The following is an 894,642-nucleotide window of genomic DNA, read 5'->3' as shown; positions in this document are numbered from 1 at the left end:
CTCTGCCCCCAATGTCGCGGTCTTCCCGCAGCCCGGCCTTGCCGCGGTGATGGCCGAGCGCGGCTTTCTGACCCCGCTGGCCGAGGGCACGGGCGACTGGATCAACGAGAATTACGCCGCAGGGCAGAGCTGGGTCGACCTTGGCACCTATGCCGGGCCGGACGGCAGCGATGCGCTCTACGGCTTCTTCTACAAGGTCGATGTGAAGAGCCTCGTCTGGTACATTCCCGAGAACTTCGAGGATGCCGGCTATGAGGTGCCGGAAACGCTGGAGGAGCTGAAGGCGCTCTCGCAGCAGATTGCCGATGATGGCGAGACGCCGTGGTGCATCGGCCTCGGTTCGGGCGGCGCCACCGGCTGGCCCGCGACCGACTGGGTCGAAGACATGATGCTGCGCACCCAGCCTCCCTCGGTCTACGATCAATGGGTGAGCAACGAGATCCCCTTCACCGATCCGGCCGTTGTCGGTGCGATCGAGGCCTTCGGTGAGTTCGCTCTCAATGACGCATGGGTCTCGGGTGGCACCGGCGCGGTGGCGACCACCGACTTCCGCGAAAGCCCCAAGGGCCTCTTCGATGCGCCGCCCGCTTGCTACATGCACAAGCAGGCCAGCTTCATCCCCTCCTTCTTCCCCGAAGGGTCGGAAGTGGGCGAGGATGTGGATTTCTTCTACTTCCCGGCCAGCGGCGAGGGTGACCTCGGCCAGCCGGTGCTCGGCGCGGGCACGGTCTGGGCGATCACCAACGACAGCCCGGCAGCCCATGAGCTGATCGAGTTCCTGAAGACCCCGGAGGCGCATGAGATCTGGATGGCGCGCAAGGGCTTTTTGACCCCGCACAAGGGCGTGAACCTCGATGCCTTCTCCGATCCGACCCTGCGCAAGATGAACGACATCCTGCTGGGCGCCACCACTTTCCGCTTCGACGCCTCGGACCTGATGCCCGGCGCCGTGGGTGCGGGCAGCTTCTGGACCGGCATGGTCGACTATGTGGGCGGCAAGGACGTGGGCACCGTCACCAGCGAGATCCAGCAGAGCTGGGACGCGGCGAAGTAATCCACCACTCGTGAACCGGCGCGCGGCGGGAGATCGCCGCGCGCCAACGGCCAGCGCGACCGCGGGACAGCTCCCGCCCACCGCCTGCCGCAACCGCCGCCAGACCGCCCGCAGGGGCGCCGCAGCGGCCACCCGGGGAGGGGCGCCATCATGCATCCGGCACTACAAGGGGTCATCACCATCATCGTCGGTGTCGGCGGATGCGTGGCCTACTTCTATTTTTCCAACCTCTTCCTAGACAAGGTGCTCTACCCGGCGCGCGGGCCGAATGCGGGCCGCAACATCAACCGCGCCAACCTGATCCGCCCCTGGCTCTTTCTCGCGCCCGCCGTGATCGCGCTTGGCCTCTACCTCGCCTATCCGGTGGTGGAGACGCTGCGGCTCTCGCTGACCAACCGTGTGCCGGGGGGCGGCTATGAATGGGCGGGGCTCGAGAACTACAGCCAGATGGTGGCCGACCCCAAGTTCGGCGAGGCGCTTTTCAACAACATGCTCTGGCTTTTCGTGGTGCCGGCGCTCTCCACCGCCTTCGGCCTGCTGGCCGCCCAGCTGACCGACCGGATCAAATGGGGCGCGGTGGCCAAGTCCATCATCTTCATGCCGATGGCGATCAGCTTCGTCGGCGCGGCGGTGATCTGGAAGCTGGTCTACGATTACCGCGCGGCGGGCGAAGAGCAGATCGGCGTGCTCAACGCCATCGTCGTCAGCCTCGGCGGCGAGCCGACAGCATGGCTCACGGTGCCGTTCTGGAACAACTTCTTCCTCATGGCGGTGCTGATCTGGATTCAAACCGGCTTTGCCATGGTGATCCTGTCGGCCGCCCTGCGCGGCATCCCCGAAGAGACGGTGGAGGCGGCCATCGTCGACGGGGCCAACCCCTTTCAGATCTTCTTCAAGATCAAGGTGCCGCAGATCATGGGCACCATCGTCGTGGTCTGGACCACCATCACCATCGTCGTGCTGAAGATCTTCGACATCGTCTTTGCCATGACCAACGGGCAATGGGAGACGCAGGTTCTGGCCAATTACATGTACGACAAGCTCTTCCGCGCGAATGACTGGGGCGTCGGCTCGGCCTCCGCGATGGTCATCATGCTGCTCGTGACGCCGATCCTTGTCTGGAACGTATACAACGCCCGCAAGGAGATGCGCTGATGGATAACATTGCGGGCACCAAATCGGGCCTCTCCTGGGCCGTTCAGATCTCCACCGTGCTTCTCGTGCTGCTCTGGCTCTTTCCGACCGTGGGGCTGCTGGTCAGCTCGTTCCGCACCGCCGACCAGATCAGCGCGACCGGCTGGTGGAAGGCGCTGTTTCCGACCGAGCAGGTGGTGCAGTACCGCACCGACGACCCCGATGACGCCCGCGTGGCCGATGGCGCCGGGTTCGTGGTGAGCGGCAACCTCTTTGGCGAGGAGGGCGGCTCTGTGAAAGCGTTTGGCGTTTCCTCCCGCGACGTGGGCGCCTTTGCTCCCGGCGACACCGCCGATATGGGCGAGGACGAGAGCATGACCGTCGAGGAAGACGGCAGCTACACATGGCGCGGCAATGATGACCAGATATCGGGGCGCGGGCAGCGCGTGTTCGTCACCACAACCACGCCGCCCGAGTTTACCACCGCCAACTACGAGCGGGTGCTGTTTTCGGGCGACCGGACGGACAGCATGGCCAAGGCCTTCTTCAACACGCTCACGGTGACGATCCCGGCGACGATCATCCCGATCCTGATCTCGGCCTTCGCGGCCTATGCGCTGGCGTGGATGGATTTTCCGGGCCGGGCGCTGCTGATCGCCGCCATCGTGGCGCTCCTGGTGGTGCCGCTGCAACTGGCGCTGATCCCGCTGTTGAAGCTCCACAACGAGGTGGGGATCGGCAAGGGCTATCTGGGGGTCTGGCTGGCGCATACGGGCTTTGGCCTACCGCTCGCCATATACCTGCTCCGAAACTACATGGTCGGCCTGCCGCGTGACATCATCGAGAACGCCAAGGTCGACGGGGCGACGGACTTTCAGATCTTTACCAAGATCGTCCTGCCTCTCAGCTTTCCGGCGCTCGCCAGCTTTGCCATCTTCCAGTTTCTCTGGACATGGAATGACCTGCTGGTGGCGCTGGTCTTTCTCATCGACAGCTCGGGCGACACCACGGTGATGACCCGGCAGATCGTTGAACTCCTCGGCACACGGGGCGGCAACTGGGAGATTCTGGCCACGGCGGCCTTTGTCTCCATCGCGGTGCCGCTCTGCGTGTTTTTCGCAATGCAAAGGTTTCTCGTGCGCGGCCTGCTGGCCGGCTCGGTGAAGTGAGATGACAATGAAAGATATGAACAAGGTTGAAGAGGCGATCGCCCAACGCGCGGCCAACCCCGACTGGTGGCGTGGTGCGGTGATCTATCAGGTCTACCCGCGCAGCTATCAGGACAGCACGGGCGACGGGGTGGGGGACATTGCGGGCATCACCGCGCGGCTGGATCACATTGCCTCGCTCGGGGTGGATGCACTCTGGATCAGCCCCTTCTTCAAGAGCCCGATGAAGGATTTCGGCTACGACGTGAGCGATTACCGCGATGTCGACCCGATGTTCGGCAGCCTTGCGGATTTTGACGCGCTGATCGACAGGGCGCATGACCTCGGGCTGAAGGTGCTGATCGACCTCGTGCTCAGCCATACTTCCGACCAGCACCCGTGGTTCAAGGAGAGCCGGAAGGATCACACCAACCCCAAGGCGGATTGGTATGTTTGGGCCGATGCCAAGCCGACCGGTGCGCCGCCCAACAACTGGCTCTCGATCTTTGGCGGGAGCGCGTGGCAGTGGGATGGCGGGCGGATGCAGTATTACCTGCACAACTTCCTCACCTCGCAGCCTGACCTGAACTTCCATTGCCCGGCGGTGCAGGACGAGCTCTTGCGCGTGGCCGAGTTCTGGCTGGAGCGTGGGGTCGATGGCTTCCGCCTCGATACGATCAACTTCTACGTCCACGACGCCGAGTTGCGCGACAACCCGGCGCTCGACCCGGCCTTGCGCAATGACCAGACGGCCCCGGCGGTGAACCCCTACAATTGGCAGGAGCACCTTTACGACAAATCCCGCCCCGAGAACCTCGCCTTTCTCAAGCGCCTGCGCGCGGTGATGAAGCCCTATGGCGCCGCCGCCGTGGGCGAGGTGGGCGATGCGCAGCTGGGGCTGGAGATCCTCGGGCAATACACAGCGGGCGATGACATGATGAACATGTGCTACGCCTTCGAGCTGCTCGCCAAGGACATGCCCACCGCCGGTTACGTGGCCGACACCATGCACCGCGTCGAGCGGGTGGCCGCGGACGGTTGGGCCTGCTGGGCCTTTTCCAACCATGACGTGCCGCGCCACATCAGCCGCTGGAACCTCTCTGAAGAGGCCGCCCGCGCCTATGTGGTGCTGATGATGTGCCTGCGCGGCTCCGCTTGCCTTTACCAGGGCGAGGAGCTGGGTCTGCCCGAGGCCGATGTGGCCTTCGAAGACCTGCAAGACCCCTATGGCATCGAGTTCTGGCCCGAGTTCAAGGGCCGCGACGGGTGCCGCACGCCGATGGTCTGGGACGCGGGCGTGCATGGCGGGTTCAGCCACGGCAATGAGGCGCGGCCTTGGTTGCCGGTCTCTGCCGACCATCTGCCCAAGGCGGTGGCCGAGCAGGAAGGCGACCCCGAGGCCATGCTGGCCCACTACCGCCGCGCCATCGCGCTGCGCCGCGCCCATGCGGTGCTGGCCAAGGGCGCGCAGGAGATCGAGGCGCAGGGCGACCTGCTGGTGATCCGCCGGAGCGGGCAGGGCGGGGAGGTGCTGGCGCTGTTCAATCTCGGGGATGGCCGCGTGAGCCACGCCGTGGAGGCCGGATGGGCGCCGCTGCCCGAGGCCGCCGGGCTGGGCGCCGCTGCGCCCACGGGCGGCAAGGTTGATCTGGGGTCGTGGGGCTTTGCCCTGCTGGGCCGCTGAGGAAAGAGGGAGGAGACCGCCATGGCGGAGCTGAAACTGACCGATGTGGCCAAGACCTATGGCGGCACCGTCGATGTCTTGAAGAACATCAACCTCGATATCGAGCAGGGCGAGCTGATCGTCTTCGTCGGCCCCTCGGGCTGCGGCAAGTCCACCTTGCTGCGGATGATCGCGGGGCTCGAAAAGATCACCGGCGGCACGCTGGAGATCGACGGGCAGGTGGTGAACGATGTGCCGCCCTCCGAGCGCGGCATCGCGATGGTGTTCCAGAGCTACGCGCTCTACCCGCATATGACGGTGCGGGAGAACATGTCTTTCGCGCTGAAGCTGGCGAAGAAGTCGCAATCAGAGATCGACGCTGCGGTGAATGCCGCCGCGAAGAAACTGCAACTCGAGCCCTATCTCGACCGTCTGCCCAAGGCGCTTTCGGGCGGGCAGCGGCAGCGGGTGGCGATTGGCCGGAGCATCGTGCGTGACCCGAAGGTCTACCTCTTCGACGAGCCGCTCTCCAACCTCGACGCCGCCCTGCGTGTGGCGACCCGGATCGAGATCGCGCAGCTCAAGGAGGCCATGCCCGAGAGCACGATGATCTATGTCACCCACGATCAGGTGGAGGCGATGACGCTGGCCTCCCGGATCGTGGTGCTGGCGAACAAGGGCATCGCGCAGGTCGGCACCCCGCTGGACCTTTACGAGCGGCCGGAGAACGAGTTCGTGGCGCAGTTCATCGGCTCGCCCGCAATGAACCTGCTGCGGGGTGTGGTCGTGGAGACGGGCGAGCGCACCGGCGTGACCGTGGGTGATGGCGGCGGCATGATCTGGTCGGACGTGCCCACAACGGGCGATGACGTGAACCGCGAGGTGAACGTGGGCATCCGCCCCGAGGATATGCTGCCGACCGAGGATGTAAACTACGCCTTCGAGGGCACGGTGGATATCACCGAGGCGCTCGGCGAGGTGACGCAGCTCTACTTCGCCGCACCGAAGATGGATGAAGACACCGACACGGTGATCGCCAAGCTCCCCGGCGTGGTCCGCGACATGCGCGGCAAGACGGTGCGGCTGACGGCGGCGCCGGAGAAGGTGCATCTCTTCGCGGATGGGCGCTCGCTGCTCTACAGGTGAGGGCCGCGCAGGCGGCTGTGCGGCATGCCTGCAAAGAGCCAAGCCAAAGGCGCCGTGCAGCGGCACGCTGGAGGCATGCCTTCAGCATGTCCCGTCCCCCGGGCCGGTGTTGCACGGCTTCGACGCGCTCAACCCCTGCGTGTACTTCCCCCGCGCTTTTGCCATTGTCTTTCAACACCGCACTCCGTTATGGTCGGTCCACGGACCGTCCGAGGCATGTGCCGCGCGGTGGTCCGGAGCGATTTCCCTGGCAGGGACGGGCCTACCGCGAGCCGCAAGCGCCGCCACCGCCCATCCGCCAGAGTTAACCGGCCCCGAGAGCATCTGACTTGAAGGGCCACATGGCCCGGCCCGCCGCGTGCAGGCCAGCCCCCCGAACGGGCGCGACCGCCTCATGGCCGGGACGCGTCGGAGACAAACCGCGATGCAACGCGTGAGAACAGGCGAGGAGGCAAGGGAAGCTGCATCAGCACGCGCCCTGCCGCTCATGTTCCGCGCCCATCCCCAATCCAGACACGGTCATCCAAGCCTCAGCCCGCCAGGGCGTGGGCGAGCTTCGCCGTGCAATGAGTTAATATGGCTAAGAAAATGCTTATCGACGCCACCCACGCCGAGGAGACTCGGGTGGTCGTGGTCGATGGAAACAAGGTCGAGGAATTCGACTTTGAAACAGTCAACAAGCGCCAGCTAGCAGGCAATATCTACCTCGCGAAAGTGACCCGCGTGGAGCCCTCGCTTCAGGCGGCCTTTGTGGATTACGGCGGCAACCGCCACGGCTTTCTCGCCTTCAGCGAGATCCACCCCGATTACTACCAGATCCCGGTAGCCGACCGTCAGGCGCTGCTGGAGGAAGAGCGCGCCTATGCCGAGGCTCAGGCCGCTGAAGAGGAGGCGCCCAAGAAGTCGCGCCGCCGCCGCTCGCGCTCGAAGAAATCCGACACCAAGGATGCCGTCACCACCAAGGAAGTGGATGGCGCCATCGCCGGTATGGATGTGGTCGACCTTGGTGACGAGGAAGAGGCCGATACGCTGGTGAGCGAAGAGGGCGCCGCGCCCGAGGCTGCGGCTGAAGAGACCGCCGCCGAGGCTGGCACCGAGACCGAAGAGACCCCCGAGGCGGCACCTGCCGCAGAGGCGGCCGATGAGGCCACCCCCGAGACGGCGTCGGACGATGACGACGACACGGGCGACGACGAGGACGACGGCGACGAGGGCGACGAGCCCACCGCCGCCGACAAGGACGAAGAGATCGAGTCCGTCGCCGAAGAGGACGTGCAGGAAGAGATCCGCCAGCCGCGCAAGCCGCGCCCCCGCCGCTACAAGATTCAGGAAGTGGTGAAGGTCCGCCAGATCATGCTCGTGCAGGTGGTCAAGGAAGAGCGTGGCAACAAGGGTGCCGCCCTCACCACCTACCTGTCGCTCGCTGGCCGCTACTGCGTGCTGATGCCCAACACCGCCCGTGGCGGCGGCATCTCCCGCAAGATCACCAATGCCGCCGACCGCAAGAAGCTGAAAGAGATCGCCTCCGAGATCGACGTCCCGCAGGGCGCGGGGCTGATCGTGCGGACGGCGGGTGCCAAGCGCACCAAGACCGAGATCAAGCGCGATTACGAATACCTCAAGCGGCTCTGGGAGCAGATCCGCGAGCTGACGCTGAAGAGCGTGGCACCCGCGCCGATCTACGAGGAGGGCAACCTCATCAAGCGGTCGATCCGCGATCTTTACTCCAAAGAGATCGACGAGGTCTGGGTCGAGGGCGAGACGGGCTACCGGACCGCCAAGGACTTCATGAAGATGATCATGCCGTCCCACTCGAAGAACGTGAAGCAGTACAACGAGGGCCTGCCGCTCTTCGCCCGTTACCAGGTCGAGAGCTACCTCGCCGCCATGTTCAACCCGACCGTCCAGCTCAAGTCGGGCGGTTACATCGTGATCGGCGTCACCGAGGCGCTGGTGGCGATCGACGTGAACTCGGGCCGGGCCACTAAGGAAGGCTCGATCGAAGAGACCGCGCTCAAGACCAACCTCGAGGCCGCCGAAGAGGTGGCCCGTCAGCTCCGCCTGCGAGACCTTGCCGGCCTCATCGTGATCGACTTCATCGACATGGAAGAGCGCAAGAACAACGCCGCCGTGGAGAAGCGCTTCAAGGACAAGCTGAAGACCGACCGTGCCCGCATTCAGGTGGGCCGGATCAGTGGCTTCGGCCTGCTGGAAATGTCGCGCCAGCGGCTGCGCCCCGGCATGCTCGAGGCCTCCACCCAGCCGTGCCCCTCGTGCCACGGCACCGGCCTGCTGCGCTCCGATGACAGCATCGGCCTCGCCATCCTGCGCCAGATCGAGGAGGAGGGCACCCGCCGCAAGAGCCGTGAGGTGCTGCTGAAGGCGCCGGTGGGCATCATCAATTTCCTGATGAACCAGAAGCGCGAGCACATCGCCTCCATCGAGGCGCGCTACGGGCTTTCGGTCCGGCTGGAAGCCGATGCGCACATGATCTCTCCCGATTTCGCGCTGGAGAAGTTCAAGACCGCGACCCGCAGCATCGCCGAGGTGACTGCCCCGGTGATCTCGATCGACACCACCGACCTTCCCGACATCGAGGAGGAAGAGGAGGATCTGGCGCAGGCCGAGGCTGCGGAGGCCTCCGAGGCCAGCAGTGACGAAGAGGACAAGCCCAAGCGCAAGCGCCGGCGTCGTCGCCGCCGTCGTGGCAGCGGCAATGGCGAAGAGAATGGCGCGGAGGCCCAGGGCGAGAGCCAGGGTGAGGGCCAGAACGAGGGCCAGAACGAGGGTCAGTCTGACGACAGTGGTGCCGAGGCGGCACAGGCTGAAAGCACTGACGCCGGGGCCGAGGGCGATGCGCCCAAGGAGGCCGCCGAGGGCGGAGAGGCTGCCAGCGAGGAGAAGCCCAAGCGCTCCCGCCGCCGCCGGTCGCGCAAGAAGCCTGCCGAGGCCGAAGAGGGCGCAAGCACCGAGGCCGCCGAGGCACCGGCCGAGGCTTCTGCTGAGGCCGCTGAGGCCGCTCCGGCTGAAGAAGCGCCTGCCGAGGAGCCGGTGGCCGAGGAGAAGCCCAAGCGCCGCCGCACCCGCAAGAAGGCCGCGCCTGAGCCGGTTGCCGAAGAGGCCCCGGCCGAGGCCCCTGCGGAAACGCCGGCAGAAGAGCCTGCCGCCGAGGCTGAGGCCCCGGCTGAAGAGGTTGCCGCCGAAACGCCCGCCGAGCCGGAACCGGTGCTGGAGACGGCCGAGGCCGAAGCCAGCGAGGAGCCGGCCAAGCCAAAGCGCAAGGGCTGGTGGTCGCTCGGGCGCTGAGCCTGCGGCGATACGAAGAGTGATAAGGGGGCGTGCCTTGCCGGGCGCGCCCCTATTTCTTTTGGATCATCCAGACCATGGCCGCACCCGCCTCTTCCTGCGACAGCAGCAGATGGCCCGACTCGGCGCAGTAATGCGGCATGTCGATCAGGGCGGCGGGATCGTCGGTTTCGATCCGCAGCACCTCGCCCGGCGCCAGCGCCTGAAGCCGCTTGGCGGTTTTCAGGACGGGCAAAGGGCAGAGCAGGCCGGTGGCGTCGAGATGGGCGTTGTGGGTCATGGCGCAAGGGGTAGCGGAAGGCCGGGGGATGGGGAAGGGGGCTGAGAGGGCCTGGTTTTCGTGGAGAGCGTGTTTTTCGGTGGCACCGTCATGCAGTGGGGGGCCAGCCCCCCACACCCCCCGGAGATATTTGAACCAAGATGAAGGGCAGGTGGGCGCGGTGATGCGCCACGGGGTTGTGAGGAAGCAGGGGGTTTTCGGCCCCGTGCGGGCGGCTTAAAGGGGAAGGCATGTTTGGCATCGACATCATGGACGCCGCGCTCTTGCCGGCCATTCTCATCGCCATCGTGGGGGGGCTGATCTCTTTCGTCAGCCCCTGCGTGCTGCCGATCGTGCCGCCCTATCTGGCCTATATGGGCGGGATCTCGATGGACGAGATGGAAGGCAGCGGCGCCTCTGCCGGGCGGCGGCGGGTGCTGGTGGCGGCGGGCTTCTTTGTGCTGGGCCTTTCGACCGTGTTCCTGCTGCTCGGCGCGGCGGCTTCGGCGCTTGGCGGCGTGTTCCTGCAGAACCGCGAGTGGTTCACCATGGGGGCGGGGCTAGTGATCATGGTCTTCGGCGCGCATTTTCTCGGCGTTTTCACCCTGCCGTTCCTGAACCGCGAGGCGCGGATCGATGCGGGCGACCGGGGCGGCTCGGCGATGGGGGCCTATGTGCTGGGCCTCGCCTTCGCCTTCGGCTGGACCCCCTGCCTTGGCCCGATCCTCGGCGCGATCCTCTCGATGGCGGCGATGGAGGGCGACGTGGCGCGCGGGGCCTTCCTGCTGGCGCTCTACGCCCTCGGATTGGGCCTGCCGTTCATCGCGGTGGCGGCCTTCTTCCCGCGGCTCAAGGGGCTGATGGGCTGGATGAAGCGGCACATGGGCCAGATCGAGCGGATCATGGGGCTGCTGCTCTGGACGGTCGGGCTGCTGATGCTCACCGGCGCCTTTTCGGATTTCTCCTACTGGTTGCTCGAGATCTTCCCGGCGCTGGCGACCGTGGGGTGACGCTCCCTAGTTTCGCCAAAATCCCTTGCTAAGAGCGCCGGAACGGCAAGGATAGGGGCCATGGCTGAGACGCGGGTTGAGCAGGATGTGGCACGCCGCCGGGTGATCTATATCCCCGGCTACGACCCGTTTCATCCGCGCCGCTATCGCGAGCTCTACCGCAAAGAAAGTGCCGCGCAGGCGGCAATCTCGGGCTATGAGATCAGCCAGCACGTCGCGAAGGGGCAGGGGCCCTTTGCATGGGGCGTGGAGTGCGTGGTTGGCGGCGCGCGGACCGAGGCGCAGATCGAGGTGCTGCTCTGGTCTGATATCGTGAAAGCCTCCATGAATCCTTCGATCCCGGCGACCTACGCCATGCTCCTGCGCACCGCATGTACCTATATCGCCTCTGGCGCGCTCTTTCGGCTGATGCGGCTGCGCAAGGGGCCCGTGATCGCCGCGCTTTACCCCATCGTCTTTCTGCTTGGGCAACTCCTGCTGGCCGTGGCGCTCGGCTATAACGCGGCGCGGCTGGGGGCCTGGGCGCTGCTGCAACTGCCGGTGCCGGTGCATCTGGGCACCACGGGAGTGATGCTCGGGATCATCCTTTTCGTGGCGGTCACCTGGGGCGTGCTCAGCTGGTTTCGCAAGCGGGACAACAAGTTCTTCGCCTATTACCTGATGCATGATTACAGCTACTCCGCCCGCGACAAGGGCGCCAACCCGCCGGAGTTGGAGGCGCGGATCGCTGCGTTTCGCGCGCGGGTGGAGGAGGCGCTGGCGAGCGATGTGGATGAGGTGCTGGTGGTCGGGCACAGTTCGGGCGCGCATATTGGCATCTCGGTGCTGGCGGACCTGATGCGCAGCGGGTGGACTCAGGGCAGCGGGCCGCGCCTTGGCTTTCTCACCCTCGGCCATGTGGTGCCGATGGTGAGCTTTCTGCCCAAGGCCGACCGGCTGCGCGCCGATCTGCACGACCTGTGCCAATGGGACCAGATCACATGGGTCGATGTGACCGCGCCCGGCGATGGCTGCGCCTTTGCGCTCTGCGATCCGGTGGCGGTGACGGGCGTTGCCCCCGAGCAGGGCAAGCGCTGGCCGCTGGTGTTCTCTGCCGCCTTCACCCAAACGCTGTCGCCCGAGACATGGGCCAAGGTGAAGCGGCGGTTCTTCCGGCTGCATTTCCAGTATCTCTGCGCTTTCGACCGGCCCGGCGATTACGACTACTTCCTGATCACCGCAGGCCCGCTCTCGCTCGGCACCCGCTATGCCGAGCGGATGCCCTCGAAATCGCGCATCGAAACCCCTGCCTCGCGCTATACCTCGCGGGCGGCGTGACGCCGCGATGAGCTGCCCGCATCTGCCGCCCAAGCCGCCCTCGCGGCCCGAGAAAACCTCGCTGCTCAACTACGCGCGGCTGTTCCGGGCCGATATCCTCTCGGCCCAGCCTGCCAAGCTCTACCGCGCGTGGATGGCCGAGTTCCGCACGCCGTTCTTCCGCAGCTACCTCATCAATCAGCCCGCGCTGGTGGACCTTGTGCTGAAGGAGCGGCCCGATGACTTTCCCAAGTCGGGGCGGGTGCGCGAGGGGCTGGCGCCGCTCTTGGGCAACTCGGTCTTCGTGACCAACGGCGAAACATGGAAGCGGCAGCGGCGGATCATCGACCCGGCCTTCGAGGGCGGGCGGCTGAAGGAGACCTTTCCGGCGATGCTGGAGGCGGCGCAGGCCTGCGTGGCGCGGATGGAGGCCCGGACTGGTGAGATCGAGGTTGAGGAGGAGACCTCCCACGCGGCGGCGGATGTGATCTTTCGCACGCTGTTCTCGATCCCGATCGAGCATGAGATCGCGGCGCAGGTCTTCTCCGAGTTTCGCGCCTACCAGCGGGCGCAGCCGATCTTGAATATCGCCGCCTTCCTGCCGCTGCCCCGGTGGTTTCCGCGCTTCCACAAGCGCGAGGTGAAGCGCACGGCGGCCTCGATCCGGCGGCTGATCACCGGGCTGACGGCGGACCGGGCGGCAGAGATCGCGGCGGGCAGGGCGCCGGACGATCTGGCGACCAAGATCATGACCACGGCAGACCCGCAGACCGGCGCGCGGTTCGACACCGAGGAGATGGTCGATCAGGTGGCGATTTTCTTTCTGGCCGGGCACGAGACCTCCGCCTCGGCGCTGGCTTGGGCGCTCTACCTGCTCGCAGCCTTCCCCGAGGTGCAGGAACGGGCTGCGGAGGAGGCGGCCGCGCTTCCGGAAAATCCAGGATTTTCAGATATCTCCGGCCTCAAGTTCATCCGCGATGTATTCCGCGAGACCCTCCGGCTCTACCCGCCGGTGCCGATGATGGTGCGGGAGAACGTGAAGCCCGAGACCTTCCGCGACCGGACGGTGAAGCACGGCAGCCAGATCGTTCTCAGCCCGTGGCACCAGCAGCGCAACGAGCGGCTCTGGAGCAATCCCGATGGCTTCGATCCGGGCCGTTGGGCGACCGAGGAGGGGCGGCGCTGCGGGCGGGAGGCCTATATGCCGTTCTCCGCCGGGCCGCGCGTGTGCACCGGGGCCGGGTTTGCGATGGTCGAAGGGCCGCTCATTCTGGCGATGCTGCTGCGGCGTCTGCGGTTCGGGACGGTGGAGGGCAGGGTACCCCGACCGGTGGCCCATCTGACGGTGCGGGCGGCGGAGGGCATTCATCTGAAGGTGTCGCGGCGGTAGGCTCGCGCCTGGGTTCAGCCCTGGCCCATGTGATGCCGCAGCACATAGACCCGGATGGCCGAGGCCAGGCCGCGCTCGATCCCGCGATCTGCATCAATTTCGGCGGCCAAGGCATTGATCGTCATACCTTTATAATCCGCAATGGCGCGGAAGGCGGCCCAGAACTCAGGCTCCAGCGACACGGAGGTGCGATGCCCGGCGAGGGTCAGCGAGTGCTTCTCTGGCCGGGCCATCTGCCTAGCCGCGCGCGCGGTCGCTCAGGCCGGGGCGGACGCGGGGGCCATAGGTTTCCATCTCGTGCTCCAGTTCCGGCAGCACTTCCATGATCTCCGACCAGAGGCTCGCCTCGGAGGCGGTGGGGCGCAGGTTGCCGGGGTGGAAGCTCTCCATCTCCAGCCCTTCGACCACCATCAGCGCGTGGCGCTCCAGCAGGATCTGAACGTAGGTGATGCCATTGCGCGGGATCGATTTGCAGAAGCCGTCGCGCCGGGTGAGAGCGGTGGCCGAGACCAGACGCTCATCTTCCGGGTCGGCGTTGGAGCGCATCAGCAGCCCGGCGTTGGGCGAAATCTCCATGTCCTGCCGCGGATAGGTGCCATCGATGCTGGCCGCCTTGATCCGCACCGGGCAGAGCGCCGGGCTTTGCGACAGTTGCTCGCGGGTGACCCGCGTCAGCCCGACCCATTTGACCTTGAGCGGCCCCAGATCCTTGGTTTCGACCACATCGCCCACGCTCAGTTGCCCGGCAGGCGTGGCGCCCTCGGGGGTGAGGATGCGGGCCTCGGTCGAGACCGCGCTTTCGAGCCATGTGCCCGGCTCGGGCATGCGGGTGAAGCTCTTGAGCGTCGGCTTCAGCGCCCGGCTGATCCGCCGGGCGTTGGGCAGAAGCTGCGCCAGCCCCGGGGCCGCATAGGCCTTGGAAAACATGCCGGTCTCGCTGACCGTATGTGCAGTGAATTCTTCGATGTCGGCTTGAATCTCGGCACGCGTCAGCCGCTGTGCCTGCGCCAGTTCGGTCCCCATTCCCGTCTCCGTCTCGCGGGGTAAACCCGCGCCTGCCTCATTGTTTTTGCCCGGTTTTCCGGGTCTGGGGCGAAGGTCGGGCTGAAATGTGGCGAGAATGTGGCGGGCTGCCGGGCCGATGTGTCATCCGACAGGGCTGTGGCAAATATACCCGGCGTTTTGCCCTGCCGGGCCTCAGCTGGCCTCGCCAGCAAAGAAGGCGCGGATACGCGGGCCGATCCAGCCCCAGAGGGTGGGCGCGCCACGCTCAATCGGCGGGCGGAGCCGGGCCTCGACCTGGCCGTAGCCCACGTTGAACGGGGTCCAGCTTGCGCCGCCGTTGGCGAGGTTCAGCACCGGGGGCTGAAAGCGGTCCAACGCCTTGGCAAAGCGCGCATCGGCGGTCTCTGCCGCCTCGAACTCGTCCCAGAGCGCCCGCAGCGCCGCGCCCTGCGCCTCGGGGAGCATCCCGAAGATGCGGTCGGCGGCGGCGGCCTCGGCGGCCTCGATCTCGGCCTGGTCCAGCCCGGCCTCGAAGATCGGCGCATCGCCTGCGTCGATCTCCACCAGATCGTGGATCAGCGCCATGCGGATCACCCGGTTGATATCGACCCCTTCGGGCGCCTCACCCTCCAGCACCAGCGCGAAGAGCGCGAGATGCCACGAGTGCTCGCCCGAGTTCTCGTGCCGCGAGCCGTCGGCCAGCTTGGAGGCCCGCTCGATGCCGCGCAGCTTGCAGGCCTCGGTCAGAAAGGCGATCTGCCGGTCGAGATCGGGGGTGCGATCGGGGGTAGGGGCGCCGGCGCCGCTAATGGCCATCGTCCATCAGCTTGGGGCCGGTGTCCTTTTCCAAGAAACCCTGCTCGATCTGCTTTTCCAGAAACTGGCGCGCCCGGCGCTCGGCGAGGCGCACGCGGATCGAGGTCATGAAGGTCTCTTCCATCGTCGGGGAGGAGATGCCCAGCTTCTTGGCCACGGCGCGGATCACGTCATCCTCCTCGCCGAGCTTGGCGGCGTGGTCGATCGTGTCTTTCGCCAGTTTGTCGGCGAGGTCTTCCAGAACGCCCATGCCGGCCTCCCTCAGCGCGTGGTTTCGGTCAGGCGGCGGCGCACGTAGGTGTCGACCTCGCCGAGCATCTCGTCCATGTAGGGATCTTCAAAGAAGTGGCCCGCGCCCTCCACCTCGGTGTGGGTGATGGTGATGCCCTTCTGCTCGTGCAGCTTTTCGACCAGCGTGTGGGTGTCCTTCGGCGGCGCGACGCGGTCGGCGGTGCCGTTCAGGATCAGGCCCGAGCTGGGGCAGGGCGCGAGGAAGGAGAAGTCATACATGTTGGCGGGCGGGCTGACCGAGATGAACCCGGTGATCTCGGGCCGCCGCATCAGCAGCTGCATCCCGATCCACGCACCAAAGGAGAAGCCCGCGACCCAGCAATGCTTGGCGTTGGTGTTCATCGACTGGAGGTAATCCAGCGCCGAGGCGGCATCGCTCAGCTCGCCGATGCCCTGGTCATATTCCCCCTGGGAGCGCCCCACGCCGCGGAAGTTGAACCGCAGCACGGTGAAGCCCATTTTGTGGAAGGTGTAATGCAGGTTGTACACGACCCGGTTGTTCATCGTCCCGCCGAACTGCGGATGCGGGTGCAGGATGATGGCGATGGGGGCGTCTTTGACACCCTGCTGCGGGTGATACCTGCCTTCGAGCCGGCCCTCGGGGCCGGGAAAAATCACTTCGGGCATACCTGACCTTTTTTGTCCTCTTTTATGCCCGGGGGCGGTTGACGTGGTCGCGGGGCAAATCTAGAATTATTCTAAATTGGCGCGACCCCACCCGAACGGGTGCGACGGAGGTAATCACCATTGCCTCTGTCGTCAATGCAATTTGGCCCCTCGGGGCTCTCTGCCGTAAGGATCAGGCGATTGAAGCTCTCGACCAAAGGACGCTACGCGATGGTTGCGCTGGCCGACCTCGCCCTGTCGCAGAAGGGTGAGTCCACGGCGCTGGTGTCGCTTTCAGAAATTTCCAAGCGGCAGAGCATCTCTCTGTCGTATCTCGAACAGCTTTTCGTGAAGCTCCGGCAGGCCGGGCTGGTGGAGAGCGTACGCGGGCCGGGGGGCGGCTATCGGCTGGCCCGCTGCCCCGAAGAGATCCGCGTGGCCGAGGTGCTGGAAGCGGTGGATGAGACCGTGAGCGCGCTGCACACCGGGGCAGGCTCCAAGGGTGCCGTCTCGGGCAGCCGGGCGCAGAGCATGGTCAACCGGCTGTGGGAGGGGCTTTCCTCCCATGTTTACGTTTACCTGCATCAGGCCACGCTGGCCTCGGTGATCGAAAAGCCGATGGCGACCTGCCCGGCGGTGCCCAACTTCTTCATGGTGGTGGACGAGGAAGAGGCGGAGGCCGAGGCGTGAGCCGCAGCTACCTCGATTTCAACGCCACGGCGCCGCTGCTGCCGGAGGCGCGGGCGGCGATGCTGCAGGCGATGGAGATCGTCGGCAACCCGTCGTCCGTTCACGCCGAGGGGCGGGCGGCCAAGGCCGCGGTCGAGCGTGCGCGGGCGCAGGTTGCGGCTGCCGTGGGCTGCAAGTCGCAGGAGGTGGTGTTTACCGGCGGGGCGACCGAGGCGGCGCAGGTGCTGTCAGGCGGCGCGGTGGTGGAGCCAACGGCGCATGATGCGCTCTGGGCCCACAACGTGCCCGAAGGCCGGATCTATGCGATGGGGCTGGCGAACAGCGAGACCGGGGTGATCTCGGAGGTGCCCGAGCCGCACCCCTGCGAGCTTTTGCTGCTCGACGTGACGCAGGCCGTTGGCCGCATCCCCTTTGCCTTCGGCTGGTCCGGCGCCGATCTGGCGGTGCTTTCGGCCCACAAGCTGGGCGGCCCCAAGGGGGTGGGTGCGCTGATCGTCCGCGAGGGGCTGGATATCGCCCCGCTGCTCAAGGGCGGCGGGCAGGAGATGGGCCGCCGCTCCGGCACCGAAAACGTGATTGGAATCGCGGGCTTCGGGGCCGCCGTTGAAGCGGCGGAAAAGCGGCTTGCCGCGGGAGACTGGGCGCGCGTGGCCAAGGCCCGCGACACTTTGGAAGCTCTGGTGGCAGAGGCCGCGCCGGAGACCATATTCATAGGGCAAGAGGCGAAACGCCTGCCCAACACCTCCTGCTTCGCCGCGCCCGGTTGGAAGGGCGAGACGCAGGTTATGTCGATGGACCTCGCCGGTTTTGCCATCTCCGCCGGCTCCGCCTGCTCCTCGGGCAAGGTGAAGGAAAGCCGGGTGCTCCGCGCGATGGGGTTCGATGAGGCCATTGCCCGCTCGGCCATCCGGGTCTCGCTGGGGCCCGACACCGTTGAAGAAGATATCGCCCGCTTTGCCGAAAGCTGGGCCGCCGCACACAGAAAACACCAGGCGCGGGTTGCGTGAAGAACGCTCCCCAAGCCGTTGAAAGGAAAGACGATGAACGATCTTGACGTGAAAGAAGGCGTGGACGCCGAAACCGTTGAAGCCGTAAAGGCGATGGGCGCCTACAAATACGGTTGGAACACCGACATCGAGATGGATTTCGCCCCGATGGGGCTGAACGAGGAGATCGTCCGCCTGATCTCCGCTAATAACGGCGAGCCCGAGTGGATGACCGACTGGCGGCTGCAGGCCTTCGAGCGCTGGAAGCAGATGGAAGAGCCTGACTGGGCGATGGTCGACTACCCCGAGATCGACTTCCAGAAGCAGTATTACTACGCCAAGCCTGCCTCGATGAAGGAAAAGCCGAAGTCGCTCGACGAGGTCGATCCGGCGCTTCTGGCCACCTACGAAAAGCTCGGTATCCCGCTGAAAGAACAGATGATTCTGTCGGGCGTCGAGGGCGCCGAGAGCGCCCCGGCCGAGGGCCGTAAGGTCGCCGTCGATGCGGTGTTCGACTCTGTCAGCGTCGGCACCACCTTCAAGGCCGAGCTGGCCAGCAAGGGCGTCATCTTCTGCTCCATCTCCGAGGCGATCAAGGAGCACCCGGAGCTGGTGAAGAAATACCTCGGCTCCGTCGTGCCGCAGGGCGACAACTTCTATGCCTGCCTGAACTCGGCCGTCTTCTCTGATGGCTCCTTCGTCTACGTGCCGCCCGGCGTGCGCTGCCCGATGGAGCTTTCGACCTACTTCCGCATCAACGCCGAGAACACCGGCCAGTTCGAGCGCACGCTGATCATCTGCGACAGCAACGCCTACGTCAGCTACCTCGAAGGCTGCACCGCCCCCCAGCGCGACACCTCGCAGCTGCATGCGGCCGTGGTCGAGATCGTTGTGATGGACGATGCCGAGGTGAAGTATTCCACCGTGCAAAACTGGTTCCCCGGCGACGAGAACGGCAAGGGCGGGATCTACAACTTCGTCACCAAGCGCGCCGACTGCCGCGGCGACCGCGCCAAGGTGATGTGGACGCAGGTCGAGACCGGCTCCTCGGTGACATGGAAATACCCCAGCTGCATCCTGCGCGGCGAGGAAAGCCAGGGCGAGTTCTACTCCATCGCCATCACCAACAACTACCAGCAGGCCGACACCGGCACCAAGATGATCCATCTGGGCAAGAACACCCGCAGCCGGATCGTCTCCAAGGGCATCTCGGCGGGCCGTGCGCAAAACACCTATCGCGGCCTCGTTTCGATGCACCCCAAGGCCAAGAACAGCCGCAACTACACCCAATGCGACAGCCTGCTCATCGGCTCCGACTGCGGGGCGCACACCGTGCCTTACATCGAGGTGAAGAATAACAGCAGCCGGGTGGAGCACGAGGCGACCACCTCCAAGGTGGACGACGACCAGCTCTTCTACTGCCGCCAGCGCGGCATGGACGAAGAGGAGGCCGTGGCGCTGGTGGTCAACGGCTTCTGCAAGGAGGTGCTGCAGGCGCTGCCGATGGAGTTTGCGATGGAAGCCCAGCAGCTTGTGGCAATCTCGCTGGAAGGGTCGGTGGGGTGAGCCATGAAGGCGGCCTTGATCGCGGCATTCACCACCGGGGCGTTTTGCGCCGTCTTCGCCGTGGGCGTAGATCAGGTGGCGGGGATGCTGCCGCTCGGGGCCGTGGTCTTGGTGTCCTTCGTGTCGGGGTTCCTTGGTTCGCTCTTCGCGCGCTTCGTCTGGCGCCAACGGGAGAAGTGAGATGATCGTTACCACCACGCCCTCCGTCGAGGGCAAGAGCATCACCGGCTACAAGGGCATCGTCACCGGCGAGGCCATTCTTGGTGCGAACATCTTCCGCGATCTCTTCGCCGGCATTCGCGACATCGTCGGCGGGCGTTCGGCGGCCTACGAGCAAGAGCTGGGCCGCGCGCGGGAGACCGCGCTGCGCGAAATGCAGGAGAAGGCCGCCGCTTTGGGGGCCAATGCGGTGGTGGGGGTCGATCTCGACTACGAGGTCATCAACAACATGCTGATGGTCAGTGCCTCGGGCACGGCTGTGACTCTGGGCTAGGAGCCACGCATGGCCTTGAACCGCAAGAAACGCGCCGAATGGCTGATCCAGAATCTGAATCTGGAGCGCGAGCTGAACGTGGCCGATATCGGCGCGCGGCTGACCAATGAGAAGCCCGGCTACCGGCTGATCATGGGCGCGGGGGCGGCGCAGCTTCATGCCTTCGAGCCCGAGCCGCTGGCTTTTGCCGAGCTGGAAGAGGCCAAGCCGGAGCGCACCACGCTCTACAACGCCGCCGTCGGCAAGCCGGGCAAGGCGACCTTCTATGCCCACCAGCTCGGCTCGCTCTCTTCGGTCTTCAAGTTCTCCGAGGCCTGCGCGCGCTACCTGAACAAGGGGTTCTGGACCAAGCGCGAGATCACCGAGATCCCGATGACCCTCGTGGCGCTCGACAAGGTGAAGGGTTTTCCCAAGCTCGACCTGCTGAAGATGGATGTGCAGGGCGCTGAGCTGGATGTGATGAAGGGCGGCCCCGAAACGCTCTCCGAGGCGGTCATGGTGATCCCCGAGGTGCGGTTTTACCAGATGTACGAGGATGAGCCGACCTGGGCCGAGCTGGATACAGAGCTGCGGCGGCAGGGCTTTGTGCTGCACAAGTTCCTGCACCAGAAGTCGGTTGTGCTCTCGTCGCGGCGCTGGAAGCAGTTCAAGCGCAAGGCGGGCAGCCAGTTGCTCGATGGCGATGCGGTTTACATCCGCAACATGGAAGCCCCTGAAAAGCTGAGCGATTTCCAGCTGAAGGCTCTCGCGCTGCTGGCCGATGCCGTTGCCGAAAGCTACGACCTCTGCGCCTTCTGCCTGACCCTGCTGCAGGATCGCGGGGCGATCGCCAGCCACGTTGTGGGCCACTACATGGGCCGGGTGCCCGAAGAGGCGTTGAAAGAGCCGGAGGAGGCGCCGCAGCCTGCCGATCCGGTGGGAGCTGCGAAAGTCTAGACGATGCAGGTCGCTGTTTCTCTCTCCTGCGCATCTGCGCCACAGCGCCGCCATGGCCCGGCGGGCGGTTTACCATGCCCGCCTTTCGAGACGCATTTTCCCCAATCCTGCCCCAATCGGTTGATAGTTGGTTCACCAACACGCAAGACCGACGATGAGGCTGAGGGCACCCGTGGCGAGCTTGGATACGTTCAACGACCGGATCTCCCGGATCAACAAGGGCAAGCAATGGGCCCCGGACGGCGTTGTGCATTCCCCGATCCAGCAGCAGCGTCGCAAGGGCAAGAACGGGCCGGTCGCGCGGGTGTTTCACACCGTCTCACTGCCGATGGCCTTTGCCATCGGTCTGCTGGCGATCTCCGTGGCGCGCTACGGGCGGTTGGCGGTGAGCGGCGTGCCCGAGGGCGGGCAGGTGCTGACCAGTACCTTGGCGGTGGATGCGGTGATGGCCGTGATTCTGACCTTCGTGCTCTGCCAGATCGTGCAGATGCGCTCGGTCACGCAGGTCGTTGTCGCCACGGTCGGCACCGGGGCCGGCACGCTCACCATGCATATGTTGGTGCATCGCGCGCCCGAGCTCTTTGCCCAGTTCTTCGGCCCGACATGGGTGAACGCGGTGATCTCTACGACCGATCCCAACACGGTGCTCTACGGGCACCTGTTGCAGCGGTTGCCGGTGTAGGAGGGCAGGGCGTTGGCGCAGCAGGACTTTCAGGCCCGTCTCGCCCGGCTGGATGCGCAGCCGAAAGCCGCGCCCGCCACGGCGGCGGAGCCTTCGGCGCAGGCCCCGGCACGGCCGGGGAGCGACGAGCCGGGCGCAGGGGATGTGGCCCGCGGCCTGATTCTGGGCGCGGTGGCCAGCCTTGGCGCCTCAATGGTGGAGTTTCACCTCTGGCTGGGCGGCGACGCGATGGCCTATCTGGAGGGCACGGGCGCGATGGTGGGCATCATCGCGATCATGGTCATCGCCTATGTGCTCTCGCAAGGCATAAGGGCGCGCGGCTTTCTGGGGCAGGGCGCGCTTGTGGCCGGGGTGGTTGGCGAGATGTCGGCCGAAACCATGCTGCCCGAGTTTGCCCCCGGCCTCTCGGCCGCGCTCTTCAATCAACAGTTCGTTTCGCTGGTGCAGGCGGGCTACAGCTTCTCGATCTTCTGACCGCATTCCACGGTCGGTTTCTCACACCCCCGGCACCCCTCTGGGTCGCCGGGCCATTCGCTTTGCAAAGGTAAGAAAAATGTTGGAAATCAAAAGCCTCCACGTCAAACTTGAAGAAGAGGACAAGCAGATCCTCAAGGGCGTCGATCTCACCGTCGAAACCGGCAAGGTCCATGCGATCATGGGGCCGAACGGCTCGGGCAAATCCACGCTCTCCTACGTGCTTTCGGGCCGCGAGGGCTATGAGGTGACCGAAGGCTCCGCCGTGATGGAAGGCGCCGACCTGCTGGAACTGGAGACCGAGGAGCGCGCCGCCGAGGGGCTGTTTCTGGCGTTCCAGTATCCGGTCGAAATTCCGGGCGTGTCCAACATGACCTTCCTGCGCACCGCCGTGAACGCGCAGCGCAAGGCGCGCGGGCAGGAAGAGATGAGCGCGACCGACTTCCTCAAGGAGGTCCGCGCCAAGGCCAAGAGCCTGAAAATCGATGCCGAGATGCTGAAGCGCCCGGTCAATATGGGCTTCTCCGGCGGTGAGAAAAAGCGCAACGAAATCCTGCAGATGGCGATGCTCGAGCCGAAGATGTGCATCCTCGACGAGACCGACTCAGGGCTCGATGTGGACGCGATGAAGCTGGTGGCCGACGGGGTCAACGCCCTGCGTAGCGAGGGCCGCAGCTTCCTCGTGATCACCCACTACCAGCGCCTGCTCGATCACATCAAACCCGACGTGGTGCACATCATGGCCGATGGCCGCATCGTCAAGACCGGCGGCCCCGAGCTGGCGCTCGAGGTCGAGCACAACGGCTACGCCGACATTCTGGCGGAGATGGCCTGATGGCAGCGCAATCCCGCAAAGAGATCATGGCCGCCGACCGCCGGGCGCTGGCCGAGGCGCGGCTTGCCGCCACGCCCATGCCCGCCGCCTCCGGCTGGTCCGCCACGCCCCGTCAGGAGGCGCTGAGCCGCCTCATCGACCTCGGCCTGCCGCACCGCCGCGACGAATACTGGAAGTTCACCGACCCGACCACGCTGAGCCAGCCCGAGCCGGTGAAGGCCGCCACCTTCGATCCGCAGGAAACGCTGATCTTCGGCGGCGTGGACCGGCTGCACTTGACCTTCGTCGATGGCGTCTTCGATGCCGAGGCCTCCGACAGCCTTGAGGGCGAGGGGCTCGAGATTGCCCGGCTCTCCGAGGCCGAGGCGGCTGATATTCACTGGGCGCAAAGCCTCTACGGCACGCTCGAGGCCCGTGGGCAGCAGCCCGTGGCCCGCCCGCTCGCCGCGCTCAACACCGCGCTGGCCAGTGACGGCATCCTGATCCGGGCGACCGGCAAGGTCTCCAAGCCCGTCCACATCACCTACCTGCACAATGCCGAGGCCTCCGACGCGATCCTGCATCACGTGGTCAAGGTCGAGGCCGGGGCCGAGCTGACCCTGCTGGAGAACGGCCCTGCCGCCGCCCGCTTCAACAAGGTGCTCGAGGTGGACGTGGCCGATACCGGCGCCTTCCACCACATCCGCGCGCAGGGCCGCGACCACGAGCGCCGCGCCGTCAGCCATATCTTCGCCCGTCTGGGGGAGGAGAGCACCTTCAAGAGCTTCACACTCACGGTGAACGGCGTGCTCACCCGCAACGAGGCGGTGATCGAGTTCACCGGCGACGATGCGGTGGCCCATATCGCGGGCGCCTGCCTTGGCGATGGCGACTTTCACCACGATGACACCGTGTTCATCACTCATGACGCGGTGAACTGCGAAAGCCGGCAGGTCTTCAAGAAGGTGCTGCGCAACGGCGCCAAGGGCGTGTTCCAAGGCAAGATCCTCGTGAAGGAAGGCGCTCAAAAGACCGACGGCTACCAGATCAGCCAGTCGCTCCTGCTGGACGATGACAGCCAGTTTCTCGCCAAGCCGGAGCTGGAGATCTACGCCGACGATGTCGCCTGCTCCCACGGCTCCACCACCGGGGCGATCGACGAGGACGCGCTGTTCTACTTCCTGTCGCGCGGCATCCCGCGTAAGGAGGCGCAGAGCCTTCTGGTGCTGGCCTTCGTTGCCGAGGCCATCGAGGAGATCGAGAACAAGGATCTCGCCGGTGAGCTGACCGAGCGGCTTGCCGCATGGCTCCAGCGGCACAGCGGCTGAAGGGCAGGGCATGGCCGTCACCACCAATATGCTGGCCAGCCTGCGGGCGCCGCGCGCCACGCTGCGCCGGATGCTCGCAGGCCCGCCCCGTGAGGAGCGGGCGCTGATGCTGCTCATGGCGGGCTGCCTCGTGATCTTCATCGCGCAATGGCCCCGGTTGGCGCGTGATGCCGAGCTGCAAAAGCTCGGGGCAGAAGCCGAGCAGCCGCTGCAAATGCTGATCGGCGGCACCCTGCTGGCATGGCTCTTCATCATGCCGCTGGTGTTCTACCTCGTGGCGCTGCTCTCGCATCTGGTGTGCAAGGCGCTCGGCGGGCGCGGCACGGCCTATGGCGCCCGTCTGGCCCTGTTCTGGACGGTGCTGGTGATCTCGCCTCTGATGCTGCTCTACGGCCTCACCCGTGGTTTCATCGGTGACGGGGCCGAGGCCACGCTGGTCGGCGCCATCGTCACCATCGCCTTCTTTGCCCATTGGGGCCTCTGCCTTACGGAGGCCGAGTTCGGCCCCTCCGCCGAAGGAGCCAGCGCATGACCAACGCGCCCAGCCTGCTGAAACTGCTCGAGCTCACCGCCCGCCGCCCGCGCGAGGCGATGGCCCGGGTGAAAGACATGCGCCTCGCCGCCTCCACCGCATGGCAGATCTTCGCCCTCGTTCTGGTGATCGAACTGATCTTCGCCCACGTGCTCGGCCTCATGATGGGGCCGGTCGAGATGCCGCAGGACAATGCCCTTGCCCCCGCGCTCGCCCTCAGCCCCATGCTGCTGGGCGCGGTTCAGGGCTGCCTGCTGATCCTCATGGTCTTCGGCATCCACTGGGTCGGCCGCGCCTTTGGCGGCAGCGGGCGGCTGGAGGATGCGATCCTGCTGATGGCGCTGCTGCAATTTGCCCTCATCGTGCTTCAGGCGGTAGAGATCCTGCTGATCCTCATCTTTCCGCCGCTGGCTGCCGGGGTGATGCTGTTCAATGTCTTCGTCTTCTTCTACCTGCTCACCAGCATGACCACCGAGCTCCATGGCTTCACCAAGCCGCCGCTGGTGTTTCTCGGCATCCTGCTTACCGGCCTCGGTGCCATCTTCGCCCTGTCGATCCTGCTCGCCATCATCGGCGTGACCATCCCCGGAACCCCGCCCAATGTATGACGTTTCCGCCATCCGCGCCGACTTTCCGATCCTCGCCCGCGAGGTGAACGGCAAGCCGCTGACCTATCTCGACAACGGCGCCTCAGCGCAAAAGCCTCGCGCAGTGATCGAGGCCGTCACCCGCGCCTACGAGATGGAATATGCCAACGTCCACCGCGGCCTGCACTTCCTCTCCAACCTCGCGACCGACAAATACGAGGCCGTGCGCGGCACCATCGCTCGCTTTCTCGGCGCGAAGGACGAGCACGAGATCGTCTTCACCACCGGCACCACCGAGGGCATCAACCTCGTCAGCTACGGCTGGGCCGCGCCCCGGCTGGAGGCGGGCGACGAGATCGTGCTTTCGGTGATGGAGCACCACGCCAACATCGTCCCCTGGCACTTTCTGCGCGAGCGGCAGGGCGTGGTCCTCAAGTGGGTCGAGCCCGAGCCCGACGGCTCGCTGCCTGCGCAAAAGGTGATCGACGCGATCGGCCCGAAAACAAAGCTTGTCGCCGTCACCCACATGTCCAACGTGCTCGGCACGGTCGTCGACGTGGCCGCCATCTGCAAGGCGGCCCGCGAGAAGGGCGTCGCCACGCTGATCGACGGCAGTCAGGCCGCCGTCCACATGCCGGTGAACGTCGAGGAGATTGGCGCCGATTTCTATGCAATCACCGGCCACAAGCTCTACGGGCCGAGCGGCTCGGGCGCGATCCACATCCGCAAGGACCGCATGGCCGAGATGCGCCCCTTCATGGGTGGCGGCGACATGATCCGCGAAGTGGGGCGCGAGGCCGTCAGCTACACCGACCCGCCGATGAAATTCGAGGCCGGCACGCCCGGCATCGTCGCCACCATCGGCCTCGGCGCGGCGCTGGAGTACATGATGGGGCTCGGCATGGAGCACATCGCCGCCCACGAGGCCCGCATCCGCGACTACGCGCGTGAAAAGCTCTTCGGCCTCAACTGGCTCACCGTGCAGGGCGACGCCGCGGGCAAGGGCGCGATCTTCTCCTTCACCCTCGAGGGGGCAGGCCACGCGCATGACATCTCGACCGTGCTCGACAAACGCGGCGTCGCCGTGCGCGCCGGCCACCACTGCGCCCAACCGCTGATGGAGCACCTGGGCGTCACCGCCACCTGCCGCGCCAGCTTCGGCCTCTACAATACCGAAGACGAGGTCGATCGGCTGGTTTCGGCACTGGAGCTCTGCCACGAGCTTTTCGCCTGAATTTCCCGATTGCGGGAGCAGGGCGGGGCGGCTATACGAGGCGCCACGCGGACCCATAGCTCAGCTGGATAGAGCGCTGCCCTCCGAAGGCAGAGGCCAGAGGTTCGAATCCTCTTGGGTCCGCCAGATTTCTCCGATCTTACAGATGCTTCGGCACGCCAGCACGCCTAGCCGCCGACGAGCCTCGCGTGCAGGATCAGTTCGGGCCGGTATTCGAAGTGCATGCCGTCGAAGTGGTGCCATTTGCCGCCCCAGATGAAGCCGTAGCGTTCCATCTGCCGCACGAGCGCCTCGGGGTATTGGTTGCGGTAGTTGCCCGCGTTGCCCTCGGTGCCGCCCGACCAGCGCCAGTAGCCGCCCAGTGCGGTGTTGAAATCCACTGCGATTCCAAAGCTGTGGGCGCTCAGGCGGGAGGTGCCGGCGATCTTGCGCCAGTTGAAGCTGCCGCCCACCTCGGCAAAGACCTTCTCCACCTCCGGCCCCTCTGCCGCAATGGCATCAAGCGCGGCCTGGAGTTGGGTCGCCACGCATTGCCGGCTGCTGGCCGAGAACCGGGCCGCCGTGGTGCCGCGCCGGAAGTCGGCGCGCTTGAGGCTCGCGGCCACCTCGGCCTCGCTCGCGCCATAGAGCGCCTTGAAGAGCGCGTCACTGCGGGCGCGGCCCGGGTCGAACCAAGGCTGCGCCCTCGCGCCGAGGTCGAAGGCGAGCGGGTAGACCTGCGCGAATGTCTCGGCAATCGACGGGTCGGCCAGCCGCTCTTGCGGTGTGCGGCCCGGATCTTCTCCCAGGGCGAATGTTTGTCCGTTGTAGGTGAGCACGCCCGCCGCCTCATCCACCGCCAGCCCCTCGTAGGCCAGCTCCAGCGCCAGCGCGATGGCAGGGCGTTCGGGGGCCGCCGGCAGTGGCAGCGCCAGAAAGTCCCGCGCCAGGCAGTCTGCCATGCTGGCAGGGGGCATCAGCCCCAGCGCCAGCGAGAGCGCGGCGAGCTTCGATCTCAGCATCCTTGCGCCTTTTCAGTGGCTTGCAGCATCTCGACCTGCTGCTTTTCGGCTGCGGTCAGGCGCGGCGAGCGGGTCGTGCAGCGGCTGGTGTCAAAGTACTGCTTGGCCTTGTCGGACTGGAAGCAGAAGCCCTTCTGATGAAAGATCAGGTTGCGCGCGTACCAGAGGTTGAAGCAGCTGTCTCCGGCCGGCACGGCAAGCTGCGCGGGGGGCGTCGGCGCGCTTGGGGCGAGCAGGGTTGCGAGGCGTTCCTCGGCGGCGGCAAGGTAGATCGGGCAGTCGGGATATTTGCGCAGGAAGGCCTTCAGCGCCTCGGCGCTCTCTGTGGTGGCCAGCACCTGCCAATCGCTCCGCGCCCTGTCGCAAGGGTCGATGGCGCGGGGCGCGGCCTGCAGCTGCGGTTCAGTGGCCTGAAGGGCGGGCGCCGCCATTGAGGCTGCTGCTGGGTTGAAGCTGAAGTCCCCGGAAAGCTGGTCGTAGTACGCCGGAAACTGGTTGTGCTGCACCGTACCGGCCATGTCGCGCACATCGGTCCTGACCGCCCGCACCAGATCGTGGATCGCCATGCCCTGTTGCCGAAGACGCGGCAGCAGGGCGCGGGTGAACACCGAGTTCGGGTCCGGGTCGCCATCCGAGAGCCTGTCCAGCGCGGTCTGCCCGGAGCCGGCAGAGAACAGGATGAAGGAGCCTTCCGGCGGGTCCATCCGCGCCAGCCCGGTCGCGCCGCCCAGCGAGCGTTGCGCATTGGTGGGGAAGGGGTTGTTGCGGCAGGCGTCGAGGATCAGCAGCGTCACCCGCGCGCCCCGCGACCTGAACCCGCTGAGCACCCGGTCGGCGGCGATGCTCTCGCTGACGACGAATTCCTCATCCCCCGGCAGGGCAGAGGGCACATCGGCCGGAAGCAGGTAGTTGCGCCCGTTCACCTCGATCCCATGACCGGCGAAATAGAACACCACCTCGTCGCCCGGCCTGATCTCAGCCGAAAAATGCGAGACCGCGCGGTTGAGGCTGCGCCGGTCGGCATCCAGCACCCGGGTCACCTTGAAGCCGACGCTCGCCAGCGTTTCCGACACGGCGGTGGCGTCGTTGTTCGCCTTCTGGAGCGGGGTGACGTTGTCGTAATTGTCGATGCCAACGACCAGTGCCAGCCGGGAGCCGGCGGAGGCGGGCAGGGCAATCGCGGAGCGGTCCTGCGCGCGCAGCGCGGGCGCGGCGCAGAGGCAGATCAGCAGAAGCAGAAGCGCCCGCAAAACCCGGTCAGGTCGAAGCCCTTGCTGCGCAATGGTCATCTGTTCCCCGCTCATCTGCCCACCACGCACCGGCAACGCGTGCGTGCCCTCGGGCCGTGAAATCGGAGCATGACGGCGGCGATATGTCAAACCCGTGATGCGCCGTGATCTGCGGTAGCATCGCGGGAGAGGGGCGGCCTGCGGGGCGGCGGCGCTAGCCCGCCATCTGTTCCGCGTGCTGCGCCCGGATCGTGTCGTAAAGCTCGCGGTACTCAGGCACCTGCATCAACTCCTGCGCCCGGTTGCGGTGCCATGCTAGCGCCGCCTCGTGCAGGCGCTTCAGCTCAGGGTCCTTCAGGAGCTCGTCCACCGCGTCGCGCAACCCGGGCAGGGCGGTGAAGCTGGTGTCTTCCACGTCGTTCCTGTTGAACCGCCGCCAGTATTTCATGGCATCTTCCATGTTCAGCACCGTCTCGGTCTGGCCCTTCAGCGGATTGGCCGAGCCACGGTCACGCTGAAGCAGGAAGCCTTGGTAGGAGCGGATGGTGTAATGCGCCACTTCGACCAGATCGAAGCCCGTGTGCACCGCCTTCATCCCCTTGAACGGCTCGGCGATGAGCTCACGCGGCAGCGGGGTGCCATTGCCGTTGACCCAGTTGACCCGGTCGAGGTCTTCTTCGGCGATCTGGGGGGAGTTGTTGTTGAACTTGAGCCAAGGAAAGTCGCCGCGGGCGAGGTATTTCACCGGGCTTCTGTGGCGGCTGCTGTCGCCGCGCCGCGTAAAGGTTTCCGTCACCAGCTTGTCGCCCGGCGCAATCTCGTCGACTCCGCCGTTGCCGAAGGTCTGCAACGACATGGTGATGCAATGGGCCTCGGGCAGGGCGGTGAAGAGATCTTCGAGCCGCCCGCCACCGGTGTTCACCCGCACAAACTCGTCGGCATCGAGATTGGTCACCCAGTCGGAGCGGCGCAGGCGGAGCACCTCGTTGATGTAGCGGATCAGGATGATGTGGTGGCGCGGGTTGGTGTGAAGGATTGAGGGGTTCGGCATGTGCCGCACCAGCCCCATCTCGTCGAGCCGTTCGAGGATCTGGTCGGTGCCGTCGGTGCAGTCGTTGGTGAAGACGAGCATGTCGTTCAGGCCGATGGCCCGGTTGTGGGCGACCCACTCCAGAATATACGGCCCCTCGTTCTTCATCGGGGTGATCGACGTCACGCGCATGTCACTCTGCTCCTCATGGCCCCTGCGGGCTCGGTTGCTTGCGCCGAGTCTACCCAATGGCGCGGTGCTTACCAATCGGCTCCGCAGGGCAGGCTTACGGTTGGGTTAATTCGGCGCAGGGGCGCAACAGGCTCAGCCGCCGAGCACCTCGGCGGCGATCCCGAAGCTCTTGAGCCGGGCGGCATGGTCGTGAATCTGCCCGGTGAGGATCAGCTCGTCGGGTGCATAGCGGGCGATCAGACTCTGGAGCTTCGCGGCCACCGTCTCGCGGCTGCCCACGGCGCTCACCTTCAGCGCCTCTTCCACCATCGCCAGTTCGGGCGGGGAGGCCAGCGCGGCGATGTCATCGACCGGAGCGGGCAGGTAGCCCGGCGTGCCGCGCCGCAGGTTGAGAAAGGCCTGCTGCATCGAGGTCCGCAGCCGCGTGCCCTCTGCATCCGTGTCGGCGGCGAAGACATTGACCGCCAACATGAAATGCGGCTCGGGGTGCGCCTCTGAGGGCCGGTAATTGGCGCGGTAGGTGGCGATGGCATCGTCGAGCGCACCGGGGGCGAAATGGGAGGCGAAGGCATAGGGCAGCCCGAGGTGGGCGGCCAGCTGCGCGCCGAAGAGCGAGGAGCCCAGCATCCAGATCGGCACCTGCGTGCCCATGCCCGGCACCGCCCGCACCCTCTGGTCCTCCTCCGGCGCGGCCAAGTAGCCCATCAGCTCCACCACATCCTGCGGAAAGGTATCTTCGCGGCCCAGCCCCCGGCGCAGGGCGCGGGCGGTGGCCATGTCGGTGCCCGGCGCGCGGCCAAGGCCAAGGTCGATCCGGCCGGGGTAGAGCGTGGCCAGCGTGCCGAAGGCCTCGGCCACCATCAGCGGGCTGTGGTTGGGCAGCATGATGCCCCCGGAGCCGACCCGGATGTTCTCGGTTGCGCCCGCCACATGGCCGATCAGCACCGCCGTCGCGGCAGAGGCGATGCCGACCATGTTGTGGTGCTCGGCCAGCCAGTAGCGACAGTAGCCCAAGGCCTCGGCATGGCGGGCCAGCTCAACCGTGTTTCGCAGCGCATCGGCGGTGGTGGCGCCCTGCGGAACGGGGGCGAGATCGAGCACGGAATAGGGGATCATCGGGGGGCCTCTTGCAGTGGTCCCGCGCATCTAGCGCCTTGCCCGCGCCGGGCAAGCGAAGCGCGCGTGTCGCGGCGGGCGCGCGGGCATGTTGCCTCACACCCGATGACGCCACCCCCAACAAAAAACGCCCGAGGCAAACCCGGGCGCGTTTCAGCAGGCCGGTGAGGGCAGGGGGCTTAGCCGCCCCAGCTGCGGACCACGCCGCAATCCATATGCACGAAGTTGGAGCCGTGGTAGCGGCCCACGCCGCCAGCGCGGCAGGCCTCGGCGGCCCGGGCTACCTGATTCACCGAGCGGGACTTCAGCCGCAGGTCGGCGGCCTGGCCCTTGAGGTGCAGCGAGTTCTTGGCCACGCCGCTGGAGCGCGAGCGCAGCATGGCGTTGGTCGCCGGGCTGCGGTAGCCCGAGAGCAGCATGTAGGGTTCGCGCACATCCAGCAGGTTGTGGGCGGCGGCGATGATGTCGATGGTGCGAATGTCGATCGCCTTCACCTCGTCGCGCCGCCAGTCGCGCATGAAGTAGTTCACTTCCTTGATGCTGTCCTTGATGTAATCGCCTTCGATCCAGTAGATCGCGTCCATGCTTTCGCCGGTCCGGCCATTGTACATGCGGATGCGGCGGATATCGCCAGCACCGCGGAGGAAGCCTGCTGCCTTGGTGTAGGTGGGTGCGGCCACGAGGGCCGTAGCGGCGAACGCTCCGAGCAACCCGCGCCGCGAGATTTTGGAAGAGCCTGTCTCGATTGTCATGCCTGTCCCCGTGCCCGTCTCTTGCACTTGGCCGCCTTTTCGGCTGACCGCGTTGTCATCCCATCCCCAGATGCACGTTTTCTATGCCACAAAGCGATTCTCCGGCCAAGGCGCAATTCTGCAACGCCCCTGTTTCGGGGGTAAATAAGCAGGAATTTGCTTAAGATCGCGTTGATCTGGAACAATTTTCAGCAGTGCCGTGGCGCGGCTTTGGCGCAACAGCGCAAGCCCTTAGGTTTGCCGCGCAATGCTCTGATTAGAAACAGTTAATTGCCAATTCGGCACAGTTTGCCCCCCTCCGCTCCGCACAAACCGACTCAAATGTGAATCGACAATCATGGAAGCTTCGGGAAACCTTGGGTAATCCTGATTGAAGCGAACACTTAGTCCCGAGGACCATATGCCCCTTTCGATGACGTTCCGCCCCGCCCGTGTTGGGCGCGCAGGCCTTGCCGCCTTCTTTCTGGGCTGTGCGGCCATAAGCCTTCCGGCCACGGCGCAAGACGTCAGCTCGCAGTTCCAGATCTCTGCCTTCAAGCAGGCGGTGGCCGAGTTCGCCTCGGAGAACGAGAGCATCGGGGCCTTCTACCGCAACCGCGATTACCAGCCGCTCTTCACCGGCGAAGCCGATGTGGAGCGCCGCGCGGCGCTGCTGCGGGCGCTGGCCTCGGCCGATGATCACGGGCTGCCCTCCGTCCGCTACGACCCCGCCGAGTTGAAGGCCGCCTTCGCGCAGGCCCGCTCCACCCGCGAGCGGGGCCGGGTCGAGGTGCTGGCGGCGCAGATGCTGGTGCAATTCGCCCGCGATCTGCAGTCGGGCGCCACCGAGCCGCGCAGGATCGACAGTGGCATCGTCCGCGAGATCCCGCGCCGCGCGCCAGAGGCGCTGCTCACCGAGTTCACCCGCAAGGAGCCGGCGCAGTTCTTCCGCGGCCTCATGCCCCGCACGCCCGAATATGTGCGGCTGATGCGCGGCAAGCTGGAGCTTGAGAAAACGGTCGCCCGTGGCGGCTGGGGCCCCACGGTGCAGGCCAAGGCGCTGGAGCCGGGGCAGGAGGGGCCTGCCGTAGTCGCTCTGCGTAACCGCTTGATCGCAATGGGCTATCTCGCCCGCTCGGCCTCGCAAAGCTACGACGCCGCGATTGAACGCGCGGTGCAGACCTTCCAGATCGATCACGGCCTCTCCGCCGATGGGGTCGCCGGGCCGGGCACCATCGCCGCGCTCAACGTCTCGCCGGTCACCCGGCTGGAGTCGGTCATCGTCGCCATGGAGCGCGAGCGCTGGCTGAACCGCCCGCGCGGCGAGCGCCACGTGCTGGTGAACATCCCCAACTTCAAGGCCCAGATCATCGACAACGGCAAGGTCACCTTCGAGACCCGTTCGGTGGTGGGCAAGAACGTCCCCGACCAGCGCACGCCCGAGTTCTCCGACACCATGGAGCACATGGTGATCAACCCCACCTGGAACGTGCCGCGCTCGATCGCCACCAAGGAATATCTGCCGCTGCTGCAGCGCAACCCCAACGCCGTCAGCCACCTGCGGGTAATCGACCGGCGGGGCCGGGTGGTGCCGCGCGGCGCGGTGAACTTCCGCGCCTACAACGCCCGCAACTTCCCCTTCGCCATCAAGCAGCCGCCCTCGCGCGGCAATGCGCTCGGGCTGGTGAAGTTCATGTTCCCGAACAAGTACAACATCTACCTGCACGACACGCCCTCCAAGAGCCTGTTCAACCGCGATGTCCGCGCCTTCTCGCACGGCTGCATCCGTCTGGCCGACCCGTTCGACTTTGCCTATGCCCTGCTGGCCCGGCAGACCGACGATCCTGTTGGCGCCTTCCAGTCGCGCCTGCGCACCGGGTCTGAAACGCGGGTCGATCTCGACGAGCAGGTGCCGGTCCACCTGATCTACCGCACCGCCTTCACCCAGGCCCGCGGCCAAATGAACTACCGCGACGATATCTATGGCCGCGACGCCCGCATCTGGAATGCGCTGGCCGAGATGGGGGTAAAGCTCCGCGGAGTCGAAAGCTGACACCGTGATACCCCTGAAGATAGAAGACATCGCCATCGCCCTCGGAGCCCGCTTCGAGGGCGATGGTGCGTTTGAGGTGACCCACGCCGCCGAACCGGCCCGCGCGGGTGCCGACGCGCTCGCGCTGGCGATGGACCCGAAATTTGCCGCCGGGCTGTCGGAAGGGGCGGCCAAGGCGGCGATGGTCTGGGAAGGAGCCGACTGGCAGGCGATGAACCTGACCGCGGTCATCTTCGCGCCCCGCCCGCGCTACGCCATGGCCGGGCTGACCGCGATGCTCGACGCTGGCCCGCGCATCGCCCCCGGCATCCACCCCTCCGCCGTGGTGGATGACACCGCGATCATCGGCGAGGGCGCCGCCATCGGCCCGCTGGCGGTCATCGGGGCAGGAGCCGTCATCGGCCCGAACGCCCGCATCGCCGCCCATGTGAGCGTGGCCAGCGGCGCACAGATCGGGGCCGACTGCCTGCTGCGCGAGGGCGTGCGCATCGGCCATTCCGTCACCATCGGCGAGCGTTTCATCGCCCAGCCCGGCGCGGTGATCGGCGGCGACGGCTTCTCTTTCGTCACCCCCGAGGCGGGCGCAGTCGAGGCTGTGCGGGCAACTTTGGGCGAACGCGGCGAGGCGGTGCAGCAGGCCTATGCCCGCATCCACTCCCTCGGCGGCGTGGTCATCGGCGACGACGTCGAGGTGGGCGCCAATTCCTGCATCGACCAAGGCACCATCCACCCCACCGAGATCGGCTCGGGCACCAAGATCGACAACCTCGTGCAGGTCGGCCACAACGTCCGTACCGGGCGCGATTGCCTGCTCTGCGGGCAGGTCGGCATCGCCGGTTCCACCCGGCTGGGCGACCGCGTGGTGCTAGGCGGGCAGGCGGGCGTCACCGACCATCTCGACATCGGCGATGACGTGATCGCAGGCGCCGGCACCCTGCTGCGCACCAACCAGCCCAAGGGTCGGGTGATGCTGGGAAATCCGGCGATGGAGATGAAGGCCAGCATCGAAGCCTACAAGGGCCTGCGCCGTCTGCCGCGCCTTCATGCAGACGTTACAGAGTTGCGAAAGAAGCTTTCCAAACCCGGCCCCAGCACATAAATGGGCACAAGGGCGTAACAGACAGGTGGGCGGTATGTCGGACGCAGTCAAAACCAAGGTCATCCAGATCATCGCCGAGCAGGCCGTGCTCGAACCATCGGACGTGAAGATGGACAGCACGCTCGAAAGCCTCGGCATCGACAGCCTCGGGCTGGTCGAGAGCATCTTTGCCATCGAAGAGGCCTTCGACATTCAGGTGCCCTTCAACGCCAACGAACCCTCCGAGAGCGATTTCGATATCTCCTCGGTGGCGGCCATCGTCGAGGCCGTCGAAGGGCTGGTGAAAGAACAGGCCTGACGGCCGCAGCAAGACCCCGAAAGGCAAGCCCGATGCCCCGAGCCATGAACCGCGTCGTGATCACCGGCATGGGCACGATCAATGCGCTCGGCAAGAGCGTGCCCGAGACCTTCACCGCCATGGCCGAAGGCCGCTGCGGGATCGATACCATCAACGTCCGCGACGTGGAGCGCCTCTCGGTGCAGATCGGCGGGCAGGTGCGCGGCTTCGATCCCGAAGAGTTCTTCAACCGCCAGCAGATCGCGCTCTACGACCGCTTCACCCAGTTCACCATGCTCGCCGCCAAGGAGGCGCTGGCCCAATCGGGGCTGGAGTTTCACGGGCTGCTGGCCGATGAGGCAGGCGCGATCTTCGGCACCGCCGGGGGCGGGGTGAACACCTGGGATGAGAACTACCGCACGGTCTATGAGGAGGGGAAGAACCGGGTCCACCCCTTCGTCGTGCCCAAGCTGATGAACAACGCCGCCGCCTCCCACGTCAGCATGGAGTACAACCTCAAGGGCCCGAGCTACTCGGTCTCCACAGCCTGCGCCTCCTCCAACCACGCGATGGGGCAGGCCTTCCACATGGTCCGCTCCGGCGCCAGCCGCGCGATGGTCACCGGCGGGGCCGAGGCCATGCTCAGCTTCGGCGGGGTGAAGGCCTGGGAGGGGCTGCGGGTGATGAGCAAGGACGCTTGCCGTCCGTTCTCCGCCAACCGCAACGGGATGGTGCAGGGCGAGGGTGCGGCGGTCTTCGTCTTCGAAGAGATGGGCCACGCCCGCGCGCGCGGCGCCGATATCCTCGCCGAGGTGGTGGGCTTCGCCATGTCGTCGGACGCTGCCGATATCGTCATGCCTTCCAAGCAGGGCGCTGCACGTGCGGTGCGCGGCGCGCTCCGCGACGGTGGCATCACCCCCGCCGAGGTCGGCTACATCAACGCCCACGGCACCGGCACCGCAGCCAACGACAAGACCGAATGTGCCGTGGTGGCCGATGTCTTCGGCTCCCACGCCGACAAGCTGATGATCTCATCCACCAAGTCGATGCACGGCCACCTGATCGGCGGCACCGGCGCGGTGGAGCTTCTGGCCTGCATCATGGCCCTGCGCGACGGGGTGATCGCCCCCACCATCGGCTACGAGGAGCCTGACCCGGAATGCGCGCTCGACGTGGTGCCCAACGAGGCCCGCGACGCCAAGGTCGATGTTGTCCTCTCCAACGCCTTCGCCTTCGGCGGGCTGAACGCGGTGCTGGCACTGAAGAAGGTCTGAAACAGCTGCCGCCCGTTCCGGCTCACCCGGCCGAACCAGCAGAGGGCTGGCCCCAGCGGCAAGCACACCTGTTCGGAACATTTGAATCAAATGCGCCCCTGATAAACCGCGCCCCTGATCTTCATCTTGGTTCAAATATCTCCGGGGGGTGTGGGGGGCTGGCCCCCCACTGAAAGCCGTGGTGTGGGGGGCTGGCCCCCCACTCCGACGCTTGCAAACTGCGATACGCCCGCCAAACTCGCCCAATGCACCCTGCCCAACACCCACCCACGCCCAAAGCCCTCGCCGCCGTCCTCCGTGGCCCCGCCACCGCCCGCGAGCTGCTGATCTTTCGCCACCCGCTCACCGGTGACCAGCTGCCCAAGGGCACCATCGAGCCGGGGGAAGACCCGGCCGAGGCGGCCATCCGCGAGCTGCAGGAAGAATCCGGCCTCATCCTCTCCAACCCAACCGGCATCGGCACATGGCACCGCCCGTGGGAGGAAGGCTATTCCGCGCCCCAGCTCTGGCACCTCTTCGCCTTCGAGGCGCCCGCAGGCCTGCCCGAGTGCTGGGATCACGTGGCCGAGGGCAGCCCGGCCGAGGCAGGGCTGATCTTTGCCTACCGCTGGGCCGCGCTCACCCCGGGGCTCGCGCAGGCCATGCGCCCACTCTTCTCACCGGTGGTCAGCCGAATTCTTGCCGCCTAAACGTAAAACGCCGCCCCGAAGGGCGGCGCTTCAAACTCGATCTTTGGCTAACCTCAGTTGCCGGCCACTTGCGCCTGCAGCGAGGTGAACCCGGCGGTGAAGCCGGTGAGCGACACCTTCAGACGCACGCGCTGATCGGGCGCGCCAGCGGGCACCAGCGAAAGCGTGGCGGCGCTGCCGGCCTTGAAGCCGTTCACATCGGCCTGGGTCATCCCGATCCGCGAAATGCAGCCGATCCGGGTGCAGAAGGTGTAGGGGTAGCGCTTGCCCTGCGAGCCATCGACCGAAAGCGTGATCTGCTCGGTCAGCAGGGTCTCCAGCGGGGTGACGATATTGGCGCCGGCCACGGCCTGGCCACCGGCGGGCAGGGCGAAAAGATTGATCTCGGCCACTGCATTGCCGCCTTCATCGCTCAGCAGCTGGTAGAGCTGGCATTGCTCTTCCTCAACACCCTCGACCTTGGCGCAGCGCAGCTCCCAGTCGCCGTGGGTTTCCTTGGTGTAGGGCGCGGCGGGGTCGGTCCCGGCGGCGGCCTGGCCTTCCGGCGTGCCCATGTTCAGCCCGGCATCGGGGGAGGGGGTGGCGGCCTCTTCGGCCGCCGCATCCGCCGCGCCTTCACCGGCAGCCTCGGCGGGCGCTTCGGTGGTGGTCTCTTCGGCAGGGGCTTCCTCGGTGGTGGTGGCGTCCTGTGCCCAGAGCGGCGTGGCCGCGATCATCAGCGCCAGAAAACTCGCTTTTGTCAGATTCTGCATAGTCCTCAACAACCTTCTCGGGTTTTGAAATCGTGCCGCCGTCTAGCACAGGGCGCAGGGGATGTCAGGGAGAAATGCGGGCGCTCTGACAGGACCGTGAGGGGGCAGATCGGCGGCGCTCCGCGGCGCGGCTCAAGACCTGAAAAAGGGCCCCGAGAGGCCCTTTTGTGCGGGTCCGTTTACCGGCCCGAACGGCTGTTTTTTGCCGCTATGTGCAACCACGAGGGCTGCCTGTTCTTGGTTCTCCCTGCCGGACTGGCCGACTTGATGCCCGGACGCTATGGCAACTTGCCGCAGCCGTCAACAGCTAAAAGAACACCCCCCAAGAATTTGAACACGCTCAGAAAAAAGCCGCGTCACGAGTGTGACGCGGCCAGTCTGACAGGGAGGAAGTCAATCCGGGCCAAGAGGACGGAGGCCCGAACAAGATCGATACTGGCAGAGAAAGGTTAATACTTTATGTTGGGCCCGAAACAGGACTGGAGGGCCATATGAGCGGGTCGATTTTCGTGGGTGGCGGCGGTGAGGGCTATGGCGATCCGCAGGAGCTTTTGCTGAACTACGCCAACCGGCACGGGCTGATCGCCGGGGCCACCGGCACCGGCAAGACGGTGACACTCCAGATCCTCGCCGAGAGTTTCTCGGCCAATGGCGTCCCGGTGTTCCTCTCGGATGTGAAAGGCGATCTCTCCGGCCTTGCCAAATCCGGCTCGCCCGAGGCCAAGCTGCACGCCCCCTTCTTGGAGCGGGCCGCCAAGATCGGCTTCTCCGATTATAGCTACAGCGATTTCCCCGTCACCTTCTGGGATCTCCACGGCGAGCAGGGCCACCCGGTGCGCACCACCGTCGCCGAGATGGGCCCGCTGCTGCTGGCCCGCCTGCTGGAGCTGTCCGAGGCGCAAGAGGGCATCCTCAACATCGCCTTCCGCGTGGCTGATGAGCAGGGCCTGCCGCTGCTCGACCTCAAGGATCTGCAATCGCTGCTGGTCTGGGTCGGCGAAAACCGGTCCGAGCTGAGCCTGCGCTACGGCAATGTCTCCACCGCCTCCATCGGCGCCATCCAGCGCCGCCTTCTGGTGCTCGAGAACCAGGGCGCCACCCAGTTCTTCGGCGAGCCCGCGCTCTCGCTCGATGATCTCTTCCTGACCGACGCAGAGGGCAGGGGCCGCATCAACATCCTCGCCGCCGACAGGCTGATGGGCGCGCCCCGGCTCTACGCCACCTTCCTGCTCTGGATGCTCTCCGAACTCTTCGAGATGCTCCCCGAGGTCGGCGACCCCGACAAGCCCAAGCTGGTGTTCTTCTTCGACGAGGCGCACCTGCTGTTCGACGACGCGCCCAAGGCGCTGGTCGACAAGGTCGAGCAGGTGGCGCGGCTGATCCGCTCGAAGGGCGTGGGCGTTTACTTCTGCACCCAGAACCCGGCGGATGTGCCCGAGGATATCCTCGGCCAGCTCGGCAACCGGGTGCAGCACGCGCTCCGCGCCTTCACCGCCAAGGACCGCCGCGAGCTGCGTCAGGCCGCCGAAACCTACCGTGACAACCCCCGCTTCTCGACCGAGGACGCGATCCGCGAGGTCGGCACCGGCGAGGCCGTTACCTCCTTCCTGATCAAGAAGGGCGCGCCCGGCATCGTGGAGCGCACCCTGATCCGCCCGCCCTCGTCGCAACTCGGCCCGATCTCCGCCGCCGAGCGCGGCGGGGTCATCGGCGCCTCGCCTGTGGCGGGCAAGTATGACACCGCCGTAGACCGGGAGAGCGCCTACGAGATGCTCGCCAAACGCGCCGAGGCGGCAGCCAAGGAGGCCGAAGCGGCGGAGGAGAAAGAGGACGAGGCCGAGATGGCCGAGCGCGAGTTCAAGGCAGGGCGCCGCTACTCCGGCACCCGCGTCTCCCGCTCCACCTCCAAGCCGACCCGCTCCCGCAGTTCCCGCTCGGACTCCGTGGGCGAGGCCTTTGCCAAAAGCTTCGCCCGCCAGCTCGGCACCCGCAGCGGCAAGGCACTGGTGCGCGGCATCTTCGGCACGCTGTTTTCGGGGCGGTAGGTGCGGGACGTGTCCCCAAGCCTCTGACGCGCCGCTTCAGAGTGGCCCCGCCCGATGCGCGCCGTAAGGCGCCGGGCAGCGCCGACCCGTCCGTCGCACCAGAGGTGCGCCGAGTTTTTGTCGGCCCGCCTTTGGCGGGACGGGGCGGCGCTTTGGTGAGGGGTGTGCGGAGCATACAGCGAGCGCCTGAGCTGCGCCATAAAGTGCCATGAGCGAGCGTCAGCAGCGCCACCCCTCGGCTCGGCGCTGCCCGGCGCGCCCCGCGCTCTACGTCAGATAGCGGTTGAACCACTCCACCGTCCGCTCCCAAGCGAGCGTCGCGGCGTCCTCGTCATACCGGGGCGTGGTGTCATTATGGAACCCGTGGTTGGCCCCGGCGTAGATATGCCCCTCATAGACCTTGCCATGCTCCTTCAGCGCCGCCTCGTAATCCGGCCAGCCCGCGTTGATCCGCTCGTCCAGCTCGCCGTAATGCAGCAGCAGCGGCGCTTGGATCTTCGGCACATCTTCGACCGAGGCCTGGCGGCCATAGAACGGCACGCTCGCCCCCATCTCCGGGTAGGCCACCGCCAGCGCATTGCACACGCCGCCGCCATAGCAGAAGCCCACGGCCCCCACCTTGCCGGTGCTGCCCTCGTGGTTCATCAGGTGCTCGAACCCGGCGAAGAAGTCGTTCATCAGCTTGGCGCCGTCGAGTTCGCGCTGCATCTCGCGCCCCTCGTCGTCATTGCCCGGATAGCCGCCCGCAGGGGTCAGCCCGTCGGGGCCCAGCGCCAGAAAGCCCGCCTTGGCCACGCGGCGCACCACATCCTCGATATAGGGGTTCAGCCCCCGGTTCTCGTGGATCACCAGCACGGCGGGCAGCTTGCCCTCCACGCCCGCAGGCCGCGCCATCAACGCCTTGATGGTGCCATGCCCCTCGGGGCTGTCGTATTCCACCACCTCGGTCTCGATATCGGGGTCATCCGGGGCGACCTGCTGGGCCAGCGCATAGTTGGGCTGCAGGCTCTCCAGCACCGCCGCCGCGGTCACGCCCGCCGCCACGTATTTGCCCGCGCCCTTCAGAAAGTCGCGCTTGCTCATCTTGCCGTGCACGTAGCCATCGTACATTTCGAGCAGCTTAGGGTGAAAGTCGCTTGCCGTCATCCGGCCTGTCGGTTTGTTCATCGGAGGTCTCCCTGTTCCCGAGGTTCCGCGTCATCCCGGCGCGAGGCTAGCACCCCGCAGGCAAGCCGCCGCCTCACGTTCCCGTCATCCGGAACCCGCGCCGCCCACCGCCCGTTGAGCGGGTGAAAGGAGGCCCGACATGACCGAGGCAGACTTCTGGAAGATGGAAGAGAAATACTGGACCGGCGGGGCCGACTATGCCCGCTCGGTCACCCGTGACGATGCGGTATTCGTCTTTCCCTATCCGGCGGGCATCCTTGGCGCCGAGGCCTCGATGAAGGGGCTGGAGGGCGCCGCGCCTTGGCGCTCCGTCACCTTCCACGACCACAGCTTCACCCGGCAGGGGCCGGTGGCGGTGCTGGCCTACAAGGCGCAGGCAGAGCGCGATGGTGAAGACTACACCGCGCTCTGCGCCTCGACATATGTGGATGATGGCGACGGCTGGCGGATGATGAGCCACCAGCAAACCCCCGCCGCCGTGGCCGACGCCGGCGCGTAGGCTGGGCAATCTGCCCACCGAACCGACCTGCTTTCAGTAGGGCGGGTGCAGCCCCACAACCAGCCTACTCGGCCAGCGTCGCCAAAGGCCGCAGCTTCAACCGTGTCAGCCGGTTATCCTTCCGCGCCACCACCTCGAACCGGAAGCCGTGGAACGAAAACACCTGCCCAACGGTCGGGATCGCCTGCGCCTCGTGAATCACGAGGCCCGCGACGGTGTTGGCCTCCTCGTCCGGCAGGTTCCAATCGGTGGCGCGGTTCAGGTCACGGATGGTCATGGCGCCATCCACGATCCAGTCACCCGCATCGGTGCGGCGCAGCGGGTGATCCTCGTCGAGGTCGAACTCGTCGGTGATCTCGCCCACGATCTCCTCGAGAATGTCCTCTAGCGTGATCAAACCCTGCAGGGTGCCGTATTCGTCCACCACCAGCGCAAAATGCGTGTTCCGCCGCAGGAACTGGCGCATCTGGTCGTCCAGCGTGGTGGTCTCGGGCACGAAATAGGGCTCCATCGCCACATCCATCACGTCCAGCGTGCTCAGCGCCTCGGGCGCCCCGCCAGAGGCCAGCGCGGCCCGGTGGATCGCCCGCAGCAGATCCTTCGCGTGGATCACACCAACGATGTTTTCCTTGTCGTCCTTGTAGAGCGGCAACCGGGTGTGGCGGCTTTCCAGCGCCTGCGCGAGCACCTCGTCGGGCGTGGCATCCACGTCGATCATCTCGATCTGCGAGCGGTGGAGCATGATCTCCTCCACCGTCCGGTCGCCAAGGTCCAGCGCGCCCAGCAGCCGGTCGCGGTCTTCCTTCTGCACCACACCCTCGGAATGGCCCAGCGCCAGCGCCCCGGCGATCTCTTCATGCACGCTGAAGAGCTGGCCGTCCGGGTCGGTCTGCACCCCGAAGAGCCGCAGGATCGCCCGCACCAGCGCCTGAATGGTGCGTACGACCGGCGACAGGATGGTAACCAGCAGGCTGATCGGCCGCGCCACCCGGCTGGCCGCGCTCTCGGCGTTGGAGATCGCATAAGTCTTCGGCAGCACCTCGGCAAAGACCAGCACCAGCAGGGTCATCACCAGCGTCGCCAGCGCCACGCCGCCCTCGCCGAAAATCCGGGTGAACAGCGCGGTCGCGAGCGAGGCCGCGAGAATGTTCACCACGTTGTTGCCCAGCAGCACGGCGCCAATCAGCCGCTCGCTGTCTTCGGTCACCTCCAGCGCCACCTCGGCGCCGCGCTCGCCTTTGTCGGCCTTCGAGCGCAGCTTGCCACGTGAGGCCGCGGTGAGCGCGGTCTCGGAGCCAGAGAAGAATGCGGAACAGATGAGCAGCAACAATATGCTGCCGGCGGTCAGCCAGAATGCGGTGTCGATCACGAAAGGGGGCCGGGTTGCCTCATGGTGGCACAGTTATGGGGTGCGGGGGCAGCAGGTTCAAGATGGCGCGACACTTCCCGCACGTCCCTCCGCCGCCTAAACTCGCGCCATGCCCGCCCGCATCACCTTCCGCCCCGCCACACTGGCCGATTTGCCGATGCTCCGGCGCTGGCTGGCCGTGGCCGAGGTGGCCCGCTGGTGGGGGCAGGACGACCCTTTCGATGCCGAGGCGCTGGAGGGCACCCGCCACGTGCCGCACATCGTCTCGCTAGAGGGCCAGCCCTTCGCCTATATCCAAGATTACGACCCCCACGGCTGGCCCGATCACCCCTTTGCCCACCTGCCGCCGGGATCGCGCGGGATCGACCAGTTCATCGGCCTGCCAGAGCTGCTGGGGCAGGGGCATGGCCCGGCCTTCATCCGCGCCCGTATGGCCAGCCTCTACGCCGCCGGTGCGCCGGTGATCTGCACCGATCCGCACCCCGACAATACCCGCGCCATCAGCGCCTATACCAAATGCGGCTTCACCATCTCCGGCCCCCCGCGCGACACGCAATGGGGCCGCATCCTGCCGATGGAAGCGCCTGCGTAGGGTGCGCATTCATGGCGCACCGCCGCCCCACCAAACGAAAACGGCGACCCGAAGGCCGCCGCTCGCATCCGGATATGACCGTGGTCAGAACCCGGCCTTGATCTTCTCGAACTCGGCGATCATCTGCTCGCGCAGCGCGTTGTCCATCGGCAGCTGGGCCAGCACCGGGGCGCTCACCTCGCCAAGGCCCACCTCGTCGAGAGTGCCGCTGTCGATCTTGGCCATTTCCTCGGTGTTGGAGTTGCCGTAGCCCCATTCGCTCACGATGTACTCGACCGAGGAGGGCGAGAGCCACGAGTTGATGAAGTCATGCGCCTTGTCTTCCGAGCCGGGGCCATCGACGAGGTTCACGTAGCCGCAGAACCAGACCGAGGAGCCTTCTTCCGCCTCGCGCTGAAAGCCGATGTTGTAGCCATCGCCGCGCATCGAGGCAGGCGTCTCGCTCCAAGCCCAGGAGAACAGCACTTCGCCCGTCGCCATCAGCTGCGCCAGCTCGGCGCCATCGGCCCAATAGGCGCGCACGTTCGGGTGCACCTCGCGCAGCCATGCGCTGGCCGCCTCGAAATCTTCCTGAGTTGCCTGCGTCCAGTCGCTCACGCCGGTCGCCAGATAGGCCAGCGCGTAGATGTCATCCACGTTGTCGGGCAGCGAGATGCGGCCCGCATATTGCGGGTCCTTGAACACCTGAAGCGTGGTCAGATCATCGGCGGTCATCTCGTCGGCGTTGAAGGCAATGGCCGTCGAGCCGTTGTCCGCCGGGATGAAATAGACCTGATCGCCATCGGTAAAGATCGGGTCGGCCTTGTAGCTCTCGGCCACGGTCGCGTAGCGCGGGATCTTCGAAATGTCCCACGGCTCGATCAGCCCGGCCTGCCGCCATTTGTCCACCGACTGAGAGCAGGGGTGGGCAATGTCGGCCTTGAAGCCCGAGCGCAGCTTCTGGAAGGCTTCCTCTTCTTCGCCGAAGAAGGTGAAGGTCGGGTTGTCGCCGTATTTCTCGATGTACTCGCCAAAGAAGCCCGGGTCCTCGAAGCCCGACCAGTCGAAGATCAGGAGCTCGGAGTCGGCCGCGCTTGCGGTGAGCGTGGTGGAGAGAAGAAGCGCCGCAGCAGCAGAAAAGTGTCGCGCCATTTGTGGTGGGTCCTCCGGTTGGCGGGTGTGATCACGGTTCAGAACGCTAGACGCGCCCGGCCTGCCTCACAAGGATAAAAACGCGCGGTCGCCGCTGTGCAGGGCAGGGGAGCCGCCCTGCCTGTTTTGCAGGCAGCGCAGGGCCGCGGCGAACCGCCGACGCGTGCCATGCTTCCATCATCCGCCTCAGGCTTCCGCCCCAAACTCCAGCCAGCGCCGGGCCTCCGGATCGAGCTCCGCCTGCATCGCCGCGTCATAGGCCTCCAGTTCCGCCGCACTCAGCTTGCCCTCCCACTGGCCATTCGCCCCGCTGGCAAAGAACCCGGCATCGGAGCGGAAAAACCCCTTGCCACCCGAAGGGCAGAACCGCGCGGCATCGGCCTTCATGTTGTCGAAGGTCGCCGCCTCCACCAGCCGGGCCATCAGCTCCGGCGGGTGGGTCACGCCCAAGATCTCCGCCACTCGCGCGAACGCCCCCGCCAGATCGCGGCGCATGTCGGCAAAATGGAACAGGTGCACGTTGTCCCGCTCCGCCACCGCCCGCGCGGCCTCGTAGTGCCGCAAGATATGCGCCAGCGGCATCGCATCGGTGTCAAACCCCTCCGGCCCGCCATCGATAAAACGCTTGAAGGCAATGCCGCCCGGGTCCTCCTCGGGATACCAGTGATCGAACCACCGCAGCGGCGTATTGCGCACATGGTTGCGGAACGAAAAATGCGCATCGAGCGGGTGCCGGAACACGCAGAGGTACTGCGCCGCCCCGTCCAGCGGTACGCCATCCATCGGCGTGTGGCTCTTCATGCTCCGCCGCTCCGCCATCGCTTCCAGCCGCGCGGCCACCTCGTCGATGTCACGCAGCCGGATATCGACCCACGGCATCCGGATCGAAAGTTCGGTCTCCACTCCCGGGTCGCCCGAGAGCAGCAGCGCCACGATGGTCTGCATCCATGTCGTGCCGCATTTCGGCGGGGTGACGACGATCACGTCATCGGGCCGGATCGCCACTCGTTCCCACCGCCGGTTGTCTGTCAGCGGCCCAAGGTAAAGCCTGCGCTGTGCCATATCCGTCCGCCCCCGCCTGCCGTCATCTCCGCCAGCCTAGGGCAGGGCCGGCCAGATTGACAGCGCCGCGCCCGCTGGCAAAACTTGCCCCGAACAACGAGAGGGACGGCGATGATCGGGGTCGAATGGGTGCGCATGATGGCGCGCTACAACGCCTGGCAAAACGAGCAGCTCATGGTCGCGGTGCGCCGCATCCCCGCCGCCGAGCTGACAGCGGATCGCGGCGCCTTCTTCGGCTCCATTCTCGGCACCCTAAACCACATCGTCTGGGGCGACCTGCTCTGGATGAGCCGGTTTGATCGCGGCCCCGGCCCCGAGTGCAGCCAGAAAAAGAGCGCCGCCTGCTTCCCCACCGCCGGCGCGTGGGAGGCCGCCCGCTTCCAGCTCGACGGGCGCATCAAGATCTGGGCCGCGGGGCTCAAGGAGGTCGCGCTCGTGGGGGACCTGTCGTGGTACTCCAAGGACTACGACGCGCATTACCGCAAACCCATGGGCGTCTGCGTCACCCAGCTCTTCAACCACCAGACCCACCACCGCGGCCAAGTCCACGCCATGCTCACCTCCATCGGCGTCGACCCGGGCGTGACAGACGTGCCCTTCCTGCCCGGCAACTGAGCCGCCCGCGCCTCACGGCCCTGTGCGGGAGCACACCCTGTTTCGGCATGAAATAGCCCGTGAGCTTACGCCACGGCATATGGAACCCGCTGAAATCGCTGGCATAAATCGTCGGCCACTCTCCGCTGATGTGCCTGTGTCGCAACGCTTTGGGCGAGCACGATTTCGTGTGCCCATCGTGTCCTTACCCTCGGTCTCCATCCCCTTATCTCTCTGCCCATCCCGTGGCCCACGAGGCCGCCGAACCCTCTGAGAAGGAACAGGAGACAATGAAAGCACCCGCCACCTTCGCCGCCATCGCGCTCGGCACCGTCACCAGCTTTGCCGCTGGCGCCGCGCTGGCCCAGACCACCACCTTCGACAACCGCGACGCCGCCGAGGATCGCCTCGAAGACCTGCAGGAAGACATCACCGACGATTACGACCGCGATGTCGATGCCTTCGGCAACACCGGCCGCAAGCTCGGTTTCGATGGCTCCGTCGCCCTGCGCTCTACCGCCCAATCGGGCAACAGCGACAGCTTCGACCTCGGCCTCGGCGCCAACCTCGGCTGGTACGACGGCACCAACGGCTTCGATTTCAACGTGGTCTACGACTACGGCGAGAGCGACGGCATCAAGGACACCGAGAGCCTGCTCTACGGCCTCGAATACACCCGTGACTTCGGCGACCGCTGGTATGCCTACGGTCAGGTCCAAGGCAGCCAGGACGACTTCGCCTCCTACCGCCGCGACACCTTCGCGGGCTTCGGTGTGGGCTACAAGGTCGTCGAGACCGCCAACACCGCATGGTACGTGTCGGCCGGCCCCGGCTACCGCTGGGCCGAACTCGCAGACGGCACCGAGATCGAGGAAGAGGCCGCCTCCATCGGCTCCAACTTCCAGACCCGGATCACCGACACGGTCTATCTGACCAACGACACCGACTTCATCTTCTCGGAGTCCGACAACGTGATCTACAACGACCTCGGCGTGAACGTGCGCATGTCCAACGCTCTGGCGCTGCGCACCTCGATCGCCACCGAGTACCACACCGATCCGCTGCCCGGTGACAAGAACACCGACAACACCTTCGGCGTGAGCCTCGTTTACAGCTTCAACTGATACGATTTCCCTCGTTATCAGAAGAAGGAGGCTCGCCCGGCAACGGGCGGGCCTTCTTTGTTGCGGCGTGCTATCAGGGCTGAAAGGCCCGGAGGCGCACAGATGAACGGGAATAGCCCTGACAAAGAGACCACCGCACTGGTGCTGGAGTGCTATGCCCGCGGCTATTCCACCCGGCAGGCCGCCGAGCGGGCAGGGGTCAGCACGCAGACGGTCGAGCGCATCGTGGGCGAGGCCATCGCCGCCCAGAACCGCCCCGCCTGACCCCGCCGCACGCCAAGCCCATTGAGCCGCGCCGCCCTGCGCGCTACATCCTCCTCCCAAAGGGAGTCCCGCGATGAAAGACCTCGACCAGAATATCCCCGCCCTCGTAGCCGACATGGGCCAACGCGCCCGCGCCGCCGCGGCCGAGCTGGCCTATGCCCCTGCCGAAGCTCGCAACGCCGCGCTCACCGCCGCCGGCCGCGCCCTCATCGCCTCCCTCCCGCAGATCCTCGAAGCCAACGCCGCCGACATGGACTATGGCCGCGACAAGGGCCTCAGCCCCGCGATGATGGACCGCCTGATGCTCGACGAAGGCCGCGTGCAAAGCATGGTGGACGGTCTCGAGGCCATCGCCGCCCAGCCCGACCCCGTCGGCGAGGTGATGGAAGAGTGGGATCAGCCCTCCGGCCTGCACATCCGCCGCGTCCGCACGCCCCTCGGCGTCATCGGCGTGATCTATGAGAGCCGCCCCAACGTGACCGCCGATGCCGGGGCGCTCTGCCTGAAGTCCGGCAACGCGGTGATCCTGCGCGGCGGCTCCGAGAGCTTCCATTCCTCCCGCGCCATCCACGCCGCCCTCGTCACCGGCCTGCGCGAGGCCGGGCTGCCCGAGGATGCGATTCAGCTCATGCCGACCCGCGACCGCGAGGCCGTGGCCGAGATGCTGCGGGCGACCGCCTATATCGACGTGATCGTGCCCCGCGGCGGCAAGGGCCTCGTCGGCCTCGTCCAGCGCGAGGCCCGCGTGCCTGTCTTCGCCCACCTCGAAGGCATCTGCCACGTCTATGTCGATGCCGCCGCCGATGCCGAGAAGGCAATGAAAGTGGTGCTCAACGCCAAGACCCGCCGGACCGGCATCTGCGGCTCCGCCGAATGCCTGCTGATCCACCGCAGCCAAACTGACCTCGGTCAGAAACTGGTGGACGCGCTGATGGAAGCCGGCGTCGAAGTCTATGCCGAGGGTCTCACCGGCACCCGGCCCGCCACCGAGGAGGATTTCGGCCGCGAGTTCCTCGACATGAAAATCGCCGCCCGCGTGGTCGACGACATCGACGCCGCCATCGCCCATATCCGCAAATATGGCTCGCAACACACCGAGGCGATCCTGACCGAGGATCAGGCCGCCGCCGACCGCTTCTTCCAACGGCTCGACAGCGCGATCCTGATGCACAACGCCTCGACCCAGTTCGCCGACGGCGGCGAGTTCGGCATGGGCGCCGAGATCGGCATCGCCACCGGCAAGATGCACGCCCGCGGCCCCGTCGGCGCCACCCAACTCACCAGCTTCAAATATCTGGTCACAGGCGACGGCACGACCCGCCCGTGATCTACCCGTAACCCGCTCATTTTCTTGCTCTAAATATCTCCGGGGGGTGTGGGGGGCTGGCCCCCCACTGACTGACGGCGCCACTAGCGCACCGTTTCAGCAGCGCGGGACACGCACCGTAGGTCGAGACCCGACCCAATCCCCCTTCAAAACCTCACCACAATCTCCCCATCCCCCCGCACAACCTCCAAATCTCGCCCCAGCGCCGCCACCGCCTTCGGCAGCAGCGCAAACTGCACCTTCGCCGGGCTCACCTCACCCGGCCCGCCCTGTGCCACGCACCAGGCTTCCTCCTCGCCGCGCATCCGCTCGGCCTGCGCCACGATCTCCCAACCCGGCTGCACCGTGATCACCCCGCCATAGGCCAGTTCCACCTCGAGGCAGTTGATCGCCAGAAAGATCGCCCGCAGCTCGTCGCGCGGCACCGCGCCCGGCTCGGGCCAGTCCACCGCCACCCGGCCGCCGCCGATGTAGCCCGCCAGCGTGTCGGCAATCTCGCTGCCGCTCACCGCCTGTCCCGGCTCCGCCCGTCCGAAGGCCACGCGGAAAAACCTGATCCGCCCCTGCGCCCCCGCCACACTCTCTTCCACCAGCGCCAGCTCCGGGCTGCCCTTCAGCCCGGTCATCGCCAGAAGCTCCATGCCATTGCCGATTGCCCCCACGGGGCTTATCAGGTCATGGCATATGCGCGAGGCCAGCTTCGCGGCCAGGTCGAAGTCGTCATCCATCTTTCTCTCCTCCGGAGCGCCCCATGTCCGCCGATCTCAACGCCATCCTCGAACCCGGCATGCTTGTCCGCCACCCCGGCGAGCCCGATTGGGGGCTGGGGCAGGTGCAATCCAACATCGGCGGCCGGATCACGGTGAACTTCGAGCACGCCGGCAAGGTGACGATCGACGGCAAGCGCATCCTCCTCGAAATTGTCTTTGACACCTGAGCTACGTCAATCTTGGTTAACATGTCATTAATGCCCCGCCCGGAAATCGCTCCCGTGCGGCAGCCCTCCGCCGGGGCTGGCCGGGTTGCATGGGGCGGGCGGGCTGCCTAAAACCCGGCGCAGGGGCCGAGGGCCAGGGTTGAGGCGGTCAGGATGAGCGGCGACGCACCAGAATTCGAGCTGCGGCTGGCCGCATCGGCCGCCGATCTCGCCGCGGCCCAGCGGCTCCGCTACGAGGTCTTCGTCGAGGAACTCGGCGGCGATGGCGAGATGGTCGACCATGCCGCCCGCCGCGAGGCCGATGCCTTCGACCCCCATTGCGACCACCTCCTGCTGATCGACCGCGCCCGCAGCGCCGATCTCGCCCCCGATGGCGGCGGCGCGGTTGTCGGCGTCTACCGCCTGCTGCCCGGCGACCGTCTGGCGGAGACCGGGCGCTTTTATACCGAGGGCGAGTATGACCTCACCCCGCTCAAAACCTCTGGCCGCAAGCTGCTGGAGCTGGGCCGCTCCTGCCTCGCGCCCGCATATCGCGGCGGCATCGCCATGTATCATCTCTGGGGCGCGCTCTGGGATTATGTCGAGGCCCGCGGGATCGACGTGCTCTTCGGCACCGCCTCCTTCCACGGCACCGACACTGCCGCGCTGGCCGCGCCGCTCTCCATGCTGCACCACAACCACCTCGCCCCCGAGGCCCTGCGCCCCGCCGCGCTGCCGCCCCACGGCACCGCGATGGATCTCATGCCCGAAGCCGCGCTCAACCGCGCCGAAGCCATGCGCGCCGTGCCCGCGCTCATCAAGGCTTACCTGCGGCTCGGCGGCTGGGTCGGGCAGGGGGCCTGGGTCGACCACGCCTTCAACACCACCGATGTCTGCCTCGTGCTCGACGCCACGCAGGTCAGCCCGCGCCAGGTCGCGATCTATCGCAAAGGCCGCAGCGGGTGACGCGCTTTTCCGGCCGAGACGGCAGCAGCGCGCCCGGCGCCACCCCGCTCTGGCACGGCGCCTCCGAGCTGCCCCCGCCACGCCTCGACGCCCTCGGCTGGGCGCGGGTGATCCTGCGCGGCGCCCCCCTCGGCATCATCACCTTCGGCTGCCTTGCCCTCCTGCTGCTTTGCCGCCTCATCGAGCGCCCGCTCTGCGGCCACCACCGCCCCGTCACCCCCTTCATCACCCAATTCGTCTGCAAATCCGCCTTCCTCTGCCTCGGAATGCGCCACCGCACCCTCGGCACCCCGATGGCCCATCGCGGCGCCATCGTCGCCAACCACGCCAGCTGGCTCGACATCTACGCGCTGAACGCCCCGCAGCGGATCTACTACGTCGCCAAGGCCGAGGTCGCCGGCTGGCCCGGCATCGGCTGGCTGGCGCGGGCCACCGGCACCGTCTTCATCCGCCGCGACAGGCGCGAGGCCAAGGCCCAGCAGGAGGTCTTCGAGGAGCGCCTGCGGATGAACCACCGCCTGCTGTTCTTCCCCGAAGGCACCAGCACCGACGGCCTCCGCGTGCTGCCCTTCAAGCCCACGCTGTTTCAGGCCTTCCACGCCCACGACATGCCCGAAATCCTGCACATTCAGCCGGTCACCGTGGCCTACCACGCCCCGCCGGGTGAGGATGCCCGCTTCTACGGCTGGTGGGGCGAGATGGATTTCGGCACCGGCCTCCTCCGCGTGCTCGGCGCCCGGCGGCAGGGCGCGGTGGAGATCGTCTTCCACGAGCCGATGCCTGTCGCCGGGGCAGGGGGCCGCAAGGCGCTGGCGGCGGCCTGCGAAGAGGCGGTGCGCGACGGGCTGGAGGCCCGGCTAGCCGCCCCCGACTGAGCGGAACATCGAGATGCTTGCGCGTGCCGCGGCCACACCATCAAAACGATAAAGTCTAAGTCAGCTTCTAGCCCCCGCGAACAGTCACAAACGTGCCGGAACCGCTAAGGTTTCCCGGCGGGGTTTTGTCTAGGCTAACCGACAGACTTGGCGACCGCAGGAGAGGAGGGGCAAAAAACGACCGTTCTTCACCAAGCGGTCTTGGGGTATCAAGCGCGCACAGTCAGCAAGCGAGACACGCAGCAAGAGTGTCGGCTCACTTGACCGGTCAGAGTCATTCTGGCTCAATCTTCCTTGTCGCCAAGTACCTTGCTTGCACCGTCGCTCTGAGTACAAAATGTCCTATGACCCCTTAAGCGCAGCATCCCGGCAGGCGAAGTCACGCTTACTAACCGCGTCTTCCATTCTTTTTATCATTGAATTGTTTGATGTTGAACTGACAAACATACCTGGATTTGGAATTGAGATCGAAGCCCCTGGTGCGGTTTTGAACTTTGTTTTTTTTACCGGTACGGTTTATCTGCTGATTATATTCTTGATATACGCTCTGCAAGACTTCTCTTACTCTACGGGCCCAGAGCGGTACCGCTTTGAGCTTGATCGACTAGAGAAAATTTTTAAAGATGAAGTTTCAAGTAATACTAGAGTTGAGCTGACCGAAGGTGAAATAATTGAAGGTATAGCGAAGAAGGAGCTTCGGACATTTCTAACACATACCGGTGAAGAAAAGAACATTAGAATGAAGTATGAGAAAATAAAATCTCAATATACTCTCTACAGAAATATAAGAGTTGCATCTGATCTTGTGTTTCCCGTTGGTTTTTCTCTTTTCTCTCTGGTATACGCCCTGACATGGGGAGAATTTCTTTCGAGCGCCAATATTTCACGGTCAGCGCCTTGAATCGCGGTTTTTGTCCAACGGCAGTGATAGCCGACCTTCGTTAAATGGCCGGAATGTCCCGCATAACGGGCCCTCGCATGGCAGACGTTCTGTGCAGCCGATACTACAACGGGCGGCCCGGCAGTGCGCCCCGAAACTCTGGCAACCCCGGCCGCGCGATCCGTTAACCTCTGCCGATTGTGCGAGAATCGCGTATGTATGGATTGTGCATCAGTTGTGCATCACTTCTGCATCCCCGGTTTTCAGGGTTAACGCCAAAATCGCCCCGAAAAACCGCCTCATGTGCGCAAATGCACAGAAATCCGCAGCAAACCCCGCTCAGGCCCCCGCCATCAGGCTCCGCAGCGCCGCCGCAGGGTCGTCCTCGGCCCAGATCTCCGGGCCGATCCCGAAGAAATCGGTCATCCCGGCCAGCGCCGTGATCCGGCCGGCGCTCAGCCCGCCCTCGGCCACAACCGGCACTTCGATCATCTGGCTCCACCACTCGAAGAGCCCGTCTTCGGCCACCGTGCCGTCACCCAGCCCGGTCGCGGAGACCGGCCCGAAGCTCACGTAATCTGCGCCCGCCTCACCGGCGCTCATCCCGTCATGCCGCGAGGCACCGCAATAGGCGCCCACGATCGCATCCTCGCCCAGCGCCTTGCGCGCCGCCCGTACACTCCGCGCGCCGTCGGTCAGGTGAACGCCGTCCAGCCCCAGCCGCTCGACCATGTTCAGATGCCGCTCGATCACCAGCGCCACGTCGCGCGCATGGGCCACCTCGCGCAGGCTGTCAGCGGTGCGGGCCACCTCATCCTCGTCGTTCGAGGCCAGCGCCAGCCGCAGGCAGGCCACCTCAACGGCATCGAGAACCGCCGCCAACCGATTGGGAAAGCTGGAGAGTTCCACCGCTTGCGGGGTGATGAGGTAGATCTGGGGCGCCTCTTGCGGCTCGGCCATTTTCGGCTCCATTGTCGCGGGTTTCCGGCCCTATACCGGGGATTTGCGGGCTTGGCTACTTCGGCGGCAACGCCTGCACATAGGCCAGCGCCAGCGCCATCAGCCGCGCGCGGGTGTCATCGTCGCCCATCGCCGTGTCATCGGCGCGGATGAACCCGCCCATCCGCCGCCCGCCCATCTGCATCACCCGCGTGCCGGGCAGCGCCAGCGCCTCGCCTTCCGCCTCCTTGCCGACCCGAAACATCGTGTCCGACCAGCCCGAAGCGCCGCAGACCATGTTGCCCTTCAGCAGAAAGCACAGCCCCCCGAACATGCGCTTTTCTTCCACGTCGGGCAGGCCCTCCAGCCCCTCGCGCAGCTGCTCCGCGATCCCCTCGTCATAGGCCATTGCACCGGCTCCTCCGTGAAATCTCCGGCCAACTTGTGCCAGATGCACAGGTATCGTATCACCCGCGCCATTCCGCAGGGCAAGCAAGGTGCTGACAACATGGATCCCGTCTTCGTACTTGTGCGCCCGCAGATGGGCGAGAACATCGGCGCGGCGGCCCGTGCGATGTGGAATTTCGGCCTCGACCGGATGCGCATCGTCTCCCCGCGCGACGGCTGGCCCAACCCCCGCGCGGCGGCGCTGGCGAGCGGGGCAGGGCGGCTGCTCGACAATGCCAAGATCTGCGACAGCGTCGCCGAGGCGGTGGCCGATTGCCGCACCATCTATGCCACCACCGCCCGCCCACGCGGCCTGACCAAGCCGGTGCTGACCCCCGAAGAGGCGATGGCCGACGCCCGCCGCCGCTCCGCCGCAGGCCAGCGCGTGGCGGTGCTCTTCGGCCCCGAACGTTCGGGGCTGGAAAACGAGGATGTCGCCCGCGCCAGCTCGATCATCACCGTGCCGGTGAACCCCGAGTTCTTTTCGCTCAACCTTGGCCAGGCCGTGCTTTTGATGGCCTATGAGTATGGCCGCCACGACCTGCCGCGCGGCGAGGAGGCCCCGGCCGAACCCGCCTCCGGGGTCGAGATCGAAAAGCTCGGCGACCACTGGGAGGAGCGGCTGGAGGAGGCCGGGTTCTTCTTCCCCGAGGAGAAGGCCGCCGGGATGAAACTGGTGCTCCGCAACATGTGGCCGCGCCTCATGCTCACCCGCTCCGATGTGCAAATGCTCCACGGCGCGCTCAAGCAGCTCCTGCGCGGCAAGTCTTGAGACCCGTCGCTGGCCGCGCTACCTGAATGCGCGAACAGCCAGACGAGCGAGCACAGGAACGACAATGGCCGGAAAACGCAGCATCTTCGAAGAGGTCGGTGAGGGCGAGGTCCCCCGCAGCGCCCCCCGCGAAACCGGGCTGATCGACAAGGGCAGCCGCTCCGGCGCCCGCCTGAACATCCGCAGCTGGCTGGTGCTGCTCTTTGCGCTGGTGGTGGTGATGATCCTCGTCGGCGGCCTCACCCGGCTCACCGACAGCGGCCTTTCGATCACCGAGTGGAATGTGGTCAAGGGCGCGATCCCGCCGCTGAACGAGGCCGACTGGCAGCTTGCCTTCGACAAATACAAGACGATCCCCGAGTACGAATTGCAGAACAAGGGCATGTCGCTGGCCGAGTTCAAAACGATCTACTGGTGGGAGTGGGGACACCGCCAGCTTGGCCGACTGATCGGGCTGGTCTGGGCCGCCGGCTATCTCTACTTCCTGCTGCGCGGGCAAATCCCCACCGGCTGGAAAACCCGCCTGCTGATCCCCGGCGTCCTGGGCGGCATCCAGGGCTCCATCGGCTGGTGGATGGTCCACTCCGGCCTCTCCGGCGAGATGACCGATGTCGCCTCCTACCGGCTGGCCACCCACCTCGGCCTTGCCTTCGCGATCCTCGGGTTGCTGGCGTGGTACATCCTGATGCTTTCCCGCCCCGAGCGCGAGATCATGCAGGCCCGCCGCGCCCGCGAGCGCCGCATTTTCGGCCTCGGCACCGGGCTGATGCACTTCGCCTTCCTCCAAATCCTCATCGGAGCGCTGGTGGCGGGCATCGACGCAGGCCGCAACTATATCGACTGGCCGCTGATGGCGGGCGGCTTCACGCCCCCCGGCATGTGGGAGATCACCCCGCTCTGGCGCAACTTCTTCGAGAATGACGGCACCGTGCAGTTCATCCACCGCATGGTGGCCTATGCGCTCTTCGCCTTCGGCCTCTTCGCATGGGTCCGCTCGCGCCGCTCCGCCTATGCCGCCACCCGCCGTGCTTTCGACTGGGCGATGGTGCTGCTCTTCGGGCAGGTGGTGCTGGGCATCGTCACGGTGATGCACTCCGCCCCGTGGCACATCGCCATAACCCATCAGGCGCTCGGCGTGGCGCTCTGGGTCGTAATCATCCGCGCCCGCTTCCTCGCGGGCTACCCCAAGGCCGGAACCCTCCGGGAAGGACTTTAAACCATGACCGCATTCGATGACCTGATGGCCCACAACCGCGAGACCGAGGCCCTCGGCCAGGTCATGGGCCGCCTTGGCTGGGATCAGGAAACCATGATGCCGCGCGGCTCTGCCGAGCAGCGCGGTGACGAAATGGCCGCGCTCTCCGGCGTGCTCCACGCCCGCCGGATCGACCCGCGCATCGGCGACTGGCTCGGCACCGCGCAGGCCCCCGATGCCGCCGGAGACGCGGCTCTGCGTCTCATCCGCCGCAGCTTCGAGCGCACCACCAAGGTGCCCGCCAAGCTCGCCGCCCAGCTCGCCAAGACCACCTCCATCGCGCAGGGCAAATGGGCTGAGGCCCGCAAGGCGCAGGATGTGGCTGCCTTCGTGCCGGTGCTGGACGAGGTGCTGAAACTCAAGCGTGAGGAGGCCGCCGCGCTGGCCTCCGGCGGCGATCTCTACGATGCCCTGCTGGATGATTACGAGCCCGGCGCAAAGGCGGCGGACCTCGAAGCCATGTTCGGCGCCCTCCGCCCGCGCCTCGTGGCGCTGCGCGAGGCCGTCCTCGGCTCCGAGCATCAGCCCGCCGAATTGACAGGCAACTACCCGGAAGCCACCCAGATCGCGCTCTCCCGCAAGCTCGCCGAGGCCTTCGGCTATGATTTCTCCCGCGGCCGGATCGACAAGGCCGTGCATCCCTTCAGCTCCGGCTCCGGCAACGATGTGCGCATCACCACCCGCGTGGCAGAGGATGACCCGTTCAACTGCTTCTACTCCACCATCCACGAGGTCGGCCACGCCTGCTACGAGCAGAACATCTCGCAAGACTACCTGCTGACCCCGATGGGGCAGGGGGTCTCGATGGGGGTGCATGAGAGCCAGAGCCGCATCTACGAAAACCAGATGGGCCGGGGCCGCGCCTTCACCGGCTGGCTGCATAGCCAGATGGAAGAGGCCTTCGGCCCGCTCGGAACGGATGCCGATGCCTTCTATGCCACCGTGAACAAGGTGAAGCCCGGCTACATCCGCACCGAGGCCGACGAGGTGCAATACAACCTCCACGTCCTGCTGCGCTTCGACCTCGAGCGTGACCTCGTGGCCGGCAAGCTGGAGGCGGCGGATCTTGAGGAGGCATGGAACGCCCGCTTCGAGCGCGACTTCGGCTACCCGGTCGACAAGCCCTCCAACGGCTGCCTGCAGGATGTCCACTGGTCGGTCGGCCTCTTCGGCTACTTCCCGACATACAGCCTCGGCAATGTCTACGCCGGTTGCCTGATGAAGGCGCTGCGCGAGGCCGTGCCGGGCATTGATGCCGCGCTGGCCTCGGGCGATGCCACCCCGGCCACCGCATGGCTCAAGGCGAACCTCCAGCAGCACGGCGGGCTACGCACCCCGCGCGACACCATCCAGCACGCCTGCGGCTTCGCCCCCTCCGAGGCCCCGCTGCTGGACTATCTCGAAGAGAAGTTCGGTGCGATCTACAAGCTGTGACTTGGGCGGTGCGCTATAAATGCGCACCCTACGGTCGAGCAATGCCACGCACGGAATCAACCCAAAGGCGCCGTGCAGCGCCGTCCCGTCCCCCGGGGCGGCGCTTCGGTGAGGTTGGGAGTCACCTCTGACGTGAGATGACCACCCAACCATAAAATGCCACGAACCGCCGTTGCGAGCGCCACCCCACGGGACGGCGCTGCCCGGCTTGCGTGGAACAGGGGAGTTTGCTGGAAAGTCGGGAGAATTTGAGCCCGCCCCCTTAAACGCTTCGTAAACCCTCTACGCCATCCTCACCCCTGCCAATCCGGTGGGCGCTTCTCGATGAAAGCGGTGATCCCTTCGTCGGTGTCGCGCCAGAGCATGTTCTCGACCATCACCTCCGCCGCATTTGCATAGGCCTCGGCTGTCGTCAGAGGAAGCTGATCATAAAACGCCCGCTTGCCGATCTTCACCGCCGCGCCGAGCTTGCTGGCCACCACATCGGCCAGCGCGCGGGTCTCGGCCTCCAGCGCCGCCTCCGGAACCACCCGGTTGACCAGCCCTACCTCGCGGGCGCGGCCTGCTTCGATGAATTCGCCCGTGGTGAGCATCTCGAAGGCCACCTTGGGCGCCACGTTGCGCGAAAGCGCCACCATCGGGGTCGAGCAGAAGAGGCCGATGTTCACCCCGTTCACCCCGAACCGCGTGCCTTCAGCGGCCACCGCCATGTCGCAGCTCGCCACCAGCTGGCAGCCCGCCGCGGTGGCGATGCCATGCACCTGCGCGATCACCGGCTGGGGCAGGGTCTGCAACCCCATCATCACCGCCGAGCAACGGGCAAAGAGATCCTCGAAGTATCCGCGCCCCTTGTCCTCGGCCTGCCGCCCGGCCTGCATCTCCTTCAGGTCATGCCCGGCGCAAAACACCTTGCCCGCCCCGCGCAGGATCACCACGCGCACCGTGCTGTCGCCCTCCAGCGCCGCGATCTCGCCCGCCAGCGCGGCGAGCAACTCGTCAGAGAGCGCATTCAGCGCGCCGGGCCGGTTCAGCGTGAGTTCCGCAACGTTACCCCGGTCCACCCGGGTCAGCACAGGGTCAGTCATCTTGCCATTCCTCCCAATGGCAGAAACTCTGGGCCGCAGAGATACGGAGTGCAAGAGGAGGGGGCATGTTCGATCAGGTGGTGATGGACAAGAGCGCGCTGGAGCGGTTCATCGAAACCGAGTTCAGCCAGGTGCAGGGCGATTTCTCGGTGGAGGAGATCACGCCAGATGGCGTGCTGGTGCGGCTGCTAACGCAAGACAAGCACCTGCGCCCCGGCGGCACGGTCTCGGGGCCGTCGATGTTCGGGCTGGTGGACGTGGGGATGTATTTCGCCGTGCTCTCCCGCATCGGCCCGGTCGCCCTGACCGTGACCACGAACTGTTCGATCGACTTCATGCGCAAACCCGAAGCCGGGCGCGACCTGATCTGCACCGCGCGGCTGCTGAAACTGGGCCGCACGCTCGCGGTGGGGGAGTGCCACCTGCGCTCCGAGGGCCGCGAAGAGGTGGTTGCACGGGCCAGCCTGACCTACGCGATCCCGCCAAAACGCCCCGAATAATGGGGTAAAATAATACCGTTATTACAAGCCGTTGAAATCGCACCATTAATCCAAGGCAATGCCTCTTGACTGGCCGCGCCAGATGCTTAGAACGGCGCAATCGAATGCCAAGGGCGCCCCGGCGGCGCCCACCAAGAGGAACGAGAGATGAAAACCTTCACTGCCACCCCGGCAGACATCGACAAGAAGTGGATCCTGATCGACGCCGAGGGCGTGGTTCTGGGCCGCCTCGCCTCGATCGTCGCCATGCGCCTTCGCGGCAAGCACAAAGCCACTTTCACCCCGTCGCAGGACATGGGTGACAACGTGATCATCATCAACGCCGACAAGGTGCAGCTCACCGGCGCCAAGCGTGACAAGCCGAACTACTGGCACACCGGCTACCCGGGCGGCATCAAGTCCCGCACCACCGGCCAGATCCTCGAGGGTGCCCACCCCGAGCGCGTTGTCATGCAGGCCGTCAAGCGCATGCTGCCCGGCAACAAGCTGAGCCGCCAGCAGATGACCAACCTGCGCGTCTATGCAGGCGCCGAGCACCCCCACGAGGCCCAGAGCCCCGAGGTGCTGGACGTCAAATCCATGAACAAAAAGAACACGAGGGTCTGATAGATGGCCGACCAAGTGAATTCGCTCGAAGAGCTGGGCACCGTCGCCGAAGGCGCTGCCCCCGTGACCGAAGAAGTCATCAACCGTGAGCCCCAGCGCGACGAGCTGGGCCGCGCCTACGCCACCGGCAAGCGGAAGGACGCGGTCGCCCGTGTCTGGATCAAGCCCGGCTCCGGCAAGGTCATCGTGAACGGCAAGGATCAGGACAAGTACTTTGCCCGCCCCGTGCTGCAACTCATCCTCCGCCAGCCCTTCCAGGTTGCTGGTGTGGAAGGCGAGTTCGACGTGCACGCCACCGTCAAAGGCGGCGGTCTGACCGGTCAGGCTGGTGCGGTGAAGCACGGCATCTCCAAGGCCCTGCAGCTCTACGAACCCTCGCTCCGTGGCGCCCTCAAGGCCGCCGGCTTCCTCACCCGCGACAGCCGCGTGGTCGAGCGGAAGAAGTACGGTAAGCCGAAGGCCCGCAAGAGTTTCCAGTTCTCCAAGCGTTAAGCTCCGGAGCACAAGATTTGTGGAAGGCCTGCCGCTCCGGTGGGCCTTTTGCTTTTGGGGTGGTGGAGGCCGGTCAGACCGGCGGGCGCAACTCGAAGGCCAGTGCCAGCAGCAACATGGCCGCGCACCACGACGCGCCGGTGCGCCATGCGATGTTCAGCCACTTGGCCTCGCCCCAACGGTCAAAGCTCATCCGCACAACGGCAGTCGTGGCCACGGCAATGAGCAGCGTCGCAAAGCAGATGCCGACGTAGATCGAGACCGGCAGGCTGCCAAATGGATGTTCATCGAGCGCCCCAAGCATTACCGCGATGCCCGCTACGAACCCTGCCGACGTGCCGAGCGCCCGCTGTGGCGCCAGCCCAGAGGCGGCGAGCAGGGCTACGCAGAGCCCGGCCACATGCGGGGCCAGGCCAGCCAATGTGGGTTGAAACGTCGAAAGGGCAATCCCCAAGGCAATGCCGGGCAGAAAGCCAATGAACAAGGGCCGCGCTCCCAGCCGGTGCCAAAGCCCGGTCAGAATGCCCAGCGCAACGAGGCAAACAAGGGCAGGGGGCCATGACAGCGGCACAGAGGCCCCCTCGACAAAGCTGGCGTATTGGTCGGCTCCGGCGGTGAACTCATGCGCTGCAGCCCGCGTGGCCAGCAGGGCCGCAGCCATGCAGGCCGCCGCACGGGCGGCGCGCCGTCCAAAGGGTGTCACGCTCAGGCCAGACCGGCCAGAAACAGCCCGCCCACGGCGGCAATCACCACACCGGCAGCCCGCACCACCATCCGCCCGGCGGCATGGCCGGTGAACAGGCCCAGCCCGATGCCGATGGCATGGAGCAGCCCGGTGCCCACCACGAAGCCCACGCCATAGGCCAGCGGGTTGGCGGCCTCCGGCAACTCGGTCCCGTGCGCATGGCCGTGGAAGATGGCAAAGGCCCCAACGATCACCGCCGCCACCCAAAGCGGCGCCTTCACGAAGAAAGCCACCAGCAGGCCGAGCACCACGCCCGAAAGAGCGATGCCGGTCTCGATTGCCGGGATCGGAATGCCCATCACCCCCAGCGCGCCGCCAAAGGCCATCACGAGCGGAAAGACCACCGGCAGCACCCACATGGCGGGCGCGCCAAGCACAGCGCCCCAGAGGCCCACGGCGACCATCGCCACCACGTGGTCCCACCCGAGGATGGGGTGCAGGAAGCCCGAGAGCAATCCGCCCGCAAGCCCCTCGCCAGTATGCGCCAGCGCCGGGCCCGCCAGCACCGCGAGTGCGGCGGTCAGGAACAGGGTCGAAGTGGTGAATTTGCTCTGCATCGGTCAGCCCCCATGGTGTGTTACCCTCATTGGTATAGAGTTCTGCCCATCCCACAAGCCCTGCAATCACAGGCCCTGAAAACCGGGCCGCCGCGCAGGCCGGAGCGCTCCGATGTGTCAGTCTCTTGACAGGGCTGCAGTCCTGACCTATATCTATTCACGATCTCCTGGGGCGTGTTTCATTGGAAGCACGCCCCATTTGATTCCGTCTTCCTACCGCCAAACATCCCTTTTGCCGCGCTGCCGAAAATCACCCCTTGAGCGTGACTGTGTTTCGCATAACCTCCCCAGAACCAAAGCAATGTCGGGGGACAGGCGATTGAGCGCAGGCCAGGGGCTGAGCGAAGCGAAAAAGGGGTTGCTGCTGGCCGCGCCGCCGGGGCTCTACGCCATCCTTCTTCTGGCCGTCCCTCTGGGCGCGGTGCTCCTGCTGTCGTTCTGGAGCCAGGACTTTCTGACGCTGGACCGCAGCTTCACCCTCAAGAACTATCGCGAGGCCTTCTCCGAGCCGCTCTACATGCTGCTCTTGGGCCGCTCGCTGCTGATCTCCGGCGCGGTCACCCTCGTCACCGTGTTGCTCGCTTTCCCGATCGCCTATTTCGTCTCGTTCCACGTGCGGCCAGAGCGCAAGTCGCTCTGGATCTTCCTCATCACCATCCCGTTCTGGACCAGCTACCTGATCCGCGTGTTCCTGTGGAAGGTGATCCTCGGCTACAACGGCGTGCTCAACACCGCGCTGCTCGGCGTGGGCTTCATCGACGAGCCGCTGACCTTCATCCTGTACAACGCCAACGCTGTGGTGATCACGCTGGCCCACGCCTTCGCCCCCTTTGCGATCCTGCCGATTTTCGTCGCGCTCGAAAAGATCGACCGCTCGCTGCTCGAGGCCTCGCGTGATCTTGGCGAGGGGACTGTGCGCACCTTCACCCGTGTCACCCTGCCGCTGGCCATGCCCGGCGTGGTGGCGGCGATCCTGATCGTCTTCATCCCCACCATCGGAGACTATGTGACGCCCGATCTGGTGGGCGGGCCGAACGGGCTGATGATCGCCAACATGATCCAGACCCAGTTCCTCAAGCTCAACAACGCGCCAATGGGCGCCGCGTTGGCAGTCATCGCGATGGTCTACGTCTCGGTCATCTCGCTGCTCATCGTGCTGGTCACGATGCGCTGGAGCCGGAGGGGCGCATGAGCGGCTGGCTGTCAAAACGCGGCGGGTGGCTGGGCGTTTATGCCATCTTCTACCTCGTCTTTCTCTACGCGCCGATCTTCCTGCTGCCGACCTTCGCCTTCAATGACAGCACGGTCATCGCCTTTCCGTTGCAGGGCTTCACCACCGAGTGGTTCTCGGGCCTGTCCGGCGTGCCTGCGCTCACCGGCGCGGTCAAAACCTCGCTGCTCATCGCCGTGACCTCGGCGCTGCTGGCCACCACGCTCGGCCTCTGCGCCGCACGGGCGGGCGTGCGCTACCGCTTCCCCGGCAAGGGGCCGATCATGGGGCTGATCATGGTGCCGCTGGTGCTGCCAGAGATCATCGTCGGCGTCTCGCTGCTGGTGGTGATCGTCTCGATCCTCGGCCTGCCGCTGTCGAGTTGGACGGTGATCCTCGGCCACACGCTGATCTGCACGCCCTTCGCCGTAGCCATCCTCAACGCCTCCTACCAGTCGCTCGATACCTCGCTGGAAGAGGCCGCCATCGACCTTGGCGAAACCCCGGCCAGTACCTTCCGGCTCATCACCCTGCCGCTGATCATGCCGGGCATCATCGCCTCGCTGCTGATCTCCTTCACCATCTCGCTCGACGAGTTCATCATCGCCTTCTTCCTCACCGGCGCGGAGCCGACGCTGCCGGTCTACATCTGGTCGCAGCTCCGCTTTCCGCAGAAGCTGCCCATCGTCATGGCGCTCGGCACCATCCTCGTGGCCGCCTCGATCGTGATGCTCACCCTCGCCGAAATCATGCGCCGCCGAGGCCTCAAGAAGGCCGGCAAGAAAGACACCGGAGGCTTCCTCTGACCATGAAACCACTCATCACCCTCTCCGGCCTGCACAAGAGCTTCGGCGATGTCGAGGTGCTCAAGGGCATCGAGGCCGAGATCGGGGAGGGCGAGTTCTTCTCGCTTCTCGGACCGTCCGGTTGCGGCAAGACAACGCTGCTGCGGATCATCGCCGGTTTCGAGACCCCCACCAGCGGCGTGCTCAGCATCGACGGGCGCGACATGAGCACAGTGCCCGCCAACAAGCGGCCCACCAATATGGTGTTCCAGTCCTACGCCGTGTTTCCGCATCTGTCGGTGGCGCAAAACGTGGGCTTCGGCCTGCGCCGGTCGGAGCTGTCGAAGGCCGAGAAGGCCAAGAAGATTGAAGAAGCGCTCGGCATGGTCGGCCTCGCCGGGCTTGGCGGGCGGGCGGCTCATGCGCTCTCGGGCGGGCAACGCCAGCGGGTCGCTCTGGCCCGAGCGCTGATCCTCGAGCCCAAGGTGCTGCTGCTCGACGAGCCGCTCTCGGCGCTCGACAAGAAGCTGCGTGAGCAGATGCAAAGCGAGCTGCGGCGTCTGCAACGGCAGGTGGGCATCACCTTCATCCTCGTCACCCACGATCAGGAAGAAGCGCTCATCATGTCCGACCGGATCGCAGTGATGTTCGATGGCCAGATCGCCCAGCTTGCCCCGCCGCAGGAGCTCTACCGCCGCCCCGTGTCCCGCCGGGTCGGAGATTTCATCGGGGTGATGAACTTCCTGCCCGCCGAGGCGCGGCTGGAAGAGGGGCGCGACATCGCGGTGGAGATCGCCGGCCTCGGCCGCACCGTGCTGGAGCAGGAGCAATGCCCGGCAGGCTTCGTCAACGGCCGCGGCGCGGTAGGCGTGCGCCCCGAGAGCCTTTCGGTGCTGTTCGACGGCGAGCAGGCGCGCGGTGAGGTGGCCGAGGGCGAGGTGGCCGAGGTGATCTACTACGGCGACATGACCTATTACGAGATCGCGCTGCCCGGCGCACCTGAGCGGCTGACTGTCTCTATGAAGAACCGGGCAGGGCGCCCCGTGCTGGAACGCGGCGCGGCGGCGCGGCTGGAGTGGGATGCCTCTTCGCTGATCTACTTCCCGTCGTAAGGAAAATCCGTCAGCTTACCCGTCTTTCGCCAGTGGGTGATGCTCCAGCACCAGCGCCTTCAGCCGCTCTTCCAGAACATGGGTGTAAATCTCGGTCGTCGAGATATCAGCGTGGCCCAGCAGCACCTGAATCGAGCGCAAGTCTGCCCCTCCGGCCAGCAAGTGGGTGGCAAAGGCGTGGCGCAGTCGGTGCGGGGTGACGCGCGAGGGCATGACCCCGGCGACCACCGCGATCTCCTTGATCAGCGCGTAAAACCGGTGGCGGGTCAGGTGACCCTCCTTGGAGCCGGACGGGAAGAGAAACCGCGACGGCGGCGTGCCCCGCTCGGCCTTGGCCTGCTCCTGCGCCGCATCCAGCAGCTTCAGCCATTCAGCCAGCGCCTGACGCGCGGGGGGCGAGAGCGGCACCATCCGCTCCTTTCCGCCCTTGCCCTTCACCAGCAGCATCCGCGGGTCGCCACGTGCCGCCTGCACCGGCAGCGAGACCAGCTCCGAAACCCGCATCCCGGTGGCATAGAGCAGCCGCATGAGGCAGGCGTTGCGCATCCGGTCTTCGCCCCGCCCGGTCTCTGGCGCGGCCTCAAGCAGGCGCTCCACCTCTTCGGGTGAGAGCGTTTTGGGCAGCGCCTTGGAGCGGCCCGGCCCCTTGATTTGCAGGGCCGGGTTGTCGCCCCGTAGCCCTTCCTCGAAGGCAAATCGGTAGAGCTGTTTGATCGCCGAGAGCCTGCGCGCGCGGGTGGCTTTGGCGAGCCCCTGCGCCTCGCAATCCACCAGATAGGCCTCGATCACTGCCCTGTCGGCCGCCTCGATCTGCACAGTCTTGCGGTCGAGAAACGCTGCAAAATCAGTCAGATCGCGGGCGTAGGCCAGTTGCGTGTTGCGCGCGGCATCCAGCTCGGCGGCCTGCGTGGCGATGAAGGCGCTGATCCACCGTTCCGCCGTACCGGGCATCGCGCATCAGCCCCGGCGGTCCAGCAGCATCAGCTGGAGCGCATAGCGCCGCGCCACATCTTCGAGCCGGACGGAACGCAGGAAGGCGATGGCATTGGTCACATCGTCGATGTCGCCCTCGGCGCCGTTCTCCAGCACATCCATCGAAAGAAGGATCGCCTCGCCAATCCGGCCCTCCCCGGCGGGGCGGGCAAGGCTCTCTGGCACCTCGGTGGTGGTAAAACCCTCGGTGATCGCTTCGGCAAGGCTGTCGGGCGCGGTCGCATCCTCCGGCAGCCCTCGGGCGAGGGCGGCGAGGAAATTATCCATTGGGCCGGTCGGAGCAGTTTCGGTCAGCGCAAGGCGCTCGTAAGCCTCCGTCAGCAGGCCGATGCGCCAGGCCAGCACGGCGCTTTCGCCGCTCAGGTCGGCCTGTTCCAGCCGGGGGCCGAAGAGGTTGGCGAAGGCCAGTTCCAAATGAGCGGATTCCGCCTGCGCCCAAGCCGTGGGAAGGTGACGCTCCACAGCGTCGGCATTGCCCTCTTCAAGCGCAAAATCAAGACGTTGCATCACGCCGACCCGGTCCCAAACTCCGCCCGAGGCCGCCGGTTTTTGCTCTGACCAGATCTCCATGAGTTGCTCGGGCAGCAGGCTGCCCACGCGGGCCAAACGCTCCGCCGCGCCGATCCGGGCCTTCCAGCCCGCGGTGTCGCGCAGGTCGGCATGGGCAAAGGCCAGCGGCAGGCGCGTGGTCGGCACCGGCTCGCCGATAGCCTCCAACATCCGGTACACAAGCGGCGAGGGGCGCTCGGGCGCGGGCAGGGGCACGGCTCCATCGGCCAGTTCCGGGTCGAGGAAGCGGGCCAGAAGGGCATCTTCCTCGTCCGAGAGGTGGCCGAGCGCCTTGGCGGTATCGAGCGTGAGCGCCGCAGTCTGCCATTCGCCGGTGCGGGCAAGGCAAAAGATGCGGGTGCTGTAGCTAGGCGAGATCCCCGGCGTGGCGCGCAATTGCTGGCAACCGGCATCCTCGTGGCCCTGAAGCAGCGCCACATCGAAGCTGCGCTGAAAGATCGCCGGAGCCTTGGAGCCGGTGCGCTTGAGCATCTCGGCGGCCTCATCCACCGCCCCGCGGGCCAGTAGCGCGTCAATCCGGGCCTGAAACAGCAGGCCTTCGGGGCCGGCGCCAATGGGCGGGTCCAGCTCGGTGAGCAGCAAAAGGCGGATCAGGCCCTGCTGGGCCGGCATCGGCTCAACCGGCAGCTCCGCAATGAGGCGGCGCAACCGGTCCAGCTCGGAACTGCCCCAGATATTGCCGGGAAACCCGGCCTCACGCCGCCCGATCAACCCGATTCCATCAGGCGAGGGGGCGCCGAGGGGCGTGACGGTTACGGTCTCGATCCCGGCAGAACTGGCCACCGGCGGCTCATTCGAGGGCGCAACGGCCACAACCGGCGTGGCGAGGCTGTCAGAGAGCCAGTCGATGGAGGAAATGGGGGCCTCTTGCGCCCAAAGCGCCGTGCCAAGGCTCATCGCCCCGGCTGCTCCCAACCCCAACGCCTGCGCAATTCTCATCGTCAATCCACGTCGAGCTCCACCGGCTCGCGCACCTCTTCCATCTCGGGGCTGAGATCGCCCAGATAGGCAAACCCTACCAGCCCGATGAACCCGAGCACCAGTAATACCACGATCAGTTTGAGTATTCGGAGCATATGCCCTGCCGTCCTGCCCTTGTTTTTGTGCCTCATTCCCCCGGCTGGCGAGATTATATATGGCAATCCGCGCGAGTTCACGCCATTGAGGGCGACAAAATTTTTTGACCGGCAGGAAGGTGCCAAGAGCTTGGCGGAACGGCTGAAAAAGACAGTCGCCCTCGTGGGGATGATGGGGTCGGGCAAGACCGCCGTGGGAACGGCGCTGGCAAAGCGCCTTGGCGTGCCGTTTCTCGACAGTGATGCCGCCATCGTTCAGGCCGCCAACATGAGCATTGCCGAGATCTTCGAGCGCGATGGGGAGGCCTTCTTCAGGGCGCGCGAGTCGGAGGTGCTTTCGCGGCTTCTGGTGGGGCAGGTGGGGATCCTCTCGACCGGGGGCGGGGCCTATCTTTCTGCCGCGAACCGAGAGCTGATTCACACCAAGGGCGTGGCGCTCTGGCTGAAGGCTGATACCGATTTGCTGTGGAACCGGGTCAGGCACAAGACGACTCGCCCGCTGCTACGCACCGCCGATCCACGCGCCACGCTGGAGGAACTGGTCGCCAAGCGCGAGCCATCCTATGCGCTGGCCGAGCTGATGGCGCAGGCGCGGCCTGAATACTCTATCGCCGAGATGGTAGAGGAAGTGGTGAAGGTTCTCGCCACACGTGAAGACGTGCTTTCAAGAGATTGAAACGATAGGGGTATTTCCATGACCGAGATCGTGCCTGTTGCCCTGCCGGGCCGTGAGTATGACGTGCGGATCGGCGAAGGGCTCATCGCCCGTGCAGGCGCCGAGATCGGCCCCTTGCTGGCCCGGAAACGGGTGGCCGTGGTGACTGATGCCCATGTGGCGGCGGCACATCTGGAGGCACTGGAAGCGGGCCTGCGGGCGGAGGGAATCGAACCGGTTTCGCTGGTGCTGCCCGCCGGAGAGGCGACCAAGAGCTGGGAGCAGCTCGGCCGCACGGTGGAATGGCTCATCGCCCAAAAGGTCGAGCGGCGGGATGTGGTCGTGGCCTTGGGTGGCGGGGTGATCGGCGACCTTGCGGGCTTTGCAGCTGCCGTGCTTCGCCGGGGCGTGCGCTTTGTGCAGGTGCCGACCTCGCTGCTCGCGCAGGTCGACAGTTCGGTCGGCGGCAAGACCGGCATCAACTCGCCCCTCGGCAAGAACCTCGTCGGCGCCTTCCATCAGCCCAGCCTCGTGCTGGCCGACATTCTGGCGCTGGAGAGCCTCACCGAGCGCGACTTTCTCGCAGGCTACGGCGAAGTGCAGAAATACGGGCTGCTCGGCGACGCACAATTCTTTGAATGGCTTGAGAAAAATGGCCCTGCGCTGGCCTCTGGCGACCGGGAGGCGCGGGCCTATGCGGTGCGGCGCTCGGTGGAGATGAAGGCCGAGATCGTGCTGCGTGACGAGACCGAGCAAGGCGACCGCGCGCTTTTGAACCTTGGCCATACCTTTTGCCACGCGCTGGAGGCCGCCACGGGCTACTCCGACCAGCTGCTGCATGGTGAAGGCGTTGCGATCGGCTGTGCGCTTGCCTTCGAGCTCTCGGCGCGACTTGGTCTTTGTGCGCAGGAAGCGCCGAGCCGCGTGCGGGCGCATCTGGCCGATATGGGGATGAAGAAGGACCTGGCCGACATTCCCGGCGAACTGCCGGGCGCCGAGGCGCTGCTTGAGCTAATGGGGCAGGACAAGAAGGTGGTGGACGGCAAGCTGCGGTTCATTCTCGCCAAAGGGATCGGTGAGGCCTTTGTGACCTCGGATGTGCCGCGTGATGCGGTGCTGGGCGTGTTGGAAGACGCTCTCGGTTAAAGGGGCGAAGCCTGCGGCCCGTCGCCCGGCGGGCTGGCTTGCGAAGGACCTCTGCTGTGCAGTGCCACGCGCGTGCCAGCGTCCACTAGCGCCGCCAGCCAGCGGGCCCAGAGCGCTGCTCCGAGAATGATGAAGAGATAGACCGGCGCGCCAAGTGAGGCCTTGCTGGTGATTGCGAAGAGCAGGGTGCTGAGGCCGTAGTGGAGCACCAAGATGGGTGCGCCACCCGCGACGAGCGCGAAGACCCGTGCTGCGAAGCCAGGCGCAGGGTGATCAGGCAGGAGCTTCGCGAGGCCTACGGCCTGCAGTAATACCAGAGCGCTCCAGGCGACGGAGAGGTAGATCACCTCACGCGGCGCGGGACCGATGATAGCTTGCCGAGGAGGCGGAATGGCATCGGGCTCGGGGATAAACTCCCAGCCGCCCGCCGCGAACTCGGTGACGAGGTAGATGATCGTGATGAACAGATAGCAGCCCAACGGCATGGCCCAGAGCCAGAAGGCCGCGCGCCAGAACAGGCCAGTTGGTGGCGCAGGGACGCCGCGCCGGGCGATCATGTGGCGCAGTGTTGCGGCAACGGCCCAGGGCGCCGCTGAGAGCAGAACCGCGAGCAAGAAGACGGCGACAGTGGCCGTGCTCATGAAGATGAGCGGCACGATCGAGAGCAAGGCGAGCGCCGTCCATAACGCCCAAACGCGCCATGGGCGGTGACAGCCTTTTACAAATCGCAGGAGTGCGGCGGCGGTCAGTGTGAGCGCCCCGCGCATGTGCTTGGCTTAAAACGGAATCTCGTCGTCGATGTCGCCGCCAGCAGGGGCGTTTCCGCCGCCGTAGCCGCCACCCGAGCTGCCGCCGCGGTCGTCATAGCCGCCACGGTCATCGTAGCCGCCACCGGAGGAGGAGCCGCCGCCGTAGCCGCCGCCACCCCCACCGCCGGCGCCTTCGCCGCGGCCGTCGAGCATGGTCAGCGTACCGTCATAGCCCTGCAGGACCACCTCGGTCGAATAGCGGTCCTGGCCGTTCTGGTCCTGCCATTTGCGGGTTTGCAGCTTGCCCTCGATGTAGACCTTGGAGCCCTTGCGCAGGTACTGCTCGGCGATGCGCACAAGCCCTTCCTGAAAGATCGCCACCGAGTGCCACTCGGTCCGCTCGCGGCGCTCGCCTGTGTTGCGGTCTTTCCATTGTTCGGATGTGGCGATGCGCAGGTTGCACACCTTGCCGCCGTTCTGAAACGTGCGGGTTTCGGGATCGCGGCCGAGATTGCCGATCAGGATCACCTTGTTCACGGAACCGGCCATGCCCGGACCTCCCCATATCTTGTGGCTCGAATCTTTCGGTGACGCTACACCACCTGAACATGGTTAAAAACCGGTTTACGGCGCCTGACGCAACTGTGCGGAATTGCGGGGTGGCCCCGAGAGCGATTTTGGCTAGAATGCGGGCTGCAAGGGGGCCGAACGGCCCGGAAGGAACGGGGCCGAGGGGCATGAAACGAGCAGTTGCGGCGGTTGTCTGCCTTTGCATGGCAACGCCATTGATGGCTGAGAGCTTTTCGTCGAAGTCACGCAAGAAGCTTTTCCTGAACCAGACCAAGCTGCTCGACAGCCGGGCCGCCAGCCAATACGCGGCCTCGGTGCGGTTGCAGCCGCCGACGGTGAACACGCCCTCCAAGTATGACGGGACCGGCCCGCGCTTCAACGGCTCCTACAAGGGGGTCTATCTGCCGATGGCCAAGGCGGCGGCCTCCAAGCACGGGGTGCCGGAAGACCTGTTCCTGCGGCTGGTGCAGCAGGAGAGCGGCTGGAAGCCCAAGGCCAAGAGCCACAAGGGCGCGATTGGCCTTGCGCAGCTCATGCCGTTCACCGCTGCCAAGATGGGCGTGGACCCGCATGACCCCAAGCAGAACCTCGAAGGTGGCGCCAAGTATCTGCGGCTCATGTACGACCGCTACAAGAGCTGGCGACTTGCCCTTGCGGCCTACAATGCTGGCCCCGGCGCGGTGGACAAATACGGCGGCGTGCCGCCCTACCGCGAGACCAAGAATTACGTGAAGGTCATCTGGGGCTCCTGAGCCGCTTCCCATGCGCAAGCTATTCGTTCCTCTGATCGTCGCGGTGATCCTGATCGGGATCGGCAGTGTGGCATGGCAGGGTTACCGATGGGTAACCGGAGTGGCCGAGACTTTCACCGAGATGGACGATCCGGTGTTCGCGATGCATGCGGCGATGGCTGAGAACGAGGATGAAAAGGCCTATGCCTTCCTCGCGCCGGAGCTACAGGAGCGCGTGTCGATTGCCGAGTTCGAGCGTGAGTTCCGCGCCCAGCAGATCTGGGGCGACGCGGGCAGCTTCAGCTTCAGTGGCCGGTCGATCAACAACAGCAAGGCGCGCATCCGGGGCAGCTATACCCGCTCCGATGACACGGTGTTGCCGGTGTTTGTGGAGCTGGAAAAGCTGGGCGAAGAGTGGAAAATCACCCGCTTTCACTTCGGTGCGCCGCCTCCGGGGCAGGAAGAGTGGGAGATCTGATCGCGAAGCTGGTCAGGCGATTTTTCTGAATGATTTCAGCTTAAACGGCGGGTTTTGGCCGAACCCCATAGCCCGGATAGGTTGATTTCTGCCGCGGGTGATCGGCCGATCTGGCAGGGGCCGCAGGGGCGGACTAGATGCAGGGCAGACCCGCGAAAGGTTTGACCCGTGACCAGCACTCCGCCCCCTCGCAACATGCCCGCCGATGTGCGGGCCGAACTTGCCAAGCACGGCCTGTTGGCCCGTTATGGCGCTGCCCCGGCGGAGCGGCGGATGAGCTACCTCGCCCGGATCGAGGCCGCCCGGCAAGGCCCGGCGCGGGCGGCGCGGATCGAGCAGATGATCGAAGCTCTCAAGCGGGGTTAGTCCGCATTTACAGCGAGTTGCTCTGCAATCCTCATTCAGCCGCCACCTTGATGACCGGCTCCATCCCGGCGAACTCTTCGTCGGGCAGGTGGCATTTGACCTGGTGGCCACTTGCCATTTGCCGCATTGGCGGCACCTCGGTTTCGCACAGCCCGCCGGGGACCCGGTCTTTCCAGCGGCAGCGGGTCTGGAACGGGCAGCCGGAAGGCGGGTTCATGGCGGAGGGGATATCGCCCTCCAGCACGATGTGCTTTTTCTCCACGCTGGTATCGGCGATGGGCACCGCCGAGAGCAGCGCCTCGGTGTAGGGGTGATAGGGCGGGGCGAAGACCTGCTCGGTATCGCCGATCTCGACCACATGGCCGAGATACATCACCATCACCCGGTCTGACAGGTAGCGCACGATCGAGAGGTCGTGGCTGATGAACAGGAGCGTTGTCTTCTCTTCGCGTTGAATTTCCATTAACAGGTCGGTCACGGCGGCCTGCACCGACACGTCCAGCGCCGAGACCGGCTCATCCGCAACCACGATCTTGGCGCCGCCTGCGAAGGCGCGGGCAATGCCAACCCGTTGTTTTTGCCCGCCCGAAAGCTGGCGCGGCATCCGCTCAGCAAAGGCGCGGGGGAGTTTGACCAGATCGAGCAGTTCGAGCATGCGCTGCTCGCGTTCGCTATCATTCTTGCCGATGCGGAAAATCTCCAGCGCGCGGATGATCTGGCGGCCGACGGTCATTGAGGGGTTGAGCGTGTCGAAGGGGTTCTGGAACACCATCTGGACGGAGGAGACGGTATCGGGGTTGCGGGCCTCGATGGGGGTGTCCTGAATGTCCTGGTTGAAGAGCAGGATCTGGCCTTCGGTCGCCGTCTCCAGCCCCATCAGCACCTTGGCGAAAGTGGACTTGCCGCAGCCAGATTCGCCAACGATGGCAAGGGTTTCGCTTTCGCGGGCCTCGAAGCTGAGTGTCTCGTTGGCCTTGACCACGCGGGTATCGCCGCCGCCGAAGAGGGCGTTGGAGGCGACCTCGTAGTATTTTTTCAGGTTGTCCATCTTGAGGACCACATCCCCCGGCTCGGCCTTCTTGTGGGTGGTCTCGGTGACGATGGGGGCGCTCCAGTCGATCTCCTGAAACTTCAGGCAGCGGGTGGCGTGGCGGTCGTTGCCGGGCACGTCGAACATGGGGATCGCGTCGGCGTCGCAGCGGCCGGCCTCGAAATAATCGCAGCGCGGGCCGAAGTTGCAGCCGTGGGGTCGCTCGTGGGGCAGGGGGAAGTTGCCGGGAATCGCGACCAGCGGGCGGGCGTTTTTATCGGCCCCGGGCAAGGGGATAGAGCGGAAGAGGGCCTGGGTGTAGGGGTGCTGCATCTCGTCGAACACGTCTTCGATGGAGCCGCGTTCGACGGCCTCGCCGGAATACATGACGCAGAGGCGGTCGCAGGTTTCGAGCACCAGCCCGAGGTTGTGGGAGATGAACAGCATCGAGGTGCCGTATTTCTTGCCGAGGTCCTTCACCAGCTCGACCACGGCGGCCTCAACGGTTACGTCCAGCGCGGTGGTGGGCTCGTCGAGGATGAGCAGAGAAGGCTTTGACATCAGAGCCATAGCGATCACGATGCGCTGCTGCTGGCCGCCGGAAAGCTGGTGTGGGTAGCTCTTGAGCATGCGCTCTGGATCGGGGAGCTTCACGTCGGTGACGACCTCCAGCGCGCGGGCCCAGGCCTCTTTTTCGCCGATGCCCTCGTGGATCATCGGGACTTCCATCAGCTGTTTGCCGATCTTCATCGCGGGGTTCAGGGAGGCCATAGGCTCCTGATAAATCATGGCAATTTCCTTGCCACGGATGTCGCGCAGCTCCTCGAGGCTCATCTGCCCGAGGTCGCGCCCCTTGAACTTGATCGACCCGCCAACGACCCGGCCGTTGACCCCCAAATCCTGCATCACGCCGAGCGCCACGGTGCTCTTGCCGCAGCCGGATTCTCCAACCAATCCAAGGGCTTCGCCCGGCATCACCTTGGCCGAGAAGTCCATCACCGCCGGGATCTCGCGCAGGCGGGTGAAGAAGGAGATGGAGAGCTTGTCGATCTCCAGAATGGGGCCGTCGTAAGTTTCTTCAGCCATGGGAGTCTCCGGCGTTAACCATGCGTTGGGGGCGATGCACAAGTGATGCACATCCGATGCACATCCCATGCGCATGTCGGATGACATAGGGGGTGAAGTCTTGCCCCAGCGTGCGCAGGGGATTGACGGGATTTCGGCGGGTGGGTTGCGCCCATCCTGCGGCGAAGCGCGCCTGCATCATCAATCCTTCAGGCTCTCTTCGCGCAAGCCGTCCGCGAGCAGGTTTAGGCCGAGGACGAGGCTCATGAGGGCGAGCGCCGGGGCGAGGGCGGGGTGGGGGTAGATCGACAGGAGCTTGCGGCCCGAGTTGATCGTGGTGCCCCAGTCGGGGCTGTCGGGCGGCAGGCCGAGGCCGAAGAAGCCGAGGGTGCCGAGCAGAATGGTGGTGTAGCCGATGCGCAGGCAGAAATCGACGATCAGCGGGCCGCGCGCGTTGGGCAGGATCTCCCAGAGCATGATGTACCATGGGCCTTCGCCGCGGGTCTGGGCGGCGGCCACGTAGTCGCGCGTCTTGATGTCGAGCGCGAGCCCGCGAACGATACGGAACACCGTGGGCGAGTTCACGAAGACCACCGAGACGAAGACCACGAGGATGTTGCCGGGCATGGAGATGAGGCCGAAGGGGTCGGCGTTCCACGCCACGCCAAGGTAGATGTAGCCGCCGATCAGCAGCGAAAGCCCGATGTAGAGGTTTCTCTTCATCGGGTCGGTGAAGTAGCGCGAGTTGAACAGCACCACGAGGAACACGATGGGGAAGAGGAAGAGCACGCCCGCCATGTAGCGGGGCAGGCCGCTTGCCACGATCTCGGGGGTCACCAGCAGGTAGAACAGCAGGATCACCGGGAAGGCGAGGATGAGGTTGGCGAGGAAGCTCAGGAAGGTGTCGAGCTTGCCGCCGTAGTAGCCTGCGGGAAGGCCGAGGGTGATGCCGACCATGAAGGCGAAGATGGTGGCGAAGGGGGCGATCTTCATCACCTCCCAGCTGCCTGCGACCATGCGGGAGAAGACATCGCGCGCAAGATTGTCGCCGCCGAGCAGATACCACTCCAGCCCCTCTGTGCCCTCGGGCACGGGTGTGCCGGGCACTTTGTTCTTGAGGCCCGAGACGGCGGTGAGCGGCTCGTGGGTGAGGATCATCTGGTAGAAGATCGCGGTGAAGATCCAGAACAGGACGATGCCAAAGCCGATCATGCCGACTGTGCTGTCGAACAGTTTGCCGTAGAGGCCGAGGCGGCGCTTGAAGGTGATCGAAAGGGCGAAGACCACGGCCATGCCGATCCAGACCGGCAGGAGCCGGGCCGAGATATGGCCGATAATGCCCTTGGAGCCGCCGGGCAGCAGCATGCCGACGAGCGCGTAGGCGAGGATGCAGGCCAGCGCCACCAGCAGGGCGCCCATGGTGACGTAGCCGATGTAATCCATCGGCGTTCGGGTGCGCACGGCCGTGCCGTCATGCTGAATGATCAGTTCGCCGGATTTCATCCCGAAGAGGCCGAGCAGGAATTGCACGAGGAAGGCGATGACGAGGAGCGCGCCTGCGGTCAGGAAGACCGGGTTGAGGAAGGAGAGCGCGCCTGTCCAGGTAAGGGGGTCCATCTGTTGTCTCTCCTTACGAAATGCGGATGCGCGGGTTGAGGTGGACGTAGCCGATGTCGGAGATCAGCTGGGTGATCAGCACGACGAGCACGGAGACGATGGAGACGCCGAGCAGCAGGTCGATGTCGTTGTTGCCCGCCGCCTGCACCAGCGCCCAGCCGAAGCCCTTGTAGTTGAAGAGGCTCTCGACGATCACCACGCCGTTCAGCAGCCACGGGAACTGGAGCATGATCACGGTGAAGGGGGCGATCAGGGCGTTGCGCAGGGCGTGCTTCATCACGATGTTCGGAAAGCTCACGCCCTTCAGCCGGGCGGTGCGGATATATTGCGCGGTCATCACCTCGGCCATCGAGGCGCGGGTCATCCGGGCGATGTAGCCCATGCCGTATAGGGCGATGGTGAGGACGGGGAGGAAGAAGTTGTTGAAATTGGCGTCATCCATTGCCGCTGTGGCGGTGCCCTTGAAAATTGTGCGATCCGAGATGAAGCCCCATTCCTTGAACATCGGTGAAAGCCCATTGGCTGAACTGGCCAGCAGCGCGATGAGGATGACACCCGATACATACTCAGGCATGGCGGTGCTTGTGATGGATACGGTCGACAGTGTTCGGTCTGTCTGGCTCCCTTCGCGCATCCCCGCGAGCACGCCGATCAGCAGGGCGCAGGGGACCATGAGTAGCATGACCCAGAGCATGAGTTTGGCGGTCAGCCCTAGCCGCGTGCCGATGATCGAGGCCACGGAGTCGCGGAACACGGTGCTCTCGCCCCAATAGCCTTGCAGGATGCCGCAGAAGCTGGGCGCCTCTGCCGGGGTTTCGGCCAGGCCGACACAGCGGCCTGCGACCACCTCGCCGCCGTCGCCCTCACGGGTCCAGCCGGGCACTACGCCGAGCCATTCGCCGTAGCGGACCACCATGGGCTGCCCGAAGCCGTTGTTCGCCAGCCAGCCCTGCACCTCTTCGTCCGACATGCGCGAGTTGCCCTGAAACTTGGCGAGCTTCTCGAGGTTGCTGTCGAGGTTGGTGAGGTAGAAGACGATGAAGCTGAGGCAGAGGGCCGTCAGCAGCATCGTTCCGATCCGTCGGACGAGGAAAAGGCCCATGGAATATCCCTGTCTGGCCGCGCGTGGTTATGCGTTCTTGGTGGCGCGGTGTGGATGGGTGCGGCGGGGCCGGGTGATGGCCCCGCCGCCGTGTTCAGCTGTGGGGCCCGATCAGGCCTGTTCCATCCACCACTTATAGTGATGCATCTCGAAGGTGGGATGCATGTCCACGTTGTGGACGTTGGACTTGTAGTGGCGGAAGAGCGAGCGCCAGTAGGGCTGGATGACCACGCCCTCGTCGATCATGATCTGCTCCAGCTTGGCCATCACCTCGGAGCGGGTGGCGGCATCGGAGATCGACATGGCTTCGGCGAGCAGGTTGTCGAACTCCTCGTTGGCGAAGGCGGCCTCGTTCCAGGCCACGCCGGACTTGTAGGCCAGCGCGAGGATCTGGACGCCGAGGGGGCGCATGTTCCACTCGGTGGCCGACCACGGGTAGGCGAGCCAGTCGTTCCAGAAGGTGGAGCCGGGCAGGATGGTGCGCTTCACGTTGATGCCGGCGTCGCGGCATTGCGCGGCCACGGCATCGCAGGTGGCGGACTGCCAGTCGTCGTCGATCGAGATCAGCTCGAACTCGGTGTCGGCCTGGCCTGCGGCGGTCAGCATCTCCATCGCCGCCGCCGGATCGGGGGCGGGGGTTTCGATCTTGGCGTATTCCGGGTGGATCGGGCAGACGTGGTGGTTTTCGGCCACGGTGCCGAGGCCGGAGTAGCCGAGTTCGAGCACAACGGCGTTGTCGACCGCGCTTTGCAGCGCCTTGCGGACATCGGCGTTGTCGTAGGGCGCGTTGCTCTGGTTGAAGCGCACGCAGATGGTGGCGGCGGTCACGGCCTCGGACTTCTCGAAGCCGATGCCGTCGAGCACTTCGATGAACTCGCCGGTGGACTGGTAGGTCATGTCGACCTCATCGGCGTCCATCGCGGCCATCCATGCGGCCATGTCGGTGCCGAAGTCGATGAACTCGATGGTGTCGAGGTAGGCCTCGCCGCCCCACCACGTGTGATCGGCGTTCTTGACCAGCGTCTGCTTGACGCCGACCTCGTTTTCGCCGGGCAGGAAGGGGCCGGTGCCGATGGGGTTTTCGGCGGGGTCGCCGCCATCATAGCTTTGGTGGACGATGGCCGCCGGGTAGTCGGCCATGCCGGGCACGATGGTGATGTCGGGCGCGGAGCAGACCAGTTTGACGGTCATGTCATCGACCACGGTGATCGCGCCTTCGCGGGCGGCGCCGCTCTCTTCGTCGATCAGGGAGGACATGCGGGAGGCCATCGAGTTGCCCTCGACGCCCTTTTCGCACCAGCGGTTGAAGTTGAAGGCCACATCCTCGGCGGTGAAGGCATCGCCGTTGTTCCAGGTCACGCCGGGGCGGACCTTGAGGGTGTATTCGGTGGCGTCCTCGTTGGCTTCCCAGCTTTCCAGCAGGCGGCCCTCGAAGGAGCCGTCGGCGTTGTACTGGACGAGATACTCGAGCCAGCCGCGCGAGAAGTTGGCCATTTGCGACCAGTCGTAGTTGCGCGGATCTTTCAGCGCCTTGGTTTCCATCTGCACGCGCAGGGTGCCGCCCATCTGCGGCTCCATGCCGTGGCTTTCGGCGGCGGCGGGCGTGGCGCCGATCAGGCTGTAGGCCCCGGCGGCGGTGACGCCCAGCGCGGTGGCGCGGGTCAGAAACTCGCGGCGGTCTAGCTTGCCGTCGAGATGCTCGGCGGCATACATCCGCGCGGCGTCATGCACCGGCTTGGTGGCTTGGGTGGGGTGCGTCATCTTGTTCTCCCTGTGACACAGTTTTTTGGGTCGGCCCCTGAGCGGCGCCTGTTCTGTTTTGCCGGAGGATGCGCGGTGGCCTGATCTCGCGCGCCGTTGCTTGTGCAATCCGGCCCGCAGGCCGCATCCCCCCGATAACGCAATGAGGCCTCAGCGATGGCCCCGCGTCAATGTCGCTTTCCGCCATAGCATGTAACAAAAGCGACATGGGCGCGAGCCAAAAACGACATGGCGCGCCAGCAGCGACGGATTACGGGCGTTTCGGGCTTTGCCGGGATTTCAACGACTTGCCCGCGCGAGCAGGGGATCGCGGCTGCCCCAAGGTCAGGCTTTGCGCGCCGCGCGGAAGGCGGTTGGGGTCTGGCCGGTACGCTCGTGGAAGACGCGGGAGAAGTAGGCCGAGGAGCGGTAGCCCAGCATCTCGGAAACGCGGCGCACCGGCATGTCGGTTTCGACCAGCAGGCGGCGGGCCTCGTAGCCCAGACGGTCGGCAAGGATCGCAGAGGCTGGACGGCCGCAGCTTTGGCGGCAGGCGCGGGAGAGGTGGGTGGAGGTGACGCCGAGGGTTTCGGCATACTCCGAGACCGACTGGCCGGTGTAGAGCCCGCGCTCGACCGCATCGGTGAACCGCTGGGCCAGACGGCGCGAGGCGGTATCGGCGGCGGTGTCCTGTGCGCCCGCGTGCTGGCGCTCGATCCAGACAGAGAGCAGGCCGCCGTGGTGGGTGAGGGCCTTGTCGCGGGCCGGGCGGGTGCCGTCGATCTCGCGCTGCATCGACTCGAGCAGGGTGGTGACCTCGCCCTGGGCCAGCGCATCGCGCACCCGCAGGTGGCAGGGCGCGGCGGGCAGCTCGATGCCGGAGTTCTCGTTGAAGAAGACGGCGGTGCCATAGACCTGCGCCGTCACCTCGAAGCCGAACATGGTGCGGGGCGGGATGAAGATGGCGTTATGGGCGCCGTAGCCACGGGTGAGGCCAGCCACGGTGATGCGGCCCTGACCGCGGGTGAACCAGAGCATCAGCGGGGTGCGGTAGCTGCGCATCGCCTCGGTGCGCCACTTGCCGCCCGTCGCCAGCCGGGCGAGCGGCACGAGTTCAATCGGGGCCTTGGGCGGCGCCGGGGTGAGCGGTCCGGTCACGGGGCGGTGGGTGGTGCGAGGCAGCATGGCGGCAGCAGGTCCTGAAACGGCGAAATGGCTGAAAATGGCGAGACTATGGTGAGCGGAAGGCGGGCAGATGGCGGGATGATTGCCGAGGCGCGGGGGCGCTTTCAAGGGTTATGTTGGAAATGTGCAAATGGGGCCCATTGCGCCGGATTGTTGAGGAAATCGGCGCAATCGAGGGTTGGGGGCGATATCTGGGAGGGGCGTTGAGCGTGGCCCCAAGATGCTGCGGTCAGAGCGCGCTGGCGGAGACGGTTTGCCAGGCCTGCATCCGCGCCCGAAACCATGAGCGCTGCCGTTTTGCGTACTGCCGTGTTGAAATTTTGGCACGCTCGGCGGCCTCGGAGAGACTCATCTTGCCGCGCAGGTGGGCGATCAACTCCGGCGCGCCGATGGCTTTGGCGGAGGGCAGGGTGGGGGACCAGTGGGGCAGATTCGCCCGGGCCTCGTTCAGTGCGCCGGCCTCCAGCATCAGGTCGAAGCGGCGGGCGATGCGGGGGGTGAGCCACTCCTTTGGGGCATCGACGAGGAAGGGCTGGGCGTTGGAGAGCGGCAGGAGCGGCGGCGGGGTTTCATCCTGCCAGCGCCAGAGCGGCTTGCCGGTGGCGCGGAGCACCTCCCATGCGCGTTGGACGCGGGCGCGGTTGGCGCAATCGATCCGGCTGCGCTGCTCTTCGTCCAGCGCGGCGAGCAGGGCAGCGAGGGGCAGGGCATCGGCCTCGGCGCGGACCTCGGGCGGCACCTCGGGGATCTCGGCCAGCCCTTCGGTGAGCGCGGTGAAGTAGAGGCCGGTGCCGCCCACGATGATCGGGCGGGCGCCGCCGGTGAGCAGAGGGGCGATATCGCGCAGCCAATGGCCAACGGAATAGGCGGTATCGCCGGGCACATGGCCATAGAGCGCGTGCGGGGCGGCGGCCTCTTCTTCCGCCGAGGGGCGAGCGGTGAGCACGCGCCAGTTGGCGAAGACCTGAAGCGCATCTGCGTTCACCACCACCCCGCCGGAGCGTGCGGCCACCTCGAGCGCGAGGGCGGATTTGCCTGATGCCGTGGGCCCGGCGATGAGCACGGGGCGGTCGGCATCCAGCGATTTCCAGTCTATCATGTCGCCTGCACACATCCGCCGTTGAACCCGCCCGCAAATTCCGACATTTTGCGCGCCAGATGCAAGTGGCCCCGGGGAGAGCGCGATGATGGATGCAATCGGAGATGGGGCGGCAACGAAGTATCGGCGGGTTCTGCTGAAAATTTCCGGCGAGGCGCTCATGGGCGATCAGGGCTTTGGCCTGCATCCTCCCACGGTGGAGCGCATTGCCCGCGAGGTGAAGAGCGTCAGCGATCTGGGCGTCGAGATCTGCATGGTCATCGGCGGCGGCAACATCTTTCGCGGGCTTGCGGGCGCCGCGCAGGGGATGGAGCGGACCACGGCCGACTACATGGGGATGCTGGCCACGGTAATGAACGCGCTGGCGATGCAGGGGGCGCTGGAATCGCTCGGCATCCACACCCGGGTGATCAGCGCGATCCCGATGGATCAGGTTTGCGAGCCCTACATCCGCCGCCGCGCGGTGCGCCACCTCGAGAAGAAGCGGGTGTGCATCTTTGCCGCCGGAACGGGTAACCCTTATTTCACCACCGACACCGCGGCGACGCTGCGGGCCAACGAGATGGCCTGCGAGGCGATCTTTAAGGGCACCAAGGTGGACGGGATCTATGACATGGACCCAAAGCTGCACCCCGAGGCCAAGCGCTACGACAAGGTGAGCTACGACGAGGTGCTGATGAAGAACCTCAAGGTGATGGATGCCTCCGCCATCGCGCTCGCGCGGGACAACATGCTGCCGATTATCGTGTTCAGCCTCGACGAGCCGGGGGGCTTCACCAGCATTCTGGCGGGCGAAGGCACCTATACGATGGTGAAGGGCTGAGGGATCGCCCGTGCTGGGGCAAATGGTGGGTTGCACCAACCCTACGGCGCTGGAAATGCAAAGCGCGCTGGCATAGAAGCGCGGGCAGATTGAGAAGAGGACGAGCTGATGTCTGACGAATTCGAGCTGGATACCGACGATCTGGAGCGCCGGATGGATGGCGCCATCGCCAACCTGCGGACGGAGTTTGCGAGCCTGCGGACGGGCCGTGCCAGTGCCAGCATGCTGGAGCCGGTGCAGGTGGAGGCCTATGGCCAGATGACCCCGATCAACCAGGTCGGCACGGTCAACGTGCCCGAGCCGCGGATGGTGACGATCAATGTCTGGGACAAGGGCTTGGTGAACGCGGTTGAAAAGGCGATCCGGAATTCCGGGCTGGGCATCAACCCGCAGATGAACGGCACCATCATCATGCTGCCGATCCCCGAGCTGAACGAAGAGCGCCGCAAGGAGCTGACCAAGGTGGCGGCGCAATATGCCGAGAACGCCCGGGTCGCCGTGCGCAACGTCCGTCAGGACGGGATGCAGCAGATCAAGAAGGCCGACAAGCTGGCCGAGGATGACCAGAAATTCTGGGAGCAGTCGGTGCAGGAGATGACCGACGCCCACATCAAGAAGATCGACGGGGCGCTGGAGGCCAAGCAGGGCGAGATCATGCAGGTCTGAACCTGTGAAAGGGATCTGGTAACCCGATTGCAACGCGATGCGCGTAGGGCTGGAGCCGGGCTCGGCCTGCCGCGCAGACCCGCAGCAAATCCGGGCGGCCGCCGGGACATTCTGGCAATGGCCGCCCTGCCGCGCTAAAGACGGCAGTGCCGGTGCCCAGAACGGGCAACACGGCGAGGAGGCCGGCAGTATGGCGACAGAGGCGAGCGAAGGGGCGGCACCGCGGCACGTGGCCATCATCATGGATGGCAACGGCCGATGGGCAACGCGCCGGGGCCGGCCAAGGCTCTTTGGCCATCAGGCGGGCGCCAAGCGGGTGCGCGAGATCGTCGAGGCCTGCCCTGATCTGGGCGTCAAGTATCTGACGATCTTTGCCTTTTCGACCGAAAACTGGAAGCGGACGCAGGCCGAGGTGGCCGGGCTGATGCTGCTGTTCCGGCGCTACATCACCAAGGAGGCGCAGCGCCTGCTGGCCAAGGGCGTGCGGGTGCGGTTCATCGGCGACCGGGTGAAGCTGGATGCCAAGCTGGTCGCGCTGATGGACGAGCTGGAGGCGCTGACGGCGGGCAACGAGAAGGTGCATCTGACCATTGCGCTCAACTACGGGGGCCGCGACGAGGTGACCCGCGCGACCCAGCGCATGGCGGTGGAGGTGGCCGAGGGGCGGCTGAGGCCCGAGGATGTGGATGCTGAAACCCTAGGCCGCTTTCTGGACACTTGCATGCTGCCCGACCCCGACTTGGTGATCCGCACCAGCGGCGAGGCGCGGATCAGCAACTTTCTGCTCTGGCAATCAGCCTATGCGGAATACGAGTTCATCGACACGCTCTGGCCGGACTTCTCGGCGGAGTGCTTTGCAGAGATCACCCGGGGCTTCGCCTCTCGGGACAGGCGATTTGGAGCCGTGAAGGCATGAGTGGAAAGTGGGACGATCTGGCGCCGCGGGTGATCGCAGGCGCGGTGATGGTGGTTGTCGGCGTGGCAGGCATAAGGGCCGGGGGCATCTGGTTTCAGATGCTGGCGGTGTTCGTGACCGCGGTCATGATCTGGGAGCTGGCCAGCATGATCAAGCGGGAGGGCGAAAGCGCGATGCTGCTGGCGGCCATCACCGCCTCGGTGCTCTCGGGCCTGCTGGCGCATGAGGCGAACTGGGCACTGCTGCTGCTCTTTGCCCCTGCCATTGTGGGCGCCCTGATGATGCCGCGCGAGCGGCTGACGTTCTTCCTGTTTGCGCTCGGCATCATGACGGCGGGGTGGGGGCTGGTAAGCTTCCGCGATGTCTATGGCGGCACATGGCTGTTCTGGCTGGTCTTCGTGGTCGTGGTGACGGATGTGGCAGGCTATTTTGCCGGACGGATGCTTGGCGGGCCGAAGTTCTGGCCGGCGGTCAGCCCGAAGAAGACATGGTCTGGCACGGTGGCGGGCTGGGTCGGCGCTGCCTGCGTGGGCGCGCTGTTTTTGACCTTCACCAACGCCGGACGTGACCTGATCTGGATTTCGGCGGTGCTCGCCTTTGCCAGCCAGATGGGCGACATCGCGGAATCGGCGCTGAAACGGCGGATGGGGGTGAAGGACAGCTCTTCGCTGATCCCCGGCCACGGCGGGCTGTTCGACCGGTTCGACGGGTTGCTTGGTGCGTCGCTGCTGATGCTGCTCGTGGCGCTCATCGTTGACGTGCCCGAGGTGCGGATTTGAAGCGGGTCAGCCTGCTTGGCGCGACCGGCTCCATCGGCGAGAGCGCGATTGACCTGATCGGGCGCGGCGGGTTCGAGGTGGAGGCGCTGACCGGCGGGCGCAACGTGGCGCGGCTGGCGGAGCAAGCGGTAGAGACCGGTGCGGCGCTGGCGGTGACCTGTTTTCCCGAATGTTACGAAGAGCTTGCAGCGCGGCTTGAAGGCAGTGGCGTGGAGGTTGCGGCGGGGCCGGATGCGGTGGCGCAGGCGGCGTCACGGCCTGCGGACCTGGTGCTGAACGGCATCGTCGGGGCGGCGGGCTTGCAGCCCAGCCTCGCGGCGGTGCAGGCCGGGTCCACGCTGGCGCTGGCCAACAAGGAGAGCCTCGTTTGCGCCGGGCCGCTGCTGATGGAGACAGCGCGCAACTCGGGGGCCACGGTGCTGCCGGTGGACAGCGAACATTCGGCGGTGTTTCAGGCCTTGGTGGGCGAGGAGATGGCTGCGGTGGAGCGGGTGGTGATCACCGCGAGCGGCGGCGCGTTCCGCGACTGGCCGCTGGAGAAGATCGCCCGCGCCACGCCCGAAGAGGCGGCCACCCACCCGAACTGGGACATGGGCCAGCGGATCACCATCGACTCGGCCTCCATGTTCAACAAGGCGCTGGAAGTCATTGAGGCGCATGAGTTCTTTGAGCTGGAGCCTGAGCAGATCGAGGTGCTGATCCACCCGCAGAGCGCGGTGCATGCGCTGGTGGGCTTTCGGGACGGGGCGATGATGGCGCATCTGGGCGCGCCCGACATGCGCCACGCCATCGGCTACGCGCTGAACTGGCCGGAGCGGGCCGAGCTGCCGGTGGAGCGGCTCGACCTTGCCGCGCTGGGGCGGCTCGACTTTGCCGCACCCGACCCGGCCCGCTACCCGGCGCTCGGCCTCGCGTGGGAGGTGATGCGGGCGGGCGGGCTGATGGGCGCGGTCTTCAACGCGGCCAAGGAGGCGGCGCTGGACGGGTTCATCGCGCGCACCATCGGCTTTGCCGAAATGGCGCAGGTCGTGGAGCAGGTGATGGGCCGGATGGCCTCGCAAACCGGCCTTAACAATGACATGATGACCCTTGATAACGTGCTGCAAGCTGACCAGATGGCACGAGAACTGGCCCGCGAGGCCATGGCAAAGACAAAAGAGGCAACGGGCTAGGCATGGAATTTTTCGGGATTCTGGGAGGCACGGCAGGTTATGTCGTGGCCTTCGTGGTGGCGCTTTCGATCATCGTGGCGGTGCATGAGTACGGCCATTACATCGTGGGCCGCTGGTGCGGAATCCATGCCGAGGTGTTCAGCCTCGGGTTTGGCAAGGTGCTCTACAGCCGGACAGACAAGCATGGCACCGAGTGGCAGGTCGCCGCGCTGCCCTTTGGCGGCTATGTGAAGTTCATGGGCGATGCCAATGCCGCCTCGGCGGGCGTGGATGGCGAGGCGATGGCGGGGTTGAGCGAGGCCGAGAAGCGCCGCACCATGCCGGGCGCGCCGCTCTGGGCGCGTGCGGCCACGGTGGCGGCCGGTCCTGTGTTCAACTTTATCCTCAGTTTCATCGTCTTCGGGGCGATCTCGCTGATCCGCGGCGTGGCGAGCGAGCCGGTGCAGGTGGGCGCGCTGGAGCCGCTGCCGCAAGAAGTGCGGGTGCTGGAGCAGGGTGATGTGATCCTCTCCATCGGCGGGGCCGAGATCACCGATCTGGGCAGCGTCTACGAGGCGAGCCGCGATCTGGATCTGAGCCAGCCGGTGATTTACCGCGTGGAGCGCGGCGGCGAGGAGTTGGAGCTGGAGGGGACGACCCCGTTTCCGGCGTTGGTCTCTTCGGTGTCGCCCAACTCGGCGGCGATCGATGCGGGGCTTCAGGTGGGGGATGTGATCGTCGGGATCGACGGTGCGCCGATCACCGCGTTCCGGCAGCTGCAGGATGTGATCTCCAGCGGCGGCGGTGAACCGGTGGAGCTGGACGTGTGGCGCGAGGGCAGCCGCGAGGAGTTCACCCTCAAGCCGCGCGAAACCGACGTGCCGATGCCCGATGGCAGCTTTGAGAAGCGTTACCTGATCGGGATCAACGGCGGGCTGGCCTTTGAACCTGCAACGGTGCGGCTGGGTGCGCTGGAGGCCGTGGAATATGGCGTGCGGCAGACGTGGTTCATCGTGACCAGTTCGATCTCCGGGCTCTACAACATGATCACCGGGGGCATTTCGAGCTGCAACCTGAGTGGGCCGCTGAAGATTGCCACCACCGCCGGGCAGATGGCGAGCCAGGGCAGCCAGAGCTTTATCTGGTTCGTTGCGGTGCTTTCGACTGCGGTGGGCTTGTTGAACCTCTTCCCGATCCCGGTGCTGGATGGTGGGCACCTTGTGTTTCACGCCTGGGAGGCGGTCAGCGGCAAGCCTCCGCCCGAGAAGGCGCTGAACGTGCTGATGATGATCGGGCTGACGCTGATCCTGAGCCTGATGGTCTTTGCGCTCGGCAATGACCTGTTCTGCGAGGGCGGGCTGTTCTGGAAGCTGCGCGGCCTCTTCGAGTGAGGGCAGGGGCGGCCTGAGGGCCGTGCCCCAATCTTGCCACAATCTCCGGTCGGGCGGCCAAATTCGCGCCATAGTCGGCGTCTAGAACTTTGGGCGAACCAGAACCGGAGACGCAAGGCAAACGCCCATGCAAACGATGACTGAAGGATACCAGAGCCTGAGCCTGATCGTCCGCCTCAACTCGGACCGACTGCTCTATGTGGCCACGATCGCAACCGCCCTTGGCGGCGGCGCATGGATCGGCTCGCTCTTCCACTGATGTGGCCTGACAGACAGGCAAATGAAAAAGGCGCCTTCGGGCGCCTTTCGGCGCTTTGACACCATCCCCAGAACCCGCTAGTGAAGTTGGATAACAAAAGGCGGTAAAAACTGGGGGCTGAGGGCATGTTGCGAGCACGCGAGACCGGCGCAGAACTGGGCGCGGCGAAGGGGCTGATGCACCGCATCGCGCTGGTTATTTTCACAACGTTTGCAGTAGCTTGCACCGTGGCGCCGAGCCCGGTGGCAGCGCAATCGTTCAGCTTCAGCCGGGTCGAGGTGAACGGCAACCAGCGGGTTGATGCGGCCACTATCGTCTCCTACGCCGGAATCGCTCGCGGTGAAACGGTGAGCGCGGGCCAGATCAACGACGCCTATCAGAACATCCTCGCCTCCGGTCTTTTCGAGACAGTTGAGGTGATCCCGCGGGGCGGCACGCTTGTCATCAATGTTCGGGAATACCCGACGATCAACCGCATTGCCTTCGAGGGCAACCGGAGGTTGAAGGATGAGGACATGGCCGCCGCGATCCGCAGCCAGTCGCGCCGGGTGTTCCAGCCCAGCCAGGTCGAGGCGGATGCGGCTGCGCTGACTGAGCTTTACCGGGTTCAGGGCCGGGTTGCGGCCACGGTCTCGCCCAAGGTCATCCGTCGCAGCGGCAACCGTGTGGACCTCGTGTTCGAGGTGCGCGAAGGCCGCGTGGTGGAGAACGAGCGCATCAGCTTTGTCGGCAACCGCAAGTTCTCGGACCGCCGTTTGCGCGGCGCGCTGGAGACCAAGCAGGCCGGTCTGTTCCGCCAGCTCATCCAGCGTGACACGCTTGTGGAAGAGCGGATCGAGTTCGACAAGCAGGTGCTGCGCGACTTCTACCTGAGCCGGGGTTACATCGACTTCCGCGTTCAGAGCGCGACTGCCGAGATCACCCGCAACCGCGACGCCTTTCTGGTGACGTTCAATGTGCAGGAGGGTCAGCAGTTCCGTATCGGGCGGGTGACGGTGACCTCCAGCATGGCGGAAGCCAACGCCAACGAGTTCCGCAACGCGCTGCGCATTCGCAGCGGCCGGGTCTACAACCCGCAGATCGTGGAAACCAACATCAACCGGATGGAGCGGCTCGCCGCCCAGAAGGGGATCAACTTTCTGCGGGTCGAGCCGCAGATCAGCCGCAACGAGCGGACCCAGACGCTGGACATCAACTTTGCGATCAGCAAGGGGCCCCGCATTTTTGTGGAGCGGATCGACATCGAGGGCAACGCCTCGACGCTGGACCGGGTGGTGCGGCGCCAGTTCCGCGTGGTCGAGGGCGACCCGTTCAACCCGCGTGAAATCCGCGAGGCGGCAGAGCGCATCCGGGCGCTCGGCTTCTTCGAGACGGCGGATGTGAACGCGCGGCAGGGCTCCTCGGAAGATCAGGTGATCGTGGACGTTGACGTGGTTGAAGCCTCCACTGGCTCGCTGGGCTTTGGCGCCTCCTACGGGTCCGACGCGGGGCTTGGCTTCAACATCAACTTCTCCGAGCGCAACTTCCTCGGGCGGGGCCAGTCGCTCAGCTTTGGTGTGGATACGACCAGCTCGTCGCGGAGCGTGACCTTTGCCTTCCGCGAGCCGGCCTTCCTTGGTCGCGAGGTGACCTTTGGCCTCGATGCAAGCTTCCGTCAGACGGAATCGGAGAACTCGCGCTACGACTCGGCCATCGGCCTTATCCGCCCGTTGTTCGAGTTTCCGCTCGGCGAGCGCAGCCGGATGCAGCTGCGCACGGCTGTGAACTACAAGGAGCTCTCCGGCATCGACATGGGCGACGGTGGGGCCGATACTGGCTCGTCCTTCATCCTGCGGACCGAAGAGGGCGAGCGCTGGGATGCCTCGGTGGGCTACACCTACATCTACGACAGCCGGATCACCGGCCTGAACCCGAATGCGGCGATCCGCTTCTCCTTCGGGCAGGACTTTGGCGGGCTGGACGGCGAGAACCAGTACATCAAGACGACGGCGGCGATGACGGCGCAGACGCGGGTCTGGAACGAAGAGGTCACGCTGCGGGCCGAGCTTGAGGGCGGTGCGCTGCACTACACCTCGGGCGGCTCGACCGTGCTGGACCGTTTCACCCTCAACGGCCGGATGCGCGGCTTCGAGGCCAACGGCCTTGGCCCGCGCGACCTGAACGTGACCAACGAGGATGCGCTCGGCGGTAACTATTTCTTCGTGGCGCGGCTCGAAGCCGAGTTCCCGCTGGGTCTGCCGGAGGAATACGGCATCTCGGGCGGTGTCTTCTATGACATCGGGTCGGTCTGGGGCCTCGACAACACCGGTGGCGGACCGGACGGCACCTTTGAGGTGGACGACGATCTGCACTGGCGGTCGGCCATCGGTGTCTCGGTGTTCTGGGATACGCCGATCGGGCCGCTGCGCTTCAACTTCTCCGAAGCGATCATGAAGCAGGACTACGACAAGACCCGCAGCTTCGATATTTCGATCCGCACCGAGTTCTGATGCCACGCCGCTCACATAGCCTGGGGCGGGTGCTCCGGGCAGGCGTGGCGGCGGCGGGGCTCTGCGGCGCGGTTCTGGTCGGGCCGGTTTGTGCACAGGATACGGGCCGGGCCGCGCCTTCGGTGCTGACGATCAATCAGGAACGGTTGTTCAGGACCACGTTGTTTGGCCAGCGTTTGCAAAGCGAGTTGAACACGGCCCGCAGCGAGCTCATCGCCGAGAATGCCCGCATTCAGGAAGGGCTGGAGGCCGAGGAGGCCGAGTTGACCGCGCAGCGGGAGACGATGGAGCCTGCCGCTTTTCGCGACCTTGCCGATGCCTTTGACGAAAAGGTGACGGAGATCCGCGCCGAGCAGGAGGCCAAGACCCGCAGCCTGCAGCGCAGGCAGGAACGCAGCCAGCAGGTGTTCAGCTCCGCGATCGGGCCGGTGGTTCGGGAGGTGCTCGAAGAGCGCGGTGCCTCGGTGATACTCGATTCCCGCGCAATCCTGCTCGCCGTGGCCGATGTGGACGTGACGGATGTGGTGCGCGCGCGGGTTGATGCGATATTGGGCGATGGCGGCACGCTGGCGGTTCCCGCCGACGAGGCCGAGGACGCCCCGCAAGAGACGGACGAAGTTCCGTTCTCGACCGGGGAGCCGGTAGAAGAAGAGACTGCCCCGGCAGAGTGACGATCAGGAAGGACAGACCATGAGCGAGACCCCGGACACCGTAGATCTGGAGATGATCCAGCGGATCATTCCGCATCGCTACCCGTTTCTGCTGGTCGACAAGGTGCGGGACGTGAAGTTCTGCGAGAGCGCCTGCGGGATCAAAAACGTCACCTTCAACGAGCCGCATTTTCAGGGCCATTTTCCGGGTGCGCCGATCATGCCGGGGGTCACGATCATCGAGGCGCTGGCGCAGACAGCTGCCGTGATGGTGGGTGCGAGCCTTGAGCTGCAAGACAAGGGAATGCTCGTGTATTTCATGGGCATGGAGGGCGTGAAGTTTCGCCGCAAGGTGGTGCCCGGCGATGTGTTGGAGCTGCATGTGCAGGTGACCCGCGGCAAGCCCGGCGGCAAGGTCTGGAAGTTCAAGGGCGAGGCGAAGGTGGAAGGCGAGATGGCCGCCGAGGCCGAGTTCACCGCGATGATGGATATGCCTGCGGAGGCAAAATGAGCGTCGCCTCGACCGCCACGATCCACCCCACCGCCTGCGTCGACGAGGGCGCGGTGATTGGCGCGGGGGTCGATGTTGGCCCCTTCGCCTATATCGGCCCCGAGGCGGTGATCGGCGAGGGCTGCCTGATCAAGAGCCATGCGGTGATCACCGGCAACACCGAGATCGGGCCGGAGTGCACGATTTTCTCCTTTGCGGTCATCGGAGAGATCCCGCAGGACCTGAAGTTCGCCGGCGAGAAGACCAAGCTGGTAATCGGCGCGCGCAACCGCATTCGCGAGCATGTCACGATCAACTGCGGCACCGAGGGCGGTGGCGGCGTGACCCGTGTGGGCGATGATTGCCTGATCATGGCGGGCGCGCATGTAGCGCATGACGCGCAGGTCGGCAGCCGGGTGGTGATCGTCAATTCGGCGGCCATCGCCGGGCATTGCGTGATCGAGGATGACGTCATCATCGGCGGCCTCTCGGGCATTCACCAGTGGGTGCGGATCGGGCAGGGTGCAATCATCGGTGCGGTCAGCATGGTGACCCGCGATGTGATCCCCTATGGCCTCGTCGAGGCCAGTCGGGGGCGGCTAGAGGGGCTGAACCTCGTGGGCCTCAAGCGCAAGGGCGTGGCACGGTCTGATATCACCGCGCTCCGGGCGGCCTATCAGATGCTGGCGCAGGGCGAGGGGGCGTTTCAGGATCGCGCCCGGCGGCTCGGCGAAGAGACCGAGAGCGACTATGTGCGCCGGATCGTGGATTTCGTCACCGGGGAGAGCGACCGCTCTTTCCTGACCCCGGAGTAGGGCCTTGCTGGCGCTGATTGCGGGGCAGGGGCTGTTGCCGTCGCGGCTGGTGGCCGCGCTGGAGCGTGTGGGCCGGGACTACAGGCTTTACGCGCTCGAGGGTTTCGAGCCGGAGGTGGGTGACAGGCCTGTCACCCGGTTTCGGCTGGAGGAGCTGGGGAGTTTTATTGCAGGGCTGGTCGAGGGTGGCTGCGAGGCGGTGTGCCTTGCGGGGGCAGTGAAGCGCCCGCGTATCGACCGCGCACGGGTGGACCCGGCCACGCACGGGCTGATCGTGCGGCTGGCGGGCGCGATGGAGCGGGGCGACGACGGCACGCTGCGCGAGATCATGGCGATTTTCGAGGAAGCGGGCCTGCGGGTGGAAGCAGCGCATGAGATTGCGCCCGAGTTGCTGCCCGCCAGCGGTGTGCTGACAGGGGCGACGCCCGGGCCCGGCGACCATGCCGATGCCACGCGCGCCGAGTCGGTGGTGGCGGCGATGGGGGCCGCCGATGTTGGGCAGGCCTGCGTGGTGGCCTCCGGTCAGGTGCTGGCGGTGGAGGCCGCGGGCGGGACGGACTGGATGATCCGCAGCCTGATGCGCGTGCCAGAGGCGGTGCGGCGCGAGGAGCAGGAGCTGCTGAAGGGCGCGACCCTCTTCGAGCGGGCCTCGGAATGGGTGGCGGATGTGAAGGAGTTCCTGACCGCTTCTGAGCCCTCGCGGCTTCCGGAGCGGGACAAGGCGCTGCCGGAGGGCGGGTTGCTCTACAAGGCGCCGAAGCCCGGGCAGGACCGACGGGCCGACCTGCCCGTGATCGGCCCGGCCACGGTGATGCTGGCGGCAGAGGCGGAGTTGCGCGGCATCGTGGTGGAGGCGGGCGGCGTCATGGTGCTGGACCTCGAAACGGTGGTGGCGATGGCCGATGCGGTGGGGCTGTTCATCTGGGTGCGGCCCAAGGAAGCCCAATGAGGATTTTCGTGATCGCGGGCGAGCCTTCGGGTGACAGGCTGGGGGCCGCGCTGATGGGCGGGCTGAAGGCGCTTGCGCCGGGCGTGGAGTTCAGGGGCGTTGGCGGCTCGGGCATGGAGGGCGAGGGGCTGGAGAGCCTCTTCCCGATGGAGGAGCTTTCGGTGATGGGGATCGCCGAGGTGCTGCCCAAGTACCGGCACCTGATGCGGCGGATCAAGGAATGCGCGGCGGAGGTGGTGGCGTGGCAGCCAGATGCGCTGGTGACCATCGACTCGCCGGACTTTTGCCTGCGGGTGGCGCGGCGGGTGAAGGCCGAGGCGACGGTGAAGACCATCCATTACGTTGCCCCCACGGTTTGGGCCTGGCGGGCGGGGCGGGCCGAGAAGATGGCGCAGGTTATCGACCATGTGCTCGCGCTCTTTCCGTTCGAGCCGCCCTACATGGAAGCGGCGGGCATGAGCTGCGATTTCGTCGGGCATCCGGTGGTCTCGGAGCCGGTGGCGAATGAGGCGGATGGGCTGGCCTTCAGGGCCGCGCATGGGATTGGCGACGCGCCTCTGGTGATGGCGCTGCCCGGCTCGCGGCGTGGCGAGGTTGGGCGGCTGGCCCCGATCTTTGGTGAGGCGTTGCGCCCGGTGGTGGCGGCCCGGCCTGAGACGCGGGTGGTGGTGCCCTGCGTGGCCTCCACGGCGGGGCTGGTGCAGGAGCTGACCGCGCGCTGGCCCGGCGCCCCGGTGCTGGTGGACCCGCGCGGCAAGCCCGCCAAGGAAGCGCAGGCCGAGAAACGGGCGGCATTTGCGGCGGCGGATGTGGCGCTGGCGGCCTCGGGCACGGTTTCACTGGAGCTGGCGGCAGCGGCCCTGCCGATGGTGATCGCCTACGATATGAACTGGCTCAGCCGCCAGATCATCAGCCGGATGCTGAAGATCGACACGGTGACGCTGGTAAACCTCGTGGCCGAGAGCCGCACGATCCCCGAGTTCATCGGCGCGGAGTGTAAACCCGCCAAGATCGCCGAAGGGTTGAAGGCCGTGATGGCCGCGCCCGGCGCGCAGCTTGAGGCGATGGCGGTCACGATGGACCGGTTGGGCCGGGGTGATGAGCCGCCCGGCCTGCGGGCGGCGCGATCGGTGCTGGCGCAGATCGGGTGACCGTGGTCAGTTTTGTGGCCTGGTTCCGCGCGACGGGGCGGGTTTCAGAAAGCTGACAACAGTCCTCAACCGCAACGGGCTTTGTAGAAAACTCCTCCGGGCGTAGACTGGCAGCCTTATCTCGTGACGGGAGGATGCTGTTGGGTCGGCGGGTCTCCATGATGTTTGCGGGCATTCTGGCGTTTGCCGTGGCGCTGTGTGGCCACGGGCGCCCCGGTGCGGCGCAGGAAGCCGAGGCGGAGGGGGCCTTGGCCGTGCTGCTTGACCTGACGGCTGGAGATGAACGCGAGGTTCTGGCGGAAATTGGAGCCGCATGGCCCGGCAGTCGCCGCACTGGCTTCGGCCCGGACCCGTCCACGGAGGGTGATCCGTGGTTCTGGAGCGCGGTGATCCAGACACCGGGCGGGTTGGCAACGCCGCCCTACGGGCTGACTCTCACCTGCACCCAACATGGCTACGACAGCCACCGCGCGCTGATCGCGCTGCGCCAGCCCGGCTTGCGCCCATGGCCCGGCGGGGCGGAGGTGCGGCTCTATTGCGAGGCCTACGGGGTGTTCTGGGGGCAGGGGCTGGAGGCGGCACTGGTGCGCGGGGCGCAGCCCTTGTTGGAAACATGGACCTCGGACAGGGACCGCTCGCGCGCCGGGAGGATGGTGTATCGCGGCGGAGACACCGCGCCGCGCCAAGGGCGGATGGTCAAGAGCTTCCGGCTGGAGGTCGACCGGGCCGCAGGCACGCTGCCGGGGGTGGTGGTGGCGATGGAGGTGGAGATTTTCGGGTTCGGCGTGCGGTGAGGGCCCCGAAGGGCCCGCTCTCCGGCCCCGGCCGAACCGGAAAAGCGCGGGGGTGCGGAGAGCGGGAGGAAGGGCAGGGCCGTAGGCCGTGCCTTTCCGGAGCTGCAAGGCTCAGGCGGCCTTGGGCAGCTCGGCTGCGCTGGAAACGAGAAGAAGCGCAGGCTGCCGCGCGGTGCGGGGCATCGGCGGCAGTTCGGAGACCGCCTCGGCGGCCATTTGGGCATAGGCGCGGCGACGGGCGCCGAAATCGAGCACCGGCACGGGAGCTGTGCGATCACGCCCGAAGGCCACTTTTAGGACATTGCCATCACGGCGGCGGGCGAGGCCGAGCAGGGCGGATTTGCGGTTGGCGCGGGCGAGGTTTGCGAGGGTGGTCATTGGGGCGTTTCCTTTGTTGGGGTTCAGGCTGCGAGCGGCAGGGCGGTGACGGTGGGGGCGGAGCGCAAGGCCGCCGGGCGCATGCCGAGATCGGGCGGCAGCACCGGGCGGATGCGGGGGGCGCGGAAGTCGACATGGATGACGTTGCTCTCTCCCGCGCCGGCGAGGGCTGAGAGGGCGGCGGCGCGGCGGTGGCGGGCGATTGCGGAGAGCTTGGTCATCGGTTCGGTTCCTTCAGGGGCTGCAGCGGGTGCAGGTTGTGGTGGCTGCGGCGGGGCGGAGGCCGGTGCCGCGGTTGATGAGATGATCGGGCCACGATGCGGCGGACGATAAAATTGGCCGATGGGGGTAAGGCCCCCGCTTCCACCCAAGGGATGAGCGGTTTTTAAGGCATTTAACGTGTTATCGGGTGCTAAGGCGCCGAAAAACCACCTGAATTCACCGATCATACCCAGGGTGGAGAGGCCGTATTTAGGCCCCCAAGCCGATCTTATTTCATTCAAATACCGCAGGTTCGCCGCATTTCGAGCGCAGCGTCGAATCAACAGGAGGTGTCTGCCATGACCACCAGGAAATCTGCCAAGTTCACCGCGATCTTCGCGGCCACTGTCGTTGTCGGGGCGGTCGGGGTTGCGCCGGCCGAAGCCGGGCGCAGTGGCGTGAAGGCCGCGCCGGATGGGTCCGTAATCCTCGCGCGCCAGAGCTATACCGACGTTATCGCGAACCTCGAAGGCGATGGGTATCGCGTGGTGAAGATGACCAGCACCATGCTCGGGCGGGTGAAGATCATCGCCCAGAACAAGGTGCACCTGCGCGAAATCGTGGTGAGCCGTTCCACCGGCGAGATCAAGCATGACGTGATCCTCAAGGTGTTCCGCAAGCGGGCCGAGGATGTGACTGCCAAGCGTTCTCGCAAGTCCGGCCGTGGCACGGTGGATGTGGATACCGGCGGCGGCTCGGGCGGCGGCGGCGCTTCTGTCGGCGTGGGCGGCAATGACGGTGTCTCCGCAAGCGTGGGCGGAGGTGGCGTGTCGGCCAGCGTTGGCGGCAGCGGCGGTGTTTCGGCCAGCGTGGGTGGCGGCGGTGTCTCTGCGAGCGTCGGCGGCGTTGGTGTCAGCATTGGCAACTGATTTCCCGATGGACGGCGGCGGGGCGCAAGGCCCGGTGCCGCTGCTCGGCTCCGGCCGGCAAATCGTGCGCTATGCCGGGCGGGGGAGCCTTTATGCCGCCTTCGCGCTGCAGGCGCTCGGCGCGCTGTTCTTCGTCGGCGACCTCTGGAGCGAGATCCTCGGCCTGCGCACTGCGCCGATCCCCTATGAGTGGCAGGAGGTCATTCAGCTGCTGGCCTCGGTCGGGTTGATCATCGGGCTGATGGCCTCGGGCCTCTACCTGCGGCGGAGCCAGCGGCGGGTGAGCGAGCTGAACCGGCAGGTCGACGTGGCCTCGGGCAACTTCTCGCAGCACCTCCAACAGCTCTTTGCCCAGTGGGACCTGTCAGAGAGCGAGCAGAGCGTGGCGGTTTATGCAATGAAGGGCTTCTCCAACGGCGAGATCGCCAGCCTGCGCGGCACCAGCGCCTCGACGGTGAAGAGCCAGATGAACGCGGTCTATCGCAAGTCGGGCTACAACAGCCGCGGGCAGTTGATCGCGTGCCTTGTGGAAGAGTTGTTTGAGGGCGTGGCGATGCCGCAGGCTGTTGCATCACCTGCGGCCGCGCGTGACCTCGGGCTCGCCGCTCGGTAATTCAGGCCCGCAAGGTCAGGCCCCGCGCCAGATCCAGCCGCCACCGAGAACCCGGCTGCCCTCAGGGGCGTAGAACACGCAGGCTTGGCCAGGTGAAACGCCTTCTTCGGCGGTCAGCAGGTCCACCTCCGCCGTGCCGTCGGCCAGTGGCCGCAGCACCGCTTCTGCCGGGGGGCGGGTGGAGCGGATGCGGGTGCGGATCTCGATCTCATGCCCCGGGGCCAGCGGGGTATCCCCCAGCCAGTTGATCTCGCGCACGGGCACGGTGCGTTTGGCCAGTGCCTCCTTGGGGCCGACGACGACCTGCCGCGCGTCGGGGTCCAGCCGGACCACGTAGAGCGGGGTCGAGAGGCCGCCGATGCCGAGGCCGCGGCGTTGGCCGATGGTGTAGTGGATCACGCCCCTATGGTCGGCCAGCTTGTTGCCGTCCATGTCGACGATCTCGCCCGGCTCGCCGGCGCCGGGGCGCAGCTTTTCGATCACCGAGGCGTAGTTGCCGTTCGGTACGAAGCAGATGTCCTGGCTGTCGGGCTTGTCGGCAACGGCGAGGCCATGCTTGGCGGCGAGCGCGCGGGTTTCTTCCTTGGAGACAAGGTGGCCCAGCGGGAAGCGCAGGAAAGAGAGCTGCTCGGGCGTGGTCGAGAACAGGAAGTAACTCTGATCGCGGTTCGGATCGCCCGCCATGTGCAGCTCGGGGCCGGCGCTGCCAATCTTGCGCTGGATGTAATGCCCGGTGGCCATGCAGTCGGCGTCGAGATCCTTGGCGGTTTCCAGCAGGTCTTTGAACTTCACCCGCTCGTTGCAGCGGATGCAGGGCACCGGCGTGGCGCCGGCGAGGTAGCTCTCGGCGAATTCCTCGATCACCGCGTCCTTGAAGATGTTCTCGTAGTCCAGCACGTAATGGGGAAAGCCCATGGTCTCGGCCACGCGGCGGGCATCGTGAATGTCGACCCCGGCGCAGCAGGCCCCCTTCTTGGCCAGCGCGGCGCCGTGATCGTAGAGCTGGAGCGTGACGCCCACCACATCATAGCCCTGCGCCTTCAGCTCGGCGGCGACAACGGAGCTGTCGACCCCGCCCGACATGGCGACGACGACGCGGGTCTCGGCCGGCGGCTTGGCAAATCCGAGGGAGTTGAGCGCATCGAGCGGCATGGGGAGGGACCTTGAGTCGGAGAAGAAGGGGGGAATATAGGAAAATCCTAAGCACTCTCAAGGGTCGGTTCATTCCCCGTTAAGCCCCACGTGCCTAAATGCACCCGTTCAGGCGAATGAAGAGACGGCGATGTTCCTCAAACGCATAGATGGTCCCCGCGCGGTGACGCTGCCAGACGGCTCGGTGATGACCCGGGCCGATTTGCCGCCGCGTGACACCCGCAGATGGGTCGCGAGCCGCAAGGCGGCGGTGGTCCGTGCCGTAGAGAACGGGTTGATTTCTATCGAAGAATGCAAGGAGACCTATGGAGTCTCCGAGGAAGAGTACACAAGCTGGTCCAGCGCGGTGGAGCAGCACGGCGAACAGGCGCTGAAGGCCACGAGCTTGCAGAAATTCCGCTGAGGCGGCATCGTCCCGGCAATTACAGGGCCGAGTCGGCCCCAATACGGGCGGCGGCACTTATTTCGAGCAATCCGCGCCCTGAAATTCCCACTCCCCCAAAATAGTGAGATGGACAACGCAGAGTTGTGCCTCGAAACTGTTTACCATTGGTAACCGGCAATTAACCATTGTGATGCATGGTCGATGCTGAACAGTAGATAAACGGAGCATTCCGATGCGTATACTCTTGGTTGAAGACGATCCTACCACCTCCAAAAGCATCGAGATGATGCTCACCCATGCCAACCTCAACGTGTATTCTACCGACCTCGGTGAGGAGGGGATCGATCTTGCCAAGCTCTACGACTACGACCTCATCCTGCTGGACCTGAACCTGCCCGACATGACCGGGCACGAGGTGCTGCGCCAGCTGCGGCTCGCCCGGATCGATACGCCCATACTGATCCTCTCGGGCGCGGATGACACCGAAAACAAGATCAAGGGCTTCGGGTTTGGTGCCGACGACTACCTCACCAAGCCATTCCATCGCGAGGAACTGGTGGCGCGGATCCACGCGATCATCCGCCGCTCCAAGGGCCACGCGCAGAGCGTGATCAAGACCGGCAAGATTGTGGTGAACCTCGATGCCAAGACCGTGGAGGTGGATGCGCGCCCCGTGCACCTGACCGGCAAGGAATACCAGATGCTGGAGCTTCTGAGCCTGCGCAAGGGCACGACGCTCACCAAGGAGATGTTCCTCAACCACCTCTACGGCGGCATGGATGAGCCGGAACTGAAGATCATTGACGTGTTCATCTGCAAGCTGCGCAAGAAGCTGGCCACCGCGACGGGCGGTGACAACTATATCGAGACAGTCTGGGGCCGCGGCTACGTGCTGCGCGACCCTGAGCCGATGGAAGACAGCGGCGACAGCCGGATGGCCGTAGGCGCCTGACCGGCAAAGACCCCGGATGCCTCCACATCCGGGGCGGCTGCCGCGGGCCGGCGAGGCAAGTCGGCGGGCGGCAGGATAAAGACCACCACTCACATTGCCTCTCTGGACCTCTCCGGGGCGGCCTCCTATCAATCGGGGGCAGCCATCGGAGAGGACGGGGATGCCTGACCAGCCTGACAGCACGTCGCGCGAGACGGATGACATCGGCGCATTGAGCGCGGCAGAGGCCGAGGCCGAGCTGGCGCGGCTGGCAGCGCTGCTGGGGCAGGCGAATGACGCCTATCACGCCGCCGATGCGCCGGTGATGGATGACGCCGAGTACGATGCGCTGAAGCGGCGCAATGCGGCGATCGAAGCGGCCTTTCCCGACCTGAAACGGGGCGACTCGCCCTCCGATCAGGTGGGCGCGGCGCCTTCGGAGACCTTCTCCAAGGTGCGCCATGCTGTGCGGATGCTCTCGCTGGGCAACGCCTTTGAGGATGGCGACGTGGTGGAGTTCGACCGGTCGGTGCGATCGTATCTGGGCCGCGACGAGGGGCTCGCCTATACCGCCGAACCCAAGATCGACGGGCTTTCGCTGAGCCTGCGCTACGAGGGCGGCAAGCTCGTGCAAGCGGCCACCCGGGGCGATGGCGAGACCGGCGAAAACGTGACCGCCAACGCCCGAACGATTGCCGACATCCCAGAAGAAGTCGAGGGCGCGCCGGAGGTGATGGAGGTGCGCGGCGAGGTCTACATGAGCCACGAGGACTTCGCGGCGCTGAACGAAAGGCAGGAGGCGGCGGGAGCCAAGCTCTTCGCCAACCCGCGCAACGCCGCCGCGGGCTCGCTCCGCCAGCTCGATGCCGAAATCACCCGTGCCCGGCCGCTGAGGTTCTTTGCCTACGCTTGGGGCGAGCTTTCGGAGCCGCTTGCCGAGACGCAGTTTGCCGCAATCGAACGGCTGGCCAAGATGGGGTTTTCGACCAACCCCCTCACCGCGCTCTGCGACGGGCCGGAGGAGATGCTGGCGCATTACCGCAGCATCGAGCAGAAGCGCGCGACGCTGGGCTATGACATCGACGGCGTTGTTTACAAGGTGAACGATCTCGCCCTGCAGGGGCGGCTTGGCTTTCGGTCCACCACGCCGCGATGGGCGATTGCGCACAAGTTCCCTGCCGAGCTGGCCTGGACCTGGCTGCGGGAGATCGAGATTCAGGTGGGCCGGACCGGGGCGCTCAGCCCGGTGGCGCGGCTGGAGCCGGTGACGGTGGGCGGCGTGGTGGTGAGCAACGCGACGCTGCACAACGAGGATTACATCGCCGGGCGCGATGCCAAGGGTGGCGAGATCCGAGGCGGCAAGGACATTCGGCCCGGTGATTGGGTGCAGGTCTACCGCGCGGGAGACGTGATCCCGAAGGTGGCGGACGTGGACCTCGCCAAGCGGCCTGCCGATGCGAAGCCCTACGTCTTCCCCGAGACTTGCCCGGAATGCGGCTCGCCCGCGATCCGCGAGGAGGGCGACGCGGTGCGGCGCTGCACCGGCGGGCTGATCTGCCCGGCGCAGGCGGTGGAGAAGCTGAAGCATTTCGTCTCCCGCGCGGCCTTCGACATCGAGGGGCTGGGGGCCAAGCAGGTTGAGGCCTTTTATGGCGATGACCAGCTCGCGGTGAAGGAGCCGGCGGACATTTTCACGCTGAAGGCGCGTGATGCGGAGAACATGACCAAACTCGCCAATCGCGATGGCTGGGGCGAAACTAGTGCGAAGAACCTGTTTCAAGCTATTGATGAAAAGCGTGAAATCGCGCTTGGTCGGCTGATTTTCGGGCTGGGTATCCGGCATGTGGGCGAGGTCGCAGCGCAAGACTTGGCGCGGCACTACGGCGCTTGGGAGGCAATGGCCGAGGCGCTGGATCGCGCCCGACCCGCCGCGCTGGCCCATCGGGCGGGCGAAGAGGCGGCCGAGGCCGAGCGGGCGAAGGCGGCCGCCGAGGGGCGGCGCGCGAAGCTGGCCGAGGCGCGGGCCGCAGCCGCCCCGGATGTGCCGCCAGAGGCCGCCGAGGCCTGGGCCGATCTGATCGGCACCGATGGCATCGGCCCGACGCTGGCCCTCTCGCTCTCCGACGCCTTCGCCAACCCCGACGAGCGCGCGGCGATGGACAGGCTCCTGCCGCATCTCAGCCCGCAGGCCCCGGTGGCGCGGGCAACCGGCAGCCCCGTGGCGGGCAAAACCGTGGTCTTCACCGGCACGCTCGAGAAGATGACCCGCGCCGAGGCCAAGGCGCGGGCGGAGGCGCTGGGGGCCAAGGTTTCGGGCAGCGTTTCGGCCAAGACCGACCTGCTGGTGGCCGGGCCGGGCGCGGGCAGCAAGGCCAAAAAGGCGGCAGACCTGGGCGTGGAAACCATTGATGAGGACGGCTGGCTCACCCTCATCGGGGACGCATGAGCACCCGGCCGCCGCGGCTCTTTCCGCTGTTCGCGGAGATCGACACGCTGCCGGGCGTGGGACCCAAGATCAAGGCGGCGCTGGAGGGCGCGGGCATCGCCACCCCGCGCGACCTGCTGTTCACCCTGCCGCATGGCATGGTCGACCGACGGCGGCGCGACACGGTGCAGGGCGTGCCGCCCGGCACGGTGGTGACGGTCGAGGTGACGGTGGGGCGGCATCGCGGCTCGTCGCGACCCGGCGGCCCGTATCGGGTGGAGGTGCAGGATGCGGCCACGACGATCACGCTGGTGTTCTTTCGCGGCGGCTCGAAGTGGATCGAAAAGCAGCTGCCCACGGGCCAGCGGAGGGTGATTTCTGGCAAGCTGGAGCATTTTGACGGGATGGTGCAGATGGTCCACCCCGATCACATCTTGCGCGTCGAGGAGGCGGGCGAGATCCCCGAGCATGAGCCTATTTATCCGCTGACCGCCGGGGTGACGCAGCGGGTGATGGGCAAGGCGGCGGAAGCCGCGCTGGCACGGGCGCCGGAGCTTGAAGAGTGGATCGACGGGGCGCTGCTGGAGCGCGAGGGCTGGCCGGGTTGGCGCGCGGCGATGGAGACGGCGCATTTGCCGAAGACGGCGGCGGAGGTGTCTGACACGTCGCCGGCGCGGCGCAGGTTGGCCTATGACGAGCTCTTCGCGCATCAACTCACGTTGGCGCTGGCCCGCTCGACCAGCCGCGCCAAGCCGGGCATCGGCTCCACCGGAACGGGCGCGTTGCAGGAGAAGGTGCTGGCCTCGCTGCCCTACAAGCCGACGGGCGCGCAGACCCGCGCGGTCTCGGAGATCGCCGGAGACATGGGCGCGCCCAAGCGGATGAACCGGTTGCTTCAGGGCGATGTCGGCGCGGGCAAGACGCTGGTGGCGCTGATGGCGCTGCTCATCGCCGTGGAGGCGGGCGGGCAGGGGGTGATGATGGCCCCGACCGAGATTTTGGCCCGCCAGCACATGGCTTCTCTCTCGCCGCTGGCCGAGGCGGCAGGCGTGCGGATCGAGATCTTGACCGGGCGCGACAAGGGGGCTGAGCGCGAGGCCAAGCTGGCGGCGATTGCCAGCGGCGCGGCGCAGATCGTGGTGGGCACCCATGCGCTGTTTCAGGACGCTGTGAGCTTTGCCGACCTGCGGCTGACGGTGATCGACGAGCAGCACCGCTTTGGCGTGAACGAGCGCGCGCGTCTTGGCGCCAAGGGCGCAGCTGTGGACGTGCTGGTGATGTCGGCCACGCCAATCCCGCGGTCACTCTCGCTCACGCAATACGGCGACATGGAGGTCTCGGTGCTGGATGAAAAGCCGCCGGGGCGGACGCCGGTTGTGACGGCGATGGTGAGCGCCGAGCGACTGGGATCGGTGGTGGAGCGCTTGCGCGCGGCGGTGGCCGAGGGGCGGCAGTGCTACTGGGTCTGCCCGCTGGTGGGCGAAAGCGAGGTGAGCGAGGCGACGGCGGCGGAAGAGCGGTTCAAGCAGTTGCGCGCGGCGCTCGGCGAGGGCGCGGTAGGGCTGGTGCATGGCCAGATGCCGCCCGCCGAGAAGGATGCCGCGATGGCTGCCTTTCTGGCCGGGGAAACGGGTGTGCTGGTCGCGACCACGGTGATCGAAGTCGGGGTCGATGTGCCCAATGCGTCGATCATGGTGATCGAGCAGGCGGAGCGCTTTGGCCTCGCGCAGCTGCACCAGTTGCGCGGGCGGGTCGGGCGCGGAGCGGCGGAGAGCACCTGCATCCTGCTCTACACGCCGCCGCTGGGCGAGACGGCGCGGCAGAGGCTGACGACCCTGCGGGAAACCGAGGATGGCTTCCGGATCGCGGAGGTGGACCTTGAGATGCGCGGCGCGGGCGATGTGCTGGGCACGGCCCAGTCGGGGCTGCCGAAGTTTCGCATTGCCGACATGGAGCGCATGGTGGGGCTGTCGGAGGTGGCGCAGAGCGACGCCCGTGCGCTGCTGGAGCGTGACCCGGCGCTGGAGAGCGCGCGGGGAGAGGCGGCGCGAATGCTGCTTTGGTTGACGGAACAGGACAGGGCGATCCGGCTGCTTTCGGTTGGTTAATTTTGCCGCCGCTGCAAAAGGTTAACGTCAGAATGGCGCTTTGTTCACGAATGTTCTCAAAAAGTTCTGGACAGAGCGTTCTCGTTGTGAGAACAAAGGGGCAACGAAACACTTCAAGGATCACCGCCCATGATCACCAAGCTCTCCAGCCGGATCCCGCCCCTCGCGCAAGACGCCATCGGCGCCGTCGCCCTGATGGTTCTGCTGGTCGGGGGGCTGCATCTGCCGGGTATGCTCTGAGTTTCTCTGCGGGGTGGCATCTGCCTCTTGTCACCCGGCTTGCCTGCGGTCCAGGGACCGGGCGCATCGCATCTTCCTGTCCCCAACTTGAGATGCGCGCGCTCATTTGCCTGTCCCGAGCGCCATTCACGGGCCTTCCCCGCCCGGCGTCCGGTTCCTGTCTCCGTCTTCAACTGCCGCCGCCACCTGAAAGGGTGCGCGGCGGTTTTTTTTGGTGGAAGTGAGAGGGCCCCGGCGTGAACGGCGTTGCGGGAAATCCGGCGGTAGGATCTTGGGGTGGGCGGGTTGGACTAGGGTAACCGGCTCAGGCGGCGACCTGCTCCATCGCCTCGGCGGTGGCCTCGAGGGCCAGCATGATTGAGGCGTGCCGGTTGCGGAAGTCGCGCGCGGGGAGCAGCACCTCGTAGTCTTCGAAGGGGGCGGAGGGCACCGGGCCGTCTGCCGTGAGCATGGCCTTCAACTCGTCGCGGGCCTTGGTAATCTCGTCCGCCGTGCGGCCGATCACATGGGCGCCGACGATGGAGGCTGAGGCCTGGCCGAGGGCGCAGGCTTTCACATCCTGCCCGAATTGCGCCACGCGGCCCTCTTCTATCACCAGATCGACGGTGACGGTGGAGCCGCAGAGGGGGGAGCGCTTCTTGACTGTGACCTGCGGAGACTCCAGCCGGTCGGTCAGGGGGATGTCGCCCGCCAGCGAGAGAATCTTGCCCGAGTAGAGCTTGATCAGGTCGTTTTCGGCGTTCATAAGCTGGCCTCCGGCGCGTGCTCCCCTTAGATAGCGGCGCGGCGGCGGAATGCAAAGGAGCGGGCATGTCGTTTGACACCGAGACATTGGTCTATGACGCGAAGGGGTTGATCCCCGCCGTGGCGCAGGACGCCGAGAGCGGCGAGGTGCTGATGGTGGCGTGGATGAACGCCGAGGCCGTGGCGCGGACGCTGGAGACCGGGCGGGTGACCTACTGGTCGCGCTCGCGCGCAAGCTTCTGGGTGAAGGGAGAGACCTCGGGCCACGTGCAGACGCTGGTGGAACTGCGAGTAGATTGCGACCGCGATTGCCTGCTGCTGCTGGTGCATCAAGAAGGCCCGGCCTGCCACACCAACCGGCGCAGCTGCTTTTACACTGCAGTTCGGGACGGCGAAGAGGTGGTGATCTCGGAGCCGATCGCGGGCTAGAGGCCGACCATCCGGCGGATATCTTCGGGCGAGAGGCCATCATCCCGGTAGCGGGCAATGGCGCGGGCGTCATCGCGTTTGGCGAGGCGCTTGCCGGCGTCGTCGCGGATGAGGCGGTGGTGGTGGTAGCGCGGGGTGGGCAGGCCGAGGAGTCGTTGGAGCACAACGTGGATCTTGGTGGCCTCGGCGAGATCAGCGCCGCGCACCACATGGGTGATCTGCTGGGCGGCATCGTCGATCACCACGGCGAGGTGGTAGCTGGTGCCCATGTCGCGCCGCGCGAGAACAACATCGCCGACGGTTTCGATCATCTCATCGGCGTCGATCAGGTGCTCTCCGGCACCCTCCGGACCGGTTTCGACATAGCGGAGAGGCAGGTCGTTCCGGTGAGCGAGCAGGCTCATGGCCTTGTGCATATCAAGCCGAAGGGCGGTGTCATCCGGCATTTCGACGAGCCCGCCACGGGTGCCATTGCCGCGACAGGTGCCGGGGTAGATCAGGCCGTCGGGGCCGAAATGGCGCGTGCCTTCCTGCGGGGCGGAGACGGCGGCGGCAATGTCGCGCCGGTTGCAGGTGCAGGCAAAGAGAAGGTCTTCGCGCCAGAGGTGCGCAAGCGCGTTCCTGTAGGCGGCAAGGCGGGTGGATTGGCGCAGAACGGGCTCGGGCCACCAGATGCCAAGCCAACGCAGATCGTCGAAGATCTGCCCTTCCCATTCCGGGCGGGCGCGGGACTGGTCGATGTCTTCGATCCGGAGGAGGAAGGTGCCACCGGCCTCAAGGGCCATGTCATGGGCGAGCATGGCCGAATAAGCATGGCCCAGATGCAGCGGGCCGGTGGGAGATGGGGCGAAGCGGGTGGTGAATGTCACGCCGGTTCAACGGGTTGCGCGGCAGAGTTCAACCATGCCTGCCAGTCTTCCTTGGCGCGGTCGGTATAGGCCTTGTAGCGGTCCTTGCGGCCGCGCCGCCCGCCTTTGGCGTCGACCGGGGGGAAGAGCCCGAAATTCACGTTCATCGGCTGGAAGGTCTTGGCCTCGGCGCCGCCGGTGATGTGCGTGACGAGCGCGCCCATGGCGGTGGTTTGCGGGACCGGGGGGAGCGTTTCGCCACGCAGCTCCGCCACGGCGAGGCGCCCGGCGAGGAGGCCCATTGCAGTGCTTTCGACATAGCCTTCGACGCCGGTGATCTGCCCGGCGAAGCGGATATGGGGCTGGGATTTCAGGCGCATTTCGGAATCGAGCAGCGTGGGGCTGTTGAGGAAGGTGTTGCGGTGGATGCCGCCGAGGCGGGCGAATTGGGCGTTCTCCAGGCCGGGGATCATCCGGAATACAGAGGTTTGCGCGCCGTACTTCATCTTGGTTTGGAAGCCGACAATGTTGTAGAGCGTGCCCAGTTTGTTGTCGCGCCGGAGCTGGACGACGGCATAGGCCTTCTCATCCGGCTTGTGGGTGTTTGTGAGGCCGATGGGCTTCATCGGGCCGTGGCGCAGGGTTTCGCGGCCGCGCTCGGCCATGACCTCGATGGGCAGACAGCCGTCGAAGTATTTCGCCGTTTCGCCTTCGCGGAACTCGGTTTTGTCGGCCTCGAGCAGCGCGTCGATGAAGGCCTCGTATTGGGCCTTGGTCATCGGGCAGTTCATGTAGGCGGTGCGCTCTTCTTCGGTCTCGCCCTTGTCGTAGCGGGACTGCATCCAGGCGACGTTCATATCGACGGTGTCGGCATGGACGATGGGTGCGATGGCATCGAAGAAGGCGAGCGCCTCGGCGCCGGTTTCAGAGGCAATTGCCTCGGCGAGCGCACCCGAGGTGAGCGGGCCGGTGGCGATGATGGCCGGGCCGTCTTCCGGCTTGGGCAGGGCGGTGAGTTCCTGTTCCGAAACAGTGACTAGCGGGTGGCTCTTCAACTGGCCCGTTATCCACTCTGCGAAGGGCTCACGGTCGATCCCGAGGGCGGAACCGGCGGGCAGCGCGTGACGGTCGGCGGAGGAGATCACGAGGCCCTTAGCGGCGCGCATCTCCCAGTGGAGGAGGCCCACCGCGTTCTGCTCGTCGTCATCGGAGCGGAAGGAGTTGGAGCAGACCATCTCGGCAAAGTTGCCGGTCTGGTGGGCGAAGGTGCCGACATGGGGGCGCATCTCGTGGAGCACCACGGGCTGGCCGGCGGAAACGGCCTGCCAGGCGGCCTCGGAGCCGGCCATGCCTGCGCCGATGATATGGAGGGGCTTGGTCATGGGGCGGAGATAGGGCCTCCGCCCCGATTTGGAAAGCCCTCAGCGCTGGCCGACGAAATCCCAGACCATGCTGCGCTCCAGCAGGGGGCGCAGGGGGCGAACCGGTGCGAACTGGCGCGTGGCGGCGGGCGCACGGGCGCTGCGGGGGCCGCCGATGGCGGCGGTGAGGCCGAGGGCGAGGCGGGTTTCGTCGGTGGAGATAGTGCCGGAGATGTGGCTGTGGCTGGCGCCGACATAGAGCGAGACGGGCGCGGAGGGCAGGTGGTAGCGCAGGCCGAGGTCGAGCGTGGTGGCAGTGAGGGCGGTGCTGGCCTCATCGGCATCGACCACGGCGAGCCTGCCGGTGATCGCGAGTTGGTCGGTGATCGCCTGCTCCAGACCGATGGAGCCAAAGATGTAATCCATCTCCGAAGGGTCGGCGCGGCCCATGCCGGCACGGGCGGTGAGGGTGGTGGCGGGGGTCAGGCTCCAGATTCCCTCGATCCCGGCCTCGATGGTGCTTGCCTCGGTGTCATTGGCATCGGAATAGGCGAGGAACAGGCCGTATTTGGCCTGCTGCGATGGCTGGAGGTAGAGGTGGGCGGCGATATTGCCGAACCAGACCTCGCCATAGTCGACCACGCCGACATCGAGCTGAAAGCCGTGATGCGCGGTGATGGCGAAATCGGCGCTGGCGTCGAGCGTGGAGAGGCTGCCGCTTTCGCCCGAGAGGTGGCCGAAGGTGAGCTCGGCGGCAGAGAAGCCGATGGCGGAGCTTTGGGCGCTGAGAGGGACGGGCAGCAGGAAGCTGGCCACGGCAAGGGCTGCCGCAGTGATGCGGGTTTTCATGGTCTGATCCTCGATGTGAGTGTCAGGGCCCCCGATCCACCGGCCCGTCCGTTCAGCTTAAGGTTTGCCCGAATTCGCGCTCAATTAGAACAATTACCGTAACGGATGGTTAACCTGTGCGGCGGCGCGGCGCTCAGACCAGCGCGATGGTTTCGCGCTGGGTCGGGTCGGGGTAGGGGCGGTAGAGGCCCACGTCGATCGAAGCGATCATCTGGTGCATCTGCTCATAGAGCCGCTCGGCATCCGGCCCCTTCTCGGTGAGCGATGAGAGTGCGGTATCGAGGGCGCGCAGTGAGGGGATCTCGATATCGAGCAGGAAGTCGGTGTGACGCCCCGAGGCGAGGCCGACCTTGCGGCGCACCAACCGGTAGCTGCCGATATGGCCGTTGGCGAGCAGCCAGGTCATCCAGGCCTCGGTGGCGGTGGCAAAGCCAAGGGCGCGGCTGCCCTGCTTCAGTTCGATCATGCAGTGGTAGAGGATCAAGGCCCGGTCTCCCGCGTGGTGCGGAAGGACCATGCACACTGGCCGTTACGACCGGGTTAAGTCTGACATGCCTCGCCAAAAGAAAAGAGGGCGCCGCAAAACACGCGACGCCCCTGAAGTTAAGTCCGTTCGACCAGTGCGGTTACGATGCTAGAGATCAGTCAAGCCGGACCATCCTTTGCGGTACATGGAGTAGGCGCCGCCGCCAGCCACGATGAGGGGCAGGGCGAGGCCGCAGGCCACAAGGACACCGATGCCGAGATTGTCGGCCTCGTATCCTCCGCTTGTGAGGGTGTAGCCCGCGTAGATCACCAGACCGATGGAGGTGACGAGGCGGGTACGGATACCGAAGGCGACCCAGATCGCGATGACGATCAGGAGCGCGTTGACGGCGATGAACTGGGCGGTTTCCACCGGGGCCCGAAAGCCCATTTGCCAGGTTGAGGCCTGAGCGGCAAAGGTGGGAACCACGAGCGTGGAGAGTGCCTGGTTCGCGAGGAGGAACGCGAACGATAGGCGGAAGGCGCATTGCACCATCGGTGTAAGGGTCATTATCTGCTCTGCCTCAAGTGATGATGTATCTCATCGTTGAGTTGAGCATGAGCGCAAATGCTTAACGTGAAAATAGAAAATTATGCAAAACGGAAAACACAAAATGTGCAATCCGCACATATATTCGCGCAGCACGAAACAATCCGCGCCTTGTAAACAAGGGGTTTGACGTAAGCCTCCCGGTCAGGCGCGGCGTAGGTTAACAACCTCGCTACGGGCGGTTTGCATCTTCGCAAAGCTCTCTTTGACCCAGGTTATGGTGCCATCCATCACCGGATCGCCCTTGCGGGAGGCGTGGTAGATCATCCACATATCGGTGCTCGAAAGCTCCTCGCCGCCGGGCACGACCTCGAGATCGGGGTTGCTGGCGGCGACGATATCGACCAGCGGACCGGCCATGTCGGTGGCGCCGACGATCTCGTAGAGCTCGTACATCGATTGCACCCGCATCGAGGGAGGCTCGGGGAAGAACTGGTAGGCCGCCTGATTGAAGGGGGTCGGGTCGAAGTGGTCGCTCAGCGAGACCCAGCCCGAATTTTCCTTGGCGCCGCGGCGGCGATAGACGCTGGAGGTGAGGGTGGCCACCTTCTGGGTGATCACGCGGCCCGACTCCGGGCGCTTGTGCTGGAGCACGAGATCATTCTCACCGAGGCCGTCCTCCATCACCCGCTGGGTGAAGGTGTAGGTCACGTTGCTCAGGGCAGGGCTGCGGTGGGCGATGTTGGGGTAGAGCACGAAGAGCGAGACGATGGGCGGGCAGCCGATGGACAGCCGGGTGCTCTGGCCAGCGGTGCCGTTGCGGATGCTGTTCATCTCGGTTTCGAGCCGCTGTTCGACATCCTCGGCGATCTGCAGCAAGCCGTGGATCATCGGGCTCGGCTCCCAGCCGTCGGCCTTTTTCACGAAGGGCGGCTGACCGAGGATTTCGCCAAGGCGTTCGATCCGGCGGGACATGGTGGCAACGTTGATGCCCAGCGACTGCGCGGCGGAGTTCATCCGGCCATGGCGCGAAAGGGCCAGTGCAAACTTGAGGTCGTCCCACGCGGGCATTCTGTGCTCCTGCTCGTTGTTCTGATCGTTCGATTCGACGACTGCTAAAAATTAGTAGAACGGTTTTGCAGAAAAGTAGAGTGCGTCTCAATGGCGGTAGTTGGCCCAGTTAAGCACAACCGGGTGATGTGTTGCACAAAAATCCTTGCAGAAAGCAAGTGTCCTTACGTCAACCGGAGGGCGGTGGGCCGGAGCGGTTGAGCAGTTCCTTGAGCAGGGCGGTCTGGCGCTCGTTTTGCTCGAGGATGCGGTCCAGCGTACGTTGCTGCCGGGCCGCGCGGGCGCCGGACACCAGCATGATGGCGACCACGATGCCCGTGATGATGACGAGCGGAATGAGACCGGCGATGAAGGAGAGGGTTTGGGGATCGCTCCCCATTATTCCTCACCCCCGGTGTCGGTCCCGCTCTCTGGCGTAGCGTCCGTCCCGCCCTCGGTTTCGGGGGCGTCGTCCTCGTCCTGCTCGGCGATCCAGGCGACCGAGACTACCTCTTCACGCTTGGCGGTGTTGAACACCTTCACCCCGCCTGCGGAGCGCGAGCGGAAGGAGATGCCCTCGACCGGGCAGCGGATCGACTGGCCGGTGGAGGTGGCGAGCATGACCTGATCGGGCATTTCGACCGGGAAGCAGGCGACGATCGGGCCGTGGGGCATGCCCTTGGTCCATGCCGTGACGCCCATGCCGCCGCGTCCGCGGATCGGGTAGTCGTGCGACGAGGAGATCTTGCCGGCACCTTTGGTGGTGACGGTCAGGATCAGGTCTTCGGCGGCAGACATCTCGGCATAGCGCTCCTGAGAGAGCTGGCCCTCGGCCACCACTTCCTCTTCGTCGTCGGCCTCGTCCTCTTCGGTCAGCCCGGCCATGAGGCGGCGCTGCTTGAGGTAGGCCACGCGCTCCTCGGAGGTCGCCTCGAAGTGGCGGATAACCGACATGGAGACCACCTTGTCGCCGTTCGAGAGCTTGATACCCCGCACGCCGACCGAGTTGCGCGAGTTGAACACACGCACATCGGTGGTCGAGAAGCGGATGGCGCGGCCTGCATCGGTGACCAGCATCACGTCATCGTCTTCCGAGCAGATACGGGCGTTGATGAGGCTCATGCCCTCGTTCTCGTCCTCGAACTTCATCGCGATCTTGCCGTTGCGCATGACGTTGGTGAAGTCGGAAAGGCGGTTGCGGCGGACGGTGCCCTTGTCGGTCGCGAAGACGATCTGGAGGTCGTCCCACTCTTCCTCGGGGCGGTCCACCGGCATGATCGCGGCAACGGAGACGCCCTGCGGGATCGGCAGGATGTTGATGATCGCCTTTCCGCGCGAGGTGCGCCCGCCTTGGGGCAGACGCCATGTCTTCAGCTTGTAGGCCATCCCGTCGGTGGTGAAGAACAGCAGCTGCGTGTGGGTATTGGCGACGAAGAGGGTGGTGACCACGTCCTCCTCTTTCAGGTCGCCGCCCGAGAGGCCCTTGCCACCGCGCTTTTGCGCGCGGAAGTCGGCCAGCGGGGTGCGCTTGATGTAGCCGGACTGGGTGACGGTAACGACCATTTCCTCACGCTCGATGAGGTCTTCGTCGTCCATGTCGCCGGACCAGTCGACGATTTCGGTGCGGCGCGGCACGGCGAATTCGTCTTTCACCTCTTTCAGCTCGTTGGCGATGATCTCCATGATCCGGTCGCGGGAGCGGAGGATGTCGAGGTAATCCTTGATCTTGCCGGCCAGCTCTTCGAGCTCGTCAGTGACCTCTTTCACACCAAGTTGGGTGAGGCGCTGGAGCCGCAGCTCGAGGATGGCACGGGCCTGCGCTTCGGACAGGTTGTAGGTGCCATCGTCGTTCATGGTGTGCGACGGGTCGTCGATCAGCCGGATGTAACCCTCGATCTCGGAGGCGGGCCAGCGGCGGGTCATCAGCTTTTCACGCGCTTCGGCGGCGTCGGCGGAGGCGCGGATGGTGGCGACGACTTCATCGACGTTGGAGACCGCCACGGCGAGGCCGCAGAGGATGTGGCTGCGCTCACGGGCCTTGCGCAGCTCGTAGGCGGTGCGGCGGGCCACGACCTCTTCACGGAACGACACGAAGGCCGAAAGGAAGCCGCGCAGAGTGAGCGTTTCAGGCCGGCCGCCGTTGAGCGCCAACATGTTGCAGCCGAAGCTTGTTTGCATCTGGGTGAACCGGAAAAGCTGGTTGAGCACCACCTCAGGGGTGGCATCGCGCTTCAGCTCGATCACCACGCGCACGCCATGCCGGTCGGACTCGTCGGCGATGCCGGAGATGCCCTCCAGCTTCTTGTCGCGGACAAGCTCGGCGATCTTTTCGATCATCGAGGACTTGTTGACCTGATAGGGCACCTCGTCGACGACGATGGCGTAGCGGTCCTTGCGGACCTCCTCGGTGTGGGTCCGCGCCCGGAGGATCACCGAGCCGCGCCCTTCGAGGTAGGCCTTGCGGGCGCCCGACTGGCCGAGGATCACCCCGCCAGTGGGGAAATCGGGGCCGGGGATATGCTCCATCAGCCCGGCGCTGTCGAGATCGGGGTCGTCGATCAGGGCCAGCGTCGCGTCGATCACCTCGCCAAGGTTGTGTGGCGGAATGTTGGTGGCCATGCCCACGGCGATACCGCCCGCGCCATTGACGAGCATGTTCGGAAAGCGGGCAGGGAGGACCGTGGGCTCCTGATCCTTGCCATCGTAGTTGTCGATGAAATCGACAGTGTCCTTGTCGATGTCGGCGAGCAGGGAGCCCGCGACCTTTTCCATCCGGATCTCGGTGTAACGCATGGCGGCGGGCTTATCGCCATCCATCGAGCCGAAGTTGCCCTGACCGTCGAGCAGCGGCAGCGACATGGAAAAATCCTGCGCCATCCGCGCCAGCGCGTCATAGATCGCGCCGTCGCCATGCGGGTGATACTTACCCATCGTGTCGCCGACCGGACGGGCCGATTTGCGGTAGGGTTTGTCATGGGTGTTGTTGGTGTCGTGCATCGCAAAAAGGATGCGGCGGTGCACCGGCTTGAGGCCGTCGCGCAGATCGGGGATCGCGCGGCTCACGATCACGCTCATCGCGTAATCGAGGTAGGATGCTTTCATCTCCTCTTCGATGGTGATCGAAGGGCCGTGGTACTCCGGGCGCTCGGGCGGAGTATCCTCAGTGTTTTCAGGAGGTTCTGGCGTGTCGTTCATAAGGGGTCCCGCATCGGCGCCGCGTGGGCTGGGCGCTTCTAGATTTTGTTGCGGATTTATACAGCCAACACGATATGGGGTGCAACCTGCGCCTCCCTTTTAGGCAAAAGTGCAACGCAACACCGTGATAGGGCGTTGTTTTTATTGAAAAGTAATCGAAGCGTGGCAAGCTCTGTAACAGGGGGGTGACATTGAGAGGCGGAAAGGAGACGCGGTATGGCGGAATCGGAAACCGAACTCATGCTCAGGGGATACGGGCTCACGACGGCGGAGCTGTTCTACCGGATGCCGGATTTTCAGAGCGTTCTCAATACCTTCATCTGGCAGGACTATGACCTTGCGCCGGATCATCCGAGGCTCTTCAAGTTCATCGAGTTCTGGCAGGACGAGATCGAGGGGCCGTTGCACTCGGTGCGGTTCACCCATCGCAAGATGATCTCGCCCGGTGAGTGGCGCAACGTGACCGGTGAGTTCACCTATCATTGATGCTCAGCGGAGCGGGGTGAAAAGCCTTCCCGAAGATTTCTCGGGCACCAAGAATTCTCGTGAAAATTTTTTTGCTCAGGCGCGGCGGGTGGCGGCGTAGATCCAGATCGCCATGAGCCCGAGAGAGATGAGCGCGTTCCACGAGGGCATGGAGAGCATCAGGAACTCGCCCGCCGACTGGTCGCACATCACCGGGGCCGCGCCCGTAGGGTCGAGCAGCGAGGCGCCGTCCATCCCGCCGAGGCCCGTGCCGGTGCATGAGGAGGGGCCATCCCAGTATTTGCGCTCGACGCCGGTGTGAAAGATGCCGATGCCCGCCGTGGTCGCCGCCGCCAGTGCCCCGAGCCAGGCCAGCAGCCGGTGGCCCGCATGGAGGCCCGGCAGCAGCATGATCAGCACAGCGATGCCGAAGGCGGCCCAATGGGGGTAGCGCTGCCAAAAGCACATCGCGCAGGGCGCCATTCCGAAGCCGTATTGAAATACCCATGCGCCGATCACCATGGCGAGCGAGCCGAGACCGGCGAGGGAGGCGTAGCGTTTGAGCATCAGATGTATCTCACAAGGAAGAAGCCGCCGACGAGGATCACCACGAAGAGGGTGAACATCAGCCCGAGGCGTTGTTCGATGAAATCGCGGATCGGCGTGCCGAACTTCCAAAGCAGCCCGGCGACGATGAAAAAGCGCAGGCCGCGCGCGATGATCGAGGTGATGACGAAGGTGGCCAGCGGCATCCCCGTCCAGCCCGACATGATGGTGATCACCTTGAAGGGGAAGGGGGTCAGGCCAGCCGTCAGCACCGCCCAGAAGCCGAAATCGTTGAAGCGGGTGTTGAACTCGGCCATCGCGTCGCCCTTGCCTAGCGCGGCGAGGATCGGCTGGCCGACGCTGTCGAACAGCAGTGCGCCGATGGCATAGCCCAGCAGGCCGCCCAGCACCGAGGAGACGGTGGCGATGCCTGCGATGAGCCAGGCCCGGTGCGGCATGGCCAGCACCATCGGGATCATCAGCACATCGGGCGGAATCGGAAAGACCGAGCTTTCGATAAAGGCGACCGCGGCCAGCACCCAAAACGCATAGCGGCTTGTGGCTTGGCGGATCGTCCAGTCATAGAGGGAACGCAACATGCTCGGTGCCCGTTATCGGTTTGGGGCCAGTAGCCATGCAGGCTCGGTGACGTCAAGGGAGACACCATCATGAAGTGGAGAGGACGGCGCGGCAGCCGGAATGTGATCGACCGGCGCGGCGTGAGCGCGGGCAAGGCGGGTGGCATCGGCGGGGTGGGGCTGATCATCGTGCTGGTGGTGGGCTACTTCCTTGGTATCGACGTGACCCCGCTACTGAACGGCGGCGGCGTGCCGGTGCAATCGACCGAGACGCGTGAGTTGAGCGCCGAGGAGCAGGCCGCCGGGCAGTTCGTGAGTGTGGTGCTGGCCGATACAGAGGAAATCTGGGGGCAGGTATTCCCCGAGCAAGTGGGGCGCGAGTATCGCCCGGCGCAGCTTGTGCTGTTCTCGGGCCGGGTGGCTTCGGGCTGTGGCGGCGCGAGCGCGGCGACTGGGCCGTTCTATTGCCCGGCGGACCGGCGCGCCTATCTCGACACGCAATTCTTTGCCACGCTGCAAAACCGGCTTGGCGCAAAGGGCGATTTTGCGGCGGCCTATGTGGTGGCCCATGAGATCGCCCACCATGTGCAGAACGAGTTGGGCATTCTCGGTCAGGTGAACGAGGCTAAGGCGGCAGCGGGTGAGCAGCGGCGCAACGAGCTGAGCGTGCGCACCGAACTTCAGGCAGATTGCCTGTCGGGCGTCTGGGCGCATTATGCCGAGGCGCAGCTTGGTACGGTGGAGCCGGGCGATCTGGACGAGGCGCTCAACGCCGCCCGGCAGATCGGGGATGATACGCTTCAGCGCAACGCCGGGCGCACGCCGATGCCGCACACCTTTACCCACGGCTCCGCTGCCCAGCGGCAGGAGTGGTTCGCGCGGGGGTATGAGAGCGGCCGGATGGATGCTTGCGACACATTCGGCACCAGCCGCCTCTAAGGTTTACAGGTCCGGCACGGCGAGGATCTTGCTGACCTCGCCGCCGTCGGTCTCGAACACCAGCAGGTAGCCATCGGCATAGCTGCTCTCGACCTCGCCCTTGGGGCCGACGACATAGGCCATGTTGGTCTCGTAGTCGTAGTAGCCGGTGGGGGTGCCGAGCAGGGCCTCCACCGCCTCGGGCGTGGCGCCGACGAGGCTGTTGCTGGCCAGAAGGTCGGCCACCATCGCCCCGCGGCCCTCTTGATCTGCCCCGGCCCAGGCCTCGGGCGTGAAGCTCTCACTCCCAAGCCGTGACCATGCCGCCGGATCGGCGCCTTCTTCCTTACAGGCGCCGAGCATGGCGAGCAGGCTGCCGAGAACGGCCACCCTACAGACCCGCCCGATCATGGCGCGATGACCTTGAGGCGGCCATTGTCGAGCGCCTCCTTGCACATGGCCGAAAGCTCGGCGTTGCTGTTGGACCAGAGCCGGGAGTTGATCATGCCGCTGATCGAAAAGGGCACGATATTGTCGGCGGCGTGGTTCACCTCGGTAAAGAAGGTGGAGCCGATCGAGAGGCCGACGAGGTTGTTGTGCATGTCCATCGCCTTCTGGTCCGGCGGGTTGGCCGGATCGCTCTCATGGGCGGAGACGAAGAGATAGGCATCGGCATAGCCCATGTCACGCGAGAGGGTCGAAGACCAGAAGCAGTGGCGGAAGGCATCGGATTTGTCGTTGAGCCCGTTGTGGCCCATCACCGCCTTGGTCTCGTTATAGGCGATGTCCTTGGAGTTGCGGATGATCACCGCATATTGCGGGTGCGTCGCGATGAAGGCTTTTTCGGCGGGGGTCAGCTTGGACCATTGGTCATAAACGCCCATGGATCGTCTCCGGTTAATTGGCAGGTCTGTAAAATGAAGCGCCGAAGCGCGCCTGCACAGTAGGCTTCGGCCGGGCGCACGCAAGCGCCGAATGCGCGGCATGGATTGACCGGCGGAATGGGAGCAGGTATCGGGCGTGCGGTGCTGTGCCGGTGTGGCGGAATGGTAGACGCAGGGGATTCAAAATCCCCCGATGGCAACATCGTGAGAGTTCGAGTCTCTCCACCGGCACCAAGACTTCTCGATTGCGTGATTTGCCTCCGCTGGGAGACCTGTGCGTTTGCGCAGGTGGCAGCGTTTTAGTGTGGGTTCAGGAGCGGAAAATGCGGCTCCTCGCTTTGCGGTTGAGAATTTCTTCCGCCTCGCCAATAGGTTGCAGTGTCGGGTCCGGCAGGGCGATTTCGAGCCAGGTTCGCGGGCGCGGAATCGATTCGACGAAAATTCTGGCCTACCCCAACGTCAATCCGGGGTCTGTCCGGGCATTGGTGCAAAATCGCGAACACTTCCGCTCGCCTCATAGTTGCCACAATCTCCGACGCCAAAAATGTGATCTGGAGGGTTAACCGTTGCGAAACGCGAAACAATTTCACGTCAAGCTTTGCATTCTGCTGAGGTGGCTCGGCAGGCGGGAAATCGCTCATAACATGTTAACTTATTGAATATACGTAAAAAGAGAGATGAATGCAGTGCAGTTTAGACCCCGCAGCGGGCCGACCAGCAGTTTCGCGAGGTGCGACAAAAGCGTGCCCAAATCTGGGCAGGTATGGATGCGCCCGGCACGCTTTTGCCCCAAAGGTGCCACTTTTCACTTCCGGGCCGGGCCGATGCATGGGTATACCGAACCTGCCCAACTGGGGGGCGAAGTTTGCTGGCTGCGGGGGCGGCCGCTCGATGACGCAGAGGACATTCTGCGGGATCGGTGCGTGTGCGCTGTCCCCATCTGACAGCCGAACACGATAGGTGAGGAAGCGACCGGTCGCTGCAGACCTGTGACCTTCCGAAAACCAAACCGGAGCGTTTGCTGGCGTTCCGGTCACCGTTCCCCTTTTGGCTGACGAGTGCGTGTCGCGCGGAACCGCTATTGGCCGGTATCGCCGCTCGGCGGGTGTGTAGTGAAGGAACGTTTGAAGGACGACGGACAAGGCAGTGCGAGCCTAGCTCGAGTGTAAGACAGGGCATTTCCCCTGTCGCCGCAGTTCCCGACCCATGGTGTTCGATCCGGCCGTTTGGGGCCGCTGGTGAAATGAAACGCGCGGGGTCGCTGCAGGCCGTATCCGCGTCGCAGGGGAAGATGTGATGACGAAGGTAACGCTGGACTTCAACGGCGAAAGTGCAGGCACCGTCATAGACGACGAGTATGCCTCCAAAGGCGTGACGATCTCTTCGATCGTTGACGGCAAGGTCAACTACTACAAGAGCCCGGCGATGATCTTCGACACGTCGAACCCGACGGGCGGCGACCATGACCTGGCCACCTCGAACCTCGGCAATGTGCTGATCATCTCTGAGGATGGCGACTCGAACGACCCCGATGACGAGGCCTGCGGCGGCACGCTGGTGTTCGATTTCACCGAAGAGGTCACCTTCCACTCGCTGACCCTGCTGGACGTGGAAGAGGGCGCCAAGATCAAGTTCTACGACGATAATGGCCACTACATGGGCTACCATTACGTCACCACGGCCAACAACGGCCAGTGCAACGTGGACTTCGGCAATATCGAAGGTGTCGGCAAGGTCGAGGTCGTGTTCAACGGCTCCGGCGCCGTCGACAACGTGTCCTACACCACGCCTGCGCCCGAGGGTGACGGCATCGTGGAAGGCACCGGCGGTGACGACCTGATCGACACCACCTACGAGGGCGACCCCGAGGGCGACAAGATCGACAACAATGATGCGATCCTGCCCGGCGAAGGCCCGAACGACGATATCGTTGTGGCCGGTGACGGCGACGACGCCGTGCTGGCCGGTGAGGGCAATGACGAGGTCTATGGTAACGGCGGCTCCGACACGCTCGAGGGCGGCGCGGGCGACGATATCCTGATCGGCGATGCTTCCGGCCCCTATGGCAATGGCGCGGGAGTGACCACCTCGACCCAGGAAGCCTTCAAGTGGTCCGAGCTGAAGGACTACCACGGCGGGAGCCTGCAGAACGGCGAAAAGATCGTCAGCCAGAGCCAGGACACCGGCGAAAACGTGGTGACCCTGACGCTCAACAAGTCGTACGACAACACCTTCTCGACCGATCAGCAGAAGGTGCATTCGATCGATACCGGTGAGCTGCCGGGCGCAAATGCCCACTCCTCGCTGGAGAGCGAGCTGGACTACAAGGGCGACAGCCAGACCTACACGCTGGAGTTCGAGAAAGACGCCGAGAACGTGTCGTTCCGGGTGAACGACATTGACTTCGACAGCACCGTGGTCATCACCGCCTATGATGCCGAGGGCAACAAGATCCCGGTCGACATGAGCGCGGGCGACGGCGTCTCGCTCTACGACAACGACAGCGCGGCCGGTTTCGATACCGCCGTGTCCAAAGGCGGCGGCGCCGCAGACACCTCGCCGACCTACTCGGCGCTGGTCAGCGTGCCTGGCCCGGTAGCCAAACTGGTCATCACCCATGTTCAGGACGGCTACAGCGACAGCGGCGTGAACGTCACCGACATCTACTTCGACACCATCACCGGTGAAGGTGAGGGCGAAGGTGTGCCGGGCAATGACACTATCCTTGGCGGTCTGGGCAACGACTACATCGAAGGCAACGCCGGGGCGGATTACCTCGACGGTGGCGAAGGCGCCGATACGGTGATGGGCGGCGACGATGCCGATACCATCGTGGGCGGCGCGGGCGACGTGGTTGATGGCGGCGCCGGCGGCGACGACAACGACACCCTCGACCTGACCCTCGGCGAGCCCTTCTACCTGAAGGATCTGGAGCCCGACTCCAACGGCAACGGCTGGAACGGCACGGTTGTCTACGTCGATGCCGATGGCAAGCCGACCGGCGAGACGATGACCTTCACCGAGATCGAAAACATCAACGGCACCCCGGCCAACCAGCTGCCGGTGGCGGGTGATGATGTGGCCAAGGGTGACATCCTGAACCCGGTCACGATCGACGTGCTCGGCAACGATACCGACCCGGATGGCGACACGCTGACCATCGACAGCATCACCCAGCCCGCTGCTGGCGGCACCGTGGTGGACAATGGTGATGGCACCGTGACCTTCACCCCCGATGGGACCGTGGATGGCGACGTGACCTTTGAATACACCGTCAGCGACGGCAAAGGCGGGTTCGACACGGCCAGCGTGACCGTTACCCTGCGGGACGGGATCGTGGAGGGCACGGCCGGCAACGATTACATCGACGAAGCCTATGAGGGTGACCCCGAGGGCGACATGGTCGACGGCGGTGACAACATCTTTGGCGGCGGTCCGGACGATGACATCATCGACGCTGGCGCAGGCGATGACGTGGTCAAGGCCGGTGTGGGCGATGACGTTGTTTTCGGTGGTGACGGCAACGACAGCATCTACGGCCGCGGCGGCAACGACATTCTCGATGGTGGCGCGGGCAACGACTACATCGAAGGTGGCCAGAACGACGACATCATCGCCGGCGGCGAAGGAAACGACACCATCTACGGTCAGGGCGGCAACGACCAGATCGACGGTGGCGCGGGCGACGACTGGATCCGTGGTGGTCAGGATGCCGACGTGATCGAAGGCGGTGACGGCAACGACACCATCGACGGCATGAGCGGTGACGACACTCTCTCCGGTGGAGCCGGCGACGACACCATTCAAGGCGGTGGCGGCGAAGACCTCATCGATGGTGGCTCCGGCAATGACACGCTGATCGGCGGCAACAACAAGGACCACATAATCGGTGGCGACGGCTCCGATTACGTCGAGGGTGGCGGCTCTGATGACTACATCAACACCTCCGGCAATCTCGATGCCTATGGTGTGTCCGGCTCGCCCGATCAGGGCTATCCGGGCATCTGGGCGCCTGATGCGGACCCCTATGATGACCGCGACACCGTTTATGGCGGTGATGGCAATGACACCATCATCACCGGCGACGATGACGACTACATCGAGGGCGGTGCTGGCAACGACAAGATCGATGCGGGCTTCGACGACGACACCGTGCTGGGTGGCGACGGCGACGACATCATCGTAGGCGGCGAGGGCAACGACTACCTCGACGGCGGCGCGGGCAATGACATCATCTATGGTGGCCTGAACCCGGTCTTCCCCGATGCTCTGAATATCCCCGATGACGCGGGCGATCTGCGCCCCGACAACGGCGATGACGTGATCCACGGCGGTGCCGGCAACGACACCATCTACGGCCAGGACGATGACGACCTGATCTACGGCGACGAGGGCGACGATTACATCGACGGCGGCGTTGACGACGACGAGATCTACGGTGGCACCGGCAATGACACGATCATCGGCGGCCAGGGTGTCGACAAGCTCTACGGCGACGATGACCGTGACACCTTCCTCGGCGGCAACGCGGGCGACCACGTTGACGGCGGCTCGGGTGGCGATGACTACGACACGCTGAACCTCACCGGCTCGGACGTGGACTACATCCAATACACCTCGCCCGACCGCGAGGACGGCATCGTGCACTTCAACGATGGCGGCACGATGACTTTCGAGGAAATCGAGAACGTCATTCCCTGCTTCACCCCCGGCACGCTGATCGCGACGCCGCGTGGAGAGGTGGCCGTGGAAGAGCTGAAGGTGGGCGACAAGGTCATCACCCGCGACAACGGCATCCAGGAGATCCGTTGGCTGGGCCGGACCGATGTGGACACTGTGGAGCTGATGAAGCGCCCCGCGCTGCGTCCGGTTCGCATTGCCAAGGGCGCGCTCGACGGCAACCTGCCGGAGCGTGACATGCTGGTGAGCCCGCAGCACCGCGTGCTGGTGGCCTCCGACCGCGCCGCTCTCTACTTCGAGGAGCGCGAGGTTCTGGTGGCGGCCAAGCATCTGGTGAACGGGGCAGGGATCGCAGAGGCGCAGGATGTGGCCTCGGTGACCTACATCCACTTCATGTTCGACCAGCATGAGGTGGTGCTCTCCGACGGAGCCTGGACCGAAAGCTTCCAGCCCGGCGACTACACCCTCGACGGGCTCGACAGCGAGCAGCGTGAGGAGCTTCTGGCGCTCTTCCCCGAGTTGAAGGAGAAAGAGGGCCTCGCAGGCTACACCGCCGCGCGGAAGACCCTGAAGAAGCACGAGGCCCTGTTGCTCTCCGAGTGACCGGCCCAACGCCCGGCGGCCTTATGCGTCGCCGGGTGCCGTGCCGCTCCGGCTCCTAGTTGGGCCGGGCGGGGCACAGAAGACCGATCCGCGCCCCGGTTGCCTTGGGGCGGGTCCGCAAGGGCCTATGGTGGCAGCCGATCACGGGCGATCCCCGAGGGGACATATGCAGCCTGTCCGCGTGGTGTGAGCCACGCGGACAATTCTCCGCCCGGGGCGGGGATTCGCGGTGCCGCGCTGCAGAAGCGGAGAGCCCTGCCCAAGATTGCAGCAAACTCTGCGTTGCAGAGAAACTGACCCTGCGGAACTCACGGGATTGTTCACTGTTCGTGAACAGAACAGGGCGAAATGCCGCCACGTCACGAACAATTAGGCAGAAATTGACCGGTTTTATGGTGTAACGGAGGCGCGCTGCTAACAGGTGCCGGACCTTGCTGCGCTGCCGCATAAGTATCGTCTGGCCGGATCCGTGGGGGATTTGAACATGGCCATCATCAATGGCACCAATAACGGTGAGACGCTGATCGGGACCGCCGTCGATGACATCATCAATGGCTTTGGCGGGAACGATACGATCTTCGCAGGTGCCGGAAATGACGTGATCTCCGGTGGCACGGGCGATGACACGGTTTATGGCGGCGCTGGCAACGACTTCTGGCTCGCAGACGGCACCGACAGCGGCAACGATACGGTTTATCTCGAAGAGGGCGATGACACCGCCGAACTCGGGTTTCTCTACCCCACGCTCGGCAATGAGATCATCGATGGCGGCACGGGGAGCGACACGTTTTCCCTCGCTGGCAGCGCCGTCACCAACTTCAACCTGAACGCGACCATCTCCGAAAATGGCACGGTGACCGGCAACTGGATCACCACGGCGACCAATTTCGAGAACCTGCTGGGCGGCAACGGCAATAACATCCTGACCGGCAATTCGGCGGCCAACGTGATCAACGGCGGCGCGGGCAACGACCTCATCAATGGCGGTGGCGGCGATGACACGCTGATCGCGGGTGACGGGTTCGATACCGTGAATGGCGGCACCGGCAATGACACGATCTTCGGCGGTGGCGACAACGATGTGCTGAACGGCGGCGACGATGCCGATACCTTCATCATCAACACCCTTGGCTCCTCCGGGATCACCGGAACCACGGTCAACGGCGGCTCGGGCGGAAACGACTTTGACACGCTGGATATCACCCCGCTGCTGGCGCAGGGCTTCGAGATTCAGAACCTCGTTCTGAACCCTGAAAACAACGGCCAACCGGGGTTCAATGGTCAGATTCAGCTCTACAACCCGCTGACCAACACCTGGGCCAACGTCAACTTCACCGACATCGAAGAGATCATTCCCTGCTTCACGCCGGGCACGATGATCGCTACCGCCGAAGGCGAGGTGCCGGTGGAGACGCTGAAGGTCGGCGACCGGGTGATGACCCGCGACAACGGCCTCCAGACCATCCGCTGGGTCGGGCGCAAGACGCTCGGCAAGGCCGCGCTGCAGCGCCAGCCCGAGCTGCGGCCGGTGCGCGTGGCCAAGGGCGCAATGGGGCAGGGGCTGCCCGAGCGCGACATGCTGGTGAGCCCTCAGCACCGCCTGCTGGTGACCGGCGATCATGCCGCGCTCTGGTTCGAGGACCGCGAGGTGCTGGTGGCCGCGCTGCACATGATCAATGACAGCACGATCCGCCGGGCCGACGTGGAAGAGGTGACCTATATCCACGTCCTCTTCGACCAGCACGAGGTCGTGCTCTCCGATGGCGCGTGGACCGAGAGCTTTCAGCCGGGCGACCGCACGCTTGCGGGCCTCGACGGCGCGGCGCGCAACGAGCTGCTCACGCTCTTCCCCGAACTTTCGGCCCCGGAAGGCTGCAATGGCTACCTCGCTGCACGCCGGGTGCTGAAGCGTCATGAGGCGGCTCTGGTCGCGGTCTGAACGGCCCCGAAAACTCCATTTTGACGGGGGCTGAACGCCCCTTTGCAGCCATGGGTAGAATTACTCCTAATGGTTGAAAACGCATGCTTTTTTTAACCTGCTGCCTCATTCCTGCCGCCAAATAACCCTTTGGTTTTCAGCTTTTCTCAAAGTTTTGCCGCTTTAGTCCGCCATATCCGTCCATGGGAAGGGGCCGCATTGGCTCTGCATGGACGTTTTTACCGACTGCGATGGTTGCAGAGACACCCACGCAAACGAAGGTGAAGAGCAGGACGCAACGCAATGGCGATTGGCTATAGAGTTAACCTCGGCAATGGCACGCTGAATAACGGCGATGCCATCCAGAGCGGGATGGAAGCCTTCTCCATCGACGAGACCATTGGCACCGGCCAGTGGCGCTGGTCGGGCACCTACACGGGCAACAACAACAACTACACCAACATCACCGATACCGGCACCTACTACCTGGGCACCGACGGCTTCGTTTACTTCGTCCCCAACAACTATTTCGTCGACCCGGTCTTCACCGCGACCGCCACCAGCGCCCCGACCTACACGCCTGCCGCGCCTGGCCCGGTGGATGGCACCGCAGGCAATGACCTGATCGATGGCCAGTACGAGGACGCCCAGGGCGACGAGATCGACGGCAACGGCAACACGATCAACGCGGGCGCCGGCAACGATACGGTCGTGGCCGGCTCCGGCAATGACGTGATTGATGGTGGCACCGGAGCAGACACGATCTATGCCGGTGGCGGCGCCGATACCATCGTGGGCGGTGACGGCAACGATGTGATCCATGCCGACAATGCCAGCGTCAGCGCCACCAGCGAAACGCTGGACTGGACGGATCAGGGCGGCGACACCACCGATATCAGCGGCGGGTTCACCCAGAACACCGGCACGATGAACGTGACCGTTAGCATCGCCGACGATGGCGGCCTGACGGCGGCTGAAGTTTCGACCGACCAGCAATATGTGAACACCGGCGCGGGCGAGACCTTCGACACCAACTCCGCGCTTTACCTCGGTGGCGCGGGCAGCTCGCTCTCCAGCTTTGCCAACACGGCGACCGTCACCATCGATTTCGACGCCGCCGCCGGGTCGGGCATGGCCAATGAGGTGAGCAACGCCACCTTCCGGATCAACGACCTCGATCAAGGCGGCTGGGACGACCTCGTGACCGTGGTCGCTTATGACGCGCAGGGCAACGAGGTGCCGGTCACCTTCCAGCTCGACGGCGACGACAGCATGTACGACGCCGACACCATCGACGGTGCTGGCAGCGGCTCGGCGGCGCAGTCGAACGGCTCGGCGTTGATCACGGTTGAGGGCCCGGTGGCGCAGATCATCGTCACCTATCAGAACGGTGGCACGAGCGGTCAGGCGCTGTGGCTCACCGATGTGCAGTTCACCACCATCCCCGATGACGGGGGCTTCAACGATACCGTCTCCGGCGGTGCGGGTGACGATACGATCTATGGCTACGGCGGCGACGACACGCTCGATGGCGGCGCCAACAACGACACCATCCACGGCGGTGATGGCGATGACCAGATCCGTGGCGGCACCGGCGACGACACGCTGACCGGCGGCGCGGGCGATGACGATTTCATCGTCGAGAACGGCCTCGGCAATGACACCATCACCGGCGGCGAGACTGGTGAGAGCTTTGGCGACAGCATCGACGCCAGCGCGGTGACCGATGATCTGACTGTCACCTTCACCAGCCCCGAATCCGGCACACTGGGCGATGGCACGGCGACTACCGGCTTTTCTGAAATCGAGACCGTCACTCTCGGCTCCGGCGACGATACAGTTACCGGCTCGACCGGTGACGATTACATCGAAACCGGGGCAGGGGCCGACACCGTAGAGATGGGGGCGGGCAATGATACCGTCGCCCTCGGCGCGGCCGATGGCGCGGTGGACACCGTTGTGATGGGCGATGGAGATGGCAATGACACCGTCTTCGATTTCGAGGCGCCCACCGCCAACGGCGATGGCACTTACACCGGCAATGACCAGCTCGACGTGAGCGACATGACCGATGCGGGTGGCGACCCGGTCTCGGTGCATGACGTTGCGGTGAGCGACGATGGCTTCGGCTCTGCGGTTCTGACCTTCCCCAATGGCGAGAGCGTCACGCTTGTGGGCGTGAGCGCCGCCGAGGCCGCCGACCCGATGTGGCTAATCGCCGCCGGAATCCCGGGTGATGGCATCGTCAGCGGCACCGCGGGCAATGATGTGATCGACGCGGGCTACACCGGCGATCCGCACGGCGACATGGTCGACAACGGCGATGCGATCCTGCCCGGCGAAAGCGGCGATGATGACATCATCGAAGCGGGCGCGGGTGATGACACCATCTATGTAGGGGCCGGGGACGACGAAGTCTATGGCGAGGCGGGTGATGATACCGTCATGCTTGAAGACGGCTTTGGCGCCGACACCATAGTCGGCGGCGAGACCGGCGAAACCAATGGCGACACGGTCAATGCCTCGCTGGTGAGCGGCGACCAGACGGTGGTGTTCTCGGGTGCCGAGGCGGGCACGCTCACCGATGGCACCGACACCGCCAGCTTCTCCGAGATCGAGAACGTGGTGACCGGCGCGGGCAACGATACCGTGACCGGCGATGCGGGCGATCAGACGGTAATTACCGGCGCGGGAGATGACAGCATTGCCCTTGGCACCGGGGCCGACACCATCTTTGCCGGTGCCGGCGACGATGTGATCACCCTCGGCGAGGCCTTCGGCAACGATCAGATCACCGGCGGCGAGGGCGGCGAGACGGCGGGCGACCTGCTGGATGCGGGCGGCATGACCTCTGGCGTCAATGTCACCTTCAGCGGCGACGAGAGCGGCACCGTCACCCAGGGCGGCAACACGGCGACATTCTCCGAGATCGAGCGCGTCGTCACCGGCAGCGGCGGCGATTCCGTCAACGCGACGGCGGCCACCGGCGGCGTGAATGTGGCCACTGGCGCGGGCGACGACAACATTGTCCTTGGCAGTGGCGACGACACGCTGGATGCGGGCACCGGAAACGACTTTGTCTCCGTCTTCGACGGCTTTGGCAACGATACACTGCTGGGTGGCGAAGGCGGTGAAAGCTTCGTCTTCGGTGGGCTGCTGGTGGGCGACGTGCTGCTGGCCAATGGCGTCATCAGCGATGTGACCCTCACCTTCAGCGGCCCCGAGGCAGGCACCATCTCGGACGGCACCGACACCCTGAGCTTCGCCGAGTTCGAGAGCATCACCCTCGGCTCCGGCAATGACACCGTCACCGGCTCCGCCGGTGCCGACCTGTTCGATACCGGCGCGGGCGCCGATACGGTGAACGCGGGCGCAGGCGATGACACCTACGGCCTCGGCACCACAGGCGATTTCGCCACGCCGGACGGCGCGGCCGACACCATCATCTTTGCCGATGGCGATGGTGAAGACACCGTCTATTTCTTCGACGCGCCCACCGCCAACGGCGATGGCACCTATACCGGCATCGATCAGATCGACGTGTCCGGCATGACCGATGCCGATGGTAACCCGGTCACGGTGCAGGACGTCGTGGTGAGCGACGACGGCTCCGGCAACGCGGTGCTCGGCTTCCCGAACGGCGAGAGCCTGACGCTGATGGGCATTGCGCCCACCGCAGCGATGGACCCGTTCTGGCTGATCGCGGCGGGCATCCCCTACGACGGGATCGTCGAAGGCACCTCCGGCGATGACGTGATCGATGCCAGCTATTCGGGCGACCCGCATGGCGATGTCATCGACGGGTTCGATAATTTCAACGACCCGATGACCGGCCTGAACAGCGACATCGTTCATGCAGGCGAAGGCGACGATGTGATCAACGCCGGGGAGGGCGATGACCTCGTGCTCGGCGAGGGCGGCGACGATACCTTCCAGATCTCCGGCTATTTCGATCAGGACACCTTCATCGGTGGCGAGACCGGCGAAACCAACGGCGACACGCTGGACACCACGGCGATCGGCGCGGGCAGCATGTCCATCACCTACAGCGGTGACGAGGCGGGCAGCCTGAGCCATCCCGATGGAGGCGTGGATTTCTCGGAGATCGAGAGCATCACCACCGGCGGCACCGATGATTTGATTGATGCCACTGCCACCACCGGCGGCATCAACGTATCAACCGGCGCGGGTGACGACGGCGTGCGCGGTGGCTCCGGCGATGATGTGGTCGATACCGGCGAGGGCAACGACAACCTTGTCATCACCGATGGCTGGGGCACCGACAGCTTCACCGCGGGTGAAGATGCGGGCGGCGGCGATCAGGATATTCTCTGGGCCGATGCCGTCACCGCCGACCTGACCCTCGACCTGAGCGGCTCGCCGGAAGACGGCACGCTGACCGATGGCGCCAATACCGTCACCTTCACCGGGGTCGAAAGCTACGTGCTCGGCTCCGGCGATGACACGGTGATCGGCTCCGACAGCACTGAAACCACCGTGTTCCTCGGCGCGGGCGCCGACACGATCGACGCCGGTGCAGGCGACGATGCCTATCACCTCGGCGCGGACGGCGATGCCGACACGCTCATCTTCGCCGATGGCGACGGGTCCGATTATGTTCTGGGCTTCCACGCGCCCACCGACAACGGCGATGGCACATTCACCGGGGTCGACCAGATCGACGTGAGCGGCATGACCGACGCGGGCGGCGACCCGGTGTCGGTGCATGACGTGGTGGTCACCGATGACGGCTCCGGCAACGCGGTGCTGAGCTTCCCCGGCGGCGAGAGCCTGACGCTGGTGGGCATCAGCCCGGCGGACGCCGCCCAGCCGATGTGGCTGATCGCGGCGGGCATTCCGGGCGATGGCATCGTCAGCGGCACGGCGGCCGATGATGTGATCGACGCCAGCTATACCTCTGATCCGCATGGTGATTTCGTCGATTCCGGCGATGCGATTCTGCCCGGAGAGGCCGCGAATGACGACATCATCGAGGCCGGTGCCGGCGACGATACCATCTACGCCGGGGCCGGGGATGACGAGGTGTACGGTGAGGACGGCGATGACCGCTTCGTGCTGGAAGACGGCTTTGGTGCCGATGTGATCACCGGCGGCGAGGGCGGTGAGACCACGGGCGACACGCTGGACACCACCTCTGTGACTGGCGATGTGACCATCGCCCTCACCGGGGCCGAGGCTGGCACCGTCACCGACGGCACCGACACCGCCACCTTCTCCGAGATCGAGAATTTCGAGACCGGCGCCGGGGCCGACACCATCGATGGCGCCGCGGCCACGACCGGCTTTAGCGCCAATACCGGCGCGGGTGATGACGTGCTGATCGGCGGCGACGGGGCCGATACGCTGCTGGGCGGCGACGATGCCGACACGTTCTACGCGGGCGATGGCGACCACGTGCAGGGCGGCGAGGGCGGCGTAGACGCCGACGTGCTCGACCTCACCAGCGCGGGCCCGACCCGCGTGATCTATGACGAGAGCGCCCCCGAGAGCGGAACCGTCGAGTTCCTCGACGGGACGGGCAATGTGACCGGTACGATGACCTTCTCCGAGATCGAGACGGTCAACTTCATCCCCTGTTTCACGCCCGGCACGATGATTGCCACGCCCGAGGGCCCGCGCCCGGTGGAAGAGCTGGGCCCCGGCGACCGGGTCCTGACCCGCGACCACGGGGTGAAGCGCCTGCAATGGGTCGGCCAGCGGCTGCTGAATGAGCACCACCTCAAGGCCAACCCGCGGCTGATGCCGGTGCTGATCAAGACTGGCGCCCTGGGCTATGGCCTGCCGGAGCGCGACATCATGGTGAGCCCGCAGCACAAGATGCTGATCTCCGATGCCCGCGCCGAGATGCTCTTTGGCGAGCATGAGGTGCTGGTGTCTGCGGTCCATCTCGTTGGCCTGCCGGGGATCGAGCAGGTGCAGGTGGATGAGGTGATCTACATCCACATCATGTTCGACGCGCATGAAATCATCATGGCCGAGGGCGCATGGACCGAGAGCTACCAGCCCGGTGCCCATGTGCTGGGCGAGATGGAGGATGAGCAGCGCGAAGAGATCTTCGAGATCTTCCCGGAGCTGCGCGCGGATGCGAACTCCATTGTCACTGCGCGTATGGCGTTGAAAAAGCGGGAAGTTACGGCGCTGTTCCACTGAGTGGAGCCGGATCGGTGTGGGGCCAGCCCCCCACACCCCCCGGAGATATTTAGAGCAAGAAAATGAGGTCAGTTGGGTGTGTTCGTGGCCTTGCGCCAAGCTGCCCAAGCCACTGGCGTGTCGAGGTCGAGCCGGGCGCGTTGGCCTTGCAGGGGCGTGAGGTGGACGCGGTCGCCAGCGGCGGTGACGACGGATTTGGCACCGTCGTCCCCTTGGAGTTGTTCGATTTCAGCGTAGAGCTTTGACGAGAAAATCACTGGATGGCCGGGCTTGCCGTCTTCTGTGGCACCTCGCCAGATCAGGGCGTCGGGGTGGGTCTGGTAACTTGTGATCACGGCGCGCAGGTCGTCTTCTGTGAGTTCCGGAAGGTCGGCGAGGAGGAGCATGAAAGCCGTGGACTGTGGCAGGGCCTCGAGCCCGGCGCGGAGGGAGGCGTTCATGCCCTCGGCGGCGTCGCGCACGGTGAGCGGGCGGGCGCCTGTGTCTTCGATTGCGGCAAAGCGGGCGGGGCGGTCTGGCGGCAGGGCGACGAGGGTGAAGTCACTGACTTTGCACGCCATTTCAGCAACGCGGGTGAGCAAGGGTTTGCCGTGGAGTGGCTCGAGCAGTTTGTCTCGCGGGGCCATGCGGGAGGCGGCCCCGGCGGCGAGGATGAGGATCGGCAGGGTCATGGATTTACCTAACCCTGCCGCGGGTTTGGCTCAAGCGCGGAGGGCTGTGCCCTCCGGGTCAAAAAGCGGGGTGGTGGTGAGCTTGGCGGGGCGCATCTGGGAGAGGATCTCGATTTCGGCGTCCTGCCCCTCCTGCGCGAATTCGCGGGGGATGAGCGCCATGGCGACGGATTGCTGCGCGTGGTGGGAGTAGCCGCCTGAGGTGCAGAAGCCGACCACTTCGCCATTGATCCAGACCGGCTCGTAGCCGTGCACATCGGCGTTGTCGGCATCGACGAGGAAGGCGACGAGTTGGCGGGCAGGCGGGTTTGTGCGTTCGGATTCTGCGTGAGCTCGGCCGATGAAGTCACTGTCCTTTTTAAAGGATATGAACCGGTCGAGCCCGGTTTCGGCGGGCGTGTAATCGGGTGAGAACTCGCGGAGCCAGGAGCCGAAGAAGCGGTCGAGCCGGAGGGACATCATGGCGCGCATGCCGAAGGGGGTGATGTTGTGCTCTTGTCCGGCGGCCCAGAGCGCGTGCCAGAGGTGGCGCTGGTCCATGTGATCACAGTAGATCTCGTAGCCCAGATCGCCGGTATAGCTGACCCGCTGGACGGTGCAGGCGACCTGGCCGACGGTCATTTGGACGACGCCGAGGAAGGGCAGTGCGGCGACATCGGCATCGGTGCAGGCTTGCAGGACCGCCCGGCTCTTTGGCCCGGCGAGCTGGAAGCCGGTGAGCCGGTCGGAGACGTTCTCAACGCTAACGCCCTCTGCACCATGTTGCTCGAACCAGCGCCCGTGCATCGCCTGCGCGCCGTAACTCGCTGTAAGGGCGAAGGTTTCTGGCCCCGTGCAGGAGATCGTGAAGTCTCCGATAATGCGGCCTTTGGGCGAGAGCATCGGCGTGAGGGTGAGTTTGCCCTCCTGCGGGACGCGGCCTGCCATGATCCGGTCGAGCCAATCGCGGGCTTTCGGGCCGGTGACGCGGAATTTGCCGAAGTTCTGGATTTCGTTAATGCCGACGCTTTCGCGGACGGCGCGCACCTCGCGGCCTGTGGCTTCGAAAGCATTGGAACGGGTGAAGCTGGGCTTCTCGTATGTGGGCTCGTCTCCTTGCGCGAAGTAATTGGGCACCTCGAGGCCGAACTGGTGGCCCCAGACTGCGCCCATTTCACTAAAAATGTCATACATCGCCGTCGTCCGGTGCGGACGGGCGGCGGGGCGCTCCTCGTTCGGGTAGCTGACCGAGAAGCGTTTTTGATAGAATTCAATGACTTTGGGCACGGTGTAGCCCGGCGTGATCCACTTGCCGTAGCGGGCCACGTCGAGGCCGGTGACATCGCGCTCCGGCTCGCCTTCGATCATCCATTGCGCGAGGGTCAGGCCCACGCCGCCGCCTTGGCTGAACCCCGCCATGACGGCGCAGGCGGACCAGTAGTTGCGCAGGCCGGGCACGGGGCCGACCAGTGGGTTGCCATCGGGGGCAAAGGTGAAGGGGCCGTGGATCACGCGCTTCACGCCCGCGCGCTCGAGCACGGGGAAGCGGTTGTAGGCCATCTCGATGCTGTCGGAGACCTTGTCGAGGTTGTCGGGCAGCAGCTCATGGCCGAAATCCCAAGGCGTGCCGCCGAGCGCCCAAGGCTCGCAGGGCTGCTCGTAGAAGCCGATGCAAAGGCCGCGGCCCTCTTGCCGGAAGTAGGATTCTCCGGCGCAATCAAGCACATGGGGGAATTCGGTTTCGCGCTCGTAAATCTCGGGGATGTCGTCGGTCACCAGATACTGGTGGGCCATCGGCAGGAGCGGCAGGTAGACGCCTGCCATCGCGCCGACCTCGCGGGCCCAGAGCCCGGCAGCGTTGACGACATGTTCGGCGTGGAGGGTGCCCTTGTTTGTGATCACGTCCCAAGAGCCATCGGGGCGCTGCTGGAGGTCTTCGACCTTGCAGTGGGTCTCGATCTCGGCGCCAGCCATCTTGGCGGCGCGGGCGTAGGCGTGGGTGGTGCCGGAGGGGTCGAGGTGGCCATCAAGCGGGTCGTAGAGGCCGCCGAGGATGCCATCGAGGTTCACCAGCTCGGCCAGTTCGCCGATTTCCTCGGGCGTCACGATGCGGGTGTCGAGGCCCATGTAGCGGTGCTTGGCGCGCTCGGCCTTGAGCATGTCGAAGCGCTCGGGTGTCTCTGCAAGGGTGATGCCGCCGACGTGGTGCAGGCCGCAGGACATGCCGGTGATCTCTTCAAGTTCCTTATACAAACCAATGGTATAGCCTTGGAGGGCGGCCATGTTTGTATCGGAGTTCATGGTGTGGAAGCCGCCCGCGGCGTGCCACGTGGAGCCGGAGGTCAGCTCGGAGCGCTCGAGCAGCACCACATCTGACCAGCCGAGCTTGGTGAGGTGGTAGAGTACCGAGCAGCCGACGACGCCGCCGCCGATAACGCAGACCTGGGCTGTTGTTTTCATGGGGCGACTCCTCGTGTCTGTTGGGTTGAGACTGTGGGCCGGACGCGGCATGTGCTGGCCGTTCTGCGACATCGCGTGTCGGAAACGGGGTGCGTCCGGGCGGGTTAACGGGGGGGTTAACCGTGGCCGAGAGGGGATGCACAAGTGATGCACATCCGATGCACAACCCATGCATACGCGCGTATGGCTCAAGGAGGCGTTAACGGAGGTTAACGCCCCGCGCGGTGGTGGCCTAATCGGTTAAAGCTGAGGCGCGCGCCTCACCGCTCGGGGATCAGCCCGCGCGGCGAGAAGCGCAGCACCAGCAGCAGGACGATGCCCATTGTGAGCAGCCGCATGTGCTGGACCGAGTCGAGCAGGTGATCCTTGAGCCAGCTGCCATCGGGCAGGGGCCATGTCAGCGTTTCCATGAAGAGGCGGCCCAGCGGCTCGACCTGAATCCAGAGCCACCAGACCAGCAGCCCGCCGAGCAGCGCCCCGAGGTTGTTGCCCGAGCCGCCGACGATCACCATGACCCAGATGAGGAAGGTGAAGCGCAGCGGCTGGTAGGTGCCGGGGGTGAGCAGCCCGTCCAGCGTGGTCATCATCGCGCCGGCCATGCCGCAAATGGCGGAGCCGAGGATGAAGACTTGCAGGTGGCGGCGGGTGACATCCTTGCCCATCGCGCGGGCGGCGGTTTCATTGTCGCGGATGGCGCGCATCATCCGGCCCCAGGGCGACTTCAGCGCCAGTTGGAGGGCGACGATGATGAGCACGAGCGCGGCGGCGAAGAGGCAGCCGTAGAGGAGCTTGACGTAGAGGGTTGAGGCGGTCTCGGGCGGGAGCTTGAACGACGAGGCCCAGCCGCGGAAGCTCTCGCTCTGCTGGAGGTCGATCTCGTAGGGCACGGGCCGTGGGATGCCGTTGACGTTTTTCACCCCGCGCGCCAGCCAGTCCTCGTTTTTCATCACCGCGATGATGATCTCGGCGATGCCGAGGGTGGCGATGGCGAGATAGTCCGAGCGCAGGCCGAGGGCGGTTTTGCCGATGAGCCATGCGGCCCCGGCGGCGAGCAAGCCACCTGCGGGCCATGCGAGGATCACCGGCAGGCCGAGGCCGCCGAGATAGCCTTCGAGAGCGGGGTTCACCGCCTCCACGGCATCGCGGGCAGGGTCGAAGGCGGCACGGTAAAGTACGAAGCCCACGACAAGGATGGCGAAGGCGACAAGGGCGCGCAGGCGGCCGGGCTTCATGCCCTGCCATGCAAAGGCGGCCCCGGCTACGGTGGCAGCCCCCAGCGCCATCGCCGCCCAGATCCGCGCCCCGCCGGCGGCCCAGGCATCGGGCACCGGCGGCATGGAAATGAGCACGGCAGCGAGACCGCCGAGCGCGACAAAGCCCATGACGCCCACGTTGAAGAGCCCGGCGAAGCCCCATTGCATGTTGAGCCCCAGCGCCATGATGGCCGAGACGAGCCCCATGTTGAGGATCGTCAGCGAGGTGTTCCAGCTCTGGAACATTCCGGTGCCGACGTAGAGCACCGCGACGAGCGCGAAGAGGAGGGCAGGGGGGAGTTTCATGCGAGCCTCCGGGGCGCGGCGGGAAGGGCGCCGAGGTCATGCCAGCCTGCCGCACTGCCGGTGCAGGTGCCTGTCAGGTAGGGCGTGGTGGTGGCCAGCGCGGTATCGGCGCGGAAGCTGCCATCGGCGTGGATGGTGAGCAACGGAACGGGTGGGAAGCCATCGGAGAAGACGAAGGTGAGCCGGTCGGGCCCTGATTGCGCCTCGACCGGGATCGCGCGGGCCGGGGGCTGATCCTGGCTGAACATGAAGTTATGGGTCAGGAAGATATCGGGCGCCTTGCCCTTGAGGTGCAGCTGAACGGCGCGCTTGACCGGGGAGCAGCCCGCGCCGGGCTCGCAGCGCTGAGAGGAGGTGCAGGTGAAATCCACCGAAGCGCGGGTGTCGGCCAGGGCGGGGGCTGCGAAGAGGCAGAGGGCGGCGGCGCGGATCATACGGATTTCCCCTTGAAGAGGCCGGTGGGTTTGATGAGCAGGACGATCACCAGAATGGCGAAGCTGACGGCGAATTTATATTCGGTGGTCAGCAGTTGCAGCAGGCCGGAGGGGGCGAGCGCCTCGGGCAGCACGTAGGTCGCGACCTTCTTGAAGGCGTAGGTGACGGTGACCTCGGAGAAGGCGATCACGAAACCGCCCGCGATGGCGCCGAGCGGCGAGCCGAGGCCGCCGACGATGGCGGCGGCGAAGATCGGCAGCAGAAGCTGGAAGTAGACGAAGGGTTTGAACGACTTGTCGAGCCCGTAGAGCACGCCCGCGATGGTGGCGAGCGCGGCGACGATGACCCATGTCACGGCCACGACGCGCTCGGGGTTGATACCGGAGAGCAGGGCGAGATCCTCGTTGTCGGAGAAGGCGCGCATGCTCTTGCCGGTGCGGGTGCGGTTCAGGAACCAGAACAGCAGCGCCACGCAGATCGCGGCGACGACCATGGTAAGCACCTGGGTCGAGCGCAGGGCGAGGCCTTCGGCAAGGCCGGTCATCTTTTTGAAATCACCGGCGGAAATCACGAAGCGGGCACCATCGGCGAAGCGCTGGTCATCGACCCCGATGATGAAGCGGGTGAGGCCGTTGAGGATGAACATCACCCCGATCGAGACAATCACGAGGATCACCGGCGCGGCCTTTTGCCGGCGGTAGAAGCGATAGACGGCGCGGTCGGTGCCCAGCACCAGCAGGGCGGTGGCGGCGATGCCGAGCGGCAGGGCCAGCAGGGCCGTGGGTAGCGGGCCGAAGGTGACGCCTATCGCCTGCAGCGCCCATGTGAACAGGATGGTGACGGTGGTGCCGAAGGCCATTGTGTCGCCGTGGGCGAAGTTGGAGAACCGCAGGATGCCGTAGATCAGCGTGACCCCGAGCGCGCCGAGCGCAAGCTGCGAGCCGTAGGTGGCGGCCGGGATGATGACGAAGTTGGTCAGGGCCACGAGGGCGTTCAGCAGGTCCATCAGGCGGTGATCTCGCAGGTCATGATGTCAATTTCGGCGTAGGTGTCGGGGTAGCGCTCGGTGGGCAGCCATTGGCGCATCCAGAGCGCGCTTTTGGTGCCGGAGAGCGCCAGCGTGTGCAGGTGGCCATCGCCCGGCTGCCAGACCCACGGGCCGGTGCGGGCGAGGCCGCGGGCCTCAAACGCGGGGCCGTCGCCAAGGGTGATCTTCCAGTCGCCGGTGCCGCTGGCGTCGGTCGCGGTGGGGGCGAGGGTGATGCTCTGCGAGCCGCCATATGGCGTGCAGTCACCCGCCTCGGTGCAGCTGCGCAGGAAGTCGCAATCGAGCATCACGCGGGCGCCTTCGGCCTGGCTGGCCGTGGGCAGGGCGAGCGCCGCGAGGAGCACCAGCGCCTTCACGGGGCCACCACGCAGGTGCCGTGGAAGTTCTGGCTCTGGATGCCTTCGACCGAGTTGTGCATCGAGTAGCGGGTGATGCCGTGTTTGAAGATCGAGACGAGGTGAATGGTGTCGAATTCCATGGCCGAGACGTAGCTGAAGCTGTCGCCCAGCGGGTCGCGTAGCTGTCTCACCGGGATGACGCGGGCCGAAGCCGCGCCGCCGGTTTCCATTTCCCACTGGTCGGGGCTTTCGGCCTCCGCGCGCGGGCGGATGTTCAGCGTCAGGCCGGAGGGCTGGCAGGAGCGTTCCTCCACGCAGTAGCGGGTGTAGGTGCAGTCATAGGAGAGCGCCGCGGCAGGGGCCGCGAGGAGGGTAAGGAGCAAGAGGGCGGCGAGGACGCGCATCAGAGCCGCCCGGCGCAGCGGCCGGTGACCATGCGGGCCTCGGGGCGGCTGCGGTCGCTGCCCTGCGTTGTGAGGATGAAGCTGCCGCGCCCGACCGAGAGGAGCAGCGCATCGCCGCCGCGCCCGGTGTTGGCAATATAGGAGCCACGCGCGCCGGGGACGGGCTCGACCCGGTAGGCCCGGCCTTTCTCCCTGATCCGGGGGCCTGCCTGCACGCGCCCGCCGGGCACATCATCGGTGTGAGAGCGGGATTGCTTGGTGACGATCCGCTCAGGGTAAACGATCGCCAGCCCGCGCCCGTTGCGCTCGAGCTTGAAGTCATCACTCAGCCCGGCGGCCTCGCAGGCACCGTTGGCATTGCAAACTTGCTCGGCGGTGCACTCCAGCGCCGCCAGTGCCGGGGCGGCGAGCAGGGGCGCGCAGAGCAGGGCGAGGGTGAGTGTGCGGGCGGTACGAAGGGTCATGCTTTGGCCTCCAGATAGGTGATGAGGGCGGCGCGGGCAGGGCAATCGGCCAGTTCCACCACGGGTGCGGCGCCGGGTGTGTGAACCATGATCGCCGTGCTGCCATCGGGCTGCAACAGGAGCGAGACGCAGGGCGTTTCGGCCCGTTGGCTGGCGGTGAGGCAGAGCCCCTCGGCGCGGCTGAGCCGGGCGGCTTGGGGGCGGCTGCCGATGAGGGTGAGCAGAGCCGGGTGGGCCGGGTCATCCTGCGCCGTCACCCAGACCTCATAGGAGGCGGAGCTGCAGGTGGCCAGCGGCTCCTGCTCGGCTTGCGAGGCGGAGGGCCACGCGAGTAGGGCGAGGGCGGAGGGCAGGGTGACGCCGCGCATCAGAGGCTCCCCTCGCAGGTGCCTTCGGAGAGGAAGGCGTAGGGCGTGCCATTGAGCTGGCCGTGGATCGAGAGGATGAACTGTCGTCCCTCGATCAGCGAAAACAGAACCGCGTCGCCGCTGGGCGAGGCGGGGGTGATGAAGCTGCGCATGGTCTTGTCGGCACGGGGGGCTTCTGCCAGCTGCAGGGGCGGCTCGCCGGGGGCGTTCTCGGGCAGGGAAGTTATGATGTAGCTGGCGAGGTCGCGGGTGAGGCGAAAGCCGCCTTCGCCGCTCACGGGCGCGCAACTGCCCTCGATGCTGCAGCTGGTCTGCGGCATGCAATCCAGTGCCAGCGCGGGGGGCGCCGCAAGGAGGAGCGTGGCAGAGAGCGCGGGGCGGATCACAGGCGGCTCTCCAGATAGGCGATCAGCCCGGCGCGGTCTTCACAGTTGGCGGGTTCGAAGGCGGTGTCGCCGCCCATAGGCTGGTGCATGATCTCGCTGCTGCCATCGTCGCGCAGGTGGAGGGCGAGGAAGAGCTTGTCAGCGGTGGATGTGGCGAAGAGGCGGAGGTTGTCGTTGCGGCGGTTCAGCGTGGCGTCGAGCTGGACAGTCTCGTTCAGCGTCAGCAGCGCGGGGCGGCGGTCGGACGGCAGGACGGAGACGGCGAGGCTGTGGCTCTCGGAGGTGCAGAGCCATTCCTGCGGCGGCTCGTCGGATTGCGCCACCGCTGCAAAAGGTGCCGCGATAAATCCAGCGATGACAAGGCATTGGCGCAGCATCTTCATCCTCCCAGAAAGCTCTGGCGGACTTCGGGGTCGTTCAGAAGCTCCTGCCCGGTGCCGGTGTGGGCGTTGCGGCCTTGTACCAGCACATAGCCCTTGTCGGCGATCTCCAGTGCCTGCCGGGCGTTCTGCTCGACCATAAGCACGGGCAGGCCGGTGCGGGCGACCTCGATGATGCGGTCGAAGAGTTCGTCCATCACGATGGGCGAAACGCCGGCGGTTGGCTCGTCGAGCATCAGCACCTTGGGCTGGGTCATCAGAGCGCGGCCCACGGCGACCTGCTGGCGCTGGCCGCCCGAAAGCTCGCCCGCGGGCTGGCGGCGCTTGTCCTTCAGGATCGGGAAGAGATCGTAAACCTGCGCCATCGTGCCGGAGATGTCATCGTCACGGATGAAGGCGCCCATCTCGAGGTTTTCCTCCACGGTCATGGAGGTGAAGATGTTGTTGGTCTGCGGCACGAAGCCCATGCCCGCCCGAACGCGCGCCTGTGGCGTGAGGTCGGTGATGTCCTGCCCGGCGAGGCGGACGGAACCCTTGCGCAGATTCAACATGCCGAAGACGGCCTTCATCGCGGTGGATTTGCCCGCGCCGTTGGGGCCGACGATCACCGCGATCTCGCCGGGCTCCACGGCAATGGTGCAATCATGCAGGATGTCCGGGCCCGCGCCGTAGCCGCCGGTCATGCTGTCGCCGATCAGGAAGGCGTTGCCGGTCATCGCGCGCTCGGCGCTGCCGGGCGAGGCCGTGAGCGTGCCGCCGGGGCGGGGGTTGGTGATGGAGCGGTCTGCGTTGCCGCGGTTGCTGTAGGCGTCGCTCATCCGGCCCTCCTGTTCAGCTTGATCCGGGGAAATCGAGCGCATCGAGCAGCGCATCTGCCCATGCGTCGACACGGTCGGGTGCGGCGGTGCCCGCGGCGCTGAGGCTCAACATTGCCACGCCTGCGCCCGGGTCTTCGATCAGGGCGATGCGCCCGATGCGGCCTTCGCCCGAAGCATCGAGAATTTGCGCCTTGCGCCCGTCCACGTCTCGCAGGGCGAGGCGCGGCAGGCTCTCGGGGTCCTTGCTGCGCACCTTGGCGAGCCAGGCCTCGGCCGTGGCGGCGGCGCTGGCGCCGTCCTGTAGCGTCATCGGGGTGAGCACGGCATAGCCCTCGGGCATATCGGCAAAGGGGCCTGCGGGCTGCATCTCGATAAAGGACGGGTCGGTGACGCTGCCGGGTCCATAGGCGGGCGCGGGGCAGAGCTGGCCGGTGAGCGAGGCGAGCGGCACGCAGTCTTCGGCCAGCGTGGCGGAGGGCGCTGAGACCGCGAGAACGGCGGCAAGCGCGCGCAGGGTGGGCTTGGCGGGGTGGAGGCGAAAGAACAGCATTTCAACAGCTCCCTTCGCAGCGCAGGCGCAGGGCTTCAACCATTTCGATCACCCCTTCGCCAAGGCTTTCGGGCCATGCGTCCCACGGGGCGCCGTAGATCACCATCAGACGGGTGCCGCCCAGCTCGGTAACCGCGCGGGCGACGCGGCGGGTGGAATCCGGCTCATTGCCGACCTCAACAAAGGCGGTGCGTCCCTCGGAGCTGTGGCTGGTGGTGAGCAAGGTGTTTTCGGGCGGGATCTCGAAGGTGGCGTTGAAGGCGGCCATATCCTGCTCCAGCGTGCCGGTGCCACGGCCTGCGTAGTCCTCGATGTAGTCCAGTGACACCTCGGAAATCTCCAGCCGGGAGCCATCTCCGAACTGCTCGAGATAGGCACCGGCCATGCGGGTGCCGTCGAGGCAGAGGTCGAAACTGGGGGTGATCTGCTCGAGGCAGGGCTCGGCCTGTGCGGGCAGGGCGGCGGCGAGGGAGAGGAGGGCAGCGCGGATCATTCAGCGGCCTTCCATGCGGCCAGCGGTTTGCCGTCGATGCTCAGGTTGGCGGTGAGGCGGGCCAGCACATCTTCCATGTCCGGCAGGGCGGCATCTGCGCTGCTCCATGCGCTTGCCTGGACGCTCAGCGTTTCCTTTTCGGTCATGACCTCGATCGAAAAATCCGTGAGCCCACTGCCGCCCTCGGTCTCGATCGTGAAGCCATTCTCGACCACTGCGATCCCGTCGCGGACGGTGGCGGTTTCTCCCTCGAATTCAAATCCGGTCAGAAAGCTCATGGCCTTGAGCATGAAGCCTTCACCCACGCTGGAGCCCAACTGGCTGTAATAGGCGAGGTCGCCGCCATGGCCGTAGTTGGTATCGAGCGAGAGGGTGAACTGAAGGCGCGTTGCCTGATCGGTGAACCCGTGTTCCTCAAGCCCGTGGGCGCTCACCGGCCGGTCGGCCTCAAAGCCCTCAGGCAGGCCGCAGTAGGTGACCCGCCCGCCCGAGGAGGCAAGGCAGCCTCCGCTGGCGAAGGGGCTAATGGTGGCGAGGGTCACATCGGGGTCGGAGAATTGCCAAGTGCCATTGGGGTGCACAACAATCTCATGGCCCCGGAAATCGGTTGTGAACAGCGGCTCATCCTCCTGCGCGCTGACAGGGCTGGCGAGCAGCGCAAGGGCAGTGAGCGTGGCGCGGATCATGCGCCGACCTGTTCTTTGTTCTTCAGTCCGGTGCCCAGATAGGCCTCGATGACGTGTTCGTTGGCCTTGATTTCGGCCAGCGTGCCCTCGGCCAGCACCTTGCCCTCGGCCATGCAGATGACCGGGTCGCAGAGGCGTTCGATGAAATCCATATCGTGCTCGATGACGACGAAGGTGTAGCCGCGCTCCTTGTTGAGGCGGATGATGGCGTCGCCGATGGTGTTGAGCAGGGTGCGGTTCACCCCGGCGCCGACCTCGTCGAGAAAGACGATGCGCGCGTCGACCATCATGGTGCGGCCCAGCTCGAGCAGCTTTTTCTGCCCGCCGGAGACCTGGCCTGCCTTGTGGTCGGCCAGATGCTCGATGGTCAGAAACTCCAGCACCTCGTCAGCCTTGGCCTTCAGCGCGCGCTCCTCGTCGGCGATGCGCTTGCGGCCGAACCACGTGTTCCAGAGCGCCTCGCCGGATTGGCCGCCGGGGACCATCATCAGGTTTTCGCGGCAGGTCATGGAGCTGAATTCGTGGGCGATCTGGAAGGTACGCAGCAGCCCCTTGCCGAAAAGCGCGTGCGGCGGCAGGCCGGTAATATCCTCGCCGTTCATCGTGACCCGGCCGGAGGTGGGCTCAAGAACGCCCGCTACCACGTTGAAAAGCGTGGTTTTTCCTGCGCCGTTGGGGCCGATGAGGCCGGTGATGGAGCCGGGCTGAATGGTCAGCGTGGCGCCGTCGACGGCGTGGAAGCCGCCGAAGTGCTTGTGCAGGTTCTCGACCTGGATCATTGAGATGTCCCCGATGGGATACGGCGGGGTTGCCCCCGCCGCATCAAGCTTGTGTGCTGAAGATCAGCGGTATTTGACCGTGGCGATCTTGCCGTCTTCGAAGGTGATCTCGCGGTAGTTGCCCGCGCTTTCACCGGGGCCGATCAGCTCGACGGCGGAGGCGCCGACGTAGTCGATATCCTCACCGGCGGCGATCAGCTCGAGCGCCTTTTTCAGCTCACCGGGGAAGATCTGCTCGCCGGGGGCGTTGGCGACTTCCATCACCTTTTCCTTGTAGACGTTCGGATCGTCGGACCCGGCGGCCTCCATCGCGAGCATGATCAGCGCGGCGGCGTCATAGCTCTCGGGTGCGAAGGGGGAGGTGGGATCGAAGCCCGCGGCGGTGCCCAGCTCGACGAACATGGCGTTGCCGGGGCTGTCGGTGCCGGGGTGTTGGCCGGTGGAGCCGTTGATCTCGGAGCCGAAGTTCTCTTCGAGCGCGGTGCCGATCATCCCGTCGGGGAAGTGGAACTTGTCGAAGGCGCCGGAGTCGAGCGAGGCGCGGATGATGCCGGCGCCGCCCTGATCGACGTAGCCTGCCACCACCAGCAGATCGCCACCGGCGGAGGCCAGCGAGGCGACCTCGGCCGAGTAGTCGGCTTTGCCGTCTTCATGCGCGGCCGAGATGGTCACGGTGCCGCCGGCCTCTTCGAAGGCCGCCTGAAAGCTGTCGGCGAGGCCCTTGCCGTAGTCGTTGTTGGTGTAGGTCAGAGCGACGGTCTTCACGTCGTTGTCCATCAGCACCTGGGTCATCACCTCGCCCTGGCGGGCGTCAGACGGGGCGGTGCGGAAGAACAGGCCGTTGTCTTCGGTGTTGGACAGGCCCGGCGAGGTGGCCGAAGGGGAGATCATCACCATGCCGTTCGGTACGGCGACGTTGGTGAGGATCGCGCCGGTCACGCCGGAGCAGTCAGCGCCCATGATGCCCTTGATCCCGTCGGAGGTGATCAGGCGCTCGGCGGCGGCGGAGGCGGCGGCAGAATCGATGCAGGTCGAGTCGGCCTCGACGGCGGTCACGGTGGTGCCCCCCATCAGCGCGCCGCTTTCGGTCACTTCGGCCATGGCCATCTTGGCGGCGTCACGCATGTGGGGCGTGAGGCTTTCAATCGGGCCGGTGAAGCCGAGGATGATGCCCAGTTTCACTTCGGAGCCGTGGCTCTCGGCGAAGGCCGGGGCAGCCAGCGCGGCGATGGCCGTGGTGGCGAGGATCAGTTTTTTCATTGTTGGTCTCCCTGTTGGAACATTGTCCTGCGGGTGAGCCTAGACCGGGAATTTCGCTTTGGAAAGCGGGGGCATGGGCCGGACCTTGCGGAAAGTTGAACGACAGGGTGGCTGGGCGGGGCCGGGGCAGGCCTTAGGTTGTGTGCAAAGAGGAGTTTTCAGCATGAACGGACGATTGGCAGCGGCAGTGATCGGGCTTTCAGCCCTTGGGGCGTGGGAGGCCGCGGAGGCGCAGGGCGTGCGGATGGAAACCGTGGCCAGCGGGCTGGACGAGCCGTGGGGGCTGGCGTTCTTGCCGGGCGGCGGGTTTCTGGTGACCGAGCGGGCCGGAGAGTTGACCGCGGTCATAAATGGTGAGGCCGCGCCAATCTCTGGCGTGCCGGAGGTTTATGACAGCGGGCAGGGCGGCTTGCTTGACGTGATGGTGCCCCGCGATTTTTCCGAGAGCCGCGAGATTTTCTTGAGCTTTTCCAAACCGCAGAGCGGCGGGGCGGGCACCGCGCTTGGCAAGGGCCGCCTGAGTGACGATGGCACCGCGCTGGAGGGCTTCGAGGTGATCTTCGAGATGGAGCCCGGCTCCAGCGGCGGGCGGCACTTTGGCAGCCGGATCGTGGAAGGCGCGGACGGGCTGATTTACCTAACCATCGGCGAGCGGGGCGACCGGCCCTCGGCGCAAGATCTCAGCCGCGAGAATGGCTCGGTGGTGCGCATCGCCCGCGATGGTTCGGTGCCGGAAGACAACCCCTTTGTTGACCAGGAGGGCGCGCAGCCCGAAATCTGGAGCTACGGCCACCGCAACCCGCAAGGCGCCACGCTGGATGGCGAGGGGCGGCTCTGGGTGGTGGAACACGGTGCGCAAGGCGGCGATGAGTTGAACCTCTTGGAGCCGGGCGCAAACTACGGCTGGCCTGTCATCTCCTACGGGCGGCATTACTCGGGCGCGAAGATCGGCGAGGGCAATGCCAAGGACGGCATGCAGCAGCCGGTGCATTACTGGGACCCGTCCATCGCGCCCTCTGGCCTGATGATTTACGGCGGCGAGATGTTTCCGGAGTGGAAAGGGCAGGTCTTTGTCGGCTCGCTGAAGTTCGACATGATCTCGCGGCTCTCGGCCGATGGCCGGACAGAGCTGGAGCGGATCGAAACGCCGGAAACCAGCCGCGTGCGCGATGTGCGCGAGGGGCCGGACGGGGCGATCTGGTTTTTGTCGGTGGGCGAGGGCGCGGTGTTCAGGATGGTGCCGGAGTAGGGGGCTACTCGGCGCGCCACTTGATCTCGTTCGCCTCGATGGCGGCAATGCGCTTTGCGGCGGGCGGATGGCTCATGAACCATGCGGGCATCTTGGCCCCGCCCGCGCCGGTGAGCTTGTCGAGCTTGGCGAAGAGCGATTTTTGCGGCGCGATGCCGATGCCGGATTTGGTCAGGAGGGCCGAGGCATAGGCATCGGCCTCGAACTCATCGGCCCGCGAGAGCCGGGCCATCAGCAGCGAGGTGATGCCCGAGGCAATCGCCGCGCCGATCCCCGGCAGAAAGCGGTTGAGCACCATTGCAAGGCCCACGCGCAGGGCGTTCTGGCCTGAAAAGTCGATCATCCGGCGGCGAGAATGGCCGAGTGCCACATGCCCCAACTCATGGGCGATGACAGAGGCCAGCTCCTGCTCGGTCACCGCGCCCTGTTTCAGCGCATTGTGAAAGCCCCGGGTGATGAAGATCCGCCCGTCCGGCGCGGCCAGCCCGTTGATGGCGGGGGTCTCCAGCACATGCACGCGGAGTTTGGGCAGATCGAGGGTGCGGGCCATGCGGGCTGTCAGCTTAAGCAGCGCCGCATCGTCAAGCGGGGTGCTCTGGCTGTCGAGTTGGCGGGCCAGCCGCCACGCCGAGAAGCGCCAGAGGATCAGCCCGTAGGCGACCGCAAGGAGGATGGGCATGAGCTTGAGCATCGCCAGATATATGGCGCGGCAAGGGGGCGAGGGGAAGGCGGGCGTGAATTGGGTGGCGAAAACGTGAAACTTCGCACGCCGCCGTTGCGGGCGGGGCCGGGGCTGCCCACCTTGCGGGCATTGATTTTTGCAAGACCCTATTCAGCGACCAAGCCCTTTGGAGGCCCAGATGCATCTGACCGATCCTGCCGTATTCTCCCCTGTTCCGATCTGGCGCGCTATGGCCGGGCGTGCCTGCCTCGTGTTGGCCGCGCTCATCTTCTCTGCCGCGCTGGCCGTCTCGGTGCTGCATCTCAGCGAGGGCAGCGGGATAGAGCCCGTGCTCTACAGCCTCGCCTTCGGCTTTTTCTTCGGCATTCCGGCGCTGATCGCCGCGCAGCAGAGCGTTTTTGCGCCGGGCCAGACCCGCGCCTGCCTGTTTGCAGGGCGGGTGCTGGCGGTGGGTTGGCTGGCAGCAATTGCCTGGCTCATAGGGCTGTACCTGTGAGCCGATAGCGCTGCGATCAGCTTTCGAAGGTGGCGTCCATCGTGATCTCGGCGCCGCCCTCGAGCAGCTTGGAGATCGGGCAGTTGGCCTTGGCGGCCTCTGCGGCGGTCATGAAGGCGGCGGCGTCGATGCCGGGCACGCGGCCCTTGAGCTCGAGGTGGATTTTCTTGACAGCGAAGCCGTCGCCCTCCTTGTCCATCGAGACGGTGGCGGTGGTGTCGAGCGCCTCGGCCTCATGGCCGGTCTGGTCGACGAGCACCTTGGAGAGCGCCATGGTGAAGCAGCCCGCGTGGGCCGCGCCGATCAGTTCTTCGGGGTTGGTGCCGGGGGCGTCCTCGAAGCGGGTGTTGAAGCCGTAGGGCTGGGAGGAGAGCGCGCCGGAGGCGGTCGAGACCGTGCCCTTGCCCTCCTTGATGTTGCCGCTCCAATGGGCCGATGCCTTGCGATTGATCATGGGGGTGCCTCCTGTTTTGTGTGTTGAGCCTCTCAACGTGACAGCAGGCCGGATGTTCCGCGCGCTCAGCGGCTCACTTTCCAGCGGCGGTGGATCCAGAACCACTGGTCGGGGTCGGCCTCGATCCGGTCTTCGAGGCTGCGCGTGGCCGCCTCGGTCATGGTCAGCGCGTCGCTATGCGGGATCGGGGCCTCGACCTCGATCGCGTAATCCAGCCCGCCGTTCTGCCGGGTGGCGTAGAGCGGCACCATGAGCGCATCGTAGCGCAGCGCCATCTCGGCGGCGGAGGTGGCGGTGCGGGCGGGGCGGCCCATGAACTCGATCACCTCGCCGCGCCATGCGTGGACATCATGCAGGATGATCAACATGCCGCCCGCCTTGAGGTGGCGGATGAAGGCGGCGGTGCCCTTGCGGCCCTGCGGAAAGACCGGGCGGCCCACCGCCTCCATCGTTGCCACGTAGTGCTGGTTGAAGAAGGCGTTGGCCATCGGCCGGTAGAGCCCGCCGAAGTGGTAGCCCGAGGTGTTCAGCTTGGCGCGGGCGGCCTCGTAATTGCCGAAGTGGCCGGTGACGGCGATCACCGGGCGGCCTGCGGCGCGGGCCTCTTCCAGCGCGGGCAGGCCGGGGCCGGAGAGCGAGAAGCCGGAGGCCCGGGCGAAGAACTGGGGATTGGAGTAATTCTCCATCAGCACCCGGCCCGCGTTTTCGCAGACTTTGGCGGCGAGGGCGGCGCGGGCGGGCGGCTCCATGTCGGGCCAGACGTAGGTGAGGTTGGCCTGCGCTCGTTTGCCGTAGCCTGCCAGCGGGCCGATGACGCTGCGGGTGAGCTTGCCGAAGGCGGGAATGCGGGTTGCGTAGGGCAGCAGGCGGGCGCCGCCGATGAAGCCACGCAGCAGCTTGTCGGTCAGCCAGTCGGCTGCCGTGCCCTGCGGTGCGTCGGTCTCTTTGGCGGCCATGCGGCGCTCTCCCCGGTGGTGGCACAGGGTTAGCGGCGGCGACGCGTGAAGGGAAGGGGGCTGCGTGGCGCAGGCTTGCGGGGGCACTGTGCGGGGATGAGCGGCAGGGGAAGCGCCGGCTTACGGGCTATTCCTCGTCATCGGGCGAAATCAGGATGATCTCGCCCTCGGCTTCGAGCCTGCGGATCTCGGCCACGACCGCTGTCATCGCCTCTTCGCCCTCTGCCTCCTTGACCTTGCCCAACTCGGCCATCTCCTCCCGCAGCCCCTCGGCCATGCGCTTGGACATGTTGTCGAGGATGTGATCGCGGGAGCGCTCGGCCTCACCCTGCGCGGCGGCGAGGGCGGTGACGAGCACCGGCTGGTCGATCCCGCGGGTGATCTTTGGCACGTCGCGGGCGGCGAGGCGCTCGGCGATGTTGACGAAGGTGAAGATCGCCTTCTTCACCTCTTCGGCGAACTCGGCGTCATCCTCCTCCAGCCCCTTGAGCACGTCGTCACGGGTGGCGGAGGGCGAGAAGTTGAGCACGGCGGCGACCCGCTCGACCGGCCCGCCATCGAAGGCCTGCACCGGCTGGGCATCAAACTGGGCGGCGAGGGTGAGGCCGATGCGGGCGACGGTTTCAGGCCCCACGCGGCCGGTGCGTGACATTGCGTGGGTGATGCGCCGCGCCTTCTCGCCGGGCAGCTTGCCCAGTACCTCGGCGGCCTTGCCGGTGGGCAGTTTGGCCAGCACCACGGCGCCGACCTCCACGCTCTCTTCCTCCAGCATCGGGGCCAATTTGGCCGGATCGAGGCCCGAGATCCGCTCCCACGGGTCGCCCTTGGCGGCGACCCCGGCCTCGCGGCGCAGGCGGGCGGCGGTGATGGGGGAGATATGGCCATCGAGCAGGCCGAGCGCGCCCTCCATTGCGCCGGGAAAGCAGAGTGCCACGCGGTCCAGCTCGCCCTGAAACTCCTCGATCACCTCGGCCAGCGTGTCACGGTCGACCATGCGGAGCCCGCCCATCGCGCGGGTCAGCTCGGTTTGCATGCCATCGGTCCATTCGGCGAGCGGCAGCTTGGCGCCGCCGTTGACCAGCAGACGCACGATGATCGCGGCCTTCTGGCGGCGGGAGAGCTTGCGGGCGGCCGCGCTGCCGCCGCCAAGCCCGCCGAGGCCGCCGGACATGGCAGGCAGGCCAGCAGAGCCTTTGCCCGAGCCAGAGTCATCCGGCCCGGAGCCAAAGTCACCGAGCCCGCCGGGAAGCGGGGAGAGGGAAGTGGACATCAGCGCCTCGCGCCTTGAGCAGGTATCGTTCTCACCGATCCTAGGCGTGGAGGCTTAAGGCAGGGTTACCGGCGGCCGGGTTTCCAGCCCTCCGGCAGGCGCGTGGCGTGCGATCAGCCGGTGGGCGTGATGCAGCTTGCGGTCTTGGCGTCCCAGACCTTTCCATCGGCGCAGGACATGGTCACCTCATGCGCGGAGGAGCACTCGGCGTAGGCGAACGCGGGAGCGAAGGCCAGCACGAGGGCGGCCAGGGCAGTCTTCGTCTTCATGGGTCATCTACCTCCTGGTTACCGGGCGAGCGTAGCACGGGCGGCGATTCCGGCAAAGCGCGGGGCAGGGGTGCGCGCCTTCCGTTACGGAAACGTGAATGCTCCGGTGCATCTGCGTGAATTGCCCCTCGCCCAAATTGCCGCAGCGTCAGCCCAGGCGCATTGCTTTTGCAGGCGCCGGGCGGACGGCCTTGCCAGCCCCAAGGCAGGCTTTCGCTTCCCCCGATGGCCGCCCGGCGCCCCAACAGGTGAGCCGTGCGCGAGGCACGGCCCCATAGTCAGGAGGACTGTAGCAATGTCACATGCCAAAGGCCCCGCCCGTCCCGCTTTCGCCCCGCGTTCCAAGCTCTACAAAGGGCGGTTCGGCCGGATCTGCCCCGGCCTCACGCCCTGGTCGCCGCCGGGCGTGCCGCCCGAGCAGATCGAGGCGCATTTCGTCGCCTTCGCGAATGAGCACATGACCGAGCGCCCCGGCCTCAGCCCCGGTGAGGCGATCGAAATCGATGATGAGCTGGAGGCGGAGTTCAGCTCGGCCATCCCGGCGGGCTACACCTATTTCGGCCAGTTCGTCGACCATGACATCACCTTCGACCCGACGCCGCTGGGTGTGGAGATCACCGACCCCGAGGGGCTCGACAACTTCCGCACGCCGCGGCTGGATCTCGACTGCGTTTATGGCTCCGGCCCGCATGACCAACCGTATATGTATGACGGCGCGGGCAAGTTCCTGATCGGCAAGATCGAGGGCTCCGACCTCGACGACCTGCCGCGCAACCCGCTGGGACGCGCAATCATTGGCGACATGCGTAATGACGAGAATGCCATCGTCAGCCAGATCCAGCTGGCCTTTCTGACCGCGCATAACACGCTGGTGGATCGTGCCGTGGATGCTGGCAAAGCGGACCCCTTCATGGAGGCGCGCCGGGTGCTGACGTGGCTCTACCAGCACTGCGTCTGGGAGGATTTCGTCCGCCGGATCTGCATCGACGAGGTGGTGGATACCGCGCTCGTCAAGATGAAGGGCAAGGACGGCCGGGTGCAATGGGGGCTCGGGCTGAAGGATGTGTACAACTGGGAGTACAATCCCTTCATGCCGCTGGAGTTCTCGGTGGCGGCCTACCGGTTCGGCCATTCGATGGTGCGCAATGGCTACCAGACCAACTTCACCCACAACCAGCTCGACCGCGTGCCGCTGTTCAACAACACCACCGCCGGCTCGGGCGCCAGTGAGCCCGATCTGCGCGGCTTCGGCCCGCGGACGGAGGTGACCACGGTGCAGTGGGACTGGTACTTCGACATGGGCAACGAGGCCGATTTCTTCCCGCAGAGGGCGCGGAAGATCGACACCAAGCTGGCCAACGCGCTCCTGTTCCTCGGCGAGGACGACGGCAACCCAGCCTCCGTGGCCAACAAGCTCGCCGCGCGGAACCTCATTCGCGGCGTGATGATGGAGTTGCCCTCCGGGCCGGATGTGGCCGCCAAGCTGAACGTGCCGGTGACGGTGACGCTTGAAGACGATGAGCCGGCGGCGCTGTGGTACTACATCCTCCGCGAGGCCGAAGGGCAGGGCGGCGCAAGGCTGGGGCGGCTTGGCTCCACCATCGTCTCGGCGGTCTTTGCCGGGCTGCTGAAGGGCGACCCGAAGGCCTTCGTCAACGTCGATCCCGGCTGGACCCCGGAGGCGGAACTCGCCAGCGGGATGCTGACGGAGGACGACAAGCAGGACAACTCCGATTGGGGGCTTCAGGCCATCCTGCGGATTTCCGGTCAGCCGGTGAGCGGCGTCTAACCCTTACCCCTCACCAGGCAGGGGAGCCCGGTGGCGTGGTGGCCCGGCGCTCTCCGGGAAAGGTCCGTCCTTCGGGGCGGGCCTTTCTTTGTGGGGGGAGGTTTTGGGGCGGTTTTGGAATACACCCGCACGGAATCAAGCCGAAGGCGCCGTGCAGCGCCGTCCCGCCCCCCGGGGCGGCGCTTTGGTGAGGTTGGGTTTAACTTCTAAGGGAAGATGACTGCTGTGCGATAAAGTGGCATGCGTGGCCGTTGTGAGCGCCACCCCGCGGGACGGCGCTGCACGGCTTGCGGCTCGCCAAGTGGCGCTGCAAATGCCGCCCTACGCCTCCTTCGGGCGCAGCACGAGCCAGATCAGGGCGCCGCCTGCCAGCACAAGGAAGGGCGCCATTGCGAGGTTCACCGCCGTCCATCCGGCCTGGGCCGTGCCGCCCGAGCAGTTCATCAGCCCGCCGGAGGCCAACGAGGCCATCGTGACGCCGCCGAAGACGATCAGGTCATTCAGCCCCTGCATCCGCCCGCGCTCCTCGGGCCGGTGTGCGCCTGCCAGCATCGAGGTCGCCCCGATGAAGCCGAAGTTCCAACCGAGGCCGAGCAGCACCAGCGCGATGAAGAATTGCTCCAACTCCACGCCCGAGAGCCCCACGGCCCCGGCACCGGCGAGGATCACGAGGCCGGTGGCGACGATCTTCTCGACCCCGAAGCGGGCGATCAGGTGCCCGGTAAAGAAGCTCGGCGCGAACATGGCGAGCACATGGGCGGTGACCACATCGGCGGCATCGCCGGTCTCGAAGCCGCAGCCAACCACGGCGAGCGGCGTGGAGGTCATCACGAGGTTCATCAGCGCGTAGCTGACCATCGCACAGATCACCGCCACGGCGATGCGCGGGGTCTTCAGCAGCTCCATCCGGCTCCGGCCCTTGGGCGCATCGGCCGAGGGCACCGGCGGGCGCGGAATGTCGATGAAGAGAAACAGCAGCGAGCCGAGCAGGTTGACCGCGATCACCGCCGCATAGGTGCCGAGGAAGGGGATCACATAGGCATCGGCGGTCAGCTTGACCAGTTGCGGGCCAAGCACGGCAGAGGCGAGCCCGCCCGCCATGACATAGGAGATCGCCTTGGGGCGGAACGTGTCTGAGGCGGTATCGGCGGCGGCGAAGCGGTAGAAGCCCTGCGCCGACATATAGATGCCGGTCAGCAGCGAGCCGAGCAGGAAGATCGGGAAGCTCTGCACATAGAGGCCCCATGCGCCGATGGCCCCGCCGAGCGCGCCGCCCAAGGCCCCGGCAAAGAACCCCGCGCGCCGTCCGTAGCGCTGCATCAGCGCCGAGAGCGGGGTGGCCGAGAGCATTGAGCCGAGCACGATCAGCGAGATCGGCAGGGTGGCATAGCAGATGTTGGGTGCAAGGCTCTGCCCCGCCAGCCCGCCGATGGTGAAGATCATCGGCATCTGGCTTCCCAGGATCGCCTGGGCGGCGACCAGCACCGCCACGTTGCGGCGGGCCTTGCGATCATCTGCGGAGGGGGCGGGGATATCGGCACTGCTCATGCAGGCTATAGAGCCCAAGCGGCAGGGCGGCGCAAGCGGCCGGGGTGCCGCAGCGCGAACAGTCTGTTTGCCACACCGCCCTTGGCCCCCGGATGCGGCACTTCTATGGTCTTGCGCAGGATGGCGAAGGACGGGGCAAAGAAGATCCTGCTGCTGGCAGGGAGCGGCGAGAGCCGTGCGCTTGCGCAGGCGCTGGCCTGGCGCGAGGGGTTTGACCTGCACGCGCGGCTGGCAAGGCCGATGCGGGGGCGGGCCTTTCCGGTGCCGGCGACCACGGGGGGTTTTGGCGGGGCAGAGGGCTTTCGGGCCTTTCTGGCCGAGTGGCAGCCCGACGCGGTGATCGACGCCACGCACCCCTACGCCGAGGCCATCACTGCCCGCACCGCCGAGATTTGCGCCGAACTGGGCCTGCCGCTGCTGCACCATGAGCGCGCGCCCTGGGTTGCCGGGCCGGGGGATGACTGGGTCGAGATCGCCGCGCCGGAGGACTGCCGCAACCTGATCCCCGAGCGTGCCTGCGTGTTCCTTGGCACCGGGCGGGCCGGGCTGGAGCGGTTTGCGTGCCTCGAGGGCCGCCGGATCATCTGCCGGCAGCTCGACATGGCGGATGGGCCGTTTCCCTTCGAGGGTGGGGAGTTTCTGCTCTCGGTGCCGCCGTTCAGCGTGGAGGAAGAGATGAAGCTCTTCCACCGGCTCGAAGTCGACTGGCTGGTGGTGAAGAACGCGGGCGGCGCGGGGGCGCGGCCCAAGCTGGATGCCGCCCGCGCCATGGGCCTGCCGGTGGCGATGCTGGCCCGCCCGCCCGCGCCGGAAGGCGTCGCACGGGCCGAGAGCCTGCAGGACGCGATGGATTGGGTGGAGGCGCTGTGAGCGCTTGCCCCCAAGGCGAGGTTGGCCGGATCATCGAAACCCCGGCCTGCGTGGCCGAGGGGGCGGCATGGCTGGCGGCGGAATGCCCGCGCATGGCCCATGCGCTGGAGGCCTGCGGCGAGGTGCCCCTGCGGCTGAGGTCCGATGGCTTTCCGGCGCTGCTGAACGCGATCGTCAGCCAGCAGGTCTCTGTCGCCTCGGCGGCGGCGATCTGGGGCCGGGTGGAGGCGGCGGGCTTTGGCGACCCTGCGCAGGTGCGCGACGCCAGCGATGACGAGTTGCGCGTCTGCGGCCTCTCGCGCCCCAAGGCGCGCTATGCCCGCGCGCTGGCGGAGGCGCGGATCGACTATGCCGCCCTGCGCAGCACGCCTGATGAGGCGGTCATCGCCACGCTCACGCAGGTGCCGGGCATCGGGCGCTGGACCGCGGAGGTGTACGCGATCTTCTCCCTTGGCCGGGCCGATGTGTTTGCCCCCAACGACCTTGCGCTGCAGGAGAGCGCCCGGATGCTCTATGGCCTGCCCGAGCGCCCCACGGAGAAGGCCCTGCGCGAGATGGCGCTGGCCTGGTCGCCCTGGCGCGCGGTTGCGGCCCGGCTGCTTTGGGCCTACTTCCGGGTGGAGAAAAACCGCGAAGGGATAAGCTAGATGGCACCGAGAGAGCTGAAGGTCGGGCGGGTCGAGCCGCAATCGGGCACCACGAAACAGGTGGTGATCTTCCTCCACGGCTACGGCGCGGATGGCAACGATCTGCTCGGCCTCGCCCAGCCCTTGGGCCAGCACATGCCCGACACGCTCTTTCTGGCCCCCGATGCACCCGAGCCCTGCCGCAACAACCCGATGGGCTACCAGTGGTTTCCGATCCCGATGATGGATGGCTCCAGCCAGCAGGAGGCCGAAACCTCGATGGCGCAATCCATCGAAGACCTGAACGCCTTTCTGGACGGTGTGCTGGAGGCCGAGGGCGTGAGCCCGGATCAGGTGGCGCTGGTCGGCTTCTCGCAAGGCACGATGATGAGCCTCCACGTTGCCCCGCGCCGGGCCGAGCCCTTTGCCGGTGTGGTCGGCTTCTCGGGCCGCCTGCTGGAGCCGGAGCGGCTGGCGGCGGAGAAAAAGAGCACCTTCCCGATCCTGCTGGCGCATGGCGATCAGGACCCGCTGGTGCCATACGAGAGCATGAACCTCGCCGCACAGGCGCTGAACGCGGCGGGCTTCCCGGTATATACCTTCACGATGGAAGGCACGCCCCACGGGATTGCGCCCGAGGGACTGAGCCAGGCGTTTGCGTTTCTGCGGGAGTTTCTGCTGAAGGATGGGTGAGCGGCGGCTCGTATTTCTACTGTGGGACCAGTCCCGCCCTTTGGCATGACAGAGCCGCCTACCGCGCTACTGGAGCGTTTTGCCGTCTCCTCACCCGAGTTCGTTGCCGAAACTGCCATTGCAAGGGTCTGGCGTGTCCAGCGGGGCCGGGGCCTTGCGGCGCTGAAGGTCTGGCATGATCCGTCGATGGTGAATGAGGCGGAGGGGGTGGAGTATCTCTCGATCCGCCGGGAGCAGGGCGCGGTGCGGCTGTTTGCTCGCGCGGAGGGCGCGCTGCTGATGGAGTGGCTCGGCGGGCCGTCTTTGGGAGACCTCGTGCGCGAGGGGCGGGACGGGGATGCCACGAAGCTGTTGGCGGGAGTTGCGGCGCGGCTTTGGAGCCAGCCCACGACCTGGCCGGGGGCGCGGGTGGTCAGCGCGGAAGACTGGTGCCGGGCGCTCTTTGCCTTGGAGTTCGGCCCGGAGCTGGCGGAAGCCGACCGGGCGGCGATGGAGCGGGGCAGGGCGCTGTTGCGCCGCCTGATCGAAGGGGCGGGCGAGGCCATCGCGCTGCATGGCGACCTGCATCATGACAACGTGAAGGACGGCCCGCGCGGCTGGACGGCGTTTGACGCCAAGGGCATCGTCGGGCCGCGTGCCTTCGACCTCGCAAATGCCTTTCGCAACCCCAAGGGCGCCGAGGCGCTCATTGCCGACCCGGCCCGCGCGCGGCACCTCGCCTCGGTCTTTGCCCCGGTGGCCGGGGTCAGCGAGGCCGAGATGCTGGGCTGGGCGGCGGCCAAGGTGGCGCTCTCGATCGCGTGGCGGGCCAAGGGGAGGCTGGAGGCGGACCCGGAGCTAGGGCTGCTCACGATGATGCTCGATCTTGCCGGCGCCTGAGGCCAAACTGGCCCCGCCGCGACCCCGCGCTATATGCGGCATCGCAGCATCGCGCCGGACGGCCCCCTGTGGATAACTGTCGCGCGCCCGTTACACCCCTGTCATGGAATCGGGGCATTTGTTCAGACAACACCGCATGTTGCGGGGGTTGCGCGGGGTAAAACCCAAGATATAGTCGGGGAAAGACTCAGGCGCGAGAAGCGAGAAAAGCAGGCAGACGAGCACGGAGAGACGGCAAATGGACGGTGACTTCAGGACGACTTTCGTCCGAGAACCCACGAACCTCAAACACCACCCCGCACTGGTGCTGAACGCCGACTACCGTCCGCTATCCTATTATCCACTCTCGCTCTGGCCCTGGCAGGAGGCCGTGAAGGCGGCCTGGCTCGACAGGGTGAGCATCATCGCCGAATATGACGAGGTGGTCCGAAGTCCCTCGACCGAGATCAGGATCCCCTCCGTCGTCGTCCTCAAAGACTATGTGAAACCTCAAAAGCGCGTGGCCTTCACGCGCTTTAATTTGTTTCTGAGGGACGAATTCCGCTGCCAGTACTGCGGCGCGAAGGGCGATCTGACCTTTGATCACGTGGTGCCCCGCGCCCGTGGCGGGCGCACCAGCTGGGAGAACGTGGTGGCCGCCTGCGCCCCCTGCAACCTGCGCAAGGGCTCGCGGCAACTGGCGCAGACCGGCATGAGCCTGCGCAAACCGCCCCGGCCGCCGAGCGCGGGCGAGCTGATGAACATGGGCCGCCGCTTCCCGCCCGGCTACCTGCACGACAGCTGGGTCGACTACCTGTATTGGGATGCCGAGCTGGAAGCCTGATAAGGCTCTCGGCCAGATCACGGCTCAGGTTGGCGCAGCCCGTAGGTCGATGCGATGTAGGAGAGCTGGCCCGGATAGATCCGCAGCGCCTCTGCCATCATCTCCTTGTCGAAGCCGCCGCGCGCAAGGAAGGGCATTGAAAAGCGGATTCCGTCTCGCGTACGCGCCAGTTTGCAGCACCAGTTCTTAAGATTGTGGTCTGCCATCTTCGCATTGCTCACCTTCTGATCGTGCGGGAAGGTTGTGACCAGCATCACGAAGAGGCAGTTGTCGAGGGCGGAACAGCTATTGAACCGGAAGATGCCGCTGTGCAGCCCGGTGGTAAAACTGACCACCGGGATTCTGCCGGTTTCGACGACCTTTGCCTCATGGCCCAACTCGACGAGCCAGCCGCGGAGCGTTTCGGGTGTGGGGCTCCGCTCGGTCCCTGCAACAGCGGGGGCTGTCCCGGAAAGCGGCAGTGCCGCTGCCAGCACTGCAGCCTTCAGGACTCTCATCGCCGACCAGATCATTCCATCAGATCCTCGAGGCTGAAGCTGCCTATGCCGACGCCCAGTTTTGGCTGCTCGGCAGGGGCGGCGCCCTTGATCTCGGCGGGGCTGACCCCGAGCGAGGGTGTATCGGGCGCGGGGCCCGCCGGGGCGGCGGCGACACTGGCGCCGCGCTCGTTCCATTCTGTCAGCATGTCCCACGCGGTGTTGTGCATGGAGTAATGCACCACGAGGCTGCTGCGCAGATACTCCTCGGTCATCGGGGCGGTGAAGGGCAGGGTCATCGACAGGTGGATCTTGCCGGGCTCCGGCTGGACCATCTTGCAGCACCACGCGCGGGTGTTGAAGTCGGAGATATCGGCCTCGTCGAACGGAGCAGGGTAGCTGTAGCGCGTCTCGAACCGCAGGAAGTTGCAGGGCTTGCCCTCATTGCAGCTCACCGGCGCCAGCAGCAGCTTGCTGCCCTTGTAGGTGGCCAGAAAGCCCCAGCGCTCGCTGCCATTGAGTTGCTCCACCTGAAAGCCCATGCCGGTGAGCACGCCAGCGACGCGGGCCACATGCTCTGGGTCCGACTGGTCGATGAGCGCCGGGCCGCTCTGGGCCGTGGCGGCGAGCGGCGTAAGGGCGAGGGTGGCGGCGAGCGCAAGGGGCTTGAGGGCAGGCATGAACAGTCCTTTTCGTCTAGGGGAGGCGGCGCGGGCCTTGTGGCAGGGCTCCGGCGGCGCAGGGTTATAAATGACCTCGGTCAGAATTGGGCAGCCGTGGGGGCTGCAAAATCGGCGTTTCTATCTGTCACCACTGGCAAAACATGGGCGCCACCGGCCCGGCCAGACTTGCCGCCTATGCCGCCTCGGTCAACCCGGCTTCACGTGACAAATCCGTTCATTCGCCGGGTTGCCCGGCCTCCCACGGGTGCTAGACTTCCGAAAGGCTTGCGGGTAAACCGGGGCCGTTAGCGCTAACGCCCGCCCGAAAGAGAGGCGGAAAGCCGCGAGGGAGAACCCATGGTTTCACGCGTCATTCCCGTCGATCCGTTTGATCTGGTGATCTTCGGCGGCACCGGGGACCTCGCCCGCCGCAAGATCTTGCCTGGCCTCTACCGCCGCATGGCCTCCGGCCAGATGCCCCCCGAGGCCCGCATCATCGGCGCCGCCCGCTCCGACCTCGACCGCGCGGGCTACCAGCAGATGGTGAAGGAGGCGATCGAGGAGTTCGGCGACCCCAAGCACGCCAGCGACGTGGCCGGGGTGAGCGACTTTCTGGAGCGGCTGGATTACGTGGCCATCGACGCGCGCGGCGAGGACGGTTGGGAAGAACTGAAGGGCAAGATGCGCCCCGGCGTGATCGGGGCCTATTACTTCTCGGTCGGCCCGAGCCTTTTTGGCGATCTGGCCTCGCGCCTGCGCAGCCACGGCATTGCCACCGAGCGCAGCCGGATCGTGGTTGAAAAGCCCTTTGGCCATGACCTCGCCAGCGCCAAGGCGCTGAACGCCGATCTGGCCGCCCATTTCGACGAACACCAGATTTACCGGATCGACCATTACCTCGGCAAGGAAACGGTCCAGAACCTGATGGCCGTGCGCTTTGGCAACATGCTGTTCGAGCCGCTGTGGAACTCGCAATACGTCGACCATATTCAGATCACCGTGGCCGAAACCGTCGGCGTGGGCGGGCGCGGCAGCTATTACGACAAGTCCGGCGCGATGCGGGACATGGTGCAGAACCACCTGATGCAGCTTCTGTGCCTCATCGCGATGGAACCGCCCGCCAAGTTCGATCCGGACGCGGTGCGCGACGAAAAGCTCAAGGTGATCCGCGCGCTCGACGAGGTGGACCCGCATCACATCGTCCGCGGGCAATATGATGCCGGACAGGACGGGCCGGGCTACCGCGAGGATGTGGAAGACCCGCGCTCACGCACCGAGAGCTACGTGGCGATGAAGGTCGGCATCTCCAACTGGCGGTGGGCCGGCACGCCGTTTTACATGCGCACCGGCAAGCGGCTCCGGGCGCGGGCCAGCGAGATCGCGGTGGTGTTCAAGGACACGCCGCACAGCATCTTCGGCCCCGAGGCCGGGCTGCACCGCAACATCCTCACCATCCGGCTCCAACCGAACGAGGGCATGGAACTTGGCGTCACCATCAAGGAGCCCGGCCCCGGCGGCATGCGCCTGATGGACGTGCCGCTCGACATGTCGTTCGCCGAGGCGCTGGGGCCCGATGCCGAGGATGTGCCAGATGCCTACGAGCGGCTCATTATGGATGTGATCCGGGGCAACCAGACGCTCTTCATGCGCGGCGACGAGGTGGAGGCCGCCTGGGCCTGGACCGACCCGATCATCGACGGCTGGCAATCGCGCAATGACGTGCCAAAGCCCTATGACGCAGGCAGCTCCGGCCCCGAGGATGCGCTGGCGCTGATGCATCGCGACGGCCGCAAATGGCGGGACATCAAGGCATGAAACTGCGCGAATACCCCGATATCGAGATGATGATGATGGATCTGGCCGATCAGATCTCATCAGAGTTGACGATGGCGCTCGAAACCCACGAGGCGGCCAGCTTCTGCGTGCCCGGCGGCACCACGCCCGGCCCGATCTTCGACCTGCTGTCGGGCCGCAAATCGCTCGACTGGAGTCGGATCACGGTGTTCTTGAACGACGAGCGCTGGGTGCCCGAGAGCAGCCCGCGCTCCAACACCCGGCTCATTCGCGAGCGCCTGCTGACCGGCCCCGCCGAGGCCGCCCGTTACGTGCCGCTCTACGCCGAGGCAGAGCGCCCGGAAGACGCGATGGAGGCGCTGGCCGAGGGGCTGAAGCCGCATCTGCCGATCTCGGTCCTGCTGCTGGGCATGGGCGCCGACATGCACACCGCATCGCTCTTTCCCGGCGCCGACCGGCTGGAGGAGGCGCTTGGCCATGACGCGCCGATCCTGCTCCCGATGCGGGCCGAAGAGGCGGGCGAGCCGCGTATCACCCTCTCCGCGCCGGTGCTGCAGGGCGCGCTCTCGACCCATATCCTGATCACCGGCGAGGCCAAGCTGGCCGCGCTGCACCGCGCCCGCGGCCTGAGCGCCGAGGAGGCCCCGGTGCGGGCGGTTCTGGGCGAAGCCACGGTGCATTGGGCGCCCTGAGCGGCCCCGCCGGGCAGCATTCGGAAGGCGTTAAACCTTCCTGCACGATTTTGGAGCAATAGAGTCCGCGAGGCGGATTGACGGAAAGGATGCCACCCATGTGGGAGAAGCTCAGGGCCCATCACGCCGAACATGCCCGCCGCCCGATCGCCAAGCTCTTTGCCACGCCGAACCGGGCGCGCAACTTTTCGGCCCGCATGGGCGACATGCTGTTCGACTTTTCCAAGACGAGCATCGACACCGAGGCGCTCTGGCTGCTGATGCAACTCGCCGAAGAGGCGGGGGTGGCCGCCAAGCGCGAGGCGATGTTCACTGGCGAAAAGATCAATGACACCGAGGGCCGCGCGGTGCTGCACACGGCGCTGCGGGGCATCGATGGTGGGCCTGTCATGGTGGACGGGGCCGATGTGATGCCCGGCATCAAGGAAGTGCTCGGCCGGATGGAGGCGTTTTCGGACGAGGTCCGCGAGGGGCGCTTTACCGGCGCAGGCGGGGCGATCACCGATGTGGTGAACATCGGCATCGGCGGCTCCGATCTTGGCCCCGCGATGGCCTGCCTCGCCCTCGCGCCCTATCACGACGGCCCGCGCACCCATTTCGTCGCCAATGTCGACGGTGCCGATATCGCCGACACGCTGCGCGGCCTCGACCCCAAGACCACGCTGGTGATCGTCGCTTCCAAGACCTTCACCACCATCGAGACCATGACCAACGCCGCCACCGCCAAAGCCTGGATGAGCGAGGGCGGGGGCGATCCGAAGGCGCAATTCGCCGCGCTCTCGACAAACATGGAAAAGACCGCCGCCTTCGGCATCCCAGCGGAGCGCGTCTTCGGCTTCGAGGATTGGGTCGGCGGGCGCTACTCTGTCTGGGGGCCGATCGGGCTCTCGCTCATGCTGGCGATCGGGCCGCAGGGCTTCCGCGCCTTCCTGCGCGGCGGGCAGGCGATGGACAGGCATTTCCGCGCCGCCGAGTTCAAAGACAATCTGCCAGTGCTGCTGGCCCTCGTCGGCATCTGGCACCACCAGATCTGCGGCTACCCGACCCGCGCCGTGCTGCCCTATGACCAGCGCCTCGCCCGGCTGCCCGCCTACCTCCAGCAGCTGGAGATGGAGAGCAACGGAAAGCGCGTGGCGATGGATGGCGAAAAGCTCAAGGTGCCCTCCGGCCCGGTCGTCTGGGGCGAGCCGGGCACCAACGGCCAACATGCCTTCTACCAGCTGATCCATCAGGGCACCGGGGTTGTGCCCTGTGAGTTCATGGTCGCGGCGCGCGGCCATGAGAGCGAGCTGGCCCATCAGCACGAGCTGCTCGTTTCCAACTGCCTCGCGCAGGCCGAGGCACTGATGAACGGTCGTTCGAAGAAGGAGGCGATGGCGCTGATGGCGGCCAAGGGCTTCGAGGGGGCCGAGCTGGAGCGGCAGGCCGCGCACCGCACCTTCCCCGGCTCCCGCCCCTCGACCATGCTACTCTACCCCGAGCTGACGCCGGAGGTGCTGGGCATGATCATCGCACTCTACGAGCACCGGGTGTTTGTTGAGGGGGTGATCCTCGGGATCAACAGCTTCGACCAATGGGGCGTGGAGCTGGGCAAGGAGCTGGCACTGGCCCTTCAACCCGTCGTCGCTGGCGAGGGCGATGGCGCCGACAAGGACGACAGCACGCGTATGCTGGTGGATTTCATCCGCAAACGGCGGTGAGGGCGGCAGGGCGCCTTGAAGGCGCACGCTTCATGGCCCAAAAGCGCTGCCGTCTTGGCGCTTCGTTCGGAGCTGCGTCTAGAGAAATCTGGAGCGGGTAGCGGGAATCGAACCCGCGCGTTCAGCTTGGGAAGCTGACAGGCTACCATTACATCATACCCGCCGCGAAGGCTGAGATACGGGGGCCGGGGGCCGCCGTCAAGATGCTGAAAAAGAGGCGGGGCGGAGGGGCAGGGCCTGACCTGCCACGCTCCACCCCGCAGGGCCGGCGCGGACGGCACCCCCGGCCCGCGGAGAAATCGGGCCGTTCAGGGGAGGATGACTTGGGGTGCCGTCCGTCAGTCGCCGGAGGGAGACTTAATCTGCGCGGGCGGCCACGGCGGCCGGGGCGGGTTGCCTCACGGGTCCACCGCTCGGTGCGCGCTTCGCAGCGGTGCCAAGCGCCGCTGCGAGGGTTGAAAAAAGGGCCATGCTCATCGGTCTATTGCCTTGATATCGTTTCAGTCCGTCAGCTCTGCGCTGCGTTGAAACTGATATGGGGCCTCGCCCCTCGCATTACCAATGACAAAGCCTGTCATGGGATAAAACCCGCCGATCCGAGCGGCCTTAGCCGCTGCGCCGCCGCCTGCGCCCGCCCGATTCGCCGCTGCCGCCGGTGTTGAAGGAGGGCTCCGGCATGGGCGCCACCTTGCTCAACTCGGGGAAGGGGGCGGAGGCATGGGGGATGCCGTTGGCAGCCACGAAATGCTCCTGAAAGCGCGGCTCGATTGCGGTTTCGACCTTGGTGATCTCGCGCACGATCTTCTGCACCTCGCCCCGCGCCGCCCGGTTCAGCAGCGCGATCCGCGCGCCGGTGCCGGCGGCATTGCCCGCGCTGGTAACCTTGGCGAGCGGCGCATCGGGGATCATCCCCAGAACCATCGCGTGCTTGGGGCTGATATGGGCGCCAAAGGCCCCGGCCAGAACCACGCGGTCCACCGTGTCGACGCCCAGCTCATCCATCAGCAGCCGCGCCCCTGCATAGAGCGCCGATTTGGCCAGCTGGATGGCGCGAATGTCGCCCTGGGTCACGGTGATGCGCGGACCGCCCTCGGCGGTGCCGTCGTGGATGAGGTATTCATAGGTCCGGCCCTGCGGCGTGATCCGCGCAGTGCCGGTGGCCTCCGCCGAGCCGATCAGCCCGGAGCGGTCGAGAAGCCCGGCCATGCGCATCTCGGCCACCGCCTCGATGATGCCGGAGCCGCAGATGCCGGTCACGCCGGTCGTCGCGGTGGCAAGGTCGAAGCCCTCTTGGGTGTTCCACAGCTCGCAGCCGATCACCTTGAAGCGCGGCTCCTTGGTCTCTGGGTCGATCTCGACCCGTTCGATGGCGCCCGGCGCGGCGCGCTGGCCCGAGCTGATCTGCGCCCCCTCGAAGGCGGGGCCGGTGGGCGAGGAGCAAGCCAGCACGCGGCGCTTGTCGCCCAGCAGGATCTCGGCGTTGGTGCCCACGTCGACCACCAGCACGAGGTCGTCCGACTTGTGCGGCGCTTCCGAGAGCGCAACGGCGGCAGCATCGGCGCCCACATGGCCGGCGATGCAGGGCAGCACGAAGGCGCGGGCCTGCGGGTGGATCGCGCCGGGCATGAGCGTGGCGGCGGGCAGCTCCAGCGCATCCGACATGGCGAGCGCGAAGGGGGCCTGGCCCAGCTCGACCGGGTCGATCCCGAGGGCGAGGTGGTGCATCACCGGGTTGCAGACCAGCGTGATCTCGAAGATCGAGTCGGGCGCGACCCCAGCCTCCTCGGCGCAGGCGCGGGCGAGGTCGGCCAGCGCGCTGCGCACGGCGGCGGTCATCTCCGCCGCGCCGCCGGGGTTCATCATCGCGTAGCTGACGCGGCTCATCAGGTCTTCGCCAAAACGGATCTGCGGGTTCATCACGCCTGACGAGGCGAGCACCGTGCCGCTCTCCAGATCGCAGAGATGGGCGGCGATGGTCGTGGAGCCGAGGTCGATGGCGAGGCCATGCAGCGGCCCTTCGTGAAAGCCCGGCCAGAGCGCAAGCAGGCGGGGGCCTTGCCCCGCATCATGCACCGCGCAGGTGACCTGCCAGTTGCCCTTGCGCAGCGCCGGTTGCAGCCCGGTGAGCAGGTCAGGATCGACCTGCAAGCCTTTGATCCCCCATGCCTTCTCCAGTGCAACCTTCAGCCGCTCGAGGTCGCCCGTGGGCGCGTGCATGTCGGGCTCTTCGACCTCCACCAAATAGAGCCGCACCGCCGGGTCCATCTCGATGGCGCGGGTGTCGGCGCTCTTGCGGATGACCTGCTTGTGCACCTGGCTCTCGGGCGGCACGTCGATCACGACGTCCTTTTCGATGCAGGCCTGGCAGCCGAGGCGGCGACCCTCCTTCAGCCCGCGCACCCGGTCATAGCGGGCCTCGACATCGTTCCACCCGGTGAGCGCGTCTTCGGCCACGGTGACGCCGTGCTTGGAGAACTCGCCGAAGCCGGGGCTGACCTGGCACTTGGAACAGATGCCGCGCCCGCCGCAGACAGAGTCGAGGTCGACGCCAAGCTTGCGGGCGGCGGTGAGAACCGAGGTGCCGGCGGGCACGCGGCCGCGCTTGCCCGAGGGGGTGAAGATCACGAGCGGGTCGGTCATGGGGCAGTGCATCCGTCAATCTCGGCGCGGACAAGCCGGGCCAGGTCATCGGGCCGGTCGGCCCAGAAGGGCGGCAGCTGAAGCTCCGCCTTGTCGCGTGTCGCCGTAGGGCAGGGGCCGCCTGCGCGCAACTCGCAACGCACCGCCGCTCCGGGCTTGGCATGGAAGGTCAGCAGTCCGGGCAGGCCAAGCACGGGGTTGCGCGCTGTGGTCTCGATGCGCGCCGGGTCCAGCGCGGTGAGCGGGGCGATCAGCACCCGGTTCTCGGCCTCGAAGCCCTCGGGCTCCACCACCTCGGTGGTGATGCGCATCTCGCAATCTGCGAGGGTGTAATCGGTCCGATAGGTGAACTGCCCCGCGCTCCACTCGGTCGGGAAAGCCTGATCTTCGCCGCTGCCCGCGGTCTGGCTCCGGCGCGCAAGGCCCATCGCCAGCGCGGCGACCATGGCCAGCACCAGCAGGGCGGCGATGGAAATGATGACGGGTTTCACGCGGCGAGCCTCCGGGCGGACGGCCCTTGGATGCCCGCTTGGGGGCCTTCTGGCAAGAGGCGGCTCAGGTCGCGCTGCGGCAGTGGCGTATCTGGGCGTGCAGGTCGTCGAGAATGGCTTGTGCATGCTCGGTCAGCTCGGCGGGAATCGGGATGATTGCGCTGCCACGCTCTGATGGGGCGCAGGTGTCTCCGGCGCCGGTGCGACAGGTATGCACAAACTCCTCGCCTCTGCGGGACCGGGTGACGAGGGCGGCGGGCAGGCCCATCGGCGCCTCTGGCGCCACCAGCAGCGTGGCATCGCCCAACTCGCGCATGATCAAACTCCACTCGCGCGACTCGGCCTTGCGCTCGGGTGGCGAAAGCACCTCCGTGGTGACCTGCAAGCCGCACCATCCACCAATCGCGAAATCTGCTCGGTAACTGACCCCATCGTGTGTCCATTCCATCGGCATTTGCAGATCGGCAGCCGAGAAGCCGGGCCGGTCGAGCCAAGAGAGGAAGGGGGTCGCGAGGGCGGCGGCCAAGGCGGCCACCATCGCGATGACGAGCAGGACGATCGCGGCCGTCCGGGTTGGAGACAGATCTGCAGACACTGCGGGAGAGATTGCGGCGTGGCCCTCGAGAAGGCAAGTGAGGGCGCGGCGACGGGGAAGGGCGCAAGAGTGGGCCGCAAATCCCCCGGTCAGACACGGCTGAGCGGTGCGGGGGTGAAGTGCAGGCCCGTTCTGGGCGGCGGGGGAAGTGCGGCCCCCCATGTCCATACCGTCCAATTTGCGCCACAGGAGCTAACAAGCGGTTAAGCGCGTCAGCTCCTGCGGCGGGAATGATACCGACGTTTTGAAACAAATCGGCCTCAGGCCCGGCGACGGCGCCGCCCGCCCCGGCCTGCACCGGCCGAAGAGGCCGCCTTGGAGGCCTCGGCAAAGCTCTCGCCGGCCTCGACTGCATCGAGCACGCGCGAAAAGCCGATCCACGCGCCGCCGTTGGGGTCGTGGTTCATCAGCAGGTTCGCGGCACGGATCGCTTCCATCTCGACGGCGCGCACCGGGTTCATGATCGCCGAGGTCATGCCAGCGCCAATCGCCATCGGCAGGAAGGCCGCGTTCACGCCGTGGCGGTGCGGCAGGCCAAAGCTGATGTTGGAGGCGCCGCAGGTCGTGTTCACGCCCAGCTCGTCGCGGAGCCGCCGGACGAGGGTGAACACCTGATGCCCGGCGGTCGCCATCGCGCCGATGGGCATGACCAGCGGGTCCACCACGATATCATGCGCCGGGATGCCGAAATCGGCGGCGCGCTCGACGATCTTTTTCGCCACCGCAAAGCGCACGTCGGGGTCTTCGCTGATGCCAGTGTCGTCATTGGAGATCGCCACCACCGGCACGTTGTATTTTTTCACCAGCGGCAGCACCAGCTCCAGCCGCTCTTCTTCGCCGGTTACCGAGTTCAGCAGCGGGCGGCCCTCGGCCTGCTCGAGGCCATTCTCCAGCGCGCCGGGCACGGAGGAGTCGATGCAGAGCGGCACGTCGACCACTGCCTGCACCTTCTCGATCAGCTGCTTCATCAGCATCGGCTCGACGAAGTTGTTGTCGGCGTAGCGCGGGTCTTCGGCCATCTTGTTGGTGAAGACGGCGCCCGAGTTCACATCGAGCACGGTCGCGCCGCAAGCCACCTGCTCCAGCGCGTCACGCTCGACCGTGCTGAAATCCCCGGCCTCAAGCTCGGCGGCCAGCTTCTTGCGGCCGGTCGGGTTGATCCGCTCGCCGATCACGCAGAAGGGCTCGTCGAAGCCGATGGTGACGGTCTTGGTCTTGGACTCGATAACGGTACGGGTCATGGGGCGCTTTCTTTGGGCTCGGGTGTTCAGGCTCGGGCGGTTTGGGCGGTGGCGGGCGCGCCGTTTTCGGCGGCCCAAGTGGCGCAGGTCTTGATCCCGCCCAGCGGGAAGAAATGCACCTGCTCGATATTGGTGGCACGGCCCTCGGCGCGGGCGGCGGCAAGGCCGGCCAGCACATCACCCGGCTCGAAAGGCAGGACCAGCTTGGTTACGTCCTTGGCGCGGCGTTGCAGCACGCGCAGGGAGGGGCCGACGCCGCAGGCGATGGCGAACTTGATCATGGTCTGCAGCTTGGCTGGCCCGGCGATGCCGATGTGAATCGGCAGGCGGACGCCCTCGGCGGCAAGATCCTCGGCCCATTTCACCACCGGGTCCGCCTCGAAGCAGAACTGCGTTGCAATGGCCATCTCGGCATCGGAACGCTCGGCAAAATCCTGTTTCCAACAAAGGGCTTGCATGACGTTCTTCATGCCGCCATCCGGGTCGATATCGCGGTTGCCCTCGGGGTGGCCGGCCACGTGCAGACGCTTGAAGCCGGCGCGATCAAACAGGCCGGTCTCCATCAGCTGCATGGAGTCCGAAAAGTCGCCGTGGGGCTGGCTGATCCCGCCGCCCAGCAGCAGGCCCTGGGTCACGCCCGCCTCGCCATGGTAACGGGCGATCCAATCGGCCAGCGTGGCGGCATTGGGGATGATCCGCGCCGGGAAGTGGGGCATCACCTCGAAACCTTCACCGGCGATGCGCTTGGCTGTCGCCACCATGTCGTCAATCGGGGTGCCGTCGATATGGGCGATGTAGACCCGGGTGCCCTCGGGCAGGATCGCGCGGAAATCTTCCACCTTCTCGGCGGTGCGGGGCATCACCTCGATCGAGTAGCCCTGAATGTAGCCAGCCACATCCCCGTTCATCGGGGTGGGGCTTTTGCGGCGGAAGTTGAGGATGTTCATGGCGCGCTCCCAGAAACGGATCATGTCAGGCCGATTGGGCCCAGCCATCATTCGCGATCAGGGCCTTGATCTCCTCCGGCCCATGCTCGCTTTCAAGGCGCAGGGCGGTTTCCTTCGCCACGGTATCGGGGTCACCCTCTGCCGTGCCGGAGGGCACCTTGCGCCACTCCGAGAGGTAGGCATCGCTGTCCTTCGCGCCGATCTTCATGGCGCAGCGGTCGATGGCCTGTTCAAAACGCTCCGGCAACACCGCCTTCGACCCGCGCCGACCCTTGCCGACGATGACCTGTGCCGGGATATCCCGCCAGTAGACGATGGTGATTTCGGCCATGTGGCCTGTCCTTTCACGCTTGCCAAAAGGCACCTCTCGCATTCCCGTCTACGCGGAAAACCCCGCCCCCCACGCGCGGATTTCGACATGGTGAGGAACGGAAACGACAAGCGCCGGTCGCATCCATACCTACCGGGCAGGGCCGGGCGGTGAAAGGGGGCCGGATCATCGGATTTTTCATGCAGATCATGAGCCGGAGGTGATCGGGCAAAACAGTTGCCATCTCGCACCCTTGGGCGTTACGCTGGCCTCAACTCGAAATGGAGGGCGTCATGCCCGCGAAGCGTCCCACTGGTGCGGGCGCGTTCCCCAAAGCGGTCGAACCACCTGCACCGCCGGTTGCCGATCCAGTTGCCACCTATGCCGCGCTGGACCTTGGCACAAACTCATGCCGCATGCTGGTGGCCCAGCCGAAAGGCAGCCAGTTTCATGTGATCGACAGCTTTTCGAAGTCTGTCCAACTGGGGCAGGGGCTTGAGGCCTCCGGCCGGATCAGCCGCGCCTCGATGGGGCGGACGGTGCAGGCGATGCGGATCTGCCGCAAGAAGTTCCAAAAACACAACGTCGAGCGGATGCGGCTGGTCGCCACCGAGGCCTGCCGCCGGGCCGAGAACGCGCCTGAGCTGATCGATATGGTCGCCCGCGAGACCGGTCTGGAGCTTGAGATCATCCAGCCCGAGGAAGAGGCCCGCCTCGCCGTTGTGAGCTGCGCGCCGCTGGTCTCCACCAAGACCGATCAGCTCCTCGTGGTCGACATCGGCGGCGGCTCCACCGAGCTTGTCTGGATCGACATTTCCCGCGTGCCCCGGCCTGAGCGCCCGCGCGCGATCATGCGGCTGCACAAGGGTTTCGTGACCGAAGAGAGCCTGTTTCCAGCCGCCAAGGTGGTCGACTGGATCTCGATTCCCCTCGGGGTTGCCACCCTGCGCGACCAGTTCCGCGACGTGGCGGGCGATGGCGCTAGGTTTGCGCTCATGTCCTGCTATTTCGAGGATATGCTGGCCGAGTTCACCCCCTATGAGGCGGGCGTGCGGCGCGAGGGCTTCCAGATCATCGGCACCTCCGGCACCGTCACCACCGTGGCCGCTTCGCACCTTGGCCTTCGGCGCTACGACCGCAACAAGGTGGACGGGCTGCGCATGACCACCGCCCAGATCGACGCGGTGATCCGGGGCTACCTCATCATGGGCGACGCCGGCCGCCGGGCCGACCCGCGCATCGGCCGCGACCGTCAGGCGCTGATCATGTCAGGCGCGGCGATTTTGCAGGCCCTGATGCGCGCCTGGCCGACCGACCGGCTCTCGGTCGCCGATCGGGGGCTGCGCGAAGGGCTCCTCTACGCCCAGATGTCCGCCGACGGGGTGCTGGAAGACGGGCCGTTTTGAGGGCCGGAGGCCGGGCAAGGCCCGACCTGCGCTTGACAGGACGGCTGGCGCAACGCACCTAGGCGACATGGCCAAGAAACCCACAGGTAAAAACAGCTCCGGACGGGGCATGCGCGACCTTCGCGTGAAGGTGAAGTCCGCGCGTGGGCGCAAGCTCTCCTCCACCCTCTGGCTCGAGCGGCAGCTGAACGATCCCTACGTGCAGCGCGCCAAGAAAGAGGGCTACCGGGGCCGCGCCGCCTTCAAGATCATGGAGCTGGACGACAAGTACCGCTTTCTGGTGCCCGGCGCGCGGGTGGTGGACCTTGGCTGCGCCCCCGGCGGTTGGTGCCAGGTCGCCGTGCCGCGGATCAACGCACTTGGCGAGAAGTCCGGCAAGGCGCAGGGCCGGATCATCGGGCTCGACCTGCAAGAGGTGGAGCCGATCGCCGGGGCCGAATTGCATGTGCTTGATTTTCTTGAAGATGGCGCCGACGACAAGGTAAAGGCATGGCTCGGCGGCGAGGCCGATGTGGTGATGTCCGACATGGCCGCCGCCTCATCGGGCCACAAGCAGACCGACCACCTGCGCATCATCGCGCTCTGCGAGGCTGCCGCCTATCTCGCCTTCGACGTGCTCGCCCCGGGCGGCACCTTCGTCGCCAAGGTTCTGGCCGGCGGGGCGGAGGGCGAATTGCAGAAGCTGCTGAAACAGCGCTTCGCCAAGGTCGCCAACGTGAAGCCCGGCGCAAGCCGCTCCGACAGCTCCGAAAAATTCGTTGTCGCCACCGGGTTCAAGGGCCGCGAGGCCGAGGGCTAAGCAGCCCCTTTTCCTTCCCGCGATCCGAAGGCACTCTGCCCGCGAGGAGGAGTGCCATGACCGAGCCACAGGCGATCAGCACCGAGGGCCGCGCCATCGGCGAGGTGTGGGAAGAGGCCGTGCGCCGCTTTGGCGCGACGGAGTTTCTGGTCGCCCCCGGCGGCCCGGCGCTGAGCTATGCGGAGGCGGCTGAACGGGTTGATGCGGCCGCAGAGGCGCTCGCTGTGGCGGGTTATGGTGCGGGCCATCGCATCGCCGTCTGCCTTGGCACGAGGCCCGAGCACTTCCTGCTGAAACTGGCGATGAACCGGCTCGGCATCTCCTTCGTGCCGATCAACCCCGATTATCGCCCCGGCGAGTTGGCCTACGTGCTGGAGGATTCCGCCGCCACGCTCATCATCGCCGCACCGGAGCATGCAGAGCTTGCGCAGGCTGCTGCGGCCGAGATGGAAAATCCGCCGCTCTTCAGCCCCTTCGAGGGCGACCTTGATCTGCCCGCCGCGCCTGTCGCACCGCCCGGCGGTGCGATCACCCCGGAAACCGAGGCCAGCTTGCTCTACACCTCCGGCACCACTGGCCGCCCGAAAGGCTGCATCCTGAGCCACGATTACGAGCTGCTCATGGGCGAAAGCTACCTGCGCCCGCGCGGCGCGATGGCGGTGACGGGCGACGACCGCATCTTCAACCCGCTGCCCGCCTTCCACGTGAACGCAGGCGTGCTGACGTTTTTCGGCGTGATGCTCGCCGGGGCGACGCTGATCCAGCCGCCGCGCTTCTCGGCCAGCCGCTTCTGGGAAGACTGCGCCGAAACCGGCGCCACCGTCTTTCACTATCTCGGCGTGGTGATCTCCGTCCTGATGGCCGACAAAGCGGCAGGCCCCGAGCGCCTCGGCGCGCTCCGCGCAGGGCTGGGCGCCGGGGTCGAGCCCGCGCTGCACACCGGGTTCGAGGCCCGTTTCGGCATCCCGCTGGTGGAACTCTGGGGCATGACCGAGATGTGCCGTGTTCTCTCGATGGAAGAGGAGCCGCGCCACCCCCACACCCGCGCCATGGGCCGCCCCCGCGCCGATCTGCAGGTGCAGGTCTGGGATGACGCCGGGGCGCGGGTCGCACCCGGAACCCCCGGCGAAATGGTCATCCGCCACTCCGCCGCCACCCCCCGGCGCGGGTTTTTCTCCGGCTACCTGAACAAGCCCGACGCCACCAATGAGGCCTGGTCAGGCGGCTGGTTTCACACCGGCGACACCGTGACGATGGATGAAGAAGGCGTCATAAGCTTCGTGGATCGAAAGAAAAACATCATCCGAAGGGCAGGGGAAAACATCGCCGCCGCTGAAGTCGAAAACACCCTTTTCGCCCACCCCGCGGTGGAAAACGTCGCCGTGCTCCCATGCCCCGACGAGACCCGCGAAGAAGAAGTTCTGGCCGCCATTAAACTCGCCCCCGGCCACGCCCCAACAGCCGAGACCGCCCAGGCCATCTTCACCGCCGCCTTCGCCCAACTCGCCTACTACAAGCCCCCGGGCTGGATCCTCTTCGTCGACGAGATCCCGGTCACCGGAACGCAGAAGGTGCAAAAACACGCGCTGTTCGCGGGTGGGGAGGATCCGCGCACGCGGGCGGGTATTCATGACTTGAGGAGCTTGAAGAAACGCGGCTAGAAGTCCGTGAATGAGAACGTGAAGCTGTATCGCTTCAATGTGAGGGAAGGTACCACGCGGGCCGCTGATACTGCTTTTGCGTCAAAGTCAGGAGCAATCAGGATACCACGTGGCGATTGGCCTAACGTTTCCGCCAAGTCGCCCATGTACGCTAGGCACTGAGCTATGGCATCCTTTCTGGCCGTGACAGCTTTGAGTTCTATGACGACGTGATGGCCATCTGCATCCTTGGCCAAAATGTCTATGAAACCACTTGAAACTCTTTGCTCTGACCCGCCATCTGCAATAGTCATCCCTTTTTCGAGTTGGCTGATGTTTGCGCGTAGTGCGGTCTGCAGGTCGGCTTCCAGTCCAAATCTGGCTTCCGCGGCTTCCAAAACTTCTTCGCTTACCTCGTCACCGCGGGGATCTTCTTCCTCGCGAGCCAAATAGGCGATGTATTTTTTAAGGTGAGTGCGGCAACTTGCCAATCCTTTATAGATGTCTCCGTCCATCTCCAAGCGAGAAGGATTTGGCTCCCCTCTCCTTGCATCGGACGCAGAGTAAGTCAGCTCTGTAAGAATGTGTTCGCAGATATCGTTCTGGAATGCCTTAGCTAGATCGCCATAGGCACTCTCTAACCGCCGCACGGTAGCAACGCGAGTATTCACCGTGTTGGGCGCATCGCCGGTTGCAACCAGCCATTCTTTGAAGCCATTGTCATCAATCACAATAATGATCCTGCAGATCGCTGCGAAGGCAGTTAAGCGTAGCTCACTCCCACTCAATCGTCCCCGGTGGTTTCGAGGTGATATCGTAGGTCACGCGGTTGATGCCCGGCACCTCGTTGATGATCCGGGTCGCCGTTTCGCCGAGGAACTCGTGGGTGAAGGGGTAGTAGTCGGCGGTCATGCCGTCCACGCTCGTCACCGCGCGCAAGGCGCAGGCGTAGTCGTAGGTGCGGCCGTCGCCCATTACGCCCACGGTCCGCACCGGCAGGATCGCGACGAAGGCCTGCCAGATCTCGTCGTAGAGGCCGTGCTTGCGGATCTGGTCGATGTAGACGGCATCGGCCTCGCGCAGGATGTCGAGCTTGGCGGGCGTGATCTCGCCGGGGCAGCGGATCGCGAGGCCCGGGCCGGGGAAGGGGTGGCGGCCGATGAAGCTCGCCGGCAGGCCCAGCTCGCGGCCAAGCGCGCGAACCTCGTCCTTGAACAGCTCGCGCAGCGGCTCCACCAGCTTCAGCCCCATCTTCTCGGGCAGGCCGCCCACGTTGTGGTGGCTCTTGATCGTCACCGACGGGCCGCCGGAAAACGACACGCTTTCGATCACGTCAGGATAGAGCGTGCCTTGGGCCAGAAACTCCACGCCCTCGATCTCGTCGGCGTGCTTCTGGAACACGTCGATGAAGAGCTTTCCGATGATCTTTCTCTTGGTTTCCGGGTCACTTACGCCGTCAAGTTCACCCAGAAACAGCTCGCCCTCATCGGCATGGATCAGCGGCAGGTTGTAGTGCTCGCGGAACATGCCCACGACCTCCTGGGCCTCGTCCTTGCGCATCAGCCCGTGGTCGACAAAAACGCAGGTCAGCTGCTCGCCGATCGCCTCGTGCAGCAGCACGGCGGCCACCGAAGAATCCACGCCGCCCGAGAGCGCGCAAATCACCTTGGCGTCGCCCACCTGCTCGCGGATGCGGGCCACGGCCTCCTCGCGGTAGGCGCCCATCGTCCAGTCGCCGGCAAATCCCGCCAGCTTCACGAAATTCTCGTAGAGCGTGGCGCCGTTGGGCGTGTGGTGCACCTCGGGGTGGAACTGCACGGCATAGAAATTGCGGCTCAGGTCGGCGGTGATCGCATAGGGCGCATTGGGCGAGGTGCCATACACCTCGAAGCCCGGCGCCAGCTTGGCCACGTGGTCGCCGTGGCTCATCCACACCTGCTCCGGCCCGTCGAGGAACCAGCCTTCGAGCAGGCCGATCCGGGCGTCGGAGGGCGTCACCTTCGCGCGGCCGAACTCTGCGGTGCCGCCGCCGCCGGTGTTCTTGCCGCCATGCACCTTGCCGCCGAGGTCTTCCATCATCGCCTGCTGGCCGTAGCAGATGCCGAGGATCGGCACGCCGAGGTCATAGACCGACGACGGCGGGCGCGGCGAGCCTTCGCGGGTCACCGAGTCCGGACCGCCGGAGAAGATCACTGCTTTGGGGGCGAATTCGGCCAGAAAGGCATCATCCACCGTGTTGAACGGGTGGATCTCGCAATACACGCTCAACTCGCGCAGCCGCCGCGCGATGAGCTGCGTCACCTGGGAGCCGAAGTCGATGATGAGAAGGCGCTCGTGGTGGCGCTCGGGAAGGGATGTGCTCATGGGGCAAGGCAATATTGCGCGCCGGGGCAGGGTGCAAGCCTGCAAAGCGCGGGAATCGGGGGCGCGGGGCCGGCGCCTACGCAGGCCTCAGCCCATCGAGCTGGAGCTTTTCTTGCCCCGCTTGCGCGCGAGCGCCGCGTCGTGCCGATAACTCCAGAAGGCGATGGCCGACCAGCTTGTCACATAAAACAGCCCGATCCCGATCACCACTTCGCCGGGCAGCGGCCCCACATCGGCCCGCACCACCGCCTGCTCCCAGCTTTCGATGGCATTCGGATGCACCACGATCTTGCCGGCATAGGCGAGGCTCTGGATCAGTAGAATCCACAGGTAATTCCGCCGTATCCGCCGCCCCAGCGCCACCCAGAAGCTCACGTGGTAATGCGGGCGCAGGTAATCCTCGCTCAGCACCTTCTGCCACTCGTCTTCCATGTGCAGGTCACCGTCATAGAGCATGGGCGCGTAAAAATGGGTCTCCATCCACCGCGCCCGCGCCCGCCAGACGTTGAAGTAACGGTAGCGCCGCGCCTCCAGCATCAGGAACAGCAGGATCAGCACGCCAACCAACACCAGCGGCAGGGGCGAGGCACCGGGCGAGGAAAAGCTGATCGAAAGCGCCACTCCCAGCGTCACCACCGCCCAGTTGGTGGTGGTGTCGAGCCGGGTGCGCCAGATGGTGCTGCGATAGACCTCGCCGCGGTAGAGGTGGGCGAGCGCGGTGATCTCCGAGGAGGTCAGCGTGAGCCGCTCCTCGGTCCCGCGCCGGGCGCCCCTCTCCGGGGCCGGGCTGGCGGATGCTGTCATGGCGGCCTCCCTCCGCGATGGGCTGCCATTCAAGCATCTTTGCCCCCGTCCGGTCAAAGCCGCGTCGCAGCACGCCCTCGGCATGTCGCTTTTCCCCCCGAGGCGGCGCAATCCGCCCTCGCAGCCCGTCCGGCATCCGCTATCAGGCTGCAAAGGCAACCCTTCTGAGGGAAAGGATTCGGGTATGACGGATGCAGCGGCAGGCAGGCGGCGCGGGCGCGGTGGCGGCGGAGCCGCGCGCCGGGCGGAGCGCACCGGGTTCAAGATCGAGGCCGCGAAGTTCATCACCCGTGCCATCCCCAACCTCGAAATCCTGAACGACGAGGCGCTGGAAATCATCGAGCACAACGCCGAGACCGTGCTCGAAGAGATCGGCGTGGCCTTTGTCGAGAACCCCAAGGCGCTGGAGCGCTGGCGCGAGGCGGGGGCGACGGTCGAGGGCGAGCGGGTGCATATTCCGCGCGGGCTGGCCCGCAAGCTCTGCGAAACCGCGCCCGGCCAGTTCACCCAGATCGCCCGCAACCCCGAGCGCAACGTCGAGATCGGCGGCAAGAACCTCGTGCTCGCCCCGGTTTACGGCCCGCCTTTCGTGCGCGACAATTCGGGCGGCCGCCGCTACGCGACCATGGCCGACTTCGATAACTTCGTGAAACTGGGCTACATGTCCAAGTGGCTGCACCATTCGGGCGGCACGGTCTGCGAGCCGACCGACATTCCGGTCGCCAAGCGCCACCTCGACATGCTGATGAGCCACATCACGCTTTCCGACAAGCCGTTCATGGGCTCGGTCACCGAGCCAAGCCGCGCGGTGGATTCGGTGGCGATGGCCGAGATCCTGTTCAAGGGCGAAGAGGGCGGGCTGAACGGGCGCTGCGCGATGACCTCGCTGATCAACATCAACTCGCCGCTCACCTTCGATTCGGTGATGATGGGCGCGCTCGAAGCCTATGCCGAGGCCGGGCAGGCCTGCATCATCTCTCCCTTCATCGTCGGCGGGGCGATGGCGCCCGTGTCGGTGGCCGGCACGCTCACACAAGTGCTGGCCGAGGTGCTGGCAGGCGTGGCCTACAGCCAGCTGGTCAAACCCGGCGCGCCGGTGATCTTCGGCGCCTTCGTCACCTCGATCGACATGAACTCCGGCGCCCCCACCTTCGGCACCCCCGAGGCGAGCCAGGTCACCTATGGCGCGGGCCAGCTCGCCCGCCGCCTCGGCCTGCCGTTCCGCTCCTCCGGCTCGTTCAACGGCTCCAAGCTGCCCGATGCGCAGGCCGCCTATGAAACCGCGAACTCGCTGAACATGGGCCTGCTCTCCGGCGTCAACTTCATGCTGCACGCCTGCGGCTGGCTCGAGGGCGGCCTTGTGTCGTCCTACGAGAAGTTCGTGATGGACGCCGACCAGCTCGGCATCCTGCACCGCCTCGCTGCGCCCGTCCCGGTCGATGAGAACGGTCAGGCGATGGACGCCCTTCGCGAGGTCGGCCCCGGCGGCCACTACCTCGGCTGCGCCCACACCCAGGCCAACTATCAAACCGCCTTCTGGAAGTCTGAAGTGCTCGACTACAAGCCCTTCGAGACATGGGAAGAGGAAGGCGCGCGCGATACCGCGACGCTGGCCGCCGACCGGGTGCAAAAGCTGCTCGCCGCCTATCAGGCCCCGGCGCTCGACGAGGGTATCCGCGAAGAGCTGGAGGCTTTCGTGGCAAAGCGTAAAGAGGTGCTGCCCGACTCCATGTCGTGAGCGGGCAGGAGATCGGGCGCGGGGGCGCTCAGGCCCCCAAAGCCCCGCTCACCCCTCGGCGGTCTCCTGCGGCAGCAGCCGGGCCTCGGCCAGCAGAGCGATCATCACCTCGACGTGGCGTATGACCGAATAGGTCGAAAGCCCGGTCTGGCGCCCTTCCTCCATCTCCGCCTCGGTGCGGATCAGGTCGCGCACGGCCTGGGTGGGGGCGGGAAGGGTGGCCACTCGCATGATCCGCTTCAGATCGCGGGTGCGGGAATAGTCGGCCAGCCCGAGCCGCGCGGCCCGAATCAACAGCTTGGGCCGGCGCAGCCCGCCGAGCGGGCCAGTGGTCTTGCGGGCCTGATGACCCTCGGTGCGAATGGGGGTTTGATCTGTCATGGTGGTCTCCCAGAGTTGCCGGGGCCACAGTTGCACAACCTATACGGGTGTTGCGCAATCAGCGATTGAGCGCACGCACCGGCAGTAATTTTTCACAAATTTTAGACAAAGCTGAGCCTTACGACGCATTGTTAACTTCTGAGTAACCAATTCGCCCCTAGGGTGTATGTGCTGGAGATTGATACATCAGAGATTGCCCAACAAAAGATCACAAGGGGCACATCGAAGGGGACGGCGAGGATGACCGGGATTATCGGAGACCTGGAGGACTCCGCAGCGGTGCCACAATGGGTGCCCAGAAGCGCATTGCACTACCTGAAACACACCGAGGCGGGGCTCTCCATTCGGGGGCTGGCGCGGTCGGAGGGGGTCCATGCCTCCACGATTCTCAGGCAGATAAGGCGATTTGAACAGCGTCGTGACGATCCGCTTGTCGATGAGGCTCTCGCCAGTCTCGGGCAGGTGCATTTCAACCTGTGTGAGGCCGCGGGCAAGCCCCGGGCCGCCAAGGAGACGCTGAGCATGAGCCGCCATTTCACCCCCGACCGCAAGATCTGTGATGAAGCCACCGTCGCCCGCGAGGGTCGCCGTATCCTCCGCCGCCTGTCGGAATCGGGCGCGGTGCTGGCCGTGGCCGCCGATCTGGAAAAGGCCGCCGTGGTGCGCAGCCTTGCCGATGGCCGCTCCACCCGCACCGCCGTGGTCGACCGGGAGGTGGCGCAAGCCTTCGCCCTCAAGGAGTGGATCGCCCTGCGCAAGCCCGGCCGGGTCGCCAGCTACACCATCACCGCCGCAGGCCGCGCCGCGCTGAAGCGAATGCTGGCCGAAACCGAGGGCGGGGCAGGCGGCTTTGCTGAGGGGATGACCCCTTTCACATGGCAGCACGCCGATATCGAAGAGGCCGACGCGGGCGAGGATAAGCCCCGCAAGATCCGCTACAACCGCGCCGAAAGCCCGGTGACGGCGCTGGCCCGCCGCCGCGAGAAGGATGGCAAGCCCTTCCTCGGTGCCGATCTGGTCGCCGCCGCCGAGCGCCTGCGCGAAGATTTCGAGATGGCGCAGATGGGCCCGCGCGTGGCCCAGAACTGGGACAATTTCCTCACCGGCGGCACCCGGGGCCGGATCGAGGCAGGCAAAGGCCCGGCCAACGGCCCCGCCGCCAGCCGCGCCCGCGTGGCCGAGGCGCTGCGCGACCTTGGCCCCGGACTGGGCGACATGGTGCTGCGCTGCTGCTGCTTTCTCGAAGGGCTGGAAGCCACCGAAAAGCGCATGGGCTGGTCGGCCCGCTCCGGCAAGATCGTGCTGCGCATCGCGCTCCAACGGCTGAAGCGGCACTACGAAGAGGCCTACGGGCCGGAGGCGCATATGATCGGCTGACGCAAGATTGAGGTGAGCAGTCTCCACTGCTGGAGCCCGCGCGGGGATCACCCCGCGCGGGTTTTTTCTTGGTCAGGGGCGGGGATCACCCTGTGCGGCTTTTCGTTATGCCCCGTGACGTGGTCAGCCCACCAAAGCCCCCACAGCAAAGGCCACCAGCCCGCAAAGCGCCCCCACGCCCACCACCTCCGCCAGCGCGCGTGCCACCCGCTCACCCGTCGCCCGCGCCCTGAGCAGGCCGAGCGCCAGCAAGGCCCCGAGGCTCGCCAATGCCGAGGCAGCCGCGCTGTCCGCCTCCGGCCCGGTGAGCAGGAACGGCAGCAGCGGCACCAGCCCGAAGGCCAGAAAGGCGCCAAAGGTCACGAGGCCATCCACCGCAGGCCGGGCGCTGCGCAAGTCGGGCAGGGCCACGCCCGCACCCGCCAGCAGGTCGGCCACCAGCTCCGGGCTTTCCTCCAACCCCTCCGCGACCCGCGCCGCCGTACCCGCGCCAAGGCCGCGCTGCCCGAGCACAGCCACCAGCGCCGCCCGGTTCGCCCGGGCCAGCACCCGCGCCCGCTCCGCCCGGTAGAGTGCCCGCGCCGAGCGGGTGGAAAGAAACTCGCCCAACCCCATCGAAACCCCGTCAGCAAAGAGGTTTGCCAGCCCAAAGACAAGCACCGCCAGCGCCCCGATTCCCGCCGCCCCTTCGGCCTCTGCGCCGGCGAATCCGGCGACGATGGCAAAGGTGGTGACGATCCCGTCATTCCCGCCATAGGTGATCTGCTTCAGGTGGTCGGTCAGGGGCATGTCTGGCTCATCTGGCTGGCTGCAAAACCAGCATGCCATGCGCCCGCGGGCCTTTCCTTGCGCTCGGTCAAGGTGGCGGGCGCCCGCTGGGGACGGGGCCCGCCAGAAACCGGCCTGACGGCCCGGCTTCATTCCGGAGTGGTGGAATTCCGCAGTTTCTGCCCGGATTCGCTCCGAGATGGAAATTGCTTTTTCGCCGCGCTGCGATTAGCTCGCTTTATGAACCTCACCCTCCGCCAACTTCGCTCCTTTACCGCCCTTGCCGAAACCGGAAGTTTTGTGCGGGCGGCGGAACTTGTGCACATCTCCCAGCCTGCGCTGAGCCAGCAAATCAAAGAGATGGAGGCGCAAACCGGCCTGCGGTTGGTGGAGCGTCAGCCGCGCCGCGCTGTGCTCACGCCCGCAGGCCACGAGCTCTTGGCCCACGCTCGTGCGGTGCTGGCCGAGATGGACGCGCTGGAGCAGGCGACGCGCTGGCGCGAAGGGCTGGGTGGGCGACTTGCGCTTGGCGTCATCCCCACGGTTGCGCCGTATCTCTTGCCCGTGGCCCTGCCGCTAATCCGCTCGCGCAACCTTACGCTTGAGCTGCGCATCCGCGAAAGCCAAACCGAATCCGTGCTCGACGCGCTGGAGGCCGGGCGGCTTGATGCTGCCGTGGTCGCGCTTCCCTCGGGCCGGGCCGGGATGATCGAAGAGCCGCTCTTTGCCGACCGCTTCCTGCTGGCCGGCAATGCCGCCACGCTGGCCGGGCAGGGCGCCTCGATCAGCCCCAATGCGCTCGACCCCGACCGTCTGCTGCTGCTTGAAGAGGGCCATTGCCTCGCCGATCAGGCGTTGGAGGTCTGCGCTCTGCGCCGGGCCGATACGCGGGTCGATCTGGGGGCCTCTTCCCTCGCCACGCTCTCGGGCCTCGTGGCCGAGGGCTTCGGCTTCACCTTCCTGCCCGAGCTGGCCGCCGCCTCCGAGTTGGCCGCCGCGCCCAAACTCGCCCTGCGCCGCTTCTCCGAGCCGCAGCCCGCCCGCACGCTCGGCCTGCTGCGCCGCCGGACCGCCACAGATGACGGCTGGTTCACCACTCTCGCCGAGATCCTCCGCGAAGCCGGCCAAAGCCGCCTCGCCGCGCTCCCGGTCTAGGGGTAGGGCGCAACCGCTTCATTTTTTGCTGAAAATACTCAATCCCGAGGTCGCCATAGGCGCAGCCGCGCTGGCTGGGACACCGGCCTAAACCTTGAAGTGCTTCGCCAGCTTCAGCCCCTGGCCCTGGTAGTTGGAGGCGATCTCCGCGCCATAGAGCCGCTCGGGCCGCTCGGCCATGCGTTCATAGATCAGCCGCCCCACGACCTGCCCGTGCTCAAGCACGAAGGGCGCCTCGTGGCAGCGCACCTCCAGCACCCCGCGCGAGCCTGCGCCGCCCGCCTCGGCATGGCCGAACCCGGGGTCGAAGAAGCCCGCGTAATGCACCCGGAACTCGCCCACCAGCGCCAGATAGGGCGCCATTTCGGCGGCATACATCGGCGGGATCGTCACCGCCTCACGGCTCACCAGAATATAGAAGGCCCCCGGATCGAGGATGATCCGCCCCTCCCGCGTCTCGATCCGCTCCCAGAACTCCGCCGCCGGGTATTCACCAATCCGGTCGAGGTCGATGATCCCGGTGTGCGGCTTGGCGCGGTAGCCCACCAGCCCGTCCTTGCCCGGCTCCAGATCGACCGAAAAGCCAAGCCCATCGTCGATCACTGCCGGGCCATCTACCAGCGGCACCTCGGCATGGAGCGCGCGCAGCGCCGCGTCGTCCAGCACCGCTTGCCCGCGCCGGAAGCGCAGCTGGTTCAGCCGCATCCCCGGCCGCACCAGCACCGAAAAGCTGCGCGGGCAGATCTCGGCATAGAGCGGGCCTTCGTAGCCCGCAGGGACCCGGTCGAACTCCACGCCCCGGTCGGTCACAAGCCGCGTCAGCAGGTCGAGCCGCCCGGTGGAGCTCTTGGCGTTGGCCACCGCCGTCAGCCCCGGCTCAAGGCTCAGGCTCTCCATCAGCGGCACGAGATAGACGCAGCCCTTTTCCAGCACTGCGCCGCCCTCGAGCGACACCTCATGCATCCCGAACTCGCCCAGCCGTTCGGCCACGGTCGCGCCCTTGCCCGGCAGGAAGGACGCGCGCACGCGGTAAGCCACTGTTCCCAAACGAAGATCAAGGCTTGCGGGTTGGATCTGAGCCTCGGTGACATCGGGCGCGCCGCGCAGGCTGCCCCGTTCGATCATCGCCGAAACCGCCTGCCCCGGCAGAACGCCCGTGGTCTCGCTCATGGCTTGCGCACCCCCGTCAAAGCAAACGCCCGCGACCCTTTCGGGTGCGGGCGTTCATGAAACTGTTGGTCGGGCTAGCAGGACTTGAACCTACGACCTTCCGTCCCCCAGACGGACGCGCTACCAGACTGCGCCATAGCCCGACGTCCGGGCTTTTTAGACGATTCTGCCGCCCATGCAAGGGGAGATCAGCGCCGATTTTCGCGCCGCACCAGCCGCTCACCCCATCCGCGCCCGCAGCGCCAGCAAACGGTCGTAGAGCGGTCGCAGGGCGGCGGCATCCAGCGCGGCCTCATCGCTCGCGGTGATCTGCTGGGGCAGGGGCATCTCGGGGTCCGGCGCGACGGCGGCGACAAAATCCACCGGCGCGTTGGCAGGCTCTTCCGCCTCGGGTTTGGGCGCACGGTCGGGCACTTCGCCCGCACCCACACCCGCAAACCGGCTGTCAATTTCCTCCGGCGCAGCTTCGCCCACGCGGTCCTCTTCGCCAAGCGGCAGCGGGCCGGGGGTGAGCGGCGGCACGGTGGTTTCCTGCCCGTCCATCGGCTTGCGGATGAAGCTCGGCAGCGCCAATTCCTCATCCTCGTCGCTCTCCGCCGCCGGTGTGCTCACGTCGTCAGCAGGGTCTTCTGGCTCGTCGTCAAAGAGATTCGCAACTTCCGCCGCTTCGCTTTCCGGCTCAGCCGCAGGCGCAGGTTCCTCGCCGGTTACATCGACCGCATCGAAATAGCCTTCCGGCTCGGGTTCTGCCGCTGGTGCAGGAGCCTCGCCGGTCACGTCCACCGTCTCCGAAATCTCCGGCTCTGCAGCAGGCGCTGTCTCTTCGGCAGAGACATCCACCGCGTCGAAATATCCCTCCGGCTCAGGCTGCACCGCGGGCGCAGCGTCCTCGCCTGTCACATCGACGGCGTCAAAGTATCCCTCGGGTTCCGGCTCAACGGCGGGGGCAGGGGCCTCGCCGGTCACATCAACCGGAGCCTCGGGTGTATCCTGCGTTTCAACCGCATGCACATGCACCTCGGCCTCCGCCTCGGGCATCATCGCAGCCGCCGCCTCGGTCGGAACACCGGCGGGCAAATCGCCCTCGTCCTCGACCGGCGGCGACAACTCGGCCACCGCCTTCACCCCGTTCTCGCGGATGAACTTCTGGGCGCCCTTGATGGTCAGCCCGTCCTCATGCAGCAGCTTTCGGATACCGCCCAACAGCTCCATATCGGCGGGGCGGTAATACCGCCGCCCACCGGCCCGCTTCAGCGGTTTCACCTGTGTGAACTTGCTTTCCCAGAAGCGCAGAACATGGGTCTGCACGCCCAGCCAGTCGGCCACTTCAGAGATGGTGCGAAAGGCGTCTGGCGCTTTACCCATCGGTTATCCCTTGCTCTCGTCCCTCGTCACGCGCCCCGCATCTGCGGCAGGGTCACTTGCGGTTGCCGTCCGCAACCCGGTCCTTCATCAGATGGCTGGGGCGGAAGGTCAGCACCCGGCGGGGGCTGATCGGCACTTCTTGTCCGGTCTTGGGGTTGCGGCCCACGCGGGCGGCCTTCTCGCGCACCGAGAAGGTGCCGAAGGAAGAGATCTTCACGCTCTCGCCCTTCACCAGCGCGTCGGACATGTGGTTCAGCACCGTCTCCACCAGCTGGGCGCTTTCATTGCGGCTCAGGCCCACCTCACGGAACACCGCCTCACTCAGATCCATCCGCGTCAACGTCTTGCCGGCCATGTGCTGTCCCCCATTGGTTTCGGGTGAGGATGGGGCAGGGGAATTTCCGAGTCAATAACAGCGGCTTGGAAGGTGCTGTTTATTCACCGGTTTTGGCCGTTGGCGCGGGGTTCGTGGGCGGTTTGGTGGGCGGGTGCCTGCCGGAGCATGCCCTGCGCCGGGTCTTCCACGGGGTGAGTCGGCCTGCGCCGCTGCTACCAGCGCAGCACCACCGCACCCCAGGCGAGGCCGCCGCCGATCGCTTCGCAGACCACGATCTGCCCGGGCTGGATCTTGCCCTCGGCCACACCGACCGAGAGCGCCAGCGGGATCGAGGCGGCAGAGGTGTTGCCGTGGTCCTGAACGGTCACCACGACCTTTTCCATCGGCAGGCCCATCTTCTTGGCAGTGGCGGTGATGATCCGCAGGTTGGCCTGATGCGGCACCAGCCAGTCCACGTTCTCGTCGCTCAGCCCGGCCTTTTCCAGCGCGGTATGGGCGGTGGCGGCCAGCTTCTCGACGGCATGGCGGAACACCTCCTTACCCTCCATCCGCAAAAAGCCCGTGGTCCGCGTGGTCGAGACCCCGCCATCAACATAAAGCAGCTCGCGGTAGCGGCCATCGGAGTTGAGATCGGTGGCCAAGATGCCCCGGTCCTCTACCGTGCCCTCGCCCTCGGCAGCCTCCAGCACCAGCGCGCCCGCGCCATCGCCGAACAGCACGCAGGTGGCGCGGTCCTCCATGTCGAGCAGGCGGCTGAAGGTCTCGGCGCCGATCACCAGCACCCGCTTGGCCTGTCCGCCGAGGATCAGCCCCTGCGCGTTCGAGAGCGCATAGACGAACCCGGCGCACACCGCCTGAATATCAAAGGCAAATCCGCCCTCCATGCCCAGTTCGGCCTGCACCATCGTTGCGGCGGAGGGGAAGGTGAAATCGGGGGAGGAGGTGGCGACCACGACGGCGTCGATATCCGATGGCTCCAACCCGGCCTGCGCCAGCGCATTGCGGGCGGCATGGGCGGCCATCTGGCTGGTGGTCTCGCCCGGCGCGGCAAAGTGGCGGCGCTCGATGCCGGAGCGCGACACGATCCATTCGTTGGAGGTGTCCAGCCGGTCCTCGAACCATGCATTAGGCACCACACGCTCGGGCAGATAATGCCCGACGCCTCTCACAACGGCTCGCACCACCATGCTCTCAGATGCCTCTTCTCATTCGTTGTGCAAGGCGCAGTGCGCCCGCAATCATTCGTTATCCGGCGCATCCTGCCCCGCGTGGCCCACCGATGCAAGGCGCGCCGCCAGCCGCTCACTGAAGCGCGACTGGGCGAGAGTGAAGGCCAGTTTGATCGCCGCCGAAACCCCGGTGGCATCGGCCCCGCCATGGCTCTTGACCACGGTGCCGTTGAGCCCAAGGAAGACCCCGCCATTCACGCGGCGCGGGTCGATCCGCTTGTTCAGGCGCTTCAGCGAGGTGAGCGCGAGCAGGGCGGCAAGGCGGCTCAGCGGCGTGTGCTTGAAGGCCTCGCGGAGGAACTGGCCAATCAGCTTGGCAGTGCCCTCGCCGGTCTTCAGCGCGATATTGCCGGTGAAGCCATCGGTCACGATCACATCGACCCGGTCGCTCGGAATGTCGCCGCCCTCGACGAAACCGACAAAGTCGAAATCGTTTTTCGCGGCGGCATCCTGAATCATGTCATGGGCCACCTTCAGTTCGGCGCGGCCCTTGTGCTCTTCGGTGCCCACGTTCAGCAGGCCCACGCGCGGGCGCTTCAGCCCCATGCCGTTGCGGGCGTAACTCATGCCCATCAGAGCGTATTGCAGCAGGTCCTGCTGGTCGGCGCGAATATCGGCGCCGACGTCGAGCATGATGTTGAAGCCCTGCGGGTTGCGCGAGGGCCAGAGGCAGGCGATGGCCGGGCGGTTCACGCCCTCGATCTTGCGCAGCCGGAGCATGCTCACGGCCATCAGCGCCCCGGTATTGCCGCAGCTCACCGCCACCGAGGCCTCGCCCTTCTCGACGGCCTGGATCGTGGCCCACATCGAGGTGTCCTTGCCGTGCCGCATGACCTGGCTCGGCTTGTCATCCATCTTCACCACGCCGCTCGCATCGCGGATCACCACGCGGCTGGCCAGCTTTCGCTTTTCCACCAGCGGGCGCAGCTCGGCGGCAGGGCCGTGCAGGATGAAGGCAATATCGGGATTCTTGGCAGCAGACTTCGCGATCCCGGCCACCACGGCAGCCGGGCCTGCATCGCCGCCCATCGCATCGACAGAAATGACAACCCGGCCCGAAAGGGCCGGGAGCTTTGGAGCTTGGATGTCGGCGGCGTCACTCATGTCCGCACGCGCGATCAATCAAACTCAAGCAGCGTCTTCGTCGAAGTCGATCTCGTCGGCAGCAGCGACGATTTCCTTGTCGTCGTAGTGGCCGCAGGCGCCGCACACGTGGTGGGGGCGCTTCAGCTCGCCGCAGTTGGAGCACTCGGCGGGATTGTCAGCCACCAGCGCATCATGCGAACGGCGCATGTTGCGGCGCGACTTGGTGATCTTATTCTGAGGGACAGCCATGTCACAACCTCGGGTCTGGGCAGGGCACGCCTCGCGCGGCCCCGGCGTCTTCGGGAATCTCGTCCGGCGCGTCATACGCCGCCCCGCAGCACCGATCAAGCGCCGATCCGCGAGGAGGCGGCAAAATACGAAACTTTTCCACAAACGCAAGCCCGGAGTTTGAGCCTGCAACACGGGGCGGGGCAGGGCGCACGCCCGCTGCCTTTTCAAGCCGTCAAACTCAGCAGACTCGCCTCTGGCGCCGGGCGGCTACTCTTCCATCCGTTTCTTCAGATCGGCCAGCCCGGCAAAGGGCTTCACCTTCTCCTCGGTCATCGGCTCCGCGCCCGGCTCGGTAAACACCGCCTCGCCCAGCTCAACGCCCTCGGCGCGTGGAAAGGCGGGCAGGGCAAGGGCCAGCGCCTCCTGCATCACCTCGGCCAGATCGAGGCTGGCGGGCAGCGGCTCGGCCTCATCATCCTCGGGCATCTCCGCTTCTTCCTCTTCCGGAAAGGAGAACTCCGCCATGTAACGGCGGCGCACCTTCTCCTCTATCCGTGTCGTCACCGGATCCAACGTGACCACGCAGGGCTGCACCACGGTCGCGCCAAGGTCGGCCTCCAGCCGCCAATCGCGCTTGCCCACCGGGCTCAGCGTGCCCGAAAAGCGCAGCTTGCGCAGCGCCAGCAGGCCCAGCTCATCGGCCAGCCGCCCCAGGTCCTCCGCGCCGGGCTCCAGATCAAACCCTGTCGGGCGCTTTACCGTCAGATCCGCGAGCCGGATCACCCGGGCGTCAGCTCCTGCCGTCATGCGCTTCCTTTCTTGATGTAACCTCGATCCTTCTGTAAGCCGATTACCAGACAAAAGAAACTGAGGCACGAGGGGAAGATGGCGGCTTTGAGGAGGGCAGGCCCTGGCGCAGCGAAAGGGCTGATGCTGCTGGCGCTGGTTCTGTCGCTGGCTGCCTGCACGGCGCGCATGCGCAACCACGGCTATACACCGTCCGATGCGGACCTTGCGCAAATCCAGGTTGGCGTGGACACCCGCGAAAGCGTGGTCGAGGCCGTGGGTTCGCCCGCAGGCTACGGCGTGCAGCGCGAATCCGGCTTCTATTACATTTCCGCCCGCACCCGCACATGGGGCCCGCGCGAGCCGGAGTTCGTGGACCGTCAGCTTCTGGCGATCTCCTTCGACCCGTCTGGCCGCGTGAGCAACATTGAGCGCTTCACCCTGCGCGACGGCAACGTGGTCGCCCTGTCGCGCCGCGTGACCGACAGCAACATCAAGGGTGTGAGCTTCCTGCGTCAGCTTCTGGGCAACCTCGGCCGCTTCCGCGCCGAAGACTTCCTCGACTGACCGGGCTCGACTGATCGGGCACTGAGCGTCTAGGCTCGGGGGCATCCGTCCCCGGCCCGGAGCGCCCTATGCAGCACGATCACTACGGCAACCCGCTGAGCACCGCCGTGCCAGAGGCCGTGGCGCAATATGACGCGGGCGTTCACCTCTTTCTCTCCGCAGGCTATGGCGCCTCGGCCTGTTTCGAGGCCGCAATCGAGGCTGACCCACGCTTTGCCGCCGGCCATGCCGCACTCGGCCGCGCCCGGATGATGGAGGGGCGGATGGGCGAGGCCCGCGCCGCCCTTGCCACCGCCCGCGACCTCGCCGCAGAGGCCACGGAGCGTGAGCAGGCGCAGGCCGAAATCCTCACGCTCGTCGCGCAAGGCCGCGCCGCCGAGGCCCGCGCGGCGGTGAAGGCCCATGTGCTGGCTCATCCGCGCGATGCGCTCGCCGCCCAGCTTTGCACCAACATCTTCGGCCTGATCGGCTTTTCCGGCGAGGTCGGGCGCGAGGCAGAGCTCTTGGCCTTCACCGAGGCGCTGCTGCCGCAGTATCCCGGCGATTGGTGGATGATGTCGATGCACGCGCTCTCGCTCTGCGAGACCGGGCAGGTCGCTGCCTCCCACGCGCTGATGGCCGAGGCCCTCGCGCTCAACCCGCGCAACGCCCACGCCGCCCACTTCCGCGCCCATGCGCAATATGAAGACGGCGAGACAGAGGCCGGCCGCGCCACCCTCGCGGAGTGGCTGGCCGACTACGATGACCGGGGCCTTTTGCACGGCCACCTCAGCTGGCATCTTGCTCTCTGGACGCTGGAATCAGGCGATGCCGAGGCGCTCTGGCCGCTGCTCGACAATCATGTCGGCCCCGGCGGCGCCAAGAGCCTGCCGATCAACCTGCTGACGGACACCGCCGCGCTGCTCTACCGCGCCGAAATGGCGGGGTTTGAGGTCGACCCTACCCGCTGGCAGGCGATCAGCGATTACGCCGCCCAGCACTTCCCCGATCCCGGCCAGAGCTTTGCCGATATGCACGCAGCGCTGGCCCACGCGATGGCCGGGCAGGGGGAGCGGCTGGCCAAGCTGACAGAGGCGAGCAAAGGCTTTGCAGGCGATCTCATCGGCCCCATCGCCCGCACATGGGGCCATGTTGCGCGGCAGGAATGGCAGGCGGCGCTGGACGAGCTGACCACCGTTTTGCCCACCGCAGAACGCATCGGCGGCAGCCGCGCCCAACGCGACCTGCTCGAACTCACCTATGCCAATGTGCTGATGAAACTCGGCCATACCGACGAGGCCCGCCGCACGCTCGCGCTCCGCCGCCCGGTGCTTGGCCTGCCAGCCTAGGGTGCGCAGTCATGGCGGACCCCAAGCGCCTCACTCCTCCGGCTCGAACTCCAGCGCCACGCCGTTGATGCAATAGCGCAGGCCCGTCGGCTGCGGCCCGTCGGGGAAGACATGGCCCAAATGCGCCTCGCAGCGGGCGCAATGCACCTCGGTCCGGGTCATGAAGAACTTGCGATCCACGCTCTCGCCCACTTCGGCGCCTTCCTTGGGCGCCCAGAAACTCGGCCAGCCTGTGCCGCTGTCGAACTTCTCGGCTTGGTCGAACAGCGGCGCGCCGCAGCAGACGCAGGCAAAGGTGCCGGCGTCCTTGGGGAAGTCGTCATGTGTAAAGGCCCGCTCGGTGCCATGCTTGCGCGTCACCTTATAGGCAAGGTCGCTCAGCTGCGCCCGCCATTCCGCATCCGTCTTCTCGATCTCCGCCATCTGAGCCTTCCACAGTTCCGTCACATGTTGCGCCTAGGATCGCGCCAAACCATATCTAGAGGCACAGCGTGGAATCGCAATGATGCGCGGAGGGCCGGGCAGATGAAGGCACTGACAAAAGGCCGTTACCGCGTGCGTCTTGCGGAGAGCGAGGGCGATTTCGCCGCCGTGCTGGCCCTGCGCGGCCTCTGCTTTCGCGGCGATGAGACCGCACGCGATGAAGATGCCTTCGACACCCGCTGCCTGCATGTGATGATCGAAGAGGCCCGAACGGGCCGCCTCTGCTGCACCTTCCGCCTTCTGCCGCTCGCGGGCGGCTCCGAGATCGGGGCGAGCTACTCGGCGCAGTATTACGACGTATCGCCGCTGGAAGGCTTCGAGGGGCCGATGGTCGAGATGGGGCGATTCTGCATCCATCCCGAGTTGCAGGGCGATCCGCACATCCTGCGCGCCGCGTGGGCCGGGATGACAGACCATGTCGACAGCCACGGCGTCGAGCTGCTCTTCGGCTGCTCCTCCTTCAAGGGCACCGAGGCCGAGGCCTATATGGATGCCTTCGCCCTCCTGCGCGAAAAGCACCTTGCCCCGCGCCGCTGGCTGCCGCGGGTGAAGGCACCTCAGGTCTTCCGGTTTTCGCGGCTGCTGCGCCGCAAACCCGACCCGCGCCGCGCCTTTCTGGGCATGCCGCCGCTGCTGCGCAGTTACCTGTTGCTCGGCGGCTGGGTCTCCGACCACGCGGTTGTCGATCCCGAACTGGGCACGCTCCACGTCTTCACCGGGCTCGAGATCCGCGCCGTGCCGCCCGCCCGCGCCAAGGCCCTCCGCGCCACGGTCTGACCGGCCACTCAAGCTGCGCAATCAGGCCGCAGCGCCGCCAAAACAACGGGCGGACCCCCTTGTTTGCACCGCAAATCCCCCATCACCCGCCCGCCGCGCTTGACCCAAGCCGCACCGCCCTGAACCCTCATGGCATTTCAAAGGAGAATTGCCATGACATCCCCATTCGACATCTGGGCTCCCATCCTCCGCGCCCCCTTTTCCGGCGATGTGACCCAAGAGATCACCCCCCGGTTTCTCTCGCCCGAGATCGAGGGCATCCCCGAGATCGAACAGCGCGTACAGACCGAGGTCGCCAGCTACGGCAAGCAACTCGGCAAGGTGCTGGAGGCGCTTCAGGCGCTCTCCGCCGCGACGGGCACCCCGCTGCCCGAGATCGACAAGCTGGTGGCAGGTGTCGAGACGGTGAAGGCGAAGAGCCGGGAAGAGTACCGGGCCGAAGCCGTCGCCGCCCTCGACCGTCTCCGCAGCGTCGACGAACCCGCCTGGCGCGCTCTGACGGCGTAAACCGCGGACCGCCCGACCCCCTAAAAAGCAAAGGCGCGAGGTCTCCCCCGCGCCCGTAGTGTGGGCAACCTGCCCACCGATCAAAGCGATCCGATCAGGCCGCCACAGCCGCGTTCGCCTCTTTCAGCCAGGCCAGCACGGTCTCGGGGGAGGACACGCCATAGGGGTCTTCACCGTGGTTGTCGCAGAGGCCCGGCTCCTCGAACCACGCTTCCACCACGCCGTCCTTCACCACGGCGGCATAGCGCCACGAGCGCAGGCCGAAACCGAGGTTGTCCTTGCGCACCAGCATGCCCATGCGGCGGGTGAACTCGCCCGACCCATCGGGGATCACGGCCACGTTCTCCAGCCCCTGCGCCTTGGCCCACTGGTTCATCACGAAGCTGTCGTTCACGCTCATGCAGTAGATCGCATCCACGCCCTCGGCGGCAAAATCGGCAAAGCCGTTCTCGAAACCGGGCAGCTGGTAGGTGGAGCAGGTGGGGGTGAAGGCGCCGGGCAGGGAGAACAGCACAACGCGCTTGCCGCCAAAGTAATCGGCGGTGGTCTTGTCTTCCCAGCGGAACGGGTTGGGGCCGCCCACGGCCTCGTCGCGGACCCGGGTGTGGAAGGTGACGTCAGGAAGTTTCATTCCGGTTTTCATGGGCTTGCCTCGCAAAGTTCATCCAGCCAGACCCATAGGAGGGCACCGACCGGACCTGTTTCATCCGATCTGCCACCCCGTCGGGGCAGCGCTCCTCCTGCGGTCTGCCTAGAACGATTCCAACTGCCCCGCAACCGCCCCGCACCCAGCCCTGCGCCCTGTGCATGGCTCACCCCCCAAGCCCTTTCCCCGGCGCAACTCTGGCGCTATCTATGGGGCAAACGCGCCCCGAAAGGCCAAGCCAGATGAACGACCAATCCCCGCCCCGCCTGCGCCACCCCGAGAAGGCCCGCAAGCCGGACAATCCGCAGCCCCGCAAGCCTGAGTGGATCCGGGTCAAGGCGCCCACGTCCAAGGGCTACCACGAGACCGCCAAGATCATGCGGGAGAACCGGCTCACCACCGTGTGCGAAGAGGCCGGATGCCCCAACGTGGGCGAGTGCTGGAGCCAGGGCCACGCGACCATGATGATCATGGGCGAGGTCTGCACCCGCGCCTGCACCTTCTGCAACATTGCCACAGGCAAGCCGCCCGAGGCGCTCGACGTGTTCGAACCGGGCCGGGTGGCCGATGCGGTAAAGAAGCTGGGGCTGAACCACGTGGTCATCACGAGCGTAGACCGGGATGACGTGGAAGATGGCGGCGCCGAGCATTTTGCCATGACCATCCGCGCCATCCGCAAGCAGGCGCCCGGCACCACCATCGAGATCCTGACGCCCGATTTCATCCGCTCCACGCCCGATGCGCTGGATGTGGTCGTCGCGGCCAAGCCCGATGTTTTCAACCACAACCTCGAGACCGTCCCCGGCCTCTACCCCGAGGTGCGCCCCGGCGCGCGCTACTTCCACAGCTTGCGTCTGCTGCAACGGGTGAAGGAGCTGGACCCGACGATGTTCACCAAATCCGGCATCATGGTTGGCCTCGGTGAAGACAAGCAGGCGGTCATGCAGGTGATGGATGACATGCGCGCTGCCGACATCGACTTTCTGACCATCGGCCAATACCTCCAGCCCACGCCCAAGCACCACCGGGTGGACCGTTTCGTGACCCCCGAGGAGTTTGCCGCCTATGAAAAGGCCGCATGGGGCAAGGGCTTCTCGATGGTTTCGGCCACGCCGCTCACCCGCTCCAGCTACCACGCGGGGGATGACTTTGCCCGCCTGCGCGAGAACCGGCTGAAGAAGCTGGGGATGGCGTGACGCTGCCCCGCCGCGCCGCGCCGGGGCTGCCCGGCATGGCACTTTGCCTCGCGCTGGCGCTTCCGGCCACGGCCCAAGGCACCGGCGCGGGCTGGACGGTCAGCAATGACCCTAGCCATGCCACCTGCACCGCGGCGCTCACCTCCGATGACGGCGCGGCGCTGGCCATCACCGCTCCTGCGGTGGCCGAGGCCAGCCCAGACACGCCGCCCTTCCGCCTCGATCTCTGGCTTTCTGCCGGCCTGCGCGAGCTGCTCCCGCTGCCCGATGGCGCCACCGCCATGGCCTTCCGCCCGGCAGGCGCCGCCGCCGTCCAGCTCGAAGGCACGCTCGAGCCCGATGCCGCCTTCTGGCGCTTCTCGCACGCCTTCGCTTCGGTGCAGGACGCCGCCCGCTTCATGCTCGCCACCCGCGCCGGGCGGCTGACGATCTTTCATCCCGAGGCGGGTGTTCTGGCTGGTTTCGTGACCGAGGACGGGGCCGAAGAGGCGCTCGCCCTGCTGCTCGCCTGTGATCCCGGCCCGGAAGGCTCGCAATGAAGAAAAGTCTCGTTGCCCTGCTGGCCGTCATCCTTACGGCTCCCGCCGCGCAGGCCGAGGGCTGGACGCTCATTGAGCGCCCCGCCGCCGGGACCGGGGCGGGCGAATGCGCGCTCACCGCAACGGCCGACAATGGCGCCACCATCGAGCTTTCTATGTTCGATGCCGCACGGCGCAAATCCCGCTTCACCCTGATGATGCGGCTCGCCAAGGGCACCCGGGCCACCATCGGCGTGCCCGATGGCAAAACCTTTCTCTCCTTCGCCTCGCTGGGCGAAAAGAGCACGCCGATCACGGGCAAGCTCCGCAGTTGGGACGATCACGGGAGCTTCGTGCATTTCTTCGCGAGCCTCGATGACATGGAGCACTTCGTAAGCGAGATCTTCAAAGGCCCCACCGTCTTTGTGGCCCAGCCCGATGCCACCCCCCATGTCGAGCTGCTGGCCCGCTTCGCCGTGAGTGAAAGCGACAAGGCGATGAAGCGGCTCCTCTCCTGCAACTTCATGCCATAGGCCCCAATGACCACCGAGACCAAAGCCGCCGAACTGCTGCACCTGCGGGGCCAGACCCTCGCCAAGGGCGACCCCATCGCGCCGCCGATCACGCTCGCCTCGATGTATCACCTGCCGGGCACGCCGGGCGGGGTGCCCGGCTACGGCCGCGCCGAGCAGCCCACGTGGGAGGCGACCGAGCACCTTCTGAGCCATCTGGAGGAGGCCCCCGCGTTGCTTTTCCCCTCCGGCATGGGCGCGATCTCCGCCGCGCTTTTCGCCACGCTGAAGGCAGGGGACAAGCTGCTGGTGCCGTCCGACGGCTACTACAACGTGCGGAAGCTGGGCGACGAATTCCTGAAAGGCCTTGGGGTGGAGGTGGTCGAGCGCCCCACCAAGGGCTTTGCCGAGGCTGGGTTCGAGGGGTTCGCGGTGGTCTTCATCGAAACCCCTTCCAACCCCGGACTCGACCTCATTGACCTCGTCGCCACCTGCGCGGCCGTGCGCGGGGCAGGGGGGGTGACCGTGGTAGACAACACCACCATGACCCCGCTCGGCCAGCGCCCGCTGGACCTTGGCGCCGATGTCGTGGTCGCCTCCGACACCAAGGCCCCGGGCGGCCATTCCGACAATCTCATGGGCCATGTCGCGTCGCGCGATGCGACGCTGATGGAGCGCGGGCGCGCGTGGCGCACCGTGGCCGGCGGCATCCCTGGCCCATTCGAGGCCTGGTTGCTTCACCGGTCGCTGGAAACCCTGCACCTGCGCTTCGCCGCCATGTGCGCCAACGCCGAGGCCCTCGCCCCGCGCCTCGCCGCCCACCCGGCTATCTCGACCTGCCGCTACCCCGGCCTGCCCGATGACCCCTCGCACAACCTCGCCTCCGCGCAGATGGCGACAAACGGGTTCCTGATCGGGCTGACACTCGCAGATGAGGCCTACGCCGAGCGATTCATCGACAGCTGCCCCTTCCTCCGCCCCGCCACCTCCTTCGGTGGAGTCCATTCCTCCGCCGAGCGCCGCGCGCGCTGGGGCGATGCGGTGGCGCCGGGCTTTGTCCGGCTCTCGGTCGGCACGGAGCCGGTGGAGCCGCTTTGGGCCGCGCTAAAAGAGGCTTTGGATAGCGTTTGAGGCGGCTGGTTGGAGTGGGGGGGCACCCCCCCACACCGCGCCTTTTAGTGGGGGGCCAGCCCCCCACACCCCCCGGAGATATTTGAACCAAGATGAAGATGAGGGTCGGGGCAAAATGACCGTGGTCAGTTCTCTATCGGCGGGACAACCTTGAGATAAGCCGCAATTGCCGCGCGGTCCTCGTCCGTCAGCTTGGCGGTGCTTTCGACCACCGTGGCCATCTCGCCACCCGCGGTGTCGAACTCGGGCGTGAAGCCACTTTTCAGGTATTCGGCAATATCACCCTCCGACCAGTCCAGCTTGCCCGGTGTGATGTTGGGGATGCGCCCCTTGCCGTCGGGCGAGGGCGCGCCGGCGAGCCATTCGCCCGTCCAGCCGCCAAGGGCGTTTCGCGGGCTGTGGCACTCGCCGCAATGGGCCAGCGTCTCCACAAGATAGCGCCCGCGCGTCTGTTCTTCGGTCAGGTCACCCTCCACCTGCCAGCCGCCGCGCATGAAGAGCAGCTTCCAGCCGCCGAGGCTGCGGCGGATGTTGAACGGAAAGCCCACCTCATGGGCCTGGCTCGGCGTGCTGTCGGCGGGCAGGGTGCCGATATAGGCGTGAATGTCGGCCACGTCCTGCAGCGCCATGCCGTCATAGGAATTGTAGGGGAAGGCGGGGTAAAGATGCTCGCCGCCCCGGCCCACGCCCTTGGTCATCGCGCGGGCGAGGTCGTGCAGACTCCAGCCGCCGATGCCTTCATCTCCGGGCGAGATGTTGGGCGCAAGGAACGTGCCGAAGGGAGAGGGGAACTTCTGCCCGCCCGCCAGCACCAGCCGCGCCTCGCCCTCAGCGCCCGGTGCCGCGTGGCAATTGGAGCATCCGGCAGCCCAGAACAGGCCCTCACCGCGCGCCGGGTCGCCCTCGAGCCCGGCCAGCGCCTCTTCATCCACGTCACCGGGGATGGTCACGACCCAAAACACGGCGGCGCCCACCAGCGCCGCCGCAATCAGCCATCTGAAGATCGGATGCATTTACTCTTCCGGCGCGCGGTAGACCTTGTGGCAGCCGCCGCAGGCACCGCCGAGCGCGCCCATCGAGGCCTGCACCGCCTGAAGCCCCTCACCGGTGGCCGCCTGCGCAGTTTCGATCGCGGCGATCAGCTCAACGCCCTTGGCCTTGAAGTCATCGTAGTCCGCCCAGATCTCGGGCAGGGCGCGGCTGTCATCGACCGACATGCTGTCGATCCCCTCTTCCCACATCTCGTCGGCGGTCACCTTCACCGCGGCCTCGTGCAGCGCCTCGGCGGCGGTGGCGGCAGCGGTGCCATCAAAATCCATCTCGCCCTTGGCCATCTTGCCCAAGACCCCGAGGTTCTGGCCCATCACCTTCATCAGGTCTTCGCGGGCCTTCTGCTGCTCCATCGCATGGCCTGCGCCGAACGCCGCGCTCGCGGCAAGGGATGCAGCCAGAATAAGGCTGATGCGCTTCGCTGTGGTCTTCATGAAATCCTCCAACTGCTGGTTCTACGCGCCGGAAAAGCTCATGCCCCGGCACTCACTGGCTATGTTCGGCCCGCAGCCCGAGGGTGCGGTCCCTCCGAGACTGGCCTCCGCCCCTACGTTACGGCAAGCAGTTTCTCGCGCCCCGGCTCCAACTCGCTCAGATGTTATCTGCGTGACATGAAAATGACTGTCATCTCCGCCCCTTGGCGCGGTTTTGCTTTTCTCGGGGCAGGTGGCTGTTACACTCCGTGGGATTTCAGACCGCGTATTCAAGGAGCCACCTGCATGAAGCAATTTCTCCCCGCCGCCCTCTGCCTGCTCGCCGCGCCCCTCGCGGCGCAAACTGATGACGAGGTCGAGAAGGCGCGGCAGGCCTATAACGACGGGCACTGGGAGCTGGCCCTCACCGTACTGATCCCCGCCGCCGAGGCCGGGAACGCGGATGCCCAGAACGTCTACGCCATTGCCCTGAAGGACGGTGAAGGCACCGAGGCCGACCCGCAAGCCGCGATCGAATGGTATGAGAAGGCCGTGGCCCAAGGCCATCAGAAGGCGATGAACAACCTTGCGCACCTCTACCAATGGGGCGTGGGCGATGTGGCCCCCGATCACGAGAAGGCCCGCGCGCTTTACCAGCAGGCGCTGGATTCGGGCTATGGCGCGGCGGGCAACGGCATGGGGCTGATTTACGAATACGGCCAAGGGGTCGAAAAGGACCTGGCCAAGGCCGCCGAGTTCTACGCCATCGGCGCCGAGGCGGGCGAGCGCAATGCCGCCTACAACCTCGCCAACTTCTACCGCACCGGGCAGGGCGTGGAGGAAGACATGGGCAAGGCGCTGGAGTTCTACACCGAATCCGCCCTCCTCGGGCACGCCCCTGCGTGGAACGCGGTGGGCCTCTTCAACCAGCACGGCATGGTCGGCGAGCCCAACCCCGAGGCCGCCTATCTCGCCTTCCGCATGGCGGTGGATGGCGGGCTCGGCCTCGCCGGCATCAACCTTGGCGAATTTGTCACCGCCACCCCCGGCTGGTGGCAGGATCCAGTGCAGGGCTACGGCTACTGCCTCTGGGGCATCAACAACGCCGCCGATGCAGATCGTGACGGCTTCATCCAGACCTGCGAGCCGCTGGTCGAATACCTCTCGGTCGAGGAGGAAGACGCGGCCAAGCGCTTTGCCGAGGGCATCAACGCAGCGGATTGACCGTCGCAACTGTGATCACAGCGCCGCGCGGTCGCGAAAGGTTCCTCGGCCTATGTCATCTGAGATGCGCATGGAATGTGCATCAGTTGTGTATCACTTCTGCATGGGCGCTGCAGCGGGATTAACGCCGCCTGTTAATGCATTCTGCAGCCAGCGCCCTATGCCTCTTCGGTGAACCGGACCTTGCCGATGAAGGGCAGGTCGCGGTTGCGCTGCGCATAGTCGATCCCGTAGCCCACGACAAATTCATCCGGGATGTCGAAGCCTATGAAATCAGCGGCAAAATCCACTTCCCGGCGCGAGGGTTTGTCGAGCAGGGCGATGGTGCGCAGCTTGGCGGGCTCGCGCGCCTTCAGCATGTGGATCACGTGATGCAGGGTGAACCCGGTATCCACGATATCTTCCACCACGAGCACATCGCGCCCATGAATTTCGCCGCGCAAGTCTTTGAGAATGCGTACTTCCTTGCTGCTCTCCATCGCGTCGCCATAGCTTGACGCCTCGATGAAATCCACTTCCAGCGGCAGGTCCATCTCGCGCACGAGGTCGGCGATGAACACAAAGGAGCCGCGCAACAGGCCGATCACCACCAGCTTGTCGGTGCCCTTGAACTCGGCCTCGATCCTGCGGGCCAGCTCCTCGATCTTCGCGGCAATCGCCTTGGCCGAGATCATCTGATCGATGACATACGGTCGCTGCGGCATGTGTCCCCCTTGCATTCTCCAGCGCGTTGGGGCTCATCATGGCGCAATCCGACCCGATGATACAGGCCTCATGACCCGTCACGCAGAGACCCGCCAACTCCCTTATTCCGCTCAGGAAATGTACGATCTGGTCGCCGATGTGGCCAACTACCCCAAGTTCCTGCCCTGGACCGCCGCAGCCCGCGTGCGCTCCCGCAAGCCGGTCGCCCCGGAGGAGCTGGAGCACGGCCAGCAGCGCTTCGGCCGCTGCGAGATCATGGAGGCCGATCTCGTCATTTCGTTTAAGGTTTTTCGTGAGACCTTTCTGAGCAGGGTCTGGCTCTTTCCCGACTCAAAACGGATCGAAACCCGCTACATCGACGGGCCGTTCAAGCACATGCGCTCGGTCTGGCAGTTCAAGGATGTGAAGGGCGGCTGCGAGGTTCACTTCGAGGTCGACTTCGAATTCAAGAACCGGATTCTGCAAGGCGCGGCCGGGATGTTCTTCAACGAGGCCATGCAGCGCATCGTGCGGGCCTTTGAAGGGCGGGCAGAGGCGCTCTACGGGGTGAAGAAAGGCGCGTAAGAGGCTGTTATTGCGGAGATAGCTTGGAAATCATGAGCCGCAGCGCACGGTTAACAGTTGCTTGCCGCACCGTACTCCTGCCGATCGCACCAAACTCGACCGTCTCTGTGATCACAAACTGATCCCACGCCAGCCCAAAGCACACCCGCCCCTCCGGCTTGTGCTCCGACCCGCCCGGCCCGGCGATGCCCGTGACCGAGACGGCAAGGGTCGCCTGCGAGCGGGCAAGGGCACCTTTCGCCATCTCGGCAGCCACCTCCTCAGACACCGCCCCATGGGCCTCAAGCGTCTGATTTTCCACACCCAGCATCTCGCGCTTGGCGGCGTTGGAGTAGGTCACGAAGCCCCGGTCGAATACGTCCGACGAGCCCGGCACCTCGGTGATTGCCCCCGCAATCAACCCGCCGGTGCAGCTTTCTGCCGTGGCGAGCATCGCACCGGATTTACGCGCGGTTTCAAGTAGTTCTGCAGCGATGTTCACATCAGAACCCCATGCGCCAGCCCGGCCAGCGCGATAACCACCACCGCCGCAAACACCCCGGCGATCACGTCATCCAGCATGACCCCCAGCGCATCCCCCCGCCGGTCGGCCCAGCCCACGAGCAGCGGTTTCCAGATGTCGAACAGCCGGAAGAACACGAAGGCCGCCACCCAGCCTGGCCACAGCCGATACAGCTCCGCGCCCATCATCGACGCACCGTAAATCACTGGAAACAGGGCAATCCACTGGCCCGCGACCTCGTCGATCACGATCTCCGAGGGGTCATGGTCAGCCTTGCCCCGCGTCTCCTCCGCCGTGGCCCAGAGCCCCAGCGCGAAAACGGTGAGCGTTGCCAGCACCAGCCCCCAGAAGCCCGCAACATAGGCCACCGCATAGCCTGCGGGCAGCGCGGCCAACGAGCCCCATGTGCCGGGGGCAGGGCGGAGGTGGCCGACCCAGAAAAACGTTGCGATCCCGTGTGTTAGTGCATTCATTTCGGCACCAGAACAACCGTGGCCATCGCCGCGATCCCTTCTTCCCGCCCGGTAAACCCGAGCCGCTCCGAGGTGGTCGCCTTGACCGAGACCCGTCCCACATCGCACCCCATAATCCGCGCCATCTCGCCCCGCATCGCCTGCGCCTGCGGCCCGATCTTCGGGCGCTCACAGATCAGCGTGAGATCCACATTGCCAAGGGCAAACCCGCGCTCACCGGCCAAACCCACCGCATGCTTGAGAAAAATCTCGCTCGCCGCGCCCTTCCACTGCGGATCACTGGGCGGGAAATGCTGCCCGATGTCGCCCTCGGCCAGTGCGCCATAGATCGCATCCGTCAACGCATGCATCCCCACATCGGCATCCGAATGCCCCTGCAGCCCGCGCCCGTGCGGCACCTGAACGCCGCAGAGCACCACATGGTCTCCGGGGCCAAAGCGATGCACGTCAAACCCGTTGCCAACCCGGATATCCATCTGATCTTCCTTCAAAACCCGCTCCGCGCGGGCAAAGTCCTCGGGGTGGGTCACCTTCAGGTTCCGCTCCTCGCCCGCCACCAGTGCCACCTCGATCCCCGCCGCCAGCGCCACCTCAACATCATCCGCCGCTTCGCCATGAAACGCCTCATGCGCTGCGCGGATCGGTGCCAGCGCAAACCCCTGCGGCGTCTGCGCCCGCCACAGCCCGTCGCGCGGCTGCACTCCGGTCACCCGCGCGCCTTCGGCCCGCCAGAGGGCATCGGTCACCGCCAACGCAGGGGCCGCGCCATCGGCATCTTCCAGCGCCTGAATCACACGTGAAATCAGCGCCTTCGACACCATCGGCCTCGCGCCATCATGGATGAGCACATGGCTCGCCTCTTCGGGCAACGCGGCCAACCCCGCCGCCACCGATCCGGCCCGGCTCTCGGCACCGACCACCCGCGACACGCCGTCCGGCAGGGCGGCCTCGGCGAGGGCTTCATCCTCCGCCCCGATCACCACCGACACGCTTGCCACTTTTTCATGCGCGGCGAAAACACCCACCGTGCGGGCCAGTAACGGCATGCCGCCAAGGCTCTGGTATTGTTTGGGAATGGCGCCACCCGCACGGGTTCCGCGCCCGGCGGCGACGATCAATGCGGCGATATGCGGGCTGCGGTTTTGCACAGCACCGCTCTACGCTTTGCCGGAACGAGGGGCAACACAAAGCGGTTTCTTCCCAGCGCACGCCTAAAAATTCATCGCTTTGCGTCTGACCCTGAAAAACCCCACCCCTAGGCTTTGCATTCCGGGGCAATCCATCGGATATGTAGCAAGCGTTGCACAAGGATTAAGCATTTGTCCGTTTCCGTGGCAAACCTGACACTTGACCCGCCGGTCCTGCTCGCCCCGCTCGCGGGCATCACCGACCTGCCGTTCCGGCAGTTGGTTGCGCGGTTCGGCGCGGGGCTTGTGGTGTCGGAAATGGTCGCCAGTCAGGAGATGGTGCAGGCCAAGCCCGGCGTGCGGGAGAAGGCCGAACTCGGCTACGGCGAACAGGCCACCTCGATCCAGCTGGCAGGCCGCGACGCGACTTGGATGGCCCGCGCCGCCGCGATGGTTGAAGAAAACGGCGCGCAGATCATCGACATCAACATGGGCTGCCCGGCCAAAAAGGTCACCGGCGGGCTCTCCGGCTCGGCCCTGATGAAAGATCTCGACCACGCGCTCACGCTGATCGAGGCCGTGGTGGGCGCCGTCAGCGTGCCGGTCACGCTCAAATGCCGCCTTGGCTGGGATGACGGCCAGATCAACGCACCTGAGCTTGCCGCGCGCGCCGAGCAGGCTGGGGTGCAGATGGTCACCGTCCACGGCCGCACCCGCTGCCAGTTTTACAAGGGCCGCGCCGATTGGACTGCGATCCGGGCGGTAAAAGAGGCGGTCTCGATCCCGGTTATCGCCAATGGCGACATCGTCGACGCCGACTCGGCTCGCGCCGCGCTGGAGGCCTCGGGCGCCGATGGCGTCATGGTCGGGCGCGGGGCGCAGGGCGCGCCGTGGCGGCTGGCCGAGATTGCCCATGCGTTGGGGCAGGGGCCAGCACCGAGCATTCCACAGGGCGCGGACCTTGCCGCGATGATCCTCGATCATTACGACGCGATGATCGCCTTCTATGGTGAGGCCCTCGGCAACCGCACCGCCCGCAAGCACCTCGGCTGGTACATGGATGCCAGCGGCACGCCGCCCGGCTTGCGCCGTATGGTGCTCACCGAGGCAGACCCGGCCAAGGTGCGCGCTCTCATCGCCGAAATTCCCGCCCGCCAGAGCGAGGCCGCCTGATGATGGAAGACGATCTCATCTGGGTGTCGCTGCCGGTTCCGGCGATCCTGCTCGACGACAAGGACCAGATCGCCGACATTAACCCGGCTGCCGAGACCTTTCTGAACACCTCCCTGCGCTCGCTCCAGGGCCACCATGTGTGGGACAAGATCATGGTCGCCGCGCCGCTCGAGGGCGGCTTCGAACGTGTCCGCAAGAACCAGGCCGCGCTCTTCGTGAACGATGTCGATCTCGGCACGGGCGAGCGCCCGCCGGTTCACTGCAACCTGCAAATCGCCCCGCTCAACGATGACAGCAAACGCCTCATCATGCTGATTTCGCCGCGCGAGATCGCAGGCAAGCTGGGCCGTGCGCATTCGGTTCAGGCCACGGCCAAGAGCGCCATCGGCATGGCCGAGATGCTGGCGCATGAAATCAAGAACCCGCTCGCGGGCATCACCGGGGCGGCGCAGCTCATCTCGATGAACCTGCCCAAATCCGAGCTGGAGCTGACCGATCTGATCGTGGCCGAGAGCCGCCGCATCGTGAAGCTCCTAGAGCAGGTCGAGCAGTTCGGCAATGTGCGCCCGCCGCTGATGCGTCCGGTAAACATTCACGATATCCTCGATCGCGCCCGCAAATCCGCCGAGGTGGGTTTTGCCGCCAGCATCAAGTTTAGTGATGATTATGACCCCTCGCTGCCGCCCACGCTGGGCGATGCCGACCAGTTGCTTCAGGTCTTCCTGAACCTTTTGAAGAACGCCGCCGAGGCGTCTGAGAAGCTGGGGCCGGAGCATGAGGGCACGATCAAGATCCGCACCTTCTACGACCTGTCCCTGCGCCTGCGCGGCAAGGACGGGCGCGGGGCGGCGGTGCCGCTACAGGTCGAGATCACCGACAACGGGCCGGGGCTGCCCGAGGAGATCGCCGACGAGATCTTCGAGCCCTTTGTCTCAGGCCGTGAAAACGGCACCGGCCTCGGTCTGGCGCTGGTGAGCAAGATCATCGGCGAGCACAACGGCTGGATTCAGGTGGATTCGGTGCCGGGCAAAACGGTTTTCAGGGTGTCGCTGCAGGTGGCGCCCGACTTGAGCAATAGTGAATACTACTAGGAGCTAGTCGCGATGGACGGAACGGTACTGGTCGCAGATGACGATCGCACGATACGCACGGTGCTCACCCAGGCGCTGACCCGCGCCGGTTGCCGCGTTCACGCCACCTCGTCGCTGGTCACGCTCATGCGCTGGGTCGAGGAGGGCAAGGGCGACCTGGTGATCTCCGACGTGGTCATGCCGGATGGCAACGGTCTGGAAACGCTGCCAAAAATCTCCGCCGAGCGGCCCGGTCTGCCGGTGATCGTGATCTCGGCGCAGAACACGATCATGACTGCCATTCAGGCCGCCGAGGCCGAGGCCTATGACTATCTGCCCAAGCCTTTTGACCTGCCTGACCTGATGAAGCGCGCCGCCCGCGCGCTGGAGAGCAAGCGGCGGCTGGCCTCGCAGAAGGCCGACACCACGGAGGCGCCCCAGTCTGACAGCGATCTGCCTCTGGTGGGGCGCACGCCGCAGATGCAGGGGCTGTATCGGTTGGTTGCAAAGGTCATGAACACTGACCTTCCGGTGCTGATCACGGGTGAGAGCGGAACTGGCAAGTCCCTGATTGCACGTGCTATTCATGACTTTTCCGACCGGCGCACGCTGCCCTTCGTGGTGGTGTCTCCGAGTGACCTTCAGGGCGCTGATGGTCCGGCTCAAGTGGTTGCCCGGGCGCGAGGTGGCTCGATCCTTTTCGATGAAATCGCTGATCTCGACGATGAGGCGCAGGGCCGTATCGTGCGGATGCTCGATGCTTTCGGCGATTCCGCGCCACGCGTCATGAGCACCTCGCAGGGCAACCTGATGGAGCGGATGGAGGGCGGCGGCTTCCGACAGGATCTGTTCTACCGGCTCGGCGGCGTCACCATCAACGTGCCCGCCCTCCGCGAACGGGTCGATGACATCCCGCTGCTGGCCGAGCACTTTCTGGCCCGCTCCGAGCAGGGCAGCGCCCCGCGCCGTATCGCCGGGCCTGCGATGGACCTGATCCGCGCCTACAGCTGGCCGGGCAACGTGCGGCAGTTGGAAAACACCGTGCGCCGCCTCGTGGTGACCGCCACCGAAGAGCAGATCGGCCTCGCGGATGTGGAGGCGGTGCTTTCCTCCCAGCCCGAGATCGAGCCGCTGGTAGGCGGCGGCGATGGCGAGAAGCTCTCAGCCTCGGTCGCCAAGCACCTGCGCCGCTACTTCGACCTGCATGGCGGCGCACTCCCCCCGCCGGGCCTCTACACTCGCATTCTCAAGGAGGTTGAACTGCCTCTGATCGAGATCGCGCTCGATGCCACGGGCGGCAATCAGGCCAAATGCGCCGATTTGCTGGGCATCAACCGAAATACCCTCCGCAAGAAGATAAATGACCTCGATATTCAGGTGACACGCCGTCGCAAATTGATGTAAAAGGGCAACAGAGCCGTGGCAGAGGGGTCTCAGGCCTCCGTTGAGATCACGGGATATGGCGGTATGTCCCCTCGGGGGCACAAGATATGTGAGGCACGCGGTGGGGTCCTCCGCACGAGCGTTTGGGTGGGAACGCCTTGTTAAACTGCGTAGATTGCGCCGTTTGCGCAACGCGGCGACGCTCGCGTTGGTGGTTCTTGGCCCTGCGCTGGCAATCGGAACATACCTGACACTCGGCCCCTTCGGGCAGGGTGCTAACTCGCCCGCGCTCCGGGCGATTCTTCTTGCTGACATCGTCTATGTGCTCATCGTCGCGGCGCTGGTGCTGTGGCAGGTGGGCAAGCTGGTGGCCGCCCGCCGCCGCAAGTCCGCCGGCTCCCGGCTGCACCTCCGCCTGACCGGCGTGTTCGCGCTGATCGCCGCCGTGCCCACGGTGCTTGTTGCCGTCTTCGCGGGCCTCACCATCAACCTCGGCCTCGAAAGCTGGTTCTCCGACCGAGTGCGCGAGGTGGTCGGGGCGTCGCTGGAGGCCGCACAGGCTTACAAGGAGGAGCACCGGCGGGATCTCGAGCAGGATGCCACCGTTCTCGCGGGCTACCTCAATGTCGCCCGCGCGGCCCGAGGCGCGGTGAGTGACGGCCAGATCCGGCAGGTGCTGGGGCAGGGGCAGGCGCAAGTGCAGCGCGGCCTCCGAGAGGCCTTCGTGATCGACAGCACCGGCGAGATCCGCGCGCGCGGCGAACGCAGCTATCTCTTCGATTTCGAGAAGCCCACAGAGACAGAGATGCAGGCCGCCCGCGAAGGCGAGACGGTGATCATCGAGGACTGGGCTAACAGTGAATTCCGCGCGCTTCTGCGGCTCAACGCCTTCCCCGACAGGTTCCTATACGTCTCCCGCGAGGTGGACGGCCAGCTGCTGAGCCTTCTCGATGACACTGAGGAGACGGTGACAGTTTACAACCAACTCGAGCAGGAGCGCGGGCGCAGGTTGTTTGAATTCGGCGTTATTTACCTGGGCTTTGCGGTGATCCTCATCCTCGCCTCGGTCTGGCTCGGCCTCTGGTTTGCCGAGCGCTTGAGCCGCCCTGTAGGCCGCCTCACCGGCGCCGCGCAACGGGTGGGTGAAGGCGACCTCGACGTGCGGGTAATTGAGGAATCCGGCGACGATGAAATCGCCATGCTGGGCCGGATCTTCAACCAGATGACCCGGCAGCTGAAAGGCCAGCGCGACCGGCTGCTCGACAACTCCGCCCGGATCGAAGAGCGCCGCCGCCTGTTTGAGCAGGTGCTCTCTTCCGTCACGGCTGGGGTGATCGGGCTGGATCCGGCAGGGCAGGTTGAGTTCATGAACCGCTCCGCGCTCGCGCTGCTCGACCTCAACGACGAGAGCGATCCGCATGTGGCGGTTGGCAAGGCCGTCCCCGAGTTTGCGGGGCTTCTCGAACGGCTGAGAACCGGCGAAAAAGAGATCGCCCGCGAAGAAATCCGGCTAAACCGCAAAGGTAAGTTGGAAACGCTGCTGGTCCGCATGGCCCGGCGGCGCGGGGAAGAAGGCGAGATCGAGGGCTACGTGGTTGCCTTCGATGACGTGTCTGAACTGGTGACGGCCCAGCGGATGGCAGCCTGGGGCGACGTGGCTCGCCGCATTGCCCATGAAATCAAGAACCCGCTGACCCCGATCCAGCTTTCCGCCGAACGCATCCGCCGCAAGTTTACGCCAATGGCGGGCGATGAGGCGGAAAGCCTCGATCAGCTCACTGGTGTGATCGTTCGCCAGACCGGTGACCTGCGTCGCATCGTCGACGAGTTCTCCAAGTTCGCCCGTATGCCCGAACCTGACCGCAAGCCGGTAGATCTTTCTGCCGTACTTCGCGATGCCGTGCTGCTCCAACGCGAGAGCCAGGGCGAGGCGCTGAAATATGAGGATGAAACCGGCGGTGTGGTGGCTGATCTCGATGAGACCATGGTCAGCCAGGCGCTGATCAACCTGATCAAGAACGCGGGCGAAGCCATTGAGAGCCTTCAGGAAAAAGGCGCGCCCGAGGGCCACGTGCCGGAAGTGCGCGTTCGGCTCTTTACCGAAGGTTCCGAAGCCGTGGTGGAAGTGGCCGACAATGGCATCGGCCTGCCAGAAGACCGGGGCCGCCTGTTCGAGCCCTATGTGACGACCCGAGAAAAGGGCACCGGCCTCGGCCTGCCCATCGTGAAGAAAATCATCGAAGAACATGGCGGCAGCCTTGATCTCACCGATGCCGAGCCGTTCACGGAGGGCGCCCATGCCGGGGCGCTCGCCGTGGTTCGACTTCCGCGCAGCGTCGAGATCAGTGCGGCCGCCGAATGACGAGAGAGAGGAAGGAAGAGCAGAGATGACCGATATTCTGATTGTGGACGACGAAAGAGACATCCGCGAACTCGTGGGTGACATCCTCCGCGACGAGGGCTTCCAGACCCGGCTCGCCGGCAACTCCGACGACTGCATGGCCGCCATCAACGAGGCGCCGCCAGCGCTGATGATCCTCGACATCTGGCTGAAGGACAGCCGGATGGACGGCATCGACATTCTCAAGGCCACCAAGCGTGACAACCCCGACATTCCGGTGGTGATTATCTCCGGGCATGGCAACATCGAAATTGCTGTGGCGGCGATCAAGCAGGGGGCCTACGACTTCATCGAGAAGCCCTTTAACATCGACCAGTTGATGGTGGTGATCCGCCGCGCGATGGAGACCTCTCGCCTGCGCCGCGAGAATAGCCAGCTTCGCCGCAAGGAGGTGTCTGTCACCGACATGGTCGGCAACTCGACGGCCTTCAAGGCTTTGAAAAGTCAGTTGGAAAAGGTCACCAAGTCCAATGGCCGGGTGATGCTCACCGGGCCTGCCGGGGCGGGCAAGGAGGTGGCGGCGCGCTACATTCACGCTAATTCTTCCCGTGCTTCTGCACCCTTCATCTCGGTCAACTCCGCCTCCATCGAGCCCGATCGGATGGAAGAAGTGCTCTTTGGCCGTGAGAGCGATGCCCGCGGGGTGGAGCAGGGGCTGCTTGAAGAGGCACACGGCGGGGTGCTCTATTTCGACGAGATCGCCGACATGCCGCTGGGCACGCAGTCCAAGATCCTGCGGGTGCTCGTGGAGCAGCAGTTCCAGCGGGTTGGCGGCTCCGACAAGGTGCGGGTGGACCTGCGGGTGATTTCTTCGACCAACCGAGACCTCGAGGCCGAGATTGCCCGGGGGAACTTCCGCGAGGAGCTGTATCACCGGCTCAACGTGGTGCCGATCCGGGTGCCGGGGCTTGAGGAACGGCGTGAGGATATCCCCGAACTGGCCCGACATTTCATCACCGAAGCCAACGCAAGCCAGGGGCTGAGTGCGCGTGAGCTTTCGGAAGAGGCCGAGGCGCTGCTGCAGACCATGCATCTGCCGGGCAACGTGCGGCAGTTGAAAAACATCATTGAACGAGCTCTGATCCTTGGTGAAACCACCGACCCGATCGAGGCGCGGGAGCTTCAGGGCAACGATGCGCCGGAGGATGACGAGGGTCGGGTGGTGCTTTCGGGCGGGCTGGCCACCCTGCCGCTGCGGGAAGCTCGTGAGCTGTTTGAGCGGGAGTATCTGCTGACCCAGATCAACCGGTTCGGTGGCAACATCTCCAGAACGGCGACCTTTGTTGGCATGGAGCGCTCGGCATTGCACCGCAAGTTGAAGTCGCTGGGGGTCGTGACGTCCACGAAGGCCGGGGCGCGGATTGCGCATATCGAGAGCCAAGCCGCCGAGTAAGGGGTAGGCGATCCGAGGCAATCTAGCGGGTCGCCTCAGGATGCGCGGCGGAATTCGGGTGTCAGTGAGGCTCGGTCATCGATTTCTTTGACCTGCTCAACACCTACCCTGGAGGCGGTCGCGTCGAGGCGGAAACTGTTCACTGTCGTCAGCAACGCCTCGAACTCGCTTTGCATCGTGGTCAGGGCAGCGGTTGTCTCTTCGAAGTTCGCTGCGTTTTCCTGCGTGCTGCGATCCAGCTCGGCGGTTGCGGTGACGACCTCATCAATGCTGGTCGCCTGTTCTCCCGAGGAGGTGGCCACATGGTCGATCTGATCCGAAACTTCGCGGACCACCCCGGTGATAGCACGCAAGGCCTCGCCACTTGCCTGCGCGAGCGCGACACCGTGCTCCACCTTTGAAGTTGTGGCTGAGATCAGGCCGCCAATCTCTCGCGCGGCACCCGAGGAGCGGGCTGCGAGTTCGCGGACTTCGCTGGCGACAACGGCAAATCCCCGCCCGGCTTCACCGGCGCGGGCTGCTTCGACCCCGGCATTGAGTGCGAGCAGGTTTGTCTGGAATGCGATGTCATCAATCAAGTCGATGATCTTGGTGACGGCTTGCGCGCTTTCCTCGATCTCTTGCATTGCTCTGAGCGTGCCTTCCACGGTTTCGAGCCCGTCCTCGGCCTGTTCAGATGCTCGGGATGCGCTGTTCCGGGCGCCGCGTGCCGCGTCGGTGGCCTGTCGGACCGAGGCCTGAAGCTGGGCCATGGCGGCGCTGGTTTGTTCGAGGGTTGCCGCGTTGCGTTCTGTGCGGCTGGAGAGGCCACGCGCATTTGCGGCGAGAGTGCTGGCGGTCTCGTTTGCGAGGTGGCCGCTGCCGCGGACTTCTGCAAGTACTTCGCCGAGCGACATCATGGATTGGTTCACATCCTCCGCGATGCGCGCAAAGACACCCTGATAGTTTTTCTTCAGGCGGTAGGTCACATCGCGCGCGGCAAGGGCTTTCATCGCGGCGGAGATATCGCGCAGCGCTTCATCCGTGCCCGATCCGATCCGGTTGATGCCGTTGCAGATGGCGAGGAAGGCGCCGGTTTTGCCACTGGGGTCCATTTGTTGGCTGAAGTCGCCGGCGGCGTAACTCTCGACCAGCTTAGCGACCTCCTCGGCGATGGCTGCATCCCGCGCGCGATCGGCATCTTCCTTTCGGCGACCGGCGAGTTCGAGGTTCCGGCGTTCTTCTTCTCGACGCTCCTTCTCGGCCCTTTTGTCTTGTTCGGCGGCTGCTTCCCGCGTCCGGGCTTCTGCTTCGCGCGCCTGACCCTCCAGAATCGAAGTTCGAAAGGCATCAAGGGCGACCACGATTTCGCCGACCTCGTTCCTTGTGGCTGCAGGCAGGTCTGCGTCGAGCGCACCTTCCGACATGTCCCGCGCTGCGCTAGCGACAGACCCGAGACTGCGGCTCACACGGCCGGATACGATGAAAACAACGGATGCAGCGAGCGCCATGACTGCCAAGGACAGAGCGGAAGTGATGAGAACCGCGCGGCGCAGCTCTGCCCGCCGGGCGGCAACCATCTTGTTGAACTCGGCGCCGATGAAGCTTTCCAGATCCTTGAGCGCATTGATCCGGGTGGTCTGCGCGGCAAAGAACTGCGGGCCGGTGTAGGCACTGACATCGCCATCGGCACCCGCGCTCAGGATGTACGCCCGGACCTCATCAACAAGCTGGGCGGCTTCACTCTCCTTCACCTGCTCCAACCGGTCGCGGGACTCTGCGGAGGCATCGGCCATGAAGGCTGCCAAGTAGGTATCCTGTGCGTCTACCAGGCCCTTGAAGCGCAGGAGCGCTGTCATGGAGAAGCTGCCAGCCGCCAGACCACCGGAGCCGACAGCTCGCTCTATCCCGGCTCGCTCCTTGGCTTGAAGGAAGGCGTGGAACGAATTGATCTGCCTGTTGATTTCTCCGTCTTCCGTGAGGTGCGACAGCGCCTTTACCTCACCCAGCATGGCTGCGTTCAGGGCCGTGTAGTAGCTGATCGTATCTGCGAGCTGAATGGTTTGCTGGTCGACTGTTGCCCTTACAGTTGCCATTTCCGCGAGGGATTTCTGGATCGCCCGGAGGGTGATCACGTGTTCCTGGAGGCCGTTTGCCCCCTCTATCCGGGCGAGTTGCCGCACGATCACGGTCTCCGCCCTCGCGCGCTGCTGGTCTGTCAGAGCACGTTGCGCCGCCAGTTCTTCGCCAAACACCGTGCCCTTGCTGGACAGGAAGACGGCAGTGGCTCCGCGCTCCTTTTGCTGCTCGTGGACAAGGTCTGAAAGGCGTGTGGCAAGTGCGGACATTTCGGACAGCTGCGCAAAGTCCCGGGCCGCGGAGTTTGCGCGCAAAATCTCCAGCAAGGCGATCACAAGCAATGCGCCGAGAGGCAAGGCAGCGGTGAGCGCAATGGTCTTGCGGATCCCGAGGTGCGGCAGCCAGTTGGTCGGACTCATGCAGGCGCTCCCAGCCATGAAACACAATACTCATCACGTGAGGGCGACTTTACGGAGCGGGAGTTAACGTTGAGTAAGCGTGAGAAGGGGGTGCCAAGGCCCGCAAGGCCACACGCGCCGCAGCGTAGGCGGGCAGCGGCGGATTCTTGCCATGAACGGCGCAACGCTCAATTTGGTTAACACGCGAACTTGAAATTTGGTTTCATTTCGGAGAGAAATTTTTCCGAACGAGAAACAATACTCGAGGGACAGATGAGGCTGGGGCCGATCAAACGGGCAAATGCCCTGCGACTTCCGCTGCTTTGTGCAGCATTGCTGCTGACCGCAGCCTGCGGTGCCAAGCAGAGCACCGAAACCTTCTCCACCATGACCGCGCCGCAGCTCAAGCCCGAGTTGCTGGATTATGCGATCTCCGAAGCCCGCAGCCTGCGTGCCACGGGTGCCCGCGTGTGGTGCGTGCCTTTTGCCCGCAACGCCAGCGGTGTGCAGATCCGAGGCAATGCGAACACGTGGTGGGGCAGCGCGGATGGTGTTTATGCCCGTGGCCGGACACCTCAGGTGGGGGCCGTGATGGCCTTCTCGGGCACGCGCAAGCTGCCGATGGGGCATGTTGCCGTGGTTTCGCGGGTCATCTCCGACCGTGAGATCGAGATCGACCACGCCAACTGGAAGCGCAATCAGGTCAGCCTCGGCATGTCGGTGATCGACGTGTCCGATGCCAACGACTGGTCGCTGGTGAAGGTACAGAGCCAGCCCACGGCCTATGGGCGGCCCTATATGATTGACGGGTTCATCTACCCTGTGCAGGTCTCGAACGCGATCTGAGTACGCGCACCGCCCGTCCTTAGGGGATGTGGGCGGTGCACATCTCAATCTCCATGAACGTTTGACAGTAGCTCTGCGGGGCCTGCGCGCCCTCCGGCGGGTAATGTGCCATGACGAAGCCAGAGGCGATTGTGTGATCGGCTGCGAGGCGGAAGTAGGAGGCCATCGCGGCCATGGTTTCCCCTGATTGCAGGGTCGCCGATTGAACCTCTGCGAGGTAGCGAAAGAGGTCGCGGCCGATGATCTCGGTGGCGTGGTGCTCGCCAGCGCGGTGGAGCGCCATGACGATTTGTGCGGTGCGGGCGACCTTGAGCAGGGGAAGGAAATCAGGCGCTTCGGTGATGGCAACGTAGAGGTCGACGAGCGCCTCGCCGTCCACCGGCTCTCCGGCTGCATAGCGGGCGCGCGCGCGGAAGACGCCGGCCAGAACCCGCCATGAGAGCGTGTCATCCGGATCCAGCGCGCCGGAGGCCACGGCGATCTCGGCCTGCCGTGCGGCCCCGTCCCAGTCCTGCGCCTCGATCGCCTCGTTGGCCAGTTGCAGGGCCCAACTGGCACGCCGGATCGGGCTGGCATCGGGGCCGGGACGCAGCACATCAAGCACCATCGCTCGGTTGGCGGCGTCCTGCGGACGGTCGAGATGACCGGCGATTGTGAAGAGCAGGGTTTCGGCAGCCTCCCAAGATTGGGGATCGTCGAGGATTGCCTGCCGGATGCGCGGCTGCCCTCCGGTTTCATCGACCAGTTCGGCGAGCGCGAGGCCGAGGTGTTCGCGCGCTGCCTCAGGGTCACCGCGGAAGATGGCAGCGGAAAAGAAATGCACAGAGATCACCGCGTTGTTGACGGCGACCAGTGGCACCTGCTCGGCGATCCAATTGGGAAGGCGCAGGCCCCGCATGAGTTGCTCTGCCTGATCCACATCGCCCGCGATCATCATGTTGCCGGCTTCTGCCGAAAGTTGGGTTGTCCGCTGAAAGCCAAGAGAGGCGGCAACGTCCGGCGGATCGGCGCGGTGCTCGTCAATGAAGGCCAGTTCCTCGGCTTCGAGCAGGGTGCCCAGTGGATTATTGAGCCGGGCGAGTGTGGCGCGCGCGCGGTCGGCGTGGCCCCACCAGAACTCGAAGTAGGCGCGCCATGCGAGGATGAAGCTGTGCAACTCGGAGCCGTTGGGGGCGAGGGTCTCCGCCTCGTCCAGAAGCGCGAAGCCGCGTTCGTAGCGGGCCAGCCCGGCCATTAGCTGGACGGCGGCTACGGTCATGACCCGCGCCCAATCGGCATCGAGCTCACCCTCGGCACGGGCAGCGTCCACGGCTGTCGTGAATTCGAACTCCAGCCCAAGCCCGCCATCGGCCTCGAAGATCGCATCGAAACGGGAGAGCAGCTCCAGCGGGTCGGGCGCTTCGGCCTGCGCAGGCAGGGCCGTGAGCAGGGAGAATGACAGGAGTGCGGCCCGGATCATCCGCCACCTCCGACGACGAAGAAGGGCGCCCAGGCGAGTGGATGGGCAAGGCTGGCATCGATTTCATCGGACATGAGGGCGAGCATCGCGCGGCGCATCGCCTCTGCCTTGCGCATCCCCGGCGCGGCCCGCAGCTCGGCGAAGGCCGTGGCGGTCAGGCGGGCGGCTGCATCATCGCGCACGGGCCAATGGCTCACCAGAAGGCTCTCGGCCCCGGCGGCGAAGAAGGCGCGGGCGAGGCCGGAGAGGCCCTCGGCCCCCTCGCCATCGCCCGCAGCGGTGTTGCAGGCCGAGAGCACGACCCACTCGGCGTTGAGCCTCAGGCCGGCGATTTCGCCCACGGTGAGCAGGCCATCATCTGCGGATGAGGGCGCGGGCGGTGGGGTCAGGGCGAGGGCCGGTTCCTCCAGCCCTTGAAGCTCGCCCGCGATCAGGCCGTGCGTAGCAAAAACGATCACATCGCGGTCCGACAGGTCCGCGCTGCGGATGGCCGCTTCGGTGGCCTCGGCGCCCAGCAGAACGCGGGCACCACCGGGGAAGGCCCCGGCAATGGCGGTCACTTCGCGGCGGGTGCCGGGCAGGGGGGCGAGGGCGGAGACATCTGCCGCGCCGCCGCCTGCGCGGGCGACCTCCATCGCGCTCGCCGTGCCGCTGAAGATCGGGTCTCCGACAGCGAGGAGAGTGCCAGCCGAGGTTGCCTCGCGGCGCGGAAGGGCACGCAGGCTGACGACCGAGGGCATGACGGTGAGCGCGTGCTGACGGATGAGCCACGAGGCTTCGCGCAGCATGGCGGGACCATAGGGCGCGGTGGCGTCCTCATAGCCGGTGAGGAGGGCGGCGAAAGGCAGGCCGAGCCAGGCGCCATCGGGGACGAGCCGGAGGTGGGGATAGGCGGCCAGTTCCTCGGCGAAGGCACCGAAGAGGAGCACGTAGAGATTGGCGGCAAGCGGGCGGTTGAAGGCAGGTAAACTGACATCTGCGGTTTGGGGTTTGAGCGCCGTCGCCCCGCGCAGGGTGCCGGTGAGGCCCATATCCTGCCGGAAGGTCGCCACCAGTTCGGCGGCATCGGGCCGGGTGATCGCAACCCGGTGCCAGATGACCCGGTCACGGGCCACGAGCCAGATGAAAAGGTGCTCCTCACCCTGATGCAGGCTGATGAGTGCTTCGTCTTCGGCCAGCAGGCTGCGGGCTTCGGAAAGCGAGACCGGCTCCGGCGCCGTAATTCTGCGCCAGTCGGGGAAGCCGCGCGCCAACCGGTCGCCGTTGACCGTGAGCGCGGTTTGAAGCGCGTCGAGGCGCGCGCGGCGCACTGACGGGTCCATCGCGCGGTCTCGACTGACGGCATCGCGTTGCTCCATCAGATCGCGCCGCTCAATGGCGAGATCTTCGGCCCCTGCGGCTCGAGCGGCAAGGCGAAGCGCGATTTGCTGCATGGCGCGGGCGGCGTTGGTGCCCTGCACCCGCTGCGCCAGTTGAAACATCTCGTCTGACTGTTCCATTGAGGTTAGCCGTGGCGGGGCGTCCTCTTCCGCGGCGAGGGCGGGGAGGCTGAAAAAGAGGAGGCAGAGGAGGGTGCGCAACATGGGGCCGATTGATCCGCCTGCTGCGCCCCGGGTCAAGTGACAAGCGCCTACATAGGGCAGGAGGCGCGGCCCGAATGCCGCAGCCGTTGACCCCACCCAAGCCCCATGCCAAGCAGGGTGTGGAAGAGCAACGTCAGGCCCCGGAGGGCGCACAGAGCCATGAAGGTTATCATCTGCGGCGCGGGCCAGGTCGGGTGGCAGATCGCCCGGCATCTTTCGGGTGAGCGCAATGACGTGACAGTGGTCGACAACAACGCCGAACTGGTGCGCCGGGCGACGGATTCGCTGGATGTGCAGGGCATTGCAGGCCACGCGAGCTACCCCGACATCCTCGACCGGGCAGGGGCCCGCGATGCGGACATGATCATCGCCGCGACCCATTCGGACGAGGTGAATATGGTCACCTGCCAGGTCGCGCACTCGGTGTTCTCGGTGCCGCGCAAGGTGGCGCGCCTGCGCTCGCAAAGCTACCTGACTGCGATCTATTCCGACCTGTACCGCCGCGATCACATGCCGATCGACGTGGTGATCTCTCCCGAGCGCGAGGTGGCGGAGGCTGCACTGCAACGGCTCGCGGCGCCTGCTGCCTTTGACACAGAGCGCTTCTTGGGTGGGCAGGCGCAGTTGCTTGGTATTCATCTGGACGACGACTGCCCGGTGCTGAACACGCCGCTCCGGCAGTTGACCGATCTGTTTTCGACCCTGCGGGCGATCGTTGTGGCGGTGCGGCGCAAGAACAAGCTCTTCGCGCCCAACCCCGGCGACCAGCTTTTCGCCGGCGACCAGATCTACGTTTGCGCCAACACCGACGACACCACGCGCACGATGGAAATTTTCGGCAAGGTGCTTCGCAAGCAGGAGCGGGTGGTGATCATTGGCGGTGGCAACGTGGGGCTTGCCGTGGCGCAGGCGCTGGAAAAGCAGACCAACCGCATCCGCGCCAAGGTGATCGAGCGGTCACGGCCGATTGCCGAACGTGCCGCCGACGCGCTGGAGCGGACGATCGTGCTCAACGGCGATGGCCTCTCGAGGGAGTTGTTGATCGAGGCGAATATCGACAAGGCCGACGCGGTGCTTTGCGTGACCGACGATGACAAGGTGAACCTGCTGGCCGCCGTGCGCGCCAAGTCCAACGGCTGCCCGATGGCGATTTGTCTGGTGAACGACCCGACACTGGTGCCGCTGATGAACCCGCTTCACGTGGATGCCTTCATCAACCCGCGCGCCACCACTGTGAGCTCGATCCTACGCCACATCCGTCACGGGCGGGTGCGCGGGGTCTACTCCATAGGGGATGCCGAGGCCGAGGTGATCGAGGCACAGGTGCTCTCGACCTCGCCGCTCTCGGGCCAGAAGATCCGCGATATCGACTTCCCTGAAGGAGTTTGCGTGGGCGCGCTCATGCGGGGCGAGACCTATATCAAGCCGGTGGCGGAAACGCGGATTGAGGAGGGCGACGTGATCGTCATCTTCGCGATGGCCGATGATGTGCCAGAGGTGGAGCGGCTGTTGCAGGTCTCCATCGACTTTTTCTGAGGCCCGCCGCCCGTGCGCCGCATCCTCGAACTGCCGCTGATCGTGATCCTCATGGGGCTCTGCGCCCTGATGATGTATTTGCCGGTGTTCCACGCAGTCACAGTGCGCGACTGGCTCTCGGCGCGGAGCTTTTTTTACGCGGGCACGCTTTTTCTGACCTTGGTCATATTCCTCGGCATCGCCACCTATCACATGAAGCCGCGCAGCTTGGCCCGCAGCCACCTCACCGCGCTGGTCGCGGCCTATGGGCTGCTGCCCTTCATGCTGGCCTGGCCCTTCTATGAGGCGATCCAGAACACGACCTACTTCAACGCGTGGTTCGAGATGGTCTCTTCACTCACCACAACCGGGGCTTCGCTCTTCGAGCCGGGGCGGTTGCCCGGGAGCCTGCACCTTTGGCGGGCCATTGTGGGGTGGATGGGCGGGCTGTTCATCTGGGTGACTGCGGCGGCGATCATGGCGCCGCTCAACTTGGGCGGCTTCGAAGTGACATCGATGGCGCGGCCCGGGTCGGGCGCCAAGCGGGACCGCGTGCTGGATGCCGATGCTCAGACCGACCCGCGCGAACGGCTGCTCCGGCTGGCGTTGCAAATGGGGCCGGTTTACGTGTCGCTCACTGGGGTGCTTTGGATTGCACTAGTGGTGGCTGGCGAAGAACCGCTCATTGCGATCTGCCATGCGATGAGTGTGCTCTCCACCTCGGGGATCAGCCCGGTCGAAGGCCTCTCGCAGGCGCGTTCTGGCCTGCTGGGCGAGGCGATCATCCTGCTGTTCTTCATCTTCGCCTTCAGCCGCAAGACCTTCTCGCCGGGCTATGGCATGGGGGCGGTGCGGGTGAGTGCCGTTTACAAGGACATCGAGGCGCGGATGGCGGTTTATTGCATCATCCTCGTGCCCTCGGCGCTCTTCCTGCGGCACTGGATAGGGGCTTTCGAGGTCGATGACGTAGCCGATGTGGGCGCGGCGCTACGAGCGCTCTGGGGTGCGGCCTTTACGGTGGCGAGCTTCCTCAGCACCACGGGCTTTACCAGCGCCGAGTGGGGCGGGACTGAAACATGGTCGGGCCTTCAGACCCCGGGCATGGTGCTGATGGGCTTGGCCCTTGTGGGCGGCGGCGTGGCCACTACCGCCGGAGGGGTAAAGCTGCTGCGGGTCTATGCGCTTTACCGCCACAGCCACCGCGAGATCGAGCGGCTGGTGCATCCGAACTCGGTCAGCGGAGCCGGGGGCAGCTTTGGCCGCCATATCCGGAAACAAGGCGCATACATCGCATGGCTCTTCTTCATGCTCTACGCGATTTCGCTGGCGGGCGTTTCGGCCATGCTGGGCGCGACCGGGCTCAACTTTGAGCAATCCATGATCCTCTCGCTCTCGGCGCTTTCGACCGCAGGGCAACTTGCCGAAGTCGGGGGCGGCGCAGCGATCATCTACGTTCAGATCACCGATGTCGCCAAATCGGTGCTCGCAGGTGCGATGGTGCTGGGGCGGGTCGAGGCACTCGCACTCATCGCGCTACTCAACCCCGAATTCTGGCGCGCCTGAGGCCCGGCTGCCGCACTGGCGTTAGCGGCCTGAATTTGGGGGTGGAATCTTGAAGAGTCAGCCTCCATAGTGGCCTCGTGGACGGGGGCCCATGGTCTGAGGCAAGGTTCCTGAATGCGTGCACGACCGAAGGCAACGACAAGAACAAGGCATTGAAATGGCCAGTGACAAACAGAATTTGCAGGATGCATTTCTCAACCACGTGCGGAAGACCAAGGTCCCGGTGACCATCTTCCTGATCAATGGAGTGAAACTCCAAGGCGTGATCACATGGTTCGACAACTTCTGCGTCCTGCTGCGCCGCGACGGCCAATCGCAGCTTGTCTACAAGCACGCGATCTCCACCGTCATGCCGGCGCAGCCGATCAGCCTCTACGAGGGTGAAGAATAGCGGGATTTCACGATACCGCGGAGCGGCCCACCCGGGCGCTTGTGCTCCACCCCGACATCCAGACAGACCCCGAGCGCCGTGAGGCCGGGCCAGCCTTAGACGAGGCGACGGCTCTGGCACTGGCGCTTCCGGGGCTGGATGTGGTGGCGGGAGAGGTCGTGAACGTGCGCCAACCGCAGCCCGGTACGCTCTTTGGCACCGGGAAGATGGATGAGATCAAGGCCCTGATCTCGGCGCAGGATATCGGGCTCGTTCTGATCGATGGGCCGGTGACCCCGGTGCAGCAGCGCAATCTGGAAGAGGCGTGGAAGGTCAAACTTCTCGACCGAACCGGCTTGATTCTGGAGATTTTCGCAGACCGCGCCGCCACCCGTGAGGGTGTGCTGCAGGTCGAACTGGCCGCGCTCTCCTATCAACGCACCCGGCTCGTACGGGCCTGGACCCACCTTGAGCGCCAGCGCGGCGGGCTTGGCTTTGTGGGCGGCCCCGGCGAGACCCAGATAGAGGCGGACCGCCGGGCGATCGACGAGGCGGTGACCCGTATCCGGCGACAGCTTTCCAAGGTCACCAAGACGCGCGCTCTGCACCGCGCCTCCCGCGCCAAGGTGCCGTTTCCGGTGGTTGCTTTGGTTGGCTATACCAACGCGGGCAAATCCACGCTGTTCAACCGGCTCACCGGCGCGGAGGTGATGGCGAAGGACATGCTCTTTGCCACGTTGGACCCGACGATGCGGGCCATCGAACTGGCGGGCGGGGTGAAGGTCATCCTTTCCGATACGGTGGGCTTTATCTCTGCGCTTCCGACGGAGCTGGTCGCGGCCTTCCGCGCAACGCTGGAAGAGGTGCTGGAGGCCGATCTGATCCTGCATGTGCGCGACATCGCCAGCCCGGCAACGGAAGAGCAGGCCGAAGACGTCGAGCGCATTCTGGAGAGCCTCGGCGTGCGGGAAGATGTGCCGCGGCTGGAGCTTTGGAACAAGATCGACCTTGCCGCGCCTGAGCAGGCCGATGCCCTACGCAATCAGGCGACCCGGCGCGAGGATGTACTGGTGATCTCTGCCTCCTCGGGCGAGGGGCTGGATGAGTTGCAAGAGGTCGTTACTGCCCATCTGGAAGGCGCGCGCAGTGCGGAGAGCCTTAGCCTTGGATTTTCCGAGGGCCGCAAGCGTGCCTGGCTCCATGAGCGCGACGTGGTGGAACAGGAGACCCAGGGCGAGGACGGCTGGGCGCTGGATGTGCGCTGGTCTCCCCGGCAGAAGGCCGAGTTCGACAAGCTCTGAGCGATGGACATGGCGCGGCGAGGCGCTACACCTGTGCCACGCAACCAGCGGAGGCCGGATCATGTTGAAAAGCCAAAGACACTATTACTGGATCGGCGGTGCCATCTGGGGCGCGCTGATGCTGGGCGGTGTGGTGTTTGTGGCCGGGGCGACCATGTGGGGGGATGGCGACGGCATCGGCGAGGCGTTCGGCAACCGAGTGTTCCCCCAGTCGAAAGTGGTGACCGGCGATGCGGAGCAGCAGGGCGCCGTGGTAATCGAGGCGGGCGCTGTCGATATCGGGGCAGGCGGGCTGACGCTGACCGATCCAGTGGAAGACCCCACACGTGCACCCTTTGACTTAGACGTGCCCGAGGGTCGGTTCGAAGTGGAGATCTTCGTTCCGGCGGATGCGCCGAAAGTGATCGGAATGGTCGCGCTGCGGTTTTCGGATGCCGAGGTCACCACTTGGGAGAAACCCGGCCGAAAGAGCCACCCGCTCGACTTCGACTTCGGCATAGATGATCTGGTTGCTTTGGGAGATCCGGAGGCAGTGGCCGCGCTCGATGCGGAGGAGGTGAAGACCGCGTTGGGAGCGAGCACAGGTCAGGTGCTCTATGCCACGCTGGCCGCCGAAGAGAGGCAGGTCCTGATCTACGATCCGAACTTCGAGACATTCTCTGCCGATGTATATGCAGGGTATGACGCCGACGGTGATTTGGCGCTTGTCGTGAAGGACTACGGATACTTTGGAACCCGCGCTGCGCTTGAGGACCGGGAGTAGAGCACTCGCAGTATTGGCGCTTAGACCTTAGTCGGCAGGCGTCAGCACGGTCACACCCACATTGGCGGCGCGGGCCAGCTCGGGGTCGAGTGACATGGGGATGTATTCCCCCCTCCGCCAGAGCGCGCCCAGATCGTCGTAGTGCCGCGATAGCGGGTGCCCGGACTGGCCCGTGGAGGTGATGAAGACCGAACTGTCGGGATCCGAGAAGTCATATACGCCGCGAAATCCAGCACCGTGGACGTTGGCATAGGGATCGGGATCGGTGCCCTTGGTCCGCCCGCGCAGCAGGGTGAAATCGCCGCCGCTGGTGCTTTGATGGATGTTTACGATCCACTTCAGCACCGGCACCTCACCCAGCACGGCATGGTCATGGTGCGCTTCGTGCGCATCGCCCCAGCGGAGGCTTTCCAACTGGGTGCCATAGCGCTCACCGATCCAGAGCAAAGCCTCGTCCAGCGCGATGCGGGCAATGTCTGTGCAGCTCTCCTGCGCGGTGGATTGAGTCACGTCGCACCAGACGGCCGCGCCATCGACATCCCGGAACACCCGCTCAAGGAACAGAGGCTCGGGATGGGCGAATTCGGCGGAGAGCGGGCCCAGTTCGTCGCGGATGAGCCGGTTCTGCAGGTGCTTTAGCCATGCGGCAAAGATCAGCGGCTCGGGCAGATGCTCGCTCATCTCGCCGTTCCAGTTGGCCAGAAGTTCAAGCGCGCGCTGGCGCTGACGTTCTTGCGTGCCTTCAGGCGCGGCCTCGCCAGTGAACCAAAGATCCTTGGCGATCAGGGGCAGCAGGGTGCGGGCTGTCACGCTCACGGTGTCGAGCTGCGCGTCGATGAAGCTCTCACGGGTGTGCACCTCGCGGGTCTGCATCAGCCGGGTCCAACGTTGGATGCGCTGGGTATCGCCCCACGTGTAGCTCACATGATCGGGGAAAGGGCGATCGACCGTTTTGTTGTTGGTATTGCCGAGGATGCCACCCACCGGGTCCACGAACTCGGGGTTACGGGCATAGGGGATGCGGCCTGCCCATCGGTTCTCGGCCTTCCAGCCGAGCGCGGGCATCCGGCCCTGGCTGTTGTGCCGCGGGTTACGGCTGGGCATCGCGCCGACCATCTTCATGGCGACGCGGCCCGGCTCTGCGATGGTGAGGTTCTGCGACGGCGCGATGTATAGTTCCATCGCGTCGATGGCCTCTTCGATGCTTTTGGCTCGCTGGAGCCCCAGCGCCGCCTGCATGGAGGTGTCGCGGGGAGACAGAGCTGTCCACCCCAACGCGGCGACGTGGCCGGCGGGCGTGACGCTGGAGAGATTGTAATGGGAGCCGGGCAGCACAGGGCCGTTCTCGCTGCGACGGAGCGTTATGGTGATCGGCTCGCTGTCCTTGATCTGGATGATCGAGCTTTTGGTCGAGAAGGCCTTCCAGCCGGTGGGCGTTCGATATTCCTGCGGGTTGGCCGGGTTAAGCTCTTCCATGAAAACGTCCTGATCGTCGAGGTAGGACGAGGTGATGCCCCATGCGAGCGCGTCGGAACGCCCTGACAGCACGAAAGGGATGCCTGGGATGGTGGCACCGATCACGCCGCCGCTCTCCAGCTCGATGCGGGCCAGATACCAAACCGTGGGCGCTGTCAGTTCGAGGTGCGGGTCATTGGCCAATAAGGCAGCGCCAGCCGCCGAACGTTTTGGCGCGGCGGCCCATGCGTTGGAGGCGCCCGCGAGCTGGCGTGGCTTGACCGGCGACATCCGGTCGAGCGCGTAGCGCCGCCACGGGGCCTGCGGGCCGTCGATCGGCACGAGGCTGGCGTAGTCGGGCAGGGCGGCGGTGCCGGGGCCTGGCACATCGGGGAGGATATCTGCCAGCCGGGCCTCGGGCAGTTGCAGCGAAACCCGTGCGCGCAGCACCTCTTCGGAGAGTTGCCCCGAGAGCTGCAAGGCCATGATCTTGCCCATCGCAACGGTGTCAGCGGGGCGCCAAGGCGCGATCTGGCGGGAGAAGAGAAAGAACTCCGGTGCACCGCGCCCCAGTGCGCCCTCATTTACTGTGGCGATCCAGGCGTTGATGCCCGCGGAATAGGCCTCAAGCGCGGCCCTCGTCTCGGCGTCCAACGAAGACACAGAGGCCGAGGCCGCCTCATACAGCCCTAAACGGCGCAGCAGTTCGTCGGTCTTGGCGGTGCGAACGCCGAACAGCTCAGAAAGCCGGCCCTGCGCCGCCCGGCGGGCCATGGTGATCTGCCAGAGGCGGTCCTGCGCGTGGGCGAAACCGAGGCCGAAATACACATCTTCGTCGGTGGAGCCGAAGATGTGGGGCACATTCGCGTTGTCGCGCACGATCTCGACCGGCCCGCTCAGACCCGCCACGGTGAGACGTGCGTTGTAGTCGGGCAAGGAGCGGGAGGCGAGATAATAGACGATGCATCCGGCTAAAAAGGCCAGCAGCAGACCCGCCGTTACGACCCGCAGAAGCCAGCGAAAGATGCGCGCCATATCTGTCCCTTGGTTGACCTTCTGCCCCGGCGGGGTAATCAGGTTGCAAGCGTAATGGAACCCCGCGGGAGGATAAAGACATGGCGAAGGTGGCATTTCTCGGACTTGGCGTAATGGGCTACCCGATGGCGGGGCATCTGGCGAAGGCCGGGCATGAGGTGACGGTGTACAACCGCACCTATGCCAAAGCGGAGAAGTGGGTGGCCGAGCACGGCGGAAAAGCGGCCAAGACGCCTGCCGAGGCAGCTGCCGGGCAAGATTTCGTGATGGCCTGCGTTGGCAACGACGATGACCTGCGCTCGGTATGCGTGGGCGAGGACGGGGCGCTGGCGGCCATGTCGCCCGGCACGGTCTTTGTCGACCACACCACGGTGAGCGCGGCAGTGACGCGCGAGATGTATGCTGCCGCCGACGTAGGGCAGGTGAGCTTTGTCGATGCTCCGGTTTCCGGCGGTCAGGCAGGGGCAGAGAATGGCGCGCTGGCCGTGATGTGCGGTGGCGATGCGGGCGCCTACGAGCGCGCTGAGCAGATCATTGCCGCCTATGCCAAGAACTGCCAACTGATGGGTGAAAGCGGCGCGGGCCAGCTCACCAAATGCGTGAACCAGATCTGCATTGCAGGCCTCGTGCAGGGCCTGTCCGAGGGCATCGCCTTTGCCCAGAAGGCCGGGCTGGATGCCAAGGCCGTGGTGCAGGTGATCAAGGATGGCGCCGCAGGCAGCTGGCAGATGGCCAACCGCTACGAGACGATGGTGGATGACAAGTTCACCCACGGCTTCGCAGTGGACTGGATGCGCAAGGATCTCGATATCTGTCTTTCGACCGGCAACGAGATCGGTGCGGCGCTGCCCGTCACCGCGCTCGTGGACCAGTTCTACAAGGACGTTCAGGCGATGGGCGGCGGGCGGTGGGATACCTCCTCGCTGATCAAGCGCCTGAAAGCCTTCGACTGACCATGAGCTGACCGCCGTCAGCTTTTGCCACGTTTGGGCCTGGCGGGTTTGCCGCCGGGTTTTCCACCCGGTTTGCCCTTGAAGCCAGTGCCCGGCGTGCCTCCGGGTTTGCCACTGAACTTGCCTTTGGGGCCTCCGCCGGGTTTGCCGCCGAACTTGCCCGCAGGTTTGCCACCAGGCTTTCCGCCACTTCGGAACGGTCGTGCCTCGCCGCCCTGCGCAGCCTCTGCTGCGCGGGCGCGGTTTTTCTTGCTGCCCGGTTTGCCCTGAGGCGGCGGCGGGCCTTTGCGGCGGGGGTTACCCATTGGCGCGCTCGGGTCGGAGGCGCCGCTCCGGTAGGTTGCGGCAGGCGAGCCGTGGCGCGGTTTGCGGGCGGGCTTGGGATCTGCCGAAGGCTCCGGGGCGGCATGTGGCTCGGGCTGCGGGGCCGGGGCCTTTACCTTTTCCTCGCTGCGCGGGTGTTCCGGCCGTGGCTCACGTTTGGGCTTGCCGGGTTTGTCGAACTTTGCCTTCCGGTCAGGTTTGGGGCCGGGCTTGGGACCACGGGCCGGGCGGTTCAACTCATCGGGCAGGCCATCGACCTGCGCCAGACGGGTGCTGCCCTCGATGGTCATGCTCTCGCCCAGATGATCGAGAAGCCGGCGCACCGCGCCCTCGCGGACCTGCACGTAGCTTGCATCCGGCCCGACGCGAATGGCTCCAATGTCATCGCGCGTCAGCCCGCCGCCCTTGCAGAGCATCGGCAGCAACCGGCGCGGCTCTGCACCCTGATTGCGGCCCTGGCTCACCGAGAACCAGACGGAGGCGCCAAATTCCTCGCGCGGGCGCGGCTTGAGATCGCCGCCGGAGAGTTCTTCGGGCGCGGAGTGCTGGCTGGCGTAGTTGCGCAAGAAGGCCGCGGCAAGCTGCTCGGGACTGAAGGTCTCCACCAGTCGTTCGATGGCATCGGCCTCCTCCTCGCGCGGGGCCTCTTCCCAGACCGGATCTTCCAGCATCCGCTCGGCATCGCGGGCCTGCACGGCTTCTGCCGAGGGCGGTTCAGCCCATTTGGCGGTGAGTTGTGCCATGCCCAGCACCCGCAGCGCCTTTTTCTTGCTGCGCGGAGTGACGACGAGCACGCTCACGCCCTTGCGGCCCGCGCGACCGGTACGGCCGGAGCGGTGCAAGAGGGTTTCATGGCTGCCCGGCAACTCGGCATGCACCACGAGGTCGAGATTGGGCAGGTCAATGCCGCGAGCGGCCACATCTGTGGCCACGCACACCCGCGCCCGGCCGTCGCGCATAGCTTGCAGCGCGTTGGTGCGCTCCTGCTGCGACAGCTCACCCGAGAGCGAGACCACCTTGAAGCCCCGATTGGCCAGGCGTGTGGTGATGCGGCCCACGGTGGCGCGGGTGTTGGCGAAAACGATGGCGTTGGGGGCCTCGTAATAGCGCAACACGTTGATCACGCAATGCTCAAGGTCTGCCTCGGCCACGGCCATGGCGAGATACTCGATATCGGCGTGCTGGGAGGCCTCGGCCTTGGTCTCGATCCGGACTGCATCCCGCTGATAGCTTTTGGCCATATGCTCGATGGCGGGCGGCACGGTGGCGGAAAAGAGCAGGGTCTGCCGATCTTCGGGGGCTTCGCCGAGGATGAACTCGAGCTCTTCGCGAAAGCCGAGGTCGAGCATCTCGTCGGCCTCGTCGAGCACCACCGCGCGGATCGCCTGCATCTCCATCGAGCCGCGCAGGATGTGGTCGCGCAGGCGGCCCGGCGTGGCGACCACGATATGCGCGCCACGTGCCAGCGCCCGGCGCTCATCGCGCATATCCATGCCGCCGACGCAGGAGGCGACCACGGCGCCGGCCTTGGCGTAGAGCCACGACAACTCGCGTTTTACTTGCAAGGCAAGTTCGCGGGTTGGGGCGATGACCAGGGCCAGAGGGGCTTCGGCCGGCTCGAACGCCTCGGCCTCGCCGAGCAACGTTGGCGCGATGGCGATGCCGAAGCCAAGTGTCTTGCCCGAGCCGGTCTGCGCCGACACCAGCATGTCGGCACCGGCGTGGTCGGGCGCGCCAACGGCCTCCTGCACCGGGGTCAGAGAGGTGTAGCCACGATCGGCTATGGCGTCGGCGAGGGCTTGTTTCACAGGGAGGTATCCGGGGAGAGAGGAGCGTAAGGCCGCGTCTCTACAGGCGCCGCGCGGTCCTGTATAGCGAAATTCTGCGCGGGGCCGCGTGAACGACCCCGCGTTGTTTCATTCAGCGCAGGAGAATGTGCTGCCTTCGAACCGCAGCACCTGCGGCCACGGGCAGAGCATGCGCTCGCCACCCGCGTTGCCACCGGCCTCGGTGTTGCCTTCGCGGAAGGCGGTTGGCACGGCCTCTGGCGCGGTGCCGTCTTCGACCCAGCCGATCAGCGCGCCCAGGAGGTCCGCGCTGTCTGCGGCGTTACCACCGCGCCCGTGGGGCATGCCCGGAATGGCGTAGAACCGAGTGAACTCCGGTGCAGCCGGGTTGTTTGCGGTCAGCTTGCCGTACCAGTTGGCGGTGTCATTGAAGGAAAACACCGGGTCCGCCGTGCCATGGAAGACGACCAGCTTGCCGCCCGCGCCCTCCAATTCGGTCAACACCGGGTTGTCGGCACCGGGAGGGCTCATCACCTGCATCGGGCTTTCGGGGAACTCTTCGGTCACCGCGTCGACCTTTGCGGCCTCTACATCGAAGTCATAGGCCATGAGATAGGCTTCGAGGGCCTCGGGGGAGCCGTCGACCATTGTGGGCGGCGTGGAGAACACATGGGCAAGGCTGCCTGCGCCCATGACCGCGATGATCGGCTTCATGCCCCAGGGCGGCACCGTGCTTTCTATCTTCCAGAATCGCCAGTTGCCCGAGGCGATGCCCGGATCCCATGGCCAGTCGCTATAAAGAGCGGCACCAGCGCCATCTGTCGGGCCGGCGTGGATCGCCTCCAGCGCGGCGACCTTCTCGGCGGAGAGGCATTCAGAGTTCTGGCCGGTATCGCAAACCATTTCCGCCGGGTTGAAGGCCTGCTGGCAGCCTGCGGTATCGCCGACAACGCCATCTTCCAGCCCGTCGAGCGCATCACAGGCGGCGATGATCTTACCCGCCACGAATGCCAGTTCATCGGGGCTGAAGCTCTCGGCCAGTGTCGGGGCGACGGAGCGGAACTGCTGCACATCCCATGCATGTTGAATCGCCGCGCGGGGCAGGCGGAAGCCGGGGTATCCTGCAAGCAGGCCGTCGAACGCCTCGGGCATCCGCTTTGCGGCGACCATCGCATGCCGCCCGCCGTTGGAGGTGCCGTAGCCGTAGACATGGGCGGGGGCCTCGCCATAGTGAGCCTCGACCAAGGCGAGCGCGACGGGGTGAAGCTTGGCGACCGCGCCATAGCCGTAATCGCGCCGCGCCTCGAAATCGAGCCCGAAGAGGTTGCCCCCGACAAGCCCGGCATCGGGGTGGGCCTTGCCATCATGGCCCGCATCGGAGCTGACCACGGCAAAACCACGCTCCAGCGCGGGTGCGCCAACGCCGGTGCCGGCACCGAGCGCAGGCTTCACCTCGCCATCATTGCCGCCGTTGAACTGATGCATGAACCGGCCCTGCCATGCCTCGGGCAAGCGCAGTTCGAAACCGATGGCGTAGGGCTTGCCATCGGCGCCGGTGCGCTCGGCCATTGTACCGCGCATGAGGCACTGTGGGATCATGGATTGGTCATCGCCCTCCGGCAGGGCGGTGGCCTCGGTAATCGTGACGCCCTCGGGCGCGGCGCTGGCCATGTCGGCGCAGGCGATCTGGGCTAGGGCGGGGGCAGGGGCGAGGGCTGCTACTACCGCTGCAATTGTGGACTTTTTCATGCTGGATCCTCCCGGTTTCAGCTTATGCGTGTGGGCCGTGGCTGTCATGACAAAAAAGGCACCCCGAAGGGTGCCCATTGGTCCTGCATGTCGCCGATGTCAGGGGATGATCCGGTTGTACTTGCTGCCCTCGAGCGTGGCGCCGAGGATCAGCCCGGCCTGGCCGAAGACTACCGCGATGACCGGGGCCAGCGCGGTGAGGGTCTCGGCGGAGAGGTTGCCGGCGTTGTCGTTGAGCGCGTACTCAGCGTCCGCACCTACGGACCAGCCCGTGGATGTGCGAAAATCGCGCAGCGCGGCGGGGGTCATGAAGAAAAGCGCATGGGCATATTGCTGCGCGCCGATCTGGAGGCCGAAGTTGGCCTGAAGGGCGGCGTAATAGTCGACAGTTGCATTGTCGATCCGGAGCGCACCGCGCCCGTAGCTTCCGCCCACGCCGAGGCCCGCCTTGGTGACGAGCGGCATGTAGAGCACGCCCGCCGCCTTCTGCTCGAGATCGGCAGTGCCGGGATAGCGCGAGAAGAGGTAGTTGCGGGTGCTGTCGACCCGGGCGTCGATCTTGGGGCCGTTGTTGTTGCCGATCCCGTTGCCACAGGCCGAAAGCGCGGTGGTCGCACCGAGCCCGGCCAAGAATACACGTCGATTGGGGAATTTGCTCATGATATCCGCCTGTCCTTATGCCTCGATCCGGCTGTTTTGCGCCGGTTTTATCTATCTATAGGGGCGTCGGGCGGGGTTGTCACCACAAGTTGAGGTGAAATGGGCGGAAAATGGCCCGCGGGTGCGCAGTAGATGCGCACGACTATTCACCCGGCCTTCAGCCGCCGTGCCATGCGGGGCGCGAAATAGGTCAGCACACCCATGCAACCGGCCCGCTTGAAGGCCATCAGGCTCTCCACCATCACCTTTTCGCCGTCGATCCAGCCATTGGCGGCGGCAGCTTCGATCATCGCGTATTCGCCGCTCACCTGATAGGCGAAAGTGGGTGCGCCGAAGGTGTCGCGGACACGGCGGATGATATCGAGATAGGGCAGGCCGGGTTTGACCATGACCATATCGGCGCCCTCTGAAAGGTCGCGCTGGACAAGTCGGAGAGCCTCGTCGGAATTGGCCGGGTCCATCTGGTAGGTGTTCTTGTCGCCGGTCAGCGCGGCGGATGCGCCAACGGCATCGCGGAACGGGCCGTAGAAGGACGAGGCATATTTGGCGGCATAGCTCAGGATCGACACGTTGCGGTGCCCGGCTTCTTCCAGTGCTGAACGGATTGCGCCGATCCGGCCATCCATCATGTCGGATGGGCCGAGGATGTCGGCCCCGGCCTCGGCCTGCGCCAGCGCCATCTTGACCAGCGCCTCGACCGTCTCGTCATTGACGATCTGGCCGTCGACGACAAAGCCGTCATGGCCATTGATGTTGTAGGGGTCGAGGGCGATGTCGGTCATCACCGCCACGTCGGGCGCGGCGGCCTTGATTGCGCGGATCGCCCGGTTGGTGAGGTTCTCCGGGTCCCACGCCATCGCGCAATCTTCCGTTCGGGCCTCGGGGCCGGTGTAGGGGAAGAGGCAGATCGCGGGAATGCCGAGCTCGGCCGCCTCCTGCGCAGCCTCGGCCACCAGATCCACCGTCAGCCGCTCGACACCCGGCATGGAGGGGACCGGCGTGCGCTCACCCTCACCATCGCGCAGGAAGACCGGCCAGATCAGATCATCTGCAGTCACCTCGTTTTCCCGAACCAATCCGCGGATCGCAGGGCTTACGCGGGTGCGCCGTAGACGGGCGGCGGGGTAGGGGGCGACGGTGGGACGCATGGGCAACCTCGTTTTTCAGCCACAGAACGCCCGTGCCACGGATTTTGCGCCGCGACAAGGCTTCCATTCCCTGCGCATGTGGCTAGATTGCGCGAACTTCTACAACAGGCCCAAAGCGGCCAAAGGGGCAGACACAGGGTGCTGGACTGGTACGAAACCGTCTTCGAGTTGATCGACATGCGATCCTTCTCGAACCTGTGGTACTGGATCGCCCTCGCAGTCATGTGGTCGACCTCTTCACACTTTGTCCTCGGCGTTCCGTGGGACCTAGTGCAACGCGCAAAGCGCAATGGCGGCGAAGCGGAAGCCGATTTGCACGACATGGTGCGGGTCAACGTGAACCGCATTCTCTACATCGCCGATCAGGCCGGGCTCTGGCTGATCGGTATCGTCTTTTTCACCCTCACGTCGCTTGCCATCATCGGGTTCTGGTATGGCTCCGAGTTCAGCCAGGCGGTGTTCCTATTGGCGGCGCCGATGAGCATTGTGCTCGGGCTTGGTGTGCGTTGCGCGCGCGGGATACGCGCAGCAGATGGTGACGGGCTCTACGACCGCATGCACCGGCACCGTTTTACTACGCAGGTGATCGGAATGCTCTCGATCTTCGTCACCGCGATGTGGGGCATGTTCCAGAACCTTTCGATCGGCGCGATCTGACGCCGATGGCGGGTTGCACCCGCCCTGCGCCCGGACTACCTCAGAACTCCTGATGACCGAGACGACGCGCATAACTCTGGGCGGCGCGCCCGAGGGATTCGACGCCCTTCTGATCGCCCGCGAGCTGGAGCGCGGCGCGCCAGTGGTGCATTGCGCGCGAGACGACAAGCGCTTGGCCGAGATGCGCGCGGCGCTGGCCTTCTTTGCGCCGAATGTGCCGGTGATCGAGTTTCCGGGGTGGGACTGCCTGCCCTACGACCGGGTTTCGCCCAACCCCGATATCTCCGCCCGCCGCATGGCCACGCTTTCGGCCTTGGCGGGGGGGCTCACTGGAAAGTTTGTGCTGCTGACCACGCTCAATGCGGCCACCCAGCGGGTGCCCGCGAAGGACCTCGTGGCAGCCTCCAGCTTTGTCGCGACCGTGGGCGAGCGGGTCGATGAAGAGGCGCTGCGCGGCTTTCTGGTGCGCATGGGGTTTTCTCAAGCGCCGACCGTGCTAGAGCCGGGCGACTTTGCGATCCGCGGCGGGATCATCGACATCTACCCGCCCGGCGATGGCGGCCCCGTGAGGCTCGACCTCTTCGGCGATATTCTGGACGGCGCGCGCCGGTTTGACCCCGCTACTCAACGGACGACCGAGAAGTTGGACCGGGTGGAGCTCTCTCCCGCCTCCGAGGTGGTGCTGGACGATGCCTCAATCACCCGGTTCCGGCAGAACTACCGCATCGAATTCGGTGCGGCAGGTTCGGATGACCCGCTCTATGAAGCGGTTTCCGCGGGCCGCAAGCATGCGGGCTTTGAGCATTGGCTGCCGCTCTTCCACGAGCGACTGGACACGCTGTTTGACTACCTCTCAGACGCGGCGGTGATGCTGGATGATCAATTCACCCCAGCGCGGCTGGCGCGCTGGGAGAGCATCACCGACAGCTACGACAACCGGCGCGAGGCCGCGACTTCCAAGGCGAGGGTCGGGGGCAGCTACAAGGCCGCAGCGCCATCCGGTCTTTACCTCAATGACGACGCCTGGGAAACCGCCATGCGGGGCCGCCGGGTGGTTCAGCTTTCGCCGCTGCCGCAGGGCACCGGTCCGGGTGTGCTGGACGCCGAGGGTCGGATCGGCCGCAACTTCTCGCCGGAGCGCCAACAGGAATCCGTCAGCCTTTTCGGTGCGTTGAAGGCCCATATTGAAGCGCAGAGGCGGCAAGGGCAGGTGGTGATCGCTTCCTACTCGGAAGGTGCCCGCGAGCGGCTCTCCGGGCTCATGGCCGATGAGGGGCTGGAGGGCGCGACGCCGATCACCGACTGGCGCGATGTGCCGCAGGGCAAAGGCGGCGTTTACCTTGCGATCTGGCCGCTGGAGCATGGATTCACCGAGCCGGGGCTGACGGTAATCTCGGAGCAGGATGTGCTTGGCGACCGGCTGATCCGTGCGCCCAAGCGCAAACGCCGGGCCGACAACTTCCTGACCGAAGCGCAGAGCCTGAGCACCGGCGACCTGGTGGTGCATGTGGATCATGGGGTTGGCCGCTACATGGGGCTTGAGGTCGTCAACGCTATTGGCGCCGACCACGAGATGATCCACCTCGAATATGCCGAACAGGCCCGGCTCTACCTGCCGGTCGAGAACATCGAACTCCTCAGCCGCTATGGCCACGAGGAGGGGCTGCTCGACAAGTTGGGCGGTGGGGCATGGCAAGCCAAGAAGGCGCGGCTCAAAGAGCGGATCCGGATTGCGGCTGAAAAGCTCATGCGCACCGCTGCCGAGCGGTTGTTGCGCAGGGCTCCCGTGCTGGAGCCAGTTGCCCATGCTTGGGAGGAGTTCTCCGCGCGCTTCCCCTACACCGAGACCGACGATCAGCTGAAGGCCATTGCTGAGGTTCTGGAAGACCTCGAAGCGGGCCGCCCGATGGACCGGCTCGTTTGCGGCGACGTTGGTTTTGGCAAGACCGAGGTGGCAATGCGTGCGGCCTTCGTGGCCGCGATGCAGGGCAAACAGGTGGCAGTGATCGCCCCCACAACGCTGCTGGCCCGGCAACACGCCAAGAGCTTTGCCGAGCGGTTCCGGGGCTTCCCGCTCAAGGTGCGCCAGCTTTCGCGGTTCGTGCCGGCCAAACAGGCCAGCGATACGCGCAAGGGGCTGGCGGACGGCACCGTCGATATCGTGATTGGTACCCATGCGGTGCTGGCCAAGACCATCCGCTTCAAGGATCTGGGTCTGCTGATCATCGACGAAGAACAGCACTTCGGCGTCGGTCACAAGGAGCGACTGAAGGAGATGCGCTCCGATATCCACGTGCTGACGCTAACCGCCACACCGATCCCGCGGACACTTCAACTTTCGCTCACAGGTGTCCGGGATCTCTCGATAATCGGGACTCCTCCGGTCGACCGCCTTGCGATCCGCACTTATGTGTCAGAATTTGATCCTGTGACGATCCGTGAGGCCTTGCTGCGTGAGCATTATCGTGGCGGCCAGAGCTTTTACGTGGTGCCCCGCATCAAAGATCTGCCCGAGGTGGAGGAGTTCCTGAAAGAGCAGGTGCCCGAGGTCAGTTACGTGGTTGCCCACGGCCAGATGGCCGCCGGTGAGTTGGATGACAAGATGAATGCCTTTTACGATGGCAAGTTCGGCATCCTGCTGGCGACTACTATCGTGGAGTCCGGCCTAGATATTCCAACAGCGAACACAATGGTCGTGCACCGCGCCGACATGTTCGGACTGGCGCAGCTCTACCAGATCCGCGGTCGGGTCGGGCGGGCGAAAACACGGGCCTACGCCTACCTCACCACAAGGCCGCGCATTCCGCTCACCGACAGTGCCGAGAAACGGCTGCGGGTGCTCGGCTCGCTCGACAGCCTCGGCGCGGGATTCACGCTGGCGAGCCAGGATCTCGACATCCGCGGAGCTGGCAACCTTGTGGGCGAGGAGCAATCGGGCCATGTGCGAGAGGTGGGGTATGAACTTTACCAATCCATGCTCGAGGACGCGATTGCCAAGATCAAATCAGGCGAGTTTGACGGGCTGACTGATGATGATGGCCAATGGGCGCCGCAGATCAACCTTGGCGTTCCGGTCCTGATTCCAGAGACCTACGTGCCTGATCTTGATGTGCGCCTTGGCCTCTATAGACGGCTTTCGTCGCTCAGCACCAAGGTCGAGCTGGAAGGGTTTGCCGCCGAGTTGATCGACCGGTTCGGGCCGCTGCCGAAAGAGGTGAACACTCTTATGCTCATTGTCCGGATCAAGGCGATGTGCAAACGCGCGGGCATCGCAAAGCTGGATGGTGGGCCGAAAGGCGGGACGGTGCAATTTCATAATGACAAGTTCGGCAATCCGGCCGGGCTTGTGGAGTACATTCAAGCGCAGAACGGGTTGGCGAAGATCCGTGACAACAAGCTGGTCGTCCGGCGCGACTGGGCGAAAGCTTCTGACAAGATCAAAGGCGCATTTGCAATAGCACGAGACCTTGCTGAGAAAGTGAAGAAAGCCGCGTAACCGCTTAGGATTTATCTGGATTGCCCATCCAGAGCATCAGGCCAAGAGCGACGAGGCCCGACAGAAAACACCCAAGGATAATGGGCGTTGTGGTGCCGTCGAAGAACTGGCCGATTGGCGTGCCAACCACCACAGCAAGAGCCGTTGAGATGGCCCCGGTCACCGAAGTCGCGGTGCCTGCCAGCTTGCCCATGGGCTCTAGCGCGAGGGCGTTCAGGTTCCCCATCGTCAGGCCCATCTGGTAGAAGATTGTAATCACCCAGATCACGTAGATCACGAAATGCGCTGTGGAGGCGTGGGCGGTGAATTGCGTGATCACAAGGGCCGAGAGCGTGATAGCCGAAACAGCAACGAGCGCCCGGATCACCATGCCGCGCATGCCGACCGTCATCACGAAACGCGCGTTCAGAAAGCTCGATGTGCTGGCGCAGAGCGCGATGAAGGCAAACCAGAGCGCGAAGCTGGCCTCTTTCTCGAAGACCTCGTCAAAAACCGGCTGCGTGGTGGATATGATCGTGAGAAGCTGTGCGAAAATAAAGATTTGCACGGCGATCGTAAAGCGCACTGTCCGGTTTGAAACCACCGTTTTGACGTTGGTCAGCAGGGTCTCGGTCGAGAAGCGAACCCTGGCGTCCCGCGGCAGGGTCTCCGGTTGGCGGAAGAAGAGCCAGAGCGACGAGATGCCAATGAAGAGAACGAAAACCAGGAAGATCGAGCGCCAGCCGAAGAGTGTGATCACACCTTCGCCTATAAGCGGCGCGAAGGCGGGAAAGAGAGAGAAGACGAGGAAGATGAAGCTCGTCAGCTTGGCCATCTCGCGGCCGGAGTATTGATCGCGGACGATTGCGAGGCCAACGATCCGTGGCCCGGCGGCGCCGAGGCCCTGAATGACACGCGCGGCGAGCAGCAGTTCCAGTGATGGCGCGACCCAGGCCAGTACCGAGCCGCCAATGTAAAGGCCTGCACAGGCCAGAATCGTAGGTTTGCGACCGAAGGCATCGGACAGCGGGCCGGTGACGAGGGTTCCGAGGCCCATGCCGAGCATGAAGAAGGTGATGATGAGTTGCGCGCGGTTGGGGCTATCCGGCGTCAGCTCGTCGACAATGGTCGGCATCGCCGGCAGCATCGCATCAGTGGAGAAGGCGATGGTTGCGAAGAGCATCGCCATCAGGGCGGTGAATTCCGTGCGGCTCAAGCGCCCCGCGGACGGCGCCCGTTCGGCAAGGCTCATTGAAAGGATCCGATCTGGCCGTTGATTTCATCGATCAGCTTCAGCCACAGCTCAGGCTGCTGACTGCCGGGCACCACATGCTGATTGGCGATGATGTGGGTCGGCACCGCACTGACGCCGCGCTCTCGGGCGTGGGCGTCGCGGGCGCGAATGTCTTCCGCGTCGGCATCGCTCGCCAAAAGGCGTTGAATGACCGCGGCGTCACACCCTGCGCTGTCGGCGATGTCGGCCAAGACTTCGTGGTCCTCAATATCGCGACCCTGCATGAAGTAGGCGTCGAAAAGCATTGACACGACAGGGATTTGCCGTTGCTCCAGCCCAGCCCAGTGGATCACTCGATGGGCATCCAGCGTGTTGGGCGTGCGCTCTATTGCGGCCAAGTTGAGCATCAGCCCGGCCTCCTCGGCCACTTCTGCAATGCGACCATAGACCTCCAGCGCGCCCTCCTTGCCGCCAAACTTGGCTTCAAGATACTCGCGCCGGTCCATCCCGCCTTTGGGCATTTCCGGGTTCAGCTGGAAAGGGTGATACTCGATGGTGAAGGGGTTCTGCGCGGCTTCAGTGAGCGCCCTGTCGAGCAGGGTCTTGCCGATGAAGCACCAAGGGCAGATCGGGTCGGAGAAGATATCGAGCTTGATCATGGGTCAGGTGTGTCACGCGGGCGTGCGGGAGGAAAGGGTGAAAACCCCTTCACAGCGTGCGCCTACGCAGGGTCGAGAGGCCGGTTGCGCAGGACTGTGCGGTTAACCTTGCCGTTGGCGTTGGTCGGGATCGCCTCGATATGGGTGAATATCCGGGGGCACTTGTAGCGCGCCAATCGGCTTGCAGCGAAGCCTGAAAGACTATCGACTTCAATCGGTTGTGGGGCAGTGTAAAAGCATCGGATCACTGTGGTTCCGGGTTTCACCTCGTGCTCGACCGCGGCAGCACCGGTGATGTCGGGATGCCCCGCCATCACGGCTTCGACCTCAAGGGGCGACACTCGATACCCTCCGGCGTTCATCATGTCATCGTTGCGGCCCAGATAGGTGATCGCGCCGTCCGGGCCTTCCGCCACCGTGTCCCCGGTCAGAAACCATTCGCCGTCGAACCGCTCCGCTGTCTCCTCAGGGGCATCAAGGTAGCCCAGCATCAGCCCGGGATCGGAGCGGTGGATGGCCAACTGCCCGTCTTTCCCGACACGGATGTGCCGACCGGGTTGTGGGTAACCGCTGGCGCCCTCCGGGGCCGGACGATTGGGGCTGCCGGAAACGTAGGTGGAGCACTCCGACATTCCCAGCGCCTCATAGATCTCGGTTCCGCTCGCTGACCTCCAGGCCGTGCTCGTTGCTTCAGGCAGCTTCTCACCAGCTGAAATGCCGTGCCGCAGCTTGGGGGTAGAGAGTCTCTCATGATGCCTCAACATCTGGCGGTAAACGCCCGGTGCAGCGGCAAAAATCGTGGCATCATGGCGGGCCATGAGCAATGGGAGTTGCTCGGCCTTGGTGCCCGCCACCGGGATGACCGCCGTAGCCCCGCGTGCCCAAGGGTCCATCAGGCCGGTCCCAAGGGTGTAGGTCCAGTTGAAGGCGCCAGCGTGGAGGAGCCGGTCATCCTCTTTCAGGTCATACCAGCCCTCCCACATCATCCGCCGCGCCCAGACAGCACGATGCGCGTGCATCACGCCGCGCGGGCGTCCGGAGGTGCCGGAGGTGTAGATGATGTAGGCGAGGCGGTTGGGGTTTCCCATCTCGGGGTCCATCTCACCCTTCATCTCATGCAAAGCAGCTTCGGGAAGGACTGGTGCGGAGTTCTCGGGCAAGGCAACGCCTTCACCTGCAATAACGAGCGCAGGCCGGAGTTCTGCGGCTATGGCGGTGATCTCTGGGGCGGTTAGTGCGGCGGACGTTGGCACGGGCACAAGGCCTGCCCAGATCGCGCCAAGGTAGGCGAGTGGAAACTCTACCGTGTTGCCGAGACGGAGGAGCACACGGTCACCGGGAGAGAGGCCGCGCTCTCGCAGGACAGCGGCGATGCCTGCGACATGTCCGCGGATTTCACCGTATCGCCAGCGTTTTGCTTTGCTGGCGCCGGCGATGACGAGAGCGGTCTTGTCTGGACTTTTCTCAGCTGCACCAAGCACATAGGCTGCCAAGTTAAACGGGGAGGGGCAGGAGGCGCTCATGGCCAATCTGCTAGCGCTGGCAGGCCGTGCTTGCAAGGGGTCAAAGGGCCTCGTAAACCGCTTGGCCATGGGAGACGATCCGAAGAGCCTGATCCGTATTGCGCGCGAAAGTGGCCAGCAAGCCGAAGCAGCGCCGCTCGATCTGGGCGAGCGGGTGCGGAGCCTGCGCACCGCGCAAGGATGGACGCTTGAACAGGCGGCGCGGCAAGCCGGGCTGGCCCGCTCCACGCTTTCGAAAATCGAAAACGGTCAGATGTCGCCGACCTATGATGCGGTGAAGAAGCTTGCCGAAGGGCTGAAAATTTCTCTGCCCCAGCTGTTTACTCCCCCGAGTGAGGAGAAGGTGAACGGCCGTATGGCCGTGACGAAGGGCGGCGAGGGGGATCATCAGATGACCCCGACCTACGAGCATGACTTGTTGGCGAGCCAATTGACCCAGAAAAAGATGCTGCCCTATCGCGCCCGTATTCGGGCCCGCCGGATGGAGGAGTTCGACGGTTGGGTGCGGCACGATGGGGAAGAGTTTTTGTATGTGCTGACGGGTGTTATCAAACTCTACACCGAGTTTTATTCCCCGGTGGAGCTACGGCGCGGCGACAGTGCTTATTACGATGCGACGATGGGGCATAACGTGGTGTCGCTGAGCGACGAGGATGCAACGATCCTCTGGGTCACCTCGCTCGACTAGGGCACCGTCAGGCCGCTTCTGCCATTTGACTGCGTCCGAAACGCCGAAGCATGTCCTGCACCCCTTCTTCGGCCTCACGCAGGGTGAGGTCGTGGGTGGCGGCGAGATAGGCAACGAAGAGCGAACGGTTGCCGCGAAACCTTTGAAGCGCAACGCAATCCACGTGCGGGTAAAGGTCAACGATCCTAGGCAGGGCGTCCGCCCAGTTCTCGAAGAGCTGTTTCCAAGCCATCGATTGTCCTCCCAAGTCCGCCGGAGCGTATCGCATTTTCCGATTCCCATCAATTCGCGTCATGGTTGATAGGTCGTGAGGGTAGGAAGCAGTGCCTAATGCACGGTTAACGTGCAACGGCGGCTGGATTGCTGATGAAAGCGGCGATTTCAGAGGCCAGGCCATCGGTCAGCGGTACGTCTGGGTCCTCATAGGTGGCATAGGGTTCGCCCTCCACATCGTCCTTCAGCATGTGGGTCATGAGAGCGAATATGCGCAACGTTGCGCGAGGATTGGCCCCGACAAGCGCTGCGGCATCAACGGGCGTGATCTGCACGTCACGGGCGCCCTGGACGACTAGAATGGGACCGCTATAGGCCCGGGCCAGCGCGACCGGGTCCTTGGAGAAGAGGTTGATGAGAAAGCCCTGAATGCTGTCGCGCCAAGGTTGGCGGAGGGCAGGGCTGAGGGTTTCGATATCGACCCGCTCGCCGCGCTCGAGGGTGCTAAAGATCCGCTCCATCTCGTCGTCATAGGCCCGTGCCAGCGGTTGTCGGGCAAGTTGCTCGCGCAGGATCACTGAGAGCGGGCGCCCGGGCGCCGCGAGCAGGACGAGCCCGCAGATGTGGGGCGCACCGGCAGAGGCGGTCGCGAGGGACACCAGCCCACCCTCGGAATGGCCGGCGAGCCAGACGCAGCTTTGGCCCATCCGGCCTGCGAGCTCTGTCGCCCAATGGGCCACGTCTTCGCCATAGGCTTCAACCGTTACCGCCTCCGGGTCGGAGATCGCCGCCTTGCTGCCGAACAGCCCGCGCTTGTCGATCCGCAGGCTGGCCACGCCCTCTGCAGCCAAGGCTTCGGCCAGCAGCTTGTAGCTGAGCGCGCCGCGACCGGTGGAGAACCGGCCATCGCGGTCGATCGGGCCGGAGCCCGGCACGATCACCACGGCGTGGGTCGCGCGCTCAGGGAGGAGCAATTCTCCTTGCAAGGGGCCTTCAGGCCCGGGGATTTCAAGCGTTTCAGCCTGAACCGTCATCGCCACTGAACTCAGGGCGAGTGCGAGGAGGGCAGGGCGGATCACTCCGCCTGCCACCACCACACATCCGGAAGGAACCCGGCCCAATCGCCATAGGCCGGCAGGTGCTCGGCGTTGTATTTCATCTCTTTCTTGAACGCGAGCCGAGCCTCGGGGCTGTACCAGATCGGGATCACGTAGCGCCCTGCGGTCAGAACACGGTCGAGGCCATGCACGGCGGCGAGAAATACCTCGCGATCCTCTGTTTCGAGCATCGCGCGGATCATCGCCTCGGCGGCGGGGGAGTTCATGCCCATCCAGTTGCGCGTTCCCGGCTCGGTCACGCCCGCAGAGCCCCAGTAAAGCGTTTGCTCGTTGCCGGGCGACATGGAGAGGGGGCGAGTATACCAAGTCATATCGAAGTCATAATTGTCGGTCCTCTCGCGGTACTGCGCGCGGTCGATAGCCTCGATGGTTACGTCCATGCCCAGCCGCTTGAGGCCTTCAACGTAAAGCTCGGCGATGTTGGCAGGTTGCGGGGCACCGGTTTGCAGGAGGATCTCGAAGGCGAAGGGATCGCCTGCTTCATTGCGGAGCATACCCGCATCATCCACGGCCCAGCCGGCGTCGTTCAGCATATCCATCGCGGCCCGCACATTGGCGCGGTTGCGCACCGAACCGTCGCCCTTGGGCAGCGCGTAGCCTTCGATGGTGCCTGGCGGAAGGTCCGCTGCGAAGGGTGCCAGCAGCTCTGCCACCTTGCCCTCGGCTGCGCCCGGCTTCATCGCAAGTTCGGAGTTGCAGAAATAGGAGCAGATCCTCGGGTCGCCGCCGTCGTTCAGCTTGTCGGAGATGAACTCGTAGTTGAAGGCGAGGATCATCGCTTCGCGGACGCGCCAGTCCTCGAAAAGCGGCTTGCGGGTGTTCATCACGAGGCCGGTGATCCCCGAGGGCCGCTCATGCGGGATCAGCGCCTTCACCACATCGCCCGACTGCACGGCGGGAAAGTCGTAGGAGCTGTTCCACTTGGCGACGTTGTTCTCGCGGTTGTAGCTAAGTTCGCCTGCGCGGAAGGCCTCGAAAGCCACATCGCCATCACCGAACCACTCGTAGCGGAGCGTGTCGAAGTTGTGCTGGCCGCGATTGAATGGCAAGTCCTTGCCCCACCAGTCGGGGTTGCGCTTCATGGTGATCGAGCGGCCCGGATCGACATTTTCGATCACGTAGGGGCCGGAGCCAACAGGCACACGCATCGAAGCTTCTTCGAAGTCGATACCCTCCCAATCAGCCTTCTTGATGATCGGACGCATGCCCATCAAGAGGGCCAGTTCGTTGTCGGCCTCGTTGAAAGTGAAGCGCACGCCGCGCTCGCCGACCTGCTCCATCTTGGCCACCTTTTTCCAGGCGGTGTGGTAGCGCGGATGGCCGAGGGTGCCGAGGGTCTCGTAGGACCACATCACATCTTCCACGGTCACGGGCGAGCCGTCGTTAAACCGAGCTTCGGGCCGCAAGGTAAACTCGACCCACTCGCGGTTCGGCCCGGTTTCGACTGTTTCAGCCAGCAGGCCGTAAAGGGTGAATGGCTCGTCCTGACTGCGGCCCATGAGGGTCTCGAAACCAAACTCGCGCCAAGCCCATGGGGAGCGGCCCTTGAGGATGAACGGGTGCATCGAGTCGAAACTGCCGATCTCGCTTTGCACGTATTCGCCGCCCTTAGGCGCCTCGGGATTGACATAGGGCAGGGCGGTAAAATCAGCCGGCAAAGCGGGCTCACCATACATGGCGATACCATGCTTTGGCTCGGCTCCCGCGAATCCCCCGAGGGAAACCAGAGCGAGCGTCGCGCAAACCCGTGAAGCTGCTTGGAAAAAATGATAGGCCATATTGGCAACAATCCCTGTCTGCCCTTGTTTATTTGACCCAAATCCTAGCGGCGGAGTTCAGCCTTTTCAAACTTTTACCTTGGACATACGCGGCAGAACGCGTATAAAGAGGGCACTGCTCGATAGGTTTCTTGCCTGTATGAAACCTGCCTCAATAACTTGCGCCCGCCTTGTGCGGGCGCTTTTTTTTGGCCCGATTTTTGGGCCGGATATCGGAGTGGTTTCATGACCCGCGACGGCTGCATCGCCGCCTACCACGGCTACATCGACTGCCTCAATCGGCAGGATTGGGAAAAGCTGGGCGAGTACGTTCACGAAGAGGCGAGCCACAACGGAAAGCACCTCGGGCTGGCCGGGTACCGGGCCATGCTGGAGGGTGATTTTCGGGCGATTCCCGACTTGCGTTTCACCATCGCGCTCTTGGTGGCCGAGCCCGAGCGCATCGCCGCGCGGCTGAGCTTTGATTGTACGCCGGTCGGGGAACTCTTCGGCTTGCCGGTCAACGGACGACGGGTGCAGTTCACTGAGCACGTGTTCTATCGCTACGAGCAGGGGTTGATCGCGGAGGTTCACTCGCTGATCGACGTGGCCGCGATCGCTGCCCAGCTCTGACGCCGACAAACTGACGCAGCCCCGGAACGTCTTTCGACATTCGCCGTTTCCTTTGCAAGTGCAGCATCTATGCTTTGCACCGACAGAATTTCACAAAGGAGAAGAGAGATGTCTCTCAAAGGCAAAACCGCCGTCATCACCGGGTCCAACTCGGGGATCGGCCTTGGCGTCGCGCGGGCTTTGGCCGGGGCTGGAGCCAACGTGGTGCTCAACTCGTTCACCGACCGCAAGGAAGATCACGCGCTCGCCGAAGAGATTGGCAAGGCGCATGGGGTTGAGGCGCGCTACATCAAGGCCGACATGAGCAAGGGCGAGGAGTGCCGCAAGCTGATCGAAGAGGCGGGCGCCTGCGACATCCTCGTGAACAACGCGGGCATCCAGCACGTTGCCCCGATTGACGAGTTCCCGATGGAAAAGTGGGATGCAATCATCGCCATCAACCTTTCATCGGCGTTCCACACCACCGCCGCTGCGTTGCCCTTGATGCGGAAGGCGGATTGGGGCCGAATCATCAACATAGCCTCCGCCCACGGTCTGCGCGCCTCGCCCTACAAGTCGGCCTATATCTCGGCCAAGCACGGGATTGTCGGCATGACCAAAACCGTAGGCCTTGAGACGGCCCGCGAGCCGATCACGGCTAATGCGATCTGCCCCGGCTATGTACTGACCCCGCTGGTCGAGGCGCAGATCCCCGACACGGCGAAGGAGTACAAGATGAAGGAGGACGAGGTGGTGGAGAAGGTCATCCTCGAGAAGCAGCCCTCCAAGGAGTTCGTGACGGTCGAGCAGCTTGGTGGCCTTGCCGTGTTCCTCTGCTCCGATCATGCCTCGCAGATCACCGGCACCACGATCAGCGCCGATGGTGGCTGGACCGCGAGTTGATCCGGTGGCGAAGAAACAGAAGATCGCCGTAAACCTAGCGCTTCAGGGGGGAGGAGCCCATGGCGCCTTCACCTGGGGCGTGCTGGACCGGTTACTGGAGACCGGCGAGTTCGAGATCGCTGCGATCTCCGGCACCTCCGCCGGGGCGGTCAATGGCGCCGCACTGAAGGCCGGGCTCGTGCGCGGGCTGGCAGATGGCGATGTGGCGGAGGGCAACGAGGTCGCCCGCGCGAACCTCGACTGGCTGTGGGAGCGTATGGGGGCCTTACCTGACAACGAGATCACGCATTGGCTGGCCCCCTTCGCACCCTCCGCCCAGGCGGTGAGCCAGATGCTGGAATATTCACCGGCCTACTGGTTGCAGGAGACAGCCGCGCGGGTGGCCTCGCCCTACAGTCTCGGCCCGCTCTACGACAACCCGTTGCGCAAGGTGGTCGAGACCTTCGACTACAACCACGTATGCCACGAGCGCGGACCCGACTTTTACGTATCCGCCACCAACGTCCGCACGGGGCGCATCCGGGTGTTCCGGGGAGAAGAGATCACGCCCGAAGTGATCCTTGCCTCTGCTTGCCTGCCCACGTTGTTCCGAGCTGTTGAAGCCAAAGACCCCGTGACTAGGACCGATGAGTTCTGGTGGGATGGCGGCTATACGGGCAATCCAGCGCTGTTTCCGCTCTTCGCGCGGCATTTGCCGGACGACATCATCATCATCAATATCAACCCGCTGGAGCGCGAGGAACTGCCGCAGACGCCGCAGGATATAGCGAACCGGGTCAACGAGATCAGCTTCAACGCCTCCCTGATGAGCGAGCTCAGGGCCATCGCCTTCGTGCATCGCCTGATCGAAAGCGGGACTGTGCCGGAGGGGGCGATGAAGAACGTGCGCGTGCACATGATCGCCGACGACGACCTGATGAACGACCTATCTGTCGCCACCAAGACCGTACCGAACCCCTATGTGATGAGCGAACTCAAGGAAGCCGGTCGCCGGGCTGCGGCCCGGTTCCTGGGGCACCACGGAAGCAAGGTGGGGAGAGAGAGCAGCGTTGACCTCGCGGCGATCTACGGCGACGGGCTGGGGCGCACGTTTGATGAGTAGAAAACGCGCAAAAGGCCGCAGCGGAGAATTCCACGCGGCCTCATGGCTGCGGCTTTAGCCAGATCAGTTGGCGACCGCGACCCCGAAGAGGATCAGCGCGGTGATCGGCACGATGATGTCATGGCTGCCGGAAGACGCGGTGTCTTCGGCAATGGTGTCACGGCTCATCTGCGGCTCATCGGTCGTGACCGTCGGCTCCATCACCGGCTCGTTCATGCCACCGGCAAAGGCCGGGGCGGCGAGGGCGGCGGAGAGAAGGCCTGCGTAAAAGAGTTTCATCGGGAACATCCCATTCTGGATCTGCTTTGGGTGAACTTAGGCATAACGTGTTTGGCCGCAAGAAAGCGCGTCTGTCCAGCCACAAGATGTGGCGGTAATGTCGCAGAATTGCCGCAAATGCTGCCAGCGGAGCGCCCGGAATCGCGGCAGGTGCCTCAGGCGGCGCCTTTTTCGCGCTCTTCCACAGCCTGAGCGGCTTCTGGAAGGGCTGCCGGGATCTTGTCGGATGGGTAGACGAGCCCCGCGGAGATCACGAGCTTTGCGGCGTCTTCCACGGTCATGTCGAGGATGATCACATCCTTGCGGGGCACAAATAGCAGGAAGCCAGAGGTCGGGTTGGGCGTAGTCGGCAGGAACACCGACACCATCTCATCTTCGACTGGCGACTTCTTGGCGATTTCACCTTTTGCCTTGGTCGAGATGAAGGCAATCGCCCAGATGCCATGGCGCGGGTATTGGACAAGGCAGGCCTTGTCGAAGTTCGTCTCTGTCTGGGCGAAGACGGTTTCTGCGATCTGCTTCAGGCCGTTGTAGATGGAGCGCACGACGGGCATGCGGTCCACAAGGCTCTCGGCCCAGCGAAGAAACGACCGGCCGAGAAAGCCTTTGGCCATCCAGCCAACGAGCACTGTGAACAGGAGGAAGACCACCACACCGACGCCGCGGATGTTGACGCGGATCGGCTCACAGTCGGCGCAGTTGAAGTATTTGTTGATCAGCGTCTCGGGGTGGTAGGCGCCGGGCACAAAGGGCATGACCACGCCATCGACCCAGCCCACGACCGTCCAGATCAGCCAGATGGTCACGGCGACGGGGCCGACAACGACCAAGCCTGTAAAGAACGAAGAGCGCAGGCCCGAGAGCCAACCGGGGCGCCGGTAGGGTTTCGGGTCGAGCGGATTTTCGGGCGGCGGTGGCGTCTTGGCCATCGTGTTTCGGGCACTCCTTGGGCGGTTGCATGAGAAATATGCGCCGCCGGGGCCGCCCGCAAGGGAGCGAGGGCGTTAACCCTGCTTAACGGCGCGAATTTTAACGATTTCGCCTGCGATTTCGGCAGCGAGCCGGGCGTTGTGGCGCACGAGGGCGATATTGGCGGTCAGTGAGCGGCCCTCGGTCGCGTGAAAGATCCGGTCGAGCAGGAAGGGGGTAACGGCCTTTGCGGCGATCCCTTCAGCCTCGGCGGCGGCGAGAGCCTCGGCGATCACAGGGGCGAGCTCCTCGGCCGGAATTTCAGCTTCCATCGGGATCGGATTGGCCACCAGTTGTCCGCCTTCCAACCCCATCGCGCCGCGCATCACATGAGCCTTTGCCACTTCCGCGGCGGTCTCAGCCGAAAGGGGCGAGGGCAGGCCGGAGCTGCGCGACCAGAAGGCCGGAAAGTCCTTTTGCCCCATCGTGATGACCGGAACGCCCAAGGTTTCGAGGACTTCCAACGTTTTCGGGATGTCGAGAATGGCCTTTGCACCGGCGGCAACCACGCTCACCGGGGTTTTGGCAAGTTCCCGAAGATCGGCGGAAACATCGAAGCTGAGCTCTGCGCCGCGATGGACACCGCCGATGCCGCCGGTGGCGAAGACCTCGATGCCTGCGAGCCGTGCGCCGATCATCGTCGCGGCAACGGTCGTTGCCCCCGTGCCACCGGTCGCGAGGCAGTGTGCCATGTCGGCGCGGGAAAGTTTGGCTACCCCAGTCGCCTGCCCCAGCGCATCGAGCTGTGCCTCGGTGAGGCCGGCACAGAGCGAGCCATCCAGCACGGCAATGGTGGCTGGCACGGCCCCGGCGGCCCGAATGTCATCCTCTACGGCGCGAGCCGTTTCCACGTTTTGTGGGTAGGGCATGCCGTGGGTGATGATGGTGCTTTCCAGCGCCACGACAGGGCGGCTTTCTGCAATCGCATCAGAGACTTCTTGTGTGACATTCATCTTCACAGGCGGGTTTCTCCAGAGACATAGGCCGCCGTTACGGCCTGGGCATGGGCGAGGGCTGCGGGCCGGTCCATCCCCTCGGCCTCGGCGGCGATGTGGGCGGCCATGAAGGTGTCACCAGCGCCGGTGACGCGTTCGACCATGACTTCAGGCGGCGTGGACACATGGCACGCGTTTTGGGACGCATCGCATGTGGCGCGGCCTCCGTCGGTGACGAGCACCCGGCCCGCGCCGCGCTTGACCAGCGCCTTCGCGGCGCTCTCGGCGTCATCGAAGCCCTTCTGTGCGAGCAGTCCAGCCTCCTCGCGGTTGAGGTAGAGCGTGGTACCGTCATGACCAAGGAGCGGCAGGAGGCGCTCCGCCTTGCCGGGGGAGGCGGGCGCCACGCGCAGGTCGGCGGCTGCAAAGAGCGGGCTCTCTGCGATTTCGGCCAAGAGCGTTTCGGTTAGGTTGCCATCCAGCGCGATGAGGCCGGGGTAGGGGGCGTCAGTGCTCCCGAGGCGGCCATCCCGCAAGGGTGCGAGGATTCGGTCTCCCGCCGCCTCGAGTGAATGGGCATCCGCCAGCGCAGCCACCAGCCCGCCGGCACCTTCGATGGCCATATAGGTATCGGTCGGCAGATCGTCGGAGCGATGCAGATATCCGGTGTCGAGGCCCAGAAGCGTGCAACGCGCCACCAATTCATCGCCCGGCCCGTCGCGGCCCACCGAACTGAGCAACACAGGCGCAAGCCCCGCACGGCGCAGGGCCATTGCGATGTTGAGCGCCACACCACCCGGAATGCGGGTGATCCTGCCGGGCACATCGGCGCCCAGCCGCATCGAGGCAGGCGTGCGCCCGATGACATCCCAAAGAACGGAACCGATGCAGAGAATGGAAGAGGCCGACATGCCAGCCTTGTGGCCTCACCGCGCGCCCGGGGCAAGCCCTGCCTTGCGCCGCGGCGGGCTACTTCGTGTGTTCGGGCAGCATCTCAGGGTCTTCTAGCATCTCCTCGAAACGGAGAATGGCCCGCTCCGGTGGCATCGATGTGGGCATGGGGACCACGGAGCCGTCATGCAACACCACGATCGGTCCGGTGCCGGGCATCGTATCCATCGGGTCCCCCGAGGCGAGAAAGGCGCGGGTGTTGTAGAAGAAGATCCAACCGTAGGTGCGTTCCATGGTCCTGTCGTCCTCGATCACGAAATCATGGTCGCTGTCCTTGAAGATTTCCTCCTCGACAAGCACCTTTGCCGCTTCTGCGCTGATCCGCTCTCCCGCCATCAGTCCTGCTCCCGGGTCAAGGCACAATGCCCCAGCCAACATTGCTGTTGCCAGAGCCATTGTAGCGCGTATTCGCCCTGTTCGCATCGGTGATCACCTCTTGGCGTTGCCCCGGCCCCCAATCCTGGCTTTCGACGATTCCAACTGTGCCACGGTCATTGGCCATGACAACCACATGCGAGCCGCCGTTGTTGGGATAAATGATGCCCACGATGGCGCGCGTGCCTGGGCCACCCTGCTGCACGGCGTCGAAGGCGTCCTGAAAGCTCGAGTTCCACTGCAGGTTGGTGTTGTGCCGCGCTTCGATGTCTGAGAAGAGGCCGTCCCGCGTGGCCGGTGCCACAGCATTGGGGTCTGTGCCATCCAGACGGTCAAGCACCGCGTCGATGGAGTTGCCGCAATTCACCACGCTGCCCGATGGGTTCACCCCCATAGCAGCGTTCTGGAGCATGGTGCCGGGCACGTATGTCTGGCCGATGAGGACAGTGGGGCAACCCGTAGTGATTGCGCCGCCGTGGGCGCAGGGGTCGCCCAAGCGGGCCGCAGGCAGATTGTTCACCAGAACCAGCGGTGAGCCAAAGACGATGACATCGGGCGGGCCGACGCACAGGGCCTTATCGGTCAGCCGGGCCTGCGGCATGTTGCAGGTGAGCACATTGATGGAGCAGGTCGGAAGGATCGGGCCGCCAACGTGCGGGATTGGGGGAACGCCGGGTGTGACCAGCGGGCACACATGAAAGTCGGTCAGTCGGGCAGCAAGCATAGCTTTGCCTCTCGATCAAATGGGTCGTATTCAAAGGTCGTCTGTCAAATTCTGCCGCCAGAATAACACAAGGGCGGGTCTTTCTCCTAATCCAGATAGGAAGTGAGGAGGGGGCTTGCAAGTTTCTGCCACCCGCGTTAAACGCGCGCTCACTTCACAGGCGGGGTTTGGGCCCTGCGGGGAGACATCCCGCAAAGGTCCGCCGGTTGGGCAACAGCCCTCATGATCCCGCCGAGGCGCAAACCGGAAAAGGATTTGGACATGGCGCTCCCTGATTTCTCCATGCGTCAGCTGCTTGAAGCTGGCGTTCACTTCGGTCACCAGACCCAGCGGTGGAACCCCCGCATGGGCGAGTTCATCTACGGTGATCGCAACGGCATTCACATTCTCGACCTGACGCAGACCGTCCCCATGCTGGACGCCGCGCTCAACGTCGTGCGTGAGACCGTGGCCAAGAACGGCCGCATCCTCTTTGTCGGCACCAAGCGTCAGGCTCAGCGCCCGATCGCCGAAGCCGCCGAGAAATGCGCGCAGTACTACATGAACCACCGCTGGCTCGGTGGCACGCTGACCAACTGGAAGACCGTCTCCCAGTCGATCCAGCGGCTGAAGGCCATCGACGAAGAATCCTCCATCGGTTTTGCGGGCCTCACCAAGAAAGAGCGCCTTGGCATGGAGCGCGAGCAGGCCAAACTGCAAGCCTCGCTTGGCGGTATCCGCGAGATGGGTGGCCTGCCCGACCTGCTGTTCGTCATCGACGTGAACAAGGAAGACCTCGCCATCGCTGAAGCCAAGAAGCTGGGCATTCCGGTTGTGGCCGTGGTCGACACCAACTGCTCGCCCGATGGTGTGGATTACATCATCCCCGGCAACGATGACGCCGCCCGCGCCATCGCTCTCTATTGCGACCTCGTGGCCCGTGCCGCGCTCGACGGCATGACCGCACAGATGGGCGCTGCTGGCGTTGACATCGGTGCTCTGGAAGAGGCTGCCGTCGAAGAGGCGCTCGCCGCCGAAGCCAGTGCCGAAGAGGCGCCCACTGAGGCTCCGGCTGAAGAAGCCGCTGCCGAAAGCTGAGGGACAAGAGGGCAGGGGGCCAACACGGCTCTCTCCCACTGTCATCAAACTTACAAACGGGCGGTGCAGAACCGCCCGGACGTTTAGCAATAAGATCTCCCGAAGGAGCATGACATGGCGATTACCGCTGCACTGGTGAAAGAGCTGCGCGACAAGACGGGCGCGGGCATGATGGACGCCAAGAAGGCGCTGACCGAAACCGACGGCGACATGGAAGCCGCCGTTGACTGGCTGCGCACCAAGGGCCTTGCGAAGGCCGCCAAGAAATCTGACCGCACCGCCGCCGAAGGTCTGGTGGCTGTTGAGGTCGATGGCGGCAAGGGCGTGGCTGTCGAGGTCAACTCCGAGACTGACTTCGTCGGCAAGAACGCCGAATTCCAGACCATGGTTTCCGGCATCGCGAAAGCCGCGCTCGGTGTGTCCGACGTTGAGGCGCTGAAGAACGCCGACATGGGCGGCAAGACCGTGGCCGACACGCTGACCGACAAGATCGCCACCATCGGCGAGAACATGGGCCTGCGCCGCATGGCGACCGTCGAAGGTGCCTCGGTTGTGTCTTACGTCCACAACGCGGCTGCGCCCGGCATGGGCAAGATCGGCGTGCTGGTCGCGCTATCCGGCGAGAACGAAGAGTTCGGCAAGCAGGTGGCCATGCACGTCGCCGCCGCCGACCCGCGCCCGGCAGCTCTGAACGAGAGCGAGCTGGACCCGGCAATCGTGGAAAAAGAGCGCCAGGTGCAGATGGATATCGCTCGTGAGAGCGGCAAGCCGGAGCAGGTCATCGAGAAGATGATCGAAGGCCGGATGAAAAAATTCCTTGCCGAGATCACGCTGCTGAACCAGGCCTTCGTGATCAACCCCGATCTGACCGTGGCACAGGCTGCCAAAGAAGCGGGTGTCGAGATCGTCGGCTTCGTGCGCCTCGAAGTGGGTGAAGGCATCGAAAAGAAAGAAGAGGACTTCGCAGCCGAAGTCGCGAAAGCCGCTCAGGGCTGAGCCTGACCTCTTTTGTTTCGACAGGCCGTCGCACTCCGGTGCGGCGGCCTTTTTCGTTGTGTCAGAAAGGTTTGTGGCGCGGCCCCTGGGAAGGGCCGCGCCACAAGAACCGAACGATCGCGCCGCGTCATTTTGGGGATGAGGACAGGCGATCCCGTTCGGGGTGTCGACCTGGAGAATGAATATAATCCCCCAGGCCGACGATCCGGTTTCCCGGAGCAGCTCGAACTCCCCAGTATCGTGAGGCCGCCCAAGCCGCGAGTTCCTTGGCTAATGCCACCACTCACGGAACACGCCGAAAATGCCAATTACCGTCGGGGAAGGGAACTCCTTCGGCGGATCTTCGCTCAACTTTTCACGGTAGTTTCACGGCGCCCAAGGCCGTTAACGCAAAACGGGTCAGAAGCTCGGCTCGATCTGGTAGATCTGGTTCAACATGCTGGCCTTGAGAACCGCTTGAGCCGTTGTTTCGACGCCCAGAGACTCACGGGCCAGCCGGAGGTGCTTCTCCACCGTTGATGGGGTCAGCCCCATGATCATTGCGATGTCGGCCGTTGTCTTGCCGTCACCGACCCATTCGAGCGCCTCACGCTGCCGTGGTGTCAGCGGGCGACGCGAGGTCAGCCGGGGCAGGGTGGTGATCTTCAGGTGAGCCACGTTGGTCAGCGCCCAGATCTCACGACCGTGCCGTGCCCAGATCGCATCAACCTCGTCCTGGCTCACACCGCGTTCGGGCACGAGCCCGAGGCCCGCACGTGTGCGATGGCTCGAAGGCGGAAAACTCAGCGTCAAGCCGGCGTTGAGCCCGAAGGAAAGATTGAGCTCATGAACCCGCAGCTCATCGGCCTCCATGAGGCCTTGCTCGGCGCGCTCCATGATCGAGCGCCATGTCTTTGCACCCACGTTATCGACACCCCAGCGCACCATTGGCGCATGGTAGTAGAGGCCATCGTTCACGAAGGAATCCATGTACGCTTTCTCGAGCGTCGTCAGGATGGTGATGTCGTCGCGATCACCGAGGTTCTGGCCAAACCGCTGGCTGGTGTAGCCATAAATCAAACGGGGGAAGCCGTAGCCTGCCAACACATCCCGCAGACTGACCCAAAGCTCTTCAACGTCGCGGCAGGCCACGATTTTTTCAACTGTATCCAGCATCGGCTCATTAACCTTGGCGCGGGTGAGTGCCTCACGCCAAATCCCTCGTCATCCCCGCGGGTTGACCTACGGTCTAACGCGCGAGATGTCGAGTTTCCGGCGGGAGATATGTGCGATTTTGTAGAGATGTGGTTAATTCGTGAAAAAGTTGTCACAGAGTCGGCTTATGCGGAAAGTTGTTCTGGCACAGCGCCTTACATGCCAACGTTCATGAGTATTATTTACATAATACCGATTATGGGATTTAAGTATGCGACCAAAGGCGTAACTTACGCTACCCTCTCGATCTGCGTTGCAATCCCCGCGCGGGATCGTAGCCGACCAAGGCAGTACCGAAGAACAACAGAAAGCACCCTGCTACCACAGCGAGGGCCCAGAGGTTCGGTGTGACGTAGAGCGAAAACCGGATCAGTTCGACCGCATGGGTGAACGGATTCCACGCGCATATGTCGCGCAGCAGCTCCGAACTCTCGGCCATCTTCCAAAGCGGATACAGTGCTGAGCTCAGGAAGAACATCGGGAAGATGACGAAGTTCATCACCCCAGCGAAGTTTTCAAGCTGCTTCACCGTCGAGCTGATGAGCAGCCCCAGGGCCCCCAGCATGAGGCCTGAAACGATCAGCGCCGGAAAGACGAGCAAATACCCTTCCCACGGCAGTTGGATGCCGTAGAGCGACGCGATGCCGAGGAAGGCGTAGACTTGCAGGATCGATACCGCCACACCAGCGAGCAACTTGCAGAACAGCAGCCACCAGCGAGGCATTGGCGAAGTCAACAAGAGCCGCATCGAGCCCATTTCCTGATCGTAGACCAAGCTCAATGAGCTCTGCATCCCATTGAAAAGCTGGATCATTCCGCAGAGTCCTGGGAGGATGTAAACCTCGTAGGTGATATAGGTCTCGTATGGCGGAATGATCGAGACGCCAAGCGCAGCCCGAAAACCCGCCGCGAAGATCACCAACCAAACCAAGGGCCGCACAAGGGCTGAGAAAAACCGGCTTCGCTGGCTTACGAAACGCGATGCTTCCCGGCGGACAATGGCCAGCAGAGCGGTCAGATAGGCGTTCACGCCCCCTGCCCCACGGGTGCTTCCTGCGCGGTCATGGCCATGAAAGCCGCTTGGAGTGTGCCAGCTCCGGCGATGACCGAGGCACGCTCATGCGCCAGGACTTGGCCTTTATGCAGCACAACAACATGATCCTGCGGTGCGATCTCATCGACCAGATGAGTGCACCAGAGCACGCTTAAGCCTTGACCTGCAAGGCTATGAACGTGCTCGGTAATTGCCAACCTTGATGACGTGTCCAGCCCGACTGTCGGCTCATCGAGAAGCAGCAGTTCCGGCCCGTGAACCAGCGCCCGGGCGATCTCCATCCGCCTGCGGTGGCCGCCATTCAGGCTCCGAACCTTCTCGCCCGCCCGCTCGCGCATTTCGAGCCTGTCCAATGCTGCGTCGATCCTTGCCCGTGCCGACCGGCCGGAGATGCCGTGCAGCGCCGCGAAATAGGCCATGTTGCGGGCCACCGTCATGTCGAGGTCAAGCGTTGGCTGTTGGAAGACGACGCCGATCTTGGCCAGCGCTGCGCGGGGCTCGCGTGCCATGTCATGGCCAGCCACCCGGATTTTGCCGTCGCGGGTCACGAGCAAGCGGGTCAGGAGCGAGAACAACGTGCTCTTGCCGGCCCCGTTCGGCCCCAAAAGCGCGCAGAACCTTCCTCTCGGGAGTGAAAAGCTCACCCGGTCCAGCGCCTTTTTGGGGCCGTAGTGAAAGGAAACCTCATCGAGTGACAGTGCCGGGGTCACGCTTGATTGCGCCTCTTTCTCAGTTGGTTACGCATCGAAGGTGATCCTTGGTCTCGGGGTGCAAAACTGCCGGGCGACCGCTCAAATGAACGATCCGTTCGGTCAGGCGCTCTGCTTCTGGCCGGGCGTGCGTGACAAGCATCAGCGCTGGCCGGGTCTCGGCAATAAGCGTCTCGGTCAGGCGCATCATCTCCTCAGCCATCTCAGGGTCCAGCGACACGAAAGGCTCGTCCATCACCAGAAATTCTGGCGCGCCGGCGAACGCTCGTGCCAAGGATAGGCGCCGTTGCTGACCGAGGGACAGCTGCGCCGGAAAGAGCGCCGCTTTGTCTGCGATGCCGACCCGCCGCAAGGCCTCGGTTGCGGCCTGCTCGTTCAGCCCGCGATGGATCAGCGTGAGGTTCTGCAAGGCGGTTCGCCAAGGGAGCAACGTGGGCTCTTGGAAGACCACGCCCATTCGTGCGGGCCGGTCAACATCTCCACAGAACTTGCGGTCGATGCCAGCCACAATCCGTAGCAGGGTGCTTTTGCCCACACCGGAGGGACCGAGCACGGCCAACCGCTCCCCCTGCCCTAGCGTGAACTGGATGCGCCCGAGCACTGTGGTGCCGGCGAAGCTCTTCTCCCGGATATCGACCTTGATCATGCCAGCCGCCACCGCCGCACACGGCGCTCCCAAGGCTGCAAGATCAGCCATTCGACCGCGAGCATGACCGCGATGAAGGAGAAGGCATAGACCAGCACCATCCCCACGTCGAAGAGTTGGAAATAGAGGTGGATCTGAAATCCCACGCCGCTGGAGCGCCCCAGGAACTCGACCACGAGCACAATCTTCCAGATCACTGCGATCCCGGAGCGGGCGGCGGCGGCCATGAAGGGCGCGAGTTGCGGCAGCACCACGTGACGCATCCGATCCATGAGCGGCATCCGGTAGACGCCAGCAAGGGCGTCAAGGTCCGGCGAGAGTGCCCGTGCGCCCTCTCGAATGACCGTGGTCACATTTGGCACCTTGTTCAGGGTCACCGCTGCAATGGCGGCGGCTTCTGTGAGGCCGATCCAGAGGTAGCAGAGTACGATCAGAACGAGCGCCGGCAGGTTCAGGAAGACCACAAGCCACGGGTCAAGCCATTGGTTGACCCGTTCCGAGCGGCCCATCACCAACCCGAGCAGGCATCCGAGTGTCATGGCCAGCAGGAATGCCCAGATCACCCGCAGGAGCGTGTGGCCTAGGTGATAGAGCAGCTCGCCAGATCGGAGTTCATCCCAGAATGGGCCGATCAGCGCCCAGGGTTGGGGGAGTACGGTGGGGTCGGCAGACAGCGCCGCCGCAACGATCCAGAGGCTTATCAGCCCAAGGAGCGAAAGTGCAGGCGTGCCGACCCCTCTCACACAGTCACTCGGAGGTCAGGAACAGCCCCTTGGGCAGCTCCGTTGCGTCACCGACAAGATCAGCACCACCAAGCCGGGCCATGACCTTGAGGAGCGCATCCGCCCCCTCTTCCGACACCGGCGCATCACCGGGGATGCCAGCACGGAAGTCGGCCTTGAGGGTCTCGAACTGCGCATCGTTCTGCGCATTCATCATCGGCCGGACCGCCTCCCAAGCAGCATCATCCTCCGCGAGCAGCGCCTTTGCATCGCGGCTGGCGCGATAGAGGGCGTGGCCGAGATCGGGATTGTCGGCAAGGAAGCTCTCCTTCATCACATAGCCGAGGAGCGGGGTTTCCGGATCCAGCCCCAGCGCGCTGCTGGCCTGCTCGACCGAGATCACCTCACGCATCCCGGCGGCTTTCATCTTGGCGAGGAAGTGCCAGAAGTTGATCGCCCCGTCGGTTTCACCCGACAGCCCACTCTTGAAGATCAACGGCGGCGCGCCGAAAACCTGCTCGGTCTCGGCCTTCAGGTCCATTCCGTATTCCTGCTCGGCATAGGCTCGCAAGATCAGCCAGCTCTTGTCGAGCGGGCCGCCGGCGATGCCGACCTTCTTGCCCTTCAGGTCTTGCAGGCTCTGCACTTCGGAGCCCTCGGGCACCACGAGGCCACCTACGGCCTTGGAGTAAGGGATCACCACATAGTCTTTTCCGGCGGCCCTTTGGCGGGCGACCCAGATCCAGTCAGCCACGGCCACATCGGCCTCGCCGCCTTCAAGCGCGACGCGGGTGGCGCCGTTGTCGGCATAGGGCTGCATGACCAGCTCAAAGCCGTGGGCCTTGTCGAAGCCGTTGGCCTTGATCGTCTCAAGCTCCCAGTTCACCGTGCCGATCTTCAGCGTGGCAAAGCGGATTTGCGGCAGATCCTGCGCAATCGCGCCTGCCGCCGACACAAGGGCCGCGGCCCCTGCCAGTGCAAGTGTTCTCAGGCTTTTCATGTCAGTCCTCCCAGAGTGTAGCCCCCTGCCCCGCATTCTGGAAGCAGAGGGCTCGTTGGCGGCCTATTCGGCGCGCCGCCCGGTTTCGTTCAACTCCGCGTCGAGCGTGATATCATACTGCTGACCGCCCTCGCAGATCACGTCATCCAGCTCGTAGCCGCCATCGTCTTCCATCTCGATGTCGTCTTCGGCCATCTGGCACTTCATCTCGGTGAGCTTCATCATGATCTTCTCGACCGTCTCGGCATCTGGCCCGTCGCCGTGGCTCTCGGCAAAGGCGGCACCGCCCAGCATCAGGGTTGCGGCGAGGGTAGCAATCGTGCGTTTCATCCTGAGGTTCCTCCCTATTGGATGTTGAATGTGACCATCTGCGTTTCCCCGGTGCTTCCGGGGATGCGCAGCACGTGGCTGCCCGGCTTGATCGCCACAAAGGAGATTTCGGCCGTTCCCGCTGCGTCGAATTCGAGGCTCTCGACCGCCATCGGCCGGATCTCGATTTGGTTGATGACGATCTCGTTCATCCAGATCGCCCTGAAGAAGTCCGGCCCGTTGATCGCCAGTTCGGCAGAGCCATCGGCCGTTATCATCAGCTTGTAATAGGCACCCGATTGCAATGCGATCACCGGCTCCGCCGAAAGCGGCTGTCCGGAGGCCAGTGTGAGCTCAATCGGCTCCCCCCGGTTGCAACTTGCGAGCAGACCGGCAAAGCCGAGGTCGTCACAGAGCGGTGCGGCAGCGGCCGGGGCAGCCATGACTGCGGCAAATGCCATTGCCAAGTGTTTCATCTTTCCTCCCATCATTCCGGCGTCACCACAGCGCCCCAGGGCTGCTGCCCCACCTGCACCGACCGGATCGCCTCCTGAGCCTCCACATCGATGATCGTCACATCATTGGAGTTGCCGTTTGTCGTGACCAAGAATTTCTCATCGGACGTGAAGGCGAGTTGCCACACACGTTGGCCGACCAGAATGTACTTCTCCACCTCCATCGTATTGATATTGATTACCGCGACGCGGTTGGCCGGGCCTAGTGCGACGAATAGCCAATTGCCATCTTCGGTGGCCTTTGCCCCCACGGGTTGCAGCCATTCCGGTTGCACGCCCGACACCTCGAAGCCGATCTTCTGCGTCAGGTTCGGCGCATCGCCCGTCATGTCGATCACGCTGACCGTTCCGCCAATCTCCGAGGTCACGAAGAGCCATTTGCCATCAGCGGTGAACTCGGCGTAGCGCGGGCGCTGGTCGACAAGGATGTTGTGCTTGATGGTGTAGTCGGAGGTGTCGATGAAATGGGCCATGTTGGTGGTCTCGGACGTATTGACCACCCATTTGCTGTCGGCCGAAATGCCCATGCCTTCCGGCTCAACCCCCACTGGCACCTCGGCCAGCACGGTGTGGCTCTCGGTGTCGACCACCGTCACGAGGTTATCGTCTTCATTGGCGATGTAGAGCGGGTTGCCCGAAGGGTGCAGCACAAAGAGCTCCGGGTCCGGACCCGAAGGCAGCGTGTGAACCTCTTCGTAGGTTTCGGTGTCGAATACGCGCACAAGGTCATCGTCGCTGGCACACACATAGAGCAGCTTGCCATCGGGGCTCATGGTGATCCCGCGCGGGCGGTTACCGGCGGCGAACTCCTCCAGCACCTCCCAGCTTGATGCATCCAGCACCGTCACCGTGTTGCCGCGCTCGTTGGACACAAATACCTTTTCCGCCGTGGCGGGCAGCGCGGTTGTGGCCAGCAATGCGGCCAAGCCCAATCCTCTCATAGTCATCCTCCAAATGCAGTGCAGGCGCTTTCGGGCTGGTCCAGCCCGAGCGTGTCGAGCGGCGAGACCTGATGCAGAAAGCCCTCCTGCGGTGAAGCACTGGCTGTGATCCGCCCGTCGAAGAGCAGGATCGGCTGGCGCAACTGACCGTTCCACGAACGGAACGTGACCGGCACGCCCTTGAAGGCGGCCACTTCAAACTCTTCGCTGAGCAGGTAATCCCGCAGGGCCGCGACCTCGCCTGTGTTGGCCCGCGTCACCGCCTCCCCAATGATGCGCAGCGCAAGCCAGGTGTTGTAATCTTCTTCCCGCACATAGCGACCCGCCAGTTCGTCAAACCGGGTCTGAAACTGCGTCGCGCCCCAAGCCTCCTGGCCGCCGTGGAACGTGACCGGACGCAAACCGCCGGACCCCATGACGGGTGCGGGCGTCCACAGATGGAAGGGCAGATAGGGCGCGAAATAGTCCGAGGCATCGGCGGCGATCACGATGTCATGGTCTTCCGCGCCCTGCGTGGCGATGGGCACCTGCCGCTGAACCAGCACATGGCCGGAGTCTGTGCGCCGTGCGCCACCAGTATCCTCGAACACCCGCTCCTCAACGATCTTGGCGCCGAACTTCGCAGCTGACCTGCGATAAGCCTCCGCCAGCGCGAGGTCAGCCGGGTTGGAGCCGTGGATCAGCAACCATTCAGGCCATTTCTTCCACACGGCGAACTGCGCGACGGCATCGGCCTTCATGGCATCGCTTGGCGCGATGTGCAGCGTGTTGGCACGGCAGTCGGCATCCCTGAGCGAGGTGCCCACGGCTGCGGCGTTCAGGATCAGCACCTCCGGCCCTGCCATATCTGCCAGCCTCAAAAGGTCTTCGCTTTCGGCCAGCACCACTATGGTTTCATGCCCTGCCTCCAGCAGAGCCTTGAAGGCCACATCCGCCCCCTCGGGCGGAACAGATACCGTTTCAATCTCGTAGCTGTGGCCCAGAAAGGCGCCGGTCGTCATGTTGTCTTCGGTCGCCAGCACGGCACCGGCAAAACCAAGATCCTCGGGCACTTCATCGAACCGTGAAATCGGAGCAAGGCGTGGATAGTCTATCCGGAAAACGGCGGAGCGCATCTCGACGGCTCCCGCAGGCGCGGCGAACCCGAGCGCGCACATGCCGGCAGCCAGCATAGTGGCAAAGTAGCGCAAATTGTCCTCCCTGCACCGTCAGTTGCGGCGCTTCAGAACAGCCTGCCATAGGCTCGGCCCTCGCCAAACCGATACCTTTGGCGCAATTGCGCACTATGGCATACACCTTAGCATTCTTCCGAAGATTGTGCCGATTGTGCAGGCTGGGTCATTGATATCCCGGCATTTTTTGCCCCATGTCCCGGAGGAGCGGGGCGGCGGAAAAACGCGCAGGTACAGGGCTCAAGGGAGGACCATACTCGTGCCAAACCGCACCCGCCGCGCACTCATTTTGGCTGCACTCACCGTTCCGGCACTCGCAGCCATTCCTGCCGCAGCTCACGGACCGACCCGTCAGAAGGTGACGCTGACCACCGAGGTCGCGGCACCGCCCGCAGAAGTGTGGGAAATCATCGGCAACTTTCAGGACATGTCATGGCACCCGGCGGTGCACTCCACGCAAGGAGAGGGCGGCAACGAGATCGACGCAACCCGCCTGCTGACGCTCGGAGAGGAAGGCGGCCCGACGATCGACGAGATCCTCTATAAGTATGATGCGGAGAAGATGACCTATTCCTACCGTATCACCGAGGTTGCGGTGGAGACACTGCCGGTCACCAACTACTCTTCGCATCTCACCGTGAAGCCCGGTGCAAACGGCGGCTCGCTGATTGAATGGCGCGGGGCCTTCTACCGAGGCTACCCCAACAATGACCCACCCGAGCACCTGAACGACGAGGCAGCCATCGCTGCAGTCACCGGAGTGTACCAGGCAGGGCTCGATGCGCTGGCCGACCGTTTTGGTGGCACCAACTAGGCGCATCGGGATCCTCCTAGCCCTCGCCGTGGTCCTGTATCCCCTACCGGCCGCGGCGGGGGATTTGGCTTTCGTCACCAACCAATCCTCCTCCGATGTCTCGATCATCGACCTCGAGACCCGGTCGGAACGGGGCCGCTTTGTGGTGCCGGGCCAGCCCGCAGGCGTAGTGGCCGCAAGCGGTATGGTCTGGGTCGTGGCCCCCGAGGCCAAAGCTGTGCGCAGGTTTTCTGTGGATGGCAGTCTGGAGGCCGAAGTTTTCTTGGACGGCGGGCCCACAGGAATAGCCCTCGATCCGGCCCGAGATCGAATCTTCGTTTCAGACTGGTTTAATGCCCGTGTCTGGGTGCTGGACGCAGCAACACTCGCCCCCATTGATGAACTCGCAACCGGCGCGGCCCCGGCCGGGCTTGAGGTGTCTCCAGATGGCCGCTGGTTCGCTGCTGCGGTCCGCGATGCTGATGAAGTGGCATTGTTCGATGCGGTGTCTCTGAACCAACACGCGACCCTACCTACAGGCATCCGGCCCTATGGGCTGGGGTTCGATCCACAGGGCCGCCTTTGGGTTGGGAACGTGGGCAGCAACGATGTCACCGTCATCGATCCGGCCCAAGCCAAGGTCATTACAACTTTGCCAGTGGGCGAGCGTCCATATGGCATCGCCTTCGCCCAAGGCCGCGCGTTTGTGACCAACCAGTATGCCGACACGGTTTCCGTGCTAGACTTGGGCAGCCTCGCCCCCGTCGCCACCCTTGACGTGGGTGAATACCCTGAAGGGATCGACGTGGCTGCAGGTGGCACGCAGGTCGTGGTGGCTGGTTGGTTCTCTAACACGCTCACCGTGATCGACGCGCAAAGCCTCGAAACCCTGGCCGAAATCCCGACAGGCGACGGCCCGCGCGCCTTTGGCCGCTTCGTGATGGAGGAATGATGAAAGCCCTGCTCACCGCCGCGCTCCTCGCGTTTGCCAGCCCTGCTCTCGCCGTGGAACCCGCCTGGCCGGACCTTGAGGCCGCGCTCTACGAGGGGCGCACCCTGAACGCCGGCGAGAACATCATTGCCATCGACGCGCCCTATCGCACGTACGACGATGCTCGCACCCGGATCGCGGCCCAAGTTGCCGCGCCGGAAGGGCAGATGCTGGCTTCTCTCACTGTGATCCTCGATGAAAACCCGATGCCAGTGTCTGCTGTGTTCACCTTTAAGAGCCCCCTGCCCCGCTTCAATTTCGAGGCCACGTTTCGCGTTAACGGTCCCACGCCTTTGCACATGGTCGCCGAAACCACCGATGGGCAGCTCTGGATGGTGGAGCGCTTCGTCAAGACGTCGGGACAAGGTGCCTGCGCAGCGCCTCCGGGGACCGACCCGGAAGAGGCCCTGCTTACTCTCGGCGATATGGAGATCGGCGTATCCGGCGGCGCCTCACCACTCGATCGGCTGGGCGCGCTGGCGCATGGCCAAAAACAGGTGGATATCGAGGTGAGCCACCCCAGCCATTCGGGCATGCAGATGGATCAGATCTCGCTGCTCTTCATTCCGATGCGCTATGTCGAAAGCCTCGATGTAGAGTTGGATGGCGCCGGATACGTCGACATCACCGGGTCTATTTCACTCTCTGAAAACCCCAGCGTCTCTCTCTCCGTTCCACGCACCGTTGGCCACGTTGGTGTGACGATGACGGATACGGATGGCACTACCACCCGCGCCGAGCGCAGCCTCGCCGATTGGTAGGTGGGGGCAGCTGCCCCCTACCCGCCCGGCTCAGGCTCCACCACTTCGGTTGGATAATCGAAAAACGCCCACCCATCCGTGCCTTCTGGCAGCCAATAGACCTCGGAGTATCCCCACTCCAACGCCCGTTTTGCTGCGTTCCAGCTCATCCAGCAGTCTTCCAGACAAAAGATCAGCACAGAGTGAGCCGTATCCCCCCCGGTCACCTTCTCCAGCCCTGAGCGAAAATATGCGGCCGTCTGGTCGGCAATCGCTCCGTAGCCAACATTCGGCAACCAGATCGCACCCGGGATCGTGTAACGTGGCTTCTCGCGCCAGATCGTGCCCTCCGGCAGTCCTTCCGGCTTGGGCGCGCGTGGCAGAACGTCGATGAAGGCTACGTTTCCGCTTTCCCACAGCGCATGCGCCTCTTCCGGCCCGACGACAGTAGCGCCTTTCAGCGTGTCGGGAACGGGCGAGCGATAGTGCTCCATCTGGTAGTCATCGGGTTCGGCGACTTGGGCAAGCGTAGGCGCGGCCAGCAGCATAAAGACCGCCGCGACCCCGCGCATGCTCATTCCTTGGCGTCCAGCATCCTGTCGCCCATGTCCGCAACCAGAGGAACGCCGGCCTCTGTCAGGATCGCATTGATCTCATCCTGATTGCGGCGAATGAGCGAATTCAACTTGCGTTGCCAAACCTTGTCTCCCAAACGCACGCCCATCGTAATCCGGAAAAACAGCCGAGGCGGCAGCTCCTCTTTCAGGAGTGGGATGACTTTCATCCCCGGTTGCTCCTGCTTGACCAGCGGCCCGCCAATCGGTCCCCAGAGAATGGCCGCATCGATATCGCCAGCCTCCAGGTCGTTCAGCATATCCTCGGTGGGGCTCTCCACCCGCCGGTCGACGTTGAGGTTGTAGGGTTTGGCTTTGCCGATCAGTCCGTTGCGGGCCATGTGGGTAGCCGGGGGCGAACCCGCGATAATGCCGATCCTCTTGCCTTGCAGTGCCGGGTCAGAAAGGCGTTCTACCCCCGCCAGATCGCCGCCGTCCGGCACGATCAGCGTATAGACCGATGTCATGTAGTGGTTGGTGTTCAACACTAGCTCATGGCCCTGGGCATAGCCCATCACCACGTCGCAGCGGTTGGCCCTAAGCGTTTGTCGGATGAAGCCTGTCGCCATAGGGAACCACGTGTAGGTGACCGGCAACTCCAGCTTTTCTGCGAAGAGGTCAGCCAGCCTGTTCTCATATCCCGAGCCGTCTTCCATCGACATCGGCGCATTGGCCGGGTCTGCGCAAACGCGGAAGGCCGTTTTGCTGACGAGGTCGGATGTTTGCGCGCCAGCGGCGGTGGCCAGCATCAGCGCCAGACCCGCCGCATATGTGAGCGTCCTACATGCCAAGGCAGGCATTCTCCGCCTCGCGGATCGCATCTGTCTTGTCTTCACGGCCAGCAGGCCGGCCGCGTGGTACGGCCTCGGTGCCGCGTGCCTTGAGGTAAACGTAGATGTCATCAAGGTAGCACATGACATTGGGGTTATCGCCGAAGGCGGGCATCACCGAGTTTTCGGCGGCGTTGATCTTCTGGCGCCCATTCACCACCACGTCGACGAAATCGTAGTAATCCATGTCGATCGCCGAGTCTTTCAGAGCAGGCGCATAGGTCGAGCCCATGCCTTCAGGCCCGTGGCACACGTGGCATTCGGAGTGGTAGCGGCGGAAGCCCGAGTAGGTCAGCCAATCCACCTTCGCCCCGTCTTCGGTGATGTTGTAGGTCGGGATGTCGTCCTCGGTGTAGTAGCGTCCGTCTTCCTCGTAGGCGACGGCGATATTGTCGACCTCGTCCTGCGCGGCGACCATGGCGGGCGCGGCTGCGATCAGGGAGGCGGCAAGGATGCGCGAGAGTTTCATGTATGTCCTCGGAGTGGTCTGGGCGGTTCGGCACGGAGGGGCATCATGCCCACCCCGTGCCGATCGCTCTTGTCGCTTGTGGTGCCGCCTCCGGGGAGCGGAGGCAGCACCTGGGCCGGGGTATCAGTCCGGCAGGGAGAAGACGGTTAGCTGCCCGCCGAGCGCAGTGTAGTCGCTCAACGCGGCATAGCCGCCCACGGCACCAAGGCCGTCGTTCGGGTTGGTGAGCCCAGCTGCAAGGCCGATCCCGGCCCAGCCACCGATGCCCGAGAGAACGGCGACGTACTGTTTGCCGCCCTGCTCATAAGTCATCACGTTGCCGATAATGCCCGAGGGGGTCTTGAACTTGTAGAGTTCCTCACCCGTCTCGGCATGCACCGCTTTCAGGTAGCCCTCGAGCGTGCCGTAGAACACCACGTCACCCGCTGTGGCCAGAGCACCAGACCACACCGAGAACTGCTCGGGCAGCGACCACTTGATCTCGCCGGTCACATTGTCCCAGGCGATGAAGTTGCCCATGCCGCCGTGGCTGTCAGGTGCCGGGTACATCGACAGGGTCGCGCCCACGTAGGGCTGGCCTGCGGTGTAGCTCACCCGGAACGGCTCGTAGTCCATGCACACGTGGTTGGTGGGCACGTACATCAGCTCGGTCTTCGGGCTGTAGGCCGCCGGCTGCTGGTCCTTGGTGCCGAGTGCTGCCGGGCAGATGCCGGTCGAGTTCACGTCCTCACCGTTCTGCTCGGTGGAGTACTGGGCCACCACGGCCGGGCGACCATAGGTCTCCGACTCCGGGTCCATGTCCACGCCGGTCGTCCAGTTGACCGCCGGGTCATACTTCTCGGCCACCAGCAGCTCGCCGGAGACGCGATCCATGGTGTAGGCCAGACCGTTCCGGTCGAAATGCGTGAGCAGTTTGCGCTCGGTTCCGTCGATCTCCTGTTCGGTCAGGATCATTTCGTTAACGCCGTCGAAGTCCCACTCGTCATGGGGCGTCATCTGGTAGACCCACTTGGCCTCGCCGGTGTCGATGTCACGGGCGAAGATGGTCATCGACCAGCGGTTGTCACCGGGGCGCTGCGCCGGGTTCCAGGTCGAGGGGTTGCCCGAGCCGTAGTAGAAGAGGTTCTCTTCCATGTCGGCCGAATACCAGCCCCAAGTGGTGCCGCCACCGATCATCCACTGATCGCCTTCCCAGGTGTCGGTCGAGCTGTTGGCGCCGACGGGCTTGCCGAGATGGGTGGTGGTCTCGGGGTTGAACAGGATCTGATCATCCGGGCCCACCGAATAGGCGCGCCACACCTGCTCACCGCTCTCGAGGTCATAGGCCGTCACGTGGCCCTGCACACCGAACTCGCCGCCGGAGATGCCGACAATGAGCTTGTCCTTCACCGGCAGCACGGTGGCGGTGTTGGTCTCGCCCTTCGAGGGGTCGCCGTTGATCGCCGTCCAGACTTCCTCGCCGGTCGTCGCGTCGAGCGCGACGATCTTGGTGTCGGCCTGGTGCAGGTAGATCTTGCCGTTGGCATAGGCCACGCCGCGGTTGACCGTGTCACAGCACATCACCGGGATCACGTTCGGATCCTGCTTGGGCTCGTACTTCCAGATGATCTTGCCGTCCTGCGTCAGGTCGAGCGCATAGACGATGTTCGGGAAGGGGGTGTGCACATACATCACGTCGCCGATCACAAGCGGGCTGCCCTCGTGGCCGCGCAGAACGCCGGTCGAGAACGTCCAATTGGCCTGAAGCGTGCCAACGTTGTCAGCCGTGATCTGGCTCAGCTCGGAATAGCGCTGGTTCTTGTAGTCGCCCGTCTGGATCGCCCATTGCGCGGAGTTGTCGATATCCGCCATCAGCCCGTCGTTGGCCAGCGCGCCGGTGGCGCACATCGCTGCGACGGAGGTCAGAGCAAGTAACTTTCTCATGGTCTAATCTCCCGTTTGGTTGATGCCGTCGCAGCCCATCTCACAAGGCTGGCGGCCAGGCCCGGCTTCACGTGTCCTCCTCGCGCCGGGTATTCCGCTATCTCGTCAGGAACCCTCCCCTTCTGCTGCCGCTCCATCCTCGCCAAAGCTGGCAAGGTAGGCGATGACATTGGCCACATCAGCCTCCTTCCGGAGGCCGGCGAAGGTCATTTTGGTGCCCTTCATGAAATCCTTGGGTTTGGTCAGGAAGGCGGCGAGGTTCTCTTCGGTCCACTCGAGCCCGCCATCAGCGGCCTCCTGCATGGCCGGAGAGTATTTGAAGTCCTCAACACTGGCTGCGGCGCGACCGATGATGCCGTTCAGGATCGGGCCGGTCTTCGCTTGAGCGTCCGCACCCACCATGTGGCAGGCCTGGCATTTCCGGAACACCTTTTCGCCCTTGGCTGGATCGCCCGCCATGTCCTCGGCCGAAAGCACCGTGGCGCTGGCGATAAAGCTGGCGGCGGCGAGCAGTCTTGCGATCATGTCTTGTCTCTCTCCCTCAATGGCGCGGCCCTCAGCCGCAAAGTCTCTCCGCATGCCAGGCAACATGGTCCCGGGCGAAGGTCGTTACGAAAAAATATGAGTGGTCATAGCCCGGCTGCATCCGGATGGCGCCGGGCTGGCGGCGTTTCACCATGGCCTGCGCCAGCGCCTCTGGGCGGAGCAGGTCAAGGAACTGGTCACTCGCGCCTTGGTCCACGAGGATCTCACCCTTCCAGCCCTTCTCTTCCAAAAGGATCGAGGCGTCGTGATCCGCCCACGAGCTTTCATCATCGCCAAGGTAGGCCGAGAGTTGCTTGCGACCCCAGTCCGAACTGGTCGGGTTGGCGATGGGGGCAAAGGCCGAAAGGCTCTCGAACATCTCCGCATTGCGCATGGCAATCGTCAGAGCCCCGTGCCCACCCATCGAATGGCCGGTGATCCCGTGCCGATCTTCCAGCGGAAAATGCTCCATCACGAGCCCACGCAACTCGCCGGTAATATAGTCATACATCCGGAAATGCGGCGACCATGGCTCGCGCGTGGCATTCACATAGAACCCCGCGCCCTGACCGAGGTCATAGGCTTCATCATCGGCCACATCTTCGCCGCGCGGGCTGGTGTCAGGGAAGATCACCGCAATCCCATGCTCGGCGGCATGTTCCTGAAAACCGCCTTTCGTCATGGCGTTTTCATGTGTGCAGGTAAGTCCACTGAGATACCAGAGCACTGGCACCGGCCCGTGTTCGGCCTGTGGCGGCAGATAAACCGCAAAGGTCATCTCGCAACCGCAGGCGTTTGATGGGTGCTTCGCCACGATCTGACGCCCGCTGAAACAGGCCGTTTCGGAGATCACTTCAAGGCTCATCAATACTCCACCACGGCGCGGATGCTCTTGCCGGCGTGCATGAGCTCGAAGCCTTCGTTGATGTCGTCGAGCTTCAGTTTGTGGGTGATCATCGGGTCGATCTCGATCTTCCCGTCCATGTACCAGTCCACGAACTTCGGCACATCCGTCCGGCCCTTTGCGCCGCCGAAGGCCGTGCCCTTCCAGACCCGGCCCGTCACCAGCTGGAACGGGCGGGTGCTGATCTCGGCCCCTGCAGGCGCCACGCCGATGATCACGCTCACGCCCCAGCCGCGGTGCGAGCATTCCAGCGCGTCGCGCATCACCTTCACGTTGCCGGTGGCGTCAAACGAGTAGTCCACGCCGCCGATCTGGTCGAGCTCGGTCTTGGTCAGGTCCACGATGGCCTGCACCGTGTTCTCTACCTTCGAAGGGTTAACGAAGTGTGTCATGCCGAATTTCTTCGCCATCTCCGCCTTGTCGTCGTTCAGATCGACCCCGATGATCTTGTCGCAGCCCGCCATCCGCAGACCCTGGATCACGTTCAGCCCGATCCCGCCGAGGCCAAAAACGGCGGCCGTTGACCCAATCTCAACACCTGCCGTGTTAATCACCGCGCCGATGCCGGTGGTCACGCCGCAGCCGATGTAGCAGATCTTGTCGAAGGGCGCGTCCTCGCGCACCTTGGCCAGCGCGATCTCGGGCATCACCGTGTGGTTCGCAAAGGTGGAACAGCCCATGTAGTGATAGATCGGCGTGCCATCGAGCATCGAGAACCGGGTCGTGCCGTCGGGCATCAGGCCCTGGCCCTGCGTGTTCCGGATCGCGGTGCAGAGGTTGGTCTTGCCGCTCAGGCAAGAGGCGCACTCGCGGCATTCCGGGGTGTAAAGCGGGATCACGTGGTCGCCCGGCTTCAGCGTGGTCACGCCCTCGCCCACCTCCAGCACAACGCCCGCGCCCTCATGGCCAAGGATGCTCGGAAACAGCCCCTCCGGGTCATCGCCCGAACGGGTGAACTCATCGGTGTGGCAAATCCCCGTCGCCTTGATCTCCACCAGAACCTCGCCCGCCTTCGGGCCCTCAAGGTTCACATCCATGATCTCAAGCGGTTTGCCAGCCTCAAGGGCCACCGCGGCGCGTGTCCGCATCTGTTTCCTCCCAGAACGTCTCGGCGGTTTTTGTTGTCAACGAGGCTAGGAGCAGAGCCCAAAACTGCCAATGCAGACCAAAGGTGGTATTGGCCCCGGTAGACAAAGGTGCACGGCGGGATACAGTGTGCGCAGGGAGGACAGCCATGAAAACAAGGGTTCTAAAGGCACTCTGCCTGTTGCTTGCAGCGGGCGCACCGGCCATGGCTGCCGATTTCTCGGACCCGACATGGCCCTGCATCCAACGCAAGGTCGGGCAACTTTCACCCGGTCTGATGTGGCCCGCGGCGATCGAGAAACCCGCGCTTTCTACAGAGGTTGAGGCTGCCGTCGAGGATCTCGTCGGCTACCTGACCCTCCGGCGCCTTGCACTGGACGAAACTGAACCCCAGCTTGCGGCCTTCACCGCGTCGCACGGTACAGACCCGGCCCTGCTCGGCCGTGTCTTCGAGCAGTCCTTCACGCGTCTCAACACGCTCCGCACCCGGCTTATAACGGGGATCGAGGAGTATTCCCTTGGCCAAATCGCCCTTTCCGAGCGGATCGACGCCGCACGCCTGAAAATGGATTCTGAAATGGCGAAGGAGAACCCGGATTTCGACCTCGTGGACGAGCTGGAGGAGCAGATCGCATGGGACGAGCGGATCTATACCGACCGTCGCCAATCACTCACCTATGTTTGCGAAACGCCCGTCCTGCTTGAAAAACGGCTCTACGGCATCGCCCAGATGCTCCAGAACGCCGCGAAGGAGTAGGCTTCCTCAGCCTTACTCCCATTCCAGTTCCGTGAAGGCCACGGTAGCGTTGCGCTTGTTGTAAGCGTCGAAGAGTTCCCAAGCCCCGGCTTCGCTTTCAGCGATATGTTCTACCGCCTCGCCCAGCCGCTCGCCGGCCGCGAGCGCGGCCCGGGTGTCATCGCGCAGCACCTCGAGGTAACGCCGCATCGGGCCGAGGGCCTCTGCCATAGGCATCACAGGCCCACCGTGGCCGGGCACGACCTGCCCGCCCTGCCCTTCCAACGTGTCGAGAGCCTCCAGCCATCCCAGCACCGAGCCATCGAGCGCGGGCGTGTGGCGATCGAAAATGACGTCTCCTGCGATTAACACGTCCCCGACCCGGACTGTGATATCCGTGCCAGTATGTGCTCTCGGCCAAGGGGTCAGCTCAATACGAACCTGACCAAGGTCAATTTCGATGGCTTCGGATACCGCGACGGTCACCGTCGGCACCCCGCTGCCAAGGAAGGCCTCAGGACCGATCAAGGCTTCGAGGCTCTCCACATAGTTCCCACCCCGGTCCGCAAGCGCTCGTTTCAAACCCGAATGGCCCACCACCTTTGCGCCACGGAAGGCCGTTGCCCCAAACACATGATCCGGGTGCATATGGGTCAGCACCACATGGCTCACTGGCAATTCGGTCACAGCGCGAATGCCCCTCCACGTCGCCTCCCCGATCCATCTGGCCGATCCGCTGTCGACAACTGCCACGGAGTCTTCCCCCACGACAAAGGCGATGTTTGCCACATCGCCCAGGTTCTCACGGTCGGGCTCTGCGATTGCCCCCATGTGCACCCAGAGGTTTGGCGCAACCTCTTCGAAATCCAGCACAAGACCGCGTGGAGCACAGAATGGAGCGCCCGCCTCCCAAGCGCCCTCGGGCACGGTCACCTCACCCAGCTTTGCCTCGCAGCCCGCTAGCGTGCTTGCCTCAACCCCCGGCAACAGTGCATCGCGGCACACGTCGGGCTCGCCAGTCAGGCAAAGGGTAACGAGAGCTTCAAACATGGTGCCAGCCTCCCCCTTGGTCTCCGTTCACGCCATGCCGACCATCGGATAAGTGCCGCAGCACCTCGCCTGTGCTACACTCGCGCAAAGCGCGATCACGGGAGGAGACCCAATGCGCCTGATCACGACCGCTCTGTTCGCGGCCATCGTCGTCCTGCCTGCCTACGCGGCGGAAGACAATCCGCTGACGGAGAGTGAAAGCTGGGAGGCCCTGAAATACGATGTGCTGGGGGATGCAACGCCAGCCGACGGCAGCGACCTCTTCACCGTCGATGCCCCTTACCGGGCCAACGATGCGGCCACCGTGCCGCTGCACATCGTTCAAACCGATGAAAGCGCCCGGATCAGTAATGCAGTGGTGGTGATAGACGAAAATCCCGCGCCTGTCGCAGGCACTTTCACCTTTGGTGACGCGATGGCTCCGCTGGATCTCGAAATTCGGGTTCGCGTGAACCAGTATTCCAACGTCCGAGTCATCGCCGAAACCGGTGGGGGCCTCGCCATGCAGGGACGCTTCGTCAAGGCGTCCGGCGGCTGCTCCGCCCCCGCCACATCAGACCCGGAGGCCGCGCTTGCGGGCATGGGGCAGATGCGACTGCGCGGCTTTGCCACCGAGCCGCAAATGAGCACCCCGCGCCGCGAAGCGCAGATCATGATCCGGCATCCCAACTACTCGGGCCTCCAGCGAGACCAGATCACCCAGCTCTTTGTTCCGGCGCACTTCATCGACACGCTCGAGGTGCGCCAAGGCGACGAATTGCTGTTCACGATGGAAGGCGGCATCTCGATTTCAGAGAACCCTGTGTTCCGGTTCGTTTATACTGACAACGGTGAGCCGGAAATCACGGTGCGGGCCACGGATACCGAGGGCAATGTGTTCGAAGAGCGATTGCCGAAGGATGAGGCCAGCTAGACGGCAAACCCGCTCAGAAGCAGAGGATCTCCGCCTCGGCCTGCGCGCGACGCAGTTCGGCCACGAAAGCCTCGGCGCTGGCAGCACTCCGGAAAATTGCCATACGCTCGCCGCCCACTTGCCGCATCGAAAGAACGGTCTCCGCTTCGACATACTTTTCATAGGGCAGAATCGACGCGATCATATCAATCGAGCAGGCGCAGTGCTCCAGCGTCTCGCGGCTAAGGCCATTGGTCTGCATGCAGGCAAAAACGTAATCCGCCCGAGCCGCTGTGGGGTAATCATTCATCCGATCCGCCACGCTCTGGGCGTGCACCGGCATGGTCATGAGCAGAACGCAGGCAATCCACCTCATTCGGACACACCTTCAAACACCATCATCGACCCGTAGGCCTCACCCGCCTCGGCCGAGAGACTCCGATACCAGCCGGGCACCTCTTCAGACATGACAACGGTCAGCTTCAATGCACCGAAGCCGTTCATCCGCGCGGCATTTGGGTCACCTTCGAAGGGCTGGATAACAACGGTCACATCGCCATCCGCTTCATTAATGTCCGCGGGCGAAATCAATGCCTCCTTGACGCGGTTGCGAATGTAGAAAGGGCTCCCACCGGCGCTCTCAGCCATGTCTCGCACGACGGTTTCGACGAAATACATGATGACAGGGTTGCCCACGCTTGCCGGAAAGGCACCGAGAGCCCGGTGCTTTTCACCCTGCAGGAACTGCAATCGCGCTTCGGGCGGCGTGCCCCCCGCCAGTGTCATCTCGATCGTTCCAGTGTCGCGCTGTGCCGCTGCGGGAACGAGCGTGTTCGTCACATCCCGGCTGTAGTTCAGCACGCTCCCTTTTTCGATTGAGTCGAGGGTGCCCTGTTTGAAGAGCAGATCATAGGCAGCCGTATCGGTCGGGTCCGCCGCCGTTGCCACGCTGGCGCATGCCATGTAAAGCCCTGCAAGGGCCGATACTGCCTTGATCATCATAGTCTCCTTCCGGCTCCGAGCCTAACTTACGGCAGCGCCGCGTCACCGGATACTTTTGTCGGTGCCGTAGGCCGCGCCCCTGCCCCGGCGCGAACCTTCCAGTGCATCAACGGCCGGAGACGGGAGAGCTCAACTGGCTTGGTCATTACCGTGAAGTCCTCCTCTGCACCGGCCAGAGCCAGTTCGGGAGAGCGGTTGGCGGTAATCATGATCGCGGGCACATGGGTTTCAGTAGCCTCACGGACGGCACAGATCGCCGTCGTGCCAAGGTCCGACCCGTCGAGCTGGTAATCGGCAAGGATTATGTCCGGCGGCAGGCCAAGCTCTTCCACCATTGCGAGCGCCTCCTTCGTGCTGCGCGCTCCCAACACAGATGCGCCCCAGCGCTCCAGTTTCCGGGTGGTGGCATCGAGCACAGCAGCATCGTTCTCCACCACCAGCACGATCAGGTCCATCTCCGGAAAGTCCCCTGCGCCGGGGCTCATCGCCGCCTCACCGACCGGGGCCTGCGCCTCGACCGCCTCCATCTCGATCGAAAAGACAGACCCGACACCGGGCTTCGAGCGCACGCTCACTTGGTGACCCAGATGCCGACAGGTTCGGTCTACGATCGAGAGGCCCAGCCCCATGCCGCTACCCGGCGGCACATTGTCCGCCCGAGTGAACTCCTCGAAGATCCGTCGCTGATCCTTGCGGCTGATCCCGATGCCCGTATCCCAGACCTGAAGCTCCACCCGCTCGCCCGGCCTTCGCCGGCACCCCACGAGTACACGCCCGCTCTCAGTGTATTGGATCGCGTTCACCACTAGGTTCTGGATTGAGCGAAAAAGATAGCGCTGGTCGGACCGCACCCAGAGGCCGCTTGGCACCACGCTGAGTTGGACCCCCTTGCGCGCCGCAAAGGCCTGCTGGTCCTGCGTGACCGTTTGCATAACTTGCGCCAATGAAACATCGGTCGGGTTGAGCTGCCCGGTCGAACTTTCGAGCCGCGAGATATCGAGTAGTGCGTGCAGCAACTGCTCCATCGATGCAAAAGCCCCTTCAAGTCGCTCCACCGTCTCGGCCATCTGGGTCTCGCGGCTCATGTCGAAAAGCGTCGAGATCAGCAGTTTTGCAGCGTTGATCGGTTGCAGCAGGTCATGGGATGCCGCTGCGAGGAAGCGGGTCTTGGAGCTGTTGGCCGCTTCCGCCTCTTCCTTAGCGACCTTGAGTGCCTCCTGCACCCGCGCCAACTCTTCGAATTGCGCGGTCAACCGGGCGTTGGCGTGGGTGAGTTCGGCTGTCCGCTCGCTCACCCGCTTTTCCAGCAGTTCGGTGGCGCGGTACTCCAGAGTCACATCCTTAATATCGACCAGAAAGCCCATGTCCGGCAGCGCATGTGTGTGCATGTCCAGCACCCGGCCGCTGGCATGGCGCAACGTCTGCCGCAGCCGCCCGTCTTTGCCCGTCCGCTCCATCCAGCCATCGAAGAGGGCAAGATTTTCGCTGTCGATCAGGTAGTTGGCGCGAATGAACTCCACCACCTCGGTAAACAGTGTGCCCTGCTGCACAAGGGTGTAAGGTAGCCCGAGCAACTCGCGGAACCGGTCGTTGTGGAGTGTCACGGTGCCTTCGGCGCTGACCGTGCAGAGCCCGAGGCTCATGTGATCGATGGCGGCCTGTAGGTAGTGGGCATGCAGGTCAATCAGCTGCGCCTTTTCAGAGCGGTTCTTGCGGACGATGTCGGTGATCTCGGTCTGGAGCACGATTACCGTCTCGCCGCCCGTTCCCTGCTGGCTGATCTGGAACCACCGGTCGCCTTTCAGCGCAATCACGAAAGACGAAAGCGCTGTGCCCGCCTCTGCCTCCCGACGGGTGCGAAGAGGCGGCGCCACTTGCTCGTCGTCCGCCTCAAGATGTGCCGAATGCTCCATCGCGTCGAAATAGTCGGCTAGCGTCAGCCCGGGCAGGATCCGCCCCGAAATGTCCGGCAAAAGCGTGCGGAAGAGCTCGTTGCAAATCCGCAGCCGCCCCTCCTCGAAGAGCGCAAATCCGCCCTCCATGACAGAGAGGGCATCGGTCAGGTTCTTCTGGCTTCGCTCCCGGTCATGCCGCAATTGGCTCAGCTCGCTCGAGGCGCGTTCCAAGTCGCGGGTCTTGGCCCAGACCTGCCCCTGCAGTGCGATTGCCGACTGAAAAGCCGAATATGCTTGGCTGCCCACCTCGTTCTGCCGCCCAGCTCGCCGCACCAGCGCAGCAATAATCTTGGCCTGCTTCTCGACCTGCACCTCAAGGGGATCGTCGGGATCGATCATCAGTGCAACGAGCGCTCCTTGGGTTCAAAAAAGGCAACGCCCACGAAGGTCTGGTTCACATGCACGCCGCAGTGCTGCTCGCCATAGGTGTTGAAGCCCAGCACCCGGCGTTCCTTCAGCACCTCCGACGCTTGCCACGTCAGTTGCTTGTGGTCGATCTCAATGCGCCTAAGTACACAGTCGAACCCGAGGATGAATTCTGGCGCGCGCCCCCGCCCGTCCCGCAAATCGAGCTCCTGCGCCATGGTCTGAACAATCTCCTGACCCTTCCCGAGTGTCAGCAACAAGCCTTCGTCAATGGCGCTGAGGAACGAGAGTGCACCGCCCTCCTGAACCTCCTGAATGGCTCGCACGTGGTAGAGCGCCGAGTTCCGTACCAGCACCGGATTTTCCGCGAAGACCTGCGGCGATAGCTGCTCGCGGGGCACGCCAACGAGCCGGGCATATTCATCGGCCGCCGGAGCGCCGTTGATCTCATAGACCACCCGTTCTTCCGGCTCCGCGCCGGTTACGACCATCTGGTGCCCGGTCGGCAGGAAGTGGTCGAAGCCAATGCCCGAAAACTCGAGATCGGTCTCCAGGATCAGCAGGAGCGCGGCGTTGGTATGGAACTTGCCGCCGTGAAGCACGGAGGTTTGTTGAAAGGTCAATCCGTTCGCCGCGGAACCGCCAAAGATCGGCATGTCATCCAGCCCCGCCTCCAGCGCGGCAACCAACATATCCTCCTGCTTGGAAAGTCCGTCGCTGATGGTCAGCGCCAGTCGGTTCCAATGTGCCGTCTTCTGAAAACGTGCATCGAGCGCGCGTGCATCTGCAGTGATACGCTGAATCGAAAGCGGCTTGAGCGGAGCGATCAGTTGAGATGCGCAGCGGAAATGGCTGCGCGGGAAAGAGAGCGCCAGCAGAGCGTCATTCTCGTATCCCTCCGGGGTGATTTGCCCGGCGGTCGTGCAGCCGAAAACAAGGCAGCCGCCGAGATGTGCAGCCACACCTTGTTCCACCTCCCCGAGGTCGAGCGCCTCCGGGACGAAGAGCAGGGTGAAGCAGGCATCCTGATGAGCAAGAGCGGCGGCAACCTCCGCCACGGCCGTGTCTCCCGCCACCGCGTGGGAAACGGCGACACCGACTAGTGCCTCCGTCTCTCCCCCTGAATTTCCGTTCACCACCTCAGTTGCTCAGAAAAGCCTGGGTGTCGCTCTGCTCCGCCGCCGCATCGAGGCTCGCGCTTTCTACGAGCACAGCGGCCTGGGTTCGGTTCTGAACGCCCAGCCGGCGCAACAGCGCGGTGATATGGGCTTTGACCGTGGCTTCCGCGAGGTCCATTTCGTAGGCGATTTGCTTGTTGGGCTTGCCCACGCAGATGAGTTTCATGATGCGGGTCTGCTGTGGGGTGAGTTCGGCGATCTTACGGGCCACATCCTGCTTATCCCGCAGCTTCTGCTTTTGCGGCGCGTGCCGTACCCGGCTGAAACCCTTCGGCAGATAGGTCAGCCCGCTGCGCACCTCGCAAAGGGCGGCGCGAAGGTCTGCCATGGGGGCATCTTTGGGCACGAAGCCCGCCGCACCGGCATCCATCACCGCTTCGATCACCTCGTCGCTCGTGAGCGATGAGATCACCACAACCGGCACATCCGGCAGTTCCTCTCTCAGCCGTAGGCAACCGCTGATGCCGGTCACATCCGGCAGCTTGAGATCAAGCAGCACCATGTCAGGCCGAAAGCCTTTGCAAAGGGCCTGAAGCCCGTCATGCAGCGTGGTGGCCGTCACGATCTCACAGCCGTCGAACACATGGCGCAACGCTTGCTCCAACGCCGCGCCATAAAGCGGGTGGTCGTCGACCACCAACACCGAGCCGACCTCGCATGGTCGTCGCTCAAGCGCCTCATGTTTCATGATTTCGTCCTCCCTCACGGGAGGCTAGCAGGAAAGATTTCACCTGTGCAACTCTGTCGCAGCAGTTGAAACCCTAGGCGAGATTCCGCCGCAGGGTGCAAGAATACGCCCGGAGCCGGGCCCACGCCCGCCTCCGGTTTCTGCCGCTGTCAACCCGCCCTAGTCAGGCGTCAGCGAGCACGCCTTTTGACTTCGCCACATGGGTCGCAATCGCGTCCATCAGTGGCGGTGAAAGGCAGTCATAGGGCTCCAGCCCCAACTCCCTGAGCCGTGAGCGGATGCCGTCCATCCGATCCGGGTTCACCCCGCTCTCGATGATCGAAGAGCAGAAGGCAGCGAACTCAGGCGCTGACCAGCCATCTTGATCGCTCAACTCGGTGTGCACAAAGTCCAGCCCGTGGAACGGGTGGCCGGTATCCTCGATGCGGCCATACATGTGCGCCCCGCAGCCTGAGCAGGCATGCCGCTGGATCGCGGCACTCGGGTCGACGACCGAGAGCTTGTTCGCCCCCGAACGCACCGTGACGGCATCACGGCCGACAACCGCGATCTGGCTAAACACGGCGCCATCGGGCTTCCAGCACTTGGTGCAGCCGCACACATGGTTATGCGCCGTCTGGCCGCCGATCTCGACAACCACCGGATCGCTGGCGCAAAGGCACTTGATCGTACCACCGGAGAAACTCGCGCTGCCGGGCCTGACACCCCCGTCCACCGCAGGATGTATCGTCACTTGGGTCATGGCAGGCTCCTCCTCCTTGCCGCCGAACAGTCTGGACCACAGACTCATGGGCTTCCCTCCCCCGTTAGGGTTTGCCGGTGTGCACCTGTCGCACCCAAGGCAATGTCAGGTCATGGTGCCGCCCGAGCGATGCTCTGACAATTTAGCCAAGAGTATCGGTCCTTCGTGCTAGCAAGGCCCGTGCGATGCCCGTGAGATTAGGCGTGTCGGTGCCCCTGCCGAAAACGGCGTCATCAAGCCGCGCCAAGGCCCCCTGCCCGCGCCCATCGCGGCGCACCAATGCAGCCCCGGCCCGGCGGAGCGCGGTCAAATCGCCCCGACGTGCTGCTTGGCGAATCCGCCAGCGCAGCGGGTCAGCAAATCGAGGGCGGCCCAGCTTCTGCCCCCACAGCAACACGGCCAACCCGGCCACGACGCCGAAGCCTGCCGCCGCCAAAGCGCTTCGGCCGCGGTCCGCCCCGGCAACGGCGATCCCGGGCCGCGCCACCAACGGCTCCGTGTAGGCCACACGCTGCGCCCCGATCCGCACCCGCCGGGGCTGTCTGGCCACCGTGTCATACCACTCGAACTCCATCGGCTCGGTGATGGCCGACACCCCGTTGCCGGGCTGGATCGTCCAACGCCAGAAGGCGACCGAGACAGGCCCCTCCGGCGACAGTTCCACCAGCCGCTTCTCCGGGTGCGCAAAGACCAGCCCGCTGGGAGAGCGCAACTCCGGCATCGGCGGGATCATCTGCGGCGCGGCGCCCGTTGCCGCAACCCGTACAATGCGCAGCACGCCCTCGCCTTGTGCCAGCTGGTCCGGCGCATTGGACCAGCTGTCAGATACCTCCAACCGCCGGGCTGGGAACCACCAGTCTCTCGCCGGAGCCGGAGCAACCTGTAGCGGCACAGGCGCCGAGCGCAGGTCGTGGTCAAACCAGTCGTCGTCCGCGTCGATTAAGGTCAAATGATGGGTGAACGATCCGATCTCCAACTGCCCGTCCCGCTCCGGGAAGAGTGCCATGCGGCGGCGAAAGTTCTTCACCGGTTGTCCGCGCTCGCGGGTTTCGTACCAGTAGTCCTGTCCGAGCTGCATCCATGCAAAGCCCTCAAGCTCCGGCTGCACCAGGCTCTCCCGCGCAATGTGCCTTCGATACACGCCGTGGATTGTCATCAGTACCATCTCGCCCGCGAATGGCATGGCACCGGCATCCTCCACGGTCACAGTCAGTTCGATCTCGCCGGGCCGCACTTCGCTCGCCTGCGCCAGAGCGGCCCCCGCGAGCATCAGCCATGCAACCAGCGCCTTCATTGCGGATCCTCCGCCTCTGGCTGCCCTTCTCCCGCCCGCAAGCGCCGTTTGGCCTCATGGCGGATCCGTGCGGCCATGAAGGCGCCGGGCACATCCTCCAGCGTTTCCAGCCAGCGCTCATCGGCGGTGATGAACTTGTCATCGAACACCTTGCGAACTTCCCGCGCACCCCCGCTTACGATTTCAGGCAGACCAATGAGCGCGCCCACGTTGGTCACCTCCGTGCCCTGCCCTGCCGCGCGCGCGTTTCCTCTCGCTTCAAAGCTCTCTTCCAAAGGTCCGCTCAGATCACGCTCGGAGAACCACTCCACGACTGACCCCGCTTCCAGCGCCAAGCCCGCGTAGAAGGCCGCCACGAGGTCGAAATTGGCACCGGCCGCCCCGTCGCCGCCCGTCCGCGCGAGGTCATAGGCTTCAAGTGCTTCGGCATACTGGCCCGCTCTCGCAAGCGCATTGCCTTGGTTGAACGGCTGCCCAGCTCGTGCAAAAGCACCTGCCGCAGCCTCATAGTGCCCCGCCCGATACAGCGCCACACCTCGCCACCCCTGATCAGAAAAGAGCATCGGCACCGAAATCCCGGCATCCAGCAGCACCCTGCCAAATGGTGCTGTGCCCCCAATCAACAGCGCGACCGCCAAAAGGCCGCCTGCGATGAGCGCGATCATCTTCATGATTGCCTCCGCCGAAAGCCCAGCAAAAGCGGCACGAGAGCAGCAAGCAGCACGAGCCGCCCATGGTCGGCAAGAAACAGAAGCGGGTAGTCCGCCCGCTCCAATTGCGCCCGCCCGCCCTCGGCCAGAAACCCTGCCAGCGCGACACCTTCCAGCGGTGTGAAGGTTCGGCCACCACCAGCCCGTGCCAGCACCTCTGCAGGCTCCAGTCCCTCGGCGGCGACCACAGATAGCCGCGCACCCTCCGCCTCCAGCTTTGCCGCCACCTCAAGCGTCTCCGGCCCCAGCCCGCCGCCATCGGTGAAGAGCACTACATCGGCGCTGAACAGCCGGGCCTCCTTCAGCACGTCTGCCGCACGCGCCAATCCCAGCCATGGCCGTGAGCCCCTATCGGGCACCGTGGCGCCGTCGACCAGTTGCCAAGTCTGGGCCAGTTCCTTGTGATCACTGGTCAGATCGGCTGCGTGATAGGCATCGCCCGCCACCACCACCAGTGCGGCGGGCCTTGCCCCCAAACCCGCCATCGCGGCACGGCCAGCGGTCAGCATCTGGCTCCACCCGTCCGCTTCGGTCATCGAAAGCGAGGCATCGAGCACGAGGATCACCCCGTCGAGATTGCGAAACGCCGCTGCCTCGCGCCGCGTGGTTGCAGGACCGGTCAGAGCCAACGCCACCAGTCCGGCAGCAGCCAGCGCACCCAAGCCTTGCACACCCTGCCGCCCGGCCTCCACATGCCCAAGCCGCCGGAGCGCGGCCATCATCTCGGGGCGCACAACCCGCTCCCAGTCGCCCAGCCGCGCGCGTCGGCGCCAAAGCAGCACTGCAAGCGCCGCCACAACCGGCAAAGCCAGTAGCCACCACGGGCGGAGGAGTACCAGCCCGCTCACGCCCGCCTCCACGCCAGCCCGAGGCAGAGCAACAGTGCCAGCCCCGCCGGCCAGACCCAGAATTCGCGCCAGACTTCCGCCGACAAGCCATCGCTCGCGGTGGCTTCCAGCTGGTCCAGCGCTTCGCCCACAGCCACGAGGTCTTCAGTGGTACGCACCCGAAAGGTCTCACCGCCGCTCAGGTCCGCGACCGCACCCAAGGTGGCAGCGTCCACCACCCCGCGCTCCCCTTCATCGGCCTCGGCCAGTTCGCGCGGGCCCATGGCGATAGTATGCACCCGAACACCCATATCCGCCGCTAGAGCCGCCACGCCGCGCGGGTTCGTGGCGCCCGCGTTGTTCACCCCGTCCGAGAGCAGGATCACCACTTTGGTCGCCGCATCGCTGGTCGCCATGCGTTTCAACGCCAGCCCCAGCGCATCTGCCATGTTAGTCGCCCGTCCCGAGATACCGATTTCGGCCTGCTCGATCCGCCGCGCGACGGCTTCGGTATCAAAAGTGAAGGGCGCCGCATAATAGGCCTCGGAACCAAAGAAGATCAGCGCAACCCGGTCTCCAGCCCGCCGGCGCGCAAACTCCGTGCCCACCCGCTGCACCGCCTCGAGCCGCGTGATCGCGGCGCCGTCGAGGAAGAAGTCCTCCCGTACCATCGAGCCGGAAAGGTCGATGGCAATCGCAAGATCACGCCCCGTAACCCGTAAGGCCGAAACAGGCGCCAGCACCCGAGGTCCCGCCAAGGCAACGACCAGCAGCGCCCACGCCAGCGCCGCCAGCCACGGCACAGCTGTTCGGCCTCCCTGCAAACCGGGCTGCTCAAACCCCGCTGCGACACGCTCGGGTACGCGCAACGCTGCGCCCGAGCCTCGGGCCACAGGCAGAAGCGCCCACGCGAGCACCGGAAGCGGCAAGAGCAAAAACCACCACGGCTGGGCGAACTCAGGCATCGGCCCCGAGCCTGCGTTCAAGGCCCTCCGGCACCCCGCCGCGTGCATAGATCTGACTGCGCTGCGCCCCATAGCCGCTCGGGTCGGCCTCTCGCCACAGCGTCAGCAATGCAATTTCCCGCTGCTCCTCCGGCAAGGCGTCCGCCGCCGCGAGGCGCTGGGCAAAGCTCGCTGGTGCCGGTGGTCGCTCACGCCCGCGCAACACCGGGCGCAGGAGCAAAGCGATACACAGAGCCAGCCCAAGCCCCATCCCGGCCCCCGCTGCAAGTTCGGCGATCAAGCCGCCCGGCGCATCCGCTGGGAGCCGGATCTCCACCAGCCCCGCCTGCACCGCCTCTTCCGTCAGCGCTTGTCCTTCGGCCATATCATCGCCCCCAGATCGCGTGTAGCCGCCGCGCGGTCTCCTGCACCGGCGCCGCGGCCTCAATCACCATCGCTGGAAAGCCGCGGGGCGCCGCCTCTCCCGGTCCTGCGCCAGACACACGCAGCATTCGCACCGCGCCACCTTGAACCCGCACAGGGTATTGCCCCTCCGGCAGCCCCCCCGGCCCACGATCGTGCACCTCGAGCAAGAAAGGATGCCGCTTTTGGGCCAGTGCCCCCAAACGCTCTCCAAGGTCGTCACCCGGCACGTCGAAGCCGCTCGCCAGCATCAGTTCGGCACCACGTGGTGCAATTCGCTCCAGCGGCCTGAGCAACCCTGCGAGGTCCGGCTCGGCACTAGATTTCTCCAATGCAGTCGTCAGCGCCGCATTATGCGCGCGAACCATCCCGCCGATCACCGAGAGCATGCCGCGCGTGCGCCCACGTGCGCCTACAATCTCGGGCCCACCCGCGCCAAGCGTCATCAGCCCCACACGGCCGCCCTCCTCGACCGCCCGCCAGCCGATCAGAGCCAGAGCTTCGGCCGCCGCGACAGATCGAAACGCGCGGCCTGTGCCCCAGAGCATCGAGGGCCGCAAATCGAGCACCAAGAACGTGACCCTGTCACGCTCTTCCTGAAACCGCCTGATGTGCAACACGCCGGTCCGCGCGGTGCTGCCCCGGTCGAGATGGCGGATGTCGTCCCCCGCCACATATTCCCGCGTGTCGGCTATCTCCTGCCCCGAGCCGCGCCGCTTGCTGAGGAACCCGCCCGGCATCGCCGCGGGCGGCGCCGTAACCTCGCGCTCCACCGCCATATCGCGCAGGGCGATCAACCGCTCGGCATCAAGCGCAACGCCGGGGATGTCGAGCACGGGTTCCATCGCCCCCATCACAGCGGATCGGTCGCGGCCAGCACGTCGGCCACTAGCCCCCGCGCGCTTCGCCCCTCTGACTGCGCGGCCCACGTCAGCACCAGCCGGTGCGCCAAGGCATCCTCGGCGAGGGTCTCGACATCTTCAGGCAAGACGTGATCGCGCCCACGCAGCCATGCCCGGGCCTTCGCCGCCGAGGCCAGCGCGAGCGAGCCGCGTGGGCTGGCCGGATGTGAAAGCTCCTCTGCGAAGGGTGCCGCCCGCGTGGCTGTGACGATCCGCACGATGTAATCCCGGATCGGCCCGCTGAGATGGGTCGTCATTGCCGCCTTTCGGGCCGCGCGGATATCCTCGGCGACCGGCAAAGCCCCGGCTGGTTCCTGCCCTTCGGCCTCGACAAGATCCAGAATGCGCCGCTCGGTCAACGCATCCGGCAGGTCCAGCACAACATGGAGCAAAAACCGATCGAGTTGCGCCTCTGGCAGCGGAAAGGTGCCTTCATGCTCGATCGGGTTTTGCGTCGCCACCACGAGGAACGGATCGGGCAACGCGTGAGTCGCGTCGCCCGAGGTCACCTGCCCCTCGCCCATCGCCTCCAGCAAGGCCGACTGCACCTTGGGCGGGGCACGGTTGATCTCGTCCACCAGCACGAGGTTATGAAAGATCGGGCCCGGCACGAACTCAAAGTCCCCGGTCTGTGGCCTGAACACAGGAGTGCCGGTTAGATCAGAAGGCAGCAGATCCGGCGTGCACTGGATACGGGCGAAAGACCCGCTGAGAGCCCCGGCCAAAGCCTTCACGGCACGCGTCTTGGCCAGCCCCGGTGCACCTTCGACCAGCAGATGACCGCCAGCGAGAATGCCTGTCAGCAACCGCTCGATCAGCCGCTCATGGCCAATGAGCACCTCGGCCAGATGCGCAGAGAGTGCGGCCAGCCCGGGGCTGCCTGCGTCCTTGTCCATGCTGTCCTCCCATGTCGCGCCTTTAGCCTAGCGCCGTCGCCCGAAGGGCGGGAACACAGCCGTAAGTCTCGGTTCGCGTTAGGGAGCAAAGCTGCGAGAACAAGCCTATTGAGGTGCGGGAGGCGCCTCCATCTTGGGCATTTGCGGCCCGGGAGCGCATTCATGTGCGCCAAATTAACCGCAAATTCAGGTTGAAACGGGATTTTCGTGGTATGATCGGGGCATTCAGCCACGATTTCAGCACCAACGACTTAATCGAAAGCGTCCTCCCATGATCGAACTCGCCTTTGTTACCTGTCTGGCCACGAGCCCGACCGACTGCGAAAACCGCAGCCTTCTGTTTCAGGAGGGCACGCCGATGTCCTGCATGATGGCGGCACAGCCCCAGCTCGCCCAATGGATCAACGAGCATCCGAACTGGACCATCGCGCGCTGGAAGTGCCGTGCCTTCAAACCCGGTGAAGGTGCCTACGACATCTGAGCGCTGCCGGGGCTGACCGCGTCTTTGGGAGGAGCGCGGGCAAGCCGACCCGGTGGATTAAACGGTGAATTGCTGCAACAGCTTATAAGACGGTGCCGCGACTACCCCAGCGCGTAGCCCGCGCCACGGACCGTGCGCAGGAGGTCATCCCCGCCGTGCGCACCCAGTGCCTTGCGAAGCCGGCCGATATGCACATCGACCGTCCGGGTATCCACGTAGATATCCCGACCCCAGACACGGTCGAGCAGCTGTTCACGGCTCCACACCCGGCCCGGCTTTTCCATGAAGGTCGAAAGCAGCCGAAACTCCTTAGGCCCCAGCTTCAACTCACGGCCAGCCCGTTCGACCTTGTGCGTTTCGGCATCGAGCATGATGTCCTCATACTCCAGCCGCGCCCCAACCGTCGCAGGCCGTGTCCGGCGCAACTGCGCGCGGATCCGGGCCATCAGCTCGATAACGCTGTAGGGCTTGACGACGTAATCATCGGCGCCGGTTTCGAGCCCGCGCACCCGATCGACCTCTTCGGCCCGCGCCGAGAGCATGATGATCGGAATACCACGGGTCGCATTCTTCAGCTTCAACCGGCGGCAAACCTCGATGCCCGACAGGTTGGGCAGCATCCAGTCCAGCACGATCAGGTCGGGGCGTTCCTCCTCGACCAGCAAGATGGCATCCTCGCCGTTGTCGGCACTGACCAGATCGAAGCCCTCAGCCTCAAGGTTGTAGCTCAGAACCTCGCGCTGCGCGGGTTCATCTTCTACAACCAGAACAAGCGGTTGCGCGGTTCTGCTCATGTCTCGCTTCAGCTCCCGACTTCATAGGCCGGGGCTGTCTCCTTGGGTCTGGCGTCTTCCGGCATCTCGCCGGTGACAAGGTAAATCACCTGCTCTGCAATCGAGGTCACATGATCGCCCATGCGCTCGGTGTTCTTGGCGATGAAATGCAAGTGCATGCAGGCCGTGATGTTGCGCGGATCTTCCATCATGTAGGTCAGGAACTCGCGGAACAGCGCGTTGTACATCTGGTCCACTTCCTGGTCGCGGTTGCGCACATCCTCGGCCAACTCGGCATCACGCTGGATATAGGCGTCCAAGGCATCCTTGAGCATGCCTTCCACCGCGCGGCACATCCGGCGGATCGAAGTCGTGGCACCCTCAATCGGGTCGAGCTGCACCAGTACCCCGGTGCGCTTCGCCATGTTCTTGGCATAGTCGCCCACCCGCTCCAGATTGCCGGAGATTTTCATCACCGAGAGGGCGGTGCGCAGGTCGGTGCCCACAGGCGCACGCAGCGCGATCAGCCGGGCGACCTCTTCGGCCACCTGCTCTTCCAGTGCGTCAATCGCCTGGTCGTTCTTGCGGACGCGCTCGGCGGTCTCCTCGTCGCGCGCATCCAGCGAGGCGGCGGCCTCTACGATGGCGGTCTCCACCATGCCGCCCATCTTCATGATCATCGCCTGAATGGCTTCCAGATCACGGTCGAAGGCCGAGGCGATATGCTGTTCGTTCGGGGGAAGTGCGGACATGAGATCAGCCAATTCTGCCGGAGATGTAGGATTCGGTGCGCGGGTCGGTCGGGTTGGTGAAGATCTGGCCGGTCTCGCCAAACTCCACCAGGTTGCCGAGATGGAAGAAGGCCGTCTTTTGGCTCACGCGCGCGGCCTGCTGCATCGAGTGGGTCACGATCACCACCGAATATTGAGTCCGAAGCTCATCAATCAGCTCCTCCACCTGAGAGGTGGCGATTGGGTCGAGCGCCGAGCAGGGCTCGTCCATCAGCAGCACCTCAGGCTCCGTCGCCACGGCGCGGGCAATGCAGAGCCGCTGTTGCTGGCCACCGGAAAGGCCGGTGCCGGGTTTGTCGAGTCGGTCCTTCACCTCGTCCCAGATCGCGCCGCGACGGAGCGATTTTTCGACGATCACATCGAGATCGGCCTTCGACTTCGCCAGCCCGTGAATGCGCGGCCCATAGGCGATGTTGTCGTAAATCGATTTGGGGAACGGGTTCGGCTTCTGAAACACCATCCCCACCTTGGCGCGCAGCTGCACCGGGTCGACCTTCTTGTCATAGATGTTTTCGCCATCCAGCAGGATCTCGCCCTCGACGCGGCAGATGTCGATGGTGTCGTTCATCCGGTTCAGGCAGCGCAAGAACGTGGACTTACCGCAGCCCGACGGGCCAATGAACGCAGTCACGGTGTTGTCTTCGATCTGAACGTCCACGTCCTTGATCGCGTGAGTTTCGCCGTAATAGACCTGACACCCCTTGGCCGAGATCTTGATGTTGTCGGTATCCACTATTCTCTCCAGCGGTCGCATGTCATTCATTTCAAGGGCTCCCCTTACCAGCGCCGCTCAAAGCGCCGCCGCAGCACGATCGCGATGGCGTTCATGATCAGCAGGAACACGAGCAGCACGATGATACCGCCCCATGCCTTTTCATAGAAGGCCACGTCCGAACGGGCGGCCCAGGTGTAGATTTGCGCGGGCATGGCCGAGTTGGGCTCAACGAACCCATCCCAGAACCCAGTCGGAAACTCGCGCGCCACAAAGCCCACCATCCCGATCAGCAGCAGCGGCGCGGTCTCGCCAAGCGCCTGTGCGAGGCCGATGATCGTGCCGGTCAAAATGCCCGGCGCGGCGAGCGGCAGCACGTGGTGGAAGACGGCCTGCATCTTCGAGGCCCCCACACCCAGCGCCGCATCCCGGATCGAGGGCGGCACCGCCTTGAGGCTGGCGCGGGTCGAGATGATGATCGTCGGCAGCGTCATCAGCGTAAGCACGAGGCCGCCCACCAGCGGCGCCGACTGCGGCAGGCTGGCAAACTGGATGAACACCGCGAGACCCAGGATACCGAAGACGATGGAGGGAACCGCCGCGAGGTTGGAGATGTTCACCTCGATGATATCGGTGAACCGGTTCTTCGGCGCGAACTCCTCGAGGTAGATCGAGGCCGCCACGCCAATGGGCAGCGAAAGCACCAGCACCACCAGCATCATGAAGAACGAGCCGAGTACCGAGGCTCCGATGCCCGCGCCGCCGGGATTGTCCACGCCTGCGTCCTTGCCCAGCAAGAAGCCCCAGTCGAATTGCCGGGTGATGATGCCCGCTTCGGTCAGCTGATCGACCACATCGAGGTCAGTCGCCACGAGGAAGCGGCTGTCCACCAGCCCCTCGCGGGTCACGCGGCCCTTGAAGTAGCCATCCACCCGGCTCGAGGCATTCACCGTAAAGTCAACCGGTTCGCCCACCGCATCGGGGTTGGCCTGATAAAAGGCCCGTAGGTCGTTGCCGACCTTGCCCAGAATGCGCCCGATGGCATCGGGGTCCACCTCTCCGCCAATGCCCTGCTCCTGCATCTGGCTGCCCAACTGGGCAATGAAGAGCTTGGTATAGGCGGCGGTCTTCAGCATCCCGCTTTCGGCCTGGTCGATTTCGGCCGGGCTGACGTTCATCTCGAGGCTCACCACCGTGGTGGTGAAGGCCGGCACGCCCGAGCGGATGATCGAGAAGGCCAGCACGACCAGAAAGAAGATCCCCAGCGCGATGGCAGCAAGGCCATAGGCTTTGAACCGGGCCTCGGCGGCATTGCGGCGGCGCGTGCGCGGATCCACCTGCGTGAGCGAACCGTGGCGCTTTGGGGCGTTTGCAGTAGCGTCGGCCATCAGTCGTATTGCTCCCGGTATTTGCGCACGATGTAGAGCGCGAAGACATTGAGGCACAGGGTGATGATGAAAAGCGTCATCCCCAGAGCGAAGGCCACGAGGGCCTCGGGTGAGGCGAAGTCAGCATCGCCGGTGAGCTGGCTCACAATCTTGGCGGTCACAGTCGTCATCGCCTCGAAGGGGTTAAGCGAGAGCCGGGCCGCGGCCCCTGCCCCCAGCACCACAATCATCGTTTCACCGATGGCGCGGGACGCGGCCAGCAGCACCGCGCCAACGATTCCCGGCAAGGCGGCGGGCAGCACGACCTGACGGATCGTCTCCGACTGGGTCGCGCCCAGCCCATAGGAGCCATCGCGCATGGCCTGCGGAACCGCGTTGATGATGTCGTCGCTCAGCGATGAAACAAAGGGGATCAGCATGATGCCCATGACCAGACCGGCCGTCATCACCGCCGTACCCGACTGCATCCAGCCCAGCCCGTTGTCCCCGAAGACGCTGATCAGCAGCGGTCCGACGGTCAGCAGGGCGAAAAGGCCGTACACGATGGTCGGGATGCCGGCGAGGATCTCCAGCAGCGGCTTGGCCACCGAGCGCAGGCGCGGCGAGGCATACTCGCTTAGGTAGATCGCGGCGAAGAGGCCGATCGGCACCGCCACCAGCAGAGCGATGATCGAAATGTAGAGCGTGCCCCAGAGCAGCGGCCAGATACCCAGTTCCGAGCCACCGCCGAAGGAGGGCGACCATGTGAGAGAGCCGAAGAACTCACTCGCCGGGTAGATCCGGAAGAATTCGATGGTGTTGAACAGCAGCGAGAGCACGATGCCCACGGTGGTCAGAATGGCGATCGAAGCCGCGCCCACCAGCATCCAGCGAACCCCGCGCTCCACCACGTTCCGGGCGCGAAAATCCTTCTGGGCGCGCAGCACCGCCAATGCGGCACCGGCCACGGCCAGTGCGATCACCGCCACCGCCATCCAAGTCTTCGATGTACGATTAGCCTGGCGCATCTCCTGCGCCGCAAGCAGAACCGGTACGGTCACGTTCTGGGTGATCACCTGACCGGCTTCCTTGAGGCGGGCGGTCATATCCGTCAGGTCAGCGCGGGCATTGGAGGCTGCGCCTTCCGTCAAAACGCCCATCGCAACCGCGTTGTCGAGACCGTCCGCCACACGCCGGACCTCGGCCATCAGCAGGTTCTGCGAGGCGGCCTCCTCAACCACATCCGCCGGCAGGTTTGCCGCCACGCGCTTCTCGATCACCATCGGCCCAGCAATGAGCCATACGATCAGCACCAGCAGCGCAGGGGCCGTGGCAAACAGAAAGCCCATGTAACCGTAGTAGCTGGGCAGCGAGTGCAGGTGGCGCGGGTCATTACCCACGGAGGCCAGAGCGCGCTGCCGGGCCACCACGTAGCCCAGTGCGCCAATGCCTAGAACGATCAGGAAGATCCACAAAACCGGCATATGCCGTCCCCCGGGGTCTGAAGTCTGTGCCCCGGTACATCGGGGCGGGCACTGGTGTGAACAAAAAAGGGTGGAGGCGGCACCGCAGCGGCACCGCCTCCGAAAAGCGAGGGAGGCTTACATGCCTTCGCCCATGGTCTTCTCTTCGTTCACCATGGCCTGGGTCTTCGACAGCTCGGGGTCGGAGACGAGGCCGTAGTTGGCGAGCGGGCCAGAGGGGCCAGCCAGATCATCGGAGATGAAGAACTGGGCGTACTCTTTCAGACCGGGGATCACGCCGATGTGGGCCTTCTTGATGTAGAAGTACAGCGGACGCGATACCGGGTACTCGCCGGAGGCGATGGTCTCGGTCTTCGGTTCGATGCCGCTCATGGTGGCGACCTTCAGCTTGTCCTGGTTGTTCTCGTAGAACGCCAGGCCGAACACGCCGATGCCGTTGGGGTTGGCGTCGATGCGGGCGAGGGTCTCGGTGTAGTCGCCGTCGATGTCGACCGACTTGCCGTCGGTGCGCACGGCGAGGCAGGCATCCTCGGCGTCGTCCTCGGACATACCGCCAGCAACCATCGCTTCCAGCGCGCCCGTGGCTTCACAACCGGCAGCAAGAACCTTCTCTTCGAAGACTTCACGGGTGCCGTGCTTGGTGCCGGGGATGAACGCGGCGATCTCGGCGTCGGGCAGATCGGCGTTGAACTCGTTCCACTTGGTGTAGGGGTTGTCGACCAGTTCGCCGTCAACCATCACCTTGGGGGCAAGCGCGTTGAAGATGTCGGTCGGCTCAAAGGCGGTGAAGGCCGGGCCGGATTGCTGGCTGGCAAACACGATGCCATCATAGCCGATGCGCACTTCGATGATATCGGTCACGCCAGCGTCGGCACAGGCGGCGATCTCTTTTTCGCGGATGGCGCGCGAGGCGTTGGCCACGTCGATGGTGTTCTCGCCCACGCCTTCGCAGAAACGCTTGAGGCCAGCCGAGGAGCCGCCCGATTCCACGACCGGGGTCGGGAAGTCGGTGTTCTCGCCGAAGGCTTCGGCGACGATAGAGGCATAGGGCAGCACGGTCGAGGACCCGGCAACCTGCACTTGGTCACGCGCAGCAGCAGTGCCGGCGGCCAGCGCGGTCAGCGCGAGGGTGGAAACGGTGAGCTTGGTGAAAGACATCTGGAACTCCGTTGCATGTCAGGCTCGCCCCAACTGCTCATGCGGGGCGTTCGCGGTGCCCTTCTCGGCGCTGCGTGTTAGGCTTTTGTGACAGGTGTGTAACAGTTTCATGACATGCCGAGGGGGAAGCCAGATTTTGTCAGGAATGATTGTCTCGAGCGGCCAAGAGTTTTTAAAATGTGGGCCCGCGGCCCTTAATGTTGGGGCCGAGGATACAGCTGCAATCGAAGGAAAAGCCATGAAAACAGGTGGATGCCAATGCGGAAACGTGCGTTTCAAAATCGAGGGCGAGCCTATCAATGAGGTCTTCTGCTACTGCACCGAATGTCAGCAACGGACCGGCAGTGACAAGTGGTTCGGCCTATGGATCGCCAGCCCGAACCTGAGCTTCATCCAAGGACACGAACCCGCTCAATTTACCCGCAAGGGAGCCTCCGGGCGAGATGTCCATCACCACTTCTGCCCGGAGTGCGGTATTAACGTATGTGCTGACATGACCGCAGGTGGCTTTTACACCGTCGCCGCCACCAGCATCGACGGTGGCTGGCCGCACAAACCCAAAGCCGCGATCTATGCCGCTTCAGCGCCGCACTGGGCCGTCCTGCCCCAAGACATCCCCGTTTATGATGGCCTGCCGCCTATGTGATTGATCAAGCGTCGAAAGTCCGGCCAAGAGACGGTCCTTCACCCCGCCAAAGGCAGGAACACCGTAAAACACGCCCCCTGCCCCAACTCGCTTTCGATCATGAACCGCCCCCGGTGCCGCGCCACGATGTGTTTGGCAATCGCCAGCCCGAGCCCGGTGCCGCCCATCTCGCGGCTGCGGTGCGAATCCACCCGGTAGAACCGCTCCGTCAGGCGTGGGATGTGCCGTGGGTCGATCCCATCCCCATAGTCCCGCACTGCGCAACGAAGCGCCGGGCCGCGAAGGGCGATCACGCGCTCCTCCAGCGCAACCGATATCTCGATCTTTCCGCCCCCGCCCCCGTATTTCAACGCGTTCTCTATGAGGTTGGTGAACACCTGCGTTAGCTGGTCGGCATCGCCCGGAACCTTCGGCAGGTCCTGCGGCAGATTCCGCACCAGCTCCAGCCGCGCCTCCTCGGCCAGCGGCTTAAGCGCATTGGCCGCAGAGGCCAGCAGTTGCGGCACATCCACCAGCCCCGAGGGCCGTTGCAGGGCCACCGCCTCGACGCGTGACAGCGACAGCAGATCGTTCACCAGCCGGTTCATCCGCGCCGTCTCGCGCTCCATGATCCCCAAAAACCGCTCGCGGGCCGCCTCGTCGTTCTTCGCTGGCCCCCGAAGGGTTTCAATGAAGCCGGTGAGCGCGGTCAGCGGCGTCTTCAGCTCGTGCGAAACATTCGCCACAAAGTCCCGCCGGATCTGGTTGGCCGCCTCGGTCTGGCTGAGGTCTTCGAAGGCCAGCACCACCCGCCCGTCGAGCGGCGTCGCCTTCACCTGAAAGATCTGCTCGCCCTCGCCCTCGACCCGCCGCACCCGGGCCTGGCCGGAATGGCCAAGGCTCAGCGCATTCTCGATAAGCTGTGCGACCGATGGCTGGCGGAGCTGCAGGCTGTAGTGCCGCCCCTGCCCGATCCGGCCAAAGAGCTCCGCCGCCGGCGAGTTTATCGCCTCGATCCGGGCATCCGCGCCTATGACGATCAGCGGGGTCGGCACTGCCTCGGCAAGGGCTTCGATCTCCGCTGGCGTCATCGTGTCAGACCGGCTTCAGCCCGGCCCGGAAGCGCCGCATGTTCTCCTGATAATGCAGCGCGGAGCGCCGCAGCCCCTCGATCGCCGCCTCGTCCAGCTGCCGAACAACCTTGCCCGGCGCACCCATCACCAGCGAATTGTCGGGGATCTCCTTGCCCTCGGTAATCAGCGCCCCCGCGCCGATCAGGCAATTCTTGCCGATCACAGCGCGGTTCAGCACCGTGGCGCCCATCCCGATCAGAGAGTTCTCGCCAATCGTGCAGCCGTGCAGCATAGCCTTGTGGCCCACCGTCACACCCGCACCGATGGTGAGCGGGCAGCCCGGATCGGTATGGCAAACGGTGTTCTCCTGCACGTTCGCCCCGGCGCCCACGCGGATTTCCTCGTTGTCGCCCCGCAGCGTGCAGCCAAACCAGACAGATGCGCCGCTTTCCAGAACGACATTGCCGATCAGGTTGGCATCCGGGGCCACCCAAAAATCTTTATCCTCCGGAAAAACCGGCGCGATCCCGTCGAGGGCATAGATCATCTGACTTCCTTCTCCCGAAACTGGTCGTGCAGGGCGCGAACATGCGCGGCAAGGTCGGGTTGCTGCGCCCGCCGCATCCGCTCGGCCGAGACGATGGTGCGCAGCTTCTTTTCGCTCTCGTCCAAATCGTCATTGACCAGCACGTAATCGTAGCTGTCCCAATGGCTGATCTCGTCCCAGCTCTTCTGCATCCGCTTGGCGATCACCTTGTCTTCGTCTTGACCGCGCTCAATCAACCGGCGGCGCAACTCGTCGATCGTGGGCGGCAGGATGAAGATTGAGAGCGTGTGCTTGCCCAACTCCGAGTTGCGGATCTGCTGAGCGCCCTGCCAGTCCACATCAAACAGCACATCGCGGCCCGCGTTGATCGCCTCACGCACCGGGCCAGCCGGAGAGCCGTAGTGATTGCCAAAAACATGCGCATGCTCCAGCATCTGCTCGTCGGCCACCTGCTGGCGAAAATCCTTCTCGGTAAGAAAATGGTAATGCACCCCGTCTTCCTCGCCCGGCCGCGGCGGGCGCGTGGTGGCACTGATCGAAAAGCTCAGGTCAGGGTCCCAGCCCATCAGCCTCCGCGCCAGCGTCGTCTTGCCTGCGCCCGAGGGCGACGACAGGATGATGAGCAATCCGCGTCTGGCCAAGGCCCCCTCCCCTATTCGATGTTCTGAACCTGCTCCCGCATCTGGTCGATGGCGGCCTTGAGGTCAAGCCCGATCCGGGTCAGTTCCACTGCCTGCGCCTTGGAGCAGAGCGTGTTGGCCTCGCGGTTGAACTCCTGGCAGAGAAAGTCGAGCTTGCGGCCCACGGCATCCTCGCTGGCCAGCAAATCGCGGCTCGCGGTTACATGGGCCTCCAGCCTGTCCAACTCCTCGGTCACATCGCTCTTCAGCGCCAGCAGGGCCACCTCCTGCGCCACCCGGTCCTGATCGAGCCCCTTGGCGTTTTCGAGCACGCGGGCGAGGTTCTCCTTCAGGCTCGCAGCCATTTCGGCCTTGCGCTCCTCGGCTACAGGCCGCGCCTCACGCACCAGCTTTGCGACCTTGTCGAGATGGGCCAACATCACTGCGTGAAGCGCCGCGCCCTCCGTGGCGCGCATTTCGATGAAACTGTCGAGCAGCGGCCTGAAATCGGCAACTAGCTTAGAGCGCAGCGCCACCAGCTCACCGTCGCTAAGGCTGTTGGGATCGTCCGCGATGCCCTTCATCGAGAGAATCTCTGCCGTGGTCGGCGCCTTAAGCTCAACACCCGCCCGTTCAGCCTCGCGCGTAATGGCACTCAGGGCCGAGAGCACTTGGCTCAACTGGGTGCTGTCGAGCCGCATTTGGCCATCACTCCGGCTACGCTGCAGCCGCAGGCTGAGCGAGACATTGCCGCGCACCAGAGCCTTGTTCAGTTCGGTCCTGAGAGCCTGCTCAAGACCCCCAATCCATTCCGGCAAGCGCAGGCGCAGGTCGAGCCCCTTGCCGTTCACGCCGCGCAATTCCCAGCTCCAGCTGAAGTCACTGCCCTGCTGGGACCGGGTCGCAAACCCTGTCATGGAGTTAACCATTGGAGTTAACCATTTAAGATTTTTCCCCCCGGAAAATCGTCCGGCTTTGTGCTATTAACGGATAGGTAATCTTTCTTGTCCATGAGTTAACAGACCGTGCGCTCGTGAACAACAAAGGCGGTGGGGTTTTAATCAAGCCGAGGACGGGGTTTAGGGCGTGGAACATCAGGACGAAAGCACTCGCGGGGTGGTCTCGCTCATGCAGTATCACAACGATATCCGATTCCCTGCAGTCCACGCGCTGCGGCGCTACTGGGATGATCTGCGCGGCCCGCGTCAAGTGCCCTCGCGCGCCGAGGTTGACCCGCGCGCGATCGAGGAAACGCTGGAATATGCCTTCATCCTCGAGCGCATTGCGCCCGGCGTCGGACGGTTCCGGCTGGCCGGGATGCACCTCAACGACCTGATGGGCATGGAGGTGCGCGGCATGCCCTGCACCTCCATGTTCATGCCCGAGCACCGCGCCACCCTGAGCCGAGTGCTCGAGGATGTTTTTGCCGGTCCGTCTACCGCCCTCCTCACCCTCGCAGGCGAGCGCGGAGTCGGTCGTCCGCCGATGGACGGGCAGATGCTGCTTCTGCCGCTGACCTCCGACTTCGGCGATGTCACCCGCGTACTCGGCTGCCTCTGCACCATCGGCCCCATCGGCCGCTCGCCCCGCCGCTTCCTCGTGAAAGACGAAGTCGTGCGCCCGATCCGCCTCGGCGACAGGAGCGAGAATCCGGATGCCGCCGCCCCCGATGCCATGGGCAGCCCCCTCACCCGCGAAGAACGCCTCAAGATCCGCCGGACGACCGAGGGTGACGAAACCCGGGACGCCGCTACGCCAAAGGGCTTCAACGAGCCTGCCGCGAGCTACACCCCGCCCACACCAAGCGCGCCGGAGGGTAAAAAGCCCCGGCTGCGACTTGTGCGCTCCGAAGGCGAGGTCGTCGGCCACGACGAGTGAGCCCACCCAACCCGATGTGCCTCCATCCGGAGCACTGACTCATCTGCAACAGGTCCGCCAGATTCCCTACAACCGCGATTCGAAAGTTTGCGCAAAATCCGCCTCCCGGTGTTAACTCGTTGTAAAAACAATGCGTTTAACAACCATGACCCAGAGGCGGGAAACAGATGCGGGATTTCGACGTTCAGCCGTTCTATTCTAGGCGGCCACGCCATCGCTACGGCGACACCTTCGTGCCGGAGTTCGTCAATGACTTCGTCGACTGGTACAAGGACACCCTTCCCGAGGCCGAAATGGTGCCGGGCGACAACTGGATGACCTGTTTTTCAGAGCTTGGCGCGCGCAAGTTCCGCAATATCACCCGACGTGGCGTCGGCGGATACTACCAAGCACGCGGCGTGTTCCCCGATTTCCGCAACGCCACCGACTTCACCCAGATGACCTTGATGAACAGCCTCGTCGCGCCGATGCCCCGGCTGATCCCGGCCGACAAGCTGAATGTCGCCAAGTACATCCCCCGCCGCTACCGCAGCCAGCTGCATGTGCCGCGTGTTGAACGGGTGTTCAACTCCGCCGACGAGGTGGATTTCTCAGGCATCGCGCCCGGCACCTACTACCTCAAGTCCAACCACGGCAGCGAACAGAACCTGCGCATCGATTTGCCACTAACTGACAAGGACACGCTGGCAAAGATTGAGCGCCGCGTGCCGGTTTGGTTCGACCTGCCCTACGGCACCCGTACCTCGCAATGGTGGTACCGCCTGATCGAGCGCAAGGTGTTCCTCGAAGAGAGTCTCACCCGTGCGCCCGACGAGGTGGTGCCCGATTTCCGGTTCCACTGCATCAACGGCAAGGTCGCGCTACTCCAGCTCGATCTCGGCCTCGGCACATCCGGTCGCAACAACCCGATCTACGACGGGGCGCTCAACTACATGCCGCACAACTTCCTGCGCGCCAATCGCTCCGAGGAGCCGTTGCCGCCTCAGGCCGGGCTGGCCCGCGACATGGCCGAAGCCATCGCCGCGCCCTTCCCGTACGTTCGGGTCGACATCTACATCCGCCAATCCGAGCTGTTTCTCGGTGAGCTGACCTTCCTGCCCAATGCCGGGCGTCGCAAGATCATGTCCGACGAACTCAACGCCTACCTCTGCGATTTCTGGTCACCGATGCCCAAGGTCCGCCAGGTGTCTGAGGCGGCAGAAATCGCCATCGCAGCAGAATGAGCGCGCCCCAACGCGGCCGGCGTGTCCGATGACCATGCAGATCACCATCCACGCCGGCTTTCACAAGACCGGCACCACTACCCTGCAGGCCCTCCTGCGCCAAAACCGCACGGCGCTCTCGAAGCATGCCGACATCTACCTCGCCCACGACATGGGGTCGCTGTCCCTCGCCGGGCGGTTTTACGGCGCAGACCCGGGCCCCGATCGCCGCAAGGCCTTCGTCGTCGCCTGCAACCGCTTTCTTGCCGACCTGCGCCCTGCCCCGCATATCTTGATCTCGCGGGAGTCGCTCTGCGGCAAGATGCTGGGTGATCTGAGGGTCGATGGCAATCTGATCACTGAGTACGGCGATGTCACCGTTACCCTCTCCCGAATTCTATCGCGGCGGGTACAAGCCCGCTTCGGTCCCGACGCGCGCCTCAGGCTGGTCTATACGACCCGCTCGCCCGAGAGCCTTTTGCGGAGCGCGTGGAGCCACAACCTCCGCCACCGCCGCCTGACCGACAGCTTCGAGACATTTCGGGCCCAATTCCCCGCGCCGCCCGACCTGGAGAAAACCGTCGACGCGGTGCGTGCCGCACTTCCGGGCGTCGAAGTACTGTCGATGCCGCTTGAGGAGATTGCCCGCCACCGGCTCGGCCCTGCAGGCCCGCTGCTCGAAGCGATCGGGGTGCCGCAGGACGAGTTGGCGCAATTCGCGCCGATAGGAAGCCGGCGCAAAGGCCAGAGCGCCGGTCTCTCCGAGGAGATCCTCGCCCTCAACCGCACCATCACCGACAAAGCAACTCTGCGTGCTCGCAAACAGGCGCTCCTGCTTGAGCGCGAGGGCATACCTGCCGACTGATCTGGGAAAAAGCAAAACGCCCCGGCGCGAAACCGGGGCGTTTGCATTACTGCCGTAATATGGTGCGGGTTACACCGCTTCCTGCGCCTCTGCCTTTCCCCGTGCGGAAAGCTCCTCAGCCACCAGAAACGCGAGTTCCAGCGATTGCGATGCATTCAGGCGCGGGTCGCAGGCCGTATGGTAGCGCGAGCCGAGGTCTTCGTCGGTCACGGCGCGCACGCCGCCGGTGCATTCGGTCACATCCTGACCGGTCATCTCGAAATGCACACCGCCCGGGATGGTGCCTGCCGCGCGATGGGCCGCGAAGAACTCGCGAACCTCACTCAGCACCCGGTCGAACGGCCGGGTCTTGTAGCCCGAGTCCGACTTGATGGTGTTGCCGTGCATCGCATCGCACACCCAGACCACGTTGGCGCCTTCGCTCTTCACCACGTCGATCAGGCGCGGCAGGTGCTCTTCCACCTTGCCGGCACCGAAGCGGGTGATCAGGGTCAGGCGGCCGGCCTCGTTTTTCGGGTTCAGGTCGGCCATCAGCCGCTTCAGGTCGTCGGCTTCCATCGTCGGGCCTGCTTTCAGGCCGATGGGGTTGATGATGCCCTTGCAGAACTCCACATGCGCGCCATCGGGTTGCCGTGTGCGGTCGCCGATCCAGACCATGTGGCCCGAGCCCGCCACCGTCTGCCCTGTGGTCGAATCGACGCGGGTCAGCGCCTCCTCGTACTCGAGCAGAAGCGCCTCGTGGCTGGTGTAGAAATCGACCGATTGCATCGCATGCACCGAGTCGCCGTCGATGCCCGCCGCGGTCATGAAATCCAGAGCGTCTTGGATCCGGTTGCTGAGGTCTCTGTAGCGTGCCGCGCGGTCCTCATCCGCGAAGCCCGTCGTCCAACTGTGGACGCGGTGGATATCGGCAAAACCACCCGTCGAGAAAGCGCGCACGAGGTTCAGCGTCGCCGCCGCTTGAGTGTAGGCCTGAAGCATCTTCGCCGGGTCCGGTATCCGCGCTTCAGGGGTGAACTCCAGCTCGTTGATGATATCGCCCCGGTAGGAGGGCAACTCCACGCCGTCCTTCACCTCGACCGGCGCAGAGCGCGGCTTGGCAAACTGACCCGCCATGCGGCCAAGCTTCACCACCGGCACCTTCGCGCCAAAGGTCAGCACGATCGCCATCTGCAACATCACCTTGAAGGTGTCGCGGATGTTGTCGCCGCTGAACTCGGCAAAGCTCTCGGCGCAGTCGCCACCCTGAAGCAGGAAGGCCTCGCCACGGGCGACCTTGCCCAGCTCTGCCCGAAGGCGGCGCGCCTCGCCCGCGAACACCAGCGGCGGATACTTTGCAAGTTGGGCCTCGACCGCGTTCAGCGCCGCCGCATCGGGATAGTCCGGCATCTGAACCCGGGGCTTGCTGCGCCAGTCAGATTTCGTCCAGGTCTTGCTCATCGTCTCATGTCCTCTGGTCTGCCCGTGCCCTCCCCGGCACGGGATAAGGCCTGCCTTATAGGCCGCTGCCCCTCTTTGGGCCACCCCTGATCAGATTTTCTGCGCCGCACGCTCTTGCGCCCTATGTCAAATCCTGATTGCCTCTCGGGCGGGGTCAATATCTAGCCTGGAGCCAGACAGATGCGGCGTCCTGATACGCAAACTCTGGTGGTGGAAGCACCGGCCAAACCGCGCCGCTTTGCATTCCTGCTTGTGCCGGATTTTTCGCTGCTCAGCTTTGCGGGCGCCATCGACGCCCTGCGCCTCGCCAATCGCACCGCTGGAGCCCAGCTCTACACATGGCAACTCATCTCCGAGGGAGGCGAGGCTGTTGCCGCCTCCTGCGGCTCGGTCTTTCAGGTCGACGGCGGGCTCGACGACCTTGCGCGTGACGAGGTGATCCTCGTCTGCGCCGGTCTCGACGTGGAAGAAAAGGCCACGCCCAAGGTGCTGGCATGGCTGCGCAAACAGGCCCGCCGCGGCCTCGCTGTGGGCGGCCTCTGCACCGCTGGGTACCTGCTTGCCAAGGCAGGCCTGCTCGACGGCAAGCGCGCCACGATCCATTGGGAAAACGCTGACAGTTTCACCGAAGAATTCGACGAGGTGCGGTTGACCAAAACCGTCTTCGTCCATGACGGCAACCGGATGACCACCGCTGGCGGCACAGCCTCCATCGACCTGGCGCTCCAGATCATCGCCGAGGACCACGGCGAAGAGCTGGCCAACACCGTGGCCGACCAGCTCATCTACAGCTCCATCCGCACCGATCAGGATACCCAGCGCCTCTCGATCCCCACCCGGATCGGGGTCCGCCACCCCAAGCTCTCCCGGGTGATCCAGATCATGGAGCAGAATCTTGAAGAGCCGATCAGCCCCGCACTGCTCGCCGATGAGGTGGTGCTTTCCACCCGCCAACTCGAACGCCTGTTCCGCCGCTACCTCAACCGCAGCCCCAAGCGGTATTACATGGAACTGCGGCTCCAGAAGGCGCGCAACCTGCTGATGCAAACCGACATGTCGGTCATCAACGTGGCGCTCGCCTGCGGCTTCACCTCACCCTCGCACTTCTCCAAGTGCTACCGGGCGCAATACCAAACCACGCCTTACCGCGAGCGCGGCTCCCACGGCGCGCGCCTCTCGGTATGATCACCACGCGGCGCCTCACCTTGCGCCCCGCCGAACCCTGTGATCTGCCCGCCCTCCACGCGATCTTTTCGGACACCGAGGTGATGCGCCATTGGTCCACCCCGCCGGATGAAACCATCGACGCCACGGCCGACCGGTTGGAGGGCTTCATGCGCGGCGAGCGGGAGCTGGGGCCCGAATTTATGATCCTCCACGAGGGTCACCTGATCGGCCGCATCGGCCTTTGGCGTAAATGGGAGGTGGGCTATATCCTCGCAAGAGCGGCATGGGGCAAAGGCTTTGCCTCGGAAGCGCTTGAGGCCATCACCGCCGAGGCCTTCGCCCGCCACCCCGACTGCCCCGCCATCACCGCCGATATCGACCCACGCAACATCGGCTCCGGCCGTGTGCTCGAAAAGGCGGGCTTCGTCGTGACCCACCATGAAAAGAACACCTTCTGCATCAATGGCGAATGGTCCGACAGCACATACTACCGGCTCGACCGCCCCACTCCATGACCCGTCTGTCGGTGATCCTCGGCGGTGTAATCGTCCTCGCCGCCACAGCCTTCATGCTGGTTGGTGGCTATAAGTTCCTCACCTTCACAAAGGCACTCCGTAGCTGGGGTGCTGAAGATACCTCGGGCCTCCCACAGGTTCCATTCTCAGAGGTCCTCTCGACCAATCTGACCACGGTCGATTTTTTGGTGTTCAAAGACGGCCCACGCGGTTGGTATCTGGTCGATGACCCGGCGCTCCACAACGAAACGGAAATCGGCTTCTACGGTCGCCGTTTCCTCGGCCACCTCACCAACACCGCCCCGGTCGCGACCTACTGCGAGGGCGATACAGACGCAAAGATCATCTGGGCCGTGCGAGACGCCCGCGAAACCGCCGCCATGGCTTATTGCAACGTCTCCCGCATGGACTTCACCCCGCTCCTGCCCTACGCCCAACCCGTGTCTCTGACCGACGAAGAGGTCACAGAATCCACGCTGAATGCCCTTCGCGCCGAAATCGCAGCCGACCCCTCGCGTCGCTTCGTCGACGTCCCACCAGCACCCCTGCCCTTCAGCCACCTCCGCAGCCTGCGTCCGCCAATGCTCTGGTCACAAGACCCGGGCGCCAACGAGGCGATGACGGAGGCCATCGCCGAGGCCATGGAGGGCGCACCCCACTCGCTGCACATTCAGAACGACCGGGTAAACTATGCCTCCTTCTACCCCGAAGGCAGCACAGACATGGTCTACGGCTCCTTCATCGAAACGGACGAAGGCCGCGCCGTGCTCAACGGCCTCTACCTCTATGCCCCCTACATCGAAGTCTCTTGCGCCCTGGCAGATTGCGCCAAGCTGGACGGGTTGGATCTGGCACACCTCATTGCCTCCTGGCGCCCGTCCGCTCCCCTTTCCGCCGCACTCGCTGCACCGGTTCCGCTCCCCAACGAAAGCACCGGCCCCGGCACCAGTCCGCGCGACCCGGAACAGCCAAACCACGGCCTTCTCCTGCCGCGCCCCGACGACATGGCAGACACAGCGACCCTCATCGCCGAAACCCGCGCAATCAAAACCCGCGTGCGCTACATTTCCTTGAAAGACGACTAGCGGCTCAGCGCCTTGCCCAAGCGCGGCAGCCGCGCCTTCTTCAACAGCGCGCGCATCTCCCAGGGCTCGCCCGAGAGCCGCTCGGCCTCTGCCCGCACCGCCTCAGCCACGGCCTCCATCCGGGGCCGGTCCGCCTCGGCGAACCCCAGCATAAGCCCGTCTGGGTCGGCCCGCATGAGCCCTTCCTCAGCCAGCACGTTGCGCGGAAAGTCCTTGGCGTTCATCGTCACGATGCCGTCCGCCGAGCCCGCCACGGCAGCCGCAAGCACATGCACATCCGCCGGGTCGGGCAGCCAGAGGCGGGCCTCCAGCCCCGGCTCCACCTTCACCTCCGCCCGCGGCCAGGCCGCCCGCAGCAGCGCAATCTCACCCTCCGCCTGCACTCCCTCGCCCGGCCCGCGCTTCAACGCCGCGCGGCGCCATTCTTCGAGGATCCGGGGCGACCAGAGCGGGGTGAAGAACCCGGCTCCCGCCGCGCCCACCAGCAGCTCGCGCATCACCGTCGGGTAGAGCACGCAGGCGTCGAGGCAGAGCTTCACGGTAGCAGCCGGTAGGTCAGCGCCTTCAAATACCCAGACTCGGCCAGTTGCGGCAGCGTCGGATGATCGGCAGCGGCATAGCCGGTGCGTAAAAGCTGGGCCGACCGCCCTGACCGCCCGATACCCCGGGCGCAGGCGTTGCCGAACTTGCTGATCTCTGCCGCATGCGAGCAGGAGCACAACGTGAGAATGCCCCCCGGCGCCACCAACGTCGCGGCAAGCCGGGCGACCCGCTCGTAGGCCCGAAGCCCCTGTGTGAGCGCTTTCTTGGAGGGCGCAAAAGCAGGCGGATCACAGATCACCACGTCAAACTGTGCGCCCTCCTCCGCCAGCGCCTCGAGCGTGGCAAAAGCATCGCCCTTGCGCTTCGAGAACCGCGCCGCCAAGCCGGAAGCCTCCGCCCCGGCCTCCGCCAACTCGAGCGCCGGTTGCGAGCCGTCCACCGCCAGCGCGCTCTCGGCCCCCGCCGCCAGCGCGGCCAGTGCAAAGCCCCCGACGTGGGAGAACACATCCAGCACCCGCGCGCCCTTCGCCAACCCGGCCGTGAAGGCATGGTTGTCGCGCTGGTCGTAGAACAGCCCCGTCTTCTGCCCACCCATGAGGTCGGCCATATAGGTTGCACCGTTCATCGGCACCGGCACAGGCCCGTCGGGTGCCACGCCCCGCGCCACCTCAAGCACCTCCGGCAGCCCCTCGAATTTGCGCGCCCGGCCGGTGCCATTAAGGATCACGCACTCAGCGCCCGATACTTCCAAGGCAGCGTCTGCCAGCATATCGAAACGGACGTCTGCCCAAGCCGCGTTCGGCTGGATCACGAGAGTCGCACCGAAGCGGTCGATAACAACGCCCGGCAGCCCGTCCGCCTCGGCATGAACCAAACGGTAATAAGGTTCTGCAAACAGCCGATCACGAAGGTCCACCGCGGCCTGCAGGCGCTTCAAGAACCATGCCTTGTCGATCTCCGCGCCGCAGTCAGCGTCCAGCACCCGCGCCGCAATTCTGCTCTCAGCGGTAACTGCCACCAACGCCAGCGGGCTGCGGCTTGCATCTTCAAGCACGGCAACCGTGCCCGGAGCGATCGCCCGTGTCCGCCGATCGAGTACGAGCGCGTCGGAGTAAACCCATGGCGCACCATGGCGAATAGCCCGCGCGTCAGCTGCGGGCTTCAATCGAATGACTGGACGGGTGTTTGGATCAGGCTGGGCATCACTCATAGGCCTGACCTATCCGGTCAGGCGCCCGCCGAAAAGAGCTGTCACCGATAGCTGCCGGTCGACCAGACAGCGCGGCTGTCGAGTTGCTGCACCGGCGTGGTGCCAACGGGCGCCGAGGAACAGGCAGCCAGAGCCGAGAGGGCCAGCGCAATCAGGGTGATTTTCGTTTTCATCATCGGTTTCATCCTTTGAGGCTCAACGCAGAGCCCGAACTGCTCGTTCCATCCATACGTCAGAAGACGCGCCCGTGGGGCGTTGGCGTGCATTGTTGCACATTTTGCTTACGCAAGGGTAACCTGCGTGCAACACCGGCGGCTTTTTGCCGCCGCCGGTGGCGCGTGCGGTCAGATCAACCGGCTGCAGAGCCTGCCGAAAGCTCTGCGGCAAAGGTGTTTGCCAGATGTTGGGTGATGCGGGCCTTCTGCCCCCAGCCCTTGGCTTCCATGGCCACGGCCTTGGTCCCACCATAGGCTTTCAGATCGGCAACAATCTTCCGGCTCTCCAGCACGGCACCGGTCTGTGGGTCGATCATCGTCATCTCGAACTTGATCGAATGGACGCCGCCAATGGTATAGCGAGTCTTCTCGGTCAGCGAGTGAAAGCGCAACACTTCGATCTCGACATCGACCTCTTTGCCAGCGTTCAGGCGCACCGCCCCGCGGCCCAGTGCCTCCTCGAAGATCGCAGCGACCTGTTCGTGGCGGTCACCCGGCGCATCGCCGCGCCAGACGATATCTGCGTTGGGATAGTAGCTGTTGGCTTCCGAAACGCGGAGCGAGTCCGGCACGTTCACGCGAATATCGCGGATCCTGTAGGCCTGCGCATAGGGCGCCTGCGTTTGTACCGGGGCTGCAACGTCGGTCGTGCCAAGCGGCGCAGAGCGCGCCACCGGAACGGTGGAACGCACGGTGCAACCTGCGGCGGCCAGCACAGTGATGGCGAGAGCGGCGGCAGTCGTCAGTTTGGTCATGATCTCAGTCCTTCCGGCCATTGTTGGCGCATGATCTGCTCATGGCATCAGAGAACCGGGCAATTGGGGCGAGAATGAGAAAATTTTCGTAGAATTGTTCGGTATTCGTCGACAATACCCGCGGGGCGCAGGAGCCCTATCTACCCCGGGTTGCCAACGAGGATGAAGGGCGCCCAATAGGCCGGGTGGCTCCATTTCGGCTGCTGCATCAGCGCAAGCGCCGCCTGCCGCTGCGCTTCCGCCGCTGTCAGCGACGGATCGGCGGCACGACGGGCAAAGATATCTGTCATCAGCGCCACAGCGCTCTGGCTCTCCACCGGCCAATGGCTGACCAACAGCGCCTTTGCGCCCGCATAGAAGAACCCCTGAGCGAGACCCGAGAGCGCCTCGCCGCCGGGTTTGCCCCCCACCGCCGTGTTGCAGGCCGAGAGCACGACCCAATCGGCATTCAGCTTCAACCGGGCAATCTCGGAGACCTTCAGAAAGCCGTCATCCCCTGCCCCCGGCGTCAGCGCCAACGCAGGCTCGTCCATCACCGCACCACCAACCTCGTCGCCTGCCATCAGCCCGTGAGTGGCAAAGTAGAGCACGCGGAACCGGTCCAGCGCCTCTGCCTTCACCGCCGCCTCGCTCGCCGCCGGGCCTTCCAGCACCGCCTCAGCACTGGCCAATACGGCACCCGCCACCGAGCGGGCCTCGTCGGCAGTCTCCGGCAAGGGCGCGAGGCCAGAGCGGAGTTGCGCCGCGCGGGCATTGCTGGCGGAAGCCTCTGCCGCCGGGTCCGCCGCATAGTCCGGGTTGGCCAGCCCGAGAAACGGCTCCGGCGCATGGCCCAACTCGGCACTCAGCGTGGTGATCTGGAGCGACAGAACCGAGGGGATGACCGTCACCGCATGATGCCGTAGCAGCCAGTCAGCCTCGGCCAGCGTGCCGCCCTCAGGCTCCGAGCGCAGCAGGAGCTGCGGCGGCAGAGAGGCCAGCGCCCCACGCAACTCGATATACAAATGCGTGGCCCCCTCAAGCGCCGGCGCGACCTGCCCAAAGGTGAGCGCATAGAGTTCCCTCGCGGCCTCCGTATCAAAGTCCTTCGGCGGCTCACCCGTTGCCGCCTTCAGCGAAAGCGCCGCCCGCACACCCACCTTCAGCTCGATCCCTTCCCGCACCCGTTCCACAAGCGCAGACAATTCCGGCTGGCTGGCAGGGACCGGCGCCCAGGCTGCGCTGTCGGGCGTCAACACCACGATCCGGCTCGCACCCCAGTCTCGCGCGGAGACATCGACGATCACCACCGCCTCCCCCGGCCTCAGGCTCTCACGGGCCTCCTCTGCCGTTGCGGCCATGCCTTCCTTCAGCCCGTTCATCCAAGGGTCGCGGTCCGAGAGTTCGCCGCGCAAGGCCGCCAACTCCGCCACCGTGTCGGACAATTCCGCCTGAAGCACGGCTTCCTCAGCCGGATTGCGCTCTTCGACCGGCAGCCCTGACACCGCGAGCAGCGCGGCTTGCAGCTCGTTCCGGCGGCGGATGCTGTCGGTATAGGCCCGCGCCGCCACGCCTGCGCCTTCCTGTGCCAGCGCAAGCCTTTGCCGCAACATCAGCGTGCTGGTCGAGGCCACTGAAAGATAGCTCGACTGAACGGCGCGAAAGGCCTCCTCCGCCGCATTGACCGCGGTCATCTTTCCACTCGCCTCGGCAGCCGCAAGCGCATCGAACCACGGACCAGACATGGATGTGCCAATCTCGGCAGACCACCGCGCCAACTCCAGCGCCCGCTCCCAGCGGTTCTCTTCCATCGCCAGTGTCGCAGCCCACGTGAGAGGCTCCGACAAGGCCGGATGGGTCCGGCCCAAGGTCTCTTCCATATTGGTGATCACCACATCGAGCAGGCCCTTGCCGATGTCGTAATAATCGCTGCCCGGCCCCTCGCGGGTGAGCACGAGGGCAATCATCGCGTTGGTCTCGTTGGTCTGACGCGCCTTGAACCCATAGATCGCCTCTGCAAGTTTGGCGCTTTCCAGCAGCACCTCCCCGGCGAGATCCACGTAGCCGAGCTGCCCCGCCAAGCGCCCGGTCATGTAGAGCAGCGACTGCAGCTCCGGGTGATCGTTGCCAAAGAACTCCCGCGTTGCAGGCACCGCCTCGGCGTAGAGCATCACCCCCTCGTCATACCTGCCAAGCTTTTCCGCCATCCGCGCCGCGTGCTTCAGCGCATTGACCCGGTGCCGCCCGGCCCGCATCCCCTCGGTCTCTTTCAGCCCTTCGGCGACCGCTTGGAACTCTTCCATCGCCGTTTCGTACTTTCCCGTGCGCTCCAGCAGCCCGGCAACATTCGAGCGGGAGAGCAGCGTCGTCACCGCGTTTGGCCCATAGTAGCGCCGGGCAAACTCATAGGCTTCCAACGCATAGGGCATCGCCTCGCCCGCCCGATGCGCGTTCGAGAGCGCCATCGCCATGTTCATCCGGGCCCGCTGCGCCTCAGGGTGGTCGCGCCCGTGGTGCGTAACCCAAAGTTCGAGCACCTCCGCGCTCATCCGGATGCCCTCTTTCTGGCGGCCCAGCCGAGCGAGGATCTGGGCCACAAGAGCGTGATTCAGTAGCGCTCGTTCTGAATGCGGCCCAAAGGCGGCATCGAGTGAGGCCTGCAACGCCTCGGCCAGCGGCAGGGCTTCCTCATACTGGCCGCTGGTGAACACATCGAAGACTGACTGCTCTTCCGCATCCGCAGCGATCTGCTCCGGCGTCTGCTGCGCAAGGGACGGCTGGGCTAAACCGAGCGCTAGGCAAATGCAGAGGGCGCGCAGCCGCTTCACCGGTCCGGATCTCCCACGAGGATGAACGGTGCCCAGTAAGCCGGATGTCGCCACTCTGGCCGTGGCCCGTCGATCATCGCCAGCATCGCTTGCCGCTGCGCCTCTGCCGCACTCAGCTCAGGGTCGTTCGCACGGCGGGCGAAAATATCGGTCATGAGGCTCACCGCCGACTGGCTCTCCACCGGCCAGTGGCTCACCAGCAGCGCCCGCGCCCCGGCGTATAGGAACGACTGGGCCAAACCACTCAAAGCCTCCGCGCCCGGTGTGTCCCCGACAGCAGTGTTACAGGCCGAGAGAACGACCCAATCAGGGTTCATCCGCAAATGCGCAATCTCCGAGGCCGTCAGCAGCCCGTCTTCCCCGCCCCCCGGCGTCAATGCCAACGCGGGCTCCTGCACCACGAGGTCCTTCACCTCATCGCCAGAGACCAGCCCGTGCGTAGCAAAGTAGAGCACCTTGAACCGCTCCAGATCGGCCCCCTTGATCGCCGCCTCGCTTGCCTCCGCCTGTTGCCAAACGGTCTGCGAGCCCATCGAGCCCGCCACCGCCTGCACCTCGCCAAAAGTCTCCGGCAACGGCGATAGCGTCCCGCCCCGGTTCGACGACGCCTGCACCGGCGCTTCGCCGTTTGGGTCAAAAATAGGGTTGGCCACGCCGAGGATCGGCTCGGGGGCGGTTGGCGCGTCGCGCGCGATATCCATCGCCCGCATCGAGAAGACACTCGGGATCACCGTGATCGCGTGGTGGCGCACCATCCAGTCCGCCTCCTCCAGCGAGCTGGCAGGCCGGCGGACAAGCAGTTGCGGCGGCAGCGCCGCCATCGCCCCGCGCAACTCCACATAAAGATGCGTCTTTCCCTCAAGGTTTTTCTCGACGACGCCAAAGGTCTGTTCATAGAGCCAGTGCGCCGCCTCCAGCGCAAATTCGCCCTCCGCATGGCTGCTGCCCGCCTTGAGCGCCGTTGCCGCCCGCACGCCCAGTTGCACGTTCACCGACGCCCGCAGCTCAGAGACTTTCTCGGCAACCTCGGTCGGGTCCAGCGGCATCGGCAGCCAGAAACGCTGATCGGCCGTGATGACAAAGATGAAATCCCAATCGTCCGGCCGCGGACCGACATCGAGCATTACCACCGCCTCTTCGGGGCCAAGCAGCGACTGGGTTTCCTTCACGGTGATCATCCCGTCCGAAAGCAGGGCGGTAAAATCCGGGGCCGCGGCGTATAGCTCATCGGTCAGCCGCTTCTTTTCGCGGCTGAGCGCGGCCAGCTCCGCCGTGAGACTGCGCTCGCGCGTCGGGTCGCGTTGTTCAACCGGCGTTGTCATCAGCGCGGCGTATTCGGTCTGCAAAGCCTCCTCGCGGTCATTGCTGTCGGTTATGGCCCGGTGCATCGCCGCCGCCGGACTGTCGCCCAGGGTCAGCCGGGCAACCATCTGATAAAGCGCGTGGCCCGCATCGGTCTGACTGGTCTCCTGGGCAATCCGGAAGCTCTCGTCGATTACCTCACCCCAACTCCAGGCTTTCTTTACCCCTGCCGTATCCAACGCCTCCAGCAGGGTCTGACGGCTGGCATTTCCCAACTGCTCCGCCCTCAGCGCGGCCCTCACCGCACCGTCCCAATCGCCCACGTCCGAAAGCACGGCGGCGAGGTTGAGCTCCGTCATCCCCCAGCTTTCATGTGCGCCGCCGCCCGGCCCAGCAGGAAAAACCGCATGAAACATCTCGGATGCTGCCTGCAACATCGCAAGGCCCTCAGGGAAGGTCTCAGCATCGGGGCCGCCGCGCAGGTAGTAAAGCGCATGAACGCTCATCGCCCGTGCCGTGAAGGGGTTGTCCGCCCCGTAGATGGCGTCGATCTGCGGCATCACCTGCCGGATCACCGCATCCATACCGTCATAGTCGCGCACGTCCACAAGGTATTCGGCCAGTTTCAGTTTGTGGGCGATGGTCTCCAGATCGGCAGGCCCGTAATAGGTCTCAACCCTCGGAATGGTATCCCGCAACTGCTCCAACGCGGCCTGATCTTCACCTTTGGCCTTCAGTAACTCTGCAACATTCACGGACATCGAAATAGCCGCACGGTAAAGCCCACCGCTGTTGGGGTTGTTCTCCTCCACGATGTTCTTTTCGAGCCCCGCAAGCGACGTCCGGAAAAGATCGAGCGCCTCCTGCCCGTAGTTCTCCGCCCGCAGCATCTCGGCCACGTTGCCGCGCCAGATATTAGCCACGTAACCATCCGGCCCGTGCAGCGCCTCGGCCACGCTCACCGCTTCGATGGCCAGCGGCAGGGCCTCACGCCGCCTGCCTACAGCGGCAAGCGAGGTCGCAAGGTTCATTTGCGCGATGGCGTGGGAGGGATGGTAAACAGTTGAAACCTTGCGGAACCTCTCCCAGATGTCGCGCCGCATCTCCAGCTCTGTCGCGCGGTCCCCCTGCCGCTGGCGCATTGAGGCGATTTCACCCTCGACCACCAGCAAGATCGGCGTGTTTTCGGGGTATATCTCCCGCCCGCGCGCCAGGACCTCCCGTAAAAGCGCCTCTGCCTCCGCCGGACGGTTTTCGAAGCCAAACCTGTCGGCCTCTTCATGCATCGCTTGCAATTCAGGCGGTAACTCCTGCGCTACCGCGGGCTGCGCGAATACAAGGCAAAGAAACAATACAAATGGCTTCATGGCTTGAAATATCCCCACACCGCGCTCCATGGTCAAAGGGAATTGCATGACAAATCAGGTCACGGTTTGCACCGTTAGCGCTAACGGAGTAAGCTGAAGCCAGCCAGAATCGCCAGCCCGGAGGCCCGCTCCCTTGCCGCTCAACTCCAAGATCGCCGAAGTCACCGACCGCATCATCTCCCGCTCCGCCGAAGCACGTGGCGCCTATCTCGAGCGGATCGGCAAGGCCGCCGAGGCCGGTCCGGTGCGCGCGCATCTGAGCTGCTCCAATCAGGCGCACGCCTATGCCCCTATGGGCGAGGATCAGGCTGCGCTTGCAGGCGGCACGGCCCCCAACATCGGCATCGTCACCGCCTATAATGACATGCTCTCCGCCCACCAACCCTTCGAGCGCTTCCCCGAGATGATCCGCGCCGCCGCCCGCGCCAAGGGGGCAACGGCCCAAGTGGCAGGCGGCGTGCCTGCCATGTGCGATGGCGTTACCCAAGGCCAGCCCGGCATGGAGCTATCCCTGTTCTCTCGGGACGTCATCGCGCTGGCCGCCGGTGTCAGCCTCAGCCACAACTGCTTTGACAGCGCCATTTACCTCGGCGTCTGCGACAAGATCGTGCCGGGCCTCATCATCGCCGCCGCCACCTTCGGCCACATCCCGGCGGTCTTCCTGCCCGCAGGCCCGATGACCTCCGGCCTGCCCAACGATGAAAAGGCCAAGGTCCGCCAGCAATTCGCCACCGGCGAAGTGGGTCGCGACAAGCTGATGGAGGCCGAGATGGCCTCCTACCACGGCCCCGGCACCTGCACATTCTACGGCACGGCCAACACCAACCAGATGCTGATGGAGTTCATGGGCCTGCACCTGCCCGGCGCGTCCTTCGTGAACCCCAACACGCCACTGCGCGACGCCCTTACCGTCGCTGGCACCGCGCGCGCGCTGGAGATCACGGCGGCGGGGAATGACTATCGCCCCGCAGGCCAAGTCCTTGATGAAAAAGCCTTCGTCAACGGCATTGTCGGCCTTATGGCGACCGGCGGCTCCACCAACCTCGTGCTGCACCTGCCCGCCATGGCCCGCGCCGCGGGCGTGATCCTCGACCTGCAGGATTTCTCCGACATCTCCGAGACCGTCCCTCTGATGGCCAAGGTCTACCCGAACGGCCTCGCTGACGTGAACCACTTCCACGCCGCAGGCGGCCTGCAATACCTCATCCGCCAACTGCTCTCCGAAGGCCTGCTGCATGACGACACGCTCACCGTCTCCGGCGAGGGCCTAGGCAGCTACGTTGAAGAACCCAAGATCATCGACGGCAAGCTCACATGGCAGCCCTCCGCTGTGGACAGCCAGAATGACAAGATCCTCCGCCCCGCCACCGACCCCTTCCAAAAGACCGGCGGCCTGAAGGAGCTGAAAGGCTCGCTCGGTCGCGGGGTCATAAAGGTGTCAGCGGTAGCCCCCGAGCGCCACGTGATCGAGGCGAAGGCGCGCGTCTTCCACGACCAGCATGACGTGAAGAAGGCCTTCCAGGCCGGTGAATTCACCGAGGATACCGTGGTGATCGTCCGCTTCCAGGGCCCCAAGGCCAACGGCATGCCCGAGCTCCACAGCCTCACACCGCCCCTCGCGGTGCTTCAGGATCGCGGCCTCAAGGTCGCCCTCGTCACCGATGGCCGCATGTCCGGCGCCTCCGGTAAGGTGCCGGCTGCAATCCATGTGACCCCCGAGGCCGCGATGGGCGGCCCGATTGGCAAGGTGCAAGACGGAGACCTCGTCCGCGTCGATGCAGCTTCCGGCACGCTCGACATTCTGACCGAAGGCTGGGAGTCCCGCACCCCCGCCTCGCCCGACCTTACACCCAATAAATACGGCATCGGCCGCGAACTCTTCGAGGCCTTCCGCCAGTCCGTCGGCGCCTCCGATGAAGGCGCGGCGGTGGTCGTCTGAACAAGGAACACCATCATGACCCCCGCTGAAGCCTCTGCGAAGACAAAAGAAATCTGCGCCCTCGCCCCCGTGGTCCCGGTGCTGGTGGTGGATGACGTGGCCCATGCAGCCCCGCTCGCCAAAGCGCTGGTCGCTGGCGGCCTGCCCGCGCTCGAGGTCACCCTGCGCACCCCCGCCGCGCTCGATGTGATCCGCGCCATGAGCGAGGTCGAAGGCGGCGTGGTCGGCGCAGGCACCCTGCTCACACCCGAAGATGTCAAAAACGCCGTCGCCGCCGGTGCCAAGTTCGGCGTCAGCCCCGGCGCCACCGACACCCTGCTCAAAGCCTGTGAAGACGCTGGCCTGCCGCTCCTGCCCGGCGCGGCCACTGCGACGGAGGCGATGGCCCTGCTCGAGCGCGGTTACACGGCGATGAAGTTCTTCCCCGCGGAAGCCTCGGGCGGCGCCCCCGCCCTCAAGGCCATCGGCGCGCCGATCCCGCAGATCAGCTTCTGCCCCACCGGCGGCGTGAGCCTGAAGAACGCCAATGACTACCTGAGCCTGTCCAACGTCATGTGCGTCGGCGGCTCTTGGGTCGCGCCAGGAGACAAGGTCAAATCCGGCGATTGGGACGGTATCACCGCCTTGGCAAAAGAGGCCGCCGCCCTCCCGCGCTAAGCTGGACAGAGCTGGCGGGACTTGTCCCGCCACCATGGGCCCTATTAGACACAGCCGATGAGGCAGGCGTCTGGTACGCGCTACTCCCGCCGCCCGCGCCAGCCGCCACGGCGCTTGGGCGTCATATCGGCCTCCATCGCCTCCTGCAGCACGACAGACATCGGATGCTCCGGCGCCCGCCGACCGTAGTGCTCGTAAAGCGAGCGCAGTGCCATGCTCTGCTCGGTTTCATCCGGCAGGCTCAGGGCCCAGTCGAGAAAGATGCTGCGGGCCTCGCCCGGCCCAACGCCCTCCATCCGATAGGCCTCACGGATGAGCCCCTTGTGGTCAAAGCGTGCCGTTTCGTCGATCTGTGCCATCAGGCCTCCTGTTCCGCGCCACCAAGCGCCGTATCGATCACCCGGGCCGCCATTCGGGCGGCCTCATCCATCTGTTCTGCGAGAGGTTTCAGCCCCTCGATCCCGGTTTCCCGAGCAAAAAGCGCCCTAGCGCCCTCTCCCAGAGCCTCCGTCTCCAGCGGCCCGGCGGTCAGCAACCGCGCGCAGCCCTGCACCTGCCGCATCAGAGCATAAGTCTCCGCGAGCTGTGCGGTGTCCCCCTCCAGCGCCCCAGCGACCAACTGCGCCTCCACGCGTCGGTCGGGCACGCCCCCAAGCAGCGCCGCCGCCTGTGCCGCCAGTTCGATATCCTGCATCCGTCCCGGCCCGATCTTGGCCTCCAGCCCGCCGCCCGTGCCTTTCGCCTCGAAGATCCGCGCCCGCATCTCTGCCACATCGGCCAGCACCTTGGTGCGGTCTTTATCCGCCGCCAGCACTTCGCAACGCACCGCCTCGACCTCTGCCGCCAGCGCCTCCGCCCCGCAGATCACCCGCGCCCGGGTCAGCGCAAGGTGCTCCCAGGTCCAGGCTTCCTCGCGCTGGTAGGCCGCGAAAGCCGAGAGCGAGGTCGCCACCGGCCCGGCGTTGCCCGAGGGCCTGAGCCGCATGTCCACCTCGTAGAGGCGCCCTTCCGCCATCAGCGCCGTCAACGCCGTTACCAGCGCCTTGGTGAGCCGGGCATACCACGCGCCCGCGGTGAGCGGGCGCTTGCCCTCGCTGCTCTCCACACCCGCCGCGTCATAGATCACGATCAGGTCGAGGTCCGACTGTGCATTGAGCCAGCCCGCGCCGAGCGAGCCCATGCCGAGCACCACGGCCCCACGCCCCGGCGCCGCGCCGTGCCGTGCCGCGTGTTCGGCCTCCACCACCGGAAACACTGCTCTCAGGACCGCCTCGGCCAGCAGCGCATATTGCTCGCCCGCCACCAAGGCGCTGGCATGGCCCCGCAACAAGTGCACGCCGATCCGAAAGTGCCACTCCTTCATCCAGCGCCGCGCGGTGTCGAGCTTGCCTTCGTAGTCCTCCACCCGCGCGATCTCTTCGGCCAGCTGCGCCTCCAGCACCGGCACCCCCGGCCAATCGGCAAAGAAGTCGCCGCCGATCACCGCATCGAGAACGCCCGCGTTTTGACTGAGATATTCGGCCAGCTCCGGCGCCGTGGCGCAGATGTCCACGATCAGGCCCAGCAACTGCGGGTTGGAGGCGAAAAGCGAGAAGATTTGCACCCCTGCAGGCAGCCCCCGCAGAAACCCGTCAAACGCCGAAAGCGCCTCTTCCGGCTTGGCCGCGCCACCGAGCTGCGCCATCAGTTCGGGCCGGATGCGCGCAAAGAGTTCGCCCGCGCGGGTCGAGCGAAAGGCGGCATAGCCCTTCCAGCGCGACATGATCTCACGCGCCGCCTCACCCCACTCCGGGGCTTCCTCCTCGATGGTCCGCTTCCGCCCCGGCGCAAAGAACCCCTCGGTAAGCCCGGCCACCCGCTCCAGCCGCTCTTCCAATTGCGCCCTGAAGGCCGCCGTGTCGCCCTCACCCGCCAGCCGGGCCACCCGCTCGATCCCCGCGGCGTCCTTCGGCAGCGCGTGCGTCTGCTGGTCATGCACCATCTGGATCCGGTGCTCCAGCTCCCGGTGCGCCCGGTAATCGGCACTCAGCTGTGCGGCCTCCTCCGCGCCGACCCAACCTGCCTCCGCGAGCCGTGCGAGCCCCTCGACCGTTCCACGCACCCGCAGGTCCGGGTCGCGCCCACCGGCGATGATCTGCCGCGTCTGGGTGAAAAACTCGATCTCCCGAATGCCGCCGCGCCCCAGCTTCAGGTCGCGCCCCTCCAGTGCCGTGCCGTGCAGCCCCTTATGCTCCCGGATCGCCAGCCGCATGTCATGCGCATCCTGAATGGCCGCGAAGTCGAGATGCTTGCGCCAGATGAACGGACGGAGCCGCTCGAGGTACCCCGCGCCTTCCTTGAACGCGCCCGCACAAACCCGCGCCTTGATGTGCGCGGCCCTCTCCCATGTGCGCCCGAGGCTCTCGTAATACCGCTCTGCCGCCTCCATGCTCAGGCACACCGGCGTCACGCTCGGGTCCGGCCTAAGCCGCAAATCGGTGCGGAAGACGTAGCCCTCCGCCGTGTTGTCACTCAGAAGCTTCGCCGCCTCCCGCGTGGCCCGAACGAGGCTGGTGCGCAGCTCGTGAAAGTCCCGTTCCGGCCAGCGGTCCTGATCGAAGAGCACGATCAGGTCGATGTCAGAGGAGTAATTGAGCTCATGCGCACCCATCTTGCCCATCGCCAGCACGAAGATGCCGCACAGTTCCTCGTCCACGTCCTCAGGCTCGAGGATAGACTTGCGCCGCGCCGCCTCCTGCTCCAGCGCCCGGCGCCACGCAATCTGCACCGAGGCATCAGCCAGATCGGTCAGCGCGCCGGTCACCTTCTCCAGCGGCCAGACCCCGCTTAGGTCCGCAAGCGCGGTAAAGAGCGCCAGCCGCCGCTTGGCCACCCGGAGCGACACGCCAACATCGCCCTCTGCTGCCTCTGCCAGCACCGCGGGCACCACATCCTCAACTGGCCCGGCCAGCGCGCCTTCCAGCCAGCGCGCCTCCTTGGCCAGAAGGCCCGCAAGGTAGGGCGACGATCCGGCCATGCCGTAGAGCAGCCGCGCCACATCGCCCCCGGCCCAGCCCGCGTTGTCGAGCGCAGCGTCAGCGGCAGAGGCGTCCACGGCGATCGGCAGGCGGGTGATACGGCTCTCGAATTCCATGTGTCTTCTTCTCCCGCCCGTGCGGCACCGTCAACGGGTGCAAATAAACCCACGCTCCCCCCTTGTAGCAGGCCCTGCGCCCCATGATATCCGCCCAAGCCCCCTTTGAGGTTTTCTCCCATGCTTTTCCTCACTCTGGCCGCCGGCCTCGCTCTGCTGATCCTTGGCGGCGAAGTCCTGCTGCGCGGCGCGGTTGCGCTCTCTCTGCGGCTCGGCCTCTCACCGCTTTTCGTCGGCCTGACCGTGGTCGGCTTCGGCACCTCCACGCCCGAACTTTTTACCTCGCTTCAGGCGGCCTACTCCGGCGCGCCCGATATCGCGCTGGGCAACGTCATCGGCTCCAACATCGCCAACGCCCTGCTGATCCTCGGTGCCGCCGCTCTGATGGCACCCATCGTCGTGCGCCGCGCCGCATTGCTGCGCGATGGCGCGGCGGTCATGCTGGCCACACTTGCCTGCCTCGGGCTTGCCATGGCCGGCAGCTTCACCCGCCTCTCCGGCGTGCTGCTCCTCGCCGGTCTGGTGGCCTACCTCGTCTATGCATGGAAGACCGAAGCCGCCGAAGGCCCCGATCCTGAGCTTGAAACCGGCGCCCGCACGCTCTCGCCCGTCGCGGCGTTCGCCCTCACCGCCGTCGGCATCGCCCTGACTCTGCTGGGCGCCCGGTTTCTCGTCTCCGGCGCGATTGACCTTGCCACCACGCTCGGTGTCTCCGAGGCGGTGATCGGCCTCACCATCGTTGCCGTCGGCACCTCCCTGCCCGAGCTTGTCACTTCCATCATGGCCGCCCGCAAAGGTCAGCCCGAACTGGCGCTGGGCAACGTGCTGGGCTCCAACATTTACAACATCCTTGGCATTCTCGGCGCCACCGCCCTGCTCGCCCCGGCCCCGCTGGATGCAACCGCCATGATCCCCGATGCCATGGTCATGCTCGCCGCCACCGCGCTGATGCTCTTTCTCGCCACCACCGGCTGGCGCATCACCCGCAAGGAAGGCGTGGCACTGGTCGCGCCCTACGCCGCCTATATCGTCTGGCTGGGCGCGGCATAGCCACTTGCCGCCGCGCCCGCGCCGCGTAGGGTGGGCGCAAACCCACCAAACGAGGCCCGAGCATGTCAAAATCCCTCAAGCGCGTCCGCGCTGCACTCGAAGCCGCAGGCCTGCCCGACACGACGCGCGAAATGCCCGAAAGCACCCGCACGGCCGCCGAGGCCGCAGCGGCCGCGGGCTGCGAGATCGACCAGATCGCCAAGTCGATCATCTTCGCCGGGGAGACGAGCGGCGCGCTTTACCTCTTTCTCACCGCAGGCGGCAATCAGGTCGATCCGGCCAAAGCCAGCGCGGCGGCAGGCGAGCCGCTCACCCGCGCTGATGGCAAGGCCGTGCGCGACATCACCGGCTTCGCCATCGGCGGCGTCGCCCCGATCGGCCACCTGACCGCGCCAACAGCCTTCCTCGACCCACGCCTTACGGAGTTTCCCTCCGTCTGGGCCGCAGCCGGCACCCCGCGCCACATCTTCGAGATCGCCCCGGCCGAGATGGGCCGGCTGGCGGAGGCCGCGCCGACCGAGTTCACCCAATGATCCGCGCCGCACTCGCAGCTTTGGCGCTGGCCACTTCGCAGGCCGCCGCCCAAGACAAGCCGCTCCCGATCCCCGCGGGAATGGAGCCGCTCGTCATCGCCATCGTAGAGCCGGACTCGCAGGGCGAAGTCGAGACCTTCGGGCCAATGCTCCGCGAACTGGTCATACGGGCGGAGCAAGCCAACGGCACCGGCCCGGAAGACGGGCACGAGACCCTCTCGGACCAACTCCGCTGGGCGCGCAAAACCGTTGGTCTGCGCCTCATCCTGTCCGACAGTGAAATTGCGCAAGGCTGGGCCGCCCGCGCCGATCTCGGGCACGGTTGCATCGGCTTCCCCGCGGCCCTTACCGCTTACTGGGGCACCACCTCGCAAGACGCGTCGCCTCAGCAAATCGCGACACTCTCCACCCTTGCGCGCTCGCCCGTTTCTTTCACCAGCAACCCCGAAATGGTGGCCGCAACCTACCACCAACTGGTTTCCAACGCCGCAGTAGCCCTGCCCGAAACGCTCGTGGATTCGCTCCTCGAGAACGGCCCCGCCGCTATCCCAGAGGGCACAGGTTGCCGCGAGTAACCGCATTTCTCGTGTAAATGTAAAAAACATTCACATTTACCCTTGAACCCCACCTCCCCAGCCCCCATCTCCCGTAATGTGAAAAACATTCACATAAACAAAAACCGAAACGGAGATACCCTGATGAACACCGCCCAAACCGCCACCGTCACGCACCAGCCCGGCTGGTTCGCCCGTGCCGAAGGCTGGCTGGACGAGCGTGGCAAGGGAGCCTGGATCGCAGCCATGGTGCTGGGGTTCATCTTCTTCTGGCCCGTAGGTCTCGCCCTTCTCGCATACATGATCTGGAGCAAACGCATGTTTTCCGGCAAATGCGCCGTCCGGCGCTCCCACCACCATGAAGCCCACCGGATGAACCGTCGCCACGGCTTCCGCTCCTCGGGCAACACCGCCTTCGACGCCTACAAGGCCGAAACCCTGCGCCGCCTCGAAGACGAGCAGGACGCCTTTGAAAGCTTCCTCGAGCGCCTCCGCGCCGCCAAGGACAAGCAGGAGTTCGATGCCTTCATGGACGACCGTGCAAAGGCCGCCCAGACCTCGGATGACGAGGATGATGACACCGGTGCCGAGCCCGCGCTCTCCGAGCCGCGCTAAGCCCGGCGTCCAACAAACAACGGAACGAGGCCGGCGCATCAAGCGTTGGCCTCCCAACGGCCCGCCGCGCATCCCCCCTGTCGCGGCGGGCCCACTTCAAAACCGCAAGGAGACACCGCACATGTCCACCATGGACAGCATCACTTCCCTCCCCGACCCGGAGCTGAACCCCGAGTTCTACGCCGACACACCCGCCAAGCGCTTCTTCGCATGGCTGGTCGACGGGGTGATGATCTTCCTCGTGACCCTGCTGGTGCTTCCCTTCACCGCCTTCACCGGGCTGCTGTTCTACCCGCTGTTATGGCTGGTGATCTCCTTCGCCTACCGCACCATCACCCTCGCTTCGGGCTCAGCCACATGGGGCATGCGCCTGATGTCGCTCGAAATGCGTACCTTCCGGGGCGAGCGCTTCGGCCTCGGCGAGGCGTTTATCCATACGCTGATCTACTCGGTGGCGATCTCGACCTTCTTCGTGCAGGTGATCTCGATCGTCCTGATGCTTACCACCGCCCGCCGCCAGAGCCTGGGTGACCATCTTCTGGGCAGCGTCGCCATAAACCGCGCCGCCGTCCGCCGCTGACGCGCGGTTCTCGCTGCACGGCAGCATTTTCGCCGCGCCTCCCCCATTCTGGGGGCTTGGCGCGGCGTCATACCACTGTTACCGTCCTTCAGACCGCTCCAAACCGCCAGACTGCCTCTTGCGCCATACGCTTCCCATCGCGCCCCAGTTCTACGTGACGGCCCCGCAGCCCTGCCCTTACCTTGAGGGCCGGATGGAGCGAAAGCTCTTCACCGCGCTGCAGGGCGAAGGCGCCGAGAAGCTGAATGACACGCTCTCCCAGCAAGGCTTCCGCCGCAGCCAGAACGTGCTCTACCGTCCTTCCTGCGCCGATTGCTCCGCCTGCATGTCCGCCCGCATCCGCGTGGCCGACTTCACGCCCTCCAAAAGCCAGCGCCGGGTGGTCCGCCGCAACGCAGAACTGGTGCGCAAGGCCAACAGCCCCTGGGCCACCGAAGAGCAATATGCCCTCTTCCGCCGCTATCTCGACCAGCGCCACGCCGATGGCGGCATGGCCGATATGGATATCTTCGAGTTCGCCGCCATGATCGAGGAGACCCCGGTCAAGAGCCGGGTCATCGAGTATCACCTGCCCGCCGAGGCCGAGGGCAATGACACGGGCGAAGACAAGCTCGTCGCCGTCTGCCTCACCGATGTGCTCGAAGACGGCGTGAGCCTCGTCTATTCCTTCTTCGAGCCGGATCTCGAGAAGCACTCGCTCGGCCGCTACATCATCCTCGATCACATCGCCATCGCCCGCGAGGCCGGGCTGCCCTACGTCTACCTCGGCTACTGGGTGCCGGATTCTCCGAAGATGGGCTATAAGGCCAGCTACGGCGCGCTCGAAATCTATAAGGGTGGCAGCTGGCGCGACCTCGGCAACCCCGATGCCCACCGCGAAGACATGCACCCACTCTCGGTCGATCCTATCGCCGAACAGGTCGCCCGCATCCGCCTCCCTGACAGTCGCCCGGCCACCAAACGCCGCTGATCGCGACACACCCAATCCAAATCGCAGTGCTTGGTTCGGATACTCCGAACCATATCCGCCGTGCCCCCTTCACGCGGTCCGGGCGCGGCGGAACCGGATGGGCGGGCTTAAAGCCACGCACCTTCACTCTCACAAAAGAAAAGGGCGCCCCGCGAGGCGCCCTTTCCAAATCCATCTCCCCACGATCAGTTCGGGATCAGGTCCGGTATGATCGACACGATCCCCGGGAAGGCCCAGAGCAGTGCCAGACCGACCACCTGGATCACCACGAAGGGTGCCACGCCACGGTAGATATGCCCGGTCGTCACCTGGGGAGGTGCCACCCCGCGCAGGTAGAACAGCGCGAAGCCGAAGGGCGGCGTCAGGAAGCTGGTCTGCAGGTTCACCGCGATCATGATCGTTACCCATTTCGGGTCCATCGTTCCGCCGTAGATCACCGGCCCCACGATCGGCACCACGATGTAGATGATCTCAAGGAAGTCGAGCACGAAGCCGAGGATGAACATCACCAGCATAACGATCAGGAAGACCTTGAACTCGGAGTCGAAGCTCTTGAGGAACTGCTGGATGTAATGCTCACCGCCAAAGGAGATCACCACAAGGTTCAGCAGCTGTGAGCCGATGAGGATGGTAAACACCATGCTCGTCACCTTCGCCGTCTCCCGCACCACGGGGCTCATCACCGAGCCGCGATAGAGCACCCAGACGCCGTAGAGCACGCCGAAGAAGGCGACCATGTAGGCGGTGAACGCCACGAGGAAGGCCAGCCAAGTCACCACCGTCACGGTTTCCTGATTGATCCGCAGGTCAAAGTTCACCCCGGCGAGGATCATCAGGATGGTGGCGTAGGTCGCGATCAGGATCACCTGCCCCGAGCGCCCCTCCTCCTTCAGCTTGCGATAGGCCGCCAGCATGATGGCCCCGGCCGCGCCAAGGGCGGCGGCGGGCGTCGGGTTGGTGATCCCGCCGAGGATCGACCCGAGCACGGCCACGATCAGCACCAGCGGCGGGAAGACCACCCGGATCAGCTCATTGCGCGAGAGCCGCCCGGCGGCATGTCGCATCGCCCAGATCACGATGATCAGCGGAATGAGGAGGATCACCAGCGTCTCCGCCGACGACATGCCGGAGTGGATCACGAAGGCATCAAGCAGGAGCATCAGGGCAATGCCCCCAGCGCCCACAGCCAGTGGCACCGGGCTGGCCGAGGGGGCTACCCCACGCGCCACGATCAGCGTGAGGCCGAAGAGCACCGCCAGCGTGGCCACGCCCGTGCCGATCGGCGGAGCGTTCGGCACCGGTGCGGCGGCCTCGGGGGCAGCTTCATCGGTGCCCTCTGCGCCGTCCGCCGGTGCGGCCTCCTCGGCAGCAACAGCCTCTGCGCCCGCGGCACGGGCCGCCACGGAGGCATCCCAGCGGTCCTGACCGTGCAGGTCGATCATCGCCGCCTGACACTGCTCGCTCACATTGGTCCGCAGCAGGCCACCTTCGACACCACTTGTCTCGGTCTGCACAGCCCGAACCACCTGGCTCCCAATCACCCCGACCTGCCCCAGCAGCACGGCGCCGCCGATCAGCACGATCGGCAGTGCAAGGAACCACGTCAGACCTTCCCGGCGGGTGATGATCTCGCCACCAGCGGAGCTTTCGAGTTGCACCGAGGGCGCCTTGGAGGGGTTCACCACCGCGTAACCAAAGGCATAGAGCGCGTAGAGACCCGCCAGCATGACACCCGGCAGCATCGCCGCCTGAAACAGCGTGCCGACCGACACCACTGCAGGCTTGCCCAGCAGCGTCAGCGCGTCAGAGCACCCGACAGACTGCGCGCGTGCCTCCTGCGCCGTGGAGTAAAGGTCGCCCGCAAGCGTGCCCAGAAGCACGATCACGATCGAGGGCGGAATGATCTGGCCCAGCGTGCCCGAGGCCGCGATCACACCCGTCGAGAGCTCCGGCGAATAGCCGTTGCGCAGCATGGTCGGCAGGCTCAGCAGGCCCATCGTCACCACCGTCGCGCCGACGATGCCGGTCGAGGCAGCAAGGAAGGCCCCCACCACCACCACCGAAACGGCAAGACCGCCGGGCAGCGGGCCAAACACCTTCGCCATCGTGGTCAGCAGATCCTCGGCAATCTTCGAGCGCTCGAGCACGATGCCCATCATCACGAACATCAGCACCGCCAGCAGCGTCTCGATGCTCTGGCCCGCAAAGACCCGCTCGTTCATCCGGTTCACCACGAACGACAGGTTCCGGTTGATCGCCTGCTCCCAGCCACCCTCGAAGAGCGGCACCTCGACCCTTGGCAAATCAGGGTATCGGAAGGTGCTCACATCGTCCCTGTGGACCCCTGTTGCAAGCACCTCGCGGTAGGCATCCGTGCCCGTGTCGATTGCCTGGTGTATCAGCACACCCTGCGCATCGAGCAGCGCGATGATGCCGAAAGAAATGATACCGGCGCCGCCGATGGCAAAGGCCACCGGAAAGCCGGAGAGAATGCCCCCGAAGAGACAAAGAAGAACGATCAGCAGGCCGATCTCGACGCCATCAAGTCCGAAAATCATCTGCCCAACCCCTAGTGCGTGCCTTCGTAGGCTTCTTCACCCTCACCGAGGGTGTCTTTATCCAGATATTTGCCGTCACTCTCCGGCCCTTCCACGAATTCGCGGTAGCTGCGGTAGAAGAAGGCGACCGCCTGAAGTAGCACCAATCCGCAGAAGGCGACCATCAGGATCTTGAAGAGGAAGTAGCCGTTGAACCCGTTCGGCGAGAAGCCGATGGTCTCGACGTTCCACTTCACGATCTTGGATTTGCGCATCAGCAGGTCCAGCCCCTCCGAGGCGCTGACCTTGGGCGTGATGAGCGAACGCCAGAGGAAGAACCATGCGTAGAGCCAGGTCAGCACGGCGACCGGCACCATGAAGAACAGGCTCCCGAACATGTCGATCACCTTCTTGGTCCGGTGGCGCACCACGGCGTAGATCAGGTCGACCCGCACATGGCTGCCCTGAATGAAGGCATAGGTGACGCAGAGCGCCACGATCATCGCGTTGTAAAGCTTGAGTTCTTCGGCAAACCAGCCGACCGACTGGGTAAAGCCAAAGCCAAAGGGCGCGATGGTGATCTCGCCGAAGCGGAACACCGACTGCAGGAATACGACCATCACCTGTTGCAGCACCATCAGCAGGCCAACCCAGGCCACGAGGCGCCCCACGCCGTTGGCGAACCACTCCAAGCCGCGGACGATCGCCCACATGAAGCGCGGCCAGATCAGGCCGATCACCGTCACCACGAGGAAAATATCGAAGACGGCGAAGAACAGCTCCACCGAGGCCCCGTAGTAGATGAAGCGCATCAGGCTTTCGCCGTTGCTCCAATCCAGCCACAGCCCCGGATGGGTGATCGCATAGAAGATATTGTAGAAGCCCATCCCGATGTTCTGGATGACCCACACGAGCGCGTTCCCCATACGCTCCTCTCCCCGCTTGTTGTGGAGCCCCGCGCCAAGGGCGGCGCGAGACCCGGTGTCATTGTTGCGTCAGGTCCCTTGCGGGCCTGCCTTCTGATTAAAGGTTCCGCGCCTCAGAGCGAAGACAGAACCCGGTCGCGTTGCCGCGTATAAGCGCTTTCTGCCCGCGAAAGCCAGCCCGAAGACGCCTTCATCGAGGCCTGCGCGCTCTCGTGAATTTCGCGGAACATGTCATCCTCAAGGTACTGACCCAGAACCGACATCGCACCGGCGCCAAAGGCGTCCCAGATGTCGTCGGCAAACTCCCGAACCTCGGTGCCGCCATCCTGCAGGCGCTGCAGCGCCGGGCCGTTGCTGGCGGTGAACAGGGCGTAGTTGGCCTGATGGCCTTCCGCCGTGGCGGTCTCGATCATCAGCTGCTGCGCCGGGGTGAGGCTGTTGAAGACCTCGAGGTTCATCCCGATCGACAGCGCCGGACCAGCCTCGTGGAAGCCCGCCGGATAGTAGAAGTCGCAGACCTCCTGCAGGCCCAGCTTCTCGTCCGACCACGGGCCGATCCACTCGGTCGCATCCAGCGCGCCGGTGGAGAGGGCCTGATAGATCTCACCACCCGGAAGCACCTGCACCGAGGCCCCCATCGAGGCGAGAACCTCGCCGCCGAGGCCCGGCATGCGGAACTTCAAGCCGTTGAAATCATCGGCAGAATTCACTTCGTTGCGGAACCAGCCACCGCCCTGCGCGCCGGTCTGACCGCCAAGGAACGGGCGAATGCCGAAGACTTCGCCAAGCTGCTTGTGCAGGTCCGCGCCGCCATCGGCGTAGTACCATGTCATCATCTCGGCGGCGGTCATCCCGAAGGGCACGGCCGCGAAGTAGGCCCAGGCCGGGTGCTGGCCGACCCAGTAGTAATCGACCCCGTGGTAGATGTCGGCCTGCCCCGACACGACGGCATCGAAGCTCTCGAAAGCGCCGACGAGTTCGCCAGCGGCCTTGGGCTCAACGGTCAGAGCGCCGTCGGTCATCTCGGTGATACGGTTGGCGAAGCGCTCCACGCTGTCCCACACACCGGCCAGGCCGCGCGGCCAGGTGGTGACCATGGTCAGGGTCCGGCCGCCTTGGGCCAGCGCCGGCGCGGCCAGTGTGCTGGCAGCTGCGGCACCGCCCCCGAGGGCGGAAGTCTTCAGAAATGAGCGTCGATCCACGGATTGTCCTCCTCTGGTGGATGTCAGGACGCGCCGGCGCATCCGAAGGCGCGGCGCAGGCCGCACCCTATCGGCAGAAAATATGCGCGCAACATCAACTTGCCCTTGTCATCCATTCTGAAATCCGCTCCGAACTTCATGCTTTTGTCGTGCGATTCTGCAGGCTTGCGCCTCAGAGCCGCTCCGGCATGAAAGACCGCGGGCAGTTCCCTGCCCGCGGCCGAAGGATTGCCGCCCCACGTGTGGGCGGCGCGTGGCTTACATCGCCGCCAGAACGCGGTCGCGCTGGGTGGCGTAGAAGCTGTCGGAGACCGAGAGCCAGCCCGAGGAGGACTTCATCGAGTCCATCGCGCTGGTGTGGATCTTCGCGAACAGGTCGTCCGAGGTGTAGCCCTGAAGCAGCTCGGTCGAGGCCTTGCCGAAGGCATCCCACACGTCCGGGGTGAACTCTTTCACCTGCGTGCCGCCAGCCTTCAGGCGCGACAGCGCCGGGCCGTTGTTGGCGATGAACTGGGCGTAGTTGGCCTGGTGCGCATCGGCGCAGGCCAGCTCGATGATCTTCTGCTGGCTCGGGGTCAGCTCGTTGAAGACTTCGAGGTTGGTGCCCACGGAGAGCGCCGCACCGGGCTCGTGGAAGCCGGCGGGGTAGTAGTAGTCGCAGACCTCCTGCAGGCCGAGCTTCTCGTCCGACCACGGACCGATCCACTCGGTCGCGTCCAGCGCGCCGGTCGACAGGGCTTGGTAGATCTCGCCGCCCGGAAGCACCTGCACCGAAGCACCCAGCTTGGAGAGCGCTTCGCCGCCGAGGCCGGGCATACGGAACTTCATGCCGTTGAAATCATCGGCAGAATTCACTTCGTTGCGGTACCAGCCGCCACCCTGGGCGCCGGTCTGACCGGCGATGAAGCCGCGCACGCCGAACACTTCGCCCAGCTCGTGGTGCAGCGCCATGCCGTCCTGGCCGTAGTACCAGGTCATCAGCTCGGGCACGGTCATGCCGAACGGCACAGCGGTAAAGAACGCCCATGCCGGGTGCTGACCGACCCAGTAGTAGTCCGCGCCGTGGTACATGTCGGCCTGGCCGGACACGACTGCGTCAAAGCTTTCCAGAGCGCCGACGAGTTCGCCAGCGGCCTTGGGCTCAACGGTGATCTGGCCATCGGTCGCGGCGGTGATGTTGTTGGCAACCCGTTCCACCGAGTCCCAAACACCGGCAAGACCGCGCGGCCAGGTGGTGACCATGGTCAGCGTCCGGTTGCCCTGTGCGTAGGCCGGAGCGGCCAGAGTGGTGGCCGCAGCCGCACCGCCACCAAGGGCGGATGTCTTCAGAAATGAACGACGATCCATCGTGTTCCTCCCATTTGTAGGCCCGGTCCTCTCCGGGCCTTTCCCTTCTTGTGCGGCGCAGCCTAGCGACAAGCCCGGGGATTTCAAATACCAACAACTGCGTAGAGAGCCGCCAAAGGCCTTGCCAGCCACGCGATGATTGACCTCCCCGTCCCGGCAGGCCACTCTCTCATCGCCCGTCAAAGCCCGGAGCCAGGCAGCTGAAACGCCTTCTGCGACATCTCGATATCCGCCTTGCTCCCAGCTACGCCCAAAAGCTCTTTCTGCTGGCAACCCTGCCGCTGCTGCTGGCAGTCTCGGCCATCTCGCTGCTGGTGATGCAGCAATCCCGCCAGCTCGCCGAACGCGAGATCGCGGCTCTCGAGACCCAGCTGATCGAGGCCAAAAAGGCCGAGCTGCGCAACTACGTCACCCTCGCCCGCGCCGCCTTCTATTCCGTATACGCCGCCGCTACCCCCAGCGACCGCGCCGCCAAGACCCGCGTCACCCAGATCCTCGCGGCAATGACCTACGGCACCGATGGCTACTTTTACGTCTACGACTACGAAGGCACCAATCTCGTCGCCCCGCTGCAGACCGAGCTGATCACCCGCAACTGGCAGGGGCTGGCCGACAGCGCCGGCACCCCCGTCGTCGACCGCTTGATCGAGGAGGCCCGCAAGGGCGGCGGCTACCACACCTATCTCTGGAAGAAGCCCTCGACCGGAGAGGAGGCGCTGATGATCTCCTACACCGGCGGCCTGCAAGATTGGCAATGGGCCGTCGGCACCGGTGTTTTTCTCGATGACGTTCTGGCCTCGGTCGCCGCCGCCCGCGCCCAAACCGAGGCGCGGGTCCGCTCCACCTTTTTGTGGATCGCCATCATCACCCTCGGCGCTTTGCTACTTGTGTTCCTGCCCGGCCTCGCGCTCAACATCTCCGAGCGGCGGCTGGCCGACAACAAGCTGAAGGCCCTCACCCAGCGGGTCTTCGACACGCAGGAGGAGGAGCGCGGCCGGGTCGCCCGCGAGCTCCACGATTCCATCTCGCAACTGCTCGTCGCCATCCGCTACGCGCTCGAGCTGGCCAAGCGCCGCATGGCTGCCGGAGACACCGCCGCCGTCGAAAGCCTCGACAAGGGGATTTCCGGCCTCAACGGCGCTATTCAGGAGGTCCGCCGCATCAGCCGAGACCTGCGCCCCGGCCTGCTAGATGACCTCGGCCTCGGCCCGGCCATTCAGGCGCTGACAGAGAACTTCGCCGCCCGCACCGGCATCGAGGTTGAGTTCGAAACCGTGGTCTTCCGGAACCGGCTGGACCAAGAGGCCAAGATCGCGCTCTACCGCATCGCGCAAGAGGCACTCACCAACGTCGAGCGCCACGCCGGGGCACAGCGCGTCACCGTCAATCTGCGCGGCCACCGGCGCGGCGCGCTCATGCGCATCGCGGATGACGGCAACGGCATCGGCGAGGTCACCTCAAGCCCCGAAAGTGCCGGCATGGGCCTGCGCAACATGGCCGAACGGATCGAGCATCTCGGCGGCACCCTTCGAGTCATGTCCAGCAGCAGCGGCACGGTGATTGAAGCTCAGGTCCCGTTGAGCCATATGCTGCCCCCCGAAGATGCAAGAGAGGCAAGCGCATGAGCCACCCCAGCCCCACCCGCGTGGCCATCGTCGACGATCACCAGATGGTCGCCGAGGGGGTGCAGGCGATCCTTCAGACCTATGACGATATCGAGGTCGTCGGCACCTTCGGCTGCGGGCAGGAGATCGTCGACGCCATTGAAACCCTCGCGCCCGATGTGGTGCTGCTCGACCTCAACATGCCCGGCCTCGGCGGCCTCACCGCCACCGAACTTCTGCTGGAGCGTCGCCCCGAAACGCGGGTGCTGATCCTCTCGATGCACGACAGCACCGGCTATATCTCCTCCGCCCTCTCGCATGGCGCGATGGGCTACATCCTCAAGGATGTGCCCACCGAAGAGATCAAGACCGCAATCGACACCGTCATGCGCGGCGAGCGCTACCTATGCACCGGCGCAACAGCCTCCCTGCGCCCAGCCACACGGAACGGGGTGGAACAACTTACCAACCGCGAGCAGACGATCCTGCTGCAGCTGGCACAGGGCAAATCGAACAAGGAGGTGGCACTGGCACTCGATATCTCGGTGCGCACCGTCGAGACCCACCGCAAGAACCTGCGGGCTAAACTGGGCATCTCCTCCACCGCCGGCCTCACGCGCTACGCAATGGAGCACGGGGTGTTGCAGGGCACGGGCAAGTTCTGACCGGGCTCAGCCGAGGCCGATGAACGACAGGATCGCGAGGACGATGACAACAAGGCCGACGAGGTAGATGATGCGGTTCATGGGGGTCTCCTGAGTTGCTGGGGGCGCCATGGTCCGGCATCGCAGAACCGGCGCGCGTTGGCTGCTCAACGTGCCCGGCGCCCGCGGGGTTCCCCCCTCGCCCCATCCGGCAACGCGCGAGACCACCCGCACCCCGCGCCCACAGAAACAAAATTACCCAATTTCCGCTCGCCGCGAAATTTTCTCCACAAACCCTGTTGACGCCCCCGCCGCCACGCCGTATCCACTTCGCACGAAAGCATCAGGAGACCCGGCAAGGTGGATACCCTTCTTGTCATCGTAGGAGAAAGGCGCATGGGCCGGTAACCACCGGAAAGCTCAATGACTTCACCCATGCGCCCCCGACCGAGATCGGGGGTTTTTTTATGCGAATCGAAGATGACGCCAGTTGAGAGGATCGAAAAAATGGCACGTCAGATGACCGGAGCAAAAATGGTGGTCCAGGCCCTGAAGGATCAGGGTGTGGAAGTCGTGTTTGGCTATCCCGGCGGCGCGGTCCTTCCGATCTACGACGAGATCTTCCAGCAGAACGACATTCGCCACATCCTCGTCCGCCACGAGCAGGGCGCGACCCATGCCGCCGAGGGCTATGCCCGCTCCACCGGCAAGCCCGGCGTTGTTCTGGTCACCTCCGGCCCCGGCGCCACCAATGCCGTGACCGGCATCACCGATGCGCTGATGGACAGCATCCCGATGATCGTCCTCACCGGGCAGGTGCCCACCTTCGCCATCGGGTCCGATGCCTTTCAGGAGGCTGACACCGTCGGCATCACCCGCCCCTGCACCAAGATGAACTGGCTGGTGAAAGACACCGACGACCTCGGCCAGACCATCCATGAGGCCTTCCACGTCGCCACCTCGGGCCGCCCCGGCCCGGTGCTGATCGACATCCCCAAGGATGTGCAATTCGCCTCCGGCACCTACACGCCGCCCGCCAAGATGCAGTCGCACTATGCGCCCAAGGTGAAGGGCGATGCCGAGATGATCACCGCGCTGGTCGAGGCAATGGAAGAGGCCGAGCGCCCGATCTTCTACACCGGCGGCGGCGTCATCAACTCCGGCACGGCGGCCTCCCAGCTGCTACGCGAGTTCGTCGATGAAACCGGCTTCCCCATCACCTCCACCCTGATGGGCCTCGGCGCCTACCCGGCTTCCGGCAAAAGCTGGCTGGGGATGCTGGGCATGCATGGTCTCTACGAGGCCAACCTCGCCATGCACGGCTGCGACCTGATGATCAACATCGGCGCCCGCTTCGACGACCGGATCACCGGGCGCGTGTCGGACTTCTCGCCGCACAGCCAGAAGGCCCATATCGACATCGACCCAAGCTCGATCAACAAGGTGATCCATGTCGATATGCCCATCGTCGGCGATGTGGCCCATGTGCTCGAAGACGCCCTCCGCATCTGGAAGAGCCGTGGCCGCAAGACCAACAAGGCGGGCCTCGAGAAATGGTGGAAGCAGATCGCCGATTGGAAAGCGGTGCGCTGCCTCTCCTACGAGCCGTCGAAGAAGACCATCAAGCCGCAATACGCGCTGGAGCGTCTGGAAGCTCTCACCAAGGGCCGCGACCGTTACGTGACCACCGAGGTCGGCCAGCACCAGATGTGGGCCGCCCAGTTCCTCGGGTTCGAAGACCCCAACCGCTGGATGACCTCCGGCGGGCTGGGCACGATGGGCTACGGCTTCCCCGCCTCCATTGGCGTGCAAATCGCCCACCCCGATGCGCTGGTCATCAACGTGGCGGGCGAGGCAAGCTGGCTGATGAACATGCAGGAGATGGGCACCGCCGCGCAGTATCGCCTGCCGGTCAAGCAGTTCATCCTCAACAACGAGCGTCTGGGCATGGTTCGCCAATGGCAGGAGCTGCTGCACGGCGAGCGCTACTCGCACAGCTGGTCCGAAAGCCTGCCCGACTTCGTGAAGCTGGCTGAAGCCTTCGGGGCCAAGGGCATCTGCATCTCCGACCCCGCCGATCTCGACGACGCGATCATGGAGATGCTGGAGTATGACGGCCCGGTGCTCTTCGACTGCCTCGTCGAAAAGCACGAGAACTGCCTGCCGATGATCCCCTCGGGCGAGCCGCACAACAAGATGCTGCTTTCCGGCGCCTCCACCTCCGACGCCATCAAGGAAGGCGGCGCGGTCCTCGTCTGATCACGCATCCCAGCGGCGCCCGTCCCCCCGGCGGGCGCCCTGCACCGGGCCTTTCCCATGTCGCACTACATGCGCTTCTTCTTCACCAGCCCCGCGCCCGGCCTTGCTGATCTGGCCGCCGCGCTGCCATCCACCCTGCCCCGCCACAGCCTGCGCCACCTCGCACCCGAGGCAGGCCCGCGCGAGGCCGAGCTTTTCGCCGGTGAGACCCTCTGCGCTGCGCTCGACCTCACCCTGCCCGACAAGCCGCTCTTCGCAGATGAAACAGGCGAGTTCATCGAGGCGCTGGATGCCGGCAAGGGCCAGGGCGACGTCGCCCTCGTGCGCGGCGTGCTCACAGGCTGCACCGCCATCCTCGCGGCGCAGGTGCTCTGGCAGGGCCGCACCACCGACGAGGTGATGGATGATCTGGACCCATTCTGGGATTGGGTCGCCAGTCAGCACAAAGGCCTGCTTCAGGCCGATACCCAAGGCTTCTTCGAGGGGTATGACCGTGTCCTCGCGCTCTGAACTAGTGCTCCACCTCTTCCCAGCGGCCATCCGGCGCCATGACGCTCACCACCTGCACCCCCGCCTCATCGGTGGCGGCCACCACCACCGGCCCCTCGGCGCCGTCGGTCTCCTCGATCAGCGCATCGAGCAACTCGCAATGGTAGGTGTTGCACAGCCCCGCCCGGTAGCTGCGCGGCAAGCTGCACCCCATCGGCCCCTGAAACAAGCAGCCCCCCTCACTGCTCTCTTCGGGAAAATGGGCCTCATAACACGCCAGCAGCGCCTCGCGGGTCAGCCCCGGCTCCGCCCGGCGAAACCCCTGGATCGTGCCCAGCTTCACAAAGGCCATCTGGCTGTAGCCCCGGATACAGCAACTCCCCCGGCAACTGGCACAGGCCGGACCCACCACATCGGGCTCCTCCGGCTCCTGCGCCACCCGGTCATAGACCGCGCCAATCTCGGCCTCGTCAACACTGAAAGCCTCGTCACAAAGCGCCGCGACATGGGCCAAAAAAGCCGCACGTCGGCTCTCTTCCGCAGGCACCAGCACCGGCACCCTGTGCGGGACGGCGCAGAGCAGGGGCGCCTCGCCCGTCTCGGCCTCGACGCGCTCCAGCACCGACGCCACCGCCCCGGCCACGGCCTCCCGCGCCACCTCGGCCTCGCGGCGCCGCTCCACTGCGGCCTCTTCCGCCAGCGCCCGGCTGCGGGCCACCGCACAAAGCGGAGCGCCGCAATGTCCGATTACATCCAATCCCTGTGCGGCTGCCTCACCCCCACAATAGGGGCAGGGCCGCCCCGGCCCGTCCATCGCACATTCCCTTGCGTCAACCTCGCAAGGCTACGCCCCACACCCGCCATTGACAATCCGCGGCCCAGCCGCAAAACCACGCCCAGATCGAGGAGGAGCCAAACATGGCCGCGCTGAAATTGAAAAAAGGCCTGTCGAAGCACTCGGCCTACGACCTCAAAGACCCGAACGCCGAGGTGATCGAAACCCACACTCTCGCGGTGCTGGTCGAGAACGAGGCGGGCGTTCTGGCACGTGTCATCGGCCTGTTCTCCGGGCGCGGCTACAACATCGAGAGCCTCACCGTGGCCGAGGTGGACCATGAAGGCCACCGCTCTCGGATCACCATCGTCACCACCGGCACGCCCTCGATCATCGAGCAGATCAAGGCCCAGCTCGGCCGCCTCGTGCCGGTCCACGATGTTCACGATCTCACCGTAGAAGGCCCCGCCGTCGAGCGTGAACTGGCCCTCTTCATGGTGGCCGGTGAGGGCGAAAAGCGGGTCGAGGCGCTGCGGCTGGCCGATATCTTCCGCGCCAATGTGGTCGACAGCACGCTTCAGAGCTTCATCTTCGAGATGACCGGCCCCTCCGAGAAAATCGACGCTTTTGCCGACCTGATGCGTCCTCTCGGCCTCACCGAGATCGCCCGCACCGGCGTCGTGGCGCTCTCGCGCGGCGAAAAGGGCTAAGCGCACGCGCAGGGCGGGAAGCCTCCCGCCCCTGCCCTCGCCTCAAACCTCTGGTTACTTCTCCAGCACCAGCGCCGTCCGGCAGCGGAACAGTCCGCGCCGGTCCATCGCCCGTGCCATCGCCGCCGGATAGCTCCGCCGCGCCTTGGCAGCCGAGCTCCGACACTGCCCCAGCGCATGCGCCTCCGCTTGCGAGCCGCGCGGCAGGTTGGTCGCCGCGCCCCAAGCGCCCTCGGGCGCCGCGGCGAATGCCGTCCAACGGCCCCGCTGAAGCTTGTTGAACCGGTCGACCATCACGTTGGCCAAGGTGCCGGAGTTGTCAAAACGCCCATTCGGCCCCTCGTTCACGCTCCGCGGCGCGATCACGGCATGCGGCACACAGCGCGCCTGCGCCTTCCGCTCGCAGCCCATCCGGGCGATGGTCTGCGCCGCCGCCATCGAGCTGGCCCCCGCATGCCCGTAGGCTACATCGCCCGTCGTGCTCACGTAGAGCGCCCCGTAGTAGTCATACGACCGCCGAAACGACGCCAGTTCGGCTTTCTGCTTCGGCCCAAGCGCCTTTACGGCGTCAATCGCAATGCGCCCTGCGGTTTCAAGCCGCACCTGCGCCGCAACCTGCTGGGGCATCACAAGGCTCATAACGGCCACTGCGGCAATTCTGGCAAAAGGTGTCATCGGTATTGCTCCGGTTTGTCTCCTCGATTGCACCGGAGTGTTTCACCTTCCTGTGTCAACTCTGAGGCAACAGAATGCCCGGACCCCGGCAATTGCCGCCAAATTGCCCCATCGCGCAGCCAAAATGCGTCAGCCACATACCAGCGCGCGCCAAACTCCCCTTCCGGCCATAGCGTGAGCCGCAGCCCCTCCGGGTTTGCGCAGTTCAGCAGCGGGTAGTTTCCCGGGTCCACGCTGAACCGGCACCACAGCGCCTCACCGCCCATCCGGCCCGCAAGCACGAACGCCTCCCCGATCCGGGCATAATCAAGCCGCCCGGCGCCAAGGTCGCAGCCGCGCAACTCCAACCCCTGCAACACCACCTCCAGCCGCACCGGCGCATTCAGCGCCCGCCCCGCGCTGTCGACCCCGACCAGCGCATAGAGCCCTTCAAAGAACAGCGGCTCCGGCGCATCCTCAAACCCCGGCACCGGCTGTGCCCAAACCGCCCCCGCCATAACCAGCCATGCCGCCAAGGCCCGCATCGCCGCACCCTCTTGTTGCCACCTGCCCCCCAGTGTATCCGACCCCCGACCGCATTCCAGACGCGAAAGGCTGCCCATGATCCCCCGTTACGCCCGCCCCGAAATGACCGCCATCTGGGAGCCCGCCACCAAGTTCCGCATCTGGTACGAGATCGAGGCCCACGCCTGTGACGCGATGGCCGATTTGGGCGTCATCCCGCGCGAGAACGCCGAAGCCGTCTGGAAGGCCAAGGATGTCGAGTTCGACGTGGCCCGCATCGACGAGATCGAGGCCGTCACCAAGCACGACGTGATCGCCTTCCTCACCCATCTTGCCGAGCATGTCGGCAGCGAGGAGGCGCGCTTTGTCCACCAGGGCATGACCTCGTCCGACGTGCTCGACACCTGCCTCAACGTCCAGCTCACCCGCGCCGCCGACATCCTGCTTGAGGATATGGACGGCCTGCTCGCCGCGCTGAAAAAGCGCGCCATCGAGCACAAAGACACCGTTCGCGTCGGCCGCTCCCACGGCATCCACGCCGAGCCCACCACCATGGGCCTCACCTTCGCCCGCTTCTACGCCGAGATGGACCGTAACAAGGCCCGCCTCTCCGCCGCCCGCGACGAAATCGCCACCGGCGCGATCTCCGGCGCCGTCGGCACCTTCGCCAACATCGACCCGGCGGTTGAAGAGCACGTCTGCGCCCAGCTCGGCCTCAAGCCGGAGCCGATCTCCACCCAGGTGATCCCACGCGACCGCCACGCCATGTTCTTCGCCGTGCTAGGTGTCATCGCCAGCAGCATCGAGAACGTCGCCATCGAGATCCGCCACATGCAGCGCACCGAGGTGCTGGAAGGCGCCGAATTCTTCTCGATGGGCCAAAAGGGCTCGTCGGCCATGCCCCACAAGAAGAACCCGGTCCTGACGGAAAACCTCACCGGCCTCGCCCGCCTCGTGCGGATGACGGTGATCCCCGCGATGGAAAACGTGGCCCTATGGCACGAGCGCGACATCTCGCACAGCTCCGTCGAGCGCGGCATCGCCCCCGATGCCACCATCACCCTCGACTTCGCCCTCAAACGCCTCACCGGCGTTGTCGACAAGATGCTGATCTTCCCCGAGAACATGCTCGACAACATGAACAAGTTCCCCGGCCTCGTCATGAGCCAGCGCGTCCTCCTCGCCCTCACTCAGGCCGGCGTCAGCCGCGAAGACGCCTACGCCATGGTCCAGCGCAACGCGCTCAAGGTCTGGGAAGAGCGCGTCGATTTCCGCGAGCAATTGCTGGCCGACGAAGACGTGGTCAAGGCGCTCGGCGTCGAGGCGATCAACGAGAAATTCGACATGGGCTACCACACCAAACACGTCGACACGATCTTCAAAAGGGTGTTCGGTTAAATCCATCCCGTCCATTTTCTTGCTGAAAATACTCCGGGGGTGTGGGGGCAGCGCCCCCACCGTCCCAACATTTCTGCAGGAACACACGGTCAACTAGTGTTTCAGATAATGCCACACCCGTAGGTCAGGATCTGTCCCGCCCGCTTAGGTTTCCGGCTCAGGCTCCACGTAAACGCCCTGTTCCTTCAGCGCGTCCACGACCTCTTTCGGCATATAGGTCTCGTCGTGCTTGGCCAATATCTCGGTCGCCTTGAAGACACGCCCGTCATAGCTGCCGGTGCCGACCATCCCCTGCCCCTCTGCAAATAGGTCCGGCAGGATCCCGGTGAACTCAACCGGCACCGTCGCGCCGCCATCGGTGACAGAGAACCGCACGGTTTCGCCCTCACCGCGGACGATCGTGCCCTCTTCCACCAACCCGCCGATGCGGAAAACCTCGTTCGGCGCAGGCGGGCTTTCCATGACCTGGCTTGGAGAGCGGAAGAAGTTGATGCCATCGCGAAAGCCGTAGCCGATCAGGCCTGCCGAAAGCGTCAACGCAAGCGCAGCCACCATGAGCACCTGCACCCGCCGTTTCTTCTTCAGCCCTTTCAATCCGGCCATCCCATCCTCCTCACGGGAACAGCGGGGCCATCGTCAGCCCCTCGGTCTCCTCCAGCCCCAGCATCAGGTTGGCGTTCTGCACCGCCTGCCCGCTGGAGCCCTTGGTCAGGTTGTCGAGCGCGGCAAACACCGTCGCCCGGCCTTTCGCCCGCTCCTGCGCCACGCCCAGATGCACCATGTTGCTGCCCCGGATCGAGCGGGTCAAGGGCACCTGGCCCATGGGTAGCACATGGCAGAACGGCTCATCTTGATATGCCTCAACCAGCGCCGCATGGAGCGCCGCCGCCTCGCCCTGCACGTAAGCCGCCGAGAGGATGCCCCGGTTTGCAGGGATCAGCGTGGGGGTGAACTGCACCCGAACCTCGCGGCCCGCCGCCTTGCTGAACTCCTGATCGAACTCCCCCAGATGCCGGTGCTTGCCGCCCGCCGCATAGGGCATCCAGCCCTCGCTCAGCTCGGCATGCAACAGGTTCTCCTTCAGGCTCCGCCCGGCGCCCGAAACCCCCACCTTCATGTCGAGGATCACGGAGTCCGGGTCGATCAGCCCGCCCTTGAACAGCGGCAGCAGCGAGAACAGCCCGGTCGCCGCATTGCAGCCCGTGCCGGCCACAAACCGCGCGCCCTTGATCTCGTCGCGGTAAAACTCGGTCAGCCCGTAGACCGCCTCCTTCTGCAGTTCCACCGCCTGATGCGGCTGGCCATACCACTTCTCGTATGCCGCCGGATCGCGCAGCCGGAAGTCGGCGGAAAGATCCACCACCTTCAGCCCCTCGGGCAACCCGGGGATCACCTGCTGCGAGGTCACATGCGGCAGGGCGGCAAAGCAGAGGTCGATCTTGCCAAAGTCGATCTCGTCGATGGTGACAAGCTGCGGCAGGTCGAGATGGGCCAGATGCGGAAACACGTCACGCATCTCCATCCCCGCCTTCCGGTCGGCGGCAAGGGCGGCCACCTCCATACCCGGATGAGAGGCGATGATCCTGACGAGTTCGGCGCCGGTATAGCCGGAGGCGCCCAGAATGGCGATTTGTGCAGTCATTGGTCTGTCCTTGGTCTTGCGAGTGATAAGTTGAATTCAGGCGTTCTGAAATTCAACTTTTCGTCGCAGAAACCGCGTGGCCTGATCCGTCACCTTGCGCGGATCGCCCGTGGTCAAAAACTTGGTCTCTTCGCCGCTGCCCCGCTTGTCGGGGTGACGGGCAAGATAATCGGCCAGACTGTCGGCCACGATGCTGGCCTGGCTGTACACGCTCACCTCAGGCCCGAGCGCCTCCTGAAAGGCCTCTTCCATGATCGGGTAATGCGTGCAGCCCAGAATGGCGGCCTGCGGCTGGGGCATCTTGCGCTTCAGTGCGTCCACATGGGAGTGCACCAGCGCCTCGGCAAGGATCATGTCACCATCCTCGATGGCATCCACTACCCCGCCACAGGCCTGCGCCTCGACATCCACGCCAATCGCCCGGAAGGCCAGCTCACGCTGAAACGCGCGCGAGGCCACCGTGGCGGGGGTGGCAAAGAGCGCCACATGCTTCACCGCCACCTCGCGCGGGGGCGAGTTGTCGCCCCACTGACGCTCGGTCAGCGCCTCGATCAGCGGCACAAAAACGCCCAGCACCCGCTTGCCCTCGGGCACGCCGGCCTCCTGCATTCGCCGCAGCGCGGCGGCCGAGGCGGTGTTGCAAGCAAGGATCACCAGATCGCAGCCCTCGGCCCAAAGCCGCTCCACCGCCGCCTTGGTCAGGTCGTGGATATTGTCGGCGGTGCGCACCCCATAGGGGCTGTGGGCGTGATCGCCAAAGTAGACAAACGCCTGATCGGGCAGCCGTTTCTGCACCGCATCCAGCACGGTGAGGCCGCCAATCCCTGAGTCGAATACGCCAACCGCCATCCGGGCCTACGCCTTGTGAAAATCCTCGAATTCCTTGCCGTACTCGCGGGCACGGACAGGCTTGTTCGAGAGGCTATACGTTGCCTCGCGCAGGAAATCCATCAGTGCTTTGGGGTCGCTCGCCCGGGCGACAATTTCATCACGCGGCACCGGCTGGCCCACCGCCACTTCCACCGGCTCGTCGATCCGGGCACGGAACTCCTTGATCAGCAGGGCGATCCGCAGGGTCGAGTGGATGTGGCTCGCCAACTGAAACAGCCGGCTGTTGGCCCCCTCAAAGCACACCGGCACCACTGTCGCCCCGGATTTGGCGATCATCTTGGCGGTGAACCGCCGCCAGCCCGGATCGAGCGGGCGCGACATCAGCTTGGCCGAGGTGCTCACCGTCCCGCCCGGAAACACGCCAATCGCGCCGCCCTGCGCCAGATAGGCCAGCGCCTCCTTGCGGGTGGCAAGGTTGACCGCCTGTGCCTCGCGGGTGCCGTCAAAGTCGATCGGCAGGATGATCCGGTTCAGCTCTTCCGAGCGCTTGAAGACCTGATGTGCCAAGATCCTAAAGTCGCCTCGCGTCTGGCTCAGGATATGCCCCATCATCAGCCCGTCGAGGATGCCGTATGGATGGTTCGCCACCAGCACCAGCGGCCCGGTCCGGGGGATGTTCTCAAGGCTCCCGCGGGTGACCTTGAGCGAGAGCCCGTAGCGCGCGCGGATCACATCCCAAAAGTCGGCCCCGCCCGCCACGTCATCCTCGTAGCCATCCGCCCGCTTGATCAACCCGATCCGCCCGGTGGCGTTTTCCAGCAGCTTCACGAAGGCCCGGCCCGGCTTGGAGCGCACCGAGTTGGCATAGGTGATATCGCGGGCAACCTGGTGCATGAGGGGCGTCCTTCTTCTCTTGCGCGACAGATAGGGGCGCGGGGCCGATCAGGGAAGCCTTTATGACGGTCGCGTAAACGGAGTGTGACACTCTGGATCCGACGTGGTGCCAACGGGGGGCCAGCCCCCCGCACCCCCCGGAATATTTGCAGCAAGAAAATGAGCAGGTTACTCCGCAGCCTGCCGCATTGGCGCCCCCGGGTTGCGGAACGCCTCCAAGAGTTCACCCCGCCGCTTTGCCGCCTTCTCCGCATTGGCCTCCTTCACCGGTCCGAATCCCCGGATGGTGAGCGGAAGCTCGGCCAGCGCGAGTGCGGCGGCGCGGTTCTCGGCATTGAGGCCGGTCAGCACCTCGCCCATGTCGGCCTCGTATTGCGCTATGAGTCCACGCTCCATCTTGCGCTCTGCGCCAAAGCGGAAGGGGTCGAGCAGCGTCCCCCGCAGCGGTTTCATCTTCGCCAGTAGCTTCAGACCCCGCCGCATCCACGGCCCGAACTGGCGCTTCTTCGGGCGGCCACCCGGCCCCTTGGTGCCGAAGATCGGCGGGGCAAGGTGGTAGTTGAAGCGCATCTCACCTTCGAAGACCTCCGCCGCCTTGGCCTCGGTGTCGAGCAGCAGCCGCGCGGTCTCGTACTCGTCCTTGTAGGCCAACAGCTTGTGATAGCCCTGCGCGATGGCGAGTTTCATCTCGTCGTCGGGGGCCTTGTCCACCAGCGCACGGTAGCGCCGGGCATATTCGGCATCGCCCCAGGCCTCCAGATGGCTCGCACGGAAGGCGATGCGCTCCTCGAGGCTCTTCTCGGCCGGCGCCTCACTCACGAACATCTCCGCCGCCTGTTCCGGGTGCGCCACCGCCCAGCGACCGATCTCGAAGGCCCGCTTGTTGCCCTCTATCGCCTGGCCGTTCAGCTCAATGGCGCGGGTGAGCGCGGCAAGGCTCACCGGCACCAGCCCAGCTTGCCACGCGGCGCCGAGGATCATCATGTTGGAGTAGATGCTATCGCCCAGAAGAATGCGAGAAAGCGCCTGTGCATCAAAGAGTTGCAATCCGTCCTTCAAGCGCGCCTGTAGCGCAAGCACCATCCTGTCATGCGGCAGCTTGAAGTTGATGTCGCGCGTGAAGTGCCCGGTGATGATATCGGCGGCATTCACCACCGCCCCGGTCTGGCCCTCACGCATCAGGCCCAAGGTCTTGGAGCCTGCGGTCGTTACCAGATCGCCGCCGATCACCGCATTGGCCTCGCCGGTGCCCACGCGGATCGCGTTGATCAGCTCCGGTTGCTCGGCAATTCGCATGTGGATATGCACCGCACCGCCCTTCTGGGCGAGCCCGGCCATCTCGATCATGCCCACGCCCTTGCCGTCCACATGGGCGGCCATCGCCAGCACCGCGCCCACGGTCACGACCCCGGTGCCGCCGACCCCGGTGATGACGATGTTATGGGTGCCCTCGATGGCGCCAATCTCCGGCTCCGCCATATCGGGCAGTTCCACCGCCTTCTCCGGCGCCTTCTTCACCTTGGCGCCCTCGATCGTCACGAAACTGGGGCAAAACCCGTTCAGGCAGGAGAAATCCTTGTTGCAGGCGCTCTGGTCAATCTCGCGTTTGCGGCCCAGCTCAGTCTCTTTCGGCAGGATTGCCACGCAGTTGCTCTGCACCCCGCAATCGCCGCAGCCCTCGCAGACATCAGTATTGATGAACACTCGTTTGTCGATATCCGGGAAAGTGCCGCGCTTGCGCCGCCGCCGCTTCTCCGCCGCGCAGGTCTGCACATAAATGATGGCCGATACACCTTTGACCTTGCTGAACTTCTCCTGCACATCCGCCAGCTCGGCACGCTCATGCTTGCTGACCTGCTGCGGAAAGGCGCCCAGATCCACGTCTTCCTTCTCGTCAAAGATCAGTGCGACCTCTTTCACCCCCATTGCCAGCACCTCGCGGGCAATCTGCTGGGGCGAGAGGCTGCCCTCGTTGGGCTGACCGCCGGTCATCGCCACGGCATCGTTGAACAGGATCTTGAAGGTGATGTTGGTGCCCGCCGCCAAGGCCGCGCGAATGGCCAGCGTGCCGGAGTGGTTGTAGGTGCCGTCCCCGAGGTTCTGGAACAGGTGCTCCCGTTTCGAGAACGGCGCCTCGCCCATCCAGTTGGCTCCCTCCGCGCCCATGTGGGTGAAGCGGTCGGTCGAGCGGTCCATCCAGCGGGCCATGAAGTGGCAGCCAATACCCGCGCCCGCTTCGGCGCCATCGGGCAGCTTTGTGGAGCTGTTATGCGGGCAGCCCGCGCAAAAGTAGGGCAGCCGCGCCGCGATGTCGGGCGCATTGTCGGCCATCCGGGCGCTTTCGATCCGGGCCATCCCGGCCTTGATCCTGTCGGTCCCGCAATCCTCCTCGATCAGGATCTTGCCAAGCTCGAGCGCTATGTCATTGGGATCGAGCGCAAAATGGGTCGGAAACAGCACCTCGCCATTCTTCATGCCACCATAGACCCGGCGACCCCGGCGATCATCAAAGATCGCCTCCTTAACCTGCACCTCGATCAGCTTGCGCTTCTCTTCGACCACCACGATCACATCGAGCCCCTCGGCCCAATCGTGGAAGCCCTTCATGTCCAGCGGCCAGACCTGTCCGACCTTGTAGGTCGTCACCCCGAGCCGCTCAGCCTCCGCCTCATCAATGCCCAGAAGCTCCAGCGCATGGCACAGGTCGAGCCAGTTCTTGCCCGCGGCCACAAAGCCCACCTTCGCACCCGCCTTTCCGTGCATCCGGTGGTCGATTTTATTCGCATTCGCAAAGGCTTCCGCGGCGAACCTCTTGTGCGCCAGAAGCCGCTCTTCCTGCGCGATCCAATGGTCGCCAAGCCGAATGTTCAGCCCACCCTCCGGCAGCTTGAAATCGGGCGTCACGAACGAGAGCCGGTCTGCCCGGCCATCCACAACCGAGGTCGCCTCCACCGTGTCCTTCATAACCTTCAGCCCCACCCAGACGCCCGCGTAGCGGCTCAGCGCCCAGCCGTAGAGGCCGAAGTCGAGGATCTCCTGCACGCCCGCAGGGCTGAGCACCGGCATATGCACGTCGACCAGCGCCCAATCGGACTGGTGGCACACGGTCGAGGACTCGCCGGTGTGATCGTCACCCATCGCCATTAGCACACCGCCATGCTGGCTTGTGCCCGCCATATTGGCATGGCGCATCACATCGCCCGAGCGGTCCACCCCCGGCCCCTTGCCGTACCAAAGCCCGTAGACCCCGTCGAACTTCCCCTCGCCCCGCAGTTCGGCGTTCTGGCTGCCCCAGAGCGCGGTTGCGGCAAGGTCTTCGTTCAGCCCCGGCTCGAAGCGCACATCATTGGCGCCGAGCACCTTGTTCGCCCGGGTCATCCACTGGTCCACCCCGCCCAGCGGCGAGCCTCGATAGCCGGTGCAGTAGCCCGCGGTGTTCAGCCCCGCGGCCCTGTCACGTGCCTTCTGCATCAGCATCAGGCGCACAAGCGCCTGCGTGCCATTCAAAAGAACCGGCGATTTCTCGAGGTCAAAACGGTCGGTGAGACTGATATCCTGCCTAGTCATTACGCGCTTCCTCCCAGTAGCGGGCATAATCCGATATTAGGTCATAATTTCTGACCTACAAACAGGATTCTGAAGTGGTAAACCATTTGCGACTACACTCCGGTCGTGCATAAGGATGCTGCGCCGCAACCGCTTTGAATTTGGTGAACAGTTTAAACATGGATTGGGACAAGCTCAGAATATTTCACGCCGTGGCAGATGCCGGCTCCCTCACCCACGCGGGTGAGACGCTGGGGCTGTCGCAATCTGCCGTCTCCCGGCAGATCCGGGCGCTGGAAGAGAGCCTGAACACCACCCTGTTCCACCGCCACGCCCGCGGGCTGATTCTCACCGAGCAAGGCGAGTTGCTGTTCGACGCCACACAGGTGATGAACCGCCGGCTCGATACCGCCGCCGCCCGCATCCGCGACAGCGAAGAGGAAGTCTTCGGCGAGCTCCGCGTCACCGCAACCACAGGCTTCGGCACGCTCTGGCTCACCCCGCGCCTGCCCGCACTCTACGAGCGCTATCCCGACCTCTCGATCGACCTCAACCTTGAGGAGCGTGTGCTCGACCTGCCGATGCGCGAGGCAGATGTGGCTATCCGGATGAAAGAGCCGTCACAGGCCGACCTTATCCGCCGCCGCCTCATGGGTGTGCGTATGCGCCTCTACGCCTCCGAGGGCTATGTCGCCCGCTACGGCGCACCCGCCGATCTCGATGATCTCTCCGAACACCGGCTGATCAGCCAGGCCTCGCACTCCACTCAGGTGCGCGCCGGGGCCGAGATGATCGCCTCGCTGCTAACCCATGACGTGACCAAGCGACTCACCGTCAACAACTACTTCGGCGTGCTTCAAGCGGTGATCAACGACCTTGGTATAGGTGTGCTGCCCGATTATGTGGCACTCGACACGCCAGGCCTCGTCCGAGTCCTCCCCGAGGAGGAGAGTTCAGAGGTTCCGGTCTTCCTCGCCTACCCGGAAGAATTGCGCCAATCCAAGAGGATAGCCGCCTTCCGTGACTTCGTGACCAGCGAAATCCAGGCCCAACGCAAGGCCGTGCGAGACGCCGCGGCTGAATAGCGCCGGGCTGTGTGCCATGCGCCACAGTCATGGCTGCCATTCGCACCTGCGGCATTTTAAGTCTTGAATGAGCGCGCCGCCTGACCATATGAGGAAGTATTAGGCGCACAGGCTTCGGCCAGCGCGTCTTTTACCTCCCTGTTGGACTTAGGCCGAGCTTGTCTCGGCCTCTTTTTTTGTCCAACCGGAATTTCATCCAGCGATGTCGGGGGCCCGGGCGGGGCCGATTTGGCGGGAGCCTGCACCGAAACATTTTTGGTTGCAAGCCCTCCCGGACGGGTCGGTAAACGCCTTGCAACCGCAGGCTGAAAGCAGCCGCCCGCCCACAGAAAAAGGGTGCGCCGCGCACGACGCACCCTCCTTAGCGCTGCCTCAACCTGGGGGGCAAAGTCAGCTGCTACGCACGCTCCGGATGAACCGGTCACGCGAGACCGACAGGCGCAGCACGTTGTCCCGCATCTGCCGGGTTCCGAACGAGAGAACCACCGCCTTCGGCTTCACGCCGAGTGTATTGGCCAGCGCAACCCGCGCCTTGATCTTCCCGTTCACCATCTCGGCCCCGATGACTTCGCCGATCAGCGCGCCCTCGGAGGAGAGCACCACCATGCCGATGATGTCCGACATGGTCTGACGCTTGATCGTCATCCCGTCTTGCGGGTCCGCCCGCGTCACCACGGTCGGCTGGTCCGGTGTCACGGTCGTGCCGCCGCCGGTGGCACCGCCACCGCCAGAGCCACCCGAGCCCCCGGACCCGCCAGAACCGCCGGTACCCCCGCCAACAGCCACGTCCACATCGGCGGTGCTGGATCCGCCAACGGTCGCGCCGGCGTTGATCCCGTTGCTGCCGCCGATCGAAACATCGACATCAGCAAGGCTACCGCCCCCCAGCGAAACTTCCGCAGAAATTCCGCCACCTCCTCCGCCGTGGCCGAGGGACCCCGCGTGCGCGGGCACCACCATTGCGGTCGCTCCGAAAAGCGAAACGGCACAGAACTTGGTTATACTTTGCATTGAAATCATTTGCATTTTCAGTCTCCAGCACTTCGTTACAGGTAGTAGTTACCCCTGTAACCATAGCATGAGACTCGCCCTGTGAGTGTGCCTAAATCTGATTTAGCCGGGCTTGACTTTACGCAGGGAGAACTACAACCTGTGATTGACATGTTAAACACCCCAATTCCGCTCAAGCTGCATTGGGGTTTGCCCGAGATGGTTAACAAAGCCAAAATTCCAATAAAAAAACTGTTTCCTGCCACTCAACAGCCTGAAACTAGCCATTTTTTCACGAGTCCGTGAGGGTGAGTGAGAGCCTTCCCCAAGGTCAATCTTCGCTGCCGAATCGCCCGCCTTCGCCTTGAAGCGCCCACGATCAAATTGCGCCTTTCCCTCCCCCGGCCCTTTTTCTAAAAGGCGCATGAGCAGCAGGGGAGCCATCATGACCGAGCCCGAAATCACGCCCGACCTGATCGAAGCCCACGGGCTGAAGCCGGATGAGTACGAACGCATCCTCGAGATCATCGGGCGGACCCCCAGCTTCACCGAGCTGGGCATCTTTTCGGCCATGTGGAACGAGCACTGCTCCTACAAGTCCTCCAAGATCCATCTGCGCAAGCTGCCCACCGAGGGGCCGCAGGTGATCTGCGGGCCGGGCGAGAACGCGGGCATCGTCGATATCGGCGATGGCCAATGTGTGGTCTTCAAGATGGAGAGCCATAACCACCCCAGCTACATCGAGCCCTATCAGGGCGCGGCCACGGGCGTTGGCGGCATCCTGCGCGATGTCTTCACCATGGGCGCCCGCCCCATCGCCGCGATGAACGCCCTCAGCTTCGGCGAGCCGAGCCACCCGAAAACCCGCCAGCTCGTCAACGGCGTGGTGGAGGGCATCGGCGGATATGGCAACTGCTTCGGCGTGCCCACCGTGGGCGGCGAGGTCCGCTTCCATCCGGCCTACAACGGCAACTGCCTCGTCAACGCCTTCGCCGCCGGCCTCGCCGACACCGACAAGATCTTCTACTCTGCCGCCTCCGGGATCGGCATGCCCGTGGTCTACCTCGGTGCCAAAACCGGCCGTGACGGCGTCGGCGGCGCCACCATGGCCTCGGCTGAGTTCGACGACACCATCGAAGAGAAGCGCCCCACCGTTCAGGTCGGCGACCCCTTCACCGAGAAACGCCTGATGGAGGCCACGCTGGAGCTGATGCAGACCGGCGCGGTGATCTCCATTCAGGATATGGGCGCGGCGGGCCTCACCTGCTCCGCCGTCGAGATGGGTGACAAGGGCGGCCTCGGCATCAAGCTCAACCTCGATGCCGTCCCCCAGCGCGAAACCAACATGACGGCCTACGAAATGATGCTCTCCGAGAGCCAGGAGCGCATGCTCATGGTTCTCGAGCCCTCGAAAGAGGCCGAGGCCCGCGCCGTCTTCGAAAAATGGGATCTCGACTTTGCCATCGTCGGCGAGACCATTGCCGAAGATCGTTTCCTCGTCATCCACGGCAACGAAACCAAGGCAGACCTGCCCCTCGCCACCCTCTCAGGCTCCGCCCCGGAGTATGACCGCCCCTGGGTCGAAACGCCCCCGGCCGCCGAGATGGACCCGGTGCCGGAAATCGACGCCATCGACGGCCTCAAGGCCCTGCTCGCCTCCCCCAACTACGCCCACAAGGCCTGGGTCTGGGAGCAGTATGACCACATGGTCATGGCCGATACCGCCGTGCCTCCGGGCCGCGGCTCCGGCGTGGTCCGCGTGCATGGCACCGAGAAGGCCCTCGCCTTCACCTCCGATGTCACGCCCCGCTACGTGCGCGCCAACCCCTACGAGGGCGGCAAGCAGGCCGTGGCCGAGGCCTACCGCAACCTCTCCGCCAAGGGCGCCCTGCCGCTCGCTACGACCGACAACCTCAATTTCGGCAACCCCGAGAAGCCCGAGATCATGGGCCAGTTCGTCGGCGCGCTCAAAGGCATCGGCGAGGCCTGCCTCGCGCTGAACACTCCCATCGTCTCCGGCAACGTCTCGCTCTACAACGAGACCGATGGCCAAGGCATCCTGCCCACTCCCACCATCGGCGCCGTCGGCCTGCTCGACAGCCTCGACCAGCTGATCGACGGCGAGGCCCGCGCGGGCCACGTTCTGCTAATGGTCGGCGCCGAGGGCAGCCACCTCGGCCAGTCCGCCCTGCTGGCAGAGGCCTTCTCCCGCGAAGATGGCGACGCCCCCCAAGTGGACCTCGCCGCCGAGAAGGCTCATGGCGATTTCATCCGCGCCAATGCCGAACACATCACCGCCTGCACCGACCTCGCCGATGGCGGCCTCGCCCTCGCCGCTTTCGAGATGGCCGAGGCCGCGGGCGTGGGCGTCCAGATCGACGCGTCAGGCAACGGCCCGCTCTTCGGCGAGGATCAAGCCCGCTACCTCATCGCCTGCTCCTTCGACAAGGCCGAGGCGCTGATGGTCGCCGCCGGGCAAGCGGGCGTGCCACTCTCCACCGTGGGCAAGTTCGGCGGTGACAGCGTCACCCTCGGAAGCAGCACCGCGGCCCTCGCCGAGCTTTCCGAAACCTACCGCAGCACTTTCGCTGCCAATTTCGCGTGAGCCCGCCCGTCATCTTGGCCCAAATATCTCCGGGGGTGCGGGGGCAGCGCCCCCGCTCCATCGCATGACCCAACTCCCCGACCTCACACCTGATTGCTCCCGCTGCGCCGCGCTCTGCTGCATGGCGCTGGCTTTCGACGCGGGCGAGGACTTCGCCATCGACAAGCCCGCGGGCCTGCCCTGCCCCAAGCTCGACCGGCACCTTTGCTCCATCTACGAAGACCTTGAAGAAGAAGGCTTTTCCGGCTGCGCCCGCTACACATGCAACGGCGCCGGCCAGCGGGTCACGCAAGAGGTGTTCGAGGGCAAGAGCTGGCAGGACGTGCCCGAGCTGGCCACCCCGATGTCAGAGGCGCTGCGGCAAATGAAATCGGTCCACGAGGCTCTGGAACTCCTCGCCATGGCCGAGAACCTCGGGCTGGAAGATGACGATGAATTGGCCCGCGACGCCCTCGTTTCCGCCCTCTCGCCCGAAGACGGCTTCACCCCCGAGACCCTCGCCGCCACCGGCGAAACCGTCAAGCGCGTCCCCGGCTTTCTCGCGACCCTCCGCGATTACATCTGAGGCACGGCCTCGATAAGCCGCCGCAGCCCCTGGGCAATATCCGCCTCGCTCCGCGCATAGGAAAACCGCAGCCACTTCGCGCCCCGCGCGGAGTCGAAGTCCAGCCCCGGCGTCACGGCAACCCCCGTCTTTTCAAGGATTTGCTGGCAGAACTTCAAGCTATCGCCTGTCAGCTCGGACACGTCCGCATACACGTAGAACGCCCCATCCGGCGGCGCAAACCTCGTGAACCCAGCCTTCGGCAAACCCTCCAGCATCGCCGCCCGGTTCCTCGCATAAACCGCCCGGTTCCCCTCCAGCTCTTCCTCGCAGTCCAGCGCCGCCAGCGCCGCCACCTGCGCCACATGGGGCGGGCAGATGAACATGTTCTGCGCTAGGCGCTCATAGGTTCGAATGTCCGCCTCCGGCACCACCATCCAGCCCACGCGCCAGCCGGTCATCGAGAAGTATTTACTGAAGGAATTGATCACCACCACATCATCCGTCAGTTCCAACGCGCTCACCGCCCGGTCGCCGTAATGAAGCCCGTGGTAAATCTCGTCGCTCACCACCGCGGCCCCAACCTCCAAGGCCCGCTCCAGTAGCGCCCCAAGCGCCCCCCGCTCCAGAATGGTCCCCGTAGGATTGCCCGGCGAGGCAAGGATCAGCCCGGCCAACCCCTCCGGTACATCCTCCGGCGCAGGCTGCATCCGGGTCGCCAGCCGCGCCTCGATCTCCACCGGTTGTAACGAAAGCGCCCGCAGGATCTGCCGGTAACTCGGATAGCCCGGCGCCCCCAGCCCCACTTTCTCGCCCGCATCGAACAGCGCGGTAAAGGCCAGCAGGAAGGCCCCTGAGGAGCCGGTCGTCACGATCACCCGCTCCGGGTTCAACTCCACCCCGTACCAGCGGCGATACAAATTCGCGATGCCCGCCCGAAGCTCCGGCAGCCCCAGCGCCACCGTGTAGCCCATCGGCCCGGCCTCCAGCGCCGCCGCAACCGCGGCCCGCGCACCGGCTGGCGCAGGCGTGCCCGGCTGCCCCACCTCCATGTGGATCACCGAGCGCCCTGCCGCCTCGGCCGCCCGCGCGGCCTCCATCACATCCATCACGATAAAGGGATCAACGTCACTTCGCCTTGAAACACGCATGCGGGCCTCCTTAACCTCCGCCCACCAGTAACAAGCGGCACCCTGCCGTCAATGCCGTGCGAACTTGCGGCCCCGACCCAACCGTGCGACACCCCGCACGACGCCAGCCAAAGGACGACGCATATGTTCCGCGCCCCTCTCCTCGCCGCCACTCTCGCCCTCACCGCCCTGCCCGCCGCCGCCTTCGAGATCGGCGAAATGAGCGATGCAGAGCGCGAGACCTTCCGCGCCGAGATCCGCGCCTACCTGCTGGACAACCCCGAGGTGCTGATGGAGGCCATCGGCGTGCTCGAAGAGCGTCAGGCTGCCGAACAGGCGCAAGGTGATGTGGCCCTCGTGGCCAACCACGCCGATGCGCTGTTCAATGACGGCTATTCCTACGTCGGCGGCAACCCCGACGGCGATATCACCATCGTCGAGTTCATGGATTACCGCTGCGGCTACTGCAAAAAGGCCTTCCCCGAGGTCGAGAGCCTGATCGAGGCCGATGGCAACATCCGCTTCATCGTCAAGGAATTCCCGATCCTCGGTGAGCAATCGGTTGTCGCCTCCCGCTTCGCCATCGCCACGCTTCAGGTCGCCGGCCCCGAGGCCTACAAGAGCGTGCATGATGCGATGATGCAGATGCGCGGCGATTACAACGAGGCCGCCCTGACCGCGCTGGCCGAGAAAGCGGGCACCGACCCGGCCCCGATCCTCGCCGCTATGAACTCCGATGAGGTCAGCGCGGTGATCGCCGAAAACCGCACGCTTGCCCAGGCCATGCAAATCTCCGGCACCCCGACCTTCGTGCTCGAAGACCAGATGCTGCGCGGCTACGTTCCGCTTCAGGCGATGACCAACATCGTCGATGAAGTCCGCGACGCCCGGTAACCCTGCTGGAAATTTCCCCTGATATATCGACCGCCTAGCGGGCGATCTTCATTCGGCAGCTTCGGCCTTGGCCTCGATCTCCTCAGCCTTGGCCTCCACCTCACGCACGATGTGGTCGATCATCTGGTCATTGCTGATCTTGTGGTCCTGCTTGCCCGACAAATAGACCATCCCGTGCCCGGCCCCGCCGCCGGTAAAGCCCACATCGGTCATCAGCGCCTCGCCCGGCCCATTCACCACGCAGCCGATGATGCTCAGGCTCATCGGCGTCTTGATGTGCTCCAGCCGCTTCTCCAGCGCCTCCACCGTCTTGATCACGTCAAACCCCTGCCGCGCGCAACTGGGGCAACTGATGATGTTCACCCCCCGGTGGCGCAAACCCAGCGATTTCAGGATCTCGTAGCCCACCTTCACCTCTTCCACCGGATCGGCAGAGAGGCTCACACGGATCGTGTCGCCAATCCCCATCCACAGCAGGTTGCCGAGGCCGATGGCGCTCTTGATCGTGCCACTCATCAGCCCGCCCGCCTCGGTGATGCCAAGGTGTATGGGCGCGTCGGTGGCCTCCGCAAGCTGCTGGTAAGCCGCCGCGCTCAGGAAAACGTCCGAGGCCTTGCAGCTGATCTTGAACTCGTGAAAGTCGTTGTCCTGCAACAGCTTGATGTGGTCGAGCCCGCTCTCCACCATCGCATCGGGGCACGGCTCGCCGTACTTTTCCAGCAGGTGTTTCTCCAGCGACCCGGCGTTCACCCCGATCCGGATCGAGCAGCCGTGGTCCTTCGCCGCTTTCACCACCTCCTGCACCCGCTTCGCATCGCCGATGTTGCCGGGGTTGATCCGCAGGCAGGCCGCGCCCGCCTCGGCGCTCTCCAGTGCCCGCTTGTAGTGAAAGTGAATGTCCGCAACGATCGGCACCGGGCTTTCCGCCACAATCTCCTTCAACGCGCTGCTCGAGGCCTCATCCGGCACCGACACCCGCACAATATCCGCCCCCGCTTCCGCGCAGCGCAACACCTGCTCGATCGTCGCCTTCGCGTCGCTCGTGTCGGTGTTGGTCATGGTCTGCACCGAGATCGGCGCGCCGCCGCCCACCGGCACCTTGCCCACCATCACCTGGCGGCTCTCGCGGCGGTAGATGTTCTTCCACGGGCGGATTGCGTTGATCGACATGGACCCTCCGGGGGATTGCTCGCGTCAGCCCGAGAGATAGGCCGCGTTGCCGTCAGGGACAATGGAACATTTCCGCACGGGACCGTCCCCGAAGGGTGCGCAGCAATGGCGCACCCGGCCTCACATCATTCGGAAACCAGCGGCCCGTTCTCAGCGACCATCACGCTCTGCAGCGCCGGGTCGCGGCTGAGGTCGGCCACAGCAAGGCTCTCGGTCGCACCTTCCGCGCTCAGCGCGAAGTTCGACACCACCTCACCCCGGCTGCCAATCGGCCCATAGGCCTGCCCGCCAGCCACCACATAAACCGCGCCGGCATCGCCGGTGCGCAGGGTGGCAGCCACTTCGGCCTGCGGCAGGGTATAACGATCGCCCGGCTGCATGGTGCGCTCATAGATCGTCGAGCCATCCGCGGCCCGCACCCGCACCCAGCTCGGCCGCACCGCGACCAGCTCCACCATGGGCTGGCCATCGGCGGTCACCTTGGGTGCATCTGCCACGATTGCCTCGGCAACGCGGCGCTTTTCTTCGTAGTCCTCGGGCGCGTTCAGCGGCTTTTGCGGCGCTTCGGCCAAAACCCGGGCCAGCGCCCCATCGGTCGCGCCATCGGCCAGCGTAAAGCTGTCGCGCAGCCCGTCGCGGTTCAGCGCAAGGCCAGAGACGACATTGCCGCTCGGGCCAGCGGGGCCATAGGTCTTGCCGTCCATCGCAAAGTACACTGCGCCAGCCGCGCCGGTGCGCAGCACCGCGGCGGTGTCACCCTCGGGCACGATCCAGCGCTCCCCGGCGTTCAGCGTCTTCTCGAAGAGGATGTTGCCCTCGGCGTCCTGCACCCGCACCCATGCCGGGGCGGTGGCCACCAGTTCGAGCGCATCGGAGGCATCGAGTTCGGTGCCATCGTCGCGATGGACTTCACCCGTCTCGGCCACCAGCACGCCGCTGCTGCCAATTCCGGCCCCTGCCCCGGCGCCCGGCGCAAGCGCGCCCTGAGTGCGCGGGTCAAGCGCCGCAATCGGGCCATCGCGCGGCACCATCACCGGGGTGTCCAGTGCCTGCGGGCGATAGAGCCGGTCCAGTGCATCAGGGGTCGCGGCATCCACGCCAGCGTATTCCGGGCTGTCCACTTCGGGCGCCACCGGCGGTGCCAACGGGTCGATATCGGCCACCACGCCGGGCGCCTCGTCCACCGGCGCGACCGACACGCGCTGCACCTGCTGAAGCACCGCCCAGCCGCCGTAGCCCACCGCACCGATCAGCGCGAGCAGCACCAGCGACGAGCCGATAGCACCCGGCTCGATCTTCGAGAGCATCCCCTCGCCGCGCGGGCTGAACGAGACGTTCGGCTCGGCAAAGGGGTCACGCGCACCGGCCACACGGGTCAGCGGGCGGGCCTTGGGCTTGCCCTTGGCTCCGGGTGCGCCACCTTTAAGACGGGTGAGCATACCGCCAAGCGCTCCATCGGCGGCGGCATTCGCCTCCTTGGAAACCTTGGTCCCCTCGCCCTTGCGCCCGCTCTGCTCCAGCCCCGACAGGGTGGCAAAATCAGCCTCTCGGCAGAAGGTCTCGAAGGCCCATTCCGGGTCCAGCGCGAGATAGCGGGCATAGGAGCGCACGTAACCGGCAATAAAGCCGGGCGTCTCAAAGGCGCTCGGGTCAGAGTTCTCGATGGCAGCGATGTAGGTGGCCTTGATCTTCAGCTCGCGCTGCACGTCCAACAGGCTCTTGCCCATTGTCGCCCGCTCGCCCCGCATGATGTCGCCCAGCCGCAGATCGAAATCATCGAATCCCTTCGGAGGTGCCTCCTCCGTGTCCGGCTTTGGCGTCCTGCGCCTGATCATTATGCCTGCCCCGTGCGCATATTCAGAAGTGTCCCCAAGACCTATGGCGATTCGTGCGCTACACGCCAAGATCACGTGTAGATTACCATGATGCTAACGCCGATGCACTTGCAGAAGCGTTTACAGGAGGCTTCTTGCCGAACCGCCGGAGCGTCGCAAGGATTCGAAAAGGGGGGTGTCGCCTCAGCGGGGTTCCGCTCAGGCAGAGAGCTCCTGACGGTTCAGCTCGCAGTGGTTCCACAGCCCGTCCATCGCCTTGACCAGCCCGTCGATCATCTTCGGGTCATGCACCGGCGAGGGGGTAAACCGCAGCCGCTCGGTGCCGCGCGGCACGGTCGGGTAGTTGATCGGCTGCACATACACACCGTAATCCTCGAGCAGCATGTCCGAGATCATCTTGGTGTGCTTCGGGTCGCCCACGATCACCGGCACGATATGGCTGCCGTGGTCGATGATCGGCAGCCCCAGCGCCTTCAGCCGGGTCTTCAGAATGCGCGCATTGGTCTGGTGCTGGTCGCGGATCGTCTGGTCCTGCTTGAGGTGCGCTACGCTGGCAGCAGCCCCAGCAGCCACCACCGGCGGCAGGCTGGTGGTAAAGATGAAGCCCGGCGCATAAGACCTTACCGCATCGCAGATTTTCGCGCTGGCGGCGATGTAGCCACCATGCACGCCAAAGGCCTTGCCCAGCGTGCCATTGATGATGTCGAGCCGGTCCATCAGCCCGTCCCGCTCCGCCACGCCACCACCGCGCGGGCCATACATACCCACAGCGTGCACCTCGTCGAGGTAGGTCAGCGCGCCAAACTCGTCGGCCAGGTCGCACAGCTCGCGGATCGGTCCAAAATCGCCGTCCATCGAATAGATCGACTCGAAAGCAATCAGCTTCGGCGCCGCCGGATCATCTGCGGCCATCAGCTCGCGCAGATGCTCCACGTCATTGTGCCGAAACACCCGCTTGGCCCCGCCATTGCGGCGGATGCCCTCGATCATGCTGGCGTGATTCAGCTCGTCCGAATAGATGATCAGCCCCGGCAGCAGCTTGGGCAGCGTGCTCAGCGTGGCGTCATTGGCAATATAGGCCGAGGTGAACAGCAGCGAGGCTTCCTTGCCGTGCAAGTCGGCCAGTTCGGCCTCCAGCCGCTTGTGATACACCGTGGTGCCGCTGATGTTCCGCGTCCCGCCCGAGCCTGCGCCCGTGGCTTCCAGCGCCTCGTGCATGGCCGCCAGCACCACCGGATGCTGGCCCATCCCGAGGTAGTCGTTGCCGCACCACACGGTGATATCCTGCTCCGAGCCATCGGGCTTCATCCAGACGGCATGCGGAAACTGCCCCTTACGGCGCTCGATATCGATGAAGGTCCGATACCGGCCCTCCTCGTGCAGCCGATCGAGGGCTGCATCAAATTTCTCGAGCATGTCCGTCTTGCTGGTCACGGGGCGCGTCCTCCTTGTCCGCTCTGCGGCGTTTGAAAGTCTTAACAGAGCCATATCATTTCGTGAATATGTGGCACCTGCGATATTTTGGCGCTTTGATCCAGATCACGTGGAATTCACGAAATGCGCACGCTGGGCCGTGAATCTCCGCCGCTGGACAGTCCCTTTCCCGGTGCTACCCTCCGCGCAACAAAGGAGCCACCATGTCCATCGACCCCGTTCTCGCCCGTATCGATTCTCAACTGCCCGAGGCGCTGGAGCGCCTGATGGAGCTGCTGCGCATCCCCTCCATCTCCACCGATCCGGCCTTCAAGGCAGATTGCACCCGCGCCGCCGAGTGGCTCGCCGCCGACCTTGCATCACTGGGGCTCGACGCCTCCGTGCGCGAAACCCCGGGCCACCCGATGGTCGTGGCCCACGGCGGCCCCGAGGGTGCACCGCACCTCCTCTTCTACGGCCATTATGATGTGCAGCCCGTCGACCCGCTCGAGCTGTGGGACCGTGACCCTTTCGACCCCGAGGTTCAGGACACCCCCAATGGCAAGGTCATCCGCGCCCGCGGCAGCTCCGATGACAAGGGCCAACTGATGACCTTCGTCGAGGCTCTCCGCGCCTGGGTCGCCGAGCACGGCGCGCTGCCCTGCAAGCTCACCATCTTCTTCGAGGGCGAGGAAGAGTCCGGCTCCCCCTCCCTCATCCCCTTTATGAAGGAGAACGCCGAAGAGCTGAAAGCCGACATCGCTCTCATCTGCGACACAGGCCTCTTCGCCGATACCGTCCCCGCCATCATTACCCAGCTACGCGGCCTTCTGGGCGAGGAGCTGACCATCACGGCGGCCAACAAGGATCTGCACTCCGGCATGTATGGCGGCGCCGCGATGAACCCCATTCGCGTGCTCACCCGCATCCTCGCTTCGCTGCACGATGACACAGGCCGCATCACCGTGCCCGGCTTCTACGATGGCGTGCCCGAGATCGGCGACAACCTGAAGAAAAGCTGGCAAGCCCTCGGCTTCGATGAAAAATCCTTCCTCGGTGAGGTCGGTCTCTCCGAGCTGGCCGGTGAGCAGGGCCGCATGGCGCTCGAGCAGCTCTGGTCCCGCCCGACCTGCGAGATCAACGGCATCAAGGGCGGCTACACCGGCGACGGCTTCAAAACCGTGCTGCCCTCCAAGGCCTCCGCCAAGGTCTCCTTCCGCCTCGTCGGCGAGCAGGACCCGCACGCCATCCGCGAGAACTTCCGCGAGATGGTCCGCTCGATGCTGCCGCCCGACTGCGAGGTCGAGTTCCACGGCCACGGCGCCGGCCCCGCCGGCCATATGGACACCACTCACGCCGCTTTCGAGCCCGCCCGTCAGGCCCTCACCGAGGAATACGGTAGCGAAGCCGCCTACGTCGGCTGCGGCGGCTCGATCCCGATCGCGGGCTACTTCAAAACCCTCCTCGACATGGACGCCATGCTCATCGGCTTCGGCAAGGACGACGACCAGATCCACAGCCCGAACGAGAAGTACGACGTGGAGAGTTTCCACAAGGGCACGAGAAGCTGGGCCCGCATCCTTGCGGCTCTGACCAACGGCTAACCGAAATCACCGTCATCCTCAGGCCCCGGCCCGAGGATGACGCCACCAAGAGGCCCCCAATGTTCGCCCCGCAAACCACCGAGATCGACGGCCTCACCCTCGCTTATGAACCCGGCGGAGCGCCACAAGGCCTCCCCCTTCTCTTCCTCCACGGCTTCCCCCAAACCCGCGCCATGTGGCACCCCATCGCCCCAGCCTTCGCGCAGGACCACCCCATCATCCTCGCCGATCTCCCCGGCTACGGCGCCTCGGGCAAGCCGCACGACCTCGCCCCCTATTCCTTCCGCGAGATGGCCCGCCGCCTCGCCGCCCTCATGGCCCACCTCGGCCACGACACCTTCGCCGTCATCTCCCACGACCGCGGCGCGCGAGTCGCCCACCGCATGGCCCTTGACCACCCAGAGCGGGTCAAGGCCGTCACCCTGATGGACATCGTCCCAACCCACACTCTGCTGACCGACCTCAAACTCCGGGTCGCGCAGAGCTACTATCACTGGTTCTTCCTCGCCCAGCCCGAGCCTTTCCCGGAATCCATGATCGCGGCCGATCCCAACGCCTATTACGAATCCTGCCTCCTCGGCTGGGGCGCCGCCAAGCACACCGATTTCCACCCCGATCAGCTCACCGCTTACCGCACCGCATGGACCAACCCCGACACCCGCCGCGCCATGTGCAACGACTACCGCACCGCCCTCACGCTGGACCTCGCCGACGATGAGGCCGACCTCGGCGCCACGATCCAATGCCCCGCCCAAATCCTCTACGGCGCGAGCGGCGCCATGGCCAAACTCTACGATGTCCCCGCCACCTGGGCGCCCAAGACCACCCAAATGACCCACGCCGCCCTACCCGGCGGCCACTTCTTCCCCGATACGGCCCCCGAAGAAACAGCAGAAGCGGTCAAATTCTTCCTCGCAAGCCTCTGATCCCGCCCATCCCAGCGTTAACCCTAACGCCCATTAAGGTTACCGCGCCCGCCCCAAGCCCCACCCCGGCTGCATTTTCTTGCTGCAAATATTCCCGGGGGTGTGGGGGGCTGGCCCACCACTAACTAAGCGCGCTCCAGAGGACGGGCCCCAAGAACCAAAAAACGCCCGCCAAAAGCGGACGCAACCAAATCATCGATGTGAAGGAAGGTGGCGCGGTTGACGGGGCTCGAACCCGCGACCCCCGGCGTGACAGGCCGGTACTCTAACCAACTGAGCTACAACCGCGCATGGGCCTATTCGGCATTTACAGCGTGGCGCGGTTGACGGGGCTCGAACCCGCGACCCCCGGCGTGACAGGCCGGTACTCTAACCAACTGAGCTACAACCGCGCAGCGCTGTAGGGGGGCTTCTATGCAAGGCCGCCCGGCTCGTCAAGCGGCCAATCCACGGGTGTCAGAATTTCATGCCCTTCGACTTTTCCCAACCCGCCACCATCAGCTGCTCCACCTTGGCGAGCTTGTCGATCAGATAGGCCACATTGCCCTCTGCAATGTCCTGTGTCGCGGTAGTGGTGGTCTCCTGTCCGCCGCTCGTGCTGGTCACCCGGGCTTCCAGAACCACCTCCTGCGGCACCTCGTATATCTCCCGCATGAACTCCCACGCCGGATCGCCCGACATCCCGAAGATCATCTCGCCGGGCCGCGATTCCTCCTGGCTCCGCAGGCTCCAGCGCAGCGTTTTCTCGGGCAGGATCAGTTCCATCTCCAGCCCCGCCGTCCCAGCCTCCACATCGGCGCTAACCATATCCCAGAGCGTCTCGTTCACGATCCCCTTGCCCGGATAGGCCATCACCCGGATGCCGGTGAACCCAAGGTCCGGGCCGAAGAACCGTGCGAGGTAAAGCCCTTTGCCGCTGCCCAGATCGACCCGGCACACCAGGCCGCCGCCATTGCGCTGCGAACAGGCCGCCACCTCGGCGGTGCCGCCCTCGTCCCCCTTGAACTTCAGATGATAGCTGATCAGCCCGTCGAGATAGGTCACATGCTCCTGCGTGGTGCCGTTCTCCGGCAGGAACTCCACCCAGTATTGCTCCACCCTGCCCGCGCTCTGCTCCTGCACGCAGCTCACGGTCCCCCCGAATGCACCGGGGTGGGCCACCGGGCGATGCACCTTGTCGATCTCCGCCCCCTCCTCCGCGCCGCCCAGCAGCAAAGGCCGGTCACACGGCAGGCTCTCCTGCGCCACGGCGAGGCCGGGCATTCCAACAGAGAGAACGGCAGCAAGGATCCAGCGCAGCATTAATCAAAATCCGGAATGACTTCTCAATATCCGCAAAGGCTAGGCCGCCCTTCCCCGGCTTGTCCAGCCCGCCGGGCCACCCGCCAAAGGCCTCCGCGTCGCGAGTCAGAACCCGTCCCGCAGCACGCCCGCATATGTCTCGGCAATCCCCTCCCGCAGGCTCCTTGCGTCGTTCCATCCCATCGCATGAAGCTTCGAGCTGTCCATCAGCTTGCGCGGCGTCCCGTCCGGCTTGCTGGCATCAAACACCAACTCCGCTTCATAACCCACCACATCGGCAATCACCTCCGCCAGTTCCCGGATCGAAACCTCCACCCCCGAGCCCACGTTCACAGGCGCGTCACCGTCATAGGCCTTGAGCAGAAACACCAGCGCATCGGCCAGATCATCGCAATGCAAAAACTCCCGTAGCGGCGACCCCGTGCCCCAGATGACCACCTCGCCCGCACCGCGCAGCTTCGCCTCGTGGAACTTCCTCAGCAGCGCCGGCAGCACATGGCTCGTTTCGAGGTCATAGCTGTCGCCCGGCCCGTAAAGATTGGTTGGCATCGCCGAAATCCACCGCCGCCCGTGTTGGGCGCGATAGGCCTGCACCAGCTTCACCCCGGCGATCTTCGCAATCGCATAGGCCTCGTTGGTCGGCTCCAGCGGCCCGGTCAGCAGGCTCTCTTCCGAGATCGGCTGCTCTGCCATCTTCGGGTAGATGCAGGAGGAGCCGAGAAACAGCAGCCGCTCGACCCCGCACAGATGCGCCGCCTGCATCACGTTGGCTTCGATCATCAGGTTCTCGTAGAGAAACTCCGCAGGCCGCGCCGCATTCGCCGCGATGCCCCCCACCTTCGCCGCCGCCAGCACAATGACATCGGGCCGCACCTCCGCCATCCAGTCCTGCACCGCCCGCTGGTCGATCAGGTCCACCACATCCCGCCCGGCGCGGATCACCTCGCAGCCCTCACGCGCCAGCCGCCGCACCACCGCGCCGCCCACCATCCCGCGATGGCCCGCGACCCAGATGCGCTTGCCTTCAAGCTCCATCACCGGCCCTGTCACCCCTCGAAACTCACCGGAAGCTCCAGCCCGTGCTGCTTCAGCAGCGCCATCCGCCGCGCCGCCTTCAGGTCACTCTCCACCATCTCCGCGCACATCTCCTCCGCGGTGATCTCTGGCTCCCAGCCAAGCTTCTCCTTTGCCTTCTCCGGCGCCCCCAGCAGCGATTGCACCTCCGCGGGCCGAAAATACCTCGGGTCGATCCGCATCACCACGTCGCCCGGCTTCACCCCCGGCGCCACGTTGTTATCGAGCTTCACCACCCGCGCCACCTCCTCCGTGCCTTCACCCTCGAAGGCTAGCTCCATCGAAAGCTCAGCCGCCGTCCAGCGGATGAACTCGCGCACCGAATACTGCTTGCCCGTGGCGATCACGAAGTCCTCCGCTGCCTCCTGTTGCAACATCAACCACTGCATCCGCACGTAGTCCTTGGCGTGGCCCCAATCCCGCAGCGCGTCGATGTTGCCCATGTAGAGGCAGGGCTCCAGCCCCATGGCAATATTCGCCAGCCCCCGGGTGATCTTGCGGGTCACGAAGGTCTCGCCCCGACGCGGGCTCTCGTGGTTGAAGAGGATGCCGTTGCAGGCATAAATCCCGTAGCTCTCGCGGTAATTCACCGTGATCCAATAGGCATAGAGCTTGGCCACCGCATAGGGGCTGCGCGGGTGGAACGGCGTCGTCTCCCGCTGCGGCGTCTCCTGCACCAGCCCGTAAAGCTCCGAAGTGGAGGCCTGGTAAAACCGCGTTGTCTTTTCCAGCCCCAGAAAGCGGATCGCCTCCAGCAGCCGCAACGTGCCCATCGCATCCACCTCCGCCGTGTATTCCGGCGCCTCGAAGCTCACCGCCACATGGCTCTGGGCCCCGAGGTTATAAACTTCGTCCGGCTCGATATCGGCCAGCAATCGAGTGAGGTTGGAGGTGTCCGTCAGGTCGCCGTAATGCAGCTTCAGCCGCGGCGCCTCGACATGCGGATCCTGATAGATGTGATCGACCCGCTGGGTGTTGAACAGCGAGGCCCGGCGCTTGATGCCATGCACCTCGTAGCCCTTCTCCAGCAGCAACTCCGCCAGATAAGAGCCATCCTGCCCCGTGATCCCGGTGATGAGAGCTTTCTTCATGCAACAGGCTCCACGCGCTACTCCCGCCCCGGCCCGCTCCGCCCTGGGGCCGCACTCCAATCAACTAAGCAGCTTTCCCCCCTCCCCGTCCACGCCCCTCTCAAACGAGCACACACGCCATGCGGCAGTTGGCAGAGCAACACAGCCGCCAAACGCCCAAAAGGCCATCGCAATACGCTATCGATCTGGAAGAAGGTAAGGATGGTGCCCGGGGGCGGAATCGAACCACCGACACGAGGATTTTCAATCCACTGCTCTACCCCTGAGCTACCCGGGCACGGGAGAAGCGGCTGGGCCGCCCCTCAGGGTGGCGCGGTTCTACGGCCCTGCCGGGGGGTTTGCAAGGGGGTAAAACGCAGAAATCGCACGGCTTGTGCCTGCCCCCTTGTCTGGCTGCGACTCCGTGGCTTTCCGGCCCCGAAATCACTGCGCAGCGGCCCGCTCTCCAGAGCGAGCCAAAGCATCTCCATCGCAAGTCGAGGGGCGGCCAAAGCCCCGCCCCCTGGCCGCCTCAGGCGCCGAAGCGCGGCTCCGGCACACCCTTGATCCCCAAGCCGGTGATCGCAAACACGCTGCCCCTGAGCGGCCCGTCGCCGGGGAAGCGCGGCAGCGGCGGTTTGGCCATCGAGGTGACGTAGAGCACATCCATCTCAGGGCCGCCAAAGTTCATGCTCGTGACCTTCTTCACCGGCATCTCGATCACCCGGTCCACCGTGCCGTCGGGCGCGTAGCGGACGATCTTGCTGTCGTAGACCAGCGCGTTCCACAGGTAGCCCTCGGCATCCACCGTCGAGCCATCCGCCGCGCCGCCGTTCGAGCCGTCCACCTTGGCGAAGGTGCGGCGGTTCGAGAGCGCGCCGCTCTCGATATCGTAGTCATAGGCCCAGATCTCACCCGACCACGTGTCCTGAAAGTAGAAGGTCTTGTCATCGGGGCTAAAGCAGGGGCCGTTGGAGCAGACAATGCCCTCATCCACCTCGGTCACGCTGAAGTCCGGGTCCACCCGGTAGAGCGATCCTGCGGGGCTGTCCTCGCCGGTGTCCATCGAACCCGCAAAGAACCGCCCACGCCGGTCGGCCTTGCCGTCATTCAGCCGGGTCTCGGGCATGCCCGGCTCCGGGTCGTGCAGCAACTCGCAGTCGCCGGTCTCGAAATCGAGCAGATGAAAGCCGTTCTGCAGCGCCACGATCGCGCCGTTGCCATCCTTGCGCAGCGCCATCGAGCCGATCTTGCCCGGCACGTCCCAGGCTCGCACCTCGCCGCCGGTTTCGGTGCAGCGAAACACCCGGCCATCCATCGAGTCGATGAAATAGAGCCGCTGCTGCTCCACGTCCCAGATCGGCCCTTCGCCGAGGGTGGTCTTCACGTCTATCAGCACGTCGATCTTCATGGCGTCTTGTCTCCCTGTTTATCCTGCGAAGCGCGGCTCTTCGATGCCGCGCACGCCCAATCCGTGAATGGCGAAGACGGCACCCGCCTCCCGCTCCTTGTGGTATTGCCCGCCCATCGGCCGCGCCATCGAGGTCACATAGGCAATGTCCAGATCCGGCCCGCCAAAGGTGATGCTGGTGGTCGATTGCACCGGCAGCCCCACGATCCGGTCCACCACCCCTTCCGGGTCAAACCGGATCAGCCGCCCGGAATAGACTTCGGCCGACCAGAGGTAGCCCTCCGCGTCCACCGTCGCCCCGTCCGGGTAGCCGCGCAGCCCGTCGAAACTGGCGAAGATCCGGCGCGAGGTGAGGCTGCCGGTGTCGATGTCGTAGCCATAGGCATAGATCAGCCCCGGCGTGGTATCCGCAAAGTAGAAGGTGCTGTCATCCGGGCTCCAGCACGGGCCGTTGGAGCAGGTGACGCCCTCCTCCAGCAAATGCACCGAGAGGTCCGGGTCGAGCCGGAAGAGCTTGCCCACCGGGTCGCGCTCCTCGTAGTCCATCGAGCCCGCGATGAACCGCCCGCGCCGGTCCACCTTGCCATCGTTCAGCCGCGGGCGCAGCTCGCCCGGCTGGGTGGCTTGGATCAGCTCGGTCTCGCCGCTCTCGAAGTCCAGAAAGTGAAAGCCGTCGCGCAGCGCCAGCACCGCGCCGCCACTTTCCCGAAGCGCCATCGACCCCACCGGCTGCGGCAGCGGCCAGCGCTTGATGTCGCCGCCCGCCGCATCGCAGCTCTTCACCGCCGGGCCGTAGCTGTCGATCCAGTAAAACCGCTGCTCGCTCACGTCCCAGAGCGGCCCCTCACCCAGCTGATCCGGCTCCTGCACCAATTGCTCTATCCGAAGCATCTCCAAAGGCCCTCCCCTGCCCGGCGCGATCAGAAACCCACTTGATCGCCGCCCTTGAGTTCCAGAATCTCGCGCGCCTCGTCCGGCGTGGCCACGCTCTTACCCAGCCCCTCGATGATGCCGCGCACCATCCGCACCTGCTCGGCGTTCGATTCCGCCAGCCGGCCCTTGCCGGCCCAGAGGCTGTCTTCCAGCCCCACGCGCACGTTGCCGCCCATCGCGGCGGCCTGTGCGGCAATCCGCATCTGCCCGGCGCCCGCGCCCAGCACCGACCAGCGGTAATCGTCGCCAAACAGCCTGTCGGCGGTGCGCTTCATGTGCGCCACGTCCTCCGGGTTCGCCCCGATCCCGCCCAGCAGGCCAAAGACCGACTGCACGAAGAACGGCGGTTTGGCGAGGCCACGGTCGGCGAAATGGGCGAGGTTGTAGAGATGCGAGATGTCGTAGCACTCGAACTCGAAGCGCGTGCCGTTGCCGTAGCATTCCTGCATGACGTATTCGATATCGGCAAAGCTGTTACGAAAGATCAGCCCCCGCGAGGCCTCCAGCGCCTCCCGCTCCCAGTCGTGCTTGAACTCCTTGTAGCGCTCCAGCATCGGGTAGAGCCCAAAGTTCATCGACCCCATGTTGAGCGAGGCCACCTCGGGCCGGAACTGCGCCGCCGGGCGCACCCGCTCCTCCACCGTCATGAAGGGGCTGCCACCGGTGGTGATGTTCAGCGCCGCATCGGTGCTCTGCTTGATCCGCCCCAGGAACGGCTCGAACCCCTCAGGCGACTGGTCCGGCTTGCCGGTCTCCGGGTCGCGGGCGTGCAGGTGCAAGATCGCCGCGCCCGCCTCCGCCGCGGCCAGCGCGTGCTCCACGATCTCATCCGCCGTCACCGGCAGATGGGGCGACATCGAGGGCGTATGAATCGCCCCGGTGATCGCACAGGTGATGATCACCTTGTCCTTCTGAAGGTCCGCTCCCGCTCTGCCCGCGCTCATTTGCTATTCTCCCTGTTCCGGACGTGTCTCAACGCCGCAAGTTCCATCAGCCCCCGGTCGCGCCAGTGCTGGCGGGCGGGGATATCCTCCAGCGGCAGCGCCGCCCGGCGCTCCGCCACGATCCTGTCGAGCACCTCGCCGCGCCAGCTGGCGGCAGGCGGGGCACTCTCTGGCAGCGCCTCGTAGATGCCCGCATAGCGCTCCACATAGTCGCGCACCCCGCCGGGGGCGTTCAGGTCGATGGTCTCAAAGGGGCCGACCACCGCCCACCGCATCGCCAGCCCGTCGCGGATCGAAATGTCGATCTCCTCCGGCGTGGCATAGCCGCCGCCCACGAGGTCGAAGGCCTCCTTCAGCAACGCGCCCTGCAGCCGGTTCATCACGAAGGCGTCGATCTCCTTGCCCATCACGATGGGCGCTTGCCCGATGCCGCGCATCAGCGCCTCCGCCTTCGCCAGCGCCTCGGGCGCGGTCCACGGGGCCGGAACGATCTCGATCGCCGGGATCAGGTAGGGCGGGTTCAGCGGATGGCAGACCATGCAGCGCGCCCGCCCCTCCAGCCCCTCGGAGATGGCCGAGGGCAGCAGCGCCGAGGAGGAGCTGGACAGCACCGCATCCACCGGGGCCAGCGCATCGAGCCGGGCGAAGATCTCGCGTTTGATCACAAGCTCTTCCGGCAGGCTTTCCTGCACCATGTCACAGCCTGCCAGCGCGGTTGCGAGGTCCGGCTCAGTGGTGATCCGGGCCAGCACCGCCGCCGCAGGCTCCTCCAGCAGCCCGGCTTCCTCCAGCCCACATGCCATCTCCCTGGCCAAGCCGCCAAAGCGCTCCAGCACCTCCGGCACGCCGTCCCAGACCGTCACATCGCAGCCGCCCCGCGCAAAGGCCACGGCCCAGGCCCGCCCGATCAGCCCGGCGCCGACGATGGTGATCCTCCCCTGCGCCATGGTCAGAGCGTCTCCACATTGCCGTCAACGGCCAGCGATTGGCCCGACAGGTTGCGCCCATGGTCCGAGAGCAGCATCGCCGCGCTGGCCGCCACATCCTCCATGCTCACCATCCGCCGCAGCGAAACGTTCTTGAGGTATTCCGCCTCCATCTCAGCGTAAGAGACCCCTTTCTGCGCCGCCCGGTCGCGGATCACGCCCTCCATGCGCGGCCCGTCCACGATGCCCGGCAGGATCGCGTTGACGCGGATGTTCTCCGGCCCCAGCTCCTTGGCGAGCGACTGCATCAGCCCGATCACCCCGAACTTTGCCGCCGAATAGGGCGTGCGGTAGGCGTAGCCGTGCTTCGACGCGGCGGACCCCATGTGGATGATCGCCCCGCCGCCGGCTGCGCGGATCATCGGCACCGCCCGGCGGGCACAAAGGAACTGGCCCGTCAGCCCGATATCGAGGCAACGCCGCCATTCCGCCGGGTCCAGCTCATCGACCTTGCCGGTCGGGCCGGCAATTCCCGCATTGGCCACCAGCGCATCCAGCCCGCCGTGCTGCGCCTCGATGGCGTCAAAGAAGGCATCCACCTGCCCCTCATCCGACACGTCGCAGCGCAGCGCGAGGCAGTCACCCAACTCCACTGAGGCCGCCTTCAGCGCCGCCTCGTCCACATCGCAGATCGCCAGCGTCGCGCCGTTTCGGTGCAGCACCCGCGCAATCGCAAGCCCAATGCCGCCCGCCCCCGCCGAGATCGCAACCCGCTTGCCCTCGAGGCCGGGGAACCCTCCGCTCTGCTCCATATCAACCACCTTTCCTATCGCGCAGCGCTATCACCGCGGCCAGTATGACAAACCCGAAGAACACCGAGCGGAAGGCATAGGGCAGCGAGGTGCCCGCCAGCAGCATCTGCATCGCCGTCAGCAGCAGCGCGCCGCCGAACATGCCCATGTAATGCCCGCGCCCGCCGGTGATCAGCGCCCCGCCCACCACGACAACCGCGATGGAGGGCAGCAGGTAATCGTCGCCCATCCCAAGGCTCGCCTGCCCCGAGAACCCGGTGAGCAGAATGCCCACGAGGGCCGCGCAGAGCGCCGAGAGGATGTAAACCGAGATCAGCACCCGCCCGGTCTTCACGCCCGAAAGCCGCGCCGCCTCCTCGCTGTTGCCGAGCGCGTAGATCCGCCGCCCGAAAGCCGTGTGCCCCAGCATCAGCACCGCGCCGATGATGAAGAGCGCCAGCAGCGGGATAACCGGGGTTACGCCCAGCAGCTTGCCTGTCATGATCCAGCGCAGCGCCGGGGCGGCAAAGCCCGCAGGCGTCCCGTCCGACCACAGCAGCGCCGCGCCTTGGAGCAGCCCGTTCATCGCCAGCGTCACCACGATGGGCGAGAGCCCAAGCGCCACGATCCCCAGCCCGTTCAAGAACCCGATCGCCACCGCGATGCCCAGCACCAGCGGCACCGCATAGGCCAGCGCCGCATCCGAGCCCTGCACCACGCCCGCCACCAGAATACCCGAGAGCGCAATCGTCCACGGCACCGAAAGGTCCAGCCCCCCGGTCAAGATCACCGCCCCCTGCCCCAATGCCAGGATCGCGAGGAAGGCCGAGAGCACCAGAAGCGTGTTCCAGTATCCGAAGTTGTTGAACACATTGCCAAGCGTCACTTGGGTCACGATCAACACCAGCAGCAGCGCACCATAGGCCGGCAGCGCATAGCGCAGGGTCGAGGCATTGGCCTTCCACCAGCTTGCCGGCCGGGCCTGCGCGACCCGCGCCCCGCCCGCCGGGGCGGAGAACGGCAATCGCCGATCCACCTGTTCGCGCTGCGACACCAGCAGCCCGCCCCGCCGCGCCCGCAGGTAATCGCCCGCCGCCTGAAGCTTCTGCGCCAGCGGCGAGTCCTTCGACATCGAGCCCGCCAGCACCGCCGCCAGCAGCACGCAGCTTTCCGCGATGGTCGAGTAATAGGCCGAGATGTTCAGCGTCAGCAGCATGTTGACCACGATCATCAGGATGTACGCGCCAAAGACCGTGCCCAGCAGCCCGCCCCTGCCGCCACCCAGCCGGGTGCCGCCGATGACGACGGCGGCAAACATCGGCAACAACAGCGAGTTGCCCACCAGCGGGTCGCCCGAGCCGGTCTGCGCACTCACGAACACGCCCGCCAGCCCGTAGAACCCGCCCGCGAAGGTGTAGGTCAGGAACACGGTCAGCATCCGCCGCATCCCGCTCGCCTCCGCCGCCGCCGGGTCGCTGCCCACGGCATAGAGCGACACGCCAAAGCGCGTGTTCTTCAGCCAGACCCAGAACAGCACCGCCACCCCGATCACTAGCACCGAGGCCGGCAGCAGGTTGGGCACCGCATCGCCCAGGTAAAAGCCGCCGAGGCTGGGAGAGACAAAGCCCCCCGGCTTGTCCATGATCAGCAGCGTGACCCCCTGCACAATGAACATGGTCGCCAGCGTCACCACGATCGGCTGAAGCCGCAGCAGGGCAACGAAAAAGCCGTTGAACGCCCCCACCACCATGCCCGTGCCGATGCCGATCGCCGTCCAAAGAGCGACATTGGCCTCAAAATCCGCCGGGTCCATCTGGGTCGCCAGCACCACGTTCACCAGCGATACCGTTGCCCCCGCCGAAAGGTCGAAGCCCCCCGACAGGATCACCATCGTCTGCCCCATCGCCGCCAGCGCCAGCGTCATGCCGCCCGAGGCCATGAAGGACACGTCGAAATAGGTCAGCGGATAGGGGCTGATCGCATTGGTCAGCCCGAAGAGGCCAACAAAGACCGCAATCGCCACCAGCACCGCCTGATGGCGGCGCAGGTCCTGCCGGATGCGCGGGATCGAACCCTGCGGATGGCCCGTCATGCTCTGCGTGTTCATCATGCCGCTCCCGTCGTCAGGCTGGCGCCACCCAGCGCCGCCTCCATCATAGCCACCTCGGTGATCGCATCGCCCTCCAGCCAGCGGTCGACCCGGCCCTCGTAGAGCACCGCCACCCGATCGGAGAGGAACTCCAGCTCCGGGATCTCGGTCGAATGGAGCAAGATCGCCCCACCCGCCGCCGTGAAGGCGCGCATCATGTCGTAAAGCTGGTGCTTGGTGCCCACGTCGATGCCCCGCGTCGGGTCGAACAGCAGCAGGATGCGGCTCTGTGCCACCAGCCACTTTGCGATTGATATCTTCTGCTGGTTCCCGCCGGAGAACGCCCCGGCGGCCATGTATTGCGCCCGCTCATCCACCTCGACCACGTCGAACGCCTCCGCTGTGGCGCGGCTCTCGCGGGCGGCATCGATTAGCGGCCCCCGGTGGAACCGCCCGATCACCGGCAGGCTAGCGTTCAGCCGCCCGTTCAACTGCAAAAACAGCCCCTGCGTCTTGCGCTCCTCCGGTACGAGTCCGATGGCGACCGAGGGGTGCAGCGCATCGGCAGGCGACGCCAAATGCACCGGCGCCCCGTCCACGAGGATCTCGCCGCTCTTCAGCCGCTCCTCGCCAAAAAGCGCCGAAAAGAGGCTGTTCTGCCCCATCCCCTGCAACCCCGCCACGCCGAGTATCTCACCGGGCCGCAGCACAAAGGACACATCCCGCAGCTTCGGCCCCGCGCTCAGGCCGCGCACCTCCAGCACCGGCTCGCGGGCCTCCACCGCCGCCGCGTCGGGCTTGGCAGGAAAGGTGTTTTCCACCGAGCGCCCGATGATCAACTCGACCACCTCGGCATCGGTAAAGCTCTCCACCGCGCCGCTGCGAATGTGCTTGCCGTTGCGCAAAATGGTCATGTGGTCGCAAAACGCCCGCACCTCCGGCATCCGGTGCGAGATGAACAGCACCGTGACGCCCCTCGTTTTGGCCTTGGCGATGATATCGCCCAGCCACTGCACATCCCCGCCCGAGAGCGCCGAGGTCGGCTCGTCCAGCAGCAGGATGCGCGGGTTGCGATAGAGCGCGCGGGCAATCTCCACCTTCTGCCGCGTGGCCAAATCCAGCTCGCAGGCCAACGCACCCAGATCGACCCGCAGGTCGAGCCCGTCAAGAAATGCCCTGATCTCCTGCCGGCTGCTGCGCCGCCGCAGCACGCCGAGCGGGCCAACGCTGCCGCGCGGCAGCATCATGTTGTCCAGCACCGTCAAATCGGGGATCAGCGTCAGTTCCTGAAACGCCGTCTGTATCCCCGCCGCATGGGCCGCCCGCGCACTGCCCAAGGCCAGCGGTTCCCCATCCAGCAAGATCTCGCCCCGGTCCGGCTGGATCAGCCCCGAGAGCAGCTTCATCGTGGTGGATTTGCCCGCACCGTTCTCGCCCAGCAAGGCATGTACCGAGCCGGCCCGCACGGCAAAGCTCACATCGTCATTGGCGATGGTCGGCCCGTAGGCCTTGGTCACGCCGCGCAATTCGATCAGCGGCTTGCTGGTGTCGTCCGGGGTCATCTGTGCCTGCCTGCTGCTTGGGGTCGAACGGTCAGGCCACGCGCCCGGCCGCATCGGCTGGGCGCGTGGCTGTCTTTCAGCCTGCCGGACTCAGAGTTCCGGCTGGCCGACGAGGGCCGCGTTCAGCCCCACCTCCGGCGTCCCCGCCGAGAAGATCGAGGCAAACCAGCCGGGGTTGCTCACGATCGACGGCAGGAAGGCATTGCAGCCATCGCGCATCTCTTCCCACGAGCCGGTCTCGCAAAGCTGCACCGTGTCGCTGGTCACCACCGGCAGCGGCAGCGTGGTCAGCTTGGGCACCTCGGCGCCTTCCAGCATCGAGACCGCCAGCTTCAGCGCCAACGCGCCCGAATAGGGCGGCGAGGCATAGGAAATCCGGCGCGCGCCGAGCGGCATATAGGCGCCCGATGCACCCTCCACCTCGGTGCCCGCCGGCAGCATCTGAATGCGCCCGCCGTTGGAGCCCTCGCCCGCGCAGGGCAGCAGTTCTTCGGCGCTGCGCCCGGCCTCGAGCTGCATCGCATTGGCGGTGTAGCAGCCGACCTGCAGCCAAAGCCCGTCGATGTCATCCCAGCTGCGGGTCGACATCAATTTCGAAAGTTCGGTCCGCGCCACGGCCTGGCTCCACATGCCCACTGCCTCGCCCACAACCTCGACGCCCGCAGCCTCGAAAACCTCCTTGGCGGCGGCGGTCCGGGCCGCATCCACCGAGGTGCCCGGCACGCCGGTGAGCAGCATCACCTTGCCTTCGCCGCCCATTTCCTCAACCAGCCACTCGGCCGTCACCTTACCGGCCTCGGTCTGGTCGATGGTCACGTTGTAGGCGCAGGGCTCGGTGATCTCGCCGTCATAGGCAATCACGATCACGCCCTTGTCGCAGGCGTTCTTCACCACATTGTTCAGCGCCGTCGGCGAGATCGGAAAGACCACGATCGCATCGGCCCCTGATTGCACCATCGCGTTGATCTGCTGAATCTGCCGCTGCGCGTTCGGCCCGGCCACCTGCACCTGCAGGTCAATTTTGTCGGCCATGCTCTCATGCGCGGCCATTGCCTTCACCATGTTTGAGGCCTCGGCCTGCCAGTCATTGCCGATGTAGCTCATCGACAGGAAAACCTTGTGCTTCTCGTCCTGCGCGGTGGCAGCACCGGCGCAAAGGGCCAGCATCGAGGCCGCTGTCATCGCGCCCTTCAGTGTCTTGTTGAACATCAGAAATCCTCCCAAATTCTCCATGCCACATTTTGATTGCTGATTTTTGATCAAATGTCAAAGCGCGTTTTCAAGCGCCGCGAAACCTGCGATAAGAGGGGCAGCCAAGCCGGTGCGCCAAGCAGTTGAAAGGTAACATACATGGCCAATCTCGCCGGGCGCGCCCGCCCCCTCCGCAAGGAAACTTTGCAGAACCAGGTCTACCGCGAACTCTGCGAACTGATCCTCGAAGGCGGCCTCGCTCCGGGGGAATCGGTCACCGTGGCGAGCATCGCCGAGGCCTTCAACGTCAGCCCGATGCCGGTGCGCGAGGCGCTGACACGGCTGATGGAAGCCGGGGCGCTCACTGTCATCTCCGGCCGCTCCATCGGCGTGCCCACCCCCGATCCGGCGGCCTTCGAAGATCTCAAGAACGTGCGCATCGAGGTCGAATCCACCGCGCTCCGCTGGGCCATCGCCAACCGCGATGCCGCCTTCGAGGCCCGCCTCGCCGCGCTGCTGGAGGAGATGGACAAGGCCGAGCAAAACCGCGACCTGAAGGCCCATATCCGCACCAACTACGAGTTCCACTTCACCATCTACCGGCAAAGCGGCTCGGCGCTGCTTCTGGAGATCATCGAGAACTTCTGGCTCCGCGTCGGCCCCTACTTCCACGCCCTGCGCGAACGCGGCAACCTGCGGGTCTCCAACACCCACCACCGCCTGCTGCACAAGGCGATCTGCGAAGGCGACGCCACCGGCGCCACCGAGGCCCTCGCACAAGACATCCTCGCCGCCTACGACACGATGGCCGAAACCCTGCTGAAGGCAAAAGCCGCGCCGGGATAGGCTTGTCACCTCGCACGCAAGTAAGGGTTAGTAGGTAGGAAGGTGGTGGGTCGTGAGAGGCTCGAACTCCCGACATCTTCGGTGTAAACGAAGCGCTCTACCAACTGAGCTAACGACCCGGACCGGCGAGGGCTTTACCTTGAGATCCGCACCCGGATCAAGCCCCCGTGTCAGTTAAAGGCCCCGCGCTTTTCAGCGGCGGGGCCCCGAAACTGGTGGGTGATAAGAGATTTGAACTCCTGACATCTTCGATGTGAACGAAGCGCTCTACCACTGAGCTAATCACCCGTGGGGGGCGATTTAGCCGTTGTCGTCGTCCTCTGCAAGAGGCTTGGCCACAGTTTTTCGACGGAGTTTCAGCATCACCATCTCGCCGTTCGGCAGCTCTTTGCGCTTGTGCACCATGAGCTTGCCCAACTCGGGAATCTGCATGTCGGCCCCCTTGCCGATGATGTTGCCGATCTCGGCCAGCGTGGCCTCGACCACCGGCTTCACATCCTTGCGCTTCATCCCCGTGGCCTCGACCACGCTGTCGATCAGCGCGACCTTCTTCACCAGCCCCTCGGCCACCACTGGCTCGGCGGGGGTAACAACGGTGATGTCGGGCTTCGGCGTGTTTTCCACCACCTTCACAGGCGGCGTCTTGGCACCGGCTTTCCCCCGCGCGGCGTTGGTCTTGCGGTTGGGCGCGGTCTTGCCGCCGCCCGTGGTCTTGCGTGGTCCGGCCATCGGATGCCTCATCTGGTTCGTGCTGCTCTTGGGGCGCAGCCTAGCAAACCCTCGGTCATGCGCAATCTTGCTCTTGACCTCAACCATGGTTGAGCCCCCAGCTTGCCCGGCATGACCCGCACTGCACCCCCCTCTCCCGGCCCCGCCCTGCTTGCCCCCGGCACCCGCGGCCCCGTTCTGGCGATCTCCGCCGGGATCGGGATGCACGCCTTCAACGATCTGGCGATCTCCGCATCGATCCCCGTCGCGATGGAGGCGCTCGGCGCGCTGCCGATGCTGCCGCTGGTCTATGCGCTCTTCTTCATCGGGGTCGTCGCAGGCGGGGTGACCTCAGCCGAGATCCGCACCCGCATCGGCGCCCGTGCCACCGCCCTCGGGGCCGCCAGCGTCTTCCTGATGGGCATGCTGCTCACCGCCACCGCGCCCTCCGGGCTGGCATTCGGCGTCGGCCGGGCGCTTCAGGGCTTCTCCGACGGGGTGATCGCCGCGCTCTGCTACGCCCTCATCCCCCAGCTCTTCGCCGCCTCCATCGTGGCACGGGTCTTCGCAGTGGAGGCCACCGTCTGGGCGCTCGCCGCCGCGCTTGGCCCGCTGACCGGGGGATATGCCACCGAGCACGCAGGCTGGCCGCTGGCCATGCTCACCGGCCTGCCGGTGGCCCTCACCTTCCTCGTGACCGCCGCGCTCATCCTGCCCGCCCGCACCGCCGACAGCTTTGTCATCAAGCGCCGCACCCCGCTGCGCCCCGTCGCGCTCTGCCTCGCGGGCGCGGGCATCCTCGCCCTGCCCTCCGCCCTGCCTCAAGCGCCCGCCGCTGCCCTCGGGCTGCCCGCGGGCCTCCTTCTCATCGCCCTCGCGCTCTGGATCGACCGGCGCAAACCCCGGCCCCGGTTCTTCCCGTCCGAGGCCTTCACCCTCACGCCGATGGGCGCAGGCACATGGCTGATCTTCCTGATGCCGGTGGCGCAAAGCGTGTCGTCGATCTTCACCGCGCTCTGCACCCGCGCGATCTTCGGCCTCTCGACCGTGCTCACCGGCTGGGTGGTGGTGACAATGGCACTAAACTGGAGCCTCTGGGCAATGGTCGCGGGCCGCCTGCCCGCGCGGCGGCGCCTTGCCGCCCTGCGCTTTGCCCCCGCGCTGCAAATCGCCGGGGCCGCCTGCGTGGGCGCGGGCTTTGTCACCGCCACCCTGCCGCTGGTGCTGCTGGGCCAATCGCTCACCGGCGCGGCTTTCGGCTTCTCATGGGGACCAGCCAACCAGCTGATCATGGAGGCCGCGCCCGAGGCCGAGCGCCCGCGCACCGCCTCCTTCATGCCGACCGTGCAAACCATGGGTTTCGCCACCGGCGCCGGGCTCTTCGGCTGGATCGCGGGCGCCACCGGCCTGGTGCCCGGGCTGGCCTCCGGCACCCCTGCCATTCCGCTCGCCGCGCTCTGGGGCGTGGCCACCCTCACCGCCTGCGTCGCCCTGCTGGCCGCCCGCCGGTTGCACAGCGCCGATGGCCCGCAGCCCGATACGCCCCCGCCCGGCCCTCAGCCCGCCGCCTGAAGCCCGCGTTCCGCCTTCTGCCGCGCCTGCCGCGCCAGCGTCATCACATCCGGCCCGTCACAGCGCGGGATGACCCGGTAAATCGCCTCCACCGCGTTCTCCACCGCAAAGGCCACAAGCCCAACCGCGACGACGCCGAGCATCACCCGGCCAAAGGGCGCGGCGCGGATCTGCCCCAGCGCCTCGCCCACACCGCCCGCCGCCTGCGGATCGGCAGTGAGCGCGGCATAGCAGATCAGCACCCCGATCACGGCAATCACCACGCCTTGGGCGATGCAGCCGAACTTCAGCACCGGGTCGAGCCGCTCCGCCGTGGCCGTGACCCGGATGTGCTCCTTGTATTTCTCCGAAATCCCCTTGTAGCCGTAGTAAACGCCCGCCCCGATGGTCACGAGCCCCACCGCGCCCACCAGCCACGGCCCCAGCGGCATCGCCATCAGCTGCGCGGTCATGCTCTGGGTGCCACCGCCCTCGCCATCGCCGCCCCGCAGCGCCAGCCCGGCCACCGAAACACCAATCGCGCCATGAATGACCCCGGTCACAATCAGCCCGGCCCGCGCCACCACGCCCTTCAGGTCGCGTCCGTAGTCCTCAAGGTCGAGCGCCGCGTCGACCAGCCGCCAAACCATGTAGGCCCAAAGGCCGAGGGCAATGAGCCAGAGCAGCGGCGTGCCCCACCAATGCGCCTGCAAATCGGCCAGCGCATCGGTCGTGCCCTCCGCCTCCTGCCCCTCGACCGCAGCCACGAGCGCAAGCCCGCCAACCACCGTGTAAACCACCGCACGCGAGAGGTATCCCGCCCGCATCACCGGCACGACCCAAGCGGGACAGGTATCAGACATCGACACTCCTCCTTTGCTAAAAGGACGCGCCCACACCACTCCCGGTTCCCTCAGGGGCCGAAAAGTCCCACGGTCAGAATGAGCGCCAAACGATTTTGGCACGAGCATCGGCGCGCGATTTGTGGCCTGTTCAGGCGCGCCATCCCCGCGCCTTGATCACGCCCAAAGCCAACCGTAGGTAACCCAAACCTCTACGCGGAGTGACTTGGTGAAAAGATCGTCACGGGTTGGCCTGTTTGTTGTTCTGGGCCTCGCCACCCTCGGTGCAGGCTTCGGCCGGTATCTAAGCTATGTGCTCAACCCCGAAAGCCAGTCATCCGGCACCCCGCCGCCACCAATAAACACGGCAGTGCGCGCCAGCTTCCAAATCCCTGTCTCTCACCCCAAGCTCAGAAACCCGTCACCTTTCAAATATGTTGGAAAGGAAATGAGTTTTGACCATGTCTTCATCAAGGATGCCTACAAAACGGTCCCCAACGCGGAGGCCTGTCTCGCCAAGGTCGAGGGCTCGGACACGACGTTGAACCTGTTGGATTTGAAGTGGGCGTCTCTCAGATCTGATGAAGAGGTCAGGCTTTGCCTGTTCTACATCGCAGACATTCTGGGAAGCTCCGAAAGGACCGAGGCGTGGTTTCGTGCCCAAGAGATGCACGTTCATATCACGACAGTCCCGGGGAACTCCGAGCCACCAATGGCTCACACAATCCTACGCGCAACCTTCCCGGAGAACGTTCCGCAGTCATGCAGCCTCTACGACATGTTCGTTGACCCGATCTTCAACCCGTCCCGGTGGATCTGGAACATACGCCAAAACGCATCCGGGGTGCGGGTCGTCTATGCACGCGATGGCGCGATAAGGGATGTCGGAATAGAACGGGGCAGCTGTCTCAACTGAAATCGCCGATGCCTTGGCCTCAAAGCCCAGCGTCCATCGAGCCCGCCACGCGCCAACACTCCCCGCCTCCAGCAAAAAGGGGCCACCCGCGTGGGGCAGCCCCTCTTACTCGTTACCAACCCCTTACTGGCGCGCTTCGCAGAAGGCGCGTTCCAGGCTGTCGGAGGGCAACGGATCGCACCTGATCTGCGGCCCGAGGCTCGAGGCGTTCGGCAGCGCCGTCGACAGCGACGGGATGTAGGTGATCATCAGCAGGAAGACGAAGAGCACGGCGAGAAAGGGCGACGCCGCCTTTACCACCCGCATCATCGGCATCCCGGCCACGCCACTGGTGACAAAGAGGTTCAGTCCCACCGGCGGCGTGATCATTCCGATCTCCATGTTCACCACCATGATGATGCCAAGGTGGATCGGGTCGATACCCAGCTCCAAGGCGATGGGGAAGACCAGCGGCGCCACGATCACGATGAGGCCCGAGGGCTCCATGAACTGCCCGCCGATGAGCAGGATCACGTTCACGATCACGAGGAACATGATCGGCCCGAACCCGGCGCTCAGCATCGCCCCGGCGATCTGCTGCGGAATCTGCTCATCGGTCAGCACATGCTTCAGGATCAGCGCGTTGGCGATGATGAACATCAGCGTGACCGTCAGCTTGCCCGCCTCGAACAGCGTGTGCCGCGTATCAGGGTGGAAGAAGGCCGTGATCAGCGCCTGCGGCTTGGTCAGCAGGCTGGCCCGGGCCACCCCCTCACGCTCCGCCAGCGGCCCCATGTCACGGTAAACCCAGACCGCCACGATAAAGGCATAGACAGAGGCCACCGCCGCCGCCTCCGTTGGCGTGAAGATCGCAGGCGTGATCCCCGGAATGCCGTAGATCCCCACCATGATGATGACGATCAGCATCAAGCCCCAGAAGGCCTCGCCAAAGCTGCGGGCAATCTCGCCCCAGCCCTTCCACTCGCCCGCCGGCATGCCGCGCAGGATGGCCATCACGTAGATGGTCACCATCAGCATGACACCGGCCAGCAGCCCCGGAATGACCCCGGCGAGGAACATCCGGCCCACTGACACATCGGTCGCCGAGGCATAGACCACCATCACGATGGACGGCGGGATCAGGATGCCCAGCGTGCCCGCGTTACAGATCACGCCCGCCGCAAACTCCTTGGTGTAGCCCGCCTGCTTCATCGCCGCGATCACGATCGTCCCGATGGCGACCACCGTTGCGGGAGAGGAGCCGGAGAGCGCGGCAAAGAGCATGCAGGCAAAGACGCCCGCAATCGCCAGCCCGCCCCGCAGGTGCCCCACGCAGGCGATGGAGAAGCGGATGATCCGCTTGGCCACACCGCCCGTGCTCATGAAGCTGGAGGCAAGGATGAAGAAGGGAATGGCGAGCAGCGTGTAATGCCCCGCCATCGCCTGATAGAGGCTCTGCGCCACACTCGCGAGCGAGGTGTCGGAGAGCACCAGCAGAAAGACCATCGAGGATAGGCCGAGCGAGACCGCAATCGGCACGCCGATCATCAGCAGGCCGATGATCATCACGAAGAGAAGAACGACATCCATTATTTCTGCTCCGCGTCATGGGTTGCGGCCACGGCGGCCACTTCGTCTTCGGCCTCATGGCTCACGATCAGGCTCTCCTGCTTGCCTGCGATGATCCGCAGCGTCGCCTGGATCAGGCGGAAGAGCATCAGGGCCACCGCAAGGGGCAGCATGGCGTAGGGGATCAGCCGTGGCAGCTTCTCCCAATGCTCCCACTGATCCTCGGGGAAGCCCTTGTTCAGCGTGATCGGCTCCAGCCAGCGCAGCCACTCCAGCATCGGCACCTGATCGGTCATGTAAAAGCTGTTGTTGCGCGCGCCGGTGTTCAGCCCGGTCGGAAACCACCGGCCCTCGGTCGGCGGCAACCCGGCAAACGGCGCCCAGTAGTCCCACGCGCCCTTCATCAGCAGAATGGCATAGATGAGGCAGGCCGCCGCCGCGAGCAGCGCCATCACCCGCTGGCCCTTTTTCGGCAACATGCCGGTCAGCGCATCGACGCCCAGATGGGCGGTGATCTTGAAGGCATAGGCGATCCCGAACAGGACCAGCCACGCAAAGAGGATCAGCACCACCTCCTGCCCCCAGATCAACGACGAGTTGAAGGCGTAGCGCAACACCACGTTCACGAAGGTCAGGATCGTCATCAGCCCCAGCAGGAGCGCGATGAAACTTTCCTCGAATGTATTGATGATCCGGCCCAGCTTGGAGCCTTCCCCGGCATAGGACGACATCTGCGTGCCTCCCCCATTGTCCCCAAAAAGCGCTGCCCGCTTGCAGCACGGCCCCGCGCTCTCTGCGCGAGGCCGTATTTTTCAATCAAGCCATAGGCTTAGAACGAGGCGTTGATCTCCTGAGCGGCGGCGATGTTGTCCGCACCCACGTCACCCTCGAACTGCTCCCACACCGGCTTCATCGCGTCGACCCAAGCCTGACGCTGCTCGGCGCTCAGCTCGCGGATCTCGCCACCGGCATCCAGAACGGCCTGACGGGCTTCCTGGTCCACGCCACCCACGGCCGCGTTCCGCTCGGCGGTCACTTCGGTGAGGATGGTCAGCAGTTGGTCGCGCACATCGGGCTCGAGGCTGTCCAGCCAGTCGACGGAGGCCACGACGAGGTAGTCGATGATGCCGTGGTTGGTCTCGGTGGTGCCGTCCTGCACCTCAAAGAACTTCTGGCCATAGATGTTGGACCAGGTGTTCTCCTGACCGTCCACAACGCCCTGCTGCAGCGCGCCGTAAACTTCCGAGAAGGCCATCGGCTGCGGCGAGGCCTGCAGCGCTTCCATCTGGGCAACCAGCACGTCGGAGGGCTGCACGCGGAACTTCAGGCCAGCGGCATCGCCCGGCTCGACCAGCGGCTTGTTGGCCGAGAACTGCTTCATGCCGTTGTGCCAGAACTCGAGGCCCTGAAGGCCGCGGCGCTGCATGGAGTCCTTCATCGCCTGACCGGTGTCGGAGTTCTGGAAGGCGTCCACGGCGTCGATGTTCTTGAACATGAACGGCAGGTCGAAGATGCGGAACTGCTTGGTGAAGGTCTCGAACTTCGACAGCGAGGGCGCGGCCAGCTGCACGTCGCCCTGAAGCATGGCTTCGAGAACCTGGTCATCGTTGTAGAGAGTGGAGTTCGGGTAGACCTCGACACAGGCCTTGCCGTTCATCTCTTCGTTCACCCGCTCCATGAACAGGCTGGCAGCGATGCCCTTGGGGTGACGGTCGGTGTTGGTGACGTGGCTGAACTTGACGACGATCTCGCCATCGTCGCAGGCGGCAAAGCCCGCACCGGCAGACATGACCAGCGCCACGGCGGTGGCGGAAAGGGTCGCGAATTTCATATGGATGTCCTCCCAGACATGTTTGGTTTCAGCGCCTCCCAGCGCCTGCCGGAGCAAACAACCAAGCGCCACTCCCCCGCAAGCCCTCCTTGCATGGCACCAAAAACCGCCCTCAACCCCCTGTTATAAATCGCATTTCCCAAACTCCCCCAAGGTCACCTGCGCCCAAGCGTCCCTTTTCCCACACACGCCACCCGCGCACCTGTGCGGATTTCCGCACATTTCACCCACTCCTGCTTCGGAGCCCTCCACTGACGACAGAGCGGATGCGCAGCATCTGCGGAGTCGGGGTCGCCTGACACCCCAAGGGACGACGGGCAGACCGGGGTCAATGAAAATCGCCGAGGGCCCCCTCCGGGGATACGGCTATTTTCGTTGATGCCGGGCGGCACGTCGGCCATCCCGGAGTCAGGTGATGGAGGTCTTCGAAGAAGGTTCCTGCTTTGGTGAGTCCCGAGCTGAAACCGCCCTGTCCACCCGCGCAGGCCGTGCGTGGCGGAACGGGGTGGGTGGGCGGGCGTTCCGCCACGCACGGCCCAACCTCAGAGCAAAACGCCCCTACTCGACCCGCGCTGCCGCCACGATCTCGCCCGGCCCCGGCTTCTGAACTATCACCACCGCAGGCTCCTCACCGGGGGCCTCGACCCGCAGCTCCAGCGCCTCGGCACCGTCCCACTCGCCAAGCACCTGCCAGTCGCGCACGATGTTGTGGTAATTCACCGTCAGCCCGGCGTTCTCGCCGCGCTTGATCGCCACGGTCTCTTCCGGCGCATAGCGCACCAGCTGCACTACCAGCGCGCCTTGTGCCGGCACCGGCACCGTGCCGTCGATCTCCACCTCACCGCCATCGCGGCGGGCGGTCAGCTGCATCACGGCAGGCCGCGCCTTGTGCACCTGCAACAGGTCCACCACGTCCATCGGCCGGGCGCCGACCACGTGGTCCACCCCGGCAATCACCATCTGCGGCGTGTAGATCGTCCGCGCGCCCGCCTTGGCCGCATAGGCCTTCTGGCGTTTGGTATGCTCGGGCCGGGCAAAGGCATCCTTCCAGCCGATGTAATCCCAGTAGTCCACATGCAGCGCCAGCGCGATCACGCCCGGTTTCTTCGCCAGCTTGGCCAGGATCTCATCCGCCGGCGGGCAGCTGGAGCAGCCCTGACTGGTGTAGAGTTCCACCACCACCGGCGGCTCGGCCGCGGCGGGACCGGCGAACGCCGCGCATGCGACCATGGCTCCAAGGAGCTTTTTCATGCCTGATTTCAAGGCCATATCATCCTGCCAATGTCATCCCTTATACAGGGTTTAGACCCATAGGCCCCGAAGCGCCAATCAACGAAACGCGAGAGATGTGACAGCGCCGCCTCCCCGGCCCCTCCCGCAATTCTCTCGCGCCTCCCCCTTGAAATCCGTTTTGCATACCACAGTATACAAAATAGACCCGGCGCGTTTGAACCTGCTTGCGGGGTGGCGCGTTGAGGGGATAATGAAAACAGGTGCAGCCACCGAAGCCAAGGGAGCCCCCCATGCCAATCACCGTCGGCCACGATACCTCCAAAACCCGCAAGACCCTCACCGTCGGCAGCCAGTCGGTCGATTACTACTCGATCCCCGCCGCCGAGGCCGCCGGTCTGGGCGATTTCTCCAAGCTCCCCGCCGCGCTGAAGGTGGTGCTGGAGAACATGCTCCGCTTCGAGGATGACAAGACGGTCTCGGTCGATGACATCAAGGCCTTCTCCGAATGGGCCGAGAAGGGCGGCAAGAACCCCCGTGAAATCGCCTACCGCCCCGCCCGCGTGCTGATGCAAGACTTCACCGGCGTCCCCGCCGTGGTCGACCTCGCCGCCATGCGCGACGGCATCAAGAACCTCGGCGGCGACCCGCAAAAGATTAACCCGCTCAACCCCGTGGACCTTGTGATCGACCACAGCGTGATGATCGACGAGTTCGGCAACCCCCGCGCCTTCCAGATGAACGTGGACCGCGAGTATGAGCGCAATATGGAGCGCTACACCTTCCTCAAGTGGGGCCAGTCGGCGTTCAACAACTTCCGCGTCGTGCCGCCCGGCACCGGCATCTGCCATCAGGTGAACCTCGAGTATCTGGCCCAGACGGTCTGGACCGACACCGACCAAGACGGCAAGGAAGTCGCCTACCCCGATACCCTCGTCGGCACCGACAGCCACACCACCATGGTCAACGGCGCCGCCGTGCTCGGCTGGGGCGTGGGCGGCATTGAGGCCGAGGCCGCCATGCTCGGCCAGCCAATTTCCATGCTCATCCCCGAGGTCGTCGGCTTCGAGCTGACCGGCAAGATGGTCGAGGGCACCACCGGCACCGACCTCGTGCTGAAGGTCGTCGAGATGCTTCGCGCCAAGGGCGTCGTCGGCAAGTTCGTCGAGTTTTACGGCTCCGGCCTCGATACCCTGCCCCTCGCCGACCGCGCCACCATCGCCAACATGGCCCCCGAATACGGCGCCACCTGCGGCTTCTTCCCGATCGACGGCGAGACCCTCCGCTACCTGCGCAACACCGGCCGCGATGAAGACCGCATCGCGCTGGTCGAGGCCTACGCAAAGGAAAACGGCTTCTGGCGCGGCTCCGATTACGCCCCCGTCTACACCGACACCCTGTCGCTCGACATGGGCACCATCGTTCCGGCCATCTCCGGCCCCAAGCGCCCGCAGGATTACATTTCGCTCGACAAGGCCGCTCCGGCCTTCGCCAAGTTCATCGACGGCCTGCGCGCTGCCAAGGACGCCTCCGCCAAGGAAGAGGTCCGCTGGGAGGGTGAAGGCGGCGCGCCTGAGCCGCGCGACATCCCGGGCGACACCGGCAACCACAAGAAGGGCTGGTATCGCGACGCAGAGGAAGCCTCGCATCAGCTGCATGACGGCTCCATCGTGATCGCCTCGATCACCTCCTGCACCAACACGTCCAACCCCTATGTGATGATCGGCGCAGGCCTCGTCGCCCGCAAGGCGCGCGAAAAGGGCCTCACCCGAAAGCCATGGGTCAAAACCTCGCTGGCCCCCGGCTCGCAGGTGGTCTCCGCCTACCTCGAAGCCGCCGACCTGCAAAAAGATCTAGACGCCATCGGCTTCAACCTCGTCGGCTACGGCTGCACCACCTGTATCGGCAACTCCGGCCCGCTGGAGGCGCCGATCTCCAAGGCGATCAACGATTACGACCTCGTCGCCACCTCGGTGCTGTCCGGCAACCGCAATTTCGAGGGCCGGATCTCGCCCGACGTGCGCGCCAACTACCTCGCCTCCCCGCCCCTCGTGGTGGCCTACGCGCTGGTGGGCGACATGAACGTCGATATCACCTCCGAGCCGCTCGGCGAGGATCAGGACGGCAACCCGGTGTATCTCAAGGATATCTGGCCCTCCCAGCAGGAGGTCGCCGAGCTGGTCGAACAGACCGTCACGCGTGAGGCCTTCCAGTCCAAATACGCCGACGTGTTCAAGGGCGACGAGAAGTGGCAGGGCGTCGAAGTTCCCCAGCAGGAAACCTACGACTGGCCAGCCACCTCCACCTACGTCCAGAACCCGCCCTACTTCCAAGACATGACGATGGACACCAAGCCGATCGAGAACATCGAAGGCGCCAAGGTGCTCGCCGTCCTAGGCGACATGATCACCACCGACCACATCTCCCCCGCCGGTTCCTTCAAGGAAACGACCCCGGCCGGCAAGTACCTCACCGAACGGCAGGTGCCCGTGCGCGAGTTCAACTCCTACGGTTCCCGGCGCGGCAACCATGAGGTCATGATGCGCGGCACCTTCGCCAACATCCGCATCAAGAACGAGATGCTCGATGGCGTCGAAGGCGGCTACACCAAGGGCCCCGATGGTGAGCAGACCTCGATCTACGATGCCGCGATGGCATGGCAGGAGCAGGGCACGCCGCTGGTGATCTTCGGCGGCGAGCAATACGGCGCGGGCTCCTCGCGCGACTGGGCCGCCAAGGGCACCGCCCTTCTGGGCGTCAAGGCGGTGATCGCCGAGAACTTCGAGCGCATCCACCGCTCCAACCTCGTCGGCATGGGCGTCATCCCCTTCGAGTTCACCGGCGGCGACACCCGCAAGACCCTCGGCCTGACCGGTGAAGAAACCGTCTCGATCAAAGGCCTCGTCGGCGTCAAACCGCTCCAAGAAGTGCCCGCCGAGATCACCATGGCCGACGGCACGGTGAAAGAGATCACCCTCAAGTGCCGCATCGATACCGCCGTGGAGGTGGAATACATCGAAAACGGCGGCGTGCTGCATTACGTTCTGCGCAACCTCGCCAAGGCCGCCTGAGCCGAACGGCACCGCACCCCATCAAAGGCCCCGCCCCACCGGCGGGGCCTTTTCTTTCTAATCGGGTCATGCAGGGTAGGCGCAATCCAGACACCGGAGACGACCCCATGAAGATCGACACACCGGAGTTCAACGCCGCCATCGACGACATCGAACACCGCCACGCCGAAACCGGGCCGGACATCGCCTTCCTCACGCTTTCCACCTGTATGGGGAACGATAGCAACTGCGGCTGGACGGGTTGGCTTCTCGAAGCAGCCTTCGACAGCAAGCTCAAAAGCGGCCTTTATCCGATAGGCTGCAAGCCGGTTCCTGCAGTGAACAACCAGATCTGCCCCTCCTGCAAAGACACCCTGTTCCGCACGGGCCTGACGCGCCAGCTCACCTTGGCTGCGGATCAACCAGACGCGTAGCGTTGCCCAACCAGATCAAGGATCGGCCGAAGACCGACGCGTGAACCGGAAGTCTTGGCTACCCGCACCGCCTTCGGCTCCGGGCAGGAACTCACCCCGTCCAACGCCGCCTTCGCCGCCCGCCGCGCCTCTCGGCGCCCGCGAAACGGCCCGAGGCTGCGCGTGTTCTCCGGCACGTCCATATCCACGAGCCAGGCGATCCAACCGCCCGCCTCGCGCGTCAACTCGATCACCGTGGAGCCGCGCGTGGGCAGCGGCGTGTCGAGAAGGAGTGAAACTGCAAAATGTCTGGGCAGGGTCATGGCAAAATTCCCTTGAATGACTTCATAAATGAATGCCCCCAGCCTCCCACACGCCCCCTGCCCCGCGCCATCCCCCGCCCGCCGAACTCACGGCGATTTCCCTGCACGTTCACGCTCCCACGGCCCGCCTGCTCAAACGCAAAACGCGGGCCAGATCGGCCCGCGCCCGCGTCACTTAGCCGGCACAACGGCCGGCGCCCTCAGCACTGAAAAATCGCGCCGGTGCAGGTGCCGTCCCCGGTATCCATCACGTCCTTCTCCTTCTTTTCCTTCTTCTTTCTCTTCTTCTCCTTCTTTGCCGCCTCCTCGGCTTCCTCCTCGGTCGCGAACTCCTCGATCCAGTCGTAATCGGAATCCTTGGTGTCCTTCACCGTCGCCAGATACGTCCCGCGAAGCGTTTCGGTCACGTCGGTCTTGAGCTTGGCAGAGGCCGGCGCGCCCGCGAGCACCGGAAGGACGCAGAGCGTGGCGGCAAAGGTGGTTTTCAAAAAGGTCATGGAAATCCTCATGGTTTGAATAGGTGCCAAAATCGGCCCGCTCAACCTGCCGCGGAGCCATTACCCCCTCTATGAAGACACGGCTTTTTCACGTCAGATAAACGCTGTGCGCACGCGGCATAAACGCCGCTGTGCGCCCGCTATGAATCCCGGTCTAGACCTGGGTCGATCGGGGTGCCCGCGCCGCGGCCACCAGCAACCCGTCGATCGCCTGCTCGTCGACACCGAGACGCCGCGCAACATATGGCTTCCTGTCCTCCAAGTGCTCCCGTGCCATGCCCGGGATCAGGAAAAGGTCCACCACTTGCCAGACAAGCCCGGCCAGCACCAACGGGATGCCGACATAGGCGATGCTCAAAAGCAGCCCGCCCCAGAGCAAGCTCACCAACACGAAGCCCGAGCGCATCCGTCCAAGGTAGAACCGATGGGCCGCCACGCCGCCGCCGAACACCAAAAACGCATAGGCCGCCGCCAGAGACTTCTTCTCCCGCCTCATTTCCCGCGCCACCTGCGCCGCCAAACGCGCCTCACGTTCCATGGTTACTGCACTCTTTTCTGTCGCCCTTTTCTTACATCGCTCCTTCCTATGGCCCGCGAATGGCAGACGACCGGCAATTTCGGGCCCGCCTCCCCCTCCCCCCCGCGCGGTGCTATGCTGCGAGCCGGGCATCAGGGGAGGATGGGCCATGAGTGACGACCGCATCGAAGTCGAGAACGTGAACACACCGGGCAAAACCACCCGCGTGAACCGTCCCAAGTTCGAGGCCATGCGCGCGGCCCTGCTCTCGGTCCTGCCCACCGCGCCGCCGGGGATGAAGGTGGCCGACGCCAAGGAAGCCCTGCTGCCCGCTCTGCCCGGCGATCTCTTTCCGGGCGGCGACACAGCCGGCTGGTGGCTGAAATGCGTGCAACTCGATCTGGAGGCCAAGGGCACAATCGCCCGCGCCGAGGCCCCGCCCGTCCGCCTCTACAAGACCTGAGCCCAGACAGAAGAAGACCCCGGCCACGGGGAGGAATGCCGGGGTCTTCTCACAATGTCGGGCGAGTGGCGCCCGGAGTAGCCGGTAACGGGGAGGTCCGGCCTGTCTTGGTCTCAAATGCTTGCCTGAAATGGCTTGCGTACTTGCAAATCTCGGTCTCTAAAATCTGCGGTCCACCACGGCCCGCACCGACAGCTTTGCCACCCCGCCCCGAGTCGCGCCACGCCCGCCCCGGCGCTTTCACCGCCAATTCACGCCTGATTAACGCTGGGGCAACCCGCGCGCCGCAAAAGCCCGTCGCCGCGCCGCAGAGCCACCGCCCAACTGCATTTTCTTGCCGAAAATATCCATCCCGGCCCGCGCCACTCGCGCAGCCAGCCGATGTAGCACGCGCCGCGCCGCTACTCCCCGAGCGTGACCTCGATGCCCGCAGCCTCCAGCGCAGGCCCGAGGTCGCGGGCATAGCTGGATGAGGTCACCGGCCCCGCCACGCGCAGCACGATCCGGCCCTCGCCGTCGATCAGGTAGGTCTCCGGCACACCGTATACGCCCCAGCCAAACCCGTTGCGCCCCTCGGTATCGGCCCCGATGGCGGCATAGGGGTTGCCCAACTCGGCCAGAAACGCCGCCGCCTTTGCCGGGTCGTCCTTGTAGTTGATCCCGTAGATCGGCACCCCCGCCTCGGCGATGGCCACGAGGTTCGGATGCTCCACCCGGCAGGGCGCGCACCAGCTGGCCCAGAAGTTCACCAGCTTCAGCCCGTCGCCCGCCAGCAGCTCCGCTGTCAGCTCCGGCTGCCCGGCAAAGCCGTCCAGTGCCAGCTCCGGCGCGGGCTTGCCGATGAAGGTCGAGGGCAAGGCCTCCGCCGCCTCCGGGTCCGCCTTGTTCGCCATCAGCTTGGGCAGAAAGATCGCGCCCAGCAGCAGCGCCACCACCGCGAAGGGCACAAAATAGAGCGGCTTCATTTGCGCGCCTCCTCCATCGCCCTCAGCCGTGCGCGCACCTTCGCGCCGTTGCGGATCGAGAGCCAGACCAGCCCGCCGAGGATCGCGATGGAGCCGCCATAGGCCGCCAGAACTTCGCCTGCGTATTTCCCCAACTCAGGCATCCGCCATCCTCGCCCGCGCTTCCAGCGCCTTGATCCGCCGCGCCCGGATCTCCGTGCGCGTACGCAGCAGCACCAGCGCGATGAAAAGCAGCACGAAGCCCGCCATGCTCACGAAGAGCGGCACAGCGTAAACATTGCTCACCTTCTCCTCCGTGTCCGCGCCTGTCACCGCGCCCGCCCGCAGCACCGAGGCGCCCTGATGCAGCCCCTGGTTCCAGAAGTTCACCGCGTACCGGCTCAGGATCGCAAAGACCGAGCCAACGAGGCAGAGCACAGAGGTCAGGTCGGCCGCGGTGTCCGGGTCGTCGATCGCCGCCCAGAGCGCCATGTAACCGAGGTAGAACAGGAACAGGATCAGGAAGGAGGTCAGCCGCGGGTCCCACGCCCACCATGTCCCCCACATCGGCTGGCCCCAAACCGCCCCGGTAAAAAGGGCGATCAGCGTCATCGCCACGCCCACAGGCGCCGCCGCCTTGGCCGCCAGCGCGCTCACATGATGCCGCCGCACGACCCATATCAGCGAGCAGACCAGCATCATCGCCCATGCGTTGATCGCCATCATCGCCGCGGGCACATGCAGAAAGATGATCTTCACCGTCGCGCCCTGCTTGTAATCCTCCGGCGTCGCGAAAAAGCCCCAGGCCACGCCCGCCAGCGTCACCACGGCAGCGGCCACGGCAAAAGCGGGCAGAATCCGCCCGCTGGTGGCCATGAACTTCACCGGATTTGCATATTCCCAAAGCGACATGCCGCGCACCCTAGGCCCCGTCCCGTTTCGGCTCAATACACATACCCCGGAGGTCCTTAGCGCAAGTTGATACGTATTGCCGCAGCCGAGGCGAAGGGCAGCAGCGCCACCGCCCCCGCCGCCAACCCGCCAAGCAGCGCCAGCGGCGTGCCCACGGCAAAGGCCTCCGCGCCCCGCCGCGCCACCTCGGCCCCGAAGATCAGCACCGGCACATAGAGCGGCAGCACGATGAGGCTCAAGAGCAAGCCCCCCCGCTTCAGCCCCACCGTCAGCGCCGCCCCGAAGCAGCCAATGACCGAGAGCGCGGGCGTCCCCACCGCCAGCGACACCGTCAGCCACACGAAACCCGGCCCCGGCAGGTGCAGCAGCACCCCCAGCACCGGCGCGGCCAGCACCAGCGGCAAGCCCGTAGTCAGCCAATGAGCCAGCGCCTTCACCGCCACCACGCCCTCCATCGGCACCGGCGCGGACGCCAGCAGGTCCAGCGAGCCGTCCTCGTAGTCGAGCGCAAAGATCCGGTCGAGCGAGAGCAGACAGGCCAGCAGAGCGCCCAGCCAGAGCACCCCCGCCGCGATCTCGCCCAGCACGTCAGGCTGCGGCCCGACCGCGAAGGGCACCAGCACCACGACAATCAGAAAGAACGCCAGCGCCAGCCCAAAGCCGCCGCCCGCGCGGACCGCCAGCCGGATGTCCCTGATCAGCAAGGCCCTCACAGGAAAGCCTCGTCAAACCCGCCCGGCGCGGCCCGCTCCACCGCCTTGTAGCCGCCAAGCTCCAGCACCCGCGCCTCCTCCAGCCCGAGCGAGATATGCGTGGCGATCACCGCCGCCCCGCCCGCCGCCACATGCGCGCGCACCACTCCGGCAAAAAGCGCAACCGAGTCCGCATCGAGCGAAACCGTCGGCTCATCCAGCAGCCACAGCGCCCGGCCCGTCACCAGCAGCCGCGCCAGCCCCAGCCGCCGCTTCTGCCCTGCGCTCAGGCTCCCGGCCTGCCGCTCCGCCAGCGCCGCAAGGTTCATCCGCTCCAGCGCGTCCCCCACCTCAGCCCCATGCAGTTCCGCCCAGAAGCCAAGGTTCTCCCGCACCGTCAGCGTGGCCTTCAGCCCGTCCGCATGGGCCGCATAAGCGGCGCCCTCGCTGTCCACCGCGCCCTCCAGCGGCTCGGCCAGCCCGGCCAGCACCCGCAGCAGCGAGGTCTTGCCCACACCGTTCGGCCCACGCAGCACCAGCACCTCGCCGGGCGCCAGCTCAAACGTCAGGCCCTCCAGCACCGGCACCCCGCCGCGCGCCACGGCCAGCCCCTCTGCCCGCAAAAGGCTCAAACGCCGCCCACCGGGATCAGCGCCGCCGCCACCCTGCGGCCCTCGCTCAGCAGCACGTTGTAGCTGCGCGCCGCCGTGGGCGAGGCCATCACATCCAGCCCCTGCCCGGTCAGTTCCACTGCCTCCCGCAGGCTGCGAGGCACCGGGGCAATCTCGCTGCCCATGCCAAGAAACAGCACATCGACCCGCCCGGCCATCTCCACCAGCGCGGCCACATCCTCCAGCCCGGCCCAGTCATGCAGCCCGCCCGGCCCCAGCAGCACCGGGCCGCGCACAACCTCGCCGCCCACGCGCCAGAACCCGGGCCCGTAGCCCTCCACCGGCATCTCGCCCCTGAACTCGACTTCATTGATCCGCATGGCAGCCTTAATCGCCAAAGATCGGCAGCCCCGCAAGGGCCGAGGCAATGAAGACCCCGTAGGCCACCGCGCGATAGAGCCGCGCCTTCTCAGGGTCGAACAGCGCCTGACCGGCGAGGTTGCCCGCCACATAGGACGGGATCAGCATCAGCCCCAGCGCGATCCCGGGCCACACGAGCACGCCGCGCAGGGCAAAGACCACGCCCAGCATGGCCACAAACAACAGCATGAACAGCAGCGTCGTCGCCCGCACCCGTTCGGGCCGGTATTGCCCGCCGAGATAGGCCAGCACCACCGGCGGGCCGGGCATGCCGACGAAACCGCCCAGAAAGCCCGAGGCCGCACCCACCCCGATCAGCCCCTTCGGCCCCAGTTCCACATGGTGCCGCCAGCCCGAGATCAGCAGCGCCACCAGCGCCAGCGCGAGCCCCGAGACGCCCCATCTGAATACCGCCGGGTCCGAGGCCGTCAGCGCATAGGTGCCCAAAGGCAGCGCCACCACGCAGCCCGCCAGCATCCAGCCCAGATCGCGTCCGCGCACATCACGGATGGCACGCGGCAGCACCGGGGCCGAGCCGGCCACATCCACCGCGATCACGGCGGCCAGCACCCAGAGCGGCGGCAGAAAGATCGAGGCCAGCGGGATGAACACCATACCGGTGCCGAAGCCCGCGAACCCGCGCACCAGCCCGGCCAGCCCGATGATCGCCACCAGCCACCAGAAGCCCTCAATGGCCCAGGCCTCCTGAAACGCACTCACCATCGTTGCAGGTCGGGAATTGTCCCGACGCCCCGCGACATCCGGCACATCACAAGCCGTGCAGCGCCGAGCCGCGGGCGGGCGCTCGCAACAGATGCGCATGGCACTTTATGGTGACGTTGTAGCTCGACCTCCGTGGTCAGCGCAGCCTTCACCAAAGCGCCGCCCCGGGGGGCGGGTCGGCGCTGCACGGCGGCTGCGCCTTGATTCCGTGCAAGTGCCATGCTCACCTCACAGCCCTCCATCTCCCCCTCACCACAGCGGCAGGCTCATCACCACCGCCAGCCCGATCAGCCCATAAGCCACCTGCCGGTACAGCCCCTCGCGCTCCGGCCGAAACAGCCCCTGCCCGGTCAGCGCCCCCGCCATGTAGACCGGCAGCACCAAGACCGCCATCCACAGCGCCTCCATGCGGATCAGCCCCTGCACCCAGAGCATCGGCAGCAGCAACATCGAGAGCAGCGTCAGAAAGGAGATCGTCGAGGCCCGCACCTCCGCCGCACTGCCCTGCCCGCTCAGCTTGAACAGGATCATCACCGGCCCGGTCAGCCCCGTCGCGCCGCCCAGAGCGCCCGAGGCCGCGCCCACGCCGATGAGGGCGCCGCGCGTGTCCTGCGTCTTGCGCCGCCACCCGGCCACCAGCGCCGCCAGCGTCAGCGCCGCCACGCCGCAGATGCCCCAGCGCATCAGCTCCGGGTCCACCACCTTCAAGAGCCACACCCCCAGCGGCAGACCCACCAGCGAGGCCGCCAGCAGCACGCCCGTGTCCCGCTTGTCCGCCAGCTTCAACGCGCGCGGCAGCACTGTGACCACCGAGGCCAGCCCCATGCAGGCCTCCAGCGTCACCGCCTCCACCGGCCCCACCCGCGCGGCGGCCACCGGCATGAAGATCAGCGCCGCGCCAAAGCCCGCGAAGCCATAGGCCAGCCCAGCCGCCAGCGCCGCCACCAGCACCCAGCCAAGGCCGGGTGTGGCCAGCGCCGCGACGAGCGGTTCAGGCATCCGAGGTTGAAAACTGCGTGCCGCCCGGCCCGCCGTCCGACGGCTTCGACCAATCCCGCTTGGTGCCGAGCATCAGCACCACGTTCTTGGCCACGTAGACCGACGAATAGGTGCCCACGATCACGCCCCATGTGATGGCAAAGACGAAACCGCGGATCACGTCCCCGCCCAGCACCAGCAGCGCAATGAGCGCAATCAGCGTGGTGCCAGAGGTCATCACCGTCCGGCTCAGCGTCTCGTTGACCGACAGGTTCATCACGTCCTGCAGGGCCATCTTCTTGTACTTGATCAGGTTCTCCCGCACCCGGTCGAAGATCACCACGGTGTCGTTGATCGAGTAGCCCACGATGGTCAGCAGCGCCGCGATGGTCGCAAGGTCAAACCGGATCTGCAGCACCGCAAACAGGCCGATGGTCAGCAACACGTCATGGAACAGCGCCACAACGGCGCCGAGCGAGAACTGCCACTCGAAGCGCAGCCAGATGTAAACCATTATCGCCCCAAGCGCCGCCAGCACGGCCAAAACCGCGCTCTGCACCAGCTCGCCGCTTACCTTGGGGCCGACGCTCTCGACAGAGGTGAACTGGATGGTCTCATCCACCCCCTTCAGCGCGGCCTCGACATTGGCCACCATCTCGTTCTCTGCACTCTCCGCGCCTTCCTGCGCCTGAATGCGCAGCATCGCCACATGTTCGTTGTCGGCAAAGGTCGGGTCATAAACCTCGCTGATCGCCACATCGCCCAGCTCAAGCGGCTGCAGCGCATCGCGATAGGCCGCCACGTCCACAGGCTGCTCCGCCTGCGTCCGGATCGTCGTGCCGCCCTGAAAGTCGATGCCGAAGTTCAGGCCCATCAGAGCCCATGCCACGACCGAAAGCACCATCAGCACCATCGAGGCCCCAAAGGTCACCTTGCGGGCGGCGAAGAAGTTGATGTTGGTCTCTTGGGGAACCAGTCTCAAACGCATCGCTTACACCTCAATCGTCTTGGGCCGCGCCCGTTCGAACCATGTCACGATCAGCAGCCGCGTCACGTAGATCGCGGTGAAGACCGAGGTGATGATCCCGAGCGCAAGCGTCACCGAGAAGCCCCGCACCGGGCCGGAACCGAGCACGAAGAGGATCGCGGCGGTGATGAAGGTGGTGATGTTCGCGTCGATGATCGCGCTCAGCGCCTTCTCGTAGCCGAGCGAAATGGCACGGCTCGGCCCCTTCGCGGTTTTCAGCTCTTCGCGTATTCGTTCGAACACCAGCACATTGGCGTCCACCGCCATACCGATGGTCAGCACGATCCCGGCGATCCCCGGCAGCGTCAGCGTAGCGCCGATGGTGCTGAGCAGGCCAAAGATCAGGCCCACGTTGATAAGCAGCGCGATGTTGGCGAAAATCCCGAAGAGCCCGTAGCTGAGCGCCATGAACACCAGCACGGCGGCAAAGGCCACAACGCAGGCAATGGCGCCCGCGCGGATGCTGTCCGCCCCAAGCTCGGGGCCAATCGTGCGCTCTTGCAAAAAGTCCATGCCCGCAGGCAACGCACCCGCGCGGAGCAGCACCGCAAGGTCGGAGCTTTCCTGCACGGTGAAGTTGCCCGAGATGATGCCGGTGCCGCCCGGAATATGCTGCCGGATCACCGGCGCGCTGATCACCTCGCCATCAAGCACGATGGCAAAGGGGCTGCCCACGTTCTCGGCGGTGTAATCCCCGAACTTGCGCGCCCCGCTGGCATTGAACCGGAAGTTCACCGCCGGCTGGCCGTTCTGGTCGAAGTCGGGCTGCGCGTCCACCAGCTCTTCGCCGGTGACTACCGGGTTCTCCTCCAGCACGTAATACACGCCCTCTTCCGAGGGGTCGGCGCTTGGCAGGGTCACAGTGCGGCCAGTGGCGTCTGCATCGGGGCTGGAGACCCGCTGCACCACCGGATGGAAGGTCAGCTTGGCGGTGGTGCCAATCAGGTCTTTCAGCTCCTGCGCCGAGCCGATGCCCGGCACCTGAATGATAATACGGTCGCTGCCCTGCCGCTGAATCGTCGGCTCGCGGGTGCCGACCTCGTCAACCCGGCGGCGGATGATCTCGAGGCTCTGCTGCACAGTGCGCTGATCGCTCAGCTCGCGCTCGGCCTGGCTCAGCTGGACCACCAGCACATCACCCTCGGCACTCACCTCGATATCGGTCGCGCCCGGATAGGAGAGCGAAACCACCTGCCGCGCCAGCCCCCGGACCTTGTCCATCGCGGCGGCCATCTGGTCGGAGTTCTGAACCCGAATGCGCAGCTGATCTTCGGGGCCGTCGACCCGGCGGATGGTGCCGATGGTGCCGCGCTCGTCGCGCAGCGCATCGCGCACCTCGGGCCACATCGCCTTCATCCGCTCGGCATAGACCTCTTCAACCTGCACGCGGCCCAGCAAATGCGCGCCGCCCCGCAGGTCCAGTCCGAGGTTCACGAGGTTGTTGGGGAGCAGCCCCGGCCACTTGGCCGCATCGGCCTCCAGCTCGGGCGTGGCCCCGCCACTCTCGATCGCCGCCACGGCGTCATTGTGGCTCTCCACGCGGGAGTAAAAGGCGTTCGGCATCGCCACCAGCAGCCCAACGGCCACCAGCAGCCAGATCACCAGCCGGTTGAAGAAAGAAATCTGAAGCATCGTGCCCCCGCCGGTCTGTCGCCGCGCCCCGCTCGGGAGGCTGATTTATGCTTTGGCGTCTGCCGCCGGTTCGGTCTTGCTGAGCACCTGGGCCACGGTGGATTTGACCACCCGCACCTTCACGCCCTCGGCGATCTCGACCTCGACCTCGTTGTCGTCGCGCACCTTGGTCACCTTGCCGACGATCCCGCCCTGCGTGATCACCTGGTCGCCCCGGCGCAGCGCGGAGACCATCGCCTGATGCTCCTTCAGCTTCTTTTGCTGCGGACGGATGAGCAGAAAGTACATGATCCCGAAGATCAGGATCAGCGGGACGATAGATTGAAAGCCCTCCATGGGAGCTCCTTCTTGGTCTTGTTTTTGCGGTCCCCGCACGTGGGGCGGGCATGTCGGCGCGCACCCTATGGCCCGGTCAGGGCCGATGCAAGCGCGTGCGGGGCAGATAAGGGCGATTTGACCGGAGCACCAGAGGGGGCGGTGAAAGTGTCGCGCTGTTGCCCGTGCCCCCGCCCGGTGCGCGCTGGTCAGCGCCGTCCCGTGGGGTGGCGCTCACAACGAACGTGCATGCCACTTTATCGCGCAGCAGTCATCTTCCCCCTGAGGTTCCCCCCAACCTCACCCAAGCGCCGCCCCGTGGGGCGGGACGGCGCTGCCCGGCGCCTTCGGCGCGCACCGGGCAAGGCGATCCCAATCACCGCTCCCCCCCACACACGCACAGCCCGCGCCGTTAACCCGCCGATTCTGTGCGAAAACCGCGTATGTATGGAATGTGCATCAGATGTGCATGGGATATGCTGGTTAACGCTTCCAAAGTTAACGGCCCCGCGTTAACCCCTCGGCACGGTGGGTCTGCTAGGCCCGAAACGACCATCAGAGGACCAAGAGATGCACGATATACGCACCATCCGTGACAACCCCGCCGGCTTCGATGCCGCCATGGCGCGGCGCGGGATCTCTTCGGCCTCCGCGCCGATCCTCGCGCTGGACGAAGCCCGCCGCGCCGCCATCACCGAGGCCGAGGCCGCCCAGGCCGAACGCAACGCCGCCTCCAAGCAGGTCGGCGCCGCCAAGGCAGCCGGGGATGAGGCCGAGTTCGAGCGCCTCCGCGCCCTTGTCGCTGAAAAGAAAGACGAAATCGCCCGCCTGGAGGAAGACTCAAAGGCCAAGGACGCCGAGCTGCGCGAGCTGCTCATGGGCCTGCCCAACCTCCTGCAAGACGATGTGCCGGACGGCGCCGACGAGGATGACAACGTCGAAATCCACCGCTGGGGCACCCCCCGCGACTTCGCCTTCACGCCCCTCGAGCACTACGAATTGCCCGGCGCCAAGGAGGCGATGGACTTCGAAACCGCCGCCAAACTCGCCGGCTCGCGCTTCGTGCTGATGAGCGGCGGCATCGCCCGCATCCACCGGGCGCTCGCTCAGTTCATGCTTGATTTGCACGTGAACGAGCATGATCTGACCGAGGTCAACGCCCCCGTCCTCGTCCGCGAAGAGATGATGCTCGGCACCGGCCAGCTGCCCAAGTTCGGGGAAGACAGCTACCAGACCCGCGAAGGCTGGTGGCTCATCCCCACCTCCGAGGTGACGCTGACCAACATCGTCAACGATTGCATCATCTCCGAGAGCTACCTGCCGCGCCGCTACACCGCGCATTCGCTCTGCTTCCGCTCCGAGGCGGGCAGCGCGGGCCGCGATACCGCCGGGATGCTGCGCCAGCACCAGTTCGAAAAGGTCGAGATGGTCTCGGTCGTCCACCCGGACAAAAGCGTTGAAGAACAACAGCGTATGACCGGATGTGCCCAGGCGGTGCTGGAGGCGCTCGGCCTGCCCTACCGCACGGTCGTGCTCTGCTCGGGCGATACCGGCTTCGGCGCCGTCCGCACCCACGATATCGAGGTCTGGCTGCCAGGGCAGAACTGCTACCGCGAGATCTCCTCGGTCTCCAACTGCGGTGCCTTCCAGGCCCGCCGGATGAACGCCCGCTTCCGCCCCGAAGGCGGCGGCAAGCCCGAGTTCGTCCACACGCTCAACGGCTCCGGCCTCGCCGTGGGCCGCGCGCTGATCGCGGTGCTGGAGAACGGCCAGCAGGAGGACGGCTCGGTAACACTTCCTGAGGTGCTGCATGCCTATACTGGCGGCCGCACCACCCTCACCCCGCAAGGCACTCTCGCCTGATCCCCTTGCTCCCCCGAGGCCCGCAGCCTACATCTGGGGGAGCAAGACAAGGGAGCCCCCATGGCCATCGACGCGACCGACATCGAAAACCTCATCCGCGAAGCCTTTCCGAACGCGCAGGTGTCGGTTCAGGGCGATGACGGCCAGCATTTCGCCGCCGAGGTGGTCGACGAGAGCTTTCGCGGCCAGAACCGGGTCCAGCAGCAACGCGCCGTCTATGCCGCCCTCAAGGGCAAGATGGACGGCCCCGCCGGCGAGCTCCACGCGCTGGCCCTGACCACACGGGCGCCCTGATGGAGGTGCTGGGCTTCTGCATCAACGTGGCCCTCCACTCCGCCGGGTGGATTTACAAAGCGATTACAGAGCTTTGGAACGTCCACAAACACGGCCAAGCGGTAAACGCCCCATCCCGCAGGGCGAGTTGAGGGTGGTATGGATCCGGCCCTGATCCTCTTCTTGGGGTTCCTCGCCGGGGTCGCCGTGCTGCGCGCCAGCTTCGCCGCACGGAAGAAATACAAGATCAACCCCGATCCTGAGCCGGACGAACCCGAAGCCCTGCCGGACCCTGCCCAAAAGCGCCGCGCCTCCTATGGCGCCGCCCGCTCCAGAACCCGCAACAAGTTGAAATAATGGGACAATCGCGCACATGAGCACAGGCCTCTGGATCATCCTTGCCATTTTGTCCCTCGTCATCTTGGCCGCCGTGGCAGAGGCCTTCCTACGCCGCGGCAAGCATCGGAAGCTCTCCAGTATCCGCCCCGAAGAACGTTACTCCGAAGATGGTTCGAAGCGGGTGCCCCTCGGAATGGAGGCAACCGACCTATCGGCTGTAAACTCCACCCAACGACGTAACGAGGAGATCGAAAGCCGCAACGACCGAGCGACTTGGGCCAATGGTAAACGGCATGATACCCACCTAACTGTCCGAAAGGTCGTCAATTGGGTTAAGCGCCACTCGTAGCCATCACGGCCCCAGGGTGCAAACCCGCTGGAAATCAGCGCTGCGCCACTCTATCTGTTAGCCCGAAACACACCGCCCGAAAGGCCGCGCAGGCCAAAGGAGACAGCAATGTCCGCACAAGACCAGATCGCCGAAACCAACGAGGCCAACGATGTCGTCCTCTACATGAAGGGCACCAAGGAGATGCCGCAGTGCGGGTTTTCCTCCCGCGTGGCTGGCGTCCTCAACTTCATGGGCGTCGAGTTCAAGGATGTGAACGTGCTGGCCGATGAAGAAATCCGTCAGGGAATCAAGGACTTCTCCGATTGGCCGACGATCCCGCAGCTCTACGTGAAGGGCGAATTCGTGGGGGGCTGCGACATCATCACCGAGATGACCCTCTCCGGCGAACTCGACACGCTCTTCGAGCAGAACGGTGTCGCCTACAACAAGGAAGCCGCCGACAAGATCCGCGAAGCCAACGCTTGATTTCGCATCCGGGCCACCGCTTTACGGCCCGAGGTTACATCTTCCATTCCGGCGTGGCGGCCATCCGCATGAGCCGGAAGCGCTTGCGAAACTCACTCATCTCCAGCGCGCCCGCCGCCACCCGGCCGGGCGCGCTGATCGCTTTACGCAGCAGCACCGGTGCCATCGCGCCCAACAGCATCGGCGCGGAACCGACCTGCCCCAACGCACCACGCTGCACCGCAGCTGAAGTCATCCCCGCAAGCCCCTGTTCCGCCAGCGCTTTTACCGCCTCCGCCCTGCCATCCACCAGCGGAACACGCCCCCGGCTCTCCAGCTCCGGCACCGCCTGAAAATACCGGGCCAGTGCCGCGCCCCGGCCCCAGCCGCGTAGGCCCGCCTCGGCCTCCGCGCCCGCGCCAAGCGCCGCGGCAGAGGCCCAGACCAGCCCGCCGCCTGTCGCATCGAGATAGTCCCAGAAGGCCGCCTCATTCTCGAACGGCTCCCGCCCGATGTCCCACTCCCGCGCATCCACGCAGGCCATCAGCGGCGCCACCGGCACGCCCGCCGCAACCGCCTCGGCCAGCGGCGCCGCCACCTCATGCGCCCGCGCCTTCCCGGCCTCCGCCTCCTCCAGCACATCGCGCCAGAACTGCAACCGCATCTGCGCGATCATCGGCTCCTCGCTGGCCCATGGCGCGCGGGCCACCTCCAGCGCAAAGGCCTGAACCGGAAAGAGAATACGGCGGGCCTCCACGGGCGCGGCCATCACCGCGGCAAAGCTCTCGCGCCCCGCGCGGGCGACCAGATCGGCGCAGGCCTGCAGGCTCATGCCAGCCGCGCCACGACCAGCTGATAGCCGGTTTCCCGCTTCACCCGCGCCCAGAGCGCCATTTCCTGCTCCATCGCCGCCATGACGCCCTCCATCTCGGCACTCGCCCCCTCGGCCCTGCGCCGGGAGATCTCTTCCTTCAGCGGCGCGTAGAGCGCCGCCCATGCCGCGTTGCTGAGCGGCCTGTCGGCGATCAACTCATAGCCCGCCTCAGCCACCTGTGCCCGCAATCCCGCCTCGTCAGGCACCGGGACGTCCATCCAGAAGCCCCGCGCCTCCGGCGACGGAGGGCTGAAGTAGACCGGCGCCGAAAAAGCCACAACCCCGCCCGGCTTCAGTGCTTTACGAAAGCCGCGCAACCCTTTGACCGTGCCCAGAAAATAGATCGCTCCTGCGCACCAGATAAAGTCGAACGGCGCCTCGGGCAGTACCTCCAGCGCAGCGAGGTCTCCGGTGCCGACCCGCAGTCGCGGAACGCCAAAATGCCGTGCGCCAGCAGCCTTCAGCAGGGTCGCATCCTTGTCGCAAGCCACCACCTGCGCCTCCGGCATCGCCGCCAGCAGCGCCGCCGTGTCGCCGCCATTCCCGCAGCCCGCATCGCAGACGCTGAGGGCGCCCTCACTGCCCGCCTGAGCCACCGCCCAGGCGACATCCTTGGCCAACCCCGGCCCCTGCCGAGGCACTGCCGAGAACAGCTCAAGAAATGCGCTCATTCCCCTACTTTACGTAGCTCCGATCCGGTCTGCACCAATTTCCACGTCACCGCGTCGATCAATGCGCCAAAGCTGGCGTCCACTATGTTGGCGCTCACCCCGACCGTGCTCCAGCGCCGCCCCGCGCCATCCTCGCTGTCGATGATCACGCGGGTCACAGCCTCGGTGCCGCCGTTGGTGATACGCACCTTGAAGTCCACCAGCCGCATCCCCTCCAGACGGCCCGCATAGGGCCCCAGATCGGCGATCAGCGCATTCCACAGCGCATGAACCGGCCCGGCGTCCTGCATCTCCTCGGGGTGCTCGTTCTTGAAGTAGTTGGTGGTCAGCCCGCCCCCCGGCAGGCTCACGGCCACCACCGCCTCGCTCTCCACCACGATCTGCCCCTTGGCATTGCGGCGGCGCTCAGAGATCACCCGGTAGCGCTCCACGTCGAAGAAATCAGGCAGCAGCCCCAGCTCCCGGCGGGCCAGAATCTCGAAGCTGGCCTGCGCGGTATCATACGAGAATCCCTGGCTTTCCCGCTCCTTGATCGTGTTCAGGATCGCCGCCAGCTGATCCTTCTCCGCCTCTAGCCCGGCCTCCGCCAGACGCTTGCGCAGGTTCGAGGTGCCGGCCTGGTTGCTCATCGGGATGACCCGCGCATTGCCCACCAGTTCCGGTTCGATGTGCTCATAGGTCGCCGGGTTCTTCAGGATCGCGCTGGCATGCAGCCCGGCCTTATGGGCAAAGGCCGAGGCCCCCACAAAGGGCGCAGCCCGCATCGGCACGCGGTTGAGGATATCATCCAGTTTGCGGCTGATCAGCGTCATCCGGGCAAGGCCCTCCGCCGTCACGCCGGTCGTGTATTGGCTCCGGTACGGCTCCTTCAGCAGCAGGATCGGGATCAGCGTGGTCAGGCTCGCATTGCCGCAGCGCTCCCCCAGCCCGTTCAGCGTGCCCTGAATCTGCCGTGCGCCCGCGTCCACCGCCGCAAGGCTGCCTGCCACCGCATTTCCGGTGTCATTATGGGTGTGGATGCCCAGATGGTCGCCCGGAATGCCGCCGTCGATCACGGCCTTTACGATTTCGTAAATCTCTCGGGGCAAAGTGCCCCCGTTAGTGTCGCAGAGCACGACCCAGCGCGCACCCGCGTCGAGCGCAGCCTTGAGGCAGCTCAGCGCATACTCAGGGTTGGCCTTGTAGCCATCGAAGAAATGCTCGGCATCAAACAGGGCCTCGCGGCCCTGCGCCACGATATGCGCCACCGAGGCGCGGATGTTCTCCACGTTTTCCTCGAGCGTGATTTCGAGGGCGTCGGTGACGTGGAAGTCATGGGTCTTGCCAACAAGGCAAACCGAGGGCGTGCCTGCGTTGAGCACGCCCGCCAGCACTTCGTCATTCTCCGCGCTGCGCCCGACCCGCTTGGTCATACCGAAGGCTGTGAAGGTGGCGCGGAGTTTCGGCTTGGCCTCAAAGAAAGCCGAGTCCGTCGGGTTCGCCCCCGGCCACCCGCCCTCGATATGGTCGACGCCGAGCCCGTCGAGCAGCGAGGCGATCTCCTGCTTCTCGTCGAGCGAAAACTGAACGCCTTGGGTTTGCTGCCCGTCGCGCAGGGTGGTGTCGTAGAGGAAGAGGCGTTCGGTCATGGCGCAACGCTCCCGCGGAGTACCCGGCCGCCAACGGCGGCCAGCGCCCGACCCGCCCCCCCACGGGGCGGGCGCTTCTTCAAAGTGGGGCGTCGCGGCGCCGGAGCTTGAAACGGCAACGGCACCGTTTGCTGAGAGGCGCCCCGCGCGGGCCGGGCGCTGGCCTCGCTCTGTAACTCAACGGTCATACCAGCCCCTCCAGCTTGCTCGCATCGAATCCCGGTTTCGCCTCCAAATCAACGCCTTGCTTGCTCATCTTCACCTCCACCCCAGCCTCGATCAGCGCGGCTTTCATCGTGTCCACGGCAGAGAAATCCTTGCTCTCCATCGCCGCCTCCCGCAGCGCTGCCAGCTTTTCTGCAAAGCGCGACAGGTCCACACCCGGCGCCGCCTCCCAGCCCGCCAGTTCCTCTGTCAGAAGCCCCATCATCCGGCCTGCCGCCAGCAGCCCCGCCGCGTCGCCCTCGCCCGCAAGCCGGTGCATCTCGGCGACCGCTCCCGGTGTGTTCAAATCATCGGCCAAGGCATCAACGACCGCGCCCGGAACCTCCCCCGGCTCAACGCCCGCCACCAGCGCCCGCCACTTCCGCAGCGTCGCCTCCGCCTCGCCCCGCTTCTTCTCCGTCCAGTCCATCGGCTTGCGATAATGCGTCCCCAGAAACACGAAGCGGATCACCTCGCCCGGCACACCCTGATCCAACAAGTCCCTGACCGTAAAGAAATTCCCAAGGCTCTTGGACATCTTCTTGCCCTCTACCTGAAGCATCTCGTTGTGCATCCAGATCCGGGCAAAATCGCCCTCAGGGTGGGCGCATTTCGACTGCGCGATCTCATTCTCGTGGTGCGGGAACATCAGGTCATTGCCGCCGCCATGAATGTCGAAGGACTCCCCCAGCAGCGCATCCGCCATGGCCGAGCACTCAATGTGCCAGCCGGGCCGGCCCTTGCCCCAAGGCGAGTCCCACCCCGGCTCGCCGGCCTTCGCGGGCTTCCAGAGCACAAAGTCCATCGGGTCTTCCTTGTAGGGCGCCACCTCGACCCGAGCGCCGGCAATCATGTCATCCACCGAGCGGCCCGAAAGCGCGCCATAGGCCTCGTAACTCCGCACCCGGAACAGCACATGCCCCTCCGCTGCATAGGCATGGCCGCCCGAAATCAGCCCCTCGATCATCTCCACCATCGCGCCGATCCACTCGGTCGCGCGGGGCATCTCGTTCGGCTCCAGCGCGCCAACCGCCGCCATATCCTCCAGATACCACTCAGTCGTTTCGGCGGTGATCTGCCCGATCTCCCGCCCGCTCTCCTCCGCCCGCGCGATGATCTTGTCATCCACGTCGGTGAAGTTGCGCACATAGGTCACGTTCTCGGGCCCATAGGCATGGCGCAGCAGGCGGTAGAGCACATCGAACACGATCACGGGACGCGCGTTGCCGATATGCGCCCGGTCATAGACCGTCGGCCCGCAGACATACATGCCCACCCGCCCCGGAATGACAGGGGTCAGAAGCTCTTTCTTCCGGGTTTTCGTGTTGTGAAGATGAATGTCCATGAAGGCTCCTCGGGCGTCCCCGCGGGCTTTAGCAACTTCATCGTTTCGTGAAAAGAGACCGGGCCCGCGTGACTGATGTCAGCAGGTAATGCAGCAAATGATGATGGTCGCGGCGCGGGTCATGAACTGTCAGTAGCAGCCCGCCCTGCCCCTGCCAAGCCTCTTGTGCTGCGGGCCGCCACGGGCCAGCCTGCCTTCAGTGAGGGAGAGTGACATGGACAAGTTCGAAAACTACCGCGCCCTGCATGTGCCGGGTGACCCTTTCATCCTCGCCAATGTCTGGGATGTCGGCTCGGCCCGGATGCTGGCCGGGATGGGCACCAAGGCGCTGGCCACCTCCTCCGCCGCGCTCGCCTTCGTGCAGGGCAGCCGCGACATGGGCACTATCAGCCGCGATGATGCGCTGGCCCATGCCGAAGAGATCGTCGCCGCAACCGCCCTGCCTGTGCAGGGCGATTTCGAGAACGGCTTTGGCGACGACCCGGACACGGTGGCAGAGACCGTTCGTCTCGCCGGAGAGATCGGCCTCGCCGGGATCTGCGTCGAAGACATCTGCTACACCGACAACCGCCCCTACCCGCTGGAGCTCGCCACCGAACGGATGCGCGCAGGCGCCTATGCGGCACAGTCCCTCGGGCGGGATTTCTTTTTCGTCGCCCGCGCCGATGGCGTGATGAACGGCCTCTACGGCATGGAGGAGGCGCTGACCCGCGTGCAGGCCTTCGACAAGGCCGGGGCAGATGGGCTTTACGTGCCCCTGCCGCCCAGCATGGCTGACCTCGCGCGCATCTGCGCCGCCACGAAAAAGCCGGTGAACGCGTTGGCCGCCGGGGCCTTTACCGCCGCCACGCTCGCCGATTTCGCCGCCGCAGGGGTGGCGCGTATCTCGCTCGGCTCGGCCTTGGCGCGGGCCACGCACCGGGTGATCTTTGATGCCGCAGAGGCGATGCTCACCAAGGGCGATTTCTCCCCGCTGGCGCAATCCATCGCCGGAGACCAAGTGCAGGATCTGATCGACCGCGGGGCACCAAGCGGGACGGGCCGGGGATGACCCACTTCAATGCGAACATGCACAGGAGGGCATGATGGACCGAGCCGGTGTGAATGCGATCTGCAAGGCCTTTCCCGGGGCCGAGGTCTCGGACCCTTGGGGCGGCGGGCATGATGCCTGGAAAGTGGGCGGCAAGATGTTCGCCTGCATCGGCGCGATGAATCGGGGCGTGAGTGTTAAGACCGACAGCATCGAAACCGCGCAACTGGTGATCGAGGCCGGGCGCGGCGAGAAGGCCCCCTATTTTCACCGCAGCTGGCTCCTGCTCCCTTGGGGGCTTGTGGAAGACGCCGAGGTAGAGGAACGGTTGCGCACCAGCTATGCCCTCATCCGCTCAGGACTGACCAAGAAGGCACAGGCCGCGCTGGCCCCCTTCACGCCCTGAATCCCCTTGCCAGATCGTCCGGCGCATGGCCAAATCTCGGCCATGACATTTTCGATCCGCGCATTTCGCCCCGCCGCCTTTCTCATGGCCGTCCTGGCCCTCACCTTTCTCCCCGCGCTCGCCGGGGCACAGGAATTTCCCGACTACGAGACCCCCTATGTGAACGATTACGCCGGTCTTCTGCCCGCCGACCGGGAGGCAGAGCTGACCGCTGCGCTGACCAAGCTGCGCGAGGAGACCGGGGTAGAAGCCACGGTGCTCACAATCTTCTCCACCGCCGATTACGGCCATTACGGAACCATCGAAGAATTCGCGACCGCGCTGTTCAACCAGTGGGGCATCGGCAATGCCGAAACCAACAATGGCATCCTCGTTCTGGTGGCCCGCGCCGACCGCGAAATGCGGATCGAGCTGGGCTCGGGCTTTCCGGCCGCCTTTGACGAGACCGCCGCTCAGGTGATCGACAGCCAGTTTCTGCCCGCCTTCCGTGAAGATCGCTACGCCGATGGCATCATGACCGGCACGCAAGCCGTTATCGAAACCATCGCTCGCCCCTTCGCGGCAGGCACCGAGCCGCCCAAGGTCTCGGGCGGCGAAGGCGGGCTCGGCATACTCGGCTGGATCATGGGCGGCTTCTTTGCCGTCTTCGTCGGCGCCATCGCCTTTGGCGGCAGGATCGCCAAGAAGTTCCGCGCCTGCCCGCAATGCGGGCAGAAGGGTCAGGTGGACGTGTCAAAGCGGACCATTCAAAGCGCCACCCGTAGTTCCACCGGCACCGGAGAAAAGACCATTACCTGCGCCGCCTGCGGCTATAGCGCCGTTTCTGCCTACACCATTTCGAGGATCACCAAATCCTCCTCCAGTTCGTCCGGCTCCTTCGGCGGTGGCTCCTCTTCGGGCGGTGGCGCTTCGGGCAAGTGGTAGCGCGCCGGGCTCCGAGCGTCTCACAAACACGTCACGCGCTGTTACAGCCGGTTGTCAGGTGACGGATCATCACGCCATAACCCCCTGAAACCATGGGGATGGCTTTTGACATGCTCGACGGCGTCGCGCGCAGACTGATCGATAAGCCGCTGAACCGGGCGGGCACGGCTCTGGCCGCCCGTGGTTGGCAGGCCGACCATGTTACGCTGGCGGGGCTCGCCCTCGGGCTGCTCGCCGCCGGGCTGATCTGGACCGGGTGGCCGCTGATTGCACTGGCCTTCCTCCTCGCCTCCCGCATCGCAGACGGGTTGGATGGCGCCGTGGCCCGCGCCACCACGAAAACAGACTTTGGCGGCTACCTCGACATCTGCGCCGATTTCGCCTTCTACGCCGCCATCCCGCTGGCCTTCGTGCTGGCCGACCCGGCGCAGAACGGTGCCGCAGGTGCCTTCCTGCTGGCCACATTCTACATCAACGGCTCCACCTTCCTCGGCTACGCGGTGCTGGCCGAACGCGCCAAGATGCAGACCACCTCGCGCGGCGCGAAAACGCTCTACTTCACCGGCGGCCTGCTGGAGGGCACCGAGACCATCGTGTTCTTCTGCGCCCTCTGCCTGCTGCCGCACCTGTTCACCCCACTGGCATGGGCCTTCGGCGGCCTGTGCCTCGTTACTGCCATCAGCCGGGTGCTACTCGCCCGCCAGACCTTCTCCGGGGAGGAGACCCAATGAAATACGCCCTCGCATTCGCCACCCTGCTGGCCACCCCTGCCCTTGCCGGGCCGGACCCGGAGAGCCTCTCCGATGGCCTCTCCGCCGAAGAGTGGCAGGCCGTGCTCGAGGCCGCCGAGGGCCAGACGGTGTATTGGAACGCATGGGGCGGCTCGACCACCACGAACGCCTTCATCGACTGGGTCGGCAGCCGGGTGAAGGAGGAGTATGGCGTCACACTGGAGCATGTGAAGCTCTCGGACACCGCCGATGCCGTCTCCCGCGTTCTCGCCGAGCAGCAGGCCGGGCAGAACGAGGGCGGCGCGGTCGACATGATCTGGATCAACGGTCCGAACTTCGCCGCGATGAAGGGCCAGAACCTGCTCTTCGGCCCCTTCGCCGAGGCCCTGCCCAACTGGCAGTACGTCGATGTCGAGAACAAGGATGTGCAGACCGACTTCACCCTGCCGGTCGAGGGCTATGAGGCGCCTTGGGCGATGGCGCAGGTGGTCTTCATCTACGACGAGGCCAGCCTGCCCGAACCGCCCCGCTCGATACCCGCGCTGCTCGAATGGGCCAAGGCCAACCCCGGCCGCTTCACCTTCCCCCAGCCGCCTGACTTCCTCGGCTCAACCTTCCTGAAGCAGGCGCTGATCGACCTGAACGGGGGTGACCCGGCGCTCTCCGAGCCGGTCGAGGCCGCAGACGACTACGCCGCCAGCACCGAGGCGCTCTGGTCCTTCATCGATGAACTCACGCCAAACCTCTGGCGCCAAGGCCGCGCCTACCCGCAGACCGGCCCGCGCCAGCTTCAGCTCATCGCCGATGGCGAGGTGGATATCGCGATCTCCTTCTCCCCCGGCGAGGCCTCCACGGCGATTGCCAACAACGAGTTGCCCCCCACCGCCCGCACCTACGTGCTGGAGAGCGGCACCATCGGCAACGCGAGCTTCGTGGCGATCCCCTACAATTCCTCGGTCAAGTCCGGCGCGATGGTGGTGGCCAACTTCCTGATGTCGCCCGAGGCGCAGGTTCGCGCGCAGGACCCGGAGGTGCTGGGCTATGGCACCGTCCTGTCGATGGACAAGCTGCCGGAGGCAGACCGCGCCGCCTTCGAGGCACTCGATCTGGGCGTCGCCACCCTGTCGCCCGCCGAGCTTGGCAAGGCCCAGCCCGAGCCACACCCCTCGTGGATGACCAAGCTCACCGAAGAGTGGATCGAAAAGCACGGCGTCAAGGAGTGACACCCGCGCGCTCATCGCACCCTTCAGGCACTCTTCGCCCCCGCGAAAGCGCCTCAAAGGGCGGATGAGCGCACGCACGCCCATGTACCTGCCTCGCGCCACCCTGCCCGCGCTTACCATCGCGCTGCTGACCCTGCCCGTCGGGCTGGGGCTGTTCTTCACCCTTGCCCCGGCGCTGGGATACATGGGTGCGCCGGGCGAGGCACCCTTCATGCGGCTTATGGACTGGCCCGGCATCGCCCCAGCCACTCGCCTTTCGCTCACCACCGGCTTTGCCGCCACCCTGCTCTCGCTCACCATCACCGCACTGATCGCCGCAGGCTGGCACGGCACTCGCGCCTTCACGGCGCTCCAGCGGCTGCTTTCGCCGCTGCTCTCCGTGCCGCACGCCGCCGCCGCCTTCGGCCTCGCCTTCCTCATCGCGCCCTCAGGCTGGCTCGCCCGCGCCCTCTCGCCTTGGCTCACCGGCTGGGACAGGCCCCCCGATCTACTCATCGTGCAAGACAGCGCCGGCCTCGCCCTCATCGCGGGCCTGACCGCCAAGGAGGTGCCGTTCTTGCTGCTCATGCTGCTCGCGGCCCGCTCCCAGACCCGGTCCGAGGCCCATGCCCGCGTGGCCACCACGCTGGGCTACCCCCGCGCGATCGGCTGGCTCCTCGTGGCCTTCCCCGCGCTCTATGCCCAGATCCGCCTGCCGGTCTACGTGGTGCTGGCCTACTCCATGTCGGTCGTCGATGTGGCGATGATCCTCGGCCCCAACACGCCGCCCACCCTCGCGGTCCAGATCACCCGCTGGATGGCAGACCCGGACCTGTCCTTGCGCGGTGTGGCCGCCGCCGGGGCGCTCTGGCAACTGGCGCTGGTACTCGCGGGCCTTGCCCTCTGGCGCGGGCTGGAGGCGCTGGCCGCCCGCGCAGGTACCGCGCTCGCCATGTCCGGGCGCCGCCTGCCCCGACTCAACGCCAGCCTTCGCGCCCTTGGCCTCGCCCTCGGCCTCGCCGTTGCCCTCTCGGTGCTCGCCGGGTTGGCCTCGCAGGCGCTCTGGTCCGTCGCCGGATACTGGAGCTTCCCCGATGCCCTGCCCGACACGCTGAGCCTGCGCACATGGGGCCGCCACGGCCCGATGCTCTGGCCCATCGCCGTGACCACCCTCCTAATCGCCACGCTCGCCGCCCTCGCCGCGCTGGCCCTCGTCACCGGTTGCCTCGAGGCCGAGGCACGGCACGGCTTCCGCATGGGGCCTGCCGGGCGGCTGATCCTCTATCTGCCGCTGCTGATCCCGCAGATCGCCTTTCTCCCCGGCCTTCAGGTGCTCATGCTCACCCTCGGCCTACGCGAGGGGCTCTGGCCGGTCGTGCTCTCGCACCTCACTTTCGTGCTGCCCTACACGCTCATCGCTCTCTCCGGCCCGTTCCACGCCGTCGACACACGCTACTTCACCGCCGCTGCCAGCCTTGGCGCCGGGCCGACCCGCCGGTTCTGGCGGCTCCGCCTGCCGCTGCTGCTGGCGCCGCTTCTCACCGCCTTTGCCGTGGGCTTCGCCGTCTCGGTCGGGCAGTACCTGCCAACGCTGCTGCTGGGCGGCGGACGGGTCACCACGCTGACAACCGAGGCCGTCGCCCTCACCTCCGGCGGCGACCGCCGGGCCATCGGCGCCTACGCGCTGGCGCAAACCGCCGCCGCCCTCTTGCCCTTCGCGCTGGCATTGGCCATTCCGCGGCTGATGTTCGCGGGCCGAAAGGGGATGCGCGGTGGATAAGGGGCTCACCCTCGAAAGGCTGGAGGTCATGCTGGGCGAAACCTGCCTGCTCGGCCTTTCCGCCCGGATCGCGCCGGGCGAGGTGCTCACCCTCATGGGGCCCTCCGGCGTGGGCAAATCGGCGCTGCTCGCAGCGCTCACCGGCACGCTGACCGCGCCGCTCTCCACCACAGGCACCGCCGCGCTGGATGGCACCGAGATCACCTCGCTACCCCCTGAGCGCCGTCGCCTCGGCATCCTGTTTCAGGAGAGCCTGCTCTTTCCGCACCTCTCGGTCGCAGGCAACCTTGCCTTCGCCCTGCCCCCCGGCCCCCGCGTGGCGCGACGGGCCGCCATCGAAGAGGCACTGGCCGAGGTCGGGTTGGAAGGCTTCGGTTCGCGTGACCCAGCGACCCTCTCGGGCGGCGAGCAGGCCCGCGTCGCGCTCATGCGCACCCTGCTGGCCGAGCCGCGCGCTCTTCTGCTGGATGAGCCCTTCTCCCGGCTCGATGCCGCCCGGCGCGAGGATGTCCGCCACCTCACCTTCACCCGCGCCCGGGATCGCGGCTTGCCCGTGCTGATGGTCACCCATGACGCCGAAGATGCCCGCGCCGCCGCTGGCCGTGTGGTGGAGGCCGTGCCGGGCCGGATTGTGGGTGACCGGCCCGCCGCCTAGGTATCCGTCAGGTCGGCGTCGAAAGGCACCAACGACGGCGGGCGGTAGCCCGGCAGTGCATTGTATCTTTGCCGCGCAGGCTCCGAGATGTTCCACGCAAACTCCGGCCCGATTGCCACCTCCACCGTGCCGCCCGTCGCAGGGTCCGGCACCTCCATCCTCCCCACCCGGTCGAGCACACGCTTGCGCAGCATCCGGGTAAAGAACCCCGGCTTGCTCGACTTGTTGAAGAGCGATGGCTCCAGCGGGTCTTCCTCCGCTGCGAACACCGCCAGCGCCGTGGGTTCAAACTCCAGCCCCTGATCCTGCGCACCTTTCACCACCCACCGCAGGGTGATGTTGCTCAGCCCGTCAATATCGCCGCCCCCGCCCACCGAGCCATGATCGCCCGCGAACCAGAGCTGCTGATAAGCCCGCTTGCGCTCCGGGTTCTCGCGGTTCAACTCCCCAAGGTTGCCCCAGAGCGTCGGCGGAAAAGCCTTGCGCCGCTCGTCGAGCGACACCGCATGCCGAGCAGCCATGACCATCGAGCTGAGCTGAGTGTCATGGAACCCCTGGCTGTGGTTGAACACCTGCGCGAGCCACTTGTAGTAACTCGGAATGCCAAGCGCGCCGACCGTATCCCAGATGCCAAGGTAGGTGACCGTCAGCCGCGGCGGCACCGGATGGCCCTGCGCACGGCGCCAGTCTTCCTCCTTCTCCGAGGTGACCACATCGGGCGAGTAGCCGAGCCGAAAGCGGTGGCTCGCCTCACTGGAGGGTTTGGTTTCCGGGTCGTCGTCACGATAGCGCTTCAGCGCCTCGGGGGCCTTCCACGCCTCGGTGTGGCGCGGCAGGCCCGAGGCGCGGAGCAATCCAACGAGAGACCGCGCGGTGAATGCACCCCGCGAAAACCCGAACACGTATATCTCGTCTCCCGGTTCGTACTGTTCGATCAGAAAGGTGTAGCCGGCCAGAATGTTCTTGGTGACCCCAACGCCAAACACTCCGCCCGTTACCTTGTCGAGCCGCTTTCGCCAGCCGGTCTTGCCAAAGCCGGTGCCGACACCGGGGATGTATTTGAGGATCTGGGTCGTGCCATCCTCGGCCGTGCGTTTGGCCATCTTGTGGAGATGGAAGACATTGGTCGGAAACGGCGCGTCTGGCGTGTTCCAGGTGCCGTCGCAGAATATCGCGATGCGCTTCATGGGCTTAAATGCTCCGGTCTGAAATGTCCGGGCAGGCCCGGCAGGAAATGCAGGCATTCTACCATAGGCTGTGGTCTCTGTCGCGGGTCGGGTGACAGTTCAGGCGGGCGTGGCTAGGGTGGCGGCGAAACTTCGCAGAGAGGTCAAATGTCGACCACGGTCATCATCATCCTCGTTACGGTCGTGTTCCTTGGCCAGATCGCGCTGGTCGGGGCGCTGCTCTGGTGGGCCAAGAAACGCGAGGCCCTGCTCCGGGCCCATTGCGCCGCCGCTGGATGGAGCTATGCCCAGAGCCGCGAGGGCGACAAGCGGATCACCCGCATCACCAGCCCGCGCGAAGGTTGGGAGTTGCAAAGCGTGGTGCAGCGTTCGGGCAGTTCACAATCCAGCAGTTCCACCCGCTACAGCATGTGGATAGACCCGTCCCTCGCCCTGCCCCACGGCCTCTCTCTGCTGACGCTCGATATTCCGGCCAGCCGGGCCGCCGATGTGGAACGGTTTTCGGGCATGCTCGGCGGCGGTCTGGCACAGGCCGTGCTCGGCAAACTCCTCGGCAGCATGGCGGCGGAGGTGCCAGATCTGAAACCCGTGCCGCTGGAGGGCAGCCCTGCCCTGCTCATGGCAACACCGGGCGCCGAAGATGCCCTGCGCCCCATCGCCCTGCACCCGGCGCTCACCAACAGCCCTCTTTCAGGCAGCACACGCCCCGCCGTGATCCGCAGCCGCGAGGGGCTCTCCATTCGCCAGCATGGCGCGCTCAAGCGGCCGGAGCAGGCCGATGCACTGGTGGAGCTTGGCCAAACCCTCTCAGCCGCCCTAAAGGCCTCCGAAAACTGACTCCCGCGACAATTGGTATACAACGGCATACCTTCCATGCGCCCGGGATTTGGGATAGGAGAGCGGCAACATCCCGATTCCGCGCCGCAGCGGTGCGTATCGGGCCGGACCAACACCTAGCGAGGGGGCTCAGACATGGCCGACAGCAACACGCCCGACATCATTTACACCAAGGTCGACGAGGCCCCGGAACTGGCCAGCGCGTCGCTCCTGCCGATCATCCAGCGCTTTGCCAAGGCGGCGGGCATCACCGTGGGCACCAAGGATATCTCGCTCGCCGGCCGCATTCTGGCGACCTTCCCCGACCATCTGAAGGACGATCAGCGCATTTCCGACGATCTGGCCGAGCTGGGCGAACTGGTGAAGACCCCCGAGGCCAACGTGATCAAGCTGCCCAACATCTCGGCCTCCGAGCCGCAGCTGGTGGCCGCAGTGAAGGAGCTGCAAGCCAAGGGCTTCGCCCTGCCCGATTACCCCTACACCCCTGAAACCGATGAGGAAAAGGCGGTGCGCGCCAAGTACGACGGGATCAAGGGCTCCGCCGTGAACCCGGTCCTGCGCGAGGGCAACTCCGACCGCCGCGCCGCCACAGCCGTCAAGAACTATGCCCAGGCCAACCCGCACCGCATGGGCGAGTGGACTGCCGACAGCAAGACCCGCGTCGCATCGATGGAGGGCAACGACTTCCGCTCCAACGAGGTTTCGGCCACGCTGGGCGCCGCGGCAACCGCCAAGATCGTGCTTGAGGGTGCATCCGGTGAGACCGTGCTGAAAGAGGGCGTGAGCTACCCCGCCGGAACGGTCGTGGATGCCACCTTCATGAGCGCCGACGCGCTCGATGCCTTCCTCGCCGAGGAAATCGAGAAGACCAAGCAGGAAGGCGTGCTGTTCTCGCTGCACATGAAGGCCACGATGATGAAGGTCTCCGACCCGATCATCTTCGGCCATGCGGTCAAGGCCTGGCTCGCCCCGGTCTTCGAGCAGTTCGGCGACAAGCTCGCCGCGCTCGGCGTCAACCCCAACGGCGGCCTCGGTGCGCTGCTCGACAAGGTGAAGGACGAGCCCGAGATCATGGCGGCCATCGACGAGGTCACCGCCGCTCGCCCGCCGATGTATATGGTGAACTCCGACAAGGGCATCACCAACCTGCACGTGCCGTCTGACGTGATCATCGACGCCTCCATGCCCGCCCTCATCCGCGCGGGCGGCAAGGGCTGGGGCCCCGATGGCAAAGAGGCAGATACCGTCTGCGTCATCCCCGACAACAGCTACGCGCCGGTCTATGACGAGACGATCAAATTCTTCAAAGAGAACGGCAAACTGAACCCGGCCACCGCCGGCACCGTGCAAAACCTCGGCCTGATGGCCCAGAAAGCCGAGGAATACGGCTCGCACCCCACCACCTTCGAGATTCCCGAGGATGGCACCGTTAAGATGGTGTTGGAAGACGGCACCGTGCTGCACCAGCACGCGGTGAAAAAGGGCGACATCTGGCGGTCTGCCTCCGCCCGCAAGGCCCCGATCGAAGACTGGGTGAACCTCGCCATCGAACGGCAGAAGGCCACCGGCTACCGCTCGATCTTCTGGCTCGACGAGACCCGCGCCCATGACGCGCAGCTCATCGCGATGGTCAAGCCGATCCTCGAAGCCAAGGGCGTTGCCGACAAGTTCGAGATCATGGCGCCGCGCGAGGCAACCCGCGCCAGCCTCGAGACCATCACCAAGGGCGAGAACACCATCGCCATCACCGGCAACGTGCTGCGCGACTACCTGACCGACCTCTTCCCGATCCTCGAGCTGGCGACCTCCGCCAAGATGCTCTCGATCGTCAAGCTGATGCAGGGCGGCGGCCTCTTCGAGACCGGCGCTGGTGGCTCTGCCCCCAAGCACGTGCAGCAGCTGCACGAAGAGAACCACCTGCGCTGGGACTCCTTGGGCGAGTTCTGCGCGCTGGGCGAGAGCTTCCGCTTCCTCGCGGATGTGAAGGGCAACGCCAAGGCCAAGGTGCTGGGCGATGCGGTCGATACCGCCACCCAAGGCATCCTCGATCATGACCGCTCCCCCTCCCGCAAGGTAGGCGAGCCCGACAACCGCGACAGCCACTACTGGTTCGCCCGCTACTGGGCCGAGGCGCTCGCCGCCCAAAGCGCCGATGCCGAGCTGGCCGCAGAGTTTGCGCCCATTGCCAAGGCACTGGCCGAAGGCGAGGCGCAAATTACCGGCGAGCTGGCCGCACCACAGGGCAAACCTGCCGACACGGGTGGCTATTACATGAACGAGGCGTCCAAACTGGCCGGGGTGATGCGCCCCAGCGAAACGCTGAACGCGATCATCGGATAAACCTCTCGCGGCGGCCCAAAAGGCCGCCGCAGTTTTACCGGCGCTTAACCAAAACGCGCCATAGCTGAGGGCAGAAACCCAAGGAGCCAAGATGTCGAAGATCAAAGTCGAGAACCCGATGGTCGAGATCGACGGTGACGAGATGACCCGGATCATCTGGGATTTCATCAAGAAAAAGCTGATTGAGCCCTATCTCGACATCGACCTGCTCTACTACGACCTCTCGATTCAAGTGCGCGACGAGACCGACGACCAGATCACCATCGACGCCGCCGAGAAGATCAAGGAAGTCGGCGTTGGGGTGAAATGCGCTACCATCACGCCCGACGAGGCGCGGGTGGAGGAGTTCGGCCTCAAGAAGATGTGGCGCTCGCCCAACGGCACCATCCGCAACATCCTCGGCGGCGTGGTCTTCCGCCAGCCAATCATCTGCAAGAACGTCCCGCGCCTCGTGCCGGGCTGGACCTCGCCCATCGTCGTCGGCCGCCACGCCTTTGGCGACCAGTACAAGGCGACCGACTTCCACTTTCCGTCCGGCGGCAAGCTGACGATGAAATGGGAAGGCGCCAATGGTGAAGTGATCGAACGCGAGGTTTACGACGCCCCCGATGCCGGCGTTTACATGGGCATGTACAACCAGGATGAAAGCATCCGCGACTTCGCCCGCGCCTCTTTCAACTACGGGCTCAACATCGGCTGGCCGGTGTATCTGAGCACCAAGAACACAATCCTCAAGGCCTATGACGGCCGTTTCAAGGATCTGTTTCAGGAGATCTACGAGGCTGAATTTGAAGAGAAATTCAAGGCCAAGGACATCTGGTACGAGCACCGCCTGATCGACGATATGGTGGCCTGCGCCCTCAAGTGGAACGGCAAGTTCGTCTGGGCCTGCAAGAACTACGATGGCGATGTGCAGTCCGACACGGTGGCACAGGGCTTCGGCAGCCTGGGCATGATGACCTCGCAACTGATGACCCCGGATGGCAAGATCGTCGAGGCCGAAGCGGCGCACGGCACGGTCACCCGCCACTACCGCCAGCATCAGGAGGGCAAAAGCACCTCCACCAACTCCATCGCCTCGATCTACGCCTGGACCGGCGGGCTGAAGCACCGCGCCAAGCTCGATGGCAACGTGGCGCTGCGGGCCTTCGCCGAAACGCTGGAACACGTGATCATCGACACGGTGGAAGCAGGGCACATGACCAAGGATCTGGCCCTCCTCGTCGGCCCCGACCAAGGCTGGCTGACCACCATCGGCTTCCTCGAAAAGATCGACGAGAACCTGAACAAAGCCCTCACTGGCTGAGGCAAAAGGGCCCGCGCAAAGCGGGCCCTTCTTCGTTTTACCGCCCGAAGTAGGCGTTCACGGTGTCGCGCGCGACTTCCTGGAGGAAGGCCGCATCCTCTGCGCCGACCTTACCGAAGTAGTCGTATTCATTGCCCACAGGATCAGCGCCGTAGAGCGTCGCATAGGCCGTGGCTGCCGCGAGGAAGCTGCCGAGCAGGCTCGGATGCGACCCGTCGTAATCCTTGTGCAGAGCCATATCGGGCCGCCGCTTGTAGGCCTCCTCGAAGGCCAGCGCGACCGGGATGACGATGGCGTCGAGCTCGTTGCCTGCCTCGGTATAGAACCGTTCGTTGGCGCGGATATTCTCCGGATCGGCGCTCTTGTGCGGGTCCACATAGGCGTGCGGCATGTAGAGGGCCACCTTGCCGCCGCGCTCGGCAATCAGCGCCGCTGCGGCCTTCGCGGCCTCCATGTAGCGTGTCTTGTTCTTCTCCGAGAGCGCAGCGTTGGAGTGGCCCTGAAGGATCACCAGTTCAAACGGTTCTTCCACCCCGATCGCCCCGGGCTGGGTGAGCCAGTCGATGTTGTGATGGTCCAGCCGCGCGCCGCCGATAGTGGCCGACTTGTACTGAGGCTCCACCTCGGTGCCCGCCATGACCATACGGCGCAGGTGATTGTGCAGGCTGTCGTTGTAGTAAAGGTAGCTGTTGCCCACGAGCAGCACGCGGGCCGGGCTTTCGGCCTGCGGCTGGGTTACTTCGGGCGAAGCGTCCTGCGCCGCGAGCGGCTGGAGCGTGAGCGGTGTAAGGCATGCGGCCATCAGGGCCGCGCGGAGCACTGTCCGGCGGATCATATTTTTTCCTCCCATTGGATTGGTCTGCGCGTTTCGCAAACGATGTGCCAGCACTGTCGGGAGCCGCCGGTGGGCTGACAACGCAAAAATGTGCTCACAGCAGACAACCAACCTAATAGCAGCATAATCAATAAGTTGCATGGCGCTCCTGAACCACCACCACGCTCTCAACGTGCGAAAACCCGCACACTCAATCGCGGCTCTGTGTGAACATCCACACAGCGATGACTCGCCACAAACGCCACCATGAGCTACAGGGAGCAGAACGGTGCGCCGTGATCCCTCCCCTTTGCTTTCGGTGCCATCATGCCCAAGACCTATCTTTTCCTCGTGCTCGCCATCGTGGCGGAAACCATCGGCACGGTGGCCCTTCCGGCGACCAAGGGCTTCACCCGGCTCGCGCCCGCCGCCGTGGTGGTCGTCGCCTATGCGGTGTCGTTCTACTTTCTGTCCCTGACGGTAAAGGTGATGCCCGTGGGCGTCGTCTATGCCATCTGGTCCGGCCTCGGGATCGTGCTGATCGCGCTCATGGGCTTCCTGCTCTACAACCAGCGGCTCGATCTGCCCGCCGTGCTCGGCCTCGGCCTGATCCTCTCCGGCGTCCTCGTGCTGCATCTTTTCTCGGCAACTACCGGCCATTGAGGCCCGCCCATCAGGCAACGGACGCCACGTCACGCCCGCAGCCTTCCGCGCGGGTTTGACGCCACCCTCCCCCTGCGCCACAGCAGGCCCATGGCGCTTGCTGACGAAAAACCGCATTACACCCTCCTCGAAGATGCCCAAGGCCTCCTGATCGCCTCCGCTCAGGCCGCCCTCGGCGTGCACCTGCTGCGCGCGGCGGGCCTCATCTCTTCCGGGACGGCAGGTACAGCCCTGATCATCGCCTACCTCTCTGGCTGGTCCTTCGGCCTCGTGTTCTTTGTCATCAACATCCCGTTCTATGCCTTTGCCTGGCACGCGCGCGGGCCGGTCTTTTGCCTGAAATCACTGGCAACGGTGACCCTGCTCTCGCTGCTGACAGCAGTGCTCGACCCTGCCCTCGTCATCGGCCACATCCACCCCGCCGCCTCCGCGCTGCTCTTCGGCGTCGCCGCAGGCGTGGGGCTGCTGGGCCTCTTCCGCCACACGGCTTCGCTCGGCGGCGTCTCGATCATCGCGCTCATCCTGCAAGACAAGTACGGCTTCCGCGCGGGCTGGACCCAGCTCATCCACGATATGATCCTCTTCACCGTCGCCGCCTTCGTCCTGCCGCTCGAAGCAGTCGGCTGGTCGCTCCTCGGCGCAGTCGTCCTCAACCTCGTGGTGGCCTTCAACCACCGCCGCGACTGGTATGTGGTCACATAGCCCCTAGCCTTTCGCCGCAGTGCAGGATATGCGCGGCGCGAACAGTCAAAGAGAGCCCCATGGACCTGCGCAACATCGCCATCATCGCCCACGTTGACCACGGCAAGACGACCCTCGTGGACGAACTGCTGAAGCAATCCGGCGCCTTCCGCGAAAACCAGGCGGTGGCCGAGCGGGCGATGGACAGCAACGACCTCGAGCGCGAGCGCGGTATCACCATCCTCGCCAAGGCCACCTCGGTCGAGTGGAAGGGCACGCGGATCAACATCGTCGACACCCCCGGCCACGCCGACTTTGGCGGCGAGGTCGAGCGGATCCTGAGCATGGTCGATGGCGTGGTGCTGCTGGTCGACGCCGCAGAAGGCCCGATGCCGCAAACCAAGTTCGTGACCTCAAAGGCCCTCGCCCTTGGCCTGCGCCCGATCGTGGTGCTCAATAAGGTCGATAAACCCGATGCCGAGCCCGACCGCGCGCTCGACGAGGTGTTCGACCTCTTCGCCGCGCTCGATGCCGATGAAGATCAGCTCGACTTCCCCCACCTCTACGCCTCCGGCCGTTCCGGCTGGTGCGACCCAGAGTTGGACGGCCCGCGCAAGAACCTCGATGCCCTCTTCAAACTGGTCATCAACCACGTGCCCGCACCGAAGCAGCAAAAGCACGCCGATGAGGACTTCCGCATGCTGGCCACCACCCTCGGCGCCGACCCGTTCATCGGGCGCACCCTGACGGGCCGTGTGGAATCCGGCCGGATCAAGCCGGGCGCGACCGTGCAGGCGCTCACCCGCAACGGCCAGAAGATCGAGCAGTTCCGCGTTTCCAAGATCCAGGCTTTCCGCGGCCTCGGTCTGCAAGAGATCGAAGAGGCTGTGGCCGGCGACATCGTGACCCTGGCGGGCATGGCCAAGGCCACCGTTTCCGACACCATCTGCGCGCTCGCCGTCGAAGAGCCGCTCGATGCACAGCCCATCGACCCGCCCACCATCTCCGTGACCTTCGGCATCAACGACTCGCCGCTGGCGGGCCGTGACGGCAAGAAGGTGCAGAGCCGCGTGATCCGCGAGCGCCTGATGAAGGAAGCCGAGCAGAACGTGGCCATCAAGGTCACCGACTCGCCCGGCGGCGAGGCCTTCGAGGTCGCCGGGCGCGGTGAACTTCAGATGGGCGTGCTGATCGAAAACATGCGCCGCGAGGGCTTCGAGCTCTCCATCTCGCGCCCGCAGGTTCTGCTCCGCGAAGAAGATGGCCAGCGGCTCGAGCCGATCGAAGAAGTCACTATCGACGTGGATGACGAGCACTCCGGCGCAGTGATCGAAAAGCTCACCGGCGCCCGCAAGGGTGACCTCGTGGAGATGAAGCCCGCAGGCGCCGGCAAGACCCGGATCATCGCCCACGTTCCCTCCCGCGGGCTGATCGGCTATCACGGCGAGTTTCTGACCGACACGCGCGGCACCGGCGTGCTCAACCGCGTGTTCCACAGCTGGGCACCGCACAAGGGCAGCATCCCCGGACGGCGCGCAGGCGTGCTGATCTCGATGGATGCGGGCGAGGCCGTGGCCTATGCCCTGTGGAACCTCGAAGACCGGGGCCGCATGTTCCTCGGTGCGCAGGCGCCTGTCTATCAAGGCATGATCATCGGAGAGCACAGCCGCGATAACGACCTCGAGGTGAACCCGCTCAAGGGCAAGAAACTCACCAACGTCCGCGCCTCCGGGTCGGATGAAGCGGTGCGCCTGACCACGCCGATCACCATGTCGCTTGAAGAGGCCATTGCTTACATCAACGACGACGAGCTGGTGGAGGTGACCCCCAACGCGATCCGCCTGCGCAAGCGGCACCTCGATCCGCATGAGCGCAAACGGGCTGCGCGCGCAGAGGGGTAACACCGGGCGGCCGGGTGGGTATAGGGTAAGCCAAACCCACCACCCGGAGGCCCACATGCAAAAGATCCAATCCCAGGGCGTGCACCACATCACCCTGACCGGCGCCGACCGGCAAACCTCGATCGATTTCTGGGAAGGCGTGCTTGGTATGCCCTTCATCTTCGAGCAGCCCAACCTGGACGATGCGAACGAGAGCCACCTCTACTTTGATCCTGGCGATGGGCGGCTGATCACCATCTTCACCAATGAAGAACGCAAGGCCGACCGGCGCCGCACCCCGACCGAGCCGGGCTGCGTGCACCATATCGCCTTCATCGTCTCCAAGGTCACATGGAACCAGGCGCAGACCCGGCTGGAAGCACGGGGCATCGGCCATTTCGGCCCCAAGGACCGCGGCTTCATGGATTCGCTTTATTTCAAGGATCCGCTCGGCCTGCTGATTGAGCTGGCCTGCTACAAGTTCGAGCCACCCGCTGGCTGCACCCATGCCGAGGTTCTGGCAGAGGCGCACAAGCTGCGGGTTACGGCTGGCGATGAGGCCATTGGCGACGTGCATCTCGCCGATGCCATCGAGGCGCTGGTGGCGCGGCAAACAGGTTCGCTCTCGGATGACCGGAGCGCAAAGAACCCTTACGCCTGAGTGATTTACTCGGAGGTTTCAACCACCATCAGCTCGCGCTCGCTGGCCCCTCGGGCGTGGTCGAGCGCGGCCTGGTACTCGGGCGAGTTGTAGCACTCCACCGCCGCCTCCACCGAGGGGAAGCGGGCCACCACGTTGCGCGGCCGTTCCTTGCCCTCAAGCTGCACGAACTTGCTGCCCCGCGCGATGAAGGTGCCGCCGTGCTTGGCAATGGCCGGGCCCGCCAACTCGGCGTATTTGCCGTAGGCCTCGGCGTCGGTGACGGTCACATGGGCGATCCAGAGTGCGGGCATGTCTTATCCTCCGATAACGGCTTCAGCGGCGGCAATCGCCTCAGCGGCCTTGGACGGGTCAGAACCGCCGCCCTGCGCCATGTCCGGGCGACCACCGCCACCCTTGCCGCCCAGTTTCTCGACAGCGGCCTTCACGAGGTCCACCGCCGAGAGCTTGTCGATCAAGTCAGCGGTCACACCCGCGGCAACAGCGGCCTTGCCGCCCGCATCGGCCACGAGCAGCACCGCGCCGGAGCCGAGCTTTTCCTTGTGTGCGTCGATCAGGCCGGGCAGGTCCTTGCCCGTCACGCCCGAGAGCGCCTGCGCGATGAAGGCGACCCCATTGATATCCTTGGCCTCGGCCTTTGCCTCGCCACCACCCGAAAGGGCAAGCTGCTGGCGCAACTGCGCGACCTCGTTGCTGAGGCTCTTGCGCTCATCCAGCAGGCTCCTCAGCCGCCCGATCACATCCGGCCCGGAGGCCTTCAGCAGGCCCTCAACCTCGGAGAGCGCCACATCCCGGCCCCGCAGCTCAGCCAGCGCGGCCTCGCCCGTCAGCGCCTCGATCCGGCGCACACCCGCAGAGCTTGCGGCCTCGGAGGTCAGCGCAAAGGCGCCAATGTCGCCGGTTCGGCCCACATGGGTGCCGCCGCAAAGCTCGATCGACCATGTCTTGCCATCGCTGCCCTTGCCGGTATCGGCGCGGCCCATGCTGACCACGCGCACCTCGTCGCCGTATTTCTCGCCAAACAGCGCCTGCGCGCCAATGGCACGGGCGTCGTCCGGGGTCATGATCCGGGTTTCCACCGGGGTGTTCTGCCGGATGAAGGCGTTCACTTCGCGCTCCACCTGCCCGATCTCCTCTGCCGACAGCGCCTTGCCGTGCGAAAAATCGAACCGCAGGCGATCCGGCGCATTGAGCGAGCCGCGCTGCGCCACGTGGTCGCCAAGCGCCCCGCGCAGAGCCTCGTGAAGCAGGTGGGTCGCCGAATGGTTGGACCGGATCAAACTCCGCCGGTCGTGATCGACCGTTAGCTCGGCACCCTGTCCAACCTCCAGCGTGCCCTCTTCCACACGGGCAAAATGGATGAACACGCCCGCGACCTTGCGGGTGTCCGTAACCACAGCGCGGCCCGTCTCGGTTTTGACCGCGCCCTCGTCGCCAACCTGGCCACCGCTTTCTGCATAGAACGGCGTCTGGTTCACAACGAGCTGAATTTCATCGCCTTTTCCGACCTTCTCCGCCTTCTCGCCGCCCCTAACGAGCGCAAGGATCTGACCCTCGGCGACTTCGGTGTCATAGCCCAGAAACTCGGTCGTGCCCTTCTCTTCCGACAGGTCGTACCAGAGCGCCTCATCGGCGGCATCGCCCGTTCCGGCCCACGCCGCACGGGCCTTGGCCTTCTGCTCGGCCATGGCGGCATCGAAGCCCTCGGTATCCACCGCCCGGCCCTTCTCACGCAGCGCATCCTGCGTCAGGTCGAGCGGGAAGCCGTAGGTATCATAGAGCTTGAAGGCCGTTGCGCCGGGCAGTTCCGCGCCGTCGGGGAGGCTGCCGAGTTCGTCGTCCAGCAGTTTAAGGCCGCGGTCGAGCGTCTGGCGGAACCGGGTTTCCTCGGCCAGCAGGGTCTCTTCGATCAGCGCCTTGGCCCGGCCCAGCTCGGGGTAGGCGCCGCCCATCTGGCGCACCAATTCGGGTACGAGCCGGTGCATCATCGGGTCCTTCGTGCCGAGCAAGTGGGCATGGCGCATGGCCCGGCGCATGATCCGGCGCAGCACATAACCCCGCCCGTCCGAGGACGGCATGACACCATCCGCAATGAGGAAGGAGGTGGAGCGCAGGTGGTCGGCGATCACGCGGTGATGCACCGCGCCATCGCCGTCCGGATCGGTGGAACTGACGTTGGCAGACGCCTCGATCAGTGAGCGGATCAAGTCCGTCGCGTAGTTGTCGTTCGTGCCCTGAAGCAGCGCCGCGACCCGCTCGATTCCCATGCCGGTGTCGATCGATTGCGCCTCGAGCTCGCGCCGGGTGCCATCTTCGAACTGCTCGTACTGCATGAACACGAGGTTCCAGATCTCGACGAAGCGGTCGCCGTCTTCCTCAGGCGACCCCGGAGGGCCACCCCAGTATTTGTCGCCGTGGTCATAGAAGATTTCGGTGCAAGGGCCGCAGGGACCGGTCGGACCCATCTGCCAAAAGTTGTCGCTCGTGGCGATGCGGATGATCCGGTCATCCGGCAGCCCGGCGACCTTCTTCCACAGCTCGGCGGCCTCTTCATCGGTATGGTAGACAGTAACCAACAGCTTCGACGGATCGATGCCCAACTCCTTGGTGACCATCTCCCAAGCAAAGGGGATCGCCTGCTCTTTGAAGTAGTCGCCGAAGGAGAAATTCCCCATCATTTCAAAGAAAGTATGGTGACGCGCGGTATAGCCCACGTTGTCGAGATCATTGTGCTTGCCGCCGGCGCGCACGCATTTCTGCGCGGTCGTCGCACGCTTGTAGTCGCGGTGTTCGACCCCTGTGAAGAGATTCTTGAACTGCACCATACCGGAGTTGGCAAACAGCAGCGTGGGGTCATTGCGGGGCACCAGCGGAGAGCTGTCAACCACCTCATGCCCCTGGCGGGCGAAGTAGTCGAGAAAGGCGGTGCGGATGTCGTTGAGCGTGCGCATGGTCTTGTTCCGAAAGGGCGGAAAATGGTCCGGGCAGGTTTAGCCCCCTGCCCCGGTGCTGTCCACGGGCGAATGCAAAAAGGGCGGCCTCTGCGGGGCCGCCCTTTGATATCGTGACCGATTAGGCCGCGTCAGTTTTCGAACATCTCGTCGTCGTCCGCGCCGCCATCCTCTTCGGAACTGCCAAAATCCAGCCCGTGCGAGGCACGAATCTTGTCCTCGATTTCATAGGCGATATCGGGGTTGTCCTTCAGAAACTGCTTTGAGTTCTCGCGGCCCTGCCCGATGCGCTCGTCGCCGTAAGAGAACCACGCGCCGGACTTCTCCACCACACCGGCCTTCACCCCGAGATCCAGCAGCTCGCCGGTCTTGGAGATGCCCTCGCCATACATGATGTCGAATTCGACTTGCTTGAACGGCGGCGCGACCTTGTTCTTCACCACCTTCACGCGGGTCGAGTTGCCCACCACCTCGTCGCGGTCCTTGATTGAACCGATGCGGCGAATATCGAGCCGGACGGAGCTGTAGAACTTCAGCGCATTGCCGCCGGTGGTGGTTTCGGGCGAGCCGAACATCACGCCGATTTTCATCCGGATCTGGTTGATGAAGATCACCATGCAGTTCGAGCGGCTGATCGAACCGGTCAGCTTGCGCATGGCCTGGCTCATCAAGCGGGCGTGAACGCCGACGCTAGAGTCGCCCATGTCGCCCTCAAGCTCCGATTTCGGGGTGAGCGCGGCGACCGAGTCGACGACCACGAGGCTCACCGCGCCGGAGCGCACCAGCGTATCGGTGATTTCGAGTGCCTGTTCGCCGGTATCGGGCTGGGAGATGAGCAACTCGTCGAGGTCCACACCCAGTTTCTTGGCATATTGCGGGTCGAGCGCGTGTTCGGCATCGACAAAGGCGCAAACGCCGCCCTTCTTCTGTTCTTCGGCCACGCAATGCAGCGTCAGCGTAGTTTTGCCCGAGCTTTCCGGGCCGTAGATCTCGATTATCCGGCCCTTCGGCAGACCGCCGATGCCGAGCGCGATGTCGAGGCCGAGCGAGCCGGTCGAAGTGGCTTCAATATCGGGCAGCTGGTTCTCGCCGCCGAGCTTCATGATGGAGCCCTTGCCGAACTGCCGTTCGATCTGAGCCAATGCGCTGTCGAGCGCCTTTTGCTTGTCGCCGTTGCCTGCTTTGCCCATGTCCAGAAGTTTCGCTGTGGCCATTGTTTCCGTCCTTATTCCATATGCCGCCTGTCGCGACAATGTGCGCTGCCGTTCACCTCTTGTTCCGCAGTGTATGCGATCAAAACGAGAACAAAGCAAGTTGAATCTTACTGACGCCATTCTTGACGCCCCTTGGTTAATGAAGCGTGAACGTTTACGAGATGCTTTGGATTACACGCAGAAAGGGTGCGCATGCTGGTGTTCTGGGATGCCCGATTGGTGCTTTTGGCAACCCCGAAGACGGGAACGCATGCGCTCGAATCTGCGCTCGGAAATGTGGCCGACATTGCCTTTCGTCACCCGCCATTGGTCAAACACATGGGCTATGCTTGGTCGAACCGCGTGTTGCCGCGGATCGTTGGAGCGAAAGAGTGGGAAAACTTCCGAACCGTGGCTGTGATGCGGGAACCCCTAGACTGGCTTGGCAGCTGGTACCGCTATCGGCGCAGGGCAGATCTGGACGGGCAAAACAACTCAACCCATAGCATGGACTTTTCAAAGTTCCTCCGCGGCTACCTTCAAGACCCTCAGCCCGCCTATGCCCGGCTTGGCCGACAGTGGAAGTTTCTGCGCACCGAGGACGGCCGGGTCGGGATCGACTACCTTTTTCCCTACGAGCGCTTTGGCGACCTTGTGGCCTTTCTGGAGAGCCGGCTTGACCGGGAGATCGTGCTGGAGCGTGAGAATGTGTCGCCCGAAGCGCCGCTTGAGGTCGACCCGGAGCTTGCCGCGCCGCTGGCCAGACATCTCGAGAAGGACTTTCGGCTCTATGATGCGCTGATTGCTGGTGGGGACTGGAAGAACATCTAGGAGCGACCGCGCCGCGCACCTCCCACCGCGCTAGTGGATCTGGTCGTGAACCGTTGCCGTCAGTTCGGTGAGCGAGAACGGCTTTGGTAGGAAAACCGAGTTGGGAATCAGGGCCTGTTCATTGTCAAAACTGTCTTCGGCATAGCCAGACACGAAGACCACCTTCACATCCGGTCGCATCTCCAACGCCTTTCGAACCCAACTCGGGCCATCCATACCTGGCATGATCACATCGGTGACGAAGACATCGACCTTGAGCTCACTGTCATCGAGAAGCGTCAATGCCTCCTCGGCGTTTCCCGCCTCGAGCACGGTATAGCCCCGCATTCGAAGCGCCCTAGAGGCGAAGGCGCGTACCGGGGCCTCGTCTTCCACCAGAAGAATGACACCTTCGCCCTTTCCGGTCGGCTCACTCGGCAAAGCGTCGAGCGACAGGCGGGGCGCCTCTTCAAGCCGTTCGAAGGCAGGGAAGTAGAGGGTAAAGCAACTGCCTTGCCCCAGAATGGAATCTACAAAAATGTAACCACCGGTCTGTTTAACGATGCCGTAGGCCGTGGAGAGTCCGAGGCCCGTGCCTTCGCCGGGGCGTTTGGTCGTCCAAAAAGGCTCGAAGATCTTGCCGATCTTGTCAGGGTGGATGCCCGTTCCCTGATCGGAGACCGAGACGACCACGTAATTGCCGGGAGGGACGCTGGCCCGGTCGCGGTGGAGTTGTTCATCGAGCACCCGGGTCTGCGTTTCAACCGTGATGGTGCCGCCGTCGGGCATCGCGTCCCGCGCATTGACCACGAGGTTCATGATCACTTGCTCAAGCTGCCGCTTGTCGGCCCGGATCGAGGGCAGATCGGGATCATGTGTTAGAGACAGGTTAACACGCTCGCCTACGAGCCGGTTGAGAAGGTGACCGAGGTCAGAAAGCGTTTCACGCATGTCCAGCGTCTCAGGCTGGAGGTTCTGTTTGCGGGAAAACGCCAGCAACTGCCCCACAAGGCTCGCCGCGCGGTTGGCATTTTGGTTGATCTGCACAAGGTCGCCATAGTCCGGGTCGCCCTGATCGTGCCTGAGCAGAAGCAGGTCGCAGTGGCCTGAAATGGCGGTGAGCAGGTTGTTGAAGTCATGCGCGACGCCACCAGCCAACTGTCCGATGGCCTGCATCTTCTGGCTTTGCACGAACTGCGCCTCAAGCGTCTTCAGCTCCGTCGCGTCGTTCAACACCGCCACCAGGGAAGGTTCGCCACCCTCGACCACGCGGCTGAGCGAGATTTGCAGGAACACATCCTTTACCGGCAGCTTGGCACGCGCGACCTCAGGCCGGAGCGGGCCGCGACCGGCTGCGGCATCGGTGATCCAGTCACGCACAGACCGGCCCAGACCCTCGACCAGTTCGGCAAATGACATGCCGACTAGGTCGTCATGGCCGAGAAGCTCGCGGGCGAGGCGGTTGGCCATCGACAGGGTGCCATCCCGCTTGATGCGCAGGAGCGCCACCGGCATGTGATCGAGCACACCCGGAGAAGCCGCTACCCCGCTCACATGGGCTGCGGGTGCTTCGTTCAGCGGCAGCAGATAAATCTCTCGCCGGCCCGCCTGCCCGGCGATTTCAACCACCTGACAGTGCAGCTCCCCGGCTGGACCGGAGATGCGCTGTGCGCCGGCAATGCCGGCATCGGAGACATCGAGGATCACGTCTTCAATGCGCTTGACCCGGCCTCCAACCACCCGCCTGAGCGCATCGTTCATGAAAAGCACCGCGCCGGCCTTGTTGACCGTCATCATTGGCAGGCTGAGCCCTTCGGCGCCACGCGCGCCTTCGCGCTCCACCATATCCTCCATGCGCCACAAGAACCCGTCTTCCCCAAGCCGATGCGCCACGAGGCGCATATGCCCCTTGCGGGTGACGACATCTTCCGAGGCATGCCCGCGGGCTTCGGCGCGGGTTTCCAGCCGACTGATCAGCGCGGCGGAGTTGGCCAGCAGGTCCCGCAGCACCCGTGGCAGTGTTTCACCCGTTTCCGACTTGAACCGGCTGCGCGCGCTCGCGTTCTGGTGCGAGATTGCGCCATCGAGGTCGGTCGTGAAACAGGGCGAGGAATCGAGCTCGGTGAAGCCCGCGACCGTCTCGGCCAGCGCCCTCTCGGCGCCGGCCTGGCGGCGCGCGACCAGACGCAAAAGGATCATTAATGCGCAGAGCGTGCAGCCGGAGGCGATGAGGATGATCGCCACCTGCGGGTCCGCAACCAGCACACTGGACATGAAGAACACCACCGCCACACCGAGGACCTGCCACACCTTTCCCCGAAAGGCCTGCGCGATGCGCGCAACCGGTGAAGGCGTCAGCGCTGGGTGCGACACGGGTGGGTTCTCCCTTTGATTCGTTGCACAGCACAATCGCCCGAAAATCGTTAATCGCGGATTAAGATAGTTTTGGGCGCGCCGCGCAACCTGCGGTCATTCTCCGGGAGAAGGCCGGAAAATCGCAAGGAAAAACCCGTCTCCGCCGTCCAGCGGGGTCAAGCGAAGCGTGGTCTCCTTCTGCCAGCCGGGATGGCGGGCAAGGAAACTCTCGGCCTGCGCGCCGTTCTCAGCCTCGAGCAGAGAACAGGTGATATAAGCAAGCCGACCGGTCGGGGCGACCTTCGGCGCGACCTGATCGAGAATGTCGGCCTGAAGCGCGCACAGCGCCTCCAGTCCGGCGCGATCGAGCCGCCATTTGGCCTCGGGCTGGCGCCGCCATGCGCCGGAGCCGGAACAGGGCACATCGGCCACCACAAGATCGAACAGGCCTTCGGGCGCGTCCGTTGTGGCAATCTTCACCCCCGCACGCGCGGCCCGCGCGGGCAGGTCATTCATCCGCTGAGGGTGAGCGTCATGGGCGGTAAAGTTAAGCTCCGGCGCACGGGCGGCGAGTGCAAGGCTCTTGCCGCCGCCACCGGCGCAAAAATCGAGCACCCGGCCACCCTGAGGCAAAGGGATCGCCTCGCAAATCGCCTGCGATCCGGCATCCTGCAGTTCCACCCGGCCCTCGGTGAAGTCCCGTGCGTTGCGGATACGGCGCGCGCCTTTGGTGACAAGCAGGGCGTTTGGCGCAAGCGGGTGCGGCTCTGTGATGATTCCTTCGGCAGCCAACTCTTCCACCACAGCATCACGCGTGGCTTTCAGCACGTTGACCCGCAAGAACACATCAGCCCTGCCCTGCATCGCCTTGAGAACAGGCTCGAAATCCGGCCCGAGGGAGGATTGCAGATCGGGCGCCAGCCAGTCGGGGCAGTCCAGCGCCTCGGCGCCCTCAGGTATCCGGCCCTCGGCTTCCTCCTCGGGGGTCAGCGCGGCAGGCGCGTGGCCCTCGCCCGTGAACACTTCGCCCGGGTCGCGGCCCGCCTGCCGCAGCATCCCCAGCATCAAGGCCCGGCCCGTCTCGCCGCCACCCCACGCGGCAAAGCTCCGGTGGCAGCGCAGTGCGTCGAACGCATGGTCACGGATGGCCGCGCGGTCCCCCGACCCGGCAAACCGATTGGCACGGCCCCAACGGCTGAGCGCCTGCTCGGCAGCCAGCCCGCCGGCGATGGCGTCCAGCACCTCGGCGGCGGCAGCAATCCGGGCGGCGGGGGTCATGTTCTACCTCAACTCAGGGGCGCAAGCCCCTCATCCCACGCGGTAATTCGGGCTTTCGCGGGTGATTTGCACATCATGCACGTGGCTTTCCTTAAGCCCTGCGCCGGTGATCTTTACGAACTGGCAGTTCTTGCGCATCTCTTCGACGGTGGCGCAGCCGGTGTAGCCCATCGCCGCCCGCAACCCGCCGACGAGCTGGTGGATCACGGTGCCCGCAGAGCCCTTGTAAGGCACCTGCCCCTCGATGCCCTCGGGCACCAGCTTGTCGGAGGCCGCGTCCTTCTGGAAGTAGCGGTCAGCCGAGCCGCGGGCCATGGCGCCGAGGCTGCCCATGCCGCGATAGGCCTTGAACGAGCGGCCCTGCCACAGGATTACCTCGCCTGGGCTTTCATCGGTCCCGGCGATCATCGAGCCGACCATGGCGCAGGAGGCGCCGGCGGCAATCGCCTTGGCAAAATCGCCCGAAAACTTGATGCCGCCATCCGCGATGACCGGCACGTCGCCGGCAGCGGCAGCGCAATCCATGATGGCGGTAAGCTGGGGCACGCCCACGCCCGCCACCATCCGCGTGGTGCAGATCGAGCCCGGGCCGATGCCCACTTTCACCGCATCCGCACCCGCCCCGATCAGCGCGCGGGTCGCCTCGCCAGTGGCCACGTTGCCCGCGATGATCTGCACTTCGTTGGAGAGCCGCTTGGCCCGCTCCACGGCAGCGATCACGCCTTCGGAATGGCCATGCGCCGTGTCGATCACCACGATATCGGCACCCGCGTCGATCAGCGCCTCGGTGCGCTCGAAGCCTGCATCGCCCACGGAGGTCGCCGCCGCCACGCGCAGGCGGCCGAGGCTGTCTTTGCAGGCGGTGGGGTTCAGCACGCTCTGCTCGGTGTCCTTCAGCGTCAGCAAGCCGGTGAGCTTGCCTTCGGCATCGGTGACCAGCAGCTTCTCGATCCGGCGGGCCTTCATCAGGCTGATCGCCTCGTCGCGGTCGGCGGGCTCCTTCAGGATCGCCAGATCCTTCGAGGTCATCATCACCTTGACCGGCGTGTCATCGGAGGTGGCAAAGCGCATGTCGCGGTTGGTGACGATGCCCACAACGCGGCCCTTTTCGTCCACCACCGGGAAACCGGTGAAGTTATAGCGCTCGATCAGCGCCTTGGCGTCGGCCAGGGTCTGATCGGGGGTCAGGGTCACCGGGCTGTAGACGATTCCGCTTTCAAAGCGTTTGACCCGGCGCACCTCGCGGGCCTGCTCCTCGACGCCGAGGTTTTTGTGGATCACGCCGATGCCGCCAGCCTGGGCCATGGTTATCGCCATGCGCCCCTCGGTCACCGTATCCATCGCGGAACTGAGCAGCGGGATGTTCATGGTGATGGCGCGGGTCACCCGCGTGGCGGTGTTCGCCGTGGAGGGCAGCACCCGGCTTTCGGCGGGAACGAGCAAAACATCGTCGAAGGTCAGTGCCTCGCGAATCTCCATCATGGCTCTCCTGATGAGGGGTTCGGTTGGCGCTTCCCTATTACATGGATGCTGCGGGAGCGAAAGGCCTATTGTGCCGCGCGTCGCGGCACCCCCCTTATCTGGTGGTCACTTCGTGGTGACGCGGGCTGCGAGATCGGCCAGGATCTCCTCGGGCGAAGGCCGTTGCACCGTGACGGTCACGAAACCCCATGAAAACAAGGCCTCCGCCTCGTACTGCCGATTGACCCGCAGGTAGAGTGGCTGAAGTTCCGCTGGGCGTATGATGCCGGTGGGCGGCAGCTCGACCAGCATGTGCACGCCCTTCAAGTCTTCCGGCACGGGCGCCGGATACCACTCCGGCGGGTCGAAATCTGCGCCCTCATACCAGACCTGCGGGACCGACATGAAGGCGTAGCGAAAGCGGGCGCGCGTGGCCCGGTCAGGCGTGGGGGCGTTCAGGTTGATCCGCTCCACCAACTCGCCCCGCTCATTGATCAGCACCGGGTAGAGGCTGACGGTTTCGGCTTCGGTGACAAAAGGCAGCGCGGTGAAATCACAGGGTCGGCAGGTGATGCCCGCGTGGTTGCCATCATGCAGGTGAATGAGCGCGCCCGGCTCCAGCGCGAGGCTTTCCGGTTGCGGCTCGGAGGCGGCGAGCGCGGCGGTGATGCGCTCGTTCTCCCAGCGCTGCAGCACAGGCGAGACGGTGCTTGCCGCCGCAGCAATCGCCAGACCTGCCAGCCAAGCCCACCAGTGGCGACCGTTCAGCAGCCAGATCAGCAGCCCCGCCCCAGCGGCCACGGCAAGAGACAGCAGGAAGGCGGCGATGTAGGGCAGCGCGACGGCGAGAAAGTAAAAGATAGCCATACCGAGCTCTAAGCTCCGGGCTTCAGCGCAGCAAGCGTCAGGCCCTCAAACGGCCTGTCACTCCGGCGCGCCTTCACTCCGCCTGCCCCGCGTCATTTTCAGGCGCCACGCTTGCAGATCGCCGGAACGCTATGGTCAGAACACTTGAACCGATCAGCACATTCATGGCGTAGACCACGTTGAAAGCGGCATCGAGCAGGGAGAAGGCCCAGAGTGGCGCACCATCCTGCCCGGCCTCCCAGAGCCTGTTGTCCCATTCCAGGAGCGCGTTGTAAGTGCCGTAATACAAGGCAGCCGCCAGAAGCCAGAGCAGCAGAGACCACGCTGCAGCGCTGGCAAACCAACGGCGGCGGGCCCCGCGCTGCGCCTCGTTCCACCGTCCGTCCCTGCGGATCGCAAGTGCCGGCAGCGCGCGGGCGAAATGGAAGAAAAGATAGATCACCAGCCACATACAACCGATCCCGAGCGGCAGCACCCAGAACGCTGTGCTCAGGTAGGCCATGGGCGACAGCAACACTTCAGGCAGGCCGGGCATCGGCATGAATACCCCGACGCCAAACAACCGTGTGAGGCCGAGATAAACCACCAGAAAGAGCATCATCCCGAGGATGCCTGCGGCCAACCCTGAGATGAACCAGCCAAAGGCATAGCGCGGCACCGGCCCGCCGTGGCGTGTGCCCGCAGGCCCCGGAGCCTCATCCAACAGCGCCACCCGGTGCCAGCCCACCGCCGCCCAAGAGAACACGAGGAACTCGAGCACCGTAACAGGCAGGGCGATCCCGCTCGGGAACGCCCTGTAGTAGGCCTCATAGGCAATTGTGCTGATCAGAAACGGAAGCCAGATGACCCGCAGGGCCGTGCCACGGCCGCGCCACACCTCGCCGACCGCCGGCCAGAAAATCCCTTTATGCTCCAACGCTTACCCTTCAACCTCGCCCCGGGCGCAGAGTTGCTCAAAGCGGCCCGAAGGGCAAGCGACAGGTCAGCCGAGATAGTCGGAGCGTTGCAGCCCGTATTTGGCCATCTTCTCGTTCAAGGTCCGGCGCGGCAGGCAGAGCTCTTCCATCACGTTGACGATCGAGCCCTTGTGGCGGCGCATGGTGTTGTCGATCAGCATCCGCTCGAAGGCTTCCACGTATTCCTTCAGCGGCTTGCCCTCGGTCGTCATCACCGGCTGCACCTCGCCCTCGTCGTTCATCAGCAGCGAGGCGATGGTGCCCGAACCACGACGAGCCTGAAGCACGGCGCGTTCGGCAATGTTGATCAGCTGGCGGACATTGCCCTGCCACGGCGCCTGCAACAGCTGAGCGGCCTCCTGGGCCGTCACCGCCGGCGCCTCGCAGCCGTATTCCTCGGCGAACTGCTCGGAAAGGCGGGTGAACAGCATCAGGATGTCCTCGCCCCGCTGGCGCAGCGGCGGCAGGGTGATCTTCATCGCGGCGAGCCGGTAGTAAAGATCGGGGCGCAGCGCATCTTCCGAAGTCTTGCCCTGCTCCTGAAGGTTGCTGACCGCCACGATCCGGGTCTCCGCCGGGCTGCCCTGCTCGTTGATGAACTGCAGCAGACGTGCCTGAAGCGCAGGCGAAAGCGCCTCGATATCCTCAAGGCAGAGCGTACCGCCCCGGGCCTGCTCCACAAGCGGCATACGGCCCTTGTCGGCATCGCCCTCAAAGAGCTGAGCGGCCAGTTCGTCTTCGTCGAAGGCGGCGCAGGAGACGATGACGAACTCCTTGCTCGCCCGGCTCCCCACGGCATGGAGCGCATGGGCCGCCAGCGTCTTGCCGGTGCCGGTCTCGCCGTCGATCAGCACATGGCCATCGGCCTGCCCCAGATCGAGGATATCCTCACGCAGCCGCTCCATCACCGGGCTCGCGCCGATCAGCTTTTTCATGATCGTGGTGCCGCCGCCGAGTTCGCGGCGCAGGGCGCGGGCATCAAGGTTCATCCGGCGGCGCTGGGTAGCCTTCTTGGCCAGCTGGGTCATCCGGTCGGGGTTGAAGGGCTTTTCGAGAAAATCGAAGGCCCCAACCCGCATTGCCTCCACCGCCATCGGCACATCGCCGTGGCCGGTGATCATGATGACCGGCAGCGCGGAGTCCTGCGCCATCAGCTTCTTCAGCAGGGCCATGCCATCCATCCCGGGCATCCGGATGTCGGAGACAACCGCGCCGGGATAGTCGGGGCCGATCCCCTTCAGCGCCTCTTCGGCGGAGGGGTATGTTTCAGTTTCAAACCCGGAGAGCGCCAGCCACTGGCTGATGGATTGGCGCATGTCCTGTTCGTCGTCGATGATTGCGATTTTCATAGCCTGTGCCATGTGTTGTTCCTGTGGTCCTGCCCTACTCTGCCGCCGTCGCGCTGTCTTGTCTCAGGATCGGCAGTTGCAGCTCGAAAACTGCGCCACCGGCCCTTCCGTTCCGCGCCGTGAGACGTCCGCCCAACTCGTTGATGATCCCCGAGGAGATGGCAAGCCCCAGACCGACGCCGTCGCCGGGGGCCTTGGTGGTGTAGAAGGGTTCGAAAAGGTTCTCCAGATCCTCGATGCCGTGGCCATTGTCGCGCAGGGTCAGCGTGGCGGTGTCACCGGCGGCAAGGATCAGCTCCAGCGCGGGCTCCTCGACATCGCGGGTGGCATCCAGCGCATTGCGAAAGAGGTTCACCAGCACCTGCTCCACCCGCAGCCGATCGGCCCGGATGATCACCGGCTCACTGGGCAAGTTCCGCGAAATCGCCACGTGGCGCGAGCGCAGCTGCGGCTCCATCATGCTCAGCGACACACTCACCGCATCCCTTAGATCAAAGGGTTCAAAGGCCACCTCACCCTTGCGGGCATAGCTCTTGAGCTGCCGGGTGATCGCCCCCATCCGGCCAATCAGGTCGTCGATCCGCTGGAACGACGAAAGCGCTTCCTCCGGGCGCTTGCGTTGCAGCAGGAGCTTGGCCCCGGCGAGGTAGGTGCGCATCGCGGCCAGCGGCTGGTTCAGCTCATGCGAAACGGCCGCCGACATCTCACCCAAGGCCGCCAGTTTGGAGCTCTGCGCAAGGGTCTGTTCGGCCACCTCAAGGCTGCGTTCGGCCTTCTCCCGTTCGGCAATTTCCCGCTGCAGCCGCAGGTTCAACTGGCGAAGTTCTGCCGACTCCTTCAGCGCCACCCGGCGGTCGGAGCGGGCCTTGCGCGAGAGCCACCAGAACGAACCGGCGAGCAGCAGGGCGAAGGCCATGATCTCCAGCGCCAGCACCCCGTTCACCCGTTCGCGGATCGAGCTATAGGCGGTGAACGACGTGATCCGCCAACCCTGAAACGGGATGCGCCCGTCTGTGCGCATCACCGCCTCGCCAAAGAGGTAGGCATCGGGCGGCAAAAAGCTCCAGTCGGTCGTGGCCTCCAGTGCCCGCTGGATAGCCGAGGGCGCATCCTGCTCGGCCAGTGCATCGCTCACCGGCTTGCCGCGCCAGCGCGGCTCGGTGGAAAGGATCACCGTGCCCGTGCTGTCGGTCACCAGCACGGCATCCGAGATGCCCGCCCACTGGCGCTCGAACTTGGCAAGATCGACCTCGACCACGATCACACCGACGCTCTGGTTGTCATGCCGGATCACGCGGGAGTAGGCGAACTCCATCGCGTTGTTTTCCTTAAGGTGAAGGGTAAACACCGTGCCATCCGAGCGCTGCGCCTCCACGAAGTAGGGCGCGGTGCGGTGGTTGGAGCCAAGCTGGTTGCGGTCGGTCGTGGCCACGGCCCGGCCGGATGTATCGAGCATCAGCACCGATTTCGCGCCAATCTCGTCACGAAACTCGATCAGCCGCTGCGAAGTATTGAGAAAATCCGAGGTGTTCAGCGCCCCGATCAGCGAGGGGTCGCGCGAGAGCAAGAGCGGCACAACCTGCGCCCGCTGCAGCTCCGAGATGATGTTACCCGCGTAGAGCGCCTGCCGCAGTTCCGACTGGTTGCGCGTGGTCTCGGTGAACCGCAGGGTCAGGTAATGGTTGGTCAGCCACACGGTCACAACCGCCAGCACAAGCACCATGACCCAGGCCAGCCGCTGAAGCGGACGGCGCCATGAGCGCAGCGGAGAGCGGGGCTTGTCCATCGTGCAACTCTATGCTGCGGCGGCGCTTTGGGAAAGGCATTGGCATCTCAGGTGCCGCCGAAGTGAGCCACACCCGCCCTCGCCCCGCGCAAATGCGTGAGCGCCATCAAGCCCCTGATGAGCAGCCCTGCCCCGGCCTCAGGCCGAAACCAGCGCCTCTGCGAGACCGGCAAACATCGCCCGGCCATCGGTGCCGCCGTGCTTGGCATCCACCGCCCGCTCCGGGTGCGGCATCATCCCCAGCACCCGCCGGTTCTCCGAGAGAACCCCGGCAATATCGCTCATCGAGCCGTTCGGGTTGTCGGTGTAGCGGAAGGCGACGCGCCCCTCGGCCTCCAGCGCCGCCAGCCCCTCGGGGTCGACGTTGTAGTTGCCGTCATGGTGCGCCACCGGGATCACCAGTTCATCGCCCTGCGCGTAGCCCGAGGTGAAGGCACTCTCGGCGCTCGCCACCGTCAGCCCCACGTTGCGGCAAACGAACTTCAGCCCCGCATTGCGCATCAGCACGCCCGGCAGCAGCCCGGTCTCGCAGAGCACCTGAAAGCCGTTGCAGATGCCCAGCACAAACCCGCCCGCCTCGGCATGGGCCACCACCGAGCGGCAGATCGGCGAGTTGGCCGCAATCGCGCCGCAGCGCAGGTAGTCGCCAAAGGAGAACCCGCCGGGGATACCCACCACGTCAATGCCCTGCGGCAGGTCGGTATCCTTGTGCCAGACCCGCGCCACATCGAACCCGGCAGCCTCGAAGGCCACGGCAAGGTCACGGTCGCAATTGGAGCCGGGAAAGGTGATGACGGCGGCTTTCATGGGCAGTCTCCTGAGTCAGCGGGTGAAATCGGTAATAACGGCCACGCCGGGAGGGGCGGCACCGTCGAAGAGGGCAAGCTCGGCGCTGGCGTCAGAGAGGGCCACGCGGCGGGCGATAAGCGGCGAAAGGTCGAGCTGGCCGCTCTCGATGAGCGAGAGCAGCGAGGGATAGCGCCACGCGGGCATGCCGCGTGTGCCATAAATCGCAAGCTGGCCAGAATAGACGGCATCCCACGGCAGGGTCATGTTCACATGCTCTCCCGCAGGCATCCCGATCTGTACCATGCGGCCCAGTTTGCGCAGGCACTTCAATGCGTTGGCCGTGGTCTGCCCGATCCCGAGCGCCTCCAGCGCCAGATCGGCCCCGCCCTTGGTGATCTCACGCACCGCCTCCACCGGGTCGCCCGCAGCGGCGTTCACCACCGCATCGGCCCCGAGAGCTTTGGCATGGGCGAGCTTCTCCTCGACCACATCCACCATGACCACCCGCGCGCCAAGCGCCCGTGCGATCATCATCGCCGAAAGCCCGACGCCACCAGAGCCCCAGACCGCAAGCCACTCACCCGCCTTCAGCGCCGCGCGGCCCGTGAGCCCGTGCCATGCCGTGGTGGCCCGGCACCCGAGCGATGCTGCCAACGCCGGGTCCATGCCCTCGGGCAGGGCCGCGAGGTTCACATCGGCGCGCGGCACCGCGATGCGCTCGGCAAAGCTGCCGGCCTGGGTGAAGCCTGGCAGTACCTGGCTGGCGCAGATCGTCTGGTTGCCGCTCTGGCAATCGGGGCAGCCGCCGCAGGCAAGGATGAAGGGCGCAATCACCCGATCGCCCGCCTTCCAGCGGGTCACGCCCTGCCCGACCTCGCGGATCACCCCACAAAACTCGTGGCCCGGCACATGCGGCAGGCTCACATCCGGGTCCGCCCCCGTCCAAACATGCCAGTCTGACCGGCAGATGCCGCTGGCCAGAACCTCCAGCACCACGCCATCGGGCGGGCATTCCGGCTCCGGCAGGCTCTCGATGGCCAGCGCGGCGCGGAACTCTGTAAGGAGGGCGGCTTTCAAGGCGAATCCCGTGGTTGGAGCGGTTTGCGCTGCCTTAGCCCGGATCGCCGGGCAAAGCCAGTTGCCCATGCGTGAGGCGACCTACGCACGACTAGAGAGCTCGCGCTCAGGTCGGCGCCGCCCCCCTGCGCCGCCACCCCAGCAGGAGCAGGCTGACAATCCCTGCCGGCACCGCCGTGGCCAAGGCGAGCGCCGCCAGCGCTCCCGGTATCAGCCAGTTCCACGGGCCGGGAATGCGCACATCGCCGTTGGTGTCGGGGTCATAAAGGATGGTGCGGGTCGAGCCGACGGGGAAGTCCCACTCGGAGTGCGACATGCCCGCGCTGGCCTGCACCTCGCGCCCGTCAGAGCGGGTGTAACGAAAGACCGGGGCGTAATTGGTCACATCGCCCTCCAGCGGCGACCAGCCCTCGTATTCGCGCAATTCCACCACCTCGCCCTCGGCCTCCGCCATGCCCATCGGGGCAATCAAAGCCTCGGCGGCAAAGAGGATGGCCGCACCAAGCAGCAGCGCAGGAAGCACCCAGACGAGCAGCCACATCCGGCCAGAGATTTCACGAACCCCGTCATAGCGGGTGCGGAAGAGAAAAGCGTCTGCCATGGGCGGAGTTTTGCGTCCGCCGCCGCCCGCGTCCAGTGGCCAGCGCTACGCCCCGGCGTAGGGCGAAGCCGCCGCCCCGCCGCTTACATGTGGATCGCGTAGCTCTCGATCACCGTGTTGGCGAGCAGCTTTTCGCACATCGCCTTCACATCAGCCTCGGTGGTGCCCTCGGCCAGATCCAGCTCGATCACCTTGCCCTGACGCACGCCCTCGACGCCGCCGAAGCCAAGCGCGCCCAGAGCCGATTTCACCGCCTCGCCCTGCGGGTCGAGCACGCCCTGTTTCAGCATCACGTCCACACGCACCTTCATGGCGGCTCTCCTCAGTTGATCAGGGTCGGTTTGCCCATCGGCGCGGCACCGCCCTTGGGCAGCACGCCAAGCCGGCGGGCAACTTCGGTATAGGCATCCGTCAGCGAGCCGAGATCGCGGCGGAACACGTCCTTGTCGAGCTTCTGACCGGTCTCCAGATCCCACAGACGGCAGCTGTCGGGGCTGATTTCATCGGCCACGATGAGCCGCATATAATCGTTCTCCCAGATACGGCCGACCTCGATCTTGAAGTCGATCAGCTTGATGCCAACGCCATACATCACGCCGCTGAGGTAATCGTTCACCCGCAGCGCCAGCGCCACGATGTCGTCGAGATCCTGCTGTGTCGCCCAGCCGAAGGCGATGATGTATTCCTCGGGCACAAGCGGGTCGCCCAGCTTGTCGTCCTTGTAGGAAAACTCGATGATCGGGCGCGGCAGCTGCGTGCCTTCCTCAAGCCCAAGCCGCTTGGCCATCGAGCCCGCGGCGAAGTTGCGCACGATCACCTCGAGCGGCACGATCTCGACCGAGCGGATCAGCTGCTCGCGCATGTTCAGCCGCTTCAGAAAGTGGGTCGGCACGCCAATGTTGTTCAGCCCGGTCATAAAGAACTCGGACAGCCGGTTGTTCAGCACGCCCTTGCCCTCGATCGTCGCCTTCTTCTCGGCGTTGAACGCGGTGGCATCATCCTTGAAATACTGCACCAGAGTGCCGGGCTCGGGGCCCTCGTACAGAATCTTGGCCTTGCCTTCGTAGACGAGCTTGCGTCGTGCCATTTCGGTCCAATCCAGATGCAGCAGGGCGCGGCTCCGGAAAGGGCCACGCTTCACTAGGCGGGCTATAGTGCAACGATGCCGCAGCCGCAAGCGGAGCAAAGCCCACACGGCGCGGCGCACAGCCGCGCCGGCACCTCCGGCAAGGCTTGGCCCCGGAGAGCGCTGCGGTTAGGTTGTGCCTGCCGGGCCGCAGGAGGGCGGCGCAGGGCCTTCGGGGGGACCATGGTTGAAGATTTTGCAGTGTTGGATTTTGCCCTCGTCGATGCACCGCCGCGCGATGTGGCGCAGGCCTTGGCCCGGGCCGAGGCCCCCGATCCCGCCAATGGCAAAGACAAGCCTGCAGGCCTTCTGGGCCGCCTCATCGGCCGCCGCGCCGCTGCGCCCTCTCCCGCCGCCCCATTGCTGGTGCAACCCCGTGGCACCCTGCCCGCAGGAGTGCTCGCCCGCGAAATGGTCGATGACATGGGCTTTGGCGGCGCCGACCGCGAGATCCGCCTCTCCGCCCCCATTGGCCCTGCCAGGCACACGCTGATCGAGTTCCGCGAGCGCTCCGATGCCGGCCCCTCACCGCGTCTCGCCGCCCTCAGCCGCGCCCTGCCGAAGGCCGAGGTGCTGGCCTTCCGCCTCACCGGGGGTCGCCATCCGGGCGGCGAATATGGCTTCACCGTTTTTCGCGGCGGCGCCATTGTCCGGGCACTCCGCATCCACCGCGCCTCCGCCGAAGATGACTGGCAGCGCAGCCAGACCGGCAGCCCCCACCCGCTGGAAGAGGAAGCCCCGCCCGACCCGTCCGATCCCGGCGGGCTGATCTCGCCCAGCAGGCAAGCTGCCCTGCTTGCCGCCCTCGGGATCGATGCCGATGAACTACTGGTCGACCGCAGCGCCCACAGCGCGGTGCTGGAACTCTCCACCCACGCGGGCGGCACACCGCCCTCCGCTCTACCCGCGCCTCGGCCCGTCACCCCTGCGCCTGTAGCTCCGTCCCCGGCCACGGCACCCCCGGATGAAGACAGGGCCACATGGGAGGATGAAATCACCACCCTCCTCGTCGCCGCCGTCACCGACGGGCTCACCGAAGACGAGCAGGTGCCCTGGCTCGACGCCATGACCGCTGACCTTGAGGCTGGGCGCACCGAAGCCGCGCTCGACCGGGCCCGCGCGCTGCTGGCCCGTGGCACCCGCCCCGAGGCCGAACGCGAAGCCGCGGCAACCCGGCTTGCGCAGCTCTTCGGGCTCGAAAGCTGAGCCTGTCGCCGCTTTCGCCCTTTCGCGCCTTCCCATCCCGGCCCGGGGCTCTTAAATAGAGGCAAGGATTCAAACCGGGAGGCCCCCATGTCCACCTTCGACGATCGCGAAAACGCGTTTGAAAACAAGTTCGCCCATGACGCCGAGATGCAGTTCAAGGCTGAAGCGCGGCGCAACAAGCTGCTGGGCCTCTGGGCCGCCGGCCTGCTGGGCAAAGCTGGCGACGACGCCGTTGAATACGCCAAGGAAGTGGTGAAGGCCGACTTCGAAGAGGCCGGCGACGAGGATGTGTATCGCAAGGTCAAGGGCGACCTCGGCGATCTGGCCGACGAGGCCACAGTCCGCGCCCAGATGAAGGCGATGATGGCCGAAGCCAAGGCCCAGCTGATGGAAGAGAGCTGAGGCTCTTTCTCTTCTACGACCTCGATGCAAACGGCCGGCCCCGCCCGGCCGTTTTCTTTTTTGCGAAGGCGGTTAAGCCCTTGGTCACTCCGCGCTGATAGCACCCTGCCCAGATATCCGCAGCAGGAGGCGGAATGGGCAAGGTTTCTCACGGGTTGCAACGCGCAGCCGGCACGCTGAAGGAGGCAGGCCTCGGCAGGCTGGTGCTGCGGCAGGGCCTGCCGATCCTGGGCGTGCTGGCACTTCTGCCCCTGCTGGCGGGCTGGCTCCACGGGCTCGACCTCGGTGCAGGCTGGGCCCAGCTTTCAGCATTGCCCGGCTCACGCTGGGTCGGCGCACTCTGCATGACCACGGTCAGTTTCTGGGCGCTCGGGCGTTACGACCTCGCCATTCACCGCTGGCTGTCAACCGGGCAGAACGAGGACGCCGTGCAGGGCGCGGGCGTCACCGCAATCGCCGTCAGCCAATCTACCGGCTTCGGGCTGGTCATCGGCGCGCTGCTGCGCTGGCGGATGCTGCCGGGCCTCGGGCTTGCCCGTGCCCTCGGCGTCACCGCCGCTGTTGCGCTCTCGTTCCTCGCCGGGTGGGGCCTCTTCACCTCACTGTGCCTGCTCTTGCTGCCCTCCGCCTTCCCCTTCGCCGAAGCCGTTGGCGCCGCCGGCCTTGCGCTAGGCGCTTTCGTCGTGGCACTCTGCCTCTGGCCGCCGCACTGGGGCGGGCTCTCGCGATTGCCCCGCCTGCCCTCGATCTGGCTCGCCACCCGCATCGCCCTTTTCGCCACGCTTGATTGTGCCGCCGCCGCGCTCGCCTTCTGGCTCCTGCTGCCCCCCGGCACCGACCTTGCCTACCTCAACCTGCTGCCCGCCTTCCTGCTTGCTCTAGGCGCGGGCATCATGGGCGGCACGCCGGGCGGCGCAGGCCCCTTCGAGGCCGCAATTCTTCTGCTACTTGCGCAGGTCGATGGCACCGCGCTCTCCTGCGCCATCCTCGGCTTCCGGTTGGTCTACTATGCCCTGCCCGCCGGGCTGGGGCTGCTTGCCGCGGCGATCGGGCCTGTCCGGTCGCTGGCCACCCTGCGGCAGGAACGGGAAGACAAGTCGAGTTTTCGCCCCGTGTTCCGCCGCGCCGGACGGCCGCCTTCAGAGGATCTTGCATGGCACCTCGCCACCGCCCGCCGGGCCGAGGCCGGGCTGATCCGTCAGGGCGAGCTGGGATGGCTCGAGGCCCCCGGCGCGGGCGGCGGTTGGGCGGCTGGCCCCACCGGCTCGGCCCTCGTCGCCCTCGGCGCCCCTTTCGGGCCGTGGGGCGAGCGGCGGCACTGGCTCGCCGCAGTACGCGCCGAAGCCCGCGCGCGTGGCCTCGCCCCGGTGATCTACAAGGCCGGCCCCCGCATGGCCGCCACCGCCCGCCGCGCGGGCTTCCGGGTGCTACCCGTTTCCGAGGAGGCGGTGATCGAGCCGCTCGGCTTTTCCGTCGACAGCCCCAATCACCGGCAACTCCGTCGCAAGCTGCGCCGCGCCGAAAAGGCCGGGATCGAGATAACCCGCGAGATCGGCCCGCCCGACCCGGCCACCGCCGCTGAAATGGCCGCAGTCTCCGCCGCATGGGAGGCCACGCGCGGCGGCGCACGCGGATTTTCGATGGGGCGCTTCTGCCCCATCTACATTGGCCACCAATACCGCTACATCGCCCGTGCAGAGGGCCGCATCCTCGGCTTTGCCAGCTTCCATGTTTCGACCTGTGAGTGGGTGCTCGACCTCATGCGTACCCTGCCCGAGCAAGAGCCGGGTGGCCCCTCCGCCCCCGACGGCACGATGCATGCCCTCGTCGCCCGCGCCATCGCGGATGCCGCCCGGCGCGGCTGCCTGAGGCTCTCGCTCGCCGCTGTGCCGCTCCGGCAGGCCGGGCTTGAGGGGGAAGACCCTGAAAGCGCACTCTTTTCCGCCCTTCGCTCCCGGCTCGACGAGGCCTCCGGCGGGGCCGGGCTGCGCCAGTTCAAGGCCTGCTTCGCCCCGCGCTGGGAGCGGCTCTACATCGCCGCGCCAAACCGCCTTGCCCTGTCGCTCGCCGCGGTCGACATCGCCCGCCGCATCGCCCGGCCCCGCCCGCTGCCGCGCCTCGGCACCGAGCATGCCGCACCGGGCCGCTACGCCCCCCGCGCCACCCCCGATACCTTGCAGGACGCCGCCCTGCCCCTCCGCCGCGCCTCCTGAGCGCCGCACCCCTGCCCCCACGCCTCATAACGTCTTGCAGCATTCGACGTTGCGCCCCGCCGCGCCCTGTGGCACCCACCCGCCAACCCAACGCCCGGAGGCCCCAATGCCCGACGCTCTTTCCACCCTGCTGGCCGAACGCCCCTTTCTGCTGACCGATGGCGCCACCGGCACCACGCTGTTCAACATGGGCCTTCAGTCCGGCGACGCGCCGGAACTCTGGAACGACGAGCACCCCGACCGGATCGCCGCGCTCTACAAGGGCGCCGTCGATGCCGGCTCCGACCTCTTCCTGACCAACAGCTTCGGCGGCAACGCCTCGCGGCTCAAGCTGCACAGCGCCGAGGGGCGGGTGCGCGAGCTCAATCGCATGGCCGCCGAGATCGGCCGCGAGGTGGCCGACAAGTCCGGGCGCACTGTAGTGGTCGCAGGCTCGATGGGCCCCACCGGCGAGATCATGGGCAACATCGGCACCCTGACCCATGAAGACGCGGTGGAGATGTTCCACGAGCAGGCCGAAGGCCTGAAGGAAGGCGGCGCCGATGTGCTCTGGGTCGAGACCATCTCAGCCCCCGAAGAATACAAGGCCGCCGCCGAGGCCTGCGCGCTGGCGGGCATGCCCTGGGTCGGCACCATGAGCTTCGACACCGCCGGGCGCACCATGATGGGGGTCACCTCCTCCAGCATGGTCAAACTCGCCACCAAGCTGCCCACGCCCCCGCTCGCCTTCGGCGCCAACTGCGGCGTCGGCGCCTCCGACCTGCTGCGCACCGTGAAGGGCTTTCTCGCCGAGGGCCCCGAGATTCCGGTGGTCGCCAAGGGCAACGCGGGCATCCCCAAGTATGTCGACGGCCACATCCACTACAACGGGACCCCCGAGCTGATGGCCGACTACGCCTGCATGGCCCGTGACATGGGCGCGCGGATCATCGGCGGCTGCTGCGGCACCACGCCCGAGCATCTTGCCGCCATGCGCGAGGCGCTCGATACCCGCCCCGCCGCCGCCGCTCCGACGCTCGAAGAGATCGCCGAAAAGCTCGGCGGCTTCTCCTCGGCCTCCGATGGCACGGGCGACGGCCCCGCGCCCGAGCGCCAGCGCCGCGGTCGCCGCCGGAGCTGATCGCGCCACCTAATAGCTCGCCGGGCGGCCACGATGCCGCCCGCTCAGGTGATCTTGAACGTCGCCGTGAAAGGCAGATGGTCGCTGACCTCCTCGCGGAAGGTCTCGCGCCCCATGTCCATCGTCCAATGCATCGGAAACAGCCGCAGGCTGCCGCGCACATAGGCACGGTTCTTGATCGGGATGCGGCTGATCGCAAAGCCGTCCAGCAGATTCGCCGGGCCACCCTCCAGAATATGCGAGAACCTTTCCTGCAAATCCCAGCAGGACAGAAAGTCCATCACATCCCCACCGCCGAGGTGGTGGAAGTTGCTCACATCCTGCCCCGGGATCATGTTGAAATCTCCCATCAGCAACATCGTCTTCAGCCGGTTTCCGGGCTGCTCCTGATAGGTGGTGATGTAGTCACCGATGAACCGGCATTGGCTGTCGCGCAGCGCCTGCTCACCCGCTCCACGCCCCGATTTGAGGTGAACCGCGATCAGATGCGCCTCGAACTCGCCCACCTTCAGGTCGGCGATCACCGCGCGGCGGCCGGTGGTGTAATCACCCTCCGAGCCATCGAGGATCTGCTTTTCGGTGATCTCTACCCCCTGCTTGTGCAGGATGCCGAGGTGCTGATGCGCCACCGGCTGTTCCACCAGCACTGCCTGATAATCCAGCCCCTTCGCCGCCAACCCCTCGCGCAGCACTTCGATGTAGCTGGCCGGGTTCACCTCCACCAACACCACGATCTCGGCATCCAGCAGCGCCAGCCCCTCGATCTGGTTCTCTGTCTTCTCCGGCCCGGCAGGGAAGAAACACCCAAGGTTCCAAACGGCAATCCGGGCAACGGCATGTTCAAATGCAACCATCTCAACTCTCCCTCAATCAAATGCAAAGCAACCTATGCGGGAAAGATAACAGATCTGCGACGAACGCCCTAGCTGAACAGGTCGAGCTGGTCCCCCGGCTTGGGCGGCACCCGGAAGAGATCGCAGCGCAGCGGCGGCAGGTTGCGCTTCAGCCCCAGCCGTTTGCAGGCCACCTCGAACCGGTGCGAAAGCAACGCCGCATGCGTGCCCTGCCCCTTCATTCGGCGGCCCCATTCCGGGTCATAATCGCGCCCGCCGTGCATCTCGCGCACCCGGGCCATTACCCGGCTGGCCCGCTCCGGCGCGGCCTCCTCCAGCCAATCGCGGAACAGCGGCGAGACCTCCCGCGGCAGGCGCAGCACGATGTAGCTGGCGGCAACCGCCCCTGCATCCCTCGCCGCAGCAAGGATCTTCTCCATCTCATGGTCCGTCAGCCCCGGGATCATCGGCGAGGCCATGACCCGCACCTGCACCCCCGCCCCAGCCAAGCGCTCGATCATTTTCAGCCGCCGCGCCGGGCTCGGCACCCGCGGCTCCATCTTGCGCGACAGTTCCGGGTCGAGCGTGGTGATCGAAACGCCCACCCGCGCAAGCCCCTCCCAGCCCATGTCACCGAGAATATCCAGATCGCGCTCGATCAGGCTGCCCTTGGTGACAATGCCCACCGGGTGATTATGCGCGCGCAGCACCTCAAGCAGCCGCCGGGTGATCCGGTGGGTGCGTTCGATCGGCTGGTACGGGTCGGTGTTGGTGCCCATGGCGATGGGCGCCACTTCATAGCGTGGGCTGGCCAGCTCCGCTGCCAAACGCTCCGGCGCATTCGGCTTGGCCACCAGCTGGGTTTCAAAGTCCAGCCCCGGTGAGAGGCCGAGATAGGCATGGGTGGGCCGGGCAAAACAGTAGATGCAGCCATGCTCGCAACCGCGATAGGCGTTGACGGAACGATCGAACGAAAGATCGGGCGAGCTGTTGCGGCTGATAATCTTGCGCGGGTTCTCAAGCGCCACCTCGGTCCGCAGCGGCGGCAGTTCCTCCTCCGCGCCCGTGCCCCAGCCATCGTCCACTCGCTCAACGGCATAGGCATCAAACCGGCTTGCCACGTTCGAGAGGGCCGCACGCCCGCGCCGCCGATGCTCCGGCACCGCCCAGCCGCCCCCTGATGCTTCTCCAAATCCCATGGTCGCACCTCGCAGTTTGGAGAACATATAGAACATTCCGCGAACATTTGAAAGAACCGCATGACCTTCATGACTATTTTTCGCGCCCATCCCCCGCAAATCCTCGCTATAAGTCGGCAAACGTGCGTGCCATGTCGCAAATCGGAAAGTCGCTTTGCGCCATTCCGGCAATGGCTCGATACAGAAAACCGCCTCCGGCCCAACGATGGCCACACAAAGGAACTGCCCATGTCTGCGGATGAAGAAGACGACATCATCCTTTCGGAACTCTCCGACGAGGACCTGACCGCCCAGATGCATGACGACCTCTACGATGGCCTCAAGGAGGAAATCGAAGAGGGCGTGAACATCCTGCTGGAGCGCGGCTGGGCCCCCTATGACGTTCTGACCAAGGCGCTTGTCGCGGGGATGAAAGTGGTCGGCGACGACTTCCGCGATGGCATCCTCTTCGTGCCCGAGGTGCTCTTGGCCGCCAATGCGATGAAGGCTGGGATGGGCATCCTGAAGCCGCTGCTGGCCGAAACCGGCGCCCCCCGCATGGGCAAGATGGTGATCGGCACCGTGAAGGGCGACATCCACGACATCGGCAAGAACCTCGTTTCCATGATGATGGAGGGCGCGGGCTTCGAGGTGGTCGATCTGGGCATCAACAACCCGGTCGAGGATTATCTCGATGCGCTCAAGCGCGAAGAGGCCGACATTCTGGGCATGTCCGCCCTGCTCACCACCACCATGCCCTACATGAAGGTGGTGATCGACGCGCTGGTCGAGCAAGGCATGCGCGACGACTACATCGTGCTGGTCGGCGGCGCGCCCCTGAACGAAGAGTTCGGCAAGGCAATCGGCGCCGATGCCTACTGCCGCGATGCCGCCGTTGCGGTGGAAACCGCGAAGCAGTTCATCGCCCGCAAGCACAATCAGCTGGCGGGGTGACCCGCCCCGCCCTACTTGGGCGGCATCAGGTAGGCCTCGACCTGGGTCGCAAGGGCCTTCACCGGCTCGGTCTGTTTGCCGGGCCGGGCCACATGCCGGGCCATCGCCATCAGGGTGAAGGCCCGGATTCCCTCGGCCATCACCTTGGGCGGCAGATCGGTCCGGAAGGGCGGTGCGCCGAAGAGCCCGCCGAACCAGCCGGTAATGATGATATCGAGCCGCGAGAGCGCTTCGGCAATCGGTCCGTCGGCAAGAGAGGCACGTTGCACCAAGTCGAACACATAGCGCTCGCAGGTCAGCAGCTCGATCACCGGGCCAAGGGTCGCCGCAAGCCCCTTGGCGCTCGACGGCCGGCGCGCGGTTTGCAGCGCATCCATCAGCCGAGAGAGCCGCTTGGCCACAAGCTGCTCCATCAGCACGTCCTTGTCGGCGAAATGGGTAAAGAACGTGCCCTTGGCCACCCCCGCCGCCTTCACCACCTGCTCCACACGCAGACCGCCAAAGCCCTCGCGCGCCACAATGCTTTCGGCCGCGGCGATGAGGTTTGCCCTTGTGGCGCGGGCGCGGCGCTGAATCGGTTCACTCATGCCGCTGTGGTCGCCCGAAAGGTGACCGTGGTCAATTCGATTCTGCGGAACTGCCCATGAGGCTCCCGAGCGACAGCAAACTGACTGAAGATGGCCTCGCCCCCGCCGGTCAGGGCAAGCTCCTGCTCATCGCCTGCGGGGCGCTCGCCCGCGAGATCCTCGCGCTGATTGAGGCCAACCAGTGGCACCACATGGCCCTCACCTGCCTACCCGCGATCCTGCACAACCGCCCCGAGGCGATCCCCGATGCGGTCGAGGCCGCGGTGGAGAAGCACCGCACCGCCTTCGAGCGCATCTTCGTGGTCTACGCCGATTGCGGTACCGGCGGCCTGCTGGAGGCCCGCTGCAAGGCCCTCGGCGTCGAGATGGTCGCCGGCCCGCATTGCTACAGCTTCTTCGAGGGCAACGCCGCCTTCGCCGCCCATGACGACGAGATCACCGCTTTCTACCTGACCGACTTTCTCGTCCGCCAGTTCGATGCCTTCGTGACCAAACCACTGAAGTTCGACAAGCACCCGGAGCTGAAGGAAATGTACTTCGGCCATTACACAAAGCTGGTCTATCAGGCCCAAACCAACGATCCGGCGCTGACTGAGCTAGCGATGAAACACGCTCAAACACTGGGGCTGGAGTTCGAGCGCCGGTTCACCGGCTACGGCGATCTGGAGGTGGCGCTGGCATCCGCGTGATGCAGCACACCACGGGGCCTAAAGCGCCATATCATCCCGGTGGATCAGGGCCGCCCGCCCCGGATAGCCCAGCAGTGCCTCGATCTCTTCAGAGCGGTGCCCGGCAATCACCCCGGCCTCTTCCGCCGTATAGCGGACCAGCCCTTGCCCTAAGTGTCCGCCCGGCCCGACGATCTCAACCGGATCACCCCGCAAAAACGACCCTTCAACGCCGCGCACCCCGGCAGGCAGCAGCGATTTGCCCGCCGCCAGCGCCTTGGCCGCGCCTGCATCCACCGTGACCGTCCCGCGTGGCTTCATCGAGCCGATCCAGCCCTTGCGCGCCGCCTGCGGGGTGGTCTGGGCGGTGAACCACGTGGCATTGGCGCCCTCTTCCAGCCGCTTCAGCGGGTTCAGCGCAAAGCCGTGGGTGATCGCCATGGCGCAGCCCGCCGTGGTCGCCGTGCGGGCGGCGAGCAGCTTGGTCTTCATGCCCCCGCGCGACAGGCCCGAGCCTGCATCGCCCGCCATCGCCTCGATCTCGGGAGTGATCTCCTCAACCACGTCAAACCGCGTGGCCGCAGGGTCCACCGAGGGGTTGCCGGTGTAGAGCCCGTCGACATCGGACAGAAGCACCAGCGTATCGGCCCCCACCGTCACCGCCACCTGCGCGGCCAGCCGGTCGTTGTCGCCAAAGCGGATCTCGTCGGTCGCCACCGTGTCATTCTCGTTGACGATGGGCAGCACCCCGAGCGAAAGCAGCGTTTCCAGCGTGGCCCGCGTGTTCAGGTAGCGCCGCCGCGAGGCACTGTCTTCCAAAGTCAGCAGCACCTGCGCGGCCTTCATCCCATGCGGCGCCAGCACCTCTTCATAGGCCCGCGCGAGCCGGATCTGCCCCACCGCCGCCGCCGCCTGGCTCTGCTCAAGCGCCAGCTCCTCCACGCCAAGCCCGAGCACGCCCCGCCCCAGGGCAATGGAGCCAGATGAGACCAGCAGAACCTCGCAGCCGCGGGCCCTCAGCGCGGCGATATCCTCGGCCAGCGCCACCAGCCACTCCTGCCGCAGCGCGCCGGTCGCCCGGTCCACCAGCAGCGCCGAGCCGATCTTGACGACAAGCCGCCTGGCCTGCCCCAGGCCCGCGCTCAAGGCTGCCACGGCGCGTCCTCGTCCTCATCCGCGATCTCATCGCGGCGCGCCCGAACGATCTGCGCCCGCAGCGCCCGCAGCACCTCCTGAATGCCCTCACCGGCCACGCCGGAAATCTGGAAGGGCCGCTGCCCGGCGGCCTCCTGGAGCTCGGCCTGCTTTTCGGCCCGCTCCTCATCGGTCAGCGCATCGACCTTGTTCAGCGCCAGCACGCGCGGCTTGTCGGCAAGGTGGCCGCCATACATCTCCAGCTCGTGGGTGATGGTCCGGTAATCCTCCGCCACATCCTCGCTGGTGCCATCGACAAGGTGCAGCAGCACCGCGCAGCGCTCCACATGTCCAAGGAAACGGTCACCGATGCCCCGTCCCTCATGGGCGCCTTCGATCAGCCCCGGAATATCGGCCATGACAAACTCATGCCCGTCCACGCCCACCACCCCGAGGTTGGGGTGCAGCGTGGTGAACGGGTAATCCGCAATCTTGGGCCGCGCGTTGGATGTGGCCGCCAGAAAGGTGCTCTTGCCCGCGTTCGGCAGGCCCAGCAGCCCCGCATCCGCAATCAGCTTCAGCCGCAGCCAGATCGTGCGCTCCACTGCCGGCTGGCCCGGGTTAGCCCGGCGCGGCGCCTGGTTGGTGGAACTCTTGAAATGCAGGTTGCCGAAGCCGCCGTTCCCGCCCTTGGCCAGCACCACACGCTGGCCCTCTTCGGTCAGGTCGGCAATCACCGTCTCCTCATCCTCTTCGAGGATCTCGGTGCCCACCGGCACGCGCAGGATGATGTCATTGCCATCCGCCCCAGTGCGCTGGCGGCCCATGCCGGGCTGGCCGTTCTTGGCAAAGAAGTGCTGCTGGTAGCGAAAGTCGATCAGCGTATTGAGATTGTTCACTGCCTCGGCGATCACATCGCCCCCGGTGCCACCATCGCCGCCATCCGGCCCGCCATACTCGATGTACTTCTCCTTGCGGAACGAGACACAGCCGTTCCCTCCCGCGCCGGAGCGGATGTAAACCTTTGCGAGGTCGAGAAACTGCATGGGGCTGCGTCCTTGGGCTTGGGCTCCCGCGAGGTATCGCATCATGCGGGGCTTCTCAAGCCTCCACGCGGGACATGTGACGGCGGGTGCTGCCGGCCTAGCCTGCCATCTCGCGCCAGACCCAGACCGTGCAGAAGACGGCCCCGAAGATCGCCAGCGTCATGAGGTCGTAGCCCGCCATACCCGGCCCGAGCGCCTCTGCGAGGCCGTTGAGCCCATCCGCGAGCATGCGCAGGATGCCCCGGTTGGCTTTCATGGTTTCACCCGCCGCAAGGCGCGTCCCGACGTAGAAGAGGCCGCCGAACAACGCCCAGATCGAGATCAACGTGGGCAACAGAAACCGCAACCGCTCAAACATACGGAGCCCCCGAAAACGTGCTATGCTAGCGGCTTATGCCAGCTTCTTGAGGTAGGTCCAGGTCGGCACGGTGCCCCCACGGCTGACCGAATAGGCCTCGGCATCCCCGAGATATTCGAAGCCCGCGTTGGTCAGCACCCGCGCCGAGGCCGGGTTGTCCTGAAACACTTCGGCAAACATCGTGTGCGAGCCCTGCGGGTTCGCCTCGACCATCGCCGCGACCGCCTCGGAGGCGAGGCCGGTGTTCCACATCGCCGGGGCCACCCAGTAGCGGATCTCGCTCTGCTCGCGGCCTTTTTCCGGCTCCATCCGCGAAAGCGCCACGATGCCCACAAGCTCGCCCATCCCCGCGGCGGTGCCATCGATCGCCCAGACATCCTCGCGCCGGTTCTCGGCGTGGGAGCCACGGATGAACCCCTCGGCCGTGCCGGGCGGCAGTGGATGCGGCAAATGGCGGGTGGCGCGGGCCACGCGCTCGTCGCTGGCGTAAAGCGTGATCAGCCCCGCATCGCTCTGCTGCAGCGGGCGCAGTGTCACCCGCTCCGCAGTGATCACGGGCTGTCCGGAAATCCGGTCCTGTTGCATGTGTCGTTACTCCTCCGGTTCGCCGGAAACACCGGCTTGCGGTCAGGGCCCCTCTCCCCTTCCGCCGGGCCTATAATGGCCCAGAAACGCAACGGGGGGGATCGGCCTTGGCCGTCCCCCCCTGAAATGTGATTTCGTCTCGGGTCCGGCTTACTCAGCGGCCTCCGCCATCGGAAGCACCGAAATGAACGTGCGGCCTTTGATACCCTTGTGGAAGGTCACCTGACCTTCGGAGGTTGCGAAGATCGTGTGATCCTTGCCAAGGCCCACGCCCTCGCCCGGCCACCACTTGGTGCCGCGCTGACGCACGATGATGTTGCCCGGGATCACGGCTTCGCCGCCGAACTTCTTGACGCCGAGGCGACGGCCCGCGGAGTCGCGGCCGTTACGGGAAGAACCGCCTGCTTTCTTGTGTGCCATATCTCTCTACTCCTTCTCGGCTCAGGCCAGTTTCTTGGCCTGTTCGATCCAGCCTTCGCGCTCGATGCGGCCCTTGAACGAGAGCTTCTCGTCCATGGCAGCCACGTCCTCGTCGGTCCAGGCGGCGATCTGGGCGAAAGTGGTCACGCCCGCTTCATGCAGTTTCTTCTCAAGCGCCGGGCCAACACCCGAGAGCTGCTTGAGATCGTCGCCACCCTCGGCCTTGGCGGCCTTCTTGGGAGCGGCTTTCTTCTCTTCCTTCGGAGCCTCGGCCTTTTTGGCGGCGGGCTTCTCTTCGGCTTTCTTCGCGGCAGCCTTCTTGGGCGCGGCCTTCACGGCGGCGGCCACGGCAGCACCAGAAACGGAGCCTGCACCGATGGCAGCCTTGACGCCGGTCTTGTCACCACCCTTTTCGAGGATATCGGTGACGCGCAGCAGGGTCAGCTGCTGGCGGTGGCCCTTGGTGCGCTGGCTGCCGTGCTTCCGGCGGCGCTTCACGAAGTGGATGACCTTCTCGCCTTTGATCTGGTCGATCACTTCGGCCTGCACGGCGGCACCTTCGACCATCGGGGAGCCGACGGTGGAGCCAACCATGAGAATCTCGTTGAACTGGACGGTTTCACCCGCCTCTGCGGCCAGCTTCTCGACGCGCAGCACATCGCCGCTCGCCACTTTGTATTGCTTGCCGCCGGTTTTCATAACCGCAAACATCTTGTTTTCCTTACGTCTTTCGCGTTCCTGCGGTCCCCCTCGCGGGGCGTTGCCAGCCTGTCGGCCACCTCGAACAGCGTGCCCTTCACATGGGCCTTGTTGCATAGGTTTTCCACCCGCCTTCGGGTAGAGCGCGGCTTATCGGGCGGAAAGGGCTTTGTGTCAAGGGGGTTTCCGGCCCCGCTCGGTAGCCGATCTGCCCACCTCCCGAGCACCCGTCAACGCAAGACGGCGGCACACCAGCGCCGCCGTCCCGTCTGCCCGGCAGGGAGGATCAGAGGGTACCGGCAGACATCTCCCGTGCGATGTGGTCGGCCTGGCGGATCGCCAGCGCCACGATGGTAAGCGTCGGGTTCTCCGCCGCCCCGGTGGTGAACTGCGAGCCGTCCGACACGAAGAGGTTGGCCACGTCGTGGGTCTGGCCCCATTTGTTCACCACCCCGTCCCGCGCGTTCTCGCTCATCCGGTTGGTGCCAAGGTTGTGGGTCGAGGGGTATGGCGGCGTCGGGAAGGTGCGGGTGGCCCCCACCGCGTCGTAAATCGCCATGCCCTTCTCGTAGGCGTAATTGCGCATCGCCACGTCATTTGGGTGATCGTCGAAATGCACGTTGACTACCGGCAGCCCGTGCTGGTCGGTCACGTCATGGTTCAGCGTCACGCGGTTGGTCTCTTGCGGCATGTCCTCACCCACGATCCACAGGCCGGCCATGTTCTCGTAGCCGTCCAGCGCGGTGGTGAACTCGCGGCCCCACGCGCCGGGGTCGAGGAAGGCCGCCATGAAGGGCAGGCCCAGAGAGAGCGTCTCCAGTTCGAAGCCGCCGACAAAGCCGCGCGACGGGTCGTGTTTGGCTTCGTCCTGCACGATCCCGGCCATGGTGGTGCCGCGCCACATCCGCACCGGCTTGTCGAACACGCCGTAGACCGAGCCGGTCATGTGCCGCATGTAGTTGCGCCCCACCTGACCCGAGCTGTTGGCCAGCCCGTCAGGGAACATCGACGACGCCGAGTTGAGCAGCAGCCGCGGGCTCTCAAACGAATTGCCCGCCACGCAAACGATCCGCGCCGCCTGCATCTGCAAATTGCCATCGGCGTCAAAATACTCGACCCCGGTCACCTTGCCTGCGTCATCATGCAGGATGCGGGCGGCATGGCAGCGCTCGCGCACCTCCAGATTGCCGGTCGCCTCGCCATATTCGATGTCGGTGTAGACAGACGACCACTTGGCGCCCCACTTGCAGCCCTGAAAGCAAAAGCCGGTCTGCTGGCAGGCAAGGCGGCCATCGTAATCTTCGGAGTTGATCGCCATGCGCCCGGTGTGAACCTCCGAGTAGCCCAGCGCCTTGGCGCCCTTCTCGAAGACCTTGTAGTTGTTGTTGCCGGGCAGGCCGGGCCGCCCGCCGGTGCGGGTGACGCCCAGCTTGGTCTCGGCCTTCTCATACCACGGCGCCATCTCGGCGGCGTCGATCGGCCAGTCGAGCAGGTTGGCACCCTGCACGTCGCCATAGGTGGTGGCGGCCTTCCACTCGTGCTCCTGAAAGCGCAAGCTCGCGCCCGCCCAATGGGTGGTGGTGCCGCCCACGGCCTTGACGATCCAGGCGGGCAGGCCGGAGAAGTCCTTGGCCACGCGCCAGTCGCCGCTGGTGGTGCGCGGGTCTGTCCAGGCCAGCTGTCCAAAGCTCTCCCACTCGTCGTTGATGAAGTCCTCGGGCAGATAGCGCCCCCCGGCCTCCAGCGACACAACGCTGACGCCCTTCTGCGCCAGCTCGTTGGCGAGCACGCCGCCGCCCGCGCCGGTGCCAATGATGACGACCACGCTATCGTCGGTCTGTTCAAACGGTGCTGTCATGATCTTCCCCCCTCAGAGCCACGCGATGTCATCGAAACCACGGTCGATGTAGCCGCCTTCCGAGAAGCTCTCGCCCTCGTAACCGAAGAGCGGCCAGACGGCCTTCTGGTTATAGAGCCCGGTCACGAGCCCGCCGCGGATCTGCTGGAAGAACGGGCTGTCTTCCATCGCGCGGAGGATATCCACGCGCTCGCGTTCCCAGCCCACGGCAAGGTAGCTGGCGTGCCCCCTGCCATGTGCGGCGGCATCGAGCGCGGCAATGCCCGCCTCGATCCCCTCGGCCGCCTCGGCGCTGTCATAGCCCTTCACGGCGATCACGTAATACTCGTCGCTCACATGGTCATGCGGGTAGATATCCCGCGCCATCTGAACGAGCGTGGCAAAGCTCTCGGGCTTCAGCGCCACCGTCTCCGCCGCCCAGGCCGCATCCGGCGCGGCGATGAAGCCCGCACCCACCACAAAGCTGGCACCCGCGGCGCTGGCCCGTGACAGAAGCTGGCGCCGGGTCAGGCCGCGATGGGCCTGCCCGCTGCTGGCTGATTTCTGCATGATCTCTCCTCCCTTTACATCCTCACTGAAAGCGCCCGCTGCGCTCCAGCACCTCGATCTGGTATCCATCCGGGTCCGCGACAAAAAAGAACCGCGCCACCACCTCCCCGGCAGGCGCGAACTCCACCAGTTTGCGCGGCGCCAGCCCCTCGGCCTCGAAGCGCGCATGCTCGGCGGCCAGGTCATCGACCGAAACGGCCAGATGCCCATAGCCGTCGCCCAGCTCATAGGGCGCGGTGCGGTCCTTGTTGATGGTCAGCTCCACCTCGAAGCCGGTTTCACCGTTGCTCATGTAAACGAGCGTGAATTCCGGAAAATCGAGCCGGTCCGCCACTTCCAGCCCGAAGGCGCGGCGGTAAAAGTCGACCGAGCGCTCTTCGTCGAGCACGCGGATCATCGAGTGTATGGCCTTTGCCAAGTCGCTCTCCTGTTTCAATGCGTTTGCGTTGAAACAAGGGTGCCAAGGCGGGCGAAGGGGCGGGTAGTAACCTTCTACTACCCTGCGGTTTTGCCTATTCGGCGGCGATGGCGGGCTCTTCGGGCGCCGCTTTCATCTCCAGAAACACAAGGCAGGCCCCGCGCAAGAGCGAGGTAAAGTTCACCGGCTCGCCGCGCAGCTCCAGCACCTCGGAGTGCAGCTTGGAAATGAAGGCAGGGGTGGATTGCCCGTCACGCTCCGCGATCTCGTCGAGAATGGCCCAAAACGAATTCTCCAGCCGGATGCTGGTGCTCTGCCCGTTCAGCCTGAGCCGCCGCGTGGTTGTGGCATAACGCTCCGGGTCCTGCCCGGCAAAGACATGGCACATGGTTGGTGTCCTCCCTTGTCTCCCCGCGCTCCCTCCCCGGAGGCCGCGGGAGGCCAGCATGGCACGGCCCGCCGGGCTGTCCAACAGGGCAATTGGTCGGACGTCAGATGTCTTCGCTGATCATGAACCGCGAGGCCGCAAGCCCGAGGTCGCGGGAGATATCGGCAAAGAGCGTGTCGAAGGCGGCAAAGATCGCCCGGTTCAGCGCCCGCCCCTCCGGCGTCTGCGACAAGGCGGTATAGGCCTCGATGTCAGCATCCTCCAGCGGCTTGTAAGCCATCGCCAGATACGACCAGACCCAAGCCTCGGTCTCTTCGCGAATGTCCGGCTCCTGCATCCAGACATCGCGCAGCATGTCCTCCTCGCTCATCTCCGCAGGCAGCGCGCCCCCGGCGGCCAGCCCCTGGTAGAAGGCGTAGTTGGAGTTGAGCGCCCCGGCGATATTGGTCTCCACCAGATCATTGGCGTCGATGTACGCACGCAGCGCATCCAGTCGCTCGCTGCCCTGCCCACGCATCTCGTCAAAGGCATCGCGGCTCATCTGCTCCACCGTCTCGTCGAGCAGGGCACTCCGGGCGGAGATTTCGAGGGAGATGATCCTGCGGCCCCGCTCGCTGTCGAGAAATTCGAAGAGCGGCGCCGTATCCACGCCCGCCATCTCCTCCGACATGCGCCGCAGCATCACTGCATCAAGCCGCTCGGTCTTGTAGATATCACTCACCAGCTCCGGCCAAAGCTCGCCCCCCGCGCCGGGAAAAAGCTCGCTCTCCAGCGCGACCGAATAGGCCAGCCCCTCTTCGCGCAGGATCGGCAGCAGCTGGTCCATCCCGATGGCGTCCAAGAGCTTGCGGGTCTCCGCCTCTGCCAGCGGGGCCTTGGCCGGCTCTTCCGCCGACTGCGCCGCACCGGTCTCGGCCAGCACCGCGCCATGCGGCCCGAAGGCAGGGAGCGCGGCCAGAAGGGCGGCACAAAGGGCGTGGGCAGGGCGTAGCATCAGGCGCATGTCTCCGGAACATCGGCAGGTCGACACTGGCATATGCCCTTGCGCGGGCGTTTCCAAGCCGATCCCGGCAATTTGAACGGCAGGCGGCAGGAATCGCCGCTCCCATCAGGCGGGGGCCGCGCCCCGCCTCAACTCTTCCAGAGCGACACGCAGGGAATCTTCTCGCGGTCGCAACGGCCTGCGTATTTCTCCGCGATCCCGCGCACCTCTTCCAGCATCCCCGCCTCCAGCGTGATCGGCTCCAGCCCCATGCCCAGAAAGCGGTCATTGGTCACATGCAGGTCGTTCTCCTCCGCCTCCTGCCGCGGGTTCTCCAGATAAGCGATCTCCGCCCCCATCTGGTCACGCAGCATCTGCGCAAGGTCGCGGACCCGGTGCGTTTCGGTCATCTGGTTGAGGATGTTCACCCGCTCGCCGTCCCCCGGCGGGTTGTTCAGCGCCAGCTCGATACAGCGGCAGGTGTCCTGAATATGGATGAACGCGCGCGTCTGCCCCCCGGTACCATGCACCGTCATCGGGTAGCCGATGGCCGCCTGCATCACGAAACGGTTCAGCACCGTGCCATAATCGCCGTCATAGTCGAACCGGTTGATCAACCGCTCATCCATCGCCGTCTCTTCGGTCTGCGTGCCCCAGACGATGCCCTGATGCAGGTCGGTGATCTTCACCCCGTCGTTCTTGTTGTAGAAGTGAAAGAACAGCTGATCCTGCGTCTTGGTCATATGGTAGATCGAGCCGGGGTTGGCCGGGTAGAGGATTTCCTGCTCGCTCGGGCCGTTGGCGGTATCGACCGAAACCTTCAGGTAACCCTCGGGTATCTTCATCCCCGCCGTGCCGTAGCCATAAACCCCCATCGTCCCGAGGTGGACGAGGTGAATGTCCTGCCCGCTCTCCACGATGGCGGACAGCACATCATTGGTGGCGTTGAGGTTGTTGTTCACGGTGTACCGCTTGTGGGCGCTCGACTTCATCGAATAGGGCGCCGCCCGCTGCTCGGCGAAATGGATCACCGCATCCGGTTTCTCGTCCTGAAACAGCGTCAGCAGCCGATGGTAATGCTCCCCCACCGTGAAATCATGAAACCCAATCTCCTTGCCGGTCAGCTCCTTCCAGACCCGCAGCCGCTCCCCGATCGGGCGGATCGGGGTGAGGCTCTCCACCTCCAGTTCTATGTCGATCTTCCGGCGGCTCAGGTTGTCGACAATGATCACATCATGGCCACGCGCCGAGAGGTGCAGCGCATTGGGCCAGCCGCAAAACCCGTCTCCACCAAGAATGATGACTTTCATGACCAGGGCGCCTCCCAGCGCTTCAACACCAGCTAGGCCCCCACCTGCATCGGCGTTGATATCGCAGGCACCGCTCAGGTCAATCACGGCGGCGCATTTCGGCGCTGTAGGGTTGCCCGGAAGCCTCTGTCACGCCGCCGTGCAACGCACGCACGCAAAGGGCCCGTTCAAAGGGGTTGCGCCGCCCGGCCCACGCGTATACATCCGCGCCACCTGAGACCACAGGGATCGCGGAGAGGTGCCGGAGTGGTCGAACGGGGCGGTCTCGAAAACCGTTGTGGGTGCAAGCCCACCCAGGGTTCGAATCCCTGTCTCTCCGCCACTTTCCTTCCCCGCCGCAGATAGCCTCAGCCCCGCCCCCGGGGCCTCGGCCGCGTGCCGCGTGCATGCCCCGCGCTCGGCCCTCACAGCGCTCTCACATCCCCCTCCCGAAAGCGTGACAGAACCGGATCACTTTCTGAGGAACGGAAACCTTGAATGAGCCGTTGTATGGGCTCACGTCCACGAGGACCAAAACACCACGTCCACAAGGACAGACCACAAGGATAAAAGACATGAAGAAGACAATCGTAGCAGCCACCCTCCCCGCTCTACTGGCCCTACCGGCCTTTGCAGGCAACCTCGACCCGGTCATCGTTGAGACCCCGGTCGCTGCTCCCGCGCCCGTCTACGACGCTGGCCGCGACTGGTCCGGCGGCTACGTCGGCCTGTCCTTTGGCACAGGCTCGGGCGAAGTGGATGACGGCACCGCTTCCACCGACTTCGACGTGAATGACAACTACGGCCTCTACGGCGGTTACCTGTGGGACAACGGCAGCCTCGTCTACGGTGGCGAACTGGCCTACAGCTCCCTCTCCATCGGCACCGACGCCGGTGATGCAGACGCCGACGAGTGGATGCTCAAAGGCCGCCTCGGCTACGACGCTGGCAACTTCCTGCCCTACGCCACCGCTGGTTACTCCAACCTCACCGTCGAAGGTGATAGCGGCGACGGCTACGTGCTGGGTGCCGGTCTGGAATATGCCGCAACCGAGTCGATCTCGGTGCGCGGTGAGTACCTGAACCACCAGTTCAACGACTTCGGTGACACCGATGGTCTGGACGTGTCGCACGACACCTTCAGCATCGGCGTGAGCTACAACTTCTGACCGCGTCCCCGATCAGAGGTCGATGAGAGGGGTGGTGCCTTGCGCACCACCCCTTTTTCATGCGCGCCCCTGAGCGCCACCAAACGGCCAGGTCGCTCAAAGGCCCCACAGAGTCGAAAGTCTGGTTTCCGCCCCGCCCGATTCCCACATAGGATGCGCCCGAGCTGCCTTGGGAGGGGCCATCCGCCATGTCTGCATTCCGCGAGGCCATTGCCGAGGCTGCCGGGCTGATCGTCCGGGCGGATGCCGATTTTCTCGAAATCGTCTCGCTCTCTGCGCAGGTCACCGGGCTGGCTGTGCTCATCGCCTGCTCCATCGGCTTCCCGCTCGGGGCGTTGCTCGCCGTGGGCCGGTTCCGCGGGCGCGGGGCGCTCTCTCTGGCGGTTTCGGCGGCAATGGGCCTGCCCCCCGTGGTCGTCGGCCTCGTGCTCTACATGCTGCTCTCCCGCGCGGGTCCGCTCGGCGTGCTCGGCCTGCTCTACACCCCGACCGCCATGGTCATCGCGCAGGTCGTGCTGGTCACCCCCATCATCGCCGCGCTGACCCGCCAGGTGGTGGAGGATCTCGACGCCGAGTACTCCGAAACCCTCCGCGCCCTGCGCGCCACCCGTGCTCAGGCCATGGGCACCCTGCTGTGGGAGGCCCGCCCTGCGCTGGTAACTGCCGCCCTCGCCGGGCTGGGCCGCGCCATGGCCGAGGTCGGCGCAGTGATGATCGTCGGCGGCAACATCGACCATCTGACCCGCGTGATGACCACCGCCATCGCGCTGGAAACCTCGCGCGGCGAGTTGGCGCTGGCACTGGCGCTCGGCATCGTGCTGCTGGTCGCCTCGCTGGCGATCAACGCCGCCCTCATGGGCCTACGCCAGCGGATCGGGGAGCCTGCGCATGGCTGAACGCCGCGTCATCCCGCTCTCCCGGCCCGAGCCCCCCGATGCCGAGCCGGGCATCGCCATATCGGGGCTGCACCTGTCGCGCTCCGGGCGCGCGCTGCTGCGGGGCGTGTCGCTGACCCTCGGGCACACCGGCATCACCGCGCTTCTGGGGCCGAACGGCGCGGGAAAGAGCCTTCTGCTGCGGGCCATCGCCGGGATCATCCCGCCCGATGCGGGCGAGATTAACCTCGCGCCACGCCTCGCCCACCCCGCGTTGGTGTTCCAAAAGCCGGTGCTCCTGCGCCGCTCCGCCCGCGCCAACCTCGCCCATGCGCTCAAACTCGCAGGCGTGCCCCGCGCCGCCCGCCCGGCCCGTATTTCCGACCTGCTGGAGCAATGCGACCTCACCGCCATCGCCGCTTCTCCCGCCCGCTCGCTCTCGGGTGGTGAGCAGCAGCGGCTGGCGATGGCCCGGGCGCTTGCTGGCGACCCGGCGCTATTGTTGCTCGATGAACCCACCGCATCGCTCGACCCCAAGGCCACCGCCGCGATCGAGGCCATCACCCTGCGCGCTGCCGGGCGCGGGGTGAAGGTCATCCTCGTCACCCACGACCGAGCCCAGGCCGAGCGCCTCGCCGGCGATGTCGTGTTCCTCCACAAGGGCCGCGCCGTCGAGCACGCTCCCGCGCCCCGCTTCTTTTCCACCCCCGCCTCTGCCGAGGCCCAAGCCTACCTTGAAGGAAGACTCATCCTGTGATCCGCCCCCTCGTCACCGCCGCCGCCCTCGCCCTGCTGGGCGCCCTGCCCGCCGCCGCGCAGAGCCACATCACCGTGCAAAGCACCACCTCCACCCAGAACTCGGGCCTCTACGAGCACCTGCTGCCGATCTTCGAGGAGAAGACCGGGATCGACGTGCGCGTGGTCGCTGTCGGCACCGGTCAGGCGCTGAAGAACGCAGGCAACTGCGATGGCGACATGCTCATCACCCACGCCCGCGCCGCAGAGGAGGCCTTTGTCGCCGAGGGCAAGGGGCTGGCCCGCCACCCGCTGATGTATAACGACTTTATCCTCGTCGGCCCCGCCGCCGACCCCGCCAGCGCGGCGGGCGACGATATCCTCGCCGCTCTCTCCGCCATTGCCGTGAGCGAGGCGCCCTTCGCCTCCCGCGCCGACGACTCGGGAACCAACAAGGCCGAGCTTGCGCTCTGGTCCGAGGCCGGGGCCGACCCCAAGGCCGCCTCCGGCACATGGTATCTCGAGACCGGCTCCGGCATGGGCGCCACCCTCAACCTCGGCACCGCGCAGGGCGCCTATGTGCTGACCGACCGCGCCACATGGGACACCTTCGCCAACAAGGGCGATTTCGAGATTCTTGTGGAGGGCGACCCCAAGCTCTTCAACCAGTACGGCCTCATCGTGGTCAGCCCTGCCGCCTGCCCCGCTACCCGCATCGTCGAGGCCGAAACCTTCGCCAAATGGCTGCTCGGCCCCGAGGGTCAAGATGCCATTCAGGCCTTCGCCCCCAACGGCAAACAGTTGTTCTTTCCCAACGCGGCAGAGTGATCGCCGGGCGCGGGGCGAAGGCGGGCGCTTCGGCGCTTGACCTTCCTCCCCCGCCGCCCCACCTTCCGCCCAGTCGCAGCCGGGAGGAGAAGAGCATGGGACAGATCCGCGTCGAGGGCCGCCTCATCTGCACGACTGAAGCGCAGGCCAAGACCGCCCGCAAGCTGCTGCCCGAGCACATTCGCCTCAGCCGCGCCGAACCCGGCAACATCCATTTCAACCTGACCCAAGGCGATGATCCGATGGTCTGGCACCTCGACGAGCTGTTCGAGAGCCCCGAGGCCTTCGCCGCGCATCAGGCCCGCACCAAATCCTCCGCATGGGGCGAATCCAGCGGCGAGATCACCCGCGACTTCACCGTGACCGAGGAGGAGGCGTGAGCCGCAGCCCCTCGCCCGGCGAGATCGCGCCCGCCGGTGTCGCCGCCCGCCCCCGCACACCCGAATCCAACGCCCTGCTGCCCGCGATGGGCTGGATGCTGGGCGCAATCGCCTCCTTCGCCACCATGGCCGTGGCCGGGCGGCAGGTGTCGGTCGAGCTCGATACCTTCGAGATCATGACCTATCGCAGCTTCGTCGGGCTCTTCATCATCGTCTCGCTGGTCTTCGCCACGCGCCAGACCCACCAGATCACCACCCGCCAGCTGCACCTCCACTTCGCCCGCAACGTGGCCCACTTCGCCGGGCAGAACCTGTGGTTCTTCGCCATCACAATGGCCCCGCTGGCGCAGGTCATCTCCATCGAGTTCACCTCGCCGCTCTGGGTGATCCTGCTGGCCGCGCTCTTCCTTGGCGAGCGCTTCACGGCTGTAAAAGCCCTGAGCGCCGGGCTCGGCTTCATCGGCGTGCTCATCGTCGCCCGCCCCGACTTCACCAACCTCGACCCCGGTCTGACGGCGGCGGCGGCGGCAGCCGTCGGCTTTGCCCTCACCGCGATCTTCACCAAGGTGCTGACCCGTCAGGCCTCGGTGCTCTGCATCCTGTTCTACATCACCACAATGCAGGCGGTCTTCGGGCTGGCCTGCGGCTTTCTCGACGGCCACATGACATGGCCCTCCACCTCGGCCATCCCCTATGTGGTGCTGATCGGCGTCGCCGGGCTGACCGCCCACACCTGCCTGACCCGCGCCCTCTCGCTCGCGCCCGCCTCCATCGTCATGCCGATGGACTTCATCCGCCTGCCCCTGCTGGCCTTCGTCGGCATGGCCTTCTACGGCGAGTCGCTCGATATCTGGGTGGTCCTCGGCGCGGCGCTGATCCTCGGCGGCAACTTCATCAACCTGCGCGCGAACGCGCGTTGACCCCCACGCGCACCGGGCTGTGTGCCGCAAGACACGATTTTTGCGACATTCCCGCCACCCAGCGCCTGTTTTGCGCTCTGACGCAGGGTAACAAATTGACGAAAAATCACGGCCTGCTCAAAAAGGTGTCAATCGGGAGACACTTCGGGGAGGAAACCGAATGAAACGCACAACCACCAGCGCCGCCGCGGCCCTTCTGGCCACCGCAACCGCCGCATCCGCGGGCGGAATCGAGCGCACCACGCAATCCATCGGCTTCATGTATGAGCCGGGCAGCTACGGCGAGTTTTCGATCAGCCGCGTCAGCCCGGATGTGTCCGGTGTCGCCGCCAGCGGGCTTGGCCCCTTCCCGGCAGGTCCGGACTCCGGCGACATGTCGGGCGACTACACCTCGCTCTCCTTCGCCTTCAAAACCGATGTGAACGATCGCCTCTCGATCGGCTTCATCTTCGAGCAGCCCTTCGGCGCCGATGTCTACTATCCGATGGGCACCGGCTACGCCTACGGCGGCTCCAACGCCGACCTCAACGTCGACGAGCTCAAGCTGATCGCCAAGTACAAGCTTGATGGCGGCTTCTCGATCCACGGCGGTCTGCGGATGCAGCAGGTCAAGGGCAACGTTGCGCTCTTCAACGGCTACACGCTGCAGGCGCCGACCAGCTCCGAACTCGGCTATTTCATCGGCGCGGCCTATGAGAAGCCCGAGATCGCCATGCGCATCGCGCTGACCTACCACTCCGCGATCACCCATGAGTTCGCGGCGATTGAAAACGGCAGCCCCTCGCTTCCGTTCGAAACGACCTTCCCGCAGTCGCTGAACCTCGAAGCCCAGACCGGCATCGCTGAAGGCACCCTGCTGCTGGCCTCGGTCCGCTGGGTCGACTGGTCGGAATTCGATATCACGCCCTTCGGCTACAACCTCGCAACCGGCAGCTCGCTGGTGGATTACGAGGATGACGTGGTCACCTACACCGTCGGCGTGGCCCGTCGCTTTACCGACAACTTCGCCGGCATCGCGACCGTCAGCTACGAAGCCCAGAACGGCGGCTTCTCCGGCAACCTCGGCCCGACCGATGGCCGCACCTCGATCGGCCTCGCCGGCCGCTACACCGTGGGCAAGGCCATCATCACCGGTGGCGTTAACTACAGCTGGGTCGGCGACGCCCGCACCGAGAACCCCACCGCCCCCGGCACCACCTTCGGCGACTTCTCCGGCAACACCGCTGTCGGCGTCGGCCTCCGCGTCGGCTACACCTTCTGATCTCAGTCGAAAAAGCGATCTCATTCAAGGCCTCGTGCATCCCGCGCGGGGCCTTTTGCTTGCCGCAACTTCCGGGTCGCCCCGCCCCCGGCCCGCCGCTAAACCCGGACCATGACCCAAACCACCGATATCCCCGCCCGCGCCTGGGCCGAGCTGCTGCTTCTCGGGCTCATCTGGGGCGCCTCCTTCCTGTCGATCCGGGTGGCGCTGGACGAGGTGAGCGTGCTCTCCTCGGTCTGCCACCGGGTCGGTTGGGCCGCTCTTGTGCTCTGGGCGCTGGTGTGGCTGCGCGGCGAAGCGCTGCCACGCGGCGCGGCCCTCTGGGGCAGCTTCGCGGTGATGGGCCTGCTGAACAACGTGCTGCCCTTCACCCTCATGGCCTGGGGCCAGCTGACGATTGAAAGCGGTCTGACCTCGATCCTCAACGCCTTCACCGCCGTCGCCGGGGTGCTGGTTGCCGCCCTCGTCTTTGCAGACGAGCGCCTCACCGCGCGCCGCCTGACCGGCGTCTGCCTCGGGTTCGCGGGCGTGGCCGTCACCGTCGGGCCTGCCGTGCTGCAAGGCTTCTCGCTCCGCTCTCTCGCGCAACTCGCCGTGCTGGCGGGCACACTGTGCTACGCGCTTGCAGGCGCATGGGCCCGCGTGCGCCTAAAGGGCCTCTCCCCCACCGTGGCCGCCGCAGGCATGCTCACCTGCTCCACCTTCATGCTCATCCCCCTCACGCTGCTGCTCGAAGGCAACATCGACCTGCCCGCCACGGCCCGCGGCACCGCCGCCATCGCCTATTACGCACTGATCGCCACCGCCTGCGCCTACCTCCTCTACTACCGCGTGCTCGGCATGGCCGGGGCGGGCAACCTGCTTCTGGTCACCCTGCTGATCCCGCCAGTTGCCATCGGCCTCGGAGCGCTGGTGCTGAACGAGGCGCTCCACCCCCGCGCCTATGCCGGCTTCGCTCTTCTGGCGCTCGGTCTCGTCGTGCTCGACGGGCGACTGTGGCGCCGCCTGCGCCCCCGCCCCGCCTGAAACCACTGGACCGTTCCCGCCCCCCGCGCTACCCCTCCCGGCAACGACGAGGGACACCCATGATCTACAATACCGCAGCAGACTGGACCGCCGCCGCGCAAAAGCGCGTGCTGCTCTTCGGCATGTCCGGGCTGGGCAAGACCCACCTGAGCCAGCTGCTGCGCGACAGCGGAGCATGGTTCCACTACTCGATCGATTACCGCATCGGCACCCGCTACATGGGCGAGCGCATCGCCGACAACGCCAAGCGCGAGGCGATGAAAGTGCCGTTCCTGCGCGAGCTGCTGATGACGGATTCCATCTACATCGGCTCCAACATCACCTTCCACAACCTCAGCCCCGTCTCCACCTACCTCGGCAAGCCGGGCAGCCCCGAGAAGGGCGGCATGGAGATGACCGAATACACCCGCCGCCAGGCCCAGTTCCGCGAAGCCGAGGAGCGGGCGCTGATGGACACGGGCTATTTCATCGAACGGGCCGAGGCGCTCTATGGCTACCCGCATTTCATCTGCGACACCGGCGGCTCGATCTGCGAATGGGTGGACCCGGAGGATATGGCCGATCCGCTGCTAAGCGAACTCAGCCGCCAGTGCCTGATGGTCTGGATCGAGGGCAGCGAGGCGCATACCGCCGAGCTGATCCGCCGCTTCGACAAGGCCCCCAAACCGATGAGCTACCGCCCCGATTTTCTGGCCCGCGTCTGGGCCGAATATCTAAGCGAAAACAACATCTCCGAGGCCGATGTTGACCCGGATGCCTTCATCCGTTTCACCTATTCCAAAGCCCTCGCCCACCGCCAGCCGCTCTACGAGGCGATGGCGCGGAACTGGGGCGTGAGCATAACCGCCGACGAGGCCAAGGCCGTGAACAGCGAAGAGGCCTTCAACCAACTCATCGCCCGCGCCCTTGAGCGCAAGCACCAGCCGACCTAAATCCGCATCTCCGCAACCCTGAAAGACAGCGCAATGCCCATCACCCTGCCCTCCGACCTTCCCGCCTACGCCGTGCTCGAGCGCGAGGGCGTGATGGTCATGGGCGAGGGCCGCGCGCATAGCCAGGATATCCGGCCCATCCGCATCGGGCTGCTCAACCTGATGCCCAAGAAGATCCAGACCGAGACCCAGTTCGCCCGGCTCATCGGTGCGACGCCCCTCCAGATCGACTTCCAACTGATCCGGATGAGCGAGCATGAGACCAAGAACACCGCCGCCGAGCACATGGAAAACTTCTACCGGCCCTTCTCCGAGGTCGAGGCCTCGGGCGAAAAGCTCGACGGCCTCATCATCACCGGCGCCCCGATCGAGCACCTCCCCTTCGAGGAGGTCACATATTGGGACGAGCTGAAACGCGTGATGGACTGGACCCAGACCAACGTGCATTCCACCTTCGGCGTCTGCTGGGGCGGCATGGCGATGATCAACCACTTCCACGGCGTGCCCAAGCACCTGCTCGATCACAAGCTCTTCGGCTGCCTGCGCCACGCCAACCTCGCCCCCGCCTCGCCCTACCTGCGCGGCTTCTCCGATGACGTGCTGATCCCGGTCAGCCGCTGGACCGAGATGAAGTCGGCCGAGGTCGAGGCCGCCGGGCTGAACATCCTCATCGGCTCCAACGAGGCCGGCCCCTGCCTTGTTGAAGATCCGGCCCACCGCGCGCTCTACATCTTCAACCACTTCGAATACGACAGTGGCACCTTGAAGGAAGAATATGACCGCGACGTTGCTGCTGGCTCGCCGATAAACGTGCCGGTCAACTACTACCCCGAGGATGACCCCGCACGCCAACCGCTGAACCGCTGGCGCAGCCACGCCCACCTGCTCTACGGCAACTGGATCAACGAGATTTACCAGTCCACGCCCTTCGAACTCGAGAAGATCGGCACCACCGGCTAGCCCGCGCTTTCCAGTGATTTCTCAAGGTTTTCTGAAACCATCCGCCCTCGGCCCGCGTATCCTAAGCACCAGGACCGCAACCGAGGGCGAAACAGAATGCTCCCCAAAATGCTGCTGACCCTCGCAGGCGTCGCCGCCCTCGTCGCCATTCTGGCGGGCTGCTCCGCCAGCCAGAGGCGCTCCGCCGAAGCGGCCTACCCGCCTGTCGGCCCGGTGGTGGAGGTCGCAGGCACGCGGGTGCATTACGTCGAGGCCGGGCAAGGGCCTGCGGTGATCCTGATCCACGGCGCGGGCGGCAACCTGCGCGATTTCACCTTCCGCATGGTCGATGAACTCAAGGGGCGCTACCGCGTCATCGCCGTCGACCGTCCGGGCCTTGGCCATTCCGAGGCCATTGCCGGCGGCGGCACACCCCAGCAGCAGGCCGCGATCCTCGATGCGTTGGCCGCCAAGCTCGGGGTGCGCCGCGCGGTGGTCGTCGGCCACAGCTACGGCGGCGCGGTGGCAATGGCTTGGGCGGTCGAACACCCCGAGCGGGTGGCCGCCGTAGTCTCGCTCGCGGGGGCGACCATGCCGTGGGAGGGCCCGCTTGATGGCTTCTATTCCCTCACCGGCTCACCCGCTGGCCGCACCTTCGCCGTGCCGGTGATCTCGGCGCTGGCCTCGGACAGCCGGATCGAGAGCGCGCTGGCCGATATCTTCAAACCCCAGCGCCCGCCGCGCGGCTACCTCGAGCATGTCGGCGCGCCGCTCACCGTCCGCGCCTCCTCCCTGCGCAACAACGGCCAGCAGGTGCTGAAGCTGAAGGCCTCGCTGCAACAACTCTCGCCCCGCTACCCTTCCTTGCGCATCCCGGTCGAGATCATCCACGGCACCGCCGACACCACCGTCGGGATCGACATTCACGCCCGCCCGATGGCCGCGCTCATCCCCGGCGCCCGCGTCACCGCCCTGCCCGGCGTCGGCCACATGCCGCATCATGCCAACCCGCAGGCAACACTCGCCGCCATCGACCGCGCCGCCGCCCGCGCCGGATTGCGCTGAGCGCCCCGCGCGCCCATACTGCCCAAGCCTTTTCAACCGCTTGGACCGCCCCATGACCAACCTTCCCTTCGACGGCGCAATCTCGAAATTCTTCACCGACGAAGCCCCCGAAGACGTGCGGGAGGCGGTGAAATCGGCCAAGGGCAAGACCATCCTAGAGGCCTATCCCTACGACAAACGGATGGACAAGAAAGAGTATGAGGCCACGCTGGAGGCGCTTCAGGTCGAACTGGTGAAAATGCTCGCATGGGTCAAGGAAACCGGCGCCCGCGTGGCCGTGGTCTTCGAGGGCCGCGATGCCGCCGGAAAAGGCGGCACGATCAAGCGCTTCCGCGAAAACCTCAACCCCCGCTCAGCCCGCGTCGTCGCGCTTTCCAAGCCGACCGACAAGGAAGCCAGCGAGTGGTACTTCCAGCGCTACGTCCGGCAACTGCCCGCAGGCGGCGAGTTCACCATGTTCGACCGCAGCTGGTACAACCGCGGCGTGGTCGAAAAGGTCTTCGGCTTCTGCACCGACACCCAGCGGCGGCACTTCTTCAACCAGCTTCCCGGCTTCGAGCAGATGGTGAGCGAGGACGGCATCCACCTGTTCAAGATCTGGCTGAACGTGGGCCGCGCCGAGCAACTCTCCCGCTTTCTGGCCCGCGAGAGCGACCCGCTGAAACAATGGAAGCTGTCGTGGATCGACGTGGAAGGCCTGAAGAAGTGGGAGGAGTATTCCGCCGCCATTCGCGAGACCTTCGCCATGAGCCACACCGCCCGCAACCCGTGGACGGTGATCCGCTCCGACGACAAGCGCCGCGCCCGCATAGCCGCCATCCGCGCTGTGCTCTCCCGGCTGGATTACACCGGCAAGGATGAGGCCGTGGTCAAAACGCCCGATCCCAAGATCTGCGGCGGCCCGGAGATCTGGTCGGCCTGATGCCCCGGCGCGGTTACCATCACGGCAATCTCCGCCAGGCTCTGGTGGAGGCAGCGATCCGGCTGATCGAGGAGAAGGGGCCGCAGGGCTTCACCCTCTCCGAGGCGGCGAAGGACGCAGGCGTGACCCCGGCCGCCGTCTACCGCCATTTCGAGGGGCGAGAAGACCTGCTGGCCGAGGTGGCCAAGCAGGGCTACGCGATCTTCGGCGACGTGATGGAACACGCCTATGACGAGGGCCAGCCCTCCGCCATCGCCAGCTTCGAGGCGACCGGGCGCGCCTATCTCGCCTTCGCCCGCAAGTTCCCCGGCCATTATCAGGCGATGTTCGAGGCTGGCCTCTCGCTCGCCCGCGATCCCGACCTCGCCCGCGGTGCCGCCCGCGCGCAGGCCGTGCTTGAGCGCGCCGCCGCCGGGCTGGCCGACAGGCTCCCGCCCGAAAAGCGCCCGCCCGCCGCGATGTTCTCCGCCCACATCTGGGCCATGTCGCATGGCGTGGTGGAGCTTTTCGCCCGCGGCAGCCCCGGCACCCGCGCGCCCTTCCCGCCTGAAGACCTGCTGGAATCCGGCATCGGCATCTACCTGCGCGGCCTCGGCCTGATCGACCCTGACGAGTAAACGCGAGGGGCCGTCTATCCGCCGCCGATCAATATCCCCGCCCCCAGCACCAGCGCGCCGCCCAGCACCACTTGCAAGGCAGCCCGGAAGAAGGGGGTTTCCATGTAGCGGTTCTGGATCCAGGCAATCGCCCAGAGTTCGACGAAGACGACGATCAGCGCGATCACCGTCGCCGTCCAGAAATGCGGGATCAGGTAGGGCAGCGCGTGGCCCAGCCCGCCCAGAGTCGTCATCACGCCAGAGGCGACGCCGCGCTTCCACGGCGCGCCGCGCCCCGAGAGCTGGCCATCGTCGCTTGCCGCTTCGGTGAACCCCATCGAAATACCCGCACCGACCGAGGCCGCGAGGCCAACGAGAAAGGTCGTCCACGGGTTTTGTGTGGCGAAGGCGGTGGCAAAGATCGGCGCCAGCGTGCTCACCGAGCCGTCCATCAGCCCCGCTAGGCCGGGCTGCACCCATGTCAGCACAAACTGCCGGTGTGCCGACTGGTCCTCATCCGCCCGGGTCTCGCCGTCCAGATGCCGCGCCTCCAGCGCCTCGGCCTTCTTCTCGTGGCCCGCCTCGGCGGCAGCCAGATCGCCCAGCAGCTTGCGGGTTTCAGCGTCCTTGGTCCGGGCCGCCGCCGAGCGGTAAAAGGCTTCGGCCTGCCGCTCCATGTCGAAGGCCAGCGCGCGCATCTTCTCCAGCGGCAGGTTCTCGGCCAGCCACACCGGGCGGCGGGCGTAATAGCCGCTCACATGCTCGCGCCGGATCAGCGGAATCACCTCGCCGAACCGCGCCTGATGCCGCTCGATGAGCCTGCGCCGGTGGCCGTCTTCCTCCCGCGCCATCTCTTCAAACATCTTAGCCGTACCCGGAAACTCCGCGCGCAGCCGCTCGGCAAAGCCCCGGTAAATCCGCGCATCGTCCTCCTCCGAAGAGATCGCGAGCGCCAGCACCTCCTGCTCGGTCAGGTCCGAGAAACGCTTGCGAGAGGAGAAATAACTGAGCATGGCGCAAATCTAGCCCCCGACGGGGCCTCCGTCAGGGGCCAGAATGTCGCGGGGTCAGTTGCGGTTGAAGACGATCGAAAAGTCGTATCCGCCCCAGTCGCCGGTGGCCACGCCGCCCACCTCGCTGGCGCTGTAGGCCTTCAGCCCCGGCACGCGCAGCACGCTCACTTCGCCGCCCCCGGCGTCGATCGCGCCCGCATGGAAGGCCGCCGCGCAGATGTCGCTGTCGCCGGTGTAGGGCCCCGAGCCCCAAACATCGCGCTGCTTGCTGGCATCCGCCGGGCAGAAGCAGGCGTGGCTCTCCGTGCCGCTCGGAAAGCGCCCGCATTGCGCAAGGTCCGAGCTGGCGGCAGGCGGCGGGAAGGCGATGGATTTGCCGAAGCTGCCCCAGTCGCGCGTCACCACCCCGTTGGCCTCCGAGCCGCTGTAGCTCGCCTGCCCATCGACCGTTTCCAGCGCAACCATGCCGCCCTCCGGCCCGATCACCCCCGCGTGGCGGGCCGCAGCGCAGACGTTGCTGTCAGCCGTGTAAGGCCCCGAACCCCAGACCGAACCTGTGGGCGCATCGGCCGCGCAAAAGCAGCTCCACGCCGCCTTGTCCTCGCTATAGTCCGAACAGCCCGGCGCCTCGCTCTCCGCCCATGCAGGCGCGGCAAGAACAACCGCGAAAGCGCTGAGAACAAAAGGGTTTTTCATCTGGTAACTCCCCTGAAAAACTTGGATCAAATTGACAATGCCCCGACCTTACCCGCAGCCGCCCGATCCGCAAAGCGCCTTGAAATGCCCGACCCCCGGGCCTATATCTGGAGCGTTCCGGCAACGGGACTATGGACATAAACGCGCTCGTAATAATCGGATCGGACCCGGGGGCGGTACCCGGCGGCTCCACCAAAACTCTCTCGTTGGGGGATCATGGGGCCGAAACAGGATCGACGAACGTCTAAAGGGGTTTGCTTTGTCTCGGTGAGGTACCACCGATATCGGTCCGTTAAGCATAATTGCCAACGACAATCGTGCTCCGGTCGCTCTCGCTGCTTAAGCAGCGCGAAAGATCGAAATCTTAAGTCCTTGCCTCTAGCCAGGTAAGGCGGGGTTCGCAGGCACCTGGCAACAGAAGCCTGCACTTTATTTCTCTCCAGCCATCGCCCGCACGCTGACATTGACACGGCTCCACCCGTCTCATTTTCTCACGTGGCAAAACAGATTACTCAGTTTTGGGGTGTGAGATGAGGCTACTGATCGGAATCGCTGGCATCTGCTGTATCCTTGGAACACTTGGCCTATTGGCTTGGTATTGTATCCACTGGTTGCAGTTCGCTGAGTTTCCAGAGTTTGATGGTTTCGCTATCTTTGGTGAGACGTTCTGTGATGAGCCTGTGGAGGAATGCAGATTGTACGGGCCGACTTTCGTTGAGGGGCTTGGGCTACGCAAAATCGTGCGTGCAGTGTTGGATGCAAACGTTGCGGTCTACTCATTTGTACTTGGATTTGTCTTGATCACTGTTGCAAACGACTGAGGCATCTTCGCAAAGTCCTTCGGCCAGCAATGAGCGCCTCTGCACTTTACTTCCCCGTCACATTCCCCCGTCATGCCCCTGCCATGACCGTCCCCCTCTCCACCCTCACCCGCACCTTCGCCCGCATCGGCGTCCTCTCCTTCGGCGGCCCGGCGGCGCAGATCGCGCTGATGCATGAAGAGCTGGTCGAGCGCCGGGCTTGGCTGACCGAAAAGCAATACCTCTCTGCCCTCTCCTTCTGCATGATGCTCCCCGGCCCTGAGGCGATGCAGCTCTGCACCTACGCGGGCTGGCGGCTGCGGGGCGTCCTCGGCGGGCTGATCGCAGGCACGCTCTTCGTGCTGCCCGGCGCGCTGGTGGTGCTGGCCCTTGCCTTGGCCTATGCCACCTGGGGGCAAGTCCCGCTCGTTCAAAGCCTCTTTCTCGGCATCCAGGCCGCAGTGGTGGTGATCGTTGTGCAGGCCCTCATCAAGGTCGCCAAACGCGCCTTCGGGCCGGGATACATGGCCGAGGGCGCGGCGCTGGCCGCCCTCGCTTTCCTCGCCATCTACGCGCTCCGCCTGCCCTTCCCGCTCATCATCGCCGGGGCTGCGCTCTGGGGCGCCTTCCGCAGCACCACCCGCGCGGATACCCCCGCGCCGCTCCTCCCGCCGGGCACCGCCCGCCGCACCGCGCTGACCGTGGTCATTTTCCTCACCTTCTGGGCCGCCCCCTTCGCCCTCCTCACACACTCCGACCTGCTCACCCAGCTCGGCCTGTTCTTCTCCAAGCTCGCCGTCGTCACCTTCGGCGGCGCCTACGCCGTGCTGGCCTACATGACGCAGGAGGTCGTCGGCACCCACGGCTGGCTCACCACGCCCGAGATGATCGACGCGCTGGGTCTGGCCGAAACCACGCCCGGCCCTCTGATCCTCGTCACCGAATTCGTCGCCACCCTCGCCGGGGCCAAGGTGAGCACCGCCAACGCGCTGGCCGCCGCCGCGCTCACCCTCTGGGTCACCTTCATCCCCTGTTTCCTGTGGATTTTCGCCGGCGCCCCCTACCTCGAATGGCTCACCCACCAGCCTCGCCTCTCCGGCGCGCTGCGGGCGATCACCGCCGCCGTGGTTGGCGTCATCGCTAACCTCTCGCTCTGGTTCGCGCTGCACGTGCTCTTTGCCGAAGTCCACACCACCGGCCCCGCCCTGCCCGTGCTCTCCACCGCCCAGCCGCTGGCCTTTGCCCTCACCGCGCTGGCCGCGCTCCTGCTGCTGGCCCTGCGCCTCGGCATGGCCACCACCCTCGCCCTCATGGCCCTCGCCGGGCTCGCCACATCGCTCCTCGGCTGAGCGCCAAATCGGCCCTGTCAATCAGGTCCGAATCCCTTATGCTGATCGTGACGACACCCTGAGGGCCTCCCCACCGATGAGCACCGAAATCGACTACGGCAGACTGATGCACCGGGCGATGCGAAGCCTGATCCGCGATGTGCTGGCCGAAGTCGCAGATCGGGGCCTGCCGGGGCAGCACCATTTCTTCATCACCTTCGATACCCGCGCCGAGGGCGTCGACATCGCCGACTGGCTGCGCGAGCGCTACCCCGAGGAGATGACGGTGGTGATGCAGCACTGGTTCGATGATCTCGACGTGACCGACGATGGCTTCTCGGTCACTCTCAACTTCGGCGACGCACCCGAGCGGCTGGTCATCCCCTATGATGCCATCGCCACCTTCGTGGACCCCTCCGTCGAGTTCGGCCTGCGCTTCGAGAGCCAGGAAGAAGATGACGAGGACGACGAAGAAGAGGTCGCCCCCGCCCCCATGGCCGAAGACGTGGACGAGGCTGAAGGCCAGCACGACGCCGAGGTCGTGAGCCTCGACAGCTTCCGCAAGTAACCGGCCCGCCCGCATGCTTCGGCGCTCCCGTGCTATACTGGCCCGGGGAGCATCCGAACCAAGGGGGCAATCACATGATCATCCGCATTTTCCAGGTCGTCACCCGGCCCGGCAAGGAAGAGGCATTCAGCCGCTTCTTCCATGACACCGCAATTCCGCTGATGCAGGGCACGCCGGGCATCGTGCAGGTGCTACCCGGCGCAGCTAGGCCTGAGACCCCGCGCGAGTTCAGCTTCGTGATGGTCTGGGAGAGCCTCGATGCGCTCAAGGCCTTCGTCGGCGAAGACTACACCACCCCGCATATCGACCCGGCAGAGGAGGCGCTGGTCGAGTCGCGCAGCATCAAACATTACGACCTCGCCGCCTGACCTGGCCTACAAGGCGCCGTTCTTGATGGTTTGGAAACAGCCCTGAAACACCTGTGTTTCACGCCGGTGAAACTTCGGTAACAGCCCGCATCGCCGCTTGCCCGGAGGCACGGCACCGGTGCAACTGGAGCCAGTCTCATAGCTCCAGAGGGCCCGCCATGCCGAGCGATTTTGCAGTGTTTCTCTCCGAAATGTTCCGCAAGCCCGGCGAGGTGGTCGCCATCGCCCCCTCCTCCGCCGCCGTCGCCCGCAAGATGACCGAGGGGCTGGAGGCGATCGAAGGCCCGGTGGTCGAGATCGGCCCGGGCACCGGCGTCTTCACCAAGGCGATCCTCGAGCGCGGCGTGCATCCCTCCCGGCTCACCTGCATGGAAACCAACGCACGCTTCTGCGAAACCCTCCGGCAAAAATTCCCCGGCGTGAACGTGCTGAACCGCCCGGCACAGGAAATCTCGCAAATCGGCCTCTCCGGTGTGGGCGCCGTGATCTCCGGCGTGCCGGTGCTGGCCCGCCCAACGATCCAGCGCGAGGTGGTGGGCCGCGCGCTGGAGGTCATGCGCCCCGGCGCGATCTTCGTCCAGATCACCTACTCCCCCGGCAGCCCGATCAGCCCCGAGATGCAGGCCGAACTCGGCGTCTCCGCCCGCCGCCGCGGCATCACCTGGGCCAACCTGCCGCCCGCGCACGTCTGGGTGTTTACCCGCCGGGCGCAGTAAAAGCCCGCGCCTCCGCCCGTCGTGCCGTCCTCGCCAAGAGGCGCCCCATGGCCTGCGATTGGCAGCGTTTGCGCTAACCTGCCATTGACCGCCCCGCCCGGTTCGGTATGTCTCCCCCGACATCACCATCAAAGGGGCGCAACCCATGGCCGATACCCGCACCGAGACCGACAGCTTCGGACCACTCGAAGTTCCTTCCGACAAGTACTGGGGCGCCCAGACCCAGCGTTCGATCATGAACTTCCCCATCGGCTGGGAAAAGCAGCCCGTGGCCATCGTCCGCGCCCTCGGGGTCATCAAGCAGGCTTGCGCCGAGGCCAACAAGGCCACCGGCAAGCTCGATGCCAAACTGGCCGAGGCCGTGATCGAGGCCGCCTCAGAGGTGGTCGCCGGCAAGTTCGATGACAACTTCCCCCTCGTGGTCTGGCAGACCGGCTCCGGCACCCAGTCGAACATGAACGCCAACGAGGTCATCGCCAACCGCGCCATTGAGATCCTCGGCGGCGTGATCGGCTCCAAGGACCCGGTCCACCCGAACGACCACTGCAACATGGGGCAAAGCTCCAACGACACCTTCCCCACCGCCATGCACATCGCCGCCGCGATGAGCGTGCGCGACGTGCTGATGCCCGGCCTCACCCAGCTCGCCGAAGGGCTGGAGGCGAAGGCCGAAGAGTTCAAGGACATCATCAAGATCGGCCGCACCCACACGCAGGATGCCACCCCGCTCACGCTGGGGCAGGAGTTCTCCGGCTACGCCGCGCAAATCCGCAACGGCATCAAGCGCATCGAGGCCGCCATGCCGGGTATCTACGAGCTGGCACAGGGCGGCACCGCCGTGGGCACCGGGCTGAACACCGACAAGGGCTGGGGCGAGACCGTCGCCGCCGGCATGGCCAAGATCACCGGCCTGCCCTTCGTCACCGCGCCCAACAAGTTCGAGGCGCTGGCCGCCCATGACGCGATGGTTTTCCTCTCCGGCGCGCTCAGCACCGTGGCAGGCGCGATGTACAAGATCGCCAACGACATCCGCTTCCTCGGCTCCGGCCCCCGCTCCGGCCTTGGCGAGCTGATCCTGCCCGAGAACGAGCCGGGCAGCTCGATCATGCCGGGCAAGGTCAACCCCACCCAGGCCGAGGCGATGACCCAAGTGGCCGCCCACGTCATGGGCAACGACGCCGCGATCAAGTTCGCCGGCAGCCAAGGCCACTTCGAGCTGAACGTCTACAACCCGATGATGAGCTACAACCTGCTCCAGTCGATCCAGCTGCTGGGCGACGTGGCCGCCTCCTTCACCGAGCGGATGCTCTCGGGCATCGAGGCCAACAAGCCGCGCATCCAGAAGCTGATGGAAGAGAGCCTGATGCTGGTCACGGCGCTGGCCCCCACCATCGGCTACGACAACGCCACCAAGGTCGCCAAGACCGCCCACAAGAACGGCACGACCCTCAAGGAAGAGGCCATCGCACTGGGCTTCGTCGATGCCGAAACCTTCGACAAGGTGGTCCGCCCGGAAGACATGATCGGCCCGAAGTGAGCGACAAGCCCGTCAACCTGAACCGGGTGCGGAAAGACAAGGCGCGGGCCGAAAAGAAGGCCCGCGCCGACCAGAACGCCGCCTTTCACGGGCTGACCAAGGCCCAGAAAGAGCAGGCCAAGGCCGAGGCGGCGCGGGTGGCACGTTTGCACGATCAGAGCAAGCGGGACGAGAGCTGAGGCCTTGCTCAGTGGGGGCGCTGCCCCCACACCCCCGGAGATATTTGAACCAAGATGAAGATCAGGCCGAGGCCTTTTCCTCCAGCTCCAGCCATTCCTCTTCCGCCGCAGAGAGCTTCGTCTGTCGCTCGGTCAGCGCCTCGCTGGCCTTCTTGAACTTCACCGGCTCGCGGGTGAAGAGCTCGGGGTCGCTCATCAGCTCGGTCAGCTTGCCGATCTCCGCTTCCAGCCGGGCGATCTCGGCGGGCAGCGCCTCGAGCCGGTGTTTCTCGGTGAAGCTGAGGCCATTCGCCTTGGGCTTCTCCGGCGCGGGCTTTTCCTCCACCTTCGCGGCCCGCTTGGGCGCGGCGGTGGAGCGCTGCCACTGCCCGCCGCCCTGCGCCACGAGGTCAGACCAGCCGCCAGCATAAACCGTCGCCCGGCCCTCGCCCTCCAGCACCACCGAGCGGGTTGCCACACGGTCGATGAAATCCCGGTCGTGGCTGACCAGCAGCACAGTGCCGGGGTAGTCCGAGAGCACCTCCTGAAGCAGGTCCAGCGTTTCGATGTCGAGGTCGTTGGTCGGCTCGTCCAGCACCATCAGGTTGCTCTCGCGCGCCATCAGCCGGGCCAGCAGCAGCCTTGCCTTCTCGCCGCCCGAGAGCGAGCGCACCGGGGCGCGGGCCTGCGCCTCGTCGAAGAGAAAGTCCTTTAGGTAGCCAACCACGTGGCGCGGCTGACCCCTCACCATCACCTGATCGGCCTGCCCGCTCACCCGCATCGCCGGATCGCCCGCGAGGTTCTCCCACAGGCTGGCATCGCCATCGAGCGCGGCGCGGGTCTGGTCGAAGACCGCCATCTCCACGCCGTGGCCCTGCTTCACCTGCCCCTCGTCGGGCGCCGTCTTGCCGATGAGCATGTTGATCAGCGTGGTCTTGCCCGCGCCGTTGGGCCCAACAAAAGCCACCCGCTCGCCGCGCGTGAGCTTGAGGTCGAAGGGCCGCAGGATAACCTTGTCATCAAAGCGCTTGGCGATCCCCTGCGCCTCCAGAACCACCTTGCCGCTCTTGGTGCCCTCTTCCAGCTCCAGCGCCGCCACGCCCTTGCGGCGGACCTGCCCTGCGCGCTCGGCCCGCAGCTCCTGCAAGGCGCGCACCCGGCCCATGTTGCGCTTGCGGCGGGCGCTGATTCCCTCCACCGCCCAGCGGGCCTCGGCCTTGATCTTGCGGTCGAGCTTGTGGCGGGCGGTGTCTTCCTCTTCCCAAGCCTTGTCGCGCCAAGCCTCGAAATGGGCAAACCCCTGCTCCTGCCGCCGCACTTCGCCCCGGTCGATCCAGAGCGTGGCGCGGGTGAGGTTGGTCAGGAAGGCGCGGTCGTGGGAAATCAGCACATAGCCTGCGCGGGTCTCGCGCAGCTCGCGCTCCAGCCAGCCGATGGCTTCGATGTCGAGGTGGTTGGTCGGCTCGTCCAGCAGCATCAGCTCCGGCGCTTCGGCCAGCAGCTTTGCCAGCGCCGCGCGCCGCCGCTCACCGCCCGAGGCCGAGGCCACCGCCGTGTCGAGGCCAAACTTCAGCCCCTCGGCCACCGCCTCCACCCGCCACGCCTCAGACTCGTCCAGCCCGCTTGCCGCAAATGCGCCCAGCGTCTCGAAGCCCTCCATCGAGGGCTCCTGCTCCATGTAGCCCACCCGTACGCCCGGCGCGGCCACCACGGCGCCCGCGTCAGCCTCCACGAGGCCTGCCATCACTTTCATCAGGGTGGATTTGCCCGAGCCGTTCCGGCCCACCAGAGCCACACGGTCGCCGGGCTGCACGGTCAGGAAAACACCTTCAAAAACGGGGTTGCCGCCGAAGGTGAGCGAAATGTCGGAGAGTTGCAAAAGCGGGGCGCGGGCCATGATGCGCGTGGCCTATCCCGCCCCCGAGGCCGGGTCAAGCGGTCCGGTGGGCCGCCTCACAGCGCCGTCAGAACCGGCCGAACATCCGCCCGATCCGCAGGGCCGAGCGCAGCTTGCGACGGTTCTCGTTTCCGCCCTTCGCGCCGCCCATGCCGCCATTGGGGCCAGCGCGGCGCCGCGAACGCATCAGCATCCGCAGCACCATGTTTATGAGATGGCCGGCGTTCACTCGTCGTCCTTCTTGCCGCTGCCCAGCATGCTGTCACGGGCCGAGTTCATGCCCTGGCTCATCTTGCTGTTCATCGCATGGCGGGCCTTGTCGGAGAACTGCATCACGATAGTGCGCCAGATCTGCGAAAAAATGCTATTCATCTGTCTCTTCCTCTCTGAAAAGTTCGTCTTGGTCTTGGTTCTCGTCCGCCTCGTCTTCGCCGTCTCCCAGCCCGACCATGCCCGGCGGCGGGCGGCTGTCGAGCAGGCCCGCCGCCCTGAGCTCCTTGAGCCCCGGCAGGTCGCGGGCAGATTCCAGGCCGAAATGGTCCAGAAAATCCTGTGTCACCACATAGGTCACCGGGCGGCCCGGCGTCATGCGGCGGCGGCCGAAGCGGATCCACTCCAGCTCCAGCAATTGGTCCACCGTGCCGCGGCTCACGCTCACGCCCCGGATCTCCTCGATCTCGGCGCGGGTGACGGGCTGGTGATAGGCCACGATGGCCAGCGTCTCGATGGCCGCACGGGAGAGCTTCCGCGTTTCGACCGTCTCTTTTTGCATCAAAAAGCCGAGGTCCGGCGCGGTGCGCATGGCCCAGGCCTCACCCACCCGGCGCAGTTCCACACCGCGCCCCTCGTAGCGCTTCTGCAGGTTCTCCAGCGCCACCTGCGCCTCGGCGCCGTGCGGCATCCGGGCGTTCAGCTCGGCTACGGTAACAGGCTCGGCGCTGGCAAAGAGAATGGCCTCCACCATCCGCTCCTGCTCGCCCATCGGCGGCGCTTCAAAGAGGCTTTCCTCGACCTCCACCTCATCCAGCCCGTCAACCACGCGGCGCCTCCTTCAGCTTGATCTGAATGGGGGCAAAGGTGTCTTCCTGCCGGATCGTCAGATGCCCGTGCTTCACCAGCTCCAGCGAGGCGGCAAAGGTCGCGGCGGTGGCGCTGCGGCGGCGCATCGGGTCGTTCTCCCAGCCCTCGGGCAGGTAGGTCATCAGGTTGGTCCACTCGCCCGCATAGCCGATCAGGCCGCGCAGCCGGTCCAGCGCCTGCTCCATGGTGAACAGGTTCTCGCGGTCCATCACGAAGGGGCGGAACTCGTCCTTGGTGCGGATGCGGGCATAGGCCTTCATCAGGTCCATCAGCGTGGCGGTGTAGGTCACCCGCCGCACCCGCTCCACGCTCTCCGGCACCCCGCGCGCAAAGAAGTCGCGGCCAATCTGGTCGCGCGCCATCAGCTTGGCGGCCACATCGCGCATGGCGGCAAGCCGCTCCAGCTGGAACGCGAGATGTGCCGCCAGTTCCTCACCGCTCGGCCCCTCCTCCGAGGGATCTGGCGGCAGCAGCAGCTTGGATTTCAGAAACGCCAGCCAGGCCGCCATGACCAGGTAATCTGCGGCCAGTTCGATGCGAAGCTGCTTGGCGCGCTCCACGAAGGCAAGGTACTGCTCGGCCAGTTGCAGGATCGAGACCTTCCGCAGGTCCACCTTCTGGGTCCGGCCAAGGGTCAGCAGCAGATCGAGCGGCCCCTCGAAGCCATCGACATCCACGATCAGCGCCTCGGCCGCCAGCCGGTCGGACACATCCGAAAAGAGGGAGGCCCCGTCCTCAGCCATCGTCCTCACCCATCGCCCGCCTGCCCTCTCAATACGGCCTCGTACTCGGCCTCCATTGCGCTCCGGTCAATGGTATCAAGGGTGCGGCGGGCTTCCAAGGCGGCATCCACCCGCGCCAGCCCTGTTTCATTCATATCTTCGGCAATCTCCGCCAGCGCCTTTAGCTCGCTAAAAACGCCCTTGCAGTAGAGCACCACGTCGCACCCCGCCGCCCGTGCGGCCTGCGCCCGCTGCGGCAGGCTGCCGTCGAGCGCCTCCATGCTCAGATCATCGGTCATCAGCAGACCGTTAAAGCCGATTTCCTCGCGGATCAGCGCAATCATCACCGGGTCCACCGTGGCGGCCTTCTCCGAGAAGGCCTCGAACACGATATGCGCGCTCATCCCGAGCGGCAGGTCGTTCAGCGCCTCGAAGGCGGCAAAGTCAGTGATGCGCAACTCCTCCGCCGAGGCGGTGACGCGAGGCAGTTCAAGGTGGCTGTCCATCGTCGCGCGGCCGTGGCCGGGGATGTGCTTGAGCACCGGAAGCACCCCACCCGCCAGCAACCCGTCCGCCACCGCGCGGGCGGATTTGACAACCGCTTCAAGGGTTTCGCCATAGCAGCGGTTGCGCAGCACGGCATGGGTCTTGGTATGGGCAATATCGCCCATCGGGGCGCAATTGCCATCAATCCCCACCGCGCGCAGATCGTCGGCGATGAGCCGGTAACGCAACTCCATCGCCCGTGCGGCACGATCCGGGCCGACCTGCGCGTTCTGGTCCAGCGGCGGCAGCCAGCTGCGCCAATGCGGCGGGCCCATCCGGTCCACCCGGCCGCCCTCCTGATCGATAAACACCGGAGCTTCCCAGCCAACCGCCTCCCGCAGCCCGGCGGTCAGCGCCTTCACTTGCTCCGGATGGGCGATGTTGCGCTTGAACAGGATGAAGCCAACGGGGCTCACATCGGCAAAAAGCGCCGCCTCATCGGGCGTCACCTCAAGCCCGTCGCAACCAAAAATGTACGGCGAAAGCCGTGCGGGCCGTATCACCGCGCGACCACCGGAATGCACTCGGCCTTCTCCGCCACCAGCGCAGCACAGAACCGGCGCGCATCGCTGAGGTCAGCAAACCCCTGCGCCCGCAGGCGATAGAAGGTCTGACCGCCGCTCTCGGCCTCCATGATCAACCGGGTCTTCTCCAGCATCAGGCTGTCGAACTGCCCGGCGAGCCGGCCCCAAAGCTGGGCGGCCTCCTCCGGGCTCTCGAAGGCCCCGAGCTGCACCAGCCGGGTGCCAGCCGGCACCTGATCGTCCTCGGCCACCTCGGCGCCCTCGGGCACCACCGTCGTGCGCCGCGCCTCCGGCTCCGCCTCGCTCGGCGCAGGTGCCTTCAACCCGGCAGGCCGCACCTTGGGCCGCAGCGAGCGCTTCACGCCCGGCAGATTGGCCAGCTTCGCCTTCTCCGGGTCCGCCGCCTCGGTCGCCTCCTCCGCAGCCGCGCCAGAGAGCGGCTCGGCGCCCTCGCTCAGCTGCCCGGCCATCGCCAGCGCCACGGCCACCGGGTCGTTCGGGTCCACATCGTCGGGCAGGTTGGCGGCCACGGCCAACTCGGGCGCCACCAGCTCACCATCTTCGGCCTCGGTGCCGGGGGTCGCCTCTTCCGGGGCCACCTGCGCCTGCTCCACCTCGCGCTGTACCATCGCAGCCAGCGGCAGGTCTTCTTCACTCAGCGTCGCCGGGCCGGGCGCCAGCGTGATCTGCTCGGGCAGATCGGCGGCCTCGCCCTCGGCGGCCACATCGTTCACCGCGTAGCCGGTGTGGTCGGCCACCTCGCCGCCCGGCTCTTCCGGCGCAATCCGCATCGGCCCTTCGAGCGCGGCCACAACCGGCACGCCGGTCACATCGCGCACGGTGATCCGATAGCCCCAGATGGCCAGCCCCGCGATCAGCGCAAGGCTCATCGCCGCGCCCGCGCCGCTGACCAGCTTCGCACCCGCACTTCGCGGCGCATCGCTTTGATAATCCTGCGTGAATTCGGGCTCATAGCCCGCCTGATCCGCGCCCGGCGGCGCCCCATGGGGGTGCCACACGACCTCGTTCATCGGTCGAAGATCCTGCCTGGGATCCATGCTCGCCTCGCTCTCTCGGCCCGCCCTCTTTTCGGGGCTGGGCACGCTTGCCTGCCTCCCCGATCAGTGGCGCGGGCCCTGAGGGCTCAGCGCATCTCTTCCGCCGGGGTTACGCCCAAGATACCAAGACCGGACGAAATGACAACGGAAACGGCCTTCGCCAAGGCGATTTTCGGCAGAGAAGCGCCTTCGTTGCCCTCCTGGAAGAACCGGAGCTCCGGCGTGTCGTTGCCGCGGTTCCACAGCGCGTGGAACGCCTGCGCCAGTTCGTAGAGATAAAAGGCGATCCGGTGCGGCTCATGCCCCTTGGCGGCAATCTCCACCAGCCGCGGCCATTCGGCCAGCTTGCGGGCCACCGGCAGCTCGGCCTCGTGCAGCGTGTCGAGGTCCTGATCCAGGATGGTGATCTGGTCCAGCTTCCAGCCAGCAGCCTCCGCCTTCCGCATCACCGAGCGCACCCGCGCGTGGGCGTATTGCACGTAGAATACCGGGTTGTCCTTGCTCTGCTCCAGCGCCTTGGCAAAGTCGAAGTCGAGCGGCGCGTCGTTCTTCCGGGTGAGCATCACAAAGCGGGTCACATCCGCGCCCACCTCATCCACCACGTCGCGGAGCGTCACGAAGGTGCCCGCCCGCTTGGACATCTTGAACTCCTGCCCGTCCTTGAACAGCTTCACCAGCTGGATCAGCTTCACATCCAGCGGCACCCGCTCCTCCGAGAGCGCGGCAACGGCAGCCTTCATCCGCTTGACGTAGCCGCCGTGATCGGCGCCAAACACATCAATAAGCTCGTCGAAGCCTCTGGAAACCTTGTCATAATGATAGGCGATGTCGGGGGCGAAATAGGCCCATGCGCCATCGGCCTTCTGCACCGGGCGGTCCTCGTCGTCCCCATAATCGGTGCTCTTGAACAGCGTCTGCTCGCGGGCTTCCCAATCGTCGGGCAGCTTGCCCTTGGGCGGCTTCAGCTTGCCCTCGTAAATCAGCCCCTTGCCCCGCAGATCGTCGATCGCGGCCTCGATCTTGCCGGTGCCATAGAGCGCCTTTTCCGAGAAGAACACGTCCATCTCGACGCCGAGCGCGGCCAGATCCTCGCGGATCAGCGCCATCATCGCCTCGGTCGCGAAGTCCCGCACCTCTTCCAGCCAAAACTGCTCGCCCTTGTCCACAAAGGCATCGCCCACCTTGGCCTTCAACGCCTCGCCCACCGGCACCAGATAGTCGCCGGGGTAGGTGCCATCTTCAAAGGCCACGTCCTGCCCGTGCGCCTCCAGATAACGGAGGTACACAGAGCGGGCGAGCACATCCACCTGCGCGCCGCCGTCGTTGATGTAATATTCCCGCGTCACCTCGTAGCCCGCATAGGCCAGAAGGCTCGCCAGAGCGTCGCCGAAGACCGCGCCCCGCGTATGGCCCACATGCATCGGGCCGGTCGGATTTGCCGAAACAAATTCTACGTTTACGCGCCGACCTTCACCCAGCTCCGAACGCCCGAAAGAGGCCCTGTCAGACAGCACCGCTTTCACCACGCCGCCCCAGACAGCCGGGGCCAGCGCAAGGTTGATAAACCCCGGCCCAGCCACCTCGGCCCGCTCGATCCGCGCATCCTTGGCGAGCCGGTCCGCGAGCTGCCCCGCGATCTCGCGCGGGTTGGCCTTGGCAGGCTTGGCCAGCACCATCGCGGCGTTGGTCGCCATGTCGCCATGGGCGGCATCGCGCGGCGGCTCCACCGTCACATTGTCTAGCGCCAGCCCCTCGGGTAGCGCGCCTTGGGCCATCATGGCCTCCAGTTCGGTTACAACGAGCGCCCGGATATCGGCAAAGAGGTTCATGTCATCGGTCCTTCTCTCCGCCCGCGTCTCTATCAGCCCGCCCGCAGGGGTCAAGCGTCGCTTGCACCGCTCCGCCGCGTTGGTAGGAATGCACCATGACAGACCTCAGCCCAAGCCACCGCGCCCTGCGCCTCTGCATCGCCCTGGCGCTCGCCTCCGCCGTCCTGGGCCTGCTGCTCTTCACCATCCCGCGCGAAATGGTTACGCCGCAGCCGCCGCTCTACCAAATTGAAGGGCTGGCATTCCGTATCGTGCAGGGCGCGACGCTGGCAATTTCGCTGCTCTCCATGCTGATCGCCGCCGTGCTGCCGCAAGCGGTGCCGCGGCCGGGCTCGGGGCGTGCGGCGCGCACCGGGGCGCACCTCGCCACCCTCCTCGTGGCGCTCATCGCGGTCGCCAATATCTGGTTCGCCACCCGCAGTGAGTTCGAGCTCGCCGCCCGCGATGCCTACGCCATGCAAATCGCCGTCATGTCCCTTGGCTCGGTTATCGGCATCGCAGGCCCGCTGGCGCTGACTGCCGCGCTGGCCGTGCGCCTGCCCGGGCCCAAACCACGCCATGCGGCGCTCATCGCCCTGGTCCTTCTGGTGTTTGCCGACGTGGCCTTCACGTCAGGGCTGTCTCCCCTGCCGGCGGGCGGGCCACTACTGGCGCTCCTTCTGCTGCTCGCCGTCACGCTCCACCGCAAGGCCCTGCTGCCCGGCGCCATACGCCCTTGGCTCATTGCCCTCGCCGCCCTCTGGGCCCTGCCGTGGATGGTCGCCCACCTGCCGCGGGCCGGGGCCGCGCTGATGATAACCGATCCGTCCCAGCGCTTCGCAGCGCTGGCCGATGCGCTGCTTTCGTCGGAACCCGCCAACCACCTGCTCGGCCCACTGCCCCTGCTGCTCTGCCTCGGCGCTCTCGCCTGCCTGCTCTTTGCCCAGCCGCGCCGCCGCTTGAACACGGCTTGCGCCACCCTGATCGGTCTCGCCGCCCTGCTGCCCGCGCTTGCCTATGCGGCGGGCTATGTCCCCTTCAGCCCCGCCAGCGCGTTCGACATGCTCCGCACCGGTGCCATGAGCCTCGGCGTAGCGCTGACAGTGGCGCTTGGCGGGCTTGCGTCATCCCTGGCCGTGCCGCTGACGGCACTGATCAGCGCCTGGCTCTGGTTGCGCGGCACCAGCCAGCCGCTCTAGGCGCTGCCGCGGCGGTTTTGCTACCCCAGCAGCTTCTCATGCATCTGCAAGGCAAAGCGGTCGGTCATCCCGGCAATGTAATCGGCCACGATCCGCGCCAGTGCCGTCTGGCCCCGCGCCTCGCCCACGTCCTTCTGCCACTCATCGGGCAGCAGATCGGGGCGTGACATGAAGAGCGGAAACAGCTCTTCCACCACCTTCGTCACTTTCTCCCGCATCTCCACCACCGCCGGCGCGCGATACATCCGCTGAAACAGGAACGCCCGCACCTCGGTAATTCGCGCCTTCAGGTCGTCCGAGAAATCCACCACCGGATGCCCCAGCTCCCGCACCTCCTGCGCGCTCTGCGGCGCGGCCTCGTTCAGCCGGGCGCGGCTGACCGCGATCACATCCTCCACCATCAAGCCAAAGACGCGCCGCAGCGCCTCGTAGCGGCGGCGCTTGAAGTCCAGCCCGGGATAGATCTGGTCCACCTGCCGGTAGCTGTCGGCGGTCAGCGCAAGGCCTTCGAGGTCGCGGTCGGTAAAAAGCCCGGCCCGCAGACCGTCCATCAGGTCGTGGTTGTTGTAGGCAATGTCATCCGACAGCGCCGCCACCTGCGCCTCGGCGCTGGCATGGGTGTGCAGCTCCAGATCCTGCAACTTGGCGTATTCGGCCAGCCCATAGGGCAGCGCCCCCTCCACCGGCCCGTTGTGCTTGGCGATGCCCTCAAGGCTCTCCCACGTCAGGTTGATCCCGTCGAACTCCGCGTAATGCCGCTCCAGCGACGTAACGATGCGGATCGCCTGCGCGTTGTGGTCGAACCCGCCATGCGGGGCCATCAGCGCCGCCAGCGCGTCCTCCCCGGTGTGGCCAAAGGGCGTGTGGCCGAGATCATGGGCCAGCGCCACCGCCTCCGTCAGCTCGATGTTCAGCCCCAGCGTGCCCGCAATCGTGCGGCCCACCTGCGCCACCTCCAGCGTATGCGTCAGCCGGGTGCGAAAGTGATCGCCCTCGTGCTCGACGAAAACCTGCGTCTTGTACTTGAGCCGCCGGAACGCGCTGGCATGAATGATCCGATCCCTATCGCGCTGAAAAGGCGAGCGAAAATGGCTTTCCTCCTCCGAAAATAGCCGCCCCCGGCTCTGCTCCGGATCACATGCATAAACCGCCCGCATAGCTGCCCTGTCCCTTCAATTCCCGCGCAACCCTGCCTTGTCGCGCCCTGTCCCGCCCCATATATTTGAAACGTAACCGGAAAGCGATGCACCCGATGACCCTCACCCTGCCGCCAAAAGTCACCCCCCGCGCCTATGCCCGCCTCGCCGAGATCGGCGCGGCCCCCAAGGCTCTGCGCGTCGCCGTCGAAGGCGGCGGCTGCTCGGGCTTTCAATACGAGATCACCCTCGACGAGCCCGCCGCCGACGACCTCGTGCTGGAGCAGGGTGGCCAGAAGGTCGTGGTCGACGAAGTCTCCCTGCCCTTCCTCGAAGGCGCCACCATCGACTTCTCCGACGAAATCATCGGCGCCCGCTTCACGATCGAAAACCCCAACGCCACCAGTTCTTGCGGCTGCGGCACTTCGTTTTCGATGTAAGGTGAACCGGGCAAGCCGGCCTTTCAGGACCTAAATTGTAGATACTCGTTCCTCCGGCGTTAGCGTCGAGTCACGCATTCGTTGCTTAGCCGCGACACTACAACAGCCCCCTAAGTGACGCTCAGCCGATTTCGCGGGCGATGGTCTCTCGGCCGTGAACAAGATGGGTCAGTGCGAAGGGTGCGAGTTGCGCGATCATCGTGAAGTGCACCAAGGCATCCATCTTCTGCACGTTTTCAACAGCGCGCGTCCGACTGTCGTAGCCCGCTACGGCGAGTGACGGGACGAACCCAAAGCACTCCCCCGCCTGCAATGGCCCTAAACGGCGCACCGCTTCTCGGAACATCGGCTCATCGGCGAAGTCCCACAACTCACGTGCATTGTCGTCCCAAGGCAGGAGCGCCGCCGACAGGCTGTTGGCATCGGGTTCCGTCGCCGTGCCCGCCATACCTGCTGGCAGGATCGGCGCATTCATTACGTTGGGCAACAATCGCGGGGCCTTGACCGTGTAGCGCAGCAGATCAACCGTCACCTCGCCATGGCGCTCCGACCACATCTTCAAGGTGCCCCACGCATTGTAGGCGACAACGTGGCAATCAGCATGGCTGAAGTCGGAATCCGCCTTGAAGATCAGCGCAACAACCGGCCTGAACGCCAGCGGGTCGCAGAACTGGTAGCCCCTATCGAAGTAGTGGCCAAAGCCGAACTCTTCGATGAAGCCCACATAGGCTGCCGGTAAATGCGCGCGCAGGTAGTCCATCGCTTCTGCACTCGGGGCCTTGCCTCCGCGCGGCGGGCCGATCTCCTCAATCATCTCGGCGTAGTGAGAGTGCAGCATGGCTCGTCCTTCTCTATCGGCATCTCGAAAGGCCGACGTTCATGTTTCTGTCGCCCATTCCGGCGGCGCGCATGTCGCTTGCGGCCTGGGCCAGTGTACCGGCCCTCGTTGTGCCCGAGTTGGAGCCGCCCGGCGCAATGTTCCAGAGGCTGCCGATCCGCTGGTTCTGTGGACCGCCGCCCATGGTCAGAACACGGGGGTCCCCACCGGCGATGATATCAACCACATGGGTGGCGTTGAGGCCAGACATGATCTCGCGGATTCGCGCAGGCGAAAGCCCCTGCTGCCGGAGTTGGTTGCGGTACGCCTCGCGCGCTGCCTCCTGCGCCCTGCGATCACGCAGCAGATCCGTCGCGCTGCCATTCTGCCCGTTCTCCCGCCAGACCGTCCGCGCCTGGTCTAGGACCGCATGAGCATAGCCCATCTCATCGGCGGTCATCGAATTGATTCCGGTCTGTTGCTCGGCGAGCTGCCGGTCGAACTCCGCGATCTGATCGGCATCCCATGTATCGGGCACATCAAAGCAAGGAACGTCCGTCTGCGGCACCGGGGCGGTGGCCGGGTCGTCATTGTCACGCCCGTCCCCACCACCCTCGCCACCGTCCCTGCGGTCGCCATCGCCCGTGCTGGCATCTCTGTCGGGAATGGTCCGGTTGCTGTCAGGTTCAATACCGGCAACCTGGCTCTGGTCCGGTTCACCGTATTTTCCGGTGAGTTCCCCCTCGCTCCAATCCGCCTCCCCGAGCCGGCGCCCATCCATAGTCGTCAGCTCGACCCCGTAGCGCCCGCCTCGCTGGATCGGCACAAACCTCAGGGCGCGTACGATCCCGACGCCCGCGCCGAATTCAGCAGCAAGAAAGGCACCGTCGATACCGCTGGTGACGATAGCGTACATCAGCCCGCACTCTTCGTATCGGGCTTTCAGCTGGTTCCAGATATTGGTGAAGTAGCTCTTCAGCTTCTCGATTGCCGCATCGCGGTGAATATCCGCCTCGGCTCGAAGCCGATCCTGCCGCTCGCGGAGTTCAGCTGCCGATTGTTCGACAACCTCGACCCCCATCTCCTCTTCCATCTCCTCGACGCTGTCGTAGCCCATCGCCCAGAGCGCAAACTCGTCGCCATCCTCGAAACCAAACACCGAACCGACCCGGTCGAGTAGAGTTCTGTCGCCCCGTTCCCGCGCCTCCGCTGCCTCGATATCGTCCTGAAGGTTGTCGGCCCGCCAGTCGAGGATGTCAGCTACCTCGATGTTCCGGAACGCCGAATTCATGTAGGCGCTGTGGAGCTGGCCGGCTATTTTGCGCCTGAAATCGTCGTCCGTGGCCAGTTTGTAGACCATCTCGATCATCGCGTAATACTCGAGGAATTGTTCCCGCGTGTATTGGGCGATCGAGCAGTTGCCCTGCCCGTGACTCCCCCCTGGCTCGTCGAGCGCGAGGTAGTCGGCATCTTGAAGATCGGCTTCCTCGGCGATCACGCGCTGAGCAGCATCGGCAACGCCGGGAAACCGCTCCGAGATCCACGGATCGGTCGCCGCGCGTTCATAGCCATCCGGCGGGGTCAGGTAGCTGGCCTCAAAACTGGATGGCATCGGCAGCGTATTGGCGGCGCCGCCCACCAGTTCCCGATAAGCCTGCAGGGCCTCCTCGTACTCGCGCTGGTCGCGCAGATAGCGTTCCTCGAGTTCGGTCTCGGCCATGCGCCCGACCTAGAACAGCGATCTGTCGAGCGTGGTATCTTTCTCGCCCGTAAAGAAGCTTCTCAGAACCTCAGGCGCGAAAGCCTTGATCGACTTGGACCGGCTCTCGGGCATCAACCCCAGCGCCGGCACGCACAGCCCGGTCGCGACCATATGCGCCTGCGCAATGCCCGTGATCTTGGCAAGATGCTTGTCATCGATACGCGGCGACAAGGTCGCCTGCATCACTTCGCCCAGCTTGCGAATGCGCGTTGCAGGCCGCAGGTGAACATCGCGCATCGAAGCCGTCACCTTGACGCCAGCCTGCGCAAAGAATGCCTCACGCAGAGCATCCCGCTGGCCGCGGTTCTCATCCTGAGCCGAATTCCAGCTCCCTGACGTCGGTTTGAGTGCCATGACTACGCTCCTAGTTCAGGTCGATACGACCGGCCGTCGCCTTGATGCTGGAACTGCCGTTGATCTTGATATCGACACCCTCCAACGAGATGTTGCCATCACGGTCCATCACCAACTTGGACTTTCCGACCACCAGCTCGAACTTCTCGCCCACGTGAACGACCTTGTTGTTGCCGACTTCCTCCCACGACCCGATCGCGACGCTCTCGTTCTTGATGCCACCCACGGTGACCTGATAGCCGCCGCCGACCGTCAGCGCCTTCGCGGCGCCAACCATCTCGGTCGAAGAGAGCATCACCGTCTCCGCCTTGTTCTTCGCGACCCCGATCACGAGGTTCCCCTCACCCATGTTCAGAAAGTCCGGCAGCCCCAGCTTGTTGGCCAGATCGCCGAGCTTGTTCGTGAAGGCGGTGAAGGCGCCGGTCACGGCGCTCTGCAATTTGTTGGGGCCGACCATCAGGGTCATGTTGCCGCCGATCACCTCGTGGTGGTTGTTGCCCACCTCGATCGACTTGTTGTTGCCCACGCTCTCCGACTGGTTCCGGTCCACCCGCTTGGCCCGGTTGTTCTCGACGTGGATCTCATGGTCCTTCTGGGCGTGGAGATAGATCTTCTCCTCGTCCTTCTCATCCTCGAAGTAGAGCTCGTTAAAGCCCTTGCCCTGGTGCGTATCGGTCCGGAAGGTCGAGCGGGTCTTGTGCTTGGGCAACTCCCACGGCACATCGTTCTTGCCGTTGTACACGCAACCCGTCACCAGCGGTTTGTCGGGGTTGCCCTCGATAAACTCCACCACCACTTCCATCCCGATCCGCGGGATCACCATGCCGCCCCAGCCCTTGCCGGCCCAGTTCTGGCTGACCCGGCAGCGCATGGAGTGGGCGCCAGTCAGGTCCCAGTGGAAGCGCACGAGGATGCGTCCGTACTTGTCGCAGTCGATCTCGCCCTCGCCCACCACGCGGGCGGTCTGAGGCCCCTGCACGATGGGTTGCGGCGTGGCGCGCACCGGCGCGAAGGGCGCCGAGACCGGCGTGAGCACGTAATGCCCCTCATAGGCCCGCTCGCCATCGGTTGCGCCGGAGCGATAAGCCTCCGAGGTGAACTCGTGGCGCGCCTCCAGGCACAAGTGCTGCTCGGCGGCGATGAAATCCGCAAACGGCCCGTGGGCGGTGCAGCGCATGCCCGACTTCAGGCTGATCACATCGCCCGCCGCATGTGCACGCACATCCTCGCTGCGCTCCTGCGTGGTCCGCAGCTGCGCCAGCGCTTTGCGGGCGGTGTCATCCTCGCTGTCGGGCGCGGTTCGGTTCGGCTCGCGCGGCGCGCCCGGCACGCCGGTGTCCTCGATGCCGGTCGGGTAATCGTAGCTCTCGATATCGCCGAAGCTGAACTCCGCATCGCCCACCTGCTCCACCACCTGGTTCGCGCCGGGCTTCTTGAAGTTGTAGTCGGCGAGCTTGATCTTGCCGGTGGTCATGTGGCGTGCGCGCCGCCAGTCCCAGAAGTGCTCTTCCTCCTTGCGGAAGTTCTCCTCCACCGGGCGATACTCGCGGGTGATATCGGGCAGCTCGCCCATCGCCTCATGGCTGTCGGTCAGCACGAGGCAGTGGTTCCCCGCCTCATGCTCGAAATGGTAGCTGATCCCGAAGCGCTCCATCAGCCGGCAGGCAAAGGCAAGGTCGCTCTCGCGGTATTGCACCGTGTATTCCAGCTCGGGGTAGGTCTGGTTCAGATCCAGCCGATGGGTCTCCGGCCCGGCGCCCGACCAATCGCCCAGCACCTGCTCCAGAATGTCGTTCACCGGCATCTCGTGGAAGATCCGCTGCTGCCGCCGCCGCCCGGCGAGCCAGAACCACGGGCGCAGTTCCAGCGCATAGCGGTCCCCGGCCACATCGGCCTTCATCCACTCCACCGCCGTCACGATGCCATCGAAGGGGCAGGCGCCGTGGTTCACCGTCTCCAACTGCACCGTCGCATGGGTGCCCAGCAGCGCATCGGGGTCCAGCCCCTTCCGCGCGAGCACCTCGGCCCGGTAGTCGAACAGCCCGTTGACCCTGTCCGTCCCGGCAAATTTCAGAAGCAGCAGGTGATCCTTGCCCAGATCCGTCTCGATCCAGCCGAGGTTTGTCTCCTGGGTATAAACGCCATCCATTGAAAAAAACGCACCATTGAGGGGGGAGGCGTCAATTGCCAAGATTCAAGTGAGTCAAAATACGTTCACACAATACATCTCAAAGTAGAGATAGCGGCAAGGCGCTTCAAGGACCGTTGTGTGAAATTTTCACGTTGATCCCGTTACTTATGCAACAACCCGCCGAGCGGCAGCCGGTACGGCGGGCCAGCCGCCGCCCCATGCGCGACCCGCGCGGCGCAGGGCGCGGTGTCAGGCCAGATGCCGCGTCAGATCCACCGTTTCGTCAGGCAGGTCGAGCGAGATATGCCCGGTGCGCGGGTTCACTGTGACCGCCGGTTTCTCGGGCAGAAAGTCGATCGCCGTGTTCAGGTCGCCAAGCAGCCGCTCAATCGCTTCGCGGCGTGTTTCAATTCTGGGGGTCTCGCTGGCACGCGGGCCAAAGATGGTGCTGAACATCGGGTGTCTCTCTCGGCTCTGTCAGGGTCGGGCCTGCGCCTCTTGCCGCGCGGCCTGTCATCAGATGAACCAGCCCGCCCCACGCCCGGTTCCCTGAAATCCAACTGCCCCCGTGATGTGCCCGCGAAGACCCCGCTCAGACCCCGCTCAGACATTGTGCGCCCCGGCCCGATCGGGCAGAAAGGCCCGGCAAGCGCGGAGGGCCCCATGAAAATCGCCACCTTCAACATCAACGGCGTGAAGGCCCGCATCGGCGCCGTCACCGATTGGCTCACCGAGAGCGCCCCCGATGTGGCCCTCCTGCAAGAGATCAAATCGGTCGACGAGGCCTTTCCCCGCGAGCATTTCGAGGATCTCGGCTATCAGGTCGAGACCCACGGCCAAAAGGGCTTCAACGGCGTCGCCATCCTGTCCAAACTCCCGCTCGAAGATGTCACCCGCGGCCTGCCCGGCGACGACACCGATGAGCAGGCCCGCTGGATCGAGGCCACCGTGATGGGCGAGCGCACCGCCATCCGCCTCTGCGGCCTCTACCTGCCCAACGGCAACCCGGTGGAAGACGGGCAGAGCGAAAAGTTCCGCTACAAGCTGGGCTGGATGGACCGGCTGATCGAACGCGGCAGGGCGCTTCTGGCCGAAGAGCAGCCCGCCCTCATGGCAGGCGATTACAACATCATCCCCTCCGCCATCGACGCCGCCCGCCCCGAGGCCTGGGTCGGTGACGCGCTGTTTCACCCCGAAAGCCTCGCCAAGTGGCGCGAGTTAAACAACCTCGGCTTCACCGAGGCCTTCCGCGCCCGCACCCGCGGCCCCGGCCACTACTCCTTCTGGGATTACCAGCGCGGCGCGTGGGATCGGAACGACGGCATCCGCATCGACCACTTTCTGTTGACCCCGCAAGCCGCCGACACCCTGCGCGACTGCTGGATCGAGAAGGACGTGCGCGGCCGCGAAAAACCCTCCGATCACGTGCCCGTCTGGGTCGATCTGGATGTCTGACATCCCCGACCGCGCCGCCGCCAGCGGCGCGCTCTCGCTCATCGCCCTCGTCGCCTCCCTGCCCCTGCTCGCCCCGCCGCCGCTTTATCTCTGGCGGCAAGGCGCCTTCGATGCGCCCCGCGTCAAGATCACCCGCCTCATCACAGGTAATGACAGCGAGGCCCTCACCGTCGCCCGCGCCATCGAAAGCGGCGATACGCCCGGCGTGATCGAGGCCGAAACCGGCGTCGCGCTCGATGACGGCGGCTCTCGCTCGATCACCCTCGCCTGGTATCTCTCCGCGACCTTCTCGTGGGACAGCCCCCGCGCCGCCTATTTCGATTGGAAAGATGGCTGCGAACAGGCCTGCCCCCAACTCGATGCCATGCTCGAGGCCCACGGCGTCACCGACCGCCCCGACCCTGAGCAGATCATCGCAGACGAAGCCCTGCACTGGGACGAATGGGGCGCCATGCCCGTGGTCTGGGCCCATTACGCCCCGGTCTTCGAGGCCCACGGCCTCCAGCTCGTCACGCTCGACCCCATCGGCGGCTGGGATGCCTATTACCTCTTCGTCACCTCAAAACGCACCGCCGCCCGCTGGGATGGCGTGGTGATCGAAGAGCCGGAAGGCGCCGGGCTGGAGCTTCACGCTATCCCTGCCCCCTCCGCCGATGTGTCCTCCGCAGAGGGCCTCGCCGCCGCCCTGCCGCAGGTCACCGGTACCACCTCCGGCCCGCGCAAGGCCCCACTCCTCGCGGGCCTTCCTCTGCTCGATCTCTTCTGAACCACCCGGCATCAGCCAGCCGTCACATCCTCACCCCAAAGCCAGTCAAACCGCCCGGGCAGTATCCCCGGCGCAAAGCGGCTCGCCAGCCCCAGAGCCAAGTGTGCCGCCCAGCGTTTAGGTCCGCGCGGCAGGTGGTAGTTCCGCGCATTCGCCGTCGCCGCGTCCACGATCCTCCGGCACCGCGCCTCCCGCGCCGCCTGAAACGCCGCCAACCCCGCCTCCAGCCCATCGGCCTCCGCCAATGATGCGGCCAGCACCCAAGCGTCCTCCAGCCCCATCGCCGCGCCCTGCGCAAGGTAAGGCAGCGTCGGATGGGCCGCATCGCCCACAATCACTAGCCGCTCCCGGTTCCACCGCGCCGCGACCCCGTGCCGGAACAGCCCCCAGCGCCGCACGGTCTCTACCCGCGCCAGCCACCCCGGCACCGGCCCGCCGAAGCCCGCGAAGGCCGCCCGAAACACCTCCACATCGCCCGGCACCTGCCAGCCTTCCTCGGCCCACTCCGCCTGCTCCTCACAGGCCACGATGTTCACCAGCCGCCCGCCCCGCAGCGGATAGGCCACCAAATGCCGCCCCGGCGCGAGGAACAGCTGCGCCTCAGGCGGCAACGGCACCTCGGCCTCCACCAGCGCCCGCCACGCTACCTGATGGGTGAACACCGGCTCCTGCGCCCCCAGCAACGCCGCGCGGGCGACCGAATGCAGCCCGTCCGCGCCCACCACCAGCCCCGCTTCCAGCGCCTTTCCCGCAGCTGTGATCACACGTCCCCCGGGCTGCACCTCCGCCGCGCGGCAGCCCAGCGTGATCTCCACGCCCGCTTCCCGCGCGCCGCGTTCCAACACCGCGATCAGATCGGCCCGATGCACATTGGCAAACCGCCCCCGGCCCGCGTAGGGCACAAAGGCCACCTCCTGGCCCCGCGCCGCCTCACGCATCCGCACGCCCCGGCTCTCGTCGCTGACTTCCGCAAAGTCCGGCCCCAGGCCCAGCGCCTCCAGCACCCGGCCCGCATTGGGACTCACCTGTAGCCCCGCGCCCACCTCGGCAATCTCGCCGGCCTGCTCCAGCAGCCGCACCCGCGCCCCGCGCAGGGCCAGCGCCCGCGCCGTGGCCAGCCCGGCGACCCCGCCGCCAAGCACCAGAACATCCAGTCCGATCAAGGTCATGAAAACACAACGCCCGGCCGGCCTCTCGGCCTCCGGGCGCGTTTTGCAATCAGCATCAAGGGATCAGTCGTCCCGATGCACCTTCTCGCGGCGCTCGTGGCGCTCCTGCGCCTCAAGGCTCAGCGTGGCGATCGGGCGAGCATCCAGCCGCTTCAGGCTGATCGGCTCGCCGGTCTCTTCGCAATATCCGTATTCGCCGTTCTCGATCCGGCGCAGCGCCGAGTCGATCTTGGCCACCAGCTTGCGCTGACGGTCGCGGGTGCGCAGTTCCAGAGCCCGGTCGGTCTCTTCACTGGCACGGTCGGCGATGTCGGGGATGTTGCGAGTGCCATCCTGCAAGGCTTCGATCGTGTCGCGGCTGTCAGACAGCAGGTCTTCGCGCCACTGGATCAGCTTGCGACGGAAGTATTCCGTCTGGCGATCGTTCATGAAGGGTTCGTCTTCGGCCGGGCGATAATCGTCGTCCAGAAAAAGTTCCTGCTTCATCCGTGCTCCCTCGGGCTGTGCTTTTCTTTCACTCTGTCGAGTCGTTTGCATCACGCGCTCCAATGCGGTCCATCTACACGCGCCTGCCCCCCTTGTCACTGTCTTTTAATGCCGTCAGGGTGGAATTGACCATGCCGTGATCACAATCAGGCCCACGGCAGAAGATTGAGGAAAATCATGAAATTCGAAGGCACCGAGAGCTACGTCGCGACTGAAGACCTGACCGTTGCGGTCAATGCCGCCGTGGCGCTGGAGCGGCCGCTTCTGGTCAAGGGCGAGCCCGGCACCGGCAAGACGGAACTGGCCCGCCAGGTCAGCGCCGCGCTCGGTCTGCCGATGATCGAATGGCACATCAAGTCCACCACCCGCGCCCAGCAGGGCCTCTATGAGTATGACGCCGTCAGCCGCCTCCGCGACAGCCAGCTTGGCGACGAGCGCGTGCATGACGTGGCCAATTACATCAAACCCGGCAAACTCTGGGAGGCCTTCTCCGCCCCGGGCCGCGTGGTGCTGCTGATCGACGAAATCGACAAGGCCGACATCGAATTCCCCAATGACCTGTTGCAAGAGCTCGACCGGATGGAGTTTCACGTCTACGAAACCGGCCAGACGGTGAAGGCCGAGAACCGCCCCATCGTCATCATCACCTCGAACAACGAAAAAGAGCTTCCCGACGCCTTCCTGCGCCGCTGCTTCTTCCACTTCATCCGCTTCCCCGAGATGGAGACGCTCAAGCAGATCGTCGAAGTCCACCACCCCGGCATCAAGGCCGACCTGCTGACCACCGCGCTCACCCAGTTCTACGAAATCCGCGACCAACCCGGACTGAAAAAGAAACCGTCAACGAGCGAAGTCCTAGACTGGCTCAAACTCCTCCTCGCCGAAGACCTCTCCCCCGAAGACCTCAAACGCGACGGCGCCAACGCCCTCCCCAAACTCCACGGCGCCCTGCTGAAGAACGAACAGGACGTGCATCTGTTCGAGCGACTGGCCTTCATGGCGCGGCGGGAGAGGTAGGGCCTCAGCTTGCTTGCCGATGCTCGTTTCGCCGAGCGGCGCGGTTTATCCTATTGATCTTCCTGCGAAGAGAAGAACGTTCTTTCTGCATCTCGGAAGTGACCTTGGAGTTTAACTCCAGATAAGCTCTGACCTTTGCATCTGGATCAGTCCGCTGAGGAGAAGTCGGCTCAGACTTTTTGACGGTTTGCCTAGGTATGTTCTGTTCCGTCGAGGACGGCCGCAATGGGTCGTACCCAGAACCAAGCACTACTGCCCGCAGTTCGTTGACCGCAGCCAGCGCCTTGGCGTCTTCGTCCAATTTTGAGTACTCTTCGTAGGTCATCGGTTCATCCTCACCGGGTCACAGCCCGGTTGCTCCCCTGAATATAGCAGCCCTTCCCAGTTTCTCCAAAATCCGTTCTGTAGGATTGTCCGGGTCGGGCACTCTAAGCTGTGCAATGGTAACCACGATGCGGTCACCATCCCGCCCGACGAAGTGAACCACGTCATAGCCCTCCAATTCCCTAATCCTGAGATCGCCCACAACCCGGTCGTCCGGGGAGAACAGAACTTCTTTCAGCCGCGCTGCGATCCGGTTCATCGCGGCGTCTGTAATCTGGTAGCCGCGAATGTCGAACTCGGCCTTCTCCGTGGTCTCTGCAACCACCTTGACGCCGCGTCGGATAAACTCGCTCACTTTCTCACCGCTTGCCATGCCCGCGTCTGACCCTAAGCTCGGCATGAACGATCAGGCAAGGCCCATGACCCCCTACCTCACCCTAGACGTCTTCACCTCCACCCCCTTCACCGGCAACCCGCTCGCCGTCATCCCTGACGCGCGCACCCTCCCCGAAGACGCCCTCCAGAAGATCGCCGCCGAGTTCAACTACTCCGAGACCACCTTCGTCTTCCCGCCGGACGACCCAGCCAACACCGCCCGCGTCCGCATCTTCACCCCCACAATGGAGATCCCCTTCGCCGGGCACCCGCTCATCGGCACCGCCGTAGCCCTCGCCCGCGCAGGCCATGGCCCCGACCTGACCCTCGAAACAGGCGTCGGCCCGATCCGCGCCCATGCGACCGACACCGAGGCCCGCTTCACCACAGAGGTCGCCCTGCAAATCCTCGCCCACCCCGAGCCATCCCTCACCGCCCGCGCCCTCGGCCTGCCTGAAACCGCCCTCGCCAACCCGCCCGTCCTCGCCTCCGTCGGCCTGCCCTTCACCCTCACGGAGCTGACCACCCGCGAGGCCCTCGCTGCCTGCGCGCCCGACACCGCCGCCTTCAAACAAGGCGCTGTCGCCTACCCCGGCTCGCTCGACTTCGCCCAATTCGCCTATTGGCCCGACGGCGCCACCATCCACGCCCGCATGTTCGCCCCGCTCGACAATATCCCTGAAGACCCGGCCACCGGCTCCGCCTGCGCCGCCCTCGGCGCCTACCTCACCTCTCTCCACGGCCCCCAGACCCTCACCATCCACCAGGGTGACGACATGGGCCGCCCCTCCCGCATCGGCCTGCGCACCACCGAGACCTCCGTCACCATCTCCGGCGCCGCCGTGCCGGTCATGAGCGGCACCCTCTCCCTCTGACCTGAGCCGGAAAATCCGCGCCCGCCCCCCGGGCCGCTGGAAATCCTCCGCCGCCCCCGCTAAACCCGTGCCACCAGCCGGAGGCCCCCATGACGACCCCTACCCTCATCGAGCGTTCCGCCGCCAAGGGCCTGCGCATCACCGGCCAGCGCAAGGTGATCGCCGAAGTGCTCGATGCCGCCTCCGACCACCCGGACGTGGAAGAGCTCTATGCCCGCGCCTCCGCCGTGGACCCGCGGATCTCACTCGCGACGGTCTACCGGACGGTCAAGCTGTTTGAAGAGGCCGGGCTGCTGGAGAAGCTGGAGTTCGGCGATGGCCGCGCCCGCTACGAGGACGCCGAGCGCGACCACCACGATCACCTGATCGACATGAAGACCGGCGAGGTGATCGAGTTCGTCGACCCCGAGATCGAGGCCCTACAGGAGAAAATCGCCGAGCGCCTCGGCTACGAGCTCAAGGGCCACCGGCTGGAGCTTTACGGCATCCGCCGCACACCCCGCTGAGGCGGCACTGACTGGCCGAGGAGCGGCAGCAGTTCGTCAACCCGGATCGGCTTGTGCAAGGTGCCCCGCAGCATCTCGCCCGACAGGCTCAAGGGCAGCTCCTGCGCCTCGTCCGACAGGATCACATGCGGAATATTGGCCGTCGCCAGCCGCAACAGCGCCGTGACCGCCGCCTCCGGCTTGTCGCCAATGTCGACAACCGCCGAAGACACGCTGGACTGCGGCGTTGCCAGCGCGTCGTAGGATGGCACCTCCACCACCTCGTATCCGGCTTCCGAAAGCATCATCTGCAAGTCGAGCGCCAGAATACGGTCAGAACAGACCACCGCCACACGTTCGGCCGTGGTCTCAACCTCTGGTTTTGCTGTCCGGTCGTAGTCCAAATCTGCACCTCCGACCCAACTATACCACACCACCGCGACACTAGCAATTTTTCCTTTTTTCTCTGATACTTAACATACAAACATGCTGCAAGCACAGATTAGTCAGCACCTTGCGCAACTTACTCATAGTTGGTATTTTTTGCACGTTCTGCGGAACTTCGGCGCCCATCGCCCGTTTCCTCAGTTAACAAGCGGAAAAGGCAGTTTCCGGAAGTGACGACGATGAGTGACAACAACGCCAAACGCACCGATCGGCTGCAGATCATGCTGACCGAAGAGGAGACCGTCGCGCTCGACGACTGGCGGTTCAAGCACCGTATGCCCAGCCGATCCGCTGCAGTGCGCGAACTCCTGCGCCGCGGTCTGGCCGCCGAAGGCTATTTCGACCGCGCCAGCGCCTCCCAGTCCTCCGGCACCTTCGGCCTGTTCGAAAAGGACGCGCCCGGTGAAGCCTCCGGCGACTCCCCGAGCGAGCCGACCGACGACTGACAGCTCCCCCTGTTACTCCCCGCCTCGGCCCTGTAGGGCTGCACCGAAAGCAAGTGAAAGGGCGGCGGGTGTCGGACAATCTCAAGGGCATCGTGCTGATGGTGCTGGCCATGCTGGGCCTCGCCTGTACCGACAGCATCGTCAAGCTGATGGCCGCCTACATGCCTGCCCCGCAGGTGATACTCATCCTCGGCGGCACCACTGCGGCGATCTTCTGCGCCGCCGCGCTCGCCCGCGGCGAGCCGGTGTTCTCTCGCGCCTTCTTCCACCCCGCCGTGGTGGGCCGTAGCCTTTCCGAGGCGGTGGCCTCGATCACCATCACCCTCGCCATCGCGCTCGCGCCCCTCACCACTGTCTCCGCCCTGATGCAGATGAACCCCATCCTCGTCACCCTCGGGGCTGCGCTGTTCTTTGGCGAAAAGGTTGGCTGGCGCCGCTGGTCGGCGGTGGCCGCCGGCATGGTCGGGATGCTGATGATCGTCCGCCCCGGCATGGAGGCCTTCGACCCGGCCTCCCTCGTCGCCGTTGCCGCCGCCGTGGCGCTCTCCGCGCGTGATCTGACAACCCGCGCCGCCCCCCGCACCATCCCCTCGCTGACACTGGCCGCCTGGGGCTTCTCGCTGGTGCCGCTGGCCGCCGTGGCCGCGCTGCTGATCGGCCCCGGCTTCGTGCCCCTCACCCCTTCCTCCCTCGCCTGGGCACCGCTCGGCGTGGCCTTCACCCTCGTGGGCTACCTCGCCCTCACCGCCGCCGTGCGCGTCGGCGAGCTGGCCACGGTCGCCCCCTTCCGCTACTCCCGCCTGCTCTTCGCCACGCTCATCGCCGTCACCTTCTTCTCCGAGCGCCCCGATGGCTGGACGATCGCAGGCTCCCTGCTGATCATCGCCGCCGGTCTCTACGCCTTCCTCCGCGAACGCCGCCGCGCTGGGTAGCTCGGCAACTGCCGCTCCACTTCCGCCGATCCTGTTAGCGCTATCACATCCCGGCTTGCACCACGCCCCCCGGCTGCTATGACGTAGGGCAAACGACACGCGCCAAGGGAGGCCGCCCCCATGTCCACCATCATCGACATTCACGCCCGCGAGATCCTCGACAGCCGCGGCAACCCCACCGTCGAGGTCGACGTCACGCTCGAAGACGGCACGCTCGGCCGCGCCGCCGTGCCCTCCGGTGCGTCCACCGGCGCCCATGAGGCGGTCGAAAAGCGCGATGGCGACAAGTCCCGCTACAAGGGCAAGGGCGTCCGCGAGGCCGTGGCGGCCGTGAACGGCGAGATCGCCGAGGCGCTCGTTGGCTTCGAGGCCACCGAACAGGTCGCGCTCGACGGCGCGATGATCGAGCTGGACGGCACCCCCAACAAGGGCCGCCTCGGCGCCAACGCCATCCTCGGCGTCTCGCTCGCCGTGGCCAAGGCCGCTGCCGAATTCACTGGCCAGCCGCTCTACCGTTACGTCGGCGGCACCTCCGCCCGCACCCTGCCGGTGCCGATGATGAACATCATCAACGGCGGTGAGCACGCCGACAACCCGATCGACATTCAGGAATTCATGATCATGCCGGTCTCCGCCCCGACCATCGCCGAGGCGGTGCGCATGGGCTCCGAGGTGTTCCACACCCTCAAGGGCGAGCTCTCCGCTGCCGGCATGTCCACCGGCCTCGGTGACGAGGGCGGCTTCGCCCCCGAGCTGGCCTCCACCCGCGACGCACTCGATTTCATCCTGAAGTCCATCGAGAAGGCCGGCTACAAACCGGGCGAAGAGATCGCTCTCGCGCTCGATTGCGCCGCGACCGAGTATTACAAGGGCGGCAAATACGAGATGAAGGGCGAAGGCGCCTCGCTCTCCTCGGAAGAAAACGCCGACTACCTCGCCAAGCTCGCCAGCGACTACCCGATCATCTCCATCGAAGACGGCATGTCCGAGGATGACTGGGAGGGCTGGAAGATCCTGACCGACAAGATCGGCGACAAGGTCCAGCTTGTGGGCGACGACCTCTTCGTCACCAACCCCGCCCGCCTGGCCGATGGCATCTCCAAGGGCGTGGCCAACTCCATGCTGGTGAAGGTCAACCAGATCGGCACCCTGACGGAGACCCTCAAGGCCGTCGATATGGCCCACCGCGCGCGCTACACCAACGTCATGTCGCACCGCTCCGGCGAGACCGAAGATGCCACCATCGCCGACCTCGCCGTGGCCACCAACTGCGGCCAGATCAAGACCGGCTCCCTCGCCCGCTCCGACCGGCTGGCCAAGTACAACCAGCTCATCCGCATCGAGGAAGAGCTGGCCGAAACCGCCATCTACGCGGGCCGCTCGATCCTGAAAGGCTGAGCCCCGCCCAAAGGCCCCGGCCCAGCCGAACCCATCGCCTCGCGCCCCACCCGGGGCCCGAGGCCCCCGGCCCGGTTCTCCCGCGCCGCCGCTTCCAGCCCGAACCAACCGCCTGCCTGCGGCACATCCCATGCTGACTCGCCTGCGGCATATCTTCAGCTCACGCGCCTGTGGCACGATGCAAACACCTGCGCCTGAACCCAAAAACCGGTGTCACCCCACGGTTTACCCAGCCCGATCCGTCTTGTAGAGCCGATGAAAGGTTACGCGACGTGAGATAAGGCAATATGAACCAGGAAGAGTTCGTCGAGCATGTCGGCCCGCAGCTTGTGCATCTGACGATGCGCTCCAACGTGCCGGGCATCAACGCGGGCGGATTGATCCGCGCCGCCGAAATCGCCCGCCGGGCGGGCATCGACCCGCGCGATCTGCGGCTGCGCAAGGAGCGCACCGAGATCAAGCTCGATACCCGCACCATCAAGCTCAATCACCAGCGCCCGCTGATCGCAGGCGCCGCTCAGGCCGAGACCTTTCTCGAAGGTCACACGCTTGAAAGCTGGTCCGACGTGCTGAACTCGCGCCTCTTCTTCTGGCCCACCGGCGGCGGCTCGACCTTTGCCGCCAGCCTCAAGGCCGAGGATGATATCGTTCAGGTCAGGCTCGACAGCCGCCGCTTCTTCGATGCCTTCGCCCCCGCCATCGACTTCTCGCCGATCAACAGCGGCTCCGCCACCCGCCGCGCCTCCGTGCGGGGCGACTGGCTCTTCGTGCCGGTCAGCGAGGGGTGGGACGCCTTCGCCGAGAACCGCCGCAAGCGCGGCCATGCCCAGCGGCGGGACAGCGTGGCAGAGGTCTCGATTTCCTGCGATATCCCGCCCGAGGTCTTCCGCAAGCTGATGCTCGCCTCCGGCCAGAGCAGCTCCGCCTGAGGGCCACTGGCCGCTCAGGCCTTGCGCACCTCGCTCGCCAGTTTCAGCACCCGGTCGCCGTCATCCTGCTCGATATAAAGCGCCGGGTCGTCCTTGCTGCCCGTCCGCTTCACCACCTCGCCCTGCGGCTTGCGCTCCACCGTCTCCTCGTGGACCGAGCGCACCTTGCCCTCTGCCGTGCCTTGCCCCCAATCCCACTTCACGCGGTCGCCTTCCTTCACGTCGCTCATCTTGCGCTCCTCTGACTGTTCCCACCCCCAACGCGCGAGCGCCGAAAAAGGTCAGGCAAAGCGGGCGGGCCGATAGGGCGCGAGCAAGGGCGCCTCGCCCCCGCCCATCTCGGCGGCCACCAACTCGCCCATGAGCGCGCCCAGCGTCACGCCCGAGTGCATCACCGCCAGCCACAGCCCCTCCGGCCCGCATTGCCCCACCACCGGCAACCCGTCTCCCGGCACCGGGCGCCACGCCAGCCGGGCCTCCGCCAGCCCGATCTCCAACTCCGGAAAGAGGCCGCGAACCCTTGCCAGCGTGGCCTCCGCCATCGCCTCCGCGCTCTCAGGCAGCGCCTCGGTTTCATCGGCCTGATGGTTGGGCGAGGCCGGTACGATCAGGCATCCCTGCCCGTCCTGCCGGATCTCCATGCCGCCCGGTACCAGCACCGGCGCAAAGCGAGTCTCCACCGGGGTCGTGCGCAGCACCACCGCCGGGCGGGTCAGCATCGGCAGCGGCACCCCGAGCGGCTCCACAAGCGCCGCTGCGCCCACGCCCGCGCAGATCAGCACCCGGTCGCCCGAAATCACGCCGCCCTCCACCGCCACGCCGGTCACGCGCCCACCTGCAACCTCCACCCGCTCGGCCCGGCAGCCGCTCAGCACCCGCGCGCCCGAAGCCTCCAGCAGGTGCCGCGCCACCGGCGCCGCCTCAATCACGCCTTCCGAGGGCATGAACCACGCGCGCTCCGGCACCTCCGCCAGCCCCGGCACCTCCTCGCGCAACGCCTCGGCGTCCCACGGCTCCAGCGGGTAGCCAAAGGCCTCCAACTCCGCCGCGTCCTCGACCTCCCAATTCACGCAACCGCACCAGTCCACCAACCGGCCCGTCTCCCGCTCGAGCCGGCGCCACGCCTCCATCGCCTCCTGCCGCAGGCGAAAGTGATGCGCGTCGTGGTAAAAGCTCGCGTTGATCCAGCCAAAGCTCGCACCCGTCGCCACGCCGCCGGGCTGGCCGGCGTCGATCACCACCACCTCGGCCCCGGCCTGCGTCAGCCGGTAGGCGCAACTCGCCCCGATCAGCCCCGCGCCCACAATCACAACCCGTTCCCGCATCGCCTGCCCCTTTGCGCTCCTGCGCGCGCAAGGCTAGCCTCTGCCCATGGACGCGCAAGAGATCATCGACCGCCTCGGCCTGCAGCCCCACCCCGAAGGCGGCCACTACCGCCAGACATGGGTAGAAGACCCCGCCCAAGGCCGCCCCGCAGGCACCTGCATCTACTTTCTGCTGAGGCCCAGCGAGCGCAGCCACTGGCACCGGGTCGATGCCACCGAGATCTGGCACTTCTACTCTGGCACCCCGCTCACCCTGCGGATCGCCGCCACCCAGCATGGCCCCGCCACCCGCCGCCGGCTCGGGCCTGACCTCGCCCACGGCGCGCCGCAACTGATCGTCCCCAAGGACCATTGGCAGGCCGCCGAGGCCGATGCCTCCGGCTGGGCGCTGGTCGGCTGCACCGTCTCCCCCGGCTTCCGGTTCGAGGGCTTCACCCTCGCGCCCCCGGGCTTCGATATCCCCGATGGATCATAAGGCGCTGCTCGCCAGCCTCTCGCCCGAGGAACGGCAGCGCCTGACCGCCCGCCGCAACGGCCCCGCCCTGCTGCGCCTCGCCGCCCACCTCGGGGCGCTCGCCGCGATGGCCGCCTATATCGCCGCCGCCGCGCCGCTCTGGTGGGCGATGCTCCTGCCCTACGGCATCGCCCTCACCTTCCTCTTCACCCTCACCCATGAATGCACCCACCAAACGCCCTTCCGTACCCGCTGGCTGAACGAGGCCACCGGTCACCTCGCCGGGGCGGTGCTGCTGCTGCCGTTTCTCTGGTTTCGCTACTTCCACTTCGCGCACCACCGCCACACCGGCGACCCGGCGCTGGACCCCGAGATCGCAGGCCACCCCCGGCCCGGCACCCGCACCGCCCTTGCGCTCTATCTCACCGGCTGGGGCTACTGGCACGGCAACCTGACCGCGCTCTGGCGCAATGCCGCCAGCCGCCCCGCCGCCTATGTGCCCCCGGCCAAACGCCGCGCCGTGGTGTGGGAGGCGCGCATTCATATTGCCGCCTACGCCCTCCTCCTCGCTCTCGCCCCCACGCAGGCCTTCACCTTCTGGCTCCTCCCGCTGCTCCTAGGCCAACCCGCGCTCCGGCTCTACCTTCTGGCCGAGCACGGCCTTTGCCCGCCGGTCGCCAACATGCTGGCCAACACCCGCACCACGCTGACCACCCGCCTCATCCGGGCGCTGGCATGGAACATGCCCTACCACGCCGAGCACCACGCCTTCCCCGCCGTTCCCTTCCACGCGCTGCCCCGCTTGCACAAAAAAACCCGGGCCCACCTCCATCAGGTGAGCCCGGGCTATGCCGCCTTCACACAGAGCTACTTGCGCAGCCTCCGGTGACCACTCAGGCGACATATCTCGCCCCGCCACTCTCGCGGCAGGGTCAGGAACTGCCGCTTCAGCCGCAGCGTTTCGCCTTGTAAACCGACTTCGCCGCATCCCGGCGCAGGGCGGCATCCTTCACCACGTTGCCGCCGATCTCGGCCGCTACGCCCGCCGCCTTGCCGCGCCCGATCAACGCGCCGACCACCTGCAATCCGGTGCCCTTCTCGCGCTTGCCCGCCAGCTTGGCTGCCTTGCTGTATTCCTGCGCCAGCTGCTTGCAGCTCCGTTTGGCATAGGTGCCCACCAGCCGCTGATACTTGGCGGCATCCGCGCCGCGATAGCCGTGGCTCTTGGCGCTGGCCACCGGGGCCGCCTCCAGCCCGCCTGCAAGGGTGCCGCAGGCCGCCAGCACGGCCAGTGTCGTTGCGATCAGTCTCATCCGTCGTCTCCTCATGTCCAAGGCCCGTCACCTTGGGACAGAGGGCTATCCCGGCGCGCCGCTCCGGGTCACGTGACGAATGCCGTCATGAAGGTTCGGCCCCGGCAAAGGCACGTCGGCGGGCGATTGAGCGCGCCCGAAACACCGCCCGATGCGTTAACCTCTCGAGGCTTTGCATTTTTGTCGTATGCATAGGATGTGCATGGAATGTGCATCACTTGTGCATTGAGCAAATTCACGGTTAACGCGATTTACCCCGCCGCGTCTTGCATTTTTGCAAAGCCCCCGGAGGGCTGCGAAACAACGCCTCCGCCCACCGCCGCCCGCGCACCCGTGGTGCCCGGCCAAGAGGTCGGCAGCCCCTTCGCCACCCGCACCGCGAGATAGGCAAAGGCTTGAGCTTCCAGCATATCTCCGTCCAGCCCCACGGCCTCCACCGGCTCCACCGGGCAGCCGAGGCCCTCCGCGATCATCGCCATCATCACCGGGTTTTTCCGCCCGCCGCCCGTCACCAGCACCCGCTCCGCCGGGGCCGGAAAATGCTCCTGTCCCAAGGCCACAGAGGCCGCCACCGCAGCCGTCAATGTCGCCACCGCATCCGTGTCGGGAAGCCCCGCAACCTCTTGGGAAAGCTGGGCAAAATCATCCCGGTCGAGCGACTTTGGCGGCAGCTTGAAGAAGTAGCGATGCTCCGCGAACCGGGCCAGAATGGCCTCATCCACCTCGCCCTTCGCGGCCAGCTCTCCGCCCTCGTCAAAGGGCAGGCCCAGCCGCGCGCCCACGAGGTCATTCACCGGCGCATTCGCAGGCCCGGTATCAAAGGCCAGCATCGCCTCCGGCCCCTTCGCCGGGTCGATCCAAGTGACATTTCCGACCCCGCCAAGATTGAGGAAAACCAAGGGCTTGTCGGCCTTGATGAACTTCGCCAGCGCGTAGTGATAGGCCGGGGCCAGCGGCGCGCCCTGCCCGCCCATCTCCACGTCATCGGAGCGAAAATCCCAAACCACGGGCCGCCCCAGCGCCTCCGCCACAACCCGCCCGTCCCCGGCCTGATGGGTGCCGCGCCCGCCCGGATCATGGGCGAGGGTCTGGCCATGAAAGCCAACGATATCAACGCCCTCGATCAGCTCTTCGAGGATCACCACATGGGCGGTTTCCACGATCTCGGCGGCCTCCGCCACGCCCGCCTCGCCCGGCCAACGCCCCAGCGCCGCCTTCAGCGCGCGGGTCTCCGGCCCCGAGTATTCCCGGTAACCACTTGGCCCAAAGGCAAAAATCTCCTGCCCATCGGTCTCGATCACCGCCGCATCCACGCCATCCAGCGAGGTGCCGCTCATCGCCCCCAGCGCCCTCACGCGCGCCTGCCCCTTGGCCTTTTTCAACATGGCCTTCCCCTCTTGCCTGCCTGCCAGTATGAGGGGGGCTCAATCCACTTCGCAACATGGAAAAGAGCGATGACCTACCACCCCAAATCGGACTTCATGGCCGTGATGATAGAGCGAGGCTTCCTGGCGGATTGCACCGACTATCAAGGCCTCGACGAAGCACTGATCCAAGGCGTGGTCCCGGCCTATATCGGCTACGATGCCACGGCCAAATCGCTCCACGTCGGCCACCTGCTGAACATCATGATGCTGCGCTGGTTGCAAAAGACCGGCCACAAGCCGATCACCCTCATGGGCGGCGGCACCACCAAGGTGGGCGATCCAAGTTTCCGCGCCGATGAGCGCCCCCTGCTGACGGCGCAGGCGATCGACGACAACATCGCCTCGATGAAGAACGTCTTTGCCAAGTATCTCAGCTACGGCGACGCGCCCACCGATGCGCTGATGCTCAACAACGCCGAGTGGCTCGACGGCCTCAACTACCTGGAATTCCTGCGGGATATCGGCCGGCACTTCTCGGTCAACCGGATGCTCAGCTTCGAGTCCGTCAAGTCGCGGCTCGACCGGGAGCAATCGCTCAGCTTCCTCGAATTCAACTACATGATCCTTCAGGCCTACGACTTTCTGGAGCTCAACCGCCGCTACGGCTGCCTGCTCCAGATGGGCGGCAGCGACCAGTGGGGCAACATCGTCAATGGCATCGACCTCACCCGCCGGGTGATCGACCAGCAGATCTTCGGCCTCACCTCGCCGCTGCTGACCACCTCCGACGGCCGCAAGATGGGCAAGAGCCAAGGCGGCGCCATGTGGCTCAACGCCGACATGCTCGCGCCCTACGAGTTCTGGCAGTTCTGGCGCAATACCACCGATGCCGATGTCGCCCGCTTCCTCAAGCTCTACACGGAGCTTCCCGTTGACGAATGCGAAAGGCTCGGCGCGCTACAAGGCTCCGAGATCAACGACGCCAAGATCCGGCTCGCCAATGAGGTCACGGCGCTCTGCCACGGGCTCGAGGCGGCAGAGGCGGCAGAGGCCACCGCGCGCGAAGTCTTCGAAAAGGGCGGCGTGGGCGATGACCTGCCAACGCTGAAGGTCACCGCCGCCGAAGTGGCCGAGGGCATCTCCGTGGTGCAGCTCATCACCCGCTCCGGGCTGGCGAAATCGGGCAAGGAAGCCAAGCGCCTGATCGCCGACAATGGCGCCCGGATCGACGATGCGCCGCTCACCGATGCCGGGTTGATGCTCGACGCCGCGGCCCTTGCCTCGCCGGTCAAACTCTCCGCCGGCAAAAAGCGCCACGCCCTCGTGGTGCTGGAAGGCTAAGATAACAAGCACTTGCGGCGCGGCCCTCACACCGGGCCCGCCGCGGTCGCAGGGTTAACCACTTGCGATGTTATAACGTTACAATTACACCGTCCCCGACTCATATCGGAGACCCTTCATGCGTATCATCCCCTCCCTCGCCGCTCTCATCGCCGCCACCCCCGCGCTGGCCGAGCCCAAGGTCATCACCGACCTGCCGCCTGTGCATTCTCTCGTCGCCAAGGTGATGGAGGGCGTCGGCACCCCCACGCTCCTGCTCGATCAGGGCGGCTCCGGCCACTCCCTCTCGCTCCGCCCCTCCCAGGCCGGCGCCGCGCAGGACGCCGACCTGATCTTCTGGATCGGCCCGGCCATGTCGCCCGGCCTCGAAAAACCCTTCGAGACACTTGGCGAAAACGCCCATGTCATCGCCCTGATGGAGCAGCCCGGCACCCTGCTGATCGACACCGCCGAGTCCGAGCCACACATGCATGATGGCGAAGAGGGCCACGAAGACCACGCTGAAGAGGGTCATGACGACCACGATCATGACCACGAAGATCACGCCGAAGAAGGCCACGACGATCACGATCATGACCACGAAGAGCACGCCGAAGAAGGCCATGACGACCACGATCATGACCACGAAGAACACGCTGAAGCGGGCCATGACGATCACGATCATGACCACGAAGATCACGCCGAAGCAGGCCACGACGACCACGATCATGACCACGAAGAGCACGCCGAAGGCGGCCATGATCACCACGACCACGGCCCCGAAGATCCGCACGTCTGGCTCTCGCCCGACAACGCCAAAAACTGGCTCGCGTTGATCGCCGAGGAACTTTCCGAGCACGATCCCGACAACGCCGCAACCTACGCGGCCAACGCCGAGGCCGCGCGCAGCGAACTCGACACGCTTATCGGTGAAATCGAGGCCACCCTCGCCCCCTTCGAGGGCCGCGAATACCTCGCCACCCACCGCGCCTTCGCCTATTTCGAGGCTCGCTTCCACCTGACCCCGGCCCATGCGCTCTCCGGCGTCGATGGCAACACCCCGGGCCCGCGCGCGATGGAAGAGGTCCGCCATGCCGCCGAAGAGGGCGTGACCTGCCTCATCACCGAGCCCGACACCTCCGAGGCCTCCATCGCCACCCTCACCGAGGGCACCGCGCTCAAGGCCCATTTCCTCGACCCGCTCGGCCGTGACCTCACCCCCGGCCCGAACCAGTACAGCGAACTTCTGCAAAACATCGCAACGGTTTACGCCGATTGCCTGAAGTAAGCGCAGAGGCAATTGCCTAGGGGCGGCATCGTCCCTAACCTCCCGCCAAAAGGGAGAACCAGACGATGCCGCTCACCATGTCCCGCGAGGTCTTCATCACCTGCGCCCTCACCGGCGCAGGCGCCACGCAAGACCGCTCCCCTCACGTCCCCCGCTCGCCCAAGCAAATCGCCGAGGCCGCCCGCGAGGCCGCCCTGGCCGGCGCCGCCTGCGTGCACGTCCACGTCCGCGACCCTGAAACCGGCGCCCCCTCCCACGACCCGGCCCTCTTCCGTGAGACGGTCGAGCGCATCCGCGATCTGGAGCCGGACATGGTGATCAACCTCACCGCCGGCTTCGGCGGCGATCTCATCTTTGGCCCGCCCTCGCGCCCCCTCCCGCTCAGCCAGGAGAGCATCATCCTCACCGCCGAGGAGCGCGTCGCCCATGTGGCCGACTGCCTGCCCGAGATTTGCACGCTCGACTGCGGCACCATGAACTTCGCCGAGAACGACTATGTCATGACCAACACGCCCGGCATGCTCCGGGCCATGGGCCGCGCCATGACCGATCTGGGCGTGAAGCCCGAGATCGAGGCCTTCGACACTGGCCACCTCTGGCTCGCCCGCCAGTTGGTCGATGAAGGCGTCCTGCACGGCCCCGCCCTCGTGCAGCTCTGCATGGGCGTGCCCTGGGGCGCGCCAAATGACCTGACCACCTTCAACGCCATGGTCGCGGGCGTGCCCGAGGGCTGGACCTTCTCCGCCTTCTCCCTCGGCCGCGATCAGATGCCCTATGTCGCCGCCGCCGTCCTCGCCGGCGGCCATGCCCGCGTGGGGCTGGAAGACAACCTCATGCTCTCGCGCGGCGAGTTGGCCACCAACGCCCAACTCGTCGAGCGCGCCGTGGCCGTCATCGAGAGCCTCGGCGCCCGCGTGATGACGGCGCAAGACATGCGCGATAGCCTCGGTCTGGTCAAACGCGCCCCGGTTTAAGCAGAAATTTAACTTTTAAGGAGATAACCAGATGAAACGCATTGCTTTCGCGCTTTTGCTCTTTGCCACACCCGCCGCCGCCGAGATCCCGCCCTGGGCCGGCTATTGGGCCGCCGACCCGGCCTGGTGCACCAACACTAACGGCGAGGTGCCCGAGGCGCCGATCTACCTCGCGGACACCGAGTTTCGCGGCTACGAAAACGGGTGTGACATCATCTCAGCCACCCCCCTTGCTGCCGGGGACGCTTGGGATGTGAACATGGCCTGCACGGGCGAAGGGGAGGAATACGAGAACGACCTGATCCTTATGGTCGAGAACGGCACCACGCTGTTCTGGTGGGACGAAGGGTTCATGACCCACTTCACCAAGTGCCAATGAAGGCGGCGATCCTTGGCACAGGCGTCATCGGCGCCGGATGGGCCGCCCGCTTTCTGCTCGCAGGCTGGGATGTTGCGGTGCACGACCCGGCCCCCGGCGCCGAGGAACGGCTGACAGCTACGCTTGATGCCGCCCGCCGCAGCCTGCCGATGCTTTCAGAAGTCGCCCTGCCGCCCGAGGGCACGCTGAGCTTCGGCACGCTGGAAGAGGCGGTGAAAGGCGCCATATGGGTGCAGGAGAGCGCCCCGGAACGCCTTGATCTGAAACATGAAATCTGGGGCAAAGTGCTGGAGCATGCCGCATCGGATGCGGTGCTCGCCTCCTCCACCTCAGGCTTCACCCCCACCGCGCTCAACGGCGGCGCGGGCCTGGTGATCGTCGCCCACCCGTTCAACCCGGTCTACCTGATCCCGCTGGTCGAGCTGGTCGGGCAAGACACCGCCCAAGCCGCCGAACTGTTGCGCGGTATCGGCATGTATCCGCTTGAGATCACGGCAGAAATCGACGGCCACATCGCCGATCGCCTGCTCGAATCGGTCTGGCGCGAGGCGCTCTGGCTGGTCAACGATGGCATCGCCACCACCGAGCAGATCGACGAGGCCATCCGCATGGGCTTCGGCCTGCGGTGGGCGCAGATGGGCCTGTTCGAGACCTACCGCCTCGGCGGCGGCGATGGCGGCTTTGCCCAGTTCCTCGCCCAGTTCGGCCCCGCGCTCAAATGGCCCTGGAGTCACCTCACCGACGTGCCCGACCTCAATGACGCGCTGGTGCAAAAGATCGCCGCGCAATCCGATGCGCAATCGGGCCACCTCACCACCGCCGAGCTGACCACCCTGCGCGACGCCAACCTCGTCGCCCTCCTCCGCGCCCTCAAACAGCGCGACGCCGGTGCGGGCAAGCTGCTGAACACGCACGACAAATCCCTCACGCCCCCGCCGCCTCCGCCCGGCCCGGAGCCCCTCGTCACCCTGCGGCGCACCATCCCCGTGGACTGGACCGACTACAACGGCCACATGAACGAAAGCCGCTATGGCCAGCTTTGGTCAGACGCGGGCGATACCATCCTCGTTGCCATCGGCATGGGCCCCGAAAGCCCCGGCGCGCAGGGCGCCACATGGTTCACCGTCGACAACCACATCCGCTATCTAGCCGAATGCCACGCGGGCGACGCCTGCGAGGTCCGCACCACGGTGCTCATGGCCGAGGGCAAGAAGCTACGGATGCATCACGAGATGTTCGTCGGAGAGACCCTCTCCGCCACCTGCACCCAGCTCCTGCTGCATATCGACCTCGCCACCCGCCGCTCTGCTCCACCCGCGCCGCAAGTCGCTGAAAAGCTGGGCGAATACGCCAAGGCCCATCAGCCCCTGGCAGCGAAACACACATAGGTCGGCACCTGTCCCGCCCCTCGCACCACAGGCAAATCAAACGGCGGGCCTAGCCCCGCCCTACAGCCCCGCGATCCCCCGCAGCACCCGCCGCACCACGGCGGCGTCCTCGGCGGACACACCCTCCATCAGTGCTACGTCATGCTTCTCCGCCAAGGCCGTCAGTTCGGCAAAGGCCTCCCGCCCCGCCGGGGTGAGCGAGAGCACCTCCCGCCGCCGGTCTTCCTCCACGCTCTTGCGTGTCAAAAACCGCCGCCCTTCCAGCGCGGCCACGGCCCGACTCACCTTGGTTTTGTGAATCATCGCTCGCTCCACGATGTCCCGCGCGCTCATGTCGCCATAGCGCCCAAGGTGAAACAGCACCCGCCATTCGGTGCGCAGCATCCCGTAACGAGCTTTGTATTCGCGTTGAAAATCAAGGCTCGCCGCCTCCGCCGCCTGATTCAGCAGGTAAGGAAGAAAACTTGTCAGATCAAAGTTCATACCCGTGTAATGCCCCTTGTTAGTTACATTTTCAACTATTATCACCGCCGCAACAGGAGGACGCGCCATGAACGACCAATCCAAGCCTGCGGGTCTGACACAGGCCCCCAGCCACATCGGCACCACCCCCGGCTACATGCCCGGCTTTGCCAACGACTTCGAGACCGAGGCCCTCCCCGGCGCGCTGCCGCAGGGCATGAACTCGCCGCAGAAGTGCAACTACGGCCTCTACGGCGAGCAGCTCTCCGGCACAGCCTTCACCGCCGATCCGCCCGAACGCACATGGACCTACCGGATCAGGCCCTCCGTGAAGCACTCGCACCGGTATGAGCGGATCGACCTGCCCTATTGGGTCTCGGCCCCCAACGTCGTGGATAACGTCACCAGCCTCGGCCAATACCGCTGGGATCCGGTCCCGCATACTGAGGAAAAGCTGACCTGGCTCACCGGTATGCGCACCATGACCACGGCCGGCGATGTGAACACCCAAGTCGGCATGGCGAGCCACATCTATCTCGTGACCGCCTCGATGGAAGATGCCTATTTCTACAGCGCCGACAGTGAGTTGCTGGTTGTTCCGCAAGAGGGCAAGCTGCGCTTCGCCACCGAGCTCGGCGTGATCGACCTTGCCCCGCAGGAGATCGCCATCATCCCCCGCGGCCTTGTCTACCGCGTCGAGGTGCTTGAAGGCCCGGCGCGCGGCTTCGTCTGCGAGAATTACGGTCAGAAGTTCGAGCTACCCGGCCGTGGCCCGATCGGCGCCAACTGCCTCGCCAACCCTCGTGATTTCAAGGCCCCCGTGGCCGCCTTCGAGGACCGCGAGGTGCCCTCGACCCTCACCATCAAGTGGTGCGGCCAGTTCCATGAAACGAAAATCGCGCAAAGCCCGCTCGACGTGGTCGCGTGGCATGGCAACTACGCGCCCTACAAATACGACCTGAGCACTTACTGCCCGGTCGGCGCGATCCTCTTCGATCACCCCGACCCGTCGATCTTCACCGTCCTCACCGCCCCCTCCGGCGTACCGGGCACGGCGAACATCGACTTCGTCCTCTTCCGCGAGCGCTGGATGGTGGCTGAAAACACCTTCCGCCCGCCGTGGTATCACAAGAACATCATGTCCGAGCTGATGGGCAACATCTACGGCCAGTACGATGCCAAGCCGCAGGGCTTCATCCCCGGCGGCATGAGCCTGCACAACATGATGCTCCCCCACGGCCCCGACCGTGACGCTTTCGAGGGTGCCTCCAACGCCGAGCTGAAGCCCCACAAGCTCGACAACACCATGAGCTTCATGTTCGAAACCCGCTTCCCCCAGCACCTCACGGCCTTCGCTGCAAACGAGGCACCCCTGCAAGACAACTACATCGACTGCTGGGAAACGCTGGAGAAAAAGTTCGACGGCACCCCCGGCAAGAAATGACCAAGGTCGCCGCCATCATTCTGGCCATCGCGGCCATCGTCTTCCTGTCACTGCTCGGCTGGCTCCTGTCCCGCATGGGCAAGAGCGAGATCCCGCACAGCAAGCGCGCCGGCTCCGGCGGCGGCTTCTGGACCATCGGCGGCGACGGCAGTAGCGGTGATGGCGGTGGCGGCGGCGCCTGAGCCTCCAAGACAAACGCGCGAACGAAAGGATACCCCTTGCCCCTGATGACCTCCTGGGTCACTTCGGCCAACGCCGAAAACCACCCCTTCCCGCTCAACAACCTGCCTTACGGCGTCTTCTCCTTGGGCGAGGAAGAGCCGCGTTGCGGCGTCGCCATCGGTGACATGATCCTCGACATGGAAGCCGCCGAAGAGGCCGGCCTCGTCACCCTCGCCGATGTGCCTGTGTTTGACGTGCCGTTCTGGAACGAGGTGATGGAACTCGGCCCCAAAGCCTGGGGCGAGCTGCGCGCCAGCCTCACCGAGCTGCTCTCCGAGGGCTCTGCCAAGGCCGCCGCCGTCCAGCCCTTGCTGGTGCCAATGGCCGAGGCCGAGCTGCACATGCCCTTCCTCGTGTCCGAATACACTGACTTCTACGCAGGCCGGCAGCACGCCACGAATGTGGGCACGATGTTCCGCGGGGCCGAAAACGCCCTGCCGCCCAACTGGCTCCACATCCCCATCGGCTACAATGGCCGCGCCTCCACCGTGGTCGTCTCCGGCTCGCCGGTGCATCGCCCCAACGGCCAGACCAAGGCACCCGATGCCGAGCTTCCCAGCTTCGGCCCCTGCAAACGCCTCGATATCGAGCTTGAAATGGGCGCCGTCGTCGGCACCTCCTCGGAGATGGGTCAGCCCGTCACCGTGGCCGAGGCCGAGCAAATGATTTTCGGTTACGTGCTGCTCAACGACTGGTCCGCCCGCGACATTCAAGCGTGGGAGTATCAGCCCCTCGGCCCGTTCCAGGCCAAGGCCTTCGCCACCTCGATCAGCCCGTGGATCGTGACCACCGCCGCGCTGGAGCCCTTCCGCACTTCCACGCCGGAGCGCGAAAAGCCGCTGCTGCCCTACCTCGAAGAGCCGCGCCCCGGCCTCTTCGACATCAAGCTCTCCGCCGCGATCCAGCCCGAAGGCGCGGCACGTGCCACCGTGTTCTCCAACACCAACTACAGCGAGATGTATTACTCCGCCGCTCAGCAGCTTGCCCATCACAGCACCTCCGGCTGCGCGATGAACGCGGGCGACCTGCTCGGCTCGGGCACCATCTCGGGCGCCGACAAATCCGCCTACGGCTCGCTGCTCGAGGTCACATGGGGCGGCAAAGAGCCTGTGACCCTCGACACCGGCGAGACCCGCACCTTCATCGAAGATGGCGACACGCTCACACTGGAGGGCCACGCCCAGGGCGACGGCTATCGCATCGGCTTCGGCGCGTGCAGCGGCACGATCCTGCCCGCTGTCAAATACCCCTGAGCGCTGCCGCCTCACCTCTCACCATGAACATCCCGCCGGAGGCTCACCCCTCCGGCATGACGACAAAGGAAACGCACCATGGCCAAAGCCTTCGCCTCCGCCGGAGACATGACCGAAAAGACCATCAGCTTCACCGAAGTCGGAGAGGGCCTCTACGCCTTCACCGCCGAGGGTGACCCGAACTCGGGCGTCATCATCGGCGACGAGAGCGTGATGATCGTCGAGGCGCAGGCCACGCCGCGCCTTGCAAACAAGGTGATCGACTGCGTCCGCTCCGTGACCGACAAGCCGATCAGCCACGTTGTGCTGACCCACTATCACGCCGTCCGCGTGCTCGGGGCCTCGGCCTTCGGCGCGGATCAGATCATCATGTCCGACAAGGCCCGCAGCATGGTCGCCGAACGCGGGCAGGAGGATTGGGACAGCGAGTTTGACCGTTTCCCCCGACTCTTCGAGGGGCATGAGAGCATCCCCGGCCTGACCTGGCCCACCACCACCTTTACCGGCCGCATGAGCGTGTTTCTCGGCAACCGCCGGGTCGACCTGATGCAGCTTGGCCGCGCCCATACGGCGGGCGATATCGTGATCCACGTGCCCGACCAAAACGTCATGTTCACAGGTGACATCGTTGAATATTACTCCGCCTGCTACTGCGGCGACGGCCACTTTGCCGATTGGAGCACAACGCTCGACGCGATCAAGGCCTACGACCTCGACGCCATCGCACCGGGCCGGGGCGATGCGCTGATCGGCTCCGAGATGGTGAACGCCGCCATCGAGAGCACTCGCGATTTCGTCGCCTCCACCTACGCCCCCGCCGCAAAGGTCGCCGCCCGGGGCGGCACGTTGAAGGAGGCATGGGACGCCGTACGCGCCGCCTGCGACCCCAAGTTCGCCGATTACGCGATCTACGAGCACTGCCTGCCCTTCAACGTTGCCCGCGCCTTCGACGAGGCCCAAGGCATCGACACGCCCCGCATCTGGACCGCCGAGCGCGACAAGGAGATGTGGGACGCACTGCAAGGCTAAGCCGTCCCGGCGCCACGCAAAGACCGCCCACCGGATGCGCAGCCATAGCGCATCCGTTCCGGGCATGGAGGAGACCATGATCCAAGACCGCTACCCCCTCGCCCACCGGCTCTATCCCTACGCCCGACACGCCGACCAGGACGCGGCCCAGCCGGTGCGCCACCCCGTCGTCATCATCGGCGGCGGCCCCATCGGGCTGGCCTGCGCGCTGGATCTCGGCCTGCAGGGGCTGCCGGTCGTGCTGCTCGACGACCATGAAGGCGTCGGCCAGGGCTCGCGGGCGATCTGCTTTTCCAAGCGCTGCCTCGAGATCGCCGATCGTTACGGGTTCGGCGAAAAGGCCCTCGCCAAGGGCGTGGTCTGGAACCTCGGCAAGGTCTTCCACGAAGACCGCAAGGTATTCGAGTTCAATCTCCTGCCGGAGGACGGCCACAAGTTTCCGGCCTTCATCAACCTCCAGCAGCCCTACTTCGAAAAGTTCCTCGTCGAGCGCATCCGCGAAGCCAATGCCGAGGGGGCAAAGATCGACCTGCGCGGTCGCAACAGGATCGACGGGCTCACCCAGCATGGCACCCACGTGGCGCTGAACATCGCCACGCCCGATGGCCCATATACGCTCGAGGCCGACTACGTCATCGCCAGCGATGGGGCAGGTTCGCCCACCCGCAAGCTCATGGGTCTCGATTTCGAAGGCCGTGTTTTCCAGGACAGCTTCCTGATCGCCGATATCACCATGGCTGCCCCCTTCCCCACCGAGCGCTGGTTCGCGTTCGAGCCGTCCCACGGCGCCGGGGCTTCCACGCTGTTGCACAAGCAGCCCGATGGCGAGTGGCGCGTGGATTTTCAGATCGGCTGGGATGTGGATCGAGCCGAGGAGCTGAAAGAAGAGAACGTCCGCCGCCGCCTCGACGCCATGCTCGGGCCGGATGTGGAGTACGAGATCGTCTGGACCTCGATCTACACCTTCCAATGCCGCCGGATGAAGAAGTTCCGCCATGACCGGGTGATCTTTGCCGGCGACTCGGCCCATCAGGTCAGCCCCTTCGGCGCGCGCGGGGCGAACTCGGGGATTCAGGATGCCGACAACCTCGGCTGGAAGCTCGGCATGGTCCTGCGCGGCGAGGCCCCCGATGCCCTGCTCGATACCTACTGCGAAGAGCGCCGCTATGGGGCCGATGAGAACATCCTCAACTCCACCCGCTCGACCGACTTCATCACACCCAAGTCACCCGTCAGTCACATGTTCCGCAATGCGGTGCTGGACCTCGCCGAGCACCACGCCTTTGCCCGCCCGCTGGTCAATTCCGGCCGCCTCTCGGTGCCCTGCACCTACGACGGGGGCCCGCTGAACGGGGCCGATGCCCTGCCCGGTGGGCCTGCGCGGACCCGCCCCGGCGCGCCCTGCCCCGATGCCCCCTTGCCCGATGGCTTCCTGCTCAACCGCCTCGGCAACGGCTTCACCCTGCTCTGCCTCGACTGCGCCGTCCCCGAAAACCTGCCTGATGGCCTCGCAACGCTCGCAATCAAATCGGAAGGCCCAGCCAGTGCCCTGCACCAGCGCTACCTCGGAGAGGCGAGCCACGCCTTCTACCTGATCCGGCCCGACCAGCACGTGGCCACCCGCTGGGCAGAGGCCGATGCCGCCACCATCACCGCCGCCCTCCGCCACGCCACGGCCAAGGAGTGACCCATGCTCAACACCGCCCCCAACATCCCCGACCCCGATGGCTTCTACGCCGAACTCATCGCCGCCCATGACGGCCTTAGCGAAGAGGCCAGCGCGGGGTTCAACGCCCGGCTGGTGCTTCTTCTGGCCAATCATGTGGGGGATAGAGAGGTGCTGCGCGAGGCTCTTGCGGCGGCGGCCAAGGCCGGGCGCTGAACGCTACATCAAGGGGCGCACGCGCGGCGCTTCTTCATCGAGCTTGGCAACCTGCCTCAGCTGTTCGATATCATGCAGCGCAAGCCGGCCGTTGCGCCATGTTGCCAGCTGACGGTCGCGCAGCTTGGCAAGGCTCTTGTTGGTGTGCACCAGCGAAAGCCCAAGCGCATCCGCCAGATCCTGCTGCCGGTAGGGCAGGTGCATCTCGCCATTCCGCGTCAGCCCGAGCGCCTCGCCGCGCTGGTGCATCTTCACCAGCGCCCAGGCGATGGCCTCAACCGCATTTCGCTGACCCACGCTGAGCAGAGCCTCGCCCATGAAGTGTTCTTCTTCGGCGGCGATCCATGTCACGTCAAACGCCCGTTCGGGATGCGAGCGGAAGAACTCCCACAGCGCGTTGCGGTCGAAAACGCAGAGGGTCATCGCGGTGGAGGCCTCTACCGAGTGTCCCATCTCTCCCATGACCGCGGCCTGAAGGCCGAGGAAGTCACCGGGGAAGACGAAGTTGACCACCTGACGCTCTCCGCTTTCGAGCAGCTTGTAGCGCAGCCCCATGCCGCGCAGGGCTGTGTAGAGCTGCGGGCTGTTGGACCCTTCCATCAAGATCGGCGTGCCCGGCTCGACCGTCAGCTCGCCCGATTTGAACTCGCTCATGAAGCGGAGTTCGTGGGAGGACAGCTCCTTGAAGATCGGCTTCTTCCGAAGCGGACAGTTCTGGCATGAGGTGGCCATGTGTTACTTCCTGTGGCTGGTGCCGCGTCCGGCCTGAAGGCCCACGATGAAGGCCTCGGCTAAGCCCAGAGCGTTGGTCTGGGGCGGGGCCGCAGCGGGCGGCGGCGTCTTGCGGGGGCGGGAGAGGCCAAGCAGGATAAACCCGCCGGCGAACCAGACGGCCCCAACGATCAATGCTGCGGTCTGGGTCGATGTGGTTTCGACCAGATAGATCCAGCCAGCCACCGTAAGGAACGCGGCACCGACCAGAAAGCAAAGACCGGCCCCCGTCGAGAAAGCTGCCCGGCGCAACGCATGCGCCAGGCTCATTTGCAAACGGGCCAACATGTTATTTGCGGGCCGAGATGTGACCAACGAGAAAGCCGACTGCCGCCGCGATACCGATGGCGGTCGCCGGGCGCTCGACCACAAAGTCATTGGCCTTGCCGTAGGCGAACTCGGCGTTGTGCTTCATGTAGTCAGCGCCTTCCTGCGCCTTGGCCTTGGCATCCGCCGCTTTGCCTTTGGCATAGCTCTGGAACTCGGCCGACTTGGCACGGCCCAGCTCGGCGACGGCGTTGGTGAGGCTGGCGATATCGGACTTCAGCGCCGCGATCTGGGCCGAGACCTCATCGGAGGGGGTGGTATTGCTGGTGTTTGCAGTCGTCTTGGCCTGTGCCATCTGACGTCTCCTTTTCAATTCAGATGTGTCATTCGACAATTCAACAAGGCGGCGGCTCAAAGGTTCCAAACTCGAATTGAAAAGAATTATGGGAACCGGCGTCAGACATTCGAAGTTGGGCAGGCAAGATCGGGATGCAACGCTCCCGAACCAATAGAAAGACCAGAAAGGAAATCAAAATGCTCGGTTGGGCTCTTACGTTCCTCGTTATCGCACTTATCGCTGCTCTGTTCGGCTTTGGCGGCATCGCCAGCGCCAGTGCAGGCATCGCGCAGGTGCTCTTCTTCGTGTTCCTCGTGCTCTTCGTGGTGGCCATGGTCGCCCGGGCCATGCGCGGCCGCACGCCGTAACACGGTTTGACATGACGCAACAAAAAGGGCGCCCTCGCGGCGCCCTTTTTCTTTAGCGGATCGGCGGTATTTCGCACATCAAAACACCCCTCGACGGCACATTATCTAATTCCGCAGGCGCGCAATAACGCGGCTGCATTATTTTTGTTCCCATTAAATTGAAAAATAAATCGCAGGAACAAACCCCTAATTCCTCGGTTCACTTCTCACAAGCGGCCACGAGCCGCAGTTTCTGAAACCAGAAATCCGGAGAGACCCAATGAAACGCATTCTTGCAACGACCGCACTGACGGCGTCGCTGGCGATGCCTGTCTTTGCACAGGACACCACGGCCCCCGAAACCGCGACCGATGATCCCGCAGCGCAGACCGAGATGATGGCCGAAGGCGGCTTCATCCAGTCCGCCGACGAGCAGGACGTTATGGCCAGCAACTTCATCGGCAAGCGCGTCTACGCCATGTCCGAAGAGATGGAATACGGCGAAGGCGTCGAAGAAGCTGACGCCGGCTGGGAAGACATCGGTGAGGTGAGCGACGTGATCCTCGCCCGCACCGGCGAAGTCGAAGGCGTGATCGTCGACGTGGGCGGTTTCCTCGGCATCGGTGAAAAGCCGGTTGCCCTGACGATGGACTCCCTGAAGCTGGTGGCCGACAGCAACTCGCCCGGCGAGTACTTCGTGACCATCGCCTCCAGCCGTGAGGCGCTCGACCAGGCCCCGGCATTCGAGTTCACCGAACCTGCCGCCATGGAGCAGGCTGAAGCCGAAGACGGCTCAGTCGCCACCCCGCTGGAAGAGACTCCCGGCGAAGAGGTCGACATGGCAGAAACGGATGACGTGACCGCCGACCCGATGGCCGCTGATCCGAACGCCTCCGAAGAGATGACGGACATGGCCGAAGCCGGTGACAACGCCGCCGACGAAGCCGAAGCCGAGATGACCGAAGAGGTCGCCGAAGGCGAAGCCGCCATCGAAGAGACTGGCGAGGAAGCCTCGGAAGAGATGGCCGAAGCTGGTGCTGAGGTCGAAGCTGCCGGCGAAGAAGCCGAGCAGGAGATGGCTGAAGCTGGCGCCGAAGTCGAAGCTGCCGGTGAAGAAGCCTCGGAAGAGATGGCGGAAGCCGGTGCCGAGGTTGAAGCCGCTGCCGACGAAGCTGGCGAGGAAATGGCCGAGGGCGCCGAGGCGACCGAAGAAGCCACTGATGAAGCCCTGACTGCTGGCGACGCCACCGAGGAATCCCTCGAGACCGACGCCACCGAGACCGACATGGCCGAAGCTCCGGCTGAAGAAGGCACGATGGAAGGCTTCACCCGCGACGGCTACGCCGAAGTGATGGTGACCGAACTGTCGTCCGACGATCTGAGCGGTCTGGCTGTCTACGACCCCAACGACAACCGCGTGGGTGAGATCTCTGAAGTGCTGATCTCCTCCGACGGCATGGTCACCGATGCGGTGATCGACGTGGGCGGTTTCCTCGGCATTGGCGAAAAGCCGGTTGCCATCAGCTTCAAGGGCATCTCGCTCCAGAAAGAAGCCGAAGGTGACGACCTGCGCGCCTATGTGAACACCACCGAGGAGCAGCTGAAGAGCTTCCCCGAATACGAAGGTGGTTGATCTGAATTGATCAACGAAAGCGCCCCCTCCACAGGGGGCGCTTTTTTATTTGTCCGGCGCCGCAACCCTTGGGGCCGTTCCGGCGTTGAGCCAGAACCCTTTGGCGTCCACTTCCAGCCCGGCCGCCATTCCTTGCCTCGACCCTTGCCACCGAGGAGCATATCCCGATGATGAGCAGCCGCTCCGTCACCCTGCCTCTGGCCCTTATTGCGGCCATCCTGACAGTCGCTGCGCTCAAAGCCGGCGCCTCCTTTCTTGCCCCAACGGTGCTTGCGCTGATCACCGGTGTGATCCTCTCCCCCGCCATTGCCTTGCTGCTGCACCTCGGTCTGCCCCGCTCGGCAGCCGCCGGGAGCGTTCTGGCTTTCGCACTCGTCGCGCTGACGACCCTTGCACTGGTCTTCGAGCCGGTGCTCTGGCGCGCGCTCGACCGGCTACCCGCTGTCTGGCAGGAGCTGCAGGATACACTGCGCCAGTTTCAGGATGCCTTGCGCGGCCTCAACCAGATGACCGAAGACGTGAAAGAGGCGATCAGCCCGGATGCGGCGGGCGGTGCGAATGGCGGCGGCGGCGGCGGCGGCGGCGAAGAGTCGTCCGTGCCCCTGCCCTCCGCCATAGACGCCATCGCCCTCGCGCCCACGATCGCGGCGCAGTTGATGATCTTCACCGGCGTGCTGTTCTTTTTCCTGTTCACCCGCGAAAGCATCTACGACTGGGCCTCCAAAACCCTTGGTGGCCGCAATACGCAAGCGCAGGAGCGCTACAAATCCTCGCTGGTGGCCGCCGAGCACATGGTCTCGCGCTATTTCATCACCATCACCCTGATCAACGCCTGCCTCGGCGTGGCCGTGGCTGCGGCGATGATGGTGATCGGCATGGGCTCCCCCATCCTCTGGGGCCTCGCGGCCTTTGCCGTCAACTTCATCCCCTACCTCGGCCCGGCGATCTTTGCGACCTTCCTGCTGCTCGGTGGCATCGTCACATTCGATGGCTTCATGGCGGTGATGCCGGTGGGTATTTACCTCTGCATGAACGTGACCGAAGGCCAGTTCGTGACGCCTTCGCTCGTCGGTAAAACGCTCAAAGTGAACCCGCTGCTGATCTTCCTGTCGCTGGTGTTCTTCCTGTGGATCTGGGGGCCACTCGGGGGCTTCGTGGCCATCCCGGTCCTGCTCTGGGTGCTGCTCGTGGCCGATCTGATGACGCCCGACCAAGACCTGATGCAGGCCGTCGAGCGAAGGCAGGAGATGGAAGAAGAGGCCGCTGCTGCCGCCGCCGCTCAAGCGGGCGAGTAAACGGCCAGACCGGGAGAGAGTGGCTCAGACCATCTCTTCCGGCACACCCGGCACCGGCACACCAAACCTGCGGGCCGGGCGCATATCGTAGGGCAGCAGAAAGCCTCTGCGGTTCTCGGGCGACCTGCCCGCATCCTCCCGCGCAATCCTGAACCACGCTTCAAAGCCGCGCTCCAGATCGCGCAAGGCGCTTCGCTCGGCCTCCTCCACCTTCGGGAACCAGTGGTCCACGACCCGCTCGCGGATCATCGCCACGGTCGCCGGGTCGGTCATCTCCACCCCCGCCTCGGTATCCCACTTCATGCTGCGACCATTGAGGTTGGCGGATGAGACGATGGCCCGCTGATCATCGAAGATCGACAGCTTGGAATGCACATAAACCACCGGCGCCCCAAAGAGCGCGGCCCGCCCGTGGCGCCGCGCCTGCTCCGGCTCGGTCCCGTCGGGCGCGCCGATTGCCGCCTCTCCGGCCTCGTCCTGCGGGTCGCCCGGACGGCGGTGCTGCGCCGGGGCCAGCGCGTAAAACCTCGGCCCGAAAGCCTTGCGCAGCATTCTCAGGCAGCGCGCCTGCAAAAACTCGCCGTAACGCGCATCACCGCCACCGCTGGCAAAGGCGACCTCCTCGGGGGCCGAGGGCAGGATCGCCAGTAGGTGCAGTCCCGCCTCCTCCCGCGCCCGCCGCGCCAGCGCCTTGGCCAGCGGGCGGCTCCGCAGATACTGCGTTTCGAGGATGATGAACTTCTTCGCCGCAAAGGCCGCCTCCAGATGCGCCCGCGACAGCCCGGTCGAAAGGCTCTTGGGCGAAAACCGGAAAGGCGCAAGCCGGGAGGGAGCAGAGAGCGTGGTGAGCAGCCGCAGCGGGCCATGCGCCGCCTCGTTGCCACGGCCCTCCGGCTCCGGCCCCTCCCCCGCCGTCTGATCCGGCACGCGGTTCAGGTGGCGCTCGGCGGCCTCGGCCAGCTCCGGCTCGTCAAACAGCATCTGGGTGTCATGCCACGTCTGCCGGGCAGGCTGGTTATGATCCGGCGTGTCCCAGCGCCGCTCGTCCAGATCGAGCCCACCGATGTAGAGCCGCTTGCGGTCGATCACCGCGAGCTTCTGATGGTGGGTCACAGGAGTCAGGCGGAACCGATGAGCAAAATCAGGCCGCACCTTGCCTTCACCGCCATCCTCCACCTTGAGGTTCGGGCATAGCCGCGGTGCCTCGGATAAGAAACGCCTGCGCTCGCCCGGATCAAGGTCGTTTAGCATCTGCGCCGCCTTGCGCAGTTTCCATGCCGCCACCGGCCAGAAGATCGCGCTCGGCACCGCGCCGATCCGCGCCGGGTGGCGCGAGGCCATCACCTCCAACTTGCCGGTGCCCGCTTCGCCTGCCAGCTCCCGCAACCCGGCGAACTGGCGCATGGTCCGCCACGTGCCCCGGTGCAGATCGGGCGCGCCGATCGGGTCGAAATCCGCAAGGATCAGCCGCAGGTCCACCCCGCGGCGCAGGGCATCGGCCAGCAGGTCCGACCATGTGCCGCCCACCGCGCGGCCCTCCGAGCTTCGGAGCCGGGTGCGCAGGTCAAACACACGGAATCCCATGTTCACCCGCTGCTCCGCGCTAAGCACCAGACGCTCGAACACCGGATAGGCCTCATCGGCGGTGATGAGCAGCTGGGGTCGGCCGGGGCGCGCTGAAAACCCGGGCGAAGGATCGCCCGCGCCGGTCATGCCGCGCTGTCCTCGCGGGGCAGGCTGCGTGGCGGCACCGTGCGTTCGCCCGGCGCAATCTCGGCCTCCGGCTCCCCTTCGGGCTGCTCCTCGATCGGGAAGGTCACCGCAAGGCGGAACTCTTCCTCTCCGGGTACAACTTCGAGCTTGCCGCCAAGCTGGGCCGCAAAGGCACGGATCAACTGGCTGCCGAGGCCATTGCTCGACGGCGGGGTGAAATCGCGGGTCAGCGGCTCACCGATGGAGTTGGCCACCGTCAGCCGTGCCCGTGGCGGCCCCATCTCGCCGGTTTCACTGTCTTCCACCGGATCGAGCTCTTCCAGCTCAACCGTCAACCAGGCCGAGCCCGGGCCGTCGGGGTGGCCCATGTGCTTGGTGGCATTGGTCACCGCCTCGGTCGTCAGCAGCGAGATCGGCACCGCCTGATCCGGTGCGATTGTCAGATCCTCGATCTCCATCTTCGGCGTCACGCCCGCGTCTTTCGGCAAGGCCGTGCTAAGGGTCTGGCGCAGGATCGCGTTCAGCAGCGCATCGGCATGCACGACCGAAAGCCGCGAGGTCTGGTACAGGCTGGAATGCACCGTTGCCAGCCCGAGCACCCGGTCGAGAATGCGGCGCAGGGTGGTGCGGGCCTCTTCCCCGGTCGCCTTGCGGATCTCCATGTTCATGATCGAGGCGATGAGCTGAAGGTTGTTCTTCACCCGGTGATGCACCTCCCGCAGCAGCAGGTTCTTCTCGTGAATCCCGTTCTCCAGCTCGGCCTCGTCGTGGAGGATGGTTTCCGCCATGCTCTCAAAGGTCTCGTTCATCTCGCGCAACTCGGAGGGCGCGCGCCGCGAGACATCGGGCACCGTGTTCAGGCTGCGGTGCCCGGCGGCAAAGCGGATCATCCGCGAGCGCAGCCGGCGGATATGCACCAGCACCAGCCGGTGCACGGCGATATAGGCCACGCCGAGCGAAATGACCCACATCAGGATCGGGAAAAGCGCGGCGCTGTACCAGTTGAGCCCGTCAGGAGCCTCATCTTCCCAGATCGCCATGGCATGCACGAGCCCAGGGATGATCGGCACAAGGGTATAGACCCGCGCCTCCCCGGTCTGGCTCTCGCCCGAAAACGCCGTGACCCCGCCGCCCACAAGCGCTTTGAGCGAGACCTCCTGCGGCAACTCGGCATCGAGTTGGTCCTGCGTCAGGTCCGACATCAGCACCCTGCCCTCATCGGTGAAGGTCACAAGGTCAATCGGCTCCTGCTCCACCTCCCCCGTCGCAGAGGCGCCCACGCTGTCTTCCCGGCGAGAGAGGTCATCTTCCTCGATCGAGATCGAAACGAAGCCGAGATAAACGCCATCCTGATAAACCGGATAGGCCAGCACCATCACTTCCAGCCCCGAGATCCGCCCCCGCTCCAGCAATTCGGCCATCGGAACGCGGTTCGCCTCCATCTGCGCCGCAACGCTGGAGCCTTCGAGGTCATAGGGCTCACCGCGCGAGTTGCACTCGCTGCGGTTCTCGGTGTCGATGAAGGTGGCGAGGGTATAAACAACGCTGCGGTCCACGAGTTGGCGCATCAGCTCCGAGCAGGCCGCCGGGTCATCGCGCAGCCCCACAACCGAAGTGGCCAGCACCCGCGCCGAGGCAAAGCCGCCATGGAGCAACTCGCGCATGTCCTCCACATCCGACACGGTGCGCCCGAAGAGCGCGGAGCGATTCAGCTCGCTGGCCTGTCGAGCGACGTTCGCCGTTTGCATCAAGGCGATGATCCCAACGGGCAACAGGGCCACCGTGAGCATCACGGCGACCCTGAAGATCAGCGATTGCGCGTAGTTCCGCACCTCCCCCTCGCTCAGCCGAGCGGGGTGATGCTGGCAGCGACCACGGCCATGGTGCTCTGGTCGGTCAGCTCCAGCTCTTCGTCATCCTTCAGATGAAGCAGCTCGGCAAGGCGGGCGCGAGCCCTATTGGCGCGGCTCTTCACGGTGCCAACGGCGCAGTTACAGGTCTCCGCCGCCTCGTCATAAGACATGCCGAGCGCACCCACGAGCCAGAGCGTTTCACGCTGCTCATCTGGCAGTGTCGCAAAGGCAGCCTGAAAGTCAGCCAAGGCGAGCCGGCCATCGTGGTCGGGCTTCGAGGCAAGGCCACCGGCCATGATGCCATCAACGTCCGCCACTTCGCGGCCAGACTTGCGGCGCGCCGAGTAAAAGGTGTTGCGAAGGATGGTGAAAAGCCAAGCACGCAGGTTGGTGCCGACCTTGAACTTGTCGAAGTTGCTCCACGCCTTGACCACGGCATCTTGCACGAGGTCGTCGGCCTGGGCTGAATTTCGGGCGAGGCTCATGGCAAAGGCGCGCATGGCCGGAAGATGCTCGACGATCTCGTCACGCGGATCGGCCGAGGCCTGCTCAGGTGCAGCGCGCGTCATTCAGCGGTTCCGTTCCTGTTATCCTGCTCGCGCAGCCGTTTGAGGAGATCGGTGAACCGATCGGGCACGTCCTCCTCCACCTGGGCCTGGAAGACCCGACGGAGGTTCTCGTCGATCTGACGGCGCAGCCCCTCGTTCGCCTGTTTTTCCTGCTCTTTCATTTCCGACCTTCTAACCTTTCTGCGTCCCTTACCCGCGCAAAAGCAGGCTCCTTTGTGGCCACAACCCATGTCCGGCCATCTGGTTCCCAAAAAAATCCCTGTGTCACATTTTAATTTGGAACCAAACGCCGGGGGTCACGTTTGGTTCCCGAACGCTTATAAAAACTATGGGTAAGGCAACATGAACAGTGCATCCTCCGAAAGCTTCGCTGACGGTATCGCGCGTGAACTCCCCTATCTCCGTCGCTACTCCAGAGCGCTGACGGGCAGCCAGAAGTCGGGCGACGCCTATGCCGCCGCCACGCTTGAGGCCATGCTCGACGATCCGGATCTCGGCGACCGCTCCCAGAGCCCCCGCGTGGCGCTCTTCGCAGCCTTCCACGCGATTTGGACAAGCTCCGGCGCCCCGGTGGAAGCCAGCGAGAATGACAGCTTCCTCGCTGCTCAGGCGCAGCGCCACATGGCGCCTCTGACCCCGGGCACCCGCGAGGCGCTGCTGCTCTATACCATCGAGCAGTTCTCCTATGCGCAGATCGGCCAGATTACCAACAGCACCGCCGAAGAGGCCGAAGAGATGGTGGCCACTGCGCAGGAAGAGATGGCCCGCTCGATCAGCGGCAAGGTTATGATCATCGAGGACGAGGCGATCATCGCGATGGATCTCGAGACCGTGGTCGCCCAGATGGGCCACCGCGTCACCGGTGTCGCCCGTACCCACAAGGGCGCGGTGCAGCTTGCCCAGCAGGAACGGCCCGACATGATCCTCGCCGACATCCAGCTGGCCGACAACAGCTCGGGCATCGACGCGGTGAATGACATCCTGTCGGAGTTTGGCGAGATGCCGGTGATCTTCATCACCGCCTTCCCCGAGCGCTTGCTGACCGGCGAAAAGCCGGAGCCGGTGTTCCTGATCACCAAGCCCTATACCGAAGAGCAGGTGCGCCTTGCCGTGAGCCAGGCCATGTTCTTCGCCTCCACGGTGACGCTCGTCGCCTGAGGCCCAACGAAAGTTCCCTCGTGAAAGGCGGGATCGGCGCTAGTCGGTCCCGCCTTTTTGTTGGAACAGCCGATAGATTGCCTTGCAGCGCGCCACAGGGCTCTGGCCATCGGTGATCAGCGCCTGCGTGAAGAGCATCTTGCCGGTGCGCTTGACCACTTCGGGCGTCGCCTCGATCCACGCGCCGGGCAGCCCCGGGCCGAGATAGTCGATATCCAGCGTGATCGTCGCCATCTTGCCCACCACCGGCGCGGCGCCGCTGCGGCCGCTGTAGGTTTCGTTGAACACCCGCGCGAGAATGTCGGCAAAGGTCGCCGTCACACCGCCGTGGCAGACGCCATTTGCGTTGAGGTGGTGCGCCCCGATCCTGAAGCCCACCGTCCGCGAGCCGTCGTCATTGTCGCGCACGAACCACGGCCCCATCGAGCTATCGACCGGGCAGAGGGTGGCGAGCGGGGTGTAACCGGCGGGCGGAGCGGGGTGGTCTGGCGTTTCAGTCATCGCCGCCACGCTGCCCTGCGCGTTGGGCGGCGTCAATGTGGCCTGCGTCACGCCGCGCTGCTCACCCCTCCCACGCCGGGCCGGTGAACTCGGCGTCGATGGTAAACCGCACCTCGTCCGAAACTCCCATCGTGGAGCCGGGCGGCGGCAAGCCCACATCGAAACCCAGCGCCGAGCGCATGAAGCTCCCCTCGGCATTAAAACCGATGCGCGCGTTCGGGTCATACTGGTTGCCCTCCCAGCCGCCGAGCGCCGTGACGGTCAGCGCCACCGGCGCAGTGGTGCCGTTGAGCGTGAGCCTCCCCTCCACCTCGGCAGCCCTCTCCCCGGTGAGGCGGATTGCCGCGCTGGTGAGCGTGATCTCGGGGTGGCCCGCGAGGTCGAACCACGGCGGCGCGAGCAGCATGGCCCTGAAGCCCTCCGGCTCCGGCGTGGGAATATCGAGCGAGGCCACATCAACCCGCGCGGTCAGCTGCGCGGTCGACGGGTCCGCCGGGTCCAGCTCGATCGTTGCGGTGAAGCTGTCAAAGCTCGCCCGGAAGGTCGAGATGCCAATGTGGTTCACCTCGAAGATCAGGCTCGAATGCGACGGATCGAGCGTGTAGGTGCCGGCCTTCAGCGTGCTCAGATCGGTCTTGGTCAGATCCATCGCCATGTCTTGTGCCACGGCCGGGGCGGCGGCGAAAAACGCCGCTGCCACAAGCACTTGCCGGATCATTGCACCGAGCCTTCACCCCAAGCCACCAGCGGCTCGAAGCCGCCCCACATCATCCGCATCCCGTCAAAGGGCATCTCGGGCATCTCTTGGCCCTCCATGTCCTTGGTCATCTGCTCCGCCGCCTTGTCGCAGGTCTCCTTGTCGGGCCAGACCACCCACGAGAACACGCAGACCTCGCCCTCCTCCATCTTGGTCGCCATCGGAAAGCTCGTCACCTTGCCATCAGGCACGTCGACGGCCCAGTTCTCCTGCATCCCGATGCAGCCGTAGCCCTTGAACATCTCAAGCGCCTGCTCGGCCATTTCCTTGTATTTCGCCTTGTTTTCCTGCGGCACGGCGAGCAGGAACCCTTGAACATATGCCATTGCAAATACCTCCCTCATGGCGCATTCCGGGCTCACCTTGACAGGCTTTATGGTTGATATCAACATAAGAGAATGATGGACCCGGACCTTCCCCTCGAAGCGACCCATGAGGTCGGCTGGGCCTGCCTGTGCCTGCGCGCGCAACGCGCCGCACGCCAGCTTGCGCGGATATTCGACGAGGTGTTCCGCCCGCTCGGCCTGACCAATGGCCAGTTCTCGCTTCTGATGAGCCTCAACCGCCCTGCCCCGCCCCGCCTGACCGACCTAACCGGGCAATTGGGCATGGACCGCACCACGCTCACAGCGGCGGTGAAGGTGCTGGAGCGGCGCGGGTTGATGCGGCAAGAACCCGACGAGAAAGACAAGCGCGCCAAGCGCCTGATGCTGACCGACGAGGGTCGCGCGATCCTGAAAGAAGCTCTCCCGATCTGGCGCAAAACCCACGCCAGGATCGAGGCCGAGCTGGAACGGATCACCGCCGCCCAGCTCCGCGACGGGCTCGATCAGATCGCGGGCCGCAACAAGCCGCCCGAGGCTGCCAGCGGCACCGCCGCTAAAAGCTGAGCGTCGCCGCCACCGCGCGCTTCCAGCGGGCGTATTTCTCCTCCCGCTCCGCCTCCGCCATCTCCGGCGCAAAGCTGCGGTCGAGCGCCCATGTCTTCGCAAACCCCTCCCGGTCGGGATAGACCCCTGCCCTCTGACCCGCGAGCCAGGCCGCCCCCATCGCCGTGGTCTCCAGCACCTTGGGCCGGTCCACCGGCGCGCCGATGATGTCTGACAAAAACTGCATCGCCCAGTCCGAGGCGCTCATGCCGCCGTCTACGCGCAAAGCAGTTTCCCCCGCCCCGCCCCAATCGGCTTGCATCGCCTCCAGCAGATCGCGCGTCTGATAGCCCACGCTTTCGAGCGCCGCCCGCGCAAACTCCGCTGGCCCAGTCGCCCGGGTCAGGCCATAGACGGCCCCGCGGCAATCGGCATCCCAATAAGGCGCGCCCAGTCCGGTGAAGGCGGGCACCATGACCACCCCCTGCCCCGTGTCGGCTCCTTCCGCCAGCGGCTGTGTCTCCCCGGCCTCGCGGATCAGCTTCATCCCGTCGCGCAGCCATTGCACCACCGCCCCGGCGACAAAGATCGAGCCTTCGAGCGCATAGGTCGGCTTGCCGTCTAGCTGATAAGCAATGGTCGTCAGCAGCCGGTTCTCGCTCTTCACCGGATCGGCCCCGGTGTTGAGCAGCGCAAAGCAGCCGGTGCCATAGGTCGATTTCATCATCCCCGGCTCAAAACAGGCCTGCCCCACCGTCGCCGCCTGCTGGTCGCCCGCAACGCCCAGAATGGGGATTTCGCGGCCGCCAAAGAGATCGGGACGCGTGGTTCCAAAGTCCGCGGCGCAGTCCTTCACCTCCGGCAGCATCGCCATGGGGATGTCGAGCAGCGCGCACATCTCTTCCGACCACGCGCCCTTGCGAATGTCGTAGAGCATCGTGCGCGCCGCATTGGTCGCATCGGTCACATGGGCCTTGCCGCCGGTGAGGTGCCAGATGATCCAGCTGTCCACGGTCCCGAAGGCCAGCTCGCCCGCCTCGGCCTTCGCCCGCGCGCCCTCCACGTTGTCGAGGATCCAGCGCAGCTTGGTGCCGGAAAAATACGGATCGAGCAGCAGCCCCGTCGCCTCCGTCACGGCCTCTTCATGACCCTGCGCCTTGAGATCGCGGCAAAAATCGGCGGTGCGGCGGTCTTGCCAGACAATGGCATTGTGGATCGCCTTGCCGGTGGCCCTGTCCCAAACCACCGTGGTCTCGCGCTGGTTGGTGATGCCGATGGCGGCAATGTCACCGCTGCTGGCGCCCGCCTTCTCGATGGCCGCGCGGCAGGTGGCTGCAGTGGTCGTCCAGAGGTCGGCCGCCTCATGCTCCACCCAGCCGGAAGCCGGAAAATGCTGGGTGAACTCCTCCTGCGCGGTGGCGGCCACGCCGAGGTTTTTGTCAAACAGGATGGCCCGAGAGGAGGTGGTGCCCTGGTCGATGGCAAGAATGTAGGTCATGCGTCTCCTCCCTGTTCACGGATGGTGTAGCGCGATGCGCGGCCTGCGTCACCGGGGCTGGCGCTCTGCCCTCTCCCGGGCCTCATCGTCTGTGCGAAGACACTTCGGGCAGACGAGCAAACCCATGTGGCGCAAGTCAGCGCAGGAAAAGGCCGGGGCCACCGCAAGGGCAGCCCCGGCCTGGGGAGGATCGGTCAGTTCCAGGAAGCGATCAGCTCATCGTAGCTGATGGTCTCCGGGGTCGGGTCCTCGTTGTCGAGCTTGGCCTTGGGCGCGCCGGGCGCATCGAGCCACTCTTGCGGGTCCTTCTCCTCATTCATGACCGGGCCAAGATCACCCTGAACGCCTGCGCGCTCAAGCCGCTCCAGCACCCGTTCCTGATCGGCGCAGAGCGAGTCCAGCGCCTCCTGAGGGGTCTTCGCGCCCGACATCGCATCACCGATGTTCTGCCACCACAGCTGCGCCAGCTTGGGGTAGTCCGGCACGTTGGTCCCGGTGGGCGACCACTGCACCCGCGCGGGCGAGCGGTAGAATTCCACCAGACCGCCCAACTTGGGCGCGCGCTCGGTGAAGCTCTCGTCCTGGATGGTGCTCTCGCGGATGAAGGTCAGGCCCACGTGGGACTTCTTCACATCCACCGTCTTGGAGGTGACGAACTGGGCATAGAGCCAGGCCGCCTTGGCACGATCGATCGGGGTGGACTTCAGCAGCGTCCAGCTGCCGGCGTCCTGGTAGCCAATCTTGGTGCCCTCTTCCCAATAGGCGCCATGCGGCGAGGGAGCCATGCGCCACTTGGGCGTACCGTCCTCGTTGAGCACCGCAGCCGCCCCGTCACCCACCATGTCGGCGGTGAAGGCGGTGTACCAGAACATCTGCTGGGCGATGGAGCCCTGCGCTGGCACCGGGCCGGCTTCACCAAAGGTCATGCCGGCAGCGGCGGGCGGAGAGTACTTCTCCAGCCACTCGATCGCCTTGGTGACGGCGTAAACGGCAGCGGGGCCGTTGGTTGCGCCGCCACGGGAGGTGCAGGAGCCGACGGGCTGGGAGTTTTCGTTCACACGAATGCCCCACTCGTCCACCGGCAGGCCGTTTGGCTCACCCTTGTCGCCCATCCCGGCCATCGACATCCACGCATCGGTGTAACGCCAGCCGAGCGAGGGGTCCTTCTTGCCGTAGTCCATGTTGCCATAGACACCCTCCGACGGGCCGCCCGCGTAAGACATGTCGCGCCCGGTGAAGAACTCGGCGATGTCTTCATAGGCCGACCAGTTGACTGGCACGCCGAGGTCGTAGCCATAGGCTTCCTTGAAGTCGGCCTTGGTCTTCTCGTCGTTGAACCAGTCGTAGCGGAACCAGTAGAGGTTGGCGAACTGCTGGTCGGGCAGCTGGTAGACCTTCCCATCGGGGCCAGTGGTGAACGACAGACCGATGAAGTCTTCGAGGTCGAGGCCGGGGTTGGTCACATCGGCACCATCGCCCGCCATCCAGTCGGTCAGGTTGTGAGCCTGCTGGTAGCGCCAGTGGGTGCCGATGAGGTCGGAGTCGTTGATGTAGGCATCATAAACGTTCTCGCCCGACTGCATTTGCGTTTGCAGCTTTTCCACCACGTCACCCTCACCGATGAGGTCGTGGGTGATCTGGATGCCAGTGATCGCGGTGAAGGCCGGGGCCAGCACCTGCGCCTCGTACTCGTGGGTGGTGATGGTTTCCGACACCACCTTGATATCCATGCCCGAGAACGGGGCGGCGGCATCGACGAACCACTGCATCTCGGCTTCCTGGTCCTCGCGCGAGAGCGTGGAGAGATCACCGATCTCGGCGTCGAGGAACTCCCGCGCCTCGTCCATGCCCGCGAAGGCCGGCACGGCGAGGCTGAGCGCCACCGCCAGCCCGCCGGTAAAGGCGGTGGTTGATCTGAGATTGAGCTTCATTGTTTCTCCTCCCTTTTGGGTTCATGAAGCGCCGCGTTTTTCGCGGCTGTTGTTTCCTGCGCTAAACCCAGCGGAACACCGCTGCGGCATAGATCAGGCAGAGGACCAGCGCCCAAGGTTGGGCAAGTCCGGTCAATCCGAGCCAGGCCAGGTTGATGAAGGCCGAGCCGAGAAGGGTGATGAAGAGGCGGTCGCCCCGTGTGGTTTCGATCTGGAGCACCCCCTTGCGGGGCGTCTCGGGAAACTTGATCGCCAGTATGGTGAAGGTGATCAGCAGGCTCGCGATCACGAGAAAGAATATGGCGGTGGGCCATGTCCATGCCATCCAATCCATTGTTTTTCCTCCTTAAACGCGACCCAGGGCGAAGCCCTTGGCGATGTAGTTGCGGACGAAGTAGATCACGAGCGCGCCGGGCACGATGGTCAGCACCCCCGCCGCCGCGAGCACGCCCCAGTCGAGGCCGGAGGCGGAGACGGTGCGGGTCATGGTCGCGGCAATCGGCTTGGCGTCGACCGTGGTCAGCGTCCGCGAGAGCAGCAGCTCGACCCAACTGAACATGAAGCAGAAGAAGGCGGCGACGCCGATGCCCGACGCAATCAGCGGCATGAAGATCTTCACGAAGAACTTCGGGAAGGAATAGCCGTCGATATAGGCGGTCTCGTCGATCTCCTTCGGCACCCCCCGCATGAAACCCTCCAGGATCCACACCGCGAGCGGCACGTTGAAGAGGCAATGCGCCAGCGCCACGGCAATGTGGGTGTCGAAGAGGCCGACCGACGAATAGAGCTGGAAGAACGGCAGCGCGAAGACCGCCGGCGGCGCCATCCGGTTGGTCAGCAGCCAGAAGAACAGGTGCTTGTCGCCCAGAAAGTGGTAGCGGCTGAAGGCATAGGCCGCCGGCAGCGCCACGGCCACCGAGATCACCGTGTTCATCACCACGTAGATCAGCGAGTTCACGTAGCCCATGTACCAGCTCGGGTCGGTCAGGATGACCTTGTAGTTGTCGAAGGTCAGATCACGCGGAAACAATGAGAAGCTGCCAAGGATCTCGGCGTTATGCTTCAGGCTCATGTTCACCAGCCAGTAGATCGGCAGCAGCAGGAACAGCAGGTAGAGCCCCATCACGATGGCCGAGCCCTTCACCCGCACCTTGGGCGCGCTCATGGCGGGGGCATTTGCGGTGGCATCCGTCATTTCGCGTCCCTTTTGTCGAGGTTGGTCATGACCGTGTAGAACACCCAGCTCACCAGCAGGATCACGAGGAAATACATGATCGAGAAGGCGGCTGCGGGCCCGAGATCAAACTGGCCGATCGCCATTTTCACGAGGTCGATGGAGAGGAAGGTCGTGGCATTGCCCGGCCCCCCGCCCGTCACCACGAAGGGCTCGGTATAGATCATGAAGCTGTCCATGAACCGCAGCAGAATGGCGATCATCAACACGCCCTGCATCTTCGGCAGCTCGATGTAGCGGAACACCTTCCAGCGGCTCGCCTGGTCGATCTTGGCCGCTTGGTAGAAGGCATCGGGGATGCTCTGCAACCCGGCATAGGCCAGCAGAGCGATCAGCGAGGTCCAGTGCCAGACATCCATCACCACTACGGTGATCCATGCGTCCAGCACGTCGCGGGTGTAGTTGTAGTCAATCCCGAGCGCCGCCAGCGTGTGGCCCAGCAGGCCAATGTCGACCCGCCCGAAGATCTGCCAGATGGTGCCGACCACGTTCCACGGGATCAGCAGCGGCAAGCTCATCAGCACAAGGCAAACCGAGGCCCAGACGCCCTTTTTCGGCATGTTCAGCGCCACGAAGATGCCCAGCGGCACCTCGATCGCGAGGATGATGCCCGAGAACATGATCTGCCGCCAAAGCGCCGACCACATGCGGTCGCTTTCCAGCATCTCCTCGAACCACTCCAGCGCGACCCAGAAGAACTCGTTGTTCCCGAAGGTGTCCTGCACCGAGTAGTTGACCACGGTCATAAGCGGGATGACAGCGGAGAAGGCGACAAGGATCAGCACCGGCAGAACGAGGAACCAGGCCTTGTGATTGGTGGTCTTTTCCATCAGGCGGCCTCCCCCTGCGGTGCAACGCGCCAATCGTCGGCGTAAACGTTCACATGCGCCGGATCGAAGGCCACGCGGGTCATATCCGCCCCAATCTCGTCGCCCTCGCCCGCGATCACGTTGATCTCATTGCCGAAAAACTCGGCGCGGACGATCTTGTGCCGGCCTACGTCTTCCACCCGCCGCACCTTTACCGGCAGGCCCTCATCAGCCGAAAGCCGGGCGTATTCAGGCCGCACACCAAGCGCCACGCGCCCCTGCAGAGTCCCGTAGCCGCCCGCCAGCTCCAGCTCGGCGCCGTCGATATAGGCCCGGTTGCCCTCCACCTTCGCGGGGATCAGGTTCATCCCCGGGGAGCCGATGAAATAGCCCACAAACGTATGCTCAGGCCGCTCGAACAGCTCTTCGGGCGTGCCGATCTGCACCACCCGGCCATCGTGCATCACCACTACCTTGTCGGCGAAGGTCAGCGCCTCGGTCTGGTCGTGGGTCACGTAAATCATCGTATGGCCAAAGTCGTGATGCAGTTGCTTCAGCTGAGTCCGCAGCTCCCACTTCATATGCGGGTCGATCACCGTCAGCGGCTCGTCGAACAGCAACGCGTTCACATCCTTGCGCACCATGCCGCGACCCAGCGAGATCTTCTGCTTGGCATCCGCCGTCAGCCCCCGCGCCTTGCGGCTCAGCACCTCTTCCATGCCGATCATCCGGGCAATCTCGCCCACGCGCTCGGCCACATAGGCCTCGTCATGGCCGCGATTGCGCAGCGGAAACGCAAGGTTATCGCGCACCGTCATCGTGTCGTAGACCACCGGAAACTGAAACACCTGCGCGATGTTGCGCTCGGCGGTCGGCGCATGGGTCACGTCCTGATCGCCGAACAGGATGCGCCCGCGCGAAGGCTGCAAGAGCCCCGAGATGATGTTCAGCAGGGTGGACTTGCCGCAGCCCGAGGCACCGAGCAGCGCATAGGCCGCCCCATCCTCCCAAACGTGGTTCAGTTCCTTCAGCGCCCAGTCATCCTCGCTCTGCGGCGCGGCAAGGTAGCTGTGGGCGAGATTATCAAGCGTGATCTGTGCCATGGTCCCCCCCTCAGGCCGCCGCCGCATAGGAGGCCGGTGCAACCAGCGCCCCCTCGGCATCGAAGATGTAAACGTGGCTCGGGTCGAGCCACACGGCGAGGTCGGCCCCCGGCGCGAGGTCATGCACACCATGCACCAGCCCAACCCAGCGCTCGCCGGCATGGTCGAGATGCACGAAGGTCTCCGAGCCGGTCAGCTCGGTCACGCTGAGCCGCGCATTGAACTTCAGCGCCGTGTCGGTGTGCTGCAAGATCTCCAGATGGTTCGGCCGGAACCCGGCCAGATACCGACCGTCCGGCAGGTCGGCCAATTGGCCGGTCGCAGCGGCGGACTGGCCCTCGCCAAACATCACCTTCGCGCCGGTCTTGGAGACCTGAAGGAAGTTCATCGGCGGGTCCGAGAACACCCGCGCCGTGGTCGCATCCACCGGGCGGCGATAAACCTCGGGTGTGCGCCCGAACTGGGTCACGCGACCCTCCCAGAGCGTCGCCGTATTGCCACCGAGCAGCAACGCCTCCTCCGGCTCCGTGGTGGCATAAACAAAGATCGCGCCGCTCTCCTCGAAGATCTTCGGGATCTCCACCCGCAGCTCCTCGCGCAGCTTGTAATCGAGGTTGGCCAGCGGCTCATCGAGCAGCACCAACCCGGCGCCCTTCACCAGCGCCCGCGCCAGCGCACAGCGCTGCTGCTGCCCGCCCGAAAGCTCCAGCGGCTTGCGGTCCAGCATCGGCGTCAGCTTCATCATCTCGGCGGTCTTCTGCACCGCCGCATCGATCTCGGCCTTGTCCTTGCCCTGCAGACGCAGCGGCGAGGCGATGTTGTCATAGACGGTCATCGACGGGTAGTTGATGAACTGCTGGTAGACCATTGCCACCTGCCGGTCCTGCACCCGCATCCCGGTCACATCCTCGCCGTTCCAGAACACCCGGCCCTCGGTCGGCGCATCCAGCCCCGCCATCAGCCGCATCAGCGATGTCTTCCCCGCGAGCGTCGGCCCCAGCAGCACGTTCATCGTGCCGTTCTCCAGCCGCAGGTCGGTGGGGTGAATATGCGTCTCGCGCCCCACCACCTTGCTCACGGATTTCAGTTCCAGAACCATGCGTCCCCCTATTCCGCCGCCGCCGGGCTTGCGTCCCGCCGATGGTGTTTCATGTAGCTGTCGAGGGCCTGCACCTCGTCGTCGTTCAGGTGCAGCCCCAGCTTGCTCCGCCGCCACAGCACGTCGGCCGCGCTGCGGGCGTATTCATGGGCCATGAGCCAATCCACCTCGGCCTGCCAGAGCGTGTAGCCAAAGGGGCGGCCCAGGTCCGAAAGCGCCTTTGCTTCTCCCAGAATACCCCGCGCCTCGGTGCCATAGGCCCGCACCAGCCGCAGCGCGTGATCCTCGGTCAAAAACGGAAAATCCGTCACCAGACCATCCCGCAACTCTGTTACGCCATCATGCGCAAAATCCCCGCCCGGCAGCGGCGCGTTCTCCGTCCACTTGCGGCCAAGACCATGAAAATGCGGCGCGATCTTCTCCAGCGCTGCCTCGGCCAGCCGCCGGTAGGTGGTGATCTTGCCGCCGAAGATGTTCAGCACCGGCGCGCCTGCGGAGGTATCCACCTTAAGCGTGTAATCGCGCGTCGCCGCCGTCGCGCTGCTGGCGCCGTCATCATAGAGCGGGCGCACGCCGCTATAGGTCCACACCACGTTGTCGGCGTTGATCGGCTCGCGCAGGTAGCGGTTGGCAAAATCGATCAGGTAGTCGCGTTCCTCCGGCGTGCACTCGGGCTTCACATCCGGGCTCTCATGCGCCTCTTCGGTGGTCCCGATCAGGGTGAAGTCGCGCTCATAGGGGATCGCAAAGATGATCCGCCCGTCCTCGCCCTGAAAGAAATACGCCTTGTCCTCGTATTTGGTCAGGCGCGGCGTCACGATATGGCTGCCCCGCACCAGCCGCACGCCTTCGGAGGAGTTCGACCGGATCGTGCCGCGGATGATCTCGCCGACCCACGGCCCGCCGGCATTGATCAGCATCCGGGCGCTGTGGCGCGCGGTTTCGCCGGTTTCGATATTTTGCGTTACGACCTGCCAGAGGCCGTTTTCGACCCCCGCGCTGAGCACCTTGGTCCGGGTCATCACCCGCGCACCTCGCGCCTCGGCATCGCGGGCGTTCAGTACCACGAGGCGAGCGTCATCCACCCAGCAGTCGGAATACTCATAGGCGTGCTCGAACCGCTCCTGCAGCACCTTGCCCTCCTCCCGCCCTTTCAGCGTAAGGGTCTGGGTACCGGGCAAAATCTTCCGCCCGCCGAGATGATCGTAGAGAAACAGGCCAAAGCGGATCAGCCACGCCGGGCGACGGCCCCGCATCCACGGCATGAAGATCGAGAGCAGCTTCGAGGTTGGCGTCGCCTTCTCGAACCGCATATCCCTATGATACGGCAGCACAAATCTCATCGGCCATGAGATGTGCGGCATGTTCCGCAGCAACACCTCGCGCTCCTTCAGCGCCTCACGCACAAGGCGAAACTCGAAGAATTCGAGGTAGCGCAAGCCGCCGTGGAAGAGTTTGGTGGAGGAAGAAGAGGTCGCCTGCGCGAGGTCACCCATCTCGGCCAGGCTGACCGAAAGGCCACGCCCTGCCGCGTCACGGGCGATGCCGCATCCGTTGATGCCGCCGCCGATGACGAACAGGTCGACCGGTTCTGCGGGTGCCCCCTCCGACACGAAATCCTCCCAAGTGTCCTCAGCGGGAGTTATGCACCGAGTCGCGGCACAGCGAAAGCGAAAATGTTCGTTTGTTTTCGTTTTTCGAAAATTGCAACGCTCAGAGAGACTTGCCGCAGAGCGGCGGCGCACGCCGCAATGCGGCGAAACCTCGACAAAGTCAGGCAAAATCGCCTTGCCCCGCTGGAATCGAGCAAAATCAATTGCCCACGCCCATGCGCCATGCGAAAAGAACCGAACATCGACGACCGGGAAGACGCCACACGTGAGCCAAGCCTTTCGCCACCCCGAGATGCTGGAGATCATCCGCCGCGACGGCAAAGTCACCGTCGACGGGCTGGCCGAGCACTTCGGCGTCACTCTGCAAACCATCCGCCGCGACCTTTCCGAGCTGGCCGAAGCCGGGCAGATCGAGCGCGTGCATGGCGGCGCGATCCTCGCCTCCGGCACACATAACATCGGCTATGAGGAGCGCCGTTCGCTGAACCTCGAGGGCAAGGCCGCCATCGCCCGCGCCTGCGCCGCGCAGATCCCCGAGAACGCCAGCATCTTCCTCAACATCGGCACCTCCACCGAGGCGGTCGCCCGCGAGCTGATGGGCCACCGCAACCTGCTGGTCGTCACCAACAACATGAACGTGGCCAACATCCTCGCCGCCAATTCCGACTGCGAGATCGTCGTCACCGGCGGCACCCTGCGCCGCTCCGATGGCGGGCTGGTCGGCAAGCTCGCCTCCGAGACGATCCAGCAGTTCAAGTTCGATCTCGCCGTGGTCGGCTGCTCAGCGATCGACCGCGAGGGCGACATGCTCGACTTCGACATTCAGGAGGTCGGCGTCAGTCAGGCCATCCTCGCCCAGTCGCGCCGCACCTTCCTCGTGGCCGACCATTCCAAGTTCCAGCGCTCCGCCCCGGCCCGCATCGCCTCGCTCGCCGCCATCGACCGCTTCTTCACCGACGCCCCCCTCACCCCCGACCTCGCCGCGCTCTGCACCGAGTGGGGCACTCTCGTGGATATCTGCAGCTAAAGGCTGCCCCTTGTGCGCCGCCGCCGATCCGGGCAGGTCTGTGCGCAAAAGGAGCCCGGATATGCAGACAGATTTCGACGTTGCCGTGATTGGCGGCGGAATCGCGGGGGTCTCGGCCGCAGCCGAAATCGCCAACGGCGCCTCGGTGGTGCTGATCGAGGCGGAGCGTCAGCCCGGATACCACAGTTCGGGCCGCTCGGCCGCGCTCTTCGCGCCGGGCTACGGCAGCAGCGCGATGCAGGCGCTCACCGCCCTCTCCCGCCCCTTCTTCGACGCCGCGCCCGAGGGGTTTTCCGAGGTGCCGCTGCTCACCCCGCGCGGGCTGATGCGCACCGCGAGCGAAGACCAGCTCGCCATGCTCGAGGCCCTGCCCGGCCACATGCGCGATCCCGAGCGGCTGATCTGGATGAGCGGCGAAGAGGCCGAGGCCCGCGCCCCGATCCTGCGGCCCGGCCATGTGAAACGCGCGTTTCTCGACGACGGCGCAAGCGACATCGACGTTCACGCTCTGCTTCAGGGCTTCCTGCGGCAGGCAAAAGCGGCGGGCGCCCAGATGCAGATGGGCACGCCAGTCACAGCCCTTGCCCGCGAGGGGGACGGCTGGCGCGTGACGCTGGGCAAGGAGAGCCTGCGGGTGGGCGTGGTCGTCAACGCCGCGGGTGCCTGGGCCGACGATCTGGCCGCCCTCGCCGGCGTCGCCAAAGTCGGCCTCCAGCCCAAGCGCCGCACCGCCATCACCGTGGCCGCCCCCGAGGGCATCGACGTTGCCACCCTGCCGATGATCGTGGACGCGCCAGAAGACTTTTACGTGAAGCCGGACGCCGGGCGGCTGCTCGCCTCCCCCGCCGACGAAACGCCCTCTGCGCCCTGCGACGCTCAGCCCGAGGAGATGGACGTCGCCATCTGCGTCGACCGGCTGATGACCACCTGCGCCGTCGATGTGCGCCGGATCGAGAGCAAATGGGCAGGCCTGCGCAGCTTCGCGCCCGATCACCTGCCGGTCGTCGGGTTTGCACCGGACGCGCCGGGCTTCTTCTGGCTGGCCGGACAAGGCGGCACGGGCGTGCAGACCTCTCCCGGCGCCGCTCGGCTCGCGGCCACGCTGGTGCTGGGCCGCCCGGCTGAGGAGGCGGTGGGCGACACCGGCCTCAAGGCCGAGGCCATCGCCCCGGGCCGCCCCGCGCTGGCGGGCTAACCGCCCTCAGAATTCGATCACCTGCCGGATCGCCTGCCCCGCCGCCAGCCGCTCGAAGCCTTCATTGATCTCGTCGAGCCGGATCTTGTGGGTCATCAGCTTTTCGATCGGCAGCTGCCCCTGCTGCATCATCCGGGCAAAGCGCGGGATGTCGCGCTTGGGCACGCAAGAGCCCACGTAGCTGCCCCGGATCGTGGCGTCAGAGACCGTGAGCGCCGCCACCGGCACCTCCAGCACCTTGGAGGGGTGCGGCAGCCCCGCCGTCACCGTCGCCCCGCCGCGCCGGGTGATCTTGCAGGCAAAGTCGAGCGCGGGCACCACGCCCGCCAGCTCCACCGCCACATCCACCCCGCCGCCCGTGGCCGCCTTCAACTTCTCCACCGCGCCCTCCTCCGAGGGGTCGACGGCCATATGTGCCCCGAGTTCCAGCGCGAACTCCCGCTTGTCGGCGGCGATATCCACCGCCACCACCTGCCCGGCCCCGGCGGCAATCGCCCCCAGCAGCCCGGCCAGCCCCACGCCGCCAAGGCCCACCACCGCACAGCTTTGCCCGGCCTTCAGGTTGCCCGCGTTCAGCACCGCGCCCACGCCGGTCAGCACTGCGCATCCCAGCAGCGCCGCCTTGTCGAGCGGAATGTCCTTGTCGATCTTCACCGCCGAGCCTTCATGCACCACCGCATGCTCGGAGAAGGCCGACACCCCGATGTGGTGGTTCACCACTGCCCCATCGACGCTGATTTTCTTGTCGCCGGTCAGCAGCGTACCGTTCACCGCCGCCACGGCGGCAGGCTCGCAAAGCGCAGGTCGCCCCTCGGCACACGGCACGCATTGCCCGCAGGTCGGCACGAAAACCAGCACCACGTGATCCCCCGGCGCAAAGCGTGTCACCCCCGGCCCCACCGCCTCGACCACGCCGCTCGCCTCGTGGCCGAGCGCCACCGGCATCTCGCGCGGACGGTCGCCGTTGATCGTGCTGAGATCCGAATGGCACAGCCCCGCCGCCGCCATCTTCACCCGGATCTCGCCTTGCCCCGGCTCCGCCAGTTCGGCCTCGACGATCTCCAGCGGCTTGCTCTCGCCATAGGGCCGTGCCGCCCCCATCTGGCGCAACAGCGCCACCCGCGTTTTCATCGGTGTACCTCCCTCATGCGTTGCGGCGACGATGGCAACCCACGCCGATACTGTCCATCCCTCAGAGCTGGAGAAAGCCCGTGTCGCAGGGCAGCTCCCGCACCGTGCCATCCTCGCCGGTCACCCGCAGCGCGTCCCCCAGCGCCTCCACCCGGGCCACGGGCGCGCCGCAGGGCCAGGCGATCGCACCCGTCAGGTGCCGCACCTCCAGCCCGCCGCCCAACGCTGGTGGCACAATCTCCGGCGCGTCGATCAGATGCGGCGCGCAGCCCTCCTCCACTCCGAGGCACCCCCTGTGCCGCCCGTTCCACGGCGCGTAGTCGCGCCCGCCATTCGAGTGCCAGAGCATCGTCATCGGCAGGGCGCGCGGGTTGCGGAGCGACAGGTAGAGGTCTCCCTCAGCGGGCCGTGTCACCGCAGTCCAGCCGAGCGACGAGTCTTCCGCCTCGATCCCGGCCACGAAATCCTCATGCCGGTCGCCCCAAGGGTAGCGCCCCAAATCCACCGGCCCCGCAGCACCCGGAAAGGCCCCCGCATCCGTGGCCCGCGCCGGATAGGCCAAGGCCGACCGCCCCCGCGCCGGGTCAGGCTCCAGCGCCGTACCCCCTGTCTGCCAGCGCCGCTTGGCCGATGTGCGAATGTATCCGCCCTCCGGCAGCGCAATGTTGGCATGGTTCGCCACCGGCATCGCCCCGGCCCCGCCCTCGAACACATGGCTCTGATAGATGAACGGCTCGCCATCCCGCAGCGCCAGCCGCTTGGTGAGCCGCGCGCCTTGCACCTCATGGCGCAGCACCGCCCGCAGCTCTCCCGCGCGCGCCTCCACATCCCACGGGCTGTTGCAGGGCCAGCCGTGCAGCGGCACCCCGCCCCCGGCCTGCCCGAAGGGCGCACAAAAGAAATCCCCGCCCAGCCGGGCCAGATGTGGCGGCGCGCCCTCCGGCATCGCCTCCCGCCCAACCCATGGCGCCCGATGAAACGGCGCCACCTCTTGCCCGCCATCCTGCACCCGCAGCGCCTCGATCAGCCCGAGTTTAGGCGCGAAATCCACCGCGATTCCCCCAGCCCTGATCTGCACCATCTCTGCCTCCTGCCGCGTTTTCCGCACTCTGCCTGCGAGATTCGCCGCTTGACAATCCGTCACCGCCGTAATGACTATGTAATCGTTTACAGAGCCACCATTGGCGAACTGCGCCCGTCTCTGTAATCGATTACAAGCCATGAGGCGCAAGCCGCCCGGGGGGGGAGACTTGGCACTGAAGACAGGGGACAACGGGCAGCACGCCCGCGCGGGTTTCGATTTCACCGGCACGCATGTGCTGGTGATCGGCGCCAGCCGTGCCGGCATCGGTGCCGCCATCGCCCGCGCCTTCGCCGAGGCAGGGGCCGAGGTTGCCATTACCGGGGTCGAACCGGCCGCCGACCCGGCAGACGCCCACTTCCCCTACACCCGGCTCGACGTAACCGACATGCAGGCGGTTGAAGCCCTCTCCGCCGCCACACCGCACCTCGATGTGCTGGTCAACTGCGCCGCCATCACCGCCCGGGGCGAAGAGATGGCGCCCGAGTTCTTCTCAAAGGTCGTCGACATCAACCTCACCGGCTCAATGCGCTGCGCCCTCGCCTTCCGACCCCAGCTGGCCGCCAGCAGAGGCAGCGTCATCAACATCGCCTCGATGTATGCCGGTTTCGGCAGCCCCAAGAACCCTGCCTACGGCGCCTCCAAGGCCGCCGTGCAGCAACTTACCAAGTCGCTCGCCATCGCTTGGGCGCCCGATTGCATCCGGGTCAACGCCGTCGCTCCGGGCTTCATCGTCACCGCCCAATCCGCGCGCAGCCGCGAGGATGCCACCCACGTCGCCAACGTGAACGCCCGCACGCCGCTGGGCCGTTGGGGCGAGCCCGAAGATATCGCCGGCCCGGTGCTGTTTCTGGCCTCCGAGGCGGCAAAATTCATGACGGGCGCATGCATTCCGGTTGACGGAGGGTATTCGGTTGTCTGAGGCTTTCACACAGGGAGGCGCCCCGCTTGGGGGCGAAACGCGATGACGGATTTCTCGCGCATCGGCGTGGCGGTGATCGGCACCGGCTTTATCGGAACTGTCCATGTCTGGGCGCTGCGGCGGCTCGGGGTGGATCTGCGCGGCGTGCTCGGCTCCTCGCCCGAACGCGGCGCTGAAGCGGCCAAGGGCTTGGGCACACAGAGCTTTTCCTCGCTCGAGGAGCTGTGCGCCGATGCTTCTGTGCAGGCCGTCCACGTCACCTCGCCCAACCACCTGCACTACCCGCAGGTGAAGGCGCTCATCGCCGCCGGCAAGCACGTGGTCTGCGAAAAGCCCCTGACGATGACAGCCGCCGAATCCGCCGAACTGGTCGAGCTCGCCGCCGCCTCCGGCCTCACCTGCGCCGTCTGCTATAACATCCGCTTCTACCCGCTCAACCAGCAGGCCCACGGCATGGTCGCGGCGGGCGATCTGGGAGATCTGCGGCTCGTCACAGGCCATTACGTGCAGGACTGGCTCGCCAAGCCGACCGATTGGAACTGGCGTCTCGAGGGCGAAAAGGGCGGCGCCCTGCGCGCGGTCGGCGATATCGGCACCCATTGGGCCGACCTCACCAGCTTCATCGCGGGCGAAAAGCCGGTCGAGGTGCTGGCCGAACTCAGCACCTTCATCAAGGAGCGTGACAAGCCTACCGGCCCGGTCGCAACCTTCAGCGCCGCCTCCGGGGCGACCGAGAAGGTCACCGTAACAACGGAAGATACCGCGCTGATATTGCTGCGCTATCCCTCCGGCGCGCGCGGCTCCCTCACGGTCAGCCAGGTCTCTCCCGGCCGCAAGAACTCCCTGCGCTGGGATATCGCCGGGAGCGCCGCCAGTGCCGAATGGAACTCGGAAACCCCCGATCACCTCTTCATCGGCCAACGCGACGGCGCCAACCAGATCCTGCAACGCGATGCCGCCCTGATGAACGCCACGGGCGCTGCCGCTGCTAGCCTGCCCGGCGGCCATGTGGAGGGCTTTGCCGACACCTTCTTTACCCTCTTCCGGCAAGTCTATGGTGACATCGCCGCCGGGGGCCGCCAGCCCGGATCGACATGGGCCAGCTTTGCCGACGGGCATTTCGAGATGGAATTCTGCGAGGCCGTCCTCGCCAGCGCCCAGAGCGGCGCATGGGTGAAGATCGGTATCTAAGGCGCGGACAAGACAAGGAAAACGATCATGAAACTCGGCATTCTCACCGCACCCTTCGAGACCACCCCGCTGATGGAGGTGGCCAAATGGGCCGCCGATGTCGATATGGGCGTGCTCGAAGTCGCCTGCTGGCCCGCCTCCGGCGGCGAGGCCCGGCGCTACGCGGGCACCAGCCACATCGATTGCAACGGCCTCTCCGAAGGGCAGGCGCAGGAGATTACCGGTGGCCTAGCAGAGCTCGGCGTCAGCATCAGCGGCCTTGGCTATTACCCCAACCCGCTCCACGCCGATGCCGCCCACCGCGAAGAGGTGCTCACCCATCTCAAGCATGTGATCACAGCCGCCGCCACGCTCTCCGTCCCGGTGGTGAATACCTTCATTGGTGGCGACAAGTCACTGAATGTAGACGAAAACTGGAAGCGCGCGCAGCAGATCTTCTCACCCATCGTCGGCCATGCCGAGGATGCGGGCGTCAAGCTCTGCTTCGAGAACTGCCCGATGATCTTCAGCTATGATGAATGGCCCGGCGGCCATAACATCGCCCACAGCCCCAAGATCTGGCGCCGGATTTTCGAGGAGTGGGGCGATGCCGTGGGCATGAACTTCGATCCCTCGCACCTTGTCTGGCAGTTCATCGATCAGGCCCGCTTCATCAAGGAGTTCGGCCCCCGCATGGCCCATGTCCACGCCAAAGACGTGATGATCGACCGTGACGGGCTCTACGAGAACGGCACCATGAGCGTGGGCATGGGCTGGCAGGTGCCGCGCATGCCGGGGCTGGGTGATGTGGATTGGCCGGGATTCTTCTCCGGCCTCTACCGCGCGGGCTACGACGGGCCGGTGATCATCGAGCACGAGGACAAGGTCTTCGAAAAGGACGACGACGCCGTGAAACGCGGCTTCGTGCTCGCCCGCGAGGTGCTGAGCCCGTACATCAAGTAACCCGTTCAAGTGATTATAATTGATAACTTATCCCAGGGAGGGAGAACCATGAAGAAACTTCTGAAAACCACCACCGCCGCTGCGGGCCTGACCATGGCGCTCACCGGCATGGCCGCTGCCGAGTACACCATCGGCATCTCCAACACCGTTCAGGGCAATGGCTGGCGCGAAGAGATGGTCTGCGCGATGAAGGCTCAGGCCCTCGTCTCGGGCAAGGTCGACAGCCTCAACATCGCCCACCGCAACACCGACGCCGCCGGCCAGTCCGAAGACATCCGCAACCTGATCGAGGCGGGCGTCGATGCCATCGTCGTCAACCCCGCCAACCCCGACGGCATCGCCGACGCGGTACAGGAGGCGACCGACAAAGGCATCGTCGTCGTGGCCGTCGACCAAGGCGTCAACGCCGATGCCGCCTACGTGCTCTCCAACAACCAGGAAGAATACGCCTACCTCGGCGCCAAGTGGCTGTTCGAAACCATCGGCGGCTCCGGCTCGGTGGTCTACATGCGCGGCGCAGCCGGCGCTGCGGCCGATGACGACCGCGACCGCGGCTTCAAGCGTGCGCTCGAGGAGTTCCCTGATGTGTCGGTGGCGCAAGAGGTCTTCACCGGCTGGCAGCAGGACAAGGGCAAACAGCAGATCCTCGACTACATCGCCACCGGCATCCCCTTCGACGGCATCTGGACCTCCGGCATCGACAACGTGATCGTCGACGCTCTGGTCGAGAGCGATGTTGATCTGGTGCCCGTGGTCGGGGCCGACAACGCCGGTTTCGTCGGCCAGCTCGCCACCGTCGAGGGCCTCACCGGCGCCGCCGTCACCAACCCCGGCTCCATCGGCGGCGCGGGCGTCACGCTGGCGCTCCAGATCCTTGAAGGCCAGACCCCGGAAGAGCGCGTTGTGCTCGTCGACCCGGCGCTCTGGGCCAACAACGACGACAAGGGCAAGGAGATGATCGCAGGCGCCCAGAACCCCGATCTGGACCCTGAGTGGCCCGTCTCGGTGCAGATCGAGGGCTGGACCGATTACTCGATGGAAGAGATCATCGCCTGCAAAGGCCCGGGCGAATAAATCCCCATGGCCGGGCGCTTCAACGTACCCGGCCAACCCACTGACCAAGAAGATAAAAGAGGCGACATGACCAATGAGGCTCCGCTGCTCGATGCGAGCGGCGTAGAGAAGCGGTTCGGCGCGGTCGTGGCCCTGAAGGCCGCCGCCCTCACGATCCGCCGCGGCGAGATCGTGGCCCTGATGGGCGCGAATGGCGCGGGCAAGTCGACCTTCGTGAAAATCCTCACCGGCGCCCTCCGCGCAGACGGCGGGCATGTGAAGATCCGTGGCACCGAGCGCACGGTCGGATCCCCCGCCGAGGCCCGCAAAAGCGGCCTCGTGCCGGTCTACCAAGAGCCCTCGCTGATCCCCGATCTCGACGTGGCCGACAACCTCCGCCTCGGCGGCACCGACCCGGCCAAGTTCACCGCCTGGATGGCCGAGCTGGGCTTCGAGCGCTTTGACCTCACCGCCATGATCCGCGAGCTGCCCCTCGCCACCCTGCGCATCATCGACCTCGCCCGCGCGCTCGCCTCCGAGCCGGATGTGCTCCTGCTCGACGAGATGACAGCCGCGCTCCCCACCGATCTCGTGGAGGCGGTGCTGAAGGTGGTGAAACAGCAGGCCGAGGCGGGCCGCTCCGTCATCTACATCTCCCACCGCTTCGCCGAGATCGCCGCCGTCTGTCACCGCGCCGTGGTGCTGCGTGACGGCCTGACTCAAGGCGAGGTGCCCATCGAAGACGGCGCCGAGGAGCGCATCGTCGAGATGATGCTGGGCGAGGCGATCAAGCCCGGCGAAACCGCCGCTCAGCGCGCCGCACCTCCCCCGCAGGGCACGCCTCGCGTGGCGGTCAAGAACCTCGGCGCCACCGGCAAGCTCAGCGATGTCAGCTTCGCTCTCCACCCCGGCGAGGTGCTCGGCGTAGTTGCGCTCGAAGGTCAAGGGCAGGATGAGCTCTTCGAGGTGCTCGCAGGCGCCCGCAGGCCCGACCGGGGCAGCATCGAGGTCGAGGGCACGCCCCGCCGCTTCACTCACCCCGCCGATGCCATCGCCGCCGGCCTCTCCTTCGTGCCCGGCAACCGGGCCGATGCGCTCGCCATGCAGCAGAGCGTGCGCGACAACCTCGCGCTCCCCTTCTCCGCCCGCGCCCGCGCCTGGGGACCGATCAACATGCGCCGCGAGGGCGAGGTGGTGGCCAACTCCATCGACCGCCTCCAGATCGACACCCGCGCCCAGGGCGAAGTCGGCCGCCTCTCCGGCGGCAACCAGCAAAAAGTCACCATCGGCCGCTGGCTCGCCCACGGCTGCGACACGCTCCTGCTCTTCGACCCCACGCGCGGCATCGACGTGCGCACCAAGCGCCAGATCTACCCGCTGGTCCGCGAGCTGGCCGCCTCCGGCGCCTCGGTGCTGTTCTACTCCTCCGAACTCGAAGAAATCCAAATGGCCTGCGACCGTTGCATCGTCATCTTCAACGGCCGCGTGGTCGATACCATGCCCGCCGCAGAGGCCGACGAGCCGCGCCTCATGCGTGCCGCCTACGGGCTGACGGGAGACGCCGCATGAAGGCCCTTCGCAAACACGCCTGGATCACCGGCCTCGCTGTCATCCTCGCCCTGCTCTTCGTAGCGACCAAGCTGATCCAGCCCGGCTTCGGCGCGTCTGGCATCGAAAGCCTCGCCCGCGCCGCCCTGCCCTTTGCCTTCGCCACCGTGGCGCAGGCCGTGGTGGTGATCGCGGGCGGCATCGACCTTTCCATCGCCTCGATCATGGCCGTCTGCTCCGTCACCGCCGCCGTGCTGATGGAGGGCGCCTCCGGCCCCGCCGCGCTCGGCGTGGTCTTCCTCGTCCTCGCCATGGGCGCCGCCATGGGCGCGCTCAACGGCTTCCTCATCACCATCACCCGCGTGCCCGATATCGTGGTCACGTTGGCCATGCTCTTCGTCTACGAGGGCGTGGCGCTGCTGATCCTCAACGCCCCTGGCGGGCGGGCAGCAGACTGGCTCCGCGGCCTCATCATCGGCGGCCTGCCGATCCCCGGCCTCACAGGCGTGCCGCGCTCGCTGATCTTCCTCCTCGTTCTGGTCGCCCTCGTCTGGCTCCCGATCCGCCGCTCCCGCACCGGCCTCTCGCTCTATGCCGTGGGGTCCGACGCGCTCGCGGCCTTCCGCTCCGGCGTCAGCGTGGGTCGCACCCGGATCGTCGCCTATGGCATCGCCGGGCTCTTCGCGGCCATGGGCGGTCTCACGCTCACCCTCTCCACCGGGATCGGCGAGCCGATCCCCGGCCCCTACCTGCTGGCCTCGGTCGCCGCCGTGGTGCTTGGCGGCGTGGTCCTCGGCGGCGGCAAGGGCGGCCTCCTCGGCCCGCTCATCGCCGTCTTCATCCTGCGGCTGGTGCGGATGGACCTCACCCTGCTCTCGGTCGACCCCAACGTCTCTGCCATCATCGAGGGCACCATCATGGTCGTCGTCGTCATGATCGGCGGGCTGCTCGCGGCGAAAGGAAAGCTTTGATGACCCGCGCCAAGGCCCTCCTCCGCGACTACCCGATCATCCCGCTGCTGATCCTTCTCGCCCTGCTCGTCGGCACGCTCGAAATCATGCGCCCCGGCATCGTCGGCGAACGCTGGATCGCCAACACCGTCAAGTTCGCCATCCCGCTGGCCATGCTCGCCGCCTGCCAGACCCTGACCATGCTGACGGGGGGCATCGACCTTTCCGCCGCCATCGTCGCCACCATCTCCAGCTTCGTCATGGCGACGCTGGTGCCCTTCTACGGCGCCACCGGGGCGATCTTGCTGTCGCTCCTGCCCGCCATCGCCATCGGCCTGCTGAACGGCATCGGCGTGGGCCTCTTCCGCGTCCATCCGCTGATCATCACCCTTGGCACCGGCCTCATCGGCACCGGCTGCCTGCAGGTTTACCAGAGCACCGTCATCGCCACCGGCTCCGAAGTGCCTGAGGCCCTGGCATGGCTCGGCACCGGCCGCACATGGGGCTTCCCCAACGCGCTGGTGCTCTTCCTCCCCTTCGCCGCCCTCATCCTCTACGCGCAGCGCCGCACCGGCTTTGGCCGCCTGCTCTTCGCCATGGGTGACAACGAGGGCGCGGCGCGGCTCGCAGGCGTGCGCGGATGGCAGGTCCACCTCGCGCTCTATGCCCTCTCCGGCCTCATCGCAGGCATCGCGGGCCTGCTCTACGTCGGTCTCATCAAGGCCCCCTCCCTCTCCCTCGCCGTGCCGCTGATGCTGCCCTCCGTGGCCGCTGCGGTGATCGGCGGCACCTCCATCTTCGGCGGGCGCGGCGGCTACGCGGGCACCATCGTCGGTGCGCTCATCCTCACCGTCCTCGGCACCATGCTGACCCTGCTGCAAATGCCCGAGGGCGTGCGCCGCATCCTTTTCGGCGGCATCATCCTTGGCGTTGCCGCAATCCACCTGAGGCTCACCGACACGAGGTAACCCGATGAAGATCGCCGGCATCTCCTTCGACCACATGCACATGGGCGACCTGCTGCGCATGGTCCATGACCACCCCGAGGCCGAGATCTGCGCCCTCTACGACCCCGACCCTTCGCGGATGCAGCCCGCTGCACAAACCTTCGGTATCCCCAATGATCGCCTCTTCACCGATCTCGACGCCGCCCTCGCCACCGCGCCCCACCTCGCCATCCTCTGCTCCTCCACCGCGAGTCACGCCGAGATGGCGGAGCGCATCGCCCCCACCGGCACCAACCTCTTCGTCGAAAAGCCCTTCGCCGCCTCCGCGCCAGACGCCCGCAGGATGATCGCCGCGATGGAGGCAGGCGGCGGCCGCATGGCGATCAACTGGCCGCTGCGCTGGGCCGAAAGCCACGTGACCGCCAAAGAGATCATCGACGCCGGCACCATCGGCGAGTTGCTCGAGGTCCGCAGCTACGGCGGCAACCGCGGCCCGCTCTTCCATCTCGCCGACAAGGTCGAAGTCACCCCCGAGGAGGTCGAGCGCCAGAAGCCCGGCTCTTGGTGGTACAAGAAGGCCTCCGGCGGCGGCTCCCTGCTCGACTACCTCGGCTACGGCGCCACCCTCGGCACATGGTACATGAACGGCGCCGCCCCGCTCGAAGTCACCTGCGTCATCGACGAAACCCCCGGCATCGAGGTCGACCAGCACTCCATCACCATCTGCCGCTACGCCAAGGGCCTTTCAAAGATGGAAACCCGCTGGGGCACCTTCACCGATCCGTGGATCACCCAGCCCCAGCCAAAGTGCGGCTTCACCTTCATCGGCACCGACGGCACGCTCACCAGCCACGACTACGCCGACCACGTCACCCTGCAAACCCGCGCCCGCCCAGAGATCCACGCGGTCCCCGTCACGCCCCTCCCAGCAGGCGAGACCAATCCCATCGAATACGTCCTCTCCCGCCTCAAGTCCGGCGCCCCCATCGACGGCCCGCTCGACCCGGCCCTTTGCCTCACCGCACAACGCATTATCGACACCGCAGCACAATCGGCGGCCGAAAAGCGCACACTGCCGCTGCTGCCATGAGCGAACCGGACGCCGACAGCTACGCCCTGAAATCCGCCCAAATGGCGGAAGTCCCCGCCCCCGACCTCCCCTACCAGCCACCCACACCGCGCAAACCGCCCCCCATCGCCCTCATCGGCGCAGGCGGAATCGCGGGCGCTCATCTCGACGCCTACCGCACCGCAGGCTGGCCCGTCGTTGCCATCGCCAACCGCAGCCTCCCCCGCGCCCAATCCCGCGCGGCGGAATTCTTCCCCGAGGCCCGCACCACCACCGATGTCCAAAGAATCCTCGACGACCCCACGATCAAGGTGCTCGACATCACCCCCCACCCCGCAAACCGCCTCCCCCTGATCGAGGCCGCCCTCAAAGCTGGCAAACACGTCCTCTCGCAGAAACCCTTCACCGAAAATCTGGACGATGCCGAGCGCCTCATCGCCTTGGCTCGCGCTAACGACGTCCACCTCGCCGTCAACCACAACGGCCGCTGGGCGCCCCACCTCGCCTGGATGCGCGAGGCCGTCCTCTCTGGCCAGATCGGCACCCTCACCTCTGCCCATGTGCAGATCGCGTGGGATCATTCATGGATCGAAGGCACCCCTTTCGAGCAAATCCCCGACCTGGTCCTCTACGACTTCGCCATCCACTGGTTCGACTTCCTCACCACCCTCGCACCGGGCCGCCTGCAGAGCGTCACCGCCACCTCCGCCCGCGCCGCCGGGCAAACCGTCAAAACCCCGCTCCTCTCCCAAGCCCTCGTCACGCTCAAAGGCGGCCAGGCCTCCTTCACCTTCGACGGTGCCACCGCCCACGGCCCGCGCGACACCACCCTCCTCACTGGCACCGAGGGCACCCTGCACTCCACCGGCCCCGGCCTCGGCCGACAATCTGTCACCCTCACCACCGCCGCAGGCCGCGCCACCCCATCCCTCACCGGCACATGGTTCAACGACGGCTTCCGCGGCGCGATGGGCGAACTCCTCTGCGCCATCGAGCAAAACCGCCCGCCCGCCAACGCCGCCGAAACCACCCTCCCCACCCTCGCCCTGACCTTCGCCGCCTGCGCCTCCGCCCGCCAAAACCGCCCCGTCGAGATCGGCACCATCCGCGCCCTCCCCAAACACTAAGGGCGGCCCCAAAGGACCGCCCCAGCTCATTTTCTTGCTGAAAATATCTCTGCGGGGGTGTGGGGGTGCAAAACCCCCACTCCAACACCAGCCGTCAGACCAAACGCTGCAACAGAGCCACCGAAGGCTCCCCCGTCACCGGCAGTCCATTCGCCTGCTGATACCCCCGGATCGCCGCCGCCGTCTTGTTGCCCAGCACCCCATCTGGCGTGCCCGCATCATAGCCCGCCCGGTTCAGCCCCTCCTGCAAGGCCATCCGCTGCTTCTGGGTCAGCCCGTAGCGATCCGGCCCGAACTCGGCCTGCAATCCGCCACGCCCGGCGATCCGGTCGCTCAGGTAGCCCACCGCCAAGGCATAGTTGTCGGAGTTGTTGTAGCGCTTGATGACGTTGAAGTTGTGGCCCACGGCAAAGCGCGGCCCGCCCGGATCGGGCTGCAGCCCGCCGCTGGTGGACTCGCTGCCCCAGCGCTCGCCGCGCCGCCAGCCGTTCTTGGCGAGGTAAGCCGCCGTCGAGGCCAGCGCATCGCTCGGGTCCTCGCCCCAAATGTCCCGCCGCCCGTCGCCGGTGAAATCCACCGCGAAGAGCTGAAAGCTCGTGGGGATGAACTGCGTGTGCCCCATCGCCCCGGCCCAACTGCCCACCATCCGCTCCGGCGTCGTGTCCCCCGCCTGCAGGATGCGCAGCGCCGCGATCAGCTGCTTTTCAAAGAACGCCCCGCGCCGCCCCTCATAGGCCAGCGTCGCGCAGGCCGAGATCACCGGAATATCGCCGCGCCGGGTGCCATAGGTGCTCTCCACCCCCCAAATCGCGCAGCAAATCTCCGCCGGCACGCCATACTTCGCCTCGATCGCGTTCAAACGCCCGCGCTGGCTGGCAAAGGCGCTCCGGCCCATCGCCACCTTCTTCTCGCTGGCCACCAGTGACAGGTAATCCTCGAACGACCGCTTGAACTCGGCCTGGTTCCGGTCGCGCTCGATCACCCCGGGGATGAACCCCGCACCCCGAAACGCCCGGTCGATCACGCCTTGGCTTATCCCGGCCCCAGCCGCCCGGCCCTTAAAGCTGGCAACCCAGGCATCAAAGCCCGCATTCGCCACCGGCCGCATCGCCGGGTCGGGCGCAGAGGGCGCCACGGCATCAAAGCCGCCGGGGCCTCCGCAGGCGGCCAAGAGCCCGGTCGCCGCCGTTGAAATCATAAATCCGCGCCTGTTCAGCACTGCTCGCATCATCGGGTGTCTCCCCGTTTTGGTGACTGCTTCATTGCGGCCGATTCTAGCCGATCCCGCGCTCGCCCCCAAGGCCCAAGAACGCGCCCTGCGAACCCCCGCCCATCGCGCCGCCGCCTCGCAGAGTTTTCTGCATTTTCTTGCTGAAAATACTCAATCCCGCCCTCGCGGCCCCAACGCCGCTCGCCGTCCTCGGAACGCCGCGCGTGGCGGTGCGGGGTGGGCGGGCGGGAGCGCCGCCACGCGCGGCCTCACCCCTTCCAAGGCGCCTTGCGCTTGTCAAAAAACGCGGCAATCCCCTCACCCGCCTCGGCACTTTCCCAGCGCCGCACCAGCGCCTCCACGCTGGCCTCCACCTCCGCCTCCGAAGGCGCCGCGCCCAGCCGCAGCGCCAGCGCCTTGGCCTCCGCCACCGCGCCCGTCGCGCAATCCAGATAGGGCCGCACCTGCCGCTCCACCGCCGCATCCAGCGCCTCCTCCGGCACCGCCTCGCCCACCACGCCCAGCGTCACTGCCTCGGCCGCCCCGAAAATGCGGGCACTCATGAACACCCGCCGCGCCATCGCCTCGCCCATCCGCGCCAGCACATAAGGCCCGATGGTCGCCGGGATCAGCCCGAGCCGGGTTTCGGTAAAGCCGAACTTCGCGCCCTCCGCCGCCACCGCCACATCGCAAACGCAGGCCATGCCGACGCCCCCGCCAAAGGCGTTGCCGTGGATGCGCCCGATCACCGGCTTGGGGCAGACATTCACCGCCCCCAGCATCTCCGCCAGCCGCCACGCCTCCGCCGCGCGGGTCTCGCCATCGGCCGCCATCTGCTCCTGCATCCAGCCCAGATCACCGCCCGCGCAAAAGCTTCGGCCCTCGCCCGCCAGCACCACCACGCGCACCGCCTCATCCGCCCCCAGCCGCTCGATCCCCGCATGGATCTCGTCGATCAGCTCCGCCGAAAGCGCATTGTGCTTCTCCGCCCGCGTGAGCCAAAGAGTGGCCACGCCCCGCCCGTCGATCTCAAGTCTCGTGCAGCTCACCACACCCTCCCAAGTCGAAGAATTTTAACGAAAATTCTTCCCACCTCAAAAATCTTCGTGAAGATTTTTCTACCCCGCCCGCATCGCCCGCGCCATCGCGGCCGCCTCCTCCACCACGCCCATGTCGAGCCCCGTCTCATATCCAAGCTCAGCCAGCTGCCTTGCCACCGCCTCCGTCGCCACATTCCCCGCCGCGCCCGGCGCATAGGGGCAACCGCCCAGCCCGCCCACGGCGGCGTCGAACACCCGCAGCCCGCGCTCCAGCGCCACCTCGATGTTCTCCAGCGCTCGCCCGCTTGTATCGTGAAAATGCCCCGCCAGCCGCTCGGCAGGCACCTCGCCCAGCACCGCCGCCAGCATCGCATCCACCCGTTCCGGCACACCGCGCCCCAACGTTTCGCCAAGGCTCACCTCCACGCAGCCCATCCTCAGCAGCGCCCCCGCCACCTTGGCCACCGCGCCCGGGTCCACCTCGCCCTCGAACGGACAGTCCGTCACGACCGAAACATAGCCCCGCACCGGCACCCCATCCGCCCTGGCGGCCTCCAGCACCGGCCCGAACCGCTCCAGCGCCTCATCGACCGAGCAGTTCAGATTGGCGCGCGAAAACCCCTCGGTCGCGGCCCCGAACACCGCCACCCCGTCGCAGCCCGCCGCACGCGCCGCCTCGTAGCCCTTCATATTCGGCGTCAGCGCCCAGTAGCTCACCCGCTCCGTCCGCGCGATTCCGGCCATGACCTCCCCCGAGGATGCCATCTGCGGCACCCACTTCGGGCTGACGAAACTCGCCGCCTCGATCCGGTCGAACCCCGCGCGGCTCAGGCAATCCACCAGCGCCACCTTCTCGGCCACGCCGATCACCGCCTTCTCGTTCTGGAGCCCGTCGCGGGGGCCGACCTCGAAGATCTCCACAGCTACCATGGCGCGTAAAACTCCTCCTTGTAGAGCAAATCCGCCCCCTCCGGCGGCAGCGAGGCCTTGAACGCCTCCCGCCCCGAGACCCGCGCCCACCACGCCGCGAGGGCCGGATAATCCGCTACCGGCGCAAACCGCTGCCCCATGTACACCGCCTGCCCCACGGCCACATCCGCCGCCGAAAAGCCGCCATCCAGCAGCGTCTCGCGCCCTTCCAGCCGCCGGTTCAGCGCCTCGAAGCATTTGCCCAGCCGCGCCGCCTCCAGCTTCATCACCACCGGGCTGCGCATCGTGTCGTCGTAGAGCATGATGTGCTGTTGGGTGAGCGCCGCGAGATGCTGGCTGATCGTCTCGGCAAAATGAACCCAGATCAGCCACTCGGCCCGCTCCGGCGCGCCCGGCGCCCGGCCCAGCCCGGCCTCGGCGAAGCGCTCGCAGAGCAACTCCACGATCGCGCCCGATTCCCACCAGACATCTCCGTCGATCTCCAGCGCCGGAACCCGGCCCGCAGGGTTCAGCGCCAGGTAACCCGGCGCCCGCAGCGACTTGTCGAAGGGGTGGACCACCAGATCAAAGTCGATACCCAGCTCGTGCAGCAGCCAGAGCACCCGCATCGAGCGGGTCTGGTGACAGTGGTGCAGCCGGATCACCCGCCGCTCCTCGCAACCGCGATGCCAACCCGAAGGGCCAAAGAGCAGCCTGCCGCGGTCACGCCGCCCCCTCCTCAATCCGCACGATCAGGGCGCCGGCTTCCAATTGGTCGCCCGCCGCCACGCCCAGCTCCGCCACCACGCCGTCGCGCGGCGCGCGCATCACGTGCTCCATCTTCATCGCCTCCATCACTGCCAGCCGGTCGCCCGCCGCCACCATCTCGCCCTCGCGCACGTGGATAGAGCGGACGACCCCCGGCATCGGGGCCATCACCGCCCCCTCGCCTGCCGCCTCGCCAGCCGCCTCCAGCGGGTCGGGCAGGGCAAAGACCATCGGCTCCACGCCGAACACATGGACCTTGCCACCAATCACCTCGGCCCGCGCCGCCGCCGGGCGGCCATTCAGCACCCAGCCCTCCGGCCCGCGCCGGGCATCGACCTCGGCCCCGCCGATCTCTACCGCAAAGGCGCCGCCGCCCAGCGCCGCAACTCGGCCCTCGATCCGCTCGTCCCCGCGCAGCAACACGACCGGCCAGCTGAGCGGCGCCCAAAGCGCAAAGCCCTCGCCCGGTGCCGCATCGTTCAACCCCAGCGCCGCAAGCGCCGCCAGAGCCAGCAGCCCCGGCGCCTCGCAGGGCGCCACCAGCGCCTCCAATTCGCGCCCGATCAGCCCGGTCTCCACATCGCCGGAGCGGAAGGCCGCGTGGTCGATCAGCCGCCCGAGAAAGCCGAGGTTGGTGACAACCCCCGCCACCTCCGTCTCCGCCAGCCCCCGCGCCAGCGCCGCCCGCGCCTCATCGCGCGTGGCCCCGTGGCAGGTCAGCTTGGCGATCATCGGGTCATAATGCGGGCTGATCACATCGCCTTCCCGCACCCCGGTATCCACCCGCCCCGGCCCGAAGGCGAGCCGCTCCAACCGCCCCGTCGCGGGCAAAAACCCCGCCGGCACATCCTCGGCATAGAGCCGCGCTTCCATCGCATGACCCCGGATCGCCAGATCCTCCTGCGCACAGGGCAGAGCCTCGCCCGAGGCCACCCGGAGCTGCCACTCCACAAGGTCCACCCCGGTGATCTCCTCGCTCACCGGATGCTCCACCTGCAGCCGCGTGTTCATCTCCATGAACCAGAAGCCATCGGCCCTGAGCCCACCGGACCCATCGACGATAAACTCCACCGTCCCCGCGCCCTTGTAGCCGATCGCCTCCGCCGCCTTCACCGCGGCGCTGCCCATCGCCGCGCGCACCTCTTCGGTCATCCCCGGCGCGGGCGCCTCCTCGATCACCTTCTGGTGCCGCCGTTGCAGCGAGCAATCCCGCTCGAACAAGTGCACCGCCGTCTCGCCATCGCCAAAGACCTGCACCTCGATATGGCGTGGATGCTCAATGTATTTCTCGATCAACACGTCGCCGTTGCCGAAAGCCCCCAAGGCTTCCACCCGGGCCGACTCCAGCGCCTCCTCGAAGCCGTCCGGCCCGGCGACCAGCCGCATGCCCCGGCCCCCGCCGCCCGCGACGGCCTTGATCAGCACCGGGTAGCCGATCAGCGCCGCCTCGGCCTCTAGCCGCCCCGGGTCCTGCTCGGCGCCGTGGTAGCCCGGCACCACAGGCACGCCCGCCGCCTCCATCCGCGCCTTCGCGGCATCCTTCAGCCCCATCGCCCGGATGGCCTCCGCGCTCGGCCCGATGAAGGTCACGCCCGCCTTGTCCAACGCCGCCACGAACTCCGGGTTTTCGCTCAAAAAGCCATAGCCCGGATGCACGCCCTGCGCGCCGGTCGCCACCGCCGCGGCCACGACCTTGCCGATGTCGAGGTAACTCGCCGCCGAGGCCGCCGGCCCGATGCACACCGCCTCATCGGCCATCGCCACATGCCGCGCGCCCGCGTCGGCCTCGGAGAACACGGCCACCGTCTTCACCCCAAGCCTCCGGCAGGTGTCGATCACCCGGCAGGCGATCTCGCCCCTGTTCGCGATCAGGATCTTGTCAAACATCGCCCTCGCCCTCCCGCGCAAGGTATCGGTGCCGGTAGATGAAATTGGGCCGCTCGCCGGTGAGCAGGTAGAACCCCGCCACCACCGCCGCCACGGCCTCGCCCAGCGCCCAGAGCTGCCCGCCCCATGCGGTCTTCATGCCGGTGGCAAAATCCACGAGCACCATCGCGCAGGCGGTGATCCCGAGCCAGCCTCCCGGCGGCAGGCGAAAGAACAGCGCAGCGGCGGCAAGCAGAAAGGCCACCACCTCCACGCCCATCCAGACCCCGCCGAAGACGAAGGTCCACAGCACCAGTCGCCAGGCCGCCATGCCAAAGAGAAAGAGCACCACCGCATAGAGCGCCACGTTGAGCCGCCCCTGCGGATGCGCCGCAACCATCTCTCCGGTCACATGCACCCAGCGCTGCCCGCTCACCGGGTCACGCGCGCCATAGGTAAACTGCCCTTCGCGCGCCTCTTTGCCGTCTTCGCTCATGCCGTGCCTCCGCACCATCCTTGTCGTTTGCCGCCCCCATAGGCGCGGGCGTGGCCGCTGTCGATCATCCCCTGCGCCGCATCGCGCCCGTCGAGCGTCAGCCGCACCAGCACCCGGCCGTAGCGGTCCACCCCGCCCGGCTCCGCGCCCACGCGCCGCGCCGTCCAGAGACGCCAGCGCAGCGCCTGGGTGGCGCGCCATGCCGCCCAGCGCTCAGCCATGCACTCGCCCTTCACCTCGGGCGCATCCAGCCCTACGATCCGGCCACGCACCCGGCCTTCCTCGGGGCAGATCATCTTCACCGTGTCGCCATCCACCACGGCGGTCACCCGGCAGGTGCCGGCCTGCCGCGCGTAGCCGAAAGCCATGTCCACCAGCCCCGGCCCGGCCACCAGCAGGGCCGCCAGCATCGCCAGCCGCCAGCGCCACCGCCGCAAACGCCTCACATCCGGAACACGCCAAAGCGCGTCTCCTCGATGGGCGCATTCAGCGCGGCACGGAGGCTGAGCGCCAGAACCTCGCGGCTCTTCCTCGGGTCTATGATCCCATCATCCCACAGCCGTGCGGACGCATAAAGCGGGTCCGACTGCTCCTCGAACTGGTCCAGCACCGGCTGCTTGAAGGCCGCCTCCTCCTCCTCGCTCCACGCGCCCCCGCCCCGCTCGATCGCATCGCGCTTCACCGTGGCCAGCACCCCCGCCGCCTGCGCGCCGCCCATTACTGAGATCCGCGAGGTCGGCCATGTCCAGAGGAACCGGGGCGAATAGGCGCGCCCGGCCATGCCGTAGTTGCCCGCTCCAAAGGAGCCACCCACCAGCAGGGTGATCTTGGGCACGCTCGTCGTCGCCACCGCCGTGACCATCTTGGCCCCGTGCCGCGCGATCCCCTCGTTCTCGTATTTCCGCCCGACCATGAAGCCGGTGATGTTCTGCAAGAACACCAAGGGGATCTTGCGCTGCGAGCACAGCTCCACGAAATGCGCCCCCTTCACTGCGCTCTCCGAAAACAGCACACCGTTGTTGGCCACAATCCCAACCGGCATCCCCTCCACATGGGCAAAGCCGCACACCAGCGTCTCGCCATACCGCGGCTTGAACTCGTCAAACCGCGAGCCGTCCACCACGCGGGCAATCACCTCCCGAATGTCCCAGGGCTGGCGCGGGTCTGCCGGGACGACCCCGAGTATCTCCTCCGGGTCATAAGCAGGCGCTTCTGCGGGCTGTAGGTCGGGACTTGGCCCAACACCTGCATATCCCTGCAGCGAGCCCACCGCCTCCCGCGCCAGCGCAAGCGCGTGAGCGTCATCCTCCGCCAGCATATCCGCCACGCCGGAGAGCCGCGTATGCACATCCCCGCCGCCCAGATCCTCGGCGCTCACCACCTCGCCCGTCGCCGCCTTCACCAGCGGCGGCCCGGCCAGAAAGATCGTGCCCTGCTCGCGCACGATGATGCTCACATCGCTCATCGCGGGCACATAGGCGCCCCCGGCAGTGCAGGAGCCCATAACCACCGCGATCTGCGCAATCCCCTTCGCACTCATCTGCGCCTGGTTGTAGAAAATCCGGCCAAAATGGTCGCGATCCGGAAAGACCTCATCCTGGTTCGGCAGGTTCGCCCCGCCGCTGTCCACTAGGTAAACGCAAGGCAGGCGGCACTGCTCGGCAATCTCCTGCGCCCGCAGGTGCTTCTTCACGCTCATCGGATAGTAGGTGCCGCCCTTCACCGTGGCGTCATTGGCCAGCACCATCACCTCGCGGCCCTTCACCCGGCCGACACCGGCGATCATCCCCGCCGCAGGGGCATCGCCGCCATACATCCCATGCGCTGCCGTGGCGCCCACCTCCAGAAACGGCGATCCTGGGTCGAGCAGCCCCGCCACCCTGTCGCGCGGCAGCATCTTGCCCCGGCTCACATGCCGCGCGCGGGATTTCTCGCCGCCGCCCAGCGCCGCCGCCTCCGCCGCCTCCCGCGCGCGGGCCAGCGCCGCCTCCGAGGCCGCCCGATTGGCGGCATAGTCCTCGGACTTCACGACAAGCTGTGATCTGATCTTCATTCCGTCTCCTCCGGCGCGGCCTCGGGGGCGGGCAGAAGCTGCCGGTGCATCAGCCACCGCAGCCTGAAGCCATACCGCGCCGCTCGCGCCACATCTGTCTGAAAGCTCGCGTTCACACCCGCGCCAATCGCCGCGCCCGCCAGCGGCACCACCTGCGCCGCCTTGCGCTTCAGCAGGTCGGTGCCAAGGCCCCGCGCCACCCGGTCGACCACCTTGTCGACCACCCAATCCGCGCCCTTCTCCAGCACGTAGCGCACCTCGGGGCTCTGCAATTCACGGGCCAGCTGGTTGACCTTGCCAAGGCTCTCCTTGCGCCCCTCCAGCCCGCGCACCGTGGCCAGCTCCAGCACCATGAGGCGAAAGACAAGCTCTTCCTCGCCCTCCCCCTCAAAGCCATAGGCCTGCCCCGTCGCCCGCACCGTGCGCGCCGCGAGGCTGATCGTCGCCGGAATATCCAGCGTCATCCCCAGCCCGCCAAACCAGCCCGCCGCCCCGCCAGAGGCCGCGCCAGTGCCCGCCGCCCAGCCCTGCACACGCAGCGCCGAGGCGTCGCAGGCGGCCAGATCGTTGGTGTCATGCAGCGCCGCGGGCAGCGTCCAGCCCGCGCCCCGGTCGGCCACCACCAGCGCGCGGCGCAGCAGCCCCGGCGGCACGAAGCGCCGCAGCAGCCCGCCAATCGGCGCCGTCGCCTTCTCGGCCCCGCGCCCGAGCCGCGAATACCGCTTCTGCTCATACTTCTTCTGCTCCGCCATCGCGGCAGCCAGCGCCGCCTCGAACCGGCGGTCACGGTCTGGGAGATCGCCCTTCTCGCTCACATGTTCCCCGCTTGCACCTGAAGCCACAGCGCCTGCCGCCCGGTCTCGACCATCAGGCAACTCAGCATCGCAGGCCCCTGCCCGGTGCCGCCACTCCATTGCGACCGAACGAAATCACACTTGGCATCGCGATAGGCGATCCACGCCCGCTGCATCTCCCGCAGCGTCTCCTCCGACGAGAGCAGCCCGTTCTGCGCCGTCGCCATATCCGCATCAAAGGCCTTCGCCCGCGCCATCGCTTCGCGGTAATGCGCGTTCAGCCGCCCGTCCCAATATTGCAACTCGGCATCGAGGCAGCCGTTCATCCCCATGGTCGAATGACCGCCTTCCATCCGCTCCATGCAAAGGTTTGCGCCCTGCCCGATACAGGCCTCGCGCTCCGCAAGCTCCGGCCCGTTCGCCTCGCATTGCTCCGGCACCGCAGGGTCAAACGGCACGTCCTGTGCAATCGCCGGTCCGGTCAGGGCCAGCATTGCTATCATCCACCTCATTTCGCCGCCTCCTTTCGCGCCGCAATCAACGCCTCGCCCGCGACCCTCAGCTTGCAGCCCGGGTCCGGCAAGCCACCAGAGCAGGCCTCCTCGGCCCGCGCCAGCATCGCGCCCGCCACATGCGCGGCGCAAGCCTCGTAGCTGCCCGCGTTCAGGCAATCGGCCAGCGCCGCCTCCACGCAGGCCCGGTCATCGTCGCCCGCCGCAAGGCAGGCGTCGAGCCGCGCCACGATGGCCTCATATGTGCCCGGTTGCTTGACGCTCACCTGTGCCTCCACGCTCGCCGTCATCAGGAGGAGGGCAATCGCCGCCCTCACACCGCCGCCATCAATTCACGCCCCACCAGCATCCGCCGGATCTCGCTGGTGCCCGCGCCGATTTCCATCAGCTTCGCATCCCTGAACAGCCGCGCCACCGGTGCATCGGCCATAAAGCCCGCGCCGCCCATCGCTTGCACCGCCTGATGCGCCTGCACCATCGCCTGCTCGCTGGCATACAGGCAGCAGGCCGCCGCATCCGCGCGCGTCACCTCGCCCCGGTCACAGGCCTTGGCCACCTCGTAAACGTAGGCGCGTGACGAGTTCAGTGCCACATACATGTCGGCGATCTTGCCCTGCATCAGTTGGAACGACCCAATCGGTTTCCCGAATTGTTTGCGCTCCGCCAGATAGGGCATCACCTCGTCGAGACAGGCGGCAATGATCCCCGGCCCGATGGCCGCCAGCACCACGCGCTCGTAGTCGAGGCCAGACATCAGCACCTTCACGCCGCCGCCCTCCTCGCCCAGCACGTTCTCGAACGGCACCTCAACGTCCTCGAACACCAGTTCTGCCGTGTTCGAGCCACGCATCCCCAGCTTGTCGAAGTGCTTGCTGGTGGAGAACCCAACCATCGATTTCTCGATCAGAAAGGCGGTGATCCCCTTCGAGCCCGCCTCTGGATCGGTCTTGGCATACACCACCAGCGTGTCCGCATCCGGCCCGTTGGTGATCCAGTATTTCGTGCCATTCAGACGGTAATGATCGTTCCGCTTCTCGGCTCGCAGCTTCATTGAAACCACGTCCGAGCCCGCGCCCGCCTCGCTCATCGCCAGCGCGCCCACGTGTTCGCCGCTCACCAGCCCCGGCAGATACTTCGCCTTCTGCTCTTCCGACCCGTTCAGCCGGATCTGGTTCACGCAGAGGTTGGAATGCGCGCCGTAAGAAAGCGAAACCGAGGCCGAGGCCCGCGCGATCTCTTCCACCGCGACCGCATGGGCGAGATAGCCCATCCCCGCGCCGCCAAACTCCTCCGGCACCGTCACGCCCAAGAGCCCCAGCTCGCCCAGCTCGCGCCACAGCTCGGCGGGGAACTCATTCTTCGCGTCCACCTCCGCCGCAATCGGGCGAATGCGCTCCTGCGCAAAGCGATGCACCATCTCGCGCAGCGCCTCCACCTCGTCGCCAAGGTCGAACTTCAGCTGTCCAGCAAACATACGCCTGCTCCTCCCATTTATTGAACAAGCGTTCAAATAGTAGAAGAGGCCGAAGCCGCGGTCAACGATTCCCGTCGCGCCAGATGAGCGGCTCTAGGCTTATCAAAAGCAGCCATCAGGACGCGCTTTCGAACCTTCAGCGGCTGTTGAATACGGTTGTCGCAGTGCCCGGCCCAAAACCACGCATCTCACCGTCCACTGCGTGAAACCTCACGCGGCTCCCCGGCGCCCCAAGCAGGCTAGCACCTTCTTCCGAGCCATAAACGCCAATGCGCTCATTGAAGTAGAGAGATATCGCCTCGTCAGAGATCTCGATCAGCGGGTCGGCCTCCGCTTGGGGCGCAACAATGCCGCCCATCACATCAGCCCCCAGCGCACCCTCTGCCCCGGAATCCGCCCGCCACGCGATGGTGGCTGCACGTACCGGCACGTGCACCTTGTCGCTCGCGCTCAGCGCACCGCGATGCGCCCAGCCGGTCTCTTCACCAGCTCGAACACGGCACCACGGCCCGTTTTCCACGCAAGCCTCCACCTCGGCGCTCTGCCGGGCGGCCAGCGTGCCGACCACCGCGTAATCGAGGCCGGGGCCAGCGCGCAACTCGAGATCGGCGGCAACGAAAGCGGGCGCGGCCACGCCCGGCACACCTGCGCCAAGGCTCAGTGCGGCAATCGTGCCGACCAGCAAGGTTTTCATGGCATGTCCCCTCTCGTCAGGCAGTGCGCGACCGGCCTAACCGCGCGCGCACCTCACATCCCAACCCGCCACTGCCGCCACAGGTTCCTCCAACCCACGCAAAAAGGGCGACCCGCGTGGGCCGCCCTCTCTTGCTCGTGCATCCCGCCGTATCAGCGGTAGATGTACACGATCGTCCGGTCGTCGCGCACCAACACGTCCTGACCGTTCACATTGAGGTAGGAGTACTCGCTCTCCGGGATCGAGTAGATCTCGACGTCCTCGGGGATACCGGCCCCCAGCACCACCTCACCATCAAGGTAGACCGGCGCAACCGGGTTCTCGGTCACATAGGTCACGGTGCGGGTCTCGGGCTCCGGCACAGCTTCGCTACCGGCATTCGCGCCAAGCACAACGCCTGCGGCAATCGCCGCCGGGCCGCCGATCAGCGCGCCAGCCAGCGCACCGCCGGTCACGGCACCAGCCGCGGCGCCCGCGCCCTCATTGCCGCCTTCCTTCATGTAGGTGACGGTGCGGGTGGTGGTGACCTTCGTCGCCTCGGTAGCCGAGCCGCTCAGGTAGCCACGGTGGGCCCAGCCGGTCTGGCCGTTGTAGGTGACCTGGCACCATGCGCCTTCTTCGATGCAGCCTTCCACTTCGGCCTGATCCATGCCGGCGATCACGCCGATCACTTCAAACTCGGGGCCGGGGCCGGCACGCAGGTTGAGGTCGGTCGTGGCGGTCGCCGGGGCGGCCAGAATGGGGGTCGCGGCCACGCACAGGGCGGCAGCACTGAGGGTGAGCTTCTTGAACATCTGGATATCTCCTGTTCGCTTTTTCCTTTGCCGGGTCCTCCGCAAGAGAGCCTCGCTGCCCGGCTGGTGTGGGGCGACAACAGGCGGGGCGGCCAGCCGGTTCCATCACGGATTTTCGCCGCAACCACAGCACGAAAAACCCAGCGGAATCCCGCCGTTAGCCATTTCAGCCCTGAAATGAAAGGTGATGAGCCTCAGCCCTCGCGGGCCTGAAACACCGCGCCCACCTCGGCCCGGATGATCCGCGCGATCAACTCGCAATCGGCAATCGAGAAGGTCAGCGGCAGGCGCATGTCCATCAGCCCCGACAGCACCCCATCGGTCTGCCGCAGCTCCGGGCTGGCCGCATAGCGCCAATGAGCGTAGCGGGAGGTAAAGCCCACCGGCTCCGCCCCGCCAAACCACTTCAACTCCACGCCCCGCTTCAGGCAGCGCTCCAGCACCTCGCCCACGGCCCCGGCACTCCAGTCCTTCAGCAGAAACTGGATCGAGGAGCCAACGAAGCTCTCTTGCTCCGGCCGTTCCACCACCGTCAGCCCCGGCGTGCCACGAATGCCCGTCTCTACCGCCCGATACCGCTCATTCCACCGCGCAATCTGGCGCGGCAGTTCGGCAAGCTGGGGCCGCAGGATCGCCGCCCGAAGGTTGTCCATCCGCCCCGAGATGTTGGGCGTCTCCATCCGGTGCCGCGCAAACACCTCCGCCCCCGGCGCCGCCGTGTGACGCTCGTAGAGCATGTAGGAGCCAGAGAGCAGCACCGCCTTGGCCGCGATGTCCTCGTCATCCGTCACCAGCAAGCCGCCCTCGCCGGAGTTCATATGCTTGTAGGTCTGGGTCGAGTAACAGGCCACCGCGCCGTGCCGCCCGCTCTGCACCCCCTCCCATGTGGCCCCCATGGTATGGGCGCAATCTTCGACCACGGTCACATTTGCCGCGTCGCAAATCTCCATCAGCCGGCCCATGTCGCAGATATGCCCGCGCATGTGCGACAGCAGCAGCACCTCCGCCTGCCCCGCCTTCGCCTCCAGATCGTCGAGGTCAATCACCAGCCCGTCCGTCACCTCCACAAACACCGGCTCCGCCCCCAGCGCCGCAATCGCGCCCGGCACCGGGGCCAGCGTGAAGGCGTTGGTCAGCACGCGGTCCCCAGGCTTCACCCCCACCGCCCGCAGCGCCAGCCCGATTGCCGATCCGCCGCTCGCCGTGGCAAGGCAGTATTTCGACCCGACAAAGGCAGCAAACTCCTGCTCCAGCAGCGCAACCTCGCCGGTCTCCCCGGGGGTCAGGTTGTAACGGTGCAGCCGCCCATGCCCGAGCACCGCCATCGCGGCATCGAGCGAAGCCTGCGGCAGCGGCTCCTGCTGGGTGAAATTTCCGGTAAAGACTTCGCTCATGGCCGCACCCTGCTCCGCCGCTGCCTGCCCGTCAATCGGCTGTCAATCGGCCAGCAGCCGCCCCGCCAGCGCTGGCAGGTCGTCGAAATGATCCAGCAGCGCCTCCGGCTCCAGCGCCTCCACGCCCCGCCCATCGGGACCGAAGGTGACAAGCACGCAAGGAATGCCCGCCGCCCGCGCCGTCTCCCGATCGGTCTCGGTATCGCCAATCAGAATGCCCCGCGTCCCCCCGGCCCGCTCCACGGCGGCAAAATAGGGCGCCGGGTCGGGCTTGCGCACGGGCAGCGTATCGGCCGCCACCACCGCGCCGAACATCTCCCGCACGCCAAGGCGGCCCAGCAGCTTCTCGGTCTGCGCGCCCGGCTTGTTGGTGCAGACAGACACCGCATACCCCGCCCCGCGCAGGGCCTCCACCGCTTCCACCGCACCGGGATAAAGCTGCGTATGCACATCGATATTGGCGTCATAATGCGCGACCAACGGGGCAAAATCCGCCTCGACCCAATCCGCCGCCTCCGCGCCCACACCGGCCCGCTCGAACCCGAGCGACAGCATCCGCCGCCCGCCACGAAAGGCCCACCGCGCATCGGCCAGCGGGTCCAGCAACTCGCCCATCCCCCGCGCGACAAAGCAGGCATTGGCCGCCGCGATCAGGTCCTTGCTGGTGTCCGCCAGCGTTCCGTCGAGGTCGAAAACCACCGTTTTCATGGCGCTCCCCTGTCACAATCCGTCACCACATGTGACCCACCAGCCCCTTGCCACCCTGCACCATGCGGGTAGAACGGGGCCAAGTGCTCCGGGTATAACCGGAGTTGAGCAGAACAAAAGGGGCAGCGGGCCATGAGCACCAGCCTGATCATCCTCGCTGCGGGGCAAGGCACCCGCATGCAGTCGGACATGCCGAAGGTCCTGCACCGGGTCGCCCACGCGCCTCTGCTGGCCCATGCCATGCACGCAGGCTCCGCGCTGGAGCCCGCCCGCATGGTCGTGGTCGCAGGTCACGGCGCCGAAGCGGTCGAGGCCGCCGTGGCCGAGATCGACGAGGCCGCGCATGTCGTCATTCAGGAAGACCGCCTCGGCACCGGCCACGCCGTGCTGCAAGCCCGCGAGGCGCTTTCCGGCGCCGAGGGCAATGCCATCGTCCTCTACGGCGACACCCCCTTCATCCGCCCCGAGACATTGCAAGCCATGCTGGAGGCCCGCGCGACCCACGCCGTCGTCGTCCTCGGCTTCGAGCCTGCCGATCCCGCCCGCTACGGCCGCCTCTTCATGGACGGCGACAGCCTAGAGGCCATCATCGAATACAAGGACGCGACCGAGGCACAGCGCGCCATCCCCCTCTGCAACTCCGGCGTCATCTGCGCCGATGCCACCACGCTCTTTTCGCTGCTCGACGATGTCACCAACGACAACGCCTCCGGCGAGTATTACCTCACCGACATCGTCTCCATCGCCCGCTCTCGCGGCCTTTCCTGCGGCGTGGTCCGCTGCGACGAGGCCGAGACCATGGGCGTCAACTCCCGCGCCGATCTCGCCGCCGCAGAGGCCGCCTTCCAGCAGGCCAAACGCACCGAGGCGCTGGAGAACGGCGTCACCCTGACCGCGCCCGAAACCGTCCACTTCGCGTGGGACACATGGATCGGCCGCGACGCCACAATCGAGCCCTACGTCGTCTTCGGCCCCGGTGTCACCGTCGAAACAGGCGCCGAAATCCGCGCCTTCTCCCACCTCGAAGGCTGCCACGTGAGCCAGGGCGCCCAGGTCGGCCCTTATGCCCGCCTCCGCCCCGGCGCCGAGCTCGCCAACAACGCCAAGGTCGGCAACTTCTGCGAGGTCAAGAACGCCGAGATCGGCGAAGGCGCCAAGGTGAACCACCTTTCCTATATCGGCGACGCCAGCATCGGCGAGGCCGCCAACATCGGCGCGGGCACGATCACCTGCAACTACGATGGCGTCTTCAAGCACCGCACCGAGGTCGGCGCCCGCGCCTTCATCGGCTCCAACACCATGCTCGTCGCCCCCGTGACCGTTGGCACCGAGGCGCTCACCGCCTCCGGCTCCGTCATCACAGAGAACGTCCCCGATGGCGCTCTCGCCGTCGCCCGTGGGCGGCAAACCAACAAACCGGGCCTCGCCCGCAAACTGATGGACAGGCTCCGCGCCGCCAAGGCAGCAAAGAAAGAGGCCAAGTAGATGTGTGGAATCGTCGGCGTTCTCGGCAACCATGAAGCCGCCCCCCTTCTCGTCGAGGCCCTCAAACGGCTGGAATATCGCGGCTATGACAGCGCGGGCATCGCCACCGTGAATGGCGAGGCCCTCGACCGCCGCCGCGCGGTCGGCAAGCTGGTCAACCTCTCCGACCTGCTGGTGCACGAGCCGCTCCCCGGCAAGGCCGGCATCGGCCACACCCGCTGGGCCACCCACGGCGCCGCCAACGAGACCAACGCCCACCCGCACCGCTGCGGCCCGGTCGCCGTCGTCCACAACGGCATCGTCGAGAACTTCCGCGAACTCCGCGAGGAACTGGCCGGCCACGGCCTCAAGACGGTCACCGAAACTGACACCGAGGTCGTCGCCCTGCTCACCGAGCATTACCTCGCTCAAGGCCTCGCCCCGCGCGACGCCTGCGAGCAGGTCATTGCCCGCCTCACCGGCGCCTTCGCGCTCTGCTTCCTCTTCGAGGGCGAAGACAACCTGCTCATCGCCGCCCGCAAAGGCTCTCCGCTCGCCATCGGCCACGGGCAAGGCGAGGTCTTCGTCGGCTCCGACGCCATCGCGCTCGCGCCCATGACCGACAAGATCACCTACCTCGAAGAGGGTGACTGGGCCGTGCTCACCCGCGAAAGCGTCGAGATCTTCGACGCCCAGAACAACCTTGCCAACCGCCCGGTCAAAACCGTCACCATCGACGCAGCCCAGATCGACAAGGGCGGCCACAAGCACTTCATGGCCAAGGAAATCGCCGAGCAGCCCACCGTGCTGGGCGAGGCGCTCTCCTACTACCTGACCGATACAGGCATCGCCCTGCCCGAGCCGGGCCTCGACTTCACCAAGTTCGACCGCCTCACCATGGTCGCATGCGGCACCGCCTTCTATGCCTGCCTCACCGCCAAATACTGGTTCGAGCAGATCGCCCGCCTCCCCGTCGAGGTCGATATCGCCTCCGAATTCCGCTACCGCGAACCGCCGATCCCGGCGAACACTCTCGCCCTCTTTGTCAGCCAGTCCGGCGAAACCGCCGACACGCTCGCCGCCCTGCGCTACTGCGAAGACAAGGCGATGATCGCCTCCGTGGTCAACGTCCCCGAGTCCTCCATCGCCCGCGCCTCCGACATCGCCCTGCCGATCCTCGCAGGCGCCGAGATCGGCGTGGCCTCCACCAAGGCCTTCACCTGCCAGCTCACCGTGCTCTTCCTGCTCGCCCTAAAAGCGGGCCTCGACCGCGGCACGCTCACGCCCGAAGAGGCGCAGGACCACCTCACCCAGCTCAAGGCCCTCCCTGGCCTGTTCAACGCCGCCCTCGCCGCCTCGCCGGAGATGGAAGCCACGGCACAAAAGCTGGCCGAAGCCCGCGATATCCTCTTCCTCGGCCGCGGCGCACTCTACCCGCTCGCCATGGAGGGCGCCCTGAAACTCAAGGAAATCAGCTACATCCACGCCGAAGGCTATGCCTCCGGTGAGCTGAAGCACGGCCCCATCGCCCTGATCGACCAGCACACGCCGGTGGTCTTCATGGCCCCGTCAGACGGCCTCTTCGACAAGACCGTGTCCAACATGCAAGAGGTCATGGCCCGCGCCGGCAAGGTCGTCCTTGTCACCGATGCCCGCGGTGCCAAGACCGCCGCCGAGGGCACATGGCGCCAGATCATCCTCCCCGAGGTCTCCCCGGCGCTCGCCCCCATCCTCTACGCCCTGCCCGCGCAGCTGCTCGCCTACCATACGGCGGTCGCCAAAGGCACAGATGTGGACCAGCCCCGCAACCTCGCCAAATCGGTGACGGTGGAATAGAGCCACCGCCCAATGACACTGGAAGACGCCCTCACAGTCCTCCGCGCCCTCGCCGAGCCGGGCCGCGCCGAGGGCATGGCCGCCTATCACAAGCAGAGCCGCGAGGTCATCGGCATCTCCAACCCGGCGCTGAACGAGCTCACCACCGACTGGCGCCGCAGCCTGTCAGTCCCTGAGCGCGTGGCCCTCGCCGAAGCCCTCTGGCAAACCGATATCTTCGAGGCCCGCATCGCCGCCGCCAAGCTCCTCACCCAGGCCCGCCTGCGCCCGGATACCGAGGCCTGGGCGCTGATCCAGAGCTGGTTGCCCGATCTCGACAGCTGGGCCATCGCCGACCACGCCATGATGGCCGGGCAAAAGCGCCTCATGGCCGACCTCTCCCGCATGGACACCATCGAAGCCTGGACCACGAGCGATAGCTTCTGGACCCGCCGCGCCGCCCTCACCGTCACCCTTCCGCTGGCCAAAAAGAACAACCCGAACGCCGCCGAGGCGCAGGCCCGCGCCCGCGTGCTCACATGGGCAGAGGGCTACGTCACCGACCCGGAATGGTTCATCCAGAAAGCCGTCGCCTGGTGGCTCCGCGACCTCTCCAAGCATGATGCCGAAGCCACCCGCCGCTTCCTCGCCGGTCCCGGCCAAGGCCTCAAACCCTTCGCCCAACGCGAAGCTGCCAAGCACCTCTGACCGCGGTCAACGCCCCGCAGCAGCTCATTTTCTTGCTACAAATATCTCCGGGGGTGTGGGGGCAGCGCCCCCACTCCGACATTAGTCAAACGCCACCGTGTTGACGCCTGTAAGGACGGCGCTACCCCGCCGACCCCGCATAAACCACCAGCTCCGGCAGCCCGGTCAGCGGCGCGCCAAGCACCTGGAACGCCGGCAAAGAAACCCGCGTGCCCGATCCCGCCTCGCCGCCCGAAGGCCGCAGCTCGACCTGCACCGAATTGCCATTGCCCGGATACACCAGCCGCCCGGCCTGCGCCGTGGTCACCAGCGGCGTCTCCGCCCAAAAGCCCGGGTCCGTCGGGTCGCCCAGCGAGGCAATCGTCGTGCCCAGCTCGCGCTCAGCGGCCACCGGCGCGGCGGCAGCGGCCTGCTTCTCTTCCTCAGTCGTGGTGTCGAACTGCGCCGCCGTGCGGGCATTCTCCGGCGGCGGCGGTGCGGCGGCGGCCACCGGCGCCACGCTCTCGCGCGGCTCTTCAGCCCCGCCCGCAGCCCCGGCCTTTGGTTTCATCGCAAACGGCCCTTCGGCGCAGCCCGCCAACAGCGCGGCCAATGCCGCCATTCCCACAAAACCCTTCATCGCCTGCACCATCCTGCTCCTTGCCACCTTGGTCGGACGTGCCGCAATTCACCTTGCCGCCTCGCCCCTTACGGCCTAGCTATATCCCATGCAAACGCCCCTGATCGACCCCTTCCAGCGCCCGATCACCTATTTGCGGGTCTCCGTGACCGACCGCTGCGATTTCCGCTGCGTCTATTGCATGTCCGAGAACATGACCTTTCTGCCCAAGAAGGAGCTGCTCACGCTCGAAGAGCTCGATGCTGCCTGCACCGGCTTCATCGGCCTCGGCGTCCGCAAGCTGCGCATCACCGGCGGAGAACCGCTGGTGCGCAAAGGCATCATGACCTTCTTCGAGGGGATGACCCGCCATCTGGAGTCCGGCGCGCTCGATGAGCTGACCCTCACCACCAACGGCTCCCAACTGGAGCGCTTCGCGCCCCAACTCGCCGCGGCGGGCGTCAAGCGGATCAACGTCTCCATCGACACGCTGGATGAAGAGAAGTTCGCCCGCGTCACCCGCTGGGGCCGCCTGCCCCAAGTGCTGCGCGGGCTCGATGCCGCCCAAACCGCGGGCCTCCGGGTCAAGCTTAACGCTGTCGCTCTCAAGGGCTTCAACGAAGATGAGCTCTTTACCCTCACCGAGTTCTGCGCCGCCCGCGACATGGACCTGACATGGATCGAGGTCATGCCGATGGGCGACCTCGGCAACGAAGACCGCATCGGCCAATACTGGTCGCTCAAGGATCTCCGCGCCAAGCTGGCCGAACAGTACACTCTGATCGACCTCACCGAGCGCACCGGCGGCCCCGCCCGCTACGTCCAGCTTCAGGAAACCGGCCAGAAGATCGGTTTCATCACGCCGCTGACCCACAATTTCTGCGAAAGCTGCAACCGCGTCCGCATGACCTGCACCGGCGAGCTCTACATGTGCCTCGGGCAAGAAGACCGCGCCGACCTCCGCGCCCCCCTCCGCCAATACGGCCCCGGCCCCGAGTTCGAAGACGCTATCCGCGCCGCCATCGCCCTCAAACCCAAGGGCCACGACTTCGACTATTCCCGCCAGACGGTCGAAGGCCAGGTCTCCCGCCACATGAGCCACACCGGGGGCTGAGAAGAAGTCAGTCGGCGCCGTGCAGCGCCGACCCGCGGGGCGGCGCCTGCAACGCATGTGTGTGCCACTTTATGGTGCTGTGTTAGCTCGACCATCGTGGTCGGCACTGCCTTCGCCAAAGCGCCGCCCCGGGGGGCGGGTCGGCGCTGCACGGCGCCTTCGGCTTGATTCCGTGCCGTTTCGCGGGAGGCAATGGCGGCTCTGAGCCGACCTAAGCCCACTCCGCCCCAAGATCATGCCGCGCCCGGTCGATCCAATGCTCCGCCAGCCAAGGCGTCGGCTTGCAGTAGCGCAGCCACGAGCTGGAATAGCCCTCCACCGCTTCATGCATCTTCGGGTGCCCGTGAAAGCACACCACCTTCGCCGCTTCCGGCAGCTTGGCCGGAACCAGCCAGTTCTTCGGCGGCAGCCCGAGGCAATCGTGCTTGAAGCTTACCACCTCGTCGCCGGGCAGATAGGCAAATTCGCCTCTCTCCTGCGCCAGCGTTGATGTATACCGCTGCTCGCTGCCCCGCGCCTTCTCCACTTGGCGCTTCGCATCGCCTGCCAGCACCTCGTAGAGCCAGCCGTGCAGCGCCGGATCGAAGCGGAACACCGAGCCGTGGCCGGTCTTCCGGCCCCGCCGTGCCTCCACCCAATCGGCCCGCATCGCCACCTTGCCGGGGGCGAAGTTCAGCAAGCCATCCAAAGATCCCGTCACCACCACGTCCAGATCGAAGCCCAGCAACGGCCCGTCCAAGTCGGGGATCAACCCGGGCCGGAACAGCGACACCTTCCGCATCGCCCCCTGGCGGTTGGCCACGGCCAGCGCCGCATCCATTTCGGCCAGAAACGGCTCCACCGGCAGGTCCAGCACCTCCACATCGGGGTGCAGCCCGCCGCGCTCCTCGGTCATGCAGAAGAACCGCACATCGTCGCTCAAATGGCGCCGCGCCCCGCTATAGAGCCGGTTCACGTATTCAGGGCCAAAGAGCGTGCCCCATTTGATGCAGATGACATTGGCAACCATGGCGCTGCCCTATCCGGCTCAGGCGTACTTGGCCAGCAGCTTCTCACGCACCGAGGGGCTGACGAACTTCGAGATGTCCCCCCCCAGCCGCGCGATCTCCTTCACCAGCTTGGAGGCAATCGCCTGCCGCTCCGCGCTGGCCATCAGGAAGACCGTCTCGATGCTGTCGTCAAGCTGCCGGTTCATGCCAACCATCTGATATTCATACTCGAAATCGGCCACGGCCCGCAGCCCGCGCACGATCAGCCCGGCGCCCACGTCGCGGGCGCAGTCGATCAGCAGGTTCTCGAACGGATGCACCACGATCTCGCAACCGGTGCGCTCGGCAATCGCGCGGCACTCGTCGCCCACCATCGCTTCGCGCTCTTCAAGGTCAAACAGCGGCCCCTTGTCGCGATTGATCGCAACGCCGATCACCAGCCTGTCCACCAGCGCGGTGGCCCGGGTGATGATGTCGATATGGCCAAGCGTTACCGGGTCGAACGTGCCCGGATAAAGCCCCACGCGCATGGCTGTCCCTCCCTCGCGCCTCGGATCGGCGGCAGAAAACACCAGTGGCCTGCGGGGAGCAAGGCGAAACCGGGAGCGCGGCGCAACATTCTTGCGTGGCATCCGGCAGCCTTCACAACGCGTCCCCGCCCGTAGAGCGCGCCTTTACGGCGCACCAAGCCGAGCGCAGCCCAAAACCCAACCCCAAGCCGGCCGGGCTCAATGCCCCATGATCATCCCTTCGAGCGCGTTCTTCTCCATCGCCAGTTCCGAGAGCCGCGCCTTGACCACGTCACCGATCGAGATCAATCCGATCATCTCTTCGCCCTCCAGCACCGGCATGTGGCGAAACCGGCCCTCGGTCATCTTCTCCAGCACGCTCAGCGCCGTCTCCTCCTTGGAGCAGGTCACCAGCTTCGAGGTCATCAGGTCATCCACCGTGTCGCTCAGGCAGCCCGGCCCGCGCCGCCCCAGCTCGCGCACAATGTCGCGCTCCGAGAGGATGCCCTGTGCCGTCTTCCCATCCGCCGAAACGATCACCGAGCCGATCCGCTTTTCCGAGAGCAGGCGAGCCGCATCGGCGACAGAGCTTCCGGGCTTCACACAGAGCACGCCGCCTTCGCCCTTGTCCTTGAGAATCTGTTGCACAAGCATGGCTTACCTCCGACTTTGCCCGTTCAAGTTGAGGGTCGCGCCAGCCGGGGCGCTCTGTCAAGCTTCCGCTTCGAGCCGCTCCACCTCTGCGCGGAGCCCCTCGCACAGGAGTTCCGCAAAGCGGCTCATCCGGCGCACGCGGCGATCGTCGGCATGGCGCACCAGCCAGAAGGTCCGGCGCAGCGCCACATCCTCGGGCAGCACCCGCTCCACGCGGCCCGCGTTGCCAAGCGCAAAACCATGCACAACCCCGATCCCCTTGCCCTGCCGGACCCATGCAAACTGCACCGAGACCGAGTTGGAGGCGAGCTGCACCTTCTCCAGCCCCAACTCGCCAAGGTAATCCAGCTCCTTGTCGAAGATCATGTCGGGGATGTAGCCCACCAGCCGCTTGCCCCGCAGGTCTTCGAGCCGCTCGATCGGGTTGCCCTTCAGCCAGCGGCGATGGGCTGCAAGATAAAGGTGATAGTCGGTGATCTTCTGCACCGTCAGCCGCCCGGCGGTCGGGCGCGAGACGGCAATCGCCATGTCGGCCTCCCGGCGATTGAGGTTGAAGACCCGCGGCAGCGATACGATCTGCACCTCCAGCTCCGGATGGGCATCGCAAATCCGCGCCACCACTTGCGGCAGCAGGAAGTTGGCACAGCCATCGGGCGCGCCCACCCGGATCGCGCCGGTCAGCCTGTCTTCCTGCCCGCGCACCGCGTCCTCGGCGGTGAGCATTGCCTGCTCCAGCTCCTCGGCATGCGGCATCAGCCGCTCACCCGCCTCGCTCGGTGCATAGCCTTGCGGTGATTTCAGGAACAGCGGCGCCCCAAGGCTCTCCTCCAGCCGCTGCACCCGCCGCCCCACCGTGGCCGGGTCCAGCTTCAGCGCCGTGCCCGCGCCAGAGAGGCTGCCCTCCCGCGCCACAGCGATGAAAATCCGCATGTCATCCCACGAGAAGGCCATTCAGGTACCTGCATTAATGCAAAACGTCTTTGTCAAACTGCCGCTTCTACCGGAGGAAATGCAAGAGTAGGATCCGCCCGAGCCAGAAAACAGGAGGAGTTCCGCCATGAGCACCCAGATCGGACATTTCATCGACGGCAAGCACAGCGCTGGCCAGTCCGGCCGCAGCGCCGACATCTTCAACCCCGCCACCGGCGAGGTGCAGGACAGCGTCGCACTGGCCTCCAAGTCCGAGGTCGATGACGCCGTCGCCCGCGCCGCGGAAGCCCAGAAAGCCTGGGGCGCCACCAACCCGCAGCGCCGCGCCCGGGTGATGATGAAGTTCGGCGCCCTGATCAACGAGCACATGGAAGAGCTGGCCGAGCTGGTCGCCCGCGAGCATGGCAAGACCATCCCCGACGCCAAGGGCGATGTGCAGCGCGGTCTCGAGTTCGTCGAGGTCTGCATGGGCGCGCCCCACATGCTGAAGGGCGAATACACCGATGACGGCGGCCCCGGCATCGACCTCTATTCCATGCGCCAGCCCCTCGGCGTTGTGGCCGGCATCACCCCCTTCAACTTCCCCGCGATGATCCCGCTGTGGAAGATGGCCGGCTCCCTCGTCTGCGGCAACGCCATGATCCTCAAACCCTCCGAGCGCGTGCCGTCGACAGCGATGCGCCTCGCCGAGCTGCTGCAAGAGGCCGGCCTGCCCGATGGCGTGCTGCAAGTGGTGAACGGCGACAAGGAGGCGGTAGACGCCCTGCTGGATAACGAAACCATCCAGGCCGTGGCCTTCGTCGGCTCCACGCCGATCGCCCAGTACATCTACAGCCGCGCCACCGCCAACGGCAAACGCGCCCAGTGTTTCGGCGGCGCCAAGAACCACATGATCGTCATGCCCGACGCCGACATGGACAAGGCCGCCGACGCGCTGGTCGGTGCAGCCTACGGCGCCGCAGGCGAGCGCTGCATGGCCATCTCCGTCGCCGTGCCGGTGGGTGAAAAGACCGCCGACACCCTGATCGAAAAGCTGATGCCCCGCATCGAGGCGCTCAAGGTCGGCCCCTACACCTCCGAGAACGATGTCGACTATGGCCCGGTCATCACCGCCGCCGCCAAGGAGCGCATTCTCGGGCTGGTCAACTCCGGCGTCGAGCAAGGCGCCGAACTGGTGGTCGATGGCCGCGACTTCTCGCTGCAAGGCTATGAAGAGGGCTTCTTCGTCGGCCCCCACCTCTTCGACCGGGTGACGCCGGAGATGGACATCTACAAGGAAGAGATCTTCGGCCCCGTCCTCACCCAGGTCCGCACCGAGAGCTACGAAGAGGCCCTCAAGCTGACGATGGACAACCCCTACGGCAACGGCACTGCGATCTACACCGCAGACGGCGACACCGCCCGCGACTTCGCCCACCGGGTCAACGTCGGCATGGTCGGCATCAACTTCCCGATCCCGGTGCCGCTCAGCTACCACACCTTCGGCGGCTGGAAGAAATCCGGCTTCGGCGACCTCAACCAATACGGCCCCGACGCCTTCCGCTTCTACACCCGCACCAAAACGGTCACCGCCCGCTGGTTCTCGGGCATCAAGGAAGGCGGCGAATTCGCCTTCAAACAGATGGACTAAGCCGGGCGTCACTCCGAGACCAAACAGAAAGGACCGGGCCCCCTGCCCGGTCCTTTTTCTGTCTCACGACCCCTTGTTCAGATGCGCGTCAAAATCCACATGGGCGCGGCCGGGCAGACAGAACTCCAAAATCTCGCGCCGGCCCGCCTCGGTCGTCATCTGATCCAACCCGAAAACCCTCACATGCTCAGGCCAAGCCGCAGCGGTCTCATCGAGCTGGGCATAGTAGAGGTCATAGTAGCGGCAAATGTAGTCTTCCAGCGCACTCCCCTGCGGAAGCTCGAACGCCGGAAAGTTTTTGTCCCAAACAAGATCCGTCTCCCAGGCCTTCTGCGGGGCGGGCTGACTTGCAGCGAGCCGCACACTTTGGGCAAAGGCCAGACAGGCGACTTTTTTGCCGAGCCTGCTAGTTCATTGGGTCGAAAACAGTTTCCATCCGTCACGCGTCAGCTGCATGAGGGAACCCCGCATCGAACCACACGTCTCCCCACCCTCAAAGGTTGGAGAACCCTTAGGGATTTTCACAACCGCCTCACACGCGCCGGACCGAAGACCGCCTGACCCTACTGACTTTCCACATGAAGGCTCTCGCGGCGCGGCGCATAATGTCCACTCTTCAGGCCGATCGCGGCACGCATCAAGCCCGTTGCCATCCCAAGCTTGAAACCCGCATTCACAAGCGCCTTGCGCCCACGCACCGGCACCGTCAGCAGATTTATGAAGACGTCGATCAACCGCTGAGCCACCCTGATCCAAGTCTTTAACGGGCTGTGCTTGCGGATCATCACGTCATTGCTCGCCTGGTCTCGCGCACGGCCGGCGTAGTATGAAAGGGTCAGACGCTTCTGTGGCAGTGTTTCACACACCCGGGCAGAGGGGACCCAGCCGATCCGGGCGCCCGCACCGCGCATCTGTCGGCTGAACCGCGTATCGCTGCCGCCAGTATACCGCAGCGCATCGTCAAACCTCAGCCCGTTCGCACGCACCGCGTCAAGTCGAACGCACCAGTTGTTTGTGTAGATGTCGAGTTTAGTATCTTTTGCCGCCACGACACCGGCCTCACGCCGAACGTTTCGCTTGAGCGAGCGTTCCGTCTTGTGCAGGAACACCGCCTCCTGCATCGGGCTCAACTGATCGGCGGGCCGCTCAAACTCGACCGGCCCACCGCAAAGGTCCAAGTCTCGGGCCTGCATCGCTGAAATCAGGTTCACCAGCCAATCCCGCCGCACGACTTCGTCGTCATCCACAAAGGTCAGAAAGTCGAAGCCCTGATCCAGCGCGGCAGTCAGAACGCGATTGCGCGCGAACGGAATTCCCTTTTTGGGCTCGAGCATCAATTGAACCGGCTCGGGCACCTCGCTCCGGAAGTTGTCCACAACATCGGAAATCGTGCTCTCGTCATCGTTCTCACAGAAAACGAACTCGATGGCAGCCCCTTCCGGCCGCTCCATGCTCGCAAAGCTGTCCAGTAGACACTTGAGACCTTCAGGCCGTCGGCGCGTGATCGCGCCCACTGCAATACGCAAGTCGAACCCCCTACAAATAGCGTACTTTCAAGGGCGAGGATGGTGACCCTGATGGCGTACCATGCCCGCTGGCTGCACCTCGCAACTGGATCAACTCTTAGTGGAGGGCCCCCCGGCGATCAACCAATCCGGCTGTCACGGCCCCGTGCGGGAGGCAAGTCTCCGCTGAAATATCGCGAGCCGCCGGCGAGGTTCCACAGGGCCTTCGCCGCTGGACTTTCCTTGACCCGCCAGTCAAAACCCCCTGACCGCTCAAGGACCGCCAATGCCACTCACTTACCGCATCTTCCCTGACATAGGCCTCGTCTACGTTCGCTACGAGGGCCACGCCGGCATCCCCGAAACGATGGAAACCTTCGGCCGCTACATGTCCGATCCGGGCTTCCGCCCCGGGCAGAAGCAGCTCGTTGACCTCTCCGCCGTCACCAGCTGGGACAAGGATTACGCCGCCCTCCTCGGCATTCAGGCCAAGAAGGCCGAGGCCTTCCTGCGCGGGCCGGAAACCATCATGGTCTATTACGCCCCGACCCCGCAGACCGCCGAGATGGCGCGGCTCATCATGCGCAGCTGGGAAGACCTCGATGCCATCGTGCCGATCCTGCAGGATACCGAGCGCGGCACCCTCGAGGTGCTGGGCCTCTCCGAAACGAGCTTCGACGCGCTGGCCCGCCGCCCGGTCTGACAGCGCGCCCCCCGCGCGGAACCCCCGGCCAGACACCGGCGTTACTCCTTCAACCGAAAGGAAACGCCATGATCCGCACTGCCTTCACCCTCTGCGCCACGCTCGCCGCTGCGCCCCTCGCGGCCCAGAGCTTCCAGAGCCCCGATTGCCCCACCGGCTCGACCCGCACCGGAAACGAGTGCACCGCGCCGAACGGCATCGTGACCCAGCGCTTCGTCCTGCCCCAGATCACCGACGAGGCCGACGATGGCCGCGTGGTCTACAACCTGTCGTCCGACAGCCCCTCCGGTCTCCGCTCGACCGGCGAGAGTGATCGCGTGGTGATCCGCGAAAACTCCCTCTTCGTCACCGATCTCGACGCCGACCTCACCGTCATCGCGGACTAACAGCCGATGGCCCGCCCAATGGGGCGGGCCGCCGCTTGTACCGGATAGCGCGCCCCTCAGGCCGCGACCTTCCCTTTCGCCAAAGCCATGTAGACCGCGCCGCCAAGCCCTGCGCCGATCAGCCAAGCGTAACCCGACAACACCGCCAGAAACGGCACCCAAACGGTAGCCACCGAGAACACCGCCCCCACGGCGAAGGCGATCATCGCCGCATCGTTCCAGCCGTTCCCGTAGCGATACCGCCCGCCTTCGAGGTCATAGAGCTCATCGCGCACCAGTTCCTGCTTCCGTAACAGGTAGTAATCCGCCATCATGATCCCGAAGACCGGCGCCAGCGTGGCCCCAAGCGTGTTCACGAACCCGCTGATCCCGAACTCGGCAATGAAGCTCGTCCAGAGCCCGCCGATCACCAGCGCAAAGACCGAGGTGATCATCCCCGCCATGCGGAAGCTGATCCGCTTCGGCGCAAGGTTGGCGATCCCGTTCACGCTCGGGATGAAGTTGGCCACAAGGTTGATCCCCACGGTTGCTGCAAAGAAGGTCACGGCGGCGATGATGCTGAGCACCACGCTGTCGGTCTTCTCCACGATCTCGGTCGGGTTGATGATCGCCTCGCCATAGACCACCGCCGCCCCGGCCGTGGTCAGCAGCGCCAGCGCCGAGAACAGGATCATGTTCAGCGGCAGCCCCGCGAGGTTGCCCAGCAGCATCGCCCGCCGGTCTTTCGCATAGCGGCTGAAGTCCGAAAAGTTCAGCAACACCGCAGCGAAATAGCTGATCATCGTGCCCACGATGGCGATGAACCCGGTGATCTCCGTGCCCCATGTCGCCTCCGGATTGGCAAAGATCGTCCGCGCCTGTGCCAGCAACTGCCCGTCCGACTTCTGCCAAAGCACGATCACCAAGCCGATCATCACCGCATAAACGAAGGGCCCCGCGATGTTCAGAAAGGTCTCCACCCAGCCCATCCCGCGCCAGAAGATGACGATGTGAAAGGCCCAGACGATGAAGAAACTCACCCAATCCACTGCCGTCAGCCCCAGCACCTCCGCGCCGCCGCTGAGCCCGGTGACCGAGTAGATCAGCAGCGCCAGCGCGGTGGAGGCAAAATAGACCTGCACGCCATACCAGAACACCGCCACGATCGCCCGCAGCACCGCCGGCAGCTTGGCCCCCTGCGTCCCCTTCGAGGCCCGCGCCAGCACCGGATAGGGGATGCCATAGCGCTCCCCCGCCGCGCCCGAGAGGTTGACCAGAAACATCACCAGCAGCCCCGAGCAGATCAGCGCGGCAAAGGCCGTCCAGCCGCTCACCCCGTAGCTGATAAAGAGCGAGGCCACGAGGCTGTAGCCAAAGAGTGACTGTATGTCGTTGGCCCAGATGTTGAAAATCGCAAACCAGCCCCAGCTCTTCGCCTCCCCCGTCACCGGCGCCAGCGCATCCTCGCCGCCGCCCGCATGGGGCATCTCCGCCCCCGGTATCTCTTCGATCGTGGCCATGGTCGTCCCTCCTGACCTGCTGTCGTTTCATCCGCGCAAAAAGGCCCCCGCCGCGCCGCTGCGCGCGCCACAGGCCCCCTGCGCCAATCCTCCTCCCGCGTGGCGGCCCGCGCCAGCCCGCCGCCGCCGCATCGGCCCACTCGCCCTGCGGTTGCCTTTCCCCTGCCCGCCGCGCCGCCCCGCCTGCCCAAAACCTGTGCGCCCGGCACACGTCTTTCTCTTCCCCGACCCGCCCGCCTCTGCCACTCTTCTCCAAACAGCGGAGGCACCTATGGCCGTCACCACCCCCAGCTTCACCCTCGGTATCGAGGAAGAATATCTGCTGGTCGACCGCGACACGCTCGACCTCGCCCGCGCGCCCGAAGCGCTGATGGAGGCCTGCACCGCCGAGCTGTCCGAGCAGGTCTCGCCCGAGTTCCTGCAATGCCAGATCGAGATCGGCACCCGCGTGTGCGAAAACATCGGCGCAGCCCGCGAAGAGCTCAAACGCCTGCGCGCCACCGTCTCCCGCTGCGCCGCCGCTCACAACCTCGCCCCCATCGCCGTCTCGTGCCACCCCTTCGCCGACTGGAAGGACCAGCCCCACACCGACCGCGACCGTTACAACGCCCTCTCCCGCGACCTGGGCGGCGTGGTCCGGCGGATGCTCATCTGCGGCATGCACGTCCACGTCGGCATCGAGGATGACGACCTGCGCGCCGACCTGCTGCCGCAACTCAGCTACTTCCTGCCGCACCTGCTCGCCCTCTCGTCCTCCTCCCCCTTCTGGCAGGGCGAGGATACCGGCCTCGCCTCCTACCGGCTCACCGTCTTCGACAACCTCCCCCGCACCGGCCTGCCCCCCAGCTTCGACAGCTTCGGCGAATATGAGCGCACCGTGCAGGTGCTGATCGACCTCGGCGTCATCGAAGACAGCACCAAGATCTGGTGGGATCTGCGCCCCTCCCACCGCTTCCCCACGCTCGAGACCCGCATCTGCGACGTGAGCCCCCGGCTGGAAGACACGCTCACCCTCGCCGCCACCAACCAGGCCCTGCTGCGGATGCTCTGGCGCATGCGCAGCCGCAACCTCCGCTGGCGCCGCTACGACCGCTTCCTCATCGCCGAAAACCGCTGGCGCGCCCAACGCTACGGCACCACCGAAGGCCTGATCGACTTCGGCGCCCGCGAGATCATCCCGATGCAAACCCTCGCCGAAGAACTCGTCGACATCCTCGCAGAAGACGCCCACGCCCTAGGCTGCGAAGCCGAAATCGCCCGCCTCCCGGAGATCGTGGCAATCGGCACCTCCGCCGACCGCCAGCGGGAGGTGTTCAAGGGGAACCTTGAGGCGGGAGCCGACAAACCCGCCGCCATGCGCTCGGTCGTTGAACACCTCATCGACGAGTTCCACCATGGCCTCTGACGCTTAAGATTCACCTAAAATCCGCGCCACTGCCAAAGACACATCCCGCCCTGACGATAAACCCTTCCAATTCATCTAAAATTTTCCCCGCCCCCGCCCATTTTCTTGCTGAAAATATCTCCGGGGGTGTGGGGGCAGCGCCCCCACTCCAACACCAACACCCCTCCCCACACCCGCATTTCTGCAAAACCAACCTGACTCAAAACCTCTTGCCTCGGGGCAAACACCCCGCCAGAATTGAACCCGCGTTCAATAACGCAAACGGGAGGACATCATGGATTTCGCGCTCTCCGAGGAGCAGCAGGCCATCTTCGACATGGCTCACGGCTTTGGCCAACAGCACATCGCCCCCCACGCCCAGCAATGGGAGCGCGAGGGCACCATCCCCAAGGCCCTCTGGCCCGAGATCGCCGCCCTCGGCCTCGCCGGGCTCTACGTCCCCGAGGAGCATGGCGGCTCCGGCCTCTCCCGGCTCGATGCCACGCTGGTCTTCGAGGCCCTCTCCATGGCCTGCCCCTCCGTCGCGGCCTTCCTCTCCATCCACAACATGTGCGCCAAGATGCTCTCGGCCTTCGGCTCCGACGAGACGCGGGAAAAATACCTGCCCAAGGCGCTCACGATGGAAACCGTCTTCTCCTACTGCCTCACCGAGCCCGGCTCCGGCTCCGACGCGGCGGCGCTGAAAACCAAGGCCACCAAGACCAATGAGGGCTACAGCCTCACCGGCACCAAAGCCTTCATCTCCGGCGGCGGCTATTCCGATGCCTATGTCGTCATGGCCCGCACCGGCGATGACACCGCCCGCGGCATCTCCGCCCTCGTCATCGAGGATGGAACAGAAGGCCTCTCTTTCGGCGGGCTGGAAGACAAGATGGGGTGGCGCTCGCAGCCCACCCGGCAAGTTCAGATGGACGGCTGCAAGATCCCGCCAGAGAACCTGCTGGGCGAAGAGGGCAAGGGCTTCAAATACGCCATGATGGGCCTCGACGGCGGGCGGCTGAACATCTCCGCCTGCTCGCTCGGAGCCGCGCAAACCGCGCTCACCGCAACCCTCGCCTACATGCATGACCGCAAGGCCTTCGGCCAGTCGATCGACCAGTTTCAGGCCCTCCAGTTCCGCCTCGCCGACATGGAGATCGAGCTGCAGGCCGCCCGTGTCTTCCTCCGCCAGGCCGCCTGGAAGCTCGACAACGCCTCGCCGGATGCCACCCAATTCTGCGCCATGGCCAAGAAGTTCTGCACCGAGGCCGGCTCCCGCATTGTCGACCAATGCCTCCAACTCCACGGCGGCTACGGCTACCTCGCCGACTACGGCATCGAAAAGCTGGTGCGCGATCTCCGCGTCCACCAGATTCTCGAAGGCACCAACGAAATCATGCGCATGATCACCGCCCGTGCCATGCTGGCAAAATGACAGACATCCGGATTCGCACCGAAGGCCGCGCAGGCCGCATCACCCTCAACCGCGAGAAGGCGCTCAACGCCCTCTCCTATGACATGTGCATGGCCGTCGATGAGGCGCTCAAAACCTGGGCCAGCGACCCCGCCGTGCAGCTCGTGCTGATCGACGCGGAGGGCGAGAAGGCCTTCTGCGCCGGGGGCGACATCGTCGAGATGCACAGCACCGGCACCGCGGGCGACTATGCCTATGGCCGCAAGTTCTGGCGCGACGAATACGCCATGAACGCCCGCCTCGCCACCTACCCCAAGCCCGTCGTCGCTTTCATGCAGGGCTTCACCATGGGCGGCGGTGTTGGGCTGGGCTGCCATGCCTCCACCCGGATCGTCGGCGCCAGTTCCCAGATCGCCATGCCAGAATGCGGCATCGGGCTGGTGCCAGACGTGGGTGGTAGCTACATTCTTGCAAAGCTCTCCGCCCTCCACCCCGGCGCCGGCGCGTGGATCGGCACCACCGGCCACCGCCTCAAGGGGATGCACGCGCTCTTCGGCTTTGCCGACCACTTCGTGGACGAGCAGCACTGGCCCACCCTCAAGGCCGCCATGTGCGAAAGCGGGGCGCCCGGCATCCCCGCTTATCTCGGGGCTGACGATCTCGCCGCGCAGGCCGATTTCTACATCGAGATGAAGACCATCGCAGCCCACTTCAACCGCCCCCCCGGCGAGATCGCCGCCTCCCTCGCCGCCGCCCCCTCCGAGCTGGCCCAGCAGGCGCTCAAGGCGCTTTCCCGCGCCGACCCGCTGGCGGCGGCCTGCCATATCGAGATCCTGCGCCGCCTCGGCCCCAAGAGCACGATCCGCGAGGCCCTGACCCTCGAATACCGCTTCACCCATCGCTGCATGGAGCAGGGCAACTTCCTCGAAGGCATCCGCGCCGCCGTCATCGACAAGGACCGCAGCCCCAAATGGCCCCACGCCGCGCTGGCCGATGTGCCCGCCGCGCAGGTCGAGGCCATGCTCGCGCCGCTCGGCGCAGACGATTTGACATTCCCGGAGGACCTCACATGAAAATCGGCTTCATCGGACTGGGCAACATGGGCGCGCCCATGGCCCGCAACCTCATCGCCGCAGGCCACCTCGTCACCGGGTTCGATACCCATTCCGCGCCCGAGGGCATCCCCATGGCCAAATCCGCCGCCGAGGCCGCCGCCGGGGCCGATGTGGTCATCACCATGCTGCCCAACGGCGCGATCCTGCAATCGGTCGCAGGCGACATCCACCCGGCGATGGACGCCGGTGCCATTCATCTCGATTGCTCCACCGTCGATGTCGAAAGCGCGCAGGCGGTGGCCGAATCCGCGCAGGCCGCGGGCCTCTCCGCGCTCGATGCCCCAGTCTCCGGCGGCACCGGCGGCGCCACGGCGGGCACGCTCACCTTCATGGTCGGCGGCCCCGAGGCCGCCTATGCCACCGCCCTGCCGCTCTTCGAGGTGATGGGGCAAAAGTCCGTGCTCTGCGGCGGCGCGGGCATGGGCCAGGCCGCCAAGATCTGCAACAACATGATCCTCGGCGTCACCATGATCGCCACCTGCGAGGCCTTCGCCCTGGCCGACAAGCTGGGGCTCGACCGCCAGTCGATGTTCGATGTCGTCTCCACCTCCTCCGGCTACAGCTGGACTATGAACGCCTACTGCCCCGCCCCCGGCGTCGGCCCCAAATCGCCCGCCGACAACGGCTACCAGCCCGGCTTCGCCTCCGCCCTGATGCTGAAAGACCTGCGCCTCAGCCAACAGGCCGCCGAAGCCGCCGACGCCGACACGCCCATGGGCGAAGCCGCCATGCGCCTCTACGAGGCCTTCGTCGAGGCCGAAGGCGCGGGCGACAAGGACTTCTCCGCCATGCTCCCCCGCTTCGAGGCCCGCCACCGGCACTAGCCCCTCGCCCAAGGCCCCTGCGGCCAGATGCCCCCTTCTCCCGGCGAGTGTTTTAACATATTCTAAACTTAGAATGTAACAGCGCCGGGAGGCCCCTCATGTTCCCTCAAAACGTCGGCCGGATCGACCGCCTCATCCGCCTTGCCGCAGGCATCGTCCTGCTGGTGCTCGCCTTCACCGCCCTCACCGGGGCCTGGGCCTGGATCGCCGGGATCGTCGGCCTGGTGATGCTCGGCACCGCCGCCATCGGCTACTGCCCGCCCTACAGCCTGCTCGGCATCAACACCTGCGCGATGAAACGCAACTGACGCTGCGTCTCTTTCGGGCCACAGCCCGCACCTCAAACCACCGTGATGAAACTCCCCCCGAGGCCACGGGTTATTTGAGCGAACCCGCAAGGGATGTAACGCTGGAAAGGTAACGAGATGTCCCCTCTGACCCAAATCACAGCGGCCGCCACGGCGATCTGCCTGGCGGTCGGAAGCCCGGTGCTTGCACAGGGTAAAGGAAACGGCAAAGGCCACGCCAAGCAGAAGCACCGCACCGAACAGGTCGTGCGCGGCTGCCCGCCCGGCCTCGCCAAGAAAAGCCCCGCCTGCGTGCCGCCCGGCCAAGCCAAAAAGCGGGTCCGGGCAGATGACGACCGGCACTACCGGATCAACGTCGGCTCGCGGCTGGACCGCGACGATTACGTCATCGTCCGTCCGTGGCAATATGGCCTTGAGCCTGCCCCCGGTGGCTCGCGCTATGCCGTGTATGATGGCGTGCTGGTCCGGATCGACGAAGACACCGCCGAGGTGCTTGACCTGATCCGTGCCGTCGGAGCTGTCGCCAACTGATCGCGCCGCAAAAGCGCATCTCGCGGGGCGTGGCGGTGAAACCCGTCGCGCCCCTCGCGCGTTCATATGTCATGGAACGCATCAAATCCCTGCTCGTGCTGATCACGACCGTGACCTTCGCCGCCTCGCCCTTCTTCGTGACGAGCTTCGCGGGCTACGACCCTGCGCTCTTCCCCGTCCCGCAAATCGACCCGCCCGTGCAACCCGCTGGCTGGGCCTTCTCGATCTGGGGGCTGATCTACGTCTGGCTCATCCTCTCCGCCCTCTTCGGCCTCGTTGCCCGGGGTGTGGACCCGAAATGGGACAGGCCCCGCTGGCCGCTCTTCGGCGCGCTGGCCCTCGGCACCTTCTGGCTCTGGACAGCCACGCTCTCGCCGATCTGGGCCACCGTGCTGATCTTTGCCATGCTGATCCTCGCTCTCGGCGCCGCCGCCCGCGCCCCGCAGCATGACAGCTGGCTGCTGGGCGCCCCCATCGGCCTCTTCGCAGGCTGGCTCACCGCCGCCAGCTTCGCCTCGCTCGGCATCACCGGTGCGGGCTACGGCCTGCTGATGGGCGAGACGGCATGGGCCATCGCCTGCATCACCGGCGCGCTTGTGGTGGGCCTGACCGTGCTGCTCACCCTCCGCCCCCACGCCACCTATGCGCTCGCGCTGGCCTGGGCGCTGGCCGCCATCGCGGTCAAGGACTGGGCCACCCATACCGATGTCGCCCTGCTTGCGGCACTCGGCGCGCTGGCCACCCTCGCGGCTCTTGTGCGCAGCTACTGGCTCCGCGCCGTCCCCGAGGCACGACACCCGGTCTGAGCCGTTCACAGGGCGTGAATTCCCGCGCCGCCACACCCGCGATCCTTGCCCGGTCAGCCCTGCTTTGGCAGACTGAGCGGTATTTCCAGAATGCTTTTCTCAAGGATCGAACCCATGCAAATGCCCAGTGCCGCGCGGCTGATGACAACGCCCGAACGTGAACTCGTCGAACGGGTGTACGGAAGCACCCTGCCCAGCCGTTACCGCATCATCCTGACCGACGCCCTCGGCGGCGGCGGCGCACCCTTCACCATCCCGACCTCGCTGATCAGCGCCGCCACCATCCCCGGCGCCTTCGGGGCCGCGCTCGACTCGCTGGTTCTGCAAATCCCGGGCATGAGCTGGTTCACCTCCATGCGCAACGCCACCGGCTCCGGCTTCACCGACATCACAAACGCGCTGCGCTCTGTCAGTCAGGCCGCAGGCATCATCAATCTCGGCTACATCATGAACGTCGGCGCCGCCTATCCCGACATGATGGCAAATGCCGACACCAAAGAACTGATGGTGCATGAAACCTGCCATGTCTGGCAGGGCCACAACAGCTGGTCCTCCACCACCTACGTGCTGAACTCGATCACCCACCAGTGCTCCGGCATGATCAAGGGCCAGTCCCGCAACGCGGCCTACGACTACACGCCCGGCCAGTCCTTCTCGACCTACAACGCCGAGCAGCAGGCCTCCATCGTCGAAGACTGGTATGTCGCCGGCGAGCCCACCAGCGGCGATCTCTGGCCCTACATCCAGAACAACATCCGTACCGGCACCGGCTGATCGGCGGCCCCTCTCGGGCTTTTCCGACCACCGGTGAGTTCCGCCCCACCCGCGCCAAAATCCCGGCTCGGCGGAACCTTGCCGCTCACCGGAGCGTTACCAAGGTAACCAACGCTCAAAACGGACACCCCGATGACCCAGCTGCCCCATACCGGCGCCGGCCCTGCCGCGCTGACCCGATCCGCTCGCCCTCTTGCCTCCGGCTTCCTGCTCGCCGCCGCCGCATTGCTTACCTCCGCCGAGGCCGCAAAATCCGCCTGCCGCATTCAGGTCGAAGGCTCGAAGTGCGAAACCACGGCCCGCTTCGTCCACGCCGCCCCAGGCGGCAGCCGCCTGCCGGTCGCCATCGGTGAGCCGCTACCGTGGGACTACATGATGCTGATGAACAGCGAATACTTCGGCCTGCCCCCGGCGCAGGACGGCTGGGTCTACTTCCGGGTCGAGGGCCGCGTGGTGCGGGCCGACTATGACACTCGCACAGTGCTCGAGGATGTGACCGGCCAGACCAACCGCGCTTTCTTCTGATCACCGTTGGGATGGGCGGGAGGCCTGCCTACCCATTCCCTGACGCAGCGCACACGCACATTAACGCCGGCCTTCGCACCTCATGTGCGAAAACCGCGTATGTATGGAATGTGCATCAGTTGTGCATCGGATGTGCCCCGCCTATTCTGCGGCCACCTTGCGCGCTCCGAGCATCTCCTTAAGGTACCGCCCGGTATGGCTGGCCTCCACTTCGGCCACCTGCTCCGGCGTGCCCGTGGCCACCACCGTGCCCCCACCATCGCCGCCCTCAGGGCCGATATCGATGATATGGTCGGCGGTCTTGATCACATCGAGGTTGTGCTCGATCACCACCACCGAGTTGCCCTGATCCACCAATTCATGCAGCACTTCCAACAGCTTGCGCACATCTTCAAAATGCAGCCCGGTGGTCGGCTCATCGAGAATATAAAGCGTTCGCCCGGTTGACCGCTTGGAGAGCTCCTTCGAGAGCTTCACCCGCTGCGCCTCACCGCCCGAAAGCGTCGTCGCCTGCTGGCCCACCTTGATGTAGCCAAGCCCCACACGGCAGAGCGCATCCATCTTCTCGCGAATGCTCGGCACCGCCTTGAAGAACTCCTGCGCATCCTCCACGGTCATATCAAGAACATCCGCTATGCTCTTGCCTTTGAACCGAATTTCCAGCGTCTCCCGGTTGTAGCGCGCGCCCTGACAGGTCTCGCAGGTGACATAGACATCGGGCAAAAAGTGCATCTCGATCTTGATCACACCATCGCCCTGACAGGCCTCACAGCGCCCCCCCTTGACGTTGAAGCTGAACCGCCCCGGCTTGTAGCCCCGCGCCTTCGCCTCCGGCAGCCCGGCAAACCAGTCGCGGATCGGGGTGAACGCCCCGGTGTAAGTCGCTGGATTGCTTCGCGGAGTCCGCCCGATGGGCCGCTGGTCGATGTCGATCACCTTGTCCAGCAGTTCCAGCCCCTTGATCGTCTCGCAGGGCGCCGGCGTCTGCCGCGCCCCGTTGAGCCGCATCGAGGCGGTCTTGAACAGGGTCTCAATCGTCAGGGTGGATTTGCCGCCGCCACTAACCCCCGAAACGCAAACGAATTTCCCCAGCGGGAAGTCCACGGTCACATCCTTCAGGTTGTTGCCGCTGGCCTTCTTCACCGTCAGCTTCTTCTTGTTCCCCTTGCGCCGTTCGGTGGGCACAGGAATTTCTCGCTTTCCGCTGAGATACTCCCCGGTAACAGACTTCGGATTCGCGGCAATCTCCGCAGGCGTCCCGTGGGCCACCACCTCGCCGCCATGCACCCCCGCGCCCGGCCCGATGTCGAACACGTAATCCGCCTCGCGGATGGCCTCCTCGTCGTGCTCCACCACGATCACGGTGTTGCCTTGGTCCCGCAGGTTTTTCAGCGTTTCCAGCAGGCGACCGTTGTCGCGCTGGTGCAACCCGATGGAAGGCTCGTCGAGCACATAGAGCACGCCCGTGAGGCCAGAGCCGATCTGGCTGGCCAACCGGATCCGCTGGCTCTCGCCGCCACTCAATGTTCCGCTTGAACGTGACAGCGTAAGGTATTCCAATCCCACGTTATTCAAGAACCCGAGCCGCTCGCGGATTTCCTTCAGAATGGCCCGCGCGATCTCGTTTTTCTGCTTGGTCAGGCTCTCCGGCGCCGCGTCGATCCAGGCCAGCGCCTCGCGGATCGACTTCTGCACAACCTGCCCCACGTGGTCGCCCGCGATCTTCACCGCCAGCGCCTCTTCCCTCAGCCGGTAACCGTTGCAGGCCCCGCAAGGCCGGTTGTTCTGAAACCGCTCGAACTCTTCGCGGATCCAGTTGCTGTCGGTTTCCCGGTAGCGCCGCTCCATATTGGGGATAACCCCTTCGAAAGGCCGGGAAATTTCATAAACCCGCCCGCCCTCGTCATAGCGGAACTTGATCTCCTCCTCGCCCGATCCGTAGAGGAAGACCTGCTGCACATGGGCGGGCAGATCCTTCCAGCGCGCGTTCTTGTCGAACTCGTAATGCTTCGCAATCGCTTGAATTGTCTGAAGAAAATACGGGCTTTTGCCCTTCCGCCACGGTGCCAGCGCGCCATCGGCGATCTTCAGCGCCTGATCTGGCACCACGAGCCGTTCGTCAAAGAAGAGCTCCACCCCGAGCCCGTCGCACTCTGGGCAAGCCCCGAAAGGCGCGTTGAACGAGAACAGCCGCGGCTCGATCTCGGGGATGGTGAACCCACTGACAGGGCAGGCAAAATTCTCGCTGAATGTAATCCGCTCCGGCTCCTCGTCGGCGGCCACCGCCGTCTCCAGAATGGCGATCCCCTGCGCCAGGTCGAGCGCCGTGCGGAACGAATCCGCCAGCCGGGTCTCGATCCCCTCTTTCACCACGATCCGGTCCACGACCACGTCGATATCGTGGCGGTATTTCTTGTCGAGCTTGGGCGCCTCATCCAGCTCATGAAAGGCACCATCCACCTTCACCCGCTGGAAGCCCTGCTTCCTAAGTTCCAGAAATTCCTTGCGATATTCGCCTTTCCGGTCGCGCACGATCGGGGCCAGCAGGTAGGCCCGCGTGCCCTCCTCCATCGTCATCACCCGGTCCACCATGTCCTGCACCTGCTGCGCTTCGATCGGCAGGCCGGTGGCGGGCGAATAGGGCGTTCCGGCGCGGGCAAAAAGCAGGCGCAGGTAGTCGTAAATCTCCGTCACCGTGCCGACGGTCGAGCGGGGGTTCTTGGAGGTCGTCTTCTGCTCGATGGAGATCGCCGGAGACAGGCCGCTGATGTGATCCACATCAGGTTTTTCCATCATATCAAGGAATTGCCGGGCATAGGCGCTCAGGCTCTCGACATAGCGGCGCTGCCCCTCGGCGTAGATCGTATCAAACGCAAGGCTCGACTTGCCGGAGCCCGAAAGCCCGGTGATCACCACAAGTTCGTCGCGTGGAATATCCACGTCGATCCCCTTGAGGTTATGCTCGCGCGCGCCGCGCACCTCGATATGCTTCAACTCGGCCATGTCACCCCCGGCGGTTCACAAGGCCAAGAGATAGTGCAGCGCCCGCGCCACGCCAACACAAAAATGAGAACATACCGTAAACATGCTGACAGCGCGTCAATCGCTGCCGAGGTAATGCGCCGAACGGCCTGAAAATCGCCCCGCAATGAACCGCAGAAAGCCCGCCACGAGCGGCGCGTTGCGCAGGTCGGGGTGGGTCAGCGCCCAGATCGGCATATAGGGCACCAGCGGCGTGCCGGGCACCCGCACCAAGCCGCGCCCGCCCATGAAACAGGGCATCCGGGTCAGCCCGATCCCTTGGCGCACAAGGCTTTCGGCAGCAACCATATCGTCACACAGCGCCGCCAGCGTGGCATTGGCAAAGCGCGCACGGATGCTTTTGGCCACCGGCGCCTCCCACGCGGTAAAGCCCACTACCGGCAGCGCGCCCGTGCCCTCCAGCGCCGCGCGGTAACGGTTCAGAAACCCTTCGTTGGCATAAAGCCCGGCACGCTGGTCGATAATCTTCCGGCCCCACAGGCTCTCGGCAGGGGCGTGGCTCACCCGGATCGCCACATCCGCCTCGCGCCGGTGCAGATCGAGGATGCGGTTGTCCCCGAGGATATGCAGCTCAACGGCGGGGTGCTCGGCCTGCCAGAGGGCAATATCTTCGGCAAAGCGCGCATCGGCCAGCAGCGGCGGGATCGTGACCCGCAGCACGCCGCCCTCGCCGGTGCGGGCGGCCAGTTCGAGGTCGAGCGCAATCGCCTCGGCCTCCATCGCCTCGGCCCGCGTGGCCACGGTGGCCCCCTCCGCGGTGGGCCGCACGCCCTCGGGCAGCCGCTCGAAAAACCGCGTGCCGCTGTGCGCCTCCAGCCGCGCAAGCTGGCGCGACACGGTGCCGTGGTTCACCCCCAGCACCCGCGCCGCGCCCGAGAGGCTCCCGGCGCGGGCCAGTTCCAGCACCAGCCTGAGGTCATTCCACTCCAGCATCCGGCCAGTCTCCAACGTTTCGGTGCACTTCACCCCTTGCATTATTGCACAGGCCCTTTGTCGATCTGAGCAATTTTGCAAGGCCATGCCAAGGAGCAATCTCCGCGAAACGAAAGGAGAGACCATGCCCCATTACGTGACCGTCCAGCTCGAGGTGACCGACCCGGAACTGATGCAGCAATACCGCGCACGCGGCTTCGAGCCGGTGGCCAAACACGGCGGAGAGATGATCGCCGGAGGCCCCGATTGCGAGGTGCTGGAAGACAATGGCGGCGGCCCGCCTGCCTCGGTGCTGCTCAGCTTCCCCTCCGCCGAGGCCGCCCGCGCATGGGCGGAAGACCCTGAATTTGCAGAGGTTTACGCGCTCCGCCGCCGGGCCGCGAAAACCACCATCACCCTGCTCCCGCCCAACGGCTGACGCGGGCGAAGATCACCGAAACCGCCGCCATCCCGGCGAGCGAGAGCACCACCACCAAGGCCGCCATCCCGCCCAAGCCTTCGCCCAGCGCAAGAGTGAAGAGCGGGATGGTGAGCGCCGTGCCGATGTTGCCGAACTGCGCAATCGCCCCGTTGGCCCGCGCGGTATCGGCCGGGTCGGGGTTGAGCAGCGGGGCCGAGGCAAAGGCCGCCCCCGGTACCGCGCCGAAGGCCAGCAGCATCGGCAGTGCAATCGCCAGTCGCAGCCCCGGCAGCAGCAGGAACAGCACCATGGGCGCCGCGCCCGCGGCAAAGGCCACCACTGCCAGCCTCTGCGGCGCGATGGACCGGGTCGCCGCCCCGGCCCAGAAGGTGCCCACCAGCGCGACAAGCGGCAACAACGGCGCCGTCCAGCCGCCCAAGAACTCCGGCAGGAAGGTGATGAGCGACATGAACATCAGCGCGTGCCAGAAGAACATCAGCGCCGGGGCGAACCTGCGGGCGCTGGTGTAGATCGCCACATGCCGCGCCAGCCAGCCCTCCGCCGTCGCCCCGCCCCGGCCCACGCCGCGTGGCAGGATCGGCGCAATCGCCGCGCCGACCACTGCCAGCAGCGCCGCATGCACCCAGTAAAGCCCTGTTCCCGCTAGACTTTCCACCAGTGAGAAAAGCGCAAAGCCGACCCCGAAGAAGGTGCCCCAAAGCCCCATGACGGCGCCGCGATGCCCCGCCGTGCAACTCGCCGCCATCAGCGTCGGCGCGGCAACCACGATAGCGAGATGGGCAAACCCCTCCGCCAGCCGCAACGCCATGAAGAGCCCAAAGACCGGCAGCAGCGCCTCCGCAGCGCCCAGCGCCACGCCCGCGACGACCGCCGCCAGCAACACCCGCCGCGCGCCGAACCGCGCCACAACGATCCCCGCCGTCGCGCCAAAGACAATGCCAGCCACGCTGGTCATCGACACTGCGAAGGGCAGCACACCGCCCGCCTCAGGGTAGCGCTCCGCCAGCGCGCCAAGGGTCAGCGCGGCCTTGGCAAAATGCCCGGCGGCCAGCAGCCCCAACGCATAGAGCAGGGCCACCAGCGGCCAGTTCGTCGTGTCGGGTGCGCGCGTCATGCCCGCTTGTCGCCCCATCCCGGCCCAAGGTCAATTTGCCGCCGCGCAGCTGCCGTGTTTTACTTTGCGTAAGTCATTTTTGATCCAAGAGGTTTTCCCATGCTTCGCGCGCTAACCCTTTGCCTTTGCACGCTCTTTGCAACCGCCGCCCTGGCCCAGGAGCGCCCCCGGGCGATTCTGGTGATGGACGGGTCCGGCTCGATGTGGGGCCAGATCGACGGCAAGGCCAAGATCACCATCGCGCAAGAGGTCGTCGGCACCGTGCTGGGCGGCCTGCCCGACAGTCAGGAGCTGGGGCTCACCCTCTACGGCCACCGCCGCAAGGGCGACTGCGCCGATATCGAAACCGTGGTTCAGCCCGGCACCGGCACCAAATCGGCAATTCAGAGCGCGGTGAATGCGGTCAGCCCCAAGGGCAAAACGCCGATGACAGAGGCCGTCCGCCAGGCCGCCGAGGCGCTGAAATACACCGAGGAGAAGGCCACCGTCATCCTCGTCTCCGACGGCATCGAAACTTGCGATCCCGATCCCTGTGCCGCCGCCGCCGCGCTGGAGCAGGCGGGTGTGGATTTTACCGCCCATGTGGTCGGCTTCGACGTGTCCGAGGCCGAGGCCCTGCGCCAGATGCAGTGCATCGCCGATGAAACCGGCGGCCAGTTCATCGAGGCCTCCAATGCCGCCGAGCTGGCCGATGCCATGGTCGCCGTGGTCGATGTCGAGGAAGAGCCCGCGCTGGAGCCTGTGGCCGTCACCCACGAGGTCCGCTTCCGCGCCACCGCTGGCGAGGGCGGCCCCTTCATTTCCGAGCCGCTGGCCTGGGAGATCAGCCAAGAGGGCACGCCCGTCGGCACCACCACGCTCGAGGCCGCGCCCACCGTGAGCCTTGAAGAAGGCGCCTATCAGGTCACCGCCACCCGCCCGTCAGACGACACGGCCCGCGAGGCCAGCTTCACCGTGAAGCCCGGCAAGCAGACGGTCACGGTCATCTTCCCGGACCCGCTGGTCCAGATCCGCTTTCAGGCGATTGACGGCAAGCATGGCCCCCGCATCTCCGACCCTCTGGTCTGGGATCTCTACCGCGGTGACGAGCTGGTCGAAGGGCCGCTCAACGTCGATGGCTTCACCGCCGAACTGGAGAAGGGCGAGTACCGCGTCACCGTGATGCGCCCCTCCGATGAGGCCAGCGCCGAGGCCATCGTCGGCGTCGGCAAGGTCCGCAAAACGGTCACCGTCGAACTGCCGCCCTATGCCCCGCCCGCCTCGCTTGAGGCCGCCGAAAGCGCCGTTGCGGGCAGCCACATCCCTGTGCGCTGGACTGGCCCCGAGGGCCAGAACGACACCATCGCCGTGGGCGTGCCCGGCAACGGCAACCAGATCAACTACACCTACATCCGCGAAGGCTCCCCGCTCGAGCTGGAGATGCCCGCCACCCCCGGCAGTTACGAGCTGCGCTACGTGCTGGCCAAGGGCAACAAGGTGCTGGCCACGCTTCCCATCGAGGTCACGCCCGTCGAGGCCACCGTCACCCCGCCCGCCGTGCTGCCTGCCGGCGGCAAGGTGCAGGTCGGCTGGACCGGCCCGGATTATCAGAACGATTTCATCGCCATCGCCAAGCCGGGCGACAACGGCAACCGCTACGAGGCCTACAGCTACACCCGCCACGGCGCGCCGCTCGATCTGCAAATGCCCGCCGAGCCGGGCAGCTACGAGATCCGCTACGTGATGCGGCAAGACAATACGGTGCTCGCCACCGCGCAGGTCGAGGTCACCGCCGTCACCGCCTCCGTCACCCCGCCCGAGGTTCTGCCCGCAGGCGGCACGGTGCAGGTCGGCTGGCAGGGGCCGGACGATCAGAACGACTACATCGCCATCTTCCCCGAGGGCGAGGCCAAATACACCGGCTACACCTACACCCGCCACGGCTCCCCCGCCGCGCTGCGTCTGCCCGCCGAGCCGGGCCGCTATCGCATCGCCTATGTCCAGCGGCAGGGCAATACCGAGCTGGCCTCGGTGAATGTCGAGGTCACCGCCGTCACCGCCTCGGTCACGCCCCCCGCCGAGCTGCCCGCAGGCGGCACCGTGCAGGTCGGCTGGACTGGCCCGGATGACCAGAACGACTATATCGCCGTCTTCCCCGCAGGCGGCGACCGCTACACAGGCTACACCTACACCCGTCACGGCAGCCCCGCCGCCGTGCGCCTGCCTGCCGAACCGGGCCGCTATCGCATCGCCTACGTGCAGGATGTCGGCAACACCGAGATCGCCTCGGTCGAGGTCGAGGTCACGGCTGTCACCGCCTCGCTCACGCCTCCGCCCGAGCTGCCGATGGGCGGCACCGTCCCGGTGGAGTGGACCGGCCCGGACGACCAGAACGATTACATCGCCGTCTTCCCCGCAGGGGAGAGCCAATACACCGGCTATGCCTACACCCGCCACGGCAGCCCCGCACAGGTGCCCCTTCCCGCCACGCCCGGCAAATACCGGATCGCCTATGTGCAGGATGTCGGCAATACCGAGATCGCCTCGGTCGAGGTCGAGGTCACAGCCGTCACCGCCACCCTCTCCGCGCCCGCCTCCGCCGAGCAAGGCGCCACGGTGCCGGTGGAGTGGCAGGGTCCGGACTTCAAGAACGACTACATCGCCGTCTTCCCCGCGGGCGAAAGCCAGTACACCGGCTACACCTACACCCGCCACGGCAGCCCGGCGCAGGTTGCCATGCCCGCCACGCCCGGCGACTACGAGGTGGCCTATGTGCTCGACCGCGGCAACACGGTCGTCACCCGCAGCCCGATCACCGTCACTGCTGCCAGCGCAAGCGTCACCCCGCAAGGCGGTGGCACAGCGGGCGGCGAGCTGCTGGTCGATTGGGAGGGGCCGGACAACAAGGGCGATTACATCGCGCTCTTCCCCGCCGAGGGGGGCAATTACACCGGCTACGCCTACACCGCCAAAGGCAGCCCGGCCAAGCTGAAGCTGCCCGACACCCCCGGCGCCTATGTGGTGAAATACGTGCTCGACCGCGACAACACCGCCATCGCCGAGGCCCCCGTCACCGCGCAGTAGCCCTGCTTCGGAGCCCTCCGTCGCCTGACACCCCAAGGGACGGCGGCAGGCTCCGGGTCAACCGGAATCGCCGAGGGGCCCCACGCATGTGGGGATACGGCTATTCCGGTTGATGCGGAGACGGTCGCCGGCCATCCCGGGGTCAGGTGATGGAGGGCGCGCAAGCAGGTTTCCTGCTTTGGTGAGTCCCGAGCTTGAAGCCCCCCTCAGACATCCCGCGCAGGCCGTGCGTGGCGGAACGGGGTGGGCGGGCGGGCGTTCCGCCACGGACGGCCGCACCTCACCGCACGTCACACCGGCGGAATATCCCCCACCGCCCGCTGCGCATGAAATTCCGCTTCGAACGCGGCAAACCGCCCCTCGGCAATCGCCGCCCGCATCCCCTGCATCAACTCCTGATAGTAATGCAGGTTGTGCCAGGTCAGCAGCATCCCGGCGATCATCTCGCCCGCACGATAGACATGATGCAGATAGGCCCGGCTGTACCCCCGGCAGGCCGGGCACCCACAGGCCTCATCCAGCGGCCTCGGGTCATCCGCATGGCGGGCGTTCTTCAGGTTCACCTGCCCGCGCCGGGTCCACGCCTGCCCGGTCCGCCCGCTCCGCGAGGGCAGCACGCAATCCATCATGTCCACCCCGCGCTTCACCGCGCCCACAATGTCATCGGGCTTGCCAACGCCCATCAGGTAGCGCGGCTTGTCCTCGGGCAGCATGCCGGGCGCATAGTCGAGCACGCCGAACATCGCCTCCTGCCCCTCGCCCACAGCAAGCCCGCCAATCGCGTAGCCATCAAAGCCGATCGCCTTCAGCGCCTCGGCGCTCTCGCCCCGCAGCTCCTCGGTCACCCCGCCCTGTTGGATGCCAAAGAGCGCATGGCCGGGCCGGTCGCCAAAGGCCACCCGAGACCGCTCCGCCCAGCGCATGCTAAGCCGCATCGACTCCGCCACCGCCTCTTCCGTTGCGGGCAGCGCCGGGCACTCATCGAAACACATCACGATATCGGAGCCGAGCAGCCGCTGGATCTCCATCGAGGTCTCCGGGCTCAGAAAATGCTTCGACCCATCCACATGGCTGCGAAAGGTCACGCCGTCCTCGGTCAGCTTGCGCAGATCGGCAAGGCTCATCACCTGAAACCCCCCCGAGTCGGTCAGGATCGGCTTTTCCCAGTTCATGAACTTGTGAAGGCCGCCCAGCCGCGCCACCCGCTCCGCACCCGGCCGCAGCATCAGGTGATAGGTGTTGCCCAGCAAAATATCGGCCCCCGTGGCCGCCACGCTCTCCGGCATCATCGCCTTCACCGTCGCCGCCGTGCCCACTGGCATGAAGGCCGGCGTGCGGATCTCGCCGCGCGGGGTGGTCAACACGCCCAATCGGGCCTTGCCGTCCTGCGCCTTCACTTCGTATGTCACCGGTGTCGTCATATGCCCGTCTCCTTCGGGCCCCATATCCGACAGATGCAGCCAAAAGCCAAGGACAGCCCGATGACCCCACCCGCCACCGCGCCCCTCCAATTCGGCTGGGAAGAATGGGTCACCCTGCCCGCTCTCGGTCTGCCCGCGCTGAAGGCCAAGGTCGATACCGGCGCGCGTACTTCCGCGCTGCACGCCTCCGATATCGAAACCTTCGGCCCCGCCGCCAAGCCCAAGGTGCGCTTCACCGTTCACCCGATTCCGGGCCGCGAAGACCTGTTCATCCCCTGCTCCGCCGCCATCACCGACCGCCGCGAGGTGACCTCGTCCAACGGCGAGAAAGAGCTGCGCTACGTCATCGAAACCCCGCTTGAGGTCGCCGGTCATGCCTGGCCTATCGAGGTCACCCTCACCGACCGCTCCACCATGGCCTCGCGGATGCTGCTGGGCCGACAGGCGCTGCACGAAGAGATCAACATCCACGCCAACGACCGCTTCTGCCAGCCCGAGCTGGACTACGAGGTCTATCACTCCCCCGCCGTCCGCGCCGCCCAGCCGCCCCGCGCGCTGCGCATCGCCGTGCTCAGCCGCGAGAACAACTATTCCACCCGCAGGCTGGTCGAAGAGGGTGAGAAGCGCGGTCACACCGTGGAGGTGATCGACACCACCCGCTGCTACATGGCCATCTCCACCCTCGCCCCCGAGGTGCATTATGATGGCAAACGCCTGCCCCGCTACGATGCGGTGATCCCGCGCATCGGCGCCTCGGTCACGACCTACGGCACCGCCATCGTCCGCCAGTTCGAGACCATCGGCACCTTCTCGGTGAACCCCTCCCACGGCATTACCGCCTCGCGCGACAAGCTGCACGCGCATCAGATCATGTCGCGCGCCAAGGTGCCCATGCCCGACACCGCCTTCGCCGCCTCCCCCAAGGACACCGCCAACCTGATCGCGCTCGCCGGCAGCGCGCCGCTGATCGTGAAACTGCTGGAGAGCACGCAAGGCAAGGGCGTGGTGCTCGCCGAAACCCGCAAGGCCGCCGAGTCGGTGATCGACGCCTTCCGCGGCCTCAACGCCAACTTCCTCGTGCAGGACTTCGTCAAGGAGGCCGCCGGCGAAGATATCCGCTGCATGGTCATCGGCGGCAAGGTGGTCGCCTCGATGAAGCGCACCGGCGCCGAGGGCGATTTCCGCTCCAATCTGCACCGGGGCGGCACTGCCAAATCGGTCCGCATCTCCCGGCTCGAGCGTGAAACCGCCACCCGCGCCGCCCGCGCCTTCGGCCTCGGCATGGCCGGGGTGGACCTGCTGCGCTCCGAAGACGGCCCCAAGGTGCTGGAGGTCAACAGCTCCCCCGGCTTCGAAGGCATCGAGGCCGCGACCGAAAAGAACGTGGTCGCCCGCCTCTACGACGAAATCGAGCACCACGTCCGCCCCAAGCAGGTCCGCCGCCGGAAGAGCTGACGCGCCCTGCCGTTACGGCGGGCGGCGCCCCGCCTCCTACCCCAGCACCGCCAGCACCAGCATCGCCGCGCCGAGCGTGCCCCCCAGCACGAAGACCAGCGCCACCTGCCCCAGCCCGAAGGCCCGGCGGATCGCCTCCACGTGCAGCAACGTTCCGGTGAGGTAGACGCCGAGCACCCCCAGCAGCAGCGGGCTTTCCACCATCCACGCCGGGTGGCCCAGCATGTCCTGCGCCACCCGCCAGCCAAGCAGCGCCGAGGCGCCGGCCCAGCTGAAGGTCATCGCCAGCGCCAGCGGCGTCGCCTTCTCGCGCCAGAGCCACAGAAAGGTGCCCGCCAGCGTGGCCGCCATCGCCACCAGCGCCGCGCGCGCAAGGTCCTGCGCGGTGACAATTCCGAGCGGCCGGGCCAGCACGCCCAGCACAAGCAGGATGAGGGCCGTCAGCCCCAAGGCACGTGTCATCTTCCCAGCATCTCCTTCAGCGTCGCGTCGAGCGCATCGGCGGCGGCGCGGTTGCGGTCGGTCTCCCGCTCCATCTCGCGGCCCAGCAACAGCCGCCGCAGCGCGGCCCGGAGCCAGCTCATTTGTCGCCCCCGCCTGCGCCTCGGCCCGGCAGGCGCTCGCGGATCAGCGTGGTCAGCTCGATGATGATCTCGGTGTTGCGGTGCAGGGCCGCGCGGGTGGTTTCGTCCTTCTTGTGGTCCTTGAAGAGCAGGAAGAAGACGAGCAGCACCCAAGGCCCGTGCTCGGTGAGCAGGCTGACCCAGACGGTATCGGGCATCATGCCGCCCGGCCCCCGCGCCAGTCGTCCAGCGCCGGGTTCTCGCCCTCTGCGCCCTCCGCCAGAACGCCCCGCTCGCCTGCCCCCGCCTGCAACGCCGCCAGCGCCGCCATGTTGGCCTGCACCTGCGGCGCCAGCGCCACCGTGGCGGCGATCGAGCGCTGAAATTCCTGCCCCTTCACCTGGTGCCGGGCCCCGAAGTAGAAGCTCACGATCGCCCCCATCAGCCACCACAGCGGCTCGGGAACCAACGCGATCCCCTGCATCCGCGCGGCAAACCAGATCGGGTCCACCAGCGCCGCGAGCATCAGAAAGATCGTGCCCAGCGCCAGCACCGGGCGCGGCAGGCGGTTGAGCCCGTCCATGAACCGGTCGAACCAGCCCTTGCGCTCGACCATGAACTCGCGGCCGAACTGCTCCAGCGCCGCGCCCTGGTAGGCAGCGGCCCGGGCCGAGGCGTTTTCGGCGTTCTCGCGAAACACCTCCACCGTCTCGGCAATCCCGTTGCGCCCGCCGCCAAAGAGGGCCGTGAGCATGGCGGTGATCAGCCCCATTTCGCCACCCGCGCGCGATGCTCGGCCTCCGTCAGGCGGTACTTCGGGCTGATGAACTCTTCCGCGCGGGTGATCCAGCCGCCCTTCCCGCCATCACGTCGGCGGGCGTATTTGCGGCTGGAGGGGCGGGCATCGGCGAGGCCGTAGTAATAGTTGCGCCGGGCGATCCCGTAGGCATCCGCCAAATGGTCCGGCGCTTCGTCGAAGGCGGCGCGGGCGGCGGCAATGGTCTGCGGACCAATCGCGCCATCCACCGCGCAGGCCTGTCCCATCCGGGCCAGCAGCCGCTGCAGGATCTTCACCGCGTTGCTGCCCGCGTTCACATACATGTCGAAGACGCTGGCGTGCAGCGCCACCGGCAGCTCGGCAATCCGCGGCCGCTTGAAGTAATGCTCGATGAAGATGCCCCGCGCCTGCTCGGCGCTGAGGCGTTTCACATCGCGGACGGTGGTGCGCCCATCTCCGTCAAGGTCCACCCCGAGGCGGCGCAGCGTGCCGATGGTGACCCCGAATTTCGTCGCGCCCCCCGGATCATCGGGGTCGTTCACATAGCCGCCCTCGCGGGCCACGATCTCGCGGGCAATCTCGTCGACACTGGGCATGGATGCCTCCAGACGTTTCCTCGAACCGTCCGGAAGCCTGCGGCATTTGGTTTAAGATTTATGAAGCGGGGCGTGCGGGCCCGTGTGCAAGCCGTGCAGCGCCGACCCGCGGGGTGGCGCCCGCAACAGCTGTGCGGGGCACTTTATGGTGCCGCCTTGGCCCTCCCTCCACGGTAACCGCTGTTCTCACCAAAGCGCCGCCCCGGGGGGCGGGTCGGCGCTGCACGGCGGCCTGCGGCCTTGATCCCGTGCACGGGCGCCGATCTACATCGGTAGGTTGGAAAGTGGGCGCTAAGCGACCCTTCCCCTAGCCCGCCTTCTCCTCGGCCTGCGCCGCAAGGCTCTCGGCCCGTGCGGCCAGTTCGGCCATGAAGTCTTCCACCTCGCGGGGCACCACCGGCACCTCCACGCGGGCGGGCTCGGGCGCGGGCACGGCCTTCATCTCCTCGATGAGCTTTTCCTGCGCCGCCAGCTTCTCTTCCGCCGCCGCAGCCTTCTCCTCGAAGGCCGCCGTGCGGTCGGCGAGCATCAGCCCGGCCATCAGCAGCATCCGCGCCTCGGGCAGCCGCCCGATCTGGCTCACCAGTGCGCTTGCCTCCCGGTCCAGCATCTCCGCCGCGCCGGTCAGGTAATGCTCCTCGCCCTCCTGACAGGCGACCGTAAAGCTCCGCCCGCCAATCGAAATCTGAACCTCAGCCATGTGCAGCCTCCCCCACCAGCGGCTCCAGCGCGGCGATCACCGCATCCAGTTCCTCGCGGTCCTCGGCCTGCTTGGCCCGCAGCGCCGCCTCGGCCTCTTCCAACTCGGCGATCCGCTCCTGCTGGCGCTCCTTCAGCGCCTTCATGGCGTCAATCCGCTCACGCAGCTGGGTATTGGCGGTCTGCTCCGCCTCCAGCGCCTGTTTCAGCTGAAGCACCTGCGCCTCGAGCCCGCGCTGCGCGGCGAGCTCCTCTTCGCTCGGCCCCGCCTGCCCCGCCTCGTAGCTGGCCACGGCTGCGCCGATCCTGTCCATCGCGGCGGTCAACCGCCGCTCCAATGCCGAGATGTCACTCATTCTGCTGTCCCCTGCGGTGTGAGCCACCGCTCTTTTCTCTTGCACCTGTCCTGCGCCGCTGCCCCGCGCCCGAATCGACGCGCAGTCCCGGCTGCCTCAAGTGTAACCGAGGGCCGCAAAACATGCGCCCCTTTTGTTCCAAGCACTTACCACGCGGCCTTCATGCTGCCTTGAACTCCCCCCCGAGCCTGCTATCACGACGCAACATTCTTGCACCGAGGGGACCTTTTCCGTGGACATCGACGCGCTTCGCAACGCCCATCCCGAACATTGGATGAAAGCCGCCTGCATCCGCACGCTCACGCTCGATGCGGTCGCCGCCGCCAACTCCGGCCACTCCGGCGCGCCGATGGGCATGGCCGATGTCGCCACCGTCCTCTTCGAGAAGCACCTGAAGTTCGATGCCGCCGCGCCAAACTGGCCGGACCGTGACCGCTTCATCCTCTCCGCAGGCCACGGCTCGATGCTGGTCTACTCGCTGCTCTACCTCACCGGCGATGCGCAGATAACCCTCGAAGAAGTCAAGAATTTCCGCCAACTCGGCGCCCGCACCGCAGGCCACCCCGAGAACTTCCTCGCGGACGGGATCGAAACCACAACCGGCCCGCTCGGTCAGGGCATTTCCAATGCCGTCGGCTTCGCCATCGCCGAGGAGAGCCAGCGCGCCCACTGGGGCAAGAAGGTGGTCGATCACTACACCTACTGCATCGCCGGCGACGGCTGCCTGATGGAGGGCGTGAGCCAGGAGGCCATCGCACTCGCCGGCCACCTCAAACTCTCCCGCCTCATCGTGATGTGGGACAACAACGACATCACCATCGACGGCAAGGTTTCGCTCTCCGACAGCACCGATCAGGTCGAGCGGTTCAAGGCCTCCGGCTGGAACGTGCTGCAATGTGACGGCCATGACCCCGAGGCGATCGACGCGGCCCTCACCGAGGCCAAAAAGTCCGACCGCCCGACCATGATCGCCTGCAAGACCCACATCGCCCTCGGCCACGCCGCGCAAGACACCTCCAAGGGCCACGGCGCGCTCACCGACGCCGACCAACTGGAAGCCGCCAAAAAGGCCTACGGCTGGACCTCCCCCGCCTTCACCATCCCCGCCGACCTCAAATCGGCCTGGGAAGAGATCGGGTCGCGCGGCGAACAGGACCGCAAGGATTGGGAGGTGCGTCTCGGTGCCCTCTCCGAGCGCAAACGCGCCGAATGGGACCGCCAGCAAAGCGGCGAAGCGCCCAAGAAACTCGCCGCCGTGATCCGCGCCCTGAAAAAGCAGATCTCCGACGAGCAGCCCAAGGTGGCCACCCGCAAGGCCTCCGAGATGGCGCTTGAGGTGATCAACCCGGTGATGGGCGAGACCATCGGCGGCTCCGCCGACCTCACCGGCTCCAACAATACCAAGACCGCCGATCTCGGCGTGTTCTCGGCCGAAGACCGCAAGGGGCGCTTCATCCACTACGGCATCCGCGAGCACGGCATGGCCGCCGCGATGAACGGCATGGCTTTGCACGGCGGTTCAAAGCCTTACAGCGGCACCTTCATGTGCTTCACCGACTATGCCCGCCCGGCCATGCGCCTCTCCGCGCTGATGAAGGTCGCCCCGGTCTACGTGATGACCCACGACTCCATCGGTCTGGGCGAGGATGGCCCCACCCACCAGCCGGTCGAGCATCTCGCCCTGCTGCGGGCCACCCCCAACACGCTGGTGTTCCGCCCCGCCGACGCGGTCGAGACCGCCGAGGCCTGGGAGATCGCCCTGAGCCAGACCAGCAAGCCCTCCATCCTCGCCCTCTCCCGTCAGGGCCTGCCCACCGTGCGCAAAGAGCACAAGGGCAAGAACCTGACCGAACAGGGTGCTTACGTTCTGGCCGACGCCGAGGGCAAGCGGCAGGCCATCCTCCTCGCCACCGGCTCCGAGGTGAGCATCGCGATGGAGGCCAAGGCGCTGCTGGAGGCCGAAGGTATCGGCACCCGCGTCGTCTCCATGCCCTCGATGGAGCTTTTTGCACAGCAGGACGAGAAGTACCGCAAGCGCGTGCTTCCCGGCGGCCCGGTCCGCGTGGCCGTCGAGGCCGCCGTCCGTCAGGGCTGGGACCAGTGGCTGCTCGGCGAGCGCGGCCGCGAGGCCAAGGCCGGTTTCGTCGGGATGGACAGCTTCGGCGCCTCCGCCCCGGCCGAGGAGCTTTACGAGAAGTTCGGCATCACCGCCAAGGCCGTGGCCGAGAAGGTGAAGAGCCTGCTCTGATCTTATGGGGGTGCGCCATGAGTGCGCACCCTACACCCGCGTAGGCTGCCAATTCATGGCGCATCCAACCTACCCCCCAAGCGCAAACCGCCCCGGACCGGCCACCGCCAGCGCAAGGCATCCGCCCGCAATCGCCCAGTTCTTCACGAAGATGGTCATCTGCCACGGGTCGCTCGGGATGTAGTGGAACATGCTGGTAAAGGCGCAATAGGCCGCCAGTGCCAGCGCCACCGGCGTCACCCAGACCCCCAGCACGAGGCACACCGCCGCGCCTGCGTTGAAGGCCAGCGCCGGCCAAACCAGCCACGTCGGCATCCCCTTGCCCGCCAGCAGGTCCATCACCGCCTGCGGCTGGGTCTTCTGCACCGCGCCGCCAATGAACAGCCCTGCGATCAGGAGCCGCGCGACCAACAGAGCAACCGATTGCCAGATCACCCGCGCACCGCCTTCCACACCGGCGCGATGACGAATTGCACCAACGGGATCAGCACAAAGCCGAGCAGCAGCCCCAGCACGCCGGCCAGCCCGGCCCCGGCGATCCATTCCACAACGGCGTGCCAGTTCTCCGGCACCTTCGCCGCCGCCGCCACAGCCGCGTCATGCACCCAGTGCTCAGGGTCATGCCAGCCCATCACCCCCAGCGAATGGATGATGATCTGGCCGCCGACCCAAAGCATCGCCGCCGTGCCCACGATCATCAAAAACTTCAGAAACCACGGCATCCCGATCACGATCCCGCGCCCCAGCGCCCGGGTCAGCCCCAGACGGCCGCGCTCGGCCATGTGCAGCCCCACGTCATCGGCCTTCACGATGATCGCCACGCTGCCATAGACGGCGGCAGTGATCATCACCCCCGCCAGCGCCAGCGCCGCGCCCTGAAACCAGATGCTCGCCTCCGCGTCGAGGTTTGAGAGGATGATCGTCATGATCTCGGCGGAGAGGATGAAATCCGTCTTGATCGCGCCCTGAATCTTCTGCTCCTCAAGGTGCGCCTTGTCCCCCTCGATATGAATATCGACGTGATGCGAACTGGGGTGGATCAGATGCCATATCTTCTCCGCCCCCTCGAAACACAAGTAAGCCCCGCCCAGCATCAAAAGCGGATAAATGAGCCAAGGCGCAAAGGCCGAGAGCAGCAGCGCGGCGGGCAGCAGGATCACCAGCTTGTTGAAGATCGAGCCCCGCGCGATCCGCCAGACAATCGGCAACTCCCGCTTGGGTTCGAACCCCTGCACATATTTCGGCGTCACCGCCGCATCGTCGATCACAGCGCCCGCCGCCTTGGCGCTCGCCTTCGCCGCCTGGCTGGCGATGTCATCCACCGAGGCCGCCGCCAGCTTTGCAATCGCCGCCACGTCGTCCAGAAGTGCCAGAAGTCCGCTCATGACCGTTCCCTTTGTTCGCCCCTCCAACCTAGGGATTCGGCCCGCAGAGGCAAGCGCGCAGCCATGCCGGGCCACGTTTGCGCAAACTGCTATCGCTAACAGCGGATGTTTACGCTAACACGCTGATTTGCTGCACTTTCCCGAGTATGCATCGGTATGCTACCCGGCTCTCCAAGGGCAATCCAAGGAGCGGGAAGATGACCATCACCATCGGGATCAACGGATTTGGCCGCATCGGGCGCTGCACCCTGGCGCATATCGCCGAGAGCGCGCGCAACGATGTTCAGGTCGTCAAGATCAACGCCCCCGGCGATATCGAGACCCACGCCCACCTGCTCCGCTACGACAGCGTGCACGGGCGCTTCCCCGGTGAGGTGCAGGTCAAGGGCGATGCGCTCGACCTCGGCCGCGGCCCGATCGACGTGATGTCAAGCTACGAGCCCGAGACCCTCGACTGGGGCGGCTGCGACGTGGTTCTGGAATGTACCGGCAAGTTCAACGATGGCATCAAATCCGCCATCCACCTCGAGCGCGGCGCCGGCAAGGTGCTCATCTCCGCCCCCGCCTCCAACGTCGACCGCACCGTGGTCTACGGCGTCAACCACCGCAGCCTGCGGGCCGAAGAGCGGATGGTCTCCAACGGCTCCTGCACAACCAACTGCCTCGCCCCGCTGGCCAAAGTGCTGAACGACACCATCGGCATCGAGCGCGGCATCATGACGACGATCCACAGCTACACCGGCGACCAGCCCACGCTGGACCGTCGCCACAAGGATCTCTACCGCGCCCGCGCCGCCGCCATGGCGATGATCCCCACCAGCACCGGCGCTGCCAAGGCGCTCGGCGAGGTGCTGCCCGAACTCTCCGGCAAGCTCGACGGCACCGCCATGCGCGTGCCCACGCCCAACGTGTCGGCGGTGGACCTTACCTTCGAGGCTGGCCGCGACGTGACCGTTGAGAACGTGAATGAGGTGGTGGCCGAGGCCTGCGCCGGGCACATGGGCATGGTGATGGCCTACGACCCGGCCCCCAAGGTCTCGATCGATTTCAACCACACGCCGCAAAGCTCCATCTTCGCCCCCGATCAGACCAAGGTCGTCGGGCGCACCGTGCGCGTGCTGGCCTGGTACGATAACGAGTGGGGTTTCTCCGCCCGCATGGCCGATGTCGCCGGGCACATGGGCCGCCTGAACTAAGGCGCGCCCCGCCTTCCTGCCGCCCCAGTTGCCCGCTATGAAGGCGGCATGACCAACCGGCTCGCCCTCATCCTCTTCCTCCTCGCCGTCGCCGCCCTCGTGGCCGACGGCGTGCTGAATGAGAGCGCCGCCACCCTCTTCATGCTGAAGAAGTTTTCCGCCCTCACTGAGTGGCTCGCCTTCTGGCGCTGACCGCCCCGCAAACACATCCGCGCAAAAGAAAAGGGCCGCCCCGAAGGACGGCCCCAAAGTCGCGTTCTGCGACCGCTGGTGTCAGCTATCGAAGTAGCTGGCCACGGCAGCGTCGATCTCAGCAGGGGTGTTGCCGTTGTTGAAGGCTTGCGCCAGCGAGGCAACTTCCTCATCGCTCAGCTCCGACACGTCGTGGTCGTAACCACCGATGTCGAGCTTGGCTTGCAGGATCTCACGCATGTTGTTCACGTCGAGCTCCAGATCGATGTCACCATCGGCGAGGTCAGCGTAGTACTCGGCGTTGGTGCCTTCGATGATCTCACCGATCGCGCCCGACTTCTCGGCGGGGGATTTGCCGGAGTCGTTCACCACCACATACACCTGACGCACTTGGTCGTCGGTCAGGGTTTCGGCTTCAACTTCCGGGGCGTATTCGGTCAGCGAGGCGTCAACGGAATCACGCAGTTGCTCCGGGGTCATCGCAAAGGCGGTACCGGCAGTCATGGCAACAGCAGCGACAGTCATCATCAGGCGTTTCATATCGAACGAACTCCTTATCTCTTTGGCGCCCCGGTGTTTTTTCCGGGGCCGGTGCCTCGCGGGGCCACCATTGGCCGGCCGCTGCACCGTCATTGCCTCCACAACTGCGCGACGGCCCGGATCGTTCCAAAAAACTTTCGGCGGCTGTTCACGGCCCCGTGATCGACCCGCCGAGCCGAGCCTCGCGCTTTTGCCCATCCTGTGTATGCTGTTCTCAGCCATCCCTGCCCTGCGCCGCCTTGACATGTGGCGCGCAATCGCAATGTTAGCGTTAACACCAGCACAGGAGGTTTTCATGGCCGTCAAGGTTGCAATCAACGGGTTCGGCCGCATTGGCCGCAACGTGCTCCGCGCCATCATCGAGAGCGGGCGCACCGATATCGAGGTGATCGCCATCAACGATCTCGGCCCGGTCGAGACCAACGCACACCTCATCCGCTTCGACTCTGTCCACGGCAAGTTCCCTGGCGAGGTCAAGGTGGCCGGCAACACCATCGACGTGGGCCGCGGCCCGATCGAGGTCACCGCCATCCGCAACCCCGCCGAGCTGCCCTGGGCCGATGTCGACGTGGTGATGGAATGCACCGGCATCTTCACCTCCAAGGAGGCCTGCCAAGCACATCTCGAGAACGGCTCCTCTCGCGTGCTGATCTCGGCCCCCGGCAAGAACGCCGACAATACCGTGGTCTACGGCGTCAACCACGACACCCTGACCAAGGATCACATCGTCGTCTCCAACGCCTCCTGCACCACCAACTGCCTCGCGCCGGTGGCCAAGGTGCTGAACGACAGCATCGGCATTGCCAAGGGCTTCATGACCACGATCCACAGCTACACCGGCGACCAGCCCACGCTGGACACCATGCACAAGGATCTCTACCGCGCCCGCGCCGCGGCCATGTCGATGATCCCCACCTCCACCGGGGCCGCCAAGGCCGTGGGCCTCGTGCTGCCCGAGCTGAACGGCAAGCTCGACGGCGTCGCCATCCGCGTGCCCACCCCCAACGTCTCGGTGGTGGACCTCACCTTCGAGGCCGCGCGCGACACCACGGTCGAAGAGATCAACGAGGCCATGCAGGCCGCCGCCGCTGGCCCGCTCAAGGGCATCCTCGGCGTGACCGACCAACCCAACGTCTCGATCGACTTCAACCACGATCCGCACAGCTCCACCTTCGCGCTGGATCAGACCAAGGTCATGGAGGGCACCATGTGCCGCATCCTGAGCTGGTACGACAACGAGTGGGGCTTCTCCAACCGCATGTCCGATACCGCCGTGGCGATGGGCAAGCTCATCTGAGCCACCGCCACGCCGCGCTACAGGGGCCGTCCGGGCAACCGGGCGGCCCTTTGCTTTTGCCCCTGTCCCGCCTGACGCATGGCTTTTCGCCAGGAGCCATGCATCCAGCGCAATCCCGTTAGCGCAAACGGTCAGTTGTGCCGCGCCGCAGCATGACTATTTCTGGCGCACAAGAGGAAGACAGAAGCAAACGAAAGGACAGCTCCGATGACCGTCTTGACCACCCTCCGCGCCGCTTACGAAAAGCACCGCGCCTACACCCGCACCCGCAACGAGATCGCCGCCCTTCCGCGCGACGTGGCCCTCGACCTCGGCATCTTCCCCGAAGACGCCAGCCAGATCGCCCGCGCCGCCGTTTACGGCTAAGCGCGGCAGAGCCCGCGCGCGCTTGCACCACGTGATCCTCGGGCCTGACCCTAGGATCTCCCACCTCAGCCCGCCGCCAGTTCCAAGCCCAGCGGACCGCGCTCTCACGATCGCGTCACCGCACGGCCCGTTAAGTTAACGCCACTATGTCATCTGACATGCGCATGGAATGTGCATCAGTTGTGCATCGAATGTGCATCGCTGGGCGGCCATGGTTAACCGCCCCGCGCGCGCCGTGTTAACCCGGCCTCAGGCCGCCGGCATCCGCTTTTCAACGATCTCCGCCCACCAGCTGCAACCCGCTGGAATCGCTTCATCATTGAAGTTGTACTCCGGGTGATGCACCGCCGCGGTGTCGCCATTCCCAACAAGGATATAAGCCCCCGGACGCTCCTCCAGCATGAAGGCAAAATCCTCGCCCCCCATCACCAGCGGCGCCTCCGCACACTCCCCCGATACCGCCCTGGCCACCTCGGCGGCAAACTCGGTTTGCTCCTCGGAATTCACCATCACCGGGTAGCCCTTCATGTAGTTCACCTTGGCCACCGCGCCGAAGACCTCGGCGGTCTTCTCGGCAATGGCGGGCAGCCGCTTTTCAACCAGCTCCCGCGTCTCCGGCGAAAGCGTCCGCACCGTGCCTTTCAACTGCACCCGTTGGGGGATCACGTTGAACGCCTTGCTCGACGTCTCGAAGCTGGTGACCGAAACCACAGCCTCCTTAGTCGGATCCGAGTTGCGGCTCACGATGGTTTGCAGCGCCAGTACCGTGTGCGAGGCCACGATGGTGCTGTCCACCGTCTCCTGCGGCTTGGCCGCGTGGCCGCCTTTTCCTTCGATATCAATGACAAACTGGTCGGTCGCCGCAAAGAACGGCCCGGGGCGGATGGCGAATTGCCCGGTCGGAACGCCCGGCCAGTTGTGCATCCCGTAGACTTCCTGAATGCCCCAGCGCTCCATCATCCCGTCTTCGCACATCTCCCGGCCGCCGCCGCCGCCCTCTTCGGCGGGCTGGAAAATCACCACCACCGTGCCGTCAAAATTGCGGGTCTCGGCGAGGTATTTCGCGGCACCCAGCAGCATCGCCGTGTGGCCATCATGGCCGCAGGCATGCATCGCGCCATCGGTCTTGGAGGCATACTCCAGCCCGGTCTGCTCGTGGATCGGCAGCGCGTCCATGTCGGCGCGCAGCCCGATGACCTTGCCCGATCCCTGCTGCTTGCCCTTGATCACCGCCACCACGCCGGTCCGCCCGATCCCCTCGGTAACCTCGTCGCAACCAAATTCCCGTAGCTTCTCGGCCACGACGCCAGCGGTGCGATGGGTGTCAAACAGGATTTCCGGATGCATATGAAAGTCCTGCCGCCATTCGGCGATCTCGGGCTGCATCTCGGAGAGGCGATTCTTGATGGGCACTTGGGGTTACTCCTTCAGGTGATCGAGCAGCCGCTCCATAAAGCGTTGGCCTGCCTCGAACTGTGCGATGGTCATATATTCGTCTGCCTTGTGGGCCTGTGCAATGTCTCCCGGCCCGCAAATCACGGTAGAATAACGGGCATTCTGAAATTGCCCTGCCTCCGAGGCAAAGCTCACCACGGCCCCCGGCCCGTTGTCGCCGGTGAGGCTGCGCACCAGCGGCTCGGCATGGGCCTCGGGACCTGATTCCGGCGCAAGTCCGGGCACGTCGAACAGCTCGTGCAGGGTAAAGCCCGCATCGGTGTGGGTGGCCTTCATGCCCGCCTCGATCTCGGCTACTTTCTCGCGCAGCCGCGCCCGCCAGTCCGCCGTGTCCTCCATCGGCATCACCCTGAAATCAAACAGCAATTCGCAATGCTCGGCGGTGATGTTATGCACCTCCCCGCCCCGGATCTTTCCAACATGCAGCGTGGTGCAAGGCGGTGTGAACACCGCCTCTTCCGGTGTCGGCGTGCGGGCAAACTGCGCCGCATTCACCTCGTTCGCCCAGCCGATCAGCCGCGCCGCCTCCATGATCGCGCTGACCCCTTCGTGCATAATCGAGCTGTGCACCGGAAAGCCCTTCACCACGATCCGGAACCCGAGGTTTCCCTTGTGCCCGGTGACCGGCTTCAGCATCGAGGGCTCGCCCACGATCACCGCCTCCGCGCGGGGCAAACCACTGGCCTGCAAGGCCTCGATCATCGGCGGCGCGCCGAAGCAGCCAATTTCCTCGTCATAGCTCAGGCCAATCTGCAACGGGCGCGAAACGCCCCGCTCGGCGGCCTGCCCCATTGCCCAGAGCGCAAGCGCGTCAAAGCCCTTCATGTCGGCCACGCCGCGGCCATAGAGCCGCCCGTCCCGCTCCTCTACCGCCCAAGGGTCGCTGGCCCAGCTCTGCCCCTCGACCGGCACCACATCGGTATGGCCCGAGAGCAGCACACCGCCCGGCGCATCCGGCCCGATGGAGGCAAAGAGCGCCGCCTTCTCTCCGGTGGAATCGGGCACGCGAGTCGCGGCAATGCCGCGCTCCGCCAGCCAGCCTTCCACCCAGTCGATCAGGTCGAGGTTAGAGGCCGATGAAACAGTCCGGAAGGACACGAGCTTGTCGAGTATGTCGCGTGGGGTCACGGGTCGGGAGGTGCCTTTCGAGCGGCCCGGTGGCGGGCCTCGTGCAGAGGGTGGTGCCCAGCCGCGCAGAGGTCAAGGCCTGCTGCCCAATCGGCAGGCATCTGCTCAATCGGGCCGCAAGGTCAGTTGACGAAACCATTGCGCCGTCCCCGTTTCATGTTACCGTCACATTCAGGGGATGGCGCAGCCGCGGGGGCGGAGGCGTGAAAACACCCATAAAAACTTGGTTGGACAGGGAGAGCGCATGGCCCGCAAAGGCACTTGCTCTGCTCAGGGGAACAGTCGCAGCTTCGGCGCCGCCACAGGCGGCTCCGGGCCCGGTTTTTCGCCGTCCAACTCCCCCCAACGACCACAAAAGCAGCCCAAAAGGGCGCGAGGCGTCGAGCACCCAACAAGGAGAAACCCATGAAACTCAAAACAGCTCTTCTCGGAGCGGTCGCCACCTGTGCGCTGGCCCCAATGGCCATCGCAGAAGGCCATGAAGGCGAGCGCGGCCGTGACGGCAATGTCAGCATCATCTACTGGCAGGCCCCGTCGATCATGAACCCGTTCCTCTCGGGCGGCACCAAGGATGTCGAGGCCGGCAGCCTCGTGCTCGAGCCGCTGGCGCGCTACGATGAGACCGGCACCCTGACCCCCTGGCTGGTCGAAGAGGTGCCCACCGTCGAGAACGGCGGCGTGAGCGAAGATCTCACCACCATCACCTGGAAGATCACGCCCGGCATCCTGTGGTCCGACGGCACGCCCTTCACCTCGGCGGACGTGAAGTTCACCTACGAATACTGCACCCACCCCGAGGGCGGCTGCGCCCAGCTCACCAAGTTCAACGGTGTCAGCTCGGTCGAAACGCCCGATGAGCACACCGTCGTGGTGACCTTCGAGCAGCCCACCCCCTTCCCCTACGGCCCCTTCGTGGGCGGTGAGAGCCCGATCCTTCAGGCCGCTCAGTTCGCCGACTGCATGGGCGCCAAGGCGCCTGAGTGCACCGAGGCCAACTTCAGCCCGATCGGCACCGGCGGCTTCAAGGTCGTGGAGTTCAAGCCGAACGACGTGATCACCTTCGAGGCCAACGAAAACTACCGCGAAGAGGGCAAGCCCGCCTTCGCCTCGATCACCTTCAAGGGCGGCGGCGATGCCACTGCGGCGGGCCGTGCGGTGATGGAGACCGGCGAGTTCGACTACGCCTGGAACCTCCAGCTCGCCCCCGATGTGATTGCCGAGATGGAAGCCGCCGGCAAGGGCGCTGCCATCGCAGGCTTCGGCCCGCTGCTCGAGCGGATCATGCTCAACAACACCAACCCCGACCCGGCGCTCGGCCCGGACGAGCGGTCCGTGGTGCGCCCGCACCCCTACCTCTCCGATCCCGCCGTCTACAAGGCGCTGTCTCTCGCCATCGACCGGCCCCTGCTGGTCGAGGTCGGCTACGGTCAGGCCGGTAAGGTATCGTGCAACTGGGTGCCCGCCCCCGAGGCGGTGAACTCCACCACCTTCGACTGCTCCACGCAGGACATCGAAGGCGCCAAGGCGATGCTGGAAGAGGCCGGCTGGGTCGACAGCAACGGTGACGGCGTGCGTGAGAAAGACGGCGTCGAGCTGAAGATGCTCTACCAGACATCCACCAACGCCGTCCGTCAGGACTTCCAGGCGCTGATCAAGGACTGGTGGGAGCAGATCGGCTTCGAGGTCGAGCTGCGCAACGTCGACAGCTCGGTGTTCTTCGGCGGTGATCCGGGCTCGCCCGATACCTTCCAGAAGTTCTACGCCGACGTCGAGATGTACGCCAACACCTTCAACGGAACCGACCCGCAGAGCTACCTCGGCAACGCCACCTGCGACAAGGCCCCCTCCCCGGCCACCCAGTGGCAGGGCGAGAATATCTCGCGCTGGTGCTCCGAGGAGTACGACGCGCTCTATGCCAAGCTGGGTGTCACCGCCGATGCGGCCGAGCGCGCCGAGATTGCCAAGCAACTCAATGACATGGTCATCGAGGGCGGCGGCATGATCCCGCTGGTCCACCGCGGTCGTCTCTCGGCCCACGCCAACAGCCTCGGCGGCGTGAAGCTGAACGTCTGGGACAGCGAAATCTGGAACGTCGCTGACTGGTACCGGATCAAGACCAACTGATCCGCAGATGAAACCGGGCCGCGCGGCACTGATCGCGCGGCCCCTCTGCCATATCGAGCGCCCCCCGTATGCTGACCTTCATCATCCGACGGCTCATTCTCGCGGTTCCCACGCTCCTCTTCATTTCGCTGGTCCTCTTCCTGCTGCTCGATCTCGCCCCCGGCGACCCGATGGCGCAGATGCCGCTGACCATTCCCGATGAAGTGAAGCAGAAGATGCGCGAGGCCCTCGGCCTCGGCGAACCGCTGCACATCCGTTACATCAAATGGCTCTACCAGTTCTTCGTGGTCGAGCCCGGCTTCTTCCTCGACTGGCTCTTCGGAACCAACATGATGGAAGGCACCCAACGCGTCGTGAGCTGGCAGTTCCGCTCGCCGGTCTTCGACATCATCATCCAGCGCCTGCCGCAAACCCTTTGGGTGGTCGCGCTGGCCTATGCCGTGGGCGTCATCATCGCCATCCCGATCGGCATCATCTCGGCCTACAAGCAGTATTCGGTCTTCGATCAGGCCGGCACGCTCATCTCGATGATCGGCTTCTCCGTGCCGCCCTTCTTCTCGGGCGTGGTGGTGATCGTGATCTTCGCGGTCAAGCTGGAGTGGTTGCCCTCGATCTACGACACCACCCATGAGGTGAAGGACTGGGAGAGCATGAAGATCCAGCTCAAGCAGATGATCATGCCGGTGATGGTGCTCGCGCTCCAGACCACCGCCCAAATCAGCCGCTACATGCGCTCGGCCATGCTCGACAACCTCAAGCAGGATTACGTCCGCACCGCACGGGCCAAGGGCCTCTCGGAGTGGTCGGTGGTCATGGTCCACGTGCTGCGCAACTCGATGATCCCGGTCGTGACCGTCATCGCGCTCGGCATCCCCTCCATCTTCGGCGGGGCGATCATCACCGAGCAGGTCTTCAAGGTGAACGGGATCGGCCAGCTGCTGATCACCGCGATCCAGGCCAATGACATCCCGATGGTCCAGACCATCACCTTCATCTTCGCCGTGCTCATCGTGCTCTTCAACCTGATCGCCGATGTGCTCTACGGCGTGCTCGACCCGAGGATCCGCTATGACTGACACCGCAAAGGAAGTGCTGGGCGAGAGCCAACCGCGCGGCAAGTCGCGGTCGCAGTGGTCCGACGTGTGGAAGCAGTTCCGCAGCCACAAGGGCGCGATGATGGGCGCCTTCGTGCTGCTCTTCATCACCTTCGGCGTGCTCTTCGGCCCCTATCTGTGGGACATCGACCCAACCAAGCTCGACATCCGCAACAAGGATTGGCGGCCCGTCTACATGCCGGTCTTCTCTTGCTCGTGGACCGATCTGTGCATCCCGCCAGAGAGCCTCGAACGGATGAAATACGGCTGGTCGCACCCGCTGGGCACCGACAACCTCGGCCGCGATATCCTCGCCTCGCTGATCCACGGCGGGCGCGTTTCGATCGCGGTGGGCTGGGTGGCGATGATCCTCGCCATGCTGATCGGCACCGCTGTCGGCGTCGCATCGGGCTACGTGAAGTGGCTCGACGGTCTGCTGATGCGCTTCACCGACCTCGTGCTCGCCCTGCCCCTGCTGCCGCTGCTGCTGGTGATCATGCTGCTCTTCCGCGACGCGCTGCGCGCCACCTTCGGGCCGGAGCTGGGCGTGTTCATCCTCATCGTCTGCGTCATCGGCGCGACCTCGTGGATGCAGACCGCACGGATCGTGCGGGCCGACATTCTGGCGCTGAAGGAACGCGAGTTCATCCTCGCCGCCCGCTCCATCGGCACCCCGCCGATGAAGATGGTCACCCGCCACCTGCTGCCCAACGTGCTCTCGCCGATCATGGTCTCGGCCACCCTCGGCCTCGCCACCGCGATCATCACCGAAAGCGCGATCTCCTTCCTCGGCCTAGGCTTCCCTTCCGACTTCCCGACATGGGGCAAGCTGCTGTTCGACGCCACCGACCGGATCCAGAACTTCCCCGAGCGGGCGCTCTGGCCGGGGCTGATGATCTCGCTCGTGGTGCTGGCGGTGAACTATATCGGCGACGGGCTGCGCGACGCGCTCGACCCGCGCATCCGGGGCCGGTAGCCCTGCACACATGCAGATAAGACCATGCATCGCGCCCCGCCTTCGGGGCGCGAACGCTTTTCGGGGCAGCGCCATCACGGCAGAACAACGTTCCTCGCTATACGCGAGAACAAAATCCCCTCCCCGTTGATCCGTTTGCACCCGCGCCGTAGCTGCGCTACCTGCCGGGCTTCGACCGCGACAGGAGACGCACCATGTTCGAAACGCTCGGATTCGAAGAGGCAACCGCCCGTGAAGTTGCGGTCTGGTTTGCCCTCGCCCTCGGCATCGCCTTCGGCTTTCTCGGCCAGCGCAGTCGGTTCTGCTTTCGCCGGGCCGTCGCCGGTGACGCCTCCGAGCGGCGCTCGGCCGCCGGTGTCTGGCTGACCGGCCTCGCCGTGGCGATCCTCGGCACGCAAGCCCTTGTCGCCTACGGTCTCATCTCCTTCGAAGAGCACCGCTACCTCGCCGCCGACCTGCCCTGGCTCGCCATCGTGCTCGGCGGGCTTGCCTTTGGCGCAGGCATGGTCCTCACCCGCGGCTGCATCTCGCGGCTGACCGTGTTGACCGGCACCGGCAACCTGCGCGCGCTGACGGTGCTGGCCATCTTCGCCGTGGTCGCCCATGCCACCCTCAAGGGCGTGCTCGCCCCGCTGCGCACCGCGCTCGGCTCCGTCACCGCACCGCTCGGTGAGGCCTCCTCCCTCGCCGGGCTGCCCGGCGGCGCATGGCTCTGGACAGGGCTGATCGTCGCCGCCGTCCTAGTCTTTGCCGCCCGCTCCGGCGCCAAGCCCGCAACGCTGCTGATGGGCGGGCTCATCGGCGCGCTCGTGCCGCTGGCATGGGTCGGCACCGGCTACGTGCTCTACGACGAGTTCGACCCCATCGCGATGGAGAGCCTCTCCTTCACCCTGCCCTCTTCCGAAACCCTGTTCTGGGCCATCGCCTCCTCGTCCATCCCCGCCGGCTTCGGCGTGGGCCTCGTGGGCGGCGTGCTGGTCGGCGCACTCGTCGCGGCACTGATCTTCCGCGATTTCCAGTGGCAAAGCTTCCAGACCCCGCGCCAGACCGGCCGCTACCTTGCAGGCGCCGTGCTGATGGGCGTCGGCGGCGTGCTGGCCGGGGGCTGCACCGTGGGCGCGGGCCTGTCGGGCACCTCGACCCTCGGCGTCTCGGCCTTCCTCGCGCTGGCCTCCATCGCCCTCGGCGGCGTGGTCACCTCGCGGCTTCTGGGGGAGGCTAATGCAGCTTCTTCCGGATCCGCCGGACCGCTAGCCACACCAGCAGAATGACCACGGGCGTCAGCCCCGCCGTCAGCCAGCCCTTGTCCACGCCCAGCTTGTAGGCGAAGGGGGCCAGCGCATAGGCGGCGAGGCTGACGGCGTAATAGCTGATCGCCACCACCGAGAGCCCCTCCACCGTCTGTTGCAGGCGCAGTTGCAGATCGGCGCGCCTGTCCATCGAGGCCAGCAGAGCCTGGTTCTGCGCCTGGCGTTCCACGTCGACCCTTGTGCGCAGCAGGTCGCTGGCCCGCGCCGAGCGCGCCGCCATTGCCTTCAGCCGCGCCTCGGTGCTCTTCACCGTCCGCATCGCCGGATCGTAGCGCCGCGTCATGAACTCCTTGAGCGTCTGCCGCCCCATGAACCGCTGCTCGCGCAGCACCTCGATCCGCTGCCAGACAATGGCCTCATAGGCCGCCGTCGCGCCAAAGCGAAAGCTCGCATGGGTGAGCTGCATCTCGATCTCGGCGGCCACGCGCAGCAGCTTTTCCAGCTCTTCCTCCGCCGGGCGGGCACGGTCGCCCGTCATCGCATCCATCAGATCGCTCAACTCGTTGTCGAGCTTGCCCAGCGGTCCCGAGAGCCTGCGCGCCCGGCCCAGCCCAAGCATCGACATCGCCTTGTAGGTCTCGATCTCGGTCAGCCGCTGCACCACGCGCCCCACCCGCTGCCGCCCCACCCCGGGTTTGACGAAACAGGCAAAGCGGACGTGCCCCTCCGGGTCGATCCGGAAGTCGGTGCCCACGATCACGTCGCCATCCACCACTTCCGACACGGCGATGCTCTCGGCCACCATCCAGCCGTCCATCCGCTCCGACACGTCTTCGGGGTGCTCCGGCATCTCCTCCACCCGCACCAGCGCCGAGGTCACCCGCACCCCCGGTGCCTTGGCCAGCCAGTCGGCGGGGAACATCCGGAAGGTCTCGCCATCGAAGGGCCGCTGCGCCACGCCGGAGCCGAAGATCGTGTAGGTCACGAACTCGGTGTGGCTCTCCCATTTGATCTGATGGCGCCCAAGCTGGCCCGAGTAATGGGTAGCATCGGGCTGCGGATGCGGCGCGCCGTGGCGGTCCAGCAAGTCGATCAGATGTGCCCGCTCCGCCTCGCGGTCCCGGCCCGAAGCGCCCTCGGCAGATTTCAGCGCCAGATAGGCCGCGCGGCAGGGCACATCCAGCGCCGGAAACGGGCGCGCATGCAGCTCGTTGGCCAGCTGATAGCGCAGCGGATGATCCTGGATTTCGGCCATTGTCGTCCCTCGTTTCTTCCCTGCTAGGGCCTGGCCGCCCTCCTGTAAAGGGAAAGAATGTCGCGATATCAGGTGCTTATCTTCATACCGCGGTGCACCGGCCCCACCTGCCTGCCTCCTTATAGCGCAAAAAAGAACCGCCCGGCCTTTTGGACCGGGCGGCTTTGCAGGCGGCCATTCAAGCCTTCGGCGCAGGAGGCGCAGCCGTGATAACCCGGCTGCACCCCCATCCTCCTCCACACGCCGAAACGCGAGGCCGCCAACCTGCGGCGGTCAGATCACCACCACGTCCAGCGGCGGGAAGCCGTTGAAGCCCACCGACGAGTAGGACGAGGTGTAGGCGCCGCAGTTGCGGATCACCACCTTGTCGCCCGCCTTCAGGCTCATCGGCAGCGGCATCGGGCGCTTCTCGTAGAGCACATCGGCGCTGTCGCAGCTCGGGCCTGCGAGGATGCAGGGGCCGGTGGCCTCACCGTCATGCGGGGTCATCAGCTGGTAGCGGATCGCCTCGCCCTCGGTCTCGGCAAGGCCGGAGAAGCGGCCGATGTCGAGATAGACCCAGCGGTGCAGGTCGTTGTCCGATTTGCGGGACACGAGCAGCACCTCGGCAGCAATCGCACCGGCCTCGGCCACCATGCCACGGCCCGGCTCGGCCATGATACGGGCACCGGGGAAACGGGCCTCGACCATCTTGCGCACGCCTTCGGCATAGGCAGTCGGCGCGTCGATCTCTTCGCCGTAGAACGCCGGAAAGCCGCCGCCGATGTTGATGAGGGTCAGCCCATGACCAGCCGCCTGCGCGTCGGCCCAGATGCCGCCCACGTAGTCGAGCACGCCCTGCCACATGCGGGTGCGTTTGGTTTGCGAGCCCACGTGGAACGAGAAGCCCACCGGGTCCAGACCCAAATCACGGGCCACGCCCAGCAGCCGCAGCGCGGACTCTCGTGAGCAACCGAACTTGCGGGAGAGCGGCCAGTCGGCCTCGGGGTTGTCCACCAGCAGACGGATGTACACCTGCGCACCCGGCGCATGCTCGGCGATCTTCACCAGCTCTTCGTCGCTGTCGGCGGCAAAGAGGGTCAGGCCAGCGGCATGGGCAAAGGCAATGTCGGTCACCCGTTTGATGGTGTTGCCAAAGCTGATCTGGTCAGGGCGCGCGCCGAGCGAGAGGCACAGCTCGATCTCGCCACGGGAGGCGGCATCGAAGTTGGAGCCCTCTTCGAGCAGGCGGGCGATGACTTCGCGGGCCGGGTTGGCCTTCACCGCATAGTGGATCGCAGCTCCGCCGAGGCCGGCTTTCAGCGCGTGGAACTGACGGGCAACCGCATCGGTGTCGATGACGAGGGTCGGCTTGTCAAAGCTGTTGGCAAGGATGAACTCCTCAACGCGGTTGACAGCAAGGGATACGGGAACGGCCGGCAGGCCGCCGTCGAACATCATCGTCATGGTCATCTCCAATAGACCCGGCCATATATGACCGCTCACTTCCAAGGGAGACGTTACCGTCGCTACGTAAACACAGGCGATGATGTTGCCGGCCAGAGGCGCGTGCGTTGGCGTCTTGACCGCGCATTTGGGGCCAAACGGGATTCGGATCAAGAGGGAAAATCACCGCGCGGCGAAGAAATTTTGCGCCGGGCAAAACGGCCTCTGCCGCCCTGCCCGGCTTTGCGCCTCAGTCCTTGGATTTCTTGGATGATTTCGACTTTTTCGCCTTGGCCTTCTTGGCATCCGCCTTCTTGGCCTTGGCCTTTTTGTCACGCGATTTCTCGGCAGCCTTCTTCGCTGCTTTTTTCTCGGCCGCCTTCTTCGCGGCCTTGGCAGCCGCCTTCTTCTCAGCAGCCTTCTTGGCTGCCTTCTTCTCGGCGGCTTTATTCTTGGCCTTCTCAGCCGCCTTCTTCGCGGCTTTCTTTTCGGCAGCCTTCGTTTTCTCCGCAGCCTTCTTTGCCGCCTTCGCCTTGGCAGGCTTCGGCTCGGCCTTCTCGACCTCTGCCTTCTTCTCAGCCAAGGCCGCCGCCTGGGCCACGACCCCGGCAGAGGGCTTCTCTTCGATCGGCACAGCACTGGCTGCAGGCGCAGGCTTGGCCGCCCGGCGTTTCACCGGAGCCTTGGAGACGGCAACCGGGCGGCGCGGCGCGGGGGCTGCAACCTTGCCCGCGGCCGCTGCCTTCCATGCCCCAGCCCGTGCGGGCGAGATGCCGGGAATGGCGGTGAGTTTGGCCACCGGCGCCGCCGCCAGACCGGCAGGGTCGGAAATGCCCGCCCCCACCAGCTTGGCCGCCATCGCCGGACCGATGCCGGGAATATCGGTCAGGCGCACCATCAGGCAGCCTTCTTGAGGGCCTTCTTGGCGGCCTTCAGCTTTTTCTCTTGCTTGGCGACCTTCGCCTTGCGGGCTTTCACTTCTTTTTTCAGGTCTTTGATCTTGGCTTTCTTGGCCATTGCTCGGTCCTTTCAGTCGGTTTTGTCTGAGCCGTTTTCCTTCACGAACCCCCGGATGAACCGGCGGATCTCACGGGCCGCGCTGGTGTCGAGCTGCTCGCACAGGTCCACAAAGGCATCGCGCTCATCCTTCTTGATCCGAATGATGAGCTGGCTGTCCTTCCGGTCCTTCTTGGGCTTGCTGCTCTTGGCCATAGCGGGCTGGCTCCCTCTCTTGAGTTCGCCTTTGTTACTACAAAGTATAGCGATTGTATATACATTTTCAAAAACTGGGTTACGGAACCTCCCCCCCTCCCCCGCAGTTGGTGCCCAAAGGAGACTCCCATGACCCATCACGACAACGACCATAACACCGAAGCCCTGCGCAAAGCCCTCTTCGACGCGCTGGATGACGAGCGCACCGGCATGCTGGCTATCAGCGACCGGGCCTCCCACGCCCAGCCGATGACCCACTACTTCGATGAAAGCGCCCGCGTTCTGCGCTTCATCACCGCCAGCGACACGGGCCTCGCCCGTGACATCGGCACCGGCGCGCAGGCCCATTTCACCCTCACCACCCGCGACCGCGAGGTCTATGCCTGCATTTCCGGGCCGATCACCGTGTCCGAAGATCGCGCTCTGCTGGAAGATCTGTGGTCCCCCGCCGCCGCCATGTGGTTCGAGGGCGGGATCGACGACCCCAAGGTGACCCTGCTCGAGATGCCGCTCCGCGAAGCCGCCGTTTGGACGGTGGATGCCAACGCGCTGCAGTTCGGCATCGAGATGCTGCGCGCCAACCTCGGCGACCACACGCCCGATCTGGGCGACCACGCGGTGATCAACCTCGCCGCCTGAGGCACCTCCCCCGGCTGCGCCTCACCAGGGCGCGGTCGGGGCCCCGTGCCTCTTCGCGGCGCGGCGCACATCCCGCACCGCCGCCCGCCACTCGCGCAGTGGAATCTCGAGGTCTATCGGCGGCTTGCCCTCGCTATAGGCCACCTCGAAGCGCAAACGCAGCACGCCCCGCCCTTTCGCCGCCCGGTTCATCGCTGCCAGAAAGGCTGCCCGTTCCGCGCCGTTAAGCGGATTCTTGGTACTGTGCTTGCGTTCCGCAGCCGCTGGCAGCACCCAGATCGTCTCGCCGCGCTGCTCGATGCTGTATCCCCGGTAGCTCGACGGGTAGCCACTGCGGTAGAGGTTGAACACGATCTCATCAGGCCCAAAGCGCACTGACCCGAGGTGGTTAAACCCCTCGCGCCGAGGGTACGTCGCGATCCCGCAAACCACCGGCACGGCCTCCCACGAGGTGAACTGGCTGCTGGGAATGATCTGCTCGCAAAAGGTCTCGAACGGCCCGTGTGCCTTATGGTGCAACAGGTTCGACATCAGGGCATCGCCCGCCAGCGCCACCACCGGGGCGAGGATAGGCGCCAGTGCCGCAATCATCGAAGCCAATACCCGCTTCATCTCAACCTCCTTGAAAATCACTCACCTGAAAGTCAGACGGCACCCGGCCTGAAATCCTTGGCCGGGTGCCCATCTTTAATGCCGCGCCTGCCGGAGCCGCGCGCCGCCGCTACTGGCTCGCCGCCATCGGCACCGCGCCCTGCGGCAGCTTGGTGTGCGAGAACACATACTCCAGCGCCTCGGGCAGCGTGTCGATCCAGACCTGCCATTCGTGATCGCCGTCGATCACCCGGTATTCCACATCGTTCGGCTGGTGGTCCCGCAGCTTCTGGTAGAGCACGGCCCCGTGGTAGGCGATGTCGAACACGTCATGGTCGCCCGAGTTGATATACATCGGCACCACCACGTCCCCGGCGAGGTAGTCGTCGAGATAGGCGGTGTAATTCAGCTCGGTCCACTTCTCGGGGTCGTAGTTGCCCTCTGCATCGAGATAGGCCGCATGGCGGTTGGCCGAAGAGCTCTCGGGCGGCTGCGGCACATAGGCGGCGGGCGACATGGCCGCCCCGGCGGCGAACATCTCTGGATGCTCCAGCACAAAGTTCACGGTGCCGTAACCTCCGGCCGAAAGCCCGCCCACCACGCGCCCCTCGCGCTCGGGGATCACCCGCCAGGTTGCCTCGATATGCGGGATCAAATCGTCAAAGAACGCCGTCTCCGCAGGCTCGTTGTAGCCATCCACCCACCAGCTCAGGCTACCCGGCATGATCACCACGGCGGGCGGCATGATGCCATCGGCAATCGCCTTATCGATCACCTGCTTGGCATGGCCATCCACCACCCAGCTCGTCTCGTTGCCGCCCGAGCCGTGCAGCAGATACATATGCGGATAGGTCAGCCCGCTGTCGTCATAGCCATCGGGCAGATAGACCGTATAGGCATAATCCCGCCCGAGCGTGTCGGATGCAAAGCTGTAGGTCGCAATCTCACCGGCGAAACTCGGAATCGCACAAAGCGCCGCGCCAGCGGCGTAAAGCATCATCTTCATGAAAACCTCCCATGCAGGCAGGCCGGAATGGCTGCCCTCGGGGAACGCTCGCAAGGGCAAAAACGCATGTCAACCGCACATATGCAACCTGTGCGGGAGCGGCGACAAGCTGCGCATGTGAAAAGGGCCTCCACAACGGGAGGCCCTTTCAATGGTCACGTGGCTCTGCCCGGTCAGTCAATCATCGGCAGGAGCTTGTTCACCGAGTCCTTGGCGTCGCCGTAGAACATGCGGGTGTTGTCCTTGAAGAACAGCGGGTTCTCGATGCCCGAGTAGCCGGTGCCCTGCCCCCGCTTGGAGACGAACACCTGCTTGGCCTTCCATACCTCCAGCACGGGCATGCCCGCGATGGGGGAGTTCGGGTCGTCCTGCGCGGCCGGGTTCACGATGTCGTTCGAGCCGATGACGATCACCACGTCGGTATCGGGGAAGTCGTCGTTGATCTCGTCCATCTCCAACACGATGTCATAGGGCACCTTGGCTTCGGCCAGCAGCACGTTCATGTGCCCCGGCAGACGCCCGGCGACTGGGTGGATGGCAAAGCGCACTTCCTTGCCGGCGGCACGCAGCTTGCGGGTCAGTTCGCTGACCGCCCCCTGCGCCTGCGCCACGGCCATGCCGTAGCCTGGCACGATCACAACGCTGTCGGCCTCGTTCAGCGCGGTTGCCACGCCATCGGCTTCGATCGCCACCTGCTCGCCTTCAACAGCCATCTGCTCGCCGCCCCCGCCGCCGAAGCCGCCGAGGATCACGCTCACGAAGTGCCGGTTCATCGCCTTGCACATGATGTAGCTGAGGATCGCACCCGAGGAGCCCACGAGGGCGCCAACCACGATCAGCAGGTCGTTGCCGAGGCTGAAGCCGATCGCCGCCGCCGCCCAGCCCGAGTAGCTGTTGAGCATCGAGACGACCACCGGCATGTCGGCCCCGCCGATCCCCATGATGAGATGGTAGCCGATAAAGAGCGCGGCCAGCGTCATCAGGAACAGCGGGAAGAACCCGCCGGTGTTCATGTACCAGATCAGGCAGATCACCGAGAGCGCAGCCGCGCCCGCGTTGAGCATGTGCCCGCCGGGCAGCTTGGTGGCTGCCGAGGTCACCTTGCCCGCCAGCTTGCCAAAGGCCACGACCGACCCTGTAAAGGTGATCGCGCCGATGAACACGCCGAGGAACAGCTCGACCGCGAGGATCTTCAGCTCGACCGAGGACTTGTGCGCCACGATGGAGGCAAAGTAGCCCAGTTCTTCACCCGCATGGTCGCCCCCCGCCACGAGGCGGATGGTGAAATGCGCGTTGTAGCCGACGAACACGGCGGCAAGGCCGACGAGGCTGTGCATCGCCGCCACAAGCTGCGGCATCTCGGTCATCTGCACCTTGGTGGCCACCATGTAGCCAATGACCCCGCCTCCCGCGATCAGCAAGATGGTCAGCAGCCACAGGCCCGAGCCGGGGCCGATGAGCGTGGCCAGCACGGCCAGTGCCATGCCCACAATGCCGTACCAGACCGCCCGCTTGGCACTTTCCTGCCCCGAGAGGCCGCCCAGCGAGAGGATGAAGAGAACAGCGGCAACAACGTAGGCCGCAGTGGTAAATCCGTAATCCATTGCTCCTGCCCCCTTACGACTTCTGGAACATGGCGAGCATGCGCCGGGTGACGAGGAAGCCGCCGAAGATGTTGATCCCGGCCATGAAGACCGAGAGCGCGGCGAGCAGAACCACGAGGAACGAGCTGGAGCCCATCTGCAACAGCGCCCCCACGATGATGATCGAGGAAATCGCGTTGGTCACCGCCATCAGCGGCGTGTGCAGAGAGTGCGAGACGTTCCAGATCACCTGGAAGCCCACGAAGACCGAGAGCACGAAGACGATGAAGTGCTGCATGAAGCTCGCCGGGGCCACGAGGCCCACAGCCAGGAGAAGCACCGCGCCCACGCCAATGAGCGTGACCTGTTGCTTGGTTTGCGCCTTGAAGTCGGCGGCCTCCTTGGCCTTCTTCTCCTCGGGCGTCAGTTCCTTGGGCTTTTCCTTCTTCACCGCGGCAATCGCCTGAACCTTCGGCGGCGGCGGCGGGAAGGTGACCTCGCCGGCATGAGTCACCGTAGCCCCCCGGATCACGTCGTCTTCCATGTTGTGGTTGACGACGCCGTCCTTCTCGGGCGTCAGGTCGGTCATCATGTGGCGGATGTTGGTGGCATAGAGCGTGGAGCTCTGGGTCGCCATCCGGCTGGGGAAGTCGGTGTAGCCGATGATGGTCACGCCATTGTCGCTCACCACCTTCTCGTCGGCCTTGGTCAGCTCGCAGTTGCCGCCGCGCTCCGCGGCGAGGTCCACGATCACCGATCCCGGCTTCATCATCTCGACCATGTCCTTGGTCCAGAGCACCGGCGCGGCCCGGCCCGGGATCAGCGCGGTACAGATGACGATATCCACCTCGGGCGCCAGCTCGCGGAACTTGGCCAGCTGCGCCTCGCGGAACTCGGGGCTGGAGGGTGCGGCATAGCCGCCGGTCGCGGCGCCGTCGGTCTGCTCTTCGTCGAACTCGAGATAGACGAACTCGGCGCCCATCGACTCGATCTGCTCGGCCACTTCGGGCCGCACGTCGAAGGCGTAGGTGATCGCGCCCAGCGAGGTCGAGGTGCCGATGGCCGCAAGGCCCGCCACACCGGCGCCCACCACGAGCACCTTGGCCGGGGGCACCTTGCCCGCTGCCGTCACCTGACCGGTGAAGAACCGGCCAAAGTTGTTGCCCGCCTCGATCACCGCGCGGTAGCCCGCGATATTGGCCATCGACGAGAGCGCATCCATCTTTTGGGCGCGGCTGATGCGGGGCACCATCTCCATCGCCACAACGGTCGCGCCCTTCTTGGCCACGCCCGCCATCATCTTGTCGTTCTCGGCCGGGTTGAAGAAGCTGATGAGGGTCTGGCCCTCGGCGAGCCGCTTGGCCTCGGTGTCGGTGGGCACGCGGACCTTTGCGACGATCTCGGCCTCTTTCCACAGGGCGGCGGCGGTCTTGACCACTGTCACCCCGGCGGCCTCGTAATCGGCATCGCTGAAGCCGGCCTTGGCCCCGGCGCCGGTCTCGATCAGGCACTCATGCCCGAGTTTCTGAAGCTGAAGCGCCGAATCCGGCGTCATGGCCACGCGGTTCTCTCCTTCGAGAACCTCCTTGGGCGTTCCGATTTTCAACGGATTATCCCCCTTCCCTCATGTGTTCCGCGCGTTTTGCGCTGAATGGCAGCGGGTTTTACCTATCACTTCGCGCAAATTTGTTACAACCAGAAGCGATGACGCAGGGACAAAAGTCTATGCCCAGCGCCGCACCCGCCCGGCCCATGCCTCATATTGCGCCCCGAAGGCGGCACGCAGCCGGCCCTCCTCGGGGCGGATGAAGCGGTCGGTGATCACGAAAAGGAAGAGCGGCAGCAGCACGGCCAGCGCCAGCCATGCGCCCCAATAGGCGCAAAACCCCGAGAGGATGAGCGCGTCGCCAAGGTAGATCGGGTTGCGCGAGCGGCTGTAGATGCCCGAGGTGATGAGCGCGCTGGCCTCCTGATGCGGGATCACGCTGGTGCGCGCCCGCCGGAACTCCATGAAGGCCAGTGCTAGCAGCAGCAGCCCGCCGCCCACCAGCAGCCCGCCCAAAAGCTCCGCCGCCGGGTGGCGCCATACCAGCGCCGGAAAGCGGCTCGCCTGAACCCAGGCCATCGCGATGAACAGGAGCAGCCAGAGCGGCGGCATATCGAGCCACCGCAGTGCGGCCCTTGCCCCCGTCTCGCCCGATGGCCCGCGCACTGCGCGCCTCAGCCCACGCTCTTCAGCCCCGGCCGTGCGCCCTCAGCGTGCCATTCGCGCACTGCGCAGCCAAAGGCCTCGAAGAGCGGGCGGCTCACCGGGTCTTCCGCCGCGTTGTATTCAGGGTGCCACTGCACCGAGAGCGTGAAGCCCGGCGCATCGCGCACGGTGATCGCCTCGGGCGTGCCATCGGGCGCGGTGCCCTCGATCTGAATACGCGGCCCGGGGTTCTTGATTCCCTGCCCGTGCAGCGTGTTGGTCATCACCTCGGTCGCACCGAACACCTCGTGAAACTGGCTGCCCTCGGTCAGCGTCACCTTGTGGCGCAGGGCGAACTTCTCTTCCAGCGTGCCGTCCGGGGGCATCCGGTGGTTCATCCGGCCCGGCAATTCGCGGATCTCGGGGTGCAGCGTGCTGCCCATCGCCACGGCGACCTCCTGAAACCCGCGGCAAATGCCCAGAAAAGGCTGGCCGCGTTCAACACAAGCGCGGATCAGCGGCAGGGCGATGGCATCGCGTGCGCGGTCAAAGGCACCATGCGCCTCGGTCTCAGGCTCGCCATACTCCTCCGGGTGCACGTTGGGCCGCCCGCCGGGAAAGACGAAGCCATCGCACATCTCCAGCAGCTCCGGCACGCTCACAAAGCGCGGGTCTGCCGGGATCAGCACAGGCATCGCGCCTGTGACCTGCGCCACCGCCTCCGAGTTCATCGTCCCGCCCGCATGGGCCGGATACTGATCGTTCAGAAGGTGCGAGTTGCAGATGATGCCGACGATGGGACGTGTCATGAGCGTGATCCTGCCATATTCCTTGGCGTGAATATAGCTTTGCACGACCGGAGCTTAAAGCGAGGTTTGCGCTGCACATCCGCACAGCACTCGCGCGCCCCTCTGCGCAGGCGCGCGGCAGGTTTCGGCCCTGCACATGGCCGTCGGGCGCAAAATCCCTGCAACATTCCCCACGCCGCCGCGACACAAAGCGCGCAATCGCTCACGCCGCAGAGACCGGGCTGAAACAACCGCGCACACGCCGCCGTGAGCGCGCGTGACGGGATTCCGCCGCGCCCGCCCGGCAATTGACACAACGTCACCCGCGGCTCTGCCCATGTCACAGGACATAGCCGTATTTTTCTGAACGCCAGCACGCGTGGCAGTGCCGCCCCGCCCGGCAACCCCCGCTCCGGTTTTCGTGATGCGCGGATCTGCACAGGGAGGGACGCAGTTTTTGCCATTTTTCCAGCGGCTTGCCCGGCCCATTTGTTGACCACGACCAGCGGACAACAGCGCTCTCGGGATGACAGCGCCGCCGCCGGACACAGTCGAAACGCTCCGCAAGGGGCCACAACCAAACCGCCCGAAACGGGCAAACGCTACATGATATACCAAGGAGACATCATCATGACCTTCGCCAAAACTTCGATCCTCGCTCTGGCCGCCGCTGCGATCACCGCCCCCGCCTTTGCCGACAACGCCTCCCTGGCCCGTTCGGTCGGCGTAGAGCCGGGCGTCTACTCCATCGAGCAGTTGATCGAGCTGAAATCCCTGAACGACGGCGAGAACGCCCAGCGCAAGCACATCCTCGACAACCCCGAGGGCACCGGCGCTGAAGTGTCGTCCAAGTCGATCATCGGCGGCTCCAGCGCCTCCGACAAACTGGCCGGTTCCGTGGGCGTGGCCCCCGGCGTCTACTCCACCGCTCAGCTGATCGAGCTGGCAAGCCTCGATGATGGCGATCAGGCCCGCCGCGCCTTCATCCTCGAAAACCCGGCTGGCAACTAAGCCGGCACCCCGGTTCTCCCGGTGGGGCGCAGGAGCAATCCTGCGCCCTTTTTTCTTGGGGTCAGCCCTGCGCCTTGGCCTCGATCCGGCGGGCCTGAAGGATGTTCTGGGTGTAGCCCGAAGGCTCGTCACGCCCCTTGAACACAAGGTCGCAAGCCGCCTGAAAGGCCACGCCGTCAAACCCCGGCGCCATCGGCTTGTATGCCGGGTCGCCCGCGTTCTGCTGGTCGACCACGGCGGCCATCTTCTTCAGCGCCTCCAGCACCTGTTCCTGGCTCACCACCTCGTTCAGCAGCCAGTTGGCCAGCGCCTGCGCGGAGATGCGCAGGGTCGCGCGGTCTTCCATCAGGGGTACGTCATGCACATCGGGCACCTTGGAGCAGCCCACCCCCTGATCGACCCAGCGCACAACGTAGCCCAGAAGGCTCTGGCAGTTGTTCTCCAGCTCGGTCTGGATCTCCTCGACCGGCAGCTCGCCCTCCTGCAGAGGGATGGTCAGCAACTCATCCAGGCCATTGCGCAGCTGCCCCTTGGCCTCTTCGTTGATCTCGTAGAGTCGGGCGAACACATCGGTCTCGTGGTAGTGCGTGGCATGGAGCACGGCGGCGGTGGGCGATGGCACCCAAGCCGTGGTGCCGCCCATCATCAGGTGGCCCTTCTTCTGCTCCAGCATGCCCGCCATGTCATCGGTCAGCGCCCACATGCCCTTGCCGATCTGCGCGCGGCCCTTCAGCCCGCATTGCAGGGCGATGTCGACGTTTCGGTTTTCGTAGGCATCGAGCCATGTCGCCGCCTTCATCCGGCCCTTGGGCACCATTGGCCCGGCTTCGATGGAGGTGTGAATCTCGTCGCCTGTCCGATCAAGGAAGCCGGTGTTGATGAAGGCCAGCCGCTTTTCGGCCGCGGCAATGCAGGCCTTGAGGTTAGCCGAGGTGCGGCGCTCCTCATCCATGATCCCGATCTTGATGGTGTTGGGCCGCAGCCCGAGGATCAGCTCGACCACCTCGAAGGTCTTGCAGACAAACTCCACCTCCTCCGGCCCGTGCATCTTGGGCTTCACGATGTAGATCGAACCCTTCGGCGAGTTGCGCGGGCGCTCCTTGTCGTCGCCGCCGATGATGTCATGCAGGGCGCAGAGCGGGGTAATGAAGGCATCCAGCAGCCCCTCGGGCACCCGGTTGCCCTCTTCGTCCAGCACCGCATCGGTGTACATCAGCAGGTCGACATTGCGCACCAGCATCAGGGCCCGGCCCTTAAGCAGCGCAGGGCGACCCTCCTTGCTCTCGAACCCCAAGTCGGGGTTCAGCTCGCGGATATAGGCGTTGTCGCCGCTGCCCACCGGCGCGGTCAGATCGCCCTTCATCAGGCCCAGCCAGTTGCGATAGGCCTGCACCTTGTCCTCGGCATCCACCACGGCCACCGAATCTTCCATGTCCATGATGGTCGAGACCGCCGCCTCGAGGAAAATGTCAGCAATACCAGCCGGATCCGCGCTGCCGATCGGGTCGGAGCGGTCGATGAACATGACGATGTGCAGCCCGTTGGCGCGGAAGTACACATCGGTGATTTTGCCCTTCTCGTCGCGGTTGCAGCCCGCGTATTGGTCCGGGTCGGCCAGCTCGGTGGAGTGCTTTCCGGCGATCACCATCAGCTTCCCCTGCCCGCCCGGCGCCATCGTGCTGACCTCGGCCCAAGAGCCCTTCTTGAGCGGTAGCACCTTGTCGAGATGCGCCTTGGCCCAGGCCACCACCTCTTTGCCGCGCTCGGCGTCATAGCCGCCCTTTCCGGGCAGCGAGCCAAGCGCGTTGGTTCCGTAGAGCGCGTCATAGAGCGAGCCCCAGCGCGCATTGGCGGCGTTCAGAGCAAAGCGGGCGTTGGTGATCGGCACCACAAGCTGCGGGCCGCAGACAGAGCTGATCTCGGGGTCGATCCCCTCCGGCTCAACGGCAACCTCCTCCGGCTCCTCCACCAGATAGCCGATCTCGCCCAGCATCTTCTGGTAGGCGTCCATATCCGGGGCGCCGCGGTTGGCCACGTGCCAAGCGTCGATCTTTTCCTGCAATTCCTGCCGCTTGGCGAGCAGCTCGGCATTGCGCGGGCCAAATACCTTCACCAGCTTGGCCACGTTCTCCCAAACCACATCGGCCTCGACACCGGTGCCGGGCAGAATTTCATTCTCGACGAAAGCGGCCAGGCCTGCATCCCATTGCAGCCCGGCTTTCTCGATGCGGTCGGTCATCTAATTGTCCCTGTTCTCAAATCTGCGGCTCTCGGGGCCGCGGAGAACAGCCTAGGCCAAATGCGAGGGTGTCGCAATCTGGCCCGGGCCGGATTTGAGAGTGGGAGGTCGGGGCTCTGCCTCAGTTGCCCTCGGGGGCAATCACGCCGCCTTCGGGGGTCGCGTCGCGCGGCGTGTTGCCCTCATCGGCAGACCATGTGAGCCATGCGGCAATGGCCAGAATGCCTGCGCCGACGGCAAGGGCGATGCCCATCAGCGGGGCGGAATGGCGCTTGGTCTGCTTGTCGATGTTGGTCTCGGGGGCCGACATGTCGTCTCCTCTCACGTTGCTGGCTGGCGCCCCCTTGGAGGCGCCCTAGGGCTCGGGTTTCACCGGTTGCTGAGCCCGCTTCAGAGGCCTAACGTCCGGCAAGCCGATTTGGTTCAATTCGCCCATCCGCCCCCGAGGAGCTCCATGAAAGACGCCGCCCCCCAGCCCGTTCGCCTTGCCGAGTACACGCCCTTTCCCTTCGTGGTGGAGCACGTCGAACTCTGGTTCACCCTCGCCGGGCCGGACACGCGGGTGCGCTCCAAGATCCGCTTTGCGCCCAACCCGGCAGCCACAGCCCCCGCGCGCGAAATTTTCCTTCATGGTAAGGAGCTTAAGCTAATCTCGGCGCAGATCGACGGCGCGGCTGTGGAGCCTGCCATCACGCCCAAGGGCCTAACCTGCCCAGTGCCCGATGGCGCCTTCACATGGGAGGCCGAGGTGCAGATCGACCCGACGACCAACACCTCGCTCGACGGGCTCTACGTGTCGGGCGGCATGTATTGCACCCAATGCGAGGCCGAGGGCTTCCGAAAGATCACCTACTACCCCGACCGCCCCGATGTGATGGCCCCCTTCCGGGTGCACATCGACAGCGACATGCCGGTGAAGCTCTCCAACGGGAACCCCGTGGGCGATGGCGAATGGGATGACCCCTGGCCCAAGCCTGCCTATCTCTTTGCCCTCGTGGCTGGCGACCTGCGGGCCTTTTCCAGCGATTTCAAAACCATGTCTGGCCGCGCGGTGGACCTCAACATCTACGTCCGCCCCGGTGACGAGCCGCGCGCCGAATACGCGATGGACGCGCTCATCCGCTCGATGAAATGGGATGAGGAGGTCTATGGCCGCGAGTATGACCTCGACGTGTTCAACATCGTCGCCGTGGATGATTTCAACATGGGCGCGATGGAGAACAAGGGGCTTAACATCTTCAATTCAAAGTATGTTCTGGCCTCGCCCGAGACCGCGACAGATGGTGATTACGACCTGATCGAGGGCATCATCGCCCACGAGTACTTCCACAACTGGACCGGCAACCGCATCACCTGCCGCGACTGGTTTCAGCTCTGCCTCAAGGAGGGGCTGACGGTGTTCCGCGACCAGCAGTTCAGCTCCGACATGCGCGGCGCGGCGGTGAAGCGGATCACCGAGGTCATGCAGCTTCGCGCCCGCCAGTTCCGCGAGGATCAGGGGCCGCTGGCGCATCCTGTCCGGCCGGAGGAATACATCGAGATCAACAACTTCTACACCGCCACCGTCTATGAAAAGGGCGCCGAGGTGATCCACATGCTGAAGCATCTGGTGGGCGACGAGGGCTACAAGAAGGCGCTCGATCTTTACTTCGAGCGGCACGATGGCGATGCGGCGACCATCGAGGATTGGCTAAGGGTGTTCGAGGATGCCACGGGCCGCGACCTTTCGCAGTTCGCCCGCTGGTATTCTCAGGCTGGCACCCCGCGCCTCAGCGTGTCAGAGAGCTTCAAGGACGGCACGCTGACCCTTGATTTTAAACAGGAAACCAAACCAACCCCGGGCCAGCCCACCAAGGCACCACAGGTGATCCCCATCGCCGTGGGCCTCATCGGCCCCAACGGCGACGAGGTGGTGCCCACCACCGTTCTGGAGATTAATGAAGCCGAGCAAAGCTTTGACTTCACGGGACTTTCCGCCAGACCCGTCGCCTCCATCCTGCGCGGTTTTTCCGCCCCGGTGGTGCTCGATCGCCCGCTCGACAGTGCCACCCGCGCCTTCCTGCTCGCCCATGACACCGACCCCTTCAATCGCTGGGAGGCGGGCCGCGTGCTGGGCAAGGAGGTGCTCACCGCGATGATCACCAAGGGCGCCCCGCCCTCGCCCGACCTGCTCTCGGGCCTCCACCGCCTCGTCGCCGACGACAGCCTCGAGCCGGCCTACCGGGCGCTGATGCTCGGACTGCCCTCCGAAGACGACCTTGCGCAAACGCTTTTCGATAGCGGCCATGTGCCCGACCCGGCGGCGATTCATGCCGCCCGCGAGACGCTGCTGGAGGCGATGGCGACCGACATGGAGCCCACTCTCGCAAGCCTTTATGAACAAATGGAAACCCCCGCGCCCTACACGCCCGATGCCGAGGCCGCGGGCAAGCGCAGCCTGCGCTCCGCCTGCCTTGGCCTGCTGTCGCGCCGCGATGGTTGCGCCCGGGCCAAGGCGCTGTTCGAGGCCGCCGACAACATGACCGAGGAGCTCTCCGCCCTCGCCGTTCTGGTCCGCCACGGCGCGGGCGCCGAGGCGCTGCAAACCTTCTACGACAAGTGGCACCACGACCGGCTGGTGATGGACAAATGGTTCATGCTGCAGGTGGTGCAGGCGCCCGCCGAGACGATGGCCGAGACCGCGAAGGCCCTCACCGAACACGCTGATTTCGATTGGAAAAATCCCAACCGATTCCGCTCGGTACTGGGTGCGATGCAGGCCAATCCGGCGGGCTTTCACCGCGCCGACGGGGCCGCATACCGGCTCTATGCCGACTGGCTGATCCGGCTCGATCCGGTGAACCCGCAAACCACGGCGCGGATAACCACCGGCTTCGAGACATGGGCGCGCTACGATGCCGACCGCCAGCAGATGATCCGCGCCGAGCTGGAGCGGATCGCGGCGCTGGAGGGGCTTTCGGAGAACACCGGCGAGATGGTGGGCCGGATCCTTGGGTGAGAGGCAGCTGAGCCTTCAGGTTTTTGGGCGCGGCTTGGGGCGCATGTTGGAGAGCGGGCGGCAGTAGCTTTGCACCTTGGTGTAAGCCGCGATATCCGCACGCTTTTTCCGGTAGACCATCGGCCCCCAGTCCGCCGCCACCCCGCCCTTGCCGGAGGCGCCCAGCACGCCATCGCGCCGCACCGTCTTGGCCATGATCCGGATCGCGCAGCTCAGGTTGGTCGGCCCGTGCAGCAGCGCCGCGCCGGTACTGGCGCGGCAACCGTAAAGCCGCGCGGTCGAGGGGGTGATTTGCAACAGCCCGTGCCAACGCCCGCCGCCGCCCACCGCACGGGGGCGATAGGTACTCTCGTGCTTGGCCAGCGCCGAGAGGAAGCCGACCCAGAATTCAGCCCGCTTTTCAACAGGCTGACTGGCGTAGCTGGGGCAGAATTGCTCGATATCGCGCGGCACGAACTCAAGCAGCGGCCGGCCGTGGGCCTTGAGCGCCGAAATTGCCGCGCGGGTCCAGATGGTGCTGCCGGGCACGCTCTCCCACCGGGTGCGCGGCAGGCTCCGGGGGCGTGCCTTGGGCCGCTGGCGGGTGACTTGCGGCACGGCGGGGGTCATGCCCTCGGGCAGCACCCCGCCCATGGCCGACATGCGCGGCAAGGGCCGCAGCGCCGGCACATCCACATCGGCCTGCGCCTGCTCGGCCAGCAGCGCCAGAGCGACCGCAGCCGCAAGACATTGTAAAACCCCCGTCATCGGGCAATATCTGGCCGCAATAGCAAAGGTTTAGCAAGTGCTCCTAACGTCGGTTAACGGCTGATTAACGCCGATGGGGGAACAGTGACGGCGAAACCCCTCCGATCAGCGTCCTCTATAACACAATTCGATCACCTGCCGCGCCTGCGCCCCCAGTCTGCCACGTGGCAGCTAAGCGCCAGTAAACCCACCGCCTTGCCCCCTTCTGCACAAGGGCCTAGAAGGGCGGGAAACAGCCGCGGAGTCCCTCATGCTCGACCTCTCCTATACCGCCCCCAAGCCCAAGACCCTCTCCGGCGCGACCGGCGACTGGGAGCTTGTGATCGGGATGGAGGTGCATGCGCAGGTCAGCTCCAAGGCCAAGCTCTTCTCCGGCGCGAGCACGCAGTTCGGCGCAGAGCCCAACTCCAACGTCGCCTTCGTGGATGCGGGCATGCCCGGCATGCTCCCGGTGATCAACGAGGGCTGCGTGGCGCTGGCGGTGAAGACCGGCCTCGGGCTGAAGGCCGAGATCAACCTCAACTCGGCCTTCGACCGGAAGAACTATTTTTACCCTGACCTTCCGCAGGGTTACCAGATTTCTCAGCTTTACCACCCGATCGTCGGCGAGGGCGAGGTGCTGGTGGAGATGGGCGAAGGCGTGGCCCGCAAGGTGCGGATCGAGCGCATCCATCTGGAGCAGGACGCGGGCAAGTCGATCCACGACATGGACCCGGCGATGAGCTTCGTCGACCTCAACCGCACCGGCGTTGCACTGATGGAGATCGTCTCCCGCCCCGACATTCGCGGCCCCGAAGAGGCAGCCGCCTATATCGCCAAGCTGCGGCAGATCCTGCGCTACCTCGGCACCTGCGACGGCAACATGCAAAACGGCAACCTGCGGGCCGATGTGAACGTGTCGGTTTGCAAGCCCGGGCAGTATGAGAAGTATCAGGAAACGCAGGACTTTTCGCATCTCGGCACGCGCTGCGAGATCAAGAACATGAACTCCATGCGCTTCATCCAGCAGGCCATCGACTACGAAGCAAAGCGGCAGATCGCCATTCTGGAAGACGGCGGCAGCATCGATCAGGAGACCCGGCTCTACGACGCCGACAAGGGCGAGACCCGCTCGATGCGCTCCAAGGAAGAGGCGCATGACTACCGCTACTTCCCCGACCCCGACTTGCTGCCGCTCGAGATCGAGCAGGGCTGGGTCGATGACATCAAAGCCTCGCTGCCCGAACTGCCGGACGCCAAGAAAGCCCGCTTCATCGGCGATTTCGGCCTGAGCGATTACGACGCCTCCGTGCTCACCGCCGAAGTGGAAGCCGCTGATTTCTTTGAGGAAGCCGCCAAGGGGCGCGATGGAAAGCTGGCCGCAAACTGGATCATCAACGAGCTCTACGGCCGCCTGAAAAAGGACGAGAAGGAGCTGGGTGAAAGCCCCGTCTCCCCCGCCCAGATCGGCCAGATCATCGACCTGATCAAATCGGACGCCATCAGCGGCAAGATCGCCAAGGATGTGTTCGAGATCTGCTACACCTCCGGCCGCGAGCCCGAGGAGATCGTCGAGACCGAGGGCATGAAGCAGGTCACCGACACCGGAGCCATCGAGGCCGCCGTGGACGAGGTGATCGCCGCCAATCCCGGCCAGGTCGAGAAGGTTAAGGCCAACCCCAAACTGGCCGGCTGGTTCGTGGGTCAGGTGATGAAGGCGACCGGCGGCAAGGCCAATCCGAAGGCGGTGAACGAGCTGGTTTCTGCCAAGCTGGGGCTATAGCATCCGTCGATCGCGGCGGGCCTATAGCAAAAATTGATATGCACAACTCATGCACATCCGATGCACATTCCATGCATACGGATGCTGCCAAAGGTTGACGAAGGGTTAGGCAAAAGCGCCACAGAATCCTTGAATTGGCACGGTTTTGCCGCCGTGCTTTGGACAGGCCGCCCCGCCCGCGCTAGGCTGGGGGCCGTGCTTTGAATTGGGGGGCAGAAATGCCGCGATACGAATACCGGGTGGTGCCCGCACCGGAAAAGGGCAAGAAGGCCAAGGGCGCAAAGGGCACCTCGGGCCGCTTTGCCGTGGCACTTCAGGACCTGATGAACGAGATGGGCGCCGCGGGCTGGGAGTATCAGCGCACCGATACCCTGCCCTGCCAAGAGCGCGTCGGCCTCACCGGTCGCCAGACCACCTTTCAGCACATGCTGGTTTTCCGCCGCACACTGGCCGCCGAGGCCGTGAGCGACGAAGAGGTGACCGCTCTGCTCGCCGCACCTGAGGACGAGCCGGAGGCGGACGCCGTGGAAGAGCCCGAAACCGCCGAAGAGCAGCCCGAGCCGCAGCCCGAAAAACGCGATGCCGTGGCCGCCGCCCGTGACGTGGCCGCCGCCCTCTCGGCCCGCGCCCGCGAAGGCAAGGCCCCGGCCCTCGGCCCCGCGACCCAGGGCGACAAGCCCGGCTCCAAGGCGGATGTGGCTGCCGAGTAAGGCGCGCTTATAGTCAAGTTCAGGCCCGTCCCGCTTGGGGCGGGTTTTGCATTTTGGGGAGCCGGTTCGGCGAGATTGGCATCGCCGCCCATTGCCGGGCTTCAATAGTCCCCGCCCTGCCGGGTATCCCACAGGCGCAGCACCTCGATGCGCTCCGGCGTGACGCGGTAGATCAGCACAAAGGGCGTTCGGGGGATCGGCAGCTCGCGCACCTCGGCAAAGCCTTCGCTGCGCCGCCCGGCATAGGGGTTCGCCTCAAGGGTCGAGATGGCAGCCTTGAAATGCGCCCCGGCCCGCGTGCTCCCCTCCGCAAAGACTGCCCGATAATAGCGCCGGAACCAGACCATGTCTTGCCCGGCACTAACGAGAAAGACGACGCTCATGCGTCAGGCAGAATATCGGCTCCGGGCGGCGGTGACTCGTCGCCAGTATCCCAACTGTCGACCCAGGCCATCATGGCATCCTGCGAGATGAACCGGCCCGCCTCCGCCTCGGCCAGCGCGGCCTCGATCGCGGTCCGCTTGGCTTGCCGCGCCTCGATCATCGCGCGAATGGCCTGCACCGCAAGCTGGGCAGGCGGACGATCCTCCAGCGCGGCCTCGGCTTCGAGCGCGCGTTTCAGGCTGTCATCGAGCCGGATGGTATAGGGGGCCGTGGCCACGGGCTGCACCTCGCATCTTACGTATGACAAGAGAATACGATCGCGACGCGACGCTGGCAAGCTTGGCACGAAGGCGAGACCAGTCTCGCCCTAAACCTCGATCGCCAGCGCGTGGATGCGCGGGAAGAGGTCTGCCACCGCGGCGTTCACCGCGCGGTGCTTGGCGACCCGGCTCTTGCCTTCCAGCGCCTCGGCCACCATGCGCACCCTGAAGTGCGAGCCGTCCGGCGAATATCCGCCGTGGCCCCGGTGGGCCTCGCTTTCATCAAGCACCTCTAGGCTTGTTGGCGCAAAGGCCTCCCGCAGGCGCGTTTCTATTTCCAATGCAAGTGTCATTTTTTCTCCTGCCCCCTTCTCACCCGGCGCGAAAAGACTAAAATTCATGGTCCGAGTCGAGAAGCAATGCCAAACACATGGGGCTGCAGGCATGAACAGAGACGATCCGTTTGGTTTCGATATGTCCGTTTCTTCGGACAAGAAGAAGCGCCAGCGCGGGCGTCGCGGCATGTCTGGGGCCTTCGAGACCTCGCAGCGCACCTGCGAGCACGAGGGTTGCAACGAGCCGGCGCAATACCGGGCCCCCAAGAATCCCGACACGCTGGATGACTACTACTGGTTCTGCAAGGAGCACGTCCGCGAGTACAATCTGAAGTGGAACTTCTTCAACGGCGCGACCGAAGAAGAGATGGAAGCCCAGATCGACAGTGACCGGGTTTGGAACCGCGATACCAAGCCCTTCCGCCGCTCGGCCGAAGAGAAGGCATGGGCGCGGCTCGGCGTGGATGATCCGCATCAGGTGCTGGGCGAGAACGCCACTCAAAACCCCGGCCGCAAAGGCAACGGCGGCGGCCGCCGCCTGCCCCCTACGGAGCGCCGGGCCATCGAGATTCTCGAAGCCAAGGACAACATGACCAAGGCCGAGATCCGCAAGTGCTACAAGTCGCTGATCAAGGTGCTCCACCCCGATATGAACGGCGGCGACCGCAGCCAGGAAGAGCAACTCTCCGAGGTGGTCTGGGCCTGGGATCAGATCAAGGACAGCCGCAGCTTCAAGTGAGCCGGAAGGGCCGGTGACGCGGGGCTTGCCCGCGCCGGCCGTTCAGTTGCGCGCCGTGCAGCGCCGGATCATCCGGTCGAGGCTGCCGGTCACTCCGCGTGCAGTGAACTCGAAGCGCGAGCCATATGGGTCCACCACGGTGAACTTGCCATTGCCATCGGCCTTTTCCAGCGCGACGAGGTAATCGAGAACGGCCTTGGCATCCTCCACCTTCTCGATCTGCAGGTAGAACTGCGGCGATGGGAAGAGGTTCTTCATCACGAAGTCCTGCCCGCCGATGCTGAGCCGGGCCACGCCGCCGGGCGGCACCCGCCGGGGCGCGATGAACTCGGGGAATATCCCGCGCCCGTCGCGCGCATCGTAGAGCGAGAACTGCGTGCGCGCGCCGCGCCCGGAACCGCAGGTGCCATCCACACAGCTCACCACCTGACAGGCGGCATAGCTCGCCCCCACACCCCGCTGGGTGTAGAAGAACCACGCGCCGAGACTGTCGATCAGGGTAAACTCCGCCCGTGCGGGCCGAGGCAGCAAAAGGGCAAAGATCAATACCAACAGGCAAACGACAGACGTCGACCGGGAAACAACTCCTGAAAAAGGCATTTGTGTTCTGACCTGTGGCAGCAAATCCCGGCCACACTAACCCTTGCGTCAAGGCGTGTCACGGGGCGGTTTACGCAACAGTCTGTCACCGGTGAATTTCCGCCTGCGGTGCGGCGGGGCGCCCGGCCCTTGCACCTGCCCGAGATATAAGGCACCACCCCACTGATAGATCACGCGCCGCCCCTTGCGGCGCTAGCGGCGAAGGCAGAGGCGATGAGCGATCAGGCGATGAAACCCACCGAAGAAATCTCCGTGCGCGAGGCCTTTGGCATCGATAGCGACATGGTGGTGAAGGGCTTCGCCGAGGCGACCGACCGGGTGCCCGACATCGACAGCACCTACAAGTTCGACCCTGATACCACGCTCGCCATTCTGGCCGGGTTCAGCCACAACCGCCGCGTCATGATCCAGGGCTACCACGGCACCGGCAAATCGACCCATATCGAACAGGTCGCCGCCCGCCTCAACTGGCCCGCCGTCCGGGTGAACCTCGACAGCCACATCAGCCGGATCGACCTGATCGGCAAGGATGCGATCAAGCTGAAAGACGGCAAGCAGGTCACCGAATTCCACGAGGGCATCCTGCCGTGGGCGCTGCGCAACCCCGTTGCCATCGTCTTCGACGAGTATGATGCGGGCCGCGCCGACGTGATGTTCGTCATCCAGCGGGTGCTGGAGCATGACGGCAAGCTCACCCTGCTCGACCAAAACGAGATCATCACGCCCAACAAGTATTTCCGCCTCTTCGCCACCTCCAACACGGTGGGCTTGGGCGATACGACCGGCCTCTACCACGGCACCCAGCAGATCAACCAGGCGCAGATGGACCGTTGGAACCTCGTCGCCACGCTGAACTACCTGCGCCATGATGCCGAGGCCGCGATCGTGCTGGCCAAGTCGCCGCATTACAACACCGAGAAGGGCCGCAAGCAGATCAGCCAGATGGTGACGGTCGCCGACCTGACGCGCACCGCTTTCATGAACGGCGATCTCTCTACGGTGATGAGCCCGCGGACGGTGATCAACTGGGCGCAGAACGCCGAGATCTTCCGCAACATCGGCTATGCCTTCCGGCTGACCTTCCTCAACAAATGCGACGAGCTGGAGCGCCAGACGGTGGCCGAGTTCTACCAGCGCTGCTTTGACGAGGAACTGCCGGAGAGCGCCGTTTCGATGGCGGTATGAGGGCCGCGGCCCTCGCTCTCTTGCTGAGCACCGCGCCCGCGCTCGCGCAGGTGCCGACCCCGCAGGCGGTGGTGACCGCCTGCATCTCCCTGACCGAGGCCGCCATTGCCTCTGCCGAAGGCCCGCGCCGCGCCCGGCTCGAGGCTGATCTCGACCTGATGCACAAGGCCCTGCGCGGCCTCGATGCGCTCGGCGACTCCGCCGCTAAACTCGCGCCGCAAGTGGGCCGCCTGCCCTCCCGGCTCGAAGACTGCGTCGACGACGCATGAACCGGGGGCTGAAGCCCGCCTTCGACACGCCGCATTAACCTTATTCAGCCAGTCTGCCCCCAAGGGCAGGGCCTGTGTAGTCGCATAAAAGTTTTCAAACTGCCCATTTGACAGGCGCACTGAAAGGCGCAAAGGTCATTACATGGGCAGAATAAAAACAATCGCCCTTACAGGGCTTCTGGCAATATCCGCAGCACCGGCGCAGGCCGAGCCGCTCGAGATGACCTTCGCCACCTGCACCGGGCGCTTCTCTGCACTGATGGAGCACCAATGGCTTCTGCCCCACCCCGAGCTTGAGCAAACCACCCGCCGCCGTGCCGCGATGATCTCTCTGCTGGAGGCGGTCATGCCCCCTTCGGCCGGGCGCGAGGTGCTGGCCCGCCGGATCGAGGCCAAACACGCCCAGCGGGTGCTGCTCACCCGCGCCACCTTCAATGACGACAGCGCAGATGCCCATTGGGCCGCCACCCGCGCCGAAGCCCAGATCGCCAGCTGCGCCGCGCTCTTGACGGGCTGAGCCCGCCGGGGCCTGATGCGCCCATGCTGCTCCGCTCATCCCTGACCCTCCTGCTCCTCGCCGCGCCCGCCACGGCGCATGACCTCTCCGAGCATGAGGATCTGCCCTTTCTCGCCGCCGATTGCGCCGGATACTGGCGGGGCGTCGCGGCCCATCAGGCCGATAAGAGCGACCCTATGGCGGCCGACCTCGACAACCTCTACCTCGCCGCCGCCAAGGATCTTGCGCCCGCGCTTTCCACCGATCTCGACTATGTCGCCCAAACGGCCCAAACCCGCGCCCGGCAGATGCTGAAGGACGCCGGCCAGATCAGCGGCGCCGCCCGGCTCGTGGCCGAGCAGGAGCAGACCTGTCAGGCCGTCGGCCTCGCCCTGCCCGCCAAATGGGGCTTCCACTAAACCAAAACGGGGCTCCGAAGAGCCCCGCCTTTCGCATTTTCTTGCTGAAAATACTCAATACATCCGCCCGGCTCACGCCTCGCGGGCGGCCTTGGTCGCCTTGGCCCACCAGGCCATATCGTCGAACAGCGCATCCGCCGAGCCGCCGATGGCGTCCTCGATGGTGCTGATCTCGGCGTTCTCGCCCATCGGGTGCACCTTCATGAAGCTGCCCGCCGCGATGTGCACCGCATTGCGCACCGGCACCATCTGAAGCTCCACGCCGATGGCCCGCAGGTGCTCCACCGCGCGGGCCGCGCCCACGCCGCCGTAGCCAAGCGCGCCCATCGGCTTATGGACCCACTCCTTGTAGGCTTGGTCGAGCGCGTTCTTCAGCGCGCCGGTGATCGAGTGGTTGTACTCAGCGGTGACGAAAATGTAGCCGTCGAATTCGGCGATCTTCTCTTGCCAGGCCACCGCCTTGGGGTCTTCCGACGGCATCCATGCGTTGGAGGCCTTCTCGTTGAAGAACGGCAGGTCGAAGTCGGCAAGGTCCACCAGCTCCACCTCGAAGTCGTCGCGCTTTTGCGCGCGCTCAAGGAGCCATTTGGCGGGTTTCTCGCCAAAGCGGCTGTCGCGGGTGGATCCGATGATGATGGCAATCTTGGGCGTGGTCATGGGTGTCTCCGTGGGTTGTCTTGAGCCTATATGTTTGCTCCATAACGCTCCGTTCAATGAAAGGTTCTGCGCGCAGGCGCACAATGGCCACCTCTGCCTCGCGCGGGCCTTGCGCATGGCCCGCGCCGGTGCTTTACCCGGAGCCATGGCTCAGAAATCCGACAACCCGGCAGACCCGTTCAAGAAGGCCCTCGCAGAGGCCACCAAGGTCATGGCCGATGACCCCGAGCTTGGCGTCACCTACTCGGTCGACCCGCCCGGTGCCACCGGCGACGGGTTGCGCCTGCCGCAGGTCTCCCGCCGGATGAGCGCCGAAGAGGTTCTGCTGGCCCGCGGCACCGCCGATGCGCTTGCGCTGCGCCACAAGTATCACGACGAGGCCGTGGCCTCGCGCTACGCGCCGCAAGGCCAGCTGGCGCGTGACATCTACGCCGCGATGGAAACCGCCCGCTGCGAGGCCGTGGGCGCCCGCGTCATGCCCGGCACCGCCAAGAACATCGACGCCAAGATCGGCGCCGAGGCCGAGCGCCGCGGTTACGGCAACCTCACCGAGATGTCCGAGGCCCCGCTGGCCGAGGCGGCTGGCTACCTCGTTCGCCAACTGGCGACGGGCCGCGAATTGCCCGCCGGTGCGCAGAACGTGCTCGACCTCTGGCGCGACCACCTCGAAGGCTCCGCCGCCGGCACGCTGGATGGCATGAACGACGTGCTCGCCGACCAGCAGGCCTTTGCCCGCTTCGCCCGTCAGGTGATCGAGGATCTCGGCTACGGCGACCAGCTGGGCGACGACCCGGACATGGAAGATGACGAGGCCGAGGGCGACGAGGCCGAGCAGGACGAGGAAGAGGCCGAGAGCGACGGGCAGGATGACAGCCAGGAGAACGAGGAGTCCGACGCCAGCCCCGAGCAGGATCAGGAGCAAACCGACGATCCCTCCGAGGCCACCGTCTCCATGGATGACATGGCCGAGTCCGAGGAGGGCGAAGAGGCCGAGATGCCCGAGGGCGAGGCCCCGCTGGAGCCGCCGCCCCCTGCCCCCGCCTCCGAGGCCGACCCGAATTACACGATCTACGATGGCACCTTCGACGAAGAGATCCCCGCCGAGGAGCTGGCCCAGCCCGCCGAGCTGGAGCGCTTGCGCGACTATCTCGACCAGCAGCTCGAGCCGCTAAAGGGGGCGGTCTCGCGCCTTGCCAACAAGCTCCAGCGCCGGTTGCAGGCCCAGCAGAACCGCTCGTGGGAGTTCGACCGCGAAGAGGGCATCCTCGACGCAGGCCGCCTCGCCCGCGTGGTCGCCAACCCGACCACGCCGCTCAGCTTCAAGGTCGAGAAGGACACCGAGTTCCGCGATACGGTCGTCACCCTCCTGCTCGACAACTCCGGCTCGATGCGGGGCCGCCCGATCTCTATCGCCGCGATCTGCGCCGATGTGCTGGCCCGCACGCTGGAGCGCTGCCAGGTGAAGGTCGAGATCCTCGGCTTCACGACCCGCGCGTGGAAAGGCGGGCAGGCCCGCGAGAAGTGGCTGGCCGAGGGCCGCCCGCAAACCCCGGGCCGCCTGAACGATTTGCGCCACATCATCTACAAGAGCGCCGACGCCCCGTGGCGCCGCGCCCGCGCCAACCTTGGCCTGATGATGAAAGAGGGCTTGCTGAAAGAGAACATCGACGGCGAGGCGCTCGAATGGGCGCACCGTCGCATGGTCGGCCGCCGCGAGGTGCGCAAGATCCTAATGGTCATTTCGGATGGCGCCCCGGTGGACGATTCGACCCTCTCGGTGAACCCGGCCAACTACCTCGAAAAGCACCTGCGCGACGTGATCGCGATGATCGAGAAGCGCCGCGCGGTGGAGCTTCTGGCCATCGGCATCGGCCATGACGTGACCCGTTATTACGACCGCGCGGTGACGATCACTGATGTCGAGCAACTGGCTGGCGCGATGACCGAACAGCTTGCCAGCCTCTTCGACTCTGATCCGCGCGCCCGCGCACGGGTGATGGGGATGAAGAAGGCGGGTTGAGCCAAGCCCCTGCACGGAATCAAGGTAAAGCCACCGTACAGCGCCTGCCCGCCCCCCGGGGCGGCGCTTCGTCTAGTTGATCGCCTTCCTTCGAGGCCCGACCAACACCGCACCATAAAGTGCCCCGAACATCCCTTGCATGCGCCACCCCGCGGGACGGCGCTGCACGGCTTTGGTTCGCCCTGCCTCTGGCCATTCCCGCCTCCCCGATGCACTCTCCGCGCCAAGGAGACCCCCCATGTTTCAAACCTTCGACGCCCCCACCAACCCCGCCGATGGCCCGCCCCGCCTTGCCGCCCTGCGCGCCGAGATCGAGCGCCTCGGCCTCACCGGCGTGCTCGTGCCCCGCGCCGACCAGCATCAGGGTGAATATGTCGCCCCCTGCGATGACCGCCTCGCATGGCTCACCGGCTTCACCGGCTCGGCGGGCTTTGCCGTGGTGCTCCCCGACCGCGCGGGCGTCTTCATCGACGGGCGCTACCGGGTGCAGGTGAAGGCGCAGGTGGATCTGGCGCATTTCACCCCCGTCCCCTGGCCCGAAACCCGGCTTGCGGACTGGCTGATCAAGGAGGCCCCCAAGGGCGCGCGCATCGGCTTCGACCCTTGGCTGCACACCGTGAAAGAAATCGCCGGCCTGCGCGACAAGCTCGCGCCCCACGGGCTAGAGATGGTCGCGCTGGAGGAAAACCCTGTCGACGCCATCTGGCCCGACCGGCCGCCCGAACCGGCCGCGCCGATCCTCGCCCATCCGCTTCAATTCGCCGGTGAGGACAGCGCCGACAAGCGCGGGCGGCTGGGGGCGGAACTGGCGGGCGACAAGGTCGACGCCTGCGTGCTCACCCTGCCGGACTCGGTCTGCTGGCTGCTGAACATTCGCGGCTCCGACATCGCCCGCAACCCGATTGCCCGCGTGAACGCCGTTCTGGAATCCTCTGGAAAGGTGCAACTTTTCTGCGACCCTGCCCAAGCCGAAGGCCTCGACCTCGGCCCGGATGTCACCGTGCTGCCGCGCGCGGGATTCACCGCCGCGCTCGCCGAGCTAGGCGGGCGCGTGCAGATCGACCCCGAGAGCGCCCCCGAGGCGGTGGCGGCCCTGCTGCACGGCAAGGCCGAGGTGGTTGAGGCCCCCGACCCTTGCCTCTTGCCCAAGGCCCGCAAGAACGCCGCCGAGCTGCAAGGCATGCGCGACGCCCACATGCGGGACGCAGTGGCGATGGTGAAATTTCTCGCTTGGCTCGACGATGAGGCACCCAACGGCAAGCTGACCGAGATCTCGGTGGTCGAAAAGCTCGAGGGCTTCCGCCGCGAGGCCAACGAACTGCGCGAGATCAGCTTCGACACGATCAGCGGCGCCGGGCCGAACGGTGCCATCGTGCATTACCGCGTGACCCATGAGACCAACCGCGCCGTCTCCCCCGGCGAGCTGCTGCTGGTCGATAGCGGCGGTCAGTATCTCGACGGCACCACCGACATCACCCGCACCATCACCGTCGGCCCGCCGCCCGAAGGCGCGGCAGAGGCCTTCACCCGCGTGCTGCAAGGCATGATCGCGATGAGCCGCATCCGCTGGCCCAAAGGCCGCGCGGGCCGCGATATCGAGGCGGTGGCCCGCTACCCGCTCTGGCTGGCCGGGCAGGACTACGACCACGGCACCGGCCACGGCGTCGGCGCCTACCTTTCGGTGCATGAAGGCCCCGCACGGCTCTCCCGCATCTCCGAAATCCCGCTGGAGCCGGGCATGATCCTCTCCAACGAGCCGGGATACTACCGCGAGGGCGCCTTTGGCATCCGCATCGAAAACCTCGTAGTGGTGGAGCCGGCCCCCGCACTTGAGGGCGCCGACGACCGCGAGATGCTGGCCTTCGAAACCCTCACATGGGTGCCCATCGACCGCCACCTCGTGGTGGCCGAAATGCTCTCGCCCGGCGAGCGCGACTGGCTCAACGCCTATCATGCCGAGGTCTGGGCGCGGGTCAGCCCGCGGGTGCAGGGTGAGGTGCGTGACTGGCTCCGGCAGGCCTGCGCTGTGCTATAGCGGCGCGGCCATGTCGGGCGACATTTACCTGTCACGCCTCAGGGCTATATAAGCGCCATAACAATCATAACGGGAGGCAAGGGATGGCCGATCACATCAAGATACGCGACGCCGAAGGAACCTGGGTTGTACGGGCCGGAGGGGCCGTTCTGGGCGAAAGCGCGCGCGCGCTCGAATTGACCGAGGGCGACATGCCCTTCGTCATCTACTTCCCCCGGGAAGACATCGCCATGGCCTTCCTCGACAAGTCCGCCACCGTGACCCACTGCCCCCACAAGGGCGACGCGCAGCACTACGACATCGAGATCAAATCCGGCACCATCCACGATGCCGCCTGGTCCTACGAGGCCCCGAAGGCCGGAATGGAGCGGATCGAAGGCTACCTCGCCTTCTATGCCGGCAAGGTGACGGTGGAGCAGGTCTGAGCCTCGTCTCGGGCCGTGTTACCCGGCTGAACCGTCCGGCCAGGGGGGGGCCAGCCCCCCACACCCCCCGGGAATACTTGCAGCAAGAAAATGGGCAATTTGAGTCAAATTGCTCCGACCGGGTGCGCCGCCCCTGTGCATTTTCTTGCTCCAAGTATCCCCGCCGGAGGCTCAAAATCTCTTCTGGCGCACCTTCTCAGCTATGCTCTTCGGCAGCCGTTTCCGCCAGCGCGCGATTGTAGGCCCTCAGCGCGTCGAGGTGGTAGAGCGCGCCCAGCAGCTCGCCCTTGCCCCCGTCCCCGGCGGGCGCGACCACGGGGATGAAGCTGTGGCCGTTGGTTTCGAACATCGGCAGGGCGGTTTCGAGCGTGGTGTCGGGCGCCAGCGTGATCCCGGCTGCGATCATCTCGTTGCAGGTCTCAATGTCGGCGGCACGGGGGCTGTCGACGCCGCGCATCACCGCCGCCGCGGAGTGGACCGAGAGCAGGTAGGCCTGCGGCCCGGCGGCCATGCGGATGCCGCGCCGCTCCAGCTGGGTCAAAAAGAAGCTGCGGTCCACCAGTTTTGATGAGATCGCGGTGGACATCGAGACCGCCACCATCACCGCAAGGCCGGTCTGCCAGTCGCCCGTCAGCTCGAAGACGATGAGCGTGGTCGAGATCGGCGCGCCAAGCACGGCGGCAGCGAGCGCGCCCATCCCGGCCAGCGCGTAGAGCGTGGGCGTGCCCGAGACATCGGGAAAGACCCCCGTGGCGATGACACCAAAGGCGAGGCCGGTCAGTGCGCCGACCATCAGCGAGGGCGAGAACATGCCGCCGCCCATCCGCCCGGCCATGGTGATCGCCACGGCGGCGACCTTCAGCACCACGAAGACCAGCACCTCGCTGAAGAGCAGCGCGCCGGTGAGCGCGGCGGAGGTCGTCTCGTAGCCGACGCCGATGATGTGGGGGTAGAAGATCGCCATCCCCCCCAGCAGTGCGCCCGCGATGGCGGGCCGCAGAAAGCGCGGCAGGCCGGTGCGCTGCATCACGGTGTTGCCCAGCCCGTCGGCCCAGAACACCGCCCGCATCAGCACCACAGCCACGAGACCGCAGGTGAGGCCGAGCAGCAGGAAGGCGGGCAGCTCGACGTAAAAGCTCAGCACCCCGTCGCCGCCCAAGGTGAACTCGGCCACATCGCCAAAGAAGCTGCGCGAGACCACCGTGCCTGCGACCGAGGCGATGACGATGGGCGCGAAGGCATGCACCGCGAAGTGCCGCAGCACCACCTCCAGCGCAAAGAGCGCTCCCGCGATGGGCGCATTGAAGCTGGCCGAGACGGCGGCGGCCACGGCGCAGCCCATCAGGTCGCGGCCGGTGACCCCGTTCGCATTGATCCGCTCGCTGACCCATGACGAGATCACCGCCGCGAGGTGCACCACCGGCCCCTCTCGCCCCGTGGAGCCGCCCGACGAGAGCGTGATCAGCGAGGCCAGCGCCGAGGCGAGGCCTGCGCGTTGCTCCACCCTGCCCCGGTTCAGCGCCGCGCCGTGGATCACATCGGCCACCGAGCGCACCCTTGCGCCGGGGGCGAACCGGTCGAGGATCACCCCCACCGCCAGCCCGCCAAGGATGGGCAGCACCAGCACCCACCACCAGGGCAGACCGGCGGCGAAACTGTGGATCATCCGTGTGTCATCGGTGCCGTAGAGCGTGCCTTGCAGCCAGTCGATCCCGAGGCGAAAGAGGCAGGCCGCGTAGCCCGAGGCGACGCCGAGCGCCAGCGCGATGAACCAGAACTGAACTTGGCTTGGCCCGCGCTGCCGCAGCACACGCATCAGCGTGTCGGCCACCTCGCGCAGCTCCGACAGGCGCTGCCGCAGCGGGCCTGCCGCTGCCCCTCCGCCCTGCCTGTCGCTCTCGGTCACCCGCGCCCTCATCTTGCAGTTGCGGACCCGCGCGCGCCCTTCCCCGGACGGCCCGCATCGCCTAGGGTGGCGTCCGGTGAACGCGAGGAGGAACAATGCCTTTCCACGAGGCGCAGACCGGCCTTGAGGCCGTTCTAGGCGATCGGCTCAGCCGGTCCAAGAGTGATCTGGACCTGCATGGCCGCAGCGAGACCCATTTTCCCCTCACCCCGCCCGAGGCGGTGGCCTACCCCGAGACCACGGCAGAGGTCGCGGCGATCATGAAAGCCTGCGCCGCCGCGCGCTGCCCGGTGGTCGGCTGGGGCGCGGGCACCTCGCTCGAGGGGCATGGGCTGGCGATCAAGGGCGGCATCGCGGTGGATTTCACCCGGATGGACAGGGTGCTGGAGGTCCGGCCCGAGGATATGGTCGCCGTGGTGCAGCCCGGCGTGACCCGCGAGGCGCTCAACCATGAGCTGAGGGCCACCGGCCTGTTCTTCCCGGTCGATCCGGGCGCCAATGCCACGCTGGGCGGCATGGCCGCCACCCGGGCCAGCGGCACGACCGCCGTGCGCTACGGCACCATGGCCGAGAACGTGCTGGCGCTCGAGGTGGTGCTGGCCAGCGGCGAGGTGATCCGCACTGGCTCGGGCGCGCGCAAGGCCTCCAACGGCTATGACCTGACGCGCCTGATGGTCGGCTCCGAGGGCACGCTGGGCCTCATCACCGAGCTGACCCTGCGGCTTCAGGGCCAGCCCGAGGCCACGGCGGCGGCCACCTGCGCCTTCGAGAAGATGGGCGACGCGGTCGATTGCGTCATCGCCACCATTCAGGCCGGGCTGCCGATGGCCCGGATCGAGTTTGTCGACGGCCCCACCGTGGCCGCCGTCAACGCCTACTCCGGCGCGGACCTGCCGGTGATGCCGCACCTTCTGGTGGAGTTTCACGGCTCCGAAACCTCCGTTGCCGCCGATGCCCGCTTCTTTGGCGAGTTGGTGAGCGACATGAACGGGCAGGCCTTTAAATGGGCCGAAAAGGCCGAAGACCGCACCGCGCTCTGGGCCATGCGCCACCACGCCTATTGGGCGATCCTCGCGGCGCGAAAGGGGGCCAAGGCGATCGTGACCGACATGTGCGTGCCGATCTCCCGACTGGCCGAGGCGGTGGAGATCACCGCGCAGGATATCGCCATGGCCGGGCTCGAAGGCCCGATCCTCGGCCACGTCGGCGATGGCAATTTTCACGCGATCCTGCTGATCGACCCGGAGGACCCCTCCGAGATGGCCCGCGCCAAGCAGATTGCCGACACTATGGCCGAGCGGGCGCTGGCTTTTGGCGGCACCATCACCGGCGAGCACGGGGTGGGCATGGGCAAGCTGCACCTGATGGAAGCCGAGCACGGCGAGGCCTGGGGCGTGATGGGCGAATTGAAAGCCGCGCTGGACCCTCAGAACCTCCTGAATCCGGGAAAAATCATCCGCCCGGGAAACAATTGAAGAGACCAATAAAATTTGTGTGCAATTAACCAGAAGCACAGCGACTCAGTAGATTAACGGCGGGTTAAAGCGTATAAGGTGGCGCATTAGGAGAAGGTGGTAACCCAATGAAACTCAAAGCAATCACAGCAACGCTCGCCCTTGCGCTGAGCGGCATCATGGTGGCGCAATCTGCGGATGCGCGCCTCGTCATTCACTGCAACCGCGGCCCGATCCCGTCGAACCCGATGATCAACGGCCACTACGAAAACTTCGTCGCCAGCCTGATGGAGAATTTCGTGATGACCGAGAAGGAAGCGACCCGCGTGGCCAAGCAGGTTTGCGGCAACATGGGCGCCGTGGGCGACCTCGATTATCTCGTCGACCTGACCTACGAGGCGACCGCGCCCTACGAGCGCCGCTGAGCCGCCGCGCAGCCCGCCCCGGCCACTCCGGACAGGGCTGCAAGGAGGCCGCAAGACCGCCCAATTTTGGGCATGATCTTGGTTTACGAAATATGAAGCGGAGCCGAACTGGCTTCGCTTCTTTTCATTTTGCGACCCCGATCAGCGTCAGGAGCCTCCCGTGAAGCGTCTTATCCATCCGACCGTTGCCCTTGCCCTCGCCCTCTCCCTCGGCGGCACCGCTGCCTCCGCCAATGTGAAGATATCCTGCAAGCGCGGCCCGCTGCCGAAGGTCGCCATCATCAACGGCCCGGCTCCGGTGTTCATCAACAGCATCGAAAAGACCTATGCCGTGACCCCCGAGCAGGCCCGTGCCGCCGCCGAATACGTCTGCGCCGACATGGATGCCGTGGGCGACGCCGAAAAGCTGCGCAGCCGCACCCGCGCCGCTCTGGCCAACTACCGCCGCCGTTAAGACCTGCGGCGCCACGACGTGGCGTCACAAGCCGGGGCGGCGTGGCACCGTCCCGGTTCAGACAAACTTTTGGCAGAATTTCAGGCTAATTTTAGCCAATCGGAGCCGCTGCTGGCTCCGGTTGTCTCGCTGTGATCCAACGTAAAGCCTGGAGCCTGCCATGAACCGTCTTGTCCTTCCCGCTGCCGCCCTTACCCTCGCGTTCGGCGCCGCTTCGGCCTCTGCCGAGAGCGGTTCGATCATGATTTCCTGCAAACGCGGCCCCCTGCCCACCGTCTCGCTCATCAATGGCGCCAACTGGCAGTTCATCGAGAGCATCGAGCAGAACTACCGGATCAGCCCGATCGACGCGAAGGCCGCTGCCGATTACGTCTGCGCCGATATGAGCGCGGTCGGAGACGCCGCCAAGCTGCGCGAACGCACCAAGCGCGTGCTGGCCAACTACCGCCGCCGCTGACCCGTTGAAAGCTCGGGCGCTCAGCCCGTCAGCAGCGCCCTTGCCGCCGCGCGGGCCTCGTCTGTTACCTGCTCGCCCGCCAGCATCCGCGCCAGCTCGTCCACCCGCGCGGGTGCGTCGAGCGGGGTGACGGTCGAGAGCGTCTGCCCTTTCGCCACCCGTTTCTCCACCCGCCAGTGATGCGCGGCCATCGCCGCCACCTGCGGGCTATGGGTGACCACAAGCACCTGCCCCGAGGCCGCCAACCCGGCCAGCCGCCGGCCCACGGCATCGGCGGTCGCCCCGCCCACGCCCCGGTCGATCTCGTCGAAGATCATCGTCAGCCCGGTGGTGTGCCGCGTCAGGCAAACCTTCAGCGCCAGCAGAAAGCGGCTGAGTTCGCCGCCCGAGGCGATCTTGTTCAGCGGGCCTGCGGGCGCACCGGGGTTGGTTGCCACGGTGAAGGTCACCGCATCCACGCCGTCCGGCCCCGGATCACCGGCGGTGATCTCGGTCGAGAATACCGCGCGTTCCATCTTCAGCGGGGCCAGTTCCGCGCCCATCGCCTTGTCGAGCTTCGCCGCCGCCTTGCGCCGGGTCTCGGTGAGCCTGCCCGCCGCCGCCTCATAGGCCGCCTCGGCCTCGCGCGCGGCCTTTTCCAGCTTGGCAATACCGCCCTCGCCCGCGTCCAGCGTCTCCAGCTTGGCGGTCAGTTCGGCGGCCAGCGTGGCGAGGTCGTCGGGCGCCACCCCATGCTTGCGGGCCAGTCCGCGCAGGGCAAAGAGCCGCTCCTCGGTGGCCTCCAGCTCATGCGGGTCGTGGCTGAGCGCATCCAGCGCCGCGCCCACGCCCTGCTCGGCCTCGCCCAAGGCATCCAGCGCGCGGGAGAGGGCCTCCAGCGGGGCGTCGAGCTGGCCTTCCGCCGCCTCCGCCGCGCCATCGAGCCAGCGCGTGGCATCGCCCAGCATCCCCTCGGCCCCTTCCGGGCCAAGCGCCTGATGGGCGCGCTGCACATCCTCGCGAATCCGCGCTGCCGCCTGCATCAGCCGGCGCTTGGCGTCCAGCTCCGCCTCTTCGCCGGGCTGCGGGCCGAGCTTTCCAAGCTCGCCCGCTGCATGGCGCAGAAATTCCTCTTCCTCGGCCAGCGCCTTCTGGGCCGCGCGGGCCTCGTCCAGCGCCTTCGCTGCCTCTCGCCGTGCCCGCCACGCGGCCCGCACCGGGGCCGGATCGACACCGGCGAACTCGTCGAGCAGGGCCATGTGGCCGCGCGGGTTGAGCAGGCCCTTGTCGTCCTGCTGGCCATGCAACTCCACCAGCACATCCGACAGCGCCCGCAGCACCTCGCCAGAGACCCGCCGGTCGTTGACCCACGCGGTCTTGCGCCCGTCGACCGTGTTCACCCGCCGCAGGATCAGCTCATCCTCTGCCGGGATGCCCGCCTCCTCCAGCACCGCCCGCGCCGGATGGGCCGCATCGAGCGAAAACTCGGCTACCACCTCGCCCTGCTCCGCCCCGGCGCGCACCAGCTCGGCGCGGCCGCGCCAGCCGAGCACGAATCCGAGCGCGTCGAGCAAAATGGATTTGCCCGCCCCGGTCTCGCCGGTCAGCACGTTGAGGCCGGGCGCGAAGCTCAGCTCCAGCCGGTCGATGATGAGAATGTCGCGTATGTCGAGCCCGCGCAGCATGGGCCTCACCCTATCGGATAGCTCTGGGGTGGGTGCAACCCACCACGCAGATTACAACCACTCGCCCTTGATCGTCTGGCGGTAGATCTGGCGCAGCCAGCTGTCGCCCTTGGCCTGGGCCTGAAGGTTGCGGCGGGCCAGCAGGGTGTAGGTATCGTCGTACCACTCCGTCGCGCGGTAGTTATACGCCAGAATCGCCCCCGCCGTCTGCGCCTCGGCAGTCAGGCCGAGCGAGAGGTAGGCCTCCACCAGACGGTGCAGCGCCTCGGGCGTCTGCGTGGTGGTCTGGAATTCCTCCACGATCACGCGGAAGCGGTTGATCGCGGCAATGTAGTGGCCCCGCCGCAGGTAGTAGCGGCCGATCTCCATTTCCTTCGCCGCAAGGTGGTCAAAGGCAAGGTCGAACTTCAGGATCGCCGAAGAGGCATATTCGCTGTCCGGGTATTTCTCGATCACCTCGCGCAGCGCCTGAAGCGCCTGGAAGGTGAGGCCCTGGTCGCGGCCGACTTCGTCGATCTGGTCGTAGTAGGAGAGCGCCAGCAGATACTGCGCATAAGCCGCATCTTCCTCTGCCGGGTAAAAGTCGATGTAGCGCTGCGCGGTGGCGCGGCTGTTCTCGTAATCGCGGTCGCGGTGATAGGCGAAGGCCTGCATGATCAGCGCGCGCTTGGCCCAGACGGAATAGGGATAAAGCCGCTCGACCTCGGCAAAGAGCTCGGCCGCGTCGTCCGGCTTGCCGGTCTCCAGCGTGGCTTCACCCTGATTGTAGATCTGTTCCGGAGTCAGGTCTTCCAGCGACTGCTCCGGCTTGGCCTGGAAAAAGCCGCAGCCCGAGAGCGTCAGCGATAGCGCCACGATCCCTGCCAGCCCCGCTCGCCCCGTCTCAGCCGCCATTCGCCTCTAATCCCGTGTCTTTATTGCCCGCGCGGCAGAAGGGCCGCGGAGATTATGAGGGGTGTAGCACAAGATTTTCCGGGGCAAAATGGCTTTGCTGCACATAGGGTGTTCAAATCGCCCGAAGAGTCCGCTCTGCAACGCTGCCGGATCAGGCAACGAGGCGCAGATCACGCGATTTCAGGCCCGTTCCGGGCAGGCGGCGCACCATATCGGCGTCGCAGGTCACAACTTCGTAGGCCTCCGGGTCGGCAAAGAGCGCCCGCAGCAGCGCGTTGGTCATTGCATGGCCGGCACGCTCGCCGGTGTAATGGCCAAGGATCGGGTGGCCCGCGAGGGCCAGATCGCCGAGCGCGTCGAGCATCTTGTGGCGCACCGGCTCATCTTCGTGGCGCAAGCCGCCGGGCGAAAGCACCCGGTCGCCCTCGACCACCACCGCGTTGAGGTAGGTGCCACCAAGAGCCTTGCCCTCCGAGCGCATCGCTTCCACGTCGGCGGCGCGGCAGAAGGTGCGGCTGTCGCAGAGTTCGCGCACGAAGGCGCCGTTGGCCATGTTCATCACCTTGTCCTGCGCGCCGATGGCGGCATCTTCAAAGTCGATGCTGAAATCGATGATCAGGCTTTCGGAGGGCTCCAGCCGCGCCACGGCCTCGCCGCGCTTCACCTCGACGGGCTTCAGCACACGGATCGCCCGCACTGGAGCGTCCAGCTCGCGCAGGCCCGCGCGGAGAATGGCGGAGACGAAAGGCGCCGCCGAGCCATCGAGGATCGGAACCTCGGGGCCGGACACTTCAACCAACGCGTTGTGCACGCCGCAGCCCGCGAGGGCCGCCATCACATGCTCCACCGTCGAGAGGCTCACACCGTCATCGTTGGTCAGCAGGGTGCAGAGCGGGCTTTCAACCACGGCATCCCAGCGAGCGGGCAAAAAGGCATCGCCCTCCACCGCATCGGTGCGGCGAAACCAGATGCCCTGATCGGCCATCGCCGGTTTCAGGGTGATCCGCGCCGGACGGCCCGAATGCAGGCCAACGCCCGAGAGCGTTACTGATTTGTTGAGCGTCGTTTGCACCAATTGCCTCTTCGGACTTCGCCGTCTGTTCAGGTCACGTTTTTGCGTCCGAGCCCACCTCGCCCGGTTCCCATCGGAGATAGGGGGGTGAGGCGTTAGCTACAATTCAATCTTTGCAACGGTCTGTAACATCCCCCGCCCGGGCAGCGGCGGGGCCTTGCCGGGCACATGAAGGAGGCGGTGCATCCCCCTGCCCTGCAACGAAAAAAGGGCCGGTTGCCCGGCCCTTTCTCTAATGGGATATCGTGACCCGGATCAGTTGGCCTGACGCCGCAGGAAGGCCGGGATCTCGATGCGTTCCTGCTCCGGATCGACCTCTTCCTCGTGGTCCATCTGGGGCTGCTGGTAGGCCGAACGCTGCGGCTGGGTCGCGGCGGAGCGCACCGGCGGCTCGCGGTGAGCGGGCTGCTGGGGCTGACCTTCGGCACCGTGGCCGGCCATCCGGGTGATCAGCGAGCCGATGCCGAAGCGGGCCTTGTGATCGGCGCTCGCGGCGGCAGCGGGCTGCTGCTCGGGCTGGGCCTGCGGCTGCGGCGCGGGGGCGGCAGCGCGGGGCTGTTCGGCCGGGGCGCCGGTGTGGGCGCCGGGCACCTTGCGCACCGCTTGATGCAGGCGGGCCAGGGCTTCTGCCGAGGGGGTGCCGGGCGCCGGGCGGGCCGCCGGAGCGGGCTCGGGCTGCTCGACCGCCTCAAGCGGCTGGGCCTCTGCGGCCGGGCGATAGGCCGGGGGCGGCAGGTCGTCGCCCGCCACTTCGGCCTCGTCACGGGCGGAGGAGCGGAAGGCGGGGAAGAGCGAGGGCTCTTCAGCCTCGGCCTGCGGCGCGGGGGCGGCGGGCTGGGGCTGCGGCTCTGCCGGGCGGGCGCCGGTGATCGACACCTGCGGCGCGGCGGCCACTTCCTGCATCGGCGCGGGGGCCGGGGCAGCCTCGGGCTCGGCCGACTGCTGCGGCAGCGGCGCGGCCATCGAGCGGCGCGGCACCGGGATTTCGCGCTCTTCGTCCATCACGTCGATGCCGGTGGCCACGACGGAGACGCGCATGAAGCCTTCGAGGCCGGTATCCAGCGTGGAGCCGACGATGATGTTGGCATCGCTGTCCACCTTCTCGCGGATCTCGTTTGCGGCCTCGTCGAGTTCGAAGAGGGTCAGGTCATGCCCGCCGGTGATGTTGATCAGCACGCCCTTGGCGCCGTTCAGGCTGATCTCGTCGAGCAGCGGGTTGGCGATGGCCTTCTGGGCGGCAACCTTGGCGCGATCTTCGCCCTCGGCTTCGCCGGTGCCCATCATCGCCTTGCCCATCTCGTCCATCACCGCGCGCACGTCGGCGAAGTCGAGGTTGATCAGGCCCGGGCGGACCATCAGGTCGGTCACGCCCTTCACACCCTGGTAGAGCACGTCATCAGCGAGCGCGAAGGCTTCGGTGAAGGTGGTCTTCTCGTTGGCGAGGCGGAAGAGGTTCTGGTTCGGGATGATGATCAGCGTGTCCACGACCTTCTGCAGGGCTTCAACGCCCTCCTCGGCCTGGCGCATCCGCTTGCCACCCTCGAACTGGAAGGGCTTGGTCACCACACCCACGGTCAGCACGCCCAGCTCGCGGGCGGCCTGCGCGATGATCGGCGCGGCGCCGGTGCCGGTGCCGCCGCCCATGCCGGCGGTGATGAAGCACATATGTGCGCCGGCGAGGTGGTCGATGATCTCTTCGATGGTCTCTTCGGCAGCAGCGGCGCCCACGGTGGGCCGTGCGCCTGCGCCGAGACCCTCGGTCACCTTCACACCCATCTGGATGCGGTTGGCGGCGGCCGACTGCTGCAGAGCCTGCGCGTCGGTATTCGCCACCACGAACTCAACACCCTCGAGCTGCTTCTCGATCATGTTGTTCACGGCGTTGCCCCCGGCCCCGCCAACACCGAATACGGTGATCCGCGGCTTGAGGTCCAATTCGGTCGGCATGGTGAGGTTCAAAGTCATCTGTGTTCCGCCTGTCGTTTGTTCGTTTATGTCCCCGGGGCTGCCACCTTCAGCGCCCCACCGCCAAAAATGACTCGAAATTTAAGGCACATTATCGTCTTGGCCCCTATGCGTCATCCGAAAAACGCAAAAAGGCCACAATTTATAGTGGTTTTCTTCAGCCGTTTCGGCGGGATTTTGCGTATCCCACATCATATTGGGCTCACCAGTTGTCGCGGAACCATTTCATGGCTCGTTTGAAGGATCGGGCCGGGTAGGTATCGGCCGGAATATCGAAATCCCACCATTCGTCCTGCGGGCTCGCGGAATAGAGGCACAGCCCCACCGCGGTCGAAAACGCCGGTCCGGTCGCGGCCTGCGGCAGGCCCTGCACCCGGAGCGGGCGGCCAAGGCGCACCTGCTGGCCAAGAATGCGGCTCGCCAGTTCGTCGAGGCCGAGGATCTGGCTGCCACCGCCGGTGAGTACGATCTTCTGGCTCGGCAGATGGTCGAAACCCGCCGCATCGAGGCGCACCCGCACCTCCTCCAGAATTTCCTCCACCCGGGGCCGCATAATGCCGATCAGCTCGCTGCGCGACACCCGGCGCTGGTCATGCTCCCAGTCGCCCGTCTCCCCGCCCAGCGGGATCATCTCGCGGTCGTCCATGCCGGTCGCCACCACGCCACCGTGGCGGGTCTTGATCCACTCCGCCTTCTGCGGGCTGACCTGCAGGCCCTGGCTGATGTCGCGGGTGATGTGATCGCCGCCCAGCCGCACAGAGTCGGCGTAGATCATGTGTTTCTTGATGAAAACCGAGAGCGTCGTCGCCCCGCCGCCCATGTCGATACAGGCCGAGCCGAGCTCTTGCTCATCCTCCACCAGCGCCGAAAGGCCGGAGACGTAGGCACTGGAGGCCAGCCCCGCCAACTCCAGATCGCACCGCTTGATGCAGTAGAGCAGGTTCTGCACCACGGACGTTTCAATCGTCAGCAGGTGCATATCAGCGGCCAGCCGGTTGCCGATCTGCCCGCGCGGGTCGATCAGGCCGGAGCGATGGTCGATGGCAAAGTTCACCGGATGGGCATGCAGCGCCTGCCGCCCCTGCCCGAAGTCCGGCACCACGCAGGAGGCCAGCACGCGGGCCACATCGGCCTCGCTCACCGTGCTGTCGGCCAGTTCAATCGCGCCGTCGAGGCCATAACTGCGGGGCCGCGCGCCTGCAAAGGCGGCAATCACATGGTCCACCCGGACGCCCGCCATCTTCTGCGCCGCCTGCACGGCGGTCCGGATGGCGCGCTCGGTTTCCTGCATCGTGTCGATCTCGCCGAACGACACGCCGCGCGAGCGGGTCGTGGCCGCGCCGATCACGCGGAAGCTGGATTGCCCGGCAAGGCTGCCCACCCCGTCGGCTTCCCGAAAGCGCCCCGGCCCGTCGAAACGGAGCACAAGGCAGGCGATTTTCGAGGTGCCCACGTCGAGAATGGCAATCACGCCACGGTCCATCGCCTGCTTGCGCATCCGGCGCATGGCCCGCTGGTTTTCATAGAGATCGGTCATCAGCCGTTCGAGCCTCCGATTTCGAGCGATTTGATCCGGCGGAACTCTTCCACCGCGCCTGGGGCCATCCGAAGCGTCGGACGGCCGGGAATACGCATGTCGATGACCGCAAGATCGCGGCCCAGCATGTCTTCTGCCTCGTCGAGGGCGATCACCCGCTCCAGCGCGGCGGCGGGGGCCGTCTCGGGCAGCTGGATCACCTGATCGCGGTCGAGCACCAGATCCCACCGGCGCTCGCCCCGGCGCACGAGGCCCCGCAGACGGCCCGCCAGCGGGGTGGCGGCGGCATAGATGGCGCGGGCCTCAGCCACGGCAGTGGGCGTATCGGAGCCCCGGCCCACCACCAGCGGCAGGTCGGGCCGCAGCCCGCGCGAGATCAGCGGCGCCACCGGGTGGCCGGTGTCATCGAGCAGCAGCAGCGTGCCGTCGCGCTTGCGCCAGACCAGCACCGGAATGCGCTCTTCGATCTCCACCAGCAGCACACCGCCGGGGCGGATGCGCACATGGGCCCCGGCCACGGCATCGAGCTGCTCGATCGCCTCGCGGGTGGCGTCGAGGTCCATATCAAAGCTGGAAAGCGGGAATTCGTAGGGCACCAGCGCCCGGATATCGCCCGAAAGCTCCTCCGACGCGCCCTCAACGGCCAGCATCTTGACCATGAACTCGGGCCGCTCCTCCACCGAGCGCCGCGCCTCGGCGATGGCATCGGTGATCTGGCTGCGGCGCCCCTCGTCGGAAAAATACCAAGTGACCGCCAGCGCCACGGCGGCACAGGGCAGGCCCACGCGGAACAGGCGGCGGTAGAACGGCGTCAGCCACATCCGCTCCAGCCGGTAGGCCACGCGGGAGGGCGCCGGGTCGCGGCGCGGCGCATCTGCGGGAGCCTTCACCTTCCGCATGAGGCATCCTCCACGATCCAGCGACAAAAGGCGCCAAAGCTGTAGCCCGCGTGCTCGGCATGTTCGGGCGAGAGCGAGGTGGGGGTCATCCCCGGCTGGGTGTTGGTCTCCAGCAGCACGATGCCCTCGGCACCCTTGCTGTCATCCCAGCGAAAATCGGTGCGGCTGATGCCCTTGCACCCCAGCGCCTGATGGGCGCGCAGGGCGTAATCCCGGCAGGCCTCCGTGATCTCTTCGGGCACCTCCGCCGGGCAGATGTGGCGCGAGCCGCCCGCGGCATACTTCGCCTCGTAATCGTACCAGCCATCGGTGAGGATCTCGGTCACGCCAAGCGCCGCCTCGCCCATCACCGTGCAGGTCAGCTCGCGGCCCGGCGCGAAGGCCTCGACCATCAGCACCTGCGCGGCATCCGCCGCCAGCTTCGGCGGGGAGTTCGCATCCTTGTTCACGATATAAATGCCCACCGAGGAGCCCTCGTTATAGGGCTTCACCACGTAGGGCGGCGGCATCACATGGGCCGCCTCGATCTCGTCGCGCCCGGCCAGCAGGCTCTCGGCCACCGGCAACCCGTGGGCGCGGTAGAGCGCCTTGGTCCGCTCCTTGTCGATGGCCGTCGAAGAGGCCAGCACGCCGGAATGGGTATAGGGAATACGCAGCCACTCCAGCAGGCCCTGAATGCAGCCATCCTCGCCCCAACGGCCATGCAGCGCGTTGAACACCACATCGGGGGCCAGCGCCTTCAGCCGCTCCACCACGTCTTCGCCCGCGTCCAGCTCGGCCACGTGAAAGCCCTCGGTGCGCAGCGCCTTCGCGCATTCACGCCCGGTGGAGAGCGAAACCTCACGCTCTGCCGAAGGGCCGCCCATGAGGACGACAACATTCTGGACTGTCCTGCTCGACATGTCCGCCTCTGTCACCGGGCGACGGTTCTCGCGCGTTGGTTTCGCGCGCCTCGCCCTTGTTTTCGTTGATGCTTGAGCCGCTTCGTTGAGCGCTCAGCCGCCTGCCTTTTCAGGGGCCGGTTCGCCGACCCTCATGATCTCCCACTGTAGCGTTACGCCGCTGGTTTCGTAAACCTTTTTTCGTATGCGTTCGCCCAGATTTTCGAGGTCGGCGGCGCTGGCATTCTCGGCGTTGGTGAGGAAGTTGGAGTGCTTCTCGCTCATCACCGCCCCGCCCAGCTTCGCGCCGCGCATGCCTGCGTCGTCGATCAGCTTCCACGCCTTCAGCTCATGGGTGTCATCCGCCTTGCCGGTGGACGAAAATCCAGCCGGATTGCGAAAAGTGCTGCCCGCCGTCCGGTCCTTTGTCGGCTGGGAGGCGTCGCGCTTGGCCAGTTGCTCCTCCATCAGCGTCTCCAGCGCGGCCGGGTCGCGCTCGGAGCCCTCGAAGGTCGCCTGCACGATCACCGCACCCTCCGGCAGGTCGGACTGGCGGTACTGAAGGTTCAGATCCTGCGGCGAGAGCGTGGCCAGCGTGCCGTCGCGCAGCACCACCGTCACCTCCTGCAGGTGGTCGGCCACGTAAGAGCCATAACAGCCCGCGTTCATGCGCACCGCCCCGCCGATTGCCCCGGGGATGGTGCGCAGAAAGGTCAGGTCCACCCCCGCCTGCGCCGCCTTGCGCGCCACATGCGCATCCAGCGCCGCAGCCCCCGCCGTCACCCGGCGCCCTTCGATCTCGATCCCATTGAAGCCCCGCCCGAGGCGGATCACCACCGCCCGTATGCCGCCATCCCGCACGATCAGGTTGGAGCCAACGCCCATCGGGAACACCGGGATCGCCGGGTCCAGCGCCATCAGAAAGGCCTGCAAATCCTCCAGATCGGCGGGCTGAAACAACCAATCCGCCGGCCCGCCCACGCGCAGCCATGTAAGATCATTGAGAGGACGGTTCGGCGTCAGCGCGCCACGCACTTCGGGAAGCTCTGTCATGGGAGGCGTTATTGCCGGGCGGGGTGGCAGACGCAAGCCGTACAGCGCCGACCCGCGCGGTGGCGCATGCAACGCTGGTTCGGAGTATTTTATTGTGCAGTGGTCATCTTCGATCCGAAGTAAGCCCCAACCTCACCAAAGCGCCGCCGTCTCGCCTACGGCGAGCCCTTTAAAAAAGGCGCACCTTTGGTGCGACGGGCGGGTCGGCGCTGCACGGCGCCTTACGGCTTGATTCCGTGCAGGGTGTGCAATTCGTAGGTCGGGACTTGTCCCGACTCTGTGGCGCACCGGTCAGACTGGTGGTGGGCCGCCACCGAAAATCTTCTCGAGCCATTCGATGATGTCGCCCATGCTCTGCATCCGCTTATAGTTCTTGATGAGTCCATCCACCCAGTTCGTTGCCTTCGGCGCGTGCTCCTTGCCCTTCTCAACATAGCGCCCGGTCGTGCTGGCGAAGGCTCCGACCCGCTCGGCGAACCGCTTTCGGAGCCGCTGCTCGCGGGCCTCGGTCGGTGCCGCCTCAATCAGGCTCTCCAACTCTTCGAGATCGTCGAGCATGGCATTGAAGGCGGCCTCGCCCTCGGGCGACAGCCGCGCGAACTCGCTGCCTGCCTCGCCCTCCACGGTTTTCCATGCCGCCTTGATGCGGGCGAGAACCTCCGCCGGGCTGCGCTCACCGAGTTCCAACTCCTTGAGCGGACCGAGCCGCACGAGGCCGGAAGCAAGATGCGTTGCGCTGACACGCCGCACATGGTCGATGACGTCTTCCAGCATCCTCGCCAGCGTCGGACCAAGCACTTGCTCTGCGTCCAGCTCCTGCGCGAAACCGTTGAAATAGGCGCCCTTCTGAATGAGGGCCATGACCCGAATTTCCTTGCGGTCGCACGCCCGACGCAATTCCTCCGCAAGTTTCTCGGCCCCACTGAGAACGGGACTCCGCTGATTTCCTCCCCCGAGGGCGTCGCGGGCGTAGTCGGTGAAATCTTCGAGTTGCTCCAGCAATTCCTGAACATCCTTCTCGAAGGCGGCCACCTTCTCCGGGTTGTCGATGGATTTCAGGTCGCTCTCGAAGCCGATGAGCTTCATCCAGTGCTTTATCGGATCGAACGCGAATTCAAAGGTACTGGCCTTCGCAAGGGGGGTTACCGCACCGGCGTCATAGCCTTCCTGAAACTTGGCAATGATGCAATTCACCTCACTCGGGCCCTTGTCCCAAGTCTCGGCCGGGATCAAAGCGATCTTTTCAAGCGTGTCGAGATTGAGTGGGCGCCCCTCGAGGGCGGCATCATACCACCGGACCCAAAAAGACCAGTCTTGCGGTATACGGGAGGCATCGTCTTCGACTTGTTGACGACTCCCAGATGCGGATAGTACGAGCCGCAATTGGCGCCACTCTCTGTAAAAGGGCCCCTTGTTCTGCGGCCAAAGCGGCCAAGGTTTGTCAAAGCCACTTTCAACGAGATTTGCACAGTCCCATCGGACTGCATTCCAAACTTCCTCTGGAGAGGTAGAGTAGGCGACTCGCCCGGCCGCATTGGCAGCTGCATTTGCCACATGGCCGGTGACTTGCACCGCAGCATTTGCGGCATGTGCGACGGCATTGGAGATTTCAGCCGTTCGGTCATCTGTTAGGCTTGCAGCAACAGTATCTGCTGCTGCGTCCGCTGAACGGGCGGCACGTCGGATCTGTCCAGTTGGTCTCAAACTAGCTACGTCAGAGACCAACAATGCCCTCAGTATTTGTAGCTCAGCGACATCGCCGGGGGGCGAAAAGGTGTTGCGAAGCAATGACCACACCACTGGCAAAGCACGCATGGCGGCGCGATGAGCGATCCAGACGGACCAGTCTTTAGGTCGGTCCTTCAACCATAGTTGAAGCGTCTTTCTTCCGTCGATCTCACTCACATCCACCATATTCACATGGTTCGCCTGCCATCTTCTTTGATGCAAGAGGAATACGGTCGAACCTTTTGAGACATCCCTGAATCTAAACGCGCCACCACGCCAGCCCCACGCCGACTACAGCTCCCGGTAATCCCGGAAGCAGCACCCAATGGAAGAGAAATTCGTGGGCGGGTGAATCCGTCCCCCACCACAGCCCCACGCAGATCGCCGCAAGCCCGCCCAGCAAGATGGCCGGGCCGAGGGTCGAGAGGCGGCGGAGGGTGTAGGCGGTCAGGGCGAAGAGGAGGGCCGAAAGAGTGGCAATGAGGGGGAGGGTGTCCAACGGTCAGCCGTCGGCCTTGCGGTCGCCTTTCAGCCAGCGCCAGAGGTAGACCACCGGCCAGCGCAGCACCGAGGCACCCGCGGCCATGCAGATCAGTCCGATCAGCGGCCCGTTCTGGTAGGTCACCCAGCCGAGCAGCGGGATGCCCACGGCGATCAGCACATAGGCCCGGGTCCAGTGGTTGTCTTTCGAAGGGATCATCGCGGCGAGGTTCGCGGTGAGCGCCCAGGCGAAGAAACAGATCAGCGATGGCGTCATGCGCGGGCCTTCCCGGTGAGTTTGCGGATGAGGTGCCCCAGCGGGCGCCGGAAGAACGAGAGGAACACCGCCAGCGCCAGCACACCCGGCAGCGGCCCGAATTCGGCAAAGAACAGGCCGATCAGCACCACTGCGCCAACGATCAGCGCCAGCCCCGGCACAAGCTGGTAGCGCATCGGCAAAAAGGCCGTCGCCGTGGCGGCGAAGATCCACAGAAGTGCGGCGATCAGAAGCAGGCTCATGGCGCGATCCTTTCGGCCAGCGAGAGGCCAAGCGCGGCCAGCGCGGCGACAAGCCCCACCACCGGCACGACCATCGGCACCCGAAAGGGCGCCTGCGGCGAGTGTAGCTTGAGAGCGATCAGCGATGTGTTAACGGCGGCAAAGACCGCCAGCAGCACCATCGAGGCGATCTCGGCGAGTTGCGCCACCGGCAGGGCAAGGGCCGCGCCGATCAGCGCCGCGCCGCAGGTGAGCGAGGCCAGCACCGGCGTGCCGAAGCGCGGGTGCGCATGGGTGAAGGGGGCAAAGGCGCGGGAGCGGCGGCCAAGGCCAAAGAGCACGCGGGCCGCCATGACGAGCTGCGCCAGCACGCCGTTCAGCGCCGCGAGCACCGCGATGGCGGCCAGAAAGCCTGCGCCCTGCCCCGTCGCCCGCTCCCAGACCAGCGCCAGCGGGCGCTCGGAGGCGGCAAGATCGGCGGCAGGCACGGCGCGCAGCGCGGCGAAGCTCACGAGCGCATAGAGTACGGCGGTGATCAGCAGCGAGGCGATGATCGCGCGCGGCATGGTCCGCTCCGGCTCCCGCGCCTCCTCGGCCATGTTCACCACATCCTCGAAACCGATGAAGGCAAAGAAGGCCAGCGCCGTGGCTGCCAGCACCGCCATCGCACCGGGGGCGACCTCGGGTACCGCCACCGCAACCGGCTCGGCCATCAGGCCCGCACTTGAGACCAGCACCAGCCCGATCACCTCGACCACGGTGAAGAGCGCGGCCAGCGCGAGGCTTTCCAGCACCCCGGCGATGGCCACCAACGTCAGCGCCGCACCGATGGCGACAATCGCCCAGACCGGCGTGACCGAAACCAGCGCCGTCAGGTAGCCCACGCCCCCGCGCAGCACCGCCGCGCCCGAAACGGTGCCAGCCAGCACAATCGCCAGCCCGATGGCGACCGGCAGCAAAGTGGTGCCAAAGGCCTGCGCCACATAGGCCGCCTCGCCCGCCGCTTCGGGGATGCGGGCCGAAAGCTCGGCATAGGTCAACGCCGAAGGTGCGGCTACCAGCCCGGCCAGCAAAAACGCCAGCGGTGCATAGCTGCCCGCCAGCCCGGCCACCGCGCCGATCAGCACGTAAATCCCTGCGCCCACCATCACGCCCACGCCATAGGCGGTCATCAGGCCCGGCCCGATCCGGCGTTTGAGGCCCGCCTCAGTCATGCCGCACGCCCATCCGGCGCAGCACCAGCCCCGCGACGACACCAAGCGCCAGCGGCACCAGGGCCACCGCCCCGGCCTGCGCGCTCTGTTCGATCAGGCCCGAGGCCCAGCGTGGCTCGATGCTGAACACGGCCCAGAGCAGCGCGCTCACCAGCATCAGCACCACCAGCACCGTCAACGCCCAGAGCGGGCGGGCGACGATGAGGGCGGCGCCCATGCCAAGGGCCGCGAATGTCACGAAAACAGGCATCGGCCTCTCCCGGCCTCAGCCCTTCAACCGCTCCGGCAGGTTGTTGGCCCATGCGCTGATCGTACCGGCGCCGAGGCAGACCACCATGTCGCCCTCGCCCGCCTGCTCGCGCACGAGCCGCACGAGGTCATCCTCGCTCAGGATCGCGCGGGCATGGCGGTGGCCGTGGGCAATGAGCCCGGCCACCAGATCATCGCGGCTCGCACCGGGGATCGGGTCTTCCCCCGCGGCATAAACCTCGGCAATGGCCACCACATCGGCCTCGTTGAAACAGGCGCAGAAGTCGTCGAACAGGTTGGATAGGCGCGAGTAACGGTGCGGCTGATGCACCGCGATCACCCGGCCCTCAGTGGCCTGACGGGCGGCCTTCAGCACGGCAGCAATCTCCACGGGATGGTGGCCATAATCGTCGATCACGGTCACGCCGTTCACCTCGCCCACGCGGGTAAAGCGGCGGTTCACCCCGCCAAAGCCGGCCAGCGCCGCCTTGATCTCTTCGGCCTTCATGCCGAGATGCCGCGCCACGGCCACGGCGGACAGCGCATTAGAAACGTTGTGATCGCCCGGCATCGGCAGGGTGCAACCCTCGATCACCATGTCCTCAGTCTGCAACCGCACGTCAAAATGCGCCACGCCCGCCTTGTAGGTCAGGTTCACCGCGCGCACGTCGGCCTGCGCGTTGAAGCCGTAGGTCACCACCCGGCGGTCGGTCACGCGGCCCACCAGCGCCTGCACGTCGGCATCATCGGTGCAGCAGACGGCAAGGCCGTAGAACGGGATGTTGGAGACGAAATCGAGGAATCCCTGATGCAGCGCCTCCTCGGTGCCCCAGTGCTCCATGTGCTCGGGGTCGATGTTGGTGACGATGGCAATGGTCGCGGGCAGACGGTTGAAGGTGCCGTCGCTCTCGTCGGCCTCCACCACCATCCACTCGCCCTGCCCCATCCGGGCATTCGAGCCATAGGCATGGATGATCCCGCCGTTGATCACCGTCGGGTCGATCCCGCCCTTCTCCAGCAGCTCGGCCACCAGCGTCGTGGTGGTCGTCTTGCCGTGGGTGCCAGCGACGGCGATGTTGGATTTCAGCCGCATCAGCTCGGCCAGCATCTCGGCGCGGCGCACCACCGGCAGGCCCTTGGCGCGGGCGGCGTCCAGCTCGGGGTTGCCCGGCTTGATCGCGCTGGAGATCACGATGACCTCGGCGCTCTCGAGGTTCTCGGCCGCCTGCCCCTCGAAGACCTTCGCACCCAGCCGCTCCAGCCGCTCGGTGATCTTGCTCTTCTTCAGGTCGGAGCCCTGCACCTGATAGCCGAAGTTCAGCAGCACCTCGGCAATGCCCGACATGCCGATGCCGCCGATACCGACGAAGTGGATCGCCCCAAGCTGGGTCGGGAGTTTGGTTACACCCTGCATGATATTGCTTCCGTCCATGTCACTGCCTCACTCTACTCACTGCTCGCCGAAGTTTTCTCCGGTCGATTTCGCCGCCATCTCGTTGCCTGCCAGCCCCTCGACCAGCTCCACCAGACGCTGCGTGGCATCCGGTTTGCCGGTGGCCAGCGCCGCATGCGCCATCTGCGTCGCGCCCTCGGGGAAGTCGAGAATTGTCTGGATTTGCTCTGCGAGGCTTTCGGGGTCAAGCCGTTTCTCGGGCACGAGGATGGCTGCTCCCGCGTCAACCAGCCCGCGGGCATTGGCCGTCTGCTCATCGCGGATCGCCGCCGCCAGCGGCACGAGGATCGAGGGGCGCCCGATCACCGAGAGGTCGGCCACGGTGGAGGCGCCCGCCCGGGTGATCACCAGCTGCGCCTCGGCCATCCGCTCGGGCACGTCGGCAAAGAAGGGCTGCACCGTCGCATCAATACCCGCCTGCTCGTAAAAGCTGACGACCCGCGCCTCATCCTCGGGCCGCGCCTGATGCGACACGCGGATGTGCTGGCGGTACTGTTCGGGCAGCGCAGCAATCGCGGCAGGGACAACATCGGAGAGGATCCGCGCGCCCTGGCTGCCGCCCATCACGAGCAGCGACAGCGGGTAATCGCCCGGCGGAATGTAGGGCGCCCCGGCGCGGGCAAGGATCGCCGCGCGCACCGGGTTTCCGATGTCATGGCCCTGCACGCCCTCGGGCAATTCCGTGGGCCATGTGCCGCAGGCAATCGCATGGACGCGCTTGGCAAAGATCTCGTTCACCCGGCCCAGCACGCCGTTCTGCTCATGGATCGCGCGCGGGCGCTTCAGGATCGTCGCGGCCGCCAGCGCCGGGATCGAGGGGTAGCCACCAAAGCCCACCACCACCGCAGGCTTGTCGCGCAGCATCCGGATCACCGAAGAGATCGTGCCGCCCGCGATCCGGAAAGGCACCGCCAGCTTGGCCAGCGCCCCGCCCCGCGCAAAGGTGGCCGAGGCGCGCACCTCGATCTCCACCGCCTCGGGGAAGGCGCCGGTGTAGCGCGCGCCCCGCGCATCGGTCGAAAGCTTCACCCGCCAGCCGCGCGCCAGCATCGCCTCGGCCAGCGCCTGCGCCGGAAACATGTGCCCACCGGTGCCACCGGCGGCGATGATGAGAAGAGGCTGCGTCATGTGTCTGCTCCGGCGTTCCGAGGGGTGCGGCCGGGGGATTGAGTATTTTCAGCAAGAAAATGAAGCAGGTCGCGCGTCACGGATGCCTCCGCAGCAGAATGTCGCCGATCTGTCCCTGCGGGCGCGTGCGGGTGAAGGCCAGCAGCATCCCCACGAGGATACCGCCCGCAATCATCGACGAGCCGCCGTAGGAGACGAAAGGCAGGGTCATGCCCTTGGCAGGCAGCAGCCGCACGGCCACCCCCATGTTGATCATCGCCTGCACGCCGAAGATGCAGGCCAGCCCGGTGCCCGCCAGCCGGATGAACGGGTCGCGCTCACGCATCAGCCGCAGCAGCGAGCGCACGACGATGGTGGCGTAGAGCAGGATGATGGCGAGCACGAGCACCAGCCCGTATTCCTCCGCCGCCACCGCGATGATGAAGTCTGTATGCGCATCGGGGAGCGACCATTTAACCTGCCCCTCACCCACGCCGACGCCAAAGAACCCGCCTTCGCGGATCGCATTGGTGGCGTAGCCAAGCTGGGTGCGCGGGTCGAGATCGGGGTTCAAAAAGCCGTCGATCCGGCGGGCAAAGTGCTCGGAGCCTTCATAGGCCGTGAGGCCGCCCACCACCACGAGCCCCGCCACCACGACGAGGATGGTGATCGGCGCACCGGCGACGAAGTACATCACCGCCCATGCAAAGAGGATCAGGCAGGCCTGGCCAAAGTCGGGCTGCAGCGCGAGCAGCATCACGATGACGACCGCGAGAATGAAGGAGAAAGACTTGCCCGGAGGCCCCGCCACCTGCTGCGAGGCGGCCATCAGCCATGCCGCGAGCACCACGAAGCCGGGCTTGAGGAACTCCGAAGGCTGCACCGAGGCAAACCCGAGCGAGAACCACCGGGTCGCGCCCTTGCCGAAGTCGGTGCCGAAGACCGGCAGCAGCAGGAGCGCCACGAAGGAAACGAAGAAGCCCAGCACCGCAAGGCGGCGCACGAGACTCGGGTTCATCATCGAGAAGGCGAACATCACCACGAGCGAGAGTCCACCGAAGAAGGCCTGCCGCTGCACGTAATAGAACGGGTCCAGCCCGTTGCGGGCAGCCAGCGGCGGCGAGGCCGCAAGGCCCAGCAGCAACCCCACGCCGAAGAGCAGCAGAATGCAGGACATCGACCACTTGTCGATCGTCCGCCACCATCGGGGAAGCACCGGCTCGCCCGTGCGGACGGGGGCCGTGCCAAAAACCATCTCTGTCATCAGACTGCCTGATCTGCCTCGTGTCGCCCGGTTTTCCGGGTCTGAGACCACCGTAACGCAAGGTGATTCGCATGGGAAGGGATTTTCGAATCACTTTTGGGATGGGGGGCTTTTCCGGTGGATCGACATGCAGGGCCTCACCACGGCTACTGTAAGCAAACGACGCCGCGTGTGGCCGAACGCGATTCAGGCGCAGCTTCATGGCGAACAGCAGTGTCCGACAACGAGCTCGGGAGTTGGCAGCGATGGCGGTCGGCTGAGCGGACTTTGATGACTTTCAGCTTTGTTGGTATCAGTGCAGCGACAGCAATCAAGAAATCGAGCGCCTCAATGCGACACGCCGATCATTGGAGAAAGAAACTCGATCAGGATGCGACACTACCGGAGGAGTTCCGGCTGTCTCGCTCGCGAATTATGTACATTGAAGCCAAGTCCGAAGGTCTTGAGGGACATGCCGTGATCGGACGCGTTTACTTCTCAAAATCGGGCAAGACCCTTTACTACAAAGGTCTTCGCTTCCAGAGCCTTAAAGGTGCCGGTTTCAAAGCAAACTACTTCGAAACCGAAACCGGTGATTTCTATTGGATCTCCGGGCCCCGCAAAGATCAAAACGATAGGCTCTACGGAGGCAATAGGGGTGTTTTGGTCGATGACGATGTGCGCGACGAGTACGAAGCACAAACCCTTTAGCATAGCTAGGTTGGATTGGGCTCAAAGCGGTCACCTGCGCTGCGAGTTCCCTATGTTCTCCCCTGCACCCGTTACCACCATGCGCCGGAGCACCCCTTCCCCCTCCGCCCCACCTGCCCTAACCTCCGCCCCGGAGGAGACCACCCATGCCCGACCCCATCACGCTCACCTGCGATTGCGGCAAGGTGAAGCTTGCCATCACTGCCCGCCCCGCGCCGCCGCAGGGCAACCGGGTAATCTGCCACTGCAACTCCTGCCGCGCCTTCGCCCGTGTGCTGGGGCGCGATGACATTCTCGGCCCCGCGGACGGCACCGATATCATCCAGTTCCGCTGCGACCGGCTCTCGATCACCCAAGGCAAGGAGCACATCGCGGCTCTCCGTCTCAGCCCCAATGGCCTCGCCCGCTGGTACACCGCCTGCTGCAACACGCCGCTGGGCAACACCGGCCCCGGCCCGCGCTACCCGTTCTTCGGGGCAATCACCCACGGCATCGCGAACCCGGACGCCCTCGGCCCGGTGAAGGCGCGGGTGAACGTGCCCAAGGAGCGCCCCCTGCCCGAGGGGCTGCCGCCCACCTCCGGCTCCACCTTCGGCGTCTTCCTCTCCATCGGGCGCATCATGTTCGGCGGCTGGCTGAAAGGCGCGCACAAGCGCCACCCGCTCTTTCCCGGCGGGGCGCCGCTGGCGGAGCCCCGGGTGATCTCGCTCGAGGAGAAGGCCAAGGCCTATGCGTAGCCTCGCGCTCGCCCTGCTGCTCGCCGCGCCCGCCTTCGCGCAGGAGTTCCCCGCGCCCCTGACCGATGCCGATTTCATCGCAGTGAACGAGGCCGAAGCCGCGCTCGGCCAACTGCTCTTCTACGACCCCATCCTCTCGGGCAACCGCAACATCGCCTGCGCCACCTGCCACCACCCGCGCTTCGCCACCTCCGACGGCCTCTCCCTCGGCATGGGTGAGGGCGGCGCAGGCCTCGGACCTGACCGCGTGGCGGACCCGGCGAATTACCCCGACGAGTTCATCCCCCGCAACGCGCCCGCCCTCTTCAACCTCGGCGCGCACCAGTTCACCGTGCTCTTCCACGATGGCCGGATCGAGGTGGACCCGAGCCGCAAATCCGGCTTCCGCACCCCGATGGGCGAAGACATGGAGGTCGGCTTTTCCGGCATCCTCTCGGCGCAAACCATGTTCCCCGTGCTCTCCGCCGACGAGATGGCAGGCCACGTTCGCGAGAATGACATCTCAAAGGCCACCCGCTCGGGCCGGATCACCGGGCCCGGCGGCGCGTGGGATATCATCGCGCGCCGCGTCGAAGGCGCGGGCGACTACCAGCAGCGGTTCGAGGCGGTCTATCCCGAGGTCGCCGCAGGCCGCCCGCTGCATTTTACCGATATCTCCAACGCCATCGCCGCCTTCATGGCCTTCGAATGGCGGGCCGATGCCGCGCCCTTCGATGCCTTCCTGCGCGGTGATGAGGCCGCGCTTTCGGCAGAGGCGCTCGCGGGCGCGCAGCTCTTCTATGGCACGGCAGGCTGCTCCGGCTGCCACGCCGGCGCCCTGCAAACCGACCACGGCTTTCACGCCATGGGCGTGCCGCAGATCGGCCCCGGCAAGCGCCTCGCCTTCGAGACCCACCACCGCGACGTGGGCCGCATGGGCGTCACCGGCGACCCGGCAGATGCCTACGCCTTCCGCACGCCCTCCCTGCGCAACGTCACCGCCACCGCGCCCTATGGCCACTCCGGCGCCTATGCCGATCTGGAGGCCTTCCTGCGCGCCCACGCCGCCCCCCGCGCCGCGCTCGCCGCCTATGATGGCACGCCCGCCCGGCTCGCCGCGCTGGAGCATGAAGCATTGGGCCCCCTCTCCGACGCCGCCGACCGCGCCGCGCTGGAGGCTGCCATCGTGGTGGAGGACCGGCCCCTGAGCGATGCCGATGTGGCGCTGCTCATGGCCTTTCTCGAAAGCCTCACCGACCAACCCGCCATCGACGGCCGCCTCGGCGTGCCGGATGCCGTGCCCAGCGGGCTCCCGGTCGACAAGTAGGGTGGGCCATCCGCCCGCCGCCCCTATCTGCGGCGGATAATCGCCCCCTGCCCGGCCAGCACACGGATCACCAGCGCCAGCGTGACCGCGTTCAGCAGGTGCCAGAGCCAATGAGTGCCAAGCGGGATCGCGTCACAGAACGGCAGGTCCAGCGTCCGCGCGGTGAGCGACAGGGTAAACACCAGCGCCGCCACCGCCATCGTCCGTGCGAGCGGGCTGCCCTGCACCGCAAGCAGCACCGCAAAGCCCCAGAGTGACAGGAACGCAGGCGCATAGCCCACCGCGCCCCGCAGCGCGGGCGGGGCGACTTGCGCAAACCCCCATATGGCAGCGATCAGCAGCGCCAGCACCATGGGCACCAGCAGCGCCGTCCTTCGCCAGCGCGCCCCGGTGAACCGATGCACCCCGGCCCCGAGCGCCACCAGCGAGAAGAGCTGGATCGGCGCCACATCGGCCAGCGCCGCCCAGCGCGTGGCGAAGGTATGAAAGGCAAAGGAGCCGAGCCCGATGGCCGCGAGCAGCAGGCAGAGCACCAGCACCGGCCCCCGCGCCTGCCCGATCCGCCGCGCATGGAGAAAGGCCACCAGCGCCGCCACCAAAAAGGCCGCGTTGGTGACAGCATTGATCGGCTCCGCCCAGAACGCCGGGGAGAGCCGCTCACAATAGCCATCGATCTGGGCGGTCCAGTTCATCGGGAGAGCCTACCCTGCCTTTGGGCAGATTCCACGCCTCGATGGAGTACCCGGCCGGCACCGCCGGCCAGCGCCCGCACCGCCCCGCCACGGGGCGGGCGCTTCGGTGAGATTGCGCTAAACGAAACCGACGCGCGCAGCATTGATGCCACCGTGGGATGAGAGGCGCCCCGCGCGGTGCGGGCGCTGGCCTCATGCCGCACCCTCACCCGCCCCTACTCGTCGTAGCTCACCACCACCCGCTCCGAGATCACATGGCTCTGGCAGCTCAGCACATAGCCCTTCGCCACCTCGTCATCCTCCAGCGCGTAGTTCGCCGCCATCTCCACCTCGCCCTCCAGCACCCGGCAGCGGCAGGTGGAGCACACCCCCGCGCGGCAGGAGAACGGCACCTCCATCGAGGCTGCCAATCCCGCCTCCAGCACCGTCTGCCCCGGCTCCACCGTCAGCGTCCGCGTCACGCCGTCCAGCGTTACCTTCGCCTCCGCGCCTTTGGCCCCCTCTGCCAGCGCCGCCACCACCCGTTGCGGCAACCGCCCCGGCTGGTCGGATTTGAACAGCTCGAACCTGATCTGATCGCCCGAAAGCCCCGCGGCCTTCAACGCCTCCGAGATCGCCAGCATCATCGGCTCCGGCCCGCAGATGAAAGCCACGTCCACCCCCTCCGGCTCGATCAAGCCGCCGAACAGCGCCGCCACCTTCTCGCCGTCCACCCGGCCCGAAAACAGCGGCACCTCCTGCCCATCATGCTCCAGCACATGGATCACCCGGAACCGCCCCATGTGCCGGTTCTTCAGGTCTTCCAGCTCCTCGCGGAACATCACCGTCGCCGCCGCCCGGTTGGCATAGACCAGCGTGAAGCGGCTCTGCGGTTCGGCGGCCAGCGTGGTGCGGATGAGCGACAAAACGGGGGTGATCCCCGAGCCACCCGCGAAGGCGAGGTAATGCTTGGGCGCCTCGCCCAGCGTCACGAAGAACCGCCCCGAGGGCGGCATAGCCTCCAGTCGCATACCCGGCTTCAGATTGTCATTCGCCCAGGATGAAAACGCGCCGCCCTCGACCCGCTTGATCCCCACCTGCAACCCCTCGCCCACGCCGCAGCAGATCGAATAACTGCGCCGGATCTCGGTGCCGTCGATCTCCTGCCGGAAGGTCAGATATTGGCCTTGGGTGAAGGCAAAGGCCTCCGGGTCGTCGGGCTGAAGCGTCACCACCACCGCCTCGCGGGTGGTGGGCCGCACGTCGGTCACGGTCAGGGGGAGAAATTGGGCCATGTCGGATGCCCTTTCAGATGCACTTGAAGTGGTCGAAAGGTTCGAGGCAGTCGCCGCAGCGCCATTGCGCCTTGCAGGGCGTCGAGCCGAACTGGCTGATCTTGTGGAGGTTCCCGCTCGCACAGCGCGGGCACCGCTCCGGCCCGCCCACAGGTTGCGGCGGCGCGATGCCATAGGCCTCCAGCTTCGCCCGCCCCTCGGCACTGAGCCAATTGGTCGTCCACGGCGGGGCGAGCTGGCGACGCAGCTCCAGCTGCGCCACCCCCGCCGCCCGCAAGGCCGCCTCGATATCCATGTTGATCACCGCCGTCGCCGGGCAGCCCGAGTAGGTCGGCGTCACGGTCACTATGAGCGTATCGCCCTCGTAGCCCACGCCCCGGATCACCCCGAGATCGACAAGAGAGATCACCGGAATCTCCGGGTCCGGCACGCCGCCCAGCACCTCCCAGACCTCCGCCTCCGACAGCCGCACCTCGGCCATGCTCACCACTCCGCCCCCGGATAGGCCCGCTGGAGCCATTGCATCTGGGTCAGCAGATGCCCCAGCGCCTCTGAATGCCGCTTGCCGTCCTTCCCGCCGCGATGGGCAAACTCGCTCTCGGGGATGTTCAGCGTCGCCTCCCCCAGCACGGCGCGCAGCGTTGCCTCCCAGCCCGGCCGCAACTCCTCCACCGAGGGCGCAACCCCGGCCTCCGCCAGCGCCACATCCACCGGATCAGCCACCAGCGCCTCGCCGGCCCAGGGCCAGAGCCAATCGAGCGCCGCCTGCATCCGCCCGTGGCTTTCCTCGGTGCCATCGCCCAGCGCGATCACCTGCGCCGAGGACCGCTCGAGGTGATACTCCACCTCCCGCACCGCCTTCTGCGCAATCTCCGAAACCCGCGGTTCACGCGACCCACACAGCCCCCGCAGCATCTCCACATGCCATGCATCAAACAGAAACTGCCGCATCACCGTGCGCCCAAAATCCCCGTTCGGCTGCTCCACCAGCAACAGGCAGCGAAAGTCCCAGGCATCCCGCAGGAACGCCAACTCATCGGCGCTCCGCCCGTCAGCCTCCCCCGCCAGCCCCAGCCACAGCTGCGCCTGCCCGATGAGGTCGAGCGCGATATTCGCCAGCGCGATATCCTCCTCCAGCACCGGCGCCCGCCCGCACCACTCAGATACCCGGTGCCCGAGGATCAGCGCATTGTCCCCCATCCGCAGCGCCAGCGCGCCAACCGGGTCCATCCCGCCATCCAGCATCACATCGCCCCCACGTCATCAGGGATGTCGAAAAAGCTCGGATGCCGATAGACCTTCGATTGCGACGGCTCGTAGAACGGCCCCTTGTCGTCTGGGTTCGATGCGGTGATCTGCACCGAGGGCACTACCCAGATCGAAACCCCCTCATTCCGCCGCGTATACACATCCCGCGCCGACAGCAGCGCATGCTCCGCATCCGCCGCATGGAGCGATCCCACATGCCGATGGCTCATCCCGTGGCTGCCCCGGATGAACACTTCCCACAACGGCCATTCCCTGCTCATCGCACTCTCCTCCTCACAGCCCGAACGTCCCGCCCCGGTCCTGCCCGAAGGCAATCCGGTGGCCGTCCGGGTCCACCACATCAAAATCGTCGCACCCGTAGTGCTCGGGGTGGTGCATCTCCGTCGGCTTCAGTCCCGCCGCCGAAAACTCGGCCCGCAACGCCTCCACATCGGCGGTGTAGACATAGGCCGCCCACCACTGGTTCAGCGGCACCTTGCCATCGCCCGCCCGGTCCAGCGCCAGCGTCACCCCGCCCCGGCGGCAAATCGCAAAGCCCGGCGGGTCGCCCCAGATCTTGGCCTCGAACCCCAGCCGCTCGTAGAACGCGGCAGACAGGGCAACATCCCGCACCTGCAAGACCGGCATGGCGCGCTCGAGGCTCACTCCGCCGCCTCCCGCCGCGCCGCCTTCTTCTCGGCATGGGCGGTCATCGCATCGCGCACCCACTGGCCGTCATCCCAGGCATCGCGCCGTGCCTTCATCCGCTCGGCACTCTCTGGTCCCGCGCCCTTGAGCACGGCAAAGAACTCCTCCCAGTCCGGCTCAGAGAAGTCGTAGCCGCCCTTCTCCTCGTTCCACTTCAAGTGCTCATCCGGCACCTTCAGCCCGAGGAACTCCGCCTGCGGCACCGTCTGGTCCACGAACTTCTGCCGCAGCTCGTCATTGCCGTTGATCTTGATCCGCCAGGCCATGTTCTGCGCCGAATGCACGGACTCCGCGTCAGACGGCCCGAACATCATCAGCGACGGATACCAGAACCGATCCAGCGCATCCTGCGCCATCCGCCGCTGCGCCTCCGTCCCCTTCGCCATCTTCATCATGATGTCGAAGCCCTGCCGCTGGTGAAAGCTCTCCTCCTTGCAGATCCGGATCATCGCGCGCGAATAGGGCCCATAACTCGTGCGCTGCAACGGCACCTGGTTCATGATCGCCGCGCCATCCACCAGCCAGCCCACCGCCCCGATATCGGCCCAGCTCAGCGTCGGATAGTTGAAGATCGACGAATACTTCATCCGCCCCGAGAGCAGCTGCTCCGTCATGTCATCGCGACTGATCCCCAGCGTCTCGGCCGCGCAATACAAGTAAAGCCCATGCCCCGCCTCATCCTGCACCTTGGCGAGCAAAATCGCCTTGCGCTCCAGCGTTGGCGCCCGGGTGATCCAGTTGCCCTCCGGCAGCTGCCCCACGATCTCGCTATGCGCATGCTGGCCAATCTGCCGGATCAGCGTCTTGCGGTACCCCTCCGGCATCCAGTCCTGCGGCTCGATGGTCTCACCCCCGTCGATCCGGTCCTGAAACGCCGCCTCCTCGGGCGACATCTCCTCGCGGCTCTTCCCGCCTTCGGATTTGATCATCTGTGCATACATGGCTCAGACCCTTTCGATTATGAGTGCAACCCCCTGCCCCACGCCCACGCACATGGTGCAGAGTGCATATTTCCCGCCGCGCCGCTGCAGCTCCCGCGCCGCCGTCAGCACGATCCGCGCGCCGCTCATGCCGAGCGGGTGGCCAATCGCAATCGCCCCGCCATTGGGGTTCACATGGGCCGCATCCTCCGCCACGCCGAGGTCGCGCAGCACCGCGATGCCCTGCGCAGCAAAGGCCTCGTTCAGCTCGATCACGTCCATCTGCTCGATGGTCAGCCCGGCCTTCGCCAGAGCCTTCTTCACCGCCGGCACCGGGCCGATGCCCATGACCCGCGGCGCAACGCCCGCCGATTGCATCGTCACGATCCGCGCCAGCGGCTTGAGCCCATGCACATGCGCCGCGCCCTCGCTCGCCACCAGCAGCGCCGCCGCGCCATCGTTGACGCCCGAGGCATTGCCCGCCGTCACCGTCAGCTCCGGCCCGTTCACGCCGCGCAAGCGCCCCAGTTGCTCCGCCGTAGTGCCGGGCCGCGGGTGTTCGTCCTGCGTCACAACAACCGGATCACCCTTCCGCTGCGGGATCTCCACCGGAACGATCTCCTCGGCAAACACCCCAGCCGCATCCGCTCCGGCCCAACGGGCCTGAGACCGCGCGGCAAAAGCATCTTGATCCTCACGAGAAACGCCCCAATCAGCGGCCACGTTGTCCGCCGTCTCGGGCATGGAGTCCACGCCATAAGCCGCTTTCATCGACTTGTTCACGAAGCGCCAGCCGATGGTGGTGTCAAACACCTCCGCCGCGCGGGAAAAGGCGCTCGTCGCCTTGCCCATCACAAACGGCGCACGGCTCATGCTCTCCACGCCGCCCGCAATCGCAAGGTCATAATCCCCCGCCTTGATCGCGCGGGACACGGTGCCAATCGCATCCATCCCGCTGGCGCAAAGCCGGTTGATCGTCGCCCCCGGCACCGTCTCGGGCAGCCCCGCCAGCAGCAAGGCCATCCGCGCCACGTTGCGGTTGTCTTCGCCCGCCTGGTTGGCGCAGCCGTATATCACATCATCGATTGCACCCGCATCCAGACCGGTGTTCCGCGCCATCAGCGCCTTGATCGGCACCGCGGCCAGATCATCCGCCCTGACCTGTGACAGCGCCCCGCCATAGCGTCCAATCGCCGTGCGCACCCCGTCACAAATGAAAGCCTCTCCGGCCATTGGCTTGCTCCTCCCTGCTCGCTTGCCCGCAAATCTACGCCTCAGAGGGATTCCACGCAAGCGATACGTTACCAAATATCGCAATCACTGGAATTTCCGTAACCAAACCGCAGATCCTGCTTCGGAGCCACCCTTCGCCTGCACCCCAAAGGGACGGCGGGCCGGCTCGGGTCAACAGGAATCGCCGAGGGCCCCCGGAACGGGGATACGGCTATTCCTGTTGATGCGAGACGGCCCGTCGGCCACGCCGGGGTCAGGTGATGGATGGCCCCGCAAGCAGCTCCTGCTTTGGTGAACCCGGAGCTGACCACCCACCTCCCCACCCCGCGCAGGCCGGGCATGGCGCAGCGGGGTGGGCGGGCGGGAGCTGTGCCATGCCCGGCCGCACCTCAAACAAAAGGGCGCCCCGCAGGACGCCCCCAATCTTCAACGGTGTGGGCTCTCGCAGATCGCTGCGCGATCCACTGCCGCCCACCGTCGCAGAAAGCTCGCGCTTTCCGCGCTAAATATGTATCGCCCGCCCGTAAGCCTCCAGCACAGACTCATGCATCATCTCGCTCAGCGTCGGATGCGGGAAGACCGTGTGCATCAGGTCTTCCTCGGTGGTCTCCAACTGGCGGCCCACCACGTAGCCCTGGATCAGCTCGGTCACCTCGGCGCCCACCATATGCGCGCCCAGAAGCTCGCCGGTCTTCGCGTCGAACACCGTCTTCACCATGCCCTCCGGCTCGCCCAGCGCAACTGCCTTGCCATTGCCGATGAAGGGGAACTTGCCGACCTTCAGCTCGTACCCGGCCTCCTTGGCCTTCGCCTCGGTCATGCCCACGCTGGCCACCTGCGGATGGCAATAGGTGCAGCCGGCAATCGACCCCGGCTTGATCGGATGCACATGCTGCCCCGCGATCTTCTCGGCCACCATGACGCCTTCGTGCGATGCCTTATGCGCCAGCCATGGCGCCCCGGCGATATCGCCAATCGCGTACACGCCCTCAACTCCGGTGCCGCAATACTCATCGGTCACAACATGGGTTCGGTCGATCTTCACGCCCAGCTCTTCAAGGCCCAGCCCTTCGACGTTCCCGACGATCCCCACGGCGGAGATCACGGTGTCGAAGTCCATCTTCTCCACCTTGCCACCAACTTCGATATGGGCCGTAACCTTGCCTTTCGCCCGATCAAGCTGCTTGACCATGGCCTTCTCCATGATCTTCATGCCCTGCTTCTCGAACTGCTTCTTGGCGAAGGCAGAAATGTCCTTGTCCTCCACCGGCAGCACCCGGTCCATCACCTCGACGACCGTCGTATCGGCGCCCAAGGTGTTGTAGAAGCTCGCAAATTCGATCCCGATGGCGCCGGAGCCGATCACCAGCAGCTTCTTCGGCATCCGCTTCGGCGTCAGCGCATGGCGGTAGGTCCAGACCAGATCACCGTCGGCCTCAAGCCCCGGCAGCTCCCGTGCCCGTGCGCCGGTCGCCACAACGATGTTCTTCGCCGTCAGCTCCTCGGTGCCCTTCTCGGTCTTGACCGAAACCTTGCCCTTCCCGGTGATCTTGGCCTCCCCCATGATCGAGGCGACCTTGTTCTTCTTGAACAGGTGTTTGATCCCGCCTTCCATCTGCGCGGCCACACCGCGCGAGCGCTTCACCACGGCGTCGAGGTCATAGTCGGCCTTCTCGACCGAAAGACCGAAATCCTTGGCCCGGTGCATCAGGTGAAACACCTCCGACGAGCGCAGCAGCGCCTTGGTCGGGATGCAGCCCCAGTTCAGGCAGATGCCGCCGAGGTTCTCCCGCTCGATGCAAACCACGTTCAGCCCGAGCTGCGCGGCGCGGATCGCGGCCACGTAGCCGCCCGGACCGGCACCGATGACGATCAGGTCGTAGTTCTGCGAGGCCATGATTCTCTCCCGTTTCAAAACTGGTTTAGTGTTAAACTATTTTCGGCAACCTGCGAAAGCCCCAGCGGCCAGGCACCCCGGCCCGCGCCCGAAATCCCGCCATGCGGTTGCCACATGGCAGGGAAAAGCCGCGCATTCCCCGCACCTTACCCCGCCGAAAACCAACTGTCGGCGCTGGCGTCATCGACATGGTTGATCGACCAGCGGTAGCCCCCCGCCTCCAGATAGGCCTGCTCCGCCGCGCTCGAAGCCCGCCCGAGCGCCGGGTTGCGATAGGGAAACCGCCCGAAATCCCGGATCACCTGCCTATGGGCGCGGGCATGGCGCAGGTTGTCGCCCGGCATCCGCACCAGAAACAGCCGCACGGCGGCATCCTGATCGGCCAGCACCTCCGAATGCATCATCGGCAGGTAGAAAAACTGCTTCTCCGGCTCCGGCACGCGGTCGTCGCGCCCCTCGGCCACGGCCCATTTGGCCCATTCGCGCGCCAGCCCGTCGGTCTCGAAACTGCGGGCATCGCCGCGGAACATGTTGCGCGGAAACTGGTCGGTCAGGATGATCCGCGCCAGCACCTCGCGGGCGGTCCAGCCCCAATCGGGCCGCGCGCCGGCGGCAATCGCCTCCCAACTCTCCTGAAACCCCGCCCGGATGCGCGCATCGAGCGCGTCATCCTGCAAGTACCAGCCGTCCGGACCGATCTCGTCGATCCAGAACCGGCAAATCTCCTCCGGTCCGACCATGCACACTCCTCCTGCGCCCAGCCTTGCACGCGCAGGCGGGGCGCACAACTCAAAGCACCGGTCTCATCACTGGCCCCAGCACAGGTCTCAACACTGGCCCCCCTTACTGCGCCGAGGGCTGCGCCGCCGCCTCTTCGGCCTGGCCTTCTTCCAGCCCCTCCACGAAGACCTCCTGCGCCATGTCCACGGCCACCGCCGTGGCCGAGGGCAGAACCGGCGCATAATGGCCGGTGTCCTCGACCGAAACCGAAGGCCGCCGCGTCATCCGCCAGAAGGCGTAGCAGGCCACCGCCGCCATCAGGAAGGCGATGTACACAAAAAACCCGAGCGGCCCGACCAGCCCCATGAACCAACCGGTCACGATCGGCCCCGCGATCGCCCCCACCCCGTTGATGAAGATCAGCCCGCCCGAAGCAGCGGCCATGTCTTCGACCTCGAGGAAGTCATTGGTATAGGCGATGATCAGTGCGTAGAGCGGGTTCGACATGCCGCCAATGCAGAAGCCCGCGATCAGCACCGCCACGAAGGAGCCGCCGAAGAGCAGGCCAAAGGCCCCGGCCACAGCCCCGCCGATGCCCAGAAGTGCGATCAGCAGGCGCCGGTCCATCCGGTCGCTGATCCAGCCGATGGGATATTGCATGAGCAGCCCGCCCACGTAGATCGAGGCCACGAAAAACGAGGTCTCCGCCACGGTGAACCCGGCCTGCGTGGCAAAGACCGCCGACATGCCGAACATCGCCGCGTAGACCCCGCCCAGCAGGAAGGCGCCCACCATCCCCAGCGGCGACACGTGGTAGAGCGCGATCAGGCTCAGCGGCTTGGTGGTGTCAAACGCGGGCGTGGGCTGCACGTTCAGCAGGATCGGCGCAAAGGAGATCGACACCAGCACGCTGGGAATGACGAAGAGCACAAACCCGGTCGGGTCGCCCGCCATCAGCAGGAACTGCGCCGCCACGATGCCCACCATCTGCACGATCATGTAGAGCGAGAGCGCCTTGCCCCGAATGTCGTTGGAGACCGAGTTGTTTAGCCAGCTCTCGGCGGTCACATAGACCCCGGAGAAACAGAAGCCGATCACCACACGCCCCACCATCCAGGCCCAGGGGTTGGCCACCGTCGGGTAGAGGATCAGCACCGCGCTGATGAACGAGCCCAGCGCCGCGAACACCCGCACATGCCCGACCCGCCGGATCATCTCCGGCGCCATCCGCGAGCCGCCGAGGAAGCCGACGAAATAGGCCGACATCACGAAAGACATCTGCAGTGTCGAGAATCCCTCCAGCGAGCCGCGGATACCCAGCAGCGTGCCCTGCACCCCGTTGCCCACCATAAGCAGCATGACGCCCAAAAGCAGCGCCCATGTGCTCGCGATCACCCGTACCATTCGTCAGACCTTCCTGAATTTGCCCCGCAATGCCCCATCGGCCGGGGGCGTGAACCGCCTCTCAGCGACACATGCCGTCGTTATTCGCCGGGAAGCAGCAAGGAGCTGTCCCCATAGGAAAAGAACCTGTAGCCCGCCTCTATGGCGTGCCGGTAAATTTCCGCGATCCGCTCCTGCCCCATCAGCGCCGAGACCAGCATCATAAGCGTGGACTTGGGCAGGTGAAAATTCGTCATCAGCGCGTCAGTGAGGCTGAACTCGAAACCGGGGTAGATGAAGATATCCGTCTCCCCCTCCCACGGCGCGATCTCGCCTTTTGCCACTGCCGCGCTCTCGATCAGCCGCAGCGCGGTAGTGCCCACGGGGATGATCCGCCCGCCCGCCGCCTTGGTCGCGTTGATCTCCTGCGCCGCCTGCGCGCTCACCTCGCCGCGCTCAGCGTGCATCCGGTGGGTGGTCACATCTTCCACCGTCACCGGCAAAAAGGTGCCCGCGCCCACATGCAGCGTCACCTCGGTCAGCCCCACGCCCATCGCCTTGATGCGCGCCAAAAGCGCCTCGTCAAAATGCAGGCTCGCCGTGGGCGCCGCCACCGCGCCCGAGTGCCGTGCAAAGACGGTCTGATAATCCTCCCGGTCGGCCTCGTCCGCCGCCCGCCGCGCGGCGATGTAGGGTGGCAACGGCATCGCACCCACCGCCTCCAGCGCGGCGTCAAAATCCGCGCCCTCGACAGAGAACCGCAGCACCACCTCGCCGCCCTCGCGGCTCAGCACCTCGGCGCTCAGGCCGCCGCCAAACTCCACCACTTCGCCGGGCTTCACCTTCTTGGCGGGCCGCGCCAGCGCCAGCCATTCGGCCCCGCCGCCCGGCTCCAGCAGCGTTACCTCGACCCGCGCCTCCACAGGCCCCTGCGCGCTGTCGCGCCGCCGCAGCCCCGAAAGACGGGCCGGAATAACCTTGGTGTTGTTCAGCACCAGCCGGTCGCCGGGCCGCAGATAGTCGCAAATATCGGCCACGCCGCGATCGTCGATCCAGCCCGCGCCCGCCACCAACAGCCGCGACGAGCCGCGCGGATAGGCAGGCCGCACCGCGATCAGCGCCTCGGGCAAATCAAAGTCGAAATCATCCAGCTTCATGCCGCCGCCCTACAGGCCCGCCCCCCTCCAGCACAAGCCATTAACTCCAAATCAACCTTAACGCACCGCCGCGTCCCAAACACACCAACCACCCCGCCCCAAGACAATTCCAATTCATCTAAAATTCTCCCCACCCCTGTTCATTTTCTTGCTGCAAATATTCGCGGGGGGTGTGGGGGGCTGGCCCCCCACTGCACAACGGATACCCCAGCCACTACGGTCAAGAATTGCGCCCCGACCTCGCCTAATTCGCCAACCTCGGCGGCGGCTGGCGGAATATCTCCCTGAAGATCCCCGGCGTCAGCACCGAGAGCGGGTTCACGCTCACCCGCGGCCCCGAGGCCGGGCCGGTCATCTTGTAGTTGAACCCAAAGAACCCCTCACCCTTCTTCGAGATGATCCGCCCGATCCCGTTCACCACGTAGATCGGCGAGAACACGCCCTGCAGCTGCATGTAATCGCGGTTCATGTCATAGACCCCCGCCATCGAGATCCCGACCGAGGGGCCAACCGCCGAGCCGTGGTTGATCTGCACCGCGTTGGGCGTGAGCCGAAAGTTCACCTCGGTGTTGCTCAGCAGCAGGCCCGACCCGTTGAGCTGTTCCAGCAGCCCCACCACCGAGATCGCGTTCAGCAGCGCCGCCAGCCCCGGCGCGCTCTGCACCCGCACGTTCTTCACCTTCAGCTCGCCGTTGTACTGCCCCGCCTCCGCGCGCGGCACCAGCGTCAGCTGCATCTCCCCGCCCTGCCCCTTCTTGAAGAGCCCGGCCGCCCGAAACAGCCGGCCCGCATCATCCGCGGCCATGCGCACCGCGGTCTTGCCCTTCACCGGCACCAGCGTGCCCGAAACAGGGGCCGCCCCGTTCACCCTTCCGCTGAACTTGCCGTTCAGCCCGCCCCGCGTGGTCAGATCGGCGCGGAAGCCTTGCAGGGCGATGCTGTCGGAGATGATCAGCCGGTCCAGCGCAAGGCTCATCGGTGCCCCCGCCGTGCCGCCGCCCCCACCCTGGGCGAAACTGGTGCGGCGGATATCGACCCAGCCGCCGCGCACGCTCACCGCAGGCGTCGCCCCCCGGCCCCGCCCGGTGAGCGTCACCGGCGCGTCGATCCACGCGCCCGCCTTCACCCGGCTAAACTCCGCCGTGCGCAGTCCGCCGCCGGGGTTCAGCGTCACCCGGCCCTCCGCCGTAAGCCCGGGCGCCGTCAGCGCCAGCCGCTCAATCTCCGGCGGCTCGCCAAGCTGCCCCTCCACCTGAAGCGAGCCCTTCGTCGCCGGCCCCTTGCTCCACGCCAACTCGCGAATGGTCAGCCCCATCCGGTTGAGGTCGGAGCGCAGGCTGAAGCGCGGCGCCGTGCCGCGTGCCAGATCGATGGTGAACTGCCCGGTGCCCGCGCCCGAGACCATCCCATTCGGCAGGCCGATGTTGAACCGGTCCACGAAAGCCTGGCTCAGTTCGATGGTTCCCTCCACGCGGGAGGGCTGCGGCCCCGGCTTGTCGATCGGCTGCACCCAAGCGGCGGTGATCGGCAGCCCTTCGATCCGCCCCGGCCCCTTGATCTCGATCTCCTCGGTGTGGGCCAGCACCTCCAGCCGCTCGGCGGTCAGCGTGCGTCCCGGCACCACCTGCTCCGAGCGCACGCCGGTCAGCACGCCGTTCACCCGAAAGCCGATCTGCTCCTTCGGCACATCCTTGATCAGCGGAAAGCTGATAACCCCCTCCAGTGCCGCCGTGCCCTCGGCCAGATCCACCGGCTGCCCCGCCTTGCTCAAAAACCGCCACGGCTCCTGATCGAGGATCGAGAGCACCGCCGTCGCGCTGCTCTTGGACACGAGGTTCACCTCCATGTCCGAGGGCACCTTGTGCACATCCGGCACCCGCAGCACCGTGCCCGCCACGTCGACCCGCCCGCCCTCGGGCGCGTCGATATGGCCCGCGTCGAGCGAGAGCGTATAGGCCCCCTCCGAGATCGAGGAGTAGCCCGCCGCGCCCTGCACCGGCGGCAGGGTCGGCAGCACCTGCACCTCGCCGCCCTTGAACTCGTAGACCAAGCTCATCACCGGCCGTTCCTCGCCGGGCCGCGCCCGCAGCGCGCCCTTCACGTTGAACAGCTCCCCCGCCTGCACCCGCTCGGCGATCCAGTCGCGGGTCTTGCTGGCCAGCGCCAGCGGCCAGAGCGCGAGCAGCCGCTCATGGCCGATCCGGTCGACCTCAAGGTCAATCGCCGCCTCCCAGCCCTCCGGCACCGGCCGGGCGCGGCCCCGGGCGCGCAGGGTCACATCCTCACCGCTCAGCACCATCTGCCCGATCCGCAGGCGGAGCGGGTCGAGCGAGAGCTTCAGGTCGAGCGCACCGGAGCCAAAGGCCAGCCCCTCGGCGAACACGCCCGACGGGTCGAGCGTGACATTGGAGAAGGCCAGCTGCCCCACCAGCTCGGTCGGCCAGCCGGTCTCTTCGATGCCTTCGAGATAGGCCTGCCCGGTGGCCGTAAAGGCCCCGTCCGGCGCCTCCAGCCGCAGCTCGTCGAACACCAGCCGCGCCGCCTCGGGCTGATAGCGAAAGTAGCTGCGCCCGCCGTCCAGCGCGATCGGCGCCTGCCCCTGCCCCGGCTCGATGGCACCCGCGCCAATCTCCAGCCGCCCGGCCAGCTCCTCAATGCCGCCCGCCTCGCTCACCCGAGCCCGCATCGAGCCCGAGATCGGCGCGTCGATCAGCCCCAGAAAGGCCGTGGCGGGCGAGAGCGTGGCAATGTCCTGCGCCGCAACCCCTTCCACGCTGGCCGCAAGCTCGGCCGCCTCGGACCCTTTGCGCGAGGCATAGCTCACCACCGCCGCCGCCGGGGCAACCTCGAAGCCGTCCTCGCTCACCTCCGGCGCCGCGCCGCCCGACCCCGGTACCGCATCCGCTGCCAGTTGCAGCGCCAGCCGGGCCGAAACCTCTTCTTCGGTCTGGGCGATCACCAGCTCGCCGTCATAGAGCACCCATTCCCGCCCAGAGCGAGCATCGAAGAACTCCAGCGCGAGGTCGTCGGCCCGGATCTCGCCGATGGGGGCAAAGCTCGGCAGCGCCAGCATCTCGTCGACCCCGGCCAGCAGCTCGCCAAGGCTGCCCGCCCCGCCCCAGGCCATCTCCACATCGCCCAGTTGCAGGTCGAACTTGCCGTTCCGGTCCCGCACCGCCCGCATCGCCGCCCCGGTGATCGAAATCCCCCGTGGCTGAATCCGCCCCTCCAGCAGCGCGCCCTTGTCGAGCGTCGCGCCCAGTGCCGGCACGTGGACGATATGGGTGCCATCGGCGGCGCGGATATCGACATCGCGGAAGGTGACGCGCGGCAGGGCCGTGCGCTGGAAGATCACGTAAAGCCCGCCCATCTCCACCTGCGCGCCGCCGAGCCCCTCGTTCAGCCGGGCCTCCACCCGCGCGGCCAGCCAATCCGGCGCGGGCAACTCGCGGCCTGCTGTCAGGAGGATGGCGAGGATCACGGCGACCACGCAAAGCACCGCCACGTCAAAGGCCCAGACCAGCGGTCGCGCCAGCAGGCGACGCTTGCGGCCCTTGCGGCGCGGGGCGGGCGCAGGTTCAGGCTCAGCCTCCGGCGTCAGGTCATCGCCCTCCGCGCCCTCCAGCACCCCGCCATCCCGCAGCGCCGCCACCACCGATGCCCCGCCGGTCACCGGCACATGCGCCGCGCCAAGCGCCGGGGCCGCGCTCTCGGCGGGCAGTTCGGCCTCCAGCCCCACCTTCTCCGGCGTCAGGATCAGCAGCGGCAGTTTCTGCCCCGCGCCCGCAGGGTCCGGCGCGCGCTCCGGCACGCCGAGCGGCGGGGCCGCGCCCTCCACGCCCGCAGGCCCCAGCCGCCCCGCCGCGCGGGCTTCGCTGGCCAGCCGTTCAGCCTCGGCGGCGGCATCGAACCACCGCGCGGACGCGTCCTGCGCCGCACTCTGGGGCTTGTCACTTGGCGGGCTCATCAGCCTGTCGTTATCCTTCAGCTCTGGTCCCTCTGCTCTTGCGCGCCATATTCGCAGGAGCCGCGCGATTTGAGAAGCGCCTTGGACCCAGAGAGGAGACGACACGATGGACCTGACCGGCCAGAAAGCCCCTGATTTCACCCTGCCCCGCGATGGCGGCGGCGAGATTTCGCTCTCCGGCCTGCAGCCCGCGCCGGTGGTGCTTTACTTCTACCCGCGCGATGACACGCCGGGCTGCACCACCGAGGCCATCGAGTTCACCGCCGCGCTGGAGGCCTTCGGCAAGGCCGGGGCCAAGATCGTCGGCGTGAGCCGCGACACCGTGGCCAAGCACGAGAAGTTCATCGCCAAGCACGATCTCGGCATCCCGTTGGTGGCCGATGAAGACGGCGCCGTCTGCGAGGCCTACGGGGTGTGGGTCGAGAAGAACATGTACGGCAAGAAGAGCATGGGCATCGAACGGGCGACCTTCCTGATCGACGGCGAGGGCAAAGTGGTCCGCGAGTGGCGCAAGGTGAAGGTCAAAGGCCACGTCGAAGAGGTGCTGGAGGCGGCGCAGGGGCTGTGACCGCGTAGGCCGGGATTGATCCGGCACCACGCCGAATTCCACAACCAAAGCCGAGCAGCGCCGTCCCGTGAGGTGGCGCTATCAACCTCTGTGCGTGCCACTTTATAGCGCAGTGGTCATCTTCCCTCTAAGGTAGCACTCAACCTCACCAAAGCGCCGCCCCGGGGGACGGGACGGCGCTGCCCGGCGCCTTACGGCGCGCACCGGGCAGGGTACTCCGCATAACCGGACCGCACACAATCTTCACGCGTCCAGAGACCGTCCAGATCCGTCGGGTGCACATTCATGGCGCACCCCACCCAGCAGCACTCCCACGCGAGCCGCGCAGCGCCGTCCCGCCCCACGGCTTCCGTCCCGATTGGTCGTGGGCTAAACCCCCGCCATGACCACGACCCTCGCCGCCCTCGCCACCGAAGTCCTCACCTGCCCGCAGGGCCGCGGCAAAGCCGAGCTGTCGCGCCGCCACGCCGCCACATGGCTCGCCTCCCGCGAGGCCGGCACGCCGCTGCCCATCGGCACAGCGCAGCCGCCCGATGCGCCCGCCCGCCCCGCCAAACCCGCCCTGCTCGACCCGCGAGACGTGCCCCGCCGCCGCCCCGGCACCGAGGCCGGCCGCAAGGCGATCCTCCACGCCGTCGCCCATATCGAGTTGAACGCCATCGACCTGCACTGGGATGTCGTCGCCCGCTTCACCGGCACCCCCATGCCGCTCGGCTTCTACGACGACTGGGTGCGCGCGGCGGATGACGAGAGCCGCCACTTCATGCTGATGGACGACTGCCTGCGCGAGCTGGGCATGGAATACGGCAGCCTCGATGCCCACGCCGGCATGTGGCGCGCCGCCTCCGACACCGCGCATGATCTGCCCGCCCGCCTCGCCGTCGTCCCGATGGTGCTGGAGGCCCGCGGGCTCGACGTGACGCCGGGCATGATCGACCTCTTCTCCAAGGCTGGGGCCACCTCCGCCGTCTCCGCACTGCAAACCATCTACGCCGAAGAGGTCAGCCACGTCGCCTATGGCGCCAAATGGTTCAACTGGATCTGCGGCCGCGACGGGCTGGACCCGAAAGAGGCCTTCCACACCCTCGTGCGCCGCTACTTCCCCGGCGGGCCGAAGCCGCCCTTCAACGAAGAGAAGCGCGCCGAAGCCGGGATGCCGCCCGATTTCTACTGGCCGCTGGTCGAAGGCACCTGACCGCGCGCCCGGCCAACGCGCCCCTGCGACGGGCCGCCGCAGCCCGCGCCGCCGGGCGCGGCAACTGGCGCAAAAATCGGCAAGAACCTGCCGAATCGCGCGCCCTGACCAGCGGTTAACCACGTTGTGCGGCCAGCAAAACTTGCCATCCCTCACCCGGTTACGTTAACACGTTCGCAATCCGTGATGGCCGCTGGGGGGCCGTACGGGTGTATTTGGGGTACGGGAACAGGAACGGATCATTGAAAGCACGCGTCTTGCACCGCATGCACAGCGCCCTTGAGCGCCACTTGCCCGAGCAGCGGCTCTTTCTGCGCTCGGATACCGAGACCCGGTTCATCCGGCTCAAGCCCGAAACGCAGCTCATCGCGCTGGCGGGCTCTGCACTGGTGGTCGGCTGGGCAATCATCGCCACCGCCGTCCTGCTGATGGACTCGATCGGCTCCGGCTCGATCCGCGAGCAGGCCGCCCGCGAGCAGAAGAGCTACGAGACCCGCCTCAACGCCCTCTCCGCCCAACGCGACGCCCGCGCCGAAGAGGCCGCCGCCGCGCAGGAACGCTTCAACGCCGCGCTGGCTCAGATCTCGGTGATGCAGTCCGACCTGCTCGCCTCCGAGGACCGCCGCCGCGAACTGGAGACCGGGCTGAACGTGGTGCAGGGCACGCTGCGCCGCACCATGAAAGAGCGGGATCAGGCGCTGGCCGGTCAGGCCGAGGCAATCGCCACGCTCGAAGGCGCCACCGGCTCCGCCAAAACCACCGATGGCCGGCTGACGGATGTCGAAGGCACGGTGGACTTCCTTACCGTCGCTCTTGAAAGCACCGCACGCGAGCGCGATGCGATGGCCGATACCGCCGCCGCCGCCCGCGAAGAGGCCCAGGCCCTCGCCTTTGAGCGCGAGCTGATCCTCGACCGCAACGACCAGATCTTCACCCAGCTCGAAGAGGCGCTCACCGTCTCCGTCGCGCCGCTCGACAAGATGTTCCGCGACGCCGGCCTGCCGCCGGACCAGCTGATCTCGACCGTCAAGCGCGGCTACTCGGGCCAGGGCGGCCCGCTGACCCCGCTGACCTTCTCGACCAAGGGCATGCCGCTGGACATGGGCCAGAACCGGGCCAACAACATCCTCAAGGGTCTGGAGCGGATGGACTACTACCGCATCGCCGCCCAGAAGGCCCCCTTCTCTGTGCCAGTCAAATCCGCCTTCCGCTTCACCTCCGGCTTCGGGCCGCGCTGGGGCCGCATGCACAACGGCACCGACTTCGCCGCCGCCTACGGCACCCCGATCTACGCCACCGGCGACGGTGTCGTGATCCACGCAGGGCGCCAGTCGGGCTACGGCAACCTGGTGAAAATCCAGCACGAGTTCGGCATCGAAACCCGCTATGCGCATATGAGCGCCATTCGCGTGAAAGTGGGTCAAAGGGTCTCGCGCGGGGATCGCATCGGTGATATGGGAAGCACCGGACGGTCCACTGGCGTCCACCTCCACTATGAAGTGCGGGTCGGCGGCAAGCCGGTGAACCCGATGACCTACATCAAGGCAGGACAAGATGTTTTCTAAATCCAGGATCAACGAGCCTGGCTCCGGCGCTGGCGCCGAGTCCGGCAAACCCGGTAGCTCCGACGCAGGCACCCCCGCCAAACAGGCAACCACCCCGCCCTCGAGCGCACCCGCGTCCTCCGGCGCCTCCAGCGCGCCCAAGGCCAAGCCGCCCGCGTCGACGCTGTCTTCCGACCTGACCATCGTCGGCAACATCAAGACCACCGGCGACATCCAGATCGAAGGCACCGTGGAAGGCGACATCCGCGCCCACCTGCTGACCGTCGGCGAAGGCGCCACCGTGCGCGGCGAGTGCATCGCAGATGACGTGGTGGTGAACGGCCGCGTCGTCGGCCGCGTGCGCGGCCTGAAGGTCCGCCTGACCTCGACCGCGCGCGTCGAAGGCGACATCATCCACAAGACCATCGCGATCGAAAGCGGCGCTCACTTCGAGGGCTCGGTGCAACGTCAGGACGACCCGCTCGCCTCCGGCAACACCTCCGCCCCCAAGCCGCTGCCCACCCCCGAGGCCCCCAAGGGCTGACCGGCGACCGGCATCGCAAGAGTTTCGAAAGGGCGCCTCCGGGCGCCCTTTTTGCGTCACGTGGCCTCCCTGCGCTCGGGGGGCTCACGCTGGACCGCCCACACTCGGGGTCCGACCTGCCCCCAAGCTGGCCCACAAGTTTTGCTGGACGGAACCACGCTTCCCGGTCAGGCTGGGGCATCGCCTGTGTAGGAGACCGCAATGTCTACCCTCCACTGCCTTGCCCCTGCAGCCCTCGCCTTCACCCTGCTTCCGCTCGCCTTGCTGGCCCACGACGTGCCGCCCGAGGTGCAAGCGCTGGAGCTGGTGAAACTCCGGCTCGAACTTCTGCAGTTGAAGCAAGACACCGGTCCGGCCCAATGGCTCCGTTTCATCCTGTCCACTCTCTTCCTGCCCGTGGTGGTGGCCTGGTTCGGCTTCATCATTGCCCGGCAGCAAAAAAAGACCGACGATCGGATCACCGCGGCAGCGGAAGCGGCCAAGGCCGAGGCCGAAAAGGCGGCCCTGCGCTTCACCGCCCTAACTGAGGCCCGGACTGCCGCTTATGCCAAGGCCTTCGCACTCACCGAAGCCACCGCCCTGACGTTTCCACGGCGTCCCGAGGAGGCAGGAGAGGACACCCCCGTGCTCACCCCCGCCCGCTGCGCCGAGATGGGGCGCGGTCTCTCGGGCTGGTATTTCGGTGCCGGCGGGTTGCTCCTGACCGAGGGCACCCGGCGGGCCTATGAGCACCTGATGGAGGCACTGGCCAGCGCCGCGCGCAGCACCGGTCCGCTGGCCAGCGCGAGCTTTGCTGCCCATGGCACTATGCTCAGCGACAGCGAGATCCGGGCCACCCGCGCCAAACTGCGGCTGGGCGACCGGATGCCTGAGGGCTGGGCTTTCGGCAGAGGGGACGGTGCTGAACCCAACCGGGACTTTGTGTTGATCCAGACCCTCGCCAGCCGCTTCCGTACTGCACTCACACGGGACATCGCCAGCCGCGCGATGCCCGAGGTTGTAGATGAGGCTGCTGCCTGAAACAGGCGCTAATGCGGCCGCCTGCGGTGCCGTGCACCCCGCTGCTATCGTGGCGCGGAGCCGAGGGGCAACTAGGAGTATTGCCAGCAAGAAAATGAACCTGTGAAGCACTTGCGGTCGCCGGGCGTGCGGCCCATAGCGGGGGCATGGTTCAGGTTCTCTCCATCTCAGGCACGATCTTTGCGCTCATCGCCCTTGGCTGGCTGCTGGTGCGGCGCGGGGTCTTCGACGGCAAGGCGCTGGATGTGCTGGGAGCCTATGTCGTCACCTGCGCCCTGCCCGCGCTGATCTTCCGGGCAGTCTCGTCGCGCCCCCTTGGGGAGACCTTCGATGCCGCCTATCTGCTCGTGCTCTGCCTCACCTCGCTGGCGCTCTTCGGGGCGGCCTACTGGGGCCTGCGCCGGGCCTTCGGCCTCTCCCCTACGGCAGCGACCTTCGCCGCGATGGGGGCAAGCTGCGCGAACTCCGGCTTCGTCGGCTACCCGATGCTGGGGCTGGCACTGCCCGAGGTGGCCGAGCATGCGCTGGCGCTGAACATGAGCTTCGAGAACCTCGTGATGATCCCGCTGGTGCTGGCACTGGCCGAGGCGGGCAAGGCGCAGGGCAACGGCAGCGCTGGGGTGGGCTGGCTCATCGCCCGGCGGCTGGCGACCTCGCCGGTGATCCTCGCGCTCTTCGCTGGCATCATTGTGGCCGCCCTCGCCCTGCCGATGCCGCAGGTGGTGACCGGCACGGTGAACATTCTGGCGAATTCCTCCGCCGCCGTCTCGCTGGTGGTGATCGGCGGCGGGCTGGCCGGGCTGACCCTGCGCGACCTCGGCCCGCTGGCCTGGGCAGTGACCGGCGCCAAGCTGCTGCTGATGCCCGCGCTGGCTTGGGCGCTGCTGCAACTCTTCGGCGCTGCCGGTCTGGTACCCTCCCCAGCCGCCCTCTCCCCGGCCCTGCTGGTCATGACGGCCCTGCCCGCCATGTCGATTTATCCGGTGCTCGCCCGCCGCTACGGCGAGGTCACCACCCCGGCCGCCGTGCTCCTGCTGCAAACACTGGCGAGCTTCGTCACCCTCACGGCCCTTCTTGCCCTGCTGGGCTTGGCCGCGACTCCGGCGGGTGGATGAGCGCGCGCTCGTAAAGGTGCCATGTCGCGTGGCCCAGCACCGGCAGCGCGATCAGCAGCCCGAGGAACCACGGCAGCATCGCCGCCAATAGCAGCCCTGCCAGCAGCGCCGCCCAGGCCAGCATCACCACCGGGTTCTGCCGCACCACCGCGAGGCTGGTGAGCATGGCGGTGATGAAATCCACCTCCCGGTCCAGCGCGAAGGGGATCGACACCACCGTCAGCGCGTAGAGCAGCAGGGCTACGGCGGCGCCGAAGAGCAACTGCGCGGCAATCATCCGATAGCCTGCCGGGGTCATCAGCGCGGTCAGCCCTTCGGAGATGTTGATCAGCGCCCGCGGCCCGAGGAAGACGGCAAAGAGCATATGGGCGAAGAAGGTGTAGAACAGGAAATAGATCACGATGATCGCCCCGATCCACGGGATCTGCCGCGCCCGCTCGCGCCAGACCCGGATCAGCACGCCGTTGCGGCCTAGGAAAGCCAGCCGCTCGCCGCGTGCGAGGCGGCGGGAGACCACGTAGAGCCCGACCGCGGCGAAGGGCGCGATGAGCGGAAAGCCGAGCGAGAGGGTCAGCACCGAGGCGACATGGCCGAGCGAGAGCTTGACCATGGCAAAGCCGCCGAGGGCATAGACCAGCGCAAAGAACAGGCCGAACTGCGGCGCGCGGGTAAAATCGCGCCAGCCCGCCGCAAGGGCGGCGCGCAAGTCGGAGAAGTCGAGCCGGGCGACATCCGGTTTCGGGGCGGCCTCGGCATAAGTGGCGTCAAGCATGCATCCTCCTGCCATGCTCGCGCGTTTCCCCGGCTATTTGGCCCAAGGCCGCCACAGGGCGCAACCCCGTTGGGCGAGACTATTCCAGTCACCCCGCCAGCCAACTGCCCCTATTCCGGCACCCGAGCCCCCGGCCAGTCCACCGCCGCGTGATACCCCTCCGCCAGCGCCAGCAGCGCCGCATCCGCGCCGCGCGGGCCCATCAGTTGCACGCCAGCGGGAAGGCCCTCCGGCCCGAAGCCCGCAGGCAGGTTCACCACCGGCAGGCCGATGAGCGAGGCGGGGACCACGCATTCCATCCAGCGGTGATAGGTGTCCGCCGCCACGCCCGCCACATCGCGCGGATAGTCCCACTCCGCCGGGAAGGGCCACATCTGCGTGCTGGGCAGGATCACCGCGTCATAGCGGGCAAACATCCGGGCCGCGGCGCGGAACCACTCCGAGCGGATCGCGCTGGCCGCCTGCACATCCGCCGCCGACAGCGCCCTGCCCTGCTCGATCTCCCAGATCAGCGCGGGCTTCAGCTTGCCTTCGTTCGCCGGATCGTCCAGCAACGCGCCCTGCTTGCCCGCCACCGCCCACGACCGCAGCGCCACCCAGCTCTCCCAGAGCTTCTCTGCCGGAAAGGGCGGCGCCACCGGCTCTACCACGGCGCCGAGGTCTGCGAAGACCGCACACGCCGCTTCGCCGCGCTCCAGCAGCCCCGGCTCCATCGGCCATGCGCCGCCCCAATCGCCCAGCCAACCGATCCGTTTGCCGCGCGGCCCCTCGCCGCCGGGCACGAAACCCGCCCCCACGGGCTGCATCGGGTCCGGCCCGGCGATCACGCCGAGCAGCAACGCAAGGTCAGCGGGCGTGCGGGCCATCGGGCCGAGGGTGGAGAGCGGATGCAGGATCATCTCCCCAACCGGGTCGCCCGGCACCAGCCCGTGGCTGGGCCGCATCCCGTAAACATTGCACCATGCCGCCGGGTTGCGCAGGCTGCCCATCATGTCGGAGCCATCGGCCAGCGGCACCATCCGCGCCGCCAGCGCCGCTGCCGCCCCACCCGAGGAGCCGCCCGCCGTGCGCGACGTGTCATAGGGGTTGCGGGTGACGCCGAAGACCGGGTTGTAACTGTGCGAGCCAAGCCCGAACTCCGGCACATTGGTCTTGCCGATCAGGATCGCCCCCGCCGCCCGCATCCGCGCGGCAATCAGGTCATCGGCCTGCGGCACGTGATCCGCATAAACCGGGCTGCCCCATGTGGTGCGGATGCCGCGCGTGGCCACGAGGTCTTTCACCGCCATCGGCAGACCCCAGAGCGGGGCTTCTCCCGGCTCCGGCGGCCCGGCCTCTTCCACCGCCCGCGCCTCGGCGAGCAGGTCGTCTTCACCGCGCAGGGAGACAATCGCGTTGATCGCGGGGTTCGCCGCGCCCACCCGGGCAAGCACCTCCTGCATCAGGTCCACCGGCCCCACCTCCCGCCGGTTCAAGCGCTCTGCAAGCGCGGTGGCGGAGAGGTCGGTGAGCGCCATCAGCCTTCGGCCTGCGCCTCGCTCCGGCTCTTGCCGGAGACATCCATCGCCAAGGTCGCAGCCATGAACCCGTCGAGATCGCCATCGAGCACGCCGGAGGTGTCAGAGGTCTCGTGGTTGGTCCGCAGGTCCTTCACCATCTGGTAGGGCTGCAGCACGTAAGAACGGATCTGGTTGCCCCAGCCCGCCGAGCCCTTGCTCTCGTGGGCGGCGTTGATCGCCTCGTTCCGCTTGTCGAGCTCCATCTGGTAGAGCCGCGATTTCAGCGCCTTCATGGCGATATCCCGGTTCTGGTGCTGCGACTTTTCCGAGCTTGTCACCACGATGCCAGTGGGCGCGTGGGTGATCCGCACGGCGGAGTCGGTGGTGTTCACGTGCTGGCCGCCCGCGCCGCTCGACCGGTAGGTGTCGATCCGGATGTCCGCCGGGTTCACTTCGATCTCGATGTTGTCGTCAACCACCGGATAGACCCAAACGGAGGCAAAGCTCGTCTCCCGCGTGCCCTTGCCGAAGGGGCTGATGCGCACCAGACGATGCACACCGCTCTCCGACTTCAGCCAGCCATAGGCGTTGGTGCCGCTGATCTTGTAGGCGCAGCTCTTGATGCCCGCCTCGCTGCCCGCTTCCTCCGACTGCAACTCCACCTTGAAGCCGCGCTTCTCGGCCCAGCGCACATACATCCGCTGGAGCATCTGTGCCCAGTCGCAGGCCTCGGTACCGCCCGCGCCCGCGTTGATCTCGAGGAAGGTGTCGTTGCCATCGGCCTCGCCGTTCAGCAGCGCCTCCAGCTCCTTCTCGGCGGCACGCTTCTCGAGCGCGATGATCGCATTCTCCGCCTCGGTCACCACCTCGGCGTCCTCTTCCATCTCGCCCAGCTCGGCCAGCTCGATGTTATCGGAAAGCTCCTGCTTCAGCCCGTTGTAGGTGTCGAGCGCATCGACCAGCAGCTGGCGCTCGCGCATCAGCTTCTGCGCCTTGGCCGGGTCGTTCCACAGATCCGGATCCTCGGTGCGGGCGTTGAACTCCTCCAGCCGGTGCTGGGCGGTGTCCAGCCCCAGCCGCTGGCCCAGAAGCTCCAGCGATTTTTCGACCGCGTCCACCGCGTTTTGTGCCTCGGCCCGCATGGGTCTGCCCTTTCTTTTGGTTCGATGTGCCTGATACCGCGTGGGGCGGTGAGGGGCAAGAATTGCGGTGCGTGTCGCCCGGCTGAACCGGCGCGCAGCGGGGGTTTCACACCCCCGCACCCCCGTGAGATATTGAGAGCAAGAAAATGAACGGGGACGGTTCAGAGATCGTGGTGGATGTGCAGCTGGTTGCCATCCGGGTCGGTCACGGTGAACTGGCGGAGGCCGTAGGGCATGTTCTGCAGCGCGGTCGGCTTGGCGGCGACCATGGCGGCATGGGCTGCATCCACATCCTCGGCGAAGATCCACACCACGCCGGGGGTGAAGGGGCCATCCACCTCGCGCAGGAACAGCGCGCAGCGCCCGTGGCTGACCGCCCCGATCCGCCCCTCCGCGTGGTGCCAGTTGGCGGTGAAGCCGAGCGCCTCCACATAGAAGGCCTGCGCCGCAACCACGCTGCGCACCGGCAGCGCCGGAACGGCGGCATCAAGCTCCACGGGTCACCCCGCAGGCTGCGCCGCCGTGGCGCAGGTCAATAGAGGCCCCCGGAGCTGAGCGAGCCAAAGCTCGCCTTGGGCGCAATCCGGGCCTTCTTGCCGGTCGAGGTGGTCACCGTGCGGGATTCGCCCTCGTCGCTCTCGCCCTGCGCGAACATCGGCAGGTTGGCCCCCATCGCGAAGCCGCCGTCGAGGATCGCGGCCATGCCGAAGATCGGCTCCTCGCCCTCGCGGAAGTATTCCGAAACCACATGAGGGCCAGAGGCGCCGTCGCCCAGACGGGCGCCGGTGAAGCGGTCGATCTTCACGAAGTAGCCCCCCGGCGGCACCTGGAACTTGCCGGCGCCGTATTTCGCGATGGCCGATTTCATGAAGCTGTTGAACACCGGTGCGCACATGCCGCCGCCCGAAGCACCGGGCATGGTGCGGGGCCGGTCGTAACCGATGTAGCAGCCCGCCGCGATGGTGTTGGTGAAGCCGATGAACCACACGTCCTTGGCATCGTTGGTGGTGCCGGTCTTGCCCGCCACCGGCACGCCAAGGCTCACCGCGCGGCGCGCGGTGCCGCGCTCGACCACGCCCTGCATCATTGAGGTCAGCTGGTAGGCGGTGATCGCGTCGATCGCCTGCTTGCGGTTGGCGCTGATCTTGGGCAGCTCGCCGGGCGCCAGCGAGGCGACTTCGCAGCCGTCGCAGATGCGCTGGTCATGCCGGTAGATCGTCCGGCCCCAGCGGTCCTGCACGCGGTCCACAAGGGTCGGCTCCACCCGCTCGCCACCATTGGCGAACATCGAATAGGCCGAGACCATCTTGAACAGCGTGGTCTCCTGCGCGCCGAGCGCGTTGGCAAGGAAGGGGTCGAGCCGGTCATAGACACCGAAGCTCTCGGCATAGCTCGCCACGGTTTCCATGCCGACCTCCTGCGCGAGGCGGATGGTCATCAGGTTCCGCGACTGCTCGATGCCGGTGCGCAGCGGCGTCGGCCCGTAGAACTTGTGGGAGGCGTTCTTGGGCCGCCACACGCCCTGCGGCGTGTTGATCTCGATCGGGGCGTCCACGACGATGGTGGCCGGGGTGTAGCCCGAGTCCAGCGCCGCCGCATAAACGAAGGGTTTGAACGACGAGCCGGGCTGCCGCGTCGCCTGCGTGGCGCGGTTGAACACCGAATGCTGGTAGCTGAAGCCACCCTGCATCGCGAGCACCCGGCCGTTCTCCACGTCCATCGCCATGAAGGCGCCCTGCACGGCAGGCACCTGCCGCAGGGTCCAGCGGATGAAGGCACCGTCATCTGTCATCCGGCGCACATGCACCACGTCGCCGCGCTCGAAGTTGTCGTGGAAGTCACCCTTGATCCAGGCGATGTCCTTCCGCGGCACGATGGGCGGCTCCGCGCCATCCATTGCCACGCCCTCGATCCCGAGGCCCAGCTCCTGATCGCCGACGCTCAGCACCACGGCGGGCAGCCACGTGCTCTCCAGTTCCACGTCCCGCGCGATCTCGACCGCCGAGAGCGCCTCGCGCCAGCTTGCCTCGTCGTCGAGCAGGGCCGCGTCGATGGTCTTGCCGGTGCCGCGCCAGCGCCCGAGGCCCCGGTCGTAGCGCTCCAGCGCGCGTTGCAGCTCCACCGCCGCTTTCTTCTGCAGCTCCGGGTCCACCGTGGCGCGAATGGTCAGGCCGCCGCCAAAGAACTCTTCCTCGCCGAAGTTGCGGCTCAGCTGGCGGCGAATCTCGTCGGTGAAGTAGTCACGCGGCGGCAGGCTGCCCTTGAAGCTCTCGAAATCACCGTTCTGCACCGAGCGCAGCGGCATCTCGCGCTCGCTCTGATAAAGGTCGTAGGAGATGTAGCCGTTCTCATACATCTCCTTCAGCACGAAGTTGCGGCGGTTCGTTGCCAGCTCCTTGTCGCGCACCGGGTGATAGTTCGAGGGCGCTTTCGGCAGCACCGCCAGATAGGCCGCCTCATGCGGCTCCAGCTCGGCCAGCGTCTTGTTGAAGTAGGTCTGCGCGGCAGCAGCCACGCCAAAGCTGTTCTGCCCGAGGAAGATCTCGTTCATGTAGAGCTCGAGGATCTTCTCCTTGCTCAGCGCCTGCTCGACGCGGGCGGCAAGGATGATCTCCTTGATTTTCCGCTCGGCGGAGCGGTCGGAGGAGAGCAGGAAGTTCTTCATCACCTGCTGGGTGATCGTCGATGCGCCGCGCAGCCGCCCGCCCTTGGCTGCATCGACGGCGGCGGCGATCATCCCCATCGGGTCATAGCCCTTGTGGGAGTAGAAATTCTTGTCTTCCGCCGAGATGAAGGCCTGCTTCACCAGATCGGGGATCTCGCTGGAGGGGGCATAGAGGCGGCGCTCATGGGCGAATTCGTCCATGATCCTGCCCTCGCCAGAGTAGATCCGACTGATCGTCGGCGGGGTGTATTGCGCCAGCTGCTCGTGGTTGGGCAGATCGCGGCCATAGATCCAGAAGATCGCGCCAAGCATCAGCGCGCCAAAGGCGGCGCCGGTGGTTATCAGCGCGAAAAGCCCGCCGAAGATGCCGGTGAAGAATCTGAGCAACTGCCCGCTCCCGATGTGAACTCATGCTTGGTTTGAGGCCAAGTGTATACGGCAAGCGCCGCGACGAAGCAAAAGAGATTGCATGACAATTTCGGCCATTTGCCGCTCGCACGGTCACGGTTTTGCGAGGGGTGGTCAGGCCATAAGCCGGGCAGCGCCGTCCCGTGGGGTGGCGCAAGCAACGCCTGTGCATGCCACTTTATGGAGCAATAGTCATCTTACCCCAGAGGTGAGCGCTTCCTTCACCGAAGCGCCGCCCCGTCCCGCCAAAGGCGGGCCGACAAAAACTCGGCGCACCTCTGGTGCGACGGGCGGGACGGCGCTGCCCGGCGCCTTACGGCGCGCACCGGGCATGGCACGTCCCATCACCGCTTAACGCCCGATACACTCCAACGCGCCATGCAACATCCCCCCAATCCCCCTACTGCCGCCGCAAAGCCCGCAACCGCGCATCCTCCGCAGCCCAGGCCGCAACGCCCTCGGCGATCCCGTCCGCCGCCTGCCGTCGCCACTCCGGCCTTTGCAACTTCTCCAACTCGCTCGTCGTCGACAGAAACGCAGCCTCCAGCAGCACCGCCGGAATGTCCGGCAACTTAAGCACCGAGAAATCCGCCGCCCCCATCGGATGCTTGTGCAGCCGCACCCCCTTGCCGCGCAACCCGCCCACCATAGAGCGGGCCAGCGCCAAAGTGCGCGGCGCGGTCTCGCGGCGGGCAATCTCCATCAGCGCCTGCGCCACCCGGTCATCGGTCCCGCTCAGGTCGGCCCCGCCCAAGATGTCATCGCGGTCATGCCGCCACGCCAGCTTGGCCAAGGCCTCCGAGCTCGCCTCCTCCGACAGTGTATACACCTGCGCCCCCCGCGCGATCCCTTCCTCCACCGCATCGGCATGCAGCGACAGGAAAATATCCGCCCCCGCCCGCCGCGCGATGGTTAGCCGCGTCTCCAGCGACACAAAGCTGTCGTCCTCCCGCGTCATCACCACCTGGTAATCGCCCGCCCTGAGCAACGCCTCCCGCACGTCGCGGGCGAAGGCGAGCATCAGGTCGGCCTCGGTCACACCGTCGCGGGTCGCACCCGGGTCCACGCCGCCATGGCCGGGGTCGAGCACCACCACCAGCGGGCCGCCCTCCGCCGGGCGGCGCTTGGGCGGGGCGCTGGCCGAGGGCGTCGGAAAAGCATCTGTGCCGCTCTGCCCGCTGGCCACCTGCGCGGCGAACGCTTCGTCGCTCACCGGCGCCAGCACCACCTCGACCCGCGCCGAGCCATCCGCCGCCCCGGTCACCATCTGCGCGCTTTCCAGCCCCAGCGGCGCCGAAAGCTCTGCCACCAACCGCGTCCAGCCCGGCCCGACCCTTCCGGTGCGCAGAGCCACCACGTTTTCGAGAGAAGACACATCGGGCCGCCCCAAGGCGCCAAAATCCACCTCGCGGAAATCCACCACCAAGCGCGGCGGGCCGTCCAGCAGCCGCACCCGGTAAGGCACCGGCTGCGAGATCGTCAGCCGCAGCACCACCTGCCGCCCGCTTTCCTCCAGACCCGAGCGCGCCGGATCGACCCGCGCCAAGCCCGAGAACCCCTGCGCCGAAGCCGCCGCGCTCCAGAGCGCCACGATGATGAAAAGGACTGCCGCCCGCATTGTTGCCCCGCTTGATCCCGGCCCTGCCATCTGCGGGCCCCGCCTGTTTTGCCCCGTTCTACACGAGGCCCAGCAGCGCACCAAGCGCGCGCAGATCACGGGGCCGCGACCCTCTCGCCATGAGAGAGTGCGCCCGGTTAACCGCCGGCTGATGTGCAAAAACCGCGTATGTATGGAATGTGCATCAGTTGTGCATGGGATGTGCATCCCCTGCATCACAGGGTTAACGGTGCCCCGTTAACCCTGATTTCCTCACTCGCCCAAGGGCTTCTTGCCCAAGTGCTTGCGCAGCCGCGAGGGCGTCGACTTGGTCTTGTTCTTGTAGGGGTTCGCATCGCCCTGCCCGCGGAAGTACAGCCGGATCGGCGTGCCGGGCATGTCAAAGTCCTCCCGCAAGCCGTTGACAAGATAGCGTTTATAGCTCTCCGGCAGCTTGTCGGGATGCGAGCACATCACCACAAACCCCGGCGGCCGTGTCTTGGCTTGGGTCATGTAGCGCAGCCTGATGCGGCGCCCGCCCGGTGCGGGTGGCGGGTGCTGTTCGAGCATCGAGATCAGCCAGTCATTCAGCTTGGCCGTGGTCACCCGGCGGTTCCAGACCTCATGGGCCTTCACCACCGCCTGCTGTAACCGGTCCAGCCCCCTGCCCGTCTTGGCCGAAACCGTCACCAGCGGCGCGCCCTTCAGCTGCGGCAGCAGCTTCTCGAACGCCACGCGCAACCCCTTGAGCTTGGCCTGTTTTTCCGGCTCCAAGTCCCATTTGTTGACCGCCACCACCACGGCCCGACCCTCGCGCTCGGCAAGGTCGGCAATGCGCAAATCCTGTTGCTCGAAGGGGATCGCCGCATCGAGCAGCACCACCACGACCTCGGCAAATTTCACCGCCCTGAGACCGTCGGAAACCGAGAGTTTCTCCAGCTTTTCCTGCACCTTGGCGCGTTTGCGCATGCCTGCGGTGTCGAACAGGCGCATCGGCACGCCGTCCCATTCGATCGCCAGCGAAATCGAGTCGCGGGTGATCCCCGCCTCGGGGCCGGTCAGCAGCCGGTCTTCACCGAGGATCGCATTGATCAGGGTCGATTTGCCCGCGTTCGGGCGGCCCACCACGGCCACTTGGAGCGGCTTCTTTTTCGTGGGTTTCCAAGGCTCTGGCTCTTCGCCCTCTTCCACCGAAACCTCGGTTTCGGGGCTGTCATCCACCTTGTTAAGCGAAATTTCATCAACCACTGGCATCAAGGCGGCCAGCAGGTCCGACATGCCCTCGCCATGCTCCGCACTCAGCGGGATCGGGTCGCCCAGCCCGAGGCTCCATGCCTCGACGATACCGCCCTCGGCCGCGCGGCCTTCGGCCTTGTTGCAGCCCACGAGCACATGGGCGTTCTTGCGGCGCAGGATATCGGCAAAGACCTCGTCAGTCGGCGTCACGCCCGCCCGTGCATCGATGAGGAACAGGCATATGTCGGCCATTTCCACCGCGCGCTCGGTGAGCTTGCGCATCCGGCCCTGCAGGCTCTCGTCGGTCGCCTCTTCGAGGCCGGCGGTGTCGATAACGGTAAAGCGCAGGTCGCCAAGGCGCGCCTCGCCCTCGCGCAGGTCACGCGTCACACCGGGCTGATCGTCGACCAGCGCCAGTCGCTTGCCGACCAAGCGGTTGAAAAGAGTGGATTTTCCAACGTTGGGGCGGCCAACGATGGCAAGTGTGAAGCTCATGTTAACGGACCGGTGCTTAGGCGTAAGGGCGCCTCATACACCGCTTTGCGCTTAACGGAAAGCCACCAGTTGGCCCTTGCGGTTGACCACATAGAGCGCGCCCGCCACCACGATCGGGTTGGAGGCCGCACCACCGGGCAGCTCCACCGCCGAGACGAGGGCACCCGAGGTCGGATCGAAGCTGCGCAGCAGCCCGTCGTCCGAGGCCACCCGCAGCAGCCCGCCCGCCAGAACCGGGCCATAGTGGGCAACAACCGCCTTGCGGCGGCGCTCCCGCCGGGCCGAGTAATCGGGCAGCTTGGCCGACCAGATCGTCTCGCCCGTGGCGGCGCTCACGCGCACCAGCTGGCTGGCATCTGTCACGTAAAACAAGGAGTTACCCGCAGGCCAGACCGGCGAATAGGCACCATCCAGCGCGGTCCAGAGCCGCTCGCCAGTGTCCACGTTCAGCGCCACGGTGCGGCCCGATTGGGTGCCCACGTACACCGTGCTGCCCACCACCACCGGGTCGCCGGTGACATCGGTGTAGCCGGTATAGGCCCGCCCGCGCCGCTCGCCGGCGATGATCTCGGACCACGTCCGCACGCCCGAAAGCTTCAGCGCGCCGGTCACCTGGCTGTTGCCGAGCGGGAAGATCACCGAGCGGTCAGTCAGCGCAGGCCCTGCCCCGCCGGACATCACCGAAGGCGTCGGCGTGCCGGGCATCTCCCACTTGAGCCGCCCGTTGGAGGCTTCCACAGCGAAGGCCCGGTTGTCGCGGCTCACCACGTAAACCGTGCCGCCCTCAACCGTGGGTGTGCCTTGCACCGGCCCGTCGAACCGCTGCCGCCAGCGCAGCCCGCCGGTGGCCACGTCGAGCGCAAGGAGCTCACCGTAACCGCTTGTCACGTAAAGGGTATTTCCAGAAACAGCGAGGCCGCCGCCGGAGGCATCCGTGGTCCGATCCCGCGCCGGGGTGATGTCTGTCGACCAGATCACCGCGCCGCCGGTGGAGACGGCGGAGACCTGTGCGCGGCTGTCCATCGTAAAGATGCGCCCGCCCGAGGCCACCGGATCAGCGGTGATCCGGGCCTTCCGGCTGTCGCCCGAACCAATGTTCGCCCGCCAGATCGCCTGCACATTCCGCGCCAGTGCCGGGTGCTGGATGCGGTGCTGCGGGCCGCCGTTGCGGTGGGTCCATGAGCCGTGGTTGACCGGTGCGGGCAGCGAGATCGGCGCCGAGCCGCGATAGGTAGGGGCGGTCGCGCCGCCAATGTCGGCGACCCCGGCCGCCTCGCGAATGCCGATGCGCTTTCCGGGCAGGGGCTGCTCGCCCTGGCCACAGGCCGAAAGCAGGGCCAGGACCGTGCCTGCGGTGATCCACTTCGTTGCTGCTCTCACGGCGTGCCTTCCTTGCCCCGTCTCATCTCTCCGGCCCGCGCCTTCTTGAAGCTGCGGGCGCAGGTCCGATCAGCCCTCTTCGGGCTTTCCTCCCAGTGCCACAATCACTTGCAACAGCCGCTCTTGCAAGCCCCGGCTGAGGCCGTCTTCCTCGACCAGCGCCTGCGCCGCGGCCAGAGCGGCCTCGCGGTCGCCCGTCTCGATCAGCAGGTAGACCTGCTGCTCACGCGCCATCCGGGCCATCGGAGAGGCCGAAGCGGCGATCCGGTCGAGCAGGTCCTTGCGCGTGTCGGGCTCCATGGCCTCGGACCCCAGCATTACCGCCTTCAGCCCGGCAAGGTCGCGCCACGGTTGCGGCAGGGAGGCGTCATTGGCCACCCCCAGCAGGATCTCGGCCGCGCCCTTCGGGTCCTCCGCGCTTTGCGCCTCGGCGGCCTTCAGGAGGTCGAGCACGGCAGCGAATTCACCATCGGCTTCAAGGGCTTCGAGCGCGGAAAGCCGGGCCTCGCCCTCCTCCGCCTGGAGCGCCGCCAGCACCGCATCTCCGCGCGCTTCAGCCTCGGCCCGCGCACTGGACCGCTGCCACTCGAACCAAGCGGCGCCGCCGACCAGCGCCAGAATGATGACGAGAGGGATCCAGCCGTAGCGCCGCATCAGCGAAAACAACCTGTCGCGCCGCAGCTCTTCGGTGACCTCGTCGATGAAGCTCTCGCTATCGCTCATCTGCCTGCCTTCTGTTCCCTGCGTCTTCTTTGCGCTCCGGGGTCTGCGCCCCGAAAGATCGGTGCTTCTTACCCGGAAACCCGCACCGATGCCAAGGGGATTGCAGCGCTCGCGCCCGGCCCTTGCCAGAGCGGCGCGGGTGCCCCTGTCAGGAGCGGTCAGGGCTGCGGGAACTGTTGCTTGCGCGGCGTTAAGCTTCCGTCTAATCTGAACCAAACGGTTCAGAACGCCGTATGGTCTTTAGGGCTGTGCAGGTTTCTGCACCAGCGAAGGTTTGTCTGGGCGCGCCGGCGCCCCTTTGTTGCAAGGAAGGACCGGCCATGCGGCTGTTTTCGATCCTCATCGCGCTCTGCGTCGCAGCGGTGCTCTATCTCGCGATCATGCAGCGCGATCTGCTGCTCTCTGTCGCGGGCGGCGGCGATGCCGAAGAGGTGCCGGTGGCCGAGGCCGAAGAGGCCCCCCGCTCGGTGGAAGAAGACGGCACCGGCGCGGGCGAGGCGCGGGTCGTTTCGGTCATGGCGCTGGAGAGCCTGGCCCGCGAGATCGACAGCGCGGTTGTGACCCGTGGCCGCACCGAGGCGGCGCGTCAGGTGGTCGTCCGGGCCGAGACCAGTGGTCAGGTTATCTCGGAGCCGCTGCGCAAGGGCGCTTTCGTGGAAACTGGTCAGATGCTCTGCGAGATCGATCCGGGCACGCGGCAGACCCAGCTGGCACAGGCCGAGGCGCAGCTTGCCTCCGCCCGCGCCGGGCTGCCCGAGGCCGAGGCCCGCGTGGCCGAGGCGCAGGCCGCCTTGGAAGAGGCCGAGATCAACGACCGCGCCGCCAGCCAGCTTTCGCAGGGCGGCTATGCCTCCGATACGCGCGTGGCAGCGACCCGGGCCGGGGTTTCCTCTGCCCGCGCCGCGGTGCAGGCGGCGCAATCGGGCGTCGAAGGCGCCAAGAGCCAAGTGCAAACCGCCGAGGCCGCCGTGGCCTCTGCCCAGAAAGAGATTGAACGGCTAACCATCACCGCCCCCTTCTCCGGCCTGCTGGAGAGCGACAGCGCCGAGCTCGGTGTGCTGCTTCAGGCCGGGTCCGACTGCGCCACTATCCTCCAGCTCGATCCGATCAAATTGGTCGGCTTCATTCCTGAAACCGAGGTGGGCCGGGTCGAAACAGGCGCCGGCGCCGGGGCGCGGCTGGCCACCGGCGATGAGGTCATGGGCGAGGTCACCTTTATCTCGCGTTCCGCCGATGCCCAGACCCGCACCTTCCGCATCGAGGTGCAGGTGCCCAACGCCGACCTCGCCATTCGCGATGGCCAGACGGTCGAGATCGCCATTTCCGCCGAGGGGGCGCAGGCCCACCTGCTGCCGCAATCCTCGCTCACCCTCGATGATGACGGTCTGCTCGGCGTGCGCTGGGTCGACACCGAGAACATGGCCCGCTTCGCGCCGGTCACCGTGCTGCGTGACACGGTCGATGGCATCTGGGTCACCGGCCTGCCCGAGACGGTGACGGTGATCACCCGCGGGCAGGAGTATGTGGTGGACGGTGTGCCGGTGAAGGTCACTCTCGAGGAGCTGACCCAATGACAGGTATCGTCGACTGGGCCGCCGCCCGCGCTAGGATGATCCTCGCCTTCGTGGCGATGTCGATCCTCGTGGGCTGGGCGACCTATCTGAGCCTGCCTAAGGAGGGCGAGCCGGATATCGAGATCCCGGCGGTCTTCGTCTCGGTCCCCTTCCCCGGCATTTCGGCGGCAGATGCCGAGAAGATGCTGGTCAAGCCGATGGAAACCGAGCTCTCCGATCTCGACGGCCTCAAGACCATGCAGGGCGTGGCTACCGAGGGCTATGCCAACGTGGTGCTCGAATTCGAGTTCGGCTGGGACAAGTCCGCCACTCTGGCCGATGTGCGCGCCGCGATGAACACCGCCGAGGCCAACTTCCCTGAAGGGGCCGACAGTTACACCATAGGTGAGATCAACTTTTCCGAGTTCCCGATCATCATCGTCAACCTCACCGGCGCCCTGCCCGAGCGCACTTTGGTGAAGGTCGCCAAGGACTTGCAGGATAGTCTCGAAGGGCTGGAGCCGGTGCTGGAGGCCAGCCTCGCCGGCCACCGCGACGAGATGCTCGAGGTGGTGATCGATCCGCTGAAGCTGGAGAGCTACAACGTCACCGCCGGTGAGCTGATCTCGGTTGTCCAGAACAACAACCAGCTCATCGCGGCGGGCGAGATCGAAACACCCACCGGCGCGTTTTCGGTCAAGATTCCCGCCAGCTTCGAAACCAGCCAGGATGTGCTGAACCTGCCGGTCAAGGTGAACGGCGACAGCATCGTTACCCTCGGCGATCTGGCCGACATCCGCCTCACCTTCGAAGATCGCACCGGCACCGCCCGCTTCAACGGAGTCAACACGGTGGCGCTGCAGGTCTCCAAGAAGAAGGGCTACAACATCATCGACACCGCCGCCGCGATCCGCGAGACGGTGGATGCCGAGATGGCGAAGTGGCCGCCGGAGCTGCGCGATGCGATCCGGGTGGGCACCTCGAACGACCAGAGCCGGGTGGTGAAGTCGATGGTGAGCCAGCTCGAAGGTTCGGTGATGACTGCCATCGCGCTGGTGGCCATCGTGGTGCTGGCCGCGCTCGGCATCCGCCCCGCCATGCTGGTGGGCATCGCGATTCCCATCAGCTTTCTGCTCTGCTTCGTGTTCCTCTCGATCATGGGGATCACCGTGTCGAACATTGTGATGTTCGGCCTGATCCTAGCCGTGGGGATGCTGGTGGATGGCGCGATTGTCGTAGTGGAATATGCCGACAAGAGGATATCCCAAGGCGTCGGACCGATGCATGCCTATGTCGAGGCCGCCAAGCGGATGTTCTGGCCCATCGTCAGCTCCACCGCGACCACGCTCTGCGCCTTCCTGCCGATGTTGTTCTGGCCCGGTGTGGCCGGGCAATTCATGGGGATGCTGCCGGTCACGCTGATCTTCGTGCTCTCCGCCTCCCTTCTGGTGGCGCTGGTGTATCTGCCGGTGCTCGGCGGTGTCTCAGGCCGGATGAGCCGGATGTTCCACAACGCCTCAAAGGGCCTCCGCCGCTTTCCGTGGTGGGTGCGTGCCGTGCTTGTGGTGCCCTCGCTCTACCTGCTCTTCATCGCCGCGCTGCAATGCATCAACCCCGGCTACCTCTTCGGCGGCACCTCGCCCTTCTCCGGCTTCATGGCCGCGCTGCCGGGGCTGCTGCTCTTCATCGCCGCCGCCTTCCTCGCCACCATCACGCTGGACGCCGCCCGCATCGAGCGCCGGGCCAAGCGCGTGAAGGCCGGCCACCGCCGCTCGCCCTTCGGCTGGGTGATCAAGATGATCGCGGGCAACCCGATCATGCCGCTCGTCACCATCGGGGCCGTCGGCTTCTTCGTGATCTTCACCTTCGGCTACTACGGGGCCAACAACAACGGCGTCGATTTCTTTGTCGAGAGCGAGCCGGAGCAGGCCATCGTCTACGTCCGCGCCCGCGGCAACCTCAGCCTCGAAGAGAAGGACGAAATGGTGCGCGAGGTCGAGGAGGCGATGAGCCATATCCCCGGCATCGAAAGCGCCTTTGCCTTCGCCGGCGAAGGCGGGCTGAACTCCAACACCGGTGGCAGCCAGTCCCCGCTGGATACTGTGGGCCAGATCCAGCTGGAGCTGATCCCGTGGGAGGACCGCCCCGAATACGCCCGCACCCATGACGTGACCCTCGCCGAGCTGGATGGCGACGTGATCCTCGAGAAGATCGAAGAGGCGGTGCTCGACATCCCCGGCATCCAGCCGGAGATTCTCAACCTCGCCATGGGCCCCGGCGCGGGCAAGCCGATCCACCTGCGGCTGTCAGGCAACGACTTTGCCGCGCTGGAGGAGTCGGTCGCAACCGTCCGCGCCAAGCTTGAGAGCCTGCCCGGCGTGATCGACCTTGAAGACACCACCCCTCTGCCCGGCATCGACTGGCAGATCGACGTGGATGTCGAGAAGGCTGGGCGCTACGGCGCCGACGTGGCCACCGTTGGCGCGATGGTGCAGCTGGTGACCCGGGGCATCCTGCTCGACACCATGCGGGTGGACAGCTCGGATGAAGAGATCGAGATCCGTGTGCGCTTGCCGCGGGAAGACCGCGTGCTCTCCACCCTCGACGAGCTGAAGGTGCGCACCGCCGACGGGCTCGTGCCGCTCTCCAATTTCATCACCCGCAAGCCGGTCGCCAAGATCGGCCGGATCGACCGGGTGGACCAACGCCGGATCTACGATGTGAAAGCGGATGTGGCCCCCGGCCTGACAAAGCTGGTCGAAGGTGAGGGCGCCGAGGCCACCACCCTCGCCGTGGTGCCCGCTGAGGAGGCCGATGCGCTGATCGCGCCCGGCGGCCGCTATGCCGGGGCCAGCAAGGTCTCGGTCAATGCCAACGAGCGCATCGCCGTGCTGACCGAGTGGCTCTCGGGCGAAGAGAGCCCATTGCCCACCGGCATCGACTGGGAGTGGACCGGCGATCAGGAAGACCAGGAAGAGAGCCAGGCCTTCCTCGTCAGCGCCTTCGGCATGGCGCTGGGGATGATGTTCGTGATCCTGCTGGCCCAGTTCAACAGTTTCTACAACGCCGTTCTGGTGCTGCTGGCCGTGGTGCTCTCCACCGCCGGGGTGCTCTGGGGCATGTTGCTGCTCGGCCAGCCCTTCTCGATCATCATGACCGGCACCGGGATCGTCGCCTTGGCGGGGATCGTTGTGAACAACAACATCGTTTTGATCGACACCTATCAGGAGTTCTCCGCCTATATGCCAAGGCTCGAGGCGGTGATCCGCACCGCCGAGGCGCGGCTGCGCCCGGTGCTGCTGACCACCATCACCACGATGGCGGGCCTGACCCCTATGATGCTCGGCCTCAGCCTCGACTTCATCAACGGCGGCTACTCGCTCGACAGCCCCACCGCGCTCTGGTGGAAGCAACTGGCCACCGCCGTCGTCTTCGGCCTCGGCACTGCGACGATCCTCACGCTGGTCTTCACCCCATCGATGCTGGCACTGCGCATCTGGGCCTCCAAGGGTGCCTATTGGGGCCTTCGGAGCGTCGGCAAGGTGGCCCTCGGCCGCTCCAGCCGCGTCGCCCGCGATGCCTCCCTCGCCCGCGCCGCCCGCAAGGTGAAAAGCCCCGAGATCATCTGGTCCGAGGAAGAGACCCCGGTGGTGGAGGCCGAGGTGGAGGAAGGCAAGGGTGCGCCGGAGGTGCCGGAGGAGTCTTCCGCCGAGGCTGACACAGCGCCCTCGCCTGAGGAGCCGACGGCCGATGCCGATGCGGAAGACGCAAAGGACGAAGGCAAGGACGGCACCGGCAAACCGCCCCACATTCGCGCCGCCGAATAGCCGTGCCGCATCCTGCTTCGGAGCACTCCACTGACGACAGAGCGGATGCGCAGCATCTGCGGAGTCGGGGTCGCCTGACACCCCAAGGGACGGCGGGCCGACCGGGGTCAATGAAAATCGCCGAGGGCCCCCTCCGGGGATACGGCTATTTTCGTTGATGCTGGGCGGCACGTCGGCCATCCGGGGTCAGGTGATGGAAGGCGCGCAAGCAGGTTCCTGCTTTGGTGAGTCCAGAGCTGAAACCACACCAGCCACAAGCGCAGGCCGGGCATGGCGCGGCGGGGTGGGTGCCTCTCGGGCATCGCTTCGCGATACCCTGTCGGCCCGGTGCCCGCTTTGCGGACCCCGCTGGCGGGAGCGGCGACATGCCCGGCCGCACCTCACCCCAAAGCGCAGGTCAGGCCGCCTCTTCGCGCAACTGCTGCGTCCAGAGCGCGGCATATTTCCCGCCCAGCGCCAAGAGCTCGGCATGGGTGCCCCGCTCTGCGACCTCTCCGGCGTCCAGCACGATGATCTCGTCGGCGCCCGCCACTGTGGAGAGGCGGTGCGCGATGGTCAGCACTGTGCGCCCCTCCGCCGCCCGCGCCAGCGCACCCTGGATCTGCTGTTCCGTCTCCGTGTCCAGGGCCGAGGTCGCCTCGTCCAGCAGCAGGATCGGCGGGTTTTTCAGCATGGTGCGGGCAATGCCCACCCGCTGCTTCTCCCCGCCCGAAAGCTTCAGCCCGCGCTCGCCCACCATGGTCTCATAGCCTTGCGGCAGACTTTCGATGAACTCGTGGATGCGGGCGGATTTCGCCACCTCGACGATCTCCTCGAAGCTCGCCTCGGGGCGGCCATAGGCGATGTTGTAGAGGATGGTGTCGTTGAACAGCACCGTGTCCTGCGGCACCACCCCGATGGCGGCGTGCAGGCTTTCCTGCGTCACCTCACGAATGTCCTGCCCGTCGATCCGGATCGCTCCGCCGGTCACATCGTAGAACCGAAAGAGCAGCCGCCCGATGGTGCTTTTGCCCGCGCCCGAGGCGCCCACGATGGCAAGGCTCGCACCCGCAGGCACGGTAAAGCTGACGCCCTTCAGGATGGCCCGCTCGGTATCATACCCAAAGCGCACTCCATCAAAGCGCACCTCGGCCCCCACCACCTTCAAGGCCCCTGCCCCGTCTGCATCCTTAACCTCGGCGGGCTGGCCCAAAAGGGCAAACATTTCGCCCATGTCGGTCAGCGCCTGCCTGATCTCGCGGTAGACCGAGCCGAGAAAGTTGAGCGGCACTGTGATCTGGATCATGTAGGCGTTGACCATTACGAAATCGCCCACCGTGAGCGAGCCGTTCTGCACGCCCATCGCCGCCATCACCATCACCGCCACCAGCCCGCCGGTGATCAGCACCGACTGGCCGAAGTTCAGAAAGCCCAGCGAGTAGTTGGTACGGATCGCGGCATCCTCATAGCCCGCCATCGCGCTGTCATACCGTTCGGCCTCGCGCCGCTCGGCGCCGAAATACTTCACCGTCTCGAAGTTCAGCAGGCTGTCGATCGCCTTCTGGTTCGCATCGGTGTCGCTGTCGTTCATCTGCTTGCGAATGCGCACCCGCCACTCGGTCACCGCGAAGGTGAACCAGACGTAGAAAGCGATGGTGACGACCAGAACGCCGAGGTAGCGCAGGTCGAAGACCCAGGCCAGCACAACGCAAACGAGCACCAGCTCCAAGATCAGCGGGCCGATGGAAAACAGCATGAATCGGAGCAGGAACTCCACACCCTTCACCCCGCGCTCGATGATCCGGCTGAGCCCCCCGGTGCGGCGGGTGATGTGATAGCGCATCGAGAGTGCGTGGATGTGGTTGAAGGTCTCCAGCGCGAGGCGGCGCAGCGCCCGCTGGCCGACCCGCGCAAAGAAGGCATCGCGCAATTGCTGGAAGCCCACGGTGAGCAGCCGCGCCATACCATAAGCCACGGTGAGCGACACCGCCGTCAGGCCGATGAGCAGGCCGGTAGAAGGCGTATCGCCCGCAAGGTCATCCACCGCCGCCTTGTAGAAAAATGGCGTGGCGACCGAGATGAGCTTGGAAACCAGCAGTGCCACCAGTGAGAGCACGACCTGCACACGCAGGCTGGTCTGCCCTTCAGGCCAAAGGTAGGGCGCCACACGGGCGATGATCTGCCAGCCATTGCCGGGCACGTCTGGGGTTGGCTTGGCCATAGGCCTGGCGCACCTCTCGGGGTCGTGAACGTTTCGGCGAACCTAAGGCGCCTAGCCGCGGCGTCCAGTACGATTGCAGCGCGACCTGCGCAATGCCGGTTTGGCTGGTCTTTCTCGCCCGTCAGTCCGGCAGGTCGAAGATCTGACCGGGGTAGATCAGGTCGGGGTCGCGGATCTGGCCTTTGTTGGCCTCCAGCACCTTGTGCCACGACATTCCGTCACCGTAGCGGTCGCTGGCGATAGCCCAGAGCGAGTAGCCGGGCTGCACCGTGATGACCGACACCGCGAGCCCCTCGGGCGTGCCGGCTTCGGGCGCGGCGCGGGCCAGCGATGCTTCGGTCTCGCGCAGGAACGGGGTTTCGAAGCGGCCGGTCACCTTGCCGTCCTGCGCCAGTTGATCGACTCGCAGGGTGTATGTGCCGGGGTCGACATCGCTCAATTCCGCCTCCCATGTGCCATCGGTATCGAGCGGGGCCAGCGCGACCGGCGCGTTGTCGAGGTAGATCCTCAGGTCAGCCGGCCCGCCGGTGCCGCGCCCCGAGAGAGTGACGCCGCTTTCCGAATAGCCGATGGTCTCGACCCGAAGTGGCACCTCGGCGGCCTCGGCAGAGGGTTGCAGCACCCGCAGCCCCTCATTCGACGCCACCAAAAGCTGCGGCTCGCGCGGGGCTGCTGGTGCCGTGGCCTCTGCCGTGGTGGCACTGGCGATCGCCTCGGCGGGTGCGGTCTCGGGGGTTTCTGCCGGGGGCAGGTCCGTGGTCTCCGCTATGAATTCATCTTCTCTGGCCGTGGCCAGATCAGCTGTTACCTCCGGGGCGGTCGGCTCATCAGATACTGCAGCCGTCGCAGTTTCCGCAGGCGTATCCGCTGGGGCTTCCGCAACCGCCGCAGCCACGGCCTCGTTACCATCCACTGGCTCAACATCGGAAGCAGCCACCTCCTGATTGCCCGCCTCGGGCGCGGCGAGGTCTGGCGCGTCCGGCGCAGGGTTTGAGGCAGACTCAGTGCCTTCGGGCAGGTCGGCCTCATCTGCGCCGGTTTCGGACTCAGACAGCTCCGCTGTTTCAACCTCCTCCTGTGCTGACGCGGCATCCGCCACTTCAGTTTCCTCCACCGCGAGGTCGCCGGCCTTAGCGCTATCTTCTTCGTCCGGCACTTCGGCAGCACGGTCATCCGTCTCCGCAACGGCCACGGCACCAGGCGCGACGATCACGCTTGCCTCGGAGCGTCTCTGCCCGCTCTCCCCGTCAGTCTGGAGCGTCAGAAACCGGGCGTCGGCGCCGGGTTGGATATCGGTGAGGATGACAAAGGCGCCCTGACCGTCCGCCTCGGCCTCGGCAACCGCCTCGCCGTCGAGCTTGAGCGTCACCTTGTCGCCGGGGCCCGCGCTGCCTGCGATCACTGCCGACCCGCTTGGCTCGATCCGGACCAAATCGAAAGCAGGGAGCGGCGCGGATGGGCTGTTTTCGGCGGGGTTGCCAGCAGCCGGGGCGTCCGCAACCTGTTCGTCGGATGCTTCGGCTGAAGGCTCATTCTCCGCCACTTCGACAGACGCAACCGGATCGAATGGCACCGACTCTTCGTCACCCGCGCTGTCGGCGACAACCTCACCAGAGGTGTTGGCAGTATCCTCGCCGGCATCTTTGCGATCTTGCCCGGCCTCAACCGCAGCAGTCTCCACATCGTCATCGGTGCCAGCCCCACCGCCGCCCGTTGCAGGCACTTCACCAGCGTCCACTACCGCCTGCTGGCCTTCGTCAGGCGCCACGGCTTCGCCGCCGTGCCAGAGCCAAAGCCCCACCCCGGCCAGCGCCAGAACCGCAGCCGTCAATGCTCCCCGCAGTACGGGGGAGAGGGTCTTCCAAGCCGACATCGCCCTTCCTCGATCCAGCCTCATCATGCCCGCCTCGGAGGGCGGGTTGAGCAAGCATAGCCATCCCGCTATCACCGGTCAAAACACTCCGCGTGCATGACAGCTCTTTTCAGCACGCCTTCCCACTCATCTGCCCAGGACTCCGACATGACAGCTCCCCTCTCCCTCTGCGTCTATTGCGGCTCCCGGGATGGCAACGATCCGGCCTATGCGGAGGCCGCCGAAGCGCTCGGCAAGGCGATTGCCGATCACGGATGGCGGCTGGTCTATGGCGCGGGAGACGTGGGGCTTATGGGCCGCGTGGCCCGGAGCGCGCAGGCGGGCGGGGCTGAGACCTTCGGGGTGATCCCAACGCATTTGCTGCAACGCGAGGTCGGCAAACGCGACCTCACCACCTTCATCGTCACCGAAACCATGCACGAGCGGAAGAAGGTGATGTTCATGAATGCCGATGTCGTGGTGGTCCTGCCCGGCGGCGCGGGCTCGCTCGATGAGCTTTTCGAGGTGCTCACCTGGCGCCAACTCGGGCTGCACGCCAAGCCGGTCTTCCTGCTGAACGTCAACGGTTACTGGAACAATCTCACCGAACTGGTTGAGCACGTCGTCGCCAGCGGTTTTGCCGGCGACGACCTTCTGGGCTTCTATCAGGTGGTGGGCAGCGTCGAGGCGCTCACCGAGGCGGTCGAGGCGCTCTAGGCCTCGGCCATCTCGCCCTTCACCAGCTTCTCGATCTCGTCGACCGGATGGTTGGTGAGAGTCTTCGGCACTTCGAATACGACCTTGTCGGCCACCTCCTTGTGCATGACCTTGCGCAGCTCTCCCAGCACCTGCGGGGCGCAGGCGAGCACGATGCGGTCGAACTCGCCCTTGTGCGCCTTGGCATAGAGCAGGTCCGCGAGGTCATGGGCAAAACGCTCCTTGGCCAGCTCGTGCCAGTCGGTATCGTCCAGCGCCGAGCGTTGGCCGTGGCCCACATCGGGCATCCGGCCCGGCCGGTTGGCGCCCTGCTCGCGGTCGGAGGGGTTTTCTTGCCGTTCCTTGCCGGTCACCACAAGATAGGGGTCTTCCCCATCCGTGAGGTTCTCCAGAAACAGCGCCTTCTCGCTGTCGGCGACGAGCACCCATGTGCCTTGGCTCAAGCGGCTCATTGATCAGCCTCCTCTTCTTCCATCGATTTGGTCACGCGGGTCGCGCCCGCCGGGCGCTCAAACGCGCGTTTCAGCTCATCCTTGGAGCCGACCTGACGGGCCAGCCGCCCGCCCTCGCGCCCGCCGTGAGAGACTTCGCCCTCGGCGCCAAGCACCTTGTCGGTATCGCGGCTCATGTCACTGGATCGTTTGCGTTCTGCCATCGTGTTTTCCTCCTTTGGAGGATCAACGGGCAGGCGCCGGGGCAGGTTCCCCCAAATGAAAGGCGCGACGCCCGGGTGGGGCATCGCGCCTGATGGTCTCTTGCAAACCCGCGCCAACGGGCGCAGGGGTTCGGGGATTACATCCGCGAGGCGACGTTTTCCCAGTTCACCAGTTTGTCGAGGAAGTTGCTGAGGTAGGCCGGGCGCTTGTTGCGGAAGTCGATGTAGTAGGAGTGCTCCCACACGTCGCAGCCGAGCAGCGCGGTCTGGCCGAAGCAGAGCGGGTTCACGCCGTTTTCGGTTTTGGTCACCTTCAGGCCGCCGTCGGTGTCTTTCACCAGCCAGCACCAGCCCGAGCCGAACTGGCCTGCGCCAGCGGCAGAGAACTCTTCCTTGAACTTGTCGACCGAGCCGAAGCTCTCGGTGATCGCTTTTTCAAGCTCACCGGGCATAGCGCTCTCGCCCGGGCCCATCATTTCCCAAAACTGGTTGTGATTCCAGAACTGCGAGGCGTTGTTGAAGATGCCGTTCTGGGCCACGGCGGAGGCATCATAGGTGCCTTTGATGATCTCTTCGACCGATTTGCCTTCCCACTCGGTGCCAGCAATCGCCTTGTTGCCGTTGTCGACATAGGCCTTGTGGTGGATGTCGTGGTGATACTCGAGCGTTTCCTTCGACATGCCGAGATCGGCAAGGGCGTCGTGCGCATAGGGGAGATCGGGGAGTTCAAAAGCCATGGCTGGGTCCTCTCTGTCCTTGAGGTTTCGTTACCGGGATAAAGAGGGCGACTGGGGGCGAGGTCAAGGGCAGGTCCGGGCAAAACGCTGTGGCGGCTGCGCAATTATTGTCTTGGATCGGGCGACAAGCCTGCCCCGAGGGGTGACTTCATTGCCCTATCGCGTATGGTGGCAGCCAACCGGCCAGAGCTGCCGGACAGCAACAGGGCCGCGCCGCAAAAGGCGGCCATTGAACGGGCGTTAACCCCTCGCCGATAGGCTCCGGGCCAAGGGGCGGATACAGGGCACGAACAGGGCTTTACATGAGCAACGACCGCTCTCCCGAGGGAGAGGACACCGCCGAAGACACCAAGGCCACCTACACCATCATGTCGATGATGAAGGACGAGGGACACTGCCTCATCGAGTGGGTCGCCTACCACAACCACATCGGCTTCGATAACATCTGCGTCTACACCAACAACTGCAATGATGGCACCGATGCCATGCTGATGCGGCTGGAGGAGATGGGCTACTGCAAGCACTTCCGCAACGATGTGCCGGAGGGGAAGAAGCCCCAGCCCAACGCGCTATCTCTCGCCGAGAAGAATCCCGAGGTGATGAACAGCGAGTGGATTCTGACGATGGATGCCGACGAGTTCGTCTCGGTTAAATGCGGGCGCGGCAAGATCCAGGATCTGTTCGAGGAACTGCCCGCTGACACCGATGCCGTAGCGATCACATGGCGGTTCTTCGGCTCGTCCGAACTGACCGACTGGAACCCCGGCATGGTGATCGAAAGCTATCGCAACGCCGCGCCCGACAAGTTTCGTAAGGGCTGGGGCGTCAAAACCATCTTCCGGCCGTTTGGCGAGATGAAGCTGGGCATCCACCGGCCGCATATGAAGAAGGCCAAGCAAATCCCCGAGCGGGCGCAGGAGATGCTGAAGCAAAAATGGGTCAACGGCTCAGGCGAGCCCATGCCGACCGATTTCAACCTGTCCGGCTGGCGCTCGACCAAGCCGACGCTGGGCTACAAGCTGGTGGAGCTCAACCACTACGGGGTCAAGAGCTACGAGGCCTACTTGCTGCGCCGCATCCGGGGCAATGTGAACAACAAGGCCGGCAAATACGACGCCGCCTATTTCTCGCTCTTCGACCGCAACGAGAAAGAGCAGAAGAACGTGCTCCGCCATGCCCGCGGCACCCGGCGGCTGATGGACAAAATGCTGCGCGACGACACGCTGCGCGCGCTCTACGAGGGGGCGCTCGAGTATCACAAGGGCCGGGTCGACATGCTGCGCCAAACCGGCGAATACGACCAGTGGCTCACCGAGTTGAAAGAGGCCAGCCAGATCCCGATCGACCGGCTCGACGAGGTGCTGTTCACCCAGCACCTGCCGAAGATCTGGCAGGAGAAGGTCAAGGAGATGCAGGAGGCCGGTGTGCCTCCCAAGGAGATCGCCAAGCTCATCAACGCCTCGCAGACAGCCAAGAAAGCCGAGACCCGCGAGGCCATGCGCGCCGCCGCCGAGGGCCGCGCCGTGGAGACCGAAAAGAAAACCTCCGCCGAGGCCGCCGAGGAATTCGAGCTCTCTGACGAGATGAAGGCGGTGATCGCGCAAAAGATTCGCGAGGGCCACGCCGAGATGGCCAAGGCGAGACAGGCCAAGGCCCCTCCCACGCCGGTGCCACCAACGCTGGTGCCCGTCACCGGAGACGCGTCGACAAAGACGCCCCGCCCCGGGGCGAAGGCCAAAGCGCCTTCAGAAGCCGGGGCGAACCCACCCGCCAAGCGCCGCGTGAAGTTGCGGCTCAAGGAGCAGTCGTCCGATACCGTGGGGAGCGACAACCAATGAGCACCGCGCGCAAGATGGTCGTCACGACCATGAAGAACGAGGGCCCCTACCTGCTGGAGTGGATCGCCTATCACCGGCTGATCGGCTTCAATGAATTCACCGTGTTTTCAAACGATTGCACGGACGGCACCAACCTCATGCTCAACCGGCTCGACCAGATGGGCGTGGTGCGCCACTTCGACAACCCGCTCGGCCCAAGGATGGACCCGCAGCGCGCCGCCTACTCCCGCGCCAACAGGCAGGAAGGGGTGAAGAGCGCCGATTGGGTGATGATCATCGACGCCGACGAGTTCTTGAACGTGAAGGTCGGCGATGGCTCGGTTGATGCGCTCATCGACCAATGCCCGGAAGGCACCGATGCGATTAGCGTCAACTGGCGGTTCATGGGTTCGGGCGGCGCGGCCCATATGGAGCCTGACGCACTGGTGACCCGGCGTTTCTTGCGTGGCTCCAGCTTCGAGCAGCCGGAGAACGGGCTGATCTGGGGTTTCAAAACCCTCTTCCGCCCTGCCCGGTTTGACTACTTCGGCGTCCACCGCCCGAAGTTCCGCAAGGAGACGGAAGTGACACCCGGCATGCGGCTCTGGGTCAACGCCGATGGCAAGCCGATGAAGGACCGGATCCTCGAGAAGGGCTGGCGCTCCAGCGCCGAGGACGTGGCTTATGACAGCGCCCAAGTGAACCACTATGCGGTGAAGAGCCGCGAGGAGTTCCTGCTCAAGCGGCTGCGCGGTACGGCGAACTCCAAGAACAAAGACCGCATCGACATGGGCTATTGGGACAAGAACGACATCAACACCCATGAAGACAAGTCGATCCGTACTGAGGGGCTGGCCGAGGCCGTAGCGGAACTGCTCGAAGATGCCGACCTCGCGGCACTGCACCGCGCTTGCATTGAGACCTGCCGCCGCGCGATCGCCTACCAGATGCAGGACCGCAAGCTCGCCGAATGGGTCAGTGACGGGACCTGGAAGGAGGCGGCGGAATGAGCGCCGCCCGGTTTCTCTGCGTCGGCACCCACCACAAGACAGGTACGGTCTGGCTGCGGCGCACTCTGCATCGGATCATGGAGCGGCAAGGCATCGGGCTGATGCAGGCCAACCGCCCCAAGCGCATCGCCGACCTGCCCGAGAGCGGCCCGCAGATCGTGGTCAACTGGTCTTCTGGCTTTCCGGCCGAGTTCTTCGCCCTGCCCGAAGCGCGCTTCATCCACGTCATCCGCGACCCGCGCGACGTGTTGCTCTCTGGCGCCCGCTACCATGAGAAGGCCGCCATGGGGAACGAGAAGTTCCTGAAGGAACAGAGGCCTGAGTGGGACGGTTTGAACTATAAGGATTACCTGAAGAGCCTCGAAACCCCGCAGGAGAAACTGCTCTTCGAGATGGAGCAGAAGCACGCCTCCACCCTCTTCGAGATGCTGGCTTGGCCCTATGGCCACCCGCAAGCGGTGGAGCTGCGCTACGAGGAACTAATGGAGGATCACGACTGCGCCCTCTTCCGCTCGGCGCTGGAGCGCTGCGCGATCGAAGGCCTAGACATCGACGGCGCTGTAGAGGCCTTCTGGGACTCAAGCCTCTTCGGCGGCTTGAAGGAAAAGGATGAGCGCCCGGCGCGTATCCTCAACCATGTGACGAGCGGCACGGGCGCCGAGGCGCAGTGGCGCTCCAAAATGCCGCGCTCGGTGGCCCGCATCTATGCCGACCGCTACGGCTCCGCGCTGGCCGCCCTGGGCTACGCGGAAGACGACAGCTGGGTGGAGCTCTGCCCCGAAGACGTGCCAGCTGCTCAGGAGGCGGTGGGCGCGAAGTAACCCAACTCGCTGCCCGGCTCTGCGGCCTTCGACAGCAGGTCGAACATGTATTGCGCCACGGAGCGGAAGCAGACCACCGTCGCTTTCTCCTCGCTTTCCAGCCAGAAGGCCGCCGCAACCTGCCCGATGTGGCTGCGGCGGAACTCGCCGGTGGGCAGCGCCTCGGGCGCGAGGTCAGCCGGGCAGAGCTTGGCCAGAAGGTCGCGGATGCCCGGGCCTTCGAGGGTGAAGACAGCCCGCGCGTCCGACACGTCGGCGGCGAGGAAGTGCTGGCCTTCCAGAGCCATGCGGGCCTTCTCCAGCGCTTCGAGCGCGGCCGAGTAATCGCACAGCAGCAGCAGTTCGTCCGGCGAGGCCCACGCCGCGCCGCCGCCTAGCCCACCTTCGATCTGCCGCTGGGCTGGCACCCCCTGCCCTGTGGCCGCTTTCACAGCTGCGGCGAGGCCCGCGTAGTCGCCGCGCAGGGTGAGCATCCCCTGTGCGCCCGCATCCTTAACCGTCAGGTAACCTTGGTAAACCGCGCCGCCGAGGGCGCTCCGCGGGTCAGACATTCTGCTTCTCCCCGTCCTTGTCGTAGAACACCGGATCGACGATTTTTGCCTCGACCGTGCTGCCATCGACTTTGTTGAACTTTATCACCTCGCCCATCCGCTCCGGCCCGCCGTGCACCAGCCCCATGGCGATGCCACGGCCCAGCGAGGGCGAGTGGTAGGTGGAGGTCACCCGGCCCTGCGTATTGCGCTGGCCGTTCTCGTTGCTGCCTTCGCCGAGCGCATAGGCGCCATCGGGCAGCACCGAGCCGTCGATGGTCTCGAGCCCCACCAGCTTCCAGCGGTCGGCGCTGGCCATATGGCTGCGCTGCTGCGCCCGTTTGCCGAGGAAATCCTCCTTCTTCTTGGAGATTGCCCAGTGGAGGTTAAGATCCTGCGGGATCACAGTGCCATCGGTCTCGTCGCCGATCATGATGAAGCCCTTCTCGGCCCGCATCACGTGCAGCGCCTCGGTGCCGTAGGGCGTGATGTTCCACTCTGCCCCGGCCTCGACGATCTTTTCCCACAGCTCCAGCCCGCGGTTGGCGGGCACGGCGATTTCGTAGCTGAGTTCGCCGGAAAAGCTGATGCGGAAGATCCGCGCGGAGATGCCGGCAAGGGTGCCATCGGCCCACTGCATGAACGGAAGCGCCTCCTTGGATACGTTCATGCCGCCGAGTTTTTCCAGCAATTTCCGCCCCTTGGGGCCGACCACGGCGATCTGGGCGTATTGCTCAGTGAGGTTGGCGGTGTAGACCTTCCAGTCCCACCACTCGCATTGCAGCCAGTCTTCCATATGGGCGTGGATGTGATCCGCGCCACCGGAAGTGGTGTGCACGAGGAAGGTGGTCTCGTCGATCCGCGCGACCACGCCGTCATCCATCAGGAAGCCGTTCTCGTTGCACATCAGGCCGTAGCGGCATTTGCCGGGGGCCAGCGTGCTCATCATGTTGGTGTAGAGCATGTCGAGGAACTCGCCCGCATCGGGGCCGGTGACGAGGATCTTGCCGAGGGTTGAGGCATCGAGAAGACCGAGGGATTCCCGTGTGTTACGGACCTCTCTTGAAACGGCCGCCTCGCGGCTTTCGCCCGCCTTCGTGTAGCAATAGGGCCGCCGCCATTGGCCGACCGGCTCCCAATCGGCGCCATTGGCCTCGTGCCACGCATGGATCGGGGTTTTCCTCAATGGCTGGAAGGTGTTGCCCGTGCCCGGCCCGGCGATGGCGCCCATGGAGATGGGGGTATAGGGCGGGCGGAAGGTGGTGGTGCCGGTCTGCGGGATCGGCTGGTTCAGGGCGCCGGAGAGCACGGCGAGGCCGTTGATATTGCTGAGCTTTCCCTGATCGGTGGCCATGCCGAGCGTGGTATAGCGCTTGGTGTGCTCGACAGACTGGTAGCCCTCTTGTGCCGCCAACTCCACGTCAGACACTTTAACGTCGTTCTGGAAGTCCAGCCACATCTTTGATTTTTTCGCCTTGGATGCACCCTGCGGCATGACCCAGACAGGGGCCATCTTGGCCTCCTCAACGCCCGTGGCAGACGGGCGCCAGGCTTCTGCGGAATGGCCGAAGTCTGCCAGAGCGGCGACGGCGTTTTTGCTCGCGTCCTCAAGCACTTGCTCGGTGAGCATGGCGCCGGAAGCGATGCCGGCGGTGCGGACGTATTGAGCGCCGTTATCGCTGGTGGGGAAGCGGGTTACATCGGGGTAGAAGTGGAAATTATCCTCTGACCACAGGAGCTTACCGCCACAGTGGGACCAGAGGTGCACCACCGGGGACCAGCCGCCGGACATGGCGACGACTTCACACTCGATGGTCTCGAGCACCGCGCCCTCCCCCACCTGGGCGCAAATATCTACCGATTTGAGGCGCTTGCCGCGTGTTCCTACTGCGGCGATGGCCTTGCCTGATTCGACGCGGATTCCGGCGTCGCGGCAGGCCTGGGGCAAAGCACCCTCTACGGAGGGTCTCGCATCGAGAATACAGGCCACGGTCAGGCCGGACTCCTTAACGGCGAGAGCGGTGCGATACGCGTCGTCGTTGTTGGTCACGACCACCACGCGGTCGCCCGGGGAGACGCCGTAGTTGACGATGTAATCGCGGACGGCGGAGGCGAGCATCACGCCGGGGCGGTCGTTGCCGGGGAAGCTGAGGGGCCGCTCCAGTGCGCCGGTGGCAGTGATGATCTGGCCCGCACGGATGCGCCAGAGCCGGTGGCGTGGGCCTGCCGCGCCGGGCATGTGATCGGTGCAGCGCTCGTAGGCCAGCGCGTAGCCGTGGTCATAAACGCCGGAGCCCATGCAGCGAGTGCGCAGGGTGACATTCGGCGCGTTTTCAAGAGTTTCGACGGCGCGCTTGATCCACGCATCAGCGGGTTCGCCCTCGATCTCGGCGCCATCCACGGGCGCACGACCGCCCCAGTGGGCCTCCTGCTCCAGCAGCAGCACCTTGGCGCCTGTGCCAGCCGCCGTGAGGGCGGCCTGAAGCCCGGCGATGCCGCCGCCGATGATCAGCAGGTCCACATGGACGAAGGCGTGCTCGTAACGGTCGGGGTCGCCTGGGTTAGAAGGTTTGCCGAGGCCTGCAGACTTGCGGATGAAGGGCTCGAAGAGGTGCTTCCACGCGGCCCGGGGGTGGATGAAGGTCTTGTAATAGAAGCCTGCGGGCAGGAAGCGGGAGAGGCCCGCGTTCACCGCGCCCACGTCATAATCGAGCGTTGGCCAGTGGTTCTGGCTGATGGCGGTGAGGCCGTCGAACAGCTCGGTGGTGGTGGCCCGCTGGTTGGGCTCGAACCGCCCGCCCTCGCCCAGACCGACGAGCGCATTGGGCTCCTCGGCGCCGGAAGCCACTACACCGCGTGGGCGGTGATACTTGAAGCTGCGGCCCATCAGAACCTGATCGTTGGCCAGCAGGGCAGCGGCGAGAGTGTCACCCGCAAAGCCTTGATACGACTTGCCATTGAAGGTGAAGCCGAGGCGCTTGGAGCGGTCGATCAGGCGGCCGCCGGTGGGCAGACGGGTGCTCATTTCAGGGCCTCCGGGTATTTGGCGCGGATCTTCTCGAGGATCTCGGCGGGCGGCTCGTGGGTTTGCGCGGGATAGGTGCCGAAAACCTCCAGCGTGGCGGTGTGGCGAGCGGCCAAAAACCACTTGCCGCAGCCCATCACATGGCGCCAGCGCTCCAGGTGCACGCCCTTGGGGTTCTTCCGCAGGAAGAGATAGCCCTCGAACTCCTCATCCGCCGAGCCGGGGCCGTAACGCTTGAGATGGGCCTCGCCGCCGGCATGCAGCTCGGTCTCGGAGGCCTCAATGCCACAATAGGGGCAGGTGAATTTCAGCATCGGCGTTAACCCTGTTTGCGGAAATCGAAGAAAGGGTGAATCGCCCCGCGAGCAGCCCGAACCGGGGCATGCACATCCGATGCACATCCGATGCACATTCCATGCATACGCGATCTGCGGGCTTTGTGGTGGGGGCGATCTGTGAACACAAGGCGCGGTGCGTGCACGAAGGCGCCCTGAAAAACAGGCATGACCGCACCCCGAGGGAGAGGCGCGGCCATGACATGAGTGGTGGCAACCGCCCCCAGAGGGGCGGGCCGGGTCGTTTGGGGGCGAGGGTTACTCGGCGGGAGCAACCTCTTCAGCCGGAGCAGCCTCGGTGCCGGTGTCGGCAGGAGCGGTCTCGGCAGGTGCCGCGCTCTCTTCAGCCGGAGCCGGGGCCGGGGTGTTCTCGATGGTGACGGACGCGTCACCGCCATCAGCCGGAACCGTGGTGACCGAGCTGTCGATGTCGCCGCCCATGAGGAACCAAGCGATGACGCCGACGGCAACGACGAGGCCGCCGATGATGAATGCGAGGGTGCCGGTACCGGAGCTTTCGCGCACGGGTTCACGCGGCACGTGGGTGTGGGTCGAATGGTCTTCGTACTGGGCCATGAGGGGCCTCCTTTGGGTTCTGTCTCCAATCGGCGCGCAGCAGCACGCGCCGTGATTGGGGGAAGAACGCCGGGTTTGGCGGCCCGGTTCCAAAGGATTTTAGCGGTCGGCATCAATGCGCCACCCCGGCGGCGACGGACTCGTCGATGAAGCGGCCTTCGCGGAAGCGTTCGAGCCCGAATTCGGCGGTCAGCGGCGAGTGGCCCTTGGCCATCAGCTCGGCAAAGCCCCAGCCCGAGCCGGGGATGGCCTTGAACCCGCCGGTGCCCCAGCCGCAGTTGATGAAGACGCCATCGACAGGGGTTTTGGAGAGGATCGGGGAGCGATCGCCGGTCATATCCACGATGCCGCCCCATTGGCGGAGCATCTTGAGGCGGGAGAGCATCGGGAAGGTTTCGATCAGCGCGCGGGTGGTTTCCTCGATATGGCTGAAGCTGCCGCGCTGGGTGAAGTTGTTGTGGTTGTCGGCTCCGCCGCCGATGACCATCTCGCCCTTGTCGGACTGGCTGAGGTAGCCGTGGACGGTGTTGGCCATGATGACGCAGTCGAGCGCGGGCTTGATCGGCTCGGAGACATAAGCTTGCAGCGCCACGGCCTCGATGGGCAGGCGGAAGCCGGCCATTTCGGCCAGTTGCCCGGAGTGTCCGGCGACAACGATGCCGAGCTTGTTGCAGCCGATGTGGCCCTTGGTGGTTTCCACCCCGGTCACACGGTCGCCCTCGCGGGTCACGGCGGTGACCTCGCAGGTCTGGATGATGTCCATCCCCATGTCGGAGCAGGCGCGGGCGTAGCCCCAGGCCACGGCATCGTGCCGCGCGGTGCCGCCGCGCGGCTGCCAGAGCGCGCCGAGCACCGGGTAGCGGGGGCCGTCGAGGTTGATGATCGGCGCGATCTGCTTCACCCGCTCGGGGGTGATGAACTCGGTCGCCACACCTTGCAGGGCGTTGGCGTGGGCGGTGCGCAGGTAGCCGCGCTTCTCGTGCTCGGTCTGGGCCAGCATCATCACGCCGCGGGGGCTGAACATGACGTTGTAGTTGAGATCCTGGCTCATCGTCTCGTAGAGGCTACGGGCCTTTTCATAGATCGCGGCGGAGGCATCCTGCAGGTAGTTGGAGCGGATGATGGTGGTGTTGCGTCCGGTGTTTCCGCCGCCGAGCCAGCCCTTCTCGATGATGGCCACGTTGGTGATGCCGTGGTTCTTGCCGAGGTAATAGGCGGTGGCGAGGCCGTGCCCCCCTGCCCCGACGATCACCACGTCATACTGCTTTTTCGGCTCGGGCGAGCGCCATGCACGGCCCCATCCGGTGTGGTGGCGGAGCGCTTCACGGGCGATGGCAAAGGCGGAGTAGCGACGCATCGGGCAGGCCTTTCGGGCGGTGGTCCAACACCCGCCTTAATGCAATCCATGGGGGCTTTGAAGATGTGGGGAAACGACATGCTGCCAGCGGATTGCGACCCGAGGCAAAGGTTTGTGACGAGGCCGCCGGAACGCGCCCTGCGACCTTGTGACCGGGTGCGACGCCGGGAGGGGTGGAACGGCCGGGCGGGGGACGGTATGGCAGGGCCTGACGAGCATGGAGGGACCATGGGGTTCTGGGTTTTTGCCGGGGGGCTGGCGGTGTTGACCGTGGCGCTGCTGCTGCGCGCGCTTCTGCGCGGGCGGGCCGCTGCGGCTGAGGCCGACGTGGCCGGGATCGCGCTGTATCGCGAGCAGCTGGCCGCCGTGGCGAAGGATGCCGAGGCGGGGCGGATCGATGCGGGCGAGGCCGAGCGGCTGGAGCTGGAGATCAAGCGGCGGCTGCTGGAGGCGGACCGCGCGGCGCAGGGGGCTTCGGGCACCGGGCGCGCGCCGCGTGAGCTGAGCCTCGGTGCGGCGGTGATCGTGGCCGCCGTGGTGCTGGCCGGCACCGGCGGTCTCTACTGGGTGCTGGGCGCGCCGGGCTATGGCGATGCGCCGATTGCGGCGCGGATCGCGGCGGCGGAGGAGTATCGGCAGACCCGGATGCGGCAGGCAGATGCCGTGGCGCGGTTTGAACAGAACCTGCCCGATTTGCCGGACCCGGACATTTCGGAAGAGTTCAAGGGGCTGATGGCGCAGCTGCGCACCGCCGTGGCCGAGCGCCCCGATGACCTTCAAGGCCATGTGCTGCTGGTGCGCAACGAGGCGGCGATGGGCAACTTCGGCGCCGCTGCCAAGGCGCAGGAAAGCGTGCTGCGGATCAAGGGAGAGGACGCCGGCGCGCAGGACTATCTGCTGCTGGCGCAACTCTGGATTACAGAGGCGGGCGGCTACGTGTCTCCCGAGGCGGAGGCGGCGCTGGCACAGGCGCTCAGGCGCGACTCCGAGAACGTGGAGGCGCGTTACTACTGGGGCCTGATGCGGGCGCAGACCGGGCGGCCTGATCTGGCGTTCAACGTGTGGCGCCGGGTGATGGACGAGCTGCCGCCCGATGCGCCCTGGGCCGCAGACCTGCCGACGCAGATCGCCGCGGCGGCCCGCGCGGCGGGGGTGGATTATACGCCCCCTGCCCCAGCCAGCGGCGGCGTGCGCGGCCCGAGCGCCGAGGATATGGCCGCGGCGCAGGACATGTCGCCCGAGGATCGGCAGGCCTTCATCCGGTCGATGGTCGACGGGCTGGCAGAAGAGCTGGCGACCGACGGCGGCACGCCAGAGAAATGGGCGCAACTCGTGCGTGCGCTCGGTGTGCTGGGCGAGGTGGAGCGGCAGGCGGAAATCGTGGCCGAGGCCCGCGAGGTGTTTGACGGCTCGCCCGAAGCCATTGCGCTGATCGAAGCGGCGGCGGGAGGCGGCGAGTGATCTTTGATGCCTTCGAGGAGTTCGCCGGTGCCCTGCCCCGCGCGGGAGCGCTGGCCGGGCTGGACCTTGGCACCAAGACCATCGGCGTGGCCGTGTCGGACGGGTTGCGCTCTGTCGCCACGCCGCTGGAAACGGTGAAACGCAAGAAGTTTACGCAGGATGCCGAGGCGCTTCTGGATATATTGAACAAACGTTCAATTTGCGGTCTCGTGCTGGGCCTGCCCCGTAACATGGATGGCACCGAAGGGCCGCGGGCGCAGAGCACCCGCGCCTTTGCCCGCAACCTCTCGCGGCTCTGGGAGGGGCCGATGGGGTTTTGGGATGAGCGGCTCTCGACCGTGGCCGCCGAGCGCGCGCTTCTGGAGGCCGACACCTCCCGCGCCCGCCGGGCGGAGGTGATCGACCATGTGGCCGCGGGCTACATCCTGCAAGGCGCGCTCGACCGGCTCGCCTACCTCGGGAGGGGCTGATGGACGAGCTATGGCGCCGCGACGAGATCGAGAGCCCCTGCATCAAGATCTGCGTGATCCACCCCGAGACCCGGCTCTGCACCGGCTGCCTGCGCACAATAGACGAGATCGCCGCCTGGGGCCGGATGAGCCCCGAGGAGCGCCACGCGCTGATCGAGGAACTGCCCGAGCGGGCGGCACAACACCGCAAGCGGCGTGGCGGACGCGCAGGCCGGGTGGAGCGCCGGGGCGGTTAGGGCTGGGCTATTGGGGAACGCGCCTCGCTGTGCGTCGTCCAATCTGGCTCCCATACTGGGGTTTTTAGTGGGGGGCCAGCCCCCCACGCCCCCCGGAGATATTTGCAGCAAGATAATGCAGGCGGGGTGGGGACAATTTTAGTCGAATTGTCGGTTGTGCGGCGGGCGGGTGGCGAGGCTGCCGGCCCAAAGTTTTGGCGCTTGTCCCGTTAACGCGTCGTTACCTCGCCGTGGCAGGCCGGGGAGGCTGGCCAAGGGGCCCGGGTTGCGCCAGTCTTGCCCGGAAATTTCGAAGGAGCCATTTGATGATTCAGGAATTCACCAACACCCCCTACGACAAGCTCGAGGTGGGCATGGAGGCGGAGCGCAAGCGGCTCGTGCTGGCCGATGATCTCTATGTCTTCGCCAACAGTTCCGGCAACCTGAACCCGCTGCACCTGCCGCGCGAAGATGGCGATGGCGACGGGCTGCCCGAGGCGGTGACGCCCTCGATGTGGCTGGCGGCGCAGATTTCGGCTGTGTTCGGTAACCAGCTGCCCGGGCCGGGCACGCTCTATCGCAGCCAGGATCTGGAGTTCTGCGGCCGGGCCTTTGCTGGCGACGAGGTGGTGACCAAGGTGGTGCTGACGGCCAAGGAGCCGGACCGGGTGGCGCGGTTTCACACCACGGTGACGCGGGTGAGCGATGGCGCGGTGATCGTGCGCGGTGAGGCAACGGTGTTTGCGCCGGAGCATCCGCAGAGCTTCAAGGCCGATGACATTCCGGGCCTCACGGTGCGGCGGCACAAGCATTTCGATGCGCTGATCGACCTTGCCGGCCCCCTGCCCGCGATCCCGACTGCCGTTGTGGCGCCGGAGGAAGCGAATTCGCTCGGTGGGGCGCTGCTGGGCTGGGATCACACGCTGATCACCCCCATCCTGATCGGCGATCCGCTGAAGATTGCCGCCGCTGCCGAGGAGATCGGGCGCGATATCTCGGGGCTGGAGATCATCGCCGAGCCGGACCATGCGAAGGCCGCCAAGCTGGGGGTTTCCCTTGTGCATGAGGGCCGGGCGCAGGCGGTGATGAAGGGGCATTTGCACACCGGGCAACTCTTGGGCGCCGTCTTTGCCCGCGAAGGCGGGCTGCGGACGGGACGGCAGATTTCTCATGTGTTCGTGATGGATGTGCCGGGGCTGGAGCACCTGCTGCTGATCACCGATGCGGCGATCAACATCATGCCAGACCTGGAAACCAAGGTGGACATCGTGCAGAACGCGATCGATCTGGCCCATACGCTGGGGATCGCCGAGCCGAAGGTGGGCATCCTCAGCGCCGTCGAGACGGTGAACCCCAAGATCCCCTCCACCATCGACGCCGCCGTGCTGAGCAAGATGGCCGACCGGGGCCAGATCAAGGGCGGGCTGGTCGATGGCCCACTGGCGATGGACAACGCGATTGATGTGGATGCGGCCAAGACCAAGGGCATCAAGGGGTTGGTCGCGGGCCGCGCCGAGATTCTGGTGGCGCCCAACATGGAGGCGGGCAACATGCTGGCCAAGGAGCTGACCTTCGTTGCCCATGCCGAGGCCGGGGGCATCGTGATCGGGGCCGCCGTGCCGGTGATCCTGACCTCCCGCGCCGATGATGACGCTGCGCGCCTCGCCTCCTGCGCCGTGGCCGCGCTCTACCAGTCGAACCGCAAACCATGAGCGCGATCCTCACGCTGAATGCCGGGAGCAGCTCGATCAAGTTCGGGCTGTTCGATGCCCAGAGCCTCACCGAGGAGGCTGGCGGGCAGGTCGAGCGGATCGGGGGCGACACCGAGCTGGACCTCGAAATCCCCGGTGAGCCCAAGTTGGAGCGGCGGATACCGGCGGCCAATCACCAGGAGGCGGTCACAGCAATCCTCGCCGCCATCGCCCCCTATCTGGGCGGGCGCGAGGTGGTGGGCATGGGGCACCGGGTGGTGCATGGCGGGCCGGATCACGGCGCGCCGCTGGTGCTGGATGATGCCGCGATTTCTGCCCTCACCGCGCTGGAGCCGCTGGCCCCGCTGCACCAGCCGCACAACCTCTCTGCCGTGCGGGCCGCCCGCCGGGCCTTTCCCGACACGCTGCAGGTCGCCTGTTTCGACACCGCCTTTCACCGGGGCCACCCCTGGGTGAATGACACCTACGGGCTGCCGCGCCGGTTTTATGACATGGGCGTGCGGCGCTACGGGTTTCACGGGCTGAGCTACGCCTATATCGCGGGCAAGCTGGCGGAGGACTGGCCGGCGCTGCACGAGGGCCGCGTGGTTGTGGCCCACCTCGGCAATGGCGCCTCGTTGTGCGCGATGGAGGGCGGGCGCTCGGTGGCCTCGACCATGGGGTTCTCTGCCCTATCCGGGCTTTGCATGGGCACCCGCCCCGGCCAGATGGACCCGGGCGTGCTGCTATGGATGTTGGACGATCAGGGCATGAGTTCCGCCGAGATCACCCAAGTGCTCTACAAGGAGAGCGGGTTGAAGGGCCTATCGGGCATGACCAACGACATGCGGGCGCTGCTCGGCTCGGAGGCCCCCGAGGCGGCGCAGGCGGTGGACTATTTCGTCGACCGGGTGGCGCAGGAGGTGGCGGCGATGGCGGCGGCGATGGGCGGGATCGATGCACTGGTGTTCACCGGCGGCATTGGCGAGAACGCCGCCCCGATCCGCGCCAGGGTGCTGGAGCAGCTCGCCTTTCTGGGCTTCACGCTGGACGCCCGCGCCAACGAGGACGGCGGCACGCGCATCTCCTCGGGTCTGCCGGCGCTGGTGCTGCCGACCAACGAAGAGCTGGTGATTGCCCGCGCGGTGCAGGCGGCGCTCTGAGGCGCCTCTTGCATCGGGCCGCGCAAGGGACCAGATTGTAAGGAAGAAACGCCGCGAACAGGAGCGCAGGCAATGCCAAAGGTCACACGGCTCGGCGATATCGGATCGGGCCACAGCTGCCACTTTCCGCCCAGCCCTGCGATCGGGGCCTCGCCCAATGTCTATGCCGAGGGCAAGGCGGTGGTGCGCAAGGGCGATGCCTATGTGCCCCACGCCTGCCCCACCTGCCCGCTCCCGCCGCACCCGCGCGCGCTCTCGGGCGGATCGGGCAGTGTGTATGTCAACGGCATCCCGGCAGGCCGTGTGGGCGATGCGATCTCCTGCGGCGGCGCGGCCGATGCCGGCGCGGCGGATGTGTCCTTCGGCGACTGACTGGCGCTGCCGGGCGCAGGGCGCTAGATACGGCCTGCCATGACGCCATCTGCCGAAACCACCCTTGAAGCTGCCCGCCTGTCCGTCGCCCCGATGATGGATTGGACAGATCGTCACTGCCGGTTCTTCCACCGGCAACTGACCGCGCGCACGCTGCTCTACACCGAGATGGTCACGGCGCCTGCGCTGGTGCGCGGCGGGGCGACCCACCTGCTGGAGTTCAACGCGGCCGAACACCCGGTGGCGGTGCAACTCGGCGGCTCGGAGCCTCAGGAGCTGGCCGAGGCCGCGCGGATGGCCGAGGCGGCGGGCTATGCCGAGGTGAACCTGAACATCGGCTGCCCCTCCGACCGGGTGAAATCGGGCTGCTTCGGCGCGGTGCTGATGAAATCGCCCGGGCTGGTGGCAGACTGCCTCACCGCGATGCGCGAGGCGGTCTCGGTGCCGGTGACCGCCAAGTGCCGTATCGGGGTGGATGAGCAGGAGCCGCGAGAGGTGCTGCCCGCCTTTCTGGCGATAATCGAGCGCACTGGCGTGACCCGCGTTACCATCCATGCGCGCAAGGCCTGGCTTCAGGGGCTCAGCCCGAAGGAGAACCGCGAGGTGCCACCGCTGGATTATCCGCTCGTGCACCAGATGCGCGCGGATTTCCCGGGGCTGCACGTCTCGATTAACGGCGGCATCACCTCGCTGGATGAGGCGCAGGAGCATCTCGGCACCGGCATGGATGGGGTGATGATTGGACGCGCCGCCTATCACGACCCCGGCCTGCTGCTCTTTGCCGATCAGCAGGTCTTTGGCGAAGCGCCAAGCGGCAAGACCCGCCGCGACGTGGTGGATGCCATGCGCCCCTACATCGCCGCCCACCTAGAAGCAGGCGGCAAGCTCGCCCAGATCACCCGGCACATGCTCGGCCTTTTCCAAGGCCGCCCCGGCGCCCGCGCGTGGCGACGCATCCTCTCGGAGCAGGCGCACCGCGAAGATGCGGGGCTCGAGGTGCTGGACCGGGCTCTGGATGCCCTGCCCGAGACCAGTCTCGCCGCTTGAGGGCGCACCAGAAGAGATTTGAGGCCTCCGGCGGGGATACTTGGAGCAAGAAAATGGACAATTTGAGCTAAGCTGTCCGCACCGCCTGTGAATTTTCTTGCTGCAAATATCCTACCCCGCCCGCGCAACCCGCGCTTCCGGTTCCCCATGGGTACAGGCCGAGCCACGGGCGGACAATAAAAGGAATGCGCCCGCAGGGCGCGCTATTTGGCAGCGGTCAGATGCGGGTCAGGAGAGCGCCGATTTCCTTGCGGTAGTCGGGCAGGCCTCCGGGTTCGCGGATGACCGGGGCGGAGGTGACCACCACGGCGCCCTTGCGGCCTGACATCTTCCTCTCGGCCCAGGATTTCACGTAACCCACGGTCTTGCCGGTGAGGAAGGGGTTCGCCCGGATCACACCAGCGCCCAGCACGTCGATCAGCAGCGCGTCGTCGGGATTGGAGAGCACAACCGCCGCGCCCTGCGCCCCGAGGAAGTGGCAGAGATAGAGCCGGCCCGCAGTGATGCCGTGGCCGCGCGCGCGCAGGTAGCTTTCGCCCTCCATCGCCAGCCGTTTCACCATCTCACGGCTGATCGTGGGATCGTTCCGCAGCGCCAGCAGTTCGGCGCGGCTGAGGGTGGAGGCAAGATCCGGGCGATAAGTCCGCATCATCCGGATCCAGGTGCTCTCGATGAACTGGCCGAGGCCAGTCGCAGTTGAAAGCGGGTTCTTCGCCGTGGCGTTGCCGCCGGATTCCACCCGGATGATCTGGTTCACCAGTTGCTCGACCGCGCCGGAGCCATCCGCCGTCATACCGCCTACGCCGCCCCCGCCGGAGGGCACGGAGGAGCCGAGCGGGTCGATCGCGGTGCCGCCGAGGTAGAGCTCGAAATGCAGATGCGGGCCGGTGGAGCGGCCGGTGGTGCCGACATAGCCCACCACATCGCCCGCGCTCACCCGCTGGCCCGGCTGGGAGCCGAACTTTGAGAGGTGGGCGTAGCGGGTTTCCATGCCGCCCGCGTGGGTGATCTTCAGCAGGTTGCCGTAGCCGCCGCCGGGGCCGGTGTAGCTGACCGTGCCGTCGAAGGCGGCGTAGATCGGCGTGCCGGTGGGCGCGGCCCAGTCGACGCCCTTGTGAACCCTCACGGTTTTCAAAATAGGGTGGTGGCGCGGACCGAAGCGCGAGGTCAGCACGCCCTTCACTGGGGTCACCATGCCGCTCACCAGCCCGCCGCCTCCGCCCGCCTTGGGCTTCAGGCCGAAACAGCCCATGTCGCCCTCGGCGTTGGTGGCGTAGACGAAACATTCGATATCCACCGAGTCGCCTTGGATCGAGATATAAAGGATGCGGCTGGAGCCATCGCCGCCCTCGTCGCCTTCACCGGGCGGGGCGTAGAGAAAGCGCATCTTGTCGCCGGGGTTGGCGAAGGCCGAGAGGTCGTGCTCCTTGCTCAAGAGCGCGATGGCCTCGCCCACGATCACCGAGGGGATGCCGTTGCGGATGGCGGCCGAGTAGAAGGCATCGAGCATCCGGTAGCGCTGCTCGGTCACCTCCTCGGCCTCGTCCTCGCCGGCATAGTCGAAGAGTTCGTCATCCACCCAAGGGTCGGAGCCCGGGCCCACGTCGCCCTCGTCGGTCAGGGCCAGCGTGCCGAAGTAGACCTCGTTGTCGTAGATCGACATTTGCCGGAAGGAGAGCGAGCCGCCGAGTTCGGGCTGGCCGCGCATGGCGACCACCTGCCCGGCCTTCACCCCCTCCATCTCGAAATACTCGCGCGCCGCCTCGGCAACCTTTTTGGCCTCGTTCTCGAAAAAACCGTTGTCGATCAGCAGGTCGTCGAGCGGGCGGTCGTGCTGGATTTTCACGAAGATGTCGCGGTCGAGCTTGGTGCGCAGGTCCTGCGGGCGGGTGTAGACGACGGAGGTGGTGTTTTCGATTGCCGTCTCGGTGAAGCCGGGCACGCCCTCCTCTTCATCGCCCACAGCCTCGCCCCAGCCGCCGGTGGCGTCGTCCAGCTCAGCCTCCTCGTAGCCCTCGGTCTCGGCGGCCTCGCCCAGGTCTTCGGCCACCTCCTCAGCGCCCTCGGCCTCCAGCGCCTCGGCCACCTCGCGGGCGTCTTCCGCATCCGCGGCCTCAGCCTGTTGGGGGGCGCTCTTTTGCAGTTGGAAGAAGGCGAAGTCTTCCTGGCTGGAGGGCAGCGTCGTGACGAAGCGGGCCTCGGTGGAGACCATCACGTCGCTCACCAGCAGCAGCTCGCCGCGCGGGGCGCGGGGGGTGCCGCGCAGGGTGGCGGGGGCCTCCAGCTTGCGCTTGGTTTCTTCGCCGTTCTCGGCAAAGCGGATGATCAGCGGGTCGCCCGCGAGGTCGACGAAGGCGGCGACAAAAGCAGAGGACGCGGCGGCGGTGTCTTCATCCGAGGAGATGGCGAAGCCCTCTTCGAGGTCTTCTTCGGCCACCTCGCCGCCGCCGGTGTTGAATGACCATTTGTCCCATGTGAACCACACACCGAGGCCCAGCAGGATCACAGGCACGAAGGCGACCAGCGCGATCAGCAGACGCCCGCGCCGGGCCGCCCGCTTGCGCCGTTTGGCGGCGCTGGCGGCTTGGGTGAAGCGCGGGTCTATCTGATCTTTCAGCACGGGGTCAGGATGGCAGGTTTCGGGTCCAGTTCAAGCGCCTCGCCGGGCGCATCAGCCGCCGATGGCACCGCGGGAGAGCCGGTTGATCTTGGCGGGCACCTTGGTGCCCCGGTCGGTGGTGGTGGGCTGGGTGCTGATCGTGCGGGTCGGGGTCTTGGGCTGTGTGCGGGGCGCGGGGGTGGCGGCCTTCTGGATCACCGTGCGCTTGCGGCCGGAGGATTTGGCGGCAACCCGGACCGGCGCGGCCACGACACCCTCGCAGACCACCCCCGGCTCGAGCGAAAGGCGGCGGAAGGCCAGCTCGGTCGGCTCGGCCTTGGCCTCTTCGGCGCTCACTTTGCCCTTGGCAGTGTAATAGCGCAGCAGCGAGATGCGGCTGACCCGGCCCCAAAGGCCATCATTGGCTGCGCGGTGGCATCCAACGCGGGTGAGTTCCTGTTGCACGCCGAGAGCAAGGTTCTCGGGCAGGTCGACGGCGGCCAGCTCCTCTTCAGAAGGGTCGCTGGGGTTGCGGGCAGCGGCGGCGGCCACCACGGCCTCGGCAGCGGCGACCCTGTCGGCGAGGCTCGGTGCTTCGCCCTCCTCTGACTCCTCACCCACCGAGCGTGTCTCGTCGAGCATGGCGACCTCTTCGCCCTCAGCGGTTCCGGTCTCTTCCACGTCGTCGATGGCGACGATCGGGTTGGGCGTGGCATCGGCCACCTCGACCGGCTCATCCTCGACCACGAGGATCTCGAGCGTCACCCCGTTGTCTGCCAGCGCGCCCACTACGTTGCGGATGCTCTCCTCGTCCAGCCCACCAATGGCGTCGAGGTCGGCCTCGGTGATCGTGGCACCCTGCTCCTCGACCGGGGCAAAATAGAACTGCGCACGCAGGCTGGATTGGTCCCACGGCACTTGAGTTTCGTGGGTGGCCTCGATCACCTCGCCGCGCACGACGATCATCAGGTCGGAGATCGAGATGCCCTTGGTCTCCATGTTCTTCAGCATGGCGAGGGTGAAGGGGCTGTTGGCGCCGATCCCGTCACGGGCGACGGCGCCAGGCTGGGTGGCGAAGGCCACGAAGCTGCCGGTGCCGGTATCGGGCTTGGCCAGCCCCTCGCCCGCCTCACTGCGCAGCGAGAGTGGCAGCGGGTTGTTGCGGCAAGCATCGAGAAAGAACAGCGACTGGCGGCCCGGCGCGGCGAGGCGGGCGACGATATCCTCGGAAAAATCCCATGTCTCACCGCGCAGCGCCTCGGGTGATTTCAGCCCGGCGTCGGCGGGCACCAGAAGGTTGCGCCCTTCCTGCTGGAAGGCGTGACCGGAGTAGTAGAACAGCACGGTCTCGGCATCTTCGGCGCTGGCGACGAAGGCATCGAGCACGGGGGCGAGCCGGTCTTTCGGGGCGTCGGTGATGAGGGTGACCTGAAAATCCAGCCGCTCCAGAGCCGAGGCGATGCCTTGCGCATCGTTCACCGGGTTGGCCAGCGGCTGAAGGTCGGAATAGGCGGCATTGCCGATCACCAGCGCCACCCGGCCCTCGGCCCAGAGCGGCCCCGCCACACCAAGAGCGAGCGCCGCAACTGCCAGCCCCGCGCGGCGGCGGGACAGGGCCCTCAGGCACACCCGGATCACAGTGAACATCGGCGCCCTCCCGGGTCGGCTACAGGGCCGGGCCTTAGCGGAACACGCCGGCCCGGAGCTTCTTGGTCACGGTCTTTTTGGTGCCGCCCGACTTGGTGCGGACGGTGGTGGTGTTGCCCTGAATGCGCTTTTTGCCGGTGCTCTTGGCGGCCGCCTTCGTCGGCGTGGCGGCCCGCTTGGTGGCGGCCGCGGTGCGGACCTTGGTGATCGCCTTTGAGGCTTTCTTCGAGGCCACCTGCTGCACGGCCTTACAGGCCACCTCGTCATCGGACTGCAGGCGGCGCAGCAGCGAGTTGGAGGGCTCGAGCTGATCGGAGGCGATCTTGCGGGCGGCGTAGTAGCGGAAGAGCGAGACGCGGCTGCCCTTGCCCCAGTCGCCGTCGATGTTCATCCGGTAGCAGCCGAGACGGCTCAGCTCTGTCTGCACGGCGGAGGCCAGCTCCTTGCCTGCCAGTTCCGGCGCGGCGGGGGCAACCCCGGCCTCGCGGGCGGCATCACTGTCGCGGTCGATCTCCTGACCGATCACGCGGCTGCGCGGCTCGGCGGTGGTGGGCTCCAGCGACCGGGTCGGGGCGAGGCCCGCGAGGATCACCGCCTCGCGCTCTTCGCCATCGGGGCCGATCACCTTGGTGCGGCTTGCGTTGGGATCGGGCGGCACGGCGCCTGCAACCTCGGTGCCGGTTACTTCGGCGCCGGTCACTTCTGTCCCGGTGACACGCTCGGCGCCTGCCACTTCGGTGCCTTCCACCTCGGACCCCGTGACGCGCTCGGCGCCTGCAACCTCGGTGCCTTGCACCTCGGAGCCGGTCACACGCTCTGCGCCCGCCACTTCGGTGCCGGTCACGCGCTCGGCGCCATTGGTGCCCTCGGCGCGCTCGGCCTCGTTGGAAGCCACCACGGTTTCGGCGCCGGTGGTGCTGCCGGCCTTCTCGCTTTCGCTTCCGGTCACCCGCTCGGGGGCCTGATCGCCGCCGATGATGACAACGGCGCTCTCGCCGCCGGCAGCGGTTTCGGCATCGTTGGAGGCTACGACCGTTTCACCGCTGGCCTTGTCCGGGGTTTCGACCGGGGTGTCCTCATCGGGCACATCGACGATGTCGACGATGGCCACGGCTTCGACGATCTCTTCGACCTCTTCCTCGACCTCTTCGATCACGATGTTCGTGCCCGAGTTGCCAAGGGCCGCGAGCAGGCGCTTGCGGGTTTCAGGATCGAGCGCGGCGATCAGCTCATAGTCGGCATCGGTCAGCTCGGCGGTCTTTTCGACCTGCGGGTTGAAGTAGAACTGGGCGCGCAGCGAGGACTGATCCCACGGCGTCTGGCGGCCGAAGGTCTCACTCTCCACGTCGTTGCGCACGCGGATCATAAGGTCGGAGACCGAGATGCCCGGCTCTTCGATGTGGTTCAGCAGCGCCTGGGTGAAGGGGGAGTTCTCCCCTGCCCCGTCTGAGGTGACGTTGTTGGGCTGGGTGGCGAAGGCCACGAAGGTACCGGAGCCCTTTTCCATCTGGGCCAGACCATCGGAGCCGCTGCGCAGGTTTTCCGGCAGCGGATTGTTGCGGCAGGCATCGAGGAAGATCAGCGTCTGGCGGTTCTTGGCTGCGAGGCGCTTCACGATCTCGTCGAGCCGCCATGTCTCGTTCTCGATGGCTTCCTTGGAGGCCAGCGTGGCATCGGTCGGCACGAGGTAGTTGGCGCCGCTGAGCTGGAAGGCGTGGCCGGAGAAGAAGAACATCGCGCTCTCCGCGCCCTCGGCGGAGTCGGCAAAACTGTCGAGCCGCGACCAGAAATCGGCCTCGGAGGCATCGGTCAGCAGGGTGACCTCGAAATCGAGCCGCTCCAGCGCGGCGGCCAGATCGCTGGCGTCATTGGTGGCGTTCTTCAGGGCATAGACGTTGTCATAGGCCGCGTTGCCCACCACCAGCGCCACGCGCTTGGCTTCGGCGGTGAGAGTGGCGGCGGTGACGAAGATCAGCGCCAGAGGTGCGCTGCGGGCTGCCCGGCCAAGCCCGGCCCTGCGGGCCGCACCACCGACGAGTGCAGACGCCGAGCGCAGCCCCGTGCCTGCACGTGCGATCCTGTGGGAAAAGCTCTTGGGGTCGGGCAGTGTCACCATTGTCTCCGCCAATCATCTCTGGGTCAAAAAAACTTGCGCTTCACTCTACCCGATAGGGGTCTTCAATGCGACCCTAGGCAGATCAAATCTTTATCTTCAACTAGATGTGATTGAACCAATCGCGATTCAACCCCGTCAGCCGCCGCCCCGGGGTGTGATGAAGAGGGTCCAGCGCACCGTGGCCTGTGTGTCGACCTCGTGAAACATCGCCGCGCGGTGCCCGCGCTCCCAGCAATTCTCGATCCCTTCGATCTCGAAGGCCTTGGCGCCGATGCACATGGAAACGCTGCCATCGAGGATCGGCTGGCCGAAAACATCGGTCGCGTAGACGTAGATATACCGGTTGGTCAGCTCCTGCTTGATGACGTTCGCGCACTGGTTCGTGCCGATCGTCCACCACCCTTCGGTGCTGAACTGGCCGTCAACCAGTTGCGCAATCGCCACGTTAATCACATCAAAACTCTGGTTGCAGACGGCAAATTCAGCTTCTGCGGGCGCGGCGGATATGGTGCCTGCAACCAGCGCAAGGCCAGCAAAACAAGCGTTTTTTAAAGAAACTCGGGAAGCCATGGGGCGACTTAAACCGCTTTTGATCCGGTGGGCAAGAAATCGCCATCTTTCAGCCGCACATTGAAAACAATCGCGTTACAGGGTAGTGTGGACACAACGCTGGAGAGAGACCATGACTGCAAAGTTCGCAAAGCCGTTGGTGGCTGTGACCGCCATGTCACTGGCTCTTGCCGCCCCCGCATCCGCGCAGATCGCCAAATTCCACTTTATCGCACCCGCGGTGCCCGGACTGGTGAAGCTGGACCAGATCAACTCGACCGAGAATGCGCTGGCCGAATTTGTCGGCGCGACCTCCTCGATGTCGAAGGAAGGCGCGGCTTCTCTGGAAGAGATGCGGAGCGCCGAAGACATCAGCGCCACCGCCAGCCAGGAAATCGACAGTGGCGCCAACGGCAATGACGGGCCGGGGCGCGGCCAGGAGAATGCCGGTGTCTCCACGGGTGGCAACGACGACGGTGGCAGAACCAACCTGCCGAAGCCCGTCTCGCGCCCCGAGGTTGTTGCGGCTGCAGATGACGATCGCGCCGCCTTCCCGGTGACCGGTCGCCCGACGACCGAGCGGCAGGTGATCGTGCGTACCCGCACCAAGTCCCCGCGCGGTGGCTCCAAGATCAAGGCCGGCTCGATGTGGAGCGTCGGCCAGTTCCGCTGATCCACTGACCCGGTAGAATTTCAAGGCCCGGTGGTGCTTGCGCCCGCCGGGCCTTTTGCTTTTGTCGCCCCCCGGTTTTGCGGCCCCTCCCCGGCCATCTGCCCCGCCTCGCGCGATTTTTCAAAGCGGGGGCTTTGCGGCAGTGCGGGCCGCGTGTTAGCAATTTGTCCATAAGAACTCATCGCAACGGGGGGAGGCGCGACGTGCCTGTTCTGAAAACACTTTCTACCACGCTTCTCGCATCGGCCATGGCCGTCGGCACGGCCATTCCGGCCTTTGCCCAGGCGGGCAACTTCGGCCTCGAACTGAACGCCGCCCGTGATGTGGGCGAGGGCTGCCGGCTGACCTATGTGGCCACCAACAACACCGGCGAGGGCCTCGACAAGGCCAGCTACGAGGTGGCCGTCTTCGATCAGGATGGCGTTGTCTCGCGGCTGCTGATCCTCGAGTTCGGCCAGCTTCAGGCCGACAAGACCAAGGTCGTGCAGTTCGATCTGGCGGACATGCCCTGCTCGAACATCTCGCGCCTGCTGGTCAACTCGGTGAGCGAATGCGTGGGCACCGGCGACGCCGCGCCCGACTGCATGGCCGGGCTCACCACCTCGTCGCGCGCAGAAATCCAGTTCGGGCTCTGAGCAAAGGCTCGGTGCCCGGCAACGGGAGTAACGGATGGACGCCTATTTGCCCGCCGGGCTGAGCGGCTACGCATGGGCGATTCTGGCGGTGCTGGCGGGGGCCTCCCTGCTGGCGCTGACGGTCGCGCTCTTCAAGATCTTCCAGTTCATGCGCCTCGGCGTCGGGCGGCGCAGGCTGCCCGGCCAGATCGTGGAGAAATACCTGCGCGGCGATGGTGATGGCGCACTGGCGATTGCCGACAAGCGCAACACCTCCGCCGTGCGCGTGCTCTTTGCCGCGCTCTCCGCCCTGCGGCAAAACCCCGGTGACCGTGACTTCGCCCGCGAGCTGGCCACCCAGACCGCGCTTGACGAGCTGGCTCTGATGGGGCGGCGGATGAACGCGCTGGAGGCCGTGGTCCAGGCCGCGCCGATGCTCGGCCTGCTTGGCACCGTGGTGGGCATGATCGAGGCCTTCGGGCGGCTCGCCCAGGCCGAGGGCGCGGTGGACCCGAGCGTGCTCGCGGGCGGCATCTGGACCGCGCTGATCACCACTGCCGTGGGCCTTGCCATCGCGATCTTCTTCTATTTCGTCTCGCTCTGGCTCGAAGGCCGCATCGCCCGCGAGCGCGAGTCTCTGGAGCGACTGATATCGACCGTGCTGCACGGGCGGGTGGAGACCCGTCCGGGCAAGACGATCGTCTGATCGGGCGGGCGCGCCGATGTCTGGCAAGACGGTAATCGGCGGCCAAATGCCCCATGCTACCGGGCTCTCGGGCGGGGCCGGGCATACGGTCATCGGCGCGGCGATGCCGACAAGCGGCACTCGCCCAGGCGATGTGTACCTGCCCGACCCGCGCGGCGACCGGAAGGCGCCCTTTGCCCTCACGCCACTGGCCGATGTGATGTTCCAGCTGCTGATCTTCTTCATGCTCAGCACATCTCTCGCGCCCTATTCGCTGATCACCCTCGGCACCCCCGCCGCGCCCACGGGCCAGAGCTCGGCGGAACCCGAGGCGGCGGGCGGCGGGGCGCAGAGCATCGTGATCTGGCACATTGGGCGGGGCGAGCTGCGGGCCGGTTCCGCCGTGCTGCCGCTCGATGCGTTGCCGCAGGTGATCCCGGCGTTGAAGGACAAGGGACTGGAGGAGATCCTGCTGTTCACCACGCCGGTCGCCACCACGCAGGATGTGGCCACGGTGATCGAGGCGATCCGCGTGGGCGAGGTCGCCAAGCTGCGGCTGATCGGGAAGCCGGGGCTGTGAGGGGCGCGCACGCTCATCCGCGCTTTGATGCCTCCTCGCGGGGAGGTGCCTGATGCTCGCCTCCAAGCTCGCCGCCCAACGCCACCGCCGCCGTCCCGACTTTGGCCTCGCGCAGGTCAACATCGTGCTGCTGCTGGTGCTGTTCTTCCTCGTGGTCGGCACCATCGTCGAGACCGATGAACTGGCCGTGGACCTCTCGGAAACCACCGATCTGCCGCTGGAGCGCCTGCCACGCCCGCTGCTGCTGATCGACGGTGAAGGCAACTGGGCGCTCGACGGTGCCGCGATGGCGGAGGCCAATGTGGTCGAGGCGCTCCGCATCCCGCCGCCCGAAGGCCAGCCCAATGCGGTTTACATCCTCGCCCCGCGCGACATGCCCGCCGACAGGCTGCTGCGCACCATGCAGGTGCTGCTGCCCGCGGGCCGCACGGTGAAACTGGTGACGCTGAAGGCAGGGGGCGAGGAATGAGCAGCGCCGCCACCTCCGGCCCGGTGCAATATATCGAGCCGCGCACCCAGACAGAGATCATCCTTTGGCTCGCCGCCCTGCTGCTCGCCGTCACCGCTCACCTGGCGGCACTGACATGGGCGCGGGAGCAGATCCCCGAGTTGGAAGACGAGCCTGTGGTGGAAACCGAGGTGACGGTGGAGATGATCGAGATGGCCACGCAGGCGGCCCAACCCACGGTGGCCGAGGCGGAGGCTGTGGCGGCTGCCGAGACCCCTGCCCCGCCCGAGCCCGCTGCCCCCGTTGCGGAGGCCGAGCGCGCCGAGCCGGTGGCCGAGCCTGCAGCCACCGCCGCCCCGGCGGAGCGGGTGGAGGCCACGCCCGCACCCTCCGAAGCAAACACCCCCGCGCCCGCCGCCGCCGAGCCGGTGAGCGAGGGGGTCACGCGGATCACCGGCGCGCAGGTGGCCGCAGAGTCCGGCGCTGCCCCGGCGGAGCGGGCAGAAGCGGCGCAGCCCGCCCGCGCCGAAGAGGTGCGGGAGGCCCGCGAGGCCACGCCCGCCCGGATCACCGCCGCCCCCGTGGTGGCCGACGAGGTAAGCCGGGCCGAGGTCGCCAGCGCAGAGCGCCCGCCCGAAGAGGTGCCAGAGACCACCACCGCGCGGGTGGCGGAGGACCGGGTCGTGGCCGGGCAGGACGAGGGCCGCGAGCGGCTCAGGAGCGAAGCCGAGGTGGAGGCGCAGGAGGCGGTGCGCGAGACCGGCGAGGTGCAGGTCGCCGCCGCGCGGGAGCCTGCGCCCGAGCCGTCGCTCGAACCCTCCGAGGCGCCAATCGCCGATACAGTCGCCGCCGCCACGCCGCCCGCCCCCGAGGTGCCAAGAGCATCGGAGCGTGTGGCTGCCCGCCCCGTGATCCCCGAGGGGATGGTGCCCGAGCGCGTGGCCCCCGTGGCCACGCCCGCACCGGTGGTCGAAGAGGAGCCGGAGGAAGCGGCCGCCGCGCCGCGCCCCGAACGGGAGAGCGAACTGCCCGGCCCCGGCACGACAGGCGGACTCGCCGCCCCCGCGCCCGAGAGCGACATCTCAGAAGCCGACCGCACCCGCTACACCGCGATCCTCGATTACCTGAAAACCTACGATGGCGGGGCCTGCTTTGCCGCCCTGCCCGCGCTGGGGGAAGAAACCGCCCAGCTCACGCTCGATGCCTTCGGCCCGACCAGCGCCTCGCTCGATGGCTTCCGCGCCGGGCTGGAGGCTGAGACGGGCGAGATCCCGAACACGTTTCTCAAACCGGTGAGCGAGGCCCAGTGCGCCACCCTTACCTTCATCCGCGATGCCAGCGCCTACCCGGCGTTCAACCTCTATTTCGACATGGAAGAGCGGGTGATCGCCTCGGGCGACTACCTGGAGGGGCGCATCCTCAACGTCTCGGGCCAGGTGGTGCACTTCCTGCTGATCGACGACGAAGGCACGGTGCAGGCGCTGGACGGCTTCCTGCAATTCACCCGGCAAGGCGCGAGTTTCTCGATCCCGATGAACCTCACCGCCGGCCCGGTCGTGACCCAGCAGCTCCTGCTCGCCGTCGGCACGCCCGCACGGCTTGATGTGGTGAAAGAGCAGAACGGCACCGAAGCCACCGCCTTCTTTGCCGCCCTCACAAAAGAACTAGAGGCCCGGGGGATCTCCCCGGACCTCTCGATGGTCGCCTTCTCGGTGGAGTGAGGCAGCCCCGGTCCTGCTTTGGTGAACCCGGAGCTGACCTTCCCCCGCCGCGCAGGACCGCGCGTCAGTCGCTCAGCGAGCCTTCCTCGTCCCGGCGCTGCATCCGGGCCTTCACCACTTTGCCGACGAAGACCGGCAGGATGAAGCCTGCGATGGCGATCGCCCAGAGAGTGATGGCAAGCGGGCTGTCTACCAGCGTCCACCAGTTGCCGTTGTCGATGGTCACCGCGCGGCGCAGGTTGTTCTCCATCGTGTTGCCCAAGAGCGTGCCAAGGATCACCGGAACCAGCGGCACGTCGAGCTTGCGCAGGATCCACCCGGCAAGACCGAAGGCGATCATCACCAGCAGGTCGAAGGACGAGCCCGAGATGCCGTAGATGCCGACGAAGCTCACCATCGCCACCACCGGCATCAGGATGCGCGGCGGGATCAGCAGGACGCGGGTGAAGAGGCCCACCATCGGGATGTTCATCGCCAGCAGCATCAGGTTGCCGATGAAGAGCGCCGCGATCAGGCCCCAAACCACATCGGGGTTGTTCTGGAACAGCAGCGGGCCGGGGGTGATGTTGAGCGATAGCAGCACGGCCAGCAGCACCGCGGTGGTACCGGAGCCGGGCACGCCGAGCGCCAGCATGGGCACCAGCGCGCCACCGGCAGCGGCGTTGTTGCCCGCCTCGGGAGCGGCCACGCCGCGCGGGTCGCCGGTGCCGAAGGTGCCCTCTTTGTCCACCAGCTTCTTCTCCATCGAGTAGCTGATGAAGCTGCCGAGCGAGGCCCCTGCCCCGGGCAGAACGCCCGCGACGAAGCCGAGGAAGGAGGTGCGCAGCATGGTCGGGATGGTCTTGATGACCATCGGCATGGGCGGCACGATGCGGCCCACCTTCACCTTGCTCTCCTCCGCATCGGCAGAACCGTGGCGGTGCTCGAGGAAGACGAACACCTCCGACAGGGCGAAGAGCCCGACGATGGCGACGAGGAAGTCCAGCCCGTCATAGAGGTGGACTTCGCCAAAGGTCAGGCGCGGCACGCCGGTTTGCGTATCAACCCCGATCATGGCGAGGCCGAGGCCCAGCATGGCGGCGAAGGCCGATTTGGCCTGGTTGGTCGAGGAGACGCCGCCGAGCGTGGCGAAGGCCAGCGCGAAGAGGGCGAAGTATTCGGCCGGGCCGAAGAGCAGCGCCAGCTTCACCAGCTGGGGCGCCAGCAGGATCAGGCCCCAAGTGGCGAGGAACGCCCCGACGAAGGAGGCGATGCCCGAGAGCGCCAGCGCCTCGCCCGCCATGCCCTTGCGGGCCATCGGGTAGCCGTCGAGACAGGTCATCATCGCAGGCTCGTCGCCCGGAATGTTGAGCAGGATCGAGCTGATCCGCCCGCCATACATTGCGCCGTAATAGACGGCGGTGAGCAGGATGAGCGACGAGGTCGCATCCAGCCCGAGGGTGAAGGCCAGCGGGATCAGGATGGCCACGCCGTTCGACGGGCCGAGGCCCGGCAGCGCGCCCATGATGGTGCCAAGGAAGCAGCCCAGCAGCGCGAGGCCGAGGTTCTGCCATGTCAGAGCGATTTCAAAACCGCCGTAGAGGTTTGCCCAGAGATCCATTGTCAGTCTCCCGCGCCAGTCGCGCCGGTTGCTTCGGGCGCGGCCTCTTCGGCCCCGCTGCCACCGAACATTTCAAAGAAGGCTCCGATGGCCCCGAGCACCGGGTCCACCACCGCGTCGACATAGGCGTCGAGCGGGCCGCGGGCGAGCGAGAGGCCCAGAACCGCGTGGAAGATGATGTAGATGACCAGCGCCGTCAGCGCGCCGATCACGACCGACTGCACCACCGGCGAGCCAAGCCGCCATGTCAGGTACATGGCCGCCAATGCGGTTGCGATGATGAAGCCCGCTTCGGGCAGAAACTGGGCGTAGAGGATCATCACCACCGCTGCCGCGCCGATCTCGGCGAGCCGGGCCAGCGGGGGCCAGACCGGCTCGGGATCGGGGCGCAGGGCGATGACCGCCGAGGACAGACCCAGAATGATTGCAATGATCACCGGAAAGGCCTTTGGCCCCACGGCATCGCTCAGAAAGCTCTCTTCGGTTTGCAGCGCGGCCCAGGCGTAGAACACCGCCAGCAGCACGCCGAAACCACCGAATATACGGTCGCTCATGGCCCGTCCCCCAAAGTAGGAAAAAGCGGGCGGCAGACCGGAGCCTGCCGCCCACCTGTGGTGGATTTATTTGATGATGCCGATTTCCTTGGAGATCGACTGGATCTGGGCCACCGAGTCAGACACGAAGTTCTGGAAGTCGGCGCCCTGAAGGTCGAGCGGAGCCAGGCCGTTGGCGGCCATGATCTCTTTCCACTCGTCGGAGGCGTAGAGGTCGGCGATCTTGCTGACCCATGCGTCATAGGCCTCGTCGCTCATGCCGGCGGGGGCATAGAAGCCGCGCCAATTGGCACCGATAGCGTCCACGCCCTGCTCCTTGGCGGTGGGCATCTCGGAGAACTCGCCACCGAGGCGCTCGGGCGCCAGAACCGCGATCACCTTGATGTCGCCGCTGTCAACGAAGCCTTTGGCTTCGGAGATGTCACCGGTGAAGGCCTGCACGGAGCCGGCCAGCAGCTGGGTCACGGCCTCGCCGCCGCCGTCGAAGGCGATGTACTTGACCGAGCGGACATCTTCGATGCCATAGGCGTTGGCCGCGATCAGCACCTTCAGGTGGTCCCAGCCGCCCACGGCGGAGCCGCCCGCCACGGAGATCGAGGCCGGGTCGGATTTGATGGCGTCGAGCAGCGCGGGCAGCGTGGTGATCTCGCTGTCCGCAGCCACGGCGATCACGCCGTAGTCGGCACCGATGGAGGCGAGCCAGCGGACCTGGTCCATGGTGTTGCCCGGATAGGCGCCCTGCGCGAGGCGGGTCGCGGTGGCCGACGAGGCGGCAACGATCAGGTCGTTGTCATCGCCGCGCTTGTTGACGACTTCGGCAAAGGCCACGCCACCGCCGCCACCGGCGAGGTTGACGACCTGCATGGTCTTTTCGATCAGGCCCTGATCCTGAAGCGACTTGCCCACCTGACGGCAGGTGAAGTCCCAGCCGCCGCCCGGGTTTGCGGGGGCGATGCACTCGGGGTTCTCGGGGCTGAAGCCGTGGCTCTCTGCATGGGCGGTGCCGGCAAGGCCAAGGGCCGCAACGGCCATGGCCGCACGGATGATAGACGTTTTCATAAGAGTCCTCCTCACGTCGTGACCGGCGCACTCCCACGCGCCGGATGATGCCCCGCAAGGGCAGCGGGCACGGCGGCCCCTTTTCCTGCGGGTTGAGGATGTGTATCGCTTGTTGCTGTCATCAACCTGTCACCCCGGGCGACAGGTTGAAAAAGGCGCGGAGGAGTGCTGGCGCGATGCGGCTGTTGATGGTGGAGGATGCCGAGGATCTGGCCGAGGGGGTGGTGGCCCACCTCGCCCGCTCCGGCATTGTCTGCGACCTCGCCCCCTCGCTCGCCGATGCGCGCGATTACCGCGCCGTCCAGCGCTACGACGCGCTCATCCTCGACATCAACCTGCCCGACGGCTCCGGCCTGACCCTGCTGCGCGAGGTCCGCGCCGAGGCCGATCGCACGCCGGTGCTCATGCTGACCGCCCTCACCTCGGTCGACGACCGGATCACCGCGCTCGATCAGGGCGCCGATGACTACCTCGGCAAGCCCTTCGACCAGCGTGAGCTGGAGGCCCGGCTGCGCGCCCTCGTCCGGCGCGAAGCCGACCGCAAGGAAGAGACCATCACCCTCGGCCCCCTCACCTATGCGCCGCGCGACCGCTCAGCGCGGCTGGGCGGCACCCAGCTTGCCCTCACCCGCCGCGAGGCCGCTCTGCTCGACATGCTGATCCGCCACGCCGGGCAGTATCTGTCGAAGACGCGGCTCTACGATTCGCTCTACGGGTTCGAGGATGCCGACGTGGGGGTGAACGCGATCGAGCTTTACATTGCCCGCCTGCGCAAGAAGTTCACCGGCTCGGGCGTGGCCATCTCGACCCGGCGCGGGGTGGGCTACCGGATCGGGCTCGATGACTGACGGGCGCGGTAAAGCGGGCCTGAGCCTTACCGCCCGCGTGCTGGGCACGGTGCTGGTGATCCTGCTGGTGGGCGGGCTGCTGGTGGCCGGCTCGATCTGGTGGAACACGCGGGCCGCCGCCCGGCAATCCTACGACCGGATCCTCTTTGGCGCCGCCAGCGACATTGCCGCCGCCATCCGCATCCAGCAGGGCACGCCGCTGGTGGACCTCCCAGTTTCGGCCTTCGAGCTGCTGGCGCAGGCCCCGGACGACCGGGTGTATTACGCCGTCACCGGGCCCGGCGGCGCACTGATCACCGCGCTCGACCCGGCCCACACCGTGCCTGCGCCGGACCAGCCCGCCAGCGTTGGCGCGACCTTCTTCACCGGCACGCTGAGCGGCGAGGAGGCCCGCTTCGTGCGGCTCTCGCGCAGCTTTGCCGAGCGCGACTTTTCCGGCGCGGTGGAGGTGGTGGTGGGCCAGACCCTGCGCGCCCGCAACGCGATGACCACCGATCTGATGCTCGACGCGCTGCTGCCGATGGCCGCCGCCGGGCTGCTGCTGACCCTGCTGGCCGCGCTCGTCGTCCGCTCGGCGCTGCGCCCGCTCGATGCGCTGGTGGCCGACCTCTCCCGCCGCGACCCCTATGACCTCACCCCGATGCCCGCCGAGGCCCTGCCCCGCGAGCTGGGCGTGATGCTGGGCGCGGTGAACCGCTTCATGGGGCGGCTCGACGGGCAGGTAGAGGCAATGCGCACGCTGATCTCCGACACCGCGCACCAGTTGCGCACCCCGGTCGCGGCAATTCAGGTGCATGGCGAGAGCGCGGCAGAGGAACAGAGCGAAGAGGCGCGCGAGCGCGCCCTCGCCCGGCTGCTCGCCCGCACCCGTTCGCTGCGCACCCTGCTCGACCAGCTCCTCTCCCGCGCGCTTGTCGTCCACCGCACCGACAGCGCCCCGCGCACGCCGGTGGACCTGCGCGAGGTGGCGCTTGAGGTCATGGAGCGGGATGACCAGTCGGTGCTGCGGCCCGAGGCGGAGCTGCGGCTGCAGATCGGGGATGCACCTGTGATGGTGCGGGCCGATGCCTTCTCGCTGCAAGAGGCAGCGCACAACCTGCTGAACAACGCCCTGCGGCACGGGCAGGCGCCGGTCTCCATCGGGGCGGAGCAGCGCGGCAGGGAGGCGGTGCTTTGGGTGGAAGACAGCGGCCCCGGCCCCGCGCCCGAAGTGATCGCCCACCTCGGAGAGCGGTTCAACCGCAGCGCTGACAGCCGCGAACAGGGCAGCGGCGTGGGGCTTTCAATCGTGGCCAAGGTGGCCTCTGCCTTTGGCGGGCGGGTCGAGATGGGAGCGAGCGAGACCGGCTTTCGCGCTGCCCTCGTGCTGCCTGCCGAGGAGGCGCACCCATGAGGCGACTCATCGCCCTTCTCGCCCTGCTCCTCGCCCCGGCCACTGGTGCGGCACAGGAGGCGACTGCGCAGTTCGGCGCGGGCGAGACGCCCTTCCTGATCCGATCGACCACCGATATCGGCATCATCCGCCCGGTGATGGAGCGCTTCGCCGCGCTCAGCCCGGAGCTGGCTATCCGCTATGAGCAATGGGGCTCGAACGACCTCTTCGAGATCAGCCGCGCCGATTGCCAGGAGGGCCGCCCGCCCGCCGATGCGGTGCTCTCCTCCGCCGTGCAGCAGATGGTCTGGCTGGTGAATGCCGCCTGCGCCGCGCCGCACCGGTCCGAGGCCACCGCCGCCCTGCCCGCCTCCCGGCGCTGGCGCGACGAGCTTTGGGGCGTGACCACCGAGCCTGCGGTGATCGCCTACAACGCCGAACTGCTGGATGCCGAGGACGTGCCGCGCAGTCGCTTTGCCCTGCTTGACGCGCTGCGCGAGCGGCCCGGCACCTTCCGCGGCCGGATCGCTACCTATGACATCGCCGAGAGCGGGCTGGGCTACCTCTTCGCCTACTCCGACAGTCTGGAGGCGACCACCTTCGGCGCGCTGCTGGAGGGTTTCAGCCGGGTCGATGCCGTGGCGACCTGCTGCTCGGCCGAGATCATCTCGGGCGTGGCCGAGGGGCGCTACCTGATCGCCTACAACGTGCTCGGCTCCTACGTGGCCAGCGCGGGCACGCCCAAGGTGGGCGTGGTGCTGCCGGAGGATTACACGCTGGTTCTTTCGCGCGGCTACATGATCCCGCGCGGCGCGGCGCAGGCCGGGGCCTCGGCGCGGCTGCTGGATTTTCTGCTCGGGGCGGAGGCCCAATCGCTGCTCGCCAGCGCCGGGCTGGTGATCGACATGGACGCCGAGGAAACCGGCCTGCCCAGCTCGGCCCGCAGGTTCATCCCGCTTTCGCCGGTGCTGCTGGTGGCGCGTGACCCGAACCGCCGGGCGCTGATGCTGCAGGTCTGGTCAGAGAGCTTCCGGCCCGCCGGAACGCCGTGAGGACGCAGGGCTAGGCCTGCGCCGCCACATACTCCCGCAACACCGCCCGCACGCCCTTTTGCTCCAGCTCCGCCAGCGCCGCCGCGAGGGCCTCGACAAAGCGCGGTGCCTCGCCGAGACGGCCGAAGATATCGGTGAGCGCAAGAAAGGCCGAGGGGTCGGTTTGCGCCTTGAGCGCGGCGGCCTGCAGGGCCGGGGCGCGCTCGTCTTCCAAGGTGATCTCGCCCTTGGTGGTCTCGGCGCAGTAGCGGCACCAGAGTGCCACTTCGAGCGCGAGGCCCTGAATGGCACTGCCCGCCTCCAGCGCCTCGCGGACGGTGGGAAGAACGAACTTCGGCTGGCGGTTGGACCCATCGAGGCAGAGCCGGGCGATGGTATCGCCGACCTCGGGGTTGGCAAAGCGCTCGGCGCATTTTTCGAGGTAGGCGTCAAAGTCGACACCGCTGATCTCCGGCAACACCGGGATCACCTCGGCCCGCATCAGAGCCTTCAGCCATGCGGTTACATCGGCGTCCTGCATCCCCTCATGCACGAAGTGATGGCCCAACAGCGCCGAGGGGTAGGCGATGGCCGCGTGTCCCGCGTTGAGGATGCGCAGCTTCATCGTTTCGTACGGCGCGACATCGGGCACGAACTCCACGCCCACTTTCTCCAGCGCCGGGCGGCCTTGTGGGAAGCTGTCTTCCAGCACCCACTGGCGGAACGGCTCGCAGACCACTGGGGCCTTGTCGTCGACGCCGAAGGTCTCCTTCACCAGCGCAATCTCGCGCGGGCCGGTGGCGGGCGTGATGCAATCGACCATGCCACAGGGGAAGGCCACATTGGCGGCGATCCACTCGGCCAGTTCCGGGTCCACCAGCTCGGCCATGCCCACGACGGCGGCCTTGGCGACATGGCCGTTCTCGGGGAGGTTATCGCAAGACATCACGGTGAAGGGTTCAAGCCCTGCGTCACGTCTGGCCTTCAAGCCTTTGACCAACAGGCCAAAAACGGTTTTCGGATCATCCGGCGTTTGCGCATCATCCACGATCTCGTGGTGCGCGCTGTCAAAGCCGTCGGTCTCGGCATCCACGAAATACCCGCCCTCGGTGACTGTGAGCGAGACGATGCGGATGGCCGGATCGGTCAGCCGGGCGGTGAGCGCGGCGCTGTCGATCTCGCAGAAATCCACCATCGCGCCGGTCACGCGGGCGGTAAGCGCAGCCGGGTCCAGCTCGACCACGGTGGTCAGCCAGTCCTGCCCTTTCAGGGCCTCGCGCTTGGCGGCATCGAACGATTTGATCCCGGCGCCGACGATGGCCCAGTCATGCCCCTCGCCCTGTGCGAACAGCCGGTCGAGATACCAGGCCATATGGGCGCGGTGAAAGTTGCCGACGCCGATGTGCAGGATGCCGGGGGTCAGCGCGCCGCGGTCATACTCGGGCACAGCCACGGCCTCGGGCAGCACGTTCAGGGTGTTATTCGAAAGGTTTGTGGCCATCAGCTCATCCAATTCCCGCCGTCCACGTTGTAGGTTTGCGCAACGATGTAATCGGCCTCCTCCGAGGCCAGAAACACCGCCATGCCTTCGAGATCTGCCGCCGTGCCCATACGTCCGAAGGGCACCGCCTCGCCGACCTCGCGTTTCTTCTGCCCCGGCGCCTTGCCCTCGTATTTGGCAAAAAAGGCATCGACCCCGTCCCAGTGCTCACCCTCCACCACGCCCGGCGCGATGGCGTTGACGTTGATGCCGTGGGCGATGAGGTTCAGCCCCGCCGATTGGGTGAGCGAGATCACCGCCGCCTTGGTGGCGCAGTAAACCGCCACGAGGCTCTCGCCGCGCCGCCCGGCCTGGGAGGCCATGTTGATGATCTTGCCGCCGGCGCCTTGGGCGATCATCTGCTTTGCCGCCGCCTGGGTGCAAAAGAGCACGCCTGCGACGTTGACAGCCATCAGCCGGTCAAAGTCGGCGCGCTCGATCTCGACGATGGGCGCGGCGGAGAAGAGCGCGGCGTTGTTCACCAGAATATCCAGCCCGCCAAGCGCCTCCACGGCGGCGGCAAAGCCTGCGTCGATGCTCTCCTGCCGGGTTACATCCATCTCCACCGCCACGGCGCCGATCTCTTTCGCCGCCGCCTCTGCCCGCGTCAGATCGACATCGGCAATCGCCACCTGCGCCCCTTCCGCAATGTAGCGGCGGGCGAAGGCCAGCCCGATCCCTCGGGCGGCGCCGGTGATCAGCGCCCGTTTGCCGGCAAGGCGCATCATCCGATGCGCAGCCCGGCGCCGTCGAACCGGTGGGTCTTGCCGTCCTGCGGGGTGAGCCAGACGGTATCGCCATGACGCAGGGCCATCTCGCCATCCACCCGCACAGTGATCGTGTCTTCCACCGTGTCCGCCGTCTCGGGGTGAACATAGAGGAAGGTGTCGGAGCCGAGGTGCTCGGCCACGCCCACGGTGCCCTTCCACAGGCCTTCGGTGGTGGAAACGGTCAGATGCTCGGGCCGCACGCCGATGGTGGCAGCGTCATGCCCGGCGGCATCGGCACCCTTGAAGAAGTTCATCTTGGGCGAGCCGATGAAGCCCGCCACGAAGAGGTTGCGCGGGGTCTGATAGAGCTCCAGCGGCGAGCCGACCTGTTCGATGACGCCCGCCTGCAGCACCACGATCTTGTCGGCCATGGTCATGGCTTCGACTTGGTCGTGGGTGACGTAGATCATCGTGGTCTTGAGGTTGTTGTGCAGCTCCGAGATTTCGAGCCGCATGTTCACCCGCAGTGCCGCATCGAGGTTGGAGAGTGGCTCGTCGAAGAGGAAGGCCGCAGGCTCACGCACGATGGCGCGGCCAATGGCCACCCGCTGGCGCTGCCCGCCCGAGAGCTGGCCGGGGCGCCGGTCGAGGTAGTCGCTCAGGTTCAGCACCTTGGCGGCATAGTCGATCCGCTTGTCCTGCTCGGCCTGCGGCACGTTCGCCATCTTCATCGGAAAGGCGATGTTCTTGCGTACCGACATATGCGGATAGAGCGCGTAGGACTGGAACACCATCGCCAGACCGCGCTTGGCGGGGGGCGTGTGGGTGGCGTCCACCTTGTCGATGCGGATCTGCCCGCCGCTTACGTCTTCCAGCCCAGCGATCAGCCGCAGCAGGGTGGATTTGCCGCAGCCCGACGGGCCGACGAACACCACGAACTCGCCGTCTTCGATGGTCAGATCCAGCGGCGGGATCACGTTCACCTCGCCGAAGCTCTTGGCAACCTTGTCCAGAGTAATGCGTCCCATAATCCTGTTCCTTTACTTGACGGCGCCGAAGGTGAGGCCACGCACCAGTTGTTTCTGGCTGAACCACCCCATGATGAGGATGGGCGCGATGGCCATGGTCGAGGCCGCGCTGAGCTTGGCGTAGAAGAGCCCTTCCGGGCTGGAGTAGCTGGCGATGAAGGCCGTCAGGGGGGCGGCCTTGGTGGTGGTGAGGTTGAGCGTCCAGAACGCCTCGTTCCACGCCAGGATGATGTTGAGCAGCATGGTCGAGGCGATGCCGGGCAGCGCCATCGGGGTCAGCACGTAGATGATTTCGGAGCGCAGGCTCGCGCCGTCCATACGTGCCGCCTCGAGGATATCCACCGGGATTTCCTTGAAGTAGGTGTAGAGCATCCAGATGATGATCGGCAGGTTCATCAGCATCAGCACCACGATCAGCAGGATGTGGGTGTCGTAGAGGTCGAGGAACCGGGCGATCAGCACGATAGGAAACAGCACACCAACGGCGGGCAGCATCTTGGTGGAGAGCATCCACATCAGCACATCCTTGGTGCGCTTGCCGGGCACGAAGGCCATCGACCAGGCGCTCGGGATGGCGATGAGCAGGCCCAGCACGGTGGAGCCGACGGCGATGATCACCGAGTTCATCAGGAAGCGGAAGTAGTTGGATCGCTCCTGCACCACCGAATAGTTTTCCAGCGTCCAGTCGAAGCCGAACCACACGGGCGGGTCGGCAATCGCCTGGGCTTCCGTCTTGAAGCTGGTCAGGACCGTCCAGAGGATCGGGAAGAAGATCGCGAGGCCGATGATCCATGCGGCGGCGGTGGCGACGATCTTGCGTTGTGTAGTGACGGCGCGTGCCATGTGCTCAGCCCTCCCTCAGTTGTCCAGGTTCTTGCCGACGATCCGCATCAGGAAGATCGCGACGATGTTGGCGAGGATGACGGCGAGGATGCCGCCCGCAGACCCGAGCCCGATATTCTGGCTCTCCAACACCCGCTGATAGACGAGGTAGGTGAGGGTGCGGGTGCCAAAGGCGCCGTTGGTGGTGACGAAGATCTCCGCGAAGATCGACAGCAGGAAGATCGTCTGGATCAGGATCACCACGGTGATCGCCCGCCCGAGGTGGGGCAGAATGATGTAGTAGAAGCGGCTGAGCGCGCTGGCGCCATCCATCTCCGCCGCTTCAAGCTGCTCGGAGCTGAGCGACTGCACGGCGGTGAGCAGGATGAGCGTGGCGAAGGGCAGCCACTGCCAGCTGACGATCCAGATGATCGAGAACAGCGGCAGCTCCGAGAGCCAGTCGATCGGCGTCGCCCCGAAGAACTTCCACAAATAGGCGAAGAGCCCGTTCACCGGGTTCATGAACATGTTCTTCCAGACCAGCGCCGAGACGGTGGGCATGACGAAGAAGGGCGCGATCACGAGGATGCGCACGATCCCCTGCCCCCAGATCGGCTGGTCGAGCAGCAGAGCCAGCAGCACGCCGCCGATCACGGTGATGGCGAGGATGCCGCCGACCATCAGCAGCGTGGTGCCCACCGAGCTGAGGAATGAGGAAGAGGTGACGAAGCGTTCGTAATTCTCGAAGCCGACACAGCAATCGGCCACGCCGCGCAGCGGGCGGTAATCCATGAAGGAGAAGTAGATCGTCATGCAGAGCGGGATCAGCATCCACACCAGCAAGACAAAGACGGCGGGCGCATTCATCAGCCGGGCTGCAGCGCGCGAGTGCTGGGTTGCCATTGGGGTCTCCTCCTCTGTCGCCGCGGGCCGGGGTCCGGCTGCGGCCACCCTGAACGGGCGGGTCAGGCTCAAATGCGGGAGATCAGCCTCTCCCTGGGGCGGCCCCGGCCGCTCCGCGTGACATCGCGCAGCCGGGGCCGGTAGGCCGGGCGCTTCTGCGAGGCAGCGCGCCCGGCACACGCGCGGGGAGGACCCGCGTGCTCCGTGAGCTTACTTGTAGCCCGCGGCTTCCATTTCCTCGTTCACGAGGTCCTGGGCCTTGGCGAGGGCGTCGTCAGCCGACTGCTGGCCAGCCAGCGCTGCCGAGAACTCCTGCCCAACCTGGGTGGCGAAACCGGCGAACTCGGGGATCGCGGCAAACTGCACACCGACGTAGGGCACCGGGTCCACGGTGGGCTGGGTCGGGTTGGCCGAGTTGATGCTGTCGAGCGTCATCTTGGCAAACGGCACCTTCTGGTACTCGGGGTTCTCATAGAGCGAGGTCCGGGCACCCGGCGGGACGTTGGCCCAGCCTTCGTTCTCGGCCACCAGCTCGATGTACTCCTTGGAGGTCGCCCACTCGATGAACTCCTTGGCGGCATCCACCTTCTGCGAGCCTGCCGGAATGGCGAGGGCCCAGGCCCAGAGCCAGTTGCCGCGCGGGCCTTTGCCGGTGTCGGGCGCCAGAGCGAAGCCGACCTTGTCAGCCACGGTGGAGTCGTTCGGGTTGGTCACGAAGGAGGCCGCCACGGTGGCGTCGATCCACATGCCGCACTTGCCCTGCTGGAACAGCGCCAGGTTCTCGTTGAAGCCGTTGTTGGCTGCACCGGGAGGGCCGTAGTTGTTCATCAGGTCGAGGTAGAAGTCGAGCGTGGTCTTCCAGGCTTCGCTGTCGAACTGGGGGTTCCAGTCTTCGTCGAACCAGCGCGCGCCGAAGGAGTTGGACATGGCGGTCAGGAAGGCCATGTTCTCGCCCCAGCCGGCCTTGCCGCGCAGGCAGATGCCGTAAACCTCATTGTCCTTGTCGGTCATCGCCTCGGCGGCGGCCTTGATCTCATCCCAGGTGGGAGCTTCGGGCATTTCCATGCCGGCGGCTTCCATCAGGTCGGTGCGATACATCACCATCGAGCTTTCGCCGTAAAAGGGCGCGGCATAGAGCGTGCCGTCGACCGACAGGCCGCCGCGCATGGCGGGCAGGATGTCGTCCACGTCGTATTCGGCCGAGAGATCGTCCAGCGGCACCAGCCAGTCCTGGGCACCCCAGATCGGGGTTTCGTACATGCCGATGGTCATGATGTCGAACTGACCGCCCTTGGTGGAGATGTCGGTGGTCACGCGCTGGCGCAGCACGTTCTCTTCCAGCGTCACCCACTCCACTTCATGGCCGGTCTTTGCGGTGAAGTCCTCGGTCAGCCCCTGCATCCGGATCATGTCGCCGTTGTTCACGGTGGCGATGGTCAGGGTCTCGGCAGCGGCAATGCCACCGATCGCGGAAAGGGCAGTAGCGCCCAGAAGGGCGCGAAGCGTGCAAGTCATTGATGTCCTCCCAATGCCCATTTCGGGCAAATGCTATCGTAGTGGGCAAATACTCACTCAGCCTGCGGCAAGTTGTCAATCCCCCTCTCCTGCGGCTGCAAAAAGGGGCGGCAACCCGCTGGCAGGTTACTCGTTTTGCTTGGTTTTTCGGGGTGAGCGGTGTTCAGGCCAGCGCGAGCACGGCCTCGGCGGTGGCTTCGTCGGTGATCAGCGCGTTGATCAGCTTGCCCCTCAGCGCGCCCAGAATCGCCTTCTGCTTGGCGTGGCCCAGCGCCAGCCCGCAGACCCGCCGCGCGGTGCCCGGATCGAGCGGCGCCGAGGAGACGCGGGCATTGGTCAGCCCCTCGATCGGGCGGCCCTCGCCATCGAAGGCCCAGGCCACCATCTCGCCCACCGCACCCTGCGCGATCAACTCGGCGCTCTCTTCCTGGCTGATGAAACCGTCGACCGCGAGCGGCGAGGTCTCGTCGATGTGGCCGACGCCGACAAAGGTCACATCGGCACGGGCGGCGAGCGCCAGCGTGTTCTCCACCGGCTCCTGCGCATGCATCAGCTTGAGGTCGTCGGCGCAGCGCACCACGGCGATCAGCGGCATCGGATTGTGCGGCGCGCCGACCTTCTCGGCCAGCCGCACCACCACGTTGTAGGCCGTGGCCGAGCCGTCGGGGCTCATGTTGCCGACGAGGCTGACGAGGTGATGCTGGGGGCAGTCCATCCGCGGCAGTTGCTCCACGCAGGCCCGCAGCATCCGGCCTGTGCCAAGGCCGATCACCCGCGGCTCCGGGTCGGCCAGCCAGCGCTCCATCTCCGCCGCGCCCGCGGCTGCAACGCCGGTCGCCAGCTCGGGCGCGGCCGGGTCGGTGGGCACCACATCGCAGAATTGCAGGTCGAACCGCTCAGTGAGGGCAGCGGCAAGGTCCATGCAGCGGGCGATGGGATGATCGAGCCGGAACTTCACCAGCTTCTCGGCAACCGCAAGGCTCACCAGCCGCTGCGCCGATTGCCGCGACACCCCGAGCTTGCGGGCGATCTCATCCTGGGTGTTGCCGGCCACGTAGTAGAGCCACCCTGCCCGGGCCGCATCATCCAGCCTTGCCGTCTCCCCCGCAGCCCGCGCCATCCGCTCTCCCCGCTATGTGTCTTTTCGCAATTCGGGAGCCATTTGATAGAAAGCGGACCAGTTGTCAAAGGCCGGAAGATCCGGCGGCGTGTCGATATCCTCCGGCGTGAAGCCGGCAAAATGGGCCCCGCCAGTGTAACGCCAGACCTCCATCTGCGCCGCCTGCGCCGCGCGGATTCCGGCCAAGCTGTCTTCGATCACGAGGCAGGCTTCCGGCTTTACATTCAGGCACTTGGCGGCATGGAGAAAGAGGTCTGGCGCGGGCTTGCCGTTCTCCACCTCGGAGGCGGTGAACACCCGTTCAAATTGCCGATCCATCCCCAGCAACGCCAGCGTGCGCCCCACTCGTTGCGGCGAGGAGGAGGTGGCGACGCAGGCCCGCACCGCCAGTTGGCCGAGCATCTCCCCCACCCCCGCCGTGGGCCTCAGCCCCGCCGCGAACTCCTCCACAAGCCGCCCGCGATACTCCGCCTCAAAGCTGCCCGGCAGATCGAGGTCGAAGTCCCTGCGGATCTTGTCAGCCACCTTCGGAAAACTCTGGCCGACGAAATTGCGATACACATGCTCGGTGGTCACCGTGACCCCATGATGCTCCAGCGCCTCCACCAGCACCCGGGCCGAGATCACCTCGCTGTCGGCCAGCACGCCGTCGCAATCGAAGATCACCAGCTCGATATGTTGCATAGGGTCTCCCAAGTTCTGCGGATCCTGCTTCGGAGCCACCCATCGCCCGCACCCCAATGGGACGGCGGGAAGGCTCGGGTCAACGAAAATTGCCGAGGGGCCCCTCTGGGGATACGGCCATTTTGGTTGACCCGAGACGGCCCGTTGGCCGGGCCGGGGTCAGGTGATGGCTGACGCCGCAAGCAGCTCCTGCTTTGGTGAACCCGGCGCTGTCTCCCCCCGCCCGCCAAACCGCACAGGCCGGGCATGGCGAGGCGGGGTGGGTGGGCGGAAGCCTCGCCATGCCCGGCCGCACCTCACATGGCTACGCCAGGTTTTTCAACACCTTGGTGAGCACCTCGCCGATCCGGTCGATCTGCGCCTTGTCGATGATCAGCGGCGGCGACAGGGCGATGATGTCGCCCGTGGTCCGGATCAGCAGGCCCTCGTCATAGGCCGCCAGAAACGCCTCGAAGGCCCGCTTGGTGGGCGCGCCCGCCACCGGCTCCAGCTCCACCGCGCCGACCAGTCCGAGATTGCGGATATCCATCACATGAGGCAGACCCTTCAGCCCGTGGAGCATGTCCTCGAAGTAGGGCGCAAGCTCGGCGCAGCGCTCGAAGAGCCCCTCCTCGCGGTAGGTCTCCAGCGTGGCCAGCCCGGCAGCGGCGGCCAGCGGGTTGCCCGAGTAGGTGTAACCGTGGAACAGCTCGATGGTGTTTTCCGGCCCCTGCATGAAGGCATCGTGGATCGCGCCCGAGCAGAATACCGCGCCCATCGGCACCACCCCGTTGGTGATGCCCTTGGCGGTGGTCATCATGTCGGGCGTAACGCCGAAGTAATCGGCCCCGAAGGCCGCGCCGAGACGGCCGAAGCCTGTGATGACCTCGTCGAAGATCAGCAGGATGCCATGCTTCTCGGTGATCGCCCGCAGCCGCTCGAGGTAGCCCTTGGGCGGCAGGATCACGCCCGTAGAGCCCGCCATCGGTTCCACGATCACGGCGGCGATGGTCTCCGGCCCGTGCAGCGCCACGATGCGTTCCAGATCGTCGGCCAGCTCGGCGCCATGCTCGGGCACACCGCGCGAATAGCTGTTCTGCTCCGGCAGGTGGGTGTGCGGCAGGTGATCCACCCCGTTCAGCAGGGTGCCGAAGAACTTGCGGTTGTTCACGATCCCGCCCACCGAGATGCCGCCGAAGTTGACCCCGTGATAGCCGCGCTCGCGCCCGATCAGCCGGGTCCGCTGGCCCTCGCCCCGTGCGCGGTGATAGGCCAGCGCGATTTTCAGCGCGGTTTCAACGCTCTCCGACCCGGAGTTGGTATAGAACACGTGGTCCATGCCCGCAGGCGCCATGTCGACCAGCCGGTTGGCCAGCTCGAAGGCCTTGGGGTGGCCCATCTGGAAGGCGGGGGCATAATCCAGCTCGGCGACCTGCGCCTGCACCGCCTCCACGATCTTCGGCCGGGCGTGGCCCGCGTTGCAGCACCACAGGCCCGCAGTGCCATCCAGCACCTCGCGGCCATCGGCGGTGGTGTAATGCATGTCCTTGGCGGCCACGAACATCCGCGGGTTCTGCTTGAACTGACGGTTGGCCGTGAAAGGCATCCAGAAGGCTCTGAGATCATTGGGGGATTGCACGTTCATGGCGGCCTCCGAAGGGTAAGAATTTCGCCGCGAGCCTGCGCCCGCGCCGATGCGGCGTCAACCCCGGCGATCAGGCCAGAGCGGCCAGAGCGAAGAGGCTCAGAAAGGCGGTCCAGACCATCACCTGCGCCACCCGCGCGGCGGGCACGTCGTAGAGCAGCGCAAGGCTCATCGCCATCGCGCCGGTGGGCGGGGCTGCGGCGAAAACGAAGAGCCTGTTGGCCTCCCATCCGCCCGCGAAGAGGGTCAGCAACAGCGCCACGAGGGCCGGAAACACCACCAGTTTGATGCCGCTCACCACCGCCACCGCCGGGTCGAAGCGGAAGGCGACGGCGCTCAGCACCACGCCGAGCGAGAACAGCGCCACCGGCGCGGCGGCGACGCCGTTGAAGTCGAGAAAGGTCTGCACCGGCGAGGGCACCGGCACCCCCGCGATCCCCAGCGCGGTGCCGCCGAAGATCGCCAGCAGCGTGGGCGTGCGGGCAAAAATCGCCAGCACCGAGCCAGGAGAGACGCGGCCCAGCTTGATCGCCTGAAGCACGAACATGGTGCCGCCAAAGCTGACCGTGCTGTCGAGCACCACGACCATCGTGATCGGCAGCACCCCGCTCTCGCCATAGAGCAGCACGCCGATGGGCAGGCCGTAAAAGACGTTGTTGGCGAAGATCCCGGCATAGCCGAGGATCACCGACTCCCCCGGCCCGGCCCCGAAGAGCCGCCGCGCCAGTTGGTAGCCGACCGCAAAGAGGATCACCTGCGCCGCCGAGTAGAGCAGGATCGGCGTGAGGCGGAAGGTATCGAACGGCGCGTTCCACAGCAGGTCGAGGACCACGATGGGCACCAGCACCGTCATGGCGAAGCGGTTGATCGTGCGCGCCGAGTCCTCGCTCAGCTGCCCGCCCTTCCCCAGCCCCCAGCCGAGCGCGAGAATGGCAAAGACCGGCAAGATAGGGTTGGCCAGAACGGTGAGAAAGCTCACGCCGCGAGGGCCTCTTCAAAGCCGATCCGGAGGATGCGCACCATCTCGTCGATCTGCGCCTCGCTGATGGTCAGCGGCGGCGACATCACGCAGGCGTTGTAAACAGGGCGCAGCAGCAGCCCGTGGCGCTGGCAGATCGCATCGACCTGCGCCGCAAAGGCCATGTCCCGGTCTTCATCCGGGTTTTCCGGGTCCAGTTCGCATTCGATGCCCGCCATCAGCCCTTTCACCCGGATGTCGGAGATCACGGGAATGTCCGACAGGCTCGTCAGCGCCGCCTCGAAGTGGGGCGCAATGCGTTGCACGTGTTCCAGCAGGCCATCGCGCTCGAAGATATCGAGGTTGGCCATCGCCGCGGCGCAGGCGACCGGGTGGCCGGAATAGGTGAAGCCCGAAGTGAAGCCCTTGCCCTCATTGGTGGCCGCCGTGATCTCGGCAATCAGCCGGTCGGAGATGAAGAGTGCGCCGAGCGGCTGGTAGCCCGAGGTGAGGCCCTTGGCCGTGGTCAGCATGTCGGGCTGCACGCCGAAGACGCTTTCGGAGGCAAAGTAATGCCCCAGCCGCCCGAAGGAGGTGACGACCTCATCCGCGATGAAGAGCACGTCATGCTTACGGCAGACCTCGGCGCAGCCCGCGAGGTAGCCCTCGGGCTGCACGATCACCCCGCCCGAGGCCATGACCGGCTCGGCGATGAAGGCGGCCACCTTCTCGGGGCCGACGGAGAGAATCATCGCCTCCAGCTCGGCCACCTTCTCGGCGGCGAAATCCTCCAGCGACTGCCCCTCGGGCCGGTCCTTGGGCTTAGGGCAGGAGAGGAAGTGGATGTGATCCTCGATCATGTCCATCTCCGCCTTCTCGCGCATCTTGCCCGAGCAGGAGCCGGTCAGGTAGGTGGAGCCGTGATAGGCGTTCACCCTTGAAATGATATGCTTTTTCTCCGGTCGCGCGAGGCAGTTGTTGTAGAAGAAGGCAAAGCGCAGCGCGCTGTCCACCGCCGTGGAGCCACCGGTGGTGAAGAACACGTTGTTCAGATCGCCCGGCGCCAGCGCCGCCAGCCGCTTGGCCAGCGCGGCGGCTACATCGGAGGCCATCGACCAGGGCGAAAAATACGACAGGCGGCGCATCTGGTCGGCGCAGGCCTCGACGATCTCTTCCCGACCGTGGCCCACATTCACGCACCACATGCCACCCGGCCCGTCGATCATCCGGTTGCCGTGACTGTCGGTGACATAGATGCCCTCGCTGTCCATGAGCACGGTGCGGGGCGTCTCGCCGATGGCGGTCACATCCTCCCATGGGTGGAGGAAATGCCGGTCGGCGCGGTGGATGTCTTTTGTCGAGGGAGAATCAGTCATGCGCGGAGCATACGCCTCTGCGCGGGGAGGTGGCAGAGGGCGCGGCGCCCCCTGCCCTGCCCCGGTCACGCGCCTTTGGGCGTGGCCTCCAGCACGGTCTCGAGGCTTGCAGAAAGCTTATCCACCAGCTCGTCAATCTCGGCCTCGGTGCATATAAAGGGCGGTGCAAGCAGCACGTGGTCGCCCTGCTGCCCGTCGATGGTGCCGTTCATCGGATAGCAGATAAGCCCGTTCTCCATCGCCTGCGCCTTCAGCCGGGCGGCGAGGCGGTGGGCCGGATCGAAAGGCGCCTTGCTCTCGCGGTCGGACACAAACTCCAGCCCGCGGAACATACCGCGCCCGCGAATGTCGCCGACATGGGGGTGCTGGCCGAAACGGTCGGTGAGCGCCCCCAGTAGATAGTCTCCCATCCGGGCGGCGCGGGCGGTCATGCCGCCCTCGGCCAGCTTGGTCACAACCGCATTGGCAGCGGCGCAGGCGACCGGGTGGCCGATATAGGTGTGCCCGTGTTGGAAGAAGCCGGTGCCGGCCTCAATCGCGCGGTAGATCTCGCCGCTGCAGAGCATCGCGCCGATCGGCTGGTAGCCCGCGCCGAGGCCCTTGGCGATGGTGATGATGTCGGGGCGCACGCCATCCTGCTCGCAAGCAAAGAGCGTGCCGGTGCGGCCCATGCCGCACATCACCTCGTCGAGGATCAGCAGCACGCCGTATTTGTCGCAGATCTCGCGGATGCGGCGGAAGTAGCCCTCCACCGCAGGCACCGCGCCCGCCGTGGCCCCCACCACCGGCTCGGCCAGAAAGCCGATCACCGTCTCCGGCCCGAGCCGCAGCAGCTCGGCCTCCAGCTCATCCGCCACGCGCTGGCCGTAGGTCTCCACGCTCTCGCCCGCCTCCCGGCCGCGGTATTCGTAGCAGGGCGCGATGTGGCTGGCCGAAACCATCACCGGATCAAACGGCGCGCGGCGCCACATGTTGCCGCCGGTGCCCAGCGCCCCCAGCGTATTGCCGTGGTAGCTCTGGCGGCGGGCGACGAAGCGGGTGCGCTCCGGCTGGCCGGTCTCCAGCATGTATTGCCGGGCGAGCTTGAGCGCCGCCTCCACCGCCTCGGAGCCGCCGGACACAAAGTAGACCCGCTCGATCCCCTCGGGGGCGTGGGCCACCAACCGGTCGGCCAGTGCCTCCGCCGGCTCGGAGGTGAAGAACCCGGTATGGGCAAATTCCAGCGAATCGAGCTGCGCCCGAATGGCGCCGATCACCTCCGCATCGCCATGCCCGAGGCATGACACGGCCGCGCCCCCCGACCCGTCGAGATATGCCTTTCCTTGCGAATCATAGAGATAGACCCCGGAGCCCCGCAGGGCTGTGGGCATGGTGCCCTTGGTGTGGCGTGGAAAGACGTGTGACATGGGCAACCCCCGGTGCATCTGGCCTGCCACCATGAAACAGATGATTCATCCGTTGACAATATCTGAAACAAGTCAGACAGTCCGTGGATCACCGGGGGAGAGTTGTGTGACGCCCAAGTTCGAGGCCCGCCTAACAGAACGATACAGCGACCTGAGCGGGGCGCTGCGGGCCGCCGCCGACCACCTTGCGCGCAACCCGGTAGAGCTTGCCACACGCACCCTGCGCAGCATCGCCCGCGAGAGTGGCATCTCGCCCGCCGCCTTCTCGCGGCTGGCGCGCGCACTGGGATACGACGATATCGAAGCCCTGCGCGAAGAGATGCGCGGGCGGATCGAGCAGCGGGCCAACGGCTTTGCTGGCCGCGCCGAACGGCTGCACAACGACCCCAAGAACCGCGAGGCGGGCGGCTTTCTGGAGGCGCATTTCGCTGCCTGCCAAGGCAACCTGCGCAGCTTCATCGACACGGTGGATCGCGGCGAGCTGGAGCGTGCGGTGGAGCGGCTGGGCGCGGCCCGCAAGGTGCTGCTGCTTGGCTCGCTCGGCTCCACGGGGGTGGTGGAATACCTCTCCTACATGGCCAACTTCTGCGCCGACAACTGGGCGCTGGCCAGCCGCAGCGGGGCCTCTCTGGGCAGCGGGCTCGTAGGGCTCGGACCCGAGGATGCATTGATCATCGTGACCAAGCCGCCTTTCTCCGACCGGGCGATCCGCGCCACCCGGCTGGCCCGCGATCAGGGGGTCTATGTCGTGCTCATCACCGACACGCTGGAGTGCCCCGCCTTGAAATACGCATCGGCCCGTTTCATTGTGCCGACAGGGAGTCAGCATTTCTACTCTTCCTATGTCACCACGGTCTTTCTCGTGGAGTGCCTCATAGGGATGCTGGTCAGCCGCTCCGGCCCTGCGGCCCGAGGGCGGATTGCCGAGGTAGAAGCTGCAAACCGGGTTCTGGCGGAAGTCTGGGACCTGTGAACGAAAAGAACATGAAACCAAAAGGGAGTTAAAAATGTTCGCCAAACTCAAACTCACGGCTATCGCCGCGGCAACGACCGCGATGATGGCCCCCGCGGCCCACGCCGAGGAATTCATCACCATCGGCACCGGCGGCGTGACCGGCGTGTATTACCCCACCGGCGGCGCGATCTGCCGTCTGGTGAACAAGGGCCGCCGCGACCACGGCATCCGCTGCTCCGTCGAATCCACCGGCGGCTCGGTCTACAACGTGAACACCATCAAGGAAGGCGAGCTGGAATTCGGCGTTGCCCAGTCCGATATCCAATACAACGCCTTCAACGGCGTGGTGCAGTTCGAGGACGGTGCCTTTGAAGGCCTGCGCGCGGTGTTCTCCGTGCACCCCGAGCCCTTCACCGTTGTGGCCCGGGCCGATGCCGGCATCGCCACCTTCGACGACCTCAAGGGCAAGCGCGTGAACATCGGCAACCCCGGCTCCGGCCAGCGGGCGACGATGGAAGTGCTGATGGAGAAGATGGGCTGGACCGCGGGCGACTTCGCCCTCGCCTCCGAGCTGAAGGCCGCCGAGCAGTCTGCCGCGCTCTGCGACAACCAGATCGATGCGATGGTCTACACCGTCGGCCACCCCTCCGGCTCGATCCAGGAAGCCACCACCGCCTGTGACTCGGTGCTGGTGGAAGTCTCCGGCGACGCGGTGAACGCGCTGGTCGAAGAGTTCCCCTTCTACTCCGTGGCCACCATTCCGGGCGGCATGTATCGCGGCAACGACAATGACACGACCACCTTTGGTGTGCGCGCCACGCTCGTGACCTCCGACTCCGTGTCGGAAGATGCCGTGAAGGCGCTGACCGCAGCGGTCTTCGACAACTTCGAAGACTTCAAAGGCCTGCACCCCGCCTTCGCCAACCTGACCATGGAAGAGATGGCCACGCAGTCGCTCTCCGCCCCGCTGCACCCCGGCGCAGAGGCCTACTACAAGGAAAAGGGCCTGATCGAGTAATCGGCAGCTCCTGCACATGACACTACCGGGGGGCGGCGCGCTGCCCTCCGGCCCACACGGGGACCAACAACAACAGGCCAGAACGGCCATGACGGGGGTGGACCATGTCCAAGGAAAATCGCGCGCTCAGTGAAGAAGAGCTACAGGAACTCGTTGCCGCCTCCGACAGTGGCGCAAGGGTGGTTCCGGGATCACTGGGCAGGGCGATCGCCATCGTCGCGCTGATCTGGTCCATCTTTCAGGTGCTGCTGGCCTCGCCATGGGCGCCCTACCTGCTGCCCGGCGACCTGATCAACAACTCGCGGCAGATCCACCTCGCCTTCGCCATCTTCCTCTCGGCCATGGCCTACCCGCTCTGGAAGGGCGCCTCAAAGACATCGGTGCCGTGGTATGACTGGGTGCTTGCCCTCGGCGGCGCCTTCCTCGCGCTCTACGGCTACTTCTTTTACGAGAAGATCGTCAGCAACGGTGGCCTCGCCGACGACATGGATGCCTACGCCTCGCTGGCCGGTCTCGCCCTGCTCTTCATCGCCTCCTACCGGGTGCTCGGCCCGGTGATGGTGATCCTCGCCGTGGTCTTCCTCGGCTACGTGTTCTTCGGCGCCTCCGAGGTCGTGCCTGACCAGATCCGCTGGGCCGGTGCCTCGCTGCGCAAGGCCATGTCGCACATGTGGATCACCTCCGAGGGGGTCTTCGGCATCGCACTCGGCGTGTCGACCAAGTTCGTCTTCCTCTTCGTGCTCTTCGGCGCGCTGCTCGATAAAGCCGGCGCGGGCAACTACTTCATCAAGATGGCCTTCGGCGCCCTCGGCCACCTGCGCGGTGGCCCGGCCAAGGCCGCCGTGGTGGGCTCCGCCGCCACCGGCCTGATCTCCGGCTCCTCCATCGCCAACGTGGTGACCACCGGCACCTTCACCATCCCGCTGATGAAGCGCGTCGGCTTCTCCGCCGAGAAGGCCGGCTCGGTCGAGGTGGCCAGTTCGGTCAACGGGCAGATCATGCCCCCGGTGATGGGCGCCGCCGCCTTCCTGATGGTCGAATACGTGGGCATCTCCTACGTCGAGGTCATCACCCACGCCTTCTTGCCCGCGATCATCAGCTACATCGCGCTGGTCTACATCGTTCACCTCGAAGCGGTGAAAAACAACATGCCCACCATCGGCAACAAGGTGGTGAACCTGTTCAACACGGTGATCGGCATGTTCCTCTTCTTCGCCGGTTTCGCGGCGCTCTGCTACGCCACCAAGTTCCCGGTGCAGTGGATCACCTCAATGTTCCCTGCAGGCTCCGGCTGGATCCTCGCGATCCTGCTTGGCCTCGTCTACGTGGTGCTGATCTACCTCGCCTCCACCTCCGACGATCTGGAGCCCGATGACCCCAACGCCGAGGTCGTCGAGCTGCCCGAGATCCCCAAGATCTACAAATCGGGCCTCTACTACCTGCTGCCGATCATCGTGCTGGTCTACTTCCTGATGATCGAGCGCAAGTCGCCCGGCCTCTCGGCCTTCTGGGCCACCTTCCTGCTCTTCGGCATCCTGCTGACCCAGAAGTTCCTCAAGGCGGTGTTCCGCGGCGAGAACGCGGCGGCCAACAAGCTGAAGGACGGGGTGGTCGACCTCTACGAAGGCATGATCGACGGCGCACGCAACATGATCGGGATCGGCCTCGCCACCGCGACCGCCGGTATCATCGTGGGCACCGTCTCGCTCACCGGCATCGGCCAGGTGATGGCCGATTTCGTCGAGTTCCTCTCGGGCGGCAACCTGATCCTGATGCTGATCTTCGTGGCGATCCTGTCGCTGATCCTCGGCATGGGCCTGCCGACCACGGCCAACTACATCGTGGTCAGCTCGCTGATGGTCGCCGTTGTGGTCGAGCTTGGCGCGCAGTCGGGCCTCGTGGTGCCGCTGATCGCGGTCCACCTCTTCGTGTTCTACTTCGGGATCATGGCGGATGTGACACCACCCGTCGGCCTCGCCTCCTTCGCGGCGGCGGCGGTCTCGGGGGGCGATGCGATCCGCACCGGCTTCACCGCCTTCTTCTACAGCCTGCGGACGGTGGCCCTGCCCTTCGTCTTCATCTTCAACACCGACCTGCTACTGATCGATGTCACATGGGTGCAGGGCATCATCGTCTTCATCGTGGCGACCATCGGCATCCTCGTGTTCACCGCCGCGACCATGGGCTGGTTCCTCACCAAGAACCGGATCTGGGAGACGGTGGCCATGCTGCTGGTGGCCTTCGCCCTCTTCCGCCCCGGCTTCTTCATGGACATGATCCAGCCGCCCTTCGCCGATATCGAGCCCGCGGGCTTCGAGCAGGCCGTGGGTGAGGCCGATGCGGGCGATACCCTGCGGGTCGTCGTCTCCGGCCCCGACTTCGACACGCTGGAGAGGAAAGACACCACGCTGGTGCTTCAGGTGCCTGAAGGCGACGACGCGGCCGCCCGGGTCGAGGAGATGGGCTTCCTGCTGGTGCCCGAGGAGGGCCGGATGTATCTCGACGAGCCCGCCTTCGGCTCGCCGATCTCCGAAGACCTCTCCAGCTTCGACTTCTACGGCGACGACCGGGTCGAGATCACCGCCGTCCGCGCGCCCGTCCACGGGCTGCCCAAGGAGCTGATCTTCATCCCGGCGCTGCTGCTGATGGCCCTCATCGCGCTGCTGCAAATGCGCCGCGCCCAACCCGCCCTGCGCGAAGGAGAAGCAGCATGACCCAGACCGTGCTCTGCGCCATCGACATCAACCGCCCCGAAGAAGAGGTGAAGGTGCTGCAGATGGCCAGCAAACTCGCCGAACTGGACGGCGCCCAGCTCGATGTCATCACCGTGGTGCCGGATTTCGGCGCCACCATCGTCGGCGCCTACTTCAAGGACCATGACGTGAAAACCGCCAAGGACAGCGCCGCCAAGGTGCTGAAAACGGTTGTGAACAACGTGCTCGGCGACGAGGTGGACGTGAAGGTGCGCCACCTCGTCTCGGTCGGCACGGTCTACGAGGAGGTGCTGCGAGCCGCCAAGGTCTCGGGCGCCGACCTGATCGTCCTCGGCGCCCACCGCCCCGACTTCAAGGACTACCTCCTGGGCCCCAACGCCGCCCGCGTCGTACGCCACTCGAACTGCTCGGTCTACGTCGTCCGCTGAGGTTTAAGGGAATGCGGTCGGGCAGGTCTTTGCTCGACCGCGTGCGCCTAACTTGCCAGCAGGTTAAAGCGCCGATGCTCCGCAACGCCGCCTCCAGCATGCAAATGAATCTCCTAAAAATGGTTCCCGCAGGCGGACTGGAACCGCGGACCAACTGATCAAGGACCACACGGCCGTGCACGACTCGTTTCGTCGCAACAGCCTAGAGGCCATAATGACGATGGGCCGATTGCCGGTCGTAAACAGCTTTAAATGGAAAGCAGCGAAAACTACGCCCAATACCCGACCGAATGGACCTGCGCCTTCGGCAGGCGGGCGTCTTCGATGGCATATGTTCTGAGGTCTCGAGCGGCTTGCTTTGAGGCGGCGAACCAGAGGCGCGTGTCGGAGGCGCAGCCTGCGAGACCGTCGCGGACGTGGGACACGAGGTCTTGCTCCGTCGCGCCATCAGCTCGGCACAGCCAGGTGATCTGGCAGGAGGGCGAGTGGTGGTCGAGCAGGTGGATGTCGGCCTTGCTTCCGACGAGGAGGTTCACCTTGCCGCGCGTCTCCGGAGGCAAGTCTTGCAGCGCCCGCAGGATGGCGGGTGCGCTGGTTTCATCACCGCCGACAATGAGCTCCCCACCCGCCTCGTCAGGCTCCGGCCCTGTTCTGCCGCCCGGCCCCATCAGGCCGACGGTTTGGCCAATGGGGCCGGTCTCGGCCCAGTCGCAGGTGGGGCCGCCGGGGTGGCGGAAGATGTCGAAGGTCAGGCTGTGGCTCTCGGGGTGGCAGAGGCGCGTGGTGAAGACCCGGTCGCTCAGCTTGTCATCCCCCTCGGGCCAGCGGATCACGCCGGTGGCGTCGAGACGGGGCCAGACCGGCGCGCGCCCGGCCTGCACGGGCCGAAGCAGGCGGAAGTGCCAGTGCTCGTCGCTGGCAAACCGCGCGTAGCCTTCGGGCGAGAGCTTGATGTGCATGCGCCACCACGAGTCTCCCAGCGGCGCACAGCCCGCCACCTCCCCCACCGCCAGGGTGGGTGGCAGCGCACCGGCCTCGCCCACGCCCGACCATGTGAGCGGCGGCAGGCCGCGGTCGAACTCTTCCATATGAGCCGAGATTCCGGTGCGGAAGTCCGGCAGCATGGAGGCATCGGCGCAGGCCACCTCGATCCGGCAGGCCCGGCCAGTGACCTGCACCGTCACGCGGGCAAACCCGGCATCGGCCACCAGCATACCCGGTGCGGGCAGCTGCGGCTCCATGCCGTGCTCGAGGTATTCGGCGCGCCAGAATTCCAGCAGGCGCGCGCCCTCGTTGTGGCGGAACTCGATGGCGGAGAGGTGGGAGAGTTGGGTCATGTGCGGTCTTTCGCAGGGGCGGCGTGGCGGCCGATGGGCACCATCATCGGTGTGCCGGCGACCGGATCGGGCAGAACGCGGGCGGTGAGGCCGAAGACCTCGGCCAGCATCGCCTCGGTGAGAATCTCCGCCGGCGACCCGGCAGCAACGACCTGCCCGCCCGCCATGGCAACCAGCATGTCGGCATAGCGTGCGGCGAGGTTGAGATCGTGCAGCACCATCACCACGGTGGTGCCCCGGGCGCGGTTGAGGTCGGTGAGCAGGTCGAGCACCTCCACCTGATGGTTGATGTCGAGATAGGTGGTGGGCTCGTCGAGCAACAGCACATCGGTCTGCTGGGCGAGTGCCATGGCGATCCAGACGCGCTGGCGCTGGCCGCCGGAAAGGTCTTCCACCAGCCGCTCGGCCAGATCGGCGGTGCCGGTCATCTCCAGCGCCTCGGCCACGGCGGCCTCGTCTTGGGTCGTCCATCGGCCGAAGAGGCCTTGGTGCGGGTGGCGGCCACGGCTGACGAGATCGAGCACGGTGATGCCTTCCGGCGCGATTGGCGATTGCGGCAGCAGGCCAAGGCGGCGGGCGAGCGTGCGCGGTGGCATGGCGTGGACCGGCGCACCATCGAGCAACACCTGCCCCGCCTCGGGCCTCAGCAGCCGCGACATGGCCCGGAGCAAGGTGGATTTGCCGCAGGCGTTGGCGCCGATGATGGCGGTGATCTTGCCGCGCGGCAGGGCAAGGTCCATGCCTTCGATCACCGCCTCCGCGCCGTAGCCTGCGGTCAGCCCCTCGATCTGCAGCACCGTCTCGGTCACAGCGCGCCTCCTTTGCGATTGTCGCGCAGGATCAGCGCAACGAGATAGGGCGCGCCCAGCACGCCGGTGACGATGCCAACGGGGTAGCGGGCAGGCAGCAGCACCTGCCCGGCGAAATCTGCCAGCAGAACCAGCGCTGCCCCGGTGAGCGCGGCGGGCAGCAGCAGCGAGCCATCGCGGCGCAGCAGCCGGGCTGCGATGGGGCCGGAGAGGAAAGCGACAAAGGCGATCGGGCCGGTCGCCGCGGTGGCGAAGGCGACCAGCCCGACGGCGGCGCAGATCACCACCAGCCGGACGCGGCCGATGCGCACGCCGAGCGCGGCGGCGGTATCCTCGCCCATGCGCAGAGTTTCGAGGTCGCGGCGCAGCGCGAGCAGCGCGCCGCCGAAGACGGCCAGCGCCACGGCCAGCGGCAGCGCTTGGGCCAGTTGCGCGCCGTTCACCGAGCCGGTCATCCAGCGCAGCGCCTGTTGCAGCGACCAGGTTGGAGCTTGCGTCAGCACATAGGCGGTGAAGCTCTGGAGCATGGCGGCGATGCCGATGCCCACGAGGATGAGCCGCGCCCCCGCCGCGCCGCCCTTCCAGGCCAGCAGGTAGATCAGCAGCGCCACGCCCAGCCCTGCCGCCACGGCGACCACCGAGACGGCGGTGCCCGAGAGACCCAGCATGACAATGCAGAACACCGCCGCCGCGCTGGCGCCGGAGCTGATGCCGATGATGTCGGGGCTGGCGAGCGGGTTGCGCAGGAGCGTCTGGAAGGCCACGCCGCCCAGCCCGAAGCACATGCCCGCGAGCGCCGAAACAAGCACACGCGGGCCGCGCAGCACGCCTACGGTAAAGGCTTCGCCGCCGCTCTCCAGCCCGAGGAACACCCGCAGCACGGTGACCGGCGGCGTGAGGGATTGGCCCACCATCAGCGTCAGTGCAGCCCCGGCCAGCACCAGCGCGGCAAGCGTGGCGAGCATGGCCCGCCGTCTGCGGCCCATCCGCAGCCGCAGGGCGGTGATGTCGGCCACGAGGCTCACAGCGCGGCCACCCGTTTGCGCCGCACGATCCAGATGAAGACCGGCGCGCCGATGAAGGCGGTGACGATGCCCACGTCGAGCTCTGCCGGGCGCGCGACGATACGCCCGCCCACGTCTGCCAGCATCAGCAGCATTGCGCCAGAGAGCGCAGAGGCGGGCAAGATCAGGCGATAGTCCACCCCGGTCACCAGCCGGCTCAGGTGCGGCACCACGAGGCCGACAAAGCCAATCGGCCCGCAAACCGCCGTGACCGCCCCGCAGAGCATGACCGCGCCGAGGGCGGCCACGGCGCGGGCGCGCCAGACCGTCTCTCCCAGCCCGGCGGCGGTGTCGTCGCCCAGTGCCAGCAGGTTGAGCTTGCGGGCCGAGGCAAGCGAAAGCCCGGCGCCGACCGCGAGAAAGGGCAGCACCGGTGTGATCCGCTCCCACGTTGCGCCGCCCACACCGCCAACGAGCCAGGATTGCACCAGCCCGGCGATGTCGCCCCGGGGCAGCACCACGGCAGTGGTCAGCGAGGTGAGCGCCGCCGTTAGCGCTGCGCCCGCCAGCGCCAGTTTGAGCGGCGTGGCCCCGCCCGCGCCGAGGCTGGCGATGGCATAAACGCCAACAGCCGACAGTGCGGCGCCCAGCGTGGCGGCGAGGATATAGCCGGTGAGCGAGCCGAGGCCGAAGCTCGCCAGCCCGATCACCACGGCCAGTGCCGCGCCCGCGTTGACGCCGAGGATGCCCGGGTCGGCCAGCGGGTTGCGGGTGACGCCCTGCATCACCGCGCCGGTCAGGCCAAGCGCCGCCCCGGCGAGGGCCGCCAGCACGGTGCGCGGCACCCGGCTGGCCACGGCGACCTCGCCCATGGTGTCCGGCGGGCTGCTCAGGGCAGAGACGAGTTCAGACAGGCTGGTGACACGCGCCCCGAAGGCGAGCGAAAGCCCTGCGGCAAGCACGAGCGCCGCCACCGCCGCGAGCAGCCACGCCGGGTTTGCGCCGCGCGCCACACTGCGCAGGGAGGACGAGCCGGGTCTCAAGCGCGCTCACTCCGCCTTTGCGGCGGCCTCGGAGAGCAGGTCGAGGTAGGCGTCGAGCACGTAAGGAATGGCCAGCGGCGAAGGGTGCGCGGCGGTGCCGAGCGGGTCGTTGTTCAGCAACACGATGGAGTTGCGCGAGACTGCCGGCATCTGTCGCGTCAGCATGTAGCTGCCAAGCTGGCTCACCAGCGCGCTGCTGCCGTAGGTCACCACGATATCGACATCGCCCAGAGCGTCGATCCGCTCGGAGCTGATCTCACCGGCAAAGCGACCGGTGGCGGAGAGTTCTTTCACCGGCTCGGGCGAGACCAGCCCGAGATCGTGCAGGAAGGCCACGCGTGTGTCGCGGTCGGTGTAGAAGGGAATGCGGCTGAGGTCGGTCGGGTCGAGATGGGTGACGAAGATCGCGCTCTTGCCCGCCAGCACCGGGTGCTCAGCCACGCCCGCCGCAATCTGCGCCTCGAGGTCCGCAATCAGCGCCTCGCCCTCCTCGGCCATGCCCATCCCGGCGCTGTTCATCCGGATCATCTGCCGCCATTCAGTCGTCCACGGCATGTCAGGGTAGGCCACGGTGGGGGCGATCTGGCTGAGGATCTGGTAATCCTGCTCGGACAGGCCCGAATGGGCGGCGAGGATCACATCGGGCTCGGCGGCGGCCACTGCCTCGAAGTCGATGCCATCGCCCTCGTCAAAGAGCACGGGAACCTCGGCGCCCAGTTCATCCAGCCGGTCGGTGACCCAAGGCAGCACCCCATCGCCGTCATCATCGCCGAAGTTCGCGGCGGCCATGCCCACCGGCACCACCCCGAGCGCCAGCGGCACCTCGTGGTTGGACCAGTTCACCGTGGCCACACGCAGGGGCTTTTCAGGCACCACAGTGGTGCCATAGGCGTGCTCGACCTCGACCGGCCAAGCGGCTTGGGCCGCAAGGGGCGCAGCGATGCCGAGCCACAGGGCAAAGGCGCAGAGATATCTGGGGCCGAGGCGCAAGACCTGCATTGTGTTTCTCCCGAGAACGGGCGGACGCCCCGCCAGCGTTGGTGAGTGCGGTCTAACGGAGCGCAGCCGGGCTTTCACCCCCAATCCCAACTCTTTTAGTCAGAAAATGCCAAAAACCGGAGTCTCCTCCAAGATTTGGCAAAAGGCATCCGGTAAGTCTGCGGCTGAAATGATGGCATTCTCCCCTCCTGCGCGCCTTGTGCCGCAGGTGTGGCGCGTGCCTGCCGCCACCCGCCCTGCGGTCAGCCACCTTGCCGCGACCCTTGGCCAAAACAACAACAGGAGCCAACCTGACGTGACCAGACTTTCCCCCTCCCCTCGCCTTGCCCGGCTGATGGCCACCAGTGCTGCAACAGCCTTGCTGGCCGCCTTCCCGGCCCAGTCGCAAGACGCCCCGGCGTTCGAGCTCAGCACGATTTTCGTGGAGAGCAGCGGCCCGGGCGATGCCGACAGTGAAACCACCGTGGCGAGCCAGATCAGCTCGGGCAGCGGCCTGCCGAATGACATTCTGGACAGCTCGGCCACGGTTTCGGTCGTGACCTCGGCAGAGATCGAGCGGCGCGGCGCCTCAACCACCGAGCAGGTGCTGCAATACACCTCCGGGGTGACGACCGACTTTTACGGGCGGGATGACCGCTATGACTTCTTCAAGATCCGCGGCTACGACGCCACCACTTACCGCGACGGCCTGCTGATCGGCGATGCCTTCGGCGGCGTGCGCGAAGAGCCCTTCGCCTTTGACCGGGTGGAGGTGCTGAAGGGCGCCAACTCCACCGCCTTCGGCCTGTCGGACCCCGGCGGCGCGGTGAACTTTGTCACCAAGAGCCCCACCGGCGAGCGCCTGCGCGAGATTTACGGCACACTCGGCAGCTTCAACCACAAGGAGCTGGGCTTCGACATGGGCGACAGCTTCGGCGAGGGCAGTCCGTTCTCGTGGCGGCTGACCGGCAAGATCAAGGACGGTGAGGCCGAGACCGATTCGTCCAACGATGATGAGAGCTTCTTCATGGCGGGCCTTGCGTGGCGGCCGACCGATTACACCACTGTCAGCCTCGTTTATGACAAGCTCTATCGCGACGGCTACCCCAACAGCTCCGGCTATCCGGCCAATGGCGACGAGTTCGACCGTTCGCTCTTTCTTGGCGAGCCCGACTTCAACTATCTCGGCACCGACCGAGACACCCTGACCCTGAAGCTCGAGCATGACTTCGGCAACGGGCTGAGCTTTGGCTCGACGGCCCGCTATACCAAGGGCACGGGCGGCTTTGGCTACGTCTTCCTCGGCGCGACCACCGGGGCGACGACGGTTTCGCGCTACTACTTCGCCAATGCCTCCGAGTTCGAAAACCTCGTGGTCGACGCGCACCTGCTCTACGAGACCGATATCGGCAATGTGCACAGCCGGACCATGGTGGGTGTGGAGTTCCGCGACAACTATCGCGAGAACAAGCTCTGGTACACCGCCGCCGCCGATATCGACTTTACCGATCCGACCTATACCGGCGGGCTCGATCTGGGCAGCACGGCGCCCTATCAGGACACCACCAACAAGGTGCAGGCCAAGTCGCTTTACCTGCAGCAGGAGTTCTCTTGGGATCGGCTGATCGCGCAGGTTGGCCTGCGTCAGGACTGGATCGATCAGGAGCAGATCTACCACATCGCCGGGATGAGCCTTCCGATCTCCGGCGAGTTCGAGGAAACCTCGCTGCGCGCCGGGCTGACCTACAAGTTCACGCCCGAGCTTTCGCTCTACGGCAGCTACGCGGAATCCGTGGTGCCCGCCTCCTTCAGCACGGCTTATGGCTACGGGCTGGAGCCGGAGCGCGGCAAGCAGTGGGAGCTGGGCCTCAAGTACCGGCCCGATGGCATGCGCGCGCTGTTCACGGCCGCGATCTTCGATCTGAGCAAGTTCAACCAGACGGTCACCAACCCCGACACGCTGCTCGACGAACCCATCGGCGAAAGCCGGGTGCGCGGGCTCGAACTGGAGGCCAAGGCCGAGATCAACGACCAGCTCTCCTTTACCGGCGCCTATACCTACCTTGAAAGCGAGATCGTCCAGTCGGACAGCGGCGGCAACAATGGCAACGAGCTGCCGCACACGCCGAAGCATCAGGCCTCGCTCTGGGTCAACTACCTCGTCCCCGGCGCGGGCGGGCGTGGCGACCTCGATCTCGGGCTGGGCGCCCGCTACACCGGCGAATACTGGACCTCGACAGCCAATACCGACCGGATCGACGCGGCTTGGGTCTTCGATGCCGCCGTGGGCTACCAGATTGCCGACAACACCGCGGTGCGCCTGACCGTGACCAACCTGTTCGACGAGCAGCACATCGCGCAAAAGGGCTTTTCGGCCAATTACTACAACCCCGGGCGTGAGTGGAGCCTGACGCTGAACCACACCTGGTAAGGCCGCCCTGCCCGCCCCGCCCGGTCGTTTCCCCCGGGCGGGGCGGGCAGCAGGCCCAAGGGCGCGCCTAGCTGGCGCGCGCTTCGCGTCTCCAGGCCGAGGGTGTTGTGCCCTCGTAGCGCCGGAACACGCGGGTCAGGTGGCCCTGATCCGAAAAGTCGTAGCGCAGGGCGATGTCTGCGAGGCTCTCGTCGCTCCGCAGCAGGCTCTCCTTCACCATCGAGATCCGCAGCTCCTGCTGCCACTGCAAGGGCGTCTTGCCCGTGGTCTTCTTGAAGGCGTGGCAGAACCACCCTTCGGAGAGGCCCACGGCCTGGCTCAGCTCTGCATTGGTCAGCCGCCCCTTGCCCCCGGAGATCAGCTGCCGCAGGCGGCGCATCTGGTTGGGCGTCAGCCCGCCCTGCGTGGTTATCTCAGCAGGTTCGGCCTCTGGCGGGTCGATCAGCCCGGTCAGCAGGGCGATGGCGAGGCTTTCGGCAAAATACGGCCCCCGGCTCGGCGCGGCGATCTCTTCGGTCAGCGCGGTGGCAAGAGCCGCAAGCGCGCCGACATCCTGCACCTCGACCGGCAGGCGCAGCGCGGCTTCGGCCTCCTTCTCGCCGAACATCGGGGCCAGCCTCCGCACGAGCCAGCCGCGGTTCAGGTGCAGATCAAGATGCGAAAACTCGTGCCGCGCGTGAAACTGCGTCCACATCGGCACCCCGGCAGGCACGTAAAGCGCCCGAAGCATCGGCCGCCACTGCGGCCCCGGCTCGGCCTCCTGCTCCGAAAAGGTGATCCGGTGCGACACATCGTTGAAAAACAGCATGACCCGCGGATCGGGCGAGCGGTAATAGCCGCGCGCACCGGGCTCGCCCTGCGCCTCCCAATGCACGGCGCACATGCCCTCGTAAGAGCGCCACTGCACCGGCGCCGTGCTCCGAATGCCATCTGTCTGGCAGATCATGGAATGCATGAACCCCACGGCGGTTCCTTTCCGACCGGGATGTTGGAGGGATGGCTGGCAGCGCCGGGGGCGGATGCGGGCTGGGCGGCAGACCGAACGGGCGCTGCCTGCGTAAAAGCTAGGCCGGTCTTACTGGGCTTGCAAGACAGGCGCTACCCCTGCTCTGGCGCGCGGGGTGGTGGGGCCACGCCTGCCCCGGGGCATGGGGCTTCGCGCGTGGCGGATGCGCCCTTGCGCCCGTGGCAGGCTTCAATCGTCCGGGTCCGGCTGAAACAGGTCCTCGATCGTCACCCCGAAATGCCGCGCGATTTTGAAGGCCAGCGGAAGGCTGGGGTCGTAACGGCCCCGCTCGATCGCGTTGACGGTTTGCCGGCTGACCTCGAGGCTCTCGGCCAGCGCGACCTGAGACCAGTTCCGCTCCATCCGGAGCTCTCGCACCCGGTTGTTCATCCGAACCGAAACCGGCCGATCACAACGCCAACGACCCAGAGTGCCGCCATCAGGGGCCACACTGCGAACATCGAGATCTTCGGAAAGCCGACTCCCTCGAGAAAGCCGTAGCCGAAGGTCAGTAAGGCCGTGCCCGCGAAAGACAGGGCAAGCGCCTCGTATTGCAGCTTTCTTTGCAACTCATCGAGGGTGCGGATGGTGAAGAGGACGGCACCGCAGATGAAGACGCCCGGGATCATCGGGCTGAGCGCAACCAGCGCCCGCAGGATCGGGCTGCTGACACCCTGCGCCAGGATGGAATTGGACAGGAACAGCGCGCCTACATAGGCGGCCAGACCCCCGGCGAGAAAGAGAAAAGCTCGCATTGCGACCTCCACTGTGTAAAGTTACCTTTACACTAGCGGAGCCAGCCGAGAGTGTAAAGCACCCTTTACACCAGCAAGATCCTCGCCTGCTCACGCCGGCACGGCAACCGTCTGGCCATCGTCGCGGCGCAGTACTTCCATCTTCACCGAATAGACCTCTTCCAACCGCGCGGCCTGCATCAGGTCGGAGGACGGCCCTTCGAGCGCCACCTGCCCCTGCTTGAGCGCCACGATATGGTCGCAGAATTGCGCGGCCATGTTCACCTCGTGCAGCACCACCATCACGCTGCGCCCCTCTTCGCGGCACATCCGGCGCACCAGCCGCATGACCTCGACGGCATGGGCGATGTCGAGCGCCGAGATCGGCTCGTCCAGCAGCAAGGTGGAAGCCTGCTGCGCCACCATCATCGCCAGCCAGACACGCTGCCGCTCGCCGCCCGAGAGCGTATCCACCAGACGGTCGGCAAAGCGGGCAACGCCGCATTCTTCCATCGCGCGGGCCACGGTTGCCTCGTCTTCCGGCCCGAACCGGCCAAGCGCCCCGTGCCAGGGGTAGCGCCCCAGCGCCACCAGCTCGCGCACCACCATGCCCTCGGCGGGCGGCGTGGTTTGCGGCAGAAAGGCAAGGCGGCGGGCATAGTCGCGGGCGTTCCACTCGGCGAGCGCCCTGCCCTCGAAGGCAACGCGCCCCCCCGCCTCAATCTGACGCGCCAGCACCTTCAGCAGGGTCGACTTGCCGGAGCCATTGTGCCCGATCAGCCCGGTCACCTTGCCCTGCGGCACCGCGAGGCTGATGCCTTCCAGCAGCCGCCTGCCCGGCACGTCGACGGTGAGGTCTTGAATGTCGAAGAGGGTCATTTGCCTGTTCTCATCATCAGCCAAAGCAGCCACGGCGCCCCGATGAGCGAGGCGAAGAGGCCGAGAGGGAGTTCATAGGGAAAGCCGGCCATGCGGGCGCCAAAATCGGCCAGCAACATCAGCAGCGCGCCGATCAGCGCGGCCCCGGTTACGTGATGCACAGGCCGTGCCAGCCCCGCGCGGCGGGCCATATGCGGCGCCATCAGCCCGACAAAGCTGAGCGGGCCGACCAGCACGGTGGCGGCCCCGGTCGCCAGCCCGGCCAGCAGGATGAGCAGGAGCCGGGCCCGGCGCAGCGGCAGGCTGAGGCCGCCGGCAACGCCCGCCCCCAGCGGCAGGATGGTCAGCCAGCGCGCGGTGGTGAGCGCGGCGCCCCAGAGCAGCAGCGCAAGGGCGGCCAGCGCGAGCGCGCCGGGCATCAGCACCGCCGAGGAGGAGCCGCTGAGCCAGGCCAGCACCGTCCACGAGCGCGCATCGCCCGACGCCATCATCGCCGAGAGCACCGCCGATGCCAGCGCCGACACCGCGATGCCCGCCAGCAGAATACGCTCGGCGGGCATGTCGCGCCGCATCACATAGGCCGCCACCAGCGCCAGGGCGATCACCCCGCCGGTCATGGTGCCTGCATATAGCATCGGCCCGGTGGCGGCGGTGCCGAGGTAGACCACGGCGGCAAAGCCAAGCGCGGCCCCTCCCGATACCCCCAGCACCTCGGGCGAGGCCAGCGCGTTGCCGGTGAGCCGTTGCAGCAGCGCCCCCGCCGTTGCCAGCGCCGCCCCTGCCGAGGCGGCAGCGATCAGGCGCGGCAGGCGCATGGGGAGGAAATCGGAGAAGCTCTCGGCGTCGAGGATGGCCCAGCCGCCGGGCACCCGCCCGATCCAGACCAGCACGAGCGCCGCGGCGATCAGGGCCGCCAGCAGGCCGAGCAACAAGGGCATGGGGCGGGCAAGGCGCGGCGCGGAACCCTCGGCGGCCTCCCGGCCCGGCGGGGTGGAGCCGCGCAGCCGGGGCAACAGCCAGATCAGCAGCGGCCCGCCGATCAGCCCGGTCAGTGCGCCGGTAGGGAACATCTCGCCGCTGGCGCCTGCAACTGCCAGCACCACGCCGTCGCAGAGCGACAGGATCAGCGCGCCGATCACCGGCGAAAGCACAAGCCGCTGAGGAATGGTGCGCGCGCCAAGGCTGCGGGCCAACGCCGGCCCGGCGAGGCCGACAAAGCCGATCAGCCCCAGCTCGGCAGAGACCGCCGCCGCCAGCCCCACGGCCACCGCGATGCCCGCCAAACGCACCGCCGCCACGTTGAGCCCCAGCCCCGAGGCGCCCTCGACCCCGAGCGAGAGCACCCGGAGCGGGCGCGCGAGCAGCGCGGCGGCAAGGCTCCCGAGGGCAAGTACAGCGGCGAGTGAGAGCACACCCGTCCAGTCTTGCTGCACCAGCGAGCCGCCGTTCCAGATCACCAGCGAGAGCAGGTATTGCCCCTGCGAGAGGGTCACGGCGGTGGCGACGGCGCTGGCCGTCAGCCCCACCAGCATGCCCACGATCACCATCGTCACCGGTGCAAAGCCGCGCCGGGCGCCCACCGCCAGCACCAGCGCCGCCGCCAGCGCTGCCCCCGCCACGGCCACCGGCCAGCGGCCCTCCACCAGCAGGCCCGGGGCGAAGATGGTGGCCAGCACCAGCGCAAGCTGCGCGCCCGATGAAATGCCCAGCGTCGTCGGGTCGGCCGCCGGGTTGCGCAACACGGTTTGCAGCAGCGCGCCTGAAAGCCCCAGCGCCGCGCCCGCGACGAGGGCGATCACCCCGCGCGGCATCATCCCGAAGGCCAGCAGGATCTGATCGAGGTTCATCTCCCCGGCGCGGAACGGCAGGCGCGGCCACGCACCCACCGGCAACATGCCCGTCGCCGCCCACGCCCAGAGCGCCAAGGCCAGCAGCCCCGCGCCCGCCAGACCGATCTGCGCCGCGCGGCTCACAGCTGCACCTCGGGCGGGCGGGTGAGCGCCGCCTCCAGCAGCCGTGCAAACCTCAGGGCCGAGGGCAAGCCGCCAAAGGCATTGACCTCGGGCACCTGATACACCCGCCCTTCGGCCACCGCAGGAAGGGCCTGCCAGAGCTTTGCCCGCGCCAAGCTACGCCGTGCCTGCACCGGCACATTGCCCACGATCACCACCCGCGCCTCGGGCATGGTGGCCAATTGCTCGATCGGCACCGGCGCCAGAAAGCTGAAGCGCGTCTGCCCCTCCCAAGCGTTCGCCAGTCCGAGGCGCGCGGCGACCGAGCCAAAGAGGCTGTCGAACCCGAAGGCGCGCAGGTGGCGCGCATCGCCGATGTTGATGAGGCAGAGCGGCCGGTCGGAAAACGGGGCAACGGCGGTGGCGATCCGTGAGAGCTCCTCCTCGGCCGCAGCCTCGGCGCGTGTCGCCGCCGACGGGTCATCTATGGCCCCGGCCAGATCATGCAGGGCGGCCATGACCTTGGGCAACGGCGGCTCGCCACGGGTGTAGAACGGCAGGTTGAGCACCGGCGCCAGTTGGCTGAGCCGCGCCTCGTAGCGGGTGTAATAGGGCGAGTTCAGGATCAGGTCGGGCCGGACCAGTTGCAGCAGTTCGAAATTCGGTGCCCCGCGCAAACCGAGGTCCACCACCTCCTCCGGCACCGGAGGCTCGGGCGAATCCACCCGAAAGCGGATCAGCTCGCAGGCGGCCACCGGCATGTGACCAAGGGCGATTGCCGTCTCCAGCATCGCCCAGTCGATGGCCGCAAGGCGCGGCCCGACCGGCGCGGCCCGCACAGATGAAACCGCCGCCAGCGCAAGGCCGGCGACGATAAAGCTGCGTCGCGTGGGGGCGCCGCCCCCTACCACTTGTAGCTGACTTTGGCCGAGATCGTCCGGCCCTCGCCATAGTAGCACCCAAAGGAGCCGCAGTTGGAGAGATAGACCTCGTCGGTGAGGTTCTCGATGTTCAGCGAGGCTTCCATGTTGTCGCGGCTGTAGCCCACCGCCACGTCGACCAGGGTCACCGGGTCCATCGTGAAGTTGTTGGCCAGATCGCCCTTGCGCTCGCCGATGTAACGCAGCCCGCCGCCGACGCGGACACCATTGGCGAAGTCCTTGTCGAGCCAGAGGCTGGCCAAGTGGCGCGGCGCGTTGGGCATCTCGTTGCCGTCATTCGCCCCGCTCGGGTCAAGCTGCTCGGTCTCGTTGTAGGCGTAGCTGGCACGCAGGTTCATGCCATTGGCCAGCTCGCCCACCGCGCCCAGCTCGATGCCGAAGGATTTGACCTCGCCCACTTGCCGCCGGCCTTGGGCACCGCCGAGGTTGATGGTCAGGTTCTCCTGCTGCAGATCGTAGATCGCGGCGGTGAAGAGCGCGTTGTACCCCTCGGGCTGGTACTTGACGCCAAGCTCCCATTGCTTGCCGGTGGTCGGCTTCAGCTGGTTGCCATCGCCATCGACGCCGATCTCCGGATCGAAAGAGGTGGAGTAGTTTGCATAAACCAGCGTGCCCGGCGCAATCTCGTAGCCCAGCCCGGCACGGCCCGAAAGCGCCTCGTCTTCCTGATCGATCACGCCAGGCCCGGCGAAGTTGGTATAGGTGGTGCCTTCCTGCTTCGACCAGTCGTAACGCAGCGCCAGAGAGCCGCGCCACGGGCCGGCGATGATCTCATCCTGCGCATAGAGGCCTACTTGGGTCTGGGTCACCTCGGGCGTGCTTGTGTACCAAGCCGCACCGTTCGGAACGCCGCCATAGACAGGATCCTGCCAGTTCAGGTTGGTCCCGTAGTAGAATTCGGTGGTCGTCTCTGCATCGTACTTGCGCAGGTCGAGACCGAAGAGCAGCTTGTGGGTCACGTTGCCAGTCACGACTTCGCCCGCAAACCGCGAGTCGAGGCTCAGGCCGGTGGTGTTCTCAAGCTGGTAGTTCGCGCCCCGGGTGATCTCGGTGTCGCCATTGGCGGTGCCGCTCACGTAGTGGCCGTAGTACTCCCAATCGAATTTCTCGTAGCGGAAACCCTGGGAGAAGGTCCAGCCGTTGTCGAGCTCGTGGCTCAGCTCGTACCCGAGGTTGAAGATCTTGCGGTCGTGGTCGTCCCAGTCTTCCTCGCCGGTGTAGAGCTCGCGGAGATACTCGTCGTTCCCCTGCCCTGTCAGCGCGAAGGGAACACCCGGAGGCGAAACCGGCGCGTCTTCGGTATAGGAGGCGATGAAGTCCACGGTGGTGCGGTCGGTCGGTGTCCAGCGGGCGGCGAGGCCGAGATAGCCGCGCTCGAGGCCGACCGCCTCGACCTGGCTCTTGTAGTCCTTGCCGATGCCGGTCAGCCGGAAGGCGAGCGTATCGCTCACAGCCCGGTTCCAGTCGAAGAAGAGCTGGCCCGACCCGTTGTCATCCACCCCGGCCCCGATCTCGCCGAAGTCGAAGGCCTGCGCCCGCTTCTGCACCTGGTTGATGATGCCTGCAGGCGAGCCCGCGCCGTAGAGAGAAGAGTTGGGGCCGTTCAGCACCTCAACCTGCTGCAGCGCAAAGGTTTCATAGGCCGGGGCGCCCATGTAGCGCAGCTGGCGCAGCCCGTTCACGTATTGCGAGCCGCGCGCCTCGAAGCCGCGAATGGTCGGGCTGTCGAAGCGCGGATCGACACCGTAGGGATCGCCCAGAACGCCGGGGCTGTAGCGCAGGGCCTGCCCGAGGGTCTCGGCCCCCTGATCCTCGATCTGCTGCGCGGTGACGACCGAGACGGACTGCGGCGTTTCACCAACCGGCGTGTCGGATTTGGTGGCAGACTGGTTGTAACTGGCGACGTAGCCATCGGCCTGCGTGGTCTCGTCGGTGGTGGCCGTGATGACGATCGCCTCGAGGTCGATCACGTCTTGAGCGGCAAGAGCGGCAGGAAGAAGGGCAATCACGCTCGCGCCGGTGAGCAGGATTGAACGACGTTTCGTTTGCATGGGGGACCTCGCGGGCGTTGGGCATTTGCTCACTGGCTTGAGCATATGCCCTCGCTCGCTATGGCGCTGGATACTCCCTTCCGCGGCAGAGTCCAGAGACCGGACAAGTCAGGTAATCCACAGTAAAACGCTGTGGCTTGTGTGCAACGGGCACGGGTCAGCGGCCGGTGGGCAGTAAGTCTGCGCACCGGCGGCCAGCTCCCCTCGGAGGCATCAGTCCGGCGCCTCAACGAGGATCTTCACGTGGGACTTCTCCGCGACCAGTGCGTCGAAGCCTTCGGCAACGATGTCCTCCAGCGCAATCCGCTTCGTGACCAGTTGGTCGGCGTTGAAGTAGCCCTGGGTCATGAGGGCCATCACCGCTGGATAGACGTTGCGGTAGGCGATGGTGCCCTGCAGCTGGCGTTCCTTCAGAACGACGGTGTTGGGCTGGAAGGAGGCTTCCTGCTCCCAGATCGAAACGACCAGAACCTGCCCCTCGTGGCGGGTGGCTTCGATGCATTGAGGCAGGACCTGGGGCACACCGGTCACCTCGAAGGCAACGTGAACACCGCTGGTGGCGTCGCGGATTTGGGCCACAGCGTCAGTCGCCGTAGGATCGATCACCGAGGTTGCGCCTAGCTCCAGCGCCTTCTGCCGCCGGACTTCCGAAGGCTCGACAACGTGGATCTCGGAGGCACCGGCCACGCGCAGTGACTCCACCACCAATAGCCCGATCGGACCGGCGCCAAAGACGGCGGCCTTGTCACCGGCCTTGATCCGCGACAGGCGCACGGCGTGCAGGGCGACAGCCGCAGGCTCCACGAGCGCGCCCTGTTCCATCGACAGCCCATCAGGCATCTTGTGAACCATGCGCGCGGGCACGACGCTGTGAGCGGCAAAGCCGCCATGGCCGCCGGACAGGCCGACGAAACCGAGGCTGTCGCACAGGTTGTACTTGCCTTCGAGGCAGGCCGGGCAGGCCCCGCAGGCGAAGATGGGCTCGATCGCGACACGGTCGCCAACCGAAAGGCCGGTGACACCTTCGCCGAGTTCGGCGACCGTGCCACAATACTCATGGCCCATGGTGATCGGCGCCTTGTCGTGGCTCAGGGGGTGGTCTTCGTCCACAGGCACGAAGATCGGCCCGGCGAGATATTCGTGCAGGTCGCTGCCACAGATCCCGGTCCACGCCACCTTGACCTTCACCTCGCCCTTGCCCGGCTTCGGCTCCGGAACGTCTTCAACGCGAATATCCTTCACGCCATGCCAACGTGCTGCTTTCATGTCTTTTCTCCGATGTCAGAATGGATGCGCCCGGCAGGAGGACATACCGGGCGCGCAGCGTGCCAGTGACGGCGCGCCGATTTAGGCATCACGACAGGTGATGAACCTCCTGCAGGCCGTAGACCGGGGTCTCGAGCCCCTCCATGCGGGCCTTCAGTTGCAACGCGAGATACAGCGAATAATGCCGCGACTGGTGCAGGTTGCCGCCGTGGAACCAGAGGTTTTGCTGCTGGGTCGGCTTCCACATGTTGCGCTGCTCGCCCTCCCAGGGGCCGGGGTCCTTGGTGGTGTCGGAGCCGAGGCCCCAGACCTTGCCGACCTTGTCGGCCACCTCCTGGCTGATGAGATCGGCGGCCCAGCCGTTCATGCTGCCGTAGCCGGTGGCCATGACCACAAGATCGGCATCGAGGTGTGTGCCATCGGCCAGCACCACGCCTGTTTCGTCGAACCGCTCGACCTGCCCTTTCACCAGCTTCACCTCGCCGTCGATGATCAGCTGGCTGGCGCCCACGTCGATGTAATAGCCCGAGCCGCGGCGCAGGTACTTCATGAACAGGCCCGAGCCGTCATCGCCCCAGTCGAGGTCGAAGCCAGCCTTTTCGAGCCCGGCGTAGAACTCCGCGTCGCGCTCCCTCATCTGGTCGTAGAGCGGGATCTGGAACTCGTGCATGATCCGGTAGGGCAGCGAGGCAAAGACCATGTCGGCCTTCTCCGTCGTCATCCCTCCGGCCACCGCCTCCTCGGAGTAAAGCGCACCGAGGCCGATATCCATCAGCGTGTCGGAGCGCACGATGTGGGTCGAGCTACGCTGCACCATGGTCACATCGGCATCCGCCTCCCAAAGCGCGGCGCAGATGTCATGCGCCGAGTTGTTTGAGCCGACGACCACCACCTTCTTTCCGGTCCACGCATCCGGCCCCTCGTGCTGCGAAGAGTGCTGGATCGTGCCCTTGAAGCTCTCCATGCCCGGGAAGGACGGGATATTGGCCTTGCCCGACATGCCGGTAGCCAGCACCAGCTGCGTCGGGCGCAGCACAACCTCCTCGCCGTCCCGATTGACCTTCACCTCCCATGTGCCGCTGGCCTCGTCGAAGCTCGCCTTCTGCACCTCGGACCGGGTCCAGTAGTTGATCTCCATGACCTTGGTGTACATCTCGAGCCAGTCGCCGACCTTGTCCTTTGGCGTGAAGACCGGCCAGTTGTCGGGGAACTTGATGTAGGGCAGATGGTCGTACCAGATCGGGTCGTGCAGGCAGAGCGACTTGTACCGCGAGCGCCACTGGTCGCCGGGCCGGTCGTGCTTGTCGAGCACGATGGTCGGCACGCCGAGCTGCCGGAGCCGTGCGCCAAGCGCGATGCCCCCCTGCCCGCCGCCGATGATGACGGTGTAGGGCTGATCGGTATAGCCAAGCTCGGCCGCTTCGGCCTCGCGATTTTCCTTCCAAGACTTGCGGTTCTTCGCGGCACCGTGTTCGGCCCCCATCGGGCGGCGCGTACCACGGTTTTCCTCGAAGCCCTTCAGCTCCTGCATCGCGGTGAGCAGCGTCCAGATGCGGCCGTCCTTGAGGCGCATCAGCCCCCAGCCGCGGCCTGCGGCGGTTTCGAAGGTGATCCAGGCGGTGATGACGCCGCCATCCTCGCCGGGCAACTCGCCCTCCTGGATGGCGAAGCCGCCCGGCTTTGTGTGCTTGAGTTGCGCCGCGAGCATGTCCTGCACTTCGGCAGGCCCTTCCACGGTCTTCAGGTTCCAGGTGACGGCGATCAGGTCGCGCCAATAGCTGTCGGTCGCAAAAAGAGCGCTGGCGGCCTGCGCGTCCCCCTCCTCCAGGGCGGCGTTCAGGCTGTCGAGCATGTCCTGCACCTCGGCGGTGACGGTCGAGTCGAGCATTGCGTATCCTCCTCATAGGCAATGTGATGAGGAGAGTGTGACGAGCGTGCATACCGCCCGACCACGACAATCTGGCGATTTTCACTGTCTTTGAGCTTGCGGCAGTGCAGCATGTTGCAAACGCAACGCCGTGCAACGGCTCAGCCGGGCGCGCGCAACCCTTCCTTGCGGACGCGGCGCAGAACCGTCGAGCGGTTCACCCCCAGCCTGCGGGCGGCGCGGGCCATGTTCCAGTTGCAGGCGTCGAGCACGGCCTCGAGGTCCGGCTCCGCCTCAGTTGGTTGAGGTGGCGGGGGCAGATCCGGCAGGTCGATGACGTTGCCTTCTGCCATCGCGCAGGCCACGTCGAGCACATTGCCCAGCTCGCGCAGGTTGCCGGGCCAGTCACGGGCCATCAGCTCGGCGCGGGCCGAAGGCGTAAGCCGCCACTCGCCGCCGCAGCGCCGCCGCAGCAGCCGCTCGATCAGCCAGCCCAGATCCTGCCGCTCGCGCAGCGGCGGCAGTTCGCACACCGCCCCGGCGAGCCGGTGATAGAGCGCTGGAGGCAGAGACTCGTGAGACATCAGATCACTGGGCGTCAGGCCGCTCGTGCTGATCGGGCGCAGCTCGGGGTGCGCATCGAGAAGCCGGGGCAAGGCGCGGGCGGCACTTGCGGAAAGATCCTCGATCCGTCGAAGCAGCAGCGTCGCTTTGCCGGGCTGCGAAGCGATCAGCCGGGCTAACTCGCCCGCCTCCAGCCCGGCACACTCCACTGTCAGAAAGCCACCGCGGCCGGAGGCCATGTGCAGCGCACGGGCGAGCTTGGTCTTGCCGCTACCACTCTCACCGCTGACCACGAGCGGCACGGATGTGGCCGCCAGCCGCTCCGCCCGAGACAGGAGCCGCTCCATAACGGGATCGCTGCCCGCGAGCCCGGTCACGACCCCTATGCCGGCGCGCGTGATTACCGCCCCCTGAGGGCGGCGCGGGGCCTGCGGTGCAATCGCGTGACCGAAGACCGCACCGCCATCGCCCAGAGCGACCACGCGGTCCTCCGTCGGACGGTCACGCATGAGGTCGGGCAGATCATCGACGCTGATCCCCAGCAGACTGTCGATCCGCTCTCCGATCAGGCTGCCCTCGCGCGAGAGCATTCGCGTGGCCGCATGGGTCGCACCGATCACCCGGCCCGATCCGTCGAGGGCCAACGCGCCTTCCGGGTCCACGTCAAGAAACTCCGGACTGGACGAAAACCGCAGCACCCATTCGCGGCGGCTCGCCGCCATCAAGTTGGCCATTTCGACCCGCCGCGCGGCCGCGGTCACGAGCGACATGGCGAGGTTCTGGCTGCTCTTCGGCGAGGGTGACCGTAGCAGCGAGATGTCGAGCACCGCCGCCATCTGACCAAGGCTGTCGTAGATCGGCGCGGAGGTGCAGGACAGCGCGGTATGCGCGTTGCCGAAGTGATCATCCTGATGAACCGTGACCGGCTCGCCCGTTACGATGCAGGCACCCACGCCGCAGGTTCCGGCAAGATCCTCGGACCAGTTCGACCCCAGATAAAGGCCGGCCCCGCGCAACTCATCGGCGAAGAGACTGTCGCCAAAGAAGTCGACGCAGACGCCTTTGGCATCGGTCAGCAGCAGGACGTAATTCTGCCCCGCGACCTGTCGGAAGAGGTTTTGCAGGCTGGCACGGGCCGCGCCGATCATCCACTCGGCCTGATCGCGATGGGTCCGAAGCTCGGCATCGGTTACGATATGCGCGGGCTCGGCGCGCGCGGGGTCCATGCCGTAAAGCTCGACGCAGCGCCGCCAGGACGCATCGACATAACTGTCACGCCCGGTGGCCCGGCCATCCAAAACCTGCGCGATTTCCTCCACGTGATGTCGTTCGAACATCGGAACATTCTCCTGATACCAAGTATACAGTCAAATGGTGCGCACCCGAGGGGCGACTTTGGTCTGAGGGTATGGGGGCGGTGTGGCCCTGAAGAAATGCGGGTTGTGTTGGGTGATGATGCCAGGGAGATGAATGCGGACCCTTGCTCGAGGTGTCAGGCAACACCGATGTCCGGTGACCTTACCCGCGTCTCAACGCCACCTTCGATGTTGAGGGGTGAATACTATTCATTGATCACGACACCCGCTCACATCAAGCTGTTCGGAAACGGCCGAAATTTCTGCAGAGCCGACTTTCGTACAGAGAGAGTTCCGCACGATGAACGTATGTTCTATTCGGCGACACTGCCCCTCATCTAGTAGAACGACTCGTCCGGGATCGGCGTGCTTTGGTAAAGAGCTTCCCGTCCCGAAGCGCGTGCGCTTTGAAAGGTGTGCGTCCAATTCTCCTGCAGGCCTAGCCATCGCTGCCTATCAAACTGAGTCAGTTTGATTTGGAATGAGATCGAGCGTTACCAGACTAGAAAAATTGGACGCCAATTTGGACACTCATCCATGCGCCAAAACGGCACGTTCCAAACTTCGTCAGTCACGGGATTTTCGGAAGCACTCGCACGAAGGCGCGCAGAAGCCATATCTCCCGGCGCCCGCACGTAGCCGTAACGGAGTTCCTTAGAGCGCGGAAAATAAAGATTTGTATGGTGCCCCCACACGGACTCGAACCGCGGACCCACTGATTACAAATCAGAGTGCAATATGATCGGTACCCCTTGGACTCTAGAATTTTTTACTTATTTATAGCATGTTATCCTTGCTGCCCCTTGACAACAGAAGACGCAAGGCGCACCTGATGCACAAGAATTGTCGTACACGAGACGTACACCATGCCCTCAATCAAGCTAACACAGACCGCCGTCAAGGAAATTGAGGCCGACCCGATGAAGCAGTTGCTCTTCCGGGACACCGAAGTCCGCGGGTTGGCCCTGAGGATCACCCCCAATGGCCACAAGGCTTTCGTATTTGGCTACTCGGTCAATGGTCGGGAACGCCGCATGCGGATCGGCGACGCAAGTACTTCCACCGTAGCTGAGGCCCGAGAGGCGGCGAAGAAACTTCGGCGTGAAGTGGAAAACGGCTCAGACCCCCAAGAGCAGAGGTTGGAGAAAGCGAATGCTCCTTCCATGAAGGAACTATGGGACGCCTTTCAAACCGACCACTTTCCGGACATCTCCGAAAAGTATCGGACGGAGCAGGTTTCCTACTGGGATCGGCATGTCCTTCCTGCCTTCGGCAAGCTTAAGGTGGCCGATCTTAAGCGTCAGGACGTCGTTGCTCTGCATAGGAAAATCGCGGAGGGAGCCCCAACCCTTGCGAACCGCGTCCTCGCATCGATCCGGAAAGCCCTCAGCTATGCGATCACTCGTGGCTGGATCCAGGACAACGCGGCATCAAAGATCAAGCAGAAGCGGGAGACCAAGCGGAAGCGCTACCTCTCACCCGAAGAGATGGAACGGGTGGCGAGCGCCTTGCACCGCATGCCGAACCGCAAGGCCGCCGCCGCGATCTCCCTACTCTTTCTGACGGGGGCCCGCCGGTCCGAGGTGCTCGGCGCCCGCTGGCGGGAGTTCGACATGCCCCGCGAAGGCAGCACTGCCGTGGCGCGCTGGAACAAGCCGGCCGACCGCACGAAGACCCGCACCGACATCAGCATCCCGCTGACGGCGGAGGCCGTCGAGGTCCTGCGCAACCTCAAGGCGGAACAGGATCCCCAATCCGAGTTCCTCTTTCCCACAAAGTCCGGCACTCCCATGCAGGACGTCAACGGCCCCTGGAAGTGGCTGCTGCAGGAGGCCGACCTGACGGATTTTCGCCTGCACGATCTCCGGCACAGCTACGCGTCGATCCTGATCAGCAACGGATTCGATCTGCCAGTTGTCGGTCATCTCCTCGGCCACTCCCAGCCGCAGACGACCGCCCGCTATGCGCACTTGATGGATGGAGCACAGCAGGCCGCCACCGCTGTCGTTGGCTCCGTCTGGAAGAACCTGGCTCCGCCCGCCGACACCGATGGCTGAGTCCGCCGCTATCCCGCAACAACGCCCTGCAACCCCTACGGAGCACCTCCGATGACCACCACCGGCCCCCGCACCAACACGCCCCAGCAATCCATCCAGAACATGCTGTTGCTCGTAGACGAGCTCTCGCGTCTGCTCGCCGTCGAGCTCGATTACCACTACGAAGACAAGGACGCCAAGTTCATCGGCAGCGGAGTCGAGTGCCTGATCGCCGCCAGCACCCTCCTGAAGGCCAACGGCCTCGCCCCCAGCGACGCATGTTCCCACTCCATCCGCCGCTTCTACCGCAAGACCACGGACAGGCTGTGCTGATCGAGCACGGCCCCGACGTAACGGCCACAAGTTCAAGGAGCACGACTATGGACCGCGAGAACATCATCCTCGTCGAAGTCAAAGCAACCTATGCCCTGACCCCGGACCAGGCACGGCACGCAGTACAAGTCGCGACGGCCCTTTACCCGAGGCTTTCTGAGCACGAGCGGTCAGTTCCAGGTGTCGACCGCGATGGCACTCCAGAATGGGACCATACGGATCTTCTGTGCGACTACCCTGAAGTTTGCCGGGACCTAGGCGTGGAGATGATGGAGCAAGTCGCAAGGAAACTGGATGCTGAGGAGGCCCAGAAGTTTCTCAGTAGGTGGCCGAACACAGCGTTTGATGCTTCACTCTGATTGCTTGGTGGTCGGGACAACTTAGTGTAATGACAACGTAGCCTCTTGTGACGCTTGCGGCCCAAAGCTGCCAGTGAGCAATCTCCCAGTGGACGACCGCTTCGCGCCCTAAATGCCGCCGTTCGATGTATGAGAAAGCGCCCCCGAAAGCGGCCGTTCGCTTCGTCTGAAACCTCGCAAAGCCCACTGGGTTGGCTAGATCTCCCGCGATAGCGGGGGTCGGCTCACCGTCAGCGAAGCAGGTCGGGGAGTTCGTAGAGCAGTTTCAACGCGTCCAACCAACCGACATCGGAGAACAGGCGCAGGATCTCGACGAGTGCGGAGCGGCGCGTGTCATCCTCGAAGATCGAGCGGTGATCAGCGATGTAGCGTGTGATCATCCGCACAATGACCGGTGCGGCAAGGTTTTCATGGTGATAGCCTTCGCGCGCGGCCGGTCCGGTCAGCAGCGCGTGCAGCGCGTCGAACACGCCGGCCGGATCACCCGGGATCAGAAATTCATAGAGTTCGACAAGGTGATGATGCGTCGAAGGTTCGTGCGAGGCGGCAAGCAGCGCCAGCATCGGGCGGTAATCGTCGAGGAACCGGCGCATGGTCTCCGTAGACGTGAGTCCGGTCGCCGCTTCGCGATTGTCGGCATGTGCGCCCGAGCCGAAATAGAGCTGATTCATCAAGTGACCAATGATCGACTCCGCAGCCTTATAGGTGGCGATGGCGGCATCACGCGCGTCGCCGTCGACCTCGTCTTTCGTGACGGCGGCATGGCTGGCCACCGCTGCCGTCGAACAGGCCTCAACAATGATCATTGCCGCCCGCTGCGAACGATCGGAGAGTCGGGCGTCGCGCTCCTCGCCACTTGCATAGCGGGTGAAGAACGCGCCGCGAAGCATCGACAGGAACGCGGTGAAATACTCGCAATGCGCCGCCGGATCATCAGCCCAGCTCGTCAACCACTCAAGGGCGACTGGCTCTTCCTGCCAGCACCAGAGCTGCGCAGTGAGGCCGCCAAGTTGCTCGGCAACCTCGTCGCGACCTGGCTTGTCGTCACGCTCGACTGCCTCGCGGCGGGCACGCACGATTTCGATGATCTCTTTGCACTTCTCGACGTCGTGCCAAGTGAAGCGCGGAATGACATGGTGCAGGAAAGAACTCAGCACTCCAGTGTGGGGCTCGTCGCGGGCGACCTGCTCGGCAAGTTCCCACATATTATCGATCGCAATGCGGCTCAGCACCTGCAGGCTCTGCGCCGCCTGCAAGCGGACCTGCGGCACTGGATCGGCGAGGATCGCATCAAAAATCTCGACGATCTCTCCATAGGTTTCGCCGAAGCGGTCGGCGAGCGAGACATAGGCGCCGGCCGCATAGACGCGGACCTCCCAATTGCCCCAGCTTAGGCTGGAATCCCCGCCGTCATTTTCCTCCGCTTCCGGGAAGCGGCTCGCCCAGAGCCGGCGCAGCACCGTAAGCAATTCCTCGATTGGCGGCATGGCATCGACACCGGACTCATAGGCCTTCGCGCCAGCGATCCGCTCCACAGCATTGCTGATATGGCCCCAGACCGGCTGCTCGACCTTAGCGTTCAGCGCGTCGGCGTTGGCATCCCAAAATGCGATCGTGGCTTGAACCTCGGCCCACAGATCCGCAAGCGTCGCCGCATCGTTTGCCAATGGCGTTGCCTGCACCTTTTCGTAGAGTGCCTCGGTACGTGACAACATCTGTGCATCGATGCCATCGTCGACGTCCACAGCCTCGCTGGAGAGTTGGTCGCGAGTGACGCCGCGGTCCGAGCCCCGACACACAGTCATCAAGCGGGTCGGCGGATTGCCCAAGAGTTCGTCCGCCGCGACCAGCTCATCACGAAGCGCGCGCATCGGGTCACTCGCGATGGCATCCGCATCGATCAGCGACAGAAGCCGGCTGAGTGTGCGCCGCCACCAGGATTGATCCGCCTCGTCGGTAAAAAGATCGGGCCGCAACGCCTCGACTTCGAACGCCTCGCGCTCTTCTATCGAACGAGAGGGATAAACAGTAGCCAGGAACCGCACCGCGTCACGAACAATGTCTGCATGCACCAGGATCGTGACGTTGCTGGCGAACGGCCAGAGCAAGTCGCCGACCTCACCGACGCGCTCGGCGCCGACGCCTAGAATTCGCGTCCATACGGCCGGCCCGGCATATTCGCTCGCGGCTGCCACGACCGTCGCGGCGAACGCTTCGGGCGAGCAGGCACGCAGATGCGTAACCAACTGCGCGAGGACATCGTCATCCTGCGTGCCGTGGCGCGCCTCGCTATCGTCCCACGCCTTGAACGTGTAATCGCGACCCAGCAGATCGAATGGCGCTCGCTCCACAATCGCCACCCGCTTGCGATCATCGCCGAGCGGCATCGCACGTTCGGTCTCGCCAAGCGCCGCTTCGACGATCGCGCGCGTGCCGAGCGGCACCGACAGTTCGAGCAGCCGCGTCACGCACCGACCAAGATTATAGCGGCAATGGCGGTAGTCCTGACTGCGGCTTGACGAGAGCGGCATGATCCGGCTCGCCTGCCCGCCGAAATGAGAGGTACTGCTGTCGGTGATGTCGCGCGAATATAGGACGCGGTAGATTTCGATCGTGAAGTCGGGATCGACCCGCGCGATCGGCATGATCTGCTCGGAGAGCCAGGTGGCTTCCCGATCAGCATGTGCCGAAAAATGCGGGTCGCGAAGCATGCGGTCGAGCAGCGTGCGCGATGCGGCGGGATCGGACGCGAAGCTCTTGCTGACGAAACGGATTGAGTTGGTCGCGGTCTGCTGCATTGGCGGATCGGCAGCCCAGGCAAAGGCAAGCAGCGCCCGCGCCGCGCGGCCGAAGACATCGAGCAGCTCGGCCTCGGCGATATCGCCCTTGTCAAACATCGTGTGGAGCAGGAAGCGCGTCGCGTCGGAGAGGTCACGCGATCCCGTCGCAATCGCGGCATCAGCTACTTGCGCCCAGGCAATCGCCTCGCTCGCTACGATGGTGCCAGACGTATCGACCGCAAGCCCGACAAAGCGGGCCAGCCGCGAAAGCATCGTCGCCAGCGCTTCGTCATTCGGGCGAGTCAAAATCAACGCGACCAAACCAGCGACATCGGACGGCGCCGCCACGCGCTCGATCGCGGTGCGGAGAGCGACATTGGCCAGCACCGGATCGACAGCCGCATCGGCATAGATTTCTGCGACCAAGCGCCAGACCAGCGCCTTACCGTCGGCGTCGTGGCGCCACAGCCGCTCGATAGCGAAGCGCAGTGCTGGCGCCAGCATCAGCGCGATCGAGCTGTCGCCGCCCAACTGTCCTATCAGCCGGGTTGGATCATCCCATTCAAGAAAGAAGCGGCCGGCGACGTGATCGAACAGCACATGATGGGCAAAGCTCACGAGATCGCCGGAGCCAATGAGGACGCCAGTCTGGATCACCATGTCGAGCTGGCCGTGCCCGACAACGACCTTGCGCACCGCAAGCCTGCGCCGAGAAACCATTGCGCCGACGGTCGCTGCCGCGGCCTCATGCAATGCGGTGCCCATAAGTCGGCCATCCTCATAGGCATCAATCAAATCGGACTGAGTGGCGACCGTGCGGATGCTGTCGGGCTTGGCGCCATCGGCCAGCAGTTGCGCAGCGAGCGAGAGGTTGAAGACGTTGCGCAGCAGGTCGTGTAGCTTCTCAGGCGCGGCGGCGAGCAAGGTGCCGAGATCGGCCGCAGCGGCGCCCGCGGCATCGAGATCCTCCTTTGCCAGTCGCGGCACCTGAAAATGCCGGACGTTGGCCAGACCCGGCTCCGCAAAGGCCGGGTCGGGTGGCGATCCCGGCATCGCGTCGCGAAACCGGCGCCCATTGCGCAGGTCGAAACTGCGGATCGACGCGATGATGGTCCAGTCCGTTGCCGAAGCGCCAAGCGTCTCGATCAGCTGCGCGAACACACCTTCGGCCGGACCACCTCGCGCGGCGTCGAGCGCATCGATGATCAATAGCTTGGCGCCCGAACCCGGCGCCGCGCTCAGCACCTCGACCAGCGGGTGCTCCAACCCCAGTTCGGACTGAAGATTTGCCGCGATGCCGACACCGGGAAAGCGGTCGACCGAAAGGAACACAACCGTATCGCCGGCCGCGCGTCTCGTTTCGGCTAGCATCACCAGCGCACCGGTCTTGCCGGCCCCTGGTTCGCCAATGACAATCAGCGAGCCGGAATCGACCGCTGCGCGAAGCGGGCCGTCGCTGGCACGGGCAATAGGGATGCCGCCCGCGATCGGCAGGCGGGTGTGCCCGGCGAGGCGCGCAAGCTCGGCGCCGGTCGCTGCCGACAATCGGCCAAGATCGGCGGTATAGTCAGCCGCGCCCACATCCTTGTGGCCGAGCCGGCGAAGCTCGCGCAGCAATCCGGCACGATCCGCAGGCGCGCCGTTGCCAATCATGCTACGGATAATGCCCTTCAGATCGCGCAGCGGCGCGTCGCCGGACGCTTGCGAGCCGTAGAGCCTCCCACCGATCAGCCTCGACACCTCGCGCCAATTCTCCTCACACTCGTTCATCGAGAAGCGAGCTATTCGGAACAAACGCGCCATCATCACGAGATCATCGTCGGTCGGTGGCGTCGCAGACATCGAAGCCCACGCGATCCGGGCGTGCCTCTCGAACAGATCGAGCGCGTCGCGCTCCGCCAACGACCGCCCGGCCTTGGTGGTGGCCCAGCTTCCGCCAAGGTCGAAAGCGCGACAACCGCGTTCCAGCACGTCGAGCGTGCGCGGCGCATCTGCTGCGACCGCCAGCACGGCGCGTGCCTTCGCCGGATCGATCGCGACGCCGGCATCGCGCGCGTCGATCATCAGCAGCGCGAGCTGGCTGATGGTTTTGCCGAGCGGGCTCTTGGGACTTTTCGCAAGGCCCGCGCTGGTCTTGCTCTGCAGGTCGATGCGGCTGGCGTCGTCCTGTTCCAGGCGGATGTCGTCGAGCCCATCGCCGGTTTCGAGCTGGATCGAGACCGGCAATGCGGTGTTGGCAAGGCCGAAACGCCCACCGACCGGCATCCGCGCTAGCAGATGGGCAGCAAGCCAAGTACCGACCTCTGCTTGGAAGTCCATTCCGGCTTCGGTTGCCCGCCCACCCGCGTTCATTCTAGATGTCGGTGCGGTTTCGCTAGCCAATTGCGCGCGCCCCTTCAAGATATAGTGTTACCCAAGATATTGTCGGAACTGGCCAAATCTGCAACGGGGCTATCTGCGGAAGATCAAAGCTGCCGCCCTCGAGCGCCAGTAGATGCCAGCCCGAAACCGGCCGTGCCCGCCGAAAATGCGCAGATGTCCGCTTTCACGATACTCTGACCTGAAAGCGACCCGTCCACTCTCGGCCCCATTTCGGTCATTCGTTTGAAGTGCAGCGAAAGTCGGTTCTACGCCCTACACGACCAAGTCTGCTCCCGGCCCTTTGCAAACCTTCGCCAACACGGCCATCACTGCGGCCCGTCTCCCCAAAGCCGCCGTTCATGGCGCCAGGCCCGCAAAAATTCGGGCGAAGACGCCCCTGTTGCTCCGCCGCTTCCAGCGGTTGCAGAGCGCTTTTCGTCGGCCATAGACCGCAGGCGCACCGCACCACCTCAGGCCACTGCGATTGGTAAAGATAATCCCGCTCAACACGCGCCGAGCACCGACGCGAGGTTCACCACGTGACTTCGAGAAGAAGTGCTCAAGGCGCACCTTCTTCACATTTGATAGCCAAAAAAGAGCCGACATGTTCACCACTCGGATATCCAACCGTGAAACCCGACCATGCGTCTAAATCAATTGGTCCAGCACCTACAACAAAACTCAATATCCTTTCATGCACTTCGCCTAACCCTTAAGCATTCCACCTCGCTTAAACCAGTCGGCCCCCAGTCTCGATTGGCCGCCATCGTAGTATTGGCCGTACGTTGGGAAACGATGAAAGCCATTATTGCGACCGAACCTTGGGGTCGATAGATTGAGTTGAATGTTTGACGTGCATTGGAACCGCGGAGTTCTGCCGAACGCAATTGATTTAGCTCTATCAACCAGAGTGAGCCAACGACGGCTAAATTCCAGAGCGCGCACACTTGCAGCGAAATTCCTGTCATGGTGTGGATCGCATTGGGGCAACCAAAGCGGTAAAGTAGCCCCAAACTCGAATTTTCTATCGCCTCAAGGATGTACTCCTTGACGATGTGTCTCTGCTTGCAGCGCATGAAGAGGGGCGATGCCGAGTTATCATCGTAGTCATCCACGCACTCTGCCAAGACCTCCAAAAGCCCCTGAGGCATAACCACGTTGCCGACAAGAGCCACTCCTGTTCTTAACCAGTTTTCCAGAAGTGCCTCAACGACATCAAAAAGGCCTGAAAACGAAAATGCTCCGTCTGCCCGTTCTTGAATTATGATGCCCCTGTTTAGGGTGGCCCAACTCGGCCATCCCATCTGACTTGATATACTTTGCACAATAAGGTCCGCTTCGGCGTCATGGAGCGGGGTTCTCCAAGGGTCAACCCATAGGTTCATGCAATGAATCCTTAGCTAGTGTCCTGCTAGACCCTAACCTTACCGTCTTTAGGGTTCATTAACTGGCCGGGCGGATTGCGAGACGTATGGTGGGATAGGTGAAGCGAGCGAGATTCCTTAGTTGGCACAAGGACCCTCGCGCAGCGGCTTGGCTAACTTTGGTCGGCGACTGCTAAGCGTTAGATTAACCTAAAATGCACTGTGCCGGTCGAGTGATAGCCTCCAATAGCGAACCGTGACGAGGTGGCGCTACAGTCACAAGTAGTGAACACTTGGCCACTGCAAGGGTAGATCAATCCCGTGCATTGTCACAACGTCTAATGCCTGCCAAGGCTGCAGGGCCTATCATCCCTTGCCAGTAACGCTACACACTCCGCTTGAGGCCGAAAATTGTCGAAGTTCGGGCTCGTTGCGAATGCTACGCACCCAGCAAGTTCACACCGACCTTTGTGATCTTGTCCTCATCGGGAACCTGCTGAACCCAGATGGGGTATTCCGTCCGGTCCACACAAAAGTCTCTTCCTCACTTATTGTTAACCTATTTATCACATCGTGAATTCGGCTCACTGCGATTGGCCCAATAAACTCATCAACTATGCGAACGTGCAGTTTGAACTCTTCGCCGGAACCCTGCCCCTTTGGCGCAGGGTTCCGGGAAACAATGAGCGCGGGATCATGGGTTGGAGGCGACCAAACGGCTTCTGATCGTTGTGCAACGCGCTTCGCTTGGTGCGAGGTCAGAGGTTTTAACCCAGGGTTCGTAACTTGGCTCACAAAACGGCCGTAATTATATGCGAACGGTTCTACCCTCCCCACGGATACATCGCCTAACGTGAGCTTTGCGATGGCCCGCCGGTAAGCATTTTTAAGCACGCAAAGGCGACGTCCACCAATCAGCAGTCGCATCTAGAAACACTCGAGCTTGGCATTGGGACGACGATCCTTCGCATAGACTCTGCCTGCGAAACGGTATACCCTCATCTCCTGTGGGAAGGTGCTCGAGTTTGATTGAGGACCAACATGGTATTTGAGATCTTTTGCGCACAAAAATGCCTGAAGTGCGGCGGCATTCTGACTGCCGAGCCCGAGCTCTTCAAGGATTTCTATCTTCGTTGCGATAGGTGCGGAGCCTTTTCAGGGCTTGTTTCAGATAGGCGTTACGTTTCAGAGCCACACGGGCTTTACCGAACTTCAGACTATCAGACGCTCCAGTGCGCCAATTGAGCTCAGCACGCGTTTGGGAGTGAACTCTACTTGGGTCTAGCGCACGGTGCTCGGGTTCTGCCGTTATCCGCAACCACATACAGGGCAGCTTGGCGCCGATAGTGAGCCATTTGGCGCCCTGTCGCTTGGTTCCTGACGCAAATTTGCGATTGCTTCACGAGCGACGTGAGGAGCTTTAATTCAGTGGTGCTTCATGCAAGCTTTAGGCGCGAAAGCCTTGGTAGGCGGCGAATGCCATGTCTGTCTGCTCGCCGAACTGACTATGATCGAGCATTACGCACTTGCCACGGGAATCGCACTCGTGCTCCTTCGAAGAACACTTACAGGCAAGCGTGTTTTGATCGCTGTCCGCAGCTGACTGGAGTTGGCCACCCTTAGTCCGCGAAAGAAATGGATGTCCACACTAATGCCTTATGCATGTTTGGCGTTGGACGTATGGTCGATTGCCCTCACGCTCAACAGCCGACATATCCATTCTTTGGTTCGCCCGATAGCAATCGTCTTCAAGATACGAGGTAGCGTGCCGGACAGCCGGAAGGCGCGTCCTGACAGATCTCACCGACCCTCCGCAGTTTGGCGAACTTCCGGTCTACCTTGGCTCCCGGTTTGATTAGAGTTGCGCAGGTTCTCCACGATCTCGCCCTCATCTCAGAAAACCAGCTCCTAGATCCAGTGCCACAGATCGTCCCACAGCGACTCTTGCTCATGGAGTTGCAGACACTTTGGAATGCAGGCTCGCGCACATCTCACAGATACCGCCAAGCCGCATCCAATCAAGACTTAGTTGGGGGCCAACATGGCGACGATCGATATCAACTTCACCATCAACACCGATGCTGCAACTGTCGATGCAGACCACTTCGGCGTGAACCTGCTCTACAGGGATGAAGAGTTTGCTGATGTAGACGGAGGCGTAATCGAAAGCCTTGAAGCTCTAGGAACAACCACTTTGCGCTGGCCTGGCGGCGGCATCACCGAGAGTGACTTCACAATGGATGCGTATGACATTGTGTTCATGGAGAAGTTCAGCGGGCACGCTGACCAGAACGGCGATGGCGTAACGGTCTTGAGCTTGTCGAACTTCCTAGCCACTGCAAGTCAGGTGGGGGGCGCGGCGTCAATCGTGATCCCGACCATCGACGGTTTTGGAGTCAGGGCCGGCGAAGCACTGCTGTCGGGGGTGTACGGGGAAAGGACCGTTAGCGAGGCCTACCTTGAGTTGGTCAGTGACTATGTCATGACAGTGCTTGAACTGGCCGACTCTCATGGAGTGCACATAAAAACGTTTGAGATCGGCAACGAGTTCTGGCTTGGCGGTCAGATGACCGCCGAGGAGTACGGGCGGCTCGCGGCAGAAACAGCGCAGGTTGTCGATGAAGCGATTTCTTCGTTCGAGCCAACCAACGGCAGTCAGGAAACCGGCATAATCGTACAATCGACGCACTGCGCCGGTAAGTTCTCGCCCAAGGTCGCGAGCAAGATTTGGGTGAACCCGAATGATCCAGATCAGCTCTCTTCCGTTGAAGTCCCTGGCTTCACTGAGATCGAAATTCCCGGGCAAGGGAATGCGCGAGTGCAACTAGAAGCGCTCATCGAACAACTGAATGCTTACGTGTCGCCGGAGGGAACAGGTGCCAGTGAGGTTATCACAGGCATCGTCGACCACTACTACGAAGACACCGGCTTGGAGGGGGTCGATAACGGTGACTATAGCCTCTACATGTTGAGCCTTTGGGAAGAGCTGCTTGATCGCCCGGTCGACCTTCCACAGCTTGAATTTCACATTACCGAGTGGAACGCACGGGCCAACGCTAGATTTGAGGACAACCGTGGGCTTGCTCAAGCGTCCATGATTGTGGAGCAATTCTACGAGATGATAGTCAACGGAGTGGATGCAGCGCAGATCTGGCCTCTCCGTCACGAATGGTCCGTCGAAGACACAGCCCTTACCGGTTACGACGTGGGGGGACTCCGCATTGCCGGCGAAGCATTCGCCATGATGAGCGAGTCATTGACCGGCACCAGTGCAATCGGAGATTTTGAAGCCTTCGGCGTTGATGTCCATGCGTTTGGCACTGTTGACCTAGATTGGGTGGTGCTCTTTGCGTCAGACCGAACCGGCGAAGGCGTGACTGATTTTGAGCTGGCTCTCGAAGATCTAAACTCGGGTGATCGATACTTCGTCGTTGCGACCTCGCTTGGTGTTAGCGAGGGCCAAGATCCTATGTCATCCCAATCGGATCCCGACATCGAGTACACAAACGGCTACACCTCTACCATCGAAGCGGTTCAGATCGACTTGGATGCTTGGGAACTCGCACGAGTCGAGATGGCGGTAGTTAACAACGAGAAGAATGTCATCCAAAGCTACGACGGCAACGATTACATCGCTGTGTACGGTGGCGATGACATTGTGTCGTCCGGTGCCGGTGATGACTACGTAACAGGTGGTGCAGGCAACGATATTCTCCACGGTGGCGAAGGTGAAGACACGCTGCTTGGAGGCAGTGACAACGATTTGATCGACGGGGAACTCGGCAACGACGTTTTGGACGGAGGCGTTGGCCACGACACTATCTGGGGCGGAGAGGGCAATGACGACATTACCGGCCACCACGGTCATGATTTGATCTTTGGTAACGACGGAGATGACGCGATTTCCGGGGGTGAAGGAAATGATCAGCTTCTCGGGGGTCTGGGTGCTGACCGAATTCACGGGGACGAAGGTAGTGACCACCTTGACGGTGGGTTCGACAACGACTTTGCCAACGGTGGCGCCGGCGACGATATCGTATTTGGTCGAATGGGCGACGACCAACTTCGAGGTGGAGAGGGTTCCGACATTATCGATGGAGGAGAAGGCAGCGATATTCTGATCGGTGGAGACTGGAACCCGGGCGATGACCACTGGGCTGGAGATAGCGCTGCAGATGTCTTTGTCTTTAACGATGTGGAAGACAGCCTCGCCGGAAGCGAACGAGACTTGATCCGAGACTTCGAAACCGGGATTGATCAGATCGATCTGAGCGGAATAGACGCAATTGCCGGGATAGCGGACAGTGAATTTGTGTTCGTCGGCAGCGATGCATTCTCCGGCGTTGCGGGCGAACTGCGTGTCGACTCTTTCAGTTGGGGCAGCATCGTGTCGGCTGACGTCGACGGTGATGGTGTGGCCGATATGCAGATCAAGCTCCAGGGGGCCGATTATGTCTCCGTCGATGACTTCATCTTGTAGCTCTTGAAGTGAGATGCGTAGTGGCCAGACAAGTAGGCTAGCTCCGCTGTACATGATGATGCCAAACTGGTGGCTCAAGTGGCTGCGGGCATGTCTTCCACTTGCCGCTATCGCCTGTTAACGAAATCTCAATAACCGAGAGAAAAGATAAGCCTCCGAAAGCATCAGGTCTTGTATCGCGTTTAAAGCGAGCACATCCATGGCGGAAACGCGAGAATTCACCCTAAGCCTTCACCTCCTGCACGATTTGGATCGTGCAGAGTGGCTAACAAATAAGTTTATTGTAACATCAACCAACCGGCGTTGGCAGACACTTTTTGAGCAGCCAATACCTTTGACCTCTGCATTCGCTCGTGAATTCGTCGATCATCTCGAACCAATTTTGCAGCGTCATCACGACCGAACTTTCGTTGAGACACTTGATGACATCATCTGCATCACTGGGTTGGTCATAGCGGAACTTCGATTGGTTCCACTTGGCTCATTCTCTCGCACAACTGCGCTTGAGCTAAAGGTTGGAAAGGTCTTTGGTTGCCCAGAGTTGATGCTCCATGCCAGGCACAGACTGTCAACGCGCTCATCGTCGAGTCTCGATCATACTCCAGTCGCCATGCTGATTGAGACCTTGGCACCTTGCATCGCAGCACTTTCACCTTTGGAAGACGTCAATAGAGGTGCCGCAGAAAGGTCCAACGCTTGGCAAATTTTGAGTGAACTGCGCCTGTCGCGCGCTCAACTTGAAGCGTGTCTCGAGCTGTTGGCAAGGTCACAGTACGGCGAACTTGGCTCTTGTTGCGAAGCACCCAAAAAATGAAAGGATGCGCACCGCGAACTGTCAGACGCATCGGAGCCAGGTCTCCGCTACACGCGTCGGCTACGCGCCAAACTCATTGATTGTCAAAGCCAGAGAATGACGGGGGCCACGGGAACGACGCCGGAGAGTAGGACCTTTGAGTATCTGTCGCTACGTGTCGGTAGGCGCTGCCAGTCTTTCAGCCTTCCCGCTTGCAGCGCTTGCTACCTATTGGCAATGAGGCCTGACCCGAAGGCCGAGGCACGCGTCCAGATGCACCAAACCATGGGCCTGATGGATGTCATCGCCAGGCTAAGACCGCACAGTTCTGCATATCAGGCGCAGAACGACACTACATGTATCGCTCCACAATCATTTATCTTTTGCAGGGCGGAATGCCGCAACGTGCAATGCAGGGAGCGCAGATCTGGGCGGCGGTTATAAATTTTGCCATCGCGGCATTGGAATTGCCTTGGCTCGAAAGTTCGCGTCCTTGATGCTCAAAGATTTGCGCACGAGTACAGGGCGTACCCTCGGCAGGACGGACCGGAGCGATATCAAGCATTAGATTCTTTCCTTTGATCAGTTGGGGGCCGTGTAGGTACCAGTCCAACGCGATCTAAGGTGAAAGGTTTTGCTCGGCCGTAGGCTCACTGGCACCCAACCACTTAGTGAGCGAAGCGCATGCCTGCATCCCATCAAAGGGCCGCGCGTGTAAGCAAGAGATCGCAGGCGGTTTGATGTTGCTCCGGTGCATAGTCTTCCCCTAGGTGCCGTTTCTAACTGGCTTCAATCAGGTCTATTGCAATGACGGGCCAGCAATCCCGCCAGTCACCCGCTGATGAATGTCTACCAGCAAACACTCTCATGGTTAATTTAGGATTAACTCGGATCCGACGGGCCTGGCGGCTACTGAGCAGCTTACCGGGGTGTGGATCCGCGCCTCTATGAGCGCGCTGCCATCTAGCAAAAAGTTCTCTGGCAAGAAGCGTCACCGGCGCACCCAGGCGCTGCAGTCCTTCTTGCTGGCAGTTTCAAATGTCTCCGTTACCCAACTTGTCGTTTTGCAGACCACTCCGCAGTCTTGTTATGGCACACGCTTGTGCCGTCATCTCACGAAGGCTCGCCAGCCGCGTCTTAGCAGTGATTCAATTGAGACTATCGCTCTCGCGGGTCGCCGCTCTACTCACTTCGTAGCCATGGCAAAGCAGCGTGGCGTTTTTGTAAGACGTTCACCGCACGATGCAGGCGATTCCACAATCGCTCCACCGCAACCTTTAGTCCGCGGACAGTTGTAATGAGCGAGCAGGAACATCAAAGTTTGGGGTGTCAGGGGCACGAGCCCGCTCGCTGACGGCGAAGGGGGAGACGACTTGGTCCACATTGTAATCCTCGAGGACAACCAAGCCTTCGGCGACATGATGCAAATTTCGCTAGAGGAAGCTGGATACAGCGTGAGGCTGTTCGCCACCGCCGACGAATTGTTACAGTCGTTTGACAAAAAGCCTGCAGATGTACTGATTGCCGACATGATCATTAGGGAACAGGGCAAACCAACTCCTGAAGGTGGATTGACCACTATATTTCGCGTGAGACAACTCGCGCTGCGTATGGGGCGAAGAGTGTACTCAATCGCTATATCGGGCGCGACGCGACATCCCGGAATGCAGGACATTCTGGGGCATGCACGGACTCTGGGCGCCGACTGGGCGTTGCAGAAGCCCTTTCATCCAAGTGAGTTGATCGAGCTCATCGACAAGCTGGCTCTGGACGAACGACGCTGACTAGGCTCAGGTAAGAGGTGAGGACTCCGACATTGGGACAGATATCGTGAAGGATCGATGCAGATTTTCCCTCCCAACTCTCGAGCACCGTGAGGCTGTTCGCCCTTAGGCCCACTTCAAAATTTGGCCTGATGTTCTCTAGCTACATCGTCAGCACAGTTAAGCATTTCTTTACCAACTTACATCCATAAAGCAGAGGAAAGGTTCTGTTCACGAAGGTGCACTGATGGTTAAAGCCGATGAAGGAGGCGTATGCGAATCGGTGGATGAATTCGCGATTACTATTGCAGTCATAAGAGACGAGCATGCCGCAACATGGCTTGTCGAGTATGTTGAATTCTCGACAGCCTTCTCACGGAATCGCATCAGCTTTCAAACTGCTCTTCCTTTTGATCGGGCGTTCTCCACAGAGTTCTCAACTCAACTGCACCGGTTTCTACCTGCGGGCTTCGGCCGGTCTGTATTCGCAGACTCTTCTGCTCGGATAGAAGCGCCAGGGCTCGTCATACAGGGCATCCGGATTATCGCCCAAGCCGTTCAGGCGGGGATGCAAAGGTTGAGCATAAGGTTCCTGCACGCATGGGGAAGGGTTCAAGCGCTGCTGGCTCAAGAACATCAACTCGCCGATACAACCGAGGCAAGATGTCAAAACCTGGCCGTAGAAACGTTTCTAGATCTCATCAGGCCCTGTTTGGATCTCATGCAACTGGACGCATCCGGACTAACAGATGGCTCTATGTCCAGCATACTTTCAGACCGGATCGAAGCACTCAAAGCGAGAAAGCTCGAGTTCGAGTTTCAAGCCAACCTTCTTGCTCGCTACATCGCGAATCCCTCAGTGGTTAGGGAGCATCCGGAGGCGATAGAACTCAAGCGCAGTTACCGGCTGCCCAGCTAGGCTGTCGGAGCGGTCATACGCAACATTCGCCAGTGGCCCGCCATCATCCCCTTGCTCAAATCCATTTCGCCGCTCAGCCTGTCGATCCGAAGACCTGCTGAAACGCCCCGTACACGTGCGAGGTCCTTCCGTTGACGCCACTAGAGACGCTCGCAGTGCATCGCAAAGCTGCATCGGAGCCGTCGGCGCGGCTAAGATTTACCGAAACTTGAAATCCTTCGCCAGAATCAATTGCGTGTTGGATCTGTGCTCCAATCCGTGGCTTAGAGTCTTCTGCAAACACAGCCAGCATGCGCTCGAGGTCTGGCTCCTCGTCCGGATCAATGCCAAGAAGCATACGAAGCCCACGGTTCCAATAGCTTTGAGCGAAGCGGACATCATATGAAAACAGACCGATCTCTGCGGAGGTGGTAATTTCGTCATATTGTCGAAGAAGCGCATCTCCGAGCACCCCTTCGCTGTAGTTCCGCATTACCCCCACCACGAGAACATCTTGGCTATCTGTGTCCCGGAAGGCGTGGCCCGAGACCTCAAACTGAAGATAGTTTCCGTTTTTATGCCGTAGACGATGAACGTATTCGAAGTCGGCAAGGTCTCGGATGGCGCACTCCAGACACTCCCTCACCCGCTGCCGGTCATCGGGATGAACGTGGCGCATCTCGTCATCCAGACTTAACGGGTTCTCTTCAGCGGTGCGTCCCATCATTTCAAGCACTTCAACCGACGCAACGGAAGTACCCTTAGAGGCATTCAGCCGCCAAGTTCCAATCCTGCTCATGGATCGGATTTTTGCCATCAGCCTAGGCATATTGGCCTCGTTGTCCACTAGGACCACGAGGCCAAGAAGGTCCTCTGCGGAATTCTGTATCGGCGCGATATGCAGAGTGTTCGACGTTGTGCCAGTTGTGAAGCTTTCTTTGCTTGTCTGACGATCCACAAGTGAGTTCGAGCAAATTTCGACGAGATTTGGATAACCGCGCGGAATTTCGGCTTGAGACAAGTGGCCCAAGCCAAGGCTGCGTCCTTGAAGTCCAAACGTCTCGCGTGCCATTGAGGAGGCATGGCGAATGACCAAGCCGGTATCCAACATGAGCAGTGTGGTCGGCGTGTTTTCGATCACTGAGCCCAACTCTGCCGTTGTTCGTTCAAGCTGACTTGCATTGACAAGCATCTCTTCATTGACGGTGATGAGCTCTTCATTTGTGGACTGGAGCTCTTCATTCGACGTCTGCAATTCCTCGTTGGTCGATTGAAGTTCCTCATTCGAGGACTGGAGCTCTTCATTCACCGACTGCAGTTCTTCATTGGAGGTCTGGAGCTGTTCGATAGTCACCTGTAGCGCATCTCGCGTCTGCGACAGTTCCTCCTCCAGAAAGGTCACGTAGGCAGAATGCTCTGTGCCCTCCGCTCTCGGTTCCGACTTCTCTCTGGCTCGAAACCCAATCATAATGAGGCGCTCATCGAAGTGGTCATTCTCCGGCACCGGGTACGCCGTAATCTGCACAAAGCTCCCCGGCTTGTGTTCCAACTCGTGCCACTGACCACTCTTCTGCTCATTGTTCTTTACGGCCACAAGACTCAAACTGGCGGCATCCATCGCTAGCGGTCTCTTCAGGATAGAAAGCGTATTTTGACCAAGTGTCGACTTGGTGAGAGTTGAATAGGCTGCTAGGTCTCCAAAAATACGTAGGACGGTCTGGCTCCGATTGATTAGGAGACCGTCCTGCAAGACAGCCCCCGCAACCACGTCAAAGATCTCCCAATCGTCCACTGCTTTGATATGCGCACGTGATTTATGGGGGGCGTTATCCCTCGGCAGTTGATAAGGCTTGAAGGAGAAGTCGACCAATGCGGCTTGCGACTTCGGATCACGCTTCTTAAATACACGGCCTTCCGGCTCTATGTGAACGAACGACCGTTCCATCGCACCAACCGTTTCGGAACTCCCGAGAAACAGCAAGCCGTCTTCCTGCAAGGAATAGGCAATTCGTGTAAGCACCCGTTCTTGAAGTGTTGTGTTGAAGTAGATCAGCACGTTTCGCAGCGTGACCAGATCCATCGAGATGAAAGGTGGATCCTGAAACACATTGTGCCGCGAGAACATGATCGTTGAGCGCAGCTTTTGTTTCACCACTATACGCTCGCCCTTGACGTCAAAATAATTTGCCACCAAAGCGTTTGGTATGTCTGCAAGTGCAGTTACCGGATATGATCCCTGCCGCGCCACGTCCAAGGAACTTTCATCAATGTCGGTAGCGAAGACCTGAAGGTCTTCGTCTCCGAGCTCGGAGAGTCCTCCCATCGCCTCGACCAAAGTGATCGCCACTGAGTATGCCTCCTCGCCGGTGGCGCATCCGGCCACCCATACTCGGATGGGTTTCCCACGATCTTTTGCATCAACTCGTTTCTTGATGTTGTTTGCGAGAAGCTCGAATTGTCGTCCGTCCCTGAAGAAGCGGGTCACTGAAATCAGAAGGTCACGGTACAGAGCATGCACCTCATCAGGTGACTGTCTGCACACCGCCACGTAGTCCTCGAAGGCGAGAATGCCCTTGGAGACCATCCGCCTGTGGATGCGACGGTTGAAAGTGGACTCTTTGTAGTTCCGGAAGTCGACTAAGGTCTGCGATAACAGGATTTGGAATAAGTCCCGCGTTTGTTGGGTACCCTTCTGAAGCTCCCTGACTGCTTCTAAATTGTCGGGACAAGTGCGGATCGTCGCAATGCGCTCGCCGATCTGCTGCGGCGTCAGGATAAGATCAACGCACCCTGTCTTAATTGCTGAGGTTGGCATGCCATCATATTTGCAGGACGCCGGTTCTTGCGCGATCGTGATACCGCCGTTCTCCCGAATTGCTTGGATACCATAGCTTCCGTCACTCCCGGTACCTGATAACACGACTCCGATCACATGCCGTCCAAAGTTGGTTGCTAGCGACGTAAACAGCCTGTCAGCCGATGGTTTGGGCGATGCTTGGTGTCCAACTGGCTCAGTTAGCCTGAAGTGGCCCTCGCTGAATATGACGTCTTTGCCCGGCGGTGGAATGTAGACGATATTAGGACTCGGCTTAGTGTCGTCCTCGAGTTCTAAGATCTTCAGTTCTGTCTCCCTCGACAGCAGCTCCACCAGCATGCTCTTGTGGTGAGGGGACATGTGCTGTGCGATGACATAACAACACCCAACGTCAAGAGCGAGGGATTTTGCCATCAAGGATGTGGCCTCGAGCCCACCGGCGGAGGCAGCGACGGCCACTACACCCATACTATTCGATGCTTCGTCGGGAACGGATTTCCGCATGAACTTGACGACTCCAAAGTATGAAATATCCCCCAGCGTGTGTTTAATCTTGCCCCTTACCGTATGGGTTTAGCAAGAAATGAGTGCCGCGGCGGGAGACGTACAGCTAAGCAGCGTCACAACCTTTCCTAAAAAGTGTGAAGTGAGCTGCAGACTGTTCAGGGGTGCAGGTCACGGTGACTTGTCGTGCGGTCCATTAGTAAAAAATTAACCATGTCGTTCCACGGTAAGCAGGTGCTTGATGGCGCCGGTTAGTATTCCCTTGGTTCCTTCAATCGGCCCGTCTGCACTTGTATCCTACCCTCCGGTTCGGGACGCCGAACCGGAGACCCAAACACCACAAACGAAAGTACAGCAAATGATCGCATGCGATGACACCGGCAACTGCGGCCAATGCGGTGGGACGCTTAACGTCGAACCCGAGATGCTACCCGAGAGCAAGGTCACATGCTCAGCGTGTTGCGCTCACCACGGATCTTGGGAAGACTTTCAGGCGAAAGCTATTTTGCTCGAAACTCAAAAGGGCGACGGACGTCAAACTAATGCGGTCGTACAACTTGTTCATCGGGCGTACGCCACACGGGTGGTAAGCACGAAGGACGAACTGGGTCCCGCTGTCCCAGTTCATGAGGGCTGTTGACCAGAAGACTGAGTGCGGCTCGCTGTCGCTTTCCTGTCTGACCTGTTTCCAAAACTTCAGGCGGGCCTGCCAAAAGCCGAAGCCTCATTCTGCGGTCCAATGCACTCAGCCTTGGATCTTACGGCGAGTCTCCAGCGAGACTCGAAGCGCTTGTTCGAGCGCAACCTGTAAATTCTCAAACCCATTCCTCTGAGCGTGTAAGATGGCGATCATGAGGTCGCACTCGTTCTGGCAACTGACCGCAGCAAGTAGCTCATCAGACAAACTGCTGAGTTCGAGGGCTCGGTCCTGGCTTTGAGTGCACTGATCCAACAAGACTAAACTTGCTCCTTTTCAACTCGCGTTAACAATTAGGCAGGCCGGGTAAACGAAAGGTTAACGTTGGGTAAGTGGCAGGGTTGATCGGCGCAAAACCGCCTTTTCAGCCAAGCTCGATCCAGATTTCCACGTCCGCTTCCGTGATCAGCACGTTAACCTTCTCTTTACCAAAACTACAATATCCTCAGAAGTTGAAGGGTAGAGTTTTGGACAACCATGAAGAATGTTGCAGACGTTGGCGCCATGCTGGAAGCGCCTCAATTGCGAGACCGACCATGGGAAGTCATACCTGCAGTTGTAGCACTTGCAATTGCAACCGTGGGTGTGATCGGGTCGTGGACTACGGGCCGCTCCGTCTTCGCTCGGGTCATAGAGGGTTGGCCCGCCATGGTCCCAGAGACCGCTGGGGCGATTGCGTGTACAAGCTTGATCGTCTTGGGTTCGACCATGTCGGTCCACAGGTTTGTAACCGGTTTCCTGTTATGCTTCGGCTTGGCATGCGTGGCTGCCGGGTTCTTAGACGTCTATCTCACTGGCACTGATAGCAAAGATGCGATGTCCGTCTCGACAGGCGTTTGCCTATGCCTAGCTTTGAAAGGCGCTTGGCTAGCCGAGTCCAACGCGAGATCTCAGAGGTATCTGTCTTTTGCGTTGGCATCGCTCACTGCAGGGATCAGTGGATTTGCCGTAGTGTCGTATGCGTTCGATCCGGATGGACTTTTGTCCGTTCCCGGGTTCGAAAAGATGAGCGTCAATACAGCAGTCAGTTCGTTCTTGCTCGCCACTTCCGTTGTAGTGAGTGCACGCGACCTTCCCGTTTTGAAGGGGCTTCTCGGCCGCAGGCGCGAGAGCAACCTGATCAGGGCCTATGTTGCGATCTCCTGTTTTTGCGTCTTCGCCATATGCAAGGCGATTGTTGCTGCCGTGCGCAGCCAAGCACTTTCGCCCCACCTGGGTGTTACTTTGCTGGTCACTCTGCTTGTGCTTGCAATCATCGGAGGCGCATTTGCAATGGGCTACTTCGTGGACCGCCTTGAGATGAAAAGAGAACGGCTCGAGGCACTGGAGCAGGTTTCCGCAGAGGCAGAGCACAAGCATGAGATGGCCGATGTACGGGCTCAAAATATGCAAGTGCTTGGCCAAATCGTGGCAGGCGTTGCCCACGACTTCAATAACGCAATGACTGCTTTGAGAGGAAACCTCGAACTCATCGAGATGGACCCCGAAAACGCTCCTGAGTATGCTCGAGCAGCTCTGAGCGCAGCAGACCGCGCCTCGGGAATGGCGAAAGAGTTGGTGCAATCAAGCAAGAAAACTGAGGCAACAGCGACCCTTCAACCGCTGCAGCCCATCGTGGAAGAGGTTGTTGCGCTATTCCGGCGCGTTACACCAGCCAGTATCGACGTCGAAGTTGATTTTGGTGATGCAACGTTGCCCGACGCATTGATTGACGAAACGTCTCTGGAACGCGCGCTCATGAATCTGATGATAAACGCTCAGCACGCGATCGGCATGGGGCGAACCGACGGCAAGATCACTATCAAGCTTGGCTCGATGATCGGGGGCGATGGAGAGACGTCGAGCTACCGTTTCAACGATGGATTTGGAGTTGGCGAGCACGTCGTTGTTGAGGTCTGGGACAACGGATGCGGAATGGACGAAAAGACCCTGAAGAACGCCGGTAAGCCCTATTTTACGACCAAGGGTGAAGACGAAGGTTCAGGTTTGGGCCTCGCCTCAGCAATCGGGATGTGCCACCAGATGGGCGGCGGCTTGGCCATTGAAAGCCAGCTCGGTATCGGAACTCGCATAAGGATGGCATTCAGAACAACTGAGATAGAAACCAGTCAATTAAACGCGGCAATCGAGCGAACCAAGATTCAGGCTGAGAAAGATCCTTATGTGATGCTTCTGATCGAGGACCCATCAATCGCCACGTCCATGATCCACCGGTTGGAAGATGAGGGCAATCGCGTTGAATGGCATCGCTCCACAGAAGCTACATACAGGGCGCTCGATGGTGGTGCAAAGCCCGACGCGCTCCTGATCGATATGCTCAATAGTGACAGAGCTTCTGGCGTAAGAGTCGCTGCTGGACTTAGGACCAGACACCCGGACCTGAAGATCACAATCGTCGGTGAGAACCGGGGGCGTCGTCTGAAACTGAGCCAAAGGCCGACGGAGCAGCAGTTCAGTACGATGCACTCGCGGCACTGAAAAGATGATTAATCGGCGCATTGAAAGTCATAAACGAGCAGCGCCACCTGGTTGGGGCCTGCTGCCCTTCAATTCTGAGCGACCAGGAGGCAACCACCTCATTCGTACCTATGCGACTTTGCGTGACTTTAGCTCTGAGTTGCAGACTAGCACCCATTCCCGCGTTTTGATCGTACCAAAACTGGCGCGCGTACCTAGGGAGAATCACAGATGTCATCCGTAGAAGAAACTGAACGCCACGATGAAGTCGAAAGCGCGGTCTGCCAGAATATGGCGTCGGGTTGGTGGATTTTGCCGCTGGCAGTGTCTGGCGCAGCCTTCTGGTGTTGGGTCTTTTCGATAGTGTCTCAGTGAAAGTTGTAAGTTCAGGCTTCGCAATCAATAGATGACGGTTGCGGTGACGGCGATGCCTGAGAGGAAGACCTTGATGCAGCGGTCGCAGCGTGTCGCTACCCGCCGCCAACCTTTGGCCCTGCCAAACATAGCCTCAATGCGTTTGCGCCGTTTGTAACGACACTTGTCGTACTTCAGTTTCGTCGTGCCCTGCGTGGGCCGGAAATGAAGGGGCGTATCCCTTTGTCTTTTAACGCTTCCCGGAACAGTCGGCGTCATAGCCGCGATCTCGGAGCAGCCTGTCGACCCTAGTTAGGATTTTCAATATCGCCCGCGCTCCGGCGTAGTCGCTGAGCTGCCCATCGGTGGCGAACAGACTTGGCGGTCGCCCGTTGTCGTCGCAAACGAAATGCAGCTTGGCATTCATACCGCCCTCTGTTTGACCGATGAGGCGAGCGCGACCCCCGTGTCGCGGCCATGCTGGTCGCGGTGTGGTGCGCCTTCAGGTAGGTCGCGCCGACCATCACGATTTCCTCCTAACCGAGTTTAGCAACTAGCCGACCATGATCTGAGCAAAGTGCCTTATCCACCTCTGCGCTTCCCTGCGTTTCAAGATGGATGCAATAAACTTCCGGTCCCCGCCGGCTATGTAGATCTTGCCCGGTTAAATGGGTTAATCCCAGTGGAATGGCGGCTTCGGTTTTGAGGCAATTGTGCGTTCGCATGTGCAGCGAACTGCCGCTTTCCGCCCAAAGTGCAGGTCGTGCCGGGCTCTGCGGTCTGATCCTAACAGAAAGACCGCTTCCTTGATCTGGGTAAGCTCGGTTCGCACGTGCACGGAAGGCCCGGAGTCCGCCGAAAAACATCAGGACGATGCACTTTGATGACCGCCAGTGGTCACCGTTCGCCTCTAAGCTGAAGCCCCCCCGAGTCTGTGGGACTCGCCCTGACCAACCACTGTAACTGCAGCCTTTCGTTTCCATCTGACGCTCGCAGGGCTCGACGCTGTGTCGGCCCATTACAAACTGGAGCGCCAAGTGAACGTACTTGACCACATCTTCCGCGGAATTCCCGCGGGCTACATCTCAATCGTCGTTCTGGATGCGAAATCAAAGAAGCCCATCCACACCGAATTTTTCCCCGTCGCAAACGCCGACGAAGTTGCCGAGCGCGCCGTGGCCCTCAGGGAGGTAGGGCATGTTTACATCAGCTTCAACGTCCTGAAGAATCTCCCGGCCAAGGGGCGTGGGGCAGCCGATGATTTCTATGCCGCCGGTGGCGTGTTCTTTGACGTCGATCTGAAGCAGGGCAACACCGAGATCCACGCCGCCGATGACAAGCTCCCGGTGTCTCTCGAGGAGGTTCTCGCGCTCATTGAAGATGAGCACTTGCCCATGCCCACCAGCATCGTGAGCTCCGGCAACGGCGTCTACCTTCAGTACCTCTTCACTGAGCCCTACGTCTTCGAGACTCCGGCAGAGCTGGCCGCCTACCGGAAGCTCGCAACCGGGTTTCACAAGCGCTTCGCGAAGGCTTTCGCAAAGAAGGGGTGGCACCTCGACAACGCCTCAGACCTTCCGCGGATCACGCGTGTTCCGGGTACCCTGAACCACAAGACCACGCCTCCGAAGCCGGTGGAGATCATCGAGTATCTTGAGGAGCGGCGGATGACGCGTGACGCCTTCCATCAGATCGCGGAAGAAGGCAACCGGACGACGAGCCCTGCCGTCGCCCCCAAGCTTCCCGTTCACGGCGTTTCGGGAGGCGACCAGAAGGGCCTCGTAGAAGCAAATGCAGACTTCAAGGCGGTGATTGGCGGGTGCCCTTGCCTCCAGTCCCTGGGCCTTCAGATGGATCGGCTGCCCTACCCCGCGTGGTACTCTCTGGCCGGCACTCTGAAGCACTGCGAAAACGGTCGCGAGATCTTCCACGAGTTGTCGGCCAAGGACCCGCGCTACAATTTCGAGGAGGCCGAGAAGCTCTTCGACTCGGTGGTCGGGCCGATCACCTGCGCCCACATTGCCTCGAACGGTGGCATGGAGATTTGCAGCCGCTGCCCCGCGTTCCACAATCCCCATGTCGGATCCCCCGTTCAGTTCGGACGCGTTTCCCCGGAGATGGCCAAGGCGCTCGGCGGCTACGTGTACGTGACCAAGCGGGGGCAGTTCGTCGAGATGGCGACCGGCCAGATGCATACCAAAGAGAATTTCACCGACATGAAGAGCCGGTATAACCTCGGCGGGGGACGCAAGACGGCGGCGAACGCCGTAATCGGGAGCAAGATGCTCTTGCAGGCGCGTGATGCCGCCTACATGCCGGGCGAGTTCGAGGTGTTCGTTCAGGACTGCCATGGCAATCATATCTATAATCTCTGGCGGCCCGGGGACCTCCAGCCGGCTCCGGGTGACCTGAGCCTCATCGTCGAGCATCTCGAGTTCCTCGTCCCCGAGCCGACGGAACGTGAGCACTTTCTGGATGCGCTGGCCCATGCGGTTCAGCAGCCCGGCATTAAGGTGAAGCACTGCATCCTGTTCATTGGAGGCCAGGGGACCGGCAAGAGCTGGCTGACGTCGGTCCTGCAGCGCATGTTCGGGCTGTCGAACGTCATCGTGGTCTCGAACTCCATGATCGGGAACCGGTTCAATGCCCAGATCGGCAACAAGCAGGTCGCTCTCCTGGAAGAGGTCGGTCAGAGTGATCGCCTGGAGGCCTACAACGACCTGAAGCTCTGGGTCTCCGAGGACGTAACCCGCGTCGACGAGAAGTTCGAGCCTACCTACGAGGCCCTTACGCCCCGCCTCATTATCGGCTTCTCCAACCGGGAAACCCCCATCAAGATCGAGGAGGACGACCGCCGCTTCATGTTCATCGACTCTCCTCGGCAGCCGAAGGATGCAGCCTACTACACTCGGCTCTTCACCGAGGGCCTCGCCCAGGCGCCGGCATTCCTGCATTATCTGCTGCACCGGGACATTTCGGCCTTCAACCCGAGCCAGCGCCCTCCGATGACCGCGAGGAAGTCTGCGGTGATTGCCTCGTCCAAGCCGGTGTCTGAGATCGAAATCCTCGCCTTGCAGGGCTCAGGGGACTTTCCCTTCGACCGCGGGTACTTCCGCTTGCGGGACCTCTCGACGGTCCTGCGTAACCGCCTGGGCTGGCGGGCGAACATCTCCGCCTCCGAACTCACTCGCGTCCTCCACGACCTGGGATTCGCACCGGTGCGGGCCGGCCAGATCCGCTGGGCGGCCAGCTCGATCCGCCTGTGGGCGCGGAAGGACTCGCCCTGGTTCGAAGCTTCTGCCGAGGAGTTGCGTGCGGACCTGAACGGCAATCCCCTGCCCTTCGAAGATCTCAGCTAGGTTCCACTCTAATCGCCAGGCCCGCCCCTCTCCGGGCGGGCCGCAGCATGTCTCAGCGCTTCAGTGCTTCACCCCAGACGTACACCTTGGGCACTCTCCCTCTCCCCTCTCCCTGCCACTTGCCTGTGCACAGAATTCTCTTTCTCGAGTTTCTCTGGATTAGGAAGGGTGAAGCACTGAAGCATTGAGACGCCGGCCGGCAGTGCCCCTTGTCAGCCTCCCGCTGCAATCCCCCCTTCCCCGCGTAGTCCCACAGACTCCCTGCCAACAGCTCTCCGTCAAGCCGCCCCTCCCTCCCATATTCACGCTGTCACAACCTCCATGAGCCACGCCATGCCCACCACCCCCTACCTGACCCGCGAAGAAGCCGCAGAGCAGCTCCGCGTCTCGCCCCGCACCCTTGACCGCATGCACGCCTCCCGTAGTGGGCCCCCGCGCACCACCGTCGGCCGCCGCGTCCTCTATCGGCCCGAGGCCCTGGAGGAGTGGCTTAAGGCGCGTGAGCTGGGCCCGAGGAGCCTGGTGTGATGGTCGGTTCCGCGCCCGGGGCCGAAAGGCCTCGGGCTATGAGTCTCCAGGACCTGCCCGCGACCACCGAGACGGTTCGAGCTCGCGTGTTTGCAACCACCGACTTCCCCTGGGTCTGGGTCTCGGCAAAAGACGCCGCCAGCATTCTGGGTGTCACGGTCCAGGCCCTAGCCAACTGGCGGTACCGCGACAATGGGCCAGAATACCGGCGGGTTAAGGGGAAGGCCGGCAGACGGTGCGAGTATCGCCCCTGTGATCTCCTCGCCTGGCTGACAGGCGCACCAGCCTGGACCCACTGCCGTGATTGGCTCATCTGCCGTGACCTCGCCGAGAACATGACCGAGGAAGACGTGCTTGCGCTCGTTGCATTGTGGTCTGACCCCGCGTCTCGATGAAATGTCGAGAAAATCAGTTGCCGCACCCACTATATGTGGGATGGTTTCGCGCGGTAACCACCTCTATTAGCTAGAAAATGGTGTACTCCTTCGGCCCGGATCAGGAGCCTTGGTGTATCACGCGGGAACCTCTCGAAACTTCGCAGGATCAGTCCCATGGTAAGCCAATTGATGACCGGCACTTCTGGTCGATTCGACTTTGCTTCGGTGTACTTTGCAGTAGAGCAAGTCCAGTGACTTACAGCCTGATCAATCGAGCCCCGGAAAACACCCGCCGCGAGGCGGCTCTCAGGGGCCAGAACAACATCCACAACCAACCGTACACAGACCGTACACAGCTGCATAGCCCGAACCCAAAAACACAGAAAAACCCCTTATTTTTATGGTGCCCCCAGAGAGACTCGAACTCCCGACCCACTGATTACAAATCAGTTGCTCTACCAGCTGAGCTATAGGGGCACTTGGCGGTCTCGTAGCGTGGGGCCGGGCGCCTTGCAAGCCCCTAGCGGTTGGCGCGGGCGAGCAGGGCGACGGCGGCGAGGCCGGTGGCGCAGATCATCAGCGCGGCGGGAGCGGCTTGTGGCAGGTGTTCGAGCGAGGCTTCCTCGTAGACCCGCACCGCCAGCGTCGAATAGTTGAACGGGCGCAGCAGCAGGGTCGCGGGCAGTTCTTTCACGCAATCGACGAAGACCAGCAGCAGCGCGGTGCCGACCGAGGCGCGCATCAGCGGCAGGTAGACCGCGCCGAGCACGCCGCGCCGGGTGCGGCCGAGCGAGCGGGCGGCCAGCGGGATGTTGGGCGAGATCCGCCCGAAGGCGGCATCGGCGGCGCCTTGCCCGATCGCGAAGAAGCGCACCATATAGGCGAAGACCAGCGCGGCGGCGGAGCCTGTCAGCACCAGCCCCGGGTCCCACCCGGTGAGCGCCAGCACGGCATCGGCCACCCGGTGGTCGAGCGCGGCCAGCGGGAGCAGCACGCCCACGCCCAGCACTGCGCCCGGCGCGGCATAGCCCAGAGTGGTGACCGGCAGCAGCGCGCGCGGCAGGGCATGGCCAGAGAGCCGCACGCCGTAGACCATGAAGAGCGCCGCCGCCACGGTCAGCACCGCCGCAAGGCCGCCCACCACCAGAGTGTTGCCCAGCGCCTCCAGCAGGCGCGGGTCGAGCCAATCGGCCTTGGGGCCAAGCCCGTGATGCACCATCACCCCCACCGGCAGCAGGAAGCCCAGCGCGAAGGGCACCATGCAGAGGCCGAAGGCGAGCCAGCGGCGCAGCGGGCCCAGCTCCTGCGGGGCCACGGGGCGCACACCGCGCGCGCCTTGGTGCACCTTGGCCCGGCGGCGCGAGAGCCGCTCCAGCGTGACCAGCACCAGCACCAGTGCAAGGATCACGCAGGCCAGTTGCGCCGCCCCGCCCGCGTTGCCCGCCTCCAGCCATGCCGAAAAAATCCCGGTGGTCAGCGTCTGCACCGCGAAGAACTCCACCGTGCCGAAATCGCTCACCGTTTCCATCATCACGATGGCCGTGGCGGCGGCGATGGCCGGGCGTGCGAGCGGCAGGCCGACCCGCCAGAACCGCCCGACAGGCCCCGCGCCCAGCGCCCGGGCCACCTCATAGGCGCCGCCCGGCTGCTCGCGAAAGGCGGCGCGGGCCAGCAGGTAGACATAAGGATAAAGCGAAGCCGAGAGCACGAGGATCGCCGCCCCGCGGGAGCGGATCTGTGGAAACCAGTAGTCCCGCGCGCTGGTCCAGCCAAAGGCCTCGCGCAACGCCCCCTGTACCGGCCCGGCGTACTCCAGAAAATCCACCAGCGCATAGGCGCCCACATAGGCCGGCACCGCCAGAGGCAGGAACAGCGCCCACTCCAGCCAGCGCCGCCCCGGAAAGCGATACATCACCACCGTCCAGGCCGCGCCCGCGCCCATCGCCGCAGAGAGCGCGCCCACGCCGACCATCAGGATCAGGGTGTTTTGCAGGTAGCGCGGCAGCACGGTGGCGGCGAGATGGGGCCAGATGTTCTCTTCGGGGGTGAAGGCCATCACCACCACCGCCGCGATCGGCAGCAGCACCAGCACGGCAATCAGCACCGCCCCGGCCGACCATCCGTCAAACCGCCAGCGCCGCCCTGCCCGCGCCCCTGCGCCTACATCTGCCATCGGCTTCCTCTCATCGCTCCCGTTATTACCCCCTCGCTGCCCGGTGGAAAGCGGTTTATCTACAGGGCAATCCGCCATAATGTGCCGTGACGCCGGCGCGGGGGCCGCCTGAAGGGCGCGACGAGGCAAAACGAGTAACAAGGGGACGATCCAATGCAGGTCGTGTACCACCTGGGCGCACATTGCACCGATGAAGACAAGCTCTTCCGGTGCCTTCTCAAGAACAAGGGCGCGCTTGCGGGCATCGGCACCATGGTCTCCGGGCCGGGCCGCTATCGCCGCGTGCTGCGCGAGGCCACCAATGCGCTCAAGGGGGTGCCCGCCACGCCCGAGCTGCAGGAGGATCTGCTCGCCGCGGTGATGGACGAGGACCACGCCGAGCGGCTGGTGTTCTCCAACGAGCAATTCATCTGCGCCGCTCATTCGGTGCTGGCCGAAAACCGGATCTACCCGCAGATCGGCGAAAAGGTGCAGTGGATCCGCAACCTCTTTCCCGAGGCGGCGGCGGAGTTTTATATCGGCATCGCCAACCCGGCCACCTTCATCCCCGACCTCTTCGGGCGCTGCAAGGAGGAGGATTTTTCCGCCTTCCTCGCCGGCGTGACCCCGACCGACCTGCGCTGGTCCGATACGCTCACCGCGATCCGCACCGCCGTGCCCGATGCCCGCATCGTCGCATGGTGCAACGAGGATACCCCGCTGATCTGGCCCGAGATCCTGCGCGAGATGGGCGGCATGCCTGCCGACATGCCAATCGAGGGCGAGAACGACTTTCTCGCCACCATCATGTCGGACGAGGGCGTGAAGCGGATGGAGAGCTACCTCGCCTCCCATCCGGTCAAAACCGCCCAGCAGCGCCAGCGAGTGGTCACCGCGTTTCTCGACAAATACGCCCGCCCCGAGGCGGTCGAGGTCGAGATGGACCTGCCCGGCTGGAACGAGGCCACCGTTGAGGCGCTCACCACGCTCTACCTTGAGGATCTCGCGCGCATTAGGATGATCGAAGGCATCACCTTCCTCGCGCCCTGAGCGCCGCGCCCGACGTTACCAACAATTTTAGTGAAATCGCCCGCGGCGGTTAACCATCTCTTGGTGGTCCCCGGCCTATGCCCGCCCTGACCGACGGGAGGCTGCCCTTGCCCATCACCATCAACGCGCTCGACAACGAGTTTGCCATTTCCAGCGGGTCCAACCTGAACAACGGGCCCGGCACCTCGACCTTCGATTACCCGCCCAATTCCACCAGCGATCTCACGATCACGTCCAATCAGGGAGACGGTTCGCCTTTCCAGTTCTCGGTGGGCGACACCTATGATCTCACATATTCCGGCAATGGCGGCGGCGGCACGTTGCAGGATGCGGTCGTGGTGCGCTCCGACTTCGTCGACATCAACGGCGATCAGGGCGGCGCGGTGGTGTTTCAGGGCCTCAATGGCAATGGCGAGCTGGTGCAGGTGGTCTGGTCCCCCGACTTCGACCTCGAAGGCTGGTATTGGGCCAACCACGATCCGCAGAACCCGCCGGGCTTCTACACCACCGATCAGGACGGGCTTCAGCAATACGGCTACGTCTGCTTCGGCTTCGGCACCCGCATTGCCACCGAGGATGGCATGGTGCCGGTGGAGCGGCTGCGGGCCGGGCAGCGGGTGCTGACCCATGACAACGGCGCGCAACAGTTGCTCTGGATCGGCCAGAGCCTCGTGCCCGGTCTGGCCGATGCCGCTCCGGTGCGCTTCGAGGCCGGGGCCTTTGGCAATGCGGCGTCGCTGGTGCTCTCGCAACAGCACCGCGTGCTTCTGGCAGACCCTCTGGCCGAGCTGCACTTCGGCGCGGCGGAGGTCTTCGTGCCTGCGCGGGCGCTGGTGGGCCTGCCGGGGATCGACATGGTGAACATGCACGAGATCGGCTACGCCCACTTCCTGCTGCCCCAGCACGAGGTGATCGAGGCCGAGGGGCTGGCCTGCGAGAGCCTCTATTTCGGCGATATCGCCCGCGCCCGGCTGGGGACGGCGGCCCAGCGCGAGATTGCTTCGGTCTTTCCCGGCCTCAGCGGCAGCATTGCCCTGCGCGAACTGGGCGGGCAGCGCTCGCTACAACTGGCCCGCCCCACGCTCCGGTTCTACGAGGCCCGGATGCTGGCCTCGCTGATGTGGGATGTCGAACTGCCCGCCGAGCCGCGCGGCTCAACGCCGGGGTTCATCGCGGCCTGACCGGCGCCTTGGCGCATCCCATCCGGCAGACATGAAAACGCCGCCCGGAGGCGGCGCAATCGCGGTGGCCAAAGCGGCCTCTCACATGCCCAGCGCCTGCTTGTACATGTCGAGCACGGCCTCTTCCTCGGCAATGTCATCGGGCTCGCGCTTGCGCAGCGCGATCACCTTGCGCATCACCTTGGTGTCGTAGCCCCGGCCCTTGGCCTCGGCCATCACCTCTTTCTGCTGGTCGGCGATGTCTTTCTTTTCCGCCTCCAGCCGCTCGAACCGCTCGATGAACTGGCGCAGCTCGTCAGCCGCCACGCGGTAGGTGCTCGGGGAGCCGCCTTCGTCCATATCGCTCATGTGTTTCTCCTTCTGCCTCGGTCTCGTTCTTCGACTTGGCGCCCTGAGTAGCGGCGCGCGCACGGCTTGAAAAGCCCCACCGCGCGGTGTACCTGCCCGCGCATGGAACAAACCACCAATGCCCTCGACCTCTCCTTGCTCGTCTGGCCCGGCGCCGCGCTCGCGCTGGCCGGGGTGGTCGGCATCCTCGCCTGCGTCCGCTCGGTGATGAAGGCCCGCAACGCCGGGCTGCCCGACGCCGAGATGGTGGCGCATATGCAGAAGATGGGCGCATGGAACATGGCCGCCCTCGGTGTCTCGGCCATCGGCCTCGCGCTGGTGGTGATCGGGTTGCTGCTCGGCTAAGCGCCCCGCGGCGGCTTCAGAGGTCGCCCCAGCCCTGCCCGTTCTTGACCAACTCGCCGAATTGCGGCGCAGGCTCCCAGAGCGCATCGCCGTGGCTCTCGGCCCGCGCGGCAAGCTCCGCCTCCACCCGCGCCAGCCCCTCGGCCTCGGCCCAATGCAGCGGCCCGCCCTCGTGGCGCGGAAAAGCGCCCGAGGCGACCAGTGCCACATCCAGCGCCGCCGCGTTCTCCACCGCGCCCTGCGCCAGCATCAACGCGCCCGCGTTGGCCATCGCAAGGCAGGCCGGCCGCACGATCTCGGTCGCCTTCCAAGCTGGCAGATCGGCCGCTTCTGTGCCGCCAAAGCAGGGGCCCAGCCCGAAGCTGCCCCAGGCGGCATTCACCTCCGACTCGCTGGCCTCGCCCCGCGCCACCTGCTCCTCCGCCGCCGCCCGGCCCGCGCCTGCGACCAGCGAAGCCACGGAAGGCTCGGCGAAAATCCCCTGTAGCCCCAAGGCCTTGGCAAGGCCGAAGCCCGCCGCGACAGCCTCTGCCCCGGCCTGTTCCAAGGCACCCACCTCCAGCAGCCCGGCCCGGTGCGCGGCGTCATCGAAGCGCAGCGCGATGAACCGCTCAGGGTGCGGCAGCGGGGCCGCCAGCTGGTCCAGATCAGGGCTGCGCGCCATTGTGGCCAGCACCGGCCCCGCGCCCAGCAGCTCGGAGAGCCGGGCCAGCAGGTCCGCCTTCAGCCCGCTCTCGTCCGGCAGTGTCTCGACCACGATGTCGCAGCCCTCCAGCCCGCCATCCTTCTTGGTGCCACCGATCCGCGCCATCGCCGGGCCAACTTCCTCGGCGCGCATCCGCCCGGCCTCTGCCTCGCCCGTCAGCAGCGCGTCGACCCGCTGTTTCGCGGCCTCCAGATGCGCCGCATCCTGCTCCATCAGCCGCACCTCCACGCCCGCCCGCGCGGCGGCAGCGGCCAGCGAGGCACCCAGCGGGCCACCGCCCACCACGCCGATCCGCGCCACCTTGCCCGGCTTCTCTCCGCCCAGCCGCGCGGGGCGGGCCACAGCGCGCTCGGCAAAGAACACATGGCGCAGCGCGGCAGACTGGCGGCCTTCCCGCAGCTCCTCGAAGGCATCCAGCTCATAGGCCAGCCCGGTCTCGAACGGCAGCAGAAGCGCGCTCTCGATGCAGTCGATCACCCTATGCGGCGCCTCCAGCCGGGCGCGCTCCGGGTCTGCGGCGAGTGCGTCGCGGGCCTTGGCGATGGCCGCCTCGAAGCCGCGCGGGTCGCTCAGCCCGTCGCGCACATCGCGGCTGCGGCGCGGGGCGGCGGCTTCGCCCTGCCCCAGTTCGCGGGCCAGCGCCAGCGTGATCTCGGCCAGATCGCCCTCCACCACACCATCCACCAGCCCCAGCTTTTCCGCAGTGCGGGCGCTCATCGGCTGGCCGCTCAGGGTCATCCGCAGCGCCGCCTCGGCGCCGATCAGCCGTGGCCCGCGCTGGGTGCCGCCCGCGCCGGGCACCAGCCCCAACGTCACCTCCGGCAAGCCCAGCCGGGCATCGGGCGCCGCGAGGCGGAAGTGGCAGGCCATCGCCAGCTCCAGCCCGCCGCCCAGCGCCGCCCCGGCGATGCCCGCGACCACCGGCTTGGGGCAATCCTCGATCAGGGTGTAGACCGCGCCAAACCACGGGTCCTGCCCTGGCTGGCCGAACTCGGCAATATCCGCGCCCGCCGAAAAGTTGCGCCCCGCCCCGAGGATCGCCAGCGCCGTCACCTTCGGGTCGGCCCCAGCCATCCGCACGGCCTCCCACAGCCCGCGCCGCACCGCGAGTGATTGCGCGTTCACCGGCGGCGCGTCAATCACGATCCGCGCCACGCCGTCCATCACGTTGAGCTTGACCGGAGATGCCATCGCCCTGCCCTCTGCATTCTTCCCGCCGCCTGCCCTGCGGCCTGCCGCATCAAAGCCGGGCCGGGGCAGAAAGACAAGCGCGTGCGGGCAGATAGGGCGCGGCGCAGGCGCCGCTCAGGGGGCGCAGGCCTTGCAAAACGGCGTCTGCGGCAGCAGATCAAGCCGGGCGGCCGAAATCTCGGTGCCGCATTGGGTGCAAAACCCGTACTCCCCCGCCTCGATCCGGGCGAGGGCGGCGCGGATCGCGGCCATCTCGGCCTGCCCCTTCACACCCTGCCCCTCCAGCACCTCGTCCTCCTCGCGCTCGGTCGCCAGCTCCTCCCAATCGGCGGAGTTGTGGCTCACCAACTCGTCCTGAATCTCGTGCAGGCGGGTGTCGAGCTCGGCGAGGCGCTTTTCCAGCGCGGCTTTGCGGGCATTTACATCGGTCATGGCAGGGTCCTTCCATTCGCTGCGCCTCGGCTCAGGCTAAAGCGCTGGCAGCGGGGCGTCCTTGAGGTATATCAATCAGGACGGCCCGGCGGTTCCATCCGCCCGGTCAAAGGCCCGCAGAAAGGACACCTCATGCCCGCGCCCCGCCAGCTCACGCCCAAGCTCTCCGTCTCGCCGCAGATCTCGCCCGAGGAGGTGCAGGCCATCGCGGAGGCAGGGTTCTCGACAATCATCTGCAACCGGCCCGATGGCGAGGTGCCGCCGGGCCTGCAGGCCGCCGATGTGGCAGCGGCGGCCGAGGCGGCAGGGCTGGCGTTCATCGTGAACCCGGTGGTGCATTCGTCGATGACCGCCGAAGTGGTGACCCGCCAGCGCGCCGCGATCGAGGAGAGCGCAGGCCCGGTGCTGGCCTATTGCCAGTCGGGCACCCGCTGCACCGTGCTCTGGATGCTCGGCGCAGCGCCTGACACGCCCCCGGCCGAGCTGATCCAAACGGCCGCCCGCGCTGGCTACGACCTCGCCGCCCTCGCCCCCCGACTGCAAGCGCTGCACGAGGGCTGACCGGGTATAGCGCCAGGGCGAGCCACGGCTGACCTTCTGGCCAAACCCCTCACGGCACAGCCACAACGCCGCCGCACCGCGTTTCAGGTGCCCGTCAGCCCCTCGAGGTCCGGCAGATCGGGCAGCTCCGGCAATCCGCCCTCCCCCAGTTCGGGCAGTTCCGGCAAGTCCTCCTCGCCGAGGCCGCCGAAGTCGCCGTCAAGCTCGGGAATGTCTGGCAAGTCTTCGAGCCCGGCCAGCGGATCGACCCGCTCCTCTGTATCCTCCGCGCCCGGCAGGTCCGGCAGATCGGGCAACTCTTCGGCCTCGGGCATGGCAGGCAGGCTCGGCAGGTCATCCTCCGTATCATCCAACGCCGCCATCGCCGCGCCCATCTCGTCCTCCGGCTCAGAGAGATCGTCGGCATCTCTCAGCCGCACCGCGCGGGCGCCCGCCGTCTGGCCCAGCCGCCCGGCGGCCACCGCCGTGCCATCGCCGGTTTCCAGCCGCAGCGCGTTGATCACGCCCTCGGGCAGCGCAATCACATCGCCCTCGGCAAACTCCTGCACCTCGCCGATGCTGCGGCGGAAACGGTGCAGCACGGCGAGCAGCGTCACCTCCGCATCCATCACCTGCCCCTCCAGCCGCCGCTCCCATGCGGCGCGGTCGTCGGGGTGCGGCTCCGCCCCCGGCTCGCCGCTGGCCGCAGGCCGCCCCTCCGGCGCGCGGCCCAGCGCCGGGAGGATCAGCTTGCCGCTGCCCTTGCGCGCGCCCTCGCCAAGATCAAGCGCGAAGTCGAGCACGTGAAAAGGCTCGTCCTCCAGCATCAGCCCCAGCGGGCGTGCATCCGGCAAGTGGCACGAAAAGCCGAAGCCGCTGAGCCAGCTCGCCTGCGCCGCCTCGGCATAGGTTTCGGCAAGGGCGCGCAACACGGCGTCGATCCAGTCGGCACAAAGCGCGGCGTCGGTGCGGGTGGGTTTGCGCGCCGTGGGCGCGCCCGGCGCCAGCGCCCCCGCCGTCTGCTGCTCGATCAGCGCGCCCATCAGCGCATTGTCGAGCACCATCACGCCCTGCGCCTCCTGCGGCCCCTCCAGCACGGCGTAAAGCCCGTTAGCGGGCAGCTCATCGAGCAGTTCAGCGAGGCTGCGGGTGCTCTGTCCGGTGCTCTCAGCGGCGGCGACAAGCTCCATCAGCTTGTCGGAGACCCGCGCCATCGCGAGGCCCAGCGCCTTGGCCACGGGCGGAAGCCCGGCCACGGCAAGGGCCGGGTCGGGCGCACCGGCATCCAGCTTCCGGCGCAGCACGAGGTCTCGCGTGGTGTCGGTCATGGCTCCATCGGGCAGGCCCCGGGGGCAGGGCGTTCAGGCCGTTTGTGTCACGCGGAGGTTTGAAATTGGTTAACCCCGGATTGCCTTTCGGCACAAATCCGGCCTCCCGCTCAGGCCGCCTGCCCGGCCCGCCGCGCCAGTGGCAGCCGCGCCCTGAAGGCCGCGCCGCCGTGGCCGGGCAGGTAGCTCACCTCGCCGCCCAGCCGGGCCATGATCTCGCGGCAAATCGCCAGCCCCAGCCCCGCGCCCCCGGCCGCGGACGTATCTGTCAGCCTTGCGAATTTCTCGAAGATGATCTCCCGCGAGCGCTCCGCGATGCCCGATCCGTTGTCGATGAAATCCACCGTCAGCTCGTGCCCCTCCGGCCCGGCCTCCTCGCCCACCTCGATCCGCAATTCAGGCGCGGGGGCATCGCAATATTTGGCCGCATTGGCGATCAGGTTGATGAAGACCTGCACCAGACGGTCGCCATCGGTCACCAGCTCGCGGGCCTCGCGGGCGTGCGTGCGGTGAATCTTCAGCCCCGCCCCCGCCGGGGCCGCAGAGGCCACCGCCCGGTCGATCAGGTCCCCCAGCCGCGCCGGGCCAAGGTTGAGGCTCACCTGCGCGTTCTCCATCACGCCGAGGTCGAGCAGGTCGTTCAGCAGCCGGGTCAGCCGCTGCGCCTCGTCATGGATGATCCCCGCGAACCGCGCCTGATCCTCCGGCGGCAGGCCGCCATCGCGCAGCAGCTCGCTGAACGAGCGGATCGAGGTCATCGGCGTGCGCAGCTCATGGCTGATCTGGCTCAAGAAGGCGTCTTTCTGGATCGAGAGCTGGGTGAGCTTTTCGTTGGCATCCCTCAGCTGCCCGGCGGTGCGCGCCAACTCGTCTGACTTCTGCTCAAGCTGGCTGGAGTATTCGAGAATCTGCTGCGCCTCATCGGCCACCCGCATCAGGTCTTCCACCAGCACCGAGGAGCCGCCCGCCAACTGGCCCACCATCGCATGGGCCGTGGCCGCGCCCACCGAGCCGGCCAACTCCCGCTCCACCCGGCCAAGAAAGTCGGCGGTGATCACCGGCAACTGCCCCTGCCGCCCCTGATCCTCAGCCTCGCGCCGGAACAGCGCCTGCGCCTCCTGCGCACCGAGGATGCGCTGCGCCATCATCAGCAGGTCTTCGGCCTCGGCGCTGCCCCGTGCCCAGCCCCGCGCGCCCACGGTATGGGCAAAGACATTGACCACCTGCGCCGATTGCAGCCGCTCCAGCGGGCCGGGGAAGGTGGCGAGCGAGACGCCCAGAAAGGCCAGTGTGTTCAGCCCGATGGACCAGAAGAGCGAATGCACCAGCGGGTCCATCCCGCCGATCCCGAAAAGCGCGCGCGGCCGCAGCCACTCCAGCCCCAGCGGGCCTTCGGCAAGCACCGTCGCGCCAATCGGGCCGCCGGGGCCGAAGCTGGGCAAAAACAGCGTCCACGCCCAGAGCACGAAGCCAATCACCAGCCCCGCCATCGCGCCCTTCCGGGTGGCCCCGCGCCAGAACAGCCCGCCGAGCAACGCGGGCAGCGCCTGCGCCACGCCGGCAAAGGAGATCAGGCCAATCGCCGCCAGCGCCTCGGAGCCGCCGGAAAGCCGGTAATAGAGGTAACCGAGCAGCAGCACGCCCGCGATGGAGATACGCCGCGCGGTCAGCACCACCGCCCGCACATCGCCTGCCATCATCGCCCCACCCACCTGCTGGCGGCGCAGCCAGAGCGGCATGACGATATGGTTGGAGACCATGGTGGAAAGCGCAATCGCCGCGACGATCACCATGCTCGTCGCGCTGGAAAGGCCACCCAAAAAGGCCAGCATCGCAAGCCCGCCCCGCCCCTCGCTGAGCGGCAGGGTGAGCACGAAGAGGTCGGGGTTGGAGCCTGCAGGCAGCCGCTCCAGCCCCATCACCGCAATCGGCACCACGAAGAGGCTCATCAGCAGCAGGTAGAGCGGAAAGGCCCATGACGCCGTCGCCAGATGCGCCTCATCCGAGTTCTCGACCACCAGCACCTGAAACATCCGCGGCAGGCAGAGGATCGCGGCGGCGGAAAGAAAGGTCAACCCCGCCCAGCGGCTTGGCACAAGCGGCCAGTCGGCCATCGAGGAGGCATCGATCCGCGCCAGCATGTCGCCCACGCCGCCCGCAAGCCCCCAGACCACGAAGATGCCCACTGCCAGCAGGGCGACCAGCTTCACCACCGCCTCCACCGCGATGGCGGTCACCACCCCGTGGTGGCGCTCGTTGGCATCGAGGTTCCGGGTGCCGAAGAGGATGGTGAAGAGCGCGAGGCCCCCCGCAACCCAAAGCGCATTGCGGGCCGAAAGCTCCACATCGCCCGACGATTGGGCAAAGACCTCCAACGAGAGCGTGACCGACTGGAGCTGAAGCGCGATGTAGGGCGTGGTGCCGATCACCGCGAGCAGGGTCACAAGCACGCCCAAGGCGTTGGACTTGCCGTAGCGGTTGGAGATCAGGTCGGCGATCGAGGTGATCCGTTGGGTCCGCCCCACGCGCACCAGCTTGCGGAGCACCAGCCACCAGCCGGTGAGCACCAGCGTCGGGCCAAGGTAGATGGTCAGGTATTCGAGGCCGGAGCGGGCAGCGTAGCCGACCGCGCCATAAAACGTCCACGCCGTGCAATAAACACTGAGCGACAGGGTGTAGACCATCGGCGAGCGGAGCCAGCGCGGCATCCCCCTCTGCGCCCGGCGCTCGGCGAGAAAGGCCACCAGAAAGAGGAAGCCGACGTAGAGCAGCGAGACCCCGACGAGGAGATTAAACGACATCGTCCCTCTCGTCGCCGGTGCCGGGCGGAAGCGGGGCCGAGAGCCGCGCGGCCACAAGCCCCGCCACGGCGATGAGCAGCGCCCAGATCCCGAAGAGGTAAATCACCCCGCCCCGCGTCTGCGGCCCCTCGCCCTGCCCGATCCAGAGCAGCGGAAAGAGCACGAGGCAGAGGCCGACAACCGGCAGCAGCCGGGCGGCATCCATCAGGCGGCGGCGGCGATAGGTCTGCCGCGCGAGAAAGAGCGGAATGTCCTCGGCGTCCACACTGTCGGCAATGTCGATCAGCCGCTGCCCCGGCGCGGCCTGCGCCCCGCGCGGCGGCTCGCCCGCGCTCATGCCCCCGCCAGCTCGCGCAGGCAGTCGAGCACCTCGTCGTTCGAAAAAGGCTTTGTCATGAAGCGGTTGGCCCCGAATTGCAGCGCAAGATCGCGGTCCTTGCCCTGCCCCTTGGCGGTGAGCATCAGCACCGGCAGCGCCGCAGTGGCCTCTTCGGCCCGCAGCTCGCGCAGGATGTCGAAGCCCGACTTTCCGGGCAGCATCACATCGAGGATCATCACATCGGGCCGCGCCCGCGCCACCGCCTCCAGCGCCGTGGCGCCATCGGAATGCGTATCCACGTGCCAGCCATCCCGGCTCAGGATGAACCGGATCGCTTCGATGATGTTCGGCTCGTCTTCCACCAAGAGCACCCGTTTGCCCAACCGAGCTCCTCCCCTTGCCCCGTCCAGCGACTGCCCGGCATTTGACACCCATCCGCCCCGACTGTCAAAACGCCCCGCCGCCGCAGGCGTGACAGGCCTCACTGCGCCCAGTGGGCACGCGCCGCGTCCCTCGCGCCCGCACCGCGCCAAAGCCCAGGTTCGTCCAAAGGAGATTCGAGGCCTCCGGCGGGAATATTTGGAGCAAGAGAATGCGCAAAGCGCGCGCCTGCCTGCATTTTCTTGCTGCAAATATCCACCGCAACACCGCCCCCAGCGCAGCGCCTGATGTGAGCCCATAACGGTGCACCCCGTCACGGGGCGGCGGCGCGGGGTGGGCGGGCGGGCGCGCCGCAGCCCCGTTGCGGCCACGCCCCCCTGCCCTTTGCCTTGCGCCCCCGCGCCCTATCTCTGCGCCAAGCCACAACGGACCACCCCATGATCCTGCTCTACATCATCACCGCCGTCATCTTCCTCGTCGCAGACGCTGTCATGCTGACTCAGGTGATGAAGCCGCTCTTCAGCCGCCATCTCGGCGATGCCCTACGCGACGGCCCGCTGCTCGCCCCGGCGGCGCTCTTCTACCTCGCCTATGTCGGCGGCCTCGTGTTTCTCGTCTCCGCCCCCGCCCTGCGCGATGCCGACCCGATGCGTGCGCTGCTCCACGGCGCCATCATCGGCGCAATGGCCTATGGCACCTACGAGTTTACCTCGATGGCAGTGATGAAGGACTGGTCTTGGGCGATGGTGGCGACCGACACCGCTTGGGGCACCGTGCTCACCGGCGTTTCGGCCTGGGCCGGGGTGGCGCTGATGCTGAAATTTCAGGGCAGCTGACCACGCCCCCTTGTTGCCTCACGGCGCAGATCATAGCTGAACGGCATGAGCGCCAACGCCTGCCTGCCCACCGACAAGCATGACATCGCCGCCGTCCACCGCGCGGCCGCGCTTGCGCCCGAGGCCCGCACGCCGCTGCTGCCCGGGCTGCTGGAATGGGTGCAAGATGCCAACTGGCCCGTCGCCCGCCCGGTGGCCGACCTGCTGGTGGCCGAGGGCGCCGCGCTGCTGCCCCACCTGCGCGTTATCCTCCAAAGCGAGGACGCGGTGTGGAAATATTGGCTGATCGAGCTGGTGATCGCCCGCCTGCCCCCGCCCGACCTCGCCCCGCTGCGCCCGCTGCTGGAGCGACTCGCCACCGCGCCCGGCTCGGCAGACCGCGCCGAAGAGGTCCATCTGGCGGCCCGCGCGGCGCTCGCCCCGCAGCCGGGCTGAGAATCCGCGGACAACCGGCGCTTTGCCCGGTTTGAGGCCGCAAATTTCCACCCCCTGCGACCACTTGCACATTGCCGTTCCTGAATGCGTTGCCTAAAAGCGGGTCCTGAAGGGAGAGCCGGGCCTTGCTGCGCGATGCATGGGCCCATTCGCTCGACCGCTCGGACAACCTACGCAAGCCGGGAGGCAGCACCTATGGCGGACGCCACCGTTCACGGTCACGACCACGAGGACAACCGGTCCTTCTTCACCCGTTGGTTCATGTCGACCAACCACAAGGATATCGGCATCCTCTACCTCTTCACCGCCGCGGCGGTGGGTTTCATCTCGGTGGCCTTCACCGTCTACATGCGGATGGAGCTGATGAGCCCCGAAGTGCAGTTCATGTGCATGGAAGGCTCGCGGATGATCCCCTCCGCAGAGGAATGCACCCCGAACGGCCACCTGTGGAACGTGCTCGTCACCGCCCACGGCATCCTGATGATGTTCTTCGTGGTGATTCCGGCGCTCTTCGGCGGCTTCGGCAACTACCTGATGCCGCTCCAGATCGGCGCGCCCGACATGGCGTTCCCGCGGATGAACAACCTCTCCTACTGGCTCTACGTGGCCGGCACGCTGCTGGCGGTGGCCTCGGTGCTCTCGCCCGGCGGCAACGGCCAGCTCGGCTCGGGCGTGGGCTGGGTGCTCTACCCGCCGCTCTCGACCAACGAAGGCGGCTATTCGATGGACCTCGCGATCTTCGCCGTCCACGTCTCGGGTGCCTCCTCGATCCTCGGCGCGATCAACATGATCACCACCTTCCTGAACATGCGTGCCCCCGGCATGACCCTGTTCAAGGTTCCGCTGTTCAGCTGGTCGATCTTCGTGACCGCATGGCTGATCCTGCTGGCCCTGCCGGTGCTCGCCGGCGCCATCACCATGCTGCTGACCGACCGGAACTTCGGCACCACCTTCTTCGCCCCCTCGGGCGGCGGTGACCCGATCCTCTACCAGCACATCCTGTGGTTCTTCGGCCACCCCGAGGTGTATATCATCATCCTGCCGGGCTTCGGGATCATCTCCCACGTCATCGGCACCTTCGCCCGCAAACCGATCTTCGGCTACCTGCCGATGGTCTGGGCGCTGATCGGGATCGGTGTTCTGGGCTTCGTCGTCTGGGCACATCACATGTACACCGTCGGCATGAGCCTCACCCAGCAGAGCTACTTCATGCTGGCGACCATGGTGATCGCGGTGCCCACCGGCATCAAGATCTTCTCCTGGATCGCGACCATGTGGGGCGGCTCCATCGAGTTCAAAACCCCGATGCTCTGGGCCTTCGGCTTCCTGTTCCTCTTCACCGTGGGCGGCGTCACCGGCGTCGTGCTGTCGCAGGCCGGGATCGACCGCGCCTATCACGACACCTACTACGTCGTGGCGCACTTCCACTACGTGATGAGCCTCGGTGCGGTGTTCTGCATCTTCGCGGGGATCTACTTCTACTTCCCCAAGTTCACCGGCAAGATGTACTCGGAGACCGCAGGCAAGATCCACTTCTGGGCCATGTTCATCGGCGCCAACCTGACCTTCTTCCCCCAGCACTTCTTGGGCCGTCAGGGCATGCCGCGCCGCTACATCGACTACCCCGAAGCCTTCGCCTTCTATAACTACATCTCGTCGATCGGCGCCTTCCTCAGCTTCGCCAGCTTCGTGTTCTTCATCGTCACGATCTTCTACGCGATGCGCAAAGGCGCCCCCTCGCCCGCGGCCAACCCGTGGAACGAGCACGCCGACACGCTGGAGTGGACCCTGCCCTCTCCGCCGCCGGAGCACACCTTCGAGATCCTCCCCAAGCGCGAGGACTGGGACAAGGTCGCCCACCACTAAGCGGGCGAGACCAGAAACAAGATCAAGGGGCGCGTCACCACCGACGCGCCCTTTTTCCATTCCGGACCCTGCCACGATGCCCGCGCCCAGATGACCCTGCTGACCGTTCTGATGATCGCACCGCTCGCCGCGCTGCTCCTGCTGCGCCACCGCCCGCTCGCCCTGCCTCTGGCCCTGCTGGCCGGCTGGGCGGTGATCGCCCTGATCGCAGCCCTGTTCCCACTCTGGCCCGTGTCAGCGACCAGCATCGACCGCGCCTATCACGACACCTATTACGTCGTGGCCTACGGCCATTACCTGCTCACCTCGGCCCTGATCCTCGGTGGCACCGCCATTGCCGTATTGGTGGTGCGCGCCGCAGGGGCGCTGACCCTGCCACGCTGGAGCGCCGCCGCCCTCGCCCTCGCCCACACCGGCGCCTGCCTGACGATCCTCCCCACCTTTTCCCTGCACGCAGCCGGCGCGCCCCGGCGCTACATCGACACCCCGGACAGCATCGCCATGGTGAATTGGCTCTCCAAACTGGGCGGGCTGCTCACCTTCACCGGCCTCCTGTGCTGCGCCGCACTCCTCCTCGCCAGCATCGCCCTCCGGCTCCGCGCCCGGCGCAAGGGCTGATGCCGCCCCCACCGCTGCGACGAGCCGCCGCGCCGCGCGGCACGCGCCCGAGGCGCAGCCCTCTCGCCCCCGCCGCGCCGCGGGGATAAACTCGCCCCCATGCCCTACACATGGCAATCCCCGCCGCCCGACGGCACCCGCGCGGCCCTCTCGGCCTGGCCCTTCCGGTCGCTGCCGAAGGTCGGCTTCGTCTGGTTCATCGGCGGCACGGCGGCGCTGCTCTGCATCCCGCTCATTCCCGCCCTCGGCACGCCGGTGCTCTGGGGCCTTCTGCCCTTCATGCTGGGCGCGCTCTGGCTGCTCTATTTCCTGCTGCAAAAGAGCTACCGCGACGGCGAGATCCTCGAAGAGCTGACGCTCTGGCCCGACCGGCTGCTGCTCACCCGGCAAAACCCCAAGGGCGCACCCCTGAGCTGGGAAGAGAATCCGCACTGGGTCCGCGTCACCCTGCACCGCAGCGGCGGGCCGGTGCCCTATTACGTCACCCTCTCCGGCAAGGGGCGCGAGGTTGAAATCGGGGCCTTTCTCAGCGAAGAGGAACGCAAGGCGCTCTACGCCGAGCTTGCCGCCCTGCTGCCGCTGAGAGACTGATGGCCCAACAGCCCGCCACCCCCAAATGGAAACGCGCCGCCCTCCGGGCCGCCGCCGCGCTCTCGCCTGCGCTGGCGCGCGCGCTCGGGCCTGCACCCTCGGAACAGGCGGCGCTCACGCGCCGCGGCATCTTGCGGGCGGCGCCTTCGGCGCCGGAGGTGGTCTTCATCCTGCCGCTGGTCGGCAAGCACCACGTCGGCGACTGGGCCACGGTGGAGGCGCGCCTCTCCGAGACATTGGCCAGCTTCGCCGCCCAGACCAATCCCCGCTGGCGCGCCCTCATCTGCGGGCAAGACGCCCCCGCCCTGCCGCCCGCGCTCGAGTCCGACAGCCGGATCACATTTCTACCCTTCACCGAAGACGTGACCGGCAACGACAAATGGCGCAAGCTCGCCGCCCTCTGCCGCGCCCTGCCGACTCAGGGGCCGCAAGATGGCTATGTGATGCCCTTCGATGCCGATGACCTGCTCGCCCCCGGCGCGGTGGCCGAGATGCTGGCCCGCCGCGCGCCCGGCGGCTACCTCGTGGAGGAAGGCTGGCTCTGGGACGCCGGGCTCGGCACCTTCGCCCGCGCCGCCCCCCGCAGCCTCGCCCAGCCGGGGCAGAAACCGTTCTGGAAGCTCTGCGGCTCCTGCGCCGCCTTCCGCTGCACCCGCGATCCGGGCGATGCGGCGTTTCTGGAGGCGCTCACCGCCCATGAGCACCGGATGTTCCCCTACCTCGCCGCACTGGCGGGGCGAAAGCTGGCGCCCCTGCAGGAGCCCGCCGCGCTCTACATCCTGAACCACGGCGAGAACTTCGGCGCCCGCCGCGGGCGGGTGAGCTTCAAGGCGCGGTTCGTGGAGCGGTTCGCCGTGCCGGCAGAGGAAGAGGCGCAAATCCGGGCTGCGTTTCCGGCCTTGGACGCTTGAGGCCACCGTCGCAGTGGGGGCGCTGCCCCCACACCCCCGGGATATTTTAAGGACCAATGAGGAGGCAGGCGCGACCGGGCGCCGGGGCGGCGATCAGGCCAGCCGGTCCTTGACCATCGGGCCAACGGCGCCGAAATCCATCTGGCCGGTGTAACGCTCTTTCAGGATGCCCATCACCCGGCCCATGTCGCGGATGCTCTCGGCACCGACTTCCTCGATCGCCTCGCTCACCGCGGCCTCGGCCTCATCTTCGGTAAGCTGGGTCGGCAGGAACTCCTCGATCACCTTCACCTCGGCCAGCTCGCGCTCAGCGAGGTCGAGCCGTCCGCCCTCCTCGTAGGCGCGGGCGCTTTCCTGCCGCTGCTTCACCATCTTGCCGAGGATCCCCAGCACCTCGGCATCGGTGACACCGGCCTCAAGGCCGCCGTCCTCGCCCCGGGCGGCGATGTCCTTGTCCTTGATGGCGGCGTTGATGAGGCGCAGCGTCGAGAGGCGCTCGGCCTCCTTGGCCTTCATCGCCTCCTTCAGCGCCGTCGAGACGCGGGTGCGGATATCCATGCGGTAAAAACCCTTGATTGCGCCCGCCGCGCGTGAGTGGTTGCGCGTCCCCCGGGCCAGACAAGGGCGCAACTTACGCCGCCCTCCCGCGTGGGGCAACCCGTGCACCGGACAACGTGGCGGAAACAGCACGTTTCAACGGCCCGCACGCCATTCCGGTAGCGGGTTGACGCCTCCCCCGGACCCGCCTAGGAACGGGCGGATTTGCCCGCACTGACCTATGCCCCGAAGGAGTCGCGCCGATGCCCTCAAGCCAGCCCAAGCCCACCGCCTGCCTCGCCCTTGCCGATGGCACGCTGTTCTACGGACAGGGCTTCGGAGCGGAGGGCATCCGCACCGCTGAACTGTGCTTCAACACCGCGATGACCGGCTATCAGGAGATCATGACCGATCCCTCCTACGCCGGCCAGATCGTCACCTTCACCTTCCCCCATGTCGGCAACGTCGGCGTGAACCCCGAAGATGACGAAACCGCCGATCCGGTGGCCGAGGGCATGGTCGTCAAATGGGATCCGACGGAGCCCTCCAACTGGCGCGCCGCCGAGCAGTTGCAGGATTGGCTGGCCCGGCGCGGCCGGGTGGGCATCGGCGGGCTCGATACCCGGCGGCTGACCCGCGCGATCCGCCAGCAGGGCGCGCCCCATGTGGCGCTGGCCCATGACCCCGAGGGCAACTTCGACCTCGAGGCGCTGATCGCCGCCGCGCGCGGATTCTCGGGGCTGGAGGGGCTGGACCTCGCCAAGGATGTCACCTGCGCCCAGAGCTACCGCTGGGACGAGATGCGCTGGGCCTGGCCAGAAGGCTTCACCAAGCGCGAGGGGCCGGGCCACAAGGTGGTCGCCATCGACTACGGCGCCAAGCGCAACATCCTGCGCTGCCTCGCCTCCGCGGGCTGCGATGTGACTGTGCTGCCCGCCACCGCCACGGCGGAAGAGGTGCTGGCCCACGGCCCCGACGGCGTCTTCCTCTCCAACGGCCCGGGCGACCCGGCGGCCACCGGCGCCTATGCCGTGCCGATGATCCGCGAAGTGCTGGCCAAGGAAATCCCGGTCTTCGGCATCTGTCTCGGCCACCAGATGCTGGCGTTGGCGCTCGGCGCACGGACCATCAAGATGAACCACGGCCACCACGGCGCCAACCACCCGGTGAAAGACCTCACCACCGGCAAGGTCGAAATCACCAGCATGAACCACGGCTTCACCGTGGACAGCCAGACCCTGCCCGAGGGCGTAAGCGAAACCCACGTGAGCCTCTTCGACGGCTCCAACTGCGGCATCGCGGTCGATGGCAAGCCGGTGTTCTCGGTGCAGTACCACCCCGAGGCCAGCCCCGGCCCGCAAGACAGCTTCTACCTCTTCGAGCGCTTCGCGGCGGCGATGAAAGAGCGCGCCCCCGCCTGACAGCGCGGCGGGCTGCGGCCCGCCCGCGCCCCATCGCGGTTAACCCTTCCTTAACCAAAAGGGCGGCACAGTGGCAGCCGTGGGGCCTTTGGCCTCATCTGCTGCCGGGGGGCTGCCAATCCGTTCCCGGTACCACCAGGGGAAGGATCTGCGCGCCATGAGCCCGCTGCCGAAGCGCCGCATCACAGATGCCGCGCCGTCGCCTGCCGACGGTGCCCTCAGACTGGTCACGCCCGAGCGTCCGGTCGAGACAGATCGCCCCCGCCTTGGCACCATCCTCACCGAAATGGGCGTGCTCTCTCCGGCCGACCTGCTGAAGGGCCTCGCCATGCAGGCCCGCGAGGATGCCCGGCTGGGCGAGATCCTCATCGCTCAAGGCATGATCACCCATGCCGAGCTGATGGCGGCGCTCTCCACCCAGTGGCGCGCCCGGGTGGTCGATGTCGGCTTCGAGCCGCCCGATCCCCGGCTGATCGACATGCTCGGCCCCGCCAACTGCCTGCGCGATGCGCTCCTGCCCTGGCGCCGGCTCGGCTCGCTGACCGTCATCGTCACCTCCCGCCCGCACCTCTTTGCTCGCAACGTCGAGGCGCTGACCGAGACCTTCGGGCCGGTGGTCATGGCGCTGGCGCAGGAGACCGACATCTATCAGGCGGTGCAGGAGATCCGCGCCAAAGCGCTGGTGAAACGGGCTGAAACCCGCGTCGACGCACCGATGAGCTGCCGTGATTTCGTCTCTCGGCGCAAGCAGCGCCTGCTCTTCGCCCTCTGCCTCGCCGGGCTGCTGGCCGTGATCGCCGCGCCCCGGCTCACCTTCGCCCTGCTCACCGGCTGGGCCGTGCTCACCCTCGTGCTGCTGATGGGGCTGAAGGCCGTCGCCACCGGGCTGGCCTGGCACCGGCTGCGGGCCGAGCGCCGCGCCCGCCGCCGCGCCGTGCAGATGCTGGAGGCCGAGGCGCAGGCCCGCATGGCCAAACCTGGCAGCCGCGACCCTGTGCCCCTCGCCTCCGCCCTGCCCGCCTTCAACAGCCGCAGGGCGCGGCCCGCCATCGCCCGGCTGCCCGTTGTCTCGGTGCTGGTGCCGCTCTTCCGCGAGGAGCATATCGCCAGCCACCTGATCCAGCGCCTCTCCCGGCTGACCTACCCAAAGGAGCTGCTCGACGTTTGCCTCGTGATGGAATCCACCGATGACACCACGCGCCTCACCCTCTCCCGCACCCCCCTGCCGCCGTGGATCAGGGTCATCATCGTGCCGCGCGGCGCGGTGCAAACCAAGCCGCGTGCGCTGAATTACGCGCTGGAATTCACCCGCGGCAGTATCGTCGGGGTCTGGGATGCCGAGGATGCGCCCGAGCCGGAGCAGATCCACAAGGTGGTGCAGCGTTTTCACGAGCGGCCCGCCGAGGTCGCCTGCCTGCAAGGCGCGCTCGATTTCTACAATGCCGGCACCAATTGGCTCTCACGCTGCTTCGCGGTCGAATATGCCAGCTGGTTCCGCGTCGTGCTGCCGGGGCTGGCGCGGCTGGGCTGGCCGGTGCCGCTCGGTGGCACCACGCTGTTCTTCCGCCGTGAGGCGCTCGACCGGATCGGCGGCTGGGATGCCCACAACGTCACCGAAGATGCCGACCTCGGCATGCGCCTCGTTCGGCTGGGCTACCGCACCGAGCTGATCGAGAGCACCACCTTCGAAGAGGCCAACTGCCGCGCCCTGCCCTGGGTCAAGCAACGCTCGCGCTGGCTCAAGGGCTACGCGCTCACATGGGCCGTCCACATGCGCAGCCCGGCCCGTCTCTGGCGCGACCTCGGGGCATGGCGCTTCGCCGGGTTCCAGTTGCTCTTTCTCGGCACGCTCAGCCAGTTCATCCTCGCGCCGTTCCTGTGGAGCTTCTGGCTGGTCGTGCTCGGCCTCTGGCACCCGCTCTCCGCATGGCTCCCCGGCTGGGCGATCTGGACCCTGGCCGGCACCTTCTTCGCCTCCGAACTGGTCACCATCGCCGCCGGCCTCATGGGCACCCGGCTCGCGGGTCACAAATGGCTCGCCAAATGGGTGCCCACGCTGCACCTCTACTACCCGCTCGGCTCGCTCGCCTCCTACAAGGCGCTCTGGGAGATCGTCACCAACCCATTCTACTGGGATAAGACCACCCACGGGCTGCACAACCCGGAAGACGAGGTGCTGACCCCTGTGATCGTGGTCGAGCCGCGCTCCGCACCGCGAAAGCCGGTCAAACCCCGGCGCGTCACGCCGCGCCGCCCCGGCCCCGCACCCGTGAGCCCCGGGCCCTAACCCGTCAGTCCTGCGCCGCGTCCAGCTTGAGCCGCTGCTCGAAGGCCACCGAAATATGCCGCCGCAGCGCCTCGCCCGCGCCCGCCTCGTCCCGCGCGGCCAGCGCATCCACGATCGCCTGATGCTCGCCCAGCGCCACCTCGCCCCGCCCCTCGGCAGCGAGCGACGTGGTCGCCAAGAGCGCCATCGACCGATGCACGAGGTCCAGTTGCTGGATCAGAAAGCGGTTGTGGCTGGCCAGGTGAATCTGCCGATGAAACCGCCGGTTCGAGCGGCTCAGCGCCGCCGGGTCGTTCACCCGCGCGCGGTCCTGCTCCACCATCTGGCCCAGCACCTTCACCTCCTCCGCCGTGGCATGGCGGGCGGCCAGCCGGGCGGCCAGCGCCTCCAGCTCGGCCCGCACGATGTACAGCTCCGCCAGCTCGTTGTGGTCGAGCGAGGCCACGATCAGGCTGCGCCCGTCCCGCACCAGCAGCGCCTGTGTCTCCAGCCGTTGCAGCGCCTCGCGGATCGGCGTGCGTGACACCCCGAACCGCTCTGCCAGCTCGCTCTCCACCAGCCGGTCGCCGGGCTTGTAGGTGCCGTGGTCGATCGCTTCGAGGATCATCCCGTAAGCATCTTTCTGCTGCGGCCGCGCGCTTGGCATAGTGGTTCCTCCGTGTCCCGTCCGGCGAGCCTATGCCCCCGCGCCACCCGGAGGCAAGCGGCCCATGCGCCGCACCCTCTTTGCCGCCACCGCCCCTTGCAGCCCCGCGCCGCCCGCCATAGCGTCCGCCCCATGTCGCACGCCCCCCTCTTCTCCCATGTCGCCGCCTGGGTCTTCGACCTCGACAACACGCTCTACCCGCCCGAGGCCCGCCTCTTCGACCAGATCGAGGTGCGGATGACCGCATGGGTGATGGAGGCGCTCGGCGTCGGGCAACCCGAGGCCAACGCCCTGCGCAAGAAGTACTGGGCCGACTACGGCACCACGCTGGCCGGGCTGATGCAGGTCCACGGGCTCGACCCGGGGCCATACCTGACCCACGTCCATGATATCTCGCTCGATCATCTCGAGGCCGATGATGCGCTCGCAGAGGCCATCGCCGCCCTGCCCGGCCGCAAGTTCGTCTATTCCAACGGCTCCAAACCTTACGCCGAGCGGGTGCTCACCGCCCGCGGCCTCTCCGGCCTGTTCGACGAGGTCTTCGGCGTCGAGCACGCCGGCTTTCGCCCCAAGCCCGAGCGCGCCGCCTTCGAGACCGTCTTCGCCAAGGCCGGGCTGGACCCGGCCCGCGCTGCCATGTTCGAGGATGACCCGCGCAACCTCGCCGCGCCCCACGCGATGGGCATGCGCACCGTCCATGTCGCGCCCGAGGCTTTGGAGGCGCCGCACATCCACCACCACACCAATGACCTCACCGGCTTCCTGCGCGCGCTCTAGCGCGCACCGTTCGGTTGGGTCATCTGTGGGCGTTTTGCATTTTTGTCGTATGCATCGGATGTGCATGGAATGTGCATCAGTTGTGCATTGAGGAAATTCGTGGTTAACGCCGTCTTGGGCAGTTCGTACAGGCATTTTTGCAATACCTCCGCCTGCGCGCATCCGCCCCCTTGGCAATTGCTCTACCCGCGCCCTAAATCCCTGTCATGGCACGCAAATCCACCGATATCCTGATCGCGGGCGCCGGCATTGCCGGGCTGACCGCCGCCGCCTGCTTCGCGCAGGCGGGCTACAGCGTCACCCTCGCCGCGCCCAGCGCCCCGAGGCGAGATAAAACGCAGGGAGATCAACGCTCTACCGCCTTCCTTGACCCGGCCATCGCACTCTTCTCCGAGGCCGGGCTTTGGGCCGATCTCGTGCCCCACGCCCAGCCGCTGCAAGAGCTGCACATCACCGACACGGTCGGCTGGCCCCCGCAAATCCGCGACTCCCGCGCCTTCGCCTCCGAGGCCCCCGGCACGCCGCCGCTGGCGCAGAACCTGATGAACTGGCGCATCGCGGATGTGTTGCTCAACGCGCTGGAATTGCTGCCGAATGTCACGCTGCACTGGGGCGCGGGCTTTGCCTCGATGGTCACCCGCGAGCGCGAGGCGCTGGTGCAACTCACCGATGGCACGGGCCTGCGCGCCCGCCTCGTCATCGGCGCCGACGGACGCGAGAGCGCCGTGCGCGAAGCTGCTGGAATCTCGGCCGAAATTTCCCGTTTCGGCCAGAAGGCCCTCGCCTTCTCCGTCACCCACCCGGAGCCGCACCGCAACATCTCCACCGAGGTCTACAACCAGGGCGGCCCCTTCACCCTCATCCCGCTGCCCGACGAGGATGGCACGCCCACTTCCGCCGTCGTCTGGATGAACCCCGGCCCCGAGGCGCAGCGCCTGCAAACCCTTGACGCGCAGGCCTTTTCTGCCGAGGCCACCACCCGCTCCGCTGGGCTTCTTGGCCCGCTCACCCTCGCCTCGCCCCGCGCCCTCTTCCCGATCATCACGCTGCGCGCCAAGGCGCTCACCGCCCAGCGCACCGCGCTCATCGCCGAGGCTGCCCATGTGGTGCCACCCATCGGCGCGCAGGGGCTGAACACCTCGCTCAACGACCTTGCCGCGCTGCTGCACACCGCCGCGCCGGAAACGCTCGGCGCTCGCCAACATCTTGACGCTTATGAAAAATCCCGCGCCCGCGATGTGGCGGCGCGGGTCGCAGCCATCGGGCTCTACAACCGCCTCACCCGCTCCGGCCTGCCGCCGCTGCAATCGCTGCGGCTGTCCGGGCTGAAGGCGGTGGCCGATGTGCCACCCCTCCGCCGCGCGGTGATGAAGGCAGGTATGGGCGGTTAACCCGCCCGTAACCTTCAGGCGATAACCTTGTCGAGAACCCGCTCGAGCCGTCCGAGCGTTGCCTCCACATCCGCCAGCTTGTCGAGCCCGAAGAGCCCGATGCGGAAACTCTTGTAGTCGGCGCCTTCGTCCACCATCAGCGGCACGCCCGCGGCAATCTGCACGCCCTCGGCGGCAAAGGCGCGGCCGGTCTGCAACTCCGGGTCTTCGGTGTAGACGACTACCACGCCAGGCGCGCCAAACCCTTCTGCGGCCACGCTTTTCAGCCCCTTGCCGGCCAGGAGCGCCCGCGCCCCGTCGCCCAGCGCCTGCTGCGCGGCCTTCACCTCGCCGAAGCCCCGTGCCTCGGTTTCCTTCAGCGCGTCGCGGAACACCCGCAGCGCATCGGTCGGCATGGTCGCGTGGTAGGCATGGCCCCCCGCCTCGTAGCTCTGCATGATCGCCAGCCATTTGCCGAGGTCGGCGGCGAAGCTGTCGGACTTGGTCTCCGCCACCCTCTCCTCGGCCCGCTCCGAGAGCATCACGAGGCCCGCGGAGGGCGGGGCCGACCAGCCCTTTTGCGGCGCCGAGATCAGCACGTCCACACCGGTCGCTTCCATGTCGACCCAGATGCAGCCAGAGGCGATGCAGTCCAGCACCATCAGCCCGCCAACCTCATGAACCGCCTTGGAAATCTGGGCGATGTAACCGTCCGGCAGGATCATCCCGCTCGCCGTTTCCACATGCGGCGCAAACACCAGCGCCGGCGCATCGGCCTTGATCCGGGCGACGACCTCCTCCACCGGGGCGGGCGCAAAGGGCGCGGTTGCCTCGTTGCCGCCCCGCCGGGCCTTCATCACGATCTCTTCGGAGGGGATGCCGCCTGCGGTGAAGATCTGGCTCCAGCGGTAGGAGAAGAACCCGTTGCGAACCACCAGCACCTTCTCGCCGCGCGCGAGCTGCCGCGCCACGGCCTCCATCGCATAAGTGCCGCCGCCCGGCACCACGGCCACTGCGGCCGCGTTGTAGCAGGCTTTCAGGCCGGATGAGATGTCTCGCATAACCTCCTGAAAAGCCTTGCTCATATGGTTCAGCGAGCGGTCGGTGAACACCACCGAGAACTCCAGCAGCCCGTCCGGGTCAATATCTCCGCGCAAGGCACTCATGGGGCGATCCTCCGTTTAAGGTCGCCCATAGCTAGCCCCAGGGCGCGGCAAAGCAAAGCCCGTGTGTCAGCCGAGCGCCCCCCCGAGCGGCCCGGGCCGCCGCTCCTCGGTGAGCAGCACGTTGGCCTCCACGTTGCCCACACCCGGCAGCGCCATGATTCGCCGCCGCAGCACCCGCTCGAAGTCGGCCAGATCGCGCGCCGTCACCCGCAAGCGGTAATCATAGAGGCCCAGCACATGCTCCACCGTCTGCACCTCGGGGATGGCGCTGACCGCGCGCTCGAAGTCCTCCAGCGAGACCTGCCCCTTGGTGGCCAGCTTCACGCCCAGAAACACCGTGACCCCGAAGCCCAGCTTCTCGGCATCCAGCCGCAACCGCTGGCCGCTGATCGCCCCCGCCTCGCGCAGCCGCCTGATCCGCCGCCAAGCCGCCGGTTGCGAAAGCCCCAGCCGGCGCCCGACCGCCCCCGCCGAGAGCCGCCCATCCGCCTGCAATGCCTTGAGAATTTCCCAGTCCAGCTCGTCCAAGTTCATACCGGCAGCGCCTCCTGCACCTTGATCCGGCTCACATGCATCAGCGCCTCGATGTCGGCGATATGGGGCAGCGCCATGATCTTCTCCCGGTAGATGCCCGTCCAATGGCCCATGTCGCGGGCGATGACCTCCAGCCGCACGTCGACGCGGCCCAGAAAGGTTTGAATTTCAGTGACTTCCCGCACAGCGCGCGCGGCTTCAAGGAATTCATCAAAGGCGCGTGGTAGGGTTTTGTCGAGCGTGATCCGCAGGCTCACCCGCACCGCAAACCCAAGCGCCTCCCAGTCGATCATCGCCTCCTGCCCCCGGATCACCCCTTCGCGCTCCATCCGCTCCACCCGCCGCCAAGCCTGCTGAGCCGAGAGGCCGACGCGTTCGGCCAGTTCGGCGGCCTTGAGCGTGGGTTCGGCCTGAAGCTGGCGGAGAATGCGCCTGTCGTAATCATCGAGCATGAAACTATCGCCAAATTTCAATCTAACGAATGATCTTTTCACTCAGAGCGCTAGAAACGTCAACTCCAACTCTCCCCACAGCGCCAAAGCACAGCTACAACCCGCCGCAATGCAACCACGCCCCGGAGGGACTGACATGCGCGTTTATTATGACCGCGATTGCGACATCAACCTGATCAAAGACAAGAAGGTGGCCATTCTCGGCTACGGCTCGCAGGGCCACGCCCATGCGCTGAACCTGCGCGACAGCGGCGCCAAGAACGTGGCCGTCGCCCTGCGCGAAGGCTCCCCCTCGGCCAAGAAGGCCGAAGGCGAAGGCCTGCAGGTGATGGGCATCGCCGAAGCCGCCGCATGGTGCGACCTGATCATGTTCACCATGCCCGATGAGCTTCAGGCCGAGACCTACAAGAAATACGTGAAGGACAACCTGAAGCCCGGCTCCGCCATTGCCTTCGCCCACGGCCTCAACGTGCACTTCGGCCTGATCGAGGCGCCCGAGGGCGTCGACGTGATCATGATGGCCCCCAAAGGCCCCGGCCACACCGTGCGCGGCGAATACACCAAAGGCGGCGGCGTGCCCTGCCTCGTGGCCGTGCATAACGACGCCACCGGCAAGGCGCTCGAGATCGGCCTGTCCTACTGCTCCGCCATCGGCGGCGGCCGCTCGGGCATCATCGAGACCAACTTCCGCGAAGAGTGCGAAACCGACCTCTTCGGTGAGCAGGTCGTGCTCTGCGGCGGCCTCGTCGAGCTGATCCGCATGGGGTTCGAAACCCTCGTCGAGGCGGGCTATGCCCCCGAGATGGCCTACTTCGAGTGCCTCCATGAGGTGAAGCTGATCGTGGACCTGATCTACGAGGGCGGCATCGCCAACATGAACTACTCGATCTCCAACACCGCCGAGTATGGCGAGTATGTCTCCGGCCCGCGCATCCTGCCCTACGACGAGACCAAGAAGCGCATGAAAGAGGTGCTGACCGACATCCAGAAAGGTGTGTTTGTGCGTGACTTCATGCAGGAAAACGCCGTTGGCCAGCCCAACTTCAAGGCCACCCGCCGGATCAACGACGAGCACCAGATCGAGGCCGTGGGCGAGAAGCTCCGCGCCATGATGCCCTGGATCTCCGCCGGCAAGATGGTCGACAAAGAGCGCAACTAAGGCGGCGCCCGCAGGGGCACATGCAAGATCGAGCACCCCCGGCCACTGCGCCGGGGGTGTCTTTTTCCGGAGATGAAGATGAACGTGCAAACCCCTGACATTACGGCCAGAAGCTGGGCGATGATTGCCACGCTCGGCGTGGTCTGGGGCGGCACCTTCATGGTCCAGAGCATCGCACTGCAAACGACGCCACCGTTCTGGGTGGCCTCCGCCCGCATCGGCTTTGCCACGCTGCTCACTTGGGTCGTCTGGCGCTGGCGCGGAGGGCTCATGTTCACCACTGCGCAAACCGACTGGCCGCGCCTGACCCTCGTGGCGCTGCTCTCCTCGGCGGTCCCCTTCATGTGCCTGAGCTGGGGCCAGCAGTTCGTGCCCTCAGCCTTCGCCGGGGTCTCCATGGCCAGCGTCACCCTCTTCATCCTGCCGCTCGCGCACCTCTTCCTGCCCGGCGAGCGGATGACCCTGCGCCGCACGCTGGGCTTCCTGCTCGGTTTCGCGGGAGTGGCGGCGCTGATCGGGCCGGAGGCGCTTTCAGCCACCGGCGCGGCGAACGAGAGCTGGGGCCGCGCTGCCTGCCTCGCGGCGGCGGGTTGCTATGCCATCTCCTCGGTGATGATGCGCCGCCTGCCCCCGATCGACCCGATCGGCCTCACCTTCGCGACCCTCGCCATCGGGGCGCTGCTGGTGATCCCGGTCGCCGCCTTCGCCCACGGCGCGCCCGCCAACCCCGGCCTCAACGGCCTGCTGGTGCTGGCCTTGCTCGGCCTCGTGCCCACCGCCGGGGCCAACCTGCTCCGCATCCTCGTGATCCGCTCCGCTGGCCCGGTATTCATGAGCCTCACCAACTACCTCGTGCCGCTCTGCTCCATCCTTTTCGGCTGGCTCATCCTGTCTGAGCAGTTGCCCGCCTCGCTCTTCCTCAGCATGGCGCTGATCCTCTCGGGCGTGTTCCTCAGCCAATGGGGCGCGCTGACCCGGCTGTTCCGCCGCCCCTGAGCGCCAGCGCACAAGTCACAGGGCCGGGCCGCGCATTGATATAACATAACACCGCCCCCATCTGCCCCGCATGACCAACCTTCATGTGAGCACAAGAGGGGGCCTGCCGACTGAGATGCAGACCCTCCTTCGGGCCACCCCGCGCGAAACCTGGCCGGGGCACCCGAACTTCGCCGCCTCCGTCGCCAAGTGGATGGGGGCTCACCAGATGTTCCGCGACCTCGCCCGCGTTACGCGGGAGGATACCGAGGACTATCTCGACAAGGAGATGGACGATGCCGCCTTCACCCGCTCCCTCGCCCGCTACGGCGACCGGCTGGTGCGCAACCTCCACGGCCACCACGCCTGGGAGGACCGACGTTTTTTTCCCGAGCTGAACGCGGCGGATGACCGCTTCGAGGCCGGGTTGGAGATGCTGGAAAGCGACCATGTCGAGATGGATGCCCTGCTGGAGCGTTTTACCCGCAAGGGCAACCGCATCATCCAGCTGGCCCATCTGGACCCGCCGCTGATGGCCGAAGAAGCCCGCGGCTTCCATGACGAGGCCGTCGCGGCAGAGGCCTTTCTCGCCCGTCACCTGACGGATGAGGAGGATCTCGTGGTGCCGATCATCCTGCACCACAAGCTGCGTGGCTGATGGCGCGGGCCTGCCCTTACCGGCAGGCCCAACCCCTCACGCCGCCGGATCGAGCCGCACGTTTGCGTCGATCTGCGGCGCCATCGTGCACCACCGCTCGCCGTTATAAACCCAATGCGCCTCGCGGGTCTCGGCCCGGAGCACCACCCGGTCCTCCGAGAGGTCCATCAGGTGGGCGGGCATCAGGCTCAAAAACAGGTAGAGGGCTTCGGTCGTCATGCACATGGGAAGGCTCCTTGCGGGCTGCTCGAATGGTCCTCCCATGAGACAAGCCTGCGCCCTTTCTGCAGTGCAGCATAGTCCGCTGCGCCGGCCGCATGACCGCCCGCAGCCTATCCCTCGAAACTGAGCAATTTCTGAACCGGGCGCCCGGAAATCAGGCAGCAGGCGCTCCGGCGGCCTCCACCTCGGCCACGATGCTGTCCACGACGCGCTCCAAAAGCGCTTCGTCTTCGCATTCCGCCATCACCCGGATCAGCGGCTCGGTGCCGCTCTTTCGGATCAGCAGCCGCCCCTGCCCGGCCAGCTCGGCCTCCGCCGCCTCCAGCCGCGCCTTCACCGAGGCTGCGCCCAGCGGGTCGGCCCCCGCCTCGTAGCGCACGTTCTTCAACAACTGCGGCACCGGCTCAAAACTGCGGGCCAGCTCGCTCGCCTTGCGGCCCGTACCGACCATCGCGGCCAGAAACTGGATGCCCGCCAGCAGCCCATCGCCCGTGGTGGCATAATCGGTCATCACGATATGGCCCGACTGCTCGCCGCCAAGGTTGAACCCGCCCGCACGCATCCGCTCCACCACGTATCGGTCGCCCACCCCGGTGCGCTCCAGCCGCAGGCCCTTGCCCTCAAGGTAGCGCTCCAGCCCGAGGTTGCTCATCACCGTGGCCACCAGCGCGCCGCCCTTCAGCAGCCCCATCTCGCCCCAGCGCCCGGCCAGCAGCGCCATCACCTGATCGCCGTCGGCGATCTCGCCGTTCTCGTCGATTATCATCACCCGGTCGGCGTCGCCATCGAGGCAGATGCCCACATCCGCCCCATGCGCCACCACCGCCTCGGCGGCGGCCTGCGGCGAAGTCGAGCCGCATTTGTCGTTGATGTTGTAGCCGTTGGGAGAAACGCCCAGCGGCACCACCTCGGCGCCCAACTCCCAGAGCACCTCGGGCGCGGTCTTGTAGGCGGCGCCATTGGCGCAATCGACCACCACCTTCAGCCCCGAGAGCGAGGCCCCCACCGGAAAGCTCGCCTTGGCCCGCTCGACATAGCGGAAGCGGCCATCGTCGATCCGCTTGGCGCGGCCGATGTTTTCCGCCGCCGCGGGCTCCACGCCCGAGGCCACCAGCGCCTCGATCTCCTCTTCCGCCTCGTCCGAAAGCTTGAAGCCATCGGGGCCGAAAAACTTGATCCCGTTGTCATGCGCCGGGTTGTGCGAGGCCGAAATCATGATGCCCAGATCGGCGCGCATTGAGCTGGTCAGGTAGCCCACCGCCGGTGTCGGCACCGGGCCGAGCAGCAGCACGTTCATCCCGGTGGAGGTCAGCCCCGCCGTCAGCGCGTTCTCGAACATGTAGCCCGAGAGCCGCGTGTCCTTGCCAATCACCACCCGGTGCCCACTGGCCCCGTCCCGGCGAAAGTAGCGGCCCGCCGCCGCGCCCAGTTTCAGCGCCATCTCGGCGGTCATCGGGGCGGCGTTGGCCCTACCCCGCACCCCGTCGGTTCCAAACAGCGTCCTGCCCATAGCGGCCCCCTCACATACCCCATTGCGCGCCAGCGAGCCTTAGGCCCTGCCGGGTTTCCCGCGCATCATGCACCCGTAATAGCTGCACCCCCTGCCCGGCGGCAAGCACGGCCAGCGCAAGGCTGCCGGGCATCCGGGCCACCGGGTCTTCGGCCTCGCCGATGGTGCCGATGAACCGCTTGCGGCTCACCCCCAACAGCACCGGGCACCCAAGCGCATGAAAGAGCGAGAGTCGCCCAAGCAACGCAAGGTTATGCGCCATCGTCTTGCCAAAGCCGATCCCCGGGTCCACCACGATCCGCTCGCGCGCGATCCCGGCGGCCTCGGCTGCCGCAACCCGCTCGGCAAGGTGGTCGTACACATCGAGCAGCACATCGGTGTAGCGCGGGTCGTCCTGCATGGTCTCCGGGCTGCCCTGCGCGTGCATCAGGCAGATCGGCGCGCCCGCCTCGGCGGTCACCTGCGCGATATGAGGGTCGAACAGCATGGCCGATACGTCATTCACCATGTCCGCCCCCGCCGCCAGCCCTGCGCGGGCCACCCCGGCCTTGCGCGTGTCGACCGATATCGGCGTGCCGCAGCCGGATTCCCGCAACGCGGAGATCACCGGCGCCACCCGCCGCGTCTCTTCCTCAACCGATACTTCTTCGGCGCCGGGGCGCGTGCTTTCGCCGCCGATGTCGAGCATGTCGGCCTCGGCGGCCAGCGCCAGCCCGTCTTCCAGCTCCTGCCCGAAGTGGCTGCCCCCGTCCGAAAAACTGTCTGGCGTCAGGTTCAGAATGGCCATCACCCGCGGCGCGTCCATCGTCAGCCCGGCCACCGGTGCGCGCGGCGCGGTGAGCGGGGCCAGCTCTTCCGGCGTCAGCGCCTCCACCGGCAGCACCGCAGGCGCGGCCTCGCGGCTCAGCACTTCCACCCGGTCAAACCAGCACCAGCCACCGGCCAGCGTCACTGCGCCTTCAGGGCGGGCCGGGTCGGTCTGCACCAGCGGGCGGATGTATCTCATTTCGCCAGCTCCCGCGCGATCCAATCCGCCAGCGCCTCGGGGCGCGGCTCGGGTTGCTCCACGGCGGCGAGCACCAGCCGGGAGGGTGCCCAGAAGGCCGGGATGCCCTGCGCCGCGCAAAAGCCGATCTCCGTGCGCGAGGAGACCACCCGCGCGCCCTCCACCGCCTCGGCGGCGATCCAGGCCGCCTGCTCCATCGCCAGCAGCATCACCCGGCCTTTGGCCTCGTCGCCCCGCGCCTTGGGCACATAGCCCGGCGTGACCACGTAAAGCACCGGACCCTCTGCGGGCGGCACAGCGGAGCCGAGCACCATCAGGCACACCTCGGGCACCGCGGCGGGCAGCGCCACCGGCTCCACCTCACCCCGCACCCGCAGCGCCTCGACGCCCAGTACGAATTCGCCGCGCTCCAGCTTGTCGATCCGCACCGCCATGCGGGCCACGCGCGGCTCCGAGAACACCCGCGCCGCGATCCTGTCGACCAGCGTTTCCAGCAGGTCCACCCGGCCCTCGGCCAGCGAGGCATCGACCGCGCCGATCAGCGTGTCGTAGCTCACCACCTTGTCCACATCGTCAGCCGGGGCTTCGCCCTCAACCTCGGCATGCACCTCGAAGCAGAGCTTCTGCACCACGCCGCGCTCATCGGCAAAGGCGCCGATCTCCACGTCGCGATAGAGTTCACGAAGAGCGATCACGTCACGCGGGGCGTGAACGGAAAAGGCGAGGCCGGTTTCATCCATGCCTCGCCTCAAATCACGGCCCGTGGCCAAGATCAATCAGATCACGCGCACCTGCGTGCCCACCGGGGTCAGCTCGAAGAGCTCGGCGATCAGCTCGTTGTAGGTGCCGATGCAGCCCGAAGATGAGCGGCGCCCGATCTTGCGGGTGTCATGGGTGCCGTGGATCAGGTAGGCGGGCCAGCTGAGATACATCGCATGGGTGCCGAGCGGGTTGTCGGGGCCCGGCGGCATGTAATGCAGGCTGGGGTCGCGCTTCATCATCGAGGGGGTCGGGGTCCAGTCCGGGCCGACCTTCTTGCGCACGATCTCGGTGTAGCCAGTGCGCTTGAGGTCATCGGTCAGCGGCACAGAGGTCGGGTAGACCTTGTAGATCGAGCCATCGCCCGACCAGAAGTGCAGCGCCCGGCTGATGGTGTCGCAAACGATCGTGGCCTTGCCAAGATCGCTGAAGTGATCGCGCCAGTTCTGCGCCTGAAAGCTCGATGCGTTGCGGCGCACCTTTTCCTGGCTGCGAATGGCGGTCGGGTCGATCTGCTCGGCCCAGCCCACGGCGGGGGCGGCAGCCAGCGCGGCGGTGCCGGCAAGAAGGCGTCGTCTGGAAATCATGCTATGCGTGCCTCTGTCACGAATATCGGGTTGCCCCTCACCTGCCATGTCCGGGCAGGCATCGCTACTCACATATCAGTGAAACGGAATACGACATGGCAGCGTTGCGCCGCCGCCATGCCGCTGCGGCTCAGGAGCGCGGGTGGCGGTAGAAGCTGTGCACGCCGATCCGGGCCGTGCGCGGAAACTTCCGGGCCCAGGCCGGGTTCACGGCGTTGGTGTGGTAGTGGGTCGCGCCGGCAGTCAGGGCGCGCGGAGCGCCATTGAGCATCAGCCATGCGATCTTGCCCACGCGCGAGTAGGCCGCCGGCTCGCGGATGGCGTCGGAGTAGCCGTCGCAGGTGTAGGTGAACTGGCACTGGTACTTGCGGCCGGTGCCCTGGTGGATCACGCCGCAGACCGAGCCGGGGTAGAGGCCGGATTTGACCCGGTTCAGGATCACCTCGGCCACAGCGAACTGGCCTTTCACCGTTTCGCCGCGCGCCTCGAAGTAGAGCGCCTCGGCGAGGCAGGCCCACTCGGCGCCGCCCTTGCGGGCCGGCTGGCCATCAATCCAGTCGCGGCTGTAGCTGACCTTGATCGTGCCGGGGGTGCCAAAGCTGCTGCGCGGGGTGGTGGCGAGCCGCTTGATCCGCTTGCCGCTCACCGCCTGAAATGCCTTGCGCTCGCGGCCCAGAAGGGCATCCAGCTGACGGTCCAGCGCCGGATCGGCGGGGGCCGTGGCCTCGATCACTTCCGTCGGAACGGTGGAGGTCGACATCACGGTTTCAGCGTGGGCGGGGGCGGACGCGGTCGTCAGGCTCAAAAAGGTGACGACCAGCGCGGGCATATTCCGGCGCAGGTTCAGCATCATCGTCTCGTATTCGCAGCACGTCCCAGGCTCGTGCCAAGCCGAGGGGGCGCTTAGCGGATGACACAACGGCCTGTCTACCCCGTGGGGTCCAACCGCGACCGATAGGCGCGGTTTTGCCCAGATTGTTTCCGTTTCGTGACCAATTGGCCCCGATTGTTGCAGAAAATCTTAACGGAGCCCTGTCGGCTCGTCGCCCACCTGATCGCGAATCGCGAGGTGCGCGGCAGCCAATCTGGCAACCGGAACGCGAAAAGGCGAGCAAGAGACGTAGTCGAACCCCGCCTCGCGACAGAAGGCGATTGTGTCGGGGTCGCCACCATGCTCGCCACAGACCGAGAGCGTCACGCCGGGCCGCGCCGCCCGCGCCCGCTCGGCGCCCAGCATCAAGAGCTCGCCCACCCCCTCCTGATCGAGGGTGTGAAACGGATCTTCCGGGTAGACCTGCTGCTGCACATAGGCCCCCATGAACTTGCCCGCATCGTCGCGGCTGAGGCCATAGGTCATCTGCGTCAGGTCGTTGGTGCCGAAGCTGAGAAAGGTCGCATGCCCGGCAATGTCGCCCGCCCGCAGCGCGGCACGCGGGGTCTCGACCATCACGCCGAGGCGATAGTCAAAGTCCGCGCCGGTCTCGTTGCGCACCGCGGCGGCCACCCCGTCGATCCGGGTCTTCAGCAGCTCCACCTCGCGGCGGGCGCTGACCAGCGGAAGCATGATCTCGGGCACCACATGGGCGCCCTTGCGGCCCACGGCCACGGTCGCCTCGAAGATCGCGCGCGCCTGCATGTCGTAGATCTCGGGCACGGTCACGCCCAGCCGCACGCCCCGCAGGCCCAGCATGGGGTTGAACTCGGTCAGCGCCTCGACCCGGTGCATCACGTCGCTCACCGGCAGGCTCAGCGCCTCCGCCAGCGCCCGCGCGCCCTCGCGATCGGAAGGCAGAAACTCGTGCAGCGGCGGGTCGAACAGCCGGATGCACACCGGCTGACCCACCATGATCCCGAACAGTTGGGTAAAATCCTCGCGCTGCATCGGCAGAAGCTGGTCGAGCGCGGCACGGCGATCTTCCTCTGTATCTGCGAAGATCATCTCGCGCATGACCATCATGCGCCCCTCTTCGAAGAACATGTGCTCGGTCCGGCAGAGGCCAATGCCCTCGGCCTTGAACATCCGAGCCGTCTGCGCGTCGGCGGGCGTGTCGGCATTGGCACGGATGCCAATGTCCCGCGCCTCGTCTGCCCAATCGAGCAGCGACTGAAAGCTGTCATCCAGCGCCGGCTCCAACATGTCGACCTCGCCCGCCAGCACCTCGCCGGTCGAGCCGTCGATGGTCACGAGGTCTCCCTCTTTCAGCACCCGCCCGTCCACCGTGCGCAGGGTCTTCTTGGAGGTCGAAAGCCTGATGCCGCTGGCGCCCACGATGCAGGGCAACCCGAGGCCACGGGCGATCACGGCGGCATGGCTCGTCATCCCGCCGCGCTCCGTGAGGATACCGTTGGCCACATGCATGCCGCGAATGTCTTCCGGTGTGGTCTCGCGGCGCACCAGCACGCAGGGCTCGCCCTGTGCGGCATGGGATTGCGCGGCATGGGCCGAGAACACCAGCTTGCCGATGGCGCCGCCGGGGCTGGCTGCAATGCCGCGCACCACCACGTCGCGCTTGGCCTTCGGGTCCACCTGCGGGTGCAGCAGCTCGGGCAGCGCGCGCGGCTCAACCCGCAGCACCGCCTCTTCGCGGGCGATGATCCCCTCTTCGGCCAAGGCCACGGCGATCTTCAGCGCGGCACGCGGGCTGCGGCTGACGCGCACGGCATCAAGCACGCGCAGCTTGCCGCGCTCCAGCGTGAACTCGATCTCCATCTCCTCGCGCAGCCTTGCGCGGCAGGTCTCGGCCATCTCGGTGAGCCGGTCGAAGATCTCGGGCTGTTCGGCCTCCAGCGAGGGGCCGCGCGGGTCTTCCAGCAGGTAAAGCGCCCCGCCGCCCGCCTCCAGCGCATCGCGCAAAAAGCTCTGCCGCAGGTAGCGGCCCGAAACCCGGCGCACGCCCGTCACCTGATCGACAAAGCGGATCACGCCCGAGCCGCTTTCGCCCGGCCCCACACCCAGCGCCATCTCCTGCACCACAAGGCCCAGCCCCGCATCGGGCGGCGCCCCGCGCGCCTGCCGCAGCAGCCGCGCCGTGGTGCCCTCCCAAGCCCGCGCCATCGAGCGCAGAACCTCGGTCAGTTGCACCTCCGCGTCCTGAGGAAACGGCTCATCGGCCTCTTCCTCGTAGATGATCAGCGCCTGTTTCAGCCGCTCGGTCGCATCGGTATCGGTCAGGTCGAAGGCATCGGCATCGAGCCGGGCCACATGCACCGCATAGCTCTGGATGAACCGCAGGTAGAGCACCGAGGCAGCGTCTTCGCCGTGGGTCTGGCTCAGTTCCAGATGCCGCCGGTCGTTCATCCCGATGTTCAAGATCGCGCCCGGCCCGCCCCAATCCGGGTCCTGGCTGGAGGGGCGCACGCAGAGCAGCGAGCGCTCGCCAAAGGTCGCCAGCAGCTGCGCCACGTCAAACCCGAGGCCAGAGGCGAGCCCCTTCACCGCGCCGAAGGAAAGCGCCACCGTATGTGGCACCGGCAGGCCCAGCCGGATCAACCGTTGCAGGCACTTCGCCCGTCCGCCATGGGTCGAGGACGCCATCGTCGCGGTGGCGGTGATCTCTGTAAATCCGGCGATCTGGGTCGGTTTCTGCAACGCAGCAATCCTTTCTGTGGCGCAGAATACCCCGAAAGGCGAGTCGGGCAAGTGTGACGTTAGGGTGACGTTAGCGCCAACACCAACCCGACCAAGGGCTTAGCCTTCGACCCGCGACAAATCGGCAACCTTCGAGCAGGTCTCGCGGATGCGATGCAGCAGGTTCAGCCGGTTCCGGCGCAGCACATCGCTGTCTGCATTGACCTGCACAGCCTCAAAAAACCCGTCGATCGGAGCCCGCAGCGCCGCCATCCGCGCCATCGCGGCGGCAAAATCCTCGGCCTCCACCGCGCTGGCAATCGAGGGCTCGGCAGCATCCAGCGCCGCAAACAGCGCCTTCTCCTGCTCGGCCTCTGCCAGCTTGGCATCGGGGCCAAAGGAGTATTCCACCCCATCGGCCGCCTCGGCCTGGCTGAGGATGTTGTTCGCCCGCTTGAACCCCTGCACGAGGTTCTCGCCATCGTCGGTGGACAGGAACGCCTGGACCGCCTCGGCCCGCTTCACCAGCAGGGTCAGGTCATCCTTGCCGGGCATGGCAAGGCAGGCGTCGATCACGTCATGCCGGATGCCCTGATCGCGCAGGTGGACCTTGAGGCGGTCGTGGAGGAAAGCGAGGAGGTCATCGGAGGTGTCGGGGCTGTGAGCCGTCACCTTCTCGATCCACTCGGGCGCATCGCCCTCGATCCCGTCAATCACCGCCCGCGCGGCGGCGCCGAATACGCCATGCCGCGCGATCTCCGCCAGCAGCGCATCGCGCAGGGCAGCGGCCTTGGTGCCATCGGGCTCGATCTCGTGGCGCAGCAGTTGCGCGTCGATCAGCCGGTCGAGATGGAGCCGCAGGTTGTTGTTCAGCACCAGCCGGATCACCCCCAGCGCCGCCCGCCGCAGAGCGAAGGGGTCTTTCGAGCCGGTGGGCTTCTCGTCAATCGCCCAGAAGCCCGTCAGCGTGTCCAGCTTGTCGGCCAGCGCGACGGCGACCGAGACAGGCGCGGTCGGCACATCGTCCGACGGGCCGAGGGGCGAGTAATGCTCCTCGCAGGCCGCCGCCACCTCGGCGGGCAGACCTGAGGCATCACTGTAATACCGCCCCATAAGCCCTTGAAGTTCCGGGAATTCAAAGACCATCTCGGAGGAGAGATCAGCCTTCGCCACCCGCGCCGCCTGACCGGCCAGTGCAGGCTCCGCGCCAACCATCGGGGCAAGGCTCTCCGCCAGCGCGGCGATCCGCGCAATGCGGTCGGCCTGCGATCCCAGCTTGTTGTGGAAGGTCACGTTCTCCAGCCGCGCGGTCCAAGCCTCCATGCCCTCGCTCTTCGCCACCCGCAGGTCGTTCTCCCAGAAAAACTTGGCATCCGAGAGCCGTGCCGCAAGCACCTTCTGGTTGCCCGCAAGGATCGTCGCGCCATTGTCGCGCGTCTCCATGTTGGCGACCGTCACAAAGCTCACGATCCCGCCCTGCGCGTTCTTCACCGAAAAGAACTTCTGATGCTCCTTCATAGAGGTCTGAAGCACCTCCGGCGGCAACCCGCGAAACTGCTCTTCGATCTCGCCCATCAGCACCACGGGCCATTCGACCAGCCCCGAAACCTCGGCCAGCAGGCCTTTGTCCTCGACCAGCTCCAGCCCCTTGGCAAAGGCCAGCTGCGCCGCGTCATGGGCAATGGTCTCGGCCCGCTCCTCGGCACTCAGCACCACCTTGGCGCGCTTCAGCTTCGCCTCGTAATCCTCGAAATTCAGGGCAGAAATCGCGCCGGACGACAGGAATCGATGGCCCTGCGTCACGTCCCCAGCCGCAATCCCGTCAATCTCCAGCGGCACCACCTGCGCGCCGCTCTCATCGCTCAGGATGCAGAGGATCGAGTGCAGCGGCCGCACCCAGCGCAGGCTGCCCGCGCCCCAGCGCATCGACTTCGGCCACGGAAAGCCCCGCACCGCCGCCTCCAGCACCTCGGCCACGATCCCGGCGGCCTCGCGCCCCGGCTTCTCGATCACGGCAAAGAACACCCGGCCCTTCTTGTCATCCCGCTCCTCGAGCTGGCTCTTCTCCAGCCCGGTGGACCGCAGGAAGCCCTCCAGCGCCTTCTCCGGCGCATCCACGCGCGGGCCCTTGCGCTCTTCGCGGGTCGCCGGGCTCTTGGCAGGCAGCCCATCCACCGCCAGCGCCAAGCGGCGCGGCGTTGAGAAGGCACGCGCGCCCGAATAGGTCAGCCCCGCCTCCACCAGCCCGTCGGTGACCAGCTTTTGCAAGTCTTCCGCCGCCTTGCGCTGCATCCGCGCCGGGATTTCCTCGGAGAAAAGTTCGATCAGAAGATCAGCCATCGCTCTCGCCTTCCTGTGGCGTCGCCGCCTTGAATTCTGCGGGGTCCGGGCAGCCAGCCGGGGCAGGCTTGCCGTCAAACACTTCTTCGCCGCAGGGGTTGATCTGGTGCCAGACAAAGCCCCGCCCGTCGTCCATGATCGCCACCACCCGGTCGATCCCGTATTCGATGTTTTCCTCGCCGGTGTAGGCAATCGCGCGGCCCTCGGTCAGCGCCTCGCCCACCTCTTCGGCATCGTAGCAGTCAAACCAGCCCGGCCCGGTCAGCGGCACGGCGCCCTCGTAGGGCGCGTAGGTCTCACTCAGCATGGCCTGGCTCATCGTGGTGGTGAAGCAGGCCCGGTAGCGGATCGGCGAGCTGTCGGCGTCAATCGCTTCGAACCCGTCTGCGATGATCTCCTCGGGCTGGCCCGAGACCAGCGAGGTCAGCTCCACGGCGGGCATATCGGTGCGCAGCTCCACGCGCTCGTAGTAGCCGTAAACCTGAAGGTAGTAGATCGCCACACCGGCGACAGCGGCAGCCCCCACGATGGCCCCTCCTGCGATCTTGCCGTTCATTCTGCGGCTTCCGGCACCCAGCCCCCGGCCTCGGTCTGCACGAAGGCATCGGCACATTGCTTGGCCAGCGCCCGGACCCGGCCGATATAGGCCTGCCGCTCGGTGACCGAGATCACTCCGCGCGCGTCGAGCAGGTTGAAGAGGTGGCTCGCCTTGATGCACTGGTCATAGGCCGGGTGCGCCATCACGATCCGGCGGCCGGTCTTCGGGTCTTCCGCCGGGGCCGCGAGGATGCGCTCGCACTCCGCCTCGGCGTCCTTGAAGTGCTGCAGCAGCGTCTCGGTATCGGCCACATCGAAGTTCCAGCGCGAGTATTCCCCCTCGGTCTGGCGGAACACGTCGCCATAGGTCAGGGCAATCTCGGTCTGCGGGTCGTTGTAGGGCATGTCCATCACATGATCGACGCCCAGCACATACATCGCCAGCCGCTCCAGCCCGTAGGTCAGCTCGCCGCTGACCGGGGCGCAATCATGGCCGCCAACCTGCTGGAAATAGGTGAACTGGCTCACCTCCATGCCGTCGCACCAGACTTCCCAGCCAAGGCCCCAAGCGCCCAGCGTCGGGCTCTCCCAGTCGTCCTCGACAAAGCGGATGTCATGCAGCGTGGCGTCGATCCCGATGGCCGCGAGGGAGCCGAGGTAAAGCTCCTGCAAATCGGGCGGGCTCGGTTTGATCAGCACCTGATACTGGTAGTAGTGCTGCAGCCGGTTCGGGTTGTCGCCATAGCGCCCGTCCGTCGGCCGCCGCGAGGGCTGCACATAGGCCGCCGCCCAAGGTTTGCTGCCCAGCGCCCGCAGCGTCGTCGCCGGGTGAAAGGTGCCTGCCCCCACCTCCATGTCGTAGGGCTGGAGCACGGCGCAGCCCTTGCCGCCCCAATAGGCCTGAAGCCGCAGGATGATCTCCTGAAACGAACGCGGTTTGTCGGGGCGTGTCTGCTCGGCCATGGGGCGCATGATCCTCGGGGTTTTGACGTGCAGCGCCTCAATAGAGCCGGGGCGCGAGACGGTCAAACCGTTTGCCTGTGGCCCCCCTGCCGCGCCCCGGCCCTTGCCCGCAAACACACGCATAATTGGGGTGCGCCCGGCGCAGGGGCTGATAGATTGCGCAGAAATCAAGCAGGGCGGCCTTTGAGAGCCCAGCCAGGAACGGGATATGGGACAGGCATGACGATTGTGACGAAGCGTATTTTTGCGGCGATCCTGATGGTATTTTCGCTGGTGGTGGCCGGGGGTGGCACGGCGCAGGCCCAAGGCACCGTCTGGGTGCAGATCGAGGCCCAGCCCACGCTGGCCGAGGCCGAGGCCCGCGCCCGCGCTTATGCCGCCGCCTTCCCCAACACCGCAGGCTTCCGCATGCGCTCCGGCTGGTACGCCATCGCCCTCGGCCCCTACACCCCCGATGACGCCGACCGCGAGCTTGCCGCGCTGCGCCGCGAGCGCCTGATCCCGGCCGACAGCTTCATCGCCTTCCCCCAGCAGTTCCGCCAGCAGTTCTGGCCCGTGGGCGCCGACACGCTGAATGCCCCCGCCGTGGAGCCCTCCGCCGCACCCTCCACCGGCGCCGAGGCCGCGCCCGAGGCCGGCACGCAGCCCGAAGCGGTCGTCGAGGCCACGCCCGAGCCCGCCCTTCCTGACGAGACCCCGGCCCAGGCCCGCCGATCCGAGGCCCAGCTCAGCCGCGAAGAGCGCGCCGAGCTGCAAGAGGCGCTGAAGTGGGAAGGCTTCTACCAAGGCGCCATCGATGCCTCATTCGGCCGTGGCACCCGGGGCTCGATGGCCGACTATCAAGCCTCCCGCGGCTATGAACCGACCGGCATCCTGACCACCGCACAGCGCCGCGAGCTGGTGGAGGGCTACCGCGCTCAATTCGCCGCCCTCGGCCTCGCCCAGTTGACCGACAGCCGCGCCGGCATCGATGTGATCGCCCCGCTCGGCCTCGTCGAGTTCGACCACGTCGAGCCGCCCTTCATCCACTACACGCCCAGCAATGAGCGCGGCGTGCGGCTGCTGCTGATCTCGCAATCCGGCGACCAGCGCACGCTCTACGGCCTCTACGACATCCTGCAAACGCTCACGATTGTCCCCGAGGAGGGCGAGCGCAGCCGCTCCGAGCGCAGCTTCACCCTCACCGGGCAAAACGCCGAGCTGCACAGCTACACCTACGCCCGCCTCGATGGCGGCGCGGTGAAGGGCTTCACCCTCGTCTGGAAGCCCGAGGACGCCAAGATCATGAACGCCGTGGTCACCCAGATGCGCGAGAGCTTCACCCCCACCGCCGCGATCCTGCCCGATACCGCCGGATCCGCGAGCGAGGAGCAGCGGGTCGATCTGCTGGCGGGCCTCGAGATCCGCACCCCCGAGGTCTCCCGCTCCGGCTTCTACATCGACGCCAGCGGCGCCGTGCTCACCACGACCGAGGTGCTGGGCCAGTGCGGCCGGGTCACGATCGATGAAACCTACGAGGCAGAAATCGCCGCCCGTAACGACACGCTGGGCCTTGCCCTGCTGAAGCCGCGCGAACCGCTGGCTCCGCTTGGCCACGCCCGCTTCGCCGCCGCCACGCCCCGGCTCCAGTCCGAGGTCGCCGTGGCCGGTTACAGCTACGAAGACACGCTGAGCCTGCCCACCGTCACCTTCGGCACTCTGGCCGACCTGCGCGGGCTGAACGGCGAGAACGGGATGCAACGGCTCGAGGTCTCCGCCCTGCCCGGCGATGCCGGCGGCCCGGTGATCGACCAGTCCGGCGCCGTGCTCGGTATGCTGCTGTCGCGCGCCGAAGACGGTGGCCGCCAACTGCCGGAGAACGTGCAATTCGCCGCCTCCGTGCCCACCATCGCCGAGTTCCTCTCTGCCGCCGGTCTCGCCCCCGCCGCCTCCGAAAGCGCCACTGCGCTGGCGCCGGAAGACATCACCACGCTGGCCGAGGGCATGACCGTTCTGGTGAGCTGCTGGGAGTAAGCGAAGGCGGGCATATAGCCCCGTCCGAAAGACCGTAGGGTGGGCAATCTGCCCACCTATCTCCTCTACGCCGACCCGCTCCGAGGGGCAGGCTACCTGCCCCCCGCTACGACCGCCAGAAGTTCACCGTGAACAGCGCATAAACCGCCAGCACCTCCAGCCGCCCCACCAGCATCCCGGCGGCCAGCAGCCACTTGGCCGTATCATTCAAAGTGCTGAAGTTCCCCGCCGGCCCGATGATATCGCCCAGCCCCGGCCCGATGTTGGCAATCGCCGTCGCCGCGCCGGAGATCGAGGTCACAAAATCCAACCCGGTGAAGCTCAGCAGCACCGCCAGCCCGCCCATCGACACGGTGAAGAGCACGAAGAAGCTCATCACCGACGAGAGCACATCCTGCCCGATCGGCCGCCCCTCATAGCGAGGTGTGAACACGCCCGAGGGCGAGTGGATCGTGCGGATTTGGCTCCGGATCGACGCAAAGAGCAGCTGGTAACGGAAGATCTTCACCGAGCAGGCCGTCGATCCAGCGCACCCCCCGATCAGCCCGATGAAGAAGAACATGATCACGAGGAACCCGCCCCACTGCATGTAATCCACCGAGGCATAGCCGGTGCCGGTCATGATCGAGGTGATGTTGAACAGCCCCTCCCGCATCGCCTGTTCCCAATGGTGCGGAAAGATCGAGGTCAGGATCAGCGTGGTGATCACCACCAGCAGCGCGATGATCGCCAGAAACACCCGCACCTGGCTGTCGCGCCACAGCGGCGTGACATGGCCGTTCACCATCTGCACGTAACGCACGAAGGGCAGCGCCGCGAGCACCATGAAGACCGAGGCGGCATATTCCGGCGCGCCCTGAAAGGTACCAAAGCTGGCATCGTAATTCGAAAAGCCCCCGGTGCTGACCGTGGTGAGCGCATGCACCAGCGCATCAAAGCCGTTCAGCCCCAGAAAGAGATAGGTCAGCAGGCAGGCCAGCGTGATCCCGATGTAGATCACCGATATCTGCGCCGCGATCTGCGTTGCCCGCGGCAGGATCTTGCCCATGGTTTCAAAGGCTTCCGAACGGAAAATCTGCATCCCCCCGACCTTCAGCTCAGGCAGGAACACCATCGCCACAACGATGATCCCGATCCCCCCCAGCCATTGCAGGATCCCGCGCCAGAGCAAAATCCCCTTCGGCAGGTTGTCGAGCCCGGTGAACACCGTGGAGCCCGTGGTCGTCAGCCCCGACATCGCCTCGAAGAAGGCATCCACCACCCGCGCCTCGGTGGCCCCGAGGATGAAGGGGATCGCCCCGAAAAGCGGCAGCGCCACCCAGACCAGCACGGTCAGCAGGAAGGTCTGGCGCAGGGTCAGCCCTTCGGTCACGCCATTCGCGCAGGCCAGCGCAATCAGCCCGCCCGTCAGCACGGTGATGATCGCGCTCTCTAGGAACACCGGCCACTGGCTATTGCCGAAATAGAGATCGGCCGCCATGGGCAGCAGCATCATGACCCCGAGAATGGCAGTGAGAAGGCCGATAACGTAACCGACCGGGCGAACGTCCAACATGGGGGGAACGGTTGGCGTGAGGGCCCGAGACTGTCAAGCACCCCGCCGCCGCCCGTTCACCCCAAATCAAGGTTAACGCGCCGCCCCGCCCCATTTTTTTGCTTCAAATATCTCCGGGGGTGTGGGGGCTGGCCCCCACTCCGACCTCAGCCATTGCACTCAGGCACCAAGGCACCAGCGCCCCGCCAAGCCGTCTTGAGTACGGACAGGCCCCGCGCCTTACCCCATCCGCTCCGAGCGATACCCCCCGGGCGAGGCCGGGAACACTACCGTCTTCGTCCCGTTCATCAGCACCCGGTGGTGAATGAACGCATGGATCGCCCGGGCAAACACCTGCGCCTCCACATCGCGGCCAAGGCTCACATAGTCCTCCCCGCTCTGCGCGTGGGTCACCCGCACCGTGTCCTGCTCGATGATCGGCCCCTCATCCAGATCGGCGGTCACAAAATGCGCCGTCGCGCCAATCAGCTTCACCCCGCGCTCGAAGGCCTGCTTGTAGGGGTTCGCCCCTTTGAAGCTCGGCAGGAACGAGTGGTGGATGTTGATGATCCGCCCCGCCATCTTGGTGCACATCGCATCGCTCAGCACCTGCATGTAGCGCGCCAGCACGATCAGCTCCGCCCCGGTCTCCTCCACCACATCCATGATCCGCTGCTCGGCCTGCGGCTTGTTCTCCTTCGTCACCTTGATGTGGTGGAACGGGATATCATGGTTCACCACCACCTTCTGGTAATCGAGGTGGTTGGATATCACCGCCACGATCTCCACTGGCAACGCGCCGATCCGCCAGCGGTAGAGCAGGTCGTTCAGGCAGTGCCCGAAACGGCTAACCATGATGATCACCTTCATCTTCTGCGCATCGTCATGGATCGCCCACTCCATGCTGAAGGGCTCCGCCACCGCGCCGAAAGCCTCGCGCAGCGCCTCCAGCGGCACACCTTCCTCCGAGTTGAAGCTCGTCCGCATGAAGAAGTTGCCGGTCCCCGGATCGTCGAACTGGGCGGAGTCGGTGATGTTGCAGCCTTTCTCGGCCAGAAAACCCGAGATCGCCGCCACGATTCCACGGGTCGAGGGGCAGGTCACGGTCAGGGTATAGGTGCTCATGTGGCGTCCTTGCGGGGGTCAATGTCTGAGGCCCCGGAGTAACCGCGCGCGCAAGCGCGTCAATCCGGGTTGAGGCCGACGTTATGGCTTCCGGCACAATCCGATTGCTCCAATACGACGCTTTATGTTCCGATAGGTCACAGCGGGTGCGGAGAGTGGGTTGAAACTGGTCGATACAGAGCGGGTGAAGGCCGGGCCGAGCTGCGATGGCATGGCGGGCCGCGTGGTGTTCGAGCCGCTCCGGGCGCTCTGGTGGGCCGGGCACGGTCTGGGCGGTCTCGCCGCGCTCATCCTCTTCCCCTCATGGGGTGGCCTCATCGCCTTTCTCTTCCTCACCGCCGTCACCATCTGCGCCGGGCATTCCGTGGGCATGCACCGCCTGCTGATCCACCGCAGCTTCACCACGCCGCTCTGGCTGGAGCGGCTCCTGGTCTGGCTCGGCACCCTCGTCGGCATGGCCGGGCCGATGGGCATGATCCGCGCCCATGACATGCGCGATTGGCACCAGCGGCAAGACCGCTGCCCGCCCCACCCCTCGCACGGCGCAGGCTTCTTCCGCGACGCGTATTGGCATCTCATGTGCCGCTACCAGCTCGCCCACCCGCCCCGCCTCGTGATCGAACCGCAAGTCGCCCGCGACCCGTTCTATCGCTTCACCGAACGAACATGGATGGCCCAGCAACTCCCGCTTGCCCTTGCCCTCTGGCTCCTCGGCGGCTGGGAATGGGTGCTCTGGGGCATCTGCCTGCGCGTCTGGGTCTCGCTCACCATGCACTGGATGGTCGGCCACTTCTGTCACAGCTCCGGCCATCAAGGCTGGCACATCGCGGGCCTGCCGGTGCAGGGCTACAACCTCCCCGGCTGGTCGCTCGTCACCTTCGGCGAAAACTGGCACGGCAACCACCACGCCTTCCCCCATTCCGCCCGCCTCGGCGTCGAGCGCGGCCAGCTCGACCCCGGCTTCTGGTTCATCCGCACACTCGAAATCCTCGGCCTCGCCACTGAGGTGAAACTCCCCGACAGCGAAGCCCCGCGCGACGGCCTCACCCGCCTCGCTCCCGCCGAATGACCGCCCGGACCATCCGCCCGCTCACCCCCGAGCGCGACCTCGCCGCCATCACCGCCTTCTATGCGGAGGCCCCCGATTACTTCCTGATGGCCGACGGCGAGGCTCCCGGCCCCGCTAAGGCCCGCGCCTTCTTCACCGACGGCCCGCCCGGCTGCGACCCGGCGGACGCCCAGCACCTCGGTCTCTTTCTCGGCCCCCGCCTCTCCGGCCTCGCCGAACTCTCCTTCGGCTTCCCAGAGCCGGGCGACGCCTACCTCGGCCTCATGCTGCTCGGCCCCTGGGCCCGCTCGGCAGGCCACGGCCGCGCCTTCCTCGCCGAGGTCGAAGCCCGCGCCCGCGCCGCCCGCAGCCCCGCCCTCACCCTCGCGGTGCTTAAGGCCAACCCACGCGGCCGCGCCTTCTGGGAGCGTGAGGGCTTCACCGCAACAGGCCACACCGGCAGCTACACGGTGGGCGAGGTAACCCACCATCTCGCCCGGATGTCGAAGCGACTGTAAGCCGGGGCTTGCCCCGAATCTCCTCTCGTAGAGCACACGCAAGCCGTGCAGCGCTGACCCGCGGGGTGGCGCTCGCAACGGCTGTGCATAGCACTTTATCGTGCCGTGGTAATTCAACCTCTGAGGTCAGTCCTAACTTCGCAAAAGCGCCGCCCCGGGGGGCGGGTCGGCGCTGCACGGCGCCTTCGGCTTGACTCCGTGCAGGGCGCGCAACCCAAACCGCACTACCCGCCGTGCACCAATGTCGTGAACAACTTCGGATCAAGGCTCTGCGCCGCGAAGGTCTCGCCTTCCGTCAGCACCGCCACCGCATCGTGGGAATGCAGGCTCTCCTGATGGCTCGCCACCACCCGGAAATCCCCCACTCGAGGCTCCGCCTGCAACGCCTCGCAAAACGACCGCGCCGCATCCTCCACGAAAATCGGATTGGCCGCGTTCAACTCCGCAAAGGCCTGCTCGTCTTCGCGCTTCACCATCACCTGCGTCTCCGTGGGCACCGCCTTGCGGCACAGCTCCACCAAGTCCTCAAACCACAGCCGCGCGCCCGGCAGGCACTCCACGCTGACCCGCGCCACCGAGCGCTGCGAATGCGGCGTCGCCAGCTGCCCCCGCGCCCGCCGTGCGTGTTCCGATAGCTCCAGCGAGCACGGGCAGGTGCTCGAATAGACATAATCCAGATGCATCAGCTTCTTGCGCCGCCCGCCCGCGTCGACCACCTCCATCGCGATGTCGTAATACTGGTAGCCCTCCAGCCCGCTCCGCAGGCTGCCCACCTTCATCGGAAACGAAAACCGCATCTGGATCCGCGCATCAAAGCTCTCCAGATCGCCCTTGTAGGCCTCCAGCGTCTCCGAGATCACATCGAGCGAGAACTCCTTCTCCGCCTGCGCATAGAAGGTCCGCATGATGCGGGACATGTTGATGCCCTTCTTCTCCGCCTCAAGGCTCACCGTGCCGGTGACCGAAGTCTCAAGCGTGATCCCCCCGCCATCGCGGGTATGAAAGCGGATCGGCAGGCGGAAATTGCTGATGCCCACATGCTCGATATGCTGCCGCGCCCCGCGAATGAGCGAGGACGGCCCGTTCTGCAAATCCGGCAACCCGGCCTTGTAGGCCTCGTCCACCGTGAACTCTTCGGGATAGGCCCGCGCCAGCGCGGGGTAATTCGGCAAGGGTGCGTCGGGCAAAAGCCGCGAGATCGCCGGATCGAGCGCCGCAACCTCCTCCGGCGTGGCCTTCTCGGCCCAGCGCCGCAGCTTCTCCAGCGCAGCGCGCGCCTCTTCCTCGGTGGTCTCGTCCAGCGTGGCAGCATGGATATTCATGGCAATTTCCCCCTTTCAACCGGGTGCGGGCCATGGCCTGCATATGGGGCAAATACCCCGCCTTGCAAGTTATCCTTGTGTCTGCGGCGACGCTTGAGGGCAATCTGCGGCCAGTTTCGGCCCATGAAAGGCCGCGACCTTGCGCCTTGCTCGATAAGTTCCTCAGAGTAAGCTGCCCGGCATGGGCACATTCCATAACGATATCGACCGCCTCGAACGTGAGACCAACGCCCTGACGCAGGCGATAAACGACAGCATGGAAGCGCGCGATACCTCTCCCGAGGGATACGCGGCATGGAACGAGGCCGTGGACCGCTGGAATAACCACAACTCTCCGATCGACGACCTGATCGACCGATGCCATATCCCCTCAAGCACTGCGCCGGATCCCGAGTTGCGCGCCTTTATGCTCGATTATATCGAGACCGATCCCTACTTCTTCCGCTCTGGCTACCACCTGGAACGCATTCTTCGGCGGCTGAAGCGCGCCGAGCTGAGTGCAGCAGAAGAAAGCGCACTGAGAGCACTGCTTCTCAAACGCATCCGCACCCGGGGGCTTCGCAACTTCCGCGACATCTGCCGCATGATTCCCCGAATTGAGGACGGGTCGCTCTACGCCGAGGTTGCAGAACTTGCTCAATCACATGCCTCACCGATCAAGGCGAGGGCGCGGCTCGCGTTGAGCTATTTCACGCCCTGTGTCGGTGCGCCCCGTTCGCCCGGTCCGCTTCCGCGCGATGAATATCGGGCGTTTCGGCGTGCAAAGAACCAGCGGGGAGCTCGTCCTTGACGCGTCGCGCGGGGCTACTGAACGACAACTCGCCATACCGCGCTCCAGTCGCGGGCCAGAGAGACAGGTGGCGGAAATCGGGGGCGGGAATACGGGCGGTCATCGGCCCTCTCCTCTGATGCAGTGAAAACGCGTGTCGACAGGCCTGTCAGGCCATCTCCAGCGCCTGCATCACATCCGCCACCAGATCGTCACCATCCTCGATGCCAAGGCTCAGCCGCACCAGCCCGGGGCTGATCCCCAGCGCCACCTTCTTCTCGTCCGAGAGCCGCTGGTGGGTGGTGGTCGCCGGATGGGTGATGATGCTCTTCGCATCCCCCAGATTGTTGGAGATCACCGCGATCTCCAGCGCATCCAGAAAGCGGAAGGCCGCCTCCTTGCCGCCCTTGATCTCGAAGCTCACCACAGTGCCCGGCTTCTCCATCTGCGCCAGCGCGATGTTGTGCTGCGGGTGGTCCGGCAGGCCGGGGTAGAGCACCGCCTGCACCTTCTCGTGGCCAACCAGCGCCTTGGCGACCTTCTCGGCATTCTCCGCCTGCGCCCGGCACCGCAGATCGAGCGTTTCCAGCCCCTTCAGCAGCACCCATGCGTTGAACGGGCTCATCGCCCCGCCGGTGTGCTTGAGGTAGGGCTCCAGCGTCTTGCGGATGAACTCCTGCGTGCCCAGCACCACGCCGCCCAGCACCCGGCCCTGCCCGTCGATATGCTTGGTGGCCGAGTAGACGATCACATCCGCCCCCAGCTCCAGCGACCGCTGGAAGACCGGCGTGGCAAAGACATTGTCCACCACCACCAGCGCGCCCACCGCATGGGCCAACTCGGAGACACCTTTGATATCAATCACTTCCAGCGTCGGGTTCGAGAGCGCCTCGAAAAACACCAGCTTGGTATCGGGCCGGATCGCCGCCTTCCACGCGCTGAGGTCGGTGCCGTCAACGAACTCGACCTCCACACCAAAGCGGGCCAGCACCTCGCTGAGGATGTATTCGCAGGAGCCAAAGAGCGCGCGGGAGCTCACCACATGGTCCCCGGCCTTCAGCGGCGCGACCAGCGCGGCATTCACCGCCGCCATGCCGGAGGCCGTGGCAAAGGCATCCTCCGCGCCTTCCAGCAGCGCGATCCGCTCCTCGAACATCCGCACCGTCGGGTTGCCGTAGCGGGCGTAGATGAACTCATCTTCGCCCAGCGCCTCGAACCGCCCCTCGGCCTGCGCCGCGCTTTCGTAAACAAACCCTTGGGTCAGAAAAATCGCCTCGCTGACCTCGCCATACTGCGAGCGCCGCGTGCCACCATGAACCAGCTTGGTGCGTGTCTTCCGTTCAGACATGGTTGGCCTCCTTCGCCAAACAAAAAGCCCTCACCGCTGCCAAGCCGTGAGGACTCTCCCCTGCCTGACCTCTTTAGCGGAAGTGTTTAGAGTGGCCCGCAATCCGGTGAACAAATCGCCACTTGTGAGGGTGGATTACGCCTGCGCAGGCGCCCGGTCAATCCCCTTTGCGGCAAACTCCCGCCACCCCGCCGACGGATCGCGCGGCCTGCCTCGTGTCATGCTGGCAACCAACATGGGAGAGACCCAGATGAATCGAGCACTCGCCACTGTCCTGATCGTCGTCACCACGATCGCCACCGCCCCCGCCGCCTTTGCAGCGCCCGAGGCCCGGCCCTGCGCCGAGGGCCAGCGCGGCGCCTGCAGCCAGCCCCAGCGCGGCGAGGCGCGGCAGGATGCACGGCAGGACACCCGCCAGAACAGCCAAAAGGCCAATCCCCGCGCCGACAAAAAGGACGACCGCCACGCCGCCAAACGCCACACTGCAAAACGCGGCCACGCCCCCACTGCAGCCCAGCTCAAACGCCTGCCAAAGCCGCCCCTCGGGCAGGAATACCGGGTAATCGACAACCGCGTGGTTCGGGTCGACAGCGACACGCTCCAAACCGTCGCCGTTCTCGGCCTGCTCAGCGCGCTGCTGAACTGACCATTGAACTGACCGCGCCGCTCACCCTTCCGGCGGCCCCGCATGTGCAGGCGGGGCCTCCGGCTCCACCGCCCCCCGCCGCGAGAGCCACCGCGCACCAAGGAAGCACGCCATCGCCCAGGCCGCGCCCGCGAGCCATCCGGCCAGAACATCTGTCGGCCAGTGAACGCCAAGGTACACCCGGCTCACCCCCACCAGCACCGTCATCAGCACCGCCAGCGCAAGAATGTAAACCTTCAGCGCCCGCCCCAGCATCACCCGCGCCACCAGCACGCCCAGCGTCAGGTAAGTCACGGCGGCCATCATCGAATGGCCCGAGGGGAAGGATGAGGTGATCACCTCCACCCCATGCGGCACGAGGTCGGGGCGTGGTCGGTCGAACAGCAGCTTGGCGCTGTGCGAAATCGCGATGCCCCCGCCCACCGAGGCCAGCAGATACACCACCGTGCCCCAGCTCCGGCGAATGGCGAAAAACCCGGCAACCGCGAAGGTGAAGATACTCAGCACCAGCGCCCCGCCCAGCGCCGTCAGGTCGCGGCCCATGACCTCCACCCAGCCCGGCCCGATCGGGTCGGTCAAATCGCCCGGCGTGCGGAACATCAGCAGGAGCGCCTCGTCGAGGCTCCGGGTCTCGCCCTCGATCACCTCGTCGGCCAACTCGCCAAAGGCCCAGACCCCGCCCACCACGACGGCGAGCACCAGCAGCGTGCGCAGCTCCACGTTTTGCCTGATCCAGTGCAGAGCGCGGCGGCGGGTCGTCGTCATGTCATAAGCCATAAATCTCCAACGCATCCCGCCCCCGCCGCGTTCCCGGCTTACCCGAGTGTCACACCGCTGTAACCGGCGCTTAATGCCAGCGTTGTAAACATCGGGCATCCAACCCCCCGATATTGTGGGGAGATCCCCGATGCCCCTGACCCATGCCAATGCCGAAGGCCCCCGGCTGGAGGATCCCGCCGGCACCGTCGCCCGCCTGCGCTCCGCGCTTGCCGAGGCCGCGCCCGATGCGCCCATCGCGATCATGGTCCACGGGCTCACCTACTCGCCCCGCACCCCCGCCCGCTGCCCGCACCGCAAGCTCTACGGCCCGACCTGCCCCGAGGCCTGGGGGCGGCGGCTGGGCCAGCACGACGCCGATGCGCCGCTCGCCCTCGGCTTCGGCTGGGAGAGCCGCGGCTCGATCTGGCGCGCCTATGCCCGCGCCCCCGAGGCGGGCCGCGCCCTCGCCGAACTCACAGAGATCACCGCCGCCCTCGCCCCCCAGCGCCGCATCACCCTCATCGCCCATTCGCTCGGCGCCCGCGTCGCCCTGCAGGCGTTGCGCCACATGGCCCCCGGCACCGCCCGCCGCGCCATCCTTCTCGCCGCCTGCGAGTTTCGCCCCGCCGCCGCCCGCGCGCTCGACTGCGCCGCCGGTGCAGCGCTCGACGTGCTCAACGTCACCGCCCGCCAGAACCGCCTTTACGACATGGCGATGGAATACGGCTTCGCGCCCGGCCGCCGTGGCCACGCCACCCTGTCGCGCGGCATGGCAGGCCGCCCCGGCTGGCACGATCTCGACCTCTCCTGCGCCACCACCCGCGCCACGCTCGGCCGCATCGGCCACCCGGTCGCCGCGCCGCAAACATGGGTCTGCCACGGCGCCACCTATCTCACCCCCGGCCTCTTCGACCTCTACCGCTCGGCCCTCTCCGACGCCTCCCTGCTGCCCCGCCTCTCCGCCGCCCTCGCCGCCGACGCCCCGCCCCAGCGCCCCGCGCCCCGCACGCGGCTCTTGCCTTTCGGGCAGCGCAGCCCATCCTGACCACTGACATTTTCTGGAGGACAGCATGGCACCCATCGATCTCTACTACTGGCCCACACCCAACGGCTGGAAGGTCTCCATCGCGCTGGAGGAGATGGGCCTGCCCTACGAGACCCACCTCGTGAACATCGGCGCGGGCGACCAGTTCAAACCCGATTTCCTCAAGATCGCCCCCAACAACCGCATGCCCGCCATCGTCGACCCCGAGGGGCCGGGCGGCGAACCCGTCTCGATCTTCGAGAGCGCCGCGATCCTCATGTATCTGGCCCGCAAGACGGGGCGCTTCTACGGCGAGAGCGAACGCGAGCGCATCGCGGTCGAAGAATGGCTGATGTGGCAAATGGGCGGCCTCGGCCCGATGGCCGGCCAGGCCCACCACTTCCTCAAATACGCCCCCTCGATGGACCCGCCCAACGACCTGCCCTACGCCAAGGACCGCTACCGAAACGAAGTGGACCGCCTCCATGGCGTCCTCGACCGCCGCTTGGCTGAAAACGAATACGTCGCCGGCCCGAACTACTCCATCGCCGACATGGCCATCTGGCCCTGGGCCATCCTCTGGGAAGGCCAGCAGCAAGACATCTCAGGCAAACCCCACTTCTCCCGCTGGCTCGACCAGGTCGGGGCGCGTGAAGCGGTGGTGAAAGGCAAGGCGCTTGCGGCGGAGAAGCGGGCGAATTTGCAGGACAACAAGGACGCCCAGAAGGTGCTGTTTGGGAAGAGGGACTAGCAAAATCGCGCTCTCCGCCAACGCGAACTGCCGCCCAGGCAAACCCTGACTAGATCGCGAGGTTCGCCAGCGGCGCGTGAATCAGGTCTTCCTCCAGAGCCACCTGCGAATGCTCGGTCAGCTCCACCTTCAGGCAGCCGTCCTCCTCTCGCAGAAAGTACTTGGTCCGCGACAACACAACCGCCGTGCCCTCCGCGTCCGCCATCCGGGCGGTGGCAACCGCGGTAATCTTGCCGCCCTCCGAAACCGTCAACTCCCGCAGGCTCAGCGGCCCCTTCGTCATACCGTTCGCTTCCAGCTCGCCCATGTAAGCTGCCGTCAGTTGCGCCACCTCCTCGCGGGTCGACAGCATGATCATGTCCGCCCCGAAGTAGACCGCCGTTGGCATCGCCAGACAATCCATGATCCCGTCCACATCGCCTTCGGTGAACCTTTCCGACAGCCTCACCAAAAACTCTTCCACCCGATCGCGCATCACACACCTGCCTCCCGAAACCAGTTAACCATAACGATTTCGCGCAAATGGCGACGAAAGTGATTCCATGCAAGAGCCCTGATCGGCCCGCGCATCAAATTTTCAGTTGAAACAGGCCCGCGCAGACGCCCCTCACCCCACCAAAACCTCCCAAACCAGCTTCCCAGACACCACCGCCAGCGCCACCTCCACCAGCAGGTAAAACACCTTCTCCGGCAGCCAGCGCGCCACCCGTGAGCCACTCCATGCCCCCGCCAGGGCGAAGGGCGCCAGCCAGACGGCCTCGCCAAGGCTCGCCCCGGTGATCTGCCCGGCCATCACATAGGGCGGCACCTTCAGCAGGTTGACCACCGAGAAGAAGATCGTGACCGTCCCCAGATAGACCATCTTGTCCAGCTTCTGCGGCAGCACATAGGCCTGAAACGGCGGCCCCCCGGCGTGGCTGATGTAACTGGTGAACCCCGCCAGCGTGCCCCAGAACACGCCCCGCGGCACATCCGCCTCACGCGGCGCGGGCGCTTTCTTCGCAAACCGGCCCTTCACCGAGCCGACGAGGTAGTAAATCCCGATCCCCGCCACCAGCATCTTGATCGCGTCGCCCGGCACCACCGACACGGCAAAGAAGGCCGCCACGATTCCCGCCACTGCACCCGGCAGCATGATCTTCAAGAGCCGCACCGAAAATGCCCGGCGGAAGAGGTAAACCGCATACCAGTCGGCCACGATATAGAGCGGCAGCAGCAGCCCCGCCGCCAGCGCCGGGTCCATGAAGAGCGACATCAGCGGCACCGAGAGCATCGCCAGCATCGGCACCCCGCCCTTCGACAGCCCCATCATGAAGGCCGCCAGCGCGGCCACGATCCAGAACTCCATGCCCCTTCCCCGATCCAGAGGCAGCCCCGGGCAGCCCAGAAACCAGACCAGACCACTCCGGACAATTTAAGTCAAATTGCCCATTTTCTTGCTCCAAATATCTCCCGCCGGAGGCCCTGATCTCTTCAGGCACCCCCTGCGGGTCGAAGCCGCAGCCGGTCTACTCCCCGATGGTCGAAAGAAGCTCGGGCTGCACCACAAGGTTGCGCACCCCGTGGGCGTGGTCCTCGTCAAAGGGGTTGCCCTTCAGCCATTCCGCGACCGAGGTGATATCGAGCTTCGCCACCTTCGGGCGCACGCTCCAGCTCACCTGAAAGGGCGAGCCCGCCTCGTTGTAGCCCGGCCCCGTGGTCGAGCCGGCATAGGCCACAGGCGTGCCGGTGTCCGAGGGTATGGCCAGCGCCTGATGCAGCCCGCCCCGCGTGCTCACCGCCGCCAGCGCGGTGAAATCGAGCGCGGCGGGGTCGTTGACCAGCACGAAGACCTGCGCCTCGACCCGAAGTCGGGGAGTCGCGGCGCCCTCCTTCAGGCAGGCGCCCAGCGTCGGGCCCGGCGCAACCTCGGCGGTCGAAAACACCCAATGCACCTCGATCGTGTCGCCCGGCTCCAGCCCGCCATGGCCCTTGTCGGCAATCGGGGACGGGAGCGGCTTGAGCTCTGCGGCACTCAGCGCGCCGTCATAGACGAAGCCGGTGTCATACCCCTTGCCGTTGCCATTGCCCCGGTAGGTGCGAAAGTCTCCGCCCCGGTGCTCGGCACTCTCGTGAAAGTGGATGTTGCACAGGTTCATCTCGCTGGCGTCCGGGGCGGCGGCAAAATGCACCGGGTTGGTGCCCGCAACCGCATCGATGTCGCGCGGCGACTGCGGGCCGAAGCCGGTCCGCTCGAAGTTCACCTTCAGCATCCGTCGCTGCCGGTCGACATAGCGGTCGGCCACCTTCAGCTCGGGCCGCATCGGCGCGCCCTGCGCGGCCAGCCCGCCGGTGCGGGTCGGCGGAACGATGGTGTTGGCCCCCGCCACAAAGGCGACGAGGCAGGCCGCGGCGGTCCCGGCGGCGATGAGCTTGACGGTCTTGGCACCCTTTGCCATCTGGCGATCTTTCCCTCTCCGCCCGGGCCGGGCGGGTCAGGCGACGGCGGCGGGCACTAAAATGTGCCGCCGACGCTTCCGGGGCAAGCCGCGCTTTCTCATGTCCAAACCGTGTCAAATCTGTGCTTTGCGCATATTCATGCGCCGAGCCAGCATTTCGGGCGTCGATTACTCGCTTTTTTCCGTCCCGTATTTCTCGATCAGCGGGTATTGCGCCATCATGAAAACAAAGAGCGCCGCCGGCAGACCGAAGGTCTTGACCGTCACCCAGACCCCGCTCGAGAGCGAAAAGGCGATCACCGCATTCGCCACCGCCAGCACCGCAAAGAAGATCGCAAAGCGCTTGGTCAAAATCATCCAGCCCTCATGGCTCATCGGCAGCAGCCCCTCCATGAGACGCGCAAGGTAGCTCTGCCCACGCGCCAGCCCGATCGCCAGAATGCCCGCAAAGAGCGCATACAGGATCGTCGGTTTCAGCTTCAAAAACAGGTCGTTGTCCAGCACCACCGTCAGCCCGCCCATGAAGACCACCAGCACCAGCGTCATCACCTGCATCCGGCTCAACGCGCCTGTCAGCGCCCAGAGCGCCCCCATGCAGATCACCATGGCGAGGACGAACCAGAAGGTGATGTAGGTGAAGGTCTTCACCTCATGGCCGAAGAGCATGTAGCTCTCGCCCTTCAGCAGGAAGAAGGCCACGAAGAAGCCCAGCACCGGGCCGAACTCCAGCGCCGTCTTCACCCATCCGGGCACCTGTTTCTCGGCCATGCTCTCTCTCCGCGTTAACCCGCCATCTCAACTATCACCGCTCCGGCGGCGATCAACCCCATGAGGGCCAAACGTCGCGGCCCGACCCGCTCTCCAAGAAGCAGCCACCCAATCAGTGCGGCAAAGACAGTGGAGGTCTCCCGCAGCACCGCCGCCTCTCCTACCTTGTCGAGCCGCGTGGCCAGCATCACCGCCCCGAAGGAGAAGAAGGCCACCACGCCCCCGATCATCCCCCGCGCCATCAGCGGACCCAGCGTGGGCGGGTCGTCCATCCGCCGGTAGCGGGCCAGCGCCACCCAAGGCGCAAAGCCCAGCCCGTCGATCATGAAGAACCACGCCAGAAAGGTGAACGGATCCGCCGTCGCCCGGATGCCATAGGCGTCATAGGTGGTGTAGAGCGCCACGAATAGGCCGGTCACCACCGCAAGGCCCAGCGCGGCCACCATGGTCTCCCGTTGCAGCGTGATGGTCCGCAGGTTGTAGGCCGCCAACCCATAGATCCCTGCCAGCAACACCGCCACGCCAAACCATTGGCCTGCCGTAAAATGCTCGCCAAAGATCACCCCGGCCCCGATCACCGTGAACAGCGGCCCGGTGCCCCTCACCACCGGATAAACCACCGTATAGGCCCCCCGCGTGTAGGTCATCGCCTGCGTCACCTTGTAGGCCACGTGGATCGCCCAGGCCCCGGCAAAGATCACCCACATATGCGGCTCGGGCCAGGGCACCACGAACAGCGCGAAGGGCGCGGCCATGACGCCGTAACAAAAGTCGATCGCCCCCCGGCTCATCCACGGGTCATGCCGCCCCTTTTGCAGCGCCCCGAAAACCGCGTGCAGAAAGGCCGCCATCAGCGCCAGCCCCAATGCCGCCACATGCCCCGCCTCGGTGCCTTCCAGAGAGGTGATCCAAGAACTCATGCTGACGGCATATATTTGCAGGCCGGGATGGTCCAGAGCCCGCCGCCAGCGCCACGCGAGCCGTGCAGCGCCGACACGCGGGGTGGCGCCCCCAACGGCCCTGCATGGCACTTTATGGTGAAGCGTTAGTCGTCACTCACAGGTAGGTGCTGACCTCACTGAAGCGCCGCCCCGGGGGGCGGGTCGGCGCTGCACGGCGGCCTGCGGCCTTGATTCCGTGCAGGTGCAAAACTCTACCGCCCCGCCCCCAGCCGCTTCTCCAGCCGCCTCAGCGCCAGCGAAAGCGTCACCGTCATCACCAGATACAACAGCGCCACCACGTTATAGGTCTCGAAATACCGAAAATTCCCTGCCGAGGTCACCTTCCCCAGCTGGGTGATATCCGTCACCCCGAGCACCGAGACCAGGCTCGAATCCTTGATCATCGCGATGAAGTCATTGCCCAAGGGGGGCAGGATCACCCGCAGCGCCTGCGGCAGCCGCACCAGCCGAAACCGCTGCCACGGCGATAGCCCCAGCGCCTCTGCCGCCTCGATCTGCCCCTCCGGCACCGAGAGCAGCCCGGCCCGGAACACCTCGGCGATGAAGGCCGAGTAGCCGATGGTCAGGGCAATGATCGCCCGCCACAGCAGCGAGAAATCCCGCGTCCTGATCCCCTCGCCGCCCAGCGAGGTCAGCACCCAGTTCACCGCCACCACCAGCGCCGGGGCCACCACGAAGGCCACGTAGAGCAGCAGCACCAATATCGGCACGCCGCGCACGATCTCCACGTAGAGCCGTGCCACCTGACGGGCGACGATCCAGCGTGACATCGAGGCCATCGCAAGTAGCAGCCCGAGCAGGCACGCCAGCGAAAACGCCACCAGCGTCACGAACACCGTGATGCCGACGCCCTTCATCAGCGTCTCCAGCACGTCCGAATAGAGCTCGTCCGCGATGACCTGCGCAAACAGCACCGCTCCCGTGGCAGCCAGGATCACCAGCCACCACGGAAAGTCCTTTTCGCCCGGGCGTTCCCTCACTCGCCGAGCTTGGTGTCGAGAAACCACTTCTTGTTCAGCGCATCGAGCGTGCCGTCAGCCTTCATCGAGGCGATGGCGGCATTGATCGGTGCAACCAGATCGGAGCCTTTGGGGAAGATGAAGCCAAAGTCCTCGGTGCCCAGCTTCTCGCCCACCACCTTCAGCGCCCCGTCCGAGGCCGCCACATAGCCCTCTGCGGCCACGCCGTCGGTTAGCACAAGGTCCACATCCCCGGCCCGCAGCGCCTGCACGCCCGCCCCGAAGGTCTCGAAGAGCTTCACCCGCGGGTTGGCCTCATCGCCATCCAGCACGTCATATACCGCCACGTAAAACGGCGTCGTGCCCGGCTGCGCGGCCACCAGCAGGTCGTCATCCGCCGCAAAGCTCGCCGCATCGGTGAACCGCTCCTCATCGCCCCGCACCAGCATCGACATCTCGCTGCGCATGTAGGCATCGGAGAAATCCACCATCTCCTTGCGGTCGTCCCGAATGGTGATGCCGGTCATGCCAAGGTCATACTGCCCCTCGGAGACGGCCGGGATCATCGCATCCCAGCTGATGTTCTCGTAGGCAACGGTCATGTTGATCCGGCTGGCGATCTCGGCCATCGCGTCATACTCCCAGCCCACGGCCTCGCCATCGGCCATGTATTGCAGCGGCGGATAGGCGTTTTCGGTCACGACCGTGATCTCTCGCCCCTGAAGATCAGGCAGATCCTGCGCGATCACCGGGGTGACGAAGAGCGAGGCAAAGACGGCGGCGGCGGCGTATTTCATTGGAGCGACTCCCTGAGGTTTTGCCTCACAGTAGCCCAAGCCCCGGCGTTGGCAATTGCCCCGCCCACCGCCACGCCCGTCGGAACCGCCCGCCCCCGCCCGGTGTTGAGAGCGCAAACAAGGGGCCCGCATGGACCAGATCGTCACCGAACTCAAAGGCACCTTCGCCGCCGTGCCGCCGCTCACCGCCTTCATCCGCCTGCTCGCGGCGGCGGTGCTGGGCGGGCTGATCGGGCTGGAGCGCGAATGGCGCTCCAAGCCCGCCGGTCTGCGCACCCATATCCTCGTCGCCCTCGCCGCCTGCCTCTTCATCGTCGTGAGCCAGCAACTCTCGCAACTCTCCTTCGGCCCGAAAGACAGCATGAAGGTCGATCCCCTGCGGCTGGTCGAGGCGGTCACCGCCGGCGTCGCCTTTCTGGCGGCCGGGATCATCTTCACCAAGGGCGACACGGTGAAGAACACCACCACCGGCGCCTCCATGTGGCTCGCAGGCGGCATCGGGCTGGCCTGCGGCGCCGGTCAAATGCCCCTCGCCGCCATGGCCACCGCCCTCACCGTGGCCGTGCTGTGGATCTTGAAGCGGGTGGTGCAGACCAGCGAAGAGAGTTCCTGAGCGGCGGGCTGCGCGACGTCAGGGTTCCCGCCTATTCGCGCGCGTAGCTGGCCCCGATGGTCACACCCTCCAGCACCGCCGCTAGTGCCTCCGGCGTCACCGGCGCGCCCAGCGCCAGCGGCCCGAGCTGCGCCATGCCCAGCCCCTCCGGTGCATCGAGCCGCAGCACCATGCGCCCCTCAGGGTGGGGCAGCTCCGCGATGAAGGTCTCCACCGCATCCCGCGCGCCCGGCTCGAAGCGCGCCTCCGGCAATCCGTGCAACGCCGCGACCGCCGCCTTCTTCAGCGCCACCACCTGTTCCTGCGGCTGCGGCACCTCCTGCTCGCCGTCCTCAACCGTCTCCGGTACCGGCTCCAGCAGCAACTGCCCAAGCGGCACCAGAAACAGATGTTCGAAAATCCCGTTGCTCTCCATCTCGAGCTCCAGCGCGGTGAGCCGGGTGGTCAGCGCCGATTGCTGCATCGCAACCGCATCGGTCAGGTCCACCCCCTCGATCAGCCCCGTCATCCGCAGCCCGTTCTCGCCCGGAAAGTCCCAGCGCGCCTCCTCGATCACAACCCGGCGGCTCTCCCGGTCCCACCAGAGCTGCGCCGAAAGATCCATGCCATCGCCCACCTTCACCTGCTCGGTCAGCAGCCAGCTCGTCAGGATGTCTCCCGGCACGGTGAACACCGGATGCGCGCCCCGCACCTCCAGCTTCACCGCCAGCGGCGGCAGCCCGTGGTCGAGCCGCTCCAGCCCGCCGATGTGCAGCTCCGCCCGCGGCACGCGGTAGCCCAGCGCACCGACCCCAGTCGAGATCCGCAGGTCGGTGTAGGCGCAGCCGTTCTGATACGGGCGCACGCCGCCCACCTCCACGACCCCGCCCATGCCCAGCACATCCACCCGCTGAAGCAGCCCTTCGCAGGCGTCCGCGTTCAAGATGTCATAGGTCTGCGCCCCTGCCGGGGCACCCATCAGCGCCAGTGCAACCGCCAACGCCCGGATCACGCGCCCGCGCCCGTCAGCGCCTCTGCAAACTCGCGCGGGTCGAAGGCATCGAGATCGTCGATCTGCTCGCCCACGCCAATCGCATGAATCGGCAGGCCGAACTTGTCGGCCAGCGCCACCAGCACCCCGCCCTTGGCGGTGCCGTCCAGCTTGGTCATCACCAGCCCGCTCACATCGGCCATCTTCTGGAAGGTATCCACCTGGCTCAGCGCGTTCTGACCCGTGGTCGCATCCAGCACCAGCAGCGTGTTGTGCGGCGCATCCGGGTCCTTCTTCTTGATGACGCGCACGATTTTCGAGAGCTCTTCCATAAGATCAGCCCGGTTCTGGAGCCGCCCTGCGGTGTCGATCATCAGCAAGTCCGCCCCATCCGCCTGCGCCTTGGTCATCGCATCAAAGGCAAGGCTCGCCGGGTCGCTGCCCTCGGGCGCGGTCATCACCGGCACGCCCGCGCGCTGCCCCCAGACCTGCAACTGCTCCACCGCCGCCGCGCGGAACGTATCGCCAGCCGCGATCACCACGCTCTTGCCCGCCGCCTTGAACTGGCTCGCCAGCTTGCCGATGGTCGTCGTCTTGCCCGAGCCGTTCACGCCGACGACGAGCACCACCTGCGGGCGGGTCGGATAAAGCGGCATCGGCCGCGCCACCGGCTCCATGATCCGGGCGATCTCATCTGCGAGGAACTGCTTGATCTCGGCGGTCGAGACCTTCCGTCCATAGCGCCCCTCGGCCATGTTCGCGGTCACCCGCAGGGCGGTATCCACCCCCATGTCGGCAGCAATCAGCAGCTCCTCGAGGCTCTCCAGCATGTCATCGTCGAGCACCCGCCGCATGACAGGGCCCTCGCCCCGCCCCAGCATCCGCCCGATGAACCCCGGCCGCTTGGCCGCGGCCTCTTCCGCCCGCGGCGCAGGCGGCACCGGGATCGGCGGCAGATCGGGCTCCGGCACTGGCGCAGGTGGCACATCCGGCTCGGGTTCAGGCACCGGCGCAGGCGGCACATCCGGTTCAGGTTCAGGCACCGGCGCAGGCGGCACATCCGGCTCTGGCTCGGGTTCCGGCGCAGGCGGCACATCAGGCTCCGGCTCCGGCATCGGTGCAGGCGGCAGGTCCGGTGCGGCCACGGGCGCAGCCGGCACATCCACCACGCCCTCACCCACTGGCGCGGGCTCAGAGGACGATCCCTCCGCAGGCCCCGCCTCTTCCACAACCAGTTCCCCGGCCTCCACGGCCTCGACCGCTTCCACCGCCTCTTCCTCGCCGCCATCGGCGACAATCGCCTCAAGCCCCTCATCCAGCTTTGAACTGGATTTGAAGAGCTTGTCCTTGAGCTTCTTGAAAAACGCCATCCGCGCCCCGCTGTTCAACTGCCCTCTGACCTAATCGCTCACCGCCCAACATGGAAGGCCCGGCATCCGGCTGGCGCGCGCCACCTCAGCCGTTCAGCGGGCTCTGGTTGAACCCCCGGCCACTCAGCTGGGCGTCATCCCAGAACGTGCCACGGCAGAAGCAGCACCGCACCTCGCCGTAGTGGTGCCCCGCCTGCCCCAGCTTGCGGATCACCTCGCTCAGCCGCTTCGGCGCGGTCCCGGCCTTGAAGATGCTCCGGTTGCGCAGAGTAACGATATCGCAAAACGCGTTCTCCAGCGGCCCGCTCAGCAGGTAGTCGATATCCTCCGCCCCGTGCATCTGGTCATCCTTGGTCAGCTCGTAGTCCGGGCAAGGCTGCCCGCCGCCGAAACTCTCGCGCACGATACCGCCCCCGCCGACGATACCGGCCAGCCCGTCCGAATAGATCACCGGGCTGCCATCGCCCCGCCGCCCCCGGTTGCTGGTCTGCTCGTCGATGGTCAGCCAGGCATGGCGGTCGACATAGAAGTTCACCACCATCCCGGGCGGCACGGTGAAGTTCTCGCCCCAGAACTGCCGCCGCCCATGCCCGTCGATCGCCACCGCCGTCGCCGGAAGCCCCTCGGTCTTGTGCAGATAGATACTGTGCCCGATTGCCGTAATCGTGGTCATCGCCGTCGCCTTCCCTAGAGTAAACGCCGCAACTCTCACCACAGCCCCGCCGAGGTGCAACCCCGAAACCCCTAGCCTCGCACAAACACAAAGCCTCCCCTACCAAACTGCCCGACCCTCCTGCATTTTCTTGCTCCAAATATCCATTCCCGCCCTCTCCCCCGGCGCCTCCGGCCAAGACGGCACGCAGCAGCGAGACCCGCCGCGGGGCGAGGGCGCGGGGTGGGCGGGTGGGCGCGCCCTGCACCCGCGGCGCGCCCTGCCCGCGCCACATCGCCCCCTTCCTTCCGCCCCACGCCCCCCCTATTCTCCGCCCGAACCGGAGACCACGATGCCCCCCGCCGCCCTCTTCGCCGCCGCCACCCTCACCCCTGCCCTGCTGCTCGCGGCAGGCGGCACGCTGGGCGGCGCGTGGCTCATCACAGCGGCGCTGACCCTCACGCTCTTCTCCGCACTGATCGACCAGGCCCTGCGCCGCCTCGGCGCGCGGCCCACCCCAACCGCCGCTCCGGGCCGATGGGCCGATGCCCTCTCCGCCACCCTCGCGCTGTCCCATTTTGCCCTGCTCGCCCTCGGCATCGCCGCCGTCACCGGCGCGACCGGTCTCGCCCCGTGGGAGCGGGTGCTCGCCTTCTTCGCCTTCGGCCTCTTCATGGGCCAGGTCTCCAACTCCAACGCCCATGAGCTGATCCACCGCTCCGCCCGCCCGCTCCGGGCTCTGGGGCGTTGGGTCTATATCTCGCTGCTCTTCGGCCACCACGCCTCGGCCCACCCCAAGGTCCACCATCGCTTCGTCGCCACGCCCGACGATCCCAACTCCGCCCGGCTGAACGAAAGCTACTACCGCTTCGCCGTCCGCGCCTGGCTCGGCAGCTTCCGCGCCGGCCTCGCCGCCGAACGTGAGATGCTCGCCCGTGGCAGCAAGCCCCGCTGGCAGAACCCCTATATCGAATACATCGCCGGCGCCGCCGCCCTGCTCGCCGCATCCACCCTAGCCTTCGGCCCCGCAGGCCTCGCCGCGCACATCGGCCTCGCCGCCTACGCCACCGCGCAGCTGCTGATGTCGGACTACGTCCAGCACTACGGCCTCAGCCGCGCCCGTCTGCCGAACGGCAAATACGAGCCAGTGTCAGAAGCCCATAGCTGGAACGCCCCGCACGTCTTCTCCTCGCTGATGATGCTCCACGCCCCGCGCCACTCCGATCATCACGCGCACCCCTCCACGCCCTACCCGGCCCTCACCCTGCCGCCGCCCGCGCCCATGCTGCCCGGCCCGCTGCCCTCGATGGCCACGCTGGCGCTGATGCCCCAGCTCTGGAAACGGGTGATGAACCCGCGCGTCGCCCGCCTCCACGCCAGCGCGCCCAATCCTTCGGCAGCCGCCGCCCCGTCCGGGCAGATCGCGCGGGCGTGACCCGCCGATGCCCCGCCCAGCCTTTTCGCGCCGCGCCCCATCTGCCATTCTGGCGGCAAAACACAGGCAACCCGGAGCCCCCATGCGCCCGACATTCCTCTTTGCCCTGACCCTCGCCGCCACGCCCGCGCTCGCCGCGGAGCCGATGTCCGGCCCCGAGTTCGACGCCTACACCAAGGGGCGCACGCTCTATTACAACAACCACGGTCAGGCCTACGGGGTGGAGGAATACCTCCCCGGCAACCGCGTCCGCTGGTCGTTTCTCGATGGCCAATGCAAGGAAGGCAGCTGGTACGAGCAGGGACGGTTCATCTGCTTTCTGTACGAGGACCAGCCCGGCGAGCCGCAATGCTGGACCTTCTGGGAAGAACCCGGCGGCATCCGCGCCCTGTTTGAAGACAATCCCTCCGCCACCGAACTCTACGAGGTGACAGACGCCGACGAGCCGATGCTCTGCCTCGGCCCCGATGTCGGCGTGTAACCCCTAGGGCGGGACGTGTCCCGCCACATGACCGCGCCCTAAAACAGATCGCCCTGCTCCGGCGGCGCATCCTTGGGCGCGGCTTTCTTCTTCACCGCCCCGCCCCCCGGCACCATCCGCCCATCGGCAAACTGAATCTCCAGCGGCCCCACCGCCGCCTTGGCCCGCGCCGCGCTCGTCACCACCTCGTCGCCCTCGCGCACCACGGCAAACCCGCGCTTCAGCGTCTCCTCGTAGCCGAGCGAGCCGAGCAACCGCCCGAGCGCATCGAGCTTCCGCCCCCGCGCCTCCGCCTGCCCGCGCTGCGCCGCCTCAAGCCGTGCGGCCAATGCCGCCACCCGCTCCCCGGCCCGCGCCGTGCGTTCCGTCACCAGCGCAGGCCTGAGCCGCCCGGCCCGTGCCTCCAGCCGCTCCCGCGCCCGCGCCGCGCCCCGTGCCAGCTCCGGCCCCAGCCGCGCTCCGGCCCGCTCGGCCCGCTCGCGCCGCTGCGCAATGCCCGCCCGGATCGTCCCGGGCCGCAGCCCCGCCGCCGCTTCGCTGAGCGCCCCGCGCTTCTTCAAAACCGCCGTGCGCAGCGCTGCAGGCAACCTGTCGGCCCACTGGTCGAGCCGCTGCTGCGCCCCGCCCAGCACCACCTCTGGCCGTGGCAGGGCGCGCGCCAGGTCGGTCAGCCGCTGCCGCCGCCCCCTTACGCTCTCCGACACCGCCCGGCGCAGACGCCCGCCAAAGCCGTCCACCGCCGCCATCAGCTCCAGCCGCACCGGCACCGCCATCTCGGCCGCCGCCGTGGGGGTCGGCGCGCGCCGGTCGGCGGCGTGGTCAATGAGCGTGGTGTCGGTCTCATGCCCCACCGCCGAGATCAGCGGAATCGCCGAGCCCGCGGCGGCCCGCACCACCACTTCCTCGTTGAAGCCCCAAAGATCCTCGATCGAGCCGCCGCCCCGCGCCACGATGATCAGGTCGGGCCGCGGCAAGGCACCCCCCGGCGTCAGCGCATTGAACCCCTCGATCGCGCGGGCCACCTGCGGCGCGCAGTCCTTGCCCTGCACGGCGACGGGCCAGACCAGCACCTTGCGCGGAAACCGGTCGCGCAGCCGGTGCAGAATGTCCCGGATCACCGCCCCCTGCGGCGAGGTCACCACCCCGATGATCTCCGGCAAAAACGGCAACGCCCGCTTGCGCCCGGCATCAAACAGCCCTTCCGCCGCCAGCGCTTTGCGCCGCTTCTCCAGCATGGCCATCAGCGCGCCCACGCCCGCCACGGCCACTTCCACCGCGTTCATCTGATACTTCGACTGGCTGGCAAAGGTGGTCAGCTTGCCCTGCGCCACCACCTCCATCCCCTCCTCGGGAATCACGCTCAGCCCGTCCACCTGCCCCTTCCATGTGGTGCAGGCCAGCACGCTCCGGTCGTCCTTCAGATCAAAATACAAATGCCCCGACCGCGCCCGCACCACGCGCCCGACCTCGCCCTTCACCCTGACGTAACCAAACTCGCCCTCCACCACGCGCTTCACCGCGCCCGAAAGCTCGGAGACGGTGAACTCGGGGGCATTTCCGCCGGGGGTCGGGTCGTCGATCAGGTCCATGTCACGCTCTTGTGCTGCTCTGCGCCCGACCTTAGAACGCCCCCGAACCAAGGCCAAGGGAGCGGCGTCCATGAACATCCTCATCCTCGGAAGCGGCGGGCGCGAGCACAGCCTTGCCTGGGCAATCCAGCAGAACCCCAAATGCGACCGGCTCATCGTGGCGCCGGGCAACGCGGGCATCGAGGCGATGTGCGAAACCGCCGCGCTCGACATCGAAGATGGCAGTGCCGTCGCCGAGTTCTGCCATGAGAATACCGTGGATTTCGTCGTCATCGGCCCCGAGGCCCCGCTCGCCGCAGGCGTGGCCGACCGGCTGCGCGAGGCGGGCATCCTCACCTTCGGCCCCTCCGCCGAGGCCGCCCAGCTCGAAGCCTCCAAGAAATTCACCAAACAGGTCTGCGACGCCGCCCAGATCCCCACCGCAGGCTGGGCCTCCTTCACCTCTGCCGCCCCGGCGCGCGACTACATCGAAGCCGTCGGCGCCCCCAAGGTCATCAAGGCCGACGGGCTCGCGGCAGGCAAGGGCGTGGTCGTGGCGATGGACGAGGCCACCGCCCTCGCCGCCATCGACGATGTCTTCGCGGGCGCCTTCGGCGAAGCCGGGGCCGAGGTGGTGATCGAAGATTTCATGACCGGCGAAGAGGCCAGCTACTTCATCCTCTGCGATGGTGAAAACGTGCTGCCCATCGGCACCGCGCAGGACCACAAGCGCGTCGGCGAGGGCGATACCGGCCCCAACACCGGCGGCATGGGCGCCTACTCCCCCGCCCCGATCATGGATGAAGCGGTCACGCAGAAGGCGCTGGAGCAGATCGTCAGGCCGACCGTCGCCGAGATGGCCAAGCGCGGCACCCCCTACCAGGGCGTGCTCTATGCCGGGCTGATGATAGAGGATGGCGAGCCTGCCCTCGTCGAATACAACGCCCGTTTCGGCGACCCGGAGTGCCAGGTGCTGATGATGCGCCTCGGCGCGCAGGCGCTTGACCTGCTGCTCGCCTGCGCCGAGGGCCGTCTGGCCGAGGCTCAGGTGAACTGGGCCGACGATCACGCGATGACCGTGGTGCTCGCGACCGAGGGCTACCCCGGCAGCTACGCCAAGGGTTCGGTGATCGGCGGGCTGGAGGGGCTGCCGGAGACTTCCACCCAGATGGTCTTCCACGCCGGCACCACGGCGGCTGGCGGCAAGGTCACCGCCACCGGAGGCCGGGTGCTGAACGCCACCGCGCGCGGCGACACGCTGGCCGAGGCCCGCGACCGCGCCTATGCGCTGGCCGAGATCATCGACTGGCCCGAGGGTTTCTATAGGAAAGACATCGGCTGGCGCGCCCTCTGACCCCCGCATAGGTCCCCAAGCCGGGCAGCGCCGTCCCGCGGGGTGGCGCATGCAACGGTTGTGCGGGGCACTTTATGGTGCCGTGGTCATCTTCCCTCGGAAGTAGGTGCTGCCTTCACCGAAGCGCCGCCCCGGGGGGCGGGACGGCGCTGCCCGGCGCCTTGCGGCGCGCATCGGGCAAAACTCTTCGCACAACCGACACCCCCTAACACACCCTCACCCCACCGCGCCGCACACTTAACGCCAAACCCAGCCGTTCTGTGCAAAAATCGCGTATGTATGGAATGTGCATCAGTTGTGCATCGGATGTGCCTGTGGCGCATAAGCCTCACACCGGCCGCGCCGCACCACTTCCTAACGGCACGTCCGCTCTATGCCAAAGCTCTCCGGCCCCTCGATCGGCCCCAGCTCCCGGGCGACCAGTTTGCCTTCCACCAGCCGCACGCCGATCATCTCCTGCCAGCCCGGATCGGCCACCACCAGCTCCGGCCCGCCCCGGCAGGTGCGTAGCCCACCGTGGATCACCGGATCGCCAAAGCGATGGTTGGTGACGCCGGAAAGCGACGCAATCTCAACCAGTTGCCCGTCCGTCCAGCGAAACACCCGCAGAACCCGCGCCAAGTGCGGCCGGTCGACGAAGGCTACCTCAATCGCCCCGTCGCGGTCCAGATCGGCGGCTGCTACCGGCGCCAGCCAGCGGTTGCGCGTGCCGATAAAGTCGGTCGCCGCCAACCGCTCCACCCCGGCCTCGCCGATCCCCCAAACCGCCAGCCGTGCGCCCTTCTGCGCATGGCTCTCCACCACCACGACCTCAGGCAAGCCATCCCCGTTCATGTCCCACAAACGCGGTGAAACATCTTCGAAAACAAGCTCTTGCGGCAGGTTGATCTGAAAGTTCGAGCGCCCCGCGCGGCAGGGCATCCCAAGCGTGACGCCAACAACGAGCGCGCCCCACTCCTCGTCATCGCCCAAGGCCCCATGCGGGTAGCGGCTGGTCGGGGCGGCATAGGTCGCGCCGCTGATCTGCGCCACGCATTGCACCGAAGGGTCAGCCGCAGAGGCCGGCATGGCGGCAAGCGCAAAGCCCACCGCCCGCAGCGTTTTACCAATCGTCAGGAAGTTGCGCCAATCTGCCATCGACCGGCGCCCCCGCTCAGATCTGCTTTTCCGGCATCTGGACCACGAGCCCGTCCAGCTCGTCGGTGACCTTGATCTGGCAGGTGAGCCGCGAGCGGGTCTCGTCGGGCTCGAAGGCAAAATCGAGCATGTCCTCTTCCATCGCCTCGCGCCCGGGGAGCTTCTCGACCCAGGCGGCGTCGACGTAGACATGGCAGGTCGAGCAGGCGCAGGCCCCGCCGCAATCGGCGTCGATGCCCGGGATGCCGTTGTCCCGCGCGCCTTCCATGACGGTCATGCCATTGGCAACCTCGACCTCATGCTTGGTCCCGTTGTGCTCGATATAGGTGATCTTGGCCATTTCCTGCTCCGATGTGCCTGCTTTGGCCCCTTTACCGGATCGGCGCGGGAGATTCCAGCATTGCCGGGTCGCGGCAACTGTTCTACTATTGTTCTCATGTCGCCCGCTCCCACATGGCCCCGCCCGCCCCGCGCGCTCCCCGCCGCATGGCTCAACCGCCCGCCCATCGGCGCGCGCGTCACCGTGGCCGGCCTCGTTCTGGTGCGGCAGCGGCCCGGCACCGCCAAGGGGGTGATCTTCGTCACGCTGGAGGATGAAACAGGCACCTGCAATGTGGTGGTCTGGGCCAAGACCTACGAGAAGTTCCGCCGCGCGGTGATCGCCGGGCGGCTGCTGCGGGTCACCGGCCGCATCCAGCGCGAGCAGGAGGTGGTGCATATCGTGGCCGAGCAGATCGAGGATATCTCCGCCCTGCTCGATACCCTGCTGGAGCCGCCCCCCACGCCCTCCCAAGCACCCGAGCCTGTTGCAAAAGGGGCGCAAGAGCCCGCCCCTCCGCGCCGCCTCCCCGCGCCGGGCCTTTGAGCCACGCCGCCCCCGCGCTAATCTGCGCCCAACGCGGCCCGCAAGAGAGCCCAGAGCAGTGACACGACCCAACGCCAAACGCCGCCCGCTAGGGGCCATCCTCGCCTGCGGGGTGCTTGCGCTTTCGGCCTGCGTGCCCACCGCCCCCGAGGTGCAAAAGCGCACCGCCCCGCTGCCCATCGTCACCACGCTCGAGGCCCCGCCCAGCGCCACCCCCGGCTCCTGCTGGGGCAAGGAAACCACGCCCCCCGAGACCCGCACGGTGATCGAGCCGGTGCTCGTCCAGCCCGCCCAGCTCTCCGCCTCGGGCGAGGTGATCAGCCCGCCGATCTACCGCCGTGCGCCGCAGGAATACGTGGTCAAACCCGCCGTCCAGCGCTGGTTTGAAACCCCCTGCCCCGCCGAGATGACGCCCGAGTATATCTCCTCGGTCCAGCGTGCCCTCGCCGCCCGCGGCTTCTACCAGGGCGGCCCCTCCGGCGAAATGGATACCCGCACCCGCCGCGCGATCCGCAAGTATCAGGCCCCCCAAGGGCTCGACAGCGAGACCCTCTCGCTCGCCGCCGCCCGCACCCTCGGCCTCGCCCCGGCCCTACTGCCGCAGGACGAAACCGCGCCCGAGGGTTGAAGCCCCCGCCCCTTCCTGCCTATCTGCCTTCTGACCGACAAAGACAGACAACGCAGGAGCAGCCCCGATGAAATCCCCCGTCTTCGACGCCGCCACCGCCTCCGGTGGCAAGAACCTCGGCGACCTCCCCGAGTGGGACCTCTCCGACCTCTACACCGCCGAAGACGCCCCCGAGCTGACCCGTGATCTCGACTGGCTCGCCACCGAATGCCCCGCCTTCGCCGCTGACTACGAGGGCAAGCTGGAGGGCCTGACACCCGAGCAGATGCTCGAATGCGTCCACCGCTACGAGGCGATCGACCGCATCGCGGGCCGCATCATGTCTTTCGCCGGCCTGCGCTACTACCAACTCACCGTCGACCCGGGCCGCGCCCAGTTCATGGGCAACATGCAGCAGCAGATCACCGACATCATGTCGTCGCTGGTGTTCTTCTCGCTGGAGCTGAACCGCGTCACCGATGCGACCTACGAGGCATGGTTCACCGGCAGTGCCGACCTCGCCCGCTACAAGCCCGTCTTCGACCGGATGCGCGCCCTCAAGCCCTACCAGCTCTCAGACGAGCTGGAAAAATTCCTGCACGATCAATCCACTGTCGGCGCCGCCGCATGGAACCGCCTGTTCGATGAAACCGTCGCCGGGCTGGAGTTCGAGGTGAACGGCGAGACCCTCGGCATGGAAGGGGTGGCCAACCTCCTCTCCGAGCAAGACCGTGACACCCGCGAAGCGGCGGCCCGCGAGATCGCCTCCGTCCTCACCGACAACCTCAAAATCTTCTCCCGCGTCCACAACACGCTGGCCAAGGAAAAGGCCATCGAGGACAAGTGGCGCAAGATGCCCACGCCGCAAACCGGCCGCCACCTCTCCAACCACGTCGAGCCAGAGGTAGTCGAGGCCCTCCGCAACGCCGTCGTCGCCGCCTACCCGCGCCTTTCGCACCGCTACTACGAGCTGAAGCGCGGCTGGCTCGGCCTCGACAAGATGCAGGTCTGGGACCGCAACGCCCCCCTCCCGATGGAGAGCGAAAAGGTAGTAGGCTGGACCGAGGCCAAGCAAACCGTGCTCGACGCCTACGCAGGCTTCGACCCGGAGATGGCCAAGCTGGCAGAACCCTTCTTCACCAAGGGCTGGATCGACGCCGAGGTGAAGCCCGGCAAGGCCCCCGGCGCCTTCGCCCACCCCACCGTCACCGACGTGCACCCCTACGTGATGCTGAACTACCTCGGCAAACCGCGCGACGTGATGACGCTGGCCCACGAACTCGGCCACGGCGTCCACCAGGTTTTGGCCGCCGAGCAGGGCGAGCTGCTCTCCTCCACGCCCCTTACGCTAGCCGAGACCGCTTCGGTCTTCGGTGAAATGCTCACCTTCCGCAAACTCCTCGCCGCCGCCAAGGACGACGCCGAGCGCAAGGTGCTGCTCGCCGGCAAGGTCGAAGACATGATCAACACGGTCGTCCGCCAGATCGCCTTCTACGACTTCGAGTGCAAGCTCCACGCGGCGCGGGCCGAAGGCGAGCTGACCCCTGACCAGATCAACGAGATCTGGATGTCGGTGCAGGGCGAGTCCCTGGGCCCGGCGTTCGAGTTCATGGACGGGTATGAGACCTTCTGGGCCTACATCCCCCACTTCGTCCACTCGCCCTTCTACGTCTACGCCTACGCTTTCGGGGATGGCCTCGTAAACGCGCTCTACGCTGCCTACGAAGAAGGCGACGCCGACTTCCAGGCCAAGTATTTCGATATGCTGAAAGCAGGCGGCTCAAAGCACCACAAGGAGCTTCTGGCCCCCTTCGGCCTCGACGCCTCAGACCCTGCCTTTTGGGACAAGGGCCTCAGCATGATCGAGGGCTTCATCGACGAGTTGGAAGCCATGGAGGGCTAACAGGCCCGCGGGACGGCGGGTGGGGCGACGCGCAAAAGCGAGAGCGTCACCCGCCTCCCTACTCCACCGCGATCTCCGTCTCGATGACCCCGGTCACCGGGCGGCAGTTGCCCGTGTCGGTGGCCGAGGAGATGATCGGGCGAAAGCACAGCTCCGCCTCGAAGGTCGCCACCAGCCGCCCGTAGCTGCCGTAGACTTCCAACTCGACAATATCGATCCGCGCAGGCTTCGCCGCGCCCCGGCTGGTCCAGAACGGCCCGCCCATGCCCTCGGGCACATGCATCACATCAACAGAGAGCGGCTCCGCCCCCGGCGCGAACGGCCCCTCGAAGCGCACATCCACACTGAACACGTCCCGCGTGGTAAAGCGCGGCTCCGGGTGGCCCTGCACCCTCAGCTCCGTCAGCCGCGCGCCTTGCTCAAAGCTCGCCGTCGCCACCTTTCGCCCGCCCTGCTCCATCGTGATCGTGTGCCATTCCTCCGCCTCACCCGCGAGATAGGCGGTGATCCGGCCCAGCCCCTCGGCCGCAGCAGGCAGGGGCAGCCACGAGGCCATCATCAGGGCCACAATCTGGGCTCGCGCAAAAATCCTCATGCCCCCAGCTTGCCCCCTCTCCCCGCGCCCGGTCAAACGCCCTAGGGTGGGGGAAAGGCCGCAGCGCCGCCCTATTTACAATTTGAGAAGAATTGGAGGCTAAGATGAAGATCACGCGGGCCACAGAGCAACCCTCGGGCACCGGCCCGGCAGAGTACTTCACCGGCGCGGTCCGGCAAGAGAACCGCCACAACCCCGAAGAGGGCGCATCCGCCGGCGCGGTGATCGTCACCTTCGAGCCGGGCGCGCGCACCGCTTGGCATACGCATCCGCGCGGTCAGTTACTGATCGTCACCGCCGGCCTCGGCTGGGTCCAGCGAGAGGGCGGCCCGAAAGAAGAGATCGCCCCGGGCGACAAGATCTGGTTCGAACCGGGAGAGAAACATTGGCACGGCGCCCGCGCCGACCACGCAATGACCCATGTGGCCATCCACGAGGTCGAGAACGGCACCAACGTCACATGGATGGAGCACGTGAGCGACGCCGACTACCTCGGCTGATGGCGAGAAGAATTTTCCCTAAATTTCTTCGGCCCCCAAAAATCTTCGAGAAGATTTTTGCCCCTCACCCGCCCGAAAAATCTTCGTTAAGATTTTTCGGCCTCACCGCGCTCAATCCAGCTCCGTCCAGGGCCAGGGCTTCACCTCGCTGGCGGCCACAAGGTAACGCGCTGCCTTCGCCAGCCAGATGCCGAGGCTTTCGCCAAACTCCGCCAGCCGCGGGTTCGGCTCGCCCTTGCTCACCAGCATCACGATGAATTGCACCAGCGTCGCCACGCCCAGCACCGTCATCGCAACCTGAATCATCAGCCCGATCAGGATCATGTGCAGGAGCCGCATCAGCAGCCCGTCCTTGCCCGCCTCCTCCTGCGGCCCGTGCATCCGCCCCTCGAAGCGCTCGTCGTCCGACGGCCGCATCACCCGCGCCCGCCCTTGGCATAGACCGCGTCGATCAGCGCCTGCGTGCCCTTGGCGTCTTCAAGGCTCCACGGATACTCTGCCCCCTCGCGCACCGTCCGCCCGAAGTTCTCGACCTGCAGCACATATTGGTTGATGCCGGGAAAGCGCTCGATCCGGCGGCCCATGCCATCCTGATGCAGCTCCACCTCGGCTTGGTCAAAGACATTGGCGTTGAACGGCGCGGTGAGCCGGATCACGCCCTCGGTGCCGTGAAAGCTCATGTGCTGCCACGGGTGCATCCGCATCGAGTTGACCCAATGCGCCGTGCAGCTCGGAAAGCGCGCCGCGACCCGGGCCACCACATCCACCCCCGCCTCGAAGGTAAGGTCCGCATGGGTGATCTCCTCGGGTTCCTCGCCCAGCATCCAACGCGTTGATCCGTAAGTGTAAACCCCGATGTCGGGGATACCCCCGCCGCCCTTGGAGGCGTCATTTCGGATGTTGCCCATGTCGGGGTTGTTGTAGGTGAACACCCCATCCACATGCACCAGATCGCCGATCGCCCCGTCGCGCAGCATGGCCCTTGCCCGCTGCCACTGCGGGTGGTGCACGATCATGTAGGCCTCTGCCGCGTGCAGCCCGCTCTCGTCGCGCTTGGCGATCAGCGCGTCGATCTCGCCCGCCTCCATCGCGATGGGCTTCTCGGTCAGCACATGCTTGCCCGCCTCCATCGCCTTCAGCGTCCACTCGACGTGCAGGTGGTTCGGCAGCGGGATATAAACCGCATCCACCCCCGGATCGGCCAGCAGCGCCTCGTAGCTGTCATGGACCTTCAGCGCCGGGCAAAAGGCCTGAAACGGCTTGGCCTTCTCGGGGCTCGAGGTGGCCAGCGCCACAAGTTCGGCCCCCTCCGCGGCATGGATCGCACGGCCCATGTGCTGGAGCGCAAAGTTGGCGGCGCCGAGGATGCCCCAGCGGATCGGTTCGATTGTCATGGCAGCTCTCCCGGTGTCCCTGTTAGCGCCAACGCTAACGGCCCGCCGGGCAGCCCGCAAGCTAGCCCTGCTTCTCCAGCACCAGCCAGGTCATGATCCGCATCGGCGGCAGGCTGTCGCGCGCCACCTCGACGAGGCCCGGCGCGCCAAGCACGCGCGAGATCGGGAAATCCGAGTGCCAGCCGATCAGCCCTTCAAGCGGCGCAATCGCCCGCTCCACGAGGCCCAGCATGCCCTTCTCGGCGGCGAAGTGGTTCACGATCAGCACCTGACCACCGGGCTTGAGCACCCGCGCGATCTCGCGCATCACCCGCTCCGGCTCGGGCACGACTGAAAGCACATGCATCGCGCTCACGTAGTCAAAGCTGCCATCGGCGAAGTCCAGCTCGCGGGCATCCATCTGCCGCAGCGCCTCGACCCGCGTCAGCCCGTCTTCCTCCACCCGCTTCTCGGCCTTGGCCAGCATCTCGGGCGAAAAGTCGATCCCCGTCACCCGCACGCCGGGGCCGTAGAGCGGCAGCGCCAGCCCGGTGCCCACGCCGACCTCCAGCACATCGCCGCCCCGCTCCGAAACATAAGAGGTCGCCCGCCTGCGCCCGGCATTGGTGACGGCCCCGAAGGTGCTGTCATAGACCGGGGCCCAGCGTTTGTAAGAGTTTGATACCGCTTCAATCTTCATCACTGACGCTCCCCGTGGCGTGGTGCCGCGCACTCCATCCGACCAGCACGATATAGCCGAACTGTGCAATCGACATGACAACCCAGGGCCAGGTGGCGGCGATGGCGGCAAAGGCCACCAAGCCGACAATCAGAAACCGGGCATTCTCCCGCGGCACCCGCATCGCCTTCAGCGAGGGGGTGGGCAGGCGTGAAATCATCAAAAGGCCCACGATCACCAGCCAGATGGCAACGATCCCGGCCGGCATCGGCAGGCCCGGAAAGTTCTGCACCAGCGCAAAGGGCGCAAGCGCCAGTAGCGCGCCACCCGGAGCGGGCACACCGGTGAAGGTGCCGGGCGTGGGGCGGTCTTCCTCCACCTCCTCCCGCGCCGTCACGTTGAACCGGGCCAGCCGCAGCACCGCGCAAACCGCGTAGATCAGCACCGCGATCCAGCTCAGCCGCGAAGTGGTGTCGAGGCTCCAGAGGTAGAGCAGAAAGCCGGGGACGACGCCGAAGTTGACGAAATCGGCTAGGCTGTCGAGTTCCGCGCCGATCTTGGATTCAGACTTCAGAAGCCGCGCCAACGGGCCATCCAGCCCATCCAGCAGCGCTGCCAGAAGCACCATCATCACCGCCGCCTCGAACCGCCCCTGAAGCGCCAGCCGCAGGCCGGTGAGTCCGGCACAGATAGCCGCTATGGTGACGATGTTGGGCAGCAGGTGCAGGATCGGCAAGCGGCTCGCCCTGCGGCGAATGCGGGGGGCACGTGGCATGCGCTCAGTCGGCCCTTGCCGGTCGGGGCGTGCCCTGCGCGGTATCGGCCAGCACGGTCTCGCCTGCGATCATGGTCTGCCCCACGGCCACCAACGGCGAAACACCCTCGGGCAGGTATGTATCGAGCCGGGAGCCAAAGCGAATGAGGCCAAAGCGCTCGCCGCGCTTCAGCACCGTGCCTTCCTCGGTCAGTGGCACGATCCGCCGGGCCACGAGGCCGGCGATCTGGGTCACCACGAGGTCGCGCCCGTCATCCATCTCGATCAGCAGGGAGTTGCGCTCGTTGTCCTCGCTGGCCTTGTCCAGCTCTGCCGAGAGGAACTTGCCGGGCTTGTAGGCCATCTTCGCCACCCGCCCCGGCACCGGGGCGCGGTTGATGTGGCAGTTGAAGACCGACATGAACACGCTGACGCGCAAGCGCTTTTCATTGCCCAGCCCCAGTTCAGGCGGAGGCGCGGCCATCTCGATCAGGCTCACGATGCCATCGGCCGGGCTCACGATCAGCCCCTCGCCCTCTGGCACATGGCGCACCGGGTCGCGGAAGAAGTAGTAGCACCAAACAGTCAGCCCCAGCCCGATCCAGCCCAGCGGCTGCCAGATGAAGAACAGCAGCAGCGTGAGCACGGCGAAGACGCTGACGAACCGCCAGCCTTCCTTGTGCATCGGCTTGATGAATGTCTCGTGCAGCTTCACGCAGATCCCCCTCGGTTGCCCAAGGGTCTAGCCGCCCGCTGGCGCGGGTTCAAGCGCGCGCCAGCAGACCCCGCTCCTTGGCAAGCTCCTGCATCCGCTTCTGCAGCTTCTCGAAGGCGCGCACTTCGATCTGGCGAATGCGCTCGCGGCTCACGTCATACTGGCCCGAAAGCTCCTCGAGCGTGACCGGCTGCTCGTGCAGACGGCGCTGGATCAGGATGTCCTTCTCGCGCTCGTTCAGCACGTCCATCGCCTGCACCATAAGCTCGCGGCGCACTTCCATCTCGTTCTCTTCGGCGTAGCTCTTGGCCTGGTCGGCGGTCTCATCCTCCAGCCAGTCCTGCCATTGCGCCGAGCCGTCATCATCGGAGCCGATGGTGGCATTGAGGCTTGCATCCCCGCCCGAAAGGCGGCGGTTCATCGAGATGACCTCGTCCTCGGTCACGTTGAGTTGTTCGGCGATCTTTTGCACGTTCTCCGGCCGCAGATCGCCCTCCTCCAGCGCGCCGATCTTGTTCTTGGCTTTGCGAAGGTTGAAGAAAAGTTTCTTCTGGGCGCTCGTCGTTCCGAGTTTTACAAGCGACCACGATCTAAGAATGTATTCCTGGATCGAGGCACGGATCCACCACATGGCATAGGTCGCCAGCCGAAAGCCCTTTTCCGGGTCAAAGCGTTTGACCGCCTGCATCAGGCCCACATTGGCCTCCGAGATCACCTCGGCTTGCGGCAGGCCGTAGCCGCGGTAGCCCATGGCGATTTTCGCGGCGAGGCGCAGGTGGGAGGTCACGAGCTTGTGGGCCGAAGAGCTGTCTTCGGTTTCGACCCAGCGCTTGGCCAGCATGTACTCTTCCTCCGGCTCCAGCATCGGAAAGGTGCGGATCTCCTGGAGGTAGCGGTTGAGCCCCTGCTCTGGAGAGGGGGCCGGAAGCTTGGAATAGTTACTCATGCGCGTCCCTTGTTTCGTGTTATCAGTGCTTTACCCCGGTCATGCCGGGCGGTTGATGGTCATATAAGCACTGAACTGATCGGTTCAAGTCTTAACGGTGCCCTAAGGTTGCGACCATCCTAGACCCGATAAACGTGAAGAGAAGGTAAATCCGGCGCACC

At 65.7% G+C, this 894,642-nt stretch carries 865 protein-coding genes, 11 tRNA genes, 1 other RNA gene, 3 pseudogenes and 1 riboswitch (1 of these 881 cut by a window edge); of the genes and pseudogenes, 376 read left to right on the top strand and 504 right to left on the bottom strand.

Features of this window, described 5'->3' with window-relative positions:
- The 6 genes from KUV38_RS07455 to KUV38_RS07430 form a co-directional block, all read left to right on the top strand.
- A protein-coding gene (locus KUV38_RS07455) for an ABC transporter substrate-binding protein (protein WP_222469438.1) crosses the window boundary here: on the top strand, positions 1–1,054 show its 3' portion. It extends 215 nt beyond the left edge of the window; only the last 1,054 of its 1,269 coding nucleotides appear in the window; its start codon lies beyond the left edge, outside the window; it ends in the stop codon at positions 1,052–1,054.
- Positions 1,055–1,204: 150 nt separating this feature from the next.
- Entirely contained in the window at positions 1,205–2,209 is a 1,005-nt protein-coding gene (locus KUV38_RS07450; RefSeq protein WP_222469437.1) for a carbohydrate ABC transporter permease, read from the top strand.
- Positions 2,209–3,357 carry a carbohydrate ABC transporter permease gene (locus KUV38_RS07445; RefSeq protein ID WP_222469436.1) on the top strand — a complete coding sequence of 383 codons (1,149 nt, stop codon included), beginning with the start codon at positions 2,209–2,211 and terminating at the stop codon, positions 3,355–3,357. Before KUV38_RS07450 ends, KUV38_RS07445 begins: the two co-directional genes overlap by 1 nt.
- A gap of 16 nt (positions 3,358–3,373) precedes the next feature.
- Positions 3,374–5,020, top strand: coding sequence for an alpha-amylase family glycosyl hydrolase (locus KUV38_RS07440; protein WP_222471002.1), 1,647 nt, complete (start codon positions 3,374–3,376; stop codon positions 5,018–5,020).
- 21 nt (positions 5,021–5,041) lie between these two features.
- On the top strand, positions 5,042–6,145 hold the full coding sequence (locus KUV38_RS07435) for an ABC transporter ATP-binding protein (RefSeq protein WP_222469435.1): 1,104 nt from the start codon (positions 5,042–5,044) through the stop codon (positions 6,143–6,145).
- Between the two features lie 576 nt (positions 6,146–6,721).
- Complete coding sequence (locus tag KUV38_RS07430; protein ID WP_222469434.1) at positions 6,722–9,451, top strand: ribonuclease E/G; 2,730 nt, start codon at positions 6,722–6,724, stop codon at positions 9,449–9,451.
- A 52-nt stretch (positions 9,452–9,503) separates the two neighbouring features.
- Here KUV38_RS07430 and KUV38_RS07425 read toward each other — a convergent pair whose 3' ends face one another.
- Positions 9,504–9,731 carry a sulfurtransferase TusA family protein gene (locus KUV38_RS07425; RefSeq protein ID WP_222469433.1) on the bottom strand — a complete coding sequence of 76 codons (228 nt, stop codon included), beginning with the start codon at positions 9,729–9,731 and terminating at the stop codon, positions 9,504–9,506.
- 230 nt (positions 9,732–9,961) lie between these two features.
- On the opposite strand from KUV38_RS07425, the gene KUV38_RS07420 reads away from it, so the two are divergent.
- From KUV38_RS07420 to KUV38_RS07410, 3 genes are read left to right on the top strand one after another with little or no spacing between them, the layout of a single operon-like run.
- Positions 9,962–10,720 carry a cytochrome c biogenesis CcdA family protein gene (locus tag KUV38_RS07420; RefSeq protein WP_222469432.1) on the top strand — a complete coding sequence of 253 codons (759 nt, stop codon included), beginning with the start codon at positions 9,962–9,964 and terminating at the stop codon, positions 10,718–10,720.
- Positions 10,721–10,780: 60 nt separating this feature from the next.
- Entirely contained in the window at positions 10,781–12,037 is a 1,257-nt protein-coding gene (locus KUV38_RS07415; protein ID WP_222469431.1) for a hypothetical protein, read from the top strand.
- A 7-nt stretch (positions 12,038–12,044) separates the two neighbouring features.
- Positions 12,045–13,406, top strand: a complete 1,362-nt coding sequence (locus KUV38_RS07410) for a cytochrome P450 (RefSeq protein ID WP_222469430.1) — start codon at positions 12,045–12,047, stop codon at positions 13,404–13,406.
- A gap of 14 nt (positions 13,407–13,420) precedes the next feature.
- Here the strand turns inward: KUV38_RS07410 and KUV38_RS07405 are convergent, their stop codons facing one another.
- The 5 genes from KUV38_RS07405 to KUV38_RS07385 all read right to left on the bottom strand — a co-directional run bounded on the left by KUV38_RS07405 (position 13,421) and on the right by KUV38_RS07385 (position 16,145).
- Entirely contained in the window at positions 13,421–13,639 is a 219-nt protein-coding gene (locus KUV38_RS07405) for a ribbon-helix-helix domain-containing protein (protein WP_222469429.1), read from the bottom strand.
- 4 nt (positions 13,640–13,643) lie between these two features.
- Positions 13,644–14,429 carry a Hint domain-containing protein gene (locus tag KUV38_RS07400; protein ID WP_222469428.1) on the bottom strand — a complete coding sequence of 262 codons (786 nt, stop codon included), beginning with the start codon at positions 14,427–14,429 and terminating at the stop codon, positions 13,644–13,646.
- Between the two features lie 174 nt (positions 14,430–14,603).
- Entirely contained in the window at positions 14,604–15,227 is a 624-nt protein-coding gene (locus tag KUV38_RS07395) for an HD domain-containing protein (protein ID WP_222469427.1), read from the bottom strand.
- Positions 15,217–15,477, bottom strand: coding sequence for a hypothetical protein (locus KUV38_RS07390; RefSeq protein WP_222469426.1), 261 nt, complete (start codon positions 15,475–15,477; stop codon positions 15,217–15,219). The genes KUV38_RS07395 and KUV38_RS07390 overlap by 11 nt, the downstream gene beginning before the upstream one ends.
- A gap of 11 nt (positions 15,478–15,488) precedes the next feature.
- Complete coding sequence (locus KUV38_RS07385; RefSeq protein ID WP_222469425.1) at positions 15,489–16,145, bottom strand: alpha/beta hydrolase; 657 nt, start codon at positions 16,143–16,145, stop codon at positions 15,489–15,491.
- 180 nt (positions 16,146–16,325) lie between these two features.
- Here KUV38_RS07385 and KUV38_RS07380 point away from each other — a divergent pair, with 180 nt between their 5' ends.
- The 14 genes from KUV38_RS07380 (at position 16,326) to KUV38_RS07315 (ending at position 26,572) form a co-directional block, all read left to right on the top strand.
- Positions 16,326–16,814: an Rrf2 family transcriptional regulator gene (locus KUV38_RS07380; RefSeq protein WP_222469424.1), complete on the top strand. Its 489-nt coding sequence runs from the start codon at positions 16,326–16,328 to the stop codon at positions 16,812–16,814.
- The gene (locus KUV38_RS07375) at positions 16,811–17,821 is read left to right on the top strand and encodes a cysteine desulfurase family protein (protein ID WP_222469423.1); all 1,011 of its coding nucleotides are present in this window, start codon (positions 16,811–16,813) and stop codon (positions 17,819–17,821) included. Before KUV38_RS07380 ends, KUV38_RS07375 begins: the two co-directional genes overlap by 4 nt.
- Before the next feature lie 33 nt (positions 17,822–17,854).
- The gene (gene sufB, locus KUV38_RS07370) at positions 17,855–19,366 is read left to right on the top strand and encodes a Fe-S cluster assembly protein SufB (protein ID WP_222469422.1); all 1,512 of its coding nucleotides are present in this window, start codon (positions 17,855–17,857) and stop codon (positions 19,364–19,366) included.
- 3 nt (positions 19,367–19,369) lie between these two features.
- Complete coding sequence (locus KUV38_RS07365; RefSeq protein ID WP_222469421.1) at positions 19,370–19,546, top strand: hypothetical protein; 177 nt, start codon at positions 19,370–19,372, stop codon at positions 19,544–19,546.
- Between the two features lies 1 nt (position 19,547).
- Positions 19,548–19,859, top strand: coding sequence for a heavy metal-binding domain-containing protein (locus KUV38_RS07360; protein WP_222469420.1), 312 nt, complete (start codon positions 19,548–19,550; stop codon positions 19,857–19,859).
- Between the two features lie 9 nt (positions 19,860–19,868).
- On the top strand, positions 19,869–20,795 hold the full coding sequence (locus tag KUV38_RS07355; RefSeq protein ID WP_222469419.1) for an FkbM family methyltransferase: 927 nt from the start codon (positions 19,869–19,871) through the stop codon (positions 20,793–20,795).
- Between the two features lie 181 nt (positions 20,796–20,976).
- Positions 20,977–21,477, top strand: a complete 501-nt coding sequence (locus KUV38_RS07350) for a hypothetical protein (protein ID WP_222469418.1) — start codon at positions 20,977–20,979, stop codon at positions 21,475–21,477.
- A 12-nt stretch (positions 21,478–21,489) separates the two neighbouring features.
- Complete coding sequence (locus tag KUV38_RS07345; protein ID WP_222469417.1) at positions 21,490–21,951, top strand: hypothetical protein; 462 nt, start codon at positions 21,490–21,492, stop codon at positions 21,949–21,951.
- Between the two features lie 79 nt (positions 21,952–22,030).
- Positions 22,031–22,786: a Fe-S cluster assembly ATPase SufC gene (gene sufC / locus KUV38_RS07340; RefSeq protein WP_222469416.1), complete on the top strand. Its 756-nt coding sequence runs from the start codon at positions 22,031–22,033 to the stop codon at positions 22,784–22,786.
- On the top strand, positions 22,786–24,093 hold the full coding sequence (gene sufD, locus KUV38_RS07335; protein ID WP_410001023.1) for a Fe-S cluster assembly protein SufD: 1,308 nt from the start codon (positions 22,786–22,788) through the stop codon (positions 24,091–24,093). Before sufC ends, sufD begins: the two co-directional genes overlap by 1 nt.
- Positions 24,094–24,103: 10 nt before the next feature.
- On the top strand, positions 24,104–24,625 hold the full coding sequence (locus tag KUV38_RS07330; RefSeq protein ID WP_222469415.1) for a YIP1 family protein: 522 nt from the start codon (positions 24,104–24,106) through the stop codon (positions 24,623–24,625).
- On the top strand, positions 24,622–25,233 hold the full coding sequence (locus KUV38_RS07325) for a Yip1 family protein (protein ID WP_222469414.1): 612 nt from the start codon (positions 24,622–24,624) through the stop codon (positions 25,231–25,233). Before KUV38_RS07330 ends, KUV38_RS07325 begins: the two co-directional genes overlap by 4 nt.
- Positions 25,226–26,446, top strand: coding sequence for a cysteine desulfurase (locus KUV38_RS07320; RefSeq protein ID WP_222469413.1), 1,221 nt, complete (start codon positions 25,226–25,228; stop codon positions 26,444–26,446). Before KUV38_RS07325 ends, KUV38_RS07320 begins: the two co-directional genes overlap by 8 nt.
- A gap of 49 nt (positions 26,447–26,495) precedes the next feature.
- Positions 26,496–26,572 (top strand) — tRNA-Arg (locus tag KUV38_RS07315).
- Positions 26,573–26,613: 41 nt separating this feature from the next.
- Here the strand turns inward: KUV38_RS07315 and KUV38_RS07310 are convergent.
- The 5 genes from KUV38_RS07310 to KUV38_RS07290 all read right to left on the bottom strand — a co-directional run bounded on the left by KUV38_RS07310 (position 26,614) and on the right by KUV38_RS07290 (position 31,766).
- The gene (locus KUV38_RS07310) at positions 26,614–27,447 is read right to left on the bottom strand and encodes a M15 family metallopeptidase (RefSeq protein WP_222469412.1); all 834 of its coding nucleotides are present in this window, start codon (positions 27,445–27,447) and stop codon (positions 26,614–26,616) included.
- A complete protein-coding gene (locus KUV38_RS07305; RefSeq protein WP_261385178.1) occupies positions 27,441–28,736 on the bottom strand; it encodes a caspase family protein in 1,296 nt (431 codons plus the stop codon). The genes KUV38_RS07310 and KUV38_RS07305 overlap by 7 nt, the downstream gene beginning before the upstream one ends.
- A gap of 154 nt (positions 28,737–28,890) precedes the next feature.
- Complete coding sequence (locus KUV38_RS07300; protein WP_222469410.1) at positions 28,891–29,898, bottom strand: glycosyltransferase family 2 protein; 1,008 nt, start codon at positions 29,896–29,898, stop codon at positions 28,891–28,893.
- A gap of 132 nt (positions 29,899–30,030) precedes the next feature.
- Positions 30,031–31,011, bottom strand: a complete 981-nt coding sequence (locus KUV38_RS07295; protein WP_222471000.1) for an LLM class flavin-dependent oxidoreductase — start codon at positions 31,009–31,011, stop codon at positions 30,031–30,033.
- A 182-nt stretch (positions 31,012–31,193) separates the two neighbouring features.
- Positions 31,194–31,766, bottom strand: coding sequence for a YcbK family protein (locus KUV38_RS07290; protein ID WP_222469409.1), 573 nt, complete (start codon positions 31,764–31,766; stop codon positions 31,194–31,196).
- 412 nt (positions 31,767–32,178) lie between these two features.
- On the opposite strand from KUV38_RS07290, the gene KUV38_RS07285 reads away from it, so the two are divergent.
- The 5 genes from KUV38_RS07285 to KUV38_RS07265 all read left to right on the top strand — a co-directional run bounded on the left by KUV38_RS07285 (position 32,179) and on the right by KUV38_RS07265 (position 37,137).
- Positions 32,179–33,798 (top strand): murein L,D-transpeptidase, encoded by a 1,620-nt coding sequence (locus KUV38_RS07285; RefSeq protein WP_222469408.1) that lies wholly within the window; start codon positions 32,179–32,181, stop codon positions 33,796–33,798.
- Between the two features lie 7 nt (positions 33,799–33,805).
- Positions 33,806–34,897 (top strand): UDP-3-O-(3-hydroxymyristoyl)glucosamine N-acyltransferase, encoded by a 1,092-nt coding sequence (gene lpxD / locus KUV38_RS07280; RefSeq protein WP_222470999.1) that lies wholly within the window; start codon positions 33,806–33,808, stop codon positions 34,895–34,897.
- Positions 34,898–34,931: 34 nt separating this feature from the next.
- Positions 34,932–35,195, top strand: coding sequence for an acyl carrier protein (locus KUV38_RS07275; protein WP_222469407.1), 264 nt, complete (start codon positions 34,932–34,934; stop codon positions 35,193–35,195).
- A 44-nt stretch (positions 35,196–35,239) separates the two neighbouring features.
- Positions 35,240–36,448 carry a beta-ketoacyl-[acyl-carrier-protein] synthase family protein gene (locus KUV38_RS07270; RefSeq protein WP_222469406.1) on the top strand — a complete coding sequence of 403 codons (1,209 nt, stop codon included), beginning with the start codon at positions 35,240–35,242 and terminating at the stop codon, positions 36,446–36,448.
- Positions 36,449–36,693: 245 nt separating this feature from the next.
- Entirely contained in the window at positions 36,694–37,137 is a 444-nt protein-coding gene (locus KUV38_RS07265) for an NUDIX domain-containing protein (RefSeq protein ID WP_222469405.1), read from the top strand.
- Positions 37,138–37,190: 53 nt separating this feature from the next.
- Here the strand turns inward: KUV38_RS07265 and KUV38_RS07260 are convergent, their stop codons facing one another.
- Positions 37,191–37,889: an invasion associated locus B family protein gene (locus KUV38_RS07260; RefSeq protein ID WP_261385175.1), complete on the bottom strand. Its 699-nt coding sequence runs from the start codon at positions 37,887–37,889 to the stop codon at positions 37,191–37,193.
- A 491-nt stretch (positions 37,890–38,380) separates the two neighbouring features.
- Between KUV38_RS07260 and KUV38_RS07255 the strand changes: the two genes are divergently transcribed.
- The gene (locus tag KUV38_RS07255; protein ID WP_222469404.1) at positions 38,381–39,934 is read left to right on the top strand and encodes a helicase HerA-like domain-containing protein; all 1,554 of its coding nucleotides are present in this window, start codon (positions 38,381–38,383) and stop codon (positions 39,932–39,934) included.
- A 267-nt stretch (positions 39,935–40,201) separates the two neighbouring features.
- Here the strand turns inward: KUV38_RS07255 and yghX are convergent, their stop codons facing one another.
- Entirely contained in the window at positions 40,202–41,101 is a 900-nt protein-coding gene (gene yghX / locus KUV38_RS07250; protein ID WP_222469403.1) for a YghX family hydrolase, read from the bottom strand.
- Positions 41,102–41,240: 139 nt separating this feature from the next.
- Here yghX and KUV38_RS07245 point away from each other — a divergent pair, with 139 nt between their 5' ends.
- Positions 41,241–41,600, top strand: a complete 360-nt coding sequence (locus KUV38_RS07245) for a DUF4440 domain-containing protein (RefSeq protein WP_222469402.1) — start codon at positions 41,241–41,243, stop codon at positions 41,598–41,600.
- Positions 41,601–41,664: 64 nt separating this feature from the next.
- On the opposite strand, the gene KUV38_RS07240 is transcribed toward KUV38_RS07245, so the two are convergent.
- A complete protein-coding gene (locus KUV38_RS07240) occupies positions 41,665–42,969 on the bottom strand; it encodes an HlyC/CorC family transporter (protein ID WP_222469401.1) in 1,305 nt (434 codons plus the stop codon).
- Between the two features lie 109 nt (positions 42,970–43,078).
- Here KUV38_RS07240 and KUV38_RS07235 point away from each other — a divergent pair, with 109 nt between their 5' ends.
- Positions 43,079–43,561 carry a GNAT family N-acetyltransferase gene (locus KUV38_RS07235; RefSeq protein ID WP_222469400.1) on the top strand — a complete coding sequence of 161 codons (483 nt, stop codon included), beginning with the start codon at positions 43,079–43,081 and terminating at the stop codon, positions 43,559–43,561.
- Between the two features lie 84 nt (positions 43,562–43,645).
- Here the strand turns inward: KUV38_RS07235 and KUV38_RS07230 are convergent, their stop codons facing one another.
- Together KUV38_RS07230 and KUV38_RS07225 are read right to left on the bottom strand one after the other, a co-directional pair.
- Positions 43,646–44,692 (bottom strand): extracellular solute-binding protein, encoded by a 1,047-nt coding sequence (locus tag KUV38_RS07230; protein ID WP_222469399.1) that lies wholly within the window; start codon positions 44,690–44,692, stop codon positions 43,646–43,648.
- A gap of 186 nt (positions 44,693–44,878) precedes the next feature.
- On the bottom strand, positions 44,879–45,754 hold the full coding sequence (locus KUV38_RS07225; protein WP_222469398.1) for a sulfotransferase domain-containing protein: 876 nt from the start codon (positions 45,752–45,754) through the stop codon (positions 44,879–44,881).
- A 111-nt stretch (positions 45,755–45,865) separates the two neighbouring features.
- Between KUV38_RS07225 and KUV38_RS07220 the strand changes: the two genes are divergently transcribed.
- The 4 genes from KUV38_RS07220 (at position 45,866) to KUV38_RS07205 (ending at position 49,063) form a co-directional block, all read left to right on the top strand.
- Complete coding sequence (locus tag KUV38_RS07220) at positions 45,866–46,369, top strand: DinB family protein (protein ID WP_222469397.1); 504 nt, start codon at positions 45,866–45,868, stop codon at positions 46,367–46,369.
- A gap of 269 nt (positions 46,370–46,638) precedes the next feature.
- The gene (locus KUV38_RS07215) at positions 46,639–47,472 is read left to right on the top strand and encodes a YdiY family protein (protein ID WP_222469396.1); all 834 of its coding nucleotides are present in this window, start codon (positions 46,639–46,641) and stop codon (positions 47,470–47,472) included.
- A gap of 102 nt (positions 47,473–47,574) precedes the next feature.
- Complete coding sequence (locus tag KUV38_RS07210) at positions 47,575–47,736, top strand: helix-turn-helix domain-containing protein (RefSeq protein WP_222469395.1); 162 nt, start codon at positions 47,575–47,577, stop codon at positions 47,734–47,736.
- 73 nt (positions 47,737–47,809) lie between these two features.
- A complete protein-coding gene (locus tag KUV38_RS07205; protein WP_222469394.1) occupies positions 47,810–49,063 on the top strand; it encodes a glutamate-5-semialdehyde dehydrogenase in 1,254 nt (417 codons plus the stop codon).
- A 146-nt stretch (positions 49,064–49,209) separates the two neighbouring features.
- Here KUV38_RS07205 and KUV38_RS07200 read toward each other — a convergent pair whose 3' ends face one another.
- On the bottom strand, positions 49,210–49,791 hold the full coding sequence (locus KUV38_RS07200) for a histidine phosphotransferase family protein (RefSeq protein ID WP_222469393.1): 582 nt from the start codon (positions 49,789–49,791) through the stop codon (positions 49,210–49,212).
- Between the two features lie 23 nt (positions 49,792–49,814).
- Between KUV38_RS07200 and KUV38_RS07195 the strand changes: the two genes are divergently transcribed.
- The 4 genes from KUV38_RS07195 to KUV38_RS07180 all read left to right on the top strand — a co-directional run bounded on the left by KUV38_RS07195 (position 49,815) and on the right by KUV38_RS07180 (position 52,721).
- On the top strand, positions 49,815–50,000 hold the full coding sequence (locus KUV38_RS07195) for a DUF3553 domain-containing protein (protein ID WP_222469392.1): 186 nt from the start codon (positions 49,815–49,817) through the stop codon (positions 49,998–50,000).
- A gap of 153 nt (positions 50,001–50,153) precedes the next feature.
- Positions 50,154–50,945, top strand: coding sequence for a GNAT family N-acetyltransferase (locus KUV38_RS07190; protein ID WP_222469391.1), 792 nt, complete (start codon positions 50,154–50,156; stop codon positions 50,943–50,945).
- Entirely contained in the window at positions 50,942–51,820 is an 879-nt protein-coding gene (locus KUV38_RS07185; protein WP_410001022.1) for a lysophospholipid acyltransferase family protein, read from the top strand. Before KUV38_RS07190 ends, KUV38_RS07185 begins: the two co-directional genes overlap by 4 nt.
- A 337-nt stretch (positions 51,821–52,157) precedes the next feature.
- Positions 52,158–52,721, top strand: a complete 564-nt coding sequence (locus tag KUV38_RS07180; protein WP_222469390.1) for a hypothetical protein — start codon at positions 52,158–52,160, stop codon at positions 52,719–52,721.
- Positions 52,722–53,039: 318 nt separating this feature from the next.
- Here KUV38_RS07180 and KUV38_RS07175 read toward each other — a convergent pair whose 3' ends face one another.
- The gene (locus KUV38_RS07175; RefSeq protein ID WP_222469389.1) at positions 53,040–53,660 is read right to left on the bottom strand and encodes a thiamine phosphate synthase; all 621 of its coding nucleotides are present in this window, start codon (positions 53,658–53,660) and stop codon (positions 53,040–53,042) included.
- 55 nt (positions 53,661–53,715) lie between these two features.
- Entirely contained in the window at positions 53,716–54,048 is a 333-nt protein-coding gene (locus KUV38_RS07170) for a TfoX/Sxy family protein (protein ID WP_222469388.1), read from the bottom strand.
- Positions 54,049–54,147: 99 nt separating this feature from the next.
- On the opposite strand from KUV38_RS07170, the gene KUV38_RS07165 reads away from it, so the two are divergent.
- The 3 genes from KUV38_RS07165 (at position 54,148) to KUV38_RS07155 (ending at position 57,547) form a co-directional block, all read left to right on the top strand.
- Positions 54,148–54,858 (top strand): RNA methyltransferase, encoded by a 711-nt coding sequence (locus KUV38_RS07165; protein WP_261385174.1) that lies wholly within the window; start codon positions 54,148–54,150, stop codon positions 54,856–54,858.
- A 64-nt stretch (positions 54,859–54,922) separates the two neighbouring features.
- The gene (ctaA, locus tag KUV38_RS07160; protein WP_222469386.1) at positions 54,923–56,074 is read left to right on the top strand and encodes a heme A synthase; all 1,152 of its coding nucleotides are present in this window, start codon (positions 54,923–54,925) and stop codon (positions 56,072–56,074) included.
- Positions 56,075–56,077: 3 nt separating this feature from the next.
- Positions 56,078–57,547 carry a carboxypeptidase M32 gene (locus KUV38_RS07155; RefSeq protein WP_222469385.1) on the top strand — a complete coding sequence of 490 codons (1,470 nt, stop codon included), beginning with the start codon at positions 56,078–56,080 and terminating at the stop codon, positions 57,545–57,547.
- A 293-nt stretch (positions 57,548–57,840) separates the two neighbouring features.
- Here the strand turns inward: KUV38_RS07155 and KUV38_RS07150 are convergent, their stop codons facing one another.
- On the bottom strand, positions 57,841–58,632 hold the full coding sequence (locus KUV38_RS07150; protein ID WP_222469384.1) for an enoyl-CoA hydratase: 792 nt from the start codon (positions 58,630–58,632) through the stop codon (positions 57,841–57,843).
- Positions 58,633–58,697: 65 nt separating this feature from the next.
- Here KUV38_RS07150 and KUV38_RS07145 point away from each other — a divergent pair, with 65 nt between their 5' ends.
- The 3 genes from KUV38_RS07145 (at position 58,698) to rpsI (ending at position 60,230) form a co-directional block, all read left to right on the top strand.
- Positions 58,698–59,132, top strand: coding sequence for a PaaI family thioesterase (locus KUV38_RS07145; RefSeq protein ID WP_261385173.1), 435 nt, complete (start codon positions 58,698–58,700; stop codon positions 59,130–59,132).
- A gap of 147 nt (positions 59,133–59,279) precedes the next feature.
- Positions 59,280–59,738: a 50S ribosomal protein L13 gene (gene rplM / locus KUV38_RS07140; protein ID WP_222469383.1), complete on the top strand. Its 459-nt coding sequence runs from the start codon at positions 59,280–59,282 to the stop codon at positions 59,736–59,738.
- Positions 59,739–59,741: 3 nt separating this feature from the next.
- Complete coding sequence (rpsI, locus tag KUV38_RS07135) at positions 59,742–60,230, top strand: 30S ribosomal protein S9 (RefSeq protein WP_222469382.1); 489 nt, start codon at positions 59,742–59,744, stop codon at positions 60,228–60,230.
- A gap of 73 nt (positions 60,231–60,303) precedes the next feature.
- Here rpsI and KUV38_RS07130 read toward each other — a convergent pair whose 3' ends face one another.
- Together KUV38_RS07130 and KUV38_RS07125 are read right to left on the bottom strand one after the other, a co-directional pair.
- A complete protein-coding gene (locus KUV38_RS07130) occupies positions 60,304–60,891 on the bottom strand; it encodes a hypothetical protein (protein WP_222469381.1) in 588 nt (195 codons plus the stop codon).
- Between the two features lie 44 nt (positions 60,892–60,935).
- A complete protein-coding gene (locus KUV38_RS07125) occupies positions 60,936–61,532 on the bottom strand; it encodes a HupE/UreJ family protein (RefSeq protein WP_222469380.1) in 597 nt (198 codons plus the stop codon).
- A gap of 301 nt (positions 61,533–61,833) precedes the next feature.
- On the opposite strand from KUV38_RS07125, the gene KUV38_RS07120 reads away from it, so the two are divergent.
- Genes KUV38_RS07120 through KUV38_RS07110 form a run of 3 tightly spaced genes read left to right on the top strand, consistent with a single transcriptional unit; the run spans position 61,834 to position 64,639 of the window.
- Complete coding sequence (locus tag KUV38_RS07120; protein ID WP_222469379.1) at positions 61,834–62,724, top strand: ABC transporter permease; 891 nt, start codon at positions 61,834–61,836, stop codon at positions 62,722–62,724.
- Positions 62,721–63,548, top strand: coding sequence for an ABC transporter permease (locus KUV38_RS07115; protein ID WP_222469378.1), 828 nt, complete (start codon positions 62,721–62,723; stop codon positions 63,546–63,548). The genes KUV38_RS07120 and KUV38_RS07115 overlap by 4 nt, the downstream gene beginning before the upstream one ends.
- 2 nt (positions 63,549–63,550) lie before the next feature.
- Positions 63,551–64,639, top strand: coding sequence for an ABC transporter ATP-binding protein (locus tag KUV38_RS07110; RefSeq protein ID WP_222469377.1), 1,089 nt, complete (start codon positions 63,551–63,553; stop codon positions 64,637–64,639).
- 15 nt (positions 64,640–64,654) lie between these two features.
- Here KUV38_RS07110 and KUV38_RS07105 read toward each other — a convergent pair whose 3' ends face one another.
- From KUV38_RS07105 to KUV38_RS20880, 3 genes are read right to left on the bottom strand one after another with little or no spacing between them, the layout of a single operon-like run.
- The gene (locus KUV38_RS07105; protein ID WP_222469376.1) at positions 64,655–65,590 is read right to left on the bottom strand and encodes a tyrosine recombinase; all 936 of its coding nucleotides are present in this window, start codon (positions 65,588–65,590) and stop codon (positions 64,655–64,657) included.
- A 6-nt stretch (positions 65,591–65,596) separates the two neighbouring features.
- On the bottom strand, positions 65,597–67,099 hold the full coding sequence (locus KUV38_RS07100; protein ID WP_222469375.1) for a hypothetical protein: 1,503 nt from the start codon (positions 67,097–67,099) through the stop codon (positions 65,597–65,599).
- 44 nt (positions 67,100–67,143) lie between these two features.
- On the bottom strand, positions 67,144–67,278 hold the full coding sequence (locus KUV38_RS20880; protein WP_261384566.1) for a hypothetical protein: 135 nt from the start codon (positions 67,276–67,278) through the stop codon (positions 67,144–67,146).
- An 85-nt stretch (positions 67,279–67,363) separates the two neighbouring features.
- On the opposite strand from KUV38_RS20880, the gene KUV38_RS07095 reads away from it, so the two are divergent.
- Together KUV38_RS07095 and aroB are read left to right on the top strand one after the other, a co-directional pair.
- Positions 67,364–67,954, top strand: coding sequence for a shikimate kinase (locus tag KUV38_RS07095; RefSeq protein ID WP_261385171.1), 591 nt, complete (start codon positions 67,364–67,366; stop codon positions 67,952–67,954).
- 18 nt (positions 67,955–67,972) lie between these two features.
- Positions 67,973–69,079, top strand: coding sequence for a 3-dehydroquinate synthase (gene aroB, locus KUV38_RS07090; RefSeq protein ID WP_222469373.1), 1,107 nt, complete (start codon positions 67,973–67,975; stop codon positions 69,077–69,079).
- On the opposite strand, the gene KUV38_RS07085 is transcribed toward aroB, so the two are convergent.
- Positions 69,076–69,720, bottom strand: coding sequence for a hypothetical protein (locus KUV38_RS07085; protein WP_222469372.1), 645 nt, complete (start codon positions 69,718–69,720; stop codon positions 69,076–69,078). The genes aroB and KUV38_RS07085 overlap by 4 nt on opposite strands.
- Before the next feature lie 135 nt (positions 69,721–69,855).
- A complete protein-coding gene (gene ssb, locus KUV38_RS07080; protein WP_222469371.1) occupies positions 69,856–70,377 on the bottom strand; it encodes a single-stranded DNA-binding protein in 522 nt (173 codons plus the stop codon).
- Positions 70,378–70,601: 224 nt separating this feature from the next.
- Here ssb and KUV38_RS07075 point away from each other — a divergent pair, with 224 nt between their 5' ends.
- From KUV38_RS07075 to KUV38_RS07065, 3 genes are all read left to right on the top strand, one after another.
- Positions 70,602–71,150, top strand: a complete 549-nt coding sequence (locus KUV38_RS07075; protein WP_261384568.1) for a lytic transglycosylase domain-containing protein — start codon at positions 70,602–70,604, stop codon at positions 71,148–71,150.
- Positions 71,151–71,160: 10 nt separating this feature from the next.
- A complete protein-coding gene (locus tag KUV38_RS07070) occupies positions 71,161–71,607 on the top strand; it encodes a hypothetical protein (protein ID WP_222469369.1) in 447 nt (148 codons plus the stop codon).
- A gap of 195 nt (positions 71,608–71,802) precedes the next feature.
- Positions 71,803–71,973: a YdeI/OmpD-associated family protein gene (locus tag KUV38_RS07065; protein ID WP_222469368.1), complete on the top strand. Its 171-nt coding sequence runs from the start codon at positions 71,803–71,805 to the stop codon at positions 71,971–71,973.
- 31 nt (positions 71,974–72,004) lie between these two features.
- Here KUV38_RS07065 and KUV38_RS07060 read toward each other — a convergent pair whose 3' ends face one another.
- From KUV38_RS07060 to miaA, 6 genes are all read right to left on the bottom strand, one after another.
- Complete coding sequence (locus KUV38_RS07060) at positions 72,005–74,089, bottom strand: ABC transporter ATP-binding protein (RefSeq protein WP_222469367.1); 2,085 nt, start codon at positions 74,087–74,089, stop codon at positions 72,005–72,007.
- Positions 74,090–74,269: 180 nt separating this feature from the next.
- Positions 74,270–75,685, bottom strand: a complete 1,416-nt coding sequence (locus KUV38_RS07055) for an ABC transporter permease (protein WP_222469366.1) — start codon at positions 75,683–75,685, stop codon at positions 74,270–74,272.
- A 13-nt stretch (positions 75,686–75,698) separates the two neighbouring features.
- Entirely contained in the window at positions 75,699–76,787 is a 1,089-nt protein-coding gene (locus KUV38_RS07050) for an ABC transporter permease (protein WP_222469365.1), read from the bottom strand.
- 111 nt (positions 76,788–76,898) lie between these two features.
- Positions 76,899–78,548 (bottom strand): ABC transporter substrate-binding protein, encoded by a 1,650-nt coding sequence (locus tag KUV38_RS07045; RefSeq protein ID WP_222469364.1) that lies wholly within the window; start codon positions 78,546–78,548, stop codon positions 76,899–76,901.
- Positions 78,549–78,872: 324 nt separating this feature from the next.
- Positions 78,873–79,712: a helix-turn-helix domain-containing protein gene (locus KUV38_RS07040; RefSeq protein ID WP_222469363.1), complete on the bottom strand. Its 840-nt coding sequence runs from the start codon at positions 79,710–79,712 to the stop codon at positions 78,873–78,875.
- A gap of 229 nt (positions 79,713–79,941) precedes the next feature.
- The gene (gene miaA / locus KUV38_RS07035) at positions 79,942–80,811 is read right to left on the bottom strand and encodes a tRNA (adenosine(37)-N6)-dimethylallyltransferase MiaA (protein WP_222469362.1); all 870 of its coding nucleotides are present in this window, start codon (positions 80,809–80,811) and stop codon (positions 79,942–79,944) included.
- A gap of 85 nt (positions 80,812–80,896) precedes the next feature.
- On the opposite strand from miaA, the gene pyrH reads away from it, so the two are divergent.
- The 14 genes from pyrH to KUV38_RS06970 all read left to right on the top strand — a co-directional run bounded on the left by pyrH (position 80,897) and on the right by KUV38_RS06970 (position 94,134).
- Positions 80,897–81,634: a UMP kinase gene (pyrH, locus tag KUV38_RS07030; RefSeq protein ID WP_410000850.1), complete on the top strand. Its 738-nt coding sequence runs from the start codon at positions 80,897–80,899 to the stop codon at positions 81,632–81,634.
- A 108-nt stretch (positions 81,635–81,742) separates the two neighbouring features.
- Positions 81,743–82,300, top strand: a complete 558-nt coding sequence (gene frr / locus KUV38_RS07025; protein WP_222469361.1) for a ribosome recycling factor — start codon at positions 81,743–81,745, stop codon at positions 82,298–82,300.
- Positions 82,301–82,490: 190 nt separating this feature from the next.
- Positions 82,491–83,216, top strand: a complete 726-nt coding sequence (uppS, locus tag KUV38_RS07020; protein WP_222469360.1) for a polyprenyl diphosphate synthase — start codon at positions 82,491–82,493, stop codon at positions 83,214–83,216.
- Positions 83,213–83,995, top strand: coding sequence for a phosphatidate cytidylyltransferase (locus KUV38_RS07015; RefSeq protein ID WP_222469359.1), 783 nt, complete (start codon positions 83,213–83,215; stop codon positions 83,993–83,995). The genes uppS and KUV38_RS07015 overlap by 4 nt, the downstream gene beginning before the upstream one ends.
- Positions 83,992–85,167, top strand: a complete 1,176-nt coding sequence (gene dxr, locus KUV38_RS07010) for a 1-deoxy-D-xylulose-5-phosphate reductoisomerase (RefSeq protein WP_222469358.1) — start codon at positions 83,992–83,994, stop codon at positions 85,165–85,167. Before KUV38_RS07015 ends, dxr begins: the two co-directional genes overlap by 4 nt.
- 2 nt (positions 85,168–85,169) lie before the next feature.
- Positions 85,170–86,537: an RIP metalloprotease RseP gene (gene rseP, locus KUV38_RS07005; RefSeq protein WP_222469357.1), complete on the top strand. Its 1,368-nt coding sequence runs from the start codon at positions 85,170–85,172 to the stop codon at positions 86,535–86,537.
- 136 nt (positions 86,538–86,673) lie between these two features.
- Positions 86,674–86,796 carry a hypothetical protein gene (locus KUV38_RS20875; RefSeq protein WP_261385386.1) on the top strand — a complete coding sequence of 41 codons (123 nt, stop codon included), beginning with the start codon at positions 86,674–86,676 and terminating at the stop codon, positions 86,794–86,796.
- 125 nt (positions 86,797–86,921) lie between these two features.
- Entirely contained in the window at positions 86,922–89,285 is a 2,364-nt protein-coding gene (bamA, locus tag KUV38_RS07000) for an outer membrane protein assembly factor BamA (protein WP_261384570.1), read from the top strand.
- Entirely contained in the window at positions 89,285–89,956 is a 672-nt protein-coding gene (locus KUV38_RS06995) for an OmpH family outer membrane protein (RefSeq protein WP_222469356.1), read from the top strand. The genes bamA and KUV38_RS06995 overlap by 1 nt, the downstream gene beginning before the upstream one ends.
- A gap of 19 nt (positions 89,957–89,975) precedes the next feature.
- Positions 89,976–90,446 (top strand): 3-hydroxyacyl-ACP dehydratase FabZ, encoded by a 471-nt coding sequence (gene fabZ / locus KUV38_RS06990; RefSeq protein WP_222469355.1) that lies wholly within the window; start codon positions 89,976–89,978, stop codon positions 90,444–90,446.
- Positions 90,443–91,240, top strand: coding sequence for an acyl-ACP--UDP-N-acetylglucosamine O-acyltransferase (gene lpxA, locus KUV38_RS06985; RefSeq protein WP_222469354.1), 798 nt, complete (start codon positions 90,443–90,445; stop codon positions 91,238–91,240). The genes fabZ and lpxA overlap by 4 nt, the downstream gene beginning before the upstream one ends.
- A gap of 4 nt (positions 91,241–91,244) precedes the next feature.
- Positions 91,245–92,189, top strand: coding sequence for an LpxI family protein (locus KUV38_RS06980; protein ID WP_222469353.1), 945 nt, complete (start codon positions 91,245–91,247; stop codon positions 92,187–92,189).
- The gene (gene lpxB, locus KUV38_RS06975) at positions 92,186–93,340 is read left to right on the top strand and encodes a lipid-A-disaccharide synthase (RefSeq protein ID WP_222469352.1); all 1,155 of its coding nucleotides are present in this window, start codon (positions 92,186–92,188) and stop codon (positions 93,338–93,340) included. The genes KUV38_RS06980 and lpxB overlap by 4 nt, the downstream gene beginning before the upstream one ends.
- 158 nt (positions 93,341–93,498) lie before the next feature.
- The gene (locus KUV38_RS06970; RefSeq protein WP_222469351.1) at positions 93,499–94,134 is read left to right on the top strand and encodes a hypothetical protein; all 636 of its coding nucleotides are present in this window, start codon (positions 93,499–93,501) and stop codon (positions 94,132–94,134) included.
- Between the two features lie 111 nt (positions 94,135–94,245).
- On the opposite strand, the gene KUV38_RS06965 is transcribed toward KUV38_RS06970, so the two are convergent.
- Positions 94,246–94,512 carry a hypothetical protein gene (locus KUV38_RS06965; RefSeq protein WP_222469350.1) on the bottom strand — a complete coding sequence of 89 codons (267 nt, stop codon included), beginning with the start codon at positions 94,510–94,512 and terminating at the stop codon, positions 94,246–94,248.
- A gap of 23 nt (positions 94,513–94,535) precedes the next feature.
- Positions 94,536–94,733, bottom strand: a complete 198-nt coding sequence (locus KUV38_RS06960; protein WP_222469349.1) for a hypothetical protein — start codon at positions 94,731–94,733, stop codon at positions 94,536–94,538.
- A 339-nt stretch (positions 94,734–95,072) separates the two neighbouring features.
- Between KUV38_RS06960 and KUV38_RS06955 the strand changes: the two genes are divergently transcribed.
- Together KUV38_RS06955 and KUV38_RS06950 are read left to right on the top strand one after the other, a co-directional pair.
- Entirely contained in the window at positions 95,073–95,642 is a 570-nt protein-coding gene (locus KUV38_RS06955) for a hypothetical protein (protein ID WP_222469348.1), read from the top strand.
- Positions 95,632–96,255 carry a helix-turn-helix transcriptional regulator gene (locus KUV38_RS06950; RefSeq protein WP_222469347.1) on the top strand — a complete coding sequence of 208 codons (624 nt, stop codon included), beginning with the start codon at positions 95,632–95,634 and terminating at the stop codon, positions 96,253–96,255. Before KUV38_RS06955 ends, KUV38_RS06950 begins: the two co-directional genes overlap by 11 nt.
- Before the next feature lie 15 nt (positions 96,256–96,270).
- Here KUV38_RS06950 and mnmA read toward each other — a convergent pair whose 3' ends face one another.
- On the bottom strand, positions 96,271–97,407 hold the full coding sequence (mnmA, locus tag KUV38_RS06945) for a tRNA 2-thiouridine(34) synthase MnmA (RefSeq protein ID WP_222469346.1): 1,137 nt from the start codon (positions 97,405–97,407) through the stop codon (positions 96,271–96,273).
- Between the two features lie 130 nt (positions 97,408–97,537).
- Between mnmA and KUV38_RS06940 the strand changes: the two genes are divergently transcribed.
- The 4 genes from KUV38_RS06940 (at position 97,538) to recG (ending at position 103,256) form a co-directional block, all read left to right on the top strand.
- On the top strand, positions 97,538–97,810 hold the full coding sequence (locus KUV38_RS06940) for a DUF1153 domain-containing protein (RefSeq protein ID WP_222469345.1): 273 nt from the start codon (positions 97,538–97,540) through the stop codon (positions 97,808–97,810).
- 214 nt (positions 97,811–98,024) lie between these two features.
- Positions 98,025–98,744 (top strand): response regulator transcription factor CtrA, encoded by a 720-nt coding sequence (ctrA, locus tag KUV38_RS06935; RefSeq protein WP_222469344.1) that lies wholly within the window; start codon positions 98,025–98,027, stop codon positions 98,742–98,744.
- A 160-nt stretch (positions 98,745–98,904) separates the two neighbouring features.
- On the top strand, positions 98,905–101,169 hold the full coding sequence (ligA, locus tag KUV38_RS06930) for an NAD-dependent DNA ligase LigA (protein ID WP_222469343.1): 2,265 nt from the start codon (positions 98,905–98,907) through the stop codon (positions 101,167–101,169).
- Entirely contained in the window at positions 101,166–103,256 is a 2,091-nt protein-coding gene (recG, locus tag KUV38_RS06925) for an ATP-dependent DNA helicase RecG (protein WP_222469342.1), read from the top strand. Before ligA ends, recG begins: the two co-directional genes overlap by 4 nt.
- Positions 103,257–103,800: 544 nt before the next feature.
- Here the strand turns inward: recG and KUV38_RS06920 are convergent.
- Positions 103,801–104,241 (bottom strand): iron-sulfur cluster assembly scaffold protein, encoded by a 441-nt coding sequence (locus tag KUV38_RS06920; RefSeq protein WP_222469341.1) that lies wholly within the window; start codon positions 104,239–104,241, stop codon positions 103,801–103,803.
- 65 nt (positions 104,242–104,306) lie between these two features.
- Here KUV38_RS06920 and hisI point away from each other — a divergent pair, with 65 nt between their 5' ends.
- Positions 104,307–104,669: a phosphoribosyl-AMP cyclohydrolase gene (hisI, locus tag KUV38_RS06915; protein WP_222469340.1), complete on the top strand. Its 363-nt coding sequence runs from the start codon at positions 104,307–104,309 to the stop codon at positions 104,667–104,669.
- On the opposite strand, the gene gluQRS is transcribed toward hisI, so the two are convergent.
- The 8 genes from gluQRS to gyrA all read right to left on the bottom strand — a co-directional run bounded on the left by gluQRS (position 104,666) and on the right by gyrA (position 112,987).
- A complete protein-coding gene (gene gluQRS, locus KUV38_RS06910) occupies positions 104,666–105,538 on the bottom strand; it encodes a tRNA glutamyl-Q(34) synthetase GluQRS (RefSeq protein ID WP_222469339.1) in 873 nt (290 codons plus the stop codon). The two genes, hisI and gluQRS, sit on opposite strands and share 4 nt — an antisense overlap.
- Complete coding sequence (trmFO, locus tag KUV38_RS06905) at positions 105,535–106,899, bottom strand: methylenetetrahydrofolate--tRNA-(uracil(54)-C(5))-methyltransferase (FADH(2)-oxidizing) TrmFO (protein WP_222469338.1); 1,365 nt, start codon at positions 106,897–106,899, stop codon at positions 105,535–105,537. Before trmFO ends, gluQRS begins: the two co-directional genes overlap by 4 nt.
- Positions 106,900–106,938: 39 nt before the next feature.
- Positions 106,939–107,727, bottom strand: coding sequence for a hypothetical protein (locus KUV38_RS06900; protein WP_222469337.1), 789 nt, complete (start codon positions 107,725–107,727; stop codon positions 106,939–106,941).
- A 133-nt stretch (positions 107,728–107,860) separates the two neighbouring features.
- On the bottom strand, positions 107,861–108,244 hold the full coding sequence (locus tag KUV38_RS06895) for a DUF6614 family protein (protein ID WP_261385497.1): 384 nt from the start codon (positions 108,242–108,244) through the stop codon (positions 107,861–107,863).
- A gap of 117 nt (positions 108,245–108,361) precedes the next feature.
- The gene (locus KUV38_RS06890; protein WP_222469336.1) at positions 108,362–108,763 is read right to left on the bottom strand and encodes a hypothetical protein; all 402 of its coding nucleotides are present in this window, start codon (positions 108,761–108,763) and stop codon (positions 108,362–108,364) included.
- Positions 108,764–108,946: 183 nt separating this feature from the next.
- Entirely contained in the window at positions 108,947–109,813 is an 867-nt protein-coding gene (locus KUV38_RS06885; RefSeq protein ID WP_222469335.1) for a LysR family transcriptional regulator, read from the bottom strand.
- A gap of 169 nt (positions 109,814–109,982) precedes the next feature.
- Positions 109,983–110,192 carry a hypothetical protein gene (locus tag KUV38_RS06880; protein ID WP_222469334.1) on the bottom strand — a complete coding sequence of 70 codons (210 nt, stop codon included), beginning with the start codon at positions 110,190–110,192 and terminating at the stop codon, positions 109,983–109,985.
- A complete protein-coding gene (gene gyrA, locus KUV38_RS06875; protein WP_222469333.1) occupies positions 110,192–112,987 on the bottom strand; it encodes a DNA gyrase subunit A in 2,796 nt (931 codons plus the stop codon). The genes KUV38_RS06880 and gyrA overlap by 1 nt, the downstream gene beginning before the upstream one ends.
- A gap of 216 nt (positions 112,988–113,203) precedes the next feature.
- Here gyrA and KUV38_RS06870 point away from each other — a divergent pair, with 216 nt between their 5' ends.
- Positions 113,204–113,473, top strand: coding sequence for an usg protein (locus KUV38_RS06870; protein WP_222469332.1), 270 nt, complete (start codon positions 113,204–113,206; stop codon positions 113,471–113,473).
- A gap of 75 nt (positions 113,474–113,548) precedes the next feature.
- Here the strand turns inward: KUV38_RS06870 and KUV38_RS06865 are convergent, their stop codons facing one another.
- On the bottom strand, positions 113,549–114,019 hold the full coding sequence (locus KUV38_RS06865; RefSeq protein ID WP_222469331.1) for a disulfide bond formation protein B: 471 nt from the start codon (positions 114,017–114,019) through the stop codon (positions 113,549–113,551).
- Complete coding sequence (locus KUV38_RS06860; protein WP_222469330.1) at positions 114,019–114,597, bottom strand: YqaA family protein; 579 nt, start codon at positions 114,595–114,597, stop codon at positions 114,019–114,021. The genes KUV38_RS06865 and KUV38_RS06860 overlap by 1 nt, the downstream gene beginning before the upstream one ends.
- 69 nt (positions 114,598–114,666) lie before the next feature.
- Between KUV38_RS06860 and KUV38_RS06855 the strand changes: the two genes are divergently transcribed.
- Positions 114,667–115,515 (top strand): neutral zinc metallopeptidase, encoded by an 849-nt coding sequence (locus KUV38_RS06855; RefSeq protein WP_222469329.1) that lies wholly within the window; start codon positions 114,667–114,669, stop codon positions 115,513–115,515.
- 3 nt (positions 115,516–115,518) lie between these two features.
- On the opposite strand, the gene KUV38_RS06850 is transcribed toward KUV38_RS06855, so the two are convergent.
- Entirely contained in the window at positions 115,519–115,905 is a 387-nt protein-coding gene (locus tag KUV38_RS06850; RefSeq protein WP_222469328.1) for a hypothetical protein, read from the bottom strand.
- Positions 115,902–116,378, bottom strand: a complete 477-nt coding sequence (locus KUV38_RS06845; RefSeq protein ID WP_222469327.1) for a DUF6973 domain-containing protein — start codon at positions 116,376–116,378, stop codon at positions 115,902–115,904. The genes KUV38_RS06850 and KUV38_RS06845 overlap by 4 nt, the downstream gene beginning before the upstream one ends.
- Before the next feature lie 148 nt (positions 116,379–116,526).
- Between KUV38_RS06845 and KUV38_RS06840 the strand changes: the two genes are divergently transcribed.
- The 4 genes from KUV38_RS06840 to KUV38_RS06815 all read left to right on the top strand — a co-directional run bounded on the left by KUV38_RS06840 (position 116,527) and on the right by KUV38_RS06815 (position 129,750).
- Positions 116,527–116,612 (top strand) — tRNA-Leu (locus KUV38_RS06840).
- A 1,062-nt stretch (positions 116,613–117,674) separates the two neighbouring features.
- Positions 117,675–121,661, top strand: coding sequence for a Hint domain-containing protein (locus KUV38_RS20870; RefSeq protein WP_261385169.1), 3,987 nt, complete (start codon positions 117,675–117,677; stop codon positions 121,659–121,661).
- 484 nt (positions 121,662–122,145) lie between these two features.
- Positions 122,146–123,600, top strand: coding sequence for a Hint domain-containing protein (locus KUV38_RS06820; RefSeq protein WP_222469326.1), 1,455 nt, complete (start codon positions 122,146–122,148; stop codon positions 123,598–123,600).
- Between the two features lie 282 nt (positions 123,601–123,882).
- Positions 123,883–129,750 (top strand): Hint domain-containing protein, encoded by a 5,868-nt coding sequence (locus tag KUV38_RS06815; protein WP_222469325.1) that lies wholly within the window; start codon positions 123,883–123,885, stop codon positions 129,748–129,750.
- 68 nt (positions 129,751–129,818) lie between these two features.
- Here KUV38_RS06815 and KUV38_RS06810 read toward each other — a convergent pair whose 3' ends face one another.
- From KUV38_RS06810 to KUV38_RS06730, 17 genes are all read right to left on the bottom strand, one after another.
- Positions 129,819–130,421, bottom strand: coding sequence for an NTP transferase domain-containing protein (locus KUV38_RS06810; RefSeq protein WP_222469324.1), 603 nt, complete (start codon positions 130,419–130,421; stop codon positions 129,819–129,821).
- A 30-nt stretch (positions 130,422–130,451) separates the two neighbouring features.
- Positions 130,452–132,860 carry an FAD-dependent oxidoreductase gene (locus tag KUV38_RS06805; RefSeq protein ID WP_222469323.1) on the bottom strand — a complete coding sequence of 803 codons (2,409 nt, stop codon included), beginning with the start codon at positions 132,858–132,860 and terminating at the stop codon, positions 130,452–130,454.
- A gap of 260 nt (positions 132,861–133,120) precedes the next feature.
- Positions 133,121–134,419 carry a branched-chain amino acid ABC transporter permease gene (locus tag KUV38_RS06800; protein ID WP_222469322.1) on the bottom strand — a complete coding sequence of 433 codons (1,299 nt, stop codon included), beginning with the start codon at positions 134,417–134,419 and terminating at the stop codon, positions 133,121–133,123.
- Entirely contained in the window at positions 134,416–134,853 is a 438-nt protein-coding gene (locus KUV38_RS06795) for a hypothetical protein (RefSeq protein WP_222469321.1), read from the bottom strand. The genes KUV38_RS06800 and KUV38_RS06795 overlap by 4 nt, the downstream gene beginning before the upstream one ends.
- Positions 134,850–135,860 (bottom strand): branched-chain amino acid ABC transporter permease, encoded by a 1,011-nt coding sequence (locus tag KUV38_RS06790; protein ID WP_222469320.1) that lies wholly within the window; start codon positions 135,858–135,860, stop codon positions 134,850–134,852. Before KUV38_RS06790 ends, KUV38_RS06795 begins: the two co-directional genes overlap by 4 nt.
- Positions 135,860–136,258, bottom strand: coding sequence for a hypothetical protein (locus KUV38_RS06785; RefSeq protein WP_222469319.1), 399 nt, complete (start codon positions 136,256–136,258; stop codon positions 135,860–135,862). The genes KUV38_RS06790 and KUV38_RS06785 overlap by 1 nt, the downstream gene beginning before the upstream one ends.
- Positions 136,255–136,644 carry a hypothetical protein gene (locus KUV38_RS06780; RefSeq protein WP_222469318.1) on the bottom strand — a complete coding sequence of 130 codons (390 nt, stop codon included), beginning with the start codon at positions 136,642–136,644 and terminating at the stop codon, positions 136,255–136,257. The genes KUV38_RS06785 and KUV38_RS06780 overlap by 4 nt, the downstream gene beginning before the upstream one ends.
- Complete coding sequence (locus KUV38_RS06775) at positions 136,644–137,108, bottom strand: hypothetical protein (protein ID WP_222469317.1); 465 nt, start codon at positions 137,106–137,108, stop codon at positions 136,644–136,646. Before KUV38_RS06775 ends, KUV38_RS06780 begins: the two co-directional genes overlap by 1 nt.
- Positions 137,105–137,476, bottom strand: a complete 372-nt coding sequence (locus KUV38_RS06770; RefSeq protein ID WP_222469316.1) for a hypothetical protein — start codon at positions 137,474–137,476, stop codon at positions 137,105–137,107. Before KUV38_RS06770 ends, KUV38_RS06775 begins: the two co-directional genes overlap by 4 nt.
- Complete coding sequence (locus tag KUV38_RS06765) at positions 137,476–137,796, bottom strand: hypothetical protein (RefSeq protein WP_222469315.1); 321 nt, start codon at positions 137,794–137,796, stop codon at positions 137,476–137,478. Before KUV38_RS06765 ends, KUV38_RS06770 begins: the two co-directional genes overlap by 1 nt.
- Positions 137,797–137,858: 62 nt before the next feature.
- Positions 137,859–138,239: a hypothetical protein gene (locus tag KUV38_RS06760; RefSeq protein ID WP_222469314.1), complete on the bottom strand. Its 381-nt coding sequence runs from the start codon at positions 138,237–138,239 to the stop codon at positions 137,859–137,861.
- A 2-nt stretch (positions 138,240–138,241) separates the two neighbouring features.
- Positions 138,242–139,060: an ABC transporter ATP-binding protein gene (locus KUV38_RS06755; RefSeq protein ID WP_222469313.1), complete on the bottom strand. Its 819-nt coding sequence runs from the start codon at positions 139,058–139,060 to the stop codon at positions 138,242–138,244.
- Between the two features lie 13 nt (positions 139,061–139,073).
- Positions 139,074–139,610: a hypothetical protein gene (locus tag KUV38_RS06750; RefSeq protein ID WP_222469312.1), complete on the bottom strand. Its 537-nt coding sequence runs from the start codon at positions 139,608–139,610 to the stop codon at positions 139,074–139,076.
- A 1-nt stretch (position 139,611) separates the two neighbouring features.
- Positions 139,612–140,103 (bottom strand): hypothetical protein, encoded by a 492-nt coding sequence (locus KUV38_RS06745; protein WP_222469311.1) that lies wholly within the window; start codon positions 140,101–140,103, stop codon positions 139,612–139,614.
- On the bottom strand, positions 140,100–140,789 hold the full coding sequence (locus tag KUV38_RS06740; RefSeq protein WP_222469310.1) for a hypothetical protein: 690 nt from the start codon (positions 140,787–140,789) through the stop codon (positions 140,100–140,102). Before KUV38_RS06740 ends, KUV38_RS06745 begins: the two co-directional genes overlap by 4 nt.
- Positions 140,786–141,568: an ABC transporter ATP-binding protein gene (locus tag KUV38_RS06735; RefSeq protein ID WP_222469309.1), complete on the bottom strand. Its 783-nt coding sequence runs from the start codon at positions 141,566–141,568 to the stop codon at positions 140,786–140,788. The genes KUV38_RS06740 and KUV38_RS06735 overlap by 4 nt, the downstream gene beginning before the upstream one ends.
- A gap of 63 nt (positions 141,569–141,631) precedes the next feature.
- Positions 141,632–142,828, bottom strand: a complete 1,197-nt coding sequence (locus tag KUV38_RS06730) for an ABC transporter substrate-binding protein (protein WP_222469308.1) — start codon at positions 142,826–142,828, stop codon at positions 141,632–141,634.
- Between the two features lie 163 nt (positions 142,829–142,991).
- Here KUV38_RS06730 and KUV38_RS06725 point away from each other — a divergent pair, with 163 nt between their 5' ends.
- Positions 142,992–144,077, top strand: coding sequence for a PQQ-dependent sugar dehydrogenase (locus KUV38_RS06725; RefSeq protein ID WP_222469307.1), 1,086 nt, complete (start codon positions 142,992–142,994; stop codon positions 144,075–144,077).
- Positions 144,078–144,081: 4 nt separating this feature from the next.
- On the opposite strand, the gene KUV38_RS06720 is transcribed toward KUV38_RS06725, so the two are convergent.
- Positions 144,082–144,768 carry a M48 family metallopeptidase gene (locus KUV38_RS06720; RefSeq protein WP_222469306.1) on the bottom strand — a complete coding sequence of 229 codons (687 nt, stop codon included), beginning with the start codon at positions 144,766–144,768 and terminating at the stop codon, positions 144,082–144,084.
- 169 nt (positions 144,769–144,937) lie between these two features.
- On the opposite strand from KUV38_RS06720, the gene KUV38_RS06715 reads away from it, so the two are divergent.
- Positions 144,938–145,255, top strand: a complete 318-nt coding sequence (locus KUV38_RS06715) for a hypothetical protein (RefSeq protein ID WP_222469305.1) — start codon at positions 144,938–144,940, stop codon at positions 145,253–145,255.
- Between the two features lie 16 nt (positions 145,256–145,271).
- Here KUV38_RS06715 and KUV38_RS06710 read toward each other — a convergent pair whose 3' ends face one another.
- From KUV38_RS06710 to KUV38_RS06695, 4 genes are all read right to left on the bottom strand, one after another.
- Entirely contained in the window at positions 145,272–145,709 is a 438-nt protein-coding gene (locus tag KUV38_RS06710; protein WP_222469304.1) for an OsmC family protein, read from the bottom strand.
- A 65-nt stretch (positions 145,710–145,774) separates the two neighbouring features.
- Positions 145,775–146,665 (bottom strand): lysophospholipid acyltransferase family protein, encoded by an 891-nt coding sequence (locus KUV38_RS06705; RefSeq protein WP_222469303.1) that lies wholly within the window; start codon positions 146,663–146,665, stop codon positions 145,775–145,777.
- A gap of 127 nt (positions 146,666–146,792) precedes the next feature.
- Positions 146,793–147,935, bottom strand: coding sequence for a flagellar motor switch protein FliG (locus KUV38_RS06700; protein ID WP_261385168.1), 1,143 nt, complete (start codon positions 147,933–147,935; stop codon positions 146,793–146,795).
- 113 nt (positions 147,936–148,048) lie between these two features.
- Entirely contained in the window at positions 148,049–148,204 is a 156-nt protein-coding gene (locus tag KUV38_RS06695; RefSeq protein WP_222469302.1) for a chitin-binding domain-containing protein, read from the bottom strand.
- 295 nt (positions 148,205–148,499) lie between these two features.
- Here KUV38_RS06695 and KUV38_RS06690 point away from each other — a divergent pair, with 295 nt between their 5' ends.
- Positions 148,500–149,993, top strand: coding sequence for a peroxidase family protein (locus tag KUV38_RS06690; protein WP_222469301.1), 1,494 nt, complete (start codon positions 148,500–148,502; stop codon positions 149,991–149,993).
- Between the two features lie 321 nt (positions 149,994–150,314).
- On the opposite strand, the gene KUV38_RS06685 is transcribed toward KUV38_RS06690, so the two are convergent.
- On the bottom strand, positions 150,315–151,541 hold the full coding sequence (locus tag KUV38_RS06685; RefSeq protein ID WP_222469300.1) for an MFS transporter: 1,227 nt from the start codon (positions 151,539–151,541) through the stop codon (positions 150,315–150,317).
- A 120-nt stretch (positions 151,542–151,661) separates the two neighbouring features.
- Between KUV38_RS06685 and KUV38_RS06680 the strand changes: the two genes are divergently transcribed.
- The 5 genes from KUV38_RS06680 (at position 151,662) to KUV38_RS06660 (ending at position 155,432) form a co-directional block, all read left to right on the top strand.
- Positions 151,662–152,411, top strand: coding sequence for a precorrin-6A/cobalt-precorrin-6A reductase (locus KUV38_RS06680; protein ID WP_222469299.1), 750 nt, complete (start codon positions 151,662–151,664; stop codon positions 152,409–152,411).
- A complete protein-coding gene (locus tag KUV38_RS06675; RefSeq protein WP_315898602.1) occupies positions 152,408–153,058 on the top strand; it encodes a DNA-3-methyladenine glycosylase in 651 nt (216 codons plus the stop codon). The genes KUV38_RS06680 and KUV38_RS06675 overlap by 4 nt, the downstream gene beginning before the upstream one ends.
- The gene (locus tag KUV38_RS06670) at positions 153,059–153,730 is read left to right on the top strand and encodes an alpha/beta hydrolase (RefSeq protein ID WP_222469298.1); all 672 of its coding nucleotides are present in this window, start codon (positions 153,059–153,061) and stop codon (positions 153,728–153,730) included.
- Between the two features lie 45 nt (positions 153,731–153,775).
- Positions 153,776–154,609, top strand: a complete 834-nt coding sequence (locus KUV38_RS06665) for an aminoglycoside phosphotransferase family protein (protein ID WP_222469297.1) — start codon at positions 153,776–153,778, stop codon at positions 154,607–154,609.
- Between the two features lie 238 nt (positions 154,610–154,847).
- Positions 154,848–155,432: an HNH endonuclease gene (locus KUV38_RS06660; protein WP_222469296.1), complete on the top strand. Its 585-nt coding sequence runs from the start codon at positions 154,848–154,850 to the stop codon at positions 155,430–155,432.
- 17 nt (positions 155,433–155,449) lie between these two features.
- Here the strand turns inward: KUV38_RS06660 and KUV38_RS06655 are convergent, their stop codons facing one another.
- Both KUV38_RS06655 and KUV38_RS06650 read right to left on the bottom strand, forming a co-directional pair.
- Positions 155,450–155,944 (bottom strand): YbjN domain-containing protein, encoded by a 495-nt coding sequence (locus KUV38_RS06655; RefSeq protein WP_222469295.1) that lies wholly within the window; start codon positions 155,942–155,944, stop codon positions 155,450–155,452.
- Positions 155,941–156,588 (bottom strand): hypothetical protein, encoded by a 648-nt coding sequence (locus KUV38_RS06650; RefSeq protein WP_222469294.1) that lies wholly within the window; start codon positions 156,586–156,588, stop codon positions 155,941–155,943. The genes KUV38_RS06655 and KUV38_RS06650 overlap by 4 nt, the downstream gene beginning before the upstream one ends.
- A 339-nt stretch (positions 156,589–156,927) precedes the next feature.
- Here KUV38_RS06650 and zwf point away from each other — a divergent pair, with 339 nt between their 5' ends.
- The 3 genes from zwf (at position 156,928) to pgi (ending at position 160,756) form a co-directional block, all read left to right on the top strand.
- On the top strand, positions 156,928–158,385 hold the full coding sequence (zwf, locus tag KUV38_RS06645) for a glucose-6-phosphate dehydrogenase (protein WP_222469293.1): 1,458 nt from the start codon (positions 156,928–156,930) through the stop codon (positions 158,383–158,385).
- Entirely contained in the window at positions 158,382–159,056 is a 675-nt protein-coding gene (gene pgl / locus KUV38_RS06640; RefSeq protein ID WP_222469292.1) for a 6-phosphogluconolactonase, read from the top strand. The genes zwf and pgl overlap by 4 nt, the downstream gene beginning before the upstream one ends.
- Positions 159,057–159,145: 89 nt before the next feature.
- Entirely contained in the window at positions 159,146–160,756 is a 1,611-nt protein-coding gene (gene pgi, locus KUV38_RS06635; protein WP_222469291.1) for a glucose-6-phosphate isomerase, read from the top strand.
- Between the two features lie 89 nt (positions 160,757–160,845).
- Here the strand turns inward: pgi and KUV38_RS06630 are convergent.
- The 7 genes from KUV38_RS06630 to KUV38_RS06600 form a co-directional block, all read right to left on the bottom strand.
- A tRNA-Gly gene (locus tag KUV38_RS06630) sits at positions 160,846–160,919 on the bottom strand.
- 443 nt (positions 160,920–161,362) lie between these two features.
- Positions 161,363–163,396 carry an ASKHA domain-containing protein gene (locus tag KUV38_RS06625; RefSeq protein ID WP_222469290.1) on the bottom strand — a complete coding sequence of 678 codons (2,034 nt, stop codon included), beginning with the start codon at positions 163,394–163,396 and terminating at the stop codon, positions 161,363–161,365.
- Positions 163,393–163,887, bottom strand: a complete 495-nt coding sequence (locus KUV38_RS06620; RefSeq protein ID WP_222469289.1) for a hypothetical protein — start codon at positions 163,885–163,887, stop codon at positions 163,393–163,395. The genes KUV38_RS06625 and KUV38_RS06620 overlap by 4 nt, the downstream gene beginning before the upstream one ends.
- 64 nt (positions 163,888–163,951) lie before the next feature.
- The gene (locus tag KUV38_RS06615; RefSeq protein WP_222469288.1) at positions 163,952–164,482 is read right to left on the bottom strand and encodes a hypothetical protein; all 531 of its coding nucleotides are present in this window, start codon (positions 164,480–164,482) and stop codon (positions 163,952–163,954) included.
- Positions 164,483–164,742: 260 nt separating this feature from the next.
- Positions 164,743–165,723, bottom strand: a complete 981-nt coding sequence (locus KUV38_RS06610) for a methyltetrahydrofolate cobalamin methyltransferase (RefSeq protein ID WP_222469287.1) — start codon at positions 165,721–165,723, stop codon at positions 164,743–164,745.
- Positions 165,724–165,749: 26 nt separating this feature from the next.
- Complete coding sequence (locus tag KUV38_RS06605) at positions 165,750–166,694, bottom strand: methylenetetrahydrofolate reductase (RefSeq protein WP_410001021.1); 945 nt, start codon at positions 166,692–166,694, stop codon at positions 165,750–165,752.
- Between the two features lies 1 nt (position 166,695).
- A complete protein-coding gene (locus tag KUV38_RS06600) occupies positions 166,696–167,001 on the bottom strand; it encodes a virulence factor (protein WP_222469286.1) in 306 nt (101 codons plus the stop codon).
- Between the two features lie 272 nt (positions 167,002–167,273).
- On the opposite strand from KUV38_RS06600, the gene KUV38_RS06595 reads away from it, so the two are divergent.
- The 3 genes from KUV38_RS06595 to KUV38_RS06585 all read left to right on the top strand — a co-directional run bounded on the left by KUV38_RS06595 (position 167,274) and on the right by KUV38_RS06585 (position 170,846).
- On the top strand, positions 167,274–168,386 hold the full coding sequence (locus KUV38_RS06595) for a Ppx/GppA phosphatase family protein (protein ID WP_222469285.1): 1,113 nt from the start codon (positions 167,274–167,276) through the stop codon (positions 168,384–168,386).
- A 67-nt stretch (positions 168,387–168,453) separates the two neighbouring features.
- Positions 168,454–169,185, top strand: a complete 732-nt coding sequence (locus KUV38_RS06590) for an RlmE family RNA methyltransferase (protein WP_222469284.1) — start codon at positions 168,454–168,456, stop codon at positions 169,183–169,185.
- A 56-nt stretch (positions 169,186–169,241) separates the two neighbouring features.
- Positions 169,242–170,846, top strand: coding sequence for an AMP-binding protein (locus tag KUV38_RS06585; RefSeq protein ID WP_222469283.1), 1,605 nt, complete (start codon positions 169,242–169,244; stop codon positions 170,844–170,846).
- Here KUV38_RS06585 and KUV38_RS06580 read toward each other — a convergent pair.
- The 3 genes from KUV38_RS06580 to KUV38_RS06570 form a co-directional block, all read right to left on the bottom strand.
- A complete protein-coding gene (locus KUV38_RS06580; RefSeq protein ID WP_222469282.1) occupies positions 170,843–171,556 on the bottom strand; it encodes an endonuclease NucS domain-containing protein in 714 nt (237 codons plus the stop codon). The genes KUV38_RS06585 and KUV38_RS06580 overlap by 4 nt on opposite strands.
- 43 nt (positions 171,557–171,599) lie before the next feature.
- Positions 171,600–173,189: a glutamine-hydrolyzing GMP synthase gene (gene guaA / locus KUV38_RS06575; RefSeq protein WP_222469281.1), complete on the bottom strand. Its 1,590-nt coding sequence runs from the start codon at positions 173,187–173,189 to the stop codon at positions 171,600–171,602.
- A gap of 87 nt (positions 173,190–173,276) precedes the next feature.
- Complete coding sequence (locus KUV38_RS06570; RefSeq protein ID WP_222469280.1) at positions 173,277–173,993, bottom strand: DUF2270 domain-containing protein; 717 nt, start codon at positions 173,991–173,993, stop codon at positions 173,277–173,279.
- A 184-nt stretch (positions 173,994–174,177) separates the two neighbouring features.
- Here KUV38_RS06570 and KUV38_RS06565 point away from each other — a divergent pair, with 184 nt between their 5' ends.
- Complete coding sequence (locus KUV38_RS06565) at positions 174,178–175,731, top strand: trimethylamine methyltransferase family protein (RefSeq protein WP_222469279.1); 1,554 nt, start codon at positions 174,178–174,180, stop codon at positions 175,729–175,731.
- A 48-nt stretch (positions 175,732–175,779) separates the two neighbouring features.
- Here KUV38_RS06565 and KUV38_RS06560 read toward each other — a convergent pair whose 3' ends face one another.
- Positions 175,780–176,112, bottom strand: coding sequence for a DUF6477 family protein (locus KUV38_RS06560; protein ID WP_222469278.1), 333 nt, complete (start codon positions 176,110–176,112; stop codon positions 175,780–175,782).
- Positions 176,113–176,352: 240 nt separating this feature from the next.
- Here KUV38_RS06560 and KUV38_RS06555 point away from each other — a divergent pair, with 240 nt between their 5' ends.
- Complete coding sequence (locus KUV38_RS06555; RefSeq protein WP_222469277.1) at positions 176,353–177,489, top strand: DUF6456 domain-containing protein; 1,137 nt, start codon at positions 176,353–176,355, stop codon at positions 177,487–177,489.
- 123 nt (positions 177,490–177,612) lie between these two features.
- Here KUV38_RS06555 and KUV38_RS06550 read toward each other — a convergent pair whose 3' ends face one another.
- Positions 177,613–178,278, bottom strand: a complete 666-nt coding sequence (locus tag KUV38_RS06550) for a VIT1/CCC1 transporter family protein (protein ID WP_222469276.1) — start codon at positions 178,276–178,278, stop codon at positions 177,613–177,615.
- Between the two features lie 219 nt (positions 178,279–178,497).
- On the opposite strand from KUV38_RS06550, the gene KUV38_RS06545 reads away from it, so the two are divergent.
- Positions 178,498–179,412: a hydrogen peroxide-inducible genes activator gene (locus KUV38_RS06545; protein WP_222469275.1), complete on the top strand. Its 915-nt coding sequence runs from the start codon at positions 178,498–178,500 to the stop codon at positions 179,410–179,412.
- Positions 179,413–179,499: 87 nt separating this feature from the next.
- Here KUV38_RS06545 and KUV38_RS06540 read toward each other — a convergent pair whose 3' ends face one another.
- From KUV38_RS06540 to KUV38_RS06505, 8 genes are all read right to left on the bottom strand, one after another.
- Entirely contained in the window at positions 179,500–180,582 is a 1,083-nt protein-coding gene (locus KUV38_RS06540) for a 2'-deoxycytidine 5'-triphosphate deaminase (RefSeq protein WP_222469274.1), read from the bottom strand.
- 66 nt (positions 180,583–180,648) lie between these two features.
- A tRNA-Pro gene (locus KUV38_RS06535) sits at positions 180,649–180,725 on the bottom strand.
- Positions 180,726–180,801: 76 nt separating this feature from the next.
- Entirely contained in the window at positions 180,802–181,947 is a 1,146-nt protein-coding gene (locus tag KUV38_RS06530) for a MerR family transcriptional regulator (RefSeq protein WP_222469273.1), read from the bottom strand.
- A gap of 52 nt (positions 181,948–181,999) precedes the next feature.
- Positions 182,000–182,302, bottom strand: coding sequence for an integration host factor subunit alpha (gene ihfA, locus KUV38_RS06525; RefSeq protein WP_222469272.1), 303 nt, complete (start codon positions 182,300–182,302; stop codon positions 182,000–182,002).
- 194 nt (positions 182,303–182,496) lie between these two features.
- Positions 182,497–183,471 (bottom strand): beta-ketoacyl-ACP synthase III, encoded by a 975-nt coding sequence (locus tag KUV38_RS06520; protein WP_222469271.1) that lies wholly within the window; start codon positions 183,469–183,471, stop codon positions 182,497–182,499.
- Positions 183,472–183,522: 51 nt separating this feature from the next.
- The gene (gene plsX / locus KUV38_RS06515; protein WP_222469270.1) at positions 183,523–184,617 is read right to left on the bottom strand and encodes a phosphate acyltransferase PlsX; all 1,095 of its coding nucleotides are present in this window, start codon (positions 184,615–184,617) and stop codon (positions 183,523–183,525) included.
- Positions 184,618–184,641: 24 nt separating this feature from the next.
- Positions 184,642–184,848, bottom strand: coding sequence for a 50S ribosomal protein L32 (gene rpmF / locus KUV38_RS06510; protein ID WP_222469269.1), 207 nt, complete (start codon positions 184,846–184,848; stop codon positions 184,642–184,644).
- 249 nt (positions 184,849–185,097) lie between these two features.
- Positions 185,098–185,637: a YceD family protein gene (locus tag KUV38_RS06505; RefSeq protein WP_222469268.1), complete on the bottom strand. Its 540-nt coding sequence runs from the start codon at positions 185,635–185,637 to the stop codon at positions 185,098–185,100.
- Positions 185,638–185,760: 123 nt separating this feature from the next.
- Between KUV38_RS06505 and KUV38_RS06500 the strand changes: the two genes are divergently transcribed.
- Positions 185,761–186,183, top strand: a complete 423-nt coding sequence (locus KUV38_RS06500) for an outer membrane protein assembly factor BamE (protein WP_261385167.1) — start codon at positions 185,761–185,763, stop codon at positions 186,181–186,183.
- Positions 186,184–186,251: 68 nt separating this feature from the next.
- A complete protein-coding gene (locus tag KUV38_RS06495) occupies positions 186,252–187,511 on the top strand; it encodes a tetratricopeptide repeat protein (protein WP_222469266.1) in 1,260 nt (419 codons plus the stop codon).
- 30 nt (positions 187,512–187,541) lie between these two features.
- On the opposite strand, the gene msrB is transcribed toward KUV38_RS06495, so the two are convergent.
- The gene (gene msrB, locus KUV38_RS06490; RefSeq protein ID WP_222470988.1) at positions 187,542–187,934 is read right to left on the bottom strand and encodes a peptide-methionine (R)-S-oxide reductase MsrB; all 393 of its coding nucleotides are present in this window, start codon (positions 187,932–187,934) and stop codon (positions 187,542–187,544) included.
- Positions 187,935–188,036: 102 nt separating this feature from the next.
- Between msrB and KUV38_RS06485 the strand changes: the two genes are divergently transcribed.
- Positions 188,037–188,771 carry a GNAT family N-acetyltransferase gene (locus KUV38_RS06485; RefSeq protein ID WP_222469265.1) on the top strand — a complete coding sequence of 245 codons (735 nt, stop codon included), beginning with the start codon at positions 188,037–188,039 and terminating at the stop codon, positions 188,769–188,771.
- A 153-nt stretch (positions 188,772–188,924) separates the two neighbouring features.
- Positions 188,925–189,278, top strand: a complete 354-nt coding sequence (locus KUV38_RS06480; protein ID WP_222469264.1) for a hypothetical protein — start codon at positions 188,925–188,927, stop codon at positions 189,276–189,278.
- A 94-nt stretch (positions 189,279–189,372) separates the two neighbouring features.
- Here the strand turns inward: KUV38_RS06480 and KUV38_RS06475 are convergent, their stop codons facing one another.
- Positions 189,373–189,921: a peroxiredoxin gene (locus tag KUV38_RS06475; RefSeq protein ID WP_222469263.1), complete on the bottom strand. Its 549-nt coding sequence runs from the start codon at positions 189,919–189,921 to the stop codon at positions 189,373–189,375.
- A 245-nt stretch (positions 189,922–190,166) separates the two neighbouring features.
- Here KUV38_RS06475 and lipA point away from each other — a divergent pair, with 245 nt between their 5' ends.
- Genes lipA through KUV38_RS06455 form a run of 4 tightly spaced genes read left to right on the top strand, consistent with a single transcriptional unit; the run spans position 190,167 to position 193,281 of the window.
- Complete coding sequence (gene lipA, locus KUV38_RS06470; RefSeq protein WP_222469262.1) at positions 190,167–191,120, top strand: lipoyl synthase; 954 nt, start codon at positions 190,167–190,169, stop codon at positions 191,118–191,120.
- A complete protein-coding gene (locus tag KUV38_RS06465) occupies positions 191,117–191,659 on the top strand; it encodes a hypothetical protein (protein ID WP_222469261.1) in 543 nt (180 codons plus the stop codon). The genes lipA and KUV38_RS06465 overlap by 4 nt, the downstream gene beginning before the upstream one ends.
- Positions 191,656–192,171 (top strand): hypothetical protein, encoded by a 516-nt coding sequence (locus KUV38_RS06460; RefSeq protein WP_222469260.1) that lies wholly within the window; start codon positions 191,656–191,658, stop codon positions 192,169–192,171. The genes KUV38_RS06465 and KUV38_RS06460 overlap by 4 nt, the downstream gene beginning before the upstream one ends.
- A gap of 6 nt (positions 192,172–192,177) precedes the next feature.
- Positions 192,178–193,281, top strand: coding sequence for a cystathionine gamma-lyase (locus tag KUV38_RS06455; protein ID WP_222469259.1), 1,104 nt, complete (start codon positions 192,178–192,180; stop codon positions 193,279–193,281).
- 125 nt (positions 193,282–193,406) lie between these two features.
- On the opposite strand, the gene KUV38_RS06450 is transcribed toward KUV38_RS06455, so the two are convergent.
- Together KUV38_RS06450 and KUV38_RS06445 are read right to left on the bottom strand one after the other, a co-directional pair.
- Positions 193,407–194,294 carry a c-type cytochrome gene (locus KUV38_RS06450; RefSeq protein WP_222469258.1) on the bottom strand — a complete coding sequence of 296 codons (888 nt, stop codon included), beginning with the start codon at positions 194,292–194,294 and terminating at the stop codon, positions 193,407–193,409.
- The gene (locus KUV38_RS06445) at positions 194,295–194,765 is read right to left on the bottom strand and encodes a cytochrome c (RefSeq protein WP_222469257.1); all 471 of its coding nucleotides are present in this window, start codon (positions 194,763–194,765) and stop codon (positions 194,295–194,297) included.
- 285 nt (positions 194,766–195,050) lie between these two features.
- Here KUV38_RS06445 and KUV38_RS06440 point away from each other — a divergent pair, with 285 nt between their 5' ends.
- Positions 195,051–195,968 carry a tetratricopeptide repeat protein gene (locus KUV38_RS06440; protein ID WP_222469256.1) on the top strand — a complete coding sequence of 306 codons (918 nt, stop codon included), beginning with the start codon at positions 195,051–195,053 and terminating at the stop codon, positions 195,966–195,968.
- A gap of 158 nt (positions 195,969–196,126) precedes the next feature.
- On the opposite strand, the gene hpt is transcribed toward KUV38_RS06440, so the two are convergent.
- Positions 196,127–196,672 carry a hypoxanthine phosphoribosyltransferase gene (gene hpt / locus KUV38_RS06435; RefSeq protein WP_222469255.1) on the bottom strand — a complete coding sequence of 182 codons (546 nt, stop codon included), beginning with the start codon at positions 196,670–196,672 and terminating at the stop codon, positions 196,127–196,129.
- A gap of 70 nt (positions 196,673–196,742) precedes the next feature.
- Between hpt and KUV38_RS06430 the strand changes: the two genes are divergently transcribed.
- Positions 196,743–197,237, top strand: coding sequence for a type II toxin-antitoxin system RatA family toxin (locus tag KUV38_RS06430; protein ID WP_222469254.1), 495 nt, complete (start codon positions 196,743–196,745; stop codon positions 197,235–197,237).
- 7 nt (positions 197,238–197,244) lie between these two features.
- On the opposite strand, the gene KUV38_RS06425 is transcribed toward KUV38_RS06430, so the two are convergent.
- Genes KUV38_RS06425 through KUV38_RS06415 form a run of 3 tightly spaced genes read right to left on the bottom strand, consistent with a single transcriptional unit; the run spans position 197,245 to position 199,360 of the window.
- Positions 197,245–197,718 carry a CinA family protein gene (locus KUV38_RS06425; RefSeq protein WP_222469253.1) on the bottom strand — a complete coding sequence of 158 codons (474 nt, stop codon included), beginning with the start codon at positions 197,716–197,718 and terminating at the stop codon, positions 197,245–197,247.
- Positions 197,715–198,212 (bottom strand): phosphatidylglycerophosphatase A, encoded by a 498-nt coding sequence (locus KUV38_RS06420; RefSeq protein WP_222469252.1) that lies wholly within the window; start codon positions 198,210–198,212, stop codon positions 197,715–197,717. The genes KUV38_RS06425 and KUV38_RS06420 overlap by 4 nt, the downstream gene beginning before the upstream one ends.
- Complete coding sequence (locus KUV38_RS06415) at positions 198,209–199,360, bottom strand: bifunctional 2-C-methyl-D-erythritol 4-phosphate cytidylyltransferase/2-C-methyl-D-erythritol 2,4-cyclodiphosphate synthase (RefSeq protein WP_315898601.1); 1,152 nt, start codon at positions 199,358–199,360, stop codon at positions 198,209–198,211. Before KUV38_RS06415 ends, KUV38_RS06420 begins: the two co-directional genes overlap by 4 nt.
- 171 nt (positions 199,361–199,531) lie before the next feature.
- Between KUV38_RS06415 and dusB the strand changes: the two genes are divergently transcribed.
- Genes dusB through KUV38_RS06390 form a run of 5 tightly spaced genes read left to right on the top strand, consistent with a single transcriptional unit; the run spans position 199,532 to position 206,759 of the window.
- Positions 199,532–200,512, top strand: coding sequence for a tRNA dihydrouridine synthase DusB (gene dusB / locus KUV38_RS06410; protein ID WP_222469251.1), 981 nt, complete (start codon positions 199,532–199,534; stop codon positions 200,510–200,512).
- On the top strand, positions 200,512–201,603 hold the full coding sequence (locus KUV38_RS06405; protein WP_222469250.1) for a two-component system sensor histidine kinase NtrB: 1,092 nt from the start codon (positions 200,512–200,514) through the stop codon (positions 201,601–201,603). The genes dusB and KUV38_RS06405 overlap by 1 nt, the downstream gene beginning before the upstream one ends.
- A gap of 12 nt (positions 201,604–201,615) precedes the next feature.
- Positions 201,616–202,986, top strand: coding sequence for a response regulator (locus KUV38_RS06400; protein WP_222469249.1), 1,371 nt, complete (start codon positions 201,616–201,618; stop codon positions 202,984–202,986).
- A gap of 55 nt (positions 202,987–203,041) precedes the next feature.
- On the top strand, positions 203,042–205,327 hold the full coding sequence (locus KUV38_RS06395; protein ID WP_222469248.1) for a sensor histidine kinase: 2,286 nt from the start codon (positions 203,042–203,044) through the stop codon (positions 205,325–205,327).
- A 25-nt stretch (positions 205,328–205,352) separates the two neighbouring features.
- Positions 205,353–206,759: a sigma-54-dependent transcriptional regulator gene (locus tag KUV38_RS06390; RefSeq protein WP_222469247.1), complete on the top strand. Its 1,407-nt coding sequence runs from the start codon at positions 205,353–205,355 to the stop codon at positions 206,757–206,759.
- Between the two features lie 35 nt (positions 206,760–206,794).
- Here the strand turns inward: KUV38_RS06390 and KUV38_RS06385 are convergent, their stop codons facing one another.
- Positions 206,795–209,236: a methyl-accepting chemotaxis protein gene (locus tag KUV38_RS06385; protein ID WP_222469246.1), complete on the bottom strand. Its 2,442-nt coding sequence runs from the start codon at positions 209,234–209,236 to the stop codon at positions 206,795–206,797.
- A gap of 312 nt (positions 209,237–209,548) precedes the next feature.
- Here KUV38_RS06385 and KUV38_RS06380 point away from each other — a divergent pair, with 312 nt between their 5' ends.
- Positions 209,549–210,061 (top strand): CHAP domain-containing protein, encoded by a 513-nt coding sequence (locus tag KUV38_RS06380; protein ID WP_261384575.1) that lies wholly within the window; start codon positions 209,549–209,551, stop codon positions 210,059–210,061.
- 19 nt (positions 210,062–210,080) lie between these two features.
- Here the strand turns inward: KUV38_RS06380 and KUV38_RS06375 are convergent, their stop codons facing one another.
- The gene (locus KUV38_RS06375) at positions 210,081–211,520 is read right to left on the bottom strand and encodes a hypothetical protein (protein WP_222469244.1); all 1,440 of its coding nucleotides are present in this window, start codon (positions 211,518–211,520) and stop codon (positions 210,081–210,083) included.
- Positions 211,517–213,103, bottom strand: a complete 1,587-nt coding sequence (locus KUV38_RS06370) for a CHAT domain-containing protein (RefSeq protein ID WP_222469243.1) — start codon at positions 213,101–213,103, stop codon at positions 211,517–211,519. The genes KUV38_RS06375 and KUV38_RS06370 overlap by 4 nt, the downstream gene beginning before the upstream one ends.
- Positions 213,104–213,262: 159 nt before the next feature.
- Between KUV38_RS06370 and trkA the strand changes: the two genes are divergently transcribed.
- The 5 genes from trkA to KUV38_RS06345 all read left to right on the top strand — a co-directional run bounded on the left by trkA (position 213,263) and on the right by KUV38_RS06345 (position 218,615).
- Positions 213,263–214,639 carry a Trk system potassium transporter TrkA gene (trkA, locus tag KUV38_RS06365; protein WP_222469242.1) on the top strand — a complete coding sequence of 459 codons (1,377 nt, stop codon included), beginning with the start codon at positions 213,263–213,265 and terminating at the stop codon, positions 214,637–214,639.
- Positions 214,640–214,651: 12 nt separating this feature from the next.
- Entirely contained in the window at positions 214,652–216,181 is a 1,530-nt protein-coding gene (locus KUV38_RS06360) for a TrkH family potassium uptake protein (protein ID WP_222469241.1), read from the top strand.
- Between the two features lie 157 nt (positions 216,182–216,338).
- Positions 216,339–216,572 (top strand): RNA chaperone Hfq, encoded by a 234-nt coding sequence (gene hfq / locus KUV38_RS06355; RefSeq protein WP_074255556.1) that lies wholly within the window; start codon positions 216,339–216,341, stop codon positions 216,570–216,572.
- 41 nt (positions 216,573–216,613) lie between these two features.
- Positions 216,614–217,852, top strand: a complete 1,239-nt coding sequence (gene hflX / locus KUV38_RS06350) for a GTPase HflX (RefSeq protein WP_222469240.1) — start codon at positions 216,614–216,616, stop codon at positions 217,850–217,852.
- Between the two features lie 61 nt (positions 217,853–217,913).
- On the top strand, positions 217,914–218,615 hold the full coding sequence (locus KUV38_RS06345; protein ID WP_222469239.1) for a DUF4241 domain-containing protein: 702 nt from the start codon (positions 217,914–217,916) through the stop codon (positions 218,613–218,615).
- A 27-nt stretch (positions 218,616–218,642) separates the two neighbouring features.
- On the opposite strand, the gene KUV38_RS06340 is transcribed toward KUV38_RS06345, so the two are convergent.
- On the bottom strand, positions 218,643–221,105 hold the full coding sequence (locus KUV38_RS06340) for a penicillin acylase family protein (protein WP_222469238.1): 2,463 nt from the start codon (positions 221,103–221,105) through the stop codon (positions 218,643–218,645).
- An 80-nt stretch (positions 221,106–221,185) separates the two neighbouring features.
- Between KUV38_RS06340 and KUV38_RS06335 the strand changes: the two genes are divergently transcribed.
- A complete protein-coding gene (locus KUV38_RS06335) occupies positions 221,186–222,058 on the top strand; it encodes an NAD(P)-dependent oxidoreductase (protein WP_222469237.1) in 873 nt (290 codons plus the stop codon).
- A gap of 17 nt (positions 222,059–222,075) precedes the next feature.
- On the opposite strand, the gene KUV38_RS06330 is transcribed toward KUV38_RS06335, so the two are convergent.
- The 4 genes from KUV38_RS06330 to hemB form a co-directional block, all read right to left on the bottom strand.
- Positions 222,076–224,190, bottom strand: coding sequence for a DEAD/DEAH box helicase (locus tag KUV38_RS06330; protein WP_222469236.1), 2,115 nt, complete (start codon positions 224,188–224,190; stop codon positions 222,076–222,078).
- A 108-nt stretch (positions 224,191–224,298) separates the two neighbouring features.
- Positions 224,299–225,918 (bottom strand): tannase/feruloyl esterase family alpha/beta hydrolase, encoded by a 1,620-nt coding sequence (locus KUV38_RS06325; RefSeq protein WP_222469235.1) that lies wholly within the window; start codon positions 225,916–225,918, stop codon positions 224,299–224,301.
- A gap of 99 nt (positions 225,919–226,017) precedes the next feature.
- Positions 226,018–226,578, bottom strand: a complete 561-nt coding sequence (locus KUV38_RS06320; protein ID WP_222469234.1) for a YSC84-related protein — start codon at positions 226,576–226,578, stop codon at positions 226,018–226,020.
- A gap of 146 nt (positions 226,579–226,724) precedes the next feature.
- Positions 226,725–227,726, bottom strand: a complete 1,002-nt coding sequence (gene hemB / locus KUV38_RS06315; RefSeq protein ID WP_222469233.1) for a porphobilinogen synthase — start codon at positions 227,724–227,726, stop codon at positions 226,725–226,727.
- A gap of 141 nt (positions 227,727–227,867) precedes the next feature.
- On the opposite strand from hemB, the gene KUV38_RS06310 reads away from it, so the two are divergent.
- Both KUV38_RS06310 and mfd read left to right on the top strand, forming a co-directional pair.
- Entirely contained in the window at positions 227,868–228,383 is a 516-nt protein-coding gene (locus KUV38_RS06310; protein ID WP_222470986.1) for a component of SufBCD complex, read from the top strand.
- Positions 228,384–228,435: 52 nt separating this feature from the next.
- The gene (gene mfd / locus KUV38_RS06305) at positions 228,436–231,879 is read left to right on the top strand and encodes a transcription-repair coupling factor (RefSeq protein WP_222469232.1); all 3,444 of its coding nucleotides are present in this window, start codon (positions 228,436–228,438) and stop codon (positions 231,877–231,879) included.
- 4 nt (positions 231,880–231,883) lie between these two features.
- Here mfd and KUV38_RS06300 read toward each other — a convergent pair whose 3' ends face one another.
- The 3 genes from KUV38_RS06300 to KUV38_RS06290 all read right to left on the bottom strand — a co-directional run bounded on the left by KUV38_RS06300 (position 231,884) and on the right by KUV38_RS06290 (position 235,274).
- Positions 231,884–233,074, bottom strand: a complete 1,191-nt coding sequence (locus KUV38_RS06300) for a multidrug effflux MFS transporter (RefSeq protein ID WP_261385166.1) — start codon at positions 233,072–233,074, stop codon at positions 231,884–231,886.
- 32 nt (positions 233,075–233,106) lie between these two features.
- Positions 233,107–233,751 (bottom strand): DsbA family oxidoreductase, encoded by a 645-nt coding sequence (locus tag KUV38_RS06295; RefSeq protein WP_222469230.1) that lies wholly within the window; start codon positions 233,749–233,751, stop codon positions 233,107–233,109.
- A gap of 62 nt (positions 233,752–233,813) precedes the next feature.
- Positions 233,814–235,274: a class I adenylate-forming enzyme family protein gene (locus KUV38_RS06290; protein ID WP_222470985.1), complete on the bottom strand. Its 1,461-nt coding sequence runs from the start codon at positions 235,272–235,274 to the stop codon at positions 233,814–233,816.
- Between the two features lie 67 nt (positions 235,275–235,341).
- Here KUV38_RS06290 and KUV38_RS06285 point away from each other — a divergent pair, with 67 nt between their 5' ends.
- Positions 235,342–235,962, top strand: a complete 621-nt coding sequence (locus tag KUV38_RS06285) for a helix-turn-helix domain-containing protein (protein ID WP_222469229.1) — start codon at positions 235,342–235,344, stop codon at positions 235,960–235,962.
- A gap of 7 nt (positions 235,963–235,969) precedes the next feature.
- Here KUV38_RS06285 and KUV38_RS06280 read toward each other — a convergent pair whose 3' ends face one another.
- From KUV38_RS06280 to KUV38_RS06270, 3 genes are all read right to left on the bottom strand, one after another.
- Entirely contained in the window at positions 235,970–236,194 is a 225-nt protein-coding gene (locus KUV38_RS06280) for a hypothetical protein (RefSeq protein WP_222469228.1), read from the bottom strand.
- A gap of 106 nt (positions 236,195–236,300) precedes the next feature.
- Positions 236,301–237,149, bottom strand: a complete 849-nt coding sequence (locus KUV38_RS06275; protein WP_222469227.1) for an alpha/beta hydrolase — start codon at positions 237,147–237,149, stop codon at positions 236,301–236,303.
- Positions 237,150–237,250: 101 nt separating this feature from the next.
- Positions 237,251–239,071, bottom strand: coding sequence for an extracellular solute-binding protein (locus KUV38_RS06270; protein ID WP_222469226.1), 1,821 nt, complete (start codon positions 239,069–239,071; stop codon positions 237,251–237,253).
- Between the two features lie 225 nt (positions 239,072–239,296).
- On the opposite strand from KUV38_RS06270, the gene KUV38_RS06265 reads away from it, so the two are divergent.
- The 3 genes from KUV38_RS06265 (at position 239,297) to KUV38_RS06255 (ending at position 241,667) form a co-directional block, all read left to right on the top strand.
- The gene (locus tag KUV38_RS06265) at positions 239,297–239,683 is read left to right on the top strand and encodes an ester cyclase (RefSeq protein WP_222469225.1); all 387 of its coding nucleotides are present in this window, start codon (positions 239,297–239,299) and stop codon (positions 239,681–239,683) included.
- A gap of 108 nt (positions 239,684–239,791) precedes the next feature.
- The gene (locus KUV38_RS06260; protein ID WP_222469224.1) at positions 239,792–240,565 is read left to right on the top strand and encodes a 3-hydroxybutyrate dehydrogenase; all 774 of its coding nucleotides are present in this window, start codon (positions 239,792–239,794) and stop codon (positions 240,563–240,565) included.
- The gene (locus tag KUV38_RS06255; RefSeq protein ID WP_222469223.1) at positions 240,543–241,667 is read left to right on the top strand and encodes a patatin-like phospholipase family protein; all 1,125 of its coding nucleotides are present in this window, start codon (positions 240,543–240,545) and stop codon (positions 241,665–241,667) included. The genes KUV38_RS06260 and KUV38_RS06255 overlap by 23 nt, the downstream gene beginning before the upstream one ends.
- A 63-nt stretch (positions 241,668–241,730) precedes the next feature.
- Here KUV38_RS06255 and KUV38_RS06250 read toward each other — a convergent pair whose 3' ends face one another.
- The 6 genes from KUV38_RS06250 to KUV38_RS06225 all read right to left on the bottom strand — a co-directional run bounded on the left by KUV38_RS06250 (position 241,731) and on the right by KUV38_RS06225 (position 245,900).
- The gene (locus tag KUV38_RS06250; protein WP_222469222.1) at positions 241,731–241,946 is read right to left on the bottom strand and encodes a hypothetical protein; all 216 of its coding nucleotides are present in this window, start codon (positions 241,944–241,946) and stop codon (positions 241,731–241,733) included.
- A 155-nt stretch (positions 241,947–242,101) separates the two neighbouring features.
- Complete coding sequence (locus tag KUV38_RS06245) at positions 242,102–242,875, bottom strand: DUF502 domain-containing protein (RefSeq protein WP_222469221.1); 774 nt, start codon at positions 242,873–242,875, stop codon at positions 242,102–242,104.
- Positions 242,876–242,950: 75 nt separating this feature from the next.
- Entirely contained in the window at positions 242,951–243,868 is a 918-nt protein-coding gene (locus KUV38_RS06240; protein ID WP_222469220.1) for a pseudouridine-5'-phosphate glycosidase, read from the bottom strand.
- Between the two features lie 2 nt (positions 243,869–243,870).
- A complete protein-coding gene (locus KUV38_RS06235; RefSeq protein ID WP_222469219.1) occupies positions 243,871–244,761 on the bottom strand; it encodes a PfkB family carbohydrate kinase in 891 nt (296 codons plus the stop codon).
- 58 nt (positions 244,762–244,819) lie between these two features.
- On the bottom strand, positions 244,820–245,137 hold the full coding sequence (locus KUV38_RS06230) for a YrhB domain-containing protein (RefSeq protein ID WP_222469218.1): 318 nt from the start codon (positions 245,135–245,137) through the stop codon (positions 244,820–244,822).
- 16 nt (positions 245,138–245,153) lie between these two features.
- On the bottom strand, positions 245,154–245,900 hold the full coding sequence (locus tag KUV38_RS06225; protein WP_222469217.1) for a PAAR domain-containing protein: 747 nt from the start codon (positions 245,898–245,900) through the stop codon (positions 245,154–245,156).
- 261 nt (positions 245,901–246,161) lie between these two features.
- Between KUV38_RS06225 and rpsB the strand changes: the two genes are divergently transcribed.
- Positions 246,162–246,977, top strand: a complete 816-nt coding sequence (gene rpsB, locus KUV38_RS06220; RefSeq protein WP_222469216.1) for a 30S ribosomal protein S2 — start codon at positions 246,162–246,164, stop codon at positions 246,975–246,977.
- A 114-nt stretch (positions 246,978–247,091) separates the two neighbouring features.
- Positions 247,092–247,973 (top strand): translation elongation factor Ts, encoded by an 882-nt coding sequence (tsf, locus tag KUV38_RS06215; RefSeq protein ID WP_222469215.1) that lies wholly within the window; start codon positions 247,092–247,094, stop codon positions 247,971–247,973.
- Between the two features lie 399 nt (positions 247,974–248,372).
- Here tsf and KUV38_RS06210 read toward each other — a convergent pair whose 3' ends face one another.
- The 10 genes from KUV38_RS06210 to KUV38_RS06165 form a co-directional block, all read right to left on the bottom strand.
- Positions 248,373–249,128: a helix-turn-helix transcriptional regulator gene (locus KUV38_RS06210; RefSeq protein WP_222469214.1), complete on the bottom strand. Its 756-nt coding sequence runs from the start codon at positions 249,126–249,128 to the stop codon at positions 248,373–248,375.
- A gap of 274 nt (positions 249,129–249,402) precedes the next feature.
- On the bottom strand, positions 249,403–250,197 hold the full coding sequence (locus KUV38_RS06205; RefSeq protein ID WP_222469213.1) for an ABC transporter permease: 795 nt from the start codon (positions 250,195–250,197) through the stop codon (positions 249,403–249,405).
- Entirely contained in the window at positions 250,194–250,931 is a 738-nt protein-coding gene (locus tag KUV38_RS06200; RefSeq protein ID WP_222469212.1) for an ABC transporter ATP-binding protein, read from the bottom strand. Before KUV38_RS06200 ends, KUV38_RS06205 begins: the two co-directional genes overlap by 4 nt.
- 19 nt (positions 250,932–250,950) lie before the next feature.
- Positions 250,951–251,577, bottom strand: a complete 627-nt coding sequence (locus tag KUV38_RS06195) for an ABC transporter ATP-binding protein (RefSeq protein WP_222469211.1) — start codon at positions 251,575–251,577, stop codon at positions 250,951–250,953.
- Positions 251,574–252,320 carry an ABC transporter permease gene (locus tag KUV38_RS06190; protein ID WP_222469210.1) on the bottom strand — a complete coding sequence of 249 codons (747 nt, stop codon included), beginning with the start codon at positions 252,318–252,320 and terminating at the stop codon, positions 251,574–251,576. Before KUV38_RS06190 ends, KUV38_RS06195 begins: the two co-directional genes overlap by 4 nt.
- 4 nt (positions 252,321–252,324) lie before the next feature.
- Positions 252,325–253,299, bottom strand: coding sequence for an ABC transporter substrate-binding protein (locus tag KUV38_RS06185; RefSeq protein ID WP_222469209.1), 975 nt, complete (start codon positions 253,297–253,299; stop codon positions 252,325–252,327).
- A gap of 63 nt (positions 253,300–253,362) precedes the next feature.
- Entirely contained in the window at positions 253,363–253,629 is a 267-nt protein-coding gene (locus tag KUV38_RS06180) for a PepSY domain-containing protein (RefSeq protein WP_222469208.1), read from the bottom strand.
- Between the two features lie 14 nt (positions 253,630–253,643).
- The gene (locus tag KUV38_RS06175) at positions 253,644–254,084 is read right to left on the bottom strand and encodes a hypothetical protein (RefSeq protein WP_222469207.1); all 441 of its coding nucleotides are present in this window, start codon (positions 254,082–254,084) and stop codon (positions 253,644–253,646) included.
- 11 nt (positions 254,085–254,095) lie between these two features.
- The gene (locus KUV38_RS06170; protein ID WP_222470984.1) at positions 254,096–255,064 is read right to left on the bottom strand and encodes a YVTN family beta-propeller repeat protein; all 969 of its coding nucleotides are present in this window, start codon (positions 255,062–255,064) and stop codon (positions 254,096–254,098) included.
- Positions 255,065–255,066: 2 nt separating this feature from the next.
- The gene (locus KUV38_RS06165) at positions 255,067–256,221 is read right to left on the bottom strand and encodes an ABC transporter substrate-binding protein (protein WP_410001036.1); all 1,155 of its coding nucleotides are present in this window, start codon (positions 256,219–256,221) and stop codon (positions 255,067–255,069) included.
- 301 nt (positions 256,222–256,522) lie between these two features.
- Between KUV38_RS06165 and KUV38_RS06160 the strand changes: the two genes are divergently transcribed.
- From KUV38_RS06160 to KUV38_RS06150, 3 genes are read left to right on the top strand one after another with little or no spacing between them, the layout of a single operon-like run.
- On the top strand, positions 256,523–257,050 hold the full coding sequence (locus KUV38_RS06160) for an SRPBCC family protein (protein WP_222470982.1): 528 nt from the start codon (positions 256,523–256,525) through the stop codon (positions 257,048–257,050).
- The gene (locus tag KUV38_RS06155) at positions 257,016–257,981 is read left to right on the top strand and encodes a YncE family protein (RefSeq protein WP_222469206.1); all 966 of its coding nucleotides are present in this window, start codon (positions 257,016–257,018) and stop codon (positions 257,979–257,981) included. Before KUV38_RS06160 ends, KUV38_RS06155 begins: the two co-directional genes overlap by 35 nt.
- The gene (locus KUV38_RS06150; RefSeq protein WP_315898599.1) at positions 257,981–258,781 is read left to right on the top strand and encodes a quinoprotein dehydrogenase-associated SoxYZ-like carrier; all 801 of its coding nucleotides are present in this window, start codon (positions 257,981–257,983) and stop codon (positions 258,779–258,781) included. The genes KUV38_RS06155 and KUV38_RS06150 overlap by 1 nt, the downstream gene beginning before the upstream one ends.
- Before the next feature lie 17 nt (positions 258,782–258,798).
- Here the strand turns inward: KUV38_RS06150 and KUV38_RS06145 are convergent, their stop codons facing one another.
- The 7 genes from KUV38_RS06145 to KUV38_RS06115 form a co-directional block, all read right to left on the bottom strand.
- A complete protein-coding gene (locus KUV38_RS06145; RefSeq protein WP_222469204.1) occupies positions 258,799–259,332 on the bottom strand; it encodes a PQQ-dependent catabolism-associated CXXCW motif protein in 534 nt (177 codons plus the stop codon).
- A 2-nt stretch (positions 259,333–259,334) separates the two neighbouring features.
- Positions 259,335–260,174: a substrate-binding domain-containing protein gene (locus tag KUV38_RS06140; RefSeq protein WP_222469203.1), complete on the bottom strand. Its 840-nt coding sequence runs from the start codon at positions 260,172–260,174 to the stop codon at positions 259,335–259,337.
- Positions 260,155–260,622, bottom strand: a complete 468-nt coding sequence (locus tag KUV38_RS06135) for a c-type cytochrome, methanol metabolism-related (RefSeq protein ID WP_315898638.1) — start codon at positions 260,620–260,622, stop codon at positions 260,155–260,157. Before KUV38_RS06135 ends, KUV38_RS06140 begins: the two co-directional genes overlap by 20 nt.
- 174 nt (positions 260,623–260,796) lie before the next feature.
- Entirely contained in the window at positions 260,797–262,596 is a 1,800-nt protein-coding gene (gene xoxF5 / locus KUV38_RS06130; protein WP_222469202.1) for a lanthanide-dependent methanol dehydrogenase XoxF5, read from the bottom strand.
- A gap of 105 nt (positions 262,597–262,701) precedes the next feature.
- Positions 262,702–263,121 carry a c-type cytochrome gene (locus KUV38_RS06125; RefSeq protein ID WP_222469201.1) on the bottom strand — a complete coding sequence of 140 codons (420 nt, stop codon included), beginning with the start codon at positions 263,119–263,121 and terminating at the stop codon, positions 262,702–262,704.
- A gap of 31 nt (positions 263,122–263,152) precedes the next feature.
- A complete protein-coding gene (fghA, locus tag KUV38_RS06120) occupies positions 263,153–263,986 on the bottom strand; it encodes an S-formylglutathione hydrolase (protein ID WP_222469200.1) in 834 nt (277 codons plus the stop codon).
- Positions 263,986–265,113 carry an S-(hydroxymethyl)glutathione dehydrogenase/class III alcohol dehydrogenase gene (locus KUV38_RS06115; protein WP_222469199.1) on the bottom strand — a complete coding sequence of 376 codons (1,128 nt, stop codon included), beginning with the start codon at positions 265,111–265,113 and terminating at the stop codon, positions 263,986–263,988. Before KUV38_RS06115 ends, fghA begins: the two co-directional genes overlap by 1 nt.
- Before the next feature lie 146 nt (positions 265,114–265,259).
- Here KUV38_RS06115 and KUV38_RS06110 point away from each other — a divergent pair, with 146 nt between their 5' ends.
- Positions 265,260–265,868: a hypothetical protein gene (locus KUV38_RS06110; RefSeq protein ID WP_222469198.1), complete on the top strand. Its 609-nt coding sequence runs from the start codon at positions 265,260–265,262 to the stop codon at positions 265,866–265,868.
- Positions 265,869–265,880: 12 nt separating this feature from the next.
- Here KUV38_RS06110 and KUV38_RS06105 read toward each other — a convergent pair whose 3' ends face one another.
- On the bottom strand, positions 265,881–266,897 hold the full coding sequence (locus KUV38_RS06105) for a quinoprotein relay system zinc metallohydrolase 2 (protein WP_222469197.1): 1,017 nt from the start codon (positions 266,895–266,897) through the stop codon (positions 265,881–265,883).
- A 112-nt stretch (positions 266,898–267,009) separates the two neighbouring features.
- Here KUV38_RS06105 and KUV38_RS06100 point away from each other — a divergent pair, with 112 nt between their 5' ends.
- Positions 267,010–267,810 (top strand): quinoprotein dehydrogenase-associated SoxYZ-like carrier, encoded by an 801-nt coding sequence (locus tag KUV38_RS06100; RefSeq protein WP_222469196.1) that lies wholly within the window; start codon positions 267,010–267,012, stop codon positions 267,808–267,810.
- Positions 267,811–267,823: 13 nt separating this feature from the next.
- On the opposite strand, the gene KUV38_RS06095 is transcribed toward KUV38_RS06100, so the two are convergent.
- The 13 genes from KUV38_RS06095 to KUV38_RS06035 form a co-directional block, all read right to left on the bottom strand.
- Entirely contained in the window at positions 267,824–268,138 is a 315-nt protein-coding gene (locus KUV38_RS06095; RefSeq protein ID WP_410001020.1) for a hypothetical protein, read from the bottom strand.
- Between the two features lie 23 nt (positions 268,139–268,161).
- Positions 268,162–268,788 carry a hypothetical protein gene (locus tag KUV38_RS06090; protein WP_222469194.1) on the bottom strand — a complete coding sequence of 209 codons (627 nt, stop codon included), beginning with the start codon at positions 268,786–268,788 and terminating at the stop codon, positions 268,162–268,164.
- 29 nt (positions 268,789–268,817) lie between these two features.
- Positions 268,818–271,085, bottom strand: coding sequence for a PAS-domain containing protein (locus KUV38_RS06085; RefSeq protein WP_222469193.1), 2,268 nt, complete (start codon positions 271,083–271,085; stop codon positions 268,818–268,820).
- On the bottom strand, positions 271,085–272,170 hold the full coding sequence (locus KUV38_RS06080; protein WP_315898598.1) for an FIST N-terminal domain-containing protein: 1,086 nt from the start codon (positions 272,168–272,170) through the stop codon (positions 271,085–271,087). The genes KUV38_RS06085 and KUV38_RS06080 overlap by 1 nt, the downstream gene beginning before the upstream one ends.
- Before the next feature lie 82 nt (positions 272,171–272,252).
- Entirely contained in the window at positions 272,253–272,978 is a 726-nt protein-coding gene (locus KUV38_RS06075) for a response regulator (RefSeq protein ID WP_222469191.1), read from the bottom strand.
- A 163-nt stretch (positions 272,979–273,141) separates the two neighbouring features.
- Positions 273,142–273,768 carry an S-(hydroxymethyl)glutathione synthase gene (gene gfa / locus KUV38_RS06070; RefSeq protein ID WP_261384580.1) on the bottom strand — a complete coding sequence of 209 codons (627 nt, stop codon included), beginning with the start codon at positions 273,766–273,768 and terminating at the stop codon, positions 273,142–273,144.
- A gap of 94 nt (positions 273,769–273,862) precedes the next feature.
- On the bottom strand, positions 273,863–275,014 hold the full coding sequence (locus tag KUV38_RS06065) for a hypothetical protein (protein ID WP_222469190.1): 1,152 nt from the start codon (positions 275,012–275,014) through the stop codon (positions 273,863–273,865).
- Positions 275,011–275,685: a hypothetical protein gene (locus KUV38_RS06060; protein WP_222469189.1), complete on the bottom strand. Its 675-nt coding sequence runs from the start codon at positions 275,683–275,685 to the stop codon at positions 275,011–275,013. The genes KUV38_RS06065 and KUV38_RS06060 overlap by 4 nt, the downstream gene beginning before the upstream one ends.
- Positions 275,682–276,572: a vWA domain-containing protein gene (locus KUV38_RS06055; protein ID WP_222469188.1), complete on the bottom strand. Its 891-nt coding sequence runs from the start codon at positions 276,570–276,572 to the stop codon at positions 275,682–275,684. Before KUV38_RS06055 ends, KUV38_RS06060 begins: the two co-directional genes overlap by 4 nt.
- Positions 276,569–277,516, bottom strand: coding sequence for a VWA domain-containing protein (locus KUV38_RS06050; RefSeq protein ID WP_222469187.1), 948 nt, complete (start codon positions 277,514–277,516; stop codon positions 276,569–276,571). Before KUV38_RS06050 ends, KUV38_RS06055 begins: the two co-directional genes overlap by 4 nt.
- The gene (locus KUV38_RS06045; protein WP_222469186.1) at positions 277,509–277,880 is read right to left on the bottom strand and encodes a hypothetical protein; all 372 of its coding nucleotides are present in this window, start codon (positions 277,878–277,880) and stop codon (positions 277,509–277,511) included. Before KUV38_RS06045 ends, KUV38_RS06050 begins: the two co-directional genes overlap by 8 nt.
- 1 nt (position 277,881) lies before the next feature.
- Positions 277,882–278,763 carry a DUF58 domain-containing protein gene (locus KUV38_RS06040; RefSeq protein ID WP_222469185.1) on the bottom strand — a complete coding sequence of 294 codons (882 nt, stop codon included), beginning with the start codon at positions 278,761–278,763 and terminating at the stop codon, positions 277,882–277,884.
- Between the two features lie 8 nt (positions 278,764–278,771).
- Positions 278,772–279,716 (bottom strand): AAA family ATPase, encoded by a 945-nt coding sequence (locus tag KUV38_RS06035; protein ID WP_222469184.1) that lies wholly within the window; start codon positions 279,714–279,716, stop codon positions 278,772–278,774.
- A 271-nt stretch (positions 279,717–279,987) separates the two neighbouring features.
- On the opposite strand from KUV38_RS06035, the gene KUV38_RS06030 reads away from it, so the two are divergent.
- Entirely contained in the window at positions 279,988–280,197 is a 210-nt protein-coding gene (locus tag KUV38_RS06030) for a hypothetical protein (protein WP_222469183.1), read from the top strand.
- Positions 280,198–280,298: 101 nt separating this feature from the next.
- Here KUV38_RS06030 and phoB read toward each other — a convergent pair whose 3' ends face one another.
- The 6 genes from phoB to KUV38_RS06000 all read right to left on the bottom strand — a co-directional run bounded on the left by phoB (position 280,299) and on the right by KUV38_RS06000 (position 286,482).
- Positions 280,299–280,991 (bottom strand): phosphate regulon transcriptional regulator PhoB, encoded by a 693-nt coding sequence (gene phoB, locus KUV38_RS06025; protein ID WP_222469182.1) that lies wholly within the window; start codon positions 280,989–280,991, stop codon positions 280,299–280,301.
- 8 nt (positions 280,992–280,999) lie between these two features.
- Positions 281,000–281,722 carry a phosphate signaling complex protein PhoU gene (gene phoU, locus KUV38_RS06020; RefSeq protein WP_222469181.1) on the bottom strand — a complete coding sequence of 241 codons (723 nt, stop codon included), beginning with the start codon at positions 281,720–281,722 and terminating at the stop codon, positions 281,000–281,002.
- 4 nt (positions 281,723–281,726) lie between these two features.
- A complete protein-coding gene (gene pstB / locus KUV38_RS06015) occupies positions 281,727–282,524 on the bottom strand; it encodes a phosphate ABC transporter ATP-binding protein PstB (protein ID WP_222469180.1) in 798 nt (265 codons plus the stop codon).
- A gap of 14 nt (positions 282,525–282,538) precedes the next feature.
- Positions 282,539–283,861, bottom strand: coding sequence for a phosphate ABC transporter permease PstA (gene pstA, locus KUV38_RS06010; protein WP_222469179.1), 1,323 nt, complete (start codon positions 283,859–283,861; stop codon positions 282,539–282,541).
- Positions 283,861–285,324, bottom strand: a complete 1,464-nt coding sequence (gene pstC, locus KUV38_RS06005; protein ID WP_222469178.1) for a phosphate ABC transporter permease subunit PstC — start codon at positions 285,322–285,324, stop codon at positions 283,861–283,863. Before pstC ends, pstA begins: the two co-directional genes overlap by 1 nt.
- A 117-nt stretch (positions 285,325–285,441) precedes the next feature.
- Positions 285,442–286,482: a substrate-binding domain-containing protein gene (locus KUV38_RS06000; protein ID WP_222469177.1), complete on the bottom strand. Its 1,041-nt coding sequence runs from the start codon at positions 286,480–286,482 to the stop codon at positions 285,442–285,444.
- A 145-nt stretch (positions 286,483–286,627) separates the two neighbouring features.
- On the opposite strand from KUV38_RS06000, the gene KUV38_RS05995 reads away from it, so the two are divergent.
- Positions 286,628–287,128 (top strand): GFA family protein, encoded by a 501-nt coding sequence (locus tag KUV38_RS05995; protein WP_222469176.1) that lies wholly within the window; start codon positions 286,628–286,630, stop codon positions 287,126–287,128.
- A 38-nt stretch (positions 287,129–287,166) separates the two neighbouring features.
- On the opposite strand, the gene KUV38_RS05990 is transcribed toward KUV38_RS05995, so the two are convergent.
- The 4 genes from KUV38_RS05990 to KUV38_RS05975 are packed head-to-tail and all read right to left on the bottom strand — an operon-like array spanning position 287,167 to position 290,264.
- Positions 287,167–288,198, bottom strand: a complete 1,032-nt coding sequence (locus tag KUV38_RS05990; RefSeq protein ID WP_222469175.1) for a sensor histidine kinase — start codon at positions 288,196–288,198, stop codon at positions 287,167–287,169.
- Positions 288,199–288,202: 4 nt separating this feature from the next.
- Positions 288,203–288,727, bottom strand: coding sequence for a gamma carbonic anhydrase family protein (locus KUV38_RS05985; RefSeq protein WP_222469174.1), 525 nt, complete (start codon positions 288,725–288,727; stop codon positions 288,203–288,205).
- Positions 288,724–289,368, bottom strand: a complete 645-nt coding sequence (gene gmk / locus KUV38_RS05980) for a guanylate kinase (RefSeq protein ID WP_261385161.1) — start codon at positions 289,366–289,368, stop codon at positions 288,724–288,726. Before gmk ends, KUV38_RS05985 begins: the two co-directional genes overlap by 4 nt.
- A gap of 11 nt (positions 289,369–289,379) precedes the next feature.
- Positions 289,380–290,264: a YicC/YloC family endoribonuclease gene (locus tag KUV38_RS05975; protein WP_222469173.1), complete on the bottom strand. Its 885-nt coding sequence runs from the start codon at positions 290,262–290,264 to the stop codon at positions 289,380–289,382.
- A gap of 169 nt (positions 290,265–290,433) precedes the next feature.
- Here KUV38_RS05975 and KUV38_RS05970 point away from each other — a divergent pair, with 169 nt between their 5' ends.
- The 3 genes from KUV38_RS05970 to KUV38_RS05960 all read left to right on the top strand — a co-directional run bounded on the left by KUV38_RS05970 (position 290,434) and on the right by KUV38_RS05960 (position 293,292).
- Positions 290,434–291,225 carry a PAS domain-containing protein gene (locus KUV38_RS05970; RefSeq protein ID WP_315898597.1) on the top strand — a complete coding sequence of 264 codons (792 nt, stop codon included), beginning with the start codon at positions 290,434–290,436 and terminating at the stop codon, positions 291,223–291,225.
- Positions 291,226–291,392: 167 nt separating this feature from the next.
- Positions 291,393–292,448 carry an ATP-grasp fold amidoligase family protein gene (locus KUV38_RS05965; protein WP_222469172.1) on the top strand — a complete coding sequence of 352 codons (1,056 nt, stop codon included), beginning with the start codon at positions 291,393–291,395 and terminating at the stop codon, positions 292,446–292,448.
- A 28-nt stretch (positions 292,449–292,476) separates the two neighbouring features.
- Positions 292,477–293,292 (top strand): hypothetical protein, encoded by an 816-nt coding sequence (locus KUV38_RS05960; RefSeq protein ID WP_222469171.1) that lies wholly within the window; start codon positions 292,477–292,479, stop codon positions 293,290–293,292.
- A gap of 69 nt (positions 293,293–293,361) precedes the next feature.
- On the opposite strand, the gene KUV38_RS05955 is transcribed toward KUV38_RS05960, so the two are convergent.
- Positions 293,362–294,732, bottom strand: coding sequence for a class II 3-deoxy-7-phosphoheptulonate synthase (locus tag KUV38_RS05955; RefSeq protein ID WP_222469170.1), 1,371 nt, complete (start codon positions 294,730–294,732; stop codon positions 293,362–293,364).
- A 180-nt stretch (positions 294,733–294,912) separates the two neighbouring features.
- Here KUV38_RS05955 and KUV38_RS05950 point away from each other — a divergent pair, with 180 nt between their 5' ends.
- Genes KUV38_RS05950 through KUV38_RS05940 form a run of 3 tightly spaced genes read left to right on the top strand, consistent with a single transcriptional unit; the run spans position 294,913 to position 297,499 of the window.
- On the top strand, positions 294,913–295,917 hold the full coding sequence (locus KUV38_RS05950; RefSeq protein WP_222469169.1) for a GlxA family transcriptional regulator: 1,005 nt from the start codon (positions 294,913–294,915) through the stop codon (positions 295,915–295,917).
- Positions 295,914–296,414, top strand: a complete 501-nt coding sequence (locus tag KUV38_RS05945; protein ID WP_222469168.1) for a GNAT family N-acetyltransferase — start codon at positions 295,914–295,916, stop codon at positions 296,412–296,414. The genes KUV38_RS05950 and KUV38_RS05945 overlap by 4 nt, the downstream gene beginning before the upstream one ends.
- The gene (locus tag KUV38_RS05940; RefSeq protein WP_222469167.1) at positions 296,411–297,499 is read left to right on the top strand and encodes a hypothetical protein; all 1,089 of its coding nucleotides are present in this window, start codon (positions 296,411–296,413) and stop codon (positions 297,497–297,499) included. The genes KUV38_RS05945 and KUV38_RS05940 overlap by 4 nt, the downstream gene beginning before the upstream one ends.
- Here the strand turns inward: KUV38_RS05940 and KUV38_RS05935 are convergent.
- The 6 genes from KUV38_RS05935 to KUV38_RS05915 all read right to left on the bottom strand — a co-directional run bounded on the left by KUV38_RS05935 (position 297,496) and on the right by KUV38_RS05915 (position 305,617).
- Entirely contained in the window at positions 297,496–298,038 is a 543-nt protein-coding gene (locus KUV38_RS05935) for an RSP_2648 family PIN domain-containing protein (protein WP_222469166.1), read from the bottom strand. The genes KUV38_RS05940 and KUV38_RS05935 overlap by 4 nt on opposite strands.
- Entirely contained in the window at positions 298,035–299,252 is a 1,218-nt protein-coding gene (locus KUV38_RS05930; RefSeq protein ID WP_222469165.1) for an RSP_2647 family RNA methyltransferase, read from the bottom strand. The genes KUV38_RS05935 and KUV38_RS05930 overlap by 4 nt, the downstream gene beginning before the upstream one ends.
- A 41-nt stretch (positions 299,253–299,293) precedes the next feature.
- On the bottom strand, positions 299,294–299,428 hold the full coding sequence (locus KUV38_RS20865) for a hypothetical protein (protein ID WP_261385160.1): 135 nt from the start codon (positions 299,426–299,428) through the stop codon (positions 299,294–299,296).
- 173 nt (positions 299,429–299,601) lie between these two features.
- Complete coding sequence (locus KUV38_RS05925) at positions 299,602–300,222, bottom strand: DUF6778 family protein (protein ID WP_222469164.1); 621 nt, start codon at positions 300,220–300,222, stop codon at positions 299,602–299,604.
- Positions 300,223–300,362: 140 nt separating this feature from the next.
- Positions 300,363–303,029 (bottom strand): CHAT domain-containing tetratricopeptide repeat protein, encoded by a 2,667-nt coding sequence (locus tag KUV38_RS05920; RefSeq protein WP_222469163.1) that lies wholly within the window; start codon positions 303,027–303,029, stop codon positions 300,363–300,365.
- Positions 303,026–305,617 carry a CHAT domain-containing protein gene (locus KUV38_RS05915; RefSeq protein WP_222469162.1) on the bottom strand — a complete coding sequence of 864 codons (2,592 nt, stop codon included), beginning with the start codon at positions 305,615–305,617 and terminating at the stop codon, positions 303,026–303,028. The genes KUV38_RS05920 and KUV38_RS05915 overlap by 4 nt, the downstream gene beginning before the upstream one ends.
- Positions 305,618–305,831: 214 nt before the next feature.
- On the opposite strand from KUV38_RS05915, the gene edd reads away from it, so the two are divergent.
- Both edd and eda read left to right on the top strand, forming a co-directional pair.
- The gene (edd, locus tag KUV38_RS05910; protein WP_222469161.1) at positions 305,832–307,637 is read left to right on the top strand and encodes a phosphogluconate dehydratase; all 1,806 of its coding nucleotides are present in this window, start codon (positions 305,832–305,834) and stop codon (positions 307,635–307,637) included.
- Between the two features lie 15 nt (positions 307,638–307,652).
- On the top strand, positions 307,653–308,294 hold the full coding sequence (eda, locus tag KUV38_RS05905) for a bifunctional 4-hydroxy-2-oxoglutarate aldolase/2-dehydro-3-deoxy-phosphogluconate aldolase (RefSeq protein WP_222469160.1): 642 nt from the start codon (positions 307,653–307,655) through the stop codon (positions 308,292–308,294).
- Between the two features lie 80 nt (positions 308,295–308,374).
- On the opposite strand, the gene KUV38_RS05900 is transcribed toward eda, so the two are convergent.
- Together KUV38_RS05900 and glnE are read right to left on the bottom strand one after the other, a co-directional pair.
- Positions 308,375–308,653, bottom strand: a complete 279-nt coding sequence (locus KUV38_RS05900) for a hypothetical protein (RefSeq protein WP_222469159.1) — start codon at positions 308,651–308,653, stop codon at positions 308,375–308,377.
- Positions 308,653–311,427 (bottom strand): bifunctional [glutamate--ammonia ligase]-adenylyl-L-tyrosine phosphorylase/[glutamate--ammonia-ligase] adenylyltransferase, encoded by a 2,775-nt coding sequence (gene glnE, locus KUV38_RS05895; RefSeq protein WP_222469158.1) that lies wholly within the window; start codon positions 311,425–311,427, stop codon positions 308,653–308,655. Before glnE ends, KUV38_RS05900 begins: the two co-directional genes overlap by 1 nt.
- 120 nt (positions 311,428–311,547) lie before the next feature.
- Between glnE and KUV38_RS05890 the strand changes: the two genes are divergently transcribed.
- The 6 genes from KUV38_RS05890 (at position 311,548) to KUV38_RS05865 (ending at position 315,729) form a co-directional block, all read left to right on the top strand.
- Positions 311,548–312,477 carry a calcium/sodium antiporter gene (locus KUV38_RS05890; protein ID WP_222469157.1) on the top strand — a complete coding sequence of 310 codons (930 nt, stop codon included), beginning with the start codon at positions 311,548–311,550 and terminating at the stop codon, positions 312,475–312,477.
- Between the two features lie 62 nt (positions 312,478–312,539).
- A complete protein-coding gene (locus KUV38_RS05885) occupies positions 312,540–313,010 on the top strand; it encodes a YbaK/EbsC family protein (protein WP_222469156.1) in 471 nt (156 codons plus the stop codon).
- Entirely contained in the window at positions 313,007–313,585 is a 579-nt protein-coding gene (locus KUV38_RS05880) for a transglycosylase domain-containing protein (RefSeq protein WP_222469155.1), read from the top strand. Before KUV38_RS05885 ends, KUV38_RS05880 begins: the two co-directional genes overlap by 4 nt.
- A 123-nt stretch (positions 313,586–313,708) precedes the next feature.
- The gene (locus tag KUV38_RS05875; protein WP_222469154.1) at positions 313,709–314,179 is read left to right on the top strand and encodes a DUF2852 domain-containing protein; all 471 of its coding nucleotides are present in this window, start codon (positions 313,709–313,711) and stop codon (positions 314,177–314,179) included.
- A 130-nt stretch (positions 314,180–314,309) separates the two neighbouring features.
- The gene (locus tag KUV38_RS05870; RefSeq protein ID WP_222470977.1) at positions 314,310–314,759 is read left to right on the top strand and encodes an RDD family protein; all 450 of its coding nucleotides are present in this window, start codon (positions 314,310–314,312) and stop codon (positions 314,757–314,759) included.
- 118 nt (positions 314,760–314,877) lie between these two features.
- Positions 314,878–315,729, top strand: a complete 852-nt coding sequence (locus KUV38_RS05865) for an arginyltransferase (protein WP_222469153.1) — start codon at positions 314,878–314,880, stop codon at positions 315,727–315,729.
- 185 nt (positions 315,730–315,914) lie between these two features.
- Here the strand turns inward: KUV38_RS05865 and KUV38_RS05860 are convergent, their stop codons facing one another.
- From KUV38_RS05860 to KUV38_RS05845, 4 genes are all read right to left on the bottom strand, one after another.
- On the bottom strand, positions 315,915–318,287 hold the full coding sequence (locus tag KUV38_RS05860; protein WP_222469152.1) for a TRAP transporter large permease subunit: 2,373 nt from the start codon (positions 318,285–318,287) through the stop codon (positions 315,915–315,917).
- A gap of 11 nt (positions 318,288–318,298) precedes the next feature.
- The gene (locus tag KUV38_RS05855) at positions 318,299–319,192 is read right to left on the bottom strand and encodes a TRAP transporter small permease subunit (protein WP_222469151.1); all 894 of its coding nucleotides are present in this window, start codon (positions 319,190–319,192) and stop codon (positions 318,299–318,301) included.
- A gap of 113 nt (positions 319,193–319,305) precedes the next feature.
- Positions 319,306–320,394 carry a TRAP transporter substrate-binding protein gene (locus tag KUV38_RS05850; RefSeq protein WP_222469150.1) on the bottom strand — a complete coding sequence of 363 codons (1,089 nt, stop codon included), beginning with the start codon at positions 320,392–320,394 and terminating at the stop codon, positions 319,306–319,308.
- 258 nt (positions 320,395–320,652) lie between these two features.
- The gene (locus KUV38_RS05845) at positions 320,653–321,741 is read right to left on the bottom strand and encodes a TRAP transporter substrate-binding protein (RefSeq protein WP_222469149.1); all 1,089 of its coding nucleotides are present in this window, start codon (positions 321,739–321,741) and stop codon (positions 320,653–320,655) included.
- A 317-nt stretch (positions 321,742–322,058) separates the two neighbouring features.
- On the opposite strand from KUV38_RS05845, the gene KUV38_RS05840 reads away from it, so the two are divergent.
- The 4 genes from KUV38_RS05840 to KUV38_RS05825 all read left to right on the top strand — a co-directional run bounded on the left by KUV38_RS05840 (position 322,059) and on the right by KUV38_RS05825 (position 326,758).
- Positions 322,059–323,366, top strand: coding sequence for a cache domain-containing protein (locus KUV38_RS05840; protein WP_222469148.1), 1,308 nt, complete (start codon positions 322,059–322,061; stop codon positions 323,364–323,366).
- Entirely contained in the window at positions 323,363–324,010 is a 648-nt protein-coding gene (locus tag KUV38_RS05835; protein WP_222469147.1) for a response regulator transcription factor, read from the top strand. The genes KUV38_RS05840 and KUV38_RS05835 overlap by 4 nt, the downstream gene beginning before the upstream one ends.
- A 486-nt stretch (positions 324,011–324,496) precedes the next feature.
- Positions 324,497–326,248 carry an acetolactate synthase 3 large subunit gene (locus KUV38_RS05830; protein ID WP_222469146.1) on the top strand — a complete coding sequence of 584 codons (1,752 nt, stop codon included), beginning with the start codon at positions 324,497–324,499 and terminating at the stop codon, positions 326,246–326,248.
- 57 nt (positions 326,249–326,305) lie between these two features.
- Entirely contained in the window at positions 326,306–326,758 is a 453-nt protein-coding gene (locus tag KUV38_RS05825; RefSeq protein WP_222469145.1) for a hypothetical protein, read from the top strand.
- A gap of 1 nt (position 326,759) precedes the next feature.
- Here the strand turns inward: KUV38_RS05825 and KUV38_RS05820 are convergent, their stop codons facing one another.
- Positions 326,760–327,494, bottom strand: coding sequence for a hypothetical protein (locus tag KUV38_RS05820; RefSeq protein WP_222469144.1), 735 nt, complete (start codon positions 327,492–327,494; stop codon positions 326,760–326,762).
- 161 nt (positions 327,495–327,655) lie between these two features.
- On the opposite strand from KUV38_RS05820, the gene ilvN reads away from it, so the two are divergent.
- Positions 327,656–328,222 carry an acetolactate synthase small subunit gene (ilvN, locus tag KUV38_RS05815; RefSeq protein WP_222469143.1) on the top strand — a complete coding sequence of 189 codons (567 nt, stop codon included), beginning with the start codon at positions 327,656–327,658 and terminating at the stop codon, positions 328,220–328,222.
- A gap of 54 nt (positions 328,223–328,276) precedes the next feature.
- On the opposite strand, the gene KUV38_RS05810 is transcribed toward ilvN, so the two are convergent.
- Together KUV38_RS05810 and KUV38_RS05805 are read right to left on the bottom strand one after the other, a co-directional pair.
- Positions 328,277–328,861, bottom strand: a complete 585-nt coding sequence (locus KUV38_RS05810) for a hypothetical protein (protein ID WP_222469142.1) — start codon at positions 328,859–328,861, stop codon at positions 328,277–328,279.
- A gap of 32 nt (positions 328,862–328,893) precedes the next feature.
- The gene (locus tag KUV38_RS05805) at positions 328,894–329,421 is read right to left on the bottom strand and encodes a hypothetical protein (protein ID WP_222469141.1); all 528 of its coding nucleotides are present in this window, start codon (positions 329,419–329,421) and stop codon (positions 328,894–328,896) included.
- Between the two features lie 76 nt (positions 329,422–329,497).
- Here KUV38_RS05805 and purB point away from each other — a divergent pair, with 76 nt between their 5' ends.
- Positions 329,498–330,799: an adenylosuccinate lyase gene (gene purB, locus KUV38_RS05800; protein ID WP_222469140.1), complete on the top strand. Its 1,302-nt coding sequence runs from the start codon at positions 329,498–329,500 to the stop codon at positions 330,797–330,799.
- Positions 330,800–330,943: 144 nt separating this feature from the next.
- Here purB and ccmE read toward each other — a convergent pair whose 3' ends face one another.
- From ccmE to KUV38_RS05775, 5 genes are all read right to left on the bottom strand, one after another.
- On the bottom strand, positions 330,944–331,402 hold the full coding sequence (ccmE, locus tag KUV38_RS05795; protein WP_222469139.1) for a cytochrome c maturation protein CcmE: 459 nt from the start codon (positions 331,400–331,402) through the stop codon (positions 330,944–330,946).
- Positions 331,403–331,412: 10 nt separating this feature from the next.
- Complete coding sequence (gene argC / locus KUV38_RS05790) at positions 331,413–332,441, bottom strand: N-acetyl-gamma-glutamyl-phosphate reductase (protein WP_222469138.1); 1,029 nt, start codon at positions 332,439–332,441, stop codon at positions 331,413–331,415.
- Between the two features lie 36 nt (positions 332,442–332,477).
- On the bottom strand, positions 332,478–333,290 hold the full coding sequence (gene murI / locus KUV38_RS05785; RefSeq protein ID WP_222469137.1) for a glutamate racemase: 813 nt from the start codon (positions 333,288–333,290) through the stop codon (positions 332,478–332,480).
- Positions 333,291–333,296: 6 nt separating this feature from the next.
- Positions 333,297–334,166, bottom strand: coding sequence for a lysophospholipid acyltransferase family protein (locus KUV38_RS05780; RefSeq protein ID WP_222469136.1), 870 nt, complete (start codon positions 334,164–334,166; stop codon positions 333,297–333,299).
- A 168-nt stretch (positions 334,167–334,334) separates the two neighbouring features.
- Positions 334,335–337,733 (bottom strand): indolepyruvate ferredoxin oxidoreductase family protein, encoded by a 3,399-nt coding sequence (locus KUV38_RS05775; RefSeq protein WP_222469135.1) that lies wholly within the window; start codon positions 337,731–337,733, stop codon positions 334,335–334,337.
- Between the two features lie 158 nt (positions 337,734–337,891).
- Between KUV38_RS05775 and KUV38_RS05770 the strand changes: the two genes are divergently transcribed.
- Complete coding sequence (locus KUV38_RS05770) at positions 337,892–338,797, top strand: LysR family transcriptional regulator (protein WP_222469134.1); 906 nt, start codon at positions 337,892–337,894, stop codon at positions 338,795–338,797.
- A 390-nt stretch (positions 338,798–339,187) separates the two neighbouring features.
- Here KUV38_RS05770 and KUV38_RS05765 read toward each other — a convergent pair whose 3' ends face one another.
- Positions 339,188–339,757 (bottom strand): hypothetical protein, encoded by a 570-nt coding sequence (locus KUV38_RS05765; protein ID WP_222469133.1) that lies wholly within the window; start codon positions 339,755–339,757, stop codon positions 339,188–339,190.
- A 204-nt stretch (positions 339,758–339,961) separates the two neighbouring features.
- On the bottom strand, positions 339,962–340,234 hold the full coding sequence (locus KUV38_RS05760) for a hypothetical protein (RefSeq protein ID WP_222469132.1): 273 nt from the start codon (positions 340,232–340,234) through the stop codon (positions 339,962–339,964).
- Here KUV38_RS05760 and purL point away from each other — a divergent pair.
- Together purL and KUV38_RS05750 are read left to right on the top strand one after the other, a co-directional pair.
- Complete coding sequence (gene purL, locus KUV38_RS05755; RefSeq protein WP_222469131.1) at positions 340,233–342,392, top strand: phosphoribosylformylglycinamidine synthase subunit PurL; 2,160 nt, start codon at positions 340,233–340,235, stop codon at positions 342,390–342,392. The two genes, KUV38_RS05760 and purL, sit on opposite strands and share 2 nt — an antisense overlap.
- A 64-nt stretch (positions 342,393–342,456) precedes the next feature.
- On the top strand, positions 342,457–342,957 hold the full coding sequence (locus KUV38_RS05750) for a hypothetical protein (protein ID WP_222469130.1): 501 nt from the start codon (positions 342,457–342,459) through the stop codon (positions 342,955–342,957).
- Here KUV38_RS05750 and KUV38_RS05745 read toward each other — a convergent pair.
- A complete protein-coding gene (locus KUV38_RS05745) occupies positions 342,948–344,087 on the bottom strand; it encodes a pyridoxal phosphate-dependent aminotransferase (protein ID WP_222469129.1) in 1,140 nt (379 codons plus the stop codon). The genes KUV38_RS05750 and KUV38_RS05745 overlap by 10 nt on opposite strands.
- Positions 344,088–344,210: 123 nt before the next feature.
- Between KUV38_RS05745 and KUV38_RS05740 the strand changes: the two genes are divergently transcribed.
- Positions 344,211–344,960, top strand: coding sequence for a DsbA family protein (locus KUV38_RS05740; RefSeq protein ID WP_222469128.1), 750 nt, complete (start codon positions 344,211–344,213; stop codon positions 344,958–344,960).
- A 48-nt stretch (positions 344,961–345,008) separates the two neighbouring features.
- On the opposite strand, the gene ispG is transcribed toward KUV38_RS05740, so the two are convergent.
- The 3 genes from ispG to hemA form a co-directional block, all read right to left on the bottom strand.
- Positions 345,009–346,130, bottom strand: a complete 1,122-nt coding sequence (gene ispG, locus KUV38_RS05735) for a flavodoxin-dependent (E)-4-hydroxy-3-methylbut-2-enyl-diphosphate synthase (protein WP_222469127.1) — start codon at positions 346,128–346,130, stop codon at positions 345,009–345,011.
- A 125-nt stretch (positions 346,131–346,255) separates the two neighbouring features.
- On the bottom strand, positions 346,256–347,965 hold the full coding sequence (locus tag KUV38_RS05730) for a helix-turn-helix domain-containing protein (RefSeq protein WP_222469126.1): 1,710 nt from the start codon (positions 347,963–347,965) through the stop codon (positions 346,256–346,258).
- A 198-nt stretch (positions 347,966–348,163) separates the two neighbouring features.
- On the bottom strand, positions 348,164–349,381 hold the full coding sequence (hemA, locus tag KUV38_RS05725) for a 5-aminolevulinate synthase (RefSeq protein WP_222470976.1): 1,218 nt from the start codon (positions 349,379–349,381) through the stop codon (positions 348,164–348,166).
- A 221-nt stretch (positions 349,382–349,602) separates the two neighbouring features.
- Between hemA and KUV38_RS05720 the strand changes: the two genes are divergently transcribed.
- Positions 349,603–350,982 carry a dipeptidase gene (locus KUV38_RS05720; RefSeq protein ID WP_222469125.1) on the top strand — a complete coding sequence of 460 codons (1,380 nt, stop codon included), beginning with the start codon at positions 349,603–349,605 and terminating at the stop codon, positions 350,980–350,982.
- A gap of 59 nt (positions 350,983–351,041) precedes the next feature.
- Complete coding sequence (locus KUV38_RS05715; RefSeq protein WP_222469124.1) at positions 351,042–351,908, top strand: alpha/beta fold hydrolase; 867 nt, start codon at positions 351,042–351,044, stop codon at positions 351,906–351,908.
- A 211-nt stretch (positions 351,909–352,119) separates the two neighbouring features.
- On the opposite strand, the gene KUV38_RS05710 is transcribed toward KUV38_RS05715, so the two are convergent.
- The 14 genes from KUV38_RS05710 to KUV38_RS05645 form a co-directional block, all read right to left on the bottom strand.
- Positions 352,120–352,196, bottom strand: a tRNA-Asp gene (locus KUV38_RS05710).
- A gap of 27 nt (positions 352,197–352,223) precedes the next feature.
- Positions 352,224–352,300 (bottom strand) — tRNA-Asp (locus KUV38_RS05705).
- Positions 352,301–352,364: 64 nt separating this feature from the next.
- Positions 352,365–353,210, bottom strand: a complete 846-nt coding sequence (locus KUV38_RS05700; protein ID WP_222469123.1) for a hypothetical protein — start codon at positions 353,208–353,210, stop codon at positions 352,365–352,367.
- Positions 353,211–353,315: 105 nt separating this feature from the next.
- Positions 353,316–354,245, bottom strand: coding sequence for a GDP-L-fucose synthase family protein (locus KUV38_RS05695; protein WP_222470975.1), 930 nt, complete (start codon positions 354,243–354,245; stop codon positions 353,316–353,318).
- Between the two features lie 11 nt (positions 354,246–354,256).
- Positions 354,257–355,375, bottom strand: coding sequence for a GDP-mannose 4,6-dehydratase (gene gmd / locus KUV38_RS05690; RefSeq protein ID WP_222469122.1), 1,119 nt, complete (start codon positions 355,373–355,375; stop codon positions 354,257–354,259).
- 202 nt (positions 355,376–355,577) lie between these two features.
- Positions 355,578–355,652 (bottom strand) — tRNA-Phe (locus KUV38_RS05685).
- A gap of 234 nt (positions 355,653–355,886) precedes the next feature.
- Positions 355,887–356,765 carry an SMP-30/gluconolactonase/LRE family protein gene (locus KUV38_RS05680; protein ID WP_222469121.1) on the bottom strand — a complete coding sequence of 293 codons (879 nt, stop codon included), beginning with the start codon at positions 356,763–356,765 and terminating at the stop codon, positions 355,887–355,889.
- 18 nt (positions 356,766–356,783) lie between these two features.
- A complete protein-coding gene (locus KUV38_RS05675) occupies positions 356,784–357,656 on the bottom strand; it encodes an SMP-30/gluconolactonase/LRE family protein (RefSeq protein ID WP_222469120.1) in 873 nt (290 codons plus the stop codon).
- Between the two features lie 29 nt (positions 357,657–357,685).
- Positions 357,686–358,642 carry a 3-keto-5-aminohexanoate cleavage protein gene (locus KUV38_RS05670; protein WP_222469119.1) on the bottom strand — a complete coding sequence of 319 codons (957 nt, stop codon included), beginning with the start codon at positions 358,640–358,642 and terminating at the stop codon, positions 357,686–357,688.
- On the bottom strand, positions 358,639–359,589 hold the full coding sequence (locus KUV38_RS05665; RefSeq protein WP_222469118.1) for a 3-hydroxyacyl-CoA dehydrogenase: 951 nt from the start codon (positions 359,587–359,589) through the stop codon (positions 358,639–358,641). The genes KUV38_RS05670 and KUV38_RS05665 overlap by 4 nt, the downstream gene beginning before the upstream one ends.
- 2 nt (positions 359,590–359,591) lie before the next feature.
- Positions 359,592–360,380 carry an SDR family oxidoreductase gene (locus tag KUV38_RS05660; RefSeq protein ID WP_222469117.1) on the bottom strand — a complete coding sequence of 263 codons (789 nt, stop codon included), beginning with the start codon at positions 360,378–360,380 and terminating at the stop codon, positions 359,592–359,594.
- Between the two features lies 1 nt (position 360,381).
- On the bottom strand, positions 360,382–362,466 hold the full coding sequence (locus tag KUV38_RS05655; RefSeq protein ID WP_222469116.1) for an ABC transporter permease: 2,085 nt from the start codon (positions 362,464–362,466) through the stop codon (positions 360,382–360,384).
- A complete protein-coding gene (locus KUV38_RS05650; protein ID WP_222469115.1) occupies positions 362,466–364,010 on the bottom strand; it encodes a sugar ABC transporter ATP-binding protein in 1,545 nt (514 codons plus the stop codon). Before KUV38_RS05650 ends, KUV38_RS05655 begins: the two co-directional genes overlap by 1 nt.
- A gap of 90 nt (positions 364,011–364,100) precedes the next feature.
- Entirely contained in the window at positions 364,101–365,219 is a 1,119-nt protein-coding gene (locus tag KUV38_RS05645) for a sugar ABC transporter substrate-binding protein (protein ID WP_222469114.1), read from the bottom strand.
- 141 nt (positions 365,220–365,360) lie between these two features.
- On the opposite strand from KUV38_RS05645, the gene KUV38_RS05640 reads away from it, so the two are divergent.
- Positions 365,361–366,047: a GntR family transcriptional regulator gene (locus tag KUV38_RS05640; protein ID WP_222469113.1), complete on the top strand. Its 687-nt coding sequence runs from the start codon at positions 365,361–365,363 to the stop codon at positions 366,045–366,047.
- A gap of 43 nt (positions 366,048–366,090) precedes the next feature.
- Here the strand turns inward: KUV38_RS05640 and KUV38_RS05635 are convergent.
- The 3 genes from KUV38_RS05635 to KUV38_RS05625 form a co-directional block, all read right to left on the bottom strand.
- Positions 366,091–366,166, bottom strand: a tRNA-Val gene (locus KUV38_RS05635).
- Between the two features lie 94 nt (positions 366,167–366,260).
- Positions 366,261–366,335: transfer RNA gene (locus KUV38_RS05630), tRNA-Val, on the bottom strand.
- A 12-nt stretch (positions 366,336–366,347) separates the two neighbouring features.
- Entirely contained in the window at positions 366,348–366,788 is a 441-nt protein-coding gene (locus tag KUV38_RS05625) for an HU family DNA-binding protein (protein WP_222469112.1), read from the bottom strand.
- Positions 366,789–366,887: 99 nt separating this feature from the next.
- On the opposite strand from KUV38_RS05625, the gene KUV38_RS05620 reads away from it, so the two are divergent.
- On the top strand, positions 366,888–368,327 hold the full coding sequence (locus KUV38_RS05620) for an MFS transporter (protein ID WP_222469111.1): 1,440 nt from the start codon (positions 366,888–366,890) through the stop codon (positions 368,325–368,327).
- On the opposite strand, the gene KUV38_RS05615 is transcribed toward KUV38_RS05620, so the two are convergent.
- Complete coding sequence (locus tag KUV38_RS05615) at positions 368,312–369,169, bottom strand: DUF1206 domain-containing protein (RefSeq protein ID WP_222469110.1); 858 nt, start codon at positions 369,167–369,169, stop codon at positions 368,312–368,314. The genes KUV38_RS05620 and KUV38_RS05615 overlap by 16 nt on opposite strands.
- 208 nt (positions 369,170–369,377) lie before the next feature.
- On the opposite strand from KUV38_RS05615, the gene KUV38_RS05610 reads away from it, so the two are divergent.
- The gene (locus KUV38_RS05610) at positions 369,378–370,064 is read left to right on the top strand and encodes a hypothetical protein (RefSeq protein WP_222469109.1); all 687 of its coding nucleotides are present in this window, start codon (positions 369,378–369,380) and stop codon (positions 370,062–370,064) included.
- Positions 370,065–370,187: 123 nt separating this feature from the next.
- Here KUV38_RS05610 and KUV38_RS05605 read toward each other — a convergent pair whose 3' ends face one another.
- From KUV38_RS05605 to KUV38_RS05590, 4 genes are all read right to left on the bottom strand, one after another.
- Positions 370,188–371,633: a TRAP transporter large permease gene (locus tag KUV38_RS05605; RefSeq protein WP_222469108.1), complete on the bottom strand. Its 1,446-nt coding sequence runs from the start codon at positions 371,631–371,633 to the stop codon at positions 370,188–370,190.
- Complete coding sequence (locus KUV38_RS05600; protein WP_222469107.1) at positions 371,633–372,343, bottom strand: TRAP transporter small permease; 711 nt, start codon at positions 372,341–372,343, stop codon at positions 371,633–371,635. Before KUV38_RS05600 ends, KUV38_RS05605 begins: the two co-directional genes overlap by 1 nt.
- Before the next feature lie 98 nt (positions 372,344–372,441).
- Positions 372,442–373,443 carry a DctP family TRAP transporter solute-binding subunit gene (locus KUV38_RS05595; RefSeq protein WP_222469106.1) on the bottom strand — a complete coding sequence of 334 codons (1,002 nt, stop codon included), beginning with the start codon at positions 373,441–373,443 and terminating at the stop codon, positions 372,442–372,444.
- 558 nt (positions 373,444–374,001) lie between these two features.
- Positions 374,002–374,694 (bottom strand): DUF1223 domain-containing protein, encoded by a 693-nt coding sequence (locus tag KUV38_RS05590; RefSeq protein ID WP_222469105.1) that lies wholly within the window; start codon positions 374,692–374,694, stop codon positions 374,002–374,004.
- A 272-nt stretch (positions 374,695–374,966) separates the two neighbouring features.
- Between KUV38_RS05590 and acnA the strand changes: the two genes are divergently transcribed.
- A complete protein-coding gene (gene acnA / locus KUV38_RS05585) occupies positions 374,967–377,744 on the top strand; it encodes an aconitate hydratase AcnA (RefSeq protein ID WP_222469104.1) in 2,778 nt (925 codons plus the stop codon).
- Positions 377,745–377,851: 107 nt separating this feature from the next.
- Positions 377,852–378,157, top strand: coding sequence for a hypothetical protein (locus KUV38_RS05580; protein WP_222469103.1), 306 nt, complete (start codon positions 377,852–377,854; stop codon positions 378,155–378,157).
- On the opposite strand, the gene KUV38_RS05575 is transcribed toward KUV38_RS05580, so the two are convergent.
- The 3 genes from KUV38_RS05575 to KUV38_RS05565 form a co-directional block, all read right to left on the bottom strand.
- The gene (locus KUV38_RS05575) at positions 378,142–378,459 is read right to left on the bottom strand and encodes a hypothetical protein (protein WP_222469102.1); all 318 of its coding nucleotides are present in this window, start codon (positions 378,457–378,459) and stop codon (positions 378,142–378,144) included. The two genes, KUV38_RS05580 and KUV38_RS05575, sit on opposite strands and share 16 nt — an antisense overlap.
- A 200-nt stretch (positions 378,460–378,659) precedes the next feature.
- Positions 378,660–378,956 carry a hypothetical protein gene (locus KUV38_RS05570; protein WP_222469101.1) on the bottom strand — a complete coding sequence of 99 codons (297 nt, stop codon included), beginning with the start codon at positions 378,954–378,956 and terminating at the stop codon, positions 378,660–378,662.
- A 154-nt stretch (positions 378,957–379,110) separates the two neighbouring features.
- Positions 379,111–379,494: a TM2 domain-containing protein gene (locus KUV38_RS05565; protein ID WP_222469100.1), complete on the bottom strand. Its 384-nt coding sequence runs from the start codon at positions 379,492–379,494 to the stop codon at positions 379,111–379,113.
- A gap of 148 nt (positions 379,495–379,642) precedes the next feature.
- Here KUV38_RS05565 and KUV38_RS05560 point away from each other — a divergent pair, with 148 nt between their 5' ends.
- Positions 379,643–379,936 (top strand): DUF6958 family protein, encoded by a 294-nt coding sequence (locus KUV38_RS05560; RefSeq protein ID WP_222469099.1) that lies wholly within the window; start codon positions 379,643–379,645, stop codon positions 379,934–379,936.
- 401 nt (positions 379,937–380,337) lie between these two features.
- On the opposite strand, the gene KUV38_RS05555 is transcribed toward KUV38_RS05560, so the two are convergent.
- From KUV38_RS05555 to yajC, 11 genes are all read right to left on the bottom strand, one after another.
- Entirely contained in the window at positions 380,338–380,901 is a 564-nt protein-coding gene (locus tag KUV38_RS05555) for a DsbE family thiol:disulfide interchange protein (protein ID WP_222469098.1), read from the bottom strand.
- On the bottom strand, positions 380,898–381,044 hold the full coding sequence (gene ccmD / locus KUV38_RS05550; protein WP_222469097.1) for a heme exporter protein CcmD: 147 nt from the start codon (positions 381,042–381,044) through the stop codon (positions 380,898–380,900). The genes KUV38_RS05555 and ccmD overlap by 4 nt, the downstream gene beginning before the upstream one ends.
- On the bottom strand, positions 381,037–381,792 hold the full coding sequence (locus tag KUV38_RS05545) for a heme ABC transporter permease (RefSeq protein WP_222469096.1): 756 nt from the start codon (positions 381,790–381,792) through the stop codon (positions 381,037–381,039). Before KUV38_RS05545 ends, ccmD begins: the two co-directional genes overlap by 8 nt.
- 56 nt (positions 381,793–381,848) lie before the next feature.
- Positions 381,849–382,505 (bottom strand): heme exporter protein CcmB, encoded by a 657-nt coding sequence (gene ccmB, locus KUV38_RS05540; RefSeq protein ID WP_222469095.1) that lies wholly within the window; start codon positions 382,503–382,505, stop codon positions 381,849–381,851.
- Positions 382,502–383,116, bottom strand: coding sequence for a heme ABC exporter ATP-binding protein CcmA (gene ccmA / locus KUV38_RS05535; RefSeq protein ID WP_222469094.1), 615 nt, complete (start codon positions 383,114–383,116; stop codon positions 382,502–382,504). The genes ccmB and ccmA overlap by 4 nt, the downstream gene beginning before the upstream one ends.
- Positions 383,113–383,475, bottom strand: a complete 363-nt coding sequence (locus KUV38_RS05530) for an Mth938-like domain-containing protein (protein WP_222469093.1) — start codon at positions 383,473–383,475, stop codon at positions 383,113–383,115. The genes ccmA and KUV38_RS05530 overlap by 4 nt, the downstream gene beginning before the upstream one ends.
- 7 nt (positions 383,476–383,482) lie before the next feature.
- A complete protein-coding gene (locus KUV38_RS05525; RefSeq protein ID WP_222469092.1) occupies positions 383,483–384,235 on the bottom strand; it encodes a sulfite exporter TauE/SafE family protein in 753 nt (250 codons plus the stop codon).
- A gap of 252 nt (positions 384,236–384,487) precedes the next feature.
- Positions 384,488–385,237: a TSUP family transporter gene (locus tag KUV38_RS05520; RefSeq protein ID WP_222469091.1), complete on the bottom strand. Its 750-nt coding sequence runs from the start codon at positions 385,235–385,237 to the stop codon at positions 384,488–384,490.
- On the bottom strand, positions 385,230–386,204 hold the full coding sequence (gene secF / locus KUV38_RS05515; protein WP_222469090.1) for a protein translocase subunit SecF: 975 nt from the start codon (positions 386,202–386,204) through the stop codon (positions 385,230–385,232). The genes KUV38_RS05520 and secF overlap by 8 nt, the downstream gene beginning before the upstream one ends.
- 3 nt (positions 386,205–386,207) lie before the next feature.
- Positions 386,208–387,875 carry a protein translocase subunit SecD gene (gene secD / locus KUV38_RS05510; RefSeq protein ID WP_222469089.1) on the bottom strand — a complete coding sequence of 556 codons (1,668 nt, stop codon included), beginning with the start codon at positions 387,873–387,875 and terminating at the stop codon, positions 386,208–386,210.
- Positions 387,876–387,920: 45 nt separating this feature from the next.
- On the bottom strand, positions 387,921–388,211 hold the full coding sequence (yajC, locus tag KUV38_RS05505) for a preprotein translocase subunit YajC (protein WP_222469088.1): 291 nt from the start codon (positions 388,209–388,211) through the stop codon (positions 387,921–387,923).
- A gap of 549 nt (positions 388,212–388,760) precedes the next feature.
- On the opposite strand from yajC, the gene serS reads away from it, so the two are divergent.
- The 4 genes from serS (at position 388,761) to grxD (ending at position 391,482) form a co-directional block, all read left to right on the top strand.
- Positions 388,761–390,053 carry a serine--tRNA ligase gene (gene serS, locus KUV38_RS05500; RefSeq protein WP_222469087.1) on the top strand — a complete coding sequence of 431 codons (1,293 nt, stop codon included), beginning with the start codon at positions 388,761–388,763 and terminating at the stop codon, positions 390,051–390,053.
- A gap of 60 nt (positions 390,054–390,113) precedes the next feature.
- Complete coding sequence (locus KUV38_RS05495; RefSeq protein WP_222469086.1) at positions 390,114–390,347, top strand: BolA/IbaG family iron-sulfur metabolism protein; 234 nt, start codon at positions 390,114–390,116, stop codon at positions 390,345–390,347.
- Between the two features lie 138 nt (positions 390,348–390,485).
- Complete coding sequence (locus KUV38_RS05490; protein WP_222469085.1) at positions 390,486–390,683, top strand: hypothetical protein; 198 nt, start codon at positions 390,486–390,488, stop codon at positions 390,681–390,683.
- 439 nt (positions 390,684–391,122) lie between these two features.
- A complete protein-coding gene (gene grxD, locus KUV38_RS05485; protein WP_222469084.1) occupies positions 391,123–391,482 on the top strand; it encodes a Grx4 family monothiol glutaredoxin in 360 nt (119 codons plus the stop codon).
- A gap of 34 nt (positions 391,483–391,516) precedes the next feature.
- On the opposite strand, the gene KUV38_RS05480 is transcribed toward grxD, so the two are convergent.
- The 4 genes from KUV38_RS05480 to cysS all read right to left on the bottom strand — a co-directional run bounded on the left by KUV38_RS05480 (position 391,517) and on the right by cysS (position 396,183).
- Complete coding sequence (locus tag KUV38_RS05480) at positions 391,517–392,293, bottom strand: squalene/phytoene synthase family protein (RefSeq protein WP_222469083.1); 777 nt, start codon at positions 392,291–392,293, stop codon at positions 391,517–391,519.
- Entirely contained in the window at positions 392,290–393,006 is a 717-nt protein-coding gene (locus KUV38_RS05475; RefSeq protein WP_222469082.1) for a class I SAM-dependent methyltransferase, read from the bottom strand. The genes KUV38_RS05480 and KUV38_RS05475 overlap by 4 nt, the downstream gene beginning before the upstream one ends.
- Complete coding sequence (gene cimA, locus KUV38_RS05470; RefSeq protein ID WP_222469081.1) at positions 393,003–394,634, bottom strand: citramalate synthase; 1,632 nt, start codon at positions 394,632–394,634, stop codon at positions 393,003–393,005. The genes KUV38_RS05475 and cimA overlap by 4 nt, the downstream gene beginning before the upstream one ends.
- 184 nt (positions 394,635–394,818) lie before the next feature.
- Positions 394,819–396,183: a cysteine--tRNA ligase gene (gene cysS, locus KUV38_RS05465; protein WP_222469080.1), complete on the bottom strand. Its 1,365-nt coding sequence runs from the start codon at positions 396,181–396,183 to the stop codon at positions 394,819–394,821.
- A 214-nt stretch (positions 396,184–396,397) separates the two neighbouring features.
- Here cysS and KUV38_RS05460 point away from each other — a divergent pair, with 214 nt between their 5' ends.
- From KUV38_RS05460 to KUV38_RS05430, 7 genes are all read left to right on the top strand, one after another.
- A complete protein-coding gene (locus KUV38_RS05460) occupies positions 396,398–397,234 on the top strand; it encodes an isocitrate lyase/phosphoenolpyruvate mutase family protein (RefSeq protein ID WP_222469079.1) in 837 nt (278 codons plus the stop codon).
- A 34-nt stretch (positions 397,235–397,268) separates the two neighbouring features.
- Positions 397,269–397,619 (top strand): MmcQ/YjbR family DNA-binding protein, encoded by a 351-nt coding sequence (locus KUV38_RS05455; RefSeq protein WP_222470974.1) that lies wholly within the window; start codon positions 397,269–397,271, stop codon positions 397,617–397,619.
- A gap of 42 nt (positions 397,620–397,661) precedes the next feature.
- Complete coding sequence (locus KUV38_RS05450) at positions 397,662–398,543, top strand: TPM domain-containing protein (protein WP_222469078.1); 882 nt, start codon at positions 397,662–397,664, stop codon at positions 398,541–398,543.
- 110 nt (positions 398,544–398,653) lie between these two features.
- The gene (locus KUV38_RS05445; RefSeq protein WP_222470973.1) at positions 398,654–399,274 is read left to right on the top strand and encodes a CDP-alcohol phosphatidyltransferase family protein; all 621 of its coding nucleotides are present in this window, start codon (positions 398,654–398,656) and stop codon (positions 399,272–399,274) included.
- On the top strand, positions 399,271–400,497 hold the full coding sequence (locus tag KUV38_RS05440) for an ABC transporter substrate-binding protein (protein ID WP_222469077.1): 1,227 nt from the start codon (positions 399,271–399,273) through the stop codon (positions 400,495–400,497). The genes KUV38_RS05445 and KUV38_RS05440 overlap by 4 nt, the downstream gene beginning before the upstream one ends.
- A gap of 82 nt (positions 400,498–400,579) precedes the next feature.
- Positions 400,580–402,256, top strand: a complete 1,677-nt coding sequence (locus KUV38_RS05435) for an ABC transporter permease (protein ID WP_410001019.1) — start codon at positions 400,580–400,582, stop codon at positions 402,254–402,256.
- The gene (locus tag KUV38_RS05430; RefSeq protein ID WP_222469075.1) at positions 402,249–402,911 is read left to right on the top strand and encodes an ATP-binding cassette domain-containing protein; all 663 of its coding nucleotides are present in this window, start codon (positions 402,249–402,251) and stop codon (positions 402,909–402,911) included. The genes KUV38_RS05435 and KUV38_RS05430 overlap by 8 nt, the downstream gene beginning before the upstream one ends.
- Here KUV38_RS05430 and KUV38_RS05425 read toward each other — a convergent pair.
- The gene (locus KUV38_RS05425) at positions 402,908–404,098 is read right to left on the bottom strand and encodes a DUF2235 domain-containing protein (RefSeq protein WP_222469074.1); all 1,191 of its coding nucleotides are present in this window, start codon (positions 404,096–404,098) and stop codon (positions 402,908–402,910) included. The two genes, KUV38_RS05430 and KUV38_RS05425, sit on opposite strands and share 4 nt — an antisense overlap.
- A gap of 147 nt (positions 404,099–404,245) precedes the next feature.
- On the opposite strand from KUV38_RS05425, the gene KUV38_RS05420 reads away from it, so the two are divergent.
- The 3 genes from KUV38_RS05420 to KUV38_RS05410 all read left to right on the top strand — a co-directional run bounded on the left by KUV38_RS05420 (position 404,246) and on the right by KUV38_RS05410 (position 408,581).
- Complete coding sequence (locus KUV38_RS05420; protein ID WP_222469073.1) at positions 404,246–404,935, top strand: hypothetical protein; 690 nt, start codon at positions 404,246–404,248, stop codon at positions 404,933–404,935.
- 135 nt (positions 404,936–405,070) lie between these two features.
- Positions 405,071–407,275: an NADP-dependent isocitrate dehydrogenase gene (locus tag KUV38_RS05415; protein ID WP_222469072.1), complete on the top strand. Its 2,205-nt coding sequence runs from the start codon at positions 405,071–405,073 to the stop codon at positions 407,273–407,275.
- A 91-nt stretch (positions 407,276–407,366) separates the two neighbouring features.
- Positions 407,367–408,581 (top strand): NADP-dependent isocitrate dehydrogenase, encoded by a 1,215-nt coding sequence (locus KUV38_RS05410; protein WP_222469071.1) that lies wholly within the window; start codon positions 407,367–407,369, stop codon positions 408,579–408,581.
- Between the two features lie 37 nt (positions 408,582–408,618).
- Here KUV38_RS05410 and KUV38_RS05405 read toward each other — a convergent pair whose 3' ends face one another.
- Positions 408,619–409,416 carry a hypothetical protein gene (locus KUV38_RS05405; protein ID WP_222469070.1) on the bottom strand — a complete coding sequence of 266 codons (798 nt, stop codon included), beginning with the start codon at positions 409,414–409,416 and terminating at the stop codon, positions 408,619–408,621.
- 306 nt (positions 409,417–409,722) lie between these two features.
- Here KUV38_RS05405 and KUV38_RS05400 point away from each other — a divergent pair, with 306 nt between their 5' ends.
- The 4 genes from KUV38_RS05400 to KUV38_RS05385 all read left to right on the top strand — a co-directional run bounded on the left by KUV38_RS05400 (position 409,723) and on the right by KUV38_RS05385 (position 413,280).
- Entirely contained in the window at positions 409,723–410,058 is a 336-nt protein-coding gene (locus tag KUV38_RS05400; protein ID WP_222469069.1) for a DMT family transporter, read from the top strand.
- A gap of 90 nt (positions 410,059–410,148) precedes the next feature.
- A complete protein-coding gene (locus KUV38_RS05395; RefSeq protein ID WP_222469068.1) occupies positions 410,149–410,760 on the top strand; it encodes a YitT family protein in 612 nt (203 codons plus the stop codon).
- A 59-nt stretch (positions 410,761–410,819) separates the two neighbouring features.
- Positions 410,820–412,640, top strand: a complete 1,821-nt coding sequence (gene typA, locus KUV38_RS05390; RefSeq protein ID WP_222469067.1) for a translational GTPase TypA — start codon at positions 410,820–410,822, stop codon at positions 412,638–412,640.
- Between the two features lie 55 nt (positions 412,641–412,695).
- Positions 412,696–413,280 carry a VOC family protein gene (locus KUV38_RS05385; RefSeq protein ID WP_222469066.1) on the top strand — a complete coding sequence of 195 codons (585 nt, stop codon included), beginning with the start codon at positions 412,696–412,698 and terminating at the stop codon, positions 413,278–413,280.
- A 5-nt stretch (positions 413,281–413,285) separates the two neighbouring features.
- On the opposite strand, the gene KUV38_RS05380 is transcribed toward KUV38_RS05385, so the two are convergent.
- From KUV38_RS05380 to recA, 3 genes are all read right to left on the bottom strand, one after another.
- Positions 413,286–413,573 (bottom strand): DUF1330 domain-containing protein, encoded by a 288-nt coding sequence (locus KUV38_RS05380; RefSeq protein ID WP_222469065.1) that lies wholly within the window; start codon positions 413,571–413,573, stop codon positions 413,286–413,288.
- A 3-nt stretch (positions 413,574–413,576) separates the two neighbouring features.
- Positions 413,577–416,231 (bottom strand): alanine--tRNA ligase, encoded by a 2,655-nt coding sequence (gene alaS, locus KUV38_RS05375; RefSeq protein ID WP_222469064.1) that lies wholly within the window; start codon positions 416,229–416,231, stop codon positions 413,577–413,579.
- 131 nt (positions 416,232–416,362) lie between these two features.
- Complete coding sequence (gene recA, locus KUV38_RS05370; RefSeq protein ID WP_222469063.1) at positions 416,363–417,445, bottom strand: recombinase RecA; 1,083 nt, start codon at positions 417,443–417,445, stop codon at positions 416,363–416,365.
- Between the two features lie 486 nt (positions 417,446–417,931).
- Between recA and KUV38_RS05365 the strand changes: the two genes are divergently transcribed.
- Positions 417,932–418,255: a hypothetical protein gene (locus tag KUV38_RS05365; protein WP_222469062.1), complete on the top strand. Its 324-nt coding sequence runs from the start codon at positions 417,932–417,934 to the stop codon at positions 418,253–418,255.
- 30 nt (positions 418,256–418,285) lie between these two features.
- On the opposite strand, the gene KUV38_RS05360 is transcribed toward KUV38_RS05365, so the two are convergent.
- The 12 genes from KUV38_RS05360 to purC form a co-directional block, all read right to left on the bottom strand.
- Positions 418,286–420,508 carry an ATP-binding protein gene (locus KUV38_RS05360; protein ID WP_222470972.1) on the bottom strand — a complete coding sequence of 741 codons (2,223 nt, stop codon included), beginning with the start codon at positions 420,506–420,508 and terminating at the stop codon, positions 418,286–418,288.
- A gap of 195 nt (positions 420,509–420,703) precedes the next feature.
- Entirely contained in the window at positions 420,704–421,867 is a 1,164-nt protein-coding gene (locus KUV38_RS05355) for an RsmB/NOP family class I SAM-dependent RNA methyltransferase (protein WP_222469061.1), read from the bottom strand.
- A 30-nt stretch (positions 421,868–421,897) separates the two neighbouring features.
- Positions 421,898–423,346 carry an IMP dehydrogenase gene (gene guaB / locus KUV38_RS05350; RefSeq protein WP_222470971.1) on the bottom strand — a complete coding sequence of 483 codons (1,449 nt, stop codon included), beginning with the start codon at positions 423,344–423,346 and terminating at the stop codon, positions 421,898–421,900.
- A gap of 108 nt (positions 423,347–423,454) precedes the next feature.
- Positions 423,455–424,195: a hypothetical protein gene (locus tag KUV38_RS05345; RefSeq protein ID WP_222469060.1), complete on the bottom strand. Its 741-nt coding sequence runs from the start codon at positions 424,193–424,195 to the stop codon at positions 423,455–423,457.
- Positions 424,196–424,268: 73 nt separating this feature from the next.
- Positions 424,269–425,111, bottom strand: a complete 843-nt coding sequence (locus tag KUV38_RS05340) for a hypothetical protein (RefSeq protein WP_222469059.1) — start codon at positions 425,109–425,111, stop codon at positions 424,269–424,271.
- A 66-nt stretch (positions 425,112–425,177) separates the two neighbouring features.
- Complete coding sequence (locus KUV38_RS05335; RefSeq protein WP_222469058.1) at positions 425,178–426,512, bottom strand: sigma-54-dependent transcriptional regulator; 1,335 nt, start codon at positions 426,510–426,512, stop codon at positions 425,178–425,180.
- Positions 426,513–426,534: 22 nt separating this feature from the next.
- Positions 426,535–428,286, bottom strand: a complete 1,752-nt coding sequence (locus tag KUV38_RS05330; protein WP_222469057.1) for an ATP-binding protein — start codon at positions 428,284–428,286, stop codon at positions 426,535–426,537.
- Between the two features lie 138 nt (positions 428,287–428,424).
- On the bottom strand, positions 428,425–429,093 hold the full coding sequence (gene purQ, locus KUV38_RS05325; protein ID WP_222469056.1) for a phosphoribosylformylglycinamidine synthase subunit PurQ: 669 nt from the start codon (positions 429,091–429,093) through the stop codon (positions 428,425–428,427).
- Positions 429,094–429,108: 15 nt separating this feature from the next.
- Positions 429,109–430,152 (bottom strand): zinc-dependent alcohol dehydrogenase family protein, encoded by a 1,044-nt coding sequence (locus KUV38_RS05320; protein ID WP_222469055.1) that lies wholly within the window; start codon positions 430,150–430,152, stop codon positions 429,109–429,111.
- A gap of 106 nt (positions 430,153–430,258) precedes the next feature.
- Positions 430,259–430,753 (bottom strand): DUF3592 domain-containing protein, encoded by a 495-nt coding sequence (locus tag KUV38_RS05315; RefSeq protein ID WP_222469054.1) that lies wholly within the window; start codon positions 430,751–430,753, stop codon positions 430,259–430,261.
- Between the two features lie 83 nt (positions 430,754–430,836).
- On the bottom strand, positions 430,837–431,064 hold the full coding sequence (gene purS / locus KUV38_RS05310; RefSeq protein WP_222469053.1) for a phosphoribosylformylglycinamidine synthase subunit PurS: 228 nt from the start codon (positions 431,062–431,064) through the stop codon (positions 430,837–430,839).
- Positions 431,065–431,075: 11 nt separating this feature from the next.
- Entirely contained in the window at positions 431,076–431,840 is a 765-nt protein-coding gene (gene purC, locus KUV38_RS05305) for a phosphoribosylaminoimidazolesuccinocarboxamide synthase (protein ID WP_222469052.1), read from the bottom strand.
- A gap of 222 nt (positions 431,841–432,062) precedes the next feature.
- On the opposite strand from purC, the gene KUV38_RS05300 reads away from it, so the two are divergent.
- From KUV38_RS05300 to bmt, 4 genes are all read left to right on the top strand, one after another.
- Positions 432,063–433,085 (top strand): hypothetical protein, encoded by a 1,023-nt coding sequence (locus tag KUV38_RS05300; protein WP_222469051.1) that lies wholly within the window; start codon positions 432,063–432,065, stop codon positions 433,083–433,085.
- An 87-nt stretch (positions 433,086–433,172) separates the two neighbouring features.
- Positions 433,173–433,487 (top strand): DUF1476 domain-containing protein, encoded by a 315-nt coding sequence (locus tag KUV38_RS05295; RefSeq protein WP_222469050.1) that lies wholly within the window; start codon positions 433,173–433,175, stop codon positions 433,485–433,487.
- Positions 433,488–433,621: 134 nt separating this feature from the next.
- Positions 433,622–435,700, top strand: coding sequence for a phosphatidylglycerol lysyltransferase domain-containing protein (locus tag KUV38_RS05290; protein ID WP_222469049.1), 2,079 nt, complete (start codon positions 433,622–433,624; stop codon positions 435,698–435,700).
- 106 nt (positions 435,701–435,806) lie between these two features.
- Positions 435,807–436,820, top strand: coding sequence for a betaine--homocysteine S-methyltransferase (gene bmt / locus KUV38_RS05285; protein WP_222469048.1), 1,014 nt, complete (start codon positions 435,807–435,809; stop codon positions 436,818–436,820).
- Between the two features lie 44 nt (positions 436,821–436,864).
- On the opposite strand, the gene KUV38_RS05280 is transcribed toward bmt, so the two are convergent.
- Together KUV38_RS05280 and KUV38_RS05275 are read right to left on the bottom strand one after the other, a co-directional pair.
- Positions 436,865–437,674 (bottom strand): GMP synthase, encoded by an 810-nt coding sequence (locus tag KUV38_RS05280; RefSeq protein ID WP_222469047.1) that lies wholly within the window; start codon positions 437,672–437,674, stop codon positions 436,865–436,867.
- Between the two features lie 68 nt (positions 437,675–437,742).
- A complete protein-coding gene (locus KUV38_RS05275) occupies positions 437,743–438,852 on the bottom strand; it encodes a PA0069 family radical SAM protein (RefSeq protein WP_222469046.1) in 1,110 nt (369 codons plus the stop codon).
- 228 nt (positions 438,853–439,080) lie between these two features.
- Here KUV38_RS05275 and KUV38_RS05270 point away from each other — a divergent pair, with 228 nt between their 5' ends.
- Positions 439,081–439,785, top strand: a complete 705-nt coding sequence (locus tag KUV38_RS05270) for a corrinoid protein (RefSeq protein ID WP_222469045.1) — start codon at positions 439,081–439,083, stop codon at positions 439,783–439,785.
- An 11-nt stretch (positions 439,786–439,796) separates the two neighbouring features.
- Here KUV38_RS05270 and KUV38_RS05265 read toward each other — a convergent pair whose 3' ends face one another.
- Positions 439,797–440,372, bottom strand: coding sequence for a TetR/AcrR family transcriptional regulator (locus KUV38_RS05265; protein WP_222469044.1), 576 nt, complete (start codon positions 440,370–440,372; stop codon positions 439,797–439,799).
- A gap of 56 nt (positions 440,373–440,428) precedes the next feature.
- On the opposite strand from KUV38_RS05265, the gene KUV38_RS05260 reads away from it, so the two are divergent.
- Positions 440,429–441,061 (top strand): DUF1638 domain-containing protein, encoded by a 633-nt coding sequence (locus KUV38_RS05260; RefSeq protein ID WP_222469043.1) that lies wholly within the window; start codon positions 440,429–440,431, stop codon positions 441,059–441,061.
- A gap of 18 nt (positions 441,062–441,079) precedes the next feature.
- On the opposite strand, the gene proB is transcribed toward KUV38_RS05260, so the two are convergent.
- From proB to KUV38_RS05200, 12 genes are all read right to left on the bottom strand, one after another.
- Positions 441,080–442,195 (bottom strand): glutamate 5-kinase, encoded by a 1,116-nt coding sequence (proB, locus tag KUV38_RS05255; RefSeq protein ID WP_222469042.1) that lies wholly within the window; start codon positions 442,193–442,195, stop codon positions 441,080–441,082.
- Positions 442,183–443,220 carry a GTPase ObgE gene (obgE, locus tag KUV38_RS05250; RefSeq protein WP_222469041.1) on the bottom strand — a complete coding sequence of 346 codons (1,038 nt, stop codon included), beginning with the start codon at positions 443,218–443,220 and terminating at the stop codon, positions 442,183–442,185. Before obgE ends, proB begins: the two co-directional genes overlap by 13 nt.
- A 97-nt stretch (positions 443,221–443,317) precedes the next feature.
- Positions 443,318–443,554 carry a hypothetical protein gene (locus KUV38_RS05245; RefSeq protein WP_222469040.1) on the bottom strand — a complete coding sequence of 79 codons (237 nt, stop codon included), beginning with the start codon at positions 443,552–443,554 and terminating at the stop codon, positions 443,318–443,320.
- Between the two features lie 57 nt (positions 443,555–443,611).
- Positions 443,612–444,163, bottom strand: a complete 552-nt coding sequence (locus KUV38_RS05240) for a GNAT family N-acetyltransferase (protein ID WP_222469039.1) — start codon at positions 444,161–444,163, stop codon at positions 443,612–443,614.
- 150 nt (positions 444,164–444,313) lie between these two features.
- The gene (gene rpmA, locus KUV38_RS05235) at positions 444,314–444,583 is read right to left on the bottom strand and encodes a 50S ribosomal protein L27 (protein ID WP_222469038.1); all 270 of its coding nucleotides are present in this window, start codon (positions 444,581–444,583) and stop codon (positions 444,314–444,316) included.
- A 21-nt stretch (positions 444,584–444,604) separates the two neighbouring features.
- Positions 444,605–445,294: a 50S ribosomal protein L21 gene (locus KUV38_RS05230; RefSeq protein WP_222469037.1), complete on the bottom strand. Its 690-nt coding sequence runs from the start codon at positions 445,292–445,294 to the stop codon at positions 444,605–444,607.
- 274 nt (positions 445,295–445,568) lie between these two features.
- The gene (locus KUV38_RS05225; RefSeq protein ID WP_222469036.1) at positions 445,569–447,140 is read right to left on the bottom strand and encodes a GMC family oxidoreductase; all 1,572 of its coding nucleotides are present in this window, start codon (positions 447,138–447,140) and stop codon (positions 445,569–445,571) included.
- Positions 447,141–447,152: 12 nt separating this feature from the next.
- Positions 447,153–447,689 (bottom strand): Twin-arginine translocation pathway signal, encoded by a 537-nt coding sequence (locus tag KUV38_RS05220; RefSeq protein WP_222469035.1) that lies wholly within the window; start codon positions 447,687–447,689, stop codon positions 447,153–447,155.
- Positions 447,690–447,711: 22 nt separating this feature from the next.
- Positions 447,712–448,107 carry a VOC family protein gene (locus tag KUV38_RS05215; RefSeq protein ID WP_222469034.1) on the bottom strand — a complete coding sequence of 132 codons (396 nt, stop codon included), beginning with the start codon at positions 448,105–448,107 and terminating at the stop codon, positions 447,712–447,714.
- A 94-nt stretch (positions 448,108–448,201) separates the two neighbouring features.
- Positions 448,202–448,495: a ribbon-helix-helix domain-containing protein gene (locus KUV38_RS05210; protein ID WP_222469033.1), complete on the bottom strand. Its 294-nt coding sequence runs from the start codon at positions 448,493–448,495 to the stop codon at positions 448,202–448,204.
- A 103-nt stretch (positions 448,496–448,598) separates the two neighbouring features.
- A complete protein-coding gene (locus KUV38_RS05205) occupies positions 448,599–449,489 on the bottom strand; it encodes a hypothetical protein (protein ID WP_222469032.1) in 891 nt (296 codons plus the stop codon).
- A gap of 137 nt (positions 449,490–449,626) precedes the next feature.
- A complete protein-coding gene (locus KUV38_RS05200; protein ID WP_222469031.1) occupies positions 449,627–450,787 on the bottom strand; it encodes an NAD-dependent epimerase/dehydratase family protein in 1,161 nt (386 codons plus the stop codon).
- A 232-nt stretch (positions 450,788–451,019) separates the two neighbouring features.
- On the opposite strand from KUV38_RS05200, the gene KUV38_RS05195 reads away from it, so the two are divergent.
- The 14 genes from KUV38_RS05195 to KUV38_RS05130 all read left to right on the top strand — a co-directional run bounded on the left by KUV38_RS05195 (position 451,020) and on the right by KUV38_RS05130 (position 462,435).
- Positions 451,020–451,109 (top strand) — tRNA-Ser (locus KUV38_RS05195).
- Positions 451,110–451,341: 232 nt separating this feature from the next.
- Entirely contained in the window at positions 451,342–451,935 is a 594-nt protein-coding gene (locus KUV38_RS05190; protein ID WP_222469030.1) for an outer membrane protein, read from the top strand.
- A gap of 188 nt (positions 451,936–452,123) precedes the next feature.
- The gene (locus KUV38_RS05185; protein ID WP_222469029.1) at positions 452,124–452,831 is read left to right on the top strand and encodes an ABC transporter permease; all 708 of its coding nucleotides are present in this window, start codon (positions 452,124–452,126) and stop codon (positions 452,829–452,831) included.
- On the top strand, positions 452,824–453,567 hold the full coding sequence (locus tag KUV38_RS05180; RefSeq protein ID WP_222469028.1) for an ATP-binding cassette domain-containing protein: 744 nt from the start codon (positions 452,824–452,826) through the stop codon (positions 453,565–453,567). The genes KUV38_RS05185 and KUV38_RS05180 overlap by 8 nt, the downstream gene beginning before the upstream one ends.
- Positions 453,564–454,373 carry a substrate-binding domain-containing protein gene (locus tag KUV38_RS05175; RefSeq protein WP_222469027.1) on the top strand — a complete coding sequence of 270 codons (810 nt, stop codon included), beginning with the start codon at positions 453,564–453,566 and terminating at the stop codon, positions 454,371–454,373. Before KUV38_RS05180 ends, KUV38_RS05175 begins: the two co-directional genes overlap by 4 nt.
- A 95-nt stretch (positions 454,374–454,468) precedes the next feature.
- Complete coding sequence (locus KUV38_RS05170) at positions 454,469–454,753, top strand: putative quinol monooxygenase (protein ID WP_222469026.1); 285 nt, start codon at positions 454,469–454,471, stop codon at positions 454,751–454,753.
- The gene (locus tag KUV38_RS05165) at positions 454,750–455,673 is read left to right on the top strand and encodes a DMT family transporter (RefSeq protein ID WP_315898596.1); all 924 of its coding nucleotides are present in this window, start codon (positions 454,750–454,752) and stop codon (positions 455,671–455,673) included. The genes KUV38_RS05170 and KUV38_RS05165 overlap by 4 nt, the downstream gene beginning before the upstream one ends.
- A gap of 160 nt (positions 455,674–455,833) precedes the next feature.
- Complete coding sequence (locus KUV38_RS05160; RefSeq protein WP_222469025.1) at positions 455,834–456,934, top strand: OmpP1/FadL family transporter; 1,101 nt, start codon at positions 455,834–455,836, stop codon at positions 456,932–456,934.
- Between the two features lie 111 nt (positions 456,935–457,045).
- Entirely contained in the window at positions 457,046–457,960 is a 915-nt protein-coding gene (locus KUV38_RS05155) for a DMT family transporter (RefSeq protein ID WP_222469024.1), read from the top strand.
- 59 nt (positions 457,961–458,019) lie between these two features.
- Positions 458,020–458,892, top strand: coding sequence for an ATPase (locus tag KUV38_RS05150; RefSeq protein ID WP_222469023.1), 873 nt, complete (start codon positions 458,020–458,022; stop codon positions 458,890–458,892).
- Positions 458,893–458,925: 33 nt separating this feature from the next.
- A complete protein-coding gene (gene metA, locus KUV38_RS05145; protein ID WP_222469022.1) occupies positions 458,926–459,852 on the top strand; it encodes a homoserine O-succinyltransferase in 927 nt (308 codons plus the stop codon).
- A 96-nt stretch (positions 459,853–459,948) separates the two neighbouring features.
- Positions 459,949–460,896, top strand: a complete 948-nt coding sequence (locus tag KUV38_RS05140; protein WP_222469021.1) for an alpha/beta fold hydrolase — start codon at positions 459,949–459,951, stop codon at positions 460,894–460,896.
- 52 nt (positions 460,897–460,948) lie between these two features.
- Complete coding sequence (gene ppk2 / locus KUV38_RS05135) at positions 460,949–461,818, top strand: polyphosphate kinase 2 (RefSeq protein WP_222469020.1); 870 nt, start codon at positions 460,949–460,951, stop codon at positions 461,816–461,818.
- On the top strand, positions 461,818–462,435 hold the full coding sequence (locus tag KUV38_RS05130) for a TetR/AcrR family transcriptional regulator (protein WP_222469019.1): 618 nt from the start codon (positions 461,818–461,820) through the stop codon (positions 462,433–462,435). The genes ppk2 and KUV38_RS05130 overlap by 1 nt, the downstream gene beginning before the upstream one ends.
- 14 nt (positions 462,436–462,449) lie before the next feature.
- On the opposite strand, the gene mbfA is transcribed toward KUV38_RS05130, so the two are convergent.
- Together mbfA and KUV38_RS05120 are read right to left on the bottom strand one after the other, a co-directional pair.
- Entirely contained in the window at positions 462,450–463,427 is a 978-nt protein-coding gene (mbfA, locus tag KUV38_RS05125) for an iron exporter MbfA (RefSeq protein ID WP_222469018.1), read from the bottom strand.
- Between the two features lie 54 nt (positions 463,428–463,481).
- Entirely contained in the window at positions 463,482–464,123 is a 642-nt protein-coding gene (locus tag KUV38_RS05120) for an LCCL domain-containing protein (protein WP_222469017.1), read from the bottom strand.
- A 75-nt stretch (positions 464,124–464,198) separates the two neighbouring features.
- Here KUV38_RS05120 and ssrA point away from each other — a divergent pair.
- The 8 genes from ssrA to KUV38_RS05080 all read left to right on the top strand — a co-directional run bounded on the left by ssrA (position 464,199) and on the right by KUV38_RS05080 (position 469,619).
- Positions 464,199–464,552: a transfer-messenger RNA gene (gene ssrA / locus KUV38_RS05115) on the top strand.
- Positions 464,553–464,653: 101 nt separating this feature from the next.
- Positions 464,654–464,944 (top strand): hypothetical protein, encoded by a 291-nt coding sequence (locus KUV38_RS05110; protein WP_222469016.1) that lies wholly within the window; start codon positions 464,654–464,656, stop codon positions 464,942–464,944.
- An 83-nt stretch (positions 464,945–465,027) separates the two neighbouring features.
- The gene (gene chrA, locus KUV38_RS05105; RefSeq protein WP_222469015.1) at positions 465,028–466,272 is read left to right on the top strand and encodes a chromate efflux transporter; all 1,245 of its coding nucleotides are present in this window, start codon (positions 465,028–465,030) and stop codon (positions 466,270–466,272) included.
- Between the two features lie 76 nt (positions 466,273–466,348).
- Complete coding sequence (locus KUV38_RS05100) at positions 466,349–466,819, top strand: SspB family protein (protein ID WP_222469014.1); 471 nt, start codon at positions 466,349–466,351, stop codon at positions 466,817–466,819.
- A 74-nt stretch (positions 466,820–466,893) separates the two neighbouring features.
- Positions 466,894–467,187, top strand: coding sequence for an antibiotic biosynthesis monooxygenase family protein (locus KUV38_RS05095; RefSeq protein ID WP_222469013.1), 294 nt, complete (start codon positions 466,894–466,896; stop codon positions 467,185–467,187).
- Between the two features lie 158 nt (positions 467,188–467,345).
- Entirely contained in the window at positions 467,346–467,903 is a 558-nt protein-coding gene (locus KUV38_RS05090; protein ID WP_222469012.1) for a class I SAM-dependent methyltransferase, read from the top strand.
- A gap of 145 nt (positions 467,904–468,048) precedes the next feature.
- Complete coding sequence (gene fumC / locus KUV38_RS05085; RefSeq protein WP_222469011.1) at positions 468,049–469,440, top strand: class II fumarate hydratase; 1,392 nt, start codon at positions 468,049–468,051, stop codon at positions 469,438–469,440.
- Positions 469,437–469,619, top strand: a complete 183-nt coding sequence (locus KUV38_RS05080) for a DUF4169 family protein (RefSeq protein WP_222469010.1) — start codon at positions 469,437–469,439, stop codon at positions 469,617–469,619. The genes fumC and KUV38_RS05080 overlap by 4 nt, the downstream gene beginning before the upstream one ends.
- A 61-nt stretch (positions 469,620–469,680) precedes the next feature.
- Here the strand turns inward: KUV38_RS05080 and KUV38_RS05075 are convergent, their stop codons facing one another.
- The 8 genes from KUV38_RS05075 to argS form a co-directional block, all read right to left on the bottom strand.
- A complete protein-coding gene (locus tag KUV38_RS05075; protein ID WP_222469009.1) occupies positions 469,681–471,495 on the bottom strand; it encodes an ABC-F family ATP-binding cassette domain-containing protein in 1,815 nt (604 codons plus the stop codon).
- A 67-nt stretch (positions 471,496–471,562) separates the two neighbouring features.
- The gene (locus KUV38_RS05070; RefSeq protein ID WP_222469008.1) at positions 471,563–471,724 is read right to left on the bottom strand and encodes a hypothetical protein; all 162 of its coding nucleotides are present in this window, start codon (positions 471,722–471,724) and stop codon (positions 471,563–471,565) included.
- Complete coding sequence (locus tag KUV38_RS05065) at positions 471,721–471,867, bottom strand: hypothetical protein (RefSeq protein WP_222469007.1); 147 nt, start codon at positions 471,865–471,867, stop codon at positions 471,721–471,723. The genes KUV38_RS05070 and KUV38_RS05065 overlap by 4 nt, the downstream gene beginning before the upstream one ends.
- Entirely contained in the window at positions 471,860–472,477 is a 618-nt protein-coding gene (gene scpB / locus KUV38_RS05060; protein WP_222470969.1) for an SMC-Scp complex subunit ScpB, read from the bottom strand. The genes KUV38_RS05065 and scpB overlap by 8 nt, the downstream gene beginning before the upstream one ends.
- Before the next feature lie 49 nt (positions 472,478–472,526).
- A complete protein-coding gene (locus KUV38_RS05055; protein WP_222469006.1) occupies positions 472,527–473,318 on the bottom strand; it encodes a segregation and condensation protein A in 792 nt (263 codons plus the stop codon).
- 5 nt (positions 473,319–473,323) lie between these two features.
- Complete coding sequence (locus KUV38_RS05050; RefSeq protein WP_315898595.1) at positions 473,324–474,292, bottom strand: glycoside hydrolase family 3 N-terminal domain-containing protein; 969 nt, start codon at positions 474,290–474,292, stop codon at positions 473,324–473,326.
- A 50-nt stretch (positions 474,293–474,342) separates the two neighbouring features.
- Positions 474,343–475,398 (bottom strand): SPOR domain-containing protein, encoded by a 1,056-nt coding sequence (locus KUV38_RS05045; RefSeq protein ID WP_222469005.1) that lies wholly within the window; start codon positions 475,396–475,398, stop codon positions 474,343–474,345.
- Between the two features lie 113 nt (positions 475,399–475,511).
- On the bottom strand, positions 475,512–477,254 hold the full coding sequence (gene argS, locus KUV38_RS05040) for an arginine--tRNA ligase (protein WP_222469004.1): 1,743 nt from the start codon (positions 477,252–477,254) through the stop codon (positions 475,512–475,514).
- Between the two features lie 95 nt (positions 477,255–477,349).
- On the opposite strand from argS, the gene KUV38_RS05035 reads away from it, so the two are divergent.
- A complete protein-coding gene (locus tag KUV38_RS05035) occupies positions 477,350–478,432 on the top strand; it encodes a hypothetical protein (RefSeq protein ID WP_222469003.1) in 1,083 nt (360 codons plus the stop codon).
- A 20-nt stretch (positions 478,433–478,452) separates the two neighbouring features.
- Here KUV38_RS05035 and KUV38_RS05030 read toward each other — a convergent pair whose 3' ends face one another.
- Positions 478,453–479,589 carry a deoxyguanosinetriphosphate triphosphohydrolase gene (locus KUV38_RS05030; RefSeq protein ID WP_222469002.1) on the bottom strand — a complete coding sequence of 379 codons (1,137 nt, stop codon included), beginning with the start codon at positions 479,587–479,589 and terminating at the stop codon, positions 478,453–478,455.
- 95 nt (positions 479,590–479,684) lie between these two features.
- Between KUV38_RS05030 and KUV38_RS05025 the strand changes: the two genes are divergently transcribed.
- Entirely contained in the window at positions 479,685–480,008 is a 324-nt protein-coding gene (locus KUV38_RS05025; protein ID WP_222469001.1) for a HesB/IscA family protein, read from the top strand.
- A 121-nt stretch (positions 480,009–480,129) separates the two neighbouring features.
- Here KUV38_RS05025 and KUV38_RS05020 read toward each other — a convergent pair whose 3' ends face one another.
- The 5 genes from KUV38_RS05020 to KUV38_RS05000 all read right to left on the bottom strand — a co-directional run bounded on the left by KUV38_RS05020 (position 480,130) and on the right by KUV38_RS05000 (position 485,528).
- On the bottom strand, positions 480,130–480,846 hold the full coding sequence (locus KUV38_RS05020; RefSeq protein WP_222469000.1) for a GAD-like domain-containing protein: 717 nt from the start codon (positions 480,844–480,846) through the stop codon (positions 480,130–480,132).
- Positions 480,847–480,859: 13 nt separating this feature from the next.
- A complete protein-coding gene (locus KUV38_RS05015) occupies positions 480,860–482,545 on the bottom strand; it encodes a polymorphic toxin type 15 domain-containing protein (protein WP_222468999.1) in 1,686 nt (561 codons plus the stop codon).
- Between the two features lie 9 nt (positions 482,546–482,554).
- Positions 482,555–482,941 (bottom strand): hypothetical protein, encoded by a 387-nt coding sequence (locus KUV38_RS05010; RefSeq protein WP_222468998.1) that lies wholly within the window; start codon positions 482,939–482,941, stop codon positions 482,555–482,557.
- 10 nt (positions 482,942–482,951) lie between these two features.
- Positions 482,952–485,090, bottom strand: a complete 2,139-nt coding sequence (locus KUV38_RS05005) for a type VI secretion system Vgr family protein (RefSeq protein ID WP_222468997.1) — start codon at positions 485,088–485,090, stop codon at positions 482,952–482,954.
- Between the two features lie 231 nt (positions 485,091–485,321).
- Positions 485,322–485,528, bottom strand: a complete 207-nt coding sequence (locus tag KUV38_RS05000) for a hypothetical protein (protein WP_222468996.1) — start codon at positions 485,526–485,528, stop codon at positions 485,322–485,324.
- Between the two features lie 207 nt (positions 485,529–485,735).
- On the opposite strand from KUV38_RS05000, the gene xth reads away from it, so the two are divergent.
- Together xth and KUV38_RS04990 are read left to right on the top strand one after the other, a co-directional pair.
- Positions 485,736–486,527 carry an exodeoxyribonuclease III gene (xth, locus tag KUV38_RS04995; protein ID WP_222468995.1) on the top strand — a complete coding sequence of 264 codons (792 nt, stop codon included), beginning with the start codon at positions 485,736–485,738 and terminating at the stop codon, positions 486,525–486,527.
- Positions 486,520–487,293, top strand: a complete 774-nt coding sequence (locus KUV38_RS04990; RefSeq protein WP_222468994.1) for a hypothetical protein — start codon at positions 486,520–486,522, stop codon at positions 487,291–487,293. The genes xth and KUV38_RS04990 overlap by 8 nt, the downstream gene beginning before the upstream one ends.
- A gap of 11 nt (positions 487,294–487,304) precedes the next feature.
- Here KUV38_RS04990 and KUV38_RS04985 read toward each other — a convergent pair whose 3' ends face one another.
- A complete protein-coding gene (locus KUV38_RS04985; RefSeq protein ID WP_222468993.1) occupies positions 487,305–488,462 on the bottom strand; it encodes an FAD-dependent oxidoreductase in 1,158 nt (385 codons plus the stop codon).
- 63 nt (positions 488,463–488,525) lie between these two features.
- On the bottom strand, positions 488,526–488,948 hold the full coding sequence (gene dksA / locus KUV38_RS04980) for an RNA polymerase-binding protein DksA (protein ID WP_222468992.1): 423 nt from the start codon (positions 488,946–488,948) through the stop codon (positions 488,526–488,528).
- 177 nt (positions 488,949–489,125) lie between these two features.
- Between dksA and KUV38_RS04975 the strand changes: the two genes are divergently transcribed.
- The gene (locus KUV38_RS04975) at positions 489,126–489,965 is read left to right on the top strand and encodes an AAA family ATPase (protein ID WP_222468991.1); all 840 of its coding nucleotides are present in this window, start codon (positions 489,126–489,128) and stop codon (positions 489,963–489,965) included.
- Positions 489,966–489,969: 4 nt separating this feature from the next.
- Here KUV38_RS04975 and KUV38_RS04970 read toward each other — a convergent pair whose 3' ends face one another.
- Both KUV38_RS04970 and KUV38_RS04965 read right to left on the bottom strand, forming a co-directional pair.
- Complete coding sequence (locus tag KUV38_RS04970; RefSeq protein ID WP_222468990.1) at positions 489,970–490,290, bottom strand: hypothetical protein; 321 nt, start codon at positions 490,288–490,290, stop codon at positions 489,970–489,972.
- Between the two features lie 18 nt (positions 490,291–490,308).
- Positions 490,309–490,662, bottom strand: a complete 354-nt coding sequence (locus KUV38_RS04965) for a hypothetical protein (protein ID WP_222468989.1) — start codon at positions 490,660–490,662, stop codon at positions 490,309–490,311.
- Positions 490,663–490,687: 25 nt separating this feature from the next.
- Between KUV38_RS04965 and KUV38_RS04960 the strand changes: the two genes are divergently transcribed.
- Both KUV38_RS04960 and KUV38_RS04955 read left to right on the top strand, forming a co-directional pair.
- A complete protein-coding gene (locus tag KUV38_RS04960; RefSeq protein WP_261385156.1) occupies positions 490,688–491,539 on the top strand; it encodes a PhzF family phenazine biosynthesis protein in 852 nt (283 codons plus the stop codon).
- Between the two features lie 89 nt (positions 491,540–491,628).
- On the top strand, positions 491,629–492,045 hold the full coding sequence (locus tag KUV38_RS04955; RefSeq protein ID WP_222468988.1) for a Fur family transcriptional regulator: 417 nt from the start codon (positions 491,629–491,631) through the stop codon (positions 492,043–492,045).
- Here KUV38_RS04955 and KUV38_RS04950 read toward each other — a convergent pair.
- Positions 492,018–492,428 carry a hypothetical protein gene (locus KUV38_RS04950; protein ID WP_222468987.1) on the bottom strand — a complete coding sequence of 137 codons (411 nt, stop codon included), beginning with the start codon at positions 492,426–492,428 and terminating at the stop codon, positions 492,018–492,020. The genes KUV38_RS04955 and KUV38_RS04950 overlap by 28 nt on opposite strands.
- 222 nt (positions 492,429–492,650) lie before the next feature.
- Here KUV38_RS04950 and KUV38_RS04945 point away from each other — a divergent pair, with 222 nt between their 5' ends.
- From KUV38_RS04945 to KUV38_RS04930, 4 genes are all read left to right on the top strand, one after another.
- Positions 492,651–492,917 carry a hypothetical protein gene (locus KUV38_RS04945; RefSeq protein WP_222468986.1) on the top strand — a complete coding sequence of 89 codons (267 nt, stop codon included), beginning with the start codon at positions 492,651–492,653 and terminating at the stop codon, positions 492,915–492,917.
- A 68-nt stretch (positions 492,918–492,985) separates the two neighbouring features.
- Positions 492,986–493,849: a DMT family transporter gene (locus tag KUV38_RS04940; protein ID WP_222468985.1), complete on the top strand. Its 864-nt coding sequence runs from the start codon at positions 492,986–492,988 to the stop codon at positions 493,847–493,849.
- A gap of 120 nt (positions 493,850–493,969) precedes the next feature.
- Complete coding sequence (eno, locus tag KUV38_RS04935; RefSeq protein ID WP_222468984.1) at positions 493,970–495,247, top strand: phosphopyruvate hydratase; 1,278 nt, start codon at positions 493,970–493,972, stop codon at positions 495,245–495,247.
- Between the two features lie 287 nt (positions 495,248–495,534).
- On the top strand, positions 495,535–496,176 hold the full coding sequence (locus tag KUV38_RS04930) for a DUF7002 family protein (RefSeq protein ID WP_222468983.1): 642 nt from the start codon (positions 495,535–495,537) through the stop codon (positions 496,174–496,176).
- Between the two features lie 14 nt (positions 496,177–496,190).
- Here the strand turns inward: KUV38_RS04930 and KUV38_RS04925 are convergent, their stop codons facing one another.
- Positions 496,191–496,406 carry a DUF2945 domain-containing protein gene (locus KUV38_RS04925; protein ID WP_222468982.1) on the bottom strand — a complete coding sequence of 72 codons (216 nt, stop codon included), beginning with the start codon at positions 496,404–496,406 and terminating at the stop codon, positions 496,191–496,193.
- 51 nt (positions 496,407–496,457) lie between these two features.
- Complete coding sequence (locus tag KUV38_RS04920; protein ID WP_222468981.1) at positions 496,458–497,501, bottom strand: NAD(P)/FAD-dependent oxidoreductase; 1,044 nt, start codon at positions 497,499–497,501, stop codon at positions 496,458–496,460.
- Between the two features lie 46 nt (positions 497,502–497,547).
- Here KUV38_RS04920 and KUV38_RS04915 point away from each other — a divergent pair, with 46 nt between their 5' ends.
- Complete coding sequence (locus tag KUV38_RS04915) at positions 497,548–497,976, top strand: cupin domain-containing protein (protein WP_222468980.1); 429 nt, start codon at positions 497,548–497,550, stop codon at positions 497,974–497,976.
- The gene (locus tag KUV38_RS04910) at positions 497,966–498,844 is read left to right on the top strand and encodes a fatty acid desaturase (protein ID WP_222468979.1); all 879 of its coding nucleotides are present in this window, start codon (positions 497,966–497,968) and stop codon (positions 498,842–498,844) included. The genes KUV38_RS04915 and KUV38_RS04910 overlap by 11 nt, the downstream gene beginning before the upstream one ends.
- A gap of 58 nt (positions 498,845–498,902) precedes the next feature.
- On the opposite strand, the gene KUV38_RS04905 is transcribed toward KUV38_RS04910, so the two are convergent.
- Entirely contained in the window at positions 498,903–499,268 is a 366-nt protein-coding gene (locus tag KUV38_RS04905) for a hypothetical protein (protein ID WP_222468978.1), read from the bottom strand.
- Positions 499,269–499,519: 251 nt separating this feature from the next.
- Complete coding sequence (locus KUV38_RS04900; RefSeq protein ID WP_222468977.1) at positions 499,520–500,653, bottom strand: anhydro-N-acetylmuramic acid kinase; 1,134 nt, start codon at positions 500,651–500,653, stop codon at positions 499,520–499,522.
- Positions 500,654–500,722: 69 nt separating this feature from the next.
- Here KUV38_RS04900 and tyrS point away from each other — a divergent pair, with 69 nt between their 5' ends.
- The 5 genes from tyrS to KUV38_RS04875 all read left to right on the top strand — a co-directional run bounded on the left by tyrS (position 500,723) and on the right by KUV38_RS04875 (position 505,984).
- On the top strand, positions 500,723–501,976 hold the full coding sequence (tyrS, locus tag KUV38_RS04895; RefSeq protein ID WP_222468976.1) for a tyrosine--tRNA ligase: 1,254 nt from the start codon (positions 500,723–500,725) through the stop codon (positions 501,974–501,976).
- Between the two features lie 118 nt (positions 501,977–502,094).
- Entirely contained in the window at positions 502,095–503,243 is a 1,149-nt protein-coding gene (locus KUV38_RS04890; protein ID WP_222468975.1) for a zinc ABC transporter substrate-binding protein, read from the top strand.
- A gap of 65 nt (positions 503,244–503,308) precedes the next feature.
- The gene (locus KUV38_RS04885; RefSeq protein WP_222468974.1) at positions 503,309–504,217 is read left to right on the top strand and encodes a 3-keto-5-aminohexanoate cleavage protein; all 909 of its coding nucleotides are present in this window, start codon (positions 503,309–503,311) and stop codon (positions 504,215–504,217) included.
- A gap of 31 nt (positions 504,218–504,248) precedes the next feature.
- Positions 504,249–504,596: a hypothetical protein gene (locus KUV38_RS04880; protein ID WP_222468973.1), complete on the top strand. Its 348-nt coding sequence runs from the start codon at positions 504,249–504,251 to the stop codon at positions 504,594–504,596.
- Complete coding sequence (locus KUV38_RS04875; protein ID WP_222468972.1) at positions 504,593–505,984, top strand: 3-hydroxyacyl-CoA dehydrogenase NAD-binding domain-containing protein; 1,392 nt, start codon at positions 504,593–504,595, stop codon at positions 505,982–505,984. Before KUV38_RS04880 ends, KUV38_RS04875 begins: the two co-directional genes overlap by 4 nt.
- Positions 505,985–506,044: 60 nt before the next feature.
- On the opposite strand, the gene KUV38_RS04870 is transcribed toward KUV38_RS04875, so the two are convergent.
- A complete protein-coding gene (locus KUV38_RS04870; protein WP_261385155.1) occupies positions 506,045–506,467 on the bottom strand; it encodes a MarR family winged helix-turn-helix transcriptional regulator in 423 nt (140 codons plus the stop codon).
- A 67-nt stretch (positions 506,468–506,534) separates the two neighbouring features.
- Between KUV38_RS04870 and hmgA the strand changes: the two genes are divergently transcribed.
- The 6 genes from hmgA (at position 506,535) to KUV38_RS04840 (ending at position 512,276) form a co-directional block, all read left to right on the top strand.
- Positions 506,535–507,890, top strand: a complete 1,356-nt coding sequence (gene hmgA / locus KUV38_RS04865; RefSeq protein ID WP_222468970.1) for a homogentisate 1,2-dioxygenase — start codon at positions 506,535–506,537, stop codon at positions 507,888–507,890.
- Positions 507,887–508,072, top strand: a complete 186-nt coding sequence (locus KUV38_RS04860) for a hypothetical protein (protein ID WP_222468969.1) — start codon at positions 507,887–507,889, stop codon at positions 508,070–508,072. Before hmgA ends, KUV38_RS04860 begins: the two co-directional genes overlap by 4 nt.
- A 36-nt stretch (positions 508,073–508,108) precedes the next feature.
- Positions 508,109–509,365, top strand: a complete 1,257-nt coding sequence (gene fahA, locus KUV38_RS04855) for a fumarylacetoacetase (protein WP_222468968.1) — start codon at positions 508,109–508,111, stop codon at positions 509,363–509,365.
- Between the two features lie 78 nt (positions 509,366–509,443).
- Positions 509,444–510,394: an MBL fold metallo-hydrolase gene (locus tag KUV38_RS04850; RefSeq protein ID WP_222468967.1), complete on the top strand. Its 951-nt coding sequence runs from the start codon at positions 509,444–509,446 to the stop codon at positions 510,392–510,394.
- A 76-nt stretch (positions 510,395–510,470) separates the two neighbouring features.
- A complete protein-coding gene (locus KUV38_RS04845) occupies positions 510,471–512,081 on the top strand; it encodes an FAD-dependent oxidoreductase (protein ID WP_222468966.1) in 1,611 nt (536 codons plus the stop codon).
- Between the two features lie 3 nt (positions 512,082–512,084).
- The gene (locus KUV38_RS04840; RefSeq protein ID WP_222468965.1) at positions 512,085–512,276 is read left to right on the top strand and encodes a DUF2783 domain-containing protein; all 192 of its coding nucleotides are present in this window, start codon (positions 512,085–512,087) and stop codon (positions 512,274–512,276) included.
- A gap of 3 nt (positions 512,277–512,279) precedes the next feature.
- On the opposite strand, the gene KUV38_RS04835 is transcribed toward KUV38_RS04840, so the two are convergent.
- From KUV38_RS04835 to KUV38_RS04825, 3 genes are read right to left on the bottom strand one after another with little or no spacing between them, the layout of a single operon-like run.
- On the bottom strand, positions 512,280–513,008 hold the full coding sequence (locus tag KUV38_RS04835; RefSeq protein WP_222468964.1) for a Crp/Fnr family transcriptional regulator: 729 nt from the start codon (positions 513,006–513,008) through the stop codon (positions 512,280–512,282).
- Between the two features lie 3 nt (positions 513,009–513,011).
- Positions 513,012–513,317 carry a hypothetical protein gene (locus KUV38_RS04830; protein WP_222468963.1) on the bottom strand — a complete coding sequence of 102 codons (306 nt, stop codon included), beginning with the start codon at positions 513,315–513,317 and terminating at the stop codon, positions 513,012–513,014.
- A gap of 19 nt (positions 513,318–513,336) precedes the next feature.
- Positions 513,337–513,669, bottom strand: a complete 333-nt coding sequence (locus tag KUV38_RS04825) for a YqjD family protein (protein WP_222468962.1) — start codon at positions 513,667–513,669, stop codon at positions 513,337–513,339.
- A gap of 179 nt (positions 513,670–513,848) precedes the next feature.
- On the opposite strand from KUV38_RS04825, the gene KUV38_RS04820 reads away from it, so the two are divergent.
- From KUV38_RS04820 to KUV38_RS04810, 3 genes are all read left to right on the top strand, one after another.
- Positions 513,849–514,019: a DUF1328 domain-containing protein gene (locus KUV38_RS04820; RefSeq protein WP_222468961.1), complete on the top strand. Its 171-nt coding sequence runs from the start codon at positions 513,849–513,851 to the stop codon at positions 514,017–514,019.
- Positions 514,020–514,278: 259 nt separating this feature from the next.
- Positions 514,279–515,631 carry a PRC-barrel domain-containing protein gene (locus tag KUV38_RS04815; protein WP_222468960.1) on the top strand — a complete coding sequence of 451 codons (1,353 nt, stop codon included), beginning with the start codon at positions 514,279–514,281 and terminating at the stop codon, positions 515,629–515,631.
- Between the two features lie 167 nt (positions 515,632–515,798).
- Positions 515,799–516,926: an AI-2E family transporter gene (locus KUV38_RS04810; RefSeq protein ID WP_222468959.1), complete on the top strand. Its 1,128-nt coding sequence runs from the start codon at positions 515,799–515,801 to the stop codon at positions 516,924–516,926.
- 24 nt (positions 516,927–516,950) lie between these two features.
- Here KUV38_RS04810 and KUV38_RS04805 read toward each other — a convergent pair whose 3' ends face one another.
- The 4 genes from KUV38_RS04805 to KUV38_RS04790 are packed head-to-tail and all read right to left on the bottom strand — an operon-like array spanning position 516,951 to position 521,222.
- Complete coding sequence (locus tag KUV38_RS04805; protein ID WP_222468958.1) at positions 516,951–518,639, bottom strand: phospholipase D family protein; 1,689 nt, start codon at positions 518,637–518,639, stop codon at positions 516,951–516,953.
- Positions 518,636–520,471, bottom strand: coding sequence for a sensor histidine kinase (locus KUV38_RS21090; protein ID WP_222468957.1), 1,836 nt, complete (start codon positions 520,469–520,471; stop codon positions 518,636–518,638). Before KUV38_RS21090 ends, KUV38_RS04805 begins: the two co-directional genes overlap by 4 nt.
- 11 nt (positions 520,472–520,482) lie before the next feature.
- Positions 520,483–521,061, bottom strand: a complete 579-nt coding sequence (locus KUV38_RS04795) for an RNA polymerase sigma factor (protein ID WP_222468956.1) — start codon at positions 521,059–521,061, stop codon at positions 520,483–520,485.
- The gene (locus tag KUV38_RS04790) at positions 521,058–521,222 is read right to left on the bottom strand and encodes a NepR family anti-sigma factor (RefSeq protein WP_222468955.1); all 165 of its coding nucleotides are present in this window, start codon (positions 521,220–521,222) and stop codon (positions 521,058–521,060) included. Before KUV38_RS04790 ends, KUV38_RS04795 begins: the two co-directional genes overlap by 4 nt.
- Before the next feature lie 181 nt (positions 521,223–521,403).
- Between KUV38_RS04790 and KUV38_RS04785 the strand changes: the two genes are divergently transcribed.
- The gene (locus KUV38_RS04785) at positions 521,404–522,219 is read left to right on the top strand and encodes a response regulator (protein WP_222468954.1); all 816 of its coding nucleotides are present in this window, start codon (positions 521,404–521,406) and stop codon (positions 522,217–522,219) included.
- 39 nt (positions 522,220–522,258) lie between these two features.
- On the opposite strand, the gene KUV38_RS04780 is transcribed toward KUV38_RS04785, so the two are convergent.
- Genes KUV38_RS04780 through KUV38_RS04770 form a run of 3 tightly spaced genes read right to left on the bottom strand, consistent with a single transcriptional unit; the run spans position 522,259 to position 523,803 of the window.
- Positions 522,259–522,771 carry a PaaI family thioesterase gene (locus KUV38_RS04780; RefSeq protein WP_222468953.1) on the bottom strand — a complete coding sequence of 171 codons (513 nt, stop codon included), beginning with the start codon at positions 522,769–522,771 and terminating at the stop codon, positions 522,259–522,261.
- A 10-nt stretch (positions 522,772–522,781) separates the two neighbouring features.
- Entirely contained in the window at positions 522,782–523,438 is a 657-nt protein-coding gene (locus KUV38_RS04775) for a YceI family protein (protein ID WP_222468952.1), read from the bottom strand.
- The gene (locus KUV38_RS04770; RefSeq protein WP_222468951.1) at positions 523,435–523,803 is read right to left on the bottom strand and encodes a DUF1428 domain-containing protein; all 369 of its coding nucleotides are present in this window, start codon (positions 523,801–523,803) and stop codon (positions 523,435–523,437) included. Before KUV38_RS04770 ends, KUV38_RS04775 begins: the two co-directional genes overlap by 4 nt.
- Before the next feature lie 72 nt (positions 523,804–523,875).
- Between KUV38_RS04770 and KUV38_RS04765 the strand changes: the two genes are divergently transcribed.
- Positions 523,876–524,367 carry a MarR family winged helix-turn-helix transcriptional regulator gene (locus tag KUV38_RS04765; protein WP_222468950.1) on the top strand — a complete coding sequence of 164 codons (492 nt, stop codon included), beginning with the start codon at positions 523,876–523,878 and terminating at the stop codon, positions 524,365–524,367.
- On the opposite strand, the gene glpK is transcribed toward KUV38_RS04765, so the two are convergent.
- The 8 genes from glpK to glpD form a co-directional block, all read right to left on the bottom strand.
- Positions 524,357–525,844: a glycerol kinase GlpK gene (gene glpK, locus KUV38_RS04760; protein ID WP_222468949.1), complete on the bottom strand. Its 1,488-nt coding sequence runs from the start codon at positions 525,842–525,844 to the stop codon at positions 524,357–524,359. The genes KUV38_RS04765 and glpK overlap by 11 nt on opposite strands.
- A gap of 194 nt (positions 525,845–526,038) precedes the next feature.
- Positions 526,039–527,775, bottom strand: a complete 1,737-nt coding sequence (locus KUV38_RS04755; protein ID WP_222468948.1) for an ABC transporter substrate-binding protein — start codon at positions 527,773–527,775, stop codon at positions 526,039–526,041.
- Positions 527,776–527,836: 61 nt separating this feature from the next.
- Positions 527,837–528,109, bottom strand: a complete 273-nt coding sequence (locus tag KUV38_RS04750; RefSeq protein WP_222468947.1) for a DUF2160 domain-containing protein — start codon at positions 528,107–528,109, stop codon at positions 527,837–527,839.
- Positions 528,110–528,121: 12 nt separating this feature from the next.
- A complete protein-coding gene (locus tag KUV38_RS04745; protein WP_222468946.1) occupies positions 528,122–528,970 on the bottom strand; it encodes a carbohydrate ABC transporter permease in 849 nt (282 codons plus the stop codon).
- The gene (locus tag KUV38_RS04740) at positions 528,967–529,839 is read right to left on the bottom strand and encodes a carbohydrate ABC transporter permease (RefSeq protein WP_222468945.1); all 873 of its coding nucleotides are present in this window, start codon (positions 529,837–529,839) and stop codon (positions 528,967–528,969) included. The genes KUV38_RS04745 and KUV38_RS04740 overlap by 4 nt, the downstream gene beginning before the upstream one ends.
- A complete protein-coding gene (locus tag KUV38_RS04735; RefSeq protein ID WP_222468944.1) occupies positions 529,839–530,921 on the bottom strand; it encodes an ABC transporter ATP-binding protein in 1,083 nt (360 codons plus the stop codon). The genes KUV38_RS04740 and KUV38_RS04735 overlap by 1 nt, the downstream gene beginning before the upstream one ends.
- A gap of 10 nt (positions 530,922–530,931) precedes the next feature.
- Positions 530,932–532,020 (bottom strand): ABC transporter ATP-binding protein, encoded by a 1,089-nt coding sequence (locus tag KUV38_RS04730; RefSeq protein WP_222468943.1) that lies wholly within the window; start codon positions 532,018–532,020, stop codon positions 530,932–530,934.
- An 8-nt stretch (positions 532,021–532,028) separates the two neighbouring features.
- Entirely contained in the window at positions 532,029–533,633 is a 1,605-nt protein-coding gene (glpD, locus tag KUV38_RS04725) for a glycerol-3-phosphate dehydrogenase (RefSeq protein WP_315898594.1), read from the bottom strand.
- A gap of 265 nt (positions 533,634–533,898) precedes the next feature.
- Here glpD and KUV38_RS04720 point away from each other — a divergent pair, with 265 nt between their 5' ends.
- Together KUV38_RS04720 and KUV38_RS04715 are read left to right on the top strand one after the other, a co-directional pair.
- Positions 533,899–534,660 (top strand): DeoR/GlpR family DNA-binding transcription regulator, encoded by a 762-nt coding sequence (locus tag KUV38_RS04720; protein ID WP_222468941.1) that lies wholly within the window; start codon positions 533,899–533,901, stop codon positions 534,658–534,660.
- 61 nt (positions 534,661–534,721) lie between these two features.
- Positions 534,722–535,855: an NAD(P)/FAD-dependent oxidoreductase gene (locus KUV38_RS04715; RefSeq protein ID WP_222468940.1), complete on the top strand. Its 1,134-nt coding sequence runs from the start codon at positions 534,722–534,724 to the stop codon at positions 535,853–535,855.
- 6 nt (positions 535,856–535,861) lie between these two features.
- Here the strand turns inward: KUV38_RS04715 and KUV38_RS04710 are convergent, their stop codons facing one another.
- Together KUV38_RS04710 and KUV38_RS04705 are read right to left on the bottom strand one after the other, a co-directional pair.
- Complete coding sequence (locus KUV38_RS04710; protein ID WP_222468939.1) at positions 535,862–536,986, bottom strand: zinc-dependent alcohol dehydrogenase family protein; 1,125 nt, start codon at positions 536,984–536,986, stop codon at positions 535,862–535,864.
- Between the two features lie 61 nt (positions 536,987–537,047).
- On the bottom strand, positions 537,048–538,067 hold the full coding sequence (locus tag KUV38_RS04705) for a hypothetical protein (RefSeq protein WP_222468938.1): 1,020 nt from the start codon (positions 538,065–538,067) through the stop codon (positions 537,048–537,050).
- Positions 538,068–538,236: 169 nt separating this feature from the next.
- Here KUV38_RS04705 and KUV38_RS04700 point away from each other — a divergent pair, with 169 nt between their 5' ends.
- The 9 genes from KUV38_RS04700 to KUV38_RS04660 all read left to right on the top strand — a co-directional run bounded on the left by KUV38_RS04700 (position 538,237) and on the right by KUV38_RS04660 (position 547,816).
- Complete coding sequence (locus tag KUV38_RS04700; protein WP_261385154.1) at positions 538,237–538,989, top strand: SDR family NAD(P)-dependent oxidoreductase; 753 nt, start codon at positions 538,237–538,239, stop codon at positions 538,987–538,989.
- A 42-nt stretch (positions 538,990–539,031) separates the two neighbouring features.
- Positions 539,032–540,180, top strand: coding sequence for a Gfo/Idh/MocA family protein (locus KUV38_RS04695; RefSeq protein WP_222468936.1), 1,149 nt, complete (start codon positions 539,032–539,034; stop codon positions 540,178–540,180).
- 27 nt (positions 540,181–540,207) lie between these two features.
- A complete protein-coding gene (locus KUV38_RS04690) occupies positions 540,208–541,122 on the top strand; it encodes a sugar phosphate isomerase/epimerase family protein (RefSeq protein ID WP_222468935.1) in 915 nt (304 codons plus the stop codon).
- A gap of 48 nt (positions 541,123–541,170) precedes the next feature.
- Complete coding sequence (locus KUV38_RS04685; protein WP_222468934.1) at positions 541,171–542,196, top strand: substrate-binding domain-containing protein; 1,026 nt, start codon at positions 541,171–541,173, stop codon at positions 542,194–542,196.
- A gap of 66 nt (positions 542,197–542,262) precedes the next feature.
- On the top strand, positions 542,263–543,744 hold the full coding sequence (locus KUV38_RS04680; RefSeq protein ID WP_222468933.1) for a sugar ABC transporter ATP-binding protein: 1,482 nt from the start codon (positions 542,263–542,265) through the stop codon (positions 543,742–543,744).
- Entirely contained in the window at positions 543,741–544,694 is a 954-nt protein-coding gene (locus KUV38_RS04675; RefSeq protein WP_222468932.1) for an ABC transporter permease, read from the top strand. The genes KUV38_RS04680 and KUV38_RS04675 overlap by 4 nt, the downstream gene beginning before the upstream one ends.
- The gene (locus tag KUV38_RS04670; protein ID WP_222468931.1) at positions 544,694–545,641 is read left to right on the top strand and encodes an ABC transporter permease; all 948 of its coding nucleotides are present in this window, start codon (positions 544,694–544,696) and stop codon (positions 545,639–545,641) included. The genes KUV38_RS04675 and KUV38_RS04670 overlap by 1 nt, the downstream gene beginning before the upstream one ends.
- 4 nt (positions 545,642–545,645) lie before the next feature.
- Positions 545,646–546,710 (top strand): Gfo/Idh/MocA family protein, encoded by a 1,065-nt coding sequence (locus tag KUV38_RS04665; protein WP_222468930.1) that lies wholly within the window; start codon positions 545,646–545,648, stop codon positions 546,708–546,710.
- Entirely contained in the window at positions 546,707–547,816 is a 1,110-nt protein-coding gene (locus tag KUV38_RS04660; protein WP_222468929.1) for a Gfo/Idh/MocA family protein, read from the top strand. The genes KUV38_RS04665 and KUV38_RS04660 overlap by 4 nt, the downstream gene beginning before the upstream one ends.
- Before the next feature lie 94 nt (positions 547,817–547,910).
- Here the strand turns inward: KUV38_RS04660 and KUV38_RS04655 are convergent, their stop codons facing one another.
- The 16 genes from KUV38_RS04655 to KUV38_RS04580 form a co-directional block, all read right to left on the bottom strand.
- Positions 547,911–549,014, bottom strand: a complete 1,104-nt coding sequence (locus KUV38_RS04655; RefSeq protein WP_261385153.1) for a lytic murein transglycosylase — start codon at positions 549,012–549,014, stop codon at positions 547,911–547,913.
- Between the two features lie 281 nt (positions 549,015–549,295).
- Entirely contained in the window at positions 549,296–550,075 is a 780-nt protein-coding gene (locus KUV38_RS04650) for a crotonase/enoyl-CoA hydratase family protein (protein WP_222468928.1), read from the bottom strand.
- 69 nt (positions 550,076–550,144) lie between these two features.
- Positions 550,145–550,996, bottom strand: coding sequence for a hydroxymethylglutaryl-CoA lyase (locus KUV38_RS04645; protein WP_222468927.1), 852 nt, complete (start codon positions 550,994–550,996; stop codon positions 550,145–550,147).
- Positions 550,990–551,640 (bottom strand): glutathione S-transferase family protein, encoded by a 651-nt coding sequence (locus KUV38_RS04640; protein ID WP_222468926.1) that lies wholly within the window; start codon positions 551,638–551,640, stop codon positions 550,990–550,992. The genes KUV38_RS04645 and KUV38_RS04640 overlap by 7 nt, the downstream gene beginning before the upstream one ends.
- Before the next feature lie 58 nt (positions 551,641–551,698).
- The gene (locus tag KUV38_RS04635; protein ID WP_222468925.1) at positions 551,699–553,630 is read right to left on the bottom strand and encodes an acetyl/propionyl/methylcrotonyl-CoA carboxylase subunit alpha; all 1,932 of its coding nucleotides are present in this window, start codon (positions 553,628–553,630) and stop codon (positions 551,699–551,701) included.
- Positions 553,623–554,105: a hypothetical protein gene (locus tag KUV38_RS04630; protein WP_222468924.1), complete on the bottom strand. Its 483-nt coding sequence runs from the start codon at positions 554,103–554,105 to the stop codon at positions 553,623–553,625. Before KUV38_RS04630 ends, KUV38_RS04635 begins: the two co-directional genes overlap by 8 nt.
- Positions 554,102–554,515, bottom strand: coding sequence for a thermonuclease family protein (locus KUV38_RS04625; protein WP_222468923.1), 414 nt, complete (start codon positions 554,513–554,515; stop codon positions 554,102–554,104). The genes KUV38_RS04630 and KUV38_RS04625 overlap by 4 nt, the downstream gene beginning before the upstream one ends.
- A 32-nt stretch (positions 554,516–554,547) precedes the next feature.
- On the bottom strand, positions 554,548–556,158 hold the full coding sequence (locus tag KUV38_RS04620; protein WP_222468922.1) for a carboxyl transferase domain-containing protein: 1,611 nt from the start codon (positions 556,156–556,158) through the stop codon (positions 554,548–554,550).
- The gene (locus KUV38_RS04615; protein WP_222468921.1) at positions 556,155–556,973 is read right to left on the bottom strand and encodes an EcsC family protein; all 819 of its coding nucleotides are present in this window, start codon (positions 556,971–556,973) and stop codon (positions 556,155–556,157) included. The genes KUV38_RS04620 and KUV38_RS04615 overlap by 4 nt, the downstream gene beginning before the upstream one ends.
- Positions 556,970–557,464: a lysozyme inhibitor LprI family protein gene (locus KUV38_RS04610; RefSeq protein ID WP_222468920.1), complete on the bottom strand. Its 495-nt coding sequence runs from the start codon at positions 557,462–557,464 to the stop codon at positions 556,970–556,972. Before KUV38_RS04610 ends, KUV38_RS04615 begins: the two co-directional genes overlap by 4 nt.
- Positions 557,461–557,754 carry a hypothetical protein gene (locus KUV38_RS04605; protein WP_222468919.1) on the bottom strand — a complete coding sequence of 98 codons (294 nt, stop codon included), beginning with the start codon at positions 557,752–557,754 and terminating at the stop codon, positions 557,461–557,463. Before KUV38_RS04605 ends, KUV38_RS04610 begins: the two co-directional genes overlap by 4 nt.
- Positions 557,755–557,777: 23 nt before the next feature.
- On the bottom strand, positions 557,778–558,938 hold the full coding sequence (locus KUV38_RS04600) for an isovaleryl-CoA dehydrogenase (RefSeq protein ID WP_222468918.1): 1,161 nt from the start codon (positions 558,936–558,938) through the stop codon (positions 557,778–557,780).
- 136 nt (positions 558,939–559,074) lie between these two features.
- A complete protein-coding gene (locus tag KUV38_RS04595) occupies positions 559,075–559,632 on the bottom strand; it encodes an SH3 domain-containing protein (RefSeq protein WP_222468917.1) in 558 nt (185 codons plus the stop codon).
- A 152-nt stretch (positions 559,633–559,784) separates the two neighbouring features.
- The gene (locus KUV38_RS04590) at positions 559,785–560,426 is read right to left on the bottom strand and encodes an SH3 domain-containing protein (protein ID WP_222468916.1); all 642 of its coding nucleotides are present in this window, start codon (positions 560,424–560,426) and stop codon (positions 559,785–559,787) included.
- Positions 560,427–560,620: 194 nt separating this feature from the next.
- On the bottom strand, positions 560,621–561,820 hold the full coding sequence (locus KUV38_RS04585) for a DegT/DnrJ/EryC1/StrS family aminotransferase (RefSeq protein WP_222468915.1): 1,200 nt from the start codon (positions 561,818–561,820) through the stop codon (positions 560,621–560,623).
- Between the two features lie 42 nt (positions 561,821–561,862).
- Entirely contained in the window at positions 561,863–562,528 is a 666-nt protein-coding gene (locus KUV38_RS04580) for an HAD-IA family hydrolase (protein ID WP_222468914.1), read from the bottom strand.
- A 132-nt stretch (positions 562,529–562,660) separates the two neighbouring features.
- Here KUV38_RS04580 and glmU point away from each other — a divergent pair, with 132 nt between their 5' ends.
- Genes glmU through KUV38_RS04565 form a run of 3 tightly spaced genes read left to right on the top strand, consistent with a single transcriptional unit; the run spans position 562,661 to position 566,515 of the window.
- The gene (gene glmU, locus KUV38_RS04575) at positions 562,661–564,013 is read left to right on the top strand and encodes a bifunctional UDP-N-acetylglucosamine diphosphorylase/glucosamine-1-phosphate N-acetyltransferase GlmU (RefSeq protein ID WP_222468913.1); all 1,353 of its coding nucleotides are present in this window, start codon (positions 562,661–562,663) and stop codon (positions 564,011–564,013) included.
- The gene (gene glmS, locus KUV38_RS04570) at positions 564,014–565,828 is read left to right on the top strand and encodes a glutamine--fructose-6-phosphate transaminase (isomerizing) (protein WP_222468912.1); all 1,815 of its coding nucleotides are present in this window, start codon (positions 564,014–564,016) and stop codon (positions 565,826–565,828) included.
- 12 nt (positions 565,829–565,840) lie between these two features.
- Positions 565,841–566,515 (top strand): DNA alkylation repair protein, encoded by a 675-nt coding sequence (locus tag KUV38_RS04565; RefSeq protein ID WP_222468911.1) that lies wholly within the window; start codon positions 565,841–565,843, stop codon positions 566,513–566,515.
- 121 nt (positions 566,516–566,636) lie between these two features.
- Here the strand turns inward: KUV38_RS04565 and KUV38_RS04560 are convergent, their stop codons facing one another.
- Positions 566,637–567,146 carry a hypothetical protein gene (locus KUV38_RS04560; RefSeq protein WP_261385496.1) on the bottom strand — a complete coding sequence of 170 codons (510 nt, stop codon included), beginning with the start codon at positions 567,144–567,146 and terminating at the stop codon, positions 566,637–566,639.
- 76 nt (positions 567,147–567,222) lie between these two features.
- Here KUV38_RS04560 and moaA point away from each other — a divergent pair, with 76 nt between their 5' ends.
- Positions 567,223–568,227: a GTP 3',8-cyclase MoaA gene (gene moaA, locus KUV38_RS04555; RefSeq protein ID WP_222468910.1), complete on the top strand. Its 1,005-nt coding sequence runs from the start codon at positions 567,223–567,225 to the stop codon at positions 568,225–568,227.
- A 211-nt stretch (positions 568,228–568,438) separates the two neighbouring features.
- Here the strand turns inward: moaA and KUV38_RS04550 are convergent, their stop codons facing one another.
- From KUV38_RS04550 to KUV38_RS04535, 4 genes are all read right to left on the bottom strand, one after another.
- Positions 568,439–569,236, bottom strand: coding sequence for a glycosyl transferase (locus tag KUV38_RS04550; protein ID WP_222468909.1), 798 nt, complete (start codon positions 569,234–569,236; stop codon positions 568,439–568,441).
- 18 nt (positions 569,237–569,254) lie between these two features.
- Positions 569,255–569,746, bottom strand: coding sequence for a pantetheine-phosphate adenylyltransferase (coaD, locus tag KUV38_RS04545; RefSeq protein ID WP_222468908.1), 492 nt, complete (start codon positions 569,744–569,746; stop codon positions 569,255–569,257).
- A 198-nt stretch (positions 569,747–569,944) separates the two neighbouring features.
- Positions 569,945–570,379: a CBS domain-containing protein gene (locus tag KUV38_RS04540; RefSeq protein ID WP_222468907.1), complete on the bottom strand. Its 435-nt coding sequence runs from the start codon at positions 570,377–570,379 to the stop codon at positions 569,945–569,947.
- Positions 570,380–570,436: 57 nt separating this feature from the next.
- A complete protein-coding gene (locus KUV38_RS04535; RefSeq protein ID WP_222468906.1) occupies positions 570,437–571,330 on the bottom strand; it encodes a LysR family transcriptional regulator in 894 nt (297 codons plus the stop codon).
- Positions 571,331–571,436: 106 nt separating this feature from the next.
- On the opposite strand from KUV38_RS04535, the gene KUV38_RS04530 reads away from it, so the two are divergent.
- A complete protein-coding gene (locus KUV38_RS04530; RefSeq protein ID WP_222468905.1) occupies positions 571,437–572,939 on the top strand; it encodes a CoA-acylating methylmalonate-semialdehyde dehydrogenase in 1,503 nt (500 codons plus the stop codon).
- A 63-nt stretch (positions 572,940–573,002) separates the two neighbouring features.
- On the opposite strand, the gene KUV38_RS04525 is transcribed toward KUV38_RS04530, so the two are convergent.
- Together KUV38_RS04525 and KUV38_RS04520 are read right to left on the bottom strand one after the other, a co-directional pair.
- On the bottom strand, positions 573,003–573,302 hold the full coding sequence (locus tag KUV38_RS04525) for a hypothetical protein (RefSeq protein WP_222468904.1): 300 nt from the start codon (positions 573,300–573,302) through the stop codon (positions 573,003–573,005).
- A 200-nt stretch (positions 573,303–573,502) separates the two neighbouring features.
- Positions 573,503–574,465, bottom strand: a complete 963-nt coding sequence (locus KUV38_RS04520) for a glycosyltransferase (RefSeq protein WP_222468903.1) — start codon at positions 574,463–574,465, stop codon at positions 573,503–573,505.
- Positions 574,466–574,730: 265 nt separating this feature from the next.
- Here KUV38_RS04520 and KUV38_RS04515 point away from each other — a divergent pair, with 265 nt between their 5' ends.
- Positions 574,731–575,147: a hypothetical protein gene (locus KUV38_RS04515; RefSeq protein ID WP_222468902.1), complete on the top strand. Its 417-nt coding sequence runs from the start codon at positions 574,731–574,733 to the stop codon at positions 575,145–575,147.
- A 68-nt stretch (positions 575,148–575,215) separates the two neighbouring features.
- Positions 575,216–575,533 (top strand): hypothetical protein, encoded by a 318-nt coding sequence (locus tag KUV38_RS04510; protein WP_222468901.1) that lies wholly within the window; start codon positions 575,216–575,218, stop codon positions 575,531–575,533.
- A 56-nt stretch (positions 575,534–575,589) separates the two neighbouring features.
- Here KUV38_RS04510 and KUV38_RS04505 read toward each other — a convergent pair whose 3' ends face one another.
- The gene (locus KUV38_RS04505) at positions 575,590–576,999 is read right to left on the bottom strand and encodes an NCS1 family nucleobase:cation symporter-1 (RefSeq protein WP_261385292.1); all 1,410 of its coding nucleotides are present in this window, start codon (positions 576,997–576,999) and stop codon (positions 575,590–575,592) included.
- A gap of 304 nt (positions 577,000–577,303) precedes the next feature.
- On the opposite strand from KUV38_RS04505, the gene KUV38_RS04500 reads away from it, so the two are divergent.
- The 9 genes from KUV38_RS04500 (at position 577,304) to KUV38_RS04460 (ending at position 584,713) form a co-directional block, all read left to right on the top strand.
- Entirely contained in the window at positions 577,304–578,437 is a 1,134-nt protein-coding gene (locus KUV38_RS04500; RefSeq protein ID WP_222468899.1) for a carboxylate-amine ligase, read from the top strand.
- A gap of 274 nt (positions 578,438–578,711) precedes the next feature.
- A complete protein-coding gene (locus KUV38_RS04495) occupies positions 578,712–579,851 on the top strand; it encodes an acyl-CoA dehydrogenase family protein (RefSeq protein WP_222468898.1) in 1,140 nt (379 codons plus the stop codon).
- A complete protein-coding gene (locus KUV38_RS04490) occupies positions 579,848–580,903 on the top strand; it encodes an enoyl-CoA hydratase/isomerase family protein (RefSeq protein ID WP_222468897.1) in 1,056 nt (351 codons plus the stop codon). The genes KUV38_RS04495 and KUV38_RS04490 overlap by 4 nt, the downstream gene beginning before the upstream one ends.
- Complete coding sequence (gene mmsB, locus KUV38_RS04485; RefSeq protein WP_222468896.1) at positions 580,900–581,769, top strand: 3-hydroxyisobutyrate dehydrogenase; 870 nt, start codon at positions 580,900–580,902, stop codon at positions 581,767–581,769. The genes KUV38_RS04490 and mmsB overlap by 4 nt, the downstream gene beginning before the upstream one ends.
- Positions 581,770–581,867: 98 nt before the next feature.
- Positions 581,868–582,077, top strand: coding sequence for a DUF2892 domain-containing protein (locus KUV38_RS04480; protein WP_222468895.1), 210 nt, complete (start codon positions 581,868–581,870; stop codon positions 582,075–582,077).
- 117 nt (positions 582,078–582,194) lie between these two features.
- The gene (locus tag KUV38_RS04475; RefSeq protein WP_261385152.1) at positions 582,195–582,608 is read left to right on the top strand and encodes an RcnB family protein; all 414 of its coding nucleotides are present in this window, start codon (positions 582,195–582,197) and stop codon (positions 582,606–582,608) included.
- Positions 582,609–582,679: 71 nt separating this feature from the next.
- Complete coding sequence (locus KUV38_RS04470; protein ID WP_222468894.1) at positions 582,680–583,414, top strand: hypothetical protein; 735 nt, start codon at positions 582,680–582,682, stop codon at positions 583,412–583,414.
- Positions 583,415–583,528: 114 nt separating this feature from the next.
- On the top strand, positions 583,529–584,188 hold the full coding sequence (locus KUV38_RS04465; RefSeq protein WP_222468893.1) for a hypothetical protein: 660 nt from the start codon (positions 583,529–583,531) through the stop codon (positions 584,186–584,188).
- A 132-nt stretch (positions 584,189–584,320) separates the two neighbouring features.
- Complete coding sequence (locus KUV38_RS04460; RefSeq protein WP_222468892.1) at positions 584,321–584,713, top strand: hypothetical protein; 393 nt, start codon at positions 584,321–584,323, stop codon at positions 584,711–584,713.
- Between the two features lie 141 nt (positions 584,714–584,854).
- Here KUV38_RS04460 and uvrA read toward each other — a convergent pair whose 3' ends face one another.
- Complete coding sequence (gene uvrA / locus KUV38_RS04455; protein WP_222468891.1) at positions 584,855–587,716, bottom strand: excinuclease ABC subunit UvrA; 2,862 nt, start codon at positions 587,714–587,716, stop codon at positions 584,855–584,857.
- Positions 587,717–587,812: 96 nt separating this feature from the next.
- On the bottom strand, positions 587,813–588,730 hold the full coding sequence (locus KUV38_RS04450) for a LysR family transcriptional regulator (protein ID WP_222468890.1): 918 nt from the start codon (positions 588,728–588,730) through the stop codon (positions 587,813–587,815).
- Between the two features lie 82 nt (positions 588,731–588,812).
- On the opposite strand from KUV38_RS04450, the gene KUV38_RS04445 reads away from it, so the two are divergent.
- Positions 588,813–589,106 (top strand): DUF1330 domain-containing protein, encoded by a 294-nt coding sequence (locus KUV38_RS04445; RefSeq protein ID WP_222468889.1) that lies wholly within the window; start codon positions 588,813–588,815, stop codon positions 589,104–589,106.
- On the opposite strand, the gene KUV38_RS04440 is transcribed toward KUV38_RS04445, so the two are convergent.
- Entirely contained in the window at positions 589,081–590,223 is a 1,143-nt protein-coding gene (locus KUV38_RS04440; protein WP_222468888.1) for an MFS transporter, read from the bottom strand. The genes KUV38_RS04445 and KUV38_RS04440 overlap by 26 nt on opposite strands.
- Positions 590,224–590,322: 99 nt before the next feature.
- Here KUV38_RS04440 and KUV38_RS04435 point away from each other — a divergent pair, with 99 nt between their 5' ends.
- Positions 590,323–593,286, top strand: coding sequence for a vWA domain-containing protein (locus KUV38_RS04435; protein WP_222468887.1), 2,964 nt, complete (start codon positions 590,323–590,325; stop codon positions 593,284–593,286).
- A gap of 290 nt (positions 593,287–593,576) precedes the next feature.
- On the opposite strand, the gene tgt is transcribed toward KUV38_RS04435, so the two are convergent.
- Complete coding sequence (gene tgt / locus KUV38_RS04430; RefSeq protein ID WP_222468886.1) at positions 593,577–594,707, bottom strand: tRNA guanosine(34) transglycosylase Tgt; 1,131 nt, start codon at positions 594,705–594,707, stop codon at positions 593,577–593,579.
- Between the two features lie 60 nt (positions 594,708–594,767).
- Between tgt and rimK the strand changes: the two genes are divergently transcribed.
- The gene (gene rimK / locus KUV38_RS04425; RefSeq protein ID WP_222468885.1) at positions 594,768–596,162 is read left to right on the top strand and encodes a 30S ribosomal protein S6--L-glutamate ligase; all 1,395 of its coding nucleotides are present in this window, start codon (positions 594,768–594,770) and stop codon (positions 596,160–596,162) included.
- 36 nt (positions 596,163–596,198) lie between these two features.
- Here rimK and KUV38_RS04420 read toward each other — a convergent pair whose 3' ends face one another.
- The 7 genes from KUV38_RS04420 to KUV38_RS04395 form a co-directional block, all read right to left on the bottom strand.
- Positions 596,199–596,624 carry a hypothetical protein gene (locus tag KUV38_RS04420; protein ID WP_222468884.1) on the bottom strand — a complete coding sequence of 142 codons (426 nt, stop codon included), beginning with the start codon at positions 596,622–596,624 and terminating at the stop codon, positions 596,199–596,201.
- The gene (locus KUV38_RS20855) at positions 596,621–596,746 is read right to left on the bottom strand and encodes a hypothetical protein (protein WP_261384591.1); all 126 of its coding nucleotides are present in this window, start codon (positions 596,744–596,746) and stop codon (positions 596,621–596,623) included. Before KUV38_RS20855 ends, KUV38_RS04420 begins: the two co-directional genes overlap by 4 nt.
- Positions 596,743–596,946, bottom strand: a complete 204-nt coding sequence (locus KUV38_RS04415) for a hypothetical protein (protein WP_261384592.1) — start codon at positions 596,944–596,946, stop codon at positions 596,743–596,745. The genes KUV38_RS20855 and KUV38_RS04415 overlap by 4 nt, the downstream gene beginning before the upstream one ends.
- Complete coding sequence (locus KUV38_RS04410) at positions 596,943–597,497, bottom strand: holin family protein (RefSeq protein WP_222468883.1); 555 nt, start codon at positions 597,495–597,497, stop codon at positions 596,943–596,945. The genes KUV38_RS04415 and KUV38_RS04410 overlap by 4 nt, the downstream gene beginning before the upstream one ends.
- Positions 597,488–598,099, bottom strand: a complete 612-nt coding sequence (locus tag KUV38_RS04405) for a holin-associated N-acetylmuramidase (protein WP_222468882.1) — start codon at positions 598,097–598,099, stop codon at positions 597,488–597,490. The genes KUV38_RS04410 and KUV38_RS04405 overlap by 10 nt, the downstream gene beginning before the upstream one ends.
- 307 nt (positions 598,100–598,406) lie before the next feature.
- On the bottom strand, positions 598,407–598,799 hold the full coding sequence (locus KUV38_RS04400; RefSeq protein ID WP_222468881.1) for a cell division protein ZapA: 393 nt from the start codon (positions 598,797–598,799) through the stop codon (positions 598,407–598,409).
- The gene (locus KUV38_RS04395) at positions 598,792–599,154 is read right to left on the bottom strand and encodes a hypothetical protein (protein WP_222468880.1); all 363 of its coding nucleotides are present in this window, start codon (positions 599,152–599,154) and stop codon (positions 598,792–598,794) included. Before KUV38_RS04395 ends, KUV38_RS04400 begins: the two co-directional genes overlap by 8 nt.
- Before the next feature lie 232 nt (positions 599,155–599,386).
- On the opposite strand from KUV38_RS04395, the gene tkt reads away from it, so the two are divergent.
- Positions 599,387–601,402 (top strand): transketolase, encoded by a 2,016-nt coding sequence (gene tkt / locus KUV38_RS04390; protein ID WP_222468879.1) that lies wholly within the window; start codon positions 599,387–599,389, stop codon positions 601,400–601,402.
- Between the two features lie 69 nt (positions 601,403–601,471).
- Here tkt and KUV38_RS04385 read toward each other — a convergent pair whose 3' ends face one another.
- Both KUV38_RS04385 and KUV38_RS04380 read right to left on the bottom strand, forming a co-directional pair.
- Positions 601,472–601,837, bottom strand: a complete 366-nt coding sequence (locus KUV38_RS04385) for a DoxX family protein (RefSeq protein WP_315898500.1) — start codon at positions 601,835–601,837, stop codon at positions 601,472–601,474.
- A complete protein-coding gene (locus KUV38_RS04380) occupies positions 601,834–602,787 on the bottom strand; it encodes a DUF808 domain-containing protein (protein WP_222468877.1) in 954 nt (317 codons plus the stop codon). Before KUV38_RS04380 ends, KUV38_RS04385 begins: the two co-directional genes overlap by 4 nt.
- Positions 602,788–602,984: 197 nt before the next feature.
- Between KUV38_RS04380 and gap (KUV38_RS04375) the strand changes: the two genes are divergently transcribed.
- Positions 602,985–603,983 carry a type I glyceraldehyde-3-phosphate dehydrogenase gene (gene gap, locus KUV38_RS04375; RefSeq protein WP_222468876.1) on the top strand — a complete coding sequence of 333 codons (999 nt, stop codon included), beginning with the start codon at positions 602,985–602,987 and terminating at the stop codon, positions 603,981–603,983.
- A gap of 48 nt (positions 603,984–604,031) precedes the next feature.
- Positions 604,032–604,175: a glyceraldehyde-3-phosphate dehydrogenase gene (locus KUV38_RS04370; protein WP_222468875.1), complete on the top strand. Its 144-nt coding sequence runs from the start codon at positions 604,032–604,034 to the stop codon at positions 604,173–604,175.
- A gap of 81 nt (positions 604,176–604,256) precedes the next feature.
- Here KUV38_RS04370 and KUV38_RS04365 read toward each other — a convergent pair whose 3' ends face one another.
- Positions 604,257–604,715, bottom strand: coding sequence for a hypothetical protein (locus tag KUV38_RS04365; protein WP_222468874.1), 459 nt, complete (start codon positions 604,713–604,715; stop codon positions 604,257–604,259).
- Between the two features lie 295 nt (positions 604,716–605,010).
- Between KUV38_RS04365 and gap (KUV38_RS04360) the strand changes: the two genes are divergently transcribed.
- Both gap (KUV38_RS04360) and KUV38_RS04355 read left to right on the top strand, forming a co-directional pair.
- Positions 605,011–606,012 carry a type I glyceraldehyde-3-phosphate dehydrogenase gene (gap, locus tag KUV38_RS04360; protein ID WP_222468873.1) on the top strand — a complete coding sequence of 334 codons (1,002 nt, stop codon included), beginning with the start codon at positions 605,011–605,013 and terminating at the stop codon, positions 606,010–606,012.
- Between the two features lie 207 nt (positions 606,013–606,219).
- On the top strand, positions 606,220–606,378 hold the full coding sequence (locus KUV38_RS04355; RefSeq protein ID WP_222468872.1) for a hypothetical protein: 159 nt from the start codon (positions 606,220–606,222) through the stop codon (positions 606,376–606,378).
- A gap of 249 nt (positions 606,379–606,627) precedes the next feature.
- Here the strand turns inward: KUV38_RS04355 and KUV38_RS04350 are convergent, their stop codons facing one another.
- Both KUV38_RS04350 and argE read right to left on the bottom strand, forming a co-directional pair.
- Entirely contained in the window at positions 606,628–607,791 is a 1,164-nt protein-coding gene (locus KUV38_RS04350; protein WP_222468871.1) for a M20 aminoacylase family protein, read from the bottom strand.
- A 6-nt stretch (positions 607,792–607,797) separates the two neighbouring features.
- On the bottom strand, positions 607,798–608,961 hold the full coding sequence (argE, locus tag KUV38_RS04345; protein WP_222468870.1) for an acetylornithine deacetylase: 1,164 nt from the start codon (positions 608,959–608,961) through the stop codon (positions 607,798–607,800).
- A 405-nt stretch (positions 608,962–609,366) separates the two neighbouring features.
- Here argE and KUV38_RS04340 point away from each other — a divergent pair, with 405 nt between their 5' ends.
- The 4 genes from KUV38_RS04340 (at position 609,367) to KUV38_RS04325 (ending at position 614,426) form a co-directional block, all read left to right on the top strand.
- Complete coding sequence (locus tag KUV38_RS04340; protein ID WP_222468869.1) at positions 609,367–611,085, top strand: peptide ABC transporter substrate-binding protein; 1,719 nt, start codon at positions 609,367–609,369, stop codon at positions 611,083–611,085.
- 68 nt (positions 611,086–611,153) lie between these two features.
- Positions 611,154–612,161, top strand: coding sequence for an ABC transporter permease (locus tag KUV38_RS04335; protein WP_222468868.1), 1,008 nt, complete (start codon positions 611,154–611,156; stop codon positions 612,159–612,161).
- Positions 612,154–613,155, top strand: coding sequence for an ABC transporter permease (locus KUV38_RS04330; protein ID WP_222468867.1), 1,002 nt, complete (start codon positions 612,154–612,156; stop codon positions 613,153–613,155). Before KUV38_RS04335 ends, KUV38_RS04330 begins: the two co-directional genes overlap by 8 nt.
- Positions 613,156–613,349: 194 nt before the next feature.
- Positions 613,350–614,426: a YeeE/YedE family protein gene (locus KUV38_RS04325; protein WP_222468866.1), complete on the top strand. Its 1,077-nt coding sequence runs from the start codon at positions 613,350–613,352 to the stop codon at positions 614,424–614,426.
- Here the strand turns inward: KUV38_RS04325 and KUV38_RS04320 are convergent.
- The 4 genes from KUV38_RS04320 to KUV38_RS04305 all read right to left on the bottom strand — a co-directional run bounded on the left by KUV38_RS04320 (position 614,374) and on the right by KUV38_RS04305 (position 618,297).
- Entirely contained in the window at positions 614,374–615,660 is a 1,287-nt protein-coding gene (locus tag KUV38_RS04320) for a DUF3422 family protein (RefSeq protein ID WP_222468865.1), read from the bottom strand. The two genes, KUV38_RS04325 and KUV38_RS04320, sit on opposite strands and share 53 nt — an antisense overlap.
- A gap of 273 nt (positions 615,661–615,933) precedes the next feature.
- Complete coding sequence (locus tag KUV38_RS04315) at positions 615,934–617,106, bottom strand: type III PLP-dependent enzyme (RefSeq protein WP_410001018.1); 1,173 nt, start codon at positions 617,104–617,106, stop codon at positions 615,934–615,936.
- Positions 617,107–617,335: 229 nt separating this feature from the next.
- Positions 617,336–617,983 (bottom strand): helix-hairpin-helix domain-containing protein, encoded by a 648-nt coding sequence (locus KUV38_RS04310; protein ID WP_222468864.1) that lies wholly within the window; start codon positions 617,981–617,983, stop codon positions 617,336–617,338.
- Between the two features lie 131 nt (positions 617,984–618,114).
- Entirely contained in the window at positions 618,115–618,297 is a 183-nt protein-coding gene (locus KUV38_RS04305; protein WP_222468863.1) for a hypothetical protein, read from the bottom strand.
- A gap of 129 nt (positions 618,298–618,426) precedes the next feature.
- On the opposite strand from KUV38_RS04305, the gene KUV38_RS04300 reads away from it, so the two are divergent.
- Positions 618,427–618,936 carry a pyridoxamine 5'-phosphate oxidase family protein gene (locus KUV38_RS04300; RefSeq protein WP_222468862.1) on the top strand — a complete coding sequence of 170 codons (510 nt, stop codon included), beginning with the start codon at positions 618,427–618,429 and terminating at the stop codon, positions 618,934–618,936.
- A 21-nt stretch (positions 618,937–618,957) separates the two neighbouring features.
- Here KUV38_RS04300 and KUV38_RS04295 read toward each other — a convergent pair whose 3' ends face one another.
- The 6 genes from KUV38_RS04295 to KUV38_RS04270 all read right to left on the bottom strand — a co-directional run bounded on the left by KUV38_RS04295 (position 618,958) and on the right by KUV38_RS04270 (position 625,116).
- Complete coding sequence (locus KUV38_RS04295; RefSeq protein WP_222468861.1) at positions 618,958–619,548, bottom strand: hypothetical protein; 591 nt, start codon at positions 619,546–619,548, stop codon at positions 618,958–618,960.
- A 109-nt stretch (positions 619,549–619,657) separates the two neighbouring features.
- On the bottom strand, positions 619,658–620,533 hold the full coding sequence (locus KUV38_RS04290; RefSeq protein ID WP_222468860.1) for an alpha/beta hydrolase: 876 nt from the start codon (positions 620,531–620,533) through the stop codon (positions 619,658–619,660).
- A 173-nt stretch (positions 620,534–620,706) separates the two neighbouring features.
- Positions 620,707–622,137 carry an NAD(P)(+) transhydrogenase (Re/Si-specific) subunit beta gene (locus KUV38_RS04285; protein WP_222468859.1) on the bottom strand — a complete coding sequence of 477 codons (1,431 nt, stop codon included), beginning with the start codon at positions 622,135–622,137 and terminating at the stop codon, positions 620,707–620,709.
- Between the two features lie 13 nt (positions 622,138–622,150).
- Positions 622,151–623,722: a Re/Si-specific NAD(P)(+) transhydrogenase subunit alpha gene (locus KUV38_RS04280; RefSeq protein WP_222468858.1), complete on the bottom strand. Its 1,572-nt coding sequence runs from the start codon at positions 623,720–623,722 to the stop codon at positions 622,151–622,153.
- A gap of 117 nt (positions 623,723–623,839) precedes the next feature.
- Positions 623,840–624,274 carry a methyltransferase family protein gene (locus KUV38_RS04275; RefSeq protein WP_261385151.1) on the bottom strand — a complete coding sequence of 145 codons (435 nt, stop codon included), beginning with the start codon at positions 624,272–624,274 and terminating at the stop codon, positions 623,840–623,842.
- Positions 624,275–624,336: 62 nt separating this feature from the next.
- Complete coding sequence (locus KUV38_RS04270; RefSeq protein ID WP_222468857.1) at positions 624,337–625,116, bottom strand: gamma-glutamyl-gamma-aminobutyrate hydrolase family protein; 780 nt, start codon at positions 625,114–625,116, stop codon at positions 624,337–624,339.
- A gap of 609 nt (positions 625,117–625,725) precedes the next feature.
- Between KUV38_RS04270 and KUV38_RS04265 the strand changes: the two genes are divergently transcribed.
- A complete protein-coding gene (locus KUV38_RS04265) occupies positions 625,726–626,106 on the top strand; it encodes a hypothetical protein (protein WP_222468856.1) in 381 nt (126 codons plus the stop codon).
- A 61-nt stretch (positions 626,107–626,167) separates the two neighbouring features.
- Here the strand turns inward: KUV38_RS04265 and KUV38_RS04260 are convergent, their stop codons facing one another.
- Positions 626,168–628,345 (bottom strand): malate synthase G, encoded by a 2,178-nt coding sequence (locus tag KUV38_RS04260; RefSeq protein ID WP_222468855.1) that lies wholly within the window; start codon positions 628,343–628,345, stop codon positions 626,168–626,170.
- Between the two features lie 121 nt (positions 628,346–628,466).
- Positions 628,467–628,655 (bottom strand): hypothetical protein, encoded by a 189-nt coding sequence (locus KUV38_RS04255; RefSeq protein WP_222468854.1) that lies wholly within the window; start codon positions 628,653–628,655, stop codon positions 628,467–628,469.
- 144 nt (positions 628,656–628,799) lie between these two features.
- On the opposite strand from KUV38_RS04255, the gene pepN reads away from it, so the two are divergent.
- Positions 628,800–631,343 (top strand): aminopeptidase N, encoded by a 2,544-nt coding sequence (gene pepN / locus KUV38_RS04250; protein ID WP_222468853.1) that lies wholly within the window; start codon positions 628,800–628,802, stop codon positions 631,341–631,343.
- A 15-nt stretch (positions 631,344–631,358) separates the two neighbouring features.
- Here the strand turns inward: pepN and KUV38_RS04245 are convergent, their stop codons facing one another.
- Positions 631,359–632,090, bottom strand: coding sequence for a transglycosylase SLT domain-containing protein (locus KUV38_RS04245; protein WP_222468852.1), 732 nt, complete (start codon positions 632,088–632,090; stop codon positions 631,359–631,361).
- 250 nt (positions 632,091–632,340) lie between these two features.
- Here KUV38_RS04245 and gatB point away from each other — a divergent pair, with 250 nt between their 5' ends.
- Both gatB and KUV38_RS04235 read left to right on the top strand, forming a co-directional pair.
- Positions 632,341–633,852 carry an Asp-tRNA(Asn)/Glu-tRNA(Gln) amidotransferase subunit GatB gene (gene gatB / locus KUV38_RS04240; protein WP_222468851.1) on the top strand — a complete coding sequence of 504 codons (1,512 nt, stop codon included), beginning with the start codon at positions 632,341–632,343 and terminating at the stop codon, positions 633,850–633,852.
- Between the two features lie 218 nt (positions 633,853–634,070).
- Entirely contained in the window at positions 634,071–634,562 is a 492-nt protein-coding gene (locus KUV38_RS04235; RefSeq protein WP_222468850.1) for a DUF4177 domain-containing protein, read from the top strand.
- A 101-nt stretch (positions 634,563–634,663) separates the two neighbouring features.
- On the opposite strand, the gene KUV38_RS04230 is transcribed toward KUV38_RS04235, so the two are convergent.
- The 3 genes from KUV38_RS04230 to KUV38_RS04220 form a co-directional block, all read right to left on the bottom strand.
- Positions 634,664–634,945 (bottom strand): type II toxin-antitoxin system RelE/ParE family toxin, encoded by a 282-nt coding sequence (locus tag KUV38_RS04230; RefSeq protein ID WP_222468849.1) that lies wholly within the window; start codon positions 634,943–634,945, stop codon positions 634,664–634,666.
- The gene (locus KUV38_RS04225) at positions 634,942–635,223 is read right to left on the bottom strand and encodes a CopG family ribbon-helix-helix protein (RefSeq protein ID WP_222471108.1); all 282 of its coding nucleotides are present in this window, start codon (positions 635,221–635,223) and stop codon (positions 634,942–634,944) included. The genes KUV38_RS04230 and KUV38_RS04225 overlap by 4 nt, the downstream gene beginning before the upstream one ends.
- Before the next feature lie 90 nt (positions 635,224–635,313).
- Positions 635,314–635,559 (bottom strand): BolA family protein, encoded by a 246-nt coding sequence (locus KUV38_RS04220; protein WP_222468848.1) that lies wholly within the window; start codon positions 635,557–635,559, stop codon positions 635,314–635,316.
- Between the two features lie 91 nt (positions 635,560–635,650).
- Between KUV38_RS04220 and KUV38_RS04215 the strand changes: the two genes are divergently transcribed.
- The gene (locus KUV38_RS04215; RefSeq protein ID WP_222468847.1) at positions 635,651–636,280 is read left to right on the top strand and encodes a J domain-containing protein; all 630 of its coding nucleotides are present in this window, start codon (positions 635,651–635,653) and stop codon (positions 636,278–636,280) included.
- A gap of 42 nt (positions 636,281–636,322) precedes the next feature.
- Here the strand turns inward: KUV38_RS04215 and KUV38_RS04210 are convergent, their stop codons facing one another.
- Complete coding sequence (locus tag KUV38_RS04210) at positions 636,323–636,826, bottom strand: hypothetical protein (protein ID WP_222468846.1); 504 nt, start codon at positions 636,824–636,826, stop codon at positions 636,323–636,325.
- Between the two features lie 267 nt (positions 636,827–637,093).
- On the opposite strand from KUV38_RS04210, the gene cobS reads away from it, so the two are divergent.
- The 4 genes from cobS (at position 637,094) to KUV38_RS04190 (ending at position 639,249) form a co-directional block, all read left to right on the top strand.
- On the top strand, positions 637,094–638,065 hold the full coding sequence (gene cobS, locus KUV38_RS04205; RefSeq protein ID WP_222468845.1) for a cobaltochelatase subunit CobS: 972 nt from the start codon (positions 637,094–637,096) through the stop codon (positions 638,063–638,065).
- The gene (locus KUV38_RS04200; protein ID WP_222468844.1) at positions 638,062–638,334 is read left to right on the top strand and encodes a hypothetical protein; all 273 of its coding nucleotides are present in this window, start codon (positions 638,062–638,064) and stop codon (positions 638,332–638,334) included. Before cobS ends, KUV38_RS04200 begins: the two co-directional genes overlap by 4 nt.
- A 142-nt stretch (positions 638,335–638,476) precedes the next feature.
- The gene (locus KUV38_RS04195) at positions 638,477–638,851 is read left to right on the top strand and encodes a hypothetical protein (protein ID WP_222468843.1); all 375 of its coding nucleotides are present in this window, start codon (positions 638,477–638,479) and stop codon (positions 638,849–638,851) included.
- A 23-nt stretch (positions 638,852–638,874) separates the two neighbouring features.
- On the top strand, positions 638,875–639,249 hold the full coding sequence (locus KUV38_RS04190) for a hypothetical protein (RefSeq protein ID WP_222468842.1): 375 nt from the start codon (positions 638,875–638,877) through the stop codon (positions 639,247–639,249).
- Between the two features lie 72 nt (positions 639,250–639,321).
- Here KUV38_RS04190 and KUV38_RS04185 read toward each other — a convergent pair whose 3' ends face one another.
- The gene (locus tag KUV38_RS04185) at positions 639,322–639,906 is read right to left on the bottom strand and encodes an NADPH-dependent FMN reductase (RefSeq protein WP_222468841.1); all 585 of its coding nucleotides are present in this window, start codon (positions 639,904–639,906) and stop codon (positions 639,322–639,324) included.
- A gap of 145 nt (positions 639,907–640,051) precedes the next feature.
- Between KUV38_RS04185 and cobT the strand changes: the two genes are divergently transcribed.
- The 3 genes from cobT to KUV38_RS04170 all read left to right on the top strand — a co-directional run bounded on the left by cobT (position 640,052) and on the right by KUV38_RS04170 (position 644,386).
- Positions 640,052–641,926 carry a cobaltochelatase subunit CobT gene (gene cobT / locus KUV38_RS04180; RefSeq protein WP_222468840.1) on the top strand — a complete coding sequence of 625 codons (1,875 nt, stop codon included), beginning with the start codon at positions 640,052–640,054 and terminating at the stop codon, positions 641,924–641,926.
- A 238-nt stretch (positions 641,927–642,164) separates the two neighbouring features.
- Entirely contained in the window at positions 642,165–643,961 is a 1,797-nt protein-coding gene (locus KUV38_RS04175; RefSeq protein ID WP_222468839.1) for an aminopeptidase P family protein, read from the top strand.
- An 83-nt stretch (positions 643,962–644,044) separates the two neighbouring features.
- Positions 644,045–644,386: a DUF427 domain-containing protein gene (locus tag KUV38_RS04170; RefSeq protein WP_222468838.1), complete on the top strand. Its 342-nt coding sequence runs from the start codon at positions 644,045–644,047 to the stop codon at positions 644,384–644,386.
- 196 nt (positions 644,387–644,582) lie between these two features.
- Here KUV38_RS04170 and KUV38_RS04165 read toward each other — a convergent pair whose 3' ends face one another.
- Complete coding sequence (locus KUV38_RS04165; RefSeq protein WP_222470960.1) at positions 644,583–646,202, bottom strand: chloride channel protein; 1,620 nt, start codon at positions 646,200–646,202, stop codon at positions 644,583–644,585.
- A 185-nt stretch (positions 646,203–646,387) separates the two neighbouring features.
- Between KUV38_RS04165 and KUV38_RS04160 the strand changes: the two genes are divergently transcribed.
- The 4 genes from KUV38_RS04160 to KUV38_RS04145 all read left to right on the top strand — a co-directional run bounded on the left by KUV38_RS04160 (position 646,388) and on the right by KUV38_RS04145 (position 649,082).
- Positions 646,388–647,767, top strand: a complete 1,380-nt coding sequence (locus KUV38_RS04160; RefSeq protein WP_222468837.1) for an FAD-binding oxidoreductase — start codon at positions 646,388–646,390, stop codon at positions 647,765–647,767.
- Positions 647,768–647,874: 107 nt separating this feature from the next.
- The gene (locus KUV38_RS04155) at positions 647,875–648,171 is read left to right on the top strand and encodes a hypothetical protein (protein WP_222468836.1); all 297 of its coding nucleotides are present in this window, start codon (positions 647,875–647,877) and stop codon (positions 648,169–648,171) included.
- A gap of 160 nt (positions 648,172–648,331) precedes the next feature.
- Complete coding sequence (locus KUV38_RS04150) at positions 648,332–648,625, top strand: hypothetical protein (RefSeq protein WP_222468835.1); 294 nt, start codon at positions 648,332–648,334, stop codon at positions 648,623–648,625.
- 160 nt (positions 648,626–648,785) lie between these two features.
- Positions 648,786–649,082 carry a hypothetical protein gene (locus KUV38_RS04145; protein ID WP_222468834.1) on the top strand — a complete coding sequence of 99 codons (297 nt, stop codon included), beginning with the start codon at positions 648,786–648,788 and terminating at the stop codon, positions 649,080–649,082.
- 20 nt (positions 649,083–649,102) lie between these two features.
- On the opposite strand, the gene recN is transcribed toward KUV38_RS04145, so the two are convergent.
- The 17 genes from recN to ftsW form a co-directional block, all read right to left on the bottom strand.
- Entirely contained in the window at positions 649,103–650,746 is a 1,644-nt protein-coding gene (gene recN, locus KUV38_RS04140) for a DNA repair protein RecN (RefSeq protein ID WP_222468833.1), read from the bottom strand.
- 51 nt (positions 650,747–650,797) lie between these two features.
- Positions 650,798–651,640 carry an outer membrane protein assembly factor BamD gene (locus KUV38_RS04135; RefSeq protein ID WP_222468832.1) on the bottom strand — a complete coding sequence of 281 codons (843 nt, stop codon included), beginning with the start codon at positions 651,638–651,640 and terminating at the stop codon, positions 650,798–650,800.
- Between the two features lie 151 nt (positions 651,641–651,791).
- Entirely contained in the window at positions 651,792–652,712 is a 921-nt protein-coding gene (gene lpxC / locus KUV38_RS04130) for a UDP-3-O-acyl-N-acetylglucosamine deacetylase (RefSeq protein WP_222468831.1), read from the bottom strand.
- A 255-nt stretch (positions 652,713–652,967) separates the two neighbouring features.
- Entirely contained in the window at positions 652,968–654,677 is a 1,710-nt protein-coding gene (gene ftsZ, locus KUV38_RS04125) for a cell division protein FtsZ (RefSeq protein ID WP_222468830.1), read from the bottom strand.
- A 202-nt stretch (positions 654,678–654,879) separates the two neighbouring features.
- Positions 654,880–656,214, bottom strand: coding sequence for a cell division protein FtsA (gene ftsA, locus KUV38_RS04120; RefSeq protein WP_222468829.1), 1,335 nt, complete (start codon positions 656,212–656,214; stop codon positions 654,880–654,882).
- Complete coding sequence (locus KUV38_RS04115) at positions 656,214–657,113, bottom strand: cell division protein FtsQ/DivIB (RefSeq protein WP_222468828.1); 900 nt, start codon at positions 657,111–657,113, stop codon at positions 656,214–656,216. The genes ftsA and KUV38_RS04115 overlap by 1 nt, the downstream gene beginning before the upstream one ends.
- Positions 657,101–658,015, bottom strand: coding sequence for a D-alanine--D-alanine ligase (locus KUV38_RS04110; protein ID WP_222468827.1), 915 nt, complete (start codon positions 658,013–658,015; stop codon positions 657,101–657,103). The genes KUV38_RS04115 and KUV38_RS04110 overlap by 13 nt, the downstream gene beginning before the upstream one ends.
- 93 nt (positions 658,016–658,108) lie before the next feature.
- The gene (gene murB / locus KUV38_RS04105) at positions 658,109–659,047 is read right to left on the bottom strand and encodes a UDP-N-acetylmuramate dehydrogenase (protein ID WP_222468826.1); all 939 of its coding nucleotides are present in this window, start codon (positions 659,045–659,047) and stop codon (positions 658,109–658,111) included.
- Between the two features lie 291 nt (positions 659,048–659,338).
- Positions 659,339–660,961: a hypothetical protein gene (locus KUV38_RS04100; RefSeq protein ID WP_222468825.1), complete on the bottom strand. Its 1,623-nt coding sequence runs from the start codon at positions 660,959–660,961 to the stop codon at positions 659,339–659,341.
- A gap of 73 nt (positions 660,962–661,034) precedes the next feature.
- Positions 661,035–661,274 (bottom strand): hypothetical protein, encoded by a 240-nt coding sequence (locus KUV38_RS04095; protein ID WP_222468824.1) that lies wholly within the window; start codon positions 661,272–661,274, stop codon positions 661,035–661,037.
- A 3-nt stretch (positions 661,275–661,277) separates the two neighbouring features.
- Positions 661,278–661,532 (bottom strand): DUF2484 family protein, encoded by a 255-nt coding sequence (locus KUV38_RS04090; RefSeq protein WP_222468823.1) that lies wholly within the window; start codon positions 661,530–661,532, stop codon positions 661,278–661,280.
- Positions 661,529–661,774, bottom strand: a complete 246-nt coding sequence (locus tag KUV38_RS04085) for a DUF2484 family protein (RefSeq protein WP_222468822.1) — start codon at positions 661,772–661,774, stop codon at positions 661,529–661,531. The genes KUV38_RS04090 and KUV38_RS04085 overlap by 4 nt, the downstream gene beginning before the upstream one ends.
- A complete protein-coding gene (locus tag KUV38_RS04080) occupies positions 661,771–662,967 on the bottom strand; it encodes an APC family permease (RefSeq protein ID WP_222468821.1) in 1,197 nt (398 codons plus the stop codon). The genes KUV38_RS04085 and KUV38_RS04080 overlap by 4 nt, the downstream gene beginning before the upstream one ends.
- Positions 662,960–663,217, bottom strand: a complete 258-nt coding sequence (locus KUV38_RS04075) for a hypothetical protein (RefSeq protein WP_222468820.1) — start codon at positions 663,215–663,217, stop codon at positions 662,960–662,962. The genes KUV38_RS04080 and KUV38_RS04075 overlap by 8 nt, the downstream gene beginning before the upstream one ends.
- Before the next feature lie 15 nt (positions 663,218–663,232).
- On the bottom strand, positions 663,233–664,630 hold the full coding sequence (gene murC / locus KUV38_RS04070) for a UDP-N-acetylmuramate--L-alanine ligase (RefSeq protein WP_222470959.1): 1,398 nt from the start codon (positions 664,628–664,630) through the stop codon (positions 663,233–663,235).
- Positions 664,631–664,666: 36 nt separating this feature from the next.
- Positions 664,667–665,797 (bottom strand): UDP-N-acetylglucosamine--N-acetylmuramyl-(pentapeptide) pyrophosphoryl-undecaprenol N-acetylglucosamine transferase, encoded by a 1,131-nt coding sequence (locus tag KUV38_RS04065; RefSeq protein ID WP_222468819.1) that lies wholly within the window; start codon positions 665,795–665,797, stop codon positions 664,667–664,669.
- A gap of 76 nt (positions 665,798–665,873) precedes the next feature.
- Complete coding sequence (ftsW, locus tag KUV38_RS04060; RefSeq protein ID WP_222468818.1) at positions 665,874–667,040, bottom strand: putative lipid II flippase FtsW; 1,167 nt, start codon at positions 667,038–667,040, stop codon at positions 665,874–665,876.
- Between the two features lie 213 nt (positions 667,041–667,253).
- Between ftsW and KUV38_RS04055 the strand changes: the two genes are divergently transcribed.
- The 3 genes from KUV38_RS04055 (at position 667,254) to KUV38_RS04045 (ending at position 669,773) form a co-directional block, all read left to right on the top strand.
- Complete coding sequence (locus KUV38_RS04055; RefSeq protein WP_261385149.1) at positions 667,254–667,730, top strand: hypothetical protein; 477 nt, start codon at positions 667,254–667,256, stop codon at positions 667,728–667,730.
- A gap of 146 nt (positions 667,731–667,876) precedes the next feature.
- Positions 667,877–668,467 carry a DUF6151 family protein gene (locus KUV38_RS04050; protein ID WP_222468817.1) on the top strand — a complete coding sequence of 197 codons (591 nt, stop codon included), beginning with the start codon at positions 667,877–667,879 and terminating at the stop codon, positions 668,465–668,467.
- The gene (locus KUV38_RS04045) at positions 668,460–669,773 is read left to right on the top strand and encodes a cytochrome-c peroxidase (RefSeq protein ID WP_222468816.1); all 1,314 of its coding nucleotides are present in this window, start codon (positions 668,460–668,462) and stop codon (positions 669,771–669,773) included. Before KUV38_RS04050 ends, KUV38_RS04045 begins: the two co-directional genes overlap by 8 nt.
- A 23-nt stretch (positions 669,774–669,796) precedes the next feature.
- Here KUV38_RS04045 and KUV38_RS04040 read toward each other — a convergent pair whose 3' ends face one another.
- The 13 genes from KUV38_RS04040 to KUV38_RS03980 form a co-directional block, all read right to left on the bottom strand.
- The gene (locus KUV38_RS04040; RefSeq protein ID WP_222468815.1) at positions 669,797–670,465 is read right to left on the bottom strand and encodes a ceramidase domain-containing protein; all 669 of its coding nucleotides are present in this window, start codon (positions 670,463–670,465) and stop codon (positions 669,797–669,799) included.
- A gap of 215 nt (positions 670,466–670,680) precedes the next feature.
- The gene (locus tag KUV38_RS04035; RefSeq protein WP_222468814.1) at positions 670,681–671,739 is read right to left on the bottom strand and encodes a 2Fe-2S iron-sulfur cluster-binding protein; all 1,059 of its coding nucleotides are present in this window, start codon (positions 671,737–671,739) and stop codon (positions 670,681–670,683) included.
- 13 nt (positions 671,740–671,752) lie between these two features.
- On the bottom strand, positions 671,753–672,220 hold the full coding sequence (gene paaD / locus KUV38_RS04030) for a 1,2-phenylacetyl-CoA epoxidase subunit PaaD (RefSeq protein ID WP_222468813.1): 468 nt from the start codon (positions 672,218–672,220) through the stop codon (positions 671,753–671,755).
- Between the two features lie 2 nt (positions 672,221–672,222).
- Positions 672,223–672,984: a 1,2-phenylacetyl-CoA epoxidase subunit PaaC gene (gene paaC / locus KUV38_RS04025; protein ID WP_261385148.1), complete on the bottom strand. Its 762-nt coding sequence runs from the start codon at positions 672,982–672,984 to the stop codon at positions 672,223–672,225.
- Positions 672,984–673,268, bottom strand: a complete 285-nt coding sequence (paaB, locus tag KUV38_RS04020; RefSeq protein WP_074255158.1) for a 1,2-phenylacetyl-CoA epoxidase subunit PaaB — start codon at positions 673,266–673,268, stop codon at positions 672,984–672,986. The genes paaC and paaB overlap by 1 nt, the downstream gene beginning before the upstream one ends.
- Before the next feature lie 13 nt (positions 673,269–673,281).
- Positions 673,282–673,653 (bottom strand): VOC family protein, encoded by a 372-nt coding sequence (locus tag KUV38_RS04015; protein WP_222468812.1) that lies wholly within the window; start codon positions 673,651–673,653, stop codon positions 673,282–673,284.
- Positions 673,650–674,636: a 1,2-phenylacetyl-CoA epoxidase subunit PaaA gene (paaA, locus tag KUV38_RS04010; protein ID WP_222468811.1), complete on the bottom strand. Its 987-nt coding sequence runs from the start codon at positions 674,634–674,636 to the stop codon at positions 673,650–673,652. The genes KUV38_RS04015 and paaA overlap by 4 nt, the downstream gene beginning before the upstream one ends.
- A gap of 3 nt (positions 674,637–674,639) precedes the next feature.
- Entirely contained in the window at positions 674,640–675,848 is a 1,209-nt protein-coding gene (pcaF, locus tag KUV38_RS04005) for a 3-oxoadipyl-CoA thiolase (RefSeq protein ID WP_222468810.1), read from the bottom strand.
- A gap of 502 nt (positions 675,849–676,350) precedes the next feature.
- Positions 676,351–677,745, bottom strand: a complete 1,395-nt coding sequence (gene lpdA / locus KUV38_RS04000; protein ID WP_222468809.1) for a dihydrolipoyl dehydrogenase — start codon at positions 677,743–677,745, stop codon at positions 676,351–676,353.
- Positions 677,746–677,891: 146 nt separating this feature from the next.
- On the bottom strand, positions 677,892–678,485 hold the full coding sequence (locus tag KUV38_RS03995; RefSeq protein WP_222468808.1) for a DUF924 family protein: 594 nt from the start codon (positions 678,483–678,485) through the stop codon (positions 677,892–677,894).
- A gap of 103 nt (positions 678,486–678,588) precedes the next feature.
- Positions 678,589–679,869 (bottom strand): MFS transporter, encoded by a 1,281-nt coding sequence (locus KUV38_RS03990; protein WP_222468807.1) that lies wholly within the window; start codon positions 679,867–679,869, stop codon positions 678,589–678,591.
- An 80-nt stretch (positions 679,870–679,949) separates the two neighbouring features.
- Positions 679,950–681,005: a tRNA preQ1(34) S-adenosylmethionine ribosyltransferase-isomerase QueA gene (gene queA, locus KUV38_RS03985; RefSeq protein WP_222468806.1), complete on the bottom strand. Its 1,056-nt coding sequence runs from the start codon at positions 681,003–681,005 to the stop codon at positions 679,950–679,952.
- A gap of 244 nt (positions 681,006–681,249) precedes the next feature.
- Complete coding sequence (locus KUV38_RS03980) at positions 681,250–684,972, bottom strand: AsmA-like C-terminal region-containing protein (protein ID WP_222468805.1); 3,723 nt, start codon at positions 684,970–684,972, stop codon at positions 681,250–681,252.
- A gap of 106 nt (positions 684,973–685,078) precedes the next feature.
- Between KUV38_RS03980 and KUV38_RS03975 the strand changes: the two genes are divergently transcribed.
- The 6 genes from KUV38_RS03975 (at position 685,079) to KUV38_RS03950 (ending at position 690,958) form a co-directional block, all read left to right on the top strand.
- Positions 685,079–685,540, top strand: coding sequence for a peroxiredoxin (locus KUV38_RS03975; RefSeq protein WP_222468804.1), 462 nt, complete (start codon positions 685,079–685,081; stop codon positions 685,538–685,540).
- 382 nt (positions 685,541–685,922) lie between these two features.
- Positions 685,923–686,735 carry a ferritin-like domain-containing protein gene (locus KUV38_RS03970; RefSeq protein WP_222468803.1) on the top strand — a complete coding sequence of 271 codons (813 nt, stop codon included), beginning with the start codon at positions 685,923–685,925 and terminating at the stop codon, positions 686,733–686,735.
- 266 nt (positions 686,736–687,001) lie between these two features.
- A complete protein-coding gene (locus KUV38_RS03965) occupies positions 687,002–688,300 on the top strand; it encodes a DUF5930 domain-containing protein (RefSeq protein ID WP_410000858.1) in 1,299 nt (432 codons plus the stop codon).
- Positions 688,290–688,823: a polymer-forming cytoskeletal protein gene (locus KUV38_RS03960; RefSeq protein WP_222468801.1), complete on the top strand. Its 534-nt coding sequence runs from the start codon at positions 688,290–688,292 to the stop codon at positions 688,821–688,823. Before KUV38_RS03965 ends, KUV38_RS03960 begins: the two co-directional genes overlap by 11 nt.
- Before the next feature lie 201 nt (positions 688,824–689,024).
- Positions 689,025–689,843 (top strand): hypothetical protein, encoded by an 819-nt coding sequence (locus tag KUV38_RS03955; RefSeq protein WP_222468800.1) that lies wholly within the window; start codon positions 689,025–689,027, stop codon positions 689,841–689,843.
- A gap of 146 nt (positions 689,844–689,989) precedes the next feature.
- On the top strand, positions 689,990–690,958 hold the full coding sequence (locus KUV38_RS03950) for an AEC family transporter (RefSeq protein WP_222468799.1): 969 nt from the start codon (positions 689,990–689,992) through the stop codon (positions 690,956–690,958).
- Here KUV38_RS03950 and KUV38_RS03945 read toward each other — a convergent pair.
- The 9 genes from KUV38_RS03945 to KUV38_RS03905 form a co-directional block, all read right to left on the bottom strand.
- Positions 690,906–691,730, bottom strand: a complete 825-nt coding sequence (locus KUV38_RS03945; RefSeq protein ID WP_222468798.1) for a DUF2189 domain-containing protein — start codon at positions 691,728–691,730, stop codon at positions 690,906–690,908. The two genes, KUV38_RS03950 and KUV38_RS03945, sit on opposite strands and share 53 nt — an antisense overlap.
- Before the next feature lie 110 nt (positions 691,731–691,840).
- Positions 691,841–693,247, bottom strand: a complete 1,407-nt coding sequence (locus KUV38_RS03940; RefSeq protein ID WP_222468797.1) for an amidase — start codon at positions 693,245–693,247, stop codon at positions 691,841–691,843.
- Positions 693,247–694,371 (bottom strand): peptide chain release factor 2, encoded by a 1,125-nt coding sequence (gene prfB, locus KUV38_RS03935; protein WP_222468796.1) that lies wholly within the window; start codon positions 694,369–694,371, stop codon positions 693,247–693,249. The genes KUV38_RS03940 and prfB overlap by 1 nt, the downstream gene beginning before the upstream one ends.
- 161 nt (positions 694,372–694,532) lie before the next feature.
- Positions 694,533–694,868 carry a glyoxalase superfamily protein gene (locus KUV38_RS03930; protein ID WP_222468795.1) on the bottom strand — a complete coding sequence of 112 codons (336 nt, stop codon included), beginning with the start codon at positions 694,866–694,868 and terminating at the stop codon, positions 694,533–694,535.
- Positions 694,869–694,903: 35 nt separating this feature from the next.
- Complete coding sequence (locus KUV38_RS03925) at positions 694,904–697,423, bottom strand: penicillin-binding protein 1A (RefSeq protein ID WP_222468794.1); 2,520 nt, start codon at positions 697,421–697,423, stop codon at positions 694,904–694,906.
- Between the two features lie 421 nt (positions 697,424–697,844).
- Entirely contained in the window at positions 697,845–699,062 is a 1,218-nt protein-coding gene (locus KUV38_RS03920) for an N-acetylmuramoyl-L-alanine amidase (RefSeq protein WP_222468793.1), read from the bottom strand.
- A 252-nt stretch (positions 699,063–699,314) separates the two neighbouring features.
- Positions 699,315–700,772 carry a ribosome biogenesis GTPase Der gene (gene der / locus KUV38_RS03915; protein WP_222468792.1) on the bottom strand — a complete coding sequence of 486 codons (1,458 nt, stop codon included), beginning with the start codon at positions 700,770–700,772 and terminating at the stop codon, positions 699,315–699,317.
- 51 nt (positions 700,773–700,823) lie between these two features.
- A complete protein-coding gene (locus KUV38_RS03910) occupies positions 700,824–702,152 on the bottom strand; it encodes a PQQ-like beta-propeller repeat protein (RefSeq protein WP_222468791.1) in 1,329 nt (442 codons plus the stop codon).
- 69 nt (positions 702,153–702,221) lie between these two features.
- Positions 702,222–702,875 carry a hypothetical protein gene (locus tag KUV38_RS03905; protein ID WP_222468790.1) on the bottom strand — a complete coding sequence of 218 codons (654 nt, stop codon included), beginning with the start codon at positions 702,873–702,875 and terminating at the stop codon, positions 702,222–702,224.
- A 320-nt stretch (positions 702,876–703,195) separates the two neighbouring features.
- Here KUV38_RS03905 and KUV38_RS03900 point away from each other — a divergent pair, with 320 nt between their 5' ends.
- Both KUV38_RS03900 and KUV38_RS03895 read left to right on the top strand, forming a co-directional pair.
- On the top strand, positions 703,196–704,449 hold the full coding sequence (locus tag KUV38_RS03900) for an efflux RND transporter periplasmic adaptor subunit (RefSeq protein ID WP_222468789.1): 1,254 nt from the start codon (positions 703,196–703,198) through the stop codon (positions 704,447–704,449).
- Entirely contained in the window at positions 704,446–708,255 is a 3,810-nt protein-coding gene (locus KUV38_RS03895) for an efflux RND transporter permease subunit (protein ID WP_222468788.1), read from the top strand. The genes KUV38_RS03900 and KUV38_RS03895 overlap by 4 nt, the downstream gene beginning before the upstream one ends.
- Positions 708,256–708,652: 397 nt before the next feature.
- Here KUV38_RS03895 and KUV38_RS03890 read toward each other — a convergent pair whose 3' ends face one another.
- Both KUV38_RS03890 and KUV38_RS03885 read right to left on the bottom strand, forming a co-directional pair.
- Positions 708,653–710,455, bottom strand: a complete 1,803-nt coding sequence (locus tag KUV38_RS03890) for an ABCB family ABC transporter ATP-binding protein/permease (protein ID WP_222468787.1) — start codon at positions 710,453–710,455, stop codon at positions 708,653–708,655.
- Between the two features lie 121 nt (positions 710,456–710,576).
- A complete protein-coding gene (locus KUV38_RS03885) occupies positions 710,577–712,328 on the bottom strand; it encodes a LysM peptidoglycan-binding domain-containing protein (protein WP_222468786.1) in 1,752 nt (583 codons plus the stop codon).
- Positions 712,329–712,475: 147 nt separating this feature from the next.
- Here KUV38_RS03885 and KUV38_RS03880 point away from each other — a divergent pair, with 147 nt between their 5' ends.
- Positions 712,476–713,024: a TIGR00730 family Rossman fold protein gene (locus tag KUV38_RS03880; protein ID WP_222468785.1), complete on the top strand. Its 549-nt coding sequence runs from the start codon at positions 712,476–712,478 to the stop codon at positions 713,022–713,024.
- On the opposite strand, the gene KUV38_RS03875 is transcribed toward KUV38_RS03880, so the two are convergent.
- The 3 genes from KUV38_RS03875 to KUV38_RS03865 form a co-directional block, all read right to left on the bottom strand.
- Positions 713,021–713,476: a host attachment family protein gene (locus KUV38_RS03875; protein WP_222468784.1), complete on the bottom strand. Its 456-nt coding sequence runs from the start codon at positions 713,474–713,476 to the stop codon at positions 713,021–713,023. The genes KUV38_RS03880 and KUV38_RS03875 overlap by 4 nt on opposite strands.
- Positions 713,473–713,679, bottom strand: a complete 207-nt coding sequence (locus tag KUV38_RS03870; protein WP_222468783.1) for a hypothetical protein — start codon at positions 713,677–713,679, stop codon at positions 713,473–713,475. Before KUV38_RS03870 ends, KUV38_RS03875 begins: the two co-directional genes overlap by 4 nt.
- Positions 713,680–713,816: 137 nt before the next feature.
- Complete coding sequence (locus tag KUV38_RS03865; protein WP_140013703.1) at positions 713,817–714,416, bottom strand: superoxide dismutase; 600 nt, start codon at positions 714,414–714,416, stop codon at positions 713,817–713,819.
- Positions 714,417–714,718: 302 nt separating this feature from the next.
- On the opposite strand from KUV38_RS03865, the gene KUV38_RS03860 reads away from it, so the two are divergent.
- Genes KUV38_RS03860 through KUV38_RS03850 form a run of 3 tightly spaced genes read left to right on the top strand, consistent with a single transcriptional unit; the run spans position 714,719 to position 718,064 of the window.
- On the top strand, positions 714,719–716,254 hold the full coding sequence (locus KUV38_RS03860; RefSeq protein WP_261385147.1) for a glycosyltransferase family 2 protein: 1,536 nt from the start codon (positions 714,719–714,721) through the stop codon (positions 716,252–716,254).
- Positions 716,251–717,243, top strand: a complete 993-nt coding sequence (locus KUV38_RS03855) for a glycosyltransferase family 2 protein (RefSeq protein WP_222468782.1) — start codon at positions 716,251–716,253, stop codon at positions 717,241–717,243. The genes KUV38_RS03860 and KUV38_RS03855 overlap by 4 nt, the downstream gene beginning before the upstream one ends.
- Complete coding sequence (locus tag KUV38_RS03850) at positions 717,240–718,064, top strand: sulfotransferase domain-containing protein (protein WP_222468781.1); 825 nt, start codon at positions 717,240–717,242, stop codon at positions 718,062–718,064. Before KUV38_RS03855 ends, KUV38_RS03850 begins: the two co-directional genes overlap by 4 nt.
- On the opposite strand, the gene KUV38_RS03845 is transcribed toward KUV38_RS03850, so the two are convergent.
- The 5 genes from KUV38_RS03845 to KUV38_RS03825 all read right to left on the bottom strand — a co-directional run bounded on the left by KUV38_RS03845 (position 718,040) and on the right by KUV38_RS03825 (position 723,887).
- A complete protein-coding gene (locus KUV38_RS03845; RefSeq protein ID WP_222468780.1) occupies positions 718,040–718,615 on the bottom strand; it encodes a sarcosine oxidase subunit gamma in 576 nt (191 codons plus the stop codon). The genes KUV38_RS03850 and KUV38_RS03845 overlap by 25 nt on opposite strands.
- The gene (locus KUV38_RS03840; RefSeq protein ID WP_222468779.1) at positions 718,608–721,619 is read right to left on the bottom strand and encodes a sarcosine oxidase subunit alpha family protein; all 3,012 of its coding nucleotides are present in this window, start codon (positions 721,617–721,619) and stop codon (positions 718,608–718,610) included. Before KUV38_RS03840 ends, KUV38_RS03845 begins: the two co-directional genes overlap by 8 nt.
- Positions 721,616–721,933, bottom strand: a complete 318-nt coding sequence (locus KUV38_RS03835; protein ID WP_222468778.1) for a sarcosine oxidase subunit delta — start codon at positions 721,931–721,933, stop codon at positions 721,616–721,618. Before KUV38_RS03835 ends, KUV38_RS03840 begins: the two co-directional genes overlap by 4 nt.
- A 279-nt stretch (positions 721,934–722,212) precedes the next feature.
- Entirely contained in the window at positions 722,213–722,530 is a 318-nt protein-coding gene (locus KUV38_RS03830; RefSeq protein WP_222468777.1) for a hypothetical protein, read from the bottom strand.
- A 112-nt stretch (positions 722,531–722,642) separates the two neighbouring features.
- On the bottom strand, positions 722,643–723,887 hold the full coding sequence (locus tag KUV38_RS03825; RefSeq protein WP_222468776.1) for a sarcosine oxidase subunit beta family protein: 1,245 nt from the start codon (positions 723,885–723,887) through the stop codon (positions 722,643–722,645).
- Positions 723,888–724,115: 228 nt separating this feature from the next.
- Between KUV38_RS03825 and ccmI the strand changes: the two genes are divergently transcribed.
- The 7 genes from ccmI to dusA all read left to right on the top strand — a co-directional run bounded on the left by ccmI (position 724,116) and on the right by dusA (position 730,306).
- Positions 724,116–725,348 carry a c-type cytochrome biogenesis protein CcmI gene (gene ccmI, locus KUV38_RS03820; protein ID WP_222468775.1) on the top strand — a complete coding sequence of 411 codons (1,233 nt, stop codon included), beginning with the start codon at positions 724,116–724,118 and terminating at the stop codon, positions 725,346–725,348.
- Positions 725,345–725,818, top strand: coding sequence for a Holliday junction resolvase RuvX (ruvX, locus tag KUV38_RS03815; protein WP_222468774.1), 474 nt, complete (start codon positions 725,345–725,347; stop codon positions 725,816–725,818). Before ccmI ends, ruvX begins: the two co-directional genes overlap by 4 nt.
- On the top strand, positions 725,818–726,054 hold the full coding sequence (locus KUV38_RS03810; RefSeq protein ID WP_410000859.1) for a DUF1289 domain-containing protein: 237 nt from the start codon (positions 725,818–725,820) through the stop codon (positions 726,052–726,054). Before ruvX ends, KUV38_RS03810 begins: the two co-directional genes overlap by 1 nt.
- A gap of 305 nt (positions 726,055–726,359) precedes the next feature.
- The gene (locus KUV38_RS03805) at positions 726,360–727,745 is read left to right on the top strand and encodes a bifunctional enoyl-CoA hydratase/phosphate acetyltransferase (protein WP_222468773.1); all 1,386 of its coding nucleotides are present in this window, start codon (positions 726,360–726,362) and stop codon (positions 727,743–727,745) included.
- The gene (locus KUV38_RS03800) at positions 727,742–728,887 is read left to right on the top strand and encodes an acetate/propionate family kinase (protein ID WP_222468772.1); all 1,146 of its coding nucleotides are present in this window, start codon (positions 727,742–727,744) and stop codon (positions 728,885–728,887) included. The genes KUV38_RS03805 and KUV38_RS03800 overlap by 4 nt, the downstream gene beginning before the upstream one ends.
- A 72-nt stretch (positions 728,888–728,959) precedes the next feature.
- Positions 728,960–729,259 (top strand): PAAR domain-containing protein, encoded by a 300-nt coding sequence (locus KUV38_RS03795; RefSeq protein WP_222468771.1) that lies wholly within the window; start codon positions 728,960–728,962, stop codon positions 729,257–729,259.
- 39 nt (positions 729,260–729,298) lie between these two features.
- Positions 729,299–730,306, top strand: a complete 1,008-nt coding sequence (gene dusA, locus KUV38_RS03790) for a tRNA dihydrouridine(20/20a) synthase DusA (RefSeq protein WP_222468770.1) — start codon at positions 729,299–729,301, stop codon at positions 730,304–730,306.
- Positions 730,307–730,523: 217 nt separating this feature from the next.
- Here the strand turns inward: dusA and KUV38_RS03785 are convergent, their stop codons facing one another.
- The 4 genes from KUV38_RS03785 to KUV38_RS03770 form a co-directional block, all read right to left on the bottom strand.
- Positions 730,524–732,926, bottom strand: coding sequence for a peptidoglycan DD-metalloendopeptidase family protein (locus tag KUV38_RS03785; protein WP_222468769.1), 2,403 nt, complete (start codon positions 732,924–732,926; stop codon positions 730,524–730,526).
- 51 nt (positions 732,927–732,977) lie between these two features.
- Entirely contained in the window at positions 732,978–734,552 is a 1,575-nt protein-coding gene (locus KUV38_RS03780; protein ID WP_222468768.1) for a caspase domain-containing protein, read from the bottom strand.
- A gap of 34 nt (positions 734,553–734,586) precedes the next feature.
- Entirely contained in the window at positions 734,587–736,665 is a 2,079-nt protein-coding gene (locus tag KUV38_RS03775; RefSeq protein WP_222468767.1) for a caspase family protein, read from the bottom strand.
- Between the two features lie 138 nt (positions 736,666–736,803).
- The gene (locus tag KUV38_RS03770; protein WP_222468766.1) at positions 736,804–737,238 is read right to left on the bottom strand and encodes a DUF1036 domain-containing protein; all 435 of its coding nucleotides are present in this window, start codon (positions 737,236–737,238) and stop codon (positions 736,804–736,806) included.
- 112 nt (positions 737,239–737,350) lie between these two features.
- Between KUV38_RS03770 and KUV38_RS03765 the strand changes: the two genes are divergently transcribed.
- From KUV38_RS03765 to KUV38_RS03740, 6 genes are all read left to right on the top strand, one after another.
- A complete protein-coding gene (locus tag KUV38_RS03765; RefSeq protein WP_222468765.1) occupies positions 737,351–737,890 on the top strand; it encodes a hypothetical protein in 540 nt (179 codons plus the stop codon).
- 203 nt (positions 737,891–738,093) lie between these two features.
- Positions 738,094–738,525 carry a hypothetical protein gene (locus tag KUV38_RS03760; RefSeq protein WP_315898502.1) on the top strand — a complete coding sequence of 144 codons (432 nt, stop codon included), beginning with the start codon at positions 738,094–738,096 and terminating at the stop codon, positions 738,523–738,525.
- Between the two features lie 34 nt (positions 738,526–738,559).
- On the top strand, positions 738,560–739,210 hold the full coding sequence (locus KUV38_RS03755; RefSeq protein WP_222468764.1) for a MotA/TolQ/ExbB proton channel family protein: 651 nt from the start codon (positions 738,560–738,562) through the stop codon (positions 739,208–739,210).
- Positions 739,211–739,226: 16 nt separating this feature from the next.
- Complete coding sequence (locus KUV38_RS03750) at positions 739,227–739,769, top strand: ExbD/TolR family protein (protein WP_222468763.1); 543 nt, start codon at positions 739,227–739,229, stop codon at positions 739,767–739,769.
- A 52-nt stretch (positions 739,770–739,821) separates the two neighbouring features.
- A complete protein-coding gene (locus KUV38_RS03745; protein ID WP_222468762.1) occupies positions 739,822–740,238 on the top strand; it encodes a biopolymer transporter ExbD in 417 nt (138 codons plus the stop codon).
- Positions 740,235–741,938 (top strand): hypothetical protein, encoded by a 1,704-nt coding sequence (locus tag KUV38_RS03740; RefSeq protein WP_222468761.1) that lies wholly within the window; start codon positions 740,235–740,237, stop codon positions 741,936–741,938. Before KUV38_RS03745 ends, KUV38_RS03740 begins: the two co-directional genes overlap by 4 nt.
- Positions 741,939–742,002: 64 nt before the next feature.
- Here KUV38_RS03740 and KUV38_RS03735 read toward each other — a convergent pair whose 3' ends face one another.
- The 3 genes and pseudogenes from KUV38_RS03735 to KUV38_RS03725 all read right to left on the bottom strand — a co-directional run bounded on the left by KUV38_RS03735 (position 742,003) and on the right by KUV38_RS03725 (position 745,151).
- Positions 742,003–743,538 (bottom strand): tripartite tricarboxylate transporter permease, encoded by a 1,536-nt coding sequence (locus KUV38_RS03735; protein WP_222468760.1) that lies wholly within the window; start codon positions 743,536–743,538, stop codon positions 742,003–742,005.
- A gap of 131 nt (positions 743,539–743,669) precedes the next feature.
- Positions 743,670–744,092 (bottom strand): annotated as a pseudogene (locus KUV38_RS03730) (tripartite tricarboxylate transporter TctB family protein); the annotation flags it as partial.
- A 66-nt stretch (positions 744,093–744,158) separates the two neighbouring features.
- The gene (locus KUV38_RS03725) at positions 744,159–745,151 is read right to left on the bottom strand and encodes a Bug family tripartite tricarboxylate transporter substrate binding protein (protein ID WP_222468758.1); all 993 of its coding nucleotides are present in this window, start codon (positions 745,149–745,151) and stop codon (positions 744,159–744,161) included.
- A gap of 176 nt (positions 745,152–745,327) precedes the next feature.
- Here KUV38_RS03725 and KUV38_RS03720 point away from each other — a divergent pair, with 176 nt between their 5' ends.
- The 3 genes from KUV38_RS03720 to KUV38_RS03710 are packed head-to-tail and all read left to right on the top strand — an operon-like array spanning position 745,328 to position 748,423.
- Positions 745,328–745,999 carry a response regulator transcription factor gene (locus KUV38_RS03720; protein WP_222468757.1) on the top strand — a complete coding sequence of 224 codons (672 nt, stop codon included), beginning with the start codon at positions 745,328–745,330 and terminating at the stop codon, positions 745,997–745,999.
- Positions 745,992–747,392 (top strand): sensor histidine kinase, encoded by a 1,401-nt coding sequence (locus KUV38_RS03715; protein ID WP_222468756.1) that lies wholly within the window; start codon positions 745,992–745,994, stop codon positions 747,390–747,392. The genes KUV38_RS03720 and KUV38_RS03715 overlap by 8 nt, the downstream gene beginning before the upstream one ends.
- The gene (locus tag KUV38_RS03710) at positions 747,389–748,423 is read left to right on the top strand and encodes an ABC transporter substrate-binding protein (RefSeq protein ID WP_222468755.1); all 1,035 of its coding nucleotides are present in this window, start codon (positions 747,389–747,391) and stop codon (positions 748,421–748,423) included. Before KUV38_RS03715 ends, KUV38_RS03710 begins: the two co-directional genes overlap by 4 nt.
- A gap of 10 nt (positions 748,424–748,433) precedes the next feature.
- Here KUV38_RS03710 and KUV38_RS03705 read toward each other — a convergent pair whose 3' ends face one another.
- From KUV38_RS03705 to KUV38_RS03650, 12 genes are all read right to left on the bottom strand, one after another.
- Positions 748,434–749,903: a mannitol dehydrogenase family protein gene (locus KUV38_RS03705; protein WP_222468754.1), complete on the bottom strand. Its 1,470-nt coding sequence runs from the start codon at positions 749,901–749,903 to the stop codon at positions 748,434–748,436.
- The gene (locus tag KUV38_RS03700) at positions 749,903–750,670 is read right to left on the bottom strand and encodes an L-iditol 2-dehydrogenase (protein ID WP_315898593.1); all 768 of its coding nucleotides are present in this window, start codon (positions 750,668–750,670) and stop codon (positions 749,903–749,905) included. The genes KUV38_RS03705 and KUV38_RS03700 overlap by 1 nt, the downstream gene beginning before the upstream one ends.
- On the bottom strand, positions 750,667–751,680 hold the full coding sequence (locus KUV38_RS03695; RefSeq protein ID WP_222468753.1) for an ABC transporter ATP-binding protein: 1,014 nt from the start codon (positions 751,678–751,680) through the stop codon (positions 750,667–750,669). Before KUV38_RS03695 ends, KUV38_RS03700 begins: the two co-directional genes overlap by 4 nt.
- Before the next feature lie 12 nt (positions 751,681–751,692).
- A complete protein-coding gene (locus tag KUV38_RS03690) occupies positions 751,693–752,523 on the bottom strand; it encodes a carbohydrate ABC transporter permease (protein WP_222468752.1) in 831 nt (276 codons plus the stop codon).
- 15 nt (positions 752,524–752,538) lie between these two features.
- A complete protein-coding gene (locus KUV38_RS03685) occupies positions 752,539–753,405 on the bottom strand; it encodes a carbohydrate ABC transporter permease (RefSeq protein ID WP_222468751.1) in 867 nt (288 codons plus the stop codon).
- A gap of 210 nt (positions 753,406–753,615) precedes the next feature.
- Positions 753,616–754,920: an ABC transporter substrate-binding protein gene (locus tag KUV38_RS03680; protein ID WP_222468750.1), complete on the bottom strand. Its 1,305-nt coding sequence runs from the start codon at positions 754,918–754,920 to the stop codon at positions 753,616–753,618.
- A 163-nt stretch (positions 754,921–755,083) separates the two neighbouring features.
- Positions 755,084–756,040 carry a sugar-binding transcriptional regulator gene (locus tag KUV38_RS03675; RefSeq protein ID WP_222468749.1) on the bottom strand — a complete coding sequence of 319 codons (957 nt, stop codon included), beginning with the start codon at positions 756,038–756,040 and terminating at the stop codon, positions 755,084–755,086.
- Positions 756,041–756,052: 12 nt separating this feature from the next.
- Complete coding sequence (locus KUV38_RS03670; protein WP_222468748.1) at positions 756,053–756,724, bottom strand: HAD family hydrolase; 672 nt, start codon at positions 756,722–756,724, stop codon at positions 756,053–756,055.
- Positions 756,725–757,028: 304 nt separating this feature from the next.
- Positions 757,029–758,348 carry an aspartate aminotransferase family protein gene (locus KUV38_RS03665; protein ID WP_222468747.1) on the bottom strand — a complete coding sequence of 440 codons (1,320 nt, stop codon included), beginning with the start codon at positions 758,346–758,348 and terminating at the stop codon, positions 757,029–757,031.
- Between the two features lie 70 nt (positions 758,349–758,418).
- Positions 758,419–759,327, bottom strand: a complete 909-nt coding sequence (locus KUV38_RS03660) for an AEC family transporter (RefSeq protein WP_222468746.1) — start codon at positions 759,325–759,327, stop codon at positions 758,419–758,421.
- Complete coding sequence (locus KUV38_RS03655) at positions 759,324–760,682, bottom strand: aminotransferase (RefSeq protein ID WP_222468745.1); 1,359 nt, start codon at positions 760,680–760,682, stop codon at positions 759,324–759,326. The genes KUV38_RS03660 and KUV38_RS03655 overlap by 4 nt, the downstream gene beginning before the upstream one ends.
- 65 nt (positions 760,683–760,747) lie before the next feature.
- Entirely contained in the window at positions 760,748–762,088 is a 1,341-nt protein-coding gene (locus KUV38_RS03650) for an aspartate aminotransferase family protein (RefSeq protein ID WP_222468744.1), read from the bottom strand.
- A 106-nt stretch (positions 762,089–762,194) separates the two neighbouring features.
- On the opposite strand from KUV38_RS03650, the gene KUV38_RS03645 reads away from it, so the two are divergent.
- The 4 genes from KUV38_RS03645 (at position 762,195) to KUV38_RS03630 (ending at position 767,203) form a co-directional block, all read left to right on the top strand.
- On the top strand, positions 762,195–763,061 hold the full coding sequence (locus tag KUV38_RS03645) for a MurR/RpiR family transcriptional regulator (protein ID WP_222468743.1): 867 nt from the start codon (positions 762,195–762,197) through the stop codon (positions 763,059–763,061).
- A 34-nt stretch (positions 763,062–763,095) separates the two neighbouring features.
- On the top strand, positions 763,096–764,061 hold the full coding sequence (locus KUV38_RS03640; protein WP_222468742.1) for a TAXI family TRAP transporter solute-binding subunit: 966 nt from the start codon (positions 763,096–763,098) through the stop codon (positions 764,059–764,061).
- Between the two features lie 104 nt (positions 764,062–764,165).
- On the top strand, positions 764,166–766,775 hold the full coding sequence (locus KUV38_RS03635; protein WP_222468741.1) for a TRAP transporter permease: 2,610 nt from the start codon (positions 764,166–764,168) through the stop codon (positions 766,773–766,775).
- Positions 766,772–767,203, top strand: coding sequence for a universal stress protein (locus tag KUV38_RS03630; protein WP_222468740.1), 432 nt, complete (start codon positions 766,772–766,774; stop codon positions 767,201–767,203). The genes KUV38_RS03635 and KUV38_RS03630 overlap by 4 nt, the downstream gene beginning before the upstream one ends.
- A 269-nt stretch (positions 767,204–767,472) precedes the next feature.
- Here KUV38_RS03630 and KUV38_RS03625 read toward each other — a convergent pair whose 3' ends face one another.
- The 5 genes from KUV38_RS03625 to KUV38_RS03605 form a co-directional block, all read right to left on the bottom strand.
- Complete coding sequence (locus KUV38_RS03625) at positions 767,473–768,540, bottom strand: siderophore-interacting protein (protein WP_222468739.1); 1,068 nt, start codon at positions 768,538–768,540, stop codon at positions 767,473–767,475.
- Positions 768,537–769,280 (bottom strand): ABC transporter ATP-binding protein, encoded by a 744-nt coding sequence (locus KUV38_RS03620; RefSeq protein WP_261385283.1) that lies wholly within the window; start codon positions 769,278–769,280, stop codon positions 768,537–768,539. The genes KUV38_RS03625 and KUV38_RS03620 overlap by 4 nt, the downstream gene beginning before the upstream one ends.
- Before the next feature lie 65 nt (positions 769,281–769,345).
- Complete coding sequence (locus KUV38_RS03615) at positions 769,346–770,335, bottom strand: FecCD family ABC transporter permease (RefSeq protein ID WP_222470952.1); 990 nt, start codon at positions 770,333–770,335, stop codon at positions 769,346–769,348.
- Positions 770,336–770,370: 35 nt separating this feature from the next.
- Positions 770,371–771,366: an iron ABC transporter permease gene (locus tag KUV38_RS03610; protein ID WP_315898592.1), complete on the bottom strand. Its 996-nt coding sequence runs from the start codon at positions 771,364–771,366 to the stop codon at positions 770,371–770,373.
- A 36-nt stretch (positions 771,367–771,402) separates the two neighbouring features.
- Positions 771,403–772,395 carry an iron-siderophore ABC transporter substrate-binding protein gene (locus KUV38_RS03605; protein WP_222468737.1) on the bottom strand — a complete coding sequence of 331 codons (993 nt, stop codon included), beginning with the start codon at positions 772,393–772,395 and terminating at the stop codon, positions 771,403–771,405.
- A gap of 295 nt (positions 772,396–772,690) precedes the next feature.
- Between KUV38_RS03605 and KUV38_RS03600 the strand changes: the two genes are divergently transcribed.
- Positions 772,691–774,805 carry a TonB-dependent siderophore receptor gene (locus KUV38_RS03600; protein WP_315898591.1) on the top strand — a complete coding sequence of 705 codons (2,115 nt, stop codon included), beginning with the start codon at positions 772,691–772,693 and terminating at the stop codon, positions 774,803–774,805.
- Positions 774,806–774,872: 67 nt separating this feature from the next.
- Here KUV38_RS03600 and KUV38_RS03595 read toward each other — a convergent pair whose 3' ends face one another.
- From KUV38_RS03595 to KUV38_RS03550, 10 genes are all read right to left on the bottom strand, one after another.
- Positions 774,873–775,751 carry a helix-turn-helix transcriptional regulator gene (locus KUV38_RS03595; protein ID WP_261385495.1) on the bottom strand — a complete coding sequence of 293 codons (879 nt, stop codon included), beginning with the start codon at positions 775,749–775,751 and terminating at the stop codon, positions 774,873–774,875.
- Positions 775,752–776,000: 249 nt separating this feature from the next.
- Positions 776,001–776,201, bottom strand: a complete 201-nt coding sequence (locus KUV38_RS03590; protein ID WP_222468735.1) for a helix-turn-helix transcriptional regulator — start codon at positions 776,199–776,201, stop codon at positions 776,001–776,003.
- Positions 776,198–776,566, bottom strand: a complete 369-nt coding sequence (locus KUV38_RS03585) for a hypothetical protein (protein WP_222468734.1) — start codon at positions 776,564–776,566, stop codon at positions 776,198–776,200. The genes KUV38_RS03590 and KUV38_RS03585 overlap by 4 nt, the downstream gene beginning before the upstream one ends.
- Positions 776,567–776,656: 90 nt before the next feature.
- A complete protein-coding gene (locus tag KUV38_RS03580; protein WP_222468733.1) occupies positions 776,657–777,424 on the bottom strand; it encodes an ABC transporter ATP-binding protein in 768 nt (255 codons plus the stop codon).
- A complete protein-coding gene (gene fhuB, locus KUV38_RS03575) occupies positions 777,421–779,397 on the bottom strand; it encodes a Fe(3+)-hydroxamate ABC transporter permease FhuB (RefSeq protein ID WP_222468732.1) in 1,977 nt (658 codons plus the stop codon). Before fhuB ends, KUV38_RS03580 begins: the two co-directional genes overlap by 4 nt.
- Positions 779,394–780,287: an ABC transporter substrate-binding protein gene (locus KUV38_RS03570; RefSeq protein WP_222468731.1), complete on the bottom strand. Its 894-nt coding sequence runs from the start codon at positions 780,285–780,287 to the stop codon at positions 779,394–779,396. Before KUV38_RS03570 ends, fhuB begins: the two co-directional genes overlap by 4 nt.
- The gene (locus KUV38_RS03565) at positions 780,281–782,368 is read right to left on the bottom strand and encodes a TonB-dependent siderophore receptor (RefSeq protein WP_222468730.1); all 2,088 of its coding nucleotides are present in this window, start codon (positions 782,366–782,368) and stop codon (positions 780,281–780,283) included. The genes KUV38_RS03570 and KUV38_RS03565 overlap by 7 nt, the downstream gene beginning before the upstream one ends.
- Positions 782,369–782,581: 213 nt before the next feature.
- Positions 782,582–783,634 (bottom strand): 2,3-butanediol dehydrogenase, encoded by a 1,053-nt coding sequence (locus KUV38_RS03560; RefSeq protein WP_222468729.1) that lies wholly within the window; start codon positions 783,632–783,634, stop codon positions 782,582–782,584.
- An 88-nt stretch (positions 783,635–783,722) separates the two neighbouring features.
- Positions 783,723–785,522: an NAD(P)/FAD-dependent oxidoreductase gene (locus tag KUV38_RS03555; RefSeq protein ID WP_222468728.1), complete on the bottom strand. Its 1,800-nt coding sequence runs from the start codon at positions 785,520–785,522 to the stop codon at positions 783,723–783,725.
- A 140-nt stretch (positions 785,523–785,662) separates the two neighbouring features.
- Complete coding sequence (locus KUV38_RS03550; RefSeq protein WP_222468727.1) at positions 785,663–787,402, bottom strand: sigma-54-dependent Fis family transcriptional regulator; 1,740 nt, start codon at positions 787,400–787,402, stop codon at positions 785,663–785,665.
- Between the two features lie 884 nt (positions 787,403–788,286).
- Between KUV38_RS03550 and KUV38_RS03545 the strand changes: the two genes are divergently transcribed.
- From KUV38_RS03545 to KUV38_RS03535, 3 genes are read left to right on the top strand one after another with little or no spacing between them, the layout of a single operon-like run.
- Positions 788,287–789,477: a tyrosine-type recombinase/integrase gene (locus KUV38_RS03545; protein ID WP_222468726.1), complete on the top strand. Its 1,191-nt coding sequence runs from the start codon at positions 788,287–788,289 to the stop codon at positions 789,475–789,477.
- A gap of 51 nt (positions 789,478–789,528) precedes the next feature.
- A complete protein-coding gene (locus KUV38_RS03540) occupies positions 789,529–789,789 on the top strand; it encodes a hypothetical protein (protein WP_222468725.1) in 261 nt (86 codons plus the stop codon).
- Between the two features lie 47 nt (positions 789,790–789,836).
- Positions 789,837–790,148: a hypothetical protein gene (locus tag KUV38_RS03535; protein WP_222468724.1), complete on the top strand. Its 312-nt coding sequence runs from the start codon at positions 789,837–789,839 to the stop codon at positions 790,146–790,148.
- A gap of 230 nt (positions 790,149–790,378) precedes the next feature.
- Here KUV38_RS03535 and KUV38_RS03530 read toward each other — a convergent pair whose 3' ends face one another.
- The 3 genes and pseudogenes from KUV38_RS03530 to KUV38_RS03520 form a co-directional block, all read right to left on the bottom strand.
- Positions 790,379–795,247, bottom strand: a complete 4,869-nt coding sequence (locus KUV38_RS03530; protein WP_222468723.1) for an ATP-binding protein — start codon at positions 795,245–795,247, stop codon at positions 790,379–790,381.
- A 405-nt stretch (positions 795,248–795,652) separates the two neighbouring features.
- Positions 795,653–795,895 (bottom strand): annotated as a pseudogene (locus KUV38_RS03525) (transposase); the annotation flags it as partial.
- 86 nt (positions 795,896–795,981) lie between these two features.
- Entirely contained in the window at positions 795,982–796,674 is a 693-nt protein-coding gene (locus KUV38_RS03520) for a hypothetical protein (RefSeq protein WP_222468721.1), read from the bottom strand.
- Between the two features lie 2,020 nt (positions 796,675–798,694).
- Here KUV38_RS03520 and KUV38_RS03515 point away from each other — a divergent pair.
- The 4 genes from KUV38_RS03515 to KUV38_RS03500 all read left to right on the top strand — a co-directional run bounded on the left by KUV38_RS03515 (position 798,695) and on the right by KUV38_RS03500 (position 804,608).
- Positions 798,695–801,133, top strand: a complete 2,439-nt coding sequence (locus KUV38_RS03515) for a M10 family metallopeptidase C-terminal domain-containing protein (protein WP_222468720.1) — start codon at positions 798,695–798,697, stop codon at positions 801,131–801,133.
- A gap of 199 nt (positions 801,134–801,332) precedes the next feature.
- Positions 801,333–801,947: a hypothetical protein gene (locus KUV38_RS03510; protein WP_222468719.1), complete on the top strand. Its 615-nt coding sequence runs from the start codon at positions 801,333–801,335 to the stop codon at positions 801,945–801,947.
- A gap of 1,352 nt (positions 801,948–803,299) precedes the next feature.
- Positions 803,300–803,710 carry a response regulator gene (locus KUV38_RS03505; protein WP_222468718.1) on the top strand — a complete coding sequence of 137 codons (411 nt, stop codon included), beginning with the start codon at positions 803,300–803,302 and terminating at the stop codon, positions 803,708–803,710.
- A gap of 226 nt (positions 803,711–803,936) precedes the next feature.
- Positions 803,937–804,608 (top strand): hypothetical protein, encoded by a 672-nt coding sequence (locus KUV38_RS03500; RefSeq protein ID WP_222468717.1) that lies wholly within the window; start codon positions 803,937–803,939, stop codon positions 804,606–804,608.
- A 73-nt stretch (positions 804,609–804,681) separates the two neighbouring features.
- Here the strand turns inward: KUV38_RS03500 and KUV38_RS03495 are convergent, their stop codons facing one another.
- The gene (locus KUV38_RS03495) at positions 804,682–807,870 is read right to left on the bottom strand and encodes a CheR family methyltransferase (RefSeq protein ID WP_261385281.1); all 3,189 of its coding nucleotides are present in this window, start codon (positions 807,868–807,870) and stop codon (positions 804,682–804,684) included.
- Positions 807,871–809,608: 1,738 nt separating this feature from the next.
- Here KUV38_RS03495 and KUV38_RS03490 point away from each other — a divergent pair.
- Positions 809,609–811,081: an ATP-binding protein gene (locus KUV38_RS03490; RefSeq protein ID WP_222468715.1), complete on the top strand. Its 1,473-nt coding sequence runs from the start codon at positions 809,609–809,611 to the stop codon at positions 811,079–811,081.
- A 378-nt stretch (positions 811,082–811,459) separates the two neighbouring features.
- Here the strand turns inward: KUV38_RS03490 and KUV38_RS20850 are convergent.
- Positions 811,460–811,941 (bottom strand): annotated as a pseudogene (locus KUV38_RS20850) (IS5 family transposase); the annotation flags it as partial.
- A 510-nt stretch (positions 811,942–812,451) separates the two neighbouring features.
- Here KUV38_RS20850 and KUV38_RS21085 point away from each other — a divergent pair.
- Together KUV38_RS21085 and KUV38_RS03480 are read left to right on the top strand one after the other, a co-directional pair.
- The gene (locus tag KUV38_RS21085; protein WP_222468714.1) at positions 812,452–814,773 is read left to right on the top strand and encodes a DUF5906 domain-containing protein; all 2,322 of its coding nucleotides are present in this window, start codon (positions 812,452–812,454) and stop codon (positions 814,771–814,773) included.
- A 321-nt stretch (positions 814,774–815,094) separates the two neighbouring features.
- Positions 815,095–815,301 (top strand): helix-turn-helix transcriptional regulator, encoded by a 207-nt coding sequence (locus KUV38_RS03480; RefSeq protein ID WP_222468713.1) that lies wholly within the window; start codon positions 815,095–815,097, stop codon positions 815,299–815,301.
- Positions 815,302–816,079: 778 nt separating this feature from the next.
- On the opposite strand, the gene KUV38_RS03475 is transcribed toward KUV38_RS03480, so the two are convergent.
- Both KUV38_RS03475 and KUV38_RS03470 read right to left on the bottom strand, forming a co-directional pair.
- Positions 816,080–816,155: transfer RNA gene (locus KUV38_RS03475), tRNA-Thr, on the bottom strand.
- A 43-nt stretch (positions 816,156–816,198) separates the two neighbouring features.
- Positions 816,199–817,851 carry an ABC transporter permease gene (locus KUV38_RS03470; RefSeq protein WP_222468712.1) on the bottom strand — a complete coding sequence of 551 codons (1,653 nt, stop codon included), beginning with the start codon at positions 817,849–817,851 and terminating at the stop codon, positions 816,199–816,201.
- Positions 817,852–818,004: 153 nt separating this feature from the next.
- Here KUV38_RS03470 and KUV38_RS03465 point away from each other — a divergent pair, with 153 nt between their 5' ends.
- Complete coding sequence (locus KUV38_RS03465) at positions 818,005–818,880, top strand: hypothetical protein (RefSeq protein ID WP_222468711.1); 876 nt, start codon at positions 818,005–818,007, stop codon at positions 818,878–818,880.
- 107 nt (positions 818,881–818,987) lie between these two features.
- The gene (locus KUV38_RS03460; RefSeq protein ID WP_222468710.1) at positions 818,988–820,061 is read left to right on the top strand and encodes a Hint domain-containing protein; all 1,074 of its coding nucleotides are present in this window, start codon (positions 818,988–818,990) and stop codon (positions 820,059–820,061) included.
- Positions 820,062–820,142: 81 nt separating this feature from the next.
- Here the strand turns inward: KUV38_RS03460 and KUV38_RS03455 are convergent, their stop codons facing one another.
- Positions 820,143–820,409 (bottom strand): DUF2312 domain-containing protein, encoded by a 267-nt coding sequence (locus KUV38_RS03455; protein WP_222468709.1) that lies wholly within the window; start codon positions 820,407–820,409, stop codon positions 820,143–820,145.
- 102 nt (positions 820,410–820,511) lie between these two features.
- Here KUV38_RS03455 and KUV38_RS03450 point away from each other — a divergent pair, with 102 nt between their 5' ends.
- Positions 820,512–820,754 (top strand): hypothetical protein, encoded by a 243-nt coding sequence (locus tag KUV38_RS03450; protein ID WP_222468708.1) that lies wholly within the window; start codon positions 820,512–820,514, stop codon positions 820,752–820,754.
- 16 nt (positions 820,755–820,770) lie between these two features.
- Here KUV38_RS03450 and KUV38_RS03445 read toward each other — a convergent pair whose 3' ends face one another.
- Together KUV38_RS03445 and KUV38_RS03440 are read right to left on the bottom strand one after the other, a co-directional pair.
- Entirely contained in the window at positions 820,771–822,651 is a 1,881-nt protein-coding gene (locus KUV38_RS03445) for an enoyl-CoA hydratase-related protein (RefSeq protein WP_222468707.1), read from the bottom strand.
- A gap of 114 nt (positions 822,652–822,765) precedes the next feature.
- A complete protein-coding gene (locus tag KUV38_RS03440) occupies positions 822,766–823,083 on the bottom strand; it encodes a TraR/DksA family transcriptional regulator (RefSeq protein ID WP_222468706.1) in 318 nt (105 codons plus the stop codon).
- A gap of 132 nt (positions 823,084–823,215) precedes the next feature.
- Between KUV38_RS03440 and KUV38_RS03435 the strand changes: the two genes are divergently transcribed.
- Positions 823,216–823,644 (top strand): TIGR01244 family sulfur transferase, encoded by a 429-nt coding sequence (locus tag KUV38_RS03435; protein WP_222468705.1) that lies wholly within the window; start codon positions 823,216–823,218, stop codon positions 823,642–823,644.
- 83 nt (positions 823,645–823,727) lie between these two features.
- Here the strand turns inward: KUV38_RS03435 and KUV38_RS03430 are convergent, their stop codons facing one another.
- From KUV38_RS03430 to KUV38_RS03415, 4 genes are all read right to left on the bottom strand, one after another.
- Positions 823,728–824,951, bottom strand: coding sequence for a FliM/FliN family flagellar motor switch protein (locus KUV38_RS03430; protein WP_222468704.1), 1,224 nt, complete (start codon positions 824,949–824,951; stop codon positions 823,728–823,730).
- Positions 824,952–825,061: 110 nt separating this feature from the next.
- Entirely contained in the window at positions 825,062–827,752 is a 2,691-nt protein-coding gene (locus KUV38_RS03425; RefSeq protein ID WP_222468703.1) for an ATP-binding protein, read from the bottom strand.
- Positions 827,742–828,089 carry a hypothetical protein gene (locus KUV38_RS03420; RefSeq protein WP_261385144.1) on the bottom strand — a complete coding sequence of 116 codons (348 nt, stop codon included), beginning with the start codon at positions 828,087–828,089 and terminating at the stop codon, positions 827,742–827,744. The genes KUV38_RS03425 and KUV38_RS03420 overlap by 11 nt, the downstream gene beginning before the upstream one ends.
- A complete protein-coding gene (locus tag KUV38_RS03415) occupies positions 828,086–828,454 on the bottom strand; it encodes a response regulator transcription factor (RefSeq protein ID WP_222468702.1) in 369 nt (122 codons plus the stop codon). The genes KUV38_RS03420 and KUV38_RS03415 overlap by 4 nt, the downstream gene beginning before the upstream one ends.
- Positions 828,455–828,889: 435 nt before the next feature.
- Between KUV38_RS03415 and KUV38_RS03410 the strand changes: the two genes are divergently transcribed.
- From KUV38_RS03410 to KUV38_RS03385, 6 genes are all read left to right on the top strand, one after another.
- Positions 828,890–829,288: a DUF2177 family protein gene (locus tag KUV38_RS03410; RefSeq protein WP_222468701.1), complete on the top strand. Its 399-nt coding sequence runs from the start codon at positions 828,890–828,892 to the stop codon at positions 829,286–829,288.
- 45 nt (positions 829,289–829,333) lie between these two features.
- The gene (locus KUV38_RS03405) at positions 829,334–829,723 is read left to right on the top strand and encodes a DUF5071 domain-containing protein (RefSeq protein WP_222468700.1); all 390 of its coding nucleotides are present in this window, start codon (positions 829,334–829,336) and stop codon (positions 829,721–829,723) included.
- A gap of 195 nt (positions 829,724–829,918) precedes the next feature.
- On the top strand, positions 829,919–831,589 hold the full coding sequence (gene ctaD, locus KUV38_RS03400) for a cytochrome c oxidase subunit I (protein WP_222468699.1): 1,671 nt from the start codon (positions 829,919–829,921) through the stop codon (positions 831,587–831,589).
- Positions 831,590–831,610: 21 nt separating this feature from the next.
- Positions 831,611–832,207: a cbb3-type cytochrome c oxidase subunit I gene (locus KUV38_RS03395; RefSeq protein WP_315898637.1), complete on the top strand. Its 597-nt coding sequence runs from the start codon at positions 831,611–831,613 to the stop codon at positions 832,205–832,207.
- A gap of 99 nt (positions 832,208–832,306) precedes the next feature.
- Positions 832,307–832,798 carry a DUF2244 domain-containing protein gene (locus KUV38_RS03390; protein ID WP_222468697.1) on the top strand — a complete coding sequence of 164 codons (492 nt, stop codon included), beginning with the start codon at positions 832,307–832,309 and terminating at the stop codon, positions 832,796–832,798.
- Complete coding sequence (locus KUV38_RS03385; RefSeq protein WP_222468696.1) at positions 832,798–833,709, top strand: hypothetical protein; 912 nt, start codon at positions 832,798–832,800, stop codon at positions 833,707–833,709. The genes KUV38_RS03390 and KUV38_RS03385 overlap by 1 nt, the downstream gene beginning before the upstream one ends.
- A 93-nt stretch (positions 833,710–833,802) precedes the next feature.
- Here the strand turns inward: KUV38_RS03385 and KUV38_RS03380 are convergent, their stop codons facing one another.
- Positions 833,803–834,267: a GatB/YqeY domain-containing protein gene (locus tag KUV38_RS03380; protein ID WP_222468695.1), complete on the bottom strand. Its 465-nt coding sequence runs from the start codon at positions 834,265–834,267 to the stop codon at positions 833,803–833,805.
- Between the two features lie 242 nt (positions 834,268–834,509).
- Between KUV38_RS03380 and carA the strand changes: the two genes are divergently transcribed.
- Together carA and KUV38_RS03370 are read left to right on the top strand one after the other, a co-directional pair.
- Positions 834,510–835,667, top strand: a complete 1,158-nt coding sequence (gene carA / locus KUV38_RS03375; protein ID WP_222468694.1) for a glutamine-hydrolyzing carbamoyl-phosphate synthase small subunit — start codon at positions 834,510–834,512, stop codon at positions 835,665–835,667.
- Positions 835,668–835,824: 157 nt separating this feature from the next.
- Complete coding sequence (locus KUV38_RS03370) at positions 835,825–837,954, top strand: glycosyltransferase family 2 protein (protein ID WP_261385143.1); 2,130 nt, start codon at positions 835,825–835,827, stop codon at positions 837,952–837,954.
- A gap of 4 nt (positions 837,955–837,958) precedes the next feature.
- Here KUV38_RS03370 and KUV38_RS03365 read toward each other — a convergent pair whose 3' ends face one another.
- On the bottom strand, positions 837,959–838,600 hold the full coding sequence (locus KUV38_RS03365; RefSeq protein ID WP_222468693.1) for a GntR family transcriptional regulator: 642 nt from the start codon (positions 838,598–838,600) through the stop codon (positions 837,959–837,961).
- A gap of 132 nt (positions 838,601–838,732) precedes the next feature.
- On the opposite strand from KUV38_RS03365, the gene KUV38_RS03360 reads away from it, so the two are divergent.
- On the top strand, positions 838,733–839,377 hold the full coding sequence (locus tag KUV38_RS03360; RefSeq protein ID WP_222468692.1) for a pyrimidine 5'-nucleotidase: 645 nt from the start codon (positions 838,733–838,735) through the stop codon (positions 839,375–839,377).
- 206 nt (positions 839,378–839,583) lie between these two features.
- Positions 839,584–840,768: an FAD-dependent monooxygenase gene (locus KUV38_RS03355; protein WP_222468691.1), complete on the top strand. Its 1,185-nt coding sequence runs from the start codon at positions 839,584–839,586 to the stop codon at positions 840,766–840,768.
- Positions 840,769–840,782: 14 nt separating this feature from the next.
- Here the strand turns inward: KUV38_RS03355 and KUV38_RS03350 are convergent, their stop codons facing one another.
- The 3 genes from KUV38_RS03350 to KUV38_RS03340 all read right to left on the bottom strand — a co-directional run bounded on the left by KUV38_RS03350 (position 840,783) and on the right by KUV38_RS03340 (position 842,899).
- Complete coding sequence (locus KUV38_RS03350) at positions 840,783–841,913, bottom strand: aminotransferase class V-fold PLP-dependent enzyme (protein WP_222468690.1); 1,131 nt, start codon at positions 841,911–841,913, stop codon at positions 840,783–840,785.
- Positions 841,914–841,979: 66 nt separating this feature from the next.
- Positions 841,980–842,447, bottom strand: a complete 468-nt coding sequence (locus KUV38_RS03345) for an Lrp/AsnC family transcriptional regulator (RefSeq protein WP_222468689.1) — start codon at positions 842,445–842,447, stop codon at positions 841,980–841,982.
- Entirely contained in the window at positions 842,444–842,899 is a 456-nt protein-coding gene (locus KUV38_RS03340; RefSeq protein WP_222468688.1) for an Lrp/AsnC family transcriptional regulator, read from the bottom strand. The genes KUV38_RS03345 and KUV38_RS03340 overlap by 4 nt, the downstream gene beginning before the upstream one ends.
- A 136-nt stretch (positions 842,900–843,035) precedes the next feature.
- Between KUV38_RS03340 and ilvC the strand changes: the two genes are divergently transcribed.
- The 3 genes from ilvC (at position 843,036) to KUV38_RS03325 (ending at position 845,691) form a co-directional block, all read left to right on the top strand.
- The gene (gene ilvC / locus KUV38_RS03335) at positions 843,036–844,058 is read left to right on the top strand and encodes a ketol-acid reductoisomerase (protein ID WP_222468687.1); all 1,023 of its coding nucleotides are present in this window, start codon (positions 843,036–843,038) and stop codon (positions 844,056–844,058) included.
- Between the two features lie 78 nt (positions 844,059–844,136).
- Positions 844,137–845,054 (top strand): DMT family transporter, encoded by a 918-nt coding sequence (locus KUV38_RS03330; protein WP_261385142.1) that lies wholly within the window; start codon positions 844,137–844,139, stop codon positions 845,052–845,054.
- Between the two features lie 115 nt (positions 845,055–845,169).
- Complete coding sequence (locus KUV38_RS03325; RefSeq protein ID WP_222468686.1) at positions 845,170–845,691, top strand: hemerythrin domain-containing protein; 522 nt, start codon at positions 845,170–845,172, stop codon at positions 845,689–845,691.
- 36 nt (positions 845,692–845,727) lie between these two features.
- Here the strand turns inward: KUV38_RS03325 and KUV38_RS03320 are convergent, their stop codons facing one another.
- The 10 genes from KUV38_RS03320 to KUV38_RS03275 all read right to left on the bottom strand — a co-directional run bounded on the left by KUV38_RS03320 (position 845,728) and on the right by KUV38_RS03275 (position 857,183).
- Positions 845,728–845,910 carry a hypothetical protein gene (locus KUV38_RS03320; protein ID WP_261384603.1) on the bottom strand — a complete coding sequence of 61 codons (183 nt, stop codon included), beginning with the start codon at positions 845,908–845,910 and terminating at the stop codon, positions 845,728–845,730.
- 157 nt (positions 845,911–846,067) lie between these two features.
- The gene (glmM, locus tag KUV38_RS03315) at positions 846,068–847,423 is read right to left on the bottom strand and encodes a phosphoglucosamine mutase (protein WP_222468684.1); all 1,356 of its coding nucleotides are present in this window, start codon (positions 847,421–847,423) and stop codon (positions 846,068–846,070) included.
- Positions 847,424–847,433: 10 nt separating this feature from the next.
- Positions 847,434–848,429, bottom strand: a complete 996-nt coding sequence (gene folP, locus KUV38_RS03310; RefSeq protein ID WP_222468683.1) for a dihydropteroate synthase — start codon at positions 848,427–848,429, stop codon at positions 847,434–847,436.
- The gene (locus KUV38_RS03305; RefSeq protein ID WP_222468682.1) at positions 848,426–849,169 is read right to left on the bottom strand and encodes a dihydroneopterin aldolase; all 744 of its coding nucleotides are present in this window, start codon (positions 849,167–849,169) and stop codon (positions 848,426–848,428) included. The genes folP and KUV38_RS03305 overlap by 4 nt, the downstream gene beginning before the upstream one ends.
- Positions 849,170–849,205: 36 nt before the next feature.
- Positions 849,206–849,775: a L,D-transpeptidase gene (locus KUV38_RS03300; protein ID WP_222468681.1), complete on the bottom strand. Its 570-nt coding sequence runs from the start codon at positions 849,773–849,775 to the stop codon at positions 849,206–849,208.
- A gap of 130 nt (positions 849,776–849,905) precedes the next feature.
- Entirely contained in the window at positions 849,906–850,625 is a 720-nt protein-coding gene (locus KUV38_RS03295) for a cell wall hydrolase (RefSeq protein ID WP_410001035.1), read from the bottom strand.
- Between the two features lie 171 nt (positions 850,626–850,796).
- A complete protein-coding gene (locus KUV38_RS03290; RefSeq protein ID WP_410000862.1) occupies positions 850,797–853,364 on the bottom strand; it encodes a putative PEP-binding protein in 2,568 nt (855 codons plus the stop codon).
- Positions 853,365–853,463: 99 nt separating this feature from the next.
- Complete coding sequence (gene glyS / locus KUV38_RS03285; protein WP_222468680.1) at positions 853,464–855,683, bottom strand: glycine--tRNA ligase subunit beta; 2,220 nt, start codon at positions 855,681–855,683, stop codon at positions 853,464–853,466.
- Positions 855,676–856,239, bottom strand: a complete 564-nt coding sequence (locus KUV38_RS03280; RefSeq protein WP_222468679.1) for a DUF6446 family protein — start codon at positions 856,237–856,239, stop codon at positions 855,676–855,678. Before KUV38_RS03280 ends, glyS begins: the two co-directional genes overlap by 8 nt.
- Positions 856,236–857,183, bottom strand: a complete 948-nt coding sequence (locus KUV38_RS03275; RefSeq protein WP_222468678.1) for a glycine--tRNA ligase subunit alpha — start codon at positions 857,181–857,183, stop codon at positions 856,236–856,238. Before KUV38_RS03275 ends, KUV38_RS03280 begins: the two co-directional genes overlap by 4 nt.
- 219 nt (positions 857,184–857,402) lie before the next feature.
- Between KUV38_RS03275 and KUV38_RS03270 the strand changes: the two genes are divergently transcribed.
- Complete coding sequence (locus KUV38_RS03270; protein WP_222468677.1) at positions 857,403–859,196, top strand: serine protease; 1,794 nt, start codon at positions 857,403–857,405, stop codon at positions 859,194–859,196.
- 106 nt (positions 859,197–859,302) lie between these two features.
- Here the strand turns inward: KUV38_RS03270 and KUV38_RS03265 are convergent, their stop codons facing one another.
- Both KUV38_RS03265 and purU read right to left on the bottom strand, forming a co-directional pair.
- Positions 859,303–860,751, bottom strand: coding sequence for a TrkH family potassium uptake protein (locus KUV38_RS03265; protein WP_222468676.1), 1,449 nt, complete (start codon positions 860,749–860,751; stop codon positions 859,303–859,305).
- A gap of 219 nt (positions 860,752–860,970) precedes the next feature.
- Positions 860,971–861,855, bottom strand: a complete 885-nt coding sequence (gene purU, locus KUV38_RS03260; protein WP_222468675.1) for a formyltetrahydrofolate deformylase — start codon at positions 861,853–861,855, stop codon at positions 860,971–860,973.
- 160 nt (positions 861,856–862,015) lie between these two features.
- Between purU and KUV38_RS03255 the strand changes: the two genes are divergently transcribed.
- Together KUV38_RS03255 and KUV38_RS03250 are read left to right on the top strand one after the other, a co-directional pair.
- Positions 862,016–862,924 carry an acyl-CoA desaturase gene (locus KUV38_RS03255; RefSeq protein WP_222468674.1) on the top strand — a complete coding sequence of 303 codons (909 nt, stop codon included), beginning with the start codon at positions 862,016–862,018 and terminating at the stop codon, positions 862,922–862,924.
- Positions 862,921–863,421: a GNAT family N-acetyltransferase gene (locus KUV38_RS03250; protein ID WP_222468673.1), complete on the top strand. Its 501-nt coding sequence runs from the start codon at positions 862,921–862,923 to the stop codon at positions 863,419–863,421. The genes KUV38_RS03255 and KUV38_RS03250 overlap by 4 nt, the downstream gene beginning before the upstream one ends.
- 224 nt (positions 863,422–863,645) lie before the next feature.
- On the opposite strand, the gene folE2 is transcribed toward KUV38_RS03250, so the two are convergent.
- Entirely contained in the window at positions 863,646–864,743 is a 1,098-nt protein-coding gene (gene folE2, locus KUV38_RS03245; protein WP_222468672.1) for a GTP cyclohydrolase FolE2, read from the bottom strand.
- Between the two features lie 181 nt (positions 864,744–864,924).
- Here folE2 and KUV38_RS03240 point away from each other — a divergent pair, with 181 nt between their 5' ends.
- Positions 864,925–865,533 carry a hypothetical protein gene (locus tag KUV38_RS03240; protein ID WP_222468671.1) on the top strand — a complete coding sequence of 203 codons (609 nt, stop codon included), beginning with the start codon at positions 864,925–864,927 and terminating at the stop codon, positions 865,531–865,533.
- A 148-nt stretch (positions 865,534–865,681) separates the two neighbouring features.
- Here the strand turns inward: KUV38_RS03240 and metZ are convergent, their stop codons facing one another.
- Positions 865,682–866,860 carry an O-succinylhomoserine sulfhydrylase gene (metZ, locus tag KUV38_RS03235; RefSeq protein WP_222468670.1) on the bottom strand — a complete coding sequence of 393 codons (1,179 nt, stop codon included), beginning with the start codon at positions 866,858–866,860 and terminating at the stop codon, positions 865,682–865,684.
- 52 nt (positions 866,861–866,912) lie between these two features.
- Positions 866,913–866,992, bottom strand: a riboswitch (SAM riboswitch).
- Positions 866,993–867,110: 118 nt separating this feature from the next.
- Here metZ and KUV38_RS03230 point away from each other — a divergent pair.
- Positions 867,111–867,506 carry a hypothetical protein gene (locus KUV38_RS03230; RefSeq protein WP_222468669.1) on the top strand — a complete coding sequence of 132 codons (396 nt, stop codon included), beginning with the start codon at positions 867,111–867,113 and terminating at the stop codon, positions 867,504–867,506.
- A 21-nt stretch (positions 867,507–867,527) separates the two neighbouring features.
- Here KUV38_RS03230 and KUV38_RS03225 read toward each other — a convergent pair whose 3' ends face one another.
- Positions 867,528–868,271 carry a phosphatase PAP2 family protein gene (locus KUV38_RS03225; RefSeq protein WP_222468668.1) on the bottom strand — a complete coding sequence of 248 codons (744 nt, stop codon included), beginning with the start codon at positions 868,269–868,271 and terminating at the stop codon, positions 867,528–867,530.
- Positions 868,272–868,413: 142 nt separating this feature from the next.
- Here KUV38_RS03225 and KUV38_RS03220 point away from each other — a divergent pair, with 142 nt between their 5' ends.
- Both KUV38_RS03220 and KUV38_RS03215 read left to right on the top strand, forming a co-directional pair.
- Positions 868,414–869,310, top strand: coding sequence for an alpha/beta hydrolase (locus tag KUV38_RS03220; RefSeq protein WP_222468667.1), 897 nt, complete (start codon positions 868,414–868,416; stop codon positions 869,308–869,310).
- Between the two features lie 25 nt (positions 869,311–869,335).
- A complete protein-coding gene (locus tag KUV38_RS03215) occupies positions 869,336–870,040 on the top strand; it encodes a glutathione S-transferase N-terminal domain-containing protein (protein WP_222468666.1) in 705 nt (234 codons plus the stop codon).
- A 49-nt stretch (positions 870,041–870,089) separates the two neighbouring features.
- Here the strand turns inward: KUV38_RS03215 and KUV38_RS03210 are convergent, their stop codons facing one another.
- From KUV38_RS03210 to KUV38_RS03180, 7 genes are all read right to left on the bottom strand, one after another.
- Positions 870,090–870,515: a nuclear transport factor 2 family protein gene (locus KUV38_RS03210; RefSeq protein ID WP_222468665.1), complete on the bottom strand. Its 426-nt coding sequence runs from the start codon at positions 870,513–870,515 to the stop codon at positions 870,090–870,092.
- Positions 870,516–870,647: 132 nt separating this feature from the next.
- Positions 870,648–871,388, bottom strand: coding sequence for a sulfite exporter TauE/SafE family protein (locus KUV38_RS03205; RefSeq protein WP_222468664.1), 741 nt, complete (start codon positions 871,386–871,388; stop codon positions 870,648–870,650).
- 160 nt (positions 871,389–871,548) lie between these two features.
- Positions 871,549–872,478: a delta-class carbonic anhydrase gene (locus tag KUV38_RS03200; RefSeq protein WP_261385139.1), complete on the bottom strand. Its 930-nt coding sequence runs from the start codon at positions 872,476–872,478 to the stop codon at positions 871,549–871,551.
- 168 nt (positions 872,479–872,646) lie between these two features.
- The gene (locus tag KUV38_RS03195; protein ID WP_222468663.1) at positions 872,647–873,246 is read right to left on the bottom strand and encodes an inner membrane-spanning protein YciB; all 600 of its coding nucleotides are present in this window, start codon (positions 873,244–873,246) and stop codon (positions 872,647–872,649) included.
- A 14-nt stretch (positions 873,247–873,260) separates the two neighbouring features.
- Complete coding sequence (locus tag KUV38_RS03190; RefSeq protein WP_222468662.1) at positions 873,261–874,166, bottom strand: DMT family transporter; 906 nt, start codon at positions 874,164–874,166, stop codon at positions 873,261–873,263.
- A 233-nt stretch (positions 874,167–874,399) separates the two neighbouring features.
- Complete coding sequence (locus KUV38_RS03185; RefSeq protein WP_222468661.1) at positions 874,400–875,188, bottom strand: amino acid ABC transporter permease; 789 nt, start codon at positions 875,186–875,188, stop codon at positions 874,400–874,402.
- The gene (locus tag KUV38_RS03180; RefSeq protein ID WP_222468660.1) at positions 875,185–875,964 is read right to left on the bottom strand and encodes a transporter substrate-binding domain-containing protein; all 780 of its coding nucleotides are present in this window, start codon (positions 875,962–875,964) and stop codon (positions 875,185–875,187) included. Before KUV38_RS03180 ends, KUV38_RS03185 begins: the two co-directional genes overlap by 4 nt.
- Before the next feature lie 130 nt (positions 875,965–876,094).
- Here KUV38_RS03180 and KUV38_RS03175 point away from each other — a divergent pair, with 130 nt between their 5' ends.
- Complete coding sequence (locus KUV38_RS03175; protein WP_222468659.1) at positions 876,095–876,577, top strand: MgtC/SapB family protein; 483 nt, start codon at positions 876,095–876,097, stop codon at positions 876,575–876,577.
- 31 nt (positions 876,578–876,608) lie between these two features.
- Here the strand turns inward: KUV38_RS03175 and KUV38_RS03170 are convergent, their stop codons facing one another.
- The 3 genes from KUV38_RS03170 to KUV38_RS03160 form a co-directional block, all read right to left on the bottom strand.
- The gene (locus tag KUV38_RS03170; protein WP_222468658.1) at positions 876,609–877,568 is read right to left on the bottom strand and encodes a hypothetical protein; all 960 of its coding nucleotides are present in this window, start codon (positions 877,566–877,568) and stop codon (positions 876,609–876,611) included.
- On the bottom strand, positions 877,565–878,917 hold the full coding sequence (gene ftsY / locus KUV38_RS03165) for a signal recognition particle-docking protein FtsY (protein ID WP_222468657.1): 1,353 nt from the start codon (positions 878,915–878,917) through the stop codon (positions 877,565–877,567). The genes KUV38_RS03170 and ftsY overlap by 4 nt, the downstream gene beginning before the upstream one ends.
- Positions 878,918–879,002: 85 nt before the next feature.
- Positions 879,003–879,590, bottom strand: a complete 588-nt coding sequence (locus tag KUV38_RS03160; RefSeq protein WP_222468656.1) for a putative adhesin — start codon at positions 879,588–879,590, stop codon at positions 879,003–879,005.
- A gap of 331 nt (positions 879,591–879,921) precedes the next feature.
- Here KUV38_RS03160 and KUV38_RS03155 point away from each other — a divergent pair, with 331 nt between their 5' ends.
- Entirely contained in the window at positions 879,922–881,004 is a 1,083-nt protein-coding gene (locus KUV38_RS03155; RefSeq protein WP_222468655.1) for an alkane 1-monooxygenase, read from the top strand.
- Between the two features lie 82 nt (positions 881,005–881,086).
- On the top strand, positions 881,087–881,485 hold the full coding sequence (locus KUV38_RS03150) for a hypothetical protein (RefSeq protein WP_222468654.1): 399 nt from the start codon (positions 881,087–881,089) through the stop codon (positions 881,483–881,485).
- A 38-nt stretch (positions 881,486–881,523) separates the two neighbouring features.
- Here KUV38_RS03150 and xseA read toward each other — a convergent pair whose 3' ends face one another.
- The gene (xseA, locus tag KUV38_RS03145) at positions 881,524–883,074 is read right to left on the bottom strand and encodes an exodeoxyribonuclease VII large subunit (protein WP_222468653.1); all 1,551 of its coding nucleotides are present in this window, start codon (positions 883,072–883,074) and stop codon (positions 881,524–881,526) included.
- 70 nt (positions 883,075–883,144) lie between these two features.
- Between xseA and purD the strand changes: the two genes are divergently transcribed.
- Positions 883,145–884,407 (top strand): phosphoribosylamine--glycine ligase, encoded by a 1,263-nt coding sequence (purD, locus tag KUV38_RS03140; RefSeq protein WP_222468652.1) that lies wholly within the window; start codon positions 883,145–883,147, stop codon positions 884,405–884,407.
- A 354-nt stretch (positions 884,408–884,761) separates the two neighbouring features.
- Here purD and KUV38_RS03135 read toward each other — a convergent pair whose 3' ends face one another.
- Positions 884,762–885,544, bottom strand: coding sequence for an FG-GAP repeat domain-containing protein (locus KUV38_RS03135; protein WP_261385138.1), 783 nt, complete (start codon positions 885,542–885,544; stop codon positions 884,762–884,764).
- Between the two features lie 16 nt (positions 885,545–885,560).
- Positions 885,561–885,884, bottom strand: coding sequence for a 2Fe-2S iron-sulfur cluster-binding protein (locus KUV38_RS03130; RefSeq protein WP_222468651.1), 324 nt, complete (start codon positions 885,882–885,884; stop codon positions 885,561–885,563).
- Positions 885,885–885,980: 96 nt separating this feature from the next.
- On the opposite strand from KUV38_RS03130, the gene KUV38_RS03125 reads away from it, so the two are divergent.
- From KUV38_RS03125 to KUV38_RS03115, 3 genes are all read left to right on the top strand, one after another.
- Positions 885,981–886,409 carry an OB-fold nucleic acid binding domain-containing protein gene (locus KUV38_RS03125; protein WP_261385137.1) on the top strand — a complete coding sequence of 143 codons (429 nt, stop codon included), beginning with the start codon at positions 885,981–885,983 and terminating at the stop codon, positions 886,407–886,409.
- 58 nt (positions 886,410–886,467) lie between these two features.
- Positions 886,468–887,037: a peptidoglycan-binding domain-containing protein gene (locus KUV38_RS03120; protein WP_315898590.1), complete on the top strand. Its 570-nt coding sequence runs from the start codon at positions 886,468–886,470 to the stop codon at positions 887,035–887,037.
- A 67-nt stretch (positions 887,038–887,104) separates the two neighbouring features.
- Entirely contained in the window at positions 887,105–888,919 is a 1,815-nt protein-coding gene (locus tag KUV38_RS03115) for a M3 family oligoendopeptidase (RefSeq protein ID WP_222468649.1), read from the top strand.
- 58 nt (positions 888,920–888,977) lie between these two features.
- Here KUV38_RS03115 and KUV38_RS03110 read toward each other — a convergent pair whose 3' ends face one another.
- Positions 888,978–889,478 (bottom strand): hypothetical protein, encoded by a 501-nt coding sequence (locus KUV38_RS03110; RefSeq protein ID WP_222468648.1) that lies wholly within the window; start codon positions 889,476–889,478, stop codon positions 888,978–888,980.
- Positions 889,479–889,618: 140 nt separating this feature from the next.
- Between KUV38_RS03110 and KUV38_RS03105 the strand changes: the two genes are divergently transcribed.
- Complete coding sequence (locus KUV38_RS03105) at positions 889,619–890,014, top strand: cupin domain-containing protein (protein ID WP_222468647.1); 396 nt, start codon at positions 889,619–889,621, stop codon at positions 890,012–890,014.
- A gap of 111 nt (positions 890,015–890,125) precedes the next feature.
- Here the strand turns inward: KUV38_RS03105 and KUV38_RS03100 are convergent, their stop codons facing one another.
- The 6 genes from KUV38_RS03100 to rpoH all read right to left on the bottom strand — a co-directional run bounded on the left by KUV38_RS03100 (position 890,126) and on the right by rpoH (position 894,481).
- The gene (locus KUV38_RS03100) at positions 890,126–890,431 is read right to left on the bottom strand and encodes a DUF4389 domain-containing protein (protein ID WP_222468646.1); all 306 of its coding nucleotides are present in this window, start codon (positions 890,429–890,431) and stop codon (positions 890,126–890,128) included.
- On the bottom strand, positions 890,431–891,408 hold the full coding sequence (locus KUV38_RS03095; protein WP_222468645.1) for a Gfo/Idh/MocA family protein: 978 nt from the start codon (positions 891,406–891,408) through the stop codon (positions 890,431–890,433). The genes KUV38_RS03100 and KUV38_RS03095 overlap by 1 nt, the downstream gene beginning before the upstream one ends.
- Before the next feature lie 61 nt (positions 891,409–891,469).
- Positions 891,470–892,087 carry a class I SAM-dependent methyltransferase gene (locus KUV38_RS03090; protein WP_222468644.1) on the bottom strand — a complete coding sequence of 206 codons (618 nt, stop codon included), beginning with the start codon at positions 892,085–892,087 and terminating at the stop codon, positions 891,470–891,472.
- On the bottom strand, positions 892,077–892,841 hold the full coding sequence (gene pssA, locus KUV38_RS03085; protein WP_222468643.1) for a CDP-diacylglycerol--serine O-phosphatidyltransferase: 765 nt from the start codon (positions 892,839–892,841) through the stop codon (positions 892,077–892,079). Before pssA ends, KUV38_RS03090 begins: the two co-directional genes overlap by 11 nt.
- A 4-nt stretch (positions 892,842–892,845) precedes the next feature.
- Entirely contained in the window at positions 892,846–893,535 is a 690-nt protein-coding gene (locus tag KUV38_RS03080) for a phosphatidylserine decarboxylase (RefSeq protein ID WP_222468642.1), read from the bottom strand.
- Between the two features lie 49 nt (positions 893,536–893,584).
- Positions 893,585–894,481: an RNA polymerase sigma factor RpoH gene (rpoH, locus tag KUV38_RS03075; protein ID WP_222468641.1), complete on the bottom strand. Its 897-nt coding sequence runs from the start codon at positions 894,479–894,481 to the stop codon at positions 893,585–893,587.
- Positions 894,482–894,642: the final 161 nt, after the last annotated feature.

Source organism: Vannielia litorea (genome assembly GCF_019801175.1).
In the GTDB taxonomy this organism is placed as follows: Bacteria; Pseudomonadota; Alphaproteobacteria; order Rhodobacterales; family Rhodobacteraceae; genus Vannielia; species Vannielia litorea_B.
The sequence above is the reverse complement of the archived record's forward strand: the minus strand, read 5'-3'. Positions and strand labels throughout refer to the sequence as shown.

Excerpts from the sequence above, each read along its gene's own strand:
- KUV38_RS03320 (WP_261384603.1), bottom strand. The coding sequence starts at position 845,910 with ATGACGACCGAAGCCCTCTACCTGTTTTTGAGCCTGATGCCCGCCCAC.
- KUV38_RS04380 (WP_222468877.1), bottom strand. The coding sequence starts at position 602,787 with ATGAGCGGACTTCTGGCACTTCTGGACGACGTGGCGGCGATTGCAAAG.
- KUV38_RS04415 (WP_261384592.1), bottom strand. The coding sequence starts at position 596,946 with ATGATGCCCGATACCGTCTGGGTCAGCCTGCTCACCGAGCACGGGCCT.
- bmt (WP_222469048.1), top strand. The coding sequence starts at position 435,807 with ATGCCCGACGCTCTTTCCACCCTGCTGGCCGAACGCCCCTTTCTGCTG.
- KUV38_RS05835 (WP_222469147.1), top strand. The coding sequence starts at position 323,363 with ATGAGCCACCCCAGCCCCACCCGCGTGGCCATCGTCGACGATCACCAG.
- KUV38_RS04295 (WP_222468861.1), bottom strand. The coding sequence starts at position 619,548 with ATGAAGCGGGTATTGGCTTCGATGATTGCGGCACTGGCGCCTATCCTC.
- KUV38_RS05940 (WP_222469167.1), top strand. The coding sequence starts at position 296,411 with ATGACCCGTCTGTCGGTGATCCTCGGCGGTGTAATCGTCCTCGCCGCC.
- KUV38_RS03715 (WP_222468756.1), top strand. The coding sequence starts at position 745,992 with ATGACTGACGGGCGCGGTAAAGCGGGCCTGAGCCTTACCGCCCGCGTG.
- KUV38_RS04400 (WP_222468881.1), bottom strand. The coding sequence starts at position 598,799 with ATGGCTGAGGTTCAGATTTCGATTGGCGGGCGGAGCTTTACGGTCGCC.
- mbfA (WP_222469018.1), bottom strand. The coding sequence starts at position 463,427 with ATGCTCAGTTATTTCTCCTCTCGCAAGCGTTTCTCGGACCTGACCGAG.
- KUV38_RS04145 (WP_222468834.1), top strand. The coding sequence starts at position 648,786 with ATGAACCGTCTTGTCCTTCCCGCTGCCGCCCTTACCCTCGCGTTCGGC.
- KUV38_RS05200 (WP_222469031.1), bottom strand. The coding sequence starts at position 450,787 with ATGAAAGTCATCATTCTTGGTGGAGACGGGTTTTGCGGCTGGCCCAAT.
- KUV38_RS05640 (WP_222469113.1), top strand. The coding sequence starts at position 365,361 with ATGGCCAATCTCGCCGGGCGCGCCCGCCCCCTCCGCAAGGAAACTTTG.
- KUV38_RS04450 (WP_222468890.1), bottom strand. The coding sequence starts at position 588,730 with ATGCAAGGGGTGAAGTGCACCGAAACGTTGGAGACTGGCCGGATGCTG.
- KUV38_RS07170 (WP_222469388.1), bottom strand. The coding sequence starts at position 54,048 with ATGGCCTATGACGAGGGGATCGCGGAGCAGCTGCGCGAGGGGCTGGAG.
- KUV38_RS04510 (WP_222468901.1), top strand. The coding sequence starts at position 575,216 with ATGATCCGCACTGCCTTCACCCTCTGCGCCACGCTCGCCGCTGCGCCC.
- KUV38_RS05945 (WP_222469168.1), top strand. The coding sequence starts at position 295,914 with ATGATCACCACGCGGCGCCTCACCTTGCGCCCCGCCGAACCCTGTGAT.
- KUV38_RS03300 (WP_222468681.1), bottom strand. The coding sequence starts at position 849,775 with ATGATTTCCAGACGACGCCTTCTTGCCGGCACCGCCGCGCTGGCTGCC.
- KUV38_RS03090 (WP_222468644.1), bottom strand. The coding sequence starts at position 892,087 with ATGAAGATTGAAGCGGTATCAAACTCTTACAAACGCTGGGCCCCGGTC.
- KUV38_RS07230 (WP_222469399.1), bottom strand. The coding sequence starts at position 44,692 with ATGGCGCGACACTTTTCTGCTGCTGCGGCGCTTCTTCTCTCCACCACG.
- KUV38_RS04880 (WP_222468973.1), top strand. The coding sequence starts at position 504,249 with ATGAAACGCATTGCTTTCGCGCTTTTGCTCTTTGCCACACCCGCCGCC.
- moaA (WP_222468910.1), top strand. The coding sequence starts at position 567,223 with ATGCAAACGCCCCTGATCGACCCCTTCCAGCGCCCGATCACCTATTTG.
- lipA (WP_222469262.1), top strand. The coding sequence starts at position 190,167 with ATGAACGACCAATCCCCGCCCCGCCTGCGCCACCCCGAGAAGGCCCGC.
- KUV38_RS05180 (WP_222469028.1), top strand. The coding sequence starts at position 452,824 with ATGGCTGAACGCCGCGTCATCCCGCTCTCCCGGCCCGAGCCCCCCGAT.
- KUV38_RS05985 (WP_222469174.1), bottom strand. The coding sequence starts at position 288,727 with ATGATCTATGCCCTCGACGGGATCGCGCCGGTTTTTCCGGAGGATAAA.
- KUV38_RS04900 (WP_222468977.1), bottom strand. The coding sequence starts at position 500,653 with ATGTTGAAAAAGGCCAAGGGGCAGGCGCGCGTGAGGGCGCTGGGGGCG.
- KUV38_RS06060 (WP_222469189.1), bottom strand. The coding sequence starts at position 275,685 with ATGAAGATGATCGCGCTCATCGCAGGCGGCCTTTTGGCGGTCGCGCTG.
- KUV38_RS03465 (WP_222468711.1), top strand. The coding sequence starts at position 818,005 with ATGCAGGTCGTGTACCACCTGGGCGCACATTGCACCGATGAAGACAAG.
- KUV38_RS06260 (WP_222469224.1), top strand. The coding sequence starts at position 239,792 with ATGTCTCTCAAAGGCAAAACCGCCGTCATCACCGGGTCCAACTCGGGG.
- KUV38_RS06400 (WP_222469249.1), top strand. The coding sequence starts at position 201,616 with ATGGACGGAACGGTACTGGTCGCAGATGACGATCGCACGATACGCACG.
- KUV38_RS06235 (WP_222469219.1), bottom strand. The coding sequence starts at position 244,761 with ATGTCGGCCTCTTCCATTCTCTGCATCGGTTCCGTTCTTTGGGATGTC.
- KUV38_RS04365 (WP_222468874.1), bottom strand. The coding sequence starts at position 604,715 with ATGAAACGCCTGATGATGACTGTCGCTGCTGTTGCCATGACTGCCGGT.
- KUV38_RS04035 (WP_222468814.1), bottom strand. The coding sequence starts at position 671,739 with ATGGCCCAATTTCTCCCCCTGACCGTGACCGACGTGCGGCCCACCACC.
- KUV38_RS05900 (WP_222469159.1), bottom strand. The coding sequence starts at position 308,653 with ATGGCACAGATCGACGAAACGGCACGCTTTGACCACAAGGGGCTCATC.
- KUV38_RS04785 (WP_222468954.1), top strand. The coding sequence starts at position 521,404 with ATGAACAGTGCATCCTCCGAAAGCTTCGCTGACGGTATCGCGCGTGAA.
- KUV38_RS03250 (WP_222468673.1), top strand. The coding sequence starts at position 862,921 with ATGACCGCCCGGACCATCCGCCCGCTCACCCCCGAGCGCGACCTCGCC.
- KUV38_RS04100 (WP_222468825.1), bottom strand. The coding sequence starts at position 660,961 with ATGGTGGATGTGAGTGAGATCGACGGAAGAAAGACGCTTCAACTATGG.
- KUV38_RS04335 (WP_222468868.1), top strand. The coding sequence starts at position 611,154 with ATGCTGACCTTCATCATCCGACGGCTCATTCTCGCGGTTCCCACGCTC.
- uppS (WP_222469360.1), top strand. The coding sequence starts at position 82,491 with ATGGCGACAGAGGCGAGCGAAGGGGCGGCACCGCGGCACGTGGCCATC.
- KUV38_RS06500 (WP_261385167.1), top strand. The coding sequence starts at position 185,761 with ATGCTGCTGGCGCTGGTTCTGTCGCTGGCTGCCTGCACGGCGCGCATG.
- KUV38_RS04710 (WP_222468939.1), bottom strand. The coding sequence starts at position 536,986 with ATGAAAACGCGGGTGGCGCTGTTGCGCCAGATGGGGGCGGCACGGCCC.
- KUV38_RS03560 (WP_222468729.1), bottom strand. The coding sequence starts at position 783,634 with ATGAAAGCAGCACGTTGGCATGGCGTGAAGGATATTCGCGTTGAAGAC.
- fumC (WP_222469011.1), top strand. The coding sequence starts at position 468,049 with ATGGCCGATACCCGCACCGAGACCGACAGCTTCGGACCACTCGAAGTT.
- KUV38_RS20855 (WP_261384591.1), bottom strand. The coding sequence starts at position 596,746 with ATGAGCTGGCTCCGGGCCGCGCTGCGGCGGCTGTTGCTGGGCCGCGAG.
- secF (WP_222469090.1), bottom strand. The coding sequence starts at position 386,204 with ATGCGTTTGAGACTGGTTCCCCAAGAGACCAACATCAACTTCTTCGCC.
- KUV38_RS06755 (WP_222469313.1), bottom strand. The coding sequence starts at position 139,060 with ATGAGCGACGCCTACAGCAACCGCGGCAACGCAGACCGCTCCATCACC.
- KUV38_RS20875 (WP_261385386.1), top strand. The coding sequence starts at position 86,674 with ATGACTGAAGGATACCAGAGCCTGAGCCTGATCGTCCGCCTCAACTCG.
- KUV38_RS03620 (WP_261385283.1), bottom strand. The coding sequence starts at position 769,280 with ATGGACCTTGCCCTGCCGCGCGGCAAGATCACCGCCATCATCGGCGCC.
- KUV38_RS05645 (WP_222469114.1), bottom strand. The coding sequence starts at position 365,219 with ATGTTCAACAAGACACTGAAGGGCGCGATGACAGCGGCCTCGATGCTG.
- hisI (WP_222469340.1), top strand. The coding sequence starts at position 104,307 with ATGTCGTTTGACACCGAGACATTGGTCTATGACGCGAAGGGGTTGATC.
- KUV38_RS06195 (WP_222469211.1), bottom strand. The coding sequence starts at position 251,577 with ATGATCAAGGTCGATATCCGGGAGAAGAGCTTCGCCGGCACCACAGTG.
- glpK (WP_222468949.1), bottom strand. The coding sequence starts at position 525,844 with ATGACCTACATTCTTGCCATCGACCAGGGCACCACCTCCTCTCGGGCC.
- KUV38_RS03590 (WP_222468735.1), bottom strand. The coding sequence starts at position 776,201 with ATGAACAACCGGGTGCGAGAGCTCCGGATGGAGCGGAACTGGTCTCAG.
- KUV38_RS03615 (WP_222470952.1), bottom strand. The coding sequence starts at position 770,335 with ATGGGCCGCAGACGGCGGGCCATGCTCGCCACGCTTGCCGCGCTGGTG.
- KUV38_RS06440 (WP_222469256.1), top strand. The coding sequence starts at position 195,051 with ATGAAGCAATTTCTCCCCGCCGCCCTCTGCCTGCTCGCCGCGCCCCTC.
- KUV38_RS04870 (WP_261385155.1), bottom strand. The coding sequence starts at position 506,467 with ATGAACTTTGATCTGACAAGTTTTCTTCCTTACCTGCTGAATCAGGCG.
- KUV38_RS06595 (WP_222469285.1), top strand. The coding sequence starts at position 167,274 with ATGCCCGCGAAGCGTCCCACTGGTGCGGGCGCGTTCCCCAAAGCGGTC.
- KUV38_RS05855 (WP_222469151.1), bottom strand. The coding sequence starts at position 319,192 with ATGGGGAACGCGCTCGTGTGGGTCATCCAGAACATCGGGATGGGCTTC.
- KUV38_RS06745 (WP_222469311.1), bottom strand. The coding sequence starts at position 140,103 with ATGATCCGCGCTGCCCTCCTCTCCCTCGCCGCCGCCCTGCCCGCACAG.
- KUV38_RS06820 (WP_222469326.1), top strand. The coding sequence starts at position 122,146 with ATGGCCATCATCAATGGCACCAATAACGGTGAGACGCTGATCGGGACC.
- KUV38_RS03270 (WP_222468677.1), top strand. The coding sequence starts at position 857,403 with ATGACGATTGTGACGAAGCGTATTTTTGCGGCGATCCTGATGGTATTT.
- KUV38_RS06670 (WP_222469298.1), top strand. The coding sequence starts at position 153,059 with ATGGCACCGAGAGAGCTGAAGGTCGGGCGGGTCGAGCCGCAATCGGGC.
- KUV38_RS04340 (WP_222468869.1), top strand. The coding sequence starts at position 609,367 with ATGAAACTCAAAACAGCTCTTCTCGGAGCGGTCGCCACCTGTGCGCTG.
- KUV38_RS03325 (WP_222468686.1), top strand. The coding sequence starts at position 845,170 with ATGCAGACCCTCCTTCGGGCCACCCCGCGCGAAACCTGGCCGGGGCAC.
- KUV38_RS06255 (WP_222469223.1), top strand. The coding sequence starts at position 240,543 with ATGGTGGCTGGACCGCGAGTTGATCCGGTGGCGAAGAAACAGAAGATC.
- KUV38_RS05520 (WP_222469091.1), bottom strand. The coding sequence starts at position 385,237 with ATGCCTGAACCGCTCGTCGCGGCGCTGGCCACACCCGGCCTTGGCTGG.
- KUV38_RS04170 (WP_222468838.1), top strand. The coding sequence starts at position 644,045 with ATGGCCGATCACATCAAGATACGCGACGCCGAAGGAACCTGGGTTGTA.
- KUV38_RS05490 (WP_222469085.1), top strand. The coding sequence starts at position 390,486 with ATGGATCCGGCCCTGATCCTCTTCTTGGGGTTCCTCGCCGGGGTCGCC.
- ihfA (WP_222469272.1), bottom strand. The coding sequence starts at position 182,302 with ATGGCCGGCAAGACGTTGACGCGGATGGATCTGAGTGAGGCGGTGTTC.
- KUV38_RS03385 (WP_222468696.1), top strand. The coding sequence starts at position 832,798 with ATGGCCCAACAGCCCGCCACCCCCAAATGGAAACGCGCCGCCCTCCGG.
- KUV38_RS04790 (WP_222468955.1), bottom strand. The coding sequence starts at position 521,222 with ATGAAAGAGCAGGAAAAACAGGCGAACGAGGGGCTGCGCCGTCAGATC.
- KUV38_RS06000 (WP_222469177.1), bottom strand. The coding sequence starts at position 286,482 with ATGTCTTTCACCAAGCTCACCGTTTCCACCCTCGCGCTGACCGCGCTG.
- KUV38_RS04740 (WP_222468945.1), bottom strand. The coding sequence starts at position 529,839 with ATGGAAAAGACCACCAATCACAAGGCCTGGTTCCTCGTTCTGCCGGTG.
- KUV38_RS06265 (WP_222469225.1), top strand. The coding sequence starts at position 239,297 with ATGACCCGCGACGGCTGCATCGCCGCCTACCACGGCTACATCGACTGC.
- KUV38_RS04635 (WP_222468925.1), bottom strand. The coding sequence starts at position 553,630 with ATGTTTGACAAGATCCTGATCGCGAACAGGGGCGAGATCGCCTGCCGG.
- yajC (WP_222469088.1), bottom strand. The coding sequence starts at position 388,211 with ATGGAGGGCTTTCAATCTATCGTCCCGCTGATCCTGATCTTCGGGATC.
- KUV38_RS05960 (WP_222469171.1), top strand. The coding sequence starts at position 292,477 with ATGACCATGCAGATCACCATCCACGCCGGCTTTCACAAGACCGGCACC.
- KUV38_RS03995 (WP_222468808.1), bottom strand. The coding sequence starts at position 678,485 with ATGGTCGGACCGGAGGAGATTTGCCGGTTCTGGATCGACGAGATCGGT.
- folE2 (WP_222468672.1), bottom strand. The coding sequence starts at position 864,743 with ATGAATATCCATGCTGCCACGCTGGACGAGACCACCGAGGAAGAGGCG.
- KUV38_RS03770 (WP_222468766.1), bottom strand. The coding sequence starts at position 737,238 with ATGGCTTCCCGAGTTTCTTTAAAAAACGCTTGTTTTGCTGGCCTTGCG.
- KUV38_RS05715 (WP_222469124.1), top strand. The coding sequence starts at position 351,042 with ATGTTCGCCCCGCAAACCACCGAGATCGACGGCCTCACCCTCGCTTAT.
- KUV38_RS04285 (WP_222468859.1), bottom strand. The coding sequence starts at position 622,137 with ATGGATTACGGATTTACCACTGCGGCCTACGTTGTTGCCGCTGTTCTC.
- KUV38_RS03420 (WP_261385144.1), bottom strand. The coding sequence starts at position 828,089 with ATGAGCGCGGGCGAGCCGCCGCGCGGGGCGCAGGCCGCGCCGGGGCAG.
- KUV38_RS03105 (WP_222468647.1), top strand. The coding sequence starts at position 889,619 with ATGAAGATCACGCGGGCCACAGAGCAACCCTCGGGCACCGGCCCGGCA.
- KUV38_RS03720 (WP_222468757.1), top strand. The coding sequence starts at position 745,328 with ATGCGGCTGTTGATGGTGGAGGATGCCGAGGATCTGGCCGAGGGGGTG.
- KUV38_RS05315 (WP_222469054.1), bottom strand. The coding sequence starts at position 430,753 with ATGGCAGACGCTTTTCTCTTCCGCACCCGCTATGACGGGGTTCGTGAA.
- KUV38_RS03865 (WP_140013703.1), bottom strand. The coding sequence starts at position 714,416 with ATGGCTTTTGAACTCCCCGATCTCCCCTATGCGCACGACGCCCTTGCC.
- KUV38_RS05590 (WP_222469105.1), bottom strand. The coding sequence starts at position 374,694 with ATGAAAAAGCTCCTTGGAGCCATGGTCGCATGCGCGGCGTTCGCCGGT.
- KUV38_RS06270 (WP_222469226.1), bottom strand. The coding sequence starts at position 239,071 with ATGGCCTATCATTTTTTCCAAGCAGCTTCACGGGTTTGCGCGACGCTC.
- scpB (WP_222470969.1), bottom strand. The coding sequence starts at position 472,477 with ATGGGCGAGCAGGAGCGGATGGTGGAGGCCATTCTCTTTGCCAGCGCC.
- ilvN (WP_222469143.1), top strand. The coding sequence starts at position 327,656 with ATGGCCGCGCTGAAATTGAAAAAAGGCCTGTCGAAGCACTCGGCCTAC.
- KUV38_RS04695 (WP_222468936.1), top strand. The coding sequence starts at position 539,032 with ATGACGGATTTCTCGCGCATCGGCGTGGCGGTGATCGGCACCGGCTTT.
- KUV38_RS03265 (WP_222468676.1), bottom strand. The coding sequence starts at position 860,751 with ATGTTGGACGTTCGCCCGGTCGGTTACGTTATCGGCCTTCTCACTGCC.
- ssb (WP_222469371.1), bottom strand. The coding sequence starts at position 70,377 with ATGGCCGGTTCCGTGAACAAGGTGATCCTGATCGGCAATCTCGGCCGC.
- KUV38_RS03380 (WP_222468695.1), bottom strand. The coding sequence starts at position 834,267 with ATGGATATCCGCACCCGCGTCTCGACGGCGCTGAAGGAGGCGATGAAG.
- KUV38_RS06570 (WP_222469280.1), bottom strand. The coding sequence starts at position 173,993 with ATGACAGCATCCGCCAGCCCGGCCCCGGAGAGGGGCGCCCGGCGCGGG.
- KUV38_RS05160 (WP_222469025.1), top strand. The coding sequence starts at position 455,834 with ATGAAACGCACAACCACCAGCGCCGCCGCGGCCCTTCTGGCCACCGCA.
- KUV38_RS06890 (WP_222469336.1), bottom strand. The coding sequence starts at position 108,763 with ATGACCCTTACACCGATGGTGCAATGCGCCTTCCGCCTATCGTTCGCG.
- KUV38_RS04755 (WP_222468948.1), bottom strand. The coding sequence starts at position 527,775 with ATGAAGCTCAATCTCAGATCAACCACCGCCTTTACCGGCGGGCTGGCG.
- KUV38_RS03150 (WP_222468654.1), top strand. The coding sequence starts at position 881,087 with ATGCGCCCGACATTCCTCTTTGCCCTGACCCTCGCCGCCACGCCCGCG.
- KUV38_RS04590 (WP_222468916.1), bottom strand. The coding sequence starts at position 560,426 with ATGTTCAAGAAGCTCACCCTCAGTGCTGCCGCCCTGTGCGTGGCCGCG.
- pyrH (WP_410000850.1), top strand. The coding sequence starts at position 80,897 with ATGATGGATGCAATCGGAGATGGGGCGGCAACGAAGTATCGGCGGGTT.
- KUV38_RS07060 (WP_222469367.1), bottom strand. The coding sequence starts at position 74,089 with ATGGCTGAAGAAACTTACGACGGCCCCATTCTGGAGATCGACAAGCTC.
- KUV38_RS03345 (WP_222468689.1), bottom strand. The coding sequence starts at position 842,447 with ATGAACTTGGACGAGCTGGACTGGGAAATTCTCAAGGCATTGCAGGCG.
- gatB (WP_222468851.1), top strand. The coding sequence starts at position 632,341 with ATGCTCGACCTCTCCTATACCGCCCCCAAGCCCAAGACCCTCTCCGGC.
- carA (WP_222468694.1), top strand. The coding sequence starts at position 834,510 with ATGCCCTCAAGCCAGCCCAAGCCCACCGCCTGCCTCGCCCTTGCCGAT.
- KUV38_RS05740 (WP_222469128.1), top strand. The coding sequence starts at position 344,211 with ATGTTCCGCGCCCCTCTCCTCGCCGCCACTCTCGCCCTCACCGCCCTG.
- KUV38_RS03905 (WP_222468790.1), bottom strand. The coding sequence starts at position 702,875 with ATGAGCGATAGCGAGAGCTTCATCGACGAGGTCACCGAAGAGCTGCGG.
- paaD (WP_222468813.1), bottom strand. The coding sequence starts at position 672,220 with ATGGCCGAGGTGCGGCTGTCGGAGGCGGAGGTCTGGGAGGTGCTGGGC.
- KUV38_RS04655 (WP_261385153.1), bottom strand. The coding sequence starts at position 549,014 with ATGATTTCAACGGCGGCGACCGGGCTCTTGGCCGCCTGCGGAGGCCCC.
- KUV38_RS04155 (WP_222468836.1), top strand. The coding sequence starts at position 647,875 with ATGAAACTCAAAGCAATCACAGCAACGCTCGCCCTTGCGCTGAGCGGC.
- KUV38_RS04605 (WP_222468919.1), bottom strand. The coding sequence starts at position 557,754 with ATGACGGCGAGCGTGGAGGCACAGGTGAGCGTCAAGCAACCGGGCACA.
- KUV38_RS04470 (WP_222468894.1), top strand. The coding sequence starts at position 582,680 with ATGGAACGCATCAAATCCCTGCTCGTGCTGATCACGACCGTGACCTTC.
- KUV38_RS03130 (WP_222468651.1), bottom strand. The coding sequence starts at position 885,884 with ATGGCCAAGATCACCTATATCGAGCACAACGGGACCAAGCATGAGGTC.
- KUV38_RS05600 (WP_222469107.1), bottom strand. The coding sequence starts at position 372,343 with ATGTCGTCCTATGCCGGGGAAGGCTCCAAGCTGGGCCGGATCATCAAT.
- KUV38_RS05130 (WP_222469019.1), top strand. The coding sequence starts at position 461,818 with ATGCCCCGGCGCGGTTACCATCACGGCAATCTCCGCCAGGCTCTGGTG.
- KUV38_RS03885 (WP_222468786.1), bottom strand. The coding sequence starts at position 712,328 with ATGTCGGCTTGGAAGACCCTCTCCCCCGTACTGCGGGGAGCATTGACG.
- ispG (WP_222469127.1), bottom strand. The coding sequence starts at position 346,130 with ATGTCGATCAACGCAATCCGCCCGTGGAAGAACATCTACCGCCGCGAG.
- pstC (WP_222469178.1), bottom strand. The coding sequence starts at position 285,324 with ATGCCGGTTTTGTGGATCTTCCTGATCGTTCTAGGCATTGGCGCACTG.
- KUV38_RS03220 (WP_222468667.1), top strand. The coding sequence starts at position 868,414 with ATGCCCCTGACCCATGCCAATGCCGAAGGCCCCCGGCTGGAGGATCCC.
- paaC (WP_261385148.1), bottom strand. The coding sequence starts at position 672,984 with ATGCTGGATGGCGGGATGGACCCGGTTGGCGCGCTGGCGCTGCGGATG.
- KUV38_RS06660 (WP_222469296.1), top strand. The coding sequence starts at position 154,848 with ATGGACGGTGACTTCAGGACGACTTTCGTCCGAGAACCCACGAACCTC.
- KUV38_RS04825 (WP_222468962.1), bottom strand. The coding sequence starts at position 513,669 with ATGGCACAGGCCAAGACGACTGCAAACACCAGCAATACCACCCCCTCC.
- KUV38_RS07360 (WP_222469420.1), top strand. The coding sequence starts at position 19,548 with ATGATCGTTACCACCACGCCCTCCGTCGAGGGCAAGAGCATCACCGGC.
- KUV38_RS03470 (WP_222468712.1), bottom strand. The coding sequence starts at position 817,851 with ATGGCAGATGTAGGCGCAGGGGCGCGGGCAGGGCGGCGCTGGCGGTTT.
- KUV38_RS06095 (WP_410001020.1), bottom strand. The coding sequence starts at position 268,138 with ATGACCATGCCGGTGCACGCCCAGAGCGTGGCGGATCGGATGAATGAT.
- KUV38_RS04090 (WP_222468823.1), bottom strand. The coding sequence starts at position 661,532 with ATGACGCCATCGCTGATCTGTTTCTTCGCCTGGGCGCTCACCGCGAAC.
- KUV38_RS06135 (WP_315898638.1), bottom strand. The coding sequence starts at position 260,622 with ATGGTCGCCGCGCAGGACGAGGTCGACAATATCGCCGTCGCCTACGAG.
- KUV38_RS06105 (WP_222469197.1), bottom strand. The coding sequence starts at position 266,897 with ATGTTTGAAGCTCTCGTTACCCTTTGCCTGACTGGCGAGCCCGACGTG.
- paaB (WP_074255158.1), bottom strand. The coding sequence starts at position 673,268 with ATGAGCAGGGAATGGCCGTTGTGGGAAGTGTTCATCCGGGGCAGCCAC.
- KUV38_RS04565 (WP_222468911.1), top strand. The coding sequence starts at position 565,841 with ATGACACTGGAAGACGCCCTCACAGTCCTCCGCGCCCTCGCCGAGCCG.
- KUV38_RS05745 (WP_222469129.1), bottom strand. The coding sequence starts at position 344,087 with ATGCGTGTTTCAAGGCGAAGTGACGTTGATCCCTTTATCGTGATGGAT.
- KUV38_RS03510 (WP_222468719.1), top strand. The coding sequence starts at position 801,333 with ATGGCGGAAACGCGAGAATTCACCCTAAGCCTTCACCTCCTGCACGAT.
- KUV38_RS05035 (WP_222469003.1), top strand. The coding sequence starts at position 477,350 with ATGACAGACCTCAGCCCAAGCCACCGCGCCCTGCGCCTCTGCATCGCC.
- KUV38_RS06040 (WP_222469185.1), bottom strand. The coding sequence starts at position 278,763 with ATGGAACCCGTGCTCGACATCCCCGGCGTTGCGCTTGATGCCGAGCGG.
- KUV38_RS05150 (WP_222469023.1), top strand. The coding sequence starts at position 458,020 with ATGATCTACAATACCGCAGCAGACTGGACCGCCGCCGCGCAAAAGCGC.
- KUV38_RS04960 (WP_261385156.1), top strand. The coding sequence starts at position 490,688 with ATGAACGATCAGGCAAGGCCCATGACCCCCTACCTCACCCTAGACGTC.
- KUV38_RS06765 (WP_222469315.1), bottom strand. The coding sequence starts at position 137,796 with ATGCCGCAGACCAGCTGCAGCATCGAGGGCAGTTGCGCGCCCGTGAGC.
- ftsW (WP_222468818.1), bottom strand. The coding sequence starts at position 667,040 with ATGACAGAGATGGTTTTTGGCACGGCCCCCGTCCGCACGGGCGAGCCG.
- KUV38_RS04875 (WP_222468972.1), top strand. The coding sequence starts at position 504,593 with ATGAAGGCGGCGATCCTTGGCACAGGCGTCATCGGCGCCGGATGGGCC.
- KUV38_RS05845 (WP_222469149.1), bottom strand. The coding sequence starts at position 321,741 with ATGGATCGTCGTTCATTTCTGAAGACATCCGCCCTTGGTGGCGGTGCG.
- KUV38_RS06390 (WP_222469247.1), top strand. The coding sequence starts at position 205,353 with ATGACCGATATTCTGATTGTGGACGACGAAAGAGACATCCGCGAACTC.
- KUV38_RS03945 (WP_222468798.1), bottom strand. The coding sequence starts at position 691,730 with ATGCTTGACGCCACTTATGCCGAGGCCGCCCCGAAACCGGATGTCGCC.
- KUV38_RS07270 (WP_222469406.1), top strand. The coding sequence starts at position 35,240 with ATGAACCGCGTCGTGATCACCGGCATGGGCACGATCAATGCGCTCGGC.
- pgl (WP_222469292.1), top strand. The coding sequence starts at position 158,382 with ATGAAACTGCGCGAATACCCCGATATCGAGATGATGATGATGGATCTG.
- KUV38_RS03550 (WP_222468727.1), bottom strand. The coding sequence starts at position 787,402 with ATGTTCGAACGACATCACGTGGAGGAAATCGCGCAGGTTTTGGATGGC.
- KUV38_RS03835 (WP_222468778.1), bottom strand. The coding sequence starts at position 721,933 with ATGCTGAAATTCACCTGCCCCTATTGTGGCATTGAGGCCTCCGAGACC.
- cobT (WP_222468840.1), top strand. The coding sequence starts at position 640,052 with ATGGCTCAGAAATCCGACAACCCGGCAGACCCGTTCAAGAAGGCCCTC.
- coaD (WP_222468908.1), bottom strand. The coding sequence starts at position 569,746 with ATGCGCGTGGGGCTTTATCCGGGCACGTTCGACCCGGTAACGCTTGGC.
- KUV38_RS03700 (WP_315898593.1), bottom strand. The coding sequence starts at position 750,670 with ATGATGCGCCTTGCCGGCAAACGGGCGCTGATCACCGGCGCCGCCCGA.
- KUV38_RS04235 (WP_222468850.1), top strand. The coding sequence starts at position 634,071 with ATGCCGCGATACGAATACCGGGTGGTGCCCGCACCGGAAAAGGGCAAG.
- KUV38_RS07440 (WP_222471002.1), top strand. The coding sequence starts at position 3,374 with ATGAACAAGGTTGAAGAGGCGATCGCCCAACGCGCGGCCAACCCCGAC.
- KUV38_RS06695 (WP_222469302.1), bottom strand. The coding sequence starts at position 148,204 with ATGAAGACGAAGACTGCCCTGGCCGCCCTCGTGCTGGCCTTCGCTCCC.
- KUV38_RS05100 (WP_222469014.1), top strand. The coding sequence starts at position 466,349 with ATGAGCACCGAAATCGACTACGGCAGACTGATGCACCGGGCGATGCGA.
- KUV38_RS04160 (WP_222468837.1), top strand. The coding sequence starts at position 646,388 with ATGCCTTTCCACGAGGCGCAGACCGGCCTTGAGGCCGTTCTAGGCGAT.
- KUV38_RS06770 (WP_222469316.1), bottom strand. The coding sequence starts at position 137,476 with ATGCGCGGCGTCACCCTGCCCTCCGCCCTCGCCCTACTCGCGTGGCCC.
- msrB (WP_222470988.1), bottom strand. The coding sequence starts at position 187,934 with ATGGCGGAGATCGAGAAGACGGATGCGGAATGGCGGGCGCAGCTGAGC.
- KUV38_RS20870 (WP_261385169.1), top strand. The coding sequence starts at position 117,675 with ATGACGAAGGTAACGCTGGACTTCAACGGCGAAAGTGCAGGCACCGTC.
- KUV38_RS07400 (WP_222469428.1), bottom strand. The coding sequence starts at position 14,429 with ATGGGGACCGAACTGGCGCAGGCACAGCGGCTGACGCGTGCCGAGATT.
- KUV38_RS05395 (WP_222469068.1), top strand. The coding sequence starts at position 410,149 with ATGGCGCTTGCTGACGAAAAACCGCATTACACCCTCCTCGAAGATGCC.
- purU (WP_222468675.1), bottom strand. The coding sequence starts at position 861,855 with ATGAGCACCTATACCCTGACCGTGACCTGCCCCTCGACCCGTGGAATC.
- KUV38_RS03880 (WP_222468785.1), top strand. The coding sequence starts at position 712,476 with ATGACAGCTCCCCTCTCCCTCTGCGTCTATTGCGGCTCCCGGGATGGC.
- yghX (WP_222469403.1), bottom strand. The coding sequence starts at position 41,101 with ATGAACAAACCGACAGGCCGGATGACGGCAAGCGACTTTCACCCTAAG.
- purQ (WP_222469056.1), bottom strand. The coding sequence starts at position 429,093 with ATGAAAGCCGCCGTCATCACCTTTCCCGGCTCCAATTGCGACCGTGAC.
- KUV38_RS06565 (WP_222469279.1), top strand. The coding sequence starts at position 174,178 with ATGACGGATGCAGCGGCAGGCAGGCGGCGCGGGCGCGGTGGCGGCGGA.
- acnA (WP_222469104.1), top strand. The coding sequence starts at position 374,967 with ATGCCAATCACCGTCGGCCACGATACCTCCAAAACCCGCAAGACCCTC.
- KUV38_RS06760 (WP_222469314.1), bottom strand. The coding sequence starts at position 138,239 with ATGCTGCGCCAATGCCTTGTCATCGCTGGATTTATCGCGGCACCTTTT.
- KUV38_RS03230 (WP_222468669.1), top strand. The coding sequence starts at position 867,111 with ATGAATCGAGCACTCGCCACTGTCCTGATCGTCGTCACCACGATCGCC.
- KUV38_RS05570 (WP_222469101.1), bottom strand. The coding sequence starts at position 378,956 with ATGACCTTTTTGAAAACCACCTTTGCCGCCACGCTCTGCGTCCTTCCG.
- KUV38_RS03845 (WP_222468780.1), bottom strand. The coding sequence starts at position 718,615 with ATGTCTGACCCGCGGAGCGCCCTCGGCGGCGCGGTTTACCAAGGTTAC.
- chrA (WP_222469015.1), top strand. The coding sequence starts at position 465,028 with ATGACCGTCCCCCTCTCCACCCTCACCCGCACCTTCGCCCGCATCGGC.
- KUV38_RS05000 (WP_222468996.1), bottom strand. The coding sequence starts at position 485,528 with ATGTTCAGCACCATCTTTGGCCCGCGTGCCAGCGAGACCCCCAGAATT.
- KUV38_RS03830 (WP_222468777.1), bottom strand. The coding sequence starts at position 722,530 with ATGGCCCAGTACGAAGACCATTCGACCCACACCCACGTGCCGCGTGAA.
- KUV38_RS07055 (WP_222469366.1), bottom strand. The coding sequence starts at position 75,685 with ATGGACCCCCTTACCTGGACAGGCGCGCTCTCCTTCCTCAACCCGGTC.
- KUV38_RS05290 (WP_222469049.1), top strand. The coding sequence starts at position 433,622 with ATGGGCAAGGTTTCTCACGGGTTGCAACGCGCAGCCGGCACGCTGAAG.
- KUV38_RS05625 (WP_222469112.1), bottom strand. The coding sequence starts at position 366,788 with ATGAGGCATCCGATGGCCGGACCACGCAAGACCACGGGCGGCGGCAAG.
- glyS (WP_222468680.1), bottom strand. The coding sequence starts at position 855,683 with ATGGCTGATCTTCTGATCGAACTTTTCTCCGAGGAAATCCCGGCGCGG.
- KUV38_RS05335 (WP_222469058.1), bottom strand. The coding sequence starts at position 426,512 with ATGGCACAGGCTATGAAAATCGCAATCATCGACGACGAACAGGACATG.
- KUV38_RS04610 (WP_222468920.1), bottom strand. The coding sequence starts at position 557,464 with ATGAGGTGGATGATAGCAATGCTGGCCCTGACCGGACCGGCGATTGCA.
- KUV38_RS06805 (WP_222469323.1), bottom strand. The coding sequence starts at position 132,860 with ATGAAAACAACAGCCCAGGTCTGCGTTATCGGCGGCGGCGTCGTCGGC.
- KUV38_RS04370 (WP_222468875.1), top strand. The coding sequence starts at position 604,032 with ATGACCAACCGGCTCGCCCTCATCCTCTTCCTCCTCGCCGTCGCCGCC.
- KUV38_RS05955 (WP_222469170.1), bottom strand. The coding sequence starts at position 294,732 with ATGAGCAAGACCTGGACGAAATCTGACTGGCGCAGCAAGCCCCGGGTT.
- KUV38_RS06150 (WP_315898599.1), top strand. The coding sequence starts at position 257,981 with ATGAAAGCCCTGCTCACCGCCGCGCTCCTCGCGTTTGCCAGCCCTGCT.
- pcaF (WP_222468810.1), bottom strand. The coding sequence starts at position 675,848 with ATGGCCGGAGAGGCTTTCATTTGTGACGGGGTGCGCACGGCGATTGGA.
- KUV38_RS04220 (WP_222468848.1), bottom strand. The coding sequence starts at position 635,559 with ATGACACTTGCATTGGAAATAGAAACGCGCCTGCGGGAGGCCTTTGCG.
- KUV38_RS04920 (WP_222468981.1), bottom strand. The coding sequence starts at position 497,501 with ATGCGGGAACGGGTTGTGATTGTGGGCGCGGGGCTGATCGGGGCGAGT.
- KUV38_RS03275 (WP_222468678.1), bottom strand. The coding sequence starts at position 857,183 with ATGGCCGAGCAGACACGCCCCGACAAACCGCGTTCGTTTCAGGAGATC.
- rpsI (WP_222469382.1), top strand. The coding sequence starts at position 59,742 with ATGGCCGACCAAGTGAATTCGCTCGAAGAGCTGGGCACCGTCGCCGAA.
- KUV38_RS05110 (WP_222469016.1), top strand. The coding sequence starts at position 464,654 with ATGAGGCTACTGATCGGAATCGCTGGCATCTGCTGTATCCTTGGAACA.
- trkA (WP_222469242.1), top strand. The coding sequence starts at position 213,263 with ATGAAGGTTATCATCTGCGGCGCGGGCCAGGTCGGGTGGCAGATCGCC.
- KUV38_RS07405 (WP_222469429.1), bottom strand. The coding sequence starts at position 13,639 with ATGGCCCGGCCAGAGAAGCACTCGCTGACCCTCGCCGGGCATCGCACC.
- KUV38_RS03365 (WP_222468693.1), bottom strand. The coding sequence starts at position 838,600 with ATGCCAAGCGCGCGGCCGCAGCAGAAAGATGCTTACGGGATGATCCTC.
- KUV38_RS06110 (WP_222469198.1), top strand. The coding sequence starts at position 265,260 with ATGAAAACAAGGGTTCTAAAGGCACTCTGCCTGTTGCTTGCAGCGGGC.
- KUV38_RS03990 (WP_222468807.1), bottom strand. The coding sequence starts at position 679,869 with ATGGTACGGGTGATCGCGAGCACATGGGCGCTGCTTTTGGGCGTCATG.
- KUV38_RS04735 (WP_222468944.1), bottom strand. The coding sequence starts at position 530,921 with ATGGCACAGATCACGCTTGATAATCTCGCCCACAGCTACCTTGCCGCG.
- trmFO (WP_222469338.1), bottom strand. The coding sequence starts at position 106,899 with ATGACCAAGCCCCTCCATATCATCGGCGCAGGCATGGCCGGCTCCGAG.
- KUV38_RS06800 (WP_222469322.1), bottom strand. The coding sequence starts at position 134,419 with ATGAAACTCCCCCCTGCCCTCCTCTTCGCGCTCGTCGCGGTGCTCTAC.
- KUV38_RS04620 (WP_222468922.1), bottom strand. The coding sequence starts at position 556,158 with ATGAAGATCAGATCACAGCTTGTCGTGAAGTCCGAGGACTATGCCGCC.
- KUV38_RS04835 (WP_222468964.1), bottom strand. The coding sequence starts at position 513,008 with ATGGCCACCTCATGCCAGAACTGTCCGCTTCGGAAGAAGCCGATCTTC.
- KUV38_RS07040 (WP_222469363.1), bottom strand. The coding sequence starts at position 79,712 with ATGCTGCCTCGCACCACCCACCGCCCCGTGACCGGACCGCTCACCCCG.
- KUV38_RS05360 (WP_222470972.1), bottom strand. The coding sequence starts at position 420,508 with ATGTCCAGTGTGCTGGTTGCGGACCCGCAGGTGGCGATCATCCTCATC.
- KUV38_RS06815 (WP_222469325.1), top strand. The coding sequence starts at position 123,883 with ATGGCGATTGGCTATAGAGTTAACCTCGGCAATGGCACGCTGAATAAC.
- xseA (WP_222468653.1), bottom strand. The coding sequence starts at position 883,074 with ATGGACCTGATCGACGACCCGACCCCCGGCGGAAATGCCCCCGAGTTC.
- KUV38_RS05030 (WP_222469002.1), bottom strand. The coding sequence starts at position 479,589 with ATGCGGGCGGTTTATGCATGTGATCCGGAGCAGAGCCGGGGGCGGCTA.
- KUV38_RS06295 (WP_222469230.1), bottom strand. The coding sequence starts at position 233,751 with ATGATCAAGCTCGATATCTTCTCCGACCCGATCTGCCCTTGGTGCTTC.
- KUV38_RS04585 (WP_222468915.1), bottom strand. The coding sequence starts at position 561,820 with ATGAGCGAAGTCTTTACCGGAAATTTCACCCAGCAGGAGCCGCTGCCG.
- KUV38_RS05205 (WP_222469032.1), bottom strand. The coding sequence starts at position 449,489 with ATGCTACGCCCTGCCCACGCCCTTTGTGCCGCCCTTCTGGCCGCGCTC.
- glmM (WP_222468684.1), bottom strand. The coding sequence starts at position 847,423 with ATGGGCAGGACGCTGTTTGGAACCGACGGGGTGCGGGGTAGGGCCAAC.
- KUV38_RS04515 (WP_222468902.1), top strand. The coding sequence starts at position 574,731 with ATGCCACTCACTTACCGCATCTTCCCTGACATAGGCCTCGTCTACGTT.
- KUV38_RS04255 (WP_222468854.1), bottom strand. The coding sequence starts at position 628,655 with ATGTCGGCCCCCGAGACCAACATCGACAAGCAGACCAAGCGCCATTCC.
- KUV38_RS04445 (WP_222468889.1), top strand. The coding sequence starts at position 588,813 with ATGCCCCATTACGTGACCGTCCAGCTCGAGGTGACCGACCCGGAACTG.
- mfd (WP_222469232.1), top strand. The coding sequence starts at position 228,436 with ATGACCGAGACGACGCGCATAACTCTGGGCGGCGCGCCCGAGGGATTC.
- KUV38_RS04705 (WP_222468938.1), bottom strand. The coding sequence starts at position 538,067 with ATGGTGCAGATCAGGGCTGGGGGAATCGCGGTGGATTTCGCGCCTAAA.
- rimK (WP_222468885.1), top strand. The coding sequence starts at position 594,768 with ATGACCCCACCCGCCACCGCGCCCCTCCAATTCGGCTGGGAAGAATGG.
- KUV38_RS04810 (WP_222468959.1), top strand. The coding sequence starts at position 515,799 with ATGATGAGCAGCCGCTCCGTCACCCTGCCTCTGGCCCTTATTGCGGCC.
- KUV38_RS03580 (WP_222468733.1), bottom strand. The coding sequence starts at position 777,424 with ATGACCCTCTTCGACATTCAAGACCTCACCGTCGACGTGCCGGGCAGG.
- KUV38_RS03875 (WP_222468784.1), bottom strand. The coding sequence starts at position 713,476 with ATGAGCCGCTTGAGCCAAGGCACATGGGTGCTCGTCGCCGACAGCGAG.
- KUV38_RS05615 (WP_222469110.1), bottom strand. The coding sequence starts at position 369,169 with ATGTCTGATACCTGTCCCGCTTGGGTCGTGCCGGTGATGCGGGCGGGA.
- KUV38_RS06340 (WP_222469238.1), bottom strand. The coding sequence starts at position 221,105 with ATGGCGCGCATCTTTCGCTGGCTTCTGCGGGTCGTAACGGCGGGTCTG.
- KUV38_RS06715 (WP_222469305.1), top strand. The coding sequence starts at position 144,938 with ATGCATCTGACCGATCCTGCCGTATTCTCCCCTGTTCCGATCTGGCGC.
- KUV38_RS07115 (WP_222469378.1), top strand. The coding sequence starts at position 62,721 with ATGAGCGGCTGGCTGTCAAAACGCGGCGGGTGGCTGGGCGTTTATGCC.
- KUV38_RS05925 (WP_222469164.1), bottom strand. The coding sequence starts at position 300,222 with ATGACCAAACTGACGACTGCCGCCGCTCTCGCCATCACTGTGCTGGCC.
- KUV38_RS04670 (WP_222468931.1), top strand. The coding sequence starts at position 544,694 with ATGACCCGCGCCAAGGCCCTCCTCCGCGACTACCCGATCATCCCGCTG.
- KUV38_RS06895 (WP_261385497.1), bottom strand. The coding sequence starts at position 108,244 with ATGGTCCTTCCGCACCACGCGGGAGACCGGGCCTTGATCCTCTACCAC.
- KUV38_RS03305 (WP_222468682.1), bottom strand. The coding sequence starts at position 849,169 with ATGGATGAAACCGGCCTCGCCTTTTCCGTTCACGCCCCGCGTGACGTG.
- purC (WP_222469052.1), bottom strand. The coding sequence starts at position 431,840 with ATGGCACGACGCAAGCTCGTCTACGAAGGCAAGGCCAAGATTCTGTAC.
- KUV38_RS05450 (WP_222469078.1), top strand. The coding sequence starts at position 397,662 with ATGACATTTTCGATCCGCGCATTTCGCCCCGCCGCCTTTCTCATGGCC.
- KUV38_RS04505 (WP_261385292.1), bottom strand. The coding sequence starts at position 576,999 with ATGCCCCATGCGGGCGGCGGCGAGGATGCGCTGGCGCCGGTGACGGGG.
- KUV38_RS06140 (WP_222469203.1), bottom strand. The coding sequence starts at position 260,174 with ATGCCTGCCTTGGCATGTAGGACGCTCACATATGCGGCGGGTCTGGCG.
- KUV38_RS03540 (WP_222468725.1), top strand. The coding sequence starts at position 789,529 with ATGACCACCACCGGCCCCCGCACCAACACGCCCCAGCAATCCATCCAG.
- alaS (WP_222469064.1), bottom strand. The coding sequence starts at position 416,231 with ATGCGCACGCTCAACGACATCCGCACCGCCTTTCTCGACTACTTCGCC.
- KUV38_RS03740 (WP_222468761.1), top strand. The coding sequence starts at position 740,235 with ATGAGCAGCGCCGCCACCTCCGGCCCGGTGCAATATATCGAGCCGCGC.
- KUV38_RS06750 (WP_222469312.1), bottom strand. The coding sequence starts at position 139,610 with ATGCTGTTCTTTCGCCTCCACCCCGCCAAGCCCACCCTGCGCGCGCTT.
- KUV38_RS05995 (WP_222469176.1), top strand. The coding sequence starts at position 286,628 with ATGATTGTCTCGAGCGGCCAAGAGTTTTTAAAATGTGGGCCCGCGGCC.
- KUV38_RS06175 (WP_222469207.1), bottom strand. The coding sequence starts at position 254,084 with ATGAAACACTTGGCAATGGCATTTGCCGCAGTCATGGCTGCCCCGGCC.
- KUV38_RS07330 (WP_222469415.1), top strand. The coding sequence starts at position 24,104 with ATGGCCGTCACCACCAATATGCTGGCCAGCCTGCGGGCGCCGCGCGCC.
- KUV38_RS06395 (WP_222469248.1), top strand. The coding sequence starts at position 203,042 with ATGGCGGTATGTCCCCTCGGGGGCACAAGATATGTGAGGCACGCGGTG.
- KUV38_RS04045 (WP_222468816.1), top strand. The coding sequence starts at position 668,460 with ATGCGTAGCCTCGCGCTCGCCCTGCTGCTCGCCGCGCCCGCCTTCGCG.
- KUV38_RS07190 (WP_222469391.1), top strand. The coding sequence starts at position 50,154 with ATGAGCGGCGACGCACCAGAATTCGAGCTGCGGCTGGCCGCATCGGCC.
- KUV38_RS06860 (WP_222469330.1), bottom strand. The coding sequence starts at position 114,597 with ATGTTGCGTTCCCTCTATGACTGGACGATCCGCCAAGCCACAAGCCGC.
- dusA (WP_222468770.1), top strand. The coding sequence starts at position 729,299 with ATGACGCCATCTGCCGAAACCACCCTTGAAGCTGCCCGCCTGTCCGTC.
- KUV38_RS06240 (WP_222469220.1), bottom strand. The coding sequence starts at position 243,868 with ATGAATGTCACACAAGAAGTCTCTGATGCGATTGCAGAAAGCCGCCCT.
- KUV38_RS07420 (WP_222469432.1), top strand. The coding sequence starts at position 9,962 with ATGTTTGGCATCGACATCATGGACGCCGCGCTCTTGCCGGCCATTCTC.
- hfq (WP_074255556.1), top strand. The coding sequence starts at position 216,339 with ATGGCCAGTGACAAACAGAATTTGCAGGATGCATTTCTCAACCACGTG.
- KUV38_RS06495 (WP_222469266.1), top strand. The coding sequence starts at position 186,252 with ATGCAGCACGATCACTACGGCAACCCGCTGAGCACCGCCGTGCCAGAG.
- rpoH (WP_222468641.1), bottom strand. The coding sequence starts at position 894,481 with ATGAGTAACTATTCCAAGCTTCCGGCCCCCTCTCCAGAGCAGGGGCTC.
- KUV38_RS04770 (WP_222468951.1), bottom strand. The coding sequence starts at position 523,803 with ATGGCATATGTTCAAGGGTTCCTGCTCGCCGTGCCGCAGGAAAACAAG.
- KUV38_RS07105 (WP_222469376.1), bottom strand. The coding sequence starts at position 65,590 with ATGCCCGGTACGGCGGAACGGTGGATCAGCGCCTTCATCGCCACGCAG.
- KUV38_RS04475 (WP_261385152.1), top strand. The coding sequence starts at position 582,195 with ATGTCCCCTCTGACCCAAATCACAGCGGCCGCCACGGCGATCTGCCTG.
- KUV38_RS04860 (WP_222468969.1), top strand. The coding sequence starts at position 507,887 with ATGACCAAGGTCGCCGCCATCATTCTGGCCATCGCGGCCATCGTCTTC.
- KUV38_RS05495 (WP_222469086.1), top strand. The coding sequence starts at position 390,114 with ATGGCCATCGACGCGACCGACATCGAAAACCTCATCCGCGAAGCCTTT.
- KUV38_RS03895 (WP_222468788.1), top strand. The coding sequence starts at position 704,446 with ATGACAGGTATCGTCGACTGGGCCGCCGCCCGCGCTAGGATGATCCTC.
- murB (WP_222468826.1), bottom strand. The coding sequence starts at position 659,047 with ATGACAGAGCTTCCCGAAGTGCGTGGCGCGCTGACGCCGAACCGTCCT.
- KUV38_RS06090 (WP_222469194.1), bottom strand. The coding sequence starts at position 268,788 with ATGATCAAGGCAGTATCGGCCCTTGCAGGGCTTTACATGGCATGCGCC.
- KUV38_RS04460 (WP_222468892.1), top strand. The coding sequence starts at position 584,321 with ATGACCCAGCTGCCCCATACCGGCGCCGGCCCTGCCGCGCTGACCCGA.
- KUV38_RS06405 (WP_222469250.1), top strand. The coding sequence starts at position 200,512 with ATGATGGAAGACGATCTCATCTGGGTGTCGCTGCCGGTTCCGGCGATC.
- KUV38_RS05270 (WP_222469045.1), top strand. The coding sequence starts at position 439,081 with ATGTCTGCGGATGAAGAAGACGACATCATCCTTTCGGAACTCTCCGAC.
- KUV38_RS07085 (WP_222469372.1), bottom strand. The coding sequence starts at position 69,720 with ATGAGCACGGCCACTGTCGCCGTCTTCTTGCTCGCGGTTCTGCTCTCA.
- gap (WP_222468873.1), top strand. The coding sequence starts at position 605,011 with ATGGCCGTCAAGGTTGCAATCAACGGGTTCGGCCGCATTGGCCGCAAC.
- KUV38_RS03940 (WP_222468797.1), bottom strand. The coding sequence starts at position 693,247 with ATGGCGCTCACCGACCTCTCCGCCACCGCGCTTGCAGAGCGCTTGAAC.
- KUV38_RS05680 (WP_222469121.1), bottom strand. The coding sequence starts at position 356,765 with ATGAAGATCGACGTGCTGATAGACGTGAAGACCACCCTCGGCGAAGGG.
- glmU (WP_222468913.1), top strand. The coding sequence starts at position 562,661 with ATGAGCACCAGCCTGATCATCCTCGCTGCGGGGCAAGGCACCCGCATG.
- sufD (WP_410001023.1), top strand. The coding sequence starts at position 22,786 with ATGGCAGCGCAATCCCGCAAAGAGATCATGGCCGCCGACCGCCGGGCG.
- KUV38_RS04245 (WP_222468852.1), bottom strand. The coding sequence starts at position 632,090 with ATGACGGGGGTTTTACAATGTCTTGCGGCTGCGGTCGCTCTGGCGCTG.
- KUV38_RS06065 (WP_222469190.1), bottom strand. The coding sequence starts at position 275,014 with ATGAAGGCGCTGGTTGCATGGCTGATGCTCGCGGGGGCCGCTCTGGCG.
- KUV38_RS03445 (WP_222468707.1), bottom strand. The coding sequence starts at position 822,651 with ATGGCATCTCCGGTCAAGCTCAACGTGATGGACGGCGTGGCGCGGATC.
- KUV38_RS06780 (WP_222469318.1), bottom strand. The coding sequence starts at position 136,644 with ATGCGCGTCCTCGCCGCCCTCTTGCTCCTTACCCTCCTCGCGGCCCCT.
- KUV38_RS06600 (WP_222469286.1), bottom strand. The coding sequence starts at position 167,001 with ATGGCCGAAATCACCATCGTCTACTGGCGGGATATCCCGGCACAGGTC.
- KUV38_RS05005 (WP_222468997.1), bottom strand. The coding sequence starts at position 485,090 with ATGGATGGCGTTTATACCCAGGAGACAAACCTCGGCTGGATCGAGACG.
- KUV38_RS07255 (WP_222469404.1), top strand. The coding sequence starts at position 38,381 with ATGAGCGGGTCGATTTTCGTGGGTGGCGGCGGTGAGGGCTATGGCGAT.
- KUV38_RS03205 (WP_222468664.1), bottom strand. The coding sequence starts at position 871,388 with ATGGAGTTCTGGATCGTGGCCGCGCTGGCGGCCTTCATGATGGGGCTG.
- KUV38_RS03595 (WP_261385495.1), bottom strand. The coding sequence starts at position 775,751 with ATGATCTGCCAGACAGATGGCATTCGGAGCACGGCGCCGGTGCAGTGG.
- KUV38_RS04550 (WP_222468909.1), bottom strand. The coding sequence starts at position 569,236 with ATGGTTGCCAATGTCATCTGCATCAAATGGGGCACGCTCTTTGGCCCT.
- KUV38_RS07210 (WP_222469395.1), top strand. The coding sequence starts at position 47,575 with ATGAACGGGAATAGCCCTGACAAAGAGACCACCGCACTGGTGCTGGAG.
- KUV38_RS04730 (WP_222468943.1), bottom strand. The coding sequence starts at position 532,020 with ATGGTTCTGGAACTGAAATCCGTGAGCAAGGTGGTGGGGCGCGAGACG.
- KUV38_RS03675 (WP_222468749.1), bottom strand. The coding sequence starts at position 756,040 with ATGGCGCGGGCTGCGGGGGAGACGGCAAGGCTGGATGATGCGGCCCGG.
- KUV38_RS03950 (WP_222468799.1), top strand. The coding sequence starts at position 689,990 with ATGGTTCAGGTTCTCTCCATCTCAGGCACGATCTTTGCGCTCATCGCC.
- KUV38_RS05400 (WP_222469069.1), top strand. The coding sequence starts at position 409,723 with ATGCCCAAGACCTATCTTTTCCTCGTGCTCGCCATCGTGGCGGAAACC.
- KUV38_RS03500 (WP_222468717.1), top strand. The coding sequence starts at position 803,937 with ATGGTTAAAGCCGATGAAGGAGGCGTATGCGAATCGGTGGATGAATTC.
- KUV38_RS04135 (WP_222468832.1), bottom strand. The coding sequence starts at position 651,640 with ATGGCGGCTGAGACGGGGCGAGCGGGGCTGGCAGGGATCGTGGCGCTA.
- KUV38_RS05915 (WP_222469162.1), bottom strand. The coding sequence starts at position 305,617 with ATGCATGAAGAGGCCGACAGGTTTGGCTTCGAAAACCGTCCGGCGGAG.
- KUV38_RS05025 (WP_222469001.1), top strand. The coding sequence starts at position 479,685 with ATGACCCTCACCCTGCCGCCAAAAGTCACCCCCCGCGCCTATGCCCGC.
- murI (WP_222469137.1), bottom strand. The coding sequence starts at position 333,290 with ATGGCGGTTGGCGTATTCGACTCAGGGATTGGCGGCCTCACCGTGCTG.
- KUV38_RS03340 (WP_222468688.1), bottom strand. The coding sequence starts at position 842,899 with ATGCTCGATGATTACGACAGGCGCATTCTCCGCCAGCTTCAGGCCGAA.
- KUV38_RS03635 (WP_222468741.1), top strand. The coding sequence starts at position 764,166 with ATGTCCAAGGAAAATCGCGCGCTCAGTGAAGAAGAGCTACAGGAACTC.
- KUV38_RS05975 (WP_222469173.1), bottom strand. The coding sequence starts at position 290,264 with ATGACAGGGTTTGCGACCCGGTCCCAGCAGGGCAGTGACTTCAGCTGG.
- KUV38_RS05665 (WP_222469118.1), bottom strand. The coding sequence starts at position 359,589 with ATGGCGCAGGGGAGGATCACCATCGTCGGCGCCGGGCTGATCGGGCGG.
- KUV38_RS05155 (WP_222469024.1), top strand. The coding sequence starts at position 457,046 with ATGACCCAAACCACCGATATCCCCGCCCGCGCCTGGGCCGAGCTGCTG.
- KUV38_RS07220 (WP_222469397.1), top strand. The coding sequence starts at position 45,866 with ATGATCGGGGTCGAATGGGTGCGCATGATGGCGCGCTACAACGCCTGG.
- KUV38_RS05965 (WP_222469172.1), top strand. The coding sequence starts at position 291,393 with ATGCGGGATTTCGACGTTCAGCCGTTCTATTCTAGGCGGCCACGCCAT.
- KUV38_RS06505 (WP_222469268.1), bottom strand. The coding sequence starts at position 185,637 with ATGACGGCAGGAGCTGACGCCCGGGTGATCCGGCTCGCGGATCTGACG.
- KUV38_RS03705 (WP_222468754.1), bottom strand. The coding sequence starts at position 749,903 with ATGGCCACAAACCTTTCGAATAACACCCTGAACGTGCTGCCCGAGGCC.
- KUV38_RS06680 (WP_222469299.1), top strand. The coding sequence starts at position 151,662 with ATGGCGAAGGACGGGGCAAAGAAGATCCTGCTGCTGGCAGGGAGCGGC.
- KUV38_RS05280 (WP_222469047.1), bottom strand. The coding sequence starts at position 437,674 with ATGGTTGCATTTGAACATGCCGTTGCCCGGATTGCCGTTTGGAACCTT.
- KUV38_RS06960 (WP_222469349.1), bottom strand. The coding sequence starts at position 94,733 with ATGACCAAGCTCTCCGCAATCGCCCGCCACCGCCGCGCCGCCGCCCTC.
- KUV38_RS05415 (WP_222469072.1), top strand. The coding sequence starts at position 405,071 with ATGGCCGACAGCAACACGCCCGACATCATTTACACCAAGGTCGACGAG.
- KUV38_RS07195 (WP_222469392.1), top strand. The coding sequence starts at position 49,815 with ATGTCCGCCGATCTCAACGCCATCCTCGAACCCGGCATGCTTGTCCGC.
- KUV38_RS04600 (WP_222468918.1), bottom strand. The coding sequence starts at position 558,938 with ATGTTTGCTGGACAGCTGAAGTTCGACCTTGGCGACGAGGTGGAGGCG.
- KUV38_RS03970 (WP_222468803.1), top strand. The coding sequence starts at position 685,923 with ATGACCACGACCCTCGCCGCCCTCGCCACCGAAGTCCTCACCTGCCCG.
- KUV38_RS03435 (WP_222468705.1), top strand. The coding sequence starts at position 823,216 with ATGCCCGCGCCCCGCCAGCTCACGCCCAAGCTCTCCGTCTCGCCGCAG.
- KUV38_RS06865 (WP_222469331.1), bottom strand. The coding sequence starts at position 114,019 with ATGCTCAAACGCTACGCCTCCCTCGCCGGTCTCGGCTCGCTCGCCATG.
- ccmI (WP_222468775.1), top strand. The coding sequence starts at position 724,116 with ATGGGGTTCTGGGTTTTTGCCGGGGGGCTGGCGGTGTTGACCGTGGCG.
- ftsZ (WP_222468830.1), bottom strand. The coding sequence starts at position 654,677 with ATGACTTTGAACCTCACCATGCCGACCGAATTGGACCTCAAGCCGCGG.
- KUV38_RS05545 (WP_222469096.1), bottom strand. The coding sequence starts at position 381,792 with ATGTCGCTTTGGGAATATGCAAATCCGGTGAAGTTCATGGCCACCAGC.
- KUV38_RS04905 (WP_222468978.1), bottom strand. The coding sequence starts at position 499,268 with ATGAGACTGATCGCAACGACACTGGCCGTGCTGGCGGCCTGCGGCACC.
- KUV38_RS06030 (WP_222469183.1), top strand. The coding sequence starts at position 279,988 with ATGATCGAACTCGCCTTTGTTACCTGTCTGGCCACGAGCCCGACCGAC.
- KUV38_RS07015 (WP_222469359.1), top strand. The coding sequence starts at position 83,213 with ATGAGTGGAAAGTGGGACGATCTGGCGCCGCGGGTGATCGCAGGCGCG.
- recG (WP_222469342.1), top strand. The coding sequence starts at position 101,166 with ATGAGCACCCGGCCGCCGCGGCTCTTTCCGCTGTTCGCGGAGATCGAC.
- eda (WP_222469160.1), top strand. The coding sequence starts at position 307,653 with ATGACCCCCGCTGAAGCCTCTGCGAAGACAAAAGAAATCTGCGCCCTC.
- KUV38_RS04850 (WP_222468967.1), top strand. The coding sequence starts at position 509,444 with ATGGCCAAAGCCTTCGCCTCCGCCGGAGACATGACCGAAAAGACCATC.
- KUV38_RS07225 (WP_222469398.1), bottom strand. The coding sequence starts at position 45,754 with ATGGCACAGCGCAGGCTTTACCTTGGGCCGCTGACAGACAACCGGCGG.
- KUV38_RS03410 (WP_222468701.1), top strand. The coding sequence starts at position 828,890 with ATGATCCTGCTCTACATCATCACCGCCGTCATCTTCCTCGTCGCAGAC.
- KUV38_RS04530 (WP_222468905.1), top strand. The coding sequence starts at position 571,437 with ATGAGCACCCAGATCGGACATTTCATCGACGGCAAGCACAGCGCTGGC.
- recN (WP_222468833.1), bottom strand. The coding sequence starts at position 650,746 with ATGCTGCGCGGGCTCGACATACGCGACATTCTCATCATCGACCGGCTG.
- KUV38_RS06185 (WP_222469209.1), bottom strand. The coding sequence starts at position 253,299 with ATGAAAAGCCTGAGAACACTTGCACTGGCAGGGGCCGCGGCCCTTGTG.
- KUV38_RS04410 (WP_222468883.1), bottom strand. The coding sequence starts at position 597,497 with ATGGGGCTGATCACCGCCATGCTCACGGCCCTCTTTGGCGGCGGGCGC.
- KUV38_RS03805 (WP_222468773.1), top strand. The coding sequence starts at position 726,360 with ATGATTCAGGAATTCACCAACACCCCCTACGACAAGCTCGAGGTGGGC.
- KUV38_RS07300 (WP_222469410.1), bottom strand. The coding sequence starts at position 29,898 with ATGCGCGTGACGTCGATCACCCCGATGAAGAACGAGGGGCCGTATATT.
- KUV38_RS03585 (WP_222468734.1), bottom strand. The coding sequence starts at position 776,566 with ATGCGAGCTTTTCTCTTTCTCGCCGGGGGTCTGGCCGCCTATGTAGGC.
- KUV38_RS07325 (WP_222469414.1), top strand. The coding sequence starts at position 24,622 with ATGACCAACGCGCCCAGCCTGCTGAAACTGCTCGAGCTCACCGCCCGC.
- KUV38_RS05045 (WP_222469005.1), bottom strand. The coding sequence starts at position 475,398 with ATGAACGAGGTCGTGTGGCACCCCCATGGGGCGCCGCCGGGCGCGGAT.
- KUV38_RS06385 (WP_222469246.1), bottom strand. The coding sequence starts at position 209,236 with ATGAGTCCGACCAACTGGCTGCCGCACCTCGGGATCCGCAAGACCATT.
- KUV38_RS06740 (WP_222469310.1), bottom strand. The coding sequence starts at position 140,789 with ATGATCCGCGCCACGCTCACTGCCCTTGCGCTGCTCGCCAGCCCTGTC.
- pepN (WP_222468853.1), top strand. The coding sequence starts at position 628,800 with ATGAAAGACGCCGCCCCCCAGCCCGTTCGCCTTGCCGAGTACACGCCC.
- KUV38_RS04395 (WP_222468880.1), bottom strand. The coding sequence starts at position 599,154 with ATGAGTGACATCTCGGCATTGGAGCGGCGGTTGACCGCCGCGATGGAC.
- KUV38_RS04465 (WP_222468893.1), top strand. The coding sequence starts at position 583,529 with ATGCAAATGCCCAGTGCCGCGCGGCTGATGACAACGCCCGAACGTGAA.
- KUV38_RS05185 (WP_222469029.1), top strand. The coding sequence starts at position 452,124 with ATGTCTGCATTCCGCGAGGCCATTGCCGAGGCTGCCGGGCTGATCGTC.
- KUV38_RS04535 (WP_222468906.1), bottom strand. The coding sequence starts at position 571,330 with ATGGCCTTCTCGTGGGATGACATGCGGATTTTCATCGCTGTGGCGCGG.
- KUV38_RS04355 (WP_222468872.1), top strand. The coding sequence starts at position 606,220 with ATGACCGTCTTGACCACCCTCCGCGCCGCTTACGAAAAGCACCGCGCC.
- KUV38_RS04310 (WP_222468864.1), bottom strand. The coding sequence starts at position 617,983 with ATGGTGCGCCTGACCGATATTCCCGGCATCGGTCCGGCGATGGCGGCC.
- KUV38_RS06585 (WP_222469283.1), top strand. The coding sequence starts at position 169,242 with ATGACCGAGCCACAGGCGATCAGCACCGAGGGCCGCGCCATCGGCGAG.
- argC (WP_222469138.1), bottom strand. The coding sequence starts at position 332,441 with ATGACTGCACAAATCGCCATTCTGGGCGCCTCCGGCTATACCGGCGCC.
- KUV38_RS05655 (WP_222469116.1), bottom strand. The coding sequence starts at position 362,466 with ATGAACACGCAGAGCATGACGGGCCATCCGCAGGGTTCGATCCCGCGC.
- ligA (WP_222469343.1), top strand. The coding sequence starts at position 98,905 with ATGCCTGACCAGCCTGACAGCACGTCGCGCGAGACGGATGACATCGGC.
- KUV38_RS04630 (WP_222468924.1), bottom strand. The coding sequence starts at position 554,105 with ATGAGCGAAGACGGCAAAGAGGCGCGCGAAGGGCAGTTTACCTATGGC.
- KUV38_RS03685 (WP_222468751.1), bottom strand. The coding sequence starts at position 753,405 with ATGGCAACCCAGCACTCGCGCGCTGCAGCCCGGCTGATGAATGCGCCC.
- KUV38_RS03555 (WP_222468728.1), bottom strand. The coding sequence starts at position 785,522 with ATGCTCGACTCGACCGTCACCGCCGAGGTGCAGGACATGCTCGACAGC.
- KUV38_RS03440 (WP_222468706.1), bottom strand. The coding sequence starts at position 823,083 with ATGACCGATGTAAATGCCCGCAAAGCCGCGCTGGAAAAGCGCCTCGCC.
- KUV38_RS04955 (WP_222468988.1), top strand. The coding sequence starts at position 491,629 with ATGACGACCCCTACCCTCATCGAGCGTTCCGCCGCCAAGGGCCTGCGC.
- KUV38_RS05260 (WP_222469043.1), top strand. The coding sequence starts at position 440,429 with ATGAGGCTCCCGAGCGACAGCAAACTGACTGAAGATGGCCTCGCCCCC.
- KUV38_RS06560 (WP_222469278.1), bottom strand. The coding sequence starts at position 176,112 with ATGACAGATCAAACCCCCATTCGCACCGAGGGTCATCAGGCCCGCAAG.
- KUV38_RS05410 (WP_222469071.1), top strand. The coding sequence starts at position 407,367 with ATGTCGAAGATCAAAGTCGAGAACCCGATGGTCGAGATCGACGGTGAC.
- KUV38_RS03155 (WP_222468655.1), top strand. The coding sequence starts at position 879,922 with ATGCCCCCCGCCGCCCTCTTCGCCGCCGCCACCCTCACCCCTGCCCTG.
- KUV38_RS03870 (WP_222468783.1), bottom strand. The coding sequence starts at position 713,679 with ATGGCAGAACGCAAACGATCCAGTGACATGAGCCGCGATACCGACAAG.
- der (WP_222468792.1), bottom strand. The coding sequence starts at position 700,772 with ATGAGCTTCACACTTGCCATCGTTGGCCGCCCCAACGTTGGAAAATCC.
- KUV38_RS03355 (WP_222468691.1), top strand. The coding sequence starts at position 839,584 with ATGGCACGCAAATCCACCGATATCCTGATCGCGGGCGCCGGCATTGCC.
- KUV38_RS04560 (WP_261385496.1), bottom strand. The coding sequence starts at position 567,146 with ATGGTGCAGGCGATGAAGGGTTTTGTGGGAATGGCGGCATTGGCCGCG.
- KUV38_RS05770 (WP_222469134.1), top strand. The coding sequence starts at position 337,892 with ATGGATTGGGACAAGCTCAGAATATTTCACGCCGTGGCAGATGCCGGC.
- KUV38_RS06250 (WP_222469222.1), bottom strand. The coding sequence starts at position 241,946 with ATGAAACTCTTTTACGCAGGCCTTCTCTCCGCCGCCCTCGCCGCCCCG.
- KUV38_RS03180 (WP_222468660.1), bottom strand. The coding sequence starts at position 875,964 with ATGAAATACGCCGCCGCCGCCGTCTTTGCCTCGCTCTTCGTCACCCCG.
- KUV38_RS05990 (WP_222469175.1), bottom strand. The coding sequence starts at position 288,198 with ATGACGCCAGCGGAGATCGAAGCCCTTGCCGAGGCAGTGCCGACCCCG.
- tgt (WP_222468886.1), bottom strand. The coding sequence starts at position 594,707 with ATGACGACACCGGTGACATACGAAGTGAAGGCGCAGGACGGCAAGGCC.
- KUV38_RS03690 (WP_222468752.1), bottom strand. The coding sequence starts at position 752,523 with ATGGCACGCGCCGTCACTACACAACGCAAGATCGTCGCCACCGCCGCC.
- KUV38_RS05455 (WP_222470974.1), top strand. The coding sequence starts at position 397,269 with ATGGACCGAGCCGGTGTGAATGCGATCTGCAAGGCCTTTCCCGGGGCC.
- ppk2 (WP_222469020.1), top strand. The coding sequence starts at position 460,949 with ATGACCAACCTTCCCTTCGACGGCGCAATCTCGAAATTCTTCACCGAC.
- KUV38_RS05140 (WP_222469021.1), top strand. The coding sequence starts at position 459,949 with ATGCTCCCCAAAATGCTGCTGACCCTCGCAGGCGTCGCCGCCCTCGTC.
- KUV38_RS05220 (WP_222469035.1), bottom strand. The coding sequence starts at position 447,689 with ATGCAGAAATCAGCCAGCAGCGGGCAGGCCCATCGCGGCCTGACCCGG.
- folP (WP_222468683.1), bottom strand. The coding sequence starts at position 848,429 with ATGAGATACATCCGCCCGCTGGTGCAGACCGACCCGGCCCGCCCTGAA.
- murC (WP_222470959.1), bottom strand. The coding sequence starts at position 664,630 with ATGCAGGGTGTAACCAAACTCCCGACCCAGCTTGGGGCGATCCACTTC.
- KUV38_RS05775 (WP_222469135.1), bottom strand. The coding sequence starts at position 337,733 with ATGACTAGGCAGGATATCAGTCTCACCGACCGTTTTGACCTCGAGAAA.
- KUV38_RS06450 (WP_222469258.1), bottom strand. The coding sequence starts at position 194,294 with ATGCATCCGATCTTCAGATGGCTGATTGCGGCGGCGCTGGTGGGCGCC.
- KUV38_RS03215 (WP_222468666.1), top strand. The coding sequence starts at position 869,336 with ATGGCACCCATCGATCTCTACTACTGGCCCACACCCAACGGCTGGAAG.
- KUV38_RS07145 (WP_261385173.1), top strand. The coding sequence starts at position 58,698 with ATGTTCGATCAGGTGGTGATGGACAAGAGCGCGCTGGAGCGGTTCATC.
- KUV38_RS06710 (WP_222469304.1), bottom strand. The coding sequence starts at position 145,709 with ATGATCAATCGCAAGGCATCGGCCCATTGGAGCGGCAACATCAAGGAG.
- KUV38_RS03455 (WP_222468709.1), bottom strand. The coding sequence starts at position 820,409 with ATGAGCGATATGGACGAAGGCGGCTCCCCGAGCACCTACCGCGTGGCG.
- KUV38_RS07450 (WP_222469437.1), top strand. The coding sequence starts at position 1,205 with ATGCATCCGGCACTACAAGGGGTCATCACCATCATCGTCGGTGTCGGC.
- KUV38_RS04315 (WP_410001018.1), bottom strand. The coding sequence starts at position 617,106 with ATGACGATGATGTTCGACGGCGGCCTGCCGGCCGTTCCCGTATCCCTT.
- KUV38_RS06230 (WP_222469218.1), bottom strand. The coding sequence starts at position 245,137 with ATGGCGGGAGAGCGGATCAGCGCAGAAGCGGCAAAGGTGCTTGTCGAG.
- KUV38_RS07415 (WP_222469431.1), top strand. The coding sequence starts at position 10,781 with ATGGCTGAGACGCGGGTTGAGCAGGATGTGGCACGCCGCCGGGTGATC.
- fabZ (WP_222469355.1), top strand. The coding sequence starts at position 89,976 with ATGAGCGAGACCCCGGACACCGTAGATCTGGAGATGATCCAGCGGATC.
- KUV38_RS04270 (WP_222468857.1), bottom strand. The coding sequence starts at position 625,116 with ATGACACGTCCCATCGTCGGCATCATCTGCAACTCGCACCTTCTGAAC.
- KUV38_RS06320 (WP_222469234.1), bottom strand. The coding sequence starts at position 226,578 with ATGAGCAAATTCCCCAATCGACGTGTATTCTTGGCCGGGCTCGGTGCG.
- KUV38_RS04795 (WP_222468956.1), bottom strand. The coding sequence starts at position 521,061 with ATGACGCGCGCTGCACCTGAGCAGGCCTCGGCCGATCCGCGTGACGAG.
- KUV38_RS05875 (WP_222469154.1), top strand. The coding sequence starts at position 313,709 with ATGAACACCGCCCAAACCGCCACCGTCACGCACCAGCCCGGCTGGTTC.
- KUV38_RS06735 (WP_222469309.1), bottom strand. The coding sequence starts at position 141,568 with ATGATCCAGGTCGAGAACCTGCACAAGCACTTCGGCGGCTTCCACGCC.
- KUV38_RS05385 (WP_222469066.1), top strand. The coding sequence starts at position 412,696 with ATGCAAAAGATCCAATCCCAGGGCGTGCACCACATCACCCTGACCGGC.
- lpxA (WP_222469354.1), top strand. The coding sequence starts at position 90,443 with ATGAGCGTCGCCTCGACCGCCACGATCCACCCCACCGCCTGCGTCGAC.
- KUV38_RS03280 (WP_222468679.1), bottom strand. The coding sequence starts at position 856,239 with ATGAACGGCAAGATCGCAGGAGGGGCCATCGTGGGGGCTGCCGCTGTC.
- phoB (WP_222469182.1), bottom strand. The coding sequence starts at position 280,991 with ATGAGCAGAACCGCGCAACCGCTTGTTCTGGTTGTAGAAGATGAACCC.
- KUV38_RS04805 (WP_222468958.1), bottom strand. The coding sequence starts at position 518,639 with ATGACCGGCGCGGGCGATCCTTCGCCCGGGTTTTCAGCGCGCCCCGGC.
- KUV38_RS06155 (WP_222469206.1), top strand. The coding sequence starts at position 257,016 with ATGCGCTGGCCGACCGTTTTGGTGGCACCAACTAGGCGCATCGGGATC.
- KUV38_RS05210 (WP_222469033.1), bottom strand. The coding sequence starts at position 448,495 with ATGTGCCATGTCTTTGCCGGGCAGGACCCGGAGCGTTATGCCACAACC.
- KUV38_RS03825 (WP_222468776.1), bottom strand. The coding sequence starts at position 723,887 with ATGCGTCGCTACTCCGCCTTTGCCATCGCCCGTGAAGCGCTCCGCCAC.
- KUV38_RS04325 (WP_222468866.1), top strand. The coding sequence starts at position 613,350 with ATGTTCGAAACGCTCGGATTCGAAGAGGCAACCGCCCGTGAAGTTGCG.
- lpdA (WP_222468809.1), bottom strand. The coding sequence starts at position 677,745 with ATGGCCTCGCAGAACTACGACCTGATCGTCATCGGTGCCGGTCCGGGC.
- KUV38_RS04675 (WP_222468932.1), top strand. The coding sequence starts at position 543,741 with ATGAAGGCCCTTCGCAAACACGCCTGGATCACCGGCCTCGCTGTCATC.
- KUV38_RS06720 (WP_222469306.1), bottom strand. The coding sequence starts at position 144,768 with ATGCTCAAGCTCATGCCCATCCTCCTTGCGGTCGCCTACGGGCTGATC.
- KUV38_RS06280 (WP_222469228.1), bottom strand. The coding sequence starts at position 236,194 with ATGGCTTGGAAACAGCTCTTCGAGAACTGGGCGGACGCCCTGCCTAGG.
- KUV38_RS07275 (WP_222469407.1), top strand. The coding sequence starts at position 34,932 with ATGTCGGACGCAGTCAAAACCAAGGTCATCCAGATCATCGCCGAGCAG.
- KUV38_RS03850 (WP_222468781.1), top strand. The coding sequence starts at position 717,240 with ATGAGCGCCGCCCGGTTTCTCTGCGTCGGCACCCACCACAAGACAGGT.
- KUV38_RS20865 (WP_261385160.1), bottom strand. The coding sequence starts at position 299,428 with ATGATGAAAACGAAAATCACCCTGATTGCGCTGGCCCTCTCGGCTCTG.
- KUV38_RS03695 (WP_222468753.1), bottom strand. The coding sequence starts at position 751,680 with ATGGGACGCATTACTCTGGACAAGGTTGCCAAGAGCTTCGGCGAGGTG.
- xoxF5 (WP_222469202.1), bottom strand. The coding sequence starts at position 262,596 with ATGAGAAAGTTACTTGCTCTGACCTCCGTCGCAGCGATGTGCGCCACC.
- KUV38_RS07205 (WP_222469394.1), top strand. The coding sequence starts at position 47,810 with ATGAAAGACCTCGACCAGAATATCCCCGCCCTCGTAGCCGACATGGGC.
- KUV38_RS03535 (WP_222468724.1), top strand. The coding sequence starts at position 789,837 with ATGGACCGCGAGAACATCATCCTCGTCGAAGTCAAAGCAACCTATGCC.
- KUV38_RS04275 (WP_261385151.1), bottom strand. The coding sequence starts at position 624,274 with ATGCCGCCGCTCTGGCTGCTCCTGTTCATCGCGATGGCCTGGGTTCAG.
- KUV38_RS03160 (WP_222468656.1), bottom strand. The coding sequence starts at position 879,590 with ATGACCACGATTACGGCAATCGGGCACAGTATCTATCTGCACAAGACC.
- KUV38_RS07245 (WP_222469402.1), top strand. The coding sequence starts at position 41,241 with ATGACCGAGGCAGACTTCTGGAAGATGGAAGAGAAATACTGGACCGGC.
- KUV38_RS06900 (WP_222469337.1), bottom strand. The coding sequence starts at position 107,727 with ATGAAAACCCGCATCACTGCGGCAGCCCTTGCCGTGGCCAGCTTCCTG.
- KUV38_RS04910 (WP_222468979.1), top strand. The coding sequence starts at position 497,966 with ATGGATCATAAGGCGCTGCTCGCCAGCCTCTCGCCCGAGGAACGGCAG.
- KUV38_RS03920 (WP_222468793.1), bottom strand. The coding sequence starts at position 699,062 with ATGCGGGCGGCAGTCCTTTTCATCATCGTGGCGCTCTGGAGCGCGGCG.
- serS (WP_222469087.1), top strand. The coding sequence starts at position 388,761 with ATGCACGATATACGCACCATCCGTGACAACCCCGCCGGCTTCGATGCC.
- KUV38_RS06100 (WP_222469196.1), top strand. The coding sequence starts at position 267,010 with ATGCGCCTGATCACGACCGCTCTGTTCGCGGCCATCGTCGTCCTGCCT.
- purD (WP_222468652.1), top strand. The coding sequence starts at position 883,145 with ATGAACATCCTCATCCTCGGAAGCGGCGGGCGCGAGCACAGCCTTGCC.
- KUV38_RS05170 (WP_222469026.1), top strand. The coding sequence starts at position 454,469 with ATGGGACAGATCCGCGTCGAGGGCCGCCTCATCTGCACGACTGAAGCG.
- KUV38_RS04745 (WP_222468946.1), bottom strand. The coding sequence starts at position 528,970 with ATGACGGATGCCACCGCAAATGCCCCCGCCATGAGCGCGCCCAAGGTG.
- KUV38_RS05190 (WP_222469030.1), top strand. The coding sequence starts at position 451,342 with ATGAAGAAGACAATCGTAGCAGCCACCCTCCCCGCTCTACTGGCCCTA.
- KUV38_RS04230 (WP_222468849.1), bottom strand. The coding sequence starts at position 634,945 with ATGAGCGTCGTCTTTCTCGTTAGTGCCGGGCAAGACATGGTCTGGTTC.
- KUV38_RS03800 (WP_222468772.1), top strand. The coding sequence starts at position 727,742 with ATGAGCGCGATCCTCACGCTGAATGCCGGGAGCAGCTCGATCAAGTTC.
- KUV38_RS05475 (WP_222469082.1), bottom strand. The coding sequence starts at position 393,006 with ATGAGCGCATTTCTTGAGCTGTTCTCGGCAGTGCCTCGGCAGGGGCCG.
- KUV38_RS05480 (WP_222469083.1), bottom strand. The coding sequence starts at position 392,293 with ATGAGCCTGCAGGCCTGCGCCGATCTGGTCGCCCGCGCGGGGCGCGAG.
- KUV38_RS04540 (WP_222468907.1), bottom strand. The coding sequence starts at position 570,379 with ATGCTTGTGCAACAGATTCTCAAGGACAAGGGCGAAGGCGGCGTGCTC.
- KUV38_RS04775 (WP_222468952.1), bottom strand. The coding sequence starts at position 523,438 with ATGATCCGGCAAGTGCTTGTGGCAGCGGCGTTTTTCGCCGCCGCCCCG.
- KUV38_RS03650 (WP_222468744.1), bottom strand. The coding sequence starts at position 762,088 with ATGTCACACGTCTTTCCACGCCACACCAAGGGCACCATGCCCACAGCC.
- hmgA (WP_222468970.1), top strand. The coding sequence starts at position 506,535 with ATGAACGACCAATCCAAGCCTGCGGGTCTGACACAGGCCCCCAGCCAC.
- KUV38_RS05295 (WP_222469050.1), top strand. The coding sequence starts at position 433,173 with ATGTCCACCTTCGACGATCGCGAAAACGCGTTTGAAAACAAGTTCGCC.
- KUV38_RS06790 (WP_222469320.1), bottom strand. The coding sequence starts at position 135,860 with ATGGACCTGCTGAACGCCCTCGTGGCCCTGACCAACTTCGTCATCATC.
- KUV38_RS03295 (WP_410001035.1), bottom strand. The coding sequence starts at position 850,625 with ATGCTGAACCTGCGCCGGAATATGCCCGCGCTGGTCGTCACCTTTTTG.
- KUV38_RS06225 (WP_222469217.1), bottom strand. The coding sequence starts at position 245,900 with ATGCTTGCTGCCCGACTGACCGACTTTCATGTGTGCCCGCTGGTCACA.
- KUV38_RS06965 (WP_222469350.1), bottom strand. The coding sequence starts at position 94,512 with ATGACCACCCTCGCAAACCTCGCCCGCGCCAACCGCAAATCCGCCCTG.
- KUV38_RS03975 (WP_222468804.1), top strand. The coding sequence starts at position 685,079 with ATGGACCTGACCGGCCAGAAAGCCCCTGATTTCACCCTGCCCCGCGAT.
- KUV38_RS06795 (WP_222469321.1), bottom strand. The coding sequence starts at position 134,853 with ATGATCCGCGCCGCCGCCCTCTGCCTCTTCGCAGCCCCCGCCCTGGCC.
- KUV38_RS03515 (WP_222468720.1), top strand. The coding sequence starts at position 798,695 with ATGGCGACGATCGATATCAACTTCACCATCAACACCGATGCTGCAACT.
- KUV38_RS04110 (WP_222468827.1), bottom strand. The coding sequence starts at position 658,015 with ATGTCGAGCAGGACAGTCCAGAATGTTGTCGTCCTCATGGGCGGCCCT.
- KUV38_RS05075 (WP_222469009.1), bottom strand. The coding sequence starts at position 471,495 with ATGGCCCGCGCCCCGCTTTTGCAACTCTCCGACATTTCGCTCACCTTC.
- KUV38_RS04665 (WP_222468930.1), top strand. The coding sequence starts at position 545,646 with ATGAAGATCGCCGGCATCTCCTTCGACCACATGCACATGGGCGACCTG.
- KUV38_RS05120 (WP_222469017.1), bottom strand. The coding sequence starts at position 464,123 with ATGAAAAACCCTTTTGTTCTCAGCGCTTTCGCGGTTGTTCTTGCCGCG.
- KUV38_RS05885 (WP_222469156.1), top strand. The coding sequence starts at position 312,540 with ATGTCAAAATCCCTCAAGCGCGTCCGCGCTGCACTCGAAGCCGCAGGC.
- KUV38_RS04765 (WP_222468950.1), top strand. The coding sequence starts at position 523,876 with ATGATGGACCCGGACCTTCCCCTCGAAGCGACCCATGAGGTCGGCTGG.
- KUV38_RS05435 (WP_410001019.1), top strand. The coding sequence starts at position 400,580 with ATGTACCTGCCTCGCGCCACCCTGCCCGCGCTTACCATCGCGCTGCTG.
- KUV38_RS06775 (WP_222469317.1), bottom strand. The coding sequence starts at position 137,108 with ATGACCCTTCGTACCGCCCGCACACTCACCCTCGCCCTGCTCTGCGCG.
- KUV38_RS05365 (WP_222469062.1), top strand. The coding sequence starts at position 417,932 with ATGGACTTTTCAAAGTTCCTCCGCGGCTACCTTCAAGACCCTCAGCCC.
- KUV38_RS04305 (WP_222468863.1), bottom strand. The coding sequence starts at position 618,297 with ATGGCCAAGAGCAGCAAGCCCAAGAAGGACCGGAAGGACAGCCAGCTC.
- KUV38_RS03655 (WP_222468745.1), bottom strand. The coding sequence starts at position 760,682 with ATGACTGATTCTCCCTCGACAAAAGACATCCACCGCGCCGACCGGCAT.
- KUV38_RS04885 (WP_222468974.1), top strand. The coding sequence starts at position 503,309 with ATGCCGCTCACCATGTCCCGCGAGGTCTTCATCACCTGCGCCCTCACC.
- gmd (WP_222469122.1), bottom strand. The coding sequence starts at position 355,375 with ATGAAGAAAGCTCTCATCACCGGGATCACGGGGCAGGATGGCTCTTAT.
- KUV38_RS07395 (WP_222469427.1), bottom strand. The coding sequence starts at position 15,227 with ATGGCCATTAGCGGCGCCGGCGCCCCTACCCCCGATCGCACCCCCGAT.
- KUV38_RS04200 (WP_222468844.1), top strand. The coding sequence starts at position 638,062 with ATGAGGGCCGCGGCCCTCGCTCTCTTGCTGAGCACCGCGCCCGCGCTC.
- KUV38_RS03405 (WP_222468700.1), top strand. The coding sequence starts at position 829,334 with ATGAGCGCCAACGCCTGCCTGCCCACCGACAAGCATGACATCGCCGCC.
- KUV38_RS06480 (WP_222469264.1), top strand. The coding sequence starts at position 188,925 with ATGACATCCCCATTCGACATCTGGGCTCCCATCCTCCGCGCCCCCTTT.
- KUV38_RS05010 (WP_222468998.1), bottom strand. The coding sequence starts at position 482,941 with ATGGCACTCAAACCGACGTCAGGGAGCTGGAATTCGGCTCAGGATGAG.
- KUV38_RS05805 (WP_222469141.1), bottom strand. The coding sequence starts at position 329,421 with ATGCGGGCCTTGGCGGCATGGCTGGTTATGGCGGGGGCGGTTTGGGCA.
- eno (WP_222468984.1), top strand. The coding sequence starts at position 493,970 with ATGTCCACCATCATCGACATTCACGCCCGCGAGATCCTCGACAGCCGC.
- KUV38_RS05660 (WP_222469117.1), bottom strand. The coding sequence starts at position 360,380 with ATGGAGCAGAGCGGAGGGTTCCCCGGCCTCGAGGGCAAGCGGGTTGCG.
- KUV38_RS06730 (WP_222469308.1), bottom strand. The coding sequence starts at position 142,828 with ATGAAAAAACTGATCCTCGCCACCACGGCCATCGCCGCGCTGGCTGCC.
- recA (WP_222469063.1), bottom strand. The coding sequence starts at position 417,445 with ATGGCCACAGCGAAACTTCTGGACATGGGCAAAGCAGGCAACGGCGAC.
- KUV38_RS06650 (WP_222469294.1), bottom strand. The coding sequence starts at position 156,588 with ATGCCTGCCCTCAAGCCCCTTGCGCTCGCCGCCACCCTCGCCCTTACG.
- KUV38_RS03530 (WP_222468723.1), bottom strand. The coding sequence starts at position 795,247 with ATGGACTTCCAAGCAGAGGTCGGTACTTGGCTTGCTGCCCATCTGCTA.
- KUV38_RS04440 (WP_222468888.1), bottom strand. The coding sequence starts at position 590,223 with ATGACGCGCGCACCCGACACGACGAACTGGCCGCTGGTGGCCCTGCTC.
- KUV38_RS05240 (WP_222469039.1), bottom strand. The coding sequence starts at position 444,163 with ATGCAACAGGACCGGATTTCCGGACAGCCCGTGATCACTGCGGAGCGG.
- KUV38_RS03370 (WP_261385143.1), top strand. The coding sequence starts at position 835,825 with ATGAGCCCGCTGCCGAAGCGCCGCATCACAGATGCCGCGCCGTCGCCT.
- KUV38_RS04420 (WP_222468884.1), bottom strand. The coding sequence starts at position 596,624 with ATGACACGTGCCTTGGGGCTGACGGCCCTCATCCTGCTTGTGCTGGGC.
- dksA (WP_222468992.1), bottom strand. The coding sequence starts at position 488,948 with ATGAAGCAGGAACTTTTTCTGGACGACGATTATCGCCCGGCCGAAGAC.
- KUV38_RS06870 (WP_222469332.1), top strand. The coding sequence starts at position 113,204 with ATGGCGGAATCGGAAACCGAACTCATGCTCAGGGGATACGGGCTCACG.
- KUV38_RS07045 (WP_222469364.1), bottom strand. The coding sequence starts at position 78,548 with ATGACGCACCCCACCCAAGCCACCAAGCCGGTGCATGACGCCGCGCGG.
- KUV38_RS06940 (WP_222469345.1), top strand. The coding sequence starts at position 97,538 with ATGTTCCTCAAACGCATAGATGGTCCCCGCGCGGTGACGCTGCCAGAC.
- obgE (WP_222469041.1), bottom strand. The coding sequence starts at position 443,220 with ATGCAGTTTCTCGACCTCGCAAAGGTTTACATCCGCTCCGGCGCGGGA.
- KUV38_RS04985 (WP_222468993.1), bottom strand. The coding sequence starts at position 488,462 with ATGACCTTGATCGGACTGGATGTTCTGGTGCTTGGCGGCGGGGTCGCC.
- KUV38_RS06855 (WP_222469329.1), top strand. The coding sequence starts at position 114,667 with ATGAAGTGGAGAGGACGGCGCGGCAGCCGGAATGTGATCGACCGGCGC.
- KUV38_RS03605 (WP_222468737.1), bottom strand. The coding sequence starts at position 772,395 with ATGCAGGTCTTGCGCCTCGGCCCCAGATATCTCTGCGCCTTTGCCCTG.
- KUV38_RS05090 (WP_222469012.1), top strand. The coding sequence starts at position 467,346 with ATGCCGAGCGATTTTGCAGTGTTTCTCTCCGAAATGTTCCGCAAGCCC.
- KUV38_RS06075 (WP_222469191.1), bottom strand. The coding sequence starts at position 272,978 with ATGAAACATGAGGCGCTTGAGCGACGACCATGCGAGGTCGGCTCGGTG.
- KUV38_RS04970 (WP_222468990.1), bottom strand. The coding sequence starts at position 490,290 with ATGACCTACGAAGAGTACTCAAAATTGGACGAAGACGCCAAGGCGCTG.
- KUV38_RS06170 (WP_222470984.1), bottom strand. The coding sequence starts at position 255,064 with ATGAGAGGATTGGGCTTGGCCGCATTGCTGGCCACAACCGCGCTGCCC.
- KUV38_RS05225 (WP_222469036.1), bottom strand. The coding sequence starts at position 447,140 with ATGACAGCACCGTTTGAACAGACCGACGATAGCGTGGTCGTCATCATT.
- KUV38_RS05530 (WP_222469093.1), bottom strand. The coding sequence starts at position 383,475 with ATGCGGATCAATGAAGTCGAGTTCAGGGGCGAGATGCCGGTGGAGGGC.
- KUV38_RS06050 (WP_222469187.1), bottom strand. The coding sequence starts at position 277,516 with ATGCCTGAGTTCGCCCAGCCGTGGTGGTTTTTGCTCTTGCCGCTTCCG.
- bamA (WP_261384570.1), top strand. The coding sequence starts at position 86,922 with ATGTTGCGAGCACGCGAGACCGGCGCAGAACTGGGCGCGGCGAAGGGG.
- KUV38_RS07410 (WP_222469430.1), top strand. The coding sequence starts at position 12,045 with ATGAGCTGCCCGCATCTGCCGCCCAAGCCGCCCTCGCGGCCCGAGAAA.
- KUV38_RS06420 (WP_222469252.1), bottom strand. The coding sequence starts at position 198,212 with ATGAATGCACTAACACACGGGATCGCAACGTTTTTCTGGGTCGGCCAC.
- KUV38_RS05765 (WP_222469133.1), bottom strand. The coding sequence starts at position 339,757 with ATGGTGGTGCCCGCGCACGCGGGGTCCCTCGGCCACGGCGGAGGAGGT.
- KUV38_RS05870 (WP_222470977.1), top strand. The coding sequence starts at position 314,310 with ATGGACAGCATCACTTCCCTCCCCGACCCGGAGCTGAACCCCGAGTTC.
- KUV38_RS06475 (WP_222469263.1), bottom strand. The coding sequence starts at position 189,921 with ATGAAAACCGGAATGAAACTTCCTGACGTCACCTTCCACACCCGGGTC.
- KUV38_RS04975 (WP_222468991.1), top strand. The coding sequence starts at position 489,126 with ATGAAATTCGAAGGCACCGAGAGCTACGTCGCGACTGAAGACCTGACC.
- KUV38_RS04320 (WP_222468865.1), bottom strand. The coding sequence starts at position 615,660 with ATGGCCGAAATCCAGGATCATCCGCTGCGCTATCAGCTGGCCAACGAG.
- KUV38_RS03680 (WP_222468750.1), bottom strand. The coding sequence starts at position 754,920 with ATGACTTGCACGCTTCGCGCCCTTCTGGGCGCTACTGCCCTTTCCGCG.
- KUV38_RS06445 (WP_222469257.1), bottom strand. The coding sequence starts at position 194,765 with ATGAAGACCACAGCGAAGCGCATCAGCCTTATTCTGGCTGCATCCCTT.
- KUV38_RS07125 (WP_222469380.1), bottom strand. The coding sequence starts at position 61,532 with ATGCAGAGCAAATTCACCACTTCGACCCTGTTCCTGACCGCCGCACTC.
- KUV38_RS06460 (WP_222469260.1), top strand. The coding sequence starts at position 191,656 with ATGAAGAAAAGTCTCGTTGCCCTGCTGGCCGTCATCCTTACGGCTCCC.
- secD (WP_222469089.1), bottom strand. The coding sequence starts at position 387,875 with ATGCTTCAGATTTCTTTCTTCAACCGGCTGGTGATCTGGCTGCTGGTG.
- KUV38_RS03955 (WP_222468800.1), top strand. The coding sequence starts at position 689,025 with ATGTCTACCCTCCACTGCCTTGCCCCTGCAGCCCTCGCCTTCACCCTG.
- KUV38_RS06335 (WP_222469237.1), top strand. The coding sequence starts at position 221,186 with ATGGCGAAGGTGGCATTTCTCGGACTTGGCGTAATGGGCTACCCGATG.
- KUV38_RS06210 (WP_222469214.1), bottom strand. The coding sequence starts at position 249,128 with ATGCTGGATACAGTTGAAAAAATCGTGGCCTGCCGCGACGTTGAAGAG.
- KUV38_RS03360 (WP_222468692.1), top strand. The coding sequence starts at position 838,733 with ATGTCGCACGCCCCCCTCTTCTCCCATGTCGCCGCCTGGGTCTTCGAC.
- KUV38_RS04715 (WP_222468940.1), top strand. The coding sequence starts at position 534,722 with ATGCAGACAGATTTCGACGTTGCCGTGATTGGCGGCGGAATCGCGGGG.
- KUV38_RS03200 (WP_261385139.1), bottom strand. The coding sequence starts at position 872,478 with ATGGCAAAGGGTGCCAAGACCGTCAAGCTCATCGCCGCCGGGACCGCC.
- KUV38_RS03665 (WP_222468747.1), bottom strand. The coding sequence starts at position 758,348 with ATGAACGTGCAATCCCCCAATGATCTCAGAGCCTTCTGGATGCCTTTC.
- KUV38_RS05275 (WP_222469046.1), bottom strand. The coding sequence starts at position 438,852 with ATGGGATTTGGAGAAGCATCAGGGGGCGGCTGGGCGGTGCCGGAGCAT.
- paaA (WP_222468811.1), bottom strand. The coding sequence starts at position 674,636 with ATGTATGCACAGATGATCAAATCCGAAGGCGGGAAGAGCCGCGAGGAG.
- KUV38_RS06555 (WP_222469277.1), top strand. The coding sequence starts at position 176,353 with ATGACCGGGATTATCGGAGACCTGGAGGACTCCGCAGCGGTGCCACAA.
- KUV38_RS03670 (WP_222468748.1), bottom strand. The coding sequence starts at position 756,724 with ATGCAACATATCGAGCTGGTGATCTTCGATTGCGACGGCGTGCTGGCC.
- KUV38_RS04830 (WP_222468963.1), bottom strand. The coding sequence starts at position 513,317 with ATGAGCCTGGCGCATGCGTTGCGCCGGGCAGCTTTCTCGACGGGGGCC.
- KUV38_RS05265 (WP_222469044.1), bottom strand. The coding sequence starts at position 440,372 with ATGAGTGAACCGATTCAGCGCCGCGCCCGCGCCACAAGGGCAAACCTC.
- KUV38_RS07150 (WP_222469384.1), bottom strand. The coding sequence starts at position 58,632 with ATGACTGACCCTGTGCTGACCCGGGTGGACCGGGGTAACGTTGCGGAA.
- KUV38_RS03125 (WP_261385137.1), top strand. The coding sequence starts at position 885,981 with ATGTCGCCCGCTCCCACATGGCCCCGCCCGCCCCGCGCGCTCCCCGCC.
- KUV38_RS04925 (WP_222468982.1), bottom strand. The coding sequence starts at position 496,406 with ATGAGCGACGTGAAGGAAGGCGACCGCGTGAAGTGGGATTGGGGGCAA.
- KUV38_RS03860 (WP_261385147.1), top strand. The coding sequence starts at position 714,719 with ATGAGCAACGACCGCTCTCCCGAGGGAGAGGACACCGCCGAAGACACC.
- frr (WP_222469361.1), top strand. The coding sequence starts at position 81,743 with ATGTCTGACGAATTCGAGCTGGATACCGACGATCTGGAGCGCCGGATG.
- phoU (WP_222469181.1), bottom strand. The coding sequence starts at position 281,722 with ATGTCCGCACTTCCCCCGAACGAACAGCATATCGCCTCGGCCTTCGAC.
- KUV38_RS03765 (WP_222468765.1), top strand. The coding sequence starts at position 737,351 with ATGACTGCAAAGTTCGCAAAGCCGTTGGTGGCTGTGACCGCCATGTCA.
- KUV38_RS04660 (WP_222468929.1), top strand. The coding sequence starts at position 546,707 with ATGAGCGAACCGGACGCCGACAGCTACGCCCTGAAATCCGCCCAAATG.
- KUV38_RS04595 (WP_222468917.1), bottom strand. The coding sequence starts at position 559,632 with ATGAAAACCTTGCTGGTCGGCACGATTGCCGCACTGAGCCTTGGCGCA.
- KUV38_RS05880 (WP_222469155.1), top strand. The coding sequence starts at position 313,007 with ATGATCCGCGCCGCACTCGCAGCTTTGGCGCTGGCCACTTCGCAGGCC.
- KUV38_RS03430 (WP_222468704.1), bottom strand. The coding sequence starts at position 824,951 with ATGACCGACACCACGCGAGACCTCGTGCTGCGCCGGAAGCTGGATGCC.
- KUV38_RS03390 (WP_222468697.1), top strand. The coding sequence starts at position 832,307 with ATGCCCTACACATGGCAATCCCCGCCGCCCGACGGCACCCGCGCGGCC.
- KUV38_RS05405 (WP_222469070.1), bottom strand. The coding sequence starts at position 409,416 with ATGATCCGCCGGACAGTGCTCCGCGCGGCCCTGATGGCCGCATGCCTT.
- KUV38_RS04680 (WP_222468933.1), top strand. The coding sequence starts at position 542,263 with ATGACCAATGAGGCTCCGCTGCTCGATGCGAGCGGCGTAGAGAAGCGG.
- KUV38_RS06430 (WP_222469254.1), top strand. The coding sequence starts at position 196,743 with ATGACCCGTCACGCAGAGACCCGCCAACTCCCTTATTCCGCTCAGGAA.
- KUV38_RS06845 (WP_222469327.1), bottom strand. The coding sequence starts at position 116,378 with ATGGGCGTTTATGACCAATGGTCCAAGCTGACCCCCGCCGAAAAAGCC.
- KUV38_RS06455 (WP_222469259.1), top strand. The coding sequence starts at position 192,178 with ATGACCACCGAGACCAAAGCCGCCGAACTGCTGCACCTGCGGGGCCAG.
- KUV38_RS07165 (WP_261385174.1), top strand. The coding sequence starts at position 54,148 with ATGGATCCCGTCTTCGTACTTGTGCGCCCGCAGATGGGCGAGAACATC.
- gyrA (WP_222469333.1), bottom strand. The coding sequence starts at position 112,987 with ATGAACGACACGCCAGAACCTCCTGAAAACACTGAGGATACTCCGCCC.
- KUV38_RS04915 (WP_222468980.1), top strand. The coding sequence starts at position 497,548 with ATGGACGCGCAAGAGATCATCGACCGCCTCGGCCTGCAGCCCCACCCC.
- KUV38_RS04405 (WP_222468882.1), bottom strand. The coding sequence starts at position 598,099 with ATGCCCAGTGTCGACGAGATTGCCCGCGAGATCGTGGCCCGCGAGGGC.
- KUV38_RS04085 (WP_222468822.1), bottom strand. The coding sequence starts at position 661,774 with ATGAGCCTGCTTCTGATCGCCGCACTTCTGTGGATCTTCGCCGCCACG.
- aroB (WP_222469373.1), top strand. The coding sequence starts at position 67,973 with ATGACCGAGATCGTGCCTGTTGCCCTGCCGGGCCGTGAGTATGACGTG.
- KUV38_RS03095 (WP_222468645.1), bottom strand. The coding sequence starts at position 891,408 with ATGACAATCGAACCGATCCGCTGGGGCATCCTCGGCGCCGCCAACTTT.
- KUV38_RS06520 (WP_222469271.1), bottom strand. The coding sequence starts at position 183,471 with ATGGTGGTGCGAGCCGTTGTGAGAGGCGTCGGGCATTATCTGCCCGAG.
- ctaA (WP_222469386.1), top strand. The coding sequence starts at position 54,923 with ATGGCCGGAAAACGCAGCATCTTCGAAGAGGTCGGTGAGGGCGAGGTC.
- KUV38_RS07265 (WP_222469405.1), top strand. The coding sequence starts at position 36,694 with ATGCACCCTGCCCAACACCCACCCACGCCCAAAGCCCTCGCCGCCGTC.
- KUV38_RS04690 (WP_222468935.1), top strand. The coding sequence starts at position 540,208 with ATGAAACTCGGCATTCTCACCGCACCCTTCGAGACCACCCCGCTGATG.
- KUV38_RS03330 (WP_261385142.1), top strand. The coding sequence starts at position 844,137 with ATGAACGTGCAAACCCCTGACATTACGGCCAGAAGCTGGGCGATGATT.
- KUV38_RS05580 (WP_222469103.1), top strand. The coding sequence starts at position 377,852 with ATGAAGATCGACACACCGGAGTTCAACGCCGCCATCGACGACATCGAA.
- KUV38_RS04580 (WP_222468914.1), bottom strand. The coding sequence starts at position 562,528 with ATGAAAACGGTGGTTTTCGACCTCGACGGAACGCTGGCGGACACCAGC.
- KUV38_RS05730 (WP_222469126.1), bottom strand. The coding sequence starts at position 347,965 with ATGATCAGGCGCAGGACGCCAAAGCCGGACACGGAGGAGGCACCTCCG.
- KUV38_RS05445 (WP_222470973.1), top strand. The coding sequence starts at position 398,654 with ATGCTCGACGGCGTCGCGCGCAGACTGATCGATAAGCCGCTGAACCGG.
- KUV38_RS06345 (WP_222469239.1), top strand. The coding sequence starts at position 217,914 with ATGTTGAAAAGCCAAAGACACTATTACTGGATCGGCGGTGCCATCTGG.
- KUV38_RS04990 (WP_222468994.1), top strand. The coding sequence starts at position 486,520 with ATGTCTGACATCCCCGACCGCGCCGCCGCCAGCGGCGCGCTCTCGCTC.
- KUV38_RS05420 (WP_222469073.1), top strand. The coding sequence starts at position 404,246 with ATGTCGACCACGGTCATCATCATCCTCGTTACGGTCGTGTTCCTTGGC.
- KUV38_RS07200 (WP_222469393.1), bottom strand. The coding sequence starts at position 49,791 with ATGGATGACGACTTCGACCTGGCCGCGAAGCTGGCCTCGCGCATATGC.
- KUV38_RS03735 (WP_222468760.1), bottom strand. The coding sequence starts at position 743,538 with ATGGATCTCTGGGCAAACCTCTACGGCGGTTTTGAAATCGCTCTGACA.
- mmsB (WP_222468896.1), top strand. The coding sequence starts at position 580,900 with ATGAAAATCGGCTTCATCGGACTGGGCAACATGGGCGCGCCCATGGCC.
- purL (WP_222469131.1), top strand. The coding sequence starts at position 340,233 with ATGACCGAGCCCGAAATCACGCCCGACCTGATCGAAGCCCACGGGCTG.
- ccmD (WP_222469097.1), bottom strand. The coding sequence starts at position 381,044 with ATGCCTGAGTTGGGGAAATACGCAGGCGAAGTTCTGGCGGCCTATGGC.
- sufB (WP_222469422.1), top strand. The coding sequence starts at position 17,855 with ATGAACGATCTTGACGTGAAAGAAGGCGTGGACGCCGAAACCGTTGAA.
- KUV38_RS03520 (WP_222468721.1), bottom strand. The coding sequence starts at position 796,674 with ATGAACCTATGGGTTGACCCTTGGAGAACCCCGCTCCATGACGCCGAA.
- KUV38_RS05780 (WP_222469136.1), bottom strand. The coding sequence starts at position 334,166 with ATGCACCAGGTTGCCCGCGATATCACCTATGCCAACTCGGTGCGCTCC.
- KUV38_RS06610 (WP_222469287.1), bottom strand. The coding sequence starts at position 165,723 with ATGACCCGTACCGTTATCGAGTCCAAGACCAAGACCGTCACCATCGGC.
- KUV38_RS07305 (WP_261385178.1), bottom strand. The coding sequence starts at position 28,736 with ATGACCATTGCGCAGCAAGGGCTTCGACCTGACCGGGTTTTGCGGGCG.
- KUV38_RS03890 (WP_222468787.1), bottom strand. The coding sequence starts at position 710,455 with ATGGCCAAGCCAACCCCAGACGTGCCCGGCAATGGCTGGCAGATCATC.
- ctrA (WP_222469344.1), top strand. The coding sequence starts at position 98,025 with ATGCGTATACTCTTGGTTGAAGACGATCCTACCACCTCCAAAAGCATC.
- pgi (WP_222469291.1), top strand. The coding sequence starts at position 159,146 with ATGCCACCCATGTGGGAGAAGCTCAGGGCCCATCACGCCGAACATGCC.
- KUV38_RS04500 (WP_222468899.1), top strand. The coding sequence starts at position 577,304 with ATGGCCGTCACCACCCCCAGCTTCACCCTCGGTATCGAGGAAGAATAT.
- KUV38_RS03640 (WP_222468742.1), top strand. The coding sequence starts at position 763,096 with ATGTTCGCCAAACTCAAACTCACGGCTATCGCCGCGGCAACGACCGCG.
- KUV38_RS06145 (WP_222469204.1), bottom strand. The coding sequence starts at position 259,332 with ATGCGCGGGGTCGCGGCGGTCTTTATGCTGCTGGCCGCGCCTACGCTT.
- hemB (WP_222469233.1), bottom strand. The coding sequence starts at position 227,726 with ATGCGTCCCACCGTCGCCCCCTACCCCGCCGCCCGTCTACGGCGCACC.
- KUV38_RS04750 (WP_222468947.1), bottom strand. The coding sequence starts at position 528,109 with ATGGATTGGATGGCATGGACATGGCCCACCGCCATATTCTTTCTCGTG.
- KUV38_RS03725 (WP_222468758.1), bottom strand. The coding sequence starts at position 745,151 with ATGAAAACGTCTATCATCCGTGCGGCCATGGCCGTTGCGGCCCTTGGC.
- KUV38_RS03210 (WP_222468665.1), bottom strand. The coding sequence starts at position 870,515 with ATGCGCGATCGGGTGGAAGAGTTTTTGGTGAGGCTGTCGGAAAGGTTC.
- KUV38_RS05750 (WP_222469130.1), top strand. The coding sequence starts at position 342,457 with ATGACCCAACTCCCCGACCTCACACCTGATTGCTCCCGCTGCGCCGCG.
- KUV38_RS06605 (WP_410001021.1), bottom strand. The coding sequence starts at position 166,694 with ATGATCCGTTTCTGGGAGCGCGCCATGAACATCCTCAACTTCCGCCGC.
- KUV38_RS05605 (WP_222469108.1), bottom strand. The coding sequence starts at position 371,633 with ATGGATGTCGTTCTTCTCTTCGTGATGATCATCGGCCTGCTGATGATC.
- KUV38_RS06885 (WP_222469335.1), bottom strand. The coding sequence starts at position 109,813 with ATGCCCGCGTGGGACGACCTCAAGTTTGCACTGGCCCTTTCGCGCCAT.
- KUV38_RS06955 (WP_222469348.1), top strand. The coding sequence starts at position 95,073 with ATGACCACCAGGAAATCTGCCAAGTTCACCGCGATCTTCGCGGCCACT.
- KUV38_RS05760 (WP_222469132.1), bottom strand. The coding sequence starts at position 340,234 with ATGATGGCTCCCCTGCTGCTCATGCGCCTTTTAGAAAAAGGGCCGGGG.
- KUV38_RS03795 (WP_222468771.1), top strand. The coding sequence starts at position 728,960 with ATGCCAAAGGTCACACGGCTCGGCGATATCGGATCGGGCCACAGCTGC.
- KUV38_RS06590 (WP_222469284.1), top strand. The coding sequence starts at position 168,454 with ATGGCCAAGAAACCCACAGGTAAAAACAGCTCCGGACGGGGCATGCGC.
- metA (WP_222469022.1), top strand. The coding sequence starts at position 458,926 with ATGCCCATCACCCTGCCCTCCGACCTTCCCGCCTACGCCGTGCTCGAG.
- KUV38_RS05055 (WP_222469006.1), bottom strand. The coding sequence starts at position 473,318 with ATGGCTGAGGACGGGGCCTCCCTCTTTTCGGATGTGTCCGACCGGCTG.
- ilvC (WP_222468687.1), top strand. The coding sequence starts at position 843,036 with ATGCGCGTTTATTATGACCGCGATTGCGACATCAACCTGATCAAAGAC.
- rplM (WP_222469383.1), top strand. The coding sequence starts at position 59,280 with ATGAAAACCTTCACTGCCACCCCGGCAGACATCGACAAGAAGTGGATC.
- KUV38_RS04115 (WP_222468828.1), bottom strand. The coding sequence starts at position 657,113 with ATGCGGAAGGTGAAGGCTCCCGCAGATGCGCCGCGCCGCGACCCGGCG.
- KUV38_RS06285 (WP_222469229.1), top strand. The coding sequence starts at position 235,342 with ATGGGAGACGATCCGAAGAGCCTGATCCGTATTGCGCGCGAAAGTGGC.
- ftsY (WP_222468657.1), bottom strand. The coding sequence starts at position 878,917 with ATGGCGTTTTTCAAGAAGCTCAAGGACAAGCTCTTCAAATCCAGTTCA.
- KUV38_RS03710 (WP_222468755.1), top strand. The coding sequence starts at position 747,389 with ATGAGGCGACTCATCGCCCTTCTCGCCCTGCTCCTCGCCCCGGCCACT.
- KUV38_RS06700 (WP_261385168.1), bottom strand. The coding sequence starts at position 147,935 with ATGTCCACTTCCCTCTCCCCGCTTCCCGGCGGGCTCGGTGACTTTGGC.
- cobS (WP_222468845.1), top strand. The coding sequence starts at position 637,094 with ATGAGCGATCAGGCGATGAAACCCACCGAAGAAATCTCCGTGCGCGAG.
- KUV38_RS07130 (WP_222469381.1), bottom strand. The coding sequence starts at position 60,891 with ATGGCTGCGGCCCTGCTGGCCACGCGGGCTGCAGCGCATGAGTTCACC.
- KUV38_RS03425 (WP_222468703.1), bottom strand. The coding sequence starts at position 827,752 with ATGTCGTTTAATCTCCTCGTCGGGGTCTCGCTGCTCTACGTCGGCTTC.
- KUV38_RS06245 (WP_222469221.1), bottom strand. The coding sequence starts at position 242,875 with ATGGCCAAGACGCCACCGCCGCCCGAAAATCCGCTCGACCCGAAACCC.
- KUV38_RS07065 (WP_222469368.1), top strand. The coding sequence starts at position 71,803 with ATGCCCGCCGATGTGCGGGCCGAACTTGCCAAGCACGGCCTGTTGGCC.
- KUV38_RS07390 (WP_222469426.1), bottom strand. The coding sequence starts at position 15,477 with ATGGGCGTTCTGGAAGACCTCGCCGACAAACTGGCGAAAGACACGATC.
- guaA (WP_222469281.1), bottom strand. The coding sequence starts at position 173,189 with ATGAGCACATCCCTTCCCGAGCGCCACCACGAGCGCCTTCTCATCATC.
- glnE (WP_222469158.1), bottom strand. The coding sequence starts at position 311,427 with ATGGAATTCGAGAGCCGTATCACCCGCCTGCCGATCGCCGTGGACGCC.
- KUV38_RS04435 (WP_222468887.1), top strand. The coding sequence starts at position 590,323 with ATGCTTCGCGCGCTAACCCTTTGCCTTTGCACGCTCTTTGCAACCGCC.
- KUV38_RS03480 (WP_222468713.1), top strand. The coding sequence starts at position 815,095 with ATGAGCCACGCCATGCCCACCACCCCCTACCTGACCCGCGAAGAAGCC.
- KUV38_RS04945 (WP_222468986.1), top strand. The coding sequence starts at position 492,651 with ATGAGTGACAACAACGCCAAACGCACCGATCGGCTGCAGATCATGCTG.
- KUV38_RS05555 (WP_222469098.1), bottom strand. The coding sequence starts at position 380,901 with ATGAAGCCGCTCTATTTTGTGCCCTTCGCGGTGGTGGCGCTGCTGCTG.
- KUV38_RS03565 (WP_222468730.1), bottom strand. The coding sequence starts at position 782,368 with ATGCAAACGAAACGTCGTTCAATCCTGCTCACCGGCGCGAGCGTGATT.
- purB (WP_222469140.1), top strand. The coding sequence starts at position 329,498 with ATGATCCCCCGTTACGCCCGCCCCGAAATGACCGCCATCTGGGAGCCC.
- gap (WP_222468876.1), top strand. The coding sequence starts at position 602,985 with ATGACCATCACCATCGGGATCAACGGATTTGGCCGCATCGGGCGCTGC.
- KUV38_RS03900 (WP_222468789.1), top strand. The coding sequence starts at position 703,196 with ATGCGGCTGTTTTCGATCCTCATCGCGCTCTGCGTCGCAGCGGTGCTC.
- KUV38_RS04480 (WP_222468895.1), top strand. The coding sequence starts at position 581,868 with ATGTTCCCTCAAAACGTCGGCCGGATCGACCGCCTCATCCGCCTTGCC.
- KUV38_RS05330 (WP_222469057.1), bottom strand. The coding sequence starts at position 428,286 with ATGGACAAGCCCCGCTCTCCGCTGCGCTCATGGCGCCGTCCGCTTCAG.
- KUV38_RS04195 (WP_222468843.1), top strand. The coding sequence starts at position 638,477 with ATGGGCAGAATAAAAACAATCGCCCTTACAGGGCTTCTGGCAATATCC.
- KUV38_RS05345 (WP_222469060.1), bottom strand. The coding sequence starts at position 424,195 with ATGGCTATCTTTTACTTTCTCGCCGTCGCGCTGCCCTACATCGCCGCC.
- KUV38_RS04685 (WP_222468934.1), top strand. The coding sequence starts at position 541,171 with ATGAAGAAACTTCTGAAAACCACCACCGCCGCTGCGGGCCTGACCATG.
- KUV38_RS06165 (WP_410001036.1), bottom strand. The coding sequence starts at position 256,221 with ATGTGCGCGCTCGGGTTCGCCGCGCCTGCGGGAGCCGTCGAGATGCGC.
- KUV38_RS06180 (WP_222469208.1), bottom strand. The coding sequence starts at position 253,629 with ATGAAACGCACGATTGCTACCCTCGCCGCAACCCTGATGCTGGGCGGT.
- KUV38_RS05425 (WP_222469074.1), bottom strand. The coding sequence starts at position 404,098 with ATGAAGCGCATCGCGATATTCTGCGACGGCACCTGGAACACGCCAGAC.
- KUV38_RS03350 (WP_222468690.1), bottom strand. The coding sequence starts at position 841,913 with ATGAGTGCCTTGCGCGGAGATATTGACCCGGACGGGCTGCTGGAGTTC.
- KUV38_RS03810 (WP_410000859.1), top strand. The coding sequence starts at position 725,818 with ATGGACGAGCTATGGCGCCGCGACGAGATCGAGAGCCCCTGCATCAAG.
- KUV38_RS06485 (WP_222469265.1), top strand. The coding sequence starts at position 188,037 with ATGAAGGCACTGACAAAAGGCCGTTACCGCGTGCGTCTTGCGGAGAGC.
- KUV38_RS06725 (WP_222469307.1), top strand. The coding sequence starts at position 142,992 with ATGAACGGACGATTGGCAGCGGCAGTGATCGGGCTTTCAGCCCTTGGG.
- typA (WP_222469067.1), top strand. The coding sequence starts at position 410,820 with ATGGACCTGCGCAACATCGCCATCATCGCCCACGTTGACCACGGCAAG.
- KUV38_RS06540 (WP_222469274.1), bottom strand. The coding sequence starts at position 180,582 with ATGAGCGAGACCACGGGCGTTCTGCCGGGGCAGGCGGTTTCGGCGATG.
- KUV38_RS05950 (WP_222469169.1), top strand. The coding sequence starts at position 294,913 with ATGCGGCGTCCTGATACGCAAACTCTGGTGGTGGAAGCACCGGCCAAA.
- KUV38_RS03755 (WP_222468764.1), top strand. The coding sequence starts at position 738,560 with ATGGACGCCTATTTGCCCGCCGGGCTGAGCGGCTACGCATGGGCGATT.
- KUV38_RS03495 (WP_261385281.1), bottom strand. The coding sequence starts at position 807,870 with ATGGGTGTAGTGGCCGTCGCTGCCTCCGCCGGTGGGCTCGAGGCCACA.
- lpxB (WP_222469352.1), top strand. The coding sequence starts at position 92,186 with ATGAGGATTTTCGTGATCGCGGGCGAGCCTTCGGGTGACAGGCTGGGG.
- KUV38_RS06995 (WP_222469356.1), top strand. The coding sequence starts at position 89,285 with ATGCCACGCCGCTCACATAGCCTGGGGCGGGTGCTCCGGGCAGGCGTG.
- KUV38_RS06550 (WP_222469276.1), bottom strand. The coding sequence starts at position 178,278 with ATGCCCCTGACCGACCACCTGAAGCAGATCACCTATGGCGGGAATGAC.
- pssA (WP_222468643.1), bottom strand. The coding sequence starts at position 892,841 with ATGCCACGTGCCCCCCGCATTCGCCGCAGGGCGAGCCGCTTGCCGATC.
- KUV38_RS07425 (WP_222469433.1), bottom strand. The coding sequence starts at position 9,731 with ATGACCCACAACGCCCATCTCGACGCCACCGGCCTGCTCTGCCCTTTG.
- KUV38_RS04065 (WP_222468819.1), bottom strand. The coding sequence starts at position 665,797 with ATGACGCAGCCTCTTCTCATCATCGCCGCCGGTGGCACCGGTGGGCAC.
- KUV38_RS06370 (WP_222469243.1), bottom strand. The coding sequence starts at position 213,103 with ATGTTGCGCACCCTCCTCTGCCTCCTCTTTTTCAGCCTCCCCGCCCTC.
- hemA (WP_222470976.1), bottom strand. The coding sequence starts at position 349,381 with ATGCTCGAGAAATTTGATGCAGCCCTCGATCGGCTGCACGAGGAGGGC.
- tsf (WP_222469215.1), top strand. The coding sequence starts at position 247,092 with ATGGCGATTACCGCTGCACTGGTGAAAGAGCTGCGCGACAAGACGGGC.
- KUV38_RS04330 (WP_222468867.1), top strand. The coding sequence starts at position 612,154 with ATGACTGACACCGCAAAGGAAGTGCTGGGCGAGAGCCAACCGCGCGGC.
- KUV38_RS04300 (WP_222468862.1), top strand. The coding sequence starts at position 618,427 with ATGACCCATCACGACAACGACCATAACACCGAAGCCCTGCGCAAAGCC.
- KUV38_RS04840 (WP_222468965.1), top strand. The coding sequence starts at position 512,085 with ATGCTCAACACCGCCCCCAACATCCCCGACCCCGATGGCTTCTACGCC.
- KUV38_RS05825 (WP_222469145.1), top strand. The coding sequence starts at position 326,306 with ATGTCGCACTACATGCGCTTCTTCTTCACCAGCCCCGCGCCCGGCCTT.
- ftsA (WP_222468829.1), bottom strand. The coding sequence starts at position 656,214 with ATGACCGATCTCTATGAAAACCAGCGGGCCATGCGCCGGATGCGCAAG.
- rpmF (WP_222469269.1), bottom strand. The coding sequence starts at position 184,848 with ATGGCTGTCCCTCAGAATAAGATCACCAAGTCGCGCCGCAACATGCGC.
- KUV38_RS07430 (WP_222469434.1), top strand. The coding sequence starts at position 6,722 with ATGGCTAAGAAAATGCTTATCGACGCCACCCACGCCGAGGAGACTCGG.
- KUV38_RS03175 (WP_222468659.1), top strand. The coding sequence starts at position 876,095 with ATGGACCAGATCGTCACCGAACTCAAAGGCACCTTCGCCGCCGTGCCG.
- KUV38_RS04165 (WP_222470960.1), bottom strand. The coding sequence starts at position 646,202 with ATGCGTGTGCTGCGGCAGCGCGGGCCAAGCCAAGTTCAGTTCTGGTTC.
- KUV38_RS05670 (WP_222469119.1), bottom strand. The coding sequence starts at position 358,642 with ATGAGCGCGGGCAGAGCGGGAGCGGACCTTCAGAAGGACAAGGTGATC.
- KUV38_RS05015 (WP_222468999.1), bottom strand. The coding sequence starts at position 482,545 with ATGGCCGAGACCGAACTCGAGGAACGCTATCTGCGCGACCAGCGCGAG.
- metZ (WP_222468670.1), bottom strand. The coding sequence starts at position 866,860 with ATGTCTGAACGGAAGACACGCACCAAGCTGGTTCATGGTGGCACGCGG.
- KUV38_RS06085 (WP_222469193.1), bottom strand. The coding sequence starts at position 271,085 with ATGATCGATCCCGACGATCCCCTTGAGGTGCAGGTCGAGAAGCAGGCC.
- KUV38_RS06545 (WP_222469275.1), top strand. The coding sequence starts at position 178,498 with ATGAACCTCACCCTCCGCCAACTTCGCTCCTTTACCGCCCTTGCCGAA.
- cimA (WP_222469081.1), bottom strand. The coding sequence starts at position 394,634 with ATGACCGAACGCCTCTTCCTCTACGACACCACCCTGCGCGACGGGCAG.
- KUV38_RS03100 (WP_222468646.1), bottom strand. The coding sequence starts at position 890,431 with ATGCGGCCGTCGGACGACGAGCGCTTCGAGGGGCGGATGCACGGGCCG.
- KUV38_RS03190 (WP_222468662.1), bottom strand. The coding sequence starts at position 874,166 with ATGAGTTCTTGGATCACCTCTCTGGAAGGCACCGAGGCGGGGCATGTG.
- plsX (WP_222469270.1), bottom strand. The coding sequence starts at position 184,617 with ATGAGTGACGCCGCCGACATCCAAGCTCCAAAGCTCCCGGCCCTTTCG.
- KUV38_RS05380 (WP_222469065.1), bottom strand. The coding sequence starts at position 413,573 with ATGCCCGCACTCTGGATCGCCCATGTGACCGTCACCGACGCCGAGGCC.
- KUV38_RS06850 (WP_222469328.1), bottom strand. The coding sequence starts at position 115,905 with ATGATCGGGCGGGTCTGTAGGGTGGCCGTTCTCGGCAGCCTGCTCGCC.
- KUV38_RS06920 (WP_222469341.1), bottom strand. The coding sequence starts at position 104,241 with ATGAACGCCGAAAACGACCTGATCAAGCTCTACTCGGGCAAGATTCTC.
- KUV38_RS06045 (WP_222469186.1), bottom strand. The coding sequence starts at position 277,880 with ATGGCCGAAGGACAAGCGCTGACGGAAGAGGCGGTGCAGGCGGGGCTG.
- KUV38_RS05460 (WP_222469079.1), top strand. The coding sequence starts at position 396,398 with ATGGACAAGTTCGAAAACTACCGCGCCCTGCATGTGCCGGGTGACCCT.
- KUV38_RS04185 (WP_222468841.1), bottom strand. The coding sequence starts at position 639,906 with ATGACCACGCCCAAGATTGCCATCATCATCGGATCCACCCGCGACAGC.
- KUV38_RS06530 (WP_222469273.1), bottom strand. The coding sequence starts at position 181,947 with ATGGGTAAAGCGCCAGACGCCTTTCGCACCATCTCTGAAGTGGCCGAC.
- pstB (WP_222469180.1), bottom strand. The coding sequence starts at position 282,524 with ATGAATGACATGCGACCGCTGGAGAGAATAGTGGATACCGACAACATC.
- tyrS (WP_222468976.1), top strand. The coding sequence starts at position 500,723 with ATGACCTACCACCCCAAATCGGACTTCATGGCCGTGATGATAGAGCGA.
- KUV38_RS04890 (WP_222468975.1), top strand. The coding sequence starts at position 502,095 with ATGCGTATCATCCCCTCCCTCGCCGCTCTCATCGCCGCCACCCCCGCG.
- KUV38_RS07445 (WP_222469436.1), top strand. The coding sequence starts at position 2,209 with ATGGATAACATTGCGGGCACCAAATCGGGCCTCTCCTGGGCCGTTCAG.
- KUV38_RS05840 (WP_222469148.1), top strand. The coding sequence starts at position 322,059 with ATGCAGCAATCCCGCCAGCTCGCCGAACGCGAGATCGCGGCTCTCGAG.
- KUV38_RS03115 (WP_222468649.1), top strand. The coding sequence starts at position 887,105 with ATGAAATCCCCCGTCTTCGACGCCGCCACCGCCTCCGGTGGCAAGAAC.
- KUV38_RS06625 (WP_222469290.1), bottom strand. The coding sequence starts at position 163,396 with ATGACCGACCCGCTCGTGATCTTCACCCCCTCGGGCAAGCGCGGCCGC.
- uvrA (WP_222468891.1), bottom strand. The coding sequence starts at position 587,716 with ATGGCCGAGTTGAAGCATATCGAGGTGCGCGGCGCGCGCGAGCATAAC.
- KUV38_RS05810 (WP_222469142.1), bottom strand. The coding sequence starts at position 328,861 with ATGAGCCTTGTGATGCCCCAGCAGGTTGCGGCGCAGGTGCGGCTTGAA.
- KUV38_RS04645 (WP_222468927.1), bottom strand. The coding sequence starts at position 550,996 with ATGGTAGCTGTGGAGATCTTCGAGGTCGGCCCCCGCGACGGGCTCCAG.
- KUV38_RS04930 (WP_222468983.1), top strand. The coding sequence starts at position 495,535 with ATGAACCAGGAAGAGTTCGTCGAGCATGTCGGCCCGCAGCTTGTGCAT.
- KUV38_RS05700 (WP_222469123.1), bottom strand. The coding sequence starts at position 353,210 with ATGCTGCGCTGGATCCTTGCTGCCGTTCTCTCTGTTGGAATGCCCGGC.
- cysS (WP_222469080.1), bottom strand. The coding sequence starts at position 396,183 with ATGGACATTCATCTTCACAACACGAAAACCCGGAAGAAAGAGCTTCTG.
- KUV38_RS06035 (WP_222469184.1), bottom strand. The coding sequence starts at position 279,716 with ATGGACAAGGACGCAGGCAGCCCCGGGCTGGCCGCACTCTCTGCGCAT.
- queA (WP_222468806.1), bottom strand. The coding sequence starts at position 681,005 with ATGAAGCTGGATGATTTCGACTTTGATTTGCCCGAGGCGCTGATCGCG.
- KUV38_RS03745 (WP_222468762.1), top strand. The coding sequence starts at position 739,822 with ATGCTCGCCTCCAAGCTCGCCGCCCAACGCCACCGCCGCCGTCCCGAC.
- rseP (WP_222469357.1), top strand. The coding sequence starts at position 85,170 with ATGGAATTTTTCGGGATTCTGGGAGGCACGGCAGGTTATGTCGTGGCC.
- KUV38_RS05095 (WP_222469013.1), top strand. The coding sequence starts at position 466,894 with ATGATCATCCGCATTTTCCAGGTCGTCACCCGGCCCGGCAAGGAAGAG.
- hpt (WP_222469255.1), bottom strand. The coding sequence starts at position 196,672 with ATGCCGCAGCGACCGTATGTCATCGATCAGATGATCTCGGCCAAGGCG.
- grxD (WP_222469084.1), top strand. The coding sequence starts at position 391,123 with ATGTCCGCACAAGACCAGATCGCCGAAACCAACGAGGCCAACGATGTC.
- glmS (WP_222468912.1), top strand. The coding sequence starts at position 564,014 with ATGTGTGGAATCGTCGGCGTTCTCGGCAACCATGAAGCCGCCCCCCTT.
- KUV38_RS06665 (WP_222469297.1), top strand. The coding sequence starts at position 153,776 with ATGACAGAGCCGCCTACCGCGCTACTGGAGCGTTTTGCCGTCTCCTCA.
- KUV38_RS05440 (WP_222469077.1), top strand. The coding sequence starts at position 399,271 with ATGAAATACGCCCTCGCATTCGCCACCCTGCTGGCCACCCCTGCCCTT.
- KUV38_RS04260 (WP_222468855.1), bottom strand. The coding sequence starts at position 628,345 with ATGACCGACCGCATCGAGAAAGCCGGGCTGCAATGGGATGCAGGCCTG.
- KUV38_RS07365 (WP_222469421.1), top strand. The coding sequence starts at position 19,370 with ATGAAGGCGGCCTTGATCGCGGCATTCACCACCGGGGCGTTTTGCGCC.
- zwf (WP_222469293.1), top strand. The coding sequence starts at position 156,928 with ATGGTTTCACGCGTCATTCCCGTCGATCCGTTTGATCTGGTGATCTTC.
- KUV38_RS04050 (WP_222468817.1), top strand. The coding sequence starts at position 667,877 with ATGCCCGACCCCATCACGCTCACCTGCGATTGCGGCAAGGTGAAGCTT.
- KUV38_RS05675 (WP_222469120.1), bottom strand. The coding sequence starts at position 357,656 with ATGCTTCGGATAGAGCAATTGGTGCAGGAGCCGGATCAGCTGGGTGAG.
- KUV38_RS05650 (WP_222469115.1), bottom strand. The coding sequence starts at position 364,010 with ATGACCCCGGACGACACCAGCAAGCCGCTGATCGAATTGCGCGGCGTG.
- fghA (WP_222469200.1), bottom strand. The coding sequence starts at position 263,986 with ATGAGCCTTGAAGTGATCTCCGAAACGGCCTGTTTCAGCGGGCGTCAG.
- KUV38_RS05695 (WP_222470975.1), bottom strand. The coding sequence starts at position 354,245 with ATGGAGCTTGAAGGCAAGCGCATCTGGGTCGCGGGCCATCGCGGGATG.
- rpsB (WP_222469216.1), top strand. The coding sequence starts at position 246,162 with ATGGCGCTCCCTGATTTCTCCATGCGTCAGCTGCTTGAAGCTGGCGTT.
- KUV38_RS05830 (WP_222469146.1), top strand. The coding sequence starts at position 324,497 with ATGGCACGTCAGATGACCGGAGCAAAAATGGTGGTCCAGGCCCTGAAG.
- purS (WP_222469053.1), bottom strand. The coding sequence starts at position 431,064 with ATGAAGGTGCGTGTGGACGTGATGCTGAAACAGGGCGTGCTCGACCCG.
- KUV38_RS05230 (WP_222469037.1), bottom strand. The coding sequence starts at position 445,294 with ATGTTTGCGGTTATGAAAACCGGCGGCAAGCAATACAAAGTGGCGAGC.
- KUV38_RS06705 (WP_222469303.1), bottom strand. The coding sequence starts at position 146,665 with ATGGCCGCCAAAGAGACCGACGCACCGCAGGGCACGGCAGCCGACTGG.
- KUV38_RS07290 (WP_222469409.1), bottom strand. The coding sequence starts at position 31,766 with ATGACAATCGAGACAGGCTCTTCCAAAATCTCGCGGCGCGGGTTGCTC.
- KUV38_RS03240 (WP_222468671.1), top strand. The coding sequence starts at position 864,925 with ATGGGCACATTCCATAACGATATCGACCGCCTCGAACGTGAGACCAAC.
- KUV38_RS05620 (WP_222469111.1), top strand. The coding sequence starts at position 366,888 with ATGACCCGCACTGCACCCCCCTCTCCCGGCCCCGCCCTGCTTGCCCCC.
- KUV38_RS05595 (WP_222469106.1), bottom strand. The coding sequence starts at position 373,443 with ATGAAATTCGCGACCCTTTCCGCCACCGCCGTGGCGCTGGTCATGTCT.
- KUV38_RS07110 (WP_222469377.1), top strand. The coding sequence starts at position 63,551 with ATGAAACCACTCATCACCCTCTCCGGCCTGCACAAGAGCTTCGGCGAT.
- prfB (WP_222468796.1), bottom strand. The coding sequence starts at position 694,371 with ATGCGGGCCGAGGCACAAAACGCGGTGGACGCGGTCGAAAAATCGCTG.
- KUV38_RS07435 (WP_222469435.1), top strand. The coding sequence starts at position 5,042 with ATGGCGGAGCTGAAACTGACCGATGTGGCCAAGACCTATGGCGGCACC.
- KUV38_RS06655 (WP_222469295.1), bottom strand. The coding sequence starts at position 155,944 with ATGATCTGGTCGGCGATGAGAGTCCTGAAGGCTGCAGTGCTGGCAGCG.
- argS (WP_222469004.1), bottom strand. The coding sequence starts at position 477,254 with ATGAACCTCTTTGCCGATATCCGGGCGCTCGTTGTAACCGAACTGGAG.
- KUV38_RS03630 (WP_222468740.1), top strand. The coding sequence starts at position 766,772 with ATGACCCAGACCGTGCTCTGCGCCATCGACATCAACCGCCCCGAAGAA.
- KUV38_RS03195 (WP_222468663.1), bottom strand. The coding sequence starts at position 873,246 with ATGGCCGAGAAACAGGTGCCCGGATGGGTGAAGACGGCGCTGGAGTTC.
- KUV38_RS05860 (WP_222469152.1), bottom strand. The coding sequence starts at position 318,287 with ATGATTTTCGGACTTGATGGCGTCGAGATCGGCCTGCTGATCGTTCTT.
- KUV38_RS05020 (WP_222469000.1), bottom strand. The coding sequence starts at position 480,846 with ATGCTGCACTCTCACTACGCCGAGATGATTGAGGAGATCGGCCCGCCG.
- KUV38_RS06880 (WP_222469334.1), bottom strand. The coding sequence starts at position 110,192 with ATGGGGAGCGATCCCCAAACCCTCTCCTTCATCGCCGGTCTCATTCCG.
- KUV38_RS04190 (WP_222468842.1), top strand. The coding sequence starts at position 638,875 with ATGCTGCTCCGCTCATCCCTGACCCTCCTGCTCCTCGCCGCGCCCGCC.
- KUV38_RS04845 (WP_222468966.1), top strand. The coding sequence starts at position 510,471 with ATGATCCAAGACCGCTACCCCCTCGCCCACCGGCTCTATCCCTACGCC.
- KUV38_RS05930 (WP_222469165.1), bottom strand. The coding sequence starts at position 299,252 with ATGAGTGATGCCCAGCCTGATCCAAACACCCGTCCAGTCATTCGATTG.
- KUV38_RS06685 (WP_222469300.1), bottom strand. The coding sequence starts at position 151,541 with ATGAGCAGTGCCGATATCCCCGCCCCCTCCGCAGATGATCGCAAGGCC.
- miaA (WP_222469362.1), bottom strand. The coding sequence starts at position 80,811 with ATGATAGACTGGAAATCGCTGGATGCCGACCGCCCCGTGCTCATCGCC.
- KUV38_RS03980 (WP_222468805.1), bottom strand. The coding sequence starts at position 684,972 with ATGAGCCCGCCAAGTGACAAGCCCCAGAGTGCGGCGCAGGACGCGTCC.
- KUV38_RS07320 (WP_222469413.1), top strand. The coding sequence starts at position 25,226 with ATGTATGACGTTTCCGCCATCCGCGCCGACTTTCCGATCCTCGCCCGC.
- KUV38_RS07310 (WP_222469412.1), bottom strand. The coding sequence starts at position 27,447 with ATGCTGAGATCGAAGCTCGCCGCGCTCTCGCTGGCGCTGGGGCTGATG.
- KUV38_RS07175 (WP_222469389.1), bottom strand. The coding sequence starts at position 53,660 with ATGGCCGAGCCGCAAGAGGCGCCCCAGATCTACCTCATCACCCCGCAA.
- KUV38_RS04495 (WP_222468898.1), top strand. The coding sequence starts at position 578,712 with ATGGATTTCGCGCTCTCCGAGGAGCAGCAGGCCATCTTCGACATGGCT.
- KUV38_RS03225 (WP_222468668.1), bottom strand. The coding sequence starts at position 868,271 with ATGACGACGACCCGCCGCCGCGCTCTGCACTGGATCAGGCAAAACGTG.
- KUV38_RS04815 (WP_222468960.1), top strand. The coding sequence starts at position 514,279 with ATGAAACGCATTCTTGCAACGACCGCACTGACGGCGTCGCTGGCGATG.
- KUV38_RS07050 (WP_222469365.1), bottom strand. The coding sequence starts at position 76,787 with ATGGGCCTTTTCCTCGTCCGACGGATCGGAACGATGCTGCTGACGGCC.
- KUV38_RS03490 (WP_222468715.1), top strand. The coding sequence starts at position 809,609 with ATGAGCGTCAATACAGCAGTCAGTTCGTTCTTGCTCGCCACTTCCGTT.
- KUV38_RS04965 (WP_222468989.1), bottom strand. The coding sequence starts at position 490,662 with ATGGCAAGCGGTGAGAAAGTGAGCGAGTTTATCCGACGCGGCGTCAAG.
- KUV38_RS05300 (WP_222469051.1), top strand. The coding sequence starts at position 432,063 with ATGGTTGAAGATTTTGCAGTGTTGGATTTTGCCCTCGTCGATGCACCG.
- KUV38_RS05575 (WP_222469102.1), bottom strand. The coding sequence starts at position 378,459 with ATGACCCTGCCCAGACATTTTGCAGTTTCACTCCTTCTCGACACGCCG.
- KUV38_RS06290 (WP_222470985.1), bottom strand. The coding sequence starts at position 235,274 with ATGAGCGCCTCCTGCCCCTCCCCGTTTAACTTGGCAGCCTATGTGCTT.
- KUV38_RS07355 (WP_222469419.1), top strand. The coding sequence starts at position 19,869 with ATGGCCTTGAACCGCAAGAAACGCGCCGAATGGCTGATCCAGAATCTG.
- KUV38_RS03965 (WP_410000858.1), top strand. The coding sequence starts at position 687,002 with ATGCACAGCGCCCTTGAGCGCCACTTGCCCGAGCAGCGGCTCTTTCTG.
- KUV38_RS04080 (WP_222468821.1), bottom strand. The coding sequence starts at position 662,967 with ATGACTGAGGCGGGCCTCAAACGCCGGATCGGGCCGGGCCTGATGACC.
- KUV38_RS20880 (WP_261384566.1), bottom strand. The coding sequence starts at position 67,278 with ATGCTCCGAATACTCAAACTGATCGTGGTATTACTGGTGCTCGGGTTC.
- KUV38_RS05355 (WP_222469061.1), bottom strand. The coding sequence starts at position 421,867 with ATGACCCCCGCCGCCCGGATTGCTGCCGCCGCCGAGGTGCTGGACGCC.
- KUV38_RS07285 (WP_222469408.1), top strand. The coding sequence starts at position 32,179 with ATGACGTTCCGCCCCGCCCGTGTTGGGCGCGCAGGCCTTGCCGCCTTC.
- KUV38_RS04625 (WP_222468923.1), bottom strand. The coding sequence starts at position 554,515 with ATGCTGGCGGCCCTGCTGGTGGCCGGGCCGGGGCTGGTGGACATGGCT.
- xth (WP_222468995.1), top strand. The coding sequence starts at position 485,736 with ATGAAAATCGCCACCTTCAACATCAACGGCGTGAAGGCCCGCATCGGC.
- KUV38_RS03135 (WP_261385138.1), bottom strand. The coding sequence starts at position 885,544 with ATGGCAGATTGGCGCAACTTCCTGACGATTGGTAAAACGCTGCGGGCG.
- KUV38_RS07120 (WP_222469379.1), top strand. The coding sequence starts at position 61,834 with ATGTCGGGGGACAGGCGATTGAGCGCAGGCCAGGGGCTGAGCGAAGCG.
- ctaD (WP_222468699.1), top strand. The coding sequence starts at position 829,919 with ATGGCGGACGCCACCGTTCACGGTCACGACCACGAGGACAACCGGTCC.
- KUV38_RS05890 (WP_222469157.1), top strand. The coding sequence starts at position 311,548 with ATGCTTTTCCTCACTCTGGCCGCCGGCCTCGCTCTGCTGATCCTTGGC.
- pstA (WP_222469179.1), bottom strand. The coding sequence starts at position 283,861 with ATGGCCGACGCTACTGCAAACGCCCCAAAGCGCCACGGTTCGCTCACG.
- KUV38_RS07155 (WP_222469385.1), top strand. The coding sequence starts at position 56,078 with ATGACCGCATTCGATGACCTGATGGCCCACAACCGCGAGACCGAGGCC.
- guaB (WP_222470971.1), bottom strand. The coding sequence starts at position 423,346 with ATGGAGATTCGCGAGGCACTGACCTTCGACGATGTTTTGCTCGTTCCC.
- KUV38_RS07075 (WP_261384568.1), top strand. The coding sequence starts at position 70,602 with ATGGCAACGCCATTGATGGCTGAGAGCTTTTCGTCGAAGTCACGCAAG.
- KUV38_RS04175 (WP_222468839.1), top strand. The coding sequence starts at position 642,165 with ATGTTTCAAACCTTCGACGCCCCCACCAACCCCGCCGATGGCCCGCCC.
- rpmA (WP_222469038.1), bottom strand. The coding sequence starts at position 444,583 with ATGGCACACAAGAAAGCAGGCGGTTCTTCCCGTAACGGCCGCGACTCC.
- KUV38_RS03450 (WP_222468708.1), top strand. The coding sequence starts at position 820,512 with ATGGAACAAACCACCAATGCCCTCGACCTCTCCTTGCTCGTCTGGCCC.
- KUV38_RS04820 (WP_222468961.1), top strand. The coding sequence starts at position 513,849 with ATGCTCGGTTGGGCTCTTACGTTCCTCGTTATCGCACTTATCGCTGCT.
- KUV38_RS04490 (WP_222468897.1), top strand. The coding sequence starts at position 579,848 with ATGACAGACATCCGGATTCGCACCGAAGGCCGCGCAGGCCGCATCACC.
- KUV38_RS06125 (WP_222469201.1), bottom strand. The coding sequence starts at position 263,121 with ATGATCGCAAGACTGCTCGCCGCCGCCAGCTTTATCGCCAGCGCCACG.
- KUV38_RS03545 (WP_222468726.1), top strand. The coding sequence starts at position 788,287 with ATGCCCTCAATCAAGCTAACACAGACCGCCGTCAAGGAAATTGAGGCC.
- KUV38_RS05565 (WP_222469100.1), bottom strand. The coding sequence starts at position 379,494 with ATGGAACGTGAGGCGCGTTTGGCGGCGCAGGTGGCGCGGGAAATGAGG.
- KUV38_RS04215 (WP_222468847.1), top strand. The coding sequence starts at position 635,651 with ATGAACAGAGACGATCCGTTTGGTTTCGATATGTCCGTTTCTTCGGAC.
- sufC (WP_222469416.1), top strand. The coding sequence starts at position 22,031 with ATGTTGGAAATCAAAAGCCTCCACGTCAAACTTGAAGAAGAGGACAAG.
- KUV38_RS07180 (WP_222469390.1), top strand. The coding sequence starts at position 52,158 with ATGTCCTATGACCCCTTAAGCGCAGCATCCCGGCAGGCGAAGTCACGC.
- KUV38_RS05560 (WP_222469099.1), top strand. The coding sequence starts at position 379,643 with ATGAGTGACGACCGCATCGAAGTCGAGAACGTGAACACACCGGGCAAA.
- KUV38_RS04265 (WP_222468856.1), top strand. The coding sequence starts at position 625,726 with ATGACCTTCGCCAAAACTTCGATCCTCGCTCTGGCCGCCGCTGCGATC.
- KUV38_RS05065 (WP_222469007.1), bottom strand. The coding sequence starts at position 471,867 with ATGAATAGCATTTTTTCGCAGATCTGGCGCACTATCGTGATGCAGTTC.
- KUV38_RS04075 (WP_222468820.1), bottom strand. The coding sequence starts at position 663,217 with ATGCCTGTTTTCGTGACATTCGCGGCCCTTGGCATGGGCGCCGCCCTC.
- KUV38_RS07235 (WP_222469400.1), top strand. The coding sequence starts at position 43,079 with ATGCCCGCCCGCATCACCTTCCGCCCCGCCACACTGGCCGATTTGCCG.
- KUV38_RS06325 (WP_222469235.1), bottom strand. The coding sequence starts at position 225,918 with ATGAAAAAGTCCACAATTGCAGCGGTAGTAGCAGCCCTCGCCCCTGCC.
- KUV38_RS06690 (WP_222469301.1), top strand. The coding sequence starts at position 148,500 with ATGTCACATGCCAAAGGCCCCGCCCGTCCCGCTTTCGCCCCGCGTTCC.
- gfa (WP_261384580.1), bottom strand. The coding sequence starts at position 273,768 with ATGAGTCTGTGGTCCAGACTGTTCGGCGGCAAGGAGGAGGAGCCTGCC.
- KUV38_RS03840 (WP_222468779.1), bottom strand. The coding sequence starts at position 721,619 with ATGAGCACCCGTCTGCCCACCGGCGGCCGCCTGATCGACCGCTCCAAG.
- KUV38_RS04040 (WP_222468815.1), bottom strand. The coding sequence starts at position 670,465 with ATGAACTGGACCGCCCAGATCGATGGCTATTGTGAGCGGCTCTCCCCG.
- KUV38_RS07385 (WP_222469425.1), bottom strand. The coding sequence starts at position 16,145 with ATGCCCGAAGTGATTTTTCCCGGCCCCGAGGGCCGGCTCGAAGGCAGG.
- ccmE (WP_222469139.1), bottom strand. The coding sequence starts at position 331,402 with ATGGCCGGATTGAAAGGGCTGAAGAAGAAACGGCGGGTGCAGGTGCTC.
- KUV38_RS05720 (WP_222469125.1), top strand. The coding sequence starts at position 349,603 with ATGTCCATCGACCCCGTTCTCGCCCGTATCGATTCTCAACTGCCCGAG.
- mnmA (WP_222469346.1), bottom strand. The coding sequence starts at position 97,407 with ATGCCGCTCGATGCGCTCAACTCCCTCGGATTTGCCAAGCCGCCGGCC.
- KUV38_RS03750 (WP_222468763.1), top strand. The coding sequence starts at position 739,227 with ATGTCTGGCAAGACGGTAATCGGCGGCCAAATGCCCCATGCTACCGGG.
- KUV38_RS03110 (WP_222468648.1), bottom strand. The coding sequence starts at position 889,478 with ATGATGGCCTCGTGGCTGCCCCTGCCTGCTGCGGCCGAGGGGCTGGGC.
- KUV38_RS07215 (WP_222469396.1), top strand. The coding sequence starts at position 46,639 with ATGAAAGCACCCGCCACCTTCGCCGCCATCGCGCTCGGCACCGTCACC.
- KUV38_RS07260 (WP_261385175.1), bottom strand. The coding sequence starts at position 37,889 with ATGCAGAATCTGACAAAAGCGAGTTTTCTGGCGCTGATGATCGCGGCC.
- KUV38_RS04290 (WP_222468860.1), bottom strand. The coding sequence starts at position 620,533 with ATGAAGATGATGCTTTACGCCGCTGGCGCGGCGCTTTGTGCGATTCCG.
- KUV38_RS06375 (WP_222469244.1), bottom strand. The coding sequence starts at position 211,520 with ATGATCCGGGCCGCACTCCTGTCATTCTCCCTGCTCACGGCCCTGCCT.
- KUV38_RS03855 (WP_222468782.1), top strand. The coding sequence starts at position 716,251 with ATGAGCACCGCGCGCAAGATGGTCGTCACGACCATGAAGAACGAGGGC.
- KUV38_RS06970 (WP_222469351.1), top strand. The coding sequence starts at position 93,499 with ATGATGTTTGCGGGCATTCTGGCGTTTGCCGTGGCGCTGTGTGGCCAC.
- KUV38_RS06115 (WP_222469199.1), bottom strand. The coding sequence starts at position 265,113 with ATGCGGACACGCGCCGCGGTGGCCCTTGAGGCTGGCAAACCGCTTGAG.
- KUV38_RS06810 (WP_222469324.1), bottom strand. The coding sequence starts at position 130,421 with ATGACCCTGCCGATCCTCATCCTCGCCGCCGGGGCCGCCTCCCGCATG.
- KUV38_RS03625 (WP_222468739.1), bottom strand. The coding sequence starts at position 768,540 with ATGACCCAACTCTCCCACCTCTCCGCCATCGAGTTCCGCCACAACGAG.
- KUV38_RS07070 (WP_222469369.1), top strand. The coding sequence starts at position 71,161 with ATGCGCAAGCTATTCGTTCCTCTGATCGTCGCGGTGATCCTGATCGGG.
- KUV38_RS03960 (WP_222468801.1), top strand. The coding sequence starts at position 688,290 with ATGTTTTCTAAATCCAGGATCAACGAGCCTGGCTCCGGCGCTGGCGCC.
- KUV38_RS03780 (WP_222468768.1), bottom strand. The coding sequence starts at position 734,552 with ATGTTCACTGTGATCCGGGTGTGCCTGAGGGCCCTGTCCCGCCGCCGC.
- KUV38_RS07100 (WP_222469375.1), bottom strand. The coding sequence starts at position 67,099 with ATGAGCCTTGGCACGGCGCTTTGGGCGCAAGAGGCCCCCATTTCCTCC.